834 protein-coding genes, 19 tRNA genes, 1 other RNA gene, 5 pseudogenes and 4 riboswitches (2 of these 863 cut by a window edge) are annotated in these 914315 nt (G+C 65.4%); of the genes and pseudogenes, 470 read left to right on the top strand and 389 right to left on the bottom strand.

Going from position 1 to position 914315, the window contains the following annotated elements; translation table 11 throughout:
• Together SBP01_RS12080 and SBP01_RS12075 are read left to right on the top strand one after the other, a co-directional pair.
• A protein-coding gene (locus tag SBP01_RS12080) for an alpha/beta hydrolase (protein WP_320535930.1) crosses the window boundary here: on the top strand, positions 1 to 1273 show its 3' portion. It extends 35 nt beyond the left edge of the window; only the last 1273 of its 1308 coding nucleotides appear in the window; its start codon lies beyond the left edge, outside the window; its stop codon occupies positions 1271 to 1273.
• Positions 1273 to 3810, top strand: coding sequence for a DUF2156 domain-containing protein (locus SBP01_RS12075; RefSeq protein WP_320538339.1), 2538 nt, complete (start codon positions 1273 to 1275; stop codon positions 3808 to 3810). The genes SBP01_RS12080 and SBP01_RS12075 overlap by 1 nt, the downstream gene beginning before the upstream one ends.
• Before the next feature lie 99 nt (positions 3811 to 3909).
• Here the strand turns inward: SBP01_RS12075 and SBP01_RS12070 are convergent, their stop codons facing one another.
• Both SBP01_RS12070 and nucS read right to left on the bottom strand, forming a co-directional pair.
• Complete coding sequence (locus SBP01_RS12070) at positions 3910 to 4113, bottom strand: cold-shock protein (protein ID WP_011692441.1); 204 nt, start codon at positions 4111 to 4113, stop codon at positions 3910 to 3912.
• Positions 4114 to 4400: 287 nt separating this feature from the next.
• Complete coding sequence (gene nucS / locus SBP01_RS12065) at positions 4401 to 5096, bottom strand: endonuclease NucS (protein ID WP_275214381.1); 696 nt, start codon at positions 5094 to 5096, stop codon at positions 4401 to 4403.
• A gap of 37 nt (positions 5097 to 5133) precedes the next feature.
• Here nucS and SBP01_RS12060 point away from each other — a divergent pair, with 37 nt between their 5' ends.
• Positions 5134 to 5502: an ATP/GTP-binding protein gene (locus SBP01_RS12060; RefSeq protein ID WP_320535929.1), complete on the top strand. Its 369-nt coding sequence runs from the start codon at positions 5134 to 5136 to the stop codon at positions 5500 to 5502.
• Positions 5503 to 5562: 60 nt separating this feature from the next.
• A complete protein-coding gene (locus SBP01_RS12055; protein WP_320535928.1) occupies positions 5563 to 6363 on the top strand; it encodes an alpha/beta hydrolase in 801 nt (266 codons plus the stop codon).
• Between the two features lie 63 nt (positions 6364 to 6426).
• Here SBP01_RS12055 and SBP01_RS12050 read toward each other — a convergent pair whose 3' ends face one another.
• A complete protein-coding gene (locus tag SBP01_RS12050; protein WP_275214384.1) occupies positions 6427 to 7743 on the bottom strand; it encodes an AI-2E family transporter in 1317 nt (438 codons plus the stop codon).
• Positions 7744 to 7960: 217 nt separating this feature from the next.
• Here SBP01_RS12050 and SBP01_RS12045 point away from each other — a divergent pair, with 217 nt between their 5' ends.
• The 9 genes from SBP01_RS12045 to SBP01_RS12005 all read left to right on the top strand — a co-directional run bounded on the left by SBP01_RS12045 (position 7961) and on the right by SBP01_RS12005 (position 17698).
• On the top strand, positions 7961 to 9658 hold the full coding sequence (locus SBP01_RS12045; RefSeq protein ID WP_275214385.1) for a hypothetical protein: 1698 nt from the start codon (positions 7961 to 7963) through the stop codon (positions 9656 to 9658).
• A 57-nt stretch (positions 9659 to 9715) separates the two neighbouring features.
• Positions 9716 to 10717, top strand: a complete 1002-nt coding sequence (locus tag SBP01_RS12040; RefSeq protein ID WP_275214386.1) for a tetratricopeptide repeat protein — start codon at positions 9716 to 9718, stop codon at positions 10715 to 10717.
• Complete coding sequence (locus SBP01_RS12035; protein WP_275214387.1) at positions 10718 to 11815, top strand: NADH:flavin oxidoreductase/NADH oxidase; 1098 nt, start codon at positions 10718 to 10720, stop codon at positions 11813 to 11815. It abuts the gene before it with no gap.
• A 14-nt stretch (positions 11816 to 11829) separates the two neighbouring features.
• Positions 11830 to 12141, top strand: coding sequence for a DUF3253 domain-containing protein (locus tag SBP01_RS12030; RefSeq protein ID WP_275214388.1), 312 nt, complete (start codon positions 11830 to 11832; stop codon positions 12139 to 12141).
• Positions 12142 to 12280: 139 nt separating this feature from the next.
• Complete coding sequence (locus SBP01_RS12025) at positions 12281 to 13081, top strand: ABC transporter ATP-binding protein (protein ID WP_275214389.1); 801 nt, start codon at positions 12281 to 12283, stop codon at positions 13079 to 13081.
• Positions 13057 to 14628, top strand: a complete 1572-nt coding sequence (locus SBP01_RS12020) for a transporter (RefSeq protein ID WP_275214390.1) — start codon at positions 13057 to 13059, stop codon at positions 14626 to 14628. Before SBP01_RS12025 ends, SBP01_RS12020 begins: the two co-directional genes overlap by 25 nt.
• 44 nt (positions 14629 to 14672) lie before the next feature.
• The gene (gene nagB / locus SBP01_RS12015; protein WP_320535927.1) at positions 14673 to 15452 is read left to right on the top strand and encodes a glucosamine-6-phosphate deaminase; all 780 of its coding nucleotides are present in this window, start codon (positions 14673 to 14675) and stop codon (positions 15450 to 15452) included.
• Positions 15453 to 15572: 120 nt separating this feature from the next.
• Positions 15573 to 15914, top strand: a complete 342-nt coding sequence (locus SBP01_RS12010; protein WP_160671973.1) for a DUF3039 domain-containing protein — start codon at positions 15573 to 15575, stop codon at positions 15912 to 15914.
• The gene (locus tag SBP01_RS12005) at positions 15914 to 17698 is read left to right on the top strand and encodes a DEAD/DEAH box helicase (protein WP_275214392.1); all 1785 of its coding nucleotides are present in this window, start codon (positions 15914 to 15916) and stop codon (positions 17696 to 17698) included. The genes SBP01_RS12010 and SBP01_RS12005 overlap by 1 nt, the downstream gene beginning before the upstream one ends.
• A 105-nt stretch (positions 17699 to 17803) precedes the next feature.
• On the opposite strand, the gene SBP01_RS12000 is transcribed toward SBP01_RS12005, so the two are convergent.
• Entirely contained in the window at positions 17804 to 18436 is a 633-nt protein-coding gene (locus SBP01_RS12000) for an isochorismatase family protein (RefSeq protein WP_275214393.1), read from the bottom strand.
• Between the two features lie 9 nt (positions 18437 to 18445).
• A complete protein-coding gene (locus SBP01_RS11995) occupies positions 18446 to 19774 on the bottom strand; it encodes a nicotinate phosphoribosyltransferase (protein ID WP_275214394.1) in 1329 nt (442 codons plus the stop codon).
• Between the two features lie 96 nt (positions 19775 to 19870).
• Here SBP01_RS11995 and clpS point away from each other — a divergent pair, with 96 nt between their 5' ends.
• The 6 genes from clpS (at position 19871) to rdgB (ending at position 24279) form a co-directional block, all read left to right on the top strand.
• Complete coding sequence (gene clpS / locus SBP01_RS11990; protein ID WP_275214395.1) at positions 19871 to 20263, top strand: ATP-dependent Clp protease adapter ClpS; 393 nt, start codon at positions 19871 to 19873, stop codon at positions 20261 to 20263.
• Positions 20256 to 20822, top strand: a complete 567-nt coding sequence (locus SBP01_RS11985; protein WP_275214396.1) for a DUF2017 domain-containing protein — start codon at positions 20256 to 20258, stop codon at positions 20820 to 20822. Before clpS ends, SBP01_RS11985 begins: the two co-directional genes overlap by 8 nt.
• Positions 20823 to 20941: 119 nt before the next feature.
• The gene (gene murI / locus SBP01_RS11980) at positions 20942 to 21970 is read left to right on the top strand and encodes a glutamate racemase (RefSeq protein WP_414004221.1); all 1029 of its coding nucleotides are present in this window, start codon (positions 20942 to 20944) and stop codon (positions 21968 to 21970) included.
• Positions 21967 to 22764, top strand: coding sequence for an MBL fold metallo-hydrolase (locus SBP01_RS11975; RefSeq protein ID WP_275214398.1), 798 nt, complete (start codon positions 21967 to 21969; stop codon positions 22762 to 22764). Before murI ends, SBP01_RS11975 begins: the two co-directional genes overlap by 4 nt.
• 58 nt (positions 22765 to 22822) lie before the next feature.
• Positions 22823 to 23581 (top strand): ribonuclease PH, encoded by a 759-nt coding sequence (rph, locus tag SBP01_RS11970; RefSeq protein WP_275214399.1) that lies wholly within the window; start codon positions 22823 to 22825, stop codon positions 23579 to 23581.
• Between the two features lie 65 nt (positions 23582 to 23646).
• Positions 23647 to 24279, top strand: a complete 633-nt coding sequence (gene rdgB, locus SBP01_RS11965) for an RdgB/HAM1 family non-canonical purine NTP pyrophosphatase (protein WP_320538337.1) — start codon at positions 23647 to 23649, stop codon at positions 24277 to 24279.
• A gap of 97 nt (positions 24280 to 24376) precedes the next feature.
• On the opposite strand, the gene SBP01_RS11960 is transcribed toward rdgB, so the two are convergent.
• Entirely contained in the window at positions 24377 to 25147 is a 771-nt protein-coding gene (locus SBP01_RS11960) for a VTT domain-containing protein (RefSeq protein WP_320538336.1), read from the bottom strand.
• A 126-nt stretch (positions 25148 to 25273) separates the two neighbouring features.
• Between SBP01_RS11960 and SBP01_RS11955 the strand changes: the two genes are divergently transcribed.
• Positions 25274 to 26284 (top strand): exonuclease domain-containing protein, encoded by a 1011-nt coding sequence (locus SBP01_RS11955; RefSeq protein WP_320535926.1) that lies wholly within the window; start codon positions 25274 to 25276, stop codon positions 26282 to 26284.
• A gap of 84 nt (positions 26285 to 26368) precedes the next feature.
• Positions 26369 to 26887, top strand: coding sequence for a DUF4395 domain-containing protein (locus SBP01_RS11950; RefSeq protein WP_275214401.1), 519 nt, complete (start codon positions 26369 to 26371; stop codon positions 26885 to 26887).
• Here the strand turns inward: SBP01_RS11950 and SBP01_RS11945 are convergent.
• Complete coding sequence (locus SBP01_RS11945) at positions 26874 to 27953, bottom strand: ADP-ribosylglycohydrolase family protein (RefSeq protein ID WP_320535925.1); 1080 nt, start codon at positions 27951 to 27953, stop codon at positions 26874 to 26876. The two genes, SBP01_RS11950 and SBP01_RS11945, sit on opposite strands and share 14 nt — an antisense overlap.
• Positions 27954 to 28133: 180 nt before the next feature.
• Between SBP01_RS11945 and SBP01_RS11940 the strand changes: the two genes are divergently transcribed.
• The 4 genes from SBP01_RS11940 (at position 28134) to SBP01_RS11925 (ending at position 34960) form a co-directional block, all read left to right on the top strand.
• On the top strand, positions 28134 to 29084 hold the full coding sequence (locus SBP01_RS11940) for an MIP/aquaporin family protein (protein WP_320535924.1): 951 nt from the start codon (positions 28134 to 28136) through the stop codon (positions 29082 to 29084).
• 92 nt (positions 29085 to 29176) lie between these two features.
• Positions 29177 to 30355, top strand: a complete 1179-nt coding sequence (locus SBP01_RS11935) for an exonuclease SbcCD subunit D (protein ID WP_320535923.1) — start codon at positions 29177 to 29179, stop codon at positions 30353 to 30355.
• The gene (locus SBP01_RS11930; protein ID WP_320535922.1) at positions 30352 to 33495 is read left to right on the top strand and encodes an SMC family ATPase; all 3144 of its coding nucleotides are present in this window, start codon (positions 30352 to 30354) and stop codon (positions 33493 to 33495) included. The genes SBP01_RS11935 and SBP01_RS11930 overlap by 4 nt, the downstream gene beginning before the upstream one ends.
• A gap of 229 nt (positions 33496 to 33724) precedes the next feature.
• The gene (locus tag SBP01_RS11925) at positions 33725 to 34960 is read left to right on the top strand and encodes an MFS transporter (RefSeq protein WP_320535921.1); all 1236 of its coding nucleotides are present in this window, start codon (positions 33725 to 33727) and stop codon (positions 34958 to 34960) included.
• Here SBP01_RS11925 and SBP01_RS11920 read toward each other — a convergent pair.
• The 4 genes from SBP01_RS11920 to SBP01_RS11905 all read right to left on the bottom strand — a co-directional run bounded on the left by SBP01_RS11920 (position 34957) and on the right by SBP01_RS11905 (position 38996).
• A complete protein-coding gene (locus SBP01_RS11920; protein ID WP_320535920.1) occupies positions 34957 to 35604 on the bottom strand; it encodes a phosphoribosyltransferase in 648 nt (215 codons plus the stop codon). The two genes, SBP01_RS11925 and SBP01_RS11920, sit on opposite strands and share 4 nt — an antisense overlap.
• A gap of 86 nt (positions 35605 to 35690) precedes the next feature.
• Positions 35691 to 36569: a serine hydrolase gene (locus SBP01_RS11915; protein ID WP_320535919.1), complete on the bottom strand. Its 879-nt coding sequence runs from the start codon at positions 36567 to 36569 to the stop codon at positions 35691 to 35693.
• 90 nt (positions 36570 to 36659) lie between these two features.
• The gene (locus SBP01_RS11910; protein WP_275214409.1) at positions 36660 to 37487 is read right to left on the bottom strand and encodes an alpha/beta fold hydrolase; all 828 of its coding nucleotides are present in this window, start codon (positions 37485 to 37487) and stop codon (positions 36660 to 36662) included.
• Between the two features lie 129 nt (positions 37488 to 37616).
• On the bottom strand, positions 37617 to 38996 hold the full coding sequence (locus SBP01_RS11905; protein WP_320535918.1) for an amino acid permease: 1380 nt from the start codon (positions 38994 to 38996) through the stop codon (positions 37617 to 37619).
• 190 nt (positions 38997 to 39186) lie between these two features.
• Between SBP01_RS11905 and SBP01_RS11900 the strand changes: the two genes are divergently transcribed.
• The 5 genes from SBP01_RS11900 to SBP01_RS11880 are packed head-to-tail and all read left to right on the top strand — an operon-like array spanning position 39187 to position 45154.
• Positions 39187 to 39897 (top strand): NUDIX hydrolase, encoded by a 711-nt coding sequence (locus SBP01_RS11900; protein WP_275214411.1) that lies wholly within the window; start codon positions 39187 to 39189, stop codon positions 39895 to 39897.
• Positions 39894 to 41249, top strand: a complete 1356-nt coding sequence (nadA, locus tag SBP01_RS11895) for a quinolinate synthase NadA (protein WP_320535917.1) — start codon at positions 39894 to 39896, stop codon at positions 41247 to 41249. Before SBP01_RS11900 ends, nadA begins: the two co-directional genes overlap by 4 nt.
• A gap of 35 nt (positions 41250 to 41284) precedes the next feature.
• The gene (gene nadB, locus SBP01_RS11890; RefSeq protein ID WP_320535916.1) at positions 41285 to 43120 is read left to right on the top strand and encodes an L-aspartate oxidase; all 1836 of its coding nucleotides are present in this window, start codon (positions 41285 to 41287) and stop codon (positions 43118 to 43120) included.
• Positions 43117 to 43989, top strand: a complete 873-nt coding sequence (gene nadC / locus SBP01_RS11885; RefSeq protein WP_320535915.1) for a carboxylating nicotinate-nucleotide diphosphorylase — start codon at positions 43117 to 43119, stop codon at positions 43987 to 43989. Before nadB ends, nadC begins: the two co-directional genes overlap by 4 nt.
• A gap of 7 nt (positions 43990 to 43996) precedes the next feature.
• Entirely contained in the window at positions 43997 to 45154 is a 1158-nt protein-coding gene (locus SBP01_RS11880; protein ID WP_320535914.1) for a cysteine desulfurase family protein, read from the top strand.
• An 87-nt stretch (positions 45155 to 45241) separates the two neighbouring features.
• Here SBP01_RS11880 and SBP01_RS11875 read toward each other — a convergent pair whose 3' ends face one another.
• The 3 genes from SBP01_RS11875 to SBP01_RS11865 form a co-directional block, all read right to left on the bottom strand.
• Complete coding sequence (locus tag SBP01_RS11875; RefSeq protein ID WP_275214416.1) at positions 45242 to 45733, bottom strand: GtrA family protein; 492 nt, start codon at positions 45731 to 45733, stop codon at positions 45242 to 45244.
• Positions 45734 to 45750: 17 nt separating this feature from the next.
• The gene (locus tag SBP01_RS11870; RefSeq protein WP_320535913.1) at positions 45751 to 46599 is read right to left on the bottom strand and encodes a fumarylacetoacetate hydrolase family protein; all 849 of its coding nucleotides are present in this window, start codon (positions 46597 to 46599) and stop codon (positions 45751 to 45753) included.
• A gap of 105 nt (positions 46600 to 46704) precedes the next feature.
• A complete protein-coding gene (locus tag SBP01_RS11865; protein WP_275214418.1) occupies positions 46705 to 47367 on the bottom strand; it encodes a DUF1684 domain-containing protein in 663 nt (220 codons plus the stop codon).
• A 96-nt stretch (positions 47368 to 47463) separates the two neighbouring features.
• Between SBP01_RS11865 and SBP01_RS11860 the strand changes: the two genes are divergently transcribed.
• Both SBP01_RS11860 and SBP01_RS11855 read left to right on the top strand, forming a co-directional pair.
• Positions 47464 to 48291 carry a hypothetical protein gene (locus SBP01_RS11860; RefSeq protein ID WP_320535912.1) on the top strand — a complete coding sequence of 276 codons (828 nt, stop codon included), beginning with the start codon at positions 47464 to 47466 and terminating at the stop codon, positions 48289 to 48291.
• Positions 48292 to 48361: 70 nt separating this feature from the next.
• Positions 48362 to 49168 carry a transglutaminase family protein gene (locus SBP01_RS11855; RefSeq protein ID WP_320535911.1) on the top strand — a complete coding sequence of 269 codons (807 nt, stop codon included), beginning with the start codon at positions 48362 to 48364 and terminating at the stop codon, positions 49166 to 49168.
• A gap of 23 nt (positions 49169 to 49191) precedes the next feature.
• Here the strand turns inward: SBP01_RS11855 and SBP01_RS11850 are convergent, their stop codons facing one another.
• The 8 genes from SBP01_RS11850 to bcp all read right to left on the bottom strand — a co-directional run bounded on the left by SBP01_RS11850 (position 49192) and on the right by bcp (position 59252).
• Positions 49192 to 49662: a MarR family winged helix-turn-helix transcriptional regulator gene (locus SBP01_RS11850; protein WP_275214421.1), complete on the bottom strand. Its 471-nt coding sequence runs from the start codon at positions 49660 to 49662 to the stop codon at positions 49192 to 49194.
• Entirely contained in the window at positions 49662 to 50771 is a 1110-nt protein-coding gene (locus tag SBP01_RS11845; RefSeq protein ID WP_320535910.1) for an LLM class flavin-dependent oxidoreductase, read from the bottom strand. The genes SBP01_RS11850 and SBP01_RS11845 overlap by 1 nt, the downstream gene beginning before the upstream one ends.
• Positions 50772 to 50883: 112 nt before the next feature.
• On the bottom strand, positions 50884 to 54105 hold the full coding sequence (locus tag SBP01_RS11840; protein ID WP_320535909.1) for an efflux RND transporter permease subunit: 3222 nt from the start codon (positions 54103 to 54105) through the stop codon (positions 50884 to 50886).
• A gap of 65 nt (positions 54106 to 54170) precedes the next feature.
• Positions 54171 to 55673: a malate:quinone oxidoreductase gene (locus SBP01_RS11835; RefSeq protein WP_275214424.1), complete on the bottom strand. Its 1503-nt coding sequence runs from the start codon at positions 55671 to 55673 to the stop codon at positions 54171 to 54173.
• A gap of 79 nt (positions 55674 to 55752) precedes the next feature.
• On the bottom strand, positions 55753 to 57426 hold the full coding sequence (locus tag SBP01_RS11830) for an ABC transporter substrate-binding protein (RefSeq protein WP_414004220.1): 1674 nt from the start codon (positions 57424 to 57426) through the stop codon (positions 55753 to 55755).
• 187 nt (positions 57427 to 57613) lie between these two features.
• Positions 57614 to 58306 carry a fasciclin domain-containing protein gene (locus SBP01_RS11825; RefSeq protein WP_275214425.1) on the bottom strand — a complete coding sequence of 231 codons (693 nt, stop codon included), beginning with the start codon at positions 58304 to 58306 and terminating at the stop codon, positions 57614 to 57616.
• A 242-nt stretch (positions 58307 to 58548) separates the two neighbouring features.
• Positions 58549 to 58630, bottom strand: a tRNA-Leu gene (locus tag SBP01_RS11820).
• Positions 58631 to 58778: 148 nt separating this feature from the next.
• Entirely contained in the window at positions 58779 to 59252 is a 474-nt protein-coding gene (gene bcp / locus SBP01_RS11815; RefSeq protein ID WP_275214426.1) for a thioredoxin-dependent thiol peroxidase, read from the bottom strand.
• A 95-nt stretch (positions 59253 to 59347) separates the two neighbouring features.
• On the opposite strand from bcp, the gene SBP01_RS11810 reads away from it, so the two are divergent.
• From SBP01_RS11810 to SBP01_RS11800, 3 genes are all read left to right on the top strand, one after another.
• Positions 59348 to 59803 (top strand): MarR family winged helix-turn-helix transcriptional regulator, encoded by a 456-nt coding sequence (locus SBP01_RS11810; RefSeq protein ID WP_275214469.1) that lies wholly within the window; start codon positions 59348 to 59350, stop codon positions 59801 to 59803.
• A 103-nt stretch (positions 59804 to 59906) separates the two neighbouring features.
• Positions 59907 to 60296 (top strand): HipA N-terminal domain-containing protein, encoded by a 390-nt coding sequence (locus SBP01_RS11805; RefSeq protein WP_320535908.1) that lies wholly within the window; start codon positions 59907 to 59909, stop codon positions 60294 to 60296.
• Positions 60297 to 60448: 152 nt separating this feature from the next.
• On the top strand, positions 60449 to 60646 hold the full coding sequence (locus SBP01_RS11800; protein ID WP_320535907.1) for a hypothetical protein: 198 nt from the start codon (positions 60449 to 60451) through the stop codon (positions 60644 to 60646).
• A gap of 120 nt (positions 60647 to 60766) precedes the next feature.
• On the opposite strand, the gene SBP01_RS11795 is transcribed toward SBP01_RS11800, so the two are convergent.
• The 3 genes from SBP01_RS11795 to SBP01_RS11785 form a co-directional block, all read right to left on the bottom strand.
• Positions 60767 to 60842, bottom strand: a tRNA-Lys gene (locus tag SBP01_RS11795).
• Positions 60843 to 60957: 115 nt separating this feature from the next.
• Complete coding sequence (locus SBP01_RS11790) at positions 60958 to 62052, bottom strand: PQQ-dependent sugar dehydrogenase (RefSeq protein ID WP_414004298.1); 1095 nt, start codon at positions 62050 to 62052, stop codon at positions 60958 to 60960.
• A 55-nt stretch (positions 62053 to 62107) separates the two neighbouring features.
• Positions 62108 to 63319: a hypothetical protein gene (locus tag SBP01_RS11785; RefSeq protein WP_320535905.1), complete on the bottom strand. Its 1212-nt coding sequence runs from the start codon at positions 63317 to 63319 to the stop codon at positions 62108 to 62110.
• 278 nt (positions 63320 to 63597) lie between these two features.
• Between SBP01_RS11785 and ilvD (SBP01_RS11780) the strand changes: the two genes are divergently transcribed.
• From ilvD (SBP01_RS11780) to serA, 5 genes are all read left to right on the top strand, one after another.
• Positions 63598 to 65319: a dihydroxy-acid dehydratase gene (ilvD, locus tag SBP01_RS11780; protein WP_320535904.1), complete on the top strand. Its 1722-nt coding sequence runs from the start codon at positions 63598 to 63600 to the stop codon at positions 65317 to 65319.
• Positions 65320 to 65697: 378 nt separating this feature from the next.
• Positions 65698 to 67605: an acetolactate synthase large subunit gene (locus SBP01_RS11775; RefSeq protein WP_320535903.1), complete on the top strand. Its 1908-nt coding sequence runs from the start codon at positions 65698 to 65700 to the stop codon at positions 67603 to 67605.
• Between the two features lie 2 nt (positions 67606 to 67607).
• Positions 67608 to 68120, top strand: a complete 513-nt coding sequence (ilvN, locus tag SBP01_RS11770; protein WP_275214432.1) for an acetolactate synthase small subunit — start codon at positions 67608 to 67610, stop codon at positions 68118 to 68120.
• 105 nt (positions 68121 to 68225) lie between these two features.
• Positions 68226 to 69251, top strand: coding sequence for a ketol-acid reductoisomerase (gene ilvC / locus SBP01_RS11765; protein ID WP_320535902.1), 1026 nt, complete (start codon positions 68226 to 68228; stop codon positions 69249 to 69251).
• Positions 69252 to 69376: 125 nt separating this feature from the next.
• The gene (gene serA, locus SBP01_RS11760; RefSeq protein ID WP_320535901.1) at positions 69377 to 70966 is read left to right on the top strand and encodes a phosphoglycerate dehydrogenase; all 1590 of its coding nucleotides are present in this window, start codon (positions 69377 to 69379) and stop codon (positions 70964 to 70966) included.
• An 88-nt stretch (positions 70967 to 71054) separates the two neighbouring features.
• On the opposite strand, the gene SBP01_RS11755 is transcribed toward serA, so the two are convergent.
• Entirely contained in the window at positions 71055 to 71240 is a 186-nt protein-coding gene (locus SBP01_RS11755) for a hypothetical protein (protein ID WP_320538414.1), read from the bottom strand.
• On the opposite strand from SBP01_RS11755, the gene SBP01_RS11750 reads away from it, so the two are divergent.
• The 7 genes from SBP01_RS11750 to SBP01_RS11720 all read left to right on the top strand — a co-directional run bounded on the left by SBP01_RS11750 (position 71170) and on the right by SBP01_RS11720 (position 82082).
• Positions 71170 to 73965 (top strand): ABC transporter permease, encoded by a 2796-nt coding sequence (locus tag SBP01_RS11750; protein WP_320535900.1) that lies wholly within the window; start codon positions 71170 to 71172, stop codon positions 73963 to 73965. The genes SBP01_RS11755 and SBP01_RS11750 overlap by 71 nt on opposite strands.
• A complete protein-coding gene (locus tag SBP01_RS11745; protein WP_275214436.1) occupies positions 73962 to 74717 on the top strand; it encodes an ABC transporter ATP-binding protein in 756 nt (251 codons plus the stop codon). Before SBP01_RS11750 ends, SBP01_RS11745 begins: the two co-directional genes overlap by 4 nt.
• A gap of 33 nt (positions 74718 to 74750) precedes the next feature.
• Entirely contained in the window at positions 74751 to 76310 is a 1560-nt protein-coding gene (gene metG / locus SBP01_RS11740) for a methionine--tRNA ligase (RefSeq protein ID WP_320535899.1), read from the top strand.
• 263 nt (positions 76311 to 76573) lie between these two features.
• Positions 76574 to 77428 carry a hypothetical protein gene (locus SBP01_RS11735; RefSeq protein ID WP_320535898.1) on the top strand — a complete coding sequence of 285 codons (855 nt, stop codon included), beginning with the start codon at positions 76574 to 76576 and terminating at the stop codon, positions 77426 to 77428.
• A gap of 120 nt (positions 77429 to 77548) precedes the next feature.
• Positions 77549 to 78319, top strand: a complete 771-nt coding sequence (locus tag SBP01_RS11730; RefSeq protein ID WP_320535897.1) for a class F sortase — start codon at positions 77549 to 77551, stop codon at positions 78317 to 78319.
• A 76-nt stretch (positions 78320 to 78395) separates the two neighbouring features.
• Positions 78396 to 79445: a 3-isopropylmalate dehydrogenase gene (locus SBP01_RS11725; RefSeq protein ID WP_320535896.1), complete on the top strand. Its 1050-nt coding sequence runs from the start codon at positions 78396 to 78398 to the stop codon at positions 79443 to 79445.
• 1524 nt (positions 79446 to 80969) lie between these two features.
• Positions 80970 to 82082 carry a branched-chain amino acid aminotransferase gene (locus SBP01_RS11720; RefSeq protein WP_320535895.1) on the top strand — a complete coding sequence of 371 codons (1113 nt, stop codon included), beginning with the start codon at positions 80970 to 80972 and terminating at the stop codon, positions 82080 to 82082.
• Between the two features lie 113 nt (positions 82083 to 82195).
• Here the strand turns inward: SBP01_RS11720 and SBP01_RS11715 are convergent, their stop codons facing one another.
• Complete coding sequence (locus SBP01_RS11715) at positions 82196 to 82795, bottom strand: hypothetical protein (protein WP_320535894.1); 600 nt, start codon at positions 82793 to 82795, stop codon at positions 82196 to 82198.
• Here SBP01_RS11715 and SBP01_RS11710 point away from each other — a divergent pair.
• From SBP01_RS11710 to SBP01_RS11685, 6 genes are all read left to right on the top strand, one after another.
• Entirely contained in the window at positions 82794 to 82949 is a 156-nt protein-coding gene (locus tag SBP01_RS11710) for a hypothetical protein (protein ID WP_320535893.1), read from the top strand. The genes SBP01_RS11715 and SBP01_RS11710 overlap by 2 nt on opposite strands.
• On the top strand, positions 82946 to 83740 hold the full coding sequence (locus tag SBP01_RS11705) for an MBL fold metallo-hydrolase (RefSeq protein ID WP_320535892.1): 795 nt from the start codon (positions 82946 to 82948) through the stop codon (positions 83738 to 83740). Before SBP01_RS11710 ends, SBP01_RS11705 begins: the two co-directional genes overlap by 4 nt.
• A 54-nt stretch (positions 83741 to 83794) precedes the next feature.
• Entirely contained in the window at positions 83795 to 84571 is a 777-nt protein-coding gene (locus tag SBP01_RS11700) for a fumarylacetoacetate hydrolase family protein (protein ID WP_320535891.1), read from the top strand.
• A 134-nt stretch (positions 84572 to 84705) separates the two neighbouring features.
• Complete coding sequence (locus SBP01_RS11695) at positions 84706 to 84849, top strand: hypothetical protein (protein WP_320535890.1); 144 nt, start codon at positions 84706 to 84708, stop codon at positions 84847 to 84849.
• A gap of 13 nt (positions 84850 to 84862) precedes the next feature.
• Positions 84863 to 86377, top strand: coding sequence for a glutamate--tRNA ligase (gene gltX, locus SBP01_RS11690; RefSeq protein ID WP_275214446.1), 1515 nt, complete (start codon positions 84863 to 84865; stop codon positions 86375 to 86377).
• A gap of 5 nt (positions 86378 to 86382) precedes the next feature.
• Positions 86383 to 87114 (top strand): HAD family hydrolase, encoded by a 732-nt coding sequence (locus tag SBP01_RS11685; protein WP_320535889.1) that lies wholly within the window; start codon positions 86383 to 86385, stop codon positions 87112 to 87114.
• A 9-nt stretch (positions 87115 to 87123) separates the two neighbouring features.
• Here the strand turns inward: SBP01_RS11685 and SBP01_RS11680 are convergent, their stop codons facing one another.
• A complete protein-coding gene (locus SBP01_RS11680; protein WP_320535888.1) occupies positions 87124 to 88527 on the bottom strand; it encodes a hypothetical protein in 1404 nt (467 codons plus the stop codon).
• A gap of 249 nt (positions 88528 to 88776) precedes the next feature.
• On the opposite strand from SBP01_RS11680, the gene SBP01_RS11675 reads away from it, so the two are divergent.
• The 4 genes from SBP01_RS11675 to SBP01_RS11660 all read left to right on the top strand — a co-directional run bounded on the left by SBP01_RS11675 (position 88777) and on the right by SBP01_RS11660 (position 92623).
• Positions 88777 to 88848, top strand: a tRNA-Gln gene (locus SBP01_RS11675).
• A 143-nt stretch (positions 88849 to 88991) separates the two neighbouring features.
• A tRNA-Glu gene (locus SBP01_RS11670) sits at positions 88992 to 89064 on the top strand.
• Between the two features lie 227 nt (positions 89065 to 89291).
• Positions 89292 to 91007 carry a dynamin family protein gene (locus SBP01_RS11665; protein ID WP_320538334.1) on the top strand — a complete coding sequence of 572 codons (1716 nt, stop codon included), beginning with the start codon at positions 89292 to 89294 and terminating at the stop codon, positions 91005 to 91007.
• Positions 91004 to 92623: a GTPase gene (locus SBP01_RS11660; RefSeq protein WP_320535887.1), complete on the top strand. Its 1620-nt coding sequence runs from the start codon at positions 91004 to 91006 to the stop codon at positions 92621 to 92623. The genes SBP01_RS11665 and SBP01_RS11660 overlap by 4 nt, the downstream gene beginning before the upstream one ends.
• A gap of 5 nt (positions 92624 to 92628) precedes the next feature.
• Here the strand turns inward: SBP01_RS11660 and SBP01_RS11655 are convergent, their stop codons facing one another.
• Together SBP01_RS11655 and SBP01_RS11650 are read right to left on the bottom strand one after the other, a co-directional pair.
• The gene (locus SBP01_RS11655) at positions 92629 to 93168 is read right to left on the bottom strand and encodes a DUF1697 domain-containing protein (protein WP_320535886.1); all 540 of its coding nucleotides are present in this window, start codon (positions 93166 to 93168) and stop codon (positions 92629 to 92631) included.
• A gap of 63 nt (positions 93169 to 93231) precedes the next feature.
• The gene (locus tag SBP01_RS11650) at positions 93232 to 93951 is read right to left on the bottom strand and encodes an IclR family transcriptional regulator (protein ID WP_275216162.1); all 720 of its coding nucleotides are present in this window, start codon (positions 93949 to 93951) and stop codon (positions 93232 to 93234) included.
• Positions 93952 to 94066: 115 nt separating this feature from the next.
• Here SBP01_RS11650 and leuC point away from each other — a divergent pair, with 115 nt between their 5' ends.
• Both leuC and leuD read left to right on the top strand, forming a co-directional pair.
• Positions 94067 to 95521, top strand: coding sequence for a 3-isopropylmalate dehydratase large subunit (leuC, locus tag SBP01_RS11645; RefSeq protein WP_275216163.1), 1455 nt, complete (start codon positions 94067 to 94069; stop codon positions 95519 to 95521).
• 9 nt (positions 95522 to 95530) lie between these two features.
• Positions 95531 to 96133 carry a 3-isopropylmalate dehydratase small subunit gene (gene leuD, locus SBP01_RS11640; RefSeq protein WP_320535885.1) on the top strand — a complete coding sequence of 201 codons (603 nt, stop codon included), beginning with the start codon at positions 95531 to 95533 and terminating at the stop codon, positions 96131 to 96133.
• A 37-nt stretch (positions 96134 to 96170) separates the two neighbouring features.
• Here leuD and SBP01_RS11635 read toward each other — a convergent pair whose 3' ends face one another.
• Positions 96171 to 97751, bottom strand: coding sequence for a hypothetical protein (locus SBP01_RS11635; protein WP_320535884.1), 1581 nt, complete (start codon positions 97749 to 97751; stop codon positions 96171 to 96173).
• 339 nt (positions 97752 to 98090) lie between these two features.
• Between SBP01_RS11635 and murA the strand changes: the two genes are divergently transcribed.
• From murA to SBP01_RS11615, 4 genes are read left to right on the top strand one after another with little or no spacing between them, the layout of a single operon-like run.
• Positions 98091 to 99416 (top strand): UDP-N-acetylglucosamine 1-carboxyvinyltransferase, encoded by a 1326-nt coding sequence (gene murA / locus SBP01_RS11630; protein ID WP_275216166.1) that lies wholly within the window; start codon positions 98091 to 98093, stop codon positions 99414 to 99416.
• 10 nt (positions 99417 to 99426) lie between these two features.
• On the top strand, positions 99427 to 100194 hold the full coding sequence (locus SBP01_RS11625) for a lysophospholipid acyltransferase family protein (RefSeq protein WP_320535883.1): 768 nt from the start codon (positions 99427 to 99429) through the stop codon (positions 100192 to 100194).
• Positions 100191 to 101243, top strand: a complete 1053-nt coding sequence (locus SBP01_RS11620; protein WP_275216168.1) for an NAD(P)H-dependent glycerol-3-phosphate dehydrogenase — start codon at positions 100191 to 100193, stop codon at positions 101241 to 101243. Before SBP01_RS11625 ends, SBP01_RS11620 begins: the two co-directional genes overlap by 4 nt.
• Position 101244: 1 nt before the next feature.
• Entirely contained in the window at positions 101245 to 102393 is a 1149-nt protein-coding gene (locus SBP01_RS11615) for a D-alanine--D-alanine ligase family protein (RefSeq protein ID WP_275216169.1), read from the top strand.
• Between the two features lie 5 nt (positions 102394 to 102398).
• On the opposite strand, the gene SBP01_RS11610 is transcribed toward SBP01_RS11615, so the two are convergent.
• On the bottom strand, positions 102399 to 102908 hold the full coding sequence (locus SBP01_RS11610) for a DUF3515 family protein (protein WP_320535882.1): 510 nt from the start codon (positions 102906 to 102908) through the stop codon (positions 102399 to 102401).
• Positions 102909 to 103950: 1042 nt separating this feature from the next.
• Between SBP01_RS11610 and SBP01_RS11605 the strand changes: the two genes are divergently transcribed.
• The 8 genes from SBP01_RS11605 to SBP01_RS11570 all read left to right on the top strand — a co-directional run bounded on the left by SBP01_RS11605 (position 103951) and on the right by SBP01_RS11570 (position 116206).
• Positions 103951 to 105090, top strand: coding sequence for a glycosyltransferase family 4 protein (locus SBP01_RS11605; RefSeq protein WP_320535881.1), 1140 nt, complete (start codon positions 103951 to 103953; stop codon positions 105088 to 105090).
• The gene (locus tag SBP01_RS11600) at positions 105090 to 106835 is read left to right on the top strand and encodes a glycosyltransferase family 4 protein (RefSeq protein WP_320535880.1); all 1746 of its coding nucleotides are present in this window, start codon (positions 105090 to 105092) and stop codon (positions 106833 to 106835) included. The genes SBP01_RS11605 and SBP01_RS11600 overlap by 1 nt, the downstream gene beginning before the upstream one ends.
• Positions 106832 to 107719 (top strand): ABC transporter permease, encoded by an 888-nt coding sequence (locus SBP01_RS11595; RefSeq protein ID WP_320535879.1) that lies wholly within the window; start codon positions 106832 to 106834, stop codon positions 107717 to 107719. The genes SBP01_RS11600 and SBP01_RS11595 overlap by 4 nt, the downstream gene beginning before the upstream one ends.
• Positions 107709 to 108602, top strand: a complete 894-nt coding sequence (locus SBP01_RS11590; RefSeq protein WP_320535878.1) for an ABC transporter ATP-binding protein — start codon at positions 107709 to 107711, stop codon at positions 108600 to 108602. Before SBP01_RS11595 ends, SBP01_RS11590 begins: the two co-directional genes overlap by 11 nt.
• Positions 108599 to 110509: a glycosyltransferase gene (locus SBP01_RS11585; protein WP_320535877.1), complete on the top strand. Its 1911-nt coding sequence runs from the start codon at positions 108599 to 108601 to the stop codon at positions 110507 to 110509. Before SBP01_RS11590 ends, SBP01_RS11585 begins: the two co-directional genes overlap by 4 nt.
• Before the next feature lie 11 nt (positions 110510 to 110520).
• On the top strand, positions 110521 to 111771 hold the full coding sequence (gene wecC / locus SBP01_RS11580; protein WP_320535876.1) for a UDP-N-acetyl-D-mannosamine dehydrogenase: 1251 nt from the start codon (positions 110521 to 110523) through the stop codon (positions 111769 to 111771).
• Between the two features lie 727 nt (positions 111772 to 112498).
• Positions 112499 to 114808, top strand: a complete 2310-nt coding sequence (locus SBP01_RS11575; RefSeq protein WP_320535875.1) for a glycosyltransferase — start codon at positions 112499 to 112501, stop codon at positions 114806 to 114808.
• A gap of 564 nt (positions 114809 to 115372) precedes the next feature.
• Positions 115373 to 116206, top strand: coding sequence for a hypothetical protein (locus SBP01_RS11570; protein WP_320535874.1), 834 nt, complete (start codon positions 115373 to 115375; stop codon positions 116204 to 116206).
• Between the two features lie 148 nt (positions 116207 to 116354).
• Here SBP01_RS11570 and SBP01_RS19775 read toward each other — a convergent pair whose 3' ends face one another.
• The 13 genes from SBP01_RS19775 to SBP01_RS11505 all read right to left on the bottom strand — a co-directional run bounded on the left by SBP01_RS19775 (position 116355) and on the right by SBP01_RS11505 (position 130158).
• Complete coding sequence (locus tag SBP01_RS19775) at positions 116355 to 116675, bottom strand: transposase (protein ID WP_414004219.1); 321 nt, start codon at positions 116673 to 116675, stop codon at positions 116355 to 116357.
• A 123-nt stretch (positions 116676 to 116798) separates the two neighbouring features.
• Complete coding sequence (locus SBP01_RS11560; RefSeq protein ID WP_320535873.1) at positions 116799 to 117566, bottom strand: ATP-binding protein; 768 nt, start codon at positions 117564 to 117566, stop codon at positions 116799 to 116801.
• Positions 117566 to 119179, bottom strand: a complete 1614-nt coding sequence (gene istA, locus SBP01_RS11555) for an IS21 family transposase (RefSeq protein ID WP_320535872.1) — start codon at positions 119177 to 119179, stop codon at positions 117566 to 117568. The genes SBP01_RS11560 and istA (SBP01_RS11555) overlap by 1 nt, the downstream gene beginning before the upstream one ends.
• 168 nt (positions 119180 to 119347) lie before the next feature.
• Complete coding sequence (locus SBP01_RS11550) at positions 119348 to 119722, bottom strand: transposase family protein (protein ID WP_320535871.1); 375 nt, start codon at positions 119720 to 119722, stop codon at positions 119348 to 119350.
• 683 nt (positions 119723 to 120405) lie between these two features.
• Positions 120406 to 121665: a UDP-glucose/GDP-mannose dehydrogenase family protein gene (locus tag SBP01_RS11545; RefSeq protein WP_320535870.1), complete on the bottom strand. Its 1260-nt coding sequence runs from the start codon at positions 121663 to 121665 to the stop codon at positions 120406 to 120408.
• A 127-nt stretch (positions 121666 to 121792) separates the two neighbouring features.
• The gene (locus SBP01_RS11540) at positions 121793 to 122449 is read right to left on the bottom strand and encodes a hypothetical protein (protein ID WP_320535869.1); all 657 of its coding nucleotides are present in this window, start codon (positions 122447 to 122449) and stop codon (positions 121793 to 121795) included.
• Entirely contained in the window at positions 122446 to 124476 is a 2031-nt protein-coding gene (locus SBP01_RS11535) for a glycosyltransferase family A protein (RefSeq protein WP_320535868.1), read from the bottom strand. The genes SBP01_RS11540 and SBP01_RS11535 overlap by 4 nt, the downstream gene beginning before the upstream one ends.
• Before the next feature lie 395 nt (positions 124477 to 124871).
• Entirely contained in the window at positions 124872 to 125657 is a 786-nt protein-coding gene (locus SBP01_RS11530; RefSeq protein WP_320535867.1) for a hypothetical protein, read from the bottom strand.
• Entirely contained in the window at positions 125654 to 126637 is a 984-nt protein-coding gene (locus SBP01_RS11525) for a GSCFA domain-containing protein (RefSeq protein WP_320535866.1), read from the bottom strand. The genes SBP01_RS11530 and SBP01_RS11525 overlap by 4 nt, the downstream gene beginning before the upstream one ends.
• Before the next feature lie 117 nt (positions 126638 to 126754).
• The gene (locus SBP01_RS11520) at positions 126755 to 127939 is read right to left on the bottom strand and encodes a glycosyltransferase (protein WP_320535865.1); all 1185 of its coding nucleotides are present in this window, start codon (positions 127937 to 127939) and stop codon (positions 126755 to 126757) included.
• Complete coding sequence (wecB, locus tag SBP01_RS11515; RefSeq protein ID WP_320535864.1) at positions 127936 to 129138, bottom strand: non-hydrolyzing UDP-N-acetylglucosamine 2-epimerase; 1203 nt, start codon at positions 129136 to 129138, stop codon at positions 127936 to 127938. Before wecB ends, SBP01_RS11520 begins: the two co-directional genes overlap by 4 nt.
• 84 nt (positions 129139 to 129222) lie before the next feature.
• Positions 129223 to 129519, bottom strand: a complete 297-nt coding sequence (locus SBP01_RS11510; RefSeq protein ID WP_320535863.1) for a hypothetical protein — start codon at positions 129517 to 129519, stop codon at positions 129223 to 129225.
• Positions 129520 to 129591: 72 nt separating this feature from the next.
• Entirely contained in the window at positions 129592 to 130158 is a 567-nt protein-coding gene (locus SBP01_RS11505; RefSeq protein ID WP_320535862.1) for a YdcF family protein, read from the bottom strand.
• 151 nt (positions 130159 to 130309) lie between these two features.
• On the opposite strand from SBP01_RS11505, the gene thiL reads away from it, so the two are divergent.
• The 4 genes from thiL to rsmD are packed head-to-tail and all read left to right on the top strand — an operon-like array spanning position 130310 to position 135183.
• Positions 130310 to 131263 (top strand): thiamine-phosphate kinase, encoded by a 954-nt coding sequence (thiL, locus tag SBP01_RS11500; protein ID WP_320538333.1) that lies wholly within the window; start codon positions 130310 to 130312, stop codon positions 131261 to 131263.
• Positions 131264 to 131285: 22 nt separating this feature from the next.
• Positions 131286 to 132296 (top strand): DAK2 domain-containing protein, encoded by a 1011-nt coding sequence (locus tag SBP01_RS11495; RefSeq protein WP_320538332.1) that lies wholly within the window; start codon positions 131286 to 131288, stop codon positions 132294 to 132296.
• Complete coding sequence (locus tag SBP01_RS11490) at positions 132286 to 134568, top strand: ATP-dependent DNA helicase RecG (protein ID WP_320535861.1); 2283 nt, start codon at positions 132286 to 132288, stop codon at positions 134566 to 134568. The genes SBP01_RS11495 and SBP01_RS11490 overlap by 11 nt, the downstream gene beginning before the upstream one ends.
• 9 nt (positions 134569 to 134577) lie before the next feature.
• On the top strand, positions 134578 to 135183 hold the full coding sequence (gene rsmD / locus SBP01_RS11485) for a 16S rRNA (guanine(966)-N(2))-methyltransferase RsmD (RefSeq protein ID WP_320535860.1): 606 nt from the start codon (positions 134578 to 134580) through the stop codon (positions 135181 to 135183).
• 93 nt (positions 135184 to 135276) lie between these two features.
• On the opposite strand, the gene SBP01_RS11480 is transcribed toward rsmD, so the two are convergent.
• The 3 genes from SBP01_RS11480 to SBP01_RS11470 form a co-directional block, all read right to left on the bottom strand.
• Complete coding sequence (locus SBP01_RS11480; RefSeq protein WP_320535859.1) at positions 135277 to 136254, bottom strand: ABC transporter substrate-binding protein; 978 nt, start codon at positions 136252 to 136254, stop codon at positions 135277 to 135279.
• A gap of 192 nt (positions 136255 to 136446) precedes the next feature.
• Positions 136447 to 137238 carry a fused MFS/spermidine synthase gene (locus SBP01_RS11475; RefSeq protein ID WP_320535858.1) on the bottom strand — a complete coding sequence of 264 codons (792 nt, stop codon included), beginning with the start codon at positions 137236 to 137238 and terminating at the stop codon, positions 136447 to 136449.
• On the bottom strand, positions 137238 to 138467 hold the full coding sequence (locus tag SBP01_RS11470) for an aminotransferase class I/II-fold pyridoxal phosphate-dependent enzyme (RefSeq protein WP_320535857.1): 1230 nt from the start codon (positions 138465 to 138467) through the stop codon (positions 137238 to 137240). Before SBP01_RS11470 ends, SBP01_RS11475 begins: the two co-directional genes overlap by 1 nt.
• 43 nt (positions 138468 to 138510) lie before the next feature.
• Here SBP01_RS11470 and coaD point away from each other — a divergent pair, with 43 nt between their 5' ends.
• From coaD to SBP01_RS11430, 8 genes are all read left to right on the top strand, one after another.
• Positions 138511 to 138990 (top strand): pantetheine-phosphate adenylyltransferase, encoded by a 480-nt coding sequence (coaD, locus tag SBP01_RS11465; protein ID WP_275215667.1) that lies wholly within the window; start codon positions 138511 to 138513, stop codon positions 138988 to 138990.
• 145 nt (positions 138991 to 139135) lie between these two features.
• Positions 139136 to 139660, top strand: coding sequence for a YceD family protein (locus SBP01_RS11460; RefSeq protein ID WP_275215668.1), 525 nt, complete (start codon positions 139136 to 139138; stop codon positions 139658 to 139660).
• 36 nt (positions 139661 to 139696) lie between these two features.
• A complete protein-coding gene (gene rpmF, locus SBP01_RS11455) occupies positions 139697 to 139900 on the top strand; it encodes a 50S ribosomal protein L32 (RefSeq protein ID WP_009356569.1) in 204 nt (67 codons plus the stop codon).
• Between the two features lie 21 nt (positions 139901 to 139921).
• Complete coding sequence (gene rnc / locus SBP01_RS11450; RefSeq protein WP_320538331.1) at positions 139922 to 140662, top strand: ribonuclease III; 741 nt, start codon at positions 139922 to 139924, stop codon at positions 140660 to 140662.
• Positions 140663 to 140671: 9 nt separating this feature from the next.
• Positions 140672 to 141634, top strand: coding sequence for a bifunctional DNA-formamidopyrimidine glycosylase/DNA-(apurinic or apyrimidinic site) lyase (gene mutM / locus SBP01_RS11445; RefSeq protein ID WP_320535856.1), 963 nt, complete (start codon positions 140672 to 140674; stop codon positions 141632 to 141634).
• Between the two features lie 108 nt (positions 141635 to 141742).
• Complete coding sequence (locus tag SBP01_RS11440; protein WP_320535855.1) at positions 141743 to 142438, top strand: hypothetical protein; 696 nt, start codon at positions 141743 to 141745, stop codon at positions 142436 to 142438.
• Positions 142439 to 142450: 12 nt separating this feature from the next.
• Positions 142451 to 143737: an MFS transporter gene (locus SBP01_RS11435; RefSeq protein WP_320535854.1), complete on the top strand. Its 1287-nt coding sequence runs from the start codon at positions 142451 to 142453 to the stop codon at positions 143735 to 143737.
• A complete protein-coding gene (locus SBP01_RS11430) occupies positions 143734 to 144777 on the top strand; it encodes a hypothetical protein (protein WP_320535853.1) in 1044 nt (347 codons plus the stop codon). The genes SBP01_RS11435 and SBP01_RS11430 overlap by 4 nt, the downstream gene beginning before the upstream one ends.
• 81 nt (positions 144778 to 144858) lie before the next feature.
• On the opposite strand, the gene SBP01_RS11425 is transcribed toward SBP01_RS11430, so the two are convergent.
• The 4 genes from SBP01_RS11425 to SBP01_RS11410 all read right to left on the bottom strand — a co-directional run bounded on the left by SBP01_RS11425 (position 144859) and on the right by SBP01_RS11410 (position 154757).
• Positions 144859 to 149634, bottom strand: coding sequence for a DUF4082 domain-containing protein (locus SBP01_RS11425; protein ID WP_320535852.1), 4776 nt, complete (start codon positions 149632 to 149634; stop codon positions 144859 to 144861).
• A gap of 361 nt (positions 149635 to 149995) precedes the next feature.
• Positions 149996 to 150991, bottom strand: coding sequence for an NAD-dependent epimerase/dehydratase family protein (locus SBP01_RS11420; protein ID WP_320535851.1), 996 nt, complete (start codon positions 150989 to 150991; stop codon positions 149996 to 149998).
• Positions 150988 to 153741, bottom strand: coding sequence for an alpha/beta fold hydrolase (locus SBP01_RS11415; RefSeq protein ID WP_320535850.1), 2754 nt, complete (start codon positions 153739 to 153741; stop codon positions 150988 to 150990). The genes SBP01_RS11420 and SBP01_RS11415 overlap by 4 nt, the downstream gene beginning before the upstream one ends.
• On the bottom strand, positions 153735 to 154757 hold the full coding sequence (locus SBP01_RS11410) for a 3-oxoacyl-ACP synthase III (RefSeq protein WP_275215676.1): 1023 nt from the start codon (positions 154755 to 154757) through the stop codon (positions 153735 to 153737). Before SBP01_RS11410 ends, SBP01_RS11415 begins: the two co-directional genes overlap by 7 nt.
• A gap of 277 nt (positions 154758 to 155034) precedes the next feature.
• Here SBP01_RS11410 and smc point away from each other — a divergent pair, with 277 nt between their 5' ends.
• Together smc and ftsY are read left to right on the top strand one after the other, a co-directional pair.
• On the top strand, positions 155035 to 158622 hold the full coding sequence (gene smc / locus SBP01_RS11405) for a chromosome segregation protein SMC (protein WP_320535849.1): 3588 nt from the start codon (positions 155035 to 155037) through the stop codon (positions 158620 to 158622).
• 54 nt (positions 158623 to 158676) lie between these two features.
• A complete protein-coding gene (ftsY, locus tag SBP01_RS11400) occupies positions 158677 to 159879 on the top strand; it encodes a signal recognition particle-docking protein FtsY (RefSeq protein ID WP_275215678.1) in 1203 nt (400 codons plus the stop codon).
• Positions 159880 to 159986: 107 nt separating this feature from the next.
• Here ftsY and SBP01_RS11395 read toward each other — a convergent pair whose 3' ends face one another.
• Positions 159987 to 161678, bottom strand: coding sequence for a hypothetical protein (locus SBP01_RS11395; protein ID WP_320535848.1), 1692 nt, complete (start codon positions 161676 to 161678; stop codon positions 159987 to 159989).
• A gap of 72 nt (positions 161679 to 161750) precedes the next feature.
• Positions 161751 to 162935, bottom strand: coding sequence for an MFS transporter (locus tag SBP01_RS11390; RefSeq protein WP_320538330.1), 1185 nt, complete (start codon positions 162933 to 162935; stop codon positions 161751 to 161753).
• A gap of 319 nt (positions 162936 to 163254) precedes the next feature.
• Between SBP01_RS11390 and SBP01_RS11385 the strand changes: the two genes are divergently transcribed.
• A complete protein-coding gene (locus SBP01_RS11385; RefSeq protein WP_320535847.1) occupies positions 163255 to 164598 on the top strand; it encodes an ammonium transporter in 1344 nt (447 codons plus the stop codon).
• Positions 164595 to 164933: a P-II family nitrogen regulator gene (locus SBP01_RS11380; RefSeq protein ID WP_056349123.1), complete on the top strand. Its 339-nt coding sequence runs from the start codon at positions 164595 to 164597 to the stop codon at positions 164931 to 164933. Before SBP01_RS11385 ends, SBP01_RS11380 begins: the two co-directional genes overlap by 4 nt.
• Positions 164934 to 165027: 94 nt before the next feature.
• On the opposite strand, the gene SBP01_RS11375 is transcribed toward SBP01_RS11380, so the two are convergent.
• Positions 165028 to 166431: a glucose-6-phosphate dehydrogenase gene (locus SBP01_RS11375; protein WP_320535846.1), complete on the bottom strand. Its 1404-nt coding sequence runs from the start codon at positions 166429 to 166431 to the stop codon at positions 165028 to 165030.
• A gap of 99 nt (positions 166432 to 166530) precedes the next feature.
• On the opposite strand from SBP01_RS11375, the gene ffh reads away from it, so the two are divergent.
• Together ffh and SBP01_RS11365 are read left to right on the top strand one after the other, a co-directional pair.
• The gene (gene ffh / locus SBP01_RS11370; protein ID WP_320535845.1) at positions 166531 to 168111 is read left to right on the top strand and encodes a signal recognition particle protein; all 1581 of its coding nucleotides are present in this window, start codon (positions 166531 to 166533) and stop codon (positions 168109 to 168111) included.
• A 102-nt stretch (positions 168112 to 168213) separates the two neighbouring features.
• Positions 168214 to 168948: an alpha/beta hydrolase gene (locus tag SBP01_RS11365; RefSeq protein ID WP_320535844.1), complete on the top strand. Its 735-nt coding sequence runs from the start codon at positions 168214 to 168216 to the stop codon at positions 168946 to 168948.
• Here the strand turns inward: SBP01_RS11365 and thiC are convergent.
• Positions 168931 to 170817 (bottom strand): phosphomethylpyrimidine synthase ThiC, encoded by a 1887-nt coding sequence (gene thiC, locus SBP01_RS11360; RefSeq protein WP_414004218.1) that lies wholly within the window; start codon positions 170815 to 170817, stop codon positions 168931 to 168933. The two genes, SBP01_RS11365 and thiC, sit on opposite strands and share 18 nt — an antisense overlap.
• Positions 170813 to 170920: riboswitch (TPP riboswitch) on the bottom strand. Its footprint overlaps the gene before it by 5 nt.
• A 117-nt stretch (positions 170921 to 171037) precedes the next feature.
• Here thiC and SBP01_RS11355 point away from each other — a divergent pair.
• From SBP01_RS11355 to SBP01_RS11280, 16 genes are all read left to right on the top strand, one after another.
• A complete protein-coding gene (locus SBP01_RS11355; protein WP_275215684.1) occupies positions 171038 to 171913 on the top strand; it encodes a VOC family protein in 876 nt (291 codons plus the stop codon).
• A gap of 114 nt (positions 171914 to 172027) precedes the next feature.
• Positions 172028 to 172465, top strand: a complete 438-nt coding sequence (locus SBP01_RS11350; protein ID WP_320535843.1) for a hypothetical protein — start codon at positions 172028 to 172030, stop codon at positions 172463 to 172465.
• 208 nt (positions 172466 to 172673) lie between these two features.
• Positions 172674 to 173090, top strand: a complete 417-nt coding sequence (rpsP, locus tag SBP01_RS11345; protein ID WP_190989827.1) for a 30S ribosomal protein S16 — start codon at positions 172674 to 172676, stop codon at positions 173088 to 173090.
• A gap of 1 nt (position 173091) precedes the next feature.
• Positions 173092 to 173334 carry an RNA-binding protein gene (locus tag SBP01_RS11340; protein ID WP_056349097.1) on the top strand — a complete coding sequence of 81 codons (243 nt, stop codon included), beginning with the start codon at positions 173092 to 173094 and terminating at the stop codon, positions 173332 to 173334.
• A gap of 113 nt (positions 173335 to 173447) precedes the next feature.
• Positions 173448 to 173993: a ribosome maturation factor RimM gene (gene rimM, locus SBP01_RS11335; protein ID WP_320535842.1), complete on the top strand. Its 546-nt coding sequence runs from the start codon at positions 173448 to 173450 to the stop codon at positions 173991 to 173993.
• A complete protein-coding gene (gene trmD / locus SBP01_RS11330) occupies positions 173994 to 174821 on the top strand; it encodes a tRNA (guanosine(37)-N1)-methyltransferase TrmD (protein ID WP_320535841.1) in 828 nt (275 codons plus the stop codon).
• 249 nt (positions 174822 to 175070) lie between these two features.
• Positions 175071 to 175430 carry a 50S ribosomal protein L19 gene (gene rplS, locus SBP01_RS11325; protein WP_275215687.1) on the top strand — a complete coding sequence of 120 codons (360 nt, stop codon included), beginning with the start codon at positions 175071 to 175073 and terminating at the stop codon, positions 175428 to 175430.
• Positions 175431 to 175513: 83 nt separating this feature from the next.
• Complete coding sequence (lepB, locus tag SBP01_RS11320; RefSeq protein WP_320535840.1) at positions 175514 to 176191, top strand: signal peptidase I; 678 nt, start codon at positions 175514 to 175516, stop codon at positions 176189 to 176191.
• Positions 176192 to 177010 (top strand): signal peptidase I, encoded by an 819-nt coding sequence (lepB, locus tag SBP01_RS11315; RefSeq protein ID WP_320535839.1) that lies wholly within the window; start codon positions 176192 to 176194, stop codon positions 177008 to 177010.
• Between the two features lie 2 nt (positions 177011 to 177012).
• Positions 177013 to 177813, top strand: coding sequence for a ribonuclease HII (locus tag SBP01_RS11310; protein ID WP_414004217.1), 801 nt, complete (start codon positions 177013 to 177015; stop codon positions 177811 to 177813).
• A gap of 74 nt (positions 177814 to 177887) precedes the next feature.
• Entirely contained in the window at positions 177888 to 178214 is a 327-nt protein-coding gene (locus tag SBP01_RS11305; RefSeq protein ID WP_320535838.1) for a DUF2469 domain-containing protein, read from the top strand.
• Positions 178215 to 178344: 130 nt separating this feature from the next.
• Positions 178345 to 178701 (top strand): YraN family protein, encoded by a 357-nt coding sequence (locus tag SBP01_RS11300; RefSeq protein WP_320535837.1) that lies wholly within the window; start codon positions 178345 to 178347, stop codon positions 178699 to 178701.
• Complete coding sequence (locus tag SBP01_RS11295) at positions 178702 to 180246, top strand: YifB family Mg chelatase-like AAA ATPase (protein ID WP_320535836.1); 1545 nt, start codon at positions 178702 to 178704, stop codon at positions 180244 to 180246.
• Positions 180247 to 180260: 14 nt separating this feature from the next.
• A complete protein-coding gene (gene dprA / locus SBP01_RS11290; protein ID WP_320535835.1) occupies positions 180261 to 181445 on the top strand; it encodes a DNA-processing protein DprA in 1185 nt (394 codons plus the stop codon).
• 51 nt (positions 181446 to 181496) lie between these two features.
• Positions 181497 to 182423 carry a tyrosine recombinase XerC gene (locus SBP01_RS11285; RefSeq protein ID WP_320535834.1) on the top strand — a complete coding sequence of 309 codons (927 nt, stop codon included), beginning with the start codon at positions 181497 to 181499 and terminating at the stop codon, positions 182421 to 182423.
• 268 nt (positions 182424 to 182691) lie between these two features.
• Positions 182692 to 183195 carry a DUF3145 domain-containing protein gene (locus SBP01_RS11280; RefSeq protein ID WP_056349065.1) on the top strand — a complete coding sequence of 168 codons (504 nt, stop codon included), beginning with the start codon at positions 182692 to 182694 and terminating at the stop codon, positions 183193 to 183195.
• 123 nt (positions 183196 to 183318) lie between these two features.
• On the opposite strand, the gene SBP01_RS11275 is transcribed toward SBP01_RS11280, so the two are convergent.
• From SBP01_RS11275 to aceE, 6 genes are all read right to left on the bottom strand, one after another.
• On the bottom strand, positions 183319 to 184554 hold the full coding sequence (locus SBP01_RS11275; RefSeq protein WP_275215695.1) for a beta-ketoacyl-[acyl-carrier-protein] synthase family protein: 1236 nt from the start codon (positions 184552 to 184554) through the stop codon (positions 183319 to 183321).
• A gap of 153 nt (positions 184555 to 184707) precedes the next feature.
• Positions 184708 to 184953: an acyl carrier protein gene (locus tag SBP01_RS11270; protein WP_066292130.1), complete on the bottom strand. Its 246-nt coding sequence runs from the start codon at positions 184951 to 184953 to the stop codon at positions 184708 to 184710.
• 81 nt (positions 184954 to 185034) lie between these two features.
• Positions 185035 to 186096 carry a beta-ketoacyl-ACP synthase III gene (locus SBP01_RS11265; protein ID WP_275215696.1) on the bottom strand — a complete coding sequence of 354 codons (1062 nt, stop codon included), beginning with the start codon at positions 186094 to 186096 and terminating at the stop codon, positions 185035 to 185037.
• On the bottom strand, positions 186093 to 187022 hold the full coding sequence (locus SBP01_RS11260; protein ID WP_320535833.1) for an ACP S-malonyltransferase: 930 nt from the start codon (positions 187020 to 187022) through the stop codon (positions 186093 to 186095). Before SBP01_RS11260 ends, SBP01_RS11265 begins: the two co-directional genes overlap by 4 nt.
• Before the next feature lie 88 nt (positions 187023 to 187110).
• The gene (locus tag SBP01_RS11255) at positions 187111 to 188355 is read right to left on the bottom strand and encodes a PucR family transcriptional regulator (RefSeq protein WP_275215698.1); all 1245 of its coding nucleotides are present in this window, start codon (positions 188353 to 188355) and stop codon (positions 187111 to 187113) included.
• 185 nt (positions 188356 to 188540) lie between these two features.
• Entirely contained in the window at positions 188541 to 191309 is a 2769-nt protein-coding gene (gene aceE, locus SBP01_RS11250; RefSeq protein WP_320535832.1) for a pyruvate dehydrogenase (acetyl-transferring), homodimeric type, read from the bottom strand.
• A 397-nt stretch (positions 191310 to 191706) separates the two neighbouring features.
• On the opposite strand from aceE, the gene SBP01_RS11245 reads away from it, so the two are divergent.
• From SBP01_RS11245 to SBP01_RS11215, 7 genes are all read left to right on the top strand, one after another.
• The gene (locus SBP01_RS11245) at positions 191707 to 192126 is read left to right on the top strand and encodes a DUF3052 domain-containing protein (RefSeq protein ID WP_275216423.1); all 420 of its coding nucleotides are present in this window, start codon (positions 191707 to 191709) and stop codon (positions 192124 to 192126) included.
• A complete protein-coding gene (locus tag SBP01_RS11240; RefSeq protein WP_275216422.1) occupies positions 192123 to 192617 on the top strand; it encodes a peroxiredoxin in 495 nt (164 codons plus the stop codon). Before SBP01_RS11245 ends, SBP01_RS11240 begins: the two co-directional genes overlap by 4 nt.
• 7 nt (positions 192618 to 192624) lie before the next feature.
• On the top strand, positions 192625 to 193551 hold the full coding sequence (locus tag SBP01_RS11235; protein ID WP_320538328.1) for an NAD-dependent protein deacetylase: 927 nt from the start codon (positions 192625 to 192627) through the stop codon (positions 193549 to 193551).
• Between the two features lie 107 nt (positions 193552 to 193658).
• Positions 193659 to 193731, top strand: a tRNA-Val gene (locus tag SBP01_RS11230).
• Between the two features lie 158 nt (positions 193732 to 193889).
• Positions 193890 to 194180 carry a hypothetical protein gene (locus SBP01_RS11225; RefSeq protein ID WP_320535831.1) on the top strand — a complete coding sequence of 97 codons (291 nt, stop codon included), beginning with the start codon at positions 193890 to 193892 and terminating at the stop codon, positions 194178 to 194180.
• A gap of 270 nt (positions 194181 to 194450) precedes the next feature.
• Positions 194451 to 195248, top strand: coding sequence for an IclR family transcriptional regulator (locus tag SBP01_RS11220; protein ID WP_275216420.1), 798 nt, complete (start codon positions 194451 to 194453; stop codon positions 195246 to 195248).
• Positions 195249 to 195406: 158 nt separating this feature from the next.
• Positions 195407 to 196756: an MFS transporter gene (locus SBP01_RS11215; RefSeq protein WP_275216419.1), complete on the top strand. Its 1350-nt coding sequence runs from the start codon at positions 195407 to 195409 to the stop codon at positions 196754 to 196756.
• Positions 196757 to 196990: 234 nt separating this feature from the next.
• Here the strand turns inward: SBP01_RS11215 and SBP01_RS11210 are convergent, their stop codons facing one another.
• Positions 196991 to 198055, bottom strand: coding sequence for a D-2-hydroxyacid dehydrogenase (locus tag SBP01_RS11210; protein ID WP_320535830.1), 1065 nt, complete (start codon positions 198053 to 198055; stop codon positions 196991 to 196993).
• Between the two features lie 73 nt (positions 198056 to 198128).
• Between SBP01_RS11210 and SBP01_RS11205 the strand changes: the two genes are divergently transcribed.
• Genes SBP01_RS11205 through SBP01_RS11195 form a run of 3 tightly spaced genes read left to right on the top strand, consistent with a single transcriptional unit; the run spans position 198129 to position 201003 of the window.
• Positions 198129 to 199055, top strand: coding sequence for an NAD(P)-dependent oxidoreductase (locus tag SBP01_RS11205; RefSeq protein ID WP_275216416.1), 927 nt, complete (start codon positions 198129 to 198131; stop codon positions 199053 to 199055).
• Positions 199052 to 199822, top strand: coding sequence for an SDR family oxidoreductase (locus SBP01_RS11200; protein ID WP_320535829.1), 771 nt, complete (start codon positions 199052 to 199054; stop codon positions 199820 to 199822). The genes SBP01_RS11205 and SBP01_RS11200 overlap by 4 nt, the downstream gene beginning before the upstream one ends.
• Positions 199823 to 199836: 14 nt before the next feature.
• Positions 199837 to 201003 (top strand): L-idonate 5-dehydrogenase, encoded by a 1167-nt coding sequence (locus SBP01_RS11195; protein ID WP_320535828.1) that lies wholly within the window; start codon positions 199837 to 199839, stop codon positions 201001 to 201003.
• A 103-nt stretch (positions 201004 to 201106) separates the two neighbouring features.
• Here SBP01_RS11195 and SBP01_RS11190 read toward each other — a convergent pair whose 3' ends face one another.
• Positions 201107 to 201835: a FadR/GntR family transcriptional regulator gene (locus SBP01_RS11190; protein ID WP_320535826.1), complete on the bottom strand. Its 729-nt coding sequence runs from the start codon at positions 201833 to 201835 to the stop codon at positions 201107 to 201109.
• 173 nt (positions 201836 to 202008) lie between these two features.
• Between SBP01_RS11190 and gndA the strand changes: the two genes are divergently transcribed.
• Both gndA and SBP01_RS11180 read left to right on the top strand, forming a co-directional pair.
• Entirely contained in the window at positions 202009 to 203445 is a 1437-nt protein-coding gene (gndA, locus tag SBP01_RS11185) for an NADP-dependent phosphogluconate dehydrogenase (RefSeq protein WP_275216408.1), read from the top strand.
• A 161-nt stretch (positions 203446 to 203606) separates the two neighbouring features.
• Positions 203607 to 204461 (top strand): oxidoreductase, encoded by an 855-nt coding sequence (locus tag SBP01_RS11180; protein ID WP_275216407.1) that lies wholly within the window; start codon positions 203607 to 203609, stop codon positions 204459 to 204461.
• Between the two features lie 3 nt (positions 204462 to 204464).
• Here the strand turns inward: SBP01_RS11180 and epsC are convergent, their stop codons facing one another.
• From epsC to msrA, 3 genes are all read right to left on the bottom strand, one after another.
• Positions 204465 to 205049 carry a serine O-acetyltransferase EpsC gene (gene epsC / locus SBP01_RS11175; protein ID WP_320535824.1) on the bottom strand — a complete coding sequence of 195 codons (585 nt, stop codon included), beginning with the start codon at positions 205047 to 205049 and terminating at the stop codon, positions 204465 to 204467.
• Positions 205050 to 205088: 39 nt separating this feature from the next.
• The gene (gene cysK, locus SBP01_RS11170) at positions 205089 to 206024 is read right to left on the bottom strand and encodes a cysteine synthase A (RefSeq protein ID WP_275216405.1); all 936 of its coding nucleotides are present in this window, start codon (positions 206022 to 206024) and stop codon (positions 205089 to 205091) included.
• A 65-nt stretch (positions 206025 to 206089) separates the two neighbouring features.
• Positions 206090 to 206614, bottom strand: coding sequence for a peptide-methionine (S)-S-oxide reductase MsrA (gene msrA / locus SBP01_RS11165; protein ID WP_275216403.1), 525 nt, complete (start codon positions 206612 to 206614; stop codon positions 206090 to 206092).
• A 99-nt stretch (positions 206615 to 206713) separates the two neighbouring features.
• Between msrA and SBP01_RS11160 the strand changes: the two genes are divergently transcribed.
• Together SBP01_RS11160 and SBP01_RS11155 are read left to right on the top strand one after the other, a co-directional pair.
• On the top strand, positions 206714 to 207637 hold the full coding sequence (locus SBP01_RS11160; RefSeq protein ID WP_320535823.1) for a Nif3-like dinuclear metal center hexameric protein: 924 nt from the start codon (positions 206714 to 206716) through the stop codon (positions 207635 to 207637).
• Between the two features lie 62 nt (positions 207638 to 207699).
• Positions 207700 to 208455: a zinc ribbon domain-containing protein gene (locus SBP01_RS11155; protein ID WP_275216401.1), complete on the top strand. Its 756-nt coding sequence runs from the start codon at positions 207700 to 207702 to the stop codon at positions 208453 to 208455.
• A 16-nt stretch (positions 208456 to 208471) separates the two neighbouring features.
• On the opposite strand, the gene SBP01_RS11150 is transcribed toward SBP01_RS11155, so the two are convergent.
• Together SBP01_RS11150 and SBP01_RS11145 are read right to left on the bottom strand one after the other, a co-directional pair.
• Positions 208472 to 209278: a peroxide stress protein YaaA gene (locus SBP01_RS11150; protein ID WP_320535821.1), complete on the bottom strand. Its 807-nt coding sequence runs from the start codon at positions 209276 to 209278 to the stop codon at positions 208472 to 208474.
• 61 nt (positions 209279 to 209339) lie between these two features.
• A complete protein-coding gene (locus SBP01_RS11145; RefSeq protein ID WP_320535820.1) occupies positions 209340 to 210167 on the bottom strand; it encodes a slipin family protein in 828 nt (275 codons plus the stop codon).
• Positions 210168 to 210300: 133 nt separating this feature from the next.
• Here SBP01_RS11145 and rnpB point away from each other — a divergent pair.
• The 4 genes from rnpB to SBP01_RS11125 all read left to right on the top strand — a co-directional run bounded on the left by rnpB (position 210301) and on the right by SBP01_RS11125 (position 213614).
• Positions 210301 to 210686, top strand: an RNA gene (rnpB, locus tag SBP01_RS11140) — RNase P RNA component class A.
• A 292-nt stretch (positions 210687 to 210978) separates the two neighbouring features.
• Entirely contained in the window at positions 210979 to 212421 is a 1443-nt protein-coding gene (locus tag SBP01_RS11135; RefSeq protein WP_320535819.1) for a glyceraldehyde-3-phosphate dehydrogenase, read from the top strand.
• 90 nt (positions 212422 to 212511) lie between these two features.
• Positions 212512 to 212715 (top strand): hypothetical protein, encoded by a 204-nt coding sequence (locus tag SBP01_RS11130; RefSeq protein ID WP_275216068.1) that lies wholly within the window; start codon positions 212512 to 212514, stop codon positions 212713 to 212715.
• A 101-nt stretch (positions 212716 to 212816) separates the two neighbouring features.
• Positions 212817 to 213614, top strand: coding sequence for an HNH endonuclease family protein (locus SBP01_RS11125; protein ID WP_320535818.1), 798 nt, complete (start codon positions 212817 to 212819; stop codon positions 213612 to 213614).
• Positions 213615 to 213640: 26 nt separating this feature from the next.
• Here the strand turns inward: SBP01_RS11125 and def (SBP01_RS11120) are convergent, their stop codons facing one another.
• From def (SBP01_RS11120) to orn, 3 genes are all read right to left on the bottom strand, one after another.
• Complete coding sequence (gene def, locus SBP01_RS11120; protein WP_320535817.1) at positions 213641 to 214213, bottom strand: peptide deformylase; 573 nt, start codon at positions 214211 to 214213, stop codon at positions 213641 to 213643.
• 115 nt (positions 214214 to 214328) lie between these two features.
• Positions 214329 to 214401, bottom strand: a tRNA-His gene (locus SBP01_RS11115).
• Between the two features lie 127 nt (positions 214402 to 214528).
• Positions 214529 to 215107 carry an oligoribonuclease gene (orn, locus tag SBP01_RS11110; protein ID WP_320538327.1) on the bottom strand — a complete coding sequence of 193 codons (579 nt, stop codon included), beginning with the start codon at positions 215105 to 215107 and terminating at the stop codon, positions 214529 to 214531.
• Positions 215108 to 215309: 202 nt separating this feature from the next.
• Between orn and mptB the strand changes: the two genes are divergently transcribed.
• Positions 215310 to 216866 carry a polyprenol phosphomannose-dependent alpha 1,6 mannosyltransferase MptB gene (gene mptB, locus SBP01_RS11105; RefSeq protein WP_275216073.1) on the top strand — a complete coding sequence of 519 codons (1557 nt, stop codon included), beginning with the start codon at positions 215310 to 215312 and terminating at the stop codon, positions 216864 to 216866.
• Here the strand turns inward: mptB and SBP01_RS11100 are convergent.
• Complete coding sequence (locus SBP01_RS11100; protein ID WP_275216074.1) at positions 216863 to 217546, bottom strand: DNA alkylation repair protein; 684 nt, start codon at positions 217544 to 217546, stop codon at positions 216863 to 216865. The genes mptB and SBP01_RS11100 overlap by 4 nt on opposite strands.
• 212 nt (positions 217547 to 217758) lie before the next feature.
• On the opposite strand from SBP01_RS11100, the gene SBP01_RS11095 reads away from it, so the two are divergent.
• Both SBP01_RS11095 and SBP01_RS11090 read left to right on the top strand, forming a co-directional pair.
• Complete coding sequence (locus SBP01_RS11095) at positions 217759 to 219900, top strand: glycogen debranching N-terminal domain-containing protein (protein WP_320535815.1); 2142 nt, start codon at positions 217759 to 217761, stop codon at positions 219898 to 219900.
• Positions 219901 to 219995: 95 nt separating this feature from the next.
• Positions 219996 to 220430, top strand: a complete 435-nt coding sequence (locus tag SBP01_RS11090; protein WP_320535814.1) for a hypothetical protein — start codon at positions 219996 to 219998, stop codon at positions 220428 to 220430.
• A gap of 162 nt (positions 220431 to 220592) precedes the next feature.
• Here SBP01_RS11090 and SBP01_RS11085 read toward each other — a convergent pair.
• A tRNA-Arg gene (locus SBP01_RS11085) sits at positions 220593 to 220668 on the bottom strand.
• 208 nt (positions 220669 to 220876) lie between these two features.
• On the opposite strand from SBP01_RS11085, the gene SBP01_RS11080 reads away from it, so the two are divergent.
• From SBP01_RS11080 to ettA, 3 genes are all read left to right on the top strand, one after another.
• Positions 220877 to 221407 carry a single-stranded DNA-binding protein gene (locus SBP01_RS11080; RefSeq protein WP_320535813.1) on the top strand — a complete coding sequence of 177 codons (531 nt, stop codon included), beginning with the start codon at positions 220877 to 220879 and terminating at the stop codon, positions 221405 to 221407.
• 126 nt (positions 221408 to 221533) lie between these two features.
• The gene (locus SBP01_RS11075; protein ID WP_320535811.1) at positions 221534 to 222130 is read left to right on the top strand and encodes a DUF6993 domain-containing protein; all 597 of its coding nucleotides are present in this window, start codon (positions 221534 to 221536) and stop codon (positions 222128 to 222130) included.
• Positions 222131 to 222176: 46 nt separating this feature from the next.
• On the top strand, positions 222177 to 223859 hold the full coding sequence (gene ettA / locus SBP01_RS11070; protein ID WP_275216080.1) for an energy-dependent translational throttle protein EttA: 1683 nt from the start codon (positions 222177 to 222179) through the stop codon (positions 223857 to 223859).
• Positions 223860 to 223952: 93 nt separating this feature from the next.
• Here ettA and SBP01_RS11065 read toward each other — a convergent pair whose 3' ends face one another.
• Complete coding sequence (locus tag SBP01_RS11065) at positions 223953 to 224936, bottom strand: acyl-CoA thioesterase (RefSeq protein ID WP_275216082.1); 984 nt, start codon at positions 224934 to 224936, stop codon at positions 223953 to 223955.
• A 63-nt stretch (positions 224937 to 224999) separates the two neighbouring features.
• Between SBP01_RS11065 and SBP01_RS11060 the strand changes: the two genes are divergently transcribed.
• Positions 225000 to 225656 carry a hypothetical protein gene (locus SBP01_RS11060; protein ID WP_275216083.1) on the top strand — a complete coding sequence of 219 codons (657 nt, stop codon included), beginning with the start codon at positions 225000 to 225002 and terminating at the stop codon, positions 225654 to 225656.
• Here the strand turns inward: SBP01_RS11060 and SBP01_RS11055 are convergent.
• Both SBP01_RS11055 and SBP01_RS11050 read right to left on the bottom strand, forming a co-directional pair.
• Positions 225653 to 226105, bottom strand: a complete 453-nt coding sequence (locus SBP01_RS11055; protein WP_275216085.1) for a globin — start codon at positions 226103 to 226105, stop codon at positions 225653 to 225655. The genes SBP01_RS11060 and SBP01_RS11055 overlap by 4 nt on opposite strands.
• Before the next feature lie 4 nt (positions 226106 to 226109).
• The gene (locus SBP01_RS11050) at positions 226110 to 226802 is read right to left on the bottom strand and encodes a mechanosensitive ion channel family protein (protein ID WP_275216087.1); all 693 of its coding nucleotides are present in this window, start codon (positions 226800 to 226802) and stop codon (positions 226110 to 226112) included.
• A 117-nt stretch (positions 226803 to 226919) separates the two neighbouring features.
• On the opposite strand from SBP01_RS11050, the pseudogene SBP01_RS11045 reads away from it, so the two are divergent.
• A pseudogene (locus SBP01_RS11045) lies at positions 226920 to 227835 on the top strand (NAD-dependent epimerase/dehydratase family protein); the annotation flags it as partial.
• Positions 227836 to 227990: 155 nt separating this feature from the next.
• On the opposite strand, the gene SBP01_RS11040 reads toward SBP01_RS11045, so the two are convergent.
• From SBP01_RS11040 to pepN (SBP01_RS11030), 3 genes are read right to left on the bottom strand one after another with little or no spacing between them, the layout of a single operon-like run.
• Entirely contained in the window at positions 227991 to 229079 is a 1089-nt protein-coding gene (locus SBP01_RS11040; protein ID WP_320535808.1) for an IS630 family transposase, read from the bottom strand.
• Between the two features lie 47 nt (positions 229080 to 229126).
• Positions 229127 to 229612, bottom strand: coding sequence for an OsmC family protein (locus SBP01_RS11035; protein ID WP_320535807.1), 486 nt, complete (start codon positions 229610 to 229612; stop codon positions 229127 to 229129).
• A gap of 9 nt (positions 229613 to 229621) precedes the next feature.
• Entirely contained in the window at positions 229622 to 232189 is a 2568-nt protein-coding gene (pepN, locus tag SBP01_RS11030) for an aminopeptidase N (protein ID WP_320535806.1), read from the bottom strand.
• A 110-nt stretch (positions 232190 to 232299) separates the two neighbouring features.
• Here pepN (SBP01_RS11030) and SBP01_RS11025 point away from each other — a divergent pair, with 110 nt between their 5' ends.
• From SBP01_RS11025 to SBP01_RS11015, 3 genes are read left to right on the top strand one after another with little or no spacing between them, the layout of a single operon-like run.
• Positions 232300 to 233316, top strand: coding sequence for a hypothetical protein (locus SBP01_RS11025; protein ID WP_275216094.1), 1017 nt, complete (start codon positions 232300 to 232302; stop codon positions 233314 to 233316).
• Positions 233317 to 233366: 50 nt separating this feature from the next.
• The gene (locus SBP01_RS11020; protein ID WP_275216096.1) at positions 233367 to 233861 is read left to right on the top strand and encodes a ribose-5-phosphate isomerase; all 495 of its coding nucleotides are present in this window, start codon (positions 233367 to 233369) and stop codon (positions 233859 to 233861) included.
• Positions 233861 to 234748: an Fpg/Nei family DNA glycosylase gene (locus SBP01_RS11015; protein WP_275216097.1), complete on the top strand. Its 888-nt coding sequence runs from the start codon at positions 233861 to 233863 to the stop codon at positions 234746 to 234748. The genes SBP01_RS11020 and SBP01_RS11015 overlap by 1 nt, the downstream gene beginning before the upstream one ends.
• A 115-nt stretch (positions 234749 to 234863) precedes the next feature.
• Here SBP01_RS11015 and SBP01_RS11010 read toward each other — a convergent pair.
• Positions 234864 to 234934, bottom strand: a tRNA-Gly gene (locus SBP01_RS11010).
• A 144-nt stretch (positions 234935 to 235078) separates the two neighbouring features.
• Between SBP01_RS11010 and SBP01_RS11005 the strand changes: the two genes are divergently transcribed.
• The 6 genes from SBP01_RS11005 to SBP01_RS10980 all read left to right on the top strand — a co-directional run bounded on the left by SBP01_RS11005 (position 235079) and on the right by SBP01_RS10980 (position 240323).
• Positions 235079 to 235153 (top strand) — tRNA-Pro (locus tag SBP01_RS11005).
• Between the two features lie 85 nt (positions 235154 to 235238).
• The gene (tig, locus tag SBP01_RS11000; RefSeq protein ID WP_275216098.1) at positions 235239 to 236627 is read left to right on the top strand and encodes a trigger factor; all 1389 of its coding nucleotides are present in this window, start codon (positions 235239 to 235241) and stop codon (positions 236625 to 236627) included.
• Between the two features lie 248 nt (positions 236628 to 236875).
• Positions 236876 to 237499, top strand: a complete 624-nt coding sequence (locus SBP01_RS10995; RefSeq protein ID WP_320538326.1) for an ATP-dependent Clp protease proteolytic subunit — start codon at positions 236876 to 236878, stop codon at positions 237497 to 237499.
• 39 nt (positions 237500 to 237538) lie between these two features.
• Positions 237539 to 238198 carry an ATP-dependent Clp protease proteolytic subunit gene (locus SBP01_RS10990; RefSeq protein WP_275216099.1) on the top strand — a complete coding sequence of 220 codons (660 nt, stop codon included), beginning with the start codon at positions 237539 to 237541 and terminating at the stop codon, positions 238196 to 238198.
• A gap of 178 nt (positions 238199 to 238376) precedes the next feature.
• The gene (gene clpX / locus SBP01_RS10985; protein ID WP_275216101.1) at positions 238377 to 239657 is read left to right on the top strand and encodes an ATP-dependent Clp protease ATP-binding subunit ClpX; all 1281 of its coding nucleotides are present in this window, start codon (positions 238377 to 238379) and stop codon (positions 239655 to 239657) included.
• Positions 239658 to 239708: 51 nt separating this feature from the next.
• The gene (locus SBP01_RS10980) at positions 239709 to 240323 is read left to right on the top strand and encodes a disulfide bond formation protein DsbA (protein ID WP_275216102.1); all 615 of its coding nucleotides are present in this window, start codon (positions 239709 to 239711) and stop codon (positions 240321 to 240323) included.
• A 369-nt stretch (positions 240324 to 240692) separates the two neighbouring features.
• On the opposite strand, the gene valS is transcribed toward SBP01_RS10980, so the two are convergent.
• The gene (valS, locus tag SBP01_RS10975; protein ID WP_275216104.1) at positions 240693 to 243311 is read right to left on the bottom strand and encodes a valine--tRNA ligase; all 2619 of its coding nucleotides are present in this window, start codon (positions 243309 to 243311) and stop codon (positions 240693 to 240695) included.
• A gap of 53 nt (positions 243312 to 243364) precedes the next feature.
• On the opposite strand from valS, the gene SBP01_RS10970 reads away from it, so the two are divergent.
• Together SBP01_RS10970 and SBP01_RS10965 are read left to right on the top strand one after the other, a co-directional pair.
• Positions 243365 to 243754 carry a DUF488 domain-containing protein gene (locus SBP01_RS10970; protein ID WP_414004216.1) on the top strand — a complete coding sequence of 130 codons (390 nt, stop codon included), beginning with the start codon at positions 243365 to 243367 and terminating at the stop codon, positions 243752 to 243754.
• Positions 243755 to 243763: 9 nt separating this feature from the next.
• Positions 243764 to 244567, top strand: a complete 804-nt coding sequence (locus tag SBP01_RS10965; RefSeq protein ID WP_275216107.1) for an SDR family oxidoreductase — start codon at positions 243764 to 243766, stop codon at positions 244565 to 244567.
• A 49-nt stretch (positions 244568 to 244616) separates the two neighbouring features.
• Here SBP01_RS10965 and SBP01_RS10960 read toward each other — a convergent pair whose 3' ends face one another.
• A complete protein-coding gene (locus tag SBP01_RS10960) occupies positions 244617 to 245693 on the bottom strand; it encodes an endonuclease/exonuclease/phosphatase family protein (RefSeq protein WP_320535799.1) in 1077 nt (358 codons plus the stop codon).
• A 415-nt stretch (positions 245694 to 246108) separates the two neighbouring features.
• Here SBP01_RS10960 and ileS point away from each other — a divergent pair, with 415 nt between their 5' ends.
• From ileS to ndk, 4 genes are read left to right on the top strand one after another with little or no spacing between them, the layout of a single operon-like run.
• On the top strand, positions 246109 to 249441 hold the full coding sequence (gene ileS, locus SBP01_RS10955; protein ID WP_320535798.1) for an isoleucine--tRNA ligase: 3333 nt from the start codon (positions 246109 to 246111) through the stop codon (positions 249439 to 249441).
• Between the two features lie 3 nt (positions 249442 to 249444).
• Positions 249445 to 250803, top strand: a complete 1359-nt coding sequence (locus SBP01_RS10950) for a bifunctional folylpolyglutamate synthase/dihydrofolate synthase (protein ID WP_275215708.1) — start codon at positions 249445 to 249447, stop codon at positions 250801 to 250803.
• Between the two features lie 2 nt (positions 250804 to 250805).
• The gene (locus tag SBP01_RS10945) at positions 250806 to 251252 is read left to right on the top strand and encodes a DUF4233 domain-containing protein (protein WP_275215709.1); all 447 of its coding nucleotides are present in this window, start codon (positions 250806 to 250808) and stop codon (positions 251250 to 251252) included.
• Between the two features lie 37 nt (positions 251253 to 251289).
• Complete coding sequence (gene ndk / locus SBP01_RS10940) at positions 251290 to 251709, top strand: nucleoside-diphosphate kinase (RefSeq protein ID WP_275215710.1); 420 nt, start codon at positions 251290 to 251292, stop codon at positions 251707 to 251709.
• A 118-nt stretch (positions 251710 to 251827) separates the two neighbouring features.
• Here the strand turns inward: ndk and SBP01_RS10935 are convergent, their stop codons facing one another.
• Entirely contained in the window at positions 251828 to 252532 is a 705-nt protein-coding gene (locus SBP01_RS10935; protein WP_275215711.1) for a vitamin K epoxide reductase family protein, read from the bottom strand.
• A gap of 498 nt (positions 252533 to 253030) precedes the next feature.
• On the opposite strand from SBP01_RS10935, the gene SBP01_RS10930 reads away from it, so the two are divergent.
• From SBP01_RS10930 to SBP01_RS10870, 13 genes are all read left to right on the top strand, one after another.
• Positions 253031 to 256378, top strand: coding sequence for an Rne/Rng family ribonuclease (locus SBP01_RS10930; RefSeq protein WP_320535797.1), 3348 nt, complete (start codon positions 253031 to 253033; stop codon positions 256376 to 256378).
• Between the two features lie 114 nt (positions 256379 to 256492).
• A riboswitch (TPP riboswitch) is annotated at positions 256493 to 256590 on the top strand.
• 129 nt (positions 256591 to 256719) lie between these two features.
• Positions 256720 to 258264, top strand: coding sequence for a bifunctional hydroxymethylpyrimidine kinase/phosphomethylpyrimidine kinase (locus SBP01_RS10925; RefSeq protein WP_414004215.1), 1545 nt, complete (start codon positions 256720 to 256722; stop codon positions 258262 to 258264).
• A gap of 270 nt (positions 258265 to 258534) precedes the next feature.
• Positions 258535 to 258843 carry a 50S ribosomal protein L21 gene (rplU, locus tag SBP01_RS10920; protein ID WP_255769572.1) on the top strand — a complete coding sequence of 103 codons (309 nt, stop codon included), beginning with the start codon at positions 258535 to 258537 and terminating at the stop codon, positions 258841 to 258843.
• A 59-nt stretch (positions 258844 to 258902) separates the two neighbouring features.
• Positions 258903 to 259166, top strand: a complete 264-nt coding sequence (rpmA, locus tag SBP01_RS10915; RefSeq protein WP_120949928.1) for a 50S ribosomal protein L27 — start codon at positions 258903 to 258905, stop codon at positions 259164 to 259166.
• Between the two features lie 116 nt (positions 259167 to 259282).
• Positions 259283 to 260872 carry a GTPase ObgE gene (gene obgE / locus SBP01_RS10910; RefSeq protein ID WP_275215714.1) on the top strand — a complete coding sequence of 530 codons (1590 nt, stop codon included), beginning with the start codon at positions 259283 to 259285 and terminating at the stop codon, positions 260870 to 260872.
• Positions 260862 to 262013, top strand: coding sequence for a glutamate 5-kinase (gene proB / locus SBP01_RS10905; RefSeq protein WP_275215715.1), 1152 nt, complete (start codon positions 260862 to 260864; stop codon positions 262011 to 262013). Before obgE ends, proB begins: the two co-directional genes overlap by 11 nt.
• 26 nt (positions 262014 to 262039) lie before the next feature.
• On the top strand, positions 262040 to 263416 hold the full coding sequence (locus SBP01_RS10900; RefSeq protein WP_275215716.1) for a glutamate-5-semialdehyde dehydrogenase: 1377 nt from the start codon (positions 262040 to 262042) through the stop codon (positions 263414 to 263416).
• A gap of 76 nt (positions 263417 to 263492) precedes the next feature.
• Positions 263493 to 263726 (top strand): hypothetical protein, encoded by a 234-nt coding sequence (locus SBP01_RS10895; RefSeq protein ID WP_275215717.1) that lies wholly within the window; start codon positions 263493 to 263495, stop codon positions 263724 to 263726.
• A 55-nt stretch (positions 263727 to 263781) separates the two neighbouring features.
• Positions 263782 to 264396: a nicotinate-nucleotide adenylyltransferase gene (nadD, locus tag SBP01_RS10890; RefSeq protein WP_320535795.1), complete on the top strand. Its 615-nt coding sequence runs from the start codon at positions 263782 to 263784 to the stop codon at positions 264394 to 264396.
• 7 nt (positions 264397 to 264403) lie between these two features.
• Positions 264404 to 265786: a hypothetical protein gene (locus tag SBP01_RS10885; RefSeq protein WP_320535794.1), complete on the top strand. Its 1383-nt coding sequence runs from the start codon at positions 264404 to 264406 to the stop codon at positions 265784 to 265786.
• A gap of 45 nt (positions 265787 to 265831) precedes the next feature.
• A complete protein-coding gene (gene rsfS, locus SBP01_RS10880) occupies positions 265832 to 266233 on the top strand; it encodes a ribosome silencing factor (RefSeq protein ID WP_275215719.1) in 402 nt (133 codons plus the stop codon).
• A 98-nt stretch (positions 266234 to 266331) separates the two neighbouring features.
• Positions 266332 to 266404 (top strand) — tRNA-Ala (locus SBP01_RS10875).
• A 260-nt stretch (positions 266405 to 266664) separates the two neighbouring features.
• Positions 266665 to 266740 (top strand) — tRNA-Ala (locus SBP01_RS10870).
• An 82-nt stretch (positions 266741 to 266822) separates the two neighbouring features.
• Here the strand turns inward: SBP01_RS10870 and SBP01_RS10865 are convergent.
• Positions 266823 to 268130, bottom strand: a complete 1308-nt coding sequence (locus SBP01_RS10865) for a class I SAM-dependent methyltransferase (protein WP_320535793.1) — start codon at positions 268128 to 268130, stop codon at positions 266823 to 266825.
• An 84-nt stretch (positions 268131 to 268214) separates the two neighbouring features.
• Between SBP01_RS10865 and SBP01_RS10860 the strand changes: the two genes are divergently transcribed.
• The 4 genes from SBP01_RS10860 to SBP01_RS10845 all read left to right on the top strand — a co-directional run bounded on the left by SBP01_RS10860 (position 268215) and on the right by SBP01_RS10845 (position 272194).
• The gene (locus SBP01_RS10860) at positions 268215 to 268568 is read left to right on the top strand and encodes a zinc ribbon domain-containing protein YjdM (RefSeq protein WP_275215721.1); all 354 of its coding nucleotides are present in this window, start codon (positions 268215 to 268217) and stop codon (positions 268566 to 268568) included.
• Between the two features lie 19 nt (positions 268569 to 268587).
• The gene (locus SBP01_RS10855; RefSeq protein ID WP_275215722.1) at positions 268588 to 269646 is read left to right on the top strand and encodes an FAD-dependent oxidoreductase; all 1059 of its coding nucleotides are present in this window, start codon (positions 268588 to 268590) and stop codon (positions 269644 to 269646) included.
• A gap of 41 nt (positions 269647 to 269687) precedes the next feature.
• Positions 269688 to 270833 (top strand): class I SAM-dependent methyltransferase, encoded by a 1146-nt coding sequence (locus SBP01_RS10850; protein WP_320535792.1) that lies wholly within the window; start codon positions 269688 to 269690, stop codon positions 270831 to 270833.
• 158 nt (positions 270834 to 270991) lie between these two features.
• On the top strand, positions 270992 to 272194 hold the full coding sequence (locus SBP01_RS10845; protein WP_320538325.1) for an ROK family transcriptional regulator: 1203 nt from the start codon (positions 270992 to 270994) through the stop codon (positions 272192 to 272194).
• 78 nt (positions 272195 to 272272) lie between these two features.
• Here the strand turns inward: SBP01_RS10845 and SBP01_RS10840 are convergent, their stop codons facing one another.
• A complete protein-coding gene (locus tag SBP01_RS10840; RefSeq protein WP_275215725.1) occupies positions 272273 to 272470 on the bottom strand; it encodes a hypothetical protein in 198 nt (65 codons plus the stop codon).
• Between the two features lie 155 nt (positions 272471 to 272625).
• On the opposite strand from SBP01_RS10840, the gene SBP01_RS10835 reads away from it, so the two are divergent.
• The 8 genes from SBP01_RS10835 (at position 272626) to metE (ending at position 281623) form a co-directional block, all read left to right on the top strand.
• Positions 272626 to 273633: a MoxR family ATPase gene (locus tag SBP01_RS10835; protein ID WP_320535791.1), complete on the top strand. Its 1008-nt coding sequence runs from the start codon at positions 272626 to 272628 to the stop codon at positions 273631 to 273633.
• Between the two features lie 8 nt (positions 273634 to 273641).
• The gene (locus SBP01_RS10830) at positions 273642 to 274523 is read left to right on the top strand and encodes a DUF58 domain-containing protein (RefSeq protein ID WP_320535790.1); all 882 of its coding nucleotides are present in this window, start codon (positions 273642 to 273644) and stop codon (positions 274521 to 274523) included.
• The gene (locus SBP01_RS10825; RefSeq protein WP_320535789.1) at positions 274513 to 274980 is read left to right on the top strand and encodes a hypothetical protein; all 468 of its coding nucleotides are present in this window, start codon (positions 274513 to 274515) and stop codon (positions 274978 to 274980) included. Before SBP01_RS10830 ends, SBP01_RS10825 begins: the two co-directional genes overlap by 11 nt.
• A complete protein-coding gene (locus tag SBP01_RS10820) occupies positions 274971 to 276002 on the top strand; it encodes a VWA domain-containing protein (RefSeq protein ID WP_320535788.1) in 1032 nt (343 codons plus the stop codon). The genes SBP01_RS10825 and SBP01_RS10820 overlap by 10 nt, the downstream gene beginning before the upstream one ends.
• A complete protein-coding gene (locus tag SBP01_RS10815) occupies positions 275999 to 277081 on the top strand; it encodes a VWA domain-containing protein (RefSeq protein WP_320535787.1) in 1083 nt (360 codons plus the stop codon). Before SBP01_RS10820 ends, SBP01_RS10815 begins: the two co-directional genes overlap by 4 nt.
• On the top strand, positions 277078 to 277830 hold the full coding sequence (locus SBP01_RS10810; protein ID WP_320535786.1) for a hypothetical protein: 753 nt from the start codon (positions 277078 to 277080) through the stop codon (positions 277828 to 277830). Before SBP01_RS10815 ends, SBP01_RS10810 begins: the two co-directional genes overlap by 4 nt.
• Before the next feature lie 320 nt (positions 277831 to 278150).
• Positions 278151 to 279233 carry a methylenetetrahydrofolate reductase gene (locus tag SBP01_RS10805; protein WP_320535785.1) on the top strand — a complete coding sequence of 361 codons (1083 nt, stop codon included), beginning with the start codon at positions 278151 to 278153 and terminating at the stop codon, positions 279231 to 279233.
• A 53-nt stretch (positions 279234 to 279286) separates the two neighbouring features.
• A complete protein-coding gene (metE, locus tag SBP01_RS10800; protein ID WP_320535784.1) occupies positions 279287 to 281623 on the top strand; it encodes a 5-methyltetrahydropteroyltriglutamate--homocysteine S-methyltransferase in 2337 nt (778 codons plus the stop codon).
• Between the two features lie 73 nt (positions 281624 to 281696).
• On the opposite strand, the gene SBP01_RS10795 is transcribed toward metE, so the two are convergent.
• Positions 281697 to 282401: a DUF4386 family protein gene (locus tag SBP01_RS10795; RefSeq protein ID WP_320535783.1), complete on the bottom strand. Its 705-nt coding sequence runs from the start codon at positions 282399 to 282401 to the stop codon at positions 281697 to 281699.
• A 243-nt stretch (positions 282402 to 282644) separates the two neighbouring features.
• On the opposite strand from SBP01_RS10795, the gene SBP01_RS10790 reads away from it, so the two are divergent.
• The gene (locus SBP01_RS10790; protein WP_320535781.1) at positions 282645 to 282911 is read left to right on the top strand and encodes an SHOCT domain-containing protein; all 267 of its coding nucleotides are present in this window, start codon (positions 282645 to 282647) and stop codon (positions 282909 to 282911) included.
• Positions 282912 to 282962: 51 nt separating this feature from the next.
• Here the strand turns inward: SBP01_RS10790 and SBP01_RS10785 are convergent, their stop codons facing one another.
• Together SBP01_RS10785 and SBP01_RS10780 are read right to left on the bottom strand one after the other, a co-directional pair.
• Positions 282963 to 283469 carry a DUF2004 domain-containing protein gene (locus tag SBP01_RS10785; protein WP_320535780.1) on the bottom strand — a complete coding sequence of 169 codons (507 nt, stop codon included), beginning with the start codon at positions 283467 to 283469 and terminating at the stop codon, positions 282963 to 282965.
• Positions 283470 to 283514: 45 nt separating this feature from the next.
• On the bottom strand, positions 283515 to 284432 hold the full coding sequence (locus SBP01_RS10780; protein WP_320535779.1) for a LysR family transcriptional regulator: 918 nt from the start codon (positions 284430 to 284432) through the stop codon (positions 283515 to 283517).
• 127 nt (positions 284433 to 284559) lie between these two features.
• On the opposite strand from SBP01_RS10780, the gene SBP01_RS10775 reads away from it, so the two are divergent.
• The 3 genes from SBP01_RS10775 to SBP01_RS10765 are packed head-to-tail and all read left to right on the top strand — an operon-like array spanning position 284560 to position 288064.
• The gene (locus SBP01_RS10775; protein WP_320535778.1) at positions 284560 to 285957 is read left to right on the top strand and encodes an NAD(P)/FAD-dependent oxidoreductase; all 1398 of its coding nucleotides are present in this window, start codon (positions 284560 to 284562) and stop codon (positions 285955 to 285957) included.
• Positions 285954 to 286685, top strand: a complete 732-nt coding sequence (locus SBP01_RS10770; RefSeq protein ID WP_320535777.1) for a DUF1365 domain-containing protein — start codon at positions 285954 to 285956, stop codon at positions 286683 to 286685. The genes SBP01_RS10775 and SBP01_RS10770 overlap by 4 nt, the downstream gene beginning before the upstream one ends.
• On the top strand, positions 286682 to 288064 hold the full coding sequence (locus SBP01_RS10765; protein WP_320535776.1) for a class I SAM-dependent methyltransferase: 1383 nt from the start codon (positions 286682 to 286684) through the stop codon (positions 288062 to 288064). Before SBP01_RS10770 ends, SBP01_RS10765 begins: the two co-directional genes overlap by 4 nt.
• Positions 288065 to 288152: 88 nt before the next feature.
• Here the strand turns inward: SBP01_RS10765 and SBP01_RS10760 are convergent, their stop codons facing one another.
• The 3 genes from SBP01_RS10760 to SBP01_RS10750 all read right to left on the bottom strand — a co-directional run bounded on the left by SBP01_RS10760 (position 288153) and on the right by SBP01_RS10750 (position 290574).
• Positions 288153 to 289706 carry an HNH endonuclease signature motif containing protein gene (locus SBP01_RS10760; protein ID WP_320535775.1) on the bottom strand — a complete coding sequence of 518 codons (1554 nt, stop codon included), beginning with the start codon at positions 289704 to 289706 and terminating at the stop codon, positions 288153 to 288155.
• A 98-nt stretch (positions 289707 to 289804) separates the two neighbouring features.
• Positions 289805 to 290110: a transcriptional regulator gene (locus SBP01_RS10755; RefSeq protein ID WP_320535774.1), complete on the bottom strand. Its 306-nt coding sequence runs from the start codon at positions 290108 to 290110 to the stop codon at positions 289805 to 289807.
• Positions 290107 to 290574 (bottom strand): hypothetical protein, encoded by a 468-nt coding sequence (locus SBP01_RS10750; RefSeq protein ID WP_320535773.1) that lies wholly within the window; start codon positions 290572 to 290574, stop codon positions 290107 to 290109. Before SBP01_RS10750 ends, SBP01_RS10755 begins: the two co-directional genes overlap by 4 nt.
• 162 nt (positions 290575 to 290736) lie before the next feature.
• Between SBP01_RS10750 and SBP01_RS10745 the strand changes: the two genes are divergently transcribed.
• Complete coding sequence (locus SBP01_RS10745) at positions 290737 to 292521, top strand: long-chain-fatty-acid--CoA ligase (protein ID WP_414004297.1); 1785 nt, start codon at positions 290737 to 290739, stop codon at positions 292519 to 292521.
• 9 nt (positions 292522 to 292530) lie between these two features.
• Here SBP01_RS10745 and SBP01_RS10740 read toward each other — a convergent pair whose 3' ends face one another.
• Positions 292531 to 293088, bottom strand: coding sequence for a TspO/MBR family protein (locus SBP01_RS10740; protein WP_320535771.1), 558 nt, complete (start codon positions 293086 to 293088; stop codon positions 292531 to 292533).
• A 456-nt stretch (positions 293089 to 293544) separates the two neighbouring features.
• Here SBP01_RS10740 and nrdH point away from each other — a divergent pair, with 456 nt between their 5' ends.
• The 4 genes from nrdH (at position 293545) to nrdF (ending at position 297580) form a co-directional block, all read left to right on the top strand.
• Positions 293545 to 293790 carry a glutaredoxin-like protein NrdH gene (nrdH, locus tag SBP01_RS10735; protein ID WP_275215743.1) on the top strand — a complete coding sequence of 82 codons (246 nt, stop codon included), beginning with the start codon at positions 293545 to 293547 and terminating at the stop codon, positions 293788 to 293790.
• Positions 293791 to 293843: 53 nt separating this feature from the next.
• On the top strand, positions 293844 to 294317 hold the full coding sequence (nrdI, locus tag SBP01_RS10730; RefSeq protein ID WP_275215744.1) for a class Ib ribonucleoside-diphosphate reductase assembly flavoprotein NrdI: 474 nt from the start codon (positions 293844 to 293846) through the stop codon (positions 294315 to 294317).
• A 74-nt stretch (positions 294318 to 294391) separates the two neighbouring features.
• Entirely contained in the window at positions 294392 to 296512 is a 2121-nt protein-coding gene (gene nrdE / locus SBP01_RS10725; protein WP_320538324.1) for a class 1b ribonucleoside-diphosphate reductase subunit alpha, read from the top strand.
• 93 nt (positions 296513 to 296605) lie between these two features.
• On the top strand, positions 296606 to 297580 hold the full coding sequence (gene nrdF / locus SBP01_RS10720; RefSeq protein ID WP_320535770.1) for a class 1b ribonucleoside-diphosphate reductase subunit beta: 975 nt from the start codon (positions 296606 to 296608) through the stop codon (positions 297578 to 297580).
• Positions 297581 to 297921: 341 nt separating this feature from the next.
• Here nrdF and SBP01_RS10715 read toward each other — a convergent pair whose 3' ends face one another.
• Entirely contained in the window at positions 297922 to 298377 is a 456-nt protein-coding gene (locus SBP01_RS10715; RefSeq protein WP_320535769.1) for a hypothetical protein, read from the bottom strand.
• Between the two features lie 926 nt (positions 298378 to 299303).
• Here SBP01_RS10715 and SBP01_RS10710 point away from each other — a divergent pair.
• Positions 299304 to 300746, top strand: a complete 1443-nt coding sequence (locus SBP01_RS10710; protein WP_320535768.1) for an aldehyde dehydrogenase family protein — start codon at positions 299304 to 299306, stop codon at positions 300744 to 300746.
• Between the two features lie 197 nt (positions 300747 to 300943).
• Here the strand turns inward: SBP01_RS10710 and SBP01_RS10705 are convergent, their stop codons facing one another.
• Together SBP01_RS10705 and SBP01_RS10700 are read right to left on the bottom strand one after the other, a co-directional pair.
• Positions 300944 to 302224 carry a Y-family DNA polymerase gene (locus tag SBP01_RS10705; RefSeq protein WP_320535767.1) on the bottom strand — a complete coding sequence of 427 codons (1281 nt, stop codon included), beginning with the start codon at positions 302222 to 302224 and terminating at the stop codon, positions 300944 to 300946.
• Positions 302217 to 302648 (bottom strand): translesion error-prone DNA polymerase V autoproteolytic subunit, encoded by a 432-nt coding sequence (locus SBP01_RS10700; RefSeq protein ID WP_320535766.1) that lies wholly within the window; start codon positions 302646 to 302648, stop codon positions 302217 to 302219. Before SBP01_RS10700 ends, SBP01_RS10705 begins: the two co-directional genes overlap by 8 nt.
• 247 nt (positions 302649 to 302895) lie before the next feature.
• Here SBP01_RS10700 and SBP01_RS19770 point away from each other — a divergent pair, with 247 nt between their 5' ends.
• On the top strand, positions 302896 to 303426 hold the full coding sequence (locus tag SBP01_RS19770) for an MBL fold metallo-hydrolase (protein ID WP_414004296.1): 531 nt from the start codon (positions 302896 to 302898) through the stop codon (positions 303424 to 303426).
• On the opposite strand, the gene SBP01_RS10690 is transcribed toward SBP01_RS19770, so the two are convergent.
• Both SBP01_RS10690 and SBP01_RS10685 read right to left on the bottom strand, forming a co-directional pair.
• A complete protein-coding gene (locus tag SBP01_RS10690; protein ID WP_275215748.1) occupies positions 303317 to 303607 on the bottom strand; it encodes a hypothetical protein in 291 nt (96 codons plus the stop codon). The two genes, SBP01_RS19770 and SBP01_RS10690, sit on opposite strands and share 110 nt — an antisense overlap.
• Before the next feature lie 947 nt (positions 303608 to 304554).
• On the bottom strand, positions 304555 to 305325 hold the full coding sequence (locus SBP01_RS10685; protein ID WP_275215769.1) for an SDR family NAD(P)-dependent oxidoreductase: 771 nt from the start codon (positions 305323 to 305325) through the stop codon (positions 304555 to 304557).
• Between the two features lie 332 nt (positions 305326 to 305657).
• Here SBP01_RS10685 and SBP01_RS10680 point away from each other — a divergent pair, with 332 nt between their 5' ends.
• Both SBP01_RS10680 and SBP01_RS10675 read left to right on the top strand, forming a co-directional pair.
• Positions 305658 to 306047, top strand: a complete 390-nt coding sequence (locus tag SBP01_RS10680; protein ID WP_320535764.1) for a hypothetical protein — start codon at positions 305658 to 305660, stop codon at positions 306045 to 306047.
• Between the two features lie 207 nt (positions 306048 to 306254).
• Complete coding sequence (locus tag SBP01_RS10675) at positions 306255 to 306518, top strand: hypothetical protein (protein WP_275215750.1); 264 nt, start codon at positions 306255 to 306257, stop codon at positions 306516 to 306518.
• A gap of 128 nt (positions 306519 to 306646) precedes the next feature.
• On the opposite strand, the gene SBP01_RS10670 is transcribed toward SBP01_RS10675, so the two are convergent.
• Both SBP01_RS10670 and SBP01_RS10665 read right to left on the bottom strand, forming a co-directional pair.
• A complete protein-coding gene (locus tag SBP01_RS10670; protein WP_275215751.1) occupies positions 306647 to 306994 on the bottom strand; it encodes a cytoplasmic protein in 348 nt (115 codons plus the stop codon).
• 627 nt (positions 306995 to 307621) lie between these two features.
• Positions 307622 to 308701 (bottom strand): hypothetical protein, encoded by a 1080-nt coding sequence (locus SBP01_RS10665; protein WP_320535763.1) that lies wholly within the window; start codon positions 308699 to 308701, stop codon positions 307622 to 307624.
• Positions 308702 to 308776: 75 nt separating this feature from the next.
• Here SBP01_RS10665 and SBP01_RS10660 point away from each other — a divergent pair, with 75 nt between their 5' ends.
• From SBP01_RS10660 to SBP01_RS10650, 3 genes are all read left to right on the top strand, one after another.
• Entirely contained in the window at positions 308777 to 310213 is a 1437-nt protein-coding gene (locus tag SBP01_RS10660; RefSeq protein ID WP_320535762.1) for a phenylacetate--CoA ligase family protein, read from the top strand.
• A 312-nt stretch (positions 310214 to 310525) separates the two neighbouring features.
• Positions 310526 to 311719, top strand: a complete 1194-nt coding sequence (locus tag SBP01_RS10655) for a glycosyltransferase family 2 protein (protein WP_320535761.1) — start codon at positions 310526 to 310528, stop codon at positions 311717 to 311719.
• Between the two features lie 11 nt (positions 311720 to 311730).
• On the top strand, positions 311731 to 311877 hold the full coding sequence (locus SBP01_RS10650) for an LPXTG cell wall anchor domain-containing protein (RefSeq protein WP_275215755.1): 147 nt from the start codon (positions 311731 to 311733) through the stop codon (positions 311875 to 311877).
• Between the two features lie 12 nt (positions 311878 to 311889).
• Here SBP01_RS10650 and SBP01_RS10645 read toward each other — a convergent pair whose 3' ends face one another.
• From SBP01_RS10645 to SBP01_RS10630, 4 genes are all read right to left on the bottom strand, one after another.
• Positions 311890 to 313107 carry a glycosyl hydrolase gene (locus tag SBP01_RS10645; protein ID WP_320535760.1) on the bottom strand — a complete coding sequence of 406 codons (1218 nt, stop codon included), beginning with the start codon at positions 313105 to 313107 and terminating at the stop codon, positions 311890 to 311892.
• Between the two features lie 219 nt (positions 313108 to 313326).
• Positions 313327 to 313941 (bottom strand): dihydrofolate reductase family protein, encoded by a 615-nt coding sequence (locus tag SBP01_RS10640; protein WP_320535759.1) that lies wholly within the window; start codon positions 313939 to 313941, stop codon positions 313327 to 313329.
• Positions 313942 to 314088: 147 nt separating this feature from the next.
• Positions 314089 to 314685, bottom strand: coding sequence for a hypothetical protein (locus tag SBP01_RS10635; protein ID WP_275215758.1), 597 nt, complete (start codon positions 314683 to 314685; stop codon positions 314089 to 314091).
• Between the two features lie 31 nt (positions 314686 to 314716).
• Positions 314717 to 316069 carry an alpha/beta hydrolase gene (locus SBP01_RS10630; RefSeq protein ID WP_320535758.1) on the bottom strand — a complete coding sequence of 451 codons (1353 nt, stop codon included), beginning with the start codon at positions 316067 to 316069 and terminating at the stop codon, positions 314717 to 314719.
• 102 nt (positions 316070 to 316171) lie between these two features.
• Here SBP01_RS10630 and SBP01_RS10625 point away from each other — a divergent pair, with 102 nt between their 5' ends.
• Entirely contained in the window at positions 316172 to 317125 is a 954-nt protein-coding gene (locus SBP01_RS10625; RefSeq protein ID WP_320535757.1) for a GlxA family transcriptional regulator, read from the top strand.
• Positions 317126 to 317177: 52 nt separating this feature from the next.
• Here the strand turns inward: SBP01_RS10625 and SBP01_RS10620 are convergent, their stop codons facing one another.
• From SBP01_RS10620 to SBP01_RS10610, 3 genes are all read right to left on the bottom strand, one after another.
• On the bottom strand, positions 317178 to 317816 hold the full coding sequence (locus tag SBP01_RS10620) for a TMEM175 family protein (RefSeq protein WP_320535756.1): 639 nt from the start codon (positions 317814 to 317816) through the stop codon (positions 317178 to 317180).
• The gene (locus SBP01_RS10615; RefSeq protein WP_320535755.1) at positions 317797 to 318375 is read right to left on the bottom strand and encodes a hypothetical protein; all 579 of its coding nucleotides are present in this window, start codon (positions 318373 to 318375) and stop codon (positions 317797 to 317799) included. Before SBP01_RS10615 ends, SBP01_RS10620 begins: the two co-directional genes overlap by 20 nt.
• Positions 318376 to 318494: 119 nt before the next feature.
• Positions 318495 to 319022, bottom strand: a complete 528-nt coding sequence (locus SBP01_RS10610; protein WP_320535753.1) for a hemerythrin domain-containing protein — start codon at positions 319020 to 319022, stop codon at positions 318495 to 318497.
• A 130-nt stretch (positions 319023 to 319152) separates the two neighbouring features.
• Here SBP01_RS10610 and SBP01_RS10605 point away from each other — a divergent pair, with 130 nt between their 5' ends.
• Entirely contained in the window at positions 319153 to 319980 is an 828-nt protein-coding gene (locus SBP01_RS10605; protein ID WP_320535752.1) for a VOC family protein, read from the top strand.
• Between the two features lie 213 nt (positions 319981 to 320193).
• Here SBP01_RS10605 and SBP01_RS10600 read toward each other — a convergent pair.
• The 3 genes and pseudogenes from SBP01_RS10600 to SBP01_RS10590 all read right to left on the bottom strand — a co-directional run.
• Positions 320194 to 320763 (bottom strand): annotated as a pseudogene (locus SBP01_RS10600) (SDR family oxidoreductase); the annotation flags it as partial.
• Positions 320764 to 321089: 326 nt separating this feature from the next.
• Positions 321090 to 322277 carry a TerC family protein gene (locus SBP01_RS10595; protein WP_320535751.1) on the bottom strand — a complete coding sequence of 396 codons (1188 nt, stop codon included), beginning with the start codon at positions 322275 to 322277 and terminating at the stop codon, positions 321090 to 321092.
• A gap of 199 nt (positions 322278 to 322476) precedes the next feature.
• The gene (locus tag SBP01_RS10590) at positions 322477 to 322671 is read right to left on the bottom strand and encodes a three-helix bundle dimerization domain-containing protein (protein WP_275214153.1); all 195 of its coding nucleotides are present in this window, start codon (positions 322669 to 322671) and stop codon (positions 322477 to 322479) included.
• A gap of 132 nt (positions 322672 to 322803) precedes the next feature.
• Here SBP01_RS10590 and SBP01_RS10585 point away from each other — a divergent pair, with 132 nt between their 5' ends.
• The 5 genes and pseudogenes from SBP01_RS10585 to SBP01_RS10565 all read left to right on the top strand — a co-directional run bounded on the left by SBP01_RS10585 (position 322804) and on the right by SBP01_RS10565 (position 332905).
• Positions 322804 to 323217, top strand: coding sequence for a hypothetical protein (locus SBP01_RS10585; protein WP_275214154.1), 414 nt, complete (start codon positions 322804 to 322806; stop codon positions 323215 to 323217).
• 336 nt (positions 323218 to 323553) lie between these two features.
• Positions 323554 to 326805: a beta-phosphoglucomutase family hydrolase gene (locus tag SBP01_RS10580; protein ID WP_320535750.1), complete on the top strand. Its 3252-nt coding sequence runs from the start codon at positions 323554 to 323556 to the stop codon at positions 326803 to 326805.
• Positions 326806 to 326840: 35 nt separating this feature from the next.
• Positions 326841 to 329378, top strand: a pseudogene (locus SBP01_RS10575) (cation-translocating P-type ATPase); the annotation flags it as partial.
• A 102-nt stretch (positions 329379 to 329480) separates the two neighbouring features.
• Positions 329481 to 331883, top strand: coding sequence for a phosphoenolpyruvate synthase (gene ppsA, locus SBP01_RS10570; protein WP_320538323.1), 2403 nt, complete (start codon positions 329481 to 329483; stop codon positions 331881 to 331883).
• A complete protein-coding gene (locus tag SBP01_RS10565; RefSeq protein ID WP_320535749.1) occupies positions 331880 to 332905 on the top strand; it encodes an ATP-dependent 6-phosphofructokinase in 1026 nt (341 codons plus the stop codon). Before ppsA ends, SBP01_RS10565 begins: the two co-directional genes overlap by 4 nt.
• Before the next feature lie 82 nt (positions 332906 to 332987).
• Here the strand turns inward: SBP01_RS10565 and SBP01_RS10560 are convergent, their stop codons facing one another.
• Positions 332988 to 333410, bottom strand: coding sequence for an Hsp20/alpha crystallin family protein (locus SBP01_RS10560; RefSeq protein WP_275214157.1), 423 nt, complete (start codon positions 333408 to 333410; stop codon positions 332988 to 332990).
• Between the two features lie 231 nt (positions 333411 to 333641).
• Here SBP01_RS10560 and SBP01_RS10555 point away from each other — a divergent pair, with 231 nt between their 5' ends.
• Positions 333642 to 334106, top strand: a complete 465-nt coding sequence (locus SBP01_RS10555) for a pyridoxamine 5'-phosphate oxidase family protein (protein WP_320535748.1) — start codon at positions 333642 to 333644, stop codon at positions 334104 to 334106.
• 36 nt (positions 334107 to 334142) lie between these two features.
• Here SBP01_RS10555 and SBP01_RS10550 read toward each other — a convergent pair whose 3' ends face one another.
• The 7 genes from SBP01_RS10550 to SBP01_RS10520 all read right to left on the bottom strand — a co-directional run bounded on the left by SBP01_RS10550 (position 334143) and on the right by SBP01_RS10520 (position 341253).
• On the bottom strand, positions 334143 to 336602 hold the full coding sequence (locus tag SBP01_RS10550; RefSeq protein WP_320535747.1) for an HAD-IC family P-type ATPase: 2460 nt from the start codon (positions 336600 to 336602) through the stop codon (positions 334143 to 334145).
• An 82-nt stretch (positions 336603 to 336684) separates the two neighbouring features.
• Entirely contained in the window at positions 336685 to 337740 is a 1056-nt protein-coding gene (locus SBP01_RS10545; RefSeq protein WP_275214160.1) for a zinc-dependent alcohol dehydrogenase family protein, read from the bottom strand.
• Positions 337741 to 337900: 160 nt separating this feature from the next.
• The gene (locus SBP01_RS10540) at positions 337901 to 338740 is read right to left on the bottom strand and encodes a universal stress protein (RefSeq protein ID WP_275214161.1); all 840 of its coding nucleotides are present in this window, start codon (positions 338738 to 338740) and stop codon (positions 337901 to 337903) included.
• Entirely contained in the window at positions 338727 to 339242 is a 516-nt protein-coding gene (locus SBP01_RS10535; protein ID WP_320535746.1) for a universal stress protein, read from the bottom strand. Before SBP01_RS10535 ends, SBP01_RS10540 begins: the two co-directional genes overlap by 14 nt.
• Positions 339226 to 339696 carry a universal stress protein gene (locus SBP01_RS10530; protein WP_275214163.1) on the bottom strand — a complete coding sequence of 157 codons (471 nt, stop codon included), beginning with the start codon at positions 339694 to 339696 and terminating at the stop codon, positions 339226 to 339228. Before SBP01_RS10530 ends, SBP01_RS10535 begins: the two co-directional genes overlap by 17 nt.
• Before the next feature lie 77 nt (positions 339697 to 339773).
• Positions 339774 to 340778, bottom strand: a complete 1005-nt coding sequence (locus SBP01_RS10525; protein WP_320535745.1) for a zinc-dependent alcohol dehydrogenase family protein — start codon at positions 340776 to 340778, stop codon at positions 339774 to 339776.
• Between the two features lie 7 nt (positions 340779 to 340785).
• The gene (locus SBP01_RS10520; RefSeq protein ID WP_320535744.1) at positions 340786 to 341253 is read right to left on the bottom strand and encodes a pyridoxamine 5'-phosphate oxidase family protein; all 468 of its coding nucleotides are present in this window, start codon (positions 341251 to 341253) and stop codon (positions 340786 to 340788) included.
• 178 nt (positions 341254 to 341431) lie between these two features.
• On the opposite strand from SBP01_RS10520, the gene SBP01_RS10515 reads away from it, so the two are divergent.
• Positions 341432 to 343147: a GAF domain-containing sensor histidine kinase gene (locus SBP01_RS10515; protein WP_320535743.1), complete on the top strand. Its 1716-nt coding sequence runs from the start codon at positions 341432 to 341434 to the stop codon at positions 343145 to 343147.
• 51 nt (positions 343148 to 343198) lie between these two features.
• Here SBP01_RS10515 and SBP01_RS10510 read toward each other — a convergent pair whose 3' ends face one another.
• Positions 343199 to 343876, bottom strand: a complete 678-nt coding sequence (locus SBP01_RS10510) for a response regulator transcription factor (protein ID WP_320535742.1) — start codon at positions 343874 to 343876, stop codon at positions 343199 to 343201.
• Positions 343877 to 344128: 252 nt separating this feature from the next.
• On the opposite strand from SBP01_RS10510, the gene SBP01_RS10505 reads away from it, so the two are divergent.
• Complete coding sequence (locus SBP01_RS10505; protein WP_320535741.1) at positions 344129 to 345682, top strand: DUF4389 domain-containing protein; 1554 nt, start codon at positions 344129 to 344131, stop codon at positions 345680 to 345682.
• Here the strand turns inward: SBP01_RS10505 and SBP01_RS10500 are convergent.
• The 7 genes from SBP01_RS10500 to SBP01_RS10470 form a co-directional block, all read right to left on the bottom strand.
• A complete protein-coding gene (locus tag SBP01_RS10500; RefSeq protein WP_275214168.1) occupies positions 345679 to 346137 on the bottom strand; it encodes a pyridoxamine 5'-phosphate oxidase family protein in 459 nt (152 codons plus the stop codon). The two genes, SBP01_RS10505 and SBP01_RS10500, sit on opposite strands and share 4 nt — an antisense overlap.
• A 24-nt stretch (positions 346138 to 346161) precedes the next feature.
• Positions 346162 to 347016: a universal stress protein gene (locus tag SBP01_RS10495; protein ID WP_320535740.1), complete on the bottom strand. Its 855-nt coding sequence runs from the start codon at positions 347014 to 347016 to the stop codon at positions 346162 to 346164.
• Positions 347013 to 347477, bottom strand: a complete 465-nt coding sequence (locus SBP01_RS10490; RefSeq protein WP_275214170.1) for a universal stress protein — start codon at positions 347475 to 347477, stop codon at positions 347013 to 347015. Before SBP01_RS10490 ends, SBP01_RS10495 begins: the two co-directional genes overlap by 4 nt.
• A gap of 78 nt (positions 347478 to 347555) precedes the next feature.
• Positions 347556 to 349001 carry a DUF5129 domain-containing protein gene (locus tag SBP01_RS10485; RefSeq protein ID WP_320538322.1) on the bottom strand — a complete coding sequence of 482 codons (1446 nt, stop codon included), beginning with the start codon at positions 348999 to 349001 and terminating at the stop codon, positions 347556 to 347558.
• Complete coding sequence (locus tag SBP01_RS10480; protein ID WP_320535739.1) at positions 349001 to 349846, bottom strand: VOC family protein; 846 nt, start codon at positions 349844 to 349846, stop codon at positions 349001 to 349003. Before SBP01_RS10480 ends, SBP01_RS10485 begins: the two co-directional genes overlap by 1 nt.
• On the bottom strand, positions 349843 to 351570 hold the full coding sequence (locus tag SBP01_RS10475; RefSeq protein ID WP_320535738.1) for a DUF5671 domain-containing protein: 1728 nt from the start codon (positions 351568 to 351570) through the stop codon (positions 349843 to 349845). Before SBP01_RS10475 ends, SBP01_RS10480 begins: the two co-directional genes overlap by 4 nt.
• Complete coding sequence (locus tag SBP01_RS10470) at positions 351567 to 352037, bottom strand: hypothetical protein (protein ID WP_275214172.1); 471 nt, start codon at positions 352035 to 352037, stop codon at positions 351567 to 351569. The genes SBP01_RS10475 and SBP01_RS10470 overlap by 4 nt, the downstream gene beginning before the upstream one ends.
• Before the next feature lie 195 nt (positions 352038 to 352232).
• On the opposite strand from SBP01_RS10470, the gene SBP01_RS10465 reads away from it, so the two are divergent.
• The gene (locus SBP01_RS10465; RefSeq protein WP_320535737.1) at positions 352233 to 354581 is read left to right on the top strand and encodes a heavy metal translocating P-type ATPase; all 2349 of its coding nucleotides are present in this window, start codon (positions 352233 to 352235) and stop codon (positions 354579 to 354581) included.
• A gap of 18 nt (positions 354582 to 354599) precedes the next feature.
• On the opposite strand, the gene SBP01_RS10460 is transcribed toward SBP01_RS10465, so the two are convergent.
• Positions 354600 to 357266: a PEP/pyruvate-binding domain-containing protein gene (locus tag SBP01_RS10460; protein WP_320535736.1), complete on the bottom strand. Its 2667-nt coding sequence runs from the start codon at positions 357264 to 357266 to the stop codon at positions 354600 to 354602.
• 225 nt (positions 357267 to 357491) lie between these two features.
• Between SBP01_RS10460 and SBP01_RS10455 the strand changes: the two genes are divergently transcribed.
• The 3 genes from SBP01_RS10455 to SBP01_RS10445 all read left to right on the top strand — a co-directional run bounded on the left by SBP01_RS10455 (position 357492) and on the right by SBP01_RS10445 (position 358983).
• A complete protein-coding gene (locus SBP01_RS10455) occupies positions 357492 to 358241 on the top strand; it encodes an ANTAR domain-containing protein (protein ID WP_320535735.1) in 750 nt (249 codons plus the stop codon).
• A gap of 63 nt (positions 358242 to 358304) precedes the next feature.
• Positions 358305 to 358718 (top strand): hypothetical protein, encoded by a 414-nt coding sequence (locus SBP01_RS10450; protein ID WP_320535734.1) that lies wholly within the window; start codon positions 358305 to 358307, stop codon positions 358716 to 358718.
• Complete coding sequence (locus SBP01_RS10445; RefSeq protein ID WP_275214177.1) at positions 358693 to 358983, top strand: hypothetical protein; 291 nt, start codon at positions 358693 to 358695, stop codon at positions 358981 to 358983. The genes SBP01_RS10450 and SBP01_RS10445 overlap by 26 nt, the downstream gene beginning before the upstream one ends.
• A 36-nt stretch (positions 358984 to 359019) precedes the next feature.
• On the opposite strand, the gene SBP01_RS10440 is transcribed toward SBP01_RS10445, so the two are convergent.
• Positions 359020 to 360228 (bottom strand): globin domain-containing protein, encoded by a 1209-nt coding sequence (locus SBP01_RS10440; RefSeq protein WP_320535733.1) that lies wholly within the window; start codon positions 360226 to 360228, stop codon positions 359020 to 359022.
• Between the two features lie 130 nt (positions 360229 to 360358).
• Between SBP01_RS10440 and SBP01_RS10435 the strand changes: the two genes are divergently transcribed.
• Together SBP01_RS10435 and SBP01_RS10430 are read left to right on the top strand one after the other, a co-directional pair.
• Entirely contained in the window at positions 360359 to 361252 is an 894-nt protein-coding gene (locus tag SBP01_RS10435) for a ribonuclease Z (RefSeq protein ID WP_320535732.1), read from the top strand.
• An 84-nt stretch (positions 361253 to 361336) separates the two neighbouring features.
• On the top strand, positions 361337 to 362308 hold the full coding sequence (locus SBP01_RS10430; protein WP_320535731.1) for a dienelactone hydrolase family protein: 972 nt from the start codon (positions 361337 to 361339) through the stop codon (positions 362306 to 362308).
• A gap of 66 nt (positions 362309 to 362374) precedes the next feature.
• On the opposite strand, the gene SBP01_RS10425 is transcribed toward SBP01_RS10430, so the two are convergent.
• A complete protein-coding gene (locus SBP01_RS10425; protein WP_320535730.1) occupies positions 362375 to 363190 on the bottom strand; it encodes a LysM domain-containing protein in 816 nt (271 codons plus the stop codon).
• Between the two features lie 3 nt (positions 363191 to 363193).
• Positions 363194 to 363396, bottom strand: a riboswitch (cyclic di-AMP (ydaO/yuaA leader).
• Between the two features lie 365 nt (positions 363397 to 363761).
• On the opposite strand from SBP01_RS10425, the gene SBP01_RS10420 reads away from it, so the two are divergent.
• The 4 genes from SBP01_RS10420 (at position 363762) to SBP01_RS10405 (ending at position 366558) form a co-directional block, all read left to right on the top strand.
• Positions 363762 to 365108: a coiled-coil domain-containing protein gene (locus tag SBP01_RS10420; RefSeq protein ID WP_275214182.1), complete on the top strand. Its 1347-nt coding sequence runs from the start codon at positions 363762 to 363764 to the stop codon at positions 365106 to 365108.
• Between the two features lie 83 nt (positions 365109 to 365191).
• On the top strand, positions 365192 to 365557 hold the full coding sequence (locus SBP01_RS10415) for a TraR/DksA family transcriptional regulator (RefSeq protein ID WP_320535729.1): 366 nt from the start codon (positions 365192 to 365194) through the stop codon (positions 365555 to 365557).
• Positions 365554 to 366090 carry a DNA alkylation repair protein gene (locus SBP01_RS10410; RefSeq protein WP_414004214.1) on the top strand — a complete coding sequence of 179 codons (537 nt, stop codon included), beginning with the start codon at positions 365554 to 365556 and terminating at the stop codon, positions 366088 to 366090. The genes SBP01_RS10415 and SBP01_RS10410 overlap by 4 nt, the downstream gene beginning before the upstream one ends.
• Positions 366091 to 366117: 27 nt before the next feature.
• A complete protein-coding gene (locus tag SBP01_RS10405) occupies positions 366118 to 366558 on the top strand; it encodes a DUF1810 domain-containing protein (protein ID WP_275214185.1) in 441 nt (146 codons plus the stop codon).
• 16 nt (positions 366559 to 366574) lie between these two features.
• Here SBP01_RS10405 and SBP01_RS10400 read toward each other — a convergent pair whose 3' ends face one another.
• Positions 366575 to 367081 (bottom strand): metallophosphoesterase, encoded by a 507-nt coding sequence (locus SBP01_RS10400; RefSeq protein WP_320535727.1) that lies wholly within the window; start codon positions 367079 to 367081, stop codon positions 366575 to 366577.
• A gap of 72 nt (positions 367082 to 367153) precedes the next feature.
• Here SBP01_RS10400 and SBP01_RS10395 point away from each other — a divergent pair, with 72 nt between their 5' ends.
• A complete protein-coding gene (locus SBP01_RS10395; RefSeq protein WP_320535726.1) occupies positions 367154 to 367348 on the top strand; it encodes a DUF1918 domain-containing protein in 195 nt (64 codons plus the stop codon).
• Between the two features lie 59 nt (positions 367349 to 367407).
• On the top strand, positions 367408 to 367941 hold the full coding sequence (locus tag SBP01_RS10390) for an NUDIX domain-containing protein (RefSeq protein WP_275214188.1): 534 nt from the start codon (positions 367408 to 367410) through the stop codon (positions 367939 to 367941).
• Positions 367942 to 367947: 6 nt separating this feature from the next.
• Here the strand turns inward: SBP01_RS10390 and SBP01_RS10385 are convergent, their stop codons facing one another.
• Complete coding sequence (locus tag SBP01_RS10385) at positions 367948 to 368625, bottom strand: endonuclease/exonuclease/phosphatase family protein (protein WP_320535725.1); 678 nt, start codon at positions 368623 to 368625, stop codon at positions 367948 to 367950.
• A gap of 162 nt (positions 368626 to 368787) precedes the next feature.
• Between SBP01_RS10385 and SBP01_RS10380 the strand changes: the two genes are divergently transcribed.
• Positions 368788 to 369591, top strand: coding sequence for a thioesterase family protein (locus tag SBP01_RS10380; RefSeq protein WP_275214190.1), 804 nt, complete (start codon positions 368788 to 368790; stop codon positions 369589 to 369591).
• Positions 369592 to 369635: 44 nt separating this feature from the next.
• Here SBP01_RS10380 and SBP01_RS10375 read toward each other — a convergent pair whose 3' ends face one another.
• The 3 genes from SBP01_RS10375 to SBP01_RS10365 form a co-directional block, all read right to left on the bottom strand.
• Positions 369636 to 371330 carry a SulP family inorganic anion transporter gene (locus SBP01_RS10375; RefSeq protein WP_320535724.1) on the bottom strand — a complete coding sequence of 565 codons (1695 nt, stop codon included), beginning with the start codon at positions 371328 to 371330 and terminating at the stop codon, positions 369636 to 369638.
• Positions 371331 to 371352: 22 nt separating this feature from the next.
• Entirely contained in the window at positions 371353 to 372057 is a 705-nt protein-coding gene (locus tag SBP01_RS10370; protein WP_275214309.1) for an endonuclease/exonuclease/phosphatase family protein, read from the bottom strand.
• A gap of 118 nt (positions 372058 to 372175) precedes the next feature.
• On the bottom strand, positions 372176 to 372565 hold the full coding sequence (locus SBP01_RS10365; protein ID WP_275214192.1) for a DUF2177 family protein: 390 nt from the start codon (positions 372563 to 372565) through the stop codon (positions 372176 to 372178).
• On the opposite strand from SBP01_RS10365, the gene SBP01_RS10360 reads away from it, so the two are divergent.
• Positions 372558 to 373331: a lipoyl protein ligase domain-containing protein gene (locus tag SBP01_RS10360; protein ID WP_320535723.1), complete on the top strand. Its 774-nt coding sequence runs from the start codon at positions 372558 to 372560 to the stop codon at positions 373329 to 373331. The two genes, SBP01_RS10365 and SBP01_RS10360, sit on opposite strands and share 8 nt — an antisense overlap.
• Before the next feature lie 101 nt (positions 373332 to 373432).
• Here SBP01_RS10360 and SBP01_RS10355 read toward each other — a convergent pair whose 3' ends face one another.
• Positions 373433 to 373690: a mycoredoxin gene (locus SBP01_RS10355; RefSeq protein ID WP_275214194.1), complete on the bottom strand. Its 258-nt coding sequence runs from the start codon at positions 373688 to 373690 to the stop codon at positions 373433 to 373435.
• A gap of 171 nt (positions 373691 to 373861) precedes the next feature.
• Here SBP01_RS10355 and SBP01_RS10350 point away from each other — a divergent pair, with 171 nt between their 5' ends.
• Positions 373862 to 374593, top strand: a complete 732-nt coding sequence (locus SBP01_RS10350; RefSeq protein ID WP_320538321.1) for an SOS response-associated peptidase — start codon at positions 373862 to 373864, stop codon at positions 374591 to 374593.
• A 45-nt stretch (positions 374594 to 374638) separates the two neighbouring features.
• Here SBP01_RS10350 and SBP01_RS10345 read toward each other — a convergent pair whose 3' ends face one another.
• Positions 374639 to 375061 carry a VOC family protein gene (locus tag SBP01_RS10345; protein WP_320535722.1) on the bottom strand — a complete coding sequence of 141 codons (423 nt, stop codon included), beginning with the start codon at positions 375059 to 375061 and terminating at the stop codon, positions 374639 to 374641.
• A gap of 19 nt (positions 375062 to 375080) precedes the next feature.
• Here SBP01_RS10345 and SBP01_RS10340 point away from each other — a divergent pair, with 19 nt between their 5' ends.
• Positions 375081 to 375401, top strand: a complete 321-nt coding sequence (locus tag SBP01_RS10340) for a chorismate mutase (RefSeq protein ID WP_320535721.1) — start codon at positions 375081 to 375083, stop codon at positions 375399 to 375401.
• Between the two features lie 2 nt (positions 375402 to 375403).
• Here the strand turns inward: SBP01_RS10340 and SBP01_RS10335 are convergent, their stop codons facing one another.
• On the bottom strand, positions 375404 to 375793 hold the full coding sequence (locus SBP01_RS10335) for a hypothetical protein (protein ID WP_275214198.1): 390 nt from the start codon (positions 375791 to 375793) through the stop codon (positions 375404 to 375406).
• A gap of 155 nt (positions 375794 to 375948) precedes the next feature.
• On the opposite strand from SBP01_RS10335, the gene SBP01_RS10330 reads away from it, so the two are divergent.
• The 6 genes from SBP01_RS10330 to pdxS all read left to right on the top strand — a co-directional run bounded on the left by SBP01_RS10330 (position 375949) and on the right by pdxS (position 384207).
• Positions 375949 to 376269 (top strand): DUF6504 family protein, encoded by a 321-nt coding sequence (locus tag SBP01_RS10330; protein ID WP_275214199.1) that lies wholly within the window; start codon positions 375949 to 375951, stop codon positions 376267 to 376269.
• Positions 376266 to 379751, top strand: a complete 3486-nt coding sequence (locus tag SBP01_RS10325) for a DNA polymerase III subunit alpha (protein ID WP_320535720.1) — start codon at positions 376266 to 376268, stop codon at positions 379749 to 379751. The genes SBP01_RS10330 and SBP01_RS10325 overlap by 4 nt, the downstream gene beginning before the upstream one ends.
• Positions 379752 to 379898: 147 nt before the next feature.
• Positions 379899 to 381908: a threonine--tRNA ligase gene (gene thrS / locus SBP01_RS10320; RefSeq protein ID WP_275214201.1), complete on the top strand. Its 2010-nt coding sequence runs from the start codon at positions 379899 to 379901 to the stop codon at positions 381906 to 381908.
• A 19-nt stretch (positions 381909 to 381927) separates the two neighbouring features.
• The gene (locus tag SBP01_RS10315) at positions 381928 to 382515 is read left to right on the top strand and encodes an HIT family protein (RefSeq protein WP_275214310.1); all 588 of its coding nucleotides are present in this window, start codon (positions 381928 to 381930) and stop codon (positions 382513 to 382515) included.
• Positions 382505 to 383128, top strand: coding sequence for a phosphatidylinositol phosphate synthase (gene pgsA / locus SBP01_RS10310; protein WP_275214202.1), 624 nt, complete (start codon positions 382505 to 382507; stop codon positions 383126 to 383128). The genes SBP01_RS10315 and pgsA overlap by 11 nt, the downstream gene beginning before the upstream one ends.
• A gap of 152 nt (positions 383129 to 383280) precedes the next feature.
• Positions 383281 to 384207 carry a pyridoxal 5'-phosphate synthase lyase subunit PdxS gene (pdxS, locus tag SBP01_RS10305; protein ID WP_275214203.1) on the top strand — a complete coding sequence of 309 codons (927 nt, stop codon included), beginning with the start codon at positions 383281 to 383283 and terminating at the stop codon, positions 384205 to 384207.
• 226 nt (positions 384208 to 384433) lie between these two features.
• Here pdxS and SBP01_RS10300 read toward each other — a convergent pair whose 3' ends face one another.
• Positions 384434 to 386446, bottom strand: a complete 2013-nt coding sequence (locus tag SBP01_RS10300; protein ID WP_320535719.1) for a M3 family metallopeptidase — start codon at positions 386444 to 386446, stop codon at positions 384434 to 384436.
• A gap of 83 nt (positions 386447 to 386529) precedes the next feature.
• Here SBP01_RS10300 and SBP01_RS10295 point away from each other — a divergent pair, with 83 nt between their 5' ends.
• Positions 386530 to 387921 carry a hypothetical protein gene (locus SBP01_RS10295; protein ID WP_320535718.1) on the top strand — a complete coding sequence of 464 codons (1392 nt, stop codon included), beginning with the start codon at positions 386530 to 386532 and terminating at the stop codon, positions 387919 to 387921.
• A gap of 37 nt (positions 387922 to 387958) precedes the next feature.
• Here the strand turns inward: SBP01_RS10295 and SBP01_RS10290 are convergent, their stop codons facing one another.
• Both SBP01_RS10290 and SBP01_RS10285 read right to left on the bottom strand, forming a co-directional pair.
• A complete protein-coding gene (locus tag SBP01_RS10290; RefSeq protein ID WP_320535717.1) occupies positions 387959 to 388711 on the bottom strand; it encodes a glutamine amidotransferase in 753 nt (250 codons plus the stop codon).
• On the bottom strand, positions 388708 to 390000 hold the full coding sequence (locus tag SBP01_RS10285) for a MurT ligase domain-containing protein (protein WP_320535716.1): 1293 nt from the start codon (positions 389998 to 390000) through the stop codon (positions 388708 to 388710). The genes SBP01_RS10290 and SBP01_RS10285 overlap by 4 nt, the downstream gene beginning before the upstream one ends.
• A 91-nt stretch (positions 390001 to 390091) precedes the next feature.
• On the opposite strand from SBP01_RS10285, the gene pdxT reads away from it, so the two are divergent.
• From pdxT to SBP01_RS10240, 9 genes are all read left to right on the top strand, one after another.
• Positions 390092 to 390802, top strand: a complete 711-nt coding sequence (gene pdxT / locus SBP01_RS10280) for a pyridoxal 5'-phosphate synthase glutaminase subunit PdxT (protein ID WP_320535715.1) — start codon at positions 390092 to 390094, stop codon at positions 390800 to 390802.
• A 3-nt stretch (positions 390803 to 390805) separates the two neighbouring features.
• Entirely contained in the window at positions 390806 to 391561 is a 756-nt protein-coding gene (locus SBP01_RS10275; RefSeq protein ID WP_275214209.1) for a YebC/PmpR family DNA-binding transcriptional regulator, read from the top strand.
• A 35-nt stretch (positions 391562 to 391596) separates the two neighbouring features.
• On the top strand, positions 391597 to 392175 hold the full coding sequence (ruvC, locus tag SBP01_RS10270; protein WP_275214210.1) for a crossover junction endodeoxyribonuclease RuvC: 579 nt from the start codon (positions 391597 to 391599) through the stop codon (positions 392173 to 392175).
• 90 nt (positions 392176 to 392265) lie between these two features.
• Positions 392266 to 392910: a Holliday junction branch migration protein RuvA gene (gene ruvA, locus SBP01_RS10265; protein WP_275214211.1), complete on the top strand. Its 645-nt coding sequence runs from the start codon at positions 392266 to 392268 to the stop codon at positions 392908 to 392910.
• Complete coding sequence (ruvB, locus tag SBP01_RS10260; protein ID WP_320535714.1) at positions 392903 to 393988, top strand: Holliday junction branch migration DNA helicase RuvB; 1086 nt, start codon at positions 392903 to 392905, stop codon at positions 393986 to 393988. The genes ruvA and ruvB overlap by 8 nt, the downstream gene beginning before the upstream one ends.
• 187 nt (positions 393989 to 394175) lie before the next feature.
• The gene (gene yajC / locus SBP01_RS10255; protein ID WP_275214213.1) at positions 394176 to 394568 is read left to right on the top strand and encodes a preprotein translocase subunit YajC; all 393 of its coding nucleotides are present in this window, start codon (positions 394176 to 394178) and stop codon (positions 394566 to 394568) included.
• Positions 394569 to 394678: 110 nt separating this feature from the next.
• Positions 394679 to 396436, top strand: a complete 1758-nt coding sequence (gene secD / locus SBP01_RS10250; RefSeq protein ID WP_320535713.1) for a protein translocase subunit SecD — start codon at positions 394679 to 394681, stop codon at positions 396434 to 396436.
• A complete protein-coding gene (secF, locus tag SBP01_RS10245; protein ID WP_275214215.1) occupies positions 396436 to 397455 on the top strand; it encodes a protein translocase subunit SecF in 1020 nt (339 codons plus the stop codon). Before secD ends, secF begins: the two co-directional genes overlap by 1 nt.
• Before the next feature lie 136 nt (positions 397456 to 397591).
• Positions 397592 to 399985, top strand: a complete 2394-nt coding sequence (locus SBP01_RS10240; protein WP_320535712.1) for a bifunctional (p)ppGpp synthetase/guanosine-3',5'-bis(diphosphate) 3'-pyrophosphohydrolase — start codon at positions 397592 to 397594, stop codon at positions 399983 to 399985.
• On the opposite strand, the gene SBP01_RS10235 is transcribed toward SBP01_RS10240, so the two are convergent.
• The 3 genes from SBP01_RS10235 to SBP01_RS10225 form a co-directional block, all read right to left on the bottom strand.
• Positions 399866 to 400552: a type IV toxin-antitoxin system AbiEi family antitoxin gene (locus SBP01_RS10235; RefSeq protein ID WP_320535711.1), complete on the bottom strand. Its 687-nt coding sequence runs from the start codon at positions 400550 to 400552 to the stop codon at positions 399866 to 399868. The two genes, SBP01_RS10240 and SBP01_RS10235, sit on opposite strands and share 120 nt — an antisense overlap.
• A 99-nt stretch (positions 400553 to 400651) precedes the next feature.
• Positions 400652 to 402268: a DUF349 domain-containing protein gene (locus tag SBP01_RS10230; protein ID WP_320535710.1), complete on the bottom strand. Its 1617-nt coding sequence runs from the start codon at positions 402266 to 402268 to the stop codon at positions 400652 to 400654.
• 66 nt (positions 402269 to 402334) lie between these two features.
• Positions 402335 to 403141, bottom strand: coding sequence for a peptidylprolyl isomerase (locus SBP01_RS10225; RefSeq protein ID WP_320535709.1), 807 nt, complete (start codon positions 403139 to 403141; stop codon positions 402335 to 402337).
• A gap of 232 nt (positions 403142 to 403373) precedes the next feature.
• Between SBP01_RS10225 and hisS the strand changes: the two genes are divergently transcribed.
• Positions 403374 to 404747, top strand: a complete 1374-nt coding sequence (hisS, locus tag SBP01_RS10220) for a histidine--tRNA ligase (protein WP_275214220.1) — start codon at positions 403374 to 403376, stop codon at positions 404745 to 404747.
• A 10-nt stretch (positions 404748 to 404757) separates the two neighbouring features.
• On the opposite strand, the gene SBP01_RS10215 is transcribed toward hisS, so the two are convergent.
• Positions 404758 to 406023: an APC family permease gene (locus tag SBP01_RS10215; protein ID WP_320535708.1), complete on the bottom strand. Its 1266-nt coding sequence runs from the start codon at positions 406021 to 406023 to the stop codon at positions 404758 to 404760.
• 110 nt (positions 406024 to 406133) lie between these two features.
• Between SBP01_RS10215 and aspS the strand changes: the two genes are divergently transcribed.
• The 3 genes from aspS (at position 406134) to SBP01_RS10200 (ending at position 409747) form a co-directional block, all read left to right on the top strand.
• Positions 406134 to 407921, top strand: a complete 1788-nt coding sequence (gene aspS, locus SBP01_RS10210; RefSeq protein ID WP_320535707.1) for an aspartate--tRNA ligase — start codon at positions 406134 to 406136, stop codon at positions 407919 to 407921.
• Positions 407922 to 407997: 76 nt separating this feature from the next.
• A complete protein-coding gene (locus SBP01_RS10205) occupies positions 407998 to 408879 on the top strand; it encodes a GNAT family N-acetyltransferase (RefSeq protein ID WP_275214223.1) in 882 nt (293 codons plus the stop codon).
• Between the two features lie 70 nt (positions 408880 to 408949).
• Entirely contained in the window at positions 408950 to 409747 is a 798-nt protein-coding gene (locus tag SBP01_RS10200) for a dioxygenase (protein ID WP_275214224.1), read from the top strand.
• Between the two features lie 29 nt (positions 409748 to 409776).
• Here SBP01_RS10200 and SBP01_RS10195 read toward each other — a convergent pair whose 3' ends face one another.
• Positions 409777 to 410472, bottom strand: coding sequence for an acVLRF1 family peptidyl-tRNA hydrolase (locus SBP01_RS10195; protein WP_320535706.1), 696 nt, complete (start codon positions 410470 to 410472; stop codon positions 409777 to 409779).
• 58 nt (positions 410473 to 410530) lie between these two features.
• Here SBP01_RS10195 and SBP01_RS10190 point away from each other — a divergent pair, with 58 nt between their 5' ends.
• The 22 genes from SBP01_RS10190 to SBP01_RS10085 all read left to right on the top strand — a co-directional run bounded on the left by SBP01_RS10190 (position 410531) and on the right by SBP01_RS10085 (position 432534).
• The gene (locus SBP01_RS10190) at positions 410531 to 411949 is read left to right on the top strand and encodes a replication-associated recombination protein A (protein ID WP_275214226.1); all 1419 of its coding nucleotides are present in this window, start codon (positions 410531 to 410533) and stop codon (positions 411947 to 411949) included.
• Positions 411950 to 412179: 230 nt separating this feature from the next.
• Positions 412180 to 412806, top strand: coding sequence for a 30S ribosomal protein S4 (gene rpsD, locus SBP01_RS10185; protein WP_190988295.1), 627 nt, complete (start codon positions 412180 to 412182; stop codon positions 412804 to 412806).
• Positions 412807 to 412951: 145 nt separating this feature from the next.
• Positions 412952 to 413326, top strand: coding sequence for a DUF948 domain-containing protein (locus SBP01_RS10180; protein WP_164199570.1), 375 nt, complete (start codon positions 412952 to 412954; stop codon positions 413324 to 413326).
• 18 nt (positions 413327 to 413344) lie between these two features.
• The gene (locus SBP01_RS10175) at positions 413345 to 413590 is read left to right on the top strand and encodes a DUF6167 family protein (RefSeq protein ID WP_320535705.1); all 246 of its coding nucleotides are present in this window, start codon (positions 413345 to 413347) and stop codon (positions 413588 to 413590) included.
• 117 nt (positions 413591 to 413707) lie between these two features.
• On the top strand, positions 413708 to 416386 hold the full coding sequence (gene alaS / locus SBP01_RS10170; RefSeq protein WP_320535704.1) for an alanine--tRNA ligase: 2679 nt from the start codon (positions 413708 to 413710) through the stop codon (positions 416384 to 416386).
• A gap of 7 nt (positions 416387 to 416393) precedes the next feature.
• The gene (gene ruvX / locus SBP01_RS10165) at positions 416394 to 417005 is read left to right on the top strand and encodes a Holliday junction resolvase RuvX (RefSeq protein WP_320535703.1); all 612 of its coding nucleotides are present in this window, start codon (positions 416394 to 416396) and stop codon (positions 417003 to 417005) included.
• Entirely contained in the window at positions 416989 to 418710 is a 1722-nt protein-coding gene (gene mltG, locus SBP01_RS10160; protein WP_275214230.1) for an endolytic transglycosylase MltG, read from the top strand. The genes ruvX and mltG overlap by 17 nt, the downstream gene beginning before the upstream one ends.
• On the top strand, positions 418707 to 419567 hold the full coding sequence (locus SBP01_RS10155) for a shikimate dehydrogenase (protein ID WP_320535702.1): 861 nt from the start codon (positions 418707 to 418709) through the stop codon (positions 419565 to 419567). The genes mltG and SBP01_RS10155 overlap by 4 nt, the downstream gene beginning before the upstream one ends.
• Positions 419568 to 419593: 26 nt before the next feature.
• Positions 419594 to 420793, top strand: a complete 1200-nt coding sequence (gene aroC / locus SBP01_RS10150; RefSeq protein WP_275214232.1) for a chorismate synthase — start codon at positions 419594 to 419596, stop codon at positions 420791 to 420793.
• A gap of 20 nt (positions 420794 to 420813) precedes the next feature.
• On the top strand, positions 420814 to 421362 hold the full coding sequence (locus SBP01_RS10145; RefSeq protein ID WP_320535701.1) for a shikimate kinase: 549 nt from the start codon (positions 420814 to 420816) through the stop codon (positions 421360 to 421362).
• Positions 421359 to 422450: a 3-dehydroquinate synthase gene (gene aroB, locus SBP01_RS10140; RefSeq protein ID WP_275214234.1), complete on the top strand. Its 1092-nt coding sequence runs from the start codon at positions 421359 to 421361 to the stop codon at positions 422448 to 422450. The genes SBP01_RS10145 and aroB overlap by 4 nt, the downstream gene beginning before the upstream one ends.
• Complete coding sequence (locus tag SBP01_RS10135) at positions 422450 to 422968, top strand: tetratricopeptide repeat protein (protein ID WP_320535700.1); 519 nt, start codon at positions 422450 to 422452, stop codon at positions 422966 to 422968. The genes aroB and SBP01_RS10135 overlap by 1 nt, the downstream gene beginning before the upstream one ends.
• 153 nt (positions 422969 to 423121) lie before the next feature.
• Entirely contained in the window at positions 423122 to 423685 is a 564-nt protein-coding gene (gene efp / locus SBP01_RS10130) for an elongation factor P (protein WP_275214236.1), read from the top strand.
• Complete coding sequence (gene nusB / locus SBP01_RS10125; RefSeq protein WP_275214237.1) at positions 423685 to 424095, top strand: transcription antitermination factor NusB; 411 nt, start codon at positions 423685 to 423687, stop codon at positions 424093 to 424095. Before efp ends, nusB begins: the two co-directional genes overlap by 1 nt.
• A 128-nt stretch (positions 424096 to 424223) precedes the next feature.
• A complete protein-coding gene (locus tag SBP01_RS10120; protein WP_275214238.1) occupies positions 424224 to 424958 on the top strand; it encodes a GntR family transcriptional regulator in 735 nt (244 codons plus the stop codon).
• Between the two features lie 93 nt (positions 424959 to 425051).
• On the top strand, positions 425052 to 426056 hold the full coding sequence (locus SBP01_RS10115; RefSeq protein ID WP_275214239.1) for a sugar phosphate isomerase/epimerase family protein: 1005 nt from the start codon (positions 425052 to 425054) through the stop codon (positions 426054 to 426056).
• Positions 426057 to 426111: 55 nt separating this feature from the next.
• Positions 426112 to 427890 (top strand): dihydroxyacetone kinase subunit DhaL, encoded by a 1779-nt coding sequence (gene dhaL / locus SBP01_RS10110; protein ID WP_275214240.1) that lies wholly within the window; start codon positions 426112 to 426114, stop codon positions 427888 to 427890.
• Positions 427887 to 428381: a ribose-5-phosphate isomerase gene (locus SBP01_RS10105; protein WP_275214241.1), complete on the top strand. Its 495-nt coding sequence runs from the start codon at positions 427887 to 427889 to the stop codon at positions 428379 to 428381. The genes dhaL and SBP01_RS10105 overlap by 4 nt, the downstream gene beginning before the upstream one ends.
• A 2-nt stretch (positions 428382 to 428383) precedes the next feature.
• Entirely contained in the window at positions 428384 to 429373 is a 990-nt protein-coding gene (locus SBP01_RS10100; protein WP_275214242.1) for a 3-hydroxyacyl-CoA dehydrogenase family protein, read from the top strand.
• Positions 429374 to 429394: 21 nt separating this feature from the next.
• Positions 429395 to 430162: an SDR family NAD(P)-dependent oxidoreductase gene (locus SBP01_RS10095; protein ID WP_275214243.1), complete on the top strand. Its 768-nt coding sequence runs from the start codon at positions 429395 to 429397 to the stop codon at positions 430160 to 430162.
• A gap of 162 nt (positions 430163 to 430324) precedes the next feature.
• Positions 430325 to 431683: an MFS transporter gene (locus SBP01_RS10090; protein WP_275214244.1), complete on the top strand. Its 1359-nt coding sequence runs from the start codon at positions 430325 to 430327 to the stop codon at positions 431681 to 431683.
• Positions 431684 to 431691: 8 nt separating this feature from the next.
• Positions 431692 to 432534 carry a triose-phosphate isomerase family protein gene (locus tag SBP01_RS10085; RefSeq protein ID WP_320535699.1) on the top strand — a complete coding sequence of 281 codons (843 nt, stop codon included), beginning with the start codon at positions 431692 to 431694 and terminating at the stop codon, positions 432532 to 432534.
• 23 nt (positions 432535 to 432557) lie between these two features.
• Here SBP01_RS10085 and SBP01_RS10080 read toward each other — a convergent pair whose 3' ends face one another.
• Positions 432558 to 433826, bottom strand: a complete 1269-nt coding sequence (locus SBP01_RS10080; RefSeq protein WP_320535698.1) for a PrsW family intramembrane metalloprotease — start codon at positions 433824 to 433826, stop codon at positions 432558 to 432560.
• 99 nt (positions 433827 to 433925) lie between these two features.
• On the opposite strand from SBP01_RS10080, the gene pyrR reads away from it, so the two are divergent.
• From pyrR to SBP01_RS10015, 13 genes are all read left to right on the top strand, one after another.
• Positions 433926 to 434513, top strand: coding sequence for a bifunctional pyr operon transcriptional regulator/uracil phosphoribosyltransferase PyrR (gene pyrR, locus SBP01_RS10075; protein WP_320535697.1), 588 nt, complete (start codon positions 433926 to 433928; stop codon positions 434511 to 434513).
• Positions 434510 to 435544: an aspartate carbamoyltransferase catalytic subunit gene (locus SBP01_RS10070; RefSeq protein WP_320535696.1), complete on the top strand. Its 1035-nt coding sequence runs from the start codon at positions 434510 to 434512 to the stop codon at positions 435542 to 435544. Before pyrR ends, SBP01_RS10070 begins: the two co-directional genes overlap by 4 nt.
• Entirely contained in the window at positions 435544 to 436896 is a 1353-nt protein-coding gene (locus SBP01_RS10065) for a dihydroorotase (RefSeq protein ID WP_320535695.1), read from the top strand. The genes SBP01_RS10070 and SBP01_RS10065 overlap by 1 nt, the downstream gene beginning before the upstream one ends.
• Positions 436896 to 437423, top strand: a complete 528-nt coding sequence (locus tag SBP01_RS10060; protein ID WP_320535694.1) for a hypothetical protein — start codon at positions 436896 to 436898, stop codon at positions 437421 to 437423. Before SBP01_RS10065 ends, SBP01_RS10060 begins: the two co-directional genes overlap by 1 nt.
• Positions 437404 to 438705, top strand: a complete 1302-nt coding sequence (gene carA, locus SBP01_RS10055) for a glutamine-hydrolyzing carbamoyl-phosphate synthase small subunit (RefSeq protein ID WP_320538320.1) — start codon at positions 437404 to 437406, stop codon at positions 438703 to 438705. The genes SBP01_RS10060 and carA overlap by 20 nt, the downstream gene beginning before the upstream one ends.
• On the top strand, positions 438705 to 442043 hold the full coding sequence (gene carB, locus SBP01_RS10050; RefSeq protein ID WP_275214251.1) for a carbamoyl-phosphate synthase large subunit: 3339 nt from the start codon (positions 438705 to 438707) through the stop codon (positions 442041 to 442043). The genes carA and carB overlap by 1 nt, the downstream gene beginning before the upstream one ends.
• Complete coding sequence (gene pyrF, locus SBP01_RS10045) at positions 442036 to 442899, top strand: orotidine-5'-phosphate decarboxylase (protein ID WP_320535693.1); 864 nt, start codon at positions 442036 to 442038, stop codon at positions 442897 to 442899. Before carB ends, pyrF begins: the two co-directional genes overlap by 8 nt.
• 143 nt (positions 442900 to 443042) lie before the next feature.
• Positions 443043 to 443360, top strand: a complete 318-nt coding sequence (gene mihF / locus SBP01_RS10040; protein WP_275214253.1) for an integration host factor, actinobacterial type — start codon at positions 443043 to 443045, stop codon at positions 443358 to 443360.
• A gap of 45 nt (positions 443361 to 443405) precedes the next feature.
• Positions 443406 to 443981: a guanylate kinase gene (gene gmk / locus SBP01_RS10035; RefSeq protein ID WP_320535692.1), complete on the top strand. Its 576-nt coding sequence runs from the start codon at positions 443406 to 443408 to the stop codon at positions 443979 to 443981.
• A gap of 36 nt (positions 443982 to 444017) precedes the next feature.
• Complete coding sequence (rpoZ, locus tag SBP01_RS10030) at positions 444018 to 444278, top strand: DNA-directed RNA polymerase subunit omega (RefSeq protein WP_275214255.1); 261 nt, start codon at positions 444018 to 444020, stop codon at positions 444276 to 444278.
• Between the two features lie 27 nt (positions 444279 to 444305).
• Positions 444306 to 445553, top strand: coding sequence for a bifunctional phosphopantothenoylcysteine decarboxylase/phosphopantothenate--cysteine ligase CoaBC (coaBC, locus tag SBP01_RS10025; RefSeq protein WP_320535691.1), 1248 nt, complete (start codon positions 444306 to 444308; stop codon positions 445551 to 445553).
• Positions 445554 to 445631: 78 nt separating this feature from the next.
• Positions 445632 to 446867 carry a methionine adenosyltransferase gene (gene metK, locus SBP01_RS10020; RefSeq protein WP_320535690.1) on the top strand — a complete coding sequence of 412 codons (1236 nt, stop codon included), beginning with the start codon at positions 445632 to 445634 and terminating at the stop codon, positions 446865 to 446867.
• A gap of 88 nt (positions 446868 to 446955) precedes the next feature.
• Positions 446956 to 449127 (top strand): primosomal protein N', encoded by a 2172-nt coding sequence (locus tag SBP01_RS10015; RefSeq protein ID WP_320535689.1) that lies wholly within the window; start codon positions 446956 to 446958, stop codon positions 449125 to 449127.
• Between the two features lie 9 nt (positions 449128 to 449136).
• On the opposite strand, the gene SBP01_RS10010 is transcribed toward SBP01_RS10015, so the two are convergent.
• From SBP01_RS10010 to SBP01_RS09995, 4 genes are read right to left on the bottom strand one after another with little or no spacing between them, the layout of a single operon-like run.
• On the bottom strand, positions 449137 to 450228 hold the full coding sequence (locus tag SBP01_RS10010; protein ID WP_320535688.1) for a glycosyltransferase family 1 protein: 1092 nt from the start codon (positions 450226 to 450228) through the stop codon (positions 449137 to 449139).
• Entirely contained in the window at positions 450225 to 451154 is a 930-nt protein-coding gene (locus SBP01_RS10005; protein ID WP_275214260.1) for an alpha/beta fold hydrolase, read from the bottom strand. Before SBP01_RS10005 ends, SBP01_RS10010 begins: the two co-directional genes overlap by 4 nt.
• Positions 451155 to 451165: 11 nt before the next feature.
• Positions 451166 to 452035, bottom strand: coding sequence for an aldo/keto reductase (locus tag SBP01_RS10000; protein ID WP_320535687.1), 870 nt, complete (start codon positions 452033 to 452035; stop codon positions 451166 to 451168).
• Between the two features lie 10 nt (positions 452036 to 452045).
• The gene (locus tag SBP01_RS09995) at positions 452046 to 453020 is read right to left on the bottom strand and encodes a sugar-binding transcriptional regulator (protein WP_320535686.1); all 975 of its coding nucleotides are present in this window, start codon (positions 453018 to 453020) and stop codon (positions 452046 to 452048) included.
• Positions 453021 to 453199: 179 nt separating this feature from the next.
• Between SBP01_RS09995 and SBP01_RS09990 the strand changes: the two genes are divergently transcribed.
• The 8 genes from SBP01_RS09990 to holA all read left to right on the top strand — a co-directional run bounded on the left by SBP01_RS09990 (position 453200) and on the right by holA (position 465249).
• Positions 453200 to 454954 carry a glycerol-3-phosphate dehydrogenase/oxidase gene (locus tag SBP01_RS09990; RefSeq protein WP_320535685.1) on the top strand — a complete coding sequence of 585 codons (1755 nt, stop codon included), beginning with the start codon at positions 453200 to 453202 and terminating at the stop codon, positions 454952 to 454954.
• 90 nt (positions 454955 to 455044) lie between these two features.
• Positions 455045 to 455794, top strand: coding sequence for an MIP/aquaporin family protein (locus SBP01_RS09985; RefSeq protein ID WP_275214312.1), 750 nt, complete (start codon positions 455045 to 455047; stop codon positions 455792 to 455794).
• A 43-nt stretch (positions 455795 to 455837) separates the two neighbouring features.
• Positions 455838 to 457352 (top strand): glycerol kinase GlpK, encoded by a 1515-nt coding sequence (gene glpK, locus SBP01_RS09980; RefSeq protein WP_320535684.1) that lies wholly within the window; start codon positions 455838 to 455840, stop codon positions 457350 to 457352.
• A gap of 346 nt (positions 457353 to 457698) precedes the next feature.
• Positions 457699 to 460224 carry a leucine--tRNA ligase gene (gene leuS / locus SBP01_RS09975; RefSeq protein WP_320535683.1) on the top strand — a complete coding sequence of 842 codons (2526 nt, stop codon included), beginning with the start codon at positions 457699 to 457701 and terminating at the stop codon, positions 460222 to 460224.
• Between the two features lie 57 nt (positions 460225 to 460281).
• The gene (locus SBP01_RS09970) at positions 460282 to 461280 is read left to right on the top strand and encodes a DegV family protein (protein WP_320535682.1); all 999 of its coding nucleotides are present in this window, start codon (positions 460282 to 460284) and stop codon (positions 461278 to 461280) included.
• A 48-nt stretch (positions 461281 to 461328) separates the two neighbouring features.
• Complete coding sequence (locus SBP01_RS09965; protein WP_320535681.1) at positions 461329 to 462267, top strand: helix-hairpin-helix domain-containing protein; 939 nt, start codon at positions 461329 to 461331, stop codon at positions 462265 to 462267.
• A gap of 184 nt (positions 462268 to 462451) precedes the next feature.
• The gene (locus SBP01_RS09960; RefSeq protein WP_320535680.1) at positions 462452 to 464299 is read left to right on the top strand and encodes a ComEC/Rec2 family competence protein; all 1848 of its coding nucleotides are present in this window, start codon (positions 462452 to 462454) and stop codon (positions 464297 to 464299) included.
• Entirely contained in the window at positions 464233 to 465249 is a 1017-nt protein-coding gene (gene holA / locus SBP01_RS09955) for a DNA polymerase III subunit delta (RefSeq protein WP_320535679.1), read from the top strand. Before SBP01_RS09960 ends, holA begins: the two co-directional genes overlap by 67 nt.
• A gap of 216 nt (positions 465250 to 465465) precedes the next feature.
• Here holA and rpsT read toward each other — a convergent pair whose 3' ends face one another.
• Both rpsT and SBP01_RS09945 read right to left on the bottom strand, forming a co-directional pair.
• Complete coding sequence (gene rpsT, locus SBP01_RS09950) at positions 465466 to 465726, bottom strand: 30S ribosomal protein S20 (protein WP_011692086.1); 261 nt, start codon at positions 465724 to 465726, stop codon at positions 465466 to 465468.
• A 170-nt stretch (positions 465727 to 465896) separates the two neighbouring features.
• A complete protein-coding gene (locus SBP01_RS09945; RefSeq protein ID WP_320535678.1) occupies positions 465897 to 466433 on the bottom strand; it encodes a type II toxin-antitoxin system PemK/MazF family toxin in 537 nt (178 codons plus the stop codon).
• A 179-nt stretch (positions 466434 to 466612) separates the two neighbouring features.
• Here SBP01_RS09945 and lepA point away from each other — a divergent pair, with 179 nt between their 5' ends.
• The gene (gene lepA, locus SBP01_RS09940) at positions 466613 to 468469 is read left to right on the top strand and encodes a translation elongation factor 4 (RefSeq protein WP_320535677.1); all 1857 of its coding nucleotides are present in this window, start codon (positions 466613 to 466615) and stop codon (positions 468467 to 468469) included.
• 25 nt (positions 468470 to 468494) lie between these two features.
• Positions 468495 to 469724: a radical SAM family heme chaperone HemW gene (gene hemW / locus SBP01_RS09935; protein WP_275214272.1), complete on the top strand. Its 1230-nt coding sequence runs from the start codon at positions 468495 to 468497 to the stop codon at positions 469722 to 469724.
• Between the two features lie 72 nt (positions 469725 to 469796).
• On the opposite strand, the gene SBP01_RS09930 is transcribed toward hemW, so the two are convergent.
• Positions 469797 to 470207 carry a DUF4870 domain-containing protein gene (locus SBP01_RS09930; protein ID WP_255768960.1) on the bottom strand — a complete coding sequence of 137 codons (411 nt, stop codon included), beginning with the start codon at positions 470205 to 470207 and terminating at the stop codon, positions 469797 to 469799.
• 162 nt (positions 470208 to 470369) lie between these two features.
• The gene (locus SBP01_RS09925; RefSeq protein WP_320535676.1) at positions 470370 to 471218 is read right to left on the bottom strand and encodes a DUF3097 domain-containing protein; all 849 of its coding nucleotides are present in this window, start codon (positions 471216 to 471218) and stop codon (positions 470370 to 470372) included.
• A 171-nt stretch (positions 471219 to 471389) separates the two neighbouring features.
• On the opposite strand from SBP01_RS09925, the gene hrcA reads away from it, so the two are divergent.
• The 3 genes from hrcA (at position 471390) to SBP01_RS09910 (ending at position 474392) form a co-directional block, all read left to right on the top strand.
• Positions 471390 to 472403, top strand: a complete 1014-nt coding sequence (gene hrcA / locus SBP01_RS09920) for a heat-inducible transcriptional repressor HrcA (protein WP_275214274.1) — start codon at positions 471390 to 471392, stop codon at positions 472401 to 472403.
• A 73-nt stretch (positions 472404 to 472476) separates the two neighbouring features.
• Entirely contained in the window at positions 472477 to 473604 is a 1128-nt protein-coding gene (gene dnaJ, locus SBP01_RS09915; protein WP_320535675.1) for a molecular chaperone DnaJ, read from the top strand.
• 2 nt (positions 473605 to 473606) lie between these two features.
• Positions 473607 to 474392 (top strand): 16S rRNA (uracil(1498)-N(3))-methyltransferase, encoded by a 786-nt coding sequence (locus SBP01_RS09910; RefSeq protein ID WP_320535674.1) that lies wholly within the window; start codon positions 473607 to 473609, stop codon positions 474390 to 474392.
• A gap of 26 nt (positions 474393 to 474418) precedes the next feature.
• Here SBP01_RS09910 and SBP01_RS09905 read toward each other — a convergent pair whose 3' ends face one another.
• Positions 474419 to 475372: a GerMN domain-containing protein gene (locus tag SBP01_RS09905; RefSeq protein ID WP_414004213.1), complete on the bottom strand. Its 954-nt coding sequence runs from the start codon at positions 475370 to 475372 to the stop codon at positions 474419 to 474421.
• 371 nt (positions 475373 to 475743) lie between these two features.
• Between SBP01_RS09905 and SBP01_RS09900 the strand changes: the two genes are divergently transcribed.
• The 5 genes from SBP01_RS09900 (at position 475744) to SBP01_RS09880 (ending at position 481244) form a co-directional block, all read left to right on the top strand.
• The gene (locus SBP01_RS09900; protein ID WP_320535673.1) at positions 475744 to 476829 is read left to right on the top strand and encodes a PhoH family protein; all 1086 of its coding nucleotides are present in this window, start codon (positions 475744 to 475746) and stop codon (positions 476827 to 476829) included.
• On the top strand, positions 476826 to 477299 hold the full coding sequence (gene ybeY / locus SBP01_RS09895; RefSeq protein ID WP_275214278.1) for an rRNA maturation RNase YbeY: 474 nt from the start codon (positions 476826 to 476828) through the stop codon (positions 477297 to 477299). The genes SBP01_RS09900 and ybeY overlap by 4 nt, the downstream gene beginning before the upstream one ends.
• Positions 477296 to 478627, top strand: coding sequence for a hemolysin family protein (locus SBP01_RS09890; RefSeq protein ID WP_320535672.1), 1332 nt, complete (start codon positions 477296 to 477298; stop codon positions 478625 to 478627). The genes ybeY and SBP01_RS09890 overlap by 4 nt, the downstream gene beginning before the upstream one ends.
• Positions 478611 to 479585 (top strand): GTPase Era, encoded by a 975-nt coding sequence (era, locus tag SBP01_RS09885; protein ID WP_275214280.1) that lies wholly within the window; start codon positions 478611 to 478613, stop codon positions 479583 to 479585. Before SBP01_RS09890 ends, era begins: the two co-directional genes overlap by 17 nt.
• Positions 479586 to 479681: 96 nt before the next feature.
• Positions 479682 to 481244, top strand: a complete 1563-nt coding sequence (locus SBP01_RS09880) for an LCP family protein (protein WP_275214281.1) — start codon at positions 479682 to 479684, stop codon at positions 481242 to 481244.
• A 110-nt stretch (positions 481245 to 481354) separates the two neighbouring features.
• Here the strand turns inward: SBP01_RS09880 and SBP01_RS09875 are convergent, their stop codons facing one another.
• Positions 481355 to 483307 carry a M13 family metallopeptidase gene (locus SBP01_RS09875; protein WP_320535671.1) on the bottom strand — a complete coding sequence of 651 codons (1953 nt, stop codon included), beginning with the start codon at positions 483305 to 483307 and terminating at the stop codon, positions 481355 to 481357.
• A gap of 256 nt (positions 483308 to 483563) precedes the next feature.
• Between SBP01_RS09875 and leuA the strand changes: the two genes are divergently transcribed.
• The 3 genes from leuA (at position 483564) to SBP01_RS09860 (ending at position 486970) form a co-directional block, all read left to right on the top strand.
• On the top strand, positions 483564 to 485306 hold the full coding sequence (gene leuA, locus SBP01_RS09870) for a 2-isopropylmalate synthase (RefSeq protein WP_320535670.1): 1743 nt from the start codon (positions 483564 to 483566) through the stop codon (positions 485304 to 485306).
• An 84-nt stretch (positions 485307 to 485390) separates the two neighbouring features.
• Positions 485391 to 486143: a DNA repair protein RecO gene (gene recO, locus SBP01_RS09865; protein ID WP_275214284.1), complete on the top strand. Its 753-nt coding sequence runs from the start codon at positions 485391 to 485393 to the stop codon at positions 486141 to 486143.
• Positions 486144 to 486145: 2 nt separating this feature from the next.
• A complete protein-coding gene (locus SBP01_RS09860) occupies positions 486146 to 486970 on the top strand; it encodes an isoprenyl transferase (RefSeq protein WP_320535669.1) in 825 nt (274 codons plus the stop codon).
• On the opposite strand, the gene SBP01_RS09855 is transcribed toward SBP01_RS09860, so the two are convergent.
• Both SBP01_RS09855 and SBP01_RS09850 read right to left on the bottom strand, forming a co-directional pair.
• On the bottom strand, positions 486931 to 488019 hold the full coding sequence (locus SBP01_RS09855; RefSeq protein WP_414004295.1) for an alpha/beta hydrolase: 1089 nt from the start codon (positions 488017 to 488019) through the stop codon (positions 486931 to 486933). The two genes, SBP01_RS09860 and SBP01_RS09855, sit on opposite strands and share 40 nt — an antisense overlap.
• 26 nt (positions 488020 to 488045) lie before the next feature.
• The gene (locus tag SBP01_RS09850; RefSeq protein ID WP_320535668.1) at positions 488046 to 489104 is read right to left on the bottom strand and encodes an alpha/beta hydrolase; all 1059 of its coding nucleotides are present in this window, start codon (positions 489102 to 489104) and stop codon (positions 488046 to 488048) included.
• Positions 489105 to 489180: 76 nt separating this feature from the next.
• On the opposite strand from SBP01_RS09850, the gene SBP01_RS09845 reads away from it, so the two are divergent.
• A complete protein-coding gene (locus SBP01_RS09845) occupies positions 489181 to 490257 on the top strand; it encodes a quinone-dependent dihydroorotate dehydrogenase (RefSeq protein WP_320535667.1) in 1077 nt (358 codons plus the stop codon).
• Between the two features lie 90 nt (positions 490258 to 490347).
• Here the strand turns inward: SBP01_RS09845 and SBP01_RS09840 are convergent, their stop codons facing one another.
• A complete protein-coding gene (locus SBP01_RS09840) occupies positions 490348 to 490950 on the bottom strand; it encodes a DUF3043 domain-containing protein (RefSeq protein WP_320535666.1) in 603 nt (200 codons plus the stop codon).
• Positions 490951 to 491003: 53 nt separating this feature from the next.
• Between SBP01_RS09840 and SBP01_RS09835 the strand changes: the two genes are divergently transcribed.
• From SBP01_RS09835 to SBP01_RS09815, 5 genes are all read left to right on the top strand, one after another.
• Positions 491004 to 492461, top strand: a complete 1458-nt coding sequence (locus SBP01_RS09835) for a dipeptidase (RefSeq protein ID WP_320535665.1) — start codon at positions 491004 to 491006, stop codon at positions 492459 to 492461.
• Positions 492462 to 492629: 168 nt separating this feature from the next.
• Positions 492630 to 493019: an iron-sulfur cluster assembly accessory protein gene (locus SBP01_RS09830; protein ID WP_320535664.1), complete on the top strand. Its 390-nt coding sequence runs from the start codon at positions 492630 to 492632 to the stop codon at positions 493017 to 493019.
• 187 nt (positions 493020 to 493206) lie between these two features.
• Positions 493207 to 494079 carry a cytochrome c oxidase subunit II gene (gene coxB / locus SBP01_RS09825; protein WP_275214290.1) on the top strand — a complete coding sequence of 291 codons (873 nt, stop codon included), beginning with the start codon at positions 493207 to 493209 and terminating at the stop codon, positions 494077 to 494079.
• 9 nt (positions 494080 to 494088) lie between these two features.
• Positions 494089 to 495816, top strand: coding sequence for a cytochrome c oxidase subunit I (ctaD, locus tag SBP01_RS09820; protein ID WP_275214291.1), 1728 nt, complete (start codon positions 494089 to 494091; stop codon positions 495814 to 495816).
• The gene (locus SBP01_RS09815) at positions 495813 to 496214 is read left to right on the top strand and encodes a cytochrome c oxidase subunit 4 (RefSeq protein WP_320538268.1); all 402 of its coding nucleotides are present in this window, start codon (positions 495813 to 495815) and stop codon (positions 496212 to 496214) included. The genes ctaD and SBP01_RS09815 overlap by 4 nt, the downstream gene beginning before the upstream one ends.
• A 153-nt stretch (positions 496215 to 496367) precedes the next feature.
• Here SBP01_RS09815 and SBP01_RS09810 read toward each other — a convergent pair whose 3' ends face one another.
• Positions 496368 to 496661, bottom strand: coding sequence for an HPr family phosphocarrier protein (locus tag SBP01_RS09810; protein ID WP_320538267.1), 294 nt, complete (start codon positions 496659 to 496661; stop codon positions 496368 to 496370).
• A 173-nt stretch (positions 496662 to 496834) separates the two neighbouring features.
• Here SBP01_RS09810 and SBP01_RS09805 point away from each other — a divergent pair, with 173 nt between their 5' ends.
• Complete coding sequence (locus tag SBP01_RS09805; RefSeq protein WP_275214294.1) at positions 496835 to 497623, top strand: GntR family transcriptional regulator; 789 nt, start codon at positions 496835 to 496837, stop codon at positions 497621 to 497623.
• Positions 497624 to 497700: 77 nt separating this feature from the next.
• Here the strand turns inward: SBP01_RS09805 and SBP01_RS09800 are convergent, their stop codons facing one another.
• The 4 genes from SBP01_RS09800 to SBP01_RS09785 form a co-directional block, all read right to left on the bottom strand.
• Positions 497701 to 499374: a cytochrome b gene (locus SBP01_RS09800; protein WP_275214295.1), complete on the bottom strand. Its 1674-nt coding sequence runs from the start codon at positions 499372 to 499374 to the stop codon at positions 497701 to 497703.
• Positions 499352 to 500428, bottom strand: a complete 1077-nt coding sequence (locus SBP01_RS09795) for a ubiquinol-cytochrome c reductase iron-sulfur subunit (protein WP_275214296.1) — start codon at positions 500426 to 500428, stop codon at positions 499352 to 499354. The genes SBP01_RS09800 and SBP01_RS09795 overlap by 23 nt, the downstream gene beginning before the upstream one ends.
• A gap of 96 nt (positions 500429 to 500524) precedes the next feature.
• Positions 500525 to 501313: a cytochrome c gene (locus tag SBP01_RS09790; protein ID WP_320538266.1), complete on the bottom strand. Its 789-nt coding sequence runs from the start codon at positions 501311 to 501313 to the stop codon at positions 500525 to 500527.
• A gap of 87 nt (positions 501314 to 501400) precedes the next feature.
• A complete protein-coding gene (locus tag SBP01_RS09785; RefSeq protein WP_275214298.1) occupies positions 501401 to 502075 on the bottom strand; it encodes a heme-copper oxidase subunit III in 675 nt (224 codons plus the stop codon).
• 111 nt (positions 502076 to 502186) lie between these two features.
• Here SBP01_RS09785 and trpD point away from each other — a divergent pair, with 111 nt between their 5' ends.
• Entirely contained in the window at positions 502187 to 503245 is a 1059-nt protein-coding gene (gene trpD, locus SBP01_RS09780) for an anthranilate phosphoribosyltransferase (protein ID WP_320538265.1), read from the top strand.
• A gap of 65 nt (positions 503246 to 503310) precedes the next feature.
• Here trpD and SBP01_RS09775 read toward each other — a convergent pair whose 3' ends face one another.
• The 6 genes from SBP01_RS09775 to SBP01_RS09750 form a co-directional block, all read right to left on the bottom strand.
• A complete protein-coding gene (locus SBP01_RS09775) occupies positions 503311 to 503592 on the bottom strand; it encodes an Lrp/AsnC family transcriptional regulator (protein WP_056340053.1) in 282 nt (93 codons plus the stop codon).
• A gap of 122 nt (positions 503593 to 503714) precedes the next feature.
• Positions 503715 to 504113, bottom strand: a complete 399-nt coding sequence (locus SBP01_RS09770) for a DUF3054 domain-containing protein (RefSeq protein WP_275214300.1) — start codon at positions 504111 to 504113, stop codon at positions 503715 to 503717.
• 22 nt (positions 504114 to 504135) lie between these two features.
• On the bottom strand, positions 504136 to 504729 hold the full coding sequence (locus SBP01_RS09765) for a hypothetical protein (protein WP_275214301.1): 594 nt from the start codon (positions 504727 to 504729) through the stop codon (positions 504136 to 504138).
• Between the two features lie 67 nt (positions 504730 to 504796).
• Positions 504797 to 505675: a chitinase gene (locus SBP01_RS09760; RefSeq protein ID WP_320538264.1), complete on the bottom strand. Its 879-nt coding sequence runs from the start codon at positions 505673 to 505675 to the stop codon at positions 504797 to 504799.
• Positions 505676 to 505959: 284 nt separating this feature from the next.
• On the bottom strand, positions 505960 to 508212 hold the full coding sequence (locus tag SBP01_RS09755) for a bifunctional polysaccharide deacetylase/glycosyltransferase family 2 protein (RefSeq protein WP_320538263.1): 2253 nt from the start codon (positions 508210 to 508212) through the stop codon (positions 505960 to 505962).
• A gap of 334 nt (positions 508213 to 508546) precedes the next feature.
• On the bottom strand, positions 508547 to 508774 hold the full coding sequence (locus tag SBP01_RS09750; RefSeq protein WP_275214304.1) for a hypothetical protein: 228 nt from the start codon (positions 508772 to 508774) through the stop codon (positions 508547 to 508549).
• 2109 nt (positions 508775 to 510883) lie between these two features.
• Here SBP01_RS09750 and SBP01_RS09745 point away from each other — a divergent pair.
• The 4 genes from SBP01_RS09745 to SBP01_RS09730 all read left to right on the top strand — a co-directional run bounded on the left by SBP01_RS09745 (position 510884) and on the right by SBP01_RS09730 (position 515049).
• Positions 510884 to 511831: a hypothetical protein gene (locus SBP01_RS09745; protein ID WP_320538262.1), complete on the top strand. Its 948-nt coding sequence runs from the start codon at positions 510884 to 510886 to the stop codon at positions 511829 to 511831.
• Between the two features lie 159 nt (positions 511832 to 511990).
• Positions 511991 to 513208, top strand: a complete 1218-nt coding sequence (locus SBP01_RS09740) for a type III polyketide synthase (RefSeq protein ID WP_320538261.1) — start codon at positions 511991 to 511993, stop codon at positions 513206 to 513208.
• A gap of 46 nt (positions 513209 to 513254) precedes the next feature.
• Positions 513255 to 513914, top strand: a complete 660-nt coding sequence (locus SBP01_RS09735) for a methyltransferase domain-containing protein (RefSeq protein WP_320538260.1) — start codon at positions 513255 to 513257, stop codon at positions 513912 to 513914.
• A complete protein-coding gene (locus SBP01_RS09730) occupies positions 513907 to 515049 on the top strand; it encodes an NAD(P)/FAD-dependent oxidoreductase (RefSeq protein WP_320538259.1) in 1143 nt (380 codons plus the stop codon). The genes SBP01_RS09735 and SBP01_RS09730 overlap by 8 nt, the downstream gene beginning before the upstream one ends.
• Positions 515050 to 515088: 39 nt before the next feature.
• On the opposite strand, the gene SBP01_RS09725 is transcribed toward SBP01_RS09730, so the two are convergent.
• Positions 515089 to 515508: a nuclear transport factor 2 family protein gene (locus tag SBP01_RS09725; protein ID WP_320538258.1), complete on the bottom strand. Its 420-nt coding sequence runs from the start codon at positions 515506 to 515508 to the stop codon at positions 515089 to 515091.
• 60 nt (positions 515509 to 515568) lie between these two features.
• Between SBP01_RS09725 and SBP01_RS09720 the strand changes: the two genes are divergently transcribed.
• Positions 515569 to 516234 carry a peptide deformylase gene (locus SBP01_RS09720; protein ID WP_320538257.1) on the top strand — a complete coding sequence of 222 codons (666 nt, stop codon included), beginning with the start codon at positions 515569 to 515571 and terminating at the stop codon, positions 516232 to 516234.
• A 12-nt stretch (positions 516235 to 516246) separates the two neighbouring features.
• Here SBP01_RS09720 and SBP01_RS09715 read toward each other — a convergent pair whose 3' ends face one another.
• Positions 516247 to 518229 (bottom strand): S9 family peptidase, encoded by a 1983-nt coding sequence (locus SBP01_RS09715; RefSeq protein WP_320538256.1) that lies wholly within the window; start codon positions 518227 to 518229, stop codon positions 516247 to 516249.
• 81 nt (positions 518230 to 518310) lie between these two features.
• On the opposite strand from SBP01_RS09715, the gene SBP01_RS09710 reads away from it, so the two are divergent.
• The 4 genes from SBP01_RS09710 (at position 518311) to SBP01_RS09695 (ending at position 521384) form a co-directional block, all read left to right on the top strand.
• On the top strand, positions 518311 to 519198 hold the full coding sequence (locus tag SBP01_RS09710) for a putative RNA methyltransferase (protein ID WP_320538255.1): 888 nt from the start codon (positions 518311 to 518313) through the stop codon (positions 519196 to 519198).
• Positions 519199 to 519300: 102 nt separating this feature from the next.
• The gene (locus SBP01_RS09705) at positions 519301 to 519765 is read left to right on the top strand and encodes an NfeD family protein (protein ID WP_320538254.1); all 465 of its coding nucleotides are present in this window, start codon (positions 519301 to 519303) and stop codon (positions 519763 to 519765) included.
• 54 nt (positions 519766 to 519819) lie between these two features.
• Positions 519820 to 520761, top strand: coding sequence for an SPFH domain-containing protein (locus tag SBP01_RS09700; RefSeq protein ID WP_320538253.1), 942 nt, complete (start codon positions 519820 to 519822; stop codon positions 520759 to 520761).
• 275 nt (positions 520762 to 521036) lie between these two features.
• Positions 521037 to 521384 carry an RNA polymerase-binding protein RbpA gene (locus SBP01_RS09695; RefSeq protein WP_003802221.1) on the top strand — a complete coding sequence of 116 codons (348 nt, stop codon included), beginning with the start codon at positions 521037 to 521039 and terminating at the stop codon, positions 521382 to 521384.
• A 153-nt stretch (positions 521385 to 521537) separates the two neighbouring features.
• On the opposite strand, the gene SBP01_RS09690 is transcribed toward SBP01_RS09695, so the two are convergent.
• The 18 genes from SBP01_RS09690 to SBP01_RS09605 all read right to left on the bottom strand — a co-directional run bounded on the left by SBP01_RS09690 (position 521538) and on the right by SBP01_RS09605 (position 542068).
• Entirely contained in the window at positions 521538 to 522281 is a 744-nt protein-coding gene (locus SBP01_RS09690) for a polyprenol monophosphomannose synthase (protein WP_275214952.1), read from the bottom strand.
• 104 nt (positions 522282 to 522385) lie between these two features.
• Positions 522386 to 524041, bottom strand: a complete 1656-nt coding sequence (locus tag SBP01_RS09685) for an amidohydrolase (protein ID WP_320538252.1) — start codon at positions 524039 to 524041, stop codon at positions 522386 to 522388.
• A 117-nt stretch (positions 524042 to 524158) separates the two neighbouring features.
• Positions 524159 to 527083 carry a DEAD/DEAH box helicase gene (locus tag SBP01_RS09680; RefSeq protein WP_320538251.1) on the bottom strand — a complete coding sequence of 975 codons (2925 nt, stop codon included), beginning with the start codon at positions 527081 to 527083 and terminating at the stop codon, positions 524159 to 524161.
• A 24-nt stretch (positions 527084 to 527107) separates the two neighbouring features.
• Positions 527108 to 527902, bottom strand: coding sequence for a twin-arginine translocase subunit TatC (gene tatC, locus SBP01_RS09675; protein WP_275214956.1), 795 nt, complete (start codon positions 527900 to 527902; stop codon positions 527108 to 527110).
• A gap of 48 nt (positions 527903 to 527950) precedes the next feature.
• On the bottom strand, positions 527951 to 528241 hold the full coding sequence (gene tatA, locus SBP01_RS09670; protein ID WP_275214957.1) for a Sec-independent protein translocase subunit TatA: 291 nt from the start codon (positions 528239 to 528241) through the stop codon (positions 527951 to 527953).
• Positions 528242 to 528273: 32 nt separating this feature from the next.
• A complete protein-coding gene (locus tag SBP01_RS09665; RefSeq protein WP_275214959.1) occupies positions 528274 to 528630 on the bottom strand; it encodes a hypothetical protein in 357 nt (118 codons plus the stop codon).
• A 10-nt stretch (positions 528631 to 528640) separates the two neighbouring features.
• Positions 528641 to 530626: a helix-turn-helix transcriptional regulator gene (locus tag SBP01_RS09660; protein WP_320538250.1), complete on the bottom strand. Its 1986-nt coding sequence runs from the start codon at positions 530624 to 530626 to the stop codon at positions 528641 to 528643.
• Between the two features lie 113 nt (positions 530627 to 530739).
• The gene (locus tag SBP01_RS09655) at positions 530740 to 531135 is read right to left on the bottom strand and encodes an FKBP-type peptidyl-prolyl cis-trans isomerase (protein ID WP_275214961.1); all 396 of its coding nucleotides are present in this window, start codon (positions 531133 to 531135) and stop codon (positions 530740 to 530742) included.
• Positions 531136 to 531172: 37 nt separating this feature from the next.
• A complete protein-coding gene (locus tag SBP01_RS09650; protein ID WP_275214963.1) occupies positions 531173 to 532144 on the bottom strand; it encodes an FKBP-type peptidyl-prolyl cis-trans isomerase in 972 nt (323 codons plus the stop codon).
• 109 nt (positions 532145 to 532253) lie between these two features.
• Entirely contained in the window at positions 532254 to 533618 is a 1365-nt protein-coding gene (gene pafA / locus SBP01_RS09645) for a Pup--protein ligase (RefSeq protein WP_275214964.1), read from the bottom strand.
• Between the two features lies 1 nt (position 533619).
• Positions 533620 to 534339, bottom strand: a complete 720-nt coding sequence (gene prcA / locus SBP01_RS09640; RefSeq protein WP_275214965.1) for a proteasome subunit alpha — start codon at positions 534337 to 534339, stop codon at positions 533620 to 533622.
• 1 nt (position 534340) lies between these two features.
• Positions 534341 to 535162 carry a proteasome subunit beta gene (prcB, locus tag SBP01_RS09635; RefSeq protein ID WP_275214966.1) on the bottom strand — a complete coding sequence of 274 codons (822 nt, stop codon included), beginning with the start codon at positions 535160 to 535162 and terminating at the stop codon, positions 534341 to 534343.
• Between the two features lie 81 nt (positions 535163 to 535243).
• Complete coding sequence (locus SBP01_RS09630; RefSeq protein WP_275214967.1) at positions 535244 to 535447, bottom strand: ubiquitin-like protein Pup; 204 nt, start codon at positions 535445 to 535447, stop codon at positions 535244 to 535246.
• A gap of 85 nt (positions 535448 to 535532) precedes the next feature.
• Positions 535533 to 537206: a depupylase/deamidase Dop gene (gene dop / locus SBP01_RS09625; RefSeq protein ID WP_320538249.1), complete on the bottom strand. Its 1674-nt coding sequence runs from the start codon at positions 537204 to 537206 to the stop codon at positions 535533 to 535535.
• Entirely contained in the window at positions 537203 to 538954 is a 1752-nt protein-coding gene (arc, locus tag SBP01_RS09620) for a proteasome ATPase (RefSeq protein ID WP_275214969.1), read from the bottom strand. The genes dop and arc overlap by 4 nt, the downstream gene beginning before the upstream one ends.
• A gap of 83 nt (positions 538955 to 539037) precedes the next feature.
• Positions 539038 to 540114, bottom strand: a complete 1077-nt coding sequence (locus SBP01_RS09615; protein WP_320538248.1) for a tRNA (adenine-N1)-methyltransferase — start codon at positions 540112 to 540114, stop codon at positions 539038 to 539040.
• A 110-nt stretch (positions 540115 to 540224) separates the two neighbouring features.
• A complete protein-coding gene (locus SBP01_RS09610; RefSeq protein WP_320538247.1) occupies positions 540225 to 541388 on the bottom strand; it encodes a site-2 protease family protein in 1164 nt (387 codons plus the stop codon).
• Positions 541385 to 542068, bottom strand: coding sequence for an HAD family hydrolase (locus SBP01_RS09605; protein WP_414004294.1), 684 nt, complete (start codon positions 542066 to 542068; stop codon positions 541385 to 541387). The genes SBP01_RS09610 and SBP01_RS09605 overlap by 4 nt, the downstream gene beginning before the upstream one ends.
• Positions 542069 to 542267: 199 nt before the next feature.
• On the opposite strand from SBP01_RS09605, the gene SBP01_RS09600 reads away from it, so the two are divergent.
• A complete protein-coding gene (locus SBP01_RS09600; protein WP_275214975.1) occupies positions 542268 to 543173 on the top strand; it encodes a PAC2 family protein in 906 nt (301 codons plus the stop codon).
• Positions 543174 to 543231: 58 nt separating this feature from the next.
• On the opposite strand, the gene mshC is transcribed toward SBP01_RS09600, so the two are convergent.
• Both mshC and SBP01_RS09590 read right to left on the bottom strand, forming a co-directional pair.
• The gene (gene mshC, locus SBP01_RS09595) at positions 543232 to 544509 is read right to left on the bottom strand and encodes a cysteine--1-D-myo-inosityl 2-amino-2-deoxy-alpha-D-glucopyranoside ligase (RefSeq protein ID WP_320538245.1); all 1278 of its coding nucleotides are present in this window, start codon (positions 544507 to 544509) and stop codon (positions 543232 to 543234) included.
• Positions 544510 to 544524: 15 nt separating this feature from the next.
• The gene (locus SBP01_RS09590) at positions 544525 to 545358 is read right to left on the bottom strand and encodes an undecaprenyl-diphosphate phosphatase (protein WP_320538244.1); all 834 of its coding nucleotides are present in this window, start codon (positions 545356 to 545358) and stop codon (positions 544525 to 544527) included.
• A gap of 50 nt (positions 545359 to 545408) precedes the next feature.
• Between SBP01_RS09590 and SBP01_RS09585 the strand changes: the two genes are divergently transcribed.
• A complete protein-coding gene (locus SBP01_RS09585) occupies positions 545409 to 546344 on the top strand; it encodes an aldo/keto reductase (RefSeq protein WP_320538243.1) in 936 nt (311 codons plus the stop codon).
• A gap of 46 nt (positions 546345 to 546390) precedes the next feature.
• On the opposite strand, the gene SBP01_RS09580 is transcribed toward SBP01_RS09585, so the two are convergent.
• Complete coding sequence (locus SBP01_RS09580) at positions 546391 to 546657, bottom strand: hypothetical protein (protein WP_275214980.1); 267 nt, start codon at positions 546655 to 546657, stop codon at positions 546391 to 546393.
• A 39-nt stretch (positions 546658 to 546696) separates the two neighbouring features.
• Between SBP01_RS09580 and SBP01_RS09575 the strand changes: the two genes are divergently transcribed.
• Complete coding sequence (locus tag SBP01_RS09575; RefSeq protein ID WP_275214981.1) at positions 546697 to 546930, top strand: DUF5703 family protein; 234 nt, start codon at positions 546697 to 546699, stop codon at positions 546928 to 546930.
• 170 nt (positions 546931 to 547100) lie between these two features.
• On the opposite strand, the gene SBP01_RS09570 is transcribed toward SBP01_RS09575, so the two are convergent.
• The 3 genes from SBP01_RS09570 to SBP01_RS09560 form a co-directional block, all read right to left on the bottom strand.
• The gene (locus tag SBP01_RS09570) at positions 547101 to 548525 is read right to left on the bottom strand and encodes an IS1380 family transposase (protein WP_275216645.1); all 1425 of its coding nucleotides are present in this window, start codon (positions 548523 to 548525) and stop codon (positions 547101 to 547103) included.
• A 145-nt stretch (positions 548526 to 548670) separates the two neighbouring features.
• Positions 548671 to 549831, bottom strand: coding sequence for an acyl-CoA dehydrogenase family protein (locus tag SBP01_RS09565; protein WP_320538242.1), 1161 nt, complete (start codon positions 549829 to 549831; stop codon positions 548671 to 548673).
• A gap of 10 nt (positions 549832 to 549841) precedes the next feature.
• The gene (locus SBP01_RS09560) at positions 549842 to 551146 is read right to left on the bottom strand and encodes a M20/M25/M40 family metallo-hydrolase (RefSeq protein WP_320538241.1); all 1305 of its coding nucleotides are present in this window, start codon (positions 551144 to 551146) and stop codon (positions 549842 to 549844) included.
• Positions 551147 to 551321: 175 nt separating this feature from the next.
• Between SBP01_RS09560 and SBP01_RS09555 the strand changes: the two genes are divergently transcribed.
• Positions 551322 to 551404, top strand: a tRNA-Leu gene (locus tag SBP01_RS09555).
• Positions 551405 to 552229: 825 nt separating this feature from the next.
• A complete protein-coding gene (locus tag SBP01_RS09550) occupies positions 552230 to 552532 on the top strand; it encodes a DUF4193 domain-containing protein (protein WP_056339942.1) in 303 nt (100 codons plus the stop codon).
• Between the two features lie 105 nt (positions 552533 to 552637).
• Here SBP01_RS09550 and SBP01_RS09545 read toward each other — a convergent pair whose 3' ends face one another.
• Complete coding sequence (locus SBP01_RS09545) at positions 552638 to 553102, bottom strand: GatB/YqeY domain-containing protein (protein ID WP_320538240.1); 465 nt, start codon at positions 553100 to 553102, stop codon at positions 552638 to 552640.
• 116 nt (positions 553103 to 553218) lie between these two features.
• Between SBP01_RS09545 and SBP01_RS09540 the strand changes: the two genes are divergently transcribed.
• The 3 genes from SBP01_RS09540 (at position 553219) to SBP01_RS09530 (ending at position 556289) form a co-directional block, all read left to right on the top strand.
• A complete protein-coding gene (locus tag SBP01_RS09540; protein WP_320538239.1) occupies positions 553219 to 553956 on the top strand; it encodes a M50 family metallopeptidase in 738 nt (245 codons plus the stop codon).
• A 10-nt stretch (positions 553957 to 553966) separates the two neighbouring features.
• Entirely contained in the window at positions 553967 to 555106 is a 1140-nt protein-coding gene (locus tag SBP01_RS09535) for a glutathione S-transferase family protein (RefSeq protein ID WP_320538238.1), read from the top strand.
• A 133-nt stretch (positions 555107 to 555239) separates the two neighbouring features.
• Positions 555240 to 556289: an FUSC family protein gene (locus tag SBP01_RS09530; protein WP_320538319.1), complete on the top strand. Its 1050-nt coding sequence runs from the start codon at positions 555240 to 555242 to the stop codon at positions 556287 to 556289.
• Here SBP01_RS09530 and SBP01_RS09525 read toward each other — a convergent pair.
• The 3 genes from SBP01_RS09525 to SBP01_RS09515 are packed head-to-tail and all read right to left on the bottom strand — an operon-like array spanning position 556286 to position 559911.
• Complete coding sequence (locus SBP01_RS09525) at positions 556286 to 557197, bottom strand: MaoC family dehydratase (protein WP_320538237.1); 912 nt, start codon at positions 557195 to 557197, stop codon at positions 556286 to 556288. The genes SBP01_RS09530 and SBP01_RS09525 overlap by 4 nt on opposite strands.
• The gene (locus tag SBP01_RS09520) at positions 557194 to 558534 is read right to left on the bottom strand and encodes a 3-oxoacyl-ACP reductase (RefSeq protein ID WP_320538236.1); all 1341 of its coding nucleotides are present in this window, start codon (positions 558532 to 558534) and stop codon (positions 557194 to 557196) included. The genes SBP01_RS09525 and SBP01_RS09520 overlap by 4 nt, the downstream gene beginning before the upstream one ends.
• 9 nt (positions 558535 to 558543) lie before the next feature.
• Positions 558544 to 559911 (bottom strand): acetyl-CoA C-acetyltransferase, encoded by a 1368-nt coding sequence (locus tag SBP01_RS09515; protein WP_275214994.1) that lies wholly within the window; start codon positions 559909 to 559911, stop codon positions 558544 to 558546.
• An 88-nt stretch (positions 559912 to 559999) separates the two neighbouring features.
• Here SBP01_RS09515 and SBP01_RS09510 point away from each other — a divergent pair, with 88 nt between their 5' ends.
• Positions 560000 to 560680 carry a TetR/AcrR family transcriptional regulator gene (locus tag SBP01_RS09510; RefSeq protein ID WP_320538318.1) on the top strand — a complete coding sequence of 227 codons (681 nt, stop codon included), beginning with the start codon at positions 560000 to 560002 and terminating at the stop codon, positions 560678 to 560680.
• 1 nt (position 560681) lies between these two features.
• A complete protein-coding gene (locus SBP01_RS09505) occupies positions 560682 to 562838 on the top strand; it encodes an acyl-CoA dehydrogenase (RefSeq protein ID WP_320538235.1) in 2157 nt (718 codons plus the stop codon).
• Positions 562839 to 562937: 99 nt separating this feature from the next.
• On the opposite strand, the gene glgA is transcribed toward SBP01_RS09505, so the two are convergent.
• Positions 562938 to 564134 carry a glycogen synthase gene (gene glgA, locus SBP01_RS09500; protein WP_275214996.1) on the bottom strand — a complete coding sequence of 399 codons (1197 nt, stop codon included), beginning with the start codon at positions 564132 to 564134 and terminating at the stop codon, positions 562938 to 562940.
• Positions 564135 to 564235: 101 nt separating this feature from the next.
• On the opposite strand from glgA, the gene glgC reads away from it, so the two are divergent.
• From glgC to SBP01_RS09485, 3 genes are all read left to right on the top strand, one after another.
• The gene (gene glgC, locus SBP01_RS09495) at positions 564236 to 565648 is read left to right on the top strand and encodes a glucose-1-phosphate adenylyltransferase (protein WP_320538234.1); all 1413 of its coding nucleotides are present in this window, start codon (positions 564236 to 564238) and stop codon (positions 565646 to 565648) included.
• A gap of 66 nt (positions 565649 to 565714) precedes the next feature.
• A complete protein-coding gene (locus SBP01_RS09490) occupies positions 565715 to 567178 on the top strand; it encodes an SDR family NAD(P)-dependent oxidoreductase (RefSeq protein ID WP_320538233.1) in 1464 nt (487 codons plus the stop codon).
• Positions 567179 to 567227: 49 nt separating this feature from the next.
• Entirely contained in the window at positions 567228 to 567695 is a 468-nt protein-coding gene (locus tag SBP01_RS09485) for a pyridoxamine 5'-phosphate oxidase family protein (RefSeq protein ID WP_275215001.1), read from the top strand.
• 18 nt (positions 567696 to 567713) lie between these two features.
• On the opposite strand, the gene SBP01_RS09480 is transcribed toward SBP01_RS09485, so the two are convergent.
• The 3 genes from SBP01_RS09480 to SBP01_RS09470 all read right to left on the bottom strand — a co-directional run bounded on the left by SBP01_RS09480 (position 567714) and on the right by SBP01_RS09470 (position 571120).
• The gene (locus SBP01_RS09480; RefSeq protein WP_320538232.1) at positions 567714 to 568565 is read right to left on the bottom strand and encodes a transglutaminase family protein; all 852 of its coding nucleotides are present in this window, start codon (positions 568563 to 568565) and stop codon (positions 567714 to 567716) included.
• Positions 568562 to 569488 carry an alpha-E domain-containing protein gene (locus SBP01_RS09475; protein WP_275215004.1) on the bottom strand — a complete coding sequence of 309 codons (927 nt, stop codon included), beginning with the start codon at positions 569486 to 569488 and terminating at the stop codon, positions 568562 to 568564. Before SBP01_RS09475 ends, SBP01_RS09480 begins: the two co-directional genes overlap by 4 nt.
• 75 nt (positions 569489 to 569563) lie before the next feature.
• Complete coding sequence (locus SBP01_RS09470; RefSeq protein ID WP_275215005.1) at positions 569564 to 571120, bottom strand: circularly permuted type 2 ATP-grasp protein; 1557 nt, start codon at positions 571118 to 571120, stop codon at positions 569564 to 569566.
• Positions 571121 to 571233: 113 nt separating this feature from the next.
• On the opposite strand from SBP01_RS09470, the gene SBP01_RS09465 reads away from it, so the two are divergent.
• Positions 571234 to 572298 carry a YeiH family protein gene (locus SBP01_RS09465; RefSeq protein WP_414004284.1) on the top strand — a complete coding sequence of 355 codons (1065 nt, stop codon included), beginning with the start codon at positions 571234 to 571236 and terminating at the stop codon, positions 572296 to 572298.
• A gap of 53 nt (positions 572299 to 572351) precedes the next feature.
• Positions 572352 to 575027: an aminopeptidase N gene (gene pepN / locus SBP01_RS09460; RefSeq protein WP_320538231.1), complete on the top strand. Its 2676-nt coding sequence runs from the start codon at positions 572352 to 572354 to the stop codon at positions 575025 to 575027.
• A 3-nt stretch (positions 575028 to 575030) separates the two neighbouring features.
• Here the strand turns inward: pepN (SBP01_RS09460) and SBP01_RS09455 are convergent, their stop codons facing one another.
• From SBP01_RS09455 to SBP01_RS09435, 5 genes are all read right to left on the bottom strand, one after another.
• Positions 575031 to 576122 (bottom strand): biotin/lipoate A/B protein ligase family protein, encoded by a 1092-nt coding sequence (locus tag SBP01_RS09455; protein WP_320538230.1) that lies wholly within the window; start codon positions 576120 to 576122, stop codon positions 575031 to 575033.
• Positions 576123 to 576214: 92 nt separating this feature from the next.
• The gene (locus SBP01_RS09450) at positions 576215 to 576472 is read right to left on the bottom strand and encodes a type B 50S ribosomal protein L31 (RefSeq protein WP_024365679.1); all 258 of its coding nucleotides are present in this window, start codon (positions 576470 to 576472) and stop codon (positions 576215 to 576217) included.
• Positions 576473 to 576608: 136 nt separating this feature from the next.
• Entirely contained in the window at positions 576609 to 577433 is an 825-nt protein-coding gene (locus tag SBP01_RS09445) for an RNA methyltransferase (RefSeq protein WP_320538229.1), read from the bottom strand.
• Positions 577434 to 577440: 7 nt separating this feature from the next.
• Positions 577441 to 578226, bottom strand: coding sequence for a sulfite exporter TauE/SafE family protein (locus SBP01_RS09440; RefSeq protein ID WP_320538228.1), 786 nt, complete (start codon positions 578224 to 578226; stop codon positions 577441 to 577443).
• A 15-nt stretch (positions 578227 to 578241) separates the two neighbouring features.
• Positions 578242 to 579027, bottom strand: a complete 786-nt coding sequence (locus tag SBP01_RS09435; RefSeq protein ID WP_320538227.1) for an ABC transporter ATP-binding protein — start codon at positions 579025 to 579027, stop codon at positions 578242 to 578244.
• A 155-nt stretch (positions 579028 to 579182) separates the two neighbouring features.
• Between SBP01_RS09435 and serB the strand changes: the two genes are divergently transcribed.
• Positions 579183 to 580076 carry a phosphoserine phosphatase SerB gene (gene serB / locus SBP01_RS09430; protein WP_320538226.1) on the top strand — a complete coding sequence of 298 codons (894 nt, stop codon included), beginning with the start codon at positions 579183 to 579185 and terminating at the stop codon, positions 580074 to 580076.
• An 82-nt stretch (positions 580077 to 580158) separates the two neighbouring features.
• On the opposite strand, the gene SBP01_RS09425 is transcribed toward serB, so the two are convergent.
• Both SBP01_RS09425 and SBP01_RS09420 read right to left on the bottom strand, forming a co-directional pair.
• Entirely contained in the window at positions 580159 to 580911 is a 753-nt protein-coding gene (locus SBP01_RS09425; RefSeq protein ID WP_275215020.1) for an SDR family oxidoreductase, read from the bottom strand.
• Between the two features lie 192 nt (positions 580912 to 581103).
• A complete protein-coding gene (locus SBP01_RS09420) occupies positions 581104 to 581826 on the bottom strand; it encodes a beta-ketoacyl-ACP reductase (RefSeq protein ID WP_275215021.1) in 723 nt (240 codons plus the stop codon).
• Between the two features lie 143 nt (positions 581827 to 581969).
• Here SBP01_RS09420 and SBP01_RS09415 point away from each other — a divergent pair, with 143 nt between their 5' ends.
• From SBP01_RS09415 to map, 5 genes are all read left to right on the top strand, one after another.
• The gene (locus SBP01_RS09415) at positions 581970 to 582407 is read left to right on the top strand and encodes a DUF3099 domain-containing protein (protein WP_275215023.1); all 438 of its coding nucleotides are present in this window, start codon (positions 581970 to 581972) and stop codon (positions 582405 to 582407) included.
• Entirely contained in the window at positions 582404 to 582676 is a 273-nt protein-coding gene (locus tag SBP01_RS09410) for a hypothetical protein (protein WP_275215025.1), read from the top strand. The genes SBP01_RS09415 and SBP01_RS09410 overlap by 4 nt, the downstream gene beginning before the upstream one ends.
• On the top strand, positions 582677 to 583567 hold the full coding sequence (locus SBP01_RS09405) for an SURF1 family protein (RefSeq protein WP_320538225.1): 891 nt from the start codon (positions 582677 to 582679) through the stop codon (positions 583565 to 583567).
• Between the two features lies 1 nt (position 583568).
• Positions 583569 to 584048 carry a YbaK/EbsC family protein gene (locus tag SBP01_RS09400; RefSeq protein ID WP_320538224.1) on the top strand — a complete coding sequence of 160 codons (480 nt, stop codon included), beginning with the start codon at positions 583569 to 583571 and terminating at the stop codon, positions 584046 to 584048.
• 71 nt (positions 584049 to 584119) lie between these two features.
• Positions 584120 to 584932, top strand: coding sequence for a type I methionyl aminopeptidase (map, locus tag SBP01_RS09395; protein WP_320538223.1), 813 nt, complete (start codon positions 584120 to 584122; stop codon positions 584930 to 584932).
• Here map and SBP01_RS09390 read toward each other — a convergent pair.
• Positions 584929 to 586527: an ABC-F family ATP-binding cassette domain-containing protein gene (locus tag SBP01_RS09390; protein WP_320538222.1), complete on the bottom strand. Its 1599-nt coding sequence runs from the start codon at positions 586525 to 586527 to the stop codon at positions 584929 to 584931. The genes map and SBP01_RS09390 overlap by 4 nt on opposite strands.
• Positions 586528 to 586798: 271 nt before the next feature.
• On the opposite strand from SBP01_RS09390, the gene SBP01_RS09385 reads away from it, so the two are divergent.
• From SBP01_RS09385 to SBP01_RS09375, 3 genes are read left to right on the top strand one after another with little or no spacing between them, the layout of a single operon-like run.
• The gene (locus SBP01_RS09385; RefSeq protein WP_320538221.1) at positions 586799 to 587437 is read left to right on the top strand and encodes a biotin transporter BioY; all 639 of its coding nucleotides are present in this window, start codon (positions 586799 to 586801) and stop codon (positions 587435 to 587437) included.
• 6 nt (positions 587438 to 587443) lie between these two features.
• Positions 587444 to 588160, top strand: a complete 717-nt coding sequence (locus SBP01_RS09380; protein WP_320538220.1) for an ABC transporter ATP-binding protein — start codon at positions 587444 to 587446, stop codon at positions 588158 to 588160.
• Positions 588157 to 588780, top strand: a complete 624-nt coding sequence (locus tag SBP01_RS09375; protein ID WP_320538219.1) for an energy-coupling factor transporter transmembrane protein EcfT — start codon at positions 588157 to 588159, stop codon at positions 588778 to 588780. Before SBP01_RS09380 ends, SBP01_RS09375 begins: the two co-directional genes overlap by 4 nt.
• 45 nt (positions 588781 to 588825) lie before the next feature.
• Here the strand turns inward: SBP01_RS09375 and SBP01_RS09370 are convergent, their stop codons facing one another.
• Positions 588826 to 590031, bottom strand: a complete 1206-nt coding sequence (locus SBP01_RS09370; RefSeq protein WP_320538218.1) for a thiolase family protein — start codon at positions 590029 to 590031, stop codon at positions 588826 to 588828.
• On the bottom strand, positions 590021 to 591424 hold the full coding sequence (locus SBP01_RS09365) for a class I adenylate-forming enzyme family protein (protein WP_320538217.1): 1404 nt from the start codon (positions 591422 to 591424) through the stop codon (positions 590021 to 590023). The genes SBP01_RS09370 and SBP01_RS09365 overlap by 11 nt, the downstream gene beginning before the upstream one ends.
• Positions 591425 to 591483: 59 nt before the next feature.
• Between SBP01_RS09365 and SBP01_RS09360 the strand changes: the two genes are divergently transcribed.
• The gene (locus SBP01_RS09360; protein WP_275215039.1) at positions 591484 to 592368 is read left to right on the top strand and encodes a neutral zinc metallopeptidase; all 885 of its coding nucleotides are present in this window, start codon (positions 591484 to 591486) and stop codon (positions 592366 to 592368) included.
• Between the two features lie 129 nt (positions 592369 to 592497).
• On the opposite strand, the gene SBP01_RS09355 is transcribed toward SBP01_RS09360, so the two are convergent.
• The 6 genes from SBP01_RS09355 to SBP01_RS09330 all read right to left on the bottom strand — a co-directional run bounded on the left by SBP01_RS09355 (position 592498) and on the right by SBP01_RS09330 (position 597690).
• On the bottom strand, positions 592498 to 592830 hold the full coding sequence (locus SBP01_RS09355) for a metal-sulfur cluster assembly factor (protein WP_275215040.1): 333 nt from the start codon (positions 592828 to 592830) through the stop codon (positions 592498 to 592500).
• 14 nt (positions 592831 to 592844) lie between these two features.
• Complete coding sequence (sufC, locus tag SBP01_RS09350; RefSeq protein WP_275215041.1) at positions 592845 to 593630, bottom strand: Fe-S cluster assembly ATPase SufC; 786 nt, start codon at positions 593628 to 593630, stop codon at positions 592845 to 592847.
• An 88-nt stretch (positions 593631 to 593718) separates the two neighbouring features.
• A complete protein-coding gene (locus tag SBP01_RS09345; RefSeq protein ID WP_320538216.1) occupies positions 593719 to 594078 on the bottom strand; it encodes a non-heme iron oxygenase ferredoxin subunit in 360 nt (119 codons plus the stop codon).
• A gap of 17 nt (positions 594079 to 594095) precedes the next feature.
• Entirely contained in the window at positions 594096 to 595382 is a 1287-nt protein-coding gene (gene sufD / locus SBP01_RS09340) for a Fe-S cluster assembly protein SufD (RefSeq protein WP_320538215.1), read from the bottom strand.
• Positions 595383 to 595384: 2 nt separating this feature from the next.
• Positions 595385 to 596848: a Fe-S cluster assembly protein SufB gene (gene sufB, locus SBP01_RS09335; protein ID WP_320538214.1), complete on the bottom strand. Its 1464-nt coding sequence runs from the start codon at positions 596846 to 596848 to the stop codon at positions 595385 to 595387.
• Positions 596848 to 597690, bottom strand: a complete 843-nt coding sequence (locus tag SBP01_RS09330) for a helix-turn-helix transcriptional regulator (protein ID WP_320538213.1) — start codon at positions 597688 to 597690, stop codon at positions 596848 to 596850. Before SBP01_RS09330 ends, sufB begins: the two co-directional genes overlap by 1 nt.
• A gap of 115 nt (positions 597691 to 597805) precedes the next feature.
• Between SBP01_RS09330 and SBP01_RS09325 the strand changes: the two genes are divergently transcribed.
• Genes SBP01_RS09325 through SBP01_RS09315 form a run of 3 tightly spaced genes read left to right on the top strand, consistent with a single transcriptional unit; the run spans position 597806 to position 600490 of the window.
• Entirely contained in the window at positions 597806 to 598771 is a 966-nt protein-coding gene (locus SBP01_RS09325) for an ABC transporter ATP-binding protein (RefSeq protein ID WP_275215049.1), read from the top strand.
• The gene (locus tag SBP01_RS09320; RefSeq protein ID WP_320538212.1) at positions 598768 to 599538 is read left to right on the top strand and encodes an ABC transporter permease; all 771 of its coding nucleotides are present in this window, start codon (positions 598768 to 598770) and stop codon (positions 599536 to 599538) included. Before SBP01_RS09325 ends, SBP01_RS09320 begins: the two co-directional genes overlap by 4 nt.
• A 7-nt stretch (positions 599539 to 599545) precedes the next feature.
• Entirely contained in the window at positions 599546 to 600490 is a 945-nt protein-coding gene (locus SBP01_RS09315) for a COX15/CtaA family protein (RefSeq protein ID WP_320538211.1), read from the top strand.
• Positions 600491 to 600799: 309 nt separating this feature from the next.
• Here the strand turns inward: SBP01_RS09315 and SBP01_RS09310 are convergent, their stop codons facing one another.
• Positions 600800 to 601759, bottom strand: a complete 960-nt coding sequence (locus SBP01_RS09310; protein ID WP_320538210.1) for a heme o synthase — start codon at positions 601757 to 601759, stop codon at positions 600800 to 600802.
• Between the two features lie 506 nt (positions 601760 to 602265).
• Between SBP01_RS09310 and tkt the strand changes: the two genes are divergently transcribed.
• Genes tkt through pgl form a run of 6 tightly spaced genes read left to right on the top strand, consistent with a single transcriptional unit; the run spans position 602266 to position 610496 of the window.
• Positions 602266 to 604383, top strand: coding sequence for a transketolase (gene tkt, locus SBP01_RS09305; RefSeq protein ID WP_320538209.1), 2118 nt, complete (start codon positions 602266 to 602268; stop codon positions 604381 to 604383).
• A gap of 23 nt (positions 604384 to 604406) precedes the next feature.
• On the top strand, positions 604407 to 605522 hold the full coding sequence (gene tal / locus SBP01_RS09300) for a transaldolase (RefSeq protein ID WP_320538208.1): 1116 nt from the start codon (positions 604407 to 604409) through the stop codon (positions 605520 to 605522).
• Between the two features lie 6 nt (positions 605523 to 605528).
• Positions 605529 to 607163 carry a glucose-6-phosphate isomerase gene (locus SBP01_RS09295; protein ID WP_320538207.1) on the top strand — a complete coding sequence of 545 codons (1635 nt, stop codon included), beginning with the start codon at positions 605529 to 605531 and terminating at the stop codon, positions 607161 to 607163.
• Between the two features lie 15 nt (positions 607164 to 607178).
• Positions 607179 to 608750: a glucose-6-phosphate dehydrogenase gene (gene zwf, locus SBP01_RS09290; protein WP_320538206.1), complete on the top strand. Its 1572-nt coding sequence runs from the start codon at positions 607179 to 607181 to the stop codon at positions 608748 to 608750.
• Entirely contained in the window at positions 608747 to 609688 is a 942-nt protein-coding gene (locus SBP01_RS09285) for a glucose-6-phosphate dehydrogenase assembly protein OpcA (protein WP_320538205.1), read from the top strand. Before zwf ends, SBP01_RS09285 begins: the two co-directional genes overlap by 4 nt.
• A 37-nt stretch (positions 609689 to 609725) precedes the next feature.
• Positions 609726 to 610496: a 6-phosphogluconolactonase gene (gene pgl, locus SBP01_RS09280; RefSeq protein WP_320538316.1), complete on the top strand. Its 771-nt coding sequence runs from the start codon at positions 609726 to 609728 to the stop codon at positions 610494 to 610496.
• Here the strand turns inward: pgl and SBP01_RS09275 are convergent.
• From SBP01_RS09275 to SBP01_RS09195, 17 genes are all read right to left on the bottom strand, one after another.
• Positions 610449 to 610844 (bottom strand): RNA polymerase-binding protein RbpA, encoded by a 396-nt coding sequence (locus SBP01_RS09275; protein ID WP_320538204.1) that lies wholly within the window; start codon positions 610842 to 610844, stop codon positions 610449 to 610451. The two genes, pgl and SBP01_RS09275, sit on opposite strands and share 48 nt — an antisense overlap.
• Positions 610845 to 610967: 123 nt before the next feature.
• A complete protein-coding gene (secG, locus tag SBP01_RS09270) occupies positions 610968 to 611225 on the bottom strand; it encodes a preprotein translocase subunit SecG (protein WP_164199881.1) in 258 nt (85 codons plus the stop codon).
• A 50-nt stretch (positions 611226 to 611275) separates the two neighbouring features.
• On the bottom strand, positions 611276 to 612091 hold the full coding sequence (gene tpiA, locus SBP01_RS09265) for a triose-phosphate isomerase (protein ID WP_320538203.1): 816 nt from the start codon (positions 612089 to 612091) through the stop codon (positions 611276 to 611278).
• Between the two features lie 85 nt (positions 612092 to 612176).
• The gene (locus SBP01_RS09260; protein ID WP_275215061.1) at positions 612177 to 613403 is read right to left on the bottom strand and encodes a phosphoglycerate kinase; all 1227 of its coding nucleotides are present in this window, start codon (positions 613401 to 613403) and stop codon (positions 612177 to 612179) included.
• A 10-nt stretch (positions 613404 to 613413) separates the two neighbouring features.
• Positions 613414 to 614424, bottom strand: coding sequence for a type I glyceraldehyde-3-phosphate dehydrogenase (gap, locus tag SBP01_RS09255; RefSeq protein ID WP_275215062.1), 1011 nt, complete (start codon positions 614422 to 614424; stop codon positions 613414 to 613416).
• Between the two features lie 263 nt (positions 614425 to 614687).
• Positions 614688 to 615314 (bottom strand): superoxide dismutase, encoded by a 627-nt coding sequence (locus tag SBP01_RS09250; protein ID WP_275215063.1) that lies wholly within the window; start codon positions 615312 to 615314, stop codon positions 614688 to 614690.
• A gap of 112 nt (positions 615315 to 615426) precedes the next feature.
• A complete protein-coding gene (gene whiA, locus SBP01_RS09245) occupies positions 615427 to 616407 on the bottom strand; it encodes a DNA-binding protein WhiA (protein WP_275215064.1) in 981 nt (326 codons plus the stop codon).
• 9 nt (positions 616408 to 616416) lie between these two features.
• Entirely contained in the window at positions 616417 to 617436 is a 1020-nt protein-coding gene (locus SBP01_RS09240) for a uridine diphosphate-N-acetylglucosamine-binding protein YvcK (protein ID WP_320538202.1), read from the bottom strand.
• Positions 617436 to 618359, bottom strand: a complete 924-nt coding sequence (gene rapZ / locus SBP01_RS09235) for an RNase adapter RapZ (RefSeq protein ID WP_275215066.1) — start codon at positions 618357 to 618359, stop codon at positions 617436 to 617438. The genes SBP01_RS09240 and rapZ overlap by 1 nt, the downstream gene beginning before the upstream one ends.
• A 71-nt stretch (positions 618360 to 618430) precedes the next feature.
• Positions 618431 to 620437, bottom strand: coding sequence for an excinuclease ABC subunit UvrC (gene uvrC, locus SBP01_RS09230; RefSeq protein WP_320538201.1), 2007 nt, complete (start codon positions 620435 to 620437; stop codon positions 618431 to 618433).
• 19 nt (positions 620438 to 620456) lie between these two features.
• On the bottom strand, positions 620457 to 621125 hold the full coding sequence (locus SBP01_RS09225; RefSeq protein WP_320538200.1) for a lysophospholipid acyltransferase family protein: 669 nt from the start codon (positions 621123 to 621125) through the stop codon (positions 620457 to 620459).
• A complete protein-coding gene (locus tag SBP01_RS09220) occupies positions 621112 to 621825 on the bottom strand; it encodes an HAD hydrolase-like protein (protein ID WP_320538199.1) in 714 nt (237 codons plus the stop codon). The genes SBP01_RS09225 and SBP01_RS09220 overlap by 14 nt, the downstream gene beginning before the upstream one ends.
• Before the next feature lie 77 nt (positions 621826 to 621902).
• Positions 621903 to 624830: an excinuclease ABC subunit UvrA gene (gene uvrA / locus SBP01_RS09215; RefSeq protein WP_275215070.1), complete on the bottom strand. Its 2928-nt coding sequence runs from the start codon at positions 624828 to 624830 to the stop codon at positions 621903 to 621905.
• A gap of 45 nt (positions 624831 to 624875) precedes the next feature.
• Positions 624876 to 625256 carry a GntR family transcriptional regulator gene (locus SBP01_RS09210; RefSeq protein ID WP_320538198.1) on the bottom strand — a complete coding sequence of 127 codons (381 nt, stop codon included), beginning with the start codon at positions 625254 to 625256 and terminating at the stop codon, positions 624876 to 624878.
• Entirely contained in the window at positions 625253 to 626962 is a 1710-nt protein-coding gene (locus tag SBP01_RS09205) for an ABC transporter ATP-binding protein (RefSeq protein WP_320538315.1), read from the bottom strand. Before SBP01_RS09205 ends, SBP01_RS09210 begins: the two co-directional genes overlap by 4 nt.
• Before the next feature lie 86 nt (positions 626963 to 627048).
• The gene (locus SBP01_RS09200) at positions 627049 to 628764 is read right to left on the bottom strand and encodes an ABC transporter ATP-binding protein (protein ID WP_414004293.1); all 1716 of its coding nucleotides are present in this window, start codon (positions 628762 to 628764) and stop codon (positions 627049 to 627051) included.
• A 164-nt stretch (positions 628765 to 628928) separates the two neighbouring features.
• Positions 628929 to 629714, bottom strand: a complete 786-nt coding sequence (locus tag SBP01_RS09195) for a trans-aconitate 2-methyltransferase (RefSeq protein WP_320538196.1) — start codon at positions 629712 to 629714, stop codon at positions 628929 to 628931.
• 95 nt (positions 629715 to 629809) lie between these two features.
• On the opposite strand from SBP01_RS09195, the gene SBP01_RS09190 reads away from it, so the two are divergent.
• From SBP01_RS09190 to SBP01_RS09175, 4 genes are all read left to right on the top strand, one after another.
• Complete coding sequence (locus tag SBP01_RS09190; protein WP_320538195.1) at positions 629810 to 632356, top strand: DEAD/DEAH box helicase; 2547 nt, start codon at positions 629810 to 629812, stop codon at positions 632354 to 632356.
• A 12-nt stretch (positions 632357 to 632368) separates the two neighbouring features.
• Positions 632369 to 633739 (top strand): CoA transferase, encoded by a 1371-nt coding sequence (locus tag SBP01_RS09185; RefSeq protein ID WP_275215075.1) that lies wholly within the window; start codon positions 632369 to 632371, stop codon positions 633737 to 633739.
• Positions 633740 to 633786: 47 nt separating this feature from the next.
• Positions 633787 to 634287, top strand: a complete 501-nt coding sequence (locus SBP01_RS09180) for a GNAT family N-acetyltransferase (protein ID WP_275215076.1) — start codon at positions 633787 to 633789, stop codon at positions 634285 to 634287.
• A gap of 79 nt (positions 634288 to 634366) precedes the next feature.
• Positions 634367 to 635659, top strand: a complete 1293-nt coding sequence (locus tag SBP01_RS09175; protein ID WP_320538314.1) for an alpha/beta fold hydrolase — start codon at positions 634367 to 634369, stop codon at positions 635657 to 635659.
• Positions 635660 to 636350: 691 nt separating this feature from the next.
• Here SBP01_RS09175 and SBP01_RS09170 read toward each other — a convergent pair.
• The 4 genes from SBP01_RS09170 to coaE all read right to left on the bottom strand — a co-directional run bounded on the left by SBP01_RS09170 (position 636351) and on the right by coaE (position 641441).
• A complete protein-coding gene (locus SBP01_RS09170; RefSeq protein ID WP_320538194.1) occupies positions 636351 to 636719 on the bottom strand; it encodes a VOC family protein in 369 nt (122 codons plus the stop codon).
• Between the two features lie 75 nt (positions 636720 to 636794).
• Positions 636795 to 637823, bottom strand: coding sequence for a TerC family protein (locus tag SBP01_RS09165; protein WP_320538193.1), 1029 nt, complete (start codon positions 637821 to 637823; stop codon positions 636795 to 636797).
• A gap of 224 nt (positions 637824 to 638047) precedes the next feature.
• The gene (gene uvrB / locus SBP01_RS09160) at positions 638048 to 640147 is read right to left on the bottom strand and encodes an excinuclease ABC subunit UvrB (protein ID WP_275215079.1); all 2100 of its coding nucleotides are present in this window, start codon (positions 640145 to 640147) and stop codon (positions 638048 to 638050) included.
• A gap of 64 nt (positions 640148 to 640211) precedes the next feature.
• Complete coding sequence (gene coaE / locus SBP01_RS09155) at positions 640212 to 641441, bottom strand: dephospho-CoA kinase (protein ID WP_320538192.1); 1230 nt, start codon at positions 641439 to 641441, stop codon at positions 640212 to 640214.
• Positions 641442 to 641511: 70 nt separating this feature from the next.
• On the opposite strand from coaE, the gene SBP01_RS09150 reads away from it, so the two are divergent.
• The gene (locus SBP01_RS09150; protein ID WP_320538191.1) at positions 641512 to 642207 is read left to right on the top strand and encodes a YigZ family protein; all 696 of its coding nucleotides are present in this window, start codon (positions 641512 to 641514) and stop codon (positions 642205 to 642207) included.
• Positions 642191 to 642691 (top strand): GNAT family protein, encoded by a 501-nt coding sequence (locus SBP01_RS09145; protein ID WP_320538190.1) that lies wholly within the window; start codon positions 642191 to 642193, stop codon positions 642689 to 642691. The genes SBP01_RS09150 and SBP01_RS09145 overlap by 17 nt, the downstream gene beginning before the upstream one ends.
• A gap of 116 nt (positions 642692 to 642807) precedes the next feature.
• Here SBP01_RS09145 and rpsA read toward each other — a convergent pair whose 3' ends face one another.
• The 3 genes from rpsA to polA form a co-directional block, all read right to left on the bottom strand.
• The gene (gene rpsA, locus SBP01_RS09140; protein ID WP_190989028.1) at positions 642808 to 644286 is read right to left on the bottom strand and encodes a 30S ribosomal protein S1; all 1479 of its coding nucleotides are present in this window, start codon (positions 644284 to 644286) and stop codon (positions 642808 to 642810) included.
• Between the two features lie 238 nt (positions 644287 to 644524).
• On the bottom strand, positions 644525 to 645814 hold the full coding sequence (locus SBP01_RS09135; RefSeq protein ID WP_414004292.1) for a GNAT family N-acetyltransferase: 1290 nt from the start codon (positions 645812 to 645814) through the stop codon (positions 644525 to 644527).
• A gap of 78 nt (positions 645815 to 645892) precedes the next feature.
• Positions 645893 to 648535: a DNA polymerase I gene (gene polA / locus SBP01_RS09130; protein WP_320538313.1), complete on the bottom strand. Its 2643-nt coding sequence runs from the start codon at positions 648533 to 648535 to the stop codon at positions 645893 to 645895.
• A 196-nt stretch (positions 648536 to 648731) separates the two neighbouring features.
• Here polA and SBP01_RS09125 point away from each other — a divergent pair, with 196 nt between their 5' ends.
• Positions 648732 to 649205 (top strand): hotdog fold thioesterase, encoded by a 474-nt coding sequence (locus tag SBP01_RS09125; protein WP_275215085.1) that lies wholly within the window; start codon positions 648732 to 648734, stop codon positions 649203 to 649205.
• Here the strand turns inward: SBP01_RS09125 and SBP01_RS09120 are convergent.
• The 6 genes from SBP01_RS09120 to SBP01_RS09095 all read right to left on the bottom strand — a co-directional run bounded on the left by SBP01_RS09120 (position 649194) and on the right by SBP01_RS09095 (position 654678).
• A complete protein-coding gene (locus SBP01_RS09120; RefSeq protein WP_275215086.1) occupies positions 649194 to 649754 on the bottom strand; it encodes a dihydrofolate reductase family protein in 561 nt (186 codons plus the stop codon). The two genes, SBP01_RS09125 and SBP01_RS09120, sit on opposite strands and share 12 nt — an antisense overlap.
• 42 nt (positions 649755 to 649796) lie before the next feature.
• Positions 649797 to 650018, bottom strand: a complete 222-nt coding sequence (locus SBP01_RS09115; protein WP_275215087.1) for a hypothetical protein — start codon at positions 650016 to 650018, stop codon at positions 649797 to 649799.
• A complete protein-coding gene (locus SBP01_RS09110; protein ID WP_275215088.1) occupies positions 650015 to 651232 on the bottom strand; it encodes an inorganic phosphate transporter in 1218 nt (405 codons plus the stop codon). The genes SBP01_RS09115 and SBP01_RS09110 overlap by 4 nt, the downstream gene beginning before the upstream one ends.
• A 153-nt stretch (positions 651233 to 651385) precedes the next feature.
• The gene (locus SBP01_RS09105) at positions 651386 to 651895 is read right to left on the bottom strand and encodes an HAD domain-containing protein (protein WP_320538188.1); all 510 of its coding nucleotides are present in this window, start codon (positions 651893 to 651895) and stop codon (positions 651386 to 651388) included.
• A 190-nt stretch (positions 651896 to 652085) separates the two neighbouring features.
• Positions 652086 to 653336: an FAD-dependent oxidoreductase gene (locus SBP01_RS09100; RefSeq protein WP_320538186.1), complete on the bottom strand. Its 1251-nt coding sequence runs from the start codon at positions 653334 to 653336 to the stop codon at positions 652086 to 652088.
• Positions 653329 to 654678, bottom strand: coding sequence for an aromatic acid/H+ symport family MFS transporter (locus tag SBP01_RS09095; protein WP_320538185.1), 1350 nt, complete (start codon positions 654676 to 654678; stop codon positions 653329 to 653331). Before SBP01_RS09095 ends, SBP01_RS09100 begins: the two co-directional genes overlap by 8 nt.
• Positions 654679 to 654726: 48 nt before the next feature.
• Between SBP01_RS09095 and SBP01_RS09090 the strand changes: the two genes are divergently transcribed.
• The 4 genes from SBP01_RS09090 to SBP01_RS09075 all read left to right on the top strand — a co-directional run bounded on the left by SBP01_RS09090 (position 654727) and on the right by SBP01_RS09075 (position 658399).
• The gene (locus SBP01_RS09090; protein WP_275215091.1) at positions 654727 to 655572 is read left to right on the top strand and encodes an IclR family transcriptional regulator; all 846 of its coding nucleotides are present in this window, start codon (positions 654727 to 654729) and stop codon (positions 655570 to 655572) included.
• Positions 655573 to 655689: 117 nt separating this feature from the next.
• Positions 655690 to 656823, top strand: a complete 1134-nt coding sequence (locus SBP01_RS09085; RefSeq protein ID WP_320538184.1) for a cupin domain-containing protein — start codon at positions 655690 to 655692, stop codon at positions 656821 to 656823.
• Entirely contained in the window at positions 656820 to 657641 is an 822-nt protein-coding gene (locus SBP01_RS09080; protein ID WP_320538183.1) for a fumarylacetoacetate hydrolase family protein, read from the top strand. Before SBP01_RS09085 ends, SBP01_RS09080 begins: the two co-directional genes overlap by 4 nt.
• A complete protein-coding gene (locus SBP01_RS09075) occupies positions 657641 to 658399 on the top strand; it encodes a maleylpyruvate isomerase family mycothiol-dependent enzyme (RefSeq protein WP_320538182.1) in 759 nt (252 codons plus the stop codon). The genes SBP01_RS09080 and SBP01_RS09075 overlap by 1 nt, the downstream gene beginning before the upstream one ends.
• Before the next feature lie 74 nt (positions 658400 to 658473).
• Here SBP01_RS09075 and SBP01_RS09070 read toward each other — a convergent pair whose 3' ends face one another.
• Complete coding sequence (locus SBP01_RS09070; protein WP_275215095.1) at positions 658474 to 658911, bottom strand: VOC family protein; 438 nt, start codon at positions 658909 to 658911, stop codon at positions 658474 to 658476.
• Between the two features lie 101 nt (positions 658912 to 659012).
• Positions 659013 to 660074 carry a hypothetical protein gene (locus SBP01_RS09065; RefSeq protein WP_320538181.1) on the bottom strand — a complete coding sequence of 354 codons (1062 nt, stop codon included), beginning with the start codon at positions 660072 to 660074 and terminating at the stop codon, positions 659013 to 659015.
• Positions 660075 to 660134: 60 nt separating this feature from the next.
• On the opposite strand from SBP01_RS09065, the gene SBP01_RS09060 reads away from it, so the two are divergent.
• Complete coding sequence (locus SBP01_RS09060) at positions 660135 to 660755, top strand: L-threonylcarbamoyladenylate synthase (protein ID WP_320538180.1); 621 nt, start codon at positions 660135 to 660137, stop codon at positions 660753 to 660755.
• Positions 660756 to 660771: 16 nt separating this feature from the next.
• Here SBP01_RS09060 and ligD (SBP01_RS09055) read toward each other — a convergent pair whose 3' ends face one another.
• The gene (ligD, locus tag SBP01_RS09055) at positions 660772 to 661794 is read right to left on the bottom strand and encodes a non-homologous end-joining DNA ligase (RefSeq protein WP_320538179.1); all 1023 of its coding nucleotides are present in this window, start codon (positions 661792 to 661794) and stop codon (positions 660772 to 660774) included.
• Between the two features lie 48 nt (positions 661795 to 661842).
• On the opposite strand from ligD (SBP01_RS09055), the gene SBP01_RS09050 reads away from it, so the two are divergent.
• Positions 661843 to 662520, top strand: coding sequence for an alpha/beta family hydrolase (locus tag SBP01_RS09050; protein WP_275215099.1), 678 nt, complete (start codon positions 661843 to 661845; stop codon positions 662518 to 662520).
• A gap of 200 nt (positions 662521 to 662720) precedes the next feature.
• Here SBP01_RS09050 and hrpB read toward each other — a convergent pair whose 3' ends face one another.
• Positions 662721 to 665453: an ATP-dependent helicase HrpB gene (gene hrpB / locus SBP01_RS09045; RefSeq protein WP_414004283.1), complete on the bottom strand. Its 2733-nt coding sequence runs from the start codon at positions 665451 to 665453 to the stop codon at positions 662721 to 662723.
• 104 nt (positions 665454 to 665557) lie between these two features.
• Here hrpB and SBP01_RS09040 point away from each other — a divergent pair, with 104 nt between their 5' ends.
• Entirely contained in the window at positions 665558 to 665818 is a 261-nt protein-coding gene (locus SBP01_RS09040) for a hypothetical protein (RefSeq protein ID WP_320538311.1), read from the top strand.
• A 4-nt stretch (positions 665819 to 665822) separates the two neighbouring features.
• On the opposite strand, the gene SBP01_RS09035 is transcribed toward SBP01_RS09040, so the two are convergent.
• The 3 genes from SBP01_RS09035 to SBP01_RS09025 all read right to left on the bottom strand — a co-directional run bounded on the left by SBP01_RS09035 (position 665823) and on the right by SBP01_RS09025 (position 671206).
• Positions 665823 to 667679 (bottom strand): gamma-glutamyltransferase family protein, encoded by a 1857-nt coding sequence (locus SBP01_RS09035; protein WP_320538177.1) that lies wholly within the window; start codon positions 667677 to 667679, stop codon positions 665823 to 665825.
• Positions 667680 to 667778: 99 nt separating this feature from the next.
• Positions 667779 to 669035: an MFS transporter gene (locus SBP01_RS09030; RefSeq protein WP_320538176.1), complete on the bottom strand. Its 1257-nt coding sequence runs from the start codon at positions 669033 to 669035 to the stop codon at positions 667779 to 667781.
• Between the two features lie 14 nt (positions 669036 to 669049).
• Complete coding sequence (locus SBP01_RS09025) at positions 669050 to 671206, bottom strand: elongation factor G-like protein EF-G2 (protein ID WP_320538175.1); 2157 nt, start codon at positions 671204 to 671206, stop codon at positions 669050 to 669052.
• Between the two features lie 148 nt (positions 671207 to 671354).
• Between SBP01_RS09025 and SBP01_RS09020 the strand changes: the two genes are divergently transcribed.
• A complete protein-coding gene (locus tag SBP01_RS09020) occupies positions 671355 to 671939 on the top strand; it encodes a hypothetical protein (RefSeq protein WP_320538174.1) in 585 nt (194 codons plus the stop codon).
• A 41-nt stretch (positions 671940 to 671980) separates the two neighbouring features.
• Here the strand turns inward: SBP01_RS09020 and SBP01_RS09015 are convergent, their stop codons facing one another.
• Both SBP01_RS09015 and SBP01_RS09010 read right to left on the bottom strand, forming a co-directional pair.
• Complete coding sequence (locus SBP01_RS09015) at positions 671981 to 672919, bottom strand: 5'-3' exonuclease (RefSeq protein ID WP_275216277.1); 939 nt, start codon at positions 672917 to 672919, stop codon at positions 671981 to 671983.
• 84 nt (positions 672920 to 673003) lie between these two features.
• On the bottom strand, positions 673004 to 673303 hold the full coding sequence (locus tag SBP01_RS09010) for a putative quinol monooxygenase (protein ID WP_275216276.1): 300 nt from the start codon (positions 673301 to 673303) through the stop codon (positions 673004 to 673006).
• A gap of 110 nt (positions 673304 to 673413) precedes the next feature.
• Between SBP01_RS09010 and SBP01_RS09005 the strand changes: the two genes are divergently transcribed.
• Entirely contained in the window at positions 673414 to 674283 is an 870-nt protein-coding gene (locus tag SBP01_RS09005; RefSeq protein ID WP_275216274.1) for an HAD hydrolase family protein, read from the top strand.
• Between the two features lie 28 nt (positions 674284 to 674311).
• Here the strand turns inward: SBP01_RS09005 and SBP01_RS09000 are convergent, their stop codons facing one another.
• From SBP01_RS09000 to SBP01_RS08985, 4 genes are all read right to left on the bottom strand, one after another.
• Positions 674312 to 675049 (bottom strand): anti-sigma factor domain-containing protein, encoded by a 738-nt coding sequence (locus tag SBP01_RS09000; protein WP_320538173.1) that lies wholly within the window; start codon positions 675047 to 675049, stop codon positions 674312 to 674314.
• Positions 675036 to 675614, bottom strand: coding sequence for an RNA polymerase sigma factor (locus SBP01_RS08995; protein ID WP_275216271.1), 579 nt, complete (start codon positions 675612 to 675614; stop codon positions 675036 to 675038). The genes SBP01_RS09000 and SBP01_RS08995 overlap by 14 nt, the downstream gene beginning before the upstream one ends.
• Positions 675615 to 675664: 50 nt before the next feature.
• Positions 675665 to 676375, bottom strand: a complete 711-nt coding sequence (locus tag SBP01_RS08990) for a class F sortase (protein ID WP_320538172.1) — start codon at positions 676373 to 676375, stop codon at positions 675665 to 675667.
• A 131-nt stretch (positions 676376 to 676506) separates the two neighbouring features.
• Positions 676507 to 677370, bottom strand: coding sequence for a DUF4397 domain-containing protein (locus SBP01_RS08985; RefSeq protein ID WP_320538171.1), 864 nt, complete (start codon positions 677368 to 677370; stop codon positions 676507 to 676509).
• A 184-nt stretch (positions 677371 to 677554) separates the two neighbouring features.
• Between SBP01_RS08985 and SBP01_RS08980 the strand changes: the two genes are divergently transcribed.
• From SBP01_RS08980 to SBP01_RS08970, 3 genes are all read left to right on the top strand, one after another.
• Positions 677555 to 678697, top strand: a complete 1143-nt coding sequence (locus SBP01_RS08980; protein WP_275216266.1) for an ABC transporter permease — start codon at positions 677555 to 677557, stop codon at positions 678695 to 678697.
• Positions 678694 to 679425 (top strand): ABC transporter ATP-binding protein, encoded by a 732-nt coding sequence (locus tag SBP01_RS08975; protein ID WP_275216265.1) that lies wholly within the window; start codon positions 678694 to 678696, stop codon positions 679423 to 679425. The genes SBP01_RS08980 and SBP01_RS08975 overlap by 4 nt, the downstream gene beginning before the upstream one ends.
• 101 nt (positions 679426 to 679526) lie before the next feature.
• Positions 679527 to 680171, top strand: coding sequence for a TetR/AcrR family transcriptional regulator (locus SBP01_RS08970; protein ID WP_275216264.1), 645 nt, complete (start codon positions 679527 to 679529; stop codon positions 680169 to 680171).
• Here SBP01_RS08970 and SBP01_RS08965 read toward each other — a convergent pair.
• The 3 genes from SBP01_RS08965 to SBP01_RS08955 all read right to left on the bottom strand — a co-directional run bounded on the left by SBP01_RS08965 (position 680115) and on the right by SBP01_RS08955 (position 684104).
• Positions 680115 to 680579 carry a phage tail protein gene (locus tag SBP01_RS08965; protein ID WP_275216263.1) on the bottom strand — a complete coding sequence of 155 codons (465 nt, stop codon included), beginning with the start codon at positions 680577 to 680579 and terminating at the stop codon, positions 680115 to 680117. The two genes, SBP01_RS08970 and SBP01_RS08965, sit on opposite strands and share 57 nt — an antisense overlap.
• Positions 680580 to 680687: 108 nt before the next feature.
• A complete protein-coding gene (locus SBP01_RS08960; RefSeq protein WP_275216261.1) occupies positions 680688 to 682694 on the bottom strand; it encodes a vWA domain-containing protein in 2007 nt (668 codons plus the stop codon).
• Between the two features lie 21 nt (positions 682695 to 682715).
• Positions 682716 to 684104, bottom strand: coding sequence for a sigma 54-interacting transcriptional regulator (locus SBP01_RS08955; RefSeq protein WP_275216260.1), 1389 nt, complete (start codon positions 684102 to 684104; stop codon positions 682716 to 682718).
• A 92-nt stretch (positions 684105 to 684196) separates the two neighbouring features.
• On the opposite strand from SBP01_RS08955, the gene SBP01_RS08950 reads away from it, so the two are divergent.
• On the top strand, positions 684197 to 684868 hold the full coding sequence (locus tag SBP01_RS08950; RefSeq protein ID WP_320538170.1) for an MSMEG_4193 family putative phosphomutase: 672 nt from the start codon (positions 684197 to 684199) through the stop codon (positions 684866 to 684868).
• A 31-nt stretch (positions 684869 to 684899) separates the two neighbouring features.
• Positions 684900 to 685601: an SCO1664 family protein gene (locus SBP01_RS08945; RefSeq protein WP_320538169.1), complete on the top strand. Its 702-nt coding sequence runs from the start codon at positions 684900 to 684902 to the stop codon at positions 685599 to 685601.
• A 66-nt stretch (positions 685602 to 685667) separates the two neighbouring features.
• Here the strand turns inward: SBP01_RS08945 and SBP01_RS08940 are convergent, their stop codons facing one another.
• Complete coding sequence (locus SBP01_RS08940; protein WP_275216256.1) at positions 685668 to 686327, bottom strand: cyclodeaminase/cyclohydrolase family protein; 660 nt, start codon at positions 686325 to 686327, stop codon at positions 685668 to 685670.
• A gap of 79 nt (positions 686328 to 686406) precedes the next feature.
• On the opposite strand from SBP01_RS08940, the gene arfB reads away from it, so the two are divergent.
• Positions 686407 to 686829 carry an alternative ribosome rescue aminoacyl-tRNA hydrolase ArfB gene (arfB, locus tag SBP01_RS08935; RefSeq protein ID WP_275216254.1) on the top strand — a complete coding sequence of 141 codons (423 nt, stop codon included), beginning with the start codon at positions 686407 to 686409 and terminating at the stop codon, positions 686827 to 686829.
• Between the two features lie 99 nt (positions 686830 to 686928).
• Here the strand turns inward: arfB and SBP01_RS08930 are convergent, their stop codons facing one another.
• Positions 686929 to 687720 carry a helix-turn-helix transcriptional regulator gene (locus SBP01_RS08930; RefSeq protein WP_275216252.1) on the bottom strand — a complete coding sequence of 264 codons (792 nt, stop codon included), beginning with the start codon at positions 687718 to 687720 and terminating at the stop codon, positions 686929 to 686931.
• A gap of 76 nt (positions 687721 to 687796) precedes the next feature.
• On the opposite strand from SBP01_RS08930, the gene ilvD (SBP01_RS08925) reads away from it, so the two are divergent.
• Complete coding sequence (gene ilvD, locus SBP01_RS08925; RefSeq protein ID WP_320538168.1) at positions 687797 to 689668, top strand: dihydroxy-acid dehydratase; 1872 nt, start codon at positions 687797 to 687799, stop codon at positions 689666 to 689668.
• Positions 689669 to 689691: 23 nt separating this feature from the next.
• Here ilvD (SBP01_RS08925) and SBP01_RS08920 read toward each other — a convergent pair whose 3' ends face one another.
• Together SBP01_RS08920 and SBP01_RS08915 are read right to left on the bottom strand one after the other, a co-directional pair.
• Positions 689692 to 691050, bottom strand: coding sequence for an MFS transporter (locus tag SBP01_RS08920; RefSeq protein WP_320538167.1), 1359 nt, complete (start codon positions 691048 to 691050; stop codon positions 689692 to 689694).
• The gene (locus tag SBP01_RS08915) at positions 691047 to 691697 is read right to left on the bottom strand and encodes a dihydrofolate reductase family protein (protein WP_320538166.1); all 651 of its coding nucleotides are present in this window, start codon (positions 691695 to 691697) and stop codon (positions 691047 to 691049) included. Before SBP01_RS08915 ends, SBP01_RS08920 begins: the two co-directional genes overlap by 4 nt.
• A 109-nt stretch (positions 691698 to 691806) precedes the next feature.
• On the opposite strand from SBP01_RS08915, the gene SBP01_RS08910 reads away from it, so the two are divergent.
• From SBP01_RS08910 to SBP01_RS08870, 9 genes are all read left to right on the top strand, one after another.
• Positions 691807 to 692838, top strand: coding sequence for a LacI family DNA-binding transcriptional regulator (locus tag SBP01_RS08910; protein WP_320538165.1), 1032 nt, complete (start codon positions 691807 to 691809; stop codon positions 692836 to 692838).
• A gap of 69 nt (positions 692839 to 692907) precedes the next feature.
• Positions 692908 to 694152 (top strand): non-homologous end-joining DNA ligase, encoded by a 1245-nt coding sequence (ligD, locus tag SBP01_RS08905; protein ID WP_320538164.1) that lies wholly within the window; start codon positions 692908 to 692910, stop codon positions 694150 to 694152.
• A 107-nt stretch (positions 694153 to 694259) separates the two neighbouring features.
• Entirely contained in the window at positions 694260 to 694844 is a 585-nt protein-coding gene (locus SBP01_RS08900) for a DoxX family membrane protein (RefSeq protein ID WP_275215649.1), read from the top strand.
• Positions 694845 to 694870: 26 nt separating this feature from the next.
• Positions 694871 to 695761 (top strand): oxygenase MpaB family protein, encoded by an 891-nt coding sequence (locus SBP01_RS08895; protein WP_320538163.1) that lies wholly within the window; start codon positions 694871 to 694873, stop codon positions 695759 to 695761.
• Positions 695762 to 695921: 160 nt separating this feature from the next.
• A complete protein-coding gene (locus SBP01_RS08890; protein WP_320538162.1) occupies positions 695922 to 697355 on the top strand; it encodes an SPFH domain-containing protein in 1434 nt (477 codons plus the stop codon).
• A gap of 8 nt (positions 697356 to 697363) precedes the next feature.
• Positions 697364 to 697612 carry a hypothetical protein gene (locus SBP01_RS08885; RefSeq protein WP_320538161.1) on the top strand — a complete coding sequence of 83 codons (249 nt, stop codon included), beginning with the start codon at positions 697364 to 697366 and terminating at the stop codon, positions 697610 to 697612.
• Positions 697613 to 697732: 120 nt separating this feature from the next.
• A complete protein-coding gene (locus tag SBP01_RS08880; protein WP_320538160.1) occupies positions 697733 to 698374 on the top strand; it encodes an NADPH-dependent F420 reductase in 642 nt (213 codons plus the stop codon).
• 23 nt (positions 698375 to 698397) lie between these two features.
• The gene (locus SBP01_RS08875; protein ID WP_320538159.1) at positions 698398 to 701100 is read left to right on the top strand and encodes a PEP/pyruvate-binding domain-containing protein; all 2703 of its coding nucleotides are present in this window, start codon (positions 698398 to 698400) and stop codon (positions 701098 to 701100) included.
• A 150-nt stretch (positions 701101 to 701250) separates the two neighbouring features.
• Positions 701251 to 701961, top strand: coding sequence for a DUF4397 domain-containing protein (locus SBP01_RS08870; RefSeq protein WP_275215643.1), 711 nt, complete (start codon positions 701251 to 701253; stop codon positions 701959 to 701961).
• A gap of 103 nt (positions 701962 to 702064) precedes the next feature.
• Here SBP01_RS08870 and SBP01_RS08865 read toward each other — a convergent pair whose 3' ends face one another.
• Together SBP01_RS08865 and SBP01_RS08860 are read right to left on the bottom strand one after the other, a co-directional pair.
• Positions 702065 to 703774 (bottom strand): ABC1 kinase family protein, encoded by a 1710-nt coding sequence (locus tag SBP01_RS08865; RefSeq protein WP_320538158.1) that lies wholly within the window; start codon positions 703772 to 703774, stop codon positions 702065 to 702067.
• Between the two features lie 5 nt (positions 703775 to 703779).
• Positions 703780 to 704322 carry a PadR family transcriptional regulator gene (locus SBP01_RS08860; RefSeq protein WP_275215654.1) on the bottom strand — a complete coding sequence of 181 codons (543 nt, stop codon included), beginning with the start codon at positions 704320 to 704322 and terminating at the stop codon, positions 703780 to 703782.
• Positions 704323 to 704482: 160 nt separating this feature from the next.
• Here SBP01_RS08860 and SBP01_RS08855 point away from each other — a divergent pair, with 160 nt between their 5' ends.
• Positions 704483 to 705010, top strand: a complete 528-nt coding sequence (locus SBP01_RS08855) for a DUF427 domain-containing protein (protein WP_320538157.1) — start codon at positions 704483 to 704485, stop codon at positions 705008 to 705010.
• Positions 705011 to 705053: 43 nt separating this feature from the next.
• On the opposite strand, the gene SBP01_RS08850 is transcribed toward SBP01_RS08855, so the two are convergent.
• Together SBP01_RS08850 and SBP01_RS08845 are read right to left on the bottom strand one after the other, a co-directional pair.
• Positions 705054 to 705470: a DUF302 domain-containing protein gene (locus tag SBP01_RS08850; protein WP_320538156.1), complete on the bottom strand. Its 417-nt coding sequence runs from the start codon at positions 705468 to 705470 to the stop codon at positions 705054 to 705056.
• A gap of 67 nt (positions 705471 to 705537) precedes the next feature.
• The gene (locus SBP01_RS08845; protein ID WP_275215638.1) at positions 705538 to 705795 is read right to left on the bottom strand and encodes a metal-sensitive transcriptional regulator; all 258 of its coding nucleotides are present in this window, start codon (positions 705793 to 705795) and stop codon (positions 705538 to 705540) included.
• Positions 705796 to 705919: 124 nt separating this feature from the next.
• Here SBP01_RS08845 and SBP01_RS08840 point away from each other — a divergent pair, with 124 nt between their 5' ends.
• The 7 genes from SBP01_RS08840 to SBP01_RS08810 all read left to right on the top strand — a co-directional run bounded on the left by SBP01_RS08840 (position 705920) and on the right by SBP01_RS08810 (position 710330).
• A complete protein-coding gene (locus SBP01_RS08840; protein WP_320538155.1) occupies positions 705920 to 706537 on the top strand; it encodes a rhodanese-like domain-containing protein in 618 nt (205 codons plus the stop codon).
• On the top strand, positions 706534 to 707292 hold the full coding sequence (locus SBP01_RS08835) for a sulfite exporter TauE/SafE family protein (RefSeq protein ID WP_320538154.1): 759 nt from the start codon (positions 706534 to 706536) through the stop codon (positions 707290 to 707292). The genes SBP01_RS08840 and SBP01_RS08835 overlap by 4 nt, the downstream gene beginning before the upstream one ends.
• 28 nt (positions 707293 to 707320) lie before the next feature.
• On the top strand, positions 707321 to 707662 hold the full coding sequence (locus tag SBP01_RS08830; RefSeq protein WP_275215635.1) for a rhodanese-like domain-containing protein: 342 nt from the start codon (positions 707321 to 707323) through the stop codon (positions 707660 to 707662).
• 54 nt (positions 707663 to 707716) lie between these two features.
• A complete protein-coding gene (locus tag SBP01_RS08825; protein ID WP_320538153.1) occupies positions 707717 to 708013 on the top strand; it encodes a rhodanese-like domain-containing protein in 297 nt (98 codons plus the stop codon).
• A gap of 48 nt (positions 708014 to 708061) precedes the next feature.
• Positions 708062 to 708424: a thioredoxin gene (gene trxA / locus SBP01_RS08820; protein WP_320538152.1), complete on the top strand. Its 363-nt coding sequence runs from the start codon at positions 708062 to 708064 to the stop codon at positions 708422 to 708424.
• Positions 708425 to 708428: 4 nt separating this feature from the next.
• Entirely contained in the window at positions 708429 to 708839 is a 411-nt protein-coding gene (locus tag SBP01_RS08815) for a rhodanese-like domain-containing protein (protein ID WP_320538151.1), read from the top strand.
• A gap of 90 nt (positions 708840 to 708929) precedes the next feature.
• Entirely contained in the window at positions 708930 to 710330 is a 1401-nt protein-coding gene (locus SBP01_RS08810; protein WP_320538150.1) for an MBL fold metallo-hydrolase, read from the top strand.
• Between the two features lie 105 nt (positions 710331 to 710435).
• Here the strand turns inward: SBP01_RS08810 and SBP01_RS08805 are convergent, their stop codons facing one another.
• Together SBP01_RS08805 and SBP01_RS08800 are read right to left on the bottom strand one after the other, a co-directional pair.
• A complete protein-coding gene (locus SBP01_RS08805; RefSeq protein ID WP_275215631.1) occupies positions 710436 to 710597 on the bottom strand; it encodes a hypothetical protein in 162 nt (53 codons plus the stop codon).
• A complete protein-coding gene (locus tag SBP01_RS08800; protein WP_320538149.1) occupies positions 710588 to 710791 on the bottom strand; it encodes a hypothetical protein in 204 nt (67 codons plus the stop codon). Before SBP01_RS08800 ends, SBP01_RS08805 begins: the two co-directional genes overlap by 10 nt.
• A 477-nt stretch (positions 710792 to 711268) precedes the next feature.
• Here SBP01_RS08800 and SBP01_RS08795 point away from each other — a divergent pair, with 477 nt between their 5' ends.
• Positions 711269 to 712564, top strand: coding sequence for an MFS transporter (locus SBP01_RS08795; RefSeq protein ID WP_320538148.1), 1296 nt, complete (start codon positions 711269 to 711271; stop codon positions 712562 to 712564).
• 70 nt (positions 712565 to 712634) lie between these two features.
• On the opposite strand, the gene acs is transcribed toward SBP01_RS08795, so the two are convergent.
• The 4 genes from acs to SBP01_RS08775 form a co-directional block, all read right to left on the bottom strand.
• Positions 712635 to 714614, bottom strand: a complete 1980-nt coding sequence (gene acs, locus SBP01_RS08790; protein ID WP_320538147.1) for an acetate--CoA ligase — start codon at positions 714612 to 714614, stop codon at positions 712635 to 712637.
• Positions 714615 to 714620: 6 nt separating this feature from the next.
• Positions 714621 to 715295 (bottom strand): acetate uptake transporter, encoded by a 675-nt coding sequence (locus SBP01_RS08785; RefSeq protein ID WP_320538146.1) that lies wholly within the window; start codon positions 715293 to 715295, stop codon positions 714621 to 714623.
• A gap of 160 nt (positions 715296 to 715455) precedes the next feature.
• Positions 715456 to 717150, bottom strand: coding sequence for a monocarboxylate uptake permease MctP (mctP, locus tag SBP01_RS08780; protein WP_275215625.1), 1695 nt, complete (start codon positions 717148 to 717150; stop codon positions 715456 to 715458).
• Entirely contained in the window at positions 717147 to 717428 is a 282-nt protein-coding gene (locus tag SBP01_RS08775) for a DUF3311 domain-containing protein (protein ID WP_320538145.1), read from the bottom strand. The genes mctP and SBP01_RS08775 overlap by 4 nt, the downstream gene beginning before the upstream one ends.
• Positions 717429 to 717709: 281 nt before the next feature.
• Between SBP01_RS08775 and SBP01_RS08770 the strand changes: the two genes are divergently transcribed.
• On the top strand, positions 717710 to 718495 hold the full coding sequence (locus tag SBP01_RS08770; protein ID WP_275215623.1) for an isocitrate lyase/PEP mutase family protein: 786 nt from the start codon (positions 717710 to 717712) through the stop codon (positions 718493 to 718495).
• Between the two features lie 61 nt (positions 718496 to 718556).
• Positions 718557 to 718802: a hypothetical protein gene (locus SBP01_RS08765; RefSeq protein WP_275215622.1), complete on the top strand. Its 246-nt coding sequence runs from the start codon at positions 718557 to 718559 to the stop codon at positions 718800 to 718802.
• Positions 718803 to 718839: 37 nt separating this feature from the next.
• Here the strand turns inward: SBP01_RS08765 and SBP01_RS08760 are convergent, their stop codons facing one another.
• The 4 genes from SBP01_RS08760 to SBP01_RS08745 form a co-directional block, all read right to left on the bottom strand.
• Complete coding sequence (locus SBP01_RS08760) at positions 718840 to 719871, bottom strand: NADPH:quinone reductase (protein ID WP_320538144.1); 1032 nt, start codon at positions 719869 to 719871, stop codon at positions 718840 to 718842.
• Positions 719872 to 719923: 52 nt separating this feature from the next.
• Positions 719924 to 721381 (bottom strand): MFS transporter, encoded by a 1458-nt coding sequence (locus SBP01_RS08755; RefSeq protein WP_414004282.1) that lies wholly within the window; start codon positions 721379 to 721381, stop codon positions 719924 to 719926.
• Positions 721382 to 721447: 66 nt separating this feature from the next.
• Entirely contained in the window at positions 721448 to 722215 is a 768-nt protein-coding gene (locus tag SBP01_RS08750) for a DUF2182 domain-containing protein (RefSeq protein ID WP_320538142.1), read from the bottom strand.
• Positions 722216 to 722821 (bottom strand): DUF1326 domain-containing protein, encoded by a 606-nt coding sequence (locus SBP01_RS08745; protein ID WP_320538141.1) that lies wholly within the window; start codon positions 722819 to 722821, stop codon positions 722216 to 722218.
• Between the two features lie 178 nt (positions 722822 to 722999).
• Here SBP01_RS08745 and SBP01_RS08740 point away from each other — a divergent pair, with 178 nt between their 5' ends.
• From SBP01_RS08740 to SBP01_RS08725, 4 genes are all read left to right on the top strand, one after another.
• On the top strand, positions 723000 to 723545 hold the full coding sequence (locus SBP01_RS08740; protein ID WP_275215617.1) for a gluconokinase: 546 nt from the start codon (positions 723000 to 723002) through the stop codon (positions 723543 to 723545).
• 79 nt (positions 723546 to 723624) lie between these two features.
• Positions 723625 to 725088: an SLC13 family permease gene (locus SBP01_RS08735; RefSeq protein ID WP_275215653.1), complete on the top strand. Its 1464-nt coding sequence runs from the start codon at positions 723625 to 723627 to the stop codon at positions 725086 to 725088.
• Between the two features lie 135 nt (positions 725089 to 725223).
• Complete coding sequence (locus SBP01_RS08730) at positions 725224 to 726297, top strand: glucose 1-dehydrogenase (protein ID WP_320538140.1); 1074 nt, start codon at positions 725224 to 725226, stop codon at positions 726295 to 726297.
• Positions 726294 to 727289, top strand: coding sequence for an aldose 1-epimerase family protein (locus SBP01_RS08725; RefSeq protein WP_320538139.1), 996 nt, complete (start codon positions 726294 to 726296; stop codon positions 727287 to 727289). The genes SBP01_RS08730 and SBP01_RS08725 overlap by 4 nt, the downstream gene beginning before the upstream one ends.
• A gap of 128 nt (positions 727290 to 727417) precedes the next feature.
• On the opposite strand, the gene SBP01_RS08720 is transcribed toward SBP01_RS08725, so the two are convergent.
• Positions 727418 to 727918: a MarR family winged helix-turn-helix transcriptional regulator gene (locus tag SBP01_RS08720; protein ID WP_320538138.1), complete on the bottom strand. Its 501-nt coding sequence runs from the start codon at positions 727916 to 727918 to the stop codon at positions 727418 to 727420.
• A 127-nt stretch (positions 727919 to 728045) separates the two neighbouring features.
• Between SBP01_RS08720 and SBP01_RS08715 the strand changes: the two genes are divergently transcribed.
• From SBP01_RS08715 to SBP01_RS08645, 15 genes are all read left to right on the top strand, one after another.
• On the top strand, positions 728046 to 728513 hold the full coding sequence (locus SBP01_RS08715) for a hypothetical protein (protein ID WP_320538137.1): 468 nt from the start codon (positions 728046 to 728048) through the stop codon (positions 728511 to 728513).
• Entirely contained in the window at positions 728510 to 729163 is a 654-nt protein-coding gene (locus SBP01_RS08710) for a gluconate 2-dehydrogenase subunit 3 family protein (RefSeq protein WP_320538136.1), read from the top strand. The genes SBP01_RS08715 and SBP01_RS08710 overlap by 4 nt, the downstream gene beginning before the upstream one ends.
• Complete coding sequence (locus SBP01_RS08705) at positions 729160 to 730815, top strand: GMC family oxidoreductase (protein ID WP_320538135.1); 1656 nt, start codon at positions 729160 to 729162, stop codon at positions 730813 to 730815. The genes SBP01_RS08710 and SBP01_RS08705 overlap by 4 nt, the downstream gene beginning before the upstream one ends.
• Positions 730816 to 730817: 2 nt before the next feature.
• Positions 730818 to 732608, top strand: coding sequence for a thiamine pyrophosphate-requiring protein (locus SBP01_RS08700; RefSeq protein WP_320538134.1), 1791 nt, complete (start codon positions 730818 to 730820; stop codon positions 732606 to 732608).
• A 3-nt stretch (positions 732609 to 732611) separates the two neighbouring features.
• Positions 732612 to 733718, top strand: a complete 1107-nt coding sequence (locus tag SBP01_RS08695; RefSeq protein WP_320538133.1) for an enolase C-terminal domain-like protein — start codon at positions 732612 to 732614, stop codon at positions 733716 to 733718.
• 44 nt (positions 733719 to 733762) lie between these two features.
• On the top strand, positions 733763 to 734374 hold the full coding sequence (locus SBP01_RS08690) for a hypothetical protein (protein ID WP_320538132.1): 612 nt from the start codon (positions 733763 to 733765) through the stop codon (positions 734372 to 734374).
• A complete protein-coding gene (locus tag SBP01_RS08685) occupies positions 734374 to 735129 on the top strand; it encodes a ZIP family zinc transporter (RefSeq protein ID WP_320538131.1) in 756 nt (251 codons plus the stop codon). The genes SBP01_RS08690 and SBP01_RS08685 overlap by 1 nt, the downstream gene beginning before the upstream one ends.
• Positions 735130 to 735214: 85 nt before the next feature.
• Entirely contained in the window at positions 735215 to 737020 is a 1806-nt protein-coding gene (locus SBP01_RS08680) for a glycoside hydrolase family 15 protein (RefSeq protein ID WP_320538130.1), read from the top strand.
• Positions 737021 to 737130: 110 nt separating this feature from the next.
• Positions 737131 to 737823, top strand: a complete 693-nt coding sequence (locus SBP01_RS08675) for a histidine phosphatase family protein (RefSeq protein ID WP_275215605.1) — start codon at positions 737131 to 737133, stop codon at positions 737821 to 737823.
• A gap of 23 nt (positions 737824 to 737846) precedes the next feature.
• Positions 737847 to 738401 (top strand): DUF3090 domain-containing protein, encoded by a 555-nt coding sequence (locus SBP01_RS08670; RefSeq protein ID WP_275215604.1) that lies wholly within the window; start codon positions 737847 to 737849, stop codon positions 738399 to 738401.
• A complete protein-coding gene (locus SBP01_RS08665) occupies positions 738401 to 739168 on the top strand; it encodes an SCO1664 family protein (RefSeq protein ID WP_275215603.1) in 768 nt (255 codons plus the stop codon). The genes SBP01_RS08670 and SBP01_RS08665 overlap by 1 nt, the downstream gene beginning before the upstream one ends.
• A gap of 66 nt (positions 739169 to 739234) precedes the next feature.
• The gene (locus SBP01_RS08660) at positions 739235 to 740269 is read left to right on the top strand and encodes an AAA family ATPase (RefSeq protein WP_275215602.1); all 1035 of its coding nucleotides are present in this window, start codon (positions 739235 to 739237) and stop codon (positions 740267 to 740269) included.
• Between the two features lie 53 nt (positions 740270 to 740322).
• A complete protein-coding gene (locus tag SBP01_RS08655) occupies positions 740323 to 741063 on the top strand; it encodes an SDR family oxidoreductase (protein ID WP_320538129.1) in 741 nt (246 codons plus the stop codon).
• Between the two features lie 277 nt (positions 741064 to 741340).
• Positions 741341 to 742381, top strand: a complete 1041-nt coding sequence (locus SBP01_RS08650) for an NAD(P)-dependent alcohol dehydrogenase (protein ID WP_320538128.1) — start codon at positions 741341 to 741343, stop codon at positions 742379 to 742381.
• 126 nt (positions 742382 to 742507) lie between these two features.
• Positions 742508 to 743404, top strand: coding sequence for an NmrA family NAD(P)-binding protein (locus SBP01_RS08645; protein WP_320538127.1), 897 nt, complete (start codon positions 742508 to 742510; stop codon positions 743402 to 743404).
• An 84-nt stretch (positions 743405 to 743488) separates the two neighbouring features.
• On the opposite strand, the gene arr is transcribed toward SBP01_RS08645, so the two are convergent.
• Complete coding sequence (gene arr, locus SBP01_RS08640; RefSeq protein WP_414004281.1) at positions 743489 to 743908, bottom strand: NAD(+)--rifampin ADP-ribosyltransferase; 420 nt, start codon at positions 743906 to 743908, stop codon at positions 743489 to 743491.
• A 209-nt stretch (positions 743909 to 744117) separates the two neighbouring features.
• Here arr and allB point away from each other — a divergent pair, with 209 nt between their 5' ends.
• Positions 744118 to 745461, top strand: coding sequence for an allantoinase AllB (gene allB, locus SBP01_RS08635; protein ID WP_320538125.1), 1344 nt, complete (start codon positions 744118 to 744120; stop codon positions 745459 to 745461).
• Positions 745462 to 745487: 26 nt separating this feature from the next.
• On the opposite strand, the gene SBP01_RS08630 is transcribed toward allB, so the two are convergent.
• The 4 genes from SBP01_RS08630 to SBP01_RS08615 all read right to left on the bottom strand — a co-directional run bounded on the left by SBP01_RS08630 (position 745488) and on the right by SBP01_RS08615 (position 749054).
• Positions 745488 to 747467, bottom strand: coding sequence for an amino acid transporter (locus tag SBP01_RS08630; RefSeq protein ID WP_320538124.1), 1980 nt, complete (start codon positions 747465 to 747467; stop codon positions 745488 to 745490).
• A gap of 153 nt (positions 747468 to 747620) precedes the next feature.
• Positions 747621 to 747827 carry a hypothetical protein gene (locus tag SBP01_RS08625; protein ID WP_275215597.1) on the bottom strand — a complete coding sequence of 69 codons (207 nt, stop codon included), beginning with the start codon at positions 747825 to 747827 and terminating at the stop codon, positions 747621 to 747623.
• Between the two features lie 69 nt (positions 747828 to 747896).
• The gene (locus SBP01_RS08620; protein WP_320538123.1) at positions 747897 to 748319 is read right to left on the bottom strand and encodes an arsenate reductase ArsC; all 423 of its coding nucleotides are present in this window, start codon (positions 748317 to 748319) and stop codon (positions 747897 to 747899) included.
• A 60-nt stretch (positions 748320 to 748379) separates the two neighbouring features.
• Positions 748380 to 749054, bottom strand: coding sequence for a helix-turn-helix domain-containing protein (locus SBP01_RS08615; RefSeq protein WP_320538122.1), 675 nt, complete (start codon positions 749052 to 749054; stop codon positions 748380 to 748382).
• Between the two features lie 45 nt (positions 749055 to 749099).
• On the opposite strand from SBP01_RS08615, the gene SBP01_RS08610 reads away from it, so the two are divergent.
• The 3 genes from SBP01_RS08610 (at position 749100) to SBP01_RS08600 (ending at position 750821) form a co-directional block, all read left to right on the top strand.
• On the top strand, positions 749100 to 749840 hold the full coding sequence (locus SBP01_RS08610; protein ID WP_275215594.1) for an aquaporin: 741 nt from the start codon (positions 749100 to 749102) through the stop codon (positions 749838 to 749840).
• Between the two features lie 109 nt (positions 749841 to 749949).
• On the top strand, positions 749950 to 750300 hold the full coding sequence (locus SBP01_RS08605; protein WP_320538121.1) for a metalloregulator ArsR/SmtB family transcription factor: 351 nt from the start codon (positions 749950 to 749952) through the stop codon (positions 750298 to 750300).
• Between the two features lie 35 nt (positions 750301 to 750335).
• Positions 750336 to 750821 carry an N-acetyltransferase family protein gene (locus SBP01_RS08600; RefSeq protein WP_320538120.1) on the top strand — a complete coding sequence of 162 codons (486 nt, stop codon included), beginning with the start codon at positions 750336 to 750338 and terminating at the stop codon, positions 750819 to 750821.
• A 112-nt stretch (positions 750822 to 750933) separates the two neighbouring features.
• On the opposite strand, the gene arsA is transcribed toward SBP01_RS08600, so the two are convergent.
• From arsA to SBP01_RS08570, 6 genes and pseudogenes are all read right to left on the bottom strand, one after another.
• Positions 750934 to 752697: an arsenical pump-driving ATPase gene (arsA, locus tag SBP01_RS08595; RefSeq protein WP_320538119.1), complete on the bottom strand. Its 1764-nt coding sequence runs from the start codon at positions 752695 to 752697 to the stop codon at positions 750934 to 750936.
• An 8-nt stretch (positions 752698 to 752705) separates the two neighbouring features.
• A complete protein-coding gene (arsD, locus tag SBP01_RS08590) occupies positions 752706 to 753098 on the bottom strand; it encodes an arsenite efflux transporter metallochaperone ArsD (RefSeq protein WP_320538118.1) in 393 nt (130 codons plus the stop codon).
• A 192-nt stretch (positions 753099 to 753290) separates the two neighbouring features.
• Positions 753291 to 754586, bottom strand: a pseudogene (locus SBP01_RS08585) (MFS transporter).
• Between the two features lie 960 nt (positions 754587 to 755546).
• Positions 755547 to 755855 carry a hypothetical protein gene (locus tag SBP01_RS08580; RefSeq protein WP_320538117.1) on the bottom strand — a complete coding sequence of 103 codons (309 nt, stop codon included), beginning with the start codon at positions 755853 to 755855 and terminating at the stop codon, positions 755547 to 755549.
• A 288-nt stretch (positions 755856 to 756143) separates the two neighbouring features.
• On the bottom strand, positions 756144 to 757079 hold the full coding sequence (gene ppk2 / locus SBP01_RS08575) for a polyphosphate kinase 2 (RefSeq protein WP_320538116.1): 936 nt from the start codon (positions 757077 to 757079) through the stop codon (positions 756144 to 756146).
• Positions 757080 to 757307: 228 nt separating this feature from the next.
• Positions 757308 to 757811 (bottom strand): MarR family winged helix-turn-helix transcriptional regulator, encoded by a 504-nt coding sequence (locus SBP01_RS08570; protein WP_320538115.1) that lies wholly within the window; start codon positions 757809 to 757811, stop codon positions 757308 to 757310.
• A 96-nt stretch (positions 757812 to 757907) separates the two neighbouring features.
• Between SBP01_RS08570 and SBP01_RS08565 the strand changes: the two genes are divergently transcribed.
• Together SBP01_RS08565 and SBP01_RS08560 are read left to right on the top strand one after the other, a co-directional pair.
• The gene (locus SBP01_RS08565; protein ID WP_320538114.1) at positions 757908 to 758582 is read left to right on the top strand and encodes an NADPH-dependent F420 reductase; all 675 of its coding nucleotides are present in this window, start codon (positions 757908 to 757910) and stop codon (positions 758580 to 758582) included.
• Positions 758583 to 758628: 46 nt separating this feature from the next.
• A complete protein-coding gene (locus SBP01_RS08560) occupies positions 758629 to 759672 on the top strand; it encodes an LLM class flavin-dependent oxidoreductase (protein WP_320538113.1) in 1044 nt (347 codons plus the stop codon).
• A gap of 205 nt (positions 759673 to 759877) precedes the next feature.
• Here the strand turns inward: SBP01_RS08560 and SBP01_RS08555 are convergent, their stop codons facing one another.
• Positions 759878 to 760000, bottom strand: coding sequence for a hypothetical protein (locus SBP01_RS08555; protein WP_320538112.1), 123 nt, complete (start codon positions 759998 to 760000; stop codon positions 759878 to 759880).
• 154 nt (positions 760001 to 760154) lie between these two features.
• Between SBP01_RS08555 and SBP01_RS08550 the strand changes: the two genes are divergently transcribed.
• Positions 760155 to 760301, top strand: coding sequence for an NAD(P)-binding protein (locus tag SBP01_RS08550; RefSeq protein ID WP_275215583.1), 147 nt, complete (start codon positions 760155 to 760157; stop codon positions 760299 to 760301).
• Here the strand turns inward: SBP01_RS08550 and SBP01_RS08545 are convergent.
• The 3 genes from SBP01_RS08545 to SBP01_RS08535 are packed head-to-tail and all read right to left on the bottom strand — an operon-like array spanning position 760298 to position 762593.
• Positions 760298 to 761083, bottom strand: coding sequence for an amino acid ABC transporter ATP-binding protein (locus tag SBP01_RS08545; protein WP_320538111.1), 786 nt, complete (start codon positions 761081 to 761083; stop codon positions 760298 to 760300). The two genes, SBP01_RS08550 and SBP01_RS08545, sit on opposite strands and share 4 nt — an antisense overlap.
• Entirely contained in the window at positions 761070 to 761735 is a 666-nt protein-coding gene (locus tag SBP01_RS08540) for an amino acid ABC transporter permease (RefSeq protein WP_414004280.1), read from the bottom strand. Before SBP01_RS08540 ends, SBP01_RS08545 begins: the two co-directional genes overlap by 14 nt.
• A gap of 36 nt (positions 761736 to 761771) precedes the next feature.
• Positions 761772 to 762593 (bottom strand): amino acid ABC transporter substrate-binding protein, encoded by an 822-nt coding sequence (locus SBP01_RS08535; protein ID WP_320538110.1) that lies wholly within the window; start codon positions 762591 to 762593, stop codon positions 761772 to 761774.
• 998 nt (positions 762594 to 763591) lie between these two features.
• Between SBP01_RS08535 and SBP01_RS08530 the strand changes: the two genes are divergently transcribed.
• The 7 genes from SBP01_RS08530 (at position 763592) to SBP01_RS08500 (ending at position 769147) form a co-directional block, all read left to right on the top strand.
• Positions 763592 to 764233, top strand: a complete 642-nt coding sequence (locus tag SBP01_RS08530; RefSeq protein WP_320538109.1) for a GntR family transcriptional regulator — start codon at positions 763592 to 763594, stop codon at positions 764231 to 764233.
• Between the two features lie 132 nt (positions 764234 to 764365).
• Positions 764366 to 765238 (top strand): fumarylacetoacetate hydrolase family protein, encoded by an 873-nt coding sequence (locus SBP01_RS08525; protein WP_320538108.1) that lies wholly within the window; start codon positions 764366 to 764368, stop codon positions 765236 to 765238.
• Positions 765235 to 766143: an alpha/beta hydrolase gene (locus tag SBP01_RS08520; protein ID WP_320538107.1), complete on the top strand. Its 909-nt coding sequence runs from the start codon at positions 765235 to 765237 to the stop codon at positions 766141 to 766143. The genes SBP01_RS08525 and SBP01_RS08520 overlap by 4 nt, the downstream gene beginning before the upstream one ends.
• 44 nt (positions 766144 to 766187) lie before the next feature.
• Positions 766188 to 767459, top strand: a complete 1272-nt coding sequence (locus SBP01_RS08515) for an amidohydrolase family protein (protein ID WP_320538106.1) — start codon at positions 766188 to 766190, stop codon at positions 767457 to 767459.
• Between the two features lie 158 nt (positions 767460 to 767617).
• Complete coding sequence (locus SBP01_RS08510; protein WP_320538105.1) at positions 767618 to 768109, top strand: DUF1097 domain-containing protein; 492 nt, start codon at positions 767618 to 767620, stop codon at positions 768107 to 768109.
• A gap of 118 nt (positions 768110 to 768227) precedes the next feature.
• Entirely contained in the window at positions 768228 to 768530 is a 303-nt protein-coding gene (locus SBP01_RS08505) for a hypothetical protein (protein ID WP_320538104.1), read from the top strand.
• A 14-nt stretch (positions 768531 to 768544) separates the two neighbouring features.
• Positions 768545 to 769147, top strand: a complete 603-nt coding sequence (locus SBP01_RS08500) for a flavin reductase family protein (protein WP_320538103.1) — start codon at positions 768545 to 768547, stop codon at positions 769145 to 769147.
• A gap of 672 nt (positions 769148 to 769819) precedes the next feature.
• On the opposite strand, the gene SBP01_RS08495 is transcribed toward SBP01_RS08500, so the two are convergent.
• From SBP01_RS08495 to SBP01_RS08470, 6 genes are all read right to left on the bottom strand, one after another.
• Positions 769820 to 770125, bottom strand: coding sequence for a helix-turn-helix domain-containing protein (locus SBP01_RS08495; protein WP_320538102.1), 306 nt, complete (start codon positions 770123 to 770125; stop codon positions 769820 to 769822).
• Positions 770125 to 770478 carry a type II toxin-antitoxin system RelE/ParE family toxin gene (locus SBP01_RS08490; RefSeq protein WP_275215995.1) on the bottom strand — a complete coding sequence of 118 codons (354 nt, stop codon included), beginning with the start codon at positions 770476 to 770478 and terminating at the stop codon, positions 770125 to 770127. Before SBP01_RS08490 ends, SBP01_RS08495 begins: the two co-directional genes overlap by 1 nt.
• A 174-nt stretch (positions 770479 to 770652) precedes the next feature.
• Positions 770653 to 770859 carry a hypothetical protein gene (locus SBP01_RS08485; RefSeq protein WP_414004279.1) on the bottom strand — a complete coding sequence of 69 codons (207 nt, stop codon included), beginning with the start codon at positions 770857 to 770859 and terminating at the stop codon, positions 770653 to 770655.
• A 137-nt stretch (positions 770860 to 770996) separates the two neighbouring features.
• On the bottom strand, positions 770997 to 773417 hold the full coding sequence (locus tag SBP01_RS08480; RefSeq protein WP_320538101.1) for a TOTE conflict system archaeo-eukaryotic primase domain-containing protein: 2421 nt from the start codon (positions 773415 to 773417) through the stop codon (positions 770997 to 770999).
• 695 nt (positions 773418 to 774112) lie between these two features.
• Positions 774113 to 775285 carry a zinc-binding dehydrogenase gene (locus SBP01_RS08475; RefSeq protein ID WP_320538100.1) on the bottom strand — a complete coding sequence of 391 codons (1173 nt, stop codon included), beginning with the start codon at positions 775283 to 775285 and terminating at the stop codon, positions 774113 to 774115.
• A gap of 419 nt (positions 775286 to 775704) precedes the next feature.
• Positions 775705 to 775884, bottom strand: a complete 180-nt coding sequence (locus tag SBP01_RS08470; protein ID WP_320538099.1) for a hypothetical protein — start codon at positions 775882 to 775884, stop codon at positions 775705 to 775707.
• Between the two features lie 20 nt (positions 775885 to 775904).
• On the opposite strand from SBP01_RS08470, the gene SBP01_RS08465 reads away from it, so the two are divergent.
• From SBP01_RS08465 to SBP01_RS08435, 7 genes are all read left to right on the top strand, one after another.
• On the top strand, positions 775905 to 776684 hold the full coding sequence (locus SBP01_RS08465; RefSeq protein ID WP_320538098.1) for an alpha/beta fold hydrolase: 780 nt from the start codon (positions 775905 to 775907) through the stop codon (positions 776682 to 776684).
• A 182-nt stretch (positions 776685 to 776866) separates the two neighbouring features.
• Positions 776867 to 777256: a hypothetical protein gene (locus SBP01_RS08460; RefSeq protein WP_275215971.1), complete on the top strand. Its 390-nt coding sequence runs from the start codon at positions 776867 to 776869 to the stop codon at positions 777254 to 777256.
• A gap of 177 nt (positions 777257 to 777433) precedes the next feature.
• A complete protein-coding gene (locus SBP01_RS08455; RefSeq protein WP_275215972.1) occupies positions 777434 to 778204 on the top strand; it encodes a CHRD domain-containing protein in 771 nt (256 codons plus the stop codon).
• A 24-nt stretch (positions 778205 to 778228) separates the two neighbouring features.
• Complete coding sequence (locus SBP01_RS08450) at positions 778229 to 778930, top strand: class F sortase (protein WP_275215973.1); 702 nt, start codon at positions 778229 to 778231, stop codon at positions 778928 to 778930.
• A 54-nt stretch (positions 778931 to 778984) separates the two neighbouring features.
• Positions 778985 to 779617 carry a hypothetical protein gene (locus tag SBP01_RS08445; RefSeq protein ID WP_275215974.1) on the top strand — a complete coding sequence of 211 codons (633 nt, stop codon included), beginning with the start codon at positions 778985 to 778987 and terminating at the stop codon, positions 779615 to 779617.
• Between the two features lie 49 nt (positions 779618 to 779666).
• Positions 779667 to 780113 (top strand): cupredoxin domain-containing protein, encoded by a 447-nt coding sequence (locus tag SBP01_RS08440; RefSeq protein WP_320538097.1) that lies wholly within the window; start codon positions 779667 to 779669, stop codon positions 780111 to 780113.
• A 224-nt stretch (positions 780114 to 780337) separates the two neighbouring features.
• Positions 780338 to 781117: an isocitrate lyase/PEP mutase family protein gene (locus SBP01_RS08435; protein WP_320538096.1), complete on the top strand. Its 780-nt coding sequence runs from the start codon at positions 780338 to 780340 to the stop codon at positions 781115 to 781117.
• A gap of 1164 nt (positions 781118 to 782281) precedes the next feature.
• Here the strand turns inward: SBP01_RS08435 and SBP01_RS08430 are convergent.
• The 5 genes from SBP01_RS08430 to SBP01_RS08410 all read right to left on the bottom strand — a co-directional run bounded on the left by SBP01_RS08430 (position 782282) and on the right by SBP01_RS08410 (position 785355).
• On the bottom strand, positions 782282 to 783094 hold the full coding sequence (locus tag SBP01_RS08430; protein ID WP_320538095.1) for an alpha/beta hydrolase: 813 nt from the start codon (positions 783092 to 783094) through the stop codon (positions 782282 to 782284).
• Positions 783091 to 783564, bottom strand: coding sequence for an SRPBCC domain-containing protein (locus SBP01_RS08425; protein ID WP_320538094.1), 474 nt, complete (start codon positions 783562 to 783564; stop codon positions 783091 to 783093). The genes SBP01_RS08430 and SBP01_RS08425 overlap by 4 nt, the downstream gene beginning before the upstream one ends.
• Positions 783557 to 783919 carry a metalloregulator ArsR/SmtB family transcription factor gene (locus SBP01_RS08420; protein ID WP_320538093.1) on the bottom strand — a complete coding sequence of 121 codons (363 nt, stop codon included), beginning with the start codon at positions 783917 to 783919 and terminating at the stop codon, positions 783557 to 783559. The genes SBP01_RS08425 and SBP01_RS08420 overlap by 8 nt, the downstream gene beginning before the upstream one ends.
• A gap of 252 nt (positions 783920 to 784171) precedes the next feature.
• Complete coding sequence (locus SBP01_RS08415) at positions 784172 to 784555, bottom strand: hypothetical protein (RefSeq protein WP_320538092.1); 384 nt, start codon at positions 784553 to 784555, stop codon at positions 784172 to 784174.
• A gap of 611 nt (positions 784556 to 785166) precedes the next feature.
• Positions 785167 to 785355 (bottom strand): YegP family protein, encoded by a 189-nt coding sequence (locus SBP01_RS08410; protein ID WP_320538091.1) that lies wholly within the window; start codon positions 785353 to 785355, stop codon positions 785167 to 785169.
• A gap of 395 nt (positions 785356 to 785750) precedes the next feature.
• On the opposite strand from SBP01_RS08410, the gene SBP01_RS08405 reads away from it, so the two are divergent.
• A complete protein-coding gene (locus SBP01_RS08405) occupies positions 785751 to 786380 on the top strand; it encodes a DUF1345 domain-containing protein (protein ID WP_320538090.1) in 630 nt (209 codons plus the stop codon).
• Positions 786381 to 787471: 1091 nt separating this feature from the next.
• Positions 787472 to 787696: a hypothetical protein gene (locus SBP01_RS08400; RefSeq protein ID WP_320538089.1), complete on the top strand. Its 225-nt coding sequence runs from the start codon at positions 787472 to 787474 to the stop codon at positions 787694 to 787696.
• A gap of 1303 nt (positions 787697 to 788999) precedes the next feature.
• Here the strand turns inward: SBP01_RS08400 and SBP01_RS08395 are convergent.
• Both SBP01_RS08395 and SBP01_RS08390 read right to left on the bottom strand, forming a co-directional pair.
• Positions 789000 to 789224: a hypothetical protein gene (locus SBP01_RS08395; RefSeq protein ID WP_320538088.1), complete on the bottom strand. Its 225-nt coding sequence runs from the start codon at positions 789222 to 789224 to the stop codon at positions 789000 to 789002.
• An 862-nt stretch (positions 789225 to 790086) separates the two neighbouring features.
• Positions 790087 to 790356: a hypothetical protein gene (locus tag SBP01_RS08390; RefSeq protein WP_320538087.1), complete on the bottom strand. Its 270-nt coding sequence runs from the start codon at positions 790354 to 790356 to the stop codon at positions 790087 to 790089.
• A 335-nt stretch (positions 790357 to 790691) separates the two neighbouring features.
• Between SBP01_RS08390 and SBP01_RS08385 the strand changes: the two genes are divergently transcribed.
• Positions 790692 to 791324 (top strand): DUF6766 family protein, encoded by a 633-nt coding sequence (locus tag SBP01_RS08385; RefSeq protein WP_320538086.1) that lies wholly within the window; start codon positions 790692 to 790694, stop codon positions 791322 to 791324.
• A 308-nt stretch (positions 791325 to 791632) separates the two neighbouring features.
• Here the strand turns inward: SBP01_RS08385 and SBP01_RS08380 are convergent, their stop codons facing one another.
• The 4 genes from SBP01_RS08380 to istA (SBP01_RS08365) form a co-directional block, all read right to left on the bottom strand.
• The gene (locus SBP01_RS08380; protein ID WP_320538308.1) at positions 791633 to 792349 is read right to left on the bottom strand and encodes a TIGR03943 family putative permease subunit; all 717 of its coding nucleotides are present in this window, start codon (positions 792347 to 792349) and stop codon (positions 791633 to 791635) included.
• A gap of 25 nt (positions 792350 to 792374) precedes the next feature.
• Positions 792375 to 793457 (bottom strand): permease, encoded by a 1083-nt coding sequence (locus SBP01_RS08375; protein ID WP_320538085.1) that lies wholly within the window; start codon positions 793455 to 793457, stop codon positions 792375 to 792377.
• A 533-nt stretch (positions 793458 to 793990) separates the two neighbouring features.
• On the bottom strand, positions 793991 to 794779 hold the full coding sequence (gene istB, locus SBP01_RS08370) for an IS21-like element helper ATPase IstB (RefSeq protein WP_320538084.1): 789 nt from the start codon (positions 794777 to 794779) through the stop codon (positions 793991 to 793993).
• Positions 794776 to 796320, bottom strand: a complete 1545-nt coding sequence (istA, locus tag SBP01_RS08365) for an IS21 family transposase (RefSeq protein WP_320538083.1) — start codon at positions 796318 to 796320, stop codon at positions 794776 to 794778. The genes istB and istA (SBP01_RS08365) overlap by 4 nt, the downstream gene beginning before the upstream one ends.
• Before the next feature lie 1352 nt (positions 796321 to 797672).
• On the opposite strand from istA (SBP01_RS08365), the gene SBP01_RS08360 reads away from it, so the two are divergent.
• Positions 797673 to 798950 (top strand): glycoside hydrolase family 26 protein, encoded by a 1278-nt coding sequence (locus SBP01_RS08360; protein ID WP_320538082.1) that lies wholly within the window; start codon positions 797673 to 797675, stop codon positions 798948 to 798950.
• Positions 798951 to 799054: 104 nt separating this feature from the next.
• Here SBP01_RS08360 and SBP01_RS08355 read toward each other — a convergent pair whose 3' ends face one another.
• Positions 799055 to 799279: a hypothetical protein gene (locus tag SBP01_RS08355; protein WP_320538081.1), complete on the bottom strand. Its 225-nt coding sequence runs from the start codon at positions 799277 to 799279 to the stop codon at positions 799055 to 799057.
• Positions 799280 to 799631: 352 nt separating this feature from the next.
• Here SBP01_RS08355 and SBP01_RS19765 point away from each other — a divergent pair, with 352 nt between their 5' ends.
• The 4 genes and pseudogenes from SBP01_RS19765 (at position 799632) to SBP01_RS08340 (ending at position 804697) form a co-directional block, all read left to right on the top strand.
• Positions 799632 to 799760 carry a hypothetical protein gene (locus SBP01_RS19765; protein WP_414004278.1) on the top strand — a complete coding sequence of 43 codons (129 nt, stop codon included), beginning with the start codon at positions 799632 to 799634 and terminating at the stop codon, positions 799758 to 799760.
• Positions 799761 to 799805: 45 nt separating this feature from the next.
• Positions 799806 to 799946, top strand: a pseudogene (locus SBP01_RS19760) (transposase); the annotation flags it as partial.
• Positions 799947 to 800336: 390 nt separating this feature from the next.
• A complete protein-coding gene (locus SBP01_RS08345) occupies positions 800337 to 803048 on the top strand; it encodes a hypothetical protein (protein ID WP_320538418.1) in 2712 nt (903 codons plus the stop codon).
• Positions 803049 to 803095: 47 nt separating this feature from the next.
• Positions 803096 to 804697: a phosphatidylserine/phosphatidylglycerophosphate/cardiolipin synthase family protein gene (locus SBP01_RS08340; protein WP_320538080.1), complete on the top strand. Its 1602-nt coding sequence runs from the start codon at positions 803096 to 803098 to the stop codon at positions 804695 to 804697.
• Positions 804698 to 804715: 18 nt separating this feature from the next.
• On the opposite strand, the gene SBP01_RS08335 is transcribed toward SBP01_RS08340, so the two are convergent.
• Complete coding sequence (locus SBP01_RS08335) at positions 804716 to 805207, bottom strand: hypothetical protein (protein WP_320538079.1); 492 nt, start codon at positions 805205 to 805207, stop codon at positions 804716 to 804718.
• A gap of 304 nt (positions 805208 to 805511) precedes the next feature.
• On the opposite strand from SBP01_RS08335, the gene SBP01_RS08330 reads away from it, so the two are divergent.
• On the top strand, positions 805512 to 805694 hold the full coding sequence (locus tag SBP01_RS08330) for a hypothetical protein (RefSeq protein WP_320538078.1): 183 nt from the start codon (positions 805512 to 805514) through the stop codon (positions 805692 to 805694).
• Positions 805695 to 805822: 128 nt separating this feature from the next.
• Here SBP01_RS08330 and SBP01_RS08325 read toward each other — a convergent pair whose 3' ends face one another.
• The 6 genes from SBP01_RS08325 to SBP01_RS08305 form a co-directional block, all read right to left on the bottom strand.
• Positions 805823 to 806128, bottom strand: a complete 306-nt coding sequence (locus SBP01_RS08325; RefSeq protein WP_320538077.1) for a hypothetical protein — start codon at positions 806126 to 806128, stop codon at positions 805823 to 805825.
• 218 nt (positions 806129 to 806346) lie between these two features.
• Entirely contained in the window at positions 806347 to 806430 is an 84-nt protein-coding gene (locus tag SBP01_RS19755) for a hypothetical protein (protein WP_414004291.1), read from the bottom strand.
• Positions 806427 to 806696: an SOS response-associated peptidase family protein gene (locus tag SBP01_RS08320; RefSeq protein ID WP_320538076.1), complete on the bottom strand. Its 270-nt coding sequence runs from the start codon at positions 806694 to 806696 to the stop codon at positions 806427 to 806429. The genes SBP01_RS19755 and SBP01_RS08320 overlap by 4 nt, the downstream gene beginning before the upstream one ends.
• Before the next feature lie 430 nt (positions 806697 to 807126).
• Positions 807127 to 807249, bottom strand: coding sequence for a hypothetical protein (locus SBP01_RS08315; RefSeq protein ID WP_320538075.1), 123 nt, complete (start codon positions 807247 to 807249; stop codon positions 807127 to 807129).
• 364 nt (positions 807250 to 807613) lie between these two features.
• Positions 807614 to 807952, bottom strand: coding sequence for a hypothetical protein (locus SBP01_RS08310; RefSeq protein ID WP_320538074.1), 339 nt, complete (start codon positions 807950 to 807952; stop codon positions 807614 to 807616).
• Between the two features lie 180 nt (positions 807953 to 808132).
• Complete coding sequence (locus tag SBP01_RS08305; RefSeq protein WP_320538073.1) at positions 808133 to 808582, bottom strand: hypothetical protein; 450 nt, start codon at positions 808580 to 808582, stop codon at positions 808133 to 808135.
• Between the two features lie 201 nt (positions 808583 to 808783).
• Between SBP01_RS08305 and SBP01_RS08300 the strand changes: the two genes are divergently transcribed.
• The gene (locus tag SBP01_RS08300) at positions 808784 to 808987 is read left to right on the top strand and encodes a hypothetical protein (protein WP_320538072.1); all 204 of its coding nucleotides are present in this window, start codon (positions 808784 to 808786) and stop codon (positions 808985 to 808987) included.
• A gap of 99 nt (positions 808988 to 809086) precedes the next feature.
• Here SBP01_RS08300 and SBP01_RS08295 read toward each other — a convergent pair whose 3' ends face one another.
• From SBP01_RS08295 to SBP01_RS08275, 5 genes are all read right to left on the bottom strand, one after another.
• Entirely contained in the window at positions 809087 to 809263 is a 177-nt protein-coding gene (locus SBP01_RS08295) for a CsbD family protein (protein ID WP_320538071.1), read from the bottom strand.
• Between the two features lie 159 nt (positions 809264 to 809422).
• Positions 809423 to 810358 (bottom strand): multidrug DMT transporter permease, encoded by a 936-nt coding sequence (locus SBP01_RS08290; protein WP_320538070.1) that lies wholly within the window; start codon positions 810356 to 810358, stop codon positions 809423 to 809425.
• Between the two features lie 45 nt (positions 810359 to 810403).
• Complete coding sequence (locus SBP01_RS08285; protein WP_320538069.1) at positions 810404 to 810841, bottom strand: DUF1003 domain-containing protein; 438 nt, start codon at positions 810839 to 810841, stop codon at positions 810404 to 810406.
• A 515-nt stretch (positions 810842 to 811356) separates the two neighbouring features.
• A complete protein-coding gene (locus SBP01_RS08280; protein WP_320538068.1) occupies positions 811357 to 811632 on the bottom strand; it encodes a hypothetical protein in 276 nt (91 codons plus the stop codon).
• A 405-nt stretch (positions 811633 to 812037) separates the two neighbouring features.
• Positions 812038 to 812250, bottom strand: coding sequence for a hypothetical protein (locus SBP01_RS08275; RefSeq protein WP_320538067.1), 213 nt, complete (start codon positions 812248 to 812250; stop codon positions 812038 to 812040).
• 173 nt (positions 812251 to 812423) lie between these two features.
• Between SBP01_RS08275 and SBP01_RS08270 the strand changes: the two genes are divergently transcribed.
• Positions 812424 to 812759: a hypothetical protein gene (locus tag SBP01_RS08270; protein ID WP_320538066.1), complete on the top strand. Its 336-nt coding sequence runs from the start codon at positions 812424 to 812426 to the stop codon at positions 812757 to 812759.
• Between the two features lie 135 nt (positions 812760 to 812894).
• On the opposite strand, the gene SBP01_RS08265 is transcribed toward SBP01_RS08270, so the two are convergent.
• Positions 812895 to 813365, bottom strand: coding sequence for a hypothetical protein (locus SBP01_RS08265; protein WP_320538065.1), 471 nt, complete (start codon positions 813363 to 813365; stop codon positions 812895 to 812897).
• Between the two features lie 486 nt (positions 813366 to 813851).
• Between SBP01_RS08265 and SBP01_RS08260 the strand changes: the two genes are divergently transcribed.
• On the top strand, positions 813852 to 814091 hold the full coding sequence (locus SBP01_RS08260; protein ID WP_320538064.1) for a DUF6188 family protein: 240 nt from the start codon (positions 813852 to 813854) through the stop codon (positions 814089 to 814091).
• Between the two features lie 602 nt (positions 814092 to 814693).
• On the opposite strand, the gene SBP01_RS08255 is transcribed toward SBP01_RS08260, so the two are convergent.
• Positions 814694 to 814775 (bottom strand) — tRNA-Leu (locus SBP01_RS08255).
• Between the two features lie 203 nt (positions 814776 to 814978).
• On the opposite strand from SBP01_RS08255, the gene SBP01_RS08250 reads away from it, so the two are divergent.
• A complete protein-coding gene (locus SBP01_RS08250; RefSeq protein WP_275213687.1) occupies positions 814979 to 815584 on the top strand; it encodes an ANTAR domain-containing response regulator in 606 nt (201 codons plus the stop codon).
• Between the two features lie 79 nt (positions 815585 to 815663).
• Here the strand turns inward: SBP01_RS08250 and pyk are convergent, their stop codons facing one another.
• The 11 genes from pyk to hisI all read right to left on the bottom strand — a co-directional run bounded on the left by pyk (position 815664) and on the right by hisI (position 830882).
• A complete protein-coding gene (gene pyk, locus SBP01_RS08245) occupies positions 815664 to 817148 on the bottom strand; it encodes a pyruvate kinase (protein WP_320538063.1) in 1485 nt (494 codons plus the stop codon).
• Positions 817149 to 817232: 84 nt separating this feature from the next.
• On the bottom strand, positions 817233 to 818690 hold the full coding sequence (locus SBP01_RS08240; RefSeq protein ID WP_275213684.1) for a glutamate synthase subunit beta: 1458 nt from the start codon (positions 818688 to 818690) through the stop codon (positions 817233 to 817235).
• Positions 818683 to 823293 carry a glutamate synthase large subunit gene (gene gltB, locus SBP01_RS08235; protein WP_275213683.1) on the bottom strand — a complete coding sequence of 1537 codons (4611 nt, stop codon included), beginning with the start codon at positions 823291 to 823293 and terminating at the stop codon, positions 818683 to 818685. Before gltB ends, SBP01_RS08240 begins: the two co-directional genes overlap by 8 nt.
• 264 nt (positions 823294 to 823557) lie before the next feature.
• Positions 823558 to 824766, bottom strand: a complete 1209-nt coding sequence (lgt, locus tag SBP01_RS08230; RefSeq protein ID WP_320538062.1) for a prolipoprotein diacylglyceryl transferase — start codon at positions 824764 to 824766, stop codon at positions 823558 to 823560.
• A gap of 6 nt (positions 824767 to 824772) precedes the next feature.
• A complete protein-coding gene (trpA, locus tag SBP01_RS08225; RefSeq protein ID WP_320538061.1) occupies positions 824773 to 825582 on the bottom strand; it encodes a tryptophan synthase subunit alpha in 810 nt (269 codons plus the stop codon).
• Positions 825579 to 826907 carry a tryptophan synthase subunit beta gene (trpB, locus tag SBP01_RS08220; protein ID WP_320538060.1) on the bottom strand — a complete coding sequence of 443 codons (1329 nt, stop codon included), beginning with the start codon at positions 826905 to 826907 and terminating at the stop codon, positions 825579 to 825581. The genes trpA and trpB overlap by 4 nt, the downstream gene beginning before the upstream one ends.
• A gap of 73 nt (positions 826908 to 826980) precedes the next feature.
• A complete protein-coding gene (gene trpC, locus SBP01_RS08215) occupies positions 826981 to 827802 on the bottom strand; it encodes an indole-3-glycerol phosphate synthase TrpC (protein ID WP_275213679.1) in 822 nt (273 codons plus the stop codon).
• On the bottom strand, positions 827802 to 828089 hold the full coding sequence (locus tag SBP01_RS08210) for an HGxxPAAW family protein (RefSeq protein ID WP_275213678.1): 288 nt from the start codon (positions 828087 to 828089) through the stop codon (positions 827802 to 827804). The genes trpC and SBP01_RS08210 overlap by 1 nt, the downstream gene beginning before the upstream one ends.
• Positions 828090 to 828205: 116 nt before the next feature.
• On the bottom strand, positions 828206 to 828808 hold the full coding sequence (locus SBP01_RS08205) for a Trp biosynthesis-associated membrane protein (protein WP_320538059.1): 603 nt from the start codon (positions 828806 to 828808) through the stop codon (positions 828206 to 828208).
• On the bottom strand, positions 828805 to 830373 hold the full coding sequence (locus SBP01_RS08200) for an anthranilate synthase component I (RefSeq protein WP_320538058.1): 1569 nt from the start codon (positions 830371 to 830373) through the stop codon (positions 828805 to 828807). Before SBP01_RS08200 ends, SBP01_RS08205 begins: the two co-directional genes overlap by 4 nt.
• Before the next feature lie 101 nt (positions 830374 to 830474).
• Positions 830475 to 830882 carry a phosphoribosyl-AMP cyclohydrolase gene (hisI, locus tag SBP01_RS08195; RefSeq protein ID WP_320538057.1) on the bottom strand — a complete coding sequence of 136 codons (408 nt, stop codon included), beginning with the start codon at positions 830880 to 830882 and terminating at the stop codon, positions 830475 to 830477.
• Positions 830883 to 831019: 137 nt separating this feature from the next.
• Here hisI and SBP01_RS08190 point away from each other — a divergent pair, with 137 nt between their 5' ends.
• Positions 831020 to 831664 (top strand): TIGR03085 family metal-binding protein, encoded by a 645-nt coding sequence (locus SBP01_RS08190; protein ID WP_275213673.1) that lies wholly within the window; start codon positions 831020 to 831022, stop codon positions 831662 to 831664.
• A gap of 113 nt (positions 831665 to 831777) precedes the next feature.
• Here SBP01_RS08190 and hisF read toward each other — a convergent pair whose 3' ends face one another.
• From hisF to SBP01_RS08120, 14 genes are all read right to left on the bottom strand, one after another.
• Positions 831778 to 832554 (bottom strand): imidazole glycerol phosphate synthase subunit HisF, encoded by a 777-nt coding sequence (hisF, locus tag SBP01_RS08185; RefSeq protein WP_320538056.1) that lies wholly within the window; start codon positions 832552 to 832554, stop codon positions 831778 to 831780.
• An 11-nt stretch (positions 832555 to 832565) separates the two neighbouring features.
• Positions 832566 to 833426, bottom strand: a complete 861-nt coding sequence (gene hisG / locus SBP01_RS08180) for an ATP phosphoribosyltransferase (RefSeq protein ID WP_275213671.1) — start codon at positions 833424 to 833426, stop codon at positions 832566 to 832568.
• Positions 833427 to 833518: 92 nt separating this feature from the next.
• On the bottom strand, positions 833519 to 833782 hold the full coding sequence (locus SBP01_RS08175) for a phosphoribosyl-ATP diphosphatase (protein ID WP_028270786.1): 264 nt from the start codon (positions 833780 to 833782) through the stop codon (positions 833519 to 833521).
• 106 nt (positions 833783 to 833888) lie between these two features.
• Positions 833889 to 834374, bottom strand: coding sequence for a 6,7-dimethyl-8-ribityllumazine synthase (gene ribH, locus SBP01_RS08170; RefSeq protein ID WP_320538055.1), 486 nt, complete (start codon positions 834372 to 834374; stop codon positions 833889 to 833891).
• A 34-nt stretch (positions 834375 to 834408) separates the two neighbouring features.
• The gene (gene ribA, locus SBP01_RS08165) at positions 834409 to 835137 is read right to left on the bottom strand and encodes a GTP cyclohydrolase II (RefSeq protein ID WP_320538054.1); all 729 of its coding nucleotides are present in this window, start codon (positions 835135 to 835137) and stop codon (positions 834409 to 834411) included.
• 10 nt (positions 835138 to 835147) lie between these two features.
• Entirely contained in the window at positions 835148 to 835864 is a 717-nt protein-coding gene (ribB, locus tag SBP01_RS08160; protein WP_275213666.1) for a 3,4-dihydroxy-2-butanone-4-phosphate synthase, read from the bottom strand.
• A complete protein-coding gene (locus tag SBP01_RS08155; protein WP_320538053.1) occupies positions 835861 to 836496 on the bottom strand; it encodes a riboflavin synthase in 636 nt (211 codons plus the stop codon). The genes ribB and SBP01_RS08155 overlap by 4 nt, the downstream gene beginning before the upstream one ends.
• A complete protein-coding gene (ribD, locus tag SBP01_RS08150; protein WP_320538052.1) occupies positions 836496 to 837614 on the bottom strand; it encodes a bifunctional diaminohydroxyphosphoribosylaminopyrimidine deaminase/5-amino-6-(5-phosphoribosylamino)uracil reductase RibD in 1119 nt (372 codons plus the stop codon). Before ribD ends, SBP01_RS08155 begins: the two co-directional genes overlap by 1 nt.
• A gap of 173 nt (positions 837615 to 837787) precedes the next feature.
• Positions 837788 to 837942, bottom strand: a riboswitch (FMN riboswitch).
• Positions 837943 to 837982: 40 nt separating this feature from the next.
• Entirely contained in the window at positions 837983 to 838663 is a 681-nt protein-coding gene (gene rpe / locus SBP01_RS08145; protein ID WP_320538307.1) for a ribulose-phosphate 3-epimerase, read from the bottom strand.
• Between the two features lie 18 nt (positions 838664 to 838681).
• Positions 838682 to 840244, bottom strand: a complete 1563-nt coding sequence (locus SBP01_RS08140; RefSeq protein ID WP_320538051.1) for an RsmB/NOP family class I SAM-dependent RNA methyltransferase — start codon at positions 840242 to 840244, stop codon at positions 838682 to 838684.
• On the bottom strand, positions 840241 to 841161 hold the full coding sequence (gene fmt / locus SBP01_RS08135; protein WP_320538050.1) for a methionyl-tRNA formyltransferase: 921 nt from the start codon (positions 841159 to 841161) through the stop codon (positions 840241 to 840243). Before fmt ends, SBP01_RS08140 begins: the two co-directional genes overlap by 4 nt.
• The gene (gene def / locus SBP01_RS08130; RefSeq protein ID WP_320538049.1) at positions 841158 to 841763 is read right to left on the bottom strand and encodes a peptide deformylase; all 606 of its coding nucleotides are present in this window, start codon (positions 841761 to 841763) and stop codon (positions 841158 to 841160) included. The genes fmt and def (SBP01_RS08130) overlap by 4 nt, the downstream gene beginning before the upstream one ends.
• Before the next feature lie 96 nt (positions 841764 to 841859).
• Positions 841860 to 842723, bottom strand: a complete 864-nt coding sequence (locus SBP01_RS08125) for a cytochrome (RefSeq protein WP_320538048.1) — start codon at positions 842721 to 842723, stop codon at positions 841860 to 841862.
• Between the two features lie 94 nt (positions 842724 to 842817).
• Positions 842818 to 842889 (bottom strand) — tRNA-Val (locus tag SBP01_RS08120).
• 228 nt (positions 842890 to 843117) lie between these two features.
• Between SBP01_RS08120 and SBP01_RS08115 the strand changes: the two genes are divergently transcribed.
• The 6 genes from SBP01_RS08115 to SBP01_RS08090 all read left to right on the top strand — a co-directional run bounded on the left by SBP01_RS08115 (position 843118) and on the right by SBP01_RS08090 (position 844109).
• Positions 843118 to 843190 (top strand) — tRNA-Gly (locus tag SBP01_RS08115).
• A gap of 46 nt (positions 843191 to 843236) precedes the next feature.
• Positions 843237 to 843307: transfer RNA gene (locus SBP01_RS08110), tRNA-Cys, on the top strand.
• A gap of 40 nt (positions 843308 to 843347) precedes the next feature.
• A tRNA-Val gene (locus SBP01_RS08105) sits at positions 843348 to 843422 on the top strand.
• A gap of 57 nt (positions 843423 to 843479) precedes the next feature.
• Positions 843480 to 843552 (top strand) — tRNA-Gly (locus SBP01_RS08100).
• Between the two features lie 41 nt (positions 843553 to 843593).
• Positions 843594 to 843665: transfer RNA gene (locus SBP01_RS08095), tRNA-Val, on the top strand.
• 180 nt (positions 843666 to 843845) lie between these two features.
• The gene (locus SBP01_RS08090; protein ID WP_275213657.1) at positions 843846 to 844109 is read left to right on the top strand and encodes an antitoxin; all 264 of its coding nucleotides are present in this window, start codon (positions 843846 to 843848) and stop codon (positions 844107 to 844109) included.
• 229 nt (positions 844110 to 844338) lie between these two features.
• Here the strand turns inward: SBP01_RS08090 and zapE are convergent, their stop codons facing one another.
• Positions 844339 to 845376 (bottom strand): cell division protein ZapE, encoded by a 1038-nt coding sequence (zapE, locus tag SBP01_RS08085; protein ID WP_320538306.1) that lies wholly within the window; start codon positions 845374 to 845376, stop codon positions 844339 to 844341.
• Between the two features lie 216 nt (positions 845377 to 845592).
• Between zapE and SBP01_RS08080 the strand changes: the two genes are divergently transcribed.
• Genes SBP01_RS08080 through ybaK form a run of 3 tightly spaced genes read left to right on the top strand, consistent with a single transcriptional unit; the run spans position 845593 to position 847490 of the window.
• Positions 845593 to 846504, top strand: coding sequence for a sulfurtransferase (locus SBP01_RS08080; protein WP_320538047.1), 912 nt, complete (start codon positions 845593 to 845595; stop codon positions 846502 to 846504).
• A 10-nt stretch (positions 846505 to 846514) separates the two neighbouring features.
• Positions 846515 to 846979 (top strand): SufE family protein, encoded by a 465-nt coding sequence (locus SBP01_RS08075; RefSeq protein WP_320538046.1) that lies wholly within the window; start codon positions 846515 to 846517, stop codon positions 846977 to 846979.
• Positions 846980 to 846992: 13 nt separating this feature from the next.
• Entirely contained in the window at positions 846993 to 847490 is a 498-nt protein-coding gene (gene ybaK, locus SBP01_RS08070; protein ID WP_320538045.1) for a Cys-tRNA(Pro) deacylase, read from the top strand.
• On the opposite strand, the gene SBP01_RS08065 is transcribed toward ybaK, so the two are convergent.
• On the bottom strand, positions 847487 to 848764 hold the full coding sequence (locus SBP01_RS08065) for an alpha/beta hydrolase family protein (protein ID WP_320538044.1): 1278 nt from the start codon (positions 848762 to 848764) through the stop codon (positions 847487 to 847489). The two genes, ybaK and SBP01_RS08065, sit on opposite strands and share 4 nt — an antisense overlap.
• Before the next feature lie 96 nt (positions 848765 to 848860).
• Here SBP01_RS08065 and SBP01_RS08060 point away from each other — a divergent pair, with 96 nt between their 5' ends.
• The 9 genes from SBP01_RS08060 (at position 848861) to SBP01_RS08020 (ending at position 858991) form a co-directional block, all read left to right on the top strand.
• Complete coding sequence (locus SBP01_RS08060; RefSeq protein ID WP_275213651.1) at positions 848861 to 849352, top strand: hypothetical protein; 492 nt, start codon at positions 848861 to 848863, stop codon at positions 849350 to 849352.
• Positions 849353 to 849366: 14 nt separating this feature from the next.
• Positions 849367 to 849882, top strand: coding sequence for a peptide-methionine (R)-S-oxide reductase MsrB (msrB, locus tag SBP01_RS08055; protein WP_275213650.1), 516 nt, complete (start codon positions 849367 to 849369; stop codon positions 849880 to 849882).
• A gap of 153 nt (positions 849883 to 850035) precedes the next feature.
• Positions 850036 to 851403: a DUF6421 family protein gene (locus SBP01_RS08050; RefSeq protein WP_320538043.1), complete on the top strand. Its 1368-nt coding sequence runs from the start codon at positions 850036 to 850038 to the stop codon at positions 851401 to 851403.
• The gene (locus SBP01_RS08045) at positions 851400 to 852173 is read left to right on the top strand and encodes an SDR family NAD(P)-dependent oxidoreductase (RefSeq protein ID WP_320538042.1); all 774 of its coding nucleotides are present in this window, start codon (positions 851400 to 851402) and stop codon (positions 852171 to 852173) included. The genes SBP01_RS08050 and SBP01_RS08045 overlap by 4 nt, the downstream gene beginning before the upstream one ends.
• 16 nt (positions 852174 to 852189) lie before the next feature.
• Entirely contained in the window at positions 852190 to 853305 is a 1116-nt protein-coding gene (locus SBP01_RS08040; RefSeq protein ID WP_320538305.1) for a low specificity L-threonine aldolase, read from the top strand.
• A 57-nt stretch (positions 853306 to 853362) separates the two neighbouring features.
• Positions 853363 to 854016 (top strand): DUF3000 domain-containing protein, encoded by a 654-nt coding sequence (locus SBP01_RS08035; protein ID WP_320538041.1) that lies wholly within the window; start codon positions 853363 to 853365, stop codon positions 854014 to 854016.
• 44 nt (positions 854017 to 854060) lie between these two features.
• A complete protein-coding gene (locus SBP01_RS08030) occupies positions 854061 to 855389 on the top strand; it encodes an HRDC domain-containing protein (protein WP_320538040.1) in 1329 nt (442 codons plus the stop codon).
• A 126-nt stretch (positions 855390 to 855515) separates the two neighbouring features.
• Positions 855516 to 856820 carry a thiolase family protein gene (locus SBP01_RS08025; protein WP_320538039.1) on the top strand — a complete coding sequence of 435 codons (1305 nt, stop codon included), beginning with the start codon at positions 855516 to 855518 and terminating at the stop codon, positions 856818 to 856820.
• Entirely contained in the window at positions 856817 to 858991 is a 2175-nt protein-coding gene (locus tag SBP01_RS08020; RefSeq protein ID WP_320538038.1) for a 3-hydroxyacyl-CoA dehydrogenase NAD-binding domain-containing protein, read from the top strand. The genes SBP01_RS08025 and SBP01_RS08020 overlap by 4 nt, the downstream gene beginning before the upstream one ends.
• Before the next feature lie 93 nt (positions 858992 to 859084).
• Here SBP01_RS08020 and SBP01_RS08015 read toward each other — a convergent pair whose 3' ends face one another.
• The 3 genes from SBP01_RS08015 to SBP01_RS08005 are packed head-to-tail and all read right to left on the bottom strand — an operon-like array spanning position 859085 to position 862291.
• Positions 859085 to 860680: an ABC transporter ATP-binding protein gene (locus SBP01_RS08015; protein WP_275213642.1), complete on the bottom strand. Its 1596-nt coding sequence runs from the start codon at positions 860678 to 860680 to the stop codon at positions 859085 to 859087.
• 2 nt (positions 860681 to 860682) lie between these two features.
• On the bottom strand, positions 860683 to 861426 hold the full coding sequence (locus tag SBP01_RS08010) for an energy-coupling factor transporter transmembrane component T (RefSeq protein ID WP_320538037.1): 744 nt from the start codon (positions 861424 to 861426) through the stop codon (positions 860683 to 860685).
• A gap of 10 nt (positions 861427 to 861436) precedes the next feature.
• Entirely contained in the window at positions 861437 to 862291 is an 855-nt protein-coding gene (locus SBP01_RS08005) for an ECF transporter S component (protein ID WP_275213640.1), read from the bottom strand.
• 207 nt (positions 862292 to 862498) lie between these two features.
• On the opposite strand from SBP01_RS08005, the gene SBP01_RS08000 reads away from it, so the two are divergent.
• The gene (locus SBP01_RS08000; protein ID WP_275213639.1) at positions 862499 to 863923 is read left to right on the top strand and encodes a mycothione reductase; all 1425 of its coding nucleotides are present in this window, start codon (positions 862499 to 862501) and stop codon (positions 863921 to 863923) included.
• A gap of 25 nt (positions 863924 to 863948) precedes the next feature.
• Here the strand turns inward: SBP01_RS08000 and SBP01_RS07995 are convergent, their stop codons facing one another.
• The 8 genes from SBP01_RS07995 to SBP01_RS07960 all read right to left on the bottom strand — a co-directional run bounded on the left by SBP01_RS07995 (position 863949) and on the right by SBP01_RS07960 (position 875619).
• A complete protein-coding gene (locus SBP01_RS07995) occupies positions 863949 to 864974 on the bottom strand; it encodes a nucleoside hydrolase (RefSeq protein ID WP_275213638.1) in 1026 nt (341 codons plus the stop codon).
• 12 nt (positions 864975 to 864986) lie between these two features.
• Positions 864987 to 865964 (bottom strand): aldo/keto reductase, encoded by a 978-nt coding sequence (locus tag SBP01_RS07990; protein WP_320538036.1) that lies wholly within the window; start codon positions 865962 to 865964, stop codon positions 864987 to 864989.
• Between the two features lie 10 nt (positions 865965 to 865974).
• Positions 865975 to 866535 (bottom strand): hypothetical protein, encoded by a 561-nt coding sequence (locus tag SBP01_RS07985; RefSeq protein WP_320538035.1) that lies wholly within the window; start codon positions 866533 to 866535, stop codon positions 865975 to 865977.
• The gene (locus SBP01_RS07980) at positions 866532 to 867149 is read right to left on the bottom strand and encodes a DUF402 domain-containing protein (protein WP_320538034.1); all 618 of its coding nucleotides are present in this window, start codon (positions 867147 to 867149) and stop codon (positions 866532 to 866534) included. The genes SBP01_RS07985 and SBP01_RS07980 overlap by 4 nt, the downstream gene beginning before the upstream one ends.
• Positions 867146 to 869119, bottom strand: a complete 1974-nt coding sequence (gene dxs / locus SBP01_RS07975) for a 1-deoxy-D-xylulose-5-phosphate synthase (protein WP_275213634.1) — start codon at positions 869117 to 869119, stop codon at positions 867146 to 867148. Before dxs ends, SBP01_RS07980 begins: the two co-directional genes overlap by 4 nt.
• Before the next feature lie 129 nt (positions 869120 to 869248).
• Entirely contained in the window at positions 869249 to 872059 is a 2811-nt protein-coding gene (gene acnA, locus SBP01_RS07970; protein WP_275213633.1) for an aconitate hydratase AcnA, read from the bottom strand.
• 165 nt (positions 872060 to 872224) lie between these two features.
• A complete protein-coding gene (locus SBP01_RS07965) occupies positions 872225 to 873646 on the bottom strand; it encodes a class I SAM-dependent RNA methyltransferase (protein WP_320538033.1) in 1422 nt (473 codons plus the stop codon).
• Positions 873643 to 875619, bottom strand: a complete 1977-nt coding sequence (locus SBP01_RS07960) for an APC family permease (RefSeq protein WP_275213631.1) — start codon at positions 875617 to 875619, stop codon at positions 873643 to 873645. Before SBP01_RS07960 ends, SBP01_RS07965 begins: the two co-directional genes overlap by 4 nt.
• A gap of 118 nt (positions 875620 to 875737) precedes the next feature.
• Here SBP01_RS07960 and SBP01_RS07955 point away from each other — a divergent pair, with 118 nt between their 5' ends.
• Together SBP01_RS07955 and SBP01_RS07950 are read left to right on the top strand one after the other, a co-directional pair.
• On the top strand, positions 875738 to 876409 hold the full coding sequence (locus tag SBP01_RS07955; RefSeq protein ID WP_320538032.1) for a TrkA family potassium uptake protein: 672 nt from the start codon (positions 875738 to 875740) through the stop codon (positions 876407 to 876409).
• Positions 876409 to 877149 carry a potassium channel family protein gene (locus SBP01_RS07950; protein WP_275213629.1) on the top strand — a complete coding sequence of 247 codons (741 nt, stop codon included), beginning with the start codon at positions 876409 to 876411 and terminating at the stop codon, positions 877147 to 877149. Before SBP01_RS07955 ends, SBP01_RS07950 begins: the two co-directional genes overlap by 1 nt.
• Here SBP01_RS07950 and SBP01_RS07945 read toward each other — a convergent pair.
• The 4 genes from SBP01_RS07945 to dut all read right to left on the bottom strand — a co-directional run bounded on the left by SBP01_RS07945 (position 877116) and on the right by dut (position 879638).
• Positions 877116 to 877901 (bottom strand): DUF3159 domain-containing protein, encoded by a 786-nt coding sequence (locus SBP01_RS07945; RefSeq protein WP_275213628.1) that lies wholly within the window; start codon positions 877899 to 877901, stop codon positions 877116 to 877118. The genes SBP01_RS07950 and SBP01_RS07945 overlap by 34 nt on opposite strands.
• The gene (locus SBP01_RS07940; protein ID WP_275213627.1) at positions 877898 to 878260 is read right to left on the bottom strand and encodes a hypothetical protein; all 363 of its coding nucleotides are present in this window, start codon (positions 878258 to 878260) and stop codon (positions 877898 to 877900) included. The genes SBP01_RS07945 and SBP01_RS07940 overlap by 4 nt, the downstream gene beginning before the upstream one ends.
• Positions 878253 to 878975 carry a DUF3710 domain-containing protein gene (locus tag SBP01_RS07935; RefSeq protein ID WP_275213626.1) on the bottom strand — a complete coding sequence of 241 codons (723 nt, stop codon included), beginning with the start codon at positions 878973 to 878975 and terminating at the stop codon, positions 878253 to 878255. Before SBP01_RS07935 ends, SBP01_RS07940 begins: the two co-directional genes overlap by 8 nt.
• Before the next feature lie 123 nt (positions 878976 to 879098).
• The gene (gene dut / locus SBP01_RS07930; protein ID WP_275213625.1) at positions 879099 to 879638 is read right to left on the bottom strand and encodes a dUTP diphosphatase; all 540 of its coding nucleotides are present in this window, start codon (positions 879636 to 879638) and stop codon (positions 879099 to 879101) included.
• Positions 879639 to 879741: 103 nt separating this feature from the next.
• On the opposite strand from dut, the gene SBP01_RS07925 reads away from it, so the two are divergent.
• Positions 879742 to 880230, top strand: a complete 489-nt coding sequence (locus SBP01_RS07925; RefSeq protein WP_275213624.1) for a DUF3093 domain-containing protein — start codon at positions 879742 to 879744, stop codon at positions 880228 to 880230.
• Positions 880231 to 880255: 25 nt separating this feature from the next.
• On the opposite strand, the gene SBP01_RS07920 is transcribed toward SBP01_RS07925, so the two are convergent.
• On the bottom strand, positions 880256 to 880555 hold the full coding sequence (locus SBP01_RS07920) for a DUF4193 domain-containing protein (RefSeq protein WP_275213623.1): 300 nt from the start codon (positions 880553 to 880555) through the stop codon (positions 880256 to 880258).
• 183 nt (positions 880556 to 880738) lie between these two features.
• Between SBP01_RS07920 and sepH the strand changes: the two genes are divergently transcribed.
• On the top strand, positions 880739 to 882106 hold the full coding sequence (sepH, locus tag SBP01_RS07915) for a septation protein SepH (RefSeq protein ID WP_320538031.1): 1368 nt from the start codon (positions 880739 to 880741) through the stop codon (positions 882104 to 882106).
• 2 nt (positions 882107 to 882108) lie between these two features.
• Here sepH and SBP01_RS07910 read toward each other — a convergent pair whose 3' ends face one another.
• The 3 genes from SBP01_RS07910 to SBP01_RS07900 are packed head-to-tail and all read right to left on the bottom strand — an operon-like array spanning position 882109 to position 886814.
• Positions 882109 to 883341: an alkaline phosphatase family protein gene (locus SBP01_RS07910; RefSeq protein ID WP_275213619.1), complete on the bottom strand. Its 1233-nt coding sequence runs from the start codon at positions 883339 to 883341 to the stop codon at positions 882109 to 882111.
• 1 nt (position 883342) lies between these two features.
• Positions 883343 to 884086, bottom strand: coding sequence for a DUF5998 family protein (locus SBP01_RS07905; protein ID WP_275213617.1), 744 nt, complete (start codon positions 884084 to 884086; stop codon positions 883343 to 883345).
• A 43-nt stretch (positions 884087 to 884129) separates the two neighbouring features.
• Positions 884130 to 886814 (bottom strand): GNAT family N-acetyltransferase, encoded by a 2685-nt coding sequence (locus SBP01_RS07900; protein ID WP_320538030.1) that lies wholly within the window; start codon positions 886812 to 886814, stop codon positions 884130 to 884132.
• Between the two features lie 112 nt (positions 886815 to 886926).
• Between SBP01_RS07900 and SBP01_RS07895 the strand changes: the two genes are divergently transcribed.
• A complete protein-coding gene (locus SBP01_RS07895) occupies positions 886927 to 889437 on the top strand; it encodes a DNA topoisomerase IV subunit A (RefSeq protein WP_320538029.1) in 2511 nt (836 codons plus the stop codon).
• Positions 889438 to 889446: 9 nt separating this feature from the next.
• Positions 889447 to 889965, top strand: coding sequence for a DinB family protein (locus SBP01_RS07890; RefSeq protein ID WP_275213614.1), 519 nt, complete (start codon positions 889447 to 889449; stop codon positions 889963 to 889965).
• 39 nt (positions 889966 to 890004) lie between these two features.
• Here the strand turns inward: SBP01_RS07890 and SBP01_RS07885 are convergent, their stop codons facing one another.
• Genes SBP01_RS07885 through SBP01_RS07870 form a run of 4 tightly spaced genes read right to left on the bottom strand, consistent with a single transcriptional unit; the run spans position 890005 to position 897300 of the window.
• Positions 890005 to 891021, bottom strand: a complete 1017-nt coding sequence (locus SBP01_RS07885) for a GNAT family N-acetyltransferase (protein ID WP_320538028.1) — start codon at positions 891019 to 891021, stop codon at positions 890005 to 890007.
• Between the two features lie 54 nt (positions 891022 to 891075).
• Positions 891076 to 894627, bottom strand: a complete 3552-nt coding sequence (gene cydD, locus SBP01_RS07880) for a thiol reductant ABC exporter subunit CydD (RefSeq protein WP_320538027.1) — start codon at positions 894625 to 894627, stop codon at positions 891076 to 891078.
• Positions 894628 to 894633: 6 nt separating this feature from the next.
• A complete protein-coding gene (gene cydB, locus SBP01_RS07875) occupies positions 894634 to 895683 on the bottom strand; it encodes a cytochrome d ubiquinol oxidase subunit II (protein ID WP_275213609.1) in 1050 nt (349 codons plus the stop codon).
• A 21-nt stretch (positions 895684 to 895704) separates the two neighbouring features.
• Complete coding sequence (locus SBP01_RS07870; protein ID WP_275213608.1) at positions 895705 to 897300, bottom strand: cytochrome ubiquinol oxidase subunit I; 1596 nt, start codon at positions 897298 to 897300, stop codon at positions 895705 to 895707.
• 262 nt (positions 897301 to 897562) lie between these two features.
• Here SBP01_RS07870 and SBP01_RS07865 point away from each other — a divergent pair, with 262 nt between their 5' ends.
• Positions 897563 to 897949, top strand: coding sequence for a BlaI/MecI/CopY family transcriptional regulator (locus SBP01_RS07865; protein WP_320538026.1), 387 nt, complete (start codon positions 897563 to 897565; stop codon positions 897947 to 897949).
• A 7-nt stretch (positions 897950 to 897956) separates the two neighbouring features.
• On the top strand, positions 897957 to 898943 hold the full coding sequence (locus tag SBP01_RS07860; protein WP_275213606.1) for a M56 family metallopeptidase: 987 nt from the start codon (positions 897957 to 897959) through the stop codon (positions 898941 to 898943).
• Between the two features lie 18 nt (positions 898944 to 898961).
• Here SBP01_RS07860 and SBP01_RS07855 read toward each other — a convergent pair whose 3' ends face one another.
• Entirely contained in the window at positions 898962 to 901070 is a 2109-nt protein-coding gene (locus SBP01_RS07855) for a DNA gyrase/topoisomerase IV subunit B (RefSeq protein ID WP_275213605.1), read from the bottom strand.
• Between the two features lie 258 nt (positions 901071 to 901328).
• Between SBP01_RS07855 and SBP01_RS07850 the strand changes: the two genes are divergently transcribed.
• Positions 901329 to 901550 (top strand): hypothetical protein, encoded by a 222-nt coding sequence (locus tag SBP01_RS07850; RefSeq protein ID WP_275213604.1) that lies wholly within the window; start codon positions 901329 to 901331, stop codon positions 901548 to 901550.
• Positions 901551 to 901716: 166 nt separating this feature from the next.
• On the opposite strand, the gene SBP01_RS07845 is transcribed toward SBP01_RS07850, so the two are convergent.
• From SBP01_RS07845 to SBP01_RS07830, 4 genes are all read right to left on the bottom strand, one after another.
• Complete coding sequence (locus tag SBP01_RS07845) at positions 901717 to 903027, bottom strand: RNA polymerase sigma factor (protein WP_275213603.1); 1311 nt, start codon at positions 903025 to 903027, stop codon at positions 901717 to 901719.
• Positions 903028 to 903269: 242 nt separating this feature from the next.
• Entirely contained in the window at positions 903270 to 904466 is a 1197-nt protein-coding gene (locus SBP01_RS07840; protein ID WP_275213602.1) for a DUF4192 domain-containing protein, read from the bottom strand.
• Positions 904467 to 904565: 99 nt separating this feature from the next.
• Positions 904566 to 905909: an MFS transporter gene (locus SBP01_RS07835; protein ID WP_275213601.1), complete on the bottom strand. Its 1344-nt coding sequence runs from the start codon at positions 905907 to 905909 to the stop codon at positions 904566 to 904568.
• Positions 905910 to 905982: 73 nt separating this feature from the next.
• Positions 905983 to 906921, bottom strand: coding sequence for a proteasome assembly chaperone family protein (locus SBP01_RS07830; protein WP_275213600.1), 939 nt, complete (start codon positions 906919 to 906921; stop codon positions 905983 to 905985).
• 258 nt (positions 906922 to 907179) lie between these two features.
• Between SBP01_RS07830 and SBP01_RS07825 the strand changes: the two genes are divergently transcribed.
• From SBP01_RS07825 to SBP01_RS07805, 5 genes are all read left to right on the top strand, one after another.
• Complete coding sequence (locus SBP01_RS07825; RefSeq protein ID WP_320538025.1) at positions 907180 to 908703, top strand: leucyl aminopeptidase; 1524 nt, start codon at positions 907180 to 907182, stop codon at positions 908701 to 908703.
• A gap of 250 nt (positions 908704 to 908953) precedes the next feature.
• Positions 908954 to 910336, top strand: a complete 1383-nt coding sequence (gene lpdA / locus SBP01_RS07820; RefSeq protein ID WP_275213597.1) for a dihydrolipoyl dehydrogenase — start codon at positions 908954 to 908956, stop codon at positions 910334 to 910336.
• Between the two features lie 122 nt (positions 910337 to 910458).
• Entirely contained in the window at positions 910459 to 912228 is a 1770-nt protein-coding gene (gene sucB, locus SBP01_RS07815) for a 2-oxoglutarate dehydrogenase, E2 component, dihydrolipoamide succinyltransferase (protein ID WP_320538024.1), read from the top strand.
• A gap of 158 nt (positions 912229 to 912386) precedes the next feature.
• Positions 912387 to 912740 carry a hypothetical protein gene (locus SBP01_RS07810; RefSeq protein WP_320538023.1) on the top strand — a complete coding sequence of 118 codons (354 nt, stop codon included), beginning with the start codon at positions 912387 to 912389 and terminating at the stop codon, positions 912738 to 912740.
• A gap of 202 nt (positions 912741 to 912942) precedes the next feature.
• Positions 912943 to 913371 carry an OsmC family protein gene (locus SBP01_RS07805; protein ID WP_275213593.1) on the top strand — a complete coding sequence of 143 codons (429 nt, stop codon included), beginning with the start codon at positions 912943 to 912945 and terminating at the stop codon, positions 913369 to 913371.
• Between the two features lie 100 nt (positions 913372 to 913471).
• Here the strand turns inward: SBP01_RS07805 and SBP01_RS07800 are convergent, their stop codons facing one another.
• Positions 913472 to 914315, bottom strand: the end of a protein-coding gene (locus SBP01_RS07800) for a S41 family peptidase (RefSeq protein ID WP_320538022.1). The gene runs 2672 nt beyond the window's last position; 844 of the gene's 3516 nt are visible here — the last part of the coding sequence; its start codon lies off the right edge, out of view; its stop codon occupies positions 913472 to 913474.

The raw sequence follows: 914315 nt of genomic DNA, 5'->3' as shown, positions 1-914315 counted from the left end.
GCCAGTGTACTGGTCCGCCTGGGTTCTTGGTGCCGCCGCCGCGGTGTATCTGGTCTGGCGCCCGCAGGCCGTAGGGCGGCGCCGCTGGTACCTCGGTGTGGCCGCCGCGCTGGCCGTCGCCGCAGGCCTGGTGCTCTTGGTTCACTGGATCCTGATCTACCTCACGTCGGTTTTTCCCGACGACCTCCCCTCCCTTGTCCTGGCCTGGGTATATGCCGGCGTCACTGCACTGCTGGTTGTTCTCCTTCGGCTCCGCGCGGACTCCTGGCGGCGGCGGACCCTCGACATCCTGGCCCTGCTGACCGTCGTGCTGCTGGCGGCCGTGCAGATCAACGCGTATTTCGGCCTCAACCGAACGGTGGCCGACCTCACGGGGACGGCGCTGACGCGCATCCCGCCGCTGGAACAGGAACTCCAGCGCCAGCCGGGACACTCCGCCCTGCCGCTGGCGGGGTGGACGCCCGCGGGCGAACTTCCCCCCGACGGCGTCATCCGCGCCGTATCGATCCCCGGCACCACTTCGGGGCTGCAGACCCGGACCTCCTACGTCTACCTTCCGCCTGCGTACTTCGCCGCCAACCGTCCCAGCCTTCCCGTGCTGGTGCTCGTTCCGGGCCAGCCCGGCGGCCCGGCGGACTGGCTCTCGGGGGGTGCGTTGCTGCCGCGCATGGCGGGTTTCGCAAACCGGCACGGGGGAGTGGCCCCCGTCGTCGTGGTGGTCGATCCCAACGGCAGCCAGTCCGCCAATACGCTGTGCATGGACAGCGACCTGGCCCGGGCGGACACCTACCTCGCCGTTGACGTTCCGCACTGGATCTCCGCAACGCTGGACGTGGACACCGATGCCCGGCAGTGGGCCGTGGGCGGATTCAGTTTCGGAGCCACCTGCGCTGTCCAGCTGGTCACCCGCCACCCGGACGTCTACACGGGATTCCTCGCCTTTGCCAGCGAGCGGGAGCCCGCACTCGCCAAGGAACGCCAGAAGACCGTTGATGCGGCCTTCCATGGCGACACGGCCGCCTTCGATGCCCAACTGCCATTGACGCTCCTGAAGGAGCGGCGCTACGAGGGCAAGGTGGCCTACTTCGCCGCCGGCGCCACTGATCCGGAATTTGTGGCCAACCTGCAGACGCTTGCGACGGCGGCGCGGGGCGCAGGATTCACTGTGGAGTCCGACGTGGTTCAGCGGACGGGTCACTCCTGGGACATGCTGACGCCCGGAATGGATAATGGATTGGAACTGCTGACCAGGCATTGGGGGTGGGAACACTGATGGCCGTCCGGGAACGGAGCGCCCCGGCGCTGTTCTGGTCCGCCGTGGGACTCCCGGCCCTTCAGCGGTTCATGGGCTACCTCCGTTCGGTGCCTTTGACGCTGAGCATCCTTGGCATCTTCCTGGCCACGGGCCTTCTGACTGACAGCTTCCTTGGGGGGCCGCCCGAGGAACTCCTGCCGCTGGCGGGGGTGAGCGCCCCCGGCCTGCGGGCGGGACACTGGTGGTCGCTGGTCACTTCCCTGTTCTTCGCCACCAATCCGCTCGCGTACCTGGTGGCTTCCCTGATGATCCTGCTGCTGCTGGGCGTGGCGGAAAGGAAGCTGGGCAAGCTCCAGACCGCAGCACTGCTGCTGGGTGGCCAGTTCGCCGCCGTCACGGTCTTCCTGCTGCTCACCCAGTTGGCCCGGTATGCCGGTGACGGCTGGCTGGGGCTGATGACAGAGAATGCGCTGATTGGCCCGTATGCTGCGGTCCTGGCCGTGTCCATGGCCTCCAGCGGCAAACTGCGGGTGCTCTGGCGGCGGCGGCTGCGGACAGCGGTACTCTCGGTGGCGCTGCTGCTGGTCCTGTATGTGGGGCATGCAGAGACGGTCATCGGGCTCATCGGCGCCCTGGTGGGCCTTGCCGCCAGCTGGTGGGCTGAGACTGAACACGGCCCGCTGCACGCGCCGCGCTCCACCGGCCGCGAGACGCGAAACCTGCTCGCGCTTACTGTCGACGTCTTTGCTGTGGGACCGATTCTCACAACCATCACCCGCACGCCCACCGGCCCGCTGGCGCTGCTGCGGGACGTGCTCCTGAATCCCGTTCCCACCCTCGGCCAGCTCGAAGCCAACTGCGGCTCCACGGTTGAGGCGTCATGCCTGGAAATCGGGCGTGCCGGTTTCGCGGGTCCGTTCGGGCTTGCACTCACGGTGGTCCCGGTGATTCTTCTCCTGATCTGTGCCGACGGCATGCGCCGGGGACGGAGCATGGCACTCCGGATAACGCTGGTCATCCAGCTGGTGATCACTGCCTTGGCAGCCGTGTACCTTGCCTTGTTCGCCCTGATTCCGCACTATCCCTCCCGGCCCCAGACTGCGGCCATGGGCTCGGGATTTGCCCATATCCTGCCCCTGGTGACGGTGCCCCTCCTGCTGGCGGTGCTGCTGTGGGTCAACCGGTGGCAGTTCCGGGTGGAAACCGTTCCGTCCGCCCGGCACCGACTGGCACTGGTGGTCGGCGGCGTCTGGCTGGTCCTGGCCGGCGGATACACCGTTGCCTGGCTGGCGGCCGGGGGAATGATGCGCGACGGCGGCCCCCTGGGCTTGCTGGCTGAGCTGGCCAGGCAGTACCTGCCGGTGCCGCTGCCGAACCTCTACCGCAGGGTATTCGCCGAGCGGGACACCGTTGAGGCGCTGATCTTTGCCTACTCCGGCCCGATCTTCTGGCTGGTGGCGCTGGCCGGTGTCTGGTCCGTCCTGGTGGGACGGCATCACGGCAGCGACTCCGGGCACAATGACAGGGCCGCTGCCCGCCGGCTGCTGCACCAGGGCGGCGAATCGCTGTCATGGATGGCCCTATGGGAGCCCAACCGGTACTGGTTCAGCCCCGACGGCCGCGGTGCCGTGGCGTACCAACAGCACGGAACCGTGGCACTTACCCTGGCCGGCCCCTTCGGAGCGGCCGAAAGCCGGGCCCGGACGGCGGTGGGCTTCATCGAGTTCTGCGGCAGCCGGGCGCTGGCGCCCGCGTTCTACTCATGCGACGGCACGCTGTGGCCCCTGCTCCGGGACCGCGGATTCCAGCGCGTCCCGGTGGCGCAGGAAACAAGGCTTTCGGTCCGCGAACTGGATTTCAAGGGCAAGGAGTGGCAGAACGTGCGCACGGCGCGGAACCGGGCGGCCAAGATGGGCATCACCGCGGTGTGGGGCACGTACAACGGCCTGCCCTCCGCGTTGCGGGCACGGCTCAACGAGGTGTCCGAGGAATGGGCTGCAGCCAAGACCATTCCGGAAATGGGCTTCACCCTCGGTGGCATCGATGAACTGATGGACGACGAGGTCCTTTGTTGCCTGGCGGTGGACGGGGACGGGAACGTGCACGGAATCACCAGCTGGCTGCCGGTGTACGAGGACGGGAAGCTGGTGAGCCGCACGCTGGACGTGATGCGCCGCGGTGCTGGAGGTTTCCCGGGGGTCATGGAGTTCCTGATCGCCGCGGCGGTGGTGGAGTTGCGGGAATCGGTGGAGGTTATTTCACTGTCCGGGTCACCGCTTGCAAGCCTGCCCGACGGCGAGATGTCCCCGGACCAGGTGCCGGACGAGAACCTGCTGCGCATTCTCGATGTGGTGGGCCACGCCCTGGAACCGGTTTACGGGTTCCGGTCCCTGGCAGCCTTCAAGTCACGCTTTCAGCCGGAATACCGGACGCTGTACCTGTATTACCAGGATCCGTTGCAGCTGCCTGCCATTGGACGTGCGCTGACCCGGGCATATTTGCCGGGCCTTTCGCTGCGCCAGGGTGCGCGGCTGGTGCGCGAACTGGTCGGCTGAGACGGCCGGACAGCGAGGCCGGCAACGAAAAAATCCCCGGCACGAATGCCGGGGATTTCTTCGCCGGGGCCGCAGCAATGCGGCGTCCGGGCGGTGGGACTAGACCAGCGTTACGCCGGTAGCCTGGGGACCCTTGGCGCCCTGACCGATTTCGAACTGAACACGCTGGTTCTCGTCGAGGGTCTTGAAGCCACCGGTCTGGATCTCGGAGTAGTGAACGAAGACATCGCCATCGGAGTCATCCGGGGTGATGAAGCCGAAGCCCTTTTCAGCGTTGAACCACTTGACGGTTCCCTGTGCCATTTATTTCTCCTCATTGTGGAACTTGTCTAAGTCCGGCACACCTCGTGCCGGGCTTGGTCACTCCGCGAGAAGAATCCGTTACTGCCATCCCAAAAAGGACAGGCCGTGCAGGAGCTTCGCGCTCGCAACATGTCTTGCGAGCATGAAAAAACACCTACACAAAGACTGTTCTAAGAATTTCATGCCGTTTCCGTCCGGTCAACGGTCCGGCCGGGAATTTTGGCTAAAAATTGCCTAAATCCCCTTGTCAGGGGCCGAATCGGGGCGCGCCGGGGGAGAGCAGGGGATCAGAAGAGCCGGGATTCGGTGTCATCCACACCGCGCATGGCATCGTAATCCAGGGTGACGCAGTCGATGCCGCGATCGTTGGCGAGCACTTTTGCCTGCGGTTTGATCTGCTGGGCCGCGAAGATTCCACGGACCGGCGCCAGCAGCGGGTCCCGGTTCAGCAGCTCCAGGTAGCGGGTCAGCTGCTCGACTCCGTCGATGTCCCCGCGCCGTTTGAGCTCAATGGCCACAGTGGCTCCGCTGGCGTCCCGGGCCAGGATGTCCACCGGCCCGATGGCGGTGAAGTACTCCCGGCGGATCAGCGAAAAGCCGCTGCCCAGGGTTTCGATCTGATCCGCAAGCAGGCGCTGCAGGTCCGCCTCCACGCCGTCCTTGATCAGACCCGGGTCCACGCCCAGATCGTGGGAAGACTCGTGGATATGTTCGTGAATGTTGATGATCAGGCGGTCATCGGTCTTGGCGGACTGGACCGTCCACTGTTCCGTGACGCCCAGCTCCAGGTCAACGTCCTCCGGGGACGAGACCCGCAGGGTTGCCGGCGGACTCATCCAGTTCAGCGGCTTGTAGGAACCGCCGTCTGAATGGACCAGCACGGAGCCGTCGGCCTTGACCAACAGGAGCCGGGTGGCAAGGGGAAGATGGGCTTTGAGCCGGCCAACGTAATCAACTGAACATCGGGCTATCACAAGTCGCACGCCGTACACACTACCGGGGCTAGGGCAGAATGGAGGCATGCCGCGTTCCAACCGTCCCCGCCGCCCTGCCTTCGGCAAAGGTCCGGCTGCCAAGGGCGGCCCTGCCGGCAAGGTGGCTGGAAAGAAGGGCAGCGGCGAGGTCCCGGAGCTGGATCTGGAGCGGGCGCGGGCAGGCATAGCCCGCCGGGAAAGCGCGCCCGACGGCGAGTGGATGGTCAGGACCATGACGGCCAGGAACGCCGAGAAAACCTACATCTGCCCGGGCTGTTCCACCGCGGTGATCCCCGGCGTGGCCCACCTGGTGGTGTGGAAGGATGACCACCTTTTCGGCGCCGCCGCCGGCCTCGCCGAGCGGCGCCACTGGCACACCAACTGCTGGCTTTCCCGGAGCTACCGCTACCGCTGAGCCGGCACCGGCAGCCGCGCCCGGGCACCAGCGGTGTCCGGACTCGCTAAGCTGGCAGGCATGACTTTTGATCCGGCGTCGTACGATTTCACCCAGCCCTCGGGCCCAGCACCCATCCGCGCGTCCACGGTCCTGCCGGCGAAGCGGGAGAACATCGAACTGCACACCGCAGACGGCCACAAGCTGGTCGGCGAACTGGCGCTGCCGGAATCAGGTCCCATCACGGCGACGCTGATCACCCTGCACCCCCTCCCCACGCACGGCGGATTCATGGATTCCCACGTGTACCGGAAAGCGTCCTACCGGCTGCCGGCCTTGGCCGGGGTGGCGGTGCTCCGGTTCAACACCCGCGGCACGGCATCGGCGCGGGGCACCAGCGCGGGTTCCTTCGAGGAGGGCGTCGGCGAACGGCTGGACGTGGAGGCGGCGGTGCACTTCGCCGTCGAACGCCAACTGCCCAACCGGTGGCTGGTGGGCTGGTCATTCGGGACCGAGCTGGCCCTGATGTACGGTGCCGTGGAACCGGTGGCCAGCCAGGTCCAGGGCGCCGTGCTGCTTTCACCGCCGCTGCACCGGGCCACCGACGAGCACCTGCGCCTGTGGGCGGCGGCCGGCAAGCCGCTGACGGTGCTGGTGCCCGAACACGATGATTACCTCCAGCCCGCGGCTGCGGCCGAGCGTTTCCGCCTGGTGCCTCAGGCCCGGGTGGTAGGGGTGGCCGGAGCCAAGCACCTGTGGGTGGGGGAGAAGTACGCATCCCGGGTACTCAACGAGATCGTGGATGACGTGACCGAAGCAGGTTCGGGTCCTCACGGGCTGCCGCAGGAATGGAACGGCCCCGTGGCCACCGCCGCCACCTAGAGGCCCGTCGTTAGGCCCCCGGACACCTAACGGCCACACACCTCAAGAACTCGACGCGGGAGCTTAGTGCTTGTCCTGACGGACGATGTAAATCTCCTTGACCAGCAGCAGGATGGCGGCCGCCGTCGGGATGGCGATCAGGGCGCCCAGCACGCCCAGCAGGCTACCGCCGGCAATGACCGAAATGACGGCCACGGCGCCCGGCACGGCAACGGCCTTCTGCATGATGCGCGGTGAGATGAAGTACGCCTCGAACTGAAGGTAGGCGAAGTAGCAGATGCCGAAGATGGCGGCGGTCTGCCAGCCTTCGGTCAGCGAGATCAGCACCACCACGATGCCCGCAATCATCCCGCCCACCAGCGGAATGAATGCCAACAGTGCCACCACAAAAGCCAGCAGGAGGGCGAACGGGACACCCACGATGGACATCACCACAAACGCGAACGTGGCATTCAGCAGGGCCACGCACGCTTGCCCGATTACGTAGTTGCCTACTGAACGGGTGATTTCCTCGGAAAGGGCGGCCACCCGCGGCCGGCGTGAGCGGGGCGCCAGCCGGTAGCCCCACTTCTTCATGGACGGCAGGGCTGCCAGGAAGTAAAGGCTCAGGACCAGGACAATCAGGGTGCCGAAGAGGCCGTTGGCCAGGGTTGAGCCGAAGCCCACCACCCCGCCGAAGATTCCGCCCATGGCCGCCGGATCATTCACGAACTTGTCCAGCTCTGCGGTGATGCGGTCCCGGATCCCGAACTGGTCATCAATGCTCCGGAAAAAGTCCGAGTCTATGAAGTCCCGGACCCAGGTGGGCGCCTGGGCAACAATTTCCGTGACCTGCGACACGATCGTGGGGATGAGGGTAGCGAAGAAACCGGCCACCGCTCCGATGAGGACCGCGACCGAGAGCAGGATGCCCGCGGGGCGGGGAATCTTCCGGCTTTCCAGCCACCCCACCACAGGTTCGAGGCCGAGCGCGATGAACAGGGCGGCCACAATCCACAGGAGCAGCTGCGTGGTGTTGGAGCCGATCCAATAGACCAGAAGAGCCAGGCCTACTCCCACCGTGCCCATGAACCCCATGTACAGCGGATGCTGGGGTGAGAGGCGCGGACCGGGCTTGCCGAACTGGGATGCGGCTTCGCCCGCCGCAGCAGCGTCTTCCTCCGCAAGTTGGAACTCCGGAGGCAGCTCAGGAGGCATTTCAAACCGAAGCCTCGGCTGGGCGCCCGGCAGTGGCTGCCGCAGTCGCCGGACCAGGGAACCGACTGCTGCTGCGGCGGCCCGTGCCGCAGGCCTTCGGGGCCGTGCCGGCGCGGACGGAGCAGAGCCGCCGGTCGAGTGATTGTCATGCCCGGTCGAGAACTCTTCGGTCTTGTCAGTCACTGGGTTTTGGAGCCTGTTCCGTGCGTGGCACCGCTTGCACGGGCCGGTGTGATGATCATCGCAAACACTATCAGCAGCCTTGCTAACAGGTGCGGGAGCGTGTGATTCGCGCCTAAAACTGTGACCCGCCGCCGGCGGCTGCAGGTCATTAAAAGGGCTTCCGGTAACAAAACGGTTACTATTGAAAGCAAACCCCCGCTGATGATAGGTGTTTCCTTTGCGTTTCAAGACTGCAGTCGCACTCGTGCTGCTCGGCCTCCTGACACTTCTGGCCGGTATCGGCCAGAAGACCATCTGGGCTCCCTCCGAGACCTTCACGGCTTCGGCACCCTCGGGCACCGCCGAGGCGCCGCTGACCGTCATTGACCAGAAGCTGCGCACCCAGCAGGGCGGAACAGTGAAGATCAACGTTCAGGGCGGGGCCAACTTCCTCCTCGCGGTGGGCCGCCCTGATGATGTGGCTGCCTGGGTGGGCCAGACCGCCCACAACACCGTCACCGGGATAACGGAAAAGAAGGACGCCCTTGTGGTGGAGCATGCCGCCGGAGACGCGACGGCCCCGAACCCGGCCGGCTCTGACCTGTGGGTTTCCACTGAGAGCGCCAACGGGGAACTGGAGTACTCATGGACGCCGCCCGCAGACGGTGAATGGTCGCTGCTGCTGGCCTCGGACGGAACCCAGCCCGCGCCGGCGTCCATCTCCATGACCTTCCCGAACGACACGTCCACCCCGTGGGCCGTCCCGCTGATGGTTATCGGCGGACTCCTGATCCTCGCCGGCATTGCCCTTGCCATCCTCTCCGCCCGCAAACGCGACGGTGAAGGCGACGGCCGGGGCAGCCTGTTTGCACGCCGCGCCCGGGCCAAAGCCGAGGTGAATTCCGGCTCACGGCTCGGCATGGTGTCGGGGAGCATGATCACGGCCGCAGTGACTGCGGCCGTGGTGGCCGGAACCGGCCTCGCCGCGAACGCTGCCACCCCGCCCGCACCGGCTCCCACCACCGAACCGGCGGCCGCTCCGGCCACGCCGGCGTCGCCCGTCCTCCTGGACGCCCAGTTCCGGCGCATCCTTGAGCAGGTCTCCAGCGCCACGGACGCCGGCGACGGCGCCAAGGACGCGGCCAAGCTCGCGGACCGCGTGGGCGGGACCGAGCTTGAGGTGCGGACCCAGAACTACAAAATCCGCTCGCAGGTGGGCACGTATGAAGCCAGGATGCCGGTGCGCTCCACCAAGCTCCTCACCACGGTGGTCACCAGCGACCGCAGCTGGCCCCGCTCCGTCCTCGCGGTCACGCAGGGTGACGGCAACGTGGTCCCGCAGCTTCTGACGCTGGTGCAGCCTTCGGCCCGCGAGAACTACAAGCTGACCGAGACCACCCCGCTGCAGCCGGGAACCACCTTCCCCGCCATCGACCGCACCGGCACGGATACCCTCGCAGCCAACAACAAAGAGGGCCTGCTGTACAGCGGCGAAGAAGCCCTCGCCGGGCTGGCCGACCGCCTGTCCAACCCTGACTCCAGCTTCAAGGACAAGGTAGTGGAGGGTGCGTCCTCGCCCTATATTGCCGACACACTGTCCTACCAGGCCGAGGTTGTGGCCTCCGGGGCCAACGGAAACTTCGCCTTCACCCACAAGGTGGTGCCGGAAAGCACGGTGGTGTTCCGCACGGCCGACGGCGGAGCGCTGGTCATGGGCCGGATCAACTTCGGCTTCGACGGCACCCCCAAGGCTTCCGGCGACAAGCTCACCATCGGTGACGACGCCGCAGCGCTCGCGGGCGGCAAGGAGACCACCACCGGCATGGTGCTGAACTTTGCTGAATCGATGGCCGTCTACGTGCCGGCGGCCGGATCAACTGATCCCATCCGTCTGGTCGCCGCCACGCGCGGTCTGGTCGGGGCCAGCTTTAAGTAGCTCCCGAAGCAGTCTTCGTTACTCCTGGCAGCGGCCGGAGTGGCTAGAGTGGAAAGCATGAGTTCGCCAGCTTCCCGCCCAGTCCCTCCCGCCGCTGCCAGCCTGCTTAACCTGCGCGGCGCCGTCGACCTTTCTTCACTGAAGCAGCGCCCGGCCGCAGGCGCGGCTGCCGGCACTCCGCCGGTCCCCGGCGCCGGTGCTCCCAACGCCGCCACCAACGGCACCCCGGAAGCGGGGGCAGCACCGCTGCGCGTCGAGGTCACCGAAGGAAACTTCCAGGACCTCGTGGAGCTTTCGGCGCAGGTGCCGGTGGTCATCGCCCTCTGGGCCGCTTACTCGCCGGAGTCGGCGTCCATGGTGAATTCCCTTGAACAGGTCATCAACAGCTACGGCGGCCGGCTGGTGCTGGGCGCAGCTGACATCGACGCGTTCCCGCAGCTGGCCCAGGCTTTCCAGGTCCAGGCCGTCCCCACCGCCGTGGCCGTCATCAAGGGCCAGCCCGTGCCGCTCTTCCAGGGCGGTGCCGACGAAGCCCAGATCCGGCCGCTGCTGGACGAGCTGCTCAAAGTGGCCGCCGCGAACGGAGTGACGGGAAGCCTCGGCGGCGGGGCGCCGGCAGATGCCGAACCTGCGCCGCTTCCGCCGCTGCACCAGGCGGCCTTCGACGCCATTGAAGCGGGGGACTACGAGGCAGCCGCAGCCGCCTACCGCCAGGCACTTTTGGAAATGCCCGCGGATGCCGAAGCGAAGGCAGGGCTGGCGCAGGTGGAGCTGATGGCACGCCTGCAGCCGCTTTCCGCCCAGGACACCGACGCGCTGCGCACCCGTGCGGCCGAAGAACCCGATAACCTTGATGCCCAGCTCAGCGTTGCGGACCTGGACGTGGCAGGCGGCCACGTGGAAGACGGCCTGAACCGGGTGGTCAGCTTCATCGGGCGCAACTTCGGCCCTGAGCGGGAGACCGCCCGGGTCCGCCTCCTGGAGCTCTTCGATGTGGTGGGCACGCATGACGACCGGGTGGCAAAGGCGCGCCAGGCGCTGGCCAGGGTGCTGTTCTAAATGTCTGCACTTTTTCAGCCGCTCAAGCTCCGGTCGCTGGAGTTGGAGCACCGCGGCTGGGTATCGCCGATGTGCCAGTACAGTTGCGATCCCGACGACGCCCCGGGGGTTCCGAACGACTGGCACCTGATGCATCTGGGCTCCTTCGCCGTGGGCGGCGCCGCGCTGATCCTCACCGAAGCGGCTGCGGTGAACCCGGCAGGCCGGATCAGTCCACGGGATGCCGGGCTCTACAATGACGAGCAGGCCGAGGCCTGGACCCGGATCAACTCCTTTGTCCACCGCCATGGGGTAGCCGGCGCGAAAACCGGCGTGCAACTGGCGCACGCCGGCCGCAAGGCATCCACCTACTGGCCCTTCTCCGGGAAGCGGGGAAGCGTGCCGGAATCCGACGGCGGCTGGACCACCGTGGGGCCCTCGGCGTCGGCGTTCGAGGGATACGCCGAACCTGCCGCGATGACCGAAGAGCAGATCCAGGACGTTATCGGCGACTTTGCGGCGGCCGCCGTGCGGGCGGTCGGCGCCGGGTTCGACACCATGGAAATCCATGGTGCGCACGGCTACCTGCTGCACCAGTTTCAGAGCCCCCTGATCAATACCCGGACCGACTCCTGGGGCGGTGACGAGACGGGACGCAACCGCCTGACACTCGCCGTCGTTGATGCCATCCGGGCTGTCATCCCTGACGGCATGCCGCTGCTGCTGCGGATCTCCGCGACGGACTGGGCAGAAAACGGGATCGACATCGGTGCGTCGGTCCGCCTCGCCGCACAGGCGCAGGAACACGGCGTGGACCTGATTGACGTGTCCAGCGGAGGAGCAGTTGCCCACCAGCAGATCAAGCCGGGCCCTGGGTACCAGACCGGATTCTCGGCACGCATCCGGCGCGAAACCGGGGTTCCCACCGGCACGGTGGGACTGCTGACCTCTGCCGGGCAAGCCGAACATGCCGTCGCCACGGCCCAGGCGGACGGGGTGTTCATCGCCAGGGCCGCCCTCCGGGACCCGCACTGGTGGCTGCGGGCGGCGTTCGAACTGGGCTACGACATCAAATGGGCACCCCAGTATGAACGCGCCGTGCCCCGGCATTCCTTCTGACTGCCGCCTGTGCGATGACCCATCGGCAGCATGGCGAAGCGACGTCCCCTGGTGACAAGAACGGGGACAAGCCACGGGACACGGTTGATAAGCAGCTGGAAGCCAGCATCCTGGAACTTCTCGCCGCCAGGGCTGAGACGTCCACCATCTGCCCATCGGATGCTGCCCGCGCTGTGGGGGCAGAGAACTGGCGCGACCTCATGGAGCCTGCCCGCAGGGCCGCACGGCGCCTGGTTGATGCGGGCGAAGTCCAGATCACCCAGGGCGGTTCCGTGATTGACCCGCTCACTGCCAAGGGGCCCATCCGCATCCGGAAGGCCCGGTAGGAACCTTCGGCAGGGTTGGCTTGACGGGGTTGGCCTGGCAGGGTTGGCCTGACACGGTTCGCTGACCAAGCCCCTGCGCCCGTGGTACTACTCCTTCAGGAGGACCCCGCCGGGGAAGCGGCGGGACTAGGCTGACGGTATGACTGCTCCGCACCCCGACCCGGCACCACCTGCAGGCCCGGTCCCGGCCCTGTCCATCCGTGGGCTGGCCAAGCGTTTCGGCGACAAGATTGCCGTTGACGGCATCAGCCTCGACGTCCCGGCAGGCTCGTTTTTCGGCATTGTGGGCCCGAACGGCGCCGGGAAGACCACCCTCCTGTCCATGGCAACGGGGCTGCTGCGGCCCGACTTCGGGACGGCAGTTGTGCACGGGACGGATGTCTGGGCCAGGCCGCTGGAAGCCAAAAAGCTTATGGGCATCCTCCCCGACGGGGTCCGCCTTTTTGACCGGCTCACGGGCGAGCAGCTGGTCACGTACGCCGGGCTGTTGCGCGGCATGAATCGGGATGTGGTTGCCTTCCGGGTGGGGGAGCTGTTGACTGCCCTGGACCTTGCCCAGGACGCCGGCAAGCTGGTGGTGGACTACTCGGCCGGCATGACCAAAAAGATCGCCCTGGCCTCGGCGCTGATCCATGCTCCGCGGCTTTTGGTTCTGGATGAGCCCTTCGAGGCCGTTGACCCCGTCTCCGCGGCCAACATCCGCTCGATCCTGGACAGCTACGTATCCTCGGGCGGCACGGTGATCGTCTCCAGCCATGTGATGGACCTCGTCCAGCGGATGTGCGATCACGTTGCCGTGGTGGCAGGCGGCAGGCTCCTCGCCGCGGGGACCGTGGACGAAGTCCGGGCCGGCGCTTCCCTGGAGGAACGGTTCGTCCAGCTCGTGGGTGGACGCAGTCACACGGAAGGGCTGGAATGGTTGCGCACCTTCTCCGGCTGAAGCTGATCCTGCTGCGCAACGGCCTCCGCAGGAGCCCGTGGCAGCTGGTGGGCATGGCCCTGGGCGGGCTCTATGCCCTGGGCCTGGTGGGCGCCCTGGTGGGGGCCCTGGTCCTGCTGCGCAGCGCCGATCCGGCGCTTGCCCACACGGTTGTGGTGCTCGGTGGCGCTGCAGCCATCGTGGGCTGGGGCCTCATCCCGGTGGTCGCGTCCGCCGCGGACCTGACCCTGGACCCTGCCCGCTTCACTACCTCCGCCATCCCCATGCGCCAACTCCTCGCAGGGCTTGCCCTCGGCGGACTGATCGGCATCCCCGGTGTGGCCACCGCGCTGGCGGCGCTGGCCACCGTGTGGACCTGGGCCCGCGGCCCCCTCCCTGCCATCGCCGCGCTGGTGGGCGCCTGCCTCGGTGTGCTGACGTGTATTGTCCTGTCCAAGGTGGTTACCACCGCAACCGCGAGCCTCGCGGCCTCGCGCCGTTTCAAGGATGTCAGCGCGATTGTCTTTATGATCCCGCTGGTCCTGATGGGTCCGATCGTGGCCGGGGTGGGCAGGGGCATCTCCGCCTCCACCGGTTTCCTGCCGGACCTTGCCGCCACCCTGTCCTGGACGCCCGTCGGCGCCGCCTGGTCCCTCGGCGGTGACCTGGCCACCGGGCAGCCTGGAGCCGCAGCGCTGAAGCTGTTGATCGCCGTCGCAACCCTCGCCGTCCTGGCGTGGTGCTGGAAGGTGCTCCTGGAACGGGCGCTGGTCACCCCGCCCTATGCCGGCAGCGGGAGCCGCAAGGGTGGAAAGCTGGGGTTGTTCGGCTTCCTGCCTGCCACCCCCGCCGGAGCCGTCACGGCGCGGGCACTGACCTACTGGCTCCGCGATCCGCGCTACTCCGGGTCCCTGGTGGTGGTTCCGCTGCTGCCGGTCCTGCTGGTCTTCCAGGGCAGCCAGTCCGGTGATTTCGGAGCGCTGGCGGTTGCGGCGCCGCTGGCTGCCTTTCTGCTGGCATGGTCCATCTCAGCAGATGTCTCCTATGACAACACCGCGTTTGCCCTGCATCTGGCTACGGGTGTCCGGGGCGTTGATGACCGGCTGGGGCGGGCGCTGGCGTGCCTGGCCTTCGGATTGCCGGTGGTGCTGATCCTCGCGGTGGGACAACACTTCTTCACGGGCCGCTGGGAAATGCTTCCCGGCCAACTGGGCCTGAGCCTGGGCATCCTGCTCACGGGCCTGGGGCTGTCCTCCGTGATCTCGGCCCGCTACACCGTGGCCGTGCCGCTGCCCGGCGACAGCCCGTTCAAGAAACCCCCGGGCAACGTTGGCCAGACCATGGCGGTCCAGTTCGCCGGGATGGGTATCCTGACCCTGCTGGTCCTGCCTGAGGCAGCCCTGTCCATCGCGCAACTGGTCACCGGCAATGCCGCCTTCGGGTGGGCCAACCTGGCCGTGGGCCCGGTGCTGGGACTGGCACTGTTTGCGGCCGGTATCCGGCTGGGCGGAAGGTGGCTCGACGCCCGCGGCCCCGAACTGCTGGCCCAGCTGACCGTGAACCGCTGAGCCGGCCAGACACGCGAAACCATCACTCCGGAAAGGCGGACCCAGTGGAAGTTGTCATCCTGCCAGGCAGCAAACAGATCGGGAAGCTGGCGGCAGACGCCATCGAGACGCTGCTGCAGCGCAAGCCCCACGCTGTCCTGGGGCTCGCCACCGGGTCTTCGCCGGTGCCGGTCTACGACGAACTGGCCGCCCGCCACGGGCGCGGGCTGGACTTCGGTGCCGCGCATGCCTTTGCGCTGGATGAGTATGTGGGCCTGGCGCCCGGGCACCGGGAATCGTACCGGGAGGTCATCATGCGCGAATTTGCGGGCCGGGTGAACATCCGCACCGAAAACGTGCATACCCCTGATGGAGCGGCGGCCGATATCCCGGCGGAATGCCAGGCGTATGAGGACACCATGAAAGCCGCCGGAGGTGTGGATCTCCAGATCCTGGGGGTGGGGACCGATGGCCATATCGGTTTCAACGAGCCGGGTTCCTCGCTCGCCTCCCGGACCCGCATCAAGACCCTGATCGAGCAGACCCGCCGCGACAACGCCAGGTTCTTCGGCAGCCTCGCCGACGTTCCCCACCACGTGCTCACCCAGGGGCTGGGCACCATCCTTGAGGCCCGCCATGTGGTGCTGGTGGCCACGGGGGCGCAGAAGTCGCGGGCCGTCCGGGACTTTGTGGAAGGTGCGGTCTCCGCGATTTGCCCGGCCTCGGTCCTCCAGTTCCACCCGCACGCCACCGTCCTCGTGGATGAGGCCGCGGCGTCGTCGCTGAGGCTCGCCGACTTCTACCGGCATACGTACGACCACAAGCCTGCCTGGCAGGGCCTGTAACACTTGCCACATTCTGCCGCCGCGCACGCGCCGATTCAGGGAAACGCCCGACGGCGGCAGGTGCGGAACGGGCAAAACGGCACCGCCGGCGTCGAACGCGCACTGCCCCGGGACGCTAAGATGGATGCCATGACTAGCATGACGGACCCTCTCGAAAACGACCCGATGCGCGAGCTTTCCGGGGCTGGAACGTCCACGGCCACCATTGAGCGCGAAGAGCTGCGCCAGGAAGTGGAGCCCGGTGACCGGGAACGCTTCTCGCACTACGTGCGCAAGGAAAAGATCATGGAGTCCGCGCTGACGGGCGATCCCGTCATTGCCCTGTGCGGCAAGGTGTGGACGCCGGGCCGGGACCCGCAGAAGTTCCCGGTCTGCCCCATGTGCAAAGAGGTTTATGAAGGCCTCCGCCCGGGCAACGACGGCGGCAAGGGTCCCGGAGGGGACTCAGGCAACAACAAGTAGTGACGGAGACGCTCTTCGGCGGCCCCACCCTGCCTCCGGCTTACCCGGAACGTGCAGCCTGGGGAACCGCCCCGAAACTCCGTGCCTGGCAGCAGCAAGCCCTCGACCTGTACTTCACCACCGGCCCCCGCGACTTCCTCGCGGTAGCCACCCCCGGCGCCGGTAAGACCACCTTCGCCCTGCGCGTGGCGTCCATGCTGATTGAATCCGGGACGGTCAACCGCGTCACCATCGTGGCGCCGACGGACCACCTGAAGCGTCAGTGGGCCGATGCCGCCGCCAAGGTGGGCATCGCCATTGACCCGAACTTTAAAAATTCCGACGGCCAGCACGGCCGCGGCTTCATTGGCGTGGCCGTCACCTACGCCCAGGTGGCCAGCAAACCCATGCTGCACCGCGCCAAGACCGAGGCGGCCCGCACCCTGGTGATCCTGGACGAAATCCACCACGGCGGGGAGGCCCTGTCCTGGGGCGACGGCCTGCGTGAGGCGTTCGACCCCGCGGCCCGCCGGCTGTCCCTGACGGGAACCCCGTTCCGCTCCGATACCTCGCCCATTCCCTTCGTGGAGTACGCGGAGGACCGTGACGGCATCCGCAGGTCCAAAGCGGACTACACCTACGGCTACGGCAACGCCCTGCGTGACCACGTGGTGCGGCCGGTCATGTTCATGGCCTACTCGGGCCAGATGCGGTGGCGTACCAGCGCCGGCGAAGAGATGGCAGCTTCCCTCGGCGAAGCGGCTGTCACCAAGGACATCACCGCCCATGCCTGGCGGACGGCGTTGAATCCCACCGGCGAATGGATCCCCGCGGTCCTGGCCGGGGCGGACAAGCGCCTGAGCGAGGTGAGGCGTTCGGTTCCGGACGCCGGCGGACTGGTCATCGCCACCGACCACGAGGACGCCAGGGCCTACGCCGGGCAGCTGAAGCGCATCACCGGCGAATCACCCACCGTGATTCTTTCCGACGACGCCAAGGCCTCAGAGAAGATCGAGGAGTTCACCGCCAGCGAGAAACGCTGGATGGTTGCCGTCCGGATGGTGTCCGAAGGCGTGGACGTTCCCCGGCTCTCCGTGGGCGTCTACGCCACGTCCATCTCCACACCGCTGTTCTTCGCCCAGGCCGTGGGCCGTTTTGTGCGTGCCCGGAAGCGGGGCGAGACGGCATCCGTGTTCCTGCCGTCCGTGCCGATGCTGATGGCGCTGGCGAACTCCATGGAGATGGAGCGGGACCACGCGCTGGACCGCCCCGAAAAAGAAGACAGCGACGGCCTGTTCAGTCCCGAGGACTCCCTGATGGCCGAGGCCAACCGTGAGGACAAAGCCTCGGACAGCCTCACGAAGGGCAAGTTCGAGGCCCTCGATTCGCAGGCCTCCTTCGACCGCGTATTGTTCGACGGCGGCGAGTTCGGCACCGGAGGCGAGGTAGGTTCCGAGGATGAACTGGACTTCCTGGGCATCCCGGGCCTCCTCGACGCCGAGCAGGTGGGTACCCTGCTGCGCCAGCGCCAGCACGATCAGCTCAACCGGAAGAACCGGCGCACGCCCGCTGCTGAACCTGCCGCCGCCGCACCGGCCATCCCGGACCACCGGATGCTGATGGACCTGCGCAACGAGCTGGCCAAAAACGTGGCGGCCTGGGCTGCCAGGACCGGCACCCCGCACGGGGTGGTGCACACCAAGCTGCGCACCGTCTGCGGCGGACCGCCCGTGGCCCAGGCCAACGAGGAGCAGCTGCAGTCACGGCTGCGGAAGCTGCAGGACTGGTTCATCGGCCGAAAGTAGCAGTGACTCAGAGCTTTAAACGGGAGTGGCCCGGTGCAACAGCACCGGGCCACTCCCGCGGTTAAGCCCGCCAGCGGTGAGAACGGTCCCGCAGCGGCGCCGGCGTCAGGCCACGTCCACGCCGCCGAGTTCCATTTCGGCCACGGCGTCGTCAAGGTCCTCCGCAATCCCCGCGGTCAGCGACCGCAGGACCGTCACCGAGTAGCCTGCCTGGACCGCATCCAGGGCAGTGGCCATCACGCAGTAGTCCGTGGCAATTCCCACCACCACCACGTCCTCCACATCGTGGCTCTGCAGCCAGTCGTCCAGTCCGATCGCATCATCTGCAGGCGCGAAAGCGTCGGCGTCCGCGGGCAGGGAGCCCGGCTGCCGGTCACCGGTGGGCACGGCATCCTCGGGAGCAAGCAGGCCCTCGAAGCCGGAATAGGCCGCCGTAAACTGGCCCTTCTGGAAATAGGCCTGAATGTACTCGGTGTCCAGATCCGGGTGGAGCTCGGCGCCGCGGGTACCGGCCACGCAGTGCGGCGGCCAGCTGTCCTTGAAGTCGGGCGTCTCGGAGAAGTGCGCGCCCGGATCGATGTGCCAGTCCTGGGTGGCCACGATGTGGTCGAATTCGCCGTGGTGGGCATCCACGTATTCGCTGATGGCCCCGGCCACGTCAGCGCCGCCGGCCACGGGGAGGGAGCCGCCCTCGCAGAAGTCGTTCTGCACGTCAACGATGATCAGGGCGCGGGACATTGATACTCCTCAGTTTTCTTCATAGACGGTGGGGATGGCGGGCTCCCCGCGCTGCAGGCGGTTGACCACCGGCGGCAGTTCGGCCATGGTGTCGGCGTGCCGTTGCGTGGCCCGGACCACGCCCTCGGCGCCCGTCCAGCCGGGCAGTAATTCGCCGTTCTTCACGAACTGCTGCAGCAGAGACCGGTCGTTGCCGTCATCCTCGGGCCGGTGCCCGATGCCCACAATTTCCTGGGTGGCAATGCCGCGCTCATTGAGCTTGCGCAGAGCATATTTCCGGCCGCCCATGCTGGTCTTGTTCTTGGCCGCCTTGGCCACGGAGACGAAGTTCCCGGCGTCATCCGTCCGGCTCACCAGCTTGTAGACCATGCTGGCAGTGGGTGCGCCGGAACCCGTCACCAGCGACGTGCCCACCCCGTACGAATCGACAGGGGCGGACTGCAGCGCAGCGATGGCGAACTCGTCCAGGTCCGAGGTGACCATGATCCGGGTATGTTCATTGCCGAGCTGGTCGAGCAGTTGCCGGACCCAGGAAGCCTGGGCCACGAGGTCGCCGGAGTCCAGCCGGACGCCGCCCAGTTTGGGACCCGCAATCTCGACGGCGGTACGTACGGCCGCTTCGACGTCGTAGGTGTCCACGAGCAGCGAGGTTCCCACCCCCAGCGACGCGATCTGCGCCTCAAAGGCATCGCGCTCTGTGTCGTGGAGCAGCGTGAAGGAATGGGCGGCGGTACCCACGGTCTTGATGCCGTAACGGATGCCGGCCTCGAGGTTGGAGGTGCTGTGGAACCCGGCGATCACGGCGGCACGGGCCGCCGCCGCTGCCGACTCCTCATGCGTGCGCCGGGAGCCCATCTCGATGCAGGGCCGGCCGCCGGCCGCCGTGATCATCCGGGACGCGGCCGAGGCGATGGCGGAGTCGTGGTTCAGCACGGAAAGCACATAGGTTTCCAGCATGCAGGCCTCGGCGAACGTGGATTCCACAATGAGGATGGGGGAGTTGGGGAAGTACGCCTCGCCCTCCGGGTAGCCCCAGATGTCGCCGCTGAACCGGTAATTCGCCAGGTAGTCCAGGGTCTCCTTGTTGACCACGCCGGTGCGGCCCAGGAAGTCGAGTTCAGCTTCCCCGAAGCGGAAGTCGGCGAGGCCTTCCAGGAGCCGCCCGGTGCCCCCGACAATCCCGTAGCGCCGGCCGTCCGGCAGCCGCCGCGCGAAGGCTTCGAAAACCGACCGGCGGTGCGCGGCGCCCGAATGGAGCGATGCCTGCAGCATGGTCAATTCGTAGTGGTCTGTGTACAGGGACGTGCGGGGATGGTCCCAGCCGGCAGAGGTACTCACGAAATTCACTCTAGTCCCCACCGGCTCCCACGTCTTGCTTCGCTTCGCCATGGGCCCCTCGCCGGCGTGGGCCCATGCTCCCCATAGAATGGACAGATGAGCTTAAGCGTTGCGCCCGGCCCCGTTACACGGGAGGGCACCCGGACCGGTACAGAGTCGTCCACAGACTCCCTGACCGCGCCGGACATCCCCTGGAACCTGGTGATCTGGAATGATCCCGTCAACCTGATGAGCTACGTCAGCTACGTCTTTCAGAGTTACTTCGGCTACTCCGAGACCAAGGCCAACAAGCTCATGATGGAGGTCCACAAGAAAGGCCGCTCCATTGTGGCCCATGGCAGCAAGGAGCAGGTGGAACGCCATGCCGTGGCAATGCACGGCTTCGGGCTGTGGGCCACTGTAGAGAAGGCCACCGGCGGCAACGGCGGAAACTCCAAAAATCCGGGGAAATCGGGCGGATCCGGGCAGGGCAAGGGGAAACGTGGCTAAGGCATTCAAATACGGACTCAAAGGCATCACCGGATTCCTGGAGCCCGCAGAGCGGGAGCTGCTGCGCAGCCTGATCGACGACGTCATCTCCATGCTCGAGCCGGCCGAGCACACCAGCCAGGATCCGCTGGCGGCCCTGATCGGCCTGGACATGGACGTCCAGGAACCCACGGACCGTGCGGTCAAGCGGCTCCTGCCCAACGTCATGAAGGACGACGACGGCGCGTCCCTGGAGTTCCGCCAACTCACCGAGCGCTCGCTGCGGGAAACGAAGATCGGCGCTCTGCGGGCTGCCGCCCTCGACCTGGACAAGGACGAAATCGTGCTTGGCGCAGACGGCGCCAGGCACTGGTCCATGGCGCTCAACGATGTCCGCCTGGTGCTGGCGGAGCGCCTGGACATCAGGGACGAGGAAGACGCGGAGCACGTGCACCTGATGCAGGACTGGTCGCAGGCGGAAGACGTGGAAAGCTATCTCGCCCTCGTCTACAACTTCACAACCTGGCTCCAGGAGTCTCTGGTCCAGGCCATGCTCCAGTCATTGGATTCGCGCGCCTGACCTGCACTGGTGCCGTCTGCGCATCCGGCCGGCGCGGCTGCACTGTGACATATTCGACATGAGTGCGCCGCCACAATGTGATGGCTGCGGCCGCAGGGAAGACCTATCCTCGAATAATCATGACAACACCCTCGAGCATGGATCCGTCCGACGCAGCAGCACGCGAGTCCGCAGCCAGCAACAGCGCCAGCCTGATGGGATCCCGCCCCCTTGGCATCTTTGATTCGGGCGTCGGGGGGCTGACGGTGGCGCGGGCCATCATAGACCAGCTTCCCAACGAGTCCATCCTCTATGTGGGGGACACGGCCAACGGGCCATACGGGCCGCTGCCCATCGCCGAAGTCCGCGCGAACGCCCTGGGTGTGATGGACGAACTGGTGGACTCCGGCGTCAAGCTGCTCACCATCGCCTGCAACTCGGCGTCGGCCGCCGTCCTCAGGGACGCCCGCGAGCGGTACACCGCCAAGTACGGCATCCCCGTCATCGAAGTGATCCAGCCCGCGGTGCGGCGGGCGGTAGCCGCCACCCGCAGCGGCCGCGTCGGCGTGATCGGAACCTCCGCCACGGTAGGTTCCCGAGCCTACGAGGACACCTTCGCCGCTGCGCCGGACCTTGCCATCACCTCCGTGGCCTGCCCCGCGTTTGTCAGCTACGTGGAGGCCGGCATCACCACCGGTCCCGAACTCCTTGCCGTGGCCGAAGAATACCTCGCGCCGCTGAAGGCCGCCGGCGTTGACACCGTGGTCCTCGGCTGCACGCACTACCCGCTCCTGACCGGCGTGATTTCCTTTGTGATGGGCGATGCCGTGACCCTGGTGTCCAGCGCAGAGGAGACGGCCAAGGACGTGTACCGGGCGCTCGCCAACCACAACCTGCAGCGAACCACCGCCGCCCCGCCGGAACATCACTTCATCGCCACCGGCGACGCAGCCCAGTTCGAAACCCTGGCCCGCAGATTCCTGGGCCCGGAGGTCCTCTCCGTCAAGCACGTGGACCATGTTGCCGCCCAATACCCCACTGGCAGCCTGGCCCGCATCACCCCGGAGATGATCGAGGCCGCCCAGCAGGCCGGTACCCGCTTCGGCGGCGCGGGGCAGCGGGTGTCCAACTTCGTCGGCGGGCTGCGGGCCGGAGGTCCTGCGCAGTGAAACTGACCATCGTGGGCTGCACGGGATCCTTTCCCGGCCCCGGTTCGCCGGCGTCGTGCTACCTCCTGACCGCCCATGACGGTGAGCGGACCTGGAAGATCGTGATGGATCTGGGCAGTGGAGCCCTCGGCGCCATCCAGCGCTACACCGACCTGGAGGACATCGATGCGATTTTCCTCACCCACCTGCACCCGGACCACTGCATGGACCTTTGCGGACTGCACGTGGCCGTCCGCTGGAAGCCCGGCGGCTGGGGCCGCGGGCGGATCCCCGTGTGGGGTCCCGCTGCCACGGCGGACAGGATGGCCACCGCCTACGGGCTAGAACTGGACCCGGGCATGCACGAGGAATTCGACTTCACCAACTGGACTGAACGCGGGCCCGTCACGGTGGGTCCCTTCACGGTAACGCCGTTCGGAGTCAACCATCCGGTGGAGGAGGCCTATGCGCTCCGCGTGGACGTCACCGAACCGGATAAGGAAGGCAACCTGGTCAGCCGCGTCCTGACGTATTCGGGGGACACCGACTCCTGCACCGGCCTGGAGGAGGCCGCCAAGGACGCGGACCTGTTCCTGTGCGAAGCCGCCTTTGAAGAAGGCCGCGACGACGCCATCAAGGACGTTCACCTGACCGGCAAACGCGCGGGTGAAGCAGCCGCCGCTGCCGGGGCACGCAGGCTCCTGCTCACGCACATTCCGGTGTGGACTTCACCCAGCACGGTCATGGCCGAAGCGAAGGAAGTATTCGGACAGCACGTGGCAGTGGCTGTGGCCGGGGTGCACTACACGATCTGAGGTTCTGTGCGGTGGCCGGGGGGCCGGTGGTTCTGCTGCGAGTCGATAAGCTAAAGGCATGACTTCTGAAGCAACTGCAGTGCCCGTAGTGCGCGCCGATGGCCGCGCCCCCGACCAGCTCCGCCCCATCAGCATCACCCGCGGATGGTCCAAGCAGGCCGAGGGATCGGCCCTCATCGAGTTCGGCAACACCCGGGTCCTGTGCACGGCTTCGCTGACGGCAGGCGTGCCCCGCTGGCTCAAGGGCGAAGGCCGCGGCTGGGTGACGGCCGAGTACGCGATGCTGCCGAGGGCCACCAACACCCGTTCGGACCGCGAGTCGGTCAAGGGCAAGATCGGCGGCCGGACCCACGAAATCTCCCGCCTCATCGGCCGGTCGCTGCGGTCCATCATCGACACCAAGGCCCTGGGCGAAAACACCATCGTGCTGGACTGTGACGTTCTCCAGGCCGACGGCGGAACCCGAACCGCGGCCATCACCGGCGCCTACGTGGCCCTGGCCGACGCCATCCGCTTCGCCCGCGACAACAAGCTCATCGCCAAAAACGCCCAGCCCCTCGTGGACACCATCGCGGCCGTCTCCGTGGGCATCATCGATGGCGTGCCCATGCTGGACCTGCCCTACGTTGAGGACGTCCGCGCCGAAACGGACATGAACGTGGTGGTCACCGGGTCCGGGAAGTTCGTCGAGGTCCAGGGCACCGCCGAGGGAGCGCCTTTCGACCGCGACGAACTCAACCAGCTGCTGGACCTCGCCCTGCTGGGCACCACCCAACTGGCGGCGATCCAGCGCGAAACCCTCGCGGACTCCCTGTGAGCGTGGCGGCCCCCGGCGGCTCCCTTCCGGAGCAGACAGGGCCTGACGGATCGGTGCCCGAAGGCATGGTGCCGCGGCTGGTGCTTGCTACCCACAACAAGGGCAAACTCCGGGAGCTCCGCGAGCTCCTGCGCGGGCAGGTGCCAGGGCTCGACGTCGACACCCAGGTGGTGGACGCCGCCGCTGCCGGTGCCCCGGACGTCGCCGAAACCGGCGTGACGTTCGCCGAAAATTCCCTCCTGAAGGCCAGGGCCGTAGCGGCGGCCACCGGGCTGGTGGCCATTGCCGACGATTCCGGCCTGGCCGTGGATGTCCTGGGCGGGGCACCGGGAATTTTTTCGGCACGGTGGGCCGGGCGGCACGGCGACGATGCGGCCAACCTTCGGCTCCTGTTGGACCAGCTTTCGGACGTGCCGGACACGCACCGCGGTGCGGCGTTCGTCTGCGCAGCCGCGCTGGCTGTTCCGTCCCCGGACGGCGCCGGCCAGGAAGTGGTGGAGTACGGCCAGCTGGAGGGTTTCCTGCTGCGCGAACCACGGGGCGAGGGCGGCTTCGGTTACGACCCCGTGCTGCAGCCCGTTGGCGAGGACCGCAGCTGCGCCGAGCTCCTGCCGGAAGAGAAAAACGCCATCAGCCACCGGGGCAAGGCCTTCCGGGCGCTCCTGCCGGCTATCGTTGAGGCCCTGGCGCGGCAGTAGCGGGCCGGCCGCTCCCCGCGCGGGACGACGAAGGGAGCCACACAAGTGTGGCTCCCTTCGTTATCCCGCGGAGCTTGTACGCAGATTGTGCCCGGGCCTAGTCCAGGTTGGTCTTGCGCTCCTCCTGGGGTTCGTGCTCCTCGATGAATTCGTCCACGGCGTCCGTGCCGAAGTGGGCTGCCTGGCGCTTCGCCGACATGCCCCGGAGAACCTCGATGCCGATCGGGATCACGGAGACGAGCACGATGGCAATGAAGATGATGTCGATGTTGTTGCCGACCCAGCTGAACTGGCCCAGCCACGCGCCCAGCAGCGTGACGCCACCGCCCCACAGCACCGCCCCGATGACGTTGTAGAGGAAGAACTTGCGCTTATCCATCTGGGCCACGCCCACGATGACAGGAACGAAGGTCCGGATGATGGGGACGAAGCGGGCCAGGATCAGCGCTTTGCCGCCGTGCTTTTCGAAGAACGCATGGGCGCTCTCCACGTTCTCGCGTTTGAACAGCCTGGAGTCGGGCTTGTTGAAGATCGCGGGCCCGGCCTTGGACCCGATGAGGTAACCCGTCTGGTTGCCCAGGATGGCCGCAACGATAATCAGCCCGCACATGGCCCACAGGTTGAAGTTGATGGCGCCGGTGGCCACGAGCAGGCCGGCGGTGAACAGCATGGAGTCGCCGGGCAGAAAGAAGCCCACCAGCAGGCCGGTTTCGGAGAAGACTATGGCGCAGACCACCAGGACGACCCACGGTCCGAGCGGGGAGTCCCGCAGGAAGACGTCGGGGTTCAGCCAGTCGGGCAGGAATGAAGCCAGCTGCGGCTGGATGGGTCCTGCGCCGCCCAGCATGGGCACGGCAAGGTCGGTGATTGCATGAAAGTTCACCTCCCTAGGGTACTTGACAGGGGTGACGGCGCTCCCGGCAGCCACGTGATATCCGCGACAGGGCCGCCCGGTGACACGGGAACGGCCCGGTCCGGCGGTAAAGTGTGGGCCGTGGGACTGGACTTTACGGCGATCGACTTCGAAACTGCGAACGGCTTCCGGGGTTCGCCGTGCGCGGTGGGGCTGACGAAGGTACGTGGCGGCCGTGTTGTGGACGAGGCGTCCTGGCTGATGCGGCCACCGGCCAACCACGACCACTTTGAATACCACAATGTCCGCATCCACGGCATCCGCTCCGAGGACGTTGCCGGGCTGCCCCGCTTCGGCGAATTGTTCCCCGAGATTGGCGCCTTCATTGGCGGCGATGTTCTGGCGGCCCACAACGCCGCCTTCGACCTTGGCGTGATCCGGTCCGGGCTCGAAGTCTCGGGCCTGCCCGGACCCGCCTACGACTATGTGTGCACGGTGATGCTGTCCCGGCGCTGTTATTCCCTGGTGTCCAATTCCCTGCCGTTCGCGGCCGAGGAAGCCGGCGTGCCGCTGGTCAACCACCACGATGCCGCCGAGGATGCCCGTGCGTGCGCCGGCATCCTGATCGACATCGCTGCCCGGAACAACGCCAACAGCATTGCCGAACTGTACCTCTCACTGGGCTTGGAAGTGCCGCGCCAGGACGCCTTCGACCCGGCCAGGGACCTCCTGTCCAAAGCCAGCCTCGCCGCCCTCTCGGCCGCCGCGGGCGGCGCTGGTGCGGCTGTGCGTCCCTTTATGGCGGGCTGGCCGGAAGAGGGAGCCAACCCCCTCCCCAACGCCGCCGCCGAGCCGTCCCACCCGCTGTATGGCCAGACGGTGGTCTTCACGGGCCAGCTGGCCATGGCCCGGCCGGAAGCCAAAGTGCGTTCGGCCGAGCTGGGTGCCCGGCCGGAAAGCCGCGTGACCGCACGCACAACCGTGCTGGTGGTGGGCGACGGGTTTGTGGCCTCGGACCTGAGGTCCGGTCGGCTCACGGGCAAGGCGCGGCGGGTCCTGGAGCTGCATGACCGGGGCCAGCCCATCGAGGTGCTCTCGGAAGGGGAGTTCCTGCAGATGGTGGGCGGCTACGCCGGCGCTGCGGCCGTCTAAAGGCGCGCCGTCTCAAGACACCCGCCCTGTTCATGCGGCGCAACAAATCTTTCCAGCCGTCCTGCCGGATTCTAGCCTTGCAGGATGAGCAAACTGATGAGCGGTTCACGACGCGGTATCAACTGGTCCGCCGTGTTTGCCTTCCCCAATCCCGTCAATGAGTACGCGGCCCGGACTACCGCAGGCCTGGTGGTGTTCCTCGCCGGTGTCACGTTGCTGACGGGTTCCGGCTGGGGGCTCGTCCTGGTCGCTGCCGGGTTCTGGCTGAGGGTGCTCTTCGGCCCGCGTTTTTCGCCGCTGGCCCTGCTGTCCGTGAAGGTCCTCGCGCCGCGGCTGGGCCGGGCCCGCCTGGTGCCCGGGCCACCCAAGCGTTTTGCGCAGGGCATCGGCACTGCGGTGTCCACTGCGGCGCTGATCCTGTTCGCCGCCGGCGCCGCCCCCGCCGCCTGGATTGTGCTGGCGGTGCTGATCGCGGCTGCCTCCCTTGAGGCTTTCGCCGGCTTTTGCCTGGGCTGTGTGATCTTCGGCTTCCTGCAGCGCCGCGGCCTGATCCCGGAAGATGTTTGCGAGGCCTGCAATAACCTGGCGCTCAGGCGGTCGTGACCCCCACCAGCAGATCGGCCATGCCGCGGATGACCTCAGGTGCCTCAAGCGCTTCGAGCCATTCCCCGGGCAGGGCCGCCTCACCGTAATAGGCGCCGAGGATGTTGCCGGCAATGGAACCGGTGGAATCGCTGTCCCCGCTGTGGTTCACTGCCAGTGAGATGGCCGCCCGGAAATGGTCCGCGGGCTGTGCCGCGGAGCTTCCGGCGGGCGCGGTGGCCAGGACCGCATAAAGCCCGACGGCGAACGCTTCCTCCGCGACCCAGCCCTCGCCCAGTTCCCGCACCAGTTCCTCGGGCGTGAGCACCCCGGATTCCGCCCACCGGATGGCCGCTTCGAGGCGCTCCGGAAGTTCGGCGGCCACATCCTTCACGCCGCGGGCCTCCGCCAGCACCGCTGCCGCGGCACCCTGCAGGCTCTCCCCGGACACGAGGCGGTGGATGAGGAGGCTGAAACTCCCGGCACTCTGCCGCGCGGACGGATGGCCGTGGGTCAGGGAGGCGGCATCGGCACTCAGCTTATAGACGGCGTCGGGCGTTATGTGCGGAATCAGGCCGAAGGGCGCTGAGCGCATCACGGTACCGCAGCCCTTCGAGTCCGGGTTCACAGGCCGGCACACCGTTCCCATCTCGCCGCCGGACAGCCCGCTGATGCAGGCGTTGCCGGGCGCACGGCGGTGCCGGAGGACCTCGTTGCCGTCGATCCAGCGCTTCGGCTGCATCGGCGCGGACGAGGGCACCGGCACGTCCTGGGTATCCAGCCACCGCAGGTACGCCAGCCACAGGCAGGCGTTGACATCGGCCCCCACGCCGTCGTTGGCCCACTCCAGTGCTTCCACCAGGCCGTCCACCGTGTACAGCGTCATTTGGGTGTCATCCGAAAAATGGCTTCCGCCGCGGAGCATGGCAAGATCCGTCACGCCGGCGGGGCCGAAGCGGCCGCGGATCGCTTCGATGGAGTCAAACTCCACGGCGTAACCCAGCGAGTCTCCCAGTGCACCGCCCAGCAGGCAGCCGTGGATGCGGGACTTCAGCGAGGGCGCGCCGGCGCCCGGATCAATGCTCATGGAAGCAATTTACCGTGCCCTGTCAGCTGAACGCCCCCGGCGCCGGCGGTCCATCCACTAAGCTCAGACTCAGCCAATGCCCAGAAATCCTTGGCACAATACAGAGGCCGAGGCGGTAACTCCCCGCGGCAGCGAGACTTCGCCGCGAACCGACGCCCCCAACGATTAGGACTCCACGCCATGACCACGCCTGTTCCCGTCCACCATGATTCCGCCTCCGGGCCGGCAGCAGGCAACAGTGCCGATGCCCGGCCCGGGCTGGTGGCCAGGCTGTCCGCGGAAGCTTTCGGCAGCCTCTTCATCGTGGTGGCCGGCCTGGGCGTGCCGCTGTTCTCCATTCCGCAGTCCAGCCCGCTGCCCGCAGCGCTCGCAGCCGGCCTCGCCGTGACGGCGGCCATGCTCGCCTTTGGGTACGTCTCAGGCGGCCATTTCAACCCGGCCGTGACGGTGGGTCACGCCGTCGCGGGGCGGATCCGCCCCGTCGACGCGGCAGCGTACATCGCTGCCCAGCTGGTGGGGGCGATGCTGGGCGCCCTGGCGCTGTTTGGCATCCTTCGTACCTTGCCGGGCATCCAGGACAGCAGGACCGCGTTCGACACCGTGACTGCCGGCTTTGGTGAGCACTCGATCATCCAGGCGCCCATGGCCGCCGTCCTCCTGCTCGAAGTACTCGGAGCGGCCATCCTGGTGGCCGTGTTCCTGGGCACGACGGCCCGCAATAACCTCAACAAACCGGCCGCAGCCGTTGCCGTGGGCCTGGCCTTTGCGGTGTTGCTGCAGCTTGGCCTGTCCGTGGGCAACGCCCCCTTCAATCCGGCCCGGGCCACCGCCTCCGCAGTGTTCAGCTCCAGCTGGTCCCTTGAGCAGCTGTGGCTGTTCTGGGTTGCGCCGCTTGTGGGTGCCGGGATCGCCGGCCTGGTTTTCCGCGGTTTCGCCGCAGGGGATGCTCCGGCCGCTGCGGTGGCCGACAGCGACGCCCTTGATGCTGCCGGTCCTGACGATGCTGACGCTTCCGACGCCGAGGCCCGCGACCTTGAATTCTCCGACGCCGAGGGTCCTGTTGCCGCCCCCGCGCAGAGCCGGGCCCGCCGGGACGAGGCCCAGGAATTCTTCGACGGAAAGCGCGGCTAGGAGCTCTGGCGCGGACCCGTCAGCGGAGCCCTCAGAGACAGTCTGCTGCGGCGGTTGCCAAAACTGTCGGTGGCAGCCGATAGCGTAGGAATATGCGGTTATTGCACACATCGGACTGGCATTTGGGCCGGTCCTTCCACGGCGTCGGAATGCTGGACGCCCAGCGGGCATTCGTCGATCAGCTCGTCACAGCTGTCTCGGCGCAGGGGATTGACGTTGTCCTGATCGCCGGTGATGTCTATGACCGCGCACTGCCCGGCGTGGACGTTGTGGGCCTGCTGGATGACGCCCTGGTCCGGCTGAGCGGGGCCGGCGCCACTGTGGTCCTGACCAGCGGCAACCACGACTCCGCCATCCGGCTGGGTTTCGCCTCCCGCCTGCTTGAACGCGGCGGCGTGCATCTGCGGACCAGGCTGGCTGACCTGGACCAGCCCCTGATCCTGCCTTTGGAACCGGACGGTGAGGCTCAGGGCGCCGTTCTGGCCTTTTACGGCATTCCGTGGCTGGAGCCGCGGCTCGTTGCGGATCAGCTCGGTGCCGAGCCGGCCAGCCATTTTGCTGTCACGCGCGCCGCTACGGACCGAATCCGGGCGGACCTCGCCCGGCGCAGCGCACAGGGACCGGTCCACTCGGTGGTCCTCGCCCATACGTTCGCCAGCGGCGGTATCAGCTCGGACAGCGAGCGGGACCTCAGCATCGGGGGAGTGGGCGCGGTCCCGCTGGATCTGTTCGATGACTTCAGTTACACGGCTTTGGGCCACCTGCACGGACGCCAGACCTTGTCCCCAACAGTCAGGTATTCGGGTTCGCCCCTGGCCTATTCGTTCTCCGAGGCCAACCATGTCAAGGGAAGCTGGATTATCGACGTCGGCCCGGAGGGCGTCACCGGCATCGCGGAACTGTCGTGGGAGGCCCCGCGGAAGCTGGCTGTCCTGCGCGGCGGCATCGCCGAACTTCTTGAGTCCGGGGATCACACCTGGGCCGAGGACGCTTACTGCCAGATTACGCTGACCGACGCGCAGCGTCCCGGGCAGGCCATGGAGCGGTTGCGGGCACGCTTTCCGGACACCCTGGTCCTGGGTTTTGATCCGCAGGGCGGCACCGCCAGGGCGTCGGCAAACTACAGCACCCGGCTTGCCGAGGCCCGGGACGACCTCGCCGTCTGCTGCGGCTTCCTGGACCACGTCCGCGGCCGTGACGCCGATGAGGCCGAGCAGTTGGCGCTCACGGCGGCGCTGGACAATGTGCGGCTCCGGGAGGCATCGCTGTGAGGATTCACCGCCTTTCCATCGCCGCGTTCGGCCCGTTTGCCGGCACCGAGGAAATCGATTTTGACAGGCTCAGCGCCCACGGCCTGTTCCTGCTCAACGGACCCACCGGGGCCGGCAAGACCAGCGTCCTGGACGCGGTCTGCTTTGCGCTGTACGGATCAGTTCCGGGCGCCCGCCAGGACGCTAAAAGGCTCCGCAGTGACCATGCCGAGCCTTCACTGGAGCCCGCGGTCACGTGCGAGTTTTCCGCGCAGGGGCGGCTTTTTGAAGTGACCAGGTCACCTGCATGGGACAAACCGAGCACCCGCGGCAAGAACGGCTTCACTACCCAGCAGGCCAAAACATTGTTGCGGGAACGGATCGGCGGGGCGTGGACGGACAGGTCCGGGCGTAATGACGAAGCCGGTGCCGAGATCACGGCACTGTTGGGCATGGACCGGGAGCAGTTCACCAGGGTGGTCATGCTGCCCCAAGGCGACTTCGCCGCCTTCCTCAGGTCCAAGGCGAGTGATCGCCTTGAACTGCTGCAAAAGCTTTTTGGGACCCAGCGGTTCGAAGCGCTGGAGCAGGAACTGAGTGCCCGGGCGCTGGCCGCGCGGAACGATGTCGCGAAGCTCAACGGGGACCTTGAGTTGCTCGCATCCCGGGCGGAGAGCGAAGCTTCGTCACTGGCCGGTGGTTCGGTCACCGAAACTGCGGCGGCCGCCCACGTAGCCCCGGAGCCGCGGGGCGGAGAGACCGCTCCGGAAGAGCCCGCTCCGGAGGAGACCGCTCCGGAGGAGCCCGGCGCCCGGATCGGCTGGCTCCAAGCGGCGGTTGCCCGTCGCGCCGCAGGGCTAACTGCAGCCGCCGAGGCAGCGGCAGCAGCAAGTGAACTCGCGGCAGCCCGGCTCGAAACGGAGACAGCCCGGCACGATCGCCAGCGCCGGCTCGCCGCAGCCAGGGAAAGGAAGGCCGCTGTCGAGGGGGAGCTGCCCGGCCTCGAAATGAAGGCCGCGAGGCTCGAGCGGCATCGCGGTGCCGAGGTGCTCACCGGGCAGCTGCAGGCTGTCAGGTCCCGTGAAACCCAGGTCCGGCATGCCGCGGGGGCTCTGGAAGCTGCCATCACGCTCCTGCGGCTGGCCGCGGACGAGGACCCTGAACTGGGTCAGCTCGACCTCAGTGCCATGGATGCGGACGGTGTTGCGGACGGCGCTGCGGCCCTCGACGTGGCGGGCGAGCTCAACCGGATCCGGTCACTGTTGGCAGTGGTTGAGGCGCGTTTGCCCGACGAGGAACGCCTCCATTCGCTGGCCGCCAGGCGAACGTCCCTGGACACGCAGCAGCAGCAGCTCAGCCGTACCGACGCTGAGCTGGGCGAGCTCCTTGGAAACCTGCGCGCAGAGCAGTCCGAGCTGGCGGCCGGACTGCAGCCCTTGGAAGTTTTGGCCTCCGCCGCAGTGCTGCACGCGAAGGAAGCAGCGGCTGCCGAAGAGCTGCTGGACATCGTCGGGAGGCATCAAGCGGCCGTCAAGGCGCAGGCTCTTGCCGCTCAGCGCCACTCGGCATCCCGGGAGTTCCAACTGGAAACGAAGGCCCGCTGGCTGGACCTCCGTGAGGAAAGGCTTGCGAACGCTGCCGCCGAACTCGCGGCCCAGCTGGCGGAAGGTCAGCCCTGCCCTGTCTGCGGCAGCGAGGAGCATCCGGCACCCGCAAAAGCAGCAGCCTCGGCACTGGGGCTCAGCCAGGCTGAAGAGGCCGCGCAGCACACGAACGAGGAGGCTGAGGCTAAGCTGGCAGCGGACCGGACGGCGCTGGGCGACGCAAACCAGCTGGTGGCCGTGCTGGCCGGCCAGGGCGGGGACACCCCCGAGAGCGAGGCCGCTGCGGCTGTGGCGGCGGCCCGGCAGGCCGCTGACCAGTCCCGGCATGCCGTGAATCAAGTGACAGAGCTCCGGCAGCGGATGGAGGCGGTGGACGCCCGCATTGCCGCGGCGGAGGACGCCAGGCACGCCGCTGCGGCCGAACTTGCCCAGGCGACCACTGCGGCGGTGGAGGTGGCGGAGAATCTGGCGTCCCTGGACCAGGCCCTCTCCGGCCTCCGGGGCAGCCATCCCAGCCTGGCGCGCCGGCTGCGGTCACTGCAGGAGGCGGCAGCCACGCTTGAGAAAGCCGAGGAGGCGCGGAACCAGCTGGAGAAGGCAAAAGCCCGCGCCGAGGAAGCTCACCTCGAACTGGAACGGGCATTGCCCGATGCCGGTTTCGGCACAGCCGAAGAAGCCAGGGCGCAATTGCTGGCAGCCGCTGAGGCAGCGGCGTTGCAGGCCGAGGTCCGGGCGGGCTACGACGAACAGGCACGGATTGCCGAACTGTTCGCGTCCGAGGAGCTGGTGCTGGCCGTGCAGGAAGCGGCTGCCGGCCCGGCAGTCAACGATGAACTGCTGGCCGGGTTCAAGGCCGCGGCTGCCCAGGCCAGCCAGGCAGCCCGCGACGCCGACCTTGCCGCCGCGATGGCAGCACGCTGCGTCGAGTCGCTGGCCACGATCGGCAGCGAGTACCGGCAGCTCGCAGACTCGGCACGGGAGCCGAGGGAACAGGCCCGGCTGCTTACGGCGCTCGCCGAGACCGCCGCCGGCCGAGGCGAGAACACCTACCGTATGAGCCTCAACAGTTACGTCCTTGCGGCAAGGCTGGAACAGGTGGCGCTGGCGGCCTCGGAACGCCTCGTGGCCATGAGCGACGGCCGTTACCTGCTCCAGCATTCCGATGCCAGGGCCGCCCGCGGCGCAAAGTCGGGGCTGGGTCTGGAAGTGGTTGACCAGTGGACCGGGCACCGCCGCGACACTGCCACACTCTCCGGCGGTGAATCCTTCATGGCCTCACTTTCCCTCGCCCTGGGTCTGGCGGATGTCGTCCAGCAGGAATCCGGCGGCATTCAGATCGACACGCTCTTTGTCGATGAAGGCTTCGGAAGCCTGGATGAGCAGTCGCTGGAACAGGTCATGGATGCGCTGGAAGGCCTTCGCGACGGCGGACGCGTGGTGGGCCTCGTCAGCCATGTGGGGGAGATGAAGCAGCGCATCGGGACGCAGCTCCAGGTCCTGAAGGGAAGGAACGGCTCCACGCTCCGGATCTCCGATGCCGCCGAAGTGCTGGTGTGATCCGGATATAATCGGATGGTTACCGGGTTGCGTGCATCGGGAGGAGGGACGATGCGCATGACTGAACGAGCCCGGAATCTTGAACCCAACACCTCTGTCTTCCCTGTCAGCTTCAGCGGAAGCACCCGCGTCGCCAACTGCATCGAGTTCTCCGGCGGCCTGCGGTAGCGCCACTAATCCGGCCCCTACCGTTCCGGCCGCCCCTGCTGCCCTGGCTCCCGCCGCCGGTTTGGCCGCACCGCCCGCCGGCCGCTTCGCCAGGCTGCCGCACCTCGCCGGCCGCAGTTTCATCCCGCTCGGCCTGTTTGCCCGGCTGCCTCTCGCCATGCTCACAGTGGGCACGCTCACCCTGGTCACCTCCGCCAGCGGCTCCTATGCTGCCGGTGGCCTGGCAGCCGGTGCCGTGGGGATCGGCGCTGCCCTGGGCGCTCCGGCTTTCGGTGCCCTGGCAGACCGTCACGGGCAGCGGCCGGTCCTCCTGGTGGCCGCAGTGCTCAACGCCTTGGCCGTCCTGGGCCTGCTCGGTGCGGCCTGGCTGGCGGCCGAAGGGGCCCTTCCCGCCGCGCAGGTTGTGGCGGCCTTCCTCGCGGGGGCAACGTGTCCGCAGGTCGGCCCGCTGGCCCGCGTCCGCTGGATTGCGCTAACCTCCCGCAACAACGGCAAAGACAATGGCCGCGACCTGGACACTGCGTTGTCCTACGAGGGCACGGCCGATGAGCTGACGTTTGTCCTCGGCCCGGCGCTGGTGGGCATCCTCGCCAGCCTGGTTGCCCCATGGCTGCCCCTCGCCCTGGCCGTGGTGATGACCCTTACCCTGGTTCCCGCGTTTGCCGTGCACCCCACCCAGAAGGCGGTGCCGTTGAAACGGGGCGGCGGCGCCCGCGCAGCGAGGATTCCGGCTGCCGTGGCCCTGCCCGTCCTGGCCATGGTGGCCATGGGCACCTTTTTCGGGTCCACCCAGACGGCCCTCAGTTCTTTTTCCGCCAGTTTCGCCACGTCCGAGCTTGCCGGGCTGCTCTATGCCGTCATGGGGTTGAGCTCGGCCGCTGCTGCCCTGTCGGTTGCCTACTGGCCCCGGAGCTTCAAACCCGTAGCCCGCTGGGTGGTCAGCGCAGCACTGATGGCGGGCCTCGCGCTGTTGCTGGTGGTGCCGGACTCGCTGGGCGGCATGGTGGCGGTGCTGCTGGTCCTTGGCCTGCCGGTGGGGCCCGTCATGGTTTCCGTGTTCACCATCGGCGGCATGGTTGGCCCGGCTGAGCGACTCGGAACGGTAATGACCGCGCTGGCCAGCGGGATCGTGGCGGGCACGGCGCTGGGAGCGTTCCTCGCCGGACAGCTCGCCCAGACGCAGGGCTATACCGCTGCATTTGTGGTGCCGGTTGTTGCCGCGGCCTGCCTTTTGGTGCTCGGCGTGGCAACTGCCGCCCTGCTGCGGAGCCATCGGCCCCGAGAGGCGCGGGACTAGGTACGCAGGAAACTGATGGCATCCTCATCGGTCAATTGCTCAAAATGCCGGTAGAAGCTTCCCACGGCGCGGAATTTACCCGGCAGGTGCAGGCAAAAAACCGCATCGCAAACCTGGGACACGGCGGTGTAGGCCTCCACTGATCCGACGGGGGCTGCGGCCACTACAGTTCCTGCGCCGGAGGACCGGACCGCTTCCACGGCCGCGCGCATCGTGGCCCCGGTGGCCAGCCCGTCGTCGACCAGGAGGACTGTCTTGCCGGTGAGATCGTGGCTGATCGCCGGATATGTTTCCGCCCGGCGGAGGAGCTCGGCACGCTCACGGGCCTCCACCTCATCCAGCCACTCCTGGCGGACGCCGTGCTCAAGGACCTGGTCAATCAGGTGACGGTTGAGCAGCCGCACGATGCGCCCCCCGGACCACGCCAGGGCACCGAACGCAGTTTCATCGTGGCCCGGAATCCCGAGCTTCCTGACCAGGACGGCACCCAGGGGAAGATACAGGGCCTTGGCGGCTGCGGCCGCCACCGGAATGCCGCCACGGGCGAGTCCCAGCACTATGGCATCGGGGCGTTCGCGGAATTGCGTCAGCACCGACGCCAGCCGCTCACCGGCATCGGTGCGGTCTTCAAAACGCGTGTTCATTGGCCCCTCTTCGGCTGTTTTAGCCCCCGCTTCCAGCGTACCTTCTGCGGCCGCGGCGGGAACGGCTGTCCCGCGTTGGTCCGGACTCAGAAGAGGGCGGCGGTCACGGCCGTGGTGATGTCGTGGATCAGTGCCGTCCGTTGGGGAACGTCATCCAAGCCCCCGCCTTTGGTGTAAATCACCAGCACGAAGCTCGCTGCGGATGTTGAGAGGATGGCGGCATCGTGAAGTTCGCCGTCGAGGAGCCCGTACTTATGGAACACGGTCACACCGGACGGGACGGCTGCCGGAATGAGGTCCTCATCGTTGGTGTCCTGCATGTAGGACAACAGCTGTTCCATGTGTTCGGCGTTGAGGAGCCGGCCTTCGGAGAGTTCCGCCAGAAGGTGGGCCATGTCCGCGGTGGAGAGCGTGTTTACTTCAGGGTCGTACGCGATATCGAGGGAGGCCGCATAGGCTGAAAGCCCGGCCAGCCCCACGGCCTGCATGAGCAGGCTCCAGGAATCATTATTGCTGTCCTGGATCATGGACCGGAGCTGGAATCCCGAGGTGTAGGCGCCCAGTTCATCGTCAGGCGAGGCCGAGCCATCCTCGACCAGACGGTAGTACGCCGCAGCGGTCAGGACCTTGGCCGTACTCGCTGCCTCGAACGGTTCCTCCACGCCGTACTGATGCAGCTGGCCGCCAGCGGTATCCATCAGCGCCACCCCAACCTGGTACTGCCTGTTAGCGGCGATGATGGTTTCGATGGCGCTGCCGAGGCTGGCGTCAATGACGCCGGCACCTGCCCCGGCATCAGCTCCGACCGAAGCCCGCATTGCCCGGCCCGGCGACGGCACCGCATGTGCCAGGGTGTAGACGCCGGCGATCAGGGCAACGGCGAGGAACGCGGCGACGGCCAGGAGCAGGGAGCGGCGCCTGGCAGCCGGGGCGCCGCGGGGGCGCAGCTTGTGTGGATCGTGCATGTGCCGATCCAAACAGGGCAACCTATGCGGGAGCTAAGTAACACCCGTCAGGCGGTCATACCCCAAGAACGTTCAGACCCCCAGGAACGTTCAGACCCCCAGGAAGGAGATGGCTCCCTGTTTGAAGACCCGGCTGGTAATGGCGTTGGTGTGGTTCCGGCCGGGCAGCACCAGCTGTTCGGTCATGGCGCCCGCCCGGAGGCCGAGTTCGGCAAGCTGGGCCATGGTGGCGGCCCGCTCGTCCTTGTCGCCGGCCACCAGGAGCATGGGCATGTGGGGCACGGCTTCGGCCGGGTCGAAGGGTTCAGCCTTGATGGCCTCCACCAGGGAAAGTAACGCGAAAATGTTGTTGCTGGGCAGGAGCATGGCCATCTTCAGCAGCCCGGCTGTGGATTCGTCCGCGATGGGCGTGCCGTCGGCCAGGTAGCGCTGCGCCGCAATCAGGTCGAACGAGGCCAGGGGATCGGCGATGTTCGGTCCGCCCAGGACCATCCGATGAACCAGTTCCGGCTGCGTGGCGCCAAATTCCCAGGCCAGCCGCGAGCCCAGCGAATAGCCCACCACGTCAACCCCGCTGGCGGGGTCACCTTCGTGCACGGGCCGCACACCGGCGTCGAACACTATCTGCAGCAGGTCCGCGCGGATCCGGCTCGGCGAGTAGGAATCCAGGTCCTCCGGGGCGCCGCTGCGGCCATGGCCCGGCAGATCCACGGTAATCACGCGCCGGCCGGCGTCCCGGAAGGCCGCGATCCAGCCGGTGTCCTCCCAGTTCAGCTTGCTGGAGGAAGAAAACCCGTGGAGCAGCAGGACGGGCCGGAGCCCGGCATCGGCGTCCGGATCATGCACCTCAACGTAAAGCTGGGGGTCGGTGCCCTCCACGGTGTGCGAATGCATTTCGCCGGTGTGCCTGCCGCTCATAATGTCAGTCCTCGTCAAATACGGCGCTCAGGCTGACCCGGCGCTTCGGTGCGTCATCCTCGCACCACTTTACCTGCCTGCGGAACGTGCTCTTCAACAGCGGATTTCCGCGGTCAGCGCCCGCCCAACCTACTCGGGCCGGCGGGCGCGGGCGGCAACCCGGGCACCCACCCAGCAGGCGGCGGCGAGGCAGGTGACCAGGGCGAAGGTGCTCAGCAGTTGGATCCGGCTGCTTTCGGCGCTGAACCCGACGGCGAAGATCACCGCGAGCAATACCAGACCAAGCACTGTCAGGCCCGGGAAGCCCTTCATGCGCAGGGGCAGCCGGGTCCCGTCCCGGTCGGCCCGGCGCCGCAGAATCAGCTGTGAGACCAGGGCCGTGCCCCAGACCACCAGGCAGGTGGATCCGACAAGCTGGAAGAGGGCCGGCAGGATCCGGTCCGGGAACAGCAGCTCCAGGACTGTGGCGAAGAAGCCGAAGGCCACCGACACGCCCACCGCAATCACCGGCACGCTGGTGCCGTTGAGGCGGGCCAGGAAGCCGGGCGCCTCGCCGCGCTCCGCAAGCGAGTACACCATGCGGGAGGCGCCGTAGAGGTTCGCGTTCAGTGCGGAGAGAAGCGCGACGACGGCCACCAGGGTGATTGCCGTGCCCGCGCCGGGGATCCGGGCGGCGTCCAGCACGCCCGCGAAGGGGGATGCCAGCCCGCTTGAGGTGACCGGAAGGACGGCCGCAATAACAAAGACGGAGCCGATGTAGAAGATGAGGATGCGCCACAGGACGGTCCGCACCGCCCGGCCCACACTGTGCTCCGGATCTTCGGTTTCCGCGGCCGCGACGGCCACGATTTCGGTTCCGCCGAAGGCGAAGATCACGACGAACAGCGCCGTCGCGATGCCGCCCAGCCCGGCAGGGGCAAAGTCGGAGGTGATGTTTGCCAGTCCCGGTGACGCGACGTCGGGGAGGATGCCCAGCAGGAGCGCTGCCCCGACGGCGAGGAACAGGACGATGGCGAGCACTTTGAGGATGGCGAACCAGAACTCGAATTCGCCGAAGTTCCGGACTCCCGTGAGGTTGATGGCGGTGAAGACCACCATAAAGATCAGTGCCAGGGCCCAGACCGGGATGACAGGCCAGACGGTAAAGAGCAGCCCTGCCGCACCGAGGGCCTCGGCGGCGATGACCACCACCAGCTGGAGCCACCACAGCCAGCCGACGGTGGCGCCGGCCGTTTTGCCCAGGGCCTTTTCGGCGTAGACGGAAAACGCCCCGCTGCTGGGGTTTGCCGCCGCCATCTCGCCCAGGGCCCACATGACCAGGATGATCAGGGTTCCAGCCACCAGATAGGACACCAGCACGGCGGGTCCGGCCGCATGGACGCCGGCCCCGGATCCCAGGAACAGCCCGGCGCCGATGGCGCTGCCGAGGCCCATCATGGTGAGCTGCCGGGGTTTCATCGAGTGACCGAGGTGGGATACCGGCCGCGCTGCTGTGGACTTCGATGTCATGCGTGTAAACCTTCTTGGGGATAGGGGTCCCCTCAAAAAGGGACCTCTTGAACTTACCCCCTTGGCCCGCGGTCCGGCGAAACATTTGGAATCAGCGGAAAGTGGTCGTAAAATCAGTTCTAGTCAAAATGACTTTAACTCGATCACGGGCCGCCCGGCCTGATGCGCAGGAGACGGAGGGTGAGCCGGTATGTACCTGAGTTCGGCCAACGTCTCCGAACGTGCCACGGCGGCCCCGCTGCTTGCCATCTCCACCGTCATCTTCGCCCTGCGCCCGAGCGAGTCCTCGGGCCGGCCCACGCTGTGGATTCCGCTGGTCCGCCGGATCCGTGAGCCGTACAAGGGTCTGTGGGCCCTCCCCGGCGGACCCCTGGCGCACAACGAATCGCTCCAGGATGCGGCGTCGCGGAACCTGCAGGAGACCACTGGCCTGGCCCCGAGCTACGTGGAGCAGCTGTACGCATTCGGCGGCCTGCACCGTTCGCCTTCTCAGCGCGTGGTGTCGATCGTCTACTGGGCCTTGGTGCAGCCCACCGAAGCGGCCCTCGCCGACGAATCGGAGAACGTGAAGTGGTTCCGCGCGGACAAGGTAGGCGAGCTCGCTTTCGACCACAACGCCATTGTGGACTACGCGCTCCGGCGGCTGCGGAACAAGCTGGCCTACGGCTCGGTGGCCTACCACTTCCTGGGCGAATACTTCACCCTTGCCCAGGTCCGCGAAGTTTACGAAGCCGTCCTCGACACCCGGCTGGACCCGGCGAATTTCCGCCGCCAGCTCAAATCCACGCCGGAGATCGAAGAGACCGGCGAATACCTCCAGGGCGGCAAACACCGGCCGCCACGCCTCTACCGCTTCACCGGCCGCCCCGGCCTCGACCCCGATAACAGGAGCACACCATGAGCAGCGTCAACACAGCCATCCAGCTGATCACGCGCGAGCAGGCCGACGCCGCAGCAGGTGCCGCCCGCCGCACCGCCGCAGGCGCAGGCACAGGCATAGGCACAGGTACAGCCACGGCTACCTGCAGCCCTGCCTTGGCCAAGGGCCCATGGGAATACGACCTTGCCGAGGCGCTCGCCGGTGCTCCGGCCTACGGCCCCGGTGCCTCCAGCGCGGACGTTGCCCCCGCCGCAACCCCCCGGCAGGGCCAACTGCCGGAGGAGTACAAACTGGCCAGTGACGCCGAGCTTGACGTCCGCATTCGCGCCGCCAAGGAAAAGCTCGGCGACCGTGCAGTGGTCCTGGGCCACTTCTACCAGCGCGACGAGGTCATCCAATACGCAGACTTCGTGGGTGACTCCTTCCAGCTCGCGAACGCCGCGCTCACCAGGCCCGACGCGGAGGCCATCATCTTCTGCGGCGTGCACTTCATGGCCGAGACTGCGGACATCCTTTCCACGCCGGAGCAGGCCGTCATCCTCCCCAACCTCGCCGCCGGGTGTTCCATGGCGGACATGGCGGACACGGACTCTGTGGAGGAGTGCTGGGAACAGCTGGAGGAGATCTTCGGTACCGAGGCCGACGCCGAAGGGCGGGTTCCGGTCATTCCGGTCACCTACATGAATTCCTCCGCAGCCCTGAAGGCTTTCTGCGGCCGCAACGGCGGGATCGTCTGCACCTCCTCCAACGCGAAGCTGGTTTTGGAATGGGCCTTCGAACGGGGTCAGCGGGTCCTGTTCTTCCCTGACCAGCACCTGGGCCGCAACACGGCCAAGGCCATGGGCGTGCCGCTGGAGCAGATGCCCATGTGGAACCCGCGCAAGGAACTCGGCGGCAACGACGAACAGGCCCTGCTGAACTCCCGCGTCATCCTGTGGCACGGCTTCTGCTCGGTCCACAAGCGCTTCAACGTGGGCCAGATCGAGAAGGCACGCGCAGAGTTCCCGGGCGTGAACGTGATTGTGCACCCCGAGTGCCCCATGGAGGTGGTGGACGCCGCCGATTCGGCCGGTTCCACCGACTTCATTAAGAAGGCCATCGCCGCGGCCACCGAACCCACCACGTTCGCTGTCGGCACGGAGATCAACATGGTCAACCGCCTCGCCGCCGAATATCCGCAGCACACCATTTTCTGCCTGGACCCCGTCATCTGCCCCTGCTCCACGATGTACCGGATCCACCCGGGCTACCTCGCCTGGGTGCTGGAGGAGTTCGTGGAAGGGCGAATCGTCAACCGCATCACCGTTGACGATGCCGTCCAGAACAACGCCAAAATTGCGCTCGAGCGTATGCTCGCCGCCCGCCCCCTGTAGTCCGCCGCATCACCGGAAACCGAATCGAGCCTGCCATGACAGCAGAGAAGCAGACCCCGCGGCCGCGCCCCCGGCGGCTGATCGTCGTGGGGAGCGGCATCGCCGGACTGTACGCCGCGCTGCTTGCCGCAGAGGCCGGCGCGGAAGTGGTGCTCCTGACCAAGGCGGCGCTCGCGGACAGCAACACCTTTTACGCCCAGGGCGGCATCTCCGCCGTCCTGGACGAGCCGGCGCCCGGGGATACCGTGGCCGCGCACATCGCGGACACGCTCAAGGCCGGGTCCGGCCACTGCAATGAAGCGGCCGTCCGCGTACTCTGCACCGAGGCCCGCTTCGACATTGCCGGGCTGCAGCGCTTCGGCGTGCTTTTTGACCTGGACGACGACGGCGACCCCGCGCTGGGCCTCGAAGCGGCCCATTCCGCGCCGCGCATCCTGCACGCCGGCGGTGACGCCACCGGGGCGCGCGTGGCCCGGGCGCTGATCCGCTCCGTCCTGGCGGCCGGGACCGCGGGGAGAATCCAGGTCATCGGGGGCGCGCAGGTGACGTCGCTGCTGCAGGGGGCGGGCCGTGTGCGGGGAGTCAACTTCCTCCATGACGGGAAGGAACTGGCAGTCCATGGCGACGCCGTCCTCCTGGCCACCGGCGGAGCGGGCCGGCTGTTCGCCCAGACCACCAATCCCGCCGTGGCCACCGCCGACGGACTGGCGCTTGCCTGGCGTGCCGGGGCCGCCGTGGCAGACCTGGAGTTCTTTCAGTTCCACCCCACATGCATGGTCCCGCCCGCCGTCGGCGGAACGGACAGCCACGGAGCAGGAACCACCAGCGACCCCCTCCTGATCTCCGAAGCCGTCCGCGGCGAAGGCGCCATCCTGGTCGACGCCAACGGCGAACGGTTTATGCCCGCGTACCACCCCGACGCCGAACTCGCCCCGCGGGACGTAGTCTCCCGCAGCATCGCCCTGCACCTCGCCGCACTCGGCGACCCCAACGGCCACGTGTTCCTCGACGCGCGCGCCATCGAGGCCCGGCGCGGCGAAGGCTTCCTCGCGAGGCGCTTCCCCACCCTCAGTGCCCGGACGCGCGAGGCCGGCATCGACTGGACCCGCGAGCCCGTGCCCGTGGCACCGGCCGCCCACTACTGGATGGGCGGAGTGGTCACCGACCTCCACGGCCGGACCTCGGTACCCGGGCTGCTGGCTGCGGGCGAAGTTGCCTGCACCGGGGTTCAGGGCGCTAATAGGTTGGCCAGCAACTCTTTGCTTGAGGGACTTGTCTTTGGGCGCCGGGCGGTTGAAGGGTTCCTCAGTGACCTACCGCCGCGGGACACCGATGCTCCGCGTGCTGTCTCGGCCGCGGGCGGCCTCCCCTTGACGCACGCTTCCGCACCGCTGTCCGGCGACGTTGCGGGGGAAGCCCAGACAACAACGGCGCCTCCGAAACTTCCGGAACTGCCGGTGATGTTCAATGACGCGTCAGCGTCGGGTCCTTGGCGGTTTGAGACTGTTCCGGCACCTGGGCCGGTTGAGACGTCGTTTGCGGCCGGGGAGTTTTCTCGTGGAGACCTCCGGCGGCTGATGACTGCCCATGCCGGGGTGATCCGGGACGGGGCGTTGTTGCGGGAGGCGTCGGCTGTGCTGGGGGCCTGGGCTGCCGATGTTGTTCCTTTGCAGGCACCCGACTCGCTCGATGCCCGGGAGCATGAGGATGCCAATCTTTTGTTGGCCGCCCAGCTGTTGGTGCACGCGGCGCGGGAGCGGCGGGGGTCCCTCGGCGCACATTACCGCCGGGACAGCGGGACAGCAGAGGCCGCCGTCGAACCTTTTGACCAGCGTTACACCATGAGCCGGAAAGCGAGCCTCGTCCAATGACCAGCCTGACCCTCCCCGCAGCACCCGTCCGGGACATCCTGGAACGGGCGTTTGCCGAGGACGCGCCCAGTGGCGACATCACCTCCCAGCTGCTGATCCCGGCCGAGGCCCGCGCCACCGCCGTCCTCAACGCCCGGGTCCCCGGCGTGTTCAGCGGCGGAACCGTGTTCCGCGACGCCATGCAGCTGGTTGACCCGGACACGGACGTGGAGCTGCTGCTCGCGGACGGTGAAGCGTTCGACGCCGGCACGCACCTGGCGCGCGTCACCGGCAGCGCCCGCTCCGTCCTCCTCGCCGAACGCGTCGCGCTCAACCTGGTCCAGCGCATGAGCGCCATCGCCACCAAGACGGCCGAGTTCGTGGAACGTGTGGGCGGAACCAAGGCGCGGATCACGGACACCCGCAAGACCACCCCCGGACTGCGCGTCCTGGAACGGTATGCCGTGCGCTGCGGCGGGGGAGCGAACCACCGCTACAGCCTCTCCGACGCAGTCCTCGCCAAGGACAACCACCTCGCTGTCATGACCGGGGGAGACCCTGCCAAGCTGACCGGCCTGCTGGCCGCGGCCAAAGCCCAGCTGGGGCACACCACGCACTTTGAGGTGGAGGTGGACAGCGCCGAGCAGATCGAACCGGTGCTGGCCGCCGGGGTGGACACCATCATGCTGGACAACTTCACCATCGACGAACTCCGGGCCGGAGTGAAGCAGGTGGACGGGAGAGCCATCGTGGAGGCCAGCGGCAACGTGAACCTGGGAACCGTCGCGGAGATAGCCGGCGCGGGTGTGGACGTCATCTCCATCGGCGGCCTGACCCACAGCGTCGCCGCCCTGGACCTCGGCCTGGACGTTGAACTTAGGGCCGGCTGACCCGGCCATGATCTTCCTCGACGCCGCCGCCACCACACCCCTCCGCCGTGAGGTACTGGACGCCATGTGGCCGTACCTGAGCGGCGAGTTCGGCAATCCTTCAAGCCACCACACCCTGGGCGAGGCCGCGGCCACGGCGCTCGCGGACGCCCGCGCTGCGGTGGCCAGGGTGCTCGGCTGCCGCCCCGGCGAGGTCACCTTCACCTCCGGCGGCACGGAAGCGGACAACCTGGCCGTCAAGGGGATCGCACTCGCCCGGCAGGCTGCGGATTCCACGCTCAACCGGGTGGCGATCAGCGCCGTCGAACATCCCGCCGTGGAGGAGTCGGCGCGGTACCTGGAACGGTTCCACGGCTTCACCGTGGACGTGGTTCCGGTGGACGGCACCGGGCGGGTGACGCCCCGGGCGCTCGCCGCCGTGCTCCGGCCGGAGACTGCGCTGGTCAGCATCATGTACGCCAACAACGAGGTAGGCACCATCCAGCCGGTTGCGGAACTGGCTGACCTGGCGCGCGCCCAGGGCATTCCCTTCCACACCGACGCCGTCCAGGCCGCCGGGTGGCTGCCCTTGGATGTCAAGGCGCTCGGTGTGGACGCCCTCAGCATTTCCGGCCACAAACTGGGGGCACCCAAAGGCTGCGGTGTCCTGTACGTCCGCGGCCGGAACCGGATCGAGCCGCTGCTCCACGGCGGCGGCCAGGAACGCGGCCGGCGGTCCGGGACGGAGAACGTGGCCGGTGCCGTTGGCCTGGCCACAGCGCTGACCCTGGCACAGTCCACCCAGCTGCAAACGGCACAAGACGTGACGGCGTTACGGGACGTTTTCATCCGGGATGTCCTCGGCTCCGTTCCCGGAGCTGTCCTCACCGGGCACCCCACGGAGCGGTTGCCGTCGGTGGCCTCGTTCTGTTTCCCTGGGACCAGCGGCGAATCGGTGCTGTTGGAACTGGAGCGGCAGGGCGTGGTGTGTTCCAGCGGCTCAGCGTGTGCGGCGGGTTCGGACGCGCCTTCACCGGTCCTGATCGCAATGGGCTACGAGCCGGAGGTGGCGCAGACGGCGGTGCGGTTCAGCTTCACGGCCTCGGTGACCGCCGAGGAACTGGCAGCCGCCGCCGAAGCCGTGGGTGCCGCCGTCGGAAGCGTCCGGACCCTCGGCCGCCGTTAATCTCCCGCCTTCCCAACTAGGTAGCGCCAACAGTCGTTTTGACCCCTCAAAACGACAGTTCGCGCTACCTAGTTGGGAGAAGGAGGGTCAGATGTGGCGGGCGCGGCGGAAGATCCAGTGCCGCAGCAGGGTGAACCGCACGGCCGTGGCAACAAAGCCGGACAGGGTGGTGGTCCAGAGTTCGTCGCCGACCGTGGCCCCCGGATGCACCGCATGCAGGACCCCCAGGCTTCCTCCGGTGATGACCAGCGCGATGGCAATGAGGATCAGCCCGTTCAGGTGGTCCTGCGCCCGCTTCCGGCTGGACGTGATCTTGAAAGTCAGGCGGCGGTTCAGAGCCGTGTTCATGACCGATGTCACGATCAGTGCGGCCGCGTTGGCGAGCTGGGGGTCAATCCACTGCCGCAACAGCGCATAAAGCGCCAGCGAGGATGCAGTGCAGATGACGCCCACACCGGTGAAGCGGATGAGCTGCCGCACGGCCGGGAACCTGAAGATTCCGGGGTAGTGCCTGGTGGCCGGCGCCCGGCGGGTGGGCTGCTGCGTCAGCTGGGCGACAGGCGCAGCAGGGGATTCCATGGGTCAAGCCTGACACATCAGGCCCGTGCTTCCTCCCAGGACGCAGCTTTGACGGGGTTGGCGAGTTCGCCGATGCCCTCCACCCGGCACACCACGGTGTCGCCCGGCTGGATCCGCGCACATTCCGCGGGGAAGCCGGTGAGGACCAGATCTCCTGCATGCAGGGTCATGAACGAGCTGAGGTAGACCAGGATTTCGTCCACGTTCCAGCCGAGGTCGGCACTGCTGGCCGGCTTGAGTTCCGTGCCGTTGTGGACAATGCCGATGGCGAGGTCCGTGTCGTCGAGTCCGGTGACAATCCACGGGCCAACGGGGGTGAAAGTGTCCTGGCTCTTGGCGCTGATCCACAGTTCGTCCGACTTCTGCAGGTCCCGTGCGGAGACATCGTTGCCTATGGTGAAGCCCAGGACGGCGCTTCGGGCGGTTTCCAGCGTCAGCCCGCGAACGGTTCGGCCCATGACCACGGTCAGTTCGGCCTCCGGGTCCACGTAACCGACGGCGGAGCCCAGTTCAATGGCCTCGCCCGGACCGATGACGCTGGTGGCGGCCTTGTGGAAGGCCTGTGGCGGAAGGTCACGCCCGGCCTGGCCCGTGTTGTGCGCCATGCCCAGCACGTTGGCAGGGACGGACGGCGCCAGGAAGGTGAAGGAGTCCTGGTCCACTGCAGTGCCGGTCTCCCAGCCGGGCCGCGCCGGGCTGCCGGCGTTTGCCGGGGATGCCGGGAAGGGGGATTCCACCACGGTCCAGGACCGGCCCGCCGGCGAATCGAAATCGCGGGCATCGTTGGCCACAAAGAAATGTTCCACTGCTGTGGCGGGGGAGAGCGGGCGGACGCGGGCAAGGCGGCGGAAGGTGCTGGAAGTCATGCAGACATCCTACGTCCTCTGTGAAACGTCCGACGGCGGCCCTACCCGCGGGTGCGCGGCTCTCCGGCAGGCGGCTGTCCGGCAGGAAACTGCCCGGCCGGCGGTTCAGTACAGTTCGCCCACCGGGATCTCCACGGCAAGGCGGTTGGACGGGCCGGGCAGCGGGCAGGCCCAGGCATCGTTGTACGCGCATGACGGGTTATAGGCGAAGTTGAAGTCCAGGACGAACTCTGCGCCGGGCCCGGAACCGTGCACGCCATGGAAGGCGCCCTTGATGGTATCCAGCAGGTATCTTCCGGCGCCGTAGGTGCCGCCGGGCTGGCCGGCAGTGGCGTCCCGGAACGGCACGAAGATGCCGCCGCCGTACCCATGGAGCTTCCACACTCCGAGCTGGCCCAGCTCGGGAAGGTCAAAGGTGCCCAGCCGGATAAACCGGATCACACCGTCGGTGGTGGTCTCGGCGGTCATCTCCCGCCCGGCCCCTTCCGGAGTCAGCGGCACATAGAAGCGGTACACAGGATCGTAATCGGCCGTCTTCAGGCCGGAAAACTGTTCCTTGGCCTCAGGTGTGAGGGCGGACGCCGGGTGCGTCCCGAACATGCGGTCGCGTTCATGGCGCCACAGCGAATGGGCCTCGGCGGGGTCATCGGCGGCGATTCTGCGCACGGTCTCGTACAGGGCGAACGTCCGGAGCCGCCAATCCGCTATGTCGAGGGCAGAGATCTCCGCCTGGCCCGCTTCATCTGTGCCGTAATGCTCATCCCTCATGCTCCCCACCCTAGCCCTTTGGCTGGGGGGAGGGGCCGACGGCGACACGAGGCTCCTGTTCTCCGGTCCGCTTTTACCTGCCGATAGGCTGGCGGGATGAGGAGCAGGGCGACATTCTGGGGATTTCGGGCGGCGGCGTTACTGATGGCCGGGACCCTGGCTGCCGGATGCAGTGCCCCCGGCGGCGGCAGCAGCCCGGCGTGGACGGCGCAGCCGGGCACGTCCTCCGGGGCCGCCCCGGGCAACCCGGGCACTCAGGGCAGTACGGGAACGCAGGGCACTCCATCGGCGTCGAGGCCGGTCGCCGGGAGCGGTTCGCCCACCGCGACGCCTGGCCCGGCCGCCACGGCAAGCGCGTGGAAGACCTTTACCGACCCCGGCCGGACCGTCAGTTTTGACCTGCCCGAAGAATGGATCGCCCAGTCCGTCACCCCCGAGGACGGGACCCTTCCCGGCGCGCTGAAAATCGAGGTGAAAAAACAGGACGGCACCTTCATGGCGGCCCTGCGGACCGGACTGCCGCCGTCGGAGGTTTTGTGCCCGGACAGCGGGAAGAAACCCTATGTGGTCATCAGCAGCGTGCCGGTGGCCCTGCCCGGCCTTACCGGCGAAGGCACCATCGCGCCGCACGCCGTGTACCGCGTGATCCAGGGCTACCGGTACTTCGGCTCGTACGGCATCACCAACATCGTGGGCGGGGCGGACGGTCAGGCCTGCGAACTGCGCAACGTGGTCCGCGGCACGGCGGGCAAAGGGGACTATTCGTTCGGTGACGTGATAGCCCTGAAACCCTTTGCCCCCGATGAAAAGGTGGCTCCCGCCAAGGCCTTTGACACCCTTGACCAGGCCGCCAAGTACGTCAACGAGGGGACGGACTTCGCGAACGTGCAGCGGATGCTAATGTCTCTGGAGATCAAAAACTAGCCCCGCCGCCGGCGCCATCACCGCCGGGCCGGAGCGGCTGTTCTGCACCTACCTCATACCCCGGAGATACATGGAACGCACCGTTGCCGCACGCATGGTTTTTAAGACCGTGGCTGACACCAAGGTGGCTCTGGCCATTGCCGTAGCCAGGAACCCCGGCTACACCTCGTTTGACGAATCGCTCACGGTCACGGCCGGCGGGTCTGCGGTCCCGTTCCACGAACTGGCCGACTATCACGGCGGACGCCTGCACTACATGGAGTTTGCCGACCCGGCCGAAGTGACGGTTGACTACTCGGCGACGGTGGCGGGCAGGGCGGAGCCGGAAGAGTCAACCCTGGCGGAGCTCATCCGGTATGTCCGGCCGAGCCGCTATGCGGAGTCCGACCGGCTCCTGCCCACCGCCTACGCGGAATTCGGCGGCCTGCACGGGGAGGAACTGCTTCAGTCCGTCCGGAACTGGGTCTACGGAGAATTGAGGTACATCAGTGGTTCGTCCCGGGGGACCGACGGCGCCGTGGAAACGCTCCTGCACCGCCGGGGGGTGTGCCGCGACTTCGCGCACCTGGCGATCGCGCTGCTCCGTTCGAAGGACATCCCGGCACGGCTCGCGGCCGTGTACGCGCCAGGCCTGGCGCCGATGGATTTTCATGCCGTGGCAGAGGGCCACATCAATGGCGCCTGGCATGTCATCGACCCCACGGGGCTGGCCCCGCGGGAGTCGATGCTGCGGATCACGGCAGGCCGCGACTCCTCGGACACGGCATTCCTGTCCACCGTGGGCGGCCGGCTGACCCTGAACGAGCTCCGCGTCACCGCGGTGGTCAACGGCCAACTGCCCGTTGAGGATCCGGCCAGGCTGCTGGTCCTGGGCTAACGCGTTCCCCAAACCGCGGCGGCTCACTTGACGGGTTTGGCTGCCACGGATTGGCGGAGCTTGTCCGTCAGCCGCTGAAGCTCTTTCTGCTCCGCCGCCGTCAGGGCGGGTCCCACCAGGTCGGAGATGTCCCGCACGTGTTCGCGGCCGATCTCCTTCTGCAGGGCCGCCCCCTCCTCCGTGAGCTTGAGCAGCACGCCCCGGCCGTCGTCGGGTGCGGGCATCCGGTCCACAAGGCCGCGCTTTTCCAGCCGCTCCACCAGCCTGCTGAGGCTTGACTGGCTCAGCAGGACATGGTGGTTAAGCTCATTGAGGCGTAGCCACCCGGAGGGGCACCGGGAGAGCGTGAACAGGACGTCGTACTCGTTGATGGCCACATCGCGGAACGCTTTTCCGGCCTGGAGCCGGCGCATCACCGCAACCTGTGCCCGGAACAGGGACTCCCAGGTTTCCGCGGCGAGGCGGCTCGGAGCTTCCTTCCCTTCGGCAGCCATCACGCCTCCGAGGGTGCTGTTTCGCTGGCCCGGGATGCCATGAGTGCAGCAACGCGGCCGGCGTGGGTGGGCGGTTCCGGAACGTGGGCCGGCGTCTTCTCGGCGTATTCCCTGCGCAGCACCGGCAGGACTTCCTCGCCGAACAGGTCCAGCTGCTCCAGCACGGTCTTCAGCGGCAGGCCTGCGTGGTCGATCAGGAAGAGCTGGCGCTGGTAGTCGCCGAAGTACTCGCGGAACGACAGGGTCTTTTCGATGACCTCCTGCGGGCTGCCCACGGTGAGGGGGGTCTGTGAGGTGAAGTCTTCCATCGAGGGGCCGTGGCCGTAGACGGGGGCGTTGTCGAAGTAGGGGCGGAATTCCTTGACGGCGTCCTGGGAGTTCTTGCGCATGAAGAACTGGCCGCCGAGGCCCACGATTGCCTGATCGGCCTTGCCGTGGCCGTAGTGCTCGTAGCGCTCACGGTAGAGGCCGATCAGCTGCTGGTAGTGCTCCTTGGGCCAGAAGATGTTGTTCGCGAAGAAGCCGTCGCCGTAATAGGCGGCCACTTCGGCGATCTGCGGCGTGCGGATGGAGCCGTGCCAGACGAAAGGCGCGACGCCGTCGAGGGGACGCGGGGTGGAGGTGAAGTTCTGCAGCGGGGTGCGGAACTTACCGGACCAGTTGACGGTGTCCTCATCCCAGAGCCGGCGCAGCAGGCTGTAGTTCTCGATGGCCAGTTCCACGCCGTCCTGGATGTTCTTGCCGAACCACGGGTAGACGGGGGCGGTGTTGCCGCGGCCCAGCACCAGGTCCACGCGGCCGTCGGCCAGGTGCTGCAGCATGGCAAAGTCTTCGGCGATCTTGACCGGATCGTTGGTGGTGATCAGCGTGGTGGCCGTCGAAAGGGTGATCCGCTCAGTCTGCGCGGCGATGTACGCCAGTGTGGTGGTGGGCGAGGAGGAGAAGAACGGGCGGTTGTGGTGCTCGCCGATGGCGTAGACATCCATGCCGATTTCTTCGACCTTCTTGGCGATCGCCACGGACGCCTTGATGCGGTCGTTCTCCGTGGGCGTCCGGCCGGTTGTGGGGTCAGTGGTGATGTCACTGACGCTGAATACGCCGATTTGCATGATTGGCCTTCCGTTCCTGGACTTCTCTGGGGTTGCTTCCACTATACCCTGATTTTCATGCGTTTGCATGTATCGACAGGTATAACGCAGCACGGAACGGAATATTCCCTTTTTATTCGGGGTTCCCCGCGGCGGCGCGGCGGCCGCTGACCTTGGGGGTCATGCCGGTGGTCCAGTCGCTGAATTCCGCATCGACGTCGTCCGGCGCCGCAAACTCAGGGCGCTCCTGCATGGCGCGCAGCAGCGATTTGCGTTCCCGCCGGCCCTCCACCAGACGGTACAGAACCGGCACCAGGACCAGGGTCAGTGCAGTGGAGGAGACCAGTCCGCCAATGACCACCACCGCCAGGGGCTGGGAGATGAAACCGCCGCCCCCGGTGAGTCCCAGGGCCATCGGCGTCAACGCGAACACGGTGGCGAGGGCGGTCATCAGGATGGGGCGGAGGCGCTGCCGCGCGCCGTGCGTGATGGCGTCCGCCACCGTCATTCCGGGCAGGCCGTTCCGTGGCTTCCGGTACTGGTTGATGAGGTCGATGAGCACGATCGCATTGGTGACGACGATTCCCACCAGCATCAGCATGCCGATCAGCGAGGGCAGGCCCAGCGGGACACCGGTGGCCAGCAGCAGCGCAACGGCTCCGGTGGCGGCAAAGGGAACCGAGACCAGCAGGATCAGCGGCTGGACCAGGGACTTGAAGGTGGCCACCATGATGACGTACACGATGGCGATGGCCGCGAGCAGCGCCAGGCCCAGCTGCCGGAACGATTCGGCCTGCTGCGTGGTGGCGCCGCCGAGCTCCGCCGTCACACCGGCGGGCAGGCTGACCGCCGCGAGGCGCTTCTGCACCTCCGCGTTCACCGCGCCAAGGTTGGAGCCCGACGGCGTGACGGAGACTTTCGCGGTCCGCTGGCCGTTGCTTGAGGTGATGGAGACGGGCACGTCCACCTGCTCCACGCTGGCGATGCTGCCCAGCGTCACGGGGCCGGCTGCCGCCGGCAGGGGGATGCTGCGCACCGCGTCGATGCTGGTGAACCGGGTGCCCTTGCCGATCTGGACGGGGAAGTCGTTGGTGTCGATCCGTACCGTGCCGGCCGGGACAGGGCTGATGGTGGCGGCCAGGACGCCGGCCACCTGCTGCTCGTTAAGGCCCGCGGCCACCGTTTTGGCGCGGTCCACCTTGACCTGGACCACCGGCTGGCTGGCTGCCAGGTTGGTGCTCACTTCGCTGGTCTCCGGGACACCGTTCATGGCTTCCACCACGGCGTCGCTGGCGGTGCGGAGGTCCGCGGAGGTAGCGGCCTTGATGGTGATGTCCACCGTGGAGGATGTGCCGAAGCCACCTTGCTGGGAGCCGACGGTGACTTTTCCGGCTCCGGCCACGTCGGCCAGTTTGGTGCGTACCGTGGCCTGGAGCTTTGCCTGGTTCACTTTCTCGTCGGTCACCACGGTGAACGTGGAGTTGGAGGAGCCGGAGGAGGTGAGCGCGGCGAAGCCTGCCTGGGCATTGCCGGATGTGACCTGGACGTTCTTGACGCCGTCGATGCCGCGAAGGACTTCCTCAACCCTTACCGCAGCGGAGCTGGTTTCGGCCAGGCTTGTTCCCGCCGGCATCACCTGCCGGACCGTCATGCTGTTCTGGCCGGAATCGCCGAGGAGGTTGGTGGCCAGGAGCGGGGTCATCGCCCCCGTCCCGCCGAGCACCAGGAGGGCCGCCACGAGAGTCCACACGGGATGTTTCTGGGTCTTGCCCAGAATTGGCAGGTATGCGCGCTGGAGCGGGCTCCTCTCTTCCGACTCGTGTGCCTTGGCCCGGGCCGCGGCCGCAGCCTCACGGGCGGCAGCGGACCCGGGCGCGGCAACAGCCGGGCTCTTCAGGAACCAGTAGGCCAGGACCGGGACGATCGTCAGCGAGACCAGCAGCGATGCCAGCAGCGCCATGGTGACTGTCAGCGCGAAGGGCCGGAACAGTTCGCCGGCGAGTTCGCCCACAAAAGCGATCGGCAGGAAGACGGCCACGGTGGTCAGGGTGGAGGCGGTAATGGCGCCGGCCACTTCGCGGATCGCGGTGAGGATCGCGGCCACTTTCTCCTCGCCGTAGCTGAGGTGGCGCTTGATGTTCTCGATCACCACGATGGAGTCATCCACCACACGGCCGATCGCGATGGTGAGGCCGCCCAAAGTCAGAATATTCAGCGAATAGCCCGTCGCCGAGAGGCCGATGAAGGTCACCAGAAGCGACAGGGGAATGGATACCGCTGTCACCAGGGTGGAGCGTGTGGACATCAGGAACACCAGGATGACCGCCACCGCGAAGCCCAGCCCGAGCAGGCCTTCGGTGGTGAGGTCCTTGATGGACTTTTCGATGAACGGGGCCTGGTCGAAGACGGGGGTGAACTTGGCGTTGGATCCCAGTTCAGCCTCAAGCCCGGCCAGCGAATCGTTCACGGCGTGGGAGATCCCCACGGTGTCGCCTTCAGGCTTCTTGGTGACCGAAACCGCGAGGGTTTCCTGGCCGTTGGTGCGGGTAATGGACGTGCGCTCATTGTCCTTGAGGCTGACGTCCGCGACCGTGCCGATGGTGGCGCCGTTTTTGGCACCGCCGAGGGGCAGCGCCTTGATGGCGTCCAGGGAGTCCACCGGGCTGCCGATCTGGAGGGACAGGGTTTTGCCCTGTTCCTCGATGGTGCCGGCCGGGATCAGCGATCCGTTGTTGCTCAGCGCGTTTCGGATTGATTCCATGGTGGCGCCGCTGGCCGCCATCGCCTCGGGCCGCGGCAGGACCTCGATGTGCTGGGTGGCGCCGCCCGTCACGTCGGCGCCCCGGACGCCGTCGATTTTCTGCAGCCGGGGAACGGAGAGCCGCTGGAGATCGGAGTTCAGCTCGCTCAGCGGCTTGTCCGAGGACACGGCCAGGAACACGATGGGGAAGTCGCTGATGCTGCCCGCGAAAGCCTGCGGCTGCACATCCGCCGGCAGGGAACGCTTGGCGTTGGAAATGGCACGGTCGATCTGGTTCCGGGCCCGGTCAAGATTTGTCCCGTACGTGAAGACCAAAGTGATCTGGGATGAGCCGTTGCGCGAGGTGGAGGAGGTTGACTCCAGACCCTCCACACCGTTCAAAGCGGTCTCCAGCGGCGCGCTGACCTGCTTGTCTACCACTTCCGGGGACGCGCCGGGCATGGGCGTCAGAACCGTGATCTGCGGAAACTCGATGGAAGGGATGAGTTCCTGTTTCAGCGATGACATGGTGATCACGCCGAACACCGATGCGAACACGGTGATCAGCGCGATCAGTGCCCGGTTTGCCAGGGAAAGTTGTGCCAGCCGGAACATCGCTTGGTCTCCTGTGGGATTGACGAACTGCTGGGACCGGACCTGCCCGCCAGGCCGGCGATGCGTCAGGGGTGCGCGGGAACGCTTTCCAACTGCAGAGCCTTCGCTGTTGCCGCTTCGAGCTCGGCTGCCAGGTCCGGGTGCTCGTCAAGCTGCACGCCGTAGCCGGGCATCATGTCCTTCAGCTTGCCCTGCCAGCCCTTGAAGCTCTTCGGGAAGGCTTTCTGCAGCAGTTCGATCATGATGGGCACGGCAGTGGACGCTCCGGGTGACGCACCCAGGAGCGCTCCGATCGAGCCATCGCGGCCGGCGATCACTTCAGTGCCGAACTGCAGCACGCCGCCCTTCTTCGGATCCTTCTTGATGATCTGTACACGCTGGCCGGCGGTGATCAGTTCCCAGTCGCCGTCCTTGGCCTCGGGGTAGTACTCGCGCAGCGCCTCCACCTTGTCGCCATGGCGCTTGGCCACCTCTTTAATGAGGTACGCCGTGAGGTCCATGTTGTCCTTGGCCACGGCAAGCATCGGAATGATGTTGCTGGGGCGGATGGACAGCGGCAGGTCCAGGTAGGAGCCGTTCTTCAGGAAGTTCGTGGAGAAGCCGGCGTACGGGCCGAACAGGAGTGAACGCTTGCCGTTGACGTAGCGTGTGTCCAGGTGCGGCACGGACATGGGCGGGGCGCCCACGGAGGCCTGGCCGTAAACCTTGGCGCTGTGCTGGGCGGCGAGCTTCTCGTCGGTGCAGCGGAAGAACTGGCCGGACACGGGGAATCCGCCGTACCCCTTGCTCTCCGGAATTCCGGAGGCCTGCAGCAGGTGCAGTGCGCCGCCGCCCGCGCCGACGAACACAAACTTGGCATGGATCTTCCCATGCTCGCCGGAAGCGGGGTATTTCAGCGCAAGGTCCCAGCCGCCGTCGGACGCTTTGGTAATGCCGGTGACCTCGTGGCCGTAGTTGACCTCGACGCCGTTGTTGCCCAGGTAGGTGGTCAGCTCGCGGGTCAGCGCGCCGAAGTCCACGTCCGTGCCCTCAGCGGCCCGGGTGGCGGCGATCTGCTGCTTGGGGTCGCGGCCCTTGACGATCAGCGGAGCCCATTTGGCGATCTGGGCGTGGTCCTCGGAATACTCCATGCTCCGGAACAGCGTGTGGGGCTTGAGCGCCTCGTACCGGGTCTTGAGGAACTTGGTGTTGTTCTCGCCGATCACAAAACTCATGTGCGGGACCGTGTTGATGAAGCCCTTGGGAGAGCCGATCAGCCGTTCCTGCACCAAGTGGGACCAGAACTGGCGGGAGAGCTGGAACTGTTCGTTGATCAGCAGCGCCTTGGCGGGATTCACCGAGCCGTCCTTGGCCGCGGGGGAGTAGTTAAGCTCGCACAGTGCGGCGTGGCCGGTCCCGGCGTTGTTCCAGGGGTCGGAGCTTTCCAAGCCCGGCTGGTCCAGACGCTCAAACAGGGAGATGGTCCAGTTCGGCTCGAGCTGCTTGATGAACGCCCCGAGGGTGGCGCTCATGATGCCGCCGCCAATCAGTACGACGTCGGCATGTTGGGTCTTTGATATGAAGGTCACAATCAGTCTCCGATAGCAGCGGCTCTGGCTGTCACAGAATATCCCTGCCCGGCCCGCATACTGAAATTGGGCCCGGCCGTCAAGGCTTTAGCTGCACCTTCGTGAAAACTTCACTTAGTACGGGCGATGCCGGGTAGCTGCTGACGCGGTCCGAGAGGGCCAGGGCGGAAATGGGGAAGGCGATGGGAACGGCCGGGACGGTGGCCGCGATTTGGGCATTGATGGTGTGATATTGCTCGTCCCGCTCCTTGCCGGCGGGCAGCCCTCGGGCCCGGTTGATCTTGGAGAAGACCTGCGGGTCGTGGTAGCCGAACTCACCGTTCTTCTCACCGAACAGCGGGCCTACGAAGTTTTCGGCGTCCGAATAGGAGCCGTTCCAGCCGAGCAGGTGAAGCGCGTGGTCGCCCGGCGACTGGACCTTCTGGAGGTATCCGTCCGCCCAGTCCACCGGAACCGGCTTGATGTTAAACCCGACGGCGGTCAGCTGCCTGCTGAGTTCCGCGTAGATCTTCTCCGGGGTGGGAAGGTAAGGACGGGTGGCGTTCAGCGGGTAGTAGAACCGGAGCTCTTCCCCGGCGTAGCCGGCTTCGGCGAGGTAGGCCTTTGCCTTGACGGGGTCGTGGCCCAGTTCCGGGGCTTCGTTATTGAAGCCGCTGATCTTGGGCGGGACAAACTGGGTGGCCTTGGCCGTGTTGTCGATAAAGAACTTGCGGATCAGCGTGTCTTTGTCGATCGCCAGTTCAACCGCCTGGCGGATCTTCAGGTTTTGCAGGATCGGGACTTCCTGGTTCATGCCCAGGTACATCACCGAGAACGGGTCGCGCTGGACAATCTGCATGCCCCGTTTGACGAGCTGATCAAAGTTCCCCACCGTGACGGCGTCGTACCCGTCAATTTTGCCGTCCAGCAGGGCCTGAAGCCGGGTCTGCGGGTGGTCGTAGGTCACAAAATTGATGGTGGCGATCTGCCCGCGTTCACCCCAGTAGCCCTTGTGGCTGACCAGGCGGACGCTGGTGTCGTCCCAGGCTGCCAGGCTGTACGGCCCGGTCCCTACGGGATTGGTGGCGAAGGCCGAAACGGGGTTGCTGTGCCTGGTCTGGTTGAGCACGTCCGCTGTGCCTAAGGCCAGGGCTGCGGGGGAGGCGATGGCGAACGCCGGCAGCGTCAGGGCTTGGAGGAACGCCGTGAACGGCTGGGTAAGGTCGATCCGGACGGTGTCCGGGGCCTCGGCGGTGCAGCTCTTGAAAATGGAGAGGGCTGCTTCGTCCGAATGCGCCTTGAAGACGCTCTTGAAAGTAATGCCCGGCGCCTTGGCACGCAGTTCCGGGGAAAAGGCGAACCAGCGGTTGAAGTTCTGGCACACAGCATCGGCATTGAACGGGGTGCCGTCCTGGAACAAAACATCCGTGCGGAGCTTGAACGTGTAGCTGCGGCCTCCGTTTGAGTCGGTCCATTCGGTGGCCAGCAACGGGGTGGGCTTGCCGGTGGTCTGGTCAACTCCCACCAGGCCCTCCATGATCTGCCTGGTGATCCGGTAGCTTTCCACATCGCTTGAGAGCGCCGGGTCCAGTCCCAAGGGCTGGGACGCCGTGCCGAACGTGAATGTTTCGGTGGGTTCCGCAGCCGGGGCGGAGGCATCAGGCGACGTGGACGACGGCGACGGCGAGGGGGTGCCGGTACAGGCCGTCAGGCCTAACGCCATAAAAACGGCGCTGGTCTTGAGGACCGTCCGCCGCGATGTACTGCTGGGCACTCGTCTATCACCTCTGGGCTGTTTCTGGCCGGCGCCGCCAAGTGCGGGCCAGGGACACAGTCTAATTGACGTGGCTTGATGCTCCCGGGAGCCCCCTTAACGCCCGCACGGCGGCCCAATACCGCCGGCAAGGCGGCGGCCCGTTCCTCCCGGATCGGACCGCCGCCTGTTGCCGCCGTGATGCGGGCTACTTGGGCATCAGCACCGAATCAATCAGGTAGACGGTGGCGTTCTTGGTCTTGACGCCGCCGCAGATGACGTTGGCGCCGTCCACCTGGAGCGCATTCCCGCTGCCGGTCACGGTGACAGAACCGCCCTGGACCGTGGCGTGGGTGCCCGCGATCTTGTCAGGGGTGATCTGGCCCGGGACCACGTGGTAGGTCAGGATCTTGCTCAGCAGGGCGTCGTCGGTCTTGAGGGTCTCGATGGTTGCCGGGTCAATCTTGGCGAAGGCGTCATCCACCGGTGCGAAGACCGTGAACTCGCCGCCGTTGAGCGTGTCCACCAGGTTGACTTTGGGGTTGAGCTTGCCGGAGACGGCAGCCGTGAGCGTGGTCAGGATGGGGTTGTTCGAGGCGGCGACGGCTACCGGGTCAAGGGCCATGCCGGCAACTGAGCCTGCGCCGGTGGGGACCTTCTCCGCGTAGCCGGCGCAGCCCGGGCCCACCAGGTTGGCGGCCGGATCCATGGCGGCGGCGCTGGCCGACTTCGACGGTGACGGTGCCATGCTGGACGGAGCCATGCTGGACGTCGACGGGGCAGCGGACGGGGCGGTGGAGCTCGATGCCGTGGTGCTTGAGCCTCCGCAGGCGGTAAGGCTCAGCAGGGCTGCAGCTGCAACGCCTGCGACGGTGAAGGTTGTGCGCTTAAGTGACTGCATTTCGGTTCTCCTTGATATTTGGTTTCTGCCGATTTCTTGCCTGCCGCAGGCATGTCGCCTGCCGCGTGACCTGTTCCGACTGTCGGGCACCTGCCCTTGGCTGGTGTCTCACGGGGTATTCGGACGGAGTTCCGGAATGGATGGGTGGATCGGAAAAGACTTCTCTGAGCGGGGCAGCTTTTGGCGGTCATGAGCTTAAATGCAAAGTTCCCGGGCCGTGGGGCCCGGGAACTGTGTCTGTGTGCGCAAGGGGGGACTTGAACCCCCACGCCCGAAGGCACAGGAACCTAAATCCTGCGTGTCTGCCAATTTCACCACTCGCGCGTGGCAGCCGACGTTGTGTCCCGCTCCGGCCAGCGTGCTGGACCGGTAGCAAAACGCACGACGGCGGATGCCAGCTTCCATTGTAGCCTCGGCCGGGTGCCCGTTCTGTCAGTCCGGGTGCCGCGGCGTCGTGGCGGAAGGTCTCCCCCTACGCGTCGAGGTTGAGGTCGCGGCGCAGTTTGGCCACGTGCCCGGTGGCCCGCACGTTGTATTGCGCCAGTGCCACCTTGCCGTCCGGATCAACCACAATCGTGGAGCGGATCAGTCCCTCGTAGGTCCGGCCGTAGTTCTTCTTTTCACCCCATGCCCCGTAGGCCTCGGCCACAGCATGGTCCTGGTCTGACAGCAGCGGAAAACTCAGTTCTTCCTTGGCGGCAAACGCGGCGAGCTTTTCCACTGGGTCGGGGGAGACGCCCAGGACGCGGTACCCGGCCGCGGTGAAGGAGGCCAGATTGTCGCGGAAGTCGCATGCCTCTTTAGTACAGCCGGGGGTAGCGGCCGCCGGGTAGAAGTAGACGATGGTGTTTGCGCCACGGCCCGACGCCAGGCTGACGTCCTGACCCGACGAATCCTTAAGCGTGAAGTCAGGCGCCATGGCACCGGTTATGAGTCTTTCAGCCAATGTTGATCTCCTTGTTACGGGCGGGACATTCCACCCTAGTAAGCGTCCGGAATCGATGGTAACCAGGCTTAGCTATACTTGCAGGTATGCCTGACATGGATCGCTGGCCCACTGGGCGCTTATTATCCACTGCGGCGCGCCTTGTGGAGCACTCGTGGAACGAGAAGCTCGGCGCCATCGGACTGACGCATGCCGGCGTCATTGCCATTGAAGTGCTCGCAGCCCAAGGGCCCATGACGCAGGCCCAGCTCGCCCAGTTCGTCCGGGTACAGGCGCAGACCATGGGAAAGACGCTCACGCGCCTGGAGGCGCACGGCCACATTGCACGCGTGCGCAGCACTTCGGACCGGCGCAGCCAGGTTGTGTCCCTGACGGACAGCGGCCGGGAGGCGGCGGTTGCCGCCGTCGAGATGGAGCGGTCGGTGCTGGCCGCGGCCACTATCGATCCTGATCTTCTTCGGCGCGAACTCCAGGCTGTTGTCCGCGAACTTGCCAGCCAGTTCTCCTCACCGGCTGCCCGTGCCCTCGTGGACGGCGCCCCGCTAGGTTAGAGCCCGCACCTCGTTTCTGAATTATCTTGCGGGTTGAGCGTTGCCTCCTCATAGTTGGTTACCGCGGCGGCCAACGCGGTGGGCCTGCATCTCAGGGTCACCGATGACTGAGGATTTGCGCCGCCTTAAATTTGTGCGCAGCGCCAACGTCTACAAGGCCGGCAGGCTGGCCGGCCACCTGGAGAGGACTGAGCAGGGGAGTGTTGCCTTCTCCTACGCCACCGACTACCTCGTTTCGAGCGGCCCTCCCGTCAGCACCACCCTGCCCCTCGCCGCCGAGCCTGTGGAAACGGGCAGCGGGGCGCTGCCTGCCTTCTTCTCAGGGCTCCTGCCCGAGGGGCACCGGCTCACCGTGCCGAAGAACGCTGTGAAGACCAGCCTGGGCGACGAGCTCAGCCTGCTACTGGCAGTCGGTGCCGACGTTCCAGGCCAAAGCAAGCGCCTCCATGCTGACCACTCCGCTTGCCCTGGCCAACCGCCGCTACCTGCTTAAGCTGGACCCGCCGCGGCATGCTCACCTGGTCATTAATGAAGCGGCGCACCTCACGGCGGCGAAGGCGCTCAAGATACCTGTCGCCAGGCACAGCGTCGTCACTGACCGGAACGGGCGTGCTGGCGTTGGCCGGCCTATGCAAGGCCCGGGCCGTGGCCAGCAGGAATCTCTACCTGCAGTTCCACTTCGCCTGGCTGACGGGAAACGGTGACCTGCACGCCAAGAACGCGGCGGTGCTGGAGGGTCGGCGCGGCGGCTGGGTGGTAGCCCCATGTATGCCCATCACCGGGTCACCCTTGAACCGCGCTATCCGGGAGCTGCGGCACCGCCGGGCACAGATGAACGTCTAGCAGGAGCTCAGTTTCAGACCAGCGTTCGAGCGGGGACCAGTGTGCGGTATCGGCGGGAGGAACTTTCGGGCAAAGCGAAACCCCGCCTTCTGGCTTGTGGCCATGAAGACGGGGTTTCCGTGGTGCACCCCCCGGGACTTGAACCCGGAACCCATTGATTAAGAGTCAATTGCTCTGCCAATTGAGCTAGAGGTGCATCTCTTTGCGGTGATCTCCGTGGCTTTTTCTTTCCCGGTTGATCTCCGCAACGACATGAAACTCTACACGAACTTCCGGTGCATGTGAAATCGACGGAGCGCGGTGTGGGGATGTCAGGCCGGCGGCGCCAGAACCAGCACAAAATCAGGGTTTTGGTTGTTGCTGAGCAGCCAAAATCCGCCCTCGGGGGTCCGGATGACATCCCGGATCCGGCCATACTCCCCTGTGAAATGGGACACAGGTGCGCCCGCATCCTCACCGCTCAGGGCAACGGTCCACAGCCGCTGTCCGCGGAGGGCGCCCAGATATGCGGTGGAGCCGGCGATTTCCAGCCCGCTGGGTGAAGAATCCGCCGTCGAAGGCCAGACGACCTTGGCATCCAGGTACTCCTTGCGATGCGGCGCACCGGTCACGGCCGGCCACCCGTAATTCCCGCCAGGCAGGATGAGGTTCAGCTCGTCATTGACGTCGGGGCCGAATTCGCTGGCCCACAGCCGCCCTTCGCTGTCCCAGGCCAGTCCCTGGACGTTCCGGTGCCCGAGGCTGTATACCGCGTTGCCGAACGGGTTGCCGGGGGCGGGCTTGCCGTCCGTGGTGATCCTGAGGATCTTGCCGCCGAGCGCGTTGGGGTCCTGGGGCTGCTCCCGGCGCTGCGAATCACCCGTGCCAACATACAAGTACCCGTCGGGGCCGAACCGGATTCTGCCGCCGTTGTGGGTTGTTGCTTTGGGGATGCCGGTGAAAACAATCTCCGGATCACCAAAGGCCAACGACCCGCCGGGTTTTTCTGTCAGTTTGGTCCTGGCGATCCGGTTGTCCTGCGGCGAGGTGTAGTAGAGGTACAGGTAGCCGTCGGAGGCAAAGGCGGGGGGGAGGGCAAGGCCGAGGAGTCCACCTTCGCCGGCAGGGCTGACTCCCGGGACCCGGCCGATGGTGGTGGCGTGGTCGTCCTTTACGGCCTTGAGCAGCGCAGTTTCACGCTCAGAAATGACGGCCGTGCCGTTCGGCAGGAATACGGCGGCCCAGGGAATCTCGAGCTGCAGGTCGAGGCGTTTGAGGACCGCCGGGGCGGCAGCAGCGCCCGTGGCGTGGCCGCCCTGGCCGCCCGCCGACGCGGAGGCCGTGCCGGTGGGCTTACTGCCGCCTGTCGGGGTGCCGTTTCCGTTCCCGGTGCATCCGGACAGCAGCAGTGCGGCGCACAGCGCCATCGCGCCGGAACGGAACCCGGCGGTCCGGGCTGTCCGCCCCCGTCCTGCGGCGTGGTCAGAGGCGCGTCCGCCGGGGCGGCCGGAACCCCGCAGCCTCTGCATGGGCCTCGGACTCGAACCAGACATCTGCCGTGGTCTGCTCATAGTCGGGGTGCCCTTCCTCGTAGTAGACCATCGCGCGGGCGTCACCCTTGACCGCGTAGTCTGCAGGTCCCCTGCCGTCAGGGCCCGGCGAGGCGGAGCCGGCGCCGTAGGGCTGCTCCGCCGCGAGGTGGCCGATTGGTTCGGCGGCAGGTTCGGCGGCAAGTTCCGCGGCGGGCTCGTGGCCCGCAGGAGATGCCCTGTGCGTTCCGGGTTCGTTGCCCGGCGCCGCCTGCCCGAGCATGGTGGCTGAATCATGGCCCGCGGGGCCGGCCGGCAGATCGCTCGTCAGCTCGTCCGCCGCCGCAGTCTCGGCTCCCGGAAGCGTGGGGGCATGCGGGTCTGTGTACTCCGAGTGGTGGACGTAGTGGGTGCCTTCGGTTGTTTCCGGGGCTAACTCCGGTGACGCAGCCGGTTCGGCAGGCACCGATTCAGTCCGCGGTGAGGCTGCGGAGCCGGCGGCTGCAGCGGCAGCGGCAGCACCGCCGGCAGCGCCTCCACTCAGGCCGGTCGCCGCCGGGTGGGCCGAGCCGCCGGTTTCTGACCACTGCGTTTCCCACTCATCCTCGGCCTGGCGGCCTGTGGCTCCCGGCCCGGCGGCGGCAGCCTCGGGGGCGATTGGCCCGCTCTGCCTGGAAGACTCTTGGCCGGTTGCTGAATCTTCAGCCTCGCGGTGTTCCTCGGCGACCGGCATATCTGCCTCAGCCGCGGAGGCCCCGAACTCCGGGTTTTCTGCTGCCACAGAGTCCTTTGCAGTGCTGGCCTCGCGCCCTCCACCAACGTTTCTTTGGCCGGCGGACTCCGATGCCACGGCGGATGTCCCGGCGGACTGGTGGCCGGACGTATCGGACGGCACCAGGTCCTCCTCGGCCGTGGTGGGCGGCGTGGGTTCCGCAGGGGCGCCAAAACCTGCGGCACCGGGAAGGCCGGCGGTGCCGGCAGCTTCCGCTGAGGCCGCAGCGCTTCCGCCGGACAGGGCGCCCTCTGCCCGCCGGGCCGGCATGCCGCCCTGAGCCGCGCCGCCCTGAGCCGTGCCGCCCTTATCCGAAGAGTTGCTTCGGTTCAGCAGCCACCACACAATGCCGACAATCAGCACAATCACAATGATCCAGAAGACAATATCCACAGCTGGGCCTTTCAGTCCGGATGGCATGGTTGCCGTTTCTTGACGGTACGTCGGTGCGAACAGGACTGTCTAGGTCGCTGCGAGGAGAGGACGCCGGTTCAGCGACGGTCCACGTCCCCCGGCCGTTCCCCGCCGCCTCCCGCCGGGAACGCGGAGGCATGCGCGCGTCTCAATATCTGAGACTACTGTCCACAATATGGTCGAAATATTCATGGAATCGGCCCAAAACGGGGGATTTTGGTCTTCCGCATTGGCGCGGGAGTCATAGACTTTGAGCCATGAGCGCCGACGCCCCAGCAAAAACTGAGAACAAGCCCGACATCAAACCTCGCAGCCGGGTGGTCACCGACGGCATCCACGCTGCCCCGGCGCGTGGCATGTTCCGTGCCGTAGGCATGGGCGATGACGATTTCGCGAAGCCCCAGATCGGCGTTGCCAGTTCATGGAACGAGATCACCCCCTGCAACCTCTCCCTTAACCGCCTCGCGCAGGGCGCCAAGGAAGGCGTCCATGCCGGCGGCGGGTTCCCCATGCAGTTCGGCACCATCTCCGTCTCCGACGGCATCTCCATGGGCCACGAAGGCATGCATTTCTCCCTGGTCTCACGCGAAGTCATCGCCGACTCCGTTGAGACCGTCATGCAGGCAGAGCGGATCGACGGCTCGGTCCTGCTGGCCGGCTGCGACAAGTCCCTGCCCGGCATGCTGATGGCGGCCGCCCGCCTGGACCTGGCCAGCGTCTTCCTCTACGCCGGCTCCATCATGCCCGGCTGGGTCAAGCTCGAGGACGGCTCCGAAAAGGAAGTCACCCTCATTGATGCCTTCGAAGCAGTGGGCGCGTGCGCCGCTGGCAAGATGAGCATGGAGGACCTCACCCGCATCGAAAAGGCCATCTGCCCGGGTGAAGGCGCCTGCGGCGGCATGTACACGGCCAACACCATGGCCTGCATCGGTGAGGCCCTCGGCATGTCCCTGCCCGGCTCCGCCGCTCCGCCCTCGGCAGACCGCCGTCGTGATGAATTTGCACGAAAGTCCGGCGAGGCGGTTGTTAACCTGCTCCGCCTGGGCATCACGGCCCGTGACATCCTGACCAAGGAGGCGTTCGAGAACGCCATTGCCGTCACCATGGCCTTTGGCGGCTCCACCAACGCGGTCCTGCACCTGCTCGCGATTGCCCGTGAGGCCGAGGTTGAGCTGACCCTTGAGGACTTCAACCGCATCGGCGACAAGATCCCCCACCTGGGCGACCTGAAGCCGTTCGGCCGCTACGTGATGACCGACGTCGACAAGATCGGCGGCGTGCCCGTCATCATGCGCGCACTGCTCGACGCCGGGCTCCTGCACGGCGACTGCCTCACCGTCACCGGCAAGACCGTGGCCGAAAACCTGGCAGCCATTAACCCGCCGGACCTCGACGGCAAGATCCTGCGCGCCATGGACAACCCGATCCACAAGACCGGCGGCATCACCATCCTGCACGGTTCCATGGCGCCCGAAGGCGCCGTGGTCAAGAGCGCCGGCTTCGACGCCGACGTTTTCGAAGGCACCGCCCGCGTGTTCGAACGTGAGCAGGGCGCGCTGGACGCGTTGGACAACGGCAAGATCCAGGCCGGCGACGTCGTCGTCATCCGCTACGAAGGCCCCAAGGGCGGTCCGGGCATGCGCGAAATGCTCGCCATTACCGGCGCCATCAAGGGCGCCGGGCTGGGCAAGGACGTCCTGCTGCTGACCGACGGCCGCTTCTCCGGCGGCACCACCGGCCTCTGCATCGGGCACGTCGCGCCGGAAGCAGCCGACGGCGGCCCCATCGCCTTTGTCAAGGACGGTGACCGCATCCGCGTGGACATCGCAGCACGGTCGTTCGACCTCCTGGTGGACGAGGCGGAACTCGAGGCCCGCAGGGTGGGCTGGGAGCCGCTCCCGGCCCGGTACACCAAGGGTGTGCTCGCCAAGTACGCCAAGCTCGTGCACAGCGCCTCCACCGGCGCCTACTGCGGCTAGCACCTTCCGCTGGCCCGCCCCTGGCTGCGGGGTGGACCCAACTAGGTAGCAGCAAGTGTCGTTTTGGGCCCTCAAAACGACACTTGCTGCTACCTAGTTGGGGGACGTGGCCAATTGGTGGACAATGAAGTCCATATGGTGAGATGTGTACCACCCCCGTTGACATGCATCTCACTCAGAGGGAAAACTGACTGCATGATCGCAACCGTTACCGTCGGCGCCGGTTTGGGTGTATCCGTCGTCCTTACCAAGCGCGTGGCAGCATAGCCCGACTGGTAACGTACCGTCACGCGCAACCCCTCGAAGAGCCACCAGGCTGAGGGGTTTTTTTATTTTCCGCAGTTCCGAGAAAAACAATGATCCACAAGGAAGAGTCCGATGAGCAAAGGATCGCCGATCAGCCCCTCGCTGATGGCTACCAAGTCCGCTGGAGCCCCCAAGGCTCCGGAACGTGCCGACAAAACGGCTGACCACGCCGCCGTCGTCACCGACCTTGCTGCTGTCTCTCCTGTCCTTGGGCCGAACAACGTTGTACCCCCAACGGTGATGACCGGCTCAGAAGCTATTGTCCGTTCGCTCGAAGAACTCGGCGTGGACGATATTTTTGGTTTGCCCGGTGGCGCGATCCTGCCTACCTATGACCCCTTGATGGCCTCCAGTATGAATCACGTTCTGGTCCGTCACGAACAGGGAGCCGGCCACGCCGCGGAAGGCTACGCCATGGTCACCGGGCGGGTGGGGGTTTGCATTGCCACCTCCGGCCCCGGTGCCACCAACCTCGTTACCGCCATCATGGATGCCCACATGGACTCCGTGCCGCTGGTGGCCATCACCGGCCAGGTGTCCAGCGGTGTGATCGGCACCGACGCCTTCCAGGAAGCCGACATTGTTGGCATCACCATGCCGATCACGAAGCACTCGTTCCTGGTGACCGACCCCAACGACATCCCGCACGTCATGGCCGAAGCCTTCCACCTGGCCTCCACGGGACGTCCCGGTCCGGTGCTGGTGGACGTGGCCAAGGATGCCCAGCAGGGCCAGATGACATTCTCCTGGCCGCCGAAGATTGACCTCCCGGGCTACCGGCCGGTCATCCGCGGGCACAACAAGCAGGTCCGCGAAGCGGCCAAGCTGATTGCTGCTGCCAGCAAGCCGGTCCTGTACGTGGGCGGCGGTGTGGTCAAGGCCCACGCGTCAGCAGAACTCCGCGCCCTGGCTGAACTGACGGGCGCTCCGGTTGTCACCACGCTGATGGCCCGCGGCGTCTTCCCGGACTCCCATCCGCAGCACGTGGGCATGCCGGGCATGCACGGCGCGGTGTCCGCCGTGACAGCCCTGCAGCAGTCGGACCTCCTCATCACCCTCGGGGCACGGTTTGATGACCGCGTAACCGGTGTGCTGAAGACGTTCGCGCCCCATGCCAAGGTGATCCACGCCGACATCGATCCCGCGGAGATCTCGAAGAACCGCGCGGCCGACGTTCCGATTGTGGGTTCGGTCAAGGAAATCATCCCCGAACTCACCGAAGCCCTCCGTTCCCAGTTCGAAGCGGCAGGAACCCCTGACCTCACCACCTGGTGGGCTTTCCTGAACAACCTCAAGGAAACGTACCCGCTGGGCTGGACCGAACCGGATGACGGACTCACGGCCCCCCAGCGCGTCATCGAACGCATCGGCGCGCTGACCGGCCCGGAAGGGATTTACGTCGCCGGTGTGGGCCAGCACCAGATGTGGGCGGCCCAGTTCATCAAGTACGAGCGCCCGCACGCCTGGCTGAACTCCGGCGGCGCAGGCACTATGGGTTACGCCGTACCGGCTGCCATGGGCGCCAAGGTGGGGGAGCCGGACCGGGTGGTCTGGGCGATCGACGGCGACGGCTGCTTCCAGATGACCAACCAGGAACTGGCCACCTGTGCCATCAACAAGATCCCCATCAAGGTTGCCATCATCAACAACTCCTCACTGGGCATGGTCCGTCAGTGGCAGACGCTCTTCTATGAGGGCCGCTACTCGAACACGGACCTCAACACCGGCCATGAGACGGCCCGGATCCCGGACTTCGTCAAGCTGGCGGACGCCTACGGCTGCGCCTCATTCCGCTGTGAACGGGACGAGGATATCGATGCAACCATTCAGAAGGCACTGGAAATCAATGACCGTCCCGTGGTCATCGACTTTGTGGTGAGCCCCGATTCGATGGTGTGGCCGATGGTCCCCTCCGGAGTGAGTAACGACCAGATCCAGGTTGCCCGCAATATGACCCCGGAATGGGAAGAGGAGGACTGAGCATGACCCGCCATACACTGTCTGTTCTGGTTGAAGACAAGCCCGGTGTCCTGACGCGCGTCGCGAGCCTGTTCGCCCGCCGCGCCTTTAACATCAACTCCCTGGCCGTGGGCCCGACGGAAGTTCAGGGCATGTCCCGGATGACCGTCGTCGTCGACGCCGATGGTGACCTGATTGAACAGGTCACCAAGCAGCTCAATAAACTGGTCAACGTGATCAAGATCGTTGAGCTCACCCCCGAATCTTCCGTACAGCGTGACCACATCCTGGTCAAGGTACGTGCGGATGCCGCAACTCGTCTGCAGGTGACCCAGGCTGCAGACCTGTTCCGTGCTTCAGTGGTTGACGTCTCCACCGACTCCGTGGTCATTGAAGCAACAGGCCACCCCGAAAAACTCACGGCGCTGCTTTCAGTGCTTGAGCCTTTCGGCATCCGCGAAATTGTGCAGTCCGGCACCCTGGCCGTTGGACGGGGATCCCGCTCCATGAGTGACAGGGCCTTGCGCAGCGCATAGCAATGGCAAGCAGGTGGAGCCCGCTCCGCCTGCCGCGCAAAGCCCGTGCATTACCGCACCACAGACTATTTACACCAGAGAAACCACTCAAAAGGAGTTACGCAAGTGACTGAAATGTTTTACGACGACGACGCCGACCTGTCCATCATCCAGGGCCGCAAAGTCGCCATCGTCGGCTATGGCTCACAGGGCCACGCCCACGCGCTGAACCTGCGCGACTCGGGCGTTGAGGTTGTCATCGCCCTCAAGGAAGGCTCCTCCTCGATCGCGAAGGCACAGGATGCTGGCTTCACGGTCAAGACCGTGGCCGACGCCGCCGAGTGGGCCGACGTCATCATGATCCTGGCTCCGGACCAGCACCAGCGTGCCATCTTCAACGACTCCATCAAGGACAAGCTGACCCCCGGCAAGGCCCTGGCCTTCGCCCACGGCTTCAACATCCGCTTCGGTTACATCAAGGCCCCTGAAGGCGTTGACGTCATCCTGATCGCACCGAAGGCGCCCGGACACACTGTCCGCCGCGAATTCGAAGCCGGCCGCGGCATCCCGGACATCATCGCCGTCGAGCAGGACGCCACCGGTTCCGCTTGGGACCTGGCCAAGTCCTACGCCAAGGCCATCGGCGGAACCCGCGCCGGTGTCATCAAGACCACCTTCACCGAAGAGACCGAAACCGACCTCTTCGGCGAGCAGTCCGTCCTCTGCGGCGGCGTGTCCCAGCTGGTCCAGTACGGCTTCGAAACGCTGACCGAAGCCGGCTACCAGCCGCAGATCGCCTACTTCGAGGTGCTTCACGAGCTCAAGCTCATCGTCGACCTCATGTGGGAAGGCGGCATCGCCAAGCAGCGCTGGAGCGTTTCCGACACGGCCGAGTACGGCGACTACGTCTCCGGCCCGCGCGTCATCACCCCCGAGGTGAAGGAGAACATGAAGGCTGTCCTCGCGGACATCCAGAGCGGTGCTTTCGCCAAGCGGTTCATCGAGGACCAGGACAACGGCGGCGTCGAGTTCAAGGCACTGCGCGCCAAGGCTGAGCAGCACCCCATCGAGGAAGTCGGCCGCGAGCTGCGCTCCCTCTTCGCCTGGCAGCAGCAGGACGCTGACTACGTAGAAGGCTCGGCAGCCCGCTAAGGCTGCTCTGCCGGCACCCCGCAGGGTTGCCATCGTGAGGCCGGGTCCACTTAACAATGTGGGCCCGGCCTTTCCGTCCGCCTAGACTTGTTCCATCCCAAGGACTGCAACGCAGAGGATCACCCGTGTCAAAACCCGTAGTACTGCTCGCCGAAGAACTATCGCCCGCCACCGTCGAGGCCCTGGGCCCGGACTTCGAGATCCGCCAGACAGACGGCTCGGACCGCTCCCAGCTGCTTTCCGCCATCGTGGATGTGGACGCGATCCTGGTCCGTTCCGCTACCCAGGTGGATGCCGAAGCCATTGCCGCGGCCAAGAACCTCAAGGTCATTGCCCGCGCAGGCGTAGGCCTGGACAACGTGGACATCAAAGCCGCCACCCAGGCCGGCGTGATGGTGGTCAACGCGCCCACCTCGAACATTGTTTCCGCCGCCGAACTGACCGTGGGCCACATCCTGAGCCTTGCCCGCCACATTCCGCAGGCCAGCGCCGCCCTCAAGGAGGGCGAGTGGAAGCGGTCCAAGTACACCGGCATTGAGCTGTACGAGAAGAAAATCGGCATCATTGGCCTCGGCCGGATCGGTGCCCTCGTGGCGGCCCGGCTGAAGGGCTTTGACACCAAGATCCTCGCCTACGATCCCTACATCACTTCCGCCCGTGCCGCCCAGCTGGGCGTGCAGCTGGTCACCCTGGATGAGCTCCTGGCACAGTCGGACTTCATCACCATCCACATGCCCAAAACACCCGAAACGGTGGGCATGCTGGGGGCTGAGGCGTTCAAGAAGATGAAGAAGACCGCCTACGTCATCAACGTCGCCCGCGGCGGACTGGTGGACGAGGAAGCGCTTCACGCTGCCCTGAAGGACGGCGAGATCGCGGGCGCCGGCGTCGACGTTTTCGTCAAGGAACCCAGCACCGACCTGCCGTTCTTCGAAATGGACAACGTGGTGGTCACGCCCCACCTGGGTGCCTCCACCGACGAAGCCCAGGAGAAGGCCGGCGTCTCGGTGGCCAAGTCCGTGCGCCTGGCCCTGGCCGGTGAACTGGTGCCCGACGCCGTGAACGTCGCCGGCGGCGTCATCGCCCCGGACGTCCGGCCCGGCATCCCGCTGATCGAAAAGCTCGGCCGGATCTTCACCGCCCTGACCCACGCCTCACTGACCCAGTTCGACGTGGAGGTTGCGGGCGAAATCTCCTCCCTCGACGTCAAGGTCCTGGAACTTGCCGCACTGAAGGGCATCTTCGCGGATGTCGTGACCGAGCAGGTGTCGTACGTCAACGCGCCCGTCATCGCCGAGCAGCGGGGCATCAATGTCCGGCTGATCACCACCCCGGACACGGAGTCCTACCGCAACGTCCTGACCCTTCGCGGAGCCCTCAGCGACGGCACCCAGATTTCGGTCGCAGGTACGCTGACCGGTCCGAAGCAGGTCCAGAAGCTCGTTGGGATCAACGGCTACGACATCGAGATCCCCATCAGTGAGCACCTCGTGGTGGTCTCCTACTCCGACCGCCCCGGCGTGATCGGAACCATCGGCCACATCCTGGGCATGAACAACATCAACATCGCCGGCATGCAGGTGGCCCGGCAGGACGAAGGCGGCCAGGTTCTCGCCCTGCTGACCATCGACTCGTCCGTCCCGCAGCAGGTGCTGGATGCCATCAAGGCCGGCATCGGCGCCGAAATGGTCCGCGAAGTCGATCTCGAAGACTAAGAGCATCACGAAGGTGAACAACGCGTGACCGGAGCTTAGCCCGGCCACGTATGATTGGCCGGTCTGCTTACAATGGCTAGGTCCTCTTTCAGGACAGCGCCGGCAGACCGGCCAATACTTTTTGCACACCCGGCAGAAAATCCATGATGTCCGCCGCCCGCGGACCGTGGTGTGCGCACGCAATCCAGGTTTCAGGGAGCCCAATGAACGCCGTCCAGAGGTTCATCAGAAGCAAAGTGCTGCTGCTGACCGCGGCCATCTTGATCGCAGCCATGTGCTTGTCGGTCCTCGTCCAAGGCCAGTCGCAGGCCGCGTTGAAGAGGACGGTGGATGAAAACTCCCGCGGACTCTACGACGTTCTCGTGCAGGCCAAAGCCGGGTCATCCTCACTGATGCAGCCGGAGATCGCCAACGGCGGCGGAGGCGTCAGCTTCGACCAGCTGGCGCAGATCCGCAAGCTCACCGGGACGTCAGTGGCCGCGCCGATCAGCCTGGTCTCACGCGTCACCCAAAACCTGGAAGCTCCCCGGCTCGATGCCATGGACTTCCTCGGCTACAACGCCGGACTGGCCGGCACGGCCACCGCAGACCAGGCGGCCGGCGCCACCGATCCGGCCAAATGGCCCGCAGCTGAATCCGTGCTGGGCGACACCCCCAAGAAGTACCGGCTCACGGCCAGCGCGGTGAGCTCCGACGGCGTCTCCGAACAGGTCCTGTTCAAGTCCTCGGCCGAAGGCTCACTGGGCAAGGCAAAGCTCGTCGAAGAGAAAACCGTCGGCGGCACCAGCGTCCGTATCGCACCCCCCGCGGGCGAGACGGGCATCAAGTTCGCCGCCCCTGCCGGCGGTTCCGAACACAACCTCTTTAACCTGTCGGTGTCGCTGCCGCTCTCACCTGAGGTGACCGAGTCCGTCGTCGCCGTCGACCCCGTCGCGGAACGCGCACTGCTGGGCTCCGCCGGCGACTTCCTGGCACCCCTGGAGAAGGCCCCGCCCGCTGACGCCCGCAACGCCGGAGCGATCGGCCGGCACTTCGAAAGCCTCTTCACCAACGGCATCAGCATGAAAGAGCTCGAAGAAGGCCCCGACTTCCTGGGCGTCAAGCTCAAGTACTGGGCGCCGCTCATGACCCAATACCAGCAGGCCAAGCGCACCGGGCAGCTCACCGCCGATTCCCAGGGCATCCCGCTGATTGTGCGCTCCGGAACCTCCCTTGACCTGAAGTACAACGTCAAGATCGAGGAGATCGACGCTGCCGGCAAGGTAGTCAAGGACGTGGGCACCGCAACACGTTCGCTGGACAAGGATTACCTGCCGTTCGTTTCCAAGGACCCGTTCGCCCTGTCCTGGCCCGGCTCCACCGACCATTCATCGCTGCTGGGCGCCCAGGGCAACTTCAACCAGGGCCTCTACACCCCGGCCACGTGGAGTACCGATTTTGCCGCCGCGCCGAAATACACCGATGGCGAGAAGGCTGCCAACGGGGCCGTCGGCAAAACCGCCACGCCGGGGGACTGGGTCACGGTGAACCGCCTGCCGGAGAAGAGCGCCAGCGGTGCGCCGGTGGACCAGACCCAGCGTGAACCCGTGGACGAACGCTCCTACCGGGAGAACCTTGCCACCGGTCAGAAACTCGCGGCTCCGCTGGCCATGGTTTACGGGACGTTCGACCCCGCCGCTGTTGCGGCCGCCGCCGGTGACGTCAACAGGCTGCCCCTGGGCGGCTACGATCCGACCCCCCTTACCCTCACCAAGGACGCCAGCGGAAAGGCTGTGGCTGCGGCTGACCTCAAGCCTTCGCTGAGCGCCACCGGCCTCGCCAGCCAGTCCGCCGGTGCCATCACGGACTACTACGGCCTCGCTGCCGCCCGCGGCTACAAGGACAACGCCGCCGTGATCGACGCCGTCCGCGTGCGGGCCAAGGCTCCCGGCAGCTGGAAAGAAGCCCAGCCCGAGGTGGAAAAGCTCGCCGGTGAAATCCGCGACATGGGCCTGGACGCCACCGTGGTGGCCGGCTCGGCCCGCGAGGACGCCAGCATCTTTGTGCCCGGCTACTCCAAGGACGACGCCGGCAAGGAGTCCGCGCTGGGCACCGTCAAGCAGTCCTGGGTCCGGCAGAACGCCGCGGACGCCGTCTCCGGCTCACTGACCGGCACCAACGTCACCCTGCTGTTCCTGACCCTTTGCGGTGCAGCGCTCCTGACGGGTGCCTCCACGGTCAGCTACATCCGGAAACGCAAACGCGAGGCAGGGACCCTGCGCGCCATGGGTTGGACCCAGCGACGGATCCGCACCTGGGTCCTGGAGGAATTCGGCGTCGGCGCGGCACTGCTCGCTCTCGCCGGCATCGTCCTGAGCCTGCTGAGCTGGAGCCTGACCACGGCAGTGGTGTCCGCGGCCGTCCTGGCCCTCTACGCGGCCGCCGCCTTCTTCGCGGCACAGCAGCTGCGCCACCGCGACGAGGTGGACCAGGAACCGCAGCACGACGAGCGGCTGATCCCGGTGGATTCCCCGCTGACCTTCGCCAACCGCCAACTGAGCACCAACAAGTTCAACACCCTGTCCCTTGCGGTGGCCGTCGGCGTGTTTGGCGCCGCGGTGGGTGGCCTGGTGGCCCTGCTGATCGACATTCCCCGCGCCGCCGGGGCGAGTGCCCTCAGCGGCCTGGCTGCCGCCAGCGTGGCGCTGCCCAGCATGCTGCTGGCCCTTGCCGGTGTTGCGGTGGGCCTGATCCTGACCCTGGTGACCGGAAGGTTTGAGCTCAACGCCAAACGCCAGTACCTGGGGATCCTCGAGGCCATGGGCTGGAACCCGGACATGCTTCGGCAGGTCCGCCTCTTCGAAAACGCGCTGGTGGGAACCGTGGCCCTGCCGCTGGGTGTCCTCGGCGCACTGGGCATCGGGCTCCTTCTTGCCCCGTATGCCGCGCTGTGGGCCGGTGTCGCCGGGCTTGTGGCTGTACTTTGCTGGATACCGATTGCAACGAAAGTGGTCCAATGACAAACGAGACGAATGTTCACCGGAGCCGGAGGTCCGGCGCTGCTGACACGCCCCTGCAGACCCGTGCCAACACCATCGTCAAGGCCGCGGACCACGAGACCCCGCTCCAACTGAGCGATATCACCATCCGCTATGGCGGCGGTAAGGGCGGTGCGGAAGCCGTCAGCGTCGTGGAGGGCTTCGACCTCACCCTGCACGCCGGTGAGATGCACTGTGTGGCCGGCCGAAGCGGCTCGGGCAAGACCAGCATCCTGACCGTTGGTGCCGGACTGACACTGCCGACGTCGGGACGCGTCTTCTGGGAAGGCGATTCGCTCGAAAGCATGGGCGACGACGAAATCGCGGACCGCCGTCGGGCCCTCATCGGTTACGTGGACCAGGGTGGCGCCCTGATTGACGGCATGAGCGCGCTCGAAAACGTCCTGCTGCCCGCAGTGCCCGACGGCGAGGTGGACCAGCGCCGCGACATGGCCAAGGACCTCCTGGACCTGGTTGGCCTCGGCCGCCGGATGCGTCACCGGCCGGCGCAGCTGTCCGGCGGTGAACGCCAGCGCGTGGCCATTGCACGGGCCCTCATCCTGGGCACCCGCGTGCTGGTGGTGGATGAGCCCACCGCCAGCCTCGACAGGGCGTCCGCCAACCGCATCATCAGCATCCTCAAGGACACCACCTCGGACGGCATCGCGGTCCTGGTCGCTTCGCACGACCACGAACTGGTCCGCCTGAGCGATACGCTGACTGAACTCATCTAGCCTGCCCCTCCGCACCGAAAGTACTGTCCGCACGTGACTGCTTCAGAGAAATCCCCGTTCTACATCACCACGGCCATCACGTACCCGAACGGCGTGCCCCACATCGGGCACGCCTACGAGTACATTGCCACCGACGCCATGGCACGCTTCAAGCGGCTGGACGGGCATGAGGTGATGTTCCTGACGGGTACCGACGAACACGGCATGAAGATTGCGCAGGCGGCCGAGAAGGAAGGCATCACGCCCAAGGAACTCGTGGACCGCAACGCAGAGGTATACAAAGCTGCGCACGCCGCCCTGGGCATCACGTACAGCCGCTTCATCCGGACCACGGACGCCGACCACTACGCGGCATCGCAGGCCATCTGGAAGAAGATGGAAGCCAACGGGGACATCTACCTGTCCAAGTACGAGGGCTGGTATTCGGTGCGGGACGAAGCGTTCTACGTGGAAGATGACACCGTGGTGAAGGACGACGGCGTGCGCTACTCGAAGGAGACGGACACCGAAGTTACGTGGACGGCTGAGGAGAGCTACTTCTTCCGGCTATCCGCCTACCAGGACAAACTTCTTGCCCTCTACGAGGCCCGGCCTGAATTCGGCGCGCCGCAGTCCCGCTTCAACGAAGTCATCAGTTTCGTCCGCCGCGGTCTCGAAGACCTCTCCATCAGCCGCACCACCTTTGACTGGGGCGTCCCGGTGCCCGGCAACGACAAGCACGTGATGTACGTCTGGGTCGATGCACTCACCAACTACCTGACCGGCGTCGGCTACCCCGATGTGGAGTCGGAGTCGTTCCGCAAGTTCTGGCCGGCGGACGTGCACATCATTGGCAAGGACATTTCCCGGTTCCATGCCATCTACTGGCCCGCGTTCCTGATGAGCGCAGGGATCGAGCTGCCCAAGCGGGTCATGATCCATGGCTTCCTCCACAACAACGGCGTGAAGATGTCCAAGTCCCTGGGCAATGTGGTGGCCCCCGCGGACTTTGTGGCCCAGTACGGCCTGGACCAGGTGCGCTTCTTCTTCCTCCGCGAGGTCCCGTTCGGTGCCGACGGCAGCTACAACCACGAGGCCATTGTGGGACGGATGAACTCGGACCTGGCCAACAACTTCGGCAACCTCGCGCAGCGTTCGCTGTCCATGGTGGCGAAGAACTGCGAGGGCAAGGTGCCGGTGCCGGGAGCGTTCTCCGCTGAAGACAGCGCGATCCTCGCGCAGGCCAACGGACTTCTCGAAACCGCCAGGGCAGCCTTCGAAAAGCAGGAGTTCAGCCGCGCTTTGGAGGCCATCTGGGCCGTCCTGGGGGACACGAACGCCTACTTCGCGGAGCAGGCCCCCTGGGTGCTGCGGAAGACCGACGTCGGCCGCATGAACACCGTCCTGTACGTCACCCTGGAAGTGCTGCGGATTGTGTCCATCCTGGCGCAGCCGGTGATGCCGAACGCCATGGATGCGCTGCTGAACACCCTCGGCCAGCCTGAGGGTGAAGCGCGCCAGTTCGCGGCACTGTCCACGCCGATCGCCGCGGGAACGGCCCTGCCCGCGCCTTCGCCGGTGTTCCCTAAATATGAGGAACCCGCCGAAGCGTAGTCCGTTTCCGGGCCCTCCGGACTGCTGCCCGACCTGAGTAGTGTTTGCGCCAAAGCAGTAGGCAGGGCCCCGGAATGCGGGTAACGAGTACTGGAGACACCCCCAAAGCCGCTGCATAGCCTTGTCGAGTTAGCAAACTGATGATTCGCATCTGGGAGAACCGTCGCTCTGGTGCAATCTGTTTGCCTTTTTCACCCCCGCATCGGAGCGCCGTTTTTCCCTCCGTCTGATCAGTTTGGACCAGACAATGTATGGAGACGGAAATGAAACGGATCCTTGCCGCCTTAGGTGTCACCGGACTCGCATTACTCGGTGCCACCGCTCCGGCTGTAGCAACTGACAACGCAAACACTGACCACAAGATCACTATCTGCCATGCAACCGGTTCGGACAGCAATCCCTACGTTGCCGTGACGATCGATCTGCATGCGCTCGAAACCCACATGAACCAGCACGGCGGTGACATCATTCCGGCCAATGACGGAAAGGTGCTTCCGGGAGGCCGGAATATGGACAAGGCCGGCATCCTCAAGGCCGGCTGCAAGGTCCCCGCAGACCACGGAAACGGCAACGGCAACGGGGACAACGACCACAATTACAAGGTCACGATCTGCCACGCCACCGGGTCGGAAAGCAATCCGTATGTGAAGATCACGGTCGCGTTAGAGGCCTTGAAGGGCCACTACCAGCATGGTGACGACATCATTCCGGCAGGTAGCAAATGGAAGGGCATGAACTGGGACGAGGAAGGACAGGACACCTACGGAAACGGCTGCGTTCCGTGCACGTGTCAGGAGGAAAAGCCGCCTGTAGTGACTCCGGAGAAGCCGCCGGTCGTGACTCCGGAGAAGCCCCCGGTTGTTACCCCGGAGACGCCGCCGGTTGTTACCCCCGTGGTGCCGCCGGTAGTCACCCCGCAGGTTCCCACCGGCGCCGTTGCGCCGCCCGCTCCTGTGGTGAGGGCCAACAACGCCGGCTTTAACGTCCAGACAGCGGTCGCACCCTCCGGCCCGGTTCTTGCCCCCTGGATGGCTGGCGTGATTGTGATGCTGCTCGCCGCGGGGGGAGTGGCTGCACGCAAGGTGCTGCTGACCGGTGGCGTCTCCCGGGACCGTTAGGTTGGCTTCCCGTATCTGATGCCCGCAAGGGCATTCGTTAACACCGTGGCAGGCGCCGTGGCCGAGAGGGCACGGCGCCTGCCGCCAGTCAGGCAGATTCCACCGACGTTCGAGGGAACCATGGACAGCGACCGTCAGCCGCTCCCGGAAGATCCGACAGGCTCCACTGGTCCGGCGGACATGAGTGGTCCGCCACAGCGCGGCCGCCACGCCCGGCCCAGAATTTTCACCGCCCGAAGCATCCTCTTCGTGATCCTCTGCGGGTTCCTCGCTTACGCCGTCGTTGCGTTCCTTACCCCGGCGGGCGGCCCGGTAACTGCGCCGGAGACCGTGACCCGGCCGGCCGCGACCGCGCCTCCGTCGCTGGCCGCCCCCACCCCCGCACCCACCCCCACACCGGCCGCCAGCCCGGCACCGGCAGCTCCTGCCGGTCCCGCCGCCTCACCGCCCCAGCGGCTGGTCTACGCTGCCGCGAACATCGATGTGGTGATCCACCCGCTGGAACCAAGCGGCCAGGACCAGGCCAACCAGACCATCGTGCCGCCGCCCACAATGGACGGTTACTGGCTCACTCCGTATGGAGTGCCCGGCGAGGGCTCAGCGAATACCACCTACGTGGCAGGGCACAGCTGGGTGGACCGGGACGCACCCTTCAACCACCTGAGTGCCAAAGCTGCCGTGGGTGACCAATTCACCGTGACCACGGCCACCGGCGAGCTGGCCTACCGCGTGGATTCTGTCGCCACGTACAGCAAGTCCGGACTTAAGGACAGCCCCATCTGGCAGGTTCAGCCCAACCGGATGGTGCTGATTTCCTGCTACACGGAGGATCCCTGGGGCACCAACGTCGTCGTCGTAGCCTCGCCGGATCCGAATGTGCCGCCCCGCTGACGCCCGCTCCACAGGCTCCATCTCAGTAAGTGAGACTGATTGTCCGGCATGCGGATTGACTTAATATTCTTGGAGTATGAGCGCATCGATTAATCTCGCAGTAATTCCCGGTGACGGCATTGGCCCCGAGGTCATCGCTGAGGCGCTGAAGGTCCTCGAGAAGGCCTTAGCCGCCGAGGGTGTGGACCTCCAGCAGACCCACTACAAGCTCGGTGCCGAGCACTGGCTGGCCACCGGCGAGACCCTCCCGGATGAGGTCCTCGCCGACCTGCGTACCCGGGATGCCATCCTCTTCGGCGCGGTGGGCGCAGCCCCCGGCGATACCAGGATTCCGTCGGGCATTATCGAGCGCGAGATGCTCCTGAAGCTCCGTTTCAGCCTGGACCACTACGTCAACCTGCGTCCCTCACGCCTGTACGGAACGGTGGGCAGCCCCCTCGCCAACCCGGGCGTCATCGATTTCATCGTGGTCCGCGAAGGCACCGAAGGGCCTTACGTTGGCAACGGCGGCACCCTGCGCGCGGGCACGCCGCACGAGGTCGCCACCGAAGTTTCCCTGAACACGGCACACGGCGTGGAGCGCGTGGTCCGCGACGCGTTCCGCCGCGCCGGCGCCCGGGAACGCAAGCACGTCACCCTGGTGCACAAACACAATGTGCTGGTCTACGCGGGCCACCTGTGGAAGCGCACCGTCGAAGCTGTGGCGCAGGAATTCCCGGAGGTCACCCATGACTATCTGCACGTCGATGCGGCCACCATCTTCATGGTCACCGACCCGTCCCGCTTTGACGTCATCGTTACGGACAACCTCTTCGGCGACATCCTGACCGACCTGGCCGCAGCCATCACCGGCGGCATCGGGCTGGCTGCCTCGGGCAACATCAACATGGACCGCACCGCCCCGTCCATGTTCGAACCGGTCCATGGGTCAGCGCCGGACATCGCCGGCCAGCAGAAGGCCGATCCCACCGCGGCCATCCTGTCGGCGGCGCTCCTGCTGGACCACCTTGGCTACGCCGCGGCGGCGCGGAAGATTGAAGCGGCCGTGATCGCCGACGTCGAAAATCGCGACGGCGGCGCACGCAGCACCAGCGCCGTGGGTGACGCCATCGCCGCAGCGCTTTAGGCAGGGAATTCCGCCTGCCTTCGTCGCAGGCAGGGCCAAAGCTCCGGGACGCGCCCGTCCCCTTCGCCAGCGCTACCCTAGATTCGGCGTAAAATCAACAATTCCCTCTATCGTGGACCCGAGAATGAACGGTCTGCAGCATCGGCTGGCACGCAAGGGGCCCAGATGGACCAGACGAGTCCGACGGAATTGCGACCTCACCGTTCTAAGACTCTTCTCTGGACCTTCTCCGGTCTCTTCTTCTGATGGCAACGCCTGACCGATCAAGCGTGAGCGGCGAATGGGCTAGCCTTATCCGACACGACAACAGGGGGAAAATTGAGATCAGTACTGGCCGTAAACGTACACAACGCGGGCCTCGGGAACCGTATCAGGTTCACACTGAGTGCGGAACTGCTAGCTCGTCACTCCGGCAGGAAGTTTGAGTACGTTTGGCAGGTTAGCGAGGCATTCAACGGCGCCATGACCGACCTGTGGGAGTACCCCGAAAGCTGCGTTGACTTGCAACGTTCCAAAGAAATTTGGCCCACCGTACCCCGAGGGGATGAGAAGACCGACTATTTCCGCGAAAAAATAGACGAAGATGTGTGGCACATCCACTCAGCACAGGAGCTGCCGCTTCCGGACGGTTCGCCGAAATGGGAAGACAGATTCCGGCAACTCGTACCCATCCCGGAAATCGCCTCCCGGATTGAAGCGTGGAAACGGAAAGTTCCGGATTCTTACGTTGGGGTTCAGATCAGAGCGCACCCAGGGCTGACTCATGCGAAAACATTGGAAGCATCGCCCGTTGAGTGGTACATACGCCGGATGCGGGAAGTTCAGGAACGGTCCCCGGGTCAGGCGTTCTTCGTTTCCTGCGATGTGGCTGAGGTGCAGGATAGTGTTATTGCAGCAGTGCCCAATTGTTTTGCGCTGTCAGATAAGGGAGCGTATAACAGTCGGGACGCGCTCCAGTCTTCGGTCGTTGACTTGTACCTACTCGCGGGAGCGCAAGGTCTGTTGGGTCCGTATTGGTCTTCCTTCGTTGACATGGCATGGGAGCTCGCGGATCGTCGTATCCCTCTGGAGACGAGCAGGCGGTTATTGCCCGGGTCGATATCGGACGAGTCGCAAAGCGGTTTTGGAGTGGGGTAAACTCCAAATCTTGGACAGCTAATCGAGCAGTTTGTGCCAGGCGCTTTATTTCTCGGTGACGAGGTGTTCGTGTTCCTCCGGCGTAGGTTAGCCCAACGAGGGTGGGGCCGCCGACGTTCCTGGATGTCATGCCGATGGGTTGCCTCCTCTGGAGCAACACCCCCCTTGTGGTTGCGGGCCATTGTCGCTAGCCAACCCGTCGTCGAGGGAACCGGGCCGCATTGGTTGGCGTAGGCGCAGTTCAGTCTGCGCTTTGGAGTTGTCGGTCTGCTGTAGGCAGGCACCGGGGGTGCTGCCAACGGGCGTAAGCTTGTTTCGAATCACCAAATGCTGCCCCTGCGGTTCAGTGCAGAACCACGTTCACGGGCGGCCGATCGTGGAGGAACCATGACTCAGACTGCCCATGGCGTCGAATTTAGCCAGCAGCTTTCGGCAACCCCGAAGTCTGCTGAAGAGCGTGCAGCCATCCTGGCGAACCCGGGATTCGGCAACTACTTCACCGACCACACCGCCGTGGTGGATTACTCGGTTGATGAAGAAGGCGCCGGAGGCTGGCACAACCCGCGCATTGAGGCGTACGGCCCCATTTCCCTGGATCCGTCGGCAGCGGTGCTTCACTACGGCCAGGAGATTTTCGAGGGCCTGAAGGCCTACCGCCACGCCGATGGTTCCGTCTGGACGTTCCGGCCCGAGGCCAACGCGGCACGCCTGAACAAATCAGCCCGCCGGCTGGCGCTCCCGGAACTCCCCGTTGAGTATTTCCTGGGCGCCATCCGCGAACTAGTTGCTGTTGACAAGGACTGGGTTCCGGCCGGGGACGGCGAGGCGCTCTACCTGCGCCCGTTCATGATTGCCACCGAGGCGTTCCTTGGCGTGCGGGCCGCCCGGGAGGTTTCCTTCCGCGTCATCGCCTCGCCCGCAGGCAACTACTTCGGCGGCGAACTCAAGCCGGTGTCCATCTGGATCTCCCGCGAATACGCCCGTGCAGGCCGCGGCGGTACCGGTGCTGCGAAGTGCGGCGGCAACTACGCCGCGTCCCTGATCGCCCAGCAGGAAGCGGAAGCCAACGGCTGCAAGCAGGTGCTGTTCCTGGACCACTTCAATGACGACGCCGTGGAAGAGCTCGGCGGCATGAACGTGTTCTTCGTCATGAAGGACGGCTCCCTGGCCACGCCCGCCCTCACCGGAACCATCCTCGAGGGTGTCACCCGCTCCTCGGTGATTCAGGTGGCCAAGGACATGGGCCGCGAAGTCAGCGAACGCAAGATCACCCTGTCCGAGTGGCGCGACGGCGTGGCATCCGGCGAGATCGCCGAGGTCTTCGCGTGCGGCACCGCCGCCGTGATTACTCCCATCGGAGTCCTGAAGGATGCCACGGAGTTCATCGGCTCGGAGGACGCCAAGGCGGGGGAGACCACCATGGCCATCCGTGAGCAGCTCCTCGGTATCCAGACCGGAACTGTGCCGGACCGGCATGGCTGGCTGACGCGCCTCGCCTAAGCGGGCCTCAGTCGGAAACAACGACGGCGGTTGGCTGGCACTGTGGAAAGTTTCACACAGTGCCAGCCAACCGCCGTCGCCCGTTAACGGGCCCGATGTCAGGTATCCGCGCCTCAGCGGCGGGCAGCCTTCCGGGCAGCGTTCTTGAGGGCCTTGCGGGAGACGGGCTTCAGGGCCTTGCGCGCGGCTTCCTCGGTGAGTGCCCGGTTCCGCCGGGCGTCAATGATGTCGTTCCACAGCGTGGTGGCAAAAACGCCGCCGTCCTGGGCGTAGACGTCGTAGGGGTAGCCGGCGAAGACCGGGGGTGTGATGCTGCCGTTGGGCAGATCCATCCCGTTTTCCTGCGCGACGGCGTCGGCCACGGCCCAGGTCCGGGTCAGATGGAGCGTGAGGTTCTCCTCCACGAACGTGTTGGCGTCGCTGGCCGCGGCGGCGCGCTCCAGGAGCATGGCCAGATCGCCGGCAAGGAACGCGGTGGCCCATTTTTCCACCGGCGCCGAACCTGACCGGAAATCCGCCGTGACCACGTCCACGGCCTGGTTCCAATCCGTGGTGTCGCGGAACTTCTTCCACGTGGGGAACCAGACAATACTGCCGGTGGCGTGGTTATGAATGTGCTGGAGCCCGCTGTTCTTCTCCGTTGCGGCATGGTCATGGCCGGCGGCGTCTGCCTCGGCGAGGAGGTCTGCAAGGGTGGTGGGGGTGGCGCTCATGGAGAGTGGTACCGGCTTCCTGCTGGAGTTCGTGTGGTCGTCACTGGTGGTCAACCCCGCGCGTGCCGTGTTCTATTCCGGCAACGCCGCACTGGCAGCGCAGCTGTCCAGCCGGATGTCCGTGCAGCCGGCGGATGCAAGGATAGAAGAGTGACTTCAGCTTCCAGCCCCGTCCTGCAGCGCAGCTCGGCCTTTTCGCAGTTCATCCTGGCGCCCAACCCCGGACCGATGAGCCTGGACGGCACCAATTCCTACGTGATCTCGGCGCCCGATGCCGGGGCTTCGGTGGTGGTGGACCCGGGGCCAGCGGACGAAGGGCACCTCAGGCGGCTGGCGGCTGTGGGCGGCGTTGAACTGATCCTGGTAACGCACCGCCACGCAGACCACACTGCGGGGTCCGTGCGGCTGCGGGAACTCACCGGCGCCCCGGTGCGGGCTGCGGATCCCCGGTACTGCCACGGCGGCGAGCCTCTGCGGGACGGTGAGATCATCGAGGCGGCCGGGATTTCCCTTCAGGTGGTGGCCACGCCGGGGCACACCTCGGATTCGGTGTGCTTCCACCTGCCCGGCGACGGGCCACACGGCACGGTGCTGACTGGCGATACCATCCTGGGCCGGGGGACCACCGTGCTGGATTACCCGGACGGCGCACTGGGCGATTACCTTACGTCCTTGGACCGGCTGGAAGCCCTCGGCGGGGCTGCTGTCCTGCCGGCGCACGGGCCGGTGCTCCCTTCCTTGGAGGCCGTCACCGGGGCCTACCGGGCACATCGGCTCGAACGGCTCGCGCAGATCCGCGCAGCCCTCACCGGACTTGGCCCGGACGCCAGCGTGCCGGCGGTGACGGACGCGGTGTACGCCGACGTCGATCCTTCCGTCAGGCGGGCCGCCGAGATGTCGGTGGCTGCCCAGCTGGATTACCTCCGTGGACGGTCCGGCGCCTGACCGGACGGCTGACCCGAGCAAAGGGCAACAGGTCAAGACTGTAGGCTGTTCACCATGCGTATTGCCCGGTTTGTAGTCGATTCTGATCCCCTCTATGGCGTTGTTGAAGGCGAGTCCGGCAGTGAGGAGATCACTGTCATCCACGGCGACCCGTTCTTCAACGGTGTCGAGCGCACCCACGTCAAGCACAAGCTTGAGGATGTGCGGCTCCTGGCCCCCATCATCCCCCGCAGCAAGGTCATCGGCGTGGGCCGCAACTTCGTGGAGCACGCCGCCGAGCTGGGCAACGAAGTCCCGGCCCAGCCGCTGCTGTTCCTGAAGCCCAACACCGCCGTCGTCGGACCCAACGATCCCATTGTGCTGCCGGAGTTCTCGGAGGAAGTTTCCTTCGAAGCCGAGCTGTGCGTGGTCATCGGCCGGATCTGCAAGGACGTCCCGGAGGAGCGCGTCGACGACGTCATCTTCGGCTACACCTGCGGCAACGACCTCACGGCGCGCGACGTGCAGAAGACGGACCTGCAGTGGGCCCGGGCCAAGGGTTTTGACACCTCGGCGCCGCTGGGCCCGTGGATCGAAACCGAACTGGACACCGAGGACCTGCAGATCCAGGGCCGCCTGAACGGCGAGCTGCGCCAGGACGGCAGCACCAGCCAGATGATCCGCGGCGTCCGGGAGCTCGTCTCCATCGTCTCGCGGGCCTTTACCCTGCTGCCCGGCGACGTCATCATGACCGGCACCCCGGCGGGCGTTGGACTTGTCCAGGCCGGCGACCGGTATGAGGTAGAGATCGAAGGCATCGGGCGCCTGTCCAACCCGGTGGTCCGCCGCTAAAACCAGGTCCCGGACGTATGCGAAGGGTCCCTTCCAGCCCCGCGGCGTGGGCTACCACGCGGCCGCGCCAGTCCAAGACGGGCGCTGTCCGGTCCTTTCTGCTCCTTGCTGCCGGTTCCATCGGAACCTTCTTGATGGCCGCGCGTGCCGTGCATTGGCTGGGCGTGCCCGTTTGGCTGGGGCTGGTGTTCGCAGGGGCAGGCATTGTGCTGGCGGGTTACTTCCTGACGCGGTTCATGCTGGCCAGCCGGGCCAGGAGACTGCGCGGCAAGCGGTAAAGTTGAAGCCACTATGACTACTGCTTCTGCGTCGACTGCTGCCTCCGTCCCGTCCGTCACTGCCGATACCCCGGTGCGCGTCCGGTTTTGCCCCTCGCCTACCGGGACTCCGCACGTGGGGCTGATCCGGACGGCATTGTTCAACTGGGCCCACGCCAAGCACACCAAGGGCACGTTTGTGTTCCGGATCGAGGATACGGACCCGGCACGTGACTCGGAGGAGAGCTACCAGCAGCTGTTGGAGGCCCTGAAGTGGCTGGGAATCTCCTGGGAAGAGGGCGTGGAGGTGGGCGGCCCGCATGAGCCGTACCGGCAGTCGCAGCGGCTGGACCTCTACAAGGACGTTGTCGCGAAGCTCCTTGAGGCCGGTTACGCCTACGAATGCTATTCCTCCCCGGAAGAAGTCGAAGCGCGCCACCGCGCCGCCGGCCGCGACCCCAAGCTCGGCTACGACAACTTCGACCGTGAACTCACCGAGGAGCAGTTGGCAGCGTTCAAGGCCGAGGGCCGCAAACCCGTGCTGCGCGTCCGCATGCCTGATGAGGACGTAGTGTTCACGGACCTGGTCCGCGGCGACATCACGTTCAAAGCCGGCAGCATCCCGGATTACGTCATTGTCCGGGCCGACGGGTCACCGCTGTATACGCTGGTCAACCCCGTGGACGATGCACTGATGGGGATCACCCATGTGCTGCGCGGTGAAGACCTGCTCTCCTCCACGCCCCGCCAGGTGGTGCTGATCCGGTACCTCATCGAAATCGGCGTCGCCAGCTACCTGCCGCTGTTCGGCCACCTCCCGTACGTCATGGGGGAGGGGAACAAGAAGCTCTCCAAGCGTGACCCGCAGTCCAACCTGTTCCTGCTGCGCGACCGGGGCTTCATCCCGGAGGGCCTGCTGAACTACCTCTCGCTGCTGGGCTGGAGCCTCTCCGCGGACGAGGACATCTTCACGGTGGATCAGCTGATCGAAAACTTTGATGTCAAGGATGTGCTGGCAAACCCGGCGCGTTTTGATATCAAAAAGGCGGAGGCCATCAACGGCACGCACATCCGCATGCTCAACCCGGAGGACTTCCGCGGCAGGCTTGTCCCGTACCTGCGCGCCGCCGGTTTTGTCGGGGAGCAGCTCACGGCACGCCAGGAGGAGATCCTCACGGAAGCCGCACCCCTGATCCAGGAACGCGTCACGCTGCTGGGTGAAGCACCTGAGATGCTGGGGTTCCTGTTCAAGGCCGATGATGCCATTGACGTCGCCGATGACGCCCGCAAGGGCCTGCCGGCCAACCTGACCGAGGTTCTGGACGCCGCCCTGGCGGCCCTCGAACCCGTAGCGGAGTGGACCCCGGAGAACATCCAGGGGGCCCTGAAGCAGGCGCTGGTGGAGGACCTGGGAATCAAGCCCCGGCTGGCGTTTGGGCCGGTGCGCACTGCCGTCTCCGGGCGCCGGATTTCACCGCCCCTGTTTGAGTCCATGGTGATCCTGGGCAAGGATTCGTCCCTGGCCCGGCTCCGCACGTTCCGCGGCTGACGGTCATGACAGGCACGGCTGTTGGCAGCTCCCTGACCACCCGCTTCGGGACCATCCGGGGTGTCCTCTTCGACATCGACGACACCCTGGTTGACCTGGAGTATGCCATGACCACCGCCCTGCGCGAGGTCAGCGAACATCTGCTGCCCGGTCTGGACCAGTCCGGGTGGGATCGTTTTGGCAGGATCTTCACGCACGAAACCACGCATTACTACGACCGCTACCTGGCAGGGGAGCTGACGTTCAACGACCAGCGGCTGCTGCGGGGGCGGGCCGCTTTGGGCCACTTCGGGGTGGAACTTGCCGAGGGCGAGGAGTCGCACCGCTGGCTGAGTGCCTACAGTGAGCTGCAGCCCGCGCTGGTCCGCGCTTTTGAGGACGTGCTTCCGCTCCTTGACGTGCTGGATGCTGCTGGCATCCCCTACGGTGCCGTCAGCAACAACGTGCACGACTACCAGCGGGCAAAGCTGGACAGCGCGGGGCTGGAACGCGTGGGCCGTCTGGTTGGCACCGATACCGTCGGTGCGGCCAAGCCCGAGCCTGCGATCTACCTCGAAGGCGTCCGGCTCCTGGGGACCTCCGCGCAGGAGACCCTCTACGTGGGCGACAACAGGCTGCTGGACGCTGAAGGGTCGACGGCGGCGGGGCTGGTGGGCGTGTGGCTCAACAGAGCGGGGGAGACCGTGCCCTCTTTTGAGGGTCACGAGGTCAGTTCGCTGTCTCAGCTGCTGGACTAGCTTCCGTCCTCAAGCACGGATGGGCAGGACCCGTCGCCGGTTCCGGAGCACCAGGTAGGCCCCGATGGAGCCGACCACCAGCACACCCACCAGTGCGAGTGCCACGGCAGTATCGGACTTACCCACTGCGTTGGCCGGGGACACCGCGGCCGCGCTCGTGTACAGGGTCTCGGTTCCATCTGCGATCCGGGCGCTCCCGTCCGCAAGGTTCTCCGCCCCCGAGGCCAGTTCCGTGGATCCGGACGCGAGCCGGGTGTTGCCAGTGGAAAGCTCCGAAGCGCCGGCGGCCACAGCTTGTGAACCCTTCAGGAGTCCGGGGTTCGCCGGGTCTGCGGGATCGCCTTTGATGCCGGAGTTCAGCACGGTGGTCCCCTCAGCCAGCCGCGAGCTGCCCTCGGTAATTTGCGCGACCGCTTTGATCAGGCCCGGACGCTCAGGATTGCCGGGAACACCATCCATGCCTACCCGGATCTGCGATGTTCCGGCGGCCAGCAATTCGGTGCCCAGGACAACACCCGGATTGGCAGGATCCCGGCTGTTGAGCTTTTCGCCCAGCGTGGCGAAGCCGGCGGTGAGGCGGCCCGTTCCGGCGTGCAGCTGCGCTGAGCCGTCACGCAGTTTGCCGGCGCCTTCCTGCAGGGCGGTCGCGCCGGCGTCGAGCTTATGGGCTCCGGCCGTTATTTTGGCGATCTTGTCCTTGACAACAGCCAGTGGAACCAAGCCCTGCAGCGGATCCGAGGCGGCGGCCTCAAGAAGTTCGAGGGCCTGGGCCAACGCGGCGGTGCCGGTGCCTGCCTCGGGGGAATTGTTGGCTCCCCGGTAGCCCTTCAGCTGTCCCGTTCCCGCGGCCAGATCCCCTGCTCCCGCAGCAAGCCTCGCCGCGCCTGCGTCCAGGGCGTTGGCGCCGTCAGCAAGATTGTTCTCGGCATTTCCTGCAGCAGTAGCTGTCAGGGCTGCAGCCAGCTGGGAGGCTCCGGAGGCTAGCTTGCGGGCGCCATCATCCACCTTGTACACACCCGGCGCGAGTTTATTGTTCACATCGGTCTCAATCCTGACTGCGCCGGCGGTGAGCTGGCTGGCACCGGCTTCCAGCCTTTCGGCGCCCGGGGCGAGCTTTTCAGTGACCCCGAGGAGCACTTTGTTGGCGCCTGAGGACAGTTTGCCGGCACCGTCGCCGGCCTTCCCTGCGCCGCTGGCGAGTTGACCGGCGCCATCCTTGAGCTGCTCAGCCCCTGCGGCCGCCTGCCCTGCACCGTCCCGTAGCTTGGCGGATCCGTCCGTGATCCGGCCGGTGACCAGCGTGTAGAAGCCAAGAACTGCGACGAGCATAAGCGCTAGGACTGCGATAGCTACCTTTTGCGTCCGGGAACGGGCGGTGGTCAGGGTGGAAGCTGCGGCACGACTCTGTGGCACGGATGAATCCTCTCGACTGGTTGTTACTAGTCAGTAACTTACCGAGAGTAAACTTACGATGGTGCCGTTGGCAAGGGTGTCCGGTCCGACCTCTGTTCCGTGCAGCGCCGGGCGAGCGGGACCCGCGGCCTCGACATGCCGTCCGGATTGGCCGATTTGTGCCATCCAGAAGTCTCGGGTAGAGTAATTTCTCGTGCTGAGGCGCACGGAGCGCAGGTTGAAGCCTAAAACTCCGGCCCGAAGTGTCATTGGGATATGGTGTAATTGGCAACACTACGGTTTCTGGTACCGTCATTCTAGGTTCGAGTCCTGGTATCCCAGCTCTGGTTTAGACGCTGAAATATTGCTGATGACCAGGGGTTTCAGAACGGTTTCCGATTTGAAACTCGTGCTGAGTGTATGAAATAATCACTGAGCGCGCCGGCCAAAAGCCGGTTGGAAGCGTCAGCTTCCTGGAAGTACGCGGCCCCATCGTATAGCGGCCTAGTACGCTGCCCTCTCACGGCGGTAACGCGGGTTCGAATCCCGCTGGGGTCACAGAATGACGGTCCCGGGCATCAGCCCGGGACCGTTTTTTATTTTTATTTTGTTCGCTGCGCCCTGTCCCGGCTTGGGGTCCCCTGAACTGGCATGATGAGGTGGTGACCTCCTCCGACGGTTCGCCACCTCAGCCGCCCCCGCTCCCGTCCCGCGCACCACGCGGCCAACCTGCGCGCCAAGCCGATCAGCCAGGCCGCCCGGCGGGCCAGGCCGCGGTCGCCGCCGTGGAACTGCTCGAAGCCGTGCGGGAGGACCTGGCGGCCGTGTCGCTGCCCCTGGCGCTGCCGGAGGCGGGGCAGGCCCGCACAGAGGTCCGGAACGCCGTTGCCCAGCTCGATGACTACATCCTCCCGCGGTACCGCAGCCTGGACGCCCCGCTGCTCGCCGTCGTCGGAGGTTCTACCGGCGCCGGCAAGTCAACACTGGTGAACGCCCTGGTGGGACACCCCGTCACCCGTTCCGGTGCCATCAGGCCCACCACGCGCCAGCCCATCCTGTTGCACCATCCCGCAGATGCGGGCTGGTTCGAAGGCCAACGCGTCCTGCCCACCCTCAGCCGGATCCGGGGCACCGTATCGCCCGAACCCCTCCCGGCCAGCCGGGCTGGCGCAACACCTGACGCGGAGGCCATCTCCTCCCTGGTGCTCGTGGCCGACCCGGCGGTGCCGCAGGGGATCGCGCTGCTCGATGCTCCCGACGTCGATTCCATCTCCGATGACAACCGCCGGCTGGCCGGCCAGCTGCTGGCCGCCGCGGACCTGTGGGTCTTTGTCACCACAGCCAACCGCTACGCGGACGCAGTCCCCTGGAAGCTGCTGCTGGACGCGTCCTCGAGGGACATCATGGTTGCCGTGGTGCTGGACCGGGTGCCGGCCGGGGCCGAGGCCGAAGTCAGCGCCGATCTCCGCGGTCTGCTGCAGAAGGAAGGGCTCGGGGCCGCCAGGCTGTTCGTGGTGCCGGAGACGGACCTGAACGGGCTGGGCATGCTGCCGGCGCAGTCCGTACAGCCGCTGCAGCTCTGGCTGCGGGACCTCGCGGCCGATGCTGCGGGACGTTCGGAGATTGCCCGCCGGACTCTCAACGGCACGGTGAAGGCCCTGGCCGGGCGGGTCGCTGGTGTGGCCGAGGCCGTGCAGGGCCAGGAGCGTGCCGCGGCGTCGCTCCGGGCCGATGCGGAGGCCGCGTACCGCGACGCTGTGGACAGGATCCTGAATGCCACGAAGGACGGTGCGCTGCTTCGCGGCGAGGTTCTGGCGCGCTGGCAGGACTTTGTTGGGACGGGCGAGTTCTTCCGGACCCTGGAACAGAACGTTGGCCGGCTGCGGGACCGGTTGGGCGCATTCTTCCGGGGCGAGCCACCGCCGGCCGTGCGGGTGGAGGTGGCCATCGAGACAGGACTGCAGGCCGTCATCCTGGATGAAGCGGCCAACGCCGGCGAAGACACGGACCAGCGCTGGCGCTCGGACCCCGCCGGCCGGGCGCTGCTCGGTACCGACGACCTGTCCGGCACCAGCCCCGGGTTCGCCGACGGGACCGCTGCCGAGATCAGGGCCTGGCAGTCCGGGCTGATGGAACTGATCCGTACGGAGGGACAGGAGAAGCGCACTCAGGCCCGGTGGCTCTCGTTCGGGGTGAACGGGCTCGGCGCCGCGCTGATGATCGTGGTGTTTTCCATGACGGCCGGCCTCACCGGGCTGGAAATCGGCGTGGCAGGCGGCACCGCCGTGGTGGGACAGCGGCTGCTTGAAGCCGTCTTCGGCGAGGACGCCGTCCGCAGGCTCGCCCAGACGGCGAGGAACGACCTCCACGCCCGCTGCCAGCGGTTGCTGCAGGCGGAGCAGCGGAAGTTCCTCGAGCGGCTCCCTGCAGGCGGTGCGGATGCTGCGCATGCTCTGGCGGACCATGCGGCCGCCCTCGCCCGGCTGGCGGAACGTCCATGAGCCGCCACGGCGCCGCCCGCGAAGCCTCGGAGCTGGACCGCAGGCTCGCGGCCCTCAAGGACGCACGGGAATTGGGGGACGGGGTCCTGCCGGATGAGTCCCTGGATGAAGTGCGCCGGCTCCTCGACCGTGCCGGCTCGCGGCGTTCACTCTCGGCCGAGCACACGGTGGTGGGCTTCTTCGGTGCGACCGGCAGCGGGAAGTCATCGCTGTTCAAGGCAGTCAGCGGGGCAGAAATCGCGACGGCGGCGGCCCGCCGTCCGACCACGTCGGAACCTTTGGCAGGTGTCTGGGGAGCGGACGGCAGCGAGCCCCTGCTGGACTGGCTGGAGGTGCGCAACCGGCACCACGCCGATCCCGTTGCGGGTTTCGCGGACGAGGGCACAGGGCTGATCCTGCTGGACCTTCCCGACTTCGATTCCACCCGGGCGGCCAACCGCGCCATTGTGGAGCGCATGGTGGGCTTGGTTGACGTCCTGGTCTGGGTGCTGGATCCGCAGAAGTATGCCGACGCGGCCGTGCATAACGACTTCCTCGCACCGATGGCTGCCCACGGCGCCGTGACCCTGGTGGTGCTGAACCAGATTGACAGGCTGCCCGAACGCGACGTCGAGCCGGTGCTGGAGTCGCTCAAAGGGATCCTTGCGCGCGACGGGCTGGGCACGGTGCAGGTGCTGGGGGCCTCCGCACTGACCGGTCAAGGCGTGGACAGGGTCCGGAACGCCATCCGCGGCGTGGTGCTGCGGCGGCAGGCTCTCTCACAACGGCTCGCTGCGGATGTCTCACGGGCATCCCGGCAGCTCACTGAGGTTTCAGGGATAGGCGAGGCGGCGGGCGTCAGAAAGGCGGCAACAGTGCGGCTCACGGATGAGCTGGCCACGGCAGCGAACGTGCCATTGGTGGTGGACGCTGTCGCCACGTCCTACAGGATGGAATCGACGCGCCGGACCGGGTGGCCCGTCACACGGTGGCTGCTGCGCTTCAGAGCCGATCCGCTGCGCCGGCTTAACCTGAAGAGCTCCGCGCCGTCCCAGCTCAACCGCACCTCGCTCCCGCCCGCCGGCGCCCCCGAGCGCGCCCGGACGGATGCGGCAGTCCGCGAGTTCGCGGACGCCGCCAGCGACGGCGCGCCGGGCCCGTGGCGGGCAGCCATCCGCGGTGCAGCCCGTGAAGGACGGGATGCGCTGCCCGACGCCCTGGACCAGGCCATCGCCGGGACGGACCTGATGACCTTCCGGAAATCCTGGTGGTGGGGAGTGTTCAACGTGGTCCAGTGGCTTGCGCTGGCCGTAGTGGTTGGCGGGCTGGGCTGGCTCGGTGTGCTGGCCGGACTCGCGTACTTTCAACTGCCCGTGCCGGACGTGCCGCGGGTGGAGGGCTGGCCCCTTCCCACCCTGATGATCGCCGGCGGCGTGGCGCTGGGGATCTTCCTGGCCCTCACCGGGAAAGTCATAAGCGCCGGAGCGGCAAGGTCACGGTCGGCCAAGGCAAGGAAGCGGCTCCGGGCGGCCGTCGGCAAGGTGGCGGGGGACCTGGTGGTGGAGCCGGTGGAAATCGAGGTGAGCCGGCTCAGTTCCTTCAATAGTGCACTTAAGGCGGCCGCGGGCGGAGCGTAGAGCGCTTACGCCAAGGCGGCCGCGGCGTCCCGGACCTTGATCAGGGTGCGCAGGTTGCGCGTCGTGGTGCTTGACTTGAACTTCGCCTTGGCGGAGATCTTGCTGAAAGGGCTGTCCAGCGTCCCGCCGACCGGCGCGAGCCAGGCCAGCGCCTCCGGGCCGAGCCGCTTCTGTTCGCTTCCTTCCAGCGCTGCGCCGGCGGCGTCAAGCTCATCGAGCCTGGCCGTGTCGGAGGAGAGCGTGATGTACGTGTGGGTGGCCTTGTCGTCTTCCGGATAGGGGCAGGCAGCCACCAGTTCGGCCACGCGTTGCGCGGTGAGGACAACCACCCAGGCGTCGTAGCCGAAAGTCTCGCGCAGGCATTTTTCAACCTGCCCTTTGACGGCGGACGGCGTATCCGGGCTGGCGAGCACCACGTTGCCGCTGGCGAGGAGGGTCTTGACGCCCGTGAACCCGGCAGATGCAAGCGCGTCCTTTAGCTCAGCCATCTTGATGTTGATTCCGCCGACATTGATGCCCCGGAGAAAGACCGCGTAGCTGTTCATGCGGACAGCTTAGCCAAGGCGTGGCGATAGTGAGGCGGCCAGCGGGGATGGCGCGTCAGCGCCTCAGTCGTTGTTTTTCCGCAGCGCCTCGGTCAGGAGCCGGCCGGCATTGCAGACCACCTCGGCGTGAAGCCGGCCAGGCTGCCGGGTCAGGCGTTCGATCGGCCCTGAAATGGAGACGGCGGCGATGACGCGGCCGGACGGTCCCCGCACCGGGGCCGAGACGGAGGCGACCCCCGGCTCTCGTTCGCCAAGGCTCTGTCCCCAGCCCCGGCGTCGTACACCTGCCAGAACAGTCGGCGTGAAGCGTGCTGACTGCAGGCCCTCAAGCAGCCGGTCATGATCTTCCCACGCCAGCAGGACCTGGGCGGCGGAGCCAGCCTTCATGGAAAGCTGGGTGCCGACAGGAATGGTGTCGCGCAGGCCGATGGGCCGCTCCGCAGAGGCGACGCAGACGCGCCACTCGCCCTGGCGGCGGAAGATCTGCGAGCTCTCGCCGGTGGCGTCCCGCAGCTGCATCAGGATGGGCCCGGCCGAGGCAATGAGCCGGTCCTCGCCCGCGGCGGAAGCTAGCTCGACCAGGCGGCTGCCCAGCACAAACCTGCCCTGGATGTCCCGGGCGACCAGGCGGTGGTGGATCAGGGCCAGGGCAAGCCGGTGAACGGTGGGCCGCGCCAGTCCTGTGGCGGCCACCAGCTGTGCCAGGGTGGTGGGCCCGGCCTCCAATGCGTCCAAAACATGGGCCGCTTTATCAATGACACCGACGCCGCTAGAATTGTCCATGTAATGATATTGCCGTCTCATTATCTGAGATGCAAATCTTTTGAGTGGCATATTGCACACCGCTGCTGGTTCAGTGGAGCTTAACAGCCAAAACATGCAGTGAAGGGAGCTGGCCGTGGCAAAAACACTGGCCGAGAAAGTCTGGGACGCACACGTGGTGCGCAAAGGCGACGGCGAGGGAGCCAACGCCCAGCCCGACCTTCTCTTCATCGATCTCCACCTCGTCCACGAGGTGACGTCCCCGCAGGCCTTCGAGGGCCTCCGCCTCGCCGGCCGCAAGCTGCGCCGCCCGGATCTCACCATCGCCACCGAGGACCACAACACCCCTACGCTGGACATCGACAAGCCCATCGCCGATCTCACCAGCCGCACCCAGATCCAGACGCTGCGCAACAACTGCGCGGAATTCGGTGTCCGGCTGCATTCGCTCGGGGACGCCGAGCAGGGCATCGTGCACGTTGTCGGCCCGCAGCTGGGCCTCACCCAGCCGGGCATGACAGTGGTCTGCGGCGACTCGCACACCTCCACGCACGGGGCATTCGGCGCGCTGGCCATGGGCATCGGCACGTCCGAGGTGGAACACGTCATGGCCACCCAAACGCTTTCGCTGAAGCCGTTCAAGACCATGGCCATCAACGTTGAAGGCACCCTGCGTCCGGGCGTCACGGCCAAGGACATCATCCTTGCGGTCATCGCCAAGATCGGCACCGGCGGGGGCCAGGGCTATGTCCTGGAATACCGCGGCTCCGCAATCCGCGCCCTGTCCATGGAAGCACGGATGACCATCTGCAACATGTCCATCGAGGCCGGTGCCCGCGCAGGCCTGGTGGCCCCGGACCAAACCACCTACGACTACATGTTCGGCCGCCCGCACGCTCCCCAGGGAGCGGACTGGGATGCCGCCGTCGAGTACTGGAACACCCTGCGTACCGACGACGACGCGACGTTTGACGCCGAGGTTGACCTGGATGCGGACACCCTGGAGCCGTTCGTCACCTGGGGCACCAACCCCGGCCAGGGCGTTTCGCTTTCAGCTTCAGTACCCTCGCCGGAGGATTTCGGCGACGAGAACGCCAAGGCGGCCGCCGAGCGCGCCCTGCAGTACATGGGCCTGACCGCCGGCACCCCCATGAAGGACATCCGGGTGGACACCGTCTTCCTGGGTTCCTGCACCAACTCCCGCATGGAGGACCTCCGGGCCGCAGCGGACATCATCCGCGGCCGCGAGAAGGACCCCAACATCCGCATGCTGGTGGTTCCCGGTTCAGCCCGGGTCCGGCTGGAGGCCGAGGCCGAAGGCCTGGACAAGGTGTTCAAGGACTTCGGTGCCGAGTGGCGCTTCGCCGGCTGCTCCATGTGCCTGGGCATGAACCCGGACCAGCTCGAGGTGGGGGAGCGCTGCGCCTCAACCTCAAACCGTAACTTCGAAGGCCGGCAGGGCAAGGGCGGACGCACGCACCTGGTCTCCCCGGTGGTGGCAGCCGCCACCGCCATCCGCGGAACGCTGAGCTCGCCGTCGGACCTTGACCCGGCCCCCGCATCCGCCGCCACCCGCACCGACGCCGCCTAGGAGCCCGCCATGGAAAAGTTCACCACCCACACCGGCATCGGCGTCCCGCTGCGCCAAAGCAACGTTGACACGGACCAGATCATCCCGGCCGTGTACCTGAAGCGGATCACCCGCACCGGCTTTGAAGACGCGCTCTTCTCCGCCTGGCGCAAAGATCCGGCCTTCATCCTCAACCAGACCCCCTACAACGCAGGCTCCGTTCTGGTGGCAGGGCCGGACTTCGGCACCGGCTCCTCCCGCGAGCACGCCGTCTGGGCCCTGAAGGACTACGGCTTCAAAACGGTCCTCTCGTCCCGCTTCGCCGACATCTTCCGCGGCAACTCCGGCAAGCAGGGCCTGCTGGCCGCCGAGCTGGCCCAGGATGACATCGAGCTGATCTGGAAAGAGCTGGAAAACGCCCCCGGCACCGAGGTGACCGTTGATCTGGTCTCGAAGACCGTGAGCTGCGGCACCATCGTGGCCCCGTTCGAGATTGACGACTACACCCGCTGGCGGCTCCTCGAGGGCCTGGATGACATCGGGCTGACGCTCCAGCACGAAGAGGACATCACCGCCTACGAGGCGACCCGTCCTGCGTTCAAACCGACCACGCTGCCGGCACGGCTTTCCTAGGGCACTTCTTCGTGCGGGGGCACCGTGAAGCCCGTGGCTAGTTGTGCTTCGCGTAGTCGGCGTCGCTGAGGGCGCCCCACGCGTTGGTAACGCTGATTGTGTAGTAGTCGTCCGGGCTGAGGTTCGTTTCTCCCACGTTCGCCATCACCGTCTGCAACCGGGGGTTCTGCCCCCGCCGCGCGCCGAAGGAGCCGTCAAAGTAGTCCGTGGCCACCACCTTGCTCAGCTTCTGCCCTGCGGCGTCGGTCCAGTTCACCTCGACTTTGGCGCCATAGAGGTTGTAGCCGGTGATGGCCACGGCGCCCGTGCCGGCAGTGAACGAGCTGTCGGTGATCACGGGCGTGGCTTTGCCTGAGCGGAGCTGCTGCTCCAGTGGAGTCCCCGTGCCAACGCAGGTGTAGTACGTGTCCCACATGAAGGAAATGAGCTTCTGTGGCGCGTTTCCCACTTGCTGCAGTTGCCGGTGCAGGCGCGCCAGGGTGGTTTGGCCGCGCGGATTCGTATCGCATGCGTTGGACCCTGTGGCCGGTGCCATGCCCTCAACATTGGCCCACAAGGTGGCTGTCGTACCGGCGACTCCGGCCGCTGCGGCCTGGAAGTAGTCGCGTGTGGAGGCGAGGTACTTAGTGCCCCATGTGCCCTCACCGACGATCGCCGATGCCGGTGCATCCACCGCAGTCCCCTCCTCATTGCCGAAGTAGGCGCCGCCCTTGCCGGTCCCCATGCCGTCCTGGACCGCGATGCTGAGGTTCACTCCGCTGGCCGTCAGGGCGATGGTGCGAACGGCGTCGGCGACGCCGGCAAGAGGTGTCCTGCCTCCGGCAGCTACCCGGGCATCCAAGTACGGGCTGACAACCGCGGCCCGGGTCGGCATGATGCGGTGGATTGCTTCGTTCTGGATGCGGTAGGTGGTCAGGACAGAGTCGAATCCGGCGCTCAGCGGCATCTCAACGGCGAGGTAGAACCCGGCCAGGCCGGCTACGTTGCTGACGGCCTTCTGATACCTGAGATATCTGTCCGTAAATTGCGCAAAGGTGTTTTGGTAGCTGAGGTCAGGCAGGTACGGCACGTCGTTCCGCATCACCGGGATCGGCAAACCTGCATAGAGTCTCATCTTCCGTTTGGTTGCCGCCTTGGCCAATGAAACAGTTGCGCTGGCGGCTTTGGTTGTCCCGCCGCTGATCACAATGACGTCATAGCTGTTGTCTGACGAGTCACAGCCGCTTCCATCGGCCGGAACAACCAGAATGGTGAACAATTTGCCGTTGGCGGCGATGCTTTGGTCCCGGGGGCAGGCCAGGGCTTTTTTGCCCCACTGGTTCCCGTCGGAATACGTAAATACTCTGTTCACCCGCACTCCGAGCGTGGCCGCCTGGCCGCAGTTCACCGAGCCGATCCTGCAGTCCGCTGGAAGTTCGGCCCAGCCAGCCGGCTTGAGCCTGGTTCCGGGGGTGATGACGGAATCGCCCCCGGCGGCCTTGATGCGATCCAATTTGTCTGCATTCAGGGCGTTACTGCCCCCGGCACGGATGAAGTATCCGCTAATGGGAAAGGCAGGGGCCGGGGTGGTGAAGGGCGCGGCGTCCGCCGGTGTGAGGAACGCCGCAAGGAGAGTCATGATAGCCACCACCAACAAGGACGCGCTGTAAGCGCGACGAGGAGTAAATCTGCGGCGCCTCCCAGCTGGTTGCTTTACAGGCGATACCTGGCGCTCTGGGTTGAAACCGTGGGCCATATGGACAGGATGGTCTCCCGCCCAGGGGCATAGCAACACTTGGAAACGGGTAACGGCTACTCATATTTTCGGCCCTGATACTCGCCCCGGTTGCGGGCATGCAGCGGCGGCCGCAACCCACGAGCCTGGCATGCCGTATTTCGGTTCGGTAACGTGACCTCCTATGCTTAGCTGGAGCCTTTGCAAGTGTTTGAGGGCGAGCAATCGTAAGGAAACCGGTATATGAGTAGTGTTCTGACAATCCGCGGCGGAGTCCCGCTTACAGGCCGCGTCAACGTCCGTGGGGCCAAGAATCTTGTTCCCAAAGCGATGGTGGCAGCCTTGCTGGGCAACGAACCCTCGGTATTGCGGAACGTTCCGGAGATCAAGGACGTCGAAGTTGTCACGTCCCTGCTGCAGCTGCACGGGGTGACCGTCGTGAAGGATCCCGTCAGCGGTGACCTCACCCTGGATCCCAAGGCAGCCAAGACCGCGCCGAGCACCGCGATTGACGCCCATGCCGGCGATTCGCGGATTCCCATCCTGCTCTGCGGTCCCCTCATCCACGCGATCGGTGAGGCCTTCATCCCCGACCTGGGCGGCTGCAAGATTGGCGACCGGCCCATCGACTACCACCTCAACGTGCTGCGCCAGTTTGGCGCCGTGGTTGAAAAACGGCCAGGCGGCATCCACATCTCCGCGCCGCGCGGGCTGCAGGGAGCAAAAATCTCGCTGCCGTATCCGTCAGTCGGAGCCACCGAGCAGGTGCTGCTCAGCGCCACGCGCGCCGAAGGCATCACCGAACTTTCCGGCGCCGCCACGGAGCCCGAGATCATCGACCTCATCGCCGTGCTGCAGAAGATGGGCGCCATCATCAGCGTCCAGACTGACCGGACCATCCGCATCGAAGGCGTCAGGGACCTGGGCGGCTACAACCACCGCGCACTCTCGGACCGCAACGAATCGGCGTCGTGGGCTTCCGCCGCACTGGTTACCAAGGGAGACATCTTCGTCGAAGGCGCCTCCCAGCGGGACATGATGACGTTCCTGAACACTTACCGCAAGGTGGGCGGCGGCATGGATATCGGCGAGGACGGTATCCGCTTCTACCACAAGGGGGGCAAGCTCAACCCGCTGGTCCTCGAGACTGATGTGCACCCCGGCTTCATGACTGACTGGCAACAGCCCCTGGTGGTGGCACTGACCCAGGCGGAGGGCGTGTCGATCGTTCATGAGACGGTCTACGAAAACAGGTTCGGTTTCACTGACGCCCTCATTCGGATGGGCGCCAGCATCCAGGTGCACCGCGAGTGCCTGGGCAGCGTGCCGTGCCGTTTCGGGCAGCGGAACTTCCTCCACTCCGCCGTTATCTCAGGTCCCACACAGCTCAAGGGCACCGACATTGATGTCCCGGACCTTCGCGGCGGTTTCAGCCACCTCATTGCCGCGCTTGCTGCCACCGGCACGTCCCGTGTGACCGGCATCGACATTATTAACCGGGGCTACGAGCGTTTCACTGAGAAGCTCGCCGGACTCGGCGCGGACTTCGACATCACCTCGACGAAGTAACGGGGGGAACATGAAGGAAACGGCCAAGAGCCGGGCCACGTTTGTTGTGGTGGCCGGCATCGTGCGGACCGTGCTCAACGGCATGATGAACAAGAAGTGGGAAGGCCTGGAAAACCTTCCGGAAGGCGGTTTTATTGCCGCGCCCAACCACTGCACGGAAATCGATCCGCTCATTGTGGGCCACCTCCTGTACAACCAGAAACGTGCCCCTCACTTCCTCGCCAAGGCAGGGCTCTTCAAGGTTCCGGTTCTGGGCGCTGTCCTCCGGGCCACCCGCCAGATTCCGGTGGAACGCTCGACGGCGGGTGCAAACCGCTCGCTGCAGCTCGCCCAGGAGATCGTGGCTGACGGCGGGGCCATCATCATCTACCCCGAGGGCACCCTGACGCGTGATCCGGAGCTGTGGCCGATGAAGGGCCACACCGGAGCAGCACGCCTCGCCCTCGAAGGTGGAATCCCCGTAGTGCCCATCGCGCATTGGGGCGCCCACGAGGTTTTCCCGCGCTATGCCAAGAGCTTCCACCTTTTCCCGCGTAAGACGTCACGGGTAGTGGTGGGCAAACCCGTTGACCTTAGTCCGTTTGCAGGCAAACCGCTGGACAAGGCAACCCTCACCGCCGCGACCGAGGCCATCATGGACGCCGTGACGGAGCTGCTTGCCGGCATCCGGGGCGAAACACCTCCCACCGAGCGGTGGGACCCCTCCAAACACAACCAGGCTTCGCATGGCCGCTTTGTTGACCGGGGACGCCCTGACGACGCAGCGGACGCAACGTGACCGCTGAGCGAAGCCGCCCGGGCTCGGCCCGCTCCGTTGCCGTGCTGGGCGCCGGTTCCTGGGGAACCACGTTCGCGAAGATCCTTGCCGACGCTGCCACGGCCGCTGGTGTGGAACGCAGCATCCGGCTGTGGGGCCGGCGTAGCGAAGTGGTGGAGCAGATCAATGCGGTCCACCGCAACGAGCAGTACCTGAAGGACACCGTGCTGCCCGGCAGCATCACTGCGTCCACGGAGGTGCGGCACGTATTAGCCGGTGCGGACCTGGTGGTCCTGGCAGTGCCCGCACAGTCGCTGCGCCTCCAGCTCCGCGAGTGGAAGGCCCTGATTGCCCCGGATGCTGTGGTGGTGTCCCTGATGAAGGGCCTGGAACTGGGCACCGATGCACGCATGAGCCAGGTCATCGGCGAGGAACTGGGGATTCCTGACCACCGCATCGCGGTGGTTTCGGGCCCGAACCTCGCCATGGAGATTGCCCGTGAAGAACCGACGGCTTCCGTGGTGGCGTGCAGCGACGAGGCGACAGCGGGCTGGATTGCCAGAAGCTGCACCGCCCCCTACTTCCGCCCCTACACCACCGGGGACGTGGTGGGTGTGGAGATCGGCGGAATCGTCAAGAACGTCATCGCCCTGGCCGTCGGCATTTGCGAGGGCAAACAGATGGGTGACAACACCAAGGCTTCCGTCATCACGCGGGGCCTGGCCGAAACGTCAAGGCTGGCCCTTGCCCTTGGCGGGGAAGCCCGGACCATGGCCGGACTCGCCGGCCTGGGGGACCTGGTGGCAACCTGCTCCTCATCATTGTCGCGTAACCATACGGCCGGCAGGCTGCTGGGCCAGGGCCTGACCCTGGACGAGCTTGCGCTGAAGATGACGCAGACGGCCGAAGGCATAAAATCAGGCCAGGCCGTGCACGATCTCGCAGGGAAACTGGGCGTGGAAATGCCCATTACCGCCGCCGTCGTCGCCGTCCTCGCCGGCAAACTTTCCGTTGACCAACTGGGACCGCTGCTGCTGTCCCGGGACCTGAAACCTGAAGGCGATTACTGAGATGTCTGAGCACAACCTGGCCGCAGCGGAACCCGCGCGCCGGTCGAAACCACGGGTGGCGGTGCTTTTTGGCGGCCGTTCCAGCGAGCATGCGGTCAGCTGCGTGACGGCTGCCGGCGTGCTGGGCGCCATCAACAAAGACAAGTACGACGTCATACCCATCGGCATCGCCAAGTCCGGGCAATGGGTCCTGGCAGCCGCGGACACCGCCCAGTGGTCGCTGTCCGCGGCATCACTGCCCGAGGTCCCGGCGTCGTCCGAGACCGTGACCCTCGCCGAGATCGGCGGGGAGCACCAGCTGATTGTGGCCTCGCCGGACACGGTTCCCCGCGAACTGGGCACCGTTGATGTGGTGTTCCCGCTGCTCCACGGCCCGTTCGGAGAGGACGGCACCATTCAAGGGCTCCTCGAACTCTCTGACACCCGCTACGTGGGCGCCGGCGTGCTCGCATCCGCGGTGGGCATGGACAAGCACTACATGAAGGTTGTTTTCGAGGCTGCCGGACTGCGGGTGGGCCCGTATGTGGCGGTCACGGACCGTCAGTGGCTCAACGACGCCGAGGCCGTCCGCAAGCAGGTGGACCGGCTCGGCTTCCCGGTGTTCGTCAAGCCTGCCAGGGCCGGATCCTCCATGGGCATCTCCAAGGTGGATTCGCTCGAGGAACTTGATGCCGCCGTCGAGGAAGCCCGGCGCCACGACCGCAAGCTGGTCATTGAAGCCGGCATCGTGGGACGCGAAATCGAGTGTGCCGTCCTCGAAGGGCGCGGAACCGCGGCGCCGCGCACCTCCATGCCGGGGGAGATCTCCGTGGCAGGGGGCGGCCATGATTTCTATGATTTCAACGCCAAATATGTTGAGGACGACGCCGCTTCACTCAGCTGCCCGGCCGACATCCCGGAGGAAGCAATCGCCAGGGTGCGGGAACTGGCGGCGGTGGCCTTTGACGCCGTCGGAGCGGAAGGGCTGAGCCGGGTTGATTTCTTCTACACCCCCGAGGGTGAACTGATCATCAACGAGATCAACACCATGCCGGGGTTCACGCCCAAGAGCATGTACCCGCAGATGTGGGCAGCGTCCGGCCTTGGCTACGCGGACCTCATTGACGAGCTGATCTACCTGGCGCTCAACCGGAAGACCGGACTGCGGTAGCAGGCCTACTTGCTCGTGGGCAGGTTCTGCAGGTCTTCCTGGCCCACGCAGTTCCCGGTGGCCGGAATCTTAGCCGCAGCCCCGGAGAGATCAGCAAGGACCGTGGCGGAACTGATGGTCTCCTGATCCTTGGTGAGGAGGATCTCGGTGGCCGGCTTGCGGCCGAAAGTGGTCAGCGTCCATGCGGAGTCCGCTTCCTTGATGACCCAGTCAACGCCGTTGACGCTCACGCAGCGGTCCGTCGTGGGCCCCGGAACGTTCACCCCGCAGCGCAGGATCACCTGCGAGGGGTCCCCCCAGGCCGCGGTGGCCTGGCTGTTGGTCTTCCGCAGTTTCGCGTCGCCGATGGCGTCCGGCAGGGCCACCATCATGGGCGCGCAGGCAGGGTTGGCCGCGTCGGCGGCAGGGGCCACGTCCACGGCGGGGGAGCAGGCGGTGAGAGCGAGGACCGAAAGAGTCACCGCGAAAAGGGAACAGCCGGCGCGGAGGGTTGCGGAGGATCTGGGGTGCTGCATCTGTCCAGCCTAGCGGGAAGTGGCAGCATGATTTGAGCCACGGCGGACCCCCGGAAGACTGCGGGGTGCGGGGACTGACCGGTTCGTTCAGCCTTGGCGCACACGGTTCCGATCCCAAATACAGTAAACTTAGGGCGAAGTCCAGTGACTGGACCTTCCTCGTACAACAACTAATGGCGTCCCACCTGGGGATTCCTGGTGGGACTAGCATCAGTCTGTAACGTAGGCAGCCTGGGGGGCATCGAGTGACAAATAAAAGAAGCATTGGGCGTCGGTGGGCGACCGCCGTGGCGTGCGCCCTGCTGTTGACCGCTGGCACGATTCCAGCGGCATATGCGGATGGCGAGACCCCGCCCGTGACTATCGTTAATCCGCCGCCGCCGACCTCAGGTGAAACACCGCCTGGGCTGGATCCCGTGGTGGTTCCTTCCCCAGTGCCGGATCCGATCGTGACTGATCCGGCACCAGTGACGGACCCTGTGTTGGTGCCTGCGCCGCTGGACCCGGCAGTGCCCATGGTGCCTTCAGCAGATCTTGGACCGGCTCCCGTCCAGACCACGCAGGCGGCCGAAATTCCGGCGCCGGCCGCTCCCGCGCAAGCGCCGACGCCGTCAATGCCCGCAGCCGTTCTTTCGGCGCCGAGCGAAAATGTCACGGCCCCTGAAACGGCCGAAGCCGTTCCGGCAGCGCTTGAGCCGTCTCTTACACCGTCCCCAATCACTGTGCCTCAAGCCAAGGCCGAAGCTGCACCAGCCAGCGTCCCTGGACCGGTAGCTAAGACTTTTGATGCGGTGGTTACGACGGCGGCAGAGAGCCCCCTCTACGTTCAGGTCCTTACCGTACTGATCCTGCTGGGTGCAGGGGTACTGTACTTCCGCGTCCTCGGGTCCAAAGGGACGCGAGTTCCGTCCAAGTCCGTGAAGTAGAACGGATAGTGCTGACAACAAATAGGAACGTCCCTGCCTCGCACGTGCCTCGCCTTACGCTCCTGACTCACTCCTACTGGCCGGAGAGCAGTCCTCCGCAGCGGCGGTGGAGCGCCTTGGTCAAGGAACTGAGTACGGCTGGCTGGCAGATTGACGTCATAACCCCGGTAGCTCACGCACCCCACGGGCGCAGGCAATTGCCACGCCGGATGGCTGGACGCGCTTTTTGCGGCCAAAAGGGCAAATATGCGGAGCTAATAAGGCGTGTTCCCTACTTGCGCCACGGAAACTTCCACGCGGCTAAGTTTCTCGATCAGTGTTTCTCCGCCCTCCTGTCAATTCCGCTTGGTTTGCTTACCCGGCACTCCGACGTACTCGTCGTCACGGCCCCTAGTCTGCCAATGCTGGGGGCCGGCTACGCCATTGCCCGGCTTCGCCGCATTCCCTTGGTGGTGGAGATGCGGGACGCCTGGCCGGACCTTGCCCGGGACGCCCGCCTCGTGCAGGGTAACGTCAAAAGCCTCGCGGAGCGGGTCGTTGAATTTGTCCAGCGGCGTGCGGATCTTGTGGTGACGGTGACCGAGGGGTTCGCTGAGACGTTGAGAGCACGCGGCCTAAAAAACGTTGCCACCATCAGCAACGGGGTGATGCTGGAAGCGCTCCCAGTGCTTGAGCCCCCAGCCCTTCATCGCCCTGTTTTTGAGGCCCTGTATCTCGGAAACCACGGCAAAAGCCAGCGGCTCGAAGTCGCTATCCAAGCGAGCGCTTTGGTGGGGGATTCGATGCACCTGCACATGGTGGGCCACGGAGTGCAGCGGCCCGCTCTTGAAAGACTCGCCAGGGAGCTTAACGCGCCGGTGACCTTTCACGATTCACTGCATGGCCAGGAAGTCATGGACCGCTACGCGTCGGCGGACACCTGTGTGGTGTCACTGCGGGACGACTGGAAGTCCTTCGAGACCACCGTCCCGTCCAAGACGTACGAAGTCTTAGCAGTGGGGCGCCACGTCACAGCCATTGTCCGGGGAGAGGCTGCACGGATCGTGGAGGAGGCTGGAGCTGGCGATATCGTCCCCAGCAGCCCTCAAGCCGTTGCCGGATTGTGGAAGTCACTGGCGCAGGACCGTGGAAAGCTGGTCCGCAGCGGGGACAGCCGTCAGTGGGTCAAGGAGAATGCGGACTTCCCACTGCTCGCCGCGCAATATATGGACCTGATTCAGGGGCTGCTCGAAGCCAGGCGCGGCCCGCGCTCGTGATGCAGTTTGTGACTAACCTCCGCCTCGCAGCAGGAACCGCGGGGCAACACCTTTCCGACGACCCTGCCCTGCTTCTGCTGCAGGTTTCGCGTCGACTGCCGGCTCGGGCAGTACAGCCGGTCGCGAAGCTGGTGCGCCGCAGCTCCCGCCCGGACAGCACGTGGGAACCGGTGCTGCTAGCCAGCCTGATCGGGGGCGACCAGCCGGACGTGATTCGTCGTCTGGAAGCTGCGCTGACGCGCGGCAGCTGTTCTGCCGAACACGCGCGGGCCTTGGCAGATGTTGCCCTCGTTGCCGACCGTCCGGACCTGGCTAACGCTTTTCTGGTGCTCGCCAAGGGCGCCCGCCGGATCCGTGCCGCGCAGGCCCGGAGGTTCTGGTACAGCGGCGCAATGGCGGCCGCCGTCGGGATTCTGGAAAATGCCCCGAATGCCGCAGAAAGGCGGCAGGGGAGGCGCCTCGCTGCTGACTTGCGCATCCTTCAGGGCTGGCGGCCGGAACTCGGCGCAGTACGCTATGAGCCGCTGCCCCGGCGCGTGCTTCACGTTCTCACCAACTCGCTGCCCCACACGGCCAGTGGCTATGCGCAACGTTCACACTCGGTTTTGCTGGCCCAGCAGGAAGCTGGCTGGGAAACTCTCGCCGTGACACGGCTGGGTTATCCCGTACAGGTGGGGAAATTGGCCGCGCGCAGACGGGACGTGGTGGATGGCGTCACCTACGAGCGGCTGCTGCCAGCCCGGCTGGCGGCCACTATGGACGCGCGGCTGCAGCAGCAGGCTGAGGCGCTGCTGTCCGTTGCTCTGGCCTTTCGGCCGGCCGTCCTGCACACCACTACGCACCATGTGAACGCGATCGTCACCCGCGCTGTCGCCGAGGCCCTGAACATCCCGTGGGTCTACGAGGTCCGTGGCCAGCTGGCCGACACCTGGGCGGCCACCAGGGGACCTGAGGCCCGCAACAGCGAACGCTACCGGCTTTTCCAGGAACGCGAAAAGGAGGCCATGCTGGCCGCGGACCTGGTGGTGACGCTCGGTGAGGCCATGAAAGGCAACATTGTCGCAGCCGGAGTTCCGGAAGCGAGGGTACTCGTGGCACCGAACGCCGTCGGCGGCAGTTTCCTGGCCGAACCCGGAACGCCGACAGCGGCACGCGCAGCACTGGGCCTCGACCCCGAAGGACAATACATCGGGACAGTGAGCAGTCTGGTTGCCTATGAGGGCATCGATGACCTCATCAGCGCTTTTGCCCTGCTGGCGCCCACCCATCCTCGACTGAAACTTCTCATCGTGGGAGACGGCGTATCTTCACCCGCATTGAAGGAACAGGCTAGGGCTCTGGGCCTCGGTGGACGCGTCATCTTTACGGGACGGGTGCCCCGAAGCGAAGCCCATCTGTACCACCAGGCGCTAGACTTGTTCGTCGTGCCCCGTAAAGATCTTCCCGTCACCCGGGACGTGACGCCACTAAAGCCGGTAGAGGCCATGGCCTGTGCACGTCCCGTGGTGGCCAGCCGCCTTCCAGCCCTCGCTGAGATTGTAGAGGACGGCGTCAGCGGCACGCTGACCGACTCGGAGAACCCTGCTGACTTGGCCGAAAAGCTCGAACAACTGCTGGCCTCCAGCGAGTTGCGGCGGCGATTGGGGGCTGCAGGGCGAAAGGCAGTATTGGAAACCCGGACCTGGGCAGCCAATGCGTCGGCCATGTCAGCGGCCTATAGGAGATTGATGGAGAACGCGCGTTGAGTCTTAACGAGAAGCAGAACCTGGCGGCACCTGCTGCCGTTCAGCCCCTGTCTGTGGACATGCGGGAACTGACCCGGGTAGGCGCGCGGCCCGGATTCCTCGATTATCTCGTTCAGCTGTGGGACTTCAGACAATTCATTTTTTATGATGCCCGGGCGCGGGTTCAGAGTGGAACGCGGCGGGACCGCTTGGGGAGTGCTTGGCTGCTACTCAACCCAGTGTTCAATGGGATGACGTATTACCTGATTTTTGGTCTCCTGTTAAACACAAGCGGCGGCATCGAGAATTACGTCGGATACCTCGTTATTGGGATTTTTCTATTTCAGTTCAGTTCGGGTGCGATTACGGCAGGAGCCCGCTCGGTGCGCAGTAACAAGGCCATAGTCCAAGCCTTCAACTTTCCACGAGCCGCACTTCCAATAGGCGCCAACCTCCGGGAAATTTTGTCGGCAGTCCCTCTCGTCCTGGCGATGCTGCTGATTATCGTAGTGGTGCCTCCAGCCGAGAAGATCGGGCCCCTCTGGCTTCTGGTCGTTCCCGCGGTTGCTTTGCAAGCTGTCTTCAACTTGGGCGTAGGTCTGATCCTTGCCCGCTTCATTTCCAAGGTCAATGACCTCAACCACTTGCTACCCTTCGTGATCCGTGTGTGGATGTACGGGTCGGCGATCTTTTACTCGTACGACAAGTTCCTAACGCATCCAGTGCTCCTCGACGTCATGAAGTTGAACCCACTGTTCAACGTGATCAACATCGTCCGCGACTGCGTCCTGTACAACCGTCTTCCGCTCTGGCAGTCATGGGCCACGCTGGCTGTTTTCGCATTGGGCGCCCTGATGTTTGGCTTGTTCTTCTTCTGGCAGGGGGAAGAAAAATATGGACGCTGAAGAAGCAGTCTTTGTTGATGGCAGCCCCTGCATCGTTCTGGATTCAGTCCGGATGAGCTACACGGTCCCCACCACGGACCACGTCGCAGACGGTGATCTGACCTTCATCCGCAAGGTGATCCGCAAAGTGGCAGGCCACCAAAGCACCGTCAAGGTACACGCTCTTAACGAACTCTCCCTTGTTGTTGAGCGCGGGGAGTCGCTAGGCATCATAGGGCGCAACGGCTCGGGCAAGAGCACGATGATGAAGCTCATCAGCGGGCAGGAGACTGCGACGGCGGGAGCCGTCTACGCGTCCAGCACGCCGATAATGTTGGGCGTGAATGCAGCGCTGGTGCCGGACCTCTCCGGTGATCAGAACGTCGTCCTAGGCTGCCTGGCCATGGGGATGGACCGGCACGCCATTGCGGAAAAATTCGACAGCATTGTTGAGCTCTCAGGTCTGGAAAAATCCATCCACCTGCCCATGAAGTCCTATTCGTCGGGCATGGGATCCCGTCTGCGCTTCGCCATCGCAGCCGCCGTAAATCCGGAGATCCTCCTCGTCGACGAGGCCTTGAACACCGGTGACGCCCAGTTTGTTGACCGCAGCCGCCGGCGCATGGCCGAACTCAGGGAGAACGCCGGCTGCGTGTTCCTGGTGAGCCACAGCCTGGAGACCATCAGAGACATGTGCTCACGGGTGATTTGGCTCGATCACGGAGATCTGATCATGGACGGTGACCCGCAACAGACAACAGCTGCGTACAAGAGCTTCACGGACCACCTCGCCACGGGAAATAACGTCTCGGCGGCCCGCATCAAAGACGATGCCCGGGCGAACTTGGTTGCCACACAGGTTTTGCCTCGCATCACAGGACGCCGAAAAGGAGCCGACCAGTGAACGGTATTCGTCAGTTCAGAGCCGCGCTTTGGCATCTGCGTCAAGGCGGTGTGCCACAACTGACTCAGTGGCGCCTTCGACGCAAAGCTGAGGCCGGCGTGTTAATTCCTCAGAACATACGCGGCGCAGAAGGTGGCTGGAGTGGTCGAGGGAAACACCGTCGTCTTTCTTTCCAGCCGTATCACGTTCCGAGTTTCGAACCTCGGCGCTCGGACCTCCGCGTGGCAGTGATCCTAGATGAATTCTCGTCCTTGGCCTTTGCTTATGAATGGGACGTATTGCCATTATCGCGGAAGGCATGGCGGGAAGAACTGAGCAATACGCATATCGATTTCCTTTTTGTTGAGTCCGCATGGAAGGGAAACCGGGGTTCATGGCAGTACCAACTCACCGGTGAAGCCGGGCCAAAATCTGATTTCTTGGAACTCATGGCATATTGCCGCTCTGAAGAGATTCCGACAGTGTTCTGGAACAAGGAGGATCCTCCCCACTTCGAAGACTTTTTCCCGGCCGCGCGTCTATTTGACGTTGTCTTTACCAGTGACGTCAACAGGATCCCAGACTATGAAAAGCGGTTGGGACACCATCGGGTTGCTGTCCTGCCGTTCGCAGCTCAACCGGCAATTCACAATCCGGTCAGGCCCGGCCATGGCTTCCAAACGCGTGGCGTCGCATTCGCCGGTATGTACTTCGCGCACAAGTACCCCGAAAGACGGGAGCAGCTTGACTTGTTGCTTGGTGGTGCCACCGACGCCGCCGGTAAATCCGAGGCCGCGACACTTGAAATCTTCTCACGCCTACTCGGTGGAGACCCTGCGTACCAGTTCCCAGAGGGCTACGGGCGGCAGGTGGTTGGTAGCCTCAACTACCTGCAGATGCTGACGGCATACCGTGCCTACAAAGTGTTCCTCAACGTCAACTCAGTCGTCGAGTCCCCAAGTATGTGCGCCCGCAGAATTTTTGAAATCTCGGCCTCTGGTACGCCCGTTGTGAGTACTCCCTCCGAAGCCGTATCAGAGTTCTTTCCTGCAGATGAAGTTTTCGTTGCAGATTCCAGGGCCACGGCCGCTGCCCAGATTCGCATGCTTGCTGCTAGCGCCGAGCTTCGTGAGCGCACCGTCCATAAGGCGCAGCGACGCATCTGGGACCAGCACACCTACGCTCATCGTGGGGAACAGGTTGTTTCAGCTGTACTGCCGGAAAAGGTACGTCCTAGTGAGCTTCCCACCGTGACTGCACTCGTTAGCACGGTGCGTCCCGCCCAGTTGGAGCACGTCCTGTCATCTGTGGGTAGGCAGACCGGAGTCCGGTTGGAGCTTGTTCTCCTGACTCATGGTTTCCAGGCTCATCCCGGTTTAGTTGATGAGCTTGCTCGCGAACATGGAATTTCCAATGTGCAAGTGCTGACCGCACCACGGGAGCTTTCCCTCGGTGAGTGTCTGAATCAGTGTGTCGAGGCGTCTACCGGCCAAGTCCTTTCAAAGATGGACGATGATGACTACTACGGGCCGGAGTACCTACGCGACCTGCTGCACGCCTTGGAGTATTCGCGGGCGACAGTGGTGGGCAAACAAGCTCATTACATGCATTTCCTGAGCCGGGGCGCTACTGTGCTTCGCTCGGGACACAAGGAGCACCAGTACAGCCGCTTGGTGGCGGGGCCAACCATCACAGCTCACCGCGAAGTGTTCCGAGCGAATCCCTTTGCCCCGGTTAATCGAGGAGAGGACACCGGATTTCTCGAGTCGGTCGGCCAAGGGGGAGGCGCTATCTATTCAGCGGATCGTTTCAATTTTTGCCAAATGCGATCAGGAACCGGCCACACTTGGGACGTCTCGGATGAGGAACTGATGGCGTCCGGTGTCATCAAATTTTTTGGTGACCCAATTGCCCACACAACCGTTTAGGGACAGACCAAATGAATGAGATCAAGACTGTAGCCGTCATCGGCCTTGGGTACATCGGCTTACCGACTGCAGCCATTCTTGCTGCCAATGGATTGGACGTCGTCGGCGTAGACGTCAACGAGGGAACTGTTAACGCAGTAAACCGAGGTGAGGTTCCGTTTGTCGAGCCCGATCTCGCCGTCCACGTATCCGGGGCCGTGAGTCAGGGACGCCTCAAAGCTACCCTTGAGACACCGTGTGCAGACGCTTACGTAGTGGCGGTGCCGACACCGTTTAAGGCCGATCACTCGGCAGACCTTCAATACATCGAAGCAGCCGCGCGGGGAATAGCTCCACAATTGCAGGGTGGTGAGCTCATCATTCTCGAATCAACCTCTCCGCCGCGCGCGACTCGCCATATGGCGGACTACATCTTGGCCCTTCGCCCTGACCTTTCCCTCGATGGTGGGGGCGACCGACCCATTATTGACGTGGCGCACTGCCCAGAGCGGGTACTTCCGGGACGTGTAATGGTTGAACTTGTCACGAACGACCGCATTGTCGGGGGGATGACGCCCAAGGCAGGGGAGCGCGCGAAAGAGCTCTATTCGACTTTTTGCCAAGGTGAGATTCTTCTCACGGACGATGTCACAGCCGAAATGGCAAAACTAGTAGAAAACTCCTTTCGAGATGTCAATATAGCCTTTGCCAACGAACTGTCCGTGATCAGCGACAAGCTCGGCATTGATGTTTGGGAGCTCATACGCTTGGCTAATCATCACCCCAGAGTTAACATCCTGCAGCCGGGACCAGGCGTGGGCGGCCACTGCATCGCTGTAGATCCGTGGTTCATAGTTGCAGAGGCCCCGGAGGAGGCGAACCTGATCCGACAGGCGCGTAAGGTCAATGACGCCAAGCCCTTATGGGTCGTTGAGAAGGTCATGGCGGAGATGGAAGGCAAAGAGCGCCAAACCGAAGTGGCAGTTCTTGGCCTTACATTCAAGGCCAATATTGACGATCTCCGTGAGTCTCCGGCCATCCAGATCGCGACAGACTTAGCCCATCGACTTTCCACCCACAGAATCAACATTGCCGAGCCTTTCATCAGTGAGCTCCCGGCAGTTCTGAGTGGGCGAAGCAACGTCGTTCTCGTGGACACGGAGTTGGCTTTGAGTCGCTCCGGTGTGGTGCTCGTGCTCGTAGACCACGACGTCTTTAGGGACCTGAACCGCCAAATGCTGTCGGACAAAGTCGTTGTTGATACAAAAGGGATTATGCACTAGTGACCCGATCCGGAGCGTCAGACGTAAGGCCCGTGGATATATGCCGGTCCGCCACTTTCAATAATCTCGCTGACCTTGTAGAGACGGTCGCTCTTATATGTGGACCTTCCGAAGCAGAGCCGAATATCTCGAGCATCGATGCCGATATACTCGTCATTCGTAGCGTTGAGGATTTTGAGTCCGAGCTAACGTCGGTAGTAGATGCGTTTATGGTCGTTCCAAGTGGTCTTGCACTCATGCAACAGTTCCTTGAGGAATCTCGTATCGGCTCGTCAGCGCGCATTCTGTGGTCCTTTGGGCTGCCAGCTAACGAATCGTTATTGAGGCTGGATAGCATCGGCTTGCCTGCCGGACATCAAGTGACGGGTTTTTCCGGAACAGCACACCAAGCAATCTTGATGAGCGCCCCGGGGGAGGCCCCTACTCACGACAGCTTCAGCTTTCGCAGCGGCCTGACAATCGCTTGGATAGATTACGATGTGTTGCATGCCTCCTTGGCGGCCGAGGAGTACGGCGTAGCACACCAGCTGCTTTTTGAGCTCACCTCCAAGCACATTGGCCTCTTGGAGAGGCTTAAACGGGAACGCGTCGGGACTGACAAGGAGTCCAGCACTGAGGTCAAGGAACTGAGCGAGGAGCTGACCCGTCTCAAGTACCGGCATGCTGCGCTGACGCGAAAGTACCAATCCCTGGCCCGGTCAAAGCTGGGCCGACTCACCCTTAGGATTTGGGAGCGGAGGCGTTCTGGCGCTCAGGGCTTTCGGAAGAACAAGAGGCCAACGGCATGAATCGAAAATCGGTGTTTCCTTTCACAGAGGAAACCAGTGGAAACTACAGCTCACAAATGTTATTCGACGCTGGCGCCCGCGACGCGGAAATTGAAACTTTAGAGGCAATGGTTGACCACTTTTCTAGTTCGCGAGCTTGCTCGGGAACTTCGACCAAACGCTTCGGCGTCTCCGTGGTGATAGCCACTTACAAGGGTGCGAAGCGAATTGGGCACTGTCTCAGATCTCTGGAGGAACAGGACCTCGACACCAAACTGTTCGAGATCATCCTTGTAATGAACGGCGCCGATGATGGTACTCGCCAGATAGTGCGATCGTTCCGGGACGATAACCCACATTTGCTTGTCCGACTGGTTTACCTGCCTCAAGCGAGTGCGGGAGCGGCGCGGAACCTGGGCATCGCGACGGCACGCTTCAGCTACCTCACGATGGTCGATGACGACGATTATGTTGGAACCAAGTTCCTGTCAGCGCTGCTGTCCAAGGCATCACCGCAGAGAGTAGTGATAGCACCAATTATCAACATCGACGCAACAGGTAGGGAAGACCCGAACAGTTCCCAGAACGCAAAGATCCAGTTCCATGCTGGACATGACTTTAAGCTTGCCTCTGCACCGAGCATCGTAGGCTTCAACGCCTGCAAACTGTTCCCGACTGAAGCACTCCTGGAAACTCGTTACTTGGAGAACTTGGCGAGCGGCGAAGATGTGTGTTTCATGGCTGCTGCAACTTTACGACGAGATTTCGACGCCAGTGTTGGCACTTTGGACCGGGAAGGAGCCTATTTCAGGGTTCTCCGTGATGACTCGGTTTCGCGTCAATTGGAAGACTTTCATTTTGCCGTGGAACAACGTTTAGCAGTAATTCGAGAACTCGAATACTTGCGAACGTGGGATAATGAACATGGGGACGCCCTAGTTATTGCGTTGAGTAAGGCTCAAGCTGAGTTTATAAAGCGCTACATGAAAATGCACCCCGGGCAGCAGGCAAGTGTCACCGCGGCCATTGATGCGTCTGGAATCAAAGACTTCCCCTGGACTCTGATCAACGAAGGGACTGCGCAGCACCTTGCGATAAGCTACTGCTTCCCTCCCTACGCTGACACCAGCGCCGTCGTTGCGGCTAAAGCAATAGTTGACCGTGGAAATATTGTGGATGTTATCCATAGTGACATGGGCAACGTTCGAACTGTCGATTCAAATTTGAAGACCATCGCGGGGCGTTTCATCGCGCACTCCATTGAGGTGGACTCGCCGCCCTCCTTCGCAGGATGGAAGGAGATTATGGAGTTCGTTTCAAAGGGAATAGCTGTGGCCGAGCGCCTTAACGCCAGTAACGGCGGCTACCGAACCATGTACAGCCGAGTTCAGTGGCCCGGGTCCCACTTCCTAGCGGCGTTGTTTAAGATTCGGCATCCTGCAACGGTTTGGACGGCGGAATTTTCGGACCCGCTGAGTCATGATGCATCGGGTCATTTTCGACCGGGCGAAATCATTAGAGACCAGATGTTTGACTTCTTCAGTAGGAGCGTTGCTGGCAAAGGATATGCCCTTCCGAAGAGCCGCAGCCTTTTTGTTTGGTGCGAATTCCTTGCCTATGTTTTAGCGGATGAGCTGATCTTCACAAATGAAAATCAGTTGCAATTCATGTTGACAAAGATTCCGGATGCCAAATTGCGCAAGTGGGTCTTGCAAAAGGCAATTGTCCGGCCTCACCCAACGCCGCCGGCGGAGAGTTATACCCTTGTCCGCTCGGACTATCCTCTGGTTCTGTCGCGGTTCAATATCGCCTACTTCGGCAATTTCTACGACAATAGAGCACTCCATGAGGTGTTCACGGCTTTGATCAACGCACCCGTTGATGTTCGGAGTGACACGCGCCTCCATATTTTTACTAACGAAACGGACAAGCTGGCCCGCACCGTTGACAGTCTCGGGCTGACGGAAATTGTCGTCATTGAGAGTTACCGACCATATTTTGAGTTCCTAAGTTTGACAAAAAGATTCGACGTTTTATTAGTCAACGATGTGATGCGTACCGAACATCTCGAAATTAACCCATTTCTTCCCTCTAAATATTCGGACTATCTTGGGTCCGGTCGCCCCATCTGGGGACTCCTTGACGATGAGAGCCCGCTCAGCAAACAGCCGTTGGCCTACAAGTCACCTGTCGGCGATGCAGTTTCCGCGTTGGCCATCATCCGACGTATGCATGCAGACTGGCTGTCGAGTCGCGGCAAGGATGTTTGATAAGCCAGTCCGATATCACCGTTATGACTCATCCATCGTCCTAGCCGGATTTGTTCCGCAGCAACAGCTTTACGACGTTCGAGACCGGGGCAGACTATTTATTGTGCAGTATTCATCTCCCTGCTATAGGTCCGCTTGTACCCCACATGAGAAACTCAGCATATGAATATCCGACGATCTGTTCTTGGTGTGCTGGCACTTCTGCTGTTAGGCGGACTCTGCGGCGCAAATCCCGCGAGCGCCGCCACATCCCCCGAATATGAAGGCGTTGGGACACGCACCCTGACCTTGCCAACACAGGGTGGCCGGACAATCTACGTGTCAACGGCGGGATCCGACGTCGTAGGTGTACAACAGCGGTGGGGCTATGTCGAATATAGCCGCATTACCTGCCTCGACTCGGGTCTGCTGCCGCCTAATCAGCCGACCTGTCCTGAGCCCGATTCAGAGCATCCTCTTCGCACAGTGCAGGGGGGAGTAAGAGTTGCCAAACCAGGGGACGTAATTGTTGTCCGTGGGGGCATTTATGATGAGCGCGTAGGCTGGGGTGCTCGTCCGGGAACCATGAACGCTGGAATCCACCTTCAGGCGTATCCCAAGGAGAATGTTGGTATCAACGGATACCTGTCGCTTAAGGATGCCGACTACTGGACCGTTTCTGGCATCCGTTTCGGCTACAGTCCCACCAACACGACGGGGCAAGCCATCGTGAACTTCTTTGGCGGAACAGGCTGGAATTTCGTTGGCAATGAGGTCTCGGGCACTAGGGGGGTCGCAAATCTGCTTATTCGTGAACGGACTCCACTATCGACTTCAGCCTCGGACCGGGCGGTCGCTGCTCCACACGACTACTTAGTCGCCGCAAATTGTATCCACGATGCAGCTAAGACGGGCAGTCAGGGGCAGATGCACAACATTTACTTGATGCCCACAATCTATTCAGGGGGTGGAGCAATTGAAAATAATATCATCGCGGGAGCGCCCCTCGGTGCGAACATTAAAGCCTCCGGGAGCGCCGATCCCGATGGTGCTCCCCGTGAGGTGATTATCCGCCACAACACCCTCTTGTACGGCGCGTCGGGTCTGGTAATGGGGCAAGCCGCTAACCGAGTGGAATCAATAGGCAATTTGATAGCCCTTCCCATCAGCTCCGGCCCAAATGATGGGGGCGTAAAAACGTATGAGCTGACAGCAGCTGATACCGATTCAGTCAAAGACACTCTGATCTCGGGCTACGTCCATCCAGTACGTCAGCCATGGGGTTCCGACCCGACACTATATCTGCGGCGAAACGTTACGCCGCCTAGCGTGTCATTGACAGGGTCAGTGGCCAACTGCAGCGTGCGTGCAGCGGATTCATCCATTCGCAGCGTTTACGGCCATATGGCACTTAAGTAGGCTTCTTGGCGTACATCCATATTTGCGTGGCGAACACCGCTTCATTGTGCAACGGCCAATCGCATCCCCGTATCCGGATCGTCACGGCTACAGCAATTCCAATAAGCACATCAAACGCCAGGCCGTGATTCACCAACGTACGCTGCTACTAACGCGTATCCGGTTGCAATGCTGGCAGAGCTGAGTATTTGAAGGTTGGAGGCCACCTGATCTTGCCTTTCGGGGCCTTGATGGGCCTTCGCAGATAAGCATGGATGCGCAGTCTGAGGATGGCCCACATATCCATCGCTACCAGTTCCACCCTGTTCCGCCACCCGCGCGGCCGGGCCCCGATCCAGTCCCGCACCGCCTGGCCGCGGCGGCCATCCACGATATCCAGGTCGGTGAACACGATCGGCCGGGGCTCAACCCGGGTGACCCTGCCGGCGTCATCCTTCAGGTATCTGACCCCGTCGGAAGCGGTGTTCATCCACGCCTGGCAGATAGCTGTTGTTGGAACTGCTGGTCTGGGTAGTTGGTACTGGGATTCTGAGAACTTGGTACCGGCCCTTCGCTTGCCTGCTCGGGGCCGGCACCGTGTCCTGGGTGGGGCTTATTCCCAGTGGTCCGGTTGAGCCCGGGCCCTGTCGTCACGGAGCTGTCGCATGTCCACGTCGCCGAGGTTGACTTGGCGGGCGTTGTTGGCCAGCCGGTTCACGATCGAGTCCGCGGCCACCCGATCCGGTAGGGCCTCGACCCAGTAGGCCGGGCCGGACTGCGAAGCGATGAGTGTGGGCAGGCGGTGTTCCCGGTTGGCTAGGACCGCGAAGAGGTCGTTGGCCGCTTCGGGGTCGATGCCCACGGTGAGGAAGTCATCGATGACCAGGAGGTCCACGTCGGAGAGCTCGTTGAGGAGCTTTTGGTGCCCGATGCCATCCCCGCGGGCGATGACCAGCCGGCGGGCGAGGTCGTCCATTCGGGTGTAGGAGACGGTGTGTCCGCTCTGGCAGGCGGCGATCCCGATCGCGCAGGCCAGGTAGGTCTTGCCGCCACCGGTTGGGGAGATGACGAGCAGGTTGGTGGGGTCTTGGCGCCATTGGTGGGCGGCATAGCGTTTCATCCGCACCGGGGTGATGCCGCGTCCTTCCTGGTAGTTGATCTCGGCGACCGAGGCTTGCGGGATGGGGAACCTGGCGGCCCGGATGAGCTTGTCGATCCGGTGGGCCCGGCGCTGGTGGAGTGCATCGTCCACGGCAGTGAGGAAGATCTGCTCGGGAGTGAGCTCGTCATTGGCCTCATCGGTGATCAGTTCCTCGAACCGCACGGCCAGGTGCGCGATGCGCAGGGTCCGGAATTTCTCGTGGTCCTCACTGGTGAACATCAGCCCTGTCCTCCCTGGCCGCCGCGGCGGTAGTGCTCGGCCGAGCGCACGTGCACCGCCGCCTGGAGGCCTGCGCCGGGGTCGGCGCCGCCAGCGGGTTTGCGGGTGGCCGCCGCCGGTGTGATGGTTCTGGGCTTCTTGGTGTCGGAATCGATCGTGGCCATGATCCGCTTGATCGTGCTGTAGGTTCCCGGGCCCTGACCGGTGTCGAGCAGGACCTGGCAGGCGGCCTCTAAGCGGGCCTTGTTCCGCTTGCCCAGGGACTCCAGGATGTTCTGGCAGTCCAGATAGCCTTGGGCCTCCACGGCGTGCCGGTCGATGATCCCGGCGATGACCGCCTCGGTGGCCGGCCCGAAGCCCCGGGCCCGGTCCGTGAACCACCGCTTGGACCACAACCCGTCGATACCCCGGTGCCGGGTCGGGGCATGCGCGACATCGGTCGAATACTGGCCCTTCCGGCCCTGCCGCCGGACATGCTCACAGATGACCCGGTCCCCGTCGAAGACGGTCACCGTCGTGGACGTGACCCGAACCCGCAGCAGCTGCCCCGCATAGGTGTAGGGCACCGAGTAATGCTGGGAATCGCAGCTGACGTGGTAATTCCGTCCGACCTTGAGCTGCTTCCATTCCACCGAATCGAACCCGTCGGCCGGCAGCGCCTGGAGCAGGCCGGACTCATCGGCGGTGAAGCGTTCCCACCGGGTGCTCCCATCGGCCCGGGGAATCTGCTCGTTAATCTCGACCAGTCGGGCCCCGATCGCCGCGTTCAGGGCCTGCACCGTGGTGAAGACCTCCTCGGCCAGATAGCCGATCACCCGCTTGTTCACCACGTTCACCGCCGACTCGGCCGCGGCCTTGTCGCGGGGGCGTTTCACCCGGGCCGGCACGATCCCCGTCGAATAGTGCTCGGCCAGCTGTTGGTAACGGGGGTTGAGCACCCGGGCCGATTCGCCCCGCTTCGGCCGGTGGGTCGAGGTCGCCGGATTGTCCGGGACCACCAGCTGCGGGACCCCACCATAGAAAGAGAAAGCCGCCACGTGGGCGGCAATCCAGGACGCCGATGTCATGTCCGTGTACCCATGGCAGAACACCGCACCGGAATACGGCAGCACCGCCACGAACAGGTAGACACCGGTCACCTCCCCAGTGACCGCGTCCACGACCTCCAGGGTGTCACCGGCCCAGTCCACCAGCATCGCCCGGCCCGGCTCGTGGTGCAGAGTCGCAACCACATCGCTCACCCGGGCATGGTCGGCGAACAGGGCGCAATACTGTGAATACCCGTACTTCTTCCCGCCGTTCGCGGCGGCCGACGCCAGATACCTGCTCCAGGCCTGCTGAAGGGTGAAGTGCCGGTTCTCCCGCATCGAGGCCAGCACCCGATCAAAATCCGGGCGCTCGTATAACTCCGTGACCCTCTTCCGGCCATCGGGAAACAACCGGGCGATCTCCTGCGGAGACATCGCCCCGATCTGCCCGGCGGTAAATCCGTACGCCGCAATCGTCTTCTTCGCCGCGGCCACGTCACGACGTGAACACCCCACCACCGCGACGATCTCGTCATAGCTCCGACCAGCAACAGCCAAGGTCATGATGGCCTTGAAATCGGCCATGCTGCCTCCTCACATAGGAAAAGGCGGCGCCCAGTGCACCGCCTCACCCACAGCGCATCACCCAGCGGCCACGACAGTACCAACTCACCGGAACAGCAATACCAACAACCCGGAACACGCGTACCAACTCAAGCTATCTGCCACACGCCCCCGTCCAGGACGGCCGTGTCAGCGGTGACGCGCATGACTGTTGTCCATGACACGGCCGGCGGCTGCAGCGACCCCGGAGACGGCACGCAGCTCAGTGGACAGCCCGGCGACAATGCCAGCCACCAGCATGCTGGTCAGCCGGGACCGCAACCGAATTTCATCGGTGGTCTGCACGAACGACCGCCGCGGACACTCCGGTTCCAAACAGGCCAGCCGCCGCTTCCGAACCCGGATTTCCAGCGGGGCTCCGCCGCACTGGACATCCCGGACGCGGTGGATCGGGCGGGCCTGGACCCGAGACGACAGCACACCGCAGTCCGGGCAGGCGCCTTCGCAGCCGACAGGCTCGACCAGCGCCGCCCGGGTGTCGCCGGCATGCTCGGCAGAGAGCACAACATGGCCCTCCAAATTAGACAGAATCGACGCGGCATCGCACGTCTGCGTAATCTGTAACAAGGCTCGTAGTCCTCCGCAGTAGATGTCTCGACAACACCTATGCTCGCAGGGCTACGAGCCCCTTCATTTGAAGGACACCACGCTAATAGTTGATGAGCCCCTAAACTGGGTGGCCCCCAACAACGCCACTACCGGCACCCAAGACCGCTACGGCGCGCTCAGCCCACCGGCCCCCAAACACACGATAGATGGACCCCACAAGAGCGAATATTCAGAGCAGCGACCCGAGCGTCTCCCTCGCCAGAATCTAATGGTCACGGACGAGCCTCGAACCATGCGGAGAGTAGGCTGACCGAAAATAGACGCCAAATGAGTGTTTTGCCGCTGTACTGACGCCATTCTAGAGAGACAACTGATGTGGAGTTGGACGCGCGTCAATAGCTCCAGGCTGTGCGTTCAATGTTCTTGATTGCGGTGAAGTTGGATTTAACCTGGGTCTACGAGCGCCAGCGATGTTGAGCATTTCGCTCTTTTCCAGCAGCGGCAAACGCCGCGGCAGACCGATTCCGACACCAACCGTGCGGCCGCCTCACGCGTCACTCAAGTTCGGTTTCGGCGGTATTCATGGCGCATCTGCATAGCAGAGTCGAAAGTGGGCGGTCGTCGGAATGAGGTCTTTGTCAGGACTTACGACCCAGTGATTCGAATCGCCATCCCTCAGTTTGCCAACGGATGGGATCCAAGACATTCCTGCCATCGATTATGGATTTGGACTCGACCGTTTCCCCGACCGCCGAGGGATCGAGTGTCCTGAATTCCTCCCACTCAGTCAGCAAGATCGTCAGGGTACTGTCCTTCAAAGCTTCAGCAGCTGAGGTTGAGTACGTCAGGCGTGGAAAGCGTAATCGGGCATTGTTCATCGCCTCCGGGTCGAAGACGCTTACGTCGGCGCCCGCATTGTAAAGCTGCGCAGCGACATCCAAGGCGGGGGAATCACGAACATCGTCGCTGTTGGGCTTGAATGCGACACCCAGGACGGCGATCTTCCGGCCCTGAAGATCATGGAGGATTTCTTTTGCCAGATGGACAACTCTATCCCTTCGGCGCAGGTTGATTTCGTCCACTTCGGTAAGAAAACGCATTGTGCGATCTAGACCAAGCTCGCTAACTCGTGCCTGAAGCGCCCTTATGTCCTTGGGCAGACAACCTCCACCAAAACCAACCCCGGCGTTGAGAAATCGTCGGCCTATCCGGTTATCGAGGCCGATTGCATCGGCCAAGACCCTGATGTCGCCGCCTACATGTTCAGTTACTTCAGAGAAAGCGTTGATGAACGAAATTTTCGTGGCTAGAAAGGCATTGGCCGCGGCTTTTACCAATTCCGCCGTCTCAAGGTCTGTGGAAATAAAAGGCGTTCCAGAAGCGAGAGGTAACCCATATACTTCCTTTAGTAGATCAATCGCTTGGGCGTCATCGCCTCCCACTACTAGCCTGTCGGGCTGGAGTGTGTCCTGCACTGCAAAGCCCTCGCGGAGAAACTCGGGGTTCCACAACAGACTCACTGTGTTGTCCCCAGCCACTGTATTTCTGATTAGATCGCTGAGGCGCCGGGCACTACCGACAGGAACGGTCGACTTGCCAACTATGACGCAATCCCTGCTAATGTGGCTGGCCAAAGTTTCGACGGCCATGTCAACGTATGTCATGTCAGCAGCATGGTCACCAGCTTTTTGGGGTGTGCCAACGGCTATGAAATGAATGTCCGCCCAAGGCCCAATTTCTGCATAAGAGGTAGTAAACCGCAGGCGCCCGCTAGTCGTGTGTTTGCGGAGAAGTTCCGGCAAGCCTGGCTCATGGAAGGGCAACACGCCAGCGGCAAGCTGTTCAATTTTTTTCGGGTCTGTATCTACACCTACTACCTCAAAACCGAGCTCCGCCATGCAGGCTGCATGTGTGGCTCCCAGATATCCTGTTCCAATGACGCTGATTCTCAATGACACGTAGTCCCTTATTTGTGTTAGTTTACGAAGCTGCTTTTCCTCATGACTTTCGGAGAGGATCGTGGCGCTAGTTGCAGTGGTCGCCCATCACCAGTGAGAGGCCGGTAGACTCCAGGAGGGCGCGGAGGGAATCCGGGTTCACCGAATCGGAAAGAACGTGGGCTTCTTTGCACAACGCGAGACCCGCCGCACTCAGATCCGCGGACAGCAACACGGCAGCTGCAACCGAGGACACATCCTCCCCGATTCCTTCGTTCAGTCGCGCGTGCAACCAAGCGTTTGCCGCGACGCTCAGCGAGTTCATTGTCAGAAGGCCACCCGAGCTGAACTGGGTAGGAAGCAGGCTAAGTCTGATCCGCCGCTGCATTCCGAGTTGGTTCTGTGGTGGGGCGTGGACTGCCGAATGGTCAAGCACAATGATGGCGTCGCCGTGAATGGAGTTGTTGTCCACGAAGCTGACCGGATCTACTCGCAGCGACCGCTCAGCCAGAAATAGTTCAATGGATCGCGAAACTTCCGACGATATCGGACTCTCAAACAGCAGCCGGTCATTAGCATAAGCACCGAAAATGAGTGCGGCTGCCACCGCTATCCGGTCTTGGTCTGTGTTCTCCACTATATAGTCCAGGTAGAACGTGTCGACCGGCGGCTGGGTATCCCCGATTTCACTAATGGCGAGGATACCTGACCGTCCGAAATTGTTGGCGGTCCATCTTATTTTCAAGGCAATCTCCTGGAATTTTTCAGTGCCGCGCCAAGTAGGCGGCCAAGGTCCGTAGCTGCTCTGACAACCAGGAACGGTTCAGAGTCTCCAGCGGAGGCGCCAGCTCGATCTTCCCGCTGGAGCTTCTGAACGCCCTCTTTTAGGTCGACCTGGTCGACTACCGTAAACACGACCTCTGCCCTCTTATCCGAACTAGCAGCTGACCTTGCTGATGGAGAGGTTGATTGCATTACCCACGTGCAATCTGACCGTCCATCGGCTACATGGGCGCCAATGGTCTTGATTACCGCATCGATCGGAGTGCCAACGGGACCCTCAACTGCAGAGAAATCGATGCCGGCCTTCCGCAGCGTTGCCATGTCACGCCAGGTCACGTCCGAGAAAAGGCGCGCCGTTGTCCAGTCCCCTTGATGCCGGGCCTGCCTGCTGATGCGGACACCGGCCGTGTTCGGCAGCACGTCGCGGTACTCATCATCGGAGGCCGTGCTTCTAACGTGTGTTAGGACCTGGCGCTCTACGAGATGATCCGGCAAGTACGGGCGAACACTCTTCTCAAATGTGTCGGCCGCGAGCCCTGATAACCATTCTTCGGACGTATGAGTGTTCGCAGGGTCCTCTGCGGCTCCATTTGCAAACTTCAGCATCCGCTGTGAGAGTTTGGCCGAGGCTTGTTGAATCTCTCCTGCACTGCGGGTGATCTGACCGCCATGCAATCGCCGAAGGATTAGGCTTTCACCGGTATGCCGCATTCGAACCCCCGAGCGGATCATCCTCATGGCCACATTGTTATCGACGCCGCTTTTGAGCGTTTCATCGTATTCAAACTGTCTGAAAATATCAGCCCGGATCAACCATGTGGGATGCGTAGGATTATTTCCGTATCGAAGGGCAGTTTGGATATTGAAAAGGCGGTGGACAAGTCGATGCATTTCCCCCGTGTCGTGATCAAAATGCACGGATACCCCAAAACTTCCGTGGTCACCTGGCGCCAACGATTTCAGTTGGCATTCAAGTCGCCACGGCAACATAATGTCGTCGTCATCATGTACGGCGATAAAATGGCCACGTGATTGCCTCGCCCCAAAGTTGCGGGAAGCAGAAATTCCCGCATTAGATCGCCGGAAGTAGCGGATTCGAGGATCGTCGAAGGAAGCCACGACATCGGAAGTGTTGTCTGTGCTTCCATCGTCGACAAGGATGACCTCGAAATTCTGGACGGTCTGAGACTGGATGGAATACAGACAGTCTGCGATGTAGTCGGCGCGGTTGTAGGTGGAAATCACAATGGATACCAGCGGCGTGCCCACGGTTTGCGACACCCAATTTTCCAAGTCCCCGAAGAGGGAAGAATCAGGCGCCTCGCCCGGCGTCGCCACTGGCCTCGACTCACGCCGCTTATTCATACGCGCGGCCAACGTGTACACGCCCAGTTCAGAAGACAACCATTTCTCTGAGATGCCAAACTTGCGGCATCTTTTCAGAAAATCATCCACAGTGAGGTTAAACTCCCGCAGGGACGGCTTAAAGCCGCATAGGAAGTGCAGTCTTTCACGGGGAACGACAATGGCTGCAGTCGAACTGTTCCGATTCGAGGCCACCGAGTCCGTTCGAGAGTTCGACGTGGCAAGGATAAGTTCGTTCAATTCAGCCTGAGTCATACTCTGTATTGGACGCACTACACGTGTCCTGAGGCGCAGCACGGAGGCAGGGTTGGATTCCAACATGTTCTCCAACTCAACCTTAGTTCCACGAGGAAATATTGTGCCGGCAGCAATAATCAGAATATGTTTCTCTGTGAAATGCTGAATGAAGCCATTGATGGCTGCTGAAATGGTCTGGGTATTGGGATCGAAATATGACTTGTCGTAATCGCTATAGGCGACATGGCCCAAAGTAGTCGACGAAAGGATGGCAGGACGCAAATTTGCATACTCAAGCGACTTTACGGTCCGGGCAAGAGATTCGGCGTCAGAGTCCAAATCCGCTACAACTAGGGCTACGATATTATTCACTTGGGTTTCATTCATTTCTAAGAAGCCTACCCTTTGAGATTGTACTGAGCCGGTTCGCATTTAGATTTCCATATCCCCCGATCGCCCAAATCCCCGCAACCGCCGAACTTGGAGCGAAATGTTTGTTGCTCCAAGGAAGAATTGAGAGCCCAATGTCGTCTATTTCTCGATCGAAGGAAATCGCGGGTAAAACGAGGGCATCCGCAGAATCTAGCTCGATATACCGGAAGTGTCCTGACAGCGACTTGGAAAAACCCCAAGCTTTTGACGTTATAGATGATCCTCGAGGAAGTGTTAATAGAGCTACGAGGCCCTTTGGCGGAACCGGCGTTAATAGGTCCACCACGAATTCGAGTGTTGACGTCGGCGCCGTGAAACGCCAGGCGTATTTGAGACCCGGATTCCTGGCTTCAAGAATTCTCATTCAAAATCTCCCTCGTTGGAACTGGGGAAAGCCCAATGATTTGGTCAACCACCAAGTCCCCATATTCCGCGTTCATGTGGAAGTAGTCACCCTTGGTGTAAGCGCTGTCTGGGCTTAAGTCCGTCGCGTCTGCCAGGCCGAATCGGCCTTGTGTAAAGCCGGCGAGGCCGAGAGTGGATTCCGGTTGCGCCAAAAGATGCACGCCCTGGCGCTCAAGTCCCTCTAACTGTTTAGCGTAGTTAACTTGAAAAACTTCGAAGTCCGTTGAGCGCTTCAGTTCACGAAAGAATCCCAGATGTTTCTCGGTGCGCTCTAACACCCACTCCAAGGGCATCGGTTGTTGGACGTAAAAGACTGGTTTGGTTGTGCTCAACCGCAGGGAAGTAAGTACTCTCATTGCTTTGGAGTTTGAGTAAAGTTCGTGCAGCATGGAGTCATACGCGGTCGGCGACAACAGGTAGGCGCCCGTGCTGCGTTCGTGCTCTTCAGATCTGAAGTTGACATAGGTCTTGGCCAAAGCCGCAAACGAGAAGTGCATGCCAAAGACTACGAAGACGTCGTAGACGTCCACATCAACCTCAGGAGCATAGGCGCAACGAATATCGTCGAACTTGGCAATTTCTGTTTCCCCGTCAAAGATTCTTAGTGGGAGTTGGCCGTAGGTTCGCTCGATATGGAAATCAGCCTTTAGAGCGTCGTTGCCTGCTACGCGCTCTTTCCAAGCGGGCATGAAATGGCCCAGATGCGAGTCACCTATGAAACAGTACTTCACTCCGCAAACACCTCCAGCATGGCTTCCTCACAAAGAAGTTCCTCTGAGCTTGGTACTGCCTGTTCGGCTCCGTGCTTTGACACGGGCGGATATGAATAGAAGAAATGCCGCATCACCTCGTTAACACCCTCCGATGAGACGCCCCGGAGACTTTCGTCCCAATACGTGCCTCTCGCCTGACTTCCGGTAATGATTTCGAATGAGGGAAAGTAATCAACGTCGGTGTAGAGGCGGGAAAGTTCTCCGGTTACAGCGCGGAGAACAGATTTGGAGTAGGTAGTAGCCAGTAAGACGTGATCTTTTGTGGCAGTCGCGGCAAGAGCAACGGGAGACACTGTGATAATAAACTTCAGGTCAGGATTTTGCCCCAGTAGGAGGTTGCGTAGCTCCTGAAAGTCAGAAAGTATCTCTGGGTAGTCGAAGTTTTTAAATTCAAATATCTCCGAGTCAAAATCGCCGCAAACCGTACCTGGAGCGGTCGGAAAGACAGTTCCTGTCGTCTTCTCCACCCAGCCTTCGGTAAGACCGAAGGTGAAAACGAGAACCGTAGCGGACTTCACCATCGTCCGGACAGCTCTGAGGTGCTGCTCTCTGTGTTCCTTCACGGACTCCGGACTGCTTAATCCGTTTGGCTCGACAGTCGGGCGAAGGGCGTCATAGTAGCGTCCGTCCTTTGTCCAGATCCAATTCGCTGGGCGCCGCAGGCCGAAGGCTTCCTGGGCTAATTGAAGCAGTTGCCTAACGTAATATATGTTTCCAAATCGGGCTGAGTAGACTCCGAAACCGAACTTCTCTGCCGTCGACGCCGACAGAAATGGGGGTGCTGGTTCGGAATCCACGACGTTGAAGCCGTTAGCTCGCAAATTCCTCGCAATGTGCTGAGCGAAGCAGCTACCCGCAGTGGCTATCGCATCAGAGGGGTCGATACTGAACTTTTGTTCATGGAGTCCTGCCCCGGGCTCATAGCCCTCGCTGGACATCGCTGCCTTCCAAAAGTTTTTGGAGGGTCTCCCTCGGTACGGTGAGCGCCCCTTTTGTACCTCTGTCGATGGATTCATTGCGGTCATCCTTCTATACCTCCAGGTCTTCGGGTAGATTCAGCGCGGCTGCGTCTGGTCGAGCTTTTCCAAGATCCCTCGCGCGAAATCTCGCGAAAGTTCCACTGCATCAAATTGGTCCGTGTAGCGCCTAACAGCACCGGTGACGTTAAAAGCAAAGAATCTTTCCGACCGCTGAAAGGCTTCGACGAGCTTTTCCACCGAATTGTCTTCCACTCGTTCGCCAACTTCATCGGGCATGCTTTCCCAGATTGCGGGAACATCTGATGCGATTATCGGCAGATCGAATGATTGGTAAAGAAGGATGGCACCGCTATTCAACATGCGGGTATACGGGGCAAGCCCAACATCGGCGGCACGCATGTAATTTTGGACAAAATGGTTGGGAACTTTTTTGGCTTCGATCAGGACATTTGGGTGAGCTTGGCATTGTGCTACAAATGCGTCAACTTCGGGTGTGCCATCTGGGTTTCCGCCTACCAAGAGCTTGCGCGGGATCGAAGGGTCTAGATCGCAGAATTCGTCGAAAGCATCCAAAAGGCGTTGCAATCCTTTGTAGGCTTTAAGGGCGCCGAGAATTACATAGACCCTATCCTTTGGACCGATGCCGAACTCAAGCCGCGCGTTGTTGCGGGTGACGTAATCTTCGTAAGTTGTGCGGTAGTTGGGGTGCGGTACCGTTAGAAGCTTGGCTCTATCGATTGTCAGCGCCGAGGACATCATCTCGGCGGAAGCGTCAGAAAGAACATGCAAGACGTCGGCCTCGTCTGCGAGAATTTGCTGCGCCATCATTTCGAGGTCTGGATATTGCGCACCATGCGGGATTATGTTGTGCAGCGTCCAAACAATTCGTCCCCCGCGGCTCTTGAATTCATCGATAGCGCTCTGGAAGTCACCCAGTTTTTTCTTGGCAGTAGTGTAATTTTTGACGTCGTTCAGGATAAATGACGTCCAGTGAATGTGGAGAATTAATTGAGATCCGCGAGACCCGACTAATGGCAGACTGCCAAACGACCAACTGTCCACTATCGGTACGGTTGCAATGTCGTATTCAGATGTCGCCTTATAGAGAAGAGACTGATAGGGGTTGACTCTGCCAACTGGGGTATAACCAAGTACGTGCGGAGCCTTCGCCGTAGTTTCGGACAGCATTGCAATAGCGGCTTTAGCTTCGAGGACGGGCGATCCCTCTTCATTAAAGTAGCCCTTAAGCTTCAACTTCAACGTGTTCCTCCGGTGTGAGGGATGTTGTCATGCTTCGTTTGCTCATGTGTTGTGTGCCCTTGGTTGAAATCCTCAAGTCGGCTTCCCAAGTGCAGGAGTTCGGAAATTGCGGCCACTGTTCGCGCTGCAGCGTAGCCATCACCGTAAGGGTTGACAGCGTTGGCCATCGAATCGAAGTGATTTTGTTCGTTGAGAAGGCGATCCACCTCCTTGACTATTCGTTCCTCGTCCGTGCCGATTAGGGCTACGGTGCCGGCATGTACTGCCTCTGGACGCTCAGTATTTTCACGCATCACCAGGACCGGCTTACCGAGGCTGGGGGCTTCTTCCTGGACTCCGCCAGAATCGGTGAGCACGATGTGCGCCAGTGAAAGCATGCGGGTGAACTCGCCGTAGGCGAGAGGCTCGGTGACAATGACGTTGGTCTTTCCTTCAATCGCTGGAAGGACGGCTTCGCGGACAACGGGGTTCTTGTGGGCCGGCAGCACGATGACCAGGTCCGGTTCGGCATCCGCGATGCGCGCCAGAGCCCGGCCAATGCCGTGCATGGTGTCGCCCTGGTTTTCGCGGCGGTGGGTTGTCACCAGGAGGATCCGGCGTCCGCTTGCAGCCAATTCCTCAAGCTGAGGGTCGGTGAAGGGGATCATCTTGTCGACCGTGGTGAGCAATGCATCGATCACGGTGTTACCGGTGATCACAATGTCATCACCTGAGATGCCCTCCGCCAGGAGGTTCGCCTTGCTGGTGCTGGTGGGTGCGAGGTGCAAGCTGGCGATCTGGCTCGTTATTTTGCGGTTCGCTTCCTCCGGAAAGGGCGAGAGCAGGTTTCCGCTGCGCAGGCCTGCTTCTACGTGCACCACAGGAATGCCGTGGTAAAAAGCTGCAATGGCGCCAGCCGTAGAGGTGGTGGTGTCCCCCTGGACGATGACGGCGTCGGGCTTGTTATCAGTAAAGAGTTTGTCCAAGCCATCGATGGTGCGGGTCATGATCGCGGACAAGGACTGGCGCTGCTGCAGGATGTTGAGGTCGTGGTCCGGAACGATGCCGAACAGCTCGTTGACTTGATCCAGCATCTCGCGGTGCTGGCCCGTAACCGTAACTATGCAGTCGAAATCCGGGGATTCCTGAAGAGCCGTGACGATCGGGGCCATTTTGATGGCTTCCGGACGTGTCCCGAAAATTGGCATGACACTGGGCATGGATTCCCTCAAGAGTGGCAGTGGTGGTGGTCCGATGCTATCGCAGTGACAACGAACCGATGAATTGTGTTGCGGCCTCAGGGCTCAGCCGGCAAAGATCAACAGCAGAGCCAGGGCCGGGATGCTGAGCGCAACCAGGATCACTACGCACAGTGCCACAAGGCGTTTTCTGCGCTGGCCGGCACTTCTTGATGCGGGCCCCGATGTTGCATTTGGCTTTTCGGGTTCCCGGGTGGAATCCTCGCGGCGTGGTGAATCCGGCTCCGCCAAAGCGCGGCCTCCCGGCAGCAGCTCGTCCGGTATCTCCCGGCGGAACCGGCGTTTGCGCATGTGCCGGGGACCCGTGGCCGGTGGCAGTTCGGGACCGTCAGTCTCGCTCAAAGTCACCTCTCCTCACCATGAATGCAGCCCGACCGTTCTACCCAGGGCAGCTTCAATTGTTGCATCCAGCGCCTAGGTACCGCATTCCGGATCCAGCTTCACGTCCAGGAGGCCGCCGGTTTCGATCACAAACCGCCGCAGCCACTGCAGGGAGTCCAGCTTGGGTTCGGACGCCACCATGCTCACCCGGGCATCGGTGCATTGCTCGATCAGCGTCCTGGCCCGGGGGACATGGTAGGAGGACGTGACCACTGCAATGGATGACCATCCGTTGGATTTCACCAGCTTCCGGATCGCCTCCGCCTCCCCGCGGGTATCCATGCCCGGCGGCCGGAAACAGACCAGCGAGGAACTGGGAAAGGACGCCTCCCGGCACAGGGTGTCCGCGGTGAGGTTTCCCGGTGTATCCGTCCAGGACACCGCCAGAACGGGGGCACCGGCGTCGGCGGCCAAGCGCTGGGCCACGGGCAGGCGCTCCGCGCTGCTGCCGCCTAGAACAATGACGGCATCAACATGGGACGCCGGCGCGGCGGGGGAGTCAAGGTTGAACAGGAACAGGCAGACGGTGAACCACACCGCAAACAGACCGAGGAGGGTGCCGGTGATGATCTTCACGGCGACGGTCCCCTTCTGATGCACCCTGCAAGTCTAGGTGCAGCGGCAGTGCCTCGATGTCGGTGGCAGCAGATACCGTAGTTGCGTGCCTGAAAAACCGCTGACCGATGAAACCCCCGCAGTCTCCGGGCTGTCCGAATCCCAGCTCCTGGCCCGGATCTTTCCGCGCCTGGACATGACCGGCAATGCCCGCGGCGCGGCCACGCTCCTCGGCCCGGGGGACGACGCCGCGCTGGTGGCGGCGCCGGACGGCCGGACCCTGATCAGCATCGACACCCAGGTCCAGGACCAGGACTTCCGGCTTCACTGGAACAACGGCTACCGCACCACCGGCTTCGATGTCGGGTGGAAAGCCGCGGCCCAGAACCTCAGTGACATCAACGCCATGGGCGGCACGGCGACGTCGCTGGTGGTCAGCCTCACACTGCCGCCCGATACACCCGTCAGCTGGGTGGAGGACCTGGCCGACGGACTCACCGCCGCCATCGGGGAACTGGGTGCCACGGCCTGCTCCGTGGCGGGAGGGGACCTGGGCCGCGGCACGGAAATTTCCGTGACCGTGGCGGTGCTGGGCACGCTGGACGGCGGAAACCCCGTGCTCCGCTCCGGGGCCCGCGCAGGCGACGTGCTGGCGCTGGCGGGCACGGTGGGCCGGGCGGCCGCCGGACTCGCGCTCCTGGAATCCGGAACTCCCCTCGACTCCCTTAACGAACCTCAGCGCGCCCTCATCCACACCCAGTCCCGCCCGCAGCCTCCCTTGGCAGCGGGCCCCCTGGCCCGGTTGTCCGGGGCCACTGCCATGATGGACATCTCGGACGGCCTGGTGCGCGACGGCGGCCGCCTCGCCGCCGCCAGCGGCGTGGTGCTGGACCTGGACCCGCGGGAACTGAAGCGGCAGGCCGAAAGCCTCAGCCCGGCGTCGGACATCCTCGCAGCGGACCCCCTGGCCTGGGTGCTGGGCGGGGGAGAGGACCACGGGCTGCTGGCTACATTCCCTGCCGGCATTCAGCTTCCGGCCGGATTCACTGCGATAGGCTCAGTACAAGCCCCGGGAACCCACACTGGCCCGGGCGTCACAATTGCAGGCCGCGTCGCTGGCGCCACGGGATGGGATCACTTTGCAGACTAAGGTTGCCGCGAATGCCCAGGCGATGAAGCGGTGGTTGGACCAGGCCGAAACAGCCATCGCCAACCACAGCGACCGCATCAACGCCATCAACATCTTCCCCGTGGCCGACGGCGATACCGGCACCAACCTGTACCTCACCGTCCGCGCGGCCGCCCGTGCCCTGCACAGCTACCACGCAGGCCAGGACCCCGCCGCCCCTGCGGACCCGGCACAGACGGATGTGGGAGCAGTGCTGGCGCACGCCGGCCGGGCCGCCATGGAGCAGGCCCGCGGTAACTCCGGCACCCTTTTCGCTGTGTTCCTCTGCGCCGCCGCGGAGCCGCTGGAAGGGCACACCCGCCTCACGTCGGCGCTGCTGGCCGCGGCCCTGAACCGTGCCCAGATCCGTGCCTGGTCCGCGTTGAGCGACCCCGTGCCGGGCACCATGCTGTCAGTAATGGAAGCCGCCGCCCGGGCCGCCGCCGCAGTGGATGCCGGCCACAACGGCGACGACAGCAACCTTGCCCTGGGCAAAACCCTGGATGCCGCCGTCGAGGGGGCGCTGGGAGCGGTGGTCAGCACGGAGGGCCAGCTGGCCGCCCTCGAAGCTGCCCATGTGGTCGACGCCGGGGGCGTTGGCATGCTGCTGATCCTCGATTGCCTCCGCTCCGCTGTCCTGGGGGAGGGCCTGCAGGGCGAACTCCTCGACGGGCTGCACGGCTACGACGTCCAGGACCCCCACATCCACGCCACCATGCCCGATGACGACGGCGTTGAGGTCATGTGCACCATCAGCCTCTCACCGCTGAACGCAGCCACCCTCCGGCAACGGCTGGATGAGATCGGCGATTCCGTCATCATGAGCCAGGTGGGCAACGCCGCGGAGCCGGACGGCAACTACCGCTGGCGCGTCCACGTCCACGTTCCGGACGCCACCCCGGCCGTTGCCCTGATCCGCTCCCTGGGCCACCCCTCGGAACTCACCGTCAGCGAACTCGCCATAGCCCGGGATCCCGAACCAGCTCCAGCGAGCTCCTCTGGACATGAGCGCTGAACTCGGCCAGCGCCTTGAACGCCTGATCGGAAAACGGTCAGCCTCGGCCATCGAAAAACATTTGGGCATCAGCACCGTGGGCGGGCTGCTGAACTACTTCCCCCGCCGCTACCTCAACCGGGGCGAGCTGACACCTATCGACGAACTGCCCGTCGACGAGGAAGTCACCCTCATCGCCCGGGTCCTCTCCAACAGCACCCGCAGAATGCAGACCCGCCGCGGGTCCATTACCGATGTCATCATCACCGATGACGCCGCCTCCCACGGCCGTCCGCGCCTGGCCTCCGTCAGCGCCGGCAGCGGGCACGGCACCCTCAAAATCACCTTCTTCAGCGGTTACCGCGCCCAGGCGGAACTCCTGCCGGGCCGGCGCGTCATGTTCTCCGGCAAAGTAACCCGGTACGGCAACTCGCTCGGCCTGACCAACCCGGACTTCAACCTCCTGGACGAAGACCCGGACATGCCCGGCATGGACCCGGAAAAGCTCGCAGCCATGCCCGTCCCGGTGTACCCGGCCACGGCAAAGCTCACCAGCTGGTCCATCCAGAAAGTGATCGACACACTCCTCCAAACCGTCGATCTGGAGGCCCTGCCGGACCCGCTTCCGGCCGACGTCACCCGCAGGGAAAAGTTCCTGCCAGTGGCGGAGGCCTACCGGCTCATCCACAAACCCGAAACGCAGGCCGACTGGAGGCGCGCCCAGGACCGGCTCCGGTTCCAGGAAGCCCTGGTCCTGCAGGCCGCACTGGCCCGGCGCCGTGCCCAGCTCGCGGCCGAGGAAGCCACCGCCCGCCGCCCCGCCGCGGAGGGCCTGCTGACGGCCTTCGACCGGCAACTGCCCTTCACGCTCACCGCCGGACAGGCCGCCGTAGGAAAAACCCTTGCCGCCGAACTTGCGCAGGACAGCCCCATGAACCGGCTCCTGCAGGGGGAGGTGGGCTCCGGCAAGACCATTGTGGCGCTGCGGGCCATGCTGCAGGTGGTGGACGCCGGCGGCCAGGCGGCACTGCTCGCACCCACCGAGGTCCTCGCCGCCCAGCACTTCGAATCCATCCGCCGAACCCTGGGCTCCCTCTCCCGCGATCCCATGCTGTCCCCGGACGGGCTGCTGGGAAGCCTGGCCGAAGGTGCCGTGCAGGTCACCCTGCTCACCGGATCCATGTCCACGGCAGCCCGCAAACGGGCCCTGCTCGATGCCGCCTCCGGTGCCGCCGGCATCGTGATCGGCACGCACGCGCTGCTGAGCGAGAACGTCGCGTTCTATGACCTGGGCCTGATCGTGGTGGACGAACAGCACCGGTTCGGCGTGGAGCAGCGCGACGTCCTCCGGTCCAAGGCCAACAAGCCGCCGCACCTGCTGGTCATGACGGCCACCCCCATTCCCCGGACCGTGGCCATGACAGTCTTCGGCGATCTCGAGACCTCCATCCTGGACGAGCTCCCCGCAGGGCGCGCGCCGATCTCAACCCACGTGGTGGGCCTGGCCGAAAACCCCGGCTGGGCAGCGCGGATCTGGTCGCGTTCGCGCGAGGAAATCGACGCCGGGCACCAGGTCTACGTCGTGTGCCCCCGGATCGGAACGGACGACGACGGCGATTTCAGCCCCGGCGAAGCGGAACCGTCCGCGGCTGCCCTGGCAGGCGACGGCGGCGAACGCGAACTCGCGTCCGTCACCGCCGTCGTCGAGCAGTTGCTCCAGGAACCCGCCCTCGCCGGCGTGCCGCTGGGACCGATGCACGGCCGCCTGGACACTGCGGTGAAAAACGCCGCCATGGCCGACTTCACCGCCAACCGGACCAAACTCCTGGTGTCCACCACCGTGATCGAAGTGGGTGTGGACGTCCACAACGCCACACTCATGGTGATCCTCGACGCCGACCGCTTCGGCATCTCCCAGCTTCACCAGCTGCGCGGCCGCGTTGGCCGCGGCGGCCTCCCGGGCACCTGCCTGCTGGTCACCAGCCTGGAACCGGGCCACCCGAGCCGGCGCCGGCTGGACGCGGTGGCCTCCACGACGGACGGGTTTGTGCTTTCCCAGGAAGACCTCAAGCTGCGGCGCGAAGGCGACATCCTGGGCGCGTCCCAGTCCGGCGGCCGTTCCACCCTGAAACTGTTGCGGGTGCTGGAGCACGAGGACATCATTGCCCGGGCAAGGAAGGACGCCCAGGACGTGGTGGGATCGGACCCGGCGCTGGTACGGCATCCCCGCCTCGCCGAAGCCATTGACGAATACCTGAACCCCGAGAAGGAGGCGTTCCTTGAACGCGGATAGGACGCGGGCATGAGCCGCATCATTGCGGGCGCCGCCGGCGGGACACCGCTGGTCAGCGTCCCGGGGTCCATGACCCGGCCCACCACGGACCGCGTCAAGGAGGCGCTCTTCTCCCGCCTTGACGCCTTCGGGGTCATTGCCGATGCCCGGGTCCTGGATCTTTACGCCGGGTCCGGGGCGCTGGGGGTGGAGAGCGGCAGCAGGGGAGCCAGCTCCGTGGATCTGGTGGAATCCGATGGCAAGGCAAGTTCGGTCTGCCAGCGCAATGCCGACCTCGTCAACGGCGCGGTGGGCCGCAAGGCCGTCACGGTCCACCGCTCCAGGGTGGAGCCGTTCCTGGAGCGGACGGCCGAGGACACCCACTGGGACCTTATTTTCCTGGATCCGCCCTACCCGCTGGACGAGGTTGCCGTGTCCGCAGTCCTGGCCAAACTCGCGCCGCATCTCGCCCCGGCCGCGGTGGTGGTGGTGGAGCGTTCCTCGCGCTCGCCCGAACCCGGCTGGCCCGCGGGCCTTGAACGGTTTGCGGAACGGAAGTACGGCGAAACCAAGCTCTGGTTCGCGGAACCCTCAGTGCCGGACGCCATCGTTCCCGGCGTGGAGGCCATGGCGTAGCGCCTCCCCCCGGCGGAAGCACCCCCCTTGCAGGATGCAGAGGGACGACGGCGGAGTTCCCGCCGTCGTCCCCGTCCGGTCACCCGGCAACCGCTATTTCAGGATCGTGCCCGAAACATCCGGCGCCGAAGGCACAATGCCGTATTTGGCCATCAGGTCGCCAAGTTTGCCCAGCGTTCCCGCATCCAGCTTCCCGTCGAATGCTTCGAGCCGCAGGTTCTTGGCCACCGACTCCGGCATCTTCATAAACGCGGGCAGCAGTGCCCGGACCTTGTCCGGGTTGCTCTGCGCCAGGGCGAGAGTCTCCGTCATGGCCGCCTTGAAGTCAGCCACCTCCTGGGGATTCTGTTGGGCGTAGCTGCCGCTGGTGAAGGTCACCATGGTGGGCAGGCCCGGGATTGCCTCCTGGTTGTTGTACGTCACCAGTTTGTTGCCGTCGGCCAGCAGGCCGGAGAGGAACGGTTCGGGAACCCAGACGGCGTCCACATTCCCCTGGGCCAGCTGGGCCCCCATGTCCTGGAACGGCAGCTCAAGGAACTGGACCCCGCCCGGATCGCCGCCCTGTTTGGACACCACTTCCTTGATGGTCAGGTCTCCCTGGGCATTGATGGTGTTGACGGCCACTTTCTTGCCCACCAGGTCCTTGGCCGTGGTGATGCCGGAGTTGGCCTTGGCGACGACGCCATTGATGTCATTGCCGGTGGGGAGGGAATTCGAAAACCCGGAGACAATCTTCATGTCCAGGCCCTTGTTCTTGGCCAGGAGTACGGACAGCGGGTTACCCACGGAGAAGTTCATCGTGCCGGTGGAAACCGCCGGCAGCATGGCTGCCCCGCCCTGCCCGCTCTGCAGCTCGACCTTCAGCTTGTGCTTCTCAAAGATGCCCTCGTCGATGCCCAGCTGCACGGCAGCGGACGGCGCGATCGAGATGACACCAACGCTGATGTTGCGTACACCGTCGCCTCCGGCCGCGGCAGAGGACGAGGTGGAGCCCGACGGCGATCCGCCGCCGCAGCCGCTGAGCAGCAACGCCGCGGCAACGCCGGCAACGGCCAGTTTTAGCTTTTTCATAACAGTCCACTTCCTTGGGGCGAGTTATCAACGATCGGGTCCGCTGCCAGGCAAACTCTGCGGTCCCGCGAAGGTATATAGATAACAACCCATATAGTTGAAACTGTCAATGATAATTTTCCCCAACGCTTTATTTCCGCCCGGCAGAGTCCCCGCACGGCAGGGGCGACTGCGGGTGGGCTGGGCTGCGGCTCAGTCCGAGAGCACGTCCAGCTCAACACCGGCGAGTACCTTTGCCGGGTGCGGGCCGCGGGCGGTCAGTGCCGCGGTCCAGGCGTCAGGCCAGGCGGACTGCGTGCCGGCGAGGATGATGTTGCCGGGGTAGCGGCCCGCGAACATGCCGGTCTCCGCGAACGCCGCAACGTCGGTCATGGCCCGGCGCATCGCTGCGACCTGGCTCCGCACCAGCGTGAGGCCCGGCTCGTCGCCCACGTTCACGATCAGCACGCCCCGCGGGGTCAGCCGAGCCGCGGCCTCCTGGTAAAACCCGGTGCAGGCGATGTGTTCCGGCGCCTCCGGCCCGGAGAAAATGTCCAGAATGACGACGTCGAAGCGCAATTCCGCGGGCAGCGCGGACAGCGACTCCCGGGCGTCGCTGATCACCGTGTGCAGCCGCGTTCCCGCCGGCATCGGGAGCTGCTGCAGCACGAAGTCCAGCAGTTCACGCTCCAGCTCCACGGCGTACTGCACGGACCCCGGCCGGGTGGCCTGGATGTAGCGGGCCAGCGTGAGGGCGCCGGCGCCCAGGTGGAGGGCCGTGATGGGCTCACCCCACGGGGCCGCAAGATCCACCACGTGCCCGATCCTGCGCAGGTACTCGTAGAAGATGTCGGCGGGGTCGGCCAAATCGACGTGGGACTGCTCGGCCCCTCCGATGCTCAGCACAAAACCGCCCTCCGTGAACGTGTCGGGCTCGATCACCGCATGCTGCCCGGTGGTGCGCAGGAAGCGGCTGGCGGCCCGGGTGCCGTCGGGCTCCGCCATCACAGCTTCCCGGTCAGGGTGGCCAGCCGGGCGGCAGCCTCCTCGAGGACCTCCACCTTCTTGCAGAACGCGAAACGGAGCAGGCTCCGGGTCCGTGCGGCACCCTCGGGGTGGCAGAAGACGGGCACGGGGATCGCGGCCACCCCCACCAGGGCGGGCAGCCGGCGGGCCAGGTCCACGGCGTCGGCAATGCCGAGGGGTGCGGTATCAACGTTGACGAAGTAGGTGCCCTGCGGGGTAAAGACATCGAAGCCGGCGGCCCGGAGGCCATCGCTGAGGATGTCCCGCTTCTTCTGCAGTGTGGCCGAAATCCCCTGGAAGAATTCGTCCGGCAACGCCAGCCCGGTGGCAATGGCGGCCTGGAACGGCGTGCCGGAACTGTAGGTCAGGAATTGCTTGACCGTGCGGACAGCCGCCACCAGCTGTTCCGGTCCGGTCAGCCAGCCGATTTTCCAGCCCGTGAAGGAGAAGGTCTTTCCCGCCGAGGAGATGGTGATGGTCCTTTCGGCGGCTCCCGGCAGCGTCGCGACGGGAAGGTGGCTGGCGCCGAAGGTCAGGTGCTCGTAGACCTCGTCGGTGATGATCAGGCAATCGAACTTTACGGCGAGCTCGACGACGCGCTGAAGGACCTGGCGGGGGAACACTGCGCCGGTGGGGTTGTGGGGGTTGTTCAGCAGAACCACGCGGGTCCGGTCCGTGAACGCCGCCTCGAGGGCCGCCATGTCCGGTAAGAAATCGGGGGAAATCAGCGGAGCGGTGGTGTGGGTGGCCCCCGCCAGTCCGATGACGGCGCCGTAGGAGTCGTAGAACGGCTCGAAGGTCAGCACTTCATCGCCCGGGCCTACGAATGCCAGCAGGGCGGCGGCGATGGCCTCGGTGGCTCCGGTGGTGACAATGACCTCCGTCAGCGGATCCGGAGTCAGGCCATAGAACCGGGCCTGGTGCGCCGCGACAGCCTCACGCAGCTCCGGAAGGCCCTTGCCGGGCGCATATTGGTTGGCCCCGGACTCGATGGCGGCCATGGCTGCGGCCTTGATCTCAGCCGGTCCGTCCTCGTCCGGAAAGCCCTGCCCCAGGTTGATGGCGCCGGTGCGCGCCGCCAGGGTGGTCATCTCCTCGAAGATGGTGACGCCGAGCTGGCCGGCGGGGCCCAGGAGGTTCGCGCCGGCCGCTGTCCGCTGCCACGGAGCCGTTGCTGCGGGCAGGGAAAGTTGCCGTGGTGGATGCATGCAGTCATGGTATCCCGGCCTTCGCATGCGGTAGGTTCGGTGCATGAGACGCGCTGTCTGCCCCGGATCCTATGACCCCATCCACAACGGTCACCTCGAGGTCATTGCCCGCGCCTCCGGGCTTTTTGACGAAGTCATTGTGGCGGTATCCACCAACTACGCCAAGAAGTACAGGTTCAGCCTGGGGGACCGGATCGACATGGCCCGCGAAACGCTGGCGTCGCTGCAGGGCATCGTGGTGGAGCCGGTGGGGGAGGGCCTGTTGGCTGAGTATTGCCGCCAGCGTGGTGTGTCCGCGATCGTGAAGGGCCTCCGGTCGTCGTCGGACTTTGATTACGAACTCCCGATGGCCACCATGAACCGCCAGCTCAGCGGCGTTGAAACCGTGTTCCTGCCGGCCGAGGCACACTACCTGCATTTGTCCTCCACCCTCATCAAGGAAGTGGCGAGCCTGGGCGGCAGCGTCTCGGACTATGTACCGCGTTCCGTGCAAAAAAGGCTGCTCTCAGGCGAGTCGGCGTAGGACCCGCGCTCAAGAGGGTAGGCTTGTCCGGTACTTCGGCGGCTGTCCGACGCCCGGTTTGAGTCCCTGCGGCTCTTCAGGCTAAGATAGTACGTCGGTCATATGTTCAACAGGAGTTCTCATTAAACGAGATGCTAGTTCGCCCTTGGCGTTCGACGTCAAGGATCTCGGGCGCAGCCCGGGCAGCATGCGGACGCTGAAAGAACATGTACCCGCGCCAAAGGATTTTGGCGTGGCACTCATTGGCGTTCAGGAAGGCTCGGATATCGAGCTGGACCTGAGGCTTGAGGCCGTACACGAAGGAATTCTGGTATCAGGAACCGCGCTCGCCGAAGTTACAGGCGAATGCGGCCGATGCCTGGATCCCCTTGCGTATGACCTTGAGGTCAATGTGCAAGAACTTTTCTTCTATGAAGGCGTCCTGCTTTCGGATGAAGAAGACGAAGAAGAGCAACGTCGAGTCGAGCACGATCTGATCGATCTTGAGCCGGTGTTGCGGGACGCAGTTGTAACCATGCTGCCGTTCCAGCCGGTGTGCCGGGAAGACTGCCAGGGCCTTTGCTCCGAATGCGGAGCGCGCCTGGAAGACGAGCCGGGGCATCACCACGAGGTTGTAGATCCTCGCTGGGCCGCCCTGGCTGACTTGGCTAAGCCTGACCGGCAAAACTGATTTGTACGTGTTTGTCTAGAGAGAAATGAGTTAGCCGTGGCTGTCCCGAAGCGGAAAATGTCTCGCTCGAATACCCGCGCCCGCCGCTCCCAGTGGAAGGCAACTGCCCCCCACCTGGTGAAGACTGTCGAGAACGGCCAGGTTACTTACAGCCTGCCGCACCAGGCAAAGGTCGTTACCGACTCGGCTGGCACTGCGCTGTTCCTTGAGTACAAGGGCCGCAAGGTCGCAGACGTCTAATCGGCCCCCAAGGCTGACATGATGTCTTCAACTGAAGAGCTTCTGAAGCGTCTCGGTGTCTCCATTGACGCCGGGACGCTTCGTCTTGCTCTGACACACCGTTCCTACGCCTACGAAAACGGCGGCATCCCCACCAATGAGCGGCTCGAGTTCCTCGGCGACTCCATCCTGGGTTTCTCCGTGACGGACGCCCTGTACCGGGACAACCCGACGCTGCCCGAAGGCGACCTTGCGAAACGCCGCTCCGCGGTGGTCAGCACAAGGGCCCTGGCGGGCATTGGCCGGAGCCTGGGCATCGGCGACTACATCTACCTGGGGCAGGGCGAAAAGCTCACCGAGGGTAAGAACAAGGCCTCCATCCTGGCGGACACCATGGAAGCGCTCATCGGCGCCACCTACGTGTCCAATGACATCGAAACCGCACGGCAGCTGGTCATGCGGCTGATCGGCCCGCTCCTCAAGGACGCAGCAGCCCTTGGCGCCGGCACCGACTGGAAGACCAGCATCCAGGAATTGGCCGCCAGCCGTCAGCTCGGCACCATTTTCTACGCGGTCGAGGGTGCCGGTCCGGATCACGCCCGCACCTTCAAGGCGGTCCTGAACATCGGCGGCAAGCCGTACGGCAACGGTTCCGGCCATTCCAAGAAGGAAGCCGAACAGGAAGCTGCCGCGGACGCTTGGCGTACCCTGTCGGCAGCCAAGGAAGCGGCGGCCAAGGGAACCGCGGCCGGCGGATCAGCCGAGCCCGCGCCCGGCGCCTAAGGTCCGGCCTTGCCCGAACTGCCTGAAGTTGAAGTGGTCCGACGCGGGCTGGTGAGATGGCTCCGCGGCCGCACCATTACCTCCGTTGAGGTCCTGGACCCCCGATCGCTCCGCCGCCACGCCCTCGGTCCCGAGGACTTTATCGGGAACCTCCAGGGCACCACGGTGGTGGACGTGGTGCGCCGCGGAAAATTCCTGTGGATGCCACTGCGCGACACCCCGTCCGCAGAGGCCCCTCCGGAACAGTCTGTGCCGGCCGTCGCCCTGATGGCCCACCTTGGAATGAGCGGTCAACTGCTGATGCAGGACCCTTCCGTTCCGGACGAGAAACACCTGAAGGTCCGCCTCCGCCTGAGCCCCGCCGACGGCATGCCGGACGAACTGCGGTTTGTGGACCAGCGCATTTTCGGCGGCCTTTTTGTGACGGACCTGGTGCCCACGGACGACGGCGGTCCCGGCGGCCTCGCCGAATCGCCGCTTCCGCTGATTGCCGAAGAGGCGGCTCATATCGCCCGGGACCCCCTGGACCCCGCCTTCTCCTTCGGGCTCTTCTACAGCCGGCTCAGGAAACGCAGGACCGGCCTCAAGCGCGCCCTTTTGGACCAGGGGCTGGTCTCAGGCATCGGAAACATCTACGCGGACGAATCCCTGTGGCGTGCCGGCCTGCATTACGCCCGCCCCACGGACAAGCTGCGCCGTTCGGATGCGGAACGCGTGATCACCAGCGCCCGCGAAGTCATGCTCGATGCCCTCGAGGCAGGCGGAACCAGCTTCGACTCCCTGTACGTGAACGTCAACGGCGCCTCCGGCTACTTCGACCGCTCCCTGAACGCCTACGGCAGGGAAGGGCAGCCCTGCAACCGGTGCGCCGCCGTCGGAATTAACTCCCTCATCCGCCGCGAACAGTTCATGAACCGGTCCTCCTACACGTGCCCTGTCTGTCAGCCGCGACCACGGAACGGTCGCTGGTAGAGCACAGGAAAAGTCTGCGGATTCTGCGGTTCCCCAATGCGGGTTCCGTTGGCAGACTGGGCGCATGAAAGCCTGGGGTGTCATTACCGCGGTGGCCTTGGCGGAGCCATGATCGCGAAGAAACTGGTACTCGCCGGAGTCATTGCAGCTGTTGCCCTGGGCGGAACAGCTGTCGTGCTGGATCAGGCATCACAGCCCGCCAAAGCCCCGCCCGCAGCGGTCAACGGCACCGGACCGGTGGACAGCAGTGTCCCGCAGCCCTCCGGGACCGGGACCGCCGCAGCACCTGGAAGCGGCACGGAATCGCCGTCGGCTGCGGTGGCACCCCCTGACGCCGGCGTGACTCCTTCACAGGGTCCCTCCGATCCGGCAGGACGCCGGATCCAGGAGGTTCTGCCGCCAGCCAGTGATGCCCCAACGGGGCTGCCCATGCCTTCGCCGCCGGCCGCCCTGATCCGGACTCCGCTGCCCGCACCCGCGTCAGCCCAGGGCAAGGTAGTGGACGGCTTCCCCGCCAACGTCGTGACCTTCCCCGACCGGACAGCGGTGGTGTCGACGAGTGTGAGCTCCGAGGACCGGACCCTGCAGGCCAGCGCGGTCGGTATTGTGGACCTGACTCCTCTCCAGACCATAGGTCATTTCCAGCAGTCACTGCTGGCCCTGGGCTTCCAGTCCGAATCAGTGTCTTCCGGGGATGGCCGGTCCGTCCGCCTCTCACGCGGGACTGACACTGTGACGGTAGCCATCACCACCACGGGTACCGGAAGCACGCGGTTCACACTTCTGGCCACCCTCCATGCGTAAACGGACCCGCTGATGTACCTTTCCGTGTCAGACCGCAACGGCGGCAAGAAGGACGAACAGGTGGTCACGGCAGGCCGGACCCGCCGGCCCGGAACCCGGTTCAAACTCTCCCACACCATAGTGTGGCTTGGTGTGGTCAGTATGTTCACCGACGTCTCCTCAGAGTCCGTGGCAGCCATCCTGCCCCTGTACATCACAGGCTTCCTGGGGCTCTCGGTGATCGCGTTTGGCGTGCTTGACGGCCTCAACCAGGGGGCAAGCGCCCTGGTCCGGATCGCCGCCGGGTGGACTGCTGACCGGATCGGCCATCCCAAGCGGGTGGCCCTGGCCGGGTACGGGCTGTCGGCGGCGGCCAGAATCGGTCTGCTTTTTGCCGGCGGCTTTTGGTCCCTGACAGCGATCATCACTGGCGACAGAATCGGCAAGGGAATCCGCACCGCTCCCCGCGACGCGCTGGTCACGGTATCGGCGCAGCCCGAACATCTGGCCAGGCACTTCGGCGTCCACCGCATGCTCGATAACATCGGCGCCGCCACCGGTCCGCTCCTGGCATTCTTCATTCTGATGCTCATCCCCAACGGCTACCTGACAGTCTTTGTGGTGTCGTTGGCGTTCGCGGTCATCGGCGTGGCGGCGCTGGTTCTGTTCGTCCCGGATCTGCGGGCCGGAGGACGCCGCCCGGGGGACACCCGGAAAAGTCAGGCATTTGCGTTCCGCTGGGGCATGCTCCGGGAACCGGGGCTTGGGCGCCTGCTCATCGTCGCCGGCGTCCTGGGGCTGCTGACCGTGGGAGACGGCTTCATCTACCTCGTCCTCCAGGATAAGAATTCCTTCGCCGTGCAGTGGTTCCCGCTGCTATATGTGGGCACGAACCTGGTGTTCCTTTTGCTTGCCATCCCGATGGGCAGGCTCGCCGACCGGTGGGGCAAAGCCAAGGTCTTCATCACAGGGCACGCGGCGCTTCTCGCCTGCTACCTGCTGGCCGCCATGCCGTTCGCGGGAATCGGACCCACGCTCGGCTGCCTGGTCCTTCTGGGCATTTTCTATGCGGCCACGGACGGGGTGCTGGCAGCACTTGCCGGCCAGCTCACACCGGTTGAGAGGCTGGCCACGGGCATTGGCGCAGCGCAGACGGTAGTGGCGGTGAGCCGGATGGCTGCTTCGGCAGGTTTCGGGGTCCTCTGGTTCGCAGTTGGGCCGACGACGGCGATGGTTGCCGTTGGCTGCCTGTTGGCCGTCGCCGTCGCGGCATCGCCGTTCATCCTTCACGGGATCGGGCAAGAGAAGCGCGTGGCATGACCCGGAACCGGTGGGAGCCCGACGGAAAGCTTCGGTGGGTCATCCTCCTTGTGGTGACTGTCAGTGTGGTCGCCGGCGCTGGCGTGTACGCCGCCCAGGCGTTCCAGCGCTTTCAGGCTGCCAGCCTGGCAACATCCTCCGCTGCGATCGCCGCGGCCGGATCGTCGCTTCCGGACCAGCCGTTTGTCCTGTTCCGCAACACCGCCTCGGGCCAGGGCTATGGCCAGGCTGCCACAGTGCTGTTGTCCGCTCCGGGAGCGGAACGGGCGGTGGGCGGTGCGGCCTGCGACCGTGTCTACGGGACGAGACGGGAAGTGATGTGCCTGCGGACGAACCGTGGCCTGGTCACCAGCTACGAGGCGGCACTCTACGACAGGAACTGGCAGGAGGTCCGCAGCTGGGCGCTGCGGGGGATCCCCAGCCGGACAAGGCTCGATGGCACGGGAAGTGCCGCGGCAACAACGGTCTTCGTGACGGGCCACTCCTATGCCGGAACAGGCTTTTCGACCGAGACAGTGATCAGTCCGGTGGACGGTGGCCCCGGAACGGGCAGCCTTGAAGACTTTGCCTTGTGGGTGAACGGAGCGCAGGTCAGTCCGTCGGACCGGAACATCTGGGGGGTCACCTTCATGCCGGGCCAGTCCGATTCCTTCTATGCGACGGCGGCATCGAACGGCCGGACATGGCTGGTGGAAGGAAGTGTTTCGGCCCGGAAGCTCACGGCCGTCCACGACGCCGCTGAGTGCCCGTCCGTGTCTCCTGACGGGAAAAGCATTGCGTACAAAAAGAACATGGCCGGCAGCGTCAATCCGCACTGGAACATCGCGGTCCTGGATATTGCCACCGGAACCGAGACCCTCCTTGCCGAGACCAGGAACGTTGACGACCAGGTTGAGTGGCTGGACGGCCACACCGTGCTGTACGGGCTGGGCCGGGAGGATTCGGCCGGCGACAGCGACATTTGGCGGCTGGACGTAGCAGGGGCTTCGCGGCCGGAACTTTTCATCGAACACGCCTGGTCGCCGTCGGTGGTGCGCTGAGGCCGAGCCGGTCATCGAGGCTTGCGTCATCACACAGACCGGCGGCGGGAGGAAAACCCGCTGCCGGTCTGTTCACGTCATTCAGCCTGCCGGATCAGGCGCGAACACCACGTCAACGAAGTAGTTCGTGGCGGTGTCCGTCCGGTTCGGTACTGCCGTTCCTGATCCCAGGCGGTACAACCCGTTGGTGGTGGGCGCGCGGAGGACGCCGCTTGACCAGATCTGGGTAAAGAAGTTGGGGGTGTACGAGTAGCGCCCAACCGGCGCGTTGTACGAGACAACGTAGTTGGCGCCGACGGTCAGCCGGATGGGGCTGGCCAATACCGCGGACTGCCATCCGGTGGCCGTTTCATTGGTAAAAGTCAGGCGGACCAGCCTGGCACCTGCCGGATCCCAGAGCGATCCGGTGTGGATGCCCGTGTTGCTGGGTCCCTTGTAGAAGCGGAGGGCGGTGACCCTACCTGGGGCCGTGGTCCGGAACGCCGTGCCCAGCTCGATGGCACGGGTGTCAGCGGCGGCGGCCACTTGGGGGACCATGGACGAAAACAGGGTCTGGGCCGCCGGCGCCGCGTTGACTGTTGTGAATTGCCAGGATGTGGGAGCGAGCGAGGTGCCCGTTGTGGACACAACGTTGCTGGCGCTCGCGGTGATCTGCGTATTCGAAGGTAAGGGCTGTGCGGGGCTGAACGTGATGGTGCGGGCATCCGCGGACAGCGCCGACGAGCCGGATACGTTGCCGCCTCCTGCCGAGAGCACCAGTGCCGATCCTGGTTGCACGGCGGCGGACAGGGTCAGGCTCGGCTGGGCGCTCTGCACCACGCCGGTTGCATTCGGCGCCGGCGACTGGGCGGTGACAGTCAAGGGTGCCGGCGGGGGCGGTGTGCTGCCGCCCTGTTCAAACACAAGGTCCACCAGGTAGCTGGCGCTGGAGCCCGACGACGGGAAGTCGCCGCTGTAGGAGAAGGAACCGGAACCCGAGGCCGTGCGGAGCGGACCGCTGGTGAACCCTGAGGCGAACCCTCCGGGCGAGGCCGAATAGATGCCGCTGGGGGAGCGGTAGGCGGCAACGTATTCCGTGTCGGCCGCGATGGCCACCGGCTGGCTGAAGGTCGCAGTCTGCCAGCCCGCTGAGGTTTCCCCGCTGAAGGTCACCGTGGCGAGCTGCTGGCCTGTGACGGTGAAGAGCGAGCCGGTGTGTGTGCCGGTATTGCCGGCGGCCTTGTAGAACCGGATGCCGCTAATGGTGCCGGCAGCCGAACTTGCGAACCGGACTCCCAAAGCCACCGGGATGCCGTCATTTGCCTCCATCAGCGTGGGCGTGACGGTGTCCTGGTAAAGGGTGCAGGGGCAGGTCCCTTCGGTCCGCGGTGCCGGGACTGTGGTGAAGGTCCAGGAGCCGCCGGAACTGAGCTGTTGGCCTGTTGCGGAGGTGGCTGTCACTGTGGCTGTGTAGGTGGTGCCGGCAGCCAACGGGGCCGAGGGGGTGAAGGTCATCCTGGACGTTGCGGCGTCGAAGGCCGTCGTCCCCTGGACGGACGCCGTACCCGGGCCGGTGAGGGTGGCCTTCACGGTGGATGCCGTGAGGGCTTTGGAGAAGACCGCGGACACTGCGCTGTTCAGCGCCACGCTTGATGAGCCGGGCAGTGGTGACTGGGCGGTGGCGGTAAAGGGCGGATCCGGGTACTGGACCACCACATCGACGAGGTAGCTGGCCGTTGAACGGGAATTGGGGAAATCACTGGAGTAGGAGTAGGCGCCCGCGTCCGAAGATGCCCTCAGATTGCCTGCGCTAAGTCCCGGGCCGAACCCGTTGACGGTCGCTGAGTACGTGCCGGTGGTGGTCTTGTAAGCCATGATGTATTCCGTATTGGCGGTCATGCCAACAGGCTGGTTGAAGTACGCTGTCTGCCAACCGGAGGTGCTTTCGTTGGCGAACGTCACGGTGGCCAACTGTTGGCCGGAGGCAGTGAACAGCGTGCCCGTGTGCGTACCGGTATTTCCTACGGACTTGTAGAAGCGGACGCCGGTCACGGTGCCGTCGGTGGTGCTGGAGAACCGAATGCCCAGGGTGAGCGGCACGCCGTCCCTGACTTCCGGGAGTCCCGGAAGCACGGAATCGTCATAGAAGCTGCACGGACACGTCCCCGGCACAGGCGGTGAGACAACGGTGGTGAAGGACCAGGTTCCGCCCGCCGTCAGGGATCCGCCACTGGAAGCGGTGGCACTGAGCGTAGCCGTGTAGGTCGTGCCCAGGTCGAGGCCGGACGCAGGCGTGAACGTGGCTTTTCGTGCCACAGCGTCGTAAGCCGTGGTCCCCGCGACGTCGGTCCCGGCAGCGGCCGTGAGTTTCAGCTGGACGCTTGACGCCGTTACCGGCTTGGAGAAGACGGCCCCCACCGTGGTGGATTGCGGAACGCTTGACGAACCGCCCAAGGGCCACTGCCCTGCGGCCGTCAGCGGCGTGGTGTCTGTGGTGTCAAAGACGGCGTCGACGTAATAGTTTCCGTTGCCGTAGCTGCTCGTCGGGTAGGCATCCGGGCTGCCATAGACTCCGGCCGGCGGGCTGGCGAAGCCGCCGGCGACCGTCAGCGGCGGATCGTTGAAGCCGAAGCTGTCCCACTGGCGGTCCTTGGCGGCGTAGTGGCCACGCGGCGCTGTGTACGACACGGTGTAGGTCTGGCCGGCCCCCACGGCAACTGGCTGGGAAAACAGGACCTTCTGCCAGCCGCTGGCCGTTTCCGCTGCGAAGGTTGCACTGGCCACACGCTGGCCGGCGGAGTTCCACAGGGAGCCTACGTGCGTTCCGGTGTTGGCGGTGCTCTTGTAGAACCGCACACCGGTGATGAAACCATCCACCGTTGGGGTGACCTTCAAGCCGAGCTCGTACGCTCCGCCGTCCCCGGAATCCACCACAGCCGGAACCTGGCTGCCGAAGACCGTGTAAGGGCCGGTCAGGTTGAGGCTGCGGGTTGCCGCGGCGCCGATGTTGGCGCTGTCGTCCACGGCACGGACTTTCAGCGTGGCGCTGGACAGCCCCTTCTGGATGTAGGTGTACGTCCAGTTCTGCTTTCCCTGGGCGGGATGCCAGGAAGCTCCGCCGTCGGTGGAGACTTCCACGCCTGAAACAATTCCCCCGGTGTCAGTGGCACTCCCGGAGGCAGTGACACTGCTTCCTTGCGGTATTGAAGCACCTTCGGCAGGGGAGGCTATGGTGACCACCGGGCCAGCGGTATCAGTGCTGGCTGTGGCGGGCGCGAGCGCAGGGTCCCGTGTTCCCGGCTGGGCGCCCATATCGGCCAGCAGGTTCACTTGAGCCTGCTGCATCCGAGGATCTGCCGGCGCCCCGGGGCCGTCATGCTCCTGGTCAAGGCCCCACGTCCACTGAACGCTGCCCGCGGAGAAAACCAGGGCCCCGCTGGCCGCACGGTACAGCGTGATGTTGTGGGTGGTTGTTCCGGCTTTGACCGTGTTTCCGTAGTCCTGAAGGTACTGGTCTACCGGCCCGGTGGTTGTGGACAGCCGGATGAGTCCTGCTGGCCGGAACCCGTTGTCCAGGTCCTCGTTGGATTCGTAGCCCACCGTGTGCGGGGCCAGCTGGGCCGATGTCCCGGTCGCGAGAGTGGCGAGTGAGGTGCCGCGCCAAAGCCGGGCCTTACCTTCCGCGGCGCTGACGGTAACGGGCAAATCTGAGAAATTCGACATGTACAGCGTGCCCGTGAGGCCGTTTTCAGGCAGGCCGCCGCCGTTGGCCTGTGAGGCATACCGGGGATCGCGCCACGTGCCCGTCCATTCAGTGCTGGGATCGATCTTGCTGTTGGCCCACGTTTCCTTGTAGGAGGTGATGGTCCGGTACCCGGCCCCATCCACTGCGGACGGTTCGTACCGTGTGCGCCAGTACATTTCGTTTCCGGAGAGGAACTGGAGATTGACGCCCGCATCACGGGCCGCCGTCACATTGGCCCGCTGTGCCCCCGACCAATATTCATCGTGCCCCACTGAAAGGAACGTTTTGTGGTTGCGAAGCAGGCCTCCGCTGCGATCGGTATCCACGCCGCTGATATAGCTGACGTCATAGCCATTTTTCTCCAGGAAGCGGACCATCGGATATTCGTTGCTGAAGTAGAAATCCCGGCCGTCCGGACCGCCCCTGGTGTTGACGGGCCGGTTGTAACTGACCTTGTACGCGCGCCCGTTTGCCGCTCCTTCGTAGAAGTTAGAGCCCCCGTAGCTGTTATAGGCCTGCCACGTCGTGTCTGATGTTTGGAAGACGACATCCGAGTGGCTCGCATCGTTGCGGACAATGAAGGTGATGTGGCTCTGGTCGCCGTTGTCAGGGCGGGTCAGGAGCGCTATGTAGACACCGGAGACGGCGGCCGAGGGTACCTGCCATGTCGCCGAAACAGCCCAGGTGCCACAGTCATAGAGTTCAGTGCTCACGTCCGTCCGGCACTGCGGCTGGTTCTGCCGCAGGGCGGACGGGGTAACGTCGGCGATCTTGCGGGCTCCAAGGCCCTGATACCAGCCGGTCCGGTAGATGCCGATGGTGTAGTTGGCGGCGGTGGTGTCCACTTTGAACCGGATGGGCTGGCCGGCATTGACACTGATTTCGGTGGCAAAGCCCTGAATGTCGGAATCGCCTGCCCCGGAGATATCCCACTCAGAGGGCGGGCTTCCGGGCTTGGAGTTCTCGCATGCGATGGCGTTGATCAGGGGAGCGCAGGGGTCGGCCGCTGCCGCGCTGGCGAGGAAGGACGCCGGCAGGCCAACAGGCAAGAGCGCAGCTACGAGCGCGAGGGTCACTGCCAGGACGGTCTGCCGCAGGGGCTGCAGGGAACGCTCGGCTGAGGATACGGGCATGTGAACTCCTGGATTGAGTGCGCTGTTGCGTAGCAGGCCCGCAGCGAGTTGCTTCGGGCCGTTGCCGCTCCCCCCAGGGGCAGCCAAACCAAGACATTCAGTTGTCCGCAGGGCTGACGCTCCTGTGCTGCTTCCCCGCCGTCTGCACCGGTGATGGAATTAGCTTGGCTGGAACCGGTCCGAAGACCCGTGAGAGACCACCAAGCTGAGCAGCTCATAGCAACCCTGTTGGTGCGATTCTAGGCTCCGCTTAAACCCTCAACAAGGCGACCGGTCAGTCTGCGGCCAAGTCTGTGGAAACCCGCACAACCCCGCGAAACGGGCAGCGCCACGCGCCTTCATCGCTGCGTCCGGCGTCTCGTTACGGACGCACAGTCCGTGCGGTCGTTGGCGCGCCGTAGTGTGCGGCCAGCTTCGCCAGGCCCTCGTCAAGGGAGACGGCGGGGGTCCAATCGAGGAGCGCACGGGTCTCGCGCTGGTCGAACCAGTGGGCGGTGGAGAGCTGCTCGGCGAGGAACCGTGTCATGGGCGGCTCATCCTCCCTGCCGGAACGGAGCCAGATCTTTTCCACCACGGATCCCGCCGCACGGGCAATCCTGCCCGGCACCCGCCACGATGGCGCCGGCACGCCGCCCGCCGCACAGATGCCAGCCAGCAGCTCACCCACCGGGCGGGGTTCGCCGTTGCTGACCACGAGGGCCCGGCCGTGGACCTGTTCCATGCGGTGCAGCGCGGCAACGATGGCGGAGGCGGCGTTGTCCACATACGTGGTGTCGATCAGGGCGGCGCCCGCGTCGAGCAGCGGCAGGCGGCCGCGGGCGGCCCGCTCGAGCACCCGTTCCACCAACTGGGTATCGCCCGGCCCCCAGACAATATGGGGGCGTACCGCCGCGACCCGGAATTCCCGTGAGTCCGCTGCCAGCGCCAGCAGTTCCGCGGCTGCCTTCGTGCGGGAGTAATCCCCGTGTGCGCGGGCCGGGTCTGCCGGTTCGGCACCCAGCCCGGCAATGGCGGCCCCTGAGTTGGCCACCGAGGGGGAGGAGACGAACACCAGGTCCCGCACGCCTGCCTCGCGGGCGGCCTCGATCAGCCGGCGGGTCCCTTCGACATTAACCTCATGGAAGTCAGCGGCACGCCCCGTGAAGGAGACCTTCGCCGCGAGATGGATGACGCCTTCGAACCCGGCCACCGCACGTCGGACCGCGTCCCCGTCCGTAACGGACCCCGAAAAGTCCGCGGCGCCGTCGACCCCCGCGGCGCGGCGCTGGAACGTCGTGACGGCGTGCCCCTGCCGCACCAGCAGCCGGGCCACTTCACGTCCCAGCAGCCCGCTTGCGCCGGTGACCAGCACCCTCATGGCGTGCCCGGGCGGCCGCCGGCCAGTACGCGGGAGGCCCACCGCGCCAGGCGGGTCCTGTCGATCTTGGCGTTGTGGCGAATATCGGTTGGCTGGGCGGGGACCGCAAGCACGGCGGAGACACTGACGCCCGCGAGGCGCGCGGCGTCCCGCACCCGTCCGGCCAGGTGCGGCGCGGCGGGCCCGGCCCGGCGCACAGCAGGCACCGTCTCGACGACCGCCACGACGGCCTGCGTCCCGGCGGGGCCGACCCCCACAACGGCGGCCAGCCCGACGTCGTCCAGGTGTTCGATGGCCTGCTCGGCACCCACCGGCGTCACCACCGAACCCGGCGCCGTCACGACGTGCGCGAGGCGGCCTTCCACCCAGAGCCGGCCCGCGGCGTCAAAATGCCCAACATCGCCCGTGCGGTGCCAGCCGGCGGTGCGGACGCTCTCCCGCTGGGTCAGCCAGAGCCTGTCGTACGCCTCTTTCACATGCGGCGCGCTGACCAGAATCTCGCCGGTCACCCCCGGCGCCGTGACCGGGCAGTCACCCGGGGCGGTTCCGTCTTCGGCCAAAGGGATCACGGCTACGCGCGCGCCGTTCACGGGCAGGCCAACACACACGCCATTGCCTGCTCCGGGCATGGTTCGTGCGTCCGCGTCCGCCCGGGCCGCGCGGATCTGCTCCAGGCAGATATCCGTGACAGGCAGCGCTTCGGTCATCCCGTACGGGGTGTGCAGCGAAGCCCGCGGCATAAGCCGCTGCACCTCGGCGAGGAGGGGCTCCGGGACCGGTGCGCCGGCGGAGAGCAGCAACTCCACGCGCTCCAGTGCCCCGTGCCCGGCGGGGCTCAGGCTCCCCGCGGTGGCGAGGACGTTCCGGAGGGCCGCCGGCGAGGCGAAGACCACGGTGGCGTCAATGGATGCGGCGGCGTCTGCCAGCGCGCGGGCCGTGAGGGTGCGCGGTGCCGTGACGTCCATGGCAGGGGTCACCGAAACCGCTCCGAGGGCGGGCCCCAGGAGAGCGAACGGTGCGAAGCCCGCCACCAGCCGTGCGCCCGGACGGATCCCCAGCGTTGCGGCCAGGGTATCGCGCATCGCGGCGAGCTGCCGGTGGGTGTAGAGAACGCCCTTGGCAGGTCCGGTGGAACCGGACGTAAAGAGGACGGCGGCCGGTGCGTCGGGAGCCGGAGCCGCGTCCGGAACGGAAGAGTCCGACGTCGGCCCCTCACCGGCGCGGCTTCCGCGGCGGGCGAGCGCGGTGAGGGAGGTTTCCACTCCCAGGAGCCGGCGCCGGGCGGCGGGTAACTCCCGCACGCTGATCCGCCGGCCGGGCCACCCGAGTACCAAGGCGGCGGTGAGGGCCCTGTCGATTCCGATGAGGAAATCCGGGGTGGCGCCTTTCACTGCGCGGCTCAGTCCGCGGGTGCCAAGGCCGGCGTCGGCCACGACCACCACCGCGCCGAGCCGCAGGCAGGCGTAGAGCACCACGGTCAGGTCCACGCCGGGCGGAACCATCAGGCTCACCCTTTTCTGCGGCCCCACCCCGATGTCCCGCAGCCCCGCCGCAAGGCGGGCTATGTTCTGTTCGAGCTCCAGCCAAGTGAGAGAGCGGGTGACCTGCCCGTCCGCAGCCATTTCCGCGACGGCGGTGTCCCCGCCGTCGGCTCCTGCTGCCAGTCCGGTGAGCGGCGCCCAGAGGGGCGGAACAGCGGTGCCTGCCTGTTCCGTTGCGGCGTGGTCCGCCGGCTCAGGAGCGCCGGCCGCGGCGTCCTTCGGCGGAAGAGCGGACGACTCAGCCAGGCCAAGCCCGGCGAGCCATTCGAAGACGGGGGCGGCGATGTCCCGGTCCTCGGCGACGAGGTGCCCGGCACCTTCGAAACGGTGCACCTGCGCGTGCGGCAGACGGCCGAGCAGGTCCTTCAGGTACCGGTCGGAGAAGATCGGATCAGCGGGGCCCCAGAGCATCAGCGCGGGAACGCTCAGCCCTCGCAGGCCTTCGGCGACGTCATTGAGTGCCGGGTAGCTGGGATGGGACGCGTCCGCCGGGATGTCGGCAACAAAGTTGCCAACGCCCGTGCGGCGGCCGGCGCCGCGGTAAGGGGCCATGAAAGCGCGGCGGACCTCCGCGGCCAGGGGCGGACGGGCCAGGGCACGCGTGACCCGCAGGAAGGCGTCCGACGTCGTCGTTCCCCAGCGGTGGACGGCAGGGTGCAGGGCGAGCCGCAGCGCCGCCGGGATGGGGGAGCCGGCGGGCTGGTGGACCGCGGTGTTGGTCAGCACCACCCCGGCGAGCTGTTCCTGGTGTGCCAGCGCCCAGCCCAGGCTGATGACGCCGCCCCAGTCATGGCCCACCGTGACCACCGGCCCGTCCAGCCCGAGGGCGGCGGTGAGGTCGGCCAGGTCGTTGATGCGGTCTGCCAGGGGCCGGAACGTTCCGGTTCGCTCCGAAAAGCCCATGTCCAGTTGGTCCACGGCCACCACGCGCCACGGCCGCCCGGCGGCGGTACCGGTATCCGAAGTGGCGGCGGACCCGGCGTCCGAGCCGGCGGCCAGCAGGCTGCGCCAGAGGAAGGACCACGTCGGGTTGCCGTGCACGCACAGCAGCGTGCCGGCAGGAACCAGTCCCCGGCGCGCGAGCTGCGGACCGTTATCGAGCAGGTGCCAGGTGCGCACAGCGCCGGGTTTATCCGCCGCTGAGGTGGACGGCACGTCAATTTCCCGGGACCATTCGGGGTCAACGCCGGGCCAGTCTGCGGTCACCACACGATTTCCAGCAGGGCGGTGTTGAGCCCGGAACCGACGCCCATGCACAGCACCCTGTCCCCGGCCGCCAGCGTCTGCGCTTCGGCAGCCAGGGTCATGGGGAGCGAGGCCGGGCCCACGTTGCCCCAGTGGGGAAAGGTGATGGGGACCTTTTCCGGATCCAGGCCCACTGCGTCGATGATGGCCTGGGTGTACGCGTTGCTCACCTGATGGGTGACGTACCGGTCCATCGTTGCCCAGTCCCACTCCGGCTTGGCCTCGTGCCAGGCGTCCACCACCAGTTGCAGGCCGCCGTCCAGCAGGCCTTTGGTGTCCGTGGCCATGCCGTCGATGCCGCCCACGCACAGCTCATGGTGTTCAGTGCCGGCGCGCATCACGCCGCCCACGATCCGGTGCGCCCCTGGATGCTGGTCCGCCGGGCCCAGCACGGCTGCGGCCGCGCCGGAACCCAGGGTGAGGGTGGCGAACTCACGGCCGAAGTCCTCACGGGTGGTCTCCGGCCGCTGCAGCCGGGCAAGGGTGGCCTCCTGAGTGGCCTGGGCATCCTCACCGTTGACGATCATGGCGTACTTGATCTGGCCGGAGTCGATCATGTTGGCCGCCAGGGTCAGGCCGTTGACGAAGCCCAGGCAGGCGTTGGCAAGATCGAAATTCATGGCCGACGACGGCAGGCTGAGGCCATGATGGATCTTCACCGCGACGGACGGCTCCAGGCTGCGCCGTGTGACGGAGGTGTTGATCAGCAGACCCACCTCCGACGCTTCCACCCCGGATTCGGCCAAAGCCTTAGCGCCCGCCTCGATGGCGGCGTCGTCGAACGAGGTCCCCGGCGCCCACCAACGGCGGTGGGTGATCCCTGCCACCCGTTCAAGCAGGCGCGGGGGAAACTTCAAGCGCCGCAGGGTGGGGGCCAGCCTGCGGTCGAAATCAGCGGAACTGACGATCTTGGGAGCTTCGACGCTGCTCACCGAAAGCAAAGCGGTGTTGTTGTGCCGGAATGTTGCATTCCCTGTCAAATTAAGCCCCTATTCGTGTCTGTACTGCGCTCCGGTGGCTGACCGCACCATCGAGCACCAGCCCAAGTGCTTAACTATGCCGGGTCCGGGCCAGTTCCTGCACATGCCGCCGGCCCCGCACTGCCGGTAGTACCTGCGGCTCCTGCGCGCGGATCTGCAAGGAATTGTCGCAGCCCCGCAGTAGATTGTAAGTAACAGGGGCCGTTTCCCCGCTACATTCCCCCGATACCAGCCCCCCATACCAGCCCAGTGCGCCGAGCAGGAGACCCGAACCACCTTGCACCTCAAGAGCCTTACCGTCCGGGGATTCAAGTCGTTCGCGTCGGCAACGACGTTCGACTTCGAGCCCGGAGTCACGGCCGTGGTGGGGCCTAACGGTTCAGGAAAGTCCAATGTGGTGGATGCCCTGTCCTGGGTGATGGGGGAGCAGGGGGCCAAGACACTGCGCGGCGGCAAAATGGAAGACGTCATTTTCGCCGGCACGTCCGGGCGCCCGCCCTTGGGCCGCGCACATGTCTCCCTGACGATCGACAACACCGACGGTGCCCTGCCCATTGAGTACAGCGAAGTCACCATCTCCCGGACGCTGTTCCGCACCGGCGGCTCCGAATACGCCATCAACGGGGCCAGCTGCCGCCTCCTCGACATCCAGGAACTGCTCTCGGACTCCGGCCTGGGCCGGGAAATGCACGTCATCGTGGGCCAGGGCCAGCTCGACAAAGTCCTGCACGCCACCCCCGAGGACCGCCGCGGATTTATCGAGGAAGCCGCCGGAATCCTCAAGCACCGGCGCCGCAAGGAAAAGACGGTCCGCAAGCTGGAGGCCATGCAGGCGAACCTGCAGCGGCTCACGGACCTGACCGGAGAGATCAGGCGCCAGCTGACCCCGCTCGGCAAACAGGCCGACGTCGCCCGCCGTGCCCAGAGGGTCCAGTTCGATGTCCGCGATGCACGCGCGCGGCTGTTGGCCGATGACCTGGCCCGGGAGCGAAACTCCCTGGCCCGGGACGTCGCGGATGAGGCAGCCCTGAAAGCCCGCAGGGCCGCGGTGGAGCAGGAACTGGAGTCCGGGCGCCGGCAGCAGGCCGCCATCGAGCACCTCGCGGCGGAGGCCACACCCAGGCTCAACGGGGCGAGGGACACGTGGTACCGGCTGAACGCGGCGCGGGAACGCCTCCGCTCCCTCGGTTCCCTGGCCCGGGAACGCGGCCGCCTCCTCGGTGCCGCCGATGCCGAACCGTACTCTGGACGGGACCCGGAGCAGTTGGAGCGGCAGGCCGCACGGGTCCGGGAGGAACTCTCGGAACTCGATCGTCACATCCTTGACCGGCGGAGCGCCCTGGAGTCGGCAACAGGTGCCAAGTCCGAAGCTGAACAGGCCGCCGCCGCCGAGGACAAGCGCCTCACGGCCGTGCTCCGCGCCGCAGCAGACCGCCGCGAAGGGCTCGCCAAGCTGGCCGGCCAGGTGGGCGCGGCCAGGTCGCGGGTGGAGTCCGCCCAGGCCGAACTGGGCCGGCTCCGCGATTCGCTCGCCGCCGGGCAGGACCGCCGCAGCAAGGCCCAGTCCGAGTTCACCGCCCTCGAAAGCCAGGTAGCCGGCGTTGAGGAAGGCGAGGAAACCCTCGACGCCGACTACGAGGACGCCAGCGCCGAACTCGACGCCGTTGTTCAGGAGATTGCCAATCTGACCGCCGCCGGCAGGGAAGCCGTCCGCGAACGCGACTCCCTGGTGGCCCGGCGCGACGCCCTGCAGCTTGGACTCAACCGCAAAGACGGTGCGGCCCATGTCCTCAGCGCCGGCCTCGAGGGTGTCGCCGGGACGCTGGCGGCAGGGCTATCTGTTGAACCGGGCTATGAAACGGCCATCGCCGCCGCACTCGGGGAAGCCTCCGAAGCCATCGTGGTCCGCAATCCCGAAGTGGCGGCCGCCGTGGTGAAGCTGCTCAAGGACGACGACGCCGGCCGCGCCGTGTTGCTGCTGGAATCGGCCGCACCGGCGCGCCCGGGCACGGTGACGTCGGGTTCGTTGCCTGCCAAGGCCCGCCGGGCACTTGACCTGGTGACCGCCAGCGGGGACCACGGCGCGGCGGTGGCCGCGCTTCTCGGGGGATCCGTCGTCGTCGGTGACGTGGCGGCCGCCGGCGCATTGGTCGGTGAACGGCCTGAGCTCACCGCCGTTACCGTGGCCGGGGATGTTCTGACAGCGCTGACCGTCACCGGAGGATCCGCGAAGGCGCCGTCGCTGCTTGAAGTGCAGGCCGCCGTCGACGACGCCGAATCCAGGCTCGCTGCCGTCACCGCGGATCTTGAGCGGAACCGGTTCGCGCTCGCCGGCGCGGAAGCGCGGCGCGCCAAAGCGCAGGCCCGGACCGACGCTGCCTTGGACAGGCTGCACGATTCGGACGCCAGGCTCGCGGCCGTCGCTGAGCGCCTCGGCCACCTGAATTCAATCCTGCGCAGCGCCGTCGGGGAAAGCGACAGGCTTGCCGCTTCCCTGGCCAGGGCCGAAGCGAACGTACGTGCCGAGGAGGAGGCGCTCGCGGCCATCGCCGCCCGGCTGGCCGCGGCGCAGGAAGCGCCCGCGGAGGAAGAACCGTCCACCGAACAGCGCGACGCCCTGGCCCGGGCAGCGTCCCTGGCCCGGTCCGCCGAAATGGAAGCCAGGCTCGCGCTCCGCAGTACCGAAGAACAACTGACCGCCACCCGGAACCGGGCCGTCTCGCTCGAACGCGCAGCCGCCACGGAGCGCAAAGCCCGGGAAGAGGCGGCCGAAAGGGCGCGCCGCCGGCGGCTCCAGGCCCGGCTGGCCGCGGCAGTGGCAGCCGCGGCGGATCTGGCCATCCGCTACATTGACGTCTCCGTGGATCTGGCCCGTGAAGAGCGCGATCTTGCGGAGGAGAACCGGGAGCAACGGGACCGCGAACTGCAGTCGATCCGCGGAGGCAACGACTCCCTGGCCCGCGAGCTCACCGAATTGACTGATTCGGTGCACCGGGACGAACTGGCCCGCACCCAGCACAGGGCGCGGATTGAGACCCTGGAAAGCCGGTCCATCGAGGAACTGGGCATCACGCCGGACGTCCTGGTGGCGGATTTCGGCCCTGACGTACCGGTGCCGGTCCCTGCGGAGGACAGCGGTGATAAGTGGGCCGCGCTGCGGACACCGGTGGACGGCAGCGGCGCCCCGGTGGTTGAGGGCAAACCGTTTGTCAGGGAGGAACAGGAGAAACGGCTTCGGAAAGCCGAACGGGACCTCTCGGCCCTGGGTAAGGTCAACCCGCTGGCGCTGGAGGAATTCGCGGCCCTCGAAGAACGGCACCAGTTCCTCAGCACCCAGCTTGAGGACCTGAAGTCCAGCCGCAAGGACCTCCTGGACATCATCAAGGAAGTGGACGACCGGGTGCAGAGGGTCTTTGCCGAGGCCTTCGAAGACACCCAGGCCCAGTTCGTCCGCGTCTTTGGCCGGCTCTTTCCCGGCGGCGAGGGCCGGCTGGTCCTGACCGACCCGTCGGACATGCTCACCACAGGCATCGAGGTGGAAGCCCGGCCGGCCGGCAAGAAGATCAAGCGGCTCTCGCTGCTCTCCGGCGGCGAACGGTCCCTCACCGCCGTAGCCCTGCTGGTGGCCATCTTCAAGGCCCGCCCCTCGCCGTTCTACGTGATGGATGAGGTGGAGGCGGCCCTGGACGACACCAACCTTGGCCGCCTCATCACCATCTTCGAAGAACTTCGCGAGTCCAGCCAGCTGATCGTGATCACCCACCAGAAGCGGACCATGGAAGTCGCCGATGCGCTCTACGGCGTCACCATGCGCGGCGACGGCGTGTCAACCGTTATCAGCCAGCGGCTGGGGGCCGACGTCTAGATCGGTGCTGGTGGGACCCCCAAGCGGCTCCGGCGTTTGTGAGAAGCTAGGGGAGTGAATGACATCCTCCCCATTATTCTGTCCATCGTTGCTGCCCTGGTGGTTATTGGCGGGCTCATCCCGGTCCTGATGAAGACGCGGAAGAACATCAACCAGTACCCCGGGACGCGTGACGCCAACGATCCCGTCGGGGGCGGCGGTACGCTGCTGGAGGACGCCCCCGTGGCGCCGGCCGAACGGCAGGCTCCGGCCGGCGTCGACCTCGAAGACCTTGAAATCACCGACGTCCCGGACGACGCCGCCGGCCTCGAAACCATCCCGGTGGAGACGCCGCTGCCCGTTGCAGGCCGCCTCACCCGCCTCCGTGAACGCCTGGTCCGGTCCAACAACATTCTGGGCAAGGGCCTGCTCGCCCTGCTCTCCAGTGACAAGATCGACGAAAACGTCTGGGACGAAGTTGAGGAAACCCTCCTGCTGGCGGACCTGGGCACCGAACCCACCATGCAGCTGGTGGACGCCCTCCGGGAACGCGTGAAGGTACTCGGCACCCGGACCCCCGAGCAGGTCAAAGCATTGCTCCGGGAGGAACTGATCAAGCTGGTGGACCCAACCATGGACCGCAGCCTCCGCACCGAGCGGCACGCGGACAAGCCGGCCATCATGCTGGTGGTTGGCGTCAACGGCGTGGGAAAGACCACCACCGTGGGCAAGCTGGCCCGTGTCCTGGTGGCAGAGGACAAGGACGTCCTGCTGGGCGCGGCGGACACGTTCCGTGCTGCCGCGGCGGAGCAGCTGGCCACCTGGGGGCAGCGCGTGGGCGTTCCCACTGTGAAGTCCGACGTCGACGGTGCGGACCCTGCCTCCGTTGCCTACGAGGCGGTCAAGGCAGGCATCGACCAGGAAGTCGACGTGGTCATGATCGACACCGCGGGCCGCCTGCAGAACAAGACCGGCCTGATGGACGAACTCGGCAAGGTCAAGCGGGTCATCGAAAAGCTCGCCGAGGTGGACGAGGTACTGCTGGTCCTGGACGCCACCACCGGCCAGAACGGGCTCAACCAGGCCCGGGTTTTCGCCGAGGTTGTCAACATCACCGGCATCGTCCTGACCAAGCTCGACGGCACCGCCAAGGGCGGCATCGTGGTGGCCATCCAGAAGTCGCTCGGTGTGCCGGTCAAGCTGATCGGCCTGGGCGAAGGCGCCGATGACCTGGCGCCGTTCGATGCCGAGGGCTTTGTGGACGCGCTGCTCAACTAACCAGCGTCCCAACGTCGAGCCAGCGTCCCAACGTCGAGGGGCGGGCTTTCGCCGCTAAGCACATGCTTTAGCGGCGAAAGCCCGCCCCTCGATGTTTCCCGGTGGACTCAGTAGGTGAAGTTGAGCACCGTGGCGGTTCCTGCGGTGAGCTTGATCTTCTGCGTGCGCTCTCCGTACACGAAGCCGGGCACCGTGGGGCGGTCAGCGAGCGGTACCGGCTCGGAAGCCGCGCCGTCAATCTGCGTCGCGTCCTGGGCTCCGTAGCTCGGCCCGGTGAGCTGGCTCATCGTCCCTGTCAGCGGACGGCCCGGAAGATCGATGGTGACGTCTGTTTGCGCCGCCGTCTCCGGGTTGTTCTCGTTGACAATCACGACGCTGGTGCTCCCATCTGCGTGCTGCACAGCGTAGGAATACGCCAACCCGCCGCCAGTGCTGTTGACCTTGAGGAACTTTCCTTCGCCAAGCCCGCCCAGCATCGACATTCCGAAGAAGTTCGCACGGCCGGACATGGCCCCGTTCCCTTGCGGGTAGCTTCCAGCGCTACAAATCGCTGACATTGGCGGGCCGCCCTTGCAGGCGAGCATTGAACTATGGAAGCCCACCTGAGTGATACCGAGTTGGGCAGCATTGAGGGCGTAGTCAACCGTCCACAGGGCCGAAGCGTGTGTCTTTGAGGTCTCGTTTGAACCCGGGCAGGCGGCTATGCCGGTCTCCGGCAGCCAGGTCTCCAGGCCTGCTTTCTTCCCGACGTCCACGGCCGCCCGATGGTAATCAGCGGCTCGATCATGAATCTTTCTGTCCATGAGGTTGGCCAGGGTAGGCGAAGCAATCGGGTCGCTGCCATCGCAGCTGTACTGAGGGTAGTGGTGGAAGGAAAGAATCTTCTTCTGGGGGATATCCACGTCGACAAAGGGTTGCCACCACTTCTGGTCATAAGCCCCCGGCCCTGAGATGGGCAGGTTTGGCGCCACGGCGTAGATTGCCTTGGCGTATGCCTTGAGCTCCGTCAGGTACTTTTCCAGGCTGTAGCCATCCTTGCGCACGCCATTGAACACAAAACCGTTTGGTTCGTTGCCAACAGTGAAACTGAGTAGCCGGTCTCCCAGGATTGCCGTGGCGTGCTTCATCATGTCTGCCGCCCTCGCCGGGTCGTAATGAGCGAGATCAACGGTGAGGCTGACTCGGGCCCCGGTAGCCTGCAGCAGTGTATTGAGCCGCGTCAGGTCTGCGGGGCCTACAGCCCGAACCGGATGTGCCGCGTCGCCTGAGTATCCAGCCGGAATGGATTCATTGGAGGATGTCCAGAAGAATCGTCGGTCCACGGCATTGCCACCGAAGCGCAGTACGGGCTGGTCGAGTTCGCTGAGCAGTTTGACCATGCTGGGGTTGCTGCTGCTGAGGTCCTCGTCGCCGAGGTCGGTGGCCTCCAGGGAGATCCCCGTAAGTCCTGTCGGGAGGGACGTACCCACCTGGTCCCCGGAGACAGCCAGCTTCAGCGGTTCAACGCCCTGCAGCGGAGAGCCGGCGGGCGGTCCAGCCTGTTTGTAATAAGTGACTGCGGGTGCCGGCGGCAGCGGCTTGTCGGGAGTCGGTGCGGGCGTGGAAACAGCCGGCGCGGAACTGGGTGCTGCCGACGGATTCTGGCGGGTGGGCAGAAAGAGCAGCGCTGCCACTGCCACGAGGATCAGGGCGACGGTCGCGGCAACCGCGAGCAGTGCTATTCGCTTCTTCCGGGCCGGCCCGTTGTCGGTGCCGTCACGCCGCCTCTTTCGCGGTGAGGGTTGTACAGGAAGGGACATACGAGAGTTTCTCCAACGTTTGAATGAGTTGCCGGTAAGCCTATCTAATGCGCATGAACGGCAGATTCACGGCTATTCTTCGGCCGGTCCGGTCTTTGCCGAGGGAAGCTCTCCGCTGCTGCGTACCAGCGGCTCGCGTGTGACTGACCAGCAGGCGGCTGCCACCACCAGGACGCAGCCGGTGACGCCGAATGCCCAGCCGTAGCCCAGCCGGTCAGCGAGGATTCCCACCAGAACCGGCCCGGCAATTGTTCCGATGTCCGTGGTCATCTGGTAGGCCGCCAGGACTTTCCCGCCGGAGCGTTCGTTCCCGATCACGTCCGCCACGGCGGCCTGCTGGGCGGGGCCCAGCAGGCCCGAACCCGCTCCGGCCACGGTGGAAGCAGCCAAAAACCAGGCCAGTTCAGAGGTGAAGCCGATGGCAGCCGTGGCGAGTCCGGCCACCAGCAGCCCGGCGACCATCATCGGCTTGCGGCCCAGGCTGTCGGCCAGCCGGCCGGAAAATGTCAGCGCTGCCGCGTTACCACCGGCAAAGACGGCCAGAGCCAGGCCGGCTGTTTCAGGTCCTGCTCCCAGCTCTGCAACCGCAAAAAGCGGGACGGTTGCCATGCGCACACCGAATGTTGCCCAGCCGTTGGCGAAGCTGGAAACCAGGACCGAACGGTAGGCGCCCACGCCAAGGGCATCGGCGAAGCGCATGGCCGGCGCCCGGGCCCCGGCAGCGCGCGCTGAGGACGTCGTGTGGCTGAGCTGGGTTTGAACCACGACGGCGGCGACGATAAGCGCCGCGGCATAGCACAGGAACGGCACGCGCAGCCCAAACCCTGCCAGCAGGCCGCCCACCACTGGGCCCAGGACGCTCCCCACCAGGAAAGCGGACGCGTAAGCCCCGGACACCCGTCCCCGGCTCTCCGGGGGTGCCAGCCGGACCACCAGCGCCATCGAGGCCACGGTGAACATCACGGACCCCACTCCGCCCAGGCCACGGAAGACCAGGAGCTGCCAGTAGTTCTGGGCGAAGGCGCAGGCCGCCGTCGAGACCGCCACGATGAGCAGGCCGGACACATACACGGGCCGCTCGCCGAGCCGCCCAATCAGGGCGCCGCCGGCCGGCGCGAACACGAGCCGCATCAGAGCGAAGATGCTCACGATCACCGCGGCGGCCGTTGCCCCGACGTCGAAAGTCGTGGCAAATTGCGGCAGAACGGGCGCAACGAGTCCGAATCCGAGGGCAATCAGGAAGGCAGCGGCGAGCATCACCTTCACGTCGCGGGGAAGCCGGGGCCGCTCCGGGCGGATGAGCGCCGGAATCCTTGGTGTGGCGCGGCTCACAGGGCGGCTGCCGTCATAATGCTGGTTTCCTTGCAGGGCGGGAGGCCTGGGGCCGGTGGAAGTGGTGAAACATAACCGTAACAAGCCAGATATGCACCATTTACTTCCTAGAGGTTGTTGTAACAAACCAGCAATGAAAAACCTCAGCGGTAGAAACACGGCACGGACAAACTCATTTCAGGACGCAAAAGGCGTTGGCAGGCGGAACACATCCGCAGCATCGATAAGAGGGAGGACGTGCACCATGGAACTTACCGCAGGTCACGTATGGCTCATGATTGCGGCAGCACTCGTGCTGTTCATGACACCGGGTCTGGCATTTTTCTACGGCGGCATGACGCGTGCCAAGGCTGCGCTGAACATGATGATGATGAGCTTCATTTCCATCGGCATGGTGGGCGTGGTCTGGGTGCTTTGGGGGGCTTCGATGAGCTCCGGCGAAGGGTTCTTCCAGATCGTCGGAAACCCGTTCGCCACCTTCGGCCTTGAAGGCATCACCTCCCCGGACGGCCTGATCAAGGTCGGCTACGCCGCCACCTTCGCCATCATCACGGTGGCCCTCATCAGCGGCGCTATCGCTGACCGTGCCAAGTTCGGCGCCTGGACCGTCTTTGTGCCCGTCTGGGTCACGCTGGTCTACTGCCCCCTGGCGTACATGATCTGGGGCGGCGGGCTGTTCGGCCCCGATGGTGCCATTGGACAGGCCCTCGGCCCTGCCATCGACTTTGCCGGCGGCACGGTGGTCCACATCAACGCCGGCGTCGCGGCCCTCATCCTTGTCCTGATCATCGGCAACCGCCGCGGCTTCGGCAAGGACCCGAACCACCGCCCCCACAACATCCCGTTCGTGATGCTCGGCGCGGCCATCCTGTGGTTCGGCTGGTTCGGCTTCAACGCCGGTGCGGCTACCACGGCCGAGCAGGGCGGCCTGATCTGGATCAACACGCTCGCAGCCCCGGCAGCGGCCATGCTTGGCTGGCTCGTCACCGAACGCATCCGCGACGGCCACCCCACCTCCCTCGGTGCGGCCTCCGGTGTTGTGGCCGGTCTGGTTGCCATCACTCCGGCCTGCGCCAACGTCAGCCCTGTCGGTGCCCTCGGTCTCGGTGTCGTCGCCGGCGTGGCCTCCGCCCTGGCCGTCGGACTCAAGTTCCGTTGGGGCTTCGATGACTCCCTGGACGTTGTAGGCGTCCACCTGGTCTCCGGCATCATCGGCACCGTTGCCCTGGGCTTCATCGCCCTCCCCACTGACGGCGTGGGCGGCGGCCTCTTCTACGGCGGCGGCCTCACCCAGCTCTGGGCCCAGCTCGCAGCTGCCGGCATCGCCATTGCCTACTCGGCGATCCTCACCTTGATCATCGCCCTGGCTATCCACAAGACCATGGGCTTCCGCGTCTCCCAGGAGCAGGAGACCGTCGGTGTGGACCTCAGCCTGCACGCTGAGACGGCTTACGAATTCGGTGTGGGCGGGCAGGGCGGAAGCTTCCAGCCCCTGCACGAACTGATCACCGGGAAGTCCCCGGCCAGCGAGCTGTCCGCAGCCAAAACGACTCAGCCGGCTGCCGGCAAGGAAAGCGTGGAAGCATGAAACTGATCACAGCCATCGTCCGCCCGGAAAAGCTCGAAGCCATCCGGGAAGGTCTGGAGTCCTACGGAGTCCAGGGACTGACGGTCAGTGCCGCAAGCGGTTACGGCCGCCAGCGCGGTTACACCGAGGTCTACCGTGGCGCCGAGTACAACGTGGACCTCCTACCCAAGATCCGGGTGGAAGTGCTTGCCACAGATGAGCAGGCCGATGACATCCTGGACGTCATCATCGCCAGCTCCAACACCGGACGCGCAGGCGACGGCAAGGTCTGGACGGTGGACGTCTTCGAGGCAGTGAGGGTTCGCACCGGAGAACGCGGCGTGGCAGCAATCTAACAGCAACCACGCCGGACTTCAGTAGCCGCTAAGCGGCAGTAAAGGACAGGGCGGGCAGGGAACCAGGTTCCCTGCCCGCCCTGTCCTTTCGGGCTTACTCCGCCGGCACCGAACCCTGCCAGCCTGCAGGACCTGCCGAGCCGGCGTCGTACTCTTCCAGCGGCACGGTCCCGCGCTGCCAGGCCTTCAGTACCGGTTCAAGGATCCGCCAGCAGTCCTCCGCGGTGTCCCCGCGGACTGAAAGCAGGGGATCCCCGTTCAGGACACCCTCGAGGACTTCGCCGTAGGGCAGCAGCTCCGAATCGCTGAGCTCCGCGTTCAGGGTGACCCTGCCGAGTGAGAAAATGTTGCCCGGCCCGTTGACGTCCACGTCGAACTGGAGGGTGTCCGGGCCGAAACCGATCCGCAGCTGGTTGGGGGAGTCCACCCCGGTGAACCCGCCAGGGAGGTGCGGGACGGGGAGGAAGGTCACCACAGCCTCTTTGCGTTTGGTGCCAAGGGCCTTGCCGGAGCGCAGGATGAAGGGAACCCCCTGCCAGCGCCAGTTATCGATATCCACCCGGACCTCCGCCAGGGTTTCCGTTTCCCGGGCCGCGTCCACACCCTGCTCCTTGACGTAGTCCGGGACCTTCTTGCCCGCGATCGAACCGGCCGTGTACCTGGCACGGTGGGTGGACTTCGCGTAGGGCGCGCTGATGCTGCTGGCGCGCAGCACAGTTGCCACTGCATCGCGCAGGTCGCGCTCGCCGATGGTGGCGGGCGGCTCAATGGCCATCAGTGCCATGATCTGCAGCAGGTGGCTTTGGATCATGTCCCGCAGCGCCCCGGCGGAATCGTAATACCGTGCACGCCCCTCGAGGGCCAGATCCTCGTCGAAGATGATCTCCACCTTCTCCACGTGTTCCCGGTTCCAGACGGGCTCGAGGAAATTGTTGGCAAAGCGCAGGCCCAGGATGTTCAGCACAGTTGCCTTGCCGAGGAAATGGTCCACCCGGTGGATGTGGTCCTCGGGAACGAGTCCGGCGAGCGTCTGGTTCAGGGAACGGGCCGAGGCCTCGCTGGAGCCAAAGGGCTTCTCCATGACCAGCCGGGTTCCGGCCGGGACCTGGTCGCGGTGCAGGGATTCGCAGGCCAGTTGGCTGATCCTCGGCGGCAAGGCGAAGTAGATGGCGGTGGGACCTTCCAGGCCGGCCAGCAATACTGCCAGCGCCCCCTCCGCGGTGACGTCCACCTGGTGGTAGGTGGTGGCTTTCTCCAGGGTGATCAGCGCTTTTCTCCCGGCGGCGTCCGCATCCTTTGCGGAGTCGGCGAATGCGTCGTGGACCCGGTCCTTCCACTGGTCAGGGCTCCAGTCATCGGAGCCGGCACCCACCAGGGTCAGGCCGTCGGCGCGGCCTTTCGCCACCAGACGGGCCAGGCCCGGAAGGAGAAGGCGGCCGGTCAGGTCCCCGGAGGCCCCCAGGATGAGCAGGGTTTTTACACTCGTTTGGCTCGTCACCTTGCCAGCATGCCATCATGCAGGCCCGTCTTGGTACCCTAGATAGTCGAGTCCCCCTGTAGCTCCACCTGTAACTCCACTGAAAGAAGTGCGCGGCGCGTGTTCAATTCACTCTCTGACCGGTTGACAGCAACCTTCAAGAACCTCCGTGGCAAGGGCCGCCTCACCGAGGCTGATGTTGATGCCACAGTCCGCGAGATCCGCCGTGCCCTCCTGGATGCCGATGTTGCCGTGCCAGTGGTGCGCGAATTCACCGCCCGGGTCCGTGAACGCTCCCTCGGGGCTGAAGTATCCGGTGCGCTGAACCCCAGCCAGCAGATCGTCAAGATCGTCAACGAGGAACTGGTCGAGATCCTCGGCGGCGAAACCCGCCGCATCCGGCTTGCCAAGACCGGCCCCACCATCATCATGCTGGCCGGCCTCCAGGGTGCCGGTAAGACGACGCTGGCAGGCAAGCTCTCCAAGTGGCTCAAGGCCCAGGGGCACAGCCCCATGCTGGTGGCCTGCGACCTCCAGCGCCCCAACGCCGTCACCCAGCTCCAGGTGGTGGGCAAGCGCGCCGGCGTGCCCGTCTTTGCGCCGCACCCCGGTGCCACCTCCACCGAACTGGACCACCCGGCCGGTGACCCGGTCGCCGTCGCCCGTGCCGGCGTCGAGGAAGCCAAGCGCACCCTGCACGACGTCGTCATCGTTGATACCGCCGGCCGGCTGGGCGTCGACGCCGAAATGATGGAGCAGGCGCGCCAGATCCGCCGCGCCATCGTGCCCAACGAAGTGCTGTTCGTGATCGACTCGATGATCGGCCAGGACGCCGTGAACACGGCGATGGCCTTTGATGAAGGGGTCAACTTCACGGGCATTGTGCTCTCAAAGCTCGACGGCGATGCCCGCGGCGGTGCCGCGCTTTCGGTTGCGTCCGTCACCGGTAAGCCCGTGATGTTCGCGTCCACCGGTGAAGGTGTGGACGACTTTGAGCTCTTCCACCCGGACCGCATGGCCTCCCGCATCCTGGACATGGGCGACGTCCTTACCCTCATCGAGCAGGCCGAGAAGAACTGGGACAAAGACGAAGCAGCCCGGATGGCGAAGAAATTCGCCGACCAGGAAGACTTCACCCTGGACGACTTCCTGGCGCAGATGCAGCAGATCCGCAACATGGGCTCCATGAAGAAGATGCTCATGATGATGCCCGGCGCGCAGAACATTCGCCAGCAGCTGGAGAACTTCGACGAACGTGAGATCGACCGCGTCGAGGCAATCGTCCGCTCCATGACCCCGCACGAGCGCGTGGCGCCGAAGATCATCAACGGCTCCCGCCGCGCCCGCATCGCCAAGGGCTCCGGTGTGCACGTCTCCGAGGTCAACGGCCTGCTGGAGCGCTTCGCGCAGGCCCAGAAGATGATGAAGAAGATGGCCCAGGGCGGCATGCCGGGCATCCCCGGAATGCCTGGCCTGGGCGGTCCGGGCGGCGCACGGAAGGGCAGCAAGAACGCCCCGAAGAAGAAGGCCCGTTCCGGCAACCCGGCCAAGGCGGCCCAGGAACTCAAGGATGCCGAGGCCCGGCGCGCAGGTGCGGCGAAGGCCCTGCCGACGGGCGCTGCCTTCGGCCAGCAGTCCGGCGACTTTGATCCCTCGCAGCTGAACCTGCCCAAGGGCTTCGACAAGTTCCTCGGCAAGTAATCGCCCGCCCAACCAGGTAGCAGTAAGTGTCGTTATGAGCGCTCAAAACGACACTTTCTGCTACCTGCTTTTGATGTCATTGCCGTGGAATAGGGTTGGGTCATGTTCAAGCAGAGGATAGTGTTCGTGCACGGCGCCGGACCGTTCGGTGCGGCGGCTTGGCCGCGGCAGCACGGCATGGCGCTGAAATACGATGCACTCTTTCTTCGGCGGCACGGATTCGATGCCGCAGCTGAACCGGTTGACTCCTCCTTTGACGAAGACACCGCGATTGTGCTCAGATCCCTGGCCGACGATGGCCGGGGGGCCGCCGGCGGTCACGTGGTGGCGCATGCCGAGGGTGCCATCTCGGCCATGATGGCAGCCGTCGAGCGTCCGGATTTGGTGTATTCACTGACGCTCGTGGAACCGGCGTGTCTGTCACTGACTGCTGAACTGCCGGCCACCGCCGCGCACCGCGCGCTCATGCAACCCCTCTTCGAGGTTCGGCATCAACTGGGCGACGACGACTTCCAGCGCGAGTACATCCGGCGCATGTTCGCCGTGGATCTCCACGAGCCGGCGTCCACGGAGGAGAGGCGTTCGGCGCGCAGGCTTCGGCTGCAGGCACCATCGTGGGAAGCGCCGCTGCACATCGTGCCGGGCGTCCCCACCATGGTGTTGACCGGGGGATGGGAGCCGCTTTATGAGGAGATTGCCGGTTATCTGCGGGAGACCGGCGCCCTGCACCGCACTGCTGCGGGCGGGCACCGGCCTCAGGATTCAATCGAAGGCGACCGTGCCATCCGGTCTTTCATTGCCGGCGTCAGCCGGTCACCGTCAGTCCAGGCCTCCTGAGGACTCTGCTCCTGCCCCTTGGGCTAGCTTAAGTTCGGGCAAATAGACCTTCCCGCCCCTGGCCAGGAACTCCTCACTCTTTTCCCGCATGCCGCTGTAAATCCCGGCAATGGCGGCCTGCGCATCGGCGGAACCGTATTCGTCCCGGATGTCCTGGCTGATCTTCATGGAGCAGAACTTCGGACCGCACATGGAGCAAAAATGTGCGGTCTTCGCGGGCTCGGCCGGCAGTGTCTCATCATGGAATGCCTCGGCGGTCACCGGATCCAGGGACAGCGCAAACTGGTCGCGCCAACGGAACTCGAACCTGGCCTTGGACAGGGCATCGTCCCGCTCGTGTGCGCCGGGGTGGCCCTTGGCGAGGTCGGCGGCGTGGGCGGCGATCTTGTAGGTGATCACCCCGGTCTTGACGTCGTCCTTGTTGGGCAGGCCCAGGTGTTCTTTGGGTGTGACGTAGCAGAGCATGGCGGTACCGTACCGGGCGATCTCCGTCGCCCCGATCGCCGAGGTGATGTGGTCATAGCCCGGAGCGATATCCGTGACCAGAGGCCCCAGCGTATAAAACGGGGCCCCGTTGCAGAGCTCCTGTTGGCGCTCCACATTCTCCCGGACCAGGTGGAACGGCACGTGGCCGGGGCCCTCCACCATCACCTGAACGTCGTATTGCCAGGCGCGCCGGGTGAGCTCGGCGAGCGTGTCCAGTTCCGCGAACTGGGCGGCGTCGTTGGCGTCCGCCGTGGCCCCCGGGCGCAGCCCGTCGCCCAGCGAGAACGCGACGTCGTACTTGGCGAAGATTTCGCACAGTTCATCGAAGTGGGTGTACAGGAAGTTCTCCTGGTGATGGGCAAGGCACCAGCCCGCCATGATCGACCCGCCGCGCGAGACGATCCCCGTCACGCGGTTGGCCGTCAGCGGCACATAGCGCAGTAGTACGCCGGCGTGGATAGTCATGTAATCCACGCCCTGCTCACACTGTTCGATGACCGTGTCGCGGAAAATCTCCCAAGTCAGCTTGTTGGCCTCCCCGTTGACTTTCTCCAGCGCCTGGTAGATGGGCACGGTGCCGATGGGGACGGGGGAGTTGCGGATGAGCCATTCACGGGTGGTGTGGATGTCGTCGCCGGTGGAAAGATCCATCACGGTGTCTGCACCCCACTGGGTGGCCCACTGCAGCTTGTCCACTTCCTCGGCGATGGAGCTGGTGACGGCCGAGTTGCCGATGTTGGCGTTGATCTTCACCAGGAATGCCTTGCCGATGATCATGGGCTCGGATTCGGGATGGTTGATGTTGTTGGGGATAATGGCGCGGCCGGCGGCCACTTCGCTGCGGACCAGTTCCACGTCGCAGTTTTCGCGCAGCGCAACGAACCTCATCTCCGGCGTCACCTGTCCCTGCCGGGCGTAGCGCATCTGTGTGACGGTTTTGCCTCCGACGGCGCGGCGGGGCACCGGTTGCGCCCCTTTCCACTCCGCGGAGGCGGCGCCGCGGCGCACGGCCGACTTGCCGTCGTCGAGCAGGTTCCGTTCCCTCCCGCTATACGGTTCGGTGTCAGCGCGCGCCACAATCCAGGGAAGCCGGAACGGGCTCAGACCCACCACGGGATCGCTGCCCGGACCGGACGTCCGGTAGACCCGGAAGGGGCCGTTCGCCTCGCCGTTGGGTGACGGCTCGAGGGCAATTTCCGTGACCGGCACCCTGATTCCGGAAGATGCGTCATCGATGAACGCCAACGAGTGGGACTTCAGGGACTGGGTTTCCGGAGACCGGTCCTGTGCCGGCCCGGATACGGCAGCTTCAGTGTCCGTGGCCGCCAAGGTGGTGGCAGTGGCATTTTGGACAGGGAGGGGCCATGCTTTTTGCGTACTCAAGGGAATACTCACTTCCTTCGCCGGCATTACCCGGACAGGTTCAACGGTCGCAGGCCGCGTCAGCCCGATCTCAGCCCCTGCAAGGGCACCCGTGTGGTCAAGACGAAGCTACCACAGCCGGTAGGGATGCCCGAAGAACACTTGAATTAAATTGAAGCTTCAAGTAAATTAGATGCATAGCGGCTTTCACTCCGAAGGCCGGCGGACCGGGAGCGTTCACATGACTGCAGAAGCCACCACACAGGATCTACTTCCTGCCGACCTCTCCATGGGCACGGTGATGCTCAAGGTAGGTGACATGAAGCTGATGACCGACTACTACCAGCGGGCCCTGGGCCTGGAAATCGTCGCCGAAGAAGACGGCGGCCTGTACCTTGGCCGCCGCCAGCGTCCCCTGGTCCACCTGGCCCCTGCTCCTTCGCTGCATCTGCCGGGCAGGGGAGAAGCCGGCCTGTTCCACACGGCCCTCCTTTTCGAAGACCAGGCCGCGCTGGCTGCCACCGTGGCCACCGCTGCCCAGTACGAGCCCCGGCTTTTCACCGGCAGCGCCGACCACCTGGTGAGCGAGGCCTTCTACTTCAACGACCCCGAGGGCAACGGCATTGAGCTTTACTGGGACCGGCCCCGCAAGAACTGGTCCTGGAACGGCACCGAAGTAGTAATGGACAGCCTGGCGCTCCCACCCCAGCGCTACCTTGAACAGCACCTCAGCCAGGAATCCCTGGACAGCCAGCTGGGAACCGAAGCCGGAGTGGGGCACATCCACTTGCAGGTGGGGGACGTCCACTCAGCGCACGAGTTCTATGTGGGCACTCTGGGATTTGAAAAGACCGCCGGTTGGCACGGGCAGGCCCTGTTCGTCTCGGCCGGCCGCTATCACCACCACATGGCCATGAACGTCTGGAACAGCCGCGGCGCCGGCCCCCGCAAGGACACCCTCGGCCTCGGCGAAGTGCTCATCGAAGTGCCGTCCGGAGACGACGTCGGCGCCCTCGCTGACCGCCTGAAAGTCGCCGGAGTGGCCTCCCACCACACAGGTGCCGAGTTGCGCTTTGAGGATCCGTGGCGCAACAACATCCGCGTTGCTGTCCGCTGACTGACCCTGGCCGGAAGTCAGCCCTGCCATGCACTAGGCTGATTTTGAACGGCCGGGGCTGCACTGGGTGCTGCCCGCGCGGGCCGCACCGTCGACGGAATGAGGGCTGTTCCCATGGGCTTCACTGAAATCTTTGTAGCTAGCCACGATGCCGCGCTGAAACGCGCCGGCGTGCTCGATGCCGGCGGCTCGCCGTCGGGACCAGGGCTGAGGATCCCGGGCGTCAGTGACTTCGAGATCGAGCAGCTGGGCGACCTCGCCGGCACGGCTGTACATGCCGGCGGCGAAGGCTATGAACTCGCAATGGTGGACGTTTCCAGCGACTCCCTTCTTGGCGTACCCCCGGCCATGGTGCGGGCTCTCGCGGACCTCCTCACCTACGAAACCGAGGGCGAGGGCAACGTGCTGGACGACGTCGCCGAAAAGTGGGCCGCCCAGGACGATATGCCGTTCGGTGCCGCCGACGCCCGCACCTACATCCAGCAGCTCGCTGAGCTGGCCAGTGGAGTTGACGACGCCGACCGGACCGGTTTGTACGTCTGGTCCTCCTAGTATCCTGGCGTTTTCGGGTCCGCCCCGCCGGCCCCGACCCGTGTCAAGTCGAAATCCTGACGCTGATCTGGCACAATAAACAGGTACTCGATCTGCGTGGCCCCTCTCTCCGCGTCCGGATCCTGTCCTTAGAACCCGCAAGTATGGCCCGCCCCACGGGTGCAGAACGTCGGTTCACCCCTTTTCTGAAACAGGAGTGACCACAAAAGTGGCCGTAAAGATTCGCCTTAAGCGCTTCGGCAAGATGCGCGCACCGTACTACCGCATCGTCGTTATGGACGCACGCTCCAAGCGTGACGGCCGTGCCATCGAAGAGATCGGCAAGTACCACCCCACCGAAGAGCCCTCATACATCGAGGTCGACACGGACCGCGCCCAGTACTGGCTCGGCGTCGGCGCACAGCCGTCCGAGCAGGTTGCCGCGATCCTCAAGATCACCGGTGACTGGCAGAAGTTCAAGGGCCTGCCGGGCCAGGAAGGCACCCTGAAGACCAAAGCTCCCAAGGCTGCCTTTGTTGCCCCGGAAAAGGGTTCCGTGATCATCCCGGAAGCCATCACCAAGAAGGCGAAGCAGTCTGACGCCGCCGAGGCCCCGGCCGAAGCAGAAGCCACCGAGGCTGAGTAGATTGCTGGCAGAAGCGCTCGAACACCTGGTCCGGGGAATCGTTGATTCGCCGGAAGACGTCAAGGTCAGCTCCAAGAACAACCGGCGCGGGGACACCCTCGAGGTCCGGGTTCACCAGGATGACCTGGGACGGGTGATCGGCCGCCAGGGGCGCACCGCACGTGCATTGCGCACCGTGGTTGCGGCACTGGCAGACGGCGAACCGGTAAGGGTCGACGTCGTCGACACCGACCGTCGCCGCTAAGCGCTCGGCAGTACCAGTTTTTTTGCTCCGGCCCTTCCACCTGTCAAGGTGGAGGGGCCGGAGTGCTTTCATCCCAACACCGTGGCTCATCCCACGACCGAACAGAGGAACACATGCAGCTTCAGGTGGCACGAATCGGCAAACCGCACGGAATCCGCGGGGAAGTGACGGTCCAGGTGCTCACTGATGCTCCCGCCGACCGGTTTGTCCCGGGCACCGAGTTTGTGGTGGAGCCGGCCTCAGCCGGGCCGCTGACTGTTGAGAGTGCCCGCTGGAATAAAGACATTCTGCTGCTCGCCTTCGAGCAGATCGAAACCCGCAACCAGGCCGAAACCCTCCGCGGGGCGAAGCTGTTCATCGAAACCGAAGAGCTGGATGAGGATGACGACGAAGGCTGGTATGAGCACGAACTGGTAGGCCTCGAAGCCAGGGTGGGCTCTCAGGTGGTGGGCAAGGTTGCCGCCCTGCACACCCTGCCGGTCCAGGACCTGCTGGTGATTGAAGACGCTGACGGCAAGGAAATCCTTATCCCCTTCGTTGAGCAGATTGTTCCGGAGGTTAATGTTGCCGGGGGTTACATCCTGCTCACGCCGCCTGACGGGCTCTTTGAGATCAACTCCGACGACACTGCGCCCGGCGAAGCTGAGGGCAACGCGTAGATGAGAATCGACGTCGTCAGCATTTTTCCCGAATACCTGGCTCCCCTGGAACTTTCGCTCATCGGGAAGGCCCGGCAGGATGGCCTGCTGGACCTCCACGTCCATGATCTTCGCGCGTTCACCACCGACAGGCACCGCACCGTGGATGACACCCCTTACGGTGGCGGGGCCGGCATGGTGATGAAGGCCGAGCCCTGGGCGCAGGCGCTGGCCTCGGTGGCCGGGGAGGGCAGCGGGACCAAACCGGTGCTGATCGTTCCGTCACCGGCAGGGGAGCGGTTTACCCAGGCACTTGCTTATGAGCTCGCCGAAGAGGGGCAGCTTGTTTTTGCCTGCGGCCGCTACGAAGGAATCGATGAGCGTGTGATCGAATGGGCGGCCGAGCACTTTACGGTGCGGCCGGTGAGCCTGGGTGACTACGTACTCAATGGTGGCGAAGTGGCCGTCCTGGCCATGGTCGAGGCCATCGGCAGGCTCCTGCCCGGCGTGGTGGGCAACCCCGAATCCCTGGTGGAGGAGTCCCACTCCGACGGGCTGCTCGAATATCCGGTCTACACCAAGCCGTCCGTGTGGCGGGACCGGGAGGTGCCGGCGGTGCTCCTGAGCGGCAACCACGGGAAAATCGCGCAGTGGCGCCGCCACCAACAGTACCGGCGGACGGCGGAACGCCGCCCCGACCTGCTCGAAACGTTCGACGCCGGAAAGCTGCCGCGCGCCGACCGGACTGCTCTCTACGAACTCGGGTACGACGTCGTCGACGGTCACCTCCGCGCCCGGCCACCGGTGGACGGTGAGGACGCCCAGCGGGGCGCAGGCGCTTCGGCCTAGCGGGATCGACTGCAGCAACGGCAATTGGCTGAAGGGCCGCGAGTGTGGCAAAATTAGTCTTTGTGTCTGCTGGGTCCGCACCTGCCACAGGGGGAGCGCAACCAACAGCTTGGACAACCGGTACTTTCAATCAGTGGAAGAACCGGACCACTTAACTTTCGGCGGCAATCTCCGGGACGTCCTGCGTTCCCGGGCCTGTCCGCCGTAACCCAAAGTGAATGACCTGTGGCGTTCACCAGGAGTGCAATTATGCATATTCTCGATTCCGTAGATGCAGCCTCGCTGCGCAGCGATGTTCCCGAGTTCCGCGCGGGTGACACCCTCAAGGTTCACGTGAACATCATCGAAGGCAAGAACTCCCGTGTCCAGGTCTTCCAGGGCTTCGTCCTGGGCCGCCAGGGCGACGGCATCCGCGAAACCTTCACGGTCCGCAAGGTTTCCTTCGGCGTCGGCGTGGAGCGAACCTTCCCGGTTCACTCCCCGATCATCGACAAGATCGAACTCGTCACCAAGGGTGACGTGCGCCGCGCCAAGCTTTACTACATGCGTGAACTGCGCGGTAAGGCTGCAAAGATCAAGGAAAAGCGCGACTTCCAGACCGCCAAGTAAGTCCTCAGGACCTACAAAGCAGGCCCAGCCGTGCCAGGGCAGCGCCAGAGCCACCAGCAACAGCGCCCCAGGAAATACGGAACATGGACCAGACAAAACGCCAGCCCGGAAGAACGGGCTGGCGTTTTGCGTTCCTGGCGCTTTTCCTGGCCGTGGTTGTCAGCGGACTTATCCGTTCACTATGGCTTGACGTCTATTTCATCCCCTCCGACTCCATGGAACCCGTCCTTGAAGACGGCGACCGCATCCTGGTCTCAAGGACGGACTTCGACAAGGAGCCGATCCGCCGGGGCGACATCGTCGTCTTTGACGGCCGGGGATCCTTTGCCCCGCTGAACAGCGGAAAGGGTCCCGTGCTGGATTCCGTCACCGCGGCCGCCCAGTGGCTCGGCCTCGCCGGAAGCGACACGACTTATGTTAAAAGGGTCATCGGGCTTCCAGGAGATACCGTGATCTGCTGCGACGCCGGCGGAAAAATCACCGTGAACGGGACCGCCCTGGAGGAGCCCTACCTCTTCCCCGGAGACAAGCCCAGCACCCAGGTATTCACTGCCGTGGTACCAGCGGGAAGGCTTTGGCTCCTGGGCGACCACCGTTCGGTTTCCGCTGATTCACGAAGCCTGCTCGGCGCCCCGGGCGGCGGCATGGTGCCTTTGTCCAGGGTTATTGGCAGGCCGGTCCAAATCGTCTGGCCGCTTGATAGATTTGCAGAAGTACCACGGCCGCCCGCGGCAGGACCAACCACAGAGAACGGACCGTAGATGCCCGAGAACAATGCGCCGACACCTGAGACGCCTCGTGACGGCGTTTCAGGAAGTGCCGCTCAGCCAGTTACCGACGGCGGTACTGAAGTGCCGCCGTCGTCACCGGAACGTGGCAGGCGCGGATCTTCGAAGGCAACGGACGGCGCGCCCAGCCAGATCCTTGTGTGGCTGAAGGAAGTAGCCACTGTGGTGGTCATTGCCGTGGTGCTGTCCTTCCTCATCAAGACGTTCCTGTTCCGGGCGTTTTACATCCCTTCCGAGTCAATGGTGAACACGCTGGACGTCAACGACCGGATCTTCGTGAACCTCCTGGTGCCCGAGCCGTTCGCCCTTTCCCGCGGCGACGTGGTGGTCTTCCGGGACACCCAGGGCTGGCTGGCCGCGGCACCGGAGAAGGATTCGGGTCCCTTTACGTGGGTACAGGACGGCCTGACGTTCGTTGGCCTGCTGCCCGACAGTTCGGAGCAGCACCTCGTCAAGAGGGTCATCGGGCTCCCCGGAGACCATGTGATCTGCTGCGACGCCGCCGGTAAACTGACCATTAACGGAACCTCGCTTGATGAAACCTACGTCAACACCGCCGAGGAACCTCAGATCCGCGAATTTGACGTCGTTGTTCCGGAAGGGAAGGTGTGGGTCATGGGCGATAACCGCAACCACTCGGCGGATTCCCGCTCGCATCAGGATGTCAACGGCGGCTTCGTCGATCTGGTTGATGTGGAGGGCAAGGCTGCTGTCATCGCGTGGCCGCTCAACCGGATCTCCGTCCTGGACAACTACCCTGACGTCTTCCGGAACGTGCCCGCAGGGAAGTAGCCGTGTCCACAGCCTCACCAGCAGTCCCGGCTTCCGCTGCCCTTCCTGCCGCTCTTGCCCCTTCTCCGGCTCCTGCCCCTGCTGCGGCTCCTGCCGGGCCGCGGGCACGTCCTGCCACGGGGCCCCGTTCCAAAGCTCCCACGCTTCGGCATGAGCGGACGTTTAAGGCCCAGGGCGCCCGCTACCTGGCAGGCGTCGACGAAGTGGGGCGCGGAGCCCTGGCCGGGCCCGTGAGCGTAGGAATTGCCGTGGTGGACCTCCTCACCCAAAAACCGTTGGCAGGCGTGCGCGACAGCAAACTGCTCAGTCCCCCCGAAAGGGAGCGGCTGGAACCCCTGGTGCGGAGCTGGAGTGTGGCGTCGGCAGTGGGGCACGCCTCCGCGCAGGAGATCGACGCACTGGGAATCATCGCCGCACTGCGGCTGGCAGGGACCCGGGCCTGGTTGGAGATCCTCGCCGCTGGCGTGAGCCCGGACATTGTGCTGCTCGATGGCAGCCACAACTGGCTCTCGCCGGCAGGACAGTTGTCCCTGTTCGAGGAGCCGGTGCTGGAACAAGGCTGCGAGGCTCCGGTCCACACCAAGGTCAAAGCGGACATGCAATGCCTCAGCGTGGCGGCCGCCAGTGTGATCGCCAAAGTGGAGCGCGACCAGCAGATGCGCGGGCTGCACACCGAATATCCCGGTTATGGCTGGGACATCAACAAGGGTTACGCCACAACCATCCACCGCGACGCGCTCCGGGCGGCCGGCCCCACCCCCTACCACCGGGTGAGCTGGAACCTCCTGGGCGGGGACCTCTGATTCCCGACGCCTCGCGGGGCGCATGATCCCGTGCCCGGGCGACCCGGGCGTCCTTGATGGTGCAAGATGGAAGCATGAGCGCTGAGGATCTTGAAAACTTTGAAACCGACATGGAGCTGCAGCTCTACCGTGAATACCGGGACGTCGTCGGGCTCTTCAGCTATGTCGTCGAAACGGAGCGCCGGTTCTACCTCGCCAATCATGTTGACCTCCAGGCACGCAGCGCGGACGGTGAGGTGTACTTCGACCTGACCCTGCAGGACGCCTGGGTGTGGGACGTGTACCGCTCGGCCCGGTTTGTAAAGACGGTCCGGGTGCTGACCTTCAAGGATGTCAACGTCGAGGAACTGCCGCGCAACGAGGAACTGGCATTGCCCAAGGACGTTGACCTCGGCAACTGACGGCACCCGACGTCCGTCTCTCTTCCTCCACAAGCCGCCTTGTCACGTGATGGTCTGAGGTTACCCACATAGGCCGATAACTTTTCGCCGCCCGCCCTCCAGCCGCCGCAGGCTTGGAGCGGAGGTAGAAATGAAACCTAAAGACCTGTTGGGCCGGCGCGGCGAGGAGCTCGCCGCCGGGTATCTTGAATCGCTGGGCATGCTGGTGGTGGAGCGGAACTGGCGCTGCACCGAAGGCGAAATAGACATTGTGGCACTGGACGGGGACGCACTGGTGATCGCCGAGGTGAAAACCCGGCGGTCCTTGGACTACGGGCACCCCTTTGAAGCTGTGGGCGCGGCGAAGCTCGCCCGCCTCCATCGGCTCGGTGCCGCCTGGTGCCGGGACCGCGAGCTGAGAATGCCGTTGCGGCGCGTGGATGTGGTTGCCGTAGTGGACGACGGCGGCGGCGACCCTCTGGTGGAACACCTTCGGGGGGTGGGGTAGATGGCACTCGGCCGGACCTACTCCGTGGCGCTGGTGGGTTTGAACGGATACATCGTCGAGGTCGAGGCCGACATCGGCCAGACGTTGCCCGCATTCGTGATTCTCGGCCTGCCGGACGCGGCCCTCAATGAGGCCAAAGAGCGGATCCGGTCCGCAGCGAAAAACTCAGGCATTCCCTTGAGCAGGCGGAAGATCACAGCCAACCTCATCCCGGCGTCGCTGCCCAAACGCGGTTCGGGCTTTGACCTTGCCGTCACCATGGCCGTCCTGCGGGCCGCGAATGACATCCGGCCCACCGACCGGACTGTCTTCATTGCCGAACTCGGCCTGGACGGACGCCTCCGGCCCATACGCGGGATCCTGCCCGCAGTGATGGCCGCTGTGCAGGCCGGCTATCAGGACGTGGTGGTAGCGCAGGCCAACCTCGCCGAGGCAGCGCTGGTCCCCGGGGCCAGTGTCAGGGGATACCGGACCCTCGCCCGGCTTGCCTTCGATTTCGGGGCGGATCCGCAGGAACTGGCACTGGACTTCGAACCCGACGACGAGCCCGGTGACGGGGATGCCGCACAGGATGCCCCTGCTGTCCCGGACATGGCCGATGTCTCCGGCCAGGGTGATGCCCGGCGCGCGCTGGAGGTGGCCGCCGCCGGGGCCCACCACCTGCTTCTGACAGGACCGCCCGGCGCGGGAAAAACCATGCTTGCGGAGCGGCTTCCCGGGCTCCTGCCGGACCTGGCCGATAACGAGGCCATGGAAGTTACAGCCATCCACTCACTGTGCGGGCTGCCTTCGTCCACCGCCCACCTTTTACGGCGTCCGCCGTTTGAGAACCCCCATCACTCAGCCACGGCGGCGGCGATCATCGGCGGCGGATCCGGATTGCCGCGCCCCGGTGCGGCATCGCGTGCACACCGCGGGGTGCTGTTCCTGGACGAGGCACCGGAGTACGAACGCAGGGTCCTGGACGCCCTGCGACAACCGTTGGAAAGCGGCGAGCTGGTCATTCACCGGTCGGCTGGAACAGCCGCCTACCCTGCCCGCTTCCAGCTGGTCCTGGCAGCGAATCCGTGTCCCTGCGGCAAAGCCTCGGGAAAGGGCCTGGACTGCACTTGCACGCCCATGATGAGGCGCCGCTACGTGGCAAGGATGTCGGGCCCGCTCCTGGACCGGGTGGATATCCAGCTCCAGGTGGAGCGCGTGTCACTGGCAGACTTTGGCCAGGCGGGGGCCGAGGAAGACACCGCCGCGGTGGCAGGCAGGGTGAGGGACGCCCGCGGACGGCAAGCGGAACGGCTGCACCCACTCGGGCTGGAAACGAACGCCCAAGTGCCCGGCCGGATCCTGCGCGGAGCGTTACGGCTGCCGGCATCGGCCACCCGGATTCTGGACCATTCCCTGGAGCGGGGCGTGCTGACGGCCAGGGGTTATGACAGGGTGCTGCGGCTGGCCTGGACGCTGGCGGACCTGTCGCACCGCGACTCGCCGGACACCAACGACATCGGCCAGGCCCTTGGCCTGCGGCAGGCTGCCTCGGCAGCTGCATGAAGGACGGATACAGTATGGACAACGAACGGATTGCCCGGGCAGCGCTGTCGCGGCTGATGGAACCCCAGGATGCGGCGGCCCTCGCGCTCGTTCAGGCGGCTGGCGCCGAAGATGCGCTGCGGATTGCCACGGGCCAGGCTACGCCTGGGCCGGGGCTGGAGCAGGAAATCACGGGTCTGCTGGCTGACAACGGCGCCGGCTCCAGTTGGGGCGGCCTGTCTGCAGCGCGGAAGCGGTGGGCGCCGCGCATCCCGGATCTGGCCCCCGAACGCGATCTGGCAACGATGGCCCGCCTGGGCGGACGGGTGATCATCCCGTCAGATGAGCTCTGGCCCAAACAGCTCGGAGACCTGGGCATTCACGAGCCCATCTGCCTCTGGTGGCGGGGCGTGGAGCAGGAACTTCCTGGGGCGGCCCGCAGCGTGGCGCTGGTGGGCTCGCGCGACAGCACCAGCTACGGCGCCTCCGTGACGGGGGACCTGGCCTACTCTCTGGCGCAGCGGGGCTTCACCCTCGTTTCCGGGGGCGCGTACGGTATAGATGCTCATGCCCACAGGGCGGCGTTGGCCGGGGGATCCGGTCCCGTCCCGACCATTGCTGTCATGGCAGGTGGCGTGGACCGGTTCTACCCCTCCGGCAACGAAGACCTCCTCCGGGCCGTGTGCAACCAGGGAGCTGTGCTCGCCGAGGTCCCGCCGGGATCGGCACCTACCCGTTACCGCTTTCTTCAACGGAACAGACTCATCGCTGCCCTGGCCGCAGTGACCGTGGTGGTGGAAGCCCGGTGGCGGTCGGGAGCGCTGAATACGGCCCATCATGCGGAGAATCTTGGCCGGGCCGTCGGGGCGGTCCCTGGTTCCGTTCACAGTGCGAATTCGGCCGGCTGCCATCGCCTGCTCCGTGACGGGGGCGCCGTCTGCGTGACCGACGCCGCTGAGATCGCCGAACTGGCTTCACCCAGTGGCGAGGCACTCACTGAGCCGGGTGCGGCGCGGCAGGCCGAGCACGATGGCCTGACGTTGGAAGACCTGATCCTGCTCGATGCCCTGCCCCTTCGCTCAACCACCTCGGTGGAGAAGTTGTGTGCCGTCGCCGGCCTCAGCGTTGAATCGGTCCGTGCCGGGCTGGGCAGGCTCGGGTTGCTGGGGCTCGCTGTCTCCGAGCGCGGCGGCTGGAAGCGGGCCAAGGATTCCGGCTAATTGGCTGTGTCCCGTACCCCTTGGAGGGCAGGGTTCTGGGACAGTGGAACGGTGGATAATCAGGAACTGCCCCCGCCGTTTGAGCGGGCGCTGGCGGGCTTTGGCCGGTATCTGGAGGCAGAACGGGCCCGGTCCGATCACACCAGACGGGCTTACCTTGCCGATCTGCGGGGCTTCCTGGAATTCGCCGTCTCGGAAGGCATCACGGACCTCCCGGACCTGGAGCTGGCCACCTTCCGCAGTTGGCTGGGCGCCCAAAGCCAGGCCGGCATGGCCCGCTCCACGCTGGCCCGGAGGTCAGCCACCGCACGGTCCTTCACCACGTGGGCCGTGCGGGAGGAACTCATCGCCGTGGACCCTGCCCTGCGGCTCAAGGCACCCAAAGCGGAAAAGTCGCTGCCGGGGGTCCTTCAGGCCCAACAGGTCCTGCGGCTGCTGGCCAGCCTGGAAGACGCGGCCGCAGACGGCTCGCCGGTTGCGGTGCGGAACCGTGCCATGGTGGAAGTCCTTTACGCCACCGGGCTTCGGGTGGGGGAGTTGGCCGGTCTGGATGTGGACGACCTCAATCCGGACCGACGAACCCTCCGGGTCATCGGTAAAGGCAACAAGGAACGGACCGTCCCTTACGGCGTTCCGGCAGCCGTGGCCCTCGACGACTGGCTCCGCCGGGGCAGACCTCTGCTGGCCACGGAGCGCAGCGGCCCGGCCCTGTTCCTCGGCACGAGAGGCAACCGCGTTGACCAGCGCCAGGTGCGCTCCGTGGTCAAGGACCTCTTCGAGGCCCTGGGCGATACGTCCGCGACCGGCCCGCATGCCCTGAGGCACTCCGCGGCCACGCACCTGCTGGACGGCGGAGCGGACCTTCGTGCCGTCCAGGAAATCCTCGGCCACAGCAGCCTGGCCACCACCCAGATCTACACGCACGTATCGGTGGATCGGCTGCGCAGAAGTTACCAGCAGGCGCATCCCCGAGCCTGAACCCGCCGGGCGCCTCCTGCGGGAGGACCGCCGGCGGGCCGTTCACGTGTTCCTCGTCGCACTGGCGTAATGAGGCGGGGTACGGCACAATAAGAGTCACGTCCGGCAACTTTCAAGTTTCGCTTGAAGCTCCTTCGCTTCGCGCGGAACAGCGAGTCCGGACACAGCTTAATATCAGCAGGAGCACCGCCGCTGGAACCACAGCACGGGCAGTTTCATCCAGGCAGAGGTCGTTGGGGAAGACGTACCTACAGCTATGGAGGATGGAATGTCTGTTGCAATGACCCGCGGTGTGCTGTTCGTACACTCGGCGCCTACGGCGCTGTGCCCGCACGTCGAGTGGGCTATCGGATCCGTCGTGGATAAGCGAACGGATCTTGAGTGGACCCCTCAACCTGCCGCGCCCGGAATGTTTAGGGCCGAGCTCTCCTGGACCGGCACCCCGGGCACGGGCTCCCTGCTGGCGTCCTCGCTTCGTGGTTGGGCGCACCTGCGCTATGAGGTCACAGAGGAACCCAGCCAGGGCGTCGATGGCGGCCGCTGGTCCCACACCCCCGAACTGGGAATTTTCCACGCCACCACCGATGTCCACGGCAACATCATGGTGTCAGAGGACAGGATCCGCTACGCCTACGAATCGGGCGCAGGCGATCCGTCCGCTGTTTACCACGAACTCTCCCTTGCCCTCGGTGAGGCCTGGGATGAGGAACTCGAGCCTTTCCGCCACGCCGCGGAGGGTGCACCCGTCCGCTGGCTGCACCAGGTGGGCTGAGAACCGCCGGACGCCTTCAAACCGTGCGTCCCGCCGTCATCCATCAATCTCCATAGCAAAAGGAGGCCCCGCCGTTGTGCAATGCACAACGGCGGGGCCTCCTTTGTCTCAGCGGGGCTGGTCTTAGACGCTGCGGACGGCGATGACGGCGTTGTGGCCGCCGAAACCGAACGAGTTGCTGAGCGCCACAATGTCCCCTGCCGGAAGGTCCCGGGCTGAAGTGACAACGTCCAGGGGGATCTCGGGGTCCTGGTTCTCGAGGTTGATGGTCACAGGCGCCTTGCGTTCATAGACGGCCAGCACCGTCAGTACTGCCTCCACGGCGCCTGAGGCACCGAGGAGGTGTCCCATCTGCGATTTGGTGGCGGAGACTGCCACGCTGTCGAGGTGGCTACCCAAGGCAGCGTAGAGAGCCGTGTACTCGGGCTTGTCACCGACCGGGGTGGAGGTGGCGTGCGCATTGACGTGGACCACATCTTCGGCCTGGATACGGCCGTCGAACATGGCTGCCTTCAACGCGCGGGTGGCGCCCAGGCCCTGGGGGTCCGGAGCAGTGATGTGATAGGCGTCAGCGGTCACGGAGGTGCCGGCGAGTTCACCGTAGATGCGGGCACCGCGGGCAAGGGCGTGTTCCTCGGCCTCGAGGACCAGCGCGCCGGCGCCTTCGCCCATCACAAAGCCGTCGCGGGCGAGGTCATAGGGACGGGAGGCGCCCTGCGGGTCGTCGTTGCGGCGGGACAGCGCCTGCATGGAAGCGAACGCGGCCAGGGGCATGGGGTGGATGGCCGCCTCGGCGCCGCCGCACATGACCACGTCGGCCTTGCCGGAGCGGATGAGGTCCAGGCCCAGGTGAAGGGCCTCGGTGCCGGATGCACAGGCCGAAACAGGGGTGTGGGCGCCCGCGCGGGCGCCGAGATCGAGGCTGACGGCCGCTGCGACGCCGTTGGGCATCAGCATGGGCACCGTCATCGGGAGGACACGGCGGGGCCCTTTCTCCTTCAGCGTGTCCCAGGCATCCAGCAGGGTCCACACGCCGCCGATGCCGGTGGCGAAGGCGACCGCAAGGCGGTCGTGGTCGATTTCGGTGATGCCGGAATCCGCCCATGCCTCACGGGAGGCGATGACCCCAAACTGGGTGGACGGGTCCATCCGCTTGGCCTCGACACGGCTCAGGACATCCAATGCCGGGGTGGTGCAGCGCGCGGCGAAGTGGACGGGCAGTTCGTATTTGGCAACCCAATCGTCCTCCAGGGTGCGGGCACCGGAGACGCCCTTCAATGCGTTGTTCCACATTGTCGGTACGTCGCCGCCGATGGGTGTGGTGGCACCCAGACCGGTAATGACTACTTTGCGTGTCATTGGATCACTCTCTGTCGGTGGGCAGGCCGTATCCGGTTACTCCGGCGGGGTCCCGCGTGTTGGGCAGCTAGTGCCCGGAAATAGGGTGGACTGCCGGCCCCGCCGATGGGGCGGGCCGGCAGTCCTGTCAGCCTTAAGGGGCCGAAGCCTTGGCTAGGCCTGTGCGCCGGCGATGAAGCTCACGGCGTCGCCCACGGTCTTGAGGTTCTTGACCTCTTCGTCCGGGATGCGCACGCCGAACTTCTCTTCGGCGTTAACCACAATGGTCATCATGGAGATTGAGTCGATGTCCAGGTCCTCGGTGAAGGACTTGTCCAGTTCGACAGCCTCGGGGGCCAGACCGGTTTCTTCGTTGACGATTTCGGCCAGGCCGGACAGGATCTCTTCATTGCTAGCCATTGACGGCTCCTTTTCTTGTTATTGCCGGCAGGGGATGCCGGAAACGGTTCAGCCCGCGGGGGTGCGGCCTGTGTGGGACGTTTAAGGAAGAACGATGACCTGCGCACCGAAAACCAGTCCGGCGCCGAAGCCGATCTGGAGGGCGAGGCCCCCGCTGAGCTCAGGGTTTTCCTTCAGCAGGCGGTGGGTGGCCAGGGGAATGGACGCGGCCGAGGTGTTTCCGGCATCGGCAATGTCCCGGGCTACCTTGACGGACTCGGGAAGCTTGAGCTTCTTGACCATCTCATCAATGATCCGCATGTTGGCCTGGTGGGGAATGAAGGCGACGAGGTCTTCGGCTTTGACACCGGCGGCCACGAGCGCCTGCTCTGCCATCTTGGCCATTTCCCAGACTGCCCAGCGGAAGACGGTCTGCCCGTCCTGGCGCAGCGTGGGGTACAGTTCCTGCGCCTCTTCCAGCAGGGCGAAGTCACCGGACTCATCGGACTGCCGGGCGGCCATGCTGAGGTCCCGCACATCAAGGATGGAACGCGTCATGCCGATCGCATCCCATTTGCTGCCGTCCGAGCCCCACACCGAAGGGCCGATGCCCGGGGTGTCTGACGGGCCGATGACAACGGCGCCGGCGCCGTCGCCGAGGAGGAAGGAGATGGTGCGTTCCCGGTTGTCGATAACATCGGAGAGCTTTTCCGCCCCCACCACCAACACGTACGTTGCGGCACCGGAACGAACCAGGGCATCAGCCTGCGCGATGCCGTAGCAGTACCCTGCGCAGGCCGCGGAGATGTCGAAGGCCGGTGCCGGCGTCGCGCCAATGCGCTCGGCCACGGCAGCAGCGGCTGAGGGCGTGGCGTAGGGGTGCGTGACGGTGGATACGATCACGGCACCGAGCTGGGAGGCGTCGATTCCCGCTTTTTCGAGGGCCTCCTGCGCTGCACCTGATGCCATGTCGATGACGCTGACATCAGCGGAGGCCCGGTGGCGCGTGATGATCCCCGTGCGCTGGCGGATCCATTCGTCGGAAGAGTCAATCCACTGGCAGACGTCCTCGTTGGTGACGATGACGTCAGGCCGGTAGGCGCCCAGGCCGAGGATGCGGCTGTACTGGTTGACGGGTGACTGGTTAAGCGTGGGAACGCTCATGCGTCTCCCTCCAATTCTGCGAAGAGTGCCAGTGCGGCCGTGAGGTCGTCAGGGGTTTTGACTGCGACGGTTTTGACGCCGGGCATGCCGCGCTTTGCGAGGCCAGCCAGCGTGCCTGCCGGTGCGAGTTCAATCAGGCCAGTGACGCCGCGCTGCAGCAGCGTCTCCATGCACAGGTCCCAGCGGACCGGCCGGGAGACCTGGGCAATGAGGCTCTCGACGGCGGCCTCGCCGTCGATCACTTCACGGCCGTCAAAGTTGGACAGCAACGGCACCTGCGGCTTCTGCGGCTTGAGGGCCGGCTTCAGCGCTTCCAGGGCGCTCACCGCGGGGGACATGTGCGACGTGTGGAAAGCTCCCGCTACCTTCAGGGGGATCACGCGTGCCTTGGCCGGCGGATGGTCCGCGAGGGCCTTGAGCTGTTCGAACGTCCCCGCAGCCACGGTCTGGCCGGCGCCGTTCACGTTGGCCGGGGTGGCTCCGGACGCTTCGATGGCGGCCAGCACCTCGGCCGGATCGCCGCCCACCACGGCGCTCATGCCGGTCGGGGTAACAGCGGCGGCCGCGGCCATGCTGTTGGCCCGTTCGCGGACAAACGTCATGGCTTCTTCTTCGGTGAGCACTCCAGCCAGGGCCGAAGCAGTGATCTCACCGACAGAGTGGCCGGCAAGGATCACCGGGAGGGAGCCAAGTTCGACGTCGAACAGGGACCTTGCGGCAACCAGCCCGGCAGCCACGATCAGGGGCTGCGCAACGGCAGTGTCCTTGATGGTGTCCTCATCCGAGGTGGTCCCGTGCGCTGTCAGGTCGATGCCTGCAATCTCGCTGAGGGAGGCCAGGTGGCCTGCTACCGAAGGCAGTTCCAGCCAGGGGGCCAGGAAACCCGGGGTCTGTGAGCCCTGTCCAGGGCAGACTATTGCAAGCACTTAACCAGCTTTCCAAATTACTGTGACATTCCGTGGTGTTTCTCTGCACCAAGCTCAAGGGGTCAGATTGTAGGAAGTCTACAACGAGTCAGGACTGATTCCGCGCCGGATTACGTTCGGCGGGCGCTTTAGGCGGCGCGGCAAGACGGCCCACCACAAGGGCTGCCTGCAGCACAAACGCTTCGCGGGGAAGGAGCGGATCCCAGCCGGTGACGTCGCAGACGCGCTTGAGCCGGTACCTCACCGTGTTGGCGTGCACAAAGAGTTCCCGCGCCGTCGCCTCCAGTGAATGGCCCAGTTCGAGGTAGGTGCCCAGCGTCTCCACCAGCCCGTTTGAGGCGGCAACCAGGGGGCGGTAGATGTTTTTGACGAGGGAGCGGCGCGCCGCCTCGTCACCGGAAATGACGCGTTCAGGCAGCAGGTCGTCCGCCGCTACCGGCCGTGGGGCCGAGGGCCAGGCGCGCGCGGCGGTCAGGCCGGCGAAGGCCGACTGGGCCGATCCGCTGGCTTCCAGCAGCGAGCCGGCCTCGGCGCCGTAGACCACCGGTCCGGGCGCGAACATTTCGCTGAGCTTAAGGTACGCGGTCTCGCGGTCCTGAACGCCGCCGAGGATCAGGATCAGACGGTCACCCTGAATTCCCACCAGTGCGTCTTCCGCGTAGCGCCCGGCCAGACGACGCAATTCGCTGACATAGCTGGCGCTGGGCTCGGACGGGGAATTTCCCACCATGACGGTGAAGCGCTCCTGGGCTTTCCAGCCCAGGGCAGCGATCCTTGACCGCAGCGCATCCGTGTTTTCGCCCCGCAGGATGGCGTCCACGATCAGCGCCTCCAGCCGCGTGTCCCACGAACCGCGCGATTCGGCGGCCCTGGCATAGACATCTGCAGCCGCGAATGCCACTTCACGGGAGTAGCGCAGGACGGCCTCCCGGAGCGAGGGCTGGTCCGCTTCGGGGGCGATCACCGGCACCTGGTCCTCCACCACCTCCACCACGATCCGGATCAGCTGGAGGGCTTTCTGCAGGCTGATGGACCTGGTCAGCTCGGTGGGGGCCGTACCAAAGACGTCGGAGAGGATCCACGACGGCGAACTGGGGCGCTCATACCAGGTGACAAATGCGGCGATGCCGTTCTGCGCAACCATGCCCAGGGCCGAACGTTCGTCGGAGCTGAGCCGGGAGTACCAGGGCAGTGACTTCTCCAACTGCCGCAGTGTGGTGGTGGACAGCTGGCCGACGCTCGCCCTGAGCTTTTTCAGGGTTTCAGACTTCTCCGGCGCGGTGCTGCGCGAAGCCGGCTTGCGCTTCGCAGTCGGGGTGGTTGGCTCAGGCATCTTCTGAGCATACGGCGCCCGCCCCGCAAGCTCCATTTTGTGCAAAGGCTACAACGTCGGCGGATGTGCGTCACAGGCGCAAGCCCGCACGGCAAACGGAAGGGAACGACGACGGCGGCCCCCTCCTTTCGGTGGGGACCGCCGTCGTCGTTCATTTCCGCTGACCGTTGATCAGCGCCCGCTGATCAGGACTCGCCGCCGGCATTGCCGGTGGAACCGGCGTTGACGTTGTGGAGGCGGTACTTTTCGATGGCCTGGGCCGGGGCCTGGGCATCAACTTCACCACGGCGCGCCAGCATCTCCAGGGAACGGACCACGATGGAGTGGGTGTCGTTTTTGAAGAAGCGGCGAGCTGCGGCGCGGGTGTCGGAGAAGCCGAAGCCGTCTGCGCCGAGGGTGGCGAATTCGTTGGGCACGAATTGGCGGATCTGGTCCGGGACGGCTTTCATGTAGTCCGAGACTGCCACGACGGGGCCGGTGGCCCCTGCGAGCTGCTGGGTGACGAACGGGACGCGGGCGGGCTTGCCGGGGTTGAGGAAGGCTTCTTCCTCGGCGGCCATGCCGTCGCGGCGCAGTTCGGTCCAGGACGTGACGGACCAGACGTCCGCGGAGACGCCCCAGTCCTCGGCGAGGATCCGCTGGGCCTCGATGGCCCAAGGGACTGAGACGCCGGAGGCCAGGATCTGGGTCCGGGGACCGTCGATCTTTGCCGGGGCGAGGAGGTAGATGCCTTTCAGTACGCCGTCGACGTCGAGGTCCTCGGGTTCCGCGGGCTGGGTGATCGGCTCGTTGTAGACCGTGAGGTAGTACATCAGGTTTCTATCGGTGGAGTCGGGTCCGTACATGCGTTCGATGCCGTCGCGCATGATGTGGCCGATTTCGTAGCCGAACGCGGGGTCGTAGGTCACGACGGCCGGGTTGGTGGAGGCGAGCAGCGGCGAGTGGCCGTCAGCGTGCTGGAGCCCTTCGCCGGTCAGGGTGGTCCGCCCGGCGGTGGCGCCGATGATGAAGCCGCGGGCCATCTGGTCCCCGGCGGCCCAGAACGCGTCGCCGGTGCGCTGGAAGCCGAACATGGAGTAGAACACGTAGACCGGAACCAGCGGCACGCCGTGGGTGGCGTAGGAGGTGCCGGCGGCGGTGAACGCGGCCACGGCGCCGGCTTCGTTGATGCCGGGGTGGATCAGCTGGCCCTGCGCGGATTCCTTGTAGGCCAGGACGAGGTCGCGGTCCACGGAGAGGTAGTTCTGACCCTTGGGGTTGTAGATCTTGGCCGTGGGGAAGAACGCGTCCATGCCGAACGTGCGGGCCTCGTCGGGGATGATCGGGGCGATGTGCTTGCCGAAGTTCTTGTCCCGCATGAGGTCCTTGAGGAGCCGGACGAAGGCCATGGTGGTCGCGGCCTGCTGCTTGCCCGAACCACGTTTGGCGACCTCGTAGGTCTTCGCGTCCGGCAGGGCGATGTCCTGGTGCTTGGAGCGGCGTTCCGGGACGGCGCCGCCGAGCTCGGCGCGGCGTTCCATCATGTACTTGATCTCGGGCGCGTCGGAGCCGGGGTGGTAGTACGGCGGTGAGTACAGGTCTTTTTCGAGCTGTTCGTCGGTGACCGGGATCCGCAGGTGGTCACGGAACTTCTTCAGGTCATCCAGGGTGAGTTTCTTCATCTGGTGGGTCGCGTTGCGGCCCTCGAAGTGCGGTCCGAGTCCGTAGCCCTTGACGGTGTGCGCCAGGATCACGGTCGGTTTGCCCTTGAACTCGGTCGCTGCCTTATACGCGGCGTAGACCTTGTGGTAGTCATGGCCGCCGCGCTTGAGGTTCCAGATCTCATCATCGGAGAGGTCCGCGACCATGTCCTTGGTCTGCGGGGTCTGGCCGAAGAAATGGTCCCGCACGAACCCGCCGGACTCGGCCTTGTAGGTCTGGTAGTCCCCGTCGACGGTCTCGTTCATGACCTTCACGAGCGAGCCGTCGGTGTCCTTGGCGAGCAGGTCATCCCACTCCCGGCCCCAGACCACCTTGATCACGTTCCAGCCCGCGCCGCGGAAGAACGCTTCGAGTTCCTGCATGATCTTGCCGTTGCCGCGCACCGGCCCGTCCAGGCGCTGGAGGTTGCAGTTAATGACGAAGTTCAGGTTGTCCAGGTTCTCGTTCGCGGCGAGCTGGAGCAGGCCGCGGGACTCGGGCTCATCCATCTCCCCGTCGCCCAGGAACGCCCAGACCTGCTGGTCCGAAGTGTCCTTCAGCCCGCGGTTATGCAGGTAGCGGTTGGACTGGGCCTGGTAGATCGCGTTCATCGGGCCGATGCCCATCGAGACCGTGGGAAATTCCCAGAACTCCGGCATCAGCCGCGGGTGCGGGTAGGAGGACAGCGCATGGCCTTGTTTGGACTTCTCCTGGCGGAAGCCGTCCATGTCCTCCTCGGTCAGCCGGCCTTCCATAAAGGCGCGGGCGTACATCCCCGGGGACGCGTGGCCCTGGAAGAAGACCTGGTCACCGCCGCCGGGATGGTCCTTGCCGCGGAAGAAGTGGTTGAAACCCACCTCGTACAGCGTCGCGGCGCCGGCGTACGTGGAAATATGCCCGCCGACCCCGATGTTCGCCCGCTGCGCCCGGTGCACCATGATCGCGGCGTTCCACCGCATGTACGCCCGGTACCGGCGCTCGTATTCCTCGTTACCGGGGAACGGCGCTTCCTGGTCCACGGGAATGGTGTTCACATAATCCGTGGTCGTCACCATCGGAACGCCCACGCTTTGCGCACCCGCACGCTGCAGCAGACTCCGCATGATGTATTGGGCACGCTCAGTGCCCTGTTCCCTGATCAGCGCGTCCAGGGACTCAACCCATTCGGCGGTCTCTTCCGGATCACGATCAGGCAGCTGGTTAGTCAACCCGCTGAGGATATGGGAGGTATCTTCTCCTGCAGCCACGTCCAACCTCTCTTTGCGCGCATGCATCGGCGCCCTCACGCCGGGCAGGGTGACTGTCCGGGATGACTGCGACGTGTGCGACGTATCGGTTACAACAGCCCGGTCATGTGCGCCGGGCAGGGTCCTATCACGCCTATGTCTGCATTCAATTCCTGGCGGTCGCCCCGCAGGCATAGTTGTCACCAGCCACTCTAGCTCTGACTTCAGCACGATGCGTAGCCGCGTCCGTGGCGCCGCAGTTGTATTTCGCCGTCATACTGGTTGTGTGACGAAAGCCCCTGCAACGCAGGCCGGAAGCCCGTGATGTGACGCAGAATATGGTGGATCGCGGGGTGGACAGCTTGAAGCGCAGGCACAAAGGGTGTTGGCTTGGGGTAATGGAAATCACTATGCAAATTGCAGGTATTAGGTATTGGAGGAACACGTGAGCGAGGCCGACGCCGCCACTTCGGTAAATGTGGCGGAAAAATTGGGTTTCAAAAGCGGGGATCTGATTCAGGAGTTCGGCTACGACGATGATGTCGATTTCGACTTGCGTGATGATATTGAGGACCTCACGGGGTCCGAACTCCTCGATGAAGACGACCATGACGTTGTAGACGCTGTCATTTTTTGGTGGCGGGACGGCGACGGGGATCTGGTGGATACCCTCATGGATTCGCTGACCACATTGAGTGAAGGCGGCGTGGTGTGGGTGTTGACACCTAAGTCCGGACGTCCGGGCTATGTGTCCCCGGCGGAAATCCAGGAGGCTGCGCCCACAGCCGGCCTGCACCTGACAACGTCGGCGGGTGTCTCCAAGGACTGGAGCGCAACCCGCCTGGTCAGCAAGAAGAATAAGTGACGCCGGCACTTTCCCTGGCCCCCGGGCCCGTCCCGGCGGTGGGGGAGACCGCCCCGGATTTCGAACTGGTGAACCAGTTCGGCGAGCCCGTGAAGCTGTCATCGTTCCGCGGACAGAACGTGGTCCTGGTTTTCTACCCCTTCGCGTTCTCCGGGATCTGCACGGGAGAGCTCTGCGAAATCCGGGACAACCTGGCGGTCTTCGAAGATGCCAGGGCCACCGTCCTGGCCGTCTCAGTGGACAGCAAGTTCAGCCTGCGGGCTTACGCCGAAAAGGAAGCCTACGGCTTCGATCTGCTGGCTGATTTTTGGCCGCACGGGGCAGTGGCAAGCACCTATGGGGTCTTCGACACTGAGACCGGGATGGCCAAGCGCGGCACCTTCATCATTGATGCAGCCGGAACCATCCGTTACGTTGTGGTGAATCCGCGCGGACAGGCCCGTGAGCTTTCCGAGTACCGCGACGTCCTGGCGGGCCTGGACCAGGCCTGAGGCCACAATGAACCAGCGGCAGCGGGGTGTTGGCGTGGGCCTGACGGGCTTCGCCAGCCTTCCCGCTGCCCGGCCTGCCCTGCTGCCGGCTGAACAGTTGCGGGAGTTGGAAAGTGTCCGGGCACTGCTGTCCGGCCGGCGCCTGGCGCTGCTGACCGGCGCCGGGCTGAGCACGGATTCGGGCATTCCGGATTACCGCGGCCCGGACGCCGTCCCCCGTTCTCCGATGACCTATCAGGAGTTTGTTCGCGATCCGGCCAACCGGCAGCGGTACTGGGCGCGGAACCATATTGGCTGGTCGCATTTACGTCATGCCGATCCCAACCAGGGGCACCACGCCGTGGCGCAACTTGAGCGGCGGGGTCTGTTGAGCGGACTCATCACGCAGAATGTGGACCGGCTCCACGAAGAGGCGGGCAGCACCAACGTGATCGACCTTCACGGCCGCTTTGACCAGGTGATCTGCCTGGACTGCCGGCGGACCTACACCAGGGGGCTGCTGGCCGGAGTGTTGACAGAGCTGAACCCGGAATTCCTGGCGCGTGCCACCGAATCCGGCCTCGTGGAGATGGCGCCCGATGCCGATGCAACCGTGGATGATTCGGCGCTGATCAGCAGCTTTGTTGTTGCGGCCTGCCCCGCCTGCGGCGGAACACTCAAGCCCGATTTTGTATATTTCGGCGAGAATGTCCCCAAGGAGCGGGTAGAGGCCGCCTACGCGATGGTGGACGAGGCGGCCGCCCTCCTGGTTGCCGGGTCTTCACTCACCGTGATGAGCGGGCTGCGGTTCGTCCGTCATGCGGCCAAGGACGGCAAACCGGTGGTGATCATCAACCGCGGTGAGACCCGCGGCGATCCCCAGGCGACCATCAAGGTCCATGCGGGTGTCGGCGAGTCACTGACGTGGCTTGCCGCCGAACTTCCCGACCTCTGACTTAGGGGCATGAGCCGCTGCCGGGCGCGGATTGGCTTTTGCTCCTGCACATCAGGTAGAGTTTATGTTCGTTGGTTGACGCGCTGAAGTGCGAAAACTAACCATTTGGGTCTTTAGCTCAGCTGGTAGAGCGCCACGTTTACACCGTGGATGTCATCGGTTCGATCCCGGTAGGACCCACACGTAGAGCCCCGTTTGTTCCAAGACCTCATGGTCCGGGAACGGCGGGGTTTTTTGTTTCCCCGCCGCGTCTAAGAGGGACGCCGCCAAGGGGGACACAGCCAAGAGGGACGGCGTCCGAGGGCTGATTGTCGGTGCCTCCGCCTAGTGTTCCCGCCATGGAATATGTGGTGGTGAAGACGTCGCGGGAAGGAATCCCGACGGCGGTCGTCCGGGGAGGCAGGGAATGGGCCGTGGCTGCCGAAACGGTGCGGTGGTTCGAGCGGGTGAGCTGGTGGGAGGATCAGCGGCGAATGCCCAAGGGGCTGGGCCGCGTCGATGTGGAGGTGCTCCAGATCCAGGTGAGACTGGGCAGCAACCTGCGGTCGGCGCTCACCACCATGGTGCTGGAACGCGATGGCCTCGGCGGTGGGTGGCGGCTGCGCGAAGCTGAGGCTGATGCAGTCTGAGGCATCCGGCGGCCACGGACGCATCCGGCGGGCATTGGAAAACCCTCCACCGCGACTATTGGGGGATGCCGCGGTGGAGGGTCTGAAATGAATATACAGTGAACTGCCGGAAACAAACAATTGCTTCCACTCCGTGTCGCGAGGCGGTGCCGCGGCCTGATCCTGTGAGGTTCTGCGCTGAACCACACCCCAGCCATTATGATGGTTACTGTTCAGCTGAATGAACAACAGTACCCAAAGTGCTCCCAGCGTGCCGATCGAAGGAGAATCATGGCCGATTCCCGCACCCCCCGCTCCTCCGACGGCCTGGGGAGCGCCTCGCCGGCGCCGGCAGTCACCCGCGCCGCCGCAGTCATGGACGCCCTGGCAGCCTCAGCCACCGGCAGGCTGACGCTTAGTGACCTGGCCCGCGAGCTGGGAATCCCCAAATCATCCACCTCCAACCTGTTGTTGGCCCTGGAGGAGGCCCGGCTCATCAGCCGCCACGGCGCGGAGTTCACTCTGGGCCGGAAACTCGTGGAGCTCGGTGCCGCCTACCTGAGCCGTTTGGATGAAGTGCAGGAGTTTTACCGGTTCTGCGAACAAGCACCAACGCTCTCGGGGGAGACCGTCCGCATTGCCATGCTGGACGGTACGAACGTCATTTATCTGGCCCGGTATGAGGGGCACCCGGCGGTGCGGCTGACCTCAAACATCGGCGACAAAATGCCCGTCTCGCTGTGTGCCGTAGGTAAGGCCCTGATTGCCCGCCTCCATGACCATGACATTGAAGCAATGTTTCCCGATCAGGCCGAGCTGCCGGTACTCACCCCCAAATCTTTGCGTACGGGGGCGGAATTGAAGGCCCAGCTGCGCGAGATCAGGGCACAGGGCTATGCCTTCGAGGATGAGGAGTCCACCACCGGCGTTGTGTGTCTGGCAGTATCCGTCCCCACTCGCGGCGCCCACGGGCCAAGCCTTGGCCTGTCGGTCACTGCCCTCAAGGCGACGTACTCCGAAGAGCAGGGGTCGCAGATGGTCAAGGAGCTGAAAGAGCTGGCCCGGTCTTTGGGCAATCCCATGGGCTAGAAACGTCCACAGGCCGCTTGGCGGTAACGAAATCGGGGCAGGGCTCTTGCCAGCTGTTCAACTTGCTGTACTCTGTTCAATATAGTGATCTACACAACAGGCGATTTCGCTATCCCACCAGGCCAACGGGGGTCTGGAGTGTTCTTGAGGGAGTTCTTGTGACAACTCGTACTAATTCACCGTTGGCTGACGTGGACGGCGCCACCGTCGATCCTGAGCAGCTGCGAAGGGCAACTCTTGCCAGCTCAGTAGGCTCCGCCTTGGAGTACTACGACTTCTACATTTACGGCCTGGCGTCCGCGCTCATCTTCGGTCCGCTGTTCTTCTCCCCGCTGGGCGAGAGCGGCGCAGTGATCGCTTCCTTCGCCACTTACGGCGTGGGCTTTGCCGCCCGGCCGTTCGGCGGCGTCGTTTTCGGATACATCGGCGACCGCTTCGGCAGGAAGATGGTCCTGATCCTGACCATCGGGCTGATGGGCATGGCGAGTTTTGCCATCGGACTCCTGCCCACCTTTGAGCAGGCCGGCATGCTCGGAGCAGTCCTGCTCGTGGCGCTGCGCATCCTGCAGGGTCTGGGTGCGGGGGCGGAGCAGGCCGGCGCCACCACCTTGATCTCGGAAGTGGCACCGCGGCGCCGCCGTGGTTTCTTCGCCTCGCTGCCGTTTGTCGGCATTCAGCTCGGCACGCTGCTCGGTGCCGGCACCTTCGCCCTGATGGCGCTTGCGGACAAGGAAGTGCTGCAGGGCTGGCTCTGGCGCGTGCCGTTCCTGGCCAGCGTCATCCTGATCGTCATTGCGGTGTTCATCAGGCTCCGGCTCAAGGAGACCCCGGTCTTCCAGGAGCTTGAAAAGCACAAAGCCGTGGTCAAGAACCCCGTTAGCCAGATCTGGAAGCACTCGAAGAAGAATGTGCTCATTGGCATCGGACTGCGCATGGGCGAAAACGGCAACTCATCCATCTACTCCGCTTTGTTGGTGTCCTTCATCAGCATGCCGGCAGGCATTTTCGCGGGCGACAAGTTCATAGGTCCCACGGGCCTGCTCATTGCCGCCGGATTCGCGGCGGTCATGGTGGTCACCTTCGGAGCCCTCTCTGACCGTTTCGGGCGGGTGCCCGTCTACCGCTACGGCGCCCTGTTCCAGGCCGTCATCGCCCTGCCGGCCTTTTACCTGGTCACCCTGGGCAGCGTCACCCTCGTCTGGGTGGTCATGGTGGTGGGCATCGCCCTCGGGGTTCAGTCCATGCTTGGCCCGCAGTGCGCCCTGTTGCCCGAACTCTTCGGCTCCCAGCACCGCTTCACGGGCGTAGCGCTCAGCCGTGAACTTTCGGCCGTGCTCGCCGGCGGCTTTGCTCCCATGATCGGCGTTGCCCTTCTGGCGGCCACGGGCCACTCCTGGCTGGTCCCCGCGATCTATTCGCTGGTCCTGGCCCTGATTTCCTTCGGCACAACGTTCTTCACCCCGGAGACCAACGGCCGCGACCTGGTCCTCGTGGAGGACGCCAGCTAGTCGAACCTCTGGACGCGAACCGCAGGCGGCCTCCCCGGTAAGGGAGGCCGCCTGCGGTTGTTGTGGGGGCCTGCCGGACCAGCGACGTTGGAACCGGGCCCGGAGTAGCGACACTGGAACCAGGCCCGGCGTCCGGCCGGACAACGGGAAGAGCCCCTGCCGGGATCCCTTGAGCCAGGATTCCAGCGGGGGCTCTCTACGCAGCTCTTATGGTGCGTGCGGGGGCGGTTCCCGTCAGTAGAAGTGGACCGGGTCCACCAGGTGCGGGAGGTCGCCGCCGTCGAGGAATGTGCGAAGGTTGCTGCAGAAACGCTCGGTGATCAGGCGGTTTTCCGCCGCACTGAGCGCGGAAGTATGCGGTGATACCAGCACCTTCGGGTGCTCCCACAGCGGGCTGTCCTGGGGGAGGGGTTCTACGGCAAAGACGTCCAGGCATGCATAGGAGACCTGGCCGTTGTTGAGTGCTTCCAGGAGGGCCTCTTCGTCCACCACGGTGCCGCGGCCAACGTTCACAAACACCGTCCCGGGCTTCATCGCTGCAAACGCATCGCGGTTGAACAGCTTCTCCGTGAACGGCGTACCGGGCAAGGTGTTCACCACGGCATCGGCAGTGGCCAGGAGCCGGGCAAGCCCGTCGTTGCCAGCAACGTGTTCGATCCCCTCGATGGGTTCCACAGTGCGCTTGGTGCCGCTGACCTTCATGCCCAGGGCCCGTGCAATGCGGGCCGTCTCAAGTCCGATCTCACCAAGGCCCGTAACAACCAGCGTTGATCCGCTGACCAGCCTGGTGGGAGTCCTGAGTTCAGGCCACACCTTGGCGGCCTGGTCCTGGACCAGCTCGGCGCTGCGCTTGAAGCCGTTGAGGATTCCCAGCGCGGCGAATTCTGCCAGCGGCAGGGCGTGAACCCCGGCCGAGGTGGTTACCTTGAACTTGCTGAGGGTTTCCGGATCCAGCCCCGAAGCCTTGACCGCGCCGCCGGCGCCGGCCGCCATGGCGTGCACCCACTGCAGCCGCGGGTTCTCGCGTGCAATGCGCGCCAGGCCTGCCGGGCTTTCGTTTGGCAGGCCGTACAGGACCTGCGCCTTGCTGAGCATGTCCCAATACTGCTCTTCCTGAGCGGGCGTCCGCTTGAAATCCGGATCCCCGGAGTGGTCAGCAGGAAAACGCTCCGGGGGAAGGAGGTCAGGCTCGTAGAGCACGGTGACAGAAGGGTCTACTGCGCGGATGCGGTCCACGAGCTCAGCTTCGAGCGGGACGGCAATCGCGACGGTCGTTTGAGTCGTCATAGTGTTCATCATACTGAATAGCGGCTAGGATATTGGACAGATGTCCCTACATTAACCACACAACGATGTGAGTCGAGGCCTATTGATGGATGACAAACGAGCGGGCTTTGTGGGCCTGGGACTGATGGGGCTGCCCATGGCGGAGAATCTGCTTCGCGCCGGGTGGGACGTCACCGCCTGGAACCGTTCCGCCGGACCCCTGCAGCACTTCGTGGCGGCCGGCGGCCGCCAGGCGCCGAGCGTTGCGGCACTGCGTGACTTGCCGGTCATCGCTTTTATGCTGCCGGACCTGTCCTTCATCGAAGAGGCAGCGGAGGATCTCCTGGCACGCTGGGCCGAAATTCCGCCGGCGCCCGGTACGTCATTGGTGGTCATGAGCTCTGTTTCACCTGCAAAAGTCAAGGACTTCGGCAACCGGGTGGCAGGGGCAACTCAGGGCCGGGCCGTGGTGGTGGACGCGCCGGTCAGCGGCGGAACACAGGGGGCAGCCGACGGTACCCTGGCCATCATGGCGGGCGGGTCCCCCGGGGACTTCCAGCGCCTCGGATCCTTCTTTGCCGCGATGGGAACCACGGTCCGGCACATGGGCCCCTTGGGTTCAGGGTCGCTGGCCAAGGCGTGCAACCAACTGATCGTGGGAACCACGACGGCGGCCCTCGCCGAGGCCGCGGAACTCGCTGAACGTTCGGGCATGGACCCGGCGGCACTCTTCGAGGTACTGGCCGGCGGCCTGGCGGGCAGCCGCGTACTGGAAAACGTGGGGCCGCGGCTGGTGCGGAAGGACTACACGCCCACAGGTCCGGCCAAATTCATGCACAAGGATCTGTCCTTCGTGCTCGACTCGGCCAGGGCGGCCGGCTCCGCGGCACCGATGGCGAGTGCCGGCGTCGAACTTTACGCCGAACTCAAGCGTCAGGGCCTGGGCGACCAGGACCTGGCTGTTGTCCGGCAGGCCATTTCACAACTCAGCGACGCAGCGGGCGGCGCCATGAAAGGGATAGTTTCAGCATGAGTTCACTTTTTGATCTGACGGGGCGGGTTGCTTTGGTGACAGGCTCGAGCCGGGGGATTGGTCATGCCTTGGCGAGGGCGCTGGCCGAGGCCGGTGCCACGGTGGTGTTGAACGGCCTTGATACGGAGCGGTTGAAGGCCGCGGAGGTGGCGTTGGCGGCCGATTTCGCGCCGGGGCGGATCCACAGCGTGGCGTTTGACGTCACCAGTGATGCGGAGGCTGCCCGGGGCGTGGCCTGGGTGGAGGAGCAGGTGGGGCCGCTGGGGATCCTGGTGAATAACGCCGGAATCCAGCACCGGGTGCCGATGCTGGAGCTGGATGTCGCGGACTGGGAGCGGGTAATCGCCACGGACCTGACGAGCGCGTTCCTGGTGGGCCGGGAAGCGGCCCGGCATATGATTCCGCGCGGGCGGGGCAAGATCATCAATATTTGTTCGGTGCAGACGGACCTGGCGCGGCCTACGATCGCTCCGTATGTGGCGGCGAAGGGCGGGTTGCGGAACCTGACCCGGGCCATGACGGCTGAGTGGGCCGGGTCCGGGCTGCAGATCAACGGGATCGCGCCCGGCTATATCCATACGGAGATGACCCAGAACCTGGTGGATGATGAGCAGTTCAACGCCTGGATCCTGGGCCGGACCCCGGCGGCGCGGTGGGGGACCGTGCAGGACCTCGCGGGCCCGGCGGTGTGGCTGGCCTCGGCGGGGTCGGACTTTGTGAACGGACAGACGATCTTTATCGACGGCGGAATGACGGTGGTGGTCTGATGAACGGGTCAGCCATGACTGAAGCAACCGGCACGGGATCCGCTGCCCCAGGATCTGCGGCGCCAGGGCCCGCGGTTCCGGTTTCTGCCCCGCCGGTTTCGGTGCCGGCGGTTTCTGCCCCGCCGGTTCTTGCCCTGCCGGAGTCGGGGCCGGCGGTGATCGCGTACGCGGCCGGGGATCTGCGGATCGAGGAGGTTCCGGTGAAGGCACCCGCCCCGCACGAGGCCGTGGTGGAGGTGGCCTACGGCGGAATTTGCGGGTCGGACGTGCATTACTGGCTGCACGGCGCCGCGGGGGAATCGATCCTGAAGGCGCCGCTGGTGCTGGGCCACGAGATTTCCGGGACCGTGGCGGTGGCCGCGGCGGACGGTACCGGCCCCGCCGCCGGGACCGCGGTGGCGGTCCACCCCGCAACGCCTGGCCCGGGAGACGGCACGGTGCGGTACCCGGCGGACCGGCCCAACCTCTCCCCGGGCTGCACCTACCTGGGCTCCGCGGCGCGGTTCCCGCACACCGACGGGGCATTCGCCCGCTTCGTGACCCTGCCCGCCCGGATGCTCCGGACGCTGCCCGCGGGAATGGATCTGCGGACCGCGGCGCTGATCGAACCGGCCAGTGTGGTCTGGCATGCCGTGGCCCGGGCCGGGAACGTGGCCGGCAAGTCCGCGCTGGTGATCGGCTCCGGGCCGATCGGTGCCTTGGCCGTTGCCGTCCTCAAGCGGGCCGGCGCCGCGCGGATCACGGCCGTGGACGTCCACCCCAAACCGCTGGAGACCGCCATAGCCGTGGGAGCGGACCAGGTCCTGCAGGCCGGGGAGGCGGACGCCATCGCGGCGGTGCAGGCCGACGTCGTCATTGAGTCTTCCGGCAGCCACCACGGCCTGGCCTCCGCCATCGCTGGCGCGGCCCGCGGCGGGACGGTGGTCATGGTCGGGCTGCTGCCGAGCGGCCCCCAGCCGGTCCTGATCTCCCTGGCCATCACCCGGGAACTGGACCTGCGTGGCTCCTTCCGGTTCAACAGCGAAATCGACGAGGTCATCGCCGCCCTGGCCGACGGCACCTTGCGCATCGACCCCGTCATCACCCACGAATACCCTCTCACCGAGGGCCTGGAAGCCTTCGCCACCGCCAAGAACTCGGCCGAATCAGGCAAAGTGCTGCTCAGCTTCCACTCCGAATAACTTCCGGCGGCCTCCCGGTATTAGCGGCTTCTCCGTTTTACCGGCGGCCCGGTGTCACCGGCAGGCCGGGGATTCCAGGGGTGGTTCCCTGCGGAATCGGAGTTCAGGGCCGGCGGACCGGTATAAAAACGCGGGGCTGATCGGTCCAGGTTCCCGAAAGCCTGGACGTGGTCCGTCGCATGATCTGCTCGGAGGCACTGCGGGCGGCTGCGGCGTCCCCGGCGGCCACGGCCTCGGCCAGGTCAACATGCCACTGCAGGGCGCCCTCGTGGGGGTGTTCCGGCATGAGGCCGTGAACGGTTCGGCCGGTAAGGGTCTCAGCCACCTGCCCCATCAGGTTGGCGAACATTTCGTTGCCGGACCCGGAAAGCAGCACCGAGTGGAACGCGATGTCCAGTTCCAGGAACCTTTGCGCTTCCCCGTTGTGCCCGGCGTCGCGCATGGCATGGGCTATGTCAACCAGCTCGGAGCGCAGCGCCGCGGGGGCGTTGTTTGCGGCAAGCTCGGCAGCGGCGGGCTCGACGGCGGAACGCAGTTCGATCAGCGACCGCAGCTGGGCGCCCCGTCCCTCACTGGAAAGCCGCCACCGGATCACCTGCGGATCGAAGGGATTCCAGCGGCTGGGCGGCAGGACACGGATACCCACGCGCTTAATGGTTTCCACCAGGCCCAGCGACTGGAGAACGCGCACGGCTTCACGGACCACGGACCGGGAAACCTTCAGCTCTTCCTCCAGCTGCTCGGCCAGCATAACGTGTCCGGTGGGGAGGTCACCCGTGACGATTCGGGTGCCAACATTCTCGATGGCACGGTGATGCAAGCTGGTGGACATGGTGTCAAGCCTAAACGGGGATTGGCCTGCCGCGTTCCACAAAGTGGAAGCAGCTTCCCCTCAGCACAGCGAATATATATGCTTTAATCGGATCCATCGGTTCGTGGGAGCTTGCTTCACGGCTAACACGGAGCCCTCTGCACGTCCATTGAACACAATGAATTGGAGTTTTGATGTCTGCACACATCGGTGTCACCGGCCTTGCGGTGATGGGAGCCAACCTGGCCCGCAACCTGGCACGCAACGGTTTCACGGTTGCCCTGCACAACAGGTCCGTGGAAAAGACTGACGCGCTGCTCGAAAAGCACGGTACGGACGGGAACTTCATCCGCACCGAAACACTGCAGGAGCTGGTCGACTCACTGGAGAAGCCCCGCCGCGTCCTGATCATGGTCAAGGCCGGCAAGCCCGTGGACTCCGTGATCGAGCAGCTTGAACCCCTGCTGGAAGCCGGCGACATCATCATCGACGCCGGAAACTCGCACTACGAGGACACCCGCCGCCGCGAGGCCGCCCTCGCCAAGAAGGACCTGCACTTCGTGGGCGTCGGTGTCTCCGGTGGCGAAGAAGGCGCACTCAACGGACCCTCGATCATGCCCGGCGGTTCGAAGGAGTCCTACAAGGCCCTCGGCCCGCTGCTCGAAAAGATCTCCGCCAAGGTGGACGGCGAGCCCTGCTGCGCCTGGATCGGCACCGACGGCGCCGGCCACTTCGTCAAGATGGTTCACAACGGCATCGAATATGCCGACATGCAGGTTATCGGCGAGGCTTTCGACCTCCTCCGCTCCGGCGCCGGCATCGAGCCCGCCGAGCAGGCCAAGATCTTCACCGAGTGGAACAAGGGCGACCTCTCGTCGTTCCTGATCGAGATCTCCGCCGAAGTCCTGGGTCATGTCGACGCCAAGACCGGCAAGCCGTTCGTTGACGTTGTGATTGACGCCGCAGGCCAGAAGGGCACCGGCCGCTGGACGGTCATCTCCGCCCTCGAGCTCGGCTCCCCGGTCTCCGGAATCGCCGAATCCGTCTTTGCCCGTGCGCTTTCTTCCCAAACCGAGCAGCGCAAGCTTGGCCAGGAACTGCTGGCGGGCGGGGAAGCCGCCGTCGAAATCCCGGAAACCTTCGTTGAGGACGTCCGCCAGGCACTCTACGCGTCCAAGCTCGTGTCCTACGCCCAGGGCCTGGACATGCTGACCTCCTCCGCCAAGGAATACGGCTGGGACCTGAAGCTGGACGAGATCGCCTCCCTGTGGCGGGCCGGCTGCATTATCCGCGCCGAGCTGCTCAAGGACATCACCAAGGCCTACGCCGCTGAGGAGAAGCCAGCCAACCTGCTGTTCGCCCCGGCGTTCACCAAGGCCATCGCGGACGCACTGCCGGCCTGGCGCCGCGTGGTGGCCACGGCTGTCCAGCTGGGCATCCCGGTACCGGTGTTCTCCTCCTCGCTCGCCTACTACGACGGCCTTCGCCGCAAGCGTGTGGCTGCCGCCCTGATTCAGGGCCAGCGCGACCTCTTCGGCGCCCACACGTACGGCCGCGTCGACTCCGCAGGCACGTTCCACACCCTCTGGGGCGAGGACAAGTCTGAAATCGAAGCAGTGGACACGCACTAGAACTGCGCTTACTGAATCACCCTGCGGCCGGCACTCCCGAAGATAGTCTGGGAGTCGCCGGCCGTTGGCGTTTCCCGGCAGCAGGTGCCAGTCGAACAGGTGTCCGGCCAACAGGTGTCCGGCGAGCAGGTGCAGGTGCCAGTCCAATCAAGGAGTCCACGATGCCCAAGCCAGTCGCATTCATCACCGGAGCGTCCACCGGAATCGGGTTCGAGGCGGCCCGGACCCTGAGCGGCCACGGCTTCCTCGTGTACGCGGGAGCCCGCCGCGTGGACAGGATGGAGCCGCTGGCGGCGCTCGGCGTCCAGGTCCTGGCACTTGACGTGACGGACGAGGCCTCGATGAGTACCGCCGTCGGCCGTGTCCTGACGGAGCGCGGACGCATCGATGTGCTGGTCAACAATGCCGGGTACGGGTCCTACGGGGCGCTGGAAGACGTGGACCTGGCCGAGGGCCGGCGCCAGTTCGAGGTGAATGTCTTCGGGCTTGCCAGGATGACGCAGTTGGTCTTGCCGGGCATGCGGCAGGCGGGCCAGGGGCGGATCATCAACATTTCCTCCATCGGCGGAAAGTTCTATGAGCCGCTCGGCGCCTGGTACCACGCCTCGAAGTTCGCGGTGGAGGGCCTGAGCGATTCGCTGAGGCTGGAGCTGAAGCCGCACGGGATCAGCGTGTCCATCATCGAGCCGGCAGGCACACTCTCCGAATGGGGACGGGTGGCTGCTCAGGGACTGCGTGAGGCCAGCGGCGCGGGGCCCTACGCCGCCCAGGCCCAACTGATGTCGGGCGCTTTGGCGTCCACCGGGCGAGCGGAAACCTCGACGGAGCCCGCGGTTATTGCAGCGGCGATCCTGCATGCGGCGACGTCCGCCCGGCCCCGGACGCGGTACCCGGCAGGGAGCGGAGCCCGCGCCATCCTGACGCTGCGGCGGATCCTGCCCGACCGGCTTTTCGATCCCTTGGTATTGCTGGTGCTCAAGCGTGTGGCCGGGGGAAAAACCGGGGGAGCGGTATAACGGTCAGATCCGGTATTCGATGTCGTATTCGGCGGGGTCCACCGCTGGCTTAGTCTCGCGCTGCGCGTCGCGGTGGCGCCACTTGGCGGGCACGCCGGTCACGATCGACTCCGGGGGAGCGTCCTTGACCACCACGGCGTTGGCGCCCACGGCGCTGTCCCGGCCGATGGTGATGGGTCCCAGGATCTTGGCTCCCGCGCCGATGGTCACCCGGTCCTCAATGGTGGGGTGGCGTTTGACCTTGGCCAGAGACCGCCCGCCGAGCGTCACGCCATGGTAGATCATGACGTCCTCGCCGATCTCGGCAGTCTCACCGATGACCACGCCCATGCCGTGGTCGATGAAGAAGCGCCGGCCGATGGTGGCTCCGGGATGGATCTCAATGCCTGTCAGGAAACGGCCAAACTGGCCCACCAGGCGCGCGGGGAAGCGCAGGCCGGGGGTTTGCCACAGATGATGTGTCAGCCGGTGAATCCAGATGGCATGGAGCCCTGAATAGGCGAAAAAGTTCTCAAAAGAACCTCGAGCCGCCGGGTCATGTGACCGGGCGGCGTCGAGGTCTTCCTTCAGTCTTGCGAAAAAGCCCACGAAGTTCTTTCTACAGGAAACGGGGCGACAACGGCCGGATCAGCCGCGGATGTCGTCATAGAGCACGGTGGAGATGTAACGCTCGCCAAAGTCGCACACTACAGCAACGATCAGCTTGCCGGCGTTCTCCGGGCGCTTGGCGAGTTCCAGGGCGCCCCAGACGATGGCGCCTGAGGAGATGCCACCGAGGATGCCTTCCTTGACGCCGAGGTCGCGTGCAACCCGCACTGAATCCTCAAGGGTGGCGTCCAGGACCTCATCGTAGACGCTGGTGTCCAGCAGTTCCGGGATGAAGTTGGCTCCCAGGCCCTGGATCTTGTGGGGTCCGGGTGCGCCGCCGTTCAGGATGGCTGAATCCTTAGGTTCCACGGCTACAATCTGGACCCCTGGCTTGCGCTCCTTCAGGACCTGCCCGACGCCGGTGATGGTTCCGCCGGTGCCGATGCCGGAAATAAAGATGTCCACCTTGCCGTCGGTATCGGACCAGATTTCTTCAGCGGTGGTTTCGCGGTGGATCTGGGGGTTGGCCTCGTTGGCGAACTGCTGGGCCCAGATGGCGTTTTCGGTGTTGGCCACGATTTCCTGGGCCTTCTCTACGGCGCCCCGCATGCCCTCCGAGCCCGGGGTCAGCACAATTTCGGCACCAAAAGCGCGGAGCATCACGCGACGCTCGGTGGACATGGTTTCGGGCATGGTCAGAATGACTTTGTAGCCGCGTGCCGCGCCCACCATGGCGAGGGCAATGCCCGTGTTCCCGGAGGTGCCTTCGACGATAGTGCCGCCGGGCTTGAGGGCGCCTGACTTCTCCGCGGCGTCCACGATGGCTACACCGATGCGGTCCTTGACGCTGTTTGCCGGGTTATAGAACTCAAGCTTGACCGCGACGGTGGCGTCCAGGCCTTCGCTCAGCCGGTTCAGTCGAACCAGCGGGGTGCCGCCGACCAGCTGCGTCACATCGTCATAGATCCGTGCCATGTACATACGCCTATCTGAAGAAGGATGAATACTGAGGTCAGCCTAACGAGGGGCCGCTGACGCTGCTAAGCATTAAGCCATGCAGAGTAATATTTGCGGGCCTTCGCAAGCTTGGGGTTGATGATCACCTGGCAGTAGCCCTGCTCAGGGTACTTGGCGTAGTAGTCCTGATGGATCTCCTCGGCCACGTGGAAACGTGCGAGCCTGCTGACCTCGGTGACAATCGGATGGGACCACAGTGCCTGGTTCCGCTCAATGGCTTCCTCGAAGAGGATCTTCTCCTCAGTAGTCTCGTAGAACATCGAGGAGCGGTATTGGGTACCCACGTCGTAGCCCTGGCGGTTGAGCGTGGTGGGATCATGAAGCGCGAAGAACATGTCAAGGATGACTTCCGCCGGGATGACGGACTCGTCAAAAGTCACCGCCACAGCCTCGGCGTGGCCCGTCGTTCCACTGCAGACCGAATAGTAGTCAGGCTGCGGATCATGACCGCCCGTATACCCCGAAACAACTGAGGTGACGCCCTTGGTTTTCTGGTAAACGGCGTCCAGGCACCAGAAGCAGCCTCCGCCGAGAACAAAAGTTTTCATGACCTCTTCAATGGTTGAGCGCCCCGGATGATTCCCTGACCACCCTACGAGACTGTGGCACGTGCCGGCCAAACGGCGGGATGGGGTAAAACTGAGTCTATGGAATCTGCAGACACCGGCGTGACAGATGCGGACCGGGACGGCACCGGCTCCGGGGACAGCGCCGAGGAAGAGACGCCGCTTGCCCCCACCCTGGGCCAGGTCCTGCTGGCCGTTGAGGAACTCTGGCCTGAGTCCCTGGCCGAAAACTGGGATGAAGTGGGTCTGGTGGCGGGTCACCCCGCCGCATCCGTCAGCAAAGTGATGTTCGCCGTGGATCCCACCCTGGCGGTCATCGACGAGGCCGTGGAGTGGGGCGCCGAGCTGCTAATAACCCACCACCCCCTGCTGCTCAAAGGGGTCACATCTGTTGCCGCCACCACCGCCAAGGGCCAGGCGATCCACCGGCTCATCGAGTCAGGCACGGCACTGCTGACTGTGCATACCAATGGCGATTCCGCCGTCGGGGGTGTTTCCGATGTGCTGGCCGATGCGCTGGGACTGGAGGATGTGGCACCGCTGACTGTCGCCGCGAACGGTCTCCCCGAGGAGGGCATTGGCCGGGTGGGTGATCTTGCCGACGTCATGAGCCTGGGGGATTTCGCTGCGCGTGTCTTCGGCATCCTGCCCTCGGTAGCCGGCGGAGTCCGGGTCTCAGGCGACAAGGACGGCCTGGTGCGGCGCATCGCGGTGTGTGGGGGCGCGGGCGACTCCCTGTTCGATGAGGTGCGGGCCAGCAACGCTGATGTTTATGTCACCGCCGACCTCCGGCACCATCCGGCGTCCGAAGCCCGGGAGTCGGCGGCGAACGGCCGGCCCTATCTCATTGACGTTTCGCACTTTGCCAGCGAGTGGCTCTGGCTTCCGGCGGCCGCATCGGCCCTGGGCAACGTGCTCTCGGACCAGGGCCACGACGTGGAGATCCGCGTCAGCAACACCAACAGTGACCCGTGGGACTTCATTCTGACTCCCGGCGGGCGCTAGAGTCTAGGGAGCGCCGATCGGGTGCCCGGTTACGGCCGGCAGGATTTAAGCGGAGGTAGCAGTTGGCTAAGGCAGCACCGGCAGAACAGTTGAAGTTGCTCGAACTGCAGGGGCTGGACGCAAAGCTCAAGTCCCTGTCCAACCGCCGCCGCACCCTCAACTCTGATCCGCGGATCACCGATCTCGAGGCTGCTCTCTCTGTCGCCAACGGTGAACTTGGCGGGGCCAAGGTGGCTGTCCACGACGCCGAAGCCGAGCTGAAGCGCGCGGAGGCCGACGTCGAGCAGGTCGCCAACCGGATAGAACGGGACGAGGCCCGGCTCAACAGCGGCACAGGTCTGTCGAAGGACCTCGTTGCACTGCAGAAGGACATCGCCTCGCTCAACAAGCGCCGCTCGGACCTCGAGGACGTGGAACTCGAAGTGCTCGAACGCCTCGACTCCCTCCGGGCACGGCAGGCCGCCCAGCAGCAGATCGTTGATGACATCAAGGGCTCCTTTAGCGGCATCCGGGCCGAACTTGATGAAGCCCTGGCTGAAGTGGATGCCGAAGAGAAAGTCGTGCGGGGCCAGCGAGATGAATTCGCCGCCGGACTCGATGCCGGGATGCTGGCAATCTACGAAAAGACGCTCGCCAAGCGCGGTGTGGGCGCTGCCCGGCTCTTCCACGGCACTTCCGAGGCCTCCGGAATGAAGCTGAGCCCCGGCGACCTCGCCGAAATCAAAGCCGCCGCGGAGGACGACATTGTTTTCTGCCCGGACTCCGGCGCCATCCTGGTGCGCTCGGCGGAGTGGAACACGGCCGCCCCAGCCAGCTAGTCCCAAGTAAGTAGCGCTATCTGTCGTTTTGATCGCTCAGAACGACAGATAGCGCTACCCAGTTGGGGAGGATGATGTTCAACGCATGCGGCGTGCGGGCTGCACCGTCCACCAGCTCCGCTTCCCATTTCTCGCGGGCTGCCTTGAGCAGCTGAGCTGGTGTCTGCGGGGCCTTGCCGCGGCGGGACAGCAAATGCCGTGCCAATTCCCCGCGCGTATGCTTCGCGAAGTGGCTCACCACCTTGCGTACACCGTTCACCTCGGTGAAAACGTTCACGGCTACGGTTTGCGCCGGCGGGGGCGCCCACGCCGCGGCGTAAGTGCTGGAGCGGCAGTCCACCAGCAGGTGCCCGGCGGCCGCATCCGCGAGGGCCTCCGAAAGCTGCGGCTTCCAGAAAGAGGCGAGGCGGCCGACGTCGGGCAGTGCGGTTCCCATCGACAGCCGGTACGCGGGCACCCGGTCAGCGAAGCGGATGGCGCCCCACAACGCGGAAACCACCAGCACGGATTCATCCGCCTTGCGGCGCTGTGTCGGTGTCAGCGTCTTGTAACCGAGGGCGTCGTACAGAACGCCCGAATAGATTTGGTGGGCAGGCGCCGCCGGTTCGGCATGGAGCCGGGTGTTGCGTTCGACGTCGTCCCTGAGCGAGGCCCCGACGCCCAGCAAAGCGAGGGCGTCCTGGTGCGCGCTGACCGTCCCCAGTGCTTCGAGGACTTTCGCCCGGTACGGGTTGAGCGCCGGAAAGCTCAGGTCGGGCCAGTCGACGGCGGATCCGCGGACTGCGGGGGTCTTGCCTTCGGAGGGGGGAAGCAGAATCAGCACCGTACGATCCTACCGGCGACGGCGATACCGCCCGGTCGCGCCGGTCCCGGCCCGTGGGTCTCTACGCAGCCTTGATGGGGGTGGCGGACGCAGCGCCGGGATTGTGGGCTTGGGCCGCCTGCGTTTCGCGGGCAAGGAATGCCGAGAGTTCGCCAATGGTACTCATCAGCGGGGCCGGGAAGACGACCGTGGAGTTCTTGTCCACCGCAATTTCCACCAGCGACTGCAGGTTCCGCAGCTGCAGGGCCAACGGGTGGGCCATCATGGTGTCGGAAGCGTCCCCCAGCGCGGCAGCCGCGATGGATTCGCCTTCAGCTGCGATGATCTTCGCCCGCTTCTCGCGCTCGGCCTCGGCCTGCCGCGCCATCGCCCGTTTCATCCCCTCAGGAAGCTGGATATCCTTCAGCTCAACCAGGGTCACCTCCACACCCCAGGCGAGAGTAAGCGCGTCCAGGATCTCGCGGATGTCGCTGTTGATTCGCTCGGTTTCGGACAGCGTCTGGTCCAGGCTGTGCCTGCCGACCACCTTCCGCAGGGTGGTCTGGGCGATTTGGTTGATCGCCGCCGCGACGTTCTCGATGGCCACGACCGACTTCACGGCATCCACGACGCGGTAGTAGGCCACCGCCGAGATGTCCACACTGACGTTGTCCTGGGTGATGATTCCCTGTGACTGGATCGGCATGGTCACGATCCGCAGGCTGACCAGGTGAAGCCTGTCAACTACTGGAATGATGAAGCGCAGGCCCGGCATGCGGACCCCGGCCACGCGGCCCAGCCGGAACAACACGCCCTGCTCGTACTGGCGCACAATCCTCACCGACATCCTGGCGAGGATGATCAGGACAAGGAGGACAAGGACAAGCACAACAACGGCGGTGAGGTCCATACGATCACTTCCCGGCTTGGATGGTCCCCGGGCCGTGACCAGCGGCCGGTTCCTCCCTCCATTGTCCCACTTGGGCCCTGGAAAGGAACCAGCGACGGCGGTGCCCCCCTTCCCCGGTAGACTGGGGTGCGGATGGGTTGACCAGGCGGCCGCGCGTCACGCAAGTGGCTCGAGGAACGTCCGGGCTCCGCAGGGCAGGGTGGTGGGTAACGCCCACTCGGGGTAACCCGCAGGCCAGTGCCACAGAGAACAGACCGCCTGCGTCTTCCGGCAACGGAAGGCAGCAGGTAAGGGTGAAACGGTGGTGTAAGAGACCACCAGCTTCCCGGGTGACCGGGAAGGCTAGGTAAACCCCACCCGGAGCAAGGCCAGACAGGACACGATTGAGGGCTGCCCGCCCGAGTGTCCGGGTAGGCCGCTGGAGGGCGTCGGCAACGGCGTCCGTAGATGGATGGCCGCTACTCCCGCGCTGGTAACGGCACGGGAGCACAGAACCCGGCGTATCGGTCAACCCATCCGCTCAAACTGCCCTGGCTGGCATGTGAGTGACTTCACGTCGGCCGCGGCTGTCGCGGGCAGGGACCCCGCTTAGAATAGAGAGCGAACGTAGAAGTTCCGCCACCGGGTCTGCGTTCGCAGCCGGTGGTTTTCTTTACGCGTCTCCACGGCACCCGGGATGTACAGAATCCCGCCGGTGCCAGAGCCCCTGGTCAACGTCAGGTGGCCTACAACCGCATACGAGGACGTATGCGGCTGAACCGAGGAAGGTAGTTCTGTGAGCCAGACGTCAGATTCTTGTCTTGATACGTGGATGGGCCGGGAGGCTCTCGCCGAGGCCATGATTCCGGTGATTGGCCGGCTGTACCGCGAAAACAACGTGGTGACCAGCATCCACGGCCGCAGCCTGATCAATAAGTCCACCATGAACATCCTTAAGGCGCACCGGTTTGCCCGCCGCATGAGCAACACCGAGCTGCTCCTCGAGGAGACCGCGCCGCTGCTGAACACCCTGGCGCAGCTGGACCTTGGTGCTGCTGCCATCGACGTGGCCCGACTGGCCGAAAAGTACAAGCTTGAAGGCAACGGCGCGTCCCTGGAGGAGTTCCTCCGCGCTGAACTGGCCGACGTTGTGGGCAAGCGCGGCGCCGACGACCGGACCAGCACCGACGTTGTGCTCTACGGCTTTGGCCGGATCGGCCGCCTGCTGGCCCGCCTCCTGATCGAAAAGGCCGGCGGCGGCCACGGCCTGCGCCTGCGTGCCATCGTGGTGCGCCGCGGATCGGACAAGGACCTTACCAAGCGTGCCAGCCTGCTGCGCCGCGACTCGGTCCACGGCTCCTTCGAGGGCACCATCCGGGTGGACGAGGACGCCAACACCATCACCGCCAACGGTGTGCAGGTCCAGGTCATCTACTCGGACAACCCGGCCACGATCGACTACACCGCCTACGGCATCAAGGATGCCCTGGTGGTGGACAACACCGGCCGCTGGCGCGACGCCGAGGGCCTGTCCCAGCACCTGCAGAGCAAGGGCGTTGCCCGGGTCCTCCTCACCGCTCCCGGCAAGGGCGCGCTGAAGAACATTGTGCACGGCATCAACCACGGCAGCATCGAGGACACCGACCGGATCGTCTCGGCGGCCTCCTGCACCACCAACGCCATCACCCCGGTCCTGAAGGCCATCAACGACAAATTCGGCGTGATCCACGGACACGTCGAGACCGTCCACTCCTTCACCAATGACCAGAACCTGATCGACAACTTCCACAAGGGTGACCGCCGCGGCCGCTCCGCCGCGCTGAACATGGTCATCACCGAGACCGGTGCCGCCACCGCCGTCGCGAAGGCGCTCCCGGAACTCCAGGGCAAGCTCTCCGGCAGTTCCATCCGCGTCCCCACCCCGGACGTCTCCCTGGCCATCCTGAACCTGAGCCTGGAAAACGGCACCACCAAGGATGAGGTGAACGATTACCTGCGCCAGATGTCCCTGCATTCGGACCTGCGCAAGCAGATCGACTACATCGATTCGCCCGAGGTTGTGTCGACGGACTTCGTCGGTTCCCGCCGTGCCGGCATCGTGGATGGCCTTGCCACCATCTCCAACGACAAGAACGTCATCCTGTACGTGTGGTACGACAACGAGTTCGGCTACAGCTGCCAGGTTGTCCGCGTCATGGAGGAAATGGCCGGCGTCAACCCGCCGTCCTTCCCCGCGAAGGAACCTGCCGCTGCCCTGGCCGCAATCGCCGTCTGACTAACGGCTGGGCAGGCCTGCAGCTTCGTTCCCAGCCAATTCCCGGCTGATTCGCTGGAATCAGCCGGGAATCGGGACCACACTGGTGCCATGGATAACGAGACGCTTCACGAGACCACCCTTGAACACGCCCTTGATGTCGCCAAAGCCAACCATAAGGAAGCTGCCAGGCTTCTTGAGCAGGCACGTGCCGCCCACGCTGCCGGCGACGTCGGCGAAGACCGCGTTCAGCAGCTGGAAAGCCTCCTGCATTTGGCCGAAGAGGACCTTCGCCGCGTAATCCGGGAGCAGTAGTTCCGGCCACCCTTCCTCCCCACTGTGGATAACCGCCGCCGTGTCTGTGGGGTGGCCTAGGCTCTTCTGGTGCATGACATAACCGGAAGAGTTCCCGAGCCATGACTGCCAGTTGGAGCGCCTATCGCCGGGCGCGCCGGCGCTCGAGGCAGGCGTGGGCCTTGCTGGTCCTTCTTGGGCTGTCGGCGATGGCAGCCGGAGTGTGGTTTTTCACGGCCGGCCAGTTCGCCGCTGTTGAGCCTGCTGTTAGCGGGCCGAGCGAAGCGCCGGTGTTTGACGCGGCCTGGATGAAGCCGGTGGTGCCTGTCTATCCGGTCCCGCAGGGGAGCGCCAAGGCTGCCCTGCAGGGGTTGGCTGTCAAGGGGCGTGCCTCAAAGGACACCTATCGGCGCGAAGCGTTCGGGCAAGCGTGGCAGGACGTCGACCGGAACGGCTGCGACACCCGCAACGACATTCTCCGGCGGGACCTCGCAGGGGTGGGCTTCACGGAAGGGTCCAAGTGCAGGGTGGCGTCGGGGTCCATCGTGGAGCCCTACACGGGTAGGGCCGTGGAGTTCCGTCGCGGGCCGGAGAGCAGCAAGGAACTCCAGATCGACCATGTTGTGGCGCTCGGTGACGCGTGGCAGAAGGGCGCGCAGGGGCTGACCCTGCAGCAGCGTCAGAGCCTTGCGAACGATCCGCTGAACCTTATGGCTGCCGACGGGCCGGCGAATCAGGAAAAGGGCGCCGGTGACGCCGCTACCTGGCTGCCGAAGAACAAGAACATCCGCTGCCACTATGTGGCCCGCCAGATTTCAGTGAAGGCGTCTTACGGCCTGTGGATCACCCAGCCGGAGAAGGAAGCGATGCGGCGGGTTCTGGACTCCTGCCCGGACCAGCCCACCGTCGCCGCAAAGTAAGCGCCACCCCAACTTCCTCCGCTGCCTCAGTGTCCGAACGGGTCGGGGTCCACACCCGGCATCCAGGTCAAGCCCGGAACGCCCCACCCGCTCTTCTTGGCCAGCTTTTTGGCTTTGCGTGAATAACGGTCCAGCAGCCGGTCCACGTACAGTTTGCCGTCCAAATGGTCGTATTCATGTTGGATCACCCGTGCGAACCAGCCCGTCGCTTCAAAGTCGACCGGCTGCCCGTTGCCGTCGAAGCCCTGGACCCGGGCCCACTCCGCGCGTTTGAGCGGGAACTGGCCGCCCGGGAAGGACAGGCAGCCTTCTTCCTCTTCATCGGGGTCAGGGAGTGCGCCGGAAACTTTGGACAGCGTTAGGACCGGGTTCACCAGCACGCCGGCCGGAGGAGCGCCGTCCTCGTTCGGGTACTTGTACACGAAAATTCGCTTGCCTACGCCTACCTGGGGGGCCGCCAGGCCCACACCGTTGGCAGCATCATTGGTTTCGAACATATCGGCAATCAGGGTGCGCAGTTCATCGTCGAAGACCTCCACCTCGGCGGCACGGCGGTGAAGTACCGGTTCTCCCCAGATGGTGATCGGCAGAACTGTCATGGCGGTGACCCTTCGTGCGTGCGGCATGGTGCCGGCCTTTGTGCAAAAAAGAAGGCCGTACCGGATATTTCCGGTACGGCCTCCAAACTGACGGCTTCTTCTGCCGTCCTATGAGGGTGAGCTACGGGGGTTGAACCCGCGACCTCCTGGACCACAACCAGGCGCTCTGCCAACTGAGCTAAGCCCACCATGTGCCTGCAGTGTTCCGGTGACCCGGTCCTCTGGAAAGGCAACTCAAATAGCTTACCTGCTGTTCGGCGATGGTTGTGCCACTTTTGCCCTTTTCGCGGAAAATTCCCGGAAACGTGGCGCAGATTACTCTGCCGGGGCCTGCCCGCCGGTGATCCGCTGGGCAATGCCGCGTGCCGTGGCGCTGTCCGGTCCGGGGGCCGCCACAAAAACGGCCTCGCGGTAGTAGCGCAGCTCGTCAATGGAGTCTTTGATGTCGCCGAGGGCCCGGTGCCCGCCCTTCTTGGCGGGGGACTGGAAGTAGGCCCGGGCAAACCAGCGCCGGGAAAGTTCCTTGATGGTGCTGACATCGATGACCCGGTAGTGCAGGTGCTCTACCACGGCCGGCATGTCCCGCGAGAGGAAGACGCGGTCTGTTCCCACGGAGTTGCCGCCCAGCGGAGCCTTGCGGGGGTCCGGAACCCACTTTTCGATGTATTCCATGACAGCGGCCTCCGCTTCGGCCATGGTCTTGCCGTGCGGCAATTCCTCAAGCAGCCCGGAGCGGGTGTGCATGTCCCGGACGAAGTCGTTCATCTGGGCGAGGGCGGCGTCCTCCGGTTTGATGACAACGTCCACTCCGTCGCCCAGGATGTTCAGCTCCGAGTCCGTCACCAGTGCCGCCACCTCGATCAGGGCGTCGTTCTTGATGTCCAGGCCAGTCATTTCGCAGTCGATCCAGACGATGCGTTCGTTAGTTATAGGCACCGGACCAGCCTACCGTTTAGCTCCGCTGCAACCGTCCGATGCTAGGATTTCGGATACAGAGGGGCTGGGATTGCGGCCGCTGTGCTGTGCCTGCGTGGCCCGGGCGGCTACCGCGGCCCGCTGGGTCGAAGCGCTGAAAGCAAAGAGATTGGATCCTGAGATGACGGCGCCTGTGCCTGCAACGGGGGAGATGGCCGCCGCAGTGATCCCCGGGCCCGGTGCGGCCGAAGTGGATAACCCGCGGTCCCCGATCCTGGCCGGTTTTGTCGGCTCGGTCTTTATGGCCATCGGCTCTGTAGGCGTCGGTTGGCTGGCGCCGGTCTCCGAACTCCGCCGCGTGCCGATCTTCATCTGGATGCGCACTGAGGCAATCGGTGTTGCCTTGGCCATCGTGCTCGTGGCCGTTGGCGGCATGCTCCTCGTCCGTTCCTGGCTGCGGCTCGGCCAGCGCGTCCGGGTCTGGGGGCCCGAAGCGCGCAAGGCCACCCTGCAGGCAGTCGCAGCGTGGGGCCTGCCGATGGTGGTCAGTGTCCCGCTGTTCAGCCGTGACGTGTACGCCTACATCGGCCAGGGCCGTCTTATGGTGGAGGGTTTCAACCCGTACGAGAACGGCATCTCGGCGCTGTCCAACTACTTCCAGCTCGGCGCCGACCGGTTGTGGACCGAGGCCCCCGTGCCTTACGGCCAGCTGTTCCTGTGGATAGAACAGTTTGTGGTCTGGTCCACGAATGTCCATCCCGAGGGCAGCGTGATGCTCTTCAGGCTGGTGGCACTGGTCGGCGTGGTGCTTTGCATCATCTATGTGCCGAAGCTGGCTGAGCTGCACGGCGTCAACCCGCACCGGGCCCTCTGGCTGACCGCGGCCAACCCCTTGTTCCTGACCAACTTCATCGCCAGCGTCCACAACGATGCCCTCATGATCGGACTCGCGCTGGCCGGGCTGTATTACGCGGCCACCAGGCGGGTGGTGCTTGGAATAGTTCTGGTGACGCTGTCCATCGCCGTCAAACCCATCACGGTGGTGTTCCTGCCGTTTATTGGTCTGATGTGGGCGGGTAAGAACGCCGGCTGGCCCCGCAAGTTCCTCTTCTGGGCCCTGACAGGCGGCCTGAGCCTCGCCTTGCTGTACGCCCTGAGCCTGGTCAACGGCTTCGGCTTCGGCTGGATCAACGGACTCTCGGCTCCAGGCAGCATCTTCATCTGGTACGCCCCGGTGGGGCTCGTGGGCCTCGTGGTCTCCTCCATTTCCAACGCTTTCGGGCTGGACGGCGGGACGTTGGCAGGCTGGGTGTTCGACGCCGGCAAGCTGCTTGCCGTGGGCATCGTCGCCTTCCAGATTTTCCGGGGGGAGCATGAGCGCCTGATCCGGCGCCTCACCCTGGCCTTCGCCGCAGTTGTGGTGCTGGCGCCCATGATCCAGTCCTGGTATGTGGTGTGGCTGATACCGCTCTTTGCCGTGACAGGTATCCGGAACGACTGGCAGGTCAAGGCACTCTATTTCATTGTGTCGTTCTTCATGATCTACGCGATCTCCGACCAACTGGAAGTGTTCCCCTATCTGCAGACCGAGGACCTGGGATTGCCACTGATCCTTGCCCGGTTTGCCGCTGCGATCACCGGGCTCCTCTTTGGCCTGTACCTGATCTTCATGGATCCGCGTACCAAGCGGCTGTTCCGGAAGACGGGCGAGCCTGTTACGGAACGCCCGGTCATTTAGGGTTCGACGTGCCGTAGGGCTTCCTTTCGCGACAAAGGACTCAGTTGCCTGGCGTGTTGTGCCACAAAATCTTTGACCCAGCCGGGGTTGGTCTTGGCGAACTCACGCAGTGCCCAGCCGATGGCCTTCCGAATGAAGAACTCCGGGTCATCCAGGCTGGCCTCGATCACGGCGCCCAGGAGATCGGTATCGGTGGCGGCCTTGGCCTTCAGCTGGGAGGTAATGGCAGCGCGCCGGATCCATAAGTCCGCATCCCTGCTCCACTCCAGCAGCACGGGGGTCATCAGCGACCGGTGTGCCAGCAGGAGGCCGCAGATCCTTGGGCCCACCCCGTCCACGAAGTCCCACCAGGCGCCCGTTCGAACTATTTCCTCATAAACCGGGAGCATCCCGGCGTCCCTCGCTACCAGCCGGAGTGCCGTGAGTTCGATCGCGGCGTACCGTTCTTCCCGCCAGCGCGCTTCCCGCCACAGCACCAGGACGGTTGCCCGCAACTCGTCCGGCGTCTGAACCGGAGCGGCAGCTGCCGCGGCCAGGACGCAACGGCGAACCTCCGGAACCCTGACGCCCAGGGAAAGGATGGATGACTTCATGTAGGCCTGCATCCCGGCCGCACGCACAGGATCGGCACGGTCCGCAAGCGCTGTCCGGATCGCGGCCACGAGTTCGCGGTTCTCCATCCAGCAACTTTAGCCACCCCGCATGATCCCGCCCGGCGTCCGGATCCCGCCCCGCGCCGCATGCCGGTTCGACCGTTCCTGACCGCCATCCCGGGCGAGGGTCGCCGCCTCCCGGTGTACCGCCGTCGAGCCTCTTGCAGTGGCGGGTGATCCTCCCTAGTTTTATGGAAGATGGTTTGGCTTTGCGGGTATCGCTGCGGGAGAGGCTACGAATGGCCGGGTGGGGTGTCGGGAACAGCGCCGGGTCGGCGGGTCCGGGGGCACTCACCCTGGTCCAGGGAACATCGTTCTGCATCTCAGCCCCCAACGGGGACATGGCCGCGTGTCTTCCGCACGGACTGTTCTTCCAGGACACGCGATTCATCAGTGAATGGATGCTGAAGGTTCAGGGCCTGCCCCTTGAGTCCCTCTCCGCCACCACCCCGGAGCCGTTTCATGGGGTCTTCGTTGGAAGACCGCGCAGGGACGATCACGCCGATACCTCCTTGCTCATTGACCGGGAACGCAAGCTTGGGGAGGGTCTCCTTGAAACGGTCACGGTGCACAACTACTCCCAGGGGCCGATGCAATGCCGGGTAGAGCTGTTCCCCGACGCGGACTTTGCCAGCTTGTTCGAGGTGAAGGAAGGCAGGCAGGCCCCGCGCGAGCACTGTTCCCGCCGCTTGACGCCGGAAGGCCTTGAGCTGGAGTCAGAGCGGGACGGCCACACCGAACGCATCACGGTCGCTTTCGCCGGATCACGGCTGGAGGGGGATTCGCTGGTGCTGGAGACAACCATCGCCGCCCACGGGCAATGGTCAGGGACCATCTCGGCAAAACCCGTGCTGGCCGGCACGGGCGGTCACGCGAGCGCCGCAGCAGGGGGCGTGCCGGTGGCGGATGCCTTGCGCCGTGTCATGGAGTGGCGCGCATCCATGCCCACGGCAAATTTGCGGGATGAGGCCGTGGAAAGGGTCATCCGGCGCAGCCAGGAGGACCTCGGGTCGCTCCGAATCTTCAACCCCGATCAGCCGGACCGCGCCGTGGTTGCAGCCGGCGCACCGTGGTTCATGGCGCTCTTTGGCCGGGACAGCCTGCTCACGTCATTCATGTCCCTGCTCCTGGACCCGTCACTGGCCAAAGGCACCCTCCTGACGTTGGCGGAGCACCAGGGAACCAAAGTGGACGCCGCTTCGGAGGAGGAGCCGGGCCGCATCCTTCACGAAGTCCGCCTCGGAGCCACCGCCGGGCTCGCGCTGGGGGGCAGCGGAGTTTATTACGGCACCATCGATGCGACCCCGCTTTTTGTGATCGTCCTGGCCGAGCTGGCCAGATGGGGCCTTGATGATGCAGCGATGCGCCAACTGCTTCCTGCCGCGGACCGGGCTATTCGCTGGATGGAGGATTACGGGGACCGGGACGGCGATGGCTTTATTGAATATCAGCGGAAAACGGAAAGGGGCTTGCGCAACCAGGGATGGAAGGACTCCGGAGACGGGATCAATTTCGCTGACGGGACCCTCGCCGAACCACCCATCGCCCTGTGCGAGGTCCAGGGATACGCGTATGCCGCATATATCGGCCGGGCGCTGCTGGCCACGGCTGCCGGTGACGCGCGGACAGCAGAAAGCTGCGTGGCAAAGGCGACCAGCCTGAAGCAGGCGTTCAATGAACAGTTCTGGCTTTCGGACCGCGGGTATTTCGCTATTGCCTTGGATAAGGACAAAAAACCTGTTGACGCGCTCGCGTCCAACATGGCCCATTGCCTGTGGACAGGCATCGTGGACAACGACAAGGCCGCGCAGGTGGCCGAACATCTGGTGTCTCCCGAAATGTTTACCGGCTGGGGGATCAGAACCCTGGCATCAACCATGGGGGCCTATAACCCGGCCAGTTACCATAACGGGTCCGTGTGGCCCCATGACAACGCCATCGCGGCGGCGGGCCTGATGCGGCATGGCTTCGTTGATGAGGCCCGGAAAGTGGCCTACGCATTGCTTGAGGCTGCGGATCGCTTCAATGGCCGGCTGCCGGAACTCTTTTGTGGTCTCGACCGCGCCAGATACCCCGAGCCAGTCCCATACCCGGCCTCGTGTTCCCCGCAGGCATGGGCGTCGGCAGCACCGGTTCAGCTCATCAGGACGCTGCTGCGTTTTGACCCGGGATTGCCTTGGGACGAGGTGTGGCTGGCACCCACACTGCCGCCGCGGAATACCCACTTCCACTTCGACAACGTGCCCTTCTCAGGGGACGGACGCCTGTCCATCCACATCGACGATGAGTCAGTGGACGTCAGTGGACTGCCTCAAAGTATCAAGCTCCGCCGCGAACCGCGGCCTCCGCTCAGCGAACTGTTCAATCTGGGCGGCCACTAAGGTGGTCCCTGAGGAATCATGGTGGGAGACCCCGGCCTGGCTAGACTTAAATTGCGCGGCAAAGACGCAGCGCTCTTTTCGGGAAAGGCACGATCATGACCCAAAACAGTGGCATCGAAGACACCCCGAATGAGGCAGCCACGGAGAAGCCGCCGGCAGAACCGGACCTCCGCGGCCGGTACGTCGAAGGCGACTACGGGAAGGCCGGATCGCAGACGGGCCGCCACGCGGACGATGAAGAAGGCCGCTACGGCGAGGGAAACTATGGCGCCGCCGGAAGCGAAGGCGGGCTGCCCGAGCCGCTCGGAGACAAGGCCGGAGAGTCGGGCAGGTACGTCCAGGCCGACTACGGTGCTGCCGGATCGGTGCCAGGGCGCACCGCGGCGTCCGAGGTTGGGCGTTATCCGGAGGGCAGCTACGGGGCGGGCGGTTCAGTAGACCCCGCCAGGAAAACGAAGGCGGTCCCCGGGGAAGTCCCGGAGGCCGGCTCTGAATCCGGTACGGCATCCGGAAAGGACCAAACGGAATAAGTCCAGGAACCCACTCAGGTCTGCCGGTGAAGTCATGGTGAGCACAGAACAGGGCCACCGCCCGCACCACGCAGGCTGAACCGATACGCGAACACCCCGGTCCGAAGACCGGGGTGTTTGTGTGTCTCTACGCATCTGCACTCGAAGAAACGCCTCATACAGTGGTGCCCCAGGAGGGAATCGAACCCCCGACCGGCGGATTAGAAGGCCGCTGCTCTATCCCCTGAGCTACTGGGGCACGTGGCGCCACGACCAGAAATCCGGCGCATGAAGAAGTTTACATTGCCCCGGGTGCGGCTGCGCCAAAGCCGCGCCATGCACATGTCCTCCACACGGCAGTCGACGGCGGGTTGTCCACATACAGGCTCTTCTCCCTCGCGGCCTGATGCTGTCCGCGCGAAGCTGGTTTTGCCGCTAAGGCACACCTTCCGAGACAGGACAAGACAATGAGCGATTACGTAACGTTCCGGGGCTTCGTCGCCACCGACATCAGGACCTCCACCACCACAACGGGCGTCGGAACCGCCTCGTTCCGCCTTGGGTCAACGGCCCGGCGCTTCGACCGGAATACGAGTACCTGGGTGGACACGCACACCAACTGGTTCACGGTCCAGGGGTACCGGCAACTGGCCGGGAACATGGGGTGCAGCATCAAGAAAGGCCAGCGCGTGATTGTGGTGGGCCGGCTCAAGCTGCGCACATGGGAGAAAGACGGCCGCGTCCATTTCGCACACGAAATCGATGCGGAGTCCGTGGGTCACGATCTTATGTGGGGTTCGGCCAACTACATTCGCACGGTCAACAATGGGCCGCAGCATGCAAACGAGGACGGACCTGCCGATCCCGACGAGGACCGGGACACCGACGAAGGGGAACACGGTGACGGTGATGCGGCCGCCGTCTTCGTTGAGGATAGTGACGGTAACTACGTTCCGGTCGACGCTGAGACCGGCGAACTCGTCGAGTCCGCCGTCTGAAGTGGAGGCTGGAATCATCACACAGGACACGCGCCGCGGGGTGCCGGCCCTCAGCCGGCACTCCGGCGGACCTCCGGCGGACCCCGGGCGGACCTCCGGGGGCTGGCGCCGTGACAGAATGGCGGCATGAAGCGCACGACCGTCAAGCGGCAGGCAACCTCCGTCATCAGCCGGCCGGCGCTTACCCGGCAGCGCAGAACAGTCATGGGCAGGGCTGTGGTGCTGCTGGCGGTCGGCGGCCTGACTTCCGTTGTGCTGTCGGGTTGCGCCGCTGGTCCGTCGGCCAGCCCGCCGGCGGCCGGCACCCAGCCACCGGCCACACAATCGCCGGCGGAAGGCGCCGGGTCCGGCACTGCTGCAGCACCTGGACCAGGCAGCCCGGCAACCGGCACGGCCGGGAAGGCCGGGGCCACGGCGCCGGAGAGCCCTGCCACCACCGCAATGAGACAGACCGTGACGGCTGCGTTGAACCGGCTCGCGGCGGGAACCCCCAAACCGGCCACCGCGCAGGTAACGGAGGCTCTGACTGGCGCCGGTGTCCAGCCGTCAGTCCTGGAAGTATCGGCGAGCCGCACGCCCACGGGGCTGGAAGCGGATGCCATTGAATCCGCTGTGCTGCAAGGCACAGACTGCGTGTTCGGCCACATCCGGGACGGCAGCGTGACGGTCACGGTCCTGCCGGTGCTTACCACCGGGAAGTGCTTCGTAGGGGCAGCAGCCTAAGGCGCCGAATGTGAGTTCTGCCCGCCAACCCACTAGATTTGGAACCATGGCGGAATTTATCTACACAATGACCAAGGCCCGCAAGGCTGTTGGCGAAAAACTCATTCTTGACGACGTAAGCATGTCCTTCTTCCCGGGCGCCAAAATTGGTGTTGTTGGCCCGAACGGTGCCGGTAAGTCCACCATCCTGAAGATCATGGCCGGCCTGGACACCCCCTCCAACGGTGAGGCCCGGCTCAGCCCCGGTTACACGGTGGGCATCCTGTTGCAGGAGCCACCGCTGAACGAGGACAAGACGGTCCTGGGCAACGTCCAGGAGGGTGTGGGCGAGATCTACGGCAAGATCCAGCGCTTCAACGAGATCTCCGAGGAAATGGCCAGCCCCGACGCTGACTATGACGTGCTGCTCGAAGAAATGGGCAAGCTTCAGGAAGCCATCGACGACGCCGACGCCTGGGACCTCGACTCCCAGCTGGAGCAGGCCATGGACGCGCTCCGCTGCCCGCCGGCCGATGCCGATGTTACCCTCCTCTCCGGCGGTGAGCGCCGTCGCGTGGCCCTCTGCAAGCTCCTGCTGCAGAAGCCCGACCTCCTGCTGTTGGACGAGCCCACCAACCACCTTGACGCCGAGAGCGTTCTGTGGCTGGAGCAGCACCTTTCCAGCTACGCCGGCGCAGTCCTGGCCGTCACCCACGACCGGTACTTCCTTGACCACGTCGCGGAATGGATCGCCGAAGTGGACCGCGGGCACCTGTACCCCTACGAGGGCAACTACTCCACTTACCTGGAGAAGAAGCGTGCGCGCCTGGAGGTCCAGGGCAAGAAGGACGCCAAGCAGGCCAAGCGCCTGACCGAGGAACTCGAATGGGTTCGCTCCAACGCCAAGGGGCGCCAGACCAAGTCCAAGGCCCGTCTGGCCCGCTACGAGGAGATGGCTGCCGAGGCGGACCGCACCCGCAAGCTGGACTTCGAAGAGATCCAGATTCCACCGGGCCCCCGCCTCGGCGGACTGGTGCTGGAGGCCAGGAACCTCCAGAAGGGCTTTGATGACCGCACACTCATCGACGGACTGTCCTTCACGCTGCCGCGCAACGGCATTGTCGGTGTCATCGGTCCCAACGGCGTCGGCAAGTCCACACTGTTCAAGACCATTGTTGGCCTGGAACCGCTCGACGGCGGAGAGCTGAAGATCGGTGACTCGGTCAAGATCTCCTATGCGGACCAGAGCCGGGGCGGCATCGACCCCAACAAGACACTCTGGGAAGTTGTTTCCGACGGACTGGACTACATCCAGGTAGGCCAGGTTGAAATGCCGTCGCGTGCCTACGTCGCCGCTTTCGGCTTCAAGGGACCTGACCAGCAGAAGAAGGCCGGTGTCCTCTCCGGCGGTGAGCGCAACCGCCTGAACCTGGCGCTGACCCTCAAACAGGGCGGAAACCTGCTGCTCCTTGACGAACCCACTAACGACCTCGACGTCGAAACGCTCAGCAGCCTCGAGAATGCCCTGCTGGAATTCCCCGGCTGTGCCGTGGTGGTTTCGCACGACCGCTGGTTCCTGGACCGGGTGGCAACCCACATCCTGGCCTACGAAGGCGACGAGGAAAACCCCTCGAAGTGGTACTGGTTCGAGGGCAACTTCGAATCCTACGAGGAGAACAAGATCGAGCGCCTCGGTCCCGATGCGGCCAAGCCGCACCGGGTCACGCACCGCCGCCTCACGCGCGACTGATCCACACGCCTGATTCAGGTGCAGAAAAGGCCGGCTCCCAGTTCATTTCACGGACGGGGACCGGCCTTTCTGCTGCCAGGGTGCAGGGTGCAGTCAGTCCCGGACAGCCTTGCGGATCTGGTGCTGCAGGAGTTTGGACTGCACTGCCCCCACCACTTTGTCCTTCAGATCCGTGGGCACGCGGATCATGCCCTCCTGTGCCACGGAGGCGACGTGCTGCCCGGCCCGGTTGAAGATCTTCCCGGTGGCGAGTCCCCGGGCGCCCTGGGCGCTGGGGGATTCCTGGACGTACAGGAGCCACTCGTCCACCCGGGCCGGCCGGTGCCACCACATGGCGTGGTCCAGGCTGGCGACGCTCATGCCCGGGGTGATCCAGCTCAGGCCGTGGCGGCGCAGGACCGATTCCAGCAACGTGTAGTCGCTGGCGTAGGCCAGCGCGGCCCGGTGCAGGTTGGCGTCGTCCGGCATGGGCCCGAAGGTCTTCATCCAGACAGCGTTCCGGGCTTCATGTTGGCCCTTGGCGGAAACGTAGATGGGCGGGTCCACGTGCCGGATGTCGAAGGGCCGTTCATAGGCCCAGTGCTGCGCGACGGGATGGTCGAATTTGCCGAGCAGCTCAGCTGTACTGGGCAGCGACTCCGGGTCCGGGATGCCGGCAGGCATCTGTGATTCGTGATCCAGGCCTTCATCCAGGTCTTGGAAGGAGGCGATCATCGACAGGATGGGCAGGCCGTCCTGATATGCGTGGACGCGGCGGGCCGAGAAGGACCGGCCGTCCCGCAGCCGCTGCACCCCGAAGGTGATGGGTTTGTTGGCGTCGCCGGGCCTCAGGAAGTAGCCATGCATGGAATGGACAAAGCGGTCCGCGTCCACCGTCCGCATGCCGGCGATCAGCGACTGGGCCAGTACCTGCCCGCCGAACACCCGTTCACGGGGCTGCGGCTGCGATGAGGGCCCCAGGAAGATGTCCTCGTCCGTCCTGGCCCCTTCCAACTCGCCCAGGTCGAGAAGCTGGATGAGCATGGACGTAGGGTCGCCACTGGGCGGGGCCAGCAGTCCGGTTTCGGCTTCAGTCATGGTTCGACTCTAGACGCAGCCCCGGCACCGCTCAACCGAGGCGCAGCCGGTAGTGTTCATGGTGTGTCTGATCTACTCACCCAGTCCCTGCGGTTCGCTGATCCGCGCGATCTCGCCGATCTGCGCACCTTCGCCACCCGCGCCAAAACAATTGACGACGGCGCCATCCGCCTTCAGGCCTCCGGGTCGGTTTTAGCGGCGTACGTGTGTGTCCTGCGGCCTCGGCTGCTGGGCGAAGGCACACCGACCATCCTGGGCCTGCGCACGGTGGCGTTGGCCGAACCTGCCACGGTTGACGTCACCGTTGCGCTGGCCGCAGTCCTTGACCGCCTGGCCAGGGCAGGGGAGGACGACGCCGAACTGCCGCTGCCGCCGTCGACCGTCGCCGAATCGTGGACGGGCGTCGGCGCGCCGAGGACGGGCTGGGAGCCGCTGGGCCCGCTGCAGGATTCCGAACTCCGCCGGGCCGCGGAAGCCGGCATTCGAGAGGTTGCCGGAATTGTCCCGGCCCAGCCCGGAGCCCTGATCGTCAACAACGCACGGGCCGCGGTGTGGGGCCGCGCCCTGGACGCCTCCGGCCTGCCGGCGGGAGCCGCCTTCGCGGCCCTCACCCTCGGGTTCCTCGCTGACGGGGAACAGATGCTCTACCGGGCAGGCCGGTGGTTCCGCCTCAGCAGCCCCCGCGGGCACGTCCTGGTCCGGACAGGGACAGGCCTCTAGCCTTCGGACGGGCTGTTCACCATGGACAGGGCGGCACGCTCCATATAGTCCCAAAGCGTTCCCTCGTACAAGGGCGGCAGCTCCAGGGAGTCCACCGCCGCCCGCATGTGGAACAGCCAGCGTTCCTTGGCCTCAGGGGTAACCCGGAACGGCACGTGCCGCATCCGCAGACGCGGGTGTCCACGTTCTTCGCCGTACGTGGTGGGCCCTCCCCAGTACTGTTCCAGGAACATCCGGAAGCGTCGCTTGGCGGGGCCAAGATCCTCTTCCGGGTACATCGGGCGCAACAGCGTGTCGGTGGCCACGCCGTCGTAGAACACATCTATCAGCCGCACGAAGGTCTCGTGGCCGCCCACGGCGTCATAGAAGTTGTCGGTGTAGCCGGGTTTGCTGAACGGATCATTCTGCATGAGCTGGCGTGGCCGCTGCGGTTCGACGGGTATGGTCATGGCTCTATTCTCCCGCCTTCTGGTCAGTCTTCTTAGTCTCTGTGTTTGTGGCCGGTTCGTGCAAGGCGGCCTCGGCGCCGGCATCCGGTACCTCGGCCGGCACGTAGGTTCCTTGCGAACGGTTGCCCACACGCAGGATTTCACCGTTCCGGAGGTACCAAATGGCACCGTCCTCGGAGCGGACGCGGGTGATGCGCAGGCCCATGGACTCGACGACACCCACCACCTCGCTGGTTTCGATGACGTCACCGATCCCGTACTGATCCTCAATGGTGATGAAGATGCCGGCGAGGAAGTCGCGGATCAGCTGTTGGGCGCCGAAACCGATGGCAACACCCAGGATCCCCACGCTGGTCAGCAGCGGCGCGATATTGATGTCCAGGTTCTGCAGCACATACATGCTGGTGATGACGGCCACCAGCACGCCCACGATGCTGTTCAGAAGCGAACCGATGGTCTCGGCGCGCTGCACCCGGCGCTCATGGTCCAGGGCCCGGATGGCCGGGGCAACCCACTTGAAGTGCGCCTTCTTGAAGAAGTTACTTCCCGAAGCCACCCGCTTGGTGATCCGGGAAATGACGAACGTCGCCACCAGCCAGACAGCAATGCCCACCCCGAGGCTGATCACGATTCCTGTGATGCTGATGCCGTCGGGCTTACTGGCGGCGGATGGAAGGATCGAGAGCATGCTGAACATATAAGGTGAAACTCCTTGGGGTCTCCGGCGGCGGCCGGGGATAACGTAGGCCTGCGCGGGTTCGCCCGGCGCGTAAGGCTCTGTTCTCTTTCAACATTAGCGCCGTACCGTGAACCCATGCGCATCCTCGTCCTCGGCGGAACAGCCTTTCTCTCCTCGGAAATCGCCCGGCAGGCAGTGGCCGCCGGGCACCGGGTCACCTGTTTGGCCCGCGGTTCTGCGGCGGAACCACCGGCAGGCGTCGCATGGGTGCAGGCAGACCGCTCACTCGGCGCGGACAGCTATATGACGCTGGCTGGTGGCTGGGACGCCGTGATAGAGGTAGCGCGATCCTGTCCCGGCCACAGCAGCGCTCACAGCGCTCGCCGGCCGCACGGGCCACTGGACGTTCGTGTCCAGCTGCTCCGTCTACGCGGACCACTCCACCCCGGACGCCGCCGAGGACGCCCCGCTTCTCCAGCCCCTGGCACCCGGCACCCCGTCCACGCCTGAAAACTATGGAGAGTCCAAGGCCGCCATCGAACGGGAAACACTTAGAGCCACCGGCGGCAACGCCCATCTTTGCCGTGCGGGCCTGATCGGCGGTCCCGGTGATGCGTCTGATCGCTACGGCTACTGGCCGGCGCGGTTCGCGCGGGACAACCGGGCCGCCGTCGTCCCTGACATCGGTGGCCATGCCACCCAGGTCATTGACGTCCGCGACCTGGCTGCGTGGATCCTCACTGCGGCGGAGCACGGGGTGACGGGCCCGCTGAACGCGGTGGGGCACAGCGTGCCGTTCGGGGACTATGTTGCGGAATCGCAGAGTGCCGCGGGGTTCAGCGGCGAAGTGCTGGGCGCTTCGGAGGACTGGCTCGTGGCGCACGGGATCAACTACTGGTCCGGGCCGGGTTCGCTCCCGCTGTGGCTGCCTCCTGGCCACGGGGGGTTCTGCACCCGCAGCAACCGGTCCGCCAGGGCAGCCGGACTGAGGACCCGGCCCTGGCAGGAAACCTTGGCGGACACGCTTGCGGACGAGCGTAGCCGGGGTCTGTAGCGCCACCGCAAGGCGGGGCTCACACCGGCCACGGAAGCCCTGCTCGCCGAAGAACTCCTGCTAAGCCGCTGACCCGGCAGCCTCCATGTAAGTAGCAGTAAGTGTCGTTTTGAGCCCTCAAAACGACACTTACTGCTACCTAGTGGTCTGTCTCAGTTTTGTTTGATGGTCTCGAGGGCGACGCGGCCGCGGGCTACTTTCTTAAGGATTGAGTCTGCGGTCGTGGTCCATACCAGGGGCTTGGGTTCGGTGTTGTGGGCGGCGAGGTACTCCTCGATTTTGGTGATCAGATCCGGTACCGAATGGAACGCACCGCGGCGTAATGCCTTGTCGGTCAGTTCCCTGAACCAGCGCTCGACCAGGTTCAGCCACGAGGATGAGGTGGGGGTGAAATGTAGCTGGAACCTCGGATTTCTGACCAGCCAGGCCTTCACGTCCGGGTGTTTGTGGGTGGCGTAGTTGTCCAGGATCAGATGGACGTCCAAACCGCGCGGGACTTCCTTGTTGATGGTTTTGAGGAACACCAGGAATTCCTCGTGCCGGTGCTTGGGCAGGCACGAGCCGATGACTTTTCCGGTGGCCACGTCCAGGGCGGCGAACAAGGTGGTGGTGCCGTTGCGTTTGTAGTCATGGGTCATTGTTTCGGCCCGGCCCTTCGTCATCGGAAGGGACGGCTGGGTGCGGTCCAGGGCCTGGATCGAGGATTTCTCGTCCATGCACAGCACGATCGCCTTCTCCGGCGGGTTCAGATACAGACCAACGACATCGATGAGTTTTTCCTCAAACTTCGGATCGTTGGAGAGCTTGAAAGTATCCACGAGGTGTGGTTTCAAGCCCCGGGCCGCCCAGATCCGCTGAACCTGCGCCGGGGACACACCCACCTTCGCGGCCATCGTCCGCACCGACCAGTGCGTGTGTCCTTCGGGCTTGGAATTGCGCGTCAGATCAACGATTTCATCGATCTTGGACTGTGGAATGACCGGCTTGCGGCCACGCCCGGCACGCACCTCGCCCAAGTGGGCCAAGCCTTCTGCCTCGAACCGGGCCCGCCACGACCTGACCGTCCCCGGACTCAGCCCGGCAACCTTCGCGATCGAATCATTGGCCAACCCCTCCGCGGCCATCAACAACACCTGCGCCCGCTGAACCTCGCGATGGGACGCCGTCTGCGACTTCGCGAGCACCTCCAACAAAGCACGCTGGGAATCAGAAACCACCAAAGCAGGAGCAATGTTCGCCATGACACAAGCTTAACGCTCAAAGCATCAACTATTTTGGAGACACACCACTAGTTGGGCGGGCGGGACGCTACGGTCACCGGGGAGTGCAGCACCGGGAAGTTGACGCTCCGGGCGATAAAGCAGACCTGGTTGGCTTCCCGGTGCATTTGCTCCGCCAGAGCCACGTGCGCCTCGTCGGCCACGGTGACCTGCGGGTTCAGCGTGACGGACTCGAACTGGCCGCTGCCGTCCTGGTTCAGCCGAAGACGTCCCGTGGCCTCGTCCCGGTAGCCGGTGACAACCACCCCGTGCCGGACCGCCACATGCAGGAAGGACAGCATGTGGCACTGCGCCAGCGCCGCCAGCAACAGCTGCTCGGGGTTGTACCTGTCGCGGTCCCCATGGAACGTCGGATCGGCCGACCCCTTGAGGACCGGCAGTCCGGGGATCACGATGTCGTGGTCGCGTGAGTAGCCGCGGTAGGACGAGGTCCCCTCGCCCAGGTTTCCGGTCCACTGGACCGCCAACGAGTAGTGGTGCTGGCTCAGGCTCATGCCGCCAGCTTACGCATCGCCCGGGAGGACGTCAGCCGCGCGTGCCCGCAGGGCCCGGGCCACGCCGTCGCGATTTTCCAGCATCATCCGCCGCAGCGCCGAGCTGTCCGCCGGGAGACCGGCAAGAAACGCGTCCGTGCGGTCCACCGTGGCCTGCGTGGTCAGCAGCGCCGGGTAAAGCCCGACGACGATCTGCTGGGCCAGTGCGTGGGTGCGGTCCGCCACGATGCCGGGAACGGCCTCGAAGTACTTTTCCGAGTACGGCTCCAGCAATGTCCGGTCCAGGACGCGCATAAAGCCGGTGACGGCCGATCCCTGCAGCGCATTGGAGAGCTCTCCCTTGACCACGATCGACTCCCAGGCCGCGGCCTTGGCCTCGGGAGTGGGAATTGCGGCCTTTGCCAACGCTGCGGCATTCTGCCCGCTGGCGGTGTTGTCGCGCTCCAGCTCCGCGTCGATCTCGCCCTGGCCCCGGCGGCCCCCCGCCACCAGCGAGGCGAGCAGTTCCCAGCGCAGGTCCTGGTCCACCGCCAGCCCGTCAAGCTCCACCGAGCCGTCCAGCAGGCCGGCGACGGTGTCCAGCTGGGCGCCGCTGGACGCCAGCAGGGCGAACGACTTCACAAACTGAAGCTGGGCGTCCGAGCCGCCTGCTGCCGCACTGGCCAGATCCCACAGCGTGTCCACCGCCGCAACGGTGGTGGCGGCGCGGTGTTCCTCGGCAACGTAGAAATTCAGGGTGGTGGCCAGCTGGCGCAGCTGGACCAGAATGACGGACGAATCGGACTCGGCCGCCACATTCGCCAGGACCAGCTGCACATATCCGCGCGCCGGGGCCTGGCCGTCGCGGGCCGCATCCCAGGCGGAGTTCCAGACCAGCGTGCGGGGAAGGCTGGCGCTGAAATCCTTCAAATGTGCCGTGGCCGTGGCCAGTGACTTCCCGTCCAGCCGGACCTTGGCGTAGGCGAGGTCGTCATCGTTGACCAGGATCAGGTCCGGCTGCGTCAGCCCGACCAGCCCGGGCACCTCGGTGCGCTCGCCGTCCACGTCGAGCTCTTCGCGGTGAACGCGTTCCAGCTTGCCTGCGGCAGTCAGGTTGTAGAACCCCACGGCCAGCCGGTGCGGGCGGATGGTGGGCCACTCCGCCACGGCGGACTGGACGATGCTGAAGGATGTCAGGGTGCCGGAACCGTCCACATCGAGTTCCGGCGTGAGCGTGTTGACGCCGGCCGTCTCCAGCCAGAGCCGGCCCCACTGGTCCAGGTCGCGGCCGCTGGCCTTCTCCAGCTCCGCCATGAGGTCGCTGAGCTCGGTGTTCTGCCAGGCGTGCTTGGCGAAGTATTCGCGGACGCCGGCCATGAACTGCTCCGGTCCCACCCAGGCCACGAGCTGGCGCAGCACCGAGGCGCCCTTGGCGTAAGTGATGCCGTCGAAGTTGACCTCCACGTCCTGCAGATCATTGATTTCGGCGAAGATCGGGTGGGTGGTGGGCAGCTGGTCCTGGCGGTAGGCCCAGGATTTCTCCACCGAAGCGAACGTGGTCCACGCGCTGGTGAAGGACGTGTTTTCCACCGCGGCGAGGTGCGACATGTATTCGGCGAAGGACTCATTGAGCCAAAGATCGTTCCACCAGCGCATGGTCACAAGGTCGCCGAACCACATGTGGGCGAGCTCGTGCAGCACCGTGATGGCGCGGCGTTCGATCTGCGCGCCGGTGACCTTACTGCGGAACACATAGCCTTCGAGGATGGTCACGGCACCGGCGTTCTCCATGGCGCCCGCGTTGAACTCGGGGACGAACAGCTGGTCGTACTTTTCGAACGGATACGCGACGCCGAACTGGGCCTCAAAGAATTCAAAGCCCTGCCGCGTCAGCTCAAAGATGTTGTCCGCATCCAGGTACTGCATCAGCGATTTCCTGGCGAAAACGCCCAGCGGGACCACCCGGCCGTCGGAGCTGGTCACATCGCCGCGGACCGACTGGTACGGGCCGGCGATGAGCGCGGTGACGTATGAGGACAGCCGCGGGGTGGGGGCGAACGCCCACACGGACCGCGCGCCGCCGTCGTCCCCCGGGGCGGCTTCCACGGGCGCGGGGGTGGGGGAGTTCGAGATGACATCCCAGCCCGAGGGCGCCGTGACGGTGAAGGCGAAGGTGCCCTTCAGGTCCGGCTGTTCGAAGACCGCGAACATGCGCCGCGAATCGGGCACCTCGAACTGGGTGTACAGGTAGACCTCGCCGTCCACCGGATCAACGAACCGGTGCAGGCCTTCGCCGGTGTTCATGTACGGCGCGTCAGCCACGACCGTCAGCTCATTTGTTGCCGCCAGGTCCGGCAGTTGGATCCGGATGCCGTCGGAAACAGTGGCCGGGTCCAGTGCCAGCCCGTTGAGGGTGACGCTGTGCACAGCGTGAGTAACGGCGTCAATGAAAGTGGAGGAGCCCGGCACGGCCGTGAACTTCACCGTGGTGGTGGTCCCGAAGACCTGCCCGCCCCTGGTGAGGTCCAGTGCAACCTCGTAGGAGTCAACGTTGATGAGTTCGGCACGCTCGCGGGCTTCGGCGCGAGTCAGGTTCATACCTGGCAAGTGGGGCCTCCAGAAGATTTTCGGTTGCCGGCGGGCGGTGGCCTGCACCGGCACAAGTGAAGTCATTCTGTCACGGCCGCTGGCGGGAGTAGCGTTAATGCATGGGAAAGTTCCGGGATTCGGTGGATGCGAAGGCGCTTCGGTTTGCAGTGGGCTTCCCGGTGGTGCTGGCCGCGGCGTTTGTGGTCAGCGCTTTTTTGTTGCGTGCAGACCTTCCGAATCCGGTCGCGATTGGCTGGACGGCCGACGGCGGAGCTTACTTTGCGCCGTTCGCTGTCTACGCGTGGGGTGGCGCAGCGCTGATCCTGGCCGCCGGCTGGCTGGTGCTGTCGCAGGCGGTGCCGCTGTCCCGGCCTACGGTGATGCGCCGGATCATGATGGGCGCCGGACTGTCCGTCAGCCTGTTCGTCACCGCGGTGCTGGCGGCCGGCCTGGTGGGCCAGACCGGGCTTGCCGACGCCCGCGAGTCCCACGTGGACGTGATAGTCCTCGCGATGGGCAGCGGCGCGGCCCTGTCACTGGGAGTCATCATGGGGTTTGTTTTCAAGGCCGACACGCAGTGGTCGCCCGAGGATGACCGCGCCCTCGAGGTGGCCCTCGCCCGCGAGCTGGATCCTGATTTGGCAAGGGACACGTACCGGCTCTGGGTGCATGCCAGGAGCTCCGTGTTTGTCATGATTGCCGTCGCCAGCCTTTTCCCGGCCGCCCTGATTGCCGTGGCCCTGCCCTGGCTGGGTGCACTGCTGGCCGCCGTCGCCGTGGTGGCTGCCGCCTTCCTCTTCGCCCGGGTAAAGGCCGACCGCCGGGGACTGCGCGTGCTGGTGGCCGGCGTGCTGCCCGTCATGGACGTCCCCGCGGCCTCGATTTCCGCCGCCAGCGCCGCAGAGGTACGCGCCGCCGACTACGGAGGGTGGGGCTACCGTAACCACGGCGGCACCGCCGCGATGCTGGTCAGCAGCGGCCCCGCCGTCGTCGTCCGCAAAACCGACGGACACAATGTGGCGGTCAGCGGCGGCAGCCCCGCGAAGGCCGCGCAGCTGGCCGAGGTCCTGACGCGCGTGGCCGCACGGGCCCAGCGCGATGGCGCCGGGTCGGTGCCCGGCGAGAGCGGATCCTAGTATTCTTGTCCGTGTCGATCTGACCCGGCCCGAAACGAACGGACACTGCTGTGACTTCTTCCCCTGCCTTCCCGCGGGTACACATCGCCACCGACCACGCAGGCATGGAACTCAGCGCCCACCTGGTCACCCACCTCACGGCCAAGGGCTACGACGTGGTGGACCATGGCCCCAAGGTCTACGACGCGCAGGATGACTACCCGTCCTTCTGCATCAACGCAGCGCTCGCCGTCGTGGCGGACCAGCAGGCGGGCGTCCATGCCCTGGGCATCGTGCTGGGCGGTTCGGGCAACGGCGAACAGATCGCGGCCAACAAGGTCAAGGGTGTCCGCGCGGCACTTGCCTGGAACCACTCCACCGCAACGCTGGCGCGTGAACACAACGACGCGAACGTCGTGGCGGTCGGCGGCCGCCAGCACACGGTGGAGGAAGCCACCGAGCTGATCGAAGCCTTCCTCGCGGAGCCGTTCAGCAACGACGAGCGGCACGTGCGGCGGATCGGCAAAATCGCGGCGTATGAGGCCACCGGCGAGGTCATCGAGTAGTGCCGGAGGGGCATTCAGTCCGCCGCCTGGCGCAGCAGTTCGGTGACGTGTTCACCGGCGAACCGTTGACGGTCAGCAGCCCCCAGGGCCGCTTCGCCGACGGCGCCGCGCTCCTGGACGGCCAGGTGCTCACCGACTCCCGGGCCCACGGCAAGCACCTCTTCCTGCATTTTGACCATGCCGTGGTGCTGCATGTCCACCTGGGTTTGTACGGCGCCTGGGATTTTGGCGGTGACGACACCTTCCGAGGCGCCTCCAGCATCGGCGCGCCCCGGAAGGTCGGGGAGAGCGAACTGTTTGAGGACGTGGCGGCGGTCGAGTACGCCGGGCCGCCCGAACCGAAAGGCGCCGTCCGCGTCCGGCTCGTGAGCCGGCACGGGTGGGCGGACCTCCGCGGCGCCACGACCTGCGCCGCCATCACCGAGGCCGAGGCGCGCGCCGTCCTGGCCAGGCTCGGGCCTGACCCGCTGCGGAACCTGCCCGAGGACAAGGAACGCTTCGTGACGGGCGTGTTGTCGCGGAAGACGCCCGTCGCCGCGCTGCTGATGGACCAGAAGGTGATAGCCGGCGTCGGCAACGTTTACCGGGCCGAGGTGCTCTTCCGCCAGCGGATCAATCCCTGGCTTCCAGGCAACACCTTATCCGCCGGTGCTGCCGGACAGTTGTGGGACGACACCGCCGCCGTGATGGCCGACGGCGTCCGCGACGGGCGGATCATCACCACACCGGCGGTGTACTGGGAGGAAGGGGCGGTGCTGCCCGCGGGGGAGGACGCGCATTTTGTGTACAAGCGGGAGGGGCTTCCGTGCAGGGTCTGCGCCACGACGGTGGCGGTCTCGGAACTGGTTGGCCGCAAGCTGTACTGGTGCCCCGGCTGCCAGGCATAGCGGGAACTGACGCTTAGGTTTCGCAGAAACAGGATGCAGGGAAACACGATGCAGTAGCAGGTTCCAGAGAAACAAAAAAATGCAGGGCCCCGTAAAAGGAGCCCTGCATGTCCGGAGGGGACGACGGGAATCGAACCCGCGTAATCAGTTTGGAAGACTGAGGCTTTACCATTAAGCTACGTCCCCGGAAAAGCACGCTCGCCGGGCCTGCCGGTCTGCTGCGTTCTTCGGTCTGGCTGTTGAAGCCGGATACAACTAAACCTAATTCATGCCCCACGTGTCAAATGTGCAATCGGGGCAGAAATCACCGTAGACTTGCCTGTGCACTTACGGGGTGTAGCTCAGCTTGGCTAGAGCACCTGCTTTGGGAGCAGGAAGTCGCAGGTTCAAATCCTGTCACCCCGACTCTGCGGCCTCGACCGTCTACGCGGCCCGGGGAAGAAATGCGTTGCAGATACCCATCCCACGAAACCCCAGGAGTACTTAGACCGTGAAGAGCGCTGTCGAGAACCTCACCCCCACGCGGGTCAAGCTCAATGTTGAGGTCCCCTTTGAGGAATTGAAGCCCAGCATCGACGAGGCCTACAAGACTGTTGCTTCGCAGATTCAGGTGCCTGGCTTCCGTAAGGGCAAAGTCCCCTCCAAGCTGATCGACCAGCGCGTCGGCCGCGGCTACGTCCTCGAGACCGCCATCAACGAAGGCCTCAACGGCTGGTACCAGGCTGCAGTTCAGGAATCCGGCATCCGCCCCCTGAGCCGCCCCGAGGTTGAAATCACCGAAGTTCCGGACCCCACCTCCACGGACGGGGAACTGAAGTTCCACGCCGAGGTTGATGTGCGCCCCGAGATCGAACTCCCGGACTACGCCGGAATCAAGGTCGAGGTAGCCGCTGCCGAGTCCTCTGACGAGGACGTGGACAAGGCCCTGGACGAACTGCGTGGCCGCTTCGGCACGCTCAAGTCCGTGGACCGTCCGGCTGCCGACGGTGACTTCCTCACCATCGACATCACCGCCACCATTGACGGTGCCGAGGTTGATTCCGCTGCCGGGCTGTCCTACCAGGTGGGCGCAGGCACCATGCTGGAAGGCCTCGACGAGGCAGTCACCGGCCTGAGCGTTGACGAGGATGCGATCTTCGATACCACTCTGGTGGGCGGCGACCACGCCGGCGAGTCGGCCCAGGTGAAGGTTGTCGTGAAGGCCGTCAAGGAGCGCGAGCTCCCCGAGGCTGACGACGACTTCGCCCAGCTGGCCTCCGAGTTCGACACCCTCGCCGAACTTCGCGAAGACCTGGCCAAGCAGGCCGCTGAGTCCAAGGTTGTGGAGCAGGGCGTAGAGGCCCGCGACAAGGTACTGGACAAGCTCGTTGAGCTCGTTGAGGTCCCGGTTCCGGACTCTGTGGTCGAAGAGCAGCTCGAAGCCCACTTCAAGGACGGCAACGGACACGGTGACGGCGAGCACGACACCGAGGAGCACCGCGAAGAGGTCAAGGCCAACACCGCACGCGCCTTCCAGAACGAGATCATCCTCGACGCGATCGCCGAAAAGGAAGACGTCAATGTCAGCCAGAACGAGCTGATCGACTACATCGTGTCCACGGCCAGCCAGTACGGCATGGACCCGAACCAGTTCGCCCAGATCATCGATCAGAGCGGCCAGGTTCCCATGATGGTTTCCGAGGTCCGCCGCCGCAAGGCCCTGGCTGTTGTCCTGGGCCAGGCCACGGTCACTGACACCGACGGCAAGGCCGTTGACCTCAGCGACTTCGTCCGTCCCGGCGGCGAAGAGGAAGCTCCGGCCGTGGAGGAGTCCACCGAGGACGCCCAGGCCGGCACGGAAGCCACCGCGAGCGACGACCCGGCAGCTGTGAAGTTCTAGCACGGCCGGACAGTACAACTGAAGGCAGCCCCTGGACCGACCGGTCCGGGGGTTGCTTTCGTTAAAGCCCCGTCCGGGAACAGCATTGCTCCGTCGGCCGCCGGGGATCGTGCGCCGTCAGCGAACAGCGCGATTCCGGCGAACAAATCGGTCATCAAACCGGTTAGTGTCCAGTAGTGAAGTTCAGTGATGTCACCGTCACCAGCGAGAGGTAAGTACACATGTCACAGCACGCAGAGAGCCCCCGGATGGCGACCGTCGATCCGGCCGCCCAGGACAACTACATCTACAACCGGCTCCTCAAGGAGCGGATCATCTGGCTGGGCTCCGAGGTGCGCGACGACAACGCCAACGCCATCTGCTCGCAGCTGCTGCTCCTTTCCGCGGAGAACCCGGAAAAGGACATCTACCTCTACATCAACTCACCCGGCGGTTCCGTGACGGCCGGCATGGCCATCTACGACACCATGCAGTTCATCCCCAACGACGTCGTCACGGTCGCCACCGGGCTCGCAGCCTCCATGGGCCAGTTCCTGCTGTCCTCGGGCACGAAGGGCAAGCGCTACGCCACGCCCAACGCCCGCGTCCTCATGCACCAGCCCTCCGGCGGTATCGGCGGCACGGCCTCGGACATCAAGATCCAGGCCGAACTGATCCTGCACATGAAAAAGGTGATGGCTGAACTGACTGCGGACCAGACCGGCCAGACCGTGGAAACCATCCTCAAGGACAATGACCGCGACAAGTGGTTCACGGCCACCGAAGCCCTCGAGTACGGCTTCTTTGACAAGATCGCGGCCCACGCCGGTTCCGTATCCGGCGGTGGGGGAACCGCCAACGGGAACTCCGGCGAGCCGGCCTCCGAGAAGTAACCCGGCACTTTCGAACATTCAGATCAGGAGCAACAAAAAATGACTTACAACTTCGGATCGACTGCCGGTAATCTTCCGACCAGCCGCTACGTACTTCCCCAGTTCGAAGAGCGCACACCGTACGGCTTCAAACGCCAGGACCCGTACACCAAACTGTTCGAGGACCGCATCATCTTCCTCGGGGTCCAGATTGACGACGCCTCGGCGGACGACGTCATGGCCCAGCTGCTGGTGCTCGAGTCCACGGACCCGGACCGCGACATCACGCTCTACATCAACTCCCCGGGCGGCTCCTTCACGGCCATGACGGCGATCTACGACACCATGACGTACATCCGGCCGGAGATCCAGACGGTCTGCCTCGGCCAGGCCGCCAGTGCCGCCGCCGTCATCCTGGCCGCCGGCACGCCGGGCAAGCGCCTGGCCCTGCCCAACGCCCGCGTCCTGATCCACCAGCCCGCGCTCTCCGGCGGTCAGGGCGGACAGGCCTCCGACCTCGAGATCCAGGCCGCTGAGGTCATGCGGATGCGCTCCTGGCTTGAGGACACGCTGGCCCAGCACTCGGGCCGCACCCCTGAGCAGGTCAACAACGATATTGAACGCGACAAGATCCTGACGGCAGCCGAGGCCCTTGACTACGGCCTCATCGACCAGGTGCTTGACTCCCGCAAGATGAAACCGCAGGCACTCGCCCGCTAGCAACATTCCCGACAGGCCGGTGCGGCCCAGTATTTTGGCCCGCACCGGCCTTAGCTTTCCACCCTTGCGGTCAAATGTGACCTAGAGTGGAAGGTGTCACGGCCGGCCCACCCAGGCCGCCCACGATTCCAGCAACGGTGCACAGCTGCCTGGCAGCAGATACTAAAGGGGTTCACATATGGCTCGGATTGGCGAGAGCACGGATCTGCTGAAGTGTTCTTTCTGCGGAAAGAGCCAGAAGCAGGTGCGCAAGCTCATAGCCGGGCCCGGTGTTTACATCTGCGACGAATGCATTGAACTCTGCAACGAGATCATTGAGGAAGAGCTCGCCGAAGTCGCCGATCTGGGGAGTTTCGAACTGCCCAAGCCCCGCGAAATCTTTGACTTCCTGCAGGAATACGTCATCGGCCAGGAGCCTGCCAAGCGTTCCCTCGCCGTTGCGGTCTACAACCACTACAAGCGGATCCAGGCAGGGCACGCCCCGAAGAGCGGCAGCCTCGCCGATGCAGGCCACCACGACGACGTCGAAATCGCCAAGTCCAACATCCTGCTCATCGGCCCCACGGGCTGCGGCAAAACGTACCTTGCGCAGACGCTGGCCCGGCGCCTGAACGTCCCGTTCGCCGTTGCTGATGCCACCGCCCTGACGGAGGCGGGCTACGTGGGCGAGGATGTGGAGAACATCCTCCTCAAGCTGATCCAGGCAGCGGACTACGACGTCAAAAAGGCCGAACAGGGCATCATCTACATCGATGAGATCGACAAGATTTCGCGCAAGAGCGAAAACCCCTCCATCACCCGGGATGTTTCCGGCGAAGGCGTTCAGCAGGCCCTGCTGAAGATCCTGGAAGGGACCGTTGCCTCCGTCCCGCCGCAGGGCGGCCGGAAGCACCCCCATCAGGAATTCATCCAGATCGACACCACCAATGTGCTTTTCATCGTCGCAGGCGCCTTCGCCGGGCTCGAGGAAATCATCGGCTCGCGGTCCGGGCGCAAGGGCATCGGCTTCGGCGCGCCGCTCAACGATGCCAGCAACAAGGTGGACTCCTACGGGGAGGTCATGCCTGAAGACCTGCTGAAGTTCGGCCTGATCCCGGAATTCATTGGACGCCTGCCGGTGATTACCACGGTTTCAAGCCTGGACCGGGACGCTCTCATCCAGATCCTCTCCACGCCCAAGAACGCACTGGTCAAGCAATACCAGAAGATGTTCCAGATCGACGGCGTGGAACTCGCCTTTGATGAGGACGCCCTCAACGCCATCGCGGATCAGGCCTTGGAGCGTGGCACCGGTGCCCGCGGCCTGCGCGCCATCATGGAGGAAGTGCTGCTGCCGGTCATGTTCGACCTGCCCAGCCGGGAGGACGTGGCCAGCGTGGTCATCACATCCGATGTTGTCCTGAAGAAGGCGGAGCCCACGCTCATCCCGCACGTGAGCAAGCGTCGCAAATCCGCATAACTCCTTCAGAACCTACGAACTACGCAATTGAAGAACCAGAGGAGCTTACGCATGACTGAAGCCACCACTAACCACGCCGATTTTTGGTTCGATCCGCTGTGCCCGTTCGCCTGGATCACCTCGCGCTGGATCGGGGAGGTCGAAGCTGTCCGGGACATCAAGACCGTCTGGCACGTAATGAGCCTGTCCGTCCTGAACGAGGGCCGGGATCTCGATGCGGGCTACCGGGAGCTGATGGACAGGGGATGGGGCCCGGTGCGCGTCATCACTGCCGCCAGGGAGCAGCATGGTGATCAGGTGGTCAAGCCCTTGTACGACGCCATGGGTACGCTGATCCATATTGGCGGCGAGAAAGACTTCGACGTCGTCATCGCCAAAGCCCTGGCCGAGTGCGGGTTGCCTGCCGGGCTGGCCGAGGCAGCAGGTTCGGACGCCTTCGACGCGCAGCTGCGGGCCAGCCACGAGGAAGGCATCTCCCTGGTGGGCCAGGACGTTGGCACGCCGGTTGTGGCCTTCAACGGAACAGCGTTTTTCGGTCCCGTCCTGACCCGGATCCCGCGCGGCGAGCGTGCCGGCGAGCTATGGGACGCCACGGTCACGCTCGCTTCCTTCCCGCATTTCTTCGAGCTGAAGCGCAGCCGCAGCGAAAGCCCGGAATTCGACTGATTCCAGCTCGCCCACACCATGATTGGGCAGCAAAGAGCCCCGAAAGAATTACTGTCATGTAGTTCTTTCGGGGCTCTTGCACTCCATCCTGGAGGCGACCAAAATAGTTCTTACCCACTTCGAAAGAAGCGGGACGCAGGAACCAAAGATTCAGTGAAATATATTCGGCGCAGCCTTCGGCAAAGTCAGATATGAGCTACCTGTGACGAGGTAGGAAGACCTGAAGATCCGAGGATTCTGCCAGACCATCAAGACGTCACCGGATGGCCGAAAAGTCGAAGCCCCACCAACGGCAAAACGCTGATGGGGCTTCCCCTTTGCCCAAAACCGGCAGTCGCTTCCGGACAGGCACCTATGAGGGGCCTGAGGTCAGGCGACCGGCTGTTCCTCCGGGGCCGCCAGCACCACGTCACTGACGGTAAGTTCGCCGTCGCCTGCCACCAGGGTCAGTTCGCGGGCATTCGAGGCGGCCTTCAGGTCGCCCAGCCCGGCCTTGAGCTGGGTGGTCAGCGACTCCGAAGCCGTGATGGTGGCCGAGAGGACCTCGGTGCGCTGCTTGACCTTGGCTTCGGACTTGGCCTTGCGGACCCCGCTGAGGGCAGTACCCACGGTGGCCAGCAGGGTGGTGTCGCCGTCGACCAAAACGGCGGCAGGCCATGCGGCCCGGTGCACGGACCCGGTACGCCACCAGCCCCAGACCTCCTCGGTGGCGAAGGGCAGGAACGGGGCAAACAGGCGCAGCAGCGTGTCCAGGCTTGTGGCGAGGGCAGCCAGGACCGATGCCTGCTCTGCTTCGCCGGCAGCACCGTAGGCGCGGTCCTTGATGAGCTCCACGTAGTCGTCCGTGAACTGCCAGAAGAAGCTCTCGGTGATCTGCAGGGCGCGGGCGTAGTCGTAGTTATCGAAGGCCTTCGTGGACTGCTGGACCACCTCAGCCAGCTGCGCCAGCACAGCGCGGTCCAAGGGGTTGGTGAGCACCGCCAGGTCAGTGGAAACCACGGAGTTTTCGGTGGCGCCAAGGTTCAGGACGAACTTGGAGGCGTTGAGCAGCTTGATGGCCAGCCGGCGGCCGATCTTCATCTGCGCGATCTCGTACGCCGTGTCCGCGCCAAGCTTGGCCGAGGTGGCCCAGTAGCGGACCGCGTCGGAGCCGAATTCGTCCAGCACGTCGGTGGGAACCACCACGTTGCCCTTGGACTTGGACATCTTCTTGCGGTCCGGGTCCAGGATCCAGCCCGAGATGGCCGCATGCTTCCACGGCGCAACGTTCTGCAGAGCGTCGGCCTGGACCACCGAGGAGAAGAGCCAGGTGCGGATGATGTCGTGGCCCTGGGGGCGGAGGTCGAACGGGAAGACCTTCGCGAAAAGGTCCTCGTCCCGGCTCCAGCCGCCCACGATCTGGGGCGTCAGGGAGGACGTGGCCCAGGTGTCGAGGATGTCGGCGTCACCGGTGAAGCCGCCGGGAACGTCGCGCTGCGCCTCGTCGTAGCCGGGGGCGGCGTCCGCGGCGGGGTCCACCGGCAGCTGGTCGTCCGACGGCACGATGGGTGCGTCGTAGTCGGGGTTGCCGTCTGCGTCCAGCGGGTACCAGACGGGGATCGGCACGCCGAAGAAGCGCTGCCGGGAAACCAGCCAGTCCCCGTTCAGGCCGGAAATCCAGTTCTCGTAGCGGGACCGCATGAAGGCGGGGTGGAAATCGATTTCGTGACCGCGCGCGATCAGGCGTTCGCGGCGATCTTCCTCGCGGCCGCCGTTGCGGTAGTACCACTGGCGGGAGGTGACCACTTCGAGGGGCTTGTCGCCCTTCTCGTAGAAGTTCACCGGGTGCATGATCTTTTTGGGCTCGCCGTCGATCAGGTCCTCGGCGGCCAGGCGCTCGACGACGGCCTCCTTGGCGCTGAACACGGTCTTGCCGGCGATCGCTTCAAAAGCGGCGCGGCCGGCGTCGGTGGTGATCCAGTCCGGAGTGTCGCCGATGATCCGGCCGTCGCGGCCCACGATTGCCCGGGTGGGCAGCTGGAGTTCGCGCCACCAGGTGACGTCGGTGAGGTCGCCGAAGGTGCAGACCATGGCGATGCCGGACCCCTTGTCCGCCTTGGCCAGCGGGTGGGCCCTGACCTCAACCTCGACGCCGAAAACGGGGGAGGTGACCTTCTTGCCGAACAGCGGCTGGTACCGCTCGTCGTCGGGGTTTGCCACCAGGGCGGCGCACGCTGCGAGCAATTCGGGACGGGTGGTCTCGATGTAGATCTTCTCGCCGTCCTCGGTGAAGAACGGGTACCGGTAGTAGGCGCCGGCCACTTCCCGGTCCTCAAGTTCAGCCTGGGCCACGGCGGTGCGGAACGTGACGTCCCACAGGGTGGGGGCCTCGGCCATGTAGGCATTGCCGGCCGCGAGGTTGGCCAGGAAGGCCCGCTGCGAGACCTGGCGTGAGGAGTCATCGATGGTTCGGTAGGTCAGCTGCCAGTCCACCGAAAGGCCGAGCTGCTGGAACAGGCTCTCGAAGACCTTCTCGTCCTCCACAGCCAGTTCTTCACACAGTTCGATGAAGTTCCGGCGCGAGACGACGTCGAAATCGCGCTGGTTCTTGGCCGGCTGCGCCGGCGGCTGGTAATCGGCGTTGTACGGGATGGCCGGGTCGCAGCGGACGCCGTAGTAGTTCTGCACGCGGCGTTCGGTGGGCAGCCCGTTGTCATCCCAGCCCATCGGGTAGAACACGTTCTTGCCGATCATGCGCTGGTAACGGGCCAGCACATCGGTCTGCGTGAAGGAGAACATGTGCCCCACATGCAGTGAACCTGAGGCGGTGGGCGGGGGAGTGTCGATCGAGTAGACCTGCTCCCGGGTGGTGTCCGGGTTGAATTTGTAGGTCCCTTCGGCAAGCCAGCGCTGCGTCAGGGCAGCTTCGAGCCCCTCAAGGGCGGGCTTATCCGGAACGTTGATAGGGGCGGTGGAGGGCGTGTCTGTACCCTGAGTGTCATCAGCCATTTGGCAATTGTTTCATGGACTCATCGGCCCCGTGGTCCCGCGACTCCAGTAGCATGCGGCGTATGGGTACGTCGGCGGCAACTTTTGGGATCAAGCGCATCTATGCGGAACCGGCGGACGACGACGGCTGCCGGGTTCTGGTGGACAGGCTCTGGCCCCGCGGACTGAGCAAGGAGAACGCGCGGCTGGACATGTGGCTGAAGGAGATTGCCCCCTCGGAACCGCTCCGGAAGGACTTCGGCCACATGAAAGAGCGCTTCGAAGACTTCAGGCAGCATTACAGGCAGGAGCTCGAGAACAACCCTGCCGTTGCCGCGCTTCATGACCTGGCAGCGACCCATACAAGGGTCACACTCCTTTATGCGGCCCGGGATCCTGAGGTGAACCACGCGCAGGTGCTCTTGGAGTTCATACAACAGCATCCCGCGCCGCCGGGCCGTTAGGGTGGTGCCATGACTCACGATGCACAGACCGGTTCCGCGCAGGACCCCGCCGCACAGAACAATTCCAACCCCAACCGGGCCGCCGTTGTTACCGGCGCCAGCACCGGCATTGGCGAGGCCACTGTCCGAGCCTTGCGGGCGGACGGCTGGACCGTCTTCGCAGTGGCGCGCCGCGCCGAACGGCTGGCTGCCCTGGAAACTGAGACCGGCGCCGTCGGGATCCCCGCTGACATTGCAGAGGACGACGACGTCGAACGGCTTCTCGCCAAAGTCACCGAAGCAGGGGGCGCGGGAACGCTGATCAACATCGCCGGGGGCGCGCGCGGCGCTGATCCCGTGGCCACTGCCAACACCGATGACTGGGATTGGATGTACCGGGTCAACGTTCTGGGCACCCTGAAGCTCACGCGGGCGTTCCTGCCCATGCTCCGGGCCAACGGTGAGGGGACGGTCCTGAACCTGACCTCCACGGCCGGCCTGGTGGCCTATGAGGGCGGGGCGGGGTACAACGCGGCCAAGTTCGCCCAGCACGCCCTGACCGGCGCGCTGCGCCTGGAGGAGGCGGAGAACAACCTGCGGGTCATCGAGGTGGCGCCCGGCCTGGTTCAGACCGAGGAGTTCGCACTGAACCGGCTGGGCGATGCGCAGGCAGCGTCGAAGGTCTACCAGGGTGTGGAGAAGCCCCTCACCGCAGAGGACGTGGCCGACGTGGTCCGGTATGCCGTCAGCGCGCCGCACCACGTCAACCTGGACCAGATCATCATCCGGCCGGTTGCCCAGGCCGCCACGCATAAGCTCATCCGCAAGGGCTGACGGGACAGGCTGACCGGGACAGAATGCCCGGGGGCATCCGGGGTGAGCCTTAACCCGGCAGGACAAGCTCCGCGATAACACCGGCATGGTCGGTGCCGGGAACGGCGACGGTGGCGAAGCTTCGGATCCCGATGTCGGCCGTGACCAGGACATGGTCGAGCGCAACGAACAGCGGGACCCGCGAGCCGGCCGGCCAGGTCGGTGTCATGCCCTGGCCTGCAGCCTGCGCGGCATCCGTGAGGCCCGTGGCCAGCAGTTCACGGAACTCGCGGTGATCGTAGCTGGCATTAAAGTCACCCAGCAGGATGGTTGAGGCCGGCCCGGGCACATCCTGCCGGAGCCCGCCCAGCTGCCGGAGCTCCTGACGCCAGCCGGGGATGCGGCCGGGACGGGGGGAATCAACATGGATGGCAGCCAGGCGGATGGCACCGGCCGCGCCGGGAACGGTCACCACCCCCGTGCTTTGGTAGAAGGCGCTGTCCGGCACACGCCCGGATGCCTGCAACGGGAACCTTGAAAAGATCGCACTGCCCACTCCGGCCCAATCAACATCCACCGAGCGGTAGGGGAAGTCCGCTGCGATTCCCGCGGCCTCCAAAGCTTCCAGGCCGGGAGGGCCCAGTTCCGGCAGCGCCAGAATGTCGGCCTTGCGGGCAAGGGCCTCTTTCAGGAGCACCGTGGAGTCAACTCCCGAGGACCCCACATTGAGGGCCATCACGGTCACCGTCCGGCCCGTGCCGGGGATGGGACCGCCAGCTGCGGCCGCGGCCTGGGGTGCCGCGCCTGGTCGGTCACGGGGCAAGTCACGGGGTAACAGGCCCGGCGCCACCAGCTGCAGCTGAATCAGGAGAAGGGCCGTCGCCGCCGCAGCGAGGATCGTCCGGCTGAGCCGGGAGCTCAGGCAAACCGCCAGCACGGCGGCCGCCAGCGCCGCCGTCGTGAATGCAAGAGTGGCCGGAAACAAGGACAGCAGCTGAATCCAGGGGGTGCCCAGATCCCACCGGACAAGACGCAGGACGGTCAGCAATGCGCCGGGCAGGCAGAGGACCACCGCCACGGCCCAGCAAACCCCGGCGCCGATACGCCGGAACTGCCTGCTGCGCCCGCGGACACCGGCCCTCTGCATACCGTCCATTATTGGGCCCGGTCACGCGTCTTCCTACGAATCGGACCCCCTAACCATGCCCTACTCTTCGCGGGTGCCCGGGAATGGCGGTGAACGGCCCGGCGATAGTAGACTCTATGGTGGCTATGACCCGGCTATCACCGGTGAGCTTCCGGAAGAACGCACCGACCGCCTGGAAACCGGCAGCGGTGTCATTAGAACCGGACGGGTATGCCCGTTACAGCTGTAATGAGCGGCCGGTGCGGCCCCGGCTCTTCGCGGAGCAGGTGCAGCGCCGGTAAGTGAGGTGGTACCGCGGTCAGTGTGTCGTCCCGGGACAACAGTCCCAGGACAACACAGGAGCCGTCCTCGCATCCTGAAAAGAACCGGCTGGCAGTGTCCGGACGGTTCACCAGTTCAACCCAGGATGTCGAGAATGACGTATTATCCCAAAGCCTCATCTTCCCCTTCGGCCACCGCTTCGAGCGGCGCCGGCGTCTCTGCCTCCGTGAAGTTCCCGGAGATCGAAGAGCGCATCCTGAAGTACTGGGAGCAGGACGGCACCTTCCAGGCCAGCATCGACCAGCGCAGCGCCGATGCGCCCGGCGGCCAGCCGGGCAGCAACGAATTCGTCTTCTACGACGGACCTCCCTTCGCCAATGGCCTCCCGCACTACGGCCACCTGCTGACCGGTTACGCCAAGGACCTGGTGGGCCGCTACCAGACCCAGCGCGGCCGCCGGGTTGAGCGCCGCTTCGGCTGGGACACCCACGGGCTGCCCGCCGAACTCGAAGCCATGAAGCAGCTGGGCATGACGGACAAGACCCAGATCGAGGCCATGGGCATCGACAAGTTCAACGATGCCTGCCGAGCCTCGGTCATGAAGTACGCCGACGAGTGGAAGAGCTACGTCACCCGCCAGGCCCGCTGGGTTGACTTCGACAACGACTACAAGACGCTCAATGTCGAGTACATGGAGTCCGTTCTCTGGGCCTTCAAGCAGCTGCACGAAAAGGGCCTGACCTACAACGGCTACCGAGTGCTGCCGTACTGCTGGAAGGACGAGACGCCGCTGTCCAACCATGAACTGCGCATGGATGACGACGTCTACAAGAACCGCCAGGACCAGACCGTTACCGTCACCTTCCCCATCACGGCGGGGGAGTCGGAACTGTCCCGGCAGCTGGCCGGCGTTCAGGCGCTCGCCTGGACCACCACCCCCTGGACGCTACCCACGAACCTTGCGCTCGCCGTCGGCCCTTCCATCACTTACGCCGTCCTCCCTGCCGGTCCCGGTGGCGTGAAGGCTGCCGCGCCGGACGCACCGGTCACCGGCAGCTTCCTGCTGGCCGCCGACCTGCTCTCGACGTATGCCAAGGACCTGGGCTACGAGGACTTCGCCTCCGCCGAGGCCGCCGTCGTGTCAACCCACACGGGCGCGGAACTTGAGGGCCTGCAGTACCAGCCGCTGTGGCACGATTTCAGCGACACCGAAAAGTACGGCACCCAGAACGCCTGGCGCTTCCTGGTGGCGGATTACGTCACCACCACCGACGGCACCGGCATCGTGCACCAGGCCCCCGCCTACGGCGAGGACGACCAGAAGGTCTGTGAAGAAGCCGGCATCCCGGTGGTCCTGTCCGTGGACGAGGGTGCCAAGTTCCTGCCGCTCTTCAGCCACGGCGACCTTCACGACATCGTGGGCCTGCAGGTGTTCGACGCCAACAAGCCCATCACCCAGGTGCTCCGCGCCCAGGGACGCCTGGTCCGCCAGGCCAGCTACGAACACAGCTACCCGCATTGCTGGCGCTGCCGCAACCCGCTGATCTACCGCGCAGTGTCCTCCTGGTACGTGGAAGTGACCAAGTTCAAGGACCGGATGTCCGAGCTGAACCAGGAGATCAACTGGATCCCGGGGAACGTCAAGGACGGCCAGTTCGGCAAGTGGCTGGCCAACGCCCGCGACTGGTCCATCAGCCGCAACCGCTACTGGGGCAGCCCCATCCCGGTGTGGCAGTCCAGCGACCCCGAATTCCCGCGCACCGACGTCTACGGCTCCCTCGCCGAGATCGAGGCCGACTTCGGCCGGCTGCCGCTGAACAAGGCCGGCCAGGTGGACCTGCACCGCCCCTTCATCGACGAACTGACCCGCCCGAACCCGGACGATCCCCGGACCCCCGAAGAGGGCCAGTCCGTGATGCGCCGCGTGGAGGACGTCCTGGACGTCTGGTTTGACTCCGGCTCCATGCCGTACGGCCAGGTCCACTACCCGTTCGAAAACGAAGCCTGGTTCGACACGCACAACCCGGCCGACTTCATTGTGGAGTACATCGGTCAGACCCGCGGCTGGTTCTACATGCTGCACATCCTCTCCACCGCGCTCTTTGACCGGCCGGCCTTCCGGAACGTCATCAGCCACGGCATCGTGCTGGGCTCTGACGGGCAGAAGATGTCCAAGAGCCTGCGCAACTACCCCGACGTCTCCGAAGTCCTGGACCGCGACGGGTCAGATGCCATGCGCTGGTTCCTGATGTCCAGCCCCATCCTGCGCGGCGGAAACCTGGTGGTCACCGAACAGGGAATCCGCGACGGCGTCCGCCAGGTCATTCTGCCGCTGTGGAATGTCTACAGCTTCTTTACGCTGTACACCAACGCCGCGAACGCTGCTGCAGGACAAGCGGCCGGGTACGAGGCAAAGCTTCGCTGCGACGGCTACGCCGACACCCTGGACCAGTACCTGCTGGCCAACACCGGGGACCTGGTCCGCAACATGACCGCGCAACTGGACAGCTACGACATCTCCGGCGCCTGCGACGAACTGCGCAGCTACCTGGACATGCTCACCAACTGGTACGTGCGCCGCAGCCGCCAGCGCTTCTTCGATGAAAGTGCCGACGCGTTCGACGCCCTGTACACCGCGCTGGAGACGGTGTCCCGCGTGGCCGCCTCGCTGCTGCCGCTGGTCTCCGAGGAGATCTGGCGCGGCCTGACCGGGGGCCGCTCAGTGCACCTGGCCGACTGGCCGGACGCTGACCTCTTCCCGGCCAACGCCGCGCTGGTGGAAGCGATGGACCGCGTGCAGCAGATCTGCTCCACCGGGTCCTCGCTCCGCAAGGCCGCGAACCTCCGCGTCCGCCTGCCGCTGCAGGAACTGACTGTCGTGGCACCCGGCGCGGATGCGCTGGAAGGTTTCGCCGCCGTCGTCGCCGATGAACTGAACATCCGTTCCGTCCGGCTGCTGGACGCAGAGAGCGCCTCCCCGGAGGAATTCGGCATCGAGCAGAAGCTCGTGGTCAACGCCCGGGCCGCCGGACCGCGCCTGGGCAAAAACGTCCAGCAGGCCATCAAGGGCTCCAAGTCCGGCGACTGGTCCGTTTCCGACGAGGGCGTGGTCACCGCCGGTGGTCTGGAGCTGGAACCGCAGGAGTACACCCTGGAGACTGTGGTGGCAGAGGCCGACGGCGGATCGGCGTCAGTAGCGGTGCTGCCCGGCGGCGGATTCGTGGTGCTCAACACTGAGCTCACCCCGGAGCTCGAAGCCGAAGGAACCGCCCGCGATCTGGTGCGGGCCATCCAGCAGGCACGCAAGGACGCCGGGCTGAATGTCAGCGACCGGATCCGGACCACCGTGACGGCCAGCCAGGCTGTCCTGGATGCGCTGGTGGCCAACACCGAGCTGGTCAAGACCGAAACCCTGACCCTTGAGCTGGACACTGTTCCGGCCGAGTCCGGCGACCCCCGCATCACCGTCGAAAAAGCAGAGGCCTGAGCCATGACTGACGAATTTTCCGTAGAAAGCGTCTACGCCGAGCTGCTGGGGCGTGCGCCCGAAAACAAGATGGAGCCGCGGCTGGCGCCCCTGTTCCGGGCCATGGACGTTCTGGGCGAGCCCAACAAGGCGTACCCGATCATCCACGTCACCGGTACCAATGGCAAGACCTCCACGGCCCGGATGATCGAAGCCGGGCTGCGTGCCCACGGCCTGAGCACCGGCCGCTACACCAGCCCGCACCTGTCCAAGGTCACCGAGCGCATCAGCATCGACGGCCACCCCGTCAGCGACGAAACATTCGTCCGCATCTGGGATGAGATCCGGCCCTACCTGCAGATTGTCGATTCCGAGCTGGAGGCCGAAGGGGAGCCCCGGCTGACCTATTTTGAGTGCCTGACCATTCTGGGCTTCGCCATCTTCGCTGACCAGCCGGTTAACGTTGCCGTCATCGAGGTGGGCCTCGGCGGCATCACCGACGCCACCAACGTGGGCGACGGACAGGTCTCGGTGATCACGCCCATCTCGCTGGACCACACGGACCTGCTGGGCGACACCACCGAAGACATCGCCTACGAAAAGGCCGGCATCATCAAACCCGGCGGCTACCTCGTCAGCGCCGCACAGCCTGTTGACGCTGCCCAGGTGCTGCTTGAAAAGGCCAAGGACGTAGGGGTGCCGTTCCGCTTCGAAGGCGTCGAATTCGGCGTCGAGTCACGGACCGTTGCCGTGGGCGGGCAGGTAGTCAGCATCCAGGGCATCGCCGGCCGGTACCCGGACCTGTTGTTGCCGCTGCACGGCGCGCATCAGGCCCAGAACGCCGCGGTGGCCGTGGCAGCGCTCGAAGCCTTCTTCGGCGGCGAGAAGGAATTGGACCCAGAAGTGCTGCAGGAAGCCTTCGCGTCCGTCACCTCGCCGGGCCGGCTGGAGGTTGTCCGGACCGCACCCACCATCATTGTGGATGCAGCCCACAACCCGGACGGCATCAAAGTCTCCGCCGAAGCAATCCAGGAAGCCTTCACCTTCACCCGGCTTGTCCCGGTGGTAGGGGTGCTGAAGGAGAAGGACGCCGAGGAGATCCTGCGCCAGCTCAAGGAATCCCTGGGCGGCCTGGCGGAGGAATACTGCTTCACGCAGTCCAACTCCCCGCGCGCTGTCCCGGCGGCGGAGCTGGCGGAACTGGCCGTGGAACTGGGGTTTGGCGAGGACAACATCCACATTGCGGAGAAGCTCGACGACGCCCTGGAGTGGGCTGTGGAACGTGCTGAAGCCAACGATGACCTGTCCGGCGGCGTCCTGGTGACCGGTTCGATCACCCTGGTGGCCGAGGCCCGGATCCTGCTTGGAAAGACGGAGGCCTAGCCGTGGCAAAGCTGACCAAGGCACAACGTGAATGGCGTCCGGGGATGCCCAAAAAGCGGCGTTCCACCAAGGTGATGTTCGCCTCCACGGTCCTGCTGCTCGAAGCTTTTGTGGTCTTTTTTGCCACCCTTGCCGTCTTCGGACTCAGGCGCGGTGAATTCCCGCCGGCCCTGATTCTGGGGACCGGCATTGCGCTCAGCCTGGTCATGGTATTCGCCTGTGCGGTGCTCTCCAAGCCGTGGGGAGTGGCACTGGGCTGGATCCTTCAGATCGTGCTGATCCTCACCGGAATCGTGGAGCCGATGATGTTCCTGGTGGGCGCACTGTTCGGCCTGGCTTGGTGGTACGGGATCCGCACCGGGATCAGGATCGACTCGGAGTCCGCGCAGCGCGAACGCGAGCAGGCTGAATGGAACGCCGCGCACGGGGACACCCCGCCGGCCTCGTAGACTTGTCCCGAAACCCCCCAAACGCATTGGAGCAACTGTGAGCATTGAGCGCACCCTCGTTTTGATCAAGCCCGACGGCGTGGCCCGCAACCTCAGCGGCGCTATCCTGAGCCGCATTGAGGCCAAGGGGTACACCCTCGCCGAGCTGAAAAAAGTTGACGCCAGCCGCGAACTCCTGGAGCAGCACTACGAAGAGCACGTGGGCAAGCCGTTCTACGAGCCCCTTGTGGAATTCATGCTGAGCGGCCCGGTAGTGGCCGCGATCTTCGAAGGCCACCGCGTCATTGAAGGCTTCCGGTCCCTCGCCGGAACCACCGACCCCACCACGGCTGCCCCCGGGACCATCCGTGGCGACTTCGGCCGCGACTGGGGCCTGAAGGTCCAGCAGAACCTGGTTCACGGCTCCGACTCCGTGGACTCGGCCGAACGCGAAATCAAGATCTGGTTTCAGGGCTAGGGAACGCGGGGTCTCTTAAAGCCCGCTCCGGGCTGTCCATCGGGCACCAAGTGACCCCGCCCCGCGCACACAGAAAAGCCCCCGTTTCTTCGGAAACGGGGGCTTTTCTCTGTGTGTGCTAGAAGCCGGACGTGCCCGCGAACACTTGAATAAAGGCGAAGAAGATGGTGGCGATGACGGCGACATAGAGCAGCGCCGTGATGATCCAGCCCGAATCGCCCAGGACCTTGGCCGCGCCTGAGGGCATGGGGATCACGCCGTGGCTAATATTCCTGATGGTGACCCAGACGAACAGCGGGATCATGGCCGCCCAGACGATCATGCAGAACGGGCACAGGATGTGGATCGAGTACAGCGCCTGGGACCACAGCCACACCACAAACGCGAAACCCAGGGTGACGCCGGCCTGAAGCCCCACCCAGTACCAGCGGGCAAACGTGGCGCCGGACAGCAGGGCCATGCCCGCGGTGATGATGACGGCGAAAGCCACAATGCCGATGAACATGTTGGGGAACCCGAACACCGCGCTCTGCCAGGTCTGCATCACCTGGCCGCAGGAAATCCAAGGATTCACGTCGCACACTGTGACGTGGTTGGGATCCTTGAGGACTTCGAGCTTTTCCAGGACCAGGGTTCCCGAGGCAAGCCAGCCGATGATGCCCGTGATCACCATCAGCCAGCCGAAAGGCCGGTTGCGGGTCATGCGCGGCAGGCCGGGTGCCGTCCTCTCCGCCACCTCGCTGGAAGGTGTTCCAGCGGGGGAGGCCCCGACCGTGCGGGAAGCAGGCGTGGTGTCGGTACCGTGCGGGGACATACTGGGCATGGTGTCTGGCGTCCTTTGTTTCGGGTGCTCCTAGCCCGATTGTAACGCCGGCGGCTGAACACACCCCTCAGCAAATAGGGCGGCTCGGCCAGCACCGCACCTCAGCCGCCCTGGCAGCCCGGCTCTCCGGAGCGGATTCGTTGACCGCGCTTCCGCAGTCCCGGGGCCGGGGTGTGAGAGAATGAACATGGCTGGAGGCCGACCCACATTCGGACTCCGGTCCGGTGGCTTGTTTCAAGACCGCCAATGATGAGCAGGGCAGGCTTTGGATTCTCTGATCCGGCCTCCCGCAATTCCATTGGTCGGCACCTGGTTGTGGCGTGTAGAACAACGGGTTTCAGGACACAGCCGACGGCTCCCACGGGCTGCCGCACCCCATTGCCGGTGCGAACCTGGGAGTATCCACTTGACTTCTGTCAACGCCTGCGGGTTTTGACAATATGTGCCCCATTGGGTGCCGGATGTGGCGGCACATCAGGGGCAGGAGTGTAGCTACATATGGAAAATGAACACGTACCAGCCGTTAATGCTGAAACAGGGACTCCTGAAACTCCCGAGGTGGCGCCGAAGGCTCCCCGAACCCGCCGCAAAGCAGCCCCGAAGGCGGCTGTCGCAACATCCGCCACTGAGCCGTCCCTGACCGATACCGACGCTGAGACGGCCGCGGTCCTGGAGTCAGTTGCCGTCGTTGAGGCTGCCGCGGACACCAAGGCCCCCGTCCGCCGGACCCGCGCCCGCAAGAAGCCCGAAGCCGCGGAACCGCTGCCTGCCTTCGCCGTGGAGAACACTGAACCCCCCGCCGCAGAAGGGGAAGCGGCGCCTGCCACGGCCGGCCCCGCGGCTTCCGAGCCGGCGGACGCCGACACGAAGCCGGTCCGCCGCCGTCGGGTAGCCACCCGAAAGACCTCCGCGCCGAACGTTTCAGCACCGGAAGCCGCCGCCGTGCCGGCAGAACCGGCAGCCGCTGGCACCCCCGCCGCCGAAGCGCAGGACGCGCCTGGCGCCGCTGCCCCCGCCACAACGCCTGCTGCCGCACCTGCCGCTGTAACCCCGGCCGCTGTAACCCCTGCCGCGGAAACCGCGGCTGCTGTGACCGCACCTGCTGCTCCGGCCGAAGAGCCGCCCAGCCCGTTTGGTTCGCTGTTCCTGGAACCGGGCTCAGCCACATCGGTCCTGTTCCAGGCACCGGACCTGACCGCCGTCGTCCGCCCTGTTCCGGCAGCGGTGGAAGAGGCGGAAGAGGACGACGCCGAAGAGGGCGAAGGCGATGACGCCAACGGCCGCCGGCGTCGCCGCAGCCGCGGCCGCCGAGGCCGCAGCCGCGCCGGTGATACCGAGGCCGGGGCCGACACCGATGGTTCCGAAGGCGCCGAGGACGGTGCCGGTGACGACGACGACGAAACCGCCGTCCAGAACGACGAAGGTGTGACCTCCCGCCGTCGCCGCCGCCGCCGCCGTGGCGACCAGGACCTGGAGCTGACCGGGGGCGGAGACGACGATCCGCCCAACACGGTGACCCGGGTACGGGCTCCGCGGGCAGTTACCGAAGCGCCGGTCAACAACCGCGTGACCAGTGTGAAGGGCTCCACCCGGCTCGAAGCCAAGAAGCAGCGCCGCCGCGAATCCCGCGACACCGGCCGCCGCAGGACCGTGATCACCGAGGCCGAGTTCCTGGCCCGCCGCGAATCCGTGGACCGTCAGATGATCGTCCGCCAGCGCGACGACAGAATCCAGATCGGTGTCCTCGAGGACGGCGTCCTGGCGGAGCACTTTGTCTCCAAGACCCAGCAGGACTCCCTGATCGGCAACGTCTACCTCGGCAAGGTGCAGAACGTCCTGCCCTCCATGGAAGCAGCATTCGTTGACATCGGTCGCGGCCGCAACGCCGTGCTGTACGCCGGTGAAGTGAACTGGGACGCGGTTAACCTCGAAGGCAAGCAGCGCCGGATCGAAAATGCGCTCAAGTCAGGGGACACCGTCCTGGTCCAGGTGACCAAGGACCCCGTGGGACACAAGGGTGCCCGGCTGACCAGCCAGATCTCCCTCCCGGGCCGTTACCTGGTCTACGTCCCGGGCGGCTCCATGACGGGCATCTCCCGCAAACTGCCCGACGTCGAACGCAACCGCCTCAAGCGCATCCTCAAGGACCGTTTGCCTGAGCACGCCGGTGTGATCGTCCGCACCGCCGCGGAGGGTGCCTCTGAAGAGGAACTCACACATGACATCAACCGCCTGCGTGCACAGTGGGAGGGCATTGAAAGCCAGTCCACCTCCACCAAGATCCTCGCCCCCGAACTGCTGTACGGCGAACCGGACCTCACCATCAAGGTGGTCCGTGACGTCTTCAACGAGGACTTCTCGAAGCTGATCGTCTCCGGTGAAGAGGCCTGGGACACCATCGAGGCCTACGTAACCTACGTGGCCCCGGACCTGGTGGGCCGGCTGGAAAAGTGGACCAAGGACCAGGACATCTTCTCGGCCTGGCGGATCGACGAGCAGATCCACAAAGCACTCGAACGCAAGGTCTTCCTGCCCTCCGGCGGCTCGCTGGTCATCGACCGGACCGAAGCCATGACCGTGGTGGACGTCAACACCGGAAAGTTCACCGGCAGCGGCGGCAACCTCGAGGAAACCGTCACCAAGAACAACCTCGAAGCGGCCGAAGAAGTGGTCCGGCAGCTCCGGCTCCGGGACATCGGCGGCATCATTGTCATCGACTTCATCGACATGGTCCTTGAGTCCAACCGCGACCTCGTGCTCCGCCGCATGGTGGAATGCCTGGGCCGTGACCGCACCAAGCATCAGGTGGCTGAGGTGACTTCGCTGGGTCTGGTGCAGATGACGCGCAAGCGCATGGGCACCGGTCTTCTGGAAGTCTTCGGGGAACAGTGCGAGGCCTGCGCCGGCCGCGGAATTGTCACCCACGACGATCCTGTGGAGCACCGCCGCGCCAACACCGTCGCCGCCGAGCACCACGTGCAGCGGGCGGACACCCGGCCGGACACACAGCGGCCGGACAACCAGCGCAACGACGCCCGCCCGGAAGCCCAGCAGGGCGCCCGGACCGACCGGAAGCGCCGCCGCGGCCGCGGCGGCCAGCCGCTGGACGTAGCGCCGGCAGCTCCCGTGCAGATCCACACGGTCCACCCTGATCCGACAGATGCCGAACGCCATGCCAAGGCTGAAGCGACAAGGGTGGCCCTGGCCAACATCGCGGCCGCTGCACACGCCGCCCACCTGCACGACGAGGAAGTAGCCCATGGCGCTGCCGGCAGCACCCCCGGCACGGCAACCCCTGCTTCGACGCCGGCACATCCGTCCGAAACGGACAGCACCGGCCGCCCTGCCGCGGTCCTCACGTTCGGCGGCGAGCAGGTGGTGCTGCCGTTCGTGGAGCATCACGAGGAACAGCCCCAGGCTCCGGCGCTGACCCTGGACCGCCTGGCGGAGGCGTTCGCCAAGCTTGGCGAACCGGCCCCGGCTGCCCCCGCCGAGCCTGCCCGGCAGGCGCCTGCCGAGGCTCCCGCCCAGGCCCAGGCCCAGGCACCTGCCCAGGCCCAGGCCCAGGCGCCTGCCCAGGCTCCCGCCGTGGCGGAGAAGGACTATTCCGACCACACCGAGCAGCCCCGGGCCCGCCGTCCGCGGCGGAACCGGAGCGCGAGCCGAGCCCAGGGCGCAGCCAACGCCACCACGGTGGAGCATCACGAAGCCGTTCAGGTCGCCAGTGCCGGTCATACGCATGCTGCCAAGGCGCCGGAGCGCACCGAAGCCCGTGCGGCGGCTGCGCCGAAAGAAACCAACGCGCCGATTATCCTCGGCGTAGGAGTACCCGCTTCGGAACTCTGACCCGTTGGCTTGGACACCTCCACGGAAGCCCGCACAGCCCTTTTCCGGGGCGGTGCGGGCTTCCGCCGTTTCGGCTTCATGTGAGGCGGCAAACGCGGGTAAACGCTAGGGTGGGTTACTGACACGGGGTGCCGCGCAAAGGGCCGGCTGAGATCCACACCCGTTGAACCTGTCCGGTTAGTACCGGCGAAGGGATGTCTCCTTTGGCTTCGACCTATGTCCTTCCTCCCGCGTCCTCAGAATCTTCCAGCAGCCAGGAAACGCAATCTCCTGCGCAGGGTTCTGCCCGGCGCCCTGCACCGGAATCCTCGGCGGCGGCGGGGGTGCGACATACTCCGCGGGTGCTGTCCATCGCAGGATCGGATCCGTCCGGCGGGGCAGGCATCCAGGCCGACCTCAAGAGCATCGCCGCCCTGGGCGGTTACGGCATGGCAGCCATCACCGCCCTGACCGCGCAGAACACCCGGGGAGTCCGGGATGTCCACGTGCCGCCGGCCGGATTCCTGCGCCAGCAGCTTGACGCGATCAGTGATGACATCACCATCGACGCCGTCAAGATCGGCATGCTGGGCAACGCGGAGGTGATTGACACCGTCCGCAGCTGGCTCGAAAAGGTGCGTCCCGCCGTCGTTGTTCTGGATCCGGTCATGGTGGCCACCAGCGGGGACCGGCTGCTGGAAGAATCCGCGGAGGCTGCCCTGCGGACCCTGCTGCCGCTGGCGGACCTGATCACGCCCAACCTCGCCGAACTGGCGATCCTTGTGGCCGCGCCGCGCGCCCACAGCTGGGCCACCGCGCTGGAACAGGGCAAGCGCCTGGCCGCTGCCACCGGCGCCACCATCCTGGTCAAGGGGGGCCATCTCGACGGCGGTGCGTGCCCGGATGCCCTCGTCAACGCCGGGGGGCTGCTGTCACGCCCGGTGGTGGAAGTGGCCGGAGACCGGATTCCCACCCGCAACAGCCATGGCACCGGCTGCTCGCTGTCCTCGGCCATGGCCACGGCGCAGGCCAGGCTGGGGGACTGGGAGGCGTCACTGCGGGAGGTAAAGCCCTGGCTCGCGGGTGCACTTCAGGCGTCCGGGCTGCTGGAGGTGGGAAGCGGGAGCGGCCCAATTAACCATTTCCACCATTTCCACCAGCCTGAGGCCGGCGGGAAACCTGTTGGCGGTGCGCCGGTTCCGGCTGAATCCGCAGCAGGGGATCCCGCAGCCCAATCCGCAGCCGCGGAACTCACCGGCAAAGATTTCGCTGCGACCCTTCGCCGGGCGGCGGCCCCCGACCTGGACGCCATCTACCGGCTCGAATTCATCCGCGGGCTGGCGGCCGGCACTCTCGCAGAGGACCAGTTCGCCTACTACCTCGCCCAGGATGCCATCTATCTCAACGGCTATTCCCGTGCCCTGGCCCGGGCCAGCGCGCTGGCGCCTACGGAGGCCGCCCAGCTGTTCTGGGCCAGGTCCGCCCAACAGTGCCTCGAGGTCGAATCCGAGCTGCATCGCACCTGGCTCAGCACCCGCACGGTGGAGCGCACCCTGGGCCCGGTCACCAAGTCGTACGTGGATCACCTGCTTGCGGCCTCCGCCGCCGGCAGCTACGCCGTGCTGGTGGCGGCAGTCCTGCCGTGCTTCTGGCTCTACGCGGAAGTGGGCCAGACCCTGCATGCGCAGTTCCTGGCAGCGGGCGCACCCGAAGCCCATCCCTATGCCGAATGGTTGCGGACCTATGCCGACGAGGACTTCGCTCAGGCAACCCGCGAAGCGATCGCGATGGCCGGCGAGGCCGGCAGCAAGGCGTCCGCGGACGAACAGGCCGCAATGCTTCAGGCGTTCAGGCACTCCTGCCGATTCGAGCTGGATTTCTTCGACGCGCCGCGCCTGCACGCCTGAACGGCTGCGGTGTCTGCAGCCGGTATGATAGTCAGGCACGGTTTCGGATTGTCCGGACGGTTCACTAGTGGGACCTATCACAGACGACCGGCCGTAACCAGCCTCATTTGCAGCCGAAGGCGAAATTAGCGTATTCTAGATCTTCGGTGCTTACGCCAACACTTGGGTTATGATCCCACGGCGTTGAGGCACAGCGGGAATCCCAGCCAGTTTTGGTTCCGGGCCCGCACGCAAATTTAGTTATAAACGTCGAGAGAAGTGAGTTCCCAAGTGGTGTACGCGATTGTCCGCGCAGGCGGCCGGCAAGAGAAGGTCTCCGTTGGAGACTTCGTTACCCTCAACCGCGTCGCCGGTGGAGCTGGCAGCACCATTGAGCTGCCCGCCCTGCTCCTGGTAGACGGTGACAAGGTCACCTCCGCAGCTGCGGACCTGGCCAAGGTAACTGTTACGGCTGAGATCCTCAACGACCTCCGTGGTCCGAAGATCGTCATCCAGAAGTTCAAGAACAAGACCGGTTACAAGAAGCGCCAAGGTCACCGTCAGGAACTGACCAAGGTCAAGATCACTGGTATCAAGTAACCTTCGTTACTGTTCAGGTTTTCAGCAGATTCCCCAGAATTTAGAGGCAGGCATTTCAAATGGCACATAAAAAAGGCGCGAGCTCCACTCGCAACGGTCGTGACTCCAACGCCCAGTACCTCGGCGTCAAGCGCTTCGGCGGCCAGGTAGTTTCCGCAGGCGAGATCATCGTCCGCCAGCGTGGCACCCACTTCCACCCGGGCGCCGGCGTTGGCCGTGGCGGAGACGACACCCTGTTCGCACTGACCCCGGGAGCTGTCGAATTCGGCACCCGCCGCGGTCGTCGCGTTGTCAACATCGTTACCGCTGCAGCTGCAGAGTAACAAATAGTTCTGAAGCGGTGGAGCGGGCCATTTGGTCCGCTCCACTGTTCTTTTAACCGCATTACAATCATCTTGGCGCCTGCGGGCGTCCAGGAAACAGCACTGAGGAGATCCACGTGGCGAGCTTTGTAGACCGGGTAGTACTGCACGTATCCGGCGGTACCGGCGGCCACGGCTGTGTCTCCGTCCACCGCGAGAAGTTCAAGCCCCTGGGCGGTCCCGACGGCGGCAACGGCGGCGACGGCGGCGACGTCATCCTGCGCGTCGACCACCAGACCACCACCCTGCTGGACTACCACCACGCCCCCCACCGCCACGCCACCAACGGCGGACCCGGGATGGGGGACTGGCGCGGCGGCAAGAGCGGCGAGACGCTTATCCTGCCCGTGCCCGACGGCACCGTGGTCAAGTCCAAGGACGGCACCGTCCTGGCTGACCTCGTGGGCGAAGGCGCCGAATACGTTGCGGCCGCCGGCGGCCAGGGCGGCCTCGGCAACGCTTCACTGTCGTCGCAGAAGCGCCGTGCCCCGGGCTTCGCGCTCCTGGGCATCGAAGGGGAGTCCAGCGACATCGTCCTGGAGCTGAAGTCCATCGCGGACATCGCGCTGGTGGGGTTCCCCTCCGCGGGCAAGTCCAGCCTGATCGCCGCCATGTCTGCGGCCCGGCCCAAAATCGCCGACTACCCCTTCACCACGCTGATCCCCAACCTGGGCGTTGTCCAGGCGGGCGATGTCCGCTTCACCATCGCCGATGTCCCCGGACTCATAGAAGGCGCCAGCGAGGGCAAGGGCCTCGGCCACCACTTCCTGCGCCACGTGGAGCGCTGCGCCGCCCTGGTGCACGTGCTGGACTGCGGCACGCTGGAAGCGGACCGGGACCCGCTTTCGGACTTGGCCATCATCGAAGCCGAACTGGAAAAGTACGCGGTTGACATGAGCTACGCCGGCACGGACGGCGACGTGGTTCCGCTGAACCACCGCCCCCGCCTGGTGGCTCTGAACAAGGTGGACCTGCCGGACGGCAAGGACATGGCTGAATTCGTGCGTCCCGAGCTGGAGTCACGCGGCTACCGGGTCTTCGAAATTTCGGCGACGAGCCACGAAGGCCTCCGCCAACTCGGCTTCGCCATGGCCGAAATTGTCCAGGCCGCCCGCGACACCCTCGCAGCCGCACCGCCGAAGGTCCAGCCGCCGGTCCTGAGGCCCCGCGCCGTCAATGAAGCAGGCTTCAAGATCCGCCGCGAAGAGAAGAACCTGGAGCCGCTGTTCCGCGTCCTCGGTGACAAGCCCGTGCGCTGGGTCAAGCAGACCGACTTCACCAACGAGGAAGCCATCGGCTACCTCGCCGACCGCCTCGCCAAGCTGGGCGTGGAAAACGAACTGTTCAAGCAGGGCGCCAAACCGGGTGACACTGTGGTGATCGGCGAGGACGACGGCGTCGTCTTCGACTGGGAGCCCACCATGATGGCCGGCGCGGAACTCCTCGCTGCACCCCGCGGCACCGATGTCCGGTTCGCCGATATCGGCGACCGCCCCACCCGCGGCCAGAAGCGCGAGGAGCAGCAGGAACGCAAGGATGCCAAGGCCGCCGCGCGTGCCGAGCTCGAGGCCGAGCGCAAGGCTGGAATCTGGACCGAATCGGTCAGCAGCCGCCGCGTCGCCAAGCCGCTCAAGGAGAGTGGACTGGGCGCAGAAGATGACCAGTAGTTCTGCCACGGCGGCACCGCGACAGCGGACCGCCGACCGCAGCCTGCTCGCCGGCGCCCGCAGGATCGTTGTCAAAGTGGGTTCGTCGTCGCTGACCAGCATCAAAGGCGGCATTTCGGAGGAGGCGCTGACCGCCCTGGCAGATGCCTTGGCGGCCAAGCGCAACGCCGGTACGGAGATCATCCTGGTCTCATCGGGCGCCATCGCTGCCGGACTCGCGCCGCTTGGCCTCGCCAAGCGGCCGCGTGACCTGGCCACGCAGCAGGCTGCGGCCAGCGTGGGCCAAGGCCTGCTGATGGCCCGCTACACGCAGGCCTTCGGTGCCCACGGCGTGACCGTCAGCCAGGTGCTGCTCACGGCCGATGACCTGATGCGGCGGAGCCAGCACACCAACGCTTTCCGCGCGCTGGACCGCCTCGTCAACCTGGGTGTGGTGCCGGTCGTCAACGAAAACGACACCGTCGCAACGCATGAGATTCGTTTTGGCGACAATGACCGGCTCGCTGCCCTGGTGGCGCACCTGGTTCGGGCCGACGCGCTGGTGCTGCTTTCCGACGTCGACTCCCTGTATGACGGGCCGCCCGCCCACGGGGCAAAGAGGATTCCCCTGGTGGAAGGCCCGCAGGACCTCGACGGCGTCACCATCGGCAAGGCAGGCAAAGCCGGGGTGGGCACCGGGGGTATGACCACCAAAGTCGAGGCCGCCACCATAGCTGCCGGCTCCGGCATCCACGCACTGGTCACCTCCACCACCAATGCCGCGGCAGCGCTGGCCGGTGAGGATGTTGGCACCTGGTTCACGGTGAACGGCGCCCGCAAGCCCGTACGCCTGCTGTGGCTGGCACACCTTGCCTCGGTCCGGGGACGGCTAATTCTCGACGACGGCGCCGTCAAGGCAGTGCGCCACCGCCGCACCTCCCTGCTCCCGGCCGGCATCTCCGCCGTCGAAGGCGACTTTGAAGCCGGGGACGCCATTGAAATGGTCAGCATGGACGGCACGGTCATCGCCCGCGGCCTGGTCAACTACTCCGCGGCAGAGTTACCCCAAATGCTGGGCCGGTCCACGAAGGAACTGGGCAAGGCCCTGGGGCGCGGCTATGACCGTGAAGTTGTTCACGTTGATGACCTGGTGCTGGTCTGAGGCCCTGACTCGCCTAAACTTGGATCATGACTGAGGCACTGACCCACGCTACTGCTGCGACTTCCGGAGACAACACGGGACTCTCCGATGCCCCGAAGGCGCCGGATGCCGCGTCGCCGAAGACTGCAGTGTCCGTGTCGGCGGAGGAGGTCGAGGCTGCCGTCCACGCCATTGCTGACCGCTCCAAGCAGGCAGCCCGCCGGATGTCCCGCGCCAACCGGGCTTGGAAGGACCGCGGCCTCCGCGCCATCGGCGCCGCCCTCCTGGAACGCAAGAGCATCATCCTGGCGGCCAATGCCAAGGACGTGGCGGCAGGCAAGGCGAACGGAACCTCGGCGGCCATGCTGGACCGGCTGACCCTTACCGACGCCCGGATCACCGGGCTGGTGGACGCATTGGAGAACCTGGCCACGCTGCCGGATCCCGTAGGCAACGTGGTCCGCGGCCAGACCCTGCCCAACGGCCTGCGGCTGCGCCAGATTAACGTACCCATGGGCGTGGTGGCAGCTATCTACGAAGCCCGTCCCAACGTGACCGTTGACATCGCCGGCCTCGCGCTGAAGAGCGGCAACGCCGTCATCCTCCGCGGCGGCACGGCTGCGGCCGCCACGAATGAAGCCCTGGTCCAGGTGCTCCGTGACGCCCTGAACAGCGTTGGCCTGCCCTCGGACGCCGTGCAGACGGTGGACCAGTACGGCCGGGAAGGAGCCAACGCGCTGATGCGGGCGCGTGGCCGTGTGGACGTCCTGATTCCCCGCGGCGGCCGGGACCTGATTCAGTCCGTTGTGCTGAACGCCGCCGTTCCCGTCATCGAGACCGGCGAAGGTAACGTCCATATCTTCATCGACGAATCCGCCAGTGAAGAGATGGCAGTGGACATTCTGTTGAACGCAAAAACCCAGCGGCCCAGCGTGTGCAACACCGTGGAAACGCTGCTGGTCCACTCCCGCTCCACGGTGCTGCCGGCCGTTGCCGCCGCACTGCGCGGTGCCGGCGTCACCCTTCACGCGGACGATCGCATCCGCGCCGCCCTGCCTGCTTCCATCGAATCCACCCCCGCCACGGATGAGGACTGGGGTACCGAGTACATGGACCTCGATCTCGCTGTGGCCATGGTGGACAGCCTCGATGACGCGGTGAAGCACATCCGCACCTGGTCCACCGGCCATACCGAAGCGATCCTCACCAACAACTTGGCCAACGCGGAACGGTTCATTGCGGAGATCGACTCGGCGGCCGTGATCGTCAACGCGTCCACGCGGTTCACCGACGGCGGGGAGCTGGGCCTGGGTGCCGAAGTGGGCATCTCCACCCAGAAGCTGCATGCCCGCGGCCCGATGGGCCTCACCGAGCTCACCACCACCAAGTGGATCGTGCAGGGCGAGGGCCAGGTCCGCGGCTAACAACGCGGTAACATAGACAGAAGTCCGGAACGGCGGGAAGATCCGCTGCCCACATCCTTGAACCCTAGGGGAGAAAATGCTGCTCCAGCAGATCGCCATGACCGTTGCCGCCGCCGTTGAACATGAGGAAGCGGCCCCGCTCATAGCGCCACCGTTCGTGATCGGCGGCGTGATGTTCGCGATCCTGCTGGCGCTGATGTTTATCACGCTGTCCTACTCCAACCTGGGCAACCGCCACACCGCGACCGAAGAGCACGCCGATCCGCACCGCCAGCACCCCAACAAGCACGACCGCGGCCAAGGCCACTGACATTTCCCGTGTTCTGCACCGTGAAGGTGCGAAAGAACGGCTGCGCCTGGGCGTGATGGGCGGGACTTTTGATCCCATCCATCACGGCCACTTGGTTGCGGCCAGTGAGGTGGCCGCCAAGTTCGGCCTGGATGAAGTGGTCTTTGTCCCCACCGGCCAGCCATGGCAGAAGACGCATAAACACGTCAGCAAGCCTGAGCACCGGTACCTCATGACGGTGATCGCTACTGCATCGAATCCCCGGTTCACCGTCAGCAGGGTGGATATCGACAGGCCTGGCCCCACGTACACCATCGATACCCTGCGTGACCTGCGGACCCAGCGCCCCGATGCGGACCTGTTCTTCATCACCGGCGCGGACGCCCTGGCACAGATCCTGTCCTGGAAAGACATCGATGAGCTGTGGTCGCTGGCCCACTTTGTCGGCGTGACCCGGCCGGGGCATGTGCTCGACGGGATGGGCCGGAAGGACGTCAGCCTGCTGGAGGTGCCCGCCATGGCCATCTCCTCCACGGATTGCCGCACCAGGGTGGCCGCGAACAATCCCGTCTGGTACCTGGTACCGGACGGAGTGGTGCAATACATCGCCAAATATGGGCTGTACGCCGAGGGTTTTCCGCCCGAAGCTGAGCAACTTACCGAAACAGACGAGCCAGCAAGTACTGAATGAGTTTTCAATGAGTCAGGAACAGCCCCCCGTCCGCAGCCGCCGCGAACTGCGGCAGGCCAGAGATGAGAAGACGGCTACCGGGTCCACGGTCCCGGGCCAGGTTTCGCCTGCCTCAAAACAACGCCGCGCGGCCGACGCGCCGGTGGATTCAGTCCCGGAAAAAACACAGGCCCAGCGGTCATCGGAAATCCGGGCGCGGGACCGTGCCGCCCTGCGCACCATCAAGGAACTTGAAGAAAAGGAAGGGCAGCTTTCGGCGGGCGGTCCTCCCACCCGGCGGCAGTTGAGGCTCCAGCAACTCAAGGAACAGGCTGTCACCTCAGCGAACCCCATCATCGCCGCCCCGATGGGCAAGCCGCTTCCGGCTGCTCCAGGCTCCCCGGCCACCGCACCCGGTGCTCCGGCACCAGGCACCCCGGTACCCGGCAGTAAGGCACCCGGCACGGCAGCAGGCAGGGCTTCCACCGTCGGCACTCCCGCACCGGGTACCCCGGCAGCCGCTCCGTCAACTCCCGCCGGAGGAACGGGCCTGCCGGACGGCATGAGCGTGGAGCAGGCCTTGGCGACGCGTGCCCTCATTGCCGAGCAGGCGAAGAACCAGCTTGCCAAAATGGAGCACATCGCCTCCCTCGACCCCGAGGCAGTGGACCCGGACATCCTCGCGGAACAGATCGCCCTCGCGGAGCGTGCCGCCGTCCTGAACCGCCGCGCCATGGCCAAGCAGAAGCTGGCCGAGCAGGCGGTGGCTTCCGCTCCACAGAGCCCCCAGGCACAGAGCACCCAGGCACAGGCCCCCCACGGGCGGGCGGCAGCCACCCAGGCCGTGTCCGCCCAGACCGCTGCCGGCCGGCCGGCCGCTCAGCCAGGTCCCGCCACCGGTCAGTCGGGTCCCGCAACCGCGGACAACCTGGCCATGGTTACGCCGCTTGAATTCGTCCAGGTTCCGGGTGTCGACCGGCCGGTCATGAAACCGCCGGCGACCACCTACGTGCCTGTGCAGACCCAGCCTGGAGCCAAAGTCCGGCCAGGCGGCAAGAACCGCCGGCCCTCTCCCGCATCCAGGCAGGCCGGCGCCGCACCGGCAGCGGGGAGCCCGTCGGGCCGTTCCCGGGTCATCGCCCGGGCCGAAGCTGCCGCCCGGGCGGCGTCAGAGCCAAAGCGCCTGGTTTCAGCAGTGCCGGACGATACTTCGGCCGAGGCTGAAGGTCTTTTCGAGGACATGCACCGCGTACCCGCACGCTCCGCCCATGGGCTGGAACCGCTGGACGCGGCAACGGCAGGCCTGGCCCGCGCCAACCGGCTCCGGCTCATGCAGGTCATCGTTTTGGTCTTCGGAATTGTGGCCCTCATTTCGGGCGTCATCCTCATCGCCACCGGTCTCTCCCGCTAACCGGCTGCGCCCCCTACAAAACTTTAGAAAACTACAAGGAGTCCCGTGACTGCATCAGATTCATCCATCGCCACAGCCCGCCACGCCGCCAAGGCCGCCGCGGACAAGATCGCCCACGACATTGTGGCGCTCGATGTCAGCGAACGCCTCGCCCTGGCGGACGTCTTCCTCATCGCATCGGCCCCCAGCGAACGCCAGGTCAACGCCATCGTGGACGGCATTGAAGAAGAACTCTCCAAGCAGGATCTCCGCCCGGTCCGCCGCGAAGGCCGCGCCGGCGGCCGGTGGGTACTGCTGGACTACTCTGACATCGTGATCCACGTCCAGCACGAGGAAGACCGCGTCTTCTACGCCCTGGAGCGCCTCTGGAAGGACTGCCCCGTCGTCGACCTTCAGCTTGCCGACGACGCATCCGCGAAGGCATCAGCCGCTTCGGAATCCGAATAACCGGCCTTACCGGCCCGAATATGCCCGATTTGGAATTTTCGGAAATGCTGGTCTAAGATATTTGAGTTGCTCCGGAGATCACGGGGCAGCGAAGGTCCGGGGCTGTGGCGCAGCTGGTAGCGCACCTGCATGGCATGCAGGGGGTCAGGGGTTCGAGTCCCCTCAGCTCCACCGGATGGTCCGCCGGAATCGAAAGATTCCGGCGGACTTTTTTGTTGCCCGTTACGCCCGCGCTGGCGACACACAATTCCCCCTCATGTGGTCTTTTCCCGCCCGCGTTCCCGGGGGAGAAGTCCCATCGGCGGGGACTTCTCCCGTCGCCGCAGCTGACCGCCCGGCCAGCTCGCCCTCCGATTGGCGCACGGCCCGGATTTCCATTAAGCTAATCAGGTTGCTTCGAGCGGCCCGAAAGGCCGGGGGAACAACGGTTTGGGGCTGTGGCGCAGCTGGTAGCGCACCTGCATGGCATGCAGGGGGTCAGGGGTTCGAGTCCCCTCAGCTCCACCAAGCCGGACCATCCGTCCACAAAAAGAGCCACCCCCAGGGGTGGCTCTTTTTGATTATCCGCCTGCCGGCCGGGACCGGGCAGCTAGATCCAGTCCGTCCGGCGCAACGGCGGCTGCGCACCGCCGGCGCGTTGAACCAGGATCTGGTTGACTCCGGTCAGGCCGGATTCGAATCCGAGGGCGCTGGAGGCCATGTACAGCCGCCAGATCCTGGCCCGGCCCAAGCTGGTGAGGGCAACTGCCTCGTCCCAGTTGGTTTCCAGCCGCCGCACCCATGCCCGCAAAGTCAGGGCGTAGTGCTGCCGCAGGGCCTCCACGTCAAGAATCTCGAACCCGCCGCCTTCGAGCGCGGTAACCATTTCGCCGAGGCCCAGCATTTCGCCGTCCGGGAACACATAGCGCGGGATGAAGGAGTCGGGGTCGGGTTTGGTTGGCCCGGCATTCCAGGAGATGGCGTGGTTGAGCAGCCGGCCCCCAGGCCGGAGCAGCGAGTGCAGCGTGTCCACATAGCGCGGCGTCTGTTCCCGGCCGACGTGCTCGGACATGCCGATCGAACTGATCGCGTCAAACGGCCCGTCATCGATATCCCGGTAATCCTGCACGCGGATGTCGACGTTTTCGGTCAGGCCCGCCTCGGCGGCCCGTTTGCGTGCAAGCACGGCCTGCTCGGAGGACAGCGTCACGCCAACGACCGTGACCCCGTAATTCTGTGCAGCGTGCAGGGCAAAGCTGCCCCAGCCGCAGCCCACGTCCAGCACCCTCATCCCGGGCTGGAGGCCGAGCTTCCGGCAGACCAGGTCAAGCTTGGCCCGCTGCGCAGCGTCCAGACCCGCCGGGAGCCCCTCGGTGCCGGCGGCCGAAGCCTCACTCCACACAGCGCACGAGTACACCATCGATGAACCGAGCACGAGGGCGTAAAAGTCGTTGCCGACGTCGTAATGGTGTGAAATTGCCGCAGCATCCCGCTGCCGCGTGTGGAGCCGGCCCTTGCGGGTAATCCTTGCTTCTTCGGGCGGGGGCGCAGGATTGGGTCCCACCGCCCCGAGCCGGACCGCCGTCCGCATCAGTGTGCCCAGTTCGCGGGGCGTCAGCGGCCGGAAGGGACCGGGCTCGGAAAACTTACCCACCGAGCTCAGGGCGGTGAAGGCGGCGAAGATGTCGCCCGGCGCGTCAATGTCACCGGCAACATACGCGCGGCTCAGCCCCAGCTGACCGGGCGACCACAGGATCCGCCGCAACGCCCGGCGGTGCCTGAACTCCAGCACGGGTGCATCCGGCGGCCCCGCCTCTGAACCGTCCCACGCACGTAACCTCAGTGGTATCTCATCTGTACCCAGGACGATGCCCAGTGCTTTCGCCAGCAGCGGCGCTGCCCGATTCTCCGTTGCCATGCTCGGTGCCTTTCTTCAGGTATGGCCCAACAGTACGACGGCGGCGCGCGCCTGTCAGTGCGGCGGCCCGATTATCATGGGGGTGTGAATGAGTCCCTGCCGCCGTGCCCGGAATGTGCCAGTGTCCACACCTACGAGATGGGTGCGCTGCTGGTCTGCCCGGAGTGCGGCCATGAGTGGGCCCCCGGGACGGCGCCCGACGACGGGGAACCGGGGCCGCGGATCATCAAGGATGCGGTGGGCAACGTCCTCGCGGACGGGGACACCGTGACGGTGGTCAAGGACCTGAAGATCAAGGGAAGTTCCGGTGTGATCAAGGTGGGAACCAAGGTCCGCGGCATCAGGCTCGTCGACGGCGTGGGAGACCATGACATCGACTGCAAGGTGGACGGAGTGGGGCCCATGCAGCTGAAATCCTCCGTGGTGAAGAAGGTCTAGCGGAATCCGGCCTGCGGACATGGAAAACGGAACCACCGACGTTGTGGTCATCGGCGCCGGGCAGGCGGGTCTTTCCGCGGCCTACCACCTGAAGCGCCGGGGGCTGGGATACACGATCCTCGACGCCGAGCAGGGCCCGGGCGGTGCGTGGCGGCACCGCTGGAAGAGCCTGATCATGGAAACGGTGAACGGCATCAGCGACCTCCCCGGAATTGCCAAGCCCGATGTGGACCCGGCGGAACCCAGCTCAGAATTCCTGAGCAGGTACTTCGAGGCCTATGAACGGCAACTCGGGATTGAAGTCCTGCGCCCGGTCAAGGTCTCCTCCGTTGCCAGGGAAGACACGGATCCGGCCGGCCGCCTTCTGGTCAGATCCGATCACGGCGATTGGACGGGCAAAGCCGTCATTAACGCCACCGGCACCTGGACCAGGCCTTTCTGGCCCATCTATCCGGGCCGCGCCACCTTCCTCGGCCGGCAGCTGCACGTGGCCGACTACGTCTCGGCTGAGGAGTTCCGCGGTAAACACGTCATTGTGGTGGGCGGCGGGATTTCCGCCGTCGGGCTGGTGGATGAGATCTCCCGGATCACCACCACCAGCTGGTTCACCCGCCGCGAGCCCGAATGGCGTGACGCCACCTTCGACGCAAAAGCGGGGCACGACGCCGTCGCCCTCGTGGAGGAGCGCGTCAGGCTGGGACTGCCCCCGCAGAGCGTTGTTGCCGTGACCGGCCTGATCCGGACACCTGCCCTGCAGGCTGCGGAAAAGCGCGGCGCGTTGCGGCGGCAGCCCATGCTCACGTCCATCGAGCCCGACGGCGTCCGCCTCACCGACGGCAGCCTCCTCCGGGCGGATGTGATCCTGTGGGCCACCGGCTTCCGCGCGGAGCTTGAACACCTCGCGCCGCTGCACCTGAGGGGACCCGGCGGCGGGATCGCCATGGACGGAACCCAGGTGGCAGCCGAGCCGCGCGTGCACCTCGTGGGCTACGGGCCGTCGTCGTCCACCATCGGGGCGAACCGTGCGGGCAGGGCGGCAGTGGCTGCCATTCTGAAATTGCCCGCATTCCAGCAGTGACAACCCAACCACCCGGCACACCGGCAAACGGCAGGAACAACGTGGCAGAGAACAGCCTTGACAACATCCTCGGCAGGCTCAGGCGGTACCCCGATGTTGAGGCGCCCAACCTGCAGGCCTGGGACGCCACGGACAGGCTCCTGCTCGAAGCCGCCGCCGGCCGCGTGGATGCGCCGGGCAGCCTGGCAGTAATCGGTGACCGCTACGGCGCCCTTACCTTGGGGGCCTTGGCGGTCCTGGGCGTCGGGCAGGTCCGGGTCCACGAGGACCTCATCACGGGGGAGCGTGCCCTGCGGAACAACGCCGCCGTCCTGGGGTTGGCAGGCTACCAGCAGCTTCCTTTGGGGGAAAAGTTGCTCGCCGGTGCCGGGACCGTGCTGCTCCAGCTGCCCCGCACGCTGGCGGAGCTCGAGGAAATCTCCCACGCCGTGGCCCGGTACGCCGCCCCGGAGGTGGTGCTCATCGCCGGCGGGCGGGTCAAGCACATGTCACTGGGGATGAACGCTGTCCTGGAGCGTCACTTCCAAACCGTCCAGCCCCAACTGGCGCGGCAGAAATCACGGCTGATCATTGCCGGCGACCCCAAGCCCGTACGTGGCGAAGGTGCGGCCGCACGCAGCCCCGGGCCCGTCGTCGAACACCTCGCAGAGCTGGACCTCGACGTTGCAGCGTACGGCGCGGTTTTCGCCGGTACGAAGCTGGACATCGGCACCAGGTTTCTCCTGACCTTTCTGCCGCAAATGCCCGCCGCCGGGCACGCTGTGGACCTCGGGTGCGGGACGGGGATCCTCGCCGCCATGTACGTGAAGGCGAACCCCGCGGCGCGCGTCACAGCCACAGACCGCTCCGCCGCTGCCGTCGCCTCGGCCGAAGCCACCGCCCGGGCCAACGGCCTCACGGACCGGATCACGGCGCTCCAGGACGACGCCATGAGCACCCTGCCCGCCGCAAGTGCCGACCTGGTCCTGCTGAACCCGCCGTTCCACCTAGGCGCCAGCGTGCATGCCGGGGCAGGGCTCAAGCTGTTTGAGGCGGCGGCCAGGGTCCTCGCTCCCGGCGGTCAGTTGTGGACAGTCTTCAACCGGCACCTGCAGTACCTGCCGGCCCTGGAACGGCTGGTGGGTCCCACCACGGTCAAGGGCAGCAACCCGAAATTCACGGTGGCGGTCAGCACCAAACGGGCCTGACCACGGGACCGCGCCGCAGTCCGCCTCCGGCTCTGGGCGTTGAACTGGCGGTAACGTAGCATTCAGACATCACCAGAACCCGGCCGCAAATACTAGGGGAGACCGTGCCAGACATACGCCAGCCCTCGGCTCCACGGCGCGGGACCAACCTGCCGCGCATGGGGGACTTCAACCTGACGGTGATCCTCGATGCCATCCGCCGCTCATCCGGAGGCCTGAGCCGCGTTGAGCTGGCTCAGATCGTAGGCCTTTCCCCGCAGACCATCTCCAACATCTCGCGCCGGCTGTTGGACCAGCACCTGATTGTCGAGGCCGGCAAAGAAGGCAGCGGACCGGGCAAACCCCGCACCATGCTGCGACTGAACCCGGCCGGAATGTACGCCGTGGGCGTCCACCTGGACCCTGCCGTGACCACCTTTGTGGTCCTCGACCTCGTCGGCGCAGTTGTGCAGCACGCCCGCATCAAAACCCCGGGCGGGAATGATCCTGCCGCCGTGATCGCCACCATGGCCACCGAAATCGAACAGCTGGTTGCCGGGTCCGGCGTGGATGCAAGCAAGATCGCAGGCCTGGGCCTCGCCGCCCCCGGCCCCATCGACCTGGACAACGGCACCGTGGTTGACCCGCCGCTGCTGCCGGGCTGGGACCGTGTTGAACTCCGGAACGCCCTGGCCAAAGCCACCGGCTATTCCGTCCTGGTTGACAAGGACGTGACCAGTGCCGCCGTCGCCGAAACCTGGGCCGGCGGCCCCAGCGGTGCGGGCAGCTTCGTGTTCATGTACATGGGGACGGGCATCGGCTGCGGCATTGTGCTCAACGATGAAGTGGTGCGTGGAACATCGGGAAATGCGGGCGAGATCGGCCATATCATGGTGGATCCGGACGGGCCTCCCTGCGACTGCGGCCTGCGGGGCTGCGTGAAGTCCTCCGTGATTCCAAAGGTGCTGGTGGCGGAAGCCGTAGGCGCAGGGATTCTGGACGGCTCCGCGAACCACAACAACGGGGCAGAGGTCCAGCAGAGCTTCGCGCAGTTGTGCGACCTCGCCGATGCCGGCGACGAAAAAGCACTGGCCATCATCGACAGATCCGCAGTCCTCGTGGCGCGTGCCGTTTGTGTAGTCACCAACACGCTCGACGTCGAACGGGTGGTCTTTGGCGGCCCGTTCTGGAGCCGCATCGCGGACCGCTACCTGCAGAAGATCCCGGCACTGGTGGATGCCAACAGCGCGGCCCGGCTGATCCACACCATCGAGGTTGTGGGCACCGGGGTTGGTGAGGATGTTGGCGCCGTTGGCGCTGCCTGCCTGGTCCTGGAACACACGCTGGCGCCCCGGTCACAACGGTTGCTCCTGGAGGTTTAGCCGCAGTTCCTTGCCCCCCGGGGTCCCCTACGGATATCCGCGGCTGGGGGCCCAGGGCAGCACTATGCGCCGAAACTCTCAGTCGATGTCCTCCACGACGACACCATAGGGAATGGTGTCGTCGAGGTGCGCCTGATGGCCGTGAGGCAGGTTAAGGACCCGGACGCCGTGGGCCTTATCCGCGGCGGATTGCATCAGGATGGGCCGAACGGTGTCGATGAACGTAGGGCTTTTGTCCGCGAGATAGGCCTGGTAACTGGCTGGTAGCTCAATCATTTCATCAGGATAGACCCGGGGACCTGCCATGGGGAGGGGTCCCCATTGCAGGTATTTGCGCAGGTGGCTTGGATAGGATGGCGGGCGGAGAGCCGCCGGCCGGCTACATCAGCAGTCCGCAATCACCACGCAGCAAGCCAACAGGGGGAGATCCATTGCTTCAGACCAGTGCGCCCGCACGAATCGAACCGGTGGAACTGGCCCGCGCGCAGCAGGTGGTGGCGAAAATTTCCCGCAGCTTCGATGCCAAAGTGGTGGGCCAGGCGCGGCTGCGCGAGTCGTTGCTGGTGGGTCTCCTGACGGGCGGTCACATCCTGCTGGAAAGCGTTCCAGGCCTCGCCAAGACCACCGCGGCCCAGACCGTAGCCGAGGCCGTGAGCGCGGAGTTCCGGCGCATCCAGTGCACCCCGGACCTGCTCCCGAGCGACATCGTGGGAACACAGATCTATGACGCCGCCAAGGGCACCTTCATCACGCAACTGGGGCCGGTGCACGCCAACATCGTCCTGCTCGACGAAATCAACCGCTCCAGCGCCAAGACCCAAAGCGCCATGCTCGAAGCGATGCAGGAACAGCAGACCTCCATCGGTGGCCAGGAGTACAAACTGCCCTCGCCGTTCCTGGTGCTCGCGACGCAGAACCCCATCGAGCAGGAAGGAACGTACCAGCTGCCGGAGGCCCAGATGGACCGCTTTATGCTCAAGGACGTGCTGGACTACCCCTCGCCCGCCGAGGAGACGGAGATCCTCCGGCGGATCGACGCCGGTGTCTTCACCGCGGAACAGAAACCTGCCGCAGCCGCCTCCCTTGACGCCGTTCTGGGCGCACAGGACCTGGTCCGCCGGATCTACATCGATCCCGCCATCATCAACTACATCGTGGGCCTGGTATATGTCACCCGCAACGCCGGGCAATACATTGATCGCAGGCTCGCGGAGTTCATCGAATTCGGCGCCAGCCCCCGCGCCAGCATCGCCTTCAGCCGGGCTGCCCGGGCCGTGGCGCTCCTCAACGGCAGGGACCACGTGATCCCGGAGGACGTGAAATCCCTCGCCCACCGTGTCCTGCGGCACCGACTGATCCTGGGGTTTGACGCCATTGCCGAGCAGGTCCCGGTGGAAAGCGTCATCGACGCCATCGTGGCCTCCGTTCAGACCCCCTGAGCCCGGCAATGACCAGCCTCCTGACCCGCGTAAAGTCGAAAATGGCCGTCTTCGCCCACCGAAAAGCCCGCGGCATGCTCGACGGCGAATACGCTTCAGTCTTCCGGGGCCACAGCCTCGATTTTGACGACCTCCGGGCCTACATTCCCGGCGACGACGTCCGCGCCATCGACTGGAAAGCCACCGCCCGGCACGGGTCACCCCTCATCAAACGCCATGTTGCCGCCCGGCGGCAGACCGTCCTGCTCGTAGCGGATACGGGCCGGAACATGGCCGCCGAAGCCCGCGACGGCGAAGCCAAGAAGGACATCGCCCTCATGGCGCTCGGGGTCATGGGGTACCTCGCGAACAGGCACGGCGACGTGGTGGGCCTGGTCTGCGGAGACGCTGACGGCACGCGTGCGACCCCGGCCAAGGCCGGGGAGGCGCACCTGGAACGGGTCCTGCGGACGATTGATTCCGCCACGGGCCTGGACTCCGGGCCCAGCCGGATCGAGGCCCAGCTGGAACACGTGGCCCGCACGGTCAAAGGCAGGTTCCTGATCTTTGTTGTGGCCGACGAGCTTGCGGCCGGCCCGGAGCTGGAACAGCTGCTGCGCCGGCTTCGTGCCCAGCACGAAATCCTCTGGCTCACCATCCGCGACGCCGTCCTTGCCGGAGATGGCTGCGCCGGGGAGGCCTTCAGCGTGGCTGACTCCGGCACGCTCTTGGGACACCTGGCCTCATCCACCGCAGTCACGGAGGCCTACGTGAGGGCAGCAGGGGAGCGGGACTCCGGCCGGCAGGACATGTTCCGCCGCGCCGGCATCACCGAAGGCCATGTGACCGGCAGCAGCAAGGTGATCACGGAACTTTTCGCCCTGCTCGAAAGGCACCGGCATGCACGCTGACGGCGGCCTCATCGGGCCGCTGCAATACAGCGGCGCCTGGATGTGGGCCGGCTTTGCCCTGGTGGCGGTGGCCCTGGGCTGGTACTGCTTCGTATTCCTCAGCACCCGCCAACGGCGGCCGGCAGCCGCGGCCCCGTTCACCACGCCGTCGGACCTTCAAGGGCTTAAGGAGACCTATCTGCAGCGGATTGACGCGGTGGCCGCTGATTCCAGGGCCGGGTTGCTGAGCTCCCGTGAATCCCACCAGAAGCTCAGCCTGCTGGTGCGCACGTTTGCCCGGGACGTGACAGGAGTGGATGCGCCCCGAATGACCCTGGCCGAGCTGGAAGGCTACCCGCTTCCCGTCATCGCAGAGGCAGTCCGGAGGATCTATCCGGGCGAGTTCGGAATGGAACCGCTGCCGCCGGTGCCGCAATCGGCCGAGACGGCACGGCAGGCGGTGGGGCAATGGAACTGATGTTCTGGTGGGTGATTCCGCCTGCGCTGCTCCTGGCGGCCGCAGCACTCTGGCGGGCGCTCCGCCCGCAGGCAAACGCACGACGCCGGCCGGTTGCCCACGCGGACCGCCTCACCGCTCTGCCCGAATACCAGGCTGCCCTGCGCCGGCACCGCCGCTGGCTTGCCGTTGCGGCGCTCGCCGCCGCGTCCCTTCTCGTTTCCGCGGTGGTAGCGGCGGCGCGGCCGGTAGAGCTGACCACCGTCCGGCCTGAGCAGCGGAACCGGGACATCATGCTGTGCCTGGACAGTTCCGGCTCCATGAGCAGCGCCGATTCTGCCGTGGTGGAGGTCTTTGGTGTCCTGGCCAAGGAGTTCGACGGCGAAAGAATCGGCCTCACCATTTTCGACAGCAGTGCGGTCCAGGTTTTTCCGTTGACCGACGACTATGAGTACGTGCAGGAACAGCTCACGCTGGCCAAAGCGGCTTTCGACGGCGACCCCGGCAGTGCGGGCTTCCTGGACGGCACCTGGAGCGGGCGCGGGTCTTCGCTGATCGGCGACGGCCTGGCGTCCTGCGTCGCCGGGTTCCCGCCCGCAGGCGCCGGCGCCGCCAGGGCGGTATCACCAACCGGCGGGGCCGGGCCGGATGCACCCGGCCAGCGGTCGCGTTCCGTTGTCCTGGCGACGGACAACTACCTCTCCGGGGATCCGATCTTCACCCTGGAGCAAGCCGGCACCTTGGCCAGGGAGCGCGGCGTCAAGGTGTATGCGCTGAATCCCGGCGACTTTGATTACGGTCCGGGGCCTGCGCAGCCCGGCGCAAGGCTGCGGGAAGCAGCCGACGCCAGCGGCGGGGCGTACTACCCGTTGGATCACCCGGATGCGGTGGCGGACATCGTCCGCCGGGTGCAGGACACGGAAGCGGCCGCGCTGGAGGGTGCACCGCGGGCCGTGGTTTCGGACCTGCCCAACGTGCCGCTGACGGTGGCTCTCCTGTCCGGCCTGGTCCTGGCAGGCGCATCCTGGCGGCTGAAGCCATGACCCTGCAACCTGTCCTTCCCCTGTGGCTGATGTCGGCACTCATTGGCGCCGTTGTGCTGTCCATGGCCTGGCGGCTGGTGCGGGCGTTTCGGCAGCGTGGCGCCGGGCGGAGCCGCGGCCGGCTCCACGAATGGCTGCTCAGGAGCGTCATGGTGCTGCTGCTCCTGGCCGCCGCACTCAGGCCCGGGATTCCCGGCGGAAACACCCAGACGGCCACCTCGGACGTCAACGTTTTCTTTGTCGTGGACACCAGCAGCAGCATTGTGGCCGAAGACTACGGCAACCAATCGCCGCGGCTGGACGGTGTCCGCCAGGACATCCTGGCCATCGCCGGCGAACTGGCCGGCGCGCGATTCTCCGTCCTGACATTCGACAGCAATGCCGTAGTCCGGATGCCCCTGACGACGGACACTTCGGCGCTGGACACCGCTGTCGCTGTGCTGCAGCCGCAGATGCCAGCCTTTTCCAAGGGGAGCAGCGTGACGTCGGCTGCCAAGCTGCTGGCGGAGCGGCTGCGCGCCGCGCGCGACAGCCACCCCGAACGGCCCAGATTGGTTTTTTATCTGGGCGACGGGGAACAGACCAGCGCCGCGGCGCCGGAAGGCATCCAGGTCGGCGGCGGCCTGGTGAACGGGGGAGCCGTGCTGGGCTATGGCACAGCGGAGGGTGGCCGGATGAGGGAAAACAGCGGGTCGCGTTCCGGCGGCGATACCGGGCCCGGCTATATCCAGGACCGCACGTCAGGCAGCGGCGGGGATGCGCTGTCCGCTATCGACGAAGGAAGGCTGCAGTGGATAGCCGGCCAGTTGGGAATTCCGTATGTTCACCGCGATGCAGGCGATGCCGTGGCGCCGATGATGCAGGCAGCGGATCCCGGCAAGCTTGAACGGGCACCGGAGGGCGGAGGTCTGGACGGACGCTTTGAGCTGTACTGGATCTTCGCCCTTGGCGCGTTCACGCTCGGTCTGCGGGAAGCGGTTTTACTGCTGCGGCACTGGCTGCGGCTGCCGGCCGCAAACTCCGTGCCGGACCGCGCGCAGACCGTCGCGGTCCGGCACGCAGGGGACGCGCGGACATGAGGCAGCCCCGACGCGAGATGCCCGGCGACAGGCTGCTGCGCCGTCGCCGGCTGCTCCGGTGGTCCCTCCTGCCGGTGCTGTTTCTGCTCTGCCTGGCCGCCAAGCTGCTCAGCGTCGGGGTGCTGGCCGGCCAGGCAGAGGAGGCTTTCGACGGCGGTGACGCCGGTGCCGTGGCGGATGCCGCGGCCGGGCTGCGCATCGCTAACTTCACCGAGCCCCACAAGGCGCCTTTCGTGGAAGGTGACGGTTTGTTCCTCGCCGGGAACTACGCCGGAGCCCGCCGCAGCTTTGAGGAAGCACTGGAACGTGCGGGCCACGTTGACGAATGTGCCATCCGGGTTAACCTGGCGCTCAGTATCGAACGCCTCGGTGATCTTCAGGCCGCCGCGGGGGACCAAGGCTCCGCAGCCAGCCTTTTCGCCGAAGGACTGACGGTGGTGAAGGCTGCCCCGGACAACTGCTTTGATGCCAGCGCTGAGGGCGGGCCCGGGACGGAAGCGGCGGACAAGCTCAACCAGGCCGGGGAGCGGTTGACGCGGAAGGGCGAAGAGAATGCCGGCCCCGGCAAACCCGGGGCTGCGAAGACGCCCGGGGAATCCGGCCAGCCGGCAGAACCGCGGAGCCAGAGTCAGCTTGACCAGCTCAAGGACAGTACCCGGGAGGCCCGGAGCGAGCGGAACTCGGGGCAGGAACGGGACGAGTACCTCCGGGACAATGACTTCGGCTCGGGAGCGGACCGGCCCTGGTAGGCGAACAAAATTCTATGCAGCCCCGAAACAAGACGTAAAACTGCGTCTTAATTCGGCGGCGAACTTGAACGGGGCGCCGCCGGCTCTTAGAGTTCTATACAAGTTACCGAGGTAACGTGTCAGCGATCCTCCGATCCGGAGGGTGTGGGTGCCCCCATGTGGGCCTGACATTTGCTCACGGAAAACTTCGTTCCAGGCGTAACAGTCGCGGCTGCGTCCCTGAGAAGTTTGTCCGTGTTCCCCAAACTCAATTCATTGCCCGGCCTGCGGTCACACCATGTTGACCGGAAGCTGCCAATGGCCCAAAGCCAAGGACGCAAATGTCACCCCCAAGCCTTATCGAAACACATCCAAATCTCTGCGAAACCGCCCCCGTTGCGCTTTCCTACGAACTCTTCCCGCCGCGTTCTCCTGCTGCGGCTGAGTCGCTCTGGACCACCATCCGGGAACTGGAGACCACCGAGCCGGACTACGTCTCGGTCACGTACGGTGCCAGTGGCTCAAACCGGGACACCGCCGTCGAACTCATCAACCGGCTCCTGCTCGAAACCACCCTCCGGCCACTGGCCCACCTGACCTGCGTGGGCAACACCCCGGAGGAACTGGCTGAGATCATCGGGGAGCTGCTGGACACCGGGGTGCGGGGCATCCTGGCGCTGCGGGGAGACCGCCCCCAGGACGGAGAGCCGCCCGTTCCCGGGTCGCTGCGGTATGCCCAGGACCTGATTGAGCTCATCCGCCGTGTCGAACAGAGGCGGTCAGCGCTGCTGTGCGCAGGCAAGATCGCGGTGGGAGTAGCGGCCTACCCCACCCGGCACCCGGAGTCACCCACCGTCGCCCACGACGTCGAGGTACTGCTCGCGAAGCAGCGCTCCGGCGCTGACTTCGCCATCACGCAGGTGTATTTCCGCACTGAGCAGTACGCCGACCTTGTCAGCCGTGCGCGCCGCGCCGGCGTTACCATTCCCATCGTCCCGGGCGTTATGCCGCTGACCAGTCTTCGGCGCGTCACCCGTCTTGGAGAATTGACGGGCGTGGAACCGGAACCGGAACTCCTGGCACTCCTGGCCGGGGCAGAGACCGACGCCGAGCGGCTGCGGATCGGGGTCCGGGCCACTGTGGACCTGGCCAACGCAGCCCTGGACGCCGGGGCGCCGGGCATCCACCTTTACACATTCAACGAACATGTCAGCGCCCTGGAGGTCCTGGACAAACTGTCACTGCCGCGCCAGGCACGTTCGGTTGGCCGACGCAGCGCCGCCGCCCAACGCAGTTCCGCCACCCAACGCAGCGCCGCTGCTCAGTCCAGCGCCCGCTCCACTGCCGTGACCCGCTCCACCGCGGCTGCCCGGCCGAACACAGCCACCCGCTCCGAGGCCGGGGTACGCCAGCTGGCCAGCTGACCCCGCCTGCACACAACCTTCTTCCCCGCTTCAAGACTTCAAAGGAATCTTCCATGCCTGAAAACAACCCCGCCACCCCGTTCCCCGCCGCTTCCCTCCTGGGCTACCCGAGGATCGGCCGCCGCCGCGAACTCAAAAAGGCAGTCGAGGCCTACTGGGCCGGCAAGATCGATGCCGACGCGCTGGACGCGGCCGCCAAGGACATCCAGCTGAGCATCGCCCGGCGGCTGCAGGATCTGGGCCTCACCGAAGCTGCCGCCGTCCCGGGAACGTTCTCCTACTACGACCAGGTGCTGGATGCCACCGCGCACCTCGGCGCGGTTCCGGCCCGTTTCGGCAACCTCCTCAACGCCGAGGGCCAGTTGGACATCGACGGCTATTTCACCCTGGCCCGCGGTACGAAGGACCAGCAGCCGCTGGAAATGACCAAGTGGTTCGACACCAACTACCACTACCTGGTTCCGGAGATCGGTCCAGAGACCACGTTTGCCCTGGCCTCCAACCGGATCGTGGCGGAATTCGAGTTCGCCCTGGCCAACGGCATCGAGACCCGCCCGTACATTGTTGGCCCGGTCACCTACCTGTTGCTGTCCAAGGCATCCGACGACGCCCCCGCAGGGTTCGCGCCGCTGTCACGCCTCGAAGACATCCTGCCGGTCTACACGCAGTTGCTCGAAAAGCTCACCGCCGCAGGTGCGAGCTGGATCCAGCTTGATGAGCCCGCCCTGGTGGTTGACCACGATACGCCGGCAGCGGAAATCGAGGCAGCCGTCGCCCGTTCCTACGAGGTGCTGTCCGGCGCCGCCAAGCGCCCGCAGATCCTCGTCTCCACCCCGTACGGAGCCCTGGACGGCCAGCTCGGGACCCTGGCTGCCACCGCCATTGACGCCCTGCACATCGACGCCTTCAAGGGCGCCGTTCCCTCGGCAGCGGCACTCGCTGCCCTAGGGGACAAAACCCTGGTTGCCGGCGTCGTTGACGGCCATAACATCTGGCGCAACGACCTCGCCGCCTCGGCCGCGAAGCTGGATGAACTGAAGGCGGCGGCCGGCCGCGTCACCGTCAGTACCTCCACATCCACCCAGCACGTCCCGCACGATGTCACCGAAGAGGGCCAGCTTTCCGACGACTTGCGCAGCTGGCTCGCCTTCGCTGACCAGAAGGCTGTTGAGGTCAAGGCACTGGCCGCTTACCTGGCCGATCCCGCTTCTGCCCGGGCAGCCATTGACGAGGCATCGGCCGCGATCGCCGGCCGCGCCGCCGCCGCCGGTGTTCGCCGTGAGGAGGTCCGCACCCGCACCGGTTCGCTGACCGACGCCGACTTCAGCCGCTCCGAGTACGCGGTCCGCGAGGCTGCCCAGGAAAAGGCCCTGCACCTGCCGCCGCTGCCCACCACCACCATCGGTTCCTTCCCGCAAACCTCCGGGATCCGGTCGGCCCGTGCCCGCAACAACAAGGGCGAGCTCACTAACGCACAGTACGAGCAGCTCATGAAGGACGAGATCAAGCGCGTTGTTGAGTTGCAGGAGGAACTGGGCTACGACGTCCTGGTGCACGGCGAACCCGAGCGCAATGACATGGTCCAGTACTTCGCCGAGAACCTCGACGGCTTCGACGTCACGGTCCACGGCTGGGTCCAGTCCTACGGCTCACGCTGCACCCGGCCGTCCATCCTGTGGGGCGACGTCACCCGTAGCGCCCCCATCACGGTCAAGTGGGCTGAGTACGCCCAGTCGCTGACGGGCAAGCCGATGAAGGGCATGCTCACCGGGCCGGTCACAATCCTGGCCTGGTCCTTCGTCCGCGACGACCAGCCTTTGGGCGAGACAGCCAACCAGGTGGGCCTGGCCCTGCGCGACGAGATCGCTGACCTCGAAGCTGCCGGGATCAAGATCATCCAGGTGGACGAGCCTGCCCTGCGGGAGCTTCTGCCCCTGCGCAAGGCAGAGCAGGCAGCCTACCTGAAGTGGTCCGTGGACTCTTTCCGGCTGGCCACCGCCGGTGCCGCCGACGCAACCCAGATCCACACCCACCTCTGCTACTCGGAGTTCGGCGTCATCATCGACGCGATCGACGGGCTCGATGCCGACGTGACTTCCATCGAAGCTGCCCGCTCACGCATGGAGGTTGTCCACGACCTCGAGTCCCACGGCTTCGGCCGCGGCGTGGGCCCGGGTGTCTACGACATCCACTCGCCGCGCGTTCCGTGTGAGGCTGAGGTCACCGAACTGCTGGCCACCGCCGTCAAGCACGTCCCGTCCCGCCAGCTCTGGGTCAACCCGGACTGCGGCCTGAAGACCCGCGGCTACGCCGAGACCGAAGAGTCCCTGCGTAACGTGGTCAAGGCCACCAAGACCATCCGGGCGGGCCTGCTGGCCGCGGCCAGCTAAGGCGTCCCGCTGGACATCTGAATAACGCCCGACGGCGGCCGGTCACCTTTCGGTGCGCGGCCGCCGTCGCGCTTTAGGTTCCGGCGGTTGAGCGGCCGGGCGTCTGCATCCGCAGGGCACTGACGAGCAACCACAGGCTCCAGGCGACGGTGGCCAGAATTCCGGTCAGGGTGGGCAACGTGTTTGCGGGTGCGAATCCTTCCGCTCCGATGATCCAGCCCTGAACAAGGTAAGCAACCCCGGACAGCACCATGAGATAGCCGATGACGCGGGACACTTGACGCGTTGCGGCTATGACAATGCCGAAAAGTACCAGGGCGGTTCCCAGCATAAAACTCTGATAGCTTCGCATGCCCCATTCCAGCCAGCGGATGCCCTCGGCGGTGGCAAAACGCGCCGGCTCCTCGGGCGCGGGAGCGGCTGCCCAGGCGTCGGCGGCGTGTTTGAGGGCGACGCCGTCCACGGCTTGGAGCGCGCCATACAGAGCCAGAGCGGTTGCCGCGGCCAGGGCGCCGAATCTGGCAGTCACGGCGAGGAGGCCCGGCCGAACAACAAGGGCAGGCAGGAGGACAAACAGTCCGGCGATCAGCAGGGCCATGCCCACAAACTGGCCCAGATGCACAAACGTCCAGATCCCGCTGGCGGCATACGCCGCGAACGAGGCCACATGATCGTTGGCGTCCCCTGATTCGGCGTGGAACAGGCCCGCCACCAGGGAGACCAGCACACCGGCGAACAGCAGCCACGCCGCTAGGCGCCATCGTCTGCGCTTATCCATAGCTAATGGTGAAAACGGGCCAGCAGAGCGCAGTAGGGCTAAAGGTCCCCAGTCCCGGTGGGTGGACCGCAAGCGTGGAACTGGCGGAGCGTGGAAGTGGCGGGGCCGGTGTTCGCGTGGCCGGAGTTGGTGGGGGTGGAGCGGCCGTCGCCCGGCGTAGGGGACCAAAGACTCTGACACTTCACAGGGCCGCACCTGATATTCAAAGAGAGGGCGGGCATCGACATTCAGGAGGCGTTAGCGATGATGTACTGGGGCGGAGACATGGGTGGCTGGGGCTATGTCCTGACGATCGTGAGCTTTGTATTGTTCTGGGGGACCATCATCACTGCCATCGTCCTTCTGGCGCGAGCCCTGGGAGCCGGCGGCCGGCGGTACGACGCCGGAGTGCCTGGTCGCGGATTAGCGGAGGATTTGCTGGCTGAGCGGTTTGCCCGCGGTGAAATCGATGAGAACGAGTACACCGCACGGCTGGCTACGCTGCGTCGCGGACGCGGCGCAGCCCAGTGAACGCCGCGCAGGCGGACCTTCGGGGTTTTTCGGGGTTTAACGGGTGCGGGTTCAGGACTCCCAGAGGATTTCGTCGTCCACGACGCCGTCCTCATCCGCTGAGGCCACCAGTACCTCGTCGGTGAAGTGCGCCCCCAAGGTGAAGTCCAGGACAAAGTAGCGTTCGGGCTGGCCGGGGAAGATGCCCACGTGGCCGAGCTTGAGGGCCTTGAGGAAGACGTCATTGGTGAGCTGGCTGCGTTCCTCGACGCCGAAGATCTTCTGCAGCTGCTCGGTTTTGAGGGCGCTGCAGTGGAAGTTGAGGTATTCCTGCGGGCTGGTGCCTTCCTGCCCCAGCTCCTCGGCAATCATTTCCCGGACTTCGTCCACGAGTTCGGGAAGGAAGCGGAGCCGGTAGTCCACCTTGTGCATGGCTGCTTCGTCGAAGTGGTCGTGCGCGTTGATGTTCAGGTCGAGTTCCAGGGTATGGCCGCCGAGCTCATGTCTGGTAGCGACGTTGTGGTCCCTGCCGTGGTTGAGCTCGATTTCTCCAAAGTGCTGGCTCGCTACCCTGTTCATACCTTCAACATAGACCCCCAGCGCTGCGCATTCCAGCGTTCGGGGCTATTTCCCCGCCGTCCCGAGGCCCGCCAGAGTTTCAGCCAGCAGGTCCACGAACAGCTGGACGCGTGCGGTTTTTTTCTCGTTGAGGACGAGCGCGAAGACGTTCCGTGCCAGCCGTATCTCCGGCACGTCCAGCACCACGACGCCGGCTGGCCGGTTCCGCAGCGCAAGCTCCGGTACCAGCGCGGCGCCCAGCCCGGCCGCGGCCATTTCCAGGCTTGCGTGGAAATCATCGCTGCGTGCCACGACCCGCGGGTGCAGGTTGCAGCCTGCAAAAAGCCGGTCGATCACCACGGCATCCGGACTCCCGGGGTGGTGCATGATCCACGGCAGTTCTGACAGATGGTCCGCAGCCACTTTCGCTTCGGGTCCGAAGCCCCAGCCGGCCGGAAGCACCACGCGGAAGTTGTCATCGCCGATCCATTGCCTGTTGATTGTCTGCGGCCAGGCCAAGCCGGACTGGCCCACCTGAAACACCAGGCCCACATCCAGGTCACCGCCGGACCGGAGACCCTGGATGGTCTGGGACGGTTCGGCAACGGACACCCGCAGATCAATGCCCAGGTCCTTCCATGAAGGGTTCTTCAGGATGCGCGGCAGGACGTAGGTGGCAAGGCTGGGGAAGATGCCCAGCCGGAGTTCCTGGCTCTTACTGCCCTGGGTTTTGGCGGCAGCGGCCATCAGGGCTTCAATGTCCGTCAGTACTTTCGCGGCGTGCCGGCTCATCACCACCGCGGCCTCGGTGGGAACCACGCTGCGTGCCGAACGCTGGAAGAGGATCACCCCCGCCTCGCGTTCCAGGGCGGACATTTGCTGGGACACCGCCGAGGCCGTGTAGCCCAGGCGTGCCGCGGCGGCTGAGAACGAACCCAGCCGGGTAACCTCAAGGAGGGTCTTCAGATGTACGGGATTGACCACCAGCCCACACTACTGCTGCCGGCTCGTTGCTGATAAAAGTGCCAACCCATCGACCCATCCACCCCACCCGCTGTTCCGAATTGCCCTGTGTATATCCAAGGGCAACCGTTCAGCAGAGGAGCATAAGGTGTCACTACCCCCAACATCGGGCGCCGCCGCAGCCAGGCGCATCGCCGTCGTGGGCAGCGGCGTGGCCGGCCTGACGGCCGCTTATATCCTGAACCGGCACGACCAGGTCACCCTGTTCGAGGCGGACAGCAGGCTCGGCGGCCACGCACACACGCACAGCGTCCCGCAGCCTGACGGCTCCACTCTTGGCGTGGACACCGGATTTATCGTCCACAACGAGCGGACCTATCCCACCTTGCTGCGGCTGTTTGCGGAACTGGGGGTCAAGACCCAGAATTCTGAAATGAGCATGTCCATCCGGTGCGACGGCTGCGGCCTGGAGTATGCGGGAGCGCGCGACGGCGGTAAAGGCATCCTCGCCCGGCCTTCCAGCCTCCTGCGCGGCCGCTATCTGCTGATGCTGGTTGAAGTGATGCGTTTCTACCGGCGGGCGCGCGCGCTGATCGATGCGGGCACGACGTCCGACGACGGCGCCGCCGGTACCGGGGGTGACGAGCTCACCCTCGGCGAATTCCTCGACAAGGAGCGCTTCAGCCCCTACTTCATCTCCCACTTCATGACGCCCGTGGTGAGTGCGGTCTGGTCGTGCGACCCCACCACGGCACTGTCCTATCCGGCAAGGTACCTCTTCACCTTCCTGGGCCATCACGGCATGCTGGGCGTCAAGGGTTCGCCGCAGTGGCGGACGGTCACCGGCGGTTCGGGCCAGTACGTTGAAAAGCTGGCCGCGACGCTCCCGGACATCCGGCTCAACAGTCCTGTGACCGCCGTCCGCCGGCACGCCCTCGGTGTCGAAGTCGACACCGCCGCGGGCATCGAAGACTTCGAAGCGGTAGTCATTGCCACACACCCGGCCCAGGCCCTTGGCTTCCTCGCCGACGCCACACCGGCCGAAAAGGAGGCGCTTGGCGCCATGCCCTACTCGGTCAACCACACAGTCTTCCACCGGGACCCGGCCGTCCTGCCCGCAGCGGACAACGCCCGGGCATCATGGAACTACCGGCTCCCCGGCTGCGATGCCAGGCCGGATAAGGTCCTGGTCAGTTACGACCTCACCCGCCTCCAGCGGCTGCAGCCTGCTGATGGCCGGCCGTACCTGGTGAGCCTGGGGGAGTCGGAACTCATCAAGGAGGATAGTGTGCTGGACCGGATGGTGTACGAGCACCCGCAATACACACCTGAGTCCCTACGCGCACAGCAACAGATCGCCCTGCTCAGCGATGACCGGATCGCCTACGCCGGCGCCTACCTGGGCTGGGGTTTCCACGAGGACGGCGCACTCTCCGGTGTCCGGGCCGCGGCCAGCCTGGGACGCGCCTGGGACGCACCCGGCGTCGAGTCTCCCGAAACGACTGCAGGCGAGCCGGAACTGATGGCAGCAACGGAGGGCGCATGAGCCCAACGGCAGCGATCTACCGCACGTCCATCTCCCACGTGCGGAAGACCCCGCTGAAGAATGCATTCACCTACCGGAGCTACAGCTGGTTCGTGGACGTGGACCGGTTGCCGAAGCTGCCCCGGTTACTGCGGCCGCTGGCTGTTTTCCGGGCCGCCGACCATCTGGGTGATCCCGCCTCCACAATCCGCAGCAACGTGGAACGGTTTTTGCGGACCCGGGGCATGGAGCCCGACGGCGGGCCCATCCGGATGCTGACCAGCGCCCGGGTCTTCGGGCACGTCTTTAATCCACTCACTCTTTTCTGGTGCTACCGGGCTTCCGGGGATCTGCAGTGCGTCATCGCCGAGGTCCACAACACCTATGGGGAACGCCACTGCTACCTCCTGGACACGGACGCTTCCGGCAGGGCCAGCGTGCCCAAGGCGTTCTACGTCTCGCCGTTCAACGACGTCGACGGGAGCTACCGGATGAAGGTGCCTGCTCCGGAGGAACGGCTTTCCGTCTCCATCGTCCTGGAGCGCGAGGGGCACCGGCCCTTCGTCGCCACCATGGATGGTGAACGGCGCCCGGCCACCCTCGGTAACATCCTGGCGGCGGCCATCGCCGTGCCGGCCGCGCCGCTGCTGGTATCCGCATTAATCCGTTTTCAGGGCGTTAAACTCTGGGCAAGGCGCCTGCCCGTCGTCAAAAGGCCACATCACCCCTCACAGGAGGCAGTTCAATGACAATGACCGATGAGAACGGAACGGCCGCTGCGCAGGTTCCCGCCGCGACGTCCGCGCGGCTGCCCCTTGCCGGGAACAAAGCTGGAGGTGACAACGCTGCCGGGGTACCGGCGTCGCCCGCCACCATCGATCCGGAGGTTTGGCCCGGTGTTGCGCACGCGCCGTCGGGCGCCAAGGCCGTCATCGCGGGCAAGGCCGCAGGCCTGCTGTTCAAGGCAGCCGTGCGCCGGTTGCCACTGCAGGTGGCCTACCCTGACGGTTCAGTCCTGGGCACTGGCGGCCCCGGGGCTCCGGTTATGACAATGCTCCGGCCGGAGGACTTCGAGCGGCGCATCGGGGACAACGGCCTCATCGGGCTCGGAGAATCGTTTATGGCGGGTGACTGGGAGGCCTCGGACCTGGCTGGGGTACTGGAGGTCTTTGCTGCCTCGGTGGACACACTGATCCCAAAGCCGCTGCAGACGCTGCGGACCCTGTACCTGCCACGGACTCCGCGGCAGGAACGCAACGAAGAGCAGAACACGCGAAGCAACATCTCACGCCACTACGATCTGTCCAACGAGCTCTTCGCGAATTTCCTGGACACCACCATGAGCTACTCCTCGGCGCTGTTCCCACGGAGCGAGGGGGCGTTGGACTCGGTCCCCTGGGAGGCTCTGGCGGAAGCGCAGCAGGCGAAGATTGACAGGCTGCTGGATAAAGCCGGCGTCAGATCCGGCACCCGGCTGCTGGAGATCGGCACCGGCTGGGGCGAACTGGCACTCCGCGCCGCTGCCCGCGGCGCCACTGTTTACAGCGTGACTTTGTCCAGCGAACAGCGGGCGCTCGCGCAGGAGCGAATTGCGGCCGCGGGCTACGCGGACAAGGTGACGGTCGCGTTGCAGGACTACCGGGCGGTGGAAGGCGAGTTCGACGCCGTCGTTTCCGTTGAAATGATCGAGGCGGTTGGCTATGAATACTGGCCCATCTACTTTCAGACCATCGACCGGGTGCTGGCCCCGGGCGGCAAGGTGGCCATCCAAGCCATCACCATGCCGCACGGCCGGATGCTGGCGACGCGCAACGCATACACGTGGGTGCACAAGTACATCTTCCCCGGCGGTTTCCTGCCGTCCGTGCGGGCGATCGAGGGCGTGACCCAGCAGCACACCACACTCCGGGTGCGTGAACGGATGGGCATGGGCGATCACTACGCGGCGACCCTGCGCCTCTGGGAGGAGCGCTTCATGGCCCGCTCGCTGGAAGTGGGGGAACTGGGCTTCGACGCCGTTTTCCAGCGGATGTGGCTGTTCTACCTCTGCTACTCCCGCGCCGGTTTCCAGTCCGGCTACCTGGACGTGCAGCAGATTGTGCTGGACCGCCGGGAGGCGCAGCTGTAGCAACGGCCCTGACTATGCCGGATTGGGAGCTTTGGCTGCTTGGGAGCTTTGGCCGTTTGAAGTTTTGGATGATTGAAGGAGACCCTCCTCAGGCCCGGGCGTGGAGGAACCGGTCCAGATCCTCTTCTCCGAGGGATATTCCAAGGTGGACGCGGTCCGGATGGTCGGGCCAGTGGGGTGGTTCCCAGTCCTGGTGTTCGCTTTTGTAGTGCCGGCCGGACGGGGAGATCCAGCCCGGGGGTTGGTCGCGGGTGGCGGGGGTGGGCTGCCAGGTGCTGGTGTGCCTGAGCCGGTGGTGTTTGGGGCAGGTTTGTCCCAGGTTGGAAACTCCGGTGGTGCCGCCGTTGGCCCAGGCGAGGAGGTGGTCCGCTTCGTTGTCCAGTGAGTTGTTCGAACAGCCCGGGAAGGGGCATTTGCCGTCCCGCAGCCGCAGCCATTGCCGCATGGCCTTGGTGAGCCGGTAGCTGGTGCGGCCGATTTCCAGCGGCGCCCCGTCGCGCGGGTCAATCAGGACCCGGTGGAACGACTCGGCCCCGTTCGCTACCAGGTCCCTGGCCATCGACGCCGGGATGGGACCGTAACCGTCCAGCATGGCCGGCTCCTCGGTGGCCCCGAGCAGCGAGAACACCGGCACGGTCACCAGCACCTGGGCCCGCGGCGACGGGACCTGCCCCGGGTCGTGTTCTTCAGAGCTCCCATTCCTGGCCGGGTCCCCGCTGCTGCCCGGGCCTCCGTTGCTGCCCGGGCCTCCGCTGCTGGCCGGGTCCCCGCTGTTGCGCAGGTCCGTGGTGGTCAGGTCCGCGGTGGTCAGGAGGGCGGCGGCGAAGACATCGGCGCGGAGTTGGGTGAGGGTCCGCTGCTCCGCCGGGCCCTGCAGGCCCCGGGAGATGGCGGTGGTCCGGTTCCAGATGGCTGCCGCCTGGTCCCCGGGGAGGTAGGCGGTGATCCAGGCCATCCCGTCCTGGTCCGGGCAGTACTCAACCCGCCGGTCCAGGACACCCTTGGCGTGGCGCGTCTCGATGCTCTCGGCGTGGTGGCGTTCGCGCCAGGTACGGGCCCGGTGACGGAACCGGGACGCCGGCATTTCCCCGGCGGGACAGCCCCGGGCGGCGTCCGGTGCGTCCGGGTCCAGGAAGTGGGCCTCCAACGCAGCTGCACCTTCGGCATCAAGGGTGGCGGCTTCGTCCGCCATGACCCGGGCATGCTGCCAGGAGATGCTGCCGGCTTGCAGACCGGCCAAGGTCAGCGGCAAGGTAGTGGCCAGGGCGTGGGAAACGGCCAGGAACGAACCCGCGGCCCGGTCACCGATGCTCAGGGCACACGCGACCTCCGCGGTCACCGCCATCTCCTGGGCCGGCACCGAAGCATCCGGAGCCGCTGCCGCCTGGACGGTGTCCGCGTACGTCATGGCAGCCCGGGCCTTCAACCCAGCCATTTGCGCGTCAGCGGCCGCGGCCCCGGCCAGAACGTCCAGGCAATCCTCGGACAGACCCCGCAACGGATCGCCCTCCGCAGAAAACGCATCGCCGCCGGGTCCCCTGCCCAGGCCCCCACCCGACACGCCGGCGCGCACTTCGGCATGGAGCACAGCAATGGCCGCGGTGATATCCGCAAACGCCTTCGTCACTGCCGGGTTCCTCATACACCCATCATCACAAGGGGGTCTGACATTCAACCGAGACGGCAGTAAAGGGCCGGATTATCCTTCCGCCGACGGCTGGAATTCTTGCCGCCGCCGGGTCAGTTGTCTATGCCGGCGATCTGCTGCAATGCACGCAGGTGCGCGTCGAACGCGTTCCGGCCGGCCGGAGTGAGGGCAACCCAAGTCAGGCGCCGGGCATCGGTGCGCGAAGCCGATGCCGCTTTGATCAGGCTGATGTATTTGGCTTCCGCGAGGGCTTTGAGGTGCTTCGACAGTGTGGCATCCGAGAGGCCAAGGGTGTCGCGCAGCACGGCGAAGTCCATCTGGTTTACCGGCCGTAAGAGGCCGCAGATCCGCAGCCTTGCGGGCGCGTGGATGAGGTCGTCGAACCGGGGCGTGGTCACCTGCGCAGCTGATCCAGCGCCGAGCGGTAGGCGATGCCTGCCAGCCAGGTAACCAGAAGAAAGGCGGACAGACTTGTGAGCGTCACGGCCCAGCGGGCACCGACGGAAACCAGGCCGAGTGAGATGGAAAACAGGGCCAGGCAGAGTGCCAGAATTGCGACCAGCATGAATGCTGCCCGCGGGCCCATCTTTCGGAACCGGATGCCGGTTTCGCGCCGGATCAGGTGGAATATCACCAAAGCTGCCACCAAGCCCAGCCATGCCGAAGCCGGGGGCTCGTAGTTCTCGCCGGGATTCGCCACTGCGGCTCCAGCCACCCACCAGGCCGCCAGGGCTCCGAGGGCGGCCAGTAGCGCCGTCGGGACATGTACGCTGTCGGCCAGTGCCTGCCGGTCAAGAGCCAGGTCCCGGAGGGTGGCCGCGGCGTCCTCGGACGATGGGGGCATCCCAAAGTTAGTTTCCATGTTGGAAAGTCTATAGTGAGATTCCATTGTGGCAAGTGACGTCGGGACGAAGCGAGGACGTCCACGGCCCGGATTTCCAGACACGCCCCCGCGCGCCGGTAGGATTCTTGCGGCGTGCAGATTGCGCGCACACTCGGCAGATTCCGGCGGCAAGGACTGATGATGAAGAAGACCACGCGGAAGACGTCCGACGACGATACAGGGCAGGGTGCCGCAGCCCAGCCGGGTCAGCCCTGGAGTGAGCGCCCGTGGACGAATTCCTACGGGCCGGGAGTCCCGGCGGACCTTGTGTTGCCCAAGGGATCGCTGGTTGACCTCCTGGATCAGTCCGTCCGCCGCTACGGTTCCAAGACGGCCCTGGAGTTCTTCGGCGCCGGCACCAGCTACCGTGAGCTCGGAAAACTCATCCGCCGGGCCGCGGCCGGCCTGAAGAAGTTGGGGGTCAAAGCCGGCGACAGGGTGGCCCTGGTGATGCCGAACTGCCCGCAGCACGTGGTTGCCTTCCACGCAGTGCTGCGCCTTGGCGCGGTGGCGGTCGAACACAACCCGCTCTACACGGACCGCGAACTGCGGCACCTGTTCGAGGACCACGGTGCCGCCGTCGCGATTGTGTGGGACAAGGCCGTGGAGCGGGTCCGGCAGCTGCCGGCCGACGTCGGACTCCGCACGATTGTCTCGGTGGAACTGATCCCCGCGATGCCGCTGCCGCAGCGGCTGGCACTGCGGCTCCCGGTTCCTGCCGCCCGAAAGGCCCGTGCCGCCCTCACCATCGGCAGGGGCGAAGCGAAGGGCCGCACGGCGCCTGCCGTTCGCCCGGTCATGCCGTGGCGGGAACTCCTCGGCGCGGGTGAGCTCAAAAAGAAGCATCCCCGCCCCGCCGCCCAGGACCTGGCCGTCCTCCAATACACCTCCGGCACCACCGGGCTGCCTAAGGGCGCCATGCTCACCCACGCGAACCTGCAGGCCAACGCAGCGCAGGGGCGGGCCTGGGTGCCGGGGCTGAAAGAGGGCCGGGAGACGGTCTATGCCGTCCTGCCGATGTTCCACGCCTACGGTCTTACGCTGTGCATGACGTTTGCCCTCAGCATCGGGGCGAAGCTGGTCCTGTTCCCCAAGTTCGACGTTGACCTGGTGTTGAAGGCGCTCCGGAAATCGCCGGCCACCTTCCTGCCTGCCGTGCCACCGATCTATGACCGCATTGCCGCCGCCGCTGCGGAACGCGGCATCGGGCTGGACAGCATCCGCTTCTCCATCTCCGGCGCCATGAACCTGCCCGCCACGACTGTTGACACCTGGGAAAAAGCGACCGGCGGCTATCTCATCGAAGGCTACGGGCTGACCGAGACGTCGCCCATCGCCATCGGCAACCCGTTCGGCCCGAGGCGGAAACCCGGCACCGTTGGGGTGCCGTTCCCGCTGACGGACATCCGGGTGGTGGATCCGAAGAACGTGGCCCTGGACCGGGCCCCGGGGGAGGAAGGGGAGCTGCTGATCCGCGGGCCGCAGGTATTTGCGGGGTACTGGAACCGGCCGGAGGAGACCGAAGAGGCCCTGCTCGACGGCGGCTGGTTCCGCACCGGCGACATCGTCTCGGTGGACAACGACTACTTCGTCACCATCCGGGACCGGATCAAGGAGCTGATTATCACCGGCGGCTTCAACGTCTCGCCCAGTGAGGTGGAAGATGTCATCGCCACCTTCCCCGGCGTATCCGAAGTCTCCGTAGTAGGGCTGCCCCGGCCCGGCGGGGGAGAGGACGTGGTGGCGGCGGTGGTCCCGATCCCGGGCAGCACCCTCGATTCCGCGGCGCTGTTGGCCTATGCCCGGGAGCAGCTGACAGCCTACAAGGTGCCCCGCAGGGTGGTTGTGCTCGGTTCGCTGCCGCGTTCGCTTATTGGCAAAGTCCTGCGCCGGGAGATCCGGGACACCTTGGTGGCCCGGGACTGAACCGGCAGGCTACTTCTGCTGGATGCCAGTTCCGGGGTTGAGCCTGGCGATTGCCGTGGACAGGATGGTGGCGAAGCCACACCAGGCCGCATAGGGAGCAAGCGACACCCCGGCCCGTTGGTTCAGCCGGTAGGTCCGCCGGACCAGGTCGGTGCTGCTGGCCGCCAGCACTGCCGCCTCCGCCGCAGCGAGCCAGGGCCGGCGTGAGCGCCAGAAAAGCCAGCTCCAGGCAGCATTGAGGACGAAGTTGGTGGCCAGGGCGCCGCGATAGGCGCGGATTTCCTGCTTCCTCGCTGTGCCGCCGGGCTTCTGGCTGCCAGCCCCGGTGCCACTGGTTTTCCTGTTCCCGCTGTCTTCTCCGTTGCTACTGTCCAGGGCGGCCGCGGAGCTGACGGCAAGGTCCGCGTACAGTGCGGTCCATACAACAGGGAAAGCGAGGGCCGGCGGCTGCCAGTCCGGCTTGCGCAGCTGGCGGTACCAGGAGCTGTTAGGGTCCGTAGCCGCTCCGCCGGCGGCGGCAGTCGCGGCTGTGGCGGCCGCAGTCCACGCTAGTGTCTTCAATTTCATGCTGACCCTCAATTCCCTTGGAGTCCCCGCTACAGATGTAGCCCAGGTCCGGCTTCTGTGAGGGCAGTCGCCCACACGGTTGATGGTACGGGGTGGCCGCCGCTTCGTCCCGGGTCCATGGGCCCCTCACAACATGTAGTGCTGACCACTACATGTTGTGGTTGGCGGCACTGTTCTGGCCGCCGTTCCGGGCATGGCGACACGCCGTCCAGAACGCGACACGCTGGCCGTTAATTGTTGGGAAGTACTCCACAGGGTGTGGATTTCGTCCGCAAAAAACGCTGGAATCCGGACATTTTGAAGGCCGGTGCCTGTGGATTAAAAGTGCATTAAATGACATACTTGTAATACATCATCTTGGGGTTCCGAAGAGCCGTCTGCACTACATGTAGTATCGACGTACAGCTTGGGCGGGACAAAGACGAGCGAAGATTTCGATAAAGGGGACAGGGAACCATGACCGTTACGGTTTACACCAAGCCTGCATGTGTGCAGTGCAATGCAACGTACCGAGCGCTGGACAAAAAAGGCATCGCCTACCAGAGCGTTGACATCTCCCAGGACGCCGAGGCACTGGAGCGCCTGAAGGCACTTGGCTACATGCAGGCACCTGTTGTGGTCACCGACCAGGACCACTGGTCAGGCTTCCGCCCGGACAAGATCGAGGAACTGGCACAGGCTGCCGTCTCCTCCGTGGCCTAGCCTCAACTTCCAGCCAACCGGCATTTTTTCGACCCACACATGAGGTGACTCCCGTGGCAGCACTGGCAGAAGCCAGGGCCCAGGCGGCCCCGTTGCCGCCTGTCACCACGCACAGCCGGCTTATCTACTTTTCCTCCACTTCCGAGAACACCAGCCGCTTCGTCGCCAAGTTGGGCGTCGACGCGGCGCGGATCCCGCTCCAGGCCAAGGACGCCCCGCTCCTCGCCACCGAGCCGTACGTGCTGGTGGTTCCGACATACGGCGGCACCGGGGGTGCGGGCTCAGTGCCCAAGCAGGTCATCCGCTTCCTGAACAACCCGCAGAACAGGCAACTGATCCGCGGGGTCATCGGTGCAGGCAACACAAACTTTGGGGACAACTACTGCATGGCCGCGGACATCATCGCGGCGAAATGCCACGTACCCCCGCTCTATCGCTTTGAACTTATGGGCACGCCAGAAGACGTGGCCCGCGTAAACAATGGATTGGACACGTTTTGGACACGACTGTCGCAGACACAGAAGTAACCAGGGCCGAAGGCCAGGGCACCCGCGCGAGTGCCGCCGTCGAGAAGCACGGCGTCGACCTCGAGAAGCCTGAGATGCCGGCCGCCTACAAGGGGTTGGGTTATCACGAGCTCAACGCCATGCTGAACCTCTACGGCCCGAACGGTGAGATCCAGTTCGGGGCGGACCGCGAGGCTGCCCACCAGTACTTCCTGCAGCACGTGAACAACAACACCGTCTTTTTCCATGACCTGGAAGAGAAGCTCGACTACCTGGTGAAGAACCAGTACTACGAGCGCGAAACCCTCGACCAGTACACGATGAACTTCATCCGCGAGCTCTACAACCGCGCGTACAAGAAGAAGTTCCGCTTCGAGACGTTCCTCGGCGCGTTCAAGTTCTACACGTCCTACACACTGAAGACGTTCGACGGCAAGCGTTTCCTGGAACGCTACGAGGACCGTGTCTGCATGGTGGCCCTGCACCTGGCCCGCGGCGACGAAAAGCTGGCCATGCAGATGGTGGACGAGATCATCGAAGGCCGCTTCCAGCCGGCCACCCCCACATTCCTGAATGCGGGCAAGCGCCAGCGCGGCGAGCTGGTCTCCTGCTTCCTGCTCCGCATCGAAGACAACATGGAGTCGATCGGCCGGTCCATCAACTCGGCGCTGCAGCTGTCCAAGCGCGGCGGCGGTGTGGCGTTCGCGCTGACCAACATCCGCGAAGTGGGCGCCCCCATCAAGCAGATCGAGAACCAGTCCTCCGGCGTTATCCCCGTGATGAAGCTCCTCGAGGACAGCTTCTCCTACGCCAACCAGCTCGGTGCCCGCCAGGGTGCCGGTGCTGTGTATCTGCACGCGCACCACCCGGACATTTACCGTTTCCTGGACACCAAGCGCGAGAACGCGGACGAGAAGATCCGCATCAAGACCCTCTCGCTGGGCGTTGTCATCCCGGACATCACGTTCGAGCTGGCCAAGAAGGACGAGGACATGTACCTGTTCTCCCCGTACGACGTCGAAAAGGTCTACGGCATGCCGTTCTCCGACGTCTCGGTCACCGAGAAGTACTACGAAATGGTGGACGATTCCCGGATCAAGAAGACCAAGATCAAGGCGCGTGAGTTCTTCCAGACGCTCGCCGAGATCCAGTTCGAATCCGGCTACCCGTACATCATGTTCGAGGACACCGTGAACCGGGAAAACCCGATTGACGGCAAGATCATCATGTCCAACCTGTGCTCGGAGATCCTCCAGGTTTCGCAGCCCACCACGTACCACGATGACCTGTCCTACGACCAGACCGGCAAGGACATCTCCTGCAACCTGGGCTCGCTGAACATCGCCAAGACGATGGACAGCCCGGACTTCGGCCTGACCATCGAGACGGCCATCCGGTCCCTCTCGGCTGTCTCGGACATGTCCAACATCACCTCGGTGCCGTCCATCGCCCGCGGCAACGACCAGAGCCACGCCATTGGCCTGGGCCAGATGAACCTGCACGGCTACCTTGCCCGCGAGCGGGTCCACTACGGCTCCGAAGAGGGCCTGGACTTCACCAACATCTACTTCTACTCGGTGGTCTACCACGCCATCCGCGCCTCCAACCTGCTGTCCATCCAGACCGGGCAGACCTTCGGCGGCTTCGAGAAGTCCAAGTACGCCTCGGGCGAGTTCTTCGACAAGTACACGGAGCAGGAGTGGGTGCCGCAGACCGAGAAGGTCGCGGAGCTGTTCAAGAACATCCACATCCCCACGCAGGATGACTGGCGCGAGCTGAAGGCTTCGGTCATGAAGCACGGCATCTACAACCAGAACCTGCAGGCTGTGCCGCCCACCGGCTCGATCTCCTACATCAACAACTCCACCTCCTCGATCCACCCGGTGGCGTCCAAGATTGAGATCCGCAAGGAAGGCAAGCTGGGCCGCGTGTACTACCCGGCGCCGTACCTCACGAACGACAACCTGGAGTACTACCAGGACGCGTACGAGATCGGCTACGAGAAGGTCATCGACACCTACGCCGCCGCCACCCAGCACGTGGACCAGGGCCTGTCCCTGACGCTGTTCTTCAAGGACACCGCCACCACGCGCGACATCAACCGGGCCCAGATCTACGCCTGGAAGAAGGGCATCAAGACCATCTACTACATCCGTCTCCGCCAGCTCGCGCTGGAAGGGACCGAGGTGGACGGCTGCGTCAGCTGCATGCTTTAATCTTCAACTAAATCGGTGAGTGTACGACGGCGGGTGCCCGCCCGCCGTCGTACGCTTAACTTCAAAGAACCAACCCAACTTTTAGGGGATGACATGACCGAGAAGGTCAAGCTGCTTAGCCACGTCGAAGCGATCAACTGGAACCGCATCCAGGACGACAAGGACGTAGACGTCTGGAACCGCCTAGTCAATAACTTCTGGCTGCCGGAGAAGATCCCGCTGTCCAACGACGTGCAGTCGTGGGCCACGCTGACCCCGGACGAGCAGCAGCTCACCATGCGCGTATTCACCGGCCTGACCCTGCTGGACACGGTGCAGGCAACAGTAGGCGCCGTCTCCCTGATTCCGGACGCGATCACCCCGCACGAAGAAGCGGTGTACACCAACATTGCTTTCATGGAGTCGGTGCACGCGAAGAGCTATTCCTCCATCTTCTCCACGCTGGCCTCCACCAAGGAGATCGACGAGGCATTCCGCTGGTCCACCGAGAACGCGAACCTTCAGAAGAAGGCGCAAATCGTCATGGACTACTACCAGGGCGATGACCCCCTGAAGCGCAAGGTGGCCTCCACGCTGCTGGAGAGCTTCCTGTTCTACTCGGGCTTTTACCTGCCCATGTACTGGTCCTCACGAGCCAAGCTGACGAACACCGCTGACCTGATCCGCCTGATCATCCGCGACGAAGCCGTGCACGGCTACTACATCGGCTACAAGTTCCAAAAGGGCCTCGAAGGCCTGTCCGAGGAGCGCAAGCAGGAGATCAAGGACTACACGTTCGAGCTGCTCTTCGAGCTGTACGAGAACGAGGTCCAGTACACGCACGATCTCTACGACTCCGTGGGCCTGGCCGAGGACGTCAAGAAGTTCCTGCACTACAACGCCAACAAGGCCCTGATGAACCTGGGCTACGAAGCCATGTTCCCGGCGTCCGTCACCGACGTGAACCCGGCCATCCTCTCGGCACTGTCCCCGAACGCCGACGAGAACCACGACTTCTTCTCCGGGTCAGGTTCGTCGTACGTAATCGGCAAGGCTGTCAACACTGAGGATGAGGACTGGGACTTCTAGTCTTCGTCTTCTGAACCTCTGGCCATCCTGAATGAGCGGCCCTATCTGCTGATGCATGGGAGCCCGGGCAAAGATCGTCTCCACGTTGGCACACATTCGGTCAACGGATCCGCAGCGGATGCCGGCGGAGCGATCAGCGCCAAAGCTGCGAGTGCTGCCGTCAACGTGGCGGCGGTTAAGTAGTGGGGAGTTTCGGGCGCACAGCATTTACCCCCCTTGGTTACTGAACGGAAATGCCGCCCTGGCCTGCGGCTCAAGGTCGTGGGCGCGGCCTGCATGCTCTCAGGGGACTCGTCCTTTTCTCCAGTGACTAGATAAATCGTTCAGAGGATTTTGCAGAATCACAAGTGTGGTTGCACGCTGAGCACAATGGTGTTGGGTTCGTTTGGATCGGGGCTGGCGACGTTCAGGATGTAGTCATACGCACCGTCATTTCCCGTGGCCTCACAGACAGTCGTGTTACCGATGGCGTCGCCCCGCCGCTGGCAGTTCCTTTCAATCTTCATCTCAAAGCCGACCCCGGAGATCACTGACTTGAGTTCATCCAGGGAGGTCTCTTTGCCTGCATCCCAGCGCTTGGAGATGCTCGGGCACGGATTGGGGCTCATGCACAGGAAGCGCTCCGGCCGGACAATTTCCGACTCCTGCTTCCAGTCGGCAGGAATGGCGAAGCGATCGACCCGGGCGACAAAATCCGCAGTAACCCTGTCTTCAGTAGCCCGGACAATATAGAGCGCAGTCGTAACGGCGAGCACCAGGGCGATGACAATGGTGATGATTGCTGTTTTTTGCTTCACTGTGTTCCCCCAGAGCCATCAGTGCAGGCACCGCCGCCGGACAGCCGGCGTGGTAATGACTGCATCGTATGCTCATGTCTGCACTTTGTCTGCGTCAATGTCCTACCCTGCCGGGCGACGTCGGCACTGAGGATTTCCGCCGGGGGTGATCTCCATCGCTGTCGGTTTCTGGGGCGGCAGTGCCGCCATGGCATTGACCTCGGTGAGCGCCATGCTCGGGCCCCGCTCGCTTCTCCTGGCTGGCCGTCCCGGTCGGCTTCGCTGCGCTTTGCAGCGTCACGACCGGATGCAACGAGTTGGTCATTTTTACTTCGTTTGATCGGTAACCACTCCGGGACCGGGCGGGGGTGCCCTGAACGGGTGCTGCTTCCGGAGGAGCGTGCCCGGATTCAAGGTGCCATCGCGCTCCTCAGCCAAGACCCACGGCCGCCCAAAGCAATTGCCTTGAGCTGCCGTCCAGGTCGCTTGGTCGCGTGTTCACTAGAGAAGAGCAGCGCGTCTCCGGAAGAAGTGGTCAGGACGTTCAACTACATTCAGGCTAAGGCGGTTCGGGTGGCCCTGAAAGTCGCCCAGAGGCGCGGCGAGGTCGGACATCTCGACTTCCTTTATTAGCCCGTCTGGCGACGGTATCCACCCTTAGACCGTTCAACTGATGGGCCGTCTGCTGGAGCTCAGTCGGCGGCGAGGCCGGCGTCGGCCCTGCCAGCAGGGGGGTTGCCCGGCGCTGCCGCTCAAGCGGTATGGACCCCTTCAAGATGAAAGGTCTAGTGGTGCGCTCTCCCTAGCAGTAGCCTCAGTGTCTGATCACCTCTGTCTGCGAGTCCTCTTGGGGATGCCTACGGGCAGAGGCCCGCTAAACGAGCCTCATGCGAAGGCGTTCGCGGCGTGATGGGCGTGATGGCGTGCTACGTCGTTAGGAGAGGGCTATGACGGTCGGGTTGCAGGCGGCAGAAGCCGGGAACTTTGTCGATGGTGAGCTCAGCGTCGGCCCAAACGTGAGCGTGTCGCGGTCACCTGCTGACGGGTCCGCTCTGGGGTCCTACACGGACGCCGATGAGGCGCAGGTGCACAGGGCCCTCTCGGGCGCCTGCAGGGCGTTTGGCGAGACTGATTGGGCATCGGACAGGCAGCTTCGGCATAAGGTACTCAATCAGCTCGCCGACCGTATTGAGACTCGCAGCCCAGAGTTAGCGAAGATGCTCGCGCGGGAGAACGGAAAGCTCGTGGGGGAGGCCCAAGGTGAGGTGGGAGGTGCGCCCGCGACGCTCCGCTACTGCGCCGCCCTGGCCCTGACCTCAACTGGGCGCGCGGCGGAGGTCCGGGCCGGCTTACACATGTCCTCAGTACCTGAACCAGTCGGTGTTGCCGGAGTCATCGTCCCGTGGAATTCGCCGGTCATCCTCTCGGTCCGTTCATTTGCCCCGGCTCTTGCCGCCGGCTGCACCGCGGTGGTGAAGATGCCCTCGCAGACAGCGCTTGTGAATGGCATCCTCCATGAGATCTATGCCGACACGCCCGGTCTCCCACCCGGTGTCCTCAGCTCACTCACCGAGTCAGGGGACCTGCTCGCCCGGGAGCTTGTAACGTCGCCGCTCGTCGGCGCCCTCTCATACACCGGAAGCACGCGCGTGGGCCGGGAGATCATGGCGGGCGCTGCGCCCACGCTCAAGCGGGTCCTGCTGGAGCTCGGCGGAAAGACGCCGATGATCGTGTTCGATGACGCTGATCTTGACCGGGCCGTGCCGGTCCTGACGAAAGGCGTGACGGTCTTTGCAGGCCAGTTCTGTATGACCGGCTCCCGAATCCTTGTTCAGCGGGGTGTGAGCGGCAGGCTTCGGGAACGGCTCGCCGCGGCCCTCGACGCCGTCGTGGCTGGCCCGGGCGATGATCTGAGCAGCGACATTGGCCCCATGATCGATGCTGCCAGCGCCGGCCGTGTCGATGAGTTTGTACGTAGGGCCATCGACGCGGGGGCGAAGCCGCTGGTCCGTGGCGGCCTCATTGTCGCGGGCGGCGCCTTCTACCGACCGAGTCTTCTTGAAGTGGACAACGTAGAGAGCGAAATCGTCCAAGAGGAAGTCTTCGGCCCCGTGGCGACGTTTGAAGTCTTCGACACCGAGGACGAAGCCGTCGCTTTGGCCAATGGAACCCGATACGGGCTTTCCGCGGCGGTCTGGACCCGGGACGTTGACCGACCTCTCAGGGTGGCCCGAGGGCTCAAAGCCGGAACTGTGTGGACCAACTCCTGGGTGGTCATGGCCGACCAGTTCGAGGAAGGCGGGTTCAAGCAAAGCGGCCTGGGCCGTCTCAGGGGACCACGAGCCCTTGAGGAGTTTCAGGAGTACAAGACGTATGTCCACCCTGTATAGATCGGAAACTCACGGACGGACGGACGCGGTCTCTTAACCGAACGGTCTGCTTCAACATTTTCCGGGCGCCCTTCTTTTGGCTTCTGGCCTGGGAGGACACCACGGCGGCATGTGCTCACTGGAGAGCTACAGGATCAGGGGGCACTGACGCGTCTGGATTCCTGGGGCCAGACCTTCGTGCAGGCGGTGCGTGGATTTTAGGCGGCCTTGACGAGGGGGAGTTCGTCCCAGTGGGTGGTGTACCGGGGTGAGAGCATGTCCCGTTTCATGGTCCAGTCCCGCCCGCCGCGGATCCCGGCGTGGCCGAGGCCGATGGAGCCGCGGCCGTACCGCTTGGCGACGTCTTCGAGGAGGGACCCGATGTGGCGTTCCTCGTGCGGGTTCTCGAACAAGGCCAGGGGTGGCTGGTTGCCGGTGGGCCGCAGGTCGGTGACCATGATCCCGGCCCTGGCGTACCGGATGCCCTCGTTGACGGAGGGGAGGAGGGCGTGGGCGGCCTTGGTCAGGATCACGGGGTCGGCGGTGGGCATCGGCAGCGGCACACAGACCGAGGGGTAGGAGGTGTCCTGCGCGTTGTAGTGGGAGGTTCCGGCGAATGCGGTCAGGACCTTGGCCAGCCGGGCGGACGCCTGCTGCCCGTAGACGCTCATGACCTGGCGGATCCCGGCGGCGGTGGTGATGGGTGTGGCGAAGGAGCGGGAGAAGATCAGCTGGTCCCGCCCGATGCGTTCTTCCTCCATGGGGATGCACGGGGTGCCCTGGAGTTCCAGGACGGTGCGCATCATCACAACGGAGAAGCGGTCCCGGATCATCACCGGATCGGCCCGGGACAAGTCCAGGATCGAAAAAATACCCATCACGTTCAGCCGCTTCGTCAGCCGGGTGGCGACACCCCAGATCTCGATCACCGAGAGCCGGCCCATGAGCCCTTCGCGTTCTGATGCGGGGATGGAGTCCCAGTGGCAGACCCCGCCGAACGCCCGGTTGTTCTTCGCCCACTTGTTCGCCAGCTTCGCGAGGGTCTTGGTAGCGGCAATGCCGACGCAGACGGGCACGCCGACGTTCCGCCGGACCGCGGTCCTCATCTCACTCCCCAGGGCGAGGAGTTCGGGCGGGGTGCCTTTGACGCCGAGGAAGGCCTCGTCGATGCTGTAAACCTCGAGCCACGCTGAGTAGCGGCCCAGCAGTTCCATGACCCGGGCGCTGATGTCGCCGTAGAGCTCGTAGTTGCTGGACAGGGCAACCAGCCCCCATTCCTTGGCCCTGGGTGCGAGTTTGAACCAGGGCTCGCCAAGCGGGATGCCGAGGGCTTTGGCTTCGGGGGAGCGGGTGACGGCACAGCCGTCATTGTTGGACAGCACCACAACAGGCCGGCCCTCCAGCGACGGGTCGAAGGCCCGTTCGGCGGAGGCGTAGAAGCAGTTCACGTCCACGTGCGCGATCTGCGGCATCTGCCGCATCAAAGCCGGCTTAGACATGGTGCAGGCACCGGGTGGCGACACCCCAGATGATCAGGTCAGACAAGGCTGGTACCCGGATGTCCGGATAGGCCGGGTTCTCCGCCTGCAGCACCACCCCGGCCGGGGTCATCCGCAGCCGCTTGATCGTCAGCTCCCCGTCCAGCACGGCGATGACCACGCACCCGTCGCGCGGCTCCAGCGCCCGATTCACGATCAGTTCATCGCCATCGCTGATCCCGGCGCGTTCCATCGAGTCTCCGGAGACCCGGACCACGTAGGTGCTGGTGATGTCCTTGATCAGGTGCTCGTTCAGATCGATCCGGCCATCAAAGTAGTCCTGTGCCGGCGAGGGGTACCCGGCAGCGACCGGCACCGGGGAGATCAGCACCGACAACAAAGACACGCCCGCGTCTATCACGCGGGGACCGACAATAACGCCCACAACACACCTTTATTCGAATATATGTTCGATTCCTTCAGTGTACTCGCATGCCCGGACATTACTCATTTAGCCCGTCGCACCCACGCGACGGAGGTCCCCCTGCTGCCGTTGAAGTCACGTCCCGGAGACGATGGGTGCGACTTGTGACGACAGCACTGCCTATCAGGTTGAAGGCGATCCTGACTCAGAAAAATCGCTCCGTCTGCGGCGCAATTTCGGCAAAACGGGGAAAACGCACTGCAGCTAACTGGGCAACACGAAGGGCCACATCAGCCTGCTGCAGGAGGATGATGGAATCCTGTTTGTCGGGGATGCGGTAGCCACCGTGACAGGGACTTTGACCCGTGCACCTTCGGCGTTCACCGCGGACGCTGACGAAGCTGAACTTTCGCTGCGCAAACTCAGCGAACTGCATCCAGCCAGGATGCTTTTCGCTCACGGGCCCGGGATCCTGGACCCGGTCTCCCAGCTTCTAGAACTACTAGCCACAAACGGGGAGGGAATCGTCGCCACCCTTTGTGCCGGGGCCAGTCGTTGCCGGCGGCGCGGTACTCGATCAGCTCAGCGAGTCGGCGGCCCGAGCGGGCAGCGTTGTCGGCCTCTCAGGTGGCCGGTACTCCCAGCCCGGGACGATGTTCAAGGCATCCCGGTGGGCGGGGGAAGGGCACCTACTGCGGCGTCCTGCCGGCGGCGGTGCAGCCAAGCACCCAGTGCCTTTTCCGCGGTGCCTGCCCGCCCGTTGTTGGCGGTCGGCCCTCCGCCTTGTGGAACGCGATGATGTCATCGAGGTTCCGCTGGCCGGCGGAGGTCTTGCGGGTGACAGCTCGCAGCGCAGCCTTGCGGGCGTCACGGAGAGTGGGGTCGTCCCGACCGGCCAGGTGAAGGCGATACCTGACGGTGCTCGACGGCGCGCCGGTATCGAGAGCGATTTTCGATGATGGGATGCCCTGCCGGTACATATGAACCCACTCCGGGTAGGATGCGCGGCGTTTGGCGGTAGTAATGGGGAGAAAGCCTATCGGGCCGACAGTGGGCCAGCCTCACCCAGGAAGGCCGGGCGATTCGGAAGCGGCGGAGTAGAAGGGGCCAGCGATGGCTGGGGGTGGTGCGACGACCATAGATCGCGCCACTCACCGCCGGCCCCGCTTCACACATTAGGCGAGCTCACTTGCGGCGTACATTGGGCGCGGTACCTGTTTAGAGGGTTAGGGGCTACCCGCTCCCGGCCGGGCGGCTCAGGTGAGGCCGAGGGAGGCTTCCAGGAGGACGACTTCGAGTCCAGTGGCTGACCCGGAGGGCCTATCGCGCTCCGGAAACATCCCCCATTCGTTCAACGCTGCCTGAGAGCAGGATCTTGATGGCAATAACGAGGTATTGGCGTTCGACCGGGCAACCAAACAACCTCAAACGCCTCTGGCCTGGGGGGCAGGGGTTCCCGGGGAGAGGCCTGTAGGCGGAAGAAGCGGCGGTTCGACTGCGTGTAGATCCAGAATCGTGATCTCGGCTTCGTCCATGGAAGGGAACCCAGACTCAGCGAGGATTTTATTGAAGCCCTCACTGGCGAAGCGTGTCCTCATCAGATCCTCGGACTCCCATACGCCGATCAGATAGAGTGGGCCGTCGCCTAGCGCGCAATGATGCCGCAGTTCTCCAGGCGGTCCGCCAGCATCCATGATCACTTTATGTGCCCGATCATACGCTCGAGTCAATTCTTCGACGTCCCCACGAAAACGGGCGATTAGGAGTACTGGCATATGTGCCTCCGGTCTGACATTCTTGTCCCTTAAAGCGTAGCTGCGTACATCGCCTCGATCGAGTGAGTGTGTCAACCATCCCTGGCCCCGGTAGGGCGGATATGTCTGGTCCAGTTCCAGACACCGAGCTCCCGTAGTGAAGGCGTGCGGCCTCAACCGCTGACCTTGAACGCCGGTGTTCCTGCGAGCCGGCCACCGTCGACGGTAAGCACGGTCCCGGTGACGAACGAGGACTGGTCTGAGCACAGCCAGAGGGCTGCGGCGGCAACATCGCCGGGAACACCGATCCGGCCCAGCGGTACGGTCGCGGCAACCCCGTCCTGGGCCGCCTGCCCTGCAGCGGCGAGCCGGTCGGTAAGTATCGGTCCGGGAGCAATCGCATTCACCCGGATTCCCTGGGCGGCGTAGTCCAGGGCCGCCACGCGGGTGAGGCCACCGACCCCGAACTTGCTCGCAGTGTACCCGGTGAGGCCGGCGACGCCCTGCTCTCCAGCGGTGGATGACATGTTCACAATCGCTGCACCGGTTCCGGTCTCAAGCATGAGTTCGATTTCGTACTTCAGGCACAGGAAGACTCCGCGCAGGTTCACGGCGATGGCCCCGTCGAAGTCTTCAACCGTCCACTCGCCTAACGGTGCCGGCGGCCGGCCGCCGCCCGCGGCGTTATTCACCGCGGCATCCAGACGTCCGCACCGCTCACGAATTTCCGCCAGAAGAGCCTTCACAGAAGCCTCGTCCCTGACGTCAGCGGGGACGGCCGTGGCCTGGAGCCCGTCCGACTTCAGGACCTGCACCTGGCGCGACAAAGCATCCTGATCCCGCGCGGTTAGAACAACGTGTGCACCGGCGCGTGCCAAGGCGTCCGCGATGGCTGCCCCGATGCCCCGGCTCGCCCCAGTAACCAGGGCGACCTTCCCAAACATCACTGGGTGGGCTCCGGATCCGGCATGGTCTGCTCCTTATTCCGGGACTCGCACCGGCCCTGGCGAGATGCCTTTGCTACGGCTCAGGCGTCGGCGCCGGCCTGGGGTGAATGGCTCGCAGGTCCGCCGGTGAGGGCTGTCACCGCGGCGCGCAGCCGGGGCTCATCCGTTGTGGTGTCCATGGCGCCAGTCTAGAAGCAAATGACCGAGTGCGAACACCCCGCATTGGCGCCGCATGAATACTCCACAGAGAAACGAACCGTCATTCGTCGTAGGCTCACCAGAGTTGCCAGGCCCCGGGCACTCTAAGCTCAGGGGTAAGGGGGATGACGATGTCTGATGCAGGGCGCCGGCGGGCTGGAACCATCGCGTGGGTCCTGCTTGTCCTCGCCTCGATGGCCATGATCGGCTACGGGATCTGGCGTGCCGGCTGGCATATCTGGCTGCCCGTGCCAGCCGATCAGGAACAGGTCTGGATCGGCAATCGCTTCATCTTCGCCGGCTGCGCACTGTCCGTCACGTCCGCAGTCTGGTCGGGTGCGCGGGAGAACCGCCTCTGGGTGACCATCTGTGTCGGGCTGCCGGGGGCTCTCGTGGGATGGGCGACACTGGATAACCCCTACGACCTGAAGCGGTACGTGGCCGCCGTCGTGGCTTACCCAATGGCCTTGGGCGGGGTCGCTGAGGTCATCAGGGTGCGCGGCCGCCGGCAAACGGACTGATCAGCAGCCCTGGAACAATCCCTGCGACCTCAGGGCAAAATGCGGACCGTTGACAGCCTGGTCAGCGTGGGAGTAATACAGCTTTGGACGGCTCAGTCCGGGTCGCCGCAGGCAAATTGTGTACGCGCCCCCAACGATCAAGGGCTGCAGCGTTCGACCCAAGGACCGTCCGGAGCACATGGCGCGGCACGCTTCAAAGGAGAAGCCATGGCTGTTTCAATCATCCTTCACCGGGTCGCCGACTACGACGCATGGCGCAAAGTCTATGACTCGGTGAGTGACATGCAGAACGACGGCGGGGTCAGCCAGGCATCCGTGTACCGGATGGCCGATGATCCGAACAATGTCCTCGTGATCCACCATTTCGACAATGTAGAAACCGCGAAGGCATTCTTCGGCCGGAAGGACCTGAAGGAAGCCATGCAGCGGGGCGGTGTTCAGGGCGAACCGCGCATCGAAATCTTCGAGTAGACGCCGGATTTCTACGAGGACACCGGCTTGAGCCCACCGGAACGTCAATCCCTAGTCCTGAAAGCTGGCGTTCCGGGACGCTGCCGTACGGTACGCGAGGAAGACAACTGGCATGACCGAGGAGCGAACTAGGAGGGTGTCGGTCCCAAGTGTTCTGTCGCACCATCGGGAGACGGGCGGGATTCTTTGAGTTCGATGAAGAACGTGTGGGTGTCGGTCGCCCCGATGTTTTCTCCGGAGTGCTGCTGTGCGGGCACCCAGCGCGCGACTCCGGCAGGTAGCTCCACCTCCATTGAATTCCCGTTGGACGAGATCCGGCGGCGGAAAGAACTAAGCGTGATCATCACGCTGTCGGGGTGGTTGTGTTCGGTTGTCGCGTGCCCGGGGGAGTCGACATACTCGAGCACGCGTACACGTTCATTTTCAAAGGCCACCCGATAATTAGCCGGGTTGGTCTGGACCGGATCCTTTGCCATGGACGGAATATACGCCTTGGCAGCATCGAGGACCAGAGACTTCGGGGCGCCTTTTTGTCCGGGCCCCCCATCCCCGATAGAAAGACCCCCGTGAAGAAGAGTATTTTCGCCCATCTAACGACAACAGGGCCGACGTGATGGCGGCACAGAATGTGCAACATCCTGCCGGGCCAGCAGTGGCCACCGCAGTGCTGACCTTGGGGTTCCTGTTTCGGCGCTCTTACCTGCGCTGGGGTGCCACAGCTGACGAAGTAGAAGGCGAGATGCCCGGGGCGCCGACCGCATCCATCCGGAGTGGCAGGACATTAAATTAGGCGACCGTTTCCACTTGGATCCGGCTGCTTCCGCAGACCTTGAGGTAGGCCGCGTGGATACCGGCAGCGCCCTCGTCCTGCGCGTTCCGCCCGATTTCCCTCCCGGACCGTTCGACTTCACCTGGGCATTCGTACTCCGACAGCAGGCTTCTGCAATACTTCTGGCACTGTTGGCCCCTCCTCGTCCGTGCGGAGGACCGGCGCAGCGTCGGGAGACCCACCCTCGCGGATCAGGGTGACGGCCCGTTCGGTGTGGTCGACCGGGGCGCCCCCCGGGATGCCATGCTCGCCGCGGTGGAGGGCGCCGGCGGTGCTATCGCCGGTGCGGCAGGCCTGCCGTAGACCCCCCTTTGAGCGTGAGTACGGCCAGACCCAGCATCTCGAGCCCGGTCCAGGCGAGCGTCCCGCCCCAAATCTCGGGGGAGAAGCTGAGGGCCCCGTCGTGCAGCGCCACGCCGGCGAAGTACGCGGCCCAGAACACGACGGGGGAGAGCGCCGCAGCGGTCATGATTCTTCCGTGGCGGCCCGGAGCCGGGCGGACCACGGCCCACACCAATCCCACTAGCACGGAACCGACGAGGGCTGCCGGCACCAGCCAAGCGTCCCGCATCGCCACCATAAGCTGCATCGCCACGGAGGGGACGAATGCCATGGCCGCGGGCACTGCCGCGTTTAGGTGCCAGCGCAGCGACAGCAACAGGACGGGCACGAAGAGCACGACCGTTGAGACAAAGAAGGATCCCAGGGCAACCAAGATGCCCGACGACGTCGGAGCGGCCACCGCGGACTGTCCGGCCGGCCCGGCGTAAGTCTGAACGAGCCCGTGGCGCGCGAAGACAGCGAATTCCTGCAGGATGAACGCCGCGACCATGCCGGAAAGCATCGCGCTCACGAAGGCCGGAACCAGCTGTGACCGTGACCGCACTGGCGCATTCCATGCGGCGGAAAACGGAGCGCTGAGGATCAGGAATCCGCCCGCAGCGAGTCCCAGATGGGACGGGCTGAACAGCGCTTTGAGGTTCTGTTCAATGCCGAACACCGAATGCCAGGCAAAGTCGGCCGCCCCGGAGGCCAGGAAGAGCACGACGCCTGCCGCCGCCGGTCCGTAGCCGGCCGGGATCGCTTCCGTCCACCGCGCACCCGGTGCATGCCGGCGCCACGTCAGGGCCGCGAGCCAGAGGGCACAGACAGCAAAGCCCGAGTAGAGGACCGCGTGCCAAGGGGTGAAGAAGGTCTCAAGGTCATGGAGGTTGTTGTGGGCCCAACCGTCCACATAGGTCCCGGCGAGGAGCCATACCCCGGCGGCGAGGGTGATGGTGTCTTCAGGGACCGTCGTGGGGCGGTGGACTGGTACCGGCGGAATGGCCAAGGCGTTAGCTGCTGCAGCGTCCATGGTTCCACAGTATGACTCGCCGCCTTTCGGGGCGAGTCTCTGTTCTGGCAGGAGTATCCATTCCTAGAATCGACCATGGGAACACCACGAGGAGATGTGCTCCGGGACCGTCGGGGCGATGCGCGGCGGGTGTGGTGGGACGCGTATCGCACCCACCGACGCGGCAGAGAGGCCATCCGTACCGGGCAGCGGGAGCGTCTGGCGGACCTGCTGGCGTTTGCCCGCGAGCATTCGGCCTATTACCTGGAACTGTACCGGGGGCTGCCTGAACGGGTTGAGGACGTCACTGTTTTGCCGGTGACGGATAAGCCCACGTTGATGGCCCACTTCGATCAGGTGCTTACGGACCCCGCGGTCACCCGTGCAGCGGTTGAGGAGTTCGTGGCGGACCCAGCCCGGATCGGGGAGCGGTTCGCGGGGAAGTACTTGGTGGCCACCACCGCCGGAACCACTGGAACCCGGGGTTTGTTCGTGCTCGATGACCGCTATTGGGCAGTAACTTCGGGGCTGATTACGCGGTTGGCCGCTGGTTGGCTGTCGGTGCGTCAGCTGGTGCGGCTTCTCTCCTCAAGGGCCAATGTTGCGATGGTGGTAGCCACAGGCGGGCACTTCCTGTCCGTGGCTGCGAGTACCCGGGAGATGCGGGAAAAGCCCCGGCGCCACCGGCAGCTGCGGATTCTTTCGGTCCATCGCCCCCTGCCCGGCTTGGTGGCCGAACTAAACGCTATCCGCCCGGTGGTGCTTGGCGCCTATGGAAGTGCGCTGCGCCTGCTGGCCAGCGAGCAGGAAGCAGGACGGCTGCGGGTTAGCCCGTTGTTGGTGCTGAGCACTGCTGAGGGCCTGCCGCCGGACGAACGGGTTCGCCTTGAGCGTGCCTTTGCGGCGCCGGTGCGGGAAATATATGGCTGCACCGAGTCCGGCTATGTCGCCTCCGGTTGCGCCGAGGGCTGGTTGCACCTACTCGAGGACTGGGTGATTCTTGAACCCGTCGACGCCGACCGCCGCCCCGTGCCGCCGGGGGTGGTCTCACACACCGTACTTCTGACGAACCTGGCCAACCGCATCCTACCGATCCTGCGCTATGACGTCGGGGACAGGGTGTTAATGAAGCCGGTCCCGTGCGTATGCGGTAATCCGGCGCCCGCTTTGCGCGTGGAAGGACGGTCCTCCGATGTGCTCGTCTTTCCCATCGCCGACGGCCAGGGCACGGTCGCAGTACCCCCGCTGGCGCTGGCCACCGTCCTCGACGGGACCCCCGGGGTGGAGCTGTTCCAGATAGTCCAGACTGCTCCTGCCCATCTTTCCGTCCGCCTGCGCCCAGAATTGGGCGCGGACGCCGAGCAGGTGCGGGCAGCGGTCCAACAGGGGATCACTGACCTGCTTACCGGCCTCGGTCTGGGCCACGTCGCCGTGGAGCCAAGCTCAGAGACCCCGCAACAGACTGCGGGCGGCAAATACCGCACAATCATCCCTCTAGCGCCCACAAGCCGTCCGACGCCCCCGTCATCGTGACGTCCCGGGAGCTCGGCACGGGATGAAGGGCTCAACCCCCAGGTTCCCGGCGTGGCCGGTCCTGCGCGGCGAAACTCCGAAGGTTCGCCCTGGCCTCGCGAATCGTGGGCAACATGTTTGTGCATAAGCGCAGGTCAGAGCCCAATCGACCGAATCAGCTGACTAAGTAATATCCAGCTGTCGCTTCCTTGAGCAAGACTTGATGTCAATTTATTCAACCTTGATGGGCAGCCGGGTCTAATTCTGAGATAGGGGCTATTAGCTGGGTTTGCAGGTCCCTCCGGGACATTGCCAAGTCCAGAAGGAGGCTCCATGTCCATGTCCGCCGCCCTGCCGTTGGTAGTTGATGCAAGGGACCGCCGGAGCGTCCGAGCCGCCGGGCAGATCACGTCGCCAGCCCCAGCGCCGGGGAAGACGACCACCGCCGCTTCCGGGCTGCGGATGGTGGTCCTGGTTCCGGCGTATAACGAGGCCGGATCAATCGGGGCAACGCTTGACGGCCTGATGATCCAAGTCCGGCCGGCGGATCTGATCGTGGTGGTGCCGAACGGTTGCACGGATGAGACGGCCCGCGAAGCGCGCAAATATCCGGTCACAGTGATGGAGCTGCCCCGCCTGGAACACCGCAAGTCCGAGGCGCTGAACCGCGCCTGGGCAGAGTACGCCTATGACGCGGATATCGTCATCTGCCTGGACGCCGATACGGTGTTGCCGCCGAACGCGCTGGCGGCCTGGGACCGCGAATTTGCTGATGAATCAGCGGCGATCCTGGGAGGTTCTTCCTCGAAGTTCACCATGCAGGACCCCGGCCTACTCAGCCGGCTGCAAAAGGCCGAGTTCGCGACCTGGACCGACACCACGCTGCGCCTGGGCCGGACGAGCGTGCTGGCTGGAACCGGCTGCGCCATCAACAACGAGGTCCTGAGGCGCATCGCCGCCCGAGAGGACCGGGACGGCCCCTGGGTATATACCTCCCAGGTTGAAGACTTTGAGCTGACCTACCGAATCCGGGAGCTTGGGTATGTCTGCCAGGTTTCACCGGACGTGCGGGCCTACACCGATTCCATGAAGTCCCTCAAGGCCCTCTGGGGTCAGCGGATGAAATGGCAGGTCGGCACCGTCGAGGATCTGCTCGCCCTGGGGTTCAACCGCCTGACGCTGCGCGACTGGGCCCAGCAGGCCATGGGCCTGTTAGGCGTCTTCCTCAAACTTCTGTGGATCATCGTCATCGTCCTCTCCATAACTCTCGGGGCTTTCCAGGTCGTTCTGTTCTGGTGGCTCGTGCCCATCCTGTTTGTGGCACTGGACATCAAACGGGCACTGCGGATACCGCACCGCGACTGGAAAGACATCCTGATTGCGGCGACCTTCTTCCCGCAGGAAATTTTCATGTGGCTGCGCTCGGGATGGTTCATTGCCTCCTGGTGGGCAGTACTAATCACCAAGATCACCCGGCGGCGCATCGACCGCTGGGAAGCGCAATACACAGCAGAGGAAATCAACTAACTATGTACGGAATGAACACCGCCATCCCCGCGTCCGGCGCGGCCCTGGCCTACACCGGCCTCAACATCGGCGCAGGCCTGCTGACAGCCCTCGGGATTCTGCTGATCGGCGCAGCAATGATCGCACTCGTCCGCCGAAACCCCGCCGCGCGGCCCTAACCGGTCCCGCAGCTAGGACGCCCGGCGCGCCGCCAGCCCGGACTTGAAGGCTGCCGCCGAGGCGTCACTGCTGTTAATGCGCCAGTCAGCTTCCTTCTGCATATGGAACCAAACGAAACCCATCACGTCCGGCTGCGCGGCCAGATACGAGATCAGATCCGTGTTCCATGCGGGCTTTGATCCGCCAGCTTCACTGGAGGCTGTCTCGGCGATCAGAATCGGAGTGCCCGGCGCGAGTGACCTCAACTGGGCGATTCCGGGTGCGAACAGATCCTGCGGTGAAATCCAGCCACTCCACGACGCGGACGTACCCCAGTTGTACCCATCCAGCGCGACGACGTCCACGTATCCGGCGCCCGGGAAAAGGCCGGACAAATCGGTGGAACCCCAATAGGGAACATTGGGGCTCCATACCCAGGACACATTGGATGCGCCGGTGGCAGCGACGACGTCGTGCACGTGGCGCCAGGCCTGAACATAGTCGCCCGCCGCGTTGCCATTAACTCCTTCTGCCCAGGGGTACCAGTCGCCGTTCATCTCATGCGCGAAGCGCAACTGCAGCGGATGACCCCAGGCGGCCAGAGCCTGCCCCCACTGGGTGATGCGCGCATCAAAGTCCCCGGCCGTGATCCTGTCGAGCGCATAAGCCGGCTGGTCCAGCCCCCCGCCCCAGGCCCACGGCTCCCACGTCACCAGGGGCACGGCACCACGGGCCCGTGCCGCGTCCATCTCAGCGATGGGCGGTGCCTGGAGAAAATCCTTGTAGAAGAGAATGCTGGACGGGCTTTCGCCGGCAACCCGGGACACATCATCGAGCTCGCCACTGGCCAGGGGCCCGCCGCTGGTGGCGACCCCGAAACGCAGGCCGGCCGTGCTGACGGGCGGAAGCGCCGCCGGTGCGGCCGCGGTCACGGTAAAGACGGAGGAAGCCTGAACGGATGAAGTCTTCGCAGTAATCGTCAGCTTTCCCGTCGCTGCTGCCGGGACGGTGATCGATGTGCTGAACGAACCGTTTGACGCCGTCCGGAAGGCGAACGTCGTCGAGCCTGCGATGACGGTTCCCGAGGTCGAGACCTTGAACCCGGTGCCGCTGACGGTGACAGCGGATCCGGCCGGCCCGGAGGCAGGGCTAAGCAGAACCTGGGCGGTTGCCGGTGCTGCCTGCACCGGCTGTACCCCGGTCAGCGTCAAGCCGGCGCAGACGGCAAGGGCAGCGGTAAGAATTTTCACAAACTTGAACACAGCGATCGGTCCCCGCAATCGTCAAGGCCGCCAATTCAGGACAGCCATCAGCTTGTGCCAGCAGGCACTTCCCTGATCCTAAAGTCCCCCGGATCCTAAAACCTCAAGAATCGCTCAAGAATATTCACGGCCGCAGAACGAATGGCTCTCCAAGGAGACACCCACCGGACAAGGACTTGGGGAACAGGAAGCCGCCGAGAGTATCCCCTAGGCCCCGAGGTTTCGGTCCCTCGCAGGCTCAAAGACGGCGATCAGGACGCCGGCAGCAGTCGTGGTGCTCTCGATAAGTCGCAGCGCGAGGTACGCAGTCTCCGGGAACAGCCGCCGGCCGGTGCCGAGCACCAGCGGGTGGATCATCAGCAAGTACTCGTCGACCAGGTCTGCAGCCATCAAGGCGGCGAGCAGCTCCCCACTGCCCATGATCGCCAGAACGCCGTCGGATTCCGCCTTCAGCCGGCCCACGGCGACGGCGACATCGCCTCGCAGCAGCGTTGAGTTGGGCCACGGGAGCGGTTCGGTGAGCGTGGTCGATGCGACGTACTTGGACGCCTTGTTGAGCAGAGGGCCGAAAGGGCTGTTGGGTTGTTGGTTCCAGTAGCTGAGCAGGTCCTCATAGGTACGTCGTCCGAACAGCCATCCGGCCAAGCCGCCCCCGGCCGCCATCCTTTCGCCCATAGCGTTGGCCTCCGCGTCGCCGGGCGTTGCGGAGCGGCTGGCCCAGCCACCATGGATGAATCCGCCCCGGGTGTCCTCGTCCGGCCTCCCGGGCCCCTGCATCACCCCGTCCAGCGTCACGTGGTTCATCACGACGATTCTTCCCATTGCGGCCTCCTTGACCTGCCGTCGGGAGTTATTCTGGCAGAATCTCCGCGCCCTTGAAATGCCAAAATCAGGGCGGCCACCGAGGATCGGGCGCCCCTTGTCCGGAATGTCCCGGCGCGGGTATCCCGGGCGCCCGCCGGGTGTGGATCAGTCCAGAACGTCTGCCATGTCGTCAAGGACAAGGTAGTCGCCGTCGGCCTGCTGGAACCCGAACGCTTCCCAGTAACGGCGCAGGGCAGCCTTGGCCGCGTCGTGCTCGGGGGTGCCCTCCTCGGGGACCCCTTCGGCGGGGGCGGGGGCGGCCTGCAGGATGACCTGGACGGTTGAACGGCCGATGGTGCCGAGGATCGCCTTCAGGACCGCGTGGCCGAGCTTGTTGCCGCGGAACCTCGGTTCGATCCACAGTGAGGAAACGATCAGCAGGTCCCCGCCCAGGACCATGTCCTCGATAAGGTCCGGGCGCTTGAGGGTGAGCATCTCACCGACGCCGGCCACTTCCGGGTTGCCGGCGTCCAGGGTCAGGAAGAGATCGATGATGCCCGGGTCCGGAACCAGGTACAGGCGGGCTTCTCCGACAGTGACCTCCGTGCCGTCCGCGCCGTCGTCATCCTCGTCCCAGACGGTCCCCTTGGCGGTGACGGACCAGGTCACGGGGTAGTCCTCCGGGTCGTGGTGCACGCCGGGAACACCGCGGAACCGGCAGCTGTAGTCGAACGTCAGATACTCGGGAACAAGGCCGGCCATGGGACTCCTTAGAGAGGGTGCTGGGGCTAGCCTACGGCCTGAGCGGGCCGGCAGTCTGCACGGCGGCGACGACGTCGAGGATGCCGCGGATTGTCGCAGCCGCGCCCTGCTGATCCGTGATCAATGAGGTGTGGGTTGCCCCGTCGATGATCCGGTGCCGGCTGTTCGTCGAGAGTGAGGCAAGGGCTTCCTGCGATGCAGCCCAGCCGGGCTGGCTGCCGGTGCCTGCGGTCAGGACGACCAGCGGTTTATCACTGAAGTTCCTCAGCCCGGCAGCTTGCTGCGCCGACGAGCCTGCGCGAATGTACTCGTCGGCTGTGCCTTTGAGGTGGCCGGGCGTGGCCCCAAGCAACCTTCCCGCCCCGAGACGCCCTGCAATGGAAGCCAGCGCGGAGGCACGTTTCATCGTGTCCTCGGACCCCTGGCTCGTGCCGTGCCCTGATGCCGGGGCGGATGCCGGTGCGGTGGAGTCCACCAGGACCAGCCCGGCCACATCTTCGGGATATCGGGCGGCGAATGCGAGTGCGTAGAGGCCGCCGAAGGAATGTCCAGCCAGCACATACGGTCCCGGGACATTCCCGCGCTCCAGCAACGTGCGGAGGTCAGCGGCTGTCTGCGCACCATCCTGGATGGTTCCTGCCGGATCGCTCCACCCGCGGCCTGCCCGGTCGTAGACACACACCCTGGTCTCGCGAGCAACAGCGGGCGCTATCCAACCAAGGTCAGCGGACATCATTCCGGCCCCCGGTTCGATCACAACGGTGGGATTGCCTGATCCGGTGCAGTTCAGGTACAGGCGGTGACCGCCGACGTCGATCAGCTGCCCCTGCGGCGGAGAAACCGCCTTGCTCGCCGCTTGCTGCAGGGTTTCGAAGCCCGCGCCCACGGAAGACATGACGAGCATTGCGGTCACCAGGTAAAGCAGGACGATTCCGCCCCGGCTACGAAGCTGCCGCCGGGCTTGGAATGCCATCCATACCGCCAGCGCCAGCAGTGCGGGCGGCCCCGCCCAGGTGAACACATCCTGTGCCGGGGCACCGAAAGCCAGCAGAAGGATTCCGCCCAGGCCCATAAAGAGCGCCGGAACCAGAACCCACTTTTGCGGCTGGGAAGTGAACAGGGCCGACAGCACAACCAGCATGACCCATCCGAGCCCAAGGCCCACCAGAATGCCGCCTGCCATCCCGGTTTCGGTGGCGGGTATGAACGGGGCGAAGGCCAGGAGCAGGGCCGCGAGGACGCCCGTGGCCAGTGAGGCGGCCACGAGCCAGCCCGGGTGTTCCCTGGGGGCCGGACCAGCCTCTGGTGGGCGGGCCGCGCCTTTTGCCGGGTGGTCCGGGGGAGTGGGAACCGTCTCTGCCTGCCGTGCCGGAAAGGTTGTCATGCAACCAATCGTGGCACTCGCGCGCACCGAAAATGCATGGCAAAAATGCCCGGTATGGAAAGGATCCTGCCCGGACGGCGGCTTCGTGAGTACAGTGGCCCTATGCACCGAGTCGTCGCGCTGGCGCTGCCGGAGGTGGTCGCGTTCGATCTTGCCATCCCCGCGCAGGTTTTCGGCCATGAGGATGAGCGGGGCCGGTACTCGTTCCGGATCTGTGCGGCCCGGCCCGGCCTGGTGCCGACGACCTCCGGGTTCTCCATCCAGGCGACGAATGGCCTGGAGGAGATCCTGTCTGCGGATACCGTGGTGGTGCCCGGCTACGAACCGCTCAATGATCCGCCCGCCGAGGTCTGCGAGGCACTCCGGCAGGCAGCGGACAACGGAGTCCGTGTTGTGTCCGTATGCACCGGTGCTTTCGCCCTGGCCGCTGCGGGCCTGCTGGATGGCAAACGCGCCACCACCCACTGGAGAAACGCCGAACGCCTCCAAACCCTGTACCCGGAAGTCACCGTCGATGCGGACGTCCTGTACATAGACCACGGCAACGTCAGCACCAGCGCCGGGGTGGCCGCGGGCATTGACCTCTGCCTGCATCTGGTCCGAAAGGACTTTGGAACTGAGGCAGCCAACAGCATTGCCCGGAGGATGGTGGTGGCGCCTCACCGGGAAGGTGGCCAGGTCCAGTTCATGGAGCGTGCAGTCGCCGCGCCGCTGGCCCTCTTCGCGGACACCTGTGCGTGGGCCCGGCGGCACCTTGCCGAGCCGCTCACAGTGGACGGGATGGCTCAACATGCCGGCTGGGCCCCCAGGAGCTTCGCCCGGAAGTTCACGGCCGAAGCAGGAATGACACCTCTGACGTGGCTGAACGATCAGCGCCTGGCGGAAGCATCCCGGCTCCTGGAAACCACCGGCCTGACGGTGCAGGCTGTGGCGGCAAGGACCGGCCTGGGAACAACCGCAAACTTCCGGATGCACTTCGCCCGCAAGTTCAAGACAACGCCGTCAAGCTACCGCCGCCTCTACCAAGGCAGGAACAGGAAGGCGGCTTCAGCCTAGGCATCCCCGCGCCGAGGAAAGCAGCCCGGGTCGAGGCATGCGGGCGGCAGAGCTAACTGCGTTCACCCTGGGCGCGGTTATCCCCGGCCTGGTCAGCAACGCCGTCGTCCTGGTGCGCCCGGGTGACGAAATGCTCAACCCGGCGGTCCGGCACCAGCCAGATCAGCGCCACCACGGTGTAAACGGCGATTCCGAGCAACGGTTGGACAATTCCGGTGGCAATGCCGGCGATGTAGATCAGCGGCGAAGCCTTGCCCTTCCAGTCCCTGCCGACGGCCTGGGCGAGGGCGCCGTCCCTGCCCTGCTGGCGGATCAGTGCCTGTTGCAGGATGTAGTAGGCGATGGAGGCGCAGAGCAGATTGAGGCCGTAGATCAGGACCGGAACCTGCACGAAGGCGGATTCATCCATCCAGCGGGTGCTGAAGGGGAAAAGCGAGAGCCAGAACAACAGGTGCAGGTTGGCCCACAGGATGGCACCGTTGACCCTCCCGGCCAGTTGGATCATGTGGTGGTGGTTGTTCCAGTAAATTCCCACGTAGACGAAACTGAGCAGGTAACTGAGGAACGTGGGCATGACAGCGGCAAATCCATGCCACGTCGGTTCCTCGGGCGTGTGCAGTTCCAGCACCATGATGGTGATAATGATGGCAAGCACGCCATCGCTGAACGCCTCAAGCCGGGTCTTGTTCATGGGGTCCTTCCTTCAAGACGGCACTGTGAACAATGTCCTGGCGGCGCCTGATGAGGGCCATGGAACCGTAAGCTGTGGCAAGGACCACCATGCTGCCCAGCCAGCCGGCCCCCAGGAACAGCTGGCTCATCCTGTCACTGTCCTCAAAAGGCGTCAGGGACTGCCCGGCGACCACTACCCCTCCCGGCGCCTGCCGCGCCACCACCGCCATCCGGAGTCCCGGTTCGGGCTGCCACGTGACGGTGTCGGATCCCAGACTTCTTGCCGTCTCCAGCACGCCCGCAGGAACGACGGGTAGTTCCCCGTGCAGGGCCACTGTGCTGGACGTGGGTTTATTGTCCGTCCCGAAGACCATGACGAAGACTCCGCTATCGGCCGTCAGTTCCAGGGGCGGCACTGCCGTTGGTCCGGACCCCGGCTGCTGGACCCGTACAGCCGCTGCCGCTGCCGGTGCCGCATTGACTGCCCTCCGGCCGAACTGCTGAAGGGTGACATAGATGCTGCCAAAGATGAGCGTGACGATAATGACTGACGCCAGCCACCCGATGATCCGTTGCATGGGACTATCATCCGCCCGAACCGCCGGCCTGCCCATGCACGCCCGGCGGACCGCCTGGCGGAACCGGCAGGTCAATGAACCGGGCCAGTCACTGACGCATAACGACGGCGGCCCGCAAGTTAACCAGGGCGGTGGCCCGCGCCGTGCGCCTCCGGGTGGTGGCCGGCAGTTCCGCCGACCAACTCATGCAACCCCTCCACTGCCTCGGCTAGGGACATGTCCGGGGAAGCGGCAATAAAAGGCATCAGGAGGCCGTTTTCCTTCTCCAGATGCAGCGCAAACAAACGCTGGATGATGGCGCCCGCCACTGCCGCAGCAAGGCCGGTGGACGTCCGCAGTTCCTCCACAAGACTGACGATCACCCGGTGCTCGGCCAGCATCCCCTCGACCAGCAGCCTCCCCTCCGGGGTGGCGCGCGGCCCGCCGTACAAGGGACCTTCTTCGGCCAAGGCATGCGGAACAAGCTCGTTCTCACACCAATCCAAGAGCTTCGCGCGGGCAACGCCCTCGGTAGCGGCATCGCTGGCCTCAACGGCCGCCATCAGCGCAGCTACCAGCCCGGTGAGCTGCTTCAGCATCGCAGCATGATGGCGCTCGACTGCCTGGAGCGCGTGTGCTTCGGCGGCCTCGTCCTTGCTTTCTTCCATGGTCCCTGACTCCTGACTCCTGCGCGTTCCTCAACTGTGCGCCGCCGCCCAGACCGACGGGAGAGTCATTAGTCCCTCCCGCCCGGGGTGCCGGGCTCGCTAGGCTTTTCGCCATGGACGGGAGCCAGTCATGACCGCACGGACCTACCCGCACGGTGTCCCCTGTTGGATCGATACCGAGCAGCCCGACGTCGAGGCCGCCGTCGAGTTCTACAGTGGACTTTTCGGCTGGGCCTTCCGGGACGTCATGCCGCCGGGAGCCCCCGGGCGCTACCTGATCGGCACACTCGACGGCCAGGACGTCTGCGGGATGGGCGGCGCCCAGGGGGCTGCCGCAAGGTGGAATACCTACGTGTCCGTTGACGATGCGGATGCGGCAGTGATGCGGTTAGCCGACGCCGGCGCCAGGGTGAGCGCGGCGGCCGCCGATGCGGGGGAGGGCGGCCGAAGTGCGGCGCTGATCGATCCCGGCGGCGCCGAGTTCCGCATTTGGCAAGCCAGGCTGCGTCTGGGGGCACAAGTTGTCAACCAGCCAGGCAGCTGGAATTTCAGCGATCTGCACACCCCGGACCCGGACGGAGCGGTTGCCTTCTATGAGCAGGCTTTCGGTTGGGAAGTGGACAACCTCGGCTTCGGGCTGATGATCCGCAGGCCCGGCTATGGGGATCATTTGGAGGCCACAGCTGATCCGGACATCCGGGCACGGCAGTCAGGGCTGGACGCCCCGCCCGGCTTCGAGGACGCAATCGCCTGGATCGCGGGTGTTGCCCCCGGCGAACCGCCGCACTGGCACGTCTCTTTCACCGTAGCCGACCGCGACCGGACGGTGGTTGAAGCCGAACTCCTCGGCGCCACCGTTGTGGGCCAGAGCGACAATGAATGGACGCGGACGGCACTGATCCGGGATCCTCAAGGCGCGGAGTTCACTGCCAGCCAGTTCACGCCGCCGTCGGAATAACTGATCCCGCACAACGGCACGCCCCGGCAGCCCGGCAGTGGCGGACTCCCCGATCGCCCGGTCAGTCCTTGCCCTGGGTGCCAAGTACGGTGATGTCCAGCGCGTTACCAGGGTCCGGGTGGTGAGGGACCGGAACTCGGCGGCGTCCGAGGTGACGAGGTCCAGGAGCGGGCGCGCGGCGTCGTCGGGTGTCTGCCCCCATAGGCCGACGACGACCTGCAGGCCGCCCAGGCGGTCCTCATAGCCGGGCTGGGACGTGACCCGCCCGAGCAGGTCCGTCATCACCAGGCCAAGGTTCATGCCGTGTACCCGCACCCCGGTGCCCCGGGTTTCACGCCGCAGCGTCTCGGTGAACTGGCGGACCCACCGTTTGCTGGACGCGTAAGCATTCTGCAGCGCCACCGGCCCGTGGTCGCCCTGGCCATAAACGTTAACGAGGTCGCCGTGGCCTTGGTCGAGGAACACCGGCAACGCCACCCGTGAGCCGTGGAAGGTGCCGAGGATGTTGGTGCGCACCACTCGTGCGAAGTCATCGGCCGGGGTGCCGGCCGTGGGCCCGAAGACACCGGAGGTTCCGGCGTTGTTGACCCAGATGTCGAGTGTCCCGCGGTTCCTGGCCTCGTCACGCAGATCCTCGACGTCGGCCAGGTCACCGACGTCGCAGCGACGTCCGGACACCGCGATCCCCTCCGCATCCAACCGCTCGACGGCGGCCGCGACGCCGGCCTCCGACCTGGCCGCCAAAACCACCGTTGCACCCTGCCGCCCCAGAAGCCGCGCCATCGCAAACCCCAGACCGCGGCTGGAGCCGGTCACCACTGCCACTCGTCCATGGAGGTCATTTCTCTTCGAACCCATGCCTCTCTCATACGCGCCGCGGCGTGGGAGGGCAAGAGCCGGCCAGGTCGGGGTGCTGAAGTCCTTTTCCGCGCCCCTGTCAGTGCTGCCGGCAGGGGCGTAAAATCGCCCCTGCCGGCCCTGTCCGCGGGATCAATCCGCCCGGCCGGCGGATGCTTACAATGTCAGGCCGAACCTGCCGGTGGAGGTCAACCCGGAGAAACACGAGTTGGTGAACCTGGTGACGGGCTAGGCCTCCACCGGCGGAAAGGTCACCGCGCCAGGTACAGGGCGTGTTGCCGGTGCGCTTCGGCCACCTCGGCGCGGATGGCTTCCACGTCCTTGGCTTTGTTGCGGTACTTCGGGTCCATCTCCTCGATCTGCCGAACTTCGTTCAGCAGGGCGTTGTAAATACGTTCGCGCTCGGCGGGATCCGCAGTGTAGCCGAGGTCCAGGTAGCTGACAGCGTGCCGGCGCGCGTTGTTGATGGCGGTCTGCGCCTTGCCTGCCTTGCTCAGCAGCGATGCCACCACCGTGATGACCAGCGTGCCGATGATGACCGTCAGGGAAAGGCCGGTGGTGATTTCAAAGACCGGGACCGGCTGGCCGTCGTTGATGAACGGGAGGTTGTTCTCGTGCAGGGCGTGCAGGATGAGTTTGACGCCGATGAAGGCCAGGATCGCTGCCAGTCCGTAGGAGAGGTAGATCAACCGGTCCAGCAGTCCGTCAATCAGGAAGTACAGCTGGCGCAGGCCCATCAGCGAGTAGGCCGTTGCGGTGAAGACAATGTAGACGTTCTGGGTCAGGCCGAAGATCGCCGGGATCGAATCGAGGGCAAACAGGATGTCCGTGCCGCCGATGGCCACCATGACCAGCAGCATGGGAGTCAGGACCTTTTTGCCGTTCTCCATGGTGAAGAGCTTGTCGCCGTCGTAATGATCGGTGGTGTGGAAGAACTTGCGGGCCAGGCGGATGATGAAGTTGTCCGCCTCGCTGCCGTGCTCGGCATCGGGTTTGAGCAGGTTCCCGGCCGTGAGCAGCAGGATCAGGCCGAACGCGTAGAAGACCCAGGCGAAGGAGTTGATCAGCGCGGCGCCGAGGAAAATGAATCCGGTGCGGGCAATGAGCGAGAACACAATGCCGAACAGCAGCACCTTCTGCTGATCTTCCCGGGGAACACGGAAGCTGGCAATGATGATCAGGAAGACAAACAGGTTGTCCACCGAGAGCGCCTTCTCGGTGATGTACCCGGCGAAATACTCCGAGCCCATGGCCGGGCCGCCGAAGACCAGGACCAGGATGCCGAAGACCAGGGCGATTCCTACATAGAGGCCGGACCAGATGGCCGCTTCCTTGAGCGTGGGAACGTGGGCTTTCCGGATGTGGAAGAAGTAATCAAAGGCCAGGAGGGCCAGAATGACCACAATGGTAATGCCCCAGACCAGGGGAGAAACAGTCAACGTGTGCCCGCTTTCGTAAGGTGGGTAGCAAAGAGCCGGGTAAGTCTCTCCGCCCGCCGTCCGGCTGGCCGTTGCACCCGGCCAGGCATCTGTGCCTGACGTGTTGACGTATGCAACGCTTCGGAATACTCCCTTACGTACCTAATACTCTAACCGGGATGACCGCCGAAAACGAACCGGCAAAGGTCTGCCCGGGGCCTTAAGAATTCGCGAGGCGCAGCTTGGCGGCCCGTTCGACCAGGACCGGAACGTAGTCCCGGATCGGACCGTCGTCGAGCAATTCGTGCTCTTCGGCAACGATTTGCTCTATAGCCGACCGCTCCTTTTCGGGGAAGCGTTCGGTCAGACGATCCATAACTTCCATGAGCGCCCGGGCTTCAGGTTCGTTGGTCATTCCCAAAGTTTCGACCCCGGCACGCAGGCCAGTCAACAGCTTTTTATGATCCACGTGGTGACCGCCCTGCCGGTGACCCTGCTGCTTGGGATCCGTCTGGGCTGGCATCCCCGGGGCCGCTAGGCTCGCCTTGTGACGAGTTCGCAGAATGGCAACGAACGCTATGTGGTCCGGCCCTGGTGGAGGGGACGGTCGCTCCCGTGGGCAGCTCTGGTTGTTGGCGCCATCATCGTCACAGTCATTGCCCTCGAGCGGACAACGTTTTTCGCCTACGCTACGACGCCGGAGTTCATCGAGCGGCTGCGCGTGGGGCGGCTGGTGATGCTGGCCGGGGCTGTGATGTCCCTCGCCGCAGCCATTTGGTCGCAGGTGCGTGGAAATCCCCTGTGGGTGACGGTCTGCGTGGCCTCGCCGGCAGTCCTGGTGGGCATGGCGATCATGATCATGACGGTACCGTCCGTGACCCCTCAGATCGCCGGCCTTATCGCTTTGCCGGCAGCGCTCGCGGGACTCATCGGCGGCCTGTTCACCCGCACCCGGGGCTGATCCTGAACCTGGCGGGCCGCGTCACGTTGATGAGGGGGCCGGCGGTGGCTGGGGGCGGTGCGTACGGTCTCGGTACGCATCACACACCGCCGACCCCGTTCATCACAGTAGGCACTGGCGTGGAGGGACACACGAGTAGCGGCTACCTGCTTCGCGGGGTCCTGGCTACCCGTTCGTAGGACCAAAGCCTCTGCCGGGACCGGGGGCCGCGTGTTTGAGTGGGCACGGGTACCGCGGCCAGCCGCCCCTTTTCCTGCCAGCGGAGGCAAGCACGGCCGCTTCCATCGCGTCTTCGGGAAGGTCAAGGGGCTGTGATCACTAAGCGTCGATTTTACCGTGGCGGCCCGCACCGGCGGCCGGACAAGCCGGGACCGCCCGCTGCCCGAAGCGGGCTCTGAGTGGCGCGCCATGGCTGAATCACCCACGGCGTCAGCGGCGTTGTCACCATTTGATGCAGTGATTTTCGATCTGGACGGGGTGGTAACGGACACGGCAACCGTGCATGAGGCGGCCTGGAAACAACTCTTCGATCAGCTGCTGGCCGATCCGCGGCTGACGGGGAAGCCGGGAAAAAGGTCATTCACCGCGGCCGACTACCTGGACTACGTTGACGGCAAACCGCGTGAAGACGGCGTCCGGTCCTTCCTGGCCTCCCGCGGAATCATCCTGCCGGACGGCAAACCGGGGGATGCGCCGGGAGAGCTGACGGTTTATGGCCTCGCCAGGCAAAAGGACCGGATCTTCAAAGAACTGCTGGGACGCGATGGTGTCCGCACGTTCCCGGGAACACTGGCCCTGATCGAAAGGCTGCGCGCCGCCCAGATACCTGTGGCCGTGGCAACATCGAGCCGGAACGCGTCCGCCGTGCTGGCGGCTGCTGGCCTGTCCGGCACTTTCGACCTCGTGATGGGCGGGGTCATCGCCGCCGAGCTGGGGCTTCCCGGCAAGCCCGATCCCGCAGTGCTCCTTGAGATCGTGCACCGTTTGGGCGTCCCGCCGGCCCGCGCCGTGGTGATTGAGGACGCCGTCGCCGGGGTGGAGGCCGCCCGGCGCGGCGGCTTCGGCCTGGTGGTCGGCATCGACCGGGCCGACAGGCGGGCCGACCTTGAAGCGGCGGGAGCCGACGTTGTGCTGACGGACGTGGGGCAACTGGACCTCGGACGGGTCCTCACCGATCCGTGGCGCCTCATTTACGAAGGCTACGACCCCGCCCATGAGGGTCACCGGGAAGCGCTGACCACCCTGGGGAACGGCTACCTGGCCGTCCGCGGCGCCGCTCCCGAGAGCAGGATGAACGAAATCCACTACCCCGGCACCTACCTGGCGGGGGTCTACAACAGACTGGTAAGCAACGTCCAGGGCCAGGACGTGGAGGACGAGCACATGGTCAATGCCCCCAACTGGCTGGTGGTGGACGTCCGGCTGGAGGGTTCGGACTGGTGGTCCAGGGGCGGCCTGAAGGTCCTGAGGGAACGGCGGGTCCTGGACATGCGCCGGGCCACCCTGGAACGGGACGTTCTGCTGGAAACACAGGACGGGCGGCGGCTGGCGGTGAACCAGCGCAGGTTCGTCTCCATGGCTCAGCCGCATCTCATGGCCCTGAACACCACAGTGACGGCGGTGGGGTGGAGCGGCGCGGTGGAGATCCGCAGCGGAGTGGACTGTGGAGTCACCAATGAGAACGTCCCGGAAGACGCGCTCCTGTCCCACCACCACCTGGTCCGGCTGGGTGCTCCAGACCCGGCTGAGCCGGTTCAGGTTGTGGAAGTGGAAACGAGCCAAAGCCACATCCGCATCGCCACCGCTGTGCGCACCGAAATCTCCGGGAAGAACGACGACGGCGCGCCGGGGGAGGAGGAAGGGCTCTCCTTCCGGGCGTGGCGCCTTGAGCTGGCTGACGCGGCACCCGTGGTGATCACGCGGACGGCGGCAGTGGTCACGTCCCGTGACCACGCGATCTCCTCGCCGGCCGTGGCTGCCCGGTCCGTGCTAAGGACAGCCAGCCCCGACTTCGAGCAGTTGCTCTCCGAACACGAGGCCGTCTGGGGCAGGCTCCTGGCCCTGTTCGCCATCGAGATTGACGGCAGCCCCGAGGTGCAGCTCATCGTGAACCTTCATGTTTTCCATTTGCTGCAGACGCTCAGCCCGCACACTGCCGAGCAGGACGCAGGCGTGCCCGCGCGCGGGCTCCACGGGGAGGGCTACCGTGGCCACGTGTTCTGGGACGAACTGTTCGTCCTCCCCCTCCTCACCTCCAGGATGCCTTTCGTGGCGCGTTCCGTGATCAACTACCGCTGGCGCAGGCTTCCAGCCGCCAGAGAGGCGGCTGCGACGGCAGGGCTGCGCGGCGCGCTCTTCCCCTGGCAGAGCGGCAGTGACGGAAGGGAGGAGACTCCGCTCTGGCTCTTCAACCGGCGCTCCGGCCGGTGGGTACCGGACTACTCACATCTTCAGCGGCATGCCGGCCTCGCCGTCGCCTTCAACGCGTGGCAGTACTTTCTGGCCACCCAGGACAGGGAATGGCTCCTGCGCCACGGCGCCGAGCTGATAGTGGACGTGGCACGCCTGATGACTTCCATGGCCGAACACGACCGGGAGGAGGACCGGTTCCATCTTCGCGGAATCATGGGGCCGGATGAATATCACACAGGCCATCCGGACAAAGACGGTGCCGGCCTGGACGACAACGCCTACACAAACGTGCTGGCCGCGTGGGTCTGTGCCCAGGCCTGCGCCATCATGACAACGCTGCAGGGCCACGACCTCGAGGAGCTCCAGGGACGCCTGGCCGTTGGCCCCTCGGAAGTAGCACGGTGGAAGCACCTCAGCCAACGGATGTTCGTACCGTTCCACGACGGCATCATCAGCCAGTTTGCCGGGTACGAACAACTGCAGGAACTGGACTGGGACCGCTACCGCACCGTCTACACAAACATCGAGCGCCTGGACCTGATCCTGGAAGCGGAGGGGGACAGCACCAACCGGTACCGCCTGGCCAAGCAGGCCGATGTGCTGATGCTGCTCTACGTCCTGGGCGAAAAGGAACTGACGCGGTTTTTGGCCGGTCTGGGCTACGACATCTCCGCCGCCCAGATTGAAGCAACCGTCGATTACTACCTCGCCCGCACAGCGCACGGCTCCACCCTCAGCCGGGTGGCGCACGCCTCCGTCCTGGCGGCAAAGGATCCGGAGCGGGCCTGGAATACCTTCCGTGAAGCCCTGAGCGCAGACCTTGATGACACCCAGGGCGGCACCACCCGCACAGGGATACATCTCGGCGCGATGGCAGGAACCATCGACGTGGTGCAGCGAAGCTTCGCCGGCCTCAGGTTCACCGGCGAAGGACTCCTCTTCGCACCGAAGATGCCCCAGGGGATCAGGTCAGTGTCGTTCCAAGTCCGCTACCGGGACCATCTGCTCGCAGTCCACCTGGAACACGGCCTGCTAACCCTGGCGGCGGCCCCCGGAGATGCGCCCGCCATCTGGCTGCAGGTCGGCTCCGAACGCACCCTCATCCGTGCCGGCCAGACCCGGCAATTCACCCTTTCCCCCAAACCAGCGCTTAACCACGCGGGGAACACGGAGTAGCAGTGGCACCACGCGAGGGGCCGCCGCAATCCGGGCTGGAGGCGACCGGGTTGAGCTCCGGGCGTGCCGCGGCGTTGCTGCGGGAATCGGGACCCAACGTACTTCCCGAAGCGAAGCCCGTGCCGCAGTGGCGCAAACTCCTCGGTGAGCTGACGCATTTTTTTGCCCTGATGCTCTGGTGCGCCTCGGTGCTGGCGTTCGTCGGAGGAATGCCGGAATTGGGCGTTGCCATCATCGTGGTGGTGCTGGTCAACGGAATCTTCGCCCACATCCAGCAGGAACGCGCACAGCACGCGGCCGAAAAACTCCGCGGGCTGCTGCCGGCCGAGGTCTCCGTCCGCCGGGACGGCCAGACCCGCAGGATTGCCGCCAGCGAACTGGTCCCGGGTGACGCCGTCATTCTGACAGCGGGTGACAGGGTGCCGGCCGACGTCGTCCTGGTTCTTGGTTCCGGCTGCGCCGTGGACGAGTCCCTGCTGACAGGGGAAAGCGAAGCGGTGCAGAAGGGCAGCGGCGAGCCTGCCTGGGGCGGGACGTTCCTTGTCAACGGCGCGGCGGAAGCGGTTGTGACCCACACCGGCGCAAACACGAGGCTGGCCGGAATCGCCAAGCTGACCAGCGGCACCGTCTCGCCCCCAACGCCCCTGGCGCGTGAACTCCGCCGGATCGTCCGGCTCATAGCCGGGGTTGCACTGGCCGTCGCCGGGGTTTTCTTCCTGGTGTCGTTGCTGGTGGGCATCCCGTGGAGTGCCGCCTTCCTCTTCGCCATCGGAGTGGCGGTTGCCCTGGTTCCGGAGGGGCTGCTGCCAACTGTCACGCTGTCCCTCGCCATGGGTGCGCAGCGGATGGCGGCCCGGAACGCGCTGGTCCGCAACCTGGAGGCGGTGGAAACCCTGGGGTCCACCACGTTCATCTGTACTGACAAGACAGGAACCCTGACGCAGAACCGGATGAACGCCGTCGAAGTCTTCACCGCTGAGGGCCGGGTGAAGGTGGCCGGGGAGGGATACCTGCCGGTTGCCCGGATCGAGGGGCAGGCGGTGGGCGCAGCAACCCGCACGGCGCTCGCAGCACGTGCAGCCTCCCAGGGCCGGGCCGTTCAACACGGCGATGAGTGGCGAGCGGACGGCGACCCCATGGAAGCCGCCCTTGATGTCCTGGCCCGCCGCCTTTCCGGGACAACGCCTGAGAATGCCAGGCCGGCGCGAAGGTTCGCCTTCGACCCCCGGCGCCGTCGCGAATCTGTCATCGCCGGCACCACGCTCTTCGTCAAGGGGGCGCCCGAATCGGTCATTCCGCTCTGCAACGGGTCCACGAACGCGGCGGCGGAAGAAGTGGAGGCGATGGCGTCACGGGGACTGCGGGTGATGGCAGTGGCCAGCCGCGAACTTCCCGGCCGCGCCGGGGACTGGCTGGAGTGCCCGGCGGAGGAAGCCGAAAGGGACCTTCACCTGCTGGGGCTGATCGCCCTCCATGACCCGCCCCGGCAGGGAGTGGACGAGGTGATCCGGACCGCGCGGGAAGCCGGCATCCGGATAGGCATGATCACGGGGGACCATCCGGCAACGGCGGCCGCCATCGCGCGGGAAATTGGACTGCTGGGAACACCCGAACTGATTCTGGAGGGAGCAGAACTGCCGGAGGACGAACAGATCCTGGGTGCCCTGCTGGACCGGGACGGCATCGTGGTCAGCAGGGTCTCCCCGGAACAGAAGCTTCGGGTGGCCAGAGCACTGCAGAGCCGGGGTCACGTCGTGGCCATGACCGGTGACGGCGTTAACGACGGCCCGGCGCTCCAGGAAGCCGACATCGGGGTGGCGATGGGGCTCAGCGGAACGGACGTGGCCCGCGAAGCCTCCGATCTGGTTCTTCTGGATGACCACTTCGGGACCATCGTGGCAGCAATTGAACAGGGACGCGCCACCTACGCCAACATCCACCGGTTCCTGACCTATCACCTGACCGACAACGTTGCCGAGCTGACCCCCTTCATCATCTGGGCACTCTCCGGCGGCCAGTTTCCGCTCGCCCTGGGCGTTCTTCAGATCCTCGCCCTGGACATCGGTACCGATTTGCTGCCGGCACTTGCCCTCGGCGGTGAACCGCCGGGGAAGGGAGTGCTGAAGCGGCCGCCGGAGCGGCGCCACCTGATGGACCGCCGGCTGATGTTCCGGGTGTTCTGCGTGCTGGGGCCGGTGGAAGCCCTGGTGTCCATGACGGGATTCTCCGTGGTGCTGTTCAGCGGCGGCTGGATGCGCGGGGGCCCGCACGATCCGGGGCTGCTGATGGCGGCATCCGGGGCGGCCTTCACCGCTGTGGTGCTTGGCCAGCTGGCGAATGCGTTCGCGTGCCGCAGCGCTACCCGGCCGCCCTGGAAACAGGGCTGGCTGACGAACCGGCTGCTGCTTTGGGCGGTACTGGCCGAACTCGCTGCTTTGGCGGTGTGCCTCTACGTCGGTCCCGTCGCGGCCGCCCTGGGTCAGCTGCCCCCGCCGCCCGTCGGATTCGCCATGGCCGCCCTGGCGGTCCCTGCGGTGCTGGCAGCGGACTGGCTGCACAAGAAGCTGCGGCGGCCTGTGGGTAGCGGCGCCCGGATATCTCCGCCGGTTCCCCGCCAGGGGTCCGCAGGACCAAAGACTCTGATGCTGGAGCATCTGTCCCGTAAGGATCAAACCATGGCTGATACGACGGCGATAACTGGCGTTCATGTGATGTGGTTCGATGAAGTGGGGATGGGCGACGTGCCGGCCGTAGGCGGCAAAAACGCGTCGCTGGGTGAACTGACCCGCTCCCTGCTGAGTTCCGGCGTCCGGGTTCCGGAGGGCTTCGCCACCACCGCCGCAGCGTACCGTGCCTTTGTGGCCGCGAACGGCCTCGAGGGGCAAATACGCACCTCGATTGAGAACTACCGTGCGGGCCGCGCAACCCTGCGGGAGGCGGGGGAGGCCATCCGGGAGCTCATTCTCGAAGGCCAGTTCCCGCCCGACATCGCCGCCACCATCCGGGAACACTACAGGGCACTGTGCGAACGCACCGGCCAGGCCAGGGCGTCGGTGGCTGTGCGCAGCAGCGCCACCGCCGAGGACCTTCCGGACGCGAGTTTCGCCGGCCAACAGGAAACATTCCTGAACATTTCCGGGGAACGGGAGCTCCTGGAAGCCTGCAGGCGCTGCTACGCCTCCCTGTTTACTGACCGGGCCATCTCGTACCGGGAAATCAAGGGGTTCGACCACCTGGAGGTGGCACTGTCCGTCGGGGTGCAGCGGATGGTGCGCTCAGACATTGGCGCGTCCGGGGTGATGTTTTCGATCGACACAGAGTCCGGGTTCCCCCGCAGTGTCCTGATCAGTGCTGCGTGGGGACTGGGCGAAACAGTGGTTCAGGGAAGCATCAATCCGGACAAGTACCAGGTGTTCAAGCCGTTGCTGGCTGATCCGGAACTGACGCCGATCATCGAAAAGACCATGGGAGCCAAGGAACGCAAGATGGTCTACAGCCGCGGCGGCCATGCGCGGACCAGGACGGTGGATACCTCGGACCAGGAACGCCGGTCCTTCGTCCTGACCGATGCCGAGACGGTGCGGCTGGCCCGCTGGGCTGTGGCGGTGGAGGACCACTACGGCCGTCCGATGGACATGGAGTGGGCCAAGGACGGCGCCACCGGGGAACTGTTTATGGTCCAGGCCCGGCCCGAAACTGTCCAGGCGAGGCGCAGCGGCTCAGTGTTCAGCGTCTACCACCTTCGCGAGTCGGGGCGGCTGCTGGCGGAAGGCGCGGCGATCGGCGGATCGATCGCGCACGGCCTCGCCTGCGTGGTGCGGGACGCCAAAGACATCGATGATTTCCGGGACGGCTCCATCCTGGTCACCCGCATGACCGACCCTGACTGGGTTCCCATCATGCAGCGGGCCGCCGGCATTGTTACTGACCACGGCGGCCCCACCAGCCACGCCGCCATCGTCAGCAGGGAACTGGGTGTCCCCGCCGTCGTCGGCACCGGGAACGGCACCTCGGTGCTCGAGAACGGCCAACCCATCACGCTTTCCTGCGCCGGGGGAGAGGATGGGCAGGTCTACGCCGGCACCCTGGCGTTCGACGTGGAGCAGGTTGACCTGGGGGCGCTGCCGGAGACGCGGACTGCTGTGATGGTCAACATCGCCAGTCCCTCAGCCGCCTTCCAATGGTGGCGCCTGCCGGCGGCGGGCGTGGGCTTGGCGAGGATGGAATTTATCATCAGTAACCTCATCCGGATCCATCCCATGGCCCTGGTCCACCCGGAACGGGTACGGGATCCCGGCGAGGCCGGGCGCATCAGGGAGATCACGCACGGCTATCCGGACCTGCAGGAGTACTTCGTTGATGTGCTGGCAACGGGCATCGGAAAAATTGCCGCGCCCTATCACCCGAACCCGGTGATTGTCAGGCTCAGCGACTTCAAGAGCAACGAGTACGGCCACCTGATTGGCGGCGGCTCCTTCGAAGTTGCCGAGGAGAACCCTATGCTGGGCTTTCGCGGGGCCTCGCGCTACTACAACGAGCGCTACCGCGAAGGGTTCGCCCTGGAGTGCCGCGCGCTGAAGCGGGTGCGGGAGGACCTCGGGTTTACGAACGTCATCATTATGGTCCCGTTCTGCCGGACACCCCACGAGGCCGGCCTGGTGATCAAGGAGATGGCGGCAAACGGCCTGGTCCGCGGCGAGCAAGGCCTGAAGGTGTACATGATGTGCGAGATTCCCTCCAACGTCATCCTTGCCTCGGAGTTCGCCGGCCTCTTTGACGGTTTCTCCATCGGATCCAATGACCTGACCCAGCTTGTCCTCGGGGTGGACCGGGACTCAGAGCAGCTGGCGGGACTGTTCGATGAGAGGGACGAAGCCGTGACATCGATGATCGGCCAGGTCATCGACCGGGCTCACGCGGCCGGTATCAAGGTGGGGATCTGCGGGCAGGGTCCGAGCAACCACGCCGATTTCGCGGAGTTCCTGGTGAGGGCCGGCATCGATTCGATTTCGCTCAACCCGGACACTTTCCTCAAAACCGTCCCGGTGATCGCGGCCGCAGAGAAATCCGCTTCGTGACCCGCCTGGGCATTCTGACCAGCGGTGGGGACTGTCCCGGAATCAACGCCGTGATCCGTGGCGCCGTCCTGCGGGGAGTCATTACCTACGGCTACGAGTTCGTCGGGTTCCGCGACGGCTGGCGCGGGGTGCTTGACCGGGATTTTGTCCCGCTGCCCCGCCATGCTGTGCGGGGGTTGTCCCGCCTGGGCGGAACCGTGCTCGGCACGTCGCGGACCAACCCGCTCAGGGATGGCAGCCCGGAAACGTTGCGCCGGAGCCTTGAAGAACTGGGTGTGGACGGCCTGGTGGCCATCGGGGGAGAAGGGACGCTGGCGGCGGCGCGGGAACTCTCCGACGCGGGGATCAACGTTGTGGGCGTTCCTAAAACCATTGACAACGACCTTGACGCCACCGACGTCACGTTTGGGTTCGACACGGCGGTCCAGACAGCCACCGAGGCGATCGACCGGCTGCGGACCACCGGCGAGTCACATCACCGGTGCATGATAGCTGAGGTGATGGGCCGGAACGCCGGCTGGATTGCGCTGCACGCGGGGATGGCGTCAGGCGCCCACGCCATCCTCATCCCGGAGCAGAGAGTCACCTTGGAGCAGGTCGCCCGGTGGGTGCAGTCCGCCTACCACCGCGGGCGGGCCCCACTGGTGGTGGTTGCCGAGGCGTTCGTCCCTGCGGGCCGCGAAGCGCCCTATTCGCCGCGCGGGCTTGATACTTTCGGCCGGCCCCGGCTGGGCGGGATCGGAGTTTTGCTGGAACAGGAACTGCAGCACATGACGGGGATTGAGACCAGGGCCACCGTCCTGGGGCACATCCAGCGCGGTGGCGCCCCGACTGCCGCAGACAGGGTGCTTGCGACGAGGTTGGGAATGGCGGCCACGGCGTCGGCGGCGGAGGGCCGCTGGGGGACAATGGTCTCCCTGCGCGGCACCAACATTGTCAATGTGGGCTTCGAAGCCGCCCTTGGCCGGCTCAAAACCGTGCCAGAGGACCGCTACCTGGAGGCAGCGGTCCTCTTCGGTTGAGCACGGATCGGTTGAGCACGGGGTGGGCGCGGTTCGTGGTTCGTGGTTCAGCGGGCCCGTCCTGGTTTAGCGGGCGCGGTGGTCAGCCGCGGGTGATCTCGATCTTCCGTGCGGGGGCTTCCTGCGACTTGGCCGGTACGGGGGTGCGGACCTCAAGCACGCCGTCCTTGTAGGAGGCGGTGATGTCGTCCGGCTTGACACCGTCAGGCAATGCCACCCTCCGGACGAACGAACCGTACCGGAACTCGGACCGGTAACTGTCCTTTCCCTTTTGCTCGGATTGTTCCCTGCGCTCGGCCTTGATTTCCAGGGCCCCGTCCACGATGGAAACGTTGACGTCCTTCTCCGGATCGATGCCCGGCAGTTCAGCGCGGACAACCAGCGTGTTCCCTTCAACAGCTTCTTCGACCCGGATGCCCGATGCCGCAGTATCTCCTTCAAAAAGCCTCTCGATCATTTCGACGGGGGACCGCCGGGTGTCGAACCACTTCATCAAATCAGCCATTTTCTGCCTCCTTGCAATGATGGCCGGTGGGGATAAAGATTGGTGCTCCTTAAGACTCCTGCCGTGCACCGGACGGTCCCAGAGGCTTTGGTCCCGGCAGGTAGTGAGCAACGGTGAAAGGCACACGGCAACGGTGAAGCGCGCGTCACCTCGCAGGCCGCACACACCGGGCGGGGGATGCAGGGGGTGGGGATACAGCAGGCCGGGGATGCAGGGGGCTAGGATCAGTGCATGAGCACCTCCCCGCCAGAGTCTCACATCGAAAACCTCGCCCCGGACGAGTGCTGGAAATACCTGCGGTCCTCGTACATCGGGAGACTGGCTGTGATCAACGGCGCGGCTCCTGAGATTTTCCCGGTGAATTTCATGGTGGTCGAGGAAACCGTGGTCTTCCGTACGGCGCCCGGGACGAAACTGCGGGCCCTCCTGAAGGGCACCGCCGCGGCCTTCGAGGTGGACGGCCTGAACCCCTATGGAACCGAGGTCTGGAGCGTTGTGCTGAAGGGCGAGCCTGGGACTTTCGACGGCGATCCGGCGGCCCTGCAGGAAGCCGGTCCTGACCGGGACCCCTGGCAGCCGGGCCTCAAGGAACATTTGGTGCAAATCCGTCCGGCCGAAATTTCCGGCCGACGCTTCCCCGTGACGCCGCGCACGCGCTGGTGGCCGCCGCAGGACTTTTCGGCCGACTGGCTCTAACGGCAGGCTCGGACAGCAGGCTCTAAACAGCAGTCACTACGCGAAGCGCCGCTCGTGGAGCCGGCCCAGCACCAGCACGGCCAGGACGGCGGCGGCCGCGGCGGTGAGGGAGGCGGCCAGCAGCGGGGATGGCGGCCATTCCAGCATAAAGAACTCCGTCAGGAGGGGCACCGTCATCAGCAGGACAAGCCCGGCACCCATGGCACCTACCACTGCAAGGCGGAGCCCTGTGACCGGGCGGCTGACGGTCAGCAGGACGGCGAGCGCCGCCAGGGACAGCGTCAGCACCGATGCCGTCCGGGTCGAGGCGGCGCTGAAGCCTCCCACGCTCATGGAGTAGGCCTGCACGGCCAGGACCGCCGCCGTCACCACAATGCCCGCCGGAACGGCAAGGGACAGCGAGCGCCGCAGAAAGCCCGGCCGATAGCGCCGGGTGTTGGCCATCAGCGCCAGGAAGAAGGCAGGGATGCCGATGGTGAGCCCGTCGGTTGCGGAGAGCTGCCGGGGCAGGAACGGGTAGCTCCACAGCAGGGCTCCAAAGGTCAGCGACAGGCCGACGGCGTAGGTTGTTTTGCTGAGGAACAGCACCGAGACCCGCTCAATGTTGGCGATGACCTGACGGCCTTCAGCGAGCACGGCGGGAAGCCGGTCGAACCGACCGTCCAGGAGGATCAACCGGGCCACCGCTTTTGTGGCCGGCGCCGCGGTGTCCATGGCAATGCCGATGTCCGCCTCCTTCAATGCCAGGGCGTCGTTGACGCCGTCGCCGGTCATGGCGACGGTGCGCCCCGCGCCCTGCAATGCCAGGACCATGTCCCTCTTTTGCGCGGGCGTGACGCGGCCGAACACCGAGAAGGTGCCCAGGGTTTCGGCCAGGAGCCGCGGGTCCGTTGGCAGGTGCCGGGCATCGTAGCCGGCGTCGACGTCGAGCCCCACCTCCCGGGCCACGGCCGTCACCGTCCTGTGGTCATCGCCCGAGAGGATTTTGACCTCGACGCCCTGGTCCCGAAAGTAGGCGAGGGTCTTCGCTGCGTCCGGACGCACTTTCTCGCGGAATGTCAGGAGGGTGGCAGCCGCGAGGCCGCCGGGCAGCTCCACGTCCTCTGACGCCCCGTCAGCGAGCAGCCCGTCAGCGGGCACCGCGGGCGTGTATGCGAGTACGAGGGTGCGCAGCCCCCGGGATGCCAGGCGGCGGGAACGGAGCAGAAGCTCATCCGCGGACGCGTCCGCTGGGCCGGTTCCCGGAAACACCATCTCGGGGGCACCCAGCACCCAGGTCCCCGCGGCAGGGTGCGGGGATCTGAAACTGGCGGCGCTCCACTTCCGGGCGGAGGAGAAGGGGACGACGGCGGCCGGGCGGGCGCCGTCGTCGAACGCGAAAGCGGGTGCCAGGCACCGGGCGGTGGCATTGGCGTGGGGATCGGCACCAAACCATCCCAGCGCCTGCCGCCATCCCGCGGGAAGCTCCTGGCCGGTGCCGCGAAGGCCGGTGTCGTGCACGTCGTCGAAGACCACCCGGCCCTCCGTGAGGGTGCCGGTCTTATCGATGCAGAGCACATCCACGCGCGCCAGTCCCTCCACGGCGGCGAGCTCCTGGACCAGCACATTGAGGCGGGCAAGCCGTGCGCCGCCCACGGCGAACGCCACGCTGGTCATGAGGACCAGGCCCAGCGGGATCATGGCGATTGCCGCGCCCACCGCACCAACCACGGCTTCCTCCCAGGCGCCGCTCCGGAAGGCCCGGTCCCAGCCGCCCCTGGCCTGCATCTGGCCGTTGGTGACGATGGCGACCACAGGCAGGAGCGCCCAGGTGATCCAGCGCAGGACGCGGTGGATCGAATTGCGGATCTCCGAGTTGACCAACGAGAAACGCTTGGCTTCCGCGGTGAGCCGGCTGGCGTATGAGCCGGCGCCCACGGCCACCACCCGGGCCCGCCCCTGGCCTGCCGTGACGGTGGAGCCGGACAGGACCGGGGAGCCCTGGTCCTTGCCCACAGGTTCGGATTCTCCCGTGAGGACGGACTCGTCCAGCTCCAGGCCGTCGTCGTCGATGATGACGGCGTCAGCTACAACCTGGTCGCCGGCCTGCAGCACGCAGACGTCGTCCATGACCACGTCGGCCACGGCGACGTCCTGGACCCGTCCGTCACGCAGGACGCGTGCCCGGGGAGCGTCCAGGACGGCCAGCCTGTCCAGCAGCCTCTTGGCCCGGTACTCCTGGACAACGCCGATGGCGGCGTTGCTCAGCGCGGCAAAGCCGAACAGGGCGTCCCTCCACTCGCCCAGCAGCAGCAACAGCAGGAAGCAGCCGCCAACGATGCCGTTGAACAACGTCAACACGTTCGCCCGAAGGATCAGCCACAGGCTGCGGCTCGTTTCCTCCGGTGCGCCGTTCGCCAGGCCTGCCAGGGTCCGCTCCCTGACCTCCCCGGTGGACAGGCCGGACCCGGCGGGGGCATCAGAGCCGGACGGGCGGGGAACCGCTGCTGTGCCCACCCGACCCCTCAAGGCGCCTGCGGGAGGGCTTTGTCCGGCGTCTTTGCCCGGGCGGCTGCTTTGTCCGCGGCACCGGGGCCTTTCATGCCGAGATGACCACCTTCAAGGCGCTGGTTTCGGCGGCGCGGGCGAAGGTGTCGTAGGCCTCGAGGAACTGGTCGAAACTGAAGCGGTGCGTCGCGAATTTTTCCGCAGGCAGCTTCTGCTGGGCCACGAGCTTCAGCAGCATGGGCGTGGTGTTGGCGTTCACCAGTCCCATGCTGATGTTGATGTTCTGAATCCAGAGGTTCTCCACATGGAGTTCAACGGACTTGCCATGGACCCCGACGTTGGCGATGTTGCCGCCCGGCCGGACAATGTCCGTGCACATGCTGAAGGTGGTGGGAATTCCCACTGCTTCGATGGCTACGTCCACGCCCTGGCCGTCTGTCAGGGCCAACACCTGTTCCTTCCAGTCGGCGTCGCCGGACCGGACCACATGCGTGGCACCGAACTCGCGGGACTTCTCCAGGCGGTTCCCGTCCAGGTCCACGGCGATGATGGTGGCTGCACCGTAGAGCCCGGCGGTGGCGATCGCCGCGAGGCCCACCGGGCCGGCACCAATAACGGCCACCGTGTCGCCGGGCTTCACCCGGCCGTACTGCACCCCGATTTCGAAGCCCGTGGGGAGGATGTCCGAGAGCATCACGGCCTGTTCGTCGCTGACCCCGGGCGGCAGCAGGTGCAGGGAGTTCTCGGCGTAGGGGACGCGCACGTATTCGGCCTGGGTACCGTCGATCAGGTGGCCGAACACCCAGCCGATGCCCGGGGCTCCCTCCTCGCCCATGCAGTGCGAATAAAGGCCCACTTTGCAGTTGGCGCAGTGGCCGCAGGACTTGATGCACGAGATGATGACGCGGTCGCCGGGTTTGAGGCTGGTCACTGACGAGCCGACCTCCGTGATGGTGCCCACGCCTTCGTGGCCCAGGATCCGTCCTTCCGTCACGGCCGGTACGTCGCCCTTGAGGATGTGCAGGTCAGTGCCGCAGATGGTGGTGGTGTCCACCTTGACGATGGCATCGGCCGGATTCTTAATCGCCGGATCGGGCACATCGGTCCAGGATTTCTTCCCGGGGCCGCCGTAAACGATAGCTTTCATGTCCGTTCCTCGCTGTTGTTGTTCAATGGGGTCCACCCTGCGGGCGGAACACTGCTCCATCTCAACGATGGAGCGCGGGCGCCGCCGCGGTAAGGGACAAAGGTCCCGGAAAGCACGACGGCGGTAGGTCGCCCCTGCGCAGCCGCCCCGCCGGAACGGTTCAGTTGCGGGAGATCAGCACCGGGCCGGTCGCATGGTGGAGGACGGCATGGGCATTGGAGCCGATGGTTCCTTTCAGGAGGCCGTGGCCTTTGCTTCCGACCACGATGAGGGCCGCGCCGCGGGAGGCATTGAGGAGTGCCCGGGGCACGGAGGCGTCCCGGACAAGGTCCTGGCTGATCGTCACCCTTGGAGCAAGGGCCTTGGCATCCTCAGCCACCCCCAGCAGGAGACGGCGTGCCGCTTCTCTTCCGGTTCCGGTTGCGTGGGCCATGCCATCGTGGGGCCGGATGACGTGGATGATCATCAGTTCGCTTCCGGTGGCACTGGCGAGGTCGCAGGCAAGCCGAAGTGCGCCGGCGGACCCGGACGGGTCGATTCCCACTACGATGCGTCCCTCCGGGTGGTTATCGAACCGGATCACCGCAACAGGGCAGGAGGCCGTTGCGGCGAGTTCCAGGCTGACGGATCCCACGAGGAGACCCAGGAACCCTCCTATCCCGCGGCTGCCAAGCACCAGCATGCGGGCATCGCCGGCTATCCGCCGGAGGTGGCCGGCCGGCAGGCCGTACAGGAGCCGGCCGTGGACCGGGACCCGGGGCGCTACCGACACTGCCTCGGCTTTTCCCTGCTCAAGGATGGTCTGGGCCTGATGTTGCAGGCCGCTGCCCTCGATTCCCCTGACCGGGCCAAGGTCGCTGGTCAGCAGGGGCCACAGCGAGCAATGGATCACGTGCAGTTCACAATCCAGGTAGGTGGCATGCCGGGCGGCCCAGCGCACCGCCGCGCCCGCCTCTGCCGAACCGTCGTAGCCAACAACAATGCGGTCAGGCGCGGGCATGGCTGGACCCGGTCTGGCCACCCCCTTCTGCGGAGAGCTGCCCGGGAGCAACGGAGAACGCGGACGGCAGGTCGGTGCCATGCACCACCAGGACGGGGCATTTTGCGTGCTCCGCCACGGCGGCGCTCACCGCACCGAGCAACAGGCCCTCAAATCCGCCCCGGCCGCGGCTGCCCACCACGACCATCCGCGCAGTCCTGCTTTCTTCCACCAGGACTTTCGCCGGCGGCCCCTGGGAGGCGACCATTTCGAGCCCGACCGGAGTGGCGCCGTCGAACGCCTCCGACACAGCGGCCGCACAGACGCTCCGGGCCTCCTCTTCGGGGTCCCAGAGGAGGGGTGTAAACGTGCCCAGGGCAATCTGGAATTGCCAGCACGTGACCGCCCGCAGACGGGCATTGAGCAACGGGGCCAGCGCCTGGGCCCAACGGAGTGCGGTGATGGACGGCACGCTCCCGTCCACTCCCACAACAATGACGTCGGGGTCAGGGGTTTGTTCCATGGTCTTCCCCGGCTTCCTGGCTGACCACCACGACAGGACAATGCGCGTGGGCCGTGCACGCGGCACTGACCGAACCCATGAGCTGCCCCAGCAAGCCTCCGCGGCCCCGACGGCCCACCACGAGCAGCTGGGCGTCCCGGCTTTCCTCCACCAGGACCTTGGCAGGGGAACCCACTTTGACCACTGCGACGAGGTGCTCGGGACGCTCCTGGCCAAAGGCCCTCTCGATGGCCTGCTCCATCAGGCGGCGGGCTATGGCTTCAAGTTCCGCGGGGGTGTCGAGGTCACCGCCGGGGGGCATGCGTTCCGGGAGATAGAAATCGGAGTAACCCAGGCATGTGAGAACCTTCAGCGGAGCGTCCAACGCCGTGGCCAGCCGGCCGGCGAGGCGCAGCGCCGCGGGGGAGAATTCGGAACCGTCAATTCCAACCAGGATGTTTTTGCTTTCACTCATGGCACCACCTTTGCCCAAAATCCGGCCCCGCAGCTAGGGCCGAAGGGCACCAAGGTGGCCGCGGTGGCGGCCGCATGTCAGGCCGTGCGGAGGAGCACGGCGGCCCCCGTGAACCGGTCCAGGGACAGGTCAAGCAGTGCTTGGTCTGCTTTTGTCCAGGGATAGGCCACCGTGGTGGGGTTCAGGGGGATTCTCCCGGCGAGCGCCAGGAATTCCGTCCCGTCGGTTCTGGTGTTGGCGGTCACGCTGCGAAGGCGGCGTTCCTGGAACAGGTCCTTTTGATAATCAAGGGCCGGGATGTCGCTCAAATGGATTCCTGCCACCGCAAGGGTCCCGCCGCGGTCCAGGGCCCGGAGCGCGACCGGCACGAGTTCGCCGACGGGAGCGAAGAGGATGGCCGCGTCCAGCGGTTCCGGCGGCGTGGCATCGGCGGGGCCGGCAAACCTGGCCCCCAGCTCCAGGGCAAGTTTCTGCGCCGCCGGCGACCGTGTCATGACGTAGACGCTGGCGCCTTCGTAAATGGCCATCTGGGCTGTGAGGTGGGCTGAACCGCCGAAGCCGTAGATCCCAAGGCTGCCGCCCGGCGGGAGCCCGGAGCTGCGAAGCGCCCGGTAACCGATGATTCCTGCGCAGAGCAGGGGCGCGGCTTTCTCGTCCGAAAACACGTCGGGCAGAGGGTACACATAGTCCTGGTGGGCCACCATCAGCTCCGCATAGCCGCCGTCGGTGTCCCAGCCGGTGAAAGTGGGACTGAGGCAAAGGTTCTCCGCCCCGCGCCGGCAGAATCTGCAGGATCCGCACGTCCGGGCCAGCCAGGCCGCCCCCACGCGGTCGCCCAAGCGGAACCGGTTGCTTCCCGCTCCCAGCCCCACCACCTCGGCCACCACCTCATGACCGGGAATCCTGCGGGCGCCGCGGGGACGCAGGTCTCCTTCGGCAAGGTGAAGATCTGTCCGGCAGACCCCGCATGCGCGCACGGACAACAGGACCTCATCCTGCCCGGGCAGCGGGTCCGGCCGTTCGCCCAGCCGCATCGGGCCGGACGCCATGGGGCCGGGTTCTTCCACCCACCAGGCCCTCATGGAAAGGTCACTCCAAACCGGCGCGGGTGGCCTCGTCCAGCGAACCGCCCCAGGTGAGCGGCGCGGAAATCCGGAAGCGCCGTCCGCTTACTTCTTCCGGCACAATGCGCAGGAAGTGGTCCTTCCGGCCGGTCTCCCAGGGAAAGAGCAGGTGCCCAAGGGAGGCCACCACCTCGGGCGTGTTGGGCAGCGCCGTGGCTGACCCTTTCACCACCACACTCCACGCGACGCCCGAATCCGTGTCAGCACCATCTGCCTCAAGCGCCACCATCTTGCCCAGCGCCGATGCCAGCTTGGTGCCGGCACCGGTCCGGAAGACCAGCGATTCCTGGTGGACTTTGTAGTTGATGGGAAAGATCTCGGGATGGTCCTGCACCCAAACAGCCAGGCGCCCCACGGAAGTGCCGCGCAGCAGCCGCCAGCACTCCTCAGTGGGCAGTTGGGCGGTTTCGGGAATCGATGCATCTGTGGTCATGCCCAAGAGCATAGGGTCGGTATGGTGGGGGACCTAGGGCACAAAGACCCCTAAGACGGCCCGCGGGCATGGAGGAAATACTCAGGGAGGCGTATTCTGTGTTCGACTGCTGCAGCCGGTCCACTTGCGTGAGCGTGACGAATTGTGTGTGCGTCAAACACCGCGGAAGGCGGTTTCGGTGAGTGAATCCGTCCGGCAGTCCACCAGTGTTCCGGAACCAGTTGCTACCTCCCGCATGGACGAACTTCTCAACGACTTTGTAGATCGTGCCGGGGAGCTGGCGAGCGCCCAGCAGCGGATGCGCGGGCTGCTGAACGCTGTGGTGGCACTCGCCGAGGACCTAAGCCTGGAGGCCGTACTGCTCCGGGTGGTCAGCTCAGCGTGCCACCTGCTGGAAGCCGATTACGGAGCACTGGGCGTCATTGGCAGCGACCAGGGCCTGAGCCACTTCATCACCGTGGGCATCGACGACGACCTCGCCCGCAGGATCGGCCCCCTCCCCACCGGCCATGGTGTTCTTGGCTTACTGATCCGGGACCCCAAACCGCTGCGGCTGCATGATCTCAGCCAGCATCCGGATGCCTACGGGTTCCCCCGGCATCACCCGCAGATGAAGTCGTTCCTCGGGGTACCCATCCGGGTGCGGGATTCAGTGTTCGGCAATCTCTACCTCACCCAGAAGAAGGGCGGAGGCGACTTCACGGACGAGGATGAAGGCCTCGCGGAGGCGTTCGCCGCCGCGGCCGGCGTCGCCATCGAAAATGCCAGGCTTTACGATGACGCCCGGCGCAGAACGGCCTGGCTTCAGGCATGCATGGACGTGACCGGCAAGGTGATGGACGACGAAGCTGCCCCCGTCAGCCAGGACGACGGGCTGGACATGATCGCCGCACGGGCACTTCAGGAGTCCAGTGCCGCCCTCGCCCTGATCCTCGTCCCGGAAGAGGATTCCAAACTGTTCCGCGTGGCCGGAGCTGCCGGAAGTACCGCCCTGGAGTGGACCGGCCGGCTGTCGCTGTTTGATCCCGGGGAGGTGAAAGCGGTCCTGGCCGCAGGCCAGGCGGCCGTGATTGAAGACGCCTCGGCGGCCCTCAGCGGGGGGCCAGTGCCGGCTGATGGCCGGCTCTTGGTGGTGGACCTCCGGGCCCGGGGCACCCATCACGGACTGCTCGTCCTGGCACGTGAAGGTTCGGCGGGAATGTTCAGTAAGACCGACGTTGAAATGGGCGCCGTGTTCGGTTCACATGTGGCCCTGGCCCTCGAATTGGCCCGGGCCCACCGGATGCGTGAGCAGCTGGCGGTATTCACTGACCGCGACAGGATCGCCCGCGATCTCCATGACCTGGTTATCCAACGGCTCTTTGCCGCCGGCCTCAGCATCCAGAGCCTGCGGCGCCTGATAACGGGCGAGCAGGCCGCGCGGACCCTTCAGACGGTGACCGCCGAACTGGATGAGGTGATCAGGGAGCTGCGCAACACCATCTACTCCCTGAACGGCGCCACCACGGAGAAGGAACTTCTCAGCAGCCGTGTGCTGCAGGCGGTCCGCAGCGCTGCAAGGTCGCTTCGGTTTGTGCCCCGGCTGACGCTCACCGGACCTATCGACGCGATCAGGGACGAGGAAACGGCGGCAAACATCCTGGCCGTCGTCACGGAAGGGCTCAGCAACGCCGTCCGGCATTCGGGAGCCGATTCCATTCGCGTCTCCGTCTCGGTCGACGACGGATTTGTGTACGTCCGGGTCCAGGACAACGGCGCCGGCTTCAGCGTCCGCACGCCCGGCAACGGAATGACCAACATGCAGCACCGGGCCAACAAGCTCGGCGGCACCTTCGAGGTCACCAGTTCCCCCGAGACCGGCACGGCGCTGACCTGGAAGGCCCCTGTCTTTTAGGCCCGCGCGGTGTTGCACGGCCAACCGGCTGCGGTCTCCCGCTGCAGGATGCTACTGGTCGCGATGCTGCGCCACATGGACGGCTGCCTGGGTGCGCCGTTCAAACCCCAATTTCGCAAGCAGGGATGAGACGTAGTTTTTGACGGTCTTCTCGGCAAGCATCATGCGCTCGCCGATCTGGCGGTTGGTGAGGCCCTCACCGATGAACTCCAGCACCCGGCGTTCCTGGTTGGTCAGCCCCGCGATCCTGGGATCCACCCGCTCCGGCTCGGCAAGGCCCTGAACGATCCTGGCCTTCAGGTCGGCATCGAACAGGGATTCTCCCCTGGCGGCCCGGCGGAGTGCTCCGATCAGGTCTGAACCCGCGATCTCCTTCAGCACGTACCCTGCGGCTCCGGCGAGCACGGCGCCGCGAAGTGCCTGCTCGTCGTCGTAGCTGGTGAGGATCAGGCAGTTGATGGTCTCATCAACGGAATGCACATCGCGGCAGACCTCGATCCCGGTGCCGTCCGGCAGGCGCGCGTCAAGGATCGCCACATCAGGACGCAGCGCAGGAATCCTGCGGGCCGCTTCGGCGGCGGAACCGGACATGCCCACCACCACGAAACCTTCGCTTTCCAGAAGGTCCTCCAGGCCGCGGCGCACCAGTTCGTGGTCGTCCAGGATGAACACCCGGATCCCGTCGTCCGGCAATCCAACGCCGTGATCGGATGCTGCTGAGGCGTTCATAGTGTGATCCCTTCTGCGCCCCCCGCGCCAACCCGGACGGGAGTGCTGTGCTTGCGCCTGAATCATTCTTTAGGACGGGCGGTGCCGCCACAAGGGTCCAACGGCCCCAAGGCAGGCCATCGGGGAGTGGGGGGAGCTTCCAGTTATGACCTTTGGCCCTACCGGTGCGGACGTCCCGGCACAACGCTGGTAGGGACTCAGCGCACGGCAGGGGGTGCGGAGCCACGTTGTTGCTGCGACGGAAGGACTCCCATGAAAGCCCGTTCAATCACCATGCTCATCGTGGGGATCCTGTTTTCGATGCTGGGTGCGGGACTTCTGTTCGGCGGCATAGCAACGTCCTGGGTCAATTCCCTCCAGAACGACGGCGGCTACCTCACCTCTCCGCGGGAACGCTTCGCCGTGGACTCATCGGCCATAGTCTCCGCGCGGGCCGACAGTATCCGCGGCGACACGTACCCGGAACCGCTGCCGTTCGACGTGGGCAGCATCCGGATCACGGCGTCGTCCGGCAGCCCCGGAAAAGACGTCTTTGTCGGCATTGCGGCCAGAAGCGATGTTGAACGCTATCTTTCCGGCGCCAACTACTCCGAACTGCGGGAGGTGAGGTTCCGGCCGTTCCGAACCGAGTACCGCGAGGTGCAGGGGACAAAGCCGCTGGCAGCTCCGGCAGAACAGACGTTCTGGGTAGCCTCGGCTTCCGGCAGCGGCGAACGGAACCTGGATTGGAAGATAGCTGCCGGAGACTGGTCCGTGGTGGTGATGAATGCCGATGCCAGCCCTGGCGTCTCAACGGATCTGCAGGCCGGGTTCCGGTCCGAACTGTTCGGTCCCATCGCTGCGGGACTGCTTGCAGCAGGCGCCATCCTGCTTGTCCTCGGTGTGCCGCTCCTGATCTTCGGCGCCCGGGGGCTGGGGCGCCATGCTGCCGGGCCGTCGGCTCCGGTGCCCGGGGCGTATTCCGGTCCTGTAGCCTCCGGACCCCCTCAGGAACGGCCAGATCAGTCCGTGAGCGCGCAGCCCGGGGGTAATCAGGCCGCCCAGGTCCAGGCCGGCGCCGAGCTTCGGCCCTATCCTTCGCGGCTTCGGGGCGAACTTGACCCTGTGCTATCCAGGGGTCTGTGGCTGGTGAAGTGGTTCCTGGCCATCCCGCACTTTGTCCTGCTGTTTTTTCTGTGGTTCGCGTTTGTTGTGGTGACAATCATTGCCTGGTTCGCCATCCTGTTTACGGGACGCTTTCCCGGTGCCCTGTTCGACTTCAACGTGGGGGTCCTGCGGTGGAGCTGGCGGGTGTCCTTCTATGCCTATTCGGCGCTGGGGACGGACAAATACCCGCCGTTCACGCTGGCCAGGACGGACTATCCGGCTGACTTTGACGTCGAATATCCGGAGCGTCTATCCCGCGGTCTCGTGCTGGTTAAGAGCTGGCTTCTTGCCCTCCCGCACCTGATCATTATCGGAGCGCTGACCGGCGCGAGCACGGTCCGCTGGAACGACCCCCGGAACCCCGGAATCAGGTACGAGACGGCAACCGGCATTTCCTTGTTTGGTTTCCTGGTTCTGGTTGCGGCCATCATCCTGTTGTTCACCGGCAGGTACCAGCGGCCCCTGTTCGATCTGCTCATGGGCTTCAACCGCTGGATCTACCGGGTCATCGCCTACGTGGCCCTCATGCGCGACGAATACCCGCCGTTCCGTCTCGACCAGGGTGCCCGGGATCCCGGCGAGCGCGGGTACGTTCCCTTGGAGGGCCCGGTGCCGCCGGGAAGCCTCGCGCCGCCGTCGGACCCTACAACACGCGCCTAAGGCCGTCCGGCGTCCAGCGGCGGCCACCAGCGCGCCGGGGGATTGATCACAAAACGCCGTCCGCTGACCTCTGAGGGCGTCACCCGCACCAGATGGTCCTTGATGCCGGTTTCCCAGGGTGAGAGCCCGGCGTCGGCGGCCTCCTGAAAGTCCTCCGGCGAGTCCACAACCGCCGCTGTGCCCTTCACGACGACGCTCCAGGCGATGGTGCCGTAAGTGTTCAGTCCGTCGGCTTCGAGCACGACGGAGCCGCCGCCCAGAACCGCATCCAGCTTGGTTCCCGATCCGGTGCGGAATACCACGGTGCCGTTATCGGGCACATAGTTGACGGGAAAGATTTCCGGTTCACCGTTGCGGATCAGCGCAACCCGGCAGACCGAGGCTGAGCGGAGGTACTTCCAGCAGTCATGTACGTTGAGGACTTCCGTTGCGGGTCCCGAAGTGTCGCTATGCATGCTCGCAGGCTACTACGTCCGGCGCTATTTGCGGTGAATTGGGGTGATGACCGTGGGGCACGGAATCTGCGTCAGGACCGCATGAGCCGTGGAACCGAGGAGCAGGCGTTTGAAACCACCCCGCCCCCGGCTGCCAACAACCAGCATTCGGGCGCCGTCGGCGGCTTTGATCAGCGCTTCCGCCGGTTCGCGCTTGGTGTCCAGAATCTTGTGAACCACCAGATCGGGGTAGTCCTCGCGCAGGCCGGACACAGTTTCGGCCAGCACCATCTGTTCCTCGTCCTCTATGCGCTGGGTCAGCGTCTCGGTGAGCGCTCCGCTGTCGACCCACTTGTCCGGTTCCCAGATGGCGTATACCACCGTCAGCTCCTGGCCTTCCCGGTCCGCCTCGGCGGCGGCAAAGGCCACGGCCTGGGTGGACTCTTCCGATCCGTCCACCCCCACCACCACGCCCTGTCCGCCTTCAGCCCCCGTGACGCCAACGACGGCGACCGGGCATTTCGCGGCGGCGGCGACCTGGAGCGCACGGTCCGTCAGGGAACCGCCCAAATGCGGGGAGCCTGAACCGACCACCAGCATCGAAACCTGCGTGGAGTACTTTCGCAGCGACCCGGAGACTCCGCCCTCCAGTACTTTGGTGCTGAGCTCAACCGGAAACTTGTCCCGCACCCGCCCGGCAGCGGATTCCACCAGCGATTCGCCCCGCTTCACCAGCTCCCCGGTCCACGGGACGGGTTCCGCCACCCACCGGTCATCAACTACGTACAGAATAACCAGCGGCAGGTCAGCGCCGGCGGCCCTGCGGGCAGCCCACTCCACCGCCGCCTGGCTTTGCGGCGAGTCATTGGTAGCGACGGCAATGGGTTTAGAGGATCTCACGGCTGGGTTTCCTTCGTTTTCTTGTCGGGGCTGTGCACAACCAGCACGGGGCAGTGTGCATGGGCAACACAGGCTGAGCTGACAGAGCCCAGGAGCAGGCCACCGAAGCCGCCATGGCCACGCCGGCCAACAACGATCAGGTCCGCGTGGCGGCTGGCATCGATGAGGGAGTCCCGGGGGTGGCCCCGGACGACGCGCGGGACCACGTTGGCCGGGGTGGTGTCGCCGAAGGCCTGTTGCAGGGCGTCGTTGAGGACGATCATGACGCGTTCCTCGAAGCGGTCTATTCCCATTGCCACGTATCCGGCATAAACCTGCGGATCATCCCAGTAGGCCGTGGCCAGGATCTTCGCCCCGATGGGGGCGGCAAGCCGCTGGGCCTGCCGCAGCGCCTCCACGGACGCCTCCGATCCGTCCACCCCCACCACAAAGATGGCGCCATCTGATGCCGGCTCGGTCATAACGAATTCCCTCCATTGGACTCTTGCTGCTCTTCAGCCTGCGGCTCCGGGCAACGGACGTGTAGGGCCTAAAGTCACTCAGAAACCGGAAGAACTTCCCGAGCCTGAGAAGCTTCCCCCGCTGCTCCCGTAGCCTGTGGTTCCGCCGCCGCCCCTGGCGGAGTTGACGCTGCCCACGCCGGTGTTGAGGCCGGAGTTGAAGGCCGGGACAGAGAAGAAATAGTAGGACGGGTAGACCGTGCCCAGAATGCTGGGTTCATACGTCCGGCGGTGGTGGCGGTCAGTACCTTCCTGTGCTTCTTCCATGCCCCTTCGCATGAGCGTGGCCTCCCGTTCGGTCTTTGCGTACCCGGCGATCACGGTTTCGGTGTGCTGCCTGAGCAGGTCCGACAGGCGGCTGCGGGCATCACGGAGGCGGTCCAGTGCTTCTTCGGGTGTTATGGCCCCGTCTGTGAGTTGGGCGGTCCAGCGTTCGATGTCCGCCAGGCTCTGATCGCGGAAGAGCCGCAGGGACGCGGCCGTGGCGGAATCGCCCTGACCGTGACCCTTACTCAGGAGCTGCTCGAGTCCGGCGAGGTCGCTGCGGAAGGGTGCCAGCTGGCGGTCCCAGGCCGTTGGCCAGCTGCTCAGCCGGTTCAGCAGCGCGTTGCTGTCGGCAATGACGTCATCCAGGGCATCCAACTCGGCGGCCGCGTCCGCGTACTCCCGGACCAGTTTGAGGTTTGGCCGGCGGCTCAGCGCCCCCGGTGTCAGGGCGTGCACCCGGTTCGAAAGCTCCGTGGCGGCGTTGTAGCGGTTAAGGAAGGTGCGGTGCTTCTCCAGGACACTGCTTCCGTAGGAGGAGGACTCGGGGATGGTGCTGGCATTCAATTCGGTGACGTCCAGGTCCGTGCTGACATTGGCGTAGCTTCGGTCGCCCCTTTCCAGCTCCTTGCGGCTGCCGGCCCGGGTCACGGCCCGCACGATCACCAACGCGGCAGCTCCGGCCGCCGCCAGTGCACCGGCCACCCACGCTGTGATCACGAAGGCAGCAGACTGGTACCACGGCTGGTTGATCAGTTCGGCGCCGCGCCGCACTCCGGCGATGGTGCCGTCCGTCCATTGGGCGTCGCGCAGGAGATCCTTTGCGGCGTTCTGGATGTCATCACGCTGGTCCAGGGAGACCTTACGGTCCTCGCCCATGTACGTGCCCACGTGCCGGCCCACCGGATCGAGCGCGAAGATGAAGAGACCGTCGGCCCATTTCTGTCCGTCGGGGCTGATCCAGTCCGGGTGCTCCGCGCGGGCGAACCGGAGGACCTCCTCGTTCAGGTTGTCCGCGGCGCTCCCGTTGTAGGTGTAGATGGCCACTTTGGTGGGCTCATGGAATTCGATGCCGGAGATGGCCGGGATCAGGGTGTTGCGGTCGAGCACCCCGGCCCGGTCCTCAACCACCACGCCGGTGGGCGTGACGGCCCCGGCCGGCCCGCTGCCTACCAGCAGCAGGGCAAGCACCAGCAGCACAAACCTCAGCGTCCTGGGCATCAGGTCACCGGCCACACCACCCGGGTCTGCCACTTCCGGGGGTCCGGTTCGGCGGGAGGCCCGTTCAGGTAGTACTCCCACATGGCGTCGGACGGGGTCCTGCCCGCCGCCCTGATCCCGTCCTGGATCGCCGAATACGTCTCACCCAGGGTTTCATAGGGTCCGGTGTGGATCGCCTCAAATGCATCGGCTTCAGGGAGGGTGCCGGTGAGCACTGTTTGGGTGGCGGACAGGTTACCGGTGATCGGAAAGCCCGCTTCGACGTCGACCGTTTCCGTTGGCATTCCCCGATAGAGCGCGAATGGCGGTCCGGTGAGTTGGACATTCTGCCGCTGCGCTTCGGCCATAACGGACCCGAAGGCTCGGCTGAAGAAGTCAGCAAGGGCAGTCATCGGCACGGTTTCCCGGACGACGGCGGTTGGTTGGGCGGCGCAATGGACCTGGACGGGTTGAACGCTCCGGTTAGTTGGCCGGGCGTTCTGCCAAAGCCCCACCACGTTGCCTTCCGTGTCCCGGAAATATGCGTTCCAGCCGGATCCGGGAACCTCCATCCGGCTCCGCACTGTTTCCCCGCCCAGGCGCTGGACCTGATCCAGTGCGGAATCGATGTCCTCCACGTCGATGGTGACCACCGGCGCCGGGAGCATGTCACCGCGGCGGAAGATGCCGCCATTGATGGCTCCGGGCCGGTCGGGCATTCCGCGCTGGCTGGACGGCGTGGTCATGGCCAGGCTGTACTCCATGTCCGGCAGCACCTGGAAGGACCAGCCGAACACGGATTCGTAGAATTTCCTCGCCCGGTCTTCGTCGTCCGCGGGGATTTCGAAATGTACCACTCCACTCATTTCACGAACCTTTCGGTGGCAACGGACCGCGAGGACAGCCTCGGGGCCGCCAGCGGTATGACGTCGATCCGCGATGTTTGGCCGTTGGGCGGACCAACCAACAAGAGGACGTGCGTGGCAGTGACGCCGCCGAGGGCACCGATCACCCTGTCGGTCAGCCCATCCTCCGGTGAAGGTTCCGCCGGCAGCATCCCGCCGGCGTCGGCCCTCGTCCATACGGTGACGTGAGCTCCGGTGGCGGCGGCAATGGCCTCGGACAGCTGCCCCGGGTCCGAGGCGGTCACCAGAATGACCTCGTCAATGGTGGGGGCGTTCGCCCGTGCGGCGGCGGCCAGCAGGGCGTGCTCACGGCGCCACTGGGCAAAGTGATAGGCGGCAACCAGTCCCGCCGCGACCATGAACCCCAGTGGCGAGCGGATCCGTTCCAGGAGGCTGCCTCCGGTCGCCTCGCCCAGCAGGAACACGAAGAGCCGGTATCCGATTACCAGGACGGCCACAAGGGCCACAGCGGCGCTGATGCCGAAGAACGCCACGAGGTAGACGCGCCGTCCCGGCGGGATTTCCTCCGCGGTTTGCGGTTGGTTCAGCGGCTGCCACGCCCGCCACCACACCGGTCCGCCCACCACCAGGGAACTGAGGCCGCCGAGCAGCAGGGTTCGGGTTCCGCCGCCGGCCAGGGGCGAAACGGCCATGGCAAGCGCTGCATTGATGACCACGCCCACCCCGGTTGCGGCAGCGGCCAAGGCAACGCCGGAGGTGACCAGCCTGCCCGCACGCCGGGTGCGCGCAGAGCGCTGCGCGCCACTGACGCGGTAATACCGCCAGATCAGAACGCCGATCGCGGCAGCGGCGGCTGCAGGGCCCAGGGGAGCCAGTAATTCGCTCAGCGGATCGTTCCGGTCGAAGGCGATCCTGAGGAGCACAAAGACCACGACGCCGGCGCCGCCAAGTGCCGTGATGCCTGCGGCGAAGATCCCCACCCCAATCAGTGCCACATCCACCAGGGCCGAGGCCATCTTTCGTCCGCTGCCCCTGATCCAGTGCCACCACCACACCAGAATTCCGCCAATGGTCCACACCACAGCCCGCAGGACAGGCTGCCACCAGCCCTCCACCTCCGGGGTCAGGCTCATCTGCCCGCGGATCGCCACGTCAAGCAGGCTGCCCAGGGCATTGATGGCCCCTACCCCTCCGACCAGAAGCCCGAAGACCCACCCGATGACGGCCGGGATATCGTCCAAAGCCTCCGGCCGTTTGACAGGGTGCCGCCACATCCAGCGGTGCAGGATCCAGACGGCCGCCCAGACGATCCCGTTCGACAGCGGGGAGTACCAGAGGGGTTCCCGGCTGCCGATCAAGGAGCTGGCAGCCGCGAGGAGCCCGGTCACCGCCGCGATCAGGGAGACCAGGTAGACGGCAGACAGGTAGACGCCCCATCCCGCGGAGCCGCGTTCCGCCGCGTCGTCAAGCCTCCGCCACACCAGCCACCAGAGCAGGGCGGCGAGCGGCCCGCCGATCAGGGTGAAGGCCAGGGAACGGGCCACTGTCTCCACATCAGCGGCTGCCACCAGCGCTCCAGTGCTGAACAGGCGTTCCAGCAGCCCGCTGAGCCCCACGGCCGTAATCACCACCAAGGCGAACAACAGAACGTAGAGGATCAGGCGGCGGAGTGTGGCCTGCGCTGACCCCGCCGGTGAATGAGGCGTTGGGGCTGCGGCGTTCATGGTTTGGACAGTCCGGTGCAGGACACGAGCGGGTACGGCGCCTGCTCGATCCGCCAGGTGCCGCCGGATTTGACCAGGGAGAAACGGTCCTCCATCTCATACTCCGCCGGCCCGAACGGGCCGCCCCCGCCTGAACTGACGAGTGAGACCCGGACCAGGGCCGAGTCGTCCCGCTCCGTGGTGGAGATCAGAACTACCCGGACGGGACGCGGGCCGCTGTCGTAGTACCCCCGGCAGACGGATTTGGCGGATTCCGTGAGGAAGGAGTTGGCTGTGGCCGTATCGCCGTTGATCACCGCAGTACTGTAACGCTGGACGACGCCCTCCGGTCTGGACTCATCCAGGGCCTCGGGGGCGCCGCGGGTGAAGACGACGGCCAAAGCCACCACGACAAGCAGCGCAATCGCGGACAGGATGGCCACCAGGGTCCGGTCGGGCTTGCCCGCCGCAGTCTTGGACGGACTCATGCCGCGCCGGCCCGGCCATGGCCAGCAGGCCCCCGCGGGGCCGAAAGCGCGGACCTACCCATGGTTCCTCCTAGGCCTGATGACACCCGAACCTGCCCAGTGTCCGGCAGGGCGCACGCTGCGCGGTAGGGGCGAACGTCCCGGTGGGTCTTTGGACGCTACTTCGGCTCATGTCCCGCATGTAAGGATGGGCTCATGACGTACCTGCGTGACCGCATTGAGTTGCTGTTCTTCGTTGCCTCGATCCTTCTGCTGGCGGCCGGCGGTGCGGCCTGGCTGCTCGGCCAGGACCCGCCGGCGGAGCTGCTGTGGGCGGCTGGCACGGTTCTGGGTCTGGTGTTCGCCGTCGCCTGGGTGGCAGGTGCCCTCAGGCGCCGGGAAGCCACCGTGGATATTATCGCGGTACTGGCCCTGGCAGGTGCCCTGTGGGTGAATGAGCCCTTCGCCGGGGCAATGATCACCGTGATGCTGGCGACCGGCCGGCTTCTGGAGGCGCGGGCCGGCGCGCGGGCAAGGCGGGAGCTGAGCCTGCTCGTTGAGCGGGCGCCCCGGACCGCCCGCAGGCGGGTCCAGAGCGGTGTGGAATCGGTTCCGGTGGAGGCGCTCGCGGCCGGTGACCTCATCGTGGTTGGCACCGGGGAAGTCCTCGCCGTGGATGGCCGCCTCCTCTCGGCAGGAATCCTCGACGAGTCCGCGTTGACCGGCGAATCCTTGCCGGTGGAAAGAGTGGTCGGCGAAGACCTCCGCAGCGGCGTGGTGAACGCCGGGGCGCCCATTGACGTGATCGCAACGGCAACCGCCGCGGACTCGACCTACGCCGGCGTGGTTCGCCTGGTGGAGCAGGCCCAGGCCGCTTCAGCTCCCTTCGTGCGGACCGCGGACCGGTTCGCTGCCTTATTCGTGCCGCTGACGCTTGTATTGGCCGGTGCGGCCTGGGCCCTCAGTGCAGACCCGGTACGGGCCGTGGCGGTCCTCGTTGTCGCCACACCCTGCCCGCTTCTCCTGGCAGCCCCGATCGCCATCATGTCCGGACTGTCGCGCGCCGCGAGCATCGGTGTGGTGATCAAAGGCGGCGGCGCCCTCGAACGCCTGGCAGCGGGCAGGGCTGCCCTCTTCGATAAGACAGGCACCCTCACGCGGGGGCAGCCCACCGTCGCCGACACGGTCACGGCCGCCGACACTGTTGACGCCGATGAGATCCTCCGCCTGGCAGCTTCCCTCGACCAGGTCTCACCGCATGTCCTGGCCAGTGCGATCGTGACCGCAGCCACCCGCAGGGACCTGAAGCTTGAAATGCCCGAAGACGTGCACGAGGAACACGGCTACGGGCTCAGGGGAATGGTCGGCGTCCACGAAGTCAGACTCGGGAAGGCAGCCTGGATCGCGCCGGGCGTTGAACCGGGCTGGGTGCGCCAGGTGCGCCGGCGCGCCGACCTGGACGGATCGCTGACCGTCTTCATCGCGGTCGATGGCGAACCCTGCGGAGCGTTCCTGCTGGAGGACCCGGTCAGGCCGGACGCCCCGCGAATGATCCGGGCCCTGCGCGCCGCGGGCATCGGCAGGATCGTTCTGGTGACAGGTGACCGCGAGGACATCGCGCATACAGTGGGCCGGGTGGTTGGAGTTGATTCCGTCCGGGCCGACTGTGACCCGGGGGAGAAGCTCCAAGTGATTACGGCTGAATCCGCCAATGCCTCCACCATCATGGTGGGGGATGGTGTGAACGACGCTCCGGCGCTCGCCGCCGCCGGAGTCGGGGTGGCCTTGGCGGCACGGGGTGCCACCGCGTCCTCGGAAGCTGCGGACGTTGTGCTGACCGTGGACCGGATCGACGCCCTTGCCGACGCCATCCTCATCGCGCGCCGTTCGATGAGGATCGGCATGCAGGCCGTCGTGGTGGGCATGGGCCTGTCCCTGGCCGCCATGGTCGCTGCAGCAGCCGGCTTCCTCGCCCCGGCAGCCGGAGCCGTGCTGCAGGAGGTCATCGATGTCCTGGCGATAGGCATTGCCCTGCGTGCAGTGATCCCCGGAATATCCCACACCATTAACATGGCGCCGGCGGATATTGCCACCGCACGCCGGCTGAAAACCCAGCACGACGCCGTAAGTGCCGTGGTTGAGCAGATACGCGCCGTGGCTGACACCCTCACCACCCGCGACCCGGACCTGGCCCCGGCCCGGGTCCTGCTCGGCCGCCTCGAAACCGAACTGCTCCCGCACGAGCGGGCCGACGAGGAACTCCTGGTGCCGCTGGTGGCCCGCGCCCTTGGCGGGTCGAACGCGACAGCCGACATGAGCCGCACCCACGCCGAAATCGAGCACCTCATCAGCCGGCTCCACCGCTTGCTGAACGGTCTCGAAAGAGACGCGCGCGCCGAAGACATCATCGAGCTCCGCCGGCTGCTCTACGGCCTCTACGCCATTCTCCGGCTGCACAACGCCCTCGAGGAGGAGGGCGCCTTCAGTCTCGTGCCCGATGCCAGGGCGGAACCGGAGAACCTGACTTCCCCGGCGCAGAACACCCAACGGAAAGCTGACCGCTAGCTGCCTTGCAGGTGCCGGTCAGCGGGCCGCCGCGTCATCGGGCGCGGATTCGATGATGACGGTGCCGGCGTCGCCATCCACCGTGATCCGCTGGCCGCTGGTAATCCGCTGGGTGGCTACTCCGGTGCCGAGCACCGCAGGGATGCCGTATTCCCGGGCCACGATTGAGCTGTGGCTCAGGGGGCCGCCGACGTCGGTCACCACCGCCGAAGCCATGGCGAACAGCGAAGTCCAGGCGGGAGTGGTGATCCTGGCCACCAGGACGTCGCCCGGTCTCATCAGGGCGAAGTCGTGAGGACCGTGGAGGACGCTGGCCGGAGCACTGACCCGGCCCGAACTCGCGCCGGCGCCTTTGATCACGTTGCCCACCTGGTGTTGCGGGCCCGCCGGCATCATCGATCCGAAGGCCCTTTCCATCCACCGGTTCTCGGGGAGCAGCTGGGGGGCGGCGGCCTTGACCTGGCCGCGCCACAGCATCCTGCGCTCCTCCACCGCAGCGGCACGGACGGGCCGGTCGGCGCCGGTGATGGCCACGGCAGCCGTTCCCGGTGCGGCCAGGCCGAACTCGACGGCGCTTTGCAGCTCCCTGAAGCGCAGCCAGAAGACGTCGTCCGCTTGGGTGAGCACAGCGGAGCCGACCAGCCGCTGTCCGAGTTCGAGCAGGATTCGGCGCAGCAGCGGCCACGCGAGCCCGACATCGGCCAGGGCGTCCTCACGGATCGGCCCGGTGCTCTGGGCCCAGCGGAGCAGACGGTAAAACACGGCGCGCCGGCGCGGTCCCAGCCGGGCGGCCATGCGGCTGGTCTGCTCCTCCCGCCGGTCGGCCGCGAGCCGCTGCCGCTCGTAGGGGTTGTTGCCCTGACCGCGCAGGTAAAACTTCACAGTCTCCAGCAGCGTTGCGGGATCATCCGCCGGCACGGGGCTGGCGAAGTCCAGGTTGTACACCGCGTGTCCGAAGCGGTCCAAATGGTTCTGGAAACGTTGATGCCATTGCTGCCACAGTGCCTCCCCGAACGCCTCCGGCGCGGTGCCCGTGCGCTGGGAGGCGGCGAGCGCCGTCGTCGATTCTTCAAGGATGACCGAGGCCAGCCCCGGCACCCCCCGCACCCACGCCGCGAGGTCAAACAGGGACTTTTCCGCCCGGATGGGTTCGCTGTCGTAGCCGAGCAGGAAAATCTGGGCCGGGGGATCGCCGTCACGCCGGACGAACCTGTCGTAAAACCCCCGGAAAGAGAGTTCACTGGTGGCGGCCAGCGGAATGATTGACTGCACGGCGGTGTAATACACGGTGCCGGCGTCCAGCAGCACCTGGACCCCGTCAAGCAGTTCCTCACCGGAGAGCCCGCGGACCGGTTTGGCGGACCAATCCCTAACCACTTGTTCGTAGCGCGGGTGCGAGTATTCCCGCCAGCCGGCCACTCCCAGGCGGGCCTGGCCGCGGAAGAGGGCCCGTACTGCCGTGAGCGACCTTACCGTCACCCGCCACATTGCCGAGGTGCGGTAGTAGTAATAGGCGTAGCCGTTCACGGTGGGTAACCCCACATCGCCTTCGCCAACAACGTTCCTGCCGACCGCTTCGGCCATCAGGGCCCGAAGGGATTTGGATACCGAGCCATCGATGAGATCGGCGAACAGCGGCGAGAGCGGATCGGGCATCTGCTCCACGATGCTTGCGCGGAAGTAGAGGCCTTTCGGGTAGGGCACGGGCCACGAGTCCGGAACGTCCGCGGCCGGTTCCGGAAGGGCAGTGATGGGACGGGACTGCAGGATATGGAATCCGTTGCCGGCCCGCGCCCACTCAATGTCCTGTGGTTGCCCGAAATACGCCGCAATCCGCCTTCCGTAACCGGCCAGTTCGGCCGCATCCCGGTCATTGAGAACGGGCACCCGGCGCCGTCCTTCCGGGACGGGCTGTTCCTTCGTACCATGCTCCGCGGAGACGGTCATGACGTCCTTGTCGGCAGTTTGCCGCGAGGATACCCGGCCCGTCCCGGCATCGACCACGAGATCATCGGTGGTGACCGTTCCGCTAACCACTGACTCGCCCAGACCCCACGCGGCGCTTATCACGGTCTGGTCGCGGCGCCCGGTGGCGGGGTTGGCGGTGAACATGACGCCGGCTGACTGGGCCTCCACCATGCTCTGGACCACCACGGCGAGACGGACCGTGTCCGGTGCTATGCCCTCGCGGGCGCGGTAGGCCATGGCGCGTGCGGTCCACAGGGAAGCCCAACAATTGATGACCGCTGTGTGCAGCTCCCCGGCCCCCACCACATTCAGGTAGGTGTCCTGCTGGCCGGCGAAGCTGGCCGAGGCGAGGTCCTCCGCCGTGGCGGAGGATCGCACGGCGACTGCTGCGTTTCCATCGCCGAGACGGCCGTAGGCGTCGTCCAGTTCCGCGGCGACGCCGGACGGCACTGTCCCCTGTGCGAACAGCGCCCGGATCCGGGTGGAAGCATCCTCGTAATCCTGCGGCGACGCCTGCAGCGGCAGTGCGGCCAGACCACGTATGTCCGTATCCAGGTCATTTTCACGCACAAAATCCGTGTAGGCGGAGGTGTTCAGCACAAAACCTTCAGGAACGGGAACCCCTGCCTGAATGAGGCCGCCCAAGCCCACAGCCTTGCCACCGACGAGGGGAACATCCCCCGGCCCCACATCCACCAAGCTATTGACGTACGTCATGTCCGCCCATCCTTCTGCCCGGATCCGGGGGCGTTCTGTCTGGTTCTCCACATAGTGGCACCACCGCAGGCAGGCGTCCACCGGCAACGGGGATTATTGGGGCCTGGGTGGCTGCGTATTCCTACCTCGCCGCAAGGGCATGGAGTAAGCTGGAATGACCGTCAGGAAGAGCGCGGCCGCAAGCTAGAACTGGGGAAACGACCCCGGCATCCGGAAAGGTTGCCCATGGCTGCCCGACTACCCCGCACCTATCCCGCCGCCGATATCACCGGCCACGTCGAGGACCTTGTGTTGAATTGTCCGGATCTCGCCGGCTTCCTCGACGACCTCACCGCCTTCTGCGCTGACCAGCAGGCCTATTTTTCAGGAAACGTATCCTGCGGAATTACTGTACTGAGGACTTCCGGCGTCCCGGATGTGGCCGGCTCTGATGAAGCCACCCATATCCTTGAGGCCACGCAGAGCACCAACAGGGAGGGGCCAGGGCTGGCTGCCGCCCTGGACGAGTCCATGGTCCTGGTACCTGACCTGCGGGCTGAAGAACGCTGGCCCAGCTTCATCGAGGCCGCCGCAGGGCAGCGCGTGCTGTCCGTGCTGGCACTGCCGGTCCCGCTGGATGGGGTGGCCAAAGCAGGCATCAGTTTTTACAGCCTCAGGCCACACGGATTCGGCCGGGAAGCGATCGTCAGTGCGCACGCCCTGGCAGCCGATGCCTCCAAAGGGCTGCGCCTGGTCCTGAGGATCGCGCAGCTGAGGGAAGCCGAGCACAATCTCCGGACGGCGATGGCGGACCGGTCACCCATAGACATCGCGGTGGGTGTCATCATCGGGCAGGAGCGGTGCACCCAGGATGTTGCGCTGGAGTGGCTCTTCCGTGCCTCGCGCTCACGAAACATGAGCATCCGTGATCTGGCGGCCGAAATTGTGGCCTCCGCCGGGGCCGCCCATCCGACCAGGATCCATTTCGGCGAATGAGGATGCCTCGGAGGATGCCGGAAGTCCTGGTGCAGCCAAGAGGCCACATGCTGGAGTTGCCACATGCCGGAGCGTCGTCTGGTGCTGAAAGCCGTTAAGGGATTCCACACCCTGGCATGGTTCACTATCGAGGCGTGCATGGTGTTCGTCCTCTATTCAGGGATCCGGAGGCGGACTGACCGGCGGGTGGGGCAGGCCGCCGCGGTTGTGGCCGGTGAGATCCTCATCTTCGCCGCCAACGGTTTCCACTGTCCGCTGACACCCCTGGCCCGGCGGCTCGGAGACCCCACCGGTTCGGTGACGGACATTTATCTCCCCACGTGGTTCGCCCACAATCTGCCGGCCATCCATGTGCCGCTGATCATCATTGCCGTGGTCCTTCACGCCCGGAACCTGAAGTCTGCCGGAGCGGGCTTTTCCGGAGGCCCTCCAAGGGGAGCGGAGGGAAGGCATGGCGGAGTCCACCAAGCTCGTTAGCGCAGCAGTCTTTGTCCTCGCCGTGCTGTTGTGGGCAGTCTTCGGTGCCTTCCTGTTGCTTCGGCAGGGGAACCTTGGCGAGGTGTGGGCGGCTTTCCGCGGACAGCCCTGGATCCTTCAGGGGCTGGAGTTCCTGGTCTTCCTCCCGTGGGCCGCCGCCTTATGGCTGTGGACCACACCATGGGAGCTCTGGATCCGCGCCCTGCTGGTGCTGGGGCTGGCCTGGGCAAGCCTCTATCTTCTCTATCCGTGGCGAGCCGGCTGAGTGGTTACGGCCCGATTTGCGCGGTCCGCAACCGGCTCACTGGAAGTCAGCCAGCCACAGATCCGGGCCGAACACCTCGTACTGAATGTCCTTTGCCGGCACACCCTTGGCGATGAGGTCACTGCGTACCGCCTGCAGGAACGGCAGCGGCCCGCAGAGGTAGTATTCGGCGTCCAGCGGAAGCTCCACGGCACTGACGTCCATGAATCCCTGGAAGGTGGAGCCGGACCCGGCCGGATCCTCCGCAGGATTGACGAACCAGCTGTGCAGCGAGCCCTCCGGCAGCCGGCCGATATCCTCGGTGACCTGCCGGCGGAGCGGAAACGCATCCGGACTCTCGTCAGCGTGCAGGAGCATCACCCGGCGCTGCGAGCCGGCCTTTACCAGGTGGGAGAGCATCCCGGCCATGGGGGTGATGCCGATTCCGGCGCTGGCCAACACCACAGGCCGGTCCGTGTATTCCAGCACCACATCGCCGAACGGGGCGGAAAGCACCACTTCGTCGCCGACCTGGACATCCTGATGCAGCAGGTTGGACATCTCGCCGTCAGGAGTGGATAACCCATGAACACGCTTCACCGCGAAATGCCGATGTTGTCCGTCATCGGCCCGGGTCAGGCTGTATTGGCGCGGCTGATGCACGCCATCTTTCATGGGCATTTTTATGGTCACGTATTGCCCGGGAAGGGAAGGCTTCACGTCCCGTTCATCCGTCCTCTCCACCACAAACGTGACCACGTCCGCCGTCTCCTGGATGCGCTGGGCCACCCGCCAGGTCCGCCAGATGGTTTCCGGCGAGAGGTGCACCGCGCCGTAAAGACCGCGTTCCTTGTTGATCAGCATGTTCCCCATCAGCCAATAGACCTCGTCCCAGGCGGCCGCGACCTCGGGCGTGACCGCATCGCCCAGCACATCCACGATGGCCCAGAACAGGTGGTCGTGGACAATTTGGTACTGGTCCGGGCTCAGGCCCAGTGACACGTGCTTGTGGGCAACCCGGGACAGAAGTTGGTCCGGCAGCTGATCCGGCTTTTCGATGAGGTAGGTGGCGAAAGCGGCAATCGACCCGGCCAGCGCCTGCTGCTGCCGGCCGTCGGCCTGGTTACCCCGGTTGAACAGGCCATCGAGCAGGTCCGGCCTGGCTTCGAACATATGTTTGTAGAACCGTTTGGCGATCTCTTCAATGTTTGCGCCCACTACGGGCAGCGTTGCCTGGATAACGGGACGAGAGGTGTCAGAGAGCATAATGCGTCCTTCCGTAGTGGCCGGCGGAACCCAGCGGCGAACCGGCTTGGCCGGGCTACTGTAACAGCCGGGCCGCACTCGGAGAAGAGGCTAATGGCTGTTACGGCCGGGCAGTGGGACACTCGGTTCCATGCGTGAGTTCGTTGCCCTCGGCACAGCTTCCCAGGTCCCTACAAGGAGCCGTAACCACAACGGTTACTTCCTGCGCTGGGATGGCCAGGGCCTGCTCTTTGATCCCGGCGAGGGCACACAGCGGCAGATGCTGCACGCGGGGGTCTCTGCAAGCCGGATCACCCGTATTTGCTTGACCCATGTGCACGGCGATCACTGCTTCGGGCTCCCGGGGGTGCTTTCCCGGATGGCGCTTGACGGCGTGAGCCATCCGGTCCATCTGCATTACCCGGCCTCCGGCGAGGCCGTGGTCCGTGCCCTCGTGTCCGTCAGCACTCCCGGACTTGACCTCCGGCTGTATCCGCACGACGGTCCCGGCACCATCGCTCCGGGGCTGCAGGTCCGGCCCCTGAAGCATCGCATCGAAACATACGGGTACAGGCTGGACGAGCCTGACGGCCGCACTCTTCTGCCGGACAGGCTCGCCGCAGCCGGGATCCGGGGCGCCGACGTGGGGAGGCTGCAGCTGGCGGGCGCTCTGGGCGGTGTCCGTCTGGAGGATGTGAGTGTTCCCCGGGCGGGGCAGAGCTTCGCCTTCGTGATGGACACGGCGCCGTGCGCAGGGGCGCAGGAATTGGCGGATCGGGTGGACCTCCTGGTGGCGGAGTCAACGTTCAGTGACGACGACGCCGGGCTGGCCAGGCAATACTCGCACCTCACCGCCGGGCAGGCGGGTGAGTTGGCGGGCAGCGCCGAAGCCCGCACGCTGATCCTGACCCACTTCTCCTCACGGTACGGCGACGACCTCACCCTCCTCGTGGACCAGGCGCGGCGCCGCGCCGGCGGCTCCGCAGTGATCGCCGCCAGGGACCTGGACCGGTTCGCCTTTCCAAAACGGCGTCGGCTGCCTTAGGCCGCGGGACGGAAGGGGCAGCCGCCCCTTGCCGGAGATTGTGTTTCGGGAGCAGGATATTAGCCTCACGCGAGGAGGCCGGCCATGATCCAGCTTGGAAAGTATGAACGGTACCTGATCGAGGAATTCTTTGATGATTACCGCGCCCGTGCCATGGCGCATCAAACGTTCACGCGGCGGGTCGCTTTCATCACGGGCAGCATGGCCGCGGCGTCGGCCGCGATGCTGCTGGTGGGGTGCACGCCCGAGGAAGTCCCGCGGGGAACCGAACCGATGCCGTCGCCCTCTGCTTCGACGACGGGTACCGGCATGGCATCCGGCGGGCCGGTACCGGGGGCGAAGAGTCCGTTGTCCGTCCCCGAGGGTGCGGCAGGATTGACGACGGCGACCGTCGCGTTCGGTGCGGACGGTACAGAAATCAGCGGCTACCTTGCCCGTCCCGCGTTGGGCGCTGCGGGTCCGGCCGTACTGGTGTGTCATGAGAACCGCGGGTTGACCGCGCACATCCAGGACGTGGCGCGCCGTTTCGCCAAAGCCGGCTATGTGTCGCTGGCACCGGACCTGCTGAGCAGGGAAGGAGGCACGGGCAGCCTGGATCCGGACGCCGTCCCCGGAGCGCTGACCAACGCCGGGTCAGCCCGCCATGTTGCCGATTTTGCTGCGGCCTTTGACTATCTGCGCGGCCAGGAGTTCGTGGACAAAGGACGGATCGCCATGAACGGCTACTGCTTCGGCGGCGGGATCACCTGGCAGGCGGCCACGGAACTACCCGGGCTCAAGGCCACGGCAGCGTTCTACGGGCCCGCGCCGGACCTGAACCGGGTGCCGGAGATCAAGGCCGCGGTGTTCGGGGTGTACGCCGAACTGGACAAGCGGATCACCGGAACCATGCCGGCACTCCGCGATGCCCTGGACGCCACCACGGTGGCGCATCAGCTCACCGTGTACCCCGGCGTGGACCACGCCTTCCACAATGACACCGGGGACCGGTGTAACCAGACCCAGGCAACGGCTGCCTGGAATGACATGCTGTCCTGGTTCGGGAAGTACGTGTGAGTGCGCAGCAGCGGCGGACGACGGCGGTCGGCATACTGCCGCGCGCCGCCGTCCAACCGGCCGGGGTCACGCCACGTGGACGAAGGATGCGCCCTGGAGCCAGCTGATGGAGTGGACCTGGGTCTTGAAACCGTCGACGCCGCCGCTGACAACCTGGCCGTTGCCGGCAAAGACACCAACGTGTCCGGCGGTGATCACCAGGTCACCCGGAGCGGGCGTGCCAACAACGCTTCCGTACTGGAAGAACTGGCCCGGGGCAAGGTCTCCGACACTCTTACCGGCTGAGCGCAGTGCCTTCTCCACCATGGCGGTGCAGTCCTGCTGGACGCCGAGCTGGGAGTAGGCAGAGGCCAGGATCGCCGAGCCGGCTGCTCCGGTGGCAGCCTGGGCCGGGGCCGGGCTGGACGCGAGCTTGACGCCGGTGTTGGCCGGTGCAGTCGGCGCCGCGGCGGCCTTGGCTGCGGGGGCGGGAACCGATGCCGGTGCCGGTGCCGGTGCGGCCTGCCCGGCGGCAGGGATCCGGATTTGGTTGCCCGGGTAGATGATGCTGTCCAGCGACAGGCCGTTTGCGGCCAAAACGTTGCTGAGTGCCACGCCGTTGGCCGCGGAGATCTGGCCCAGTGTGTCGCCGGATACGACAGTATGCACAGCGGCTGCGGCCGGAGCCGGAGCCACGGCTGCTGCGGGTGCGCTTACCTGGCCTTGAGGGGTGACCGTTCCGGAGTCTTCGGGTCCGTGGACGCCGGCGTGGGCAGGGGTGCTGAAGCCGAAAAACAGGCCGGATGCGGCGGCGACCACGAGGGCCGGCCGTCCGATCATCAGTGCACGGGATGTAGTGGGGGTGGCTGCACGATGGCGTGCGGCAGTGGACTTCTTGGACATGGTTGTTTGCCTCTCCCATGCCTGCGGGGTGAGCTGTCGGGTTCGGGTTGGAGAGACCCGGCCGGGATCGCCGCCTCAAGGGACGGGACGAGTGCCGACTTAACCCCAAGGCCTGTTCAGGCCGTGGAAATGTGGTTCCCCCGTCCCTGCCAGTTGCATTGCGTCTGGGATCCCGGGTCAGTGGCAGGGCTCGGCATACTGACGGGAATGTCCTGGCCTAAAACCAGGGCACCCAACGACCATAGCGGCTGCTTTTCCCGAATGTCACATTCCGGTAACGGAATGTACGGCCGGAATTCATCCGCGCGGCGCGGAGCGTTCCTGGGCCAGGGACGACGACGATGCAGGTCACCGCGCGGGATGCGTATATGCCCCCACAGGTCATCCAACTGATTCAATTCTCCCCAAAAAGGGCACTGGAACGCCGTCCGCAGGCCGGCCAAGGCGAATATTTCCTGGCGCCGGCAAGGCCGGAGACGTGGACCGTGGCGGGCTGACCGGCCCGGTCCGGGGCCTGACGCGGGACCGATATTCCCCGGAATCGGAGACTTGCCCGGTAGGCTCACGGACTATGTCCCTGCTTGCCCACAAATTGCGGCTGACCGGCCTCGCGGCCGTGCTTGCACTGGCTGTGGCCGCCTCGTCTTCCATGCTGCCGGCCCGCGCCGCGGACCCGGCTCCTCCCGGCGGCTATCCTTCCTGGCAGGACGTGGAGGGAGCCAAAACAAGCGAGGCCGCCACGGCCGCTGAAGTCACCAAAATCGGTGACCTGCTCGGCGGCCTGCAGGCCGAGGCAGAGGCGCTGGGCAATGCGGCCGTCACCGCTGCCGCCGGATACTCGGTGGCGCAGGACGATCTTCGGGCTGCCGGTTCCAAGGCGGACGCCCTGGCCGTGCAGGTGGCACGGGCGAAGGAGGAATCGAGCCTGCATAAGAGGGAAATCGGAGCCCTCGCCGCGCAGTCCTATAAGACCGGCGGCACAAATATGGGGTTCTTCGTGGCGCTCGATGCCTTGCAGACGAACAGTATCCACGCCCTGAACATTGTCCGGATCGTCAGCGACAAAACCTCGGTGCTGGTTCACAAATCAGCTGAGGCCGAACGGATCGCGGACGCGCTGGCCGAGCAGGAGCGCGCCGCCAAAACTGAGCGCGAACGCCTTGCCGGCATTGCCGAAGCCAAGCTGTCCTCGGCGCAGGCCGCCCAGCGCGCAATGGTGCAGCACGTCACGGAACAGCAGCAGCACAGTCAGGAACTCACCGCCCAGCTCGCTTCCCTGAAGGGCACCACGGCAGCCGTCGAAGGAGAGTTCCGGCAGGGCCAGGCTGCTGTGGCCGCCTACGAGGCATCCCAGGCGGCCAAACGTGCGGCAGCGGAGGAGCGGGCACGCCAGCAGGCTGAAGCTGCTGCCCGGGCTGCCGCCCAAACCCCGGCAGATCCTGCGCGCCCAAATCCCGAACCCCACAATCCGGCGCCCCAAAATCCGGCGCCGCAAAACCCCGTACCCCAAAATCCGGTACCCGCACCTCCCGCACCGCCGCTGGAAAGCCCGACGCCGGCCCCGCCGCCCGCCGTCGTCGTTGTACCTTCCGTTCCGGGCGGCGCCGTCAACGATCCCGCCGGTGCCCGCAATTATGCCGCCGGGCGGCTTTCCGCATACGGCTGGGAACAGGACCAGTTCCAATGCCTGGCGCAGCTATGGACGAAGGAATCCAACTGGCTCACCACGGCCACCAACCCGTATTCAGGGGCCTACGGCATCGCGCAGGCGCTCCCGGCCAGCAAGTATGGCAGCACAGGCAGCGACTGGCTCACCAGCTACCGCACCCAGGTTGACTGGGGGCTTGCCTACATCCTGAACCGCTACGGCTCCCCGTGCGGCGCCTGGAATCACTCCGTCATCAGGAATTGGTACTGACGGCCCCGCCGGCGTGCGGCCCGGCCCCTGCAGCCTCGGTGAAGCTGCAGGTCCGGCGGACTCCGCGGCGTTAGGCTTTTCCCATGGCTGACTTTGAACGGTTCCGGATCCTGCTGGAGGAAGAGCGGGGCCGGAAGCTGGCACTGCTGCCAGCGCTACGGGCCGATATTTCCGCTGCCAATGCCGCCCGACAGGACTCCAATGTGGACGACGAACATGACCCCGAGGGCGCCACCATTGCCTTCGAACTGTCACAGGCAGCGGCGCTGCTGAACCAAAGCAGTGCCGGTCTGGCGGAGGTCGAAGCGGCACTGCACAGAATCTCGGACGGCACCTACGGGGTGTGTGCCGTCTGCGGAGGACCAATCGCCGAGGGCCGCCTTGAGGCGCGGCCCTGGACCCTGTACTGCATTGAGCATTCCGGCGCGGGACGCCGGCACGGTAGGTGAGCCCGGTGAATCAAACCGTGCAGGACGCGGCCCGGTTCATCGACACCACCCTGCAGAATGAAGGCACCTGGTACCGGTCGGAGGAAGTGGAATCACGCCTGGGCGGGGCCCTCAGTTCCTACGGCGCATCAGTTGGAGCCGTGCGGGGAACCATCCGGGACGCCGGCACGAAATTCAAGGGCCTCGCCCACGACGACGTGACGGCACTCGCCTCGCAACTGTGGGGCCAGCCCGGGCCGGGCAGGCGGGCCGTCTACGAGCGGCGCCTGGCCGCCGTCGTGCTCCTGCAATCCCGGGTGGCCCTCCTGCGGCACTCGGACCTGACCCGGCTGGAAGGCTTCATCCGGTCGGCGCACACAGCGGAGTTGGTGGACCCCCTGACGGCCGACGTCGTGGTTCCGCTGCTCGCGGCGCTGGAGGGCGCGGACCGCCAACGCGCCGGGGTGGTGATGGCACGCTGGAGCCGGGATCCTGACGGCTGGGTCCGCCACGCCGCGGCCCTCGCTACCGGAACCCCGGCCCCCACAACCTGAATTCACGCCTGACAGAAGGAGACGCACATGACCACCACCTACAACCTGGAACGCTTTGTTGAGGCACAGGAGAGCGGCGGTACGTACCGGCAGGCGCTGTCGGAACTGCAACTGGGCAGCAAACGGGGCCACTGGATGTGGTTCATTTTCCCCCAGATTGCCGGACTCGGCAGCAGCCCCACGTCCGTGAAGTATGCCATCAGCTCATTGGAGGAGGCACAGGCCTACCTGAAGCACGACGTCCTGGGACCCCGGCTCCTCGAGTGCAGCGTAGCCGTGTCCACCCATACCGGGCGTTCCGCCGCCGATATCTTCGGCGGCATCGACGCGAAGAAACTGCGTTCCTCCATGACCCTGTTCCTGCGTGCAGCGCCCGGCGAGACGGTTTTCAAAACCGTGCTGGCACAGTTCTTCGACGGCCAGCCGGACCCCGCCACCGACGAACTGCTCGCCGCGCACCACGACTGACCCCGCCGGCCCGGCATCATTGCTTCCGGACCACCTCCAGCTGCACGTGCCCCAGGATCCCGCCGTCCACCGTCGCGGTCATGTACGTGCAAAAAGGCTGGCGCCGGCGGTCCGTGGGCGAGCCGGGGTTGAGCAGGCGTAAACCTCCTGGCGACGTTGCGTCCCAAGGGATGTGGCTGTGGCCGAACACCAGAACATCGGACTCCGGGAACAACGCTTCGGCACGCTCGTTTCTGCCCTTTGCCGGACCGGTCTCGTGCACTACGGCGAACCGGACGCCTTCGAGCACCACGTACTGCCTTTCCGGAAGCCTGCGGCGGATCTCCGGCCCGTCATTGTTGCCGTAGACCGCCACCAGCTGCCGGCTCCGCTGTTCAAACCGGTCCAGCAGTTCCGGGTTCACCCAGTCGCCGGCATGGAACACCACGTCCGCGCTTTCGACGGCGTCCCACACCTGGGCGGGCAGTTCCCGCGCACGCTTGGGGACATGTGTGTCTGAGACGAGCAGAAGGCGCAGCGGCATATGTGAATCCTGCCATGCGCCCCTGTTACTGCCCGCCGCCGCGTCGTACTCTGGGCCTTGGAGGTGATTGACATGGAGGCAACCCAAGGCGACAGGATCATCGTCCGGGGCAGGACTGTCGGTTCGTCCGACCGGCACGGGGTGATCGTGGAAGTGCGGGGTCAGGAAGGGCACCCGCCCTACCTTGTCCGCTTCGACGACGGACACGAAACGGTCATGTATCCCGGCGGTGATTTCGCCGTCGAACGCGGGCACGCAGGCCAGTAAGACCAGCCCGGTCCGGCAGGTGCCCGGCAGAGTCGCTGTGCACCTGTCAGACTGGAACCATGGATCAATCACTGGCTTCCACGTCCGCTGATGCCAACCGCCATTTTCCGCCGGCACGCACGGGTCCGCGGGACCCGGGTGACGCGTGGGTGGAGGGTGACCGGGGGAAGTTCTGGGGCAAATTCGGTGCCGCCGGGGTGTTGGCCTACGACCCCGGCAAAGGGGTCCTGCTCCAGCACCGCGCGTTGTGGAGCCACAACGGCGGAACCTGGGGACTGCCCGGCGGCGCGCTCCACCAGCACGAGGACCCCGTGACCGGCGCGTTGCGGGAGGCCTACGAGGAAGCGGCTGTGCCGGCGGAGCACGTGGATGTCCTTTTTACGTCCGTGCTGGATGTGGGCTACTGGACGTACACCACCGTTGCGGTTCTGGTGACCTCACCCTTCGATCCCGTGATCAGCGATCCGGAGAGCCTCGAACTCCAGTGGGTGCCGCTGGGGGATATGGACCGCAAAGAGCTGCACCCCGGCTTCGCGCGGTCCTGGCCGCAGCTGCAGCCCCGGCTGCTTACCCACGCCACGCGGATCAGATAAGGGTACTCAGTAGCCTTTGCCGTACTCCGCGCTCACCAGGATGGGCAAATGGTCCGATTTGCCCCGCGGCAGGGTTTCCACGCTGGCGATGTCCAGGCCCAGCGACGTGGCGAAGTCGAAATGGCCCCGGAACACCTTGTAGCGCGTGTAGGTCCGGTGGTTGCTCAAGGACAGGGCATAACCCGAGTTCTTCATGTGGGCGTGCAGGTTCTTGGTGAAGAACGGATAGTTGAAGTCACCCACCATCAACGTCATCAGGCCGCTGCCCATGCTGAGCAGCTCCGCGTGCGCGGCATGGATCTGCTTCCTCCGCAGCGAATTTGATGCAGTGAGGGGAGCGGCGTGGAAGGAGCCGATCACCAGCTCCTGCCCGGTGTCATTGTCCACCACGCGGGTACCGATCAAACGCTCATGTGCCGGCGCCAGGAGCCTGTCATGCACTGATTTCTTCAACGCAAACGATTGGGTGTCCACGGCTGTGAACCGGCTTGTCCGGTAGTAGATGGCGAGGCCCAGGCGGTTGCCCTTGGTGGTATCCGCGAGGCGCAGCGGCCCCAGCGCCTCGGGCAGGTCACCGGCGTCCACCTCCTGCAGGCACAGCGCGTCGACAGCGAAATTCCGCGCAAGGGCGAGCAGCTCGCCGCTGGCTTTGTGCTTCCGAAGGTTGTAGCTGATGACGCGCATTCGTGGAACACCTCACTTCGAGGGTCGCTGACAGGACCAATTTCTGAGTTTAGTCCGATCGGGGCCTCCGCTGCGCGGGAACTTGCGGGGGTTCAACGCCGGGGTTCCAGGGACCGGCTAGAGTTAATGATCATTCACCCGGAATCATCGGAGGGGCCAACGTTGACCAAGGAACTGCCTGAACTTGCCGAGGGCGACTTCTACTATCAGTCACTGGGGGGCGGCCGGTTCCGCTCAACCATTCACGCCCAAGGTGCCTGGAACGAACATGAGCAGCACATGGCGCCGGCCGCGGGGCTGATGGCTGACAGCCTGGAGCGGCATGAACCCCGGGCAGACATGCGGATGGCAAGGCTAAGCTATGAGATCCTCGGCCTGATCCCGGGCGGGGAGTTCCACATAGAAACCACCACGCTCCGGCCGGGCAGGACCATTGAATTGCTGCAGGCCGAACTGGTCGCCAACAACCGCGTGGCCATCAGGGCCACCGCCTGGCGGATGATCACCAGTGACACGGCCGCGGTGGCCGCCGTCGAGGATGCCGCCATTCCTGCGCCGGATGACTGCAAACCGTTCGACGGCGCCGCCATCTGGCCGGGCGGGTACATCCGTTCCCTTGAGATGCGCGTGGCTGAAGGGCACCGGGACGGGGCTGGAACAGTATGGCTGCGTACCGGGCATCCCCTGACCGACAAGGCGGACAGCAGCGACTTTGCCCGCCTGATGGGGTTGGTGGACACCGCAAACGGCATCGCGGCGAGGGTCCCCCCGGGGGAAGGGAGCTACGCGTTTCCCAACCTGGACCTCCAAATCCACATGTACCGCAGGCCTGAGGGTGAGTGGCTTGGCCTGGACAACGCCGTGTCCTTCGGCGCGGACGGAATAGGCCTGACTTCCACCGTCCTCCATGACCTCCAGGGACCTTTCGGCCGGGCTGAGCAGATCCTGACACTGCGCCGGACCTGAGGTCCGGACGCGTACTGAGGTTTTCCAGTCCGCACGGGTGCGGACTACGCCTTTCCGGCCCACTCCCTGTACGCGCGCACCGCGCTGTGCACTGTGGGGTAGAAATGGTCCGGGCTGAACCTGGATCCGGCACCGAAGCGGACCAGCCGGTCCTTGACCGGTCCTTTCATTTCGGCGAAGACCAGACTGACACCGCGCCGCGCGAGTTCATCGTCCAGCTGCACCACTTCGTCCAGTGCCGTGGTGTCCAGCCCGGTGATTGGTTCGGCCGCCACAATCACCCACTTCGCCGGCGACGGTGCGCCGTCCACCAGGTTGCGGATGTGGTCCGCGAAGACTTCGCCGTTGGCAAAAAACAGTGGTGCGTCGAAGCGCGCGATCACCAGGCCCGCCACCCGTCGGCCCTCCGGGTGCCGGTCGAGGTCGTGGAAGCCGGGCACTCCGTCAACACTCGCGAGTTCGGTCCGGTACGGGTCCCACGCCCGCCGGACGAATGCCACCAGGGACAGCCCGATTGCCACCACGATTCCCTCCAGGACCCCCACAAAGGCCACGCCCAGGAAGGTGACTACCAGGAGGAGGGTCTCCAGCTTGCTCATCCTGAACAGGCGCAGGAGTGTTGTCACATCGACGAGTGACGCTGCCGCGACGATCACCACGGCAGCGAGAGTCGCCGTCGGAAGGAAAGCCGTGACGCCCGGTACAAGGACCATGAACAGCACCACAAGCAGGGCTGCCACCACACCGCTCAGGGGCGATCTCCCGCCGGCGTCAAGGACAATGGGCGTCCGCGAGGAACTTCCGCTCACCGGAAAGCCGCCGAGCATGCCCGTGGCAATGTTGGCGATTCCCAGCGCGCCCATTTCCTCATTGCCGTTGACTCTTTCCCCGCGGCGGCCGGCAAGGCTCTTGGACAGGGTGGACGTGTCCGCGAAGGCGATGAGGGCAATGCCTGCCGCCGGTCCGATCAGCGCCGTCACGTCCTCCCAGCCGATCCCTCCCAGCGCCGGCGAGGGCAGGCCCCGGGGGAGGGCGCCGACAACCGGCAGTTGCCCGGCGAGGTCCAGCCCGGCTACCAGGGCGATGGCCCCGCCCACGGCAAACATCACGCTGGGCACTTTCCACGGCAGGAAGCGCCCGCCCACGATCACGGCCAGGCTTCCCGCCCCCACGCCCAGGGCGATCGGATTGATCCCGCCGCTGAATACCGCGCCGGACAGGGATGCCAGGCGTTCAATAAGGGTCTGCCCCGAGCTGTCGATGCCCAGCAGCCGCGGAAGCTGGCTGACGGTGACGGCCAGTGCGATGCCGTTGAGGTAGCCAACGCGGATGGGTTTGGACAGCAGCCCCGTCACAAACCCCAGGTTGAAGATCCGGCCGGCAACCAGGAACACGCCGATCAGGATTGCCAGCACGCCCGCCAGCGGGACGGCGTGCTCCGGTTCCCGTCCCGCCAGGGGAAGAATGGCGGCGGCAATCATGGGGGCCAGTGAGGAATCCGGGCCCACGATGACCACCCGTGAGGGCCCGAACACGGCATAGAAGATCATGGGCACCACCGAGGCGTAGAGCCCGTTCACGGCAGGGAGCCCGCTGGCCTCGGCGTACGCCATGCCTGCCGGCACCAGGGCTGCGCTCAGGGCTGCGCCGGCCACCAGATCGGGCTTCAGCCAGGCTTTCTTGTAGCCGCGGGCCACGCGGACGCCCGGTATCGCCTTGCTGATCCAGTCGTGCCGCACGCGCGCCTCCCAAAAAATGCAGTCAGGCGGCCGGTGGCTCCTGCGCGGGGGCGGAATCCTGACCGTATTCGGCGGTGACCAGGATGGGCAGGTGGTCCGACGCGCCACGCGGCAGCGTCTCCACGTTCTCAATGTTCAGTCCCAGTGACGTGGCGAAGTCGAAGTGGCCCTTGAAGACTTTGTACCGTGTGTAGGTCCTGCGGTTGCTGAGCGAGAGCTCGTACCCCGAATCCTTCATCTGTTCGGTGAGGTTTTTGGTGAAGAACGGGTAGTTGAAGTCACCCGCCATCAGGGTCATCAGGCCGGAACCCATGCCCAGCAGTTCCTTGTGGGCCGCGTTGATCTGGTTCCGCCGCAGCGAGTTCGTGGCCGTGAGCGGGGCGGCATGGAAAGAAGCGATGACCAGCTCATGGTTGGTCTCGTTGTCCCGCACGCGGGTACCGATGAGCCGCTCATGTGCCGGTGCCAGGACCATATCGTGCAGGGACTTCTTCAGCGCAAAGGTGTTGGTGCCGTGGGCGGTGAACCGCTCCGGCCGGTAGTAGATGGCAAGCCCCAGACGGTTTCCCTTGGTCGAATCGGCCAGTTGGAGCTGCCCCAGCGTGTCCGGCAGGTCGGTGGTGTCGCACTCCTGCAGGCACAGGGCATCGATGTCGAAATCCCGGGCCAGGGCCACGAGTTCTCCACTGGCCTTGTGCTTGCGAAGGTTGTAGCTAATGACGCGTATCAGTGGATTGCCTCTCCTGAAGGAGTGTGGGGGGTGCCGCGGTTTCTGAGTTTAGCCACCCGGCGGGGGACCGGACGTAACAGTCCGCGCGTGTCAGGTAGCTTTTGCCGGAGCCCGGTCAGGTTGAACGGAACACCAGCCAGCCGGCGAGGGTGGACAGGCCGGTCAGCGCGGCGCCCCAGAGAATGTCCACCACAATGAGCTGCAGCGGCCAGGTCTTGAGTGTGGCGGCGTTGGTGAGGTCATACGTTGCGTAGGCAAAGGCGCCCAGTGCGGCACCGTAGCCGACGGCGGTCAGCCAGCTGCCGCCGTCGAGCGCCGGCCGCAGCGCGAAGAAGAGAATTCCCGCGATGTACAGGACATAGAAGGCCACGGCGTAACCTAAGTTGGGCTTGTCGGCGAGCAGGTCACCGATGTGGCTGCGGTAGAACGGGTTCATCAGCTTGAGCCAGATGGCGTCGATGACCGCGAATGCAGCGGCAACAACAAGGAATTGCAATATGACCATAAGGGAGCTTAGCAACATGCAGGACGTCGAGGCCGACCGGACGCTCACCGTGGTGCGGCAGGACCACACACTCGGCGCCGCCCGGGACCTGGAATTCGGCCTGGAACTGCTGACCCTGGCCAGGACCGGCGGGATTGGCCCCGCGCTCCGGCTGTACCGGCCGGCCCCGACTGTTGCGTTCGGCCAGCGCGATACCCGCCTGCCCGGTTTCGAGGCGGCAGCAGAGGCCTGCCGGGACCACGGCTTTGAACCCCTGGTGCGGAAGGCGGGCGGGCGGGCCGCTGCCTATCACGAGGGCACGCTGGTGGTTGACCACGTCATGCCCGAGGCTGATGCGATTGCCGGCTCCAAAAGCCGGTTTGCGTTTTTCGGTGAGCTCCTGGCGCAGACCCTGCGGGACGTTGGTGTGCAGGCCGCCGTCGGCGAGATCCCGGGCGAATACTGCCCCGGCGAGTTCAGCGTCCACGGCACCCACCCCGCAGATCCCACCCGCCAGGTCAAACTGGTGGGCACTGCCCAGCGCGTGGTGAGCGGCGGCTGGCTGTTCAGTTCGGTGATTGTGGTGGAAAACTCGGCACCCATCCGCGCCGTCCTCACCGACACCTATGCGGCCCTGGGCCTTGACTGGGAGCCGGCCACCGCCGGGGCAGCCGACGATCTGGTACCCGGTCTGACAGTGCAGGCCGTTGAGGATGCGGTGGTTGCATCCTACGCAGCGCACGCTTCCCTCACATACGCCGACTTCGCCAGCGTGTACCGCAGGTAAGCCGTATACCGCAGGTAAGCGGAGGGCTGCTTCAGCGCACACAAACAGGACGGGACCAACCTGGGGTTGGTCCCGTCCTGTCTATTCCTTCGCCTGCGGACCTAGGCTGCCAGCCGGCTCTTGACTTCGGCCAGTGAGGGGTTGGTGGCGGCGGTGCCATCCGGGAAGAGCACTGTGGGAACGGTCTGGTTGCCGCCGTTAAGCTGCTCCACGAGTTCGGCGGTGCCGTCCACCTCTTCGATGTTGATTTCCGTGTAGCCGATGCCCTGCGCATCCAGCTGCTTCTTGAGCCGGTTGCAGTAGCCGCACCAGGTGGTGGAAAACATGGTGATGGTGCCGTTCTCGGGGGTAAAGTCCACGGAGCTCTCCTGAAATCGTTGAGGGGGTTCGTTCTCCTCAACGGTAACCCGCGGCGGCCTATTCCCAGGGCTACAGCCGGGGCTGTTCCGGGCGGAGGCTGCGGAGGAACTGCGCCGGCTGACACGGACCACCGCTAATGGCATGCTGGAGCCATGTGTGGACGCTATGTGATGGCCCGGGCCGTGGGGGACCTGCTCGCCGAATTTGATGCCCGGCTGGAGGAGGATGTGCAGCTGCCCCCGTCATGGAACGTGGCGCCCACAGACGATGTGCCGATTGTCCTGGAACGGCTGATCGACGAGGAGCCGGTTCGGCAGCTGCACGTGGCCCGCTGGGGCCTGGTGCCCTCATGGGCGAAGGATCCGGGCATAGGGGCCAGGATGATCAATGCCCGGAGTGAGAGCGTGCTGGAGAAGCCTGCCTTCCGCAAGGCGGTGAAATCGCGGCGCTGCGCTGTCCCCGCTGACGGGTACTACGAGTGGAAGCAGGGGGCCGGCAAGCAAAAGCAGCCCTATTACGTGCATCCGGGCTCAGGAAGCCCATTGGTGTTTGCCGGCCTGTATGAATGGTGGAAGGACCCCTCCAAAGCCGAGGATGATCCCGGCCGCTGGATGCTTTCCACCTCCATCCTCACCACGGACACTCCGCCCCCCGGTGCCGAGTCCACGGTGTTTGGCAAGCTGACGGAGCTGCACGACCGGGTGCCCCTGCCCATGGACCGGGCCACCATGGCCTCCTGGCTGGATCCGCAGATCGACGACGCCGCCTTCCTCGTGGACCTTGTCCGCGCCCATGTGAGGGATGCCGCCGCCGACTGGCATGTGGACTCAGTGGGCCGGGAAGTCGGCAACGTGCGCAACAACTCCCCGGAACTCATCCGCCCGGTGGAGGCTCTCTTCTAGAAGGCGGCGCCCGGAAGGGGCGCCCCCCAAAGGGTGACGGTGCCCCTAGACGGTGACCTTGCCGTCGTCGTCCACTGCCCACGTGGGGTTGTAGGCAACCTCCCAGCGGAACCCGTCCGGATCGGCAAAATAGCCGCTGTACCCGCCCCAGGGCTGGGTGACAGGTTCGGCCACGATCTGGGCGCCTGCGGCCCTTGCCTCGGCCATCACCCGGTCCACGTCCTCGGTGCTGGGAAGGTTGTGGCTGAGCGTGATGCAGGGAACGGGTCCGGGAAGGGCCACTCCCGCTTCGGCGTGCATCTGCCCGGCATCCCACAGGGAAAGGATCAGGCCGTGATTAACCTGGATGAACACCACGTCGCCAGGATGTTCACCCCGCACCGGCCAGCCGAGGCCTTCCACATAGAAGCGGCGGGCGGCATCAACGCTGCGAACGCCTAGTGAGATGAAGTCGACTCTGGGCTGCATGCTTCGATACTGTCAGAAGATGGCAACAATTCAAGGGAACGATCGGGAAGCATCTGCCGACAAGGAACAGCTCGCTGCCGTTCGAGTTGCCGTCGACGAAGTGGATGACCAGATTGTCACACTGATTGCGCGGCGGGAACGCCTGATCCGGATCGCAGGGACGCTGAAGGGCGACGACGCGGAAGTCCGGGCGCCCGGCCGGGTGGAGCGCGTGATAGAACACGTGAGGGACGCTGCCGAAAAGAAGGACATTGACCCGGACATCGTGGAATCCACCTACCGGGCCATGATCTCAGGGTTCATCGAACTCGAGCTGAAGGTCCACAAGGAAAACAGCTGACGCTAGAGCGCTTCCTCTACGGGGACGCCGCCCTGGAATTCGCGGCCGTCAGCCTCGCTGAACGCGGTCATGAAGTGCCCCTTGCCCAGGCCTTGGATGGCCGCCATGGGAAAGTTTCCCGTGATGGTGTTTCCCGAATGAGTCACTCCGGACAGGTCATAATTTTCCTCGGCGGTCTGGTCATGGCAGAACGAGTAGAAGGCGATGGCCTCCCCGTTCAGGAATTCAATGCCTAGCCGTCTTTGCGAGGAATGGTCAGGGCTCGACGCCACCAGTCCCACCACGTACGCACCCGCTCCCGGTATGTTGCCATCGATATCAAAGTTGGCCACGAGCGTGTTGTCCTGGGCCTTGATGCTTACGTGCTTGAGAAGTGCGTCATGGGAGCTCATGGCACCATCCTGCCCCCAGCCGTCCCGTCAGTCCACCCCTGTCTAGGTTTTGTCAGGGCACCCTTGTAGACTGAATTTATTCGAATATGTATTCGAACTGCCAGCTGTTGCAGCCGTATTCCGCAGCAGCCATCATTCAGTCCGGGAGGCGCCCCATGGGTATGTTCAGCGAGTCCGTGGACGTTCACTGCACCGCTTCCGGCCAGCCTTTGAAGCTCGTGTGGGCCGGCAGGCCGTACACCGTCTGCGCCGAACCTGTCCGCTGGTACGAACGCCGCCAGTGGTGGGCCGAGGAACGCCGGGCACCCCTGGGCAGCGGCCCGGGCCTGGTGGACCACGAGATCTGGCGCGTGCAGGTCCGGCCGGAACCTGATGAAGCCGGGGAGCCCCTTACCCTGGACCTCAGCAGGCACCTCGGCAGCGGCCGCTGGCGGCTCCTGCGCATCCATGACGCCCTCCACCCCAAAACAGCATGAGCTTCACCCATCTCCACGTTTCCACCGCCTTCAGCGCACACTATGGAGTCTCCTGGCCCGACGAACTGGCCCAGGTCGCTGCCGCGGACGGCGCAACGGCTCTTGCCTGCACGGACCGTGACGGGTTGTACGGCACCATCAAACACCTCAAAGCCTGCATGGCGGCAGGCATCGACCCCATCGTGGGGGTGGACCTGGCGGTCTTGGACGACGACGGCGACCACCGGACCCAGCTCGCTGGCAGGGTGGTGGTGCTTGCCCGGGGGAACAACAACGGAGCGGGCTACCGAGCCCTGTGCCGATTGGTGTCCGATGCCCATGCCCGCACCTCCGGTAAAGCCGGAGGAGCGGTGCCCGTGGCAGTTACCCGCGCGGAGCTCGCTTCACGGACCCTTGACCCCGCCACCTTGAAGCCGGTTCTGACCGTCCTGATTGGACCGGACTCCGACGTCGGACGCGCCATGGGCGGCCGGCGCTACCTCCGTCCACGCACCCTCTTCAAACAATGGCTGGACGCCATGCCCGCCGGAACCCTGGTTGCCGAAGTTGTTTCCCAGCTGACTGCCCCGGGAAAGCCCCTGAGCACTGCCCACGCGGTGCGCATGCTCAAGCTCGCCGAAGAACACCGAGTCCCGGCAATCCTGACCAACGCTGTCCGCTACTGCGCCGAGGACGGAGCCGCCACGGCTGACGTCCTTGATTCCGCCCGGACCCTGAAATCACTGCCGGAACTGGCAGCCGAACCGCTGCTCCAGCCCAACGGGCAGGGGTGGCTCAAGTCAGCCGGGCAGATGCTTCTGTTGGGGAAGGAAATCATCCGTGCCGCGGGATATGGCACAGCAGACCTCAAACAGCTCATGGCGCAGACTGAGGCGCTCGCCGATTACTGCAGGATTGATCCGGTGGCGGATATGGGGTGGAAGCAGCCCGTGGTTCCGGAGGCGTCGGTTATCGGCATCAGCCAGGACCCGCACCTTGAACTGGTCCAGCGTTGTGAAGCAGGAATAGGCAGGCGCTTCCCGGGCATCTCCGGTCAGGCGCACAAGGAAATGCGCTCGCGGCTGGAACACGAGCTGGGCATCATCCGGAACCTCGGATTCTCCTCCTACTTCCTGACGGTGGCGGAAGTTTCCCGCATGATCCTGGACATGGGCGTGCGTGCGGCTGCCCGCGGTTCCGGGGCTTCCAGCCTGGTCAACTACCTGATCAACGTCAGCCAGGTGGATCCGCTGCAGCACGACCTGATCTTCGAACGCTTCCTCTCCCAGGACCGGGCAACCTTGCCGGACATTGACATCGACGTCGAAAGCGCCGAACGGCACAACGTGTACCGGAAAATCTTCGACCGGTTTGGTTCCGAGCGGGTCACCCTGATGAGCATGCAGAACGGGTACCGGGCGCGAGGCGCTGTGCGGGATGCAGGCATGGCGTTGGGCATGGACGATGACGATGTCGGTGAGATCGCCAAACAGTTGTGGCGTTTCTCGGCCCGGAAATTCCGGGAAGCCCTGGTTGAAAAACCTGAGCTCCGGGAATTCGCCGGACGGGTGGAACAGCGGGGTTTCGCCGAAAACCAGCAACTTGACCTGCTGGTGGACCTCACCGAACGCCTCGACAGGCTTCCCCGGCATATTTCCATGCACCCCTGCGGAGTGATCCTGGGCGATGCCACGCTGCTCGACCGGACGCCTGTCCAGCCCAGCGGCCTGGGGCTGCCGATGAGTCAGTTCGACAAACACGACATGGATCCCATGGGCATGCTGAAACTGGATGTCCTGGGAGTGCGGATGCAGAGCGCCATGGCCTTCGCCATCAGGGAAGTCATCCGGATCCATCCTTCCAAAGCGGAAGTGGTGGCGGCCGGCCACCACCCTGCCGGACCTGACGGCGCCGGGCCGGACTACATCGCTGAGAACGGCCACATCGAGCTCAACGCCGTCCCGCTGGATGATGAATCCACCTTCGAGCTGATCCGCAGCACCCACACCCTGGGCTGCTTCCAGATTGAATCACCTGGCCAGCGCGAGCTGATCGGCAAGATGGCCCCGCGTGAGTTCAACGACCTCATCATTGACATTTCGCTGTTCCGGCCCGGACCCATGAAATCAGACATGGTGCGGCCGTTCCTGGAGCACAGGCACGGCTTTGCGCCGGAAGTGTATCCGCACCCTGACCTGAAACCCGTCCTGCAGGAAACACACGGCGTCACGGTCTTCCACGAACAGATCCTCAAAACCTTTGATGTTATGACCGGCTGCGGGCTGGCGCGGGCGGATGAGTTCCGCCGGGCCCTGGGCAATGAGGTCCTGGAATTGAAAGTGGAGGAGTTCTTCCGCCGGGAAGCGCGGCTCAAAGGATATTCGCCGGAAGTGGTGGACAACGTCTGGGGGACCCTGAAAGCGTTTGGAAGCTTCGGTTTCTGCAAGGCCCACGGCGCGGCCTTTGCCGTACCCACCTACCAGTCCGCCTGGCTGAAAGCGCACCATCCCGAGGCGTTCCTGGCCGGACTGTGGGAGCACGATCCCGGCATGTATCCCAAACGGCTGCTCGTGGCCGAGGCCAGGCGGCTGGGAATCCCCATCCTTCCCCTGGACATCAACCGCAGCCAGGCCGAATACCGGGTGGAACGCGTGGCGGCCGGCGCCGATGCCGGCAAACTGGGAATCAGGCTGAGCCTCAACGGCATCTACGGCCTCTCAGGGGCCGAGCTCAAGCGGATAGTTGCCGGTCAGCCCTACGACTCCCTGGCCGATCTCAGGGCACGGTCCAGGCTGAGCAAACCCAGCATCAAAAGGCTCGCTCAGCTGGGAGCCTTTGATTCCCTGCACCGGGAGTCAGGCGGGGTCGCAAACCGCGCCGACCTCGTCCAGCATCTGCAGAAACTCCAAACGACTGGCACCAGGAAGGGTGCGGACATCATGGAAGGGCAGCTGGCGTTGCCGTTAGGTGACGTGGAGCTGCGGAACGTCAAACCCGGCCTTCCAGCCCCAACCCTGGTGGACAATGTCCGGGCAGAACTGGACCTGATGGCCATGGATGTCAGCGGGCACCTGATGGACAGTCACCGGCCCATGCTGGACAAGCTGGGGGTCACCACTGCCGATCAACTGCTGGGCCTGCGGAACGGCACCGAGGTTCTGGTGGCGGGGGTTCGCATCGCCACCCAGACCCCGCCGATGCGCGGCGGCCGGCGTGTGGTGTTCATCAGCATCGATGACGGCACCGGCTGCATCGACTCCGTGTTCTTCCACGAAGCCCAGGAACAGGCGGGACTGTTGCTGTTCGGCACCAGGTTGCTGCTCATCCGCGGCACCACGCGGCGGACAGGGCCCCGGGGAATCAGCCTGAGCGCCAGCATGGCCTGGGACCTGAGCCGGGTGGAAACGCTTCCGTTCCCGGAAAACCAGGGCGGCCATACCGATGTGCCGCATCCCCTGGACGGGATCAGCCGAAGCCTTGCGATCACCGGAATGGGCGGCTGAACCTCTCCAAGGTGCCCTGACCGGCCGCCCCAAACCCGCGGGTCCCGTTGGTCGGCCTCCGGCGAAACCGATAGCATTGACGGTGGCTGGCTGTGGTCCCCGTATGCCGCAAGCTATGAAGCCTAAAACTTTGAATAGGAGACACCCGTGTCAGATGCCCAGCAGATCACCCTCATCGTCGATGGCGAAGAGACCAAGGTGACTACCGGGACAACCGGTGCGGAACTCTTCTTTGAGCGCCGCGACGTCGTTGTTGCCCGCGTCAACGGCGAGCTGAAGGACCTGGACCAGGAGCTGCCCGACGGTGCCGACATCGAGGGAGTCACCATCGACTCCCCGGACGGCCTGAACGTACTCCGCCATTCCACTGCGCACGTGATGGCCCAGGCCGTGCAGCAGCTTCGCCCCGATGCCAAGCTGGGCATCGGCCCCTACATCACCGACGGTTTCTACTTCGACTTCGACGTCGCCGAGCCCTTCACTCCCGAGGACCTCAAAACCCTCGAAAAAATGATGCTCAAGATCGTCAACCAGAACCAGAAGTTCGTCCGGCGCGTCGTCAGCGAGGACGAAGCACGCGAGGCCATGAAGAACGAGCCCTACAAGCTTGAGCTGCTGGGCAAGAAGAACGAGGCCGCCGAAGCAGGCGAAGGCGTCAACGTGGAGGTCGGCGCCGGCGACATCACCATCTACGACAATGTCGAGCGCAAAGAAGGGACCACCGTCTGGTGCGACCTCTGCCGCGGCCCGCACCTGCCCAACACCAAGCTCATTTCCAACGCCTTCGCCCTGACCCGGTCCTCCTCCGCGTATTGGCTGGGCAATCAGAAGAACCAGCAGCTCCAGCGCATCTACGGCACGGCCTGGCCCACCAAGGACGCACTGAAGGCCTACCAGGAACGCATCGCCGAAGCAGAGCGGCGCGACCACCGCAAGCTCGGCGTCGAACTTGACCTCTTCTCCTTCCCCGACGAACTGGGCTCAGGCCTGCCGGTGTTCCACCCCAAGGGCGGCATCATCCGCAAGGAGATGGAGGACTACTCCCGCCAGCGTCACGTCGACGCCGGATATGACTTCGTCTACACCCCGCACATCACCAAGGGCCACCTGTACGAAGTCTCGGGCCACCTGGACTGGTACAAGGAGGGCATGTTCCCGGCCATGCACGTGGACGCTGAACTCAATGAGGACGGCACCGTGCGCAAGCCCGGCCAGGACTACTACCTGAAGCCGATGAACTGCCCCATGCACAACCTGATCTTCCGCTCCCGGGGACGGTCCTACCGGGAGCTGCCTCTTCGGCTCTTTGAGTTCGGCGCCGTCTACCGCTACGAAAAGTCAGGTGTGGTGCACGGCCTGACCCGGGTCCGCGGCATGACACAGGATGACGCCCACATCTACTGCACCCGCGAGCAGATGAAGGACGAACTCACCAAGACCCTGACGTTCGTGCTGGACCTGCTGAAGGATTACGGCCTGAACGACTTCTACCTGGAACTCTCCACCAAGGACCCGGAGAAGTTCGTCGGCGATGACGCCGCATGGGAAGAAGCCACCAGGACTTTGGCCGAAGTGGCCGAGGAATCCGGGCTGGACCTCGTCGCTGATCCGGGCGGAGCCGCCTTCTACGGCCCGAAGATCTCCGTTCAGGCCAAGGACGCCCTCGGCCGCACCTGGCAGATGTCCACCATCCAGCTGGACTTCAACCTACCCGAGCGGTTCGAACTGGAATTCCAGGCAGCCGACGGCACCCGGCAGCGTCCCGTCATGATCCACCGCGCGCTGTTCGGTTCCATTGAGCGGTTCATGGGCGTGCTCACCGAGCACTATGCCGGCGCCTTCCCGGCATGGCTGTCGCCCGTCCAGGTGGTGGGCATCCCGGTCGCCGAAACGTTCAACGACTACATGTTCGACGTCGTGGACCAGCTCAAGGCGGCGGGCATCCGCGCCGAGGTGGATACGTCCTCTGACAGGTTCCCCAAGAAGATCCGCACCGCCAGCAAGGACAAGATCCCCTTTGTCCTGATCGCAGGCGGCGACGACGCCGAAGCCGGCGCCGTGTCCTTCCGGTTCCGGGACGGCAGCCAGGACAACGGTGTGCCGGTGGCGGAGGCTGTCAAGCGGATCACCGAAGCCGTCCGTAACCGGACCAGCTAACGGAACGGACGTGAATACGGTGCAGGAGAACACAGGCGCGGGTTATCCAGGGGATGCCGGCGTGACCGATGACTTTGATCTCGCGGGTGTTCCGGACGCATTCCAGCGCCTGTGGACTCCCCACCGGATGGCTTACATCAAGGGCGGCCAACACCAGTTCAAGAACGAAAACGACTGCCCCTTCTGCCTGGGCCCGGGCCGGACTGATGAGGAAGCCCTCATTGTCCACCGGGGCAAGACCTGCTACGTGGTCCTGAACCTGTTTCCCTACAACCCGGGCCACCTCCTGGTCTGTCCCTACCGTCACGTCCCGGACTACACGGACCTCACGGTGGAAGAGACTGCGGAGTTTGCCGAAATTACCCAGACGGCCATGCGGGTGCTCCGCAAAGTGTCCAACCCGGGTGGCTTCAACCTCGGCATGAACCAGGGCGTGGTGGGCGGCGCAGGCATCGCAGGCCACCTGCATCAGCACATTGTTCCGCGGTGGGGCGGGGACGGGAACTTCTTCCCCATCATTGCCCAGACCAAGGCTATTACCCAGACCCTTGACGAGGTCCGCCGGCTGGTCGCCGAGGCCTGGCCCGGGGAGACGGATGCTGAATAGGTACGCGCGGGGCTTCTTCACCGCACTGTTCACCCCGCTTGCCCGCTGGCTCCTGAAGATTGGAGTTTCGGCTGATGCGGTCACGGTCATCGGCACTGCAGGCGTCGTGATCGGTGCCCTGGTCTTCTACCCTTTGGGCCAGCTTTGGTGGGGAACCCTGTTCATTACGGCGTTCATCTTCTCGGACGTACTCGATGGCATCATGGCGCGCATGCGGGACACCGGGGGACGCTGGGGCAACTTCCTGGACTCCACGCTGGACCGGATCGCGGACGGGGCCCTGTTTGCGGGCGTCGCCATCTGGTTCTTTACCGGGGGAGCGGACCACGCAATTGCGGTCGCAGCCATGGTCTGTCTCGTTTTGGGCATGGTGGTGTCGTACGCGCGTTCCAAGGCGGAGTCGTTGGGTTTCACGGCCAACGTCGGCATAGCCGAACGTGCCGAAAGGCTGGTTTCGGTGCTGGTTGTCACCGGATTCACTGGTTTGGGTCTGCCGCCGGTGGTTCTTCTGGTGACGCTCGGGCTGCTGGCACTGGCCAGCCTCATCACCATCTGCCAGCGCATATCCACCGTCCACCGGCAGGCATTCGCGGAGTCCGCGGCTTCGGATTAAGCCCTGATTAAGGCCAATTAAGCCCGCCGCCTGCCGGGGGACTAGTATTGGCAATGCCCGGTCAATGGATCCGGCAACCCGGCGCGTGTCCTCCCGGCTCCTTGCCGCCCTCACGTCCGGCGAAGATCGTCTATCTACCCATAGGGGTTTTTGTGTCTACACCTGATGTAAGCAGCGAAGCCGGTTCGTCCGCGAACAGCGTCACGGGCAGCAACCGCGTCAAGCGCGGCATGGCAGAGATGCTCAAGGGCGGCGTCATTATGGACGTCGTTAATGTCGAACAGGCCCGCATCGCCGAAGATGCCGGTGCCGTTGCAGTGATGGCGCTGGAACGTGTTCCGGCCGACATCCGCGCCCAGGGCGGCGTGTCCCGCATGTCCGATCCGGACATGATCGACAAGATCATCGACGCCGTGTCCGTCCCGGTCATGGCCAAGGCCCGGATCGGCCACTTCGTCGAGGCCCAGGTCCTGCAGTCCCTTGGGGTGGACTACATCGACGAGTCCGAGGTCCTGACCCCGGCCGACTATGTCCACCACATCGACAAGTGGAACTTCAAGGTTCCCTTCGTCTGCGGCGCCACCAACCTTGGTGAGGCACTGCGCCGCATCAACGAAGGCGCGGCCATGATCCGCTCCAAGGGCGAAGCAGGCACCGGCGACGTCTCCAACGCCACCGGCCACATGCGCCAGATCCGCTCCGAGATCGCCAAGCTTGCCGCCCTGCCCGAGGACGAGCTCTACGTCGCCGCCAAGGAACTGCAGGCCCCGTACGAACTGGTCAAGGAAGTTGCCGCCGCCGGCAAGCTTCCCGTGGTGCTGTTCACCGCCGGCGGCATCGCCACCCCGGCTGACGCTGCCATGATGATGCAGCTCGGCGCTGACGGCGTGTTCGTCGGCTCCGGCATCTTCAAATCCGGCAACCCCGCCCAGCGCGCCGCCGCCGTGGTCAAGGCCACCACCTTCTTCGACGACCCCGACGTCATCGCCAAGGCCTCCCGCGGCCTGGGCGAAGCCATGGTGGGCATCAACGTCGAAGAGATCCCGCAGCCGCACCGCCTGGCCGAGCGCGGCTGGTAACTCTCTTCTCGCGTCCTCTTGTGGCGCCTGGCGGCGCTGATCCTCTGCGTGCTATCCCCGCGCCCGGTTGCTGGCTCTGTAGCTGGCCGGGGCGCGGGGCCCCTTTACGCACGCTGCCGGATCACCAACGCCTGTCGCTGGTGGTCGCCTCGCCTAAGTAATGACGACGCCGGTTCCTCACCTTCTTTTGGTGGGGACCGGCGTCGTTCTTTTTAAGGGGGGTGGGTTACTCGAGGCCGCGGCGCTTGAGGAGGGGCTCTAGTTTGGCTTCGCGGCCCCTGAGGATCCGGAAGGATTCCAGCGGGTCGCGGCTGTTCCCGCGGGACAACAGCTCCCGGCGGAACAGTTCACCGTTGCTCCGGTTCAGGCCGCCGTGCTCGGTGAACCAGTCAACCGTTTCCGCGTCCAGCACCTCACTCCAGATGTAGGAATAATAGCCCGCAGCATACCCGTCACCGGCGAAGATGTGCTGGAAGTAGCCGGTGCGGTAGCGCGGTGGAATGAGGGCGTGCGCCACCCCGGCTGCAGCCAGCGATTTGGCCTCGAAGGCCACGACGTCGTCCGGGACGTCGGCCCCGTCCAGCACATGCCACGCCAGGTCCAGCAGCGCGGCACCCAGGTACTCCGTGGTCGCGAAGCCCTCGCCCCAGAGCCGCGCCTCATTGAGCCGGTCCACAACGTCCTGGGCGAGCGGCTCGCCTGTTGCATGGTGCCGGGCGTAATTGGCCAGCACGTCGGGCCAGAGGATCCACATCTCGTTGACCTGCGAAGGGTATTCCACGAAGTCCCGGGGAACCGCTGTGCCGGAGAACCGCGGATACGTCACGTTGGAAAACAGGCCGTGAAGGGCGTGTCCGAACTCGTGGAACGTGGTGCGAAGCTCGTCCAGCGTCAGGAGCGTGGGCTCGCCTTCCGGCGGTTTGGAGATGTTGAGGTTGTTGATGACTACCGGCCGGGTGCCCAGCAGGGCTGACTGGTCCACGACCGAGTTCATCCATGCCCCGCCCCGTTTGGACTCGCGTGTGTAGTAGTCACCCAGGAAAAGCCCGAGCCCGGTTCCGTCCGGGTTCCGGACTTCCCACACCCTGACGTCCGGGTGGTAACCCGCCAGGTCGTCGCGTTCATGGAAGGTGACACCATAGAGGGCTGTGGCAGCAAAGAACACGCCGTCGCGGAGGACCCGGTCCAGCTCGAAATAGGGCCGGAGCGCCTGCTCGTCCACGGCATACTTTTCGCGGCGGACTTTGGCGGAGTAGAACGCCCAGTCCCACGCCTCCAGCGGATGCCCTGCGATCTCTGCCAGGGCCGCAGCCTCGGCATCGGCATTGCGGACAGCTGCAGGCGCCAGCCGGTTCACCATGGCCTGGACAGCCTCAAAATCCGGGGCCGTCTGGCGGTCAACCACAAGTTCGGCATAGTTCGCAAAACCAAGAAGCACGGCCTTTTCAGCGCGGAGCCTGGCCATTGCCGTGACCAGGTCCAGGACGTCGGTGCTGCCGCCGCCACTGCCACGGCCGGTGGAGGCCTCAAACAGCCGACGGCGGACGTCCCGGTTTTCGAGGGCAGCCATGGCGGGCTGGTTGCTGGGCTGGATCAGGGTCAGCAGGTATTTGCCGTCGTGACCGGCGGTGCGGGCAGCCTCGGCGGCGCTGGCGATATCGTCCGCCGGCAGCCCGGCCAGTTCCGCTGCGCTGTCCAGCAGCAGAGCCGCGGACTTCATCCCCTCCTTGACCCGCTGCCCGAACTCCGTGCCCAGGGCGGACAGTTCAGCATTGATTCCCTTGAGCCGGTCCTGACCGGGCTCATCGAGCTGGATCCCGGATTGGCGGAACTCCTTCAGGTACTCCTCTACCAGCCGGACAGCCTCAGGATCGAGGCGGGAGGTGTCGATCGCCGCGAACCGGTCGAACAAGGCGCGGTTGAGGTAGACCTCATCCTGGTGGGCGGAGAGCCGGGGCGAAAGTTCGGTCTCCAGGGCCCGGATGTCCTCGGACGCGTCGGCGGAAACGAGGGTAAAGAAAGCGGCAGCCGCCCGCTGGAGCAACTGGCCGGCCCCTTCCATGGCCACGGCAGTGTTCCCGAAGGTCGCCGCGGCAGGGTTGTCCACGATCGCCTGGATTTCGGCCAGATGTTCTGCCAGGCCGGCGGACACGGCCTCTGCGTAGTCGGACGGTGCGAGGTGGGAAAATGGCGGCAGTCCGTAGGGCAGCGCGCTCGGGCTGAGAAGGGGATTCGTCATCACGCTAACCTTTCACACCGGCCTGGGCTTCTCAATGCACGGCTTGCCGGTTATGGGTGCCTGCCGACCCTAGAATGGCGCCTATGGGTAACAACCACGCCAGTGCGCCGGGCGACCCTTTGCCCGGAGAGCGAAGGCGCACGGCTTTCCTGGGCATGCCGTTACGGCTGTTGGGCCCCCTGGCAATCGGGCTGTTCGCAGTTGGCTACGGTGCGCTCTGGGTGCTTGAACGCCCGGCGGGGGAGCCCTGGCCGCGCCATCTGGGCCAGCTGTTCGGCGGGGAATCCATCCTGCTGATGTCCATCGCGCTTGTGCTGACCAGTACCCTGCCACACGTTGAGCGCATCTTTGGCGGCATCGACTATGCCGCCATCTGGCACCGAAGGCTCGCCGTTGCCGGGGCGGTGCTTTTGCTGCCTCACGTGGAACTGGCCTCCAACCCGGAAGCCACCAGCCTGGGCAAAACGCTGGCCGTCCCGGCCGCGCTGGGGCTGGCCGCCATGATCGTCTGGGCCATCCTGCCGCGTTGGCGCTCCATGCTGCCCGGGGTCGTCCACGGGGCTGTGCTGCGCACCCGCAACACCTGGCCCGTGCAGATGGTGGCCCGGGTCCTCGGCGGCTACGAGCGGTGGCGCGGCTTTCACCGGCTGACCGGTCTGTTTGTAGCCGCCGGCTTCCTTCACGGGCTGCTGGATGCCACCGCCTTCGAATCGACGCCGGTGCTGCGCTGGAGCTATGTGCTGATCGGCGGCGTCGGACTGGCGTTTTACGCCTACCGTGAAGTGTTGGCCCGGCACTTCCTGCCGCATCACGACTACCAGGTGCGGGAGGTCAGAACCGTGGCCCCCGGCTTGGTGGATGTCCACCTCAAGCCGCTGGGAAAACCGCTGGTGTTCAGGCCGGGCCAGTTCGCCATGATCTATCTGGAAACGAAGGACGGCTGGCAGCGGCATCCGTTCTCGATTTCCGGTGCGCCTGGCGGCGAGGATATCCGTATCACGGTAAAGGCGCTCGGAGACCACACGGCCAAGCTCCCTGATGTGGTCCAGCCTGGCATGCCCGCCGTGGTCAGTGGCCCCTATGGCAGGTTTGACCGCCGGGCCGGGACCGCCCGCCAGGTGTGGATCGCCGGCGGTGTCGGCATTACGCCGTTCCTGAGCTGGCTTCGGTCCCTGGATGATGAGCTCGGGCAAACCGTCGATTTCTTCGTCACCTCAGCCGGCCCTTCGCCCTTCGCCGATGAGATCCACCGGATCGCGAAGGACCACCCCCGGCTGACAGTGCACCTGATTGACACCAGCACGGACGGCCGGTTAACGCCGGACCGGGTGCTTGCCGCCGTTGACGCTGATCCGCAGGAGCTCTCGGTGTTCATGGGTGGCCCGGACCGGATGCTCCGTCAATTCCGCAGGGCGCTGCGTGCTTCCGGCGTCCGCGCCGCCAACATCCACCGGGAATACTTCCACTGGCGATGAGCCGGCGGCTCCGCCCTCAACCGGCGGCCGCCACCGGTCAGCGCGGGCGGCGCGCAGCGTGCTCGCGGGCCAGCACAGCGAAGCGGTCGTCAGGGGTGCCGGGCTCGAAGGTGCCGAACTTGCGCTCCGCCGCCGTCCGGATGAGGAAGTCGGCGATGGCAGGATTCTTGGGCAGCAGCGAACCGTGCAGGTAGCTGGCCACCACGTTTTTGTACCGGGCGCCCTCGTGACCGTCGCTGCTGTTGTTGCCGGTTCCCTTTGCCGTGGTCCCCAATGGCCGCACGCCGGGTCCCAGCGTGGTTTGCCCGCTGTGGTTCTCGTAGCCCAGGATCTCGCCGAACTCGTCCGAGTCGACCCTGACGTTGCCGATCAGGCGTTCGTCGGTACCGTGGGTCTCCACGTCCAGGACGCCGATGCCCGGAATGATTGTTCCGAGGTGGGTCTTGAAGAAACGGCCGAAGAGCTGGTACAGCCCGCAGATCACCAGCATGGGCGAGCCGTCCTCGGCCAGGTCCTTCAGGAGCGGGCCGCGTGACTGAAGGTCGTCCTGGATGATCAGCTGGCCGCTGTCCTGCCCGCCGCCGCCGAGAATGAGGTCCACCTCGGCGGGGAAGTCGTCGCCGACGTTGTATTCGAGCAGTTCAGGGGTATAACCGTGCCAGCTGATGCGGCGCTTCAGGACCAGGGCGTTGCCCCAGTCGCCGTAGATGTTCATGTCCCGCGGGTACAGCTGGAGGACCCGGAGGGTGCCTTTGCTGCCCGGTCCGGAGCCGGTTTTTTCAGCGGTCATGAGACCACCTCCACTGTGGTGATTTTGGACAGCTCGCGGCGGATGGCCAGCATGGCCGTGTAGGTGCAGAAGATCCGCTTCGGTTTGTCTTTTCCCGCGCGGATGAAGGCTGCCAGGGCGGGCGCGATGTCCGTCTGGACGGCGCCGATCCCGACCTCGTCGTACTGCAGCCGCAGGGCCATGTCGTAAGCGCGGGACCCGGCCAGCTGGTCCACGCCGTCCTCGCGGAGGGAATCGAATTCCACATCCCAAAGCCAGGACATGTCGCGGCCGTCGGCGTAATTGTCGTTGATGGCGATCATGGTGGCGTAACCCGCCGCGGGGAAGGATTTCAGGCCGAGCCGGAAGCCGCTGGGGTTCTTGACCAGCACCAGGTCCAGGGGCTGGCCGTCCACGGTGAGGCTTTCCCCGCGGCCGAAGGCCGGCTCAACCTGGGACAGGGCCGTGAGCAGCGTCGCGTGGTTGGCGGTCGCGGCGCCCGCGCCGCAGATGCTGCGCGCCAGGACGAGCGCGGCTGCGGCATTAAAAATGTTGTAGACGCCGCGGAGCTTCATCGCGGTGGTAACGGTGCCGCCGTCGTACTCAAAATCCGCGGTGTCCGGCCCTACCTTGCGGAGTACGACGTCGGCGTGCGGCTTCTGCGGGAGGGCTGCGGGAGCGGGGCTTCCCGGCGCCGCGCGCATGTCATCGTCATTGGGGAAAGTGCTGAGGAGGGAATCGTCCAGGCCGAAGTACCGGACCTCCTGGCCGTTGAGGGTGTCCGCAATGCGGGCCACGCGGGGATCCTCGCGGTTGAGGACAACCGTGCCGGTGGTTTTTGCCGCAATGTGCTGCAGGAGCTGGGCCGTCTTGTCGATTTCGCCGAAACGGTCCAGCTGATCGCGCAGCACATTGAGCAGGAGGCTGTAACGGGGCGGGACGCGGTTGACGAAATGCACGGCGTGGGCTTCATCGAGTTCCAGGACGGCGACGTCGGCATTGAGCCGGCCGCGCCAGTCCACCTCGCCGAGCAGGGCCGCCGCCACGCCGCGGGTGAAGTTGCTGCCGGTGCGGTTGGTGAAGACCTTCAGGCCCTGGCTCTCGAGGAGCTCAACCACCATCTTGGTGGTGGTGGTCTTGCCGTTGGTTCCGCTCACCACAGCCACACCGTGGGGGAGCGTGGCGAGGGTCCGCTGCATAAAGCCGGGATCGATTTTTTCGACCACCAGGCCGGGCAGGGCGGACCCGCCGCCCCGGAGCCGGGACACCCGGCGGACGAGTTTGCCGAGCGGAACGCTGATGTAAAGCATGCTCTGTAATATATCCCAGCAGCGGCATAGAACCCTGCGCCGGGGCAGCCCCGTTCCCGGGTGCGCGCCGTCGGCGCACTATGCTGAGGGGATGACAAACCCCCCTTTTGCCGCTGACCCACGCCTGGGCGCGGGGCTGCGGATCGGCGTGCTGGCGCTCCAGGGTGACTTCCGCGAGCACCTTCGGGCCGTCGAGGCATCGGGCGCAGCAGGCGTGGGAGTCCGCAGGCCCAAAGAACTGGACGGCCTGGACGGCCTCATCATTCCCGGCGGCGAATCCACCGCCATCGATAAGCTGGCGCGCGCCTTCGACCTCGCAGAATCGTTAAAGGACTGCATCCGCGCCGGCCTGCCGGTCTACGGCTCCTGTGCCGGCATGATCCTCCTTGCTGACGACATCGCCGATCCTGCCACCGACCTGGCCGGCTCTCCGCAGCAGACGTTCGGCGGCCTCGACATCACGGTGCGCCGTAACGCTTTCGGCCGGCAGCGCGAATCCTTCGAAACGGACCTCGATTTCAAGGGCCTGGATTTCAGCGCCACCGAGTCCGGTGTGGCCCCCGTGCACGCGGTGTTCATCCGCGGTCCCTGGGTGGAGCGCGTCGGCGCGGGCGTGGAGGTCCTCGCCCAGGTGGAGCCGGCCGACCTTGAACACGCGTCCCACGCGGCGGGCCTGCCCGGGACAGCTAGAATTGTTGCAGTGCGTTCCGGCCACCTGCTGGCCACCTCCTTCCACCCGGAAGTGACTGGGGAGAAACGCGTACATGAACTTTTTATCCGCATGATCAGAGGAGACGCGTAAAGCATGTCAGGACACTCCAAATGGGCAACAACCAAGCACAAAAAGGCCATCCTTGATAGCCGCCGTGCAAAATCGTTCGCCAAACTGATCAAGAACATCGAAGTAGCTGCCCGCATGGGCGGACCGGACCTGCAGGGCAACCCGGGCCTGGAACTGGCCGTCACCAAGGCCAAGAAGACCTCAGTCCCCGCCGACAACATTGACCGTGCCATCAAGCGCGGCGCCGGCCTGACCGGTGAAGTGGTGGACTACACCGAGATCATGTACGAATGCCGCGGCCCGCAGGGTTCAGCACTGCTCATCGAGTGCCTCACGGACAACAAGAACCGCGCTGCCTCCGAAGTCCGGCTGGCCATTTCCCGGAACGGCGGCACCATCGCCGATCCCGGTTCGGTCAGCTACCTCTTCAGCCGCAAGGGCGTGGTCTCGCTGCCAAAGAAGGAGCTCACGGAGGACGATGTCCTGATGGCCGTCCTCGATGCAGGCGCCGAGGAAGTCAAGGACAACGGCGACACGTTCGAAATCCACTCGGAACCCACAGACCTCCAGGCCGTCCGCGACGCCCTCACAGAGGCCGGCATCGAGTACGACACGGATGAAGCCGAGTTTGTGCCCTCGATGGTGGTGCCGCTGGACCTGGAAGCCGCCAAGAAGTTCATGAAGCTGGTTGACGCCCTGGAAGAGCTCGACGACGTCCAGAACGTCTACAGCAACGCCGACCTCAGCGACGAAGTCCAGGCCGCCCTGGAATCAGAGTGAACCAGCGCCTTGCAGCCTAGGGCGGTTGGGGGAGCGTGACCCTCCGCGTACTCGGCGTTGACCCCGGGCTCACCCGCTGCGGCATCGGTGTGGTGGACGTCGAGCGGAACAGGCGCGCCACCATGGTGGCCGTCGGCGTGGTGGGAACCTCCCCCGAGGAAACCCTCGACCAACGGCTTCTGGTCATTGCCCTGGCGATCGACGAGTGGCTGGACCGGTACGAACCCCAGGTGCTCGCCGTCGAACGCGTCTTTTCCCAGCTGAACGTCAGCACGGTGATGGGTGTGGCACAGGCGTCCGGCGTGGTGATCACTGCCGCCGCCCGGCGGGGGATCCCGGTGGCGCTGCACACGCCGTCGGAGGTCAAGGCCGCTGTTACCGGCAGCGGCACCTCCAACAAGGACGCGGTCACCAAGCTCGTCACCAAGATCCTGCGGCTCGATGCGCCCCCGCGTCCCGCCGACGCCGCGGACGCCCTGGCGTTGGCCATTACGCATGCGTGGCGTGCCGGCAGCGGGGCAGCGGTGGCCACCACCGGCCCGGGCAGCCTGTCCCTGACCCCGGCCCAGCGCGCGTGGGCCGATGCCGAGGCGAAGGCGCGCCGCGCACGCTGAATGTCCGCAGCCCTTGCTAGGGTATTCGTAGATATGTTCGGATAGCCGGTGGTTCCATCAAGGGCCCGGCAGTACACCAGGAGCCCGGCTTTGATCAGTTTCCTTCGCGGGACCGTGGCGCACGTTGGCCTTTCCACAGCAGTGATTGACCTCAACGGCGCCGGTATGAGCGTCAACGCCACCCCCCAGACGCTCAGCGGCCTCCGCACCGGGGAAGAAGGCAAACTCTTCACCTCGCTGATTGTCCGGGAGGACTCGCTGACGCTCTTTGGGTTTGCCTCCGACGATGAGCGGGAAGTTTTTGACGTCCTGCTCAGCGTCAGCGGCGTGGGGCCACGGCTGGCCCTGGCCGTGTTGGCGGTCCATGAGCCCGAAGCCATCCGGGTGGCCGCCCACACCGGGGACAGCAAGACGTTCACCAAGGTGCCGGGTATCGGGCCCAAGGTGGCAGGCCGGATTGTCCTGGAGCTCGCCGGCAAGCTGGTGCCGCACGGCACAGCCGGAGCCGCCGCCCCGGCCACGGCGGCGGAAGCGGCCTGGAAGCCTCAAGTGGTGGCGGCCATGACCAGCCTGGGCTGGTCGGAAAAGGACGCGACTGCAAGCATTGACAAGGCCCTCGCGGACGAGCCGGAAGTCTCATTCCGGGGCAACGTTGCCGAAATCCTGCGGACCACCCTCCGCTGGCTTGGACAGGACGGCGCGCGGGCCGGCAACCGCGTAGGCAGCCGTGGCTGAGCCGTCAGTGGTGGCAGCGGGGGAGGAGCCTGAGGAGCGCGCCATTGAGGCCGCCCTCCGGCCGAAGAACCTGGATGATTTTGTGGGCCAGCACCGCGTCCGCAAGCAGCTCTCCCTGGTCCTGCAGGCCTCAAGGATGCGCGGCCGCAGCGCCGACCATGTGCTTTTCTCCGGTCCTCCCGGTCTGGGAAAAACCACCCTGGCCATGATCGTGGCGTCCGAAATGAACGCGCCGTTGCGGATCAGCAGCGGCCCCGCCATCCAACACGCCGGTGACCTCGCCGCCATTCTTTCTTCCCTGTCCGAAGGCGAAGTCCTCTTCCTGGACGAAATCCACCGCATGTCCCGGCCCGCCGAAGAGATGCTGTACATGGCCATGGAAGATTTCCGGGTGGACATTGTGGTGGGCAAGGGCGCCGGCGCCACCGCCATCCCGCTGGAGCTGCCGCCGTTCACCCTGGTGGGTGCCACAACCCGAGCCGGTCTCCTGCCGGGTCCGCTGCGGGACAGATTCGGATTCACCGGCCACCTGGAGTTCTACAGTGTGGCCGAACTGGAACTGGTGCTCCGGCGTTCTGCCGGGCTGCTGGACCTCAAAGTCAACTCCGCCGGGTTCAGCGAAATCGCGGGCCGTTCCCGGGGTACACCGCGTATCGCCAACCGCCTCCTCCGCCGGGTGCGGGACTGGGCCCTGGTGCACGGTATTGACCAGATCGACGCCCGTGCGGCGTCCGCCGCGCTGGACATGTACGAAGTGGACAAACGCGGCCTGGACCGGCTGGACCGGGCAGTTCTTGAGGCACTCATCACCAAATTCGGTGGCGGCCCGGTAGGTCTTTCCACCCTGGCCATTGCCGTGGGGGAAGAAACCGAGACCGTGGAAACGGTGGCCGAGCCGTTCCTGGTCCGCGAAGGCCTTCTGGGCCGGACGCCCCGGGGCCGCATCGCCATGGCGCCGGCCTGGACGCACCTTGGATATGCGGTGCCGGCCGGTGTGTTCGGACAGGAACCCATGGACCTGTTCGAAATAGACCCCGACGACAGCGAAGCAACACCTGATTGGGCGCCGAACAGCTAAGAGGCCGTCCTTTCAGCTTTTCCCTTTAGACTGGTATGAAACCCGGCACGTTCGGGGTCTTTGTTCCCGCCGGCGGCTCCGAGGGGCCGTTGCCCGGCCAGCACGAACATCTGCATGGCGGAACGAAGCGGACGCAGCCACACATCAGACACGCCAGTACAGAACGGAAACCTTCCCTGTGGATCCCATGAACATCGTCTTGTTTGCAATGCTCGGAATCTTTATCTTCATGATGTTCCGCCGCAACAAGAAGACCAAGGAGCAGCAGGCCACGCTGCAGTCCCAGTTCGCGCCGGGTGTTGAGGTCATGACGAGCTTTGGCCTCTTCGGCCGCATCGTGTCCATGGACGACGCCGAGAACAAAGTGGTCCTGGAGCTTTCCCCCGGGAACCTCGCAACAGTTCACCGCCAGGCCGTCACCAAGATCGTTGAACCCGCCGTTGCTGCTGACGAAGAGCCCACCCTGGTCCCCAACGACGCGTCCTCGCTCACTTCCCAGGATCTTGGTACCCCCGCAACGTCCGAAACGCCCGAAGAGACCCTGAAGCGCCTCAACGATGAGGGCAAGAAGGACAGCTAGCGCCCGCTGCCGCATCAGGCTCCACAACACCTCTACGGCCGCGGACTGCCGCCGGTGAGAGCAATTGGCTCACACCGGCGGTTCCTCCGTACATAAGAGAAAGATCGACAATGGCACGAACTGGCCCCAAAAATGCAGGCCTGCGGGTCCTGGTGTGGCTCGGCGTAATCCTCGCCGTCCTGACCGCTGTCCTGGCCGGCGGCACCCTCGCCGGTCAGGCAAGCTGGGCACCCAAGCTGGCACTCGACCTCGAGGGCGGCACCCAGATGATCCTGGCGCCGAAGGTTGAGGGCGGTTCGGACATCAACGAAGAGCAGCTCAACCAGGCCGTGGCGATTATTCGCCAGCGGGTGGACGGCTCCGGTGTGGCTGAAGCCGAAATCAGCACGCAGTCCGGGCGCAACGTCGTGGTGAGCCTGCCAGGTACTCCCACGAAGGAGACCCGCGACCTGATCCAGGCCTCCGCGGACATGAACTTCCGCCCGGTGCTGCTTAACGGTGACGGTGCGGCTGTACCCACGGAGTCGCTGACGCCCGAGGATCAGCTGCCCAAGCCGACGGCGGCACCGGCCAACAGCAGTGATACCAACTGGATCACGCCTGAGGTTTACCGGCAGTTTGAAACCCTCGACTGCAACAAGCCGCCCGCGGACAAGCCGGCCGCCTCCGATCCCACCAAGCCGCTGGTCACGTGCGAGCCCGCCACGGCAACCACTCCGGCGATCAAGTACATCCTGGGCCCGGTCGAGGTCAAGGGCCGCAACATCGTGACCTCATCCTTCCAGTTGCAGCAGGGCTCCCAGGGCGCAGTGACCAACCAGTGGGCCGTCAATATCCAGTTCGACAGCGAAGGCACCGCCAAGTTCAAGGAGGTCACCGAACGCCTGAACCAGTTCTACGTGGCTGCCGGGGGCGAGTCCGGCAACGATCCGAAGGCCCAGTTCGCCATCGTCCTGGACGACAAAGTGATCTCGGCACCGAGGTCGCTGGCGGTCATTACCGATGGACGGCCCCAGATCACCGGTAATTTCAACGAAAAGACGGCCAAGGCCCTCTCCGATCAGCTCCGCTTCGGCGCGCTGCCCATCAGCTTTGAAATCCAGAGCGACCAGCAGATCTCCGCCACCCTCGGCGGGGAGCAGCTGCGGATGGGCCTCCTCGCCGGCGTCATCGGCCTGCTCCTCGTGGTGGTCTACTCCCTGTTCCAGTACAGGGCCCTGGGCTTTGTCACCATTGCCTCGCTGGTGGTGGCGGGTGCCCTGACCTATCTGGCCATTGCCATCCTGGGCTGGACCGAAAACTACCGCCTGTCCCTCGCCGGTGTGGCCGGCATCATCGTGGCCATCGGCCAGACCGCCGACTCGTTCATTGTTTACTTCGAACGCATCCGTGATGAGCTTCGCGAAGGCCGCGGCCTGGTCTCGGCTGTGGAGAACGGCTGGAAGCGTGCCAAACGGACGGTCCTCGCCTCCAAGGCCGTGAACCTGCTCGCCGCCCTGGTGCTCTACTTCGTGGCCGTCGGCAACGTCCGGGGCTTCGCGTTCACCCTTGGCCTGACAGCCATTGCGGACCTCATCGTGGTCTTTATGTTCACCCACCCGACGCTGCAGCTGCTGGCGCGGACCCGGTTCTTCGGGGAAGGCCACCGGTTCTCCGGCCTCGACCCGAAGCGCCTTGGTGCCGTTCCGCTGTACCGCGGTGCCGGCCGACTGCGCACGCCTGAGGTCAAACCGGCAGTAGTCCGGGCCAAGAACACCGGTGCCGCTGCCGAAGCTGAACGGCGCATGACCATCGCGGAACGCCGCCTCGCGGAAAAGCAGGAGCAGCTGACAGGCTCCTCCAAGAGCGCAGCCAAGGAGAACAAGTAATGTCCAGCTTTGCCACTTTCGGTAACGAGCTCTACACGGGCAAGCGGTCCTACAACTTCGTGGGCGCCAAGAAGATCTGGTTCCTCATCGCCATGGCGGCCGTGGCGCTGTCCATCGTGATTCCCGTGGTCAAGGGCGGATTCAACCTCGGCATCGAGTTCCGGGGCGGTTCCGAGTTCACGGTCTCCAACGTCAAGGACACAAACTCCGCACTCGGGGAAAACGTCGTTCAGGACGTAGTGGCCGGCAGCGTGCCGCGCGTCGCGAACGTCGCAGGGACCACCATGCGGATCCAGACTGACAAGCTCAGCGACGACGAGACGCTCAGGATCAAGGAAGGCCTCGCCTCCGCCTACGGGGTTACTGATAATGAAGTGACCTCGACCTTCATCGGTCCGACGTGGGGCGCGGATGTCACCAAACAGGCGCTGATGGGGTTGCTCGTCTTCGTGGGCCTGGCAGCCGTGCTCATGGCACTGTACTTCCGGACGTGGAAGATGTCGGTGTCCGCACTGACCGCCATGCTGGTGACCATGTTCATTACCGCGGGGGTGTACGCCCTCAGTGACTTTGAGGTGACACCGTCAGCCATCATCGGGTTCCTGACGGTGCTCAGCTACTCGCTGTACGACACCGTGGTGGTCTTCGACAAGATCAGGGAAAACACCGCGGACATCAACGCCTCCACGCGCCGGACCTTTGCCGAGGAGGTCAACCTCGCCGTGAACCAGACCCTGGTCCGCTCCATCAACACCATGATGGTGGCCATCCTCCCGGTGGGAGCCATCCTGTTCATCGGAGCCGGACTCCTCGGTGCAGGCACCCTGCGCGACCTGTCGCTGGCACTGTTCGTCGGTATTTTGATTGGAACGGCCGCCACCATCTTTGTGGCGGCGCCCATGTATGCCTGGCTGCGCCAGGGCGAACCCGACCTGGTCAAGCAGGCCAGGAAAGTCGAAAGCCGCCGGGCTGAAAACGCTGCCCGGTCGGAAGAATCGGCAGCGCCCGCAGGGGCTTGACCGCACGCACCTCAAGGGACCGGCCGGCGTCGGAATTTCCACGCCGGCCGGTCCGTTCGCATTTAACCACCGGTTACGGAAGTGAACCGACGGAGGAATAGACTGGGTGTTTAAACAGGTCGTAAGGGGTGCTTCATTGGAAGAACGTTCGGCATCGGTGCCAACAGCAGGTGGGGACCAGGGCCCCGGCCAGGGTGTTCAGGCCGGGCCTGCAGTTTCCGCACGCCCCGGCCCGGTTGTACCGGTCGACAATTCCGGAGCCAGGCCCACTTTCCCGGGCCGGCGCGAGCGGACGCGATCCAGGCTGGCCAGGCTCACCGGCCGCAGCGCCACCACGTATTCTCCGATCCTCGAACCGTTGCTGCGGACGGTCCGGGCTAACAACCCGAAGGAAGACTTCGACCTCATCCAGCGCGCATTCGACGTTGCGGAAAAGAGCCACCGCGGGCAGAAACGCAAGAGCGGTGATCCGTACATCACCCACCCCGTTGCCGTGGCCACCATCCTGGCTGAACTGGGCCTCAGCGGCACTACCCTGGCTGCCGCCCTGCTCCATGACACCGTCGAAGACACGGAATATACGCTGACGGACCTCAAGAAGGACTTCGGTCCGGAGGTTGCCATGCTGGTGGACGGGGTGACCAAGCTGGACAAGGTCAGCTTCGGTGAAGCTGCCCAGTCCGAGACCGTCCGGAAAATGGTCGTGGCCATGGCGAAGGACATCCGGGTCCTGATGATCAAGCTTGCTGACCGCCTCCACAATGCCCGGACGTGGCGCTTCGTCTCCGCCGAATCGTCGGCCCGGAAAGCCCGGGAAACGCTGGAGATCTTTGCGCCCCTGGCCCACCGGCTCGGCATGAACACCATCAAGTGGGAGCTTGAGGACCTGTCCTTCGCTGCCCTTTATCCGAAGGTCTATGAAGAGATCGTCAGGATGGTGGGGGACCGTACGCCTGAGCGGGAAAAGAGCCTGGGAGTTATTCGGGACCAGATTACCGAGGACCTCCGTGCCGCCAAGATCAAAGCCACCATCACCGGCCGGCCCAAGCACTATTACTCGATCTACCAGAAGATGGTGGTCCGGGACAAGGATTTCGACGATATCAACGACCTCATGGGCGTACGCGTCCTGGTTGATTCCGTGCGGGACTGCTATGCAGCCCTGGGCACCATGCATTCGCGCTGGAATCCTTTGCCGGGGCGGTTCAAAGACTACATAGCCATGCCCAAGTTCAACATGTACCAGTCACTGCACACCACGGTGATCGGTCCGGGCGGCAAACCCGTCGAGATCCAGATCCGCACGCACGAGATGCACCGGCGGGCGGAATACGGCGTCGCCGCGCACTGGAAGTACAAGGATCAGCCCAACCGGACGGCCGTGGGCCCGGGCAGCCCCCGCGATGGCGACATGGGCTGGCTGCGGTCCCTGGTTGACTGGCAGCAGGAAACCTCGGATCCGGGGGAGTTCCTGGATTCCCTGCGGTTTGAGATCAACGCCCGCGAGGTGTTTGTGTTCACGCCCAAGGGTGAGGTGATGGCGCTGCCCGCCGGCTCCACCCCTGTGGACTTTGCCTACGCCGTCCACACGGAAGTGGGGCACCGGACCATCGGCGCCCGTGTCAACGGCAAACTGGTGCCGCTGAACAGCGAACTGAACCACGGCGACTGGGTGGAGATCTTCACCTCCAAGGCCGAGGGTGCCGGGCCCAGCCAGGATTGGCAGCACTTCGTTAAGAGTGCCCGCGCCCGGAACAAGATCCGGCAGTGGTTCAGCAAGGAACGCCGTGAAGAGGCGATCGACCGCGGCAAGGAGCTCCTCACCCGGGCCATGCGGAAACAGAACCTGCCGCTGCAGCGGCTGATGACGCACGAGGCCCTCGCTGCGGTGGCCGCGGACTTCAAGTATGTGGACATTTCAGGCCTGTACGCTGGCGTGGGCGACGGCCACACCTCGGCCCAGTCGGTGATGGAGAGGCTTGTTGAAAGTCTCGGCGGCAACGAGAGCACTGACGACGACATCACCGAAGTCAGCATCCCCACGCAGGTCACCAAGACCAAGTTTTCAGATTCCGGTGTGGTGGTCCGCGGCGTCGGTGATGTGTGGGTGAAGCTGGCCCGCTGTTGTACGCCTGTTCCGCCGGATCCGATCCTGGGCTTCGTCACCAGGGGCTCCGGTGTGTCCGTGCACCGGACGGACTGCACCAATATCTCCGACCTCAAGGACCAGCCGGACAGGATCGTGGATGTTGACTGGGCTCCAACGCAGTCGAGCGTATTCCTCGTCGAGATCCAGGTGGAGGCACTGGACCGGAAGTCCCTCCTCTCGGACGTGACGCGCGTACTTTCCGAGAACCACGTCAATATCCTGGCCGCCAGCGTCAACACATCCAGTGACCGTGTGGCCATCTCACGGTTCGCGTTCGAGATGGGTGACCCCAAGTACCTCAGCCACGTCCTCAGCGCCGTCCGACGCATCGACGGAGTGTTCGACGTCTACCGGACCACCGGCAACAAGCGCCGGAGCTAAGAGCGCGAGTTTCTCCAAGGCGGCCCTTTTGTGCGGGACCCTTGGCGTGGCTTCGATGGCGAGGACCAGCAGGCGCAGCCGGACGTCCTGCTCGGGGCGGGCCAGCAGTCCCGCAAGGGCGGGCACGGCCCGGTGCGCCTCGACGTGCAGCGCGATGTCCACGGCGGTCCGGAGCGGGCTGGAGACCATGAGGCCGCCGATGCTGACCACGTCACAGGGGCCAAGCCTGACTTCATGGAGCGTGCAGCCCCGGGTGCTGCGGAGGCTGGAAATGCGCCTTGTGGCATCCACCAGCAACGCCAGCTTGTCCGGTTCCTCGGCGCAACCGTAGATCCAGGCAGCCGTCATCCTGCCCGCCACCACCCGTTGCCGCACCTGTGCGGGCACGGCATTGGCGGCCGCCCGGGCCCTCAGCTGGGCCGAGACCTGAAGATCGGGCAATGCGTAGCCATGCTGATGGAACCGTGTCAGGACACCGTCGGCTGCGAGGGCCTGGAGTTCGGGCCAGCTGAAGGGCCGCCCCGGCGAGTAGAGGTCGGGGTGTTGGGGAGGTGACGGGGTGGCCATCCACCCATCCTGCCGCGTCGCCGGCTAAACGGCACAGGCCCGGTGCCGGTTATGTGGATAACCGGTCCCGGGCCTGTGCGGCCGGCAGCTGGGTGCGTGTTAGGCCAGCTCGCTGGCGGAACGCTGGATCTGGTCAAGCCAGGCCTGCCGCGCCTCCAGGGCTTCCCGTGCGGCCTTGATCTTTCGCTCGTCGCCGGCCTTCTCCGCTTTCTGCAGATCGTCCTGGAGCCCGGCAATGGCGGCCTCCAGCTGCGAGAGGGCGCTGTTGGTGCGGGCCTTCGTCTCCGGGTTGGAGCGCTGCCAGTTTTCCTCTTCGGCGTGGCGGACGGCGTCTTCCACCTTGCGAAGCCCGGCTTCGATCCGCCCCATGTCGGCGCGGGGAACCTTGCCTGCTTCTTCCCAGCGGTCCCGGACGGACTGAAGGGCCTTCTTGGCGGCAGCGAGGTCCTTGACCGGCAGGATGGCGTTGGCCTCGGTCAGGAGTTCTTCCTTCACCGTGAGGTTGGCCGCATACTCCTGGTCGATCTCTTCGTTGGCTGCCTGCCGGGAAGTGAAGAAGACGTCCTGGGCGGCGCGGAAACGGGCCCACAGGGCGTCGTCGTCTTTGCGGCTTGCCCGCGGGGAGGCCTTCCATTCGTCCATGAGCCGGCGGTACTCGCCGGCGGCGAAGCCCCAGTCGGTGGAGGAAGACAATGCCTCGGCCTCGGCAATGAGCTTTTCCTTGGCCGATTTAGCGGCCGAATTGGTGCTGTCCAGCTGGGAGAAGTATGCGCGGCGGTGACGGTCGAATACCGTCCGTGCGGCACGGAACCGCTTCCAAAGGGCGTCTTCGTTGCTGCGGCCAAGACGGACACCGCTCTTCTGGGCTGCCTTCCAGCTTTCAAAGAGTTCATTCATCCGTGCGCTGGACGTCTTCCACTGGATCTGGGCAGGATCCTGGCCGGAGATTTCCTCCGCTTCGGAGACGATTGCCTCACGGGCGGCGAGTTCGGCGGCGCGGACGGCGTCGTGCTCTGCCTTCTCCGCTTTTTCGAGCTCGGTGATCTGCGCCGACACGGCATCGAGGCGCGCTTCGGCTGACCGGAGGTCGCCCACCATGTTGCGCTCGGCCAGCTGCTCGCGAAGATGGGTCACCGTCTTTTGCATGTCAGTGCTGGGCGCCTTGGAGCTGACGCGCTGCTCCAGGAGCAGCACCTGCGCCACAATGTCGTCATATTTCCGCGCGAAGTACGCGAGGGCTTCATCGTCGCTGACGTCCGGGTACTGGCCAACCGGGTGTTCCTCGCCATCGATGGTCAGGAACACGTGGCCATCACCTTCAACACGACCCCACCGGGCAGCTTCCGCCAGCGACGTGGCCGGAGCAACAGGGGCGGGAGTTGCGGCGGGTGCGGCGGCGGCCGGTTTCGGTCGCGCAGCGAAGGCTGCCGGTGACGGAGCGGGCCGCGGCGCAGGGGCTGCCGGCTGCGGGGCGTCGGGCGCGTCCTGCGCATCCGGGGCCACCTGGCTTTCCGGCGCGTCCTGCGCTTCAGGGCCGTCCTGGGCGTCCGTGGCCGCCGGGGTCGCGTCCTGGCCGGCCTCGGCCGGCGGAACAGTGGCGCGCTCGGCGACTGCTGCATCAGGTGTTGAAGGGTCAGCTACTGCCTGCTCGGCCCCGGGGGCCGTTGCCTCGGTCAGGTCTGTTGCTGTTTCGTCGGATTTCTGACTGTCTGTCACCGCTAAAAGTCTTTCGCTTGGAGGAAAATACTCACATACTGCACCGCAGCCGTGAGGCCGGGCTTCCTACTTCAGAGAAACCGAGTCTATCGTGACTGATTCCACGGGCGCGCCGTCCATGTTGCTGCTGCCGGGAGTAATCCCCGCCGCTGCGATGCCGGACACAACATCCAGCCCGGACGTCACCTTGCCCACCACCGTATAACCGCCGGCAGTATCGGCTGGAATCACCGTGTCCTTGTAGACAATAAAGAACTGTGTGCCGTTGCCGTAGGCATTGTTGCCCGTCCTTGCCACGGCTATGGTGCCGGCCGGGTACAGGTTGTCAGCCGGGACATTTTCCAGCGGACCCCACGTGTAGTCGGGGTTTCCGCCGCCCTTGCCATCGGCCGAGCCGCACTGCAGGACGCCGAAGTTGTCCCCGGTGGTGAGGCGGTGGCAGGTCTTGCCGGTGAAGTAGCCTTCATCGCTGAGCGATTTGAACACGGCTGCCGCCTGCGGTGCCTTGGTGCCGTCAAGTTCGATGCCGAGTTTGCCGCGGTTCAGCGCCAGCTCGCCGGTGAACACTTTCCCGGCGGCCGTGTCCGGGGACGGGATGTTGGCCGCGTTGGTGGGCGGTGCGGACGTTGTGGGGGAGGCTGAGGGCGGGGTCAGTCCGGCTTCTGCTGCAGCAAACTCGTCTTCGGTCGGGTTGCCGGCGAAGACGGTGAACTGAAGGACGACGGCGAGGACCACGGCGGCGCCTGCCGCGCCGGCGGCGATGACATTGTCGCGTTTGCGCCGCGATTCCTGGTCCCGCCGCAGCTCGCGCTTGGCCTCCATCTGCTGGACACGCCGTTTGGCTTCGCGGGCACCGCGTGAACTGGCCGCCAAGGGTCCTCCTGTAAGTCGTTCTGCCGCCGGTTATGAAGGCCCGGGCGCAGAGGTGTGGCGGCAGCCTTGCGCGTCCACTGCCCGCGTATTAGAGATGCGGGCAGATGGCGCATAAACTGACTGCCGCACATAGTTTATGCATGAGTTGCTGGACAGCCGCCGTTCCTGGCCCGTTTCGGGTGGAATGCCGGGCGAGTACCAGGCGCCTTTCATCAAGAGGAGAACATCCACCATGGCACGCACCGCCTCCCTGTCCGGATTCCCCGAGTGGCTTCCCGAGGAGCGGCTGGTGGAGCTGCACGTGCTGGACACCCTCCGCAGGGTTTTTGAGTTGCACGGCTTCGGGTCAATCGAGACCCGGGCCGTGGAGACTGTCGGCCAGTTGCTGCGCAAAGGCGAGATCGATAAAGAGGTTTACGGTCTCAGCCGGCTGCAGGACGATGAAGCCGACCCGGATTCCGCCAAGGCAAAATCCGATCCGCACGCACTGGCTCTGCACTTTGACCTGACCGTGCCGTTTGCCCGCTACGTCGTCGAAAACGCCGGCTACCTGGCGTTCCCGTTCCGGCGCTACCAGATCCAGAAAGTGTGGCGCGGGGAGCGCCCGCAGGAAGGCCGGGCCCGGGAATTCACCCAGGCGGACATCGACGTGGTGGGCGACGGCGAGCTGCCCTTCCGGTACGACGTGGAAATCGCCCTGGTGATCGCCGAGGCGCTCAGCGCCCTTCCCATCCCGGACTTCCGCCTGCGCATCAACAACCGCAAGCTCGCCGAAGGCTTTTACCGCGGGATCGGCCTTGAAGACACGGCCGGGGTGCTCCGCAGCATCGACAAGCTGGAAAAGATCGGTCCTGCCAGGGTCGCTGAATTGCTGAAGACTGAACTCGGCGCATCGGACGAACAGGCGCAGCTCGCGTTGCAGCTGGCCGGAATCCGAACCGAGGACACCTCCTTTGTTGCCCAGGTCCAGGCCCTCGGCGTGACCAATGACCTGCTGGAGGAAGGCCTGAACGAACTGGAGCAGGTCATCGAGGCTGCCGTGCAGCGCGCACCGGGCAAGGTGGTGGCCGATCTCAGCATTGCCCGCGGCCTCGACTACTACACGGGCACCGTGGTGGAGACGGTCCTGGTAGGCCACGAGCAGCTCGGATCCATCTGTTCCGGCGGCCGCTACGATGCCCTGGCTAGCAAGGGCAACCGCAAGTTCCCCGGCGTCGGGCTCTCCATCGGCGTCACCCGGCTGGTGTCCCGCATCCTCAGCCAGGATCTGGCCAAAGCCTCCCGGTCCGTTCCCACGGCGGTGCTGGTGGCGCTCACGAACGATGAGAGCTGGGGCGCCGCCCAGGACGTGGCTGCCCAGCTCCGCAGCCGCGGCATCGCCACGGAAGTGGCGGCCAAGGCGGAAAAGTTCGGCAAGCAGATCAAGTTCGCGGACCGCCGCGGCATCCCCTTCGTCTGGTTCACCGATGACGAGGGCAACCACCAGGTCAAAGACATCCGCTCCGGCGAGCAAGTGGTTGCCTTTCCCGAAATCTGGTCGCCGCCGTCGGAAGACCTCACCGTTCAGGTGAGCACCACGGCCGCGGCGGTGCCTGCCCAGGCCTGACCGGCGCCGGCTAGCGGCGCAGCCGGACCACCAGGAACCGGACCGCAACGCCGGCCGCAAGAACGGCAGCCATCCCCAGGACGGACGCCGGCGGCAGCGTGAAGGCGAGCAGCAGGTAGCCCCCGAAGCCGGCCACATTGAGCCACCTGGGTGCGTGGGGCGGGTGCTTCTCGAGGGTGAAGGCGGCGGCGTTGGTGATGGCATAGTAGATCAGCACGCCGAAGCTGGAGAAGCCAACCACAGCCATCACGTCAGTGGTCAGCAGAAGCAGAATCACGACGGCGGCCACGGCAAGTTCCGCCACGAACGGCACAGTATGCTGTCCGCCCACCTTCGCCAGTGCCGCCGGGAGATCCCGCTCGCGTGCCATGGCCAGGGTTGTCCGGCCCACGCCGGTGATGAGCGCCAACAGGGCGCCGAGGCTGGCGGCCGCCGCGCCGGCCTGAACCAGCGGTGCGCCCGCGGCGAGCCGCGAGTGGAGCACGGCGTCCAGAAGCGGCACATCGGTGGCGGCCAGCCGGCCGTCCGGCAGATGGTTCTGGAGCAGCAGCGCCAGTCCCAGGTAGATGACAAACGCGGCGCCCAATGCGGCGAGGATTGCGCGTGGGATGGTCCTGGCCGGATCCTTGACTTCCTCGCCCAGGGTGGCAATCCGGGCGTAACCGGCAAAGGCGAAGAACATCAGGCCCGCCGCAGGCAGCACACCTCCCAACCCGCCGGCGGCCGTCCCGCCTGCACCCGGGCCGCCGTCGGCTGCTACCGCCCAGGTCGGGTGCGGGCCGACGAAAGCCGCTACGGCCACAAAGAGGAGAACGGCCACGACAAAGCAGAGCAGGACCCGGGTGAGCAGTGCCGTGCGGGTAATCCCAAAGAGGTTCACAGCAGTCAGGGAAACCACGGCGGCTACGGCAACGGGCACGGCGTAGTCCGGCGCCATATAGTGGCCGAACGTCAGTGCCATGGCAGCACAGGACGCGGATTTTCCGCTGACAAAGCCCCACCCCGCCAAGAAGCCCGGCCATTCGCCCAGCCGCTGCCGGCCGTAGACATAGGTGCCGCCGCTGGCCGGATACCGGGCCGCCAGTTCGGCGGACGCTACCGCATTGCAGTAGGCCACTGCAGCAGCGAGCAGGACAGCAAGAACCAGGAATTGACCGGCCAGGCCTGCAGCCGGGGAGAAGACCACAAAGACGCCGGCACCAAGCATGGAGCCGAGTCCGATGGAGGTGGCGTCGAACACGCCGAGCCTTCTCTGGAGCTGCCGGTGGGGGTTCATGGGGGAGCGGCGCCTTTCCAGCGGGTAAACTCAAACGGGATTGTTCCCGGAACGATCCTATGCATCTTTAAGTCTTAGTTTTCCTGCTGTCTCCTTCAGAAAGGCGTGCTGTGCTGCGCACACATGACCTCGGATCCCTTCGCTCCGAGCACATTGGACAAACCGTAACTCTGGCTGGCTGGGTTGGCCGCCGCCGCGATCACGGTGGGGTCGCATTCGTGGACTTGCGCGATGCGTCCGGCGTAGCCCAGGTTGTGGTCCGTGAAGAAGAGGTCTTCCACGGCCTGCGCAACGAATACGTCCTGCAGGTCACGGGCACCGTTTCCCAGCGTCCCGAGGGCAACGAGAACCCGGCCCTAGCCACCGGATCGATCGAGGTCATGGCGGACAAGGTGGTCATCCTCAACACCTCGGACCCGCTGCCGTTCCAGATCGACGAGCACGTCGAAGTGGGCGAGGAGGCACGCCTGAAGCACCGCTACCTTGACCTGCGCCGCCCTGGCCCCGCCCGCAACCTTCGCCTTCGCTCCGAGGCCAACCGGGTTGCCCGCGAGCTGCTCCACCAGGACGGCTTCGTCGAAATCGAGACTCCCACGCTGACGCGTTCGACGCCGGAAGGCGCCCGTGACTTCGTGGTCCCCGCGCGCCTGGCCCCGGGTTCCTGGTACGCCCTGCCGCAGTCCCCGCAGCTTTTCAAGCAGCTGCTGCAGGTGGGCGGCTTCGAGAAGTACTACCAGATCGCGCGCTGCTACCGCGATGAGGACTTCCGCGCCGACCGCCAGCCGGAATTCACCCAGCTGGACATCGAAGCCAGCTTCGTGGACCAGGACGACATCATTGCCATCGGCGAAAACATCGTCAAGGCACTGTGGAAACTGATCGACGTCGAGATCCCCACCCCCATCCAGCGCATCACCTATGCGGACGCGATGGCACGGTACGGTTCGGACAAGCCCGATCTTCGTTTTGGCGTGGAACTCACCGAACTCACCGAGTTCTTCAAGGACACCAACTTCGGCGTCTTCAAGGCCCCCTACGTTGGTGCCGTGGTGATGCCCGGTGGCGCCTCCCAGCCGCGCCGCACCCTTGACGGGTGGCAGGAGTTTGCCAAGCAGCGCGGCCACAAGGGCCTGGCCTACGTCCTCTTCAAGGAAGACGGCGAACTGGCAGGGCCCGTCGCCAAAAACCTGACCGACACCGAGCGGGCCGGCCTTGCGGACGCTGTTGGTGCCAAGCCCGGCGACTGCATCTTCTTTGCCGCCGGTGAGAAGTCCGCGGCCCGCGCCCTCCTCGGCGCTGCCCGTGTTGAGATCGGCCACCGCACCGGCCTGATCAACCCCGCGGACTGGGCCTTCTGCTGGGTTGTGGACGCGCCGATGTTCGAGCCGGCCGCCGCAGCGGTGGCATCCGGTGACGTGGCGGTTGGCGCGGGCAAGTGGACCGCAGTCCACCACGCCTTCACCTCGCCGAAGCCGGAATTCCTGGACACGTTCGACATGGACCCGGAATCTGCCCTGTCCTACGCCTACGACATCGTTTGCAACGGCAACGAAATCGGCGGCGGCTCCATCCGTATCCACGAGCGCGATGTCCAGGAACGCGTGTTTGAACTGATGGGCCTGGACCGCGAGGACGCCCAGACCAAGTTCGGCTTCCTGCTCGAAGGCTTCAAGTTCGGCGCCCCTCCGCACGGCGGCATCGCTTTTGGCTGGGACCGGGTGGTTGCGCTCCTGGCAGGCGTGGAGTCCATCCGCGACGTCATCGCTTTCCCGAAGACCGGCAACGGCTACGATCCGCTCACCCAGGCTCCGGCGCCCATCACAGCGCAGCAGCGTAAGGAAGCCGGTGTGGACTTCAAGCCGCAGGCCAAGGCGGAAGAGCCCAAAAAGGGCGAGTAAATGTCGGAGAGGCTCCCCGGAATGAACTGGTCCAGTTCATTCCGGGGAGCCTTTCGCTGTGGAAGGGTGGTTCGCCATGGGAGCTCCTGCACTGCAGGACCTCGAGCTGTTGATGGATGCCGCCTGGCCGGCTCCTGACCGCGGGGACGCCGACGGCTGGGTACTGCGGGCAGCCTCCGGCGTGACGCAGCGGGCCAACTCAGTGTGGCCGCGTGTCCCCGGAGATGATCAGCACGCTCAGCTTGCGGCGTTGCGGCTGGCCCGGCAATGGTACCGGGACCGGCGGCTGCCGCTGATCTTCCAGCTTTTCGACGACCCCCGCTCCGCAGGACTGCATGCGCTCCTGGATGCGGAAGGCTTCACCCGGCAGTCCGAAACACTTGTCATGACGCTGGCAGCCGGGACTGGGCAAGGGGCGGCAGGCAGCGCGGTGCCCGATCCGTCTGCACCGGAACCGCTTAAGCCCGGACCGCTCAAGCCAGAACCCGGCGTCGAACTCTCCGCCGCGCCGTCTTCGGAGTGGCTGGACCTGTGGTGGCAGGTGGACGGCAGGGGCGGTGCTGCGGAGCTCGCCACCGCACGCACGATACTGACCGGCTGCCCGTCGGTGTACGCGCTGGTCAGATCCGACGACGGCCGGCCCGCCGCCGTCGGCCGCCTCGCCCTTCCGCCTGCTCACCCGGGCGGCGGGGGAGCCGGCACCGGCGGCGAGGCAGTGGCCCGGGGAGGGCTGTACGGCATGGCCACCCGCCCGGATGCCCGGCGGCGGGGCTACGCCCGTCAGGTCCTGCTGGCCCTCTTGGGTGAAGGCGCTGCACGCCGGCTGACAGGGTACTGGCTTCTGGTCACTGCCGCGAACCAGCCGGCCCGGCAGCTCTACGCCGCCGCAGGATTCAGCGAAGCGGCCCGCTACCACTACCGGCAGGACCGCCCGAAACGGCATCTGACCGGCTGCTGAGCTCCAGCCGCCGTCCTTCCGTCCAGCACCCATACTTGAAGCTTCAATGAAAACCGGTTAGTATGAAGCCATGACACAAACACTTGGCCAGCCCCCGGTTCTCTTCCTCAGCCACGGCGCGCCGCCGCTTGCCGACGACGCCACCTGGACCCGGCAGTTGCACGATTGGTCCGGCACGTTCAGTAAGCCCAAGGACGTCCTGATGATCTCCGCGCACTGGGAAAATGCGCCCGTGACGCTCAGCGCGACGCAGCGGGATCCCGGACTGGTTTATGACTTCGGCGGATTCGCCCAAAAGTACTACGAGGTCCAGTACCGCGCCCCGCAGGCGCCTGAGCTCGCGGCGGAGGTGGAGCGGCTGGTGGCCGGTCACGGCCACCACGTTGAGCGCGACGAGAGCCGGGGGCTGGACCACGGTGCGTACGTGCCGCTCAAGGAGTTGTTCCCCGAGGCAGATGTCCCGGTGGTCCAGATGTCCATGCCCACACTTGATCCGCAGGGCCTGTTCAACCTGGGAATGTCGTTGGCGCCGCTGCGCGAACGCGGCACCCTCATTGTCGGGTCCGGCTTCACCACGCACAACCTGCGCTGGTTCAACCCCGCCGGCGGCCCGGACAGCGCTCCGCCGGCAGCCTCGAGCGAGTTTGACCACTGGGCCGAGGAGGCCATGGCCCGCGGTGATGTGGATGCGATCCTGGACTTTCTGAACAAGGCTCCGGCCGCGCGCCAGGCGCACCCGCGCAGCGAGCACTGGGCTCCGCTGTACGTTGCCCTCGGCGCAGCCTACGGCTCCGGAGAACTGAAGGCGCGGACTGCAATCGACGGCTTCTGGTACGGGCTGTCGAAGCGCTCCTGGACCCTGACCTAGGACCTAGGACCTGGACCTAGGACCTGGACCTAGGACCTGGACACTGCCTGACCGGCGGCGTCGGTCACCTGAATCCGCACTGAGCAGATATCGGCAGCGGCCTTTCTCAGGACTGAACCGTTGGGATCCGCCACGTCCAGGAAGGCCAGCCGGGGGAGCGCGGCATAGGGCTTCATCGCCGCGTGCGCGAGCACCAGGTTGGCGAGGGTCCGGTCACCGCCTGGGGCAAGGTACCCTATCGCGTGGCCACCGAAAATTGCCGCCGCCTGGACCGCCACCTTCTCCACCAGCTCATCGGCCTGGTTCGCGCGGCGGCCCTGCACGTACCGGGATCCGGTTTTGGACGCCGCCACGCCGCCCTCCCGCGCCACCGCCACCGCATAGCCTCCGCGCCGCACCAGAACCAGTCCTGCCGTCCGCGGCTGACCGGCCATGGAGGCCAGTCGCTCCAAGGGTCCGCTGCCGCGTCCGGGTCGTCCGTCCGGAGGCCAGGGGGCCTGGAGCAGCGCTGTGGTGCCATCGGCCGCCAGAAGCCGCACGCCGTCGTCGTCATCCCTGATCCGGAAGCCGCCGTGAGCGGCGCCAAAGCGCTCGGTCCACCCGACGAGGCGGGCCGCCGGCACAAAGGCGGTCCTGACCGAAGCCGCGCGGCCTGAACCCGCGCGGTCTGAACCGGCGCGGGCCGATCCCGCCTGGCTGACGCCATCTGGGCCGGGTGCAGTCATGGTGGTCCCTTTGCGAGCGTGCGGATAAGAGATGCTGAACTATGAGTAGCCTATCTATGTGGATGATCTCTTCGGCCCGGGGCCCGGCAATGACGACGACGACGACAGTAGCGAGCCCTCGTCCTCGGGCCGCCCCGGGGCGAGCCGGAGCGCGGCGCAGCGCAGTCCCTTGGCTGTCAGGATGCGGCCCCGCACCCTTGACGACGTGGTTGGTCAGCAGCACCTCCTTGGCCAGGGCTCGCCGCTGCGGCAGCTCGCGGCCGGCACTGACGCCGTAGGACCCGCCGGGCCCAGCTCCCTGATCCTGTGGGGACCCCCGGGCACAGGAAAAACCACGCTGGCCCACGTGATCGCCAAGGGCAAAGGCCGGAAGTTCGTGGAACTCTCCGCGATCACCGCCGGCGTCAAGGATGTGCGGCGGGTGATGGATGAGGCCCTGACAGCGCGCGACCTGTATAAGACCACCACGGTCCTGTTCCTTGACGAGATCCACCGCTTCAACAAGGCCCAGCAGGATGCCCTCCTGCCCGGCGTGGAGAACCGCTGGGTTGTCCTGGTGGCAGCCACCACGGAGAACCCCTCCTTTTCGGTGGTCTCGCCGCTGCTGTCCCGGTCCCTGCTGCTGACGCTGAAGCCATTGACGGACGCCGACATCGAAGGGCTGTTGCAACGCGCTGTCGCGGACGAACGGGGCCTGAACGGGAAAGTCGAGCTCAGTGCGGAGGCGCTGGGCCACCTCGTCAGGCTGTCCGGCGGCGACGCCCGGCGTGCCCTGACTGCCTTGGAAGCAGCCTCCGGCGTTGCATTCGGTGATGCGGACGACGCCGGCGATGACGCTCCCGTATCCATTGAGCTCAAGCACACCGAACGAGCCCTGGATGTGGCCGCCGTGCGCTATGACCGGGCGGGAGACCAGCACTACGACGTGGCCAGCGCCTTCATCAAGTCCGTCCGCGGCTCCGACGTGGATGCCGCTCTGCACTACCTCGCCAGGATGCTCGAGGCGGGGGAGGACCCCCGGTTCATTGCCAGGCGCATTGTGATTTCCGCCGCTGAGGACGTGGGCATGGCAGACCCGACGGCGTTGCAGACCGCCGTAGCCGCAGCCCAGGCGGTGCAGCTCATCGGTATGCCCGAAGGCCGGATTGTCCTGGCCGAAGCGGTGGTGCATCTGGCCACCGCGCCGAAGTCCAACGCCGCCTACCTGGGCATCAACAAGGCCATCGCAGACGTCCGGGCAGGCCTGGGCAACGGCATCCCGGCACACCTGCGCGACGCGCACTACCCGGGTTCAAAGCAGCTCGGGCACGGCAAGGGCTACAAATACGCCCACGATGCGCCGCATGCTGTGGCCACCCAGCAGTACCCGCCGGACGATCTGGTGGGCCGGGACTACTACGAACCCACCGGCAACGGCGCGGAGCGGGATATTTCCGTTCGCCTGGAGCGGCTGCGGAAGATTATCCGCGGCGGCTGAGCCGGCAGGACCGGGCAGGCCCGTGCCGGCCGGGTACGGGAATGCAGGGGAATCCTGCTAAGATGGTTCGTTGTCTGGCAAGGCACGGACGCAATCCCCAACATTTTCCAGTATTTACTGATTTCTGTCGGGGTAGCACTGTGCCCAGTAGCAAAAGGCAGCGGTTGGCCGATGCTCTCCATCGTGGAGGCCAGTAACACTGACACACCGCAGATATTGGAAGGACACAAGTGGCTAACAACACTCGTGCTCGCCGTACAGCACGCCTCTCGCGTGCACTCGGCATCGCTCTGACCCCCAAGGCCGCCAAGTACATGGAGCGCCGCCCGTACGGCCCCGGTGAGCATGGCCGTGCCCGCAAGAAGCAGGACTCCGACTACGCCGTACGTCTGCGCGAAAAGCAGCGTCTGCGCGCCCAGTACGGCATCCGTGAAGCCCAGATGACCCGTGCCTTCGAAGAAGCACGCCGCACCAAGGGCCTGACCGGTGAAAACCTGATCGAACTGCTCGAAATGCGTCTCGATGCCCTCGTGCTGCGTGCAGGCTTCGCCCGCACCATCGCCCAGGCCCGCCAGCTCGTTGTGCACCGCCACATCATGGTTGACGGCATCCGCGTTGACCGCCCGTCCTTCCGCGTTGGTGAGGGCCAGCTGGTCCACGTTCACAGCCGCAGCGAAACCATGGTTCCGCTTCAGGTTGCAGCGGCCGGCGCGCACCGCGACGTCCTGCCCCAGGTCCCGGCCTACCTGGACGTCAAGCTTGACGCCCTGCAGGCACGCCTGGTTCGCCGCCCGAAGCGCTCCGAGGTTCCCGTAACCTGCGAAGAGCAGCTCGTCGTCGAATTCTACGCACGCTAAATCCCAGCAGCGTATCCAAAGAAGCCCGTGGCAAGCGCCACGGGCTTCTTTGTATGTAAGGTACTTGGGGGACATCTGCGGAACGCATGAAGACAGCGTGCGCGATGGGAAGAGATCCACGTCAGTTTCAAGGAGATGAACGTCTATGTCTGGTGGCGATATTGCCGGCCTGATCGCAGCCGGAGTGTTTGCGCTCCTGGTGCTGCTGCTCGCGGTACCCATCCTGAAGCTGGGCAGCGTCCTGGAGGAAATCCGGACGTCCATCCGATCCATCAGCGACGGCGCCACGCCCCTGATGGACGAAGTCACCGCCACGGTGACCACGACCAACCAGCAGCTGAAGAAAGTGGACGGCATCGCCTCCAACGTTTCGGACGCTTCCGCGAACCTCTCCGCGCTGTCCTCCCTCGTTGCCGCAACAGTGGGCTCACCACTGATCAAGGTGGCAGCCTTCAGCTACGGAGTCCGCACTGCCCTTGCCAACCGCAAGAAGCCCGCGGCCGGCCGCCGCAGCCGCTAGTCACCGGAAGAACAGAACATGAAACGATTTGTCTGGATGGGAATCGGCGTCGCGATCGGCGTCATCGCTTTCCGAAAACTCACTGAAGCCCAATCAAACCTGGGGCCTGAGGGCCTGAACCGTGCCGTGGGCCGGCTCGCCGACGGCCTGTACGACTTTGCCGACGCTGTCCGCTCCGGCATGCATGAGCGGGAAGCGGACCTTCGCACCGCACTCGGCGTTGAATCCCCGGGCGTTTCACCGCAGGTTCCGGCCCGGCACTAACCAGCCGGCAAAACGCGAGAGAATTAACCCAGCGGTTGCGGCTTGCCCGGACTGCTGCCTGTATCAAACCGTCACGCCCCCCAAACGCGTGACCCAAGAAGGGTATGTAATCAGCTCATGAAGTCGCAGGAGATCACTAAGCGCTGGATCGACTTTTTTGTCAGCAAGGGGCACACCGCGGTGCCGTCCGCCTCCCTGGTCTCCAGCGACCCCTCCCTGCTGTTCACCGTGGCCGGGATGGTCCCGTTCATCCCTTACCTGACCGCCCGTGAAGAGGCCCCGTTCTCCCGGGCCACCAGCATCCAGAAGTGCATCCGCACCGGCGACATTGAAGAAGTGGGCAAAACTGCCCGGCACGGCACCTTCTTCCAGATGTGCGGCAACTTCTCGTTCGGCGATTACTTCAAGGAAGACGCCATCAAGTTCGCCTGGGAACTGCTCACCACGAGCGTTGACGACGGCGGGTACGGCCTGCCGCCGGAACTCCTGTGGGTGACCGTCTACCAGGAAGACGACGAAGCCCGGGACCTGTGGCTGAAGAACACCGGCGTCCCCGCCGAACGGATCCAGCGGATGGGCAAGGCTGACAACTACTGGCACACCGGCCAGCCCGGCCCCGCCGGCCCCTGCTCGGAAATTTACTACGACCGCGGCCCCGCGTACGGCGCCGAAGGCGGCCCGCTCGCTGACGAGAACCGCTACGTCGAAATCTGGAACCTCGTCTTTATGCAGTACCAGATCGACAACGTCCGTTCCAAGGACGACTTCGACATCGTCGGGGAACTGCCCAAGAAGAACATCGACACCGGCCTGGGCATGGAACGCCTTGCCATGATCCTGCAGGGCGTCGAGAACATGTACGAGACGGACCAGGTCCGGCCCGTGATCGACAAGGCAGCCGAGCTGTCCGGCCGGGAGTACACCTCCGCCGAATCCGCTGACGACCCGCACCACACCGACGATGTCCGCATGCGGGTGGTGGCCGACCATATCCGCTCCGCCCTGATGCTGATCGCCGACGGCGTGACGCCCTCGAACGAAGGCCGCGGCTACGTCCTGCGCCGCCTCATCAGGCGTGCAGTGCGCTCGATGCGCCTGCTCGGCGTCGAAAAGGCCTGCCTCCCGGACCTGCTGCCCGCCTCACGCGATGCCATGAAGGGCGTCTACCCGATTGTGGAGACGGACTTCGAACGCATCAGCCGGATCGCCTACGCCGAAGAGCGGGCCTTCCTGCGCACCATCGCTTCGGGTACGGCCCGTCTTGAGGATGCCGTGACGGTATCCAAAGCCGCCGGCGCACCGCTGTCCGGGGCCGATGCCTTCGCGCTGCACGACACGTACGGCTTCCCGATCGACCTCACCCTGGAGATGGCAGAGGAAGCCGGGCTCAAGGTGGACGAGGCCGGTTTCCGCGCCCTCATGCTCGAACAGCGCCAGCGCGCCCAGGCCGATGCCAAGGGCAAGAAGGGCGGCCACGCCGATCTCAGCGCCTACCAGGAGATGCTGGGCGAAGGCGAAACCGTCTTTACCGGGTACGACGAACTCGACGGCGAATCCCGCGTCCGGGGACTCCTCAGCGGCGGCCAGCGTGTAGCCCACGCCGCGACCGGTGACGAGATTGAACTCGTCCTCAACGAGACGCCCTTCTACGCCGAAGCCGGCGGCCAGTCCGCCGACACCGGCCTCATCACCGGCGACGGCTTCGTTGTCGAGGTGCTCGACGTGCAGCGCCCGGTCAAGGGCCTGAGCGTGCACAAGGCCATCGTGCGTGAGGGCGAGATTTCCTCCGATGCGCTGGTGCGCGCCGCCGTCGACCGTGAACGCCGCCATGCCGCCGAGCAGGCCCACACCGGTACGCACATTGTGCATGCCGCCCTGCACCAGATCCTGGGCCCCCAGGCCACCCAGCGGGGGTCCTTCAACAAGGCCGGCTACCTGCGCTTTGACTTTGCCTGGGGCGAAGGCCTCAGCACTGCCACCCGCTCGGAAATCGAAGAGGTTTCCAACCTGGCCATCCGTAACAACTTCCGCGTGGACACCAAGGTGATGGCCCTGGCTGAAGCCAAAGCACTCGGTGCCATGGCGCTGTTCGGGGAAAACTACGGCAGCGAAGTGCGCGTTGTGGAGATCGACGGCGCGTGGTCCCGTGAACTGTGCGGCGGCACACACGTTTCCAACACGTCCTTGATCGGCAGCCTGTCGCTGCTGGGCGAACAGTCAGTCGGCTCAGGAAACCGCCGCGTCGAAGCCTTCGTGGGCATGGACGCCTTCCGACACCTCGCGGCCGAGCGTGCCCTGGTCACGGAGCTCACCGAGATGCTCAAAGTCCCGTCCGGCCAGCTCGCCGACAGGATTGCCAGCACCCTGAACAAGCTCAAAGCCACGGAAAAGGAACTGGACCGGCTCCGCAAGGAACAGCTCACCGCGGCGGCCGCCAACCTCGTGGGCACCGCCCGGGACGCGGCCGGCATCAAGGTCATCGCGCACGACGCCGGCCAGATCGGTGGTGCCGATGATGTCCGCAACCTTGCCCTTGACCTGCGCAACCGTCTGGGCTCCGAAGCCTCCACCGTGGCCGTGGCCGGCGTCAGCAACGGCCGCCCCATGATCCTGGTGGCCACCAACGAGGCCGCCCGGGAAGCCGGCGTGAAAGCCGGAGCCCTGGTGCGGGTTGCGGCCGGCATCCTCGGAGGCGGCGGCGGCGGCAAGGACGACGTCGCCCAGGGCGGCGGTACGGACGCCACCAAGATTGCCCCGGCCCTTGCGGCCGTGGTGGACGCAATTTCCCGGCGCTAAGGCACCCGTGACTGAACCTGTTGCAGCCGGCGACTACCCCCAGGGCATCAAACTGGGGGTAGACGTTGGCACCGTCCGGGTGGGGGTGGCCATCTGCGACCGGGATGCCATCCTGGCCACGCCGTATAAGACCCTTGACCGGAACGCGAAGAAAAACTCCGACGTGCGGGTGATCGCTTCACTGGCGCAGGAACTCGGCGCCGTCCAGATCATCGTGGGGCTTCCGCGCACCATGAAGGGGGAGGAGCACGCCTCCGCCCGAATGGCTGCCGAGTACGCCGGGCTGCTCGTGACCGAGCTGGCCGGCCGGGGTCTGGACGTCCCCGTGAACCTCGTGGACGAGCGGCTCAGCAGTGTGACGGCTCACAGGAACCTGCACGAAGCTGGCATGAGCAGCCGCAATCACCGTAAAGTTGTGGATCAGGTTGCGGCGGCAGGCATTCTCCAGCACGCCATCGACATGCAAAAAGCCAGGGGAACGGACGTTGGGAGCCGCGTCAGCGCGCCGACCGGTCCGCAGCCTTCAGGAACAGGCGGACCAGCTCAGGCCGGCACTGCGGCGTCCGAAGGCAAGACTCGATTTCAGAACACGGAAGGCTACAGTGAGCCCGTCCAATAACGACGACGCCTCAGGCGCCATCAATCAAGATGGCGCCAGGCCGCTGACCCGGAAAGAGCTGCGCGCATTGGAGAAACACACGCGGGACGCCAATGCGGTTCCGGAACAGGCGTACGAAACCGGCCAGGACCCCTCCGCCCCGGGGCGGGAGCCTGAAGCTGCGGACGTCGCGGCGCCCGGGGCCATTGCACCGGCGGCTGCACCACCGGAACCTGACCGCGAGCCCCTTGGCGCGGCCGAACCCGTGGTGGAGCCTGCCGGGCCTCAGGCACAGCGTCAGGGCGTCCCTGCGCAGCCTGACGCCCAGCCCTCGATCCAGGACGATGCACCCACCCAGGTGCATCCGCAGGTCCCGCCCGCCATGCCGGACGTCGACGTTGACCATCACCAGGCTGTTGACGCCCACAATGCCGAGGTTTACGGGGCCGAGCATTACGAGGGCCACCCGACGGGATACGCCCACCCCGAGGAACTCCACCCCTACGACCACCAGCCCTATGAGGGTCAGCACGACGACGGTCAGCCATACGCAGAAGACGGCCATCATGCCCCCTACCTTGAGGACGGGCATGACGCGCTCCCCGACGAACACCCGAATGCCGGCCTCCTCGCCGGGGCTGCGGCCAGCTCCGTGGTGACCAAGCCCTCGAAGAAGGTCCGGCGCAGACGGCGCCTCCTGGCCCTGTTCCTGACGCTCGTGGTGTTTGTGGCAGCCATCGCCGTGGGCGCGCAGTTCCTGAAGCCCTTGCTGGGGAGCGACAAGGCCAGTGATTACCCCGGCCCCGGCAGCGGCGAGGTCAAGGTCTCGGTCCAGCCGGGCGAAGGCATGCGTTCCGTGGCCACCAAACTGGAGTCAGGTAAGGTCGTCGCCAACGCGGACACCTTCCTGCAGGCGTTCACCGCTTCCGGTGGGACGCTGTCACCGGGGGACTTCACTTTCAAATCGGAAATGAAGAACTCCGACGCCGTTAACGTGCTCCTCGGCCATGACAGGACCAAGGTCATTTACTTTGCCCTCAGCGCGGGCTTGAGGATTGACGAATCGCTACAGGCGATTTCCGAAGGCTCGGGTATCAAAGTCCAGCAGCTGAAGCAGTTCAGCGACTCCCCGCAGCAGTTCGGCCTGCCGGCAAACGCCAAGAACCTCGAAGGCTTCCTGCACCCGGGGGAGTACCGGTTCCCGCTCGGGACCCCGGCGAAAGACATCCTCCAGGCCCTGGTCAAGACGACCACGGACGAGCTAGTGGCCCAGGGGATCTCAGATCCGGCGAAGCAGTACGAGGCCATCATTGTTGCCAGTATTGTCCAGGCCGAGGGCGGTCAGGCGGAGTACGGCGACGTTGCCGGTGCCATCTACAACCGGCTCAAGCCCAATGACCAGACGGGCGGCTTCCTTCAGGTGGACTCGGCCGTAACGTACGGGCTGGGCACCAAGAGCTTCAACTTCACGGATGCAGAGCGCCAGGACAAGTCCAACCCCTATAACACCTACGCCAACCCCGGCCTGCCCCCCGGTCCCATCGGGTCACCCGGCAAGACCGCCATTGATGCCGCGGCGAAGCCCAAGACCAACGATTACCTGTACTGGGTGACCATCAACCTGGACACCAAGGAAACCAAGTTCTCCAAGACGCTGGCAGAGCACAACGGCTACGTGGAGCAGTACAACAGCTGGTGCCGGGCCAACACCGGCCGCTGCGCGTGAGCCATCGGGCGGCCGTGCTGGGCCACCCGATCAGCCACTCCAAATCACCGGCCCTGCACCTGGCGGCCTACGGCAGGCTGGGGCTTGACATCGCGTACACGGCAGTGGATCTGACGGAGCAGGCGCTACCCGCTTTTATGGAGCAGGTCAGGCAGCAGGACGGCTGGCGCGGGCTCTCGGTCACCATGCCGTTGAAGACCGGGATGGTCGCGGAAGTGGACGAAGTCCGCGGGGTGGCCCGCACACTGGGCGTGGTGAACACCGTGGCCTTCGAGGAATCCGGCGGGTCCGTCCGGCGGGTGGGTTACAACACTGACGTCGCCGGAATTGTCAACGCGGTCCGCTACGCCGGGGCTCTGCCCAGTCCGTCCGCCGTCGTCCTGGGCGGAGGCGGCACGGCCGCGGCGGCCGTTGCCGCACTGAAGGATCTTGGCACAGGGCATGCCCAGGTATTTGTCCGTGATCCGTCGCGGGCCACCGAAGCACTGGCCGCGGCCGCCGGTGTCGGCGTGTCCATCGATGTGCGGCCGATGACCGAAGCAGCCGCACCCACGGCGCGTGCCGACGTCGTGATTTCAACACTGCCGCCGCGCGCGGCTGACAACCTGGCGGTCAGCATCGCAGCCTTGGGAAGCGGGACTCCGGGCGTGCTGCTCGATGTCGCCTATGACCCCTGGCCAAGCCGGATTGCTGCGGTCTGGCAGGCGGGCGGCGGAACCGTGGTCCCGGGTCTGGAAATGCTCCTGTACCAGGCGGTGGAACAGGTGCGGCTCTTTACCGGCCGCGGTGACGACGTTAACGCAGCGGTCATAGATGTGATGTGCGACTCAGTCGGCCTTCCCCGACGGGCGTTCTGACAGCCATACGTGGCAGGATGGAAATTATGTTGCGTTGGTTGACAGCCGGTGAATCCCATGGTCCGGCTCTGATGGGAATTATTGAAGGCGTCCCCGCCGGTGTGGAAATCACCAGCGGACAGATCGCCGATTCGCTGGCACGGCGCCGACTCGGTTACGGCCGTGGCGCGCGGATGAAGTTCGAGCAGGATGTCGTTACCATCCTCGGCGGTGTCCGCCACGGACTGACGCAGGGCGGACCGGTGGCCATCCAGGTGGCCAATACAGAGTGGCCCAAATGGGAACAGATCATGGCGGCCGACCCCGTGGATCCTGACGTTCTCGCAGACCTGGCACGCAACGCACCGCTGACCAGGCCCCGGCCGGGCCACGCCGATTTCACCGGCATGCAGAAATACGGCTTTGCTGAAGCACGTCCGGTGCTGGAGCGGGCCAGCGCCCGCGAAACTGCCACCCGGGTAGCCATGGGCACCGTCGCCGCACAGTTCCTGAAACAGCTGGGCATCGAACTGGTCAGCCACACTGTTTCCATCGCCAGTGTGACCGTTCCCGAGGGGCGCCCGCTGCCTGTTCCGGCCGACGTCATCGCGCTGGACGCAGATCCGCTGCGGTGCTTCGACCGGGAGACATCCGACGCCATGGTGGCCGAGGTCGACGCCGCGCACAAGGAAGGCGAAACCCTGGGCGGCGTGGTGGAGGTCCTCGCCTACGGGCTCCCGCCGGGCCTGGGAAGCTACGTCCACTGGGACCGCCGGCTCGACTCGCGGCTCGCCGCAGCCCTGATGGGCATCCAGGCCATTAAGGGCGTGGAAGTCGGTGACGGGTTCCTGACGGCCGCGCGCCGCGGCTCCGCCGCCCACGACGAGATTGTCAAGGATTCGGACGGCAGGATTGTGCGCACCAGCAACCGTGCCGGCGGGATCGAGGGCGGCATGAGTATCGGCGATGTCCTGCGCGTCCGTGCGGCCATGAAGCCCATCGCCACCGTCCCGCGAGCCCTGCGGACTGTGGACGTCAGCACCGGGGAGCCGGCCAAGGCCCACCACCAGCGCTCGGACGTCTGTGCCGTGCCGGCCGCCGGCGTGGTCGCGGAAGCGATGGTGGCGCTGGTCCTCGCCGAAGCCGTCGCGGAAAAGTTTGGCGGCGATTCCATTGCGGAAACCGCACGCAACATCAAGGGTTACCTGGACAGCATTCCGGCCACCCTGGACTCGATCGGCCACTAGTGCCCCGCGGGAGCAAAGGGATGGTGCCAGGCAACCGGCCCATCGTCCTCATCGGGCCCATGGCCGTGGGCAAGTCCGCCATCGGTCATGAGCTGGCCAAGCGCCTGGGCGTTCCCTTCGTCGACACGGACGTCCAGATCGTGGACGCCCATGGCAGCATCGCCTCGATCTTCGCCGGCCGCGGGGAGCATTCCTTCCGCGAAATTGAGGCGCGCACCGTGGCAGCGGCTGTGGAGCGCGCCGCTGACACCGTCTCGGTTATCTCGCTGGGCGGCGGCGCCGTGCTCGATTCCGGGACCCAGCAGATCCTCGCCGGCTGCACCGTGGTGTACCTCGAATGTGATGAGGCGACTGTGGCGTCGCGGATCGCCCGGAATTCCGGAAGGCCGCTGTTGGCCGGTGACGCCATGGCCCGCTGGGCTACCCTCTTTGCCACCAGGAAGCCCGTCTACGAACGCCTGGCCGATCTGGTCCTGGACGTCCGCCACGGTTCGATCAGCGAACTGGGGCACCGGCTTGAAGTTGCGCTGCGTGAATACTCAAACGCCAAACAGGAAGTTGAAAAGTGAGCGTCGATTCGACAGTCATCAAGGTCACCGGCGAATCCGCGGGGCAGAACTACGACGTCGTCGTGGGCCGGGGCCTGCTGGGGGACCTCCCGGCCCTGCTGGGGGAGCGCGTCCGCCGGGTGCTGGTTATCCACCCCCGGGCGCTGCGCCTCACGGGCGATACCGTCCGCGATGAACTCGCCGCCGCCGGCTTCACCTCCCTGACCGCGGAAATCCCTGATGCCGAAGAGGGCAAACACATCCAGGTCGCGGCGTTCTGCTGGCAGGTACTTGGCCAGAACGACTTCACCCGCTCTGACGCCATTGTGGCGGTAGGCGGCGGCGCCGTGACGGACCTCGCCGGTTTCGTGGCGGCCACCTGGCTCCGCGGCGTAAAGGTCATCCACATGCCGACCAGCCTCCTCGGCATGGTGGACGCCTCGGTGGGCGGAAAGACCGGGATCAACACCGCCGAAGGCAAAAACCTGGTGGGGTCCTTCCACCCGCCTGCAGGGGTGCTGGTGGATTTGGACACACTCAAAACCCTGCCCCGCAACGAGATCATTTCCGGAATGGCGGAAGTCATCAAGTGCGGCTTCATTGCGGATCCGGTCATTCTGGACCTTGTGGAGAAGGACACCGCAGCGGTCACCGATCCGGAATCGGATACCGTCCGGGAACTTATCGAACGTGCCATTGCCGTCAAGGCGAAGGTGGTCTCGGAAGACCTCAAGGAATCCGGGCTGCGCGAAATCCTCAATTACGGCCACACCCTGGGCCACGCCATTGAACTGGTGGAGCGCTACTCCTGGCGACACGGTGCCGCGGTTTCCGTTGGCATGATGTTCGCAGCCGAACTCGCCCGCAGCGTGGGGCGCCTCAGCGACGCCGACGCCGACCGGCACCGCAGCATCCTCGAAAACCTGGGCCTCCCGGTCACCTACCGGAGGGACCGTTGGCAGGGGCTGCTGGACGGCATGCGCCGCGACAAGAAGTCGCGCGGTGACCTGCTCCGGTTTGTGGTCCTCGACGGCATTGCCAAACCCGGCATCCTGGATGTCCCGGACACGTCGCTGCTGTTTGCCGCCTACCAGGAAATCGCTTCCTGATGCAGGGCGACCTGGCGGGCACCAGCGACTGGCCGGAAGCAGGCTTTCCCGGCATCCGGGTCAATCCGCTGACCCTGATGCCGGAAATCATCAATGCGGAGGCCTGCAGCACGGCCCTTGCAGCGTCCACCGACCCGGCAGACCACATCTTTGTCCTGATCGTGGAAGGGCACGCCGCGGAGGCTGCCGAACTGCTGGCCGAAGCACGGTTCAAGGACCCCGAATCGTTCCGGCTGCGGGCATTCGAGGCAGAGGTGCTGCGCGTGTCGCACCGCTCGGACCGGGCACTGGAACTCTTCAAGCAACTGCTCGCCGAGTTCCAGGGAACCGAGCGTGAGGCCCTGGTCCTGCAGTACATCGGCAAGGTTCAGTACACCTCCGGCCACATCTCCGCAGCTGTTGAAGCCTTCGCCCGCGCGTTGGACCTGCGCGTGGCGCAATCCGCTGACGCCGCCCAGATCTACTCGTCCACGGTGGCCCTCCAGCGCGCGCGGGAGGTCCTGGACCTTGCCTGCTGAGAGGGGCGGCCGTCCCGGGACGCAGGCTGCCTTGAAATTACCGGTAGAATAGTTCTTGGATTTTTGACAAACACGAGTTGGCGGGCCTCCCGGCCTGACTGACCGGCATAGAACGTCTGAGAACTCACCGGACGAAGAAACCAAAGGAAACCAGTGGCAACCACTAACGACATCAAGAACGGCACGGTCCTGAAGCTCGAAGGCCAGCTCTGGAACGTCATCGAATTTCAGCACGTCAAGCCCGGCAAGGGTGGCGCCTTTGTACGGACCAAGATGCGGAACGTGATGTCCGGCAAGGTTGTGGACAAGACGTTCAACGCCGGCCTCAAGATTGAGACCGCCACGGTTGACCGCCGCGACTACCAGTACCTGTACCAGGACGGTGCCGACTTCGTGTTCATGGACACTTCCGACTTCGACCAGATCACGGTCTCCGGTGCAACGGTGGGCGACGCCACCAACTTCATGCTGGAGAACCAGATGGTCAACATCGCCATCCACGAAGGCAACCCGCTCTACATCGAACTCCCGCCGAGCGTTGTCCTGGAGATCACCTACACCGAACCGGGCCTGCAGGGCGACCGGTCCTCCGCCGGCACCAAGCCGGCAACCCTGGAAACGGGTTACGAAATCCAGGTTCCGCTGTTCGTTGAGAACAACACCAAGGTCAAGGTTGACACTCGCGACGGCAGCTACCTCGGCCGGGTCAGCGAGTAGTGAGCGCCCGCGGAAAGGCCCGGAACCGGGCACTGGATGTGCTTTTCGAGGCTGAGCAGCGCTCAGTTTCGGCTTTTGACGTGCTGCGGGCACGGCGCGAAATGACTGATCAGATCATCAACCCGTACACCCTTGAAATTGTCGAAGGTGTCGTCTCGCAGCAGACCGCCATCGACGAGTTCCTCGAAACCTATTCCCAGGGCTGGACACTGGAGCGTATGCCTTCCGTGGACCGCGTCATCCTGCGGATCGGCACGTGGGAACTGTTGTACAACGACGACGTCCCGGACGGCGTCGCCGTCAGTGAAGCAGTGGCCCTGGCCAAAACGCTCTCAACTGATGAGTCGCCGTCGTTCATCAACGGCCTCCTGGGACGCCTGCAGCAGCTGAAACCTTCGCTGCTCGCCTGACGCAGCCGCTGTAACCCCTCCCGCCGAGCCCAAGCCACGCGGGGCAAAGCCCCGGCAGGTCCGCCTGCCGGGGCTCTGCCGTACCCGCAACAATGGCCCGCAACCTTCCGCATCTATAGGATCTGACCATGCCCAATGCGCCCAAAGTAACCCATGCCGATGCCAGGCCGGCAGTCCTGCGCGGGTCAGCCCCCACCAGCCGGAGCGTCAGCCGCCAGGTGCTCGCCGATCACGTCTATGCCGAGCTGTTGGCATCCCTCATGGACGGGCGCCTGGCGCCAGGCGCCGTGGTGAGCATTGACGGGACCGCCCGTGAACTCGATGTTTCCCCCACCCCCGTCCGCGAGGCACTGGCACGCCTGGAACACACCGGCATGGTCCGCCGGGTTGCGTTGAAGGGTTACCGGGTAGCTCCCGTCTTTACGCGGGAGGACTTTGCCGAGCTGATGGAGGCCCGCCTGGCGATTGAGCCGGTAAATGCCCGCCTGGCCTGTGAACGAACCACCCGTCACGGCCTGGCCGAGCTCGCCCAGACGGTTGAGGACATGAAGTCAGCACCACGGGGACCCGCCTTTGCTGAATTCAAGGCCTACCTCGAAGCGGATGAGCGGTTCCACCAGGTAATCGCCCGGCTAACCCGCAACCAGTTCCTGGAGGCCGCTTACTCGGCCCTGGGGGGACAGGTGCAGCGTTTCCGCCTCTTCAGCGGCGTGGGCATCACGGACGCCGAATATGCGATCGCCGAGCATCAGGCGGTCCTGGAGGCCTTTACGGCCGGCAACCCGGACAAGGCCGCGGCCGCCATGGCAGAGCACATCCGGAAGGTTCGCTCCAGGGCCATGGCGGACGCCCCGGAACACTAGAGGCCGCCCCGACGAAGTCATCAGTGTGACGTTGACAACTTCCTTTTGATAGTAGATCCTATAGGAAAGAGGATTCCAAAGGAGTAAAACATCGTGGCTTACACAGCTGAGAATTGGCCCATCACCGCAGCCCTGCTGCAGTTTCCGGGCACCGACGCCAACGGCGTGAACATCAACGATGCTGACGCGTCCGTTTGGGCCGAGGTCCTCACCGAAGTCAAGGAAGCCGGCTTTGCCAACGCCGACCTGACGGACAGCTGGGTCCGGCCCGGGGACCTCAGCGGGGAGCGGCTGGCCGAGTTCAAACGGACGGCGGACGCCGTAGGCATCGGCGTTCCGGTCATCTCCGCCATCCGGCGCAGCGTCATCGAGGAAGGCAACTGGGAAGCCAACCTGGCCTACAGCCACCGCACCATCGACGCCGCCGCCGAGCTGGGCTGCGAAGTAGTCTCCTTCGGCCTGCACCAGGCCATCACGGCCGAGCAGCAAAAACAGCTCTGGTTCTGGACTGTCGAAGGCTACAAGGACCCGGCCGGGAACAAGGAAGCCTGGGGCAACGCCGTCAGCCGGCTCCGTGAACTCGGCCGCCACGCCGCGGAAGTGGGCGTCCTGCTCTCCCTCGAAATGTACGAGGACACCTACCTGGGCACCGCGGACTCCTCCGTGCAGCTCGTCCAGGACATCGGGCTGTCCAACGTTGGGCTCAACCCGGATCTCGGCAACCTCATCCGGGTCCACCGCCCCATCGAGGACTGGCGCGAGATGGTGGCCAAAACCCTCCCGTACTCCAACTACTGGCACATGAAGAACTACATCCGCGATGAGGACATGGCCCGGGACTCCTACGTGGCCATGCCTGCCCCCATGGAAAGCGGCCTCATCAATTACCGCGAGGCCTTCAAAGTGGCGCTGTCCGTTGGCTTCCAGGGCATTCTCTGCACCGAGCACTACGGCGGTGACGGGCTCAGCGTCACCGCAAGCAACCAGGATTACCTCCGCCGCCAGGTCCTGCCGAAGGCAGAGGGTTACGCGCTCGGCACGAGCCAGGTGGCGCAGGGACGGCAGCAGCCGTCCGCCGCTGCACTCGCCAGCGTCTAGTCCGGGCCGCTTCGAACGGACACGGCATCAACACAACGGATTCGATGAGGAAACCATGACCCAGATCTTTGACAACCCCGCTGATTTCGCGGATGAGGCACTGGACGGCTTTGTGGCGGCCAACCGAGGCTATGTGGCCCGGGTGGACGGCGGCGTGGTCCGCTCCACAGAGGTACCCGCCGGCCAAGTGGCCCTGGTAGTAGGCGGCGGTTCCGGCCACTACCCGGCCTTCGCGGGCCTGGTGGGGCCCGGCCTTGCCGCGGGCTCCGCCTGCGGCAACATGTTCGCTTCCCCGGCGGCCGGCCAGGTCTACCGGGTGGCCAAGGCATCCAACGCCGGCGGCGGCGTGCTGCTGAGCTACGGCAACTACGCCGGTGATGTGCTCCACTTCGGCCAGGCCCAGCTTCGCCTTAACGCCGAGGGCATCGAAACGCGGACCGTCCTGGTCACCGACGACATCGCCAGCGCACCGCTGGACCAGATCGAAAAGCGCCGCGGCATCGCCGGCGACCTCACCGTGTTCAAGATCGCCGGCGCCGCCGCCGAAGCAGGACTGGACCTCGACGCTGTGGAGCGCCTGGCCATCCGGACCAACTACCGCACCCGCTCCCTGGGCGTCGCGTTTGATGGCTGCACCCTTCCGGGAGCCGACGCGCCGCTGTTCCACGTTCCCGAAGGGCAGATGTCGCTGGGCCTTGGCATCCACGGCGAACCGGGAATTTCCGAGCACCCAATGCCCACCGCTTCCGAGCTGGCCGACCTCCTGGTCTCCAAGCTCCTGGCGGACAAACCTGACGACGCCGGAAACCGCGTCGTGGCCATCGTCAACGGCCTGGGCACCGTCAAGTACGACGAACTGTTCCTGCTTTTCGGCAAAATCGAGAAGCTCCTCTCCGCTGCCGGCCTGACCGTTGTGGAACCCGAATGCGGAGAGCTGGTCACCAGCCTGGACATGTCCGGGCTCTCACTGACCCTGCTCTGGCTGGACGAGGAACTCGAAGAACTCTGGGCCGCCCCGGCCGACACGCCGGCGTTCCGCAAGGGCAACCTCGCCCCGCGGGCCCGCCGCGAACTGGCCGGGCCGGAAGACGCCGTGGCGGGCGAGGTGGAAGACACCACGCCGGCAGCGGCTGACCTGGGCCGGCTCGCAGCCGCCGTCCTCGCCCAAATCCAGGACGTCGTCATCGAACATGAAGACGAGCTGGGCAACCTGGACGCCATCGCGGGCGACGGTGACCACGGCATCGGCATGCGCCGCGGCATTGACGCCGCCGCAGCGGCAGGCCGGGACGTGTCCGCGGCCGGGCTCTCGGTGCAACGCGTCCTGACCGCTGCAGGGGAAGCCTGGAGCGAACGGGCCGGCGGCACCTCCGGGGCGCTCTGGGGATCCGCGGTGATCGCCGCCGGTCTCGCGCTCGGCAACAAGGACGCCTACCGCGGCGCCGATGCCGCTGCCGCCGTCACCGCCTTCGTGGACGCCATCACCGCGCTCGGCAAGGCAGAACCGGGGGACAAGACCATGGTTGATGCGCTGCTGCCCTTCAAGGACACCTTCCTTGCCGCGTTCGACGGCGGCGCCCAGGTAGCCGTAGCCCTCGCCTCGGCAGCCACTGCCGCCCGCGAAGCGGCGGATGCCACCGCGTCGCTCCGGCCGCTCAAAGGCCGGGCACGGCCGCTGGCTGAAAAGAGCGTGGGCCACCCCGATCCGGGCGCCGTCTCGTTCGGCCTGATCGCCGCGCGCGTCTCCGCCTACATCGACACAGCACTGAACGACACCCCACTGAATGATTCCCGGCTGGCTGCCTCGGTGGCCGGAAATGGAGCAGAAGCATGAGCAGCACCCCCAGTACGCCGGCAGGATGGCGCATCGTCATTGGCAACGATGAGGCCGGCGTCGAATACAAGGTAGCGCTGAAGGCGCTGCTCGAAGCGGACAGCCGGGTCGCGTCCGTCGTGGACATCGGCGTGGGCGCGGACGACTCAACCGCCTACCCGCATGTTGCCGTTGACGCGGCCCGCAAGGTAGCCGAAGGCCACGCGGACCGTGCGCTGTTGATCTGCGGCACCGGCCTGGGCGTCGCCATCGCAGCCAACAAGGTGCCCGGGATCCGGGCCGTCACCGCCCACGACGGCTACTCCGTGGAACGATCGGTTCTCAGCAACAACGCGCAGGTACTCACCATGGGGCAGCGCGTAATCGGCCTGGAGCTGGCCAAGAAGCTCGTCGGTGAATGGCTGGACTACCGCTTCGATGCGACTTCATCCTCCGCCGCCAAGGTGGACGCCATCTGCTCCTACGAGCCCGAATACACGAAAGCAGTCTGATCATGACCGAAACAGCAAGCACCCCCAACGCGGCGGCCAACAGCGCACGCAAGATCGCCGTCGTCGGTTCGGGTTACATGGGCGGCGGGATCGCGCAGGTCCTGGCACTCGGCGGTGCCCGCGTGGCACTGGCAGACGTGTCCGCCGAAGTGGCGCAGAGCAACTACGACAGGCTCCTCGCCGAATCGGACCAGTTCGTGGCCGACGGCCTTTTCCCCGCCGGTTCCACCGAAATCCTGAAGCAGAACCTCTGGGCCGCCCGGGACATCGAGGAAGCCGTTGCCGACGCGGACTTCATCGAGGAAGCCGTCCCCGAAGTCATCGCCATTAAGCACCAGACACTTGCCCGCATCAGCGCCGCAGCCCGGCCGGACGCCATCATCGGGTCCAACACCTCCACCATCTCCATCGCTGAGCTGTCCGAACCCGTAACCAACCCGGAGCGGTTCCTCGGCGTTCACTTTTCCAACCCGTCGCCGTTCATTCCGGGCGTGGAGATCATCCCTCACGCCGGCACCTCCGCGACGACCGTCGGCGCCGTCCGCGACCTGGTCCATGCCGCCAATAAGCAGACCGCAGTGGTCAAGGACGTCACCGGCTTTGTGCTCAACCGCCTGCAGTACGCGCTGTTCCACGAAGCCGCGCAGCTGGTGGAGCAGGGAATCGCGACGGCGGATGACGTGGATACCCTGGTCCGCACCACCTTCGGCTTCCGGCTCCCGTTCTTCGGCCCGTTCGCCATTGCGGACATGGCGGGACTGGACGTCTACAACTTCTGCTACAAGTCGCTCCAGACCGAATTCCCTGAGCGGTTCGCCACCCCGAAGATCCTCACGGACCTGGTGGAGGCCGGGAAGCTGGGCACCAAGACGGGCGCCGGCTTCCTCAACGTGCCCGCGGAGCGCACCCCCGAGCTCATTGCCTACCGCAACAAGGCCTACGTGGCCATGCAAAAGCTGATCGAAGACCTCGGCCCCGCGCCCATCCACTAACGCAGAATCCCAGGAGCAGCCATGAATACCTTCCCCGCAGAACGCACCGCCATCGTCACCGGAGCCGTTTCCGAACGCGGCATCGGCCGCGCCACCGTCAACTACCTGGCCGCCCAAGGCTGGAACATCGGCATCATCGACCTCGACGACGCCCTGTGCAAAGCAACGGCCAAGGAGCTTTCCGAGCAGTACGGAGTGCAGGCCCACGGCGTCGGCGCCAACGTTGGCGATGAAACATCCGTCCGCAACGCCATCGACGAGCTCGAGGCAAACCTCCCGCAGATCGTGGCCCTGGCAAATGTCGCCGGCGTCAGCTCACCGGTTCCGTACCTGGAACTGGACGCTGCCGAATGGGACCGCGTGCTGGGCATCAACCTCAACGGCGTCCACTACGCCACCCGCCGGGTAGCCGAGTCCATGGTGAAGAACCGGATCGGGCGCATCGTCAACATCTCCTCCGTGTCAGCCCAGCGCGGCGGCGGCACGTTCTCCAAGACCCCGTACTCCGTGGCAAAGGCCGGCGTTATCGGTCTGACCCGCGCCACGGCCCGGGAACTGGGGGAGTACGACATCACGGTCAACGCCATCTCCCCGGGTCCCATCGACACCGACATCATGGGCGGCACCCTCAGCCAGGAACGCAAGGAGGAACTTACCAAGGACCTGGTGGTCAACCGCGTCGGATCCACCCGCGACATCGCAGCAGCCATCGCCTTCCTCATCAGCGAGGACTCCGGCTACATCTCCGGCCAGACGCTGAATGTCGACGGCGGCCTCTACATGCACTAGGAAAGGACCGCCGTGGCCTCCTGGACCAAAGAACGCAAAATCTACCTGGCAGTGGGCGTCATCGCCTGCCTGGTGGGCATAGCGCTCATCGTTTTCTCGCTCTAAACCCTCTCCATCACCCCATCAGAACTGCCTGCCCCCCTGGCTCAATGAGGAGTTTAAATGACTGTCAACACCGGAACGTCCGCCACTAAGGAGTTACTGGATTCACCGGTTCTCAAATCGGCGATTTCCAAAGCATCCTTCCGGCTCATGCCGATGCTCGTCATCCTGTACGTCGTGGCGTTCCTGGACCGCACGAACGTGGGCTTCGCCGAGGCAGCGCTGGAAATGGACAAAGGCATCACAGCCGGCGCTTACGCGCTTGGCGCCGGCATCTTTTTCATCGGCTACGCATTGTTTGAGATCCCGTCCAACCTGCTGCTGACCAGATTCGGCGCGAAGGTGTGGCTGGCCCGTATCGCCATCACGTGGGGCATCGTGTCCGCGTGCTTCGCGTTCGTCCAGGGCGAGACCTCCTTCATCATCCTGCGGTTCCTCCTGGGCGTGACCGAGGCCGGACTGTTCCCGGGCGTGATCATGTTCCTGGCCGCCTGGTTCCCCAACAAGGTCCGGGTGAAGATGTTTGCCATCTTCTACCTCGCCCAGCCCTTTTCCCAGATGATGGGCGCACCGCTCTCCGGCTGGCTCATCAACATCGGCGACCAGGTCCCCGGCGTGCACGGCTGGCAGGTCATGTTCTTCGTCGAAGGTGCCCTCGCAGTCGTGGCGGGCATCGCCGCGTACTTCTTCCTGATCAACAGCCCGCAGGACGCCAAGTTCCTGGACAAGGACGAGAAGAAGGCGCTCCTGGACGTGATGGCGCTGGAGGACACCGTCAAGGAAGAGTCCGGTCCGCGCGGTGTCCTTGCCGCCATGAAGAACGGCAAGGTCTGGTACTTCACGGTCATCTACTTCTGCCTCCAGATCGCAGTTTATGGTGTCACCTTCTACCTGCCGCAGCAGGTGGCCCAGCTGACCGGGCAGAAAGTGGGCCTCGCGGTCGGGCTGATGGCGGCCATCCCCTGGTTCTTCGGGATCTTTGCCTGCTACTTCATTGGCAAGGCGGCCAACACCATTGTGCGCCGCAGGGTGTGGGGCACAGGCCTGTTCCTCTCCACCGGGCTGTGCATCTTCGGCTCCGCATGGGCGGGCTCCAACCACCTTCCCGCGCTGGGCATCATCTTCATCACCCTCGCCGTCTGCAGTTTCCTTTCGATCGGGCCCATCGCCTGGTCCTACCCGACGGCGTTCCTCACCGGGACAGCGGCCGCTGCAGGAATCGGCCTGATCAACTCGCTGGGTAACCTGGGCGGATTCGTCGCCCCTATCCTGCGGACCACGGTCAACCAGGTCACCGCATCTGACACCGGCACCATGGGCGTCTACGCGCTGGGTGTGCTTCCGTTCGTGGCGGCCATCATGATGTATGCCACCAAGCGGTTCAGCAATAGGGCGGACGATCTGCTCGACGATAAATGACCGACACCATGACTGCTTGCGGCAGTGGCCGGTCCGGTGTCCCGGACGTCCTGTACATCGGCGTCAGCACCAAGATGTACATGGGATACCGTGACTGCCTTGACTGGATGGCCCGCATCCAGCAGGAAGTGGACTCCCGCCCGGCCCTTGCGGCCGGGCGGGTAGTCCCGTTTGTGATTCCTTCCTTCCCCGTTCTCCCGGCCGCCGCCGGCGTTCTGGAAGGGTCGCCCCTTCTGCTGGGAGCGCAGAACTGCGGCTGGGCGGACGGCCCGTGGACAGGCGAGGTGTCTCCATCGCTCCTGGCCGAGCTGGGGGTACGCCTGGTGGAGATCGGCCACGCCGAACGGCGCGCGCACCTCGGCGAGGACACGGCCATGATCGCACTTAAGGTCAGGGCGGCGGACAATGCCGGCATCACACCGCTGTTGTGCGTTGGCGAGGACACCCGCGATGACCTGGGCGGGACCGCTGCCGAGCGCGCGGCCGGGTTTGTCTATGACCAGATCGCCGGAGCGGTTGGCGGCGACTGGTCCCTGGCGTCCAGGCTTGTGATCGCCTACGAACCGGTGTGGGCCATTGGCGCGGCCGAGCCCGCCGGCGCGGACCACGTCACCGTCGTCGTGCGTGCCCTACGGTCCCTGCTTTCCGCCCGGTCGAACGAGGCAGGCAGCGACCTGGCGCAGGTGCCCATCATCTATGGCGGTTCAGCGAAGCCCGGACTGTTGCCCGCACTCGACGGGGTCGCAGGACTGTTTCTGGGCCGGTTCGCCCACGATGCGCGGAATTTCGGCACAGTGCTCGACGAAGCGCTGGCTTTGACGGCATTACCCGCAGGTTCCCCCACAAAGTAGCCGCAGCCACCGCAACCACCGGTTCAGCCTGCGACGGCGGCACGCAGCGACAGGATCCGCTGCAGCTGCTGCTTCTCCTCGGCCTGGTGCAGCTGAACATCCCGGCCGGTGAGGATTCTCTGGCGGGTGAAGGCCAGTTGGGTGGCCGCGTGCAGGAACGCCTTCATCTGCGGGCGGCGGTGGCTGCCGGCCGCCCAATGCAGCGCAGTGCGCCGTCCGCGGGGAGTTGCCAGCAGCTCCACCTCGGCGGGACTGAACCAGCCGGCAGCGGCGTACTCCATGAGCCGCTGCCGGGTGAGCCGGCTTTCCGCCACGCGAAGCAGGATGATTCCCACCACCGCCAGGATGAAGATCGGCACCTGGACCAAGAGGTACTCGGCCGCGAATCCTGCTCCCATGCTGTTCCACCGGTTGTGGAGCAGCATCGCCGGGACCAGGCCGATGAAAAAGGCCAGCACTGAGGCTCCGGCGTGCCAGCGCCGCGCTGCGAACCCCATAATGAGGCCCGTGGTCCCGGTGAATATCGCGTGGGCGAAGGGCGACATGACGCCACGGAGCAGAAAGACCTGGGCCAGGCCGGTGGCCGGGCTGGCGGACTCAGCGATGGCACGGCCGAAGTAGAGGATGTTCTCGGTGAACGCAAAACCGCCGGCAATGGTGAACGCGAACACCACACCGTCCACCGGGCCATCGAAGTGTTTCCGGGCGAGGAGGAGCAGCAACAGCAGGCCCAAAGACTTGGCAAACTCTTCCACCACCGGCGCCTGGACAGTGGCCATATAGGTTTGCAGGTCCACGGCGTCACTGAACTGAAAGGTCAGGGCGAAGAACGGCTGAATCAGGAGCGTGACGGCAACGGACACCGCGGCTCCCCAGGTGAACGCGAAGAAGAGCAGCCGTTTGGGCTCAGGTTCCCACCGGTCGATGGCATGGACCGCCAGCAGGACCACCGACAACGGAACCAGGGAGACGACAAAGCCCACAATGAATCCGCCCACCCCCGTGCTCGCCACCAGGAAGGGCACCACCAACAGCAGGCTCAGGAAGGCGAGGGCCGCGCCGCCGACGGTCAGGGCCAGCAGGCCCGCGGACCGCATGCCGGGGCCCCCGCGGCCGGGCTCCGGAGGACCCAGTACCGGCAGGGGGGCAGCATAGGTGCCCGGCGCCGGCCGGTAGTACGCCGGCTCGATCCTTCCCATCCAGCTGGGGTTCGCCTGGCCGGGGAAGGGGTCCTGGGGTCCGGCGGGTCCGCCGGGCCGGTCGGGACCCCGATGATAAGGGTTGGTGGACATAGACGAAAGCCTAGTGCCCGGCGCCAGTGTGGTAATTTTGAACCGCACATGATCCTTTTTTAATTCCGTCCCGTGAGGCGGGGAAAGGGGAGACGAGCGTTGACTTCCGTCACAAGCGCACCGGTTCCAGCCAGGGTTGTTCTCAGCCAGGCGGACATTGACCGGGCCCTCACTCGTATCGCCCATGAAATCCTCGAGGCCAACAAAGGCTCCCAGGACCTGGTCCTGTTGGGCATCCCGCGCCGCGGTTACCCGCTGGCGCTTCGCCTGGCACAGAAGATTGCGGCAGCGGACCCCACGGTCAACGCCGCAGAAATCGTCGGTCAGCTGGATGTGACCATGTTCCGCGATGACCTTTCACGCCAGCCCACCAGGCCGCCGTACCCCACCCAGCTCCCGCGCACGGGAATCGACAACAAGGTTGTGGTTCTCATTGATGACGTCCTGTATTCCGGCCGGACCATCCGCGCCGCCCTCGACGCCATCACCGACCTCGGCCGTCCCCGGATTGTCAGGCTGGCTGTGCTGATCGACCGCGGCCACCGCGAGCTCCCTATCCGGGCCGACCACGTGGGAAAGAACCTCCCTACCTCCTCCGCGGAGAAAGTCAGGGTCCGCCTGGAGGAAACTGACACCGCGGCAGACGGCGCCCAGGTCAACGAAGTGGTCATCGAGGGCGGTCTGTGAAACACCTGCTCTCCACCGAAGACCTCAGCCTCGCCAACGCCATCAGCATCCTTGACACCGCCGAAGAAATGGCGGCCGTGGGAGACCGCGAAGTCAAGAAGCTCCCGGTCCTCCGAGGCCGCACGGTGGTCAATCTCTTCTTCGAGGACTCCACCCGGACGCGGATTTCCTTCGAAGCGGCCGCCAAACGGCTGTCCGCGGACGTCATCAACTTCGCCGCCAAGGGCTCCTCCGTTTCCAAGGGCGAATCCCTCAAGGACACGGCCCAGACGCTGGCAGCCATGGGTGTTGACGCCGTCGTGATCCGTCACTGGGCCTCCGGCGCACCGCACCGCCTGGCCGCCACCGACTGGATTGACGCAGCCGTCATCAACGCCGGCGACGGCACCCACGAACACCCCACCCAGGCACTCCTTGACGCCTTCACCATGCGCCGTCACTGGTCCAGGCTCTCCGGGAACGGGTCCATCGGTGCTGACCTGAAGGGGATGCGCGTCGCCATCGCCGGCGACGTCCTGCATTCCCGCGTCGCCCGCTCCAACGTCTGGCTGCTCCGCACCCTGGGCGCTGACGTCACCCTCGTGGCGCCGCCCACCCTGCTGCCCATCGGCGTCGAGCACTGGCCCTGCAAGGTCAGCTACGACATCGACGAAACCCTCAAAAAGGGAGTGGACGCGGTGATGATGCTGCGGGTGCAGGGCGAGCGGATGAACGCGTCATTCTTCCCGTCCACCCGCGAGTACTCCCGCCGCTGGGGCTTTGACGACAACCGGCTCCGCGCGCTGGACTCCCTGGGGCTCAAAGACACCATCATCATGCACCCCGGCCCCATGAACCGGGGCCTGGAAATTTCCGCGGCCGCCGCCGATTCACCCCGTTCCACCGTGCTTGCACAGGTGCGCAACGGCGTCTCGATCCGCATGGCCGCACTGTATTTGCTGCTCTCCGGGGACACCCGCGAACCAGCCGCCACCGCGGGCACAGCCACTGACCCTGCCCGCACACCCCGTTCCACAGAGGAGAGCAAGTAATGGCAGAGAACAACGGAACGTACCTGATCCGCGGTGCGGCCATCCTGGGCGGCGACGCCGAGGACCTGCTTATCCGTGACGGCGTTATTACCGCCCGTGGCACCGGCGCGGCCGGCCACAGTGACGCCCAGGCCGCCACCGTCATCGAGGCGGCCGGCCTGGTGGCGCTGCCCGGCATGGTGGACGTGCACACCCACCTGCGCGAACCCGGCCGTGAAGATGCCGAGACCGTCGAGACCGGCACCCGCGCCGCAGCCCTGGGCGGCTACACGGCCGTCCACGCCATGGCCAACAGCAATCCGGTGGCGGACACCGCCGGCGTGGTGGAGCAGGTCCACAGCCTGGGCCGTGCCGCCGGCTGGGTGGACGTCCGCCCGGTGGGCGCCGTCACCGTTGGCCTGGCGGGGGAGCAGCTCGCCGAGCTGGGCGCCATGGCCGATTCCCGCGCCCAGGTGCGGATGTTCTCCGACGACGGCATCTGCGTCCACGATCCCGTGCTGATGCGCCGCGCGCTGGAGTACGTCAAAGCGTTCGACGGCGTGGTTGCCCAGCACGCGCAGGAACCCCGCCTCACCGCCGGGGCCCAGATGAACGAGGGCGCCGTCTCCGCGGTTCTGGGCCTCACGGGCTGGCCCGCGGTGGCCGAGGAAAGCATCATTGCCCGCGACGTGCTGCTGGCGCAGCATGTGGACTCCCGCCTGCACGTCTGCCACGTCTCCACCGCCGGTTCCGTGGAGATCATCCGCTGGGCCAAGGAACGCGGCATCAACGTCACCGCCGAGGTCACCCCGCACCACCTCCTGCTGACGGACGATCTGGTCCGCAGCTACAACCCGGTCTACAAGGTCAACCCGCCGCTGCGCACGGATGCCGATGTGCAGGCCCTGCGCGCCGGACTGGCTGACGGCACCATCGACGTTGTGGGCACCGACCACGCCCCGCACCCCAGCGAGCACAAGGAATGCGAGTGGGCGCAGGCGGCCATGGGCATGACCGGGCTGGAAACCGCCCTGTCCGTGGTCCAGCACACCATGATCGAGACGGGCCTGATGACCTGGGCCGACTTCGCCCGGGTGACCTCCACCGCCGCCGCCCGGATCGGCCGCCTGGCGGACCAGGGCCGGCCCCTGGACGCCGGCGAGCCCGCCAACCTCATCCTGGTGGACCCCGCCGCCCGCTGGACCGTCGATCCGGAAAAAATGGCCACCATGGGCCGCAACTCCCCGTTTGCCGGCCTCGAACTGCCGGGCAAGGTGGTCGCCACGTTCTACAAGGGCCACCCCACCGTGCTGGCCGGCCAGCTCAACACCCCCTACCGCGAATCGGCGGCGGCTGCGGCAGGCGCCGCCTGATGAACACCCAGACCCTCGCGCTGGTCAGCACCCTGGCGATTATCGCCGTCGTGCTGGTCATGATCGGGTTCGGCTGGCGGAACCGCCTCCGGCGGCAGGCCGGCGTCGACCCTTTGCCCGCAGTGCCCGCGGAGCCCGGTGAGCCGGACGCCGAGGCGGAAGGCCAGTACGTTGCCACCACCACCGCCGGTGACTGGCTCGACCGGATCGCCGTCCACGGCCTCGGCATCCGGACCAACGCCGTCCTGAGTGTGTACCCGCACGGTGTGCTCCTGGACCGCTCAGGAGCCCCGGCCGTCTACATCCCTGCCGGCCGCCTGACCGGTGTCCGGATGGAAAGCGGCATGGCAGGCAAGTTTGTGGAAAAGGATGGCCTCCTGGTCATGACGTGGGACCTCGGGGCCAACTCCGTGGACACCGGCTTCCGGACCCGCAGGGCTGCCGACAAGGACTCCCTCCACGACTCTCTTCAGCGATTGATCGCCGCCCCCCAAGAACATTCCCAGGATCCCCAGAGTGGAAAGTAAGACAGTGACTGAAACAGCGACACCCCAAGCAACGAGTTCCCCCACGGCGCCCGCACCGGCAGTCTTCGTCCTGGAAGACGGCCGCATGTTCCGCGGCACCAGCTACGGTGCGCAGGGCACCGCCCTGGGCGAGGCAGTGTTCGCCACGGGCATGACCGGCTACCAGGAGACCATCACGGATCCCTCCTACGCCCGCCAGCTCGTGGTGCAGACCGCACCGCACATCGGCAACACCGGCGTGAACAGTGACGACGCCGAGTCCCGCCGCATTTGGGTGGCCGGCTACATTGTCCGCGACGCCGCACGACGCCCCTCCAACTGGCGCTCTGAACGCTCCTTGGACGCGGAGCTTGTTGACCAGGGGATCGTAGGAATCCAGGGCGTGGATACCCGCGCCATCACCCGGCACCTGCGCGAACACAAGACCATGCGCGCCGGAATCTTCTCAGGCGACGCCGCCAAGGCCTCTGACAAGGAACTGGTAGCCGCCGTCCTGGCCAGCGCGCCGATGGAAGGCGCCCGCCTGGCTGAGGAAGTCAGCGTGGACAAGGCGTACGTGGTGGATCCCAAGGACCACGGCTGGGAAGGCGACGCCCGGTTCAGCATCGCCGCCATCGACCTCGGCATCAAGGCCATGACCCCGGTCCGGTTCGCCGAACGCGGCGTCCGGGTCCACGTGCTCCCGGCCACCGCCACCCTGGAAGACGTCAAGGCCGTCAACCCGGACGGGTTCTTCATGTCCAACGGCCCCGGTGACCCGGCCACGGCCGACGCCCAGGTCAAGCTCCTGCGCTCGGTCCTGGATGAGAAACTGCCGTACTTCGGCATCTGCTTCGGAAACCAGATCCTGGGCCGCGCGCTCGGCTTCGGTACGTACAAACTCCGCTACGGCCACCGCGGCATCAACCAGCCCGTGATGGACCGCCGCACCGGCAAGGTGGAGATCACCTCCCAGAACCACGGTTTCGCCGTGGACGCCCCGCTCGACGGCGCCACGCAGGCCCCGGAGGAGCGGTACGGCCGCGTCGAGGTCAGCCACATCAGCCTGAACGACGACGTCGTGGAAGGCCTGGCCTGCCTGGACATCCCCGCCTTCTCGGTCCAATACCACCCCGAGGCTGCCGCCGGGCCGCACGACGCCGCCTACCTGTTCGACCGTTTCATCGACCTGATGGAAGGCACCCGGATTGGCCGGACGGCCAACCTCTCCAAGGAACCGGTGGACTCCGCACACCCGGCAGCAACGCAGAAGACTGACAACAAGACTGAGGACAACAAGTAATGCCGAAACGTACAGATCTCAAAAGCGTCCTCGTCATTGGTTCCGGCCCGATCGTCATCGGCCAGGCCGCCGAATTCGACTACTCCGGCACCCAGGCACTGCGGGTCCTCAAGGAGGAGGGCCTCCGGGTCATCCTGGTGAACTCCAACCCGGCCACCATCATGACGGATCCCGAGTTCGCAGACGCCACCTACATCGAGCCCATCACCCCCGAGGTGGTGGAGAAGATCATCGCCAAGGAGCGGCCCGATGCCATCCTCCCCACCCTCGGCGGCCAGACAGCGCTGAACACGGCCATCGCCCTGGACAAGAACGGTGTGCTGGAAAAGTACAACGTGGAGCTCATCGGCGCCAACATCGCGGCGATCGAGCTCGGCGAGGACCGGGAGAAGTTCAAGGGCGTGGTGGAACGCTGCGGGGCCGAATCGGCCCGGAGCCACATCATCCACACCATTGACGAGGCCCTCAAGGCAGCCGAAGACCTCGGCTACCCGATGGTGGTCCGGCCCTCCTTCACCATGGGCGGCCTCGGCTCCGGCCTGGCCTACGACGAGGGCGACCTCCGCCGCATTGTGGGCCAGGGCCTGCAGTACAGCCCCACGTCCGAGGTGCTGCTCGAAGAGAGCATCCTGGGCTGGAAGGAGTACGAACTCGAGATGATGCGGGACAAGAACGACAACGTGGTGGTTGTCTGTTCCATCGAGAACTTCGACCCCGTAGGTGTCCACACCGGCGACTCCATCACGGTGGCCCCGGCACTGACCCTCACGGACCGCGAGTACCAGCGGCTGCGCGATATTTCCATCGCCGTCATCCGTGAAGTGGGCGTGGACACCGGCGGCTGCAACATCCAGTTCGCGGTGGAGCCGGACACCGGCCGTGTGGTGGTCATCGAAATGAACCCGCGCGTTTCCCGGTCCTCGGCCCTGGCCTCAAAGGCCACCGGCTTTGCCATTGCCAAGATCGCCACCAAGCTCTCGCTCGGCTACACCCTGGATGAGATCCCGAACGACATCACCCAGAAGACCCCCGCGTCTTTCGAACCCACCTTGGACTATGTGGTGGTGAAGGTCCCGCGCTTCGCTTTCGAGAAGTTCCCGGCAGCGGACGACACCCTGACCACCACCATGAAGTCCGTGGGCGAAGCGATGGCCATGGGCCGCAACTTCACCGAAGCCCTGCAGAAGGCTCTGCGCTCCCTGGAGCAGAAGGGCTCGCAGCTGGACTTCACCCCGGTCCCGGAATGGGAAGTCCCGGAGCTGATCGAAAAGGCCAAACGGCCCACCACCGAACGCCTGCACCAGGTCCAGCGTGCCCTGCTCGGCGGCGCCACCGTGGAACAGCTCTTCGAAGCCACCAAGATCGACCCCTGGTACCTCGACCAGCTCCAGCTGCTCAACGAAATCTCCCACGAGATCCGCAAGGCCGGCTCCCTGACGGTGGAGATGCTCCAGCGCGCCAAGCGCCACGGCTTCTCGGACCAGCAGATCGGTGCCCTGACGCACAACTCCGAAGCCGTGGTCCGCGGGGTCCGCCAGGCCCTCGGCATCCGCCCCGTCTACAAGACCGTGGACACTTGCGCCGCCGAATTCGCCGCGTACACCCCTTACCACTACTCGTCCTACGACGAGGAGGACGAGATTGCGCTGCACGCCAAGCCGTCCATCCTGATCCTTGGCTCCGGGCCCAACCGGATCGGCCAGGGAATCGAATTCGACTACTCCTGCGTTCACGCCTCCATGGCGCTGCGCAAGGCCGGGTACGAAACCGTGATGGTCAACTGCAACCCCGAGACCGTCTCCACGGACTATGACGTCTCCACCCGCCTGTACTTCGAGCCGCTGACGCTCGAAGACGTGCTGGAGGTCATCGCCGCCGAAGAGCGCACCGGCGGAGTCATGGGTGTGTTCGTCCAGCTGGGCGGCCAGACCCCGCTGAAGCTGGCGCAGCAGCTGGCCGACGCCGGCGTCCCCATCCTGGGCACGTCCCCGGAAGCGATCGATCTCGCCGAGCACCGCGGCGAATTCTCCCGCGTCCTGGACAACGCCGGCCTGATCGCCCCGAAGAACGGCACCGCCGTGTCCTTCGAGGACGCCAAGAAGATCGCGGACGAAATCGGCTACCCGGTCCTGGTCCGCCCGTCCTACGTCCTGGGCGGCCGCGGCATGGAAATTGTCTACGACGAGCCGAACCTCTCCCGGTACATCGCCAACGCCACCGAAATCACCCCGGACCACCCGGTCCTGATCGACCGGTTCCTGGAGGACGCCGTCGAAATCGATGTCGACGCCCTCTTCGACGGCACCGACATGTACCTCGGCGGCATCATGGAGCACATCGAGGAGGCCGGGATCCACTCCGGTGACTCCGCATGCGTGCTGCCCCCGATCACCCTCGGCAACAACGTGCTCGAGCGGGTCCGCACCGCCACCCGCGCCATCGCCGAAGGCGTGGGCGTCCGCGGCCTGATCAACATCCAGTTCGCGCTGGCCTCGGACGTGCTCTATGTCCTGGAAGCGAACCCGCGGGCCTCCCGTACCGTGCCGTTCGTCTCCAAGGCAACCGGCGTGCAGATGGCCAAGGCCGCGGCCCTGATCGGCACCGGCGTCACCATCAACCAGCTCCGCACCGCCTACAAGATGCTGCCGGAAACCGGGGACGGTTCCTCCCTGCCGCTCGACGCGCCGGTCTCAGTCAAGGAAGCAGTGCTGCCCTTCAGCCGCTTCCGCACCCCGGAAGGCAAGGTGGTGGATTCCCTGCTCGGCCCGGAAATGCGTTCCACCGGCGAAGTCATGGGCATCGACAAGCACTTCGACACCGCCTTCGCCAAGAGCCAGGCGGCTGCGAACAATGCCCTGCCCACCGAAGGCAAGATCTTCGTCTCCGTGGCCAACCGCGATAAGCGTGCCGTCATCATGGCCATCAAGCGGCTGTCTGATCTCGGCTTCGAAATTGTCTCCACCGGCGGCACGGCCGATGTCCTGCGCCGCAACGGCATCCAGGCCAGCACGGTCCGCAAGGTCGCCGAAGGAAGCAGCGCCGAAGGCGAAGGCACCATTGCCGACCTGGTCATTGCCGGTGAGATCGACATGGTGTTCAACACGCCCTCCGGCGGGGAAGCCCGCAGCGACGGTTACGCACTGCGCGCCGCCGCCACGTCCATCGGCATCCCCTGCATCACCACGGTGGCCGAAATCAATGCCGCGGTACAGGCCATTGAGGCGATGCGCACCTACGAATGGTCGGTCACCAGCCTGCAGGAGCACGCCGCTGCCCTGGCGGCGTCGCAGGCCGCTGCCGCGCAGTCCGCCGCAACGCAGGTTGCGCAGCATGCCTGAGTCCGGCCCCGCACCGTCCACCGGCCGGGAGTCCTTCGGCTCCCGGCTGGGGGCGGCCGTGGCGGCCCGCGGCCCGCTGTGTGTGGGCATTGACCCGCACCCCGCGCTGCTGAAGAACTGGGGACTCGACGACGACGCCGCCGGGCTGAGGCGGTTTTCGCTGACCGTCCTGGAGGCAGTAGGTTCGCTCGCTGCCGCGGTAAAGCCGCAGGTGGCGCTTTACGAGCGCCACGGCTCAGCCGGCATGGCCGTGCTGGAGGAAGTACTGGCCGCCGCCGACGGCCAGGTGCTCACCATCGCCGATGCCAAGCGGGGCGACATCGGCTCCACCATGGCCGCCTACGCGGATGCCTGGCTCCGGGACGGATCGGCGCTGGCGGCCGATTCTGTGACGCTGAGCCCCTACCTCGGGTTTGAGTCGCTCCGGCCGGCCCTGGAGCTGGCGGCGCAGTACGGACGCGGCGTCTTTGTGCTCGCCCTGACCTCCAACCCGGAGGGCGCCTCGGTCCAGCACGTCGGCGGCGCGGACTCCGTGGCGCGCCGGATCACGGAAGCCGCCACGGCGGAGAACCGGCGCTTTACCGGGCCGCTCGGCTCAGTCGGGCTGGTGGTCGGCGCCACGGTAGGCACAGCGCTGGCCGACCTGCGGCTCGACCTGGAAGCCGTCCGCGGGCCCATCCTTGCCCCGGGTCTGGGTGCCCAGGGCGCAACGCCGGCTGATCTTCGCAGGACATTCGGCGCGGCGTACCCGCAGGTGCTGGGCACATCGAGCCGGGACATCCTTGCCGCCGGCCCGGGGATCCAGGGACTGCAGGATGCGGCCCGGCGAACGCTGGACGGCCTCCGCGAAAGTTGAGCCGCGGGTTTGGCGAATTCACGCGGTTGCCGGGCCGGATAATGCGGGCGTCCATTGATTCAAGGGGCCCCAAAGGGTAGTTTCAGGACAAGTCCAATGGCGGCCGCCATGGACGCATCTGAAAATTTCCGGGGGTGTCCTCCATGAGCCTGCGACCCTTATCCGCGTCAGAACGCGCTGATGCCCTGCAGAAGGCCGCCGCGGCCCGGGCAGCCCGGGCCGCGGTGAAGGAACGGCTCAAGAACGGCGAGACGTCGGCGGCGGACATCATCAGCTCAGCGGCCCAGGACGACGCCTTGGCGCGGATGCGGGTAGCCGAACTGTTGGAGGCCCTGCCGGGCATCGGTAAGGTGCGGGCCGCGGCCATAATGGAGCAACTGGGCATCGCGGCTTCCCGGCGGGTCCGCGGCCTGGGCATTCACCAGCGCCAGGCGCTGGTAGATTTTATAGACGAGAAATAGGGCGAACCACTCTTCGTCGATCCAAACACCGCCGCAAAGGAACATGTGAGCAAGAATCCGGGACTGACAGTCCTCGCAGGTCCGACGGCTGTTGGTAAAGGCACCGTGTCCACCTACATCCGGGATAATTACCCCGAAGTCTGGCTTTCCGTTTCGGCCACCACCCGCGCCCCGCGCCCCGGTGAGCAGGACGGTGTCCACTACTTTTTCAAATCCAAGGAAGAGTTCGAGAAGCTCGTTGCAGCCGGCGAGCTCCTGGAATGGGCCGTGGTCCACGGCCAGAACACGTACGGAACACTCAAGAGCACCGTAAAGCAGGCCATCGCGGACGGAAAGTCCGTGCTGCTGGAAATTGACCTGCAGGGAGCCCGGCAGGTTAAAGCTGCCGTTCCGGACGCCCAGTTCGTCTTCCTGGCACCCCCCAGCTGGGACGAAATGGTGCGCCGACTCGTGGGCCGCGGCACGGAAAGTGCCGACGAGCAGCAGCGACGCCTGGAAACCGCTAAACTGGAACTTGCCGCTGAACCGGAGTTTGACTACACCGTCGTTAACGATGACATTCGCCGGGCAGCGGACGAGCTTGTTTCACTCATGGGGCTGACCCCGCACCCGCACCAGTAGCGCGTACAAGTCAGCCCGTTAGAATTTGGAGAATTCGTGTCCACGAACCTTGAAGGCATCATCAACCCGCCGATCGACGATCTGCTGAAGGTAGCTGATTCCAAGTACGGCCTGGTGATCTTCGGTGCCAAGCGTGCACGTCAGATCAACGCCTACTACGCCCAGCTGCACGAGGGCCTGTTCGAATACGTCGGCCCGCTGGTCGATACCAAGCTGAACGAGAAGTCGCTGTCCATCGCCCTGCGCGAGATCAACGAAGGCAAGCTCGTTTCCACCCCGATCGAAGCTTCAGAGTAAGTCTGACTGCCTGTTGACGGAGGTCACGTGCGCATAGTCCTCGGAGTCGGGGGAGGGATTGCGGCCTACAAGGTCGCATCGCTCCTCCGGCTTTTTACTGAAGCCGGCCACAACGTCACGGTGATACCCACCGAGGCGGCTACCCGCTTTGTGGGTGTCGCCACCTGGGAAGCCCTTTCCGGCAACCCCGTCAGCAACAGCGTCTTCGACGACGTTCATCAGGTCAACCACGTCAGGCTCGGCCATGAGGCCGACCTGATCGTGGTGGCACCGGCTACTGCGGACCTCCTGGCCCGTGCGGCCACGGGTCAGGCCGGTGACCTCCTCACCAACACGCTGCTGATGGCCCGGGGGCCGGTACTTTTCGCCCCGGCCATGCACACGGAAATGTGGCAGCACGCCGCCACCCGCGCCAACGTCGAGACCCTGCGCAGCCGGGGCGTCGCCGTCCTCGAACCGGCCAGTGGCCGGCTCACCGGCGCCGACTCCGGTCCGGGCCGCCTGCCCGAACCGGAAGCCATCTTCGACGCGGCCATGGCCCTCTCCCAGGGCCAGTCCGATTTCCAGCTCCCGCTGGCCGGCCGGAAGGTGACCATCAGCGCCGGCGGCACCCGGGAACCCCTGGATCCGGTCCGGTTTTTGGGCAACAGGTCTTCCGGGAAGCAGGGCGTTGCGCTGGCCGTTGCGGCCCGCAACGCCGGTGCCACGGTCCGGCTCATCGCGGCCCACATGGACGTCCCGGCTCCCGCCGGCGTGGACGTGGTCAGGGTGGAAACCGCCCTGCAGCTGAGGGAAGCCGCGCTTGCGGCAGCTGCCGATTCCGACGTCGTCATCATGGCCGCCGCGGTGGCAGACTTCCGTCCTGCGGAGGTCTCCGGCACAAAAATCAAAAAGCGCGATGACACGGCGGACCCGGTCATTACCCTGGTCCGCAACCCGGACATCCTGCAGGAATTGGTGGAGGCCCGCAGCGCTCCCGGGAATGAGGCTGCCCGCCGCCACCAGCTGATTGTCGGCTTCGCGGCGGAAACCGGTGACGGCCAGGGGGACGTCCTGGCGTACGCCGAGGCAAAACTCAAGCGCAAGGGCTGCGACCTCCTGGTGGTCAACCATGTGGGAACGGACAAGGTTTTTGGGCAGGACACCAATTCGGTAGTCATCCTGGCCCGCTCCGACGCCGAACCTCAAGAGGCAGCCGGGTCCAAGTCCGAGGTTTCGGCCGCCGTGATCACACGGGTCGGCCACGAGCTGAACCACGTTTCACCGCACGCCTGACCCGCTCGCCGAACAGCGTTTCCTTAGCACGGGGACGCACGCGGCCGGACGTCCGTTCCCAACCAGTAAGGTAGTTGAGTGACTTTACCGCTGCACATTCCCCACACCCACGGGGCCACGCCCTCCGCGCTCCGGCTCTTTACCTCCGAGTCGGTCACCGAAGGCCACCCGGACAAAATCTGCGACCAGATCAGTGACGCCATCCTGGACGCGCTGCTGGCAGTCGACCCGGAGTCCCGCGTCGCCGTCGAGACCATGGCCACCACCGGCCTGGTCCACGTCGCCGGTGAGGTCACCACGGACGCCTACGTTGAAATCCCGCAGATCGTCCGGGAGACCATCCTGGGGATCGGCTACGACTCGTCGGCCAACGGTTTCGACGGCGCCCGCTGCGGCGTGTCAGTATCCATCGGCCAGCAGTCCAATGACATCGCCGGGGGTGTTTTCAATTCGCTGGAAGCCCGTGAAGGCCGCCAGGAGGACGATTACGATCTTCAGGGCGCCGGCGACCAGGGTCTGATGTTCGGCTACGCCAGCGACGAAACCCCGTCTTACATGCCCACCCCGATCTGGCTGGCACACCGCCTGTCCGAACGCCTCACGGTGGTGCGCAAGTCCGGCGAACTGGCCTATCTCCGTCCCGACGGCAAGACCCAGGTCACCGTGGGCTACGACAAAGACGTGCCCGTCTCCGTCGAGACCGTGGTCATTTCAAGCCAGCACGCGGAAGGCACCAGCCTGGACCGGCTCCGCGCCGACCTCGCCTCCTTCGTCATCGCCCCGGTGCTGGCTGCCGCCAACCTGGACATCTCCCGGGCTGTAAACATCCTCAACCCCGCCGGCGAGTTCGTCATCGGCGGCCCCGTGGGCGACGCCGGCCTGACCGGCCGCAAGATCATCGTGGACACCTATGGCGGCATGGCCCGCCACGGCGGCGGTGCCTTCTCCGGCAAGGACCCGTCCAAGGTGGACCGGTCCGCGGCCTACGCCATGCGCTGGGTGGCCAAGAACGTGGTGGCAGCCGGCCTTGCCAAGCGCGCCGAGATCCAGATCGCCTACGCCATCGGGCAGGCCCGTCCAGTAGGCACCTACGTGGAAACCTTCGGCACCGAAACAGTGGACCCGGCCCGCATCAGCGACGCCATCGCCGAGATCTTCGACCTCCGCCCCCGCGCCATCATCGACGCCCTGGACCTCAAACGGCCCATCTACGCCAAAACGGCCGCGCACGGACACTTCGGCCGCGACGATCCCGATTTCACGTGGGAGCGGCTGGACCGTGTGGACGACCTCAAGGCCTTCTTCAACGCCTAGCCTGCCGTCAGCGCCCCGCCAATCATCTGACCCCGCTGAAAATGTCAGGGCCAGGTGGTTGGCTGGTTTGTGAAAGGGGGTAACGGACATGGCAACACCTGAGACGGTCCACATCGGCCACGGCGTGCCCGGCGCCGTCCAGCCGTCCCTGCTTCAAGGGTTCCCCGCGGCCACCCGGCCGCCGGGACCGCCGCTGGCCGCCCACCTGCCCGTAGCCAGGGTGCAGGTGGAGACTTCCCTGCCGCACCTGGACCGGCCTTTCGACTACAGCGTGCCGGCAGAACTCGATCAGGCCGCGCAGGCGGGCGTCCGGGTAAAAGTCCGTTTCAACGGGCAGGAACTCACCGGGTTCATCATCGAACGCACCACAGAGTCCGACGCCGGCCACACCCTTGTGCCGCTGCAGAAAGTCATCTCTCCGGTTGCCGTCCTCACACCCGCGGTGCGGGACCTGGTAAACGCCGTCGCCGCCCGGTACGCGGGCACAGTCAACGATGTGCTGCGGGTGGCCGTCCCGCCGCGGATGGCACGCGTGGAGAAGGATTTCCTCGCCGCTGCCGTCCCGGAAGCGGCTGAGGCGCAGCGTGGCACGCCGACAGCCGGAAAGACCGGCCAGTCCACGCCGGGAGAGTCCGGCGTTGTGCCTGGTTCCTCAGGGGAGGGCGGCTGGGCAGGTTACCGCAACGGTCCGGCGTTTGTGCGCCACTTGCAGGAGGGCGGGAGCCCGCGGGCGGTCTTCAGCCCGCTGCAGGGCTACGGCCAGGCGGCGTGGCCCCGGTTGATCGCCGAGGCGGTGGCCGCAGTCCGTGCCTCCGGCCGCGGCGCCCTGGTCGTGGTGCCCGACTACCGCGACCTGGACCAGCTGGAACAGGCGTTGCTGGACGTCCTGCCGGCCCCTGACATCGCCCGGCTCACGGCAGATGACGGACCGACGCCGCGCTACCGCAGTTTCCTGCGCATCCTGGCCGGATCGGCGCGGGTGGCCATCGGCACACGGTCCGCAGCTTTCGCCCCCGTTCAGGACCTGGGCCTCGTGGCCTGCTGGGACGACGGCAACGACCTCCACATCGAACAGCGCTCCCCGTACGCCCATGCCCGTGAGGTGTTGCTGCTCCGCGCGGATCAGGAGGGCACGGCATGCCTGATGGCGGGCCACGCCAGGAGTACGGAGCTGCAGCGGCTGGTGGAGGCGGGCTGGGCCATGCCGGTGGAAGCGGAGCGGGCACTGGTGCGGCGGACGGTTCCGCGCGTCCTGAACACCGCCGACAGCTTTGAACAGGAACGCGACCGGCTCGCGCTGGTGGCACGGCTTCCCGGCGCGGCGTGGCGGGCTGCCAAGGAAGGGCTGGAACGCGGGCCGGTGCTGGTGCAGGTGGCCAGGGCAGGCTACGCGCCGTCACTGGTTTGTGAAACGTGCCGGGAGCCCGCGCGCTGCCAGTCCTGCCGGGGACCCCTGGCCATTGGCGGAGCCAGCGGCAGCTCGGCCATTCCGCAGTGCCGCTGGTGCTCCACGCCCGCCCCGGACTGGCAGTGCGTCCACTGCTCCGGGCGGAAGCTTCGGAAAGGTGCCACCGGAGTCCTGCGGACTGCCGAGGAACTGGGCCGGGCGTTCCCCGGTAAAGCGGTCATCACGTCCTCGGGCGACCAGGTCAAGGCCGTGGTGGGCACCGCGAACGCCCTGGTGGTGGCCACCATCGGAGCCGAGCCGGTTGCCGAGGCCGGCTACGCCGCTGCACTCCTGCTCGATGGCGACTCGCTGCTGCGCCGGGAAAACCTGCGGGCCGGGGAGGACACCGTGCGCCGTTGGTTCAACGCCGCCGCGCTGGTGCGTCCCGCGTCCGACGGCGGCCTGGTGGTCATTACCGCGACCGAAAGCGTGGCGGTGGGTGCCCTGCTGCGGTGGGATCCCGCCGGGTACGCCCGGCGGGAGCTGGAGCTCCGGATGGAACTCCAGCTGCCCCCTGCCGTCCGGATCGCCTCGGTCACGGGGCCCCGCACCGCCGTCGTACATTTCACCGCCGCGGTGGAGCACCAATTGGAGCCGTCAGGGGTGCACCTGCGGACCGCAGGTCCCGCCCCTGTGATACTCACGGGCTCTGCGGCCGCCCAACAGGGCGACGACGTCCGGACCCTGCTGTTCTTCCCATACGGGCAGGCCGGCGCCGTTACCCGGGTGCTGCGGTCAACCAAGGCTGCTGCGGCCGCCAAGCGGACTGAGGAGCCCGTACAGGTCAGGCTCGACGGCGTTGACGTCCTGTAACCGTCTCCGTTAGCGGCGGCGCTTCCGGCGGGACCGGGCGGCCACGATATCGTGGGCGGTGTCCACGAGCTCCCGCGCGGATTCGTCCCAGCTGAATTCCGCCGCCCGGGCCACGGAACGGCGGGAGACATCCTGCCAGTGTTGCTGGTCCCGGAGTTTCTGCACGGCAGCGGCGAAGTCGGCGGGGGACCCGGGATCAACGTACGAGGCAGCCTCGCCGCCCACCTCCCGGAAAATCGGGATGTCGCTGGCAACCACCGGCGTGCCCAGTGACATGGCTTCCACCAGCGGCAGCCCGTAGCCTTCGGCACGGGAGAGGCTGACCAAAGCGGTGGTGCGTTTGAGCAGGTCCGTGTATTCGTCGTCGGTGACGCCGTTGTGGAAGACCACCTTGGCGCCGGCAGGGACCATGCGCTCAAGATCGGCGCGCCGTTCCGGTGTGATCCGGCTGAGCAGATGCAGCGTGAAGTCGGGCAGCGCGGACATCCCGGCAATCAGGGTTTCCACGTTTTTGTAGGGCATGAACGAACCCATATAGAGCAGGGTATGGTCGGATCCGGCGGCCGGGTCCCGCGGCTCCTGCGCGGGCTGGGGTGCGTTGCTGATGATCCGCACCGGCCGGCTGGTCAGCCGGTATTTGGCCATCAGCGCTTCAGTGGTCCTGCTGATGGTGGCCACGACGTCCGCGCGGTTCAGGAGGAGTCGCTGGGGCCAGAAGGCTTTGTGGTAGAGGCGCCAGAGGATGCGCACCGGCGCGGGCAGGAATCCCGGCGGGGCGGGGTGCTCGTAATAGATGAGGTCGTGGAGGGTCAGGACCAGGCCGTAGTCGCGCCCCCAGCTGCCCATGGTCTGCATGGGACAGACCACCACGTCCGCCCCTAACGGATTGATTTTGCGCGCCACAAACAGCTCCGCGGGGGAGAGCGGGCTGTTGATCAGCGTGTAGGGAACGTCCGGGAGCAGGGCGAGCTGACGGGGATCACTGATCAGCATGGAGACGTCGGCGATCCTGGCCGTCGCTGCGATCAGGCTTGCCCCGTAGCGACTGATCCCGTCGTGGTGGTCGTGTCGGGTGAACCGGGCATCGATGAGAATCTTCACGCGGGGTGGTCCTTAAGGAAGCTGCGAATGAAACCGGCGGCCGGTGCGGGCGTTTCGTAATGGATCAGATGGCCGACGCCGGCAATGACTTTGAGTTCCCCGTCCGGCAGGAGCCCGGCGAGGACGTGCTGGTCCGGCAGCGTGGCGATTTCGTCCTTCTCGCCGGCCACGAGCAGCACCGGCAGGGTGAGCTTCTCAGCAACCTCCGCCACGTGCGCGCTCACGGATGCGGTGAATGCCTGGAGGAGGCTTTCCCGGTCCGCGAAGCTGCTGAAGTAGGCGTGATGCTGGCCATGGATGAACCGGCGCAGGTCCTTGTCGGCCGTCTTGGCCATGGTCTCGCTCATGACCCGGACAATCAGCGGGCTCCGCAGCAGCGCCAGGCCCAGGGTGCGGGGGAGGCGTGCCGCGAGCCGGTAATAGAGCACGGCCAATTTGGTCATGAGGCCCTTGGGGCCTTCCAGGGCGGGCGCGGCGATGGGATTGATGAGGATCAGCGGGGTGACCGTCCCGGGATGCGCGGCCACAAAGTGGGACGCGATGATGGAGCCGAAGGAGTGGCCCAGCAGCACGGTGTCCGGGCCCAGGCCGAGCGCCGCCATGAAGGAGCTGATGAAGTCGCCGTACTGGGACACCGAATGCTGTCCCGCCGCGAACGCGGCTGAGCTGCCGAAACCGGGCAGGTCCGGCATGATGATCCGCATTTCCGGCAGCTGATCGGCCACGCGGAGCAGGCCATGGTGGTCGCCGCGGAACCCGTGGATGACCAGGATGGTGCGGGTTTCGGCAGTGACCCGGACCGGTTCATAGGTCCAGTACGCGACGCGGCTGCCATCGAGTTCGATGTGCGCGGCATGGGTGCGGGCGGCCAGCCCGGTGCTGAAGTAGGCCGGCGCGGCGGATGGCTGGCGGGCAGCGGTCTTCACGATTCCCCGTCCTAGTTGACGTTGTCCGGGTGGGAGCCGGTGCGCTGCCCGCGCTCAAGCTCCGCAAGGGCCGCCATGTCGCGATCCGACAGGGCAAAGCCGAACACGTCCAGGTTCTCCCGGATGCGCGCCTCGGAACTTGCCTTGGGAATGGCGATGTTACCCAGCTGGATATGCCACCGCAGGATGATCTGCGCGGCTGTCCGCCGGTGTTCGGCTGCCAGGGCAAGCACCACGGGATCCGCCAGCACGTGGCCGCGGCCCAGCGGGCTCCAGGCCTCGGTCAGGATTCCCAGGCCCCGGTGCTTTTCCCTGAGCTCCGCCTGCTGCAGCCAAGGGTGCAGTTCGATCTGGTTTACCGCCGGCACCACTTCCGCGGTTTCCAACAGGCGGTCCAGGTGGGCCGGCTGGAAGTTGCAGACACCGATGGCGCGCACTTTCCCCTCGCGGTAAAGGATCTCCAGGGCGCGGTACGTTTCGGCGAAGAGACCCCGCCGGGCACAGGGCCAGTGGATCAGGTACATGTCCACGTAGTCGAGGCCGAGGTTGACCATGGAGGTATCGAACGCCCGCAGCGTTTTGTCATAACCCTGATCGTCGTTCCAGACCTTCGTGGTGACGAAGACGTCCTCACGCCGGAGCCCCGGCGAGGATTCGCCGGAACCGCCGCTCCCGGCGTCGGAATCAACGGCCGCACCAAGGGCCCGGGCCACGCCGGTTTCGTTGCCGTACATGGCGGCGGTGTCGAAGTGCCGGTAACCGGTGCCCAGGGCCATGGCCACCAAGGATGAAGCCTCCGCCACCGGAACCTTGTAGAGCCCAAACCCCAACTGGTCGATCAGCACACCGTTGTTGAGACTAAGCCGGGGAGAAGGTTTCATAGGACTGACTTTACCCATTGGCCGGGGCCACACCTTCAAAGCCCACCAGACGGCGCGCGGTGGCTTCATCAAGGATCAGGTCGGTGGCGAGGCCCGCGGTGAGCGCGCCGCGCAGGCCGTTGATCTTGGACGCGCCGGACACCACGCAGATCCGGCGGCGGACCTGTCGCAACTGCGAGAGCGCCGGGCCGGTGGAACGTTCGTTCAGGACAATGCCGTCCGAGGATCCGTCCCGGCGGAAAAAGACGGTGGCGACGTCACCCACCACATCGGAGCGGGCAAGCATCCGAAGATCGGTCTCGTCCAGGTAGCCGCCGGCATAAACGTGGCTCGGATAGTCCGCTTCGACGGATCCGACCCCGAAAATGGCGATGCTCATCCTGGCCTGCAGATCCAGGATGCGCTGCACGCTGCGCTCATTCCACATGGCCGCCTTGGTGGATGCGTGGTCAAAGAACGCGGGCACCGGGAACTGCTCCACCCGGGCACCGTAGGCGCTGCCGAAACGGCGCATGATGTCGCTCGCATAGGTGATGCCGGTGGTGTGCATGTTCCCGGCGCCGTTGAGTTGGACCACCACCGTGTCGTGGGTGATCTTGCGCGTCAGGTGCCTGCTGACGGCGCTGAGCGTGGAGCCCCAGGCGACGCCCAGGATGGCGTTGGAATCCACCAGGGGCCCGATGGTACGTGCCGCCTGCAGGGCGACGCGGTCAAGGGTTTCAGCCTCGTTAAGCGACTCGAGGACCGGAACGACGTGAACGTCCACGTTGTACTCCCGCCGGATCAGGCTTTCAAGCTCCGGGCCCGTGTCCAGCGGGTTGCGGATCTGGATTTGGACCAGACCTGTGTCCCTGGCTGCCGAAAGAAGCCTCGACACCGTGGACCGTGACGTCCGGAGTTCGCGGGCGATCGCGTCCATGGTCAGGTCCTGGAGGTAATACATCTGTGCAGCCCGGAGAGCGTCTGAGTGGCGGGAGTGCATCATTCGGCATCCATTCTGCACGTTTGTGCATAGAGCTTGACTGGTTTTTCCATAAGTCCAAAGAATAGTTGAAGAAGGGCGGCTGACCTGCGAAGGTAGCCCCATGGACTAAACCCAAGGAGCAGTTTTTGGGACTCAAGGACTCATCTGGCCATCCTCGCACTACGCCTGCGAAGCCCACGTTGCCACGTACCGCCGCCGCGGCCCTGCGGGAGCGGCCACAGGCCAAGGTGCTGATCATCGGCGGCGGAATCAATGGTGTGGGCACGTTCCGGGATCTCGCACTCCAGGGTGTGGATGTGGCGCTCGTGGAACGCGGCGACTACTGCCAGGGCGCCAGCGGGGCATCCTCACACATGATCCACGGCGGCATCCGCTACCTCGAAAACGGCGAGTTCCGGCTGGTCAGGGAGTCCGTGGTGGAGCGCAACCGGCTGCTGCGGATCGCCCCCCACTACGTCAAACCGCTTCAGACCACCATCCCCATCTTCAGCACCTTCTCCGGCGTGCTGTCCGCACCCCTCCGGTTCCTGACCCACAAGCAGCAGGGCAAGCCCAAAGAACGCGGCGCCTTCCTGATCAAGCTCGGCCTGAGCATGTACGACTCGTTCTCCCGCGACGGCGGTACCGTTCCCCGCCACCAGTTCCGGGGCCGCAAGCGGGCGCTGGCGGAACTTCCCCGCCTGCATCCCGGCATCAAATATGCCGCCACCTACTTCGACGCTTCCGTGCACAACCCCGAACGCCTGACCCTGGACGTGCTCCAGGACGGTGAAAAGGCCGGGCAAGTGAACGCGGGAACGGCAGGAAGCACGGCCAGGGCCAGCAACTACGTCTCGCTCCAGTCGATGGGACCCGCGGCGCCGGCCGGGAACCGCAACTCGTCCGGCAGCACTGTTCAGTTGCGCGACGAACTGACCGGGGAGCTTTTTGACTTCACCGCCGACATCATTGTGAACACCACGGGGGCCTGGGTTGACCTGACCAACGAGGCAATGGGCGCGGCGTCCCGCTTTATGGGCGGCACCAAGGGATCGCACATCGTCCTTGACCACCCGCAGCTGCTCGAGGCCTGCAACGGCCGCGAAATCTTCTTCGAACACACCGACGGCCGGATCGTCCTGATCTACCCCATGGGGGACAGGGTGCTGGTGGGCACCACCGACGTCGACGCCGATATCAGCCAGGACGCGGTGTGCACGGACGGAGAGATCGATTACTTCCTGGAGCTGATCGGGCATGTCTTCCCTGACATCCCCGTGGACCGCGGGCAGATCGTCTATACGTTCTCCGGCGTACGGCCTTTGCCCCGCCACGACGAAACCCAGCCGGGATTCGTTTCCCGCGACTACCGGATTGAACGCCGGGCTGGCGGCACCGGCTCCGTGGTCTTCAGCCTGGTGGGCGGCAAGTGGACAACATTCCGGGCGCTGGCCGAACACCTGGCCAATGATGTCCTCTCCGAACTGGGCATGGAGCGCAAGGTCTCCACGGCAACAATGGCCATTGGCGGTGGCGCCGGTTTCCCGGCGAACGAGGCCGGCGTGCAGTCCTGGATCAAGGCCCACGTATCAGCGGACCGTGGCGCCGACCGGACGGCCCTCCTCCTCACCCGCTACGGCACCAGGGCCGAGGAAGTCATCAGCTTCCTCGACGACGGCCCGGATCAGTTGTTGCGCTCCACCCGTGAGCTCAGTGTCCGCGAGCTTGAATACATGGCCCGCCATGAACAGGTTGGACACCTCGCCGATGTGCTCATCCGCCGGACCTCCCTCGCTTTCCGGGGTCTGGTCACGGGCGAGCTGCTCAACGAGGTGACTGAGGTGCTTGCCGGTCCGCTGGGCTGGGACGCCGCAGCACAGGCCCAAGAGATCCACGACGCCGAGGAGGTACTGGGGCGGTTGCACCGCGTGCAGGTCCACAGCCTGGTCGCCTAGCCGGCCACGCTGCAGCCGGAGCGTCAAACGCGCTCCGGCTCCACGGTCCCTCAACCCGCGAGGACCGATAACAAAAATAAGGAGTCAATGATGTCTCTTGGAATAGTTTTTCTCTCCGAAGTCTTCGGAACCGCGATGCTCACCCTGCTCGGTTGCGGTGTCGTGGCCAACGTGGCCCTGAGGGGCACGAAAGGTAACAGCGGCGGGTTCCTGATGGTCACGTGGGGGTGGGGCATCGCCGTCTTCTCGGGCGTATTTGTTGCCGCAAAGTCCGGTGCCCACCTCAATCCCGCCGTAACACTGGGCCTGCTGGTGAACGGCAAAGCCGAATACGCCCCCGGCGTCAAGGTGGATGTGGCATCCACCCTGACCTACTTCGGCGCCGAACTGCTGGGCGCCTTCCTCGGCGCAGTTGTCTGCTGGCTCGCCTACAAGCAGCACTTCGATGACGAGCCTGCCCAGGCCTCCAAACTCGGCGTATTCTCCACCGGCCCGGCCATCCGCTCCAACCCGTGGAACCTGATCACCGAGATCATCGGCACCTTCGTCCTGGTCTTCGTCATCCTGACCCTGGGCGGCACCCCCTCAGGGCTGGGCCCCCTGGCAGTAGCCCTGCTGGTGGTTGGCATCGGCGTTTCCCTGGGCGGTCCCACCGGCTACGCCATCAACCCCGCCCGTGACCTCGGTCCGCGCATCGCCCATGCCCTGCTGCCCATCAAGGGCAAAGGAAGCAGCGACTGGGCCTACTCGTGGATTCCCGTCGTTGGACCGCTGGTGGGTGGAGCCCTGGGCGGAATCATGGCCAGGGTTGTTCCCATCATCGTCACCGCAGCATCCTGATCGACCAGCCACCAAACCCCTGTACACAGACAAGGACGTCACCATGAACCAGTACGTAATCGCCATCGACCAGGGCACCACCAGTTCCCGCGCCATCATTTTCGACCACAGCGGCAACATCGTTTCATCCGGGCAGATGGAGCACGAACAGATCTTCCCGCAGGCAGGCTGGGTGGAGCATGACGCCTCGGAGATTTGGAACAACACCCGCGAGGTGATCGGTTCAGCCCTTTCGAAGGCGAACCTGACGCGGCACGATATTGCCGCCGTCGGCATCACCAACCAGCGCGAGACCGCGGTGGTATGGGACAAGACCACGGGCAAACCGGTCTACAACGCGATTGTGTGGCAGGACACCCGCACCCAGAACATCGTCGATGAACTGGCGAAGGATGGCGGACCGGAACGGTTCAAACAGAAGGTGGGCCTGCCGCTGGCCACCTACTTCTCCGGCACCAAGATCAAGTGGATCCTGGACAACGTTGATGGCGCCCGGGCAAAGGCGGAGGCAGGGGACCTTGTCTTCGGCAACACCGACTCGTGGGTTCTGTGGAACCTGACCGGCGGGGTGGACGGCGGGGTGCACGTCACCGACGTCACCAACGCCTCCCGCACCCTGTTCATGGACTTGGAGACGCTCACATGGGATGAGGAAATCCTGGGTGTTTTCGGTGTTCCGCTGAGCATGATGCCCGCGATCAAATCCTCCTCCGAGGTCTACGGCACCGTGCATACCTCCCAACTGCTGCGCGAAGTCCCCGTGGCGGGCATCCTCGGTGACCAGCAGGCGGCCACGTTCGGCCAGGCGGCATTCGACGCCGGCGAAGCCAAGAACACGTACGGCACCGGCTGCTTCCTCATCTTCAACACCGGCGAGGAGATCATCCACTCGAAGAACGGCCTGCTCACCACGGTGGGATACAAGCTCGGCGATGCCCCCACCCACTACGCCCTGGAAGGATCCATCGCGGTGACCGGGTCCCTGATCCAGTGGCTGCGCGACAACCTCGGCATGATCAGCAGCGCGCCGGAAGTGGAGACCCTGGCCGCCTCGGTCAAGGACAACGGCGGCGTCTACATTGTGCCGGCCTTCTCCGGCCTGTTCGCCCCGTACTGGCGCTCCGATGCCCGTGGCGCCATTGTTGGGCTCACGCGGTTCGTCAACAAGAGCCACATCGCCCGCGCCGCGCTTGAATCAACGGCATTCCAGACCCGCGAGGTGCTGGACGCCGTCAACGCGGACTCCGGTGTTCCGCTGACGGAGCTGAAGGTCGACGGCGGCATGGTGGCCAACGATGCGCTGATGCAGTTCCAGGCGGACATCCTGGGCGTCCCGGTCATCCGGCCCAAGGTGATTGAAACCACTGCCCTGGGTGCAGCCTACGCGGCTGGCCTCGCCGTCGGCTTCTGGAAGGACCTCGGCGAACTTTCGGCCAACTGGTCTGAAGACAAGCGCTGGGAACCGCAGATGGACCAGGCCGAGCAGGACCGCCAGATGCGGCTGTGGAAGAAGGCCGTCACGAAATCCATGGACTGGGTCGACGAGGACGTGAAGTAGCCAGAGGCCCCGGCAGAGGGGCCGGTGACTCCCGCCCGCTTCGCGGTGCCCACCACACCATGGCGGGGAGTCACCGGCCCCTCTTTCGCGTCGGGTCCGGTCCTTCATTCCGCTCGTGGCGACCTGCGCTGAGGTGGGAGGATGGGTGCGCTAAAGTAGTCGTATGCGTGCGATCCTTCTGCTTAGCTAGCCGCCCGGTCTCCGGAAACAAACCGGACAGCCGAGCGGCCGCCCCTCCCTTTAGAGGGGCTTTTGTGTGTCCGGGCACGATTGCCGGGCCGGCAGCAGGAAGGGATCAGACCGTTGGGGCAGCACGGAAGCCGCAACAGAACAGAAGAGGGCAGCAGTGAGCGTTCAGCCGGAGACAGAGACCGGAACAAAGGCAGCAGCGGCGGAGACACCCGAAGAGGGTGCGTACAGCTTCGCGGCCATGGAGGCCAAATGGCCGCAGGTGTGGGAAGACCTCAAGGTCTTCACCCCCGTCGATGATGGTTCCCGTGAGCGCCGCTACGTCCTTGACATGTTCCCGTACCCCTCGGGCGACCTGCACATGGGCCACGCCGAGGCGTTTGCCATGGGCGATGTTGTGGCGCGGTACCTGCGGCAGCAGGGCTTTGACGTCCTGCACCCGATCGGCTGGGACTCCTTCGGCCTGCCGGCCGAGAACGCGGCCATCAAACGCAACGCCCACCCCAGCGAGTGGACCTACGCCAACATCGAGACGCAGGCGGCGTCCTTCAAGCGCTACGCGATCTCCGCCGACTGGTCGCGGCGGGTGCACACCTCCGACCCCGAGTACTACCGCTGGACCCAGTGGCTGTTCAAGCGCTTCTATGAGCGCGGGCTGGCCTACCGTAAGGACTCGCCGGTCAACTGGTGCCCGAAGGACCAGACCGTGCTGGCTAACGAGCAAGTGGTCAACGGCGCCTGCGAACGGTGCGGCACCCCGGTGACCAAGAAGTCGCTGAACCAGTGGTACTTCAAAATCACCGAGTATGCTGACCGGCTGCTCGAGGACATGGACGAACTGCGCGGCCACTGGCCCGAGCGGGTCCTGGCCATGCAGAAGAACTGGATTGGACGCTCCGAAGGTGCGCACGTCAACTTTGTGATCGAAGCCACCGGCGGCAAACCTGCCAAGGACGTCACCGTCTTCACCACCCGCCCGGACACCCTGTACGGGGCAACATTCTTTGTGGTCGCGGCAGACGCGCCGATCGCCGTCGAGCTCGTCACGGACGAGCACGCCGCCGCCCTGGACGCGTACCGCGAGCAGGTCAAGGCCCTGAGCGAAATCGAACGCCAGTCCACCGAACGCGAAAAGACGGGCGTCTTCACCGGACGCTACGCGATCAACCCGCTGAACGGGGAAAAGCTGCCGGTCTGGGCCGCGGACTATGTGCTGGCCGATTACGGCACCGGTGCCATCATGGCCGTCCCCGCGCACGATCAGCGTGACCTCGACTTCGCCAAGACCTTCGACCTGCCTGTCCGTGCGGTGCTGGACACCGGCGAAGAGGATCCCGCAGTGTCCGGCAAAGCCACGGCAGGGGAGGGGACCCTGATCAATTCGGGAGTCCTGGACGGCATGCCGAAAACGGAAGCCATCCCTGCCGCCATCGCCATGCTGGAGAAGCAGGGTACAGGCGAGAAGTTCGTCAACTTCCGGCTCCGTGACTGGCTCCTGAGCCGCCAGCGGTTCTGGGGCACGCCCATCCCGATCATCCACTGCCCCTCCTGCGGCGAGGTACCCGTTCCGGACGAGCAGCTGCCCGTGACGCTGCCCGCCGACCTGCGCGGCGAGGACCTGTCACCCAAGGGCACGTCGCCGCTGGCAGCTGCCGAGGCCTGGGTCAACGTGGAATGCCCCAACTGCCACGGACCGGCGAAACGCGATACGGACACCATGGACACCTTCGTGGATTCGTCCTGGTACTTCCTGCGCTTCGTCTCACCGCATTACACCGAGGGCCCCTTCGACCCCGAGAAGATCAACGAATGGATGCCGGTAGGCCAGTATGTGGGCGGTGTGGAGCACGCCATCCTGCACCTGCTGTATGCGCGCTTCTTCACCAAGGTCATCCATGACCTCGGCATGCTCGACGCCGATGAGCCGTTCAGTGCGCTCCTGAACCAGGGCCAGGTCCTCAACGGCGGCAAAGCCATGAGCAAATCCCTCGGCAACGGCGTTGACCTCGGCGAGCAGTTGGACAAGTACGGTGTGGATGCTGTCCGCCTCACCATGATCTTTGCCTCCCCGCCGGAGGACGACGTCGACTGGGCGGACGTTTCGCCGTCCGGTTCCGCCAAGTTCCTCGCCCGTGCCTGGCGGCTGGCGCAGGATGTCAGCAGCGAACCAGGCACTGACGCCGGGGCCGGTGACCGCGCACTGCGGTCCGTAACGCACCGGACCATCGTGGACGCCGCCGCCCTGCTGGACAGCAACAAGTTCAATGTGGTGGTGGCCAAGCTCATGGAACTCGTCAATGCCACCCGCAAAACCATAGACGCGGGAGCCGGCGGAGCTGACCCCGCCGTCCGGGAAGCCGCGGAGGCCGTCGCTGTCATCCTGAGCCTCTTTGCGCCCTACACCGCAGAGGACATGTGGAACGTCCTCGGCCACCCCGCCTCCGTGGCGAACGCGGGCTGGCCCGCCCATGATGATGCACTCCTGGTGCAGGAGACCGTCACCGCTGTGGTCCAGGTTCAGGGCAAGGTCCGCGACCGGCTCGAAGTTTCCCCGGACATCAGCGAGGACGAACTGCGCGAACTGGCCCTGGCCAGCGAAAATGTGCAGCGTGCCATGGACGGCCGCGGCATCCGCACGGTGATCGTCCGGGCGCCTAAGCTGGTGAACATCGTTCCGGCCTAGCCGGACAAATCCGGCCGCCGGGGCCATCCGGCGGCCGGCTTCAAACCAGGAGGCCTCTTGCCCGACCGTGAAGCGGCAGCTTGGCTCTGGCTCCGGGAGCGGCTGGCCGCCCTCCGCCCGGCGGCGCGTCCGGCCGCGCCCAGTGAGGGGGCCGCCGCCGTCGTCCGTACCGCTGTTGTCACGGATTCAGCGTCCGCGCTGCCGGCCGACTGGGTCTCCGCCTGCGCTGAAGCCGGCCTCCTGACCGTGATACCGATGCCTGTGATGGTGGGCGAGGAAATCTACGGTGAGGGCGAAGACGACATCACCGAGACGATCGCCCTGGCGCTGGCGGCCGGGAAATCAGTCAAGACCTCGCGCCCGTCACCGGGGCAGTTTGAGCAGGCATTTCTCGCGGCCGAACGTGGCGGGTATGAGTCTGTTGTCAGCATCCACATCTCCGGCGGCCTGTCCGGCACCGCGGATGCCGCCCGGCTTGCCGCCGCGCGGGTGAACATTCCGGTGGAGGTTGTGGACTCCGGCACCGTGGGCATGGCCCTGGGGATGGGTGTCCAAAGTGCGGTGACCGCCGCCGCGGCCGGCTTGGAGTCCGCCGCCGTCAGCGCGGCGGCAACAGATCAAATGGCACGCACCAGGGTCTATTTTTACGTTCCCAGCCTCGAGCAGCTGCGCCGGGGCGGGCGGATGGGCGCCGCCGCCTCGCTCCTGGGGACAATGTTCGCCATTAAACCCATTCTGGCCGTGGACGGCGGGAAGATCGTTCCGTTGGAAAAGGTCAGGTCTGCCGCCAGAGCCATCGCCCGGCTTGAGGAGATTGCCGCCTCGGACGCCGCCTCCCGTCCGGCAGGAAGGGCCCGGCTTGCCGTCCATCATTTTGGGAACCCGGCGGAGGCCGAAGGGCTGGCGGCCCGGCTGGCAGCAGCACTGCCCGGCTGCCCGCCAGCCCAGATCAGCTCCCTGCCCGCCGTCCTGGCTGCCCACGCCGGGCTTGGTGTGCTGGCCGTCATTGTCGGAGAAAGTGCTCCGCCGCTCATGGAGTCCCCGCTTTCCACATAGGCCCGGCCCGGGCTGTCACCTGCAGTGTCTGATCCCTAGCGTGGGAGCATGTCACGCCGCGACGCTGGAACCAGCCACGCGGCGCGGCATGCCCGGGAGCGGCTGCAGGCAACGCTGGGCGGCGCCGGTGGTCTGCTGACTGACGACGCCGGGCAGGCTTTCGAGTACGGCGCCGAGGTCCCCGCCCATGGGGACGCGCGTGCCGGAGCGGTTGCCGAAGACCTGGCAGGGAGCGGCACGGCTGGACCGGCGCTCAGGTGGCGGCTAGGTCTTCCTGTAGCCCTGCTGCTCGCTGCCCTTGCGGTGCTGGCCGGCGCCTGGTTTTGGGTACAGGTTGCCACCGGACAGCCGCAGGTGGTGCCGCTGAGCGATGTCCTGTCCCAGGAGGGTACCTCGTCCGGGGCCGGTGGGGACCGCCCCGAGGAGCCGGCAGGGCAGGAAACAGGCCCCGCCGGGCAGGGAACAGACCCGGCAGGGCGGGCGGCGGGACCATCAGCCGATCCCCAGGGCGGGACGCTGGTCATCCATGTGGCCGGTGCGGTGGCTGTGCCCGGGGTGGTGCACTTGCCGGCAGGGAGCCGCATTCACCAGGCCATCGCTGCTGCGGGCGGCCCCACCGCCGCGGCGGACCTCAACCGGCTCAACCTCGCCGCCGTCCTGGCGGACGGACAAAAGCTGTATGTGCCCGTGCCGGGTGAGAGCATCCCCGCAGAGATCTCCGGGAACGCCGTGGCGGGCGGGAACCCCGGCTCCGGCTCCGGTGCCTCCGATGGTTCCGGGAGCGCGGCAGGTGCAGGGAAGGTGAACCTCAACACGGCCGGCGTGGAAGAACTGGACGCCCTGCCGAAGGTAGGTCCCGTGCTGGCTCAACGGATTGTGGACTGGCGTAAAGAACACGGGCCCTTCAAGTCGGTCGAGGAGCTCGACGCCGTGGACGGCGTGGGGCCCAAAATGTTGGAGACCCTCCTCCCCCTGGTGGTGGTTTGAGATGGTTCAACGCAGCCCCTGGAGCCGTTTTGTCGACTCTGCAGTGCAGAACAGCGCCGGCAGGAACAGTGCCGGACCGACCAGTACCCGTCTGAACCGCGCCGGTAGTCAGCCACCATCACAGGGACCTTCAGGGCGAAAGCGCTCGGTGCAACCGCCTGTGATGCGGCGGGGGAGTGCGGCGTTGGCCGCCCACCTCCGGAAGAAACTGCAGGGCCGGGAACAGGAGACCACGCCGGCCCAGAAGCCCCGCCGGCGCACGGACGTCAGGCTGGGACTGCCGGCGCTGCTTGTTTGGGGTGCCGCGGTAGCGGGTGCCTGGCTGAGCCCTGTGCTGCTGGCATTGTTGTGCAGCGGCTTGCTGGTCCTGGCAACCGCTCTGCTGGCCCGGTCATTTCGCGGCGGGAAGCCGCGGGCCACCCGCAGGAGCTTCCTCACCACGACGTCCGTGGCGTTGGTCCTGGCCGCGGCCGCGGCGGCGCATTCCGCCGTCTCGTCCTCGCAGCGGCACGACGGACCCTTCGCGGAAGCGGCGGCCGCCGGGAAGTCCGTGGTGGCCGTTCTGGAAATTGCCGGTCCCGCGCGGGCCCTGACGCTCCCGGGACAGGCGGGTACACCGGAACGGTGGTCGGTGGCCGCCCGGACCGAGGAGGTCACGGTCGGCGGCACTGTCATTCGTACCCGGGCGGAGCTCCTGGTGATGGGCGCCCGCGGGTGGGACAACGTCGTCCCGGGCCAACTGGTCCGTGCCGCCGGAAAGCTGAGGCCACCGGAGCCGGGCCAGCAGGAAGCAGCCATCCTCTCCGCGTCGATGGCGCCCGCGGCTTCGGGAGCTGTCGGCGCCGATGCCGCCCTGGCCGGGGAGGTGCTGGCCAAGCAGTTGAGGGGTAGGTACGTCGCCGCGTCCTCGTTCCTGGCCGCCGATGCCCGCGGACTTCTGCCCGGCATGGTCACCGGTGACACCTCGGCCTTGGACGAAGGGCTCAGCGCGGCCATGAAGACGGTGGGCATGACCCATCTGACGGCAGTAAGCGGGGCGAACTGCAGCCTCGTCCTGGGCGCCCTCCTGATGGCGGCCCGGAGCCTGAGGGTACCCAGGGTCCCTGCGGCCGGCCTCGCGCTGGCTGGCCTGGGTATGTTTGTTGTGCTCGTTGGCCCTGACGCCAGCGTCCTGCGGGCGGCCCTGATGGGTTCCATCGCGTTGGCCTCACTTGCCGGTGGGCGTGTGGGGCGGGGACTCAGCTACCTCTGCCTGGCTGTGATGGGCCTGCTGCTGGCCGATCCCGGCCTGGCCACCAGCTTCGGCTTTCTGCTTTCGGTGCTCGCGACGCTGGGGATCATTGTCCTCGGACTACGGATCATGGACTGGACTCCGGCGGTGGTTCCCCGTTGGGCAGCGGCGGCCCTTGCGGTGCCGCTGTCAGCGCAGCTGCTGTGCGGCCCGGTCATCGTCCTGCTGCAGCCACAGTTTTCGACGTACGCCCTGCCGGCGAACATGGTGGCCGCGCCGTTGGTGGCGCCGGTGACGCTGCTGGGAACGGCCGCTGTGCCATTGGTGGCTTGGGCACCTTGGCTGGCTACAGCGCTGATCGCAGTCGCCGGCACATTCAGTGCCGGTGTGGCCGGCACCGCCCGGACGGCCGCGGGCCTGCCCGGATCAGTCCTTCCTTGGCCGGAAGGCGGGTTCGGTCTCCTGACGATGGTGCTGTTCTCCGTTTTGACCCTCGCCGCACTTTGGGGAGCTGCCCGCCCGCGTGAGGCATTGCGCATGGTCCTGGGGCTCCATGCCCGGACGGTCGGCATGCTGAACGCGGCGGACAACCGGTTTCAAGCCCTCAGCGTGCTTTACTGGCGTCCATCCGGCTCCCTGAGGAACAGGAGCCGGTTCGGAGGTGGCGGCTTGGAGGCGCGGGTTGGCCGTGGCAGGCTTAGACACTGCACCAGAATTTCCGGGAGGAATCCACCATGGCCGCAGCCCAAGCCGCCCGAACCAAATCAGCGCCGTCCAATGTGGCCTCCTGGCGGGACGTAAGCCCCGCTGGAGTCGTCCTGGTGGGTGGGCCCGAAGAATATCTCGGGATCCGCGCCATGGACCACATCCGGGCACAGGTACGGACCGCGTTTCCCGATGTTGAGGTCAGCCGCCTGGCTGCCGGCAGCTATGAGGCGGGCACCCTCGCCATGAACGTGAGCCCGTCGCTCTTTGGCGAACACAAACTCATCGAGGTGGAGGGTGTTGAGGGCATGAACGACGCCTTCCTCGCTGATGCCCTGGCATACCTGTCCCGTCCTGAACCTGACGCGGTTCTCGTGCTCAGGCACGCCGGGGGAGTCCGCGGCAAGAAACTCCTTGACGCCGTCAAGGCCGGCGGCTGGCCGGTGGTTGACTGCCAGCCACTGAAGAAGGATGCGGACAAGGCAGCCTTCGTAGCCGCAGAATTCCGGGCTGCGGGACGGAAGATTACCTCCGATGCAGTGCAGACCCTGGTCAATGCCGTGGGAGCCAACCTGTCGGAGCTGGCCGCAGCCTGCAGCCAGCTGATCGCAGATGCCACGGGTGCGGTGACTCCGGAGCTGGTGGACCGCTATTACGGCGGCAGGATCGAAGCCACGGCCTTCAAAGTGGCCGACGCCGCGATGGCGGGTAACGGCCCGCTCGCCCTGTCCACCCTGCGGCACGCCCTGGCCACCGGGGCTGATCCCGTGCCGCTGGTTGCCGCGCTGGCAGCCAAGCTGCGGACACTGGCCAAAGTGGCCGGGGCCCAGGGCTCGTCCGCTCAGATAGCCAGGGAGCTGGGCATGCAGCCCTGGCTGGTGGAGCAGGCCCAGCGGGATGTCCGCCGCTGGACCCCGGAGGGGCTGGTCCGCGCCATCCAGGCGACGGCAGAGGCCGACGCGCAGGTGAAAGGCCTGTCCCGGGATCCGGTCTATGCGGTTGAACACGCGGTGACCGTCATCGCCACGTCAGCGCAGCGGCACTGATACCCGGGTCACTGATACGAGCGTCACTGATACGGCGGAGACTGACACGTGCCGGCACTACCCGCGCTGTTGCTGCCCGATGCTGTCACCGGCTCATGTTCCGGAGCGATGTCAGGTGTTCCTGGAGCGATGTCAGGCCCGGCGACCCCTTAAAGAGTTGAGGCCGGCCCCCAATGGGGGCCGGCCTCAATCATCAGTTCTGACGAACTGGAAACCTTACAGTGCGTTGACCTTCTTGGAGATCGCCGACTTGCGGTTCGCTGCGTTGTTCTTGTGCAGAACACCCTTGCTGACAGCCTTGTCCAGCTTGCGGCTGGCAGCAACCAGGGCAGCAGCAGCTGCATCCTTGTCGGTGGACTCAACGGCGGTGTTGACAGCGCGGATGGCCGTCTTCAGCTCAGACTTGACTGCGTTGTTGCGCAGGCGTGCCTTCTCGTTGGTGAGGATGCGCTTCTTCTGGGACTTGATATTAGCCACGTGTGAACTCTCTTTTTAATGCGGAAATGGTCTAGAGGGCTTTCAGATTGGCCATTGACTGAGCGGCGTGGGGATACCTATGGCGGCCAACCATCAGTGGCCGTCGACCTGCACGGACACACAGCTATAAAGAATAGCAGACGCACCGGAAGGCTGACTATTCCGTCGCGCTAGTTCCAGCCGTGTCGCCGGCGCAGGCCTGCAGCCACCTCATCGAAGGGCTTGCGCCCGAGCACGGCACCCTCGCGCCGGATGCTGTCCGGGGCCAACTGCAGGATCCGCCCGAGGTTCGCTTCACTGGGCCGCCGCTGCCGGTCCCAGGCGCCGGCGCCGATGTCCACATAGTCGTCGGCGCGGCGACTGTCCTGGTCGTGGTCCTTGCTGGTGAGCATGACGCCGAGCAGGTACCGGCCGCTCTTCCCGACCAGCAGCACCGGGCGGTCCTTCCCCCGCGAGTGGTCCTCCTCGAAGGGCACCCAGGACCAGACAATCTCGCCCGGATCGGGGCTGCCGTCGGGGCGGGGAGCGTAGCGGATGGTTGCGGCGCCGGTGAAGTCCCCCGGGTAGCCGGCAACCGCCGGCGCCGTCTTACGGCCGGCCTTCGGTTCAGTTTTTACCGCAGGCCCGGCAGCGCCGGACCCCAGTTTCTGCAGCACCCTGACGGAGGCCCGGACGGCGTTGGCCAGAGAGCGGAAGTTTATAGGCATGGGGAAAACACTATCGTTGCCCCGTGGAGCGGCCGCAGTTTGCCGAACAATGCAATGCGCGGCGTCCGGACGTGGGACACTGGAGGTTCAAAATATGCGGTCAGGCCGCAGGGTGCCCTTGGTGCGTCCTGCCGGATCGCCGAAAAGCCATCAGTGAATGCCAACAGTAAGGACCCTGCGTGTCTCCCATGGCCCGCACCGCCCCGGTGCCCGCCGCGACAGATCCGGCCATCATTCGGAATTTCTGCATCATCGCGCACATTGACCACGGTAAGTCCACCCTGGCCGACCGGATGCTGCAGTTGACCGGGGTGGTTCAGCCGCGCGATATGAAGGCCCAGTACCTGGATCGCATGGACATCGAACGTGAACGCGGCATCACCATCAAATCCCAGGCCGTTCGTATGCCCTGGGAACTCGATGGCAAGAGCTATGCCCTGAACATGATCGACACTCCCGGCCACGTGGACTTCACGTATGAGGTCTCCCGCTCGCTGGCAGCCTGCGAAGGCGCAGTCCTGCTCGTGGATGCGGCCCAGGGCATTGAAGCGCAGACGCTCGCCAACCTGTACTTGGCGATGGAGAACAACCTCACCATCATTCCGGTGCTGAACAAGATCGACCTGCCGGCCGCCCAGCCAGAGAAGTACGCGGCGGAGCTCGCCAGCCTGATCGGTGGCGAGCCTCAAGACGTCCTCCGTGTGTCGGGAAAGACCGGCATGGGCGTCGAGGTGCTGCTGGACAAGATTGTCCGCGACCTGCCGGCGCCCGTGGGCGACCCCAACGCTCCTGCGCGGGCCATGATTTTCGATTCGGTCTACGACACGTACCGCGGCGTTGTTACCTACGTCCGCGTGGTGGACGGCATGCTGCATCCCCGTGAGCGCATCCAGATGATGTCCACCCGGGCCACGCACGAACTCCTCGAGATCGGCGTGAGCTCGCCGGAACCCACCCCGTCCAAGGGCCTGGGCGTCGGCGAGGTCGGTTACCTCATCACCGGGGTTAAGGATGTGCGCCTGTCCAAGGTTGGCGATACCGTCACCAACCTTGCCAAGCCGGCCGCTGACTCCCTCCCCGGCTACGCCGACGCCAAGCCCATGGTGTTCTCCGGCCTGTACCCGCTGGACGGCACTGACTACCCGGTGCTCCGCGACGCGCTCGAGAAGCTGATGCTCAACGACGCCGCACTGGTGTACGAGCCCGAGACGTCGGCCGCGCTGGGCTTTGGCTTCCGTGTCGGTTTCCTGGGCCTGCTCCACCTGGAAATCACGCGTGAGCGGCTCGAACGCGAGTACAACCTGGACCTCATCTCCACCGCTCCCAACGTGGAGTACGAGGTCACGCTGGAGGACAAGAAAGTGGTCCACGTGACCAACCCCAGCGAGTACCCTTCCGGCAAGATCGCGGAGGTCCGCGAGCCGATGGTGTCCGCCACCATCCTGGCGCCCAACGAATTCGTGGGCGCCATCATGGAACTTTGCCAGAGCCGGCGCGGTGTGATGGGCGGCATGGACTACCTCTCCGAGGACCGGGTGGAAATCCGATATCGCCTGCCCCTGGCCGAAATTGTCTTTGACTTCTTCGACATCCTCAAATCCAAGACCCGCGGCTACGGCTCGCTGGACTGGAAGGCCGACGGCGACCAAGTGGCCGATCTGGTCAAGGTTGACATCATGCTCCAAGGGGAACAGGTGGATGCGTTCTCCGCGATTACGCACCGCGACAAGGCATACGCCTACGGCGTGATGATGACCACCAAGCTGCGCGAACTCATTCCCCGCCAGCAGTTCGAGGTGCCCATCCAGGCCGCAATCGGCTCACGGATCATCGCCCGTGAAAGCATCCGCGCCATCCGCAAGGATGTGCTCGCCAAGTGCTACGGCGGCGATATTTCACGTAAGCGCAAGCTGCTGGAGAAGCAAAAAGAAGGTAAGAAACGGATGAAGATGGTGGGTACGGTGGAGGTGCCGCAGGAAGCGTTCATCGCTGCACTCACCACCGACGAATCAAAGGACAAGGCCAAAAAGAAGTGACCACCGCTCAGTGGGGGACCCGCTGATGCCTAGCGTTCTTCCCCTTGGTGACCCGGCGCCGTCGGACGGTCTGCTGCCTGACCAGGCAGCAGACGGTGCAGGGCGGCGGGCTTTCGGACTGTATGTGCACATCCCGTTCTGCGCTGTCCGGTGCGGGTACTGCGATTTCAACACCTACACCGCCACCGAACTGGGCGGCGGAGCCTCGCAGGACGCCTATGCGGACACGGCGATCTCCGAAGTCCGGCTTGGAGCACGGGTCCTCACCGAATCCGGCCTCCCGGCCCGCCCCATGAGCACAGTGTTCTTCGGCGGCGGAACCCCCACCCTGCTCCCGGCCGATGACCTCGCGCGGATCCTGGGCGCCGCCGTCGAAGAATGGGGTCTGGAGGACGGTGCTGAAGTCACCACCGAAGCGAACCCCGATTCCGTCACCCCGGAATCCCTGGCGGTCCTGAAAAACGCAGGCTTCACCCGGGTCTCCTTCGGCATGCAGTCAGCCGTCCCGCACGTTCTTAAGGTCCTGGACCGCACGCACACTCCCAGTAGGGTGCCCCAGGTGGTGCAGTGGGCCCGCGAGGCCGGATTGGCCGTAAGCCTGGACCTGATCTACGGAACGCCGGGCGAATCCCTGGACGACTGGCGTTTCTCCCTGGAGACGGCCCTGTCCTACGAGCCGGACCACATCAGTGCCTACGCGCTGATCGTGGAGGACGGCACCAAACTGGCCGCCCAGATCCGCCGGGGCGACGTCCCGGGCATCGACGACGACGACCACGCCGACAAGTACGAACTCGCTGATCAACTCATCGGCGAAGCAGGCCTCAGCTGGTATGAGGTCAGCAACTGGTCGCGGACGCCGGAGCAGGCCTGCCGCCACAATCTCGCCTATTGGCGCGGAGATGACTGGTGGGGCATCGGCCCGGGAGCGCACTCGCATGTGGGCGGCGTGCGCTGGTGGAACGTCAAGCACCCCACCGCCTACGCCGGGCGGCTTGCCCAGGGGCTCTCGCCGGCGGCGGGCAGGGAAACGCTCGACGCCGAAACGCGGGAAATGGAGCGCGTCATGCTGGAGGCGCGGCTCGTTTCGGGGCTCGCCATCGCAACGTTGGGGGAGTCGGGACGCCGCGCCGTGGCCGGGCTCATGGCCGAGGGCCTCGTTGACGCGCCGGCCGCCATCAGGGGAACGCTCGTGCTGACCCTGAAGGGCCGCCTCCTGGCGGACGCAGTGGTCCGCAGGATCCTGCCCGACTAGCCTGGCCAAATCAACGCGGGGTCACTTCCGGCCCGATGCGATTATCGGGCGCGAAGTGACCTCGCGTTGCAGTTACTTGATCCAGCGCAGGTTGTACTGGTAACGGTGCGGCTGGCCCTTGTTGACATGGATGCCGGCGGACACCGAGAAGCAGGTCAGTGCAATCCAGATGAGGGTGGCGATGACGGCAAAAATGTTGCCCACCACCGGAATAAAGACCAAAAGATTGGCCACCAGCGCCGCGATGGTGGGCGGCAGGCTGAAGTTCAGCGCTTCCTTGGATTCCTGTGCGGTGAACGGTCCGCGTTCACGGAAGATCAGGTAGATCAGCAGGGACGGTACACAACCGAGGATCCCGCCAAAGTGTGCCAGTGTGGCCCATTGCCGGTCCTCGCTGGCAGTGAGGGGCAACGCGTTTGCGGGGACGCCCTGGTACTCGGAACGGCCTTGGTCGTCCCGGTGCTCGCGTGCGTTTTGTGCCACGGTTTCATCCTTCGAAAGTGCAATCGTGCTGATGTGGAGAATGCCGGGCTGATGCAGGAACAGCCTCCGCACTACCAAGAATACTTGTTGTGCCGCCAAATGCTGCCGTCGTCCGCAGGGGCCAGGGCCGGAACAGCCCGGCAGCGGGCGAGGCGCCAGGGGTCACGGCGCCGTCAGGAAGTCGATGACCTCCTCCACCCGCCCGAGCAGCGACGCTTCCAAGTCCGCGTAACTGCGGACCGCGCCCAGCAGTTTTTGCCAGCCCAGGCCGATGTCTTCCTTCGTGGCGTGCGGCCAGCCAAATGCCGCAAGGATGCCGGTTTTCCAATCCTGACCGCGGGGTACCACCGGCCACTGTTCAATGCCCAGCACCGCAGGGCGGATCGCCTGCCACACGTCAACGTAGGGGTGCCCGACAATCAGCACGTTCCCGGCGGCACCCTTCGACGCCATCACCCCGGCGGCGATACGCCACTCTTTGGAGTCCGGTACCAGGTGATCCACCAGGATCCCCAGCCGCCGGTTGGGCCCGGGACCGAATTCGGCCACCGCCCCCGCGAGGTCATCGATGCCGTGCAAAGGCTCGACGACGATGCCCTCCACCCGCAGATCGTCACCCCACACTTTTTCCACGAGTTCGGCGTCGTGCTTTCCCTCCACCCAGATCCTGCTTGCCTTGGCCACCTGGGCACGCTGGCCCGCCACGCTGACCGAGCCGGACGCCGTGCGTCCAGCCGGCACGGCCGCGTTCTGCCTGGGCGCCGGGGGCATCAGCCTGATGGGCTGGCCTTCGAGGAGGAAGCCGAAGCCCAGCTTGAAGGACCGCGATTTGCCGCGCCGGTCTTCAAGGGCAACCACGTGCATGCCGCCGGACTTCTCCACCCGGGTCACCGCTCCGACCCAGCCGGACTGGGCGTCTTCGATGACCATGCCGCGCTCCACTGGCACTTCGGGGAGTTCGCTCCGGACCGGCGCGGCAATCTCCTGAGGACCCCAGTTCTGGTACTGCATGGATTCATTCCACCTTGCGCTAGATCGTGCCGCCGAATGTTCGCCCGGAGCGGTACCAATGCTAACAACGGGGCGAGTCATATTAGACTGTTAGCACTTAGGCATGTCGAGTGCTAACGAACCGCGACCAATACCTAAGCAGTGAACGGCAATCCTGGATGGAGGTGGAGTGTGAGCGAGCCGCGCAAACTGGAAGTACTGCGGGCCATCGTGGAGGACTACGTGCACTCCCGGGAGCCTGTTGGTTCCAAGGCCCTGGTTGAGCGCCACCACCTCGGCGTGTCCAGCGCCACCATCCGGAACGACATGGCCGCCCTGGAAGATGAGGGCCTGATTACCGCTCCGCACACCAGTGCGGGCCGGATCCCCACGGACAAGGGCTACCGGCTGTTTGTGGACCAGATCTCGGCCGTCAAACCTCTGTCCCCGGCGGAGAAGAAGGCCATCCAGTCGCTGCTGGAGGGTGCGGATGACTTGGATGACGTCCTGGACAGGACAGTCAGGCTGCTTTCCCAGCTGACCAACCAGGTGGCAGTGGTGCAGTACCCGCACCTGAGCCGGGCCACCATCCGCCACATCGAATTTGTCCTTCTGGCACCACGCCAGGTCCTCCTGGTGCTGATCGCCACCACCGGCAAGGTGGAACAGCGTGTAATCGACGTCGGCCAGGACCTCGGCGAGGATGCCATCGCCGCTTTGCGGACACACTTCCTCGGTTCGCTGGCCGGAACACCGCTGAGCCGGCTGGCCCAGTCCCTGCCTGGCGTGGTGTCCTCCGTCGCCCCGGGCCAGCGGGCAGCTGCCCAGGCGCTGGCCCATGGACTGGAGACGCTCGCCCACAGCAGCAGGGAGGACCGCATGGTGATGGCCGGCACCGCGAACCTTGCCCGGTCCAATGTGGATTTTCCGCTCAGCATCGGTCCTGTCCTGGAAGCACTGGAGGAACAGGTAGTCCTGCTCCGCCTGCTCAGCGACATGGCGCAGGACCCGCGCGGCGTGACCGTGAGCATAGGCCGGGAAAACCCGTACGACGGGCTCGCCGAAGCTTCCGTGGTGGCCACCGCCTACGGACCGGACAGCACCGCCAAGGTTGGTGTCCTGGGGCCCACCCGGATGGACTATCCCACCACCATGGCCGCAGTGCGGGCAGTAGCCCGTTATCTGTCAAGAATTCTGGGCCCTTAACAGCCGGCCCAGGCACGAAGAGCAGTGCCGGCAGCACCGCCGCCGGCAGTACAACAGGGAAGAGATACGAACTTTGAGCAGCCACTACGACGTCCTCGGGGTCTCGCCGGAAGCCACCGGAGAAGAGATCAAGAAGGCCTACCGCAAGCTGGCCCGCACCCTTCACCCGGACGTTAACCCCGGGGACGATGCGTCGGACCGCTTCAAGGCCGTCACCCACGCCTACGAGGTCCTTTCGGACCCCCAGAAGCGCCGTGTATATGACACCACCGGCAACGAAAACGGTACTGACAACGGCTTCGGCGGCGGGTCCTACGCCGGCCAGGGGTTCGCGTTCCAGGACATCTTCGATACGTTCTTCGGTGCGGGCGGGTCCTCGGGTCCCGCCTCCCGGGTCCGCCGCGGCCAGGACGCGCTGATCAGTGTCCGGATCGAACTGCGCGACGCCGTTTTCGGCGTCAACCGCAAGCTCGAAGTGGATACCGCCGTCACCTGCCCCACCTGTAACGGTTCGTGCTGCCGTGAGGGCAGCCACCCTGAACGCTGCGATATCTGCGGTGGCAGCGGCCAGGTCCAGCGGGCCGTGCGCTCCATCCTGGGCCAGGTCATGACGGCCGCCCCCTGCGGCACCTGCGAGGGCTTCGGAACCGTCATTAAGGACCCCTGCAATGAGTGCAACGGCCAGGGCCGCATCCGCAGCCGCCGGTCACTCACCATCAAAGTGCCTGCCGGCGTGGCAACAGGCACCCGGATCCAGCTTTCCGGTCAGGGCGAGGCCGGACCTGCCGGCGGACCTGCCGGTGACCTCTACGTTGAAATCCGGGTCAACAACGATCCCACCTTTGTCCGCGACGGCGATGACCTGCACGCGACTTTGCACATCCCCATGACCGCGGCCGCCCTGGGCACGGAAGTGTCCCTGGAAACCTTCGACGGGCTGCAGGAAATCGACGTCAAAGCCGGCACCCAGTCCGGTGAGGTCATCACGCTGCGCGGACTGGGCGTAACGCATCTTCGTGGCTACGGCCGCGGTGACCTGTTGGTCCACCTGCAGGTGGAGACGCCTTCGAAGCTCGACCAGGCGCAGGAGGACCTGCTGCGTCAGCTCGCCAAGCTGCGGGGTGAGCAGTTCACTGAAGGCAAGCTGACGGCCAGCGGCGGAGTCTTCGCCAAGCTGCGGGACCGGTTCGGTAACCTCTAGCAGTGAGTAACCCAGTCTTCTTCAGCGGCGCCGGGTCGCTGGACCAGCTGGTGCCGGGGGCCCGGTTCACCCTTCAAGGCCCTGAAGCGCGCCATGCGGTTACAGTCAAGCGACTGGCGCCGGGGGAGTCCGTGGACATTGCCGACGGTGCAGGCAGGCGACTTACTGGAACGGTTGTTTCCACCTCGCCGTCGGAACTCACCGTTGAATGCACCAAGCTGGCCATGGAGGACCTGCCGGGCATCCGGCTGGTCCTGGTCCAGGCACTGGCCAAAGGTGACCGCGATGAACTCGCCATCGAAACGGCCACTGAACTGGGCATCGACGCCGTTGTTCCCTGGCAGTCGGAACGTTCAATTGTCCGTTGGAAGGGTGAGCGCGCGGCGAAAGCCCACGCCAAATGGCAGTCTGTCGTCACGGCCGCCGCCAAACAGGCCCGCCGGGCCTGGATCCCGGAGGTGCGCGCCGTCGTCGAGACCCCGGGCCTGGTTGCCGCCGTGGCCGCAGCGGACCTTGCCGTGATCCTGCACGAAGACGCCGTCCGTCCGCTGCGATCGGTGCTGGAGGCCTGGCAGGCAGGACTGCCCGCGGGCCAGGGTCCCCGGGAAATTCTGCTCATCGTTGGTCCGGAGGGTGGGATCAGTCCCCGGGAAGTCACCAGGCTCTGCGATGTGGGTGCCGTGACGGCGCTCCTGGGCAACCACGTCCTGAGATCCTCCACGGCCGGACCCGCCGCGGTTGTGCTTGCGAGCGACGTGCTGGGCCGCCTGAATGCCCCGACGTCCTGAACTGACTGGCCCGCCTGAACCAACCGCTACTTGACGTTGAACTTTCGTGTGTCCACGTTCAGTTCCTGGCCGCTGCTGCCATCCGCCTGCCACACGCGGAGCTCGTAGGTTCCCGGCGGGAGACTGAGCGAAAGCGTGAAGAGCCCGGACTGCGCCGAATCAGCCCCGGCTGTTGTCTCACCGGTCAGGTACGCCGACTTGTCGGCGTTCCCCGCGGACCGCAGGATCTGCCACCTCAGCTTGCCCCCCGGCACCGTGCTGCGGCCCGTAATCTTCACACTGCCGGTAGGAACTTCGGTGCCTTCCTGGGGATCGATGATCCACACGGGCGCCACCATGCCGGCCGCCCGGGACATCGGGGCACCCAACCTGACATGGTTGAAGGCCACATAATCAGTATGGCTGTCTACCAGGACCCGCACCTGAATCTGCTGACCCGAATCGATGAGCCCGGAACTGGCCGCAGCCGCAGTTGCGGTGAAGATCAACTGCTGGATGGCACGAACTGCCATGTCGGCGTCGAGATTGCTGTTGAAGGCATCCGCCGAGACATCAACGGTAATGACATTCTTTCCCGAGATTGACGTTGCCAGCTCAGTGGGGCTCTGCCAGGGAGTGAAGTAATCCGGGTCGAGGGGCTTTTCGGACATCATGGCGCGCAGTGCACGGGTGACCGGGTTTTCCTGCTCCGGGACATCCCGGAACTCCCGGTAAAGATAGACGCTGCCGTTACTGCGGCCAATCCAATACACGGGCGCTTTGTTGGACGACTGGGTGGTTTCCAGGGGTGCGCTCGTAGAGGCCGCTCCAGGTGAGCCGGTGGCGGCCGCGGTGGAGTTCGCCGTCAGGGTGGGCTGGGGGCCGGGATCTGCAATACAGCCGGTCAGGAGAAGGAGGGCCGGAAAAAGGACCAGGACAGCCCGCGTGCGCAACGGCCGCACGGCATGCTCCGCCGTGCGGGTGTCGGGTGTTTCCGGCACTCTGATAGCCCGTGTCCTTCCTGGCTGCGAATGATGGGGCAGGGCCCCGGTAAGCCGGTCCCCGGACGGCTGGACTTCAAGCATGGCATAGCGAGGCCGCCGGAAAGGGCCCAAAACTCCTCCCTGTCCCAACTGCAACGGGAACGATATGCGGCTGATATGAAGTTGATATCTAACACCGCCGGCGATCGGGCAGCCGGGTCCCTGGAAACGCCTGTTACATGGCGTCCCGGGTCGCCGCCGCCAGTGCCCTGCTGGCGTAAGATGGAAGGAAACGCTGGCTCCGGCGTGCTCGGCAACAGGCCGCTCACGCAGCAACCGGCGGTACCAAGTCCGAACCGGAGGAGATCACGGGCCCGCGGGCCAGCACCATGACTGAATCAACGAACGGAAAGCGCAGGCTGAACACTGAGCGCGCCGCCGGGGAATTTCCCCATTCACTTCCCGGTGTCCGGACGGAGGTGGTGCTCTTTGACAACTCCGATCAGATGGTCCAGTCTCTCGGCAGTCATGATGAGGCCCTGCGGTACATCGAAGAAAAGTTCCCGGCGGTAAACTTCCACGTCCGCGGAAACGAACTTTCCATCAGCGGTCCGGCGGACGAGGTTCCCCGCATCATGCGCCTGCTCCATGAAGTGCGCGGCCTTGTGGCCCGGGGAACCGTTATCAGCCCCGCAGTACTGCAGCAGCTCGTGGCGTTGCTCCGCAGCCAGTCCCTGCAGAACCCTGTTGACGTCCTCACCCATGACATCCTGTCCAGCCGGGGAAAGACCATCCGGCCCAAGACGCTGAACCAGAAGAACTATGTTGACGCCATCGATGCCAACACCGTGATCTTCGGCATCGGCCCCGCCGGGACAGGAAAAACCTTCCTGGCCATGGCGAAGGCGGTCCAGGCGCTGCAGCAGAAGGAAGTCAGCCGCATCATCCTGACGAGGCCGGCGGTCGAAGCCGGTGAACGTCTGGGGTTCCTGCCCGGCACCCTCAGTGACAAGATCGATCCCTACCTGCGTCCGCTTTATGATGCGCTCCACGACATGATGGACCCCGAATCGATTCCGCGCCTCATGGCCGCCGGGACCATCGAAGTTGCCCCGCTTGCCTATATGCGCGGGCGGACCCTGAACGACGCGTTCATCATCCTTGACGAGGCACAAAACACCACCCCGGAACAGATGAAGATGTTCCTGACCCGGCTGGGCTTCGGCTCAAAGATGGTCGTCACCGGCGACGTCACCCAGGTGGACCTTCCGTTCGGGACGCGTTCGGGGCTGCGCATCGTGGAGGAAATCCTGCAGGGCATTGAGGACGTCAACTTCTCCGTGCTGGATTCCACTGACGTGGTCCGTCACCGCCTGGTGGGGGACATCGTTCGGGCCTACAGCATCTGGGACAATGTCCAGCGGAACAAAGTCAAACACTCGGTAAGCCGTGAGAAGCGGACGGAACGCGCATGAGCATCGAAGTGAATAACGAATCCGGCATCGAAGTTGACGAAGCGGAGCTCGTGGCCCTGTCCCGGTACGTTTTTGAACAGCTGTACATTCACCCCCAGGCGGAACTGTCCATCCTGCTGGTGGATGAACCGGCCATGGAAAAACTGCACATCGAACTCATGGACGAGCCCGGCTCGACGGACGTTCTCTCGGTACCCATGGACGAGCTCACGCCAGGTACCCCGGACCGGCCCACCCCGCAGGGGATGCTCGGCGACATTGCCGTATGCCCCCAGGTAGCGCAGGTGCAGGCCGCCAACGCCGGGCACGGACTGCAGGACGAGATGCTGCTCCTGACCACGCATGGCATTCTCCACCTGCTGGGCTATGACCACGCCGAGCCGGAGGAGAAGGAGGAAATGTTTGGCCTCCAGCGCCAGCTGCTCTCCGGGTTCACGGGCAAAGACGCACCCGCCGAGACCACGCAGTGACGCCCCTGCTCCTTGTTGGCATGGCCCTGGTTTTTCTTAGCACCGCCGCCTTACTTACTGCTGCCGACGCCGCGTTCACTTTCCTTCCCCGGCATGACGCCGAGGAGGCGCTCGTCAAGAGCAAGGGCAACGCCATGCGGCGCATCCTGGCCCAGCCGGTGGCGCATATCAGGGCTTTGCGGTTTTGGCGGATCTGGTTCGAGATGGCGTCCGCCGTGGCCGTCGCCGTGCTCCTGCACAGCCTCCTGGACAACGTCTGGCTGGCAGGCCTGGCCGCCACGGGCATCATGGCGCTGCTGGGGTTTGTCATCGTCGGGGTCTCGCCGCGCCAGATCGGCAGGCTGCATTCGGGCGCCGTGGTCCGGTACACGGCGCCCCTGATCCGGTTCCTCACCTGGATCCTCGGCCCGATCCCGAGGTGGCTCGTGGCGATCGGCAGCGCTGCGGCACCGGGTGCGCCGGCGGGAGACGATGCGTTCTTCAGTGAGCAGGAGTTCCGCGAACTTGTGGACCGGGCTTCCGAGTCGGACATGATCGAAGACAACGAAGCGGAAATGATCCAGTCCGTCTTTGATTTCGGCGATACGCTGGTGCGCGCCGTTATGGTCCCCAGGACAGACATCCTCAGCATCGACGCCGGTTCGAGCCTTCGCCGGGCAATGTCGCTGTTCCTGCGGTCCGGCTACTCGCGCATCCCCGTCATCAGCGACGACACCGACCATATCCTCGGAATCGTCTACCTCAAGGACGTGGCCGCCACGCTGCACGAGCTGGGACCTGATGACGAACCGCCGCCGGTTGAAGCGCTGGCCCGTGAAGTCAGGTACGTCCCGGAGTCCAAACCGGTGAGCGAGCTGCTGCGGGAGCTGCAGAAGGAATCCACCCACGTGGCCATCGTCATCGACGAATACGGTGGCACGGCCGGCCTGGTGACACTCGAGGACCTCATCGAGGAAATCGTCGGGGAAATTGTGGACGAATACGACACCGAAAGCGCTGAAGCCGTGGCCCTCGGCGGCGGCGCCTACCGCGTCAGCGCACGCATGAGCATTGACGACCTCGGTGAACTGTTCGACATCGAGCTCGATGATGACGAAGTGGACACCGTGGGCGGCCTCCTGGCCAAGGCCCTGGGCCGGGTGCCGATCGTTGGCAGCCACGTGGAGGTGGACGGCATCTCGCTGCGCGCAGAACGGCTGGAAGGCCGGCGCAACCGGGTCAGCCACATCATTGCAGCTGCTGTTCCAAAGATAGACACTGACCTTGAAGACCTCTTTGACGAGGCGAACGCAACCCAGCAGGGAGTTCCACGTGAGCAAGAAAAATAACCGGCCGGCCGGCCACGGCTCTGACACACCGGACTACGGCGGTTACCGGGCCGGGTTTTCGGTCCTGGTAGGACGGCCCAACGCGGGGAAATCCACCCTGACGAACGCCCTGGTGGGGCAAAAGGTCGCCATCACCTCCGCGAAGCCGCAAACCACGCGGCATACCATCAGGGGCATCGTCCACCGGGAGGACGCCCAACTGGTCCTCGTCGACACTCCGGGGCTGCACCGTCCCCGCACCCTGCTGGGCAAGCGGCTCAACGACCTGGTGGCTGACACCCTGGCGGAAGTCGACGCGATCGGCTTCTGCCTCCCCGCCAACGAGAAAATCGGCCCCGGCGACAAATACATCGCTGCCCAGCTGGCACAGCTCGGCAGCAAGCCCCTCATTGCCATTGTGACCAAGGCAGACCTGGTGGACCGGCAGGCCCTCACCGAGCAGCTGCTCGCCGTAGCCGCGTTGGGCCGGGAGGTTCTGGGCGAAGACGGCTGGAAGGACATCGTTCCGGTCTCCGCTGCCGACGGCTTCCAAGTGAGCACCCTCACGGATGTACTCATCAGCCATATGCCGCCGTCGCCTCCGCTATACCCCGACGGGCACCTGACGGACGAACCGGAAGCCGTGATGATCGCCGAACTCATCCGGGAGGCGGCCTTGGAAGGCGTCCGCGACGAGTTGCCGCACTCCCTGGCCGTCGTCGTCGATGAAATAGTCCCGCGTGAAGGCCGGCCGGAGGATCGGCCCTTCCTGGATGTCCGGGTCAATCTCTACGTGGAGCGCCCTTCCCAGAAAGCCATCATCATCGGCAAGGGCGGCGCCAGGCTCCGCGAGGTGGGCACCAATGCCCGCAAGGCCATTGAGGCGCTGCTGGGCGCCCGCATCTACCTGGACCTCCACGTGAAGGTCGCCAAGGACTGGCAGCGGGACCCTAAACAGCTGGTCAAGCTGGGTTTCTGACCCAGCGGCGCGCCCTGCCCCGGCCGGTCAACGGGAAGTTCCCAGAAATGGCAACTAAAATAGACCGGATTCAAATATTCGAGGAAGGTACACCACATGGGGCAAAGCCGCGACAATCGCGAGTCCGGAGCTGACGTGTCTGCCGGCGGTCCGGTATCCCGGCACGCGGACGCCAGCGCCGTCGGCGTAGCCCGGCACCTCGGGGGACAGCGGCGCATGCCCGCATGGTTGAAGGTGACCACTGCCGTCCTGACAATTGCCTTGCTCGGCGGCCTCGGCTTCGCCGGTTACTGGTACTTCCGCCTCCAGTCGAACATCACCACCGCACCGCTCAGTGCGGGGGACGACACCGCCGGCACGGGCAGCGATTCAACGGGCAGGTTGCAGATTCTGATCCTGGGCTCTGATACCCGGGACGGCAAGAACGCCGATTATGGCTCGGTGGAAGACTCCAAGGGTTACGGCAAGTCCGATGTCATGATGCTGATGGACATCTCCGCCGATAACAAACGCGTTAGCGTCATCAGTTTCCCGCGGGACCTGTTGGTGGACATTCCGCAGTGCACCGACCAGAAGACAAAACTGTCCTATCCCGCCCTCAGCGGCGTGATGATCAACGAGGCAATGTCACTCGCCGGCATCGGCTGTGCCGTGGACACAGTCAACAAACTGACCGGCCTGAAGGTGGACCATTTCATGATGGCTGACTTCAACGCGGTCAAGGAACTCTCCAACACCGTGGGCGGTGTGGACGTCTGCATCAGCGACGCCGTCTACGACCCGGACTCACACCTCCGGCTCCCGGCCGGAACCTCGTCCGTGCAGGGGGAAATGGCACTCGCGTTCCTGCGCACCCGGCACGCCTTTGCCGACGGCGGGGACCTGGGGCGAATCAAGGCCCAACAGGGATTCCTGTCATCCCTCACCCGGAAAATCAAAGACGACGGCACCCTGTCCAACCCGGCGAAAATGCTGACCATCGCGGACACCGTCACCCAGAACCTCACCGTGGACGAAGGTCTCGCCTCCGTGCCGTCGCTACTCACCATAGGCAACCGGCTCAAGGACATCGACATCAGCAAGGTGGCTTTTGTGGCAGTACCCACGACGCCGGCTGTTTCAGATCCCAACCGGCTCCAGATCGCCGAACCGGCAGGTTCCCAGCTGTTCAAGGCGCTCCGGGACGACGTGGACCTCACAAACCCCACGGCACCGCCGGCAACAACCACGCCCTCCGCGGCGCCAACAGAAACCGCGCCGCCCGTTCCGTCGTACAACAAGGCCATCCAGCCCGTCACCGTTGCCAACGGCAGCGGCGTGCCGGGCCGCGCCCAGGAAATAGTGCAGGCACTCGTGGCCGGCGGCTTCACACAGACAGGTCAGTTTGCCGCGACGCCGGTGACGCAAAGCGCGGTGTACTACGGGACCGGCTTTGAGGACGTTGCCGCTGATGTGGCCGCCCTGCTGGGCATTCCGGCCGCCCAGGTTCAGTCCGCTCCCGGTGTGGCCGGAGTGCAGGCCTATCTCGGCACCGACTTCACCACTGGCGTCACCTACGGGGCCGGCGGCGGCCCGGTGGCCCTGCCGGAAGACATCGTCAATCAGACCGCCGGTGACAAGAGTTGCCAACAGGCAAATCCCTACCTGATCGTCCGCTGACGCGGGTGCACTCAAAGAGGACCCGGGTGCAGTAAAAGAGGCGGGGCCACCGGCCCCGCCTCTTTTGTGCGCTGCGTTCTCTTCGGCGGCCTATCGGGCTGCGGTGGGAACTACCAGATGCTGACGCGCGCTTCCGGGGCCATCCACATGCCGTCCACTTCGGTCACGTCGAAAGCCTCATGGAAAGCATCGAGGTTTTTGGCGATGGCGTTGGTCCGGAACTCGTTGGGGGAGTGGGGATCCGTGGCGAGCCTGCGGATGGCTTCCTCGGGACGAATGACTTGGCGCCAGCCTGCTGCCCAGGACGCGAAGAAGCGCTGCTGCCCGGTCAGCCCGTCCAGGACCTCAGGCTCCTGGCCGTCGAGGCTCAGGAGGTAGGCCTTGTACCCGATGGTCAGGCCGCCAAGGTCGCCAATGTTTTCGCCCAGCGTCAGTTTGCCGTTGACGTTGTGCCCCGGGGCGGCATACGGGGACAGGGCGTCGAACTGGGCCACCAGTTTCGCCGTGCGCTCTTCAAATGCCTTGCGGTCATCCTCGGACCACCAATTCCGCAACGCCCCGCTGCCGTCGAACTGCGAGCCCTGGTCATCAAAACCGTGGCCGATCTCGTGACCGATCACTGCACCGATCCCACCGTAGTTCACAGCGTCGTCAGCGTCGGCCGTAAAGAACGGCGGCTGCAGGATGGCTGCGGGGAAGACGATTTCGTTGAGCATCGGGTGGTAGTAAGCGTTCACCGTTTGCGGGGTCATGAGCCATTTATCGTGGTCCACCGGCTTGCCGACCTCATCAAGGTGACGGTCGACGTCGGCATTATGGGCCCGCTCCACGTTGCCGAGGAGATCGGCGGGATCGATTTCCACTGCCGAGTAATCGATCCACTTATCCGGGTAGCCGATCTTGGCCCGGAACGCACCCAATTTCCGGAGTGCCTCGGCTTTGGTGTCCTCGCCCATCCAGTCCAGCCCGGTGATGCTCTGCCGGTAGGCCTCGATCAGATTGGCCACGAGGGTCTGCATCCGTGCCTTATGCGACTCGGGGAAATGCTTGGACACATAGATCTGGCCCACGGCTTCCCCAAGGGCGGCCTCCACGACGGCCACAGCACGCTTCCAGCGGTCCTTGTTACGGGGCGTACCACTGATGGTTGTCCCGTAGAAGGCAAAGTTGGCGTCCACGAACTCCGCGGAAAGGTACGGTGCGGCGGCGTTGATGACGCGCAGCGCCAGCCATTCCTGCCACACAGGCAGCGGCTCGGACTCCAGCAGGGCCGCCGCCCCACTGAAGAAGTCAGGAGTGCTCACCACAATCTCGGCCCGTTTGTCGGCGTCGATGCGGGCGGCCTCGAACCACGTGCCCAGGAGCGGGAACAGTGCGGCTGCCTCCTCGGAGGACTTCAGGTTGTAGGTCTTCTGCGGGTCCCGAAGCGTGACGTTGTCCCAGTGGTGGGAAGCGAGGCTGGTTTCGAGGGCAACCACGCGACCCGCGGCCTGTTCGGCGTCTTCCACCCCGGCCAGGGCAAACATGTTCCGGACATACGCCTGGTAGGCCGCAACCATGCGCGCGAACTTCTCTTCACGGTAGTACGACTCATCGGGCAAGCCCAGGCCGCCCTGCCCGGTGTAGAGCAGCACGCGGTCCGGATTCCCGGCATCCGGCGCAGGGTAGATGTAGAAGAGCCCCGATACGTCGGAGCGGAAGAGTCTTCCGGCCAGCGCCATGAGGCCCGCCACGGACGTGGTGGCAAAGACGTCGCCGAGCCGGGCGCGGATGGGATCCATGCCCTTGGCCTCCACCGTGGCCTCGTCCATGAAACTGTTGTACAGGTCGCCGACTTTCCGCTCTATGCCGCTGGCGGCCGCCCCTTTGGCGGCTGCTTCCCCGATGATGTCCCGGACTGCGATTTCCGCGCCGTCACGCAGTGCCGTGAACGTTCCCTCCAGGGGCCTGTCATCAGGAATTTCGGTGGCTTTGAGCCACGTCCCGTTGACGTGCTGGTACAGGTCATCCTGCGGCCGGACGGTGTGGTCAATGTTGGACAGATCGATCCCCGAGATGGGCACAGAGGCTCCTTTGTGTGGCGTGCCCCAGCTGGCGCTTGCACCGGCTGCGGCGTCTGCATGGTGGACGTTGCTGGAGGTGGTGCTCCTTCATCTTACGCACGCGTGTTACTCTCAAATGGTGCGCGCAGACCTGCTTCTTCTTAGCTGCCGCGGCGAGGCCTCAGACGCGATCTAGCTCAAGGCCCACCCTCGTCGCGGAGATTGTGTTGCCCGGCCACCCTTTCAGATTTGAACCACAGAAAAGGCCCCGATAGTAATGCAAAACGCACAGAAGCCCTCCGGAATGCCCGCCCACCGGTACCTGCCATTCCAGGACCAGATCACCGTCGAACTGCCTGACCGCACCTGGCCGGACAAAGTCATCACCAAGGCCCCGCGCTGGTGCGCTGTGGACCTGCGTGACGGCAACCAGGCCCTGATTGATCCCATGAGTCCGGCCCGCAAGATGAAGATGTTCGACCTGTTGGTCCGGATGGGCTACAAGGAGATCGAGGTGGGGTTCCCGTCCGCCTCGCAGACCGACTTCGACTTTGTCCGGCAGCTCATCGAGGGAAACCACATTCCCGATGACGTGACCATCCAGGTCCTGACCCAGGCACGCGAGCAGCTGATCGAGCGCACCTACGAGTCACTGGTGGGAGCCAAGCAGGCCATTGTGCACCTCTACAACTCCACCTCAGTCCTGCAGCGCCGCGTGGTGTTCAACCAGGACGAGGACGGAATCCTGGACATTGCCCTGCAGGGCGCCCGGCTGTGCAAGAAGTACGAGGAAACCCTCGTTGACACGCACATCACCTATGAGTACTCGCCGGAATCCTTCACGGGAACGGAACTTGAGTATGCCGCCCGGGTCTGCAACGCCATAGCGGATGTGTTCGAAGCCTCCGCAGACCGCCAGGTCATCATTAACCTGCCTGCCACGGTGGAAATGGCCACCCCGAACGTTTACGCGGATTCCATCGAGTGGATGCACCGGCACCTGCACCCCCGCGAGGGCATCATTCTTTCCCTGCACCCGCACAATGACCGGGGCACCGGTGTGGCCGCGGCCGAGCTGGGTTACCTCGCCGGCGCGGACCGGATCGAGGGCTGCCTGTTCGGCAACGGCGAGCGGACCGGCAACGTGGACCTGGTCACGCTGGGACTGAACATGTTTGTGCAGGGCATCGATCCGATGATCGACTTCTCCAACATCGATGAAATCCGCCGCACCGTCGAATACTGCAACCAGCTGCCGGTGGCCGAACGCACCCCTTATGGCGGCGACCTCGTCTTCACGGCGTTTTCCGGCTCGCACCAGGACGCCATCAAGAAGGGTTTCGAGGCCCTGGAGCGGGACGCGGCCGCCGCAGGCAAGGACGTTGCCGACTTCACCTGGGCCGTCCCGTACCTCCCCGTTGATCCCAAGGACCTGGGCCGCAGCTACGAAGCCGTCATCCGCGTGAATTCACAATCCGGCAAGGGCGGCGTGGCGTACCTGCTCAAGAACGAACACAGCCTGGACCTGCCGCGCCGTGCCCAGATCGAGTTCTCCGGCGTCATCCAGAAGCGGACGGACACCGTGGGCGGTGAAGTCACCGGTGCCCAGCTCTGGCAGATCTTCCAGGACGAGTACCTGCCGTCCGGCCAGCCGGACGGCCAGTGGGGACGTTATTCGCTGGGCTCCTTCAGCACGGAAACCAATGACGACGGCGGCCTGACCACCCTGCACGCCAACCTCACCGTGGACGGTGCCCAGGTCCGCCGCACCGGGACCGGAAACGGCCCCATCGCGGCGCTGCTGAGCATCCTGCACGACGACGGCGTGGACGTGCGGGTTCTGGACTACAGCGAACACGCACTCTCGGAAGGCGGCAACGCCAGCGCTGCCGCCTACGTTGAATGCGCAGTGGGGGAGCGGGTCCTGTGGGGTGTCGGCATGGACGCCAACACCAGCACCTCCTCGTTGAAGGCCGTCATTTCCGCAGTCAACCGGGCCATCCGGGATTCGCGCGCCTGATCCGGAAGTAGCGTTGCGCGCCGAACTTCGGCGCGCAACGCACCGGCATTGCCGGCTTTCCGGAACACAGTGCGAAGATTAACCGTGGTCCAACAATCCTTTGCTGCGCGGTCCTACCGCGATGATGCCGTGGTGCTGCGTACCCACAAGCTGGGCGAGGCTGACCGCATCATCACCCTCCTGACGAAGCACCACGGCCAGGTCCGGGCGGTTGCCAAGGGCGTGCGGCGGACCAGCAGCAAGTTTGGGGCCAGGCTGGAGCCGTTTATGGTTGCGGACCTGCAGCTGGTCTCGGGAAAAACGCTGGACATTGTCACGCAGGCTGTTGCCAAAGGCTCTTACGGTGGCGAGATTGCCGCGGATTACGGACGCTATACGGTTGCTGCGGCCATGACCGAGACAGCCGAGAAACTGACTGACGTCGACGGTGAAGCCGGCACGGCCCAATACAACCTGTTGGTGGGGGCACTGGCGTCGCTCAGCCGCGGAGACCATGCGCCGGGGCTGATTCTGGATTCGTACCTGTTGCGGGCCCTCGCAACCGGCGGGTGGGCGCCGAGCTTTACGGTCTGCGCCCGCTGCGGCGCGCCTGGACCGCACAACGCTTTTTCGGCTCCGCTCGGCGGCATGGTCTGCGCTGACTGCCGGCCGCCCGGATCGCCCGCGCCTGCAGCCGAGACCGTCTCGCTGCTCGGTGCCCTTCTCACCGGTGACTGGACCACCGCGGACGGTTCGGCCGTACCGCACCGGCGCGAAGCTGCCGGGCTGGTTGCTGCCTACCTGCAATGGCACCTTGAGCGTGTCCTAAAATCCCTCAAACATGTGGAGCGTGGCTGACAGTGGCCCTGGGAAAAAAGAAGAACCCTGCACGGACACGGACTTCCCCTGTGATTGCTCCGTATCCGCACCCGTCCGGCGCGGTTGCGCCGGCGATCCCGGCCGAGTTCATCCCGCGCCATGTGGCCATTGTGATGGACGGCAACGGCCGCTGGGCCAACCAGCGCGGTTTGCCCCGGATCGAGGGTCACAAAGCGGGAGAACCGGCCCTGCTTGACGTGATGGCCGGAGCGATAGAGCTGGGCATTGAATATGTGAGTGTTTACGCTTTCTCGACCGAAAACTGGCGGCGCTCCCCGGAGGAGGTCCGCTTCCTGATGGGATTTAACAAGGATGTGCTGCGCCGCCAGCGGAACCAGCTCGATGAGTGGGGTGTCCGTGTCCGGTGGTCCGGACGCCGCCCCAGGCTCTGGGGATCGGTTATCCGCGAGCTCGAAGAGGCGGAGGAGTTCACCGCGGCAAACAGCACATGCACCTTAACCATGTGTGTTAACTACGGCGGCCGGGCCGAGATCACCGATGCGGTGTCCGCCATCGCCGAAGAGGTGGCGGCAGGCCGGCTGAAGCCGGGATCGATCACGGAGAAGACCATCCAAAGGTTCCTGGACGAACCAGATCTGCCGGACGTTGACCTGTTCCTGCGCAGCTCGGGGGAGCAGCGCCTCTCCAACTTCCTGCTGTGGCAGTCGGCGTACGCCGAGTTCGTCTTTATGGACACCTTGTGGCCCGATGTTGACCGCCGGACACTCTGGGATGCGGTGGAAATCTATGCCCAGCGGGACCGGCGTTACGGCGGCGCTGTGGACGCAGCCTCCCCGCAGGGATAAGACCCCACCCAGCAGGCAACATCCCGGTAGGCCGCCTGACGGATCCGCTGCTGGGAGAGGAAAACGTCGTGGATGGCACCGGGATACCGGAACACGGAGACTTTACGGCCCAGCCGCAGTGCCCGTGACGCGGTCTCTTCGACGTCGATCACGGCGTCAGCATGCATCAGTTCCTCGGACCATTCAGGCTGAATCCTGGTCCGGTCTGAAAGCATCACCAGAACGGGCACCGCGATGTCCAGGCTTCTGGCCACGGCGGCGTGCCCGGCCAGCACAGCCTTCACCCAGCCGGCCCGGATGGGAAACGACGCGGCTGGCCGCCACACCGGATTGAGCTCCCACTCACCGTGCGCTGCGCTGCTGACGCTTTGCCAGTAGCCGGGCATCTCGGGCAAGAGGAAGGGACGCCTCGGGTCCGCACGGGCCACCGGCTCCACCAGGCGCATGGCGAGGTTCCGCACGAGGCTGCTGCCCTGTAGCTCCAGCCATGGGGCATTGAGGATGAGCGAGGCCAGCTGGCCGGGATGACGGTCCGCCCATAGCGCGGCGATGAGGCCCCCGAGGGAATGGGCCAGCATGTGCACGGACAGCGGCCCGTCCGGTCCGGTCCCGGGCGACAAGTCGGCACGGATCGCCGCTATTGCGGCGCTGATGTCCTCATCGTAAATATCGAGGTTTGTCGCGTAGCCGGCCGTCTGCCATTCCCGCAGGCTCCGCCCGAACTTCCTCAGATCCAGGGCATAAAAGTGGAAGCCCGCTGACGTGAGATGCTCCGCCAGTTCGGTTTGGAGGAAGTAGTCGGCCCAGCCGTGCAGGTAAAGCACCACCTGGACCTTGGCCTGACCGTCCGCCGCAGGGGGCACATCCGGTGCCACGCCCGCTGCCGGCGCTGCGGACCGGATGAGGGTGGCAACCACGGCACCTTCGGCGTCGGGCCTTAAAGGCAACGGGCGGGACTCAAAGGAGGGGCCCAGGAAATCTTCGGCCCAAGGGCAGGCTTCCCCCTCCGGAAGCGGCTCCGTCGCCGTACCGGAGCCGGTGGCGGGCAACCGTTCCCTGTCAGGCCCGGGCGCGCTCACGCGTCGGCTCCGGGGCCCGCAGTTCCCGGGGCCACAGTGCCGGGGCCTGCAGACCCGGGTTCAGGGGTGGCGTAACCCCGTAACCATCTCGAAAGCCGCGCGTACGCGTCGGCACGCACAGGAGCGGGGGAGAGGAAGACGTCATGCAACGCGCCGTCAATGCGCTCCACCGTGACGGTGCGGCCCAGCGTGAGCGCCCGGAGAGCGATGATATCCACGTCCAGCACCGCATCGGTCCGCCTCATCTCTTCAGTCCAGAACGGGCCGTTGGCGCTGCCCTGCGAGAGCAGCACCAGGATGGGGATATCGATGCCGAGCCCCCGCGCCACCCGGGCGTGGCCGGTCAAGACGGCGCTAAGCCAGCCCGCGCGGAGCGGGAAAGCCATGGGCGGCCGAAACCTGTCGTCGAGGGTCCACTCACCATCGGCGGAACTGCTGATGGTCCGCCAGTAGAACCCCCGTTCGGGGAGCCGCAGGACGGCCTCGGGCCGGAAACGTGCCACTGGCCTGACCATCGTGGAGGCTGCCAGGCGCACCAGTGAGCTGCCATGCATCTCCAGCCACGGGCTGTTCAGGATCAGATGCGACACCACGGCGGGGTGGCGGCTGACCCACAAGGCTGCCACAAGGCCGCCGGTGGAATGACCCATGAGCGTCAGATCCTGGTCCCAGGCATCCGAGTCGGCCCGGATCATGGTCACAGCCTCGCCGATTTCGGCGTCATAGTCGGCCAGGTCTGCCACGTAGCCCCCAGGCGTCCCGGGGCGCAAGCTGCGGCCGTGGTTGTGCATGTCCAACGCGTAGAAGTCATAGCCGCTACGGTGCCAAAAGCGGGCCAGGTCAGCGTTGAAGAAGTAATCGCTCCAGCCGTGCAGGAACAGCACCGCCCGCCGCAGTCGCTGCGGGCTGCCGGCGCGCGCAGCGGGTGCGCCGGGCTCGACCTTGCCGGGACGAAACCGAACCAGTGTCGCGGTCCGCCGGACGGCGTCGGTTCCCGCGGCTTCGAAGGTGCACGCCTCGAAGCCGGCACCGAGGATGTCAGGCTGCCAGTCCATGGCTTCATGGTATCCGGGCAGCAGGCTGTGACGGGCCCGGTTTGGTCTGGACCGCCCAAGACGGAAAACTAGAGCCATGCGCGTATATCCGACTTTCTTTAAGCTGGCCTTTTCATGGATGGACGCCGAACGCGCCCATAAGATCGGATTCAACGGGGTAAAACTGGCCCACACCACCGGTGCGGGCCGGCTGCTCCAGCGGTTTACGGCACCTGCTTCGTCGCTGCAGACCACTGCCTTCGGCGTTACCTTCCCGTCCCCGTTCGGCCTTGCCGCCGGCTTCGACAAGGAAGGACTGGGCATCGAAGCCCTTACTGAACTCGGCTTCGGTCATGTCGAAGTCGGCACCATCACAGGTCAGGCACAGCCCGGAAACGAGAAGCCACGCCTCTTCCGCCTGATTGAAGACCGCGCCGTGATCAACAGAATGGGATTCAACAATGACGGCGCTGCCGCCGTCGAACCCCGCCTCAAGGCGGCACGGGCGGCCCTCCAGCGCAAGCACCCCAACATTCGCCCGGTGATCGGGGTGAACATTGGCAAAAGCAAGGTTGTGGAGCTTGACGACGCCGTGGCCGACTATCTGATCAGCGCACGCAGCCTCGCACCGGCGGCTGACTATCTGGTGGTCAATGTCAGCTCCCCCAATACCCCCGGGCTTCGCCTCCTGCAGGATGTCCAGACGCTTCGTCCGTTGCTCGCGGCGGTGGGGCAGGAGGCGGACAAAGCTGCCGGCCGCCACGTCCCGCTGCTGGTAAAGATCGCCCCGGACCTGAGTGACGAGGACATCGACGACGTCGCCAAGCTGGCGCTGGACCTGAAGCTGGACGGAATCATCGCCACCAACACCACCATCGGGCGCACCGGACTCAAGTCACCCGAGGCCAAGGTGGCAGCATGCGGTGCCGGAGGCCTTTCCGGTGCCCCGTTAAAGCGGCGGTCCCTTGAGGTCCTGCGCCGGCTCAGGGACGCCACCGGGGGAGCGGTCACCCTCGTGGCCGTAGGCGGGGTTGAAACGGCGCAGGATGTCCAGGAGCGCCTGGACTCCGGGGCAACCCTGGTCCAGGGCTACACTGCCTTCCTCTATGAAGGTCCGTTCTGGGCAGCACGGATCAACCGCGAACTGGCCAAGATGCGCCGGGCTGAGCGTTAAACCTGAGCGCTAAGAGGGCAAAAAGATCCCCGGCGGTCCGTCCGCCGGGGATCTTTCATTACGAGGGGCTGATAGTGCAGGGCTGGCCGGTCAGGAGGGGTACTGACCACGCTTGACGAGCGGCTTCGGCAGCCTCAGTTTGCGGAACTGCATCGAACGCATCGAGCCGTACCAGACGGTGCCGCGCTCCACCTCACCGAACTTCGCCGCCAGCTTTTTGCGCAACTGGCGGGACAGAATGAAAACGTCGACAAAAACGGCAAGGAACATGACCCAGAAGCCGCCCAGAACATAGACCATCTGCTCGCTGGAGGCGGGAACAATCAGGGAAATAATCACAAACACCAAGGCCCCGAACATCAGGTATTCGCCGAGGCTGAAGCGGGCGTCAACGTAATCGCGGGCGAAACGCTTCTGCGGCCCCTTGTCACGCAACGGCAGGAACTTCTCATCGCCGGTGTCCAGTGCCTGGCGCATTTTGGCCCGCTGGTCCTGTACAGCCTGCCGCTCAGCAGCCTTCGACGCCTTCCGATCCTCCGGTACCAGCGGCCTCTTGCGGGCCGCTTCCTGAGCCTTGCGCTTGGGGGTGGGCGCACCCTTGCCCAACGCGGCATCCTGCCGGGCTGCCGCTTCAGCGGCCTGCTGGTCTATTGATTCCTGCGCCGTAGGCGCTTCCTTTTTACGTCCGAACACTTGAACAGAATACCTTGCGGCCTCCTGCATTCCGCCCGGGTATTGTGATCGCCATGACACCCAATTCAGCACATACGCCTCCGGACGCCAGAACCCCCGACGCCGTCGGCACTCCCGGTCAGTCCTTCCTGTCCATCGAAGGGGCCGGACTTCGCGAGGCCGTAGCCCGTTCCTTCGACGCAACCCTGAGCCGGTTGAAGGATCTTGTGGCCATACCCGGCATCGCGTGGCCAAGTTTTGATCCGGCGCCGCTGGATGCCAGCGCAACTGCCGTGGCCGGCCTGCTGCGCGCGGCGGGACTCGACGATGTCCAGATCCTGCGCAGCCACAAGGCAGACGGCCTTCCGGGCGGCCCGGCCGTCGTCGCACGGCGGCCGGCCGCGGCAGGAAAGGAGACCATTCTGCTCTACGCCCACCACGACGTGCAGCCCCCCGGCGATCCCGCGCTGTGGGAATCGGAGCCCTTTGCCGCCGTCGAACGCAACGGAAGGCTCTATGGGCGGGGCGCCGCTGATGATAAGGCCGGAATCATGGCCCACGTTGCGGCCTACACTGCAGCGGCGGAGGTTCTGGGCGAGGAGTTCGGCCTCGGTGTCACATTCTTCATCGAAGGCGAAGAGGAGGCGGGCTCGCCGACGTTCCGCACCTTCCTTGAAGCGCACCGTGAACTGCTGCGGGCCGACGTGATTGTTGTTGCAGACTCGAGCAACTGGAAGGTTGGCGTTCCCGCCCTGACCACCAGCCTGCGCGGCCTCGTGGACGGAACCATTGAAGTCCAGGTGCTTGACCACGCCGTGCATTCAGGAATGTTCGGCGGCCCGGTGCTTGACGCTCCAACCCTGCTTTCCCGCCTGATTGCCACCCTCCACGACGCGGACGGCAACGTGGCCATCGAGGGTCTGGTTTCTTATGACAATGCCGCTGTGGACCTCACGGAGGCGGAGTACCGTTCGGATTCGTCCGTGCTCGACGGCGTACGGCTGGCTGGCACGGGAAGTATCGCCGCCCGCCTCTGGACCAAGCCGGCCCTCTCCATCATCGGATTTGACGCGCCTGCAGTTGAGGTCGCATCCAATACCCTCCTGCCGCGGGCGCGCGCCAAGTTCAGCCTCCGTTTGGCGCCGGGCCAAAACCCCCAAGAGGCCATGGACGCCGTCCAGCGGCACGTGGAAGCCAATGCACCCTTTGGCGCGAGAGTCGTGTTCACTCCCGGCGAGAGCGGCAACTCGTTCCTCGCCGACACGGCATCAGCCGCGGCGAAGACAGCCATGTGGGCGCTCGGCGAGGCCTGGGGTGTCCCTGCCGTGGAAATGGGCATCGGAGGTTCGATTCCGTTCATTGCCGATCTGGTGGACGTCTACCCCGACGTACAGATCCTGGTGACCGGCGTGGAGGACCCGGATTCACGCGCGCACAGCGCCAACGAGTCGCTTCACATTGGCGACTTCAAGAACGCCGTGGTTGCCGAGGCGTTGCTGCTGGCGCGCCTGAACGCCGACGGGATCGCGTGAGCTTCTCCCGGGCGGCCAGGCCGGGAACAACAACCATCCGCCAACGGTTACGTTTGGAGTTAGAGCTACGCGTCTGACCGACGTAGCATGTAGCTATAGCCCATACCGTATCTGTAGGGGCAGGCGCCGCTGACGCGGTGCCGCCAGGACCGTCCAAAGGTAGGCCAAATGAGCACCGCAACCAACGAGAACACCACCGAAACCGCAGCATCAGCCAGCGATGAACTGGCCGCGCACGAGGTCAAACTGACCGACGTCGCTGCAGGGAAGGTCCGCAGCCTGCTTGAGCAGGAAGGCCGCACTGATCTCCGCCTCCGTGTTGCCGTCCAGCCCGGCGGCTGCTCGGGCCTGATCTACCAGCTCTACTTCGACGAGCGTCTTCTGGACGGCGATGCCGTCCGTGACTACGACGGCGTTGAAGTTGTCGTGGACAAGATGAGCGTGCCCTACCTCAGTGGCGCGAGCATCGACTTCGAAGACACCATCTCCAAGCAGGGTTTCACCATTGACAACCCCAATGCCGGAGGCTCCTGCGCATGTGGTGATTCGTTCCACTGACCCGGTCCTTTCGCCCGATGCCGGCGCCTGCTTTCCGTCCGCCAGAAACGGCACGAAGGCACGGCGCCGACATGTGGGCGAAAAGCCCGGCGGAGCGGTAAGCTCTACACCGAGTAGTAAAACTTTTAGTGTGCCCGGGCAGGCCATGGAGCCGCCGGGCAACAGCAACAAGTAGGAAGGGCCGTCTGTGAGTTCGCAGAACCGAACCGGCAGCCGACGCAAAACGATCACTTCGATCTCAGGCTTGGCAGTTGCCGGCGCGTTGGTTTTGACTGGATGTTCGCCAGAGGTATCGAGGGGGTGGCTGCCCACCGAACGCGGCACCACCAATCACACTGACCGGATCATGGACCTCTGGGTCAACTCATGGATTGCCGCCCTCGTTGTGGGCATCATTACCTGGGGCTTGATCGTCTGGTGCCTTGTTGCCTACCGCCGCCGCAAGGGAACCGTCGGGTTCCCGAAGCAAATCAGCTTTAACCTCCCGCTTGAGGTGTTCTACCTGACCATCCCGATCTTCATGGTCCTGGTGTTCTTCTACTTCACTGACCGTGACCAGCAGGCCATCGATGACCGCTCACAGCCGGCCGATGTCGTTGTGGACGTCCGTGGAAAGCAGTGGGCGTGGGACTTCAACTACAAGTCCGGCACCGTCATCCAGGAAGACCTCTACGAGGCCGGCGTCCAGGCACACCTGACGGGCAACACCATCGACAAGGAAGCTCTTCCGACGCTCTACTTGCCGGTGAACAAGTCAGTTGATCTTGAACTGAACGCCCGCGACGTCATTCACTCCTTCTGGGTTCCCGCCTTCCTTCAGAAGCGCGACATGATCCCCGGGAAGACCAACTACATCCGGTTCACTCCCACTAAAGAGGGAACCTATGACGGCAAGTGCGCAGAACTCTGCGGCGAGTACCACTCGGAAATGCTGTTCCGCGTCAAGGTTGTCTCTGAAACCGAATTCCAGTCCCACATGGACAAGCTCAAGGCGGCCGGTAACACGGGCCTCCTCGGGGCAGAGTATGACCGCAACCCGAACCTGAACGAAACGAAGTAGGGGAGCGACGTGGCTACTTATACCCAATCCGCACCTGTAGGGACCCTAGAGGCTCCCGTAGTACCGAAATCCAAGGGACGCATCGTCGTCAACTGGATCACCTCCACTGACCACAAGACCATCGGGTACATGTACCTGATCGCGTCGTTTGTGTTCTTCTGCTTCGGCGGCGTCATGGCACTGCTGATTCGTGCTGAACTGTTCGAACCCGGCATGCAGATCCTGCAGACCAAGGAACAGTACAACCAGCTGTTCACCATGCACGGCACCGTGATGCTGCTGATGTTTGCAACACCCCTGTTTGCCGGGTTCACCAACGTGATCATGCCCCTGCAGATCGGTGCCCCGGATGTTGCTTTCCCGCGATTGAATGCGCTGGCGTTCTGGTTCTTCCTCTTCGGTTCGACCATTGCGGTGTCCGGATTCATCACCCCTCAGGGTGCTGCTTCCTTCGGCTGGTTCGCTTACGCACCGCTCTCCAACACCACCTTCAGCCCCGGCATTGGCGGTGACCTGTGGGTCTTCGGCCTGGCGTTGTCCGGGTTCGGCACCATCCTTGGTGCGGTCAACTTCATCACCACCATCATCTGCATGCGGGCTCCGGGCATGACCATGTGGCGGATGCCGATCTTCACCTGGAACGCCCTCATCACCTCCATCCTTGTCCTGATGGCGTTCCCGCCGCTGGCCGCTGCCCTGTTCGCGCTCGGCGCTGATCGCAGGTTTGGTGCCCACATCTTCGACCCGGAGAACGGCGGTGCGGTCCTCTGGCAGCACCTGTTCTGGTTCTTCGGCCACCCGGAGGTGTACATCATTGCGCTGCCGTTCTTCGGCATCGTTTCGGAAATCTTCCCGGTGTTCAGCCGCAAGCCGATCTTTGGCTACAAGGGCCTGGTCTACGCAACAATTGCCATCGCCGCTCTCTCCGTGACCGTCTGGGCGCACCACATGTACGTCACCGGTTCGGTGCTGCTGCCGTTCTTCGCGTTCATGACCATGCTGATCGCGGTGCCCACCGGTGTGAAGTTCTTCAACTGGATCGGCACCATGTGGCGGGGGTCGCTGACGTTCGAAACTCCGATGCTGTGGAGCATCGGCTTCCTGGTCACGTTCCTCTTCGGCGGGCTGACCGGCATCATCCTGGCCTCGCCGCCGCTGGACTTCCACGTCTCGGACTCGTACTTCGTTGTGGCGCACTTCCACTACGTGGTGTTCGGCACCGTCGTGTTCGCGATGTTCGCCGGGTTCTACTTCTGGTGGCCTAAGTGGACAGGCAAGATGCTCAACGAGCGTCTCGGCAAGATCCACTTCTGGCTGCTCTTCCTGGGCTTCCACGGCACGTTCCTCATCCAGCACTGGCTGGGCGTCGAGGGTATGCCCCGCCGCTACGCCGACTACCTGGTGGAGGATAACTTCACCTGGATGAACCAGTTCTCCACCATCGCGTCGTTCGTCCTCGGCGCTTCGCTGATTCCGTTCTTCTGGAACGTCTACATCACCTGGCGCAGCAATGAAAAGGTTGAAGTGGATGACCCGTGGGGCTTCGGTGCCTCGCTGGAGTGGGCCACCTCGTGCCCGCCGCCGCGCCACAACTTCACGTCCCTGCCCCGCATCCGGTCAGAGCGTCCCGCCTTGGACCTGCACCACCCGGAGCTCTCACAGGTACACACCGTCGAGTCGCCTGCTCCCGCAGCAGCTGTGCTCGGTAACGCCGACCAGAAGGACACAGCCCAGTGAAAATCGAGTCTTGGATTTTTGGAGGCGGCGTTTTCTTCTTCGTTCCGGTCGCCCTGGTTTACGGTTTCCTGACGAACTGGACTGAGCCGGTCGGGCTCCTCGGAGTCCTGCTCATTGCCGGCCTGGCTGGCATGATCGGTGCGTACCTCGGCTTCACCGGGCGCCGTGTCGGCCTCCGGCCTGAGGACCGCAGCGACGCTGAGATCCATGAGGGTGCCGGCGAGCAGGGCCACTTCAGCCCGTGGAGCTGGTGGCCGCTGGTTCTGGGTCTGGCATGCGCCGGTGGCTTCCTCGGCCTGGCAGTTGGATGGTGGGTTATGTTCATCGCCGCCGGCCTTGCCATGGTTGCCCTGGTCGGCTGGGTCTTCGAGTACAGCCGTGGGGATCACGCACACTAAAATCTCGCTGAGAGGTCTTCGGACCAATCAAGAACAAAAATGCTGGGCCCCACCGAACGGTGGGGCCCAGCATTCTTTGCATTTATGGCAGCACGCCGGACCGCTGCTGCATCAGTCACAGTGCGTCCGGCAACCACCGTGCCCTGGGAGCGCCTACGCGGCGCCCTGGGACTCCAGGAGCGTTACCAGCATCAACAGGGCCTCCTCGGTGTCCTCGATTGATTTGAGGCCTATGAGGGCATCGTCGGCGACGGAAAGCTCCACTTCACAGCCGAAGGCAAAATCAGCGGTCATTACCTCGAGCAGCGACCTCGCGTCCACACCCTGGATTCCGGCCTTCCGGATGGTGACGGGCAGGCCTGTGGCTGTTACGGCCCGGACAAATTCTGCCGCCGGGCGGGCATGCAATCCGATCGCAGCCGAAACCACAGCCTTGTGAACTGGCAAAGCGTCTCCTCTGTCCCGGCGGCTCATCCGCCTCCTGCTGAAATTTCCAATCCAATATAGCGCTCCAGTGCTGGTCCCATCTAAAGTGGCGGCCAGTGATGGGGGAGTGGTCTAGACCTCCGGCTGCTTCGATTAAGATTGGAGGGTGAAGATCGCAGCAGTATTGAGCAGCCATGGCCGCTAAGGCCGAGAGCATCCGGGGTGAGATCGACCGCAGCAGCGGCGTCGCCATCTACATACAGCTCCGGGAAATCCTGCGCGCTTACATCAGTGAATCCTGTCCGCCAGGATCGGCCTTACCCTCCGAACGGGATCTTGCCTTGCGGTTCGGACTGGCACGAATGACAGTCCGGCAGGCGATTGATGCCCTCGTCGGTGAGGAGGTGATCGAGCGTGTGGTGGGCCTGGGAACCTTTGTCCGCAAGCCGAAGCTCGATCTCCAAGTCAAGCTGACCTCGTACAGCGAGGAAATGCAGCGCCGTGGAATGGTCCCGGCGGCGAAGGTCCTCAGCTTCGAGCAGATCGGCGCCAGTGCTTTCCTCGCCAGGGAACTGCAGGTGGAGGAGGGGACACCCTTGGTCCGGTTCCGCAGGCTGTTGCTTGCTGACGGCGAGCCCATGAGCGTGGACGAGAACTTCATCCCGGCGCAGCGCGTACCCGGGTTGCTCGACAGCGAGCCGCCCACGTCCCTCTACAACGTCCTGAGCGAGCAGTTCGGCCTTGTCATGGAATGGGGCGAGGACATGATTGAAGCGACAGCCGCCTCACCCTCCACGGCACGGCTGCTGAACGTGGACGTCGGCACTCCGCTCCTTAAAATCCAGCGGCACGCGTTTGTAGCGCGTGCCATGGTGGACTACTCCGTTTCCTATTACAGGGCGGACCGCTACAAGCTATGGGTGCCGCTCCAACGGCCCGGGGCACGTACTGCCCGGAGCCAGTCTGGATACCGCAGCCACTAGAGCAAAGGAAAAGGCCCGGTCCAAATGGACCGGGCCTTTCCTGATCTTGCTTATCTATCTCTTGGCGCTAGCTTGAATCAGTGGCTGAGGCTCTTGCTTTCCTGGGCCGATTCCACGGCCGGGGCATGGTGGCCGTGCGCGGCTTCCAGCTCCGACGGCGTAGCCGGGGCCACGCGGTCCTCGAAGAACCACTTGGACAGGAAGGCCCGCCGCTTTTCCTTGCGCGTGACAACACCGTGCTCGTTGGGAACTGCGGGCAGCGGTGCCGGTGACTCGAAGCCGACCAGCTTGTAGCGCTTGTACTCATCCAAGGGTGCGTGGACCTCAATGAACTCACCGTGCGGAAGGCGCACGATGCGGCCGGTCTCCCGGCCGTGCAGGGCGATCTCGCGGTCCTTGCGCTGGAGCGCGAGGGCTACGCGCTTGGTGACGATGTAGGCAATGATCGGGCCGACGAAGAACAGGGCCCGGAGCCAGTACGTCACATCGTTTAGCGAGACGTGGAAGTGCGTGGCGATGAGGTCAGATCCGGCGGCAGCCCACATAACGCAGTACCAAACGAAGCCTGCCACGCCGATGGCGGTGCGGGTCGGGGCATTCCGCGGACGGTCCAGCACGTGGTGCTCACGATCGTCCTTGGTGATCCACCGTTCAATCCAGGGGTACATGAACATCACGGTGAACAGGATGCCTGCCGGCACCAGGGCCGGGAGGAGAACGTTCAGCGTCAGGGTGTACCCGAAGATGACGTATTCGAAGTGGAAATTACCGATGACACCCGGCATCAGGCGCAGGGCGCCGTCAACAAAGCCGATGTACCAGTCAGGCTGGGTACCGGCGGAGACGGGGGAGGGGTCATACGGGCCGTAGTTCCAGATCGGGTTGATCGTGAAGAAGGCTGCCATCAGCGCAATGACGCCGAAGACGATGAAGAAGAAGCCGCCGGCCTTTGCTGCGTAGACCGGACCGAGCGGGTAGCCCACGACGTTGCCGTCGTTGCGGCCGGGGCCGGGGTACTGGGTGTGCTTGTGAACGACCACCATGAACAGGTGGAGCACGATCATCAGCAGGATCAGTGCGGGCACCAGCAGGATGTGCAGCATGTAGAGGCGGCCGATGACTGCAGTGCCGGGGAACTCTCCGCCAAACAGGAAGAAGGAGATGTACGTGCCGATCACCGGGATGGACTTGATGACGCCGTCAATGATGCGCAGGCCGTTGCCGGAGAGCAGGTCATCGGGGAGCGAGTAGCCGGTGAAGCCGGCCGCCATGGCCAGGATGAGCAGGACGCTGCCCACCACCCAGTTCATTTCACGAGGTTTGCGGAAAGCTCCGGTGAAGAAGACGCGCAACATATGCACCGCAATGGACGCGACGAACAGCAGCGCGGCCCAGTGGTGCACCTGACGCATGAAGAGGCCGCCGCGGACGTCGAACGAGATGTTCAGCGAGGAGCTGTACGCTACTGACATTTCGACGTTCTTCAGCGGGACATAGGAGCCCACGTAGCGGGTTTCGGCCATGGAGGGGTCGAAGAAAAAGGTCAGGAAGGTGCCTGACAGGAGCAGGATGACGAACGAATAGAGCGCCACTTCTCCAAACATAAACGACCAGTGGTCGGGGAAGACTTTCCGCCCGAACTCACGGAGGATGCCGGAACCACCGACGCGGGAATCAACGAAGTCGGTGATGCGCCCGGTCTTGGTCTTGGCTACGAAGGCGGGGGCTTCAGCTGTTGATGCTGCGCTCATGCTCATCACGCTCCCAGTAACTCGGTCCTACAGGTTCTTTGAAGTCGCTGGTAGCGACCAGGTAGCCCTCGTTATCCACCGCAATGGGTAGCTGGGGGAGAGGCCGGCTGGCCGGGCCAAAGATTACCTTGCACTCTTGTGTGAGGTCGAAGGTGGACTGATGGCACGGGCACAGCAGATGGTGCGTCTGCTGCTCGTAAAGGGCAACAGGGCAACCCACGTGGGTGCAGATCTTGGAGTAGGCAACAATACCGTTGTAGCTCCAGTTTTCGCGTCCTGCTGAAGGCTTCAAGGAATCAGGATCAAGACGCATGAGGAGCACAACAGCCTTGGCTTTTTCGTTGAGCTTGCCCTCATGAAGTTCGTTGAGTCCCTCAGGAATGACGTGGAATGCCGAACCAAGGGTGACGTCGGAGGCCTTGATGGGCGTACCGTCTGGATCGCGGGTAAGCCGCTTGAGCTTGCCTTCCTGCGGGGCCCACATGGTGTGCGCCAGTTTTTTGTCCGGACGGGGACCGAGGTCACCGAAGACGGCAATTGCCGGCAGGGGTGCCAGCGCTACGGCGCCGAGCAGGGTGTTGCGGATGAGCGGGCGGCGCTTGATGCCGGTCTCTTCCACGATGTCGTCCACAATGCGAACGGCCGCCAGGCGGTCCTCTTCGGTACGGATTGCGTGGCGTTCCTCTGAAACCTCGTGATCGGGCATGAGGGCCTTGGCCCAATGCACGATTCCGGTGCCAATGCCAAGCATGGCAAAGGCGGTACCAAGGCCCAGAAGGGCGTTCTGCAAGCGGATCGTGGCAATGCTTGCCCCGGATCCTGCGCCCAAATCGATGGCAAAGTACGCCACCAGGAAGATCAGGGTGCCAACAACGGAGGCGCCGAAAAGTATTGCGACCTGCCGTTCTGCCCGTTTGGCGGCCTTCGGGTCCGTGTCAGCCAGGCGCAAACGATGCGGGGGAAGTCCAGGATCCTGGAATTTCTCCACCTCATTCTGACCAGCCGTAGCTACGGTGCCCGAGTGGTTCGGACTGCCGTCACTATGGTTGCCCATAATTCGCCTCATCCTTCTCTCGTCCCGGCGTCTGCCGGGTTAGTTTTCAATGTCAAACTGCTGACTGGGCAGCAGAAGTTTTGGTGTCCCGGCGCCCTAGGACGTCCGGGATGTCAGCCAGATCGTGAACGCGATGATGACGCCGAGTCCTGCGATCCAGACGAAGAGGCCTTCGGCGACCGGGCCAAGGGAGCCCAGATCAGCGCCGCCGGGGGAGCCGTTGGATTCGATCTGCTTGAGGAAGGTGATGATGTCGCGCTTGCCTTCAGGGGACACGTTGGCGTCGTTGAAGACGGGCATGTTCTGCGGGCCGGAAACCATGGCTTCGTAGATGTGCTTGCCGGAAACGTCCGCGAGGGCCGGGGCGAACTTGCCTCGGGTCAGGGCGCCGCCGGCAGCAGCTGCGTTGTGGCACATGGCGCAGTTCACGCGGAAGAGCTCGCCACCTGCGGCTGCGTCACCCTTTTCGTCTAACAGGTGTTCTTCAGGAATTGCCGGGCCTGCACCCAGCGAAGCAACATAACCTGAAAGCTGGTGGGTCTGGGTGTCGTTGAACTGCGCAGGCTTCTTGTAGGCCTGGGGTCCGTTCATCTGCATCGGCATGCGTCCGGTGCCGACCTGGAAATCGACAGCCGCTGCGCCGACGCCTACCAAGGAGGGGCCGGCCTGCGTGCCGCTGGCGCCCATGCCGTGGCAGGTGGCGCAGTTCGCTTCAAAGAGCTTTTGGCCCTCGGCGGTGTCACTTGCGCTGTAACTGGTGGTGGAAGCCTTCGCCTGGTTGACGGTAGTGGCAACGGCGTAGAGCCCCCCGGTGACGAGTAGTCCCATCAGTAGCAGCGCTATTGCTGCGAGTGGGTGACGTCGCTTTTGCGAGAGAGCCTTCACGTGGTGGTTCCTTTATTCGATCCTGCGCCGGCTCCGCGAGCCGCTTCTTGAAATTCTGCCTCTTGTAGAAAAGGAATCAAAGCTTGACTACTTCAGTACGTAGATGACCAGGAAGAGGCCGATCCAGACAACATCCACAAAGTGCCAGTAGTAGGACGTGACAATTGCTGAGGTTGCTTCAAAGTGGCCAAACTTCTTCGCCGCGAACGAGCGTCCGATGATGAAGAGGAAAGCTACGAGGCCGCCGATGACGTGCAGGCCGTGGAAGCCTGTGGTGATGTAGAACGCTGAGCCGTAAGCATTGGAAGACAGCGATACGTGCTCTGAGACGAGCATCGCGTATTCCGTGCTCTGGCCTGCGACGAAGATCGCACCCATGATGAAGGTCAGGGTGAACCATTCGTTCATGCCCCAGCGGGCGAACTGGAACGGCCCGCCCGTCTTGCGGGGCTGCAGCCGTTCGGCGGCGAAGACGCCCATCTGGCAAGTAAAGGAACTTGCCACGAGGACGATGGTGTTAACGAGCGCAAAAGGGAAGTTGAGCTTTGCTGTCTCTTCCGCCCACATCTGTCCGCTCGTGGAGCGCAGTGTGAAGTACATGGCAAAGAGACCGGCGAAGAACATCAACTCGCTGGAGAGCCAAACAACGGTTCCTACAGAAACCATGTTGGGGCGGTTCAGCGTCGGGTGCGCCGGGGTACTGGGGGCATGGGTCGCAGATGTCACATAGACATTATGTCTATAAAAGTCCGTACTGCCCAACGCGAACCGCCTTTTCGGGGGACTTTTTCTACAAAGACGCGAAATTGCTCGGAAAAGTTCCCGGCGGCGTTCACATTGGTCATGGCTATGGTGGCTCGATAGCATCAGGAGGTGACTTCTCAGGCAACTTCCCCGGCGGACAGCAACACCTGGCCCCGGCTCATCTCAGCGCTCATCGCCGGCACCGACCTCACCGCGGACAGCACCGCGTGGGCCATGGACAGGATCATGTCCGGCGAGGCGTCGCCGTCCCAGATAGCAGGGTTCCTTGTTGCCCTCAGCGCCAAGGGTGAGACCGTTGACGAGATCTCAGGTCTGGTCGAGGCGATGCTGCGGCATGCCACGCCCATCAGCATTTCAGGCGAGAAGCTGGACATTGTGGGCACGGGCGGTGACCAGCTCAATACCGTCAACATTTCCACGATGGCCGCATTGGTAGCGGCGGGCGCGGGCGCCAAAGTTGTCAAACATGGGAACCGGGCAGCCTCGTCGTCGTCGGGATCAGCCGACGTACTGGAGGCGCTGGGGGTCAGGCTTGATCTCCCGGTGACCCACGTGGCACGCAATGCGACGGAGGCGGGCATAACGTTCTGCTTCGCGCAGGTCTTCCACCCGTCCTTCCGCCACACCGCCGTGCCCCGCCGGGAGCTGGCCATCCCCACTGCCTTCAATTTTCTGGGCCCCCTGACCAATCCCGCCCAGGTACAGGCCTCGGCTGTTGGCGTTGCCAACGCCCGGATGGCGCCCCTCGTCGCGGGCGTGCTGGCGCGGCGGGGGAGCCGAGGCCTGGTGTTCCGGGGCAACGACGGCCTGGATGAACTGACCACCACGGGGCCGTCCACTGTCTGGGAGATCCGGGAGGGTACGGTCACCGAGTTGACCTTTTCACCTGCCGATCTCGGCATCCGTCCGGCGACTGTGGAAGAACTCCGTGGCGGAGACGCCCATGCCAATGCCGCCGTCGTGCGTGATGTCCTGGCAGGCAAGCCGGGGGCGGCGCGGGACGCCGTTTTGGTCAACGCGGCAGCCGGCCTGGTGTCATTTGATGCCACTGCCGAAGGCCCGTTCGTGGAGCGCATGCGGTCGGCGCTGGTCCGTGCCGCTGAGTCAATCGACTCGGGCGCCGCGGCCGCCGTCCTGGACAAGTGGGTCGCCCTCACCCGGCCTTAGCTTTCACAAGAACGATGCCGGGCCCGGCTGCATAGCCGGGCCCTTCGTTGTTTGCAGGCGAGGCGCTACTGTTCGAAGCCCAACGCAAAGGCGGCGTCGAGATCGTGCTGCGAATAGGCGCGGAACGCGATGTGCGTGGTGGTGTGCACAACGGCCGGTACCTTCGAGAGTTTGTCGGCGATCACATCGGCAAGGTCTTCGTGGCGGGCCACGCGGGCAACGGCAATCAGATCCCACTCTCCGGTGACGGAGTAGACCTCACTGATGCCAGGGATGGCGGAAATCTCCTCGGCGGTCTCCGGGATGCGTGCGGCGTCGGTCTTGATCAGAACGAATGCGGTGATCACTGGGTTCAATCCTTCCGGATTTGTCGGCCGTAGCGTTGCCCCGGCGAGTCTCTGTGGTCCTGCCAGCCTATTACATGGCCGTGCGTCGGAGCCCCCGGGAGCGGCGCGCGTCCGTTGCCGCGTCAGCGCTTCCGAAGCCTGCGGACGAGTGCCAGCAGCGCGCGGTAGCCCACCAGGAACAGGCCCAGGCTGAGGAGCGCCACGATGACGAAGGGGAGCACAACTACTTGGCCCGTTAGTGCCCGCAGGGCCATGCCGCCGGCAACGGCTCCCAGCCAGATTCCCACGCCGGCGGGGAGTGACAGGGGACGCCGCCACGCCCTCGCCGCCAGCCAGCCGAGGGCGGCGCCCGCCAGGAATGGCCAGGCGGTGAGGAAAACTCCGCTGATGACGTCGGGACGCACGTGCGCGTCCCTGCCAATTGCGGCGAATACGAGGATCAGGAGGACGTCCGACACAGCCGCACCCACGATGGCGCTCGTGCTGTGGCGGACGGATTGCTGCCGGGTGGAAGAAGTCATACGTTCGAGCCTAGCGCGGGGTTCACCTGACAAAGATCCCGTTGCCATAGCCTGAGTCGCAAATGCCGTCGTGGATGACTCCTGCTCCGGGCGCTACGAGAAAATTAGAGGCCGGGTTCAGCACTGCGAATCGTACCCCCGTGACTTTACGGGTGCAGTCGCTCACGAACGAATCATCCTGGCCGCCGCCGCCGATCCACATGTCAATCCACGTCGACGCGTTGTACAGGGCATGAGCTCCTGTATGGCAAGGTCCGTCCTGGGGATTAGGGCCGTCTCCGCAAGTGTCTTCAACGATAAAGTATCGCCTGACATCGGGCAGGTAGATCCGGGTCCCTGCAGGGAAGTCCAGGACGTCCCGGCCTGTCGCCGTGGAATGTCCGACGGCGATGGTCACCGGGTCCTGGTACGTTCCGGTGCCGCCCGCCTGCTTGTGCAGCACGGGGTTGCTGATGGTGGGGGATCCCGGGGGTGTGTTGTCCTGCCACGAGTAGGCAGTGATGTAGGCATTTCCGACGAGGGTTTCGCCTGCCGCCCGCGAAGATGTGCCGATAGTGGCAACGGCCACCAGGATGGCCGCCAGTAATCCAGCGGCCGGAAAAATCGCTCGTCGCATGCTTGCCTCCTTTAATTTCTCTGGGTTGTGCCGGCGCCCAATGTCCCTTGCGGATGCCGGTCCGTGCTTAGGGTCGGTGCGCCAGTGCGGTTCCCAGCACTTTCGCAAACATGCCCGGTTCCTGTGCAACGCCGCTGCAGTCACTGGCCACGCTGCTGTGCGCCTGCCCCTGGGTGCCGGGCGTGCAGGGGGTGTCCCGGTTGAGTGACCACATGGACATCCGGCCGACGCCACGTTCCAAGGCGAAACTGCTCAGTTCCCTGGCATCGTCCAAAGTGAAGACGTTGCCCTCAACGTCGTTGACCCCCACCATCGGGGTCAGCCCGATCCTGTTCCAGAGGTCAGCGTCGTCGATCGGCCGGTTGGCCTTCGAGTACAGCGCCGACAGCATCCGGTGCGTGGCTTCGGCTGCGCCCACAGCGGTCGCGCCCATGCTGGTCCCGGGGGCAAGGTGGCCGAAGTTCATGGTCATGATGTTGATGCCGGCGAGTTCCACCCCGGCCTCCAGCATGGTTTCAACCGAGGTGACAGCTGCCGCCGTCAGCCCGTTCCCTGAGACGGGAAGAGTAAGCCAGACCTTCAATGGCGAGCCCGCGGGACGCTCGGCCTGAAGGCGTGCGACTGCTGCGGCGCGTCTTGCGGCCGCATCATGGTCCGATGCGCTTGGGCCTTCGATGTCCAGATCCACGGTGTTGATGCCGTAGCGGGTGATGACCGTTGTGTAAGCACGAACCAGGGCATCGGGGTCAGTGCAGGCGGCGGCCAGTTCGGGGCCGCGCTGGCCGCCAAACGATACTGCGACGTCATGGCCGCTTTTGCGGAAGGACTCCACTTGGGCATCGAGTGCCAGCTTCTCGCCGGCCCGGTCCAGACTGTAGAAGCCGCCCCAGGACGGTTCACAGGGCTGGGCAGGATCCGAGGTGACGAAGGCGAGGAGCGTGGTCACGGTTCCGGGGGGCGGCGAGTCTTCCAGGCGCAGGCCCGGGAGAATCGTGACATCCAGATATCCGCCGAACCATCCGGCCGGGGTCGTGTCGTTTTTCGTTGTTTCTTCCTCCCTGCCGGGTCCATCAGGGGCCGTCGAACTGCAGCCCGCCAAGGCTGTAACTGCCATGAGTGCTATCAGGGGCCAGCCCTGTCGTGGGAATTTGAGCATGTACTGATGCCACCTAACTGCACTCGTATGGCGCATAGTTCGTTGGGTCGATCAGCATTACGAGGTTTAGTGAGCTATAGGGAGTCCTGGAGGGTCAGGGAGTCCGCCCTTGCCAGGGGCGGCAGGGCGGCGGGGACCGTCAGCCCGGTCGGGGTTGGCAGGGTGACGCTGTTGGTGCGCTCGGGTTTGTACCACCCCACTGCGGTGCCCCGCAGAGCCAGCAGAGCAGAACCGAACACCACATAGGCGCGGAGTGGCTCATAGATGAGCCGGTAGATCGGCACGATGAGCAGGTGGAGGGCCTTCTCGCGGACCATCAGGATCGCAACGATGGAGATCAGCATGTGGGTTGCGGCAACGAACGCGGAGAAGATGGCGATGGCCTCCCATTCGCCGTGAATCAGGCTGCCGATCGCGACCATGACCGTCAGGGGCATGAAAATGAGCGGGACAAGGACGGAAATCAGGGCGTAGGGCATGGTGAGCATTCCGAGGGCCCCGTACTTGGGATTGAAGAGCATCTTGCGGTGCTTGTACAGGGTCTGGATGTTGCCGTAGGTCCAGCGGAGCCGTTGCTTGAACAACCCTTTGACCGTCAGGGGCGCCTCAGTCCAGGCGATGGCCTCGTTTTCCTGGACGATGCTGTAGCCAAGGAGTTGCAGCGAGAGCGTCAGGTCAGCATCTTCGGCAAGCGTGTCATGGGAGTAGCCGCCAGCCCTGACAAGGGCTTCCCGGCGCCAGGCGGCGCAGGCGCCCGGAACGATGGAAATCGCGCCCATCAGGCCCTCTGCCATGCGGGTAACGCAGATACCGGACAGGTATTCCAGGCTTTGCCAGGCGGTAATGAGGTTGCGGCGGTTTCCGACCTTGACGTGGCCGGCCACTGCCCCGACTTCCTTGCCGTGCCGGGGAGCGAGGAAGTGGCGGGCGAACATTTTCACGGTCTGCGGCTCGAACAGCGTGTCGCCGTCGAGCGTCACGATGACCTCGCCGCGTGACTGCGCGATCCCTTGGTTGCTGGCAGCCGATTTGCCGCCGTTGGGCTGGTCGATGACGCGAAGTGCCGGCCACGTCTTGGCGTAATCCCTGAGTACTGCGAGGGTGCCATCAGTAGACCCGTCATTGATCGCGACGACTTCCATGCGGGGATAGTCGCTCGCCCTGAGGGCGTCCAGGGTTTTGGTCACCACGAGTTCTTCGTTGAAGACGGGCAGGACCACGCTGACGAACGGCCAGTCCTTCTCGGCCACGTCATCCCAGCGGCGGCGCTTCTGGCGCCCGTTATTGATCAGGGCAAGCACCACGAAGAGGAACGTCAGGATGGTCAGGGATCCGATGCCGAACCAGAACAGCCAGGTCAGCAGAATGTTGGGCGTCACCAGGTAGGTTGTCATCGCAGCCAGCGTCGCGGTGTCCTCGACCTTGGCGGCCACGTTGTGCTGCGGAATGAACTCGTCGGGAAGCATGGACTGCATGGTTTCGAAGGTGTACCCCTGTGCCTTGGCCATCGGGATGAAGGCTTCCAGCATCTTGACGGTGGCACTCCGGTCCCCGCCCGCGTCATGGACCAGGAGAACGTGGCCCTGGCCGTCCAGCGAAGGAACCGGAATGGGGACGCCGGGTGCGAATTCCCAGTCCCTGGTGTCGAGGTCCATGTCAACGTGGATGTAGCCGAGTTGCTGCGCCTGCAGCAGAGCCAACGTGTTGTTTTCAGGGTTGCCGGTGGGGATCCTGAAGAGTCGGGTCTGGTAGTTGTCCGCGGCGAGCATGAGCCTGTCGGCTCCGATGATCTGCTGACGGTTGGTCGCGTCGTCGTGAGCCCAGAAATCGATGTGGGACACGGTGTGGTTGCCCACCATGTGCCCTTCCCGGATGACGCGGCGGAAGATGTCCGGATACTTGACGATGTTTTCACCGACCGGGAAGAAGGTGGCAGGCACCCCTTCCTTGGACAGCAGATCCAGGATCTCCGGCGTGAACCGGGGATCGGGACCGTCGTCCAACGTCAGCATGATCGTGTGATCCTTCGGACGTCCGTAGGCCTCCACAGCGTAGCGGCTGTTGCCAATGACAGCCTTCTCACCAGCGGTGGCTTCCCGCCAGACCTTGTCGCTGAAGGGATCCTTCAGCAGCAGCTCGCCATCCTTGGGTTCCACGAGGACGATCCGGTGAAAGATTGCGGTGCCTTCGCGGAATCCGATCTTCGGGATGCTCTCCAGGTCCTGGGTCGCCAAGAGGCGGCGTGGGTAATCTGCCGCCTGGTTCTGGAGGCCCTGATGCACAGGGGCGGTGGCCGCCGGGAGGATGTAGACAAGGGAAAGCAGCATCAGAAGAACCCCGGCGATCAGGCAGCTTACTATTCTGCGCCAACGGTTTCCGCTGGCGTCGAAGAAGACTGGTGCCGGGGCGGTTGAGCGGGAAGGGGCCGGTTTTCTCATGCGTACCTCGCGAGGTAGCTGTACGTTCGGGGGCAAACCTGACAGAGCCAGGTAAGGGACGGCCGGGACGGAGGAGAAAGGGTAATTCTTCCCCAGCCCGGTGCCTCAAAGCCAGCCACTTTGAAGTGTCACCTTGCCTAGGACACTAGTTGCGGGCACGAAGGTTCACATGCGTAGCCTGTACTCGAGTTTTTCCAGCCCGCTACTTGCCGGAAAACCGGGCTCAATCAGCGTCCTGGGGAACCCGGTGTACCAGCCAGCTGGCCTCCCACCGGAGGTGGTGGCGGTCCTCCGCATCCCACTCGACCAGCACGTGCGTGACCGTGTAGGCGATGGCAGTGCCGAGGACTGAACGCACTCTGACCGGAGCAGGCCTGATCATGACCACCGGCTTGCCCGGTGCCTCCTGCAGCGCTTCTTCCCGGGTGGGGCGGATGAGGGATTGCAGCATGGGACGTCCTAGGGCCAGGAACTGAACCGACGAATGCCGCTGTCTCCTTGAGGCGGAAAGATCAACAATCATCTGCCCAGTGAGGTGGAAGGCAGACTTACCCAGCGTGCCGCCATGCAACGACATTAGGATGCCGGAGGGTTCCGGGCATGCGTACGCTGTACCCGACTTTTTGGGGCACACTACTTGTTTGAGCGGTCCCATCCGGAGGTCCGACGGCGGAGCTGCGCCGGCGCTTCTCTGCCCGCCTGATGGGCCCCGGGGCGGGGGAGAGCGTCATGGTTCCGTCGGTGAGCTTGCGCTGGGACTGCGGGCCGCTGAACGGCCGACGCCGGGCACCCGGGTTATCGCTCTGCGCTTACGTTTTGTTCGGGCGCTAGGTTGCGAAGGTTGCCATCCGGTCGTCCGGTGCCCGGCTGCGCCGGGCGCCAAAGGGCTTTTCATTGCTGGGGGAGCGGGACTCCAGGGGTGTCCGGTCTCAACATAGTTGGCAACAATGACGTGTCATTTTGCCAAGTTAACTGAGAAAAATCTGGCGCGGCAGGTAGATCCCGAGGGGCGTCTGGCGACGACCACGTTGTGGTGTCGTCGGTGCGGCTTTTGATCAGGTCGTCGGCAGTAGTATTCGTTCATGACGCCCCGATGGGATGGGATGCGGTTGCTGTGAACGACGAACCAGGTGGGACCAGGCTCCGCCCAGCGGTTCGTCGCGCCGTGCGCGTGCTCGTGTTCGCGGCCGTCCTCGTGGTTTCTGGTGGTGTTGCTCTGGGACTCCTGCCGCCCTTCTTTGTGGGGCCGCTGGTCGCGGGATTCATGGTTGGCCTTTTCGCTACGCCCGACCGAAAGGCGCCCTCGGACGTCTCGGGCGGCTTTGCATGGTGGAAGCGGAGAGCAAGACGTACCTTCTACACAGCCTGGTGCGTACTTATTCTCTTGACCGGCGTGCTGGTCAACCACACGTCCGTTGTCGGGTTGGGGTGGGGGACGCTGCTCATCCTGGGAATCATGATCTGGCCTCTGTGGGTTGTCTTACGGAAGCCTCCCCAAAGACCATGGGATCCCGGTCGCCTAACCCAATGATCAAACCGCGTGCCATCACATGCCAATACTGTTTGAGCGCGGGCCTAGTGGCGTGGATGAGGAAGCGCTATACGCCCCAGATGGCCCATCCACGGTCCGGCGGCGCTGCGGCGTTCGAAGTGGTGTGTGCGTTGGGTCGGTGCTTGGCAATTTCGCGGGTGGGACGTGTCGAGCATGGCGGCAATCCTATGTCTGCCCGCCACTGTTCGCTGTCTTCAGCGGGCGGGAGAAGGCACCCGATCTCGTGGACTATCAGGGTGTGGATTTCACATCGGCTCCGATCAAGGCTGGGCATTCTGTCATTGAATCCTAGGTTGGTGATGAGCCGCGCCATTTTGACGGTCTCGGGGTAAACGAGCAGGTTGAGATTGCGCGTTGCCGCCCGGCGGGAGCGGGCCGCGATATGGCTCCGGATTGTTCCGACAATGGCGCATTCGCCGGCCACCTGCATCACGGGACAGCGCACCAGGACGCCTCGCGGAGCCAGGAAGCGGCGGTAGTGGCGTTCGGCTGCAATCAGTTTCGGGGGTGCCCAAAAGCCGTTACTTTACATAATGTAGATTATCGGCGTTATGGCGGCAGGCTTAGAAGAAGCTGCGGGAACGCCCTCTAACTGCGCATTCGGAGGCACTTCTCGCAGCCGTAAGTTCCCGGTGAGCGATGACAAAACGGCAACCCCGGTCCCTTACGAAATGTCGCCCATGGTTTCCAGCGAGGTCGTGGCAAACGGTGAGCCGGGAGCTTTTGGTCGTTCCTTCACTGTTTTGCGAGGTCAGCCGGGAATGGCCGTTCGCCCCGGATATCCGGGGCTTTCGCGGCGCGCCGACGATTGGCTTCACGCGGGCCAGCCAAGGTAACGTTTGGGTAACCGGTCCGCGCACACGCCTCGCGCAGCGCCCTCAATGCTTCTGCGTGTGCTATCACCCCAGGTGGCAGCGTCCTTGCGTTCGCAGACCGTGACCTTTCCGGGCAGGATACGTCCCCAGGGACCGCCCGTTTCCGCACTCCCATGAAGAGGCTTTGTTTTCCATGCGCAGAAACAATCTGCTGGCCGCCGGCATGCTCTCGGTCCTACTCGCCACCTCGGCTTGTGGTTCCGTGACCGGCGTCCCCAACTCATCCGCACCATCTTCCGTCTCGGCCAACACCGGGGTTGAAGCGAGCTCCACACACGACAAATCGGCTGATGCGGTGGGTACCACCCAGCGCGCCGCCGCCGAAAAGGCCGAAGCAGCTGCCGCTGCCGAGAAGGCCCAGGCAGCTGAGAAAGCTCAGGAAGCCGAGAAAACCCAGGCGGCGGACAAGGCTAAGGAAGCCGAGGCAGCCGCCGCGGCGGCAGCTGAAAAGAAGGCTGCTGAACCCAAGCCGTCCGGCACGCCGATGGCCGTTCCCGCACCTGCTGCTGCGCCTGCCGGTGGAGCGCCGGCGTCGAAGCCCGCTCCGGCGCCTGTCCTCCCGGCCTCGACCTCCGAGCGCATTGTCACCACCGCGTACACAACGGCGTACACGTGGCACGACAACACTCCGGCCGGCTCCGCCACCATCAGCCACCCGATCCTGCACAAGACTGCCGGCGGAACCGGCACCTACGCTGATCCGATCACCATCGCCGTGGGCCACTCCAAGGCCACTGGCCAGTCCGTGCTGGACTTCCCCGCCGGCACCCGGATCTACCTGCCCAGCGTGCGCCGCTACTTTATCGTCGAAGACACCTGCGGCGACGGCAACGATCCCCAGGGCGGCCCCTGCCACCAGGGCGTCAACGCCAACGGAACCAACTCCACCATCTGGATCGACATGTGGATCGGCGGCGCCAGCATGAGCGCGAGCGGCGCCGACAACTGCGCTGCCAAGGTCACGGACGTCAACACCGCTGTCTTCGATCCCGCGAGCAACTATGCCGTGGCTCCGGGGGCAGGCGTGATTCACGACGGCATCTGCGATGCCGGCTATGGCAACGCTCTTGTAAAGCAGTAACAACCAGGCGCCGGACACAACCGGAGGCCATTCGGGGGTCGGCGAATTTTCGCCGGCCCCCGTTTTCGTGGGCCGGGACCGGCGAAGGACAAATTCCCGTGGGCTGCCCAGCCAGCCCCTGCCATTGTCATATGCCCGGTGCTCACCAAGAATGAACCAATGACGGTCTACTTGCGCTCACTGGAAACTGCTGTTCCGCCCACCGTGCTGATCCAGACCGAGGCGCGGGACGTCTTCGCAGCTCAACCCGGCCTGACCAGGCTCGGTTCGCGCCTGGTGACTACGTGCTTTGACTCAGCAGCCATTGAAACCCGGCATACGGCAGTCGAGGAAATGACCATGGCGTTCCGGTCGGATGATCCGCAGTTCTTTGATCCCGCCACGGGCCTCCTGCTGAATCCATCCACCAAGGTGCGCAACGGGATCTTCGCCGAACAGGCCACTGCCCTATTTATTGAGGCCGCCCAGGCCGCCGTAGACGCCTGTCCGGACCTGACCTTGCTTGACATAACTCACGTCATCACGGTCTCGTGCACCGGCTTCTTCAACCCCGGTCCCGACTACAAGATTGTCCGTGCGCTTGGTTTGGACCCCGCTGTCCAGCGGTACCACCTTGGTTTTATGGGCTGCTATGCAGCCTTCCCGGCGCTGCGGGCCGCCAAGTCGTTCTGCGAGGCAGATCCGCAGGCCGTGGTGCTGGTGGTCTGCGCCGAGCTGTGCTCCCTGCACGTACGGACCTCCAACGATCCGGACACCATCATGGGCTCCGCACTGTTCGCCGACGGCGCGGCCGCCGCCATCGTCACCGCACAAAACGCTCCGGAATCACCCGCCCTGCTCCGGCTGGACCACTTCGAGACCGTCCTGACTCCCGTGGGTGAAGAGTCCATGGCCTGGAACATCGGCGATCACGGCTTCGAGATGGTCCTGGGCAACTACGTGCCGCACATTATTGACGACCACATCATCGGCGCCCTCGAACCGCTCCTGTCCCGCGATCAGTCGCTGCTCGGACTCCCCTACCGTGACATCCGCCACTGGGCCATTCATCCCGGTGGACGCAGCATCCTGGACAAAGTGCAATCGCGCCTGGAGCTTTCGGACGAGCAACTGGTCCCTGCCCGGGAGACGCTGCGGAGGTTCGGCAACATGAGCAGCGCCACCGTTCTGTTTGTGCTCAAGCACATCCTGGAACTGCCGGCGGAGGACGGCGATGACCGCATCTGCTCGATGGCCTTCGGGCCCGGACTCACCGTCGAAACAGGGCTCTTCACCAAGCTTCGCCAGGCCGGCGCGCCGCTCCCGCAGGCCGGGCAGAGCCAAGCCCGTCCCGGGTACCGGAGCCAGGCCCGGGCGTCGGCTGCTTCTCGGGCTTGAGCCGGCAATGCCGATGCGGCGGCGGGCTGGGGATGCGGTGGAACTCATGGACGCGCCCGACTGCGATCCCGCGAAACTGGAACGGACCTACCGGCAGTTCGCACTGGTCAACCGTCTTTTTGCCGGCTGGAGGCTGCTCTATGTCAAGGAACTGAGGCCGTTTCTCTCCCCCGACACCGTCACCACCGTCCTGGATATCGGCAGCGGCGGAGGTGATTTGGCCCGCCTCCTCACCCGGTGGTCCCGGCGGGACAAGCTGAAAATCGATGTCACCGGCATAGACCCGGACAGACGAGCCCACACCTTCGCAGCCGCAACCGCCCACAGCCCCAACGTACGGTTCGTGCAGGCGGGAAGCGCCGGGTTGGTCCGCGAAGGGCAACAATTCGACGTCGTGATTTCCAACCATGTCATTCATCACCTGCAGCCGGCCGAGCTGGCCCGGTTCCTCAGCGATTCGCAGGCTCTGGCACGCCGGCTATGTCTGCACAACGACTTGCGCCGAAGCACGGCAGCGTACGCATTGTTCGCCCTTGCCGCCCTTCCCTTCCGCGGGTCCTTCATCCGCGCCGACGGCCTGGTATCGATCCGGCGCAGCTACACGCCCGTTGAACTGACCGCCGCCGCTCCCCCGGGCTGGCACGTCCAGCGCCACGCGCCCTTCCATCAGGTCCTCATTCATCGTCCGGCCCATCCCGATGACTGAGGTCATCATTGTGGGCGGAGGTCCGGTAGGCCTGTACCTCGCCGGTCTGCTGCTTCAGGCAGGGGTGGAGGTACGTGTGCTCGAACAGCGGCTCCGGCGTGAACGGCATTCCCGCGCCATCGGCATCCACCCGCCGGCCCTTGCGGCCCTGGACAAAGTGGGTGTGGCCGGCGCCCTGGTGCGTGCCGGCGTGCCGATCCGCAGCGGAACCGCGCTGAGCCGGGGACGGACCGTGGGGTCCATGTCCTTCGCCACCGTGTCAGACCGTTTTCCGTTTGTGCTGTCCCTCCCCCAGTTCGCGACCGAATCCATACTGGAACAGCGTGTCCAGGAACTCGATGCCTCCGCCCTCGTGCGGGGAGCCCGGGTGTCGGAAGTGATGCACGACGGCGGCCTGGTCACCGCGGCGATTGCAGCGCCGGTGGAGGGCGGCGCGGGCAGCCGGGTCACCGCACGCCTCCTCATCGCCGCGGACGGTGCCCGGTCACCGGTGCGGAGCCTGCTGAATATCCCGGTGATCACAAAGACCTACCCGGACCACTACATCATGGGGGATTTCGCGGCAGGCGGTGACCACGGGCAGCAGGCCGTCCTGTACCTCGAAACCGGAGGGATAGTGGAGTCCTTTCCCCTTCCCGGCGGCCTTCGGCGGTGGGTGGTCCGCACCGAGCGCCCGGATCCCGGTATGGACGCCGCCGGGCTGTCCCGGCTGGTTCACCAGCGCACCGGGGTGCGGCCTGACCCGGAAACCAACACCATGCTCAGCAGCTTCAGCCCGCGCTCGTCCCTGGCGTGCCGGCTGGTGGCGGGCCGTGCGGTGCTCGTCGGTGACGCGGCACATGAAATCAGCCCCATAGGCGGCCAGGGCATGAACCTGGGCTGGCTGGATGCGGCAGAGTTGGCACCCATTATCTGCGCTGCCCTGGCCGGCCGCCCGGTAGGCAGTGCTCTGCGTGCCTATGCTTCACGGCGGGGCAAAGCAGCCCGCCGCGCACGATGGCAGGCGGGGGCCAACATGGCCTTGGGACGCCCCCTGGCCCCGCCACTGCTGGGCCTGCGGAACGCGGCGCTTGGCACGGTGGCGGGCCTTCCGCCGGCCAACAGGCTGGTGGCCCGGCGGTTCACCATGCAATAACCGGATGACAGGACCAACGTGTGGTCGGCAGCCGGCGGGTCAGGAATTCAGGTAGTAGCAGTCGTAACTGTCCTGGCTCACGATCAAGCCCTGGCGAACCTCAAACACCGATGACGTCCTGGCCCGAATCGTCTCGCCGGCATCCCAGTATTTCAAGTTCATCAGGACAGTTGCGGACCAATCCGCTTCCAGGACAACGCGGCCACCTTCGCAGGTTGTCCGCCGGACTTCGAACTTCTGGTTGGCCACCACCTCGCCGCTCTGGTCCGCGCCCGCAAGGACCTGCGCCCGCGTCCGGGTGGATCCTTCGGGAGCGAGCAGATGTGGCGCCTCGTCGAGGCGAAAGTCTTCCGAGAGGAAGCGCCGGATCGCCTGGCCGCCGCCTCCCGCCTCAAGGGTCCGGATAAAATCCAGGACGCATCCCAGGGCGGCGGATTCGGACGAAGTCAGTTCTGCCATGGCTCCGACACTAGCCCACCGGGCCGCCGCCACAGGTCTGCAGCCGGTTAGGCTTTCCCCATGATTGCCGTTTCGCCGCCCACTCCTTTCACGCCCGCGCAGCTCCGCGAGCGGGTCCAGCAGATCCTCGCTGCCGGCGTCCTGCCGCCCATCGTGCAGGCCGGCCATCCCGTGCTCCGGCAGCAGGCGGCGGCCTTTGCCGGCCAAATCAGTGATACCGAGCTCGAGCAGCTCATTGTGCTGATGCGCAATGTCATGCATGAGGCACCCGGCGTGGGACTGGCGGCCCCGCAGATTGGGATTCCGCTGCAGTTGGCGGTCGTGGAGGACCAGTTCGACGTCGACCCGGAGTCCGCCGCCATCCGGCACCGCATGCCGCTGGAATTCCTGGCCATCCTCAACCCGCGGTATGCGCCGGTGGGCACGGAAACGGCGGCCTTCTTCGAAGGTTGCCTGTCGCTCAGCGGGCTGCAGGCCGTGGTGGTGCGCCATGAACGGGTGCTGCTCCGGTTTGTCGCTCCTGACGGCAGGGACATGGAACGGGAGTTCGCCGGCTGGCAGGCGCGGATTGTCCAGCACGAAACCGATCACCTGCAGGGCACCCTCTATGTGGACCGCGCGGAACTGAGGTCCTTGAGCAGCAACGCCGAGTACGCCGCCAACTGGGCTGAGCCGGGCATCGCCAAGGCCCGCGCCGGGCTGGGATTCCTGCCCGAACTTCACTGAACGATGAACCGCCTACCCGCTCGAAGCTTCGCCGGGATTCGCCGGTGTCGGGAGGAAGCGGGCCCACCAACGCAGGATGTGCTCGAACCGCTGCCGCCGGTGCCGCGGACGCCCTGACCTGGAGAGCTCATGGTCTTCGCCGGGGAATATCAAGAGCTCGGCCTCCGTCCCCTGCCGCTTCAAGGCCGCGTAGTAGCGCTGTCCCTGTTCCAACGGGCAGCGGAGATCATTTTCGCTGTGGATTACCAGGGTGGGTGTCTGCACCCTGGCGGCAAGTTTGAGCGGACTCCGGTTAGCCAGTGCATCGTCAGAGCTCCCCAGATATCCGGCTCCGAAGTACCAGCCAATGTCGGCCGAGCCCTCAAAGCTCACCGGGTCAAGGAATCCCCGCTCAACGATGGCGGCCGCGAACCGGTGATGGTGTGCGATGGTCCAGGCGGTAAGGTAACCGCCGTACGAGCCGCCCATGATGCCCAGCCGCCCGGCATCAAGGGCGGCATATTTCGCCAGGGCGCCGTCCAGGAACGCCAGCACATCCTGCATGTCCACCGTTCCGAACCTGCCCTTGATGGCCAGCCCGTGATCCCGTCCATAACCTGCGGAACCCCGCGGATTGCACATCAGCACTGCATACCCGGCATCCACATACACCTGGGCCTCATCGAACAGGGCAACGGTGAACTGGGTAAACGGGCCCCCGTGGATGTTGAGCAGGACAGGGTGCGGCCCCTGGCCTGCCGGCCTCAGCACCCAGCCGTGCACGGGATAGCCGTCCGGCGCGTCAAAGGTGACCTCCTGCGGCACGGTAATGTCCGTGCTGTTCCGCAGAGTGGCCGAGAAGTCCGTCAGGATCCTCAACTGTCCATCGTCCAGAGCTGCGAGGTCACCGCTGCTGGAGGGATCGGCGAACGACACGAACAGGGAGCCGCCGGCCCAGGCCGCCGCGGTCACTGCCCTGTCACCGTGCACCAGGAGCGCATGCTCGCCGGTGGCACCCAACTCCAGGAGTTCCACGGTGCCTTCCGCACTGTTTAGCACCAGGGCGCGGTCCGGACCGCGGAGTTCAATCCCGCTGCCCGGCGGGAGGACATCCATCATTTCCGGGTCCGTCAACGGAACCGGAACGCCGCCTCCAGTCGGCACGCAGAAGAGCACGGCGTTGCGCGCCACAAAGTCCATGCCGGATCCGCCAAGGTCCCGGGCAATGAAAAACAGCCATCGGCCATCCCTGGACTCCCGGACCTCCGCGATCGTCTGCCTGGCCGGACTCGCGAGGTCAAAGGCCACGGGCTCGCCTCCCGTGACCGGCACCCGGTAGATGGCTGTGGCCAGCCCGTCGGTGTCCGCCGGCGGCGCCGCCGTGAAATAGACCGCGGACCCGTCGGCGCTAAACGTTCCTGGACCGGTATCCGTGCTGAAGGAGGTGACCTTGCGGGAGTCGGGCACGGATGAGTCAGGCTCTCCTCCGAGTTCGGGGACCGCCACGAGGAACAGCTGCCGGGGCTTATCGCGGGTGTAGCCCGCACCGTTAAGCCTGTAATCGAGCGTGGTTACCAGCCGCGGCTCTTCCGCTTCCGGCGCGATGCCTGCCGCGGTGCCGTAACGCCCGGCCACAGGCTCGCGGGTGCTGAAGACTATTCGCTGCGAATCCGGGGACCACGAGAACGTCTCCACGCCCAGAAGCCTGTCGGTGATGACCTGCGGTTCGCCGCCGTCGGCCTCCACAACGCACAGTTGCGCCTTTGATGACGGTCCGTCGGCCCGGAGGAATGCCAGGACCAGTCCGTCCGGCGAGAATGCCGGCGCGGTGTCCCGGAAGCCCCTGGTGATGCGCCGCGGCAGCTTGTCCTGATCCAACGGGACAGTCCACAACTGCCCCACATAGGCATCGGCCTCCAGGTCCGGCCTCGTCACCGACACAACAGCGCGGGTTCCGTCGGGATGCACTGCGGGCGGCGACACGGTATTGAGCAACGGCAGGTGTTCTGGTTTCACCCACGTGAGCCTAACCCGCGGCCACACGCGGCGGACAGCAGCCCGGCGGCTGGAGGGTCTCAACCGCCTAAGATAGGGGCTATGCCCTCCACCCCTGCCCCTCCCCTGCGCTGCCCGCTGTGCGGTGGAGAGCTGATGGTCCACCGCCGTACGGGCGAGGGTTCCCGGCCACGGCTGGTGTGCGGTGCGGGCCACAGCTTTGATGCTGCCAGGCAGGGGTACTACAACCTGCTGGTGGGCAAGGGGACCGTCTTCGAAGCCGACACGGCGGACATGGTGGCGGCCCGGTTCAATTTCCTCGACGCCGGGCACTACCGTCCCTTGGCGGATGCGGTCTCGGAGGCCGTCCTGGCCCTCGTTCAGCCCGGACAGCCGTTTACTGTCCTCGATTCGGGAACCGGTACCGGCCACTACCTGCGGGCCGTGCTCGACGACGTCAGCCGGGTCGCCGGCGACGTCACCGCCGTCGCGCTGGACATCTCCAAATTCGCTTTGCGCCGCGCCGCGCGCCTGAACCCGGAAGCCATCAACCTCGTCTGTGACGTGTGGCAGCCACTGCCTGTGGCCGCCGCTGCCGCCGACGTCGTGACAGTCATCTTCGCACCCCGCAACGCAGCCGAATTCGCCCGCGTGCTGCGTGCGGATGGCCGGCTGGTCGTGGTGACACCGCGTGCCGGCCACTTGGCTTCGTTGGCCGCCGAAGCCGGCATGCTGGCCATCGAGGACCATAAGGATGCCCGGCTGGCAGAATCCCTGGCCGGATTTTTTGTACCGGAGTCAACCCGGGACGTTGATGTCCGGCTGAGGTTGACCCCGGGAGAGATGGCGGATCTGGCCTTCATGGGACCTGCCGGGCATCATCTGGACCGCGATGCACTTGCCGCCAAACTGGACGCCAAGGAACCGGTCACCGGGGTGGAAGCCCTGTTCAGGATCACCGTCTTCCGCCCTGCGGAGGGCGCCGCGTAACGACTTGGCCACGTTCCCGGCCCGCGTTCCCGGCCACCTGCCGCGGGGCTTTGGGGCGGACTAGGATAAATAAACAGCTACCGGATGGTCAAGGGGGACGGAATGTTTGAATGGCTCGGTGAAAACTGGTGGGCCCTGTGGCTCACGGCCTTCCTTGCGTTCGCGGTGATCGAGATGATCACCCTTGACCTGTTCTTCATCATGCTTGGCGGCGGGACGCTCGCTGCCATCGTTGCCGATTTTGCCGGTGCTGACCTGTGGCTGCAGATCGTGGTCTTCTGTGTGGTGTCCCTGCTGATGATCGCTTTCGTCCGCCCGGTGGCCCTCAGCCACCTCAAGAAAGGCCCCGCCGAACAGCGGACCAATGTGGACCGGCTGATCGGCGAGCAGGCCCTCGTGATGGAGGCAGTCAGCTCCACCGGCGGCCTGGTCAAGATCGGCGGCGATGTCTGGAGCGCCCGGTCCGCCGGCGCGGTATTGCCCGCAGGCCAGAAGGCAGTGGTTTCCGCCATCGAAGGAGCCACCGCCGTGGTCACGGCATCGCAGGAGCATACAGACCAGCCGTAGTCAGCGTCACCAAGAGTGTTGGATACAGCCTAATAATTGGGGTTAAGGAGATGTATGGATAACGCAGGAGGAGTCGCCTTAGCCATTGTGCTGGTGGTCCTGATCGTATTCGTGATAATTGTTCTGGTCCGCTCGGTGCGGATCATTCCGCAGGCGAGGGCCGGCGTCGTGGAACGCCTCGGAAAATACCAGCGCACGCTCAACCCGGGACTCACCATCCTGATTCCGTTTGTGGACCGGCTCCTGCCGCTGCTGGACCTCCGGGAACAGGTCGTCTCCTTCCCGCCACAGCCGGTCATCACCGAAGACAACCTGGTGGTCTCCATCGACACCGTGGTCTACTTCCAGGTCACTGATCCGCGGGCGGCCACTTACGAAATCGCCAACTACATCCAGGCTGTGGAACAGCTCACCACAACCACCCTTCGTAACGTGGTGGGTGGCCTGAACCTCGAAGAGGCCCTGACCTCCCGCGACCAGATCAACGGTCAGCTGCGCGGCGTCCTCGATGAGGCCACCGGCCGCTGGGGAATCCGCGTCTCGCGCGTCGAACTGAAGGCCATTGATCCGCCCCACTCAATCCAGGACTCCATGGAGAAGCAGATGCGGGCCGAACGCGACCGCCGCGCCGCCATCCTCACCGCGGAGGGAACCAAGCAGTCAGCCATCCTCACCGCCGAGGGCCAGCGGCAGGCTTCGATCCTCGCAGCTGAAGGCGACGCCAAGGCCGCCATTCTCCGGGCCGACGGCGAGGCGCAAGCCATCCAGAAAGTCTTCGATGCCATCCACAAGGGAAACCCGGATCAGAAACTGCTGGCCTACCAGTACCTGCAGACCCTGCCGAAGCTTGCCGAAGGCTCCTCCAACAAACTGTGGATCATTCCCAGCGAAGTCGGGGAAGCACTCAAGGGCATCGGCAACGCGCTGGGCGGCACCAATCCTGATCCGCGCTCCGGCGGCGGCCTCTTCGACGAGGAACCCGCCCAACAGCCCTGAGCCCGGCTCGGAACGTTGCGGACCGGGGGCCGCGCCGCCTCACAGGTGGCGCGGCCCCTGAACGTCTACCGGGATTCCCCGCCATGTTTGCTGACCGGCTCGCCTGCCGGTATAATTGAGTGTTTGTCCGGGCGGACCAGATCCGCTGGAACAAGAACGCTGCGCAATGCGTTGAATCTAAAGATGCAACACAGCGCACAGAGTAGTCCGGGGCGGTTAAAATGCACCGGCTTGCGTGGGGCCCTAGCTCCGCGAACCGACCAGAGGGAGAAAACATGAGCGATCGCAGCCTGCGGGGTATGCGCCTTGGTGCGCAAAGCATGGAGACCGAGTCCGGCGTGGAGCCGGCCCCGCGTCAGCGTGTGGAATACCGGTGCGAGGACGGCGAGCAGGTTTTCGTCACGTTCTCTTCAGAGGCTGAAATTCCTCCTGTGTGGGTTTCCAAGACCGGCAAGGAAGCGCTGCTGGTAGACGGCGAACGCCCCGACACCAGCAACGAAAAAGCCGTCCGTACCCACTGGGACATGCTCCTGGAACGGCGTTCGCTCCCGGAGCTCGAGCAGATTCTCGAGGACCGGCTGACCATCCTGCGTGAACGACGCGGTGAACGGCGCAGCGCCTGACCCACTGGCGGTTACAGCCCCTCTTTGACCCGGGGGCACACTGAATTGATCGATAAGGCCGGCCCGGCAACGCTTGATGGCGTTGCCGGGCCGGCCTTTTCGTCGCGTCACACCGGTCGCAGACCGGCATACCCGCCGCGAACCGGGCGGCTGCTAGCTCCGGACGGGCTCTTTCCTGCCCCTGAGCTTGTCCCAGCGTGCCTGCAGGCCCCACCGGGTCACGTTGATCATGGCCTCAACCACAATGTTGCCGCTCATTTTGGACGCGCCCAGCTCGCGTTCAACGAACGTGATGGGCCGCTCCTCGATTCTGAGACCCATTTTGGCAACCCGCCATGCAAGGTCCACCTGGAATCCGTAACCCACCGAATCGACCTGGTCGAGGTTGAGTTTTTCCAACGTGGATCTGCGGAAAGCACGGTAGCCGCCGGTGACGTCCTTGATCTTCAGCCCCAGCATCAGCCGTGCGTAGGTGCTGCCAACACGTGAAATCGCCTGGCGGTACAGGGGCCAGTTGACCACGCTGCCACCCGGAACCCACCGGGAACCCATCGCCAAATCGGCGCCCTGATCAACGGCTTCCAGCAGTTGGGGCAGCTGTTCTGGCTGGTGGGAGCCGTCAGCGTCCATTTCCACCAGAACCTCGTAGCCGGCCTCCAGGCCCCATTTGAACCCGGCGATATAAGCGGCACCGAGGCCTTCCTTGCCCTTGCGGTGCAGGACATGGACCTGGGAGTCGGCAGCCGCAATACTGTCCGCCAGTTGCCCGGTACCGTCCGGGCTGTTGTCATCCACCACCAGTACATCCGAGGCGGGTACGGCCACCCGCAGGCGCTGGAGGGTCTTGGGCAGCGATTCCAGCTCGTTGTAGGTCGGAATAATGGTTAGGACGCGCACAAAGGGCCTTCCTGGACGGGAGCGGTCGGAGCACCTGATCATCAGCTATGTTGCCGGCTGGCAGGCGCAACTACCCATTATAGGGCGCCGGCCCGCACATCAGATCAGGAACGCAGGGCCGGACTGGAATAGAGCTCCTGACCGTCCCGGACAGTCTGCAGGCACACCGGATCACTGCCGGTGTCCAGCGCCGGAAGAAGCGGTGTGCGGGCGCGCGGATCCGTACTCCATGACTGCACCCGACCGTCCGCCACCTGGACCATCAGTTCTTCCACGTCCCAGACCGCGAAACTGGCCGGGGCGCCGGGAACCAGCTGGCCGGCCATCGGATTGTGGTGCTTCGCTGCACGCCACCCGGCCCGGGTGTGGCCCAGGAAGGCAGCCCGCGCCGAGATCCGCTCAGCCTCGTTGTGGTGTTCCAGGCAGGCCCGAACGCTGGACCACGGCCGCAGCGGCGTCACCGGGCTGTCGCTGCCGAAGGAAATGGGGACCCCGGCCGAATAGAACGAAGCAAAGGCGTTCATGTTCCCGCTGCGGTCGCCGAGTCGCTGCTGGTACATCCCGCCGTCGTTCCCCCACGCGGCGTCGAAGCGTGGCTGGGCGCTGACCGTGACGGCGTAACGTGCGAGCTGTTGGATCGCGCTGGCGTCGGCCAATTCCACATGTTCGAAACGGTGGCCGGCAGCGCGGATCCTCTGCTCCCCCACCTCACCGGCGGCGAGCTCCAGGGCCTCCAGCACGGCGTCCAGGCCGGCGTCACCGATGACGTGGAAACCGCCTTGGATTCCCAGGAGGGAGCAGGCTGCCAGATGGGCGGCGGCCTGGGCAGCCGTGACATACAGGTTTCCCCGCCCACCCGGCGCGTCGGCGTAGTCCGCCCGCAGCGCGGCCGTCCGGGAACCCAGGGAACCGTCGATGTTCAGGTCGCCGGCAAGACCGCGGACAGGCACACCCAGCCCGGCCAAAAGTTCCCGCGCGTGCTCCTCCGAGGTTGCCAGTTCGCCCCAGTAGGGCAGGACCTCAGGCATGGCACGTCCGGCCGCGTCGGTGTTCCAAGCGCCGGCGAGGCGAAGGTCCTCGAGCCCGCTGATGTGCGGCGCGGCCATCTCTGCGACGGCCACGTAGCCGTTCGCAGCGGCTTCCGTGAGCGCGCGCTGCTGGTAGCCGCGGACACTCGATTCGGGCAGCCGCCGCGCTGCCTGGCGTGCAGCCGTGTGAGCAGCCCGGAAGACCTGTGTCCCCGAACCATAACCGTCCAGGCCGGTGATTCCGGCGTCGGCAACAAGTGAGGCGGAAACCAGGGCTGAATGCGCGTCCACCCGCGACAGGAAGACATGCCGGCCCCCGGCGGCCTGTTCCAGTTCGTGGACTGTGGGCAGGGCTGGGTCTTCCCAGACGGACTCGTCCCAGCCGTGGCCCAGGACCGGGCCTTCACCCCGGGAAGCAGCCACCGCGTCGAGGAGTTGCCGTGCGGAGCGGACATTGCCGAGTTGAAGCCCATCCAACGCAATGCCGGTCTCCGTGAGGTGGACGTGCGAGTCCACAAATCCGGGCGCAACGAGGGCACCGTGAAGATCAATGATCTCCATGGAGGAGTCTGCGATGGAGGATGCTGCCTGTTCGGAGCCCACCCACGCGACAGTGTCGCCGTCCACCACCATGGCGGTGGCCAGCGGATCGGCTGCAGAGTACACGGAGCCGTTCCGGTACAGAACCACCTTTCGTTCGGACGGGGCGGGCACGGAGGGACGTTCAGTCATGGGGCAAGGCTCCTGGATGGGGGACGCAGCAATCGCTGCTGATGATGGAAAGTGCTGTGGGGACGGCGTGCGGCCGCGCTGGTACAGAGGACGCGATGGTTCAAAGGACGGAATGGTTCACAGGACGGAGGAGTAAGCCACCACGCCGCGGCGGATGAGCGAGATGGCTTCCGAACACAGCCTGGCCAGCCGCGGATCCAGGCCCGGAATCTTGGCCAACTGGTCCAGAAGGTCGATGACCTGCTTAACCCAGCGGACAAAGTCTCCTGCGGCCAGGTCCGTTCCGTTCAGCACCTCCTGGAGGTGCCGGCCCTTCGCCCACTTGTACATGGGCCACACCAGCCCCAGCTCGGGTTCACCGGTGAGCGGCAGCTTGTTTTGTTCCTCCACGTCTTCAAGGGCTGACCACTCACGGACTACCAGGTCCACGGACGATTCGAGTGCGATGCTGGGCATCCGCGGGCGGAGGCCCCTGTCCTCGCGCTTGGCCTGGTAGACCAGGACGCTCGCCAAAGCTGCGACCTCGACGGCGTCCAGGTCATCAAAGGCACCCAAACGCAGCGACTGGGAGATCAGGAGGTCCTTCTCGCCGTAGATCCGGCGCAGGCGCTGGCCATCTGTGCTGATGGACAGGCGGCCATCAGTACCGGCCTCCAGATAACCGTAGGCTGAGAGGACGTCGCAGACCCGGTCAAAGGTCTTGGCAATGGTGTTGGTGCGCCCTTGGATCTGACGGATCAGACCGTCCGTTTCGCGGCGCAGCTTCCACCAGCGCTCCGACCAGCGGGCATGGTCCTCACGCTCGCTGCACCCGTGGCACGGGTGGGCCCGGAGTGCCCGGCGCAGCTCGCTGATCCGTTTTTCCTGGGTGGGCGTGACGCTGCCAAGCCCGAAGTCGGTACTGCGGCCCGGAGCCGGGGGGCGGTTTTCACGCAAGGCATTGCGGGCGGACGAGGCAAGATCGCGCCGGGATTTGGGGACCTTGGCATTAAACGCCTTGGGAATCCGAATCCTGGTCAGGGGAGAAATCGGGCCTTCAAGGTCTTCGGTGCCGATCCGGCGGAGCTGGTTGTCCAGCGTCAGAACGGCGGGCCGCGGCTCCCGGCCGCTGTGGTCCGAACTGAGCACCACGGCCAGGCCGGGCGCACGCCCGCCCGGCACGTCCACAACGTCGCCGGGCATGAGCCGGGCCAGCGAGTCTTCGTTGAGGGACTTCCTGGCACGGGACTTCGTGCGTGAGGTGATGTTTTCGGCGTCGGAGAGCTCGCGGCGCAGCCGGGCATACTCGGTGAAGTCACCGAGGTGGCACGTCATCGATTTGGCGTAGCCCGCGAGGGACTCTTCCCTGCTGCGCACCTGCTTGGCGAGGCCAACCACGGACCGGTCGGCCTGGAATTGGGCGAACGAGGACTCCAGGATTTCGCGGGCGCGGGTCCGGCCGAACTGGGCCAGCAGATTGATGCTCATGTTGTAGGTGGGCCGGAAACTCGAATTCAGAGGGTATGTTCGGCGGGAAGCAAGTCCTGCCACCGCGGCCGGATCCGTACCGGGCTGCCAAAGGACAACGGCATGGCCCTCGACGTCGATGCCGCGACGGCCAGCCCGGCCGGTCAGCTGCGTGTACTCCCCCGCCGTGATGTCCACGTGGGCTTCGCCGTTAAACTTGTCCAACTTTTCCAAAACGACAGACCGGGCAGGCATGTTCACGCCCAAGGCAAGAGTTTCGGTGGCGAAGACCGCCTTGACCAGGCCCTCAACGAACAGCTTTTCCACCACCTCCTTGAAGGTGGGCAGCATCCCCGCATGGTGGGCGGCGAATCCCCGCAGCAGGCCCTCCCGCCACGTCCAGAAACCCAGAACGTCCAGGTCATCGGACGGGATGTCCTGTGCGGCCTCGTCAACGCGACCGGCGATGATCCGCTGCTCCTTCTCCGTGGTCAGCCACAGGCCTGAGGAGACGCACTGTGCCACCGCGGCGTCGCACCCGGCCCGGGAGAAAATGAAGGTGATGGCGGGGAGCAGGTCCTGCCGGTCCAGGCTGGCGATCACCTGGGACCTGCTGGCCCTCCGGGCGGCGCCGGGTTGGGAACCCTGCGGAGCGCGGGCATCAGAGCGCTGCTTGTGCTGCCGGCGCTGGCTGCGTCCGCCGTGGCCGAACCGGCCGCGGAAGCTGTCCTGACTTTCGCTGCGGGCCATTGCCAGCAGGTCGGGGTTGACCTCGAAGCCCGGGCCGGCCCCGCCATCGCGGAGCGGGAGGCCCCGCCCAGGCTCCGTCGCTTCACGGACCGCCAGGGGTGTACCGGTCTCCGCGTCGGCCGGCGGCGCAATTTCGTCGAAGGTGGTTTCCCCGGCGAACAGGTCCACGATTTCCCGGCCCACCATGACGTGCTGCCACAGGGGCACGGGCCTGTGCTCCGAGACAATGATGTCCGTGTCACCGCGCACGGTATCCAGCCACGCGCCGAATTCTTCCGCGTTTGAAACCGTGGCGCTGAGGGACACAACCTGGACTTCACTGGGAAGGTGGATGATCACTTCCTCCCACACTGCGCCGCGGAACCGGTCCGCAAGGTAGTGGACTTCGTCCATCACCACAAAGCCGAGGTCGTCCAGGGTGGCCGAGTCGGCGTACAGCATGTTCCGAAGGACTTCTGTGGTCATGACCACCACGGGGGCGTCGCCGTTGATGCTGGTGTCCCCGGTCAGCAGCCCGACGTTTTCCGCCCCGTACTTCTCCGCGAGTTCGGTGAACTTCTGGTTGCTCAGAGCCTTGATGGGGGTGGTGTAGAAGGCCTTAAGGTGCCGCTCCAACGCGAGGTAGATGGCAAACTCGCCCACGATGGTCTTGCCGGCACCGGTAGGGGCCGCAACCAGCACTCCCCTGCCTTCCTGCAGCGAGCGGCAGGCAAGACGCTGGAATTCGTCAAGTTCGAAATCGAGGGTGCGGACAAAACCGCCGAGGTAGGTGCGCGCCTCGGCTGTGCGTTCCGCGCTGGCCCGGTAACTTTCAGAGGGCGAGAGCGGCCCGGAAATAGAGGACATGCTTCAAGCCTAATGCGCTGCGCCCTACAGGTTCTTCAGTTCGCTGCCAGGGGTTGCGATGTCGGCTGTTGCGTCCGTCTCGGCAACCCGTTTCGCCTGCCTCTTGTCCCGGCGCTTGTCGTTGAAAATACACAGCCCGATGGCCGCGAAAAACAGGACCAGCAGTGGGGCGGCCAGCAGGAACATGGACAGCGCGTCCGTCCCCGGCGCGGCAAGTGCGGCCAGGACAAAAACGAGGAAGACGATGATCCGCCAGGCTTTGAGGATGGTCCGGCCCCGCACCACTCCGGCCATGTTGATGCCGACCAGAATCACGGGAACCAGGAAGGAGACACCCAGGATCAGCAACATCTGCGTGGCGAAGGTGAGGTAGTCGGTGGCGGAAATGTTGTTCGCGCCGGTCTGCGGCGTGAACTGAAGCAGAGCCCTGACTACCGTAGGAAAAACAAGCCACGCAACGTACACGCCGGCCAGGAACAAAGGCACCGCCGCCGCCATAAAACCGAGCGTGTAGCCTCGCTCCTTGCGAGTCAGGCCCGGGGTGATGAATGCCCAGACCTGATAGATCCAGACAGGGCTGGAGATCACCAGCCCGATCTGGATGGCAATCTGGATTTTGAAGGCAAACGGGTCCGCGATGGTGGCGAAGTTAAGGACGGCCGTCCGGCCGGTCTCGTGCGCTATGGAGATCAGCGGAGCCGACAGGCTGCTGACGACGGGATCGTAAAGGAACCAGCCGCCGACGGCAGCGAGCACCACCGCAATTGCTGATTTGATCAGCCGGTTCTTGAGCTCCTTGAGGTGGTCCCAAAGAGCCATCCGCCCCTCAGGGTTGGATTTACGGCCCCGCGTCAGTGCCACTGTGCGTTATGCGCGGTTCGACGGCGGAACGTCGGTGCCGTTGGTCGGCTCGCCGTGCTGGGTCGGTGCAGGATTCGGGTGCGGATGGTTAACGACTTTGCCCTCCACCGGTCCCGATTCGGTGTCTGTGGCGTCGGTCTTGCCGTCGTTCTTCATTTCCTTGACTTCGGACTTGATGATCCGCATGGACTGGCCCAGGCTGCGGGCCATGGCAGGGAGTTTAGGCGCGGCAAAAAGCAACAGCGCAACAACGATGATAATGACAATTGGCCACGGGCCATCAAAGAGTCTTCCCACGGGAATTCCTTTCCTCTTACAACATCCTACGTCTAATTGAGATCCAGATCGCGAAGTGACTGGGGCTGTCCCCGGTCGTGCTTGCGCTGTACCCGCCGTTGGCGGCGGTCCTCCCGGCGGGATGACTTGGATGCGTCGTAATCATGTCGCATCCGGGCCGGAGAGGCAAAAACGGCAGCTCCCGGCTCAACCTGTGTGGAATGCTGCAGCTCGCCGGTGGTGGCCGGGGACGGGGCTACTGCCAGGTGCCCGAGTTTCGAGCTGGCCGCACCCAGGTCTTTCAGTACCGCCATGCCCTGGCGGTACAGCCGGATGCCCAGGAGGACATAAAAGAGCAACGACACGGCAATAAGCGCTATCCAGATCAGGATCCAAGACCACCAAGGCATGCTGACGAGTCTAACTGCCGTACCGCGCGAGGGCCGCCTCGATCCAGCTCCGGGCTGCGGCTGCAAGCTCCGAAGGCTCAAGGATTCTGGCCTTGCCGCCATGTTGCGCCACAAACATCGGAAGCCAGGTCGTGTTGCCGAACCTGATTTCCGCCACCAACCCGCCGTCCGGCAGGTGCGCCACCCTTTCCGCGTAATAATCGTCGGCAAGGCCGCCGCCCTGCCTGGTGAGGTGTACCAGGACGAGGGTGTCGTCGTCGTTCGGCGTAAACAACTTGGCCGGGAACCCTTCCTCCGGCCGGATCGGCGTGGCGGCAGGCAGGCCGTTCGGCCGCACTTCCTGGATCCGATCCAGCCTGAAGTTCCGCAAACCGTCCGCGGAGTGGCAGTACGCCTCGACGTACCACGTGTTGTCCAGCGAGTACAGGCGGAGCGGGTCAACGTCCCGTTCGGAGACCTGGTCGCGCTGGGCGGAGAAATAGACCAGCCGCAGTTGGGCGCGGTCCCGGATGGCGTTCCGGACCACTTCCAGGCCGGCCGAATCCGCGGGCCCGACCTCCGGGCCTGCCAGGGATGCTGCCCGCAGCCCCTCTTCCCCCGCGGCAGCCATCAGCTTGAGGGTGACGGACTCCAGGGCGTCGCCCTCGGCAAGCTCCGGGAGCCCGTTCAAGGTTTCCAGTCCGGTCAGGAGCGCACAGGCTTCGTCAACGGTGAACCGGACCGGCCGGGTGAGGTCCAGGTCCTGGGTGATGTAGACGTGGCCTTCCTCCCAGTTGATGTCGAGAAGGTCGTCGGGGTATCCCTCGGGCAGCCCCGAGCAGATGAGGATCCGGAGGTCATTTTCGAGCTCTCCGGGGGTGATTCCGAAACGTGCGGCGACGTCCTCGATGTGGAGGCCCTGGTTGTGGACCAGGAAGGGCACCAGCTGCAGCATCCGCTTCAGCTGGTCCTCCGAAGTCCGTTTCCGGGTCTGCCGGCCGGCCGGGGAGTCGGCGAAGCGGTAGTCCGGTGCGGGAGCCGCGCAGAACGCTGCGGCGCTTTGCAGCCGGTTCCGCACGGCGGCCACCAGTTCTTGCGGCTCCCGGGCGACGGCGTCCGGACCGTAGGAGGCGAGCTCTTCGGCGAGCACCTCAACGTCCCGGAAATCCACCTGCAGCCGTTCGTCGCCGCCGTCGGGCGCTCCCGCGGTGGAGGCAGGCGCCCGCAGTGCCCGCCGCCGCAAGCCGAGGAGGCGGCCCTCCCGGACATCCACGACGGCGGTGCGGAGCGGGAGTTCGGGGAGCTTGTCTAGTTCCTCGCGGATGTTGAAGTTCGGCGGCGGAGTGTAGGTTTCCTTGTCAAGGACGGAGACGGCGCCCGTGAAGCGGGAGAGCCTGAAATGGCGGGGCGCCTGGCGGCTCCGGTCGAAGCCGGTCAGGTACCACTGGCCAAACCGGCTGCCGAGGCCCCACGGCTCTACCGTTCGCAGTTCTTCCTTGCCCGTGGTGCCGGCAAGGTAGGAGAAACTGACGGGGTGCTGGGCGTGCATGGCCGCCACCAGGTCATCGAAGGCCTGGCCGGCGGGCCTGATCCGGGGCTGGACTCCGACGGGAAGCTCGATGTCCGCGAGCGTTCCGGAGGCCTGCAGCTTACGCAGGGCGTTGGCGGCCGCCGTGCCCAGGGCGGCGCGCTCCCACAGCTGGGAGGCCAGCAGCAGGACGGTCCACTCCCCCGGGCTGAGCTGGACGTCGGGCAGCCGGTTGGATTCCTTGCCGATGCGGTAGCGCGTCGTGGCCGGGTCGTCTTCGCTCCACCCGTGGTCGGTGACTGTTTCCACATCAAAGCCGAATTGGCGGAGATCGTTTTTGTCCCGCTCGAACATTCGGCCGAACGCGACGTCGTTGCCGGAGGTGTCGTGATAGACCTTTAGCCGCAGCTCCGAACGGCGCAGGCCGTATTTGGTGTTCAGCAGGGCTATCAGCAGGTTCAGCAGACGTTCAGTACGGGATACGGGCACTCTGGCTACGTTACTAAACTCATCCGCGGAACGCAGAAGGCGCGGCAACAACAGGAAGACAGCTCCTGATTGTTACCGCGCCCTGGCCTTTCGGCGACCTTACGGTGTTCGGGTCAGCGCACGCCGACCAGGTCCACAACGAAGATCAGTGCTTCGTTGGGTCCAATGGCGCCACCGGCACCGCGGGAGCCGTAGGCAAGCTCGGAGGGAATCTCAAGACGACGGCGGCCGCCCACCTTCATGCCGAGCAGGCCCTGGTCCCAGCCCTGGATGACCTGGCCGACGCCCACGCGGAAGTCCAGCGGTGCGCCGCGGCCCCAGGAAGCGTCGAATTCCTCGCCCGTGGACCAGGCCACGCCGACGTAGTGGGTGGAGACGGTGTCGCCCTTCTTGGCCTCGGCACCGTCACCTTCGATCAGGTCCGTGATGACCAGTTCGGTGGGGACATCGCCCTGCGGGAAATCGATTTCCGGCTTCTGGCGGTCGAAATTACGCTGACCAAATGACATGGTTGCTCCTTCTGATTGGGTGCGTGATGGTTGGAAGTTACTTGACGCCGAGGATATCCACAACAAAGACAAGGTCACCCTTGGCTTCGCCCTGACCGGCATCACCGTACGCGAGGTCCTTCGGGACGACCAACAGGACCCGTGAGCCGACCGTCTTGCCGGTGAGCCCCTGCGTCCAGCCCTTAATGACACCCGTCAACGGGAAGCTGGCGGGCTGGCCACGGTCGAAACTCGAATCAAACTTGGTGCCGCCCACGAGGTTCACACCTACGTAATTGACGGTGAGCGTGTCGGTTTCTTTGACCTCCACACCCTTGCCCTTGATCAGGTCCTGGGCCACCAGAGCCGTCGGGGCAGCAGCGCCGTCCACGGATATCTCGGGAACGCCCTTGTCGTTTTCCTTAACGGTCGGGAGGCCGGCCGGCGGTGTGACAGGATCGCCTTCGGGCTTCTCAAGCGGCGGCGTGACGTCCTTCGCGGAAATCAGCTTGATCAGCAGCAGCTGGGTGGGCTGGGTGGCGGCGCTCGGCGTGGGGCTCGGTGTGGCGCCGTCCGGCGCGGCACTGGCAGGCGCGGCCGTCTGGCCGGGAACGGCCAGAGCCAGCGTGGAACCAATTTTGGCTCCCACAAAGGCGTTGTAGACCAGGGAGTTGCCGGTCTTCATGTCATCGCTGAGCTCGAGTGCCTCAGGTTCGGCCGGGAAGGTGTCCTCCAGCGTGGAACCGTCTGCGCCGCTCACGGCGAGGATGGAGATGTTGGCCACCTGGTTGGCTTTGATTCGGTCACCGTTGCCCTCGGTGACCACCTTGACGGTAGGCTCCGTCACCTCAAGAGGCTTGGTGAACTCCACTCCGGGAGCTTTCTTGTCCCCGTTATCCGTCAGCTTCAGGGAGTCGAACTTGGCAGTGTCACCGGCCGCCTGGCTGGTGGGTTCCGGTGCCGCGGGCGTACCGCCGCAAGCGGTAAGCAGCAGCAGACCGGGGAGAAGGATCGCTAGGATTCGGCGCACGTAAGAGAACTTTCGTCGGGGCAGGGTGGACGCGGTACCGGAACAGGCGCCCGGCACCGCTGCAGGGCCAAAGAATGGCCCTGTCAAGGATAGCCCCTGAACCTGAACGTCAGCCCATAGAACCGAGGAGAGCGTCCACCCGGTCATCGACGCTGCGGAACGGATCCTTGCACAGGATGGTCTGATGGGCGCGGTCATTGAGCTTCAGGTGCACCCAGTCCACGGTGTAGTCCCTGCCCAGTTCCTGCGCCCGCCGGACGAAGTCACCCCGGAGCTTGGCCCGCGTGGTTTGCGGCGGCACGTCCACTGCATCCTTGATGACGGTGTCGTCTACGATCCGGCGCACCGCTCCCCGTGACTGCAGCAGGTAATACAGGCCGCGCGTCCGCGAAATGTCGTGGTAGGTCAGGTCCAGCTGGGCGATCCGGGGAGCATCCAGGCCCAGACCGTGCCGCTCCCGATAGTTGTCCATCAGCTTTTTCTTGATGGCCCAGTCGATCTCGGTGTCGATGGTGCTGGTGTTTCCGCTTTCGATGGCCTTCAGCGTCCGTTCCCACAGGTCGAGGATCAGCGGAACGTGGGGGTTGTGCGCACCGTGTTCCTGGACGAACGCCGTGACTTTGGTCAGGTACTCCTGCTGGATCTCCAGGGCAGTGAGCTGCCGCCCGTTGGCCAGCCTGACCAGTGCCCGGCCGCTGAGATCGTGCGAGATCTCCCGGATGCTGCGGATGGGATTCTCCATCCGCATGTCCCGCATGATTACCCCGGCTTCGATCATGCGGAGGATGAGGTCCACCGTGCCGACCTTGATCAGGGCTGTGCTCTCGGACATGTTCGAGTCACCCACGATGACGTGGAGCCGCCGGAAAAATTCGGCGTCGGCGTGCGGCTCGTCCCTGGTGTTGATGATGGGCCGGGACCTGGTGGTGGCCGACGAGACACCCTCCCAAATGTGGTCGGCGCGCTGTGAGAACGCGAACGTCGCCCCGTGCGGCGTCTTCAGGATCTTGCCTGCACCCGCGATCAGCTGGCGGGTGACCAGGAAGGGGATGAGAATCTCCGCCAGCCGGGAAAACTCGCCCCGGCGCGGGATCAGGTAGTTCTCATGGCTGCCATAGGAATTGCCGGCAGAGTCGGTGTTGTTTTTGAAGAGATAGACGGTGCCGTTGAAGCCCTCGGCGGCCAGCCTGGCCTGCGCCTCGTCCACAAGGTCATCGAGGATGAGCTCGCCGGCCCGGTCATGCGCGATCAGCTGGGCGAGGTCATCGCACTCGGCGGTGGCGTACTCGGGGTGGGAGCCGACGTCGAGGTAGAGCCGCGAGCCATTGGTCAGGAACACGTTGGACGAACGCCCCCAGCTGACCACCTTGCGGAACAGGTATCGGGCCACCTCCTCCGGTGCCAGTGGGCGTGAATCGGGACTCGAATACGAGATCCCGAATTCGGTTTCAATACCGAAGATCCTCTTATCCATCTCAGGCCTCCTCCGCCAGCAGCGCCGTAATGTCGGCATCGTTCAATCGCCGGAACGCCCGGCGGAAGCCGCGGGCCGTTTCCGACTGCCTGTCCAGGACGGCCACCTCTACGGCCTTCGCCGGAAGGGTCGCTCCTGACTCGCCCTGCTCAGTGCCGGTGGCGAGGCCGCCGATCGCCAGCCGGACCGCGTCAGCAAAGCGCAGCGAGGACCGCCAGCCGTCGGCAATCACGGCGGAAACCCGCTCCGCCTGGCCGCCCATCACGATGAAGCCGTGTTCGTCCGCGATCGACCCGTCGAACGTCAGCCGGTAAAGGTGGTCCTGCTCCGGGGATGCGCCTACTTCGGCGACGGCCAGTTCCACTTCGAATGGCTTCTGTTCGGCTGTGAAAACGGCGCCCAGGCTTTGCGCGTAGACGCTCGCGAGGCCGCGGGCTGTCACGTCCTCGCGGTCGTAGGAGTAGCCCCGGACGTCGGCGTACCGGACGCCTGCCTGGCGCAGGCTTTCAAATTCGTTGTACTTCCCGACGGCCGCGAAGGCGATTTTGTCGTAGATTTCACCGATCTTGTGCAGCGACGGCGAGGGGTTCTCGGCCACCAGGGCAATCCCGTCCTGGCAGCTGATGACCACCACGGACCTGCCGCGGGCGATGCCTTTCCGTGCGAAGTCCGCACGGTCCTTCATCAGTTGTTCTGGAGAAACGTAGAACTGCTGCGTCATCTCAGGCCTCCCGTCGCTCAGCGGACCTGGCGTCAATGATGCTCCCCGCAACGGCCGCAAGCTCCGGTTCGGGGATGCGCCGGGCACCCTCGCGGTTCACGGTGTACACCACCGGCCACAGTTGCCGGACCGGATCCGGGCCGCCGGTTGCGGAATCGTCGTCGGCTGCGTCATAGAGCGACTCCACCGCGACAGAAACTGCCTCCGCTTCCGTCAGGCCGGGGCGCCAGAGCTTTTTCAGGGCACCGCGGGCAAAAACCGAGCCGGAGCCCACCGTATGGTGCTCGCGTTCTTCGTACCGGCCGCCGGTGACGTCGTACGAGAACAGGCGGCCCACGCCGGCTGTGGTATCGAAACCGGCAAACAGCGGGACCACGGCCAGGCCCTGCAGGGCCATGGGAAGGTTCCCGCGGATCATGGCACCAAGCCGGTTGGCTTTGCCATCGAGGCTGAGGAGTGTGCCTTCAATTTTTTCGTAGTGTTCCAGTTCCACCTGGAAAAGCCGGGTCAGGTCAATGGCAATACCCGCAGTCCCTGCGATGCCCAGGACTGAGTACCGGTCCGCCGGGAAGACTTTCTCGATGTGCCGGCTTGCTATGACGTTGCCCATGGTGGCGCGCCGGTCCCCTGCCATCAGCACGCCGCCGCCGTAGCTCATTGCCACGATCGTGGTGGCGTGCGGCACCTGCAGCGGCGTAGCCTGCGCGGCTGCCGCAGTCAGCGAACGGTTGTACGGGAGCAGGTCCGGCCGGTCCCGCTGCAGATGCTCGGTAAATGACGACGTCGCGTTGCCGGCTACCTGGTTGGCGGTTGATTCCTGCACTGGTGCACTCCTTGAACGTGGTCCTTCTACGTCGGTACAGCTTTCGGCCGGTGCGCGGCTACCGCCCCGCGTGGATCCGGGTTACTGGCCGCCCTTTTGGACGAAGGCGCGGACGAATTCCTCGGCGTTGGACTCAAGGACGCCGTCGATTTCATCCAGGAGGTCATCTACGCCCTGGGTGGCGGCTGAAGCCTGCGCGTCGGGGGCCGCGGGCGGTGCCTCGGGGATGTCGTCTTCGACTTCGCTGTCCCGCGACTGTGGCTGCTGTTGTTCCTGGCCTGCCATCTTAATCTCTCCTTCTGCGATCATCGGATCCGGGCGGATCTGCTGATACGCCCATATTGCCACGCTGTGAGCCCGTCGGGGCGGTTTACGCCGGAGGCGGAGCGCTGGTGTGCCCGAGGAGTTCCGCGAGGAACGGCCCGGCTGTGCGGTGCCGGGTGAAGAGTCCTCCCGTAAGGGCCTTGGTGCCGCGCAGCGGCTCCCTTGTCGGGACCCGCTGCAAGCGCCCGTAGCCGGGGACATCGAAGATGACAGAGTCCCAGCTGGCGCCTACCACGTCTTTGCCGAAACTGCTGACGCAGCGTCCGCGGAAGAACGCGCGGGTATCCGGCGGCGGTTCGGTCACAGCGGCGGCGATCACGGCGTCGTCGACAATCCGCTGCATCCGGTTCCTGGCCAGGAAACGGTAGTACAGGCCCTTTTCGGGCCTGATATCGGCCCATTGGAGGTCAACCAAACCCAGCCTGGCATCACTCCAGGCGAGATTGTCACGTTCCCGGTAGCCCTCCAGCAGCGAAAGTTTGGCCAGCCACTCAACGGACGTCGCCGCCGCACCCCGGTCGGCATCGAGCTGTGTCAGGGTGGTGGCCCAGCGTTCCAGAACGTCGTGGGTGTGGCCGTCCCCGTCCACGGCATCGGCAACGCCTGTGTCCTGCGCCAGTTTGGCCGCCGCCTCGTGGTACATCCATTGCAGATCCAACGCCGTCACCCGGCGTCCGTCCACCAACCTGAGTTTCGTGGTCAGGGAGGTATCGTGGCTGACCGCCTGAAGGGCCTGCACCGGCTCGTAGACCTCCACCTTGGGCGCCAGGCCGGCCTCAATCAGGCTGAGCACCAGCGCGGTGGTGCCGAACTTGAGGTAATTCGAGGACTGGCTGAGGTTCGCGTCGCCGATAATGACGTGCAGGCGCCGGTATTTGTCGGCAGTGGCGTGGGGTTCGTCCCGGGTGTTGATGATGGGCCGGCGGATCGTCGTCTCCAGCCCAACCTCGGCTTCAAAAAAGTCCGCGCGCTGGCTGATCTGGTAGCCGGGCGTGGAACTGTCCTGGCCGAGTCCCACGCGGCCGGAGCCGCAGATGATCTGGCGTGTGACGAAGAACGGGGTGAGGCCGCGCACGATGTCCCCGAACGGCACAGAGCGGGGCATGAGGTAGTTCTCATGGGAGCCATAAGAGACGGACTTGTTGTCCGTGTTGTTCTTGTACAGGTTGATCGGCGGAAGCTCGGGGTCCGCGGCAAGGCGCCGCACCGCTGCCAGCGCCACCTGATCCCCGGCGGCATCCCAAATCACAGCATCACGGGGGTTCGTCACCTCGGCGCTGGAATACTCGGGGTGGGCGTGGTCCACGTACAGCCGGGCGCCATTCCCGAGCACCATGTTCATCAGCAGGCTGCCGGACTCATCCTCGCCGTCCAGCTCAAGTTCCTCGCGGCCGTATGCCAGTGCCACCGCTTCGGCGTCGAGCACCGGCGGCTGGTCCGTGAGCTGGCTGGGGTGGGCGGAGGCGCGTTCAAGCGTCCAGCCACGGGCGTCGTGCAGCGGCTCCTCATCGGTGTAGTCCCACCGGGTTTCAGCCCCGCCTGCAGCCCGCTGCCGGGTCACCTGGGCGTATGCCTGGACTACGCGCGCAGACATCATGGTGGCGTTGGCTCCGGGGGCGGACGGGGCGTGGATGCCGTACTCCGTCTCGGCACCCATGACGCGCATGGCACCGCCGACGGGGAGCGATTCCCCTGCGGGTCGTTCCGGAACTGCGGTCATAGGTACTGTCCCGTGGTGGGCATCGTTTCGATGGACTTGCCGGGCTCCTGTCCTGCCTTGCCTTGGACAATGGTGCGGATGTACGTAATCCGCTCCCCCTTCTTACCGGAGATGCGTGCCCAGTCATCCGGGTTGGTGGTGTTGGGCATGTCCTCGTGTTCGCGGAATTCATCCACGACGGCCCGCAGGAGGTGCTCGATCCGGAGACCCTTCTGATGCAGGGTGAGAAGGTCCTTGATGGCGTACTTCTTGGCCCGGTCCACCACGTTCTGAACCACGGCGCCGGAATTGAAGTCCTTGAAGTACAGCATCTCGGTGTCACCGTTGGCGTAGGTGACTTCCAAGTACTCGTTGGATTTCTCCGTGGAGTACATGGCTTCAACCGTGCGCTGGATCATGGCGTCCACGGTGGCCTGGACGTCGCCGTCGTGTTCGGCGAGGTCAGACTCGTGGAACGGCAGGTCCGTGGTGATGTATTTGTTGAAGATGTCCGCCGCGGCTTCGGCATCAGGCCGCTGGATCTTCACCTTCACATCGAGCCGGCCCGGCCGGAGGATGGCAGGATCAATCATGTCCTCGCGGTTGGATGCGCCGATGACGATGACGTTGTCCAGCCGCTCCACGCCATCAATTTCGCTCAGGAGCTGAGGCACGATGGTGGTCTCGACGTCGGAGGAAATTCCCGTGCCGCGGGTGCGGAAGAGGGAATCCATCTCGTCAAAGAAGACCACGACCGGGCTGCCGTCCGAGGCCTTCTCCCGGGCCCGGGAGAAGATCAGGCGGATGTGGCGTTCCGTTTCGCCCACGTACTTATCCAGGAGTTCGGGGCCCTTGATGTTAAGGAAGTAACTCTTCAGGTCCACGTTGCCGGTCCGCTCCGCTGCCCGTGCAGCGAGGGAGTTGGCTACCGCCTTGGCAATAAGCGTTTTGCCGCAGCCCGGCGGACCATACAGAAGAATGCCCTTGGGGGCCTTCAGGCCGTGTTCCCGGTAGAGGTCCGGGTGCAGGAAGGGCAACTCCACGGCATCCCGGATCTGTTCAATCTGTGGGCCGAGACCGCCGATGTCCTCGTAGGTGATGTCCGGCACCTCTTCGAGGACCAGGTTTTCCACCTCGGAGCGGGGCACTTTTTCGAGGGCATAACCGGTGCGGGAATCGATTGAGAGCGCGTCACCGACCCTGAGCTTCTCGGCGAGGAGAGCGCCGGACAGCCTGATGACGCGTTCCTCATCCGCCCGGCCCACCACCAGCGCACGGTCCGTGCCCAGCATTTCCTTAAGGGTGGCGAGTTCGCCCGCGCGTTCATAACCCAGGCCGGCAACAATCAGCAGTGCCTCGTTGAGCAGGACTTCCTGGCCCACGGACAGCTGGCCGATGTTTACCAGCGGGCTGATTCCCACCCGCATTTTCCGGCCCGCGTTGAAGATGTCCGCAGACTCCTCGGTGACGGCCTGGCCGCTGTTCCCGGCTGATGGCATGCGCCGGGGATTGAGCTGCAGGATGGTGCCAAAGCTGTACGGCGGCTGGCCCTCCTGGTCCAGGGCATTTTTCAGGCGCAGGATCTCGGCTTTCGCCGCCTCCAGCATGCTGACCAGCTTGGTATTGTTCTGCGTTGCAGCAGCAAGCTGCCGATCGATGTGCCGCAGTTTGTCCCGAAGGACATTGACCTGCCTGTCGGCAACGGACAGCTCATTGGCGGCAGCCTGCTCCGCCGGTGTACGTCCGGAGTCCTGATTCGGCGTCTCCATGATGCATCAGCCCCTTCCTGCGCTTCTTATTAAGACCTTAGCCCCAACTTGGCAGGTACTGCTGGAGACTCCCGAAATGTGGACTATTCCGTGATCTCCGGGCCGTCCTTGACGTTGGTTCCGGCGATGGCATCGCGTGCCGCGCGGCGGAGTTTCTTGTCCGAGACCAGCCGTTCACCCACTGCCCCGGGGGTCCAGGCGTTGACATCTTCCTCGTTGAAATCTGTCTTCGAAGGGCGGCGTTTCACGGAAATGCCGGTGACGCCGTCGGCAAGGCGGCGGGTGACCAGGAGGAAGCCCGTGTGGGCCACCATGCGGTGGTCCGGGCGGACCGCGAGCCCCTCCAGGTGCCAGCCGCGGACCATGGATTCCCAGGCGTCGGGTTCGGTGAACCGGCCATCTGCCCGGATGGCCTCGGCGGTCCGGGACAGTTGCGTGACGGTGGCGACGTAGTTGATCCAGACCCCACCGGGTGCCAGCACCGTGGCGACGGCGTCGAGGCACTCCCAGGGAGCCAGCATGTCCAGGACGACGCGGTCGACGGAACCGGGAGCTTCGGTGCGGACCACTTCCTCCTGGAAATCGCCGAGCGAAATTTTCCAGGCGGGGTGCGGGCCGCCGAAGATCGTCTCCACATTGCCCCGGGCAATGTCTGCGAACTCTTCGCGGCGTTCGAAGGAATGGAGGTAGCCGTTGTCGCCCACGGCGCGCAGCAGCGAGATGGACAGCGCGCCTGACCCCACTCCGGCTTCAACAACCCTGGCACCGGGGAAGATATCGGCCATGGTGACGATCTGTCCGGCATCCTTGGGATACACCACTGCGGCGCCGCGGGGCATGGAAAGGACGAAGTCGGAGAGGAGCGGGCGCAGGGTCTGGTACTGCTGGCCAACGTTGTTGACCACCACCGAGCCGTCTGCCTTGCCGATGATCTCATCATGGTTAAGAAAGCCCCGGTGGGTGTGGAAGGCTCCCCCGGTTTCGAGGGTGATGGTGTTCATACGGCCGCGTTCGTCGGTCAGCTGGACCCGCTCGCCTTCACGGAAAGGTCCGCGGCGGCGGGCAGCACCTACCGGCTGGGTGACGCCGGCAGCCCCACTTGTGGTGGACAACGCCGTTGTGGATGGTGTTGCGGTATCGGCGGCAGATTCGCTGCTCATGAATTTCCTCGCTCCTGTAAGACTGTGGGCGCATACACGGAGTCTGACCGTCCGGCGCGTTCAGGCCCGGGGCAGCCTTCCGGCGGCAAGTGCAGGGCCGGCATGCAACTCTACCGGCTTTGGTTCTGCGGATGTTTCTTTGACCGGACGGCTTTGCCGGTGATGGCGCTCACGATGGCATTCTGCGACAGCAGTCCCGTCACAACGCCGTGGTGATCCACCACGGCATATTCCCGGCCCTCGAGCTGGGAGAGGTATTGGATCAGCTCCTGCCCCTGGGACCACTCGGGCACATAGGCGCCGGGCACGAGGGCGTACGAGACCGCCGTCGCAGGGGTGGATTCCGCAGCAGACTCGGGAACCGCAGCGAGGGCACCCGGGTCGACCACGCCCTCCGGCCGGCCCTCGGGTCCGCAGGTCACCACCGCAGTCCCGTCCGTCGAGAGTCGCCGGATGTCGGCCACGGTGGCCGTGGCGGGAATGCCGACGGCGGGAGTTGCCAAGGCGGTTGCGCTCACCAGATGCAGCCTGCCGCGCAGGGTTCCCTGCTGGATTGCCGCGCTGGCACCCATCCACAGGAATCCGCCCACAAGGACGGTGATCATCAGGAAGCTGAAGTCAGGGGTGTCCCCGGACAGCAGCGGCATGACAATGAACCAAAGGCCCAAAGCCACCACAATAAGCCGGCCTGCCCAGCCGGCGGCGACGGTCCCCCTGGCCTGGCTGCCGGTGGCTTTCCAGACGGCTGATTCCACGATGCGTCCCCCGTCCAGCGGGAGTCCCGGCAGGACGTTGAAGATGCCGATGACGAAGTTGGCCCACATAAAGATGTTGGTCAGGGTGTCCGCCACAACGCCCAGGCTGCTGCCGGACAGCACAAGCCAGGCCCCGCCGGCGAGGACCAGGTTGGCGGCGGGTCCGGCCAGTGCCACGATGACGGAGCGGCCGGGCGAGGCCGTGAAGTTCTCGAACTGGGTGTGGCCGCCCCAGAGGTTGAGGACGATTTTCTGCGTGGGCCAGCCGTAGATCTTGGCGGTGAGGGCGTGCGCCAGCTCGTGGACCAGGACCGAAATAAGCAGGAGCAACGCGTACGCGAAGGCCACGTAGTAGGCGGTGGTGCCAAGAGCGGGATTTCGCTGAAGCAGGACCGGACCATAGACGATGACTGTAAAGGCTGCAATCACAAACCACGAGTAAGCCAGGATGACCGGGATCCCGGCGATCCGGCCGAGGCGGATCCCTTCCTTCCGGGTTGGGGCCGGCGTGTCGCTCAAGACAGGCTCCCAAGAGCCGGTTCCGAGCCGGACGCGGCTGCCAGGCTGCCCGCCGCAATGGCCTCCAGTTCGGACACGGAGCGCCCCGCCAGCGAAGACCAGGTTGTGTGCCGCGGATCCTCGGGGAGGGGAACAATATGCGGAATGGCCACGGTGGCGACGCCTGACGCGAGGGCCGCGGCAACGCCGGGTGCCGAATCTTCCAGCGCGACGCAATGGTCGATGGTCAGTCCCGGGTCAGCCTCCTGAAGCAGTGCCACCGCCTTGAGGTACGCCTCCGGATGGGGTTTCCCCTGGGTGACGGTGTCTCCCGTCACCAGGAACTCAAAGTAGGGCTTGGGCAGGTTTGCCACGATCTCGCGGGCCAGGGGCCCTTCGGACATGGTCACCAACGCGCACCGCACGCCGGCCTGGTGCAGGTCATCGAGCAGTTCCCTCGCTCCGGGGCGCCACGGCACGGCGCGCTGGACGCTCTCAATGACCTCGGCAGTCAAGGCATCGATGATCTCCCTGGTCTCCAGCCGCACTCCTGCCTCCTGCAGGACCCCGGCCGAAAACGTCAGTGCCTGCCCCACGAGTTGGGTGGCCTGGTCGTGCGACCAGCTGCCGCCGTGGGCTTCCACGAGCGCGTGTTCCGCGGCGATCCAGTACGGTTCTGTGTCCACGATGGTCCCGTCCATGTCCCAAAGTACGGCGCGGAGCGGTGAATCGGAGGGTAAGGATCGCATGGCTTCAGTCTACGGTGCGGGGCTGAATGCCAGCCGTGGGGTACGCCCTTGGCGAATATGGCCCGCCGCGGGCAGGCGGAATCGCGGCCGGCGGCCTTTTTGGGACCTGTATTCACTGCATCGCCCCGGTCCTTGGACGTAGGGTGAAGAAATGAATAGCTTCGACGGAGACACCACGGAACCAGGCGCCGCGCCTGAACAGGACCAGTTCCTGCTGCCAGTGGCTGACGGGGAGCGCATCACGGTGATGCTGGCGGCGTTTGAGGGCTGGAACGATGCCGGTGAGGCCGCAAGCGACTCATTGCGCTACCTCAACAAGGCATGGGGCGGTAAGAAGGTCGCGTCCATCGATGCCGACGAATACTACGATTTCCAGTTCACCCGCCCTACCGTCCGCCGGAACGCCGCGGGTGAACGAAAGATCAAGTGGCCCTCCACCCGCATCTACAAGGCGGCTGCACCGGATTCCAATGTGGACGTCATCTTTGTCCAGGGCATTGAGCCGTCGTACAAGTGGCGTGCCTACACGGCGGAACTGCTGGTCCATGCCGAGGCTTTGAAGGTTGACTATGTGGTCCTGGTGGGTGCGCTCCTGGCTGATGTCCCCCACAGCAGGCCGATTCCCGTGAGTACCTCTTCGGATGATCCCCAGTTGCGGGAACGGCTCAACCTGGAACCGTCCCAGTACGAGGGGCCGGTCGGCATTGTTGGCGTCCTGTCGGAGGTGGCATTGCTGGCTGGCATTCCCACCCTGTCCTTATGGGCGGCCGTCCCGCATTACGTGGCCCAGGCCCCTTCGCCCAAGGCGCAGCTGGCCCTCCTGAACCGGGTGGAGGAGCTTCTCCAGGTCCCGTTGGACACTCACGAGCTGGCGGAGGAGGCGGCCGCCTGGGAGCGCGGGGTGGATGAGCTGGCCACAGAGGACCCGGAAATCGCCGCATATGTCCGGCAGCTGGAAGAGGCCAAGGACACCGCGGATCTCCCGGAGGCCAGCGGTGAGTCCATTGCCCGTGAATTTGAGCGTTACCTCAAACGCCGGGGCCGCGACAAACCCTAAAGCGGAGCCACAGTGGCCGTGCCGCTGCCGCGGTCACTGTGGCAATCACGGGTTGGAATCAGAGAACGACGCCGAGCAGTGCCTCGACGGCGTCGCTCACCAGGGCTTGATCCTGCTGGCAGCCGGGACCCGCTGCCGCAACGGCGCTTTCGGCCCACCGGTCTACCGCTGCCAGTGCCGCCGGGGCGTCCAGGTCTGCGGACAGGGCGGACCGCATGTCACGAATCAGACTTGCGGCGGAACCTGCCGGCGCCGTCGTCAGGGCCTGGCGCCACGTGGCAAGCCTGGTTTTGGCTTCTTCGAAGCCCTCGGCAGTCCACGACCAGTCCGACCGGTAGTGGTGGGCAAGAATGGCCAGCCGGATGGCGGCCGGTTCCTCGCCGTCTGCCCGGAGCTTGGAGACCAGCACCAGGTTTCCCTTGGATTTGCTCATCTTTTCACCGTCGAGCCCCACCATGCCTGCGTGGGCGTAGTGCTGGGCCAGCGGCACGCCGGTCAGCGAATAGGCGTGCCCGGCACCCATCTCGTGATGCGGGAAGATCAGGTCTGAACCGCCGCCCTGGACGGTAAAGGGGGCGGGAAGATACTGCCGGGCAATAACCGTGCACTCGATGTGCCAGCCCGGCCTGCCTTGACCAAGCTCACCGCCGGGCCAGCTGGGCTCACCGTCGCGGGCTACCCGCCACAGCAACGGGTCCAGGGCCTGATGTTTGCCGGCCCTGCCGGGGTCGCCACCGCGTTCGGCGAACAACTCCAGCATTTCGGCCTCCCCAAGGCGGGAGATCGAACCCAGGGTCCAGGCGTCCGGGGCCATTGATTGCTTCCCGGCGGCCTCGACGTCGTAGTACACATCGCCGTCGGGCTCTCCTGCGGCGCCGGCCACGCGGTAGGCAAGCCCGAGCTCGAGCAGCCGCTCAATGGCAGGAACTATCAGGCCCACGGATTCGACCGCGCCGACGTAGTGGTCCGGGGCGATGACGTTGAGGGCTTCCATGTCCGTCTGGAATAGCTCAATCTGGCTCGCCGCGAGGTCACGCCAGTCCACTCCGGTGGCTGTGGCGCGCTCCAACAGGGGGTCGTCGACGTCGGTGACGTTCTGGACGTAAGCGACCTTAAGGCCGGCGTCGCGCCAGACCCTGTTCAGGAGGTCGAACGCCACGTAGCTGGCGGCATGGCCCATGTGGGTGGCGTCATAGGGGGTGATGCCGCAGACGTACATCGACTGCTCACCACTGGCCGGCAGGCTGACCTCACGCCCCAGGGCGGTATCGAACAGACGGATGGCCGGCGTGGCGCCGGGCAGCACAGGAACAGGGCGGGAGATCCAGGATTTCACAGCCCAAGCCTACTTCTACGCGCTGATGACATTGAAACCGAGCAGGAGATAGAGGGCGAGGCCGAGGAGGATCCGGTACCAGACGAACAGCCGGTAGCTGCGGGTGGAGACAAATTTGAGGAACCAGCCAATGATGATGTAGCCCACCACCAGGGCGATGACGGTGGCCAGTGCAGTCTCCGGCAGGCCGAACGGTCCGGTGATGCCATCCTTCGAGACCACTTTGTACAGCTGGTACAAGCCACTGCCGAACACGGCCGGGATGGCGAGCAGGAACGAATAGCGTGCCGCGGCTTCGCGGGTGTAACCCATCAGGAGGCCGGCGGTGATAGTGCCACCGGATCGCGAAACACCGGGGATGAGCGCCATGGCCTGGGCCAATCCGTAGAGGATGCCGTGCTTGTAACTCAGCCGGGTCAGGTCCCGGTCCTGTTTTCCGACGGCGTCCGCCACGGCCAGGATCAAACCAAAAACGATCAGCATGGTGGCGACGATCCACAGGCTGCGCAGCACTGACTCGATCTGGTCCTGGAACAGCAGGCCCAGCACGATGATGGGCAGGCTGCCGAGGATCACCAGCCAGCCCATGCGTGCGTCAGGGTCCTGGCGCGAAACCCGCCCCGCCAGCGACCCGGCCCAGGCCTTGACGATCCGGACGATATCGCGCCAAAAGTAGATCACCACAGCCGTTTCAGTTCCCAGCTGGGTGATGGCCGTAAAGGCCGCCCCGGGATCCGAGGCGTTGGGCAGGAACTGCCCCACAATCCGCAGGTGCGCGCTTGATGAAATCGGTAGAAATTCGGTCAGACCCTGTACCAGGCCCAGCAGGGCCGCCTCAATCCAGTTCACGCTAAGACACTACGTCATGCGCCCTGTTGATTCCCCGTAAGCTTGCAGCTATGCAGCAGCGTTACGTCGGCAACAGTGGATTGCGTGTCTCCGCCCTTTCCCTCGGCACCATGTCGTGGGCCAATGAAACCGACGAGCAGGACGCCTCGGACATCTTGCGCACCTTTGTTGATGGCGGCGGAAAGCACATCGACACCGCAGCGTCGTACTCCGATGGCGGCTCCGAGGCGCTGATCGGCTCGCTTCTGGGTGACGTGGTCTCCCGCACCGAAGTGTCGATTTCCACGAAGGCTGGGACCTCGACGTCGGACGGCAGGCGGGCGGTGGACACGTCCCGGAACGCGATGCTGAGTGCTTTGGATGCGAGCCTGGCGAGGCTGGGGACCGACTACGTGGACGTATGGTTCGCCCAGGCCTGGGACGGCAATGTTCCCTTGGAAGAAACGCTCTCAGCCCTCGAATTCGCGGTCCGCAGCGGGCGCGCCCGTTATGCGGGCATCGCCAACTTCAACGGCTGGCAGAGCGCCAAAGCAGCCGCCGTTGCCGGATTTCCCCTTGTTGCCGCGCAGGCCGAGTACTCCCTGGTCCGGCGGACGCCGGAGGCGGAACTCATCCCCGCCGTCGAGGACGCGGGCCTGGGCCTGATGGCGTGGGCCCCGCTGGGGCGCGGGGTGCTGACGGGCAAATACCGGGGCAGCATCCCGGCTGATTCCAGGGCCGCACGCGGTGATGCTGCGCCCTATGTGGAGCCATATCTGCAGCCGGGGCCCTCGAGTGTGGTGGAGGCCGTTTCCATGGCGGCGAAGGGCCTGGGCAGAACCCCGTTGGACGTTTCGCTGAGCTGGCTGCTGGCGCAGCACGGTGTGGCCACCGCCATCGTGGGGCCCCGGACGCCGCTGCAGGCCAAGGAGATCCTCGCCGCCCAACTGACCCAGCTACCCCCGGAGATAGCGTGTGCGCTGGAGGACGTGTCCCAGCCCGGCTAAGGTTGCGCGGGCCGCCGCGGCTGAGGAGACTGAAGGACGACGCGTGTTATTCCTCGACGATTTCGAGGTCCTCGTCATCGTCGATGCCGGATTCCTCGTCCTCGTCCTCTTCGTCGTCAAAGACCTGGAGGGGCGTCACTTCGCTGTACGCCTCGTAGAGCGCGTCTTCGTAAACTTCGAAGGCATCTGCGACCGCAAAAAATGCCGCTTCGACGGCGGGGTCCCCATCCCCTCGCCTGTTGGATGCTGCTATAAGGTGTTCTTCCAAGGCGGATGTCAGGGACTGAAGCGCGACACGCGGATCGATGCTCATGACTTCACGTTAGCCGGAAAAGGACGAAAATGGAGAGCAATGAAGGAACAATTTCTCACCAGCTCGGTCCGTCGCGAGCGGGACTTTCTGAAGCAGTACGAGTACCTTGTACTGACGGTCAGCCCCGTGGATTCGTTGCCTGAGGCCCGTCGCCGGCTCGTGGAGCACTCCGAGTACGGCAAATGGGAACTGGAGCGCAGCGTGCTGTACATGGGCGGAGCGAGGCGCTTCTGGCTCCGCCGCCGGGTCATGCAGGTCCAGCGGACCGTCTAGCCCCGATTTTTCATGATGCGCCGTGACGGTCGCGGTTTTGCGCCTGCGGCTGATCCGAGTTTTGTTTTCTGTTTTCGGGCAGTCTGGTGTGGCCTGTTGGTTCGCTGGGTTGGCGCCGGTTCCACTTCCGGTGAGGGAGCTGCTCGTCGGGACAGGGTAAAGGCCCTGTTTCAGCCTGGGGAGAGCAACACTTTGAGCTGGCTGGTGTTGTCTAGGAGCAGTTTCACGAGGTCTTTCTCTGGCGCTGATTCCGGGAGTAGGAGCTGGGTGCGGCGGGCGCGGGTGATGATTTTCCCGGCAATCGCGAAGAGCCGGTAGCGCCAGCGTTTGATGTCCCAGCCCTTGGCCCGGTGGCCGTCCGGGAGGGCGGCGAGCTGGAGCCAGGACACCAGGTTGAACGCCAGCGCGGCGATGTTCGCCCAGGCCTGGTTCGCCGCGAAATCAAAGAACGGCAGCTTGCCCAGGCCGGTGTTTTTCAGGGTTTTGATCCTGTTCTCGCACCGGCCCCGGGCCCGGTGCCTGGCGTCCAGGAACGGCCCGTGCCAGCGCGGCGAGTTGGTCAGGAACGCGGTAATCCGGTGCCCGTCAACATCGACCAGGGTCGGCTGCGCGCCCGGATGCAGCGGCTCGGCGCGCAGGAAAAGTTTGGTGCCCGGAGGGTAATCGGTGAGCGGGATGACGTCCGTGGCGTTGATGACCCACGCATCGGTCCGGTCGTTTCCGGACTGGTCCAGGGCCGGCTGCCAGTACTCTTTGTCACTGATCCAGTCGACCATGTGGGCTTTGCCGAACGGCAGGGTGTAGCTGGTGGTGAACTGCACGCCCAGGCTGTGCAGGTGCCAGAGGAACTTCCTGGAGGCCCCGGCACTGTCGGTGCGGACCAGGACCTTCTCCCCGGCCAAGGCCCCGGTGTCGGTGAAGAACCCGTCGGGGAGTTGGGCGGCGGCGGTGTGGAAGACCCGGATGTGGTCCTCGGCGCTGTTCGCCCCGGCGTTCCCTGGCCGGAGCACGGCCGCGAGGATTTCCCCGGAACCATTACCGGCCCCGTAATCGGCGCTGGCGATGAAGGGGGCGAATCCGTAGCCGCCCTTGTAGGTACCGGCGACGTTTTCCTTGTCCGAGTGTGAGGTCACCAGGGTCGCGTCGATGTCGATGATGAGCGGATCCGCGGCTGTTGCGGTCAGGGCCGGGTTCCGGTTCCCGGCGGCGGTCCAGGCCCGGGTGCGCAGTTCCCGGGTGAGGGTCTCGAATCCGTAGCCGAACAGCTCCGGGTTCGCCACGGTGCGTTCGAAGAACCGGGACATGGTCGCGTTCGAGGGCAGCTGACCGAAGACCCCGGGTGAGGAGCGCAGGATATCCAGGTCCGAGGCGTGTTCACCTCCCGCGGCGAGCATCGCGGCAAGGGACCCGACCAGCCGGCCAGGCCGGTGCTTCGCTCCCGAGGGAACAAACTGGCCGAGCCGGTCCTCGCACAGCCTGCCGAAACCCAGCGCGTCCATGAAGCCGGCGAGCACCGAAACCCCCGCGTGGGAGATCAGCGACTGGCCGGTGAAACTGACCGGCAGGGACGGGAAAACAGCGGTAGACTTCTGCATCGAAAGGGTGCTCCCTCGCTCGGCAAATAACGGTCTCGACAACCACTATTTTCCCAGCTCAGAGCACCCTTTCCCTGATTAACACGCCAACCCAGCGGCACCCCCATGAAAACCCCGGGCTAGGGTGCGGAGACCAGCGGACCGTCTAGGTTTCGAGCGGCCCCAGCCAGGCGTTGGCGACGGTGTTGTGCGCTGACTCGTCATCGGACGGGTGGAACATTCCGGCCAGCACGTCCCGGTAGAGCCGCTCAAGTTCGGAACCGCGGAAGTAGCTGGAGCCGCCGCTGACCCGGATGGCGAGGTCCACCACCCGCCGTGCGGTTTCCGTGGCGTTCACCTTCAGCCCAACGAGTTTGGGGAACCACTGCGCGCCGTGATCGGAGAGGTTGTCGACGTCGCGGGTTACGGCCAGCAGTTGGGGATAGAGGATGTCCATGGCCATGGCTGCCTCGGCCACCTTCCAGCGGATGTCCGGGTCCTGGGCGTAGCTTCTGCCGGCGTTCTTGAACGAGGTCCGCCGCTTCACGGCTTCCACGCCGAGGGCCAGTGCACGCTCGCCGATGCCCGTATAAACGGCCGCCAGCAGCGATTCAAAGCAGGCAAAGATGGCGAAGATCAGCGGGTCGGCGTTGGGTCCCACCGGCAATTTGCGGAAGATGCGGTCTGCGCGGACTTCCGCGCCGTCCAGCACGGTGGTGTTGGACTGGCTTGCCCGCATGCCCAGGGTGTCCCAGTCCTCCAGGATGGTGTAGCCGGCGGAATCCCGGTCTATAAAACCGTGCACCAGTTCCCCCTCCCCTCCTCTGGCCTCGGCGTCCTTGCCGAAAATACCCAGGCGGGTCCACGCGGGTGAGAGGCTGGTGAAGATCTTTTTCCCGGTAAACCTGTACGCACCGTCCGGCACCGGGGTTGCCACCGTCCTCGAGTCAAAGAGCACGGAGTCGTTTCCCGCCTCGGAGTTGCCGAACGCGAAGACCTCGCCGCGGGCGGCGTCCCGGAGGACAAAGCCCAGCGAGTCGTCGCCCCTGGCGGCGAGCAACCGGGCGACGCCGGTCCACACCAAATGCATGTTGATTGCCAGGGCGGTTGCCGGGGCCGCCGTTGCCAGCCTGAGCTGGCACTGAGCTGCCGCTTCGAGTCCGAGGCCGAGGCCGCCGTCGGACGTTGGGACAAAAAGCTTCAGGTAACCGGCGGCGGTCAGTTCCTCAAGATCCTCGGTGAAGAAGGCATTGTCCCGGTCGTAGCCCGCGGCGCGGGCCCGGATGCCTTCCAGCAGGTGGTCCGGGAGGACTTCCTCGGGCGTCATGTCCCTGCCCCTAGTAGTTGGTGAGGAGTGTGTTGAGGACCCGGGCACCAAACTTCAGGGAGTCCACCGGCACACGTTCGTCCACACCATGGAACATTCCGGTGAAGTCCAGGTCGTCAGGCAACATGAGCGGCGCGAAACCGTAGCCGGTGATGCCCAGCCGGCTCAGGGACTTGTTGTCCGTGCCGCCGGAAAGGGTATAGGGCAGAACCTTGGCTCCCGGGTCTTCGGAGTGCAGTGCATCGATCATGGAGTCCACCAGGTTCCCGGCGAAAGGAACTTCAAGTGAGACGTCGTTGTGCACGTAGCTGACATCAACACCGGATCCGGCGAGTTCCCGCACGATTTCCAGGACCTGTTCCTCCTGCCCGGGCAGCGTCCGGCAGTCCACCAGCGCCTCTGCCGACTCCGGGATGACGTTGTGCTTATAGCCGCCCTTCAACAGGGTGGGATTGGTGGTGTTCTGGAGGGTCGCGCCGACGAAGCGCGCCACCGTGCCCAGCTGGTCCAGCAGCCGGTCCGGGTTGTCCGGGTCGAATTCGACGCCGGTGAGTTCCGTCACGCCGTCCAGGAATTGCTGGGTGGTGGGGGTGAGCTCAATTGGCCACTTGTACTGGCCGATCCGGGTGACGGCTGCCGCCAGCCTCGTTACGGCGTTGTCGGTATTGATCTGCGAACCGTGTCCTGCCCTGCCGTGGGCCACAAGGCGGAGCCAGGAGATGCCCTTTTCGGCTGTCTGCAGAAGGTACGTGCGCTGCCCGCCGATGGTGGCCGAGAACCCGCCCACTTCCGAGATCGCCTCTGTGGCGCCCTCGAACAGCTCCGGTCGCTTGTCCACGGCGTAGCGGGCGCCGTATTCGCCGCCGGCTTCCTCGTCAGCAAAGAAGGCGAACACGATGTCCCGCTTGGGCTGGCGGCCGGATCGGGCAAGATCCCGCATGACGGACAGGATCATGGCGTCCATGTCCTTCATGTCCACGGCCCCGCGGCCCCAGATGAGTCCATCCTTGAGTTCTGCACCGAAGGGATCCACGGACCACTGATCCCGCAGGGCCGGAACGACGTCAAGGTGTCCGTGCACCACCAGCGCGCTGGCAGACGGATCTTCGCCTGCCATCCGGGTAACAACGCTTGCGCGCCCCGGCGCCGATTCAAAAATCTCGGCAGCGAGGCCAACTTCCTCGATCAGCCCCGCGGTGTACTCGGCAGCAGCCCGCTCCCCGGGCCCCGAACCGTCACCGTAGTTCGAGGTGTCGATCCGGATGAGCTCCTGGCAGATCCGGACAACTTCATCTTCGGGGCGGATTTCGGTCATGGGGCTCTCCTCATAAAGATGGGCGGCTGCTGGGAACCAAGGGCGGATTCGCGTGCCTTCAGCCTACCCATCCGCTCCGATTTCATCTTCCAGGAAAGTTCATGTAGAGTCTTTCTCGCTGCTTCGGAGAAAAGCGAAACGCTGAAAGGCGGAAACGTTCTCCGAATTACCACCTGCGCGGGTGGCGGAATGGCAGACGCGCTAGCTTGAGGTGCTAGTCCTCGAAAGGGGGTGGGGGTTCAAGTCCCCCTCCGCGCACAAGGGAAAACCCCTAGAATCCAAGGATTCTAGGGGTTTTTTTCGTTCCCGCCCACGCGAGTTCCCCTTTCGTCCACGGGCGTTCCAAAGACACCTGCACCCCAACGGACTCGCGTGGCAGGTAATCTCTTGTGCAGGGACCAAAGTTGCCGGGCGGGATTGCCGGCTAAATATGGCGACCGACGTTACCGGCAACGCTCAAGGCATGTGTGGCCTGAAGGGGACAGTCCATGGATGAGCACTCGGGTGTGAGGATCGACTCGACCAGGATCCGGACAACGAGGACACCCCGTTGCACTTTATGCCGGTCAAAAAGAACCTGGATCGTTGGGCCGTAGGAAGCCCGGCATTCAAGGGCATCGTCGAGGTCCTCGCTGGATGGGCCAGGACGAACTGCACAGGCCCTATCCTCGCAGGGCACCATTTCACCATGTCACGGTGCGAACCCCACCAGGTAGCACTCTGGGGGAGGCCAACAAGGAACGTCTTGGCTAATGGTTCTGATGTTGTTCGGTCACCTGCAAATGCAGCGAAAGACTGATGGTCCAGTGCCACTGCGCACGCGGGTACGCTGGCCGTTCCGAGGGAACCAAAGTGAGATGCGTCGCGTCATGTGAACAAAGTCTCCACGCTCCCGCCCACCATGGCGTATCGGCGAGCCTCGTTTGGCGTACTCTTATGGTTTGCCGATTGAGTCCCGGCGTTTTGCCCATACTTCCTTGCGGCGCCACAGACAAATTTTTCCGCCAGCCTATTGGGGAATAGTAGCTGGATGCTGTACGTTGCATACGCGACAGACGAACCAAAGAAAAGAGATACACCTAAGTGGCAACCGATTACGATGAACTTCGCTCCGACGTCAAGGAGTCGCAGGACAACTCGCTCGAGGCACTGCAGTCCGCCAACGCACCGGACGCGCGCAGCGTGGTGCTCGAGCTCGATGAAGCAGACGGGCTGGACGGCGCCGGTGTCCCGGGAGGCGAATTCGTTGCCGAGGAACTGGTCGTGCAGGTTATCCCCCAGGCCGAGGACGAATTCACCTGCTACTCCTGCTTCCTTGTCCGTCACCGCTCGCAGATTGCACGGCAGAAGGACGGCCACAGCTACTGCACGGACTGCGAAGGCTAATTCCGGACCTTCGCAGCACCACCGGTCAGGCTGGAAACCCAGCCCGCAGGACCAAGGCACGCCCACCCATTGTCGGCGTGCCTTTCCGGTCTGTTGGAGCCGGTCTCAGGCCAAACGGCTGCGGACAATCTCGCTGACGGCTTTTCCATCAAAGCGGCCGGCGATCTTCGCGGTTACCGGCTTCATGACGGCTCCCAGCTGGCGCAGACCGGGCTCCACACCTTCGGACCGCAGCCCGGCAATGGTCTCATCAACGATCGCCTCCACTTCGGCGGCCGTCAGCGGGCTGGGCAGGTAGCCCTCAATGACTTCGGCCTCGGCGATCTCCGCGGCGGCCCTTCCGGCCTCGCCGGCGTCCGTGTAGATCTTTGCCGTGTCCCGCCGCTTGGCCGCTTCCTTCTGCAGCAGCGCTGTCACCTGGGCGTCGTCCAGTTCGACGGGCGTTTTGCCCGACTTTTCCCGCGTTTCGATCTCGCCAAGGACGTTGCGCACCGTCGTCAGTGCGGTCTTATTCCGCTCCTTCATGTGGGTCACAACGTCCGCGTGCAGGCGGTCTTTCAGGCTGGTCACAGTCTTCCTCAATTCGTTCAGTGCCCAAGGGCAACAGGACAGCGGTGAACCGTCCCTCTAGTACGGTAGAGGGCTATGGCTGAGAATTACTACCTTCTGTCCGGCAGGCCCCGAATTTGAGTTCCGAAGAACTGTGGCACCGCGTCCTCGAGATCTTTAGCCGGACCGCGGTCCCCCAAGTCACGCTGGCCGAACTCGCCATCGTCTTCGTGCTGGCGACTGCCTTGTCCATCCCGCGGGCCACCTGGAAGTACTTCGGACTCCTTGCGACCGCCACCCACGAACTCGGTCATGCCTTCGCAGCCGTCATGAGCGGACAAAGGCTTGGCGGAATCAAGCTGCAACTGGACCACTCCGGGACCACCACCAGTTACAGCCGGGGCCGGCTGGCAGCTGTGTGGTCAGGATTCTGGGGCTATCCCGTTCCCGCCGTAACCGGTGCTGCCCTGGTGACATCCGGGTTCGGCGGCTGGGGTCCCGCGGCCCTGGCCACCGGAACCCTCATCCTCATAGCATCGCTACTGTTCATCAGGAACTTCGCCGGCATCGTGATTACCGTTACGGCGATCACAGGCGGCGCGCTGCTGGTGATCTTCGTCCCGCACGCCTTCACCGGCCACGTGGCCATCTGCCTCGGGGTGGCCCTGCTGGTCGCCGCGGTCCGCGATCTCGCCAAACTCACCAATGTTCATCTGCGGCGCCGCGACCGGCTGGCCAGTTCCGATGCGTATATTCTGTACCGCGCAACTTCAGTCCCCTCCGGCGTCTGGATTGCAATGTTCCTCGCTGTTGTTGCCGGCTGCTGGCTGGTGGCATGGCAGCCCATATCTTCAATTCTGGCCGCGGGAGCCTAGGCTTGTCCTCATGAGCCAGGAACCAGCGGGCACCCAGCCCGCCCCCACACCCACCGACGACACCACGGACAGCCACCTCGACAATGGTGGAAACCACAGCACCAAAGGCGCCTATGTAACCGGTGGCGCGGAGTTCAACCGCGACACCAACTACATCGAGGACCGGATCACGAAGGACGGCCGCCCGGGTGAGAATGGCGAACCTGGCTGGCCGGTGGAGCCGGGCCGCTACCGGCTCATCGCCGCACGGGCCTGCCCGTGGGCGAACCGGACGGTAATTGTGCGCCGGCTGTTGGGCCTGGAGGAAGCCATATCCCTCGGCCAGCCCGGGCCCACCCACGATGCGCGGTCGTGGACCTTTGACCTGGATCCGGGCGGCGTGGACCCCGTACTGGGCATTGAACGCCTTCAGAGTGCCTACTTCCGGCGGTTCCCGGATTATCCCCGGGGCATTACCGTGCCGGCCATTGTGGAGGTGGCCAGCGGCGAAGTGGTCACGAACAACTTCCCGCAGATCACCCTGGACTTCGCGACCGAATGGAAGCAGTTCCACCGGCCCGGCGCCCCGGACCTCTACCCCGAGCACCTCCGTCAGGAAATTGACACGGTCAACAAGCGAGTCTTCACCGAAGTCAACAACGGGGTTTACCGTTGCGGATTTGCCGGGTCCCAGGAGGCGTACGACTCTGCCTATGCGCGGCTCTGGACCGCACTGGACTGGCTGGAGGAACGCCTGACGGGCCAGCGGTACCTGGTCGGTGACACCATCACCGAGGCCGACGTCCGGCTCTTCACCACCCTCGCCCGCTTCGATGCCGTCTACCACGGCCACTTCAAGTGCAACCGGCAGAAACTCACCGAAATGCCCGCACTTTGGGGCTACGCGCGCGATCTGTTTCAGACGCCCGGATTCGGCGACACCATCGATTTTGTCCAGATCAAACAGCACTACTACATCGTTCACGAGGACATCAACCCCACAGGAATCGTGCCGCAGGGCCCGGACCTGTCCAACTGGTTGGAGCCCCACGGCAGGGAAGCACTGGGCGGCAGGCCCTTCGGCGACGGCACTCCCCCGGGTCCCGTGCGGCCCGGCGAGGAGGTCGCGCCGGGCCATGGTGCCTCTGCAGACCCGGAAGGGATTTCCTGAAGGCCGCGAACAGCCGGCGGTCCCCGGCTCCTTGTACCGGCGCACGGCGGGGCCTAACGTGGGCGTGATGGGCGATACACGCACGGGGCCGGACCGGCCGCGATCGAAAGGGACCCGGCTGCTGCGAAACGCCATTGCCGGTCTCTCCACTGCCTTCACCCTCCAGCGCCTGCAGCTGGCGGCAAAGTCAGCGCTGGCAGCCGGCGTGGCCTTCGCCATAGCACCGCTGATGCCCGGCTCCGCCGCCGAGTATCCCTACTACGCCCCCCTGGGCGCTCTGGTGGCGATGTACCACAATGTTGCCGGATCAGTCCGGCAGGGCCTTCAAACGCTGGTCGGGCTGGCCATCGGCATCGGGCTGGCCTTTGTCCTGGTCAGCATCAGTGATCCGTCGCCGCTTGCCGTGGCTGTTTTCATGGGCATAGGAGTCCTGCTGGGCGGCCTGCCCCGGATTGGCTCCGGCAGTGATTGGATCCCGACGGCGGCGCTACTGGTGCTCTTGGTGGGCGGAAGCAATGCGGACTCCTTTTCCTTCGGCTACCTCATCCAGATGGGCGCCGGAGTGGCCGTTGGCATTGCCGTCAATTTCCTTGTCTTTCCGCCACTGCACTTTGCTGCCGCCGCCAACAGCCTGGGCCAACTCCGGCTGGCACTGGGCAGGCAGCTGACCGACATGGCGGCGGCCCTGACGGAACAATGGCCGCCCGAGCATGAGGACTGGTCCCGCCGCTCCGACGAGCTGGCGGAAGCGGCACGGACGGTTCGCCATCTTGTGCAGGAGGCTGATGAAAGCCGGCGGGCCAATCCGCGCCGGCGGTTCCATCCGCGGGACCTGGACCTCGATTACCGTAACCTGCGCGATCTCGAACGGGTCACGTTCCACATCCAGGACATGACCGAAGTCCTCTCCGATGTCATCTGGGCTGACGACGTTCCCTACGAGGTGCCCTTCGAGGACAGCAAACCGCTGGCCGCAGCGCTGGACAGCACGGGACAACTGCTGGCCTCGTTCCACCATGACGACGAGCCGGAGCAGCGGCGCCTCTTCGCTGCGGCGAAGTCTGCAGTGGAGGCTTGTATGGCCGGGTCCGACGGGAGCAGCACTGACGGCGCCGTGACGGCGTCCGAATCCATCCTCCTGAGCCTGCACCGCATTCTCCGCGCCGTTCGTCCAGCCGCTTAGAGTGGCGCCACGGAACCCCTGAAATGCTTGCGGCCGGAGCGGGGGTTCCATGCCACATAGCCGGACCGTTCCCACCCTCCGCCCGGCGCCTGGCCGGTGGTGATTTCCAGCGCAACCCGCCCGGGCAGATAGACGGGCGCATCGAAGGTCACGTCCCAGCCGAACGACTCGCCCTTCACCGGCCCCACGTCGGCGAGGGCCCTGGATGCCAGGTACATCCCGTGCGCGATGGAGCGCCGCATGCCCAGGGCCTTGGCCGACAGCGCGCTCAGGTGGATCGGATTGAAGTCACCCGAAACGGCCGCGTACGCCCGTCCTGTTTCCACCCCGAGGTCCCACACCGCCGTCGGGTGCGGCGGCGCAAAATCGGGCCGGCCGTTCTGGGGTGACGGTACGTCGATGCCTGGCAGGAACACTCCTTTGGCGAGGTAGGTCGAGCGGCCCGTCCAGCGGATGTCCGGCCTACCGGCACTCCTGATCTCGGCGATGACGTCCAGTTGGGTCCCGGCCCGGTGCCCGCGCAGGTTCTCCACCCTGGCGCTGATGTCGAGGAGATCTGTGAAGATCACGGGCGAGCGTTGCTCGATGTAATTGCTCAAGTGGACCATCCCCAGCAGCGGCAAGGGGAAATCGTCCCGGTTCATCACGCTCATGGCCAGCGGGAAAGCAAGCGCGTGGAGGTAGCCGGCGGGCAGCGTATCCCGCGCGGTCAGACCGATCAGGTGCTGGTAGGCGGTCAAATTTGCGACGTCGGCCCTGACACCGCGTACCTCATGGCCGGTTTCCGGGAGGGTTGAGGTGCCATGCGTCCCCAGGATGCGGCGGCGCGCCGCCTGCGCGGCGGCATTGACATACAGTTTCGAAAGAGAGGGCACCTCCCCCAGGATCACCGGCTGCGCGGCACTCACGCTCCCACCAGGTTCTGTCCGCAGACCCGCAGGATGTCACCGTTGATGCCGCCCGCGGCATCGCTGGCCAGGAAGGCGATGGCCTCGCCCACGTCGGAGGGCAGCCCGCCTTGCTGCAGGGCGTTGAGCCGCCGGCCCACCTCCCTGATGGCAAAGGGAATCCGTGCGGTCATCTCCGTTTCGATAAAGCCGGGTGCTACTGCATTGATGGTGCCGCCCCGGGCAGCCAGCAACGGCGCAGTGGCGCGAACCATTCCCATCACGCCACCCTTGGAGGCGGCGTAGTTGGTCTGGCCGCGGTTGCCTGCGATGCCGCTGGTGGACGCCACTGAGACGATCCGGGGTGCACCACGGAACTGGTCCGAGGCCAGCAGGGCTTCATTGATCCTGAGCTGCGCGCCGATGTTGATGTTCAGGACAGCGTTCCACCGCGCGTGGTCCATGTTGGCGAGGAGTTTGTCCCGGGTGATGCCGGCGTTGTGAACCACGATGTCGAGGCGCCCGTGCCGCTGCAGGGTGTGCTCGAGGATGCGCTGACCCGCGTCCACATGGCTGATATCCAGCTGCAAAGCGGTGCCGTGTACCTCGTTGGCGACGGCGGCAAGGTGGTCTCCGGCCGCCGGGATGTCCACAAGCACCAGGGTGGCTCCGTCGCGGTGCAGCGTCCGCGCGATGGCGGCGCCGATGCCGCGTGCCGCCCCGGTAACCACAGCCACCTTTCCGGCGAGCGGCTGGTCGGGATCGGCCGGGAGAACGCCGTTCGCGCTGCTGACTGTCAGGAACTGGCCGTCGACGAATGCCGAGCGCCCGGACAGGAAGAACCGAAGCGCCCCGAGGGTGCTCGGACTGGTGCTTTGTGCCTCGTCCGCCAAAAGAATGCCGTTTGCCGTTGCGCCCGCCCGGAGTTCTTTGGCCAGGGACCGCACGAAGCCGTCCACCCCCTGCCGGGCCGCCGCCTCGGCCGGACTGCCGGCTTCTGCGGTTGGCCGCGAAAGGGTAATGAACCGGGCACTCGGCCCGAGGTCCCGGAGTGAGGCCGCCGCCGACAGCACCGGCTTTTCAAGGTCTGCGGGCGCGGCCAGCCCGTCCAGGACAAGAATGATGGCACCTAATTTTTCGCCGGGCACCGCGTGCCGGCGCACGTCCAGGTTCCACGACAGCAGCGTAGTGGCCAACTCGTCAGCCCCCGGGGTACTCCCCTGGACCAGGACAGGCCCGTTGACGAGGGCCTGGCCCGGGGTGTAGCGGCGCAACACCGCGGGCTGCGGCAAGCCGAGCCGCTTGGCAAGGTCTTTACCCAGTCCCTGGCTGACCAGCCGGGTATATGTGTCAGTCATTCGGTACTCCTACGCTGCTTCGAGAATTGCGACGACGCCCTGTCCGCCGGCGGCGCAGATGGAAATGAGGCCGCGTGCCGGCCTGCCGTTCACCCTGCCTCTGGTGTGCAGCATCTTGGCGAGGGACGCGACGATGCGCCCGCCGGTGGCGGCAAACGGGTGGCCCGCCGCGAGGGAGGAGCCGTTCACGTTCAGTTTGGCGCGGTCGATGCTGCCGAAGGCGCCATCGAGGCCCAGCCGGGTGCGGCCGAATTCCTCGTCTTCCCAGGCTGCCAGCGTGCTCAGGACCGTTCCGGCGAAAGCTTCGTGGATCTCGAAGAAATCGAAGTCCTCAAGGGTCAGCCCGTTCCGGGCGAGAAGGCGCGGCACCGCGAACGCCGGCGCCATCAGCAGGCCGTCCTTGCCGTGAACGAAGTCCACCGCCGCGGCTTCCCCGTCCACCACCGTTGCGAGCATGGGGAGGTCATGTGCCCGGGCCCATTCCTCTGATGCCAGCAGGACCGTTGATGCCCCGTCCGTCAGCGGAGTGGAGTTGCCGGCGGTCATGGTGGCCTCGGCGCCCAGGCTCTTCCCGAAGACCGGCTTGAGCGTGGACAGCTTTTCCAGCGTGGTGTCTGCCCGCAGGTTTGAATCCTTCGCGAGCCCCCGGTACGGGGTCAGGAGGTCGTCGAAGAACCCGGCGTCGTAGGCGGCAGCCAGGTTGCGGTGGCTGTTGAAAGCCAGCTCGTCCTGGGCCTCCCGTGAGATGTTCCACTGGGCGGTGGTGAGGGCCTGATGTTCACCCATGGACAATCCTGTCCGCGGCTCTCCGGTGTTGGGCGCATCCGGAGCCAGGTCCTTGGGCCGTATCCTGCTGAGCACCTGCAGCCGCTGCGGAAGGGTCTTGGCGCGGTTGAGGTCCAAGAGCACTGCCCGCAGGCCTTCGCTCACCGCAATGGGAGCATCGGAGGCCGAGTCAACGCCGCCGGCGATTGCAGAGTCGATCTGGCCCAGCTTGATCTTGTTGGCCAGACCCAGCACGGTTTCCAGGCCTGTGGCGCAGGCCTGCTGGAGATCGTAGGCGGGCGTCTCCGCCGACAACGCCGAACCCAGGACCGCTTCACGGGTGAGGTTGAAATCCCGGGAGTGTTTCAGAACGGCGCCGGCGGCAACTTCACCGATCCGCTCGTCCTGGAGTCCGAACCGGGCAATCAGGCCGTCCAGCGCCGCAGTCAGCATGTCCTGGTTGGAGGACTTGGTATAGGCCCCGCCGGAACGGGCAAAGGGAATCCGGTTGCCGCCCACGATCACGGCCCGCCGCACCGAGGGCGTTCCGCCCGTTGCCGCGGGGCTGCTGGATTCCTGGGGTCCGGTGGCGGACTGTCCGTTGACGGACATGGGTGTCTCCTCTGATCTGCGACGGTTATCGATACCCAGCGTACCTGATACGCTGGGTATCGTGAACAAGCTCCCCACGGACCCGACGATGCCTACTGCCGGCTCAAGCGCCGACGGCCGTTCCGCCCGCTGGCAGACCCACCGGGAGGAACGCCGGCGCGAACTTATCAAGGCCGCCCGGCGGGCAGTCCATGCACTGGGCAGCGACGCTTCCATGGAGGAGATCGCCGCCGCCGCAGGCACCTCGAAATCGGTCTTCTACCGGTACTTTGGCGACAAGGCGGGTCTGCAGCATGCGGTTGGTGAAGTGGTCCTCAGCCAGATGCAGCGCAAGATCCGCGAGGCGGCACAGGCTGCCCAGACGCCCAGGGAGGGCCTTTTGGCCATGATCTCGGCGTACCTCCAGATGGCCGAAACCAGCCCGAATGTGTACACCTTCGTCACCCGGTATGCACCGGTGGATCCCGGCAGCCAACAGGGTCCGGCGGCGATTTCCGGGGCCCTGGGCCACTTTTTCGACTCCATCGCCGAAATGATCGCCGCCCCGATGCGGGCGCATCTGGGCGACGGCCGCGCAGCTGTGCTCGGCTACTGGCCCACCGCAGCCATCGGCCTGGTGCGCAGTGCCGGGGAACAGTGGCTCAGCACTCCTGAATCCGGAGACAAGCCGGACCAGGCAACCATGGCCCGGCAAATTACTGCATGGCTGTGTGTGGGGATAGCCCCGGAACTTCTTGAAACACCTGTCAGAACCAACGAAGGACATTGACATGACCGAAGTAGTAGACCGCAGCGGCGGCTCCGGCAGAACCGTCAACACCAAAACCGGCCCGAATGCCGGGACCACCAGCGGCACCGGCACCTCTGCCGGGTCCCGCGGCGGCGCGCAGCCCGCCGTGGACGTTGCGGCCCTCGGCGAGCAGCTCCTGGGCAAGTGGGCTGACGTCCGCCGGCAGTCACGCGGGCTCGCGGGTGAGCCGGAACTGCATAAGACGGAGGGCCTCACGCACACCGAACACCGCACCCGCGTCTTCGGACAGCTGAAGTACCTGGTGGACCACAACGCCGTGCACCGGGCGTTCCCGGCGGAGCTGAACGGTGCGGATGACCATGGCGGCAACGTTGCCGGCTTTGAGGAACTGGTCACTGCGGACCCGTCCCTGCAGATCAAGGCCGGCGTCCAGTGGGGCCTCTTCGGCTCAGCCGTGATGCACCTCGGAACGGCGGAGCACCACGCCAAGTGGCTGCCGGGCATCATGAGCCTGGAGATTCCCGGGTGCTTTGCCATGACCGAAACCGGGCACGGATCCGATGTCGCCAGCATTGCCACGACGGCGACCTTCGACGAAGCGACCGGGGAATTTGTCATCCACACCCCGTTCCGGGCCGCCTGGAAGGACTACATCGGCAATGCGGCCAATGACGGGCTGGGTGCGGTGGTTTTCGCCCAACTCGTCACCAAGGGCGTGAACCACGGGGTCCATGCGTTCTACGTTGACCTGCGGGATCCCGACACCAAGGAATTCCTGCCCGGCATCGGCGGGGAGGACGACGGCGTCAAGGGCGGCCTCAACGGAATTGACAATGGCCGGCTGCACTTCAACAACGTCCGCATTCCCCGGACCAACCTCCTGAACCGCTACGGCGATGTCACGGCTGACGGCACCTACAGCTCTCCGATTGCCAGTCCCGGCCGGCGCTTTTTCACCATGCTCGGCACCCTCGTCCAGGGGCGGGTCTCCCTGGACGGGGCCGCCGTCGCAGTGTCGAAGATTGCCCTTGCCGCTGCCATCCGCTACGCCACCGAACGCCGGCAGTTCAACGCGTCCTCCCACACGGACGAAGAAGTCCTGCTGGACTACCAGCGCCACCAGCGCAGGCTGTTCACGAGGCTGGCCACCACTTATGCCGCAGGTTTCGCCCACGAGCAGCTGCTGCAGAAGTTCGACGACGTCTTTTCCGGCGCCCATGACACCGATGAGGACCGCCAGGATCTGGAGACGCTGGCGGCAGCACTGAAGCCGCTCAGCACCTGGCATGCCCTGGACACGCTGCAGGAATGCCGTGAGGCCTGCGGGGGGGCCGGCTTCCTGATCGAAAACCGCTTCGCGTCACTGCGTGCGGACATGGACGTCTACGTCACGTTCGAAGGCGACAACACGGTACTTCTCCAGCTCGTGGCCAAGCGACTCCTGGCGGACTACGCCAAGGAGTTCCGCAATGTCGACTTCGGCGTGCTGGCCCGGTATGTAGTCACCCAGGCAACGGGGGTGGCGATCCACCGCACCGGCCTGCGCCAGGTGGCGCAGTTCGTCGCCGACACAGGGTCCGTGCAGAAGGCCGCCCTCGCGCTCCGTGACGAGGAAGGCCAGCGCGCGCTCCTCACAGACCGTGTCCAGACCATGGTGTCCGAAGTCGGTGCCGCCCTGAAGGGTGCCGGCAAGCTTCCGCTTGAGAAGGGTGCAGCCCTTTTCAACCAACATCAGAACGAGCTGATCGACGCAGCCCAGGCGCACGCGGAACTCCTCCAGTGGGAGGCTTTCACGGACGCCTTGCGTGAGGTCAGCGACCCCGGGACCAAGGTGGTGCTGACCTGGCTCCGGGACCTGTTCGGCCTCTCCCTGATCGAGAAGAACCTGGCCTGGTACCTCATGAACGGCCGGCTTTCCATGCAGCGCGCGCGGACAGTGGGCGACTACATCAACCGGCTCCTGGTCAAGATCCGGCCGCATGCCCTGGACCTGGTGGATGCTTTCGGCTACGGGGAGGAACACATCCGGGCGGCCATCGCCACCGGTGACGAAAAGACGCGGCAGGACGAGGCACGGGCCCATTACCGGGCGCAGCGCGCCAGCGGAAACGCGCCTGTTGACGAGAAGCTGCTGCTGGCACGGACGGCGATCGCCGCCCGCGGCCGGCGGAACTGACCGCGGCAGATCCTCCAGCGAGTCAATGCACGACGGCGCCGCTCCCCTTTGGTGGGAACGGCGCCGTCGTGCGTTCTCTCTCTCGGTTACTGCCGCGCGTTAGGAGAGCACGGAACGGTAGACCTCGAGGGTGGTCTCCGTGATGGACTCCCAGGAGAAGTGCTCCTCGGCACGGCGGCGGCCTGCCTGCCCCATGGCCCGGGCCCTTTCGGGGTCCGACACAACCTCGGTCAGGGCCGCGGCGAACTCGGTCACGAACTTCTCCGGGTCCAGCGGCGTTCCGGTGCCGTCGGTGACCTGCTCCAGGTCCACCAGGAGGCCCGTCTCACCGTGCTGGACCACCTCAGGGATGCCGCCGGTGGCGCTGGCCACCACGGCCGCCCCGCACGCCATGGCTTCCAGGTTCACGATGCCGAGCGGCTCGTAGATCGACGGGCAGGCGAAGGCGGTGGCGTGGCTGAGGACCTGGATCAGCTCGTGGCGCGGCAGCATCCGTTCGATGAGGATGACGCCGGTCCGCTGCCGCTGCAGCTCCTCAATGAGGCGGGCTGTCTCCGCCGCCAGCTCAGGGGTGTCCGCTGCGCCCAGGCACAGGACCAGCTGCACATCGGCGGGCAACTTGGCGGCCGCACGCAGCAGGTACGGGACGCCCTTCTGGCGCGTGTTCCGGCCTACAAACACGACGCTCGGTTTCTGCGGGTCGATGCCGAGTGCGCGCACCGCGTCCTCGCCTTCATCACGCTGCCACAGATCGACGTCGATGCCGTTGTGGACCACCCTGACCTTGGCGGGATCAACCTCCGGGTAGCTGCGCAGGATGTCCTGGCGCATTCCTTCCGAGACGGCGATGATTGCCGCCGCGGCCTCGTAAGCGGTTTTTTCCACCCAGGAGGACAGTGCATAGCCGCCACCAAGCTGCTCAGCTTTCCAAGGGCGGAGGGGCTCCAGGCTGTGTGCGCTGAGAACGTGCGGGATGCCGTGCAGCAGTGAGGCCAGGTGCCCCGCCATGTTCGCGTACCAGGTATGGGAATGGACCAGATCGGCCCCCTCGATGTCCGGCACGATGCGCAGGTCCACGCCCAGGGTCTGCACGGCCGGGTTGGCCGAACCGAGGTCCTCGGGCACGGCATAGGAGGTCACCCCGGCACCGTGGTAATCAGCGTCGCGGGGCGCCCCAAAGGCTCGAACCTGCAGGTCAACGTGCTTACTAAGCACCCTGCTCAACTCGGCCACGTGGACTCCGGCGCCACCGTAGATTTCCGGCGGGAACTCTTTAGTCACAATGTCTATTCGCACGTTACCCAAGGTAGTCGTTCCGCCGTATCTGTTCTAGTGTGAAGGAGTCCGGGCATGCCGGATTGTTTGGGGAGTTACGAAGGCGTACAGGAGCGACCACTATGCCGATAAACAAAAAAGTCCTGGCCATTGTCCTTGCAGGTGGCGAGGGAAACAGGCTTATGCCACTGACGGCGGACCGGGCCAAACCTGCTGTGCCTTTCGCGGGCAGTTACCGCCTCATCGATTTTGCGATTTCCAACCTGGTGAATTCGCGCTATTTGCAAATCGTTGTCCTTACACAATATAAATCCCACAGTCTTGACCGGCATATCTCCGAAGCGTGGCGCATGTCCACCCAGCTGGGCAACTATGTGGCTTCCGTTCCCGCGCAGCAGCGCGTCGGGAAGAGCTGGTTCCTGGGCAGCGCCAACGCCATCTACCAGTCCCTGAACCTGATCCACGACGCCAACCCCGACATCGTCGTCGTTGTTGGCGCGGACCATGTGTATCGGATGGACTTCGGCCAAATGGTGGAGCAGCACGTCCTCAGCGGAGCCAAAGCCACTGTTGCCGCGGTGCGGCAGCCACTGAGCATGGCCAATCAGTTCGGTGTGATCGAGGTGGACCAGAACGACGCCCAGAAGATTGCGGCGTTCGTGGAGAAGCCCGCCACCACACCCGGCCTCGCTGCCGACCCCAGCCAATTCCTGGCCTCCATGGGCAACTACGTTTTCGACGCCGACGCCCTGGTGGCGGCCTTGCACGTGGACGCCGAACGCCTTGACACCAAACATGACATGGGCGGCGACATCATCCCCTACTTCGTCAGCCAGGGCGAGGCGGGCGTCTATGACTTCACACTTAACGACATCCCCGGCTCCACCGAACGTGACCGCACCTATTGGCGCGACGTCGGCACCATTGACTCCTTCTACGACGCGCACATGGATCTCATCTCGCCGGTGCCGATCTTCAATCTGTACAACTCTGAATGGCCCATCTACACGAGGCAAAGCATTTCGCCACCGGCCAAGTTCGTCCGCGGCGAGGGAAACACGGTCGGTTCGGCCCTGGACTCGATTGTTGCGAGCGGCTGCGTGATTTCGGGTGGCATCGTGGAGGGTTCCGTGCTTTCCAACGACGTCTTTGTCGGCCGGTCCAGCCGGGTGCTCGACTCTGTGCTGATGGACAAGGTCAACGTCGGTGAAGAGGCCGTCGTAAAGCGCGCGATCATCGACAAGAACGTCAAGGTCCCGGCCGGCGCTGCGATCGGCCTTGACCATGACCTCGACCGGGCCCGCGGCTTCAAGGTCACGGACTCAGGCATCACCGTGCTGTCAAAAGGTCAGTTCGTCCCCGAGCCGGAAGAGGCGGAGCGCGCACTGGCAGCGGCCAACCTGATCATCGTGCCTGACGCGGTACGGGCAGCAACGGAAAGATGGTCCGAGCTGCGCGATTCCGTGGACAAGGTGGCAGAGGTGCAGGCTGCCGCCGTCGGCGTCTCAGCGCAGGGCCACCCAACCAAGTCCTAGCACCATCCGGAAGCCCGGCCCGTCCGCCGTTGGGCCGGGCTTCCGGCAGGCTGTAAAATTGGCCCAATGAGCTCCCCCGATCTGTCAGCCGGGCTGACGCCTGAGGAAATTCAGGCCTGCCTCAAGGTTCTGAACACCATCCACGTCTACGACGAGGAACACCCGGACTACGTTTCCGTGCGCCGGGCCACCGGGAAAATGTTCAAGGCCGTCAAGCGCCACCGCCGGGTCACCAAGCGCGACCTCATCTCAGAAGCCGACCGGGAAGTCCTTGCCCGGACAGCCACGGCCGCGCCCGACCGCATCGATGACGAGACCCGCGGAAACAAGCTGGCCAGCTCGGCGACAGGCGAAGTTGCCGGCCACCTGATCCGGTCCCGGCCCTGCTACATCTGCAAACAGCACTACACCCAGGTGGACGCCTTCTACCATCAGCTCTGCCCTGAGTGCGCTGCTTTCAACCACGGCAAGCGGGACGCCCGGACCGATCTCACCGGCCGGCGTGCGCTGCTCACCGGCGGACGCGCCAAGATCGGCATGTACATTGCCCTGCGGCTGCTGCGGGACGGCGCGCACACCACCATCACCACCAGGTTCCCCAAGGACGCCGCGCGCCGTTTCGCCGCCATGGAGGACAGCAGCGACTGGCTGCACCGGCTTCGGATTGTAGGCATCGACCTGCGCGACCCCTCCCAGGTCATGGCGCTGACCGATTCCCTGAACGCCGCCGGCCCGCTGGACATCATCATCAACAACGCGGCCCAGACGGTGCGGCGCTCCGGCAATGCCTACAAACCGCTGGTGGACGCCGAAGACGAACCGCTCCCCGCCGAACTCGAGCCTGCCAACGGCGGCCCGGAACTGCTGACGTTTGGCCACGCGCACGACAAACACCCGCTCGCCCTGGCCGGCAGCGTAACCGACCATCCGGTCCTGGCCGGCGACGCCATCACCTCGCTGGCCCTGTCCACGGGCTCGGCGTCGTTGGAGCGCATCGCGTCAGGCACCGCGATTGACGCCGGCGGCCTGGTTCCGGACCTGGCAAGCATCAACAGCTGGACCCAGGTGGTGGATGAGGTGGATCCGCTGGAGATGCTCGAGGTCCAGCTCTGCAACGTCACAGCCCCGTTCCTGCTGGTCAGCAGGCTCCGTGAGGCCATGAAACGGTCCACAGCGCACCGGAAGTACATCGTGAACGTCTCGGCCATGGAGGGCCAGTTCTCCCGCGCGTACAAAGGCCCTGGGCATCCGCATACCAACATGGCAAAGGCGGCCCTGAACATGATGACCCGGACCAGCGCCAAGGAAATGCTGGACGCTGATGGCATCCTGATGACGGCCGTGGACACCGGGTGGATCACCGACGAGCGCCCGCATTTTACCAAGGTGCGGCTGATGGAAGAGGGCTTCCACGCTCCGCTGGACCTGGTGGACGGGGCCGCCAGGGTCTACGACCCTATCGTGATGGGCGAGAACGGCGAGGACCAGTACGGGGTCTTCCTGAAGGATTACAAGCCCAGCCCCTGGTAGGCAGAAGGGCACTGTGCTGACGAGGTCCGCACAGCGTAGGCTCGGCTTCATGACTAGCGAACCAATTACCGAAGTCCACAACCTGGAACACCATGAATGCTGGGAACTCCTCCGGACAGTCTCCGTGGGCCGGCTCGCGGTCCTTGTGGACGGTCATCCGGACATCTTCCCCATCAACTACACGGTGGACGGGGGAACGATCGTCTTCCGCACGGGCCAGGGGACCAAGCTGGCGGCGGCATCCGGAGGTTCCCGCGTGGCAGTCGAAGCCGACGGCGTGGATGCCGTCACCGGGCTCGCCTGGAGTGTGGTCCTCAAAGGGCCCGCGGCCGCCATCAAGGGCACCGAAGGCGTCCTGGATACGGCCGCACTGTACCTGTTCCCGTGGCAGGCAGGTAAGAAGGACACCTTCATCCGGGTCAGCCCGGACGTCCTGACGGGCCGCCGGTTCAAGGTCACCGCGCCGATGACCTGGTGGACGCAGCTCAGCGGAGCGGCCAAGGCCTCGCCTGAGTGATCAGCGGAGCCGCCCTGCCTACGCCAGGCGGGTGATTTCCACGCTGACGCTCAGCGCCGACCCGCCGCCGCCGGAGAGGATTCCCTTCAGCGGCGGCACGTCGCGGTAGTCACGGCCCCTGGCCACCGTCACGTGGAAATCCCCCGCCGGCTTGTGGTTGGTGGGGTCCCAGCTGCGCCAGGCCCCGTCCCAGAACTCGAGCCATGCGTGCGACTGGCCCGCGACGGTCTCGCCGATCGCCGCCGTCGATCTCGGGTGCAGGTAGCCGGAGACGTACCGGGCCGGGATCCCGCAGCTGCGCAGTGCGCCGATGGCGAGGTGGGCGAGGTCCTGGCAGACGCCCTGCCGCTGCCCCCAGGCCTCTTCCGCGTTGGTGGTGACAGCGGTGGAACCGGACATGTAGGTCATCTCCCCGCGCATCCATTCGAAGACGGCCATCGCAGCCTCATGCGGGTTCTTGCCTTCAACAACGCCCGGAATGATTCCCAGGACTTCGTCACCCGGCCGGCTCAGCTGGGACTGGGGCAGCCAATCGCTGAACCCGTTCAACGTTTCCTCTGATGCCAGGACATCCCAGCCGACAATGTCCGCCTCTGCGGGGATCTTTTCTGCCCGGTACACCTCGACGGTGATGTTGGAAACCACCTCGAGATGCTCGTGCGGCATCTGCATGTCGAACGCCGTGACCCTGGTGCCCCAGTAGTCCCGGTAGGTGCTGACCGCAGCCTGCGAGGGAGACACTTTGAGCACGGACTCCAGAACCACCTGCTGGGCGTCCGTCAGGGGTGTCATGCGGGCCTCGTTGTACGACAGCGTGACGCGCTTGTTGTACTTGTAGGCCGTGGTGTGGATGATGCTCAGCCGGGTCATGAAACTTCTCCCACCCAGGCCAGCTCGTCCGCCTGATTGAAGTATTTACGGGAAATGGCGTCCGACGCCTGGGCCACGGCCTTCTGCACGCGTTCCATGTGCTCGGGCAGTTCGGACATCAGGTCGTCCGTGCGGTGGAACTCAAGGAAGGTGCGGGCCTGGCCCACGATGCGGCGGGCGTCGTTGATGAAGCCCACGCGCTGCGCGGACGGATCCAGCTTCGCGAGGCACTCATCGGCGTCACGCAGGGCGTAAACAATCGAACGCGGGAACAGCCGGTCCAGCAGCAGGAACTCGGCCGCATGCTGGTCACCGAAGGCGGCCCTCCGGGTGCGCAGGAAGGATTCATAGGCCCCGGCGCACCGCAGCATGTTCACCCAGGACATGCCCGCGGACAGGACATCGCGGGTGGAGAGCATCCGGGCGGTCATGTCCGCGCGCTCCAGGGACCGGCCGAGCACCAGGAACAGCCAGCTCTCGTCATGGCTCACCGTGGTGTCGGCCAGGCCGCTGACCATGGCGGTCCGTTCCAGCGTCCAGTTACAGAACCGGTAGGTCCCCACCACGTCCTTGCGGTGCTGGCTCAGCCCGTAGTACGTGGTGTTCAGGCTCTCCCACAGGCCGGAGGATACGGTCTCGCGGGCGCGCCGTGCGTTTTCCCGGGCTGCGCCCAAAGACCCCGCAATGGAGGTGGCGCTGGTTTTGTCGTACGCCAGGGCGTGCAGCAGCTCCGGCAGGCCGAAGTCTTCACTCTGCGGCCGGGCGCCCATCACCGCGAGCAGTTCCTGGGCCACCCGGCGGCGCTCCTCCATGGGCAGGTGGTTGAGGCGTTCGAGGTGCACGTCCAGGATGCGCGCGGTACCGTCGGCGCGCTCAACATACCGTCCGATCCAAAAAAGGGACTCAGCAATACGGCTAAGCATTCGCGGCTACCTCCTGGGCGTCCGAAATCTGCGGGGTTGAACCCATGGGTGATGATGCGGGATTCAGGTGACGGCTCACTGCTGCTGCTCCGGCTGGCGGTCCCGCCAATTGCTTTCAACCGGCCAGACGGACACACGCTCACGGATGGAGATCGTGGGCCGCGGAACCGTCTCCACCGGCACCTGCGGCGAACCGGCCAGCACCCACGTGTCCTTGGACCCGCCGCCCTGGCTGGAATTCACTATCAGGGAGCCTTCCTTGAGCGCCACACGGGTCAGGCCGCCGGGCAGCACCCAGACGTCGTCGCCGTCGTTCACTGCGAAAGGGCGCAGGTCCACATGGCGGGGGCCGAACTTGTCCCCACCCAGGGTGGGCACCGTGGACAGCTGCAGGACGGGCTGCGCGATCCACCCGCGCGGGTCCGCAATGACCCGGTGGCGGAGGGCCTCAAGCTCATCCTTGGACGCATCCGGACCAATCACCAGGCCCTTGCCGCCGGACCCGTCCACGGGCTTGACCACAAGCTCGGCGAGGTTGTCCAGGACGTACTCGCGGGCTTCCTTCTCCTCAAGCCGGTAGGTGTCCACGTTCGCGATGATGGGTTCCTCGCTGAGGTAATAACGGATGAGGTCCGGGACATAGCTGTACACCAGCTTGTCATCGGCCACGCCGTTGCCCACAGCGTTGGCGATGGTCACGCCGCCGGCGCGGGCGGCGTTGACCAGGCCGGGGCAGCCCAGCATGGAGTCCGACCGGAACTGCAGGGGGTCCAGGAACTCGTCGTCGATGCGTTTGTAAATCACATCCACACGCTGCTCGCCGGCGGTGGTGCGCATGTAAACACGGTTGCCGCGGCAGATGAGGTCCCGGCCCTCGACCAGTTCCACGCCCATCAGGCCGGCCAGCAGGGTGTGTTCAAAGTAGGCGCTGTTGAAGACACCGGGGGTCAGCACCACCACCGTGGGGTCGTCGACGCCGGCGGGTGCCGTTTTACGCAGTGCCGACAGGAGCCGGCGCGGGTACTCCTCCACGGGCCGGATCAGCTGCTGGCCGAAGGCCTCGGGCAGGCCCTTGGCCATGGCGCGACGGTTCTCCAGGACATAGCTGACGCCCGAGGGGACGCGAACGTTGTCCTCCAGGACCCGGAACGTCCCGGCAGCGTCACGGACCACATCGATGCCGGAGATGTGCACCCGGACCCCGCCCGCAGGTTCGAAGCCGTGCACCTGGCGGTGGAAGTGGGCGCTGGTGGTGACGAGCTGGCGCGGGATCACGCCGTCAGCCACCACATTCATTTTGTCGTAGACGTCGTTGAGGAACGCTTCCAGGGCCCGCACGCGCTGCGCCACGCCCTTTTCCAGCACAGTCCACTCATCGGCCGGAATGATACGGGGCACAATATCGAGCGGAAATGGCCGCTCCTCCCCCGCAAAGTCAAAGGTCACACCACGGTCCAGGAACGTCCGTGCCATGGAGTCCGCGCGGGCACTGACGTCGGCGAGGGAAAGCTTGCGGAGCGCGTCCGCCACCTCCACGTATGAGCCGCGGGCTTCCTGGCCCGGCGCGAACATCTCGTCGTAGGCGCCGGTGCGCCCGGCGGCCTCGGAGTAATCCTGGAATAGGTCTGACATGTCCTTTAGCCAACCATCTTTTTGTTTCGAATTCATTACCGCCATCCATTGTGGCGTGTTGCGCTACCGCCGCCGGTTCGTTGAATACACGCGTCATCCGGCAAGGTAAGTGAATGCCAGAGAAGACTAGCAAAGGGAGCGCCGGGGGCAGCAGCCGCCGGGGATGGGCCGGCCGCGGGCTGCCCGGGGATGCCGACAGGCTCATTCCCGGCCTGCTCACTGCGGCCGTGGCTCTCGCCGGCGCTTTCGCCGTGCATGCCATGGTGCCCGTCCTGCCTGCCATGACCGGGGCCGTGGCCCTGGGGCTGCTTGCGGCCAACCTGCCGGGAACAGCCGCCTGGATCTCGGGCCGGGCAAGGCCGGGACTCGATTTCGCGGGCAAACACCTGATGCGGGGCGGCATTGTCCTGCTGGGCCTGAAGGTGAGCGTCGTGGACATCCTGGACCTGGGGTGGCTGGCCATGGTTGTGGTCACGGGAGTGGTGCTGCTCAGCTTCGCCGGCACCTACGCCCTGTGCAGGCTGTTCAGGTTGCCCTCCCCGACCGCGCTCCTGGTGGCCACCGGATTCGCCATTTGCGGGGCGTCCGCCATCGGCGCCATGGCGGCGGTGCGGCGCATCCGGCACGCAGACACCGTTCTGCCGGTGGCGCTGGTGACTCTGTGCGGCACCATGGCGATCGGACTGCTGCCGCTGCTGATGCATCCGCTGCGCCTGAGCCCCCTGGCGTTCGGAGCCTGGACCGGCGCATCCGTGCACGACGTCGGCCAGGTGGTGGCCACCGCACAGTCCGCCGGGACGGCCGCCCTGGGGATCGCCGTGGTGGTCAAGCTGACTCGTGTGCTGCTCCTGGCGCCGGTGGTGGCCGTGGCAGGCATGCACCACCGCGCGAAGGCAGATGCCCGGCAACATGTGCCAGTGCCCCTGATCCCCCTTTTTGTGGCCGGGTTTGTGGCCATGGTCGCGCTCCGGTCCACGGGATGGCTCCCTCCGGGCGTACTTGACGCCGGCGCCGGACTGCAGGACATCCTGCTCGGGGCTGCACTGTTCGGACTCGGGTCCGCAGTGCGGATCCGCACACTCCTGCACACCGGAGCGCGGGCGCTGCTTGCGGCGCTTGCGGCGTGGCTCCTGATCGCCCTGCTCGGCCTGGCAGCCGCCCTGCTCATCACCCCCTAGCCGCGGGCCGGCGTCGTGATTCCCGGCACGGTCCTCCGTGATTAGATAGCTGGGTGTCACATGAGAATCTGCAGCGCAGCGAAGCCGCCACCCGTTCAGCCCTGATCACCACGCACAGTTACGACGTCTCCCTGGACGTACGGCAGGCGGCGGATCCGGAGGTGGCAGGCTACACCAGCCGGAGCATCATCCATTTTTCGGCGGCACTGCCCGGCGCCGGCTCGCCCGCGGCTCCGGCCGGGAAGCCCGACGAGGGGCACACCGCGAAGCCGGCCCGGACGTTCCTGGATTTCATCTCCGGCGACGTGCACAGCGTGATCCTCAACGGGAAATCCCTGCCGCTGGCGGACGTTGTGGACGGTTCCCGCATCCGGCTGGACAACCTCCTGGCCGAGAATCAGGTGACAGTGACCGGAACAGCGCTGTACAGCCGGTCAGGCGAGGGCATGCACCGTTTCGTGGATCCCGCCGACGGCCAGTGCTACCTCTATACGCAGTACGAGCCCGCCGACGCGCGCCGGGTGTTCGCCAACTTCGAGCAGCCGGACCTGAAAGCCGAATTCACCTTCCACGTGATGGCGCCGTCAGGCTGGCACGTCGCCTCCAACGGAGCGGAAGCCGCCCGCACCCCGCTGACCAGTGATCCGGACACCAGCCGCTGGGACTTCGCCACCACCAAACCGATGTCCACGTACATCACCACCGTCCTCGCCGGGCCCTACTTCAAGGCGGAGGACCACTGGAGCGCCACGCTTGAGGACGGCACGCACCTGGACGTGCCGCTGGCACTGTACTGCCGCGCCTCGATGGCTGATTCCTTCGACACCGCGGAACTTTTCCGTCTCACCAAGGATGGCCTGGCGTTCTTCAACCGGCTGTTCGGCTTCCCCTACCCCTGGGGCAAGTACGATCAGGCCTTTGTGCCGGAATACAACCTGGGCGCGATGGAAAACCCGGGACTGGTCACGTTCACCGAAAACTATGTGTTCACGTCGCGGGCCACCGATGCCCAGTACCAGGCACGCGCCACCACGCTGATGCATGAAATGGCACACATGTGGTTCGGGGACCTGGTGACCATGCAGTGGTGGAACGATCTGTGGCTGAAGGAGTCCTTCGCCGACTACATGGGCACCCTCGGGGTGGACCGCGCCACGACCTGGGAGACCGCCTGGGTGGGTTTCGCGAACAAGCGCAAGGGCTGGGCCTACGTACAGGACCAGCTGCCCACCACGCACCCCATTGTTGCGGACATCCCCGACCTTGAGGCCGCCAAGCAGAACTTCGACGGCATCACGTACGCCAAGGGCGCCTCGGTGCTCAAGCAGCTGGTCGCGTATGCGGGCTTTGATGCCTTCATCGCAGGCTCCCGGCAGTACTTCCGCGACCACGCCTATGGAAACACCACCCTGGCCGATCTCCTGTCCGCCCTGAGTGCGGCATCAGGCCGGGACCTGGCAGGCTGGGCAGCGCAATGGCTGCAGACCTCCGGGATCTCCACGCTGTCCCTGGACCTTGAGGATCACGACGGCGTCCTGGACTCCGTGACGATTGTCCAGGACGCCGTGGACCCGGTCACCGGACGGGAGGAACTGCGGCCGCACCGGCTTCGCGTGGGGCTCTACGACTTCGACGGCGACGGCGCCCTGGTCCGGACGGGCAGCGTTGAGACCGACGCGGCCGGTCACAGGACCGAAGTGCCGGAGCTCGCCGGCCGGCCCCGGCCTGCGCTCCTGCTGCCCAACGACGACGACCTGACCTATGCCAAGGTCCGGCTCGACCCGGATTCTGAGGCCACGGTGCTGTCATCGCTGGGCCGGATCACCGACCCCATGGCAAGGGCGCTCTGCTGGACAGCCCTGTGGAACTCCGCCCGTGATGCGGAGAGCCCTGCCGCCCGCTACGTGGATGCGGTCACCGCGTTCGGACCGTCCGAAACCGGGATCGGCGTGCTGCTGAACATCCTCGAAAACGCCGACACCGCCGTCGAACGCTATACCCCCGCGTCCCAACGGGCCGCCCTGCGTCGCGACTTCCTGGCGGCTGCCGCGGACCAGCTGGAACTGGCCGCCCCGGGCTCGGACCACCAGCTGGGCTGGGCCCGGACGGTGGCTACGGTCAGCCGCCGGGACAATTCCCTCCTGGCCCGGCTCCGGGGCATCCTGGACGGTGCGGTGACTGTCGAGGGCCTCGCTGTCGACGCCGAGCTGCGCTGGCACATCTGGCATGCGCTGGCCGCCCATGGCGAGGCTACGGTGGCCGAACTCGACGCCGAATTGGCGCGGGATACCACCGCCTCGGGCCGGGCCGGCCACGCCACCGCGCTCGCCGCCCGCCCTGACCCACAGGTCAAAGCCGACGCGTGGACGGAAGCCGTGCACGGGACCGCGCTGTCCAACCAGCTCCTCAGCGCTACGATCGCAGGTTTCACCACTGCGCCCCCTGCGCTGCTGGAGCCCTATGTCGAGCCGTATTTCGACTGCCTCCGCGATGTCTGGCAGAGCCGGAGCATCGAGATCGCCAGCAGGATTGTCCGGGGCCTGTTTCCCGCCGCGGAGGACCTGTCCGCTGATGGTGCCCGGCCGGAAAAGCAGCCGGTGGTGCTCCGGACCGATGCCTGGCTGGATGCCAACACTGAGGCACCGCGAGCCTTGCGCAGGATCGTGGTGGAACAGCGCAGCCACCTCCTGCGGGCGCTCACCGCGCAGCTGGGGTCACAGGGCCGGTAGCCCTCAGGGGACGCGGTGCAGCCATTCTTCGGTGCCGAACTTGGCGGCTACCCGTTCGCGGGCGGCTGCCAGTTCCCCGGCGGATAGTTCGGACGGCGTGGCCCCGTAGCGCTCGGTAAAGACCTCCATCATGGCCGCGATGATCTCGGTGCGGGCCATCCCGGTCTGCCGCCGCAGCGGGTCAACGCGTTTTTTGGCGCTGCGGGTGCCCTTGTCCGAGAGCTTTTCCTTGCCGATACGCAGCACCTCAACCATCTTGTCGGCATCGATGTCGTAGCTCATGGTGACGTGGTGCAGCATCCCGCCGTTGGCCAGGCGTTTCTGCGCCGCCCCGCCGATCTTGCCCTGCTCCGTGGCAATGTCGTTCAGCGGCACGTAAAAGGCGCTGATGCCCAGTTTCTCCAAAGCCGCCATCACCCAGGCATCCAGGAAGGCGTAGGAGTCAGCGAAGCTGATCCCGTCCACCAGTGTTTGGGGCACGTAGAGCGAGTACGTGATGCAGTTGCCGGCCTCCATGAACATCGCTCCCCCGCCGCTGATCCGGCGCACCACGGTGATGCCGTGCCTGGCCACGCCCTCAGGGTGCAGTTCGTTCCGGACCGACTGGAAGCTGCCGATCACCACGGACGGTTCCTCCCAGTCCCAGAAGCGCAGCGTGGGATTGCGGCGCCCGGAGCCCACCTCCTCGGTCAGGACCTCGTCCAGGGCGACGTTGACGTGGGTGGGCAGCACGGTGGGCGCGATGACATCCCATGTGTGGTCCGACCACGACGTTGCCCGTGCCAGCGCCCGGCGGACGGTGACGGCCACCGCATCGGCGGAGAAGCCGAACAGGACTGCGTCCGGCGGCAGCGAACCGGTCACTGCCGCGGAGAGCTCAGCCGCCGTCGTGCTTTCCGGAAGCCCGCTGAGGGCCCTGTTAATCTGCGGAAGCGCTTCGTCCGGTTCCAGGAAGAAGTCGCCACTGAGGGAGACATCAGAGAGCGCCCCGTCCACCACATCGAAGTCCACCACCACCAGCTTGCCGCCGGGGACTTTGTACTCGCCGTGGTGGCTGCGGGGGCGGTCTTCGGGTGCAGATGAAATGGCAGTCATGCCTTCCATCCTCCCCCACGTCCCGGACTCCGGAAACAACAAAGCCCGCACCGTTGCCGGTGCGGGCTTTGTAAGAACTTGGAGGAAGTGAGTTACTTCTTGCCGCCGAAGCCCTTGAAGCGAGCATTGAAGCGCTCGACGCGGCCTGCGGAGTCCATGATGCGCTGCTTACCCGTGTAGAACGGGTGGGACTCGGAGGAGATTTCGACGTCGATGACCGGGTAGGTGTTTCCGTCTTCCCACTCGATAGTCTTCTTGGAAGACACGGTGGACTTGGTCAGGAACTTGACGCCGGAAGCCAGGTCGTTGAAAACAACAGCTTCGTACTTCGGGTGTGTATCAGACTTCATAATGGGGCCTTTGTTCGCACAACTGGATTTTGCCAGCTGCCAGGTATGAATGGGATGGCTGGTGCCCGCATCAGTGCCACGATACAGAAGGCTCGAAGCAGAAACAGCAGGACAGCCAGCTATTAATGATAGCGGATCAGTGCGGCCCCTGCGAACTCCGGGGCCGGAGCTCCCAGAATGCCACGGCGGAGGCCGCCGCCACGTTCAAAGAATCCACCCCGGCACGCATGGGGATTTTCACGGCCAGGTCGACGGCGGCGAGCGTCTCTGGGCTCATGCCGGCGCCCTCCGTGCCCAGCACCAGGGCCAGCCTGTCCGGGTTGCTGGCGGCCAGCCGGTCAACGTCCACGGCGTCCCCGGTCAGTTCCAGTGCGGCGACGGTGAACCCATTCTGTTTGAGGACCGAGATGTCCTGCGGCCAGGATTCGAGCCGTGCCCACGGGACCTGGAACACGGTGCCCATGCTGACGCGCACGCTGCGCCGGTAGAGGGGATCGCCGCAGCGCGGCGAAATCAGGACGGCATCGATGTCCAGGGCAGCGGCGGAACGGAAGATGGCCCCGACGTTGGTGTGATCCACAATGTCTTCCAGGACAACCACCCGGCGGGCAGCTGCCAGAAGGTCCTGAAGCGGCACCGGTGCGGGCCGGTGCATCGCGGCCATGGCCCCGCGGTGCAGGTGGAATCCGGTGATCTCTTCCAGCAGCGCCGCGCTCCCGATGAACGCCGGCACATCCGGGTAGGCGGTCAGGACATCCTGCAGGTCCGCCAGCCATTTCTCGGCCAGGAAAAACGACCGCGGCCGGTGGCCTGCCGCCAGCGCCCGGCGCAGGACCCGTGACGATTCGGCGATGTACATGCCTTCGGCCGGCTCGCGGAGCTTCCGCAGGTGCACGTCAGTGAGCTGGGTGTAATCGGAGACGCGGGGATCCGCGGCAGATTCAAGGTAGTGGATTGTCACCGGCTGATTATTTCAGCAGATTGGCGATCATAAAGCCCAGTGCCACCAGGCCAAGGGCAAAGATCACGCCGCGGAGGACCGGCGGGGACAACCGACGGCCCACTTTGGACCCGACGAAGCCGCCAATCAGCGAACTGACCGCGATGATGGCCACCACCGGCCAGTTGATCCGCCCGAAGGCGAACAGCAGGTATGAGACTGCCGCCACAATGTTCACGCCGAGGACCAGAATGTTTTTCATGGCATTGGCGTTTTGGATGGTTCCGGCCATGAAGACACCCAGGATCCCTACCAGCAGGATGCCCTGGGCGGCCACGAAGTAGCCGCCGTAGACGCCCGCCAGGTACACCAGGACGATCAGCAGGATGCCGTGATTCCTGTCCTTGAGGGCGTGCTCCGGATTTTCCTCCCGGGACCGGACCCACCGCTGGAGCCGGGGCTGGAAGACCACCATCAGCAGGGCCAGGACAATCAGGGCCGGAGCAGCGTAGTAGAACACCTTTTCCGGGAGGTGGAGCAGCAGCCAGGCGCCGCTGATACCGCCGAGCAGGGAGGCAGGCAGCAGTTTGAGGAGCTGGCCGCCCCGGCCTTTGAGTTCCTTGCGATAACCCCAGGCGCCGGCGGCATTGCCGGCCACCAGCCCCATGGCGTTGCTGATGGAGGCAGTCACCGGGGCCACCCCGAGGGCGATCAGGACGGGGAAGGTGACCAGGGTGCCGGAGCCTACAACGGCGTTGATGGTGCCGGCCCACAGGCCGGCAAAAAACACAAGAATGCTGCTAAGAAGCTCCACTGCGGCGGTACCGCGTCAGCGGCGTGCTGTGGCCGTGTACCGGCCGGCGTTTTCGGTGACGTCCAGGGCCAGGCCGAAAGTGTTGCTGAGGTGCTCGTCGGTGAGCACCTCCTTGATGGGACCGGCGGCGACAACACCGCCGTCGCGCAGCAGCATGGCGTGCGTGAACCCTGGCGGCACCTCCTCGAGGTGGTGCGTGACCAGGACCATGGCCGGTGAGTCCTCATCGCTGGCGAGTTCGCCCAGCTTGTGTACGAGTTCCTCGCGGCCGCCGAGGTCCAGCCCTGCGGCGGGCTCGTCAAGGAGGAGCAGTTCGGGGTCCGTCATGAGGGCGCGGGCGATCTGCACGCGTTTGCGTTCACCTTCGGACAGTGTGGCAAAGGTCCGGTTCAGCATCGGGCCCATGCCCCAGTCGTTCAACAGCCGGAAGGCGCGCCGTTCGTCCGGCCGTTCGTATCCTTCACGCCAGCGGCCGGTCACGCCGTACGCCGCGGTGACCACAACGTTGAGGACATTCTCCGACTCGGGTATCTGGCTGGCCAGCGCCGCCGAGGACAGGCCAATCCGGGGACGAAGTTCGAAAACATCCACGCGGCCCATGGTTTCGTCCAGGATCCCGGCCGTGCCGCTGCTGGGATGGAGCCGGGCTGCAGCTACCTGCAGGAGAGTGGTCTTGCCGGCGCCGTTGGGTCCCAGGATGACCCAGCGTTCCCCCTCATTGACCTGCCAGTCCACCTTGTCCAATAGGGTCTTTTTGCCTCGGACAACGCTGACGGAAGCCATTTCAAGAACATCACTCATAGGAGTAGACACTAGGACAAAATCAGGGCCGACTGATAACTGATACCCGGCGGCGCGACGCGTGGAGGCACGCCGCGTCGATCCTCCGCCCAACGTGTGCGTTGTGTCGTGCCACGAATTCGGGCCCGTGGGCGGCGCTGACTAAGATTGCAGCCATGACTCCGAACGTGACTGCGGTCAGCTATGGCCCCAAACTGACCGACGCCGAGCTCGAACGGCTGCGATCCCTCTGGGCCGGCAGGGGCGCCACCGTCGAGTCGGAGTCGCGGGGCGGGGACCACAGGTTTGAGGTCCTCACCGCCGGACTCGTCGTGGCGGACAGCACCGCCGCCGGCGTCGCAGCCCTCCGCCGGGCCGTGGCGGATGCGGGCGTCGACGGACTGGATACCGCGATCGTCCCGGCCGGGCTGCGCGAGGCTCCCCGGAAGTTCCTGATCATGGACGTCGACTCGACCCTCATCCAGCAGGAAGTCATCGAACTCCTGGCGGCCTACGCCGGCAAACGCGAAGAGGTGGCCGCCGTCACCGAAGCCGCCATGCGCGGGGAACTGGACTTCGCGCAAAGCCTGCACGCGCGGGTGGCGGTGCTCGCAGGGCTGCCTGCCGCCGTCGTCGACGCTGTCCGGGCCGAAGTGCAGCTCAGTGAAGGTGCCGCTGAACTGGTGGCCGCCTTCAAGGCGGCAGGCCACGTTGTGGCGGTGGTCTCCGGAGGTTTCAACCAGGTCCTGCGCCCCATCGCCGAGGAGCTCGGCCTGGACTACTGGATCGCCAACGAATTGGAAATCCTCGACGGCGTCCTCACCGGCAGGGTGCTCGGCGCCGTCATTGACCGGGCCGCCAAGGAGAAATACCTGCGCGAATGGGCTGCTGCCGAAGGAATCGCCATGGAGCACACCATTGCGGTGGGCGACGGCGCCAACGACCTTGACATGCTCGGGGCCGCCGGGATCGGGGTGGCGTTCAACGCCAAGCCGGCAGTGCGGGCCGTGGCAGACTCGGCCATCAACATGCCCTACCTGGACACCGTCCGGTACATCGCCGGCGTTTGAACTCAAGCGAAAGGGCAGTTCGCGGCAATGTTCCTCAGGAACTCTGCCGCGAACTGCCCTTTCGCGTTACTTGCCTCTGGCGCTAGTTGGCGCTCTTACCGAAGTAGTCCGCGCCGCCTGCATACTCCGTGTGGCCGGACTTGACGTCCGCGGTAGCCATGCCGGCCACCACCTCAGCGAATTCCTCCACGGAGTAAAGCTTGCCGGCCTCGGCACGGCGGGCTTCGATGGCGCCCGGCGTGGCCCGGTCCAGGAGGGTGGCCGTGACCGTGCCCTCGATCATGTCACCGGACACGACCACCAGGGAGATGCCCTTTTCGGCCAGGTGCGGCACGAGTTCACGCAGCGCATCCTCACCGGCACGCTTGCTGCGGGCTACGGGCTCGTACGACGGCATGGTGGGCACAGTATCGATGAAGTGGGCCTGGTGGCTGGTCACAAAAACCACCCGGGACCCTTCCTTCATCAGCGGCACGGCCGCGTTGAGCATGTTAACCTGCGCATCCCGGTTCAGCTTGAGCGCGTAGTCCTCCTCCATGCCGGACTCCATGCCACCCGAAGCGTTGAGTACCAGCACGTCCAGCGAGCCGAAGTTCTCCATGGCCGCACTGGCCAGGGCCTGGACGCCTTCCTGGGTGGTCAGGTCCGCCCCCACCGCCACGGCACGGCCGCCGGCAGCTTCAATTCCCTGCACGACCTTGTTGGCCCGCGGCGCCTTCTGCCGGTAGTTCACTACAACGGCGGCGCCCTCGCCGGCCAGGATCTTTGCCACTTCGGCGCCGATCCCGCGGGAGGATCCGGTCACGATGGCTGTCTTGTTATCCAGCAGTCCCACAAGGGCTCCTTTGTTCGATACGTCTAAATCGCTTGGGGTCTGCAGTCCATCATGCCAGCGGCGGCTCCGTGTTCCCTTGTGCGACTCCCACAAAGATGCGCGTTCCGGCTAGTCGGCCGCAGCCCCCGGGAATCCCCGGCGGATTCCCGGGGAGTCCTGGGGAGTCCCGGGGAGTCCCCAGGTACGGCCGGGCTAGTGGCCCATCCCGAGGCCGCCGTCCACGGGAATGACGGCGCCGGAGATGTAGGCTGCCTCGTCGCTGGCAATCCAACGGACCACGTTGGCCACTTCCGAAGCTTCGGCAAAACGCCCTGCCGGAATGCTCGACAGGTAATCCTTCTGGGTGGCTTCGGGGAGTTCGGCGGTCATGTCCGTATTAATGAAGCCGGGAGCCACCACGTTGGCCGTGATGCCGCGGGAGCCCAGTTCCCGGGTCAGGGAACGGGCCACGCCAACAAGTCCGGCTTTGGACGCGGAGTAGTTGATCTGACCCGGGGCCCCATACAGCCCGGACACGGAGGAAATCAGGACCACGCGGCCTTTCCGCATCCGGATCATGCCCTTGGACGCCCGCTTGATAACGCGGAACGCGCCCGTGAGGTTGGTGTCAATGACGGAAGTGAAGTCATCCTCGCTCATGCGCAGCAGAAGAGTGTCCTTGGTAATCCCGGCGTTCGCTACCAGCACCTCCACCGGCCCGTGGGCTGCTTCCACTTCGCTGAAGGCCGCATCCACCGAGGCCTCATCGGTGACGTCGGCCTTGACGCCCAGGATTCCTGCCGGCAACCGGGACTCGCTCCGGTACGTCACAGCTACCTTGTCCCCGTTGGCCAGGAAAGCTTCAGCGATGGCCAGCCCGATGCCGCGGTTACCCCCGGTGATCAGGACGCTGCGGGCGGTGGTGGCTTCAGACATAGGACGCTCCGGGAATCTGCGGCAGGAAGCACCGCTGTAGAAACAGGTGGGATTTTTACTGCCTCCGATCTTAGCCTCCGTTTGGGTGCTTCTGCCGATAGTGGGAGAATGGAGCCAAGCCTTTGGAGCGTGATCAAACAGCCGTGACCCCTGAAAACAATGCTGGAGAGTTTGTGCCCGGAAACCCACCGCGGTTCTCCGGCGATAGCTCCGTCCACAGCATTACGGACGCCGCCACGGCTCACTCCGAGGACATGAGCCGACGCATGCGGAAGTATGCGCTGGCCATGGGCATCCGACTGGTTTGCCTCATCCTCGTTTTTGTTGTGGACGGCTGGTTCAAGCTGGTCATGGTGGCCGGGGCGGTGTTCCTCCCCTGGATTGCGGTGGTCATCGCCAACGGCAGCGACAAAGCCGAGGTCCACAGCGACTCGCTTCTCGACTACGTCCCGTTTGGTGAATTGGACAGCGCCGAAGACGTATCCGGGCAGGAAGAAGACGAACCGGCACCAGTGCTTCAGGGCGAACTTGTTGAGGACGACGACGAACCAACGCACGGACAGGAACGGCGCGCTTCATGAATATTTTCGACCTGGCCGCAGGGACCGCCGGTCCCCCCGCGGGCACCGCCGCCATGTGCTCCCGGAAAGCCTGCCGCAGCGAGGCCTCGTGGCAACTGCTGTGGAACAATCCCAAGATCCATACCCCGGAGCGACGCAAAATCTGGCTGGCCTGCGCGGAGCACCGCGCGTGGCTGGAGGACTACCTGCAGACGCGCGGGCTGTGGAAGGAGACTGTTGTGCTGGATTCCGGCCAGGGCGGCCACGAACCTTTGGGGCAGGACAGCTGAATGTACCGCTTTCTTTTCTCCAGCAAGTGGATGGGTTACCTCTTGCTTGCCGCCATCTTCGCCGCTGCCTGCGTCTTCCTGGGCAGGTGGCAGATGGACCGCCGTGCCGAAACCCTTGCCGAGATCAACCGCGTCGTAACCAATTATTCGGCCACGCCCATCTCCTTCGACCAGGCCAGGGAAGAGTTTTCCGCACTGGACCCAGCGAAGGAGTGGACCCAGGTGGAGCTCAAGGGCACCTACGACGTCGCCGGGCAGCGGGTTGTCCGTAACCGTCCGCTGAATGGGCAGCCCGGCTACGAGGTGGTTGTCCCGTTCAAGCTCGACGCCGGCCAGACCGTCATCATTGACCGCGGTTGGCTGCCCATCGGCAATAAGAACCCCGGCAGCCCGGATTCCGTCCCGGCACCCCCGTCCGGACCCGTGACAGCGGTAGTCCGTCTCAAGCACGGTGAGCCCCGGCTGGATCGCGGCGCACCCGAGGGCCAGCTCGCCTCCATCGACCTGCCGACCTACGCGGATCAGTTGCCGTACCCCGTGCTCACGGGCGCCTACGGCCAGTTGGCGTCCGAATCGCCGGCGCCGGCCGACTCCCCCGTACCGTTCCCGAAGCCTGCCACGGAGGAGGGAACACACCTGTCCTACTCGCTGCAATGGTTCGCCTTCGGCATTCTGATGTTCGTGGGCTTCGGCTATGCCGCACGGCAACAGGCCCGCAACGCCGCTATCGACGCCGAAGAGGAGGAGGATGAGGACGGGACCCGGGATTCGGGCAGCCCGGTCCACTCCGCAGCTGCGGCAGCCCGCCGTCGGCCGGCAGTCCCCCGGAAACGCAAGCACGCCACCTCTGAGGAAGAGGAAGACGCTCTCCTGGACGCGCAGGGCTTCTAGAGTGGCGGACCAGACCGTGCCCGCACCGGTGGCCAACGTCAAGCGGGCCCTGGCGGATTTTGGCCTCCGGGACACAGTGCGGGTCTTCAGCACGAGGGTGCCCACCGCGGCCGCGGCCGCCCAGGTCCTGGGTTGCGACGTCGCGGCGATCACCAACAGCCTGGTGTTTATGCTCGACGGCGGTCCGTTGCTGATACTCGCCAGCGGCGCCGCGAGGGTGGACACCGCCCTGGTGGCCGGCCATCTTGGAGCCGGAACCATCCGCCGGGCCAGCCCTGACTTCGTGCTAAAACACACCGGGCAGGAAGTGGGCGGCGTGGCACCGGTAGGACACCCGGCTAGGATCAGAACCCTGCTGGACGAATCCCTGGCCGCCCACCCCGTGCTGTGGGCCGGGGCGGGAGACCACCATTCCATGTTCAGCATCACTTACGATGAGCTGAAACTCATGACCGCAGCCCAAGAGCTCAAGGTGCGCTAGGTGTGTGCCGACAGGTGTCCGCCCACGCCGCCGCGTGAGGCGGGGCAGCGCATGCATACGAAAGGCGCCGCATGATCGAGATCCTGAACCCCGCCGAAGTGGCCCGCGCCAAGGAAACCGGCGCCGTGGTCGCTGAGATCCTGCAGACGCTGAAATCCCGCAGCACAGTGGGCACCAACCTCCTGGAGATCGATCAGTGGGCCAAGGCCATGATCCATCGGGCAGGAGCAGTGTCCTGTTACGTGGACTACGCGCCGTCCTTCGGTAACGGTCCGTTCGGACACTACATCTGCACGGGCGTCAACGACGCCGTGCTCCACGGGCTGCCGCGCGACTACACGCTTGCCGACGGCGACCTGCTGACGCTTGACCTGGCTGTCTCCAAGGAAGGCCTTGCTGCGGACGCTGCCATCAGCTTCATTGTGGGCGACTCGAAGCCTGCCGGGAGCGTGGCCATGATTGATGCCACCGAGCGTGCCTTGCGCGCCGGTATTGCGGCCGTCGGGCCGGGCGCCCGCATCGGCGATATCTCCTATGCCATCGGTTCGGTCCTCAGCGAGGCCGGCTACCCTGTGAACACGCAATTCGGAGGTCACGGCATCGGATCAACGATGCATCAGGACCCGCATGTGCCCAATACCGGGCGGCCGGGCCGCGGCTACAAGCTGCGGCCGGGGCTGCTGCTCGCGCTTGAACCGTGGGTCATGGAAGACACCGCGGAACTCGTCACCGACGCCGACGGCTGGACGCTCCGCAGCGCCACCGGTTGCCTGACGGCGCACACCGAGCACACCATCGCCATCACCGAGGACGGCGCAGACATTCTCACCCTGCCCGTTTCCAAGGCCGGCGGTCACGTCAAGGTGCCCGGCGTTGTGGCCTAAGCCAGCGTGATCAGGTCCAGGTAGTCTTCGTTCCAGTGGTCTTCGACGCCGTCCGGCAGCAGCACAACCCGCTCAGGGTTGAGGGCCTCGACTGCCCCCTCATCGTGGCTGACGAGGACGACGGCGCCGCTGTAGTTACGCAGCGCACCCAGGATTTCAGCGCGGCTGGCAGGGTCCAGGTTGTTGGTGGGCTCGTCGAGGAGGAGGACGTTGGCGCTGGACGCAACGATCGTGGCCAGGGCCAGGCGGGTCTTCTCACCGCCGGAAAGCACACCGGCAGGCTTCTCGACGTCGTCGCCGGAGAACAGGAATGAGCCGAGGATGCCGCGGACTTCGGCGTCCTTCATGTCCGGAGCCGAGGAACGCATGTTCTCCAGCACAGTCCGGTTTACGTCCAGGGTGTCGTGTTCCTGGGCGTAGTAGCCCACCTTCAGTCCGTGACCGGCGACAACTTCGCCGGTGTCCGGCTTGTCAACGCCGGCGAGCATCCGCAGGAGCGTGGTCTTGCCGGCGCCGTTGAGGCCCAGGATGACCACCTTGGAGCCGCGGTCAATGGCAAGGTCCACATCCGTGAAGATCTCCAGCGAGCCGTAGGATTTGCTGAGTCCCTCTGCCGTGAGCGGGGTCTTGCCGCAGGGTGACGGGTCGGGGAACCGCAGGGCGGCCACGCGGTCATTCTCGCGGACGGCTTCCAGGCCGCTGAGGAGGCGCTCGGCACGCTTGGCCATGTTCTGTGCTGCAACGGCCTTGGTGGCTTTGGCCCGCATCTTGTTGGCCTGGTCGAACAGGACCTGCGCCTTTTTCTCGGCGTTGGCGCGTTCACGCTTGCGGGCGCGCTCGTCGGTTTCGCGCTGTGTGAGGTAGCGCTTCCAGTCCATGTTGTAGAAGTCGATCTGCGCCCGGTTCGCGTCCAGCAGGAAGACCTTGTTAACGGTGGCTTCCAGCAGTTCGGTGTCGTGGCTGATCACAATCAGGCCGCCCTGGTGGTTCTTGAGGAATTCGCGCAGCCACGCGATGGAGTCCGCGTCAAGGTGGTTGGTGGGCTCGTCGAGGAGCATGGTCTCGGCGTCCGAGTACAGGATGCGGGCCAGTTCCACTCGGCGGCGCTGGCCACCGGAAAGGGTCTTCAGCGGCTGGTTGAGGATCCGGTCCGGCAGGGCCAGGTTGGAGCAGATCGCGGCGGCTTCGGCTTCGGCCGCGTAGCCGCCGGCGGCGAGGAATTCGGATTCCAGCCGGTCGTAGCGGTTCATGGCCTTGCGCTGGACCTCGGCGTTGTCGCTGGCCATTTCGTCGTGTGCTTTCCGGAGCTTGCCGACGGCGATGTCCAGTCCGCGGGCAGCGAGGATGCGGTCGCGGGCGAGCTGTTCCATGTCCGGGGTGCGTGGATCCTGCGGGAGGTAGCCGATCTCGCCCGTGCGGGTGACTTTGCCGGCAGCGGGCAGGCCTTCGCCGGCCAGGACCCGGGTGAGGGTGGTCTTGCCTGCTCCGTTACGGCCCACGAGACCGATCTTGTCGCCCTTGTCGATGCGGAAGCTCACCTGGTCCATAAGGAGCCGGGCGCCGGCGCGCAGTTCAAGATCCTGGACAGTAATCACAGCAGGTAAGGCCTTTCACAACAGGGAAACGCCGCAGCTCTACGGATGGTGTCTGGAGCAGCCGGGCAGAATGGCCGGACAGAACGGCCTATCCAAGTCTACCGGCCCCAGCTTCTCCTCCTAACCGCCGGACTCCAGGCCGCTGCTTGTATCCAGCCTGCAGCCTGGGCATGGCTGCTTAGTAGGTCTCCTACAAAAAAGCTCCCGACGGCGGCCGGTAACGTCAGGATCATCCCCATGCTCCGCTTGTACAACCACGACAGGACTACCCATGAGCCAGCCTGACACTGCCGTCACCGGCCCCGCCTCCTCCGACTCCCCCGCCCGCAGGCGCTGGGACGCGACCGACCTGGGCCTGATCGCCGTCTTCGCTGCCCTGGTTGCCGGCGCCGCGCTGGTCCCGGGCATCTCAGCCAACGTTTTCGGCGTCCCCATCACGTTCCAGACCCTCGCCGTGATGCTCACCGGCCTCATGCTTGGCCCGTCGCGGGGCTTCGCCGCCGTCGGCCTTTACACGCTGCTGGGCCTCGCAGGACTGCCGATCTTCAGCCAGGGCCGCAGCGGACTCGGCATCCTGGCCGGCCCCTCGGCGGGCTACATCATCGCGTTTCCCCTCGCCGCGGCCCTGGTGGGCTGGCTCGCCACGGTGATCATCCGGCGCACCTCAAAGGCCCGGGCGTTGTGGTTTTTTCTGGCCGCCACCGTAACCAGCATCACCCTGGTCCACACCCTCGGCGTCCTGGGAATGGCAGTGAACTCGAAGGCGACCCTCGGCGAGGCTTTCCTGGCCGACCTGGTCTTTTACCCCGGCGACATCATCAAGAACACTGTGGCCGCAGCGATCGCGGTTGCCCTGCACCGCACTTTCCCTGACCTGCTGGTCCGCCGGGTCAAGCGCATCGGCGCCTAACCAGCCATGGCAACAATTTCCTTCCGGCACGCATCCGTGGCAGTGGCCATGGACGGCCGCCCGGAGCCCAAAACGCTCCTGGCCGATGTCACCCTGGAGCTGACCGAACAGCGCATCGGAGTGATCGGGGCGAACGGATCCGGGAAGTCCACCCTGCTCCGGCTGCTCAATGGCCTGGTCCGGCCAACACGGGGCACCGTGACGGTTGACGGCGCCGACACCGTCCGGGCGGTGCGGGCCGTCCGACGGCAGGTGGGCTTCGTCTTCACCGATCCGCTTTCACAGCTGGTGATGCCGACAGGGCGCGAGGATGTTGAACTGTCGCTCCGGCGTTCCGTGAGGAATGGCAGCGAACGCCGGAGCCTGGCAGAGGCGGCCCTGGACCGCCTCGGGCTCCTGGGCCTGGCAGACCAGAGCATCTACGAGCTCTCCGGCGGCGAACGCCAGCTGATGGCGCTAGCGGCCGTGCTGGCTGTAAACCCGACGGTGCTGGTGCTCGATGAACCGTCCACGCTGCTGGACCTCCGAAACCGGGAGCTGCTCCGCCGCACCCTGGCCGTCCTTGGGCAGCAGATCATCATGTCCACCCATGACCTCGACCTGGCCATGGAAATGGACCGTGTGCTGGTGGTTGAGGGAGGGCGCGTGGTGTTCGACGGCGGCCCTGCGGCTGCCGTGGAAACGTACCGCAGGCTGTGCACCAGCGGGCTGGCCGCGCCGTGAGGGGCCATGGCTTCCTGCTGGCCAACTATGTTCCCGGCAACTCGGTGGTTCACCGGGCGCCGCTGTCCCTGAAGTTCCTGCTGGTGGTGGGCTGCGGGCTGGCCTCGTTCCTCATCGTGGACTGGCTGGTGTCCGCCGCCGGCTTCACGGTGATGTGCGGGCTCTTCCTGCTGACGGGGGCCGGTCCGCGGCGACTGCTCAGCGCCGTCCGGCCCCTGCTTCCGGTCCTGCTGGTCATCGGTACGTTCCAGTGGTGGCAACTCGGCGCTCCCACCGCGGCCCGGATCGTCCTGAACATTCTGATCTGTGTGGTGGCTGCGGCCCTGCTGACGGCCACCACCCCCATGCAGCGCCTGCTGGACGGGGTGGTGTCGCTGGCCATCCCGTTCCGCCGCTTCGGCGCGGATCCCGAGCGCTTCGCCCTGACCATCGGAGTGATGCTGCGCAGCATCCCCTATATTGCCGGAGCATTTGCCGATGTCCGCGATTCCGCCAGGGCACGCGGGCTGGAACGGAATCCGCGGGCGCTGGTCCTGCCTGTCTTCATCACTACCGTGGCTTACGCCCGCCAGACCGGCGAGGCGCTGGCGGCGCGGGGGCTCGGTGACGCTGAGGACTGAGTGGCCCCTCATCGAGCGGCGAGGTCTCGCCGCTATGCCGGCTCCTTAGCGCTGAGACGTCGCCGCTCGATCCGTGATGGCCTTGTAGCGCAGCAGCGCGGCCGTGCCCATGCCGCCGGCGCTGCTGATCATGGCCAGAGCCAGCGCACCATCATTCCCCGCACTCCGGGCCTGGGCCAGTAGCCGGGTCACGAGCACCGCTCCTGACGCGCCGTAGGCATGCCCCAGAGCCAGCGCTCCCCCGTCACGGTTCACCCGGTCCGGGTCAATGCCCAACCGGTCCAAGCACGCCAGGGTCTGGGAGGCGAACGCTTCGTTGAACTCCACCAGGTCCACGCTTGCCGCGGACATTCGCTGCGCCGCCAACAGCCGTTCTGCGGCGAAAGCTGCGCCGAGGCCCAGCAGCCCAGGCTCCACGCCTGCCGTGTCGGTCGCCAGCACCAGGAACCCGTCGGCCACGCCGAGTTCCCGGGCACGCTGCAGGGAGGTGATGACGACGGCGGAGGCGGCGTCAGCATCGAAGCACGAGTTTCCGGCGGTGACAGTTCCTCCGGGTACGAAGGCAGCCGGGAACCGCGCCAGGACCGCCGCGTTGAGTCCCCGCCGCGGACCGTCATCTGCGCGGACTGTTCCGGAGGGGGTTTCCAGCGGGATGATCTCGCCAGCAAATTGGCCAGCCGCGGCGGCAGCCAGTGCACGCTGATGGCTTTGCAGCGCGAGGGCATCCTGCCGCTCCCGGCTGACCGAACCATGCGCGGCGACGTTCTCCGCCGCCACACCCATGTCCGGGTCGCCGTAGCTGAGCGGCACAAACTGGGCCCGCGCGAAGAAGGCGGGTTCGCCGTCGTCGTTCCGGTATGCCCGCAGCGGCGCGGTGCTGATGCTTTCCACTCCCCCGGCGAGATACACGGGGTTGCCGCCGGCGGCCACCAGCCGGGATGCGAGGGCGATCGCGTCCAGGCCGGAGCCGCACTGCCGGTCAAGCGTCAGCCCGGGCACGCTGACGGGAAGGCCCGCTTCCAGCAGGGCCAGCCGGGCAACATTCCCTCCGCCGCCCACGGCGTTGCCGATCATGACATCTGACACCGCGGCCGGGGAAAGCCGGCACTCGCTCAGGAGCTGTCCCAGCACCGGCGCCAGCAGTTGGTGTGCGCGCAGGTCCTTCAGGGTCCCGTTGGCCCGGCGAACGGCAGTGCGCCGTGCCGCAATGATCACGGGTTGCCGGTCCGCCGGCAGCACCTCAGCGTTCAAGCTGGCGCACCCTCGGGTCGCGGGAACCGATCCATTCGAGCAGGATGTTGCGGCTGATCTTGCCACGGTCGGTGGTGGGCAGTTCAGCCAGGCAGAAGTACTGCAGCGGGCGCTTCTCGCGTGAGAGGATGTTTTCGATGCCGGCTTTCAGCTGGGTGGCGCTCATTCCGCCGTGGGCCGGCACGACCCCCGCCACCACCCGCTGGCCCCGGATGTCGTCGGGCATGCCCGCTGCAACGGCGGCAGCCACGCCGGGCACGGAAGCCAGTGCCAGCTCCACCTCGTGCGGGTAAACGTTCCTCCCGGAGGTCACGATCATGTCCGCCCGCCGGCCGAGGATGTGCAGTTCGCCGTCGGCAAGATACCCCTGATCGCCGACTGTGAGCCAACTGCCGAAGGAGCGGAGGGCCCGGCCGTCATCGCCCCACAGATAGCCGCTGCTCACCATGGCGCTTTGAACGCAGATGTTGCCGATGGTCCCGTCCGGCAGCGTGGAACCGGCGTCGTCGAGGATCCGGACCTGCACGCCGGGGAAGGCCCGGCCGATCCCCGTGCCACCGGCGTCTGGCTCCCCGGCGGGCAGACCCAGGCCGGACACAAAGCTCAATTCGGATGCGCCGTAGTACTCATAGATGGTGGCGTTCGGTGCCCAGCGGCGGGCGGCTTCAAGGGTGCGGGCATCGAGCTTTGAACCGGCGCAGATGATGGCGCGGACACCGGTGGCGTCAACGCCCCCGGCGAGGCCGCGCTCACTGAGCAACCGCAACATGGTGGGCACCAGGACCAGGCGGGTGACGCCGTCGTGCGTGATCGCAGTGTGGACATCGCCGACGTCGAACCCGTCCAGCGTATGGAACTCCGAGCCCGCATACAGGCACTCGGCCAAGGCATAAAGGTTAAGGCTTGCCGCGAGGGGACCGGGGGCCAGCGTCACGTCGTCCCGGCGCAGCCCAAAGAACTCGATGGAGGCGTCGAAGGATTCCCGCCAGGACTGCCGCGTGCGGGTGAACGCCTTGGGCACGGACGTGGTTCCGGAGGTGAGGCCGATCAGGAAGGTCGATTCCGGCGCGCCGTCGGCCAGTGCGTCCGCCGGGGAGACCACGCCCGGCCGGACAGCTGCGGTGAGATTCTCCCTGATTCCGCTGAGCAGCGCCTCTGGCCATGCGGGATCCAGCACCGCGCACTGCCGCTCACCGGCCACCGCCGCAGCGAACCGGACCGCAAAGTCCACCGAGTTGTGTTCGGCCAGGACGGTCACGGCCGCGGTGGCGGGGACGGCCGCTGTGGCGGCATGGTGGAGCTCGGCCCAGCCCAGGCGGCGGCCAGCCACCAGCACGGCGGTGTCATCGGGCCGTTCGTCGGCCCAGCGCCGGATGTTGTCGAGAAAAGGCATCTCTCAACTTTACCGGCGTGACCCGCTGCAGCGGGTCCGGCACCGGCTATTGTGACTTCATGAGCTTCAATGACAACGTCCAGCTGGACCCATCACAGGTGCAGGACCGCCGCGGCATGGGCCGTGGCGTCAAAGTCGGCGGCGGCATCGGCGGCGGGATCATCCTGCTGATCGCTGCCCTCCTCGGCGTTAACCCGGCCCTGTTGGAGGGCCTCACCGGCGGTGCCGGGCAGGAGACCCAAAGCCAGGGCACCGCGCCGGCCTGCGCCACGGGGGCGGATGCCGACGCACGGCTTGACTGCCGGATTACCGGCACCGTCAATAGCCTGAACGCGTTTTGGCCGGCCTACCTGCAGAATTACAAGGTCCAGTATCCCCAGCCCAAAGCCGTCATCTTCAGCGGCGGGACCAACACCGGTTGCGGTGCGGCTACCACGGCCGTGGGCCCGTTCTACTGCCCCACTGACACCACCGCCTACTTCGACCCCGGATTCTTCCAGGAACTCGTGGACCGGTTCGGCTCCTCCGGCGGCCCGCTCGCCCAGGAGTATGTCGTGGCCCATGAATTCGGGCATCACATCCAGAACATCCTGGGCGACCTGGACCGCGCCCAGCAGGATCCGCAGGGGCCCGAGTCCGGCTCAGTCCGCACCGAACTTCAGGCAGACTGCTACGCAGGACTGTGGGCCAAACATGCCTCCACCACCGCGGACCCGGCAACCGGGCAGCCCTTCCTGGAACCGCTGAAGCAGCAGGACATCAACGATGCACTCTCGGCAGCAGCGTCCGTGGGCGACGACCGGATCCAGAAGGCGGCTACCGGTCGGGTGTCCCCCGAAGGCTGGACGCACGGTTCCAGCGAAGAGCGCCAGCGGTGGTTCTCCCGCGGCTACCAGACCGGTGACATCACCCAGTGCGACACGTTCTCGGCGACCAGCCTGTAATCTGATCCACCGACTGCTGAGTATCAGCCCTTTTGAGCGGTCAAAAGGGCTGATACTCAGCAACGGATGAGGGAACGACGACGGCCGGTTACCTTCCAAAGGGAAGGTAACCGGCCGTCGTCGTGCGTCTTAGATGTTGAAGCCGAGGGCCCGCATCTGGTCTTTGCCGTCGTCGGTGATCCGTTCCGGACCCCATGGCGGCATCCACACCCAGTTGAGGCGCCATTCGTCCACCACGCCGTCCAGGGCCTTGCCTACCTGCTCCTCGATCACGTCGGTGAGCGGGCAGGCGGCCGTGGTGAGGGTCATGTCGATCAGCAGGGCGCCGTCGTCGTCCGAGTACTTCAGGCCGTACAGCAGCCCAAGGTCGACGATGTTCACGCCGAGCTCGGGGTCGATGACGTCCTTCAATGCCTCTTCGATATCTTCGAGGTCCGTTTGGGCCGCTTTGATTTCGGTCATGGCGTAAGTCCTAACTAGGCCTGTACTGCAGCGATGGTGGCGGCGCCGGCGCCCTTGGCGTAACGGTCGTAGCCTTCTTCTTCAAGGCGGTCAGCCAGTTCCGGACCGCCCTCTTCGACAACCTGGCCATCGACGAACACGTGGACGAAGTCAGGCTTGATGTAGCGCAGGATCCGCGTGTAGTGCGTGATGAGCAGTGTGCCCATGTTGCCGCCTTCATGCGCGCGGTTGACGCCTTCGGAGACAACCTTCAGTGCATCCACGTCGAGGCCGGAGTCGGTTTCGTCCAGGATGGCGAACTTCGGCTTGAAAAGCTCCAGCTGAAGGATCTCCACACGCTTCTTCTCGCCGCCGGAGAAGCCTTCGTTGACGTTGCGCTGTGCGAAGTCCGCATCGATGCGCAGCTGGGCCATGGCGTCCTTGACGTCCTTGGTCCAGGTGCGCAGCTTGGGTGCTTCGCCGTCAATGGCGGTCTTGGCCGTGCGGAGGAAGTTGGTCATGGAGACGCCGGGGACCTCCACCGGGTACTGCATGGCCAGGAAAACTCCGGCGCGGGCGCGCTCGTCAACGCTCATCGTGAGGACGTCTTCGCCGTCGAGGGTGATGGTGCCGCTGGTCACCTTGTAGCGCGGGTGGCCGGCGATGGTGGACGCCAGGGTGGACTTGCCGGAACCATTGGGGCCCATGATGGCGTGGGTCTGGCCGGTCTTGATGGTCAGGCTGACGCCCTTCAGGATCTCCTTGGTGCCCTGCTCCGTGTCAATGCTGACGTGCAGGTCCTTGATCTCAAGAGTAGACATACGTCTTGTTCTCCTCTGCACCGGGCCTCTCGGCGGCGGTGCGGTCTGTGTCTGGAAGTTTGGTTCTGTTGCTGGGTAAAGACTGGCGCTAGCTGAAGTTCGGAGCCTGTGCCTCGTTGAGGACGTTGGTGAAGTCCACGTAGACCTCATCTCCGCGGATCTCGACGGCGAACACCGGCACGGGATCGTAGGCCGGCAGCTGCAGCGGCTCGCCGGTGCGCAGATCGAACTGGGAACCATGGCCCCAGCATTCGATCATGCACCCCTCCACTTCACCCTCGGACAAGGAAATGTCCGCGTGTGAGCAGGTGTCCCCGATGGCGTGGATTTCTCCCATGGAATCCTTGACGATGGCTACCGGGTAGTCATCGATCAGAATCCGCAGCGCCTGCTTGACCTGGATTTCATCGGTCCTGCAGACAAGTTCGCCCTTTGGCTCGTCAGTCATCGGTGTGTCCGTACCCTTTAGTTGTTCGTTACGGCGAGTTCGCGCTCAACAGCTTCGGTCAGCCGCTCTGCGAGGGCCGGGACCTTGATCTGCTGGATGATCTCGTTCAGGAAGCCGCGGACCACCAGGCGCCGGGCAACATCCTCGGGGATGCCGCGGGCCATCAGGTAGAACAGGTGCTCGTCGTCCAGCCGGCCGGTGGCGCTGGCGTGGCCGGCGCCCTTGATCAGTCCGGTCTCGATCTCCAGGTTGGGGACCGAGTCGGCGCGGGCGCCGTCGGTGAGCAGGAGGTTGCGGTTGGCTTCGTAGCTGTCGGTGCCCTCGGCTTCCTTGCGGATCAGGACGTCGCCCACCCACACAGCGTGCGCGTCGCGGCCCTGCAGTGCGCCCTTGTACAGGACGTTCGAGGTGCAGTTGGCCACTGCGTGGTCAACGAACAGACGCTGTTCCAGGTGCTGGCCGGCGTCGGCGAAGTACAGGCCGAACATTTCAGCCTCGCCGCCGGGAGCCGTGAACCGGGCTGACGGTGTGACGCGGACCAGGTCGCCGCCAAGGCTGACCACAACGTGCTTGAGCTTGGCGTCGCGGCCAATCTTCGCCTGCTGCGAGGACGCGTGCACAGCGTCCCCGTTCCATTCCTGGAGCGAGACAACCGTGAGGTCGGCGCCGTCTTCAACAATGATCTCGATGTTCTCGGACACCACGGCCGAGCCCTGGTGGTCCAGGACAACAACGGACTTGGAGAACTTCTCCGCCACGATCACCAGGTGCTGCGCTGCCGCCTCCGTGGAGGTGCCTTCGATCACAACGGTGATTTCGGCGTCGGCCTCAAATTCGGCCGGGACGGTGAGGACGGTGGCCTCGGTGAAGTTTTCCCAGGCGTTGGCGGACACGCGGTCCTCCGGGATGCCCGCCGAGCCGATGCGCTTGTCATCGCGGGCCACCGTTTCCACCGTGACCTGCGCGGGGGCGCTCACCGTGACGGTGGGTGCAGCACCGGCCAGAACCTCGCTGTGCAGGCCGCGGAGGCGCTTGAGCGGGGTGAACCGCCAGTCCTCTTCGAGGCCGGTCAGCGGCTTGAAGTCCGCCAGGTTGTAGGAGGTCAGCCGGCCGGCGCGTGAGCTGTCCGGGATGCCCACGCCGCCGCCGTGCGAGTGGCTCTTGACCGCTTCGCCGGCGAGCGGGGCCTTGGATTTGGCCGCGTTGATCGGAGACAGGCTTTCGCCTTCTTCGGTGAAACCGTCAATAAACGGCTGGGCCGAGGGCGCGCCGATGCGGGCCTTTTCAGTAGTGATTTCAGTCATCGTTATCCGACGGACCCTTCCATCTGCAGTTCAATCAGGCGGTTCAGCTCGAGTGCGTACTCCATCGGGAGTTCGCGGGCAATGGGCTCGATGAAGCCGCGGACGATCATCGCCATGGCCTCGTCTTCGCGCATGCCGCGGGACATCAGGTAGAAGAGCTGCTCTTCGCTGACCCGGGAAACAGTTGCTTCATGGCCCATCACCACGTCATCCTCACGGATGTCGATGTACGGGTAAGTGTCCGAACGGCTGATGGTGTCCACCAGGAGCGCGTCACACCGAACGGTGTTGGCCGAGTGCTTGGCGCCTTCACGGACCTGGACCAGGCCGCGGTAGGCGGCACGGCCGCCGCCGCGGGCCACGGACTTGGAAATGATGGAGCTCTTGGTGTTCGGCGCAATGTGCACCATCTTCGAACCCGTGTCCTGGTGCTGGCCGGCACCCGCGAAAGCGATGGACAGGGTTTCGCCCTTGGCGTGCTCGCCCACCAGGTAGACGGCCGGGTACTTCATGGTGACCTTGGACCCGATGTTGCCATCGACCCACTCCATGGTGGCGCCCTCTTCGCAGATGGCGCGCTTGGTCACGAGGTTGTACACGTTCGTGGACCAGTTCTGGATGGTGGTGTAGCGGACGCGGGCGCCCTTCTTCACGATGATTTCCACGACGGCGGAGTGCAGCGAGTCCGACGTGTAGATCGGGGCGGTGCAGCCTTCGATGTAATGGACGTAGGAGTCCTCATCGGCGATGATCAGGGTCCGCTCGAACTGGCCCATGTTTTCCGTGTTGATGCGGAAGTATGCCTGCAGGGGGATGTCCACGTGGACGCCCTTGGGCACATACACAAAGGAGCCGCCGGACCAGACAGCAGTGTTCAGCGAGGCGAACTTGTTGTCGCCCACGGGGATGACCGTGCCGAAGTATTCCTGAAAGATCTCCGGGTGCTCGCGCAGCGCGGTGTCGGTGTCCAGGAAGATGACGCCCTGCTTTTCGAGGTCCTCACGCAGCTGGTGGTAAACCACCTCGGACTCGTACTGGGCCGCGACGCCGGAAACCAGGCGCTGCTTTTCGGCTTCGGGGATGCCGAGCTTGTCGTACGTGTTCTTGATGTCCTCGGGCAGTTCCTCCCAGCTGGTGGCCTGCTTCTCGGTGGACCGCACAAAGTACTTGATGTTGTCGAAGTCGATGCCGGAGAGGTCTGCACCCCAGGTGGGCATGGGCTTGCGGTCGAAGTACTTCAGGCCCTTGAGGCGAAGGTCGAGCATCCACTCGGGCTCGCTCTTTTTGTCCGAGATGTCACGGACTACTTCGTCGTTGATGCCGCGGCGGGCGTTGGCGCCGACGTCGTTCTTGTCGGACCAGCCGTACTCATATGTACCGATGCCGTGGAGCTCGGGATTCTTTTCCAGAATCTCCGAGATCACAGTGTCTTCGGCTACCGCTTTCTCTGATAGTTGGTCCGTCATCACGGCCTTTCTTGCTGATGGTTGGTTACTTCATTCAGGCCGGCGGGGGCTGCATGGGGGACGTGGGGTCCCCCTGCAGCCAGCCGTCCTGTGGGTATGTGGGTGGTGCAGACGTGGCCGCCGCGCGCCAGGGTGGACAGACGGCGCACGTCCACGCCAACCAGCCGGGCGAACACTTCGGTCTCCACGTCGCAGAAAACAGGAAAGTGGGCGGCGAGCTGCTGGATGGGGCAGTGACCCTGGCACAGCTGGACGCTGGAGAGCGCCGCCGGAAGGGGTGCTTTGGCTTCAATCGATGCCGCTGAAGCCACGAACCCGTCGCGGCTGAGGGCCTCGGCCAGAACCCGGGCACGAGCGGTGATGTCAGGCCCGGCCTGCTCGATTTCCGGCGCGTAACGGCGTTCCATCTCCGAGAAGCGTTCGACGGCGAACTGGCGGACAGCCTCCTGGCCCGCCACTTCCTGGAGCTGCTGGAGCGCGAGGGTGGCGATGTCGAGGTAGTCGTTGCCAAGCTTCGACTGTCCCTGGGAGCTCAGGACGTAGCGCCTCGCGGGGCGACCCGCGCCGGCGCCGGCCTTGGCCACGCGTTTAACTTCGATGACACCGCTGCGGTCCAGGTGGTCAAGATGCCTTCGGACAGCCGCGGGGGTGAAGCCGAGCATGTCGCCGAGTTCCGCGGCGCTGATGGGTCCATGCTCCAGAACGGCACTCAGCACGCGGTCCCGGGTACGCTCGTCCGGGTCCGCCACCGTTGAAACGGCGGCGTGGCCGCGCTCCGGGGCGGTGCGCGGCGCTCCGTGCCCGGCAACGGGCACAACAGTAGCGTTGGTCATGGAATACACAACACAATCATGTCGTAATTTAGTCCCCCGTTCCAGTAAGGCGAGGCTGACCTGTGCTCCGGGCGGCCGCCGGCGCCGACCACCCGCCAAGTACTACATCGCGTAGAATGCTGGGGTGAGATCCCCCGAATCCCCGGTTCTGACCATCAGCGGGCTGATAAAAGATGTTGGTCCGCTGGCCAGCCTGGATGGAAAGATGCTCCGGGTGGTCAGCGGCGTCTCCCTCATCGCCGAACGCGGCCAGGTAACCGCGCTGCTCGGAGCCAACGGGGCGGGAAAGACCACCACCATCGAATGTGCCCAGGGCCTGCAGGCCCGCACCGGCGGCACCATCTCACTGCTGGGACAGGATCCCGGCCGGGCGGGGGCAGACCTGCGCTCCCGCGTCGGGGTGATGCTCCAGGATGGCGGGCTCCCGCCGTCGGCGCGTCCCATTCCCCTTCTGCGCCATATTGCCGGAATGTACGCCAAACCGCGCTCCGTTGACGAACTCGTGGACCGATTGGGCATTGAATCCTTTGCCCGGACCTCTGTGCGCCGGCTCTCCGGTGGCCAGAAGCAACGGCTTGCCCTGGCAGCGGCACTGATCGGCGACCCCGAGGTGCTGTTCCTGGACGAGCCCAGCGCAGGGCTGGATCCGCAGTCGCGGCAGTTGGTTTTTGAGCTCATCGCGGAGCTGCGGGATGCGGGCATGGGAATCATCCTCACCACCCACCTGATGGACGACGCCCAGCGGCTGGCCGACTACGTTTACATCATCGACGCCGGCCGGAACGTCGCGGAGGGCACGGTGGCGCAGCTTCTTCAGAGGGAACCTGCCGTCGAGTCCGGCGAGCATATCCGTACCCTTCTCTTCGAAGCCGAAGCCGGTCTCAACCTCTCCGGCGTCCTTCCCGAGTCCATTACCGTCCGCGAAACGCGTGCCGGCAGCTATATTGCCAACGGGCCGCTCACAGCCCAGGACCTGGCCGCACTCACCGCCTGGTGGGCCGCCCATGGTGTAATGCCCAGTTCACTCAGCCTTGCGGCGCGAAGCCTCGAAGACGTGTTCCTGGATGTTTCCGGAAAGGATGTCCGATGACCGGCACCACGGATCCGGTGATGCGCCAACAGCCCGCACCCCTCATGCGGCGCATCATGCTGCAGGGTAAATACGAAGCTGTCGCGATGCTCCGGAACGGCGAGCAGCTCATCCTTGCGGTGGTCCTGCCGCTGCTCGCCCTCGTTGGCCTGACCGTCACGCCGCTCCTGGACGGCCTTGGCGGCACCCGCATCAACATCGCGGTCCCCGGCATCCTCGCGCTCTGCGCCCTGTCCACCGCCTTTACGGGACAGGGCATCGCCACCGGGTTCGACCGCCGGTACGGCGTCCTGCGTTTCCTGTCCACAACGCCCCTGGGCCGCGGCGGGCTCATTGCCGGAAAGGTCCTGGCCGTCCTGACCGTGCTGGCCATCCAGGTTGCCGTGGTCACAGCGGTGGCTCTTCCCCTCGGCTGGAGCCCGCCCGCTTCAGCCTGGTTGCCGGGCCTGGCCTTGCTCGTCCTGGGCGCGGCTGCCTTCACCGCCCTCGGGTTGCTCGTCGCCGGCACCGTCCGGCCCGAGGCCACCCTGGCCATCACCAACCTCCTGTGGATCCTGCTCGGTGCGCTGGGCGGGATCGTGATTCCGGCCGACCGGCTGCCCGCCCTGGCCCAGGGGATCGTGCACTACCTGCCCTCGGGCGCATTGGGTGCGGCCTTGCGCGAGGACTTTCTCTTCGGCACCGTTAATTCAGGTGCCGCCCTAATACTGCTGCTGTGGACAGTCCTTGCCGGAGCTGCAGCCATCCGTTGGTTCAAGTGGAATTGAGATATTCGTGAGCACGGCTTCACGCCTCCCTGAGTTTGCCGGTCGCCTGACATCGCGGCTGCCCCGTACCGTCGACGCCCGGGTCCGCCGCCTTGCCGTGGCCTCACTCATTGGCCAGACCCTGCTGGTGGTGACCGGTGGCGCGGTCCGGCTGACCGCGTCCGGGCTGGGGTGCCCCACCTGGCCTCGCTGTACCGACACGTCCCTGGTCAACACCGCCGAAATGGGAATCCACGGCTTCATTGAGTTCGGCAACCGGCTCCTGACCTTCGCCCTGGCCGCCGTTGCAGTGCTGATGCTGGTCTACTTGTGGAACCTGCGCCGGGAGCGCCGCGACCTGTTCCTGCTGGCCCTGGGCCTGCTGGCCAGTATCCCCGCTCAGGCAGTCATCGGCGGCATTACCGTCCTGACCAACCTCAACCCGTGGGTGGTGGGCCTGCACTTCCTGGTGTCCATGGCCCTGGTAGTCATCGCAACCTTATTGGTCAACCGGGCATACGGCCGGACCGGGCGTTTCGCGGTCGCCACGTTGCCCGCCTTGCCGGGAGTACTGCGCCCGGTGACCGCCGCCGTCGCGTTGTTCTCCGCCCTGGCAGTCATGCTGGGTGTGGTGGTCACCGGAGCCGGTCCGCACGCCGGAGATGCCGACGCGCCGCGTAACGGGCTGGACTGGGACCTGTTCTCGCACATCCACGCCGTACCGGCCTACCTGGTTACTGCCGGAACACTGTTCGCGCTCGTGCTGGTGTTCACGCGCCGGATACCCGGGTCGTTCCGCACGGCAGCCATTCTGCTGCTGGCAGTGACGCTGCTGCAGGCCGTCATCGGCTTCACTCAGTATTACAACGGGATTCCCGCCCTGCTGGTGGGGGCGCACATGCTGGGCGCCGCACTGCTGATGGGCGCAGCAACCAACGCGGCCGACGTCGCACATTCCAGCCCGACGAAGTAGCCCCCCCCCCCCCCCCCCCCCCCCGCGCAGCCGGGCAGCGTAGCGCGCCCGGATGCCGGACGACGAAGTGCCACGGTCCCCCGGACCGTGGCACTTCCGTTTCCAACGCTCTCTCACTTAATGCGCTAAATTCCCGAACGCTCTCTCACTTAATGCGGAAGACAGCGCACTCCAAGCCGGCAGCGAAAGACCCTCCCTCGCCTTGAAGGTCGAAGGAGGGTCAGGTGCTTTCCAAGGAAAGTGCGAGAGCGTTGGAAGAAAACCCACATTAAGTGAGAGAGGGTCCGGCCGCCCCCGGGACGGGGTGGCTTAGCCGACGATGGCGGATCCGATGAAGGGGTCCACGGCCAGGGCGATGAACAGCAGGGTCAGGTAGCTGATGGAGCCGTGGAAGACCTTCATGGCCCGCTTATCCGGGATGTCCTCGCGCTGGGCCCGGCTGTACAGGGCATGTGATTCGTAGAGGAACCAGGCACCGGCAAGGATGGCAGTGATCGTGTACACCCAGCCCGCGCCGCCAGCCGGCACCATCAGGAGGGAGCACACCACCATGGCCCAGGCGTAGAGGACAACCTGGACGGAGACCACCTTGGCGCCCGCAATCGCGCCGAGCATGGGCACGTTCGCGTTACGGTAGTCCTCGCCGTAGCGCATGGACAGGGGCCAGTAGTGCGGCGGAGTCCACAGGAAGATCACCATGAACAGGATGATGGCCGGCCATTCCACGCGTTCCGTGACGGCTGCCCACGCGATCACCACGGGGAAGCAGCCTGCGGCGCCGCCCCAGACGATGTTCTGGGCCGTGCGGCGCTTGAGGATCAGCGTGTAGATGACTACGTAGAAGAAGATCGCCGCCACCCCGAGCCAGGCGGCGAGCGGGTTGGCGCCGAACCAGAGAATGGCGATGGCAGCCACACCGAGGAGCCAGGAGAAGATCAGCGCCTCCCGCGGGGTCACCTCACCGGTGACGAGGGGCCGGTTTTCGGTCCGGTGCATCAGTTTGTCGATGTCGCGGTCAAAGTAACAGTTAAAGGCCCCGGCGCTACCGGCGGCAAAAGCACCGCCTACCAGGGTGGCCAGGATCAGTCCGATCGAGGGGAACCCGCGTTCGGCGAAGATCATGGTTGGCAACGTACTGACGAGCAGCAGCTCGATGACGCGCGGTTTAGTGAGGGCGAAATACGCCTTGGCCTTCCGGGCCAGTCCGGCTCTCCCCCATACGGGGGCGGCGTTTAACGGCGTATCGGTTGTGCTCACGGTGGCAGTCACCCGTTCTTGTTGGCAGTTCTGTCTGTCAGGACAGCTGGATCTCGCGGCCGTCGTTCCCGGGTAACCCGCCGTTGTCCTCGGTCCAGGATCCCGGTAGCGCCGCAGGCGCACGCACCCGAAGGGCGCAGCAACGCGGCGTCAGCCTCCAAATATCATACCGTGCGCATTTTGCACCAGATCCCCGCACAATAAGCCCAGATGATCGCTCACAGTCCGATTCGAGCAGATTAACTCAACCTCACGGAACACGCATTCACATAAAGCGAAATTGCGTCCAAAACGTGAGATTTGGGCCGCCCGCAGAATGGAATGGAGCTAAGCTGTCACCAGATCAGCACACCAAAAGAACGCGCTGGAAACTGCGTTCCAGCGGCCAGTGTCTGAGTAAAAAGATCCACGTTTCGATGGTGAACGGCTGGTACACCGCAGCGGCACCTCAGCGTGCCGTTGACCGGATCCGCCGTCCCGCCATCAGCATAGAGAGGGGCCCGGTTTTCGTGCCACATTTGGAAGAGCAAGAACTGTCATGGACCAGCTTGGACCAGCGCGCGGTGGACACAGTCCGTGTCCTGGCCGCAGACGCTGTGGAGAAGGTCGGCAACGGCCACCCCGGTACGGCCATGAGCCTGGCTCCGGCCGCTTACCTTCTCTTCCAGAAGCTCATGCGCCACGATCCCCGCAATCCGGACTGGCTGGGACGTGACCGTTTCATCCTCTCGCCCGGCCACACGTCGCTGACCCTCTACATCCAGCTGTTCCTCTCCGGCTACGGCCTGGAACTGAAGGACCTGGAAGCGCTGCGCACCTGGGGTTCACTGACGCCGGGCCACCCCGAGTACAAGCACACCGCCGGCGTGGAAATCACCACCGGCCCGCTGGGCCAGGGCCTGGCCTCCTCGGTGGGCTTCGCCTACTCCCAGCGCCGGATGCGCGGCCTGTTCGACGCCGACGCCGCCGAGGGAACCTCCCCGTTTGACCACACCATCTGGGTCATCGCTTCCGACGGCGACATGCAGGAAGGTGTGACGTCCGAGGCTTCCTCGCTGGCCGGGCACCAGGAGCTGGGCAACCTCGTGGTGATCTACGACGAGAACCACATCTCCATCGAGGACGACACCGACATCTCCTTCACCGAGGACGTCCTGAAGCGCTACGAGGCCTACGGCTGGCACACCCAGCGCGTGGACTGGACCAAGACCGGCGAATACGTCGAAGACGTGCAGGAACTGTACTCCGCGCTGCTGGCCGCGAAGGCCGAGACGTCCAAGCCGTCCATCATCTCGCTGCGCACCATCATCGGTTACCCGGCCCCGAAGAAGCAGAACACCGGCAAGATCCACGGCTCGGCCCTGGGCGCCGACGAGGTCGCAGGCCTGAAGTCCGTGCTCGGCTTCGACCCGGAGAAGTCCTTCGACGTGGACCAGGACGTCCTGGCCCACGCCCGAGCCGTCGTTGACCGCGGAGCTGCCGTCCACAAGGAATGGGAAGAGTCCTTCAACGCCTGGCAGGCAGCCAACCCTGAAGGCGCGGCGCTTCTGCAGCGCATTGAGGCCCGCGAACTGCCCTCCGGTCTCGACGCTGCCCTTCCGGTCTTCGAAGCCGGCAAGGACGTTTCCACCCGCGCAGCGTCGGGCAAGGTCCTGAACGCACTGGGTCCGGTCATGCCGGAACTCTGGGGCGGTTCGGCTGACCTCGCCGAGTCCAACAACACCACCATCGAGGGCTCGCCGTCGTTCATCCCCGCGTCCAAGCAGACCGACGCGTGGTCCGGTAACCCGTACGGCCGTGTCCTGCACTTCGGCATCCGCGAGCACGCTGCGGCGTCGATCGTGAACGGCATCTCGCTGCACGGCCGGACCCGTGCGTTTTCCGGTACGTTCCTGATCTTCTCCGACTACCAGCGCCCGGCCATCCGCCTCTCCGCCCTGATGGGCGTCCCGTCCATCTACGTCTGGTCGCATGACTCCATCGGCCTCGGCGAGGACGGCCCCACCCACCAGCCGGTGGAGCAGCTCGCCTCGCTGCGCGCCATCGTGGGCCTGGACGTGGTCCGCCCCGGTGACGCGAACGAGGTTGCCGCAGCCTGGAAGACCATGCTGGAGAACCACTCCAACCCGGCCGGCATCGTCCTGACCCGCCAGAACATCCCCACCTACGCACGTGGTGAAGGCGCGGCCGACGGCGATACGTTCGGTTCAGTTGCGGGCGTCGCCAAGGGCGGCTACGTCCTGGCGGAAGCGTCGAAGGACGGCGCCACGGTTCCGGCCGACGTCATCCTGATCGGCACCGGTTCCGAGGTGCAGCTGGCCGTCCAGGCCCGCGAGGCGCTCCAGGCCGAAGGCATCGCCGCCCGCGTGGTTTCCATGCCGTGCGTTGAATGGTTCACCAGGCAGGACGCCGCCTACCGCGAGTCCGTGCTGCCCGCCGCCGTCAAGGCCCGCGTCTCGGTCGAGGCCGGCCTGGCCCTGGGCTGGAGGGAGTTCGTCGGCGACGCCGGCCGCTCCATCAGCCTCGAACACTACGGCGCTTCCGCCGACTACAAGCGCCTCTTCAAGGAGTTCGGCATCACCGCGGAGGCAGTCGCCGCCGCCGCCAAGGACTCCCTCGCAGGCCTGCAGGCCTAACCAAGATTCCAGGAGATAACACCATGACTACCCCCACACAGCAGCTCTCCGACGCCGGAGTGTCCATCTGGCTCGATGACCTTTCCCGCAGCCGCCTCGAGACGGGCACCCTGCGCAAGCTCATCGAAGAGAAGAACGTGGTTGGCGTGACGACCAACCCGTCCATCTTCCACGCCGCCATCACGGCCGGCACGGACTACGACGCCACCATCTCCGCCCAGGCAGCGGCAGGCGCCACCGTCGAGGAAACCATCTTCGAAATCACCACCACCGACGTCGCCGACGCCTGCGACCTGTTCGCCCCTGTGGCAGCAGCGACCAAGGGTGTGGACGGCCGCGTGTCCATCGAAGTTGACCCCCGCCTCGCCTGGGACACCGCCGGCACCATCGCCGAAGCCAAGCACCTTTACAAGAAGGTCAACAAGGACAACGTCCACATCAAGATCCCGGCGACGCTTGAAGGCCTGGAAGCCATCACCGCCACCCTCGCCGAGGGCATCAGTGTTAACGTGACGCTGATCTTCTCGCTGGAGCGCTACCGCGCCGTCATCAACGCGTTCCAGTCCGGCCTGGAGCAGGCCAAGGAGAACGGCCACGACCTCGCGAAGATCCACTCGGTGGCCTCCTTCTTCGTCTCCCGCGTGGACACCGAGATCGACAAGCGGCTCAACGCGATCGGCACCGACGAAGCCAAAGCCCTCAAGGGCAAGGCCGGCGTGGCTAACGCCCGCTTGGCCTACCAGGTATACGAGGAACTCTTCGCCACCGAGCGCTGGGCCGTCCTTGCTGCGGCAGGCGCACTGCCCCAGCGTCCGCTGTGGGCATCCACCGGCGTCAAGGACCCGGCGTACCCGGACACCCTGTACGTCACGGAACTCGTCGCTCCGGGCGTAGTCAACACGATGCCGGAGAAGACCCTCGATGCCACGTTCGACCACGGCGTGGTCACCGGTGACACCATCTCCGGTACCTACGCCGAAGCCAACGCCACGCTGGACGCCCTGGACGGGCTGGGCATCTCCTACAACGAGGTGGTGGCCCTCCTCGAATCCGAGGGCCTGGACAAGTTCGTGGCCAGCTGGAAAGAACTGCTGGCCGACGTCGAAGGCGCGCTCGCCTCTGCACGGAAGGCTTCCTAACCCACTATGAGCACACTCAGCTACGACGCTACCGGCGCCGCGCAGCAGGCCCTCGAGCAGCACCTTCCCACCCTTGTGGCGGACCGCATTGCTACCCGGATCTTCGCGAAGGACCACACCCTGTGGGGTCCCGACGCCGAGGCCGAGTCCGCTGTCCGCCTCGGCTGGGTGGAGGCGGCCACCGTCTCGCAGGCGTTGGTGCCGGGCATCCTTGAGCTCCGCGATGCCTTGAAGGCCGACGGCGTGACCCGGATCGTGCTGTGCGGGATGGGCGGTTCCTCGCTGGCTCCCGAGGTCATTGCCGGCACCGCCGGCGTCGAGCTGACTGTGCTGGACAGCACGGATCCGGACCAGGTCCGTGCTGCCCTCGCGGACCGGCTGGCCGAAACCGCGATTGTGGTTTCGTCCAAGTCCGGTTCCACCCTGGAGACCGACTCGCAGCGCCGGATCTTCGAGCATGCCTTCACCGAGGCCGGCGTCGATGCGAAGAGCCGGATCATCGTGGTCACCGATCCCGGTTCCCCGCTGGATGCGGCATCACGCGAGGCCGGCTACCGGGCAGTGTTCAATGCGGACCCGAACGTCGGCGGCCGGTACTCGGCCCTGACCGCGTTCGGCCTGGTCCCTTCAGGGCTGGCCGGGGTGGACATCCAGGCCTTCCTGGATGAAGCCGAGGAAGCCGCCGAGGTCCTTAATGACGACGCGCCCGAGAACATTGGTCTGGCTCTCGGGACGGCCCTGGGCGGCACCAGCCCGCTGCGGAACAAGATCGTCATTGCCGAGGACGGGTCCGGGATCGTGGGTTTCGCCGACTGGGCCGAACAGCTCATCGCCGAATCCACGGGCAAGCTCGGCACCGGCGTCCTGCCGGTGGTGGCCGGCCCGAACTCCCCGGAGGTCAGCTCCGGGGCGGACGACGTCCTGGTGGTCCGGCTGGTAGCCGCGGACGCCGACGTCGATCTCGGTGCCAACGAAGTAGCCATCGCCGGGGGCCTGGCCACGCAGATGATGGTGTGGGAGTTCGCCACCGCTGTTGCCGGCCGTCTGCTGGGAATCAACCCGTTCGACCAGCCTGACGTGGAGGCGGCGAAGGTGGCCGCCCGCGGACTGCTTGACGCGCAGCCCGAGCCCACGCCGGCCGCGTTTGTGGACGGTGTTATCGAGGTCCGCGGCGGTGACTGGCTGCGTGGTGCGGCCACGGCGGAGGAAGCCGTGGGTGCGCTCCTGGGCACGCTCGACGACGACAGTTACCTCAGCGTCCAGGCGTACTTTGACCGGCTGGCCTTCGCCGGCCTGGAAGGCATCCGCGACCAGCTCGCCGAGGTCAGCGGCCGCCCTGTCACCTTCGGGTGGGGCCCGCGGTTCCTGCACTCCACCGGCCAGTTCCACAAGGGCGGTCCCGCGATCGGCGTGTTCCTCCAGGTCACGGCGGCCCCCGCGGAAGATCTGGCCATCCCGGAGCGTCCCTTCACGTTCGGGGAACTGATTGCCGCCCAGGCCGCGGGCGACGCCCAGGTTCTGGCCGGACACGGGCGCCCGGTCCTGCGCCTGCACCTCACCGACCGCGCCGCCGGCGTCGCCCAGCTGCAGGAGATCATCGCAGCATTGGCCTCCCGGTCCGCATCCGTTACCGACAGCTAAGGTTCCACAGCAACCATGCCAGAAACTGAACACGGCAGAACATCCGGGCTGCGATCCGGAAAGTCCGGGCGTAATCCGTTGCGGGATCCGCGGGATCGCCGGTTGAACCGGATTGCGGGTCCGTCCTCGTTGGTCCTTTTTGGGGTGACGGGTGATTTGGCCCGGAAGAAGCTGATGCCGGCGGTGTATGACCTGGCGAACCGGGGGTTGTTGCCGCCGAGTTTCGCGTTGGTGGGGTTCGGCCGGCGGTCCTGGTCCCATGCGGAGTTCGCCGCGCAGGTGGAGGAGTCCGTCCGGGCTCATGCCCGGACCCCGTTTGATGAAGCGGTCTGGAACCAGCTCGCCGAGGGGGTGCGTTTTGTCCAGGGCGAGTTCGACGATGATTACGCGTTCGAGCGTTTGGGTGAGACGATCGCGGAACTGGATGAGGTCCGCGGAACGCGGGGGAACCACGCGTTTTATCTTTCGATCCCGCCGAAGGCGTTCGAGCAGGTCTGCCGGCAACTGTCCAAGCACGGCCTCGCGCAGGCCGACGGGCAGAAGTGGCGCCGGGTGGTGATCGAGAAGCCGTTCGGTCATGACCTGGAGTCGGCCCGGGCCCTGAATGACATTGTCGAGTCGGTGTTCCCGCCGGACGCGGTGTTCCGGATCGATCATTACCTGGGCAAGGAAACGGTGCAGAACATCCTGGCGCTGCGGTTCGCGAACCAGTTGTTCGAACCGTTGTGGAACGCGAATTACGTGGACCATGTCCAGATCACCATGGCCGAGGACATCGGCACGGGCGGCCGGGCGGGGTATTACGACGGGGTCGGCGCGGCCCGGGACGTGATCCAGAACCACCTCCTGCAGTTGCTGGCACTGACCGCGATGGAGGAACCGATCTCGTTCAACGCCGATGATTTGCGGGCCGAGAAGGAAAAGGTCCTCGCCGCGGTCAAGCTCCCGGAGGATTTATCCGCGCACTCCGCGCGGGGGCAGTTCGCCGGCGGCTGGCAGGGCGGGGAACAGGTCCAGGGCTACCTGGAAGAAGAAGGCATCCCGGCGGATTCGACGACCGAGACGTACGCGGCGATCCGGGTGGATATCCATACCCGCCGCTGGGCCGGGGTCCCGTTCTACCTGCGCGCGGGCAAACGCCTGGGCCGGCGGGTGACCGAGATCGCGGTGGTGTTCAAACGCGCCCCGAACCTGCTCTTCCGCGATCACGGCGAGGATGACTTCGGGCAGAATGCCGTGGTCATCCGGGTCCAGCCCGATGAGGGGGCCACGATCCGGTTCGGGTCCAAGGTCCCGGGCACCCAGATGGAAGTCCGGGACGTGACCATGGACTTCGGCTACGGGCACTCGTTCACCGAGTCCTCCCCGGAGGCCTATGAGCGGCTGATCCTGGACGTGCTGTTGGGTGAGCCGCCGCTGTTCCCGCGGCATGAGGAAGTGGAACTGTCCTGGAAGATCCTGGACCCGTTCGAAGATTACTGGGCCGGGCTGAAGGAACAGCCTGAACCCTACGCCCCCGGGTCCTGGGGACCCGCCAGCGCGGATGAGCTGCTGGCCCGTGACGGACGAACCTGGAGAAGGCCATGATCGTTGACCTGCCGGACACCACCACCTCGAAGGTTTCCAAAAAGCTGATGTCCCTGCGCGAGCAGGGCGGGGTGATCGCCCTGGGCCGGGTCCTGACCCTGGTGGTAGTGACCCGGTCCGGGCTCGAGGAAGAAGCGATCGAGGCCGCGAACGAAGCCAGCCGGGAACACCCCTGCCGGATCATCGTGCTCGCCGACGCCGGCGAGCACGCCCCGAACCGGCTCGACGCCCAGATCCGGGTCGGCGGGGACGCCGGCGCCTCGGAAGTGATCGTGCTCCGCGGCTACGGGGAACTCGCGCACGAATCCGAATCCCTCGTCGCGGCCCTGCTGCTCCCGGACGCCCCGATCGTGGCCTGGTGGCCGCACGGCGCACCGGAAAACGCCTGCGAAACCTCCGTGGGACGCATCGCGCACCGCCGGATCACCGACTCCGCGAACGAACCGGACCCCCAAAAAGCGCTCGAGAACATCCGGGCCACCTACCAGGCCGGCGACACCGACCTCGCCTGGACCCGGCTCACGAACTGGCGGATCCAGCTCGCCGCCGTCCTGGACCAGACCGATTCCTCCCCCGTCACCGCCGTCGCGGTCGAAGGCGCCTCCGACTCACCCTCCACGATCCTGCTCGCCGCCTGGCTGACCCTGGCCCTGGACGCACCCGTGACCATCGTGGCGGACCCCGCCGGAACCGGCATCCGCCGCGTCCGGCTCACCCGCCGCAGCGGCGACGTCCAGCTCTACCGCCCCGGGACCACCATCGCCGAACTCACCCAACCCGGCCAACCCGCCCAACGCATCTCCCTGCCCCGCCGCAGCCTCAAAGACTGCCTCGCCGAAGAACTCCGCCGCCTCGACCCCGACGAAGTCTTCGGCGAAGTGATTACTATTGGACTTCCACGTACCAATCTAAGGAGCGTCCGGCCCAGTGAGCGTTGAGCCTAGAGTAAGCATCCACCCTGATTCGTCCGTCCTGATGGCGGCCATAGCGGCTCGCCTGATCACCAAGCTGGTGGATGTCCAGGACAAGTACGGTGAGGCCACAGTGGTGCTCACCGGCGGCACGGTGGGGATCGGTACGCTGAAGGCCGTGGCGGACTCACCGGCGGCGCCTGCGGTGGACTGGTCGAAGGTCAATTTTTGGTGGGGTGATGAGCGGTTTGTTGCCGCGGATGATCCGGACCGCAACACCAAGCAGGCCTTTGATGCGCTGCTCGCGCATATCCCGGTTGATCCGGCGAGGATCAACCAGCCCGCATCCACCGATGACTTTGACACTCCCGAGGAAGCAGCCGAGGATTACGCCCGCCGCCTGCGCGAAGCTGCCGCGGCCGAACACGCGGCGGACATGTCAGATGACCGGCCCGAGGAACCGGGGCAGCTCCCCCGGCTTGATGTGGTGTTGTTGGGTGTTGGCCCGGACGCCCACGTGGCCTCGTTGTTCCCCGAGCAGGGCGGAATCCGGGAAAAGGAACGGACCGTCGTGGGCGTTCGCAACTCCCCGAAGCCGCCACCCGAGCGGATTTCCCTTACCCTGCCGGCCATTAACACAGCCGCCGAAGTCTGGATGGTTGTGGCCGGCGAGGACAAAGCCGGAGCCGTTGGCCTCGCGTTGGCGGGTGCCAACCCGGTGCAGGTTCCCGCGGCAGGTCCCCGCGGCACGTCCCGCACGCTCTGGCTTATCGACGAAAACGCCGCCTCAAGGGTCCCTCAGCAACTCGTCCGGAAGGACGCCGCGGGCGCGTAGCTTTTCAAGTGCTCCAGCCAGGACCGCTTCGGCGTCCTGGCTGGAGCGCCGCTCTTTAACGTATTCGAGATGGCTCTTATAGCCTTCTTCGGCCTGCTCATCGTGAGCAGGTTCCCGGCCCTCGCGTGAGGCCAGGGCACCGCACCGCCGGCAGTCCCAACTGGACGGGATCTGTTCATCCGGCAGCCGCAGAAAAACGAGTTGTGTCTCATGGCCCTTGGCGCACCAGTAACTGACCTGGATCCGGGGCAGCCTTTCGCCTGAGGTGGTTTCGGACTGGTTCTTGGGACCGGTACCTTCTGTGACACCCACGCGGGTGCCGCGGAACACTGACGCACTATGGACCATCGAAACTCCTGGCTGCTTAAACGACGCTGTTTAAACGAAACTGTGGCTGTTGGAAGCCAACAGCCACAGTCTAGTTCGGAGATCCCCGTGGCGGCAGTGCCGCACCACGATCCGTTGGAAGTTCTAGGAGTCGCCGGCCCCGCTGAAGCGCATCAGCAGGCCAAGGGCAATGATCACAACGCCCCATGTGACACCCAGGACGACGGTGAACCTGTTGAGGTTCCGCTCCGCAACGCCCGATGAGCTCAGGCCGGAACTCATACCGCCGCCGAACATGTCCGACAGGCCACCGCCCCGTCCCTTGTGAAGCAGGATAAGCAGTGTCAGCAGAAGGCTGGTGATGCCCAGGAGAATCTGCAGAATGACATGAAGAACGTCCACGACGGCCTTTCAGAAGATTGGATTTACGGGAGCCTGGTGCTGCAGAGGAACTACTCTGTCAGCAAGTGACTCTCGAACCTGACAATATTAGCAAACTCCGCAGGGTCCAGGCTGGCCCCGCCCACCAACACGCCGTCCACGTCGCGCTCGTTCAGGATCGCGGCAACGTTGTTTGCCTTGACCGAACCGCCGTAGAGCAGCCGGATCTTCCCCGCAACGTCATCGCCGAAGATGGTGGCCAGTTCGGCGCGGATGGCCGCGCACATTTCCTGGGCGTCTTCCGGTCCCGCAACTTCCCCGGTGCCGATAGCCCAGACGGGCTCGTAGGCCACGACAAGATCAGCCGCCTGTTCGTTGGTCAGACCGGCAACATCGGCCCGCAGCTGGGTCAGGGTGTGCTCGACGTGGGTACCGGCCTGCCGGACCTCCAAGCCTTCACCGACGCACAGCACCGGAGTGACGCCGTGCTTGTACGCCGCCTTGACCTTCGCGTTCAGGACCTCGTCCGACTCGTTGTGGACGGTGCGGCGTTCGCTGTGGCCCACCAGCACGTAGCGGCAGCCCAGCTTGTTCAGGAACTGGCCGGAGATATCGCCGGTGTAGGCGCCGGAATCGAACTGGGACAGGTCCTGCCCACCGTAGGCGATCTGCAGTTCGTCTCCCTGGACCAGGGTCTGCACCCCGCGAAGATCGGTGAACGGCGGGAACACCGCAACCTCCACCCGGTTGTAGTCGTGCTTGGCGTCGGACAGAGTCCAGGCCAGCTTCTGCAGGAGGGTGATGCCCTGGACGTGGTCCATGTTCATTTTCCAGTTGCCCGCGATGAGGGGCTTACGGTCAAAAGCGCCGTTCGTTGACGTTGTCACATGTTCTCCAAAAGTCTTGATAAGTGTGCGGCCGGCAGGGTGCACGCGGCACCCTGCCGGCCGGAGGACTTGGCAGCCCGGCTTCTTAGCGGTCCAGGACGCTCAGTCCCGGCAGTTCCTTGCCTTCAAGATATTCCAGGCTGGCGCCGCCGCCAGTGGAAATGTGGCCGAACTGGTCATCAGCAAAGCCCAAGGTTCGGACGGCCGCTGCGGAGTCGCCGCCGCCAACAACCGTGAACGCATCCGTCTCGGTCAGCGCCTGGGCGATGGCCCGGGTACCGGCAGCGAAAGCGGCGAACTCGAAGACACCCATGGGCCCGTTCCAGAAGACCGTCTTTGCGCTCTTGATCCGCGCTGCGAAGGCTGCTGCCGAGTCCGGGCCGATGTCCAGCCCGATGCCCTGTGCTCCGAAGCTGCTTCCCTCGATACCGTCTGCGGGGACCGTCTCATGCTCGGCGTCAGCGGCGAATTTGCTTGCCACCACAACATCCGTCGGCACAATGAACTCCGTGCCGGCATCGGCCGCCCGCTTGAGGTAGTCCTTGACCACCGGGATCTGGTCCTCCTCGAGGAGACTGCCGGCCACAGCGTGGCCCTCCGCTGCGAGGAACGTGAACAGCATGCCGCCGCCCACCAGAATGGTGTCTGCCTTGCCGATGAGGTTGTCGATGACGGCCAGCTTGTCGGACACCTTGGAGCCGCCGAGTACCACGACGTAAGGCCGCTGCGTGTCAGCCGTCAGCTTCCGCAGGACCTCCACCTCGGTGTGTACGAGGTCGCCCTGGTAGGACGGCAAGCGGGTGGCGACATCGTAGACGCTGGCGTGCTTGCGGTGCACTGCGCCGAAGGCGTCGTCAACGTACGCGCCGTTGTCTCCGGTCAGGGCCACGAGCTCATCTGCGAAGGCGCCGCGTTCGGCGTCGTCCTTGCTGGTTTCGCGGGCGTCGAACCGGACGTTCTCCAGGACAAGCACCTGGCCGTCCGTCAGGCCGGCGGCCAACTCTTTGGCGGAACTGCCCACTGTGTCACCGGCGAGGGTGACACTGAACGGCGCGAGCTCCGCCAGCCGCGCCACGGCAGGCTTGAGGGAGTATTTGTCGTCCGGAGCGCCCTTGGGGCGTCCGAGATGGGCTGTAACCAGCACGCGGGCACCGGCGTCCGTGAGCTTCGTCAGCACTGGCAGTGAGGCCTTGATGCGGCCGTCGTCAGTCACTGTAGAGCCGTCGAGCGGCACATTCAGGTCACTTCGAACCAGAATGTACCGCCCGCGGACACCTTCAGCGATCAGTTCGTTGAGGGTGTGGAATGTCATGTGTCTAACCCTAGCCCAGCTTGGCTGCGACAAGCTCCGTCAGGTCCACGAGGCGGTTGGAGTAGCCCCATTCGTTGTCATACCAGGAAACAACCTTGACCTGGTTGCCGATGACCTTGGTCAAACCGGAGTCAAAGATGGACGACGCCGGGTCCCCCACAATATCGGAGGAGACGATGGGCTCATCCGTATAGGTGAGGAAGCCCTGGAGCGCCTCGGATTCGGAAGCCTTCTTCAGTGCGGCGTTAACTTCCTCGACGGTGGTCTCGCGGGAGACGGTGACGGTGAGGTCGGTAGCGGAGCCGGTGGGGACCGGGACGCGGATGGCGTAGCCGTCCAGCTTGCCCTTGAGTTCCGGCAGGACCAGGCCGATTGCCTTGGCAGCACCCGTGGAGGTGGGGACCATGTTGATCGCGGCGGCGCGGGCGCGGCGGAGGTCCTTGTGCGGCCCGTCCTGGAGGTTCTGGTCAGCGGTGTAGGCGTGGATGGTGGTCATCAGGCCACGCTCGATGCCGAACTCGTCGTTGACCACCTTGGCCAGCGGGCCCAGGCAGTTGGTGGTGCATGAAGCGTTGGAGATGATGTGGTGCGCGGCGGAGTCGTACAGGTTGTCATTGACTCCCATCACGATGGTGATGTCCTCATCCGAGGCGGGGGCGGAGATCAGGACCTTCTTGGCGCCGGCGTCGATGTGCTTCTGCGCGTCCGCTGCCTTGGTGAAGAAACCCGTGGACTCGATGACGATGTCCACCCCGAGTTCGCCCCAGGGAAGCTTTGCCGGATCACGCTCGGCGAGGACCTTGACCACATTGCCGTTAACGACGATGTTGCCGTCCTTGACCTCGATGGTTTCCTTCAGGCGGCCGCCGACCGAGTCGTACTTGAACAGGTGTGCCAGCGCCTCGGGGCTGGTGAGGTCGTTGACTGCCACGATCTCGAGGTCCGCGCCCTGTGCGAGTGCTGCGCGGAAGTAATTGCGGCCGATGCGGCCGAAGCCGTTGATACCAATACGGGTCGTCACTTTTTCAGTCTCCTTGGTGCTTGATAAAGCACAACTAGTTGAGCGGGCGTTGAAGCCAACTAACAGATCCCGCACGCCATTGGGCAGAGATAATTAACAGAACGGAGGGCGACCAGCCACGTTGCTGAAGGCTGACCGCCTTCCGTGATCCATCTTACGTTTAAGTGGGTCCGCCCCCGCAAGTGCGGGGGCGGACCTTCCACAATCCAGCCAAAATCACGCCGAAATGTGAAGTTTGTTACAGGCGCATGTGCGCGGCGTCACTACGGCAGGGTGATGAGGCCCGTGGCGTTGGTGCGTGCGGCCTCGAAGCGCTTGGCGACGTCGGCCCAGTTAACGATGTTCCAGAAAGCCTTGACGTAGTCGGCCTTGACGTTGACGTAGTCCAGGTAGAAGGCGTGCTCCCACATGTCCAGCATCAGCAGCGGCGTGGTGCCGAGCGCCACGTTGCCCTGCTGGTCATAGAGCTGTTCGATGACCAGGTTGCCGCCGATGGGCTCGTAGGCCAGGAAGCCCCACCCGGATCCCTGCAGGCCAAGGGCTGCTGCGGAGAACTGGGCGCGGAAGGCGTCAAAGGAGCCGAAGGCGTCGTCGATGGCAGCGGCCAGCTCGCCCTCAGGCTTGTCGCCGCCGTCCGGGGAGAGGTTCTTCCAGAACACGGAGTGGTTCACGTGGCCACCGGTGTGGAACGCCAGATCCTTGGAAAGGCGGTTGATATTGGCGAAGTCGCCCTTGTCGCGTGCTTCGGCCAGCTGCTTCAGCGCATTGTTGGCGCCCGCAACGTAGGTTGCATGGTGCTTGCTGTGGTGAAGCTCCATGATGCGCGCCGAAATGTGCGGCTCCAGGGCAGCGTAGTCGTAGTCAAGTTCGGGCAGTACGTACTCGGTCACAAAATCCTCCAATATCGTGGACGGGTTCGTCCGGTTTTCTAACTCTCGGATTGTGCATCCGGATGACGGGCATCCGGAAGATTATGGTGAACGCTCTGATTCTAGGGTGCTGTTACTCGTCCAGCATTTCAGGCGTCACATTGGCATCCGTGCCGGGGATGCCGAGGTCGATGGCGCGTTTGTCCGCCATGGCAAGCAGCCGGCGGATCCGGCCGGCGATGGCATCCTTGGTCATCACCGGATCAGCCAGCCGCCCCAGCTCATCCAGGCTGGCCTGTTTGTGGGCCACGCGGAGTTCGCCGGCGTATTTGAGGTGGTCCGGGACGTCGTCGCCGAGGATCTCCAGGGCCCGGTCCACCCGGGCGCCGGCAGCCACCGCCGCCTGGGCGGAGCGGCGCAGGTTCGCGTCATCGAAGTTGGCGAGCCGGTTGGCGGTGGCGCGGACCTCCTTGCGCATCCGGCGCTCCTCCCAGACCATGAGGGCGTCGTGGGCACCCATCCGGGTCAGCAGGGCGGCGATGGTGTCGCCGTCGCGGATGACGACGCGGTCCACGCCGCGGACTTCGCGCGCCTTGGCCTGGATCCCGAGGCGGCGGGCGGCGCCGACCAGGGCCAGCGCTGACTCGGGGCCGGGGCAGGTGACTTCCATGGACGACGAACGGCCGGGCTCGGTGAGGGACCCGTGGGCCAGGAAGGCGCCACGCCACACGGCTTCGGCATCCGCGGCGGAACCGTTGACCACCGCTGATGGCAGGCCGCGCACCGGACGCCCGCGGCCGTCCAGGAGCCCGGTCTGCCGCGCCAGCGACTCACCGTCCCGGACGACCCGCACCACGTAGCGGCTGCCGCGGCGCAGGCCGCCGGCGGACACCACAATTATTTCGCTCTGGTGGCCGTATACCTCCGCGATTGCTGCGCGCAGGCGGCGGGCGGTGGATGCGAGGTCAACTTCCGCCTCGATCACGATGCGTCCGGAGATGATGTGCAGACCGCCGGCGAACCGGAGCATCGCCGAAACCTCAGCCTTACGCACGGATGACTTTTTGATGTCCAGCCGGGACAGTTCTTCCTTGACCGATGATGTCAGTGCCATGGCACCTTCCTAACTGTTCCCAAAAATGTCGTGGTACGCCGCTGCCAGACGCAGGGGGTCATGGACGGGTCGGCGGCCCGACGCCCCCACTTTACCCAAGACAACCTCGGCGCCGATCATCGCGGCAGCTTTCTCGAACTCCTCCCGGTCCGGCACGGAGGCGGGATCGGCCAGAACGACGTCGATGCTGAAGTCCGGAGCGTACCGGCGCAGGGCGTGGAGGTGATCGGCCGCCGTCATGCCCGAAGTCTCTTTGGTGTCCGTGGCCAGGTTCATGGTCAGGCAGCGTTTGGCGGCCGTCGCGCTGAGGGCGTCGCGCATCTCGGGGAGCAGCAGATGCGGGAGCACGGAGGTGTACCAGGAGCCTGGCCCGAGGATGACCCAGTCCGCCAGTTCGATCGCCGTCAGAGCCTCCGTGCAGGCACGGGCATCTTCGGGCAGGAGCCTGACGTGCTCGAGTGAACCGGCCACGGCGCAGCGCGCCTGGCCGCGGACCGTCCGGAGGACCGATTCGCCGTCGGGCGCGGTGACACGGATGTCGCCCTCGATGGTGAGCGGCACGGTGGACATGGGCAGGACCTGGCCCCGCGCCCCCAGCAGCGCACCGGCCCACTTCAGGCCCGCCACGGCGTCGCCGAGCAGTTCCCAGAGCGTCACAATGAGAAGGTTTCCGGTGGCATGGTCATCCAGGGACCCGCCGTTGCCCTTCCCGGGCCGGAAACGGTGCTGCATCACGTCACGCCAGGTCCGGCCCCAGTCGGTGTCGTCACACAGCGCGGAGAGCGCCATGCGCAGGTCGCCGGGCGGGAGGACGCCGTACTCTTCGCGCAGACGCCCGGAGGACCCGCCGTCGTCCGCCACTGTGACGATGGCGGTCAGCTCGGTGGTGAGCAGGCGCAAGGCTGACAGCGAAGCTGACAGGCCGTGACCGCCGCCGAGCGCCACCACGTTGGGGCCCTTGTCCTGCTGGGCGCCTGCCGTCCCGCTGGTGAGCGGTATCAGCGGCAGCGGCCCGGTAAGCATCCCCATTACTCGCGGCCCAGGTCCCGGTGTGTGGTGGTGACGGTGACACGGGGATACTGCGCGAGTTTCTTGGACAGCTCGACGGCGACCGCCACCGAGCGGTGTTTGCCGCCGGTGCAGCCCACGGCGATGGTGGCGTAGTGCTTGTTTTCGCGCCGGTACCCGTCCAGCACCGGCTCGAGCGCCAGCACGTAGCGGTCCACGAAATTCTTGACGCCCTCGGCTTCGAGGACGTAATCGCTGACGTCCTTGTCCAGCCCGGTGTGGGGGCGCAGCTGGGGTACCCAGTGCGGGTTGGGGATGAACCGGACGTCGGCAACGTAGTTGGCATCAACCGGCAGCCCGTATTTGAAGCCGAAGCTCATGACGTTGAGCCGCAGCGCCACCGGCCCCGTCTCGCTGAAGAGTTCGGTAACGGCGGTGGCCAGGCCGTGGACGTTGTAGTCAGAGGTATCCAGAACGACGTCGGAGCTGTCGCGCAGTTCCTTCAGCACCTCACGCTCGGCTGCTATTCCGTCGAGGATGCGGCCGCCCTCCTGCAAGGGATGCGGCCTGCGGCCCTGCTCGAAGCGGCGGACCAGGACGTCGTCATTGGCGTCCAGGAACAGCACCCGGAACGTGACCCCGCTGGCGGCGAGGGCACCCAGGGTGGCCCGCATGTCAGCGAAGAGGCCCTTGCTGCGCACATCCATCACCACGGCCAGGCGGGGAATGGACTGTGGCGCGTGGGAGACCAGTTCGGCGAGGGTGCCAAGCATTTGCGGCGGAAGGTTCTCCACGACGTACCAGCCATGGTCCTCCAGAGCGTCCGCGGCGGTGCTGCGGCCGGCCCCGGACATACCGGTGACCACCAGCAGCTCCGCTTCGACGGGTTTGATCGGCGTCATGCCGTCCTGCCCCGTCCCGGATTCCGCCGTCGAGTCTGTCATTCGCCCTGCCCCGTTCCTGTCAAGATCCAGCAGGCAACCGCGTCGGCGGAAACCTGCGCTCCTTACCCTACCTAGGTTTCAATGATTTCGCCGGTGGTCATGTTGATGGCCGGAACCGTCTCACCGGCCGCGTCCTCGCTGCTGAAGTGGCTCACGATGGCATTGGCCAGTGACGGGCCGATGCCTTTGGCCGCCGTCAGCTCCTCCGCTGTGGCCGCCTTCACGCCCTTAATGGAGCCAAAGTGGGCTACCAGGGCCTTGCGCTTGGACTCCCCCAGGCCCGGCACCCCGTCCAACGCGGACAGGGTCATCGCCTTGCCGCGCTTCTGCCGGTGGAAGGTGATGGCGAAGCGGTGCGCTTCGTCGCGGATCCGTTGGAGCAGGTACAGGCCCTGGGACGTTCTGGGCAGGATCACCGGGAAGTCACTGTCCGGAAGCCAGACCTCCTCCAGCCGCTTGGCCAGGCCCACCACGTACACGTCGTCGATGCCCAGCTCCGCCAGCGCCCGGGCCGCGGCATTCACCTGGGGCTGGCCGCCGTCCACCACCACGAGGTTGGGAGGGTAGGCGAACTTGGCCCGGGGTGCCGCTGTGGTGGTGTCCAGGACGGCGGCGTCCCCTGCCGCATCCAGTGCCGCCTGGTGACCGGTGAGTGCCGCGGCCTCGACCTGCGCCGTTTTGTCCTCCACGTAATAGCGGAACCGCCGGGTCAGGACGTCGTGCATGGCGGCCGTGTCGTCGGACGCCGCCGCCCCGGTGACAGAGAATTTGCGGTAGTCGGACTTTTTGGGCAGGCCGTCCTCGACCACCACCATGGAGGCCACCACGTTGGTTCCCTGCACGTGGGAGACGTCATAGCACTCAATGCGCAGCAGCGGCACCGGCAGGTCCAGGGCCTCCTGCAGCTCCTGGAGTGCCTGGGAACGGACTGTCAGGTCACCCGCCCGCCGGGTCTTGTGCAGTTTCAGCGCATGCTCGGCATTCTCGCGCACGGTGGACATCAGCGCGGCCTTGTCCCCGCGCTGCGGCACCCTGATGTCCACCTTCGCGCCCCGGAGACCGCCCAGCCATTCGGTCAGTTCTTCCGCATTGCTGGGCGCCACGGGGACAAGGACTTCGCGCGGCAGCCGGCCGTGGCTGTCGCTGTCCTCGCCGTAAACCTGCTGGAGCAGGTGCTCCACCAGGTCGGGAGTGGTGGAGTCTTCCACTTTCTCCACCACCCAGCCCCGCTGGCCGCGGACCCTGCCGCCCCGGACGTGGAAGACCTGGACCGCGGCCTCGAGTTCGTCCTCGTGCAGGGCAAAAATATCGGCGTCGGTGTCTTCGGCGAGCACCACGGCGTTGCGTTCAAAGACTTTCCGCAAGGCCGAGATGTCATCCCGGAGCCGGGCCGCCCGCTCGTAGTCGAGCGTGGACACCGCCTCGGCCATCTGCTTTTCGAGCTTGGAGATGAACCGCTTGGCTTCCCCGCCCATAAAGGCGCAGAAGTCCTCGGCCAGGACGCGGTGTTCCTCCGGCGTCACCCGTCCGACGCAGGGGGCCGAGCATTTGTCGATGTAGCCCAGGAGGCAGGGACGGCCACTGGCCTGCGCCCGCTTGAACACCCCTGCGCTGCAGCTGCGGACCGGGAAGACCCGCAGGAGCGTGTCCATGGTTTCCCGGATGGCTCCGGCGGTATAGGGACCGAAGTACCGGGTACCCTTGCGCCGGTCCCCGCGCATGACCTGCACCCGGGGGAACTTCTCGCTCATGGTCAGGGCGAGGTAGGGGTACGTCTTGTCGTCGCGGAACACGACGTTGAAGCGGGGCTTGAATTCCTTGATCCAGGTGTATTCAAGCTGCAGGGATTCCAGTTCGCTGCCCACCACGGTCCACTCCACACTGCTGGCCGCGTGGACCATGGCATGGGTTTTGGGCAGCAGTCCTGCCGGGTTCGCGAAATAGGAGTTCAGGCGGGAACGAAGGTTCTTGGCCTTGCCGACGTAAATAACCCGGCCATGCGGATCGCGGAACCGGTATACCCCGGGGTTGGTGGGAATTTCACCCGTCTGGGGCCTGTATGTTGCTGGATCTGCCACTACTTAAGTCTACTGATCCTTAGTCCGTCGCCTTGCTCTGGTTGTAGCTGCTGGAACGCTCCTGGCCGCTGAGTTCGGCGATGGCGTCCATGATCCGGTCCGTCACCTGCCGGCGTGCGGGCAGGGAGTGGTCCGGGCCGGTCTTCTCGAAGTACAGCGGTTCACCGACTTTCATGATGAAGTGATGCGGCTTAAACCCCTTCTCGCCTGCCGGCTGCAGGTTTTCGGTGCCGATCAGCCCAACGGGGATCACGGGAGCCCCCGTTGCCAGCGCAAGCCAGCCCACACCCGTCCGCCCGCGGTAGAGGATGCCGTCCCGTGAGCGGGTGCCTTCAGGGTAAATGCCGATTCCCTTGCCCGCCTCGAGGATGTCCAGGAGGGTTTTGAGCGCCTGCACACTTGCGGCCTGTTCGCCGCGTTCCACGGGAATGGAGCCAACGGACTCGAAGAACGATTTCATGACCTTTCCCTTCACGCCACCGGTCGTGAAGTACTCGGCCTTGGCGAAGAAGGCCACCGGCCGGGGCATCAGTGCCTGGACAATGACACTGTCAAAGAACGAAAGATGGTTGGGGGCCACAATGAACGGCCCCTCCTTGGGAACGTTCTCCAGGCCGACGACGGTGGGCCGGCAGGTGCCCGCGACAAGACCGCGGAATGTCCAGCGGACTGCCTCAAACAACGCCATCGTTGCGCACCTCACTCATCGCGGCAGTGTGGATGGACTCGAGCCGTTCGATGGCCGCGACCATGCCATCCGTATCTTCCACCACGGTGACGGCACCGGCAACCTCCAGTTCGCCGTCGGGCGCAAAGCCCCAACGCACACCGATGCAGTCCAGGCCGTTCGCGATGGCACCGGCAACATCCTGGGCGCGGTCCCCCACCATCACGGCGTGGTGTGTGGACAGGTCAGCCAGGGCAGCGGCGATGATGTCCGCTTTGCCGACCGGGCCCTCGGTGGAGGATTCGTCATCCGAGGATCCCCTGATCGTTTGGAACAGGCCGGCGATGCCGTGGTGCTGCAGCACAATATGTGCCAGCCCTTCGGGTTTCTGCGTTGCGACGGCCACCGGCCTGCCCGCAGCGGCGAACGCCTCCAGCACAGCCTTGATCCCCGGGTAGAGGCGGCTCTGCGAAATGCCCGTTGCCAGGTAGTGCTGCCGGTACAGCCGGATGACGCTGTCCAGCTTGTCCGCCGGAACCATGGCGACGGTGAGCAGCGAATCGCTGAGCTTGGGACCGATCATCGCGGCCAGCAGGTCGGGAGCGGGAACCGGGAGCCCGGAAGCCGCCAGGGCCGCCGCGATGCCGCCGGTTATTCCACCTGCCGGATCGACAAGAGTGCCGTCCAGGTCAAAGATCACGGGCACTGTTGTTTGAGTCACCGGCTTAGTTTCTCACGACACCGTGCATGGCAGAAACTCGCATGCCCGACACGGCATACATCCGGGCGGACGTGGCGTTATGCCAAAATCTCCGCGAGGAACGCCGCCGTGTGGCTGGCGGTGGACTTGGCCACCTGTTCCGGGGTGCCCGTGGCCACCACCTGGCCGCCTCCCGAGCCGCCGTCCGGGCCCAGATCCACAATCCAGTCCGCGCTCTTGATCACGTCCAGGTTGTGTTCGATGGTGATCACCGTGTTTCCCTTGTCCACGAGGCCCTGCAGCACCATCAGAAGTTTCCTGATGTCCTCAAAGTGGAGACCCGTGGTGGGTTCATCCAGGACGTAGATGCTGCGGCCGTTGGAGCGTTTCTGCAGTTCCGCGGCCAGCTTGACCCGCTGGGCTTCGCCGCCGGAAAGCGTGGTGGCCGGCTGTCCCAGCCGGACGTAGCCCAGGCCGACATCCACCAGGGTATTAAGGTGCCGGGCGATGGGCGAGAAGGCAGCGAAGAACTCCGCGCCTTCCTCGATGGGCATGTTCAGGACGTCAGCGATGGTTTTGCCCTTGTAGTGGACCTCCAACGTTTCCCGGTTATACCGCGCGCCATGGCACACTTCGCACGGCACGTAGACGTCCGGGAGGAAGTTCATTTCAATCTTGAGGGTGCCATCGCCCGAACAGGCTTCGCAGCGGCCGCCCTTGACGTTGAATGAGAACCGGCCCGGGAGGTAGCCGCGGACCTTGGCCTCGGTGGTTTCCGCGAACAGCTTCCGGATATTGTCAAAAACGCCGGTGTACGTTGCCGGGTTGGACCGGGGCGTGCGGCCGATGGGGCTTTGGTCCACGTGGACCACCTTGTCCAGGTGTTCCAGGCCCTGGATGCTCTTGTGGCGCCCGGCAACCTGCTTGGCACCGTTGAGCTTGTTGGCCAGCACTTTGTACAGGATCTCGTTGACCAGGGTGGACTTACCGGAGCCACTGACCCCGGTCACCGCCGTAAAGAGCCCCAGCGGGAACGCCGCGTCAACATTGACCAGATTGTTTTCCCGCGCACCGATGACCTTCAGCTCACGCTTCTTGTCGTATTTGCGTCGTTTCTTGGGAACGTCAATCTTTCTGCGGCCGGAGAGGTAATCCCCGGTTAGTGAGTTGGTGTTCTCGAGCAGGTCCTCATACGATCCCGAATGCACGACCTGTCCACCGTGCTCGCCGGCGCCCGGGCCGATGTCCACAATCCAGTCAGCCACGTGGATGGTGTCTTCGTCGTGTTCGACCACGATCAGGGTGTTTCCCATGTCCCGCAGCCGGGTCAGGGTTTCGATGAGCCGGCGGTTGTCCCGCTGGTGGAGGCCGATGGAGGGTTCGTCAAGGACGTACAGCACCCCCACCAGGCCGGAGCCGATCTGCGTTGCGAGCCGGATGCGCTGGGCCTCACCGCCGGACAGCGTAGCCGAAGGCCGCTCGAGATTAAGGTACTCGAGGCCGACGTCGAGCAGGAAGGTCAGCCGGGCCTGGATTTCCTTCAGCACCTGATGGGCGATCTGGGCCTCCCGGCCGGTGAGGACCAGGTTGTTCAGGAAATCCGCGCAGGCCCGCATGGGCATCGCTGCGACGTCGGCAATGGACTTGCCGTTGATCAGCACGGAGAGGGAGGCCGGGTTCAGCCGGGCGCCGTTGCAGGCCGGGCAGGGAATCTGCCGCATGTACTCTTCGTAGCGGTCCCGCGCCCATTCGGAGTCCGTCTCGCCGTGCTTCCGGTGCACATACTGGATGGCCCCTTCAAATCCGGTACTGTACTTCCGTTCGCGTCCGAAACGGTTCTTGTACTGGACCACAACCTTGTGGTCCTTGCCGTGCAGGACGGTTTGACGGACGTCCTTACCCAGCTTCTCCCACGGCGTGTTCATGGAGAAGCCCAGTTCTTTGGCGAGCCCCTCAAGCAGCCGGTTCCAGTATTCAGTGGTGGCCGTACCCAGCGACCAGGGGGCGATGGCGCCTTCAGCGAGCGACAGCTCCGGGTTCGGAACGATCAGTTCCTCATCCACCTCGAGCCGGGTGCCGATTCCACTGCAGGCCGCGCAGGCACCGAACGGATTGTTGAAGGAGAACGAGCGGGGCTCAATCTCATCGATGGCGAGGGGGTGTTCGTTGGGGCAGGCGAGGTTTTCCGAAAACGCGCGCAGCCGGCCGGGAGCGTCCGCCTCCACGTCGACGAATTCGGCCAGTACCCGGCCCTCGGCCAGTCCCAGTGCGGTCTCCACCGAATCGGTGAGGCGCTGGCTGATGCCTTCCTTGACCACCAGCCGGTCAACGACCACTTCGATGGTGTGCTTGAACTGTTTCCCGAGTTTGGGCGGCTCACTGAGCTGAATGAGCTCACCGTCCACCCGTGCCCGGGAGTAGCCCTTCGCGGTCAGCTCCTTGAAGAGGTCGACGAATTCGCCTTTGCGTCCCCGGACTACCGGAGCCAGGACCTGGAAGCGCGTGCCGTCGTCGAGTTCGAGCAGCTGGTCAACGATCTGCTGGGGGGTCTGCCTGGCCACCACCTCGCCGCAGACGGGACAGTGCGGCCGTCCCACGCGCGCCCACAGCAGGCGCATGTAGTCGTATATTTCGGTGATGGTGCCCACTGTTGACCGCGGGTTCTTGCTGGTGGACTTCTGGTCGATGGACACGGCCGGCGAGAGCCCCTCGATGAAGTCGACGTCCGGCTTGTCCACCTGCCCCAGGAACTGGCGTGCGTAGGCCGACAGCGATTCAACGTAGCGCCGCTGGCCCTCGGCAAAGATGGTGTCGAATGCCAGGGAGGACTTTCCGGAGCCGGAGAGCCCCGTGAAAACGATCATGGCGTCGCGGGGCAGGTCCAGGTCAACGTTCCGCAGGTTGTGTTCCCGCGCCCCCTTGACGACAAGGCGGGACAGGTCCGGCCGGGCAGGCGTGGCTCCGCCCGGGGCAATGGAGACGGGAACGGATTCAACTGCTGTTTCTTCAGCTACGGCTTTAGGCACCCACTAATGCTAATCGAAAACTTCTTCGAATATCCACGCGGCGGGTCAGTGGGCGTCGTAGGCGGCGGCCAGGAGCTTGACCGCTTCCGCAAACGTGGCCCCCTGCGCCTTGGCCATCGAAGCGTAGGCGCCTGCGGCAGCGGAAAGCGCATTCGACCGCTCACCACGGGCGCTGATGACGGTGCCGTTCCTGCCTTGGGTGGCGACCACTCCGGCCGCCTCGAGTTCCTTATAGGCGCGGGCCACGGTATGCGGGGCAACGTCAAGTTGTTCCGCCAGCGCACGGACCGCCGGAAGCCTGGTTCCGGGCGGCAGCTCACCGCTGTCCGCCAGCCGGATCACCTGCAGCCGCAACTGCTCAAAGAGTGGCACAGTGCTGGCCTGGTTAGGTGTCCACGTCCCGGGAAACCCTTGGGCTGGACTCATCGGCCTGCCTCCAGTGTTCCGGCCCGGCCGGCAAACTGGGCCTTGTAGAGCCGTGCATAGTGGCCGTTGGCAGCCAACAGGTTTTGGTGCGTACCTTGCTCTGCGATGCGTCCGTGATCCATGACCAAGATTAGATCAGCGTCCCGGACCGTAGACAAACGGTGGGCGATGACAAAACTTGTTTTGCCCCGCCGCAATCTCTGCATGGCCTGGCGGATCAGCACCTCAATGCGTGAATCCACTGAACTTGTGGCCTCGTCAAGGATCAGCACCCCGCGGTCTGCCAGCTGCGCCCGTGCGATGGCGATGAGCTGGCGCTGCCCGTGACTCAGCGGCTCCCCGCCGCTGTCCAGGACGGAGTCGTAGCCGGCCGGCATGGACCGCACGAAGTGGTCCAGGTGGCTGGCCTCCGCCGCAGCAGTCACCTCTGCGTCCGTTGCGCCGGGCCGGCCGTATTCGATGTTCTCCCTGATGGTGCCCGCGAAGAGCCAGGCATCCTGGAGCACCACTCCGAAACCCTCGCGCAGGGTATCCCTGGACATGACGGCAATGTCGGTGCCGCCGATGCTGATCCGGCCCGCGTCAGGTTCGTAAAACCGCATCAGAAGATTCACAACAGTGGTCTTACCGGCCCCGGTATGTCCGACGATAGCCACTGTCTGCCCCGGCTCCACCGTAAACGAGAGGTCCCGGATGACGGGTTCGCCTGCGTAGCCAAAGGTGACGTTGTCAAAAACGATTCGTCCGGCCGGCAGGGCAGCCGGGCCGGATTCCTTTGGCTCGACAGGAATCTCCTCGGCGTCGAGGAGTTCGAAGACCCGGTGCGCCGAAGCCGCGCAGGACTGCATGACGTTCAGCATGCCGCCGATCTGGCTCACCGGTTGCGTGAACAGGCGGCTGAACTGGATAAACGCCAGAATTCCACCAATGGTCATGGCACCAAGGGTGACCTGGAATGCGCCCACCACTGCGACGGCGATGTAGGTCAGGTTGGAAATCAGGATCATCAGGGGCTGAACAAGCCCTGACACGTATTCGGCGAGGGCGGACGCGCGGGTGAGCCGGTCGTTGCTGGCACGGAAGACCTCTGCTGCGCGGTCCTGGTGCCCGAAGGCCATCACCACCTCATGGCCGGTGATGAATTCCTCCACGTGCGCGTTCAGGACCCCGGTTTCGGTCCACTGGCTCGCAAAATGTGCCTGGGATTTGCGTGCCACCATAACCGTTATCACGGTGGACACCGGCACCGAGACCAGGGCAATCAGCGCCAGGAGGGGCGATATCCAGAGCATCATGGCGAAGGCGCCGGACAGCATCAGAACAGAAATGATCAGTTGCGTCAGGACCTGGCTTAGTGACTGGGAAATGTTGTCGATGTCGTTGGTGACCCGGCTCAGGACGTCGCCGCGGGACTTCCCGTGAAAGTAGTTGGAGGGAAGCCTGTGCAGCTTTTCCTCAACGGATGCCCGGAGGCCCTGCATCAGGCCCTGGACTGACCCCGCGGTCAGCTTCCCCTGGATCCAGTTGAAAAGGGAAGCCCCGACGTACATCAACGCGACAACTGCCAGCAGCCGGCCCAGCCGGTCCCGCTCAAACAGGCCGCTGTACACCCCGTCCACTACGATGTCCGTGGCTTCCCCGAGGTAATTCGGGGCGGCCACGTTCAGCCCGGCGAAGCAACACGTGGCTATGACGGCGGCACGCATCCGCCACCGGAAGGGGTGCAGCAGGCTGAGCAGTCGGCGGGCAGCGGGCCAGAACTCCTTGTCCGGTCCGCCCGGGATCGGCCCGGTCACTGGAGGCTCTCCAGGGCCAACTGCGACTCGGCGATTTCGCGGTAGGTGGTGGAGGCTTCCAACAGCTCAAGGTGCGTCCCCTGCGCGACCAGCCGCCCGTCGTCGAGCACTAAAATCCGGTCAGCGCCGGCAACGGTGGAGATCCGCTCGGCGACCACGACCACCACAGCCTCGGTCAGGGTGTCCGCGAGGGCATCCCGGAGCCGGTTCTCGGTGCCGAAATCGAGTGCGGAAAAGCTGTCATCAAAGAGATAGATCGGCGCCTGCCGGACCAAGGCGCGGGCGATGCAGATGCGTTGCCGCTGGCCGCCGGAGAGCGTCACTCCGCCTTGGCCGACTTCGGTGGCCAGCCCGAGGGGAAGTTCGCGGACAAAACCTGCCGCCTGCGCAGTTTCCAGCGCCTGCCAGAGCTCGGGGTCGGTGGCCTCTGGATCGGCGATCCGCAGGTTATGGGCGATGGTCCCCGTGAACAGATGCGACCGCTGCGGGACAACGGCCATGGAACGGCGAAGGACTTCCAGCGGGACGGTGCGGATGTCCCGGCCGCCGATGGTGATGGTCCCGGCGGTGGCATCAAGAAAGCGGGGCAACAGGCCCAGCAGGGTTGATTTGCCGCTGCCCGTTGAGCCGATAACGGCAACGGTAGTGCCTGGGCTTGCTGTAAAGCTGATGTTTTGGAGCACCGGACTTTCGGCACCGGGATAGGCGAAGCGCACATCCGTGAAGGTGATGCTGCCCCCGTCGAAGGCTTCCCCGCGCACGTCCCCCACATCCCGGACCGAAGGCTGGGTATTGAGCACAGCATTGAGACGCTCAGCGCACGCCGCCGCGCGCGGGGCCGCGGTCAGGACGTACATGGCCATCATGATGGCCAGCAGAATCTGCATGATATAGGCGATGAAGGCCGTCAGGGCCCCGATGTTCATCTCGCCGGAGAACACCCGGTGTCCCCCGAACCACACCACGGCCACGGAGGAAAGATTCACCACGATCATGATCAGCGGAAGCATTGCGGCAATGACCAGGGCGGATTTCAGATTGTTTCCGGTCAAGCTGGTATTTGCCCGGGCAAACCGGCGTTTCTCGTGGCCCTGCCTGACAAAGGAACGGATGACGTTGGCTCCGATGATCTGCTCGCGCAGGATCTGCCCGGTAGCGTCCAGCAGTTCCTGGCCGCCGCGGTAGAGCGGTATCAGACGCCGGACGATCAGGTACATGATGAGCAGAAGCACCGGCATGATGATGACGACGATGCTGGACAACACCACGTCCTGCTGCCAGGCAAGATAGACCCCGCCCACTGCCATGACGGGCGCCGCCACCAGCATGGTGAATACCAGGACCGCGAACGACTGGATCTGCTGGGTGTCGTTTGTGGCCCTGGTGACGAGGCTATGGGCACCGAAGGACGCCACCTCCTGGGACGAAAGCGACTGGATTTTGGTGAAAACCTCAGCCCTCAGCTGTTGGCCAAGGGTCATGGCCACAACAGCGCCCAGGTAGCCGGCAGCCACAGCCGCTGCCGCCTGGATGGCCGCAACCAGGGCCATATCAACGCCGAGCCGGAAAATCTCGGGGGTGTTGCCCGTCACGATGCCGTCATCGATGATGGCAGCGTTAATGGTGGGCAGCAGCAGAATGCCCGCGGTCTGAACCAGCTGCAGGGCGATGATGGCGGCTACACGGCCCTTGTTGCCTGCCAGCAACCTCATCAATAAGGCGAAAAGCACTACACCTCCTGGGTTGGTGGGGAGGCCGATGAGGCTGAGGCTTTTGGCCATCCCCACGAGGCCGGTTATTCCTCATTTCCGACCGAACATTCACTGTTAGTCACATGGCTATACGGGCCTTGTAAATAACATCGAACGAATGGAGTTTAGGCGGAAAGTTGCTTTTGCGCTACGGCGAAGATCCGCCGGAAGGGAAAAACTGTCCCGTGGGCGGTGGCGGGATAGGCAATCCGCAGTGCGGCAGCGTACTCGGCTTCGAAAGCCGCACCTTCCTCGGGTGAGAGGACGGCCAGCACCGGCCGCAGCGCGGTGCCGCGCACCCACTCAAGCACCGGATCGGTCCCGGGGAGTACCTGCTGATAAGTGGTTTCCCAAGCGTCGGCAGTGCATCCCGCGTCCAGCATGGTGCGCAGATAGTCGGCCGGTTCCCCCACGGATTCCCCGCCGCGGAGGACGCCTTTCAGCAGCGGCCGCCAGCGGGCGGTGGCGGCCAACTCCCGCATCAGGGCGTGTGACGGGGCGTTGAAGTTTCCCGGTACCTGCATGCCGAACCACGCGCCCGGGCGCAACGCGGCCAGCCACCGGCTCAGCATCTCCTGGTGCCCGGGCACCCACTGCAGTGCGGCGTTGGTGACCACCACGTCGGTTTCACCCGAGGGCATCCATTGGGCAATGTCGGCCTGTGCAAAGACCAGGCCGGGAGAAGCGTCGGCCTGGCCGGCGGCGCGTTCCAGCATTTCAGCTGACGAGTCGAGCCCCAGGACCCTGGCCTCGGGCCATCGCCGGGCGAGGGTGGCCGTCAGGTTGCCGGGGCCGCAGCCCAGATCGACCACCTGGCGGGGGCGGTCTGGCCGGATCCTGCCTGTGAGGTCAAAAAACGGCCGGTCGCGGTAGTCGCCGAACTGGACGTACTTCAGGGGATCCCACTTCACAGTTCCTCCATAATTGGGCGCCGGGTGGCTTCCCGCGAGCCTAACCCCGCCATGCCCGGATAGCGGGCACCTGCGGGGCACTAAGCTGGAAATCAATGAAACTCGTTGACCAGCTGCCTGTCCTGTCCGCCTCGAACCGCCCGGCCGCAGGCATCGACCCGGACGTGCTCTACAGCCGGTTCCTTGAGTGGACCGGGAGCCGCGGCCTGGACCTGTATGCCGCCCAGGACGAAGCCATCATGGAACTGGCCACCGGCGCCAACGTCATCCTCGCCACGCCCACGGGGTCCGGAAAATCGCTGGTCGCGATCGCGGCACACTTCCAGGCCATGGCACGCGGGCAGCGGAGCTACTACACGGCTCCCATCAAGGCCCTGGTTTCAGAGAAGTTCTTCGCCTTGTGCGAGATCTTCGGCGCCGAAAACGTCGGCATGATCACCGGTGATTCAGGCGTGAACCAGGACGCGCCGATCATCTGCTGCACCGCGGAAATCCTGGCAAACATCGCGCTGCGCGAAGGCGAGGCCGCGGACCTCGGCTCAGTGGTCATGGATGAATTCCATTTCTACTCCGACCCCCAGCGCGGCTGGGCGTGGCAGATCCCCCTGCTGGAGCTCCCCCAGGCCCAGTTCCTCCTGATGTCGGCAACGCTGGGAGACGTCAGCCGCTTTGAGGAGGGCATCACCGAACTGACAGGCCGGCCCACCACTACGGTCAGTTCAGCCGAGCGTCCCATTCCGCTGCATTACTACTACCACGAGACCCCTGTCCACGAGACGTTGGAGGAGTTGCTCTCCACCCGGCAGGTGCCGGTCTATGTGGTGCATTTCAGCCAGATCGAGGCCATTGACCGTGCCCAGACGCTGATGAGCATCAATGTGTGCACGCGTGAGGAAAAAGACAAGATCGCCGAGCTGATCGCGAATTTCCGTTTTGCCGCCGGGTTCGGTAAAACCCTCAACAGGCTGGTCCGGCACGGCATCGGCGTCCACCATGCCGGCATGCTGCCGAAGTACCGGCGGCTCGTGGAACAGCTCGCACAGGCCGGCCTGCTCAAGGTCATCTGCGGAACTGACACGCTCGGCGTCGGCATCAATGTGCCCATCCGCACCGTCCTGCTCACCGCCCTGAGCAAGTACGACGGCGTGCGCACCCGCCTGCTTAACTCGCGGGAGTTCCACCAGATCGCGGGGCGGGCCGGGCGGGCAGGTTACGACACCGCGGGCACGGTGGTGGTGCAGGCGCCGGAGCATGTGATCGAGAACGTCAAGGCAATGGCCAAGGCCACGGCGAAGTTCGGCGACGACCAGAAAAAGCTGCGCCAGGTGGTCCGGAAGAAGCCGCCGGAAGGGTTTGTGTCCTGGGGCGAACCCACGTTCAAACGGCTGGTCGAGTCGGCGCCGGATCCCCTCAGCTCCAGTTTCACCGTGACCCACTCCATGCTGATGAACCTGATGGAACGGCCGGGGGACCCGTTTGCCGCGGCACGCCGGCTGCTGACCGAGAACCATGAGACCCGGCCCGCGCAGCTGCGGCTGATGAAACGCGCCCTGGGAATCTACCGCGAACTCCTGGCCGCCGAAGTGGTGGAACGCATCCCCGAAGCGGAGCAGGGCGCAGACGGCAGGACCGTCCGGCTGACCGTCCACCTGCAGGCCAACTTTGCCCTGAATCAGCCGCTCTCGCCGTTTGCGCTGGCGGCGCTGGAACTGCTTGACCCGGAGTCGCCGTCGTACGCCCTTGACGTGGTGTCCGTGATCGAAGCGACCCTCGAAAAGCCCCGGCAGATCCTGTCCGCCCAGCAGAAGAAGGCCCGCGGGGAAGCCATTGCGGCGATGAAGGCCGACGGCATCGAATACGACCAGCGGATGGCCATGCTGGAAGAGGTTACTTACCCGCAGCCGCTCGCCGAAATGCTGGGCGAGGCGTTCGAGGTCTACCGCAAGGCCGCACCCTGGGTGGGCGACTTTGAACTGGCGCCCAAGTCGGTGGTCCGGGATATGTACGAACGGGCCATGAACTTCGGCGAGTTCGTCCAGTTCTACGGCCTGGCCCGCTCCGAAGGCATCGTCCTGCGTTACCTCGCGGACTGCTTCAAGGCGCTGCGCCAGACGGTGCCGCAGGACCTGCTGCGTGAGGATCTTGAGGACCTCATTGCCTGGCTGGGTGAGCTGGTCCGGCAGGTCGACTCCAGCCTCCTGGACGAATGGGAGGAATTGACCTCCGGCGTGGCACCCACCCCGCACGACGCACCTCCTCCCCCGCCGCCGTCGCTCACGTCCAACATCAGGGCCTTCCGGGTGATGGTCCGGAACGAAATGTTCCGCCGCGTGGAACTGTTCGCCGACGAGGACGCCGCCGCGCTGGGCGAGCTGGATGCCGGCGCCGGCTGGGATGCGGAGCGGTGGGAAGACGTTTTGGACGACTACTTCGACGAACACAACGACATCGGCACCGGGCCTGACGCCCGCGGCCCCGGGCTGCTCATCATCACCGAGGAACCGGGGCTGTGGAAAGTCCGGCAGATCTTCGACGACCCGGCCGGCAACCATGACTGGGGCATTTCCGCCGAAGTGGACCTGGCGGCGTCGGACGAAACCGGAACCGCCGTGGTCCAGGTCACCGGCGTCAACCGGCTGTAGGGGCGCAGCACCGTGGAATCCGTCCCCGACCTGACCGCCAGCCTGCGGGTCCTGGACGCCGTGAAGGCCCAGCCTGCGGCACGGTGGGAGGGGCCCCGGTGGTGGTGGGGCGGTCCACTGGATGTTGAGGGCCTGGCGCTTGGCGCGGTCCAGGCCGCCGCCACAGCGTTGAACGCCCTGACCGCGGCACCCGGGAGATATGCCCTCGCTTCCGGTTCCACGGCCGCTTCCTTCGATTCGCTGGGGCATCTGCGGATCGCCGGCAGGAAAGCGGAAGGTTTCGCTCCGCTGTCCGGATTCCGCCGCACCGGAGACGGTTGGATCCGCCTGCATGCAAACTATCCGCACCACGCGGCCCGTCTGATGGCTGCCCTGTCCGCCGACACGCCACCGGCGGTGGACCGCGCACTGCTGCACATGACCTCCCTCGAGGCGGAGGAAGCCATTACGGCGCACCAGGGTGTGGCGGCTGCCGTCCGCACGCGCGCGGACTGGCTCACGACGCCGATGCACGCGGCCGCCGGCGCCGGGCCGTGGATCCGCATTTCACGGCCGCCCGGGCAGGCCCGGCAAGGCGGTCCGCTCCCGTCATGGACGCCATCCCCTGATCCACGCCGTCCTTTGGCCGGGCTGAAGGTCCTGGACCTGACCCGCGTCATCGCCGGGCCCACGGCCACCCGCCTGCTCGCGGCCCTCGGTGCGGATGTCCTGCGCATTGACCCGCCGCACCTCCCGGAGCTGACCGACGCCTACATCGACTCCGGCTTCGACAAACGCAGTGCCGTGGCTGACTTCCGGAGCGCCGCCGGCCTCGAGGCCGTGAGGGGCCTCGCCGGGTCTGCTGATGTGGTGGTGGCCGGGTACCGTGCGGGTGGCCTGGACCGGTTCGGTCTGGGCGCTGAGCCGCTGTTGGCCGCCCGTCCCGGCCTTGTGGTGGTCACCCTCAGCGCGTGGGGTGACGGCGGTCCATGGAACGGCCGGCGCGGCTTTGACAGCCTGGTCCAGGCAGCCACCGGGATCGCTGCAAGATATGGCCGGGGCGCCGCCAACGCCTGGGTTCCCGGCGCGCTCCCCGTGCAGGCGCTGGATCACGCCACCGGGTACGGCCTGGCGGCGGCAGCCCTCGCCTTGCTGGCCGAACGGATCAGCAGCGGGCTTGGCGGCAGCGCACGGCTGTCGCTGGCACGGACCGCTGAGGAACTGGTGCGGCTCCCTGAAGCACACAACTCCGCTGCTCCCCTGCCGGACCCGGAGTTCCGGAGCATGGCAAGCCCCTATGGGAGCCTGCGTTTTGTGGGACCGCCCCTGCTGGCTGACGGTGTGCCGCTGGAGTATGCCGAAAGCCCGGTCCGGTACGGCAGCTCCGAACTTCGCTGGCGGTAGCAGCCCGGCGGGCGCCGGCTGCAACAGAGCCCTTGTAAACTCGACCCATGAGTGTAATCCGCCCCGCCACCCCGCAAGACGTCCCCGTCATTCTGCAGATGATCCACGAATTGGCCATCTACGAGAAAGAACCCGACGCAGTTCAAAATACGCCCGAACTGCTGGCCGGGGTGCTGTTCGGCGAGAATCCCCGAGTGTTCGCCGCGATGGCCGAGAACGCCGGAGGCGAGGTCCAGGGGTTCGCTCTTTGGTTTCTGAACTACTCCACGTGGGAAGGGGTCCACGGCATCTATCTGGAGGACCTTTACGTCAGCCCGGATGCCCGCGGGGAAGGCCACGGCAAGGCGCTCCTGAAGCACCTGGCCGCCACCGCCGTCGAAAACGGGTATGCCCGGGTGGAATGGAGCGTCCTGGACTGGAACGAGCCGTCCATCAACTTCTACCGGAGCCTGGGTGCCCGGCCCATGGACGGCTGGTCTACGTTCCGGCTGACCGGCGCGGCACTGGAAAGCTTCGGCACCAACACGCCGGCGGCTGCCCGTGCCTGACCGGGCCGTCTCCGCCGGAGCTTTAAGCGCGGCACCGCCGGGTGGCCATGTCATCAAGGCCCGCCACGAATTCCGTGGCATGCGCACGGCCGAACACTATTTCACGGTGCCACTGAACCACTTCGAGCCGGCCCCGGGCGCCAGCGGTGAAGCGCCGGAGACCATCACGGTCTTCGCCCGCGAATATGTTTCCTCCAGCCACTCCGTGGCTGAGGCTGAAAGTCTTCCCTGGCTGTTGTTCCTCCAGGGCGGCCCGGGCGGCCGCGGGAACAGACTGGCCTCGCTGGGTGGCTGGAGCAAAGCGGCTGCCAGGGATTTCAGGATCCTCATGCTGGACCAGCGCGGCACCGGCCTATCGTCACCCATCGACCGGAACTCCTTGCCGGCCCGGGGAACAGCTGAGGCCCAGGCTGCCTACCTGGAACACTTCCGCGCGGACTCCATCGTGGCCGATGCGGAACTCATCCGTGCCGCGCTCGGCTCCGGCCCCTGGTCTATTTACGGACAAAGTTATGGCGGGTTCTGCGCGCTCACGTACCTTTCATTTGCACCGGAAGGCGTCAAGGAAGCCCTCATCACCGGAGGCCTGGCGCCGCTGGACGGGCCGGCCGACGACGTCTACCGCGCCACCTTCGGGCGTGTCGCGGCACGCAACGCGGAATACTTCGGCTGGTATCCGGAGGACCGTCTGACGGTGGAGAGGATCGCTTCGCACCTGCGCCAGGTGGCGGAGTTCCTTCCCGACGGCGGCAGGCTGACGGTTGAGCGCTTCCAGATGGTGGGCGCTTTCCTTGGCGGCAACACCCGCGTCGACGGCCTCCACTACCTCCTCGAAGGAGCCTTCACGGACACCCCGGACGGTCCCAGGCTGTCCGATGCGTTCCTGGAACAGGTACAGGGCATCGTGTCGCACCGCAGTAATCCGCTTTATGCCCTGATGCACGAGTCCATCTACGGGCAGGGCAGGCCCACTGACTGGGCCGCGTGGCGGGTTCTGCGCGACTATCCGGAATTCCACCCCGACGCGGAGCCGCTGCTGCTGACCGGCGAGATGGTTTACCCGTGGTACTTCGAGCAGGACCCGTCGCTTGAGCCACTCCGGGACGTGGCCGAACTGCTCGCCGCCAAGCCTGACTGGAAGCCGCTGTATGACCGCAAGCGCCTGGCCGTGAACAGCGTACCTGCGGCCGCGGCTGTCTACCGGGACGATATCTACGTGGACCGTGAGCTGTCGCTGGAAACCGCGGCGGCCGTCCGGGGCCTCCAGGTGTGGGAGACCTCGGAGTTCCACCATGACGGCATTTCTGATGACGGCGAAGCAATTTTCGGCCGTCTTTTGGGAATGGTTCGTTCGGCCGGCGGCCCCGCTTAGCGGCAGCGTTGGCAACCGTTTAGCTGCGGGCCTTACCGGCGGAGAGCGGGCGGGCGCGAAAAGGGCGCCGCTGGATTTGCTGCTTAGCCAAGCGCCCCCTGAGCTCGATGCTTCAGCTGAATGCCACTTGCACGGGCTTGAACCTGAAAGGGCCGCCGCATCCCGGTCCGTAGGGGTGTTCCCCGGTTGACTCCGTTTCGATGGGCAATTGACGGGCTATGCGGCCACCGGAAGTGGCCACGGCCTCCACAAAAATCGACGTGACACTAGCAGGCGGGCTCAGGTACGGCGGGGACTGCGGAACCAGCCATTTTCCCTCCGGGTTTCTCGTCACCGGCTCAGGAGTGCATCCCTCCCCAAAGCAAGCCGCTGCTGACGCCGGCGGGGTGGAAAAGGTCAGCTCCACGTCACCCACATAGGCGTAACCGACTGCTGGACATGCCCGGCTGACCGAGGGCATGCGGCCGAGCAGGACGGCAAGTGCCAACACGGTGACAATAACGCCCGACGCAAGCAGAAGTACGCTCCGACGGTTCATACCGCGAGCCTAAACCCGTCAGGCATCGGGAGTCTCGCCATGGCGGACTCCGTTATACAAGGTTCACCGCTGCTTGTGCGCAACCCGTTGCGGTCATGTCCGAGTGTGCCTGGCAGGGTGCAATGCGGACAAGGCCGCATACCTGTGGGCCAGCTACTTTAGGGCCGCGGATTCCCGAGTCTCGTAGCTGAGGTTGCTGAATTCTTCGTCCAACTCATTCACCTGGATGAGGTATCCATCCGGGTCCTGGACAGTGAGATACCGGCCGAAGTTTTCGTCCATGATCTCTGATGGCGCGTAACCGGCGTCTCGAAGGCGCTTGGCGGTGTTCTCCAGATTCTCGTCAGTTGTGAATTGCAGTTCCACGGCTCCCGCATCGACGTTTCTGGTTTGAGCTTCGGCGATGTGGAGGCCCAGCTGACCGCCGTCACCGCGCATGTCCGCCCAGGTTCCGCTTGTTGCTGCAGCATTCTCGTTCAGCCCGAGCGTGGAATAGAACTTGTTTGCGAACTCGATGTTCACCCCTTCAGGAAAAAGGACAGCAGCCCCGGCCGCGGAGGGCCGGGACTGCTGTGACGTAGGAGGTGGGCGCCGGGCCTACTCGGAGTCGCTGAGGCTCCTTCTGGCGTCTTCTTCCAGGCGGGGGTCCACGGGGGACGCCTCAGCTTTGGAGCTCATCAGGCTTGCTATCACAGCAACGATGATGGTGCCCACGATCACGGCAAGGGAGACAAACGTGGGGATCTCCGGAGCCCATTCGATGTGGTTGCCACCGTTGATGAACGGCAGTTCGTTCACGTGCATGGCGTGCAGCACGAGCTTCACTCCGATGAACGCCAGAATGAAGGACAAAGCATGCTTCAGGTAGATCAGGCGGTTCATCAGGCCCCCCAGCAGGAAGTAGAGCTGGCGGAGGCCCATCAGGGCGAACAGGTTGGCGGTGAACACGATGAACGGGCTCTGGGTGAGGCCGAAGATCGCCGGAATGGAGTCCACGGCGAAGAGCAGGTCGGTCAGGCCGATGGTGACGAACACCACCAGCATGGGGGTGAAGACTTTCTTCCCGTCCACCGTGGTACGCAGCTTCCCTTCGTCGAATTTCTCCGACATGGGGATGACTTTGCGGATCTGGGCGAGGAGCGGGTTTTCCTTGTCCTCCTCGTCCTCGCCTTCGTCCTGCGCCTGCTTCCAGGCGGTCCAGAGCAGGAAGGCCCCAAAGATATAGAAGACCCAGCTGAACTGTTCGATCACGATCGCGCCGAGGAGGATGAAGATGCCTCGCAGGATCAGGGCAATGATGATGCCCACCATCAACACTTCCTGCTGGTATTTCCGGGGTACGGAGAACCTGGCCATGATGATGATGAAGACGAACAGGTTGTCGATGCTGAGGCTGTACTCTGTGACCCAGCCCGCCACGAACTGGCCACCGAATTCTGCGTTGGTGAACGCGAACATCGCACCGGCAAAGACCAGGGCCAGGCTGACGTAGAAGGCCACCCACAGGCCGGCTTCCTTCATCGATGGTTCGTGGGGACGCCGGACAACGAGGAGAAGGTCAAGGAGAATGATCAGGCCGAGGACGACAAAGGAGCCGACCTCAAACCACACAGGCAAATCAAGCACGGGTAGCCTTTCGCAGGGTACAGAGAAATGGTGTAAGTCTCTCCGGCCTGCCTGTGCACTTGGTGCTGAATTGGCGGACCCGCTACGCCCGGCCAGGCAACCATGCCTCGCGTGTTGACGATCGTAGCACTTGGGATACTCCCCTACGTGCCGTTAACTCTACCGCAGGCACACACCAGCGCCGGACTCAGTCTGCATATGATGCGGGTGAGCCTCAGACGGTCCTATGCGTGACCGGCCGCCTGCATTTGGCGGAGTTCCTTCTTCAGCTCACTGACCTCGTCCCGGATCCTCGCGGCCACCTCGAACTGCAGTTCGGCGGCCGCACCGTGCATCTGCTCGGTGAGCTGCTCGATCAAACCCACGAGGTCTTCTGCCGGGGCCGCAGCGAGCCCGTCCTTGCGGACCTGGGCTGCGCCCTTGGCCGCAGACTTCCCGCGCTTGGCGCCCTTGGCCAGGCGGTTGTTGTTCAGCAGCTCCTGGGTATCGGCGTCTTCCTTGGCCAGCTGGTCGGTGATGTCGGCGATCTTCTTCCGCAGCGGCTGCGGATCGATCCCCTTTTCCGTGTTGTACGCCACCTGGATGGCACGGCGCCGGTTGGTCTCGTCGATGGCGTGGGCCATGGAATCGGTGATGCGGTCCGCATACATGTGGACCTGTCCGGAGACGTTTCGGGCAGCACGGCCGATGGTCTGGATCAGGGACGTGGAGGACCGCAGGAAGCCTTCCTTGTCCGCGTCCAGGATGCTCACCAGCGAGACCTCGGGCAGGTCGAGGCCTTCGCGGAGAAGGTTGATGCCCACCAGCACGTCGAAAACGCCCATCCGCAGTTCGCGGAGCAGTTCAACCCGGCGGAGCGTATCGACGTCGGAGTGCAGGTATTCAACTTTGATGCCGTGGCCCAGGAGGTAGTCGGTGAGGTCCTCCGCCATCCGCTTGGTCAGCGTGGTGACCAGCACGCGTTCGTTCTTCGCCGTCCGGGTCTTGATCTCACCGAGGAGGTCATCGATCTGGCCCTTGGTGGGTTTGACCACCACCTCGGGGTCGATCAGGCCGGTGGGCCGGATGATCTGCTGCACGAAGCCGTCGGCCTTTCCGAGTTCGTACTTGCCCGGCGTGGCCGAGAGGTAGACGGTCTGGCCCACCCGTTCGAGGAATTCATCCCACTTGAGGGGGCGGTTGTCCATGGCCGAAGGCAGCCGGAAGCCGAAGTCCACCAGGTTGCGCTTGCGGGACATGTCACCTTCGTACATGGCGCCGATCTGCGGCACCGTGACGTGGGACTCGTCGATCACCAGCAGGAAGTCGTCCGGGAAGTAGTCCAGGAGGCAGTGCGGAGCGGTCCCCCGGGCCCGCCCGTCGATGTGCGACGAGTAGTTTTCGATGCCGTTGCAAAACCCCATCTGCTGCATCATTTCAAGGTCATAGGTGGTGCGCATCCGCAGCCGCTGGGCCTCCACCAGCTTGTTCTGGCTTTCCAGCTCCTGCAGCCGTTCTGCGAGTTCATCCTCGATCCGCTTGATGGCGCGGGCCATCCGCTCAGGACCGGCCACATAGTGCGAGGCCGGGAAGACATACATTTCCTCTTCGTCCCGGATCACTTCGCCGGTCAGCGGGTGCAGGGTGTGGATATTCTCGATCTCATCCCCGAAGAATTCGATCCGGATGGCCAGTTCCTCGTACATCGGAATGATCTCCACGGTGTCGCCGCGGACCCGGAACGTGCCGCGGTGGAAGTCCATGTCGTTGCGCGCATACTGCATGGCGACGAACTTCCGGAGCAGGTCATCGCGGTTCATCTCGGCGCCCTTGCGGAGCGTGACCATTCCCGCGATGTACTCTTCCGGGGTACCCAGGCCGTAGATGCAGGACACCGTGGCAACCACGATGACGTCGCGGCGGGTCAGCAGGGCATTGGTGGCAGAGTGCCGCAGCCGTTCGACTTCCTCGTTGATGGAGGAGTCCTTCTCGATGAAGGTGTCCGTCTGCGCCACGTACGCCTCGGGCTGGTAATAGTCGTAGTAGGAGACGAAATACTCCACCGCATTATTGGGCAGCAGTTCCCGGAATTCGTTGGCCAACTGGGCGGCAAGGGTCTTGTTCTGGACCATCACCAGGGTGGGCCGCTGGACCTGTTCAATAAGCCAGGCGGTGGTGGCGCTCTTGCCGGTACCGGTGGCACCGAGCAGGACAACATCTTTTTCGCCGTTCTTGATCCGCTCCGTCAGTTCGGCGATGGCGGCGGGCTGGTCACCGGCGGGCTGGAATTCGCTGATGACCTCGAAGGGCGCGACAACTCGGTTGATATCCTGCGCAAGGCTCATGCATCTAATCTACAACCGGGCACCGACACTCAGCCCCGGATCCGTTACCGGCGAACAGTTGGGTTCAGGGGCGGGGACTTCCAGGGGTGTACGACGGCGGGCGCCACCCTGAGTGCGCAGCCCAGGCGTCCATACCGGGCAGGGCAACGTCCGTGAACCACGGCTCCTTCGCCTCGGCGTAGGCGTGCGTGCCCCTGGTGCCGGCAAACTGTTTGGTCAGGGCGAGTTTGTGTTCGGCATACATGGCGGCGGCCTCGGGGTCATTCCGGAGCCAGTCGCGGAACAGCAGCGCGTAGTGCCAGCCTGAGGATCCTGCCGGCCTGACGTGCACGTTCACGGCACGGCCTGGGTCTGCATTGGCGTGGAACCGTTTCTCCCATTGCGCCGGGTCGGGCGCAGCAGGCTTCGGAGTGTCGAAATTGGCCCCCGGCACGGGCGGAAAACCCGCTGCAGCCAGCAGCGGCGCTATCCGATCGGCGACGTCAAGGCCAGTCACCGTCACTTGAAGATCGATTACGTCCTTGGCCGGCAGACCCGGAACCGCGGTGGAGCCGACGTGGTCAACGGCCAGTATGTCCGCGGGTGCGGCGGCCCTGATCCGGGCACCAAGCCTGGCGGCCTGGGCCGGCCAGTCCGCCCGGGCCGGGGACAGTACTGCCACACCCGCCCTGGCCGCCCTGGCACCACGGCGCAGATTGTCCGCAAACGGCACCAGCCGTTCAGTCCAGAGCCGGTCCACCTGAGCCAGCAGGGCGTCCACTGTCCCGGCGTTCTCCAGGACCACGTCCGCTGCGGCCAGCCGGTCAGCGCGCGTGGCCTGCGCCGCCATCCGGGACGCGGCCTCCTCCCGGGTCATCCCCCGGTGTTCGAGCATGCGGGCAATGCGGATGTCGTCCGACGCGTCCACCACCAGCACCAAATGAAAGTTGCTGCCCTGCCCCGTCTCCACCAGAAGCGGAATGTCCTGGACCACCACCGCGCCACGGGGTGCAGCGGCAATGATCCCTGCAGCGGCCTCCCGGACCAGCGGGTGAACAATGCCATTCAGCACGGCCAGGCGGGACGGATCGCCAAAAACGACAGAGCCGAGCCTGGCGCGGTCAAGCCGGCCGGCGGCGTCGAGCATCTCCGTCCCAAACGCGTCCACCACCCGTGCCAGTCCGGGCGTACCAGGCTCAACCACCTTGCGGGCCAGCGCGTCGGCATCCACCAGAGTGGCACCGAGCTCCGCCAGACGTGAGGCCACCATTGACTTCCCTGAGGCGATGCCGCCCGTCAAACCGATCTTCAGCACTTCAACAGCCTAGTCGCCGCTGGGAACCCCGGCAGCGTGGCCCCACCCGCTGCTGCCCTAGACTGGGGCGGTGCAAGAGCAGGAGCAGGAGAGCCGGGTAACCTCGTATACCGCCCTCGCGGCTGGTCCGGATTTCCGGCACGACATCGAAATCAAACGGTCCCGTTTCATCACCGTGCTGCGCCGCGCGGACACCGAGGAAGCAGCCCGGGAGCTGGTGTCAGGCCTGCGGCGCGAATTCCATGATGCCCGGCACCACTGCTCAGCCTTCGTCATCGGGCCGGACCGGGACATCCAGCGGTCCAATGACGACGGCGAACCCTCCGGCACCGCGGGCATTCCGATGCTTGAGGCGATCCTTAAACGCGAGACCGCACCGGGGGTGACCGACCTCAGCGACGTCAGCGCCGTCGTCGTCCGTTATTTCGGCGGCATCCTGCTGGGCGCGGGCGGCCTGGTCCGGGCCTATTCCGAATCGGTGTCCGCCGCCCTCGACCGGGCACCGCTGGTCCGGCGACGCCGGCTGCGGATCTGTTCCGCGTCCGTACCTCACTCCGGCGCGGGCAGGCTGGAAAACGATCTCCGGGCGGCAGGCTTCGTGATGGCGGAAACCACCTACGGCGCCCGCGAGACGACCCTGCGCCTGGCCATCCCCGACAACCCGGCGGAACTTTCAGCCGCCACCGAGCGCGTCCTCTCGTTCACCGCCGGAACCGTGGATCTCACACCCGGCGGAACGGAGTGGCTCGATGTCCCGCTCCCCTGAAGTCCACCTGGCCGACGTGGATGAGCCCCTGCTGGAGAAGCTGCTGGACCTCGCCCAAAGGGATGCGGCGGCGGACGAAGTCACCCCGCCGCTCGGCGCCGGAACCGGCTGGAACGCTGAGCGCGCGCAGTGGTTCCGGGCGTACCACCGCGCGGCGGCGAAGGGGCTGGATGGACCGGCGGGCGAACAGACCTGGGCTGTGTTGTGCGGTGGAGATCCCGCGGGTTCAATCCGCCTGAAACGGACAGTGGACCCCGGTACCGCAGAGACAGGCATTTGGCTGGGCCGGAGCTTCCGCGGCCAGCGCATCGGCACTGTTGCCCTCCAACTGATCCTGGCAGAAGCCAGCCGCGCAGGCCTGCGGCGCATCGTGGCGCATACAACGGCCGGGAATGCCGGTGCTCAACGTCTGCTCACTGCCGCGGGCGCGGTACTGACTTACGACGACGACGGCGGCGCGGTGAGTGCCGCCGTCGACCTCTAACGCGCGATCCGGCCGGTGCCGCCCAAGGTCAGACACCGTCTGGGGTTAAACACCGCGGGCCCCTGCAATTGCAGGGGCCCGCGGTGTTGGCCCGGGAAGTCCCGGGCCGGTGGCAATTAGTTGCCGGTCAGCTTCTCGCGCAGAGCGGCGAGAGCCTCGTCGGATGCAAGGGTGCCTGCACCGGCGTTGGACTCAGCAGCGGGCTCCGAGGAGTAGCTGGTGGTGCCGGAATCGCTGTCACCGGACGTTGCAGCTGCAGCGTCGTCGGCAGCGTGCTGAGCAACCTGCTTCTTGTGTGCTTCCCACTTGGTCTGGGCATCAGCGTACTGCTGCTCCCAGGCGGCGCGCTGGTTCTCGTAGCCTTCAAGCCACTCGTTGGACTCCGGATCGAAGCCCTCCGGGTACTTGTAGTTACCCTCTTCGTCGTACTCAGCGGCCATGCCGTAGAGAGCCGGATCGAATTCGGTGCTGTCGGCGTCGACGCCCTCGTTGGCCTGCTTGAGGGAGAGCGAGATGCGGCGGCGTTCCAGATCGATGTCGATGACCTTGACGAACAGCTCGTCGCCAACGGAGACAACCTGCTCGGCCAGTTCAACGTGGCGGACAGCCAGCTCGGAGATGTGGACCAGGCCTTCGATGCCGTCTTCGACGCGAACGAACGCACCGAACGGAACCAGCTTGGTGACCTTACCCGGAACAACCTGGCCCAGGGCGTGGGTGCGGGCGAAGGTCTGCCACGGATCTTCCTGCGTAGCCTTGAGCGACAGGGAAACGCGCTCGCGGTCCAGGTCGACCTCGAGAACCTCGACGGTGACTTCCTGGCCAACTTCGACAACCTCGGACGGGTGGTCGATGTGCTTCCAGGACAGCTCGGAAACGTGAACGAGGCCGTCTACGCCGCCCAGGTCCACGAAGGCACCGAAGTTGACGATGGAGGAAACGACGCCGGGACGGACCTGGCCCTTTTCCAGCTTGTTGAGGAACGTGGAGCGGACCTCGGACTGGGTCTGCTCGAGCCAGGCACGGCGGGACAGGACCACGTTGTTGCGGTTCTTGTCCAGCTCGATGATCTTGGCTTCGATCTGCTGACCGATGTACGGAGCCAGGTCGCGCACACGGCGCATCTCGACGAGGGATGCGGGCAGGAAGCCGCGCAGACCGATGTCGAGGATAAGACCACCCTTGACAACCTCGATGACGGTACCGGTGACAACACCGTCTTCTTCCTTGACCTTCTCGATATCGCCCCAGGCACGCTCGTACTGAGCACGCTTCTTGGAGAGGATCAGGCGGCCTTCTTTGTCTTCCTTGGTGAGCACCAGGGCTTCGACCTGATCGCCAACGGAGACAACGTCTCCGGGATCAACGTCGTGCTTGATGGACAGCTCGCGGGAGGGGATGACACCTTCGGTCTTGTAACCGATGTCGAGCAGAACTTCATCGCGGTCGACCTTGACGACGGTACCTTCGACGAGATCTCCGTCGTTGAAGTACTTGATGGTGGCGTCGACTGCTGCGAGGAAGTCCTCAGCGGTACCGATGTCGTTAATCGCGACTACGGGGGTACCGGGCTTCTCGGTGGAGGTGATGGTCATGTAGTAGGGGCTCCGTTGTGGATAGTTAGTTGGTCAGGCCAACCACTGCACCCGCATTATGGAACGCAGGCACAGGTGGCGGCGGATCGTGGAGATCCGCCGGGTCATCCTGATTTTGTGGATTGGTGTTTAACAAATGCAGAGAACGTGCACGTAGTACGCGCCCACTTATTCTAGTCGCAGCGGCCAACACGGGTCAAAGCGCGGCCTGTCAGGGCAAGAGGACGCCCCGGGGGGCCTAGAAGTGGGTCAGGCAATGGGCGGCGCGCTCAACGGCGAACAACCCGCGGGCCCGAAGCGCCGCGCCCTGCCTGTGTTCACGGATCCGCCCTGCTGCCGTCAGCGTCACCGGGCAGACCGCACCCAGATAAATTGATGACAGCGCGGAGACATCCAGTGTGAGGTCCGGATCCGCCTCCGGTCCGACGCGTTCGACGGCGGCCTTACCGCCGCTGACTGCGAGGGCAAACGTCCCGGCCGTGAGGCCGAGGGGGTCGAGGACTTCCAGCACCAGCCGGCCGTCCACCGGATAATGCCGCGCCTGAAGGGCCGGAACCACGTCCAGGATGCGGAGCCAGAGCATGTCCCTGCTGTCCGATGAGTCGATGCAGCGGGGATCGGCCAGTGCCCAGGTAAGGGGGTCATCCAGCGGCGCTTCCTCCCAGGTGATCCGTTCGATCAGATCGATGGCGGCAAGGAACTGCCAGAGTTCCAGGTAGGCCTCGTGGGTGGCCGCCACCAGATCCACCACGTGCATCGTGTGGGGTTCCGTCTCCCAGCCCAGGAACTTGTAGGACACGTAGCCGTCCACGCCCCCGTCCGGACCGTAGTGCAGGGCCACCTTGACGGCCGGGTCCTCTTTGCCGTCGCGGCCAAGGGAGCCTGACGCCAACTGGCGGTACCACTCCTGGCGGTCCACGGACCCGGGCGTCAGGCGGTGCACGCGGGCGAAAACTTCCGGCGCCACGTCGAGGAGGACTTTGGGCTCGGCAACGTCCACCCGGCCAACGGCCTGGTGGACGAGGCTGAACCGGGCCGAGGTGTCCACCGTGACGGTCCGTTCGAAGCTGGCCACCCCATAACCGAAGCGCCCGTAGATGGACCCCTCCGAGGCCGTCAGGGCAGCCATCGCCACGCCGTCAGCCTTGGCCAGGGCAAGGTCCTCCGACATCATGCGCCGCAGCAGTCCGCGGCGCCGATGGGAGGTCCGTACGGTCACCGCAGTGACCAGCTGGGTTTCCAGCATCCTGCCGAAGCCGATGTTCAGGGTCTTCCGCATGGTGCCGAAGGTTGCGACTGGGACCTCCGCGGGGAAGGATCCGGGCGCCACCTCACGGGTTTGGTAGGCCCCGGTAAAGATCCTCCGATCGGCACGGTAGGTCTGCAGTGACTTGGCGACGTGTTCGGGTGTCCGGGTGGATTCGTGAAAGCCGAACGAGACGGCCTTGACCCAGCTTTCCGCTTCCGGATAACCGGGTTCCCCGTCGACAGCGGCGGGGAAACGCCGGATTTCGTAGTCATCACTCAGTTCAGCCACAACGCCGAGCCTAACCAATCACTCCGGCCGCTGGCCAGCACGAACACGCCGGCCACGCGGGCGGATAGCCTAATGCCCGGCGTCGTACCAGCTGGGTCCGACGCCGATCTGGACGTCCAGCGGGACGCTGAGGTCCGCGGCCGATCCCATCTGTTCGGTGACGAGCTTCTCCACCGCGTCCCGTTCTCCGGGTGCGACTTCCAGGACCAGTTCATCGTGGACCTGCAGGAGCATCCGCGAGGTGAGGCCCCGGGCGGCCAGTTCAGCCTGCACGCCCAGCATGGCCCGCTTGATGATGTCCGCGGCGGACCCCTGGATCGGAGAGTTCAGGGCAATGCGCTCAGCATTTTCCCGCAGCTGCCGATCCGTGCTGGTGAGGTCCGGGAGGTAGCGGCGCCGCCCTTCGATGGTGGCCGTGTACCCGTCAATACGGGCCTGGTCCACCACACCGCGGAGGTAGTCACGCACGGCGCCGAAACGGTCGAAGTAGTCCTTCATGAGGGTGCGGGCCTCGTCCACGGAGATTTCCAGCTGCTTGGAGAGCCCGAAGGACGTCAAGCCGTAGGCAAGCCCGTAGGACATGGCCTTGACCTTGGAGCGCATGGCACTGGTGACCTGGTCCGTGGGCACATGGAAGATGTTCGAGCCGACAAAACGGTGGAGGTCTTCGCCGTCCCGGTACGCCTGGATCAGGCCTTCATCACCGGAAAGGTGCGCCATGATGCGCATTTCGATCTGGGAGTAGTCGGCGGACAGCAGGCAGTCATAGCCCTCACTGACCACAAAGATGCCCCGGACCCGGCGGCCTTCCTCGCTGCGGATGGGGATGTTCTGCAGGTTGGGGTTATTCGAGGAGATCCGGCCCGTCGCCGCGACGTTCTGCGCATAGGTGGTGTGGATCCGGCCGTCTTCGGCGACCGACTTCTTCAACGACTCGAGCATTTGGCGGAGTTTGGAGGATTCGCGGTGCGCCATCAGCTGGACCAGGAATTCGTGGCCGGTCTTCTCCAGCAGGCCCTTCAGGGAGGCGGCGTCGGTGGTGTATCCGGACTTGATCTTTTTGGTTTTGGGTAGCTGCAGCTCGTCGAAGAGGACGGTCTGCAGCTGCTTGGGCGACCCGAGGTTGACCTCATGGCCGATCGCGGCGAAGGCCAGCTCCTGGGCGTTGTCGATCACCTTGGCCAGATCAGCGAGCTGCTCGTCCATGCGCTGCATGTCGACGGCGATGCCGGCTGTTTCCATCTCGGCCAGGACACGGCTGACCGGCAGCTCCAGCGTGGTCAGCAGATCCCCGGCCTTACGTTCTATCAGTTCCGATTCGAAGTACCGGCTCAGTGCCTGCACAACCGCCGCCACATGAACCAGGGCGTCGGCGGCGGCAGCATCGTCGCCGTCGAACGCCAGCTCAAGCTGGCCCGCCTTGGACGTCTCCGCGGAGATGCTGACGTTGAGGTGGTGCTGGGCCAGTTCGGCCAATTCGTACGTCCGGCGGTCAGGCTGGATGAGATACCCGGAGATGGAGGTGTCATCCACCACGCCTTCCAGGCCCATGCCACGGCTGGAGAGGGCCTTCAGGGCCGCTTTGTAGCCGTGCATCACCTTCGGGGCGGCCGGGTCCCGCAGCCAGTCCGCCAGGACGTTTTCGGATTCGGCGTCCTGGGCCGCCAGATCGATGTAAACACCCGCGTGGCCCCGGACAATGGCGATCGCCGCGGCATCCTCGCCGATCCTGCCGGGCACGAGGTCGACGGCGACCGCGGAGCGCTCCCCTGCCGCGGCGCCGAGGAAGGCCGCCAGCTCGGCGGCGTTCGACGGCGCCGCGTAGTCCGGGATGTCCACACTTTCGCGTTCGGCCGGTTCCAGGTCTTCGCTGCCGTAGAGGGCAAACAGCCGGGCGCGGATGGTCTTGAATTCGAGCTCGTCGAACAGCTGCTCAAGGGCGGCCTCGTCCGGCCGCGGGTCGGCCAGGTCCTCCAGCGTCACCGGAAGCTCAAGATCCGTGTGCAGCCTGTTAAGCCGCCGGTTGCGCTTGACGTCCTCAATGTTCGCCCGAAGGGCGTCGCCCACCTTGCCGCCGATGGCATCCAGATGTTCCAGGACACCTTCGAGGCCGCCGTACAGATTGATCCACTTGGCCGCAGTTTTGGGCCCGACGCCGGGAACCCCGGGAAGGTTGTCCGAAGACTCCCCCACCAGGGCAGCGAGGTCCGAGTACTGGGGCGGGGTGACAAAGTATTTTTCCTGGATGGCCGCGGCATCCATGCGTGGGATGTCACTGACGCCCTTCCGCGGGTACAGCACAAAAACGTTCTCGGTGATCAGCTGGAAAGCATCGCGGTCGCCCGAGACGAGGAGCACTTCGTAGCCGGCCTTTTCGCCCATCGTGGCAAGGGTCGCCAGGATGTCGTCAGCTTCATAGCCGGGCATCTTGATGGTCTTGATGCCCCAGGCCTGCATGACCTTGTCGATCAGGTCGATCTGGCCGCTCATCTCCCGCGGGGTTTCGTTGCGGCCGCCCTTGTACTCGCTGTATTCGGCCTTGCGGTGAGTGGTGTCATCCGAGACATCGAAGGCGACGGCGACGTGCGTGGGCTTCTGTTCCTTGATCAGGTTGATCAGCATGGACGTAAAGCCGTGGATGGCGTTGGTGTGCTGGCCATTGGCGGTGGAGAACTTGTCCGCCGGCAGGGCGAAGAAGGCCCGGAAGGCCATCGAATGCCCGTCCAGCACCAGCAGTCGCGGCTGGTCGGTCAGGGGGATCACGGGAGCTTCGGTGGCGGAAACGCGGCCCCCGGCGGACGGCGCAACGCTGATGTCCTGCAGGGCAGCGTCGGCGTCGAGCACAGAGGTTTCAGAAGGGAAGGGGGCCGGTTTGGTAGTTTCACTCACAGGTGCCAGCCTAGTTCCCATGATGGACAATTTCACGCCCGGCCCCTTCACTGAGGAATTAGTCACAGCCGGTATCCCGGAGCATCTTCATGAGTGGCTTGGCGCACTGGGCATCGGCGCCCTGGTGGTCAAGATGGGGATCCACTTCCTGGAGATGAGCCCGGAACGGTCGGTGGCCACCATGCCGGTGGAGGGCAACACACAGGTGGCAGGCATCCTGCACGGCGGAGCCCACGTGGTCCTCGCCGAAACGCTGGGTTCCTTCGCTGCCGGAATGCACGCGGGAGCCGGCCGGCATGCTCTCGGCATCGAGGTCAGCGCCACTCACCACCGCGCGATTGCCGCCGGCACTGTCACCGGGACCTGCACCGCCATCCACCTGGGCCGAACACTGACAACCCATGAGATTGTGATGACCGACGAACAGGGCCGGCGCCTTTCGACCGCGCGCATCACCAACATGCTGCGGGAGAACGCCCCGTCAGGGCCCTGACCGCTCCGGGGATCCGAAACTGTAGCGGAGCTCCACAATGCCCCTGCCCAAGGTGCGGGACGCCGTCAACTCCAGCGGCGGCGTCGGGCCCTCCACCGGAAGCAGGCGCTTCCCGTCACCCAGCACTACGGGGATAACGGACAGGATGATGTCATCAAGCCTCCCGGCGGCGGCGAACTGCGCGGCGAGGTTGCCGCCACCCACCACCCACACATTCTTTGAGCCGGCGTCCGCCATGAAGTCCGGGATGAACTCGTCCACCGGGCCGCGGACGAACGTCACATCCGCACCCGGCGGGGCCGTGAACTCGTGGTGGGTGAAGATGTAGCAGGGGGTGCCGCTGTAGGGCCAGTTGCCGGGCTCATGCTCCATCAGCCAGGTGAACGTGCCGCCACCCATCACAATGCAGCCGACCCCGTCCATAAAGGACTCGTAGCTCTCCTTGCCGCCCTCGAAGCCGTCAAATTCCAGCAGCCAGGTGAGGTCATCCTTGGCTGTGGCGATGAAGCCGTCGAGGGAGGCCGCGACAAAATACTGGATCCTTGGCATGGACCCAGCGTAGCCGTGGTGCCGCAAAGCGGTAAGGGAAATCTAGCCGCTGAAGTACGGGATGATCAGGTACAGCCCGAACAGCACGGCGACACCGCAAAGGCCAAAACAGATGTTGGCAAAGAGGCGCATACTGCGCGGTGATGCCTGACCGGTGTCCCCGGCGATGGCCGTCAGCCGGACGCCCAGCGAATAGAGGACCACCACGGTCACGGCGGCCACGAGCGTTGCGCCGCCCACCGTCAGGAGTTCCAACCACTTCATCGCTGAGTATCCTTATGCTCGTTCGCCCTGGCTCGTGCACGGGCGAGGGCTTTCTTCTTGGCGAAGCGGACGGCCTGCCCCGCCTCCTCGACCTCCACGGCGTTGTGGTGGCTCACATGGGACTTCCGGGAAAAGAAGAACATGAACATCACGGCTGCTGTTCCGGCGACGGCAGCGATCACCAGGCCCACCACGCCCGTCTTCACGAGCAGCGCCGTCAGCGCGCCCACGATGCCGGCGGCCGGAAGGGTGAACAGCCAGCCCAGGGCGATCTTGCCCACCATGTTCCATCGCACCGTGGTGCCCCTTCGGCCCATCCCCGATCCGATGACCGAGCCCGAGGCCACCTGCGTGGTGGAGAGGGCGAAGCCCAGGTGTGACGATGCCAGGATGGCGGCGGCCGTGCTGGTTTCCGCAGCGAAGCCCTGGGCAGGCTTGACCTCGGTGAGGCCGGAGCCCATGGTGCGGATGATGCGCCAGCCGCCGGAGTAGGTGCCAATGGCGATTGCCAGGGCGCAGGCTGCGATGACCCAGAACTGCGGGCCGGTACCGGGCGCCTGGGTGCCGGCGGAAATCAGTACCAGGGTGATGATGCCCATGGTCTTCTGCGCATCATTGGTGCCGTGGGCCAGGGCAACGAGGCTGGACGTGAAGATCTGGCCGGTGCGGAAACCGCCGCGCTTCTGGGTGAGTTTGCTGCCGGTTTCGGGGTCGTGGCGGGCGGTCAGCGCGTAAGCGAGCCTGGTGCAGATGTAGGCGACAATCCCGGCAATCAGCGGTGCGAAAACCGCGGGCAGGATGACCTTCTGCAGGAGTGTTTCCAGGTTCACGGAACTGAAGCCGATGCCGGCAATGGCTGCGCCAATCAGGCCGCCGAACAGCGCGTGGGAGGAGCTCGACGGCAGGCCCTTGAGCCAGGTGATCATGTTCCACAGGATGGCACCCATCAGACCGGCGAAGATGATGTCCGGGGTGATCAGGACTCCGTCCGAACCTTCACGGATGATACCGCCCGAAACCGTCTTGGCAACTTCCGTGGAAAGGAAGGCGCCTACGAGGTTGAGGACGGCGGCCAGAGTGACGGCGGTTTTCGGCTTAATGGCACCGGTGGCAATGGGTGTGGCCATCGCGTTGGCCGTGTCGTGAAAACCGTTTGTGAAGTCGAAAAATAATGCCAGTGCGATGACCAGCGCTACCATTAAGGTGATATCCACCTGTTGCCCAATCTGCAGAGTCGACGTTCGGCAGTCCCTTAAAACCCCGCCTGCCCTGCACAGCATAATTCACGTGAAGTTCACGCGGAATGGGCTGCGCCGTTCATGGACCGGCTTGAAACCTTATCGATCGTACGCGCCCGGGGCATAGTGTCAAAACACGGGCTCCGCGACGAAGGAGCTGACCGCGGCGAGCTGGGCAGGTGAAATTCCGCGGCGCGGATCCGGTGAGATGGCAAGGATCCGTGCCCCCAGGATGGCCGCCCATGCCTGGGCCTCCTGCTCATAATTGAGTTGGTCGTCTATCCATACGATCCCGTGCGGTGAGGTCTTGGCGACATCCTCCTGGAGGGCGGCAAGTTTCCACCAGCCCTCCCCCGGCCCGGCATCTCCGGCTGTGAGCCAGGGCCAACGGCTGCCGGCCAGTCCAATGGCGGGGCAGAGGTACCGGGGAGCCATGTCCTCCCAGCTGGTCAGCCAGACACAGCGGACGCCCGGAACGCGGGCGAGGCTGTTCAGCCCGTCAACCAGCTCCGCGGCATAGGCCACCTCCAGCAGGCCTGCGTTCGCGACTCTCCAGGCTGTACCCCACGGTGTGGTGCCGGTCGCTCCGAACGGGCACACAACGCCGTCGACGTCCAGGTAGATGGTGACATTCAGCAAAGGGCCCCGCCACCGGAATGGCGCCTTGCCGGCCATCCCGGCCGGACGTTGGATGCCTGGCGTGCGCTTAAATGCAGAAGGGGCTGCACGCAACAATGTTCGCATTGCGTGCAGCCCCTGCTCAAGGGTCTCTGACCTGCCCGGACGGGTCCGGCGCGGCAGGCCCCGCCGGCGCGGGGATCAGCTCAGCTCAGACGGACAGCGCAGCCGGCCGGGCGGCTTCGCGGCGTTCCGGGGTGCCGGGCTGGTCCTGGCCGTACAGCCAGTCGTTGTACTGGAAGTCCCCGTCCTTGCGGCTCTTGAACAGCAGGTTCCGCAGCGTCCGGGCGAGGCCGGAGACGTGCCAGGACTCACCCCAGATACGCGCGGTCCGCTGAACCCGGGCGGTGCGTTCTGCGCGAAGGCCGTTGAACTCCTGGATGGCAGCGTCCCACGCTTCGGGGTTGACGCTGCCTTCAGTGAAGACTGTTCCGTTGGTGGCGTCCTGCAGCACGGCGGCGTCCTCGATGGCCTGGCAGGCACCCTGCGCCAGGTACTGCAGCATCGGGTGTGCGGCATCGCCCATCAGCACCATGCGCCCGGCGATCCAGTTCTCGATCGGGTCGCGGTCATACATGGGCCAGCGGATGCCGGTGGCGAGGTTCTTGAGCGCTTCCTGAACGGCCGGGACGCAGTCCTTATAGGCGGCTTCAAGCTCGTCCACCCCGCCGTACTGTTCCACGCCGGCTTCGAAGGACGGCGACTTGAAGACGGCCACCGTGTTCAGCAGCTCGCCCTTGCGCAACGGGTACTGCACCAGGTGGCAGTCCGGTCCGAGGTAGACGATGACATCCTCAAGGTCAGCCTTGGGAGTGCTCTCGGTGATCGGCACGGTGCCGCGGTAGGCGACGTAGGCCGAGGAGACCGGCTCGTCGTTGGCCACGAGGGGGCGGAGGGTGGACCGGAGGCCGTCGGCGCCGATCACCACGTCGGCCTCGTAGTCAACGCCTGCGGCAGTGTGGGCCACACCGCGGCCGTTCACTGTTTCAACGCTTTCGACCATGACGTCGTTGACGAGCTTGACGCCCGCAGCCTCGCAGGCCTCAAGCAGGATCCGGTGCAGATCGCTGCGGTGGATCACGACATAAGGGGCACCGTAGCGCTCCGCAAATTCGCCGCCGAGGGTCTGGCGGGTGAGTTCTTCACCGGTGATCGCGTCGCGGAAGACCAGGTGCTTGGGCTGGACACCGATCTCGAGGGCCTTTTCCAGGAGTCCCCAGCGCTGAAGGATGCGGGAGGCGTTGGGGGCCATCTGCAGCCCTGCGCCGACCTCACCGAACTCAGGCGCCCGCTCTACCAGGGTCACTTCGGCGCCGTTTTCACGCAGTGCGAGGGCTCCGGCCAGCCCGGCCATCCCTCCGCCGATGACGAGGACATCAGTGGATGCGGCGTGCTCAGACATTGTTTGCTCCTTGAGATGTAGCGAGTTGAGATGTTGCGAGTTTTGATTTGAGATTGATGCCGACGGCGGCGAGCAGGATCGCAGCAATGGCGGCTGCACCGGCGAAGGCGAGGAAGTTGGAATTGACGCCCAGCCCGGCAGCCAGCAGGAGGCCACCGATCTGGGGGGCCGCGACGGCACCGATGCGTCCGGTCCCGAGGGCCCAGCCGAGAGCTGTTCCGCGCAAGTGTCCGGGATAGTGGCTGGCGACTGCGGCGATGATCAGGCACTGGGTGCCGTGCGTTCCGACGCCGGCGAGAACCAGCATGAGGTACACGACCGTGACGGGCGGACCCGTAACCAGGACCACCAGCGCGGCGGCGGCGACACCGGCTGCGGCGATGGCGGTGGGGATGGGCCCGAACCGGGTTCCGGCCCAGGCGGTGATCACCGAACCGGCCACGGCGCCGAGGTTCAGCGCCAGGGCGAAGGTCAGCGCCGAACCAAGGTTGTAACCAGCAAGCTGCATGAGGTTCGGCAACCAGGTACCCAGCCCGTACCAGGCAAAGAGAGTGGCGATGGTTGCGACTGCGAACAGCAGGCTGATGCCCAGGTACGGGGCACGGAGCAGCGAGGAGAAACCGGCGGGCTGATGGTGTGAGCCCTTGCCCGCGGCCTTGCGGGCCGCCTTCTCTGCTGCGCTGACCGGGGCGAGGGTCTCCGGAAGGTACTTCAGACCCAGCGGCACCACAATCACGAGGGCCAGGATGGCCACCAGGAACATCGCTTCCCAGCCGAAGGCGGGGATCAGCTGGATCCCGACGAGGGCGGCAATGGATCCGCCGATCGGAACACCGGACATCATCAGAGTGGCGATGATGGACCGCCACCGGGCCGGGACCAGCTCTGCGACCAAGGCGTTTGCAGAGGGAACGAGGCCGCCGAGTCCGATGCCGGCCAGGAGCCGGAGGATACCGAAGATCGCCGCGTTCGGGGCGAAGGCGCAGAGCACCGTGAAGACCGAGAAGACCACGGCGCAACCAAGGATGGTGCGGCGGCGGCCCCATGAGTCGGCCATCCGCCCGGCGAAAATGGCCCCGATCATCATGCCAACGAACGCCATGGACCCGATGGTTCCGGCGGTGGCCTTGGTCAGGCCCCAACCGGTCTCGGAAATAAGGGACGACTGGACCGTGCCGTAGACGATGAGGTCATACCCATCGAAGACCACCAGAAGCCAGCAGACGAGGACGGCGGCGGCCGAACCTTTGGAGAACCGTGCGGCAGGACCGTCAGCGGCGGGTTGGCCGGCGGCCCCCGGCGAAGGCCGTTGCGGCACTGCAGCGGGAAGTGTGTGATTCATCCCACTACTGTCATGGCACGCGAAGATGAACCACAATACAATTCTGATGTGCAGAACAACCCACCCCCACGCCCGGCGTCCAGTCCGGCTGCCCGGTCAGCCAGGAAGCCGCTGCAAAAGCGGCCCACCTATTCCATCGAGGCGGTGGATAACGCGCTGCTGCTGCTGCAGCTGCTGCGCGACGGCGGGACCTTGCGCCTGAAGGACGCCGCCGAGGAGCTGGGTGTGGCGCCGTCAACCGCTCACCGCCTGCTGGCCATGCTGGTGTACCGGGGGTTCGCGATCCAGGATGAGACCCGGCGGTACGTTCCCGGGCCGGCCATGGGGGTGGGCCCGGCCGGGCTGAGCTGGTCCCGCCTGCTCCGCAGCCTTGCCCAGCCGCATATGGAGCTGCTCTCCGCCCGCCTCAACGAGACGGTCAACCTGATGGTCCGCGTGGGAACCAAGGTGCGTTTCCTGGCCACCGTGGAGGGAAACAATGTCTTGCGGATCGGCGACCGGCAGGGGACGGTGATGCCGGCGGACAAAACCTCCGGCGGGAAAGTGATGCTGGCGGAACTCGAAGGCCCCCTGATTGACCAGCTGTTCCGCAGCAACAACGCGGAGATCGGCGGCGACACCATTGCCGCCGAGGACTACCCGGCGTTCCTGCGGGAACTTGATACCATCCGCGCCAACGGCTTCGCCGCCAATTTCGAAGGCACGGAGGAGGGCGTCAGCGCTTTGGGCATGGCCCTGCACAACCGGCACGGCCACGTTGTCGGCGCCCTGAGCGTCGCCACTCCCGCCACGCGTTTCCGCAAGGTTTTTGACGCCGGACTCGTCCCGGCCCTGCGGGAAACCTGCCGGCAGCTGGAGATTGACATCGCCGCCAATCCGGCCGACGCGGACTGACGACGGATCCTCCCTCCGGCACTAATTCTGACTGGCAGAATATGTTGGGGGTCACAACGCCGGATCCGTAGAGTCTGACTACGCAGAAATAGTGTTTTGACCTTAAAGGAGGCCGACGTGTCCATCAGCGCCGAGAACACGACCCACGAATCAGTAGCCGCGGGGCACACCGTGCCTGAGCCGACGCCCGAAGAGGCCGCGGAGCTCGCCAAGCTGTACAAGGATTTCGACCGCGAGAACCTGATCCCGCTGTGGACCCAGATCGCGGACCTGATGCCGATGGTGCCGTCGCCCAAGGCTGTGCCGCACGTTTGGCGGTGGAGTGACCTGTACCCCCTCGCCGCCCGTGCCGGGGATCTGGTCCCCGTGGGCCGTGGCGGGGAACGCCGCGCAATCGCCCTCGCCAACCCGGGCCTGGCCGGCACCGCCTACGCCACCCCGACGCTGTGGGCCGCCATTCAGTACCTCGGCGCCCGCGAGACCGCCCCGGAGCACCGCCACTCCCAGAACGCGTTCCGCTTCGTGGTTGAGGGCGAGGGCGTCTGGACCGTGGTGAACGGGGATCCGGTGCGGATGTCCCGCGGAGATTTCCTGCTCACTCCGGGCTGGAACTTCCACGGCCACCACAACGACACCGACGAGCCGATGGCCTGGATTGACGGCCTGGATATCCCGTTTGTGCACTACGCCGATGCCGGCTTCTTCGAGTTCGGCACCGAGCGCGTCACGGACGAGGCGACCCCGGACATCTCCCGCTCCGAGCGGCTCTGGGCCCACCCCGGCCTGCGCCCCCTCTCGGGCCTGGATGACACCACCAGCTCCCCCATCGCCGCGTACCGGTGGAAGTACACCGACGCCGCCCTCCGCGAGCAGCTCCTCCTCGAAGACGAGGGCCACCCGGCCACCGTGTCCCAGGGCCATGCTGCCGTCCGCTACACCAACCCGACCACTGGCGGCGACGTGATGCCCACCATCCGGGCCGAATTCCACCGCTTCCGGGCCGGCGCGTCCACCGAACCCCTGCATGAGGTCGGCTCCAGCGTCTGGCAGGTCTTCGAGGGCCGTGGCAGTGTAGTCCTGAACGGCGAGACCAGGACCCTGGACAAGGGCGACCTGTTTGTGGTCCCGTCCTGGACGGAATGGTCCCTGCAGGCAGAGACGGAATTCGATCTGTTCCGATTCAGCGACGCCCCAATTTTTGAACGGCTGAACTTTAACCGCACCTACACCGAAGGACGCAAGAACGCATGAAACTCCTCACCCTCCGTACCGCTGAAGGCACGAAGGCTGTCCGCCAGGACGGCGACACCCTGACCGAAATCGACGGGTTCTCCGACGTCGGAGCGCTCCTGAAAGACACCAACTGGGAGTCCATCGCGCAGGCCGCATCCGGGGCCACCCACCCGCTCGACGGCGCCGACCTTGAGGCCGTTGTCCCCGCACCGGGCAAGATCATCTGCGTGGGCCACAACTACCGCAACCACATCAAGGAAATGGGCCGGGAAGTTCCCGAGTTCCCCACCCTGTTCGCCAAGTACCAGGAATCCCTGATCGGCCCGAACGATGACCTGGCCCTGCCGCAGGAATCCGACACGGTCGACTGGGAGTCCGAGCTCGCCGTCGTGATCGGCAAGAAGGGCCGCCGGATTTCCGAAGCCGACGCCGCCGACCACATCGCCGGCTACGCCGTCCTGAACGACGTGTCCATGCGCGACTACCAGTTCCGCACCATCCAGTGGCTGCAGGGCAAGACCTGGGAGAAGTCCACCCCGTTCGGCCCCGCCCTGGTCACCAAGGACGAGTTCAGCGGCGGCCTCATGACCACCGCCGTCGATGGTGAAGTCCAGCAGTCCACCCCGACCAACGACGTCGTCTTCACCCCGGAGTTCCTGGTGTCCTACATCTCCACCATCATCACCCTGAACCCCGGCGACGTTATTGCCACCGGCACCCCCGGCGGCGTGGGCCACGCCCAGGACCCGAAGCGGTACCTGCAGGAAGGCCAGCTCCTGGTCACCACCATTGAGGGCCTGGGCCAGCTGAACAACCGCGTGGTCAAGGAAGCCTGATGGTCGCGCGCCACGACCAAACGTCGGACCCGCAGCTGCTCGAATCGCTGCTGCAGGCCCGGCGTGGGACCGCGTTCTTCGCGCGCAAGCTCAACGAGCTTTCCGACGCGGACCTCGACGGCCCCTCGTTGCTGCCGGGCTGGTCCCGCCGCCATGTCACCGCGCACATCGGCTACAACGCCCGCGCCATCGCCAGGCTGATTGAGTGGGCGGCCACCGGGGTGGAAACACCCATGTACGCGTCCACGGAGATCCGCGACCACGAAATCAATTTCGGGGCCACCCTCCCTGCGATCGCGTTGCGGCACCTCTTTGACCACTCCGCCGTGCACCTGAACGTCGAATGGCGCGATCTGCCTGCTGACGCCTGGCACCACAAAGTCAAGACCGCCCAGGGCCGCATTGTCCCCGCCGAGGAAACAGTCTGGATGCGCACCCGCGAGGTCTGGACCCACGCCGTGGACCTGAACAACGGGGCGACCTTTTCCGACATCCCGGCACCGGTGCTCGAACGCCTGCTCAAAGACATCACCGGAGCGTGGAAGACCCGGGGCACCGACACGGGGCTCCTCCTCAAGGTCACCGGCCGGCAACCGGAGCTTGAATTCGGCAGTGCCGGCCCGGACGCTCCCCTGGTGATCTCCGGTCCGCTGGCCGGCGTGGCCCGGTGGGCGACCGGCCGGGGAACCGACGGCGTCACCGCCACCCAAAACGGAGCGCCCCTGGACACCGTGCCAGCCGCTCCGAAATGGATCTAGCTCCAGGTACCACCGCGTAAGGCCCCCTCAACAGAGGGGGCCTTACGTGTTTGTGCCGTACTCGTTTGGCGCTGCTAGGACGAAGGGGCTGCGGCCTCACCGGCACCGTTGACGTTGACCAGCCAGGCGGTCCCGAACCGGTCAGTGCACATGCCGAACATGTCGCCCCAGGGCGCGGGTTCCAGCGGAACAGTCACGGTCCCGCCCTCCCCCGAGAGCTTGTCCCAGTAGCCGCGCAGTTCCGCCTCGTCATCGCCGCTCAGCGAAACTGAAATGGTGCTGCCGGGTGTGTAGTCCATGCTGTTGGGTGTATCAGACCCCATTAGGACCAGGCCGCCGGGGGTGGTCAGCATGCCGTGCATGATCTTGTCCTTTTCGGCAGGATCGTCGCTCGCATGGAACTCCCCAAAGGTGCTGAGGGCCAGGTCGCCGCCGAATACCGAGTGATAGAAGGTCATGGCCTCCCGCGCATTGTCACGGAAACCAAGGTACGGATTGAGGGTCGTAGGCATGGCGGGTTCTCCTTGCAGACTGGGCGGATAGGTGTTGGAACAGTCCCCATCCTGCCGCAATTCCAACTACCTTTGAAGAGGGCTGAGCAGGCCTGCAGACTCTAATGCGTCTGGTGCCAGGACCGGTCCTGGGACTCCTGGACCCAGGACTCCGCCGGGCCAGCTTCCACACGGGCCGCATCCGTCAACCAGATGGTGCTGTCCGGGTCCCAGCCCGCGATGACGGTGGCCGTGCCGGGGCTGACCGGAAGCGCGCGCCCTGCCCCGCTGAGGTAGCCCAGGACCGTCAGATGCACGGCGTCCCACTCCTCCGCCACGCGTTCCCAGTCGGGGATCACCCATCGCCCATCGCGGCCGGTGGTACGGAACCAGTCATGGCGCCGGGACGCCGTGACGTCGAGCGGAAACGCACTGCACAGGGATGTCCAGTCCCGCGGGCTCCGGACCTCGAGCGTCCGGCCCGCACCACGGACAGGAATCGTGGAGGCAACCTCCCAGCCGAGCGAGTCCTCCACGAGGTTTAGACCCGCCGGAAGGCGGCCTACGGTTCGGAGGGGGCCCGGCGGAACGGACCACCAGCCTCCGGACACGGGAGCGTACGGGTCGGTGGGGAGTTCGTGCACCGCCCGTTCCTCCCCGTCACGTACCCGCGCCACCCATTCGGCCAGACTTGGCCGCGGCACCGTCAACGGGGCCGGGTCCGCCGCCGACCGCCAGTCGATGGCCCATTGTTCGGGGCCGCGGCCCTCGTCCCACCACTGCACTCCAGGCGCCATAAGGACCTGCCCGGCCAAGGGCCGCAGGGCCGCACGGATCACCGGCAGTCCTGCAAGCACGTCCTCGCCGTCGGGCTCCTGCCAGTACCTTGCGGAATCAACCGATCGCTCAAGGGTCTCCTGCAGCAGCGAGTCCGTAAGCCCGGTCAGATCCAAGGCCGCGAGCCCGGCTGCCACCCCCTCAGGTGACGGACTGAACCGGGGACCTCCGGCGTCGTCCGCGGAAACAGCGGTGAGCAGCACCCGGGAGGTTCCACGGCCCGAATCAAGATCGTAGCCAAGCTGGAAGACCATCAGCCTGATGTCAGGGTCCAACGCCATCGCCAGCTCAAGGCACAGCCGCCGTCCCCGCGGCCCCTCCAGAAGTGATTCCCCATTGAGCGTCATGAGCCCATCCTCGCACCCGTCTGATGCACTAATCGGCTGCCGGGACGTAGGCTCAGGAGCATGGCCCGATACTTTGATGTTCATCCCCACGATCCCCAGCCGCGCGCGATCACGCAGGCCGTCAAGATGCTGCTCGACGGCGGGCTGATCGCCTACCCCACGGACTCCTGCTACGCGCTGGGCGCGCAGCTGGGCAACAAGGATGCGCTGGACCGGATCCGGGCCATCCGCAAGCTGGACGCCAAGCACCACTTCACCCTGGTCTGCAAGGATTTCGCCCAAATGGGCCAGTTCGTGAACATCGGCAACGACGTGTTCCGCAGCATCAAGGCCGTCACGCCAGGCAGCTACACGTTCATCCTCCCGGCCACCAAGGAAGTGCCGCGCAGGCTGCTGCATCCCAAGAAAAAGACCGTGGGCGTACGGATCCCGGACAACCGGGTGGTGCAGGCCCTGCTCGCTGAGCTGGGCGAACCGATCCTGTCCAGCACGCTGCTGCTGCCTGACGAAGAGGATCCGCTGACGCAGGGGTGGGAGATCAAGGAGCGGCTGGACCACGAGGTGGATGCCGTGATTGATGCCGGCGACTGCGGATCGGAGCCCACCACGGTGGTGGATTTTTCCAGCGGGGTGGCAGAGGTGGTGCGCCGCGGCGCGGGAGATCCGTCCCGCTTCGAATAGGCGGCCCTTTCCGTCCTTATTCGGGTTTGCGTGCCCTGCTTGGCTGCACGCGGGGCGGCTCGCCCGGCATCTTCGGATAGTCGGGCGGGAACGGAAGTTCGCCGAGACCGGCCTTCACGTCCCGGTCCCACCAGCCCAGCAGCGTCTCAAGGGTGCCGGGGTTTGCGTTCATGTCCGCCCACGGGTCGCCTGCGGTTTTCAGCCGGTCCGGGACGGTGAGGATGGTGAAGTCCTTCGGGTTGATGCTTTCCAGCTCGTCCCAAGTGACAGGGCAGGAAACCGGGGCGTGGGCCAGTGCCCGGGGGCTGTACGCGCCGGCGATGGTCCGGTCCCGGTTGGCCTGGTTGTAGTCCAAAAACACCTTCTCCCCGCGTTCCTCTTTCCACCAGGCCGTGGTGACTTTCCCGGGCATCCGGCGTTCCAGCTCCCGGGTGGCGGCGATCACGGCATGCCGGACCTCCAGGAATTCGTGCAGCGGCTCAATGGGCGCGTAGACGTGGAGCCCGCGGTTGCCGGAGGTCTTGATGAAGCAGTCCAGGCCTGCCTCCCCCAGTACCTCCTTCAGGCCGAGTGCGGCGGGCACGGCGTCGTCAAAGTCGGTGCCCGGCTGGGGGTCAAGGTCGATGCGGAGCTGGTCCGGGTTGTCTGTGTTCTCCGCGCGGGAGGGCCACGGATGGAACACCACCGTGTTCATTTGGACGGCCCAGACGGCGGCGGCAGGCTCGTCCAGCACCAGCATGGGATGCGAACGTGCGCTGGGAAAAGTCACCTTCACCGTGCGGACGAACTCCGGGGTTCCCTTGGGCGGGTTCTTCGAGAAAAACTGGTCGCCTTCAACGTTGTCCGAGTACCGCTGCAAGGCAACGGGCCGGCCGCCGTTGGCAGCGATGAACGCCTCCCCCACCGCAACCGTGTAGCGAGCCAGGTCAAGCTTGGTCAGTCCCAGTTGGGGCCACAGAACCCGGCTGGGGCTGGAGATGCGCATCTCGCGCTCGCCGTTGGGGCCCGGGACAGTGAGGGTGGTCTGTTCGCTCGCCATGGGGACAACCTACCCCACTCCCCTGCATTGGTCCGGCATGATGGAACCATGCCCGCAGAAGAAGCCCCGGTCACCATCCACGTCGGCGACCTTGACGTCTCCGGGCTGTACGCCCGTCCGGCGCGCCCCTTCGCCACCCTGGTCCTTGCCCATGGTGCAGGCGCGGGAATGGAGCACCCCTTCATGGGCGGGTTCACCCGGGCATTGAACGACGACGGCGTTGCCACCTTGCGCTTTAACTTCCCCTACCGTGGGGCGGGCAGGAAGTTCCCGGACAGGCCGCCGGTGGCGATCGCCACGTGGCGCGCTGCCATGGACGAGGCCGCCCGCCAGGCGCAGTCCCACGGCGATACGGGACCGGTCTGGGCTGCCGGCAAATCGTTCGGGGGGAGGATGGCCTCCATGGCCGTGGCGGAGGGAATGGACGCTGCCGGGCTCATCTACCTCGGGTATCCGTTGCACCCGCCAGGCAAGCCTGAGAAGATCCGCGACGAACACCTCTATGGCCTCACGCGGCCCATGCTGTTCCTGCAGGGCTCCCGCGACACCTTCGCAACGCGGGAACTCCTGGAGGGCGTGGTGTCCCGGATTGGTCCGTCAGCGGTGCTGCAGTGGATCGACGGCGGCGACCATTCCTTTGCCGTGGCAGGAAAGAAGCGTGACGCCGCGGAGATCGGCGCGTCCCTGGCGCCGGCCGTCGCGGACTTCATGCGGCCCCGCGGCTAAACTATTGATCAAGCGGCGGCCTCGTACAGCACTGGCGGCCAACAGTGGGTGAGTCTCGCCACCCTGCCCGGGCTGTCAGGAGCACCGTCGTCGGCCACATTGGCCGGTGACCTGGCCCGAAACGGCACAATGTGCGGCGTGTCCGTGTCAAAGTGCCCCAGTTCGGCCACTGCGGGCACCACGACGATACGCCGAAGCCCTCACATCCTGGCTTTGGTCCTCGCGGTTGCCTGCGCCGTCCAAGGGTCCTCCGGCCAGGGATGCCGGGGATAGCGGCCCCGCATCTCGGCCCGCACCTGCGCGTAGGGCCCGGACCAGAACGACGCCAGGTCGTCTGTCACCGCGAGCGGCCGCCGCGCCGGGGACAGGAGGTGGAAGAGGACCGGGACCCTGCCGTCCACCAGCCGCGGCGTCTCGGCCCAGCCGAAGCACTCCTGCAGCTTGACCGCCACCACGGGCCGGCCGCCGTCGTCCGTGTCCGGTCCCCGGTCCCCACCCGGTTCTTCCGCCACGTCGGGGTAGTCGATCCGGACCATCGATCCGCTGGGCACCTTCAGCGACTCCGGGGCCAACTCGCCCAGGCGGGCTGCCTCCGGCCAGGGCAGCAACCGCCGCAGGGGGTCGGTGAGGTCGATGCCGCTGGTGTTAGCGCCACCGGCCATCTTCTCAAGCTCAGGCCCCAGCCAGGTGTCGAGGGCCGCCAGCAGCGCCCGCTCGGACACGTCAGGCCATGGCGCGCCAAGTTGGCGGTGCAGGAGGGCTAGCCTGCGGCGCAACGCGTCTGCCGCCGTCGACCATCCAATGACTCCCAGCCCTTCCCCGGACAGCGCGCGGGCCACTGCGGACCGCCCCTCCGCGGGCGACGGCCGGACCGGGGTGGAGGACAGGCTGATGGCCCCGAGCCGACGTTCGCGCCGGGCCGTGACCCTGCCCTGACCGAACTTCGCTTCAACCGTTTCGGCGAGCAGGTGCCCGGCGGCTGCCTGGGCCAGGTCGGCCGTCAGCGGGGCGGCGGAACGTATCAGCGCACCGGTCCCGGCTGCGTCGCGGCCAGCGGCGCGCGACACCTCAGCCACGGCCAGCCATTCAGACCCGGACAGCGGGCTCCCGGCCGGCAGACCCGCTCGCGTCCCGGAGGACAGCAGGTAGCGCGCTGGCCCCTCCCCCGGCACCCGGCGCGCCACCCGGTCCGGAAACGCCAAGGCGACGACGAGGCCCAGGGACTCGGCTGCGGAAACCGGAGCAGTGATCACCGAAGGGCCGACGGCGGCGCTTTCCTTGCGCGCGATGGTTTCCAGCCGGCGGACGTCCTCCGTCCAGCGCCGGGCGGAAGGCTCCCTGCCTGCACGGAGGGCCGAAAGAAGAGCTGTAAGGTCAGCCCCCGGGGCCCGCTGGTCCCCTGCCACAAGCGCCACGGCTTCAGCCGCCTCGTGAGGGCCCACGGCCACGGCACCGTCCAGTAGCGCGCGGGCCAGCCTGGGATCGGCCGGGACCCTGGCCAACGTTCGGCCCAGGCGGGTGGGGTTCCCGTCACCTGCCACGGCACCGAGTTCCCGCAAAACCTCGACGGCCTCTGCCATGGCCGCGGCGGGTGGTTTATCCGGGAGGGACAGCCCTTCGCCCCCGGGCGAACCCCAGCAGGCCAGCGTCAGCGCTGCGCCCGTGAGGTCCGCAACGTTGATTTCGGGTGTGACGTGCGCCGGAGCTGCACCGTAGCTTTTTTGGTCGTAGCAGCGCACTACGCGCCCCGGTCCCTGCCGCGCCGCACGGCCGGCCCGCTGTTCCGCGGAGGCCCGGGAACAGGAGACGGTCACCAATCCGGACATCCCCCTGGCGGCATCCCGTCGGGGTTCCCGGGTCAGTCCGGAGTCGATGACCAGCCGCACGCCGGGCACGGTCAGGGACGATTCGGCGAGGTCGGTGGAAACGATGATGCGTGCCGGGCCACCGGGCCGGCGTCCGGACACGGCCCTGTCCTGGTCGGCCGGGCCGACCTGGCCGTGCAGCTCCAGCACTTCGGTTCCGGGGGCCGCCCTGCCGCGGAGCCGGCCCGCAACATACGAGACTTCCCAGGCCCCCGGAACGAACACCAAGGCATCGGTGCCGGCATCCCGTAGCACGCTGGCGGCGTGGGCATTCGCCGCCGTGTCCGCCACATGGTCCAGGAACCCGCGTGCCACGCCTCGGCCGTCCAGGCGTGCGGCGGCCGGCGGAGCCCACTGAACCTCCAGGGGGTACAGGGCTGACGGGCAGTCGACGACGGGAGCCGGACCGCCGCCGTCGGGCTCTCCTCCTCCACTGCCAGGGCCGCCGAGCAGGGCAGCGAACCGCGGCGCGTCCACGGTGGCGGACATGGCCACCAGGGTGAGATCCCCGCGGAGCTGACGGACCTCGCCAAGCATGCCCAGCAGCAGGTCAGTCTCCAGACCGCGTTCGTGCACCTCGTCCAGGATGACGGCACCGGTGCTCTCGAGCCCGGGGTCATCCAGGAGCCGGCGCAGCAGGATTCCCGGAGTCACAAACTCCACCAGCGTGCGGGGCCCGGCCCGGCGTTCGCCGCGGACGGTGTACCCGACGCGGTCCCCCACCGGTGTGCCGTCCAGGGCAGCCAGGCGCCGGGCCGCCGCACGGGCGGCAACGCGCCGGGGCTGGGTGACCACCACCCGCAAACCCCCGGGGCCGGCGTGAAGACCGGGGCCTGCTGCGAGGTTGGCGAGCAGCGGGGGGACCAAGGTGGTTTTGCCGGTACCCGGCGGAGCCTGGACCACGGCGGTGCCTGCCGGCCCGGCCGCCCGCAACACCCCGGCCAGCTCGGCAAGGGAGGCCTCGAAAGCCAGCCCTGCGGCGATCGCCTGCAGGTCAAAGGGGCCGTGCCCGGAAGCGCCGTGTGAAGCGTCAGCCGCGGCGGCGCCCGGGTTGCTCGGAGAAGTCACCTGTCCATTGTCCCCGCTATCCGCCGAGCGTCGTGAACCCCATGAGCATCCGTACCGGCGGATGCGTCAGACTGGAAGTCAACAACCATGAAAGCAGGGCCCCCTTGATTCACCTCCAGCAGGACTCCGAAGGCTTCATTCGCATGAAGCGGCACTTTCCCGCCACCGTTCCGGTGACCCTCACCTTCACCGACGGCTCACAGGAAGAATTCAAGGGCAGCAGGCTCAACGAGATCTACGATGAAGCCTTGGCCGTGTACCGCGCCCAAAACCAGCTGGACGCCAAGGGCTTTTCACGCGGGCCGAAGAAGAAGGTGCAGACCGCAATCGAGTTCGTTGCCGTCCGTCCCGGAATGAGCCGGTAGCACCCTACCGTTCCGGTTTGACCACCATCGCCGAACCGCCGCCGCGCCGGGCAGGTTCAGCCGCCGCCTCCATGCGCCCGTTCCGGCCGAACTCGATGGCCGTGGCGGCACCGATCTCCGCTGCCGAGGTGAAGGCGTCCCCGGCGGGCACCAGTTTGTGCCCGAACGGGGCCAGCCCGCTGCCGTAAGCACTGATGAAGCCGGGCTCGGCCGTGACACTGGCGGTGTTCCGCTGCGACGCACGCGGCGCCGCAATGGAGTCGGACACGCTCATGCCCAGGTCCACGCGGTTCAGGATGGTCTGCAGGACGGTGGTGATGATGGTGGATCCGCCGGGTGAGCCCAGGGCGAGGAACGGCTCGTCATCCTTGAGGATGATGGTGGGCGACATGGACGACCGGGGCCGTTTGCCCGGTTCCACCCGGTTCGGGTCCGCGGGGTTCGTGGAGTCGTAGGAGAAGTCGGTCAGCTCGTTGTTCAGCAGGAACCCGCGGCCCGGAACCACGATGCCCGAACCGCCGGTCTGCTCGATGGTGAGGGTGTATTCCACCACATTGCCCCACTTGTCGGCGACGGTCAGGTTGGTGGTGGAGAGGTTTTCGGTGTCCGTCTCGTGGGCAGCCAGCGCGGGGGTCACCGGGCAGACGCCGTCGTAGGTTGACACGTCCCCTGCCGGAACAGGCTTGGCAGCCGCCGTTGCCGGATTGATGGCGCAGGAGCGTTCCTTGCCGAACAGCGGATCGGTCAGGGCGGCCGTGGGAACGTCCACAAACGCCGGATCGCCCACATACTTCCCGCGGTCTGCGAACGCCAGGGCGGTGGCCTCAAGGTAATGGTGCAGCGCCGCCGGCCTCGACATCCCGCCCAGGTTGAACGGTTCCAGGATGTTCAGCGCCTCCCCTACCGTGGTGCCGCCGCTGCTGGAAGGCGCCATGCCGTACACGTCGTAGCCGCGGTACTCAACGTGGGTGGGGTCCTGGTCCAGCGTGGTGTACGCGGCGAGGTCCGCCGTCGTCAGGTAGCCGGGAAAGGCCGGGATGCTGGTGCCCGGGGCGCTGGCCGGGGGCGCCCAGGCGGGGTCCTTCGGCGGGGCCTGGACGGTGGCTGCCATCTCTTCGGCCAGCGCGCCGGAGTAAAAGGCGTCCGTTCCCTTCCCGGCGATGAGGCGGTAGGTATCGGCGAGGTCGGGGTTGCGGAAGACGCTTCCGACGGCGGGAGCGTCGCCACCGGGCAGGAAAAGGTTCCGGGTCGGGGTGAACGCCGAGAAGCGCACCTTGTTGTCCAACGTCTGCTGCCGGAACGTCTCGTCCACCACGAAGCCGTCCTCCGCCACCTTGATGGCCGGTTTCAGGGCTTCGTCAAGTCCCAGCGTGCCCCAGCGCGTCAAGGCCCTTTCCCAAGTGGCGAGCGAGCCGGGAACCCCTACGGAGACGCCGCTGGAGACGAGCTCGGCGAAGGGGTAGGGCTTTTTGGTGGCGGCATTGATGAACGCGTTGGCGGGCATCGTCTCCGGGGCGGTCTCACGGCCGTCAATGGTCTCCACCTTGCCGGTCCCGGCGTCGTAGAAAACGAAATAGCCGCCGCCGCCAATCCCGGCACTGTACGGTTCGGTGACTCCCAGGGTGGCGGCCGCGGCCACTGCGGCGTCCGCTGCATTGCCTCCGTGGCGGAGAACCCCCAGGGCTGCCGCGGACGCGTCCGCGTCAACACTGCTCACGGCACCGCCGTATCCGGTGGCAGTGGGTGATTTTCCAGGGTGCAGGCCGCCGTCCGCGAAGGCGGAGGTACCCGTGCCGCCTGCCGTCACGCTCAAAGCCAGGACGGCCGTGACGGCAGCCACTCGACGTCGCAAAGTAGGCATGATGCTCCCTCGTCAAAATTTTTGCGAAGTGTGGTTTGCGTCAGATTACTCCCCCTCCCTGCCACTCTCAAGGGCGCCTCACATGGTCCGGCCGCTGCGTCAGAGGGGTGCCTCAGAAGCGGCTGTAGCGGTGTCGGCCGGCGAGCGCCGCCGGCGGCTTGCCAGCAGGAACGGCACCGCGAACAGTCCGATCACCCCGCTCAGGGCCAGCGACAGGGAGTACCCGTACACGTCGGCTGCCCGGCCCATCAGCGGCTGCACCACGATCCCGCCGCTGGATCCCATCAGGGAATCGAAGCTCAGCACTGTTGCCCGCTGCCTGGAGGAGATCATGTCATTGAGGTAGGCCTGCCGGACGGGCGTGGCTGCCGCGGTGACCAGCGCCCACAGGGTCAGCAGCAGCAATGCCACCCAAAACAGGCGGGTGAACCCCAGCGCCATCAGGAGGAGCCCGCCCAGTGCACCGGCGGCCACCAGGACCGTGGTCCGCTTGCGGACCAGCCGCCGGACGGTCGGTGCCAGCCAGCCGCCCACCACCTCGGCGCCGGCAACAATGGCCGCCGCGAGGCCGGCAATGGAGTAGGCCCGGGGGTCACCGAAGAGTTCGAGGAGGAACGGCTGGAGCGCGTAGAAGACGTAAATGCCGACGCCGGCGCTGAACGGCGCCGCGAGCATGATGTACCGGACGGGCGGGTTCTTCAGGCCGCCGTGGATGGATGCGGTCAGCACCGCCCTGGTGGCCTGCAGCGGATGCGGGGAGCGTTCCGGCGTGAACCCCACGTCATGCATCAGCAGGAACGCCACGGCAAACATTGCCAGGAGCACTCCGACGCGCAGCAGGAACGGCACACCCAGGTTGGTGGCCTGGGCAATCACGCCGCCGGCCGCCGAGCCCACCAGCATGGCGATGCCTGACACCATCTGGCCCCTCCCGAGCACCGTCTCCAGGTTGCCTTCGTAGGCCGAGAAATGCAGGGCATCCACCAGCCAGGCCTCTACGGCTCCGGAAAAGAACGTAAAGCCCAGGCCCAGCAGGACCGACACCACCGCCCACGCCCAGAACGGCGCGGAGAGCTGCCAGAGGAGGTAGTAGAGGTACGTGGACACAGCCAGTGTGACCGTCCCGAGCAGGAACGATGCCCGGCGCCCCCAGCCGTCGGCGACCACCCCGGTAGGCACTTCAAAGAGCACCATCCCGGCGGTGAAAAATGCGTTGGCGGTGAAGGCCTCAAGGTTGGTCAGCCCGGCATCCAGCAGGAAGAGCGTGTTGATACCCCAGATGAACGAGGCCGCAAGGGTGTTGCCCAGCGTGAGGGTGAGGTAGATGCGCTGGATCTTGCGGGCGGCGGCGTTCACGGCAAAGCGGCTTGTCAGCTGCTGGGTACAGGCTCATGGCGCAGGTAGCGGCGCCGGAACCGGCCGGTTCCCGCAGTCAGCGCCCGCAGCTCCACCGCGTAGCGCACCAGTTCCTGGTCCGGGACGTCGGCATTGATTTCGGTCAGCTCGCCCTCTGCCGAGGCTGTGCCGGTCAGCCGTCCGCGGCGTCCGGAGAGGTCGCTCATGACGGCCCCCACATGCTCGTCCGAAACGGTGATGCTGACCGAGGAGACCGGTTCAAGGAGCTGGATACGGCCCGCCGCTGCCGCCTCCCGCAACGCCAGGGCACCGGCGGCCTGGAAGGCAGCGTCGGACGAATCAACGCTGTGGGCCTTGCCGCCCAGCAGGGTCACGCGCAGGTCCACCACCGGGAAGCCGGCGGCAAGCCCCTTCTGCATCTGGGCCCGCACGCCCTTCTCCACGGAGGAGATGAAGGTTCCGGGGATCACCCCGCCCACTGTCTTGTCCACAAACTCGAACCCGCCACCGCGCGCCAGCGGTTCCACAGTGATGTCGCAGACCGCGTACTGGCCGTGGCCGCCGGACTGCTTGACGTGCCGGCCATGGCCCTCCGCGGGGGCGGCGAATGTTTCCCGCAGGGGGGTCACCACGTCCTGCGTATGCAGTTTCACGCCCTGCTCGCGCAGCCTCTCCAGCACCACGTCCGCGTGGGCCTCACCCATGCACCACAGGATCAGCTGGTGTGTTTCGGCGTTCCGCTCCACCCGCAAGGTGGGGTCCCCCGCGGCAACTTTAGCCAGGCTCCGGGACAGGGCATCTTCGTCACTGCGCGAGTCAGCCTCCACGGCCACCGGCATCAGCGCTTCGGGTATTTCCCAGGTGGACAGCAGCAGCGGCTGTTCCCTGGCGGAGATGGTGTCGCCCGTCTCGGCACTTCCCAGTTTGGCGAGGGCACAGATGTCCCCGGCAACGCACTGCGATACGGGCCGGAGGTTGGCGCCCAGCGGGGAGTACAAATGTGTGACCCGCTCGTCCGTATCGTGATCCTGGTGGCCGCGGTCTGCCAGCCCGAACCCTGCAACATGCACCGGGGTGTCCTCCCGCAGGGTGCCCGAAAATACCCGGACCAGGCAGACCCGGCCCAGGAAGGGATCAACGGTGGTGCGGACCACCTCTGCGGCCAGCGGCCCGTCCGGATCACAGGACAGGTCGGCCGCCGGAGCGCCGGAGAGATCCGTGACCTTGGGCAGCCCGCGTTCCAGCGGCGACGGGAACGCCCGGGTCAGGACTTCCATGAGTTCGGCGGCCCCCAGGCCGGTGACGGCCGAGGTGGGAACCACCGGGAAAAACGAACCGCGGGCGACGGCGGTTTCCAGGTCCGTGACCAACACCTCAGTATCGATGTCCTCGCCACCGAGGTAGCGGTCCATCAGCGTCTCATCCTCGCTTTCGGCGATGATCCCCTCGATCAGCTGGCCCCGTGCAGCTTCCGAGCCGGCAAGCTCGCCGGGGTCCGCGTCCCGGGGCGGGGTGCCTGCTTCCCCCTCGGAGTAGTCAGAAACCGTGCCCTGCAGCAGTCCCAGCAGTCCGGTGATCTCGGCACCGCTCCTGACCGGGACGTAGAGCGGCACCACGGATTCGCCGAACGCCTGCCGGCAGGCGGCCAGGACCCCGTCGTAATCCGCCCGGGGATGGTCAACGCGGGTGATGGCCACGGCCCGCGGCATCCCCACGTGCTCGCATTCACCCCACAATGCCGTGGTGGTGGCGTCAATGCCATCCACGGCAGAGACAACAAAGAGGGCCGCGTCCGCCGCCCGCAGCCCTGCCCGCAGTTCCCCGATGAAGTCGGGATAGCCCGGCGTGTCCAGCAGGTTCACCTTGATGTCGTTGATGACCAGCGGCACCACGGCAAGCCCCACCGAGCGCTGTTGCCGGACGGCGGCGGGGTCCGAGTCGCTGATGGTGGTCCCGTCGGCGATGGAGCCTTTGCGGGAAATCATGCCGTGCGCGGCGAGGAGCGCCTCGATCAGCAGGGTCTTCCCGGCGCCCGAGTGCCCGATGAGGGCCACGTTGCGCAGCTGGCCCGGGCTGTCTGCTGCGAGGCTGGCCGAAGCGTCTCCCCGCCGCGATTCGGGTCCGCTCCGCCCCGGTATCCGTGCCGCGTCCTTTGCGCCTTTCACTGACATGGGAACCTCCTGGCGTCTGCCGTGCACCGGGCCGAATCGTGTACTTTGATTCGACACCTTTGCGCTCTGATCGGCAATAGGTTCCCGCGCCATGGGGTTCCTTGCGGGAGGATAATGGCTGCCGGGAGACTGGCCTGAGGAGGTCCGTATGCAAGCGCCGCCGCCGCGCATCACCGTGGAGGTTCCGGTTCTGGCGGTGGGCTCCGGCCCGGCCGACTACGAGTCACTGGGTGGCCTCGTCGAGTCGCTCCGCAAGCCCCAGGGTCTTCACCTGACCCTGCTGCATGTTGGCATCCTCGAGGACCTGGCACGCGAGATTGAGGACTGGACCAAGGGCATCACCCCGGCAGACCACGCGGCCCGGGCAACGGTTCGCTGGCTGTATTCCTTGCCTGCGCTGGACGGCTTCGACGCAACCTCGGACCGGCTGATTGCGCTGGGCGGCGGCCGGATTGCCGGACTCGAAGTGCAGGTGCCGCAGCACGTGCACGACTACCAGGTTTCCCTGGTCCAGGGTCTGCGGGAACTGTTGGACGGACTCCTCGTGGACAACGTGGACGACTTCATTCTGGGTTCGCCGGCCCTGGGCTTCCGGTATCCCCATTGGGTGCCCCACGTCGCGGTCGGACGGCCGCCGCTGCGGGAACGCGGGCCGTGGGACATCCGGACGGTCTCTGTCTCCTGCGGCCCGTCCCGGATCCGGAACAGCCGGTTCCTGCCGGCCCCGGATTAGTGCCGGACATCCGCGAGAGAAATTAGGTCACGGGCACGCCGTCACGCACGAAGGTCCAGGGCGGTCAGGAGCCGGGCCATCGAGCCGCCCAGGTTCCACTCAACGGCGAGCCGCTCAAGTTCGGTCCGCGGTTCCCCGGTGACGGGCCGCAGTGCCGCCCCTGCCTCCTCCAGTGAGGGCAGCGCCAAATCACGCACCACGTTTACCACCGCAGGCGCCACCTGGAGATAGTCACTGGCAGCGCCAAGCTTGGCCCGCACAGAGGCGGACAGGCCGCTCCCCGGATCCGCCGCCGCGGCCAGCAATCCCTCCAGCGTGCCGTACTCGCCGAGGAGCGCCGCTGCCGTCTTCTCGCCGATGCCGGCAACACCCGGCAGCCCGTCCGAGGCGTCGCCGCGGAGGGTCGCGTAATCGGCATACTGTTTGGGCAGCACCCGGTACTTACCGGCCACGACGGCGTCAGTCAGGACCTCGAGGTTCCGCATGCCGCGCGCGGTATAGATGACCCGCACCTGGCGGTCGTCGTCAACAAGCTGGAAGAGGTCCCGATCGCCCGTCACCACGTCCACGGGAAGCCCGGCGGCGCTCGCATAGGTTCCCACAACGTCGTCGGCCTCGTGGTCCGCAGCCCCGACGACGGCGATGCCGGCGAGCTCCAGCACCCGGCGGATCATGGGAAGCTGTGCCTCGAGGGCGTCCGGCACCACCTCGAGGTCGGGGGCATTCGCCACCAACTCAGCCACCCGGTGCGCCTTGTAGGTCGGGATGAGGTCCACCCGCCACTGCGGCCGCCAGTCGTCGTCCCAGCACGCCACCAGATGCGTTGCCCGGTAATCAGTGGTGAGCCTGGCGATCATGTCCAGGAGGCCGCGGACGGCGTTGACCGGTGTGCCGTCGGCACGGCGGATGGTGTCGGGCAGGCCATAAAAGGCGCGGAAGTACAGGGACGCGGTATCGAGCAGCATCAGGCGTTGGGTCATAACTGATCCTGACACGGAAGCAGCCGTCGCAGGCAGAGGCCAGCGGCTTCCGCCCTGGACCGGGGCCCGGGCTTATTCCGCGGCTTATTCCGTGGCTTCGAAAGTCTGGATGGTGCGGCGCTCCAACCGCGGGATGATCTGGGATGCACCGATGCTCTGGACATGGTCATAGTTGCGGTGGGCCGCAAAGCCGGCCGCATCCGTGTAGCGCTCCAGAATGACGATCTGGGCGGGGTCCTCCGTGCTCTGGAAGAACTCATAGGACAGGTTGGCTTCTTCCGCGCGGGTGGCTGCAGCCATCTCGCCCAGCAGCCGAAGGACGGTTTCCGTTTCCTCGGGCTTAACCGTGTAGCGCACCACTACCTGGAAGTATGACTGTGCCATCTCAGCGTTCCTTGCTCCTTGGGTATCGCCCCGGGGTGGAACCGGCGGCCACATCATCGTAGCCGCCTGACCGGTCTTCGAGCGGGAACGCCCCTGTAGAATCCGGGATTATGAGCTTCCACCCCGGCACCTCCACAGCAGGCGCCTCCACAGCAACCGTCCGTGCCATCTTCCTTGACGTCGACGGCACCTACGCGGACTACGGGGTGGTCCCCGAGGGCCATGTCCGGGTGGTCCGTGCCGCGCGCTCGGCCGGGCACAAGGTCCTGCTCTGCACCGGACGTCCTGTCTCCATGCTGCCGGCGAGCATTCTCGCGGCCGGCTTTGACGGCCTGGTGGCAAGTGCCGGCGCCTACGCCGAAGTGGACGGCGAGGTCCTGCTGAACCGCCGGTTCCCTGCCGGGCTCGCCGCCAGGACGATGGCCGTCCTGGACGGGCACCGGGCCGTCTACATCCTTGAAGCCCAGGATTCGCTGCATGTCGCCCCGGAGGCCGAGCCGCGGCTGCGGGCCATCATCGAAGAGCACTTCCGCCGCGCACCGGACGGACATGCGCAGGGCTCCTCCGCCATCCTTGGCTCCGTGCGCGCCACGTCAGAGCGCGCGGGCACGGCCTTCGCCAAAATTTCGGTGTTCGAAGCACCGGTTCCGTTGGAGCAGATTGCCCGGGAAATCGGCGCCGGCATTGCCGTGGTGGCCAATTCAATCGCCAACGAGGGGCGGCACTCGGGCGAGCTTTACCAGAGCGGCATCAGCAAGGCCGACGGCGTTGCCGCCGTCATCGCCCGGCTGGGCATCGAACAGGAAAATACCGTCGCCGTGGGTGACGGTCAGAACGACCTGGAAATGATCGCTTTTGCGGGGGTGGGCATCGCCATTGAAGGGTCCTCGCCGGAGCTCCTCGCCCTGGCTGACCGGGTGGCGGCACCGCCGCACCGCGAAGGCCTGGTGGACGCGTTTGCCGAACTTGGCCTGATCTGAGGCATATCCCGGCGGACGCGCCCCGGACTCAGGAGTTGAGCGTGCCCCGGACGATGCTGACCGTTGAGTGCGCTGGGTTCCCGTCCAGCGGCTCGTCAGAGACATCCACCACGGGGAAGTCCGCCAGTTGCAGGCCGGCCGGCACCTCGAAGGTACCTGAGTCCGAATTCATCACGCCGAGGCTGACCAGGCGCGAGAGATCCGGAGCGATCAGCCAGACTTCCTGGTAGCCCCGGGCTTCGTCCTTGCTGAGTTTCACTTCCAGCATCCGGGAACCGTCCGGCTCCCTGACCACTTTCGCCGACCCGGTGGCGGAGTATTGGGCCAACGGTGTCAGCGTCGCCTGGGCAAGCGGTTCCGGGACCCGGTTCAGCGCCCACAGCCCGGCTCCGGCCACAAGCAGCGTGGCCGCAGCGGCGGCAAGCCAGGTGCCGGGACGCTGCCACCAGCGGTCCCGGCGGCGGCGCGCAGCACGTGCTGCGAGCGGCGCAGGCGCAGCCGGCTGCTCCGGTTCGGGAGCCAGCGGATCTTCCTGCACTGCCTGGGACAGGCCCAGTTCCCGATGTATGCCGGCCCACACCTGCGGGCCGGGGACCTTAAGTCCGCTGGCGTCAGCAGGCGCCTTCACGGCGGTTACCGCGCGCCGCAGGGCCGCGTAGTCCGCCGAGCAGGCGGCGCAACCGCGCAGATGCTCCCGGCCCTCGTCGTCCAGCCAGTCGTCATACAGGGCAAGGAGGCTCAACCGGTCCGGATCAAGGTGCGGCATGGTCTACCTCCAATCTGTTTCTCAGGTGCGACAAGCTGCGTCGGATATGGCTCTTGACCGTACCAAGCGGAAGTGCCAGTCTCCGGGAAATCTGTTCGTGCGTGAGGTCTTCGAAGAAGGCGAGCTTCATGATGGACCCCTGAGGTTCACCGAGCCTGTCCAGTTCGCCGTCCAGGAGCAGCCTGTCCGCCAGAACCTCGGCTGCCTCCTGCCCCGGATCCGCCTCGCCGGAACCCCGCACCCCGGCGACCGCCAGAACCTTCCGGATTTCCCGTGTGGAAGCGGCGTGGGCGTCGGCGATGACATTCCGGGTGATCCCGACGATCCAGGCGGGGAGCCGGGCCACCTGGGGGTTGAACGTGCCCCGGGACCGCCATACCCGGATGAAGACCTCCTGCGTGACGTCATCAGCCGCGGATCGGTCCCGCAGGGCCCGGAGGGCAAGCGTCTGCACGAGCGGCGCGAACTCACGGTAGGCCGCTGCCAGGACCTGCTCATCGCCGGCGATGAAGGAGGAGGTCAACGCGTCGTCCCATCCGGAGGACGCCTGGTCAGGGAGTGCCAACCTGGACTCCTTCCCGGCCCCGTTGACGAGAACCACGGCCTCATCAACGCTCACTGAGGAACCGCAGTGACAATCACATTGTCGCTGTAGTCCATTCGTTCGTCCAGCCACCGGCCGCCGCAGGTCACCACCTTCAGTTCGTGCGGACCCGCGCGGCGGAACAGCGAATCGCCGTCAAAACTGTCCTTGGCCATCAGGTCAACCGAGACCACCCGGTAGGTCAGGGCCGGCGCGTCCTTGCGTCCCACGCGGATCATCGTCCCCGCTGGCAGGGTCTTCAACCGGGAAAACGGTGCCTGGTCCGATTTTGTGTCGATGTGTCCGGCTATCACGGCGGTCCCGGCGGCAGCTCCGGGGGCCGCCCCGTACCGGTACCACCCGGCCTGGTCGAAGGTGTCCGGCAGTTCCATGGCTGCACCATCCGCCACACCCACGGGTACGACGGTCATGTTGATTGACGTGCCGGCCACCGTGAGGGAGGTCGGAACAGGCGGCGCCGCATCGGCCGGCGGCAGTGTGGCCGGCCGCACCGGGATCACGGCGGGAGGGCGGACCGTGGCAGTATCTCCGGGCGGCGCAGCTGCCGCGGGCGTGGAATCCCCGCCTGCCGCGCTTTGGAGCGTGGACGGCGCAGAGGGGGCGGCTGGAATGGCCGGGGCGCAGGCCGGAAGCAGCAGTGCCGCCGCGGCGGCCAGGGCAACCCGCCACGGAAGGCGGGCCCGACGGCGGGACTCGCCTGCCGTCGTCGTGCGTGGCTTCATGACCGGCCTTTCCCGCCGTTGAGTCTCACGTGTGGGTGAACGGAGAGGCCTGCCGCCGGCGCGTACCGGCGGCAGGCACTCATACTGCTGTTGGCGAATTTGCTCCCCGGCTTACCCGCCGGCGCCTGATATCAGCGTGCCCGCAGCTCGGCAATGGTGCGCGCCATTCCGATGCCTCCCAGGAGCAGGACTGCCGCCAAAGCGCCGAATCCGATGGTGACCACAAGCGGGCCGGCCGATCCGCTGACCGGGACGCCGGTGCTGGCGGCTGCGGCCTCGGGTGAGCCGTCACGGGCTCCCGGTACTGCGGCCGGCGCCGAGTGCAGCCCGTCGATCGTCTGGACGGCCAGTTGGAGGTTCTTGTCCGCCAGGCTGCCCCAGGCGTAGACAATGGTGTGCGTGCCCTCGGAGACTGTGACATCTGCCGGCCCGATCACCGGGGCGGTGGTGCCGGTTGCTGCCACCGCAGCTGAGATGGTTCCCGGGCCCAGGCTGAGGGTCTGCCCGGCGGGGTTGGCCAGGTTGGACACCACAGGGGCGCCGCCCGCGAGCACATCAACGGCCGGGGCCGCGGCCAGGTGCCGCACGGTCAGCTTTCCCTTGCCCGCGTCAATCCGGGAGACGTCATTGGTAAAGAAGTTCGCGGCGGGCTTGCCGGTGGCGTCCAGGTTGGCCACCGCGGTGTAGTTCCCGCCCGCGGCGAGGGTCACGCTGACCGGACCGATGACGGGAGCCGAAGCATTGGCGGCGTCGGCGGCGGTGATGGCGAGTTCGTAGGCTCCGGCCGGCAGCGCCAGCGGGCCGGCAAGGCTGCCGGGGGCGAAATCATCCAGGGTGCGGGCGCCGTTGACCCAGACGTCCACCGTCAGTCCGGGCACTCCGTGCAGCACTGAAAGCCGGGCGTCCCCGCCGTCGGCCTGGGCAGGGCCGGCCAGGGCCATTGCTGCTGCAATTGCCACTGCTCCGGCTCCGGCCGTGAAAATGCTTCTGCGCATGTCCTTCTCCTCGTTTGGCCCGCGGGCGGGCTGCTTTGCTTACACCCCTACTACCGGGCCAACGATGGGTTTGGATGCAGGGCTGCCGGATTTAAACCACACCCACTTTCCTGACATGCTGTCAGAAAGATGCCGACAGCATGTCAGCAACTCTCTCATTCTCCTCTGAACCTAGGATTCCCCCATGTTCCTTGCACTCCGCGAACTCATCTTCGCGCGCGGCCGCTTCAGCCTGATGGGCGGTGTCATTGCGCTGATCGCCGTCCTCATGGTGATGCTCTCCGGCCTGTCCTCCGGCCTTGTCAATGACGGCGTGTCCGGCCTCAAGTCGATGCCGGTCACCGCCTTCGCCTTCGATGAAGGCACTAAGACCGATAACGCTTTCTCGCGCTCCGTCATCGATGACCGGCAGCTCAGCGCCTGGCGGGGCGTCGAGGGCGTGGCCGCCGCCGAGAAGATGGGCGTCGGCATGGCCAACGCAACCACCGATTCCGGGAAGCAGGTTGACCTCACGCTATTCGGCGTCCAGCCCGGATCCTTCCTGGAACCGACCCGTTCCGAAGGAGCCGGCCTCGGAGATACCGACGGCGTGGTGGTGTCCTCCACCGCCAAGGCCGAAGGCATCGACCTCGGAACGGTTCTGACGCTCGACCGGATCGGCACGAAGCTCAAGGTTGTCGGTTTCACCGACGGTCAGGCCACGTTCGGCCACGTCGATGTTGCGTATCTGCCCCTGAGGACCTGGCAGCTGATCGCCTCCGGTCAGGCGGCCGCCGGCGCTCCGAGCGCCGCGCAGCTGTCCGGACTCGATTTTGATACCGCCAGCGTGGTGGCCGTGCAGGCCAGCCCCGGCGCCAAGGTGGACCTCACCGCGGGCGATACCGCCGCCGGCACCTCCAGCAAGTCCCTCTCCGCGGCCTTCAATGCCTCACCCGGTTATGAAGCCGAAACCATGACCCTGAGCATGATCCAGGTGTTCCTCTACGCGATCTGCGCCCTGGTCGTGGGCGCGTTCTTCACCGTGTGGACGATCCAGCGCAAGCACGAAATCTCCGTATTGCGGGCCATGGGCGCGTCCACCGGCTACCTGCTGCGGGATGGACTGGCTCAGGCCGCGATCCTGCTGGTGGGATTCACGGCACTGGGCGTGGCTGCCGGGCTGGGCCTGGGCAGTGCCATGCCGGAAGCCATGCCGTTCGCTCTCGAGGCCGCACCCATCGCCAGCGCCACGGCCCTCACCATCGGCCTGGGCCTGCTGGGTGCCGCGGTGGCCGTGGTCCGAATTTCCCGGATCAACCCGCTCAATGCACTTGGAGGACAGCGATGACCAACCCCACACTCTCAGCAGCCGGCGCAGGCCTGGCCGGCACGCATCTCGGCACAGGCCTGTCCATCCGCCACGCCGTGATGGAACTGGGCGACGGTGACACCCGGGTGAGAGCCCTGGATGACGTCAGCCTCGACGTTGCCCCCGGCGAGTTCCTGGCCATCGTCGGGCCGTCCGGTTCCGGCAAATCCTCGCTGCTCGCCATCGCCGGCGCCCTGGCTTCCCCGGATTCGGGGACGGTCACCGTCAACGGCCAGGACCTCTCCCGGTTGAGCCAGGGCAAACGCGCCGCGTTCCGGCTGGCCAACATAGGTTTCGTCTTCCAGTCCGGCAACCTCATCCCGGCGCTGACCGCGGCGGACCAGCTCCGGCTGGTCAACAGGCTTGCCGGCGGACCGAAGCGCTTCGATCCGATGGCGCTGCTGGACTCCGTCGGCATGGCCCACCGCGCCGCCAACCGCCCCGGCCAGCTTTCCGGCGGCGAACGGCAGCGTGTAGGCATCGCGCGGGCACTTGTCTCCGGAGCGAAACTGCTCCTGGTGGATGAGCCCACCGCATCCCTGGACCGGGCACGCAGCCGCGAAGTGGTGGAGCTCCTTGCACGGCAAAGCCGCGAACATGGCGTCGCCACCGTCATGGTCACCCACGACCATGACGTCCTGGGCCACTGCGACCGGATCGTAGAAATGGTGGACGGCCGTTTAGGGCTTCCCGCACCGGTCAGCTAACACATCCGGGCCCGGAAACGACGATGGCGGCCTGCTCAGCGGGCCGCCGTCGCGCGTCGTAGTCTTGATGCGTACCCCAGCCAGTGTCAAAGGATCACCCAATGCCCAGAATAAGTGCCGCCACCGTAGCGGAGCACCGCGCCGCACAGGAACGCGCACTGCTGGACGCCGCCCACGAACTCCTGCAGGAAACCTCGGAAGCGCCCACGATGGCCGAGGTCGCCCTGCGGGCAGGACTGTCCCGGCCCAGCGTTTATCAGTACTTCGGCTCCCGCCAGGACCTCCTCCAGGCCCTGGTCCGCGACATTTTTCCGCGCTGGACCGAACGCGTCACCGGCGCCATGGCCGAGGCACCCACCAAAGCCGACCGCATCCTGGCCTACGCCACGGCCAACGTGGACCTCGTCGCCGAAGGAGCCCACGCCGTCGGCTCAGCATTGGCCACCCTGGCTCCCGGTGAGGAACTCGACGAGCAAGCCACGCGGATGCACCGGCAGCTCCAGGAACCGCTGATAGAAACCCTCACGGAGCTTGGGGTCGCCGACCCCGATTCACTGGCAGGGATGATCAACTCCGTTGTTCACGCCGGCACCCGCATGCTCGAATCAGGGCAGACGCTGGAGCAGGTCCACTCACACCTCAGGACCTTGCTTGGGCCGTTCGTGACAGAACACCGCGGCGGCCCGGTGTCAGTGCTGGCCCTTGATCACAAAGTAGGAACCGCGGATGGTGCCGGCCAGCTTTGACTTTTGCCGCGCGAATTTAAAGCTCGATGCCAGCTCCTCCGGAATCTCCATGCCGTCGGAGAGCTTGAACCCTACTGCCCGCTTGCTGCCATCCTCGATGCCGTACATCACGTTGATGGACAATCCGGACTCGTAGAACACATAGGCCATCCGCGTCCCGTCCACCTCGAAGTCCGAGACCTCCAGCGGACGGGCAGCGATGGAGATGTTGCGTTCGCTGGAGAGAACCCCGTGGATCCAGTCGAGTGTCCGGGGCGCTTCGTCCGCCGGCTGGACGGTGAAATCGTGATCGAACTTGTTCTTGAAGTACCGGGCCTCGTTGGCGCGCAGGCCGGCCAGTGCGTCGGCAACGGGTGACGACTCCAGCCCTACGGTGGAAACGTTCTTGAAATCGACTGTGTACGGCATGCATCCTCCTGGGAATTTTCCTTCCCACATCGTCGCAGATCCTGAACCTTCCGCGGCCATCGCCACCGCCGCCGGCGGGCATTCTTCAGCCGATGGGTGACGGAAGGCTTAGGAGGCCCAGTCGGCGTCGTCGTAGGGATGGTCGCGGAAGTGCGCCCTGAGGTACTCCCCCACCACGGCTGCTCCGAGGTCGCCGGCGTCGGGGGCAACCACCCGGCCGTCCACCCGGCGGGCCATCCGCTGGACAAACCGTTCGAGCCCGGGGTCGTTACCCAGCCGGAAGAACGTGGTCTGGGTGCCTGCCCGGCCAAGGCGGTCGAGCTCGGCGATAGTCAGGCGAATGGTTTCCGGGGCAGGCGGGTAGTCAAACCACGAGTCGCCGTCCGGGAGCAGGTGCGCGGTGGGCTCGCCGTCGGTCACCACCAGGAGGACGTGCTGCATGGACGGGTGCCGGCGGAAGAAGCGATTGGCGAGCAGCAGGCCGTGGTGCAGGTTTGTTCCCTGCTCCCGGCGGGAGGCCAATGCGGTAAGTTCACCGATGTCCCTGCTTTGCGCGTAGCGGCCGAAGGTGATCAGTTGCAGCCGGTCCCCTCGGAACCGGCTTGAAACCAGGTGGTGCAGGGCCAGTGCGGTGCGTTTCATCGGCACCCACCGCCCCTCGGCCGCCATGGAGAACGAGACGTCCACCAGCAGCACGACGGCGGCCTGGGTGCGTGCCTCCGTCTCCGCCACCTCGATGTCCCCGGCGCTGAGCCGCAACCCGCTGCCCGGATCGCCGCCGTCGGCCGTGGTCCGGCGGATGGCATTGGTGATGGTGCGGGTGACATCCCAGGGCTCCGCATCCCCGAACTCCCACTGCCGGCTGGACCCGGTCTGCTCACCTGCGGCGCCTGCCAGCCGGGTCTCCCGGCGCCCCTGCCGCCCGGAGAGCTGCTTGGCGGTATCGCGCAGCAGCGACCTGCCGAGCCGCCGCATCGCCTGCGGGGACAGCCGGAGGTCGCCGTCCGCCCCGCGCCGCAAGTAGCCGCCGTCCTGCATGGCGCGCTCGATCTCGGCGAGGGTGCGCGCTGTCACCGCGGCGTTCTGGCCGAGCTGCCGGGCGAGGGCATCCACATCCAGGTCATCCAAACGTGAGCCGTTGTAGGACTGGGAGAGCTGTTCGGACAGCTCGTCGAGTTCGGCGATGTCCTGGAGCACGCCGGTGCCATCCCCCAGCCCCAGGCCCTCCTGCCCCTCGAACCGTTCGGAGCCGGTCCAGTCCTCGCCGGGGCGCAGGGCCTGCAGGTTGGCATCGAGCCGGCCCAGCTGTGCCATGAGTTCGGGCGAGCCGAAGGCCTGGGCGGACAGGCTCATCAGCTCATCCCGCTGCTCCGGGGACATCGATTGCAGGAGCCGCTGGGCTGCGGCAGCACGTTGGGCAAGGGAATCAATCAGTTCCTCGACCGACTCCGGGTTCTCGGGGAAGAACTGGCCGTGCTTGGCCATGAACTTCTGGAAGTCCGCGTCGGTGTCCTCGCCGCGGCGGTGTTTGTCGAGCAGCCCGTTGAGGTCCTGCAGCATCTCGGCCACGGCCGCCCGGTCCTCCTCCGTAGCCCCCTCGAGTGCCTGTTTCATGCCGGCGAAACGCTGGTCGAGGACCTCGCGGCCCAGCAGATCCTTGATCCTGTCGTAGGCCTCCCGTGCCGTACTGGACTGCCAGTCGTAGGAGGCCAGCTCATTGACGGCTGCGGCCGTGGACCGGGGCAGGTTCTCCAGTTGCATCTCGCGGAAGGCGCGCTCGGTGTTGTCCATCATGGCGTCCCGGGCCAGTTGCTTGCGCTCCTCCAGGACGGCGGTATCCAGCAGCTTCTTCACCTCGTTCAGAGTGCCGTCCAGCCGGTGGCGGCTCAACAGGTCGCTGCGGCGCTGCTGAACCCGCCGGGCCAGGTCATCCAACCCTTCCATGTGCCGGCCGCCGCGCCGAAGGTATTCCTGCAGGGCGTGCCTGGGCGAATACCCGGCCATGACGTCCTCGGCCACGGCATCAAGGGCCTCGGCCAGGTCCACCGGAGGGGCAAGGGGGTCCGGCCCTCCCGTGTATCGGCCGTATTTGGAGGATCGGTGATGGAAGCTCATGATTCGTCTCTCTTCGGACTGCTAACCGTAGATGGTTTCCTCGTCGTCGGACTCCTTTGAGATCCGCCGGGCGAGGTAGAGACCTTCGAGGGCAAGCTCGATCGCCGCGGCACGCTGGCCGTCATTTTGGGCGCCGAGCCTGTTACTGATCTCGTCGTAAAGGGCTGACCCGTTGAGCGAGGGGAGGTTTTCCAGGAACTCGCGGGCGGTGACCTGATCTCCGGTGGTGACGGTCCGGTGTCCGTCCAGGGCGGCCACGAGCGGTCCCAGGTCCAGGCCCTGGTAGTGCGCCCGCACCGCCTCCGCTGTGGCCGTGCGCAGGAGGTGGTCAAGAACCGCCTGTTCGCGGCCCTCCTCCCCGGATTCGAACTCGATCTTGCCGGTCAGGACGTCAACAGCGGTTTCCAGGTCGATGATCCGCGCCACCGCCTTATCCTCGCCGCGCACACTGGCCCGGCGCAGGGCTGCGGCAGCAACCGTTTCGGCCCCCGCGATGGCGAACCGTGCCGAGACCCCGGAGGTCTGGTTGACGGCCGGCGACAACCTGAGGGCGCGGGTGTACCGGGCCAGTATTTCGAGGATAACCGGGGGGACGTCGGCAACGAGCTGGCCCTCCTGCCGGATCACGGCGACCTCGTCCTCGAGCTCAATGGGGTAGTGGGTGCGGATCTCCGCCCCGAAGCGGTCCTTCAGCGGCGTAATGATCCGCCCACGGTTGGTGTAGTCCTCCGGGTTGGCGGAGGCCACCACCAACACGTCAAGCGGCAGCCGCAGCACGTAGCCGCGGATCTGGATGTCGCGTTCCTCCATGACGTTCAACATCGATACCTGGATCCGCTCGGCGAGGTCCGGCAGTTCGTTGATGGCGACGATGCCTCGGTTGGAGCGCGGGATCAGGCCGTAATGGATGGTTTCGGGGTCTCCGAGCCGGCGGCCCTCGGCCACCCGCATGGGATCAACATCGCCGATCAGGTCGGCAACAGAGGTGTCCGGCGTCGCGAGCTTCTCGACGTAACGCTCCGAGCGGTGCCGCCACGCCACCCGCAGGCGGTCACCTTCGGTGAGGGCCCGGGCGCGCGACTGCTCGGTAATGGGTTCGTACGGGTGTTCGTTCAGTTCCGAGTCCTCGATCACCGGCGACCACTCGTCCAGCAGCCCGGCGAGGGTGCGCAGGAGCCGGGTCTTGCCCTGTCCGCGTTCACCGAGCAGGACGACGTCATGCCCGGCGATCAGGGCGCGTTCGAGCTGGGGCAGGACTGTCCGGCCGAATCCATATATCCCGGGCCACGGATCCCGGCCGGCGGCGAGCGCGGCCAGCAGATTGTCGCGGATTTCATGCCGCAGGTCTTTCCGGACATGGCCGGCGGCCCGCAACTCACCAACAGTAAATACATCGGGGCGATCACTCACCTTTCTACGGTAGACCCCGAACCAGCAGGGAATCGAGCAATTCGCCACAATTCCTGCCCGGCCGGACGTGGGGAAGGTTACGCTGGATTTTGATGACTGCAGCCGCTCCCCCGGGACATCCGGCCCCGGCGCCGGACCCACAGGACACCCTGCTGCTGCTGGTGCGGCACGGTGCAACGCCCACCACCGGCATGGTGCTGCCGGGTCACGCCCCGGGACTGCATCTGTCCGACCGGGGACGCGACCAGGCGGCACGCGTGGCGGAACGCCTGGACGGCCTGCCCCTTGACGGCCTCTACTCCTCGCCGCTGGAACGCGCCCGCGAGACCGCCGCGCCCACGGCCGCCCGCAGGGGCCTGGAAGTGCGGGAACATGCCGGCCTGATCGAGTGCGACTTCGGGGACTGGACCGGCGCCGCGCTCGCCGACCTGGCGGTCCTGCCGCAGTGGCAGACCGTCCAGCACAATCCCTCGGCCTTCCGCTTCCCGAACGGGGAGAGCTTCGTGCAGATGCAGGCACGCGTGGTGGGGGCGCTCGAGGCACTTTGCGCCGCCAACCCCGGGGGCGTGGTTGTATGTTTTTCCCACGCCGACCCCATCAAGGCGGCTCTTGCCCACGCCCTGGGCACGCATTTGGACCTGTTCCAGCGGATTGCGGTCAGCCCCGGCTCCGTGTCCGCCATCTCCTTTGTGGCTGGCCGGGCACCGGCGGTGCTGCTGGTGAACTCCACCGCTGAACCGCTGAGTGGACTGAGGGTGCCGTGAACGTGCGGCCGACCGTGGAAGGGTGCGGCTGGTGCCCGGCCGTGAGCTGACCCTGCTGAACGAGGGCCGGGTGGAGGTGCTTGGCCGGATCCTCCGCAGCAGCAATGAGACCTTCCTGGTCCGGGTCTCCCGAGGGGCGGATTCCGGGCGTGCGGTCTACAAGCCTGAGGCCGGCGAGCGCCCGCTGTCCGATTTCCTGCCCGGGTTGTTTCGCCGGGAACGGGCGGCGTACCTGCTCAGCGAGTACCTGGCGTGGGGTCTGGTTCCCACCACGGTAATCCGCGACGACGCGCCACTGGGCATCGGGTCGCTGCAGTGGTTCGTCGAGTGCGACTTCCGGGAGCATTATTTCACCCTGTACGCTGACGCCCCGGAGACCCACCGCGAACTTGCCCGGATTGCCCTGTTCGACTACATCACCAACAACACGGACCGCAAGAGCGGGCACGTGCTGCGTGGCGACGACGGGCGGATCTGGGGAATCGATCACGGGCTGTGCTTCGCCGCGCCGTTCAAGCTCCGCACCGTCATCTGGGACTTCGCCGGAGAACCGATCCCCGGCGCCCTGCTTGAGGACCTCATTCCGCTCGCCGAGGCCGTGCCGGCCGAGGTGGCGGAACTTCTCACCCAGGCCGAGGTCGCCGCACTGCAGCGGAGGGTACGGCGGGTCCTGCTGGACGGGGTCCTGCCCGTGGACCAGACCGGCATGCGGTACCCGTGGCCGCTGGTGTGAGGTCAGGTGTGAGGTCAGGTGTGAGCTCAGGCCGGGGACGCCGCAAACCATGGCATCGGATCGGCCCTAACCGGCATCTGTCGGGGCGGCGCGGTGGTCTATCCCTGCGGCCAGGTCATCAATCCGGTCAAGAGCGGTAGTGAGCCGCTGGACTGTCTCCCACAGTTTCGGATGCTGCCCGCGGACCTCCTCGAGAGTGGCACCTGCGGACGTGAGCGCGCCGAGGTCAAAACTCACGTTGGTGCGTGCCCCGGTGACCGCGGCTCTGAGGGCACCGAACGCGACGACGACATCGGCAATGAGGGCAGGGTTGCCGTTGGCAGCGAGCCAGCCCAGATCCCCGATGGCTGCGATCGCCTGGTCGCCGAGCACTGCCGATGCCTTCGCAGCGTCCACGGAGGCCCGGTGGATGGCGTCCTCGCGGTCCGGTCCCGGCTCCTGGTGGAACGCCGCTCCGAAAGCCTGCGAGGCGGCGGCGTCCTCGTCGGCCAGCCGAAGGGCGGTCCGGCGGAGCAGCAGCGCCCGTTCATGGATAGCGTCGAGCTCCGTCCGCTGGTGCGGGTCGGGTTCGGTGTAGCCGGCAACCATCGCTGTCAACGACGCGGCGATGGCCAGCATGACTCCGGTCCCGGCGCCGCCGCCGGGCGAGCCGCTGGACTCTGCCAGCGCCCGGGTCCAATCCTCTACCGTGGTGCGTTGCGTGGTTACAGCATCAGCATCGTCCATGACACCATTTTGCCTGCTCACGTCCGTGTGGAGCCGGGTGGCGGCGCCGGCGAAGCGCGTTTTGTGCGACGCTGGGTGCATGGATCTGGAGGTGTCGCCCGCGCTCATCATTCCGGCGGCGGAACTGGGCTGGCGGTTCTCCCGTTCGTCGGGTCCAGGCGGCCAGCATGTCAACACCACGGACAGCCGGGCCGAGCTCTCATGGAACGTCAGTGGCTCCGCGGTGCTCTCGGAAAGCCAGCGCCTGGCGCTACTGGAGCGGCTCGGACCACGCCTGATCGGCGGCGTGATCACCGTGACCGCTTCCGAGCAGCGTTCCCAGCTGCGCAACCGCGAGCTCGCGCTGGCCAAGCTCGCTGACCTTGTGCGGGCTGCCCTTGCCCCGGAAGGTCCCCGCCGCCGGCCCACCAAACCCACGCGGGGATCGAAATACCGCCATCTTGCAGCCAAGCAGCAGCGGTCGGCAACCAAACAGCAACGACGGCGGCCTTCCGCCGAGTAGCGCGGGTTTCGCGCCGCTGCGGGCGCTAGGCCGGGCTCGGCCAGACCTGCTCTGCGAGCGCAAGGACCAGGCCGAGTGCGGGGTTGTCCGAGGGACGGGTCAGTTCTCCGGCACAGGGGCGTACATGACCAGATGCAGTTCCGGTGCATCCGAGGGCACCAGACGGTGCTGTTCGTAGACCAGCCGGCCGGCGTCGGGATGCAGGAACACCCGCTGCCGGGAGGCGAAGCGCTCCACGCCGCGGTCCGCCCAAAGCCGGGCAAACTCGGGGCTGGCCCCGGTCAGGCGGGAGATCAGGGCCGTGTGGGCGGCGGAGCCGAGCCGGGCTCCCGCTTCGGCACGGAATTCTGCGACGAAATGGCGGGAGGTCTCTTCCCAGTCCGGCAGCATGTCGCGCAGGTGCGGGTCGGTGAAGATGAGCCAGAGGAGATTCCTGTCCGCCGGGCCGATGGCCGCGATGCGCGAATACAGGCCGGCGTAGGCCCGGTTCCAGCCCGCAATCCCCCAGTCCGGGGCCACGGCAAAAGCCGGGAAGTCCAGGGAATCCAGGAGCCGCTGCACATGGGCGGGCGCTTCCTCGATCGGGACGATGTCCGCCGCCGGCACCGGGGCGTAGCCTCCCAGAGCCAGCAGGTACGCGTTCTCCGCTGCTGTCAGCTGCAGCACCCGCGCGATGGCTTCGAGGACCTGGCGGGAGGCGTTGATCTCCCGGCCCTGCTCGAGCCACGTGTACCAGGTGACACTCACGGCGGCAAAGGAGGCAACCTCCTCGCGGCGCAGCCCCTGGGTGCGGCTGCGCCCAATGGGCGGCAGCCCCAGCTCGGCCCGCACCAGATTTCCTCGCCGGTCACGCAGGAACTGCCCCAGCTCCCGCCGTCGTTCATCACTCACCCCAAAAATCTAGCACTCCCACTACTAGTACCAGGACCGTCTTCCACCGCAGCGGCGGCACTGGTTGACTGCTTCCATGCCTCCACTACGCTCACGAACAGTCACCCACGGCCGCAACATGGTCGGCGCACGCGCCCTGCTCCGCGCCGCCGGCGTCAACGGCGACGATTTCGGCAAGCCGATCATCGCCGTCGCCAACAGCTTCACCGAATTCGTCCCCGGCCACACGCACCTCCAGCCCGTGGGACGCATCGTTTCGGACGCCATCATTGAGGCCGGCGGCATCCCGCGCGAGTTCAACACCATCGCCGTCGATGACGGCATCGCCATGGGCCACGGCGGCATGCTGTACTCCCTGCCCTCGCGCGACCTGATCGCCGACTCACTCGAGTACATGGTCAACGCGCACTGCGCCGACGCCTTGATCTGCATCTCCAACTGCGACAAGATCACCCCCGGCATGCTGATGGCCGCGCTGCGCCTGAACATCCCCACGGTTTTCGTCAGCGGCGGCCCGATGGAGGGCGGCACGGCCGTGCTGGTGGACGGCACCGTCCGGAAGCGCCTCAACCTGATCTCCGCCATCGCCGACGCCGTCAACGACTCCGTTTCCGATGAGGACCTGCTGCGGATCGAGGAAACCTCCTGCCCCACCTGCGGTTCTTGCTCGGGCATGTTCACGGCCAACTCCATGAACTGCCTCACCGAAGCATTGGGCCTCTCGCTGCCGGGAAACGGCACCACGCTGGCCACGCATACCGCACGCAAGGACCTGTACCAGGACGCCGGCAAGGCAATCGTGGACATCACCAACGCCTACTACGACGGCGACGACGAGTCCGTGCTGCCGCGGGCCATTGCCGGCCGCGCCGCGTTCGAAAACGCCATGACCATGGACATCGCCATGGGCGGCTCGTCCAACACCATCCTGCACCTGCTCGCCGCAGCCCAGGAGGCCGAGCTGGACTTCACGCTCGAGGACATCGATGCGATCTCGCGCCGCACCCCCTGCCTGACCAAGGTTGCCCCCAACGGCGACTACCTCGTCGAGGACGTCCACCGCGCCGGCGGCATCCCGGCCATCCTCGGTGAACTGGACCGCGGCGGGATGCTCAACCACGATGTGCGCTCCGTGCACGGCCCGGACCTGCGCTCCTGGCTGGACGACTGGGACATCCGCGGCGGCAAGGCGACCAACACCGCCGTCGAGCTGTTCCACGCGGCGCCCGGCTGCGTCCGCTCAGCCACTGCATTCTCCCAGTCCGAACGTTGGGACACGCTGGACACGGACAGCGCCAACGGCTGCGTCCGGTCCGTCGCCAATGCGCACACCGTGGAGGGCGGGCTGGCCGTGCTGCGGGGCAACATTTCGGTGGACGGCTGCGTGGTGAAGACCGCCGGCGTGGATGAATCGATCTTTAAGTTCTCCGGGCCGGCCGTGGTTTTCGAATCGCAGGACGACGCCGTGGAAGCCATCCTGAGCAAACGGATCGAGGCAGGCGACGTGGTGGTGATCCGCTACGAAGGCCCGCGCGGCGGCCCGGGCATGCAGGAAATGCTGTACCCGACGTCGTTCCTCAAGGGCCTGGGGCTCGGCGCCAAATGTGCGCTCATCACCGACGGCCGCTTCTCCGGCGGAACGTCAGGACTGTCCATCGGCCACATCTCTCCCGAGGCGGCCGCGGGAGGAGCCATCGCCCTCATCGAGGACGGCGACATCATCACCATCGACATCCCCGCGCGCTCCATCGCGGTGGAAGTGTCCGACGCCGAGCTTGACCGCCGCCGTGAACTGCTGGAGGCGGGCAGCGGCTACCGGCCCCGCAACCGTGAGCGGGCGGTCTCACCGGCGCTCCGGGCCTACGCCGCCTTCGCGCTCTCGGCGGACAAAGGGGCCGTGCGCCACGTGCCTCTCGAACCGCTCCCCGCGGCGGTGACAGTGGGCTGACAGGGGTTCGGGGAAGCGGCGGGTCACCTGGCAGTGTCCGCCGCTTCCTCCGCTTCTGCCGTTCCCCCCGAGTAGGACGCCGAGACGCGGCGGTACACCGGAGTCAGGAAGGCCAGCAGGGCGGCCACCACCATGATGATTCCGGCCACCAGGAACACCAGCGCTATGCCGCGCGAGGTGCCCTCGCCCAGCAGCGGGGCCAGCTGGGCCGCGCCCTCGGCCGACCGCGCATACGGGATGATCCAGAACTGGGCGATCGGCGCAATGAGGAAGGCCGTGATCGGTGCCGCCGCTGACTCAAACGCCATGGCGAACCCGAACACCCGGCCCTGCCGCGGCAGCGGCACCACCCGCTGGATGACTGTCTGCTCTGCAGCCTCCACAACGGGAACCAGGACCAGGTAGAGCCAGATGCCCGCGATGTACAGCCAGGCCCATTCCCGCACTGTGAACACGGCGCCGAGAACGCCCATCAGGATCACCGCGATGAGCATGGTGCGCAATGGATTGGACCCGAGCCCCAACTTGCCCACCAGCGCGCCGCCCACGATGAAGCCGGTGGCGCCCAGCGCGAAGTAGGTCCCCCAGAGCTCCACGGGGAACATCTCCAGGCCGTAGGGATCCATCAGCGCCATGTAGACCCCGCCGATAAAGTTGTTGAAGGTTGAAAACAGGATCAGCGCGAACAGGCCGGCGATGGCAAGCACGGCGGCGAGGGACCCGCGCAGGTCAAAGCTGCCGTGTGCATCCGTGGCCGCCGCACGCACCTCTTCGGGCATGCGCAGTGTGAGGAGGTGCGCGAAGGCCAGCGCGGTGAGCACGAGGGCGACGACGATGGTCCAGCCCATGCCCACCAGCCCCACGGATAATCCGGAGAGCACCGAAGTGACGATGAACATCAGCCCCTGCACCATGCCCACGAGCCCGTTGGCATTGGCCCGCCTGTCGGGCTCGATGAGAATAGTGACGGTGGTGGACAGGGCGATATTGCGCATGTTCTCCACCACCGCACCGACCAGGATGATCAGCGTGAAGAGCCAGAACCACGGCCCGGCCAGGTCCAGCAGCCTGGCGGCCGGTGTCAGCAGGAACATGACCCCCGCCAGCACCAACATCACCAGGGTGAACCCTGCGGCGAAGCGCATGACGGCCAGCTTGCGGTAGCGGTCCACGAAGGTGCCGAAGCCGATGCTGGAGAGCGCGATCAGCAGCATGTACAAACCACCCACCACGCCGGTGGCGATCACGTTGCGCGTCCCCAGGTACACCCAGAACGTCAGGGCGAACCACAGGTAACTGGTGGTGATGTTGGCAAGGGCAGTATTCACCAGGATTCCGGTGAACGTGCGGGACCGCTGTGCCGGGCTGCGCAAGGACGTCATCCCGTCCGCTGTTCACCGGGTCCGCGGGCCGGCGGCCCGGTGAGCACCGTGGGGACGTACTCGAGCAGCTGGAGCCGGCCGTCGAAGGTCCTGCTTTCGACCATTTCGAGCGCGACGTCCGGATAGCCGTCGTAGATCCGCTCCCGTCCGGTGCGGCCGGTGATTACGGGGAACACCACCACCCGGAACCGGTCCACCAGACCGGCCGTCAGCAACGAGCGGGACAGGCTGAGGCTGCCCAGCGTGCTCAGCGTGCCGGTGCCGGTCCTTTTCATTTCCCTCACGGCCTCCACGGCGTCCCCGGTGACGAACTCCGAGTTCGGCCAGGCCAGGGGCGCCGGCAAGGTGGCGGAGAAGATGATCTTGGGAACGGCGGCGAGGCCGGTCAGGCTCGCACCCTCTTCCCGGGAAAATGCGGAGCCGTCCGCTTCGGCGTCCGCCGCCATGCCGGACATCAGCCGGTAGGTGTTCGCCCCCATCAGGATCGTGTACCGCTTCGCCCCCTCCTCCTCAAGCCAGGCCAGGTATTCCGGCCCTTCCAGGCCCCACCAGCCCGGCCATCCCTCGGCGGAGGCATAGCCGTCCAGGGAGATAATCAGGTCCACCATCAGCTGTGCCGATGACGCCCGGGTGGTTGTCCCGCTCATGTCCGACTCCCCGTTCTGATCAAGCGCCGGCTTCCGCTGCGCCGCGTGCCGGATATGTTAACCCCGGGGCATCGGCCGTTCAAGGGTTGGTGTTTGGGAGAATGTAGCCATGGCGAAGAGCTCCGGCCCGGCCGGCACCAAGGTCACGATTTACGACATCGCAAAGATTGCCGGCGTCAATCCCTCCACCGTGTCCCGGGCCCTGGGAAAACCGGAACGGGTGAGCGCCAAAACAAGGAAACTCGTGGAGCAGGCGGCCGCGGAGCTCAACTTCAGAGCAAGCCCCCTCGCCCGTTCCCTCCTGACGGGCCGGACCGGCACGGTCGGGCTGATCGTCGCGGACATCACGAACCCCAGCTATTTCGACATGATCCGCGGCGCCCAGGCCGCCGCCGCCGCGAACGGCCTGACGCTGGTGCTCGCCGAATCCGCTGAATCGGCGGCAACGGAGCTGAGGGTTGCCCGGCGGATCCAGCCTTCCACCGACGGCATCGTCCTCGCCAGCCCGCGCATGTCCGATCCTGAGATCAGGGCACTGAACGCCACGAAGCCTGTCACCGTCATCAACCGCAGCGTGGCAGGTGTCGACTCGGTAGTCCCCGACGTGGAACCCGGCATCTCCGAAGCGGTCCGCCACCTTGCGTCCGGCGGCCACCGCAGGATCGCCTTCCTGGCCGGCCCGGACACCTCATGGCTTTCGGCCCGCCGCTGGGAATGCCTGCGGTCCGCCTGTGAATGGACAGGGCGCGAGGCCCTGCTCATCCCCACCACGGCACCCACCGCCGAGGGCGGCCGGCGTGCCGCGAGGGACGTGATCGCCTCCGGGGCCACCGCCGCCCTATGCTTCAACGATGTCCTGGCCATCGGGCTGATGCGGGAACTGCAGGCGGCGAAAGTGACCATACCGGACGAGTTCAGCGTGGTGGGCTTCGACAATATTTTCGGCTCCGACTTCACCACCCCGGCCCTGACCACCATCGCCGCGCCGTTCACCGAAGCCGGCGCCACGGCGCTGTCCCTCGTTCTGGCGGCCCTGCCAAACGCGGACGACGGGTCCCCGAACGTGCGCGGTGCGGGCGGTGCGGAACTGCCCACCAGCCTGATTGTGCGCGGTTCCAGCGGCAGGCTGCTTGGTGGCTGACCGCCCGGGCCGCCAGTGACCAGGCCAGGCGGTCTGGTTGGGATATCCGATCGTTGCTAGCGTGGCGTCATGAACCCCTCAAAGACTCCGGCCGAGATCCTCACCATTGCCGGCGCGGAGGTTCGCATCTCCAGTCCGGACAAGGTGGTCTTCCCCGGGCCGGGGCTCACGAAGCTTGACCTGGTCCGTTACTACCTCAAGGTGGCGGACGGTGCGCTGCGCGGGGCGGCCGGCCGGCCGATGGTGCTCAAACGCTTTCCGAAGGGCATTGACAGTGAGCCGTTTTTCCAAAAGCGTGTACCCGAAAACCACCCCGATTTCATCGACACCGCCACCTTGCACTACGCCTCCGGCACCTCGGCCGAAGAGGCCGTGATCCGTGATGCCGCCGGGCTCGCCTGGGTGGTGAATCTGGGCTGCCTGGACCTGAACCCGCACCCGGTGCGCGCCGAGGACCTCGAACACCCCGACGAGCTCCGGGTGGACCTCGATCCGATGCCGGGCGTGGACTGGAACCAGATCGTCGATGTCGCGTATGTCGCGCAGGAGGTGCTCGACGACGTCGGACTCGTGGGGTGGCCGAAAACCAGCGGGTCGCGGGGGCTCCACATCCTGGTGCGGATTGCGCCAACGTGGTCCTACCGGGACGTGCGACTGGCCGCCGAGACCCTCGCGCGCGAGGTGGAGAACCGCGCTCCCGGCCTGGCCACCGCCCGCTGGTGGAAGGAGGAGCGCGGGGAGAGCGTGTTTGTCGACTTCAACCAGAACGCCAAGGACCGCACGGTGGCATCCGCTTACTCCGTGCGGCCGCTGCCCGATGCCAGGGTCTCCACGCCGCTCACCTGGGACGAGGTCCGTTCGGCCCGTCCGGAACAGTTCACCGTTCTCACGGTTCCGGGGCGCTTCGCCGATCTGGGCGACCCGCACGCGGGGATCGACGACGCCGTCGGCTCGCTGGAAGGGCTCCTCGCCCTCGCCAAGGAGCTGGGTCCCGCCGAAAAGCCGCCGCGCGCGGGCGACGGTTCCGGGCGCCGGCAGTCGGTGATGCCGCTGGTCGAAGTGGCCCGTACCAGGACCAAGCCCGAAGCCCTCGCGGCGCTCGACGCGTGGAAGGCCCGGCATGCGGACCTCGTTCCGGGCCTGCATCCGGCCGATGTGCTTATAGACGGGATGCGCGGATCGAGTTCGCTCTGGTACCGGGTGCGGGTCAATCTCCAACACATCCCTGAGACTGAGCGTCCGCCGCAGGAGGAGCTTATTGCCGACTACGACCCGTGGGCCGGCAAGGAATGGCCGGGGCGGCCGGCGTCCTGACCGATCTCTTTGAAGACCTTTGAGCGCGGTGCAGACGCGGACGTAGAATCGTCAGGTCAGGCGGCGCCGCCCGGCGCAGCGGAAAATCATCTCCCATGGAGGACGCCATGAGCCATGAAACCACCAGCTCCACTGCTGCGACCGCCGCCCAGACTGTCTTCCGGGTTGCCCTGGGCGGCGTGCTTATGGCCCACGGGTCGCAGAAGCTCTTCGGCTGGTTCGGCGGCGGCGGCCTCGAAGGCACCAGCAAGGGCATGCACGCCATGGGTTTCCGCCCGGCAAAATCCAGCGCCATCCTCGCCGGCGTTGGAGAAGCCGGGGCCGGGCTGGCCCTTGCCTTGGGGCTGGCGACCCCGGCCGCCGGCGCCGCCGCTACCACCACCATGGCCGTCGCGGCCAGCGTCCATGCGCCCGGCGGATTCTTCGCCACGGAAGGCGGTCTTGAGTACCCGGCGGTGCTGGCCGTGGCGGCTGCAGCGTTCACCCTGGGCGGCCCCGGCGCGTTCTCACTGGACGGGCTCACCGGCCACGTCCTGGACCGGCCTTGGATGCGGGCTGTCGCCTTGGCCACCGTACCGGCGGTGACCGCGGTCCAAATCTATCGGCGTCGTCAGGCCCTGGCAGCTGACGCGGCCGCAGCGGATGCCGGAGCGGCAACACCGGACGCCGGCGCCACAACACACGAAGGCTGAAAACTCTCGTCACGGAGGTCTCTCTGATGATGCGGCTCCACTCGTCACTGGCGGAGAGCCTGGACAGGCAGCTGGCCCGGGATCCGGAAGACTGGGAGCAGACATTCCGCCAGATGGCGCTGTTTGACCTGGCTGAGGACATCAAGTTCGGCTTCTTCCTTGCCTACTACCGGAACTTCGCCATTCCCTCCGGTGCGGCCACGCTGGTGAGGAACGGGGAAATACCTGCCCGGCCCATGAAGCGGTCCATTGACACCGGACTGGTGATCTACGAACTCATCGCCTGCGGGCTGGACTCCGAACGCGGCCGGCAGATGACGGCACTGCTGAACCGGGTCCACCGGCACGTGCCGGGCAGCCCGGAGGATTTCCTGTACGTGCTCATGACCCTCCTGGTGGTTCCCATCCGGTGGACGGAACTCCACGGCTGGCGCCAGCCGACGCAGACCGAGCGGGACGCCGCAACCCGGTTCTTCCGCGAACTGGGCACCAGAATCCATATTGCGGACATCCCCGTCACCTTCGAGGCGGCGGCGAAGTTCTTCGATGACTACGAACGGCGCCGGGTGGCGCCCAGCAGCGCGGGCAAGACGCTGATGGGCGCCACCGTACAGGTATTTCAAAGCATGCAGCCAAGGCTCCTGCAACCCGTCACGGAACGCATGATCGCCACCATGCTCGACGACGCCCCGCTTGCCGCCGCCCTCGGACTCCCCCGCAGCACCTGGTGGTCACGCGTGGCCCTGGCTGCCGGGCTCGGCCTGCGCAACGCGATCCGGCGCCGCACTCCGCTCAGCACCATTCCGAGCTTCATCCCGGGGCAGGCTGCCCCGCCGGTCTACGCCGAAGGCTATGACCCCGCCGAGATCGGACCGCTCAACGTGATGGGTCCGGGCACTGCAACACGACCGGACTAATCAGCAGCGCTCTGGACTCTTGGCCTGCGCCGACACAGACTGACTACAACAGCTGCCCCGGCAGGCCGGAACCACCCGCATTTTGGTCTGCCGGGAACGGACAGCTGCAGCTTTGGGCTTTACCGCGGTGCCTGATTCACACCCTTGAAAGGATCTGGTCATGCCGGACTTCTCAGCATTCTTCCCGCTCATCGTCACCATCGTGGGTGTGCTTGTCGCCATCGGCTTTGTGTGGGTGGCAACAAAACTCATGTGGAAGGTGGCCGAACCGAACGAGGCCCTCATCATCTCCGGGCTGACCCGCGGAACGCTTGACACCCGCGCGGGGATGGATTTCAAGATTGTCACGGGGAAGGGTGCCCTGGTCCTTCCGGGCCTCCAGACGGTGCGGACCCTGTCGCTGACCCTGAACGAAACTGAACTCAAAGTATCCTGTGTCACCTCGCAGGGCATCCAGGTGATCGTCGAGGGCGTGGTCATCTACAAGATCGGCGACGCTCCGCCCTTCATTGCCAATGCCGCCCGCCGCTTCCTGGGGCAGCAGCCCAAAATGGAGAGCCAGGTGTACAACGTCTTCGAGGGCCACCTGCGCTCCATCATCGGCAGCATGACCGTGGAGGAGATCATTCGCGAGCGGGACAAGCTCGGATCGCAGGTCCGCAGCGCCAGCGGCGTGGAGATGGAAAAACTCGGGCTCGTGGTGGACTCGCTGCAGATCAAGGACCTGCAGGATCCCACCGGGTACATCCAGAACATCGCCAAGCCGCACATTGCCCAGGTGAAAATGGAAGCACGCATCGCCGAGGCCACCCGCAACCGCGAAGCGGCCGAGAAGGAAGCAGAGGCGGCAGCCCTGATCGCGGACGCGCAGAGCGTCTCAGCCATCAGGCAGTCAGTGGCGCAGGCCAACGCCGAGCGGGCCAGGGCAAACGCCGCCCAGGCCGGCCCCCTGGCCGACGCCACGGCCCGGCAGCAGGTGGTGGTCCAGGAAACCGAAGTCGCCAAACTCGAGGCGGACCGGGAAGAGCAGAAGCTCCAAACCACCGTCCGGAAACCCGCAGACGCGAAAGCCTACGCCAAACGAACCGACGCGGAAGGCCAGAAAGCGGCGGACATCAGCGCCGCCGAAGCACTGGCACGGCGCACCGAACTTGAAGCCCAGGCCAACGCCCGCCGCACGGAGCTGCAGGCCCAGGCCAATGCCACCGCTGCGGCTGCCGCAGCCGGAGCCACCAAGGTCACCGGCGAGGCCGAAGCCGCAGCCACCAAGGCCAAGGGAGACGCGGCGGCCTCCGCGATCAAAGCCAAGGCCCTCGCGGAGGCGGACGGCATCAAGGCACGGGCCGAGGCCTTGGGGACCAACCAGGACGCCGTCATCTCCCAGCAGCTCGCTGAAAACATGCCCGCCATCATCGCCGCAGCCGCCGAGCCGTTCTCGCACGTGGGCCAGATGACCGTGCTGAACGGCGGCGAAGGGATCAACAGGATGCTCGGCGGAATCCTCGCGCAGGCCGGCGACTACCTTCCCGCCTTGGCCTCCGCGCTGAAGAAGGGCCCGGACACCAAGCACCCACCCGCCTCGCCCGAGGCGTAGGAGCCGGGATGCACAGGAATGTTGACCGGAGCCTGACAGGCAAAATCGGCCGGGTGACCGGGCGCATCGGACCGGACACCATCGGCGAGGTCATGCTCCCCTACCTCGGCGGCACCATGGCCTTCCACGCCCACCCCTTCGACAAGACCAGCGGCTTCGAGGTGGGCGACCAGGTGCTGGTGATCTACTACGAGCCGCCACAGACCGTCTTCGTGGACGAGCTGCCGGACGTCCTGAGACACGGCAGCGAGGCATGAAGGAACGGCTGCCGGAACTAAGACGACCGGTATCCGGGGCTTTCGTCCCTGTTGCACCGGCACCCTGTGCAGGTCTACTGGATGAGACAAGGACCACGGCATTTTCGGCAAGGGATGATCATGACCAACATCAGCATTCTCGGCAGCGGACACATGGCCCGGGCACTCGCGAAAGCAATGCTGAGGGGAAACAACCCCGTCCAGATTCTGGGGCGGGACGGACCCAAAACCCGCGACCTGGTGGAGAGCCTCGGGCCCGGCGCTACTGGCGGCGTCATCGGGGCCGGCATTACCGGGGCCATCGTTTTCCTGGCGATGCCGCACAAGGACGTGCACAACGCCATCCTGGAAGCCGGGGACTCACTGGAAGGCCGGGTGGTGGTGGACATCAGCAACCCCGTGGACGTATCAACCTTCGACCGGCTCACCACCGAACCGGGCACGTCCGCCGCCGAAGAAACAGCCCGCCTCCTCGAAGGGCGTGCAGATGTGGTTAAGGCGTTCAATACGACCTTCGCCGCCACCCTGGAGGACGGACAAGTCGGCGGGCAGCACCTGGACGTCTTCATAGCCGGCGACTCGGAGCACGCCAAGGAGAAGGTCAGCGCCGTCGCAGCCGCCGCGGGACTCCGGCCCATCGACGTCGGGCCGCTCCGGCGGGCACGGGAACTCGAAGCCATCATGCTGGTGGTCATGGGCCTGCAGGTCAGCCCCGAGCATCAACACTTCAACTGGGACACGGCGCTCCGGATCTTCCCGTAGCCAGGATCTGAAGGCCAGGGCACATGGATTCCGTGAGCCTTGATCCGGAGCGGGACGCCGGCGGGGCAGAGCTCATCATTGACCTCAACCGGCCGGCGCACGCAGCACTGGACGCAGTGGGCGGCAAGGCCCTCAACCTCGGCCTCCTCACCACGGCGGATTTCCCGGTACCGCCGGGTTTCTGCCTGACCACCGCCGGCTACCGGAAGGCCGCTCCCGCGGAAATGAACGCCCTCGCCGCCGAGCTGGACGGACGCGGCAGCCTTGACGGCGCTCGCGGACTGCGGGACATCGCTCGCGGACTAACGGACGCGGACCGGAACGAGCTCGCGCGGCGCGGCCGTGAACTGATGGCGGCGGCGCCGGTGCCGCCCGAGGTTGAGGCCGCCCTCCGCGGCGCCTATGCCGCGATGGGCGGCGGGCCGGTGGCCGTTCGTTCCTCCGCCACTGCCGAAGACCTGCCCTTTGCCAGCTTCGCGGGGCAGCAGGACTCCTTTATGGACGTCTCCGGGGCCCACGCCGTAGTGGCGGCAGTCCGGCAGTGTTGGGCCTCTCTATGGACCGACCGGGCGGTGGCGTACCGGACAGCGAACGGGATCAGCCATCGCGGGGTGGGCCTCGCCGTCGTCGTTCAACGCATGGTCCAGGCCGCCACGGCCGGCGTGCTCTTCACCGCCAATCCGGTGACCGGGACGCGGACCGAAACGGTTATCGATGCCAGTTCCGGGCCGGGACAGGCGGTGGTTTCCGGCGCCGTGAACCCGGACCATTTTGTGCTCGAGACAGCCTCCGGCCGGGTTTTGCGGCAACCACCGGGCCGGCCGCCCGGCCTGAGCGGGAAGCAACTTCGCGAACTGGCTTCCCGCGGTGCCGCCGCCCAGCGGCTGCTGGGTGCACCGCAGGACCTGGAATGGGTGATTGACCGGGCCGGCAAGGCCTGGCTGACCCAGTCGCGGCCCATCACCACGCTCTACCCGCTCCCGGACGACGACCCGTTCACGGGACAGACCGCCCCTGACGGCGCAGCCTCCGGGGATGCGCGCATCTACCTGTGCGGCACGCTGCTCCAGGGCCTCACACGCCCCATCACGCCGATGGGGCTCTCCGTCCTGGCACTCATGAGGGGCGACAGCGGGCCATGGAATTACGTCAACCCGGGCCTTCGGATGTACGTGGAGCTGACACCCCTCATCCGTAACAAAAACGGCCGCAAAGCGCTCTTGAAAACGCTCCCCCTCGCCGACGGCAGGTCGGCTGCCGTCCTCCCTGCGCTCCTGGCGGATCCGCGGTTCAGCATCATCAGCCGTTCCCGGCACAAGGCCGGCGGCACGGGACGCACTCCCCCGGCCACAACGCAATCCAAACGCGCCGGCGCCGCGCAGAGCCTGGGCCAGTTCTCCGCTTTGCTTCCCCCCATGCTCCGCGCGCTGCTGTGGCCGGAGCGCGAACTGCGGAGGGTGCAGCGCTACCAGGACCGGCTCGCGGCCACCCTGGTCCTCCCCCTGCCCGCCTCCGCGGCCACGCGGCTCCAGCACGCGGAGGACATTCTGGCCTCCTCCATCAACGGGTTGATCCAGGCCACCCTCCCGGCGCCGTCCGTGGGGTACCTGACGCTGGCTGCGGCCCGCAGGCTGCTGCGCGGAACTGCCAAGCCGCGTGAACTCGAGGCTGTGCTCCGCGGACTGCCGCACAATGTGACCACCATGATGGACCTGGAGCTGTGGCAGCTGGCCGTGTCCTTGGGCGGTGATCCGGAAGCGCGCCGCGCATTTACGGAGCTGCCGCCTGCGGAGCTGGCTTCCCGCTACCACCGGGGCGAACTTCCCGCGCCCGCCCAGGCCGGGCTTCAGCAGTTCCTGTCCACGTACGGTCACCGGGCCGTGGCGGAGATCGATCTGGGAATGCCCCGGTGGTTCGAGGAGCCGGACCACATCCTGGGAATGATTTCGAACTATCTGCGCGTGGACGATCCCGAGCAGGCCCCGGACCGGCAATTCACCAGGGCATCAGAGCATGCGGAGGCCCGGATCAGCGAACTGGTGGCGCGGGCAGGGGCCAGGAGCCGGCTGCGGGCGCGGCTGGTCTCGGTCTGCCTGCGGCGGACACGGCAACTCGCCGGCCTCCGGGAACTGCCCAAGTTCTGCATTGTGATGGTGCTCGCCGAGATGCACCGGCAGCTCACCGCCGTGGGCGTGGAACTCGTGAAGAACGGAACCATCGACGACGCCGGTGACGTGTTCTTCCTGGACTTCACCGAACTGCGCATAGGCCTTCGCGGTGCGGACCTCAAGGGAATCGTCTCCCGGCGCCGTCGGCTCTACACCTCCGAGCTCCGGCGGCGGCACATCCCACGCCTTCTGCTCTCGGACGGCACCGATGTCGAGGCCGCGGCGGGCCCCGGACTGTCCGCCGGAGACCAGCTGACGGGGACGCCGGCCTCGGCCGGCACCGCCAGCGGCAAGGTCAGGGTGATCATGGATCCCGTCGGCGCCCACCTGGAACCCGGGGAAATTCTTGTGGCACCCTCCACTGACCCCGGCTGGACGCCGCTGTTCATGACGGCAGGCGCCCTGGTGATGGAGATGGGCGGCGTCATTTCGCACGGGGCTGTGGTGGCCCGCGAGTACGGCATCCCGGCAGTGGTGGGTGTTGCGGAGGCCACCACGCGGCTGCGGGATGGGCAGGACATCACGGTGGACGGGGCCGCCGGAACTGTCCGGTGGTGAACCTGCGGGCGGACTGAGCAGGCAGAATATCCACTCCTGCGGCGGCTTACGGAATCTTCTCCCGGGGGGTGCATCCAAGCCCGGTGTCGGGGCGGTAGTAAGGGTGTCAGCACACCCGAGCCCTCAACGGGCCCTCCAAAGGAGTTGGAAATGCGCAAAAATATCTATGCCACGGCCGGAGCAGTGACGCTGTTGGCGGCACTCGCCGTCGCCTCCCCGGCCCAGGCCGCCAACGGTCATCACCGGGGCGACGATGCCACAGCCAAACTGTCCGTTCTCCACGGCGTCCCCGGACTGACAGTGGATGTGTGGCTGGACGGCAAGCTCACGTTGGACAACTTCAAGCCCGGCACTTTGGCCGGTCCGTTGACCGTCCCTGACGGGGACCACCGGATCGCCATCACCGGGGCCGATGCCAAGAGTGCCGATGAGGCCGTGATCGGCCCGGTCACAGTGGACCTGGAAGACGGACTGGACTATACAGCGGTGGCACACCTGGACGCTGACGGCTCACCCACGGCCACGCTCTTCACCAACGACACGTCGCCGAGCCCGGATGGACAGGGCAAACTGACGGTCCGGCATGTCGCTGCGGCTCCTGACGTCGACGTGCTGGCCGGCGGGACCGCCGTCATCGAGGGACTCACCAACCCGAACGAGGAGGTACTTACCCTCGACGCAGGAACAGTTTCCGCATCGGTGGCAGCGGCGGGCACCACTGCCCCGCTGATCGGCCCCGCGGACATCAAGGTTACCGAGGGCAAGAACACCATCGTGTATGCCTGGGGAAGCCTGGCCCGGAATACTCTGGGGGTCGCCGTACAAACAGTGGATTCCTCCTCGTGCGGCCGTGAGCACTAGCTGTCCCGCATCTTCCCGTCACGACATCACCGGTGGGGCCGCGGCCAGCGCGGCCCCACCGGCGTGCGCGAGGACGTGGCACGGATCCGGGCCGCCATCTCCGTCACAGGCCGCGGCGCCCCACCCATAGACCCTGCAGCAGGGGGACCGCCGAGGCAATCATCAGGACGTTGCCGAGCACCGGGTCCGCAGCCCGGACCAAGGACCCCGCGACGAGCAGGCCGCCGAACACCAGCGCCGATGCCAAGCGATGCATGGTGCGGTTGAGCCGTGCCACCTGCCGTTCGAGGCGCGGGTTGGCGACCGAGAGCGACCCGTCCTCGATCCGGGTGACGAGCCCGTCCAGTCGCTTCGGCAGCCGCAGGGCAACGCCGAGGGTCTCGAGCCCCTGCTGTGCCAGGTCCTGCACCACGTTGCCGCGCTCGTTGCGCAGCAGCTGCGCTGCATAGGGTTCAACGGAGTCCCACAGATTGAATCGTGCGTCCAGGGAGCTGCACACCCCCGATGTCAGTGACATTGCACGGATGATGAGCAGGAAGTTCTCAGGCAGCTGGAACGGCAACGAGCGGACGAGGTCACCGAACTCCGCCGCAAACTCAACGAACTCCCTCGGGTCCACCTCACGCAGCTCGGCAAAGCCCATTCCGCCGAACCTGGCGAACAGTTGGGTCATGGCGCGCTCAAGCTCTGCCGTGTCCGCCGATGGCAACAGCACGCCCACATCGCTGATCGCGGCCACCAGGCCTTTGCCGTCGCGGGAGGCGGCTGCAACCAGCAGCTTCCGCAGGCCGGTGCGGGTCCGGCCCGGCACCTCACCCATCATGCCGAAGTCGATGAACGTCAGCTTCCACGGGCGTTCCGCGGCTGAAGGGCTGCCCGGGGTGACGAAGATGTTCCCAGGATGCGGATCGGCGTGAAAAAAGCCCTCGGTGAACAGCTGGTCAAACATCACAGCTGCAAATACGGGGGCGACCTTCGCCGGATCGATTCCGGCTGCAACAAGTGCCGGTAAGTCCGTGATCTTGATCGCGGTGACATCTTCGAGGGTGAGCACGCGCCGGGTGGTCCGTTCCCAGACCACCGCGGGCACAGTGACCCTGCGGTCACCGGTGAAGTCCGCCGCGAAGCGCTCCGCATTAACTGCTTCGCGCATGTAGTCAATCTCCGCGAGGCTGATCTGGGCAAATTCCTCCACCAGGGCGGGCATGTCGGCACGGTTGGCCACCAGGCGCACGTGGCTGAGCCAGCCGCCAACCTTGCGAAGTGCCGCCAGGTCGACGTCGACAATCGCGTCGATGCCCGGGCGCTGCACTTTCAGCACCACGCTCCGCAGCCCGGCATCCGCGGCGTTGGCGGCCGAAAGGTGCGCCCGGTGTGCCTGCCCGAGGGAGGCGGCGGCGATGGGCGTTTCCTCAACCCAGGCGAAGATCCGGCTCAACGGCGCCCCCAGCTCCGCCTCGGCAAGGGCGCGGATCGCGGCGAACGGCACGGGAGGCACCTCGTCCTGCAGTCCCTCAAGTTCCTTGGTGATCTCGGGCGGGAGCACATCGAGCCTGGACGACAGGAACTGACCAACCTTGATCATCAGGCCGCCCAGGTCCACGGCAAGCGCGTGGAACCGCTCCGCAAACAGCCGCATCCGCCTGGCCCTGGTGCGCTCGGCAACCCTGACCAGTCCGAGCCTGGGGAGCACCAGCTCAAACCACCACGTCACCGCAAGATGCCACGCGGCAAAGCGCAGGATGCGGCGATAGCGGGCACGGTTGTTCACGCCGGGTACCGGGTCTGCCCGGTCCCGGCGAGCTGACGTCACCCTCTTCAGTCCTGGGCGAGGATGGAGTACAGCCGACGACGTGCCTCGTCAAGCACCTTCACGGCGTCCTGCACCTGCTTCGGCGAGCCCGTGCGGCCCACCTGGGCCGCGGCCTGGGCGAGCTCAATGCCGGCTTTGGGCAGCGCAGCAAACCCCGCTGTGGGTGCCGCACCGCTTTCCTCCCAGATCGCGGACGCGTCGGCGCCCGCCACCTCTTCCCGGCCCGCTTCGGTCAGCGAATAAATCTTGCGGCCGTTGGATTCCTCCGCACTGATGAATCCTTCGTCCACCAACAACTGCAGCGTTGGGTACACTGATCCGGCGCTCGGCTTCCAGCTGCCGCCGCTGCGCTCCTCGATTTCACCGATCATTTGGTAGCCGTGCATCGGCCGCTCGGCGAGCAGTGCCAAAATCGCCGAGCGCACCTCCCCCCGGCCCGCGCGGGTGCCCGCGCGTTTCTCGAACTTGGAGCGCAGCTCCTCAACGGCCTGCCACATGCCTTCAATGTTGGGTCCGCCAAATCCGCCCGCCGGGTACGAATTACGCATCATGCTCTCCTCTGCACGTCGCGAACGATAGTCAACGATACATCCGATGTTCGCCGGACCAACAGGGGCATCCGCCCGGAAGGGGAACCATGCGCAGGTGCTCCCGGAAGCCTTGGCAGCGAGTGCAGCCGCAGCAGGCAGAAGATGACAGCATGGAGGCATGACTCCTGCTCACGGATCCTCGCGCCCGTTCCGTCGCCCCCGGCCCATTAAGCCCGGGGCGGGTCAGGAATCGGTATGGGACTACCCGCGGCCCCCACGGGTTGAGCCGCGCTCCGAACGGGTCATCGTGCGGTTTGGCGGCCAGATCATTGCCGACACCACCAGTGCACTTCGCGTCCTGGAGACCAGCCACCCGCCGGTCTACTACCTACCGCTGTCCTCATTCCCTACAGGTGTACTGGTCCCGGTCGAAGGGACAAGTTACTGCGAATTCAAGGGAGTGGCGCACTATTTTGACGTCGTTGCGGGCGGAGCTCTCGCTCCCCGCGCGGGATGGACCTACCCCGAACCCACGCCGGGCTTCGAAGCGCTCAGGAGCCACGTAGCCCTCTATCCGGGCCGGATGGACTCCTGCGAAATCGATGGTGAGCGCGTAACTTTCCAGGAGGGCGACTTCTACGGCGGTTGGATCACCACACAGATTGTCGGCCCGTTCAAGGGTGGTCCCGGTACTGCCGGGTGGTGAGGCCCGGCAGTGCCGGTGGAACTTACGGCAGTGCCGGTGAAACTTACGCCGTTGCCCCGCCGAGGCTGGCGAGGGCCTTCCGAAGGCGTGTTCCGGCGTCGTCGGCCACTTCCTTGACGGCAGGGGCCCCGCTGAGCTGGACCATGGCCTGCGGATCGATGGCCTCCACGGTGGTGGCCTCGGCGTCCCGGTTCCGGCGCACCACTACGTTGCAAGGGAGCAGGGCACCCATCTCGGGTTCAGCGGCGAGGGCCCGGCTGGCAAGAGAGGGGTTGCAGGCACCCAGGATGATGTAATCGCCGACGGCGTCTGCGGCGTCGGCGCCCAGCTTGGCTTCGAAAGTGGACCGGATATTGATTTCCGTCAGGATGCCGAACCCCTGCGCGGCAAGGGCCTCCCGGGTGCGCTCCAGGGCTTCCGCCCAGGGAAGGGACACGGTGGTGGCCAGGGTGTACGTCATAACGCTCCTCGAGTTTGTTCGAATATCCGCTGTTCGGCGGCACGATGTGATCGGTGTAGTGGAACGGTCAGGCTAAGGAAAGGAAGAGCTTTTCCAGGTCTTTCGTACCCATACTTGCATCCTTTTGAATGATGCACTGTTCCAATCCGGTGGCAATGATCGCAAAACCCGCCTTATCCAGGGCCTTGGAGACGGCGGCGAGCTGGGTGACGATGTCCTTGCAGTCGCGGCCTTCCTCGAGCATCCGGGTGACGGCGGCGAGCTGGCCCTGGGCTCGCTTGAGGCGGTTGATGACGGGGGTGAGTTCGCTTGGGTTCAGTTCCATAAGAGGGCTCTCCGTTGATGGGTGATGCGACTCAATATATACCCCCATGGGTGTTTTGACTACCCCTGGGGGTATCTGTAATACTCGGTGAGGTATTCAACCGTCCCCTCCCGAGAGGCCATCAATGACTTCCCCTTCCAAATCAACCGCCGTGACCGCACTTGCCCCGGAGACCCTTCGGTCCTGGTTCACCGAGCACCAGGACCTCGTGGTGATCGATGTGCGCTCGGCCGCAGAATTTGAATCCATGCACATCCGCGGTTCATACAACGTCCCGCTGCCGCTGCTCTCCGAGCACACCGACGAACTGGCCGCCCGGCTGGGTTCCCGCGTGGTTCTGGTCTGCCAGTCCGGCGTGCGCGCCGAACAGGCCCGCCAGCGGATGACGGCAGTCGGAATCGACACCGCCCACGTCCTGACCGGCGGCGTCCCCGGTTTCGCCGCAGCCGGCGGCGACGTCGTCATCGGCAAGGACCGCTGGGACCTGGAGCGCCAGGTCCGCCTGGCTGCCGGTTCCCTGGTGATGGTGGGCCTGGTGGGAGGCAAGTTCCTCTCCCCCAAGGTCCGCATGCTGGCCGGAGCCATTGGCACGGGCCTGACGTTCTCCGCCGCGACCAACACCTGCGCCATGGGCAAGGCCCTCTCGGCCATGCCGTGGAATAAGGCTGCCAAGGAGCCCACCCGCGAAAGCGCCATCCTGCAGCTTCCCGTTCCGGCAGCTGACGAGGACGCCGCGGCATGATTCCGGCCCTGGGTCTGGGGCTCGTCGTTGGCATCGTCCTGGGAGTGGTGGGCGGCGGCGGGTCCATCATCGCCGTCCCCGCCCTGGTGTACGGAGTGGGCCTGAGCCCCGCCCAGGCCATTCCCACATCACTGCTGGTGGTGGGAATCTCCTCGCTCGCCGCCCTGCTCCCCCGGATCCGGGCCGGCCTGAACTGGCCTGTGATCGCACTGGTCGGGGGCGCCGGGATCCCGGCGGCCTGGGGCGGCGCGGCCGTGGGCAAGCTGCTGGACCAGAACATCCTGATGCTGGCGTTCGCCCTCATCATGGTGGCTGCGGGCATCCGGATGCTCAGCAAACCGCGCGAAAGCGAAGGGTCCTGCAGCACCGGGCCGAACCGTGCATTCCGGTCCTGCGCCCCAAAAGCCGTGGCCGTTGGACTGCTTGTCGGGTTCCTCACCGGGCTCCTCGGCGTGGGCGGAGGCTTCCTCATCACCCCGGCCCTGACCATCCTCCTGGGCTTGCGCATGAAGCAGGCCGTTGGAACATCACTGGCGATCATCGTGGTCAACTCCGCCGCAGGGTTCAGCGCGCATGCGGCCGGCTACACGATCGACTGGGCCACCACCCTGTCGTTTGCCATTCCGGCCATCGTGGGATCCCTCGTTGCGGCGCGGCTTGCCCGCCACCTGCACGACAAACACATCCGCATCTCATTTGCGGTACTCATCTTCGCCGTCGCGGCCTGGGTCACCGCCGGCACCATCACCGCCTAACCCGACCCATCCCCGAAGGAGAACCACCATGGGACTGATCGATTCCCTCAAGAAGGCCTTCAGCAAGCCCTACAAGACGATCTCGGTGGCGCAGGCCAAGGACCTCCTGGGTTCCGGCGCCACGCTCATCGACGTCAGGTCAGCCCAGGAATGGCGGACCGGCCGGGCACCGCAGGCCAAGCATGTCCCCCTGGACAGGCTGCAGGCCAGCACCGCCGGCATCCAAAAAACCCGGCCCGTGATCGCCGTCTGCGCCTCCGGCGTCCGCTCTGCCTCAGCAGCCCGGCTCCTCGCGGCCAAAGGCTACGACGCCTACTCGGTGCGAGGCGGCATGGCAGCCTGGCGCCAGGCCGGCGAACCCGTCCGCTAGCCGCATCACCGCATTCATACACCAAGCCACAAACCACTTCGAAGGAGAACCACAATGGCTGAAATCACCATCACCGAAACCGACCAGCGCCGCTCCACCGCCCGCATCCTCGATGTCCGGGAGGACTTCGAGGTCGAGGAAGGCATGATCCCCGGCGCCCTGCACATCCCTATGGGCCAGCTGCAGGCCCGCCTGGGCGAGCTGGACCCGGCCGTTCCCGTGATCGCCGTATGCCGCAGCGGCAACCGGAGCGCCGCCGTCGCCGATGCGCTGAACGGCGCGGGCTACACAGCGGACACCATGACCGGCGGAATGACCGCCTGGACCCGCGCCGGGCTCCCCACCATCTAGGCCCTGCCGCAACACATCCCCAGCCCACCTGAAAGGACACGACAGATCATGGCAACCATGGACATCACCGAGCAATCCTTCGCCCAGACCCTGGAGGACAACAGCATCGTCCTTGTCGACTTCTGGGCAGCCTGGTGCGGCCCCTGCCGCATGTTCGCCCCCACCTACGGCGCCGCTGCCGAACGCCACCCGGACATCACCTTTGCCAAGGTGGACACCGAGGCCGAACAGGCCCTCGCCGCCGCAGCGAACATCACCTCCATCCCCACCCTGATAGCGTTCAAGGACAAGACACTGGTCTTCTCCCAGCCCGGAGCGCTCAACGCCGCCGGCCTCGAGGAGGTCATCCGGTCCGTCAGGAACCTGGACATGGACAAACTCCGCGCCGAAGCCGGACACCAGCACGCCTGACATCATGAGGGACCAGCACGCGTTCCGCACCGTCATGCCGGACGAACTCGCCAAAGTGTGGCCACGCGCCACACTGGTGGACGTCCGGAGCCGGGAGGAGCATGCCACCGCCCATGTTCCGGGGAGCCTGAACATTCCCCTGGATGAACTGTCCTCCCGGCTCGCGGACCCGCCCCACGGCACGATCTACCTGCTGTGCGGGTCCGGCAAACGCAGCAGCCAGGCCGCCCGGCTCCTCACAGACCGCGGATACACCGCGGTCAACGTCGCCGGCGGAATCACCGAGTGGTACCGGGCAGGGCACCCTGTCACCTACCGCCAGGCTCCTGAACACCAGCCCGGCCAGCACTCCGGCCATACGCCAGGGCACCTGCGCAAACTCCTGAAAAGGCTGTCCAGCAGGAAATCCGCCTAGGCCCCGATCCGCTTGCATGATACCCCCCGGGGTATCTATACTGGATTCAGACCCCCTCCCCACCCCCTTTCCACTGAAGGAGAGCACCAGATGCTTATCGAGCGTATTTACGATGAAGACCTTGCCCAGGCCAGTTACCTGATCGGCTGCCAGGCCAAGGGTGAAGCGATCGTGGTGGACGGCCGCCGCGACATTGCCGTGTACCAGGATCTGGCTGCGAAGAACGGCATGAAGATCGTGGCGGTCACCGAGACCCACATCCACGCCGATTACCTGTCCGGCACCCGGGAACTGGCCGCGGCCACGGGCGCGACGATCTATGTTTCCGGCGAGGGCGGGCCGGACTGGCAGTACGGGTTCGAGGGCGAGCGGCTGCACGACGGGGACACCATCACCCTGGGCAATATCACCATCCAGGCCGTGCATACCCCCGGGCACACGCCGGAGCACCTGTCCTTCCTGGTCACCGACGGCGCGTTCAGCGACCAGCCCGGCTACCTGCTCTCCGGGGACTTTGTCTTCTCCGGGGACCTGGGCCGCCCGGACCTGCTGGATGAGGCCGCCGGCGGGATCGACACCCGTTTCGTGGGCGCCAGGCAGCTCTTCGCGAGCCTGCGGGAGAAGTTCCTGACTCTCCCGGACCATGTCCAGGTCCACCCCGCGCACGGTGCGGGCAGCGCCTGCGGCAAGGCCCTGGGCGCGATCCCGTCCTCCACCGTGGGCTACGAACGCCTCTACGCCTGGTGGGGCCCGTACCTGGCCGCCAACGACGAGCAGGGCTTCATCGATGAACTCCTCGACGGCCAGCCCGACGCGCACGCCTACTTCGGCCGGATGAAGCGCGAAAACCGGGAAGGCCCGGCCATCCTGGGCGACCGTGCCCCGCTGCCCGAGCTGTCCACGGAGATCGTTACCGCGGGCCTGGCCGAGGACACCCTGACCTTCATTGACACCCGCTCCAACACCGAGGTCCAGCAGGGCACCGTGGCCCGGTCCCTGAACGTCCCGGCCGGCAAGTCCGTGGCCAGTTACGGCGCCTGGGTGGTCAACCCCGAAACGGACACGAATCCGCTGGTGCTCCTGGCCCCCGGTCAGGCCGCCGCGCAGGAGATGTGGGACCACCTGATCCGGGTGGGCATCGATAACGTCGCCGGGTACGTCACCGGCATCGAGGGGCTGCCCGGTTTCACCCCCACGCTGATCCAGCCCGAGGAACTCGAGACGTTCGACGCCGCCATGGTCCTGGACGTCCGGAACAAAACCGAGCACACGGCCGGGCACATCCCCGGCTCGTACCAGCTCAGCGGCGGCCGGGTCATGTGGCACCTGGATGAGCTGCCCGCGGGCGGCACCATCGTCTCCTACTGCCAGTCCGGTGTGCGGAACTCCGTCGCCGCCAGCGCCCTGCGCCGCGCCGGGTACAACGTCGTCGAACTCGACGGCAGCTACGCCGCCTGGAACGCCCGGCAGAACAGCGTCCCCGCCGCCTAACCCGGTGCCGTCACCTCCTTCGAAGGTGGCGACCGACCCCGCCGGCCCGGGATGGTGCACTGTCCCGGGCCACGGGCTGTCTTCAGGGCCGATGCTTCGGGAGCCTCAGGCGCGGCCCTTGAGGATCAGGTTCCAGTACATGAACGGCAAGCCGTAACGCTTGAGCAGCCACATGTCGCTGCGTTCCTTGGTGGTGTCGATGAAGGGGATGCTGGGGGCTGGCTGGAGTGTGTGGTCGAATTCAGCCAGCAGGTTCTTCACCAGCACGGGGGCCTGTTTGATTTCCGGGTAGCGATGCCCGGCGTTGGCAGGACCATGACCACCCGGATGTCCCGCAGGACCCCCTGCTTGCGCCAGGAGTCGGCGGCCAGGCAGGCGATTTTCTGCGGGGCGCCGGCACACTTGATCGGTCCCGAGGGCTGGGTGAAGACGGCCGTCCCGGACTTCAGGTTCCGGATCATGTCCCAGGTCTTGGGCGCCAGGTCGTAACGGTTTCCTCTTGGCTGGCGGCGCCTCCCCCGACCAGGGTCCACAGCGGTTGGTAATAGTGCTGCTCGCTAGGCTCGATCAGACCGATATCGGTCCGCCCTGCGTTGCGGAGCCGGGCGGCAACACTCAATCCAACCCAACTTAGATACCCACGGGGGTATGCTGTTAGGACCATCCAGCCAGCTAAGGGAGCCATCCGATGTGCCGTGCCGTTACATGCAAGAAGTGCCAGAAGACGACGTGGGCGGGTTGCGGCCAGCACGTTGACCAGGTGATGCGCGGGGTTCCGGCCTCTCAGCGTTGCAGCGGGCACGAACAGGAGACATCGACCGGCAAGGGCTTCTTCGCGAAGCTGTTCGGACGGTAGGGCGACCGCCCGGAAATGCGGGCACAGGCGTTCGAAAAAGGAGTCCTTGCATACCCTTAGGGGTATCTGAGAGACTGTCGGAATGCCATCTGTACCCGGGTCGACAGGACCCCAGTCCCCCGCATCCCTGGCCAGCCCAGCGAGCGGCGTCCCGCCTCAGCGCAAAGTGCTCTCCGTCCTGGTCGGCGGCCAGATTCTCGGCGGTATCGGCATGGGAGCCACACTATCCCTCGGCTCTTTGCTCGCGGCACAGCTTTCCGGATCGCCGGCGTGGTCCGGCATGGCCGCCACGATGAGCACCCTCGGGGCAGCGGTCGCTGCAGTGCCCCTCGCCCGGCTCGCGGGCGCCCGCGGACGGCGAATATCTCTGTCCACCGGCGCGCTTATCGCCGGAACCGGCGCCGCGATCGCCATCACGTCGGCGTGGGTGTCGGTCTTTCCCCTGCTGCTGCTTGGACTGATGCTGCTGGGGGCGGGTTCCGCGGTCAACCTGCAGGCCAGGTTCGCCGCCACCGACCTTGCCCGGTCCGGCACCAGGGCGCGGGATCTTTCCGTCGTCGTCTGGTCCACCACAATCGGGGCAGTGCTTGGCCCCAACCTCTTCGGTCCGGGCGAGGTCGTGGGTGCAGCGCTTGGCCTCCCTCCTCTGACGGGCGCCTTCGCCTTCTCTGTGGCCGCCCAGCTGGCCGCCGCCCTCGTGTACCTGACCGGGCTGCGGCCGGACCCGCTGCTTACTGCGATGTCGCTGCGCGACACCAGCGTCAAGGCACCCCGGCCGCGGAGCGGAACACTGGTACTGCGCAGCAACGCAGGTGCGCGCTACGCGGTGGCCGCCGTCGCACTCAGCCACGCCACCATGGTGTCGCTGATGTCCATGACACCGGTCCACCTGCGCGAACACGGAGCAAGCCTGGTGATCGTGGGCTTCACCATCAGCCTGCACATTGCGGGCATGTACGCCCTCTCCCCCGTGTTCGGTTGGCTGGCGGACAAAATCGGGAGGCTGCGCGTCATCGTCCTGGGCCAGGGCATGCTCCTGGCCTCCCTGGTAATCGCCGGGTTCGCGGCGGACTCCCGTACCGGCGTTACGGTCAGCCTTGTCCTGCTCGGACTCGGATGGTCAGCTGCGGTCGTGGCCGGCTCCGCTATGGTCGCCGAATCCGTCCCCATCCAGGACCGGCCCGCCGTCCAGGGCATCTCGGACCTCAGCATGAATGCCGCAGGGGCAATCGGCGGAGCACTGGCGGGCCCGGTTCTTGCATCAATGGGCTATTCCGGGCTGGCTTTCCTGGCGATGGCCCTGGTGGGTGCGGTCCTCATCTGGACCGCCCTGCACGCCCGCCGCACAATGACGCCCCCGAACCCCGTGCACCCCTAGGACCAGGCAATGAATACGGACAACCGGGTCGAGGATCCGGGTCCCCAGGGCGAGTGCTCCATTGACCGGTTTAGTGCGGGCCGCCGGCCCCTCCCGGCATGCCGGCCTTGATCAGGTCCATGACGGAGGAGTCTGCCAGCGTCGTGACATCTCCGATCGGCCGGTCCTGCGCGACGTCCTTGAGGAGCCGGCGCATGATCTTGCCGGACCGGGTTTTGGGCAGCTCGGCCACCACCATGATCTGACGGGGCCTGGCGATTTTGCCGATCTCCTTGGCCACATGTTCCCGCAGCTCCTGCACAACCTCCGGTCCACCGTCGCCAGCCTCGGTGCGGAGGATGACGAAGGCGACGATGGCTTGCCCGGTGGTCTCGTCGAGCGCACCCACGACGGCCGCTTCGGCCACCTTCGGATGCGCGACGAGCGCCGATTCGATCTCTGTGGTCGAAAGCCGGTGTCCGGCCACGTTCATGACGTCGTCCACCCGGCCGAGGAGCCAGATGTCCCCGTCCTCATCCTTTTTGGCGCCGTCGCCGGCAAAGTAGAGCCCGGGGAACCGTGACCAGTACGTGTCCACGTACCGGTCGTTGTCACCCCAGATGGTGCGCAGCATGGACGGCCAGGGCTCGGTCAGGACCAGGTAGCCGCCGGAGCCGTTTTCAACCGGGGTGCCCGCGTCATTGACGACGTCCGCCGCGACGCCGGGCAACGGCCTCATGGCGGCACCCGGTTTGCCTGCTGTGACTCCGGGGAGCGGACTGATCATGATGGCTCCGGTCTCGGTCTGCCACCAGGTGTCCACGACCGGCGTTTGGCCGTGACCGATGTTCTCCCGGTACCACATGTAGGCCGCCGGGTTAATCGGTTCTCCCACGGACCCGATCAGGCGCAGGCTCCTGAGGCTGTACTTGGCCGGTATCCCGGCGCCCCATTTCATGAAGGTCCGGATGGCAGTCGGGGCGCAGTAGAGAATCGAGACGTTGTACTTGTCGATGATTTCCCACCACCGGCCCTGGTGCGGGGTGTCCGGCGTGCCTTCGTACAGCACGGAGGTGGCGCCGTTGGCCAGGGGACCGTACACAATGTAGCTGTGCCCGGTCACCCAGCCGATGTCCGCGGCCGTCCAGAAAATGTCGGACTCCGCCTTGAGGTCAAAGACCGCCCAGTGGGTATAGGCGCACCCCGTGAGATAGCCGCCGGTGGTGTGCAGGATGCCCTTGGGCTTACCCGTGGTGCCCGATGTGTACATGACGTACAGCGGATGTTCGGCGTCGAAGGCTTCAGCGTTATGTTCCGTGGAAGCGAGTTCAACCGATTCGTGCCACCATATATCCCGGCCTGGCGTCCAATCGATCTCCTGCCCGGTGCGGCGGACCACCAGGACGTTGCGAACGTCCGGGCAGTCCAGCAGGGCTTCGTCGACGGCGGACTTGAGACCGGTGGCCTTGCCGCGGCGGTAGGCGCCATCGGAGGTGATGACGATCCGCGCGTCGCAGTCGTGGATCCGGGTCCGGAGCGCGTCCGCGGAAAACCCGCCAAACACCACTGTGTGCGGTGCTCCAATTCTGGCGCAGGCCAGCATCGCCACCACGGTTTCGGGAATCATCGGCATGTAAATGGCCACCCGGTCTCCCGGCATGACTCCCAGCCGGGTCAGCGTGTTTGCTGCCTGGCAGACCATCCGGGTGAGCTGGGCATACGTGATGGTGCGGGTGTCTCCGCCTTCACCTTCGAAGTAGTAGGCCACCTTCTCTCCGCGGCCGGCAGCTACGTGCCGGTCAAGGCAGTTGTAGGCTGCATTGAGCCTGCCGCCGACGAACCATTTGGCGAACGGCGGATTCGACCAGTCCAGGACCTCACTCCACTTTTGGGACCAGTCCAGCCGGTCCGCCTGCCGCGCCCAGAACGCCAGCCTGTCGCCGGCAGCTTCCTCATAGTCCGACGACGTGGCGTTGGCTTGCGCGGCAAAGCTGGCTTCCGGCGGGAAGCGCCGCTGTTCGTGCAGCAGGTTTGCGATGGTTTCATCCGTTTCTGATGGCTCTGCGACCATGGCCTGTCACCGTCGTCCCACGGGAAGGACAGTGCGCTTGTAGGTGGCGTTAGCCACCACCGCAAGGGAGCAGTACCAGGCAATCAGCGCGGTCACGATTCCGAGCCAGCCGCCCAGCACCGTCATACCCGTTGCTCCGGCGAAGGCACCAAGAAACAGGGCTATGAAGGTGAGGGTCAGGAAGACGAAGACGGCAAAAACGCCTGTGCTGACCCGCCATGCCGAAACGGTCATGTAAGCCGTAAAGATCGCCCAGGCCAGGAGGTAGAGGCCCACCGCTTTGCCGGCGTCCGCGGCCGGAAGGCCGGCAGCGCTGAACTGGCTCAAGAACCAGAAGGAGAGCCAGAACGCTCCATATGAGCAGAAGGCTGTCGCGCCGAAAACGTTTCGGTTTGCGAATTCCCAGATTCCGGCGGCGAACTGCGCCAGGCCGCCGTAAAAAAGTGCCAGTCCCAGGACCACCGGTTCGACGTCTTTGGGAATCAGCCCGGCGTTGATGACACTGAGGACAAACGTCGTCATCGCGAACGCGCCCAGGCCCAACGCTGCCGGATCGGCAAAGGGTGGACTGACGCTAGCCTGTGGCGAAACACCCATATCCTGGGCTGCTACGGGATTTTCGGCCCTGCGACCGGTGGCCGCCGGCACGATCCCCGCCGTGGAGCTTGATTCGACACTCATGACACGACTCCTTGGTCAGCACCAGCCCCATTGCTGGTGATGCCTACCAGATTACTCCTGAGCGCACAAGGCCTTACCCGGCAATGTTTGTGATTTGGATCGCACCCTTCTGTGATGTAGCTCACATACCTCGTCGTTGCCGGTAGCCGGCTCAATCCCGTCAGAAGGTCGGGGCACCGGGTTCGCCGAGGGGGTAGTCGCGCTGGATCTCAGCGACCTTCGGATCGTTTTCGTCGGCACCGTAGTCCGAACTGCGGGTGATGTCGACACCGGCCGGGACCTTGATGGCACGGAAGACCACGGACAGGACGGCGGCAACAATCAGGTTTATCCCGAAGGCCACCACGGCAATGTAGACCTGGACGTCGGTGCCGGGGATCGCTGCGATGGAGCCGCCGAAGTGGGCTTTTGTGACCGGGTTGACCACGTTGTAAGCCGCAATGGTGCCGTAAATGATTCCGGCCGCCCAGCCGAGGAACAGCGCCCACCGGTGGAACCAGCGCGTATACAGCCCCGCCACGATTGCCGGGAAGGTCTGCAGGATCCAGATGCCGCCAAGGAGCTGCATGTTGATGGCGGCGGACTGGTCCATGGCGATGACAAAGATCAATGCCCCGAACTTCACAACCAGGGAAGCGATTTTGGAGACTTTGGCTTCCTGCCGGGGTTCGGCGTCGGGCCTGATCAGATCCCGGTAAATGTTGCGGGTAAACAGGTTGGCCGCGGCGATTGACATGATGGCGGCAGGGACCAGGGCGCCGATGGCGATGGCGGCAAGGGCTATGCCGGCAAACCAGCTCGGGAAGTGGTCCAGGAACAGTTGCGGAACCACCAGCTGCGGGTTAACGGCGCCGTTCAGGTCAATGGGTTTGGTGCCGGCGTAAATCGCGGCATAGCCCAGCAGCGCCAGGAATCCCAGCATGAGCGAGTACAACGGCAGCACCGCGGCGTTCTTGCGGATGGTGTTCCTGCTCTTGGTCGCCAGCACGCCGGTGATGGAATGCGGGTACATAAACAGCGCCAGGGCCGAGCCCAAGGCCAGCGTCCAGTAGGCAGAGTAACTTCCGGCCCCGGGGATGAAGACACCGGCGGGTTTGCCGGTGGCCGGGTTGACGGCACCCAACTTGGCCTGGGCGGCGTCGAAAATTGTTCCCCAGCCGCCGAACTTGATGGGCAGGTAAATGACCGCAACGATCACTGCCAGGTAGATCAGCAGATCTTTCACCACAGCGATCAGGGCAGGGGCACGAAGGCCTGACGTGTAGGTGTAGGCGGCCAGCACCACGAAGGCGATGATCAGCGGCATGTCCGTCAGCAGGGGGTTCTCCGCACTGCCCAGGCCAAGGACCGTCAGGACTGCCTTGATGCCGACCAGCTGCAATGCGATGTAGGGCATGGTGGCGACAATGCCGGTGACGGCGACGGCCAGGGAGAGAGCCTTGCTGCCGTAGCGGCCGCCCACGAAGTCGGCCGGTGTGACGAAGCCATGCCGGTGCGAGACGGACCACAAGCGGCTCATCAGGAGGAACACGATCGGATACAGCACGATCGTGTACGGAACCGCGAAGAAGCCACTCACGGCTCCGGTGGCCCACATGGCAGCCGGTACTGCCACGAAGGTGTAGGCCGTGTAGAGATCGCCGCCGAGCAGGAACCAGGTCACCCAGGTACCGAAACCACGGCCGCCAAGGCCCCACTCGTCCAGGCTGTGCAGCCCGGTGGCCTCTTCACGGCGCCAGCGCGCCGCAACGAACCCCAACGCAGCCACAAGAACGAAGAGGATGATCACAATGGTGAGGGCAACGCCGCTCACGGGACGGTCAGGAACGGCGAACGGCACAGTGACGGTGCTCATGGCTTCTCCCCGGCACCCGTCGCGGTGCGCACCGCTTCACGGCGACGGCGGTCTTCCTTGGTAACCAGCCAGTACGATGCTCCCACCAGGGCCGCAGTGACCGGAATCCACATCATCTGGTACCAGTAGAAGAACGGCATGCCTGCCAAACGCGGCTCATCGAGGGCATATGCAGGTACGAACAGGGGCACCGCGATGGCGATAATCAGCAGGATCCCCGCGATGACATAGGGACCGGGTCTGGCCGGCCCGCGTGTCGGCACATCAGGAGTGGACATCGACGCCTCCTCATCGAGACGGGCCACCGGAGCGGGAAGGCTTCCCGGGACGTGCCGGCGGCCTCAGGACCGCGTGTCGCGGCGGTCCTTACCTGACAGGATAAGCACCCGGCCTGCCATCCAACAGGGTAATTCGCCCTGTTTTGTTGTGGTTCCGCCGGGCGCATGGGCCCAACCCGGTTCCAGCCTCGGGCGACCGCCGGTCCCTTGCGCCGGTCTGCCACGTTTGTAGACTGAATCGGTATTCACCCCTCTTTGGATGGCTAGGGACGGGAACGAAAATGTCGACGTTTCGGGATCTCCACACCGCTGCGGTGCCGCTGCTGCTGCCCAACGCGTGGGACCTGGGATCCGCCCTGGCCTTCGCTGCCGCGGGCTTCCCGGCCGTCGGCACCACCAGCTTTGGCATTGCTGCAAGTGCCGGTCTGCCCGACGGGGGCCGGTCCAGCAAGGCGGCGACCGCAGCGCTCGCGGCACAGCTGTGCCGACTGCCTGTCCACATCACCGCAGACGTTGAGGACGGATATTCCGATGACCCGGCTGAGGTTGCGGAGTTTGTGGCCCACCTGGCCAACCTGGGCGTGGCCGGGATCAACCTCGAGGACAGCACCGCCGGGCACCTGGTCGATCCGGCAGCCTTCGCCCGCAAGATTGCCGCTGTCAGGCGGCGCAGCCCGGCTGTGTTCATCAATGCCCGAGTGGACAACATATGGTTCGGCGAGCAGGCCACCGTGGAGGCCGTCCTGCTGCGGGCAGGTGCTTATGCCGACGCCGGGGCGGACGGGATCTTTGTCCCGGGACTTGTGGTTCCGGAGGACATCAGAGCCATCACCGCAGGTATTGGCTTGCCCGTCAATGTGCTGGCACATCCTTCGCTGACTGTTCCTGAGCTCGGCGAGCTGGGAGTTCGGCGCGTCAGTTCCGGCTCCCTTCCCTACCGGGCGGCCGTTGATGCTGCGGTGAACGCGGTCAATGCCCTGCGCGAGGGCAAGCCGGCGCCGGCCGCCACACCGTACTGGGAGATGCAGTCGCGGCTGGCCTCTTTCAGCCAACACAACACGGGCTAGCGATCGTCAGCTCGAACCCGCCTGCGTCCTGCCCAGGACCCGCCCCATCAAGGAGGACACCATGAATGACGAGAACCCCGCCACCGTGACCAGGTTGCAGACGATGCTGGAGAACATCAGGACGGCGACCGCCAACACCCGCCGAGCGATGGAGTCGCTGGGCGACGAGAACTGGGTGGAGGACGGCGAGTCCGATGCCGAATACTTCCAGGCCATCCAGCGCGACACCATCGCCAGGCTTGACGCCACAGCCCGGGATATCGAATCCCTGCTGGCCGGGCCCCTGAACGGCCAGGCAGGCGGGTAGCGCGCTTCCGCCCGCCCGGGCCGCGAAGTGTTACCGGCTAGCCCGCTGCCACATCGATCAGCACCTTGCCGACAATGCTGTCCTCCACCGCCGCGTGAGCCGCAGCCGTATCGGCCAGGCTATAGCGGTGCAGCGGCAGGCCTGCGGCCTCCCCTACCGGAAGGGCGCCGTCGGTGATGGCCGCATTGATGTCCTCGGCGGCGGCGTGCACCGCCGCCATGCCAACCGTGTAGAGCAGCACGAATTGGTAGCGGATGTTGAGGCTGAAGTGCCTGCGGATGTCCAGGGTCAGCTGGTCGCCCCCGTTGTTGGCGTAGACAGCGACAGAGCCGCGGTTCCGGATTACGGCCAGGTCGAGGTCGGCATTCTGCACGGGTGCCACCTCCACGATCTGGTCCACACCGTCGGGAGCGATCCGGCGGATTTCCGCGGCCGCGTCGGTCTCCCGGTAGTTGATGACGTGATCGGCACCGGCAGCCGTGACCAGCGCAGCCTTCGCCGGACCGCTGACGGTCGTGACCACAACGGCGCCGGCCCACTTGGCGAGTTGGATGGCCGCATGGCCCACGGCACCGGCCCCTCCGGCGACAAGAATGATCTTGCCGTCCAATGCTCCCGGGTGCAGCCGGCGCGGGCCGTCCTCGGCGACGGTCAGGGCCCGGTGCGCGGTGATCGCCGGAACGCCCAGGCTTGCGCCGACGTCGAACCCGGCATGCTCCGGCAACGGAAAGACCCGCTCGGCCGGCAACACGGCAAACTCCTGCGCTGTCCCGCCGTCGGCGCGCTGGTAGGCAGCGAGGGCCAGCCATACCCTGTCGCCGGGGTGGAGGTGCCCGACGCCGGGTCCGACGGCATCCACAACGCCGGCGCCGTCCTGATTGGGCACAATGTCCGCGAAGGGCAGAGGCTCGCCGGCCTTGGCGCCGCGGCGTGACTTCCAGTCGGTGGGGTTCACCCCGGAGACCATGATCCGCACCCGCACCTCCCCGTGCTCCGGATCCCGGATCCCGCGGTCAACGAGCTCAAGGACAGACGGATCGCCGGTGGTCCGGTAAACGATAGCTTTCATACCCAGACCCAACGCAGGCGCGGACCGAAAATTCCCCCGGTATGGTCCTGTCCTAATCCGGGGAGGATGCCGGGCTGTGCTCGGAGGCCCTCGGAGCGTCGGTGCTGGAGCGGTTTTTGCCCGAGCCGGGCATCGCGATAACGGCCACCACCGTCAGAACGGCGGCCGCGAGGACGGCCAGGAAGACAGCCCCGGAGGCAGCGACGACCGTGTGCGGGTCCGTGTGGCCGCCGGGAGTGCCCGCGAAGATCGCATTGGCGACCGCCCCGAAAACTGCGACGCCGATGGAACTGCCGATCGACCTGGCGAAGAGATTCGTCCCGGTTACGACTCCACGCTCATTCCAGTCGACGCTGGACTGGGCGGCGATGAGGCTTGGGGTGGCAACGAGCCCCAGTCCCAGCCCGACGATGAAGCAACTCGCAGCCACCAGGAGAACACTGGGTGCGGAGGCGGTGAGGGCAAGGACCGCCGTACCGATGACCGTGATGGCAATGCCGATCATCGCGGTCTTGCGGAACCCCAGCCGAAGGTAAAACCGGCCCGATTGGGACGCGCTGATTGGCCAGCCGATCGTCAAGGCTGCCAGCGCGAGCCCGGCGAGGACCGGGGAGGTGGAGAGGGCACCTTCGAGGAACGTGGGAACGTACGAGGTGAGGCCAAGCATGACCGCTCCAACGCCGAAAGAGATCAATGCCGTCGTCGCCAGCAGTCGCCGGGAGATGACCCACGCGGGGAGGACCGGTTCCGCGGCCTTCCGTTCGACGAGGATGAAGACGGCGAAAAGGAGTGCGCCGCCGGTGAACACCGCAACGCTGATGGCGGAGGTCCAGCCCCACGCCTGTCCGCCTTCGAGCGCCCCAAGAATGATCAGTGTCAGGGAGGCGGTGAGCAGGCCTGCTCCCGGATAGTCAATCCGGTGACTGGTGCGCTGAACGTTCTCGTGGAAGGTTCGGATCAGCATCCACCCCGCCAGGAGGCACAGCGGGATGTTCACGAGGAAGATCCCGCGCCACATGCCCAGCGCGGAAAACACGCCGCCGAGCGTCGGGCCCACCACGGAGGACACCGCCCAGACGCTCGCAAGGTAGCCTTGCACCTTCGCCCGCTCGGTCAACGTGTAGATGTCGCCGGCGATGGTGATCGCCATCGGCTGGACTGCTCCCGCCCCCAGGCCCTGCAGGACCCGGAATGCGATCAGGGCCGGCATGCTCCACGCCAAGCCGCAGAGGACCGAACCGAGCAGGAAGAGCCCGATCCCGATCAGGATGATGGGTTTACGGCCGACGACGTCGGAGAGCTTGGCGTAGACGGGCACCGACACCGCCTGGGCCAGGAGATAAGCAGAAAAGAGCCACGGAAAAGACGTGAACCCGCCAACGTCGTGCACGATCGACGGCACCGCCGTCGCGACGATCGTCGCATCTATCGCCACCAGGCCCGTAGAGAGCATCAGGGAAATCAGTACGGGACCGCGCTTCGAGCGGAAGCCGACCCCCTCTGCAGGCATTGTCGTCACGTATTCTCATCCCGTCGTCGTCACAAAGCGCTGTGCGCCTACCTCATAGTGCCTCGTTCACATGGGCGCGGACATGACGAGCCCGGGGAGGAGCTCCGGGTGCGCCGGAACGAAGAGCGCGAAAACGATCAGTGCAACGCCAGTGACGCGGCTGAGGAAAGGACCATATTTCCATGTCTTCTCCAGGAAAATCACTCCCGTGAGCACCGCCATCCATGCCAGGTTCATCACGCCGACCGCAACCAGCACCACCATGAGGCCCCAACAGCAGCCCACGCAATACACGCCGTGGTAAAGACCAACGCGGACATCCCGCAGGCGGCCCTTGTACCCTGACGCGTGCAACAGGAATGCAACGGGCGACCGGCAGTGCCTCAGACAGAAATCCTTCAGCGGGGTCAACTGGTAGGCGCCGGCCACCGCGAGGACCCCGGCCCCCACCCACGGGGCGGCGTCCGGCGCATCCTGAGCCAACAGGGCAGCCAGCGCTGCGGCCGCGTAGGCGATCACGCCGAATCCGATCCACGTCAGAAGGTAACCAAGGACCAGGCCCGTGGTCCGGATGCCCCGGGTCCGAGGGCTGCGGACGGCACGGATGGTCCTCAGGTAGGTGGATGTGAGAGGCGCCAGCGATGGCAACATCATGGCTGCCATCATCAGTGTCCAAACCCCGAGGAATCCCCAAAGCTCCAGCCCCATGGTCCCCGGGCCCGCGGACATGTCCGCCAAACCCGAGACCGTGAGATACCACGCCAGGGCGGCGCAACCGATCAGCGCCACCTCGGCTGCATGGTGGCTGACTGAAAGGCCGGCCCTGCCCGGCACTTAAGCGGACCAGGCGAACGGGGCGGAGTAGGAGTTCTTCCCGCTGTTGTCCCACGTCATTCCGAACACGTCGACGCGGGCGGTGCTGGAGGTGCCGGAAGCCAGGGTGTCTGCCGGGAACCCGACGCCACTGACTTTCACGCCTTGTCCTGTGGAATCCAGGGGAGACACAAAGTCCTCCACCACTATGTCCACGGCACTGCCAACCTGGACCTGGTGGATACGCCCGTCGTCGGTGTAGGCCATCTTTAGGGACTCCATGCCGGCCATTTCGCCGATCAAGGGGGCGAGGCCTTCCATCGGTCCGCCGAGCTGGCCGCCAAAGACCGCACCGAGCGCCTCGGCCTGCTCAGCCGAGGCTGCGGCGTCCATCAGAACTCCGACTTTCCAGCCCCCATCACTCATCAGGGCAGGAGTATCGGCCACAACGCAGACCGTCAGACCACCCACCTCGACACCGTTCACTTCGCCGGTTTCGACATGGAAGGCCAGGGCCAGGTTGCAGCGTTCGTTATCGGCCGGTGCCGTTAGCCCTGAAAGGGTGCACGGGCAGGCCATGTCGCAATTGCAGTTCTCAAAATAGGTACCCTCGACATGCCACGGCATTTGGGGCTCCTTTCGACGAGGCACCCCCCCGAAATAAAAGTCTCCTCGCGGCTCTGAACAGAGTCAACGGCAGGAGGCGACCAGGTTAAAAGCGCAGTGACCCACGGTTGCCAGGTCCGTGCCGATGGCATGGACCTGTGCTCTGGCGCCCGGGCTCCGGTGCTGCCAAGATGGCTCCATGGACCCGCGCGTCGCGCCGACGGCTCCCCTGGCTGAACCGGTGGTACTGGTTGTCATGGGCGTCTCCGGGTCCGGCAAATCCACCGTTGGCGCACTCCTTGCCGGCCGGCTGGGCTGGGCCTTCGAAGAAGGCGACGCGCTGCACCCCCGCGCAAATATCGAGAAGATGACCGCAGGACATCCACTGACGGATGAAGACAGATATCCGTGGCTGGAGAAGGTTGCCGGCTGGGTCGAGCGGAGGCTGGATCAGGGGGAAAACGGGGTCATCACGTGTTCGGCGCTCAAGCGCTCTTACCGGAAGATTATTAACCGGCGGCGATCCGGCGTCGTCTTCGTTTTCCTGTCCGGCTCCGAGACAACGATCGGCGAGCGGCTGGCCGGGCGGCACGCGCATTTCATGCCCGCGAGCCTGTTGTCGAGTCAGTTCGCCGACCTCGAGGAGCTAACCCAGGATGAGCCCGGAATCCGCGTCGATGTCGGACCGAATCCCGGAGTGATTGCCCAACAAATCATCGATCAGCTCGGCCTGAAACCGAGCTGAACGGAGGAGCGCCATGAACGGAAGCCTCAGCCTCGTCGGGCCCGCTACCCGGGTCGCCACAGACAGCACCACGGACCTCATGAACCAGCCATGGAACGGCCATGACACCCAGGTTCTTGTCGTTGCAGCCATCGGCATTGCGATTGTTGTCCTGCTGATCGTCTGGGCGAAAATGCACGCTTTCCTGGCCCTGAGTATTGGGGCGCTCTTCGTGGGCATCGCCTCCGGCATTGCGCTGGACAAAGTGACCACCTCCTACGAAAACGGGGTCGGCGGTGTGCTTGGCTACGTCGGCGTCCTCATCGCACTCGGAGCCATGCTGGGCAAGCTGTTGGCAGATTCCGGCGGGGCGGACAAGATCGTGGATACCCTCCTCCACGGCCGGCCGGCAACGCTGCCCTGGAAGATGGCGCTGATCGCCGGCATCATCGGCATCCCCATGTTTTTCGAGATCGGCCTGGTGCTGCTCATACCGGTTGTGATGCTGGCCGTGCACCGTTCCAAGGGGCCGGCCATGCTGCTCGGCATTCCGGCCCTGGCAGGCCTGTCTGTGCTCCACGGATTCATCCCGCCGCATCCGGGCCCCTTGGCCGCGATCGGCATCCTGCACGCCAACGTCGGTGTGACCCTTGCCTTCGGCCTCCTGATTGCGGTTCCAACCGTCATTATCGCCGGTCCCTTGTTTGGCCGTCTTGCCGCGCGGCTGGTACCCATTGGTGCCGCCGGGGCGGGACTGGCCGTGACAGTCGGTGCCGGCGGCAACGCACAAAATTCGGAGCTTCCAGTTTCGGGTGCTCAACCCGCCAGTCCGCGCCGGGGTGATCCGCGGGGTGGTGACGCGCCCCTGGCCAAGGCTCAGGATCCCGACGCCACCCGCAGTCCATCCTTCGCCTGGACCCTGGTGACCCTGTTGTCCCCGCTGGTGCTCATGCTGATCAAAGCCGGGGCGGACATTTGGATGGACAAAGGCGACCCGCTGCGGCCGCTGCTGGACTTCATCGGCGATCCGGTCTTTGCCCTGCTGGTGGCGGTGCTCCTGGCCATGGTTACCTTCGGCACAAGGGTGGGCTTCTCGGCGTCGGTTCTGACGAAGAAGATCGGCCAGAGCCTGTTGCCGATTGTCGGGGTGATGCTCATCGTCGGCGCAGGCGGCGGCTTCAAGCAGGTTCTGGTCGACGGCGGCACCGGTACGGCCATCGCCAAGATCGCCGTGGCAGCCAGCCTGTCCGCCCTGGTGCTGGGATGGATCATCGCTGTGCTCATTCGGCTGGCAACAGGTTCGGCAACGGTAGCGACGGTAACGGCGGCAGGCATCATCGCGCCCGTGGCAACCGGGCTGCCTCCGGCTCAAATAGCGCTCGTTGTGCTCGCCATTGGTGCCGGGTCGCTGTTCTTTTCCCATGTCAACGACGCGGGTTTTTGGCTGGTCAAGGAATACTTCGGGCTGACCGTAGGACAAACGATCAAGACCTGGTCCGTCATGGAAACGCTGATCTCCATCGTCGGGTTCGTGCTCACCTTGCTGCTGGCCGCTGTCGTTTAGACACGACACGCCCAGCCCGGCCGCCACGGACCGGTTCCCAGTCGTGCGCGGCAGGCTCGCACAAAATTCCGTTGCGCTAGCGCAAATATCGCGGGAGACTGGCGGTAGATGACCCTTCGCTTGAAGGAGAAGCACATGCAAGCATTGACGGTTACGCCAGGGAAAAAGGACTCACTACAGCTTCGCGGCATCCCGGAACCACCGGACAGCCAGGGGCCGGTCCTGGTTGAAGCCCTCGCCGTTGGCCTGTGCGGCACCGACACCGAAATCATCGCGGCGGCGTACGGGGAGGCTCCGCCCGGCCAGGACTACCTGGTTCTTGGCCATGAAAACCTGGGCCGGGTCCGGGAGGCTCCCCGGGACTCCGGCCTGACGGAAGGGGACCTGGTGGTGGGCATTGTCCGCCGGCCGGACCCTGAACCGTGCAAAGCCTGCGCTGCCGGCGAGTGGGATATGTGCCTGAACGGCAAGTACACCGAGCACGGCATCAAAGGCCGGGACGGGTTTGCCCGGGAGCGGTGGCGCGCAGAACCGCAGGCCATGGTGAAACTGGACGCGGGGATGGAAGAGGCAGGCGTGCTGCTGGAGCCCACCACCATCGTGGCCAAAGCCTGGGAGCAGATCGGCCGGATCGGGCAGCGCGCCTACTTCGATCCCCACCTGGCTGTCGTAACCGGAGCCGGACCTGTTGGCCTGCTTGCGGCCCTCCTGGGTGTCCAGCAGGGCCTGGACGTCCATGTCTTCGACGTCGTCACGGACGGCCCGAAACCGGGGCTGGTCCGGGATCTGGGCGCCACCTATCACAGCGAGTCCCTTCCCGACTCCGGCCTCAAACCGGATGTCACGGTCGAATGCACGGGCGTTACCGCCGTGGTGCTCGATGCGCTGCGCTGCCGCGCCCAGGACGCGATTACGTGCCTGACCGGCGTCTCCGGCACCGGGAAGCGGACAGGGGTTGATGTAGGCGCCCTGAACCGCGAGGAGGTGCTGATGAACGGCGTGGTCTTTGGCAGCGTCAACGCCAACCGGCGCCACTACGACGCCGGCGCCAAGGCGCTGGCAGCTGCTGACACGGACTGGTTGCGGCGGCTCATCACCCGCCGCGTGCCGCTAGGCAACTTCGCCGGGGCTTTCGACCACCATCCCCACGACGTCAAGGTGGTCCTGGAACTCCAGGCGGACGGCGGCAGGATAAAGAGGCAGTCATGAACCCCGAAGCCAGGACCTCCTCCCCCGCCAAGCCCCGGCAGGGGCCAGAGCGGAACAGCGGCCAGCTGCTCCCCTCCGGCCGGCAATACGAAATCCGGCACGGCCGGCAGAGCGCACAGCTGACGGAGGTAGGCGGGGCTTTGCGCGGGTATTTCCTGGACGGACGCCCCCTCCTGGACGGATACGGTCCTGAGGAGATGTGCACGGGAGCCAGGGGACAATCCCTTATTCCGTGGCCCAATCGGATCAGGAACGGCAGGTATGAGTGGGACGGCGGCACCTATCAGCTGGACCTCAGCGAGCCGGAGAAAAGCGGGGCCATCCATGGGCTTACCCGCTGGCGGAACTGGGAGGTCCGGGAACAATCGGAGGACAGCATTTCCTTCGCTTACACGCTGCATTCCTGCCAGGGGTGGCCATGGGTGCTTGACTGCAGCCTGGACTACGGGCTCGACGACGGCGGGCTGAGCGTGCGCACGACAGTCACCAACCGGAGCCCGGACCCGTGCCCCTTTGGCACCGGGGCGCACCCCTACCTGAGCCTGGGACTGGCGGGCGGGACCATCGACGCGGGATTGGTCGAGGTGCCGGGGCGGACCTTCCTGCCAGTGGATGACCGGGGCATTCCGACGGCCCATGAGCGGGTGGACGGCACGGAGTATGACCTGCGTGAGCTCCGGCAGCTCGGCGCCCGGCACATCGACGTCGCCTATACGGACCTGATCCGGGACGCGGACGGGCGGGCGCGGGTGAGGCTCGTGCGGCCCGACAGCTCCGCGGCGGTGGAGCTCTGGGCGGACGAAACGTACCCGTACCTGGAGATCTTCACCGGGGACACCCTCCCCCAGCCCGACCGGCGGCGGACAGGCCTGGGCGTCGAGCCAATGACATGCGCTCCGGACGCGTTCAATTCGGGCGAGGGGCTGATCACCCTCCATGCCGGGCAGTCCCATACGGGTCAGTGGGGCATCACTCCGCGGCAAGGGACCTGAACGGACATGAACAGCGCACCCGGCGCCGTGGCAGCCCAAGCATTCCGGTGCTTTCCGCCAACTATTGCGTCACCGCAATTACCGCCGTTCAATGGAGGTATGGGTTGCCACTCCCGGTCCCGGCCCGTTCAGGCGCCGGCCCCCAGCGTAAAACGGCCGTCGGACGTCCCGTGGCCCCCGGCGGCGGCGGCGAAGGCCTCCATCGCCGCAGCCAGTGCAGGGCGGCGCCCGGCCGGCATCCGCGAAATCACGTCGGCGATGGCCTGCCGCCGGTGCTCCAGCACGGTGTTGACCAGGGTTTGTCCCTTCCCGGTCAGCTCCAGGACGATGTACCGCCGGTCCGCAGGATCCTCGCGGCGTTCAAGCAGGCCCGCCGCCACCAGGCGGTCGCAGATGCGGGTGGCGTTCGAAGCGTGGACGCCCAGTTCGGCGGCCACGCCGCCCAGGTTCTGGGGCCCGAGGACGTGGATACGGACCAGCACGCGCAACTGCGGCGTGTTGACGATGTCTTCCACCTCGGCCACCGAACTGGCCACGACCCGCAGAAGTACGTCCGCGGCAGCCAGCACTGCTTCAACTTCCCGGCTTCCCGGCGCCCTGGGGGTTTCCGATGCGGCAGGTGTGTCCATACGCATTAGTTTCCCCGGTTAGTTACCGGACTGCAAAGGTTGCGCGGAGTCAAGCCAAGTACCGGACGCCACGGCAGAGCGGGCAGGCACCCCCAACAGGAGGCCGGCCCCGCGGACAAGGAGCATCATGAAGACCAGACAACCAACGGATCCGGTCACCGGCACGGTCCACGGCATCGACCGGCTCATCCGGAACGTGCAGACCGGGCGGTTCGAACGCTCCCTGTCGGGCCTGACGGCGGCCGGCGCCCTGGTCACGGCAGCGGAAATCTACCTTGAACATGACAAAGCCAGTTTCGGCAACAAGTGGATGTGGGTCCCCGTGGTCCTGGGCCCGGTGGGTGCCGCCGCGGGCGTGGCGGGTGTCTTCAGCCAGGGCATGGCCAAAACCGCACTGCCGCTGGCGAGCGCGGCCATCGTCGCCAACGGGCTGCAGGGAACCTGGCTGCATCTGCGGGGGATCCGGCAGAAGCCCGGCGGCCTGTCCAACCTGCGCTACAACCTGGAGATGGGCCCGCCCCTGTTCGCGCCGCTGCTGGTCACCCTGGTGGGTGGGATGGGCCTCCTGGCCTCGGTCCTCAGGCGCGAGCCGTGAGCCGGCTGCCGCTGGAACGGCCCGACGGCGGCGGACGCTACCCGGGCTTCAGCACCCTTGCCCAGGCGGACCATTGGGACCGGACCACGGCCGCCGTCGTCGAATCCCGCCTGGGCCGGCCACCGGACGTCCGCTTCTTTACGCCTGCGGAAGAGGCCGCGGGGCGCGCCCTCTTCGACCAGTTGCTGGCCCAGCGGGGTGAACCGCGCGTGCCGGTGGTGAACATGGTGGACGCCCGCCTGGCGGAGGAACAAACCGATGGCTGGCACTATGACAACATGCCGCGCGACGGCGAGGCGTGGCGGGCCACGCTGGCTGCGTTGGACCGCGAGGCCGGCTCCCGCGCAGGCTGCACGTTCGCGCTGCTGGACCCGGTTGAGCAGGCCCAACTCCTGCAGGACGTCTGCGACCTGCACCAGGAGCTTTGGCACGGCCTGCCGGCAGACCGGGTGTGGAGCCTCTGGACCCGGTACGCCTGCACCGCCTTCTACTCCCATCCCCTGGCCTGGGACGAAATCGGATTCGCCGGGCCGGCGTATCCGAGGGGGTACAAGAACCTGGGCGTGGACCGGCTGGAGCCGTTCGAGGTACGGGACGTCCGCCCGGATGCCGACCCGGCCCGCAGCTCCACCCGCAGGGCAGAGCAATGAACAGGGTCCGCGAGCGCAACGAATCGGCGTGGCTGCTCCCCGCAGGGCCGGGCAGCAACCTGCGGCTGCGGGCGGACATGCGGCGTTACAGCGAAACCGATGAGGTGGACATCGCTATTGTCGGCTGCGGAGCAGGCGGCGCCACCTTGCTGCAGCGTCTGGCGCGCTGGGGCTGGCGGGCCGTGGCCCTGGAGGCCGGTCCGTTCTGGGAACCGGAGCGGGACTGGGTGAGCGACGAAGCCGGGTCCCATCACCTGTACTGGACCGAACCCCGTGTGATCACGGGAACGGACCCTGTGCCGCTCGGGTCAAACAATTCGGGCCGCGGGGTGGGCGGGTCCATGATCCACTTCGCCGGGTACACGCCGCGATTCCACCCCAGCGATTTCCGGACCTTCAGTGCGGACGGGGTGGGCGCCGACTGGCCCCTAAACTACGCCGAGCTCCGGCCGTACTACGAGGACATCGAGGCCGAGCTGCCCGTCGCCGGCGAACACTGGCCGTGGGGTGACCCGCACGGCTACCCGCACCGGCCGCATCCGGTGTCCGGCAACGGCGAACTGTTCCTGCGCGGTGCCAACGCCTGCGGGATCACGGCAAAGGTGGGGCCGGTGGCCATCGCGAACGGCCGCTTCGGCAACCGCCCGCACTGCATCTACCGCGGCTTCTGCCTTCAGGGCTGCAAGGTCAACGCCAAGGCTTCCCCGCTGATCACGCATGTCCCGGACGCCCTGGCACACGGGGCCGAGATCCGCGCGGATTCGATGGCCACCCGGATCGGTTTTGACGAACGGACCGGACGGGCCACCGGCGTCGAATACGTTCAGGGCGGGATAACGAAGTTCCAGCGGGCCCGGATGGTGGCCGTGGCCGGGTACTCGATTGAGACACCACGGCTGCTGCTGAACTCCGTTTCATCCCGTTTCCCGGACGGCATGTGCAACGACTTCGACCAGGTGGGCCGGTACCTGATGGTCCAGGGTGCCCCGCAAACCGCGGGCCGGTTCCAGGCCGAAGTGAGGATGTGGAAGGCCCCTCCCCCGGAGGTCAGCACAGAGGACTTCTACGAAACGGACCCGGGGAAGCCCTACAAACGGGGGTTCTCCATCCAGAGCGTGTCCCCGCTGCCCATTACCTGGGCCGAGCACGTTGCCGCCCAGGGGCACTGGGGCCCCGCCCTGCGCCGCTACATGACCGACTACCCGCACTGGGCGTGCCTGGGCGCCCTGTGCGAATTCCTCCCCCTCGAGGGAAACCGGGTGACGCTGGCGGAGGAGACGGACCGGCACGGCATCCCTGTTGCGCGCTTCAGCTACAGCCAGTGTGACAACGACCGGCAGCTGATGTCCGCCGCGCAGGAGGTCATGGAACGAATCCTGACCGCGGCGGGGGCGGAGGAGGTCATCACCATCAACCGCTACGCGCACCTGGTGGGCGGCGCCCGGATGTCAGCCGCCGAGGATGAAGGCGTGGTGGACCGGAACCTCCGCAGTTTCGCGGTGCCCAACCTGCTGGTTACGGACGGAAGCGTGCTGCCGACCCAGGGCAGCGCCAACCCGGCCCTGACCATCATGGCGCTGGCGGCCCGCGCCGCCCGTGTCCTGATCCAAGGCGCCCGCAGCGGCGCCCCGATGAGCGCAAAGGAAGACTGATCATGGCAACCACAGTGGCCGACTACCTGCTCTCCCGGCTGGGTGAGTGGGGTGTGGACAAAGTCTTCGGTTTCCCCGGAGACGGCATCAACGGCATCCTGGCCGCCTTTGGCAAGGCGGACAACCAGCCGAAATTCATCCAGGCCAGGCATGAGGAGATGGCGGCGTTCGAGGCCGTGGGGTACGCCAAATTCGGCGGTCGGGTGGCCGTGTGCATGGCCACCTCCGGCCCCGGGGCGATCCACGTGCTCAACGGCCTCTACGACGCCAAGCTGGACCACGTACCGGTGGTGGCCATCGTGGGACAGACCGCACGCAGCGCCATGGGTGGCTCCTACCAGCAGGAGGTTGACCTGCTGACCCTCTTCAAGGATGTGGCTGCTGACTACGTCCAGATGGTCACCGTTCCCCAGCAGCTGCCCAACGTCATCGACCGGGCCATCCGGATCGCCGAGGCCCGGCGGGCGCCCACGGCGGTAATCATCCCGGCAGACGTGCAGGAACTCGAGTACGCCGCCCCCACCCACGAGTTCAAGATGGTCCCATCCAGCGTCGGCGTCCAGTGGCCGGACATCAAGCCGGACGGTGAGGCCATCAGGGCGGCGGCGCAGCTCCTGAACGAGGGTTCGAAGGTGGCCATCCTGATCGGGCAGGGAGCCCGCGGGGCTGCCGCTGAGGTCCGGGAGGTGGCCGAACTGCTGGGAGCGGGGGTGGCCAAGGCCCTGCTGGGCAAGGACTCGTTGCCCGATGACCTGCCCTACGTCACCGGCTCCATCGGGCTGCTGGGCACCCGCCCCAGCTATGAAATGATGCGGGACTGCGACACCCTGCTCACGGTGGGGTCCAGCTTCCCCTACACGCAGTTCCTGCCCGAACCAGGTCAGGCCCGCGGCGTGCAGATCGATGTCGACCCCACAATGATTGGCCTGCGCTACCCGAACGAATACAACATCATCGCGGACGCCGCCACCGCCCTGCGTGCCCTGATCCCGCACCTGGACCGCAAGCAGGACCGGTCCTGGCAGGAGAACCTGGAGTCAGCCATCAGCCGCTGGTGGGAAACCATGCACGACGAAGCCATGGTCAGCGCCAACCCGGTCAACCCCATGCGGCTGTTCGCGGAGCTGTCCACACGCTTGCCCGCGGACGCGATGCTCAGTGCGGACTCCGGTTCCTCGGCAAACTGGTATGCGCGGCAGCTGAAGTTCCGGGACGGCGTCCGGGGCTCGCTGTCCGGCAACCTGGCCACCATGGGGCCCGGCGTCCCCTACGCGATCGGTGCCAAGTTCGCCTACCCCAACCGGCCGGCCATCGCCTTCGCCGGTGACGGTGCCATGCAGATGAACGGGCTGGCTGAGCTCATCACGGTCAAACACTACTGGCGGGAATGGGACGATCCTCGGCTGGTGGTGGCTGTCCTGCACAACAACGACCTGAACCAGGTCACGTGGGAGATGCGCGCCATGGGCGGGGTGCCCGCCTTCCGTGAGTCCCAGGCCCTGCCCGACGTCGACTACGCGGGCTTCGCCGAAAGCCTGGGTTTGCAGGGCCTCCACGTGGAGGATCCCGACGACGTCTGGCCGGCTTGGGAGAAGGCTCTCGCCGCGGACCGGCCCACCGTCCTGGACGTCCGCACCGACCCCGACATTCCGCCGATTCCGCCGCATGCCACCCTGGAGCAGGCGCGGAAGACGGCAGAAGCCATGATCAAGGGCGATGACAGCGCCTGGGGTGTGGTGAAGGAAGGGGTCAAGACCAAGCTTCAGGAATTCCTGCCGCACAAGGAGGGCTGACCGGTGCCGGCTGCCTCCACCCCGGTCACCGCCGTACGGGCGAGCGCCTACACGGTGCCCACCGACGCGCCCGAAGCGGACGGCACCTACAGCTGGGACTCCACCACCCTGGTGCTGGTGGAAGCGGACGGCGGCGGGAAGAGTGGCCTGGGCTGGACGTACGCCCCGGCCCCGGCCGCCGCCCTGGTGGAAGGTTTGCTCGGCCCCGCCGTCGAGGGCATCGATGTCTTGGACGTGCCGGCCGCAGCGGCAGCGATGGCCCGGGCGGTGCGCAATCCCGGCCGGACCGGGATGGCGTCCTACGCTGTTTCCGCCGTCGACTGTGCCCTGTGGGACCTGAAGGCCCGGCTGCTGGAGGTGCCGCTGCACAAGCTTCTCGGCGCAGTCCGTGACCGGGTTGCCGTCTACGGCAGCGGCGGGTTCACCACCTACACCGAAGGCCAGCTGCGGGAGCAGCTCCAGGGCTGGGCCCAGGAGCTGCACATCCCGCGCGTGAAGATCAAAATCGGGCAGGACGGCGGAACCCATGTGGCACGGGACCTGGACCGCATCCGGCAGGCACGTGCCGCCGTCGGGCCCGGCACCGAACTGTTCGTGGACGCCAACGGAGGCTACACCGTCAAACAGGCGGTCCGGGTGCTGCGCGAGGTTGCGGATGAAGACGTGACGTGGTTCGAAGAACCCGTGTCCAGCGACGACCTCGCCGGGCTGCGGACCGTACGCGCCGCCGTCGACGCCGACGTGGCAGCCGGTGAGTACGGCACCGGCCTTCAGTACTTCCAGCGAATGTGCGGCGCGGGCGCGGTGGACTGCCTGCAGGCGGACGTCAGCAGGTGCGGCGGGATCAGCGAATGGCTGCGCGTCGCCGCGGTTGCTGCGGCGCACGGCCTGGACGTTTCGGGGCACTGCGCACCCCACCTGAGCGCCGCCGTCGCCGCCGCCACTCCCAACTTCCGGCACCTGGAATGGTTCCACGACCACGTCCGGATCGAAAACCTCTTCTTTGACGGCACGCTTGACCCCGACGGCGGGTGGGTACGGCCCGGAAAGTCCCCCGGCAACGGGCTGTCCTTCCGCAGTACTGACGCCGGCCACTACCGGGTCCGGTGAGAATCAGGAAGCCATGGACAACAGCAAGGACTGAAAGGAAGCCCATGAGCACCACCCCAGACAGCGTGAACCCGGCCGGCGCCAAACCGCTTGACCCCGACCCCACAGGCCAGGACCCCAGCGCCCAGGACCACGGCGCGAAAGAGAAAGTGCTGCTGCAGTCAGTAATTTTCGAGGTCACGCGGGAAGCCGAGGGCAGGAGCCTGCCCGACATCCGGGACATGCTGGAATCCGGGTTCTCGCGGAGCGGCGTCACTGCCCCCACCAATACGTGGCTGGACGCGGTGGCTTCCGCGGCCTTCTATGGCGAGCCCTACATCATCGACCTCCCCGCCGCCCTGGCAGCAGACACGGCCGTGACGGCACCGAATCCCGAAGTCCGGGAGCGCCTGGCCTCGCGGCGGGAACTGCGGAACGAAAAGCTGCCCGCCGGGACCTTTCCTCCAGCCTCCGCCTGGGAGCTGGATGACAGTGAGGTCACCGGGAGAACATCCGAGCCGGGCCCGGACGCCCGGGCAGTGATGGAAAGCACCCGCACGGCGCGGCAGATGCTGGCCGTGGCAGCGGCAAGTGCGGCCGTCCTCGTGGGCATTGCGGTGGTCCGGGCGGTGACTGCCCGGCGGCGGAGGCGGCAGGCGACGGCGGGGGGTGCCTGATGCCGGAGTGGTTGCAGGCATGGATGTGGGGCACCATTGCCGGCGGCGCACTGGTAGTCGGATGCGCGCTGGCGTGGAAGTGGAAGATTCCGCCAAAAGTGGTGTCCTCCGTCATGTCCTTCGGCGCCGGAGTCCTGATCTCCGCACTGTCCTTCCAACTGGTCGAGGAGGCCGTGAACGGCGGCGGTCTATGGCCGACCATCGGCGGGTTCGCCACCGGCGCCGGCCTCTATGTCGCCGCCAATTCCCTGCTCGCCAGTAGAGGTGCCAAGCATCGTAAACGCTCCGGCGGCAAGCAGCCATCGGAACAAGAGCAACCCGGCAGCGGGACGGCCATCGCCATAGGGGCGCTGCTGGACGGCATACCCGAGTCGGTGGTCCTGGGCGTCGGCCTGGTGACCGCGGGAGCCGTTAGCCCTGCAATGCTGGCCGCCGTCTTCATCTCTAACGTCCCGGAGGGCCTGTCCAGCACTGCGGGGATGAAAAGGGCCGGACGCGGGGGTGGGTATGTGTTCGGTGTGTGGGGCGGCATTGCCGTGCTCTCCGGGCTTGCTGCGCTGCTCGGATTCCTGGCCTTGCAGGGCGCACCCGAAGAAGTGGTCGCCTTCATTACCGCCGTAGCGGCCGGAGCCATCCTGGCCATGCTCGCCGACACGATGATTCCCGAAGCCTTCGAAGAACATCATCTGCTCACTGGGCTGATCACCGCCGCGGGTTTCCTCGCCGCCTTCACGGTGGACCAGGTGGGCGGGTAGATGGCGGGCTGGGACTTTCTGTTACTTGACTACTTGACGGCCGTCCTGGCGGTTTTGGCGTAAGTCACGACATTTGGAGGGACAGATGACAGGAATCGAAGATTACGCGATCATCGGCGACCTGCACACCGCGGCCCTGGTGGCCCGCAACGGGTCCGTCGACTGGATGTGCCTGCCCAACTTCGACTCACCGGCCTGCTTCGCGGCGCTGCTGGACACCCCTGAAGCGGGACGCTGGCTGTTGGCCCCGGCGGGCGCCGGCAACTGCACCCGCCGGCGCTACCGGCCCGGCACGCTGATCCTGGAAACGGAATGGGACACTGCCGAGGGAAGTGTCAGGGTCACGGACTTCATGCCGGCCCGGGACGATTCGGTGGACATGGTGCGCATCGTGGAGGGCCTGAAAGGCAGCGTTCCCATGCAGGGGGAACTACGCCTGCGCTTCGACTACGGCCGCATCGTGCCATGGGTCCGCCGCATGGACCACGGCATCAGTGCCGTCGCCGGCCCGGACGCCGCCTACCTCAGCACGCCCGCCCCGCTGGAGGGCCGCGATATGCGCACCGTCAGCGAGTTCACGGTCAGGGCCGGAGACCGGATCCCGTTCGTCCTGCGGTGGGCACACAGCTACAAACCGGTTCCGGACCGGACCGACCCCGAACGAGCACTGGCCTCCACGCAGGCTTTCTGGGAACAATGGATTGGCCGGAACAGCATGGCCGGGGACTACAAGGACGCCGTGGAACGGTCCCTGATCACGCTCAAGGCCCTGACCTACGCCCCCACCGGGGGCATCGTTGCCGCCGCCACCACTTCCCTGCCCGAGGATCCCGGCGGCAGCCGCAACTGGGACTACCGCTTCTGCTGGCTGCGGGACGCCACCCTGACGCTGCAGTCCCTGCTCGCCTGCGGCTACAAGGACGAAGCTGCGGCATGGCGGGAGTGGCTGCTGCGCGCCGTCGCCGGAAACCCCGCAGACCTGCAGATCATGTACGGCCTGGATGGCACACGCCGGCTGCCCGAAGCCGAACTGCCCTGGCTGGCCGGGTACGAAGGCTCCAGGCCGGTCCGCACGGGAAACGCCGCCGCCCCGCAACTGCAGCTGGATGTCTGGGGCGAGGTCCTGGACGGGCTGGCCCTCACCCGCGCCGCGGATCCCGGCACCACTGACGATTCATGGGACATCCAGGTGGCCTTGATGGAATACCTGGAAGGAGAGTGGGACCAGCCCGACAACGGGCTGTGGGAAATGCGGGGCCCCCGCCGCAAATTCACCCACTCCCGGGTCATGGCCTGGGTCGCGGCGGACCGGATGGTCAAGGCCGTCCGGGAATCCGGCCTTCCCGGCCCCGCGGACCGCTGGGCCGCGTTACGGAAGACGATCCACCACGACGTCATGACCCACGGCTTCGATGAAAAGCGCAACACGTTCGTCCAGTCCTACGGCAGCACCGAACTCGACGCCAGCCTGCTGCTGATCCCCCGCGTCGGGTTCCTCCCCCACGGCCACCCCCGCGTCGCCGGCACCGTCGAGGCGATCCAGCGGGAACTGACCCGGGACGGGTTCGTACTCAGGTACCGCCCGGAAGCCAGCGACGACGGCCTGCCGGGCACCGAAGGCGTCTTCCTCGCGTGTTCCTTCTGGCTCGCCGATGCACTCGTGGGTATCGGGCGCCGGGACAAAGCCGTGGACCTGTTCGAACGCCTGCTCACACTGCGGAACGACGTGGGCCTGCTCAGCGAGGAATGGGACCCCCGCAACAAACGGCAACTGGGCAACACGCCCCAGGCCTTCAGCCACTTCCCGCTCATCCACTGCGCCCTCCAGCTGCGCCACGGCCCCCACCACAGCAACACCCCCGTCCGGACCCACGAGGCGGGTCAGCACTAACTTGGGTGCCAGGGCCGCGCCGCCGCGGCGTTCAGCCCGGTTGCTTATCTGCCTCTTCGACGCAAGAGCCGGTGGCGCAGCGGCGTTGAGCGGTTGGTTAGGCTTGGTGCATGGCGACAGTTATTCTCGTGCGGCACGGCCGCACCACAGCCAATGCCACCGGGCTTCTGGCCGGCCGGGCCGTCGGCGTCAACCTCGACGAGATCGGGCGCGACCAGGCGGCGCTGACTGGGGACCGGCTCGCGGTCGTGCCGGTAGTCGGGGTGGTGTCGAGCCCCCTCGAGCGTTGTCAGGAGACCGCCCGGCTCATCCTTGATCGCCAGGGCGGCACACCGTACGCGCCGGTCGATCCCGATCTCACCGAATGCGATTACGGCCAGTGGCAGGGCCGCATGCTCAGCGATCTCGCCACCGAGGATCTGTGGCCGGTGGTGCAGTCGCAACCGTCCGCGGTCGTCTTTCCCGGCGGTGAATCCATGGCCGCGATGCAGGCTCGGTCGGTGGCGGCAATTCGACGCCACGATGCGGCCTTCGAAACCGAGTTTGGGCCGGGGGCCGTATGGGTGGCGGTAAGTCACGGCGACATCATCAAATCAATCCTCGCCGACGCGCTCGGCATGCACCTTGACCTGTTCCAGCGTATAAACGTGGGCCCCGCCTCCGTTTCGATCGTGCGCTACGGCGCTGGTCGGCCGAGCGTCCACGCGACCAACACCGACGCGGGTGATCTTTCGTGGCTCTCGAACGGCACCCGCTCCGGCGACGCGCCGGTGGGCGGCGGGGCTGGACACACGGCACCATGAATCTCATGGCCTAAAATACTGACATGCCTACACGTGTTCATGAGTTTGCCTGGCCTGATCGGGTCGTCGTCGGCACCATTGGTCTTCCGGGGGCCCGAACGTTCTACCTGCAGGTGCGGGCCGGGACCCAGATCGTCAGCATCGCCATGGAGAAGCAGCAGTCGGCTTTGCTCGCCGATAAAATCGACGAAATCCTCGACCAGCTGCTCACCGTCGAAGGCAACCCCCACAGCGTCCCCACCAGTACCCCCATTGAACTCGTTGACAATGACCAGCTCGAGGCCGTTCAGGAGCAGTTTCGAACCGGCGCCATGAGTTTGGGCTGGGACCCGACGACGGCGCAGGTGGTCATAGAGGCCTACCCGATCGCCGAGGTCGACGATGATGAGAACAACGAACCGTTGGATGGGGACGATGCCGAGGTGCCCGAGATGCTGCTGGTGCGGATGCCGGTTGGCACTGCCCGCGCCTTCGCTAAGCGCACGCGTGAGGTAGTAGGCGCCGGGCGTCCCGCGTGCCCGCTCTGCGGTTACCCCGTGGACGCCGACGGGCACGTCTGCACCCGGCCTGAAGACTGATGCCGGCACCTGACCTGCTTAACGCCGAGCTGACGCTCACCGGGCGCATAACGACAGCGTCGAATGCGACCTTCCTGGGCAGCGTCGGGGACACGACGGTGGTCTATAAGCCGATAGCCGGGGAGAAAGCGCTGTGGGATTTTCCCGACGGCTTCCTTGCCCACCGGGAGGTTGCCGCCTTCCTTGTTTCGGAGGCCCTCGGATGGAACGTGGTGCCTCGCACCTGGCTGCGCGATGGTCCGTTCGGCGAAGGGATGGTGCAGCTGTGGCAGGAGACAGATCCCGAGCAGAGCGCGGTGGACCTCGTTGCGTCGGAACACGTACCGGAGACCGGCTGGAAGCAGGTCCTCGAAGGTCAGGATGAGAATGGGCGGATGGTCGCCCTCATACACGAGGACTCTCCGGCGCTCAGACGCATGGCGGTCTTCGACGTCGTCGTCAACAACGCCGACCGTAAAGGCGATCACATCCTTGCCATGCAGGGCGGACACCGGCACGGGGTGGACCATGGGCTCACCTTCCACCGTGACCACAAGCTGCGCACGGTGCTGTGGGGATGGTTGGGGGACGCTCTCACGGACGAGGAACGCGATGGCATCGACCGTGTCATCGAAGGACTGAGCGGCGATTTGGGCCGGAACCTGGCGGACCTGCTCAGTGCCGAAGAAATCGCATCGCTCGCCACGCGCTGCGCCCGCCTTCGGCTGGCAGGACGGTTTCCGGCTCCGAGCGGCGAGATGTCTGCGGTGCCCTGGCCGCTGTTCTAGGACATTTACGGCCACCGCAAGAGGCCACGCCAATCCCTGTGGGGAATGGAGTACTACAGTTGATGCATGGCTGCCAGCCGCAATCCGCTCGATGACCTGCGCGAAACCATCGGCCATCTGGCCGATCAACTCAAGCTGCCCGGTTCGCAGCGCGTCGACGATCTGGTCGGCGATCTCATCGGCGCGAGGCCCGGGCCGGCCCGGCCGCTGTCCGAGCTGCAGGCCGAGCTCGATGCGCTGGTCGGACTGGAGTCCGTGAAGGAACAGGTGCGGGCCCTCGTCGCACTGCTCCAGGTCCAGGCCCGCCGTAAGGCGCACGGCCTGCCGGAAGTAGCCACATCACAGCATCTGGTCTTCCTCGGCAACCCGGGCACGGGCAAGACCACTGTGGCGCGGCTTTTGGCCGAGATGTACCGTGCGGTTGGACTGCTGCAGAAAGGCCACCTCGTCGAGGTCGACCGTTCGGGCTTGGTGGGGCAGTACGTCGGCGCAACCGCCATCAAGACGGACAGGGTGATCCGGCGTGCGCTGGACGGTGTCCTGTTCATCGACGAGGCCTACGCGCTGGCTCCCGAGGATGGCCGGATGGACTTCGGCCCCGAAGCCATCGAGGTCCTGCTCAAGCGGATGGAGGACCACCGCCACCGCCTGGTCGTGATCGTGGCCGGGTACCCCCGGCTGATGGAGTCCTTCCTGCTTTCAAACCCCGGACTGCGCTCACGGTTCGCCCGCGAGATCACGTTCCCCGACTACTCCGTCGACGAACTTCAGACGATCTTCCATCAGATGCTGGCCCAGCACGAGTACACACTGGAGCCCGACGCGGACCAGATGCTGCGCCGCATCTTCACCGGTCTCCACGCCGGCGAGGACTCCGGCAACGCACGGTTCGCCCGCACCCTGTTCGAACAAGCGCTCAACCGCCAGGCCCTGCGGCTGTCACTCGACAAGGAACAAAGTCTCGACGCGCTCGATCGTGAGGCCGTCATGACGCTCACCGCGGACGACATTGTCGAGGCCGCGCTGGCCCTGGGTGAGGAGCCGGAACCGGAACCGACGCCCGAACCCGAGCGGTCACGCTGGTGGCGGTGGCAGGTCTGACCGATGTCCGTTTGGGCCCGGTCCTGGCTTCGCGGATGGCATAGGATCAACGGATGACTGAGCCGCGTCCCCTTGTCTTGATTACCGGGGTCGGACGCAAGATCTCGATCGGCACCGAGATCGCCCGCCGGCTTGCTGCGGACGGGTGGGACATCGCCTTCGCGAACCACAGTCCGGACAGTGGATTCGTCGATGAGTTCTCCCTCGAGCTGCAAGAACTCGGGGCCAAGACCTTTACATCCGACACTGACCTCGCCGACCCGTCGGCTCCCGAGACATTGATGCAGGCGGTTGCAGCGCAGTTGGGGCCCGTCCGGGCACTCGTGGCCAGCCACGCCCTGTCCGTCGACAGCAGCATCCTGGACACGTCAGTCGAGAGTTTTGACCGGCATTTTGCGGTCAACACGCGTGCCAGTTGGCTCCTGATCAAGGCGTTCGCGCAGCAGTACGCCTCGGCTCCCGGCCTGGGCCGGATCGTGGCCCTGACGAGTGACCACACAACTCACAACCTTCCTTACGGAGCAAGCAAGGGCGCGCTTGATCGAATCGTGATCGCCGCCGCTGGAGAGCTCGGGCACCTGGGTATCACCGCAAACATCGTTAATCCCGGTCCGGTAAACACCGGATGGATCAGTCCGGAAGCCGGGGAGGCCCTGAGCCGGGAGACCGCCCTGGGCCGGCTCGGCACCCAAGGAGACGCGGCGAACCTCGTGTCTTTCCTGCTCTCCGAGCGCGGAGGCTGGATTAACGGCCAGCTCCTGCACTCCAACGGCGGCTTCCACCTGCCTTTCTAGACATGCGGTCCGCCCTTCAGCGCTGCCCGCTTCATTCTCAGGCCGCCACGTGACCACTCCGGCGTTTCGGCATGGACCGGTCAGCAGCTCTTGTCTGGCTTGAGGGCTGCGCCGGTCCAGGTGTTGACGGTATTCGGCGTTGATTTCATAGCTGCGGGTCAGATTGAGCCCTTATTTGTCGCTGGTACCTCCAGTTGAGAGCTAAGTACGGGCTGCGGAATCGCAGGCCCTCTGCTTAGAGTGGGGGCACTACGTCCGCGACGACAAAGGAGAAACCGTGAAGGCCCTTCAGTACCGTGCGATAGGCGCACCCCCGGAGGTTGTTGAAGTCGACATGCCCGAGCCCGGCCCCGGGCAGGTCCGGCTGAAGGTCACGGCGGCCGGTGTGTGCCACTCGGATGAGTTTGTCATGGGTCTGCCGGAGGATGTGTACCGCGCCAGCTACCCGCTGCCGATGACGTTGGGCCATGAGGGCGCCGGCGTCGTGGACAAGCTGGGTGAGGGTGCGGTCGGCCTGGAAGTGGGTGAGTCCGTGGCGGTCTACGGGCCTTGGGGCTGTGGCTACTGCTACGCCTGTTCGCAGGGTCATGAGAACTATTGCGAGAACGCCGCCCGCCTGGGCATCACCCCGCCGGGCCTCGGATCCCCCGGGTCGATGGCGGAGTACATGCTTATCGACAGCCCGCGCCACCTGGTGCCCCTTGGCGACCTTGATCCGGTGCAGAATGTCTCGCTCACCGACGCGGGGCTGACCCCGTACCATGCGATCAAAGCGTCGCTCGGAAAGCTCGTGCCGGGTTCGGTAGCCGTCGTTATCGGCGCCGGCGGCCTGGGCCACGTCGCCATCCAGATACTCAGGGCTATCACCCCGGCCACCGTCATTGCTTTGGACCTGAATGAAGAGAAGCTCAGCCTGGCCCAGGAGGTCGGAGCCCATTATGCCTTCATCTCGGACGCCGGCGCGGTCGATAAGATCCAGCAACTGACCCTCTCCCGGGGTGTCCAGGCAGTATTCGACTTCGTGGGCGCACAGCCCACCCTGGACCTGGGCAGCAAGCTGGTGCGCGTCGGCGGGGACCAGGTCATCGTAGGTGTCGGCTCGGGACAGCTGCCCGTGGGCATGCTGGACAAGCCTTTTGAATCTTCCATCCGCGCCCCTTATTGGGGTTACCGGTCAGAACTTTTCGAAGTTCTGGAACTTGCCCGCTCAGGTGCAGTCAAGGTGGAAACGGAGGTCTTTTCCCTTGGCGACGCCCCACAGGCCTACGAGAAACTGCACGCGGGCAAGCTGCGGGGACGGGCCGTCATCGTCCCCTGAAGCCTGAAACAGCTTAACCGAAAGCCGACGCCAGAGGACGCTCTACGGTCCAATGGTTTGCCGCAGCATACTTGGCGCCGGGATCGGGCTCGGCGCCGCACCGACAAACCGTACAGAGAAGAGCACATGATCACTACCGCCACCGTCCTCGTCGCCGGAGCCACCGGTGACCTCGGCCGCCGCATCGTTCGCGAACTTCTCCGCCACGACACCCTCGTCCGCGTTCTGACACGCCCCGGGACCGGGACCGCCCATGGCATGTTCCACGAGGTTGCCTACACGGACCGGGCCGGCCTCGCCTCAGCACTGTCCGGCGTCGACACCGTCATTTCAGCCGTCAGCGGTGCCCGTCCGGTCATCGTCGATGCGCAGCGGGCGCTCCTCGCCGCCGCCGTCGCAGCAGGGGTGGCACGGTTCATCCCGTCGGACTATTCTGCGGACTACCGGCGGATCACCCCCGGCAGCAACCGCAACTTCGAGCTCCGTCGCGAGCTCGCCGCGGACCTCGATGCCGCCCCCATTCGCGTAACTTCAGTGTTGAACGGGGCGTTCGCCGACATGCTCACCGGTCAGGCGCCCATGATTCTATTTAAGCGTCATCGCGTCCTGTTCTGGTCCTCACCGGACCAGATTCTCGACTTCACGACCAAGGACGACGTCGCCCGCATTGTCGCGCTTGCCGCCCTCGATGCGAAAGCTCCCCGCGTCGTCGAGATAGCTGGCGATCGTGTCACCGCACGTAGTATCGCCGGAACCATGACCGAACTCACGAAGACACCGTTCTCCCTGCAATGGGCCGGTACCACCGGCACATTGGCGGCCATGAGCAGGATCGGCAGGTACCTGTCGAAGGACAAAGACCAAGCCTTCCCCGCGTGGCAGGGCATGCAGTACTTCGTCAGCATGTTCAACGGCGAGGCCGAGCTCCAACACATCAACAACGACCGCTATGGTCCACACGATTGGACCTCAGTCCGCGATGTCCTCGACGTACACCTCAAGGAGACAACTGACGGTCACTGATCCAATGCACTCAAGGGTAGTCAGTCAACGAACAGCGCCCCAACGCTCCAAGGCGGCGAAGGCGGAGCGGTGCTTGCCCTACTTTCAGTTGATAATTTCGCCTCGTTCATCCCCAAGGAGTGCTGCCAGGCGTTCTTTCCACGCCCGTAGTTCCTCGGGTGCCAACCGTGTCCAGTCGGTGACTTCGCCGATGACCCGGAGCGGGTCACTGCTGCGGTAGGACCGGGTGGGGTTGCCCGGGAATTTCTTGTCTGTGACGTTCGGGTCGTCCTCGAAGGGGCCGGTCGGCTCGACGGCGTACACCCGCGGCGCGCCGTCGCCTGCAGCGAGTTCTGCCGCGAGTCCCGCGCCGTTCGGAAGGGCCGTGAAGTAGATGTGGTTCATCACCACTTCGGGGCGGTAGTTCGACCTGAAGCCGGGACTCAGGAGGTCACCGTCCCGGAGGTCAGCTTTCGTGCCGTGATAGAACGGCCCGTCGTCGAGCGCTTGATTCACACCGTACATCCTAATCCGACGGCGTCGCCGCGGCCTCCGAGCGGCCACGAAATGTGTGTTCCCCACTGGGGCGTACGTCTACGCTTTGACTGGACTCGAAACCGATGTAAACAGGTGCATAGCAGAGGCACGGCCCCTGCTGGAACGGCTGGGCACCCAGATCAGTGCGAAGCCGGCGGTCACCAGGCCCGCCACCGCAAGTACCAAGGAGGACCTCCGTGTCTGAAGACCGCTTTGACCTCGTCGTCCGGGGCCAGCGCATCCTGACCACCGTTGGCATCGCCCCACGCGAAGTGGGCGTCCGCGGCGGCAAGATCGCGGCCATTGAACCGCTGGGCAACGGCTTGGCCGGCGCGGAAGTGATCGAACTGGCCGACGACGAGACGCTGCTCCCGGGCCTGGTGGACACGCACGTCCACGTCAATGAGCCCGGCCGCACCGAATGGGAGGGCTTTGCCTCCGCCACCCGGGCCGCGGCGGCCGGCGGCGTCACCACCATCATCGACATGCCGCTGAACTCCGTCCCGCCCACCACCACGGTGGAGAACCTCAAGCTCAAGCGCGAGGTGGCCGAGGACCAGGCCTTCGTGGACATCGGGTTCTGGGGCGGGGCGATCCCCGGCAACAAGGCGGACCTCCGCCCCCTGCATGACGAGGGCGTCTTCGGCTTCAAATGCTTCCTCGTGCACTCCGGCGTGGACGAATTCCCGCACCTGGATGCGGACGAGATGGAGGAGGACATGGCCGAGCTGAAGTCCTTCGACTCGCTCATGATCATCCACGCCGAGGACTCGCACGCCATCGACCGTGCACCCCACCCCGGCGGTGACCACTACTCCACGTTCCTGGCCTCCCGCCCGCGCGGCGCCGAGAACAAGGCCATCGCGGAGGTCATCGAACGGGCCCGCTGGACCGGTACACGTGCGCACATCCTGCACCTCTCGTCGTCGGACGCGCTGCCCATGATTGCCAGCGCAAAACGCGACGGCGTCAAGCTCACCGTGGAGACGTGCCCGCACTACCTGACCCTGACTGCCGAGGAAATCCCCGACGGCGCCACCGCCTACAAGTGCTGCCCGCCCATCCGCGAGGCATCCAACCGGGAGCTCCTGTGGCAGGGCCTGCAGGACGGCACCATCGACTGCATCGTTTCGGATCACTCGCCCAGCACACTTGACCTCAAGGACCTGGAAAACGGTGACTTTGCCGTGGCCTGGGGCGGCGTCTCCTCCCTGCAGCTGGGCCTGTCCCTGATCTGGACCGAGGCCCGGCACCGCGGCATCCCGCTCGAACAGGTGTTGTCCTGGATGGCGGAAAAGCCGGCCGCCCTGGCCCGCCTCACCAACAAGGGACAGCTGGCGCTGGGCTACGACGCCGATTTCGCCGTCTTCGCGCCGGATGAGGCTTTCGTGGTGGACGTGTCCAAGCTCAAGCACAAGAACCCCATCACCCCATACGACGGCCAAGCCCTGTCAGGTGTGGTTCGGAAGACGTTCCTCCGCGGCGCAGTGGTGGACGGCCAGACCCCCACCGGCAGGCTCATCCGCCGCGGCGGCATCTGAGGCAAGCCATGGCCCGGCAGGGATGCTCACCCGACATGGATCCCCGGCCGACGGTCCTTCTCAGGCTCGACTTCACGGAGGATTTCGCGCACCAGCGGAGGCGTGTCACCCTGGCCGAGGAACAGGTAACGCATGAGGTGGTTGATCGGGCTGCCCTCCGACCATTCGAAGTAGCACTGGGGGTTTACTCCTGTGGAGTCCCGCATGGCCAGCAGCACCGCCGCGATCGCGTTCGGTACTGCCGGGGACTTCACCCTAAGCACGCGATAGCCCTCGACCTCGGTGCCTTCGACCCGGAGAGTGTGGCTGAACTCCGAGGGGTCGGAGATCTCGATCTCCAGGAAGATGACGTCGGCGGGGCCCGGCACGGGGTTCAGCCCGCGCTGTTCGTACTCCTTCTCGGCGTACTCCGCCTTGTCACCGGACTGCTTCTTGTTGGCGATGATGTGCAACTCGCCGTCGAAGGCAATCGAATCGGTGATGAACTGGCGGGCGGCGTCGTCGAACTCGATGGTGTCCACGCGCAGTTCGGTGGAGCGGGTGACCCGCGAGACGAGCGAGACCGCAATGATTCCGGCGATGAAGAACCCCGAGATGAGGATGCCGTCTGGTTTCTCGAGAACGTTGTCGCCCAGCGCATACAGCAGCACCAGGGTCAGGGCGCCGAAGCCGATGGTCCCGGCGCGACTGTGCCGCCGGAGAGCTGAGACGGTCACGGCGACAGCTCCGGAGACCATCATGGCCAGGATGCCGGTGGCGTAGGCGCCGGCTTGGGCGTTGACGTCGGCCTTGAAAGCGATGGTGATCCCGATGCTCAGCACCGTATAGACGATGACCACAGGGCGGACGGCACGGCCCCATTCCGGTGCCATGCCGTAGGCGGGCAGGTAGCGGGGCACGATGTTGATCAGTCCGGCCATGGCCGACGCCCCGGCGAACCAAAGGATCAGGGCGCTGGAAATGTCGTACACGGTCCCGAACCCGGCGCCGAACAGGTCATGGGCGAGGAAAGCCAGGGCGCGGCCGTTGGCCTGGCCGCCGGCCTGGAATTCGTTGGCCGGGATCATGACCGTGGTGAGGAAGCTGGTGGACATGAGGTAGACGCTCATGATGAGGGCGGCGGTGGTGAGCAGCTTGCGGGTGTTCCGGACCCGGGAGGCCATGACCTCCTCCGGGGTGTCCCCGGTGGCTTTGATTAGCGGCATCATGGACACGCCGGTCTCGAAACCGGACAAGCCCAGGACCAGAAGCGGGAACGCGATGACGGCCGGGCCGATCAGCTCCATGGGGCCGCCGCTCGAGCTGGCCATCAGCCGGTCGGTCCAGCCGGAGATGAGGCTCGGGTCGGAGAAAATGTGCATAAACCCGGCGGCGACGACGGCGGCGTTCAGCAGCAGGTAGACGGCCACCAGCGGGATGGCGACACCGACGGCCTCGTTAAATCCGAGCAGGAACACCCCGCCCAGGATCAGCAGCAGAATCACGGTGATGATCACAGCGCTGCCTTTCAGGCCTTCCGGCATCATCGGGTTCTCCAACAGGTGCACCGTGGCGTCGGCGCCGGAGAGCGTAATGGTGATGATCCACGAGGTCGCGACGAAGCCGAGCAGCAGCAGAACGAAGAACTTGCCGCGCCAGAAGGGCAGCAGCTTCTCCAGCATGGCGACGGAGCCCTGCCCGTGCGGGCTCTCCTGCGCAACCCGGCGGTACATGGGCAGCATGCCCAGCAGCGTCAGGGCCACGATCAGTAGGGTGGCTAGCGGGGACAGGGCTCCGGCGGCCAGGGCGGCGATGCCGGGCAGGTAGGACAGAGTGGAGAAGTAGTCGACGCCGGTCAGGCACATGACTTTCCACCAGGCGTTGGGTCTGTGGCCGTCCTCGGCCTCGGGACCGGCAGGTGCGACCTGGTTGGCGAGCAACCAGCGGACCAGAGGCTTGCGGTCCCCGGCGCCCCGCTGCTTCAGGGCAACGTAGGCCGGCGTGCCGGGGCCAGAAGCGGTCGTCATGGCGGTCTTTCTGTCAGAGGTTCAGACTTGACCAGGGGGATTTGAAGCACGTAATCCGCATAATTCTAGTAGCCGCTCCCGGAGTTGAGTAAGGCTCAGTCCGCACGGGTCGGCATCAGTCGCACGACAGGACGCCTCGCGCAGGAGTCCTTGTTACTCGGAAATGTCGCCTGTCTGGGCATCTGGCGAAAGCGGTAGCTCCATGAAGGCGTACAGCTCCCGCCAAGCGTTATCCAAACGCATCTCCGCCAACACAATTTCTTCCTTGCCGGCATCATCACCACGCTGCCGCAACTCGTAGAGCTCGTTGTACAGCCCATCGACCTGATCCAAGCGCTTCTTGAATTCCATGTCAGCCATCGGAAAAGACTAGCTGAACGTCAGCGAACGACGACAGAGCCCTGGCGGGCCAATCTCATCCCGGTGACCCTACGTGGCGGCCGGGGTCAGGGAGGCAATGAGCTCCTCGATGCGGGCCTTGATGTCGTCGCGGATCGGTCGCACGGAGTCCAGGCCCTGGCCGGCCGGGTCTGCGAGTTCCCAGTCCTCGTAGCGCTTGCCGGGGAAGATCGGGCACGTGTCGCCGCAGCCCATGGTGATGACGACGTCGGATTCCTTCACGGCCTCCGTGGTGAGGACCTTCGGGATTTCAGCGGACATGTCGATGCCGAGCTCGGCCATGGCCTCGACGGCGGCCGGGTTGACCGTGTCCGCAGGCTGAGATCCGGCGGAACGGACCTCGATCCGGCCCTCCCCGAGGGTGGTCAGAAAAGCGGCGGCCATCTGGGAGCGGCCGGCGTTGTGGACGCAGACGAACAGGACGGAAGGCTTCTTGGCGTTTTCGGTGCTCACGGTATTTCTCCTGGAATCAGTTGGGTGTGGATCGGTTGGGGTGAGGTCATGCGGTGAGGTCTAGGCTGCGTGCAATCGGGGGGCGAGGTCGCTGATGCGCCGGCTGATGTCGGTGAAGGCGTCTTCGAAGGCGTCCTCCGTATTCAGCCGGAGCGGATCCGGCACGGACCAGTGGATGCCCTTGAGGCCGGACAGTTCCTCGTGGGCGTTGTCGCACACGGTTACGACGAAGTCGCCAGCATCAGCCACTTCATCAAGGCGGCGCGGGGGAACGTCTGCAAGGTGGACGCCGTGGCGGCGGGCGACCTCGAAGGCGCCCCCGGCGATGCATTCGGCCGGGTGCGTTCCTGCCGAAATCGACGGGATCCCGCTGGCCTGGTTCCAGAGGGCGACGGCCAGCTGGGACCGGGCGCTGTTGCGCGTGCAGACGAACAGGACGCGGCGGGCTCCGTGTTCACGGCCGGGAGTCAGCCCGTCCAGAGCGCCGGTCGCGAGCCGGATGTAGCTGCGGCGCTTGTCCGCCTCCGATCGGTGGCGGGTGGCCAGGCCCGCGGCTTCAAGGGTGCGCAGGTGGTGGGACAGCAGGTTCGAGGGCATGCCGAGCTCGGCCTGCAGTTCCGTCGGGGAGAGGTCGCTCAGGGTCAGCAGGTCCACGATGCGCAGCCGTGCGGGATCGGCGAGGGCCGCGTGTTTGGCGACGCGGGCGCGGAAGTCACCAACTGAGTCAGTATCCATTGATTCAATTTTGACTGAGTTAATTCTTTCCGTCAAGCTGTTGGTATGACTTCTCAACAACTGCCGCTATGGCGCCGTGCCGTCGCCGAGCTGCTCGGCACCAGTTTGCTCGTGATGATCGTTGTCGGCTCCGGGATCGCCGCCGAGCAGCTCTCCCCTAACGATATTGGCCTGCAGCTACTCCAGAACAGCACTGCCACGGTCCTGGGCCTGACGGTCCTGATCCTGGTGCTCGGTCCCGTCAGCGGCGCACACTTCAATCCGGTGGTGTCCCTGGTGGATTGGGTCTTGGGCCGGCGCAGCGGCACCGGGCTGACCCTGCCGGACCTCGGCACCTACGTAGTTGCCCAGACGGTGGGCGGGATCAGTGGAAGCGTCATTGCGAACGCCATGTTCGAGGTGGCCACTTCGATCTCGGTCAAGGACCGCACCACCAGCGGGCACCTCCTGGGCGAGGTCGTCGCCACCGCAGGACTGGTGCTGCTGATTTTCGCCCTGGCCGCCACCAAACGGGGCGCCCTCGCAGCCCCCGCCGTCGGCGCCTACATCGGCGCCGCATACTGGTTCACCTCCTCCACATCGTTCGCGAACCCCGCCGTGGCTGTCGGCCGGATCTTCAGTGACACCTTCGCCGGCATCGCACCCGCCTCAGTGCCCGGCTTCGTCATCGCGCAGCTCGTCGGCGCGGCCGTCGGCGTCGGCCTCCTCGCCATCCTGTTCCCGACCGCTTCCCGCAACGCGGACGACGTCGTTATCCCGCGAAGTTCCGAAGCGGCCAACCGGTAACGCTCGGCGGCTGCTGGCGACCCTGCCGTCCCGTCGAGATGGGTACGAAAGGGCACTCGTTGACATAGCAGTATATTGATGACTGTCAATATCAAGGCATAATAGTCACATGACCTCTCTGCCTGTCCTCGTACCCGCCACGGATGAATCCTGCTGCGCCCCTGCGGGAATGCCCGTTCTCGGCGCCGAGGAAGCTAAGCAGAAAGCTCTGGTCTTCAAGGCCCTGGCCGACCCGAACCGGCTCCGCCTACTCTCCATGGTTAAGGCCGAGGCGTCCGGGGAGTCCTGCGTCTGCGATCTCACCGACCCACTGGATCTGGGCCAGCCCACGGTCTCCCATCACTTGAAGATTCTGGTTGACGCCGGCCTGCTGCATCGCGAAAAGCGCGGCACATGGGCCTACTACTCCCTCGTTCCCGGCGCCCTGGAGCAGACGGCCGGCCTGCTGGCGTCCCTGTGAATCAGACTCCGGCCCCTGACGTTATTGTCCGGCCCATGCGGGAATCCGACTGGCCAGAGGTCCGGCGGATCTACATGGAGGGAATCGCAACGGGCCAGGCCACGTTCGAGGTCGAGGCACCGGATTGGCGCGGTTTCGATGCCTCGCGGCTTGCTTCTCACCGCCTGGTGGCTGAGGCGCCCGGCGACGGGATTCTTGGCTGGGCTGCTGTTTCCGCTGTGTCCTCCCGCCCCGTCTACTCCGGTGTCGTGGAGCACTCCGTCTACGTTTCAGCTGCGGCCCGCGGCCGTCGGATAGGAACACTCCTGCTCCAGGCGTTGATCGCGTCGACGGAAGAGGACGGCATCTGGACCATCCAGGCGAGCGTTTTTCCGGAGAACGAGCCGAGCCTCAGGCTGCACCTTGCCTACGGCTTCAGGGTGGTCGGACGGCGGGAAAAGATTGCCCGGATGGCCCAGGGCCCTGCCGCCGGCCAATGGCGGGACACCATCCTGATCGAACGGCGCACGCAGGTCCCTTAGCTCTTGTGTTGCCAACAGGCGGCAAGGCGAAGGACCCACCGGGCGACGAAAACTCAGTGCAGGACGGCGGGTCCGACGCCGAGTACGTGTGTGGGCGGGGGCTGGATCCATCTCAGGCGGGCTGTGAGCTGAGTGCGGTCAGCGCCGACAACCTGTTTTCGCCTGTGGGTTCTTCGGGCAGCAGCGGAATAAGCGCCGTCCGGTCCGTCAGGGTGTGGACCTTGGTGATCTGTTCCATTTCGCTCGCCGCGCGGGCCTGCAGGAACGGGGACTGCGGGTGCGCGGCGGCAATCGAGTTATTGATGACCCACGCCCACGGGTGGATTCCGGCCCTCTCCAGGTCACCCTGGAGTTCTTCGGCTTCGAGCACGGGCGTCGTTTCCGCCAGGGTGACGAGGACGACCTTGGTCTGTGCCGGATCCTGCAGCCGCATCAGGGGCGTCACGAAACCCATAGTGTCCCCGACTTGGCGTGCGATTTCCCGGTGGTACGAGCCGGTGGCGTCCAGGAGCAGCAGGGTGTGGCCGGTCGGTGCCGTGTCAATCACCACGAAGTGCCGGCGGGATTCCTGGACCACCTTGGAGAACTGCCGGAACACCGCCACCTCGTCGGTGCAGGGCGACAAAAGGTCCTCGGCCAGTGCAGCGCGCCCGTCGTCGTCCAGATTCCGGCCCTTGGTCTCCATGACATGGTGGCGGTACTCCTGGATGGCCGCTTCGGGATCAATGCGCGAAACCGTCAGGCCCGGGATGGAACCGTGGAGTGTCTCTGTCAGGTGGGCTGCGGGATCAGTTGTGGTCAGGTGGACCACATGTCCGCGTTTGGCCAGGGCGACCGCGATGGCGGCCGCAACCGTGGTCTTTCCGACCCCGCCCTTGCCCATGCACATCACGAGGCCGTGGCCGTCGAGCTCCACTTCGTTCACCAGGGCAGCCAGCGGGGCGTCCTCAATCTCGGAGATCGGCGTGGCTTCGTCCGTGATATCAGCGACGGACGTGGCCGCGAAGAGGGATTCCAGTGCCGCAATGCCGACCATGTTGCCCGGCTTCAGATCCAATACATCGCGGGGCAGCCCGGCGACCGCGTCAGGAATGGCTGCGATGGCAGCCGCTTCCCGGGCGCGCAGCGCCTGCGCAAGATCCTCATCCCCCGCCGCTTCGGGCAGGACGCCGTTGACGACGACGTACCCTCCCCCGATCCCGATCTGGTTGAGTTCGAGGTAAGTCCGCTCAATTTCGCTCAGTGACGAGGTCTGCGCGCGGGCGACCAGGACAAGCCGGGTCCGCGCCGGGTCCGTGAGGGCCTGGACGGCCTTCGCGTAGACCTGCTTGTGCTTTTCCAGCCCGGACAGGGGGCCCAGGCAGGAGGGGTCTCCCTTGCCGGCGGCCAGGAAATCGGTCCACGAACCGGGCAACTGCAGGAGCCGGATGGTGTGGCCGGTCGGGGCGGTGTCGAAGACGATGTGGTCATAGTCCCCGTAGAAGCTGTCGTCGGCGAGCAGATTTGTGAATTCATCGAAGGAAGCGATCTCCGTGGTGCAGGAGCCCGAGAGACTCTCCGCGATCCCGACCAGCTCAGATTCAGGCAGGAGGCCCCGGACCGGCGCGATGATCCGTTCCCGGTAAGCCTCGGCGGCCTGCTCCGGGTCAATTTCCAGTGCCGATAAGCCCGGCACATCCTGAAGCGGTGTGACGGTGTTCCCTATGGTCACGCCGAAGACCTGTCCGACATTGGACGCGGGGTCGGTGCTGACCAGCAGGACTTTCTTGCCGGACCTGGTGAGGGTCAGCGCTGATGCGCACGCTACGGAGGTCTTGCCGACGCCGCCCTTGCCGGTGAAGAACAGGAACCGGGGCGAGTTCTCGAGAAACTTCATGCCGGGACCTAGCAGCAGCTCGTCGAGCCGCCGCAGCAGCCTCCGGACTTTTCAGTCAGGCCAAGTTCCGGACGGGACTGCGGCTCAACCGCGGCTTGGCCCAGTCCGGCCAACGTCAGCAACTGCTCCCTGCTGGGGTAGGTGCCGGTGGCAACCGTGACTCCGTCGACGATGGTGAGCGGAAGGCCCTTGGATCCAACCACGTGCATATAGCCGCGCACCGTTTCGTCCTCTGCGAAGGCGGTCGGTTCGCTGGCGAGGTTGTGGCGGGCGATGTCGGCTCCGAGGCCCTGGAGGTGACGCACGTCCGCGGTTACCTCCACCAGGGACTGGTCCACGTCAGGACCGCAGACCCCGGTGTCACAGCAGAGGGCGGACTCGTAGATGCGGATAGCAGGCATAGTGTTCTCCTTGGCTTTCATGGCGGTTCGATTCGACAGCGAAACACGGAGTGCCACCCATTCAGGCGGTCGGCCCCGAGCAGGGACATCGTCAGCGTTAAGCATATCGACATTCATCGATACATGAAAGGCGGTGAGGCGACGTAGCCGGGCGCACAATTTCGCCCGATTTGGCACCGTGCAGTGTCGGTGTCAGTGCGAGAAGTCTGCTGAGATTTCGGCGAGGGTGCGCCCCTTCGTCTCAGGCGCGAGCCATTGCGAGAGGACTGCGCCGAGTAATGCGACGGCGGCGGCTACGACCATGCTTGGGCCCAGGCCGATGTTGCTGATCGCCCATGGCAGGGCGAAGGTGCCGAGTGCGGCTCCGATGCGGCTGAAGGCCGCGGCGAAGCCCATACCGATGCCGCGCAGGTGGCCGGGAAACACCTCGGCCGGATAGACCTGGGTCATCGTGGTGTAGCTGGCATTGAAGAAGGAGAAAGCGAGAAACAGAACGAGCACGAGGATCGCTGGTGCGTTTGCCCAGACTCCGATGATCAGCAGGATGCCTGCGCAGAGCCACTGCCCGGGCACGGTGAGGATCCGGCGGCCGAGCTTGTCAATCAGAAGTACTGTGGTGACAACACCGGCGGCCGCAAGTGCGGACAGTCCGACACCACCGGTCCAGCCGCCGAAGCCGAATTGGTTGAGCACGTCGTCGGCGAAGGTCGCGATTGCGAAGTAGGGAGTGACCGCGCAGAACCAAAAACCTGAGGTGAAGAGGGTGGTGCGCCAGTACTGCCTCGAGAACAGCATTCCTAAGGAGGCGCCCTTGACTTTGGTCCCGCTCTGCGCGGCTTGGGCCTCCTGGATCAGCCTCAGATCCATTTCTCCCGTGATGCTGTCGTGCATCTGTGGCGATTCGACATATCTGCGTGCGATCGCGAGCGCTTCCTCATGCCGTCCCTTCGTAATGAGCCAGCTCGGTGATTCGGGGAGGCCCAGGCGGGCGAGGAACAGGACGAAGGCGAGTATCGTGCTCGTGCCGATTACGAGGCGCCATGGGGTGCCGGCGTCGTGCAGGAGCGTGCCGATGATGAATGCCATCATGAAACCGACGTACCAGGCGATCAGAGTCAGCCCGAGCAATCGCCCGCGGAGCTTTGGAGGGGAGAACTATGACAGCAATGGCCCACCGATTGAGTACTCGCCGCCGATCGCGACGCCCATGAAGAACCGGATGGCGGCCAGCTGGATCACGGCTCCGTCGCCGGAGGTTACGAAGAACTGCGCCCCTGAGGCGACCAGGAACAGGCCCATGTCCACGAGGAACATGGGCTTGCGTCCGAACTTGTCAGTAGCCCAGCCGGCCAGCGGGGAGCCGACGAAGATGCCAACCAGCGGGCCAGCAGCGATCATGCCCAGAGATAGTGCGTCGAGCTGGAGCTCTGACCGCATGAGCCCGCTGACGGGACCGATGATTCCGAGGATGTAACCGTCGAGGAACATCCCACCGATGAAGACGGCGACAAGCCGCACCATGAAGCGGCGTTTGAACTTGGAGCAGGTCTCTTTTGATATGGAGGTCTCGACGGTCGGCTTGGGGCTTTCGCTACGTTTTTCAGCGCTGACGTCACGTGTGCTTGTCATGAAGTAATCCCTTTACTGAGTGTTGCGGATGCCTCAGTTTTGCCTCGCCTGACCGGGCCTGGGCTGGCAGGTTCGATGCGTCGAGACAGGTGGCGCCGTTCCCTGGGAGCGAGGTTCAAAGAGTGGCATTGGTGCATACCGCACTCTTCTAAGCTTCAGGGACTGGGGCGCGACCCACCGGGGCACCGCTTTGATTTGTTCCGCATGGAGCAATGAGTTTCGCAGTAAGCAACAGAGTGAGGCACGTCATAGAAATTGTCAAGGACTCAAACCGGCGTCTGCTCCACCCTTGACTTTCACGCCTGAACGCGATTCTGGCCTCCATCCAGGGCTGTCATCATGACTGTGCACGGCATCCGATGGAGCTGGCATTCCCACTGAAACCGGAACGTCCTAGGAAACCTACGATCCGGGCCGCGAAGTCATGTCGCCCGCAGCCGCCCATGCAGCCAGGACCCTAACCCGGCCACCCACACAACCGAACAGGCGACGACGGCGCCTGGCACAGACCGCGGACAGCGTCAAAAGGTACCAGCGAAGGAATATGGTCCACACTTCATGCACACCCCTTTGCGCCCACTTCCGCGGCCCCACCCAAGCTGCATAAACGGGCCGACCGGGTGGGTCGGTTGAGCCTGGCGCTGGAGTTCGCTCTGACATGAAAGGCCGCCCTGCGGCCTCCGGAAAGTGAGCACGGACCGTCAACGGCCCAGCTGAACCTGTCGCCTCGAGGACGCAAGTCAGCGCCCTCGGAGGACGACCACCCATCAGTCGATGTAACCAAACTGCTAACTGAGTGCAGCTAGCGAGCCCGTAATACTAGGAATCCTTGCGGCTCCCGCCAAAGATCATCGAGGCCAGCGCCATGACCCCGGTGACGGTGAATACTGCCGGCCATGCGCCGATCTTCTTCGCCAGGGGGTGGGACGCGCCAAAGGCCGTGATATACACGCCCGTGAGGCCGGCAGCCCGGCCCGCGCCAGCGTCGTTTTTCCAAACCATGAACGCGGCCAAACCGCAGGCTGCCAAAATGGCACCGCCAGCCTGCCTGTTGCCTGTATCGCGGGCGACCTTGTAGCCGAGCAGGAGACCGGTCTTGGCCAGGCCGGTCGAAATGATGCGAGACATTCGATTTTTCCTTCGGCGGAACGGATAAGCGTTAACCTAAGCATAGGTCCGGTGCTGGGAAACGAAGTCGTTCCATGCGCGCCGAAGTGGCCAGGGACCCTGCGGCGATGCCGGCGTCGGCGCATTCCGTTCCGTCACCCTTCGCGGCGACCTCGTAGGTTGTCGCCTTGGTGCTGATGGGGAAAAAACCGGTCGGTTTCATTTCCGTACGATCACCACGTCCAGGGTTCAGGGCTGGCATTCGCCGAGCAGGCAGCCACTTGGAGGTGACTGCCACGACCTCGCATCTTAGTCGCCGGCGGCGTCGCGCCCGCGGCGGACGATCAGAGGGTCCGGCTCGTAGACCACCGAGGTGTCTTTGTTCTCGTAGTCGAACTGGTTGAGGAAGAAGCGTATGGCGTTGATCCGCCCGCGCTTCTTGTCATTGGACTTGATGGTGATCCACGGAGAATGGTCCGTGTCAGTGCGGAGGAATGTGGCTTCCTTGGCTTCTGTATAGTCCTCCCACCGGTCCAGGGAGGCGAGGTCCATTGGGGAAAGCTTCCAACGCCGTACCGGGTCGATCTGCCGGATCGCGAAGCGGGTGCGCTGCTCGTGGCGGGTCACCGAGAACCAGAACTTGGTGAGGTGGATCCCGGAGTCCACCAGCATTTTCTCGAAGAGCGGCGCCTGGTCCATGAACGTGCTGTACTCCTGATCGGTGCAGAAACCCATGACCCGTTCGACGTTTGCCCGGTTGTACCAGGAGCGGTCGAACATCACGATCTCCCCGGCCGTGGGCAGGTGCTGGATGTAGCGCTGAAAATACCACTGCCCCTGTTCGCGGTCCGATGGTTTGTTCAAAGCCACCGCACGGGCCGAGCGGGGATTCAGGTGTTCGGTGAAGCGCTTGATTGTTCCGCCCTTGCCGGCCGCGTCGCGGCCCTCGAAAACGATTACATGCTTCAGATCCTGGTCCTGGCCCCAGTATTGGAACTTCAGCAGCTCGACTTGCAGCCGGTATTTCTCCAGTTCGTAGTCTTCCCGGGACATCCGTGCGTCGTACGGGTAGTCCTCCCGCCACGTCTCCACCGCCGAACCGCCGGGATGGATCAGCTCCGGGTCTTCGCCCTGCCCGCCGCGCACTGTGTATCCCAACTCCACCAGATGGTCGATCGCCTCCCGAAGGTTCTCCCGCACCCATCCCTGATCTTCGGGTGTCCATTGCCCGTCCTCCAGCGCCATTTATCGGCCCCTTTCTGGCTTTGCGAAGCCTTTTAGATCGCTGGGTCTACACCCGTGTGTCGCTCGGTGTGACTCACCACAGTCGTAACTGATGTCATTAGGTCAGCATGCTCAACCCTCAATTGGAGGCCTGGGCTACGGCGCGGGCCGGTCTACTCCAAGCCGCTCCAGGTCCACGACTCCGGCGCCAAGCGCCACGACTGTGGATAGCCAGTTCACCTGTTGGTTTTAAAGGTTATCCATCGCTTCGCAGGGGCTGGCCCCAGGCTGTGCGCGGTGGACGTTTCGGGCCAGCTGACCAATCAGGATGCGTATGGTCTGGGCGTCCTCACGCTCCAGCCCGGCAAGGAGGTCTGCCTCGGCCGCGGCCACGCGCTCTTCGCAGGCAGCCAGTATGTCCCGTCCGGAGTCGGTGGCGATAATCTTCCGGGCCCTGCGGTCGGCCGGGTCCGGGACCCTCTCCACCACGCCCGCGGCCACCAGGGTGTCGAGCAAGTAGGTCAGGACGGTCCGGTCGATGGCGAGGTGCGCCCCGAGCGCCTGCTGGTTCGGCGGGTCTTTGTGTACGACGGCGGAGAGCACCTGGAAGCCGCGGATGCCGGCGGGCATCTGGTCAACGGCGTCCTCGAAGCGGGTCTGGTAACCGCGCAACACCATTGCCAGATGCCAGCCCAGATCGCCCGGAACGGCCGTGACGGTGCTCCCGGGGTGGGCCTGCCTGCGTTCGATCATTGACTCATCTTACCGTCAACCGTGAAGTTGTGCAGATGTTCTGCCGGATATATAGTCTGTCCCACAACATACTTTGGTATCGGAAGGACCGGCAGCATGAGCGCTCCGCAGAATCACCCGGAAGAACCCCGGACCATCGGGATCCTCGGCGCCGGAAGGGTGGGAACCGCCGTCGGACGCCAGGCTCTCAAGGCCGGGTACGACGTTATGGTCGCCACCTCCAAGCCGGCCGAGGACATCGCCCTCATGGTGCAGATCATGACCCCCGGAGCGGTGGCCGTCACGGCCACTGAGGCAGCCGAAGCCGACATCGTGGTGGTGGCGGTGCCGCTGCATAAGTACCGCACCCTCGACCCTGCGCTCCTGGCCGGCAAGACGGTCATCGAGGCAATGAACTACTGGGCACCGGTGGACGGCGAGATTGACGACTTCGAGAACGATGACCGGACGAGCAGCGAAATCGTCCAGGATTATCTGGCGGGCTCGAACATTGTGAAGACTCTCAATCACATCGGCTACCACGATCTCGAAGTGGACGGCCGGGAACCCGGTTCCGAAGGCCGGCGGGCCCTCGCCCTGGCCGGTGATCACCAAGGCGCGAAGTACCTGGTCAGCCGATTCATTAACCGGATCGGTTACGACGCGGTGGATGCGGGGCCGCTGGAGGCCGGCCGCAGCTTCCAACCCGGCACCGAGATCTTCAACGGCAGCCACACCGCGGAACAGCTGCGGTCCATCCTGTCCGCGGACCGTGAACCCGTCCGCCTCTGACTCCGGCCCCAACAAAACCCGCCCCAGCACTGCATCTAGGAGAACCATGGAAATCGGCGCCTACAGCTTCGGTGACACCCAGCGAAACCCCAACGGAAGCCTCCGGTCCACCACCGAAGCCATCCGCAACCTCCACGAGGCCATCGTCCTCGCGGACCGGAATGGGCTGGACTACTTCGGAATCGGCAAGCACCACACCCTGGACATGCCCGCCTCCTCCCCGGGAACCGTGGTCGCCGCAGCAGCGGCCGCCACAAAGCGGATCAAGCTCGGCAGCGGCGCGAGCATCATCAGCACCGATGACCCGGTCCGGGTGTTCCAGCAGTTCGCCATCGCTGACGCTGTCTCCGGCGGCGGCCGGGTGGAAATCACCGCCGGTCGCGGATCCTCCGTCGAGACCTTCCCGCTGTTCGGCTACGACCTGAAGGACTACGACCGGCTCTACGCCGAAAAACTCGACCTGCTGATGACCATCAACAACAGCAAGACCGAGAGCGTGACCTGGTCCGGAACGGTCCGGCCAGCCCTCCATGACCTTGCCGTGGTGCCGCGCCCGGTCAAGGGCAGGCTGCCCCTCTGGCTGGCCACCGGCGGCAGCGCACCATCCTCGGTCCGCGCCGGGGAGCTCGGCCTGCCCATTTCCTACGGCATCATCGGCGGGGCACCCTCCCGGTTCGCACCCCTGGCAGACCTCTACCGGGCTTCTGCCGCGAAGGCCGGACACACCGCCGAAGACATCAAGGTCTCCGTAGCCACCCTCGGCCTGATCGCCCCCACCAAAAAGGAAGCCCTGGAGCGGTTCTACCCCGGCTGGTACAACCTCAACATCGAAATGGGCAAACTCCGCGGCTGGCCCGCCCCGGACAAGCGCCAGTTCCTGGCACAGGCCGAGTTCCCCGGCGCCTACTACGTCGGAGACCCCGACGAAATCGCCCAACGCATCGTTGACCTGCACGGCCACATGGGCCACATGCGCCACTTCCTCCAAATGGACATCGGAAGCCTCCCCCACGACCACTTCCTCGAATCCCTGACCCTGCTCGCAACCGAGGTCAAACCCCGCGTCGAACGCCTCCTAAAGAAGCCATAGAAATGACCGGGCGGACAGTGCCGGATCGCACCGTGGAGCCAGCCTGTAAGGATCACTGGATAGTCCCCCCGCGTCCATGGCCGTCTCCTCGCTGCCGTCGTGATAGATGCCAGGGACGCCCGGTTGGCGCGCCAAAGCTCAACCGATGGGCTGCCGGGCTGTGCGTTACGGCCTGCAAGAAAACGGCGCGGACACCGCGGCGGAGCTAGTTCTGGGCGTATTGTGTGCCCAGGCGGGTCATGGCCTCGCCGAAAGCGTCCACGGTTCCCGTGCCCGAATCAATAGTGAGGAGTTCTTTGCTGCAGCTCATCATTGGGGGCTTCACCATAGGGGGTCGATAATGAATAGCAGGCTAAGTAGGCCAAGGGTGCCCATAAAGCATGCGCGGCCATGCTCTCGTGGCTCTCGTGCTTTTGTTGCTTCTTGCGGCCGCCGACCCGCCGCCCACCCATTCTGCGCCGTGATGTCTGCACAGCCTCCCCGTGGTCGGTGCGACCCTCGCAGAGGTCCTGACTGCATCGGCGCTCTCCAGGACCGGTGTCCACGTCACCCTGCTCGAACGCTCGGATGACACCGGGCGCACAGGAGCTGCCCTCCACGTCCAGGACGGTCTCGATCGCCGTGGTTAGAACGGATTCAGAAGCCGGTCCACGAACTGGCGGGTGCGCTCTTCCCGTGGATCGCGTAGCACTGTGTCCGGGTGACCGCGTTCGACGACCACTCCATCGGCCATGAAGATCACCTCGTCAGCGACCTCGCGAGCAAAGGCGAGTTCGTGAGTGACCACCACCATGGTCCAGCCCTCGTCCGCCAACTCCTTGATGACCGTCAGGACGTCGCCGACCAGTTCTGGGTCCAACGCGGACGTCGGCTCGTCAAACAGGAGGAGCTGCGGTCGCAGGGCAAGGGCACGTACGATGCCGACACGCTGCTGCTGGCCGCCGGACAGCTCGAAGGGATAGCTGTCTTCCTTGTCCGCCAGCCCGACCCGGGCCAGCAGTTCCCTGGCCTCTTCAATGGCTTCGGCCTTGGGGCGCTTCTGGACCTGAACCGGGCCCTCGATGACGTTTTCGAGGGCAGTCTTGTGCGGAAACAGGTTGTAATGCTGGAAGACCATTGCGCTGCGGTCCCTCATGGAGGAAAGCTGCTTCTTCGGCACCGGCAACGAAAAATCCACTGTGAGGTCATTGGCGAACTCGACGATACCGCCGTCGGGAACCTCCAGGCCGTTTAGGCATCGGAGGACCGTCGTCTTACCCGAACCGGACGGCCCGATCAGCGTGACCACTTCGCCCCGGCGTACGTCCATGTCGATGGATTTGAGCACCTCATGTCGACCAAATGCCTTGCGAAGTCCACGCACAGTCAGGAGGGTGGCAGCTTCCGGGAGATTGGACTCAGTGGGCGACATAGCGGTCCAATCTCTTTTCGAGGACAGACTGTCCGCCGGCGAGGACCAGGCAGATTATCCAATAGATAACGGCTGCTTCCAGATACAGCAGCATGAATTCCTGACTGAAAGCCGCAACCTGCTGTGCCTGGCGGAACAGTTCAGTGACGAGGATCAGCGAAGCCAACGATGTGTCCTTAACCAGGCTGATGAAGGTGTTGGACAAGGGCGGGACTGACACCCGCGCGGCCTGCGGCAGGATGATCCGCACCAGCGACTGGCGGCGTGACATGCCGATAGTGTGTCCGGCCTCCCACTGTCCTTTGGGAACGGACAAAATGGCTGCGCGGATCACCTCTGCGGCGTAGCCGCCCACGTTCAGTGAGAAAGCGATGATCGCGCTCGGCCAGGGACTGATGGTGATGCCAATCGACGGCAGCCCATAGAAGATGACAAACAGCTGGACCAAGAGAGGGGTGCCGCGGATGACGGAAATGTAGATCCGCGCAATCGCGGAAAGGGCTGGATTGCGGCTTAGCCGCATCAGGGCCACCAGTAGGGCGAGCAGCAGGCCCAGGCCGAACGACGCCAGCGCCACGGGAATCGTGCCAGTAATCGCGCCAGTCAGAATGGGTCCCAAGGAACCCCAGACGAGCTCCCAGTTGATCGTCATGGTCTGGCGCAGCGTTCTTCGACGGCTACCATCCCGCTACTTGGTGACGTCGGCGTCGAAGTACTTCTGCGAAATCTTTGTCAGGGTGCCATCGGTCTGCAGGTCGGTCAACGCCTTATTGACAGCGTCCGTCAGTGTGGTTGAGCCCTTGCGGAACGCGAAGGCACTCAGCGACTTGTCCGTGGTCTCGGCAGCAATCTTGATGCTGTCATCGTGCGAGGTCTTCTGCTGGTCCAAATACGTGAGCTTGTCGTTGATGGTCGCATCGACGCGCCCCTGCTTGAGCAGCGTGATCGCCTGCGCCCAGCCTTCAACGGCCTGCACGTTGGCACCACTCTGCTGGGCAAGCTTGTACCAGTTGCTCGTCAGCGACTGGGCCGTGGTTTTGCCCTTGAGGCTATCGAAGGAATTGATGCTGTTGTTGTCGGACTTGGTGACGATTACGCCCGTGCTCACCGTATATGGGGTGGAGAAATCGTACTTGGCCTTGCGTTCGTCCGTGATCGAAACCTGGTTGGCGACGACGTCGAACCTCTTGGCTTCGAGCCCGGCAAAGATGGCGTCAAACTGTGTCTCCTGGAACGACGGCTTGACGCCAAGTTTGCCTGCGACGGCCGTGATGATCTCCACGTCGTACCCCGTCAGGTCCCCGCTGCCATTGGCGTGGAACGAGAAGGGTTTGTAAGTGCCCTCCGTGCCGACCTTAAGCACACCTGCACTCTTCACGTCGCTCAAAGACGTGTCCGTTCCGCCTGCCGGCGCGGAACTCGAAGGACCCGTGGACGCCGACCCGCATCCGGACAGCGCTAGTCCCGCAGCTGCGATGAGGCCGATTACGGAAAGTCGCGTGTGCTTCATGAAGGTCCTTCTTCGAGGGCGGCAAGGGGGTTGTCAGCCACCTGGCCACGCGGCGGCAATATCCTTTGACGATAGCAAGGCCGACGACTGGATACACCCCGCACATGACCCAGTGTGACGCCCTGGTTTGAGACAACCTTGACGACCGCCGCGTTTCAATGATTCCGAATGTTAGGGGACCGCCGATCGGCGTTTCCCGCTGATGCGCCGCCGGCAACAGCATCCCGGTCGTGAGGACCATTCGCCTCGCGCAAGACAAGCAACCGTCAGACGTGCCACCCAATCATCATCCAGGAGGCCTAGCGGCCAACGTTTACGGACGTTTTCCAACGGCATCGGATGTTTTCGCCCGGAGGCAAATGCCGAAATCCGCTCCCGGGGAATGCTTCGGGGCATAGCGTTAGGTTTCCCAGTCTCCGAGCATCATCTGGACTGATTGGACCCTTGACGATCGAGGACAGCACCAGGACCCTGACCCCGGCGCCAGGGAACAGACTGCGGCCATCGTCAGAGGGACCAGAGGGACCCGCGAAGGGTCAATGTCCACACATTAAAGCAAAAACCCCCTGACGGAGGGGGTTATGCGTGCCCGAGTTGGGACTCGAACTGCATTCCAGCCCTTGGAAACACTAGGAAGTCCCGGAAACTTCGGCAAGCCAGCCCGATCCGCCACCAGTTCGACCCGATCCGAAGCCCCGGGTGTGCACATTGTGCACACCCCCAGAATTCGCCATTCCAGACTTTGCGACAGCCTGCTGCGCCCCGCACATATCGGGCGCGGCTCCCCTAAACCTGCCGAAAACTGGGCAAGATGGCAGTCTTCCCCGGGGCTTCCAATCCAAGGAGCCCAAGTCCCGGCTAATCGAGCATCTGGTCAACGAAGATCTATCCGAACGGACCGGACAGCAGGCAGAAGCTGCCGGCCAGGTGTCCTCTTCCTTTGTCCTCACGACTGACAATTATCGAGTATCTATAAAGCACTGTGGAACACTTGGACTATGGCAGTATCAGCAGCATTTGAGAACGAGAGCCTCTCGGAAAAGGTTAGACGGACCATCGTGGACCGGGTCATTGACGGCACCTACCCTCCCGGTACACGCCTGGTGGAACTCCAGCTCGCCAAGGAGTTCGGCGTCAGCCAGGCACCGGTCCGCGAAGCCCTGCGGGAACTGTCCTCCACCCGGCTGGTCGAAAACCTTCCCCGCCGCGGAACCTTTGTCCGGTCCGCGTCCCAGGACGACTTGGCCGAAGTCTATTTCGTCCGCCTCGCCCTGGAGGGAACCGCCGCCGCCGCCGCGTATCCGGCGCTCCATGATGACCCTACCCCGCTGCGCGAGGCGCTGGCCGGCATGCGCGAAGCCGCCGCTGCGAACGACGCCCACGGGATCGCAAAATACAGCACGGCCTTTCACCGCGCCGTCGTTGCAGCCACCGGAAACCGGCTCATGCTCGAAATCTGGGACTCCCTCTACGTCGAAGCCCGGACCATGGCCACCGTTGTCCGCGGCCACGTAGACCTGCACGCCGCCGCCGAAGCCCATGTCCCGATCCTGGACGCCTTCGAGAACGGTACCCCGGACCTCTGCACCAAGCTCGTCATCGAGCACCAACACGAGTACTCCATCCTCCCCCAGGAATAGGCCCTCCCCCTTGTGGGCAGGCACGGTAAGCGAGTGCCCTCCGAAGAATTATCGATAATCGCTTGTGATGCGAGTCACCCTCGTGTATTGTCTTCCTTATCAATTATCGATAATCGATCAAGGGAGATCACTTTGAAGCTCGTCACTTTCCGCCACCAAGGCACCGAGCAGACCGGCGTCCTCAGCGAAGACGCCTCGACCGTGACCGCCGTTCCCGGCTCGCAGGATCTGGTGTCACTCATCGAGAACTGGGACGGGGCCGCGGCGCAGCTCGCCGTGGCAACCGGGCGGGCAATCAACATCGCTGACGTTGAACTGCTCGCCCCGATCCCTCTCCCCCGCCGCAACATCTTCTGCGTCGGACGGAACTACGTCGAGCACGCCAAGGAATTCGCTAACTCCGGGTACGACGCCACCGCCAGCGCCACCGCGCAGCCCGAGTACCCGGTCGTGTTCACCAAGGCGCCCTCCACCGTTATTGGCACCGGCGCCGATATCGATCCGCACACGAGTGTGACGAACGAACTCGACTACGAAGCCGAGCTCGGGGTCATCATCGGAAAGGGCGGCCGCGGCATCAGCCAGGCCGATGCACTGGACCACGTCTGGGGCTACACCATCATCAATGACGTCACCGCCCGGGACCTGCAGAAGGACCACAAGCAGTGGTTCCTCGGCAAGAGCCTGGACACCCACGCACCAATGGGTCCGTGGGCTGTCACCCGCGACGAGGTCGGCGACGGCCCGCTTGACCTGCTCTGCACCGTCAACGGCGAAACCCGGCAAAAGGCCACTACCGCCGACCTGATCTTCGACATCCCCACCATCATCGAAACCATCAGCGCCGGCATCACGCTCCAGCCCGGCGACATCATCGCCACCGGCACCCCCGTCGGGGTGGGCATCGGCTTCACCCCGCCCCGGTTCCTGACCACCGGAGACGTCGTCGAAATCAGCATCAGCAAGCTCGGCACCCTGACAAACCGGATCGGAGAAGGACGATGAACACCGCAACCATCGCCCCCGGCCTGACAACGGTCGGCACGAAACAGCTCTTCGTCGAAACCACCGGCTCCGGCCCCGACGTCGTCCTGGTCCACGGCCTAGGCGGCACCACGAGCTTCTTCGAACCCCTCGTCGCCTCACTGGCCGAACGGTTCAGGGTCACCCGCTATGACTTCACCGGACACGGACGCTCACCCCGGGCCGGGGAACTGACCCTGGAATCCCTCACCGCCGAACTGGCGCTGGTCATCGAATCCCAGACAGCCGCCGGACAGGCGCACCTCGTCGGACACTCGATGGGAACCCTCATCGTCCAGCAACTGGCCTCGACACGCCCGGACCTGGTCCAGGAAGTCGTCATGCTCGGCCCGTTCCGGGAACAGGCCCAGGCCGCGAAGGACGCCACCCGGGCACGCGCCGCCCTCGTCCGGGAAAAGGGCATGGCCGCCATAGCCGACATCGTCGCTAACGCCGCCACCGCCGACCACGCAGCAATCGGGAACCCCCTGGTCCGGCCCTTCGTCCGCGAACTGCTCCTCGGCCAGGACCCGGAAGCCTACGCCCAGGCCTGCGAGGCCCTCGCCGCCGCGACCAACCCGGACCTGACCGCGATCAAGTCAAAGGTCCTGCTCCTGACCGGCAGCGAGGACAAAGTCAGCACCCCGGACTCCAACGAGGCCATGGCCGCCGAGCTGGACAGCGCGGAACTCCTGGTCGCACCTGGGACCGGGCACTGGACTGTCCCCGAGGCGCCGGACTTCGTCACCGCTGCCGTCGTGGACTTCCTCACCAGCACCACCCTCACGCCGTCGACGAAGAAGACCTGTGCGTGCAGCAGTGCCAGCCCGGGCTGCCAGTCCCGCCGCCAGCAGAGCATCACCATGCAGATCCGCAAAGCCCCCTAACAACCGCTCCACCACCTCCATCTCAAGATAAGGACAACGAAGTCATGTCGAAAACCCTCTTCACCAACGTCAGCATCCTCGACAGCACCGGAGCCCAGCCCTTCCTGGGCGAAGTGCTGATCGTCGATGAGCGCATCACCGACGTCCGCGCCGGCTCCGGCAACCTGCCCCGCGAAGGCGTCAAGGTCATCGACGGCCGCGGCCAGACCCTGATGTCAGGCCTGTGCGACGCCCACACCCACTTCACCTGGAACGACGGGGACCTCAACGGCCTGGAAACCATGCAGGTCGAAGAACACCTGCTCCACACCGTCCAGTCCGCCAAAACCTACATCGACTACGGCTACACCATGTGCTTCGGCGCCGCCAGCGCCAAGAAGCGCCTCGACGTCGTAGTCCGCAACGCCATCAACGCCGGCGACATCCCGGGCCCCCGATACCTGGCCAACGGCCAGGAAATCGCCACCACCGCCGGCGACCTCGTCCCCGGCATCACCCAGATCGCTGACGGCGTCGAGGAAATGCGCAAGGTCGTCCGCGAAACCATCGGCCTGGGCGTGGACCAGATCAAACTCAGCATCTCCGGGGAGGAAATCACCGGCTCCAAGGCAGCCACCGACACCTACATCACCGAAGAAGAACTCCAGGTTGCCGTCGACGAAGCCCACCGCCGCCACGTCCGCGTCTGCACCCACGCCCGCAGCCGCGACTCCGTCATCATCTCCCTGAAAACAGGCGTGGACATGATCTACCACGCCTCCTACATCGACGACGAAGGCATGGACATGCTCGAGGCCGCCAAGGACCGCGTCTTCGTCGCCCCCGCCATCAACTGGATCGTCGCCACCCTCAACGACGCAGCAGCCTTCGGCTACTCCCACGAAGCCGCCGAAAAAGCCGGCTACGCCCACGAACTCGAAATCGCCTGCAAAGCCATCCAGGAAATGCGCCGCCGCGGCATCCGCGTCCTGCCCGGCGGAGACTACGGCTTCGCCTGGACACCCCGCGGCACCTACGCCCGCGACCTGGACCACTTCGTCAAGCTCTTCGGCTACACCGAAATGGAAGCCATCATCGCCGCCACCGCCCTCGGAGGGGAACTCTTCCAAAAGCCCGACGAACTCGGCAAGGTTCTGCCCGGCTTCTACGCCGACCTGATCCTGGTCGACGGCAACCCGCTCGAAGACATCACCATCCTCCAGGACATCACCAAGATCACCGCCGTGATGAAAAACGGCGAATTCCACCGCGAACCCGCCGAGCACAGCCCGGCCACCCCGGAAACCGCGCCCGATCTCGCACTGACCCACCTCTAACCAGCGCCGCTACGGCCCCGGCCTCAGGCCGGGGCCGTACTCGACTCATCCATCCCACCAACACCGGATCGCCCGATCGCGATTCTTTGTACGCGGCGGTCCCCTAGCTTTCCTTTCAAAAAGACAATGACGCCATTTTGACCCTAAGGAACACACCAATGAAGCCCCTCGTCACCACCGGAATTACCGCCGGCATCCTCGCCGGACTCTGGACCCAATTCAGCGCCCCCCTCGGCCTCATCACCTGGGTCGGATTCCTCTCCTGGGCATGCTTCTTCGCCGCCGGCGGCAAACGCGCCGGACTGCTCAAGACCATCCCCGCCAACCTATCCGGCGTGTTGTGGGGCGCAGCCATCGTCTGGGGAGCGGCGAACCTCCCCATCCCCGGCGCCCTCGGCATCTCCGTCGCCATCGCCGCCTTCGCGATGTGCGTCCAGGCACGCTGGACCGTGCTGGGCTTCATCCCCGGAGCATTCGCCGGATGCGCCGCGTACTTCGGCACAACCTTCGACGCCGCCGGGACCTGCCTGGCCCTGATCGCCGGCACCGGCCTCGGCTGGCTCTCCGAATACACCGCAAGCCTTCTCACCAACACCGGCAAGAAGGCGCAGACACCCGCCCCGATTACAGAAACCCAAACCGTCGCCTAACGGCAAAAGAGCGGCCCTAACCGACCAACCCCGCATGCCTCGGGTGCCACCGGCCAGGTAGCCGCCGGTGGCACCTGACCCCACGGACCGTATCCGCCCCCACGACCCAGGAACCGCTATGAGTCAAACCACAGCGCACCCCGCTGCCGGGTCCTTCCCCACCGAACACAGGACCCTGAAACCCCAAACAGCGTGCTGCTTCCGGGTCGATGAATGGTTCCGCCGCCCGGCAGCAACAGTAGAAATCCGCCGCCACGGCACCTATGTCAGAACCGCACGGGTCGACGCCGCAACCGAGGACTCAAGAATGCTCTGGCTTTCCCCGGAAGGCGTCGATTCCCGCGTGCTCATCGACAAACTCGACGTATACGAAGTGTGGACCGACCCCGAACAGCCCTATTACCCACGGCAGCACCGGTAGCCAAAGGAGGCACCATGACCATCATCATCGAACAAATCAGCACCATCGATCCCACCCGCGTCCGGGACGTGATGTCCAAGGTGCCCACCAGCGTCACCGTCGTCGCCGGCCAGCCCGAACTCACCGGAGAGCGCACAGCCATGACCGTCGGATCATTCATGTTCGTCTCACTTGAACCATGCCTCATAGGATTCTTCGTCGGTCGCGAGTCCACCAGTTGGCCCAAAATCAATAAATCCACAGTGCTCGGCATCAGCACGCTGGCCTCCGGACAGGCCGGTTTCTGCCGCAAGCTTGGCAAGAAGGAAGCAGATCGCTTCGCCGACCATTACTGGACCCGCGGCGAATACGGTGCACCCCTTGTGGCGGGTTCGGGGGCCTCCATGGAATGCCAGATCGAGAACATCACGTCAGTCGGCGACCACGACTTCGTTTTGGCCCGTGTCCTCGATATCAGCCCAGGCACCACGGCAGACCCCCTTGGTCTTCCAAAATCACGGATTTTCGGGACTCAACACCCACTGACGGCTCGACACTCGGATCACCGGCCCGGCCAGGCGCCCGGAGTATCCGCCCTCCGTAAAGAATCGCGTTTGGAGCCCTTGCCGGTTCAATGACCACACAAGTGCGAACGCCGCCGATAGCCAACGAGTCGACAATTTTCGGCCGCAAGGCCGCGGAAGCGTTCACATAGCGACCTATTCGCAGTGAACTAGGCCAGCCGGGCGATACCTGCGGCCTCGGCCGGCATGGCTGCAAACAACGCGCTCGAACGCCAGGGCACGCTGGTGACGGCAACACCGGATGCCCAAGAAAGTTCCGCCCAACACGGACGCACGCGCGCCCGTCCGGCCGGCGACATGATGACCAAGAAGAAGATGTGCTCCCCAAGCCGCAGCAGGTCATGCACTTCCAAGCGCTCCCGGCCATGAAGAAGTACGCAGCAACACCGCTGCCGAACTAGGAGAAGGAGCCACCCGGCCACATCGACGGCCGCCGACAAAAAATGCCCCCGAAGGGGCCCGTCAGTGAACAGATTGTGCACACTCAGAGGACCACAAGCCCCTGAACAGTGAAAACACGTGCCCGAGGTGGGACTCGAACCGGACTCCAGCCCTTGTAAACACTGGCCTCCCGCGGAAACATGCCGAATCCGGCCCGATCCGTCCTGAGTACGACCCAGTCCGACCCCCAGAGTGTGCACATTGTGCACACCCCTTTTTTCCCACCTTTTAGACCGCGCTGTCCGGGCAGACGGCTGCCGTCGCGGATCGCTCCGAGTCGCTTCGTCAGGCGATCTGGATTCGTTCGTCGCCGAGTTCAACCTCGACGCGAAGCCGGCCGCCGAGCGCCTCGACGTATTTCCGCAAAGTATCGACCTGGGCACGATCAATGTCACCGTGCTCGATGCGGGAAACCCTGTTCTGGCTGACATGAAGGCGCCCAGCCAGCTCGACCTGCGTCAGTTCAGAGGCCTCGCGGAGCTCCCGAAGCCGGTAGGCCCGGACCTCATCGACCATGCGCTTCTTGTGGGCATTCACAGCTGCCCGGTCCACCGGACGCTTTGCCAGTAGTTCCTCCATGGACTTCGCCACTATGCCCCTCCTTTCAGAATCCTCAGATGATCATCGAACAGGTCATCAGCAACCGGAATGTTCGTCTTGTACCACTTGCTCCAGTTGCCCGCCTTGTCCCCCGCGACAAGCAGGATCGCCCGCCGCTCCGGATCAAAGGCAAACAGGATTCGCAGTTCCGACCGCCCGCTCGACCCCGGCCGCAGCTCCTTCATATTCTTATGCCGTGAACGAACCACCGTGTCGACCAATGGACGACCAAGTTGAGGTCCGCGCTCGGCGAGAAGCTCTAATGCAGCAATAATCTGCTCATATGAGTCTTGGTCAAGACCTAACAACCATGGCTCAACTAATCCCACGTCAACTTTCCACATCGAGTCCATAATACAACTCAGGTGTTCTACAACTCAAGTGCTATATTGCGGCCGCCACTTGTTGGACGTGCAGTAGGGACGAGCCGTCACACCCATAACGGTTGTGGCCAGGCAGTGCGTCGCAGAGAAGTAGATCTGGCAAGGCGACGATGTCGTCGTATTCGAAGCGAGAACTCAGGCATCGTCCAGGCGCTTCAGCAGCCCGGCGTCGTGGCGCATTACGAAGTCCAGGCCCGCGCTGATTTCCTGCCTGTGCCGGTGACCTTGGACGTCCGAACCGGCAACTTGGCCAAGCAGCGCCGACCTGGAGGTGTGCGCCTTGGCAGTAGGCTCATCCGGACGGCAGTCACAGTCGTCTGAAACACGCAGGTTCATGTCCACGTTCGATGATACTAAGCGGTATCAGGTAGTTCACTGGCGTGAGACGTGTCCGGCTGCCCGACGGTGACCTCTCGAGAATACGGTTCCGAGGAGTTGTGGCAACGCAGACACCGCCGCCTACGGTCCTGTGGACGATGTTATCTGCTATTGAGCTTGCGCGGATCAGGGAACCCGAGCGAGACGTAGCCCGGAGCCCGCTTGTTCAGGGACGCGGCCAGTACGGGTGTTGATTCGTCGTAGTAGTCGTGAACTGTCGCCACAGTTTTCCCTGGGTGCGGCCGGATTACCCGGCCGACGTACTGGACCAATCTGCCTTTAAACGACACCGGCGCTGCAAGGAACAGGGTATCCAGTTTGGGGCAGTCAAAGCCTTCTCCAATATATGAGCCGGTGCCCAAGACCAGCAGAGGCTGCGAATCATCGGTGGTGGCAAGAAGGTCGACGGCGGCCTGTCGCTCCTTGGCTTTCATCGCCCCAGTGAAAGCCACTGGCTTCAGACCAGCCGCCTCGAACCGGGACCTCAGGGACTCAAGATGGGCTTTCCACGTAGTCAGTACAAGGATTCTGGAGTTCTGTTCGTAAGCTTCAATGACGTCGTCGTAAATTTGCTGTAGGCGTTCCTCATTGGTGATCAAGTCCTTGTAGATGGCAGAGATCCCGCCCGGTTCGCTGGGGTCTGCGGCGCCGTCGTACGCGTATGAGGTCCGGTGCAGTTCCAAAGTCAGCGTCGGTTCGGCAATGTCATGTGCGTGCGTTGGCAGCTGCTGTGGAACAGCTGTGGAAATCGTGTGTGAGATTTGGCCGAGCTGGTGGTAGATCAGCGAGTCCAACTTGTCCCGTCGGTACGGTGTGGCCGTCAGCCCCAGCCAGTACCGGGCCTGGATCTGGTTCATGACGTGGGTGAACGCTGCCGCCGGGACGTGGTGACATTCGTCCACGATGACGAAACCGTACCCGGCGGTCAGCTCGGCAACATTTTCCCGCCGTGCCAGCGTGGGCAACAGCGCGACATCGACCCGACCCGTCGTCTTGGCACGGCCACCTCCGATTTGGCCGCACTTCTCGTCCAAGAATTCACGGATGCGGCTGCGCCATTGCTCCGCCAAGGCTTTGCGATCAACCAGAATGAGCGTTGCGACGCCACGCAGTGCCATCGCAGCACACGCCATAACGGTCTTGCCTGTGCCGGGCGGGGCCACCAGGACTCCGTGCTCGGCGGCAGTGGCGGCGTCCACGGCGTCTTGTTGTTCCGCGCGCAGGCGGGCCGAGCACTCGAAGCTGTGAGCAGCGCCTCCCGACCGTTCATCATCGATGCGCAGCGAGCTGCCACTCGATTCGACAAGTTGCTGTAATAAGGGCAACAACCCACGCGGCAGGATCAGGTCGCCGTCAAGGGTTTCGTCGTAGTTGCGCAGGTATCGGGGAATATTCCAGGTGGATCGCCTCTGGCGTTGGCGTTCATAGAACTCAGGGTTGGGCATGGATGCGGCATGCTTGACGGCCGAGATCATGGCTGGTCCAAGGTCTGCTGCCCTGAGAGTCAGGCGCGATGCGAATGTTGCATGGACGATCAGTGCCGGGCGTGGAACGATCTTCGACGATAGCGGCAGTTCTAGCCGGCGAACCTCTTGTCCCAGCCTAACTCCAGGCAATCTTCGGATATGCATACGAACGTCCCCGGCCGAGAGCCGATCCAGGCTGGAAAGGTACGCCCATTGGTCCTCGTATGGTTCGAGGGTCGTAGTGTCGAGGAACAACGTGGTGCCGTGCTGGCGGCGCTTGCCGTTTAGCGGCGCCGCTATCAGGTTACCCATACCTTTGCCCGAGTGAATGTCCTGGGCGGGGAAAAGCCTGTCATAACTGGCCAGGCTCATGCTGCCACGCAATGCCATTGCTTCGTGGATGAGACCCGTGCCAAGCTGGCGTGCTGCGGATGCCGGCAGAGCTGTGCTGAAGAAGATCCATACATGGGCGCCACGTCCGGATTGGGACACTTCCAGTGCTGCGGGGATACCCCGAAAGCGAGCCGCCTTGACGTACGCCAGGGCATCGAGCATTGCGGCGCCCCCGTCAAAGTCCGCGGCGACCCACCAGCAGGTGTCCTGTTCAGTCAAGGGATAGAGGCCAATATGCTGCGCCCCGCGCAAATGGTCGGCAACGACTACCGGAGTAAGCAGCAGGAACCTGGCACCTGCAATGTTCGCGCTCTTGCGCCAGCCACCGGCGACTGCAGGAACCCAGCCGGAGCGACCGTCCCGCGAGTTTTCCCACCGGACTGCGTACACGTCATTGCGTGCCCTGAACAGGTCTTGGAACAGACGGACTTTCGCTTCCGGAGACGATTCCATGGTGACCGGACCGTGGTGCAACACCGCAGGAATTACAGCCTGGGCCAGGTATGGTGCCTTTGATTCCGATTCCGTGAGTTCCACGAGTTTACGCAGCCTGGCATTGTCGAGGCGCAATTCGTCGAGCTCACGTCTCAGCGCCCTGTCTGCCGCATTGGAAAGGCCCGGCAATGCAGTTTGTCCAGCAGCTTCAGGAGTGTCTTCAGTCACGGTTCCATTGTGGTCGGAAGAGGCCACCACGCCGAAACCAGAGAAGCGTCATCAGACTGCTGGTAGTGCCGATTGGACAGCACGTCATCAAATTTGAGACGAGTCATGTGGCCGCGGCCTGACCCCGCTATGAAGAGGCATACTACTGGCCACTCCAAGGATTGCGAGGCACCAGGCCAGGCAGACGTTTACCAGCGAAAAGCCCCCAAAGGGGCCATAACAGGATATTTGTCCGTCCACACTCAGAGGCCTACAGCCTCTGACGTGGGAAAACGTGCCCGAGGTGGGACTCGAACCGGGTTCCAGCCCTTGAATTTCCGCCACTCCCCCGCAAACATCGCCAATCCGGGCCAGTCCGGCACCAGTACGACCCAGTCCGAAGCCCAGGGTGTGCACATTGTGCACACCCCCTTTTTGCCCACTTCACCGCCCCAACCACGCTGCTTAAACGGCCGCCCGGGCGGGGAGCGATTTCGCCGAAAAATGAAGAACGGGCCTCTGGAACCGGACAGGCGCCGAATGTGCACCGCACTACGGGGCAGCCCTCCTGCTGGAAATCGACGAACATCATGGTGGCGGGTCCCTCCTTTCCGAACGTCTCATGGAGAAACGGACAGCGACCTGCATGACCAACCGACCCGCTTTCAAGGATCCTCTAACGGACCGGCTTACGGGCAGCTAGTTCCGTCTTGTCTTTACTCTGCGGCTTTCGCCGGCGACGCGATCAGGACCAGGGTGCCGATGGCGTCTCCGCCCTCCAGCAGAGTGTGGACCCGAGCCGCCTCCGATAGCGGGATGCGCCCGGCGATCACCGGCCGGATCCGCCCGGCCTCGAGCAACTCGTAGAGGGTTGCCCAGGCCGCCAGCAACGGACGGCCGTCAAGCCGCCAAAGCCCCGTGCTATAGGACCGGATCCTCGCCCCGCACCCAGCCTGGTTGTGGCGCACTGCCCGGAGTAGCAGGCGCAGGGTCCTGCCCGGGCTTCCGGGATTGGCGTACTCCACCAGCACACCCCCGGAACGGAGCACCGCCAGAGCGCGGTCCACCCACTCACCGCCTACCCCGTCGAGCACCGCGTCCACCCCCTCAGGCTCGAGACGCCGCACGATGTCCACGACGTCCGCGCCCTGGGCGTCGAGGGGCAACACCCCGTGGTCGGTGAGCCAGTGGTACTTCGCGGCGTCGGCGGCCCCGTACATCCTCAATCCCAGCAGCTGACCCAGCTGCACTATGGCGCTGCCGATCCCGCCGGCGGCCCCGGTGACCAGGACCGCCTGCCCGGGCCGTATCCGGGCCGCACGGGAGAGGGCCTGGTGGGCAACCAGGTAGTTCAGGGCCACGGCCACCACCTCACCCGCATCCAGGCTGGCAGGGATCCGCATCATCGGATGCCGGCGCACGAAGACGTACTCTGCATATCCGCCTGTCTCCGTCAGCACCACCACCCGATCCCCAGGCGCGACGGCGGTGACGCCTTCCCCCACTGCGTCCACCACGCCTACCGCGGTGTAGCCGGGTGTGAATGGGAACCGCGGCGGATATGTCGATATTCCTTGGCGCATCTGCACATCGACGGCGCTCACGCCGGAGGCTTCAACCCGGACCCGCGCCTCGCCCCTTCGAGGTTCCGGCAGCGTGCGGAGCACGACCTCCAGCACATCCGGCCTGCCGGCTCGGACCGCGACCACGCTGCGGTACTCCGAGGGTACCCCCTGCTGCGCTGTCTTCGTGGCTGCACGAAGGACCGCGAGGGCGCCAGGGTGCCGAGCCCCCATGGCGAGCGCATCGCGGGCCCAAGTCAGGAGCAAGGCGAGAGCGGAGTGTGGCGCGATCGTGTGGATCCCGACAAATGTCCATACAGCTGCCATGAGAACCTCCAGGAGCAGGACATGAGGAGTATGAGGAAAGAACCCAGCGCGTGGTTCTTCTCCACTGTCACAACTCTGGGGGGCGCAGACTAGGGCCATTCGCCTCGCACGCAGATTGCAGTTGAGGACGTCCATTGCTCCAGCCGGGCCTGCGTTCCCTCGCGGCCGGGTGCGACAACTGGGCCCCGACGGGCGTGCCACGCACAGCTGGCTCGTTTCGTGCCCGTGCTACAGGCCTTCAGAAATGCGTCCACCCCAGCTGATGTGGGGGGGGATCCTTCACCGGAACGGGCTGAAGGTGGAACCCGCTCTGTCCGGCATACTCGGGTGAATCTTGAGCAACACGCGGCGACGACGGCGATAATCGACGTATGACTGAGCACTTACCGTCCTGGCCGACCACACCACCAAGCTACAGTTCAGTCGTTTTGCGCGAGTTCACCGACGACGACGTACATCTCGCGTTCGAGCTCGCGGACGATCCTTGCATTCCTCTCATTGGCAGCCTTCCGGCACTCCCCACCGCACAGCAGGCTCTGGAGTGGATCTGCCGGCAGCGCGGCCCGTTCGCCGAAGGAAAAGGGCCCGATATGTTGCACCGCCCCCCTACAGTGGAGTCATGCTGCACTCAACCCGGCAAGGCTCCGGTAAGCCACTCCTCCTGATCCATGGGCTCGGTTCCAGTATTGGTAACTGGAGCCCGGTAGTCCCGGCGCTGGCCGCTGAACGCGATGTCATCGCCGTCGACCTCCCCGGTTGCGGCGAATCCGCGCCGCTGACCGGCGAAACCACCATTGCCACGCTGACCGATGCCGTCGAAGCCTTTATCCGCGACGGGGAACTGGGTGACCTTGATCTGGTAGGCAGCTCCATGGGCGCCCGGATGGCGATGGAAATGGCACGGCGAGGGCACGCTGGCACCACGATCGCACTGGACCCTGGTGGATTCTGGAATGACCGCCAGGCAGCGATCTTTGGTGCAAGCATCAAAGCATCCGTCGCACTGGTGCGCCGCATCCAACCGGCGCTGCCCTTCCTCACCGGCAACCCCGTGGGCCGCACGGCCCTGTTGGCTCAGTTCTCCGCCCACCCATGGAAGCTGCCGCAGGATCTAGTCCTGCATGAGCTTCGCGGGTTCAAGACGTCGACCAGTCTGGACCCGGCCCTCAACGCACTGATTCACGGACCACGCCAGGAAGGCGCACCGGCCGGCTCACTCAAGGGCAAAATGGTCATTGGATGGGGGCGGAAGGACAAAGTCACCGCTCCCAGCGAGGCCGCGCGGGCCACGGAGCTATTCCCGGATGCAACGCTCCACTGGTTCGAAAACTGCGGTCACTTCCCGCACTGGGACCAACCATCGGAAGCGGCGCGCCTGATCCTCGATAGCACCAGCTGAGCTGCGGCTGACCGCCTGGGCGGAGCCATCTACGTTGAGTTGGCTTCAGAAAGGTGGAACCTGCGACGGCTGGGGATGATGCCCCGGCCTCGGGAGGCATCGACGTCGCCGGTCCCGAATTGGAGAACCGGCTTCACCTGGACCGCCGCCGCTAGGACGCGGCGGCGCTGGCCGTCAGCGCGGTGATCCATGTCCAGCTCGCCCCCGGCTATAAGCGGGCAGCCCCCGGCGGTCTCGGACAAGGGACCCTGTTTCTGGTCCAGGCCGGAGCCGCGGCCCTCGCGGCGGTGTTTGTGCTGCTCAGAGGATCCCGGACCAATTTCGCCGCCGCCGCCGTGGTGGGATTCTCGTCCCTGGCCGCGGTCATCCTGTACCGGTACGTCCAGGTCCCTGCCCTCGGGCCGCTGCCGTCGATGTACGAACCGGTCTGGTACACAGCCAAGACCATCACGGCAGTCGCCGAAGCGGCTGCCGGTGCCCTAGCGGTGACCGTATACGCCCTGCAGCACAAGACCCGGCCAGGATCACGTCCGGCTGCAAGGGGCCGGCGCCGCGGGGCTTCAACGACCTGACCCTGACCCCATTTCTGGCCCGGGTAAGGCACTTCGGTGCCGTACGGTGGCGGGCTGACCCAAGGGCACGTCGGCCGGGTCACATTCCCACCCATCCATTCCCGGTACTGCTCCGAAGTACGTCTGGCCCCTTCCGGGGTGCGAGGTCACACGCGCGTGTATGAGGAGATTTATTCAATGAAGAAGACCCTTCGCCTTATGGCGGTCCCCACCTTGGCTTTGGCCGCCCTGGCGGTTTCCGGTTCTCCCGCGATGGCAGCGGACCACTCCTACCAGTCCACTTTGGCTCAGATCAATGGCAGCACGGGCGCCGGCACGATCACGGTCGATGTCACGGGCAACCAGGCCCACGTTGTCCTGAAGGTATCGGGCATGCCCGCGACGTTCATGGACGCCCCGTACCCGCACGTTCAGCACATCCACGGCGGCGCCCAGGGCACCTGCCCGGCACCCACGGCGGATAAGGACGGCGACAAGGTCATCTCCACCACCGAAGGCGCCCCGTTCTACGGCGGAATCGTCACCACCTTGTCCACCAGCGGCGACACCAGCCCCGCGGCTGGCCTTGACCTGAAGGTCGGCGGCCAAGGCGCGGCCTACACCGTAGACCGCACCTTCGAACTGAACGCCGAGACCAAGGCAGCCCTGGAAGCCGGAACCGCTGTGGTCGTCGTCCACGGCCTGGACCCCGCCACCCTCAGCGCGGCAGGGCAGGCCGCCAAGAGCGACCTTGCACCGACCCTTCCGCTCGCCGCCACCTCCCCCGCACTATGCGGGACGCTGAAGGCAGGCCAGATGACCATGCCGGTCGGCGGCGCTGACACCGGAGTCACCGCGGAAACCGGGACCGACACCGGCGCCCTCGCCGTCGGTGGTGGCCTCGCCCTGGTCGCGCTCACCGGCGGAGCCTACGTGGTCCGCCGCCGTACCGCCGGTGCAGCGGCCTAAGCACCGGCTGACTGGATCGTTACTGTGAGCACAAAGAATCCCGGCCGCCTTGAGGGCCTCCGTGCCGCCACGGCGGCCGGGGTTCTGCTCCTGCTGACCCTGGCCGGCTGCAGTGCAGGAAGCAGCGGAACCCCCGACGCCGCCTCCCCACCCTCGGCGTCCGCCGCCGCGCCCGCGGCGGCCAGCCCCGCCGCGCCCGGTACCGCCCTCCCGGCTCCTGCTCCATCGAGTCCGGCTGCTACACCCCCGGTGGCCGGTCCCGCGGTGCTTCCCCGATCCGAGCCGGTGACCCTGAACATCCCGGCCATCGGTGTGCGAACCGACCTCCTGAAACTCGGCCTCCGGGAGAACGGCTCCCTCCAAGTCCCGCAGGATTCCGGCAGCGGTGCGCCCGCCGGCTGGTACAACGGCTCCCCCACCCCAGGGGAACGCGGTCCCTCCGTCATGCTGGGCCACGTCAACGCACTCGGCGGTGCCACCGGAGTCTTCGCAGATCTCCGCAAAATCACACCGGGCACTGATATCAAGGTCTCCCGAGCCGACGGCACCACAGCGGTGTTCACTGTCGATCACGGCGCGCAGTACAGCAAAGACAGCTTCCCCACCCTCGAGGTCTACGGCAACACCCCCGGAGCTGAGCTCCGGCTCATCACCTGCGACGGTTACGACCCCGCCACCCAGCTCTTCGATGACAACTACGTCATTTACGCGAAACTCAAAGCCTGAACCACGGAACTCCCGCTCCTACCGGAAGCGGCAAATGGCGCGAAAGGACTGGACATGAAACACCGAAAACACATGCTGGCTGCCCTGGCCCTCAGCTCGCTGCTGCTCTCCGGTTGCGCAGCAGCCGCCGGATCCGTCGGGCAGGCCGACACAGCAGTTATTCCCCCGTCGTCGTCAGCGGCTGCCGAAGCAGGGCACGCCGGCGGGCACAATCACGGTTCCTCCCCGTCCCCGGGCGCGCCCCAAGCCCAAGGCCCCAGCGACGCCGCCCTGATGGTGTGCGGGGACCAGCCCATGGACAGGCTCACCTCCATTCTGGATCTGGACTCGAAACCGCACACAGTCAACAACTGGGCCAACAGCACCTTCACCTGCACCTACCACCTCACCGAGGGAGCCCTGGAGATCTCCGTCAGGGAAGCAAAGGACCAAGCGTCAGCTCGCACGTACTTCGATGCCATGCAGGCCCTGGCAAAGGACGCCAAGCCCATTCAAGGCCTCGCGAACCTGGGCTTCCCAGCCTTCGAAACCGCCGACGGGTCAGCCGTGTTCCAAAAGGACAACTTCGTTCTCCAGGTTGATGCCACCGACCTGCCAGCAACCCTGGGACCTGAGAGCATCACCCGGAACGCCCTCGCCTACCAGCTCTCCACCACCATCCTGGCCTGCTGGGTCGAACACCACTGACAGGCGCACGCCGCAGATCACTACGGCAGCGCAGACGAAAGGTTTCACCATGAAAGCAAACACCAGGACACTCAGTGCCCTCGGACTCACGGTAACAACAGTCATGCTGGCTCTCTCCGGCTGCGGAACCTCGGGCATGTCAGCGTCCGGCACGACAGCAGCACCAACAGCCACGGAACAAGCAGCGTCGTCTGCGCCCATTACGGGACCTGTTACCTCGACCTCCAGCCCAAGCTCCTCACCCGCAGCGGCCGGCGCAGAGATACTGATCAAGGGCTTCAAATACCAGGGTACGGAAACGGTCAGCCCCGGAGCGACTATAAGTGTCACCAACGAAGACATCGAAGCGCACACCATCACCGCGGACACCAGTGCCACGTTCGATGCCGTCATTAAGGCCGGGACCGGCACCTTCACCGCCCCGACCAAACCCGGAACCTACCCGTACCACTGCACCTTCCATGGCAACATGAAAGGCACCCTCACCGTGAAATGACCCTTCACGGGATTGCCTGTCCATGGCGAACTGTCTCCGTCCGGGGCCGCAGTCCCCCTGGTCGGCGGGATTAGTTACTTTCCGCAATGTGCAGGAACCTCAGCCACTATGTGGTGGTTGAAGGTGCCCTGCACGGCATGTTCTTTGACCCACGGACTCGGAGGTCAACGAACATCCTCCTCAGCTTCCTTGCCAAGTGACCAACAGAAAACGGAGAAAATACAATGACCGGAACGAACACGTCAGAGCGGGCCCGGCAGTTGAAAGCGCTGCATGAGGCCCCGGAGATCCTTCGGGTTGTCAACGTGTGGGATGCCATCAGCGCAGCGACGGTCGCGGCGCTGCCGGAGACAAAGGCGATTGCGACGGCGGGCCACTCTATCGCCGCCGCATACGGCTACGCCGACGGGACGATGCCCCTGGAGATAGCGCTGGCAGGGGTCAAAATCATCGTGGACGCCGTTGACCTTCCCGTCACGGCCGATCTTGATGATGGTTACGACAACCCGGCCGAGACGATTCGCAGGGCCATTGGGCTCGGCGTTGTCGGGGCCAACGTTGAAGACCGGCTGCGGCCCTTCGATGAAGCAGTCGCCCGCGTGCAGGCCATCATGGCCGCCGCCAACGACGAAGGCATCGCGTTTCAGCTAAACGCCCGCACGGACGCGATCGCGCGGGCCGGTGACAGGCCCCTCAAGGTCAGCATCGATGACGCCATCAGCCGGGGCCGCGCATTCCTCGACGCCGGCGCCGCGCTGGTCTTCGTGCCGGGAGCACTCACCCGCCAGGTCATTGAGCCTCTGGTGGAGGGACTCGGCAGCGGAAAGCTCTCAGTCATCGGCGCACCGGGGGCCCTGCCCGCAGCCGAACTGCAGGACCTCGGGGTAGCCCGGGTCTCCTACGGCCCGTTCACGCAGCGTGTCGCCCTGCGCGCGCTCCGCGACCTCGCCACCGACCTTTACGGGACGGGCGTCCTTCCCGCCGACACGCCGCCCCTGAATTAGACAAAGACCAAGTCGGCCGATGGTGCCCCTGCGAACAGCAGATGACAGCATTGGGGGCGCGTTCGCACTGCTCTACAAACTCGTCCTGAGTTTATAAAACAACTCAATTCGCGCTCCGCCATTTCCTTGAGGTGACCCACTGGAGGGTTCTTCAGTTGTTGCCATTTGAGGCCGGATGAACATCCCTGGGTCGAACTCTCGGCCCATAGCCGTGATTACGACAACTACGTTGATGCCTGATCCGGGGGAGGGACGGCTCGGTGACCGGACTGAGGGCGGTCCGCGTCCAGCCGGCCGACCGAAGTACCAAGACGTAAGCCTTGGCCCCGGCCCGCGAAATCGTCGTCCAGCGTGTACCTACGGAACTCGGTTCCAGGTTCGGCTCGCCTTCGGGCCGCCCACCGACTGGCCAGGCTCAGCGAACTCATTTTCAGCTCCGGATCAGTGGCCAGGTCATGCCGTTCCCCCCGCGTTCCTGCATGAACAGGTATCAGGGAGCGGAAGTTCCGGACCGGCCGCAATCCTCGGTCGATCTGAAGAATATTCAGCAAGTCATGTTGTGCGCGGCCCTGGCCGCAATGAATTGGTGTACGCGTAAACCCGACGGAAGGACGAACGAGGATGAACACCCAGAAGAGATCGCACAGGGCGGTACCCGGTCCGCCGTAGGCAGCCGCTCCCCCACACTACCGAATAGGCCGCTCCGGGACCCCAGACACCCGGAACATCAGATCAGAGGCGAGAGTGTGCACAATGTGCACACGAAGAAACACAAAAAGGCCCCTGACCTGCGGAAACACTGTGCCCGAGGTGGGACTCGAACCGCATTCCAGGCCCCGGAAGCACAGGGAACTCCGGAAAAGATAGGCAATCCGAGCCAGTCCGACCGTTGTACAACCTGATCCGAAGCCCAAAGTGTTGACACTGTCAACACTTCCCTTTTGTCCACTCCGTCCTACTCCCATGGGCCTCCGCGACCGCGGCGCCACCGCGCGCAGCTAGAGGCGCCCAAGCCAAACACCCTTGGACTCGTCCGAATGGCAGGGCGATCAAACGTTTATTATCGAGGATTACTCGGACCATCCGATCCTACTTGTTGGCCGATTTTGGGCATGTCTTACTCTGGTTTGTCGGCACAATGGATCTGGTGGCGTCCGCCGGTAGTCAGCCGGCGAAGAACGCGGGGAGTTCTGCGGCCATTACCGTGTTTGAGACCTGGTGTGTTTGGCCTGCGAGCGTACGGTGCTGGGCTTGGGGGATTGCGGTGGCTGTTGTTGTTTGGGCCGCGGCCATTGCTGGGGCGGCTTTACCACCGACCATGACCAGAGTCGGTACAGCGATGTCGGCGAGCCGGTCGGTGGGGACGGTGAAGTTGTTGAGCACGGCGACTTCGTAGGGGAGGGTGTTGGCGGCGTCTTTTTGGCTCTTCCAGACCTTCGGCATGAGTCGGAGCATAACGGGCACAAACGCTGGGACGCCGACCATTTTGACCAGGAAATAGGAGACCATCGCACCGCGTTTGTTCCGGGCGAGCAGTGAGTTCAGGTGGCCAGCGTGGTCGACGGGCGTCCCGTCGGTGTTCCCGATTCCTGTGTAGGGGGCTTCATAGGTGGCGAGCTTGCGGATCGGGACGCCGGCCGCTGCGGCTTCGAGGGCGAGGGCGGCACCGGAGGAGATGCCGTAGACAAAGGCGTTGCCGCCCGCATGGTCGATGACTGCAGCGAGGTCCTCGATTTCGCGTTCCACGGAGTAGGGGCGGGTATCTCCGCTGTCTCCGCGGCCTCGTCGGTCGTAGAAGTATACGGTGAAGGAACCGGCCAATTTCTCGGCGAGGGGCCGGGCTGGTCCGAAGGACCGGCCGCAGAAGGCCCCGTCCACAAGCACCAGACAGGGGCCGGTTCCGAGGTGTTCGACCGAGATGGGTGTCCCGTCCGTCGAGGTGATTTGGGTGATCTGCGTTTGGGGGGTGGTTTTCATGCTGTGGGCCTTTCGAGAAGGGTGTCGAGTTTGGTGAAGGACAGAGCCCACCCGTCGCGGGTCATGTCCCGGATCTCGTCCGTGAACGGGCCCTGGTGGAGTGTCATGCGGGTCCGGTCGCCGTGATCGTGGAATTGAAGGCGCAGCACGACGTTGTCCACGGGTCCGGCCGCGGTCAATGCGGTCAGTTGGACGTCAAGGAATTCAGGCGCCTGGAAGGCCACAATGCGGCCCCGGATAGGGTGGGTGGCTCCGGTGGCGTTGTCGACCATTGTCAACTCCCACCGTCCGTGTTCGACGAGGTCCACCATGACACTTTCGAGCGGTACGTCCACTCCTTCGGGCCCGAACCAGGTGGCGAGGAGCCGGGGTTCAGTCCAGAACCTCCACACCACGTCCCTGGGTGCGGCGAAGGAGCGGGAGATGAAGACATCATGTTCCGTGACTTCCTGCGGGCGGCCCTTAGACATCGTGTCCCGGGCCTTTCTGCGTGGTGTGGCGCTGAAAGGCGGCCAGTGCGCCGTCGAGCTTGTCGAAGGACGCACCCCAGAACTTCTTATACCGTTCCATGTACTCGCTCGCTTCCTTGAGCTTGTCGGGTTCCAGATGACTGAGCCGGGCAGTTGCCACGCGGTTCCTGGTGATCAGACCGGCATTCTCCAGGACCTTCAAATGCTTGGAGATGGCCGGCTGGCTGATCTTGAACGGTGCCGCGAGATCGGAGACCTGCGCGTCGCCGTCGGCGAGCCGTTGCAGAATCGCCCGCCGCGTCGGATCGGCCAACGCTCCGAACACTGCACTCAATCCATCAACCATCAAAACCATAACCTAACTGTTCTATAACCGGATGGTTTTATAGTAAATAGCGTCGAGTTGGTCGTCAAGCATCCTCCGCATTCGGTTCGGACACCAGACACCCGCATAACCATGGATGGCGAAGCAATACTCTTCGAACAGTCCGCACTCTGGGAGTCGCGAATGGAATACGATGCCAACGCTTTGTTGCTGCCCTCGTCTCGCAGCTCCAGGCCCCCGCAAGAGTCGCGCGAGGCTTCGTCACAACCGCAGCCATCACCCTCACGGCTCACGGCCGCGCGCCCGGATAACTTCAACGACCCTGCCCAGGGCCAGTGGGAATGAAACCACCGCCGCCAGGTGACGCGACAGGTTGTAGAGGTTCATCAGTATCGCCCAGCCCACGAAAGCCTCTGGCAGCCCGACGCAGATGGTCACCCAGACAGGGTTGCCGCGGACTCCGGCCCAGACAGCGGGCGCAAGGGACAACGCAGAGCCGGCGACGATGAAGCGGCTGCCAATCCACGTCTCCTCCTGCTCGGCCGGAGTCGGCAGCCAGAGATACCAGTCGGCGCGCACAATCCCGTAGCCGATCAGGGTCATCGCGGCGAGGACGAGCAGGGCCCACGCAATGGTCCCGGTCCATCGGCTGCTTGCGGCAGACATCGTGTTCCCCCTTCGCCTCGTAGCGCTTGCAGTTGCCGGACGAACGAGTGTGTTTCCCCTGAGCTGTTACCCGGCGATCAGGCCGTCGGCTCGTCTTAGCTCCGTCGGCGCTGCCACCGCCAGGCATGCCAGACAATCAAACCCCATGAAGGTCGAGGTTCCGATAGAGACGCTTTTGGGGCAAATGTAGACAGGAGGTAGGTCGTCGTGACGCTGTCTGTCTTTGAACAGCCGGAGGAGCGTTGATGAGGCTGCAAATCCGCCGATAACCAACGCGCCTGCTAGCACCCACAGCACACCGATGAACGGGTTCAATTTTAGGGCCCGAACGATCAAGATCTTCAGACGATCCTTCACCCGATGGCGCCACCGGGTTTCGGTCCCCGTCCGCCTCATGAAATCCGATTACTCCACATTGGTGCTGGTCCATGCGCTCCCCCGTCGCTACCAGCAGCCTACGCAGGCTGTGAAACCATCAGCCTAACCGCCACCGTTGGGGAAGGCGCCGAAGGCTGCCGCCAGATCCATGCGTAGGGCCTGAACAGGCTAAGGGCCCCGTACAGGATCGTGCAGGGCCCTCGTGGAACGTCGCGGCGCAGGTGCTGACTGGCCTACTTTTCGGTCTTCTCGGTCAAATCCACGACAGCTGACTGGGCGTTGTTCTTCACGGATTGGATGCCCTCCCGGGCGGCTGCCTTGGTTTGTAGGACCCCCGGTGGCGATGACTTCCGCGTTGCCGCCTCGGGCCGGAACCGGAATCCCCCCGATTTATCGTTGTAGATCTCGAACTTCCCTGCCACGGATCCTCCTTCAGATTCGCCGTCATCCTCGACGGCTCAGACAGATACTACGAGGCCACCGTAGGAGCACGGGGGTGTCCGTGTCAGTGGGCTCGGGGGCTCCGGCCTGGGAATCGATGATGTCCCCAATGGCCGGGACCCGGGTAGCGCCTAACCCTGGAAACAGGTACCGCGACCAATGTACGGCGCACGTGAGCTCCCCTAATGTGTGAAGCGGGGGCCGGCGGTGAGTGGTGCGATCTATGGTCGTCGTGCCACCCCCAGCCATCGCCGGCCCCTTTCCTGGTTCTTGGCTTCTCAGCTACCCAGCGGCACCCCACGGCCTCATGCGAAGCCCTCTTTTGGTGGGAGCCCTGCTTGCAGCTGAGAAGGAAGGACCAGCGGGGACTTTAGTAATGTCGCATCTTGATCGCAAAGCCCTAATGTCGGCCATCATCGGCCTAGTTATCGCGTTCGTTCCGGCGCTGTTCGGTGCTCCCGAGCTCGGGCCATTAATCGGATGGTCGGCCGCCGGCGGCGTCTTCCTGGCTTGGGCGTGGACAAAAGCGTGGCCCGCTGGGCCGGAGGCTACGGGTGAACTTGCCCGCCATGAAGGCCAATCACGACGGCTCGTGGACTCCCTCATCATCAGCGCGACGTTCATCAGCCTCGTAGCGGTCGTGTTTGCACTGATCCGCAGCCAACAAAAGGATTTCATCGGCGTGGCCGCGGCGATCCTGGCGGCCCTCGGCGTGGTGCTCGCGTGGGCGCTCGTCAACACCGTTTACGCCTTCAAATACGCCAGAATGTACTACCACGACGACCGCCATCACTTCCGCTTTAACCAGGACGAAGACCCGTCCTACAGCGACTTCGCCTACGCCGCATTCTCAACCGGCATGTCATACAACGCGAGCAACGTGAACGAGTCATCCACCCCCTCCCGCCGCATCTCCCTCGGGCACGCTCTACTCTCCTACTTCTTCGCCACCTTCGTCGTCGCAGTGGCGATCAACCTTGTCGTCAGCCTGGGCCAATCCAGTTGACTATGACACGGGCTGGGTGCCTGTCCTCACAGACGCCACCCCTTCCCCAAAGGACTCTTGCGCCCGTATCCAGGAACCACGATGACTCCATCCCAAGAACCGTCGACGCAGCCAGTGGTCAATACTGCGGCTCGTGCAGAAGAGTCCCGCCGGCCGCCGGATTCCTAGCACAGCGATAGATACCAAACCTGCCCGACATGCTTGCCGCCAACCCCTGACTCCCCTATCAGAAGCAGCACCGCTGTCCGTGCTGCACATAACCGTCTTATCGTCTGTGTGGAAAACGGGACGACCCCCACTTCGCGCCAGACGTGACTGCCCCGGCTTTTGTTGACTGGGGTCTTGGGCCGCTTTGAGCGCGGGTCCGGTTGGTTGTTTCCGGGCGAACGGGCTCCTTTGCTCTATCCCGTTCCCGGGCGCCCCTTGCCAACCGGATGGTAAGCATGCTTATGATAGGTACAGCCGCATGCGAACGGCTGACACGAAGAACCAAGAAGGCGCACTCAGTGAGCGGGGTGCGCCTTTTTCGTGCCCGAAGGGCTAGGGTGAGCTTTTCCATGCTCTTGCTCAGTCGTTCCGACAAGCGGAGACTTGACTCATTGGGTTATGCAGTCAGCAGAAGCGGTTGCCAGTGAAAGCTGGGACACCTTGTCCATTCAGACTGACCCCTCTCCCTCCCACGACCTGCAACGGCCGAGCCCTGTACGCGCCGGGCACCGTTCCGGTACGCATCAGGTATCCCCGTCATGAGCGCGGCCCAGGCGCTGGCCTTGATATTCGTTGCTGCCTTCACATGGCTCGGGCTGACCACCGTTGTCCTCCTGCACCTGCGGCGTCGCAGGCGAGGGTCCTCCAAGGTGGCGTCGGCACCCACGCATCCGGTCCCCCTCCGCGATCGCCGTCACAGGCCCTGGCGCCGCACCCAACCCATAACCAGTCAGAGCCCCACCCAGCGGCGACTCAGGGTGAAGCTTAGAAGAGTCCGCGGGTGACGCCAGCCAGACGTGACACTGGGCAGTCCGCCAGGAAGCGGGGCAGCCACCATTCAACAAACATCACCCCTTGAGGGTGACCAGTTCTTGGGAGCAGACATGGACGCCGGGACGATCCTCGGGTTCAGCTTCGAATACGCGGCCGCCATGGCCGGGATCTTCCTCCTGTACCTCCCGGTCATCATCCTGGTCGTACTTCTGCTGATCGCCGGCGGTGTCCTGCAATTGCTGCTGCTGCCGTTCGCCATACTCATCAGAAAACTTCGCCGACGGCCTGAGCCGGACACGGACGCACTACGGTTCCTGGACCGCACCCTGCGCTGAATGAACAGGGGTCGAGGCAAGCATGCCGCAAGTACGCCGTTGGTGCCCGGCCACTTGCCGGGCACCAGGGCCTTGCATGCGTCCTCAGGGAGCGCGTTTTGGTACGTGTAGCACAACCACGCCGCTGCAGCCTTGTCCTGGGCATTTCCCTTCCTGGCAATCCGGACCAGGTTTTCGTTCAGGTCCTTCGTGGAGTCCATGAAGTTCTTTGCCTTGTTGGGGCCGAGCCCCTGAACGGCACCGCCCAACGACTTGTAGAGTGCGTCCTGGCTCTTCAGCTTCCCGGTCAGGCCGTCACAGCCCACACCCACAGCCAACTGGACAGTCTTTGAGTCCTTGCTTTGCCGGTAAAGGTTCGTGATGTCCGCTAATGGCTCGGACCAGCCCGACTGGCTCTGAGCGTTTCCCGCTACCGAGGTCATCGCATCTGCACTGACCCCTGTAGAGCCTGGATTGCCGGGATAATTCCTCGGCGGAGATGGCAATCTCGCTCGATGCTTTGCCTACCGACTGAAGCTCGTGAACGGCCGAGGGGCCAAGCTTGACGACACTCTTGCAGCCGGTGCCCAGCGTCGCGACGAGCGAGGCGCATACGACGGCGGTTAACCATGGCCGGAACGTCTGCTTCACGTCGGGCTCCCTTCAAGGAAAAGCCCCAGCTCGGCCAGAACTGCATTCTGGCACCCTAAGTCCGGGGCTACAAGGGTCAGCCCTAAACCGGGTGGCGGCGCAGCCCGTGCCGGGCTCATGGGCAGACCGTGGGCCCCCCAAATAAGCGGACCGGCCCACGGTCGGAGACCCGCCTCCACGGGCCCCTACACCTGTTACGCCTCATTGCGGCTCCAGGCGGTCTTGACCCTCTCCCGGTCTGCGTCCACCACGGCGTCTGGTCAGCTCCGCGTCAACGAGGCTCAGGAGCTCTCGGGCTGCCCGCGAGTCACCGGCGTCAGCGCATTGTTCAAAACCGCGGCGCAACCGGACCAGGTCGCGCGTTGCCGTGAGCTTGGTCAACATCCTTCCACGAGCACAAGCTGGCTAGGTCAAGGAGTCAACAAAACCGGGGGCAGTCCCGAATGTGGGAATCCTGACACGGGTCTTCAGCAAGCGCAACCGCAGTCTTCGCGACGTCGCTGCCAAACTAGTCCGACAGCTATCCGGCGGCTGTGTCGCCACCTAGTTCAACTGATTTGTCGCCGCTTCTCGGCCGGGAGGAGGGGCCCCGATTGTGCCGGTTCATGGCCTCAGCGGCGATCGGACCACAGAGCACGAGTGGATTTCCGTTGGCCGTCCTCCGCTGCGGTGGTCAGGTCCCGTGAATCTTCCAACCTTCAGCCGGGGAGTAGGTTGCGAGGACGGAACCCTCGCCAAAGGCTGGATTCGAGCTCAGGGTCTCCCGCAAGATGACCGATGTGCAGGGCAAACCCCGCAAAGCGAGTTTCACCGTGGTGAGCGCGTCGCTGGGGCTGACGCCGTGGATGCGTGAACGGCCGACGGCCCGGACCGCCACGTATTCGATGAAGTACGGCATGCACGGAAGCATGACATTTCCTTCAGATCCGGTATACGGCCTTGAGGCACCCCCCGTGGGCAGCGCGCCGGTTAACAGGCCTGCCCTCACGCAGGACGCTGGCATGCAAAAGGGCGGCCAGTCTTCCGCCGCGACTGCTTCAACAACCTGCTGTACCTACCGGACCGGCGCGCCACTCGTCTTGGTCTTCCGGTCGGAGGGGCGCGGCGCGGTCCAGATCTTACAGCGGACGGTGCACCTGCGGAATCGTTCCATTGCCACCACCTGGGCGGCGGCGGATCCGTGTGGACCGACCAACATCAGAGGGATGTCCAGCATGGTGATTTTTGGGCCGCAGCGCCGGCAGGGACGCCCGTCATTTGGAGCGGACTGCTTCCCGTCGGAGCCGTCAGCGCAGGGTAGTTCTCCAAGATTCGGGACCGCTGGACGGCCCTGCACGCGGTTTCGGCAAGGGCATAAGTCTGGAAGCCGCCAGTCGCTATAAGGTCACCGCGCCCTGCGTCGGAGCCTCGGGTGCCCGGATGTTCCTGGCCCAGCAGGATGCACAGACCGGCACCAGATTCTATGAGGTATCGGTCGGGTGCTTCAAAGGAGTCCACACCCAGTTCATCGAACTCCAGCGAGGCTACGTCCCGGCGCACCTGTTGCTCCCTGGCCCGGAAGACACGCCCCGGACCGGAGCCGTGGACGGCATCCGCGTGAGGGCGGGACTAAGTACTGGTCGTCGCCGTACTGGTCGTCGCCCCGATGGTCCCCCGCTTCGAGGTGTTCACATTTAGCGCCTACCGAAGGATGGATTCGTTTGGCCGCACTCACACCATGCAGGCTCTCTGAGCCTGCGGTCCCCCGGGCTACCGAAGATTTACCCTGACAGGTCCCGCGTCCCGGCGGACGTGGTCACCGGCAACTCCTGAGCCGATTGCGTGGGGGTTGCTGCGTTCTCTTGGGGCCCGGCTGCTGGAGCTGCAGTGGTCCTGCGGATGCCCTCCTCGATCGCCAGTTCATACCAGGTCTCGGTGCCTGGCACTGGTGAGGGTGTGTCGAGGTTCCGGTAGAGGGCATCGGTGAGGCTGCTGAGCTCTTGGGCGCTCAGGCTGCTCAGAATCACCTCCGGGTCCCGCGGATCGTTCATAAGCTGGAAAACCTTGGACGTCATCGCGCGGGACCCCGTTCAGTAGTGCCGTTTTCAGTACTTTCCATAGCGGGCTCCATCGGAGGCGTTCAAGCTGGCTTGTTGGACTACCTGTAGCCGTTCGAGTCTAGGGCTCGGTGGGAACCGCCACAATCTTTGAAAACGCCCGGCAATCGGGGACACGAGGGGAAGTGCGCTGACTTTTCCGTTGCGGCGGGGTGCCGGGTTGGTTAGATAGGAGTCCGCGGCATTCGTCCGCGGAGCGGGGCCGGGGACTCCACTGAAGATTCAAGAAGGGGAACCCGATGCGTGGATGGGTCAGGAATCACGGGCTTTTGGTAGCGAATGTAGTGCTTTTTGTGGTCTTTTTTGGCGGGATGATCCTGTCCGGGGCTGCGTCCTACAGTGAGGACCAGCTCGCCCACGGCCAGGAGGCGGTCTCGGTCTTCCAGTATCTGGGGACGGGCGCGTTCGTGGAAGCCACGTTTGAGAACTGGGAATCCGAGTTCCTTCAGATGGGAATGTACGTCGTGCTGACGGCCTACCTGTTCCAGAAGGGGTCTTCCGAGTCCAAGCCGATCGGCAAGGATGCGCCGCAGGACCAGGACCCTCGGACGGCGAAGCAGGGCCCGGACACGCCGTGGCCGGTCCGCCGGGGCGGCTGGGTCCTGAAGGTCTACGAACACTCCCTCTCCGGCCTGTTCTTCCTCTTGTTCCTAGGCTCCATGATCGGCCACGCCCTGGGCGGGGCCGCGGACTACAGCGAAGAACAGCTCGCCCACGGCCAGGAGCCGGTCACGGTCCTGGAATACCTGGGAACCTCACGGTTCTGGTTCGAGTCGTTCCAGAACTGGCAAAGCGAATTCCTGGCCGTCGCAGTGATCGTGGGGGCCTCCGTGTACCTGCGGGAAATCCGCTCCGCCGAATCAAAACCCGTCGCCGAACCCCACTACGAAACCGGAACTTAACGCCGCCCAGGTCGCTGCTGCATAGTTTTTGCCAAGGAATGTGCCCGCCTATCGGGTCATCGGGAACGGCGGGAATGTTCCACTCGATGGATACCCCCAAGGCCCGTAGGGTCCATGTTCGGAAAGCCCGCCGATCCCCCATCGGCGGGCTTTCTTCCCGTCAATGCGCAACGGGCAGCGGCCACCGCGTCCGGCGTCGATGCCGGGCTGGCCCTCGCAGGGTGTCCTTGATAGCCGCAAAGGGGTGCGAAGGACAGAGTACGGTCGATGATGCCGGGTAACGCTCGGGCGGGCGACTGGTGTCGGAGCTAGTGGAGGTAGGGGCGTTCCGGTTCGGTGGTGGGCGTGATCTGGGCATCCGTCAGGAGGATGGGGTTGGTGCTCTCCGGGTTCGGGTTGGGTCCGAATCCGCCGGTCGCCGCAACCCAATTCCCTGTCTTGAACTGCGTCTGCCAGCCGGGCGCCCGGACCGGGACCCCGACCGGCTGGGCATCCACGGTGCAGCAGCTGACCACAAAACGGGTGACGTAGAAGACGTTGGTCGGGTCCTGCGGATCGGCCGTGATGAATCCCGTGACCGTGGGCTTCTTGTCGGCGAAATAAGACGCATCGGGGCTGTAGCGCAGCAGGGAGGCCCAGTCCCTGAGGGTGAAGGTGCCGGGATCGTTCCGGAGCAGGTCACTCGTCTGGTGCCGGCTCAGCGTGCCGGAGCGGTTCAGGTCCCGGTGGTTGGCGGCTTCGGCCGTCAACGGTGACGGCGGCAAAATCAATAGTCCCAGGACGGCGGCGGTCACCATCAGGAGGCTGCCCGCCGCCCGCAGCCGTCCGGGCACCGGGACCCCCGCGTCCGGGTGCCCCGGGTCTTCGCTGCGCTCCTGGCGCATGATGAAGCCGGCGATCGAGACAGCGGCGGCAAGCAGGGCCATGGACACGGTGAACGGAACGTAGCGCGGGTGGATGTACAGCTCGAGCTTGCCCGTGAGGGCCAGCCACAGGGTGGCGGCGGTGCCGATCAGGCTCAGCATCACCCCGTGCCTCCCGGCGAACCCTTTAAGAAGCAAGGTTGACCCCCCATCCGAGTACCAGGGCGCACAGCGCGATAAGCGCGGTCAGGTGCACGAGCGTCCTGGAGGTGAAGGTGGTTCTCAGGAGAGCGAGCATTTTCACGTCGATCATCGGGCCGAACACCAGAAACGCCACAATCGACCCGGGCAGGAAGGTGGCACCGAAGGAGAGGATGAAGAACGCGTCCACGGTGGAGCAGATCGAGACGACGAAGGCCAACACCATCAGGGCAAGCACCGACCACAGCGGGTCACTGCCCAGGGCGACCAGAACATTGCGCGGCACGCCTACCTGGATGAGCCCGGCCAGGCCCGCGCCGATGAACAGCGCCGGCATCATGGCGTTCGCTTCGTGCTGGAACAGCTCAACGCTTTGCCGCATCTTCCCGTGTGCTGCGTGATGATGGGCCTCCGTGTTGCAGGCTGCTTCGAACCGCGGCGTCAGCAGGCGGGAGGGTTCCCGGTTGCGGCTGTAGATCGAACCCACGAGGTTCGCGATCATAAAACCGCCCGCGATCCGCCAGGCAAGGATGCCGCTGTCCCAGCCAAACGCCTGCTGCGTCGTGATGATCGTGACAGGATTCAGGATGGGGGCTGCGAAGAGGAACGTCATGGACTCGCCCACAGCCAGCCCTTTCAACATCAGCCCCCGGGTTGTGGGTACGTTCCCGCACTCACACACCGGCATCAGCATCCCTAAAAGCGAAAGAACCATCCGTCTTAGGACCGGGTTGGAGGGTAGCCACCGGAACATGAAGTCCGGCGGCAACCATACCTGCACGAGGATTGAGACCAGGATGCCCAGAAACACGAAGGGCAGGGATTCGATGATCACGCTGATCGCGAGAGTGAAGAAATCCCGCGCAGCGCCCTCAATTCCGGCCGTCGAGGACGGGGCGAGGGTTCGGAAGACAAAAGCGATGGTGGCAATCACGCCCATCGCCAGGACCAGATTGAGCCGCCGGTATCCGGCACTGCGGCGTTTCTCCGTCTCTGCCTGCCCGCCCAGGTCCCCCAGTGGCGCGGCGGGGAACGGCACATTCTCTGACCCCGGCCCCGGTTGGCTCATGCAGCGAGGTTAGTAGCCCGGTCCCCCGCAGGCAAGAGAGAATGTGCTTTCTGCCGGGCCCTTTCGCTGCCCGGCACCTACCGGCCCCCAACGGGCCCTGCGACGATGACACACGCTGAACCGGCCTGACGAAACACTAAGCGGAAAAGTCCTGCAGGACATCAGCGACGAAGGCGTGCCGGAAGGAATAGCCCGGACGCTAGAGCTTCGGAGTGATGAATCACAGGAGTTAGCCGGGTGCGGTGCACGCCTGGAAGCATCCGGCCCCGATGGCTGAGGTCATCCCGCCCTTCGACCACCCAGGGGGCTGTTGCCCCGGCCAAGCTCCTCAAGACCATCCCGGCCCCCACACTTCCGGGCAGGGAACCTGAACTTTTTCCTTGGCGTCGCCGAACAGGCATGTCAATGGCCATTTGGTTCTGCCCATGGGCGGTCAGTTGATGTGCCCGCTGGTGGCCAGTAAAACTGCCCGGTGATGGCCAACAGATCTGCCCACTGATTGGTTCGGTGGGGTTGGCCATCCTTGGGGTTGGTTAGTTCAGTCGGGTGACTCCTTTTCCAGCGAGGGCCTGGGTGAGGCGGACGGAATCGCCGCTGGTCTGGCAGACGTGGGCGTGGTGGAGGAGCCGGTCAACGGTCGCGGTCGCGAGGGTTTTGGGCATGAGCTCGTCGAAGCCCGCCGGGTGGAGGTTGGAGCTGATCGCGACAGAGCGTTTTTCGTAGGCTGCGTCCACGACCCGGTAGAGCCCTTCGGCGGCGTCGGTGGCTACCGGCAACAGGCCGATGTCATCAATCACCACCAGCTCCGCGCGGAGGATCCTGGCGACGGCGCGGGTGACGCTGTCATCGGTGCGGTGCGCCCGGATCAGGACGCCGAGGTCTTCGAGCCGGAACCAGGCCACGCGCATCCCGGCTTCGACGGCCTGCTGGCCGAGGGCCTCGAGGAAGAAGGTTTTCCCGGTCCCGGAGGGTCCGCAGACGACCAGGTTTTCCCTGCGGTTGATCCATTCCAGGGTCCGCAGTGCCTGTTGGGTCGGGGCCGGGATGGAGGACGCGTTCGGGTCCCAGGCGTCGAAGGTTTTCCCGGTCGGGAACCCTGCTGCTTTGCGGCGGGAGGCGAGCATGGACCGGGCCCGGCCGGCGGCTTCCTCGGTGAAGAGGGCTTTGATGACCTCGACCGGTTCCCAGCGCTGGGCGCGGGCGGTCACGATCAGGTCCGGTGCCAGCGCCCGGGCGTGTGGCATTTTCAGGGACCGCATCAGCGCTTCCAGGTCCGCCGGCAGCGGTGGAGCCGCGGTGTTGGTGGTGGTCACGGGGCTCATCGGGCCTCCTCCGGGGTGGTGTTGGCTGTGGTGCTCAGGGCGGGGGTGCCGATCACGGCCCACGCAGCTGTTCCTTGGGTGAGGGATGTGGCTTCGTTGGCGGCGTGGGTAGTGGTGCGTCTGATGTTGGCGTTCAGGATCGAGGCGAGGTCCGGGTGCGCGAACCGGCCGTGCAGGGCGGCGTCGCCGAGTGCCCGGTCGACGTGGTCGGTGCCGGCGATTTTGGCCAGGGTGACGGCTTCGGCCATTTTCACGTTCATCCGTGCCGTCCCGGCCGCGGCGGCTTCGATCAGCCAGGTCCTTGCGCCGTCGCCGATGGCCAGGAACGCTGCCTCGTCCGCGCTGCGGGCCCTGACCTCGTAGTCGCCGGGGACCTTTGCCCGGGTTCCGGGGAAGTGGTCATCATGGATGGCGGGGCTGCCGGGCCGTGCCCGCCCGTGGCGGGCAACCTCCACCGGCCCGGCGGTGCCGTGGTGGACGATGACGACCTGCTCGTCCGGTCCGGTCCCGTGGGTGCGGACGAACACTCGGGCCCCGAGCAGGTGGGCTGGGACCGAGTACTGGCCGTTTTCGAACGTAACCATCGGGGTATTCTCCGGAACGGTCCGGGCCAGCCCGAACGCGACCGTGTGGGCGGTATCCGGGATCCGGTGCAACCGCACGGCTTCCTCGGCGAGCACCGCCGCGGGTTTGCGCCGCGTCACCCGATGCTCACGATCATTCACCTCATCCATGAACGCCTGGCAGGCCGCCTCGAGTTCGGCGAACGTGCGGTAGTCGCCGCGGAGATTGGTGTCCTTCGGGACGAGGTCGGCCTTGGCGAGTTTCACGGACGCTTCCACCCCGCCCTTGGTGGCAGGGTCCGCGGGCTGGCAGGTCAACACCGTGATTCCGTAGTGCCGGGCGAAGTCCAAAGTCTGCTGGTTCCGGACCGGGACCCCAGCAACATGGGCCGTGGTCACCGTCTTCTCGTTATCCGTCAGAACATACGTCGGTGCTCCGCCGAGGATGCGGAAGCACCGGTCCAGGGCAGCGAACACGCTCGGCGCGGTCCGGTCTTTGAGCGGGATCACGATCCGGAAGCGGGAGAACGCCAGCCACGCCACGAACAGGATGGTCTTCACCCCGCCGATCCGGGGCCCGTCGCCGAAGTCATACTGCAGCCACATGCCAGGTTCCGTGATCCAGGGCAGCCGGTGGACGCGGGTGTGGCCCAGCCGCCACGCTGCTTTCACCTGGGCGATCGCGCGGCGGGTGGAGCGCTCCAAACCCATGTAGCCCAGGGCGAGGAGCTTTTCGTGGGCCTTGTCCGCACGGATCCGGCCCTTAGAGGTCTCGATCCATTCCTCGATCTTGGGCAGAAACGGATCGGTGACCCGGCCGCGGGCCGCGGGTTCCCCGATCGGCCGGCCGGCGTCCCGGGCCTGGACATGTTTGGCAACAGTGTGGTGCGAGCAGCCCGTGAGCTCCGCAGTGGCGCGCAACGACCCGGTCAGATCGTAGGCAGCAAGAATTTCCATGATTTCTCCGTCAGACTTCATACAGGGCCTCTTCCTGGTTCGCTTTTGGTGCGCTTAGACACCGTCATCAAACCCCAGGAAGAGGCCCCCACCGCATAAGGACGCGGTCGGTTCAGTAAGGAAGTGGGCAGATCTCATGGCCACCGTCGGGCAATTCTACTGGCCGCCAGCGGGCAATTTCGTGGCCGCCTATGGGCAGTTTTTCATGGCCGCTAACATAGAGTACCGGCTACTCGTGCCGCACCTCCCCTTGATTGCGTAGCGTCGATGGAAGGTCTTGTGGATAAACCAGGGCCACCACCATATGGGGGTCGATAATGAATTTCAGGCTAAGTAGGCCAAGGGTGCTCACGAAACATGCGCGCGGCCACGCTCTCGTGGCTCTCGTACTTCTGGTGCTTCTTGCGGCCGCCGACCCGCTGCACGGGGACCAGCCCGATGGAACGCCGCCCACCCATTCTGCGCCGTGATGTCTGCAGGGATTCGGCTGGAAATGCGCCATAGTTCGGCGGCCGAAACCTGCCCCACCGGGTAACCGGGGGTTTCTGACCTAAGTAGTCGCCACTCGTGAACTCGGTCAGGGCTCAGCCTAGAGTTGGCAGCAGGCCGGCGGTGGGCAGTGCGGAAAGAGAAAGACGCCCTGCCGCCCAGACACCGCCGGCCCTCAGATCTGCCGCACCCGGTGAACCGGAGTGGATCATCGAGTGCGACCCGCGTCAATGCGTGCGGATGACGATGACCTCGTGGCCTTCCGGGACCATCGCTTCCAGGCCGCCTTGGCTTCTTCGCAGGTTTTGCCGGAGGCCGTTACCCGGCTTTGTCCGCCCTCTGGGTCTTCGGTGGTGCCTGTACCCTCCACCCCCGCACTTTGGCCCGTTTAAGGCAATGAGGTCCGCCTCCTCATCAACCCGGGAACAGGTAGCCCCTAACTTAGGAAACGGGTACCTCGAGCGGTACACGCCGCCGAGGAGCTCACCCTACTGTGTGAGCAGGGACCGGCGGTGAGTGGTGCGATCTATGGTCGTCGTGCCACCCCCAGCCACCGCCGGGCCCCTTCTACTCCGCGGTTTCCAGGTGGAATTCGACCCGGTACTTCGTGAATCGGATGTTGCGGGCCATTGAGGGCGTCCTGGACGTAGCCCATGTAACGTCGGGTCTGGCCGACGACGGCGTCGCTGGCCCTCCCCTGCTTCAGTTCGACGGCTAGGATCCTGGCTGGACGGGGAGAGTCACGCTGAACAAGCTGCCGGCACTTTCGGTCCGACCATTCCCGGTGGTTCGACGCGGACTTCGGGCAATCGCACCGCAACGGCTTTCGCCTGCGCTGCGTTTAGGATGAGAACCAAAACCGCAGGCCAACAGGGGGTACCGCTATGCCTAACGACTCATCTGCCGACCCGGATGTGGACCGGCGCGAGCTGGCGTTAAGCCGAGTGAAAGCGTGGGGCCTGCCGGTGGCGGCAGTCGTACTCGCCATGGCGTTCGGTGCCGCCAGCATCACCAACGGCCTGGCGGACCGCGAACGGACACGTCAGGAAGCAGCGGCAAGCCAAAGCGCTGCCGCAATACCTATCTGCGAGGTGACGGGCCGGACGGACCTGGTGCCTGGCTCCGGAGCCCTCTTTGGCGTCAACCTGAACCTGGGCGCCAAGCCGCTGTCCCAATATGCCGCCGATCTCGGTCACAAGCCCGCAGTGAGCGTCTCCTTTGCGGGCTTCCCGTATACCGAGCAGGAACGGGCCCACCTGCACCAGGCCGCAAACCAGATCCGCGCTGACGGGCACATGATGCTCCTGACCCTTGAACCGAAACATGGACTGGCCGCGATCACCCCAGGCGTCATCGCCGGACTGGTGCAGGATTTGGTATCCCTCAATGCCGAAGGCGTCCCAGTGATCGTCCGGTTTGCCCACGAAATGAACGGGTCCTGGTACCCGTGGTCCCAGCAGCCCGTTGAGTACAAATCAGTGTTCTCTCAAGTCGCCGAGGCCGTCCACGGAGGGGCTCCGGGCTCGGCGATGATGTGGGCGCCGAACTATGGCGGCGGGTATCCGTTCGCCGGCGGCCAGTACGAAGCGAAGCCGGGTACCCCGGATTTCGAAGCGTTGGACACGGACCACGACGGAGTCCTGACCATGGCCGATGATTCCTACGCCCCGTACTACCCGGGAGACGCCGCGGTGGACTGGGTGGGCATGTCGCTGTATCACTGGGGCGCACGCTACCCCTGGGGCGAGAACGAGATTCCCGAGGCCAACAAATTCGCCGACCAGCTGACGGGCAACTACGTGGGTGCCAACGGCGACGACAGCCTGCTCCCCGATTTCTACCACGTCTACAGCCAGGACCACGACAAGCCTCTGGCCATCCCCGAAACAGCCGCCCTCTACAACCCGGCCGTGGACGGGGCCCCGGAGTCGGACATCAAACGGACCTGGTGGGAACAGGTCTTCAGCCCGCAAACGGCGGCGCAGTTCCCGCAACTGAAAATGATCAACTGGTTCGAGTGGGACAAGAACGAGGCCGAAGTCAACGGCCGGATCGACTGGACGGTCACGAACACCCCGACCGTCCGCGATGCCTTCACCACAGCGCTTCCCGGCTGGCTGCACTACGGAACCGGAACCAACTGCCGGGCCAGCGGGACCTGATACCGAGGCCGACCCGCGGGCCAGGGACGGAACCCGGTCACATGCCTCCGATTGCACTCACGCGGTCTTTTTTCTCAACCCGGAAATGCGAGAAACTGTGGTGGTCAGCTCCCGTGAATCATCCATCCTTGGGTGGGTGTGTAGGTTGCGAGGATCGACCCCTCGCCGAAACCTGGATTCGAGCCGGCGGCATACCGCAGGATAACCGAGGTGCACGGCACGCCGCGCAAGGCGCCCTGCACTATCGTGAGCGCATCGCTGGGGCTGACGCCCTGAATACGGGAACGGCCAATAGCCTGTACCGCCACGTATTCGACGAAATACGGCATGCAACGAAGCATGACATACCCATCAAATGAGGTCTAGGGAATTGAGGTGCCTGTACCTGCTCGGAAGCATCTATACGACCTGATGCGAACGGGACTGCCCCGACTTTTGTTGACTCGGGGTCTTAGGCCGCTGTGAGCGCGGGCCGGTTGATTGTTTCATATTCGATGGGCGTGAGTTTGCCCAGCCGTCTTTGGCGTCGCCGGCGGTGGTAGGTCCTTTCGATCCAGGTTGTGATGGTCTGCGCGCTGCAGGGCGGTCGAACGTGCTGCGCTGTGCCCGCAACCACAGCCGGACGGACCCGGCCAAACTTGTGATGCTATCTTCACAGCGCTCGGAGAGCAGACCGTGACCGTGGCCGGAACCGACGCCGTCGAACTTGTCATCCCTCGCGTCGCGGCCCAGATCAAAGAACTCAAACACCAGCGCAGCATCGTCGCCACTGAAGTCGAAAAACTCCTCGATGACTTCCCTCTTTCTTGACGTCCACGCCGGGATTCGGCATCAAGACCGCAGCGACGACACCCTCTGACCATCGGCGACGCCAGCAGCTTCAAGACCGCCGGTCATCTCGCCGCCTACGCCGGCATCGCCCCCGTCACACGCCGCTCCGGCACCTCCATCCGCGGAGAATTCCCCGCCCGCTCCGGAAACAAAGAACTCAAGAACGCGCTGTTCAGATCCGCGTGGATAGCCTCCTGCCCCGAGCCGCTCTCCAAGGCCTACTACGACCGGAAACGCGCCCAAGGCAAGAACCACAGCGCCGCCATCATGTGCCTCACCCGGCGGCGCTGCGACGCCATCTTCGCCATGCTCAAAACGGAACCCTCTACCGTGAAGAAACTCCCCAGGCAGCTTGACCAAAAGCATAGGGACCCCCTGGCATCACATGCCCCCGTTTCAGGAGATCCGCCACACCTTCGAAGAATCCCCCCGTCAGCTATAAGTCAGCGCGGCGGCTATTGCATTAGTCCATCATGTGGCGTAAAACGAGTCGTGAACCCATGGGAGCGGAAGAGACCAATGCGCTCGCATCAGTCGCCTATCCGAGGAGTGGCCGTGTTCGATCTCAAGAAGGATCTGGATCGGTACGGCGGCGTACCTCCCTACGCAAGCTCTCACTACGGTGTTTATCAACCGCTTCTGGGGTGGGAATCCGGATTGACGAAGAAGTGGCTCAGGCGCGGAGGCGCGATTATCGATCCCGCCATTCGTCGCGTTCTGGACGGTCGGCTGATTCCCGGGCCAACTTCAGTTCAGAATGGCCACCCGCTGGAGTATTTGGCCGTTCCCTTGGAGCCCGCGGCAGGACGATCTCCCTACAAAGTGTCGCTAACCAAAGACCTTGGCAGCGAACTCGTACAGGTGTTGCTCGACAAGGTACAGGTATTCGTCGCTGACCATTCGGGAAGACTCCCGAGCGGTCCTGAGTGGGGACAGCTTATCGACGTCAACAATCTGATGAATGCGGGTTCCGGAGACCTTAAAATCGCCAACGACAGGGCCCGTGCGGCGCTTTACACTCGGTTGCTTGCTGGCGCAGGGGGCAACCCCCTCTCGCCCCAACAAATGGAGGAGGCCGCAGCGACTTTTCTCACCACGATGCAGTTCGAGTCAGAGATCGCCACATTTCTGCTAATGCACGCCGAGCAACAAGGAGGGGCCGATCCGAACGAGCTGGCCAAGCTGTTCAAAGTGACCGAAGCCGCGCCCCTGACTGACATTCTTAAGTCATCGGATCCCCTAGCGAATATCGACCCAGGTGACCACAGCGGCGCACTCGCCCCGGTGGGTTTTGTACACCTCTTCCGCCAGTACTTCTTCGATCTCGGAACATTTGAGGGCGAACCCGTCGAGCACGTCTGGCTGGCCCCTTCCACCACCATTGAGCTCATTGAGGTGAATACACGCCGTGCGACGATCGAGCACACGGAGGAAACTGCGCTGGAGTCGACCACCCGGTCCGAGCAGAGTGAAACGTCCAAAGACGAATTGAGTGACGCGGTGAAGTCCGAGAACAGCAACTCGACAAAGCTCGGGGTCTCAACCACAAATACCGTCAACTTCGGCGTCTATCAGGGAACTGTGTCCGCCAATTTCGGTATCGAATCGACCCGGAAGGATGCCCGGGAAACCACACATAAACAGAATCGGGAGCAGAGCGAGAAACTCTCGACCGAAATCAAACGCAACTACAAGTCGGTATTCAAGACGGTCACGGAAACTACCGACGTGCGCAGCCGGAGGTATGTGCTGCAGAATCCCAGCGACAAACTGGTGAACTACGAACTCCGGCGCAAGATGCGCAGGGTGGGCGTTCAGTTACAAGACGTGGGAATGCGCCTGTGTTGGCAGGTGTTTGTCGATGATCCCGGCCGCACCATCGGCCTCTCCGACCTGGTGCACCTGGTAGATGCGCCAGACCCCGGCAACCTTAAAGAGCCGGACCTGATCCCACCGCCGGCCAGCATGACCAAGAAGGTGACCGTGCCGATCCCGTTCGCCCCGATCCTCGATTACTCGAACAATCGAGCGAACTACGCTTACGCATACCTTGAGACCGGCGCGACCGCCTATAAGGGAAAGCACCTGAGCATCATCAAAGGTGACGAGGATGACGATGACAGCCAAACCATCTTCGGCCCCTTCAACTTCAAGTTTGACGCCCCTCAGGCCAACTACGACCTGACGGAAGTTCGCATGGTCGGGATCCAAGGCAACAAACAGGCACAAATCAAGTTCCCGATCACGCCGAGCAAGGACGGCAACTTTGAGATCGTTATGGAATTCGTTAACTACGGCGGCGAAAACGTCGTGAATCTGGACATGGAACTCATCTATCAACCCAACGCCGCCGAGGTCACGCGAGTGAGCGGCCTCAACACTGCCGCTCAAGCCAAGCACGACGCGGCCGTGCAGCGCCTCTACCAAAAGACATTCATAGACAACGTCAGGTCTCGGATCAAAGACGCCGCAGCGATCAAAGAACGCCCACCCTGGGACCTCCGCGAGGAGGAACGCACCATCGTCTACCGCAAACTGATCGAACGGCTCATGCTCGACAGCTGGCGGCTGCCCGATACACCAGATAACCAGCGGTTAAGCCACGTGCGGTCCGAGATCGTGCGGACCATCTTCGACATCGACGCGATGCTGTATTTCGTAGCACCCGAGTGGTGGATGCCCCAGCGGCGCCGAGGCCAACTCGATCTCAACGTAAAGTTCGACAACGGCGTTCATTCCCTGACACCGGATGACACCATCAAGTGGGGCGGCGAGAAACGTAACAGCAACTACCAGATCACCGAGGATTCCATGCCCGCGAAGGTAGGCAGCTCTCTCGGCTGGCTAATGCAACTGGACGGCGATAACCTCCGCAACGCCTTCCTCAACGCGCCATGGGCCAAGGCCGTCATCCCCATCCGCCCCGGCCGTGAGAGGGCCGCGCTCAACTGGCTCCGCGCCATCGAAGGACATGAAGACGACGGATGGGACACACCCTACCTCGGCAACGCTCCGGAAGACGCGGAATTCGCAGATAAGACCATCGGAGAAGTCCTCGAAATCATAGCCACCCGCATGGAGGATGCAAACGGCCCCATCGCAAACACCCTCGCTGCAGACACAGTCTTTGAAAGTGGATTCAATCCCCTGGCAGGCGGGTTCGACGCCGGCCTTCCCGCAAACGAGGTCTTCAGCCAGTGGATCACCGTACTTCCCACCGACCAGATCGTAGCCAAGGAATACACGCCCAACGACCTCTCCACCTGAATGCCGCAACGGACAACACGGCCACGTGAAGGCCCGGGAGGTTGCAAATGACGTTCTCAGAGATCACAAGCCGGTTCCTGCCGGTAAATTCCGGAACACCATTCCAGGTTCACGAGGACGACTCGCTGGCAACGCCTCTCGTCGACGGCGAGGAGTACTTCACAGCGGTGCGGATGGCTATGGGCCGAGCAACCTCCTCCGGCGACGCCATCTACTTCCTGGGCTGGCGCTTCGACGCTGACTTCCGATTTAGCCTAGACCCTGCGGACAATGTGCGCCTAGGTCCGGTCCTGGCCGAGAAAGCTGCGACCGGTGTCGACGTCCGACTAATCATGTCCGCAAAGTGGCAGCTCCTCGACTACTTACAGGCGCACACGGAAAAGGAACTGGGCGACGAACGAAACAATGACCTGGACAACGTACTTCGCTGGTTCGGGCCGGCAGGCAATATCGGGCAGGGCCACGCGCTGCGCCACCTAACAGTCGCTGGGCGCACGCCCCTGGCCGGCCGCGTCCTCTTCGACTACCGCGGGGAAGTAACGGGAGTACATCACCAGAAATGCGTCGTCATCGTTCGCGGCGACACAGTCACCGCTTTCCTTGGAGGAATTGACTTTCTCGGTGATCGACTCGACACGGCCCGGCACGACTCCTCGCTCCCCCGCCGCAACCCCACCAAACCCGAAGACACGCTCAACTACTACTGGCACGACGCCGGCGTAATGCTCGAAGGGAGCGCCGCCTTCGACGTGCTCGGCGTGTTCCTTCGCCGCTGGGAGGCTTGCTCCCGGCAACCGAACCGCCGCTACCAGCTCAAGGACGGGCTGAACATCCAGCCCGCACTCAACCCAACGATCGAGGCATCCGGCCTCAGAGCCGGAAAAATCACCACCCCCGCCACGCGCATGAAGGCCGCCTATGTCGCGCTGAACTTCCCCGAACACGACGCCGCAGGCGCCGACCCCCTCGACGACAGCACCGCGTCTTCCTACGGCACGATCCACACCGTTGGGGTGATGTACGCCAAAGCAATCCGGGCAGCTCACAAATACATCTACATCGAGGACCAGTACGTCGCAGCACCAGCTGCACTTTTCCCCGTTCTCGGCGACGCAATCCGGCGCGGCGTCAAAGTTATCGCAGTCCTCGGAGGCTACGACGACGACACCCAAGCAAGCGTCGAACCCAAAGTCACCGGAGCTCTCGGCGACTTTCTCACCGCCCTGGGCACGGCCAGCTCAGGCGCACGGGTGTTCCACGTACGCGAAACAATCGTCCACTCGAAGCTCATGGTCGTCGACGACAAATTCTTCGCCATCGGTTCAGCAAATTTCAGTGACCGCTCAATGTCTGAGACCACAGACACGAGCGCCCTTGGCAACCTCCTCAAGAACTTCAACAAGAAAGTAGGCGCCACCGACTCAGAACTCCACGTCGGCATCGTCGACGACCGCCCCCCTGAACAGAACGCGGCACTCGCGCTCCGGATCCGGCTGTGGGCCGAGCACCTCCGTGTGAACCAATGGGATCCAGCTACCCGCGCCGACCTCATCGACCTCTCTCGCGCCCTTTCCATCTTCAGCACCGCATGGGGCAAGCCCGTACGGTTCAGTTACCCCAAGAGCCGGCTAGTGCCAGCAGCACAGTAGGCGATTGGGCTGAATGGATCAGACCCGGGACGGTTCAGTTTGTTCCTTTGATGGCAGGAATGACACGACGGACGGGTTCGCGTTGTCCCACTTTTTGAGTGATGCCTTCCGCGAGGGACGGTGCGCTCCTGCAAGGCGATAGTTACCACCGAAACTGCCACCGACCTCCCCACCTCCTGCAGGGCCACCATGACCTCCGAGTCTCTTTCCACTCGAAAAAACGACGTGGAATCCGTCTCCGCGTTGCAATCGAATGGATGTTGCCGGAGTGCCATCAACTGACGCGCCGACTTCTCGGTCCAAGCTTGTTGATGACGGTTCATCTAAGTGCTCGCCCGGATTTTCCACGGGCATAATGGCCAGCGCAATAAGGATCAAAATTGCGTAGGCGGTCATGCTCTCTGCGCAGCCTTCGTTGGGTGCGATATTGAGCTCGATCTGATCTTGCCCCACTTTGGCGATCGCAGCCGCCTCGACCGCGGTAAGTTCTGGGTCCGCCTTGAGCGCCACGGCTTCGAACTCTTCCTCGCACCCTGTATTTCCGTCGAACCTGCCTCAGGTTAACGTCCGAGTCTAAGTTTGAATAGGTCGAAATTGGTTTGGTTTCGCCGCCCTATGGAGCGCGGGCGCCCACTCCGATATAATGCTAAGCATGCTTACTTGTTCAGTGCGTGCCTGCACTAAGCCCGGCTCCGTCCCCCTCCCGGGAAGCCAGCCTCAGGCAGTTGGCTCTCACGAAGCGTACGTCTGCGCCGAGCATAAAGCCTCCATGGAATCCGGCGTCCCCTGGGACATGGAAGGGCAGACTGCTCTCATGGGCAAGGACCTCGCGCCTATTCTCAAGAACTGGTCGGCCCGCCCTAGCGCCGGGTCAGAGGGGTTCACCCTCACCCTCGAAATCGCAGGACAGCCCAATCCCTTGAAACTCTTCCTGATGCCGGCCGAGGCACGGACGTTATGCAGATTCATTCAGGTCGCCAATGGCGACGCTGACTAGGCCCGCCCGGGAAGACTCTCAGATTGCAGAAGCCATGTCTCCCGGACCTGCACGACACCGCCGGTGCCCGGGCAGTACCTGACGACTGAGGCGACAGGCGGCTCATCGACGGCTTCCGGGAAGGGAGGCTATTCGTCCTCGGGCGGATCCACTTCATCGAACCAGCGGACGACGGCGTTGCCGCCGTAGGCCCTGCTGAGTGTCTGCTGCAGCCCGTCCGCCTGCTGCACGGCCAGGTCCAGTTCGGCGACCACGGTCATGGTCCCGATCTCGCTGTCGTCGTGGCCTTCGTGGAAGTGACGGCCGGATTCGGCGGTGCGGTGCCATTCGGTGAGCTGGCCCAGGGCCATTTCGAGTGACCGCATGCTGTCCAGGACGTTGCCCAGGATGACGTAGCCGTCCGAGGGCCGGTCAAGGGAGTCCGCGTTCTGCATGAGATCACGGGCGGCGCGGGACAGCCGGCTGGCGGCGTGGTAGGCATGTCTGCTCTCCGGCTCAGTTATGGGTCTCCCCCCTCCGGTTCCAAGAGTTCGGGCCCGTTGTTGCGGACGCTGTTGGCCCGGGTGCTGACAATCCGCGGCGTGAGTACCGGTTCCGGGACGGCGTCCAGGAGCTGCTGGACGTCCGCCTTGACGGTGGTGCCCGGGTCCAGTCAGTCAGCCCACAAATCGGGCGGGATGATGACCGGCGCCCGGTCGTGGATGTGGCCCAGGGTGTCGTGCGCGGTGGTGGTCAGGACGGTGCAGGTGAGCAGCCAGCGGCCGGCGTCATCCTCCGGCAGCGACGGGTCCGGCAGAATTCGTACAGGCCGGCGAAGGCCAGCAGGTCATCCTTTTCCGAGAACAGGTAGTTCGGGATCTTCTTGCCGTCCTCGGACTTCTGCCACTCGTAATATCCCTCGGCCGGGATCAGCGCACGGCGCTTGACGGCGGCCGTCCGGAACGAGGGTTTCTCCAGGATCGATTCGCTGCGTGCGTTGATCAGCTTGGAACCGATCTTCATGTCTTTGACCCAGGACGGGACCAGCCCCCACCGGGCGATGAGAAGGCTCCGCTCAATGGCGCCTCGCAGGCGTCATGACCGGCGGATCCCAATCGACACCGGCTGGCGCGTCAACTGACCGCCGATCAGTATCAGGTGCTGGCGCCGCTTCAACCGCCTGCCCAATGACTGAAGTTGCCCCCTCCTCTGGTGCGTTCGTCATCGTCCTTGCCGCAGCGTCGACAGCGCTTGTAGTCTTCGGCGTGTTCGACATGCCATTCGTGCCGAATATTCAACTTGCACATCAGGGTCCACAGCATGAGTCTTCTCTGATCCTCGATGCATCGTCTTCGTACTCTCAATAGTGGCCCATCACACATGCCCTGAGGAACTGGCAGTTATTAGCCGCCCTACGGTGGCTCAACCCCGTCGCTGAATAGCCGACGAGGTTCTACTTCGGCACTTTGAAGAAGCTCTTCGGGTCGTCGGCGCCCAGCAGGTCGTGGTGGAAGGCGATGGCGTCCACTGCCCGGGTGTCCACAAACAGGACGCCCACATCTCTGGAATGGACCACGGTGTACCTAGTGGGGTCTTCCACCCAGGAATGGATCCGGTGTACTCCTCAACGAAGAGCCCGTCACTGAGCAGGCCCCGCTCATCGAGGAGGTCGTAGACAAGATTCCAGGCGAGATCCATCAGTTCGTGGATGGCCGCCTCAACTGTTGGAGCCGTCATAGTTCCATGGTGCTCCCGTGCACTGGCAGTCTTGTGGAGCAGCGTGGGCGTGTCCTGCAAGGTGACCCGAGGCGATCACATCCTCCGACGCGGCCTCGTTTTCGTAGATCACCGAACTCAGTTCGTGGGGCGAAGAGGTCCGTCGGGATGCCATGTCGTCAGTGAGTCGGCGTGGCGACTGACCAGCTGCCAACCGTCGGTCTTCAACCGAAAAGTGGTCGTGACACACAAGTCGAAGGGCGACAACTCGTCGCGACCGCCGACCTTGGCTCCCAGTGCTCGTACTCGAACAGCGTGACGAGATCTGCGCCGACAAAACGGCTAACTTCTTCAAACCTAACTGACCTGCCATCGCGGAAATTCGATGAAGCGAAGTCAATCGCTTGTAAAACCGCATCCCAGCCGTGCGAGGAGCCGCCGAACGGATTTGCTAGAAGCACGTCCTGGCTCCGCGCGTACATTGCCTTGATCGGCTCCGGAGCACCCATGGCAAACAGGTGTAGTCCCGAGTGATATTCGTCGATGACCTGCTCAAAGTCCATGTTCCCGCGCGCTGCCCGTAGGACAGGCCCTTCAGCAAGGACGTGCCGTCGGGGTTGGAGAACCAGGCCAGCTGGTCGTAGAAGTGCTGGGTCTTGTCATCGTCGAAGATCGTGCGCGGAACAGCGTTCAGCTCGGTAGGCGGCCACAGGCCCGTGGAGACGAACGCTTCGTAGAGTGGATCACCGATCCGGTCCAGGTTGGAGTCCCCCAGGCACGATCAGGTTGGAGTTCCAGTCCAGGGGCCGCACCGCCCAGTCGTGCATCCATGCGGCGAACTCGGTGATCTCCGGCAGACGCTCCGCGAGGTTCTTGCCCCACAGGATGTGGACGGATGCGAGGGTGAATTCGACGCCGGCGCGGGTGAAGCTGGCCGTGTACGGGGTGCGGGCGAACTGGCGGGCCGGGTCCTCCCCCACCGGTGGCAGCACGATCTCCCCGACCAGGCCGGAGGGCTGGACCCGGTCCGTGTCGTAAAGGAAGGCGAGGCGTTCACCGTTGCCGGCCGCCCCTTCGGTGACGTCCGAGACGATCACCTGCCACCGTGGACCAAGCGTGCCCAGCAGGCGTTTTAGCGCCTTGGGGTTGCGCCGGGATTCCTGGACGGCGGCGACATCGAACCGGGAGATCACCGCGGCGAGGCAGGCGATGGCGTGCCAGTCCCTCTTCGGAGAGTCCGTAAGTCCGGCCAGCCACTTCTCGGTCAGGTCACCGAGGGCCCGGATGTTCCAGGTCCCGACAAAGAGGTTCGGCTGCGCGGGCTTGTGGACATTGTCCTCCGAATAGGGAACTCGCAGGAGCAGGGTTTGGCCTAGCCGAGGAAGGGGTCACCCATGAGCTACAAATATCGAACTGTACGCGTTCGCGGTACTGAACTGGTTGGAACAATTGCCAGGAAGCACGGGAGTGCGGCGGAGATCTACGAAACGTCCAAGGACCCGAGTACATCCGTGGTTCCGGTGTTCTTCGAGGCAACGGGCGAGGTCCGTTTTTTCGACAGGTCCATGCTGGAGGACGTGGGCGCCCCGGCCGGTTGACCCGCCTGGCATGGGCGCATTGCCGCGTTTTAGCCATAACGACCGAGGGTGCGGCGCCGGCAGCAATCCGTCGTGAGCACCCTCATCGTTCTCTTTGACCTAGTGCCTCCTGAAGGCGTCTTTGACTTTCTCGCCGGCCTGCTTGAGATCGGCTTTGATCTGATGGCCTTTGCCCTCGGCCTTCAACCGGTCATTGCCGTCAGCGTCTCCGGCGACTTTTAGGCCTTTGCCGTGGAGTTTCTCGGCAGCGTTGTGGATCTTGTCTCCCAAACCCATGGCGATTCTCCTTGTGTGACGGTTTCCGCGGCCCGGATGCCGTGGAAGCCGACACTTAAATTCTAGGAGCGAAAGAGCGAAACCGTCACCATGCGTCCCTTCCACGGCAACATCAAAGTGGGCCCAGGGCGTGGTCATCTACGAGCGGCTTCGTGCTGCTTATAGTCGTGTCGGGTCCGGTCTACCAGCCGTTGCGCTGGCCGGCGCCGTTTTGACTGTGGCCAGCAGGAGGACTCCGGCAACGGCTGTTGCGCCGGCGAGCAGGAATGCGATGAATGCTGCCGCCGGGGCTGCGTCGGCCTCGCCGAGGACGGTGATGCCAAGGGTGACTGCGACGAGCGGATCGATGACCGTCAGGCCCGCGACGACGAGTTCGGATGTCCCTCGGGTGTGGGCGTTCTGGACCAGGAATGTTCCGAAAAGAGCGGCGACGAGCAGCCCTGCCAGGCAGGTAAGGGATAGCCATTCGAAGTCGCCTTGGAAGAGCCGGGCGATGACGGTTTTGGCCAGGGCCGCGACGAACCCGAAGAGGATCCCGGCTCCGGCGGTGAAAACGACGGCGCCCCAGCGGTGGCGCCACAGACCGAAACCAGTGCCGAGCGCGGCGAGGACCGCGCCGAGCAGTATCAGGATCGTGATGAGGTGCCGGTCGCTGATGTCAACGTCCTGCGCAGAGACTGCAGCGACCCCAACGAACACCCCAACGCCGGTAATGCACAAGGCCACAGATGCAAGCGCGCGGCGCCCCGGAGACCTGCGGGTCACTCTGGCGGTGGCCAGGGTTGTGACCACAAGGGCGACGGCGCCGATGGGCTGCACAACGATCAGGGGCGAGAATCTTAGACTGAGGAGCTGCAGGAGTATGGCTGCTCCCAGCATTGCGGTGCCGGCAAGCCAGACCGGTTTGCCCAGGAGGGCCTGCAAGCGGCCTCCACCCATGCTCCCGGCGGCGCGCCCCGGTGCGGGCACTTGATCGTCTACGGCTTTGTGTTGGAAGAGGGTACCGAGGGCCAGCAGGATAGCTCCGGCGACGGCGATCGGGATGCCGAGCCAGTGATAAGAGGACAAGGCCGGCACGGCGACGGTATGGATCATGATCCGACCCTACAGGTGGGCGTGTTGCGCTGACTGCGGCGCGGGTCAGACGCCTGCAGGATCGATGATGCCGTGGCGCTCGATGGTCGCCAGTGTCTTCAGCTCTTTCAGGATTTCCAGCTGTTGGCTGTTGATGGCCATAAGTAGCTCGATCTCTTCTTTGGCCTTCACGTTGGTGTCGTAGTCATGTTGGGCCATGGCGGCGGCTATCGCGTCCTGTCTTTTGGCGGCGATCAGAAGGATGGCTCCTTGGAGCCCGGCCAGCATTGAGAGCAGAAGGTTCAAAAGGATGTAAGGGTACGGATCCCAGGAATTAGAGGCCAGCGCCCATGTGTTTATGGCAGCCCAGACGAGCATGAAACCTATGAAGCCTCCCACGAACGGCCAGCTACCCATCCCGTTTCGCATGATGTCGGCGGCGCGCTGGCCTCGGGTGAGGGTGGCTTTGTGCCCCTCGTGCCAGGTCTGTTGGGGGTCGGTCATGCCTCAGGGTAACTCGAGGAAGACTCCCGAATGTGCGAGGGACGCGGGCAGTGGCCGATCCTGCGGCTGTCTCACATCCTTGACACACCTCACAGAATCGGATTTAGGAACCCGGTTGGTGTCGCTCGGCGGAAATAGTCGTGGCGGAAATAGAGTACCGGCTACTCGTGCCTGACCTCCCCTCGCTGCGTAGCGTCGATGGAGGGCCCTGTGAATGAACCAAGGCCATCACCATAGGGGAGGCGATAATGAATTTCAGGTTAAGTAGGCCAAGGGTCCGCACGAAACATGCGCGCGGCCATGCTCTCGTGGCTCTCGTGCTTCTTGTGCTTCTCGCGGCCGCCGATCCGCTTCACGGGGATCAGCCCGACGGAATGCCGGCCACCCATTCTGCGCCGTGATGTCTGCGCAGCTTCGGCCGGAAACGCGCCATGGTTCGGCGGCCGAGACCTGGCCCCACCGGTAGCCGGGGGTTTCTGACTCAGGTAGTCGCTACTCGTGAACCCGATCAGGGGTCAGCTTAGAGTTGGCGGCAGGCCGGCGGTGGGCAGTGCGGACGAGAAGGAAGCCCTGTCGCCCAGACGCCGCCGGCCCTCAGACATCTGCCGCACTTGTGAACCGGAATGGATCATCGAGTGCGACCCGAGTGAGAGCGCGGGGATGACAATGAGCTTCTGGCCTTCCGGGACGATCGCTTCCAGGGCGGCCGTGGCTTCTTCATATGTGTTCTCGGAAGCGGTCACGCGGGTCTGTTCGCCGTTGGGGTTTTCGATGGTTCCTGTAATCTCCACCCCAGTACTTTAGCCCGTTGTGGCAATGCGGTCCGCCTCCTCGTCGGCCCGGGAACGGGTAGTCCAGCGCTTCCAAACGGGTACCGCGAGCGGTATACGCCGCCGAGGAGCTCACCTAGTGTGTGAAGCAGGGGCCGGCGGTGAGTGGTGCGATCTATGGTCGTCGTGCCACCCCCAGCCACCGCCGGAACCCCTTCTACTCTGTGGTTTCCAGGTGGAATTCGACGCGCTACTTCATGAACCGGATGTTGCGGGCGATGGACGGGGCCCGACGGATGCGAAGGTCGTCCTCCCGGGCGATGATGACGCCCTCGACGCTCTGTCCAGGCTCCAGCAGGGCGTCCTGGACGTAGCCTATGTACCGCTGGATCTGGCCGACGACGGCGTCGCTGGCCCTCCCCCGCTTCAGTTCGGCGACCAGGAGCCTGGCTTTGTTTCTTTGCTGATGGCGAGGATGTCCATGGGCCCGGTGTCGGTCGGGTACTGCTGACCGACGGGCTGGCCGTCCTCCGTGTAGATGTCGTATTCCTGACCGAGCGAGGTGCTGGCCCAGTTGTGCACCAGGAAGTCTTCGAGCTGCTTCTCCATTTGGAAAGCCAGCTGGTCCCCGACCTGCACGCTGATCGCCTGTGCCAGCGGCTGTCGCGTGCCTGTCAGCTGTGTGAGGGTCGCGAGCTCAGCGGTGTGCAGTCATCGCAAGCGTTCCCCTGCCGGAGTCCGGCCATCGGTTCCGGGACACGGTCCTGCACGACGGCGAACCCAAAGGGACCCGACGGCTCGAGGGACGCGAGGTGTCGGTCTTCGACGAGCTGGGACGCCTTGAAGAATCCGGCCTGCCGACATGGCAGGCCCAGATAGTCGGTGCGACCGCCGAGGATGTCCAGGCGCTGTCGGACCTCCTTGGACAGCGGGGACTCGGGCTCGACGATTGGTCCGGGATCCGGTTGATGTGTTCGAAATGTTCGCACGGTACACCTCAGGATGGACACGACCACATCCCCACGACGTCGGAGGACGCGAAACGGTTTGGACTCGCCGGCCACGAATCAGACCTCGGCGCAGTAATAGAGGCATGGCTGGCCGGCAGGCACCGCATCGACGTACTCAACCTCGATTTGCTCTGGTAGTCCCCACATTCGGCTAGCCGATTCACGGAGCTCGACCCAGCTTCCGGATTTTCCAGCGACTGCGGCGGCGCGCCAGCATCTGTGTGCTCCCCCAAATGGGGGCGGCACAATCAGCAACGTGCGTTGAAGGATCCGCTACGGGAGCGGGAGGTCCATGATCTGTGTGAAAACCATCTCCTCGTTCGGATCGCGGGCAGGCAACATCGCGCCGCCGGGGTTCTGGACAATGCGAGGCATGGGGTGTCTCCGCCGGTCTCGTCCGAGCCCGAGCGTCGCAGTCTGGGCGGCGGGCGGGCGGGCGAACGCGCTTGCCATGACGCTGAAGCGCTCGCTCCCGCCGCCATTCCCGTGCACCATCTTCGCGAACGTGCCGTCGGAGAGCCGTAGAACGAGCGCGTCGTCGCGGCCGCTCCGCAGCGGCCGATCAATGAAAGTCACGTTCACCCGCACAAACGAATCCCAGACCTCGTAGCTGGTCACATAGCCTCGGACCACCGAGCCGTCCGGGACCGTCACCTCGAACTCATGTCGCGCGGGCAGTAGCACCCGTTCGAGCCGAGGCGCCTCGCCCCCCATAGAGTGCACTGCGCCGATCATCGTCCCCATTGTTTAGCTCCTAATTCTGTCATCAGCGCGGCCCAAATTCCGTTCAGCGAGACACCACCGATGATGCCTGATGGCCCACGGCTGTCAAGACTCACAGACCGGGGCAAGAGGCCTCCAACAAAAGCAGAGGGCCTCTGCCGCCCGGAACAGATCCTTGCGGCCCCAGCTGTCCGGGTGAGGGATCCCCTTGTCGGAAGAGAGTCCCAGTGACACGGCACCACTCCGGTCGAATTCGTCATTCGCTAGAGCGCGGCCTTCTCCCTGGCTCGTCCGTCGCGGGTACGGTGCGTCCATGGGAAGAGTCGTGTGGACATGGCTAACAGCTGTCGACGGAGATCCGGTGGCTCTCTGCACCGTCGACTATTCCTTTGGATTCACGTCGCTACGCGGGCTCGTTCTCAGAATCGAATGCTCCTTCACCTATAAAACGGCGGATGGCCGCGCAATTCTGCTGGCCCTGGGGATGACCCTCGGCAATTGGGGCCTGTGCTCTCCGTCGCGCGCTCCGCTGTCGTGGGTGGATTCGCGGACGAAGAAGGCGTCCTTCATCTGGACTTCGCCGATGGAAGCAGTATCGATGTACCGACCGACCGGGATTTCGAGGCGTGGACAATCGCCGGAGGAGATGGCCTGTTGCTCACGTCGTTACCTGGCGGCGCGCTGGCGACGTGGGGTTTCGGCGCTTCCGCCGTTTCTGATGAACAGGACCCGCATAAGAAAACTTAAGGAGAACTCGCGCCACGACGGGTGAGCCCACGGCGCGGACACCGGTGGCGCAGCTGAGGGATCCCCTTACGGGCTAAGGCTTGCGCCAAATACCGCTGTGAAAACACCGCCATTTACCGCCGAAAGTCACAGCTTGATATCTCCCTGTTCTGACATTGGCGCTCGGAACCCATGTGACCAGAGGTGACAGTGGACACGGCCCTACGACCACGCCAATAAAGCATACGTAAGTGTGGACACTGTCCACACCCTCTTTGACAAGACAAACCGCGCACACCCTGCGCCTATGAGGTCACAAAAGCCGCTTCTCAACAAACGGGTCCAACCATAATCCGCAACGTCATGTCGTCTTCGCTCCCCCGGCCCATGAATAGGTGTAGGCCACCCCGGGCCCACTCGACAGAACCGGAACGAGGAACTGCATAACCCCACTTCAGCAGGCGGAAGGCCCACCAGCCAGGGACTTGAACCCGCCACCCCACACACCTGAATAGGCCCCGCGGCGGCCAGGCCACAGCCCGCGACCCAACCCGTCAGATGACGCGATCGCAAGCTTTGTCAACACGTCAAAGCAAAATCGCCTCTGACGAGGGAATACGTCGTGCCCGAGGTGGGACTCGAACCCACACACCTTTCGATACCGCATTTTGAGTGCGGCGCGTCTGCCAATTCCGCCACTCGGGCGCGGAATACGCGATGCAAACCGGTACGCCCACAGCTGATTGTGAGCAACGCGATCGCTTCACGTACGCGGAATTACTCTACATGCAGATAGGCTAAATTCCAGAATCGCGCCGCTGAAGCCGCAACAGACCATGCAGTTCAAAGTACGGCCGCGGGCGCACCTAAAATGGTGATGTTCCCCCGTACCTTTCCAAGGAGATCCCGTGACTGAACCGACGGAGTCAAACCCCACGTCCCAGCCGGCGCGCCGCGTCATTGTGGCCGAAGATGAAACCCTCATCCGGCTCGACATCATCGAGATCCTGCGCGGGGAAGGGTACGACGTCGTAGGCGAAGCGGACAACGGCGAAAAGGCCGTGCAGCTCGCCGAAGAACTCAAGCCTGACCTGGTCCTGATGGACGTGAAGATGCCCGTCATGGACGGCATCACCGCCGCCGAGAAGATCGTCAAGGCCCGCATCGCCCCGGTGGTCCTGCTGACGGCCTTCAGCCAGAAGGAACTCGTGGAACGCGCCCGCGACGCCGGCGCCATGGCCTACGTGGTCAAGCCCTTCACCCCGGCGGACCTCATCCCCGCCCTGGAGATCGCCCTCTCCCGGCACGAGGAAATCAAGGCCCTCGAGAGCGAAGTGTCGGACCTGCAGGAACAGTTCGCCACCCGCAAGCTCGTGGAGCGCGCCAAGAGCCTGCTGACCACCAAGATGGGCCTGACGGAGCCGGAAGCGTTCCGCTGGATCCAGAAGACCTCCATGGACCGCCGCCTCAGCATGCGCGAAGTGGCCGAAACCATCATCAACCAGGTCAACTAGCCAACCGGGAGGCCACGAGCCTCCGCCGGTTAAACGGAAGAACCCCTGCCAACCGGCAGGGGTTCTTCCGTTTAAGCCGCTAGGACGTCGGCCAGGGGCCGAGCTTCTCCCGGGGAGCACCCGTGCCGCTGTCGCCGAGGCTGCCGGCGTCGGCGAAGTCGCCCACCCTGTGCGCCTTGAGGATGTTCGTGGATCCGGCCTTGCCTGGAGGCGAACCGGCGGCGATGACTACCAGGTCACCATCCTTCACCAGCTTCATTTCCAGCAGGCTGCGGTCCACCTGGGCGGTCATCTCGTCGGTGTGGCCCACCATGGGGACCAGCACCGGCTGGATCCCCCAGGTCAGCGCCAGCTGGTTCCACACGTGCTCCAGCGGAGTGAACGCGAACACCGGCCTGATGGGGCGCAGACGCGACAGGCGCCGTGCGGAGTCGCCGGACTGGGTGAAGGTGCAGATGTACTTCGCATCCAGCTGGTCGGCGATTTCGACGGCGGCGCGGGTGATGGCGCCCCCACGGGTCTTGGGCTTTGTCCCCAGCGGGGGGACGCGCTCCAGCCCGTGGACCTCGGTGGATTCGATGATCCGGGCCATAACCTTAACGGTCTCGATCGGGTACTTGCCCACGCTGGTCTCACCGGAAAGCATCACCGCGTCCGCACCGTCGAGGACGGCGTTCGCGCAGTCAGAGGCTTCCGCGCGGGTGGGGCGCGGGTTGTCGATCATGGATTCGAGGACCTGGGTGGCCACGATGACCGGCTTGGCCCAGCGGCGCGCCAGTTCAATGGCACGCTTCTGCACGATCGGCACTTCCTCCAGGGGAAGTTCCACGCCGAGGTCGCCACGGGCCACCATGATGGCGTCGAAGGCGTCAATGATTTCGTGGAGCTGCTCCACGGCCTGCGGCTTCTCGATCTTGGCGATGACCGGCACGCGGCGGCCTTCTTCGTCCATGATCTCGTGGACACGGGAAATATCTCCGGCGTCGCGGACGAAGGACAACGCAACCATGTCAACACCGCGGCGGATGGCCCAGCGCAGGTCGTCCTCGTCTTTTTCGCTCAGCGCGGGAACGTTGACGGCAACACCGGGCAGGTTGATGCCCTTGTTGTTGGACACCATCCCACCGACGGTGACGACGGCAACGACCTTGACGTCGTCCACCTCGATGGCACGCAGGGCCACCTTGCCGTCGTCGATCAGCAGGGCATCGCCCACGTTGACGTCTTCGGTGAGGCTCTTGAGCGTGGTGGAGCAGATCTCCTTGGTGCCCGGCACATCCTCGGTGGTGATGGTGAACGTGTCACCCTCGGCCAGCAGATGCGGACCGTCGACAAACCGGCCCAGGCGGATTTTCGGACCCTGCAGGTCAGCCATGATGGCCACCGGCTTGCTCAGCTTGGCTGAAGCCTTGCGGACATTCTCATAGGTGTTGTCGTGCACGGAGTAATCGCCGTGGCTCATGTTCATCCGGGCCACGTCCACGCCGGCTTCCAACACCGCCAAGGTGTTCTCAAAGCTGGCAATTGCCGGGCCAAAAGTGGCCACAATCTTAGCGCGTCTCATATACCTACCCTAATAGTGTGCTGCATTGGTTAAGTCGTTGTGGAAGTGAACCTGAGGCGAACTGACCGTGCGTCAAACGGTCCGTCAGAGCACGGCGATGGCACGGTCCGTCGGCGCCACCGGCGCCGGCAGGATGGTGCTGCCCATGAGGAACTTGTCCACCGCCGCTGCGCAGGCACGCCCTTCGGCGATGGCCCACACAATGAGCGACTGCCCGCGGCCGGCGTCGCCCGCGACAAAGATGCCCTCCGTGTTGGTCATGTAATAGCCGTCCCGGGACACGTTGCCGCGGCCGTCGAATTCGGCGCTGACCTGCTCGGTGATGCCGGCCGGCTCGGCTCCGGTGAAGCCCAGGGACAGGAACACCAGGTCCGCCGGGATGATCCGTTCGGTGCCGGCCTTGGGGAGGCGCTTGCCGTCAACGAATTCCGTCTCGGCCACCTTGACGCCGGTGAGCTTACCGTTCTCCCCCACGAACTCCACGGTGGAGGCGAGGTAGGTCCGTTCGCCGCCTTCCTCGTGTGCGCTGGCCATTTCGAACAGCGTGGGGAATGTGGGCCAGGGCTGGTGCCCGGCACGCTCCGACGGCGGCTGCTTACCGATGGCCAGGGTGGTCACCGAGGCGGCGCCGTGGCGGTGCGCAGTACCGAGGCAGTCGGCTCCGGTATCACCGCCGCCCAGGATCACCACATGCTTGCCCTTGGCGTGGATCTGGTTCTCCACGTTCTCCCCCGCCACCACGCGGTTGGCGGGAACAAGGTAATCCATGGCGAAGTGCACGCCGTCCAGGTCCCGGCCCGGAATGGGCAGGTCACGCGGGACGGTGGCGCCGGTGGCAACCACCACGGCGTCATACCGGCGCCGCAGCTGCTCCCACGTCACATCGGTACCCACGGCGACGCCGGTCCGGAATCGGGTGCCTTCCGCCTTCATCTGCTCGATGCGGCGGTCCACCTGCTCCTTCTCCATTTTGAAGTCGGGGATGCCGTAGCGGAGGAGCCCGCCGATCTTGTCGTCCCGCTCGTAAACGGCGACAGTGTGGCCCACGCGGGTCAGCTGCTGCGCCACGGCCAGCCCGGCAGGGCCGGACCCGACGACGGCAACCGTCTTCCCGGTCAGGCGCGTCGGAGGCAGCGGGTTGACCCAGCCGTTCTCCCACGCCTCGTCAGCGATCGAGACTTCAACCTGCTTGATGGTGACGGCAGGCTGGTTGATCCCCAGGACGCAGGACGCCTCACAGGGCGCCGGGCACAGCCGGCCGGTCCACTCGGGGAAGTTGTTGGTGGCATGCAGCCGCTCAATCGCTTCCTCACCCTTGTCCCGCCACATGAGGTCGTTCCACTCCGGAATCAGGTTGCCCAGCGGGCAGCCCTGGTGGCAGAACGGTACGCCGCAGTCCATGCACCTGCCGGCCTGGGCCTTCAGGACACCCTTTTCCTGGGCCTCGTAAACTTCCTTCCAGTCCATGATGCGGACCGGAACAGGGCGGCGTGGCTGGGTTTCACGCTGGCGTACTTTTAGAAATCCGCGTGGGTCAGCCACCGGTTACCTCCAGGATTCGGGCCCATACTTCTTCGCCATCGGGGTCCAGGCCCTCTTCGATCGCGTCAAGACGGGTTTGCAGGACTGCCGCGTAATCGCGCGGCAGCACTTTGGTAATGCGGGCACAGGTGTCGTCGAAGTTTTCCAGCAGCCGCTGCGCGTGCAGGGATTCGGTTTCCTCGACGTGCTTGACCAGCAGCCCGTGGACGATGTCGCGGTCCTCGGCGTCCAGTTCGCGCAGCTGCAGTTCGCCGGATTCCAGCGCCTGCTTGTTGACCCGCGTGGTCCGCAGGTCCAGCACGTAGGCGGTGCCGCCGGACATGCCGGCGCCGAAGTTGCGTCCGGTCCTGCCGATGATCAGCGTCTGGCCGCCGGTCATGTACTCGCAGCCGTGGTCGCCGATGCCTTCCACCACCGCGGTGGCGCCCGAGTTGCGGACCAGGAAGCGTTCGCCCACCTGGCCGCGCAGGAATATTTCGCCGCTGGTGGCGCCGTAGCCGATCACGTTGCCGGCAATGACGTTGCCCTCGGCCTTGAACACGTTGGTCCGGTCCGGCCGGACAATGATCCGTCCGCCGGAAAGGCCCTTGCCCACGTAGTCGTTGGAGTCGCCGAACAGGCGCAGCGTGATGCCGGCCGGCAGGAACGCGCCGAGCGACTGTCCGGCGGTGCCGGTCAGCGTGATGTCAATGGTGTCCGGCGCCAGCACGTCGGTGCTGAACGTCTTGGTCACCGTGTGGCCGAGCATCGTACCCACCGAGCGGTCCGTGTTGATGACGTCCACGGCGATCTTCACCGGGGTGCGGTCGGTCAGCGCCTCCGTGGCCATGGTGATCAGCCGCTGGTCGAAGTGCTTGTCCAGCTCGTGGTTCTGCGAGGTCATGTTCCGCAGCGGGGCGTCGTCGTCGAACTCGAGACCGTGCAGGATCGGATCCAGGTCCAGGCCGTCGGCCTTCCAGTGGTTGATCGCCTCGCGGGCATCCAGCACCTCGGCATGGCCAATGGCCTCCTCGATGCTGCGGAACCCGAGCTCCGCGAGGATCTCGCGGACCTCCTCGGCCAGGAACTCGAAGAAGTTGACCACAAACTCGGGCTTGCCGCTGAAGCGGGCCCGCAGCTCGGGGTTCTGCGTTGCCACACCCACCGGGCAGGTGTCCAGGTGGCAGACGCGCATCATGATGCAGCCCTCCACCACCAGCGGTGCGGTAGCGAAGCCGAACTCCTCACCGCCGAGCAGCGCGGCGATCACCACGTCGCGGCCGGTCTTGAGCTGGCCGTCCACCTGCACCACCACGCGGTCGCGCAGGCCGTTGAGCATCAGCGTCTGCTGGGTCTCGGCGAGGCCGAGCTCCCACGGCACACCCGCGTGCTTGAGCGAGTTCAGCGGGGAGGCACCGGTGCCGCCGTCGTGTCCGGAGACAAGTACGACGTCGGCCTTCGCCTTGGTGACACCCGATGCCACAGTGCCGATCCCCACTTCGGAGACGAGCTTGACGTGGACGCGAGCCGAGGGATTGGCGCGCTTCGCATCGTAGATGAGCTGCGCGAGGTCCTCGATGGAGTAGATATCGTGGTGCGGGGGCGGGGAGATCAGGCCGACGCCGGGGGTCGAATGACGCGTGCGGGCAACCCACGGGTAGACCTTCTGCGCCATCAGCTGGCCGCCCTCGCCGGGCTTGGCACCCTGCGCCATCTTGATCTGGATGTCCTCGGCGTTGGTCAGGTACAGGCTGGTGACGCCGAACCGGCCCGAGGCGATCTGCTTGACCGCAGAACGGCGCTTGGGGTCCAGCAGCCGGTCCACGTCTTCGCCGCCTTCACCGGTGTTGGACTTGCCGCCCAACTGGTTCATGGCGATGGCGAGGGTCTCGTGGGCTTCCTGGGAGATGGATCCGTAGCTCATGGCACCGGTGGAGAACCGCTTCACGATGCTGGAGACCGGCTCCACTTCCTCGAGGGGAACGGCGGGACGATCGTTCTTGAACTTGAGCAGCCCGCGCAGGGTCATCAGGTTCTCGGACTGGTCATCCACGCCCTTGGTGTACGCCTTGAAGATGTCATAGCGGCGCTCACGCGTGGCGTGCTGCAGTCGGAAGACGGTTTCCGGATTGAACAGGTGCGGTTCGCCGTCGCGGCGCCACTGGTACTCGCCGCCGCCCAGCAGCGGGCGGTGCGGCTGTTCGATGCCGCCCTCCGGGTAGGCCATCTGGTGCCGCGCGGACACTTCGGCCGCGATGACGTCCAGGCCCACGCCGCCCAGCTGCGAATGGGTGCCGGCGAAGAACTCGTCCACCAGCTCCTGCCCCAGGCCCAGGGCCTCGAACGTCTGCGCGCCGGTGTACGAGGCCACGGTGGAGATGCCCATCTTGGACATGATCTTCAGGACGCCCTTGCCCAGGCCCTTGATGAGGTTGTACACGCCGTCCTGCGGCGTCACCCCCACCACGTCGCCGGTTGAGATGAGCTGTTCCACAGATTCCATGGCGAGGTACGGGTTGACGGCGGAGGCGCCGTAGCCAATCAGGACGGCAACGTGGTGCGTCTCGCGGACGTCGCCGGCCTCCACCACGAGGGCCGTCTTGGTGCGGTTGGCGCTCCGGAGCAGGTGGTGGTGCACGGCACTGACCAGCAGCAGGGAGGGAATCGGCGCCCACTGGGCGTTCGAGTCGCGGTCAGAGAGCACCACGTACTGCACGCCGCGGTTGATGGCACCGGAAACCTGCTCGCAGATTTCAGTCAGCCTGGCACGCAGGGCTGATTCGCCGCCTTCGGGCCGGTACAGGCCACGGACCTTCATGGCGATCCGGTCGCCGTCGGGCGTTTCAATGTTGGCGATCTTGGCCAGTTGGTCGTTGGTGATCACCGGGAACGGCAGCGAGACCTGCGGCTGCCGGACCTGCTTGGTGTCCAGCAGGTTGCCGTTCGGGCCGATGGCACACGTCAGCGATGTGACCAGCTCTTCACGGATGGCATCCAGCGGCGGGTTGGTGACCTGCGCGAAGGACTGCACAAAGTAGTCGAACAGCAGCCGGGGCCGCTTGGACAGCACCGCCACCGGGGTGTCCGAACCCATGGCGCCCAGCGGTTCGGCACCGGTCCGGGCCATCGGGCCGAGGAGGATCTTGAGTTCTTCGGTGGTATAGCCGAAGGTGCGCTGGCGGATGTTCACCGACGCGGCGGTGTGCACCACGTGCTCGCGTTCGGGGAGGTCCTTGAGGTCGATCAGGTTCTCCTTGAGCCACGCGGCCCAGGGGTTCGCCGCGGCAACTTCGGCCTTGACCTCTTCGTCGTCAATGATGCGGCCGGCGTCGGTGTCCACCAGGAACATCTTGCCCGGGGAAACGCGGCCCTTCTTGACCACCTTGGACGGTTCGACGTCGATCACGCCGACCTCGGACGCGAAGATGACCAGACCGTCCTCGGTGATCCAGTAGCGTCCGGGGCGCAGCCCGTTGCGGTCCAGGGTGGCACCCACCAGGTTGCCGTCGGTGAAGGACACGGCGGCCGGGCCGTCCCAGGGCTCCATGAGCAGTGAGTGGTATTCGTAGAACGCCCGCCGTGCGGGATCCATGGTGGCGTGGTTCTCCCACGCCTCCGGGATCATCATCATGATGGAGTGCGTGATGGGCCGGCCGGAGAGCCAGAGCAGCTCGGCCACTTCGTCGAAGGACGCGGAGTCGGACGCGCCGGGCGTGCAGATGGGGTACAGCTCTTCCGGCGAATCCCCCAGCAGCGGGTTGGCGAGCTGGGACTGGCGGGCGCGCATCCAGTTCCGGTTGCCCTTGACGGTGTTGATTTCACCGTTGTGGGCGATGGTGCGGAACGGCTGGGCCAGCGGCCAGGACGGGAACGTGTTGGTGGAGAAGCGGGAGTGGACAATGGCCAGCTTGGTCTTGAAACGCTTGTCCGAGAGGTCCGGGTAGAACGGCTCCAGCTGGGCAGTGGTCAGCATGCCCTTGTAGACAATGGTGCGCGACGACAGGGACGGGAAGTAGACACCGAACTTGTTCTGGGCACGCTTGCGGATCCGCCAGGCCCGGGCATCGAGCGTGTTGCGGTCCAACTGCTCACCGGTTGCGGAAGCGAGGAAAGGCTGGGAGAAGTACGGCATGCAGGCGCGGGCCATGGCGCCGACGAGATCCGCCACGATGGGCACTTCACGCCAGCCGAGGACCGTGAGGCCCTCGTCAGCTGCGAGGCCCTCGATTCCTGCCTTCGCGGCGTCGGCCTCGCGCTGCTCGGACGGCAGGAAGGCGGTCCCGGCAACGTACTGGCCGGGCGCGGGTAGCTCGAATTCCGTGACCGCCCGGAAGAATTCGTCGGGGATCTGCATCAGAAGGCCGGCACCGTCACCGGTGCCTTCGTCTGCGCCTACGGCACCACGGTGTTCGAGGTTGCGCAGGGCGGTCAGGGCGGCGTCGACAATGTCGTAGCCGGGCTCACCGCGGAGCGTGGCGATGATTGCCAGGCCACACGCGTCTTTTTCGTTTTCCGGATTGTATAGACCCCGGGCCTCCGGCAGCGCAGCGAAGCGCTTGAACGGAGAGACGGGGCCGTCAGATCCTATTTTTTCGGACCAGCGTGGGCTATGAAGATGGGTCATTGAAGACGTCCTTCCTCGAGATCGTACGTATGGAAGGGACACCGTTGGCCCCACTTCTGAGCGCCGGTGTGATGGGCACAACAAAGTGTTATTTACAGGAAATTGTAGGTCAGACAGGCCTGCTGAACGAACAGTTACGCAGGCCCCTGACCCGGGCTTGACCGGACAGCGGCTATCTGCTGTCCGGGCGGGCCCTGTTTGCCACGACATTGTGGTGTGCGGGCGCTCCGAGCGGTAGCTCTGCTGCCCAGCCGTGCCGGCGTGCTACTTGCTTGTGCCAGCCTCCGGCGCGGATTCCGTGACCTTACGGCCGGAATCTCCGGTGCCCGGCGTCGCAGGGACGGACTTTTTGCCGTCCCTGACTGCCGGTTCGTCTTCCGTTGGGGTGGAAGCGTTTCCGGATCCATTTTGGATAACAGGGAGATTATCACGCGATTCACTATCTGAGACACGGGTATCCGCATTGCGGACGGCCGGAACAACAGCAGCCACAGGGTCATCAGATTTCACGCCAGTATCGCCGGCGTCACCGTCACCGGATGTACTGCCGCTGTCATCGGCTTCGGGGGCGGGACCGCGTCCTGCCAGGTACGGCGTGTCCGGTTCGGGCCGGCCCTTCATCCCCACCAGGATGAACACCACCAGTGCTGCGATGAACACGAAGATGCTGGTCCAGACGTTGAGCCTGGTGGTGATGCCAAAGAGATTGATCTGTTCGGCATCGTCGATCCGCATTGCTTCGATCCATACCCGGCCCAGCGTGTAGTACATCGCGTAGAGCCAGAAAAGCCTGGCCCGGCGGAAGTGGAACCTGCGGTCAAGGGCCAGCAGAATCACCACACCGGCGATGTTCCAGAGCGACTCATAGAGGAACGTGGGGTGGAACAGCGTGTCCGCCGGCATGCCGGCGGGAAAGTTGGGGTTGTCCGCGTCGATCTGCAGTCCCCACGGCAGGGTGGTGGGGCCGCCGAAGAGCTCCTGGTTGAAGTAGTTCCCCCACCTGCCGATGGCCTGGGCCAGCAGCAGGCCCGGGGCCGCCGCGTCCAGGAAGGCAGTCAGCTTCACACCCGCGCGCCGGCAGCCAATCCAGGCCCCAACAACGCCCAGCACCACGGCACCCCAGATGCCCAGGCCGCCGCGCTGGATCTGCGGGATCAGCCAAAGGTCGCCTGTCCCGTCGAACCCGGGCCCGAAGTACTGGTCCGGTGAAGAGACCACGTGGTACAGCCGGCCGCCGATGATGCCGAAGGGGATCGCCCAGATGACGATGTCCCAGACGCTGCCCTCGGGAGCGCCGCGGCGGGCCCAGCGAACGGAGGTCAGCCACAGGCCCAGAACGATTCCTGCGAGGATGCACAGGGCGTAGGCATGGATCCGCAGGCTCCCCCAGGGCAACGGAATGTCGAAGCCGGACCAGTCCGGGCTCGGGATGCTGGCCGGCACCGCGGCGGCGGCCTGAAGGAGGATCTGCATTGTGGCTTAGGCTACTTCCCGGGCGAGGCCCGAACTGAGGTCGCGGGTCAGATCTGCGACGGCGGGAACACCGCCGTCGCGGATTGCGGCGACGAGCGCCGTGCCCACGATGACGCCCTCGGCGTAGGCGGCGATCTCGCGGACCTGGTCGGCGTTCGAAACTCCGAGCCCCACGCATACACGTTCGGCGCCGGCGTGATGCGCGGCGGCAACCACGTCCTTCGCTGCGCTGCTGACGGAGGTGCGGGCACCCGTCACACCCATGATGGATACCGCGTAGACGAAACCGCGGCTGGCATCAACGGTGCGCTTCATCCGTTCCGGGGTGGAGGAGGGTGCCACGAGGAACACCCGGTCCAGCCCGTACTTGTCCGAGGCCTCGAACCATTCTGATGCTTCGTCCGGAATGAGGTCCGGCGTGATCAGCCCGGCTCCCCCGGCCTCGGCCAGCTTGCGCGCGAATTCATCCACGCCCATCCGGACCACGGGATTCCAGTACGTCATGACCAGGACTGCAGCGTCGGTCTTGCTGGTGATGCCGGCAACGACGTCGAAGACCTGCCGGACGTGGAAGCCCTTGGCCAGCGCTTCGGTGGTAGCCGCCTGGATGACGGGACCGTCCATGACCGGGTCCGAGTAGGGGATGCCGATTTCGATGAGGTCCGCGCCGTTTTCGGCCAGGGCGATTCCGGCGGCGATGGTCTGCTCGACGTCCGGGAAGCCGGCCGGGAGGTAGCCGATGAGCGCCGCGCGCCCTTCGGCACGCGCCTTGTCAATCGCAGCTGCGGATTTGCTGGTCAGTTGCGCCGTGCTCACAGCTGCTCCCCCTCTTTGCCGATTTCGGCTTCCGGTGAATTCTTGTCGAGCAGGTCGAACCATTCCGCAGCCTGGGCCACGTCCTTGTCGCCGCGGCCGGACAGGTTCACGATGATGATCTTCTCCGAGGCGTTGCCGCCGGACTCCTCAGCCTCGGCCGCGAGCCGCTGCCCCACTTTGATGGCGCCCGCGAGGGCGTGCGCCGATTCGATGGCCGGGATAATGCCCTCGGTGCGGCACAGCAGCCGGAAGGAGTCCATGGCTTCGCTGTCCGTAATGGGCTCGTAGCTGACCCGTCCGATGTCGGCCAGGTAGGCATGTTCGGGCCCGACGCCGGGGTAGTCCAGCCCTGCGGAGATGGAGTGGGACTCGATGGTCTGGCCGTCGTCGTCCTGCATGAGGTAGGAGCGGGCTCCGTGCAGGACGCCCGGCTTGCCCAGGGTGATGGTGGCTGCGTGCCGGCCGGTGTCCACACCGTCGCCGCCGGCTTCGAAGCCGAAGATCCTCACGGAGGGGTCGTCGAGGAACCCGTGGAAGATGCCGATGGCGTTGGAGCCGCCGCCGATGCAGGCACAGACGGCGTCGGGCAGCTTGCCGGCCTGCTCCAGGATCTGGGCGCGGGCTTCCTCGCCGATCACCTCATGGAAGTAGCGGACCATGGCGGGGAACGGGTGGGCGCCGGCAGCGGTGCCGAGCAGGTAATGGGTGTGGTCCACGTTGGCCACCCAGTCCCGCAGGGCTTCGTTGATGGCGTCCTTGAGCGTCTGGGATCCGCTCGTCACAGGAACCACGGTGGCACCCAGCAGTTCCATCCGTGCCACGTTCAGGGCCTGGCGGCGGCAGTCCTCAGCGCCCATGTACACCACGCATTCCAGGCCCAGGAGGGCGGCGGCGGTGGCACTGGCGACGCCGTGTTGGCCTGCGCCCGTTTCGGCGATGATGCGGGTCTTGCCCATGCGCTTGGCAAGCAGCGCCTGCCCCAGGACGTTGTTGATCTTGTGCGATCCGGTGTGGTTGAGGTCCTCGCGCTTGAGGAAGACCCGAACTCCCCCGGCATGCTCGGCAAACCGTTTCGCCTCCGTCAGCAGGGACGGTCGGCCTGAGTAATTTTTGTTCAGGTCAGCAATCTGGGCAACAAAGTCCGGATCAGCCTTTGCCTTGTCAAACGTGTCCTCGAGCTCGTCCAGCGCGGCGATCAGGGACTCGGGCATCCAGCGTCCGCCGTAGTTCCCGAAGTAGGGCCCCGGGGCGTGCTTCAGCGACGCGCCCTGCAGGAAGGCTTCCGCCGTATTCTCGTCAACGTGCCCTGAGGGTGCATCAACCATCAGTCTCACCGTCCTGTTCCAGTTGATTGTTCAGAAAGTTTTGTTCGGCCCGCACCGGGACCGGCGTTGCGGGCTAGGCCCGCGCGGCGATGGCGGCAGCGCCGGCCGCGGTGAACTCTGCGATCCGCTCCCGCGGAGTCGAATCGCTCACCAGGGCTTCGCCCACCAGGATCGCGTTGGCACCGCTCGCCGCGTAATGCGACACATCGTCCACACCGCGCACGCCGGATTCGGCGACAACCAGCGCTTCGGCGGGGATCAGGCCGGCGAGTGAGGCGAAAACGGAACGGTCGACGTCGAGCGTTTTGAGGTTGCGGACGTTGACGCCGATGATGCGCGCCTCAGCCGCCACGGCACGGGCGATTTCCTCTTCCGTGTGCGTTTCCACCAGCACGTTCATGCCCAGCTCGCGGCTGAGGGCACTGAAGTCCCGGAGCTCGCTGTCCGAGAGTGAAGCCACGATCAGCAGGATCAGGTCGGCGCCGTGGGCACGGGCCTCCCAGATCTGGTATTCGTCCACGGTGAAGTCTTTGCGGAGCAAGGGGACATCCACGCTGGCGCGGACGGCGTCCAGGTCAGCGAGTGAGCCGTTGAACCGCCGCTTTTCGGTGAGGACACTGATCACGGCGGCGCCGCCGTCGGCATACTGCACGGCCAGTGACGCCGGATCCACGATGGTGGCGAGGTCACCCTTCGAGGGACTGCGGCGCTTGATTTCGGCGATCACCTTGAGCTCGTCGCGGAGTGCCGCGGGGCCGCCAAGTGCTGCCCACGCGTCACGCGCCGGTGCGGCTGCGAGTGCCCGTTCCTTCAGTTCCGCGAGGGAAACCAGACGCTTCCTGGCTTCCATATCCTCCCTGACACCGGCATTGATGTCATCGAGAACGGTGGCCATCAGTGGCCGGAGCTCTTCAGCTTGCTGCCCTCGACGCCGTAGCCCGCTTTACGCATGATGAAGCCGAGGATCAGGCCGAGGACCATCACGCACGCGCCGGCGATGAAGATGGGAGTGTTGGCAATGACAAAAGCGATCGCCGCGATGAGCGCGCCCACCAGCATGACAATCACGCAGGTCCATGCGGCGGGGCTGTTGCCATGGCCCAGTTCCTGGCTGTGGTCAACGCCGATGTGCACGGCAGGGGCCGGGGCGGATTTGGACGCGGATGCGGGTGCTTTGCTCATGTGAATCTCCTCAGGATCAATACTGCTTACATTCTGCCATTTTTTGGCCGCAACCTGCCCATCGGCGGCCCGGGCCACCGTTCGGGCGGCCCGTTCCGGCGTCGGCCGGGAGCGGCTCAGGTGGGATCATCGCCGCGCGAGAGCCTGTCCCAGCTGTCGATCTCGTCCACCGGACCCGCCGGCGGGGCGGAATTCCCCGCCGCGGCACCGGCGGATGCCACGTCATATTTGGTGCGGGACTTCCAGAACCGGCCCGCCGGAATGATCAGCAGCGCGCCGAGCGCCAGAAGAATTCCGACGACGACGGCGAGCACCGGGAACGCGGTCACCGCAGCTCCCGCGCTGCTTCCGGAGACGCCGGTGGCGGCTGCGATGGACCCCTGTGCGGCGGCGAGCGGATCAGCCAGCACGGTGGCAGCTGCGACGATGATGCCGGCCGCTGCGAGGACCACGATGGCGGTGATGACCCACCGTGCGATCTTCCCGGCAATGGACGCGGCCAGGCCGCCGGCAAGGGCCACCAGCGCCAGCGCGGTCACCGCCGTGGCTGCCTTGCTGCCCTGGACGGTGAGGGTGTTCTGGCCCCCCACGGTCTGGCCCACCTGGTCCGGATCGAGGGTGACGGTGATCCAGTTTTGTGTTGTGGTGCCGAAGACGGCCAACGCCAGCGCCGCGATCAGCAGGACCAGGGTGGATTTCCGCGCCCAGACCGGGGTCATTCGCTGGCCTTTCCCGGTTCGGGCAGCGTCTCTGCCGTAATGTTGCGCAGCGAACCGGCCGTGTGGACCGCGCGGAGCGGTGCGGCGGCCTTGTTCACGGTTTCGATCGCCTCGGTGGGATTCACCGAGTCCGCCACGATGCCGCCGCCGGCCTGGACGTACGCCCGTCCTTCACGGAGCAGGGCCGAGCGGATGGCGATGGCCATGTCCATGTCGCCGGCGAAGTCCAGATATCCCACCACGCCGCCGTAGATCCCGCGCCGGTGCGGCTCCAACTGGTCCAGAAGCCGGAGGGCCCGGGGCTTGGGGGCGCCTGAGAGCGTCCCTGCCGGGAAGGTCGCCTTGAGGACGTCATAGGCTTTGGCCTCCGGGGACAGCGTCCCCACCACGGTGGAAACAAGGTGCATGATGTGGCTGAACCGCTCCACCTCCATGAACTGGGTGACGTCCACTGTGCCTGCTACACAGACCTTGGAGAGGTCGTTGCGGGACAGGTCCACCAGCATCAGGTGCTCGGCGCGTTCCTTCTGGTCGGCCAGGAGTTCCTCGGCCAAGGCCTTGTCGCCTTCAACGGTCTTTCCGCGGGGCCGGGAACCGGCGATGGGGTGGGTGATGACTTCGTCCCCGGTCACTGTCACCAGGGCCTCCGGGGAGGACCCCACGATGGTGTATTCCCGGCCGTCGGCGTCCTCGAGGCTGAAGAGGTACATGTACGGGCTGGGGTTGGTGTTGCGCAGGACCCGGTAGACGTCCAGCGGTGAGGCGCCGCACTCCATTTCGAAACGGCGGGAGATCACTACCTGGAACACTTCACCGTCCACGATGGCCTCCTTGCCCCGGTCCAGGGCTTCGAGGTAGGCGGGTTCGGCCCAGCGTTCCTGGACGCTGGAGGCGAAGTCCAGGGCGGCGGGTTCCAGGACGGAGACGGGCTGCGCTACCGGTGTGCTGACTTTGGTGAGCAGCGCCTTCACCCGGGCAACGGCGTCGTGCCACGCCTCGTCCACCCGCTCGGAACTGTTGTCGAAGTTGATGGCGTTGGCGATGAGCAGCACGCTGCCGTCGTGATTGTCGTGGACGGCCATGTCCGTCACCAGGTTCAGGGCCAGTTCGGGAAGGTGGAGATCGTCCTCGGGCGGGCTGGTGAGGCGTTCCCAGTGCCGGACGGTTTCCCAGCCGAGGAAACCCACCAGGCCGGACGTGAACGGCGGCAGACCCTCAAACCGGCTGGTCCGCAACGCTTCGACGGTGTCGCGGATGGCGTCCACGGGGTTGCCGTCCAGTGGCACGCCGGCTGGGGGCTGGCCGAGCCAGTGGGCCTGGCCGTCCTTGGTGGTCAGCGTGGCGCGGGAGTTGGCCCCGATGAAGGAATAACGCGACCAGGTGCCGCCAACGGCCGCGGACTCCATGAGGAACGTTCCGGGCTGGCCATTGGCCAGTTTCCGGTAGAGGCCGATGGGCGTCTCGGCATCCGCCAGCACCTTGAGCGTCACGGGGATGACCCGGCTGGTGGCGGCGAGCTCGCGGAACTCCTCGAGGCCCGGGCTGATCATTCCAAGGTCCTGCATGGTTATGCTTTCCGCCTGTTCTTGTGTGCCGCCGCGGGCGGCGTCAGTCGTTTGCTGGCAAAAGAATGTAAGGCTGCAACGGGTTGCGCCGCAGGGAGTGGCTAGGAGGCCGGGCCCGTCCGGACGTCGAGTGCGCGTCCGTCGAAGCACGTGCGGGTCCCTGTATGGCAGGCCGCCCCGACCTGGTCCACCCTGACCAGCAAGGCATCGCCGTCGCAGTCCATGGCAACGGATTTGACCCACTGGACGTGGCCTGACGTGTCTCCCTTGCGCCAGTACTCCTGGCGGGAGCGGGAGTAGAACGTGACCCGGCCCGTGGTCATGGTGCGGTGCAGCGCTTCGTCGTCCATCCACCCCAGCATCAGCACCTCGTTGGTGTCGAATTGCTGGACCACCGCAGCGACGAGCCCGGCGCTGTCACGCTTCAGCGCTGCCGCCACGCCGGGCGGGAGCGGGCTGGCGACGGGGGCAGGGACAGATACGGGGGCGGGGGCGGGCTGCTCAGACATCAGCTCAAGTCTAGTGCCTGTTCAACAGCCGCCTAATATGCGCTGCGTGGCATACAAAACCGTCTGTTACCAAGGGCACCTCTCCCGTGGCGGCTCCGCTGCCCAACTTCCACGCTCTCGTGCTAGTTTCACAAGTGATGCATTACGTTGACCCGTCCCGCGAAGTCCTGGCCGAAACCCTCCTGGCGGCCGGTCCTGATGCCCCCACCCTCTGCCGGGGATGGCGCACCAGGGACCTTGCCGCGCACCTGTACCTGCGCGAACGCAAGGCTGCCGTGGGCCTCGGCCTGATCATCAAGAGCCTTTCCAAGGCTTCGGACAAGGCCACTGCCAAGCTCGCCGCAAAGCTGAAGACCCCGGACGAGTATGCGGGACTGGTCAATACTTTCCGCGGCGGCCCCCCTGCCCTGTCGCCCATGAAGATCAAGGCCCTGGACGAGAGTTCGAACCTGATCGAATACTTCGTCCACACCGAGGACATCCGCCGGGCCGTGGACCGCTGGGCTCCGCGGGCCCTGGACGAGGCATACTCAGACGCCCTGTGGGACGAACTCATCAAACGTGCCGCCATTCTTTACCGCGGCGTGGATCTTGGCATTGTGCTGGTACGCCCTTCCGGGCCCCGGCACGTGGCCAAGCGCGCCCCCGTGTCAGTGGCGATCGTCGGTGAGCCCGGTGAACTGCTGATGCACGCGCACGGCCGCACCCGCCACGCCCTCGTCACCTTCGAAGGCCAGCCGGACGCCGTCGCCCTCCTCCAGTCCGCCGAAGTCGGCCTGTAGGGTTTCACCGCCCCGCCGGTCCCCAACAAACACCAACGCGGGGTCACGTTTCGCCCGAAAAATGTCGTTCATTGGGCGAAAAGTGACCCCGCGTTGTGGTTAGGCGGGCGGGATTAGCGGATTTCGAAACCGGCTGCGCGGATGGCGTCCTTGACCTGGGCCATCATGTTGTCCGGGCCCCAGTGGAAGATTGAGGCGGCCAGCACGGCGTCGGCGCCTGCGGCCACTGCCGGCGGGAAGTGGGCCGGCTCCCCCGCGCCGCCGGACGCGATGATCGGCACTTTGACGGCGGCACGCACCAGGCGGATGAGCTCGAGGTCGAACCCGTCCTTGGTGCCGTCCGCGTCGATGGAGTTCAGCAGGATCTCGCCGATGCCGCGGTCCGCGGCTTCCTTCGCCCATGCGACGGCGTCGATGCCGGTGCCCGTGCGGCCGCCGTGGGTGGTTACTTCAAAGCCCGACGGCGTGGGCTCGGATCCCGGACGGGTCCGGCGGGCGTCCACGGACAGGACCAGCACCTGGGACCCGAAGTGCCTGCTGATTTCGTTGATGACATCCGGCCGCGCCACGGCAGCGGTGTTGATGGATGCTTTGTCCGCCCCGAACCTGAGGAGCTTGTCCACCTCGGCCACGCCGCGGACGCCGCCGCCAACGGTCAGGGGGATGAAGACTTCCTCGGCGGTTCGGCGGACCACGTCGAACGTGGTTTCGCGGTTGCCGGAGGACGCGGTGACGTCCAGGAACGTGAGCTCATCAGCGCCGGCGTTGTCATAGCGGTGGGCAAGTTCCACCGGGTCACCGGCGTCGCGGAGCCCCTCGAAGTTGATGCCCTTCACCACACGTCCGCCGTCGACATCGAGGCACGGAATGACTCGTACAGCTACAGCCATGACAACGTCCCCTAGATCCGGCAGGCGTGGATGCTGCTGACCAGGATGGCGCGGGCGCCGAGGTCGTACAGCTCGTCCATGATGCGGTTGGTGTCCTTCTTGGGGACCATGGACCGCACAGCCACCCACTCGGAGTCGCGCAGCGGCGATACCGTGGGTGATTCCAGGCCGGGTGTCAGGGCCGCAGCCTTCTCCACGAGTTCCTTGCGGATGTCGTAGTCCATGAGGACGTACTGCCGTGCCACCAGGACGCCCTGGAGGCGGCGGATGAGAACGTCGATCTCCCTGGCGGTGCCGTTCGCGGCGCCTCCCTTGCCGGTGCGGCGGATCAGGACGGCTTCGGACTTGAGGATGGGGTCACCGAAGATCTCCATGCCGGCGGCCTTGAGCGTATTGCCGGTTTCGACGACGTCGGCAATGGCGTCCGCGACGCCGAGGCGCACGGAGGACTCGACGGCGCCGTCGAGCCGCACCACTTTGGCGTTGACGCCGCGCTCGGCAAGGTAACCGCGGAGCAGGCCGTCATAGCTGGTGGCGAGACGCTTTCCTTCGAGTTCCTCAACCTTGCTGAAGTCCCCCACCGGTCCGGCGAAGCGGAACGTGGAGGCAGCGAAACCCAGGGGCAGGAGTTCCTCGGCCTCCACCTCAGCGTCCAGCAGCAGGTCGCGGCCGGTGATGCCGACGTCGAGGGTTCCCCGGCCGACGTAAACGGCGATGTCGCGGGGGCGGAGGAAGAAGAACTCAATGTCATTGTCCGGGTCCATCATGACCAGCTCGCGGGTGTCCCGGCGCTGGCGGTAGCCCGCCTCGGACAGCATCGCGGACGCGGCTTCGGACAGGGAGCCCTTGTTGGGGACGGCTACTCGCAGCATGGGGGTCTTTCTTGGTTGGGGAGGTCTGTTGATCAGGCAAATCGGGCCACACAAGGCACCGGCCGGCCGGGAAGGCCGCGGCACCGCTGTGGCTAGAGATGCTTGTAGACGTCTTCCAGGGTCAGGCCTTTGGCGAGCATCAGAACCTGCAGGTGGTACAGCAGCTGGGAGATTTCCTCGGCCGCGGCCTCATCGGATTCGTACTCAGCGGCCATCCAGACTTCGGCTGCTTCCTCCACGACTTTCTTGCCGATGCCGTGGACTCCGGACTCCAATTCAGCGACGGTGCGGGAGCCTGCCGGGCGGGTGGCTGCCTTCTCACTCAGTTCAGCGAACAGCGTCTCGAAATTCTTCACGCCCTACAGCCTACTTGCTGCGGGCCCGGCGGCGCCTGTCGGGCCGACGCATGACGGGCGCGATGTGAGGGAACACACACGCGCCCGCCAGCCGTTTGTCGGACTGCTACTTGTACTGCTTGAGAAGAACGGCGGTGGCCAGGGCCGCCGTCACCGCTTCGTGGCCCTTGTCCTCGCTGGAGCCGGGCAGGCCCGCGCGGTCCAGTCCCTGCTGTTCCGTGTCGCAGGTGAGCACGCCGAAGCCCACCGGCACGCCGGTGGAGACGCTCACATCGGTAAGTCCCGCCGTCGCCGCCTGGCATACGTATTCGAAGTGCGGCGTGCCGCCGCGGATGACGACGCCGAGCGCCACCACCGCGTCAAAGTGCGGTGCCAGCCGCGCGGCAGCGACCGGCAGCTCGAAGGCTCCCGGAACCCGCAGGACAGTGGGTTCGCTGATGCCTGCGTCCTTGGCCGCGCGCAGTGCACCGTCCAGGAGGCCGTCCATGATCTGGGTGTGCCAGCTGGCAGCCACGATGGCCAGCCGCAGCTGCGATGTTGCCGCCGGGTTCAGGGTAGTGAGGTCAATATCTGGTGCGCCATGTCCGCTCATGCGTGTAGGTGGTCCGTTCAGTCGTTATGGGGAGTCAGTCGTTGTCAGGGGAGAATGTGTCGGCAGCGGCGACGGGCACTGCTGCAACGTGGGTGTCCAGCGTGAGCCGGTGCTCCATGCGGTCCTTCTTGGTCTGCAGGTAGCGGATGTTCTGGTCGCGGGACGGCACCTCGGTGGGAACCATCTCCACCACCTTGACCCCGGCCTTGGCAAGCCTGTTCTGTTTGTCGGGGTTGTTGCTCAGGAGCCGGACCTCGTGCAGGCCCATCTCCGCGAGAATCTGGGCGGCGGCCTTGTAGCAGCGGGCGTCGACGGGCAGCCCGAGCTGCTCGTTGGCCTCCACGGTGTCGAAGCCGGCTTCCTGCAGGGCATAGGCCTTGATTTTGTTGGCCAGGCCAATGCCCCGGCCTTCCTGTCCGCGGAGGTACAGCAGCGTGCCGCCATACTCATTGATGAGCTCCAGGGCATAGGCCAGCTGTTCGCCGCAGTCGCAGCGGTAGGACCCGAAGACATCGCCGGTCAAGCACTCGGAATGGAGCCTGACCAGGGGCGCAAGGCCGTCCTTGGGAGGATTGGGTGAGCTGACCGCGAGGTGCTCCGCGCCGGTGACCAGGTCAGTCCAGGCCTGCGTGATGAAGTCGCCAAAGGCGGTGGGAAGCTGCACAATCGGCCCGGAGCTGACCGGGTGGGCATGGCCGTTTGCGGCTGCCCCGCGGTGGTGGCCGTTGTGCTGGCTGTCGTCCGAAAGCTCGGAAACCGTCATCGTTACTCCTCTACTCCGCCCGGGCGTCCGGCCCGGTGTGACTGTCGGCGGGAACCGCGGCCCCTGCTTCAAGGTAAACCACCAAATCCTCAATCGAGATCAGGGGGCACCCGTGTTCGGCGGCGAATGCCCGCAGCCCGTCGAGCCGCATCATCTCACCGTCGTCGTACACAACTTCTGCGATCACGCCCACCGGCTCCAGTCCGGCAAGCCGGCAGAGGTCCACGGCCGCTTCGGTGTGGCCGGGGCGTTCACGCACTCCCCCGTTAACGGCCCGGAGCGGGAAAATATGCCCCGGCCTGGTTACAGCGGCCGGTCCGGCCGCAGGGTCTGCCAGCACGCGGGCGGTCAGGGCGCGGTCCGTGGCGGAAATGCCGGTGCTGACCCCCACCGCAGCGTCGCAGGACACGGTGTAGGCCGTCCCCTTCGAGTCCTGGTTCACGGCCGCCATGGGAGGCAGCTCCAGGGCGTCGGCGCGGTCCCCGGTCAGGGGGACGCAGATGACGCCGGAGCTGTAACGGATGGTCCAGCCCATGAGGGCCGGCGTGGCATGCTGGGCCGCGAAGATGATGTCGCCTTCGTTTTCCCGGTCCTCGTTATCGACCACCAGCACGGGCAGTCCGGCGGCCATGGCACGGACGGCGTCTTCCACGAGGTCAAGCCCCTTGGCTGCGTCAGGGCGCGGCGCGGCCCCGGCGGCGGGCTGGGCGCGGACAGTGGTATTCATCGGGTTCCTCCGTTTGCTGCGCCGGTGCTGAATGCCAGCAGCCGTTCGGTGTACTTTGCCAGCACATCCACTTCCAGGTTGACCCGGCTGCCGGTTTGTTTTGCGCCCAGGCCGGTGTCGGCGAGCGTGGTGGGGATCAGTCCCACTTCGAACCAGGGTTCGGCCTCGGCCGCGGGGCTGACCGCGGTGACGGTGAGCGAAACGCCGTCGATGGCGATGGAACCCTTTTCGGCGATGTACCGGGCCAGGTTCACCGGGACGGCGAAGCGCAGGCGTTCCCAATTGCCCAGGGCTTCGCGTTCCACCAGTTGCCCCACACCGTCCACGTGGCCCTGCACCACGTGGCCGTCCAGCCGGCCACCGGCCGGGACGCAGCGTTCGAGGTTGACCGAATCGCCGGCGTCGAGCTCTCCGATGGTGCTGCGCACCAGCGTTTCGCCCATGACGTCAACGCTGAAGTCCTTGCCGTCAATCCCGGTGGCGGTCAGGCAGACGCCGTTCACGGCAATGGACCCGCCGAGGGCAAGTCCTTCGGTGGTGCCCGGGGCACGCAGCCGGAGGGTGGCGCTGGTATCGCCGTCACGCGCCACGGAAAGGACCTCTCCTTGTTCGGCAATAATTCCGGTAAACATCAGTAGCCTCCCATGGCTGGTTCCGCGGCAGCGCGGGCTGGTTGTGGTTCCAAAGCTTGGATTGGTTCGGGGCGGAGGTGGAGTCTCAGGTCGCGCCCCAGGGTCTGTACCGCGCCACCGCCGGACGGGTCCCAGTCCCACTGCATGGCATCCGCGAGCGTGGTGATTCCCAGGCCGTTCAGGGCCGGTGTTCCGGAGCCCAGCAGGGTGGGCGCGAGGTAGACGATGAGTTCGTCCACGAGCCGCGCGGCCAGGAAGGAGCTGAGGATGCGTGAACCGCCTTCCACCATGACGTGCCGGACGCCTGCCGCGTACAGCAGCGACAACGCCTCCCGGGGATCGCGCGTGGGCAGGTGGAGCACTTGGCCATCGTCCCCTCGGACTGCGGCACCGGCCGGGATTTCCCGCAGGCCCATCACGGCGCGCAGCGGCTGCTTGCCGGTCTCCGCACCGGACGCGTCCCGGGCGGTCAGGCGGGGGTTGTCCACCAGCACCGTCTGGGTACCTACGAGAATTGCATCAATCCGCCCGCGCAGGTCGTGGTTGTCGGCGAGCGATTCAGGGGACGAAATCCATTGACTGGTTCCGTCCTCGGCCGCTATCCGGCTGTCCAGGGTCTGGGCGATATGCAGGGTGACGAACGGGCGCCGGGTGGCTACGGCGAGGAACCATTGGCGGTTCAGCTCGAACGCCTCCACGGCGCCAAGCCCGCTCCGTACCTTGACGTCCGCGTTCCGCAGGGTGGCTGCGCCGCCCGCGGCCGGATCATGGGGGTCGTCAACGGCGTACACCACGTCTTTGATTCCCGCGGCGATGATCGCCTGCGTGCAGGGTCCGGTCCGGCCGCGGTGGTCGCAGGGTTCCAGGGTGATGACAATGGTGCAGCCGGTCAGGTCCAGCCCGGCGGATTCGGCCTGGCTGATCGCGTCCGCTTCGGCGTGGGGGGTCCCGGCGCCGCGGTGATATCCGGTCACTAACTGCCGGCCGTCGGCGTCAATCACGACGGCGCCCACCAGCGGGTTTGCTCCGCGCGGCCCGCGCAGGGCTGCTTCAAGGGCGGCCTCCATGGCGGCGGTCTCGGCGGCGCTGAATGCCGTGACCGTATCGGTCCCGGTCATGCGGCGGCCACCATGGTGGCGTTTTGGGCATCCCGTCCTTGGGACAACCTGGCTTCAAAGAGCCATCGCAAGGGGTTCATGTGTGTGTCGTTCCTTCCCTCTAGAACCGCGATGGCTCCGGGGGTATACGACAGCAGAAGGCCGCGGCGCCGCAGTGGCGCACAGATACAGCTGAACGTGCTTCTCTCATCCAGACTTTAACTGTCGGTACCGGAATTTCACCGGTTCAACCGTCCGCCGGTTCCCTCCCTGGTTGGGGAAAGCGCCGGCTCGCGGGTCGCGGACTGTCACCGCCGGTTCGGACTTACACCGACCCCGGAGCACGTAATGTGTGTTGCTATTGTGCCACAACTGCCAGACGGCCCCGACTATTCCCCGGACCCGCTGCGTAACTTAAGGCTGCCGGCCTCGCGCAGCCGTCCGATGGCCGCGGCAGGATCTTCGGCACCGTAAACGGCGGAGCCGGCCACAAAGACGTTGGCCCCTGCCTCGGCCGCCCGGATAATGGTTTCCTCGGTGATGCCACCGTCCACTTGAAGGGCAACCTCAAGGCCGGATCCGTCAATGGCGGCGCGGGCGCGGCGGATCTTCGGCAGGGTCAGGTCCAGGAACGCCTGCCCACCGAATCCCGGCTCCACGGTCATAATCAGGAGCATGTCCAGTTCTTCGAGCATGTCCAGGTAAGGTTCCACGGCGGTGGCCGGACGCAGCGCCATGCCGGCCTTGGAGCCTCGGGCCCGCAGTTCCCTGGCCAGTTTTACCGGCGCGATGGAGGCCTCGGCGTGGAAGGTCACGGACGCCAGCCCTGCGTCGGCGAAACCGGGGGCCCAGCGGTCGGCATCGGAGATCATGAGATGTGCATCCAGCGGAACGGGGCTGACCGCCTGGATCCGCTGGACCACGGGCAGCCCGAGGGTGAGGTTGGGGACGAAGTGGTTGTCCATGACGTCCACGTGGACGGCGTCGGCGTTGCTGATCCGCTGCAGTTCGGCTTCGAGGTTCACGAAGTCGGCGGAGAGAATGCTCGGGTTGATGCAGCATTGCGGCATGGGTGAACCTTTCACGGGTCAGGCCTTCTTGCGGATGAGGGCCAGGAACATGGCGTCGGTGCTGTGGATGTGCGGCCAGAGCTGGGCCGTGGAGTCGTGGCCGGCGCCCAGCTTTCCGGGCAGGCTTACGCCGTCCAGCACGGCGCCGGCGTCCAGCAGTTCCAGGTCGTCCCGCTTCCGGAGGGCATCGGTGACGACGGCGGTGGTTTCCGCCGGGTGCGGTGAGCAGGTCACGTAGGCCACCACTCCGCCGGGGCGCACGGCGTCCAGCGCTGAGGTGAGGAGGGCGCGCTGCAGCGGACCGAGGTCCGCCAGGTCCTTGGGTGTGCGGCGCCAGCGGGACTCGGGCCTGCGCCGGAGGGCACCGAGGCCGCTGCAGGGCACGTCCACCAGGACGCGGTCGAAGGATTCGGGCTGTTCCGTTCCAACTTCGCGGCCGTCCCCGGTCCGGACGCGCCAGACATCCTTCGGGACTGCGGACAGGGCCTGGCTCACGAGCTTGGCGCGGTGCGGGGCCGGTTCGTTGGCGAGAAGCGTGGCACCCTGCTGCCGGGCGAGGGCGCCGAGGAGGGCGGCTTTGCCACCGGGGCCGGCGCACAGATCGAGCCAGCGTTCACCGGCGCCGTCGGGCGTGTCGGTGCGCGGGCCGAGGTCGACCGCCGCCATGGCCCGGGCCACGAGCTGCGAGCCCACGTCCTGGACCCGGGTGCTGCCTTCGCGCACCGTGGCGAGCCGGCCGAGGTCCCCGCCGCTGGAGAGTGCCGAGCCTTCCACGAGTTCACCGGGGGTGGCCCCGTTTTCCAGGGCCTCATCCAGGCTCCCCAGGCCCGGCAGGGCAACCAGGTTGACCACCGGGGCAGCGTTGTCCGCTTCCAGCAGGTCATTGATCTCCGCGGCCGAACGTCCGTGCGCCACCAGGGACTGCCGCATGGCCCGGACAATCCATTCAGGGTGGGCATAGCGGATGGACGCTATTTTTGTTTCGTCGCTTTCCCCTGCCACCAGGAGGTCCAGCCACTCTTCGAGCGTGTGGGCAGAGACCTTCCGCAGCACCGCATTGATCAGCGCGGAGGGGCCGGCGCCGATCACGGCCCGGGCCAGGCCAACCGTCTGGTCCAGCGCGGCGTGCGCCGGAACGCGCATGGCCAGCAGCTGATGGACGCCGATCCGCAGGGCATCAAGGATGGCGGGGTCGAGCTGGTCCAGTGGACGGTCCACACAGCGGGCCAGGATGGAGTCATAGGTGCCTTGCCCGCGCAGGGCACCGTAGCTCAGTTCAGTGGCGAAGCCGGCGTCGCGCTTGTCCAGGCCGTGATGCCGGATGCGTGACGGGAGCACCAAGTTCGCGTACGCGTCCTCGGAGGCCACGGCGCGCAGGACTTCGAAAGCCACCAGCCGCGCAGGATCCGCCCGGCGCGTGCGCTGCGCGGGAGCATTCTCGGTGAAACTCTTCTGGGAGCTTCGGTTCCGTTCCCGGCCCTGGGCATTGCGCGTGCTCGAATCGCGCGGTCCACCCTTGCCGCGGCCGCTTCCGCCGCGATCTCCACCCCGGGCACCTGTATTACCGCCGGACCCGCTCATTCGAACACCACACTTTCACGTGAAGCCATACCCCGTGCCCAATCGGCCGCGGCCATCATTTTCTTGCCGGCAGGCTGGATCCCTGTCAGCTGCACCGCGTGGGACCCCGTTCCTACCAGAACGTTTTTTTCCTCAAGGCGGACCGTCCCGGGCTCAAGATCCGACCTGTCGGGCCGGAGCTGAACGGGTTCCAGCTTGACCCGCTGACCCGCCAGCGTGGTCCAGGCCCCGGGCTCGGGAGTGACCCCCCGTGCGCGCCTGCTGATGGCCAGGGCTGGCTGCATCCAATCGAGCCGGCCGTCGTCGATGGTCAGTTTGGGTGCCAGCGAAACTTCCCCCACCTGAGGCCGGGGCGCAGCCTTCCCGGCCTCCACCGCGGACAAGGTCTGGGACAGCAGCACAGCGCCGCTGCGGGACAGCCGCTCCAGCAGCGCTCCGGAGGTGTCGTTTGGGCCAACGCTCTCGGTCAGCGTCCCGAAGACGGGTCCGGTGTCCAGCCCTTCCTCCAGCAGGAAGGTGACAGCTCCGGTCACGTCATCACCGGCAATGACGGCACGCTGCACGGGCGCGGCGCCGCGCCACGCGGGAAGGAGGGAGAAGTGAAGGTTGATCCAGCCGTGCGGAGGGACCTCGAGCGCGGCCCGGGGAATCAGTCCCCCGTAGGCCACGATGGCGGCGACATCGGGTTTGCCGGCGGCGATCTGCGCCGTGACGGCGTCGTCAACGCGGGTGGCGTGGATGACGCCGATGCCGAGTTCTGCGGCGCGGGCGGCAACGGGCGACGGCGTCAGCACGCGTTTGCGCCCCAGCGGCGCGTCCGGGCGGGTCAGGACGGCAACGACGTCAAAGCCCGCCTTAACCAGTGCGTCCAGGGAGGGAACGGCGACGGCCGGTGTACCTGCGAAGAGAACCCTCATGAGTTCGTGCCACCGAAACCGGACCCGCCGAAGCTGCCGCCCCCAACGTTGCCGCCACCAAAACTGGAGCCGACGGTCTTGGCGCGCTTCGCCGTCGTGCGTTCTGTGATGGCGTCATAGTTGGCATTCCGGATGGAGCGCAGCGCAGTCTTCCGGTCTTCGCCTTCGAGGCGGTCGGTGTAGAGGATGCCGTCCAGGTGGTCGGTTTCGTGCTGGAAACAGCGGGCCAGCATGCCCTCGCCCTCGACGGTAACGGGGTTCCCGTGCAGGTCCACTCCCGTGACCTTCGTGGCCCTGAACCGGCGGACGGGGAATCCCAGTCCCGGGATGGAGAGGCAGCCTTCTACGTGGTCGGCCTGGTAGTCGTCGCTGTTTTCCAGCACCGGGTTGATGATGTGGCCGTCAACGCCGCCCACACGGTAGGTAAAGATCCGCTTGCTGACGCCAATCTGGGGCGCGGCGAGGCCGGCCCCTTCCACGTCTTCCATGGTCTCGGTCATGTCTGCAACGAGCTTGGCCAGCTCGGGCCCGAATTCCGTCACAGGATCGGCCACTGTGCGGAGCACGGGATCACCAATGATGCGGATATTCAGAATGGCCATGTGCTGTCTTTCCTCACGGTGGGTGTTGGTGAACCTACCCAGTTTAGGTGCAGGGGCATCACTGCCGGGACTGGCGCTCTGCTGCAGCCAGTAGTACTAAGCGGTGCGTCCGTGCTGCACGGACGGCGGCGGCGCGACGGGAAGCAGGGCCGTACCGGCAGCGAGTGTGTCAGCGGAGAGCTCCCAGACCCGGCGCAGGGCGCAGAACTTCCACCAGTGATGTTTGAGAACCTCCGGATTCGCCCGGACCGGGCGGACCTCGGTCTCCCCGATGGCGACGGCGAGCAGCAGGGGGTTTTCGCCGTACTTCCATGCCTCCCATTCGCCGGCAACCGGATCCACCAGGCTTTCCTCGGCCTTCATCCCGGCTACAAGCTGCATCACAACCTTGTCATCCAGAGGCTTGACGGTGCCGTCCCGTGTGGTGCCCTTGGTCTTATAGTCGATGAGGCAGATCCGGCCGTTGATGCGGGCCACAAGGTCCAGCGTGCCGGCGTAGCCCACGGACTTGTTCCACACGGTAATTTCGGGGGCTATGGGTTCGACGTCGTAGAGCTCCCACCATTCGTCGAACCGCAACGCAAAGGCCTCCTCGCCGTTGGCTGCAAGAGCCTCGCGGGTTTCCTTCATGGCATGCGGCCGGCCCAGGGCGCGGAGCGCCACCTGTTCGCAGTAGTTATGGACCCGGTCACCGCGTTTTGCGGCGTCATCACGATACGTCTCGGCCGCCTTTGACGCCCGGTTGACGGCCTGCCGGATCTTGGCCGGACTGCCCAGGCAGTCTGCGAGCAAGGGATCCTTGGCCAGGCTGCTGGCTCCCATATACCCGAACCAGCCGTCCAGCCCGTGCGGCTGCTGGCCGATCACGGTGGTGATGGACGGAACAGAGAACTGCTCGGAGGTGGACCGTGCGTACATGCGGCCGTATTCCGTGGCGTGGGCAAGGAGTGGATCAGTCATACAACGACTCTTTCACAGGGGGCTGACAAAAAAGGGGGGACACAAAAAAGGTCCGTTTCCGCTCGGCTTGAGCGGAAACGGACCTGATCCTCGGTGGGCGATACTGGGTTCGAACCAGTGACCTCTTCGGTGTGAACGAAGCGCGCTACCACTGCGCCAATCGCCCCGATGCCTTTGAATGCTAGCGGACCGGACCGGGTTTATGGAAATCGAGATTACAACCGCCACGAATTACATGCTTGTAATACGAAAAAACCCCTAGATTGCAGGGATCCCCGGCCGTCGTCGACTTTTCCGGACGTCCGATTTGTAGATTCCCTGAACCTCCTATAGAGTTCTTACTCGTTGGAACGCGAGGAAATGCCCGAAACGGCACGGAATCAACGGTCAACATGCGGACGTAGCTCAGCTGGTAGAGCACCACCTTGCCAAGGTGGATGTCGCGAGTTCGAATCTCGTCGTCCGCTCGCAGGACACTGTCACGGCAAGGAACTTCGGATCCTTCGCTTACACGGTGGGTTGGCCGAGAGGCGAGGCAGCGGCCTGCAAAGCCGTTTACACGGGTTCGAATCCCGTACCCACCTCGGTGAAAACCATGGCTTTCGGTTCATTCCGGATGGCAATGGGCGATTGGCGCAGCGGTAGCGCGCTTCCCTGACACGGAAGAGGTCACTGGTTCGATCCCAGTATCGCCCACCAGGCAAGGAAACTTGCTTCATGTAGTTGGTCTGGCCCTTGCCAGGACTTGCTTCATATGCGGACGTAGCTCAGCTGGTAGAGCACCACCTTGCCAAGGTGGATGTCGCGAGTTCGAATCTCGTCGTCCGCTCTCTTCTCCCAGCAACACCACCAGGCCGGCTCTCCGGTTCCGGGCGATTGGCGCAGCGGTAGCGCGCTTCCCTGACACGGAAGAGGTCACTGGTTCGATCCCAGTATCGCCCACAGCAGCAGCTCCCCGTGAGCTGCTTTTTTGTTGCCCATTTTCTTGCGGCTGCGCACTCGGCGTGACATCCGCTGCCAGCGAACGCCGGGCAGGGCCTGTTTCCTTGGCACGCCGGGGGCGACAGGGCTAGGATCGGTTGCGGAGGAGCGACCTGGCTCCGCGATTGAAGGGAGGTGCTCGTGGGACTAATTGACGATCTTAAGGGCAAGGCTCAGGGTCTTATCCATGGCAACGAGCAGGCCATCAAGGACGGCATCACCAAGGCCGGGGATTTTGTTGACACCAAGACCGGCGGCAAGTACGCCGGGCACGTGGACAAGCTCCAGGATGGCGCTTCCAGGCTCGTTGATAAAAACGGAACACCGGGCGAGACCCCTGCCAACGAGCAGGTACCGCCGGTCAACCCCGCTCCGCCGGTTCCGCCGGTTGACCGGGCTCCGTAACTAAGGATTTGACCGGGGCGTTGCCCTGGTACGTCAAGGAGGTGCGGGTCCCGCCGGGAGGCGGCACCCGCACCTTTGGCGTTTAAGCAGGGCGGGTGCGCAAACCAACCCATCGCGGCCCCCGGCTTTTCCCCCTGAGGTGGTCCGTTCCCCGGGGAACGCCGCGGGGAATGGACCATTCAGCGGGGAAATGCAGCTTCAGCCCGGCCGGAACGCAGCCGGACCGCGCTTAGGACGGCTCGTGGTTTTGGCCCTCGCGGGCCAGGGCCGTCAGGCGCGACACAGCACGGTAGTACTTCTTGGTGTAGCCGCCGTGCATCATCTCGTCCGTGAACAGCTTGTCGAACGGGACCCCGCTGGCCAGGATGGGCACATCCTTGTCGTAGAGGCGGTCCGCCAGCACCACAAAGCGCAGGGCCACCGCCTGTTCGGTGATGGTTTCCACGTTCCGCCACACCACGCCGTCGATACCGTCGATGAGCTGCCGGTACCGGCTCGGGTGCACGCCGGCCAGATGGCCGATCAGGGAACTGAATTCGTCCTGGGCCACCGTCTTACCGTCAAACTCCGCCTTCATCTGGGCAGAGAGCTGGCTGTTCTTCAGCGGGGCAGGGGCAGCGGGCAGGCCGCGGTGGCGGAAATCCTCACCGTCGATCCTGATGACGTCGAACTGGTCCGCGAGGACCTGGATCTCACGGGCGAAGTCGACGGCGGCAAAGCGGCCGTCGCCCAGGGAACCCGGCAGCGTGTTGGACGTCGCCGCGAGCTTCACGCCGGCGTCGGCCAGTTCACGCATCAGCCGGGACATCAGCACGGTGTCACCCGGATCATCGAGCTCAAATTCGTCGATGCACACCAGCTTGTAGTGGCTCAGGGCCTCCACGGTCTTCCGGAATGACAGGGCCCCCACCAGGTTGGTGTACTCCACGAAGGTGCCAAACGCTTTGGGGCCCGGGGCGGCATGCCACAGTGAAGCCAGCAGGTGGGTTTTGCCCACGCCGAATCCACCGTCGAGATAGATCCCTGCCCTGGTCTCGGCCTTCTTCGCGAACAGCTTCCTGAACAGCCCGGCGCCGTCACCGGCACCAACGCCGCCGGCGAATCCTTCCAGGGCCTTGACCGCTGCCGACTGGGACGGCTGGTTGGGGTCCGGCCGGTAACTGGCAAACGAGACCTGCCCGAACCGTGGGGAAGGGTAAAAGCCCTTGAGGAGCTCATCCACCGATACCGCCGGGGTGCGTGCGGCAAGCTGTTCGATCTGTACCAAGGTGGTCCGTTCTGCTGGTGTATTGTCCCCAGCAAGAATACCGGCAACGTACCGGCCCTCCCCCGCCAGGCCGCTGTTCATGGCCATCCCGTGACGAAGGCCACATTTCCCCCGTTAACGGCGGGGCGGACATGCTGGTCAGCCATGGCTAGGCTGGAGGTAGGTTTCCAACTCGGGCGGCAGGTCCGCCGCACCCTGAAGTGAAAGGCCATCACCATGCCCTATGCCGTTGAACAAAACGAGAAGTTTGCCGCCTACGCCAACCCTGAGCGCCTGGTGTCAACTGACTGGCTGGCCGCCGCCCTCGAATCGGGTGCGGTTGCGGAAGGAAAGCTGGTTGTGGTGGAGTCCGATGAAGACGTGCTCCTTTATGAGACCGGCCACATTCCCGGCGCCGTCAAGATTGACTGGCACACGGACCTCAACGATGAAGTGACCCGCGATTACGTGGACGGCGAGGCGTTCGCCGCCCTGGCCGGCTCGAAAGGGATCTCCCGCGACACCACCGTGGTGATCTACGGGGACAAGTCGAACTGGTGGGCTGCCTACGCCCTCTGGGTCTTCACCCTCTTCGGCCACGAGGATGTCCGCCTGCTGGACGGCGGCCGGGACAAGTGGATTGCCGAAGGCCGGGAACTGACCACCGAGCGGCCCAGCCCTGCCCCGGCCGAGTACCCCGTGGTGGAGCGCAATGACGCCCCCATCCGCGCCTTCAAGGAGGACGTCATGGCGCACTTCGGCAAGCCGCTCATCGATGTCCGCTCCACGGAGGAATACACCGGCCAGCGCACGCACATGCCGGCTTACCCGGAGGAGGGCACGCTTCGCGGTGGCCACATTCCCACGGCGGCGTCCATCCCCTGGGCCCGGGCCGCCGCTGCGGACGGCACCTACCGCAGCCGCGACGAACTCGAGGCACTGTACCTGGGTGAGGCCGGCCTGGTGGCCGGCGACGATGTGGTGGCGTACTGCCGCATCGGCGAACGGTCCAGCCACACCTGGTTTGCGCTCAAATACCTGCTCGGCTTTGACACCGTCCGCAATTATGACGGTTCCTGGACAGAGTGGGGCAACGCCGTGCGCGCTCCGATCGTCAAGGGCGCTGAACGCGGGGCAGTCCCGGCGTAAGCTGAAACAGATGACTACACAAGAACTGCCCGCCGCCTTGGCGGAAATCGTGAACGACTTCCAGGCCCTGACGGAGCCCGACCGGCTTCAATTGCTGCTTGAGTTCTCGCGCGAGCTGCCGGAGTTGCCGGACCGGTTGAAGGACCACCCTGAACTCCTGGAGCAGGTGGTGGAATGCCAGTCGCCGCTGTTCCTCACCATCGAGACGGAAAAGAACGACGCCGGCCCGGCCGCTGCGGTCCGGCTTTACTTCAAAGCACCACCGGAAGCCCCCACCACGCGGGGATTCGCCGGGGTGCTGCACGAGGGACTCGATGGACTCAGCGCTGCGGAAATACTGGCGGTCCCGGATGACATGCCGGAACTGCTGGGCCTTACGCGCGCCATTACGCCGCTGCGGATGCGGGGTATGACCGCCATGCTGGGACGGATCAAGCGCAAAGTGGCCGCCCTCGAGCAGCCCGAGGCTTCCTGACAGAACCGGCACCGTGGGACGCAAGAGTCCGTCGCAGGGAACGCCCGCAACAGCCGTCCTGGCTGCTGCCGGCGTTCCCTTTGTGCTGCACCCGTACGCGCACGATCCGTCCGTGGCCAGCTATGGCGGGGAAGCGGCCGAAGCTTTGGGCATCGCTCCGGAGATGGTCTTCAAGACCCTCGTGGTCGAAGTGGAAGGCCGGCTGGCCGTGGGAGTGGTGCCGGTCAGCGGCAGCCTTGACCTCAAAGCCTTCGCAGCGGCGCTGGGAGCCAAAAAGGCCGCCATGGCTGATCCTGCCGCAGCACAGCGGCGCACCGGCTACGTTCTGGGCGGTATTTCCCCGCTCGGCCAGCGCCAGGCCTCCCCCACCGTGATCGACGGGAGCGCCCTCGCGCTCCGGACCATGCTGGTTTCCGGCGGCAGGCGCGGACTGGATATCGAACTGGCCCCGGCGGACCTCATCCGGCTGACCTCTGCGGTGACCGCCGGTATCGGTACGGGAACGCCCTAAGGTTCCTCCGCCCTGCGCTGCCCGGGATTGGTCCGCGGCGCCAGCTGGGTGCGGAGCCACGCCTTGACCACGCTTTCCCAGCGCTCGGGATCAACGTTCCATTCCTTCGTGTGCCTGGCACGGCTGAAGGCTTCGAACGTGACCATGTCCGGATTCCGCTCAGCCAGGATGGCGGAGGGCTCATAGGGAACATACTCGTCGTCGATGCTGTGGATGATCAGCGTGGGCGTGCGGACCTCGACGGCACGCGCCACCCAGTCCATGGCCTTGAGGTCGACGGGTGCCGAAAGGCCGGTGAGCCGGCGCCCCAGCGGGTGGCCCAGCATGAGCTGCCCGTACCGCCCCACCAAGGACGGAATCCTGTTCAGCTGGGCGTGGTGTGCCAGGACGTTGACCCAGTTGATGACCGGCGCATCGAGGACCAGGGCCCGGATGAGGTGACGGTGGCGGGACAGGTCCGCCGTCTGCAGGCAGATGGCGCCGCCCATGGACCAGCCGAAAAGGACAAGCTCTTGGGCGCCGTTGGCCAGGGCATACCCGATGGCCGCGTCCACGTCCCTCCACTCGGTGGACCCAAGGCCGTACCGGCCGTCGTCAGCTGAGGGAGCCAGTCCGTCGTTCCGGTAGGAGATCAGCAGGCTGGTCAGCCCCAGTTCCAGTGCAGGGGGTACGGCGCGCAGGGCCTCCTGGCGGGTTGCTCCCCGGCCGTGAACCATGATGGCCCAGATCCTGCCGCCACCCTCGGCCCGGACCAGCCAGGCGGGCGCCTGCCCGCCGTCGACGTCGATCAGCACGTCCTCGGCCCCGATCCCCGCTGCGGCCGGATCCGGATAGTGCGCGCCGCTCCACCACCCGCGGCGTGCGGCGTCGAAGTCGCCGGCGTAAACGGCTTCCACTTCGCGCAGGACGGTGCCGTCAGCCGGCGAGTAGGAAACGATCCGACCAATGCGGGCGTGTCCCTTGCCGCCGTCGAAAAAGAAGCCGTACACACCCTCCACGGTGGTCTCGGGCGTGGCGGCGAAAATGGCCTGCATCACGTCCCCGTCCCGGATGACCGCCAGGACTTCCTGGTCGGCGGCCCGCTGCTTGACCGGAGTGATGACCCGCCGGGCAAAATACAGGGCGAGAGCGGAAGATCCTGTCGCAAGCAGTCCCGCGAGGGCCCCGCCGCCGATGGCGCCACCGAGGGTCCACTTGGCGCGGAGCGACATGCGCCCGTCAGCCGGAGCGGAAGGGATCGCCGTCAACGTTGGAGTTCGCGTGGAAGGTGCCATGGAACCATTCTTACCGCCGCGGACGGGTTGGCCCTATTTAGACGCCTGTGGCGCGGGTCCTGTGCAGTCACCAGCGCGCCCGGCTAGGCTGATGCCATGAGCGATCCAATCGTCATTCTGACCGAAGAACCCCTGGGTGCAGATGACCGCGTCAACATTCAACGGCTGGTGGACGGTTCGGACACGCCGCTTGTCCTGCTGGTCCCGGCCAACACCGAGCGTCACCTCCTGGTGGATTTCCTCGAAAATCTGTCCCTGCTCGATGTCGCCAAAGCTTTCCGTGACCTGACTGCGCACGCCCCTGACCCGGGTGCTGAACGGGCCGAGGCGGCCGAGACCCTGGCGGTCTCGCTGGCAGCATTGGACGGGTTGGGCGGCGGAGTCAGCGGCGAGGTGGTGGACGGCGGCGCCGTCAACGGCCTGGTGACCAAGGTGAAGGAACTCGGTGCGTCACAGGCGGTGGTGATCACCCGGCCGCACGCCGTGGCGGACACCTTCCACACGGACTGGGCCAACAAGGCCCAGGATCAGCTGGGACTCCCCGTGCTCCACCTGTACGCCGGTTCGGGATTTATCGGCGACTCCTAAGCGTTGAGGACACTATGAGTATTTTTGGAAAGAGCGTTTTCGGAAACAAAGCCACCGATTCCATCCCCGCGCCGGCCGCGGGCGACGGAGCCGCAGCGCCGGAAGCGGCGGTCCGGAAGTCCGACGACGAGTGGCGGCAGGAGCTGACCCCGGAGGAGTACCACGTGCTCCGGCAGGCCGGCACCGAGCGCCCGTACACCGGCGAGTACGTGGACACCCACACGGAGGGCGTCTACCAGTGCCGCGCGTGCGGGGCCGAACTCTTCAGGAGCAACGAGAAGTTCGACTCCCACTGTGGATGGCCCTCTTTCTGGGCCCCCCTGGCGGACGGTACGGTGCGGTATATCCATGACCGCACCCTCGGCATGGAGCGGGTTGAGGTGCGGTGCTCGAACTGCGACTCCCACCTGGGCCATGTCTTTGCCGGCGAAGGCTACGGTACTCCCACCGACCAGCGGTACTGCATCAATTCGGTATCCCTGAGGCTGGTTCCACGGGACGCCGGGGAGTCCGAAGCGGCGCAGTCCTAAAGCACTTCAGGGGCCGGTCATGCCGCACCTGATGTGCGGAAAGCGCGGCGTCAGCATAATACTTTCTTATGCTCAGGCGGTTTTTGAATTAGATGGTCTGATTGCTTGCTACGCTCGCGGTAGATGCCCAAGCAATGAGAAAGGCTGTCGTCAATGACTGTCACCATCACCGCTGGCCCCACCAGGATCAGCGCTGAAAACCCCGCCTGGCTCAGGCTCAGGACCGCCGCGGAACTGCTGCAGGGGCTGCAGAGCCAGGACGGATCGGTGCCTGACCCGGGCCACCACGCCGCTGCTGCCCGTGAGGTCGCTGCGATCACCGAAGCGATCAGCGAACTCGCGCCGCTCTTCGCGCACGACGCAGCCTACCTGGACGCCGTCGTCGACGACTTCGAGGCCTGGGCGGCGAGCGGTTTTGGCGTGCCGGACTTCCTGTCCTCACTGCTGGCTTTCCAGCCGCAGCTGCAGCGCCAGGACGGGCTGGAGCACCTTGTTGTCTTCCCCATGTACACCCAGAACGGAAGCAGCAGCAGGCTCGTGGAGGCCGTCCTGGTTGAGGTCATCTGGCCCGAGTTCGTGGCCGGGCTGGAGGCAGGCGACTACTCCAACAAGCTCTTTGTGCCCATCCGTTTCCTGGACTTCACCCGCGGCTACAACACCAACTCGGCAGTGCTCTTCCCGGAAACTGTTGCCGTCAGGGAAACGCCGACTTTCACCTGGGGCGCCATCTTCGCGGACCGCGAGGCCGCCCGCTTCCGCCGCGTGGTGCGCGCGGCAGCGGACATCACCTCCCTGGATCTTCCCGAGGGTGCTGCCGCCCTGCTGGCAGACCAGCAACTGGCCGAGGCCACGTTTGTGATGTGGGACCTGATCCACGACCGGACGCACATGCGCGGGGATCTGCCCTTCGATCCGTTCATGATCAAGCAGCGCATGCCCTACTTCCTGTATTCGCTGGAGGAACTGCGCTGCGACCTCACCGCGTTCCGGGAGTCCGTGCGGATTGAGCACGACGAGGACGCCCTCCCGGAGGCCAGCCGGCACGCCAAACTTGTGCAGTACGCCATCATCTTCGACCGGATCTTCCGCTTTGCGATCACCGGCAGCCGGGTGCGCAACTACGACGGCCTCGGCGGCCAGCTGCTCTTCGCGTGGCTGCACCAGCACCATGTCCTGCATTGGACCGACACCCGGCTCCGCATCGACTGGGACCAGGTGGCGGATGCGGTCATCGCGCTCGGGTCCGCCATCGACGACCTCTACTGGCGCTCCATCGACCGGCCCAAGACGGCGCACTGGCTGGCAGCCTATGATTTGATTTCCGGCACGGTCACGCCCAACCCGGCATCAGTCTGGGCTAAGGGCGCGGACGCCCTTCCGGTGTCCGGGCCGCCCCGCGGCCTGACCGACCAGGTGCTGGACGACGAATTCCCGCTGTCCATGTTCTACGAGGCATTGGAGAAAAAAATGCGCCCGGTCATCGAATCCACCGCAGGCATCACCGGAGCCTCCGCCCTGTGAGCGATCCCAGCCAGCTGCAGGTCCTGGTCACCGGCGGCAGCGGACCCTCCGGGGTGGCCGTCGCCAGGGCCCTCCGGCAGGCCGGGTTCCGGGTCCTGACGGTAGGTTCGGACCAGGGGCGCATCGAAGCCGCAGCCGCACAGGCGGGCGACGGCGTCATGCCCCTGGTGTGCGACCTTGCCGACCTGGCCGGTGTCCGCGCCCTCCGGGAGACACTGGCGGAAACCACCGGGCCGCCGGACGCCGTGATCCACCTAGTGGGAGGCTGGCGGGGCGCCAAAGGCATTCCGGACCAGAGCGACGCCGATTGGGACTTCCTTGAGCAGGGCGCCATCACCACCCTCCGGAACGTTTCCCGCGTTTTCTACGACGACATTGCCGCCTCCGGCAGTGGAAGGTTCGCCATCGTCTCTTCCACCGCGGTGGAGAGTCCGACGGCGGCCGCGGCGAGCTATGTGGCGGCCAAAGCCGCAGCGGAAGCCTGGACCCTGGCCATGGCCGAAGGCCTGGCACGTTCAGCTGCCGGGGCAGGCACGGACCTTCGGAGCGCCGCCGTCGTGCTGGTGGTCAAGGCGCTGGTGCATCCGGAACTGCGGAAGGCGCACCCGGAACGGACCTTTCCCGGTGCCACCGACGTTGAAGACCTGGCGGCCGCCGTCGTCGGGCTGTTCAGCCGCCCGGCATCGGAGCTGAACGGACGCCGCGTGCGGCTCGCGCCCGGGCCTGCCCGCCCTGCACAGCCCGCCCCGGGCCCGACCTCCCTAGACTAAGAACGTGAGCAAAGCAATGACAACCACGGCACAGGCCGCACCCCGGACCGGCAACCCCGCTTCGCGGCTGCACGATCCCTCCATCCGCGGCTTTGCATCGGACAACTACTCCGGGGTCCACCCGGAAGTCCTGGCGGCGCTGGCGGCAGCCAACGAGGGCCACCAGGTGTCCTACGGCGAGGACGATTACACCGCCCGCCTGCAGGAACTGATGGAGGAGCACTTCGGAGCCGGCATCGAATGCTTCCCGGTCTTCAACGGCACCGGCGCGAACGTCCTGTCCCTCCAGTCACTTCTGCCGCGGTGGGGCGCGGTGGTGTGCGCGTCGACGGCCCACATCAACATGGATGAGAACGGCGCCCCGGAACGCATCGGCGGGATCAAGCTGCTTCAGGTCCCCACCCCGGACGGGAAATTGACTCCGGAACTGATTGACCGCGAGGCCTGGGGCTTCGGCGATGAGCACCGTGCGCAGCCGCTGGCGGTTTCCATCACCCAGACCACTGAATTGGGCACCTGCTACACCCCGGATGAGGTCCGCGCCATCGCCGAGCACGCCCACTCCAAGGGCATGAAACTCCACATGGACGGGGCACGGCTGGCGAATGCGGCCGCGCACCTGGGCGTGCCGCTGCGGGCATTCACGCGCGACGCCGGGGTGGACATTTTGTCCTTCGGCGGCACCAAGAACGGGCTGCTTTACGGCGAGGTGGTGGTGGCCCTGAACCCTGAAGCCGCCCACGGCCTGGTGTTCCTCCGCAAAATGAACATGCAGCTCGCCTCAAAAATGCGTTTCCTTTCGGCCCAGTTCATTGCGCTGCTGGAGGGCGATCTGTGGCTCCGTTCCGCCGCGCATGCCAACGCCATGGCAGCCCGGCTGAGGGCTGCGGTGGAGACGATCGAGGGCGTAGAGCCCACCCAAAAGACGGAATCCAACGGTGTGTTCGCGGTCCTGCCGGCCGGGGTGGCGGACCGGCTGCGGAAGTCGTTCCGGTTCTATGACTGGGATGAAGCCGCCCGCGAGGTCCGCTGGATGTGCTCCTTTGATACCAGCGAGGAGGACATCGACGCCTTCGTGGCGGCGATCCGCCACGAACTGACGGCCCACCATGAGCACGGGGCGGCCAGGTAGCATGACCCGCCGACGGCGAGCCTGCCCCCCGCGCCCGGTGCGGTTGCGTAATCTGCGATGGTGAACGCACTCGCCCAGGTTCCCCCGGAATTTCTCCACGCCTTGGGAACCCTCAGGAAGGCCCACTGCCGCAGTGAACTGCACCTGGCGGAAATTCCCGCGCCGGCACGCCTGGCCCCGTTCGCCGTCGCCCTCGGCGCCGAGGTGATGGCACCGGGCCCCGGTAAAGCCACCACTCCGGTGCACGGCCCGGCGGCCATGGCCCTGGCCGCCGCTTCGGGCTCCGAGGACGAGGCCGACACCGAGCTGGCCACGGGCCGGTTCATCCTTCTGCACGACCCCGAGGGATCCGCGGTCTGGGACGGCGAATTCCGCATCGTCACGTACATCCGGGCGCAACTCGAGCCGGAAATGGGCAATGACGAAATGCTCGGCACCGTCGCCTGGACCTGGCTCGTTGAAGCGCTTGAGAACCACAAGGCCCCGTACCGGGCAGCCGGCGGGACCGCCACCCGCGTCCTGTCGGAGAGCTTCGGAACGTTGTCGGACCGGCCCGGCTCGATCGACATCGAACTGCGCGCTTCCTGGACCCCCGCGTCCTCTGATGTCACCGCGCATTTGGAGGCGTGGTCCGACATGGTGTGTACGTTCGCGGGCCTGCCCCCGCTGCCCGACGGCGTCTCCGCCCTGCCGAACCGCCGCCGGAACTAGGACCGGACAATGGCATGGGCCCGGATCGGTAAACTGAAAGCACCATGACCCCTCACATTCCGGATAACACCACAGCCGGCGCCCCGGCTGCTGAAACCACTTCCCACATCTCGGTGGAGGGCTTCGACAGTCAGGTCCCCGCCGTCATAGACCTCGATGCACCCCGCGACGGTGTGCCACTCGTCATTGAAACCCAGTCCGGGCTGGAGCGGTGCGCCGCAGCCATCGCCGCCGGAACCGGACCCGCAGGAGTCGACGCCGAGCGCGCCTCGGGATTCCGCTACGGGCAGCGCGCCTTCCTGGTCCAGATCCGCCGCGAAGGCGCCGGCACCTGGCTGATCGACCCCGAACCGTTCGATGACCTGGCCATCATCAATGACGCACTCAAGGGCGTGGAGTGGATCCTCCATGCCGCCAGCCAGGACCTGCCCTGCCTGCTGGAGCTGGGCATGTGGCCGGACAAGCTGTTTGACACGGAACTGGCGGCCCGGCTCGCCGGGCTGCCGCGCGTCGGCCTGGCTGCGGTCATCGAGCAGTTGCTCGGGTTTGGCCTAGCCAAAGAGCACTCTGCCGCGGACTGGTCCACCCGCCCGCTGCCCGAACCATGGCTGCGCTATGCCGCACTGGACGTGGAGGTCCTCACAGAGCTGCGCGAGGAACTCATCGAGCTGCTCCAGGCCGACGACAAGCTCGAGTACGCCGAGCAGGAATTCGCTGCGATCCTCGCTGCCGGGGTTGCACCCCCCAGGATTGATCCCTGGCGGAAGACCTCAGGACTGCATCAGATCCGCGACCGCCGCCAGCTCGCGGCAGTCCGGGAGCTGTGGCTGGAGCGGGACTCGTTGGCACAGAAGCGTGACGTTGCGCCCGGCAGGCTGATTCCTGATTCCGCCCTGGTCTCGGCAGCGAAGGCGATGCCCTCCACGGTTCCCCAGCTCCTGGGCACCAAGGGTTTCCACGGGCGGGCTGCGCAGCGCGAGGCACCCCGGTGGCTTCGGTGCATCGCGGCCGCCAGGGAGCTGGAGGAACTGCCGCCGCTGCACCTGCCCACGAATGCCCCTCCCCCGCCCCGCGTCTGGGCGGACCGCGACCCCGAGGCGGCCAGGCGGTTGTCCACAGCCCGTCCGCTGCTCCAGGCGAAAGCCGACGAACTGAACCTGCCGCTGGAAAACCTGCTGACACCGGACTACCTGCGGCGCGTGGCGTGGCGTCCGCCGGCGGAACTCAGCGAAGAGGCCATAGCCGCCGAACTCAGCTCACTGGGTGCGCGCCCGTGGCAAATCGGTCTGGTCGCGCCGCTGATCACGGACGCTTTCCGCAACCCTCAGCCGCTCCCTGAGAAGGAAACCAAAGCCGCGGCGCCAACGGACTAAAACGTCCCCCAAGAGCCTTGCACACTATGTTACCGGTGAGTAACATAGTGTGCACTGCTGTCCGGCTACGTGCTGCAACCTCTTCGCACCCTCCGGACGGCGCCAAAGTCTCGATGAGGAGTAAACGTGAGCCAAGCCCGCCCTAGCGGAGAACACAGCAGCGGATCCCCGCGCACGGTCCGCGACGTCGTCTTTGTTGACGGTGTCCGCACCCCCTTCGGGAAGGCCGGCGACAAAGGCATCTACGCCGGAACCCGTGCCGATGACCTGATGGTGAAATGCATCCGCGAACTCCTGCGCCGCAACCCCACCCTGCCGCCGGCGCGGATCGACGAAGTGGCCGTAGCGGCCACCACCCAAACCGGTGACCAGGGCCTGACGCTGGGCCGCACGGCTGCCCTCCTCGCCGGGCTCCCCCGCACGGTGCCCGGTTTCGCCATCGACCGGATGTGCGCGGGGGCAATGACCGCAGTCACCACCACGGCCAGCGGCATTGGCTTCGGCGCGTACGACGTCGTGATTGCCGGCGGTGTGGAGCACATGGGCAACCACCCGATGGGTTCCGGCGCGGACCCGAACCCGCGCTTTATGGCCGAACGGCTGGTGGACCCGGCCGCCCTCAACATGGGCAATACAGCGGAAAACCTGCATGACCGGTTCCCGGAAATCACGAAGCAGCGCGCGGACGCTTACGCCGTTGCTTCCCAGGACAAGCTGGCGGCGGCCTATGCGCGCGAACAGATCCAACCGGATCTTGTGCCCGTTGCCGCACTCAAGCCGGGCCAGGGCTGGACGCTGAACACCGTTGACGAGCCGCCGCGCCCGGGCACCACCCTGGCGGACCTTGCCGCGCTGCGCACACCGTTCCGCGCGCACGGCCGCGTTACGGCCGGCAACGCAGCCGGCCTGAACGACGGCGCCACCGCCGCGGTCCTGGCCTCCTCCGAGGCCGCCGCGGAACTTGGCCTGCCCGTCAAAATGCGCCTGGTCAGCTACGCCTACGCGGGGGTCGAGCCGGAAGTCATGGGCATCGGCCCCGTTCCGGCCACCGAAAAAGCACTGAAGAATGCCGGCCTCAGCATTGAAGACATCGGCCTTTTCGAGATCAATGAAGCGTTCGCCGTCCAGGTCCTGAGTTTCCTGGACCACTTTGGAATTTCCGACGACGACCCCCGGGTGAACCGCTACGGCGGCGCCATCGCCGTGGGCCATCCGCTTGCCTCCTCCGGCGTCCGGCTGATGAACCAGCTCGCACGGCAGTTCGAAGAAGACCCGTCCGTCCGGTACGGCATCACCACCATGTGCATCGGCCTGGGCATGGGTGCCACCGTGATCTGGGAAAACCCGCACCACGCCCTTTACAGCGGCGCGGCAGCATCAGAGGTCCACAACGCAAACGCCGCAGCAACCACCGAAGGAGCCGCCGTATGAGCGCCGCAGATTTCACCAAACTTGCCGGGATCTTTCCGAATGAGACGGTGACGCACTCCTACGTCCAGGACATCAAACTGCCGGGAGCACCGGGGCAGCACGGCCCTGGGGTCTTTGCCCTGATCACCCTCGACAACGGCCTGGACCATTCCAAGCCCACCACCCTGGGCCCGAACACCCTGGTTGAGCTGGGCACCGTTTTGGAAGGGCTCAAGGAGCGTGCCGCCCGCGGCGAAATCGTGGGCGTCGGCGTCACCGGCAAGCCCTACTTCCTGGTGGCCGGCGCAGACCTGTCCGCCGTCAAGTCACTGGAGAACCGTGAGCACGGCCTCTGGATGGCCCAGCTCGGACACGACGTCTACGCCACGCTGGCCAACCTCGGCGTACCCAGCTTCGCGTTCATCAACGGCGTTGCCCTGGGCGGTGGCCTGGAGATCGCCCTGCAGTCCACCTACCGCACGGTCTCCACGGGCGCCGGCGCACTCGCGCTGCCTGAGGCCTTCCTTGGCCTGGTTCCCGGTTGGGGCGGCGTCTACATCCTGCCGCGCCTGATCGGTCCGGAGAACGCGGTCAAGGTCATGATCGAAAACCCGCTCAGCAACAACCGCACCCTGAGCGGGCCGCAGGCCTTCGAACTCGGCATCGCCGATGCCCTGTTCGAACCGGCGGATTTCCTGGAACAGTCCCTGCTCTGGGCTGCCAAGGTGATCACCGGTGACCTGGCCCCCGAACGGCCCAACGCCGTGGACCCGGCAGAGCCCGCCGTGGCAGACCGCTGGTCCGCGGCCGTTGGAGCCGGCCGTGCGCTGGTGGAAGCCAAAACGTCCAACGCGTCCCCGGCGCCGGCCAAGGTGCTGGACATCCTTGAGGCGAACCGCACCATGAGCCAGGCCGAATCGGCGGCCCTCGAGTGTGAGACCCTCGCGGGCCTGATGCAGACGGATGAATTCCGCTCCACCGTCTACGCCTTCCTGGACCTGGTCCAGAAGAGGTCCAAGCGGCCCGCGGGCGCGCCCGACCGGAAGCTGGCACGGCCGGTCACCAAGGTCGGTGTGGTGGGCGCGGGGCTCATGGCGAGCCAGCTCGCCCTGTTGTTTGCCCGCCAGCTCAAGGTCCCGGTGGTGATGACGGACATCGACCAGGCCCGCGTGGACAAAGGCGTGGGCTATGTCCATGCCGAGGTGGACAAGCTGCTCGGCAAGAAGCGGATCAGCCCCGACGCAGCCAACCGAACGAAGGCCCTGGTGACCGGTTCGGTGTCCAAGGAGGCCTTCGCCGACGCCGATTTTGTCATCGAAGCCGTTTTCGAAGAGCTGAACGTCAAGAAGCAGGTCTTCGCCGAGGTGGAAGCCATCGTCACGCCGGAGTGCATCCTCGCCACCAACACCTCATCGCTCTCGGTCACCGCCATGGCTGAGGACCTCGCCCGCCCCGAGCGGCTGGTCGGCTTCCACTTCTTCAACCCGGTGGCCGTCATGCCGCTGCTGGAAATCGTCCGCGCGCCCAAGACCGACGACGCTGTCCTGGCCACAGCGTTCGAGCTGGCCAAGGGCCTGAAAAAGACGGCTGTCCTGGTCAAGGACGCGCCCGCCTTTGTGGTCAACAGGGTCCTGCTGCGCCTTATGGGCGAGGTGGTGGCGGCCTTTGATGAAGGCACCCCGGCCGGCGTCGCGGACAACGCACTCCGCCCCATGGGCCTGCCCATGACGCCGTTCACGCTCGGCGCCATGGTGGGCCTGCCGGTGGCGCAGCACGTCCAGGAATCCCTGCACGCCGCGTTCGGCGAGCGTTTTGAGGTGTCCGCCAACCTGCAGAAACTGATCGACAACGGTGTGAAGTCGCTCTGGGCTCCCACCGCCGACGGCGGCCAGGAAATCCCCGCGTCCACGCTTTCACTGATGTCCTTCGGCACGTCCCCGTCCACCGGCGAGGACGTGCTGCACCGGGTCCAGGAGGCCCTGGCGGAGGAAATCGGCCTGATGCTGGACGAAGGCGTGGTGGCCGGCCCCGAGGACATCGACCTGTGCATGATCCTGGGCGCCGGCTGGCCCATGTTCCTCGGTGGCATCACCCCTTACCTGGACCGCGTCGGCGCTTCCGAGCGGGTCAACGGCAAGCGCTTCCACGCCCCGGGTGTCACCTCCGCGGCGGCGGCGGTGAGCCGCGCTTAGCACCCGTACAGCCGGGAGGTGGCCAGATAGCGCTTCGAATATCGGAAAATTGCGCTATCTGGCCACCTCCGGACCCCATGAGGCAGCGACCGCTCATATCGAGTGCAGGCGGCCGGCCTCCAGGCGGACCAGCCGGTGCGCCATGGACCGGGCGTAGGCCAGGTCATGCGTCACCAGCACGACGGCGGCGCCCTCCGCAGCGGCATGCCTGACCGCCGTGTCCAGCATGGCCAGTCCCTGCCGGTCAAGGGCCACGGTGGGTTCGTCCAAAGCCACAAGGCGCGGCCGCCTGGCCAGGACCGTGGCCAGGGCCAACAGCCGTTGCCGGGAGGCGGGCAGCTCTGCGGGGTGCCGGCCTGCTGATTCGGTGAGCCCGACGGCGGCCAGTGCCCGCCGGATCGAGGCTGTGGCTGCTGCGCCGGCCGGCAGCCCAAAGCCGACTTCCCGTTCAACCGTCCGTTCAAACAGCTGATCGCGAGGGTTCTGGAAGAGCAGTCCGACGTCAGCGGCCACCCGCCCCGGGAGCAGCCCGGCAATGTCCCTGCCGTTGATCCGGACGCTGCCGGCCAGCGGCTGAAGGAGCCCGTTCAGGTGCCGCAGGAGCGTGGATTTTCCCGCCCCGTTCGGTCCGGTGACAGCCACGATCTCGCCGGGATCAACGGACAGGCTGACACCATCCAGGACGGCCGGGTGCGGCAGGCCTGCAGCGGGCCGCCGGGACCACCTCCGCGTGCGGGGGCCCGCATAGGCGAAGCTCATGTTGCGAAGCTCCAGGGCGGGCAGTCCTGCTGGTTCTCCCGTGGCGCCGGGTGGAAAGGGTTGGCCGGATTCGTCGGGTCGGCCGGGTTGGCCGGTACCAGCCTGCGCCGGCCGCGCCGAGGGTTGCGGCCGGCGGCATGCCATGCCGGAATCCGGCCAGATGACGCCGCTGGCGGCCAGCTCCGGGGAGGCGGCAAGCCGTGCCGGGCTGCCCTCAAGGACAGACTCTCCGTTGTCCAGGAGGATGCAGTGCCCGGCATCGGGCAGCAGGGCATCGGCTTCCTGGCTTAACAGCACGACGGCGGTGCCGCCGGCCACGAGTGCCCGCACCAGCGATGTCAGGGCAGCTGAACCGTCGGCGTCCAGCGAGGCGAAAGGTTCATCGAGCACCAGCACGGCCGGCTCCGTGATGATGGCGCAGCCGATGGCCAGGCGCCGAAGCTCGCCCCCTGAGATGCGGGCCGGATCACGGTCCAGGAGATGCTCGAGCCCGGTCAGTTCCGCGACCTGCTGGACGGCGGCCTGCATCAGGTGCCGGTCCGTGCCCAGGTTTTCGAGGCCGAACGCCAATTCCTCGGCTACGGTGGCGCGGACGGTCGTCAACGCCGCCGCCGCGTCCTGCGGGACAAAGCCAATTCGGCGGCACCAGGCCGTCGGGTCGATCTGTGGGTCATCGGGCGCTCCCCGGAACTCCAAACGGGTGCCGGCCAGTTCCAGGAATCCCTCCAAGGCGCCGCCGCTGCCGGGCCGGAGCCAGCCGGCAAGGAGCCGGCCCAGCGTTGTCTTTCCGCTGCCCGAGCCGCCCAGGACAGCTGTCAGGGTTCCGGGGTGCAGGGACAGGTCGATGGAGCCCAGCACCGGCGCCGCATCACCGTGGTAGGTGAAGCGCCTGATGTGTGCGGCCAGCACCGGCGTCGGCGTTCCTCCCATCCCTACGCGGCCGCCGTCGGGAAGCCCAGCCGGGCGGCGATTGCCGCAACCGCGGCGACAAGCAACACCACCCGCACAAGGCGCTGGGCCGGGGGGTCCGGCACCTCGCGGTAACCCGACCGGGGGCCGGCGCCGCTGAAGCCGCGTGCTTCCAGCGCCTGGGCCCGCGTGGCCGCTTCCTCCACCAAGGCCAGGACCAGCGGCACAGCCTGCATCCGAAAGGCGATAACCCGGTGAACCCAGCCCCGGCGGATCACGAGGCCCCGCGATTCCTGCGCCTGCCGGATCCGCTCCACCCGCGCGCTGATGGCAGGCAACAGGGTGAGTGTCGAGGCAAGGACGTAGCCGAACCGCCCCCTGACACCACTCGACGACAAGGCCGCCACCAGGTCCGGCACACTAACACTGAACGAGAACAGCAGCAGGGCAAGCACGGCGGCGGAAAGCTGCGCCACGCGCTCCACGGCGAACTGCAGCCCCTCGGAGGTCAGCCGCGCCGGTCCCCACTGGGCGAGGATGGTGATGCCCTCAGGGAAAAACAGGCCGTGCAGCACCAGCAGGGACAATCCGAGCGGGACCAGGACGGCGGCCGCCGCGGGCAGCATCCGGCCGGCCTTCCCGCCCGCGATCGAGAGCACAACGGCGGCGGCACTAACGGCGACGGACAAGGGCAGGCAGGCTGCCGCCGTCGTGATGACGGCTGCGCTGCCGGCAGCGGTCAGCGACGTCAGGGGGTGGAGGCGCATCAGGGACGGGTCAGGAATCCTGGCCGTCGGCCTTGCCGGGCAGCGGCTCTGATACCGGCGGCACGTCCTGTCCCGCCAGCACACGGTGCCGCCGGACGAAGGGGAACTGCAGCCGGGTGCGGCGCGGCAGCGCATAGACCAGCAGCGCCACCAGGGTGAAGACGATGGCTTTGTCCATCGGATCAGAGATCAGGGCCTGCTTGGTGATGGCGGCCAGCAGGCTGTCCCCCATGGAGCGGAAAGCGCTGACGATGGCGCCGGTGGCCACCCCCGAGGTGCCGCCGAAAACGAAGGCCGCGACGGGAGCCGAGACCACGCCGCCGATGATGCCGGTCAGGAAGCCGGCCACGGGAACCAGGTAGAAACGGCGGAAGAGGCCGTAGCGCGCGGCCAGGCCGGCGAGGCAGCCGATCAGGGCCGCGCCGGCGGCGAAGGGCAGGACGGTGGGGTTGAAGAAGGACCAGACGATGCTGCTGAGCGCGCCGGTGGCAGCACCGGCGGCCGGACCGGCGAGGACGGCAATCAGCACGGTGCCGATGGCATCCAGGTAGAAGGGCACCAAGGTGCTGCCCACGAACTGGCCCATGACGATGTTCAGCACCAGGGCAACCGGAATCAGCACCAGCGTGGAGACGGGCAAAGTGGGCAGCACGGCGGCGATCAGCAGGACGGCCCCGGCCAGGAAACCGGAGAGCGCGATCAGTGCCGCGGCGCTGCCTGGCCCGCCGGTGATGTCAGCAGGCTGGTTGAGGACCAGGTAAACATATGTCCCCGCGATGGCCAGGGCTCCGAGGATTTCGAGCAGGCGGCGGTTCCGCGCGTCGGCCGGTGTCTGCGGCGGCAGGGTGAGGGAGGGCGATGACATGGCATTCCTTTTGGCGTAAAGGCTCGGCCACCCGGAAGGCCCGGGCGGGGCGGTATGCCGCCTATGTCACCTCGGCGGCAGCCGGGGGCGTCTGCGCCGGCCCGGGTCCGGGATCATTCTACCGGGAAGCAACCGGGCAGCAACCGGGCTCGCGATGGATAGTAGACTCCCAGACATCGCCGTCCTGACGTTTTGAAAGGCCGAACCATGCCGCACTACGATCTCGCCATCATCGGTTCCGGATCGGGAAACTCGCTCATCACCCCGTTCTGGGACGGCAAGCGGGTGGCCCTCATCGACGGCGGCACCTTCGGCGGTACCTGCATCAACGTCGGGTGCATTCCCACGAAAATGTTCGTCTACCCGGCTGCCTTGGCCGCCGTCCCCGCCGAAGCCGCGCGTCTTGGCGTGGAACTGACACTGGACAACGTGCACTGGAATGCCATCCGGGACCGGATCTTCGGCCGCATTGACGCCATCTCCGAGGGCGGCCGGCGCTACCGGGCCGACGAACTGGACAACGTGGACCTGTACCAGGAATACGTGCGCTTCACCGGACCCGCCTCCCTGCGGACGGACTCCGGCACCGGCATCACGGCCGACCAGGTGGTGGTGGCCGCGGGATCCCGCGCGGTGGTCCCGGACATTCCCGGCATGGATCTGCCCCAGGTGCATACCTCAGACACGGTGATGCGCATTGACGGACCGCCCCGGCACGTTGTGGTGGTGGGCGGCGGCTTCATCGCCGCCGAGTTCGCCGCGATCTTCCACGGGTTCGGGTCCGAGGTGGTCCAGGTGAACCGCTCCCAACGGCTCCTCCGCGGCAATGACGAGGAAATCTCCCGGCGGTTCGCCGAGGCTGCCGGCCGCCGCTGGAAGCTGGAGCTCGATTTTTCGCTTCACAGCGTGGAGGACAACGGGGACGGCCGTGTCACAGCAGTGTTCGGCGACGGCGGCGGTAAGCAGTTGCGCCTCGAAACGGACATTGTGCTCATGGCCACCGGACGGGTGCCGAACACGGACCGGCTGGACGTCGGCGCCGCCGGCTTTGACGTGAACGCTGACGGGACGCTGGCCGTGGACGGACAGCTGCGGGTCCTCTCGCAGGGCAAGCCGCTGGAGGGCGTCTACGCCCTCGGTGACATCGCCAACCGGTATCAGCTCAAGCACGTGGCCAATCGGGAAGCGCGCGTGGTGGCCCACAACCTCGAACACCCGGACCGGCTGCGGGGCATCGACTACAAGGGCGTTCCCGCTGCAGTGTTCAGCAATCCGCAGGTGGCCGCCGTCGGACTGACGGAGGAGCAGGCCCGGCGTGACGCCGCCGACGACTCAGAGATCGTGGTGGCCGTGCAGGAGTACGGGAGCACCGCGTACGGCTGGGCGATGGAGGACTCCGAGGGGATCGTCAAACTGATTGCGGAGAAGTCCACGGGCCGGCTGCTGGGAGCCCACATCATGGGCCACGAGGCGTCCACCCTGATCCAGCCGCTGGTCCAGGCGATCGCGCTGGACACGCCGGTGTCCTCCCTCGCCCGGGGGCCGTACTGGATCCACCCGGCCCTGACAGAGGTGGTGGAAAACGCGCTGCTGGCTCTGGACGTGGACGTTCCGGACAACGCGGCGCTGTAGGGTCCGGTTCCTGCACAGTGACGGTTCAGCGCAGCCGCGCTGCGAGGGCCCCGACAGACCGGATCAGTTCGCCGAATGCTTGCTCCGGTTTGTTGTCCGCCACGATCCGGGCGTTGGGCGGATGCTTCCAGAGGTTCCGATAATCGGCGACGGTTGTTCCCATCAGCAGGGCCGAGTCAGCCTCGACGTCCACGGTGGCCAGCCGGGTGGCGTAGTCGAGAGTCCCGGCCGCCACACCTGCGGCGAAGTAGTCGTGCACGTGCGCCACGTAGCCCTGCCCGTAGAGCCGGTGGAACTCAAAGTAGAAGCGCAGGGCGTCCGACAGGTGCCGTACGAGCGGGCTGTCCGCGGTGCTCCTGAGCCCTTCGGGCTGTTTGGGCAGAACCAGCTCCCGCTCCGCGCAGCCGGCCGCCTCCGCTAGCCGCATCACGTGTTCGGGCCTCAGCTCGATCCGTTCCGTGGTATCCAGGGAACAGACGATGGGCAGCCGGTTCACGGGCACGCCGCGGTAGGCCGCGTAGACTTCCTTGGCCGCCTGCGGATCAACGTGGGTGTTCCACTCGGCGGTGGGGGTGGTGTTCCCCTGGTGGTAGAAGCTGCCACCCATGATCACCACCCTGCCCAGCAGTTCGGGCAGCCGGGGTTCGCGCCGGATAGCCAGCGCGAAGTTCGTCAGCGGCGCCGTGATGAGGGCCGTCAGCTCGCCCGGGTTCGCCCGGGCCGCCTCCACCCACAGGTCTGCGGCATGCCGGGGTGACACCGTGCCGGAGGGCGGAGGCAGTTCGGCATAGCCAATACCCTGCGGACCGTGGGTTTCCGGCGTGGTCACCAACGGGACGGCCAGCGGGGCTTCGGCGCCGATGGCCACCTCCACCCCGGTGCGCCCGCACAGCTCCAGCATGGCAAGGGTGTTTCGGGCCACCTGGTGGGCGTCAACATTCCCCGGGGACGCTGTGACGGCCACAAACTCGACCTCGGGCAGGGAAGCCAGGTAGGCCAGCGCCAAGGCGTCATCTATCCCGGTGTCAACGTCCAGCAGGAGCCTGGTCATGTCCGCTCCCCCTTAGAAGAGCGCCACTTTGGGGACCTTGGGGAAGATCACGTCCAGTTCGTCCAGTTCGGCCGGAGTAGGAACCCAGGCCGCGGCTTCGGCGTTCTGGCGGATCTGCTCGGGCCTGGTGGCCCCGGCGATCACGCTGCCGACCGAAGGCTGTGCCGCCAGCCAGGAGAAGGCCACCTGGATCTCGGAGAGGCCGCGTTCCTTGGCGAAGGCGCTGAAGCGCTGCAGCTGGTCCCAGTCGGCGTCGTGCACCATGTGGGTTCGGGTGTGGCTGAGCCGGGACCCTGCGGGTGCCGTGTCCGGCGAGTACTTACCGGTGAGGAGCCCGTTGGCCAGCGGGAAGTACGGCAGGACGCCCAGGCCGTAGGCTTCGGCCGCCGGCGTGACTTCCAGCTCGGCGCGCCGGTCCAGGAGGTTGTAGTGGTTCTGGGTGGAGATGAACCGGGTGCTCCCGGCGGCGCGGGCTACAAATTCTGCCTCCGCGATCTGCCAGCCGGCACGGTTGGAATGCCCGATGTAGCGGACCTTGCCGCTGCTGACGAGGTCGTCCAGGGCGGACAGGGTTTCCTCGATGGGCGTCAGCGGGTCCGGGGTGTGGAACTGGTAGAGGTCGATCCAGTCGGTGCCCAGCCGGCGCAGCGACGCTTCGGCCGCGCGCACGATGTAGCGGCGCGAGCCCCTGGCGCCAAAGTCGGGTCCGTTGGCGCCGCGCATGTCCATCCCGAACTTGGTGGCCACCACCGCATCCCCGCGCCGGCCGGCCAGTGCCTTGCCCAGCATGGTTTCGCTGAGGCCGGGCTCCTTGCCGTAGTTGTCGGCGACGTCAAACAGTGTCACGCCGGCGTCGAGTGCCGCGTGCACGACGGCGTCAGTCCCCGCCTGCGTCTCGGTCACCGTGTTGGCGCGGCCAAGGTTGTTGCAGCCGAGTCCCACCACGGAGACTGACAGCCCGGACTTGCCCAGCCGACGGTATTCAGTCATGGATTTTCCCCTAGATGCTGAAGCTGCTGGCGGGCTTCGCCGAATGCTTGAGCTTGAAGTTGGCCGGTTCGGTAAAAGGTGCGGCGCCGATGCTGAGCTTGGTGAAGTCCAGGTCCTCGCCGCGGCAGCAGATCCTGATGGCGTTCACGGCCTTGTTAACGTCCGGGCAGAGGCAGAAGATGTTCAGCTTGTAGTCGCTGAACTCGGAGCGCTCCACGGTTCCCAGGCCGCGCCAGGCCAGGTGGCTGATGATCGCATCCTTGGCCTTTTCCTCGAGGTAGCGGTCCCGTTCGGTGCCGTCTTTGGTCTTGAGGGCGAACTGCGCCACTACCCAGAACTGCTCCTTGTCCGGGATTTCGGCGTAGCCGTCTTCGGCGCACTGGACCGCGAAGGCGTCCATCAGGCCCTCCACCGCGGCGGCGTCCGCAACGTCTGTTTCTTCGGTTCTGCTGTGGTGGCCCACCACGCCGTAATTCATCACGAACTGGCTGTAGTCCTCGTCGAACCAGCCTTCGCGGAAGTGCAGCACTCCCTCGTCGTCCCGTTTGTAGACCCTGATGATTCCGCTCATAACCGTCCCTTCGTGAACCATTCGACGTCTGAGCCGTCGAACGGTGCCTGCTGTGCCTTGACGGCCTGATAAAGCTCTTCTGCGGCGGCCTGGATGTCCTGCACCAGGCGGTCCGGATAGTTCATGGTGACTGCGTGTTCGGCAAATTCGTCCTGGTCATCGATGAACACACCGCGTCCGTCCATCCGGATGATGTCCAGGTCCATGTCGATGACATGGAACTCCGTGACGGCCGGCCGGATTTCCGTCCATTCGTGGGCCACTGCGAGGTCAACATAGACCCGGACCCCGTTGGGGTGTGCGGAGTCATAGAAGGTGGCCACCCAGTCCCCGGAACGCGGCACCAGGAGCACGGCATCGGAGCGGGTGTAGAACGCAGCACCGGGCCGCGAACAGAACTCGTTGGTTCCCTGGAAGATCCACCACCCGTGCCGGTCCTCCCCCAGGTACCGTCCCGGAACCACCCAGTGGGCCTTGCCGTTCCATTTCCGGTTCCGCGCCACCACCAGCTGGCCCGGTTGGAGGCCGGCGGGAATCCTGGTGGTGCTTTTGTGGGTGACCGGCCCGTATTCCCCGGCAGGGCCGGGATACTTCAGGGCATCTTCGTCCCTCACAGAATCGGGAGGCTGCCGGTGGTGGGGTGTTCCTGACCCGGGAGGGGACGCGCAAACGGAACTTTCGTGCCCAAAACCTGCGCGACGACGTCGTGCGTTATCTGCTGTGCGGTCAGCCCTACCCGTTCCAGCACCTGGCTCCTGGTGCCGTGGTCCAGGAATTCGGCGGGAAGTCCCACCTCGTTCAGGGCGGTGTCCACCCCGGCGGCACGCATTTCCTGGCGGATCCGTGATCCGACACCGCCGGCCCTGACGCCGTCCTCGATGCAGATGACCAGCCGGTGGTGGGAGGCCAGCGCGATGATGGAGCGGCGCACGGGCAGCACCCAGCGCGGGTCAACGACGGTGGTGCTGATGCCCTGGGCGCCGAGCCGGTTGGAGACGTCCAGCGCGAGTTCGGACATGGCTCCGACGCTGACAATCAGGACGTCGTTTTCGGTGGAGCCGGCGGGCCGGCGGGCCAGCACGTCCACACCGTCGCTGAGGCGTTCGATGGCTTCCACTTCCGCGCCGACGGTGCCCTTGGAGAAACGCACCACCGTGGGCGCGTCATCGATGGCCACGGCTTCCCGGAGCTCCTCGCGGAGCCGCGACGCATCGCGCGGCGCGGCAAGGTGCAGCCCCGGCACAATCTGGACCATGGCCATGTCCCACATGCCGTGGTGGCTGGCTCCGTCCGGGCCGGTCACACCGGCGCGGTCCAGCACAATGGTGACCCCGGCCTTGTGCAGGGCGACATCCATCAGGAGCTGATCGAAGGCACGGTTCAGGAAGGTGGCATAGACAGCCACCACCGGGTGGAGGCCGCCGAACGCCATGCCGGCGGCGGATGTCAGCGCGTGCTGCTCGGCGATGCCGACATCAATCACGCGGTCCGGATGCTTGGCTGCGAACTTATGCAGGCCCACCGGGATCAGCATGGCGCCGGTGATCCCGACGATGTCCGGCCGTTCATCGGCGATGGCGGCGATCTCATCGGCAAAAACCGAGGTCCAGGACTGAGCGCCGGAAGCCCCCGTGGGCTCACCGGTTTCGGGGTCGATGATTCCCACCGCATGGAACTGGTCTGCCTCATGGGCGCGGGCCGGCGCGTAGCCGTGGCCCTTCTCGGTCATGGCATGGACAATCACGGGTCCGGCATAGTTCCGGGCCGTGGACAGCGCGTGCTCCATGGCCTGGAGGTTGTGCCCGTCCACCGGGCCGATGTACTTCATGCCCAGGTCCTCGAACATCCCCTGGGGCGCCCACCAGTCCTTGACGCCCTTTTTCATGGCATGCAGGCTCTTATAGGTGAACTGGCCCACCGGGCCGCCGTCCTGGAGTTTCTTCTTCCACCAGTCCAGGGTTCCCTCGTAGGCGGGAGCCGCGCGGAAAGAGTCGATGGTGGGACGCAGTGAGGCCAGGTAGTCAGCGAAGCCGCCCACCGTGGGCGCGTAGGAGCGGCCGTTGTCGTTGACCACAATGACCACCCGGCGGCGTTTGTCCGCGGCGATGTTGTTGATGGCTTCCCAGGCCATGCCGCCGGTCAGCGCACCGTCGCCAACAATCGCGACGACGTAGCGGTCACCTTCACCGGTCAGCTGCCGGGCGCGGGAAATGCCGTCCGCCCAGGAGAGTGAGGAGGACGCGTGCGAGCTTTCCACGATGTCGTGTTCCGACTCGGCGCGGGACGGGTAACCGGACATGCCGCCCTGCTGACGCAGGGTGCTGAAGTCCTGTCGGCCGGTCAGGAGCTTGTGCACATAGGACTGATGGCCCGTGTCGAACACGATGCTGTCCCGCGGCGAATCGAAGATGCGGTGCACGGCAAGCGTCAGTTCCACCACACCGAGGTTGGGGCCCAGGTGTCCACCCGTCTGGGAAACATTGGATATGAGGAAACTCCTGACTTCATCAGCCAGCTCTTCGAGCTGCCCCTGGGACAGCTCGTTCAGGTCCTGCGGTTTCCGGATGGTGTCCAAGATTCCCAAATGACCCCTCCTTCGGGTGGTAGACGTGCCTATTAACTCTAACGCCTTGGGTGAAATGCAAAGCCGAAGCCCCGGCTGGTCGCTGACCGGCCGGGGCTTCGGGAGGATGCTGCGTGGTTCAGATACCTGCTAGTTAGCGGAGATCTGGCGCAGGACGTACTGCAGGATGCCGCCGTTGCGGTAGTAGTCTGCTTCACCCGGGGTATCGATGCGCAGGACCGCATCGAAGGACTTGGCAGTACCGTCTTCTGCGGTGGCGGTGACCTTCAGGGTCTTGGGCGTGGTGCCTTCGTTCAGGGCGGTGACGCCCTCAACCGAGAAGGTTTCCGTGCCGGTCAGGCCCAGCGTGGCCGCGGTCTCGCCGGCCGGGAACTGCAGGGGCAGGACGCCCATGCCGATCAGGTTGGAGCGGTGGATGCGCTCGTAGCTTTCGGCGACGACGGCCTTGACGCCCAGGAGCGCCGTACCCTTCGCTGCCCAGTCACGGGAGGATCCGGAACCGTATTCCTTGCCCGCCAGGACCACCAGCGGGGTGCCGGCTGCCTGGTAGTTCTGGGCGGCGTCGTAGACGTAGGCCTGCGGGCCGTCGGCCTGGGTGAAGTCGCGGGTGAAGCCGCCCTCCACGCCGTCCAGGAGCTGGTTCTTGATGCGGATGTTCGCGAACGTGCCGCGGATCATGACTTCGTGGTTGCCACGGCGTGAGCCGTAGGAGTTGAAGTCCTTGCGCTCCACACCGTTGGCCAGCAGGTACTGGCCGGCGGGGGTGTCCGACTTGAAGGAGCCGGCCGGGGAGATGTGGTCGGTGGTGACCGAATCGCCGAGCTTCAGCAGCACGCGGGCGCCGGTGATGTCCCGGACGGGCTCCGGCTGGGCCTTCATGCCCTCGAAGTACGGGGGCTTCCGGACATAGGTGGAGTTCGGATCCCAGGCGAAGGTGTCACCGGCGGGCGTGTCGAGCGCCTTCCAGCGTGCGTCGCCGTCGAAAACGCCCTCGTAGCCACGGGCGAACATGTCCTTGTCGATGGAGGAATCGATGACCTTCTGGACCTCAACCGGGTTCGGCCAGATGTCCTTCAGGAAGACATCGTTGCCGGCTTCGTCCTTGCCGAGGGAATCGGTGTCGAAGTCGAAGTCCATGGAACCGGCCAGGGCGTAGGCGATGACCAGCGGCGGGGAGGCCAGGTAGTTCATCTTCACGTCCGGGTTGATCCGGCCTTCGAAGTTACGGTTACCGGAGAGCACTGCGGTGACGGAAAGGTCGTTGGCCTGGATGGCCTCGGAGATTTCAGCGTCCAGCGGGCCGGAGTTGCCGATGCAGGTGGCGCAGCCGTAGCCCACGATGTAGAAGCCAAGCTTCTCCAGGTACGGGGTCAGGCCGGACTTTTCGTAGTAGTCGGTGACTACCTTGGAACCGGGAGCCACGGAGGTCTTGACCCACGGCTTGGACATCAGGCCCTTGTCCACGGCGTTGCGGGCCAGCAGGGCTGCGGCCAGCATCACGGACGGGTTGGACGTGTTCGTGCAGGAGGTGATGGAGGCGATCGAAACCGCTCCGTGGTCCAGCTCGAACTCGCGGCCGTCTTCGGTCTTGATGTGCACCGGGCTGCTGGGACGCCCGTTGGCGCCGTTCGCTGCCGACTGGACACGGGTGGTCTCCGTGGTGTGGGAGTCGGCGTGCGTGAAGGACGGAGCGTCCGAGGCCGGGAACGATTCGTCCAGGGACTCGTCCACGCTGCCGTCTTCGATGGCGACGTAGTTGTGGATGTCCTTGCGGAACTGCTCCTTGGCATCGGTGAGCTCGATGCGGTCCTGGGGACGCTTCGGGCCGGAGATGGACGGAACAACGGTGGACAGGTCCAGTTCCAGGTACTCGGAGAACTTGATCTCCTTGGAAGGATCGTGCCAGAGGCCCTGTTCCTTCGCGTAGGACTCCACGAGGGCAACATTCTCTTCCGAGCGGCCGGTGAGGCGCAGGTAGTCCAATGTGACGTCGTCGATCGGGAACATTGCGGCCGTGGAACCGAATTCCGGGCTCATGTTGCCGATGGTGGCGCGGTTGGCCAGCGGCACAGCCGCGACACCTTCGCCGTAGAATTCCACGAACTTGCCCACCACGCCGTGCTTGCGCAGCTGCTCGGTGATGGTCAGCACCACGTCCGTGGCGGTGGCGCCGGCGGGGATGGACCCGGTCAGCTTGAAGCCCACCACGCGCGGGATGAGCATGGAGACCGGCTGGCCCAGCATGGCCGCTTCGGCTTCGATGCCGCCAACGCCCCAGCCCAGGACACCCAGGCCGTTGACCATGGTGGTGTGCGAGTCGGTGCCGACGCAGGTGTCCGGGTAGGCCCGGAGAACCCCGTCAACTTCGCGGGTCATGACGGTGCGTGCCAGGTACTCGATGTTGACCTGGTGCACAATGCCGGTTCCCGGGGGAACTACCTTGAAGTCATCGAACGCCGTCTGGCCCCAGCGAAGGAACTGGTAACGCTCGCCGTTGCGCTGGTATTCGATCTCCATGTTGCGCTCCAGTGCGCCGGAGTTACCGAAGGCGTCGATCTGAACGGAGTGGTCGATGACCATTTCCGCAGGAGCCAACGGGTTGACCCGCTTGGGGTCACCGCCGAGTTCCTTGACCGCTTCACGCATGGTCGCCAGGTCCACCACGCAGGGGACGCCGGTGAAGTCCTGCATGATCACGCGGGCAGGCGTGAACTGGATTTCTGTATCGGGCTGGGCATTGGGATCCCACCCGGCCAAGGCACGCACGTGATCGGCAGTGATGTTCGCGCCGTCCTCGGTCCTCAACAGGTTTTCAAGCAATACCTTGAGGCTGAACGGAAGGTTTTCTGCACCTTCAACGGAGTTCAACCGGAAAATTTCGTATTCGGTTCCGGCTACATTAAGTTTGCCTTTTGAACCGAAGCTGTCCACTGTGCTCATCGCAGGACTCCTCTCGCAACAGTTTCATCTTTGTCGCGCGGTAGACCGCTTGCTAGTTAGGCAGGCCTAATTAGTGCTGGCCACAAAGTTGCAGGAGGTCAGCCGTGAATACTCAACCGTGTTTACGGTGCGCGACGTGGGATTACTACCGCCATCCTAGTAGCATCACGGGGCCGGCGTCAGCAGGGCGACCGTCTCCAGGTGGTGCGTGTGGGGATACAGGTCAAACGCACGCAGGCCGGCCAGTGACCATCCCGATTGTTGGAAGTACCCAACGTCCCGGGCAAACGATGCCGGATCGCAGGAAACGTAGGCAACCGCCCGGGGTCCGGCGGCCACCAACTGACTGACGACCGCCTTGCCTGCCCCGGCCCGGGGCGGGTCCAGCACCAGGGCATCGAAATTCCGCGGTTTCTGGCGGAGGATCCGCTCTACCCTGCCCTGCACGATTTCCACCTGCGGGGCACCGTGCAGGTTCTTTCGGGCGTCCCGGCTGGTTCCCGGCGCGCCTTCCACCGAGAGAACAGAGCCGGTCTCGCCCACGGCATCGGCCAGCGGTGCCGTGAAAAGCCCGGCTCCCGCGTAGAGGTCAGCCACCACGGATCCGGGCCCCAGGAAGCCGCCGCCGTGGAGGAATTCTGTGACAGCGCCCACAAGTGTTCCGGGCGCGTCGCGGTGGATCTGCCAGAAACCCGCTCCCGTGACCCGGTATTCGTGCCCGGCTGCGGACTCCTGGACCCAGGTGCGGCCGCGGAGTTGCCGGACTTCTTCGGTGAGGGGATCGAACGCGGCTACGGAGACGTCGTCGGGTAGCCGGGCCGCGACGGCGTTGAGCCGCTTGGGGCTGGTTCCCGGCGCGGGGGCAAGCAGCACCAGGGGGCGGGAGCCGTTCGACGGCGCCGCAACCTCCACGCGCTCGATGCCCTGGAAGTCGTGCTCCCACAGCCGCAACCGGTTAATCCGTTCGGAAGCCAGCGGCATCTCCCGGACGGCAACGATGGAGTCCGAACGGTGCGCATGCATGCCAAGTTTTCCGGCGGCGGTGACGGAGAAGCCAACGCGCGTGCGCCACCCCAGCCCGGTGCCGGCGTCGTATGTTTCGTCTGCCCCGGACTCCGCGCCGGGGGCACTCCCCCGCACTTCCTCCACAACGTTCGCCAGGTCGGCAAGACCGGGCACGCTTTCGACGCCGGCAAGGCGCTTGAGTTGTTCGGCGAGTACCGCCGATTTAAGCCCCCGCTGGCGTGCCAGGGAGATGTGGCCGAATTCGGCACCGCCCACCGGAGGGTGCCCGTGCTGCCAGGAACGGGATGAGTCCGCCGCATGCCAGAAGTGATCCACGCGGTCCGGGGAGGCGGCCAGGACCTCCACCACGTCGGCGCGCCAGAATTTGGCTGACTCCTCCGCGTCGGTGAGCCGTACACGGACTTTTTCACCGGGAATCCCGTGCCGGACAAAGATCACCCGGCCCTCGTGCCGGGCCACGCAGTGCCCGCCGTGGGCCACCGGGCCAACGTCGAGCACCAGTTCGACGGCGGCGTCCGGGGCGGGTGCGGTGGCGGCGGTGCTGTGGGGCTGGGGGGTCATTGGATATCCTGCAGGTTCTTTGCTTCTTCGGACGATTTAAGCTGCCACGGGACACTGGCCACCATCACGCCGGGTTCGAAGTGCAGCCGGGTCTTGATACGCAGTGCTGTCTGGTTATGGACCAGTTGCTCCCACCACTTACCCACCACGTATTCGGGGATGTACACCACCACCAGGTCGCGGGGCGAGTCACGGCGCATGTTCTTGACGTATTCCATGATGGGCGTGATGGTCTCGCGGTAGGGGCTCGCCAGGACCGTGAGCGGCACGGGGATCTCCAGCTTTTCCCAGTCAGCCACGGTGTGCGCTGTTTCCTCGGCGTTGATATCCACGGTAATGGCATCAAGCCGTGAAGGCCGCGACGCCCGGGCGTACGCCAGGGCGCGGAGCACAGGCTTGCGCACGTGCGAGACCAGCAGCACGGCGTGGACCCGGGACGGCAGGGCGCGCGGTGAGGAGTCCTCATCCACGGCCAGTTCCTTGGCCACGTTGTCATAGTGCGCCCGGATGCTCCACATGATCAGGAACAGAAAGAACATGGCCAGCAGGGCGATCCACGCGCCCTGTTCAAACTTGGTGATCAGCACGATCACCAGCACCAGTCCGGTCATGCCGAAGCCGATGGTGTTGATGGTGCGGGACTTCATCATCTTGCGCCGGACTGCTTTGTCCTTGGCGAGCTTGAGGTGCCTCCCCCAATGCCGGATCATGCCCAGCTGGCTCAGCGTGAAGGAAATGAAGACACCCACAATGTAGAGCTGAATCAGTTTGGTGACATCGGCATTGAAGGAAATGATCAGCACCAGGGCACCGGCGGCCAGCGCCAGGACGCCGTTGCTGAAGGCCAGGCGGTCGCCCCTGGTCCGCAGCTGGCGCGGCAGGTAGCCGTCCTGGGCGAGGATGGAGCCAAGGACCGGGAAGCCGTTAAAGGCGGTGTTGGAGGCAAACACCAGGATCACGCCGGTCGCAGCCACCACGATGTAGAACGGAATGGACCCGGGGCCGAAGATGGTCTGCGCAATCTGGCTGATGGCCGGGCTCTGGATATAGCCTTCGGGCAGCGGCAGGCCGTTGAGGAGGAACTCGGTGGCCGGGTCAAGCACAATGTGGACCCTGGTGGCGTTGGCGAGGTAGATGATGCCTGCCAGCATGGCGGCGCCGATCGTACCAAGCAGCAGCAGGGTGGTGGCAGCGTTCTTGCTCTTGGGCACTTTGAAGTTGGGCACGCCGTTGCTGATGGCTTCGACACCGGTCAGTGCGGCGGCGCCGGACGAGAAGGCCCGCAGGAGCAGGAAGGCGCCGGCCAGGCCCACCAGCCCTTCGTCGAAGCCGGGCGCGGGGATGATCTCGAAGTTGGCCGAGGGCGCCTCGCCCAGCTGGCCGGTAGCGGCCTGGAAGACGCCCACTGCTGTCATGCCGAGGATGGAGGCCATGAAGATGTAGGTGGGGACGGCAAAGACGCTGCCGGCCTCCTTGATGCCGCGCAGGTTGACGAGTGCGAGGATGATCACGCCGATGGTGGCGATGAGCGCCTGTTCCCCGTGCAGGGCGGGCACGGCGGTGATGAGGTAGGCGGCGGCGGAGGACATCGAGACCGACACGGTCAGGACGTAGTCCACCAGCAGGGCGGACGCCACCGTGAGGCCGGCGTACTTGCCAAGGTTTTCGTTGGCGATTTCGTAGTCCCCGCCACCGGACGGGTAGGCATGCACGTTCTGGCGGTATGAGGCCACCACTGTCAGCAGCACCACCATGACTGCCAGGCCCACCCAGGGCGAAATGGCAACGGCACTGACGCCGGCAAGGGCCAGGGTCAGCAGGATCTCGTCCGGCGCGTACGCCACCGAGGACAGGGCATCGGAGGCGAACACCGGAAGTGCTATCCGTTTGGGCAGCAGGGTGTGGGCCAGCCTGTCATTCCTGAAGGGCCTGCCCACCAGCACCCGTTTTACGGCATTCAATATTGTCAGCACTCCACAAAGCTAGTCGTATTCGCGGCGCATGTCATGACGGCGTCGAAGCGGCTGCCGAACCCGGGGTGCCGGTAGAGTTCTTGCAGCAGTAACAGCCGACGGAAGGTAAGGAAACACGGTGGCGCATTTCGTGATCATGGGATGTGGCCGGGTGGGGGCCACCCTGGCGCACACGCTGGAGGATGCAGGCCATTCCGTCGCCATCATCGACCAGGACGACCGGGCGTTCCGCCGGCTTCGGCAGGGCTTCACCGGGCGCAAAGTCACCGGTGTGGGTTTTGACCGGGACACCCTCCAGCAGGCCGGAGTTGCCGAGGCCTACGCCTTCGCGGCCGTGTCCAGCGGGGACAACTCCAACATCCTGGCAACCCGGGTGGCGCGCGAGACGTTCCACGTTCCCCATGTGGTGGCCAGGATCTATGACCCCGGCCGGGCGGAGATCTACCAGCGGCTTGGCATTCCCACGGTCGCGGCAGTGCGCTGGAGCGCTGACCAGGTGCTGCGCCGTATCCTGCCCGAGCAGCACATCGCCGGGGATTTCCGTGAGCCTTCCGGCCGGCTGGTGCTTACCGAGGTGGATCTCGACGCCGGCTGGATCGGCCAGCGGATCGCCGCAGTTGAGAAGGCTGCCGGCATCCGGGTGGCCTACCTCACCAGGTTCGGCGAAGGCATCCTGCCTGAGTCCGGCACCCTCTACCAGGACGGCGACACCGTGCATGCCATGCTGCCGGTGGACCGAAGTTCCCAGGTCGCCCAGATCCTGGCCAAAGCACCTGTCAAGGAGTTGTAGTGAAAGTTGTCATCGTCGGTGCCGGCAGTGTCGGGTCATCGATCGCCAGGGAACTGCTGGCACACAAACACGACATCCTGCTGATCGATCTCAAGCCAGAGGTCATCGGCCGCAGCGGGCTGCGAGGCGCGCACTGGCTGGTGGGCGATGCCTGCGAGCTCAGCACCCTGCAGGGGGCAAAAGTGGAGGACGCCGACGTCGTGGTCTCCGCCACCGGGGACGATAAGGTCAACCTGGTGGTCTCGCTGCTGGCCAAAACCGAATTCGGCGTGGGCCGCACGGTGGGCCGGGTCAACAACCCGAAGAACGACTGGATGTTCAACGATTCCTGGGGCGTGGACGTAGCCGTGAACACTCCCCAGCTGATGACGGCGCTGGTGGAAGAGGCTGTGGAAATCGGTGACCTGGTCAGGCTGCTGACCCTGCAGACCGGGGTTTCCTCACTCGTGGAATTCACGGTGCCGCACGATTCCCACGTCATCGGACTGACAGTTGGCGACATCACCTGGCCCGAGGACGCCACCCTGGTGGCTATCCTGCGTGACCACGCACCCATCACGCCCAGCCGCGACGACGTCATCGACGGCGGGGATGAACTGTTCTTCGTCACCACCATCGCCGCGGAGGACGAACTCCGCGCACTGCTGTCCCCCGAATCTGGCGAAACCGTGGTCCATGAGCCGGAAGCCGTGCTGCCGGCCGGAGCTCAGGCTCCTGAGGACGACGGTTTCGACGGCTGATCGCCGGCACCGGCCGGCGCCGGGCGGGTGACCAGCCAGGCGATCCAGACGCCGAGGATATACAGCGGTGCTGCCATGATCAGGCGCGTGGTGGCGAGGGCGGCCAGCCCGTCCGCCCCCATCAGGTACAGCGGTACCTGGACTATCAGCCGAAGCACCAGGACCGCCACGATGATCCAGGTGCCCAGCCGGTACGCCTTGACCCGGGCCGGATCCTTGCGCCACTCAAGGCCTTCGTTACGGATGAACCCAAACAGCAGGCCAGCCAGCGGCCACTTGATGGCGATGGAGATGACCATCGCCACGATGTAGGCGGCGTTGGTGAAAAAGCCGGGAAGATAAAAGTCCTCTGCCTTTCCCGTGGTGTTGGCCAGCCACGCCGAGATACCCACGCCCACAACCCCGGCCAGCGCCTGGGTCAGCGGGCGCCGCTGGATGAGGCGGGCCACGGTAAAGGCAGCGGCGGATGCCAGCGCACCCGCCAGCGACAGGGTGAGGTCCCGGGTGATGGTGAAGGCCACAAGGAAAACCAGGCCGGGGACGACGCTCTCGGCGATGCCCTGGATGCCGCCCGCACTCTTGAGGACGTCAATCTGCCCGTCATGGGTGCGGTGCAGCCCGGCCTTGGCGGCATAATCCCCAGCCAGGCCCGCCATGGGCGAGGGGTCCGGGCGGGACGCCCCGGGACCGGCCTGCTCCGGGTTGGAACGTTCCGGTCCGGAGGACGGCTCGGGCAGCTGGGACGGGGTCATTCGTGCTCCTGGCGGGAGATGATTTCGTAGCGCGGATTGAAAATGGTGGGCAGGCCATGGCTTTGGGTCAGCATGCCTTCGACGCGGACTTCCGTCCCGGCTTCGATCCCCGGCACTCTCCGGCGGCCCAGCCAGACGATGCGGAGGCGCTTTTCGCTTCCGTGACCGATGCTGACGCCGGCGCGCTGCTCGTCAAGGTCGGTGATGATGGCCGTAAACGCCGGGTTTTGATTGGTCGGCAGAAAAGTTACCGATTCAATGAACCCGTGGCACAGCACCCGGCCCCTTTCCGGGAGGCCGCTGACGGTTACTTCGGCGTGCGGCTGCCGGCCCGGGGCCACGTGCTGGGAATCAGCCAATCTGGGTAATTTCCGGACCGCGCTCGGGCTCTTGAAGTTCAGGGGCGGAAGGAGGCGGAGTGGCGGTGGCGTCCTTGGGCAGGCGGAGTTGCAGCAGGTCCCGTGGCGGCATGGGGCTGTCACCACGGATCACCACAATGCGGCGGAACAGGGCTTCCAGCTCAGCGGCGGCCTCACGCTCCAGAGCCGCTTCCCCGCCCAGGACGCCGCGCAGGAACCAGCGGGGTCCGTCCACACCGATGAACCGGGCCACCCGGTATCCCTGGCTTCCGTCCGCAGCACCGGCGGGCAGCTTGGCGATCAGCTCTGTGCCGAACGTACCCTGCACTTCTTCCACCTGGCCGCCCTGGCTCCCCACGGACTGGCCGATCTGCTCGCGTATTTCGTCCCATAGCCCCTCGGTTTTGGGGGCGGCGAAAGCCTGCAGCTGCAAGCTGGAGCCGTTCAGGTCCATGGTCACGGCCACCACACGCTGGGTGGCTTCTTCGACCTCGAGCCGGAGCTGCAATCCCTCGCTCGGGGCGATGAGCAGGGCACCGAGGTCAACGTAGCCGTCCCGGCTGTCGATCTCGGCTACGTCGAAGGGGCCGTTGGCCCGCAGGCCCGGGTCCCCCGACGCTGCCCGGGTGGAATCCGTTGATTCCGCTGACGCGGAGGATTCGGCCGGTTCGGCGTCCTGCTCTTTCTTGGATTTCCTGCCGAGCCCAAAAACCATGGGTTTGTCTCCTTAGTTGTGTAAGTGCCCGGCCGGGCCCGGGGGTCCCGCCGATTTCCATGCCGCCGCTGCAGCCCCCGCGCCGCCCGATTGTCCCCGCAGGTTCAATGCAGGGGGCTGGCTTCAGGTGCTGCGGGGCGTGAAACCGCCGGTGGAACCGAACCCGCCGGCGCCCCGAACGGATTCACTCAATTCGTTGACCGGGACAAACTGTGCGTATTCGACGCGCTGAATGACCATCTGTGCAATTCTATCGCCGCGGCGCAGTTCGATGGCCTCGCGCGTATCGGTGTTCAGCAAGGTCACGGAGATTTCTCCGCGGTAACCCGCATCCACGGTGCCGGGAGCGTTGACGATGGTCAGCCCGTGCTTCGTGGCGAGGCCGGACCGGGGGTGGATCAGGGCCACAAAGCCGTCCGGGAGGGCGATGGACACTCCCGTCGGCACCAGTTTCCGCTCGCCCGGCTGCAGCACCACATCTTCCCTGGCCCGGAGGTCCGCACCGGCGTCGCCGGGGTGGGCGTACGACGGCGCTTCCAGGCCGGCGTCGAGCATTTTCAGCTGGACCTGCAGGGTGGGGGCTCCGAAGCCGGCCGTGTCCGGCGCAGAGCCGGAGCCAACAGTGTCAGGTGCCGTTTCAACAGTGGCGAGTTCGTCAGTCACAGTCACTCACTCTAACGCCCGGCCGCCGTTCCTTCCTAGACGCAGGGTGGCTCCTGCAGAACACCAAGATGAATTAGCCGGCCAAAGATGGAAAGCTGAGGGCATGCCCGAATCCAGTTCAGCCGCACCTGTCCCCAACACCCCCTCCGCCGGCGCCCCGGCAGTATTCCGGGAGAGGCTGTGGCCCAACGTCTGGATCTGGATCATCTCGGCAGGGATATCCGCGGCCGGCATCCTGGTCTTCGCCCCCATCAGCCTGGCAACGGGCTACATCGCTGCAGTAGTGCTGTTCATCATCATCGCCGTCCTGCTGGTGGTTTCAACCCCCACCATCATGGTCACCGGGGAAACACTGACTGTGGGCCGTGCCACCATCGAGCGCCGCTTCGTGGGCGCCGTGGAGGCTTTCAGCGGAAAGGAAGCCACGGCTCAACGCGGCACACAGCTTAACGGACTCGCCTACCTCTGCATCCGGGGCTGGATCGATCCCGTGGTGCGGATCGAAATCACCGACCCGTCCGACCGGACGCCCTACTGGCTGACATCCTCGCGCCGGCCCGCTGAACTCACCGCAGCGCTCTCGGCAAAGTAGGGCCCGGGCCCGGGGTCAACGGGGCTCAGCTTTCGCATTCCGCACAGTAGAAGTGGCCGTCCTTTTCACGGGCGATCTGGGAGCGGTGGCGGACCAGGAAGCACGAGGAACACGTGAACTCGTCCGGCTGCGGCGGGACCACCTGCACCAGCAACTCCTCGCCGGACAGGTCAGCACCGGGAAGCTCGTAACCCGCAGCGAGGTCGTTTTCGTCTTCCTCCACCACCGCCGCCGGCTTCTCGGTCCGCCGGGATTTCAGCTCCTGCAGCGAATCCTCACCGAGCTCTTCCTCAGATTTGCGCGGCGCATCGTAGTCGGTGGCCATCTCCGCTCAACTCCATTCCTTTCACGTCAGCGGGTAACACCGTTGATAACGCAGCGCACCTCCGGTTTGTGCCCGGCACGCGAAAGTCCCGGAATATCGCGGCGCGCCCTTGCTCCTAACCGAAAACAGTGCCCGGCAGTGGCAGAGTTTCGATTGATAGTAATGCCAGGGTGGAGGATTTGCATGCAGGATCTACGGCTTGTAGGCGTACACGACGACGGGGAGCATCTCCTGTTGAGCGGTGCCGGCGGCGAGATGTTCCAGCTGCCGATCGATGAGGCACTGCGGGCGGCCAGCCGGCCGTCAGTGAAAGCCGCAACAGCAGCGGCGCCCATTGCCATGTCCCCGCGGGACATTCAGGCACGCATCCGCAGCGGTGCCACCGCCGCGGACGTGGCTGAGCTTTCCGGGCTGCCGCTGGCCAAGGTGGAGCGGTACGAGGGCCCGGTCCTCGCCGAACGGGAATACGTGGCCCAGCAGGCACGCAAGGTGGAGGTGGCTTCGCCCTCTCCGGGCCACGACGCCTACCGCTCCATTTTCGGGGACAACCCGGCCACCCTTGGTGAGATGGTGAGCCACCGCCTGTCCGCACACGGCATTGAACCGTCCACGGTGGAATGGGATTCCTGGCGGCGCCAGGACGGCAACTGGACGGTGGCGGCCCGCTTCGAACCGCAGCGTGCCGGCCAGGCCGGCATCGGTGAAGAACCGCCGGCACTGTGGACCTTCAGCCCCGGCCGTAAATCACTTCAGAACGCCAACCGCTGGGCCCAGCAGCTCAGCGAACTCGAACCGCTGGATGGCCCCGTCCCGGCACGCCGGCTGACGGCAGTCTCCGACAGGCCTTTCGATTTCGAAACCGACGCCGAAGCCGCCGCCCGCAACGCCACCGGTCCGCACCCCATTGTGCAGGCCAAGGAATCCGACGGGCTCCTGGACATGCTCCGTTCCCGCCGGGGCCAGCGCCTTGGCGTGGACGAAGACGCTGACGACGCCCTGGCATTGCTGCTGACCCACGGCGTGCCCGCGGCACACCCGCGTCCGTCGGAGGTTGTCCCCGAGCAGGGCGCCCGTCAGGACACCGGGCAGGATGACCCGCACGCAGAGGCGGCGGCGACTGACACCACGGCACCGGCTGCCGATGTGGATCCCCTGGCCCGCCGGCGGGACGGCCGTCCGTCCATGCTCTCGCGCCTGAGCATTATTCCGCCGCACCGTGATGCCGGGGATGAAGACGACATCCTGAAACTGCACGACGGCGTCAGCACCGAGACGCGCGAAATCACCATCGCGGCATCCCAGCTGCGTCCGGTGGGTCCGGTTGTCCCGGCGTCGGAAGCGCCCGGGGAATCCGGGAAGGGCACACCGGGTGCGGGACTGGACGAGCTCCTGGGTGGCGGACCACGGCGGGCAGCCTACGCAGCCGGCAGCGATGAACCCGCATCCGGCAGGCACCAGGATTCCGAACTGCCCGAACGGCAGCCGGCAAAGCCGAAACGCTCAACCGTTCCCAGCTGGGACGAGATCGTCTTCGGAACCAAGCGGGACTAGCCTCAGCCCCGCCGCGTTTTGCCTTCTGCGGGGAAGCAGAGGAGCGGAACTTCGCGTTCGGCCTTGGTCAGCGAACCGTGCTGGCCCACCACCTCCATCGCGGCGGGCCGAACCCGGCGGGTGTCGTAAAGCGCCAGGGCGTCCCGGGCGGCGATCATAACGTCACCGATCCGGGGCCCGACGGCCGGACGCACGGATCCGAACAGCCCGGCCGTCATGGCGTCCTCCCGGCTGAATGCCCAGACCCGGGCGCCGAAGCGGGCACGCCAGGCCGTCAGCAGGCGTTCACGGGCCGCATGATCGGCAGGATCGTCAAGGTAGAGGTGCACCATGCGCGGTTCCCCCGCAGTATGACGCACGCCCTCAATCAGGGCCGGGTCCGCCGCGTAGTCGATCCGCTGCGGCTCGGGCACGTCCAGCATGCCGTGGTCCGCGGTGAGCAGGATGGTTGTCCCGGCAGGCAGGGAGGCGCTGAGCCGCCTGACCGTGGCGTCGAGCTCTTCGAGCTGGTGTTCCCACTGCTCGGACTGGCAGCCGTACCGGTGACCCGCCTTATCCAGTTCGTTGACGTAGAAATACATCAGCGCGGGCCCGGCAGCGGCCATGGCCTCGGCGGCGGCAGCCGTGCGGGCGTGGGAAGTGACCGCTGAGACGAAGTTCCCGCCGCGGAGGGCTGCCTGGGTCATTGGCGAGTTGCCGAACTGCGGCAGGCTGACCGTTGTCACCGTGACTGATCCGGCTGCCCGTTCGAACACGGTGGGGTGCGGCTGCCAGGCGAGCGGGTCCACGTTGGCATCCCAGTTGCCCAGCATGTTGACCACTTTGTCCTGTGCAGGGTCCAGGACGTCATAGCCCACCATGCCGTGCTGGCCGGGCGGGAGTCCGGTGCCGAAGGTCGCCAGGGCCGCCGCAGTGGTCGAGGGAAAGGTGGAGTCCAGCCAGACCGGCACCTCGCCCTGCCCGGATTGCATGACGGAACGCAGGAACGGGGTGTGCGCGGACTTTTGCTTGAGCAGGTTCCGGCCCAGCCCGTCCGCCAGGACCACACACACGCGCGAGGCCCCCGGCAGGCCCAGGGTGTTGGTGAATCCTTCCACGCCCAGGCTTGCGGCCGCGCTGGTCAGGACCTCGGCAACGGACCGCCGGCCGAAGGCAGGAGCCGGGGGCACGTCCAGCGGGTGGGTGCCGCCGGCGGGGCGGGCAGCAGAAAGTGCTGTTCTTGCGTGTTCCGGCATCTCAGCGCTGGTGCCCGCGGCTGAGCCTGTTTCCGAACACGCCGGTCCGGGGGCGCGGCTGCAGGGTCTGGCCGGCGTGCAGCAGCGGGGCGGTGGACCCGGTGTTGACGGCCCTCAGGGCGCGGGCAAAGAGTTTGGCGTCCTGGACAGCCTGGGAGCCGTCCGCTTCGGCGCTGATCCGCAGGACAATGTCTTCCTGGGCGATGGTGCCGCTGTAGCCGTGATCGGCCTCGCACTGCGGATCCCCGCAGCTCGCGGGCCCCATGTCCAGGCGCTGGCCGCCGGACCAGGCAATGGCCAGGGTGACTTCCCGCACCGGATCCGAGGGCTTGTAGTTTTGCGGCTGGGAATACATGTAGCTCAGGACAACGGAGCGGATCTGGGCCACCGGCACAGACTCGGTGGAGATCTGGGCGACGATCTGCTCGCCGGCCTCATCGAGTTGCTGGTCGTCCACGTGGGTGATCACCAGCATGTCCGAGGTAAGGACCAGCACCGTGATGTGGCGGCGGACCTCGGCCCGGTCAAAATGGGTTTCCAGATGCACCAGATGGGCCACGCATTCGCGGCCGTCCAACGCGTCGTCAACAACGTCGGCCACCAGGAGCGGGTAGAAACCGGCCTTCTGGAGTGCGTCGTCCAGGCTCAGGGCCTGCGGCGTGTGGCTGTGTGAGCTGTGGGGTCGGGGTGCCTGGTTGTCATTGCCGGGCGTGGATGGCGTCGACGGGGAAGGCTGTGAGCTCATGCCCCCCATTTTCACAGATCCGCCGGGGACATGCTAACCGCGCTCAGCCCAGCATGGCCCGCCGGGCGCTGTCGGTGCGCCGGGCAGGGTTGCCGATCCGGATTTCGGCGGCCAGCAGCGACAGCCCCCGGGCACCGCAGAGGACCGGGTTGAACTCGACCAGGGCTATCTCGGGATGGTTGTCCTTCATCCACGCCAGCCGCCCGGCGAGGTCCTCAAGCGCATCCATGTCCACGGGCGGCAGGCCCTGGTAGCCCAGCAGCTTGCGGGCGGCCCGGGGCGCCCGGACGAACTCCTCGACGTCGGCGGCGGACAGCGGCGGAACCCGGTGCGCCCAGTCATCGAGCAGGTTGACGGCGTCCCCGGCCAGGCCGAAGGAGATCACGGGCCCCAGCAGCGGGTCCTCGATGGCCCGGAACGTGCAGGCCTGCCCCACGGGAGCCATGGCCTGCACCTCCAGGGACCGCGAACCGTACGGGGCCAGCGACCGGCGCATCTGCGCGATGGTCCGGCGCAGCGAGTCTGCATCCTCGATGTCCAGCCGCACACCGCCCAGGTCCAGGCGGTGCCGGAGCGCCGGGTCGGTGGTTTTTAAGGCAACCGGCCAGCCCAGCCGGTCCGCGGCGGCGACTGCTTCATCCTCCGACCCGAACCCGGCGGACGGCAGCACCGGGATGCCGTAGTGCGCCAGCAGTGCGGCCGTGGACGCGGCGTCCAGGGCTTTGAGTTCGGCGCCCTGGACATCCTGAAGCAACTGATCCAGGAGCATGTCCGCGGCTTCCGGATCGCAGCCGGCGGGCTCCACAAATTGGCCCGGGTCCCGGGCGAGCCACTCGGAATAGCGCACGACGGCGGCGAGCGCCGCCACGGCCGCGCCCGGGTTGGAGAAGCACGGTACGGTCTGCGCCTCGCTGCCCACCATCCCCTCCACGTAAACGGAGGCATCAAGGATCCCCGTGAAGGCGGCCACGACCGGCTTGCCTGCCGCCGCGGAGCACTCGGCCAGCACCCCCGCGATGCTTTCCACCGTCAGGCCGCGGACCGGCAGCAGTGCCGCCACCACTGCGTGGACGGCGTCGGACGCGAGCGTTTCCTGGAGGCTGCGGCGGAGCGCCGGCAGCGCAAGGGACATCCCGGCGTCGAGATCAACGTCGGTGACGATTCCGTGGACGGCCAGCCCGTGGGCTTCGGCGCTGTCTGCCACCACCTTGCCCAACGCCATGGAATTACTGAAGATGGCCAGCCCCGGACCGGCAGGCAGCGGCTGGCCTGCGACGATCTGGGCGACGTCCATGAGCTCTTCAATGGTCTCCACCCGGATGACGCCGGATTGCCGCATCATCGCGTCCAGTGCCCCCGCCGGTGCCTGGGTGGTGCGGACGGCGTGGCCGGGCGGAAGCCGAAGGCCCATGGTCTCGGACTTGGCAACCACCACCGGCTTGGACCGGGCAAGGCGACGGGCGATCCGGGAGAATTTGCGCGGGTTGCCGATTGATTCCAGGTACAGGCCCACGGCGGTGGTGTCGGCGTCGTCTTCCCAGAACTGCATCATGTCGTTGCCGGACACGTCCGCCCTGTTGCCGGCCGAGAGGAACGTGGACAGTCCCAGCCGGCGGCGGCTGGATGCCGCATAGAGGGACACCCCGATGGCCGCCGACTGGCTGAAGAGCCCCAGGCCCCCGCGCCGCGGCATCTCCGGCGCCATTGAGGCGTTGAGCGAAACCTGCGGATGCGTGTTGACGATCCCGAGCGAGGACGGCCCGATGACCCGCATGCCGTTCGCCCGCGCTTTCCGGACGAGGTCCCGCTGGCGCAGCAGGCCCCGTTCGCCGTCGTCCGCGAACCCGGCGGAGGCAATCACCAGCCCTTTGACCCCGGCCGCGGCGCAGTCATCCACCACGCCGGGCACTTCGGTGTAGGGAACGGCGATGACCGCGAGCTGGACCGGCTCCGGGACCTCGGACAGCCTGCCGAACGACATCATTCCGGCCAGTTCCAGCGCCTCGGGGTTGATGGCGTACACGGGTCCGGGGAAGCCGCCCTCAATGATGTGTTCGAGTAGTTGGTGGCCTACGGTCCCCCACTTGCGGCTCGCGCCGATGACCGCAATGGACGACGGCGTCAGCAGGTCCCGGACGCTCCTCGCCTCGGCGCGGTGCTCGCGTGACTCCATGACGGCACGCGATTTTTCCGTGGGACCGATGTTGAACTCCAGGCTGACCACGCCGTCGTCGAAATGGCGTTTGACGTCGTAGCCGGCATCAGCGAAAACCATCAGCATCTTGCGGTTTTCCGGCAGCACTTCGGCGGTGAAGCGGCGGATTCCGTTTTCGTGGGCGGCGGCGGCGAGGTGTTCGAGAAGGATCGATCCGATTCCCCTGCCCTGGTGGGCGTCGGCGATGTTGAAGGCGACCTCGGCCTCGGCCGGGTCATCGAGCCGGTCGTAGCGGCCAATGCCCAGGATCTCGCCGCCGAAAGTGATGACCAGCGCCACCCGGTCCTTGTAGTCCACTTCGGTGAAGCGTTTGAGCTCCTTAGTGGACAGCCGGGATTTGAACGTGAAGAACCGCATGTAGATTGAGTTCTGCGACTGCCCGGCATGGAAGGCCTGGACGGCGTCGGCATCACTGGGATGGATTGGCCTCAGATGCGCTGTGCCGCCGTCCCTGAGCACGACATCGGCTTCCCAATGTTCCGGATATTCGCCGTCCCCGGGCTGATCCACCATAGGCTTAGCCTAACCACAAAAGGACGCCGCAGGCCCTGCGCCAACAAAACTGCGCCAGGAAACTGCAGCCCGCCAGCGCACCATCAGTAACCCAGAAGGATCCACCAGCCATATGGCCCGCCGCCAAAGCCCACCCCCAGCCGGGGCAGCCGCCCAGGATTACGTCGAGAACATCGTGGACATCGATGTCACGTCCGAGATGGAAGGTTCCTTCCTCGAGTACGCCTATTCGGTGATTTACTCCCGGGCCCTGCCCGACGCCAGGGACGGCCTCAAGCCGGTGCAGCGCCGGATCCTGTACATGATGAGCGAGATGGGCCTCCGGCCTGACCGCGGCCACGTCAAGAGCGCGCGCGTGGTGGGCGAGGTCATGGGTAAACTCCACCCGCACGGCGACACAGCCATTTATGACGCCATGGTGCGCATGGCCCAGGACTTCTCGCTGCGTTTGCCGCTGATCGACGGCCACGGCAACTTCGGCTCCCTCGATGACGGCCCGGCTGCTCCCCGCTATACGGAGGCCAGGCTGGCGGCGGCGGCGTTGACGCTCACGGACCACCTGGACGAGGACGTGGTGGACTTTGTCCCCAACTATGACAACCAGCTCACCCAGCCGGACGTGCTGCCGGCGGCGTTCCCGAACCTGCTGGTCAACGGTGCCACCGGCATCGCCGTGGGCATGGCCACCAACATGGCTCCGCACAACCTGGTGGAGGTCATCTCCGCTGCCAGGCACCTGATCGCAAACCCGGACGCCACTCTGGATGACCTGATGCGTTTTGTCCCCGGGCCTGACCTGCCGACCGGCGGCCGCATCGTGGGCCTGGACGGCATCCGTGACGCGTACGCCACCGGGCGCGGATCCTTCAAAACCCGCGCCAAAGTGGAGATCGAACAGCTCTCCGCCCGGCGGACCGGCCTGGTGGTCACCGAACTGCCGTACATGGTGGGTCCGGAAAAGGTGATCGAGAAGATCAAGGACGCGGTCAACGCCAAGAAGCTGACCGGCATCAGCGACATCGTGGACCTCACGGACCGCAAACACGGCCTGCGCCTGGTCATCGAGCTGAAAAACGGGTTCAACCCGAACGCTGTCCTCCAGCAGCTATACCGCTACTCCCCCATGGAAGACTCGTTCGGCATCAACAACGTGACGCTGGTGGACGGCCAGCCGCAGACCCTCGGGCTGGTGGACCTGCTCTCTGTCTACGTCGGCCACCGGATCGACGTGGTCCGCCGGCGCACCGCCTTCCGGCTGGGCAAGAAAAAGGACCGCCTGCACCTGGTGGAGGGCCTCCTGATCGCCATCGTTGACATTGACGAGGTCATCCAGATCATCCGCTCCTCGGACGAGGTGGCCGCAGCCCGCGAACGGCTGATGTCCATCTACGACCTCACCGAAATCCAGTCCAACTACATCCTGGAACTGCGGCTGCGGCAGCTGACCAAGTACTCACGGATCGAACTCGAGAAGGAACAGGAGGAGCTGCGCCGCGAAATTGCGGAGCTGGAAGCCATCCTCGGCTCAGAGCAGCGGCTGCGTGAACTGGTGTCGGCCGAGCTCGGCGAGATCGCGGAGAAATACGGCACCCCGCGCCGGACGGTGCTGCTCGAATCCGAGGCCGTCTCCCCCACGGTGGCCGCTGCACTGGCCGCCGCGCCCGGGGTGAAGGGCAAAGCCACACCCCTGGCCCTGGAGATCCCCGATGACCCGTGCTGGGCCATTCTTACGGCCTCGGGCCAGATTGGCCGCACGTCCAACCAGGAGCCGCTCGCCGAGTCAGGTCCGCGGGTCCGGCATGACGTGTTCCGGTCCGTGGTCAAGACCTCCGCGCGCGGTGAGATCGCCGCTGTGACCTCACTGGGGCGCATGCTGCGGCTCCAGGTGATGGACATGCCGGTGCTGCCGCCGATGTCCGGCCTGCCCAACCTGGCCGGCGGGGTCCCCGCCAAGGATTTCATCACCCTGGGCAAGGGTGAAACACTGGTGGCCTTCGCCCCGCTGGATGAGGTCCTGGCCATCGGGACCGCCCAGGGCGTGGTCAAACGGGTCCAGCCGGACTACCCCCTGAACCGCGAGGACTGGGAAATCATTGCCCTCAAGGACAAGGACTCCGTGGTGGGCGTGGCCCCGGCAGGGTCGGAAGACACGGACCTGGTGTTCCTGACCCGCGAAGCGCAGCTGCTGCGCTTCAGTGCCGGCACCGTCCGGGCCCAGGGCAGGACAGCGGGCGGCATGGCCGGGATCAAGCTCGGCGCCGGCGACCATGTGGTGTTCTTTGGCGCGGTGGACCCGAACGATGACGCCGCCGTCGTGGTGACCATCGCAGGGACCGACGGCGCCCTGCCGGGCACCGCGCCCGGCGCTGCGAAGGTGACGGCGTTTGCCGAGTATCCGGTCAAGGGCCGCGCCACTGCAGGTGTCCGCGCCCACCGGTTCCTCAAGGGCGAAGACACCCTGCTGCTGGGCTGGGCGGGCCACGGACCGGCCAAGGCGTCCTCGCTGGGCGGTGTGGCCAGGTCGCTGCCGCAGGAACACGGGCGGCGTGACGGTTCGGGCATTCCCCTGTCCCAGGCCGTGGATGCGGTGGGACCGGCCATGGCCTGGGCTGATCCGGCCTAGACTGCTGCCATGCCTATCATTCCTGATGAAAAAGACTGGACCTGGGTACTCTCCCGGCCCTGCCCGGAGTGTTCCTTTGATGCATCCACCGTCACTCCGGTGACCGTTGCCGGCAGCGTGGCGAACATGCTCCCGCGCTGGCGGGCGGTCCTCCGCAGGCCGGAGGTCACCGAACGTCCGGACGCGAACACGTGGTCGGCCCTGGAGTACGCCTGCCACGTCCGGGACGTCTTTGCGCTGTTCGACCAGCGGCTGAACCTGATGCTCGGGTCCGAGGACGCACGGTTCGAGAACTGGGACCAGGACCGGACGGCTGTCGAGAAGGACTATGCCGGCGCGGACCCCGCCGTTGTCAGTGCCGAACTGACGGCCGAGGGCGAACAGATCGCCGCGTCCTTCGCCGGCGTCCGGGAGGAGGACTGGGTCCGGACGGGCCTGCGGGGCAACGGTTCGAAGTTCACCGTCCTGACGCTGTCCCAGTATTTCCTGCACGACGTGGTCCACCATCTGCACGACGTGGACGGCTGACGCCAGGGCCTGACTACAGCTGTTGACTACAGCTGTTGACTACAGGGCCTTGTCCCAGGCCATACTGCGGTTGACGGCCCGGTAACCCAGCCGCGTGTAAAGCGCCAGCGCGCCGGACGGGTTCTCCGAATCGACATCCAGTGACGCCACGTCCATTCCGGCGGCGGTAAACCGGCGCATGGCATCAGTCAGCAGCGCCCGGGCAATCCCACGGCCGCGGTACTCCCGCCGTACGCCGAGCAGTTCCGTGTAGCCCTCCCGGAAGCCCCGCTGCACGGCTATGTCCGGATCGTGGCTGGCAAGCTGGTAACCGGCCACTTCAGCGGTGACACTGTCCAGGACCACAGCGCTGAGGTCCGGGCGCGCCTGCGGGTTGTTGACTATGAAAGACCAGGATTCCCTGTCCTTCGGCTCGCTGCCCCAATGGTCGAGGAAGGCCGCGTTGTGCGCCAGCCGGACCGGTTCGTGCAGCTCCGGAACCAGCGCGGCCAGCACCAGGCACGGGGAGAGGGCGGCCGGGGGCAGCGGCCGGTCCAGGGGACGGTGCATTTCGTTGAAGTAGCGGACCACCGTGTACCCGCCGGTTTCCAACAGCCTGGCCTGGTGCGCGTGCTGCTGCTCGGTCCCGATCCGCAGGCGGGGCACCGGCCGCGCGTCGCCGCCGGCGGAGACTTCTGCCGGAACCCTGGCGCGGTCCCCGGCGAAGCGCTCCCGGGTGCGCTGCTCCAGCCAGCCAAGCAGTGCCGTGCCAATTCCGCGCCGCTGCCACGCCGGGTCCACGCACCCAAAGCCGTGTGCTTTGTCCCCGTCCGGGTTTTTCGAAATCCTGGCGTACGCGCGGATGACGCCGTGGCCGTCGAAACCAAGCACCGTGTGCGTGGCCACAGGGTTTTTGCGGGACGCGACGTGCTCCTGCAGGTCCGCTTCCCGCTCGTACCAGACGGGCGTCTCGACGGCGGCGGCCCGGGCAATCAGCGCAGCCCACGCCGGGATGTCGGACGCCGCGGCCGGCCGCCACTGCAGTTGCGGAAAGTCCACCGGTGGCTTCTGGTCCATGGCAACAGGCTACCCACATCGGTCGGTAGCCTGTGCCGACATCAGCCGGTCACCTCAGGCCAATGAAGGGTGCCCCGTTGACAGCAGATCCCGGGTCCCTCCCTCAGCGCCTGTCAGCGAAGCAGCGGACAGGTCCAGGAGAGTGTCGCCCGGCTGGATGTCAGCGGGATTGTGCGTCACCATGACCACCGTTCGGTCCTGGAGGCCGGCGCGCAGGTCTGCCAGCATCCCACGGCCCGATTCGGCATCCAGGTGGGCCGTGGGCTCATCCAGCAGGATCACCCGGGCGCCTGTCAGGATGGTCCGGGCCACGGCAAGCCGCTGCCGCTCACCGCCGCTCAGGAACGAGCCGCCGGGGCCGATGCGGGTGTCAAGCCCGTCCGGCAGCCGTGCCACCAGGGCATCGAGGCCGACGGCGGTCAAGGCCGCAGCCAGCTCGGCCTCGCCGGGCTCAGGGGTACTGGAGCCGGGGGTGCCGGAGGTGCCGTTCCGGCGGGTTGGGAGCCCCAGCATCAGGTTGCCTCGAAGGGTCGAATCGAACAGGTGAGCTTCCTGGGGGCACCAGGCTGCCTGTCCTGTCACCGCGGCCGTGCCGGCCGCGGCGGGAAGGAAGCCCAGGAGAACGGCAAGGAGGGTGGACTTACCCGCGCCGGAAGGCCCGGTCACCGCCAGCCATCGGCCTGGTCCGGCAGTTGCCGACACCCCGGAGAACACTGTGCCTCCGCCCGGCCAGGCTGCCGAAAGGTTGGTCAGTTCCACACCGGGGACAGCCCCGGAGCGGGGTGGGACGTGGCACAGCCCGTCCCCTTCTGCTTCCTCGTCCGCCGTCGCGGTCAGGACGCCGGACTCCGCCACGCGGCGCATGACCTGGCGCAGGGCAGGGTACTGGCGGACCGCCGTCGTCATGGCTGCATAAGGCTCCACCAAGGCAAGCTGCAGGAGCACCATCACCGCCGCGGTGGCCGGTTCCATGGCGCCGGCAATCACCTGCGGTGCAGTGAGCACGGCGGCAGCCAGCGCCGCCATGCCGCAGGCGGCTACGGTGACGGCCTGGCCCAGGCCTTCCGCCCAGGCGGAGCGCTGGGATGCTTTGGTTGCTGTGCGGTCCTCGGACCGGAGTGCAGCCAGGACCGTCGCGGAGATGCCGTTGGCGTGCAGTTCGGCCCGCGCGTCCAGGGCCGCGGACGTGCGCCGCAGGACCCCGGCGCGCAGGCGCTGTTCCGCTGCGGCCGACTGCCGGTCGCCCCAGAGGGCAGCAGCGGGCGCCACGGCCAGGCTCAGGACGGCCGCGATGGCGACGGCGGGCAGGGCCGCCGGGGCCACCAGGGTGGTGGCCAGCAGCGCCGCACCGCCAACCGCAAGGGCGGTCACGGGAGGCAGGACAACGCGCGGCAGCAGGTCCCGGATGGTATCGACATCGTCAATGACCGTGCCCAGGACATTGCCGCCCTGCAGCAGCCGCCGCAGGGACAGGGCCTTGCGGCTCAGCGATTCCCAAATCCGGCCACGGAGCCGGGTGAGGGCGGCAAAGACGGCGTCGTGCAGCAGCAGCCGCTCCCCGTAGCGCAGGACGGCCCGCCCGATTCCGAAGAACCGCACGCCCACGATGGCGGTCAGCAAGTAGAGGATGGGCGGCTGCTCGCTCGCCCTGATGATGAGCCAGCCGGACAGTCCGGAGAGAGCAACAGCGAAGATGGCGGCCAGGGCCCCCACCACGGCTGCGCCCGTGAACCGGCCGGCCACGGGCGCCAGCAGGCTGCCCAGCAGGCTGCTGGTTGGCTGAGGCCCTCCGTCGGTTGGGTCAGGCCGTCCGTCCGACGCCGGGCGGGCAACGCCCAGGCCTGGGGTTGCAGGGACCTGATGGGCGTCACCGCCCGCTGCTGCGCCGGCCGGGCCTCCTGGAGCCACTGCAGCGTTCGGCCTGGCAGGGGCCCTGGACGGTTCCGTGACCCCGCGGGCAGAGACAGGCACCAGGTGGTCCGCCAGTTCGCGGGTCTGCTGGTCGTGGGCCACCAGGATCACGGTGACCTGGCCGCGGAGGGCACGGATGGAGTCCTGCACCAGCCCCGATGAAGCGGCATCCAGGTGGGCCGTCGGTTCATCAAGGAGCAGCACGGTGGCGCCGGCGCGGATGCGGGCCAGCCCGCGGGCCAGCGCAACGCGCCGCAGCTCCCCCGGGCTCAGCTCGGCCGGATGCTTCCCGGCAAGGTGGCCGGCGGCAGCCGCGGCGAGGCACTCGCGGGCAATCCCTTCCGATTCTTCTGCAGTCCCGGCGTTGACGTAGAGCGCGACCTCCCCAAGGACGGACTCCGCCACCATCACCGGGTGCTGCGGAACCCAGGCCACCGCGTCCCGGTCGAAGCCGGAAAGCTGTCCCGACACCGTGGTTCCGGCGCCGTCGCCCACCGTCCCGGCGAGCACGCCCAGCACGGTGCTTTTGCCGGCACCGCTGGGGCCGTCGAGGGCGGTGATCCGGCCCCGCGGGGCGGTGAAGGTGAGGGGGCCGACGGCGGCTTCCGCCCTGCCCGCATAGGTAACCGTGAGGTCGGTGACCGACACGCCGCGTGAGTCCGCTGTGGAAGGCAGCGCGGCGTCGTCGTTCACTGGAAGGACGACGCGGGCGGGGATTTCGGCATTCCCGGCAGTGGCGCCGCCGGCAGGCAGCGGCCGCGGCTCCGGTGCTTCGGTGACGGTCCGGGTCGCGGCGAGCGCGGCCCTCCCATCGTCACTGGCGTGGTGCGCAGTGCCCAGTTCGCGCAGCGGCAGGTAGCAGTCGGGCGCGAGGATGAGCGCCAGGAGGCCGGCCTCGAGGGCCATGTCACCCTGCACCAGGCGGACTCCGATGAAGACGGCCACCACGGCCACGGAAATGGTGGCGATGAGTTCGAGCGCCAGGGCGGAGAGGAACGCGGTCCGCAGGGTCCCCATGGTTTTGGTCCGGTATTCCTCGGAGATTTCCTCCAGGGCCTTGCGCTGTGCCGTGGCGCGGCCCAGGCCCACCAGCACGGGCAGCCCCTTGGCCAGCTCCAGCATGTGGGCGGAGAGCCGGGTGAGCGTTTCCTGCGCCTCGCGGACATGGTCCTCCGTGTACCGGCCGATCAGCACCATAAACAGCGGGACCAGCGGAACCGTCAGGACCACTACCACGGCACTGACCCAGTCCGCGAAGAGGATGCGTACCCCCAGCAGCAGCGGGATGGCGGCGCAGTTCACGAGCGCGGGCAGGAACTGGGTGTAGTAGCTGTCCAGTGCATCCAGGCCGCGGGTCGCCAGCACGGCGAGGCCGCCGTCGCCCGGCCCGGTGCTGCGTGCACCGTTCCGAAGGGCGCGTGCCAGCAGTTCCTGCCGCAGTTCCTCCTTGATGCCCAGGGCGGCCCTGCGGGCGGCGATGCCCTGTGCCCACACGGTGACTGAACGAAGCACCACGCCTGCCAGGCCCCAGGGCAGCTGGTCCGGCCAGGAATCGTTCCCGGTGGCCAGTCCGGCGAGCATGGCCGCCACGGCCTGCCCCATGAGGACCAGGGCGAGCGCCTTCAGCGCGGCCAGCAGGCCAAGCCAGTAGACGGCGGAGCGGGTGGCCGGTCCGGCTGGAAAGTCCGGGCGCACGCCGGGTCAGCCCTTCGTGGTGAATGCCCTGACGGCCACTGCCGGCAGGAAACTGTGGGCCTCCGGGATGTGCGCCGCGCTGACGCGGCGGCGGAACACCCAGTACGTCCAGGCCTGGTACACGATCACCAGCGGAAGGCCCACCGCCGCCACCACGCTCATGAGGCCGAGGGTGTAATCGGAGGAGGACGCGTTGGCAATGGTCAGGTCAAACGCCGGGTCCAGGGTGGAGGGCAGCACCACGGGGAACACGGCGCCAAAGATCGAGGCACTGCCCAGGAGCAGGAAGGTTCCCATGGCCATGAACGCGTGGCCCTCGGCTCCGCGCCGGGCCTGGAACCACGCCACGACAGCTGCCACGACTGCCAGGACCACGGCGGCCCAGGTCCACAGCTCGCCCGCCAGGAACTGGATGACCAGCGCCCAGGCGGCCAGGGGAAGCAGCAGGACGGGCAGCAGCCGGACAAACCAGGCACGGGCCCGGTGCCGAATGTCGCCGTCGGTCTTCAAGGCGAGGAAGGCCAGGGCATGGAGCAGGGAGAACCCCACCACGGCCAGTCCGCCCAGGACGGCGTAGCCACTGAACCACGCCATCGCTCCGCCTTCACGGTCGCCGTTTGCGTTCAGCGGCAGGCCCGTGGTGGTCAGTGCCAGCGCCGCGCCGACGCCGAAGGCGGCGAAGAAGGAGCCCAGGGCGATGGCCCAGTCCCAGCGTGCCCGCCAGCTGTCATCGTCCACCTTGCCCCGGTACTCGAAAGCCACGGCGCGGAAGATCAGTGCCACGAGGACCACCAGGAGGGGGAGGTAGAGCGCGGAGAAGAGCGAGGCGTACCAGAGCGGGAACGCCGCGAAAGTGGCCGCGCCGGCCGTGATCAGCCAGACCTCGTTGCCGTCCCAGACCGGGCCGACCGTGTTCAGCAGCACCCTGCGTTCAGTGTTGTTCCGTGCGAACAGCTTCATCAGCATTCCGACGCCGAGATCGAAGCCTTCAAGGAAAAGGTAACCGGTCCAGAGCACCGCAATGATGACGAACCAGATGGTGGGCAGCAGTTCCATGTCGAATATCCTCTGCTCTGCTTAGTAGGCGAATGCCAGGACGTCATCGGCGGGTTTGGCGGTGCCGCCGGGGCCCGGGGTGCCGTCCTCGTTCTCGTCCGCCGGCGCCTGCACCAGTTCCGGCATGGCAGAGACCACGCCGCCGCGGATGTACTTGACCAGGAGTTTGACCTCCACCACGAGCAGGGCGCCGTAGACCGCGGCCAGGACGATGAGCGAGGTCAGCAGTTCGCCGGCGGACACGCCGGGCGAAACGGCGGCTGCCGTAAACATAAACACCTGGTCAATGCCGTTCAGGTCCGGGTTGGGCGCAACCACGAACGGTTGACGGCCCATTTCGGTGAAGATCCAGCCGGCGGCGTTGGCACCGAAGGGGGCCAGGATGCCCAACACCGCCAGACGCATCAGCCAGGGCGACGCGGGGACGGTTCCCTTCCTGGTCAGCCAGAGGGCCACGAGAGCTGCCATCGCCGCCAGTCCGCCGAAGCCGATCATCATCCGGAAGCCCCAGTACGTGACTTCCATGACGGGGACGTACTGGATTTCGGCGCCGGCCCGTTCACCGTAGATCGGGTTGTCCGGCAGGTGGGTGCCGTAGTCGGCCTTGTACTGGTCCAGGAGGCTGTTGACGCCCTTGACCTCAGTGGTGAAGTCGCCCTTGGCAAGGAAGGACAGGATGCCCGGCACTTCGATCACTGCCGTGATGTCGTCGCAGTTCTTGGAGCCGAGGTTGCCGACGCTGAGGACCGAAAAGCCGGTGCCGTCGTGGCAGGCGGCTTCGGCAGCGGCCATCTTCATGGGCTGCTGCTCAAACATCAGCTTGCCCTGCAGGTCGCCGGTGAGGGCGGTGCCGGCGAACGAGATCATGGCGACGACGGCGCCGATCCGGAGGGAGCGGATCCAGACGTTGTAGTCGGTCCTGTCGCGGCCGGCGATCGGTGCTTCGCCGGGAATGACCTTGCCGTCAGGGCCGATGGTGTCGATGCCGTCCTTGCGCCGGCGCCAGAGGTGGTACCAGGCGATGCCCAGCAGGAACCCGCCGGCCACGGCCAGCGCTCCCATCAGGGTGTGCGGGAAGGCGACCAGCGCGGTGTTGTTCGTGAACACGGCCCACGCGTCGGTCATGACCGGCCGGCCGTTGATGATTTCCGCGCCGACGGGGTGCTGCATCCAGCTGTTGGCCACAATGATGAAGTAGGCGGAAAAGACCGATCCCACCACGGCGATCCACAGGCAGGCGAGGTGGATGGCCGGCTTCAGCTGTTTCCAGCCGAAGATCCACAGGCCCAGGAACGTGGACTCAACGAAGAACGCCAGCAGGGACTCCAGTGCGAGCGGTGCGCCGAAGATGTCGCCGACGAACCGGCTGTATTCGCTCCAGGCCATGCCGAACTGGAACTCCTGGACGATGCCGGTGGCAACCCCCATGATGAAGTTGATCAGGAAGAGCTTGCCCCAGAACTTGGTCATCCTCAGGTATTCGGCCTTGCCGGTCCGGTACCAGATGGTCTGCATGACTGCGACCACCAGGCCCAGGCCGATAGTCAGGGGCACCATCATGAAGTGGTAAACGGTGGTGATGCCGAATTGCCAGCGTGCGATTTCCAGAGCTTCCACAGCAGTCCCTCGGGGGTCGGGGTTCAACTTCTACGAATCGTAGAACTGTAACTTCTACAGAGTGTAGAACAATGCGGCAGGCACTGTAAAAACAAGAGTTGCACGTCACTGCACCGCCAACAAGGCGACCGCCCACGCTGTGTTCTACGGTACGTAGAAACTCAGCCAAAAAACAGGTAAATTTAGTGGTGTATCTGTAGCGAACAATGTGCAGGCACCGCGGCGCTCAGCCGGCGGATGCGGGAACAAGAAGGATGTAGCAATGGCAAGTCTTGGGGAACTGGAACGGGCAGTGATGGACCTGCTCTGGGCGGGCCACGAAGCAGCCACCGCAAATACCCTGCGTGACAGACTGGCAACCACCACGGAGGCGGAAGGGGACGCAGCCGGGCATGCCGGCAAGGAACTTGCCGTCACAACGGTCCTGACTGTCCTCTCACGGTTGGAAAAGAAAGGCCTTGTGGAACGGGAACGCGGCACCAGGCCGCACCGCTACCAGGCGGTTTCAAGCCGGGAGGAACACACCGCGGAACTGATGCATGAGGTGCTGGGCTCCGCGCCTGACCGGGAAGCCGTACTGGCGCAGTTCATCGGTTCCGTAACCGAAAGTGAAGCCGAAACGCTGCGCAAACTGCTCGGCCACGTCTAGCGGGCCCATGTTCTGGACCTCATACCTGCTGGCGGTCCTGGCGATAGTCCTGGCGTGGCCGGTGCCTATCTTTCTTTCGCGTGCCCAGTGGCCGGCCCGCTCGCCGTTTACCGCCATGCTCCTCTGGCAGGCGATCGCCCTCGCCGGCGGGCTTTCGATGATCGGCGCCATGCTGGTCTACGGCCTGGAACCGGTGGGCGAAAACCTGATCGCGGGCCTGCGGGCCCTCGCGGGCATGGTGTTCTTTAACGCGCCCACCACCGCACTGGGCTTCTGGCACCTTTTTGCCCTCTCCGCCGCCGCGCTGCTCACGGCGCACCTGGTCTTTACGCTGCTGCTCACGTACTACAAGATCCGGCGGCAGCGCCGGCGCCACCGTGAACTGCTTGACCTCCTGGCTTCGCCGTCCGCTGAAAGGGCAGGAACGGTGGTCATCAGCCACGACTCCCCCGTGGCCTACTGCCTGCCCGGCGGGGCCCGCTCGGTCACTGTGCTCTCCGACGGCCTGATGGCCGCCCTTGAACCGGACGAACTGCGGGCAGTCCTGAGCCATGAGAACGCCCACCTCAACCAGCGCCACCACCTGCTCCTCTGGGCGTTCGCCGCGTGGCGCCAGGCCCTCCCCTGGCTTCCCACCACCAGGCTGGCCCAGGAGTCCGTGAACTCCCTCATCGAGATGCTGGCTGACGATGTTGCCCTGAAGACGGAAAGCCGGTCAACCCTCATCAAGGCAATCGCCATAGTCGCCAGCGGCTCGGCCGGCGCCCGGGCTTTCCGGCCCGCCGCTCAGGCCGGCCTGGCCCTCGACGGGCTGGAGGCCGCTGCGGGCGTGACCGGCTCCGACGCCGCCCGCACCACGGCTTCGCGCGTCAGCCGGCTGCTCTCGCCCCGGCCGGAACTGCCCACCGCGGTCCGCGGCACGGTGCTGGCCGGCTGCACCCTCCTGCTTGCCCTGCCCACGGCGCTGCTGATCGTGCCCGGCCTGCTGGGCTAAGGGACGCCGGCCCGATTATCAGGCGTCGATCCGCTCCCGGTCCAGGCTGGAGGCGCCGGCAATAATAAAGTCCTTCCGCGGCGCCACGTCCGAGCCCATCAGCAAATCGAAGGTGTCCTCTGCCTGCTTGGCGTTCTCGATCCCCACCTTGCGCAGCGTCCGGTGCCGGGGATCCATGGTGGTTTCAGCCAGCTGTTCGGCATCCATCTCGCCCAGACCCTTATAGCGCTGGATCGGCTCCTTGTAGCGCTTGCCTTCCTTCGCCAGCCGGGCCAGCAGCACGTGCAGTTCCGCTTCGGAGTAGGTATAGATCATCTCGTTGGCCTTCTGGCCGGCGTTGATCACTTCGACCCGGTGCAGCGGCGGAACGGCGGCGAAAACGCGCCCCTCGTCGATCATGGGCCGCATGTAGCGGAAGAACAGCGTCAGCAGCAGCGTCCGGATGTGGGCCCCGTCAACGTCGGCGTCGGTCATCAGGATGACCTTGCCGTACCTGGCCGCGCTGATATCGAAGCTGCGGCCGGAGCCGGCGCCCACCACCTGGATGAGGGCGGCGCATTCAGCGTTGGAGAGCATGTCCCCCACCGACGCCTTCTGGACGTTCAGGATCTTGCCGCGGATGGGAAGCAGCGCCTGGAAGTCCGAGGACCGTGCCAGCTTCGCCGTTCCCAGGGCGGAGTCACCCTCGACGATGAACAGCTCGGAACGCACGACGTCGTCCGTCCGGCAGTCGGCGAGCTTGGTGGGCATGGACGAAGTTTCCAGCGCATTCTTGCGCCGTTGTGTTTCCTTGTGCACGCGCGCGGAAATACGGGACTTCATCTCACTGACGATTTTTTCGAGCAGCAGCGCGGACTGGGCCTTGTCGTTGCGGTTGGCCGAGTTCAGCTTGGCGTTGATCTCATGCTCCACGACCTTCGCCACGATGGCCCGGACCGCCGAGGTGCCGAGGATTTCCTTGGTCTGTCCCTCGAATTGCGGCTCGGCCAGCCGGACCGTCAGGACAGCGGTCAGCCCGGCGAAAATGTCGTCCTTTTCGATCTTGTCGTTGCCCGCCTTGAGCTTGCGGGCATTGGTTTCCACGGCCTTCCGGAACGTCTTGACGAGGGCCTGCTCAAAGCCGGCCTGGTGGGTTCCGCCCTTGGGCGTGGAAATGATGTTCACAAAGCTGCGGACGGTACTGTCGTAGCCGATGCCCCAGCGCAGTGCCACGTCCACTTCGCAGTCGCGTTCCACCTCGGCCAGCTGGCTGTGGCCGCGCTCATCCAGCACCGGCACCGTTTCCTTGAACTTGCCCGAGCCGTGCAGGCGCCAGACATCGGTGACGGCGGGATCGGCGGCGAGGAAGTCAACAAACTCGGAGATGCCGCCGTCATGGTGGAAGACCTCCTCGTGGGGGCCGGCTTCACCCGGGGTTCCGGCCAGCCGGCGTTCATCGCGGACGGTGAGCTTGAGCCCCGGCACCAGGAAGGATGTCTGCCGGGCCCTGGCGGCCAGTTCGTCGTACGAGAACTTCGCGTCCGGAGTGAAGATCTGCCGGTCGGCCCAGTAGCGGATCCGTGTCCCGGTCACTCCGCGCTTCGCCTTGCCGATGACGTCAAGGACGGAGTCCTTAACAAACGGTTCGAACGTCGCGGCCGGATCGGGCTTGCTGCCGGTGTCCTTGAAACGGCCCGGCTCTCCGCGGCGGAACGACATCTTGTATGTTTTGGAGCCGCGGTCCACCTCCACGTCCAGCCTGGCGGACAGTGCGTTGACCACGGAGGCGCCCACGCCGTGCAGGCCGCCGGAGGCGGTGTAGGAGCCGCCGCCGAACTTCCCGCCGGCATGCAGCTTGGTGAAGACCACTTCGACGCCGGTGAGCCCTGTTTTGGGTTCCACATCAATGGGGATGCCACGGCCGTCGTCGTGGATTTCCACGGAGTTATCCGAGTGCAGGATGATCTTGATGTCATGTCCGAAGCCCGCCAGCGCTTCGTCCACGGAGTTGTCAATGATCTCCCACAGGCAGTGCATCAGTCCGCGCGAGTCGGTGGAGCCGATGTACATGCCGGGGCGTTTGCGGACGGCCTCCAAGCCCTCCAGGACGGATAGGTGCCGGGCGGTGTAGTCAGAACTTGGTGCCACGGGTGGTGAACTCCTTCAGTAACGGAAACAGCTGGCGCTGCGGACGCTCGTTCAAGCCTAGTCTGCGGGAGCGGGAGCGGCCCGCTGCCACACCTGGCCGGGGGCTGTGGCCGCCGCCACTCGTGACGCCTTCGTGACCATGATCCGAAGCTTGAGACACTCTTGTGGCTACGCGGTCAGCGAACTTGACCCGTCCTTGCGATGGTATTGATACGAATGCTGGTTATATAGACATACAGATCTACTAAGGAGGCCGATATGACAACAGCAGTGGCAGACCGCACACTCAACGCACTGGACCGGTGCGATCGTTGCGGGGCTCAGGCATATGTCCGCGTTGTACTTGAGACCTCCGGCGGTGAGCTGCTTTTCTGCGGCCACCATGCCCGTGCAGTCGAGGCAACACTCAGGCCGCTGAGCTCTGACTGGCACGATGAGACCGGCAGGCTTCACGAGAAGGCTCCCGTAGCCGTCGACTGACCTGCAAGACATCCGGACAGGACCCCCTCCATTGGAGGGGGTCCTGTTTTGCTTTTCAATAGAAGCGCCCTGGTTTAAGCCCTTTAAGCCGCAACGCGGGGTCAGTTACCGCCCGTCAATCCGTGGATGGCGGGCGGGAACTGACCCCGCGTTGCGTGAGTCTGATCTAGTCCAGGTAGTCCCTGAGCACCTGCGACCGGGAGGGGTGGCGGAGCTTGGACATGGTCTTGGATTCAATCTGGCGGATACGCTCACGCGTGACGCCGTAGACCTTGCCGATTTCGTCTAAAGTCTTCGGCTGGCCATCGGTGAGGCCGAACCGCATGGCCACGACGCCTGCTTCACGCTCGGACAGGGTGTCCAAAACGGAGTGGAGCTGTTCCTGAAGCAGGGTGAAGCTGACGGCGTCGGCCGGGACCACGGCTTCGGAGTCCTCGATGAGGTCACCGAACTCGGAGTCGCCGTCTTCACCCAGCGGGGTGTGGAGCGAGATGGGCTCGCGGCCATACTTCTGGACTTCAACCACTTTCTCCGGGGTCATGTCCAGTTCGAGGGCCAGCTCTTCAGGCGTGGGTTCGCGGCCAAGGTCCTGAAGCATCTGGCGCTGGACGCGGGCCAGCTTATTGATGACTTCCACCATGTGCACCGGGATGCGGATGGTGCGGGCCTGGTCGGCCATGGCACGGGTAATGGCCTGACGGATCCACCATGTGGCGTACGTGGAGAACTTAAAGCCCTTGGTGTAGTCGAACTTCTCGACAGCGCGGATCAGGCCAAGGTTGCCTTCCTGGATCAGGTCCAGGAACAGCATGCCGCGGCCGGTGTAGCGCTTGGCCAGTGAAACCACCAGGCGGAGGTTGGCTTCGAGCAGGTGGTTCTTGGCCCGTTTGCCGTCATGGATCACAAACTCAAGCTCACGCTTGAACTTGGGGTCCATGGAACCGTCGTCGGCGTTGATCTTCTCTTCGGCAAAGAGCCCGGCTTCAATCCGGAGCGCCAGGTCGACTTCCTGCTCGGCGTTGAGCAGCGCAACCTTACCGATCTGCTTGAGATAGTCCTTAACGGGGTCAGCCGTCGCGCCGGCGGACATGACCTGCTGGACCGGGGCGTCGTCGTCATCGGCGTCCGAGTACACAAAGCCCTTGCCGGTGGCTGCGGATGCGGCCTTGGCGGCGTCGATCTCAGTCTCTTCGCCGGCTTCGATCACAATATCGTCGAGGTCCTCGACCTCGTCGTCATCGGAGTCCGATGCACGTGCGGCTTTTCCGGCTGCCTCGGCGGCAGCTTTGGCGCCGGGCTTGGGCCCGCGCTTCTTGGGCTCGGGCTTGCCGTCGACGGCGGTGCCGCCGGCGGCGTCCTTGACGGCTTTGTTGGCTGCCCGCGTTGCTGCTCGCTTGGCGTTGGTTGCAGCCTGCTTCTCCTCCGGGGACAAAACGTCCTGGGTGGCGGGTTCCTTCTTCGCGGAAGACGGGGTCACAGAAAACCTTTCTAGCGGCGGTCTGTGGAATCACCATACGGGCAACACCACTATGACCCTGTCAAGTCCGTGATTAACACCAGGTGCAACCACGGCTGGCAGAGTCTATAAGTAGAACTGCCGGGGCGGCTGTAATGTTCCCGCAGGGGCAGCATTACATGCACTTGATACACGGACCCAACCGGGTCTCGGCAACCATTGTCTCACGGTTTTGCCGCAGAAGCCTCAAGAACCGGCGGGACCTACGCTGCGTCGGGTTCGAACCTGCGCCAGGCGGCCTCCTTCCGCGCTGCCCAGCCACAGAGGGTTCCGCGCCGCACCAGTTCGATCATCAGCTCGGCAAGCCGGTAGCCGGGTTCCTCGTCCAGGGCACGGCCAAGATACGCGGCCGCGTACGATCCCCTGCCCCGGCACCAGGCGATCCAGCCGCGGCCTGTGAGCGCGGCAGCGCCGGACGCTCCACCGCAGTCCGAGAGCTGCTCAAGAACTGCATCCAGACTGTTCAGGCTGTCCCATGCAGGCATTTCAGGCTCCAGGCCCAGCAGAATCTCGCCGTATCCCGGCACCGCGCAGGCACTGTCAAAACTATCGGTGGCGCCGTGGCCGAGGTCCGCCGGACCGACGGGCGCCAGAGTGCACCCCGCTTCGAAGATGCCAAACGCTTCGGCACCCGCCATTGCTGCCTGGGTGCCCGCCGCAGCCATCACAAAAACGGCGTCACGCCAGGCGGGGACGCGGAGCGAGGCGCGCAGGAACGCTGCGTGGTCCGCTGACAACGGCACGCCCTCGCCGGTCAGTACCGAATCCCACCGCCCCAGGAGGCTGCTGAATTGTTCCCGGCTCCCCCGGCGGGTGTCCAGCCGGGCCGCCCAGGCATCCTCCGCCGCCAGGATACCGGCGCGCTCCGCACGGGAAAGCGCCGCCGCCGGGCGTGCGCCGTTTTCAGGCGAAGGCCCCACACAGCTGCCGCGGTAGACCATCTCGGCATTCAGCATGCTGTCCTTGATCACCTGCACCGGCAGGCCGGGCAAAGGACAACACACCCGGTCATCACAGCTGGCGCTCCGCCAATAGTCATCCCCCACATACCAGGCATCGCGTACTGTCATGCCCCCGGCGTCGAGAGAAGTTTCCAGCGCGGCCAGCAGTCCCTGGTAGATCCCTGGCGGTTCCATCCAGCCGTGGTTGGTAAAGAGGGCCAGCAGGGCCCCGTCAGCATCGCGGTCGGCTGAAAGGTACTCGCGAACCCTCCGGGCATACTCCAGCGGGTCGGCAAGATTTCGCGGCCCGGGCAGGTCAAGCCGAAGGGTCGCTCCGAGGCGTTTACCGTGCATGGACATGGCCACGAGGCTGTCCGAGGGCCAGTACCCCAAGGAATGTGGAATGAACCCGAGGACGTCTTCAGGGCCTCGGACGGTCAGGTGTTCTGAAGGTTTCATGGCTCCAGCTTTGGCCCGGCACCAAGTCCAATGACAGTCCCCACCCCCGCTATGTCAACAACTTCCCCGGGCGGCAGGTGTGGAGGAAAAGTGCCGGCGCTATTCCGGGCTGTCCTGCCGGCGGCGCTGGGCCAGGTTCGACCGCCGCTGCTGTGCCATAGCCCGCAGCAGCGGAGGCACCACCACACCCTGCGCCGCCATCTGACGCCGCACCTTGCGCCGGGTCCGCAGCATCATGGCGCCCCCAAACGCCAGCAGCAGGAAGTGCACACTCAGGGCGATCCGGAATGGCTCCAGGCCGTACAGCTCCCCGCCGGAATAGCCGCTGGCAAGGAGGAAGTCCAGCACAAAACCGATCAGGAAAATCGTCACGAGTGCCGCGATGAAGCCGCCCACGTTCACAATCCCCGTGGCGGTGCCGAGCCTGTGGGCCGGGTTGAAGGTCCGGGCGAAATCAAACCCGATCATGGAACCCGGGCCGCCAATGGCCAGGACCACCACCAGGATCGCGAGCAGCCACAGCGGCGACCGGCCCGGCGTCAGCAGGACAGCGGCCCACGCCGCGGCAGTGGCGACGGATATCAGCAGAACCATGGTGGACCGGCGCAGCGGGTGCCGCGCGACGAAGCTGCCGATGAAGGGGCCGGTGGCCAGTCCGGCGGCAACGTACAGGGTCATGAGTCCTGCCACGGTCCCCGAGGCCAGCCCCTGTCCGGAGATGAGGAACGGATAGCCCCAGGTCATGGCGAACACCGTGCCGCTGAACTGGATGGTGAAGTGGGTCCACATGCCCAGCCGGGTCCCGGGTTGGCGCCATGCAGTGGCAAGGGAGACGCCGGTGGCCCTCAGGCCGCGCTGTACCTGCGGGGTCGTTGCTCCGGGCGGGTGATCCTGCAGGAGAACCACCACCAGGATCACGGCCAGCGCAGACATGCCGGCGAGCATCAGGAAACCGGGGGTCCACCCGAACGAGTGCAGGACAAAGGCAAACGGCAGAACACTGAAAAGCTGTCCCAACTGGCCGGACATTCCCGTCAGCTGGGTGACCAGGGGAACCCGTGCCGGGGCAAACCATAGCGGAATCAGGCGGATCACCGAGATGAATGTCATAGCGTCGCCGGCACCCACCAGCACCCGCCCGGCCACGCCGCCGGGAATGCTTTCCGCAAAAGCGAGCTGGAGCTGGCCGAGCCCCATGAGGATGGCCCCGCCGGCGATCATGGCCCGGGAGCCGAACCTGTCCACCAGCACGCCAACGGGGATCTGCAGGCCCGCGTAGACCAGCAGCTGCAGCACGGTGAAGAAGGAGATCGCGGATGCGCTGGCGTTGAATCGCTCGGTGGCCTCAAGCCCCACCACGCCGAAGGACGTGCGCTGGGAGACCGCCACCAGATACGCAAAGATACCGACGGTCCAGATCAGCCAGGCTCGGGGGGAAGTCACTCCCTCATTATGCCCGGGTTGCCCCGCTTAGCGTGGCAACCGTCTGCCAAGCGGACACATCCGGCCGGACGGATCAGAGGCCGGGGTTCTCCCGCGCCAGGTACGCCTCCACCGCGGCCCCCAGCTCATCGCCGTTGGGAAGTTCGTCGTTCTCGTCGGCGAGCAGTGAGCGCCGGACCGTTCCGTCGGCCTTCTCGTCGTACCGTTCCTCCAGCCGGGCAACCACCTGCCGGACATCATCCGAGGCTTCCACCTGCTCCGCGATCTGGCGTGCAACTTCCCGGCCCGCCTCACGCAGCCGGTCGGTGGGGAGCATCAGGGACGTGGCCGCGCCGAGGAATTCGAGGCCGGCAACTGCGGCCGTCGGGTATTCAGCTTCGGCGAGGTAGTGCGGGACGTGGATGACATACCCCGCGACGTTGCGTCCGGCGTCCACCAGGCGCAGCTCCAGGATGTGCCCCACTGCTGCGGGGACGTCCACCGTGGGCTTCCAGACCGAGATGCCCTCGATCAGTTCGGGGCGGTTGCCGTGGACCGTGACGCCCACCGGCCGGGTGTGCGGCACCGGCATGGGTATCGAATGGATCCACGTCACGAGGTTAACGTCGAGCTTTTCCACAATGCCCACAACAGCCCGCGCGAAACGCTCCCACTGAAGGTCGGGTTCGAAGCCTGCCAGCAGCAGGAAGGCATTGCCCAGCCCGTCCTTCAACTTGTACAGGGCCAGCTTCGGCGCCTGATAGTCCTGCACATGGTCTTCGACAAAGGAGATATGTGGCCGTCGCGACCGATAGTCGATCAGCTGGTCGGCATCGAACACCGCCACCGTTTCGGCATCGAGGGTGTCCAACAGTTCCGCGTTGATCTGCTTCACTACATGGCCCGCATCGGCAAAGCCGGTGAAACCCATCACCAGGTTCAGCCCGCGGAGCGCCGGGCTGTGGAACAGCTCGATGTTGCTCGCGTAGAGCGCATCGGGGTCCAGCAGTGAGCCGGAAATCCGTTCAAGCACAGCGTCTTCCTTTCGAGGATTCAGGTGGATACATTGCACAACGCTTCCGGAGCTCCCGGCATTCCGCCGGCCGGTGTGGCGCAGGTCTCACAAGATTCCGCCCCGGCGGCCACCAACGGCTACGATCGAGAAGAGGCTGCCGGAGGGGCCGGGCCGGCACCCGGCCGGGCTCCGACCGGACACCTGCATCATTTCCATGGCCAGCGCCGGACATCCACCTGCGCGAACAGCCTTTTCGAGAATTGAGGACTTTACCCCGTGGTCAAGAATACTGAAATCAACCTTAGTACCCTCGCCAAGGACCTGAAGAGGGCCACCAGTGACGCCGTTGTCATCGGCGTGGGACAGGGCCCCGACGGCCCTGTGCTGCTGGGGAACCCGCTGACCGCGAAGTCAGCCGAGGCGCTGACCGAGTCCCTCAAGGCCCTGGGGATCACCGGGGCCGCCGATCAGGCAGTCCGGCTTCCCGGCCTGCCCGAAACCGGTGCCGGCGTGCTGGTCCTGGCCGGCGTGGGCAAGGTCGCCGTCGGCCAGCAACTCTCCGAAGAGGCCCTCCGGCGCGCTGCCGGTTCCGCCGTCCGCCAACTGGCTGGCCTGCCCACCGTTGTCCTGGCATTCCCGACGGCGGGAGTCGCCGACGTCGCGGCGGTCGCCGAGGGTGCCGCGCTGGGCGCCTACGCTTTTACCGAGCACAGGTCCTCCAGCGATGGCCTCAAAGACCCCGTGCGCAATGCGGTGATCTACACGGATGTTCCGGCAAGCGACGAACTGAGTGCGGCACTGAAGCGCGCCGGCCTGATCGGCCAGGCGGTCAATGCCACCCGGTCCCTGGTCAACCAGCCGCCGAGCCACCTCTTTCCCGAGTCTTTTGCCGAGGCCGCGAAGGACCTGGCCAAAGGCCTGCCCGTCAAGGTGACCGTCTGGGATGAGAAGCGCCTGGAGAAGGAAGGCTTCGGCGGCATCATGGGCGTGGGCAAGGGCTCCAGCCGCCAGCCGCGCCTGGTGAAAGTGGAGTACGCCCCGGCTAAGGCCATCAGGAAGATCGCATTGGTCGGTAAGGGCATCACCTTCGACACCGGCGGCATCTCCTTGAAGCCGGCCCTCGGCATGGGTGACATGAAGTCCGACATGGCCGGCGCCGCCGTCGTCCTTAATACTGTGCTGGCCATCGCCCGTCTTGGCCTGCCCGTCAAGGCCACCGCGTGGCTGTGCATCGCCGAAAACATGCCCGGCGGCGGAGCATCCCGCCCCGCCGACGTCCTCACCATGTTCGGCGGCAAGACCGTGGAGGTACTGAACACCGACGCCGAAGGCCGCCTGGTGATGGCGGACGGCATCGTCGCCGCCAGCCGTGAATACCCCGACGCCATTATCGACGTCGCCACGCTCACCGGCGCGCAGCTCATTGCCCTCGGCAACCGCACAGCAGGCATCATGGGCTCAGACAGCGTCACCGGACCGCTCAAGGCCGCTGCCGACCGCGCGGGAGAACTGGTATGGCCCATGCCCCTGCCCGAGGAGCTGCGCCCCACCATTGACTCCCAGGTGGCCGACCTGGCCAACATCGGCGAACGGCACGGCGGCATGATGACCGCTGCGGTGTTCCTGCGCGAGTTCGTGGGCAAGGGCAAGGACGGCGAACAGATCCCCTGGGCCCACATCGACATTGCCGGCCCCTCCTTTAACAACGGCACTCCTTACGGCTACACGCACAAGCAGGCCACGGGCTGTACCGTCCGGACCCTGGTGGCCTACGTGGAGGATGTCCTGGCGGCAGTCTGACCACGTCCCGGTGTCCTAGGCGGCTTTGCTGCCCGGCGTGATCCGTCAGGCACAAAGCCGCGTGACACTGGACACAAGCGCTCCACAAACGCAGCGGCGAGGTGGAGCATGGATAAGTGGTTCGCTAAGGTAAACCACGGTAGTGACAAATGAAAGAGAACCTGCCTGCTGGCATAATCACGGCAGTACAAGTTCCAAAGACCAGATGATGCGCAAGCTCGCGTCATCGTTCACGCGAGGGAGCGTCTAAGTGGCCGATCAGGCAACTGCGCAAGAATTCGACATTCTGGTACTCGGCGGCGGCAGCGGCGGCTACGCCACCGCGCTGCGGGCCGTTCAGCTGGGCTTCACCGTGGGTCTCGTTGAAAAAGGCAAGCTCGGTGGTACGTGCCTGCACAACGGCTGTATCCCCACCAAGGCCCTGCTGCACTCCGCTGAGCTGGCAGACCACGCCCGCGACTCGGCAAAGTACGGCGTGAATGTCACCCTGGACAGCATCGACATCAACGCTGTCAACGCTTACAAAGACGGCATCATTGCCGGCAAGTTCAAAGGGCTCCAGGGGCTGATCAAGTCCAAGGGCATCACCGTCATCGAAGGCGAAGGCAAGCTGACCGCCGCGGACACCGTCACCGTCAACGGCACCGCCTACAAGGGCAAGAACATTGTCCTCGCCACCGGCTCGTACTCGCGCACACTGCCGGGCCTGGAAATCGGCGGCAAGGTCATCACCTCCGACGAAGCCCTCACCATGGACTACATTCCGAAGAGCGCCATCATCCTTGGCGGCGGCGTCATCGGTGTCGAGTTCGCCTCGGTGTGGAAGTCCTTCGGCGTGGACGTGACCATCGTTGAAGGCCTGCCTTCCCTCGTTCCGAACGAGGACGCAACCATCGTCAAGAACTTCGAGCGCGCGTTCAAGAAGCGCGGCATCAAGTTCTCCACCGGCGTGTTCTTCCAGGGCGTTGAGCAGAACGACGACGGCGTCAAGGTCACCCTGGTGGACGGCAAGACCTTCGAGGCCGATCTCCTCCTCGTGGCTGTGGGCCGCGGCCCCGTCACGGCCAACCTGGGCTACGAGGAAGCCGGCCTGAACATCGACCGTGGCTTCGTCATCACCAACGAGCGCCTGCACACCGGTGTCGGCAACATCTACGCCGTGGGCGACATCGTCCCCGGTGTTCAGCTCGCCCACCGCGGCTACCAGCAGGGCATCTTCGTGGCCGAGGAAATCGCCGGCCTGAAGCCTGTCGTGGTCGAAGACGTCAACATCCCCAAGGTCACCTACTCCGAGCCGGAAATCGCTACGGTCGGTTACACCGAAAAGGGCGCCAAGGAGAAGTTCGGCGATGACCAGGTGGAGACCCAGGAGTACAACCTGGCCGGCAACGGCAAGAGCTCCATCCTGGGCACCAGCGGCATCGTGAAGCTCGTCCGTCAAAAGGACGGTCCGGTTGTTGGCGTGCACATGATCGGCGCCCGTATGGGTGAGCAGATCGGTGAAGCCCAGCTGATCGTGAACTGGGAGGCCTACCCGGAGGATGTGGCAGCACTGGTTCATGCCCACCCGACCCAGAACGAGGCCCTGGGCGAAGCCCACCTCGCCCTCGCCGGCAAGGCCCTTCACGGCTAACAGCCCCCGTTTGACCGCAAGACATCAGGGTTTGGTGCACCCGGCTGAGAATGCCGGGTGCACTAAGCTCGAACAGGCAGCAATCATCCGCACTAAAGATCAATAAGGAGAACGGGGACGACATGTCTGAATCCGTTAACTTGCCCGCCCTCGGTGAGAGTGTCACCGAAGGAACCGTCACCCGCTGGCTCAAGCAGGTAGGTGACCGGGTAGAGGTGGACGAACCGCTGCTCGAGGTTTCCACCGACAAAGTAGACACTGAAATCCCCTCTCCAGTAGCCGGCATCATCGAGGAGATCCTCGTCGCCGAGGATGAGACCGCCGAGGTAGGCGCTCCCCTGGTCCGCATCGGCGACGGTTCCGGCGGCGGGGATGCCCCCGCTGCAGCACCGGCAGCAGAAGAAGCGCCCGCAGCCCCGGCTGCGGAGGCCCCTGCCGAAGAAGCTCCCGCCGAAGAGGCACCCGCGGCCGAGGCACCCGCCGCAGCCCCCGCTGCAGAGGCTCCGGCCGCGTCGGGCGGCGAAAGCCACGACGTCACCCTGCCTGCCCTGGGTGAAAGCGTCACCGAAGGCACTGTCACGCGCTGGCTTAAGGCCGTGGGCGACACGGTTGCTGTTGATGAGCCGCTGCTCGAGGTCTCCACCGACAAGGTTGACACCGAGATCCCGTCCCCTGTTGCCGGCACGCTCCAGGAAATCCGGGTGAACGAGGACGAGACCGCCGAGGTTGGCGCCGTCCTGGCCGTTATCGGTTCCGGCGCGGCAGCACCTGCTCCGGCAGCCCCGGCCGAACCTGCTGCACCCGCCGCCGCAGCGCCTGCAGCACCTGCTCCGGCTCCGGCTGCTGCACCCGCTCCCCCGGCCCCCAAGGCGGAGGCCGCCCCGGCCCCCGCTCCCGCAGCAGTCCCGGCTCCGGCAGCCGCGCCCGCTCCGGCCCCGGCTGCCGAACCGGCCGCCAACGGCGAGTCCGGCTACGTCACCCCGCTGGTCCGCAAGCTCGCCAACCAGCACGGTGTTGACGTCTCGGCCCTGTCCGGCACCGGCGTCGGCGGCCGCATCCGCAAGCAGGACGTGCTCGCGGCAGCTGAAGCCAAGGCTGCCCCGGCAGCCGCTCCGGCCCAGCCGGCCGCGTCGGCAGCCCCGGCAGCGTCCGGTCCCACCCCTTCGTCGCTCCGCGGCACCACCCAGAAGGCTCCGCGCATCCGCCAGGTCATTGCCCGCCGCATGCGTGAGTCGCTGGACCTGTCCGCCCAGCTGACGCAGGTACATGAGGTCGACATGACCCGCATCGTCAAGCTCCGCACCGCCGGCAAGGACAACTTCCTTGCTACCAACGGTGTGAAGCTGACCTACCTGCCGTTCATCGCCAAGGCCGTGGCCGAGGCCCTGAAGCAGCACCCGAAGCTGAACGCCGAGTACAACGAGGAAACCCAGCAGATCACCTACCACAACGCCGAGCACCTGGCGATTGCGGTGGACACCGAAAAGGGTCTCCTGGTTCCCGTCATCTCCAACGCGGGCGACCTCAACCTGGGCGGCATCGCCGGGAAGATCGCCGACGTCGCCTCCCGGACCCGCCAGGGCAAGATCGGGCCGGACGAACTGTCCGGCGGCACGTTCTCCATCACCAACATCGGCAGCGTCGGGGCACTCTTCGACACGCCGGTCATCAACCAGCCGAACGTCGCCATCCTCGGGACCGGTGCCATCGTCAAGCGGGCTGTTGTGGTGGCCGACGAGAATGGCGACGACTCCATCGCGATCCGCTCCATGATGTACCTGTCACTGACGTACGATCACCGACTGGTTGACGGTGCGGACGCGGGCCGCTTCCTGCAGTCGCTGAAGGCCCGCCTTGAAGAAGGCGCCTTCGAAGCGGACCTGGGGCTCTAAGCTTCACAAACCAACGACGGCGGTGCCGGCACGGGCGGGAAACCTCCCGCAGCCGGCGCCGCCGTCGCGGTTTAACCCCTGGCAGCCCGTGGACAGCGCGCTGCGGCGTCCGCGTGGCTTTGCTACGGGACGTAGAACTGACTGGCTAAGCTGGAGCCATGACAATCCTCTTTAACATTCTGGTTTTCCTGCACGTGGTGGGCGCGGCCATGATCGTGGGCTACTGGATCGCCACGATGCGAACCCCCACCGTGCACCCGCGCCAGCGTGATGGCGCCTTCCTGCAGCTCCTCACCGGCGTCGCCATGATGGGCGTCCTTCCGTTCCTGCCGGACTCAAACCCCAACTACACCAAACTGGGCATCAAGCTCGTTATCGCCATCGTGGTTGCGGTCCTGGCCGTGATCGGCGCCCGCAAGGTCAAGAAGGGCGAGCCGGTCTCCACCGGCCTCGCCCACGGCGTCGGCGGACTGGCCCTGCTCAACGTTGCCATCGCCACGCTCTGGAGCTGATCACCCACGCACCACCACGGCGGCGCCGCTCCCCTCATCCGGGAGGGGCGCCGTCGGCGTTTAACCCCCTCCCCCACCGCAGTCCGGTCATAATCCACTGAGAGCGGACAGCCCGTGCAAGCGCGCGGCCGAATCCCTAGGATGGGAACCGGCGGGGGCGGCAACGGCCGGCCCCGGTTCGAACCGACCTTGAGGAGTGGACATGGCAGCAATACGCACCGCACACACAGTATGGAACGGCGACCTGATGTCGGGGTCGGGTCAGACCACGCTGGACAGCTCAGGCCTGGGTACGTTCGACGTCACGTGGAAGGCGCGCACCGAGGCCGCCGAGGGTAAGACCAGCCCGGAAGAGCTGATCGCCGCAGCGCATGCGAGCTGTTTCTCGATGGCCTTCAGCCATGCCCTGGCCCAGGCCGGCCACGCTCCCGAGGAAGTCAACACCAAGGCGGACGTCACGTTCGTTGCCGGCACGGGCATCACCGGCAGCCACCTGACCATGTCCGCGAAGATCCCCGGCATCTCAGAGGAAGAGTTCCAGCGGATCGCCGGCGAAGCCAAGACCGGCTGCCCGGTTTCGGCCGCACTGACCGGCATTGAGATCACCCTGGACGCTTCCCTGCAGTCCTAGTCACGCCTGCGGTGTACGCCGCGCGGACATACACGGAAGGCCCTGTTCCCGCCGGATTACCGGTGGGAGCAGGGCCTTCGGTGTTGGAGGGCGACAGCTGTCAGCTGCGGCGGCCCGGGAGCGGCGCCGGCCGCAGGCGGCGGTAACCTTCACGTGCCGGGGGCCGGTCCGTGGGCAGTTCCTGGATCATTTCCCGCAGGGCGCCGATGCCGTACTCCAGCTGCGGGTCCCTGCCGGCCGCGTAGGCGTGCGGCGGATAGGTGACTTCGATGTCGGGATCCACGCCGTAGTTTTCCACGGACCATCCGACGCCGCCGCCGAACCAGGTGGCGTAGCGCGGCTGGGTGACCCCGGTGCCGTCGGCCAGGGAGAACCTGTTGTCGATTCCCACCACACCGCCCCAGGTCCGGGTCCCGATGACAGGCCCGATGCCCCGCAGCTTGGACACCTGGGTGATGATGTCGCCGTCGGACCCGGCAAACTCATCCGCGAGGATGATCACCGGACCGCGCGGGGCGTGGTGCGGGTAAGTGCGCGGGCGTTCCCCGCGCGGCATGCTCCAGCCGGTGACCTTCCTGCCGATCAACTCGGCCACCAGCTGGGAGGTATGCCCGCCGCGGTTGCGCCGGACGTCCACAATCAGCCCGTCGAGAGCCGTTTCGGTGTCCAGGTCACGGTGCAGCTGGGCCCAGCCGTTGGCCATCATGTCCGGGATGTGGAGGTACCCGTAGCGGCCGCCCGAAGCCTCGCGGACGGTCCTGCGGTTTGCCGCCACCCACTCCTGGTAGCGCAGTCGCTCCTCATCCTTGACCGGGACGACGGCGATGCGCCGCTGCGTGCCTGCCTCGGCTCCATGGCCGGCACCGTTGAGCAGTGTCAGTTCCACGGCGCGCCCGGCGGCCCCAACCAGCTGCATGGCCGGTGTGACCGTCCCGGACAGCGGC

The sequence above is a fragment of the Pseudarthrobacter sp. IC2-21 genome (genome assembly GCF_034048115.1).
Classification (GTDB): domain Bacteria; phylum Actinomycetota; class Actinomycetes; order Actinomycetales; family Micrococcaceae; genus Arthrobacter; species Arthrobacter naphthalenicus.
Note: the sequence above shows the minus strand (reverse complement) of the source record. Positions and strands in the feature narration are given on the sequence as shown.

Bases quoted from the DNA above. Each gene is read 5' to 3' on its own strand.
- SBP01_RS12075 (WP_320538339.1), top strand. From the start codon at position 1,273: ATGGCCGTCCGGGAACGGAGCGCCCCGGCGCTGTTCTGGTCCGCCGTG.
- SBP01_RS12070 (WP_011692441.1), bottom strand. From the start codon at position 4,113: ATGGCACAGGGAACCGTCAAGTGGTTCAACGCTGAAAAGGGCTTCGGC.
- SBP01_RS12060 (WP_320535929.1), top strand. From the start codon at position 5,134: ATGCCGCGTTCCAACCGTCCCCGCCGCCCTGCCTTCGGCAAAGGTCCG.
- SBP01_RS12055 (WP_320535928.1), top strand. From the start codon at position 5,563: ATGACTTTTGATCCGGCGTCGTACGATTTCACCCAGCCCTCGGGCCCA.
- SBP01_RS12040 (WP_275214386.1), top strand. From the start codon at position 9,716: ATGAGTTCGCCAGCTTCCCGCCCAGTCCCTCCCGCCGCTGCCAGCCTG.
- SBP01_RS12035 (WP_275214387.1), top strand. From the start codon at position 10,718: ATGTCTGCACTTTTTCAGCCGCTCAAGCTCCGGTCGCTGGAGTTGGAG.
- SBP01_RS12030 (WP_275214388.1), top strand. From the start codon at position 11,830: ATGACCCATCGGCAGCATGGCGAAGCGACGTCCCCTGGTGACAAGAAC.
- SBP01_RS12025 (WP_275214389.1), top strand. From the start codon at position 12,281: ATGACTGCTCCGCACCCCGACCCGGCACCACCTGCAGGCCCGGTCCCG.
- SBP01_RS12020 (WP_275214390.1), top strand. From the start codon at position 13,057: ATGGTTGCGCACCTTCTCCGGCTGAAGCTGATCCTGCTGCGCAACGGC.
- SBP01_RS12010 (WP_160671973.1), top strand. From the start codon at position 15,573: ATGGATGCCATGACTAGCATGACGGACCCTCTCGAAAACGACCCGATG.
- SBP01_RS12000 (WP_275214393.1), bottom strand. From the start codon at position 18,436: ATGTCCCGCGCCCTGATCATCGTTGACGTGCAGAACGACTTCTGCGAG.
- clpS (WP_275214395.1), top strand. From the start codon at position 19,871: ATGAGCTTAAGCGTTGCGCCCGGCCCCGTTACACGGGAGGGCACCCGG.
- murI (WP_414004221.1), top strand. From the start codon at position 20,942: ATGACAACACCCTCGAGCATGGATCCGTCCGACGCAGCAGCACGCGAG.
- rph (WP_275214399.1), top strand. From the start codon at position 22,823: ATGACTTCTGAAGCAACTGCAGTGCCCGTAGTGCGCGCCGATGGCCGC.
- rdgB (WP_320538337.1), top strand. From the start codon at position 23,647: ATGGTGCCGCGGCTGGTGCTTGCTACCCACAACAAGGGCAAACTCCGG.
- SBP01_RS11950 (WP_275214401.1), top strand. From the start codon at position 26,369: ATGAGCAAACTGATGAGCGGTTCACGACGCGGTATCAACTGGTCCGCC.
- SBP01_RS11945 (WP_320535925.1), bottom strand. From the start codon at position 27,953: ATGAGCATTGATCCGGGCGCCGGCGCGCCCTCGCTGAAGTCCCGCATC.
- SBP01_RS11940 (WP_320535924.1), top strand. From the start codon at position 28,134: ATGACCACGCCTGTTCCCGTCCACCATGATTCCGCCTCCGGGCCGGCA.
- SBP01_RS11935 (WP_320535923.1), top strand. From the start codon at position 29,177: ATGCGGTTATTGCACACATCGGACTGGCATTTGGGCCGGTCCTTCCAC.
- SBP01_RS11920 (WP_320535920.1), bottom strand. From the start codon at position 35,604: ATGAACACGCGTTTTGAAGACCGCACCGATGCCGGTGAGCGGCTGGCG.
- SBP01_RS11915 (WP_320535919.1), bottom strand. From the start codon at position 36,569: ATGCACGATCCACACAAGCTGCGCCCCCGCGGCGCCCCGGCTGCCAGG.
- SBP01_RS11910 (WP_275214409.1), bottom strand. From the start codon at position 37,487: ATGAGCGGCAGGCACACCGGCGAAATGCATTCGCACACCGTGGAGGGC.
- SBP01_RS11905 (WP_320535918.1), bottom strand. From the start codon at position 38,996: ATGACATCGAAGTCCACAGCAGCGCGGCCGGTATCCCACCTCGGTCAC.
- SBP01_RS11900 (WP_275214411.1), top strand. From the start codon at position 39,187: ATGTACCTGAGTTCGGCCAACGTCTCCGAACGTGCCACGGCGGCCCCG.
- nadA (WP_320535917.1), top strand. From the start codon at position 39,894: ATGAGCAGCGTCAACACAGCCATCCAGCTGATCACGCGCGAGCAGGCC.
- nadB (WP_320535916.1), top strand. From the start codon at position 41,285: ATGACAGCAGAGAAGCAGACCCCGCGGCCGCGCCCCCGGCGGCTGATC.
- nadC (WP_320535915.1), top strand. From the start codon at position 43,117: ATGACCAGCCTGACCCTCCCCGCAGCACCCGTCCGGGACATCCTGGAA.
- SBP01_RS11880 (WP_320535914.1), top strand. From the start codon at position 43,997: ATGATCTTCCTCGACGCCGCCGCCACCACACCCCTCCGCCGTGAGGTA.
- SBP01_RS11875 (WP_275214416.1), bottom strand. From the start codon at position 45,733: ATGGAATCCCCTGCTGCGCCTGTCGCCCAGCTGACGCAGCAGCCCACC.
- SBP01_RS11870 (WP_320535913.1), bottom strand. From the start codon at position 46,599: ATGACTTCCAGCACCTTCCGCCGCCTTGCCCGCGTCCGCCCGCTCTCC.
- SBP01_RS11865 (WP_275214418.1), bottom strand. From the start codon at position 47,367: ATGAGGGATGAGCATTACGGCACAGATGAAGCGGGCCAGGCGGAGATC.
- SBP01_RS11860 (WP_320535912.1), top strand. From the start codon at position 47,464: ATGAGGAGCAGGGCGACATTCTGGGGATTTCGGGCGGCGGCGTTACTG.
- SBP01_RS11855 (WP_320535911.1), top strand. From the start codon at position 48,362: ATGGAACGCACCGTTGCCGCACGCATGGTTTTTAAGACCGTGGCTGAC.
- SBP01_RS11850 (WP_275214421.1), bottom strand. From the start codon at position 49,662: ATGGCTGCCGAAGGGAAGGAAGCTCCGAGCCGCCTCGCCGCGGAAACC.
- SBP01_RS11845 (WP_320535910.1), bottom strand. From the start codon at position 50,771: ATGCAAATCGGCGTATTCAGCGTCAGTGACATCACCACTGACCCCACA.
- SBP01_RS11840 (WP_320535909.1), bottom strand. From the start codon at position 54,105: ATGTTCCGGCTGGCACAACTTTCCCTGGCAAACCGGGCACTGATCGCG.
- SBP01_RS11825 (WP_275214425.1), bottom strand. From the start codon at position 58,306: ATGCAGTCACTTAAGCGCACAACCTTCACCGTCGCAGGCGTTGCAGCT.
- SBP01_RS11810 (WP_275214469.1), top strand. From the start codon at position 59,348: ATGGATCGCTGGCCCACTGGGCGCTTATTATCCACTGCGGCGCGCCTT.
- SBP01_RS11805 (WP_320535908.1), top strand. From the start codon at position 59,907: ATGACTGAGGATTTGCGCCGCCTTAAATTTGTGCGCAGCGCCAACGTC.
- SBP01_RS11790 (WP_414004298.1), bottom strand. From the start codon at position 62,052: ATGGCGCTGTGCGCCGCACTGCTGCTGTCCGGATGCACCGGGAACGGA.
- ilvD (WP_320535904.1), top strand. From the start codon at position 63,598: ATGAGCGCCGACGCCCCAGCAAAAACTGAGAACAAGCCCGACATCAAA.
- SBP01_RS11775 (WP_320535903.1), top strand. From the start codon at position 65,698: ATGAGCAAAGGATCGCCGATCAGCCCCTCGCTGATGGCTACCAAGTCC.
- ilvN (WP_275214432.1), top strand. From the start codon at position 67,608: ATGACCCGCCATACACTGTCTGTTCTGGTTGAAGACAAGCCCGGTGTC.
- SBP01_RS11750 (WP_320535900.1), top strand. From the start codon at position 71,170: ATGAACGCCGTCCAGAGGTTCATCAGAAGCAAAGTGCTGCTGCTGACC.
- SBP01_RS11755 (WP_320538414.1), bottom strand. From the start codon at position 71,240: ATGGCTGCGATCAAGATGGCCGCGGTCAGCAGCAGCACTTTGCTTCTG.
- SBP01_RS11745 (WP_275214436.1), top strand. From the start codon at position 73,962: ATGACAAACGAGACGAATGTTCACCGGAGCCGGAGGTCCGGCGCTGCT.
- SBP01_RS11735 (WP_320535898.1), top strand. From the start codon at position 76,574: ATGAAACGGATCCTTGCCGCCTTAGGTGTCACCGGACTCGCATTACTC.
- SBP01_RS11730 (WP_320535897.1), top strand. From the start codon at position 77,549: ATGGACAGCGACCGTCAGCCGCTCCCGGAAGATCCGACAGGCTCCACT.
- SBP01_RS11725 (WP_320535896.1), top strand. From the start codon at position 78,396: ATGAGCGCATCGATTAATCTCGCAGTAATTCCCGGTGACGGCATTGGC.
- SBP01_RS11720 (WP_320535895.1), top strand. From the start codon at position 80,970: ATGACTCAGACTGCCCATGGCGTCGAATTTAGCCAGCAGCTTTCGGCA.
- SBP01_RS11710 (WP_320535893.1), top strand. From the start codon at position 82,794: ATGGAGAGTGGTACCGGCTTCCTGCTGGAGTTCGTGTGGTCGTCACTG.
- SBP01_RS11715 (WP_320535894.1), bottom strand. From the start codon at position 82,795: ATGAGCGCCACCCCCACCACCCTTGCAGACCTCCTCGCCGAGGCAGAC.
- SBP01_RS11700 (WP_320535891.1), top strand. From the start codon at position 83,795: ATGCGTATTGCCCGGTTTGTAGTCGATTCTGATCCCCTCTATGGCGTT.
- SBP01_RS11695 (WP_320535890.1), top strand. From the start codon at position 84,706: ATGGCCGCGCGTGCCGTGCATTGGCTGGGCGTGCCCGTTTGGCTGGGG.
- gltX (WP_275214446.1), top strand. From the start codon at position 84,863: ATGACTACTGCTTCTGCGTCGACTGCTGCCTCCGTCCCGTCCGTCACT.
- SBP01_RS11685 (WP_320535889.1), top strand. From the start codon at position 86,383: ATGACAGGCACGGCTGTTGGCAGCTCCCTGACCACCCGCTTCGGGACC.
- SBP01_RS11660 (WP_320535887.1), top strand. From the start codon at position 91,004: ATGAGCCGCCACGGCGCCGCCCGCGAAGCCTCGGAGCTGGACCGCAGG.
- SBP01_RS11655 (WP_320535886.1), bottom strand. From the start codon at position 93,168: ATGAACAGCTACGCGGTCTTTCTCCGGGGCATCAATGTCGGCGGAATC.
- SBP01_RS11650 (WP_275216162.1), bottom strand. From the start codon at position 93,951: ATGGACAATTCTAGCGGCGTCGGTGTCATTGATAAAGCGGCCCATGTT.
- leuD (WP_320535885.1), top strand. From the start codon at position 95,531: ATGGAAAAGTTCACCACCCACACCGGCATCGGCGTCCCGCTGCGCCAA.
- SBP01_RS11635 (WP_320535884.1), bottom strand. From the start codon at position 97,751: ATGACTCTCCTTGCGGCGTTCCTCACACCGGCGGACGCCGCGCCCTTC.
- murA (WP_275216166.1), top strand. From the start codon at position 98,091: ATGAGTAGTGTTCTGACAATCCGCGGCGGAGTCCCGCTTACAGGCCGC.
- SBP01_RS11625 (WP_320535883.1), top strand. From the start codon at position 99,427: ATGAAGGAAACGGCCAAGAGCCGGGCCACGTTTGTTGTGGTGGCCGGC.
- SBP01_RS11615 (WP_275216169.1), top strand. From the start codon at position 101,245: ATGTCTGAGCACAACCTGGCCGCAGCGGAACCCGCGCGCCGGTCGAAA.
- SBP01_RS11610 (WP_320535882.1), bottom strand. From the start codon at position 102,908: ATGCAGCACCCCAGATCCTCCGCAACCCTCCGCGCCGGCTGTTCCCTT.
- SBP01_RS11600 (WP_320535880.1), top strand. From the start codon at position 105,090: ATGCAGTTTGTGACTAACCTCCGCCTCGCAGCAGGAACCGCGGGGCAA.
- SBP01_RS11590 (WP_320535878.1), top strand. From the start codon at position 107,709: ATGGACGCTGAAGAAGCAGTCTTTGTTGATGGCAGCCCCTGCATCGTT.
- wecC (WP_320535876.1), top strand. From the start codon at position 110,521: ATGAATGAGATCAAGACTGTAGCCGTCATCGGCCTTGGGTACATCGGC.
- SBP01_RS11570 (WP_320535874.1), top strand. From the start codon at position 115,373: ATGAACGCTGGAATCCACCTTCAGGCGTATCCCAAGGAGAATGTTGGT.
- SBP01_RS19775 (WP_414004219.1), bottom strand. From the start codon at position 116,675: ATGAACACCGCTTCCGACGGGGTCAGATACCTGAAGGATGACGCCGGC.
- SBP01_RS11560 (WP_320535873.1), bottom strand. From the start codon at position 117,566: ATGTTCACCAGTGAGGACCACGAGAAATTCCGGACCCTGCGCATCGCG.
- istA (WP_320535872.1), bottom strand. From the start codon at position 119,179: ATGGCCGATTTCAAGGCCATCATGACCTTGGCTGTTGCTGGTCGGAGC.
- SBP01_RS11545 (WP_320535870.1), bottom strand. From the start codon at position 121,665: ATGGCGGAGCTCGGTTTTGAGGTAGTAGGTGTAGATACAGACCCGAAA.
- SBP01_RS11535 (WP_320535868.1), bottom strand. From the start codon at position 124,476: ATGAATGAAACCCAAGTGAATAATATCGTAGCCCTAGTTGTAGCGGAT.
- SBP01_RS11525 (WP_320535866.1), bottom strand. From the start codon at position 126,637: ATGTCCAGCGAGGGCTATGAGCCCGGGGCAGGACTCCATGAACAAAAG.
- wecB (WP_320535864.1), bottom strand. From the start codon at position 129,138: ATGCCCAGTGTCATGCCAATTTTCGGGACACGTCCGGAAGCCATCAAA.
- thiL (WP_320538333.1), top strand. From the start codon at position 130,310: ATGACCGGCAATGCCCGCGGCGCGGCCACGCTCCTCGGCCCGGGGGAC.
- SBP01_RS11495 (WP_320538332.1), top strand. From the start codon at position 131,286: ATGAAGCGGTGGTTGGACCAGGCCGAAACAGCCATCGCCAACCACAGC.
- SBP01_RS11490 (WP_320535861.1), top strand. From the start codon at position 132,286: ATGAGCGCTGAACTCGGCCAGCGCCTTGAACGCCTGATCGGAAAACGG.
- rsmD (WP_320535860.1), top strand. From the start codon at position 134,578: ATGAGCCGCATCATTGCGGGCGCCGCCGGCGGGACACCGCTGGTCAGC.
- SBP01_RS11480 (WP_320535859.1), bottom strand. From the start codon at position 136,254: ATGAAAAAGCTAAAACTGGCCGTTGCCGGCGTTGCCGCGGCGTTGCTG.
- SBP01_RS11475 (WP_320535858.1), bottom strand. From the start codon at position 137,238: ATGGCGGAGCCCGACGGCACCCGGGCCGCCAGCCGCTTCCTGCGCACC.
- SBP01_RS11470 (WP_320535857.1), bottom strand. From the start codon at position 138,467: ATGCATCCACCACGGCAACTTTCCCTGCCCGCAGCAACGGCTCCGTGG.
- coaD (WP_275215667.1), top strand. From the start codon at position 138,511: ATGAGACGCGCTGTCTGCCCCGGATCCTATGACCCCATCCACAACGGT.
- rnc (WP_320538331.1), top strand. From the start codon at position 139,922: ATGTCTTCAACTGAAGAGCTTCTGAAGCGTCTCGGTGTCTCCATTGAC.
- SBP01_RS11440 (WP_320535855.1), top strand. From the start codon at position 141,743: ATGATCGCGAAGAAACTGGTACTCGCCGGAGTCATTGCAGCTGTTGCC.
- SBP01_RS11435 (WP_320535854.1), top strand. From the start codon at position 142,451: ATGTACCTTTCCGTGTCAGACCGCAACGGCGGCAAGAAGGACGAACAG.
- SBP01_RS11430 (WP_320535853.1), top strand. From the start codon at position 143,734: ATGACCCGGAACCGGTGGGAGCCCGACGGAAAGCTTCGGTGGGTCATC.
- SBP01_RS11425 (WP_320535852.1), bottom strand. From the start codon at position 149,634: ATGCCCGTATCCTCAGCCGAGCGTTCCCTGCAGCCCCTGCGGCAGACC.
- SBP01_RS11420 (WP_320535851.1), bottom strand. From the start codon at position 150,991: ATGAGGGTGCTGGTCACCGGCGCAAGCGGGCTGCTGGGACGTGAAGTG.
- SBP01_RS11395 (WP_320535848.1), bottom strand. From the start codon at position 161,678: ATGTCCCTTCCTGTACAACCCTCACCGCGAAAGAGGCGGCGTGACGGC.
- SBP01_RS11390 (WP_320538330.1), bottom strand. From the start codon at position 162,935: ATGCTCGCCGCTGCCTTCCTGATTGCCCTCGGATTCGGACTCGTTGCG.
- SBP01_RS11385 (WP_320535847.1), top strand. From the start codon at position 163,255: ATGGAACTTACCGCAGGTCACGTATGGCTCATGATTGCGGCAGCACTC.
- SBP01_RS11380 (WP_056349123.1), top strand. From the start codon at position 164,595: ATGAAACTGATCACAGCCATCGTCCGCCCGGAAAAGCTCGAAGCCATC.
- SBP01_RS11365 (WP_320535844.1), top strand. From the start codon at position 168,214: ATGTTCAAGCAGAGGATAGTGTTCGTGCACGGCGCCGGACCGTTCGGT.
- SBP01_RS11355 (WP_275215684.1), top strand. From the start codon at position 171,038: ATGACTGCAGAAGCCACCACACAGGATCTACTTCCTGCCGACCTCTCC.
- SBP01_RS11350 (WP_320535843.1), top strand. From the start codon at position 172,028: ATGGGCTTCACTGAAATCTTTGTAGCTAGCCACGATGCCGCGCTGAAA.
- rimM (WP_320535842.1), top strand. From the start codon at position 173,448: ATGCAGCTTCAGGTGGCACGAATCGGCAAACCGCACGGAATCCGCGGG.
- trmD (WP_320535841.1), top strand. From the start codon at position 173,994: ATGAGAATCGACGTCGTCAGCATTTTTCCCGAATACCTGGCTCCCCTG.
- rplS (WP_275215687.1), top strand. From the start codon at position 175,071: ATGCATATTCTCGATTCCGTAGATGCAGCCTCGCTGCGCAGCGATGTT.
- lepB (WP_320535840.1), top strand. From the start codon at position 175,514: ATGGACCAGACAAAACGCCAGCCCGGAAGAACGGGCTGGCGTTTTGCG.
- lepB (WP_320535839.1), top strand. From the start codon at position 176,192: ATGCCCGAGAACAATGCGCCGACACCTGAGACGCCTCGTGACGGCGTT.
- SBP01_RS11305 (WP_320535838.1), top strand. From the start codon at position 177,888: ATGAGCGCTGAGGATCTTGAAAACTTTGAAACCGACATGGAGCTGCAG.
- SBP01_RS11300 (WP_320535837.1), top strand. From the start codon at position 178,345: ATGAAACCTAAAGACCTGTTGGGCCGGCGCGGCGAGGAGCTCGCCGCC.
- SBP01_RS11295 (WP_320535836.1), top strand. From the start codon at position 178,702: ATGGCACTCGGCCGGACCTACTCCGTGGCGCTGGTGGGTTTGAACGGA.
- dprA (WP_320535835.1), top strand. From the start codon at position 180,261: ATGGACAACGAACGGATTGCCCGGGCAGCGCTGTCGCGGCTGATGGAA.
- SBP01_RS11280 (WP_056349065.1), top strand. From the start codon at position 182,692: ATGTCTGTTGCAATGACCCGCGGTGTGCTGTTCGTACACTCGGCGCCT.
- SBP01_RS11275 (WP_275215695.1), bottom strand. From the start codon at position 184,554: ATGACACGCAAAGTAGTCATTACCGGTCTGGGTGCCACCACACCCATC.
- SBP01_RS11270 (WP_066292130.1), bottom strand. From the start codon at position 184,953: ATGGCTAGCAATGAAGAGATCCTGTCCGGCCTGGCCGAAATCGTCAAC.
- SBP01_RS11265 (WP_275215696.1), bottom strand. From the start codon at position 186,096: ATGAGCGTTCCCACGCTTAACCAGTCACCCGTCAACCAGTACAGCCGC.
- SBP01_RS11255 (WP_275215698.1), bottom strand. From the start codon at position 188,355: ATGCCTGAGCCAACCACCCCGACTGCGAAGCGCAAGCCGGCTTCGCGC.
- aceE (WP_320535832.1), bottom strand. From the start codon at position 191,309: ATGCATGCGCGCAAAGAGAGGTTGGACGTGGCTGCAGGAGAAGATACC.
- SBP01_RS11235 (WP_320538328.1), top strand. From the start codon at position 192,625: ATGAACCAGCGGCAGCGGGGTGTTGGCGTGGGCCTGACGGGCTTCGCC.
- SBP01_RS11225 (WP_320535831.1), top strand. From the start codon at position 193,890: ATGGAATATGTGGTGGTGAAGACGTCGCGGGAAGGAATCCCGACGGCG.
- SBP01_RS11220 (WP_275216420.1), top strand. From the start codon at position 194,451: ATGGCCGATTCCCGCACCCCCCGCTCCTCCGACGGCCTGGGGAGCGCC.
- SBP01_RS11210 (WP_320535830.1), bottom strand. From the start codon at position 198,055: ATGATGAACACTATGACGACTCAAACGACCGTCGCGATTGCCGTCCCG.
- SBP01_RS11205 (WP_275216416.1), top strand. From the start codon at position 198,129: ATGGATGACAAACGAGCGGGCTTTGTGGGCCTGGGACTGATGGGGCTG.
- SBP01_RS11200 (WP_320535829.1), top strand. From the start codon at position 199,052: ATGAGTTCACTTTTTGATCTGACGGGGCGGGTTGCTTTGGTGACAGGC.
- SBP01_RS11195 (WP_320535828.1), top strand. From the start codon at position 199,837: ATGACTGAAGCAACCGGCACGGGATCCGCTGCCCCAGGATCTGCGGCG.
- SBP01_RS11190 (WP_320535826.1), bottom strand. From the start codon at position 201,835: ATGTCCACCAGCTTGCATCACCGTGCCATCGAGAATGTTGGCACCCGA.
- gndA (WP_275216408.1), top strand. From the start codon at position 202,009: ATGTCTGCACACATCGGTGTCACCGGCCTTGCGGTGATGGGAGCCAAC.
- SBP01_RS11180 (WP_275216407.1), top strand. From the start codon at position 203,607: ATGCCCAAGCCAGTCGCATTCATCACCGGAGCGTCCACCGGAATCGGG.
- cysK (WP_275216405.1), bottom strand. From the start codon at position 206,024: ATGGCACGGATCTATGACGATGTGACGCAGCTGGTCGGCGGCACCCCG.
- msrA (WP_275216403.1), bottom strand. From the start codon at position 206,614: ATGAAAACTTTTGTTCTCGGCGGAGGCTGCTTCTGGTGCCTGGACGCC.
- SBP01_RS11160 (WP_320535823.1), top strand. From the start codon at position 206,714: ATGGAATCTGCAGACACCGGCGTGACAGATGCGGACCGGGACGGCACC.
- SBP01_RS11145 (WP_320535820.1), bottom strand. From the start codon at position 210,167: ATGGACCTCACCGCCGTTGTTGTGCTTGTCCTTGTCCTCCTTGTCCTG.
- SBP01_RS11135 (WP_320535819.1), top strand. From the start codon at position 210,979: ATGGGCCGGGAGGCTCTCGCCGAGGCCATGATTCCGGTGATTGGCCGG.
- SBP01_RS11130 (WP_275216068.1), top strand. From the start codon at position 212,512: ATGGATAACGAGACGCTTCACGAGACCACCCTTGAACACGCCCTTGAT.
- SBP01_RS11125 (WP_320535818.1), top strand. From the start codon at position 212,817: ATGACTGCCAGTTGGAGCGCCTATCGCCGGGCGCGCCGGCGCTCGAGG.
- def (WP_320535817.1), bottom strand. From the start codon at position 214,213: ATGACAGTTCTGCCGATCACCATCTGGGGAGAACCGGTACTTCACCGC.
- orn (WP_320538327.1), bottom strand. From the start codon at position 215,107: ATGACTGGCCTGGACATCAAGAACGACGCCCTGATCGAGGTGGCGGCA.
- mptB (WP_275216073.1), top strand. From the start codon at position 215,310: ATGACGGCGCCTGTGCCTGCAACGGGGGAGATGGCCGCCGCAGTGATC.
- SBP01_RS11100 (WP_275216074.1), bottom strand. From the start codon at position 217,546: ATGGAGAACCGCGAACTCGTGGCCGCGATCCGGACAGCGCTTGCGGAC.
- SBP01_RS11095 (WP_320535815.1), top strand. From the start codon at position 217,759: ATGGCCGGGTGGGGTGTCGGGAACAGCGCCGGGTCGGCGGGTCCGGGG.
- SBP01_RS11090 (WP_320535814.1), top strand. From the start codon at position 219,996: ATGACCCAAAACAGTGGCATCGAAGACACCCCGAATGAGGCAGCCACG.
- SBP01_RS11080 (WP_320535813.1), top strand. From the start codon at position 220,877: ATGAGCGATTACGTAACGTTCCGGGGCTTCGTCGCCACCGACATCAGG.
- SBP01_RS11075 (WP_320535811.1), top strand. From the start codon at position 221,534: ATGAAGCGCACGACCGTCAAGCGGCAGGCAACCTCCGTCATCAGCCGG.
- ettA (WP_275216080.1), top strand. From the start codon at position 222,177: ATGGCGGAATTTATCTACACAATGACCAAGGCCCGCAAGGCTGTTGGC.
- SBP01_RS11065 (WP_275216082.1), bottom strand. From the start codon at position 224,936: ATGACTGAAGCCGAAACCGGACTGCTGGCCCCGCCCAGTGGCGACCCT.
- SBP01_RS11055 (WP_275216085.1), bottom strand. From the start codon at position 226,105: ATGACCATACCCGTCGAACCGCAGCGGCCACGCCAGCTCATGCAGAAT.
- SBP01_RS11050 (WP_275216087.1), bottom strand. From the start codon at position 226,802: ATGTTCAGCATGCTCTCGATCCTTCCATCCGCCGCCAGTAAGCCCGAC.
- SBP01_RS11040 (WP_320535808.1), bottom strand. From the start codon at position 229,079: ATGGCGAACATTGCTCCTGCTTTGGTGGTTTCTGATTCCCAGCGTGCT.
- SBP01_RS11035 (WP_320535807.1), bottom strand. From the start codon at position 229,612: ATGAGCCTGAGCCAGCACCACTACTCGTTGGCGGTCCAGTGGACCGGA.
- pepN (WP_320535806.1), bottom strand. From the start codon at position 232,189: ATGAACCTGACTCGCGCCGAAGCCCGCGAGCGTGCCGAACTCATCAAC.
- SBP01_RS11025 (WP_275216094.1), top strand. From the start codon at position 232,300: ATGGGAAAGTTCCGGGATTCGGTGGATGCGAAGGCGCTTCGGTTTGCA.
- SBP01_RS10995 (WP_320538326.1), top strand. From the start codon at position 236,876: ATGGCGACCGTCGATCCGGCCGCCCAGGACAACTACATCTACAACCGG.
- SBP01_RS10990 (WP_275216099.1), top strand. From the start codon at position 237,539: ATGACTTACAACTTCGGATCGACTGCCGGTAATCTTCCGACCAGCCGC.
- clpX (WP_275216101.1), top strand. From the start codon at position 238,377: ATGGCTCGGATTGGCGAGAGCACGGATCTGCTGAAGTGTTCTTTCTGC.
- SBP01_RS10980 (WP_275216102.1), top strand. From the start codon at position 239,709: ATGACTGAAGCCACCACTAACCACGCCGATTTTTGGTTCGATCCGCTG.
- valS (WP_275216104.1), bottom strand. From the start codon at position 243,311: ATGGCTGATGACACTCAGGGTACAGACACGCCCTCCACCGCCCCTATC.
- SBP01_RS10970 (WP_414004216.1), top strand. From the start codon at position 243,365: ATGCGGCGTATGGGTACGTCGGCGGCAACTTTTGGGATCAAGCGCATC.
- SBP01_RS10965 (WP_275216107.1), top strand. From the start codon at position 243,764: ATGACTCACGATGCACAGACCGGTTCCGCGCAGGACCCCGCCGCACAG.
- SBP01_RS10960 (WP_320535799.1), bottom strand. From the start codon at position 245,693: ATGCAGAGGGCCGGTGTCCGCGGGCGCAGCAGGCAGTTCCGGCGTATC.
- ileS (WP_320535798.1), top strand. From the start codon at position 246,109: ATGACGTATTATCCCAAAGCCTCATCTTCCCCTTCGGCCACCGCTTCG.
- SBP01_RS10950 (WP_275215708.1), top strand. From the start codon at position 249,445: ATGACTGACGAATTTTCCGTAGAAAGCGTCTACGCCGAGCTGCTGGGG.
- SBP01_RS10935 (WP_275215711.1), bottom strand. From the start codon at position 252,532: ATGCCCAGTATGTCCCCGCACGGTACCGACACCACGCCTGCTTCCCGC.
- SBP01_RS10930 (WP_320535797.1), top strand. From the start codon at position 253,031: ATGGAAAATGAACACGTACCAGCCGTTAATGCTGAAACAGGGACTCCT.
- rpmA (WP_120949928.1), top strand. From the start codon at position 258,903: ATGGCACATAAAAAAGGCGCGAGCTCCACTCGCAACGGTCGTGACTCC.
- proB (WP_275215715.1), top strand. From the start codon at position 260,862: ATGACCAGTAGTTCTGCCACGGCGGCACCGCGACAGCGGACCGCCGAC.
- SBP01_RS10900 (WP_275215716.1), top strand. From the start codon at position 262,040: ATGACTGAGGCACTGACCCACGCTACTGCTGCGACTTCCGGAGACAAC.
- SBP01_RS10895 (WP_275215717.1), top strand. From the start codon at position 263,493: ATGCTGCTCCAGCAGATCGCCATGACCGTTGCCGCCGCCGTTGAACAT.
- nadD (WP_320535795.1), top strand. From the start codon at position 263,782: ATGGGCGGGACTTTTGATCCCATCCATCACGGCCACTTGGTTGCGGCC.
- SBP01_RS10885 (WP_320535794.1), top strand. From the start codon at position 264,404: ATGAGTCAGGAACAGCCCCCCGTCCGCAGCCGCCGCGAACTGCGGCAG.
- SBP01_RS10865 (WP_320535793.1), bottom strand. From the start codon at position 268,130: ATGGCAACGGAGAATCGGGCAGCGCCGCTGCTGGCGAAAGCACTGGGC.
- SBP01_RS10855 (WP_275215722.1), top strand. From the start codon at position 268,588: ATGGAAAACGGAACCACCGACGTTGTGGTCATCGGCGCCGGGCAGGCG.
- SBP01_RS10845 (WP_320538325.1), top strand. From the start codon at position 270,992: ATGGGGGACTTCAACCTGACGGTGATCCTCGATGCCATCCGCCGCTCA.
- SBP01_RS10840 (WP_275215725.1), bottom strand. From the start codon at position 272,470: ATGATTGAGCTACCAGCCAGTTACCAGGCCTATCTCGCGGACAAAAGC.
- SBP01_RS10830 (WP_320535790.1), top strand. From the start codon at position 273,642: ATGACCAGCCTCCTGACCCGCGTAAAGTCGAAAATGGCCGTCTTCGCC.
- SBP01_RS10825 (WP_320535789.1), top strand. From the start codon at position 274,513: ATGCACGCTGACGGCGGCCTCATCGGGCCGCTGCAATACAGCGGCGCC.
- SBP01_RS10820 (WP_320535788.1), top strand. From the start codon at position 274,971: ATGGAACTGATGTTCTGGTGGGTGATTCCGCCTGCGCTGCTCCTGGCG.
- SBP01_RS10815 (WP_320535787.1), top strand. From the start codon at position 275,999: ATGACCCTGCAACCTGTCCTTCCCCTGTGGCTGATGTCGGCACTCATT.
- SBP01_RS10810 (WP_320535786.1), top strand. From the start codon at position 277,078: ATGAGGCAGCCCCGACGCGAGATGCCCGGCGACAGGCTGCTGCGCCGT.
- SBP01_RS10805 (WP_320535785.1), top strand. From the start codon at position 278,151: ATGTCACCCCCAAGCCTTATCGAAACACATCCAAATCTCTGCGAAACC.
- metE (WP_320535784.1), top strand. From the start codon at position 279,287: ATGCCTGAAAACAACCCCGCCACCCCGTTCCCCGCCGCTTCCCTCCTG.
- SBP01_RS10795 (WP_320535783.1), bottom strand. From the start codon at position 282,401: ATGGATAAGCGCAGACGATGGCGCCTAGCGGCGTGGCTGCTGTTCGCC.
- SBP01_RS10790 (WP_320535781.1), top strand. From the start codon at position 282,645: ATGATGTACTGGGGCGGAGACATGGGTGGCTGGGGCTATGTCCTGACG.
- SBP01_RS10785 (WP_320535780.1), bottom strand. From the start codon at position 283,469: ATGAACAGGGTAGCGAGCCAGCACTTTGGAGAAATCGAGCTCAACCAC.
- SBP01_RS10770 (WP_320535777.1), top strand. From the start codon at position 285,954: ATGAGCCCAACGGCAGCGATCTACCGCACGTCCATCTCCCACGTGCGG.
- SBP01_RS10765 (WP_320535776.1), top strand. From the start codon at position 286,682: ATGACAATGACCGATGAGAACGGAACGGCCGCTGCGCAGGTTCCCGCC.
- SBP01_RS10760 (WP_320535775.1), bottom strand. From the start codon at position 289,706: ATGAGGAACCCGGCAGTGACGAAGGCGTTTGCGGATATCACCGCGGCC.
- SBP01_RS10750 (WP_320535773.1), bottom strand. From the start codon at position 290,574: ATGGAAACTAACTTTGGGATGCCCCCATCGTCCGAGGACGCCGCGGCC.
- SBP01_RS10745 (WP_414004297.1), top strand. From the start codon at position 290,737: ATGAAGAAGACCACGCGGAAGACGTCCGACGACGATACAGGGCAGGGT.
- SBP01_RS10740 (WP_320535771.1), bottom strand. From the start codon at position 293,088: ATGAAATTGAAGACACTAGCGTGGACTGCGGCCGCCACAGCCGCGACT.
- nrdH (WP_275215743.1), top strand. From the start codon at position 293,545: ATGACCGTTACGGTTTACACCAAGCCTGCATGTGTGCAGTGCAATGCA.
- nrdE (WP_320538324.1), top strand. From the start codon at position 294,392: ATGCCGGCCGCCTACAAGGGGTTGGGTTATCACGAGCTCAACGCCATG.
- nrdF (WP_320535770.1), top strand. From the start codon at position 296,606: ATGACCGAGAAGGTCAAGCTGCTTAGCCACGTCGAAGCGATCAACTGG.
- SBP01_RS10710 (WP_320535768.1), top strand. From the start codon at position 299,304: ATGACGGTCGGGTTGCAGGCGGCAGAAGCCGGGAACTTTGTCGATGGT.
- SBP01_RS10705 (WP_320535767.1), bottom strand. From the start codon at position 302,224: ATGTCTAAGCCGGCTTTGATGCGGCAGATGCCGCAGATCGCGCACGTG.
- SBP01_RS10690 (WP_275215748.1), bottom strand. From the start codon at position 303,607: ATGTACCGGCAGGGCATCCCATCATCGAAAATCGCTCTCGATACCGGC.
- SBP01_RS10685 (WP_275215769.1), bottom strand. From the start codon at position 305,325: ATGTTTGGGAAGGTCGCCCTGGTTACTGGGGCGAGCCGGGGCATCGGG.
- SBP01_RS10680 (WP_320535764.1), top strand. From the start codon at position 305,658: ATGTCTGATGCAGGGCGCCGGCGGGCTGGAACCATCGCGTGGGTCCTG.
- SBP01_RS10675 (WP_275215750.1), top strand. From the start codon at position 306,255: ATGGCTGTTTCAATCATCCTTCACCGGGTCGCCGACTACGACGCATGG.
- SBP01_RS10670 (WP_275215751.1), bottom strand. From the start codon at position 306,994: ATGGCAAAGGATCCGGTCCAGACCAACCCGGCTAATTATCGGGTGGCC.
- SBP01_RS10665 (WP_320535763.1), bottom strand. From the start codon at position 308,701: ATGGACGCTGCAGCAGCTAACGCCTTGGCCATTCCGCCGGTACCAGTC.
- SBP01_RS10660 (WP_320535762.1), top strand. From the start codon at position 308,777: ATGGGAACACCACGAGGAGATGTGCTCCGGGACCGTCGGGGCGATGCG.
- SBP01_RS10655 (WP_320535761.1), top strand. From the start codon at position 310,526: ATGTCCATGTCCGCCGCCCTGCCGTTGGTAGTTGATGCAAGGGACCGC.
- SBP01_RS10650 (WP_275215755.1), top strand. From the start codon at position 311,731: ATGAACACCGCCATCCCCGCGTCCGGCGCGGCCCTGGCCTACACCGGC.
- SBP01_RS10640 (WP_320535759.1), bottom strand. From the start codon at position 313,941: ATGGGAAGAATCGTCGTGATGAACCACGTGACGCTGGACGGGGTGATG.
- SBP01_RS10635 (WP_275215758.1), bottom strand. From the start codon at position 314,685: ATGGCCGGCCTTGTTCCCGAGTATCTGACGTTCGACTACAGCTGCCGG.
- SBP01_RS10630 (WP_320535758.1), bottom strand. From the start codon at position 316,069: ATGACAACCTTTCCGGCACGGCAGGCAGAGACGGTTCCCACTCCCCCG.
- SBP01_RS10625 (WP_320535757.1), top strand. From the start codon at position 316,172: ATGCACCGAGTCGTCGCGCTGGCGCTGCCGGAGGTGGTCGCGTTCGAT.
- SBP01_RS10620 (WP_320535756.1), bottom strand. From the start codon at position 317,816: ATGAACAAGACCCGGCTTGAGGCGTTCAGCGATGGCGTGCTTGCCATC.
- SBP01_RS10615 (WP_320535755.1), bottom strand. From the start codon at position 318,375: ATGCAACGGATCATCGGGTGGCTGGCGTCAGTCATTATCGTCACGCTC.
- SBP01_RS10610 (WP_320535753.1), bottom strand. From the start codon at position 319,022: ATGGAAGAAAGCAAGGACGAGGCCGCCGAAGCACACGCGCTCCAGGCA.
- SBP01_RS10605 (WP_320535752.1), top strand. From the start codon at position 319,153: ATGACCGCACGGACCTACCCGCACGGTGTCCCCTGTTGGATCGATACC.
- SBP01_RS10590 (WP_275214153.1), bottom strand. From the start codon at position 322,671: ATGACCAACGAACCTGAAGCCCGGGCGCTCATGGAAGTTATGGATCGT.
- ppsA (WP_320538323.1), top strand. From the start codon at position 329,481: ATGGCTGATACGACGGCGATAACTGGCGTTCATGTGATGTGGTTCGAT.
- SBP01_RS10560 (WP_275214157.1), bottom strand. From the start codon at position 333,410: ATGGCTGATTTGATGAAGTGGTTCGACACCCGGCGGTCCCCCGTCGAA.
- SBP01_RS10555 (WP_320535748.1), top strand. From the start codon at position 333,642: ATGAGCACCTCCCCGCCAGAGTCTCACATCGAAAACCTCGCCCCGGAC.
- SBP01_RS10545 (WP_275214160.1), bottom strand. From the start codon at position 337,740: ATGAAAGCTATCGTTTACGGCGGCCCCGGGAAGAAATCCTGGACCGAT.
- SBP01_RS10540 (WP_275214161.1), bottom strand. From the start codon at position 338,740: ATGCCCGCGCCTGACCGCATTGTTGTTGGCTACGACGGTTCGGCAGAG.
- SBP01_RS10535 (WP_320535746.1), bottom strand. From the start codon at position 339,242: ATGGAACAAACCCCTGACCCCGACGTCATTGTTGTGGGAGTGGACGGG.
- SBP01_RS10530 (WP_275214163.1), bottom strand. From the start codon at position 339,696: ATGAGTGAAAGCAAAAACATCCTGGTTGGAATTGACGGTTCCGAATTC.
- SBP01_RS10525 (WP_320535745.1), bottom strand. From the start codon at position 340,778: ATGAGGGCCTGGTGGGTGGAAGAACCCGGCCCCATGGCGTCCGGCCCG.
- SBP01_RS10520 (WP_320535744.1), bottom strand. From the start codon at position 341,253: ATGACCACAGATGCATCGATTCCCGAAACCGCCCAACTGCCCACTGAG.
- SBP01_RS10510 (WP_320535742.1), bottom strand. From the start codon at position 343,876: ATGAACGCCTCAGCAGCATCCGATCACGGCGTTGGATTGCCGGACGAC.
- SBP01_RS10505 (WP_320535741.1), top strand. From the start codon at position 344,129: ATGAAAGCCCGTTCAATCACCATGCTCATCGTGGGGATCCTGTTTTCG.
- SBP01_RS10500 (WP_275214168.1), bottom strand. From the start codon at position 346,137: ATGCATAGCGACACTTCGGGACCCGCAACGGAAGTCCTCAACGTACAT.
- SBP01_RS10490 (WP_275214170.1), bottom strand. From the start codon at position 347,477: ATGACCGAGCCGGCATCAGATGGCGCCATCTTTGTGGTGGGGGTGGAC.
- SBP01_RS10485 (WP_320538322.1), bottom strand. From the start codon at position 349,001: ATGCCCAGGACGCTGAGGTTTGTGCTGCTGGTGCTTGCCCTGCTGCTG.
- SBP01_RS10480 (WP_320535739.1), bottom strand. From the start codon at position 349,846: ATGAGTGGAGTGGTACATTTCGAAATCCCCGCGGACGACGAAGACCGG.
- SBP01_RS10475 (WP_320535738.1), bottom strand. From the start codon at position 351,570: ATGAACGCCGCAGCCCCAACGCCTCATTCACCGGCGGGGTCAGCGCAG.
- SBP01_RS10470 (WP_275214172.1), bottom strand. From the start codon at position 352,037: ATGAGTCCGTCCAAGACTGCGGCGGGCAAGCCCGACCGGACCCTGGTG.
- SBP01_RS10465 (WP_320535737.1), top strand. From the start codon at position 352,233: ATGACGTACCTGCGTGACCGCATTGAGTTGCTGTTCTTCGTTGCCTCG.
- SBP01_RS10460 (WP_320535736.1), bottom strand. From the start codon at position 357,266: ATGACGTACGTCAATAGCTTGGTGGATGTGGGGCCGGGGGATGTTCCC.
- SBP01_RS10455 (WP_320535735.1), top strand. From the start codon at position 357,492: ATGGCTGCCCGACTACCCCGCACCTATCCCGCCGCCGATATCACCGGC.
- SBP01_RS10450 (WP_320535734.1), top strand. From the start codon at position 358,305: ATGCCGGAGCGTCGTCTGGTGCTGAAAGCCGTTAAGGGATTCCACACC.
- SBP01_RS10445 (WP_275214177.1), top strand. From the start codon at position 358,693: ATGGCGGAGTCCACCAAGCTCGTTAGCGCAGCAGTCTTTGTCCTCGCC.
- SBP01_RS10440 (WP_320535733.1), bottom strand. From the start codon at position 360,228: ATGCTCTCTGACACCTCTCGTCCCGTTATCCAGGCAACGCTGCCCGTA.
- SBP01_RS10435 (WP_320535732.1), top strand. From the start codon at position 360,359: ATGCGTGAGTTCGTTGCCCTCGGCACAGCTTCCCAGGTCCCTACAAGG.
- SBP01_RS10430 (WP_320535731.1), top strand. From the start codon at position 361,337: ATGATCCAGCTTGGAAAGTATGAACGGTACCTGATCGAGGAATTCTTT.
- SBP01_RS10425 (WP_320535730.1), bottom strand. From the start codon at position 363,190: ATGTCCAAGAAGTCCACTGCCGCACGCCATCGTGCAGCCACCCCCACT.
- SBP01_RS10420 (WP_275214182.1), top strand. From the start codon at position 363,762: ATGTCCCTGCTTGCCCACAAATTGCGGCTGACCGGCCTCGCGGCCGTG.
- SBP01_RS10415 (WP_320535729.1), top strand. From the start codon at position 365,192: ATGGCTGACTTTGAACGGTTCCGGATCCTGCTGGAGGAAGAGCGGGGC.
- SBP01_RS10405 (WP_275214185.1), top strand. From the start codon at position 366,118: ATGACCACCACCTACAACCTGGAACGCTTTGTTGAGGCACAGGAGAGC.
- SBP01_RS10400 (WP_320535727.1), bottom strand. From the start codon at position 367,081: ATGCCGCTGCGCCTTCTGCTCGTCTCAGACACACATGTCCCCAAGCGT.
- SBP01_RS10395 (WP_320535726.1), top strand. From the start codon at position 367,154: ATGGAGGCAACCCAAGGCGACAGGATCATCGTCCGGGGCAGGACTGTC.
- SBP01_RS10390 (WP_275214188.1), top strand. From the start codon at position 367,408: ATGGATCAATCACTGGCTTCCACGTCCGCTGATGCCAACCGCCATTTT.
- SBP01_RS10385 (WP_320535725.1), bottom strand. From the start codon at position 368,625: ATGCGCGTCATCAGCTACAACCTTCGGAAGCACAAAGCCAGCGGCGAG.
- SBP01_RS10360 (WP_320535723.1), top strand. From the start codon at position 372,558: ATGACCATAAGGGAGCTTAGCAACATGCAGGACGTCGAGGCCGACCGG.
- SBP01_RS10365 (WP_275214192.1), bottom strand. From the start codon at position 372,565: ATGGTCATATTGCAATTCCTTGTTGTTGCCGCTGCATTCGCGGTCATC.
- SBP01_RS10350 (WP_320538321.1), top strand. From the start codon at position 373,862: ATGGCCCGGGCCGTGGGGGACCTGCTCGCCGAATTTGATGCCCGGCTG.
- SBP01_RS10345 (WP_320535722.1), bottom strand. From the start codon at position 375,061: ATGCAGCCCAGAGTCGACTTCATCTCACTAGGCGTTCGCAGCGTTGAT.
- SBP01_RS10340 (WP_320535721.1), top strand. From the start codon at position 375,081: ATGGCAACAATTCAAGGGAACGATCGGGAAGCATCTGCCGACAAGGAA.
- SBP01_RS10335 (WP_275214198.1), bottom strand. From the start codon at position 375,793: ATGAGCTCCCATGACGCACTTCTCAAGCACGTAAGCATCAAGGCCCAG.
- SBP01_RS10330 (WP_275214199.1), top strand. From the start codon at position 375,949: ATGGGTATGTTCAGCGAGTCCGTGGACGTTCACTGCACCGCTTCCGGC.
- SBP01_RS10325 (WP_320535720.1), top strand. From the start codon at position 376,266: ATGAGCTTCACCCATCTCCACGTTTCCACCGCCTTCAGCGCACACTAT.
- pgsA (WP_275214202.1), top strand. From the start codon at position 382,505: ATGCTGAATAGGTACGCGCGGGGCTTCTTCACCGCACTGTTCACCCCG.
- SBP01_RS10300 (WP_320535719.1), bottom strand. From the start codon at position 386,446: ATGACGAATCCCCTTCTCAGCCCGAGCGCGCTGCCCTACGGACTGCCG.
- SBP01_RS10295 (WP_320535718.1), top strand. From the start codon at position 386,530: ATGGGTAACAACCACGCCAGTGCGCCGGGCGACCCTTTGCCCGGAGAG.
- SBP01_RS10290 (WP_320535717.1), bottom strand. From the start codon at position 388,711: ATGACCGCTGAAAAAACCGGCTCCGGACCGGGCAGCAAAGGCACCCTC.
- SBP01_RS10285 (WP_320535716.1), bottom strand. From the start codon at position 390,000: ATGCTTTACATCAGCGTTCCGCTCGGCAAACTCGTCCGCCGGGTGTCC.
- pdxT (WP_320535715.1), top strand. From the start codon at position 390,092: ATGACAAACCCCCCTTTTGCCGCTGACCCACGCCTGGGCGCGGGGCTG.
- SBP01_RS10275 (WP_275214209.1), top strand. From the start codon at position 390,806: ATGTCAGGACACTCCAAATGGGCAACAACCAAGCACAAAAAGGCCATC.
- yajC (WP_275214213.1), top strand. From the start codon at position 394,176: ATGAACATCGTCTTGTTTGCAATGCTCGGAATCTTTATCTTCATGATG.
- secD (WP_320535713.1), top strand. From the start codon at position 394,679: ATGGCACGAACTGGCCCCAAAAATGCAGGCCTGCGGGTCCTGGTGTGG.
- secF (WP_275214215.1), top strand. From the start codon at position 396,436: ATGTCCAGCTTTGCCACTTTCGGTAACGAGCTCTACACGGGCAAGCGG.
- SBP01_RS10235 (WP_320535711.1), bottom strand. From the start codon at position 400,552: ATGGCCACCCCGTCACCTCCCCAACACCCCGACCTCTACTCGCCGGGG.
- hisS (WP_275214220.1), top strand. From the start codon at position 403,374: ATGGCACGCACCGCCTCCCTGTCCGGATTCCCCGAGTGGCTTCCCGAG.
- SBP01_RS10215 (WP_320535708.1), bottom strand. From the start codon at position 406,023: ATGAACCCCCACCGGCAGCTCCAGAGAAGGCTCGGCGTGTTCGACGCC.
- SBP01_RS10205 (WP_275214223.1), top strand. From the start codon at position 407,998: ATGGGAGCTCCTGCACTGCAGGACCTCGAGCTGTTGATGGATGCCGCC.
- SBP01_RS10200 (WP_275214224.1), top strand. From the start codon at position 408,950: ATGACACAAACACTTGGCCAGCCCCCGGTTCTCTTCCTCAGCCACGGC.
- SBP01_RS10195 (WP_320535706.1), bottom strand. From the start codon at position 410,472: ATGACTGCACCCGGCCCAGATGGCGTCAGCCAGGCGGGATCGGCCCGC.
- SBP01_RS10180 (WP_164199570.1), top strand. From the start codon at position 412,952: ATGTCTGGTGGCGATATTGCCGGCCTGATCGCAGCCGGAGTGTTTGCG.
- SBP01_RS10175 (WP_320535705.1), top strand. From the start codon at position 413,345: ATGAAACGATTTGTCTGGATGGGAATCGGCGTCGCGATCGGCGTCATC.
- alaS (WP_320535704.1), top strand. From the start codon at position 413,708: ATGAAGTCGCAGGAGATCACTAAGCGCTGGATCGACTTTTTTGTCAGC.
- aroC (WP_275214232.1), top strand. From the start codon at position 419,594: ATGTTGCGTTGGTTGACAGCCGGTGAATCCCATGGTCCGGCTCTGATG.
- SBP01_RS10145 (WP_320535701.1), top strand. From the start codon at position 420,814: ATGGTGCCAGGCAACCGGCCCATCGTCCTCATCGGGCCCATGGCCGTG.
- SBP01_RS10135 (WP_320535700.1), top strand. From the start codon at position 422,450: ATGCAGGGCGACCTGGCGGGCACCAGCGACTGGCCGGAAGCAGGCTTT.
- SBP01_RS10120 (WP_275214238.1), top strand. From the start codon at position 424,224: ATGCCCAATGCGCCCAAAGTAACCCATGCCGATGCCAGGCCGGCAGTC.
- dhaL (WP_275214240.1), top strand. From the start codon at position 426,112: ATGACCCAGATCTTTGACAACCCCGCTGATTTCGCGGATGAGGCACTG.
- SBP01_RS10105 (WP_275214241.1), top strand. From the start codon at position 427,887: ATGAGCAGCACCCCCAGTACGCCGGCAGGATGGCGCATCGTCATTGGC.
- SBP01_RS10100 (WP_275214242.1), top strand. From the start codon at position 428,384: ATGACCGAAACAGCAAGCACCCCCAACGCGGCGGCCAACAGCGCACGC.
- SBP01_RS10095 (WP_275214243.1), top strand. From the start codon at position 429,395: ATGAATACCTTCCCCGCAGAACGCACCGCCATCGTCACCGGAGCCGTT.
- SBP01_RS10090 (WP_275214244.1), top strand. From the start codon at position 430,325: ATGACTGTCAACACCGGAACGTCCGCCACTAAGGAGTTACTGGATTCA.
- SBP01_RS10085 (WP_320535699.1), top strand. From the start codon at position 431,692: ATGACTGCTTGCGGCAGTGGCCGGTCCGGTGTCCCGGACGTCCTGTAC.
- SBP01_RS10080 (WP_320535698.1), bottom strand. From the start codon at position 433,826: ATGTCCACCAACCCTTATCATCGGGGTCCCGACCGGCCCGGCGGACCC.
- SBP01_RS10065 (WP_320535695.1), top strand. From the start codon at position 435,544: ATGGCAGAGAACAACGGAACGTACCTGATCCGCGGTGCGGCCATCCTG.
- SBP01_RS10060 (WP_320535694.1), top strand. From the start codon at position 436,896: ATGAACACCCAGACCCTCGCGCTGGTCAGCACCCTGGCGATTATCGCC.
- carB (WP_275214251.1), top strand. From the start codon at position 438,705: ATGCCGAAACGTACAGATCTCAAAAGCGTCCTCGTCATTGGTTCCGGC.
- pyrF (WP_320535693.1), top strand. From the start codon at position 442,036: ATGCCTGAGTCCGGCCCCGCACCGTCCACCGGCCGGGAGTCCTTCGGC.
- mihF (WP_275214253.1), top strand. From the start codon at position 443,043: ATGAGCCTGCGACCCTTATCCGCGTCAGAACGCGCTGATGCCCTGCAG.
- SBP01_RS10015 (WP_320535689.1), top strand. From the start codon at position 446,956: ATGGCAACACCTGAGACGGTCCACATCGGCCACGGCGTGCCCGGCGCC.
- SBP01_RS10000 (WP_320535687.1), bottom strand. From the start codon at position 452,035: ATGAAACCTTCTCCCCGGCTTAGTCTCAACAACGGTGTGCTGATCGAC.
- SBP01_RS09995 (WP_320535686.1), bottom strand. From the start codon at position 453,020: ATGATGCACTCCCGCCACTCAGACGCTCTCCGGGCTGCACAGATGTAT.
- SBP01_RS09985 (WP_275214312.1), top strand. From the start codon at position 455,045: ATGTCTCTTGGAATAGTTTTTCTCTCCGAAGTCTTCGGAACCGCGATG.
- glpK (WP_320535684.1), top strand. From the start codon at position 455,838: ATGAACCAGTACGTAATCGCCATCGACCAGGGCACCACCAGTTCCCGC.
- SBP01_RS09965 (WP_320535681.1), top strand. From the start codon at position 461,329: ATGTCACGCCGCGACGCTGGAACCAGCCACGCGGCGCGGCATGCCCGG.
- holA (WP_320535679.1), top strand. From the start codon at position 464,233: ATGGCCGCAGCCCAAGCCGCCCGAACCAAATCAGCGCCGTCCAATGTG.
- SBP01_RS09945 (WP_320535678.1), bottom strand. From the start codon at position 466,433: ATGCCTATAAACTTCCGCTCTCTGGCCAACGCCGTCCGGGCCTCCGTC.
- hemW (WP_275214272.1), top strand. From the start codon at position 468,495: ATGCCTAGCGTTCTTCCCCTTGGTGACCCGGCGCCGTCGGACGGTCTG.
- SBP01_RS09925 (WP_320535676.1), bottom strand. From the start codon at position 471,218: ATGCAGTACCAGAACTGGGGTCCTCAGGAGATTGCCGCGCCGGTCCGG.
- SBP01_RS09900 (WP_320535673.1), top strand. From the start codon at position 475,744: ATGACTGAATCAACGAACGGAAAGCGCAGGCTGAACACTGAGCGCGCC.
- ybeY (WP_275214278.1), top strand. From the start codon at position 476,826: ATGAGCATCGAAGTGAATAACGAATCCGGCATCGAAGTTGACGAAGCG.
- SBP01_RS09880 (WP_275214281.1), top strand. From the start codon at position 479,682: ATGGGGCAAAGCCGCGACAATCGCGAGTCCGGAGCTGACGTGTCTGCC.
- leuA (WP_320535670.1), top strand. From the start codon at position 483,564: ATGCAAAACGCACAGAAGCCCTCCGGAATGCCCGCCCACCGGTACCTG.
- SBP01_RS09850 (WP_320535668.1), bottom strand. From the start codon at position 489,104: ATGGACTGGCAGCCTGACATCCTCGGTGCCGGCTTCGAGGCGTGCACC.
- SBP01_RS09845 (WP_320535667.1), top strand. From the start codon at position 489,181: ATGCGCGTATATCCGACTTTCTTTAAGCTGGCCTTTTCATGGATGGAC.
- SBP01_RS09835 (WP_320535665.1), top strand. From the start codon at position 491,004: ATGACACCCAATTCAGCACATACGCCTCCGGACGCCAGAACCCCCGAC.
- SBP01_RS09830 (WP_320535664.1), top strand. From the start codon at position 492,630: ATGAGCACCGCAACCAACGAGAACACCACCGAAACCGCAGCATCAGCC.
- SBP01_RS09805 (WP_275214294.1), top strand. From the start codon at position 496,835: ATGGCCGCTAAGGCCGAGAGCATCCGGGGTGAGATCGACCGCAGCAGC.
- SBP01_RS09800 (WP_275214295.1), bottom strand. From the start codon at position 499,374: ATGAGCGCAGCATCAACAGCTGAAGCCCCCGCCTTCGTAGCCAAGACC.
- SBP01_RS09795 (WP_275214296.1), bottom strand. From the start codon at position 500,428: ATGGGCAACCATAGTGACGGCAGTCCGAACCACTCGGGCACCGTAGCT.
- SBP01_RS09770 (WP_275214300.1), bottom strand. From the start codon at position 504,113: ATGACTTCTTCCACCCGGCAGCAATCCGTCCGCCACAGCACGAGCGCC.
- SBP01_RS09765 (WP_275214301.1), bottom strand. From the start codon at position 504,729: ATGCGACGAGCGATTTTTCCGGCCGCTGGATTACTGGCGGCCATCCTG.
- SBP01_RS09755 (WP_320538263.1), bottom strand. From the start codon at position 508,212: ATGCTGCTTTCCCTTGTCTACATCCTCCCGGCGGCCACCGCCCCTGTG.
- SBP01_RS09750 (WP_275214304.1), bottom strand. From the start codon at position 508,774: ATGCTGCAATCCCTCATCCGCCCCACCCGGGAAGAAGCGCTGCAGGAG.
- SBP01_RS09745 (WP_320538262.1), top strand. From the start codon at position 510,884: ATGCGCAGAAACAATCTGCTGGCCGCCGGCATGCTCTCGGTCCTACTC.
- SBP01_RS09740 (WP_320538261.1), top strand. From the start codon at position 511,991: ATGACGGTCTACTTGCGCTCACTGGAAACTGCTGTTCCGCCCACCGTG.
- SBP01_RS09735 (WP_320538260.1), top strand. From the start codon at position 513,255: ATGGACGCGCCCGACTGCGATCCCGCGAAACTGGAACGGACCTACCGG.
- SBP01_RS09730 (WP_320538259.1), top strand. From the start codon at position 513,907: ATGACTGAGGTCATCATTGTGGGCGGAGGTCCGGTAGGCCTGTACCTC.
- SBP01_RS09725 (WP_320538258.1), bottom strand. From the start codon at position 515,508: ATGGCAGAACTGACTTCGTCCGAATCCGCCGCCCTGGGATGCGTCCTG.
- SBP01_RS09720 (WP_320538257.1), top strand. From the start codon at position 515,569: ATGATTGCCGTTTCGCCGCCCACTCCTTTCACGCCCGCGCAGCTCCGC.
- SBP01_RS09710 (WP_320538255.1), top strand. From the start codon at position 518,311: ATGCCCTCCACCCCTGCCCCTCCCCTGCGCTGCCCGCTGTGCGGTGGA.
- SBP01_RS09705 (WP_320538254.1), top strand. From the start codon at position 519,301: ATGTTTGAATGGCTCGGTGAAAACTGGTGGGCCCTGTGGCTCACGGCC.
- SBP01_RS09700 (WP_320538253.1), top strand. From the start codon at position 519,820: ATGGATAACGCAGGAGGAGTCGCCTTAGCCATTGTGCTGGTGGTCCTG.
- SBP01_RS09695 (WP_003802221.1), top strand. From the start codon at position 521,037: ATGAGCGATCGCAGCCTGCGGGGTATGCGCCTTGGTGCGCAAAGCATG.
- SBP01_RS09685 (WP_320538252.1), bottom strand. From the start codon at position 524,041: ATGACTGAACGTCCCTCCGTGCCCGCCCCGTCCGAACGAAAGGTGGTT.
- SBP01_RS09680 (WP_320538251.1), bottom strand. From the start codon at position 527,083: ATGTCCTCTATTTCCGGGCCGCTCTCGCCCTCTGAAAGTTACCGGGCC.
- tatC (WP_275214956.1), bottom strand. From the start codon at position 527,902: ATGGCTCTTTGGGACCACCTCAAGGAGCTCAAGAACCGGCTGATCAAA.
- SBP01_RS09665 (WP_275214959.1), bottom strand. From the start codon at position 528,630: ATGCCTTGGTGGTCTTGGATCCTGATCTGGATAGCGCTTATTGCCGTG.
- SBP01_RS09655 (WP_275214961.1), bottom strand. From the start codon at position 531,135: ATGTCATTTGGTCAGCGTAATTTCGACCGCCAGAAGCCGGAAATCGAT.
- pafA (WP_275214964.1), bottom strand. From the start codon at position 533,618: ATGGATAAGAGGATCTTCGGTATTGAAACCGAATTCGGGATCTCGTAT.
- prcA (WP_275214965.1), bottom strand. From the start codon at position 534,339: ATGACGCAGCAGTTCTACGTTTCTCCAGAACAACTGATGAAGGACCGT.
- SBP01_RS09630 (WP_275214967.1), bottom strand. From the start codon at position 535,447: ATGGCAGGCCAGGAACAACAGCAGCCACAGTCGCGGGACAGCGAAGTC.
- dop (WP_320538249.1), bottom strand. From the start codon at position 537,206: ATGACCGCAGTTCCGGAACGACCCGCAGGGGAATCGCTCCCCGTCGGC.
- arc (WP_275214969.1), bottom strand. From the start codon at position 538,954: ATGGAGACGCCGAATCAGGACTCCGGACGTACACCGGCGGAGCAGGCT.
- SBP01_RS09615 (WP_320538248.1), bottom strand. From the start codon at position 540,114: ATGAGCAGCGAATCTGCCGCCGATACCGCAACACCATCCACAACGGCG.
- SBP01_RS09605 (WP_414004294.1), bottom strand. From the start codon at position 542,068: ATGGACGGGACCATCGTGGACACAGAACCGTACTGGATCGCCGCGGAA.
- SBP01_RS09600 (WP_275214975.1), top strand. From the start codon at position 542,268: ATGAATAGCTTCGACGGAGACACCACGGAACCAGGCGCCGCGCCTGAA.
- SBP01_RS09585 (WP_320538243.1), top strand. From the start codon at position 545,409: ATGCAGCAGCGTTACGTCGGCAACAGTGGATTGCGTGTCTCCGCCCTT.
- SBP01_RS09580 (WP_275214980.1), bottom strand. From the start codon at position 546,657: ATGAGCATCGATCCGCGTGTCGCGCTTCAGTCCCTGACATCCGCCTTG.
- SBP01_RS09575 (WP_275214981.1), top strand. From the start codon at position 546,697: ATGAAGGAACAATTTCTCACCAGCTCGGTCCGTCGCGAGCGGGACTTT.
- SBP01_RS09570 (WP_275216645.1), bottom strand. From the start codon at position 548,525: ATGCAGAAGTCTACCGCTGTTTTCCCGTCCCTGCCGGTCAGTTTCACC.
- SBP01_RS09565 (WP_320538242.1), bottom strand. From the start codon at position 549,831: ATGACGCCCGAGGAAGTCCTCCCGGACCACCTGCTGGAAGGCATCCGG.
- SBP01_RS09560 (WP_320538241.1), bottom strand. From the start codon at position 551,146: ATGACCGAAATCCGCCCCGAAGATGAAGTTGTCCGGATCTGCCAGGAG.
- SBP01_RS09535 (WP_320538238.1), top strand. From the start codon at position 553,967: ATGAGCCAGGAACCAGCGGGCACCCAGCCCGCCCCCACACCCACCGAC.
- SBP01_RS09520 (WP_320538236.1), bottom strand. From the start codon at position 558,534: ATGACTGACACATATACCCGGCTGGTCAGCCAGGGACTGGGTAAAGAC.
- SBP01_RS09515 (WP_275214994.1), bottom strand. From the start codon at position 559,911: ATGTCCGTCAACGGACAGTCCGCCACCGGACCCCAGGAATCCAGCAGC.
- SBP01_RS09510 (WP_320538318.1), top strand. From the start codon at position 560,000: ATGCCTACTGCCGGCTCAAGCGCCGACGGCCGTTCCGCCCGCTGGCAG.
- SBP01_RS09505 (WP_320538235.1), top strand. From the start codon at position 560,682: ATGACCGAAGTAGTAGACCGCAGCGGCGGCTCCGGCAGAACCGTCAAC.
- glgC (WP_320538234.1), top strand. From the start codon at position 564,236: ATGCCGATAAACAAAAAAGTCCTGGCCATTGTCCTTGCAGGTGGCGAG.
- SBP01_RS09490 (WP_320538233.1), top strand. From the start codon at position 565,715: ATGAGCTCCCCCGATCTGTCAGCCGGGCTGACGCCTGAGGAAATTCAG.
- SBP01_RS09485 (WP_275215001.1), top strand. From the start codon at position 567,228: ATGACTAGCGAACCAATTACCGAAGTCCACAACCTGGAACACCATGAA.
- SBP01_RS09480 (WP_320538232.1), bottom strand. From the start codon at position 568,565: ATGACCCGGCTGAGCATCATCCACACCACGGCCTACAAGTACAACAAG.
- SBP01_RS09475 (WP_275215004.1), bottom strand. From the start codon at position 569,488: ATGCTTAGCCGTATTGCTGAGTCCCTTTTTTGGATCGGACGGTATGTT.
- SBP01_RS09470 (WP_275215005.1), bottom strand. From the start codon at position 571,120: ATGTCAGACCTATTCCAGGATTACTCCGAGGCCGCCGGGCGCACCGGC.
- SBP01_RS09465 (WP_414004284.1), top strand. From the start codon at position 571,234: ATGCCAGAGAAGACTAGCAAAGGGAGCGCCGGGGGCAGCAGCCGCCGG.
- SBP01_RS09455 (WP_320538230.1), bottom strand. From the start codon at position 576,122: ATGACTGCCATTTCATCTGCACCCGAAGACCGCCCCCGCAGCCACCAC.
- SBP01_RS09450 (WP_024365679.1), bottom strand. From the start codon at position 576,472: ATGAAGTCTGATACACACCCGAAGTACGAAGCTGTTGTTTTCAACGAC.
- SBP01_RS09435 (WP_320538227.1), bottom strand. From the start codon at position 579,027: ATGAGTGATGTTCTTGAAATGGCTTCCGTCAGCGTTGTCCGAGGCAAA.
- serB (WP_320538226.1), top strand. From the start codon at position 579,183: ATGACTCCGAACGTGACTGCGGTCAGCTATGGCCCCAAACTGACCGAC.
- SBP01_RS09420 (WP_275215021.1), bottom strand. From the start codon at position 581,826: ATGTCTGAAGCCACCACCGCCCGCAGCGTCCTGATCACCGGGGGTAAC.
- SBP01_RS09410 (WP_275215025.1), top strand. From the start codon at position 582,404: ATGAATATTTTCGACCTGGCCGCAGGGACCGCCGGTCCCCCCGCGGGC.
- SBP01_RS09405 (WP_320538225.1), top strand. From the start codon at position 582,677: ATGTACCGCTTTCTTTTCTCCAGCAAGTGGATGGGTTACCTCTTGCTT.
- map (WP_320538223.1), top strand. From the start codon at position 584,120: ATGATCGAGATCCTGAACCCCGCCGAAGTGGCCCGCGCCAAGGAAACC.
- SBP01_RS09385 (WP_320538221.1), top strand. From the start codon at position 586,799: ATGAGCCAGCCTGACACTGCCGTCACCGGCCCCGCCTCCTCCGACTCC.
- SBP01_RS09380 (WP_320538220.1), top strand. From the start codon at position 587,444: ATGGCAACAATTTCCTTCCGGCACGCATCCGTGGCAGTGGCCATGGAC.
- SBP01_RS09365 (WP_320538217.1), bottom strand. From the start codon at position 591,424: ATGCCTTTTCTCGACAACATCCGGCGCTGGGCCGACGAACGGCCCGAT.
- SBP01_RS09360 (WP_275215039.1), top strand. From the start codon at position 591,484: ATGAGCTTCAATGACAACGTCCAGCTGGACCCATCACAGGTGCAGGAC.
- SBP01_RS09355 (WP_275215040.1), bottom strand. From the start codon at position 592,830: ATGACCGAAATCAAAGCGGCCCAAACGGACCTCGAAGATATCGAAGAG.
- sufC (WP_275215041.1), bottom strand. From the start codon at position 593,630: ATGTCTACTCTTGAGATCAAGGACCTGCACGTCAGCATTGACACGGAG.
- SBP01_RS09345 (WP_320538216.1), bottom strand. From the start codon at position 594,078: ATGACTGACGAGCCAAAGGGCGAACTTGTCTGCAGGACCGATGAAATC.
- sufD (WP_320538215.1), bottom strand. From the start codon at position 595,382: ATGACTGAAATCACTACTGAAAAGGCCCGCATCGGCGCGCCCTCGGCC.
- sufB (WP_320538214.1), bottom strand. From the start codon at position 596,848: ATGACGGACCAACTATCAGAGAAAGCGGTAGCCGAAGACACTGTGATC.
- SBP01_RS09320 (WP_320538212.1), top strand. From the start codon at position 598,768: ATGACCGGCACCACGGATCCGGTGATGCGCCAACAGCCCGCACCCCTC.
- tal (WP_320538208.1), top strand. From the start codon at position 604,407: ATGACTACCCCCACACAGCAGCTCTCCGACGCCGGAGTGTCCATCTGG.
- SBP01_RS09295 (WP_320538207.1), top strand. From the start codon at position 605,529: ATGAGCACACTCAGCTACGACGCTACCGGCGCCGCGCAGCAGGCCCTC.
- zwf (WP_320538206.1), top strand. From the start codon at position 607,179: ATGCCAGAAACTGAACACGGCAGAACATCCGGGCTGCGATCCGGAAAG.
- SBP01_RS09285 (WP_320538205.1), top strand. From the start codon at position 608,747: ATGATCGTTGACCTGCCGGACACCACCACCTCGAAGGTTTCCAAAAAG.
- pgl (WP_320538316.1), top strand. From the start codon at position 609,726: ATGGCGGCCATAGCGGCTCGCCTGATCACCAAGCTGGTGGATGTCCAG.
- SBP01_RS09275 (WP_320538204.1), bottom strand. From the start codon at position 610,844: ATGGTCCATAGTGCGTCAGTGTTCCGCGGCACCCGCGTGGGTGTCACA.
- SBP01_RS09260 (WP_275215061.1), bottom strand. From the start codon at position 613,403: ATGACATTCCACACCCTCAACGAACTGATCGCTGAAGGTGTCCGCGGG.
- whiA (WP_275215064.1), bottom strand. From the start codon at position 616,407: ATGGCACTGACATCATCGGTCAAGGAAGAACTGTCCCGGCTGGACATC.
- SBP01_RS09240 (WP_320538202.1), bottom strand. From the start codon at position 617,436: ATGGGGATGCTTACCGGGCCGCTGCCGCTGATACCGCTCACCAGCGGG.
- rapZ (WP_275215066.1), bottom strand. From the start codon at position 618,359: ATGACAGACTCGACGGCGGAATCCGGGACGGGGCAGGACGGCATGACG.
- SBP01_RS09225 (WP_320538200.1), bottom strand. From the start codon at position 621,125: ATGGCGTTGTTTGAGGCAGTCCGCTGGACATTCCGCGGTCTTGTCGCG.
- SBP01_RS09210 (WP_320538198.1), bottom strand. From the start codon at position 625,256: ATGAGTCCAGCCCAAGGGTTTCCCGGGACGTGGACACCTAACCAGGCC.
- SBP01_RS09205 (WP_320538315.1), bottom strand. From the start codon at position 626,962: ATGCGTGCCGCCGTCATAGCCACGTGTTGCTTCGCCGGGCTGAACGTG.
- SBP01_RS09200 (WP_414004293.1), bottom strand. From the start codon at position 628,764: ATGAGGTTGCTGGCAGGCAACAAGGGCCGTGTAGCCGCCATCATCGCC.
- SBP01_RS09190 (WP_320538195.1), top strand. From the start codon at position 629,810: ATGAAACTCGTTGACCAGCTGCCTGTCCTGTCCGCCTCGAACCGCCCG.
- SBP01_RS09180 (WP_275215076.1), top strand. From the start codon at position 633,787: ATGAGTGTAATCCGCCCCGCCACCCCGCAAGACGTCCCCGTCATTCTG.
- SBP01_RS09175 (WP_320538314.1), top strand. From the start codon at position 634,367: ATGCGCACGGCCGAACACTATTTCACGGTGCCACTGAACCACTTCGAG.
- uvrB (WP_275215079.1), bottom strand. From the start codon at position 640,147: ATGAGCCTTGCGCAGGATATCAACCGAGTTGTCGCGCCCTTCGAGGTC.
- SBP01_RS09145 (WP_320538190.1), top strand. From the start codon at position 642,191: ATGTCCCGCTCCCCTGAAGTCCACCTGGCCGACGTGGATGAGCCCCTG.
- rpsA (WP_190989028.1), bottom strand. From the start codon at position 644,286: ATGACCATCACCTCCACCGAGAAGCCCGGTACCCCCGTAGTCGCGATT.
- polA (WP_320538313.1), bottom strand. From the start codon at position 648,535: ATGGCCTTCCGGGCCTTCTTCGCCCTGCCGGCGGACAAGTTCTCCACC.
- SBP01_RS09125 (WP_275215085.1), top strand. From the start codon at position 648,732: ATGATGGACAATTTCACGCCCGGCCCCTTCACTGAGGAATTAGTCACA.
- SBP01_RS09120 (WP_275215086.1), bottom strand. From the start codon at position 649,754: ATGCCAAGGATCCAGTATTTTGTCGCGGCCTCCCTCGACGGCTTCATC.
- SBP01_RS09115 (WP_275215087.1), bottom strand. From the start codon at position 650,018: ATGAAGTGGTTGGAACTCCTGACGGTGGGCGGCGCAACGCTCGTGGCC.
- SBP01_RS09100 (WP_320538186.1), bottom strand. From the start codon at position 653,336: ATGTCTGAGCACGCCGCATCCACTGATGTCCTCGTCATCGGCGGAGGG.
- SBP01_RS09095 (WP_320538185.1), bottom strand. From the start codon at position 654,678: ATGAATCACACACTTCCCGCTGCAGTGCCGCAACGGCCTTCGCCGGGG.
- SBP01_RS09080 (WP_320538183.1), top strand. From the start codon at position 656,820: ATGAAACTCCTCACCCTCCGTACCGCTGAAGGCACGAAGGCTGTCCGC.
- SBP01_RS09075 (WP_320538182.1), top strand. From the start codon at position 657,641: ATGGTCGCGCGCCACGACCAAACGTCGGACCCGCAGCTGCTCGAATCG.
- SBP01_RS09070 (WP_275215095.1), bottom strand. From the start codon at position 658,911: ATGCCTACGACCCTCAATCCGTACCTTGGTTTCCGTGACAATGCGCGG.
- SBP01_RS09065 (WP_320538181.1), bottom strand. From the start codon at position 660,074: ATGACGCTCAATGGGGAATCACTTCTGGAGGGGCCGCGGGGACGGCGG.
- SBP01_RS09060 (WP_320538180.1), top strand. From the start codon at position 660,135: ATGGCCCGATACTTTGATGTTCATCCCCACGATCCCCAGCCGCGCGCG.
- ligD (WP_320538179.1), bottom strand. From the start codon at position 661,794: ATGGCGAGCGAACAGACCACCCTCACTGTCCCGGGCCCCAACGGCGAG.
- SBP01_RS09050 (WP_275215099.1), top strand. From the start codon at position 661,843: ATGCCCGCAGAAGAAGCCCCGGTCACCATCCACGTCGGCGACCTTGAC.
- SBP01_RS09035 (WP_320538177.1), bottom strand. From the start codon at position 667,679: ATGCCTACTTTGCGACGTCGAGTGGCTGCCGTCACGGCCGTCCTGGCT.
- SBP01_RS09025 (WP_320538175.1), bottom strand. From the start codon at position 671,206: ATGTCAGTGAAAGGCGCAAAGGACGCGGCACGGATACCGGGGCGGAGC.
- SBP01_RS09020 (WP_320538174.1), top strand. From the start codon at position 671,355: ATGCAAGCGCCGCCGCCGCGCATCACCGTGGAGGTTCCGGTTCTGGCG.
- SBP01_RS09015 (WP_275216277.1), bottom strand. From the start codon at position 672,919: ATGACCCAACGCCTGATGCTGCTCGATACCGCGTCCCTGTACTTCCGC.
- SBP01_RS09010 (WP_275216276.1), bottom strand. From the start codon at position 673,303: ATGGCACAGTCATACTTCCAGGTAGTGGTGCGCTACACGGTTAAGCCC.
- SBP01_RS09005 (WP_275216274.1), top strand. From the start codon at position 673,414: ATGAGCTTCCACCCCGGCACCTCCACAGCAGGCGCCTCCACAGCAACC.
- SBP01_RS09000 (WP_320538173.1), bottom strand. From the start codon at position 675,049: ATGCCGCACCTTGATCCGGACCGGTTGAGCCTCCTTGCCCTGTATGAC.
- SBP01_RS08990 (WP_320538172.1), bottom strand. From the start codon at position 676,375: ATGAAGCCACGCACGACGACGGCAGGCGAGTCCCGCCGTCGGGCCCGC.
- SBP01_RS08985 (WP_320538171.1), bottom strand. From the start codon at position 677,370: ATGCGCAGAAGCATTTTCACGGCCGGAGCCGGAGCAGTGGCAATTGCA.
- SBP01_RS08980 (WP_275216266.1), top strand. From the start codon at position 677,555: ATGTTCCTTGCACTCCGCGAACTCATCTTCGCGCGCGGCCGCTTCAGC.
- SBP01_RS08975 (WP_275216265.1), top strand. From the start codon at position 678,694: ATGACCAACCCCACACTCTCAGCAGCCGGCGCAGGCCTGGCCGGCACG.
- SBP01_RS08970 (WP_275216264.1), top strand. From the start codon at position 679,527: ATGCCCAGAATAAGTGCCGCCACCGTAGCGGAGCACCGCGCCGCACAG.
- SBP01_RS08965 (WP_275216263.1), bottom strand. From the start codon at position 680,579: ATGCCGTACACAGTCGATTTCAAGAACGTTTCCACCGTAGGGCTGGAG.
- SBP01_RS08960 (WP_275216261.1), bottom strand. From the start codon at position 682,694: ATGAGCTTCCATCACCGATCCTCCAAATACGGCCGATACACGGGAGGG.
- SBP01_RS08950 (WP_320538170.1), top strand. From the start codon at position 684,197: ATGACTGCAGCCGCTCCCCCGGGACATCCGGCCCCGGCGCCGGACCCA.
- SBP01_RS08940 (WP_275216256.1), bottom strand. From the start codon at position 686,327: ATGGACGATGCTGATGCTGTAACCACGCAACGCACCACGGTAGAGGAT.
- arfB (WP_275216254.1), top strand. From the start codon at position 686,407: ATGGATCTGGAGGTGTCGCCCGCGCTCATCATTCCGGCGGCGGAACTG.
- ilvD (WP_320538168.1), top strand. From the start codon at position 687,797: ATGCCTCCACTACGCTCACGAACAGTCACCCACGGCCGCAACATGGTC.
- SBP01_RS08920 (WP_320538167.1), bottom strand. From the start codon at position 691,050: ATGACGTCCTTGCGCAGCCCGGCACAGCGGTCCCGCACGTTCACCGGA.
- SBP01_RS08915 (WP_320538166.1), bottom strand. From the start codon at position 691,697: ATGAGCGGGACAACCACCCGGGCGTCATCGGCACAGCTGATGGTGGAC.
- SBP01_RS08910 (WP_320538165.1), top strand. From the start codon at position 691,807: ATGGCGAAGAGCTCCGGCCCGGCCGGCACCAAGGTCACGATTTACGAC.
- ligD (WP_320538164.1), top strand. From the start codon at position 692,908: ATGAACCCCTCAAAGACTCCGGCCGAGATCCTCACCATTGCCGGCGCG.
- SBP01_RS08900 (WP_275215649.1), top strand. From the start codon at position 694,260: ATGAGCCATGAAACCACCAGCTCCACTGCTGCGACCGCCGCCCAGACT.
- SBP01_RS08895 (WP_320538163.1), top strand. From the start codon at position 694,871: ATGATGCGGCTCCACTCGTCACTGGCGGAGAGCCTGGACAGGCAGCTG.
- SBP01_RS08890 (WP_320538162.1), top strand. From the start codon at position 695,922: ATGCCGGACTTCTCAGCATTCTTCCCGCTCATCGTCACCATCGTGGGT.
- SBP01_RS08885 (WP_320538161.1), top strand. From the start codon at position 697,364: ATGCACAGGAATGTTGACCGGAGCCTGACAGGCAAAATCGGCCGGGTG.
- SBP01_RS08880 (WP_320538160.1), top strand. From the start codon at position 697,733: ATGACCAACATCAGCATTCTCGGCAGCGGACACATGGCCCGGGCACTC.
- SBP01_RS08875 (WP_320538159.1), top strand. From the start codon at position 698,398: ATGGATTCCGTGAGCCTTGATCCGGAGCGGGACGCCGGCGGGGCAGAG.
- SBP01_RS08870 (WP_275215643.1), top strand. From the start codon at position 701,251: ATGCGCAAAAATATCTATGCCACGGCCGGAGCAGTGACGCTGTTGGCG.
- SBP01_RS08860 (WP_275215654.1), bottom strand. From the start codon at position 704,322: ATGCGTAATTCGTACCCGGCGGGCGGATTTGGCGGACCCAACATTGAA.
- SBP01_RS08855 (WP_320538157.1), top strand. From the start codon at position 704,483: ATGACTCCTGCTCACGGATCCTCGCGCCCGTTCCGTCGCCCCCGGCCC.
- SBP01_RS08850 (WP_320538156.1), bottom strand. From the start codon at position 705,470: ATGACGTACACCCTGGCCACCACCGTGTCCCTTCCCTGGGCGGAAGCC.
- SBP01_RS08845 (WP_275215638.1), bottom strand. From the start codon at position 705,795: ATGGAACTGAACCCAAGCGAACTCACCCCCGTCATCAACCGCCTCAAG.
- SBP01_RS08840 (WP_320538155.1), top strand. From the start codon at position 705,920: ATGACTTCCCCTTCCAAATCAACCGCCGTGACCGCACTTGCCCCGGAG.
- SBP01_RS08835 (WP_320538154.1), top strand. From the start codon at position 706,534: ATGATTCCGGCCCTGGGTCTGGGGCTCGTCGTTGGCATCGTCCTGGGA.
- SBP01_RS08830 (WP_275215635.1), top strand. From the start codon at position 707,321: ATGGGACTGATCGATTCCCTCAAGAAGGCCTTCAGCAAGCCCTACAAG.
- SBP01_RS08825 (WP_320538153.1), top strand. From the start codon at position 707,717: ATGGCTGAAATCACCATCACCGAAACCGACCAGCGCCGCTCCACCGCC.
- trxA (WP_320538152.1), top strand. From the start codon at position 708,062: ATGGCAACCATGGACATCACCGAGCAATCCTTCGCCCAGACCCTGGAG.
- SBP01_RS08815 (WP_320538151.1), top strand. From the start codon at position 708,429: ATGAGGGACCAGCACGCGTTCCGCACCGTCATGCCGGACGAACTCGCC.
- SBP01_RS08810 (WP_320538150.1), top strand. From the start codon at position 708,930: ATGCTTATCGAGCGTATTTACGATGAAGACCTTGCCCAGGCCAGTTAC.
- SBP01_RS08800 (WP_320538149.1), bottom strand. From the start codon at position 710,791: ATGATCCGGAACCTGAAGTCCGGGACGGCCGTCTTCACCCAGCCCTCG.
- SBP01_RS08795 (WP_320538148.1), top strand. From the start codon at position 711,269: ATGCCATCTGTACCCGGGTCGACAGGACCCCAGTCCCCCGCATCCCTG.
- acs (WP_320538147.1), bottom strand. From the start codon at position 714,614: ATGGTCGCAGAGCCATCAGAAACGGATGAAACCATCGCAAACCTGCTG.
- SBP01_RS08785 (WP_320538146.1), bottom strand. From the start codon at position 715,295: ATGAGTGTCGAATCAAGCTCCACGGCGGGGATCGTGCCGGCGGCCACC.
- mctP (WP_275215625.1), bottom strand. From the start codon at position 717,150: ATGAGCACCGTCACTGTGCCGTTCGCCGTTCCTGACCGTCCCGTGAGC.
- SBP01_RS08775 (WP_320538145.1), bottom strand. From the start codon at position 717,428: ATGTCCACTCCTGATGTGCCGACACGCGGGCCGGCCAGACCCGGTCCC.
- SBP01_RS08770 (WP_275215623.1), top strand. From the start codon at position 717,710: ATGTCGACGTTTCGGGATCTCCACACCGCTGCGGTGCCGCTGCTGCTG.
- SBP01_RS08765 (WP_275215622.1), top strand. From the start codon at position 718,557: ATGAATGACGAGAACCCCGCCACCGTGACCAGGTTGCAGACGATGCTG.
- SBP01_RS08760 (WP_320538144.1), bottom strand. From the start codon at position 719,871: ATGAAAGCTATCGTTTACCGGACCACCGGCGATCCGTCTGTCCTTGAG.
- SBP01_RS08755 (WP_414004282.1), bottom strand. From the start codon at position 721,381: ATGCCTGCAGAGGGGGTCGGCTTCCGCTCGAAGCGCGGTCCCGTACTG.
- SBP01_RS08745 (WP_320538141.1), bottom strand. From the start codon at position 722,821: ATGCCGTGGCATGTCGAGGGTACCTATTTTGAGAACTGCAATTGCGAC.
- SBP01_RS08740 (WP_275215617.1), top strand. From the start codon at position 723,000: ATGGACCCGCGCGTCGCGCCGACGGCTCCCCTGGCTGAACCGGTGGTA.
- SBP01_RS08735 (WP_275215653.1), top strand. From the start codon at position 723,625: ATGAACCAGCCATGGAACGGCCATGACACCCAGGTTCTTGTCGTTGCA.
- SBP01_RS08730 (WP_320538140.1), top strand. From the start codon at position 725,224: ATGCAAGCATTGACGGTTACGCCAGGGAAAAAGGACTCACTACAGCTT.
- SBP01_RS08725 (WP_320538139.1), top strand. From the start codon at position 726,294: ATGAACCCCGAAGCCAGGACCTCCTCCCCCGCCAAGCCCCGGCAGGGG.
- SBP01_RS08720 (WP_320538138.1), bottom strand. From the start codon at position 727,918: ATGGACACACCTGCCGCATCGGAAACCCCCAGGGCGCCGGGAAGCCGG.
- SBP01_RS08715 (WP_320538137.1), top strand. From the start codon at position 728,046: ATGAAGACCAGACAACCAACGGATCCGGTCACCGGCACGGTCCACGGC.
- SBP01_RS08705 (WP_320538135.1), top strand. From the start codon at position 729,160: ATGAACAGGGTCCGCGAGCGCAACGAATCGGCGTGGCTGCTCCCCGCA.
- SBP01_RS08700 (WP_320538134.1), top strand. From the start codon at position 730,818: ATGGCAACCACAGTGGCCGACTACCTGCTCTCCCGGCTGGGTGAGTGG.
- SBP01_RS08690 (WP_320538132.1), top strand. From the start codon at position 733,763: ATGAGCACCACCCCAGACAGCGTGAACCCGGCCGGCGCCAAACCGCTT.
- SBP01_RS08685 (WP_320538131.1), top strand. From the start codon at position 734,374: ATGCCGGAGTGGTTGCAGGCATGGATGTGGGGCACCATTGCCGGCGGC.
- SBP01_RS08680 (WP_320538130.1), top strand. From the start codon at position 735,215: ATGACAGGAATCGAAGATTACGCGATCATCGGCGACCTGCACACCGCG.
- SBP01_RS08675 (WP_275215605.1), top strand. From the start codon at position 737,131: ATGGCGACAGTTATTCTCGTGCGGCACGGCCGCACCACAGCCAATGCC.
- SBP01_RS08670 (WP_275215604.1), top strand. From the start codon at position 737,847: ATGCCTACACGTGTTCATGAGTTTGCCTGGCCTGATCGGGTCGTCGTC.
- SBP01_RS08665 (WP_275215603.1), top strand. From the start codon at position 738,401: ATGCCGGCACCTGACCTGCTTAACGCCGAGCTGACGCTCACCGGGCGC.
- SBP01_RS08660 (WP_275215602.1), top strand. From the start codon at position 739,235: ATGGCTGCCAGCCGCAATCCGCTCGATGACCTGCGCGAAACCATCGGC.
- SBP01_RS08655 (WP_320538129.1), top strand. From the start codon at position 740,323: ATGACTGAGCCGCGTCCCCTTGTCTTGATTACCGGGGTCGGACGCAAG.
- SBP01_RS08645 (WP_320538127.1), top strand. From the start codon at position 742,508: ATGATCACTACCGCCACCGTCCTCGTCGCCGGAGCCACCGGTGACCTC.
- arr (WP_414004281.1), bottom strand. From the start codon at position 743,908: ATGTACGGTGTGAATCAAGCGCTCGACGACGGGCCGTTCTATCACGGC.
- SBP01_RS08630 (WP_320538124.1), bottom strand. From the start codon at position 747,467: ATGACGACCGCTTCTGGCCCCGGCACGCCGGCCTACGTTGCCCTGAAG.
- SBP01_RS08625 (WP_275215597.1), bottom strand. From the start codon at position 747,827: ATGGCTGACATGGAATTCAAGAAGCGCTTGGATCAGGTCGATGGGCTG.
- SBP01_RS08615 (WP_320538122.1), bottom strand. From the start codon at position 749,054: ATGGATACTGACTCAGTTGGTGACTTCCGCGCCCGCGTCGCCAAACAC.
- SBP01_RS08610 (WP_275215594.1), top strand. From the start codon at position 749,100: ATGACTTCTCAACAACTGCCGCTATGGCGCCGTGCCGTCGCCGAGCTG.
- SBP01_RS08605 (WP_320538121.1), top strand. From the start codon at position 749,950: ATGACCTCTCTGCCTGTCCTCGTACCCGCCACGGATGAATCCTGCTGC.
- SBP01_RS08600 (WP_320538120.1), top strand. From the start codon at position 750,336: ATGCGGGAATCCGACTGGCCAGAGGTCCGGCGGATCTACATGGAGGGA.
- arsA (WP_320538119.1), bottom strand. From the start codon at position 752,697: ATGAAGTTTCTCGAGAACTCGCCCCGGTTCCTGTTCTTCACCGGCAAG.
- arsD (WP_320538118.1), bottom strand. From the start codon at position 753,098: ATGCCTGCTATCCGCATCTACGAGTCCGCCCTCTGCTGTGACACCGGG.
- SBP01_RS08580 (WP_320538117.1), bottom strand. From the start codon at position 755,855: ATGTCTCGCATCATTTCGACCGGCCTGGCCAAGACCGGTCTCCTGCTC.
- ppk2 (WP_320538116.1), bottom strand. From the start codon at position 757,079: ATGGCGCTGGAGGACGGGCAATGGACACCCGAAGATCAGGGATGGGTG.
- SBP01_RS08570 (WP_320538115.1), bottom strand. From the start codon at position 757,811: ATGATCGAACGCAGGCAGGCCCACCCCGGGAGCACCGTCACGGCCGTT.
- SBP01_RS08565 (WP_320538114.1), top strand. From the start codon at position 757,908: ATGAGCGCTCCGCAGAATCACCCGGAAGAACCCCGGACCATCGGGATC.
- SBP01_RS08560 (WP_320538113.1), top strand. From the start codon at position 758,629: ATGGAAATCGGCGCCTACAGCTTCGGTGACACCCAGCGAAACCCCAAC.
- SBP01_RS08555 (WP_320538112.1), bottom strand. From the start codon at position 760,000: ATGGTGAAGCCCCCAATGATGAGCTGCAGCAAAGAACTCCTCACTATT.
- SBP01_RS08545 (WP_320538111.1), bottom strand. From the start codon at position 761,083: ATGTCGCCCACTGAGTCCAATCTCCCGGAAGCTGCCACCCTCCTGACT.
- SBP01_RS08540 (WP_414004280.1), bottom strand. From the start codon at position 761,735: ATGACGATCAACTGGGAGCTCGTCTGGGGTTCCTTGGGACCCATTCTG.
- SBP01_RS08535 (WP_320538110.1), bottom strand. From the start codon at position 762,593: ATGAAGCACACGCGACTTTCCGTAATCGGCCTCATCGCAGCTGCGGGA.
- SBP01_RS08530 (WP_320538109.1), top strand. From the start codon at position 763,592: ATGGCAGTATCAGCAGCATTTGAGAACGAGAGCCTCTCGGAAAAGGTT.
- SBP01_RS08520 (WP_320538107.1), top strand. From the start codon at position 765,235: ATGAACACCGCAACCATCGCCCCCGGCCTGACAACGGTCGGCACGAAA.
- SBP01_RS08515 (WP_320538106.1), top strand. From the start codon at position 766,188: ATGTCGAAAACCCTCTTCACCAACGTCAGCATCCTCGACAGCACCGGA.
- SBP01_RS08510 (WP_320538105.1), top strand. From the start codon at position 767,618: ATGAAGCCCCTCGTCACCACCGGAATTACCGCCGGCATCCTCGCCGGA.
- SBP01_RS08505 (WP_320538104.1), top strand. From the start codon at position 768,228: ATGAGTCAAACCACAGCGCACCCCGCTGCCGGGTCCTTCCCCACCGAA.
- SBP01_RS08500 (WP_320538103.1), top strand. From the start codon at position 768,545: ATGACCATCATCATCGAACAAATCAGCACCATCGATCCCACCCGCGTC.
- SBP01_RS08490 (WP_275215995.1), bottom strand. From the start codon at position 770,478: ATGTGGAAAGTTGACGTGGGATTAGTTGAGCCATGGTTGTTAGGTCTT.
- SBP01_RS08475 (WP_320538100.1), bottom strand. From the start codon at position 775,285: ATGGCAGCTGTATGGACATTTGTCGGGATCCACACGATCGCGCCACAC.
- SBP01_RS08465 (WP_320538098.1), top strand. From the start codon at position 775,905: ATGCTGCACTCAACCCGGCAAGGCTCCGGTAAGCCACTCCTCCTGATC.
- SBP01_RS08455 (WP_275215972.1), top strand. From the start codon at position 777,434: ATGAAGAAGACCCTTCGCCTTATGGCGGTCCCCACCTTGGCTTTGGCC.
- SBP01_RS08445 (WP_275215974.1), top strand. From the start codon at position 778,985: ATGAAACACCGAAAACACATGCTGGCTGCCCTGGCCCTCAGCTCGCTG.
- SBP01_RS08440 (WP_320538097.1), top strand. From the start codon at position 779,667: ATGAAAGCAAACACCAGGACACTCAGTGCCCTCGGACTCACGGTAACA.
- SBP01_RS08435 (WP_320538096.1), top strand. From the start codon at position 780,338: ATGACCGGAACGAACACGTCAGAGCGGGCCCGGCAGTTGAAAGCGCTG.
- SBP01_RS08430 (WP_320538095.1), bottom strand. From the start codon at position 783,094: ATGAAAACCACCCCCCAAACGCAGATCACCCAAATCACCTCGACGGAC.
- SBP01_RS08425 (WP_320538094.1), bottom strand. From the start codon at position 783,564: ATGTCTAAGGGCCGCCCGCAGGAAGTCACGGAACATGATGTCTTCATC.
- SBP01_RS08420 (WP_320538093.1), bottom strand. From the start codon at position 783,919: ATGGTTTTGATGGTTGATGGATTGAGTGCAGTGTTCGGAGCGTTGGCC.
- SBP01_RS08415 (WP_320538092.1), bottom strand. From the start codon at position 784,555: ATGTCTGCCGCAAGCAGCCGATGGACCGGGACCATTGCGTGGGCCCTG.
- SBP01_RS08405 (WP_320538090.1), top strand. From the start codon at position 785,751: ATGTCGCATCTTGATCGCAAAGCCCTAATGTCGGCCATCATCGGCCTA.
- SBP01_RS08400 (WP_320538089.1), top strand. From the start codon at position 787,472: ATGGACGCCGGGACGATCCTCGGGTTCAGCTTCGAATACGCGGCCGCC.
- SBP01_RS08395 (WP_320538088.1), bottom strand. From the start codon at position 789,224: ATGCCGTACTTCATCGAATACGTGGCGGTCCGGGCCGTCGGCCGTTCA.
- SBP01_RS08390 (WP_320538087.1), bottom strand. From the start codon at position 790,356: ATGAACGATCCGCGGGACCCGGAGGTGATTCTGAGCAGCCTGAGCGCC.
- SBP01_RS08380 (WP_320538308.1), bottom strand. From the start codon at position 792,349: ATGCTGAGCCTGATCGGCACCGCCGCCACCCTGTGGCTGGCCCTCACG.
- SBP01_RS08375 (WP_320538085.1), bottom strand. From the start codon at position 793,457: ATGAGCCAACCGGGGCCGGGGTCAGAGAATGTGCCGTTCCCCGCCGCG.
- istB (WP_320538084.1), bottom strand. From the start codon at position 794,779: ATGAGCCCCGTGACCACCACCAACACCGCGGCTCCACCGCTGCCGGCG.
- istA (WP_320538083.1), bottom strand. From the start codon at position 796,320: ATGAAGTCTGACGGAGAAATCATGGAAATTCTTGCTGCCTACGATCTG.
- SBP01_RS08360 (WP_320538082.1), top strand. From the start codon at position 797,673: ATGCCTAACGACTCATCTGCCGACCCGGATGTGGACCGGCGCGAGCTG.
- SBP01_RS08355 (WP_320538081.1), bottom strand. From the start codon at position 799,279: ATGCCGTATTTCGTCGAATACGTGGCGGTACAGGCTATTGGCCGTTCC.
- SBP01_RS08340 (WP_320538080.1), top strand. From the start codon at position 803,096: ATGACGTTCTCAGAGATCACAAGCCGGTTCCTGCCGGTAAATTCCGGA.
- SBP01_RS08330 (WP_320538078.1), top strand. From the start codon at position 805,512: ATGGGCAAGGACCTCGCGCCTATTCTCAAGAACTGGTCGGCCCGCCCT.
- SBP01_RS08325 (WP_320538077.1), bottom strand. From the start codon at position 806,128: ATGCAGAACGCGGACTCCCTTGACCGGCCCTCGGACGGCTACGTCATC.
- SBP01_RS08320 (WP_320538076.1), bottom strand. From the start codon at position 806,696: ATGAAGATCGGTTCCAAGCTGATCAACGCACGCAGCGAATCGATCCTG.
- SBP01_RS08310 (WP_320538074.1), bottom strand. From the start codon at position 807,952: ATGGACTTTGAGCAGGTCATCGACGAATATCACTCGGGACTACACCTG.
- SBP01_RS08300 (WP_320538072.1), top strand. From the start codon at position 808,784: ATGAGCTACAAATATCGAACTGTACGCGTTCGCGGTACTGAACTGGTT.
- SBP01_RS08295 (WP_320538071.1), bottom strand. From the start codon at position 809,263: ATGGGTTTGGGAGACAAGATCCACAACGCTGCCGAGAAACTCCACGGC.
- SBP01_RS08290 (WP_320538070.1), bottom strand. From the start codon at position 810,358: ATGATCCATACCGTCGCCGTGCCGGCCTTGTCCTCTTATCACTGGCTC.
- SBP01_RS08285 (WP_320538069.1), bottom strand. From the start codon at position 810,841: ATGACCGACCCCCAACAGACCTGGCACGAGGGGCACAAAGCCACCCTC.
- SBP01_RS08265 (WP_320538065.1), bottom strand. From the start codon at position 813,365: ATGGGGACGATGATCGGCGCAGTGCACTCTATGGGGGGCGAGGCGCCT.
- pyk (WP_320538063.1), bottom strand. From the start codon at position 817,148: ATGAGACGCGCTAAGATTGTGGCCACTTTTGGCCCGGCAATTGCCAGC.
- gltB (WP_275213683.1), bottom strand. From the start codon at position 823,293: ATGACCCATCTTCATAGCCCACGCTGGTCCGAAAAAATAGGATCTGAC.
- lgt (WP_320538062.1), bottom strand. From the start codon at position 824,766: ATGCAGATCCTCCTTCAGGCCGCCGCCGCGGTGCCGGCCAGCATCCCG.
- trpB (WP_320538060.1), bottom strand. From the start codon at position 826,907: ATGGTTGATGCACCCTCAGGGCACGTTGACGAGAATACGGCGGAAGCC.
- trpC (WP_275213679.1), bottom strand. From the start codon at position 827,802: ATGGCCACCGTTCTCGATGACATCAATGCCGGTGTCAGGGAGGATATG.
- SBP01_RS08210 (WP_275213678.1), bottom strand. From the start codon at position 828,089: ATGAGCAAAGCACCCGCATCCGCGTCCAAATCCGCCCCGGCCCCTGCC.
- SBP01_RS08205 (WP_320538059.1), bottom strand. From the start codon at position 828,808: ATGACCCCGGTCTGGGCGCGGAAATCCACCCTGGTCCTGCTGATCGCG.
- SBP01_RS08200 (WP_320538058.1), bottom strand. From the start codon at position 830,373: ATGCAGGACCTTGGAATGATCAGCCCGGGCCTCGAGGAGTTCCGCGAG.
- hisI (WP_320538057.1), bottom strand. From the start codon at position 830,882: ATGTCTGAGCAGCCCGCCCCCGCCCCCGTATCTGTCCCTGCCCCCGTC.
- SBP01_RS08190 (WP_275213673.1), top strand. From the start codon at position 831,020: ATGCATTACGTTGACCCGTCCCGCGAAGTCCTGGCCGAAACCCTCCTG.
- hisF (WP_320538056.1), bottom strand. From the start codon at position 832,554: ATGGCTGTAGCTGTACGAGTCATTCCGTGCCTCGATGTCGACGGCGGA.
- hisG (WP_275213671.1), bottom strand. From the start codon at position 833,426: ATGCTGCGAGTAGCCGTCCCCAACAAGGGCTCCCTGTCCGAAGCCGCG.
- ribH (WP_320538055.1), bottom strand. From the start codon at position 834,374: ATGAGCGGACATGGCGCACCAGATATTGACCTCACTACCCTGAACCCG.
- ribA (WP_320538054.1), bottom strand. From the start codon at position 835,137: ATGACGGTTTCCGAGCTTTCGGACGACAGCCAGCACAACGGCCACCAC.
- ribB (WP_275213666.1), bottom strand. From the start codon at position 835,864: ATGAATACCACTGTCCGCGCCCAGCCCGCCGCCGGGGCCGCGCCGCGC.
- SBP01_RS08155 (WP_320538053.1), bottom strand. From the start codon at position 836,496: ATGTTTACCGGAATTATTGCCGAACAAGGAGAGGTCCTTTCCGTGGCG.
- ribD (WP_320538052.1), bottom strand. From the start codon at position 837,614: ATGACCGGGACCGATACGGTCACGGCATTCAGCGCCGCCGAGACCGCC.
- rpe (WP_320538307.1), bottom strand. From the start codon at position 838,663: ATGCCGCAATGCTGCATCAACCCGAGCATTCTCTCCGCCGACTTCGTG.
- SBP01_RS08140 (WP_320538051.1), bottom strand. From the start codon at position 840,244: ATGAGCGGGTCCGGCGGTAATACAGGTGCCCGGGGTGGAGATCGCGGC.
- fmt (WP_320538050.1), bottom strand. From the start codon at position 841,161: ATGAGGGTTCTCTTCGCAGGTACACCGGCCGTCGCCGTTCCCTCCCTG.
- def (WP_320538049.1), bottom strand. From the start codon at position 841,763: ATGGCCATTCTGAATATCCGCATCATTGGTGATCCCGTGCTCCGCACA.
- SBP01_RS08125 (WP_320538048.1), bottom strand. From the start codon at position 842,723: ATGACTGATCCACTCCTTGCCCACGCCACGGAATACGGCCGCATGTAC.
- SBP01_RS08080 (WP_320538047.1), top strand. From the start codon at position 845,593: ATGCCCTATGCCGTTGAACAAAACGAGAAGTTTGCCGCCTACGCCAAC.
- SBP01_RS08075 (WP_320538046.1), top strand. From the start codon at position 846,515: ATGACTACACAAGAACTGCCCGCCGCCTTGGCGGAAATCGTGAACGAC.
- SBP01_RS08065 (WP_320538044.1), bottom strand. From the start codon at position 848,764: ATGGCACCTTCCACGCGAACTCCAACGTTGACGGCGATCCCTTCCGCT.
- SBP01_RS08060 (WP_275213651.1), top strand. From the start codon at position 848,861: ATGAGCGATCCAATCGTCATTCTGACCGAAGAACCCCTGGGTGCAGAT.
- msrB (WP_275213650.1), top strand. From the start codon at position 849,367: ATGAGTATTTTTGGAAAGAGCGTTTTCGGAAACAAAGCCACCGATTCC.
- SBP01_RS08050 (WP_320538043.1), top strand. From the start codon at position 850,036: ATGACTGTCACCATCACCGCTGGCCCCACCAGGATCAGCGCTGAAAAC.
- SBP01_RS08040 (WP_320538305.1), top strand. From the start codon at position 852,190: ATGACAACCACGGCACAGGCCGCACCCCGGACCGGCAACCCCGCTTCG.
- SBP01_RS08035 (WP_320538041.1), top strand. From the start codon at position 853,363: ATGGTGAACGCACTCGCCCAGGTTCCCCCGGAATTTCTCCACGCCTTG.
- SBP01_RS08030 (WP_320538040.1), top strand. From the start codon at position 854,061: ATGACCCCTCACATTCCGGATAACACCACAGCCGGCGCCCCGGCTGCT.
- SBP01_RS08020 (WP_320538038.1), top strand. From the start codon at position 856,817: ATGAGCGCCGCAGATTTCACCAAACTTGCCGGGATCTTTCCGAATGAG.
- SBP01_RS08015 (WP_275213642.1), bottom strand. From the start codon at position 860,680: ATGGGAGGAACGCCGACGCCGGTGCTGGCCGCACACATCAGGCGCTTC.
- SBP01_RS08010 (WP_320538037.1), bottom strand. From the start codon at position 861,426: ATGCGCCTCCACCCCCTGACGTCGCTGACCGCTGCCGGCAGCGCAGCC.
- SBP01_RS08005 (WP_275213640.1), bottom strand. From the start codon at position 862,291: ATGTCATCGCCCTCCCTCACCCTGCCGCCGCAGACACCGGCCGACGCG.
- SBP01_RS08000 (WP_275213639.1), top strand. From the start codon at position 862,499: ATGCCGCACTACGATCTCGCCATCATCGGTTCCGGATCGGGAAACTCG.
- SBP01_RS07995 (WP_275213638.1), bottom strand. From the start codon at position 864,974: ATGACCAGGCTCCTGCTGGACGTTGACACCGGGATAGATGACGCCTTG.
- SBP01_RS07990 (WP_320538036.1), bottom strand. From the start codon at position 865,964: ATGACTGAATACCGTCGGCTGGGCAAGTCCGGGCTGTCAGTCTCCGTG.
- SBP01_RS07985 (WP_320538035.1), bottom strand. From the start codon at position 866,535: ATGAGCGGAATCATCAGGGTCTACAAACGGGACGACGAGGGAGTGCTG.
- acnA (WP_275213633.1), bottom strand. From the start codon at position 872,059: ATGAGCACAGTGGACAGCTTCGGTTCAAAAGGCAAACTTAATGTAGCC.
- SBP01_RS07965 (WP_320538033.1), bottom strand. From the start codon at position 873,646: ATGACCCCCCAGCCCCACAGCACCGCCGCCACCGCACCCGCCCCGGAC.
- SBP01_RS07945 (WP_275213628.1), bottom strand. From the start codon at position 877,901: ATGACCCCGTCCCAGCTGCCCGAGCCGTCCTCCGGACCGGAACGTTCC.
- SBP01_RS07935 (WP_275213626.1), bottom strand. From the start codon at position 878,975: ATGGTTTTTGGGCTCGGCAGGAAATCCAAGAAAGAGCAGGACGCCGAA.
- SBP01_RS07925 (WP_275213624.1), top strand. From the start codon at position 879,742: ATGCCCGAATCCAGTTCAGCCGCACCTGTCCCCAACACCCCCTCCGCC.
- SBP01_RS07920 (WP_275213623.1), bottom strand. From the start codon at position 880,555: ATGGCCACCGACTACGATGCGCCGCGCAAATCTGAGGAAGAGCTCGGT.
- sepH (WP_320538031.1), top strand. From the start codon at position 880,739: ATGCAGGATCTACGGCTTGTAGGCGTACACGACGACGGGGAGCATCTC.
- SBP01_RS07910 (WP_275213619.1), bottom strand. From the start codon at position 883,341: ATGCCGGAACACGCAAGAACAGCACTTTCTGCTGCCCGCCCCGCCGGC.
- SBP01_RS07905 (WP_275213617.1), bottom strand. From the start codon at position 884,086: ATGAGCTCACAGCCTTCCCCGTCGACGCCATCCACGCCCGGCAATGAC.
- SBP01_RS07900 (WP_320538030.1), bottom strand. From the start codon at position 886,814: ATGGTGGATCAGCCCGGGGACGGCGAATATCCGGAACATTGGGAAGCC.
- SBP01_RS07895 (WP_320538029.1), top strand. From the start codon at position 886,927: ATGGCCCGCCGCCAAAGCCCACCCCCAGCCGGGGCAGCCGCCCAGGAT.
- SBP01_RS07890 (WP_275213614.1), top strand. From the start codon at position 889,447: ATGCCTATCATTCCTGATGAAAAAGACTGGACCTGGGTACTCTCCCGG.
- SBP01_RS07885 (WP_320538028.1), bottom strand. From the start codon at position 891,021: ATGGACCAGAAGCCACCGGTGGACTTTCCGCAACTGCAGTGGCGGCCG.
- cydB (WP_275213609.1), bottom strand. From the start codon at position 895,683: ATGGAACTGCTGCCCACCATCTGGTTCGTCATCATTGCGGTGCTCTGG.
- SBP01_RS07865 (WP_320538026.1), top strand. From the start codon at position 897,563: ATGGCAAGTCTTGGGGAACTGGAACGGGCAGTGATGGACCTGCTCTGG.
- SBP01_RS07860 (WP_275213606.1), top strand. From the start codon at position 897,957: ATGTTCTGGACCTCATACCTGCTGGCGGTCCTGGCGATAGTCCTGGCG.
- SBP01_RS07850 (WP_275213604.1), top strand. From the start codon at position 901,329: ATGACAACAGCAGTGGCAGACCGCACACTCAACGCACTGGACCGGTGC.
- SBP01_RS07840 (WP_275213602.1), bottom strand. From the start codon at position 904,466: ATGAAACCTTCAGAACACCTGACCGTCCGAGGCCCTGAAGACGTCCTC.
- sucB (WP_320538024.1), top strand. From the start codon at position 910,459: ATGTCTGAATCCGTTAACTTGCCCGCCCTCGGTGAGAGTGTCACCGAA.
- SBP01_RS07810 (WP_320538023.1), top strand. From the start codon at position 912,387: ATGACAATCCTCTTTAACATTCTGGTTTTCCTGCACGTGGTGGGCGCG.
- SBP01_RS07805 (WP_275213593.1), top strand. From the start codon at position 912,943: ATGGCAGCAATACGCACCGCACACACAGTATGGAACGGCGACCTGATG.